This window comes from Colwellia sp. RSH04 (assembly GCF_003545765.1).
GTDB lineage: Bacteria > Pseudomonadota > Gammaproteobacteria > Enterobacterales > Alteromonadaceae > Colwellia.
Map to the genome: position 1 here is coordinate 115344 of NZ_QXIO01000001.1, position 719685 is coordinate 835028.

Below are 719685 nucleotides of genomic sequence, written 5' to 3' on the forward strand. Positions count from 1 at the left end.
GGATTGACCGAAATCTCTAACGGCTTATTGACTAACCCTTTAGCTAAGGCTCGAATATCAGGAGAAAAGGTGGCAGAGAATAATAAGTTTTGACGTTGTTGAGGCAATAATGCCAAGATTTTTTTAATATCTCTTAAAAAGCCCATATCTAGCATACGATCAGCTTCATCTAACACCAGTACTTCTAGCTGAGTAAATTTCACAGCATTTTGATTATATAAATCAAGTAAACGCCCTGGTGTGGCCACTAATACATCAACACCTTGACGTAACCTCATCATTTGCGGATTTATTTTTACCCCACCAAAAACAACAGTCGAATTCAAGTTCAGGTGTTTACTGTAAGTTTCAATACTTTCGCTGACTTGTGCTGCTAGCTCTCGTGTTGGTGTTAATACCAAGGCACGTACATTATTCGCTTTAACTTTATTGCCTTTAATGAGACGTTCTAATAAAGGCAAAGTAAAGCCGGCCGTTTTACCTGTACCGGTTTGCGCTGCAGCCATTACATCACGTCCTGAAATAACTGCAGGAATAGCTTTTGCTTGTATCGGTGAAGGTGTTTTATAGCCCTGTTCGGCTACGGCTTTTAGGATTGGCTCAGATAAACCTAATGAGGTAAAACTCATAAAAACTCTCTTAAAAAATAAACTATAAGCAAGTGCTAAAAACCGTTTCGGCGCTATAACTTGTGGAAGGGCGTGCAGCATACAGTAAGCTTAATGCCAAGTCCATTAATACCAATGTGCATAATGTAGTGTAGTTCACGCAAAGTTAATCACTTTTCTTAGGTATAAAAAAAACCGATAGTAAAAAACTATCGGCTTCTATACTTTTTCAAATTTTGCATTTAACAGTAATTAAGGCATCATCTCTTCTTGATCAGCACCTTCTTTTTCAATCACTTCAGGAATTAAGTCTTCTTTAGAAATGCCTAAAGATAACGCAACCGATGAAGCAACATAAATGGAAGAATACGTACCAACAAACACACCAAACAATAATGCTGTTGCAAAACCGTGAATGAGTGCGCCACCTTTAAAGAATAATGCAGCCAATACTAATAAGGTTGTGATTGAAGTAATAAAAGTACGGCTTAACGTTTGTGTTAATGAGATATCAATAATCTCTTCAGGCGAACCATTACGTACTTTACGGAAGTTTTCACGGATACGATCCGACACTACAATGGTATCGTTCAGTGAATAACCAATAACCGCTAAAATTGCTGCTAATACGGTTAGATCAAACTCTAAACCAAGCACAGAGAAAAGGCCTAACGTTAATAACACATCGTGAAATAACGCCACAACAGAGCCAATGGCAAAGCGCCATTCAAAGCGAAAAGCAACATACACTAAAATACAGATTAAAGCCGTTAGCATTGCTAAACCACCTTGCTCTGCAAGCTCATCACCAACACTTGCACCAACAAACTCTATACGGCGCATATCAACATTTTGACCTGTTCCATCTGTTAATACTTTAAGTACTTGGTTGCCCAACATTTCAGCTTTAACATCATCACGTTGACCTAAACGAATCACGACGTCACGAGAACTACCGTAGAGTTGAACAACAGCGTCTTGATAACCATTGCTATCGAGTACTTCTCTTAATTGCGTTAAATCAGCTGCTTGCTCGAAACCAACTTCAATTAACGTACCGCCAGTAAAATCTAAACCAAAATTTAGTTTATTGGTTGCAAGAGAAGCGATAGACGCAAGCATTAATATTGCACTGAAAATCATGGCATACTTACGTAAGCTCATGAAGGCAACAGTTTCTTTTAATCGTAAAATTTGCATAATAATTAAACTCTCACCTTACTATATAGATAGTTTTTTCAGGGATTTTCCACCCCAAACAGCATTAACGACAGTTCTTGACGCTACCACTGATGTAAACATTGACGTAATAATACCGATTGATAATGTTATCGCGAAACCTTTGACAGGCCCTGTACCAATTGCAAATAAGATAAGTGCGGCAATTAAGGTAGTGATATTAGCATCGATAATGGTTGAGAATGCCGCTTCATAACCTTGATGAATAGCTTGCTGTATAGATTTACCTTCTCTTATTTCTTCACGAATACGTTCAAAAATTAGTACGTTGGCATCAACAGCCATACCCACAGTTAAAACAATACCTGCCATACCCGGTAAAGATAATGCCGCTCCAGGAATCATCGACATGATGCCAACAATTAACACTAAGTTAGCCCCTAACGCTAAGTTAGCCACAACACCAAAAGCTTTGTAGTAAACCATCATGAAGATAAAGACTAAAGCAAAGCCCATCATGATTGCTTGAAAACCTAACTTAACATTCTCAGCTCCAAGTGTTGGGCCTACTGTACGCTCTTCAACAATAGTAATTGGCGCAATCAATGCACCGGCACGTAGTAATAATGCTAAGTTATGTGCTTCTGCTTGACTACCAGCACCAGTGATACGAAATTGCTTACCTAAACGTGCTTGAATAGTCGCAATTGAAATAATTTCTTCTACTTTTTCAAAGATTATATTGCCTTCAGCATCTTTTTTATCGGTAGCTTTATATTCAATAAATACCGTCGCCATTGGCTTACCGATATTATTTTTAGTGCCATTCGACATTTTACTGCCGCCTGCACTATCTAGTGAAATATTTACTTGTGGACGTGAATATTCATCAAAACCAGATTTCGCATCAGTAATATGATCACCCGTTAGCATTACACGCTTTTTCAATAGTGATGGTTTACCATCACGGTCGGTCAATAAAATTGAACTTGCAGGCACCCTGCCATTTAATGCATTGCCTAAATCACCTTCAGTGTCGACTAATCTAAACTCAATAGTCGCGGTTGCATTAAGTATTTCTTTCGCTTTGGCGGTATCTTGAACACCAGGCAATTCTATAACAATATGTTTTTTACCTTGGCGTTGCACTAGTGGTTCCGCAACACCTAACTCATTTACACGATTACGAATAATCGTTATATTTTGTTGAAGAGCATACTCTCGAATTTCTTTTTCTTTTTGCTCTGTCATACTCGCTGTTAACGTTAATGAATCATCATCTGTTTTAAATAATAAATCACGGTAACGTTTTGAAAGTAATGACTCGGCCGCTTCTAAATCTTCAACTTTTCGAAAGATAACACTAATCGCATTACCGTCTTCTTTTACGGTACGATAACGAATCTTCTCATTACGTAATTCAGAACGAAACTCGCCAACCATGCCTGCTTTCGCTTTTGCCATGGCTTCTTTCATGTTAACTTCCATTAAGAAGCTAACACCACCACTCAAATCTAGACCTAACTTCATTGGCACACCACCAATACTAGCTAACCATTCAGGCGTATTAGGTGTTAAATTAAGTGCAACTGAATACTGTTTACCTAATTTTTCATCAAGAATATCACGCGCCTTTAATTGAGATTCAGTATTTTTAAAGCGAGTTAATATCTGACCTTTTTCCAGCGCGATGCTGTCGTAAGCAATATTACTTTGTTCTAATTGAGCTTTGATTTGATCAAGAGTTGCGGTATCGGCTTCAACACCTCGTAAACCTGAAACTTGCACTGCGGGTGCTTCACCGTATAGGTTTGGTGTGGCATAGAGTGCACCTATGGCAATAATAAGCATCACCATCAGTGTTTTCCATAAAGGGTATTTGTTTAACACAATGTGTCCTTTTCTATTTTTTATTTAGCACTGGTATAATTGTCTACATCAAGGTTAAGAGCTTTAAAATCAAAGAAAAAGTACGTTATGGCAAAGACCAAACTGTACTTTTTCTGTTTAGAAAATCAGCTTATAACAAAGAAAAACGATTATAAGTTTTTCATTGTACCTTTAGGTAATACGGCACTAATTGCTGCTTTTTGAATAGTCACTTCTGTACCTTCTGCAACACTAATAGCGATAAAGTCTTTTTCGTCAGAAACCTTAACTATTTTCCCAACAATACCACCTTGAGTAAGTACTTCATCACCCTTTGATAAGGCAGACATTAAACCTTTATGCTCTTTAACACGCTTAGCTTGTGGGCGATAAATCATAAAGTAAAACACTAAACCAAACACGGCTAGCATGATGATCATTTCCATACCACCACTTTGAGGGGCTGGGGCTGCTGCAGCATGTGCTGTGTTAATAAATAAACTCATATTATCCTCTACTTCTTCTTATTAAATTTAAATCGTATAGAGTTTGCAATTATACAAACCAAAATTCTTTTGGAGCTAAATTTGCTCACTTCCTTCTGCTAATGGTGGAACAGGTAAACCACGCACAGCATAAAACTCTTCAACAAAGTCGTCTAATTTACCTTGCTCTATCGCATCACGCAAACCTTGCATTACACGTTGATAAAAATGCAAGTTATGTAAGGTGTTTAATTGCGATCCTAAAATCTCTTTACACTTATCTAAATGATGTAAATAAGCGCGTGAATAATTTTTACAGGTATAACAATCACACGTAGGATCTAATGGTCGAGTATCTGTTTTATGACTTGCGTTACGTATTTTAATCACGCCATCATTAACAAACAAATGACCGTTACGAGCATTACGTGTTGGCATGACACAATCAAACATATCAATACCACGTCGCACACCTTCAACTAAATCTTCAGGTTTGCCTACTCCCATCAGATATCGGGGCTTATTCTCAGGTATCAAGGGCGCGGTATGATCTAAAATACGAATCATATCTTCCTTCGGCTCTCCAACTGATAAGCCACCAATAGCATAACCGTCAAACTCAATTGCTTTTAAGCCCTTAACAGACACTTCACGCAAGTCTTCATACATGCCACCTTGGATGATGCCAAATAATGCATTGATGCTATCACCGTGTGCATCTTTTGAACGTTGAGCCCAACGCAGTGACAACTCCATAGAGTCTTTTGATTCTTTATGAGTGGCAGGGTATGGCGTACATTCATCGAAGATCATAACGATATCTGAATTTAAACTACGCTGAACTTCCATCGAACGCTCAGGTGTTAGCATAATTTTTTCACCGTTAACGGGAGAACTAAAGCGTACACCTTCTTCGGTGATTTTTCGCATATCACCTAAGCTAAATACTTGGAAACCACCTGAATCAGTTAAAATAGGTTTATCCCAGTTCATAAAGCCATGTAAACCGCCATGCTGTTCAATGATATCTGTACCAGGTCGTAACATTAAATGAAACGTGTTCCCTAAAATAATATCTGCACCAGTAGCTTCAACCTCATCGGTTTTCATGCCTTTTACTGTGCCGTATGTACCAACAGGCATGAAAGCAGGTGTTTCAACGATTCCGCGGTCAAAAATCAATCGACCACGGCGCGCTTTACCGTCTTTAGTGATTAATTCATATTTCATTCTATTTTTTACAGTTACTGTCATTTTTCTTACTCAAGTCACCCACTAGCAAAACAGGCCGGCGGTGTTTAGGTTAACGGCGATAGCATACACGCTGGTTCACGTGGTTTACTAACACCTCAATTAAATAGATTTTTTAGTTAAAAACATGGCATCGCCGTAGCTAAAGAATCGATACTCTTGCTCAATGGCATGTTGATATGCGGGCATTATATTTTCATAGCCGGCGAAGGCACTGACTAACATCAACAACGTTGACTCTGATAAATGAAAATTAGTTAATAGTGCATCAACCACGAGAAATTCATAGCCAGGTGTAATGAAGATGTCGGTATCACCATAAAACTCTGTTAGGGGCTGGTGTTTATCTTTGGCGGCTTTTGCTGCACTTTCCAATGAACGCACTGACGTTGTACCAACAGCTACCACTCTACCGCCAGAAGCTTTGGTGGCATTAATTTGCTCAATCACTTCTGAGGGCACTTCAACATATTCTGCATGCATAATGTGATCAGAAATCTCATCAACTTTTACAGGCTGGAATGTACCCGCTCCTACATGCAAAGTTACAAAAGCAAGTTCGACCCCTTTTGCTTTAATTTTTTCGAGGATAGCTTCATCAAAATGCAAGCCAGCGGTTGGTGCTGCAACAGCGCCAGGCTTTTCATTATAAACCGTTTGGTAACGCTCTTTATCGCTATCTTCATCTGGGCGATCAATATAAGGAGGTAATGGCATATGACCAATATTTTCCAATATCGTTAATACGCTGTCTTCGCCTTGAAATTTTAGTTCAAATAGCGCACCTTGTCGGCCTACCATTGTTGCCTGCACAGAGTTACCCTGCTCATTTTGGAGAATAAGTTCGGTACCAACTTTAGGCGACTTACTCGCTCGAATATGCGCAAGCGCCGTATGTTGATCAACAATTCTTTCAACCAGTACTTCTATTTTACCGCCAGTCGATTTTTGGCCATACATACGGGCAGGAATAACACGGGTGTTATTAAATACCAGCAAATCACCTGCATTTAATTGGTCAATAATATCAGTGAAATATAGATCCTTACGTTCCCCGCTATTACCACTTAATGTCATTAAACGGCTACCAGTACGGTTTGGCATTGGATATCGAGCAATTAGCTCTTCAGGGAGATTAAATGAGAAATCAGATACGCGCATGAGATACTTTTATTAGATCGATAAATATAATGTGAACTGGTAGCGCTTGCTAATATTTACGGTACAAGCTCACGGGTAAATTTTAAAACGGCTAATTTTAATGCTGAGTGCTATTGATAGCAAGACAAATAAAGTAATTACACTCGCTTAATTATTGAATAAAAGCAAAGCCATTTTACTAAGCGCCAAATTCAGTACATTATTTCTATTTATAACCACTATTTAGCAAACTTTATCTCGCTGTAGTGCTTTTTTATCGTATGCTGTTTTTCAAACACTTGTGTTAACTATGGGCATTCTTATCGATAGTGTGTCAAAAGGTAGGTCAATAATATGAATAATATTTCTTTTGCTTTAGCCAAAACCATACTCAATGGCTTTGAACGCCATATTAGCTTGTTTATTGAAATAACCCAATCAGCCAAGCAACGTTTTGAATTGTGTCAGTGGAGTAAAGTACAAGAAGCAGCTAAAGCAAGAACCACCTTTTATGACCAGCGTGTCAATGAAACATTTGACACCATCAAACAAGATTTTTTCATACAAGAATTAAATGACGATTTATGGCAACAAGTAAAACGTGATTATATTGAGTTATTGAAAAATCACCAACAACCTGAACTTGCTGAAACGTTTTATAATTCGGTATTTTGTCATTTGTTTGAGCGCAAGTATTACCACAATGCTTATATATTTGTTGAAAGCACCGCAAGTCGCCTAGACGCACAAGAAACCCCTAAAATATTTAAACGTTATACACCCGCAGATAAAGGCCTAAGAGAAACCATCGTTGATATTATGAATGATCATAAAAGTGAAATTCCTTATCAAGACCTTGATGCTGATGTAGAAACATTAATTCGAGCTTTTCGACGACAAGCTGAAAAAACACGCTTTAAATTAGCAGACTTAACCTTTGATATTTTAAACTTTACTTTTTATCGTAATAAAGGCGCTTATATTATAGGTAGAGTACTTTCACCCGCTGGCGAGACACCCTTTATTGTCTCCGTACTGCATGGTGATAAAGGCGGTTTAACAATTGATGCACTGCTGACTAAAAGCGAAAGTATGGCGGTTGTTTTTGGTTTCGCCCGAGCCTATTTTTTTGTTGATTGCCTTCACCCACATGCACTCGTTAATTTTTTACAAGGTTTAATTCCTCACAAAACAAAGGCAGATTTATACTCTGCAATTGGTTTTCACAAGCAAGGAAAAACTCAATTTTATCGTGACTTTTTAAATCATTTAGCAAGCAGTGAAGACAAGTTCGAACTTGCGGCGGGAATAAAAGGCATGGTGATGTCGGTATTTACTCTACCTTCTTACCCTTATGTTTTTAAAATCATTAAAGATAGATTTTCCCCAAGCAAAAACATGACTAAAAAAGATGTAAAAGGAAAATACCGCCTAGTTAAGTTACACGATAGAGTTGGTCGTATGGCTGACACCATGGAATACTCAGAAGTGGCTTTTCCTAAAAACCGATTTAGTGAGACACTCCTTGAAGAGTTAATGAAAGTAGCGCCTTCAATTATTCGTTTTGAAGATGATCTGATTATTATCGAACATTTATATATTGAACGTCGCATGGTGCCGTTAAATATATACTTAGCTGAAGCGCTTAAAAATAAAGAAACGGAAAAAATTAATGAAGCCATGTATGGCTATGGTGAAGCAATAAAGCAACTTATTTCAGCCAATATATTTCCAGGTGATATGTTACTTAAAAATTTCGGCGTTACTCGTCATGGTCGGGTTATATTTTATGATTATGACGAAATTACCTATATGAACGAAGTTAACTTTAGAGTAAAACCTGAGCCTGTCACTGAAGAGCAAATATACGCTGCAGAGCCATGGTACTCTGTTGCCCCTGGTGACATGTTTCCTGAAGAGTTGGCTACATTTGCTTTAGCAAACCCTAACTATTTAAAAGCTTTCAAATTGCACCATAGCGATTTGCTTGAAGCAACTTACTGGCAACAATGCCAACAAAATGTTGCTGACGGAATTTTTAAAGATGTTTACCCATACCCCGATCAGTTTAGGTTTTGCTATTTGCGAGGCACCAAACAAGCAGCACCTTATTAACCTCAACAATCACCCCACTCTAAAAAGACTGAGTTATTGGCTAGTTTATTAACACTTTGTTGATAAATTAGCCGAACAGTTAAAAAATTTACTTTTTTATTAAATTCCTCTTTACCTTTTGTCTCGCATCAGTATAATTCACCTCCGTTGCAGGGGTGTAGTTCCAATTGGTAGAACAGCGGTCTCCAAAACCGATGGTTGGGAGTTCGAGTCTCTCCACCCCTGCCATTTCCCTTTCTTTTTTATTTTATCTCACTTTCTAATCGATACAATTTCTGTCATTATAATTTTATTTATTGTACTGCTTTATTTTTATGTCAATTTCACAACGTCAATTTGATCATCTCACTGAAATGGGCATCAGTCTGTGGCAACACAGAAACCAAGTTCAAGCTATAGCTAATTCAGAAATTACTGAGCAACCATTTATTCACGTAAAGTTAGCCGATATTGCCAAGCAACAATTCTTTGGCGATGTATTATTAAGTATTGATATCAGTATTGGTGAAGTAAAAGAGCATAATAATCATTTAGATCTTGGTTTATTCGACTGGTTTTTTGTTGATTCAAACCAAAAAAATGAAGAGATTCACTTTCAGCAAAATAGTTTATATACGCCATCGTTAGCTCAGTTATCCGAGCAGCCAAAATTGAAACGAGCGCTTTGGAAAATTATCTCAGAAGAAATATTGTAACTTATGACGACCTCAATTAAACAGCCTAGCTTTCACGCTATTAGCAAAAATGACGTAAAAAACTTAATGGCTATTGAAGAAGCTTGTCACTCCCATCCGTGGTCTGAGAAAACATTTAGCAGCTGCATTGGCGGACGCTACTTTTCTGAATATGCGAGTTCTTACGAAAAAATCATTGGTTTTTATGTTGGTGAGATAGTCATTGATGAAGCTACATTAATGGACATCTGTGTCACGCCAGAGCATCAAGGTAAAGGCTATGGCAAAGCTTTATTACTGCAATTTATATCTCAAGCGACCAAGCAAGGTGCTCAGAAACTCTTTTTAGAAGTAAGAGCCAAAAACATCTCAGCACAAATGCTTTACATTAATATGGGGTTTAGTGAAACAGCTAGAAGAACAGGTTATTACCCTAGTGCATCAGGTTTTGGTTATGAAGATGCTATTGTGATGAGCAAGTCATTAAAGTAACGACCATGTATCCTTATTCCCCCTACTGATTACAAAATACAACATTGTATTACCCAATCATACTGGTTTGATTCATTCATCTTGTTAAGATAATTATTAATGTCTTAGCTAAGGGGGCCAAGATGGAACATAAAACATTTTCGCGTAGCGATAGTTTGTTATTCGACCAAGACGCTGCACAGCTACTTGCTTTACAAGCAATTGAACAATTAATGCAAATAACACATTATGATAAAAAACAATGTATGGCATTATTAAACCAACAACTTAATTATAGCGAAGCTTTACAAGCACCACTATTAAGTCACAAAGAGTCAGAGTTTATCCATAGGTTATTTAATTAATATATTGATAATTAACCTAACGTTGCTCTACCTAAAGTCACTTCACCTGTTGCTGGAAAATACCTAATTTGCCAGTTTTCTTGACCTTTACTTCGGTTATCGCGGATATAATTATAGTAGCAATAAGTCGTTGGTAACGTCGCATCGGGGTTTGAATACCAATAAATAATATCATTATCACCACCAAACGATGCGTCGGTATGAATTGCAAGTGTAAAGTCTTCGGCATCGAGCATGCCAACCCAAAGTTGTCGACAAAATTCCCCCGTTAACTGCGTACCACCTCCACCGCTAGCAACAGTATCTTCACCTAGGGGGTATCCCGTAATGGTTGAATCTATATCTCCCTTTGCAAAGCAATTTAAATCTAACACTGCACCATTACTTCCGTCAGCTAACCAACAACTATGATAAAGCGTAACCGCTGTTTTATATGAGCCATACAGCCTTTTAGCAATAGCATCATGGGCATCTTGAGAAAGGTTAATGTATTTAGGCAAAGCGGTAACCGACAAAATGCCTAAGATAACAATAACAACAACTAATTCTATTAACGTAAAACCATTATTTCTCATAGTATTTACCACTGCGTAAAATTAGAACACATAGAATGGTGTTCTTGCACAAATGTTTTAATACAATATACATCGATTTAAAACCTCACTCAAGAAAAGACTATAACCTCAAAAATTGTAGGCCTCACGCTGCAACGAAACCTATCTGTTCGCTTAAATTGAGCAAAGAAATTCTTCATTAAATTAATATCAAATTAATATCAAATGAATATAAAAAAGCCTGTTAGATTTGCTTTGGTAAAAATTGATACGAATACATTACTTTTATTGTTCAATTTCGCTATAATATTGCGCTTTATTTTTATTTCATTGGTGTGTGATTTATTTACGCGCTAAAACCCCATTTTACACAGGTAATTTGCATGTCTGTACAACAGCAGGAAGTCGACTTACGAAGAACGTTTGCGATTATTTCTCACCCGGATGCCGGTAAAACCACTATTACAGAAAAAGTATTACTTTTTGGTCAAGCATTACAAAAAGCAGGTACGGTAAAAGGTAAAAAGTCAGGTCAGCACGCAAAATCTGACTGGATGGAAATGGAAAAAGATCGTGGTATATCAATCACGACTTCAGTAATGCAATTCCCCTATAATAACTGCCTTGTAAATTTACTTGATACTCCAGGGCATGAAGACTTCTCGGAAGATACCTACAGAACATTAACAGCTGTTGACTCATGTCTTATGGTTATAGATGTTGCTAAAGGTGTAGAGGCTCGTACCATTAAGTTAATGGAAGTCACGCGCTTACGCGATACCCCCATTATCACTTTTATGAATAAAATGGATCGCGATGTCCGTGATCCAATGGAAGTGATGGATGAAGTAGAAGAAGTTTTAAAAATAAAATGTGCTCCAATTACTTGGCCAATTGGCATGGGTAAAGAATTTAAGGGCATTTATAATATTCTTGATGATGAAACAATTTTATATCAATCAGGTCAAGGACATACTATTCAAGAAAAACGCGTTATTAAAGGGCTAGATAACCCTGAACTTGATAATGCGATTGGTAGTTATGCTGATGATCTTCGTGAAGAATTAGAACTTGTTGTTGGCGCTTCGCATGAGTTTGATTTAGACGAGTTTTTAAACGGTGAATTAACCCCAGTATTTTTTGGTACAGCATTAGGTAACTTTGGTGTTGACCATATGCTTGACGGCTTAACCAAATGGGCACCTAAGCCTCTTCCGCGTAAAACAGACTTACGACAAGTGAATGCCGAAGAAGAAAAATTCTCAGGCTTTGTTTTTAAAATTCAAGCCAACATGGATCCTAAACATAGAGATAGAATTGCTTTTATGCGTATTTGCTCAGGTAAATATGAAAAAGGTATGAAAATGAAACAGGTTCGTCTGGGTAAAGATGTAAAAATAGCCGATGCAGTAACCTTTATGGCTGGCGATCGCTCCAATGTAGAACAAGCCTATGCAGGCGATATTATCGGTTTGCACAACCACGGTAGTATTCAAATTGGTGATACTTTTACCGCGGGCGAAATGATGAAGTTCAGCGGTATCCCTAACTTTGCGCCAGAAATGTTTAGACGTATTCGTTTAAAAGATCCGCTAAAGGCTAAACAACTGCAAAAAGGTTTGATCCAGTTATCTGAAGAAGGTGCTGTACAAGTCTTTAGGCCGTTTATTAATAACGACATGATTGTTGGTGCCGTTGGTGTACTTCAGTTTGAAGTGGTTGTACAACGTTTAAAAACTGAATATAAAGTCGACGCGATTTATGAGCCAATTAGTGTAGCTACGGCAAGATGGTGTACTTGTGATGATGAACGAACTTTAGAGCAGTTTAAGAAAAAAGCTGGCGATAACTTAGCCTTAGATGGTGGCAATAACTTAACGTATATTGCTCCTACTATGGTTAATTTATCTCTTGCGCAGGAACGTCATCCGGATATTAAGTTTCACTCAACACGTGAACACTAATTTGGCTGCCTAGTTTGTAATTTTACCGCGTTGCTTAATTATTTTTATGTAGTCACTTAGTTTACTAAGCTCCTTTATAAAAATAACCAAACGCCTTGTAAAATAAACAAACTATTTTGCCAAACTTGAAATATAAGAATTAGTTACTAACTGTGAGTTACGCATTCTCGCAGTTAGTTGGTTCAAGACAAATAAATACTCGCTCAGTTAATGATAGCCAATGAGCATGATTGTTCTATTGAACCAAATAACAAAGAGAATGAGATAACAAAATGAATATCAAGAATATATTAGCTGAAAAAGTAAGCGCTGCTATGGTTGCAGCAGGACTACCAGAAGACACTAACCCAGCCATTAGTTTGTCTAACCGTCCTCAATTTGGTGACTATCAAGCGAACGGCGTCATGGGCGCGGCTAAAAAACTGAAAACAAACCCGCGTGAATTAGCCACTAAAGTTGTCGAGCAATTAGATTTAGACGGTATTGCTGAAAAAATAGAACTTGCAGGCCCAGGCTTTATTAATATTCATTTAGACCAAGCATGGTTAGCCGCTAATCTAAACGCTATGAGAGACGATGCTCATATCGGTGTTACTCAACGTAAAGTTGCTCAAACCGTAGTGGTAGATTATTCAGCCCCCAACTTAGCAAAAGAAATGCATGTAGGTCATTTACGCTCGACCATCATTGGTGATGCCGTAGTTCGAGCTCTTGAGTTTCGTGGTGATACCGTTATTCGCCAAAACCACATGGGCGACTGGGGCACTCAGTTCGGCATGTTAATCGCACACCTAAGCGACAAATTAGCAGGTAATGAAGTGGCTGAAACCGCCCTTGCTGATTTAGAAAACTTTTACCGTGAAGCCAAGGTTCGCTTTGATGAAGAAGAAGGCTTTGCTGACAGAGCGCGTGATTACGTGGTTAAACTGCAAAGTGGTGACGCGCAATGCGATAGATTATGGCAACAGTTTATTGATATTTCTATCAGCCATAGTGAAGAGATTTATCAAAAACTAAATGTATCATTACAACGAAAAGACATTATGGGTGAAAGCGCCTATAACGATGATCTGTCTAACGTTATTGATGAACTCATGGCAAAAGAAATTGCTGTTGAAGACCAAGGTGCAAAAGTTGTATTTATTGATGAAATGGCTAACAAAGACGGTGAGCCTTCAGTCTTTATCGTGCAAAAATCAGGTGGTGGTTACTTGTATGCCACTACAGATTTATCTGCTTGTCGTTACCGTAGTGGCCAATTAAACGCTGATCGCATTATTATCTTTACTGATGCTCGCCAATCATTACATTTCAAGCAAGTAGAAATCGTAGCACGTAAAGCTGGCTTCTTACCAAACAATGTTGATTACCATCATTGCCCATTTGGTATGATGATGGGAGATGACGGTAAGCCTTTTAAAACGCGTACCGGCGGTACCATTAAGCTAGCTGAATTACTTGATGAAGCAGTAAGTCGCGCAAGTGATTTAATTAAAGAGAAAAACCCAAATATTTTAGATGACGATTTGGCTAATATTTCTAAAAAAGTAGGTATTGGTGCGGTTAAATTTGCAGATTTATCTAAAAATAGAACTAGTGATTATATTTTCAATTGGAAAACCATGCTGAGTTTTGAAGGAGCAACTGCACCTTATTTACAATATGCGTACTCTCGTATTCAAAGTATTTTTGCTAAAGCAAATATACCTAACGACGCCTTAGGTAAAATAAGCATTATTGAGCCACAAGAAAAAGCTCTCGCGCTAAAAATTATTCAGCTAGAAGATGTTATTGATGCGGTTATTAGTGAGTGTACGCCTAATTTATTGTGTAACTACTTGTATGAACTGGCTAGTTTGTATATGAGCTTTTATGAAGCCTGCCCTATTCTTAAAGAAGAAATCAGTGAAGAAGTTAAACACTCTCGTTTAGCCTTATGCCAACTCATCAGCAAAACACTTCAACAAGGATTAGATATTTTAGGTATTGAGGTCATGGAGAGAATGTAATTACATTCTGTTAAACCTTTAAAAGTTAACTATTTTAAAACGTTCAAGGGGCAGTAGCATGAAATACACTGATAGCCACTGCCACCTTGATGATAATTGTTTTAGCACACAGTTGCCCGAGCTGTTGTCACAATGTAAATTACGTAATATTTCACGTATTATTATTCCAAGTATATCTCCTGATAACTTTCAACAAGTCTTAACACTCACTAAGCAATATCATCAAAGGCCTATCGAGTTGTTTTGCACTTTAGGTATTCACCCATGGTTTCTAAAGCATTTAACACTGAATGATTTAGAAAACCTCAATCAACTTATCACAAAAGAAAAACATAATATTATTGGTGTGGGTGAAATCGGTTTAGATGGTGCAACCAGTAAACATGCTGCGCAATTTGGCCAAACACCAGAAGAAAACTTTGAACAACAACAACGCTTTTTTGAGTATCAATTAGACCTTGCTAATAAAAATGAACTGCCCGTAATAATTCATCACAGACAATCCCATCAGCATATTGTGCCTTTTCTAAGGCAGTACCAATTAGCAAAATCTGGCATCATCCATGGGTTTACAGGTAGTTACCAGCAAGCGAAAGATTATTTAGATTTAGGTTTTAAACTAGGTATTGGCAGTAGCATTAGCTTTTCTCGAGCAAAAAAAACCATTAATACCGTTAAACGTTTACCCATTGAAAGCTTAGTTCTTGAAACTGATGCGCCATCAATGCCATTAAGCAATGAAGTGATCTCCCCTATTGACAATACCTTTAAACAAAATAACAGCAGTAAGCCGCCAGCTAATTCACCACTGAATATTCCAGTAATTTTTGAATTATTGGTTAACGTCACAGGGATAACCCCTGAAGTACTCGCTAATCAGCTTGAAGACAATGTTAATAAGATTTTCTTTACAAAAGATTCTACTATTTAACCTGTGCTCTAATTAACAAAAACTTATTTTGCAGCAAGCTTTTCCGAGGCTTTTATCGTTTTATTAATCCGATAACTACGTCGGCTAAAACGGTTTAAACCACGTGTTAATAGAAAACCAACCATACCAGCTAACAGCAACATTAATCTCAATAAAGTTTGTCTATCATGATCGGCTTTACTTAACACTTCAGTTAAATAATCAGGCTCATAAGTAAAGCGCAAATAGCCAAGTAGCTTACCTTGGCGAATCTCCATAACATAAGGGGTATAAAGCTGACTTTTATCTAAGGTTTTAGCTGCAACACCATAAAGCTCTAATATCGATTTACTTGGATCTTCAAAGACAACCTTCTCTTGAGTGCTTGATGTTTTCTCTATGTATTTACCGGTATTTAACAGTAACCCTTTCTTATCATATAAATGAACTTGCTTGATAAAATCGACTTCCATCACACCATTAAGGTAGTTTTGCAATATTTCATTGCGCGCTTTTTTTGAAGCATATTTTTGCAAAAGTAATACCGATATACCTGAAGCACTTTGCTGTAGGTACTGTTTTGCGAGGTAATCAAAATGCCCTTCAAGAGTGGCTTCATCTTTACTGATGGTAGATTGCCACATACTCATCAAGACGATAATAATCAAAATTGCACTAGCTAATTGCAGAATTTTATTATAAATCGATGATAATTTAGGGTATAAAGGCTGTTCAGGTTGCTTCATATAACCATGATAACTGTATAACATACTGATATTGCCACTATAGTTATATTATTATCTGTTGTGAAGTTTTAATATTATTTCCCCCTATTACAATAGAGAATAAATGTGACTAATTCAGCCAGCGATACGCCTCTTAGTGAAGCTTTTAATGAGCTTGTAGCTAAATCATCATTACCTATCTACTTATCATTACAAAATAAAACGATAACGTTAGCCAAAGAGCAAATATCGCTGACCAAGCAAGAGCTCGTCGTTTTCTCAACATTAACACTACAGCAATTGCATCAACTGATTGAATTTAGTCAAATCACGCCATTAGCGTTAACTCAAGTGACTCACAGAAACCATGAAACAAGTTTTCGATTTACAGTCTCTTGTAGTGATTTAACTTCAGCTCGTCAGGCTGTCGCTCAGTTTGCGCTTGAACATAATATTGAAGCGGCACTGATAGAAAACGCTCCCTCACTTGCAACACCCGGTTTACTGGTAATGGATATGGACTCTACCACCATAGAAATTGAATGTATTGATGAAATAGCCGCACTAGCAGGCGTTGGAGAAGAAGTTGCAGCGGTAACAGAGCAAGCAATGCAAGGGGAATTAGACTTTGCACAAAGCCTACACCAACGTGTAGCCACTTTAAAAGATGCGCCCGAACAGATACTGGTTGATGTCGCGAAAAACATTCCGCTCATGTCAGGCTTAAGAGCGCTAATCACTGAATTAAAGAAACATCAATGGCGTGTTGCGATTGCTTCAGGTGGCTTCACCTATTTTGCAGACCATTTAAAAGATATGCTCGATTTAGATGACGCGTTTGCAAATACGTTAGAAATTTTAGATGGTAAACTTACAGGGAAAGTACTCGGTGATGTTGTCGATGCACAAGTTAAAGCTGATAGTCTTTCTCTATTAAGTGATAAATACGCGATTGCAAAAGAGCAAACTGTTGCCATGGGAGATGGCGCTAACGATTTATTCATGATGTCTGCTGCAAGTTTTGGAGTAGCTTTTCATGCTAAACCTATTGTATTAGCAAAAGCTGACGCAAGTATTAACCATCAAGGTTTAGATTGTTTACTACACTGGTTACGCTAAAACTTTTTAGCTAAAAGTCGCCATGTTCATTTTAGCAATGAAAATGGCGACACAAAATTTATAATGGTAAAGAACCAGTGTTACGAAGGTGCGTCTTCTTGAAGTTTATAACACATCAAAGTTTCTTGCGTTACGTCGAACACTTCTAAAATACCGGCTACACTCCAAATATCTTGCTCTATCTGCTTACCGCGATGTATAGCATACGTACTGATATAACTTAATTCGGGATTTAAATATTCCATTTGAGGACTATCAGTTCTCGACAACTTCACTTGCAAACTAAAGAACAAGCCCTGCTTTAATGATTTTTTTATAAAGAATCGTGTTAATTCAGGCGAGTTGAATTCACTGACTAGTTTTGTCGTCACTGATTTATCAACACTTTCATGGTCAGGATTAATGGCAACATAAAGCGTTTCAGTTATCGCTAAATCATCAGCAATTAATTTTTTTAACTGCGTTTCTAAAGAAGTGATCGCAGTTAAATTACTTAATAATGGATATAAATTATAAAAGCCTTTTCTATCACTTAAACGTTTCATTTGTTCGAGCAAGCTTTCAGCCCCCTGCTCAACATAGTCAGCCCCTAATAACAGCGACTCTATTTTATATCGACTACCACTGCTCTGCACAGCAAGCGTTGCATTATCAAGCCCAACGGCGTAACTCGTTCTTAAGGCTTCAGCAAGACCAGGAGTTAACATAGCGTATTCATCAGGCGTTAGTTTGTCTTTATTTTTCGCGATAAGCAGCTTAAAAAAAGATCGGCCAATATGTTGATGTTCTTTTACTGAAACACGCAAATTAATCGTGGTTTTACTTTTATTGATTCGAACCACTTTATAAGGCAACTTCTTTAAATCGAAGCTTGACGTTATCTGCTGAAGTTTTGGAAAACTTAAATAGACAATATCTCCTTTGATTAACTGCGCTGGTACTGTGAGGTTGACCTTTAACCCTGACACAGAAAAATCTTCTGAGTTTCCTTTCCAAATGACTGATTGACACTCGATTTCAACAGGAGTTTTATATTTAAAACGCGGTTCTTGTCGTTGGTTTCTATAATTTATGCCTATCTCGTTGATCTCAAGCTTTTCTGTAGAGCGAGAATGTCCAAAGCGCTTTATCTTCTGCTTATCAATGTTTTGATAATCAAACTCTTGATACTGTTTTATATTTTCCTGATTGGTGACCTCTTTTATCACTACAATATTAGACAGGCTAGCCATACTTTCAACAACTTCTGTTGATGGTGGCGCATTCAAATACTGCTGTTTGGTACTGACATTCGATAATGTGAAAGGCGAGTATATTTTCTCTTTATTCACTTTTTGTATCGTTAACAGAGACACAGCAAAAGAGGTTTTTTTAGCCGCAAATCCAATGAACTCTTTAAGAAAGCTAAGATCGTTACTCGCCTGAATACTATCAATACTATAAAAGAAGTCACTGCCTTGATGTTGATTGATAAAACTATATACAATGAGTGGCTGACCTTTCTTTTGTGCTTCAATAATTCGCGCAATACGTTCAGAATTAATTAAATAATTTAATGTTGAATGATGTTTTTCATTTTGCCAATATTGAAAAATATTTTGGTTATTCTGTGTGGTAAGCGCATACCTAGGGTGAAGCGCATTACCCTGTTGCTGAACAAATACGGGTAATTCATTAAGCTTTACCATCGCGTATTGCTCAAAACTACGTGCTTGAATACTTTGAATAGTATTATCTAAATTAACCTTATAGCGCCTTTTATTACCTTGAATGAATCCTTGAAGAAATTGAGAGAAGCCGTCTTTTTCAGGAATATCTAATCGCTTACAACCTATTAATTGCGTGCTAGAGTCTCTAAGGAGATTCTCTACGCGATAAATAAATAGACTATCTTTACCAAAGTGAAATTCCTGCTCTAACCCTTTAAAGGTAATATTAACGTCATCACCAACTCTTAAAACTGGTACTTCTTTTATGCGAAATTTAAGCCCCGTTTTACTAATATCTACAGTAGTTGCTTGATAGGCTTTACTTCCAGCGACGGTAATTTCTATAGCAACAGCGAAATTCATTCGCTCTTCTAATCGGTCAGGGTAATTATCAAACTGATAAAGTTTAGCACTGTATTGTTTTTTCTCTAGCCCCGACTTTACTTTCACATTAAGGTTGCTGGTATTAACTTTTGTTGACTCGTTTTTGTATATATTTCTAAAGTTATTCTCTGTATTCTTGACCGCTTCATAGACCCCAAAAGTATAACCGCCGTATACTTTTACATTCTCTTTAAAAACATTAATAGCAACATCGTCTAAAAAATGACTTTGCCCTTGGTAGTCAAATAGTTGGCACTCTCCGTCGACTAAACCACGAAGATCAATAACACGCGTGCAGGGCCCCGCTAAACGCTTTAGTTCCATTTTTAACAGAAACTTTTCCGTTTTAGGCAAGCGCGCTGCTACTGCATTAAACTTATTATCAAAGCCAGCTTTGTTTACGACACCACGAAATTTTTCAATAATGGCTTGGTGCTTGATAAAATCTATACTCATAAAATACCAGTCAATTGTGACTATTCTTATTATTATTTAGTCACTTATATCTAATTAATGCTACTACTGTAAAAATAGTTTCGGCAATTACAACTGTCAAACCAGTCATATTCTTTAACAACTTTTCAAGTAGACTAGTGCTATACAAAGCCGCTAAAAACATTATAATTTAATTCATTCAAAGCCATCAACACAAGTATTTATATGTAAATACCGCTTGATGGTTGTATATTGTTTATCTATATAAAATATCGCCGTAATACCAACGTTTATAAGAGGCTTCTGTCAATAATCTAAGGTGTTCATCGCAATATTATGTTTAACTAAGCAAGTATTACACCATTATCAAAAACTTTATAATAGGTATTAAATGGCTAAGACAAAAACAGCCTTTGTTTGCACTGAATGTGGGTCTGAATATGCACGTTGGTTAGGCCAGTGTAATGACTGTAAAGCATGGAATACTATTTCTGAATTTAGACAAGCCAAATCACCTACTCGCGGAGGCAACTTTTCAGGCTTTGCCGGTGCCACTGAGTCTAAAGTTCAAACATTAGATTCTATTGACCTTGGCGAATTGCCTCGCTTTTCATCTGGATACCTCGAATTTGACCGAGTTCTTGGTGGCGGTATTGTGCCAGGTAGTGCAATTCTAATCGGTGGAGAACCAGGCGCAGGTAAAAGTACTCTGTTATTACAAACAATGTGCTCTCTTGCGGCTTCAATGCCAGCTTTATACATTACTGGCGAAGAATCTTTACAACAAGTTGCGATGCGCGCAAAACGTTTAGGGTTAGCGACCGACCAATTAAAAATGCTCTCTGAAACTAGCGTTGAAAATATTTGTAATATTGCCGAGAAAGAACAGCCTAAAATCATTGTTATTGACTCTATTCAAGTTATGCATATGGCTGATATTCAATCAGCACCTGGTAGCGTATCTCAAGTTAGGGAGAGTGCCGCGTATTTAACTCGCTTTGCCAAACAGCACCATGTTGCCATGCTTATTGTAGGACATGTCACCAAAGATGGTTCATTAGCGGGCCCTAAAGTTTTAGAACACTGTATTGATTGCTCTATAATGCTCGAAGGCAGTACTGACTCACGCTATCGTACATTACGAGGTCATAAAAATCGTTTTGGCGCTGTAAACGAGCTAGGCGTATTTGCTATGACCGGTGGCGGGTTAAAAGAAGTCAAAAATCCTTCTGCCATTTTCTTAACACGTTCAGAAGAGCAAACACCAGGTAGTGTTGTAATGGTACTTTGGGAGGGAACAAGACCATTACTAGTAGAAATACAAGCGTTAGTTGATCACTCTGCTCTAGGTAATCCAAGGCGTGTGGCTGTTGGTGCTGATCAAAACCGATTATCTATGCTGTTAGCAATTTTAAATCGCCATGGTGGTTTACAATTGAATGACCAAGATGTTTTTGTCAATGTGGTTGGCGGCGTCAAAGTTACCGAAACAAGTATTGATTTGGCGTTAATTCTAGCACTTGTGTCTAGCTTTAAAGATAATGCATTGCCACAAGATTTAGTCATCTTTGGTGAAGTGGGCTTATCGGGTGAAATTCGCCCTGTTCCTAGTGGCCAAGAACGAATTTATGAAGCGGCAAAGCATGGCTTTAAACGTGCCATTGTGCCGCACAATAATAAACCGAAACACGAAATAGAAGGCATGGAAGTTATCGCAGTGAAAAAACTAAGCGATGCGCTCAACGTAATTTAAAGATTTTTAATTTATTCAAATAAGAAGTTACCTGATGAAACGAACAATTAAAAAAGCACTCCTTATCGTTAGTTGTGCATTGCCAATATTTTCAACGTTTAGTGAAGAAGCAAACTTGTCTATTGAGCGCATTTACAGCGCCCCTTCATTAAATGGTCAAACACCGAAGTCATTAAAGTTCTCTCCTGATGGCAACCGTGTAACATATTTACAAGGCAAAGCTGATGATTTAAACCGTTATGATTTGTGGGAATATAATTTAACCAGTAAAGAAAATAAATTACTCGTTGATTCAAAATTATTATTTAGCGGTAAAGAAAACTTATCAAACGAAGAGAAGGCTCGTAGAGAGCGCCAACGTATCTTCGGTAAAGGGATCATGGAATATCAGTTTTCTCATGATGGCAGTGCTTTACTTTTTCCATTGAATGGCGAGGTTTATTATTACCACTTAGCAGAGAAAACAGCGAAACGTTTAACAAATACACCAAGTTTTGAAACCGATGTAAAGTTTTCGCCAAAAGGTAATTATGTTTCTTATATTCGAGAACAAAACTTATTTGTTCGCCATATAAAAAGCGGTGAAGAACGTCAATTAACTATTGATGGTGGTGGTGTGATAAAAAACGGCATGAGTGAATTTGTTGCACAAGAAGAAATGGATCGTATGACGGGTTATTGGTGGTCACCTGATGAGAAGCACATTGCCTTTCTTAGAGTAGATGAAACGCCTGTTCAAACAGTTATTCGAAATGAAATCTACGCAGATAAAATTGATCTTATTGAACAAAGATACCCAGCCACTGGTACTAACAATGTTCACATTCAATTAGCCGTAACCGATATTAAAGGCAAGAAAGTTCGTTTTATTCCATTAAAAGGGGCAGATAACTCAGAAAATAAAGATATATACCTACCAAGAGTTAAGTGGTACCCCAATGGAAAAAACCTGTCGTATCAATGGCAAAGTAGAGACCAAAAAACACTGGTTTTACAGTCTTACAATATAAAAAAACGTAAGCAAAAAACATTGTTAACTGAAACTTCTGAACATTGGATTAACCTGCATAATGATCTTTATTTTTTCAACGACAGTAAATCATTTATTTGGGCTTCTGAGCGAGATGGCTTTAAGCATTTATACCATTATTCAATTAACGGAGAGTTAATTGCTCAGCTGACTAAAGGTCAATGGGTTGTCGATGCACTTAAAAATGTGGATGAAGAAAAAGGATGGTTATACTTTACTGGTAGAGCAGACACTCCTTTAGAACGCCATTTATACAAAGTACCGCTATCAGGCAAAACACCAGAACAAGTTCAACGACTCACAAAACGAAATGGTTTTCATGATATTACATTTGGCGCAGCCAGTAATAAGAATGGTTTAAACTACCTTGATAGCTTTTCAAACATTACCACACCAAAGCAAGTTAGTTTGCATCAAGCTAATGGTGAACACCTAACTTGGCTAGCAGAAAACAAAATAGACGATACTCACCCTGTCTATCCATATCACCAGCAACTCGTTAAACCCGAATTTGGCTCATTAACCTCTGATGATGGTCAGGCGACGCTTTTTTATAAGCTATATAAGCCAAATGATATGAAGCCAGGTACAAAGTACCCTGTTATCGTTAAAGTTTATGGTGGGCCACATGCACAGCGCGTAACAAACAAATGGCAAGGAGCTGATATGATCCAGTATATGGTGCAGCAAGGCTATATTGTCTATCAACTGGATAACCGAGGTTCTAATTACCGAGGTACAGCTTTTGAATTCCCTATATATCAACGCTTAGGCGAAGTGGAAGTTGCCGACCAAATAACTGGCGTAAAGTTTCTTCATACCTTACCTTATGTTGATAAGGAACGTATTGGTATATACGGCCATTCTTACGGAGGCTACATGGCATTGATGGCAATGTTTAAAGCCGGAGATTATTTTAAAGCGGGGGTTAGCGGCGCTCCAGTGACAGACTGGATGTTATACGATACACATTACACTGAGCGTTACCTTAACCACCCAAAAGCCAATGCGATAGGATATAAAGAAAGTAGTGTATTTCCGTATATCACTAATTTATCGGGCCCGTTGATGGTTTATCATGGCATGGCTGATGATAACGTACTGTTTACCAATACCACGAAGTTAATTAAAGCAATGCAAGATGAAAACAAAGTGTTTGAATTAATGACATACCCAGGTAGTAAACACAGCATGCGTGGTAAAAAAGTCAAAACACATTTAAACCACACAATCATAAACTTTTTTGATAGGCACTTTAAATTATAAGAGTAGCCATTAACTACCCTCTCCTTCGATGGTAGAACGTAAAAGTGGCAGGGCTTAATAGTTAATCATTGCTCTGCCACATTATTTATCTAAACTGATTTACCCTTTCCTTGCTAAATTCTTAGTCATTTAGCTCTGCCTCTTTTAACTCAACAGACCTTCAAGTTGACAATTTTTTTACTATTTCATTGAACTCATTAGCTCAAAATCACTCTAAAAAGCGTAATAAAAATTCAATTACATTTTGTTGCGAATATTGACATTAAATTGCTTGAATTTTTATCCTCATAGGAGGATTATGAAGATGAAGATAACAAAAGAGGTAATACTATGAAAATTAGAATTTCTGGACATCATGTTGAAATCACCGACGGTATTAAGCAATCAATGGAAAACAAGTTTGCGAAAATCTCTAAGCATTATCCGTCAATTATGGCTATAGATTCAACGATTACTGTTGAACCACATCAACAGAAACTTGAAGTTACCACGCATTATGAAGGGACAACCGTCACCGTAAATGCTTCAGACAAACAACTTTATGCTGCGATTGCCAAAGTTGCTAAAAAATTACAAGTTGCCCTTGCTAGGCGCAAAGGGGTGCTATCAGCTAAACTCAATGAAAAATACGTTGTTAAGCAATCTAACCTCTACCAACCAGCATAAATATTTTCACTTTGCCTTAACCATGAATGAGGCACCATAAACTATAAAGGCTAAGTAACAATACTTAGCCTTTATTAATTCAACTGCGCAGACGTTTATTCTGGCTCATAATCAAGGTTGGCAGACAACCAACGCTCTGCTTGCTCAATGGTAAAACCTTTTCTCACACCATAATCCAGTACTTGGTCTTTTGCTAATTTTGCAACGGCAAAATATTTTGCGTCAGGATGTGCAAAATACCAACCACTTACAGCAGCACCAGGCCACATTGCATAGCTTGAAGTTAGCTCCATGCCGATATTGTCTTCAACATTTAACAACTCCCAAAGTAAGCCTTTTTCAGTATGCTCAGGACAAGCAGGATAACCCGGAGCAGGCCTTATACCTTGATAACTTTCACGAATTAAGTCTTCATTTTTAAGGTTTTCATCTGGCGCATAACCCCAATATTCCTTACGGATTTTCTCATGAAGATATTCAGCAGATGCTTCAGCTAACCTATCTGCAACAGCTTTTAATAGAATACTGTTATAATCATCGTGCTGAGCATTAAAGGCTTTAACTAATTCATCAGCACCAAAACCTGCCGATACAGCAAATGCCCCCATATAATCATTCACATTAGCACTTTTAGGCGCAACGTAGTCTGATAGACAACGGTTATACTGCCCTGATGGCTTTTTACTTTGCTGTCGAAGCTGATGCAATGTCATTAATTGCTCAGTACGGCTTTCATCAGTGTAAAGAATAACATCATCAACATCGCTATGAGCAGGAAATAAACCAAACACGGCTTTTGCTGTTAGCTTCTTATTATTAATGACATCATCTAACATTGCATTCGCGTCATTAAAGAGTTTCGTGGCTTCTTCGCCAACCACTTCATGGCGCAATATTAATGGATATTTACCCGATAATTGCCAAGTCATGAAAAATGGCGTCCAATCGATATAGTTTCTTACTTCATTTAAATCAAGTTCATTTAGCACAGTAACACCCAATTTATTTGGCACTGTTGGCGTGTAATTGTCGAAGTTAATCGGGGTTGCATTTTTACGTGCATCTTCCAAACTAACTAAGCTTGAACGCGGACCTTTTTTATAATGACGTGCTCTAACTCTTTCGTACTCTTCTTTTTGTCTTTCCATAAAGGCTGGACGTAACTCATCAGAAAGCAATGAACTTACTACCGAAACTGATCGCGAAGCATTTGAAACATAAACAACAGGATGTTCATATTGCGGCTCAATCTTTACTGCGGTATGTGCTTTTGATGTTGTAGCACCACCAATAAGTAAAGGCAGTTCAAAACCTTGACGTTTCATTTCTTTAGCGACATGCACCATTTCATCAAGTGACGGTGTAATAAGCCCTGACAAACCAATAATATCCACTTTTTCTTCTTTCGCGACTCTTAAAATATCTTCACATGAAACCATTACACCTAAGTCGATAATTTCATAATTATTACATTGCAGTACAACGCCAACAATATTCTTACCAATATCGTGAACATCGCCTTTAACAGTAGCTAAAAGAATTTTACCGTTAGTGCTTGCTTCTGTTTTCTCCAATTCAATATATGGGTTTAAATAAGCAACAGCTTGCTTCATTACTCGCGCAGACTTAACCACTTGCGGTAAAAACATTTCACCAGCACCAAACAAATCACCAACGGTATTCATGCCGTCCATTAGTGGACCTTCTATTACATCTAACGGCTTGGCAGCTAAAAGGCGTGCTTCTTCTGTATCTTCTTCAATAAACTCGTTAATCCCTTTCACTAATGAATAGGATAAACGCTCGTTTATTGGTAGCTCTCTCCATGCCAAATCAACCTTAGATTGTTGGCCACCTGCTTGACCTCGATATTGTTCAGCAACATCGAGCAACCGCTCAGTTGCGCCATCATCAGTATTTTGTATGACATCTTCAACGGCCTTACGTAATTCAGTTGGAATATCTGAATAAATAGCCAATTGACCTGCATTGACAATGCCCATATCCATACCATTTTTAATAGCATGATATAAAAAGACCGCATGGATAGCTTCGCGAACCGGGTTATTTCCTCTAAATGAGAAGGAAACATTAGATACACCACCAGAGATCATTGCATAAGGTAAGTTTTGTTTAATATCGGCAACAGCCTCAATAAAATCAACCGCATAATTATTATGCTCTTCAATACCAGTAGCGACGGCAAAAATATTGGGATCAAAAATAATATCTTCAGCTGGGTAGCCCACTTCATCGACTAAAATATGATAAGCACGATGACATATTTCATATTTGCGTTCACGGGTATCAGCTTGACCATCTTCATCAAATGCCATGACGATCACTGCGGCACCATATCGACGTAGAAGCTCAGCTTGTGCTTTAAAGTTCTCTTCGCCTTCTTTTAGGCTGATAGAGTTCACTACACCTTTACCTTGAATACATTGAAGCCCCGCTTCCAAGATATCCCACTTGGAAGAATCAATCATAATTGGCACTTTAGCTATTTCAGGCTCACCCGCAATTAAATTTAAAAATCTAACCATGGCCTCTTTTGACTCTAACATGCCTTCATCCATGTTAATGTCGATAATTTGCGCGCCATTTTCTACTTGTTGAAGTGCTACTGCTATCGCTTGATCGTAATTCTCTTCTTTAATTAGACGCTTAAACATTGCCGAGCCAGTCACATTAGTGCGCTCACCTACGTTGACAAACAAAGAGTCTTTCTGAATGGTTAGTGCTTCTAATCCAGATAATCGACAAGCAATATCACGTGCTTCGATGGTGCGTGGCGCGAGCTTTTCAACAGTATTTGCCATGCCTTTAATATGCGCAGGTGTTGTACCACAACAGCCACCAATGATGTTTAGAAAACCTGATTTAGCCCATTCTTCAACATGGGTGTTCATATCTTCAACGGTAAAATCATATTCACCAAATGCATTGGGTAAACCCGCATTAGGATGCGCAGATACCGCGACATCGCAAATTCTACTTAATTCTTCAACATATTGCCTTAGTTCAACAGGGCCTAATGCACAGTTCAAACCAAATGAGATAGGCTTAGCATGCCTTAACGAGTTATAGAAAGCTTCCGTGGTTTGCCCAGAAAGTGTTCTACCTGAGGCATCAGTAATCGTGCCTGAGATCATTACGGGTAAACGAAAACCTAATTCTTCAAACACTGTTTCTACTGCAAAAACTGCTGCTTTCGCGTTAAGCGTATCGAAAATGGTTTCAATTAAAATTATATCTGAACCGCCCTCAATAAGTGCTTTAGTCGACTCGATATACGCTGCTTTTAATTCATTAAAGGTGACATTTCGAAATGCTGGATCATTAACATCAGGAGAAATCGAACAGGTTCTATTTGTTGGCCCTAGTACACCGGCAACAAAACGCGGTTTTTCTGGTGTTTTTTGATTGTACTCATCAGCTGCTGCCCTAGCAATTTTTGCTGCCTGTAGATTAATTTCAGCACTGTACTTTTGCATGTCATAATCAGCCATGGCAATAGTAGTTGCATTAAAAGTATTGGTTTCTAATATATCTGCGCCAGCTTCTAGGTACTCACAATGTATTGCTTTAATAATATCAGGCTGTGTCAGCACTAACATGTCATTATTGCCTTTCACATCACAGTGCCAGTCTGCAAACTGTTCGCCCCTAAAGTCTTGTTCTTCAAACTTATACGCTTGAATCATTGTTCCCATCGCTCCATCAAGAATGAGAATATTGTTTTTTAGTTGTTGCTCTAGCAATGTAAATGATGCATGTTTTTTCATTGTCGTATCCAAGCAATTAAGCTTTTATTAATTCAATACCTTAAGTCACTATATAGCAACTTAGAATAATATTTTGAGGAATCTAGTTATTTATGATTCATCAGTTTGAACTGTCTTCATATTTGAAGCATCAAGTCGATATGGTGTGATTTGATACACGTAATAGTTTAGCCAATTAGTAAATAATAAACTGCCATGACTTCGCCACGATCCTACGGGTTTATTATTTTCATTATCTTGATAATAATAATTAAGTGGTAGTTGTGTGTTGTCATTAGTTTTACGATCTCTTAAGTATTCTTCGTGCAACGTTGAGGTATCATACTCAGGGTGCCCAGTTAAATAGACTTGCCTTTTGTTTTTACTCGCGACCAGATAAACACCTGCTTCATCTGACTGAGCCAAGACATTTAAATTTTCAACACTCTGATAGTCTGACAAGCTTATATAACCATAACGTGAATGCGGTACGTTAAAGTATTCATCAAAACCGCGTGTTAATTGCTCTTTGCTACTTAATGGATAGTGCTTATACACGCCTGACAATTTTTGCTGACGTAAATGTCTGTTTAAACCATAATGATGATATAAAGCAGCATGTGCAGCCCAGCAAGAAAACATGGTAGATGTTACATTCTCTTCAGCCCAGTCAAATACTTCACAAATTTTATCCCAAAAGCTGACCTCGTGATAATCTAATAATGCCAATGGCGCACCAGTCACAATCAACCCATCGTATTGCTTGTGTTTAATATCATCAAACAGACAATAGAAATTTTCTAAATGTTCTGTTGGCGTATTCTTTGATTCATTGGCATGAATACGGACAAACTCGACATTAATTTGTAATGGTGTATTTGATAACATGCGCAGGATCTGCACTTCTGTTTCTATTTTGTTTGGCATTAAATTCAATATGGCAACCTGCATAGGTCTTATTTCTTGATTTACTGCGCGATGCTCCGACATAATAAATATGTTTTCTTTATCTAAAACTGATAATGCGGGCAATTGATCGGGAATTTTAATCGGCATAATCCTACCTAACAAAAAAGAATTTTTTCTACTTGTAGGCAATGTTACTTAGATTGCTAGATATGTCAACTTCTAAACGTATAGACGTCTAAACGTTTTGTTATATCCTATTAGTAATTACCTTTTTGTAAAACGTCATTTAAAACGAGAATACCGTCAAGAGCGAGAATGATACAGAGTAAGGGATACAAGCCAGTTTTAAACTAAATATTTTGTAAAATACGAAAACTAGCAAGTAATATTTTTCGAATTTTATCTGATAATTTACTAACTACTAATCGCTTCAATGAAGAAAAGTATTATTAAAAGTTAATATTATTTTTTGTCAAAGTGCAAAAAGTCAGGATTACCTCCATGCTTTCATTATGTTTTTAATTAAAGGTTTTCTCTGATCACCTTAAACTCTTATGGGGTTTAAGTCATGAATACAATCGTTAAAGACTGGCATATCGTTTCTGTTTTTGATGGTGAAGAATTAATTGGGAAGGTTTTATGGGGAATCTGTGTCGATGACATGACATACCGATTCGCAACAGACGATTACATTAGCACATCCAAAATAGTAAAAATCTCACCTCACAACCAGCTAATCAAAACTGCGAGTGGCAGCCTTTATCAAGTAATTGGCGAGGGCCAAAGCTATCTTTAATTCCTGTTTCATCTATATAAACCAATAATTTTATTGGTATTGTGTAAAGTTAAAAATGAACTAAGCTTTGTCCTATTACATCAGCAATTGGAAACAATTTGGAAGTGATGAATGCAATAATACAATAAAAAACGTTATATAAAGGCTTCAATCACTCAAAGTAAATATCAACAAAGAATTGTTCAATAAGTTACTTTGAGTTTAACTTTATACCGTGCGATTCTGACCATTTTCGCAAATCATCCAAAATTGAAAGTGCTGATTTACCAAAATCAGTAAGTTCATATGTAACAGCTATAGGTCTATCGCTTATAACCTTTCTAATTACCATACCTTCGTCTTCTAGCTCTTTGAGCCGTTGATCAACCATTTTTTTAGTTACACCGCCCAGCATTCGAGTTAAATCATTAAATCGAACTGGCTCATCTTTCAAGTGATAAATGATAGAACCTTTCCATTTTCCGCCAATTAAACGCATTCCTTTTTCAATCGCACAAGGCTCCATACAAGCATTATAAACTTTTTTCCGACCTTTACTGTCTGTTTCTATTGTACTTTCCATAATTTCTCACTTATTTGTTATAGGTTACTAAAAGTATACTAATTGCTTATTGTTGAAAGGTATCTAAAATATACCACAATTAACCGTTCAAAATAAATTTTATTTTTGGAGAAACACAAATGAGCAATATTTTAATTATCAATGGTCACCAATATTACCCTTTTTCTGAAGGTAAGCTAAACGCTACGCTAGTAGAAAAAGCCGTTTCAATATTAAAGGAAAAGAGCCATAAAACTCGTGTAGTTACAATATCAGAAAATATTAACGTTGAGAAAGAACTTGAGAATCATCAATGGGCTGACATCGTTATTCTTCAAACCCCGGTAAATTGGATGGGCGTTACTTGGTCATTCAAAAAATACATGGATGAAGTCTACACAGCGGGCATGGGTGGCGCGTTATGTGTTGGTGATGGTCGTGACGAATCTGCGCCGAAAAATAACTATGGCATGGGTGGCTCACTAACTAATACAAAATACATGATGTCTTTGACGCTCAATGCGCCAGAAGAAGCGTTCAACGATGAAAATGAATTCTTCAATGGAAAATCAATTGATGACCTGTTGTTCCCTATGCACATGAACTTCAAGTTCTTTGGTATGAAGCCAATGGAAACATTTGCGTGCTTTGATGTGATGAAAAATGCAGATGTTGAAAACGACTTAAAACGTTTTAAAGCTCACATCAACAAACATTTTTAAGGAACAGTAATGAGCGTTGAATATACTACTAAATTGCACGCAGGAGCTGATTTTCCTGCAATTGAAGTAAAGCTATTAAATGGTGATGTAAAAAAATTATCAACACCTGAAAATGGTTTGGATTGGAACATGGTCGTTGTTTACAGAGGTCAGCATTGCCCTCTTTGTACACGATACCTGAACCAATTAGAAAATGCGAAAGATCTACTCGCTCAAACAGGCGTGGATTTGATCGCAGTTTCTGGCGACAGCAAAGAACAACTTGAAAGTCATATGGAAAGACTTGATGTTACTTTCCCTATCGCATATGGCCTTACTGTTGAACAAATGGTAGAACTTGGGTTGTATATATCAGATCCAAGATCGCCTGAAGAAACGGATCATTCATTTCCCGAACCGGGATTATTTGTGGTTAACAATCAAGGCAAAGTACACGTTGTAGACATTTCAAATAATCCGTTTGTAAGACCTGAGCTTCAATCGTTAATTAATGGCTTAGCGTGGATACGTAATCCAGATAACAACTATCCAATTCGCGGTATGTATACATAGGAGTTACGATGAAAAAGGTTTTATTGGCAAGTGTTATTTCAGCCCTATTGTTTGGAAATGCGCTTGCAGCAGACACGAAAGTCGAATCCGCACATATCGCATCTCCAAATCAATATGAACTTCTACTTGAGAATAATGAAGTTATAGTACTGAAGATGACGCTTAAACCGGGTGAGCAGGACAACTGGCATAAACACAATACTGAAACGGTTTACTTCGAAAAAGGTGGTAAGGCGACGATAACAACAAGTGATAAAGACATGACGTTGGAGATCCCAGATGGCTACGTGATGTGGCATGAACAATGGGAACATCATGTTAAAAATGTTGGTGACACAACTATCACTGCAATTATCGTTGAAAAGAAATAATGATGTCAAAGACACAAATTAACATTGATATCATTTCTGATGTGGTTTGTCCTTGGTGTGTAATTGGCTATGGTCGCTTAAAAGCGACATTAGCCAATTTTGACACTAAATTCGACGTTAGTATTATCTGGCACCCCTTCGAACTTAACCCAAGTATGCCCAAAGAAGGTGAAAACCTAAGACAGCATTTATCGAAAAAGTACGGGACTACGTTAGGGGGTAGTATCAGAGCAAGAGCTATGCTGACCGAAGAAGGCAAAAAAGTCGGGTTCAGATTTAACTACTTTGATGAAATGAAAATGCTTAATACACATCAATGTCATCAACTACTTCACTGGGCCAAAGAAAGTAACTTGCAAAACCAATTAGCAGAAGCACTTTTTGAACATTTCTTTAGCAATAAAGGCGAATTCACCGGAAGTGAACTCGTAACCGTTGCAGAAAAAGTAGGATTAAACGCTGACCAAGCGATGTATATCTTAGCAAACAATACATATAGTGAAGAAGTAAAGTTAATCGAAGACCACTGGCAACAAAGAGGAATTCATAGCGTACCATTATTTATTTTTAATGGTGAACAAGCCTTATCTGGTGCACAAGAAATGGAAACTTTCGAGCGTGTACTAAATCAATATTTAAAGTAGAGACAATCAACTATGTTTACATATTATGAGCCAGATACGGCTCCAAAAGAATCAAAACCATTAATGGAACAATCTTTAGCTGGCTTTGGGATGATCCCAAACCTGCATAAAATCTTAGCTGAAGCTCCAGCAACTTATAAAGCGTACAACCAAACGTTTACAAGTTTTATGAAAGACACAACGTTTAGCCCACTTGAACAACAAGTGGTATTTATGACGTCAAACTTTGAGAATTGTACTTACAATAGGGGGAGGCACTATTCAAAGTGCCCACTGTCTATAACGGGTGTAAGCCAGTATTTTAATTTGGCACTTTGACAGACTGGTTTTAAGCTTTCTTTTAATTTTTCAACGTCTAATGAAGCGATCAGTATCTCAAATTGAAAGTAGGCTCTGTATCCTTCAACTTGTTCAGAAATATCAAACATACTATGTTCTTTACTATAGCCATGTATGGTTTTTAAATTAAAGCCTGTAATATTTGGTAAACCAATTAGTTTATCCACGACTTCATCTTTTAGTCCTGTGGGTACATTTAACGTGAATATAACATTATTATGCATTTTTTTTCTCCAACCAACAGTAACAGATAGGCAAAAGGTAAAGAGTTGTAATTGTTGATGTTATTAGTCCGCCAATGACCACTATAGCCAACGGCTTTTGAATTTCAGCGCCAGGGCCTGTTGCAAATGCAAGAGGCATTAACCCAAACATGGCTGTTGTGGCTGTCATTAAAACGGGCCTAAGCCTACGGTTGGCTCCATCAATGACCCGTTTTGTTAAATTTTTTGAAAAGAGTTTTGTTTGTTCAAAGTAGCTCACCATTACGATGCCATTTAATACCGCTACTCCAAGTAATGCGATAAAACCAATCGAGGCTGGAACAGATAGGTATTCCTGACTGATGTAGAGTGAAATAATACCACCCATCAATGCAAAAGGAATGTTGGCAATAATAAGTGCTGATTTTGAAAAGGAATTAAATGTGGTAAATAAAATAATAAATATTAATATAAGTGCCAGTGGTATTAATAATAATAAGTTGTTCGTTGCACGCTGTTGGCTTTCAAACTCACCACCAAAAGACAAAGTATAACCCGTGGGGAGTTGGATCCTATTAGCTATTTTTGTCTCTAATTCATTTACATAACTAACTACGTCTCGGTTTGTAATGTTAACACTTACCGATGCAAATCGATTTCCTTTTTCTCTTTCGATAAGTAAAGGACCTGTTTTAAAACTAATCACTGCGATTTGTTCTAGAGGTAACAATGAATTGTCAGGCATTAATATTAATTGCTGTTTAACTGCCTGAATAGATGATAATTTGCTTTGATTTGTAACCTTATCTCTTGACCCATTAAATACTATTGGAATTATACGGTTTTCTTCAAGTAACGATGAAACTTGTAAGCCCTCAAGTTGAGATTTTAGATACTCGCTTAGCGCTTGTGTCGATAAGTTAAATTGACTTGCCACTTCAGGAATTAGTTTTATGTTTACATATTTCCCCCCTTCAATTATTGCCATTTGTACGTCTGAAGCCCCCTTAATTCCTTTTGATATTTCCGAGATTTTTTTAGCTAAAGCTGAAAGTTGATGCATATCGTTGCCAAAAACCTTAATTGAAATATCTCCTGTTCCTCCCGTTAACATTTCAGAAACACGCATTTGAATAGGTTGGGTAAAACCTACATTCATACCAGGGTAGCGCTTAAGTGTTGATCTAATATCTTCAATAAGTTGTGCCTTAGTCTCAAACCGCCATTGATCTTTAGGTGCTAGCTCCATAAAAACATCGGTTTCATTTAGTCCCATAGGATCTAAGCCCAATTCATCAGAACCCGTTCTAGCAACGATTTGAACTATTTCCGGGGTATTTTCTAACAGTACTTCTTCTACTTGTTCATCAATATTTATAGAGGCAGCTAAAGAAATACTGGGGGATTTTTCAAGTTGTACAATAATATCGCCTTCATCGAGTATTGGCATAAAACTTTTTCCTAGCCCCTGAAAAAGTAAGAGGCTAAAGATGAACACACATATAGATAACACTGTCATGGCTATTGGTTTGTTTATCACTGTAGATAGTGTTTTTACATAAAAGCCTTGTAATACAGTGACAAGTTTAGGCTGCGACACAGGTTCATTTTTTAATAGTAGTGAAGCCAGTATAGGGATAATTGTGAGCGACAAGAGTAATGCACTTAACATGGCAAAAACGATGGTAAGAGCCACAGGTTTAAATAATTTCCCTTCTAAACCCGACAACATTAATAGAGGAGAAAAAACAATTATTATGATTATAGTCCCTGAAAAAACAGGTGTTGCGACCTCTTTACAAGCTCTGAAAATCACATGCAATCGAGGTAAGTGTTTATTATCTAAAAGCCTGTTCACTATATTTTCTACAATAACTACAGAAGAATCTACTAGCATTCCGATAGCAATAACCAATCCACCTAAACTCATTAAATTTGCGGATAATTCAAATTGCTTCATTAGAATAAAAGTAACTAGAGCCGCCATAGGTAGTGAAAGAGAAACAACTAAGGATGACCGTACGTCTCCTAGGAAAATAGCGAGTAGAATGATTACAAGTATTACAGCCTGACCTAATGCACTAGTAATAGTAGTTATTGCCGTATTTATTAAGTTAGATCTGTCATAGAACACATTAATTTTTGTGCCTTGTGGTAAAGAGGTTTCAATTTCCTTTAATTTATTTTTTACTTCTTCAATAACTTGGGCAGTATTACTGTTTTTTAGGGCAATAATTAAGCCTTGAGTAGCTTCTTCACCATCTTTTGTAACAGCTCCATAACGAGTTAAAGCGCCCTCATTAATGGTTGCAATATCGCTGAGGCGAATAACTTTATTACCTATTATTTGTATGACAGTTTCTTTTAACGAATTTATATCTTCAAACTTGCCTTCAGTCCTTAAAATTAAAGCATCATTTCCTTTTATAAGCCGACCAATGCCACCGTTTTGATTCAATAATGAAATTGTACTTTCAATATCTTTAAAGGAAATATTATATTGTTGCATCAGTAAAATGTTGGGCACTATTTCATAGGTCTTAACAAAGCCCCCTAAGCTGTTTACATCCGCAACGCCAGCTACCGTTCTAAGTAATGGACGGATATGCCAGTCAAGTAACTCTCTTTTTTCGGTAAGCGACAGCATGGGGTTATCGACAGTAAACATAAACACTTCACTTAGTGGCGTACTCATCGGAGCTATACCACCACTAATGTTTTCTGGTAGGGAGGGAAGTATATTCATCAAGCGTTCATTAACTTGCTGTCTTGCCCAGTAAATATCTGTACCATCTTTAAAATCAATGGTGATATCCGTTATAGAATATTTTGTTGTTGAACGAAGCATTTCTTGTGAAGGGATACCAAGTAATTCGGTTTCTATTACACGTGTTACCTGAGATTCAATTTCAACGGCATTCATTCCTGGTAGTTTAAGTACTATTTTTACTTGAGTAGGAGATATCTCTGGGAAAGCATCAATTGGTATATCCATCCATGCTTTTGCACCTGCAATCATAGCCATCACGATAAATACACAGACAAACAAACGCTGGGTAAGTGAGAACTTGATCAGTAAATTCAACATTATTCATCCCCTAAGTTAAGCAAATAACCTTGTAATATACTGACCGAAGTTGTTAAACCTCTTCTATTTTCAATATCACTATTTGTAGTGAAGAAATATTCGCCTTCTTTTGATCCAAACAAGTTTATGCTGATAATATCAAGTTCGTTTCCTGACTCTATAGCGATATAATTATTCTCTTCAAATTCAAAAACAGCAGATTTTTTTACTTTGTAACCCTTGAAGTCTTGTATAGGTATTAGGGTAATAACTTGACCAAGCGTTAAATCGCATGCTGAGGTTTTACTTGGGGAAGCCCACAATGTCTGATGATATTTATCCGCAATATTTTCTAAGCTTTCAATATTTAATTGGCATTGAGGAGATACCTCTAAATGAGATAATGATGAAGTATTAAGTATTGGCAGTAAAACTTTTACTTGGATAGCTTCAGGATCTATAACGTCAAAGGCAAGCTCTCCTTCATGTCTGTTATTTGACAAGTCTGTTATTTTTATTATTCCTGCTTCTGGACTAATGAGGGTGATTTCTTCATTTTTGTCAATATTCAAAAAAGACATTTGGTGTTGAATATGTTCAAAGTTCAATTTGCTTTCAAAATATTGCTTAGTTATTTCTACCCATTGAGAGCTTTTAATTGTTTTGTTTTCAAAATATAACTTATTAGTTTGAAAATGATTTTCTGAAGCTTCTAATAGTTGTTGAGCTGACATATATTCATCAATAAAATGATGAACATCATAGCCTTCAACTGTAGCGACAGTATCCCCTTTATTGATTTGGCTACCATTTTTTACATGATAACGAATACGTTGCACATCAAATGGGAAGCTTACTGAGTAATTTTCACCTGTTCTGCTGTTAACTTCACCAATAAGCTTTTGTCCTTCAATCAAGTTAACCTTTTTAATAGTGGTAAAATTAGTTTCAAAACCTCCAAGAGCTGATAACGGTATATTTTCTATTTTATCGAAAGCAAGTGCTATAGATGTTTGAAATAAAGCAATCATTGAAAGGCACAAAAGTGTATATTGGTAATTAAAGTAACTAGATATTTTTTTCATAAAAAATAACACCATATGGTTAAACCAGGGATAAATAAGGTTGATGAAACCATTGTGACTATTTTTGAATGATAATTCATTGGACATAAGACGAATTCTATCTGTATTTGTCTTTTTATGATGTATGGTACATATGTCTATTGTTTGAATAAGTGATTGTTAAGTAAGTAATAAGAGAGGAATTTGATGAGAGATGGTGTAATAGCGTCAATTTTATTGATTATAATGTTTTTGAATTTTTTTGATGTACTTACCGATATATCACTGGGAGTTCCTGCTTGGCATATATTCTCTGAAAGTTTGATTGTTTTCGTTTCAGCTATAGGAGCAATATTCCTGATTAAAGATATGAAAGCACGAACATCAAATATTATCGGCTTAAAAAAAGAATTAAACATTTCAGATGATAAATTAAAAAATATCTCTGACGAAATGAAAAATGCTAGACATGAATATAGTGGTGTTATTCACACACAATTTGAACGTTGGTCTCTGACATCAAGTGAACAGGAAATAGCAATGCTGCTATTAAAAGGTCTTAGCTTTAAAGAAGTGAGTGCTGTTAGGAATACAAAAGAAAAAACAGTAAGACAACAAGCATCTACCATTTATAGTAAAGCAAGCGTTGAAGGAAGACATGAGTTTGCAGCTTGGTTTTTTGAAGACTTTATTAGTTAGAGCTTTGTGTATTATTAATACCTCCAATTTGTTCTCTGTTTCACTTTAAATAGAGAACCTTCTTTTTGTTGTAGGGCTTATAAACCAAAACTGGCTATAAGCGACTTTTACCCAATATATTATAAATTTTTAAACGTTACATTCATATTTACAATTTTGTCATTAAAATAGTGAGTTTGCTGATAATGATGTGACATCAACATTTTTTTGACCATGTATCTGTTTCACTGATACAGGGTACGTTAGCCTTTTTTACCCGACTTCAAATAACAACTTACATGTTCTACTGTATATTGACGAAAATGATATTAGTAGGTTAAAATTTTTGACGAAGCCCTTTTATTCTAGGATGTTATCAATCTCATAATTAAAGTCCTTTTACACTTTATGATAAAAGTAGCTTATTGCTGAAAATATCAATAAAGGTCTACACGCGCTAGGTAAAATAGATATTTTAGGGTTCCTATTGGTATTTATAATACAACAGACATAAAAAAACGCAGTACTACGTCTAGCACTGCGCTTGTTTATTGATATTTAAACTACCTTGATTAAGCGCTACTCTTCAGCTACTGCTTCTTCACTCTCAACGGGCACTACTTTACTTAAAAATAAATCTCTTAACTTTGTATCTAAGTCTTTAGCCATTTCTGGGTGCTCTTCCAAATATTTAGTTGCATTCGCCTTACCTTGGCCTATACGTTCGCCATTACAGCTATACCAAGCACCTGCTTTCTCAACTAAGTTATTTTTAACACCAAGTTCTACTAATTCACCTAAACTATTAATGCCTTCACCATATAAAATTTGGAATTCAGCTTGTTTAAATGGCGGAGCTATTTTATTTTTAACCACTTTAACTCGGGTTTCATTACCAACGATTTCGTCACCATTTTTTACAGCACCAATTCTTCTGATATCTAGACGAACTGACGCATAGAATTTTAATGCATTACCACCGGTGGTTGTTTCTGGGTTACCAAACATAACACCAATTTTCATACGAATTTGGTTGATGAAAATTAGCATGGTATTTGACTTTTTCAAGTTAGCGGTAAGCTTACGCATTGCTTGGGATAACATACGTGCTTGAAGACCCATATGAGAATCACCCATATCGCCTTCAATTTCTGCTTTAGGTGTTAATGCGGCAACCGAATCCACAACAATAACATCAATAGCACCTGATCTTGTTAACATGTCACATATCTCAAGTGCTTGTTCGCCTGTATCAGGTTGAGATACTAATAACTCATTAATATTTACACCCAGTTTTTCGGCATAAATTGGATCTAATGCGTGCTCAGCATCAACGAATGCACATACTTTGCCTTCTCTTTGCGCTTGTGCAATAACTTCAAGTGTTAATGTAGTTTTACCACTAGATTCTGGGCCATAAATTTCAACAACACGACCTAAAGGTAAGCCACCAGCACCAAGCGCTATATCTAAACTTAACGAACCTGTTGAAATAGTTTCAACATCCATCGTGTTGTTATCGCCAAGTTTCATTATTGACCCTTTACCAAATTGACGTTCAATTTGACTTAAGGCTGCTGAGAGTGCTTTTTCTTTATCGTCTTTCATTTTAGCTCCATGAAGAGAAGGTAATTCGTTTTAATGAGTTAAGTATACTGTATAGCTGTACAGTATCAAGTGTTTTTTTATATTTTCTTTGCTCAACGAAAACTTGAAGATAACTAGCTGATTAAAAACAGTAATTTTTGAAGTGGAATTTTTATATCAATAAGTACTTTGAATTAACAGTATATTATACAGTACTCTTTTTATTGTGAATTATGTGTGGTTTAAGCCTGTATTATTCTTGATGCTCATACCATAGTTCAGGTTTATGTATATGGTAACCTTGAATATATTCTACGCCAATATTATTTAACATAGTTTCAATTTCTTCATTCTCAACAAATTCAGCAACCACTTGTTTATTCATTGCAACGGCAATTCGCTTAATATTTTCAACAAATGTCCGATTAATACTATTCACATCCATATCCCTTACAAAGGCACCATCTATTTTAATCGTTTCGATTGGCAATTGTTGTAAATAACTGAATGATGATAAACCGCTACCAAAATCATCTAAAGCAAAGTTACATCCAAATGCAATCATGTGGTTAATAAAGTATAAGGCTGAATCTAAGTGACTTATTGCTGAAGTTTCAGTTATTTCGAATGATACAAGTGCAGGGTTAACTTGGTATTGTTCAAATAGATTTTTAACATATTGATATAGTTCTTTATTTGCTAACGTTATACCTGACAAGTTAATGCTATAATGATTGTCTGAATCTTCTTTCATAATACATTTGAGTGTTTGTTCAATAACCCAGTAGTCAAGCTGTACTATCATTCCATACTTTTCAGCCGCAGGTATAAACTCAACAGGTGGAATAGTTTCTCCTTCTTTACTTTTCATTCTCACCAAGACTTCATAATGTTTAGGTTGACCAACAGCCGTTGCTCTAATCTCTTGACGATGAAGCATTAATCGTTTTTCTTTTAGTGCATCAACAAGCTCATGAACAATCTCCATTTCTTTTGCGTGTTTTAATAATTGCTTATCATTACTTTGATACACTTGAACGCGATCTCTTCCCTTCTCTTTAGCTAAACTTATTGCTTGCCCTAATGACGAAAGCACCTGTTGTACGTCAAAAATACTATTATCAATAGCTACAACACCAACACTTGCCGTAATATTATTGCTTTTTGTATTTTCTTTTAATTGGATTTTTTTCAATAAACATCTTATTTTATTGGCAAAAGCTTCTGCATTTTGAAATGCAAGATCTGGCAATAGCATCGCAAACTCGTCATTCCCTAAACGGCTTAACACTCCACCTTTAGGTAAATTATCTTGTAAAGAAAGTGATATACGATGGAGAAATTTATCGCCAATAGTAAACCCCATACTATTATTAATTACTTGAAATTTATCTAAATCAATTTTGAGTACTACACCGGTTTCATTGTTAAAGGTTACATCACGACTTTTTATATAATCTGTGAGTTGCTGTTCAAAATTATTTCTATTTGCTAGGCCTGTTAACTGATCATGGTTATCAGCAAAAGCTAGCTCTTGTTTAATAATTTGATGGCGCAAAATACCTTTTTTTTGTTGACGATAAAAAACATAAACAAATACCGTAAGTACAAACCAAATAATAATTGCTTGAATAAATGCCTTATTTCGTAAATCAATATTGTATTGAGGGTCTAAACGAATACCTAGCTGCCAACGCGTATTTGGGATAGATTTTATATAACTAAACGATTCATACTCTTCATTATCGACTAGCATTTCTTCATACTTTTCGTTACCTGCTTCTGTTGTCAATTCTATATGACCTTTTTGGTCAGTTCTCATTAAGAAAAGTTGTTGGTGAGGTAGCTGATATTGATTCAAAATGTCAATAAGTGTATTTGGATTGAAAGCAACAAATAAGTATTCATTGCTTTTACTGGTCGTCGATAACGGTTGTAAAATATCGAAATGCACACTGTTATTACTTCGGTGAAGAAATAAACTCTCTTGAACGCCCGATGCCAACGTCGTTTTAATCTCTTCTTCACAATCTGTTAAGAAATTACCTGTGATATGGGCTAAGCTACCTTGTCCATTTTGGTTAATTAAAGCGAATAACCGAGTGTTATCTATATCACCTTGCAATGTCTTTAATAATTGCATGTAGGTTTCTTGACTCGCAGTACTTCCTTGCTTTTGCAGTAACTGAATTATATTAAGTTGTTTTTGCTGAAATAAATCAAGCTCTAAACGTAATTGAGAAAAATATTCTTGATAATCTGAAATCACATGCTCGGTAACAGAGTCCATTAATGAGGCTTGATAACTTTGGTGAATTTTATTCGCGGACAAAGCTTGCCATATTAATAGCAACAAAATAATTACGCTGGTTAATATAACAACACGCTTGGTTGAGTTAGGCTTCCTTTTCCTTACATTATTAGAATTTTCTCTTGGTTCTTTCAAATAATATCCAACAAATTAAACATTTATTACCTAATTAAATATATGCAGGGCATCTGCTTTGTGCAAGTGAAATATATTGATAAAAAGATAAGTAATCATTGCCATGCTTATGGCATAATTAACAGCCTATTTATACATGCAAAAACAACTAAAACTAAATAAAGTTAATGACTAGTAAAAACCAAGATTTATCTAACCACACCCCGATGATGCGTCAATATTTGACTATAAAAGCAGAGTTCCCTGACATTTTGATATTTTATCGAATGGGTGATTTTTATGAGCTTTTCTTTGACGATGCAAAAAAGGCGGCTGATTTACTGGATATATCGCTTACCGCTCGAGGCAAAACTGGCGGTAATGCAATTCCTATGGCCGGAGTACCATACCATGCAGCTGAAAACTACCTCGCTAAATTAGTAAATCTTGGCGAGTCTGTCGCTATATGTGAACAAATTGGTGATCCTGCAACAAGTAAAGGTCCCGTTGAGCGAAAAGTCGTTCGTGTTATTACTCCGGGTACGGTTAGCGATGAAGCATTACTAACCGATAGAAAAGATAATTTAATCGTAGCTTTGTTTGAAACAACAGATCAAGTCAAGAAAATATCGCGTTATGGTTTAGCCTATTTAGATATGACCAGTGGTCGTTTTGTTATTAATGAGCCTGATACCAATGAACAACTTTTAGCAGAACTTCAACGACTTTCTCCTGCAGAGTTACTTTATAGTGAGTCATTCTCCTCTCCAGAATTAATCAGTCAGCAAAAAGGCTTGCGCAGACGTCCTGAATGGGAATTTGATTTAGACACCGCAATAAGCTTGTTGAATAAACAATTTAATACTAAAGAGTTAAATGGGTTTGGTGTAACAGCCTATCCTTTAGGTATTGCAGCAGCAGGATGTCTTCTTGCCTATGTTAAAGATACTCAACGTAGTGCTCTTCCTCACATAAGAGCGATAGTATGTGAGTCTTCACAAAACGGTGTTGTCCTTGATGCAGCAACCAGACGCAACTTAGAGCTGACACAAAACCTTCAAGGTGATACCACAAATACCTTAGCAGATATTCTTGATAAGTCAGCAACACCAATGGGTTCTCGTTTATTAAAGCGTTGGTTACATTTTCCTTTACGAGATCTTAATGTACTCTCGAGTAGACAAAATACCGTTAGTGCACTCATTAACGAAGATCTTATCAGTCAAATTCACCCTATTTTAAAAGGGATTGGTGATATAGAACGAATTATTTCACGTATAGCACTTCAATCAGCTAGACCTCGTGATTTCGCCCGTTTACGCAATGCATTACAATTATTGCCTGAACTACAAATGGTGCTTTGCAATCAACAAGAATACCTCAAGGAGCTTGCTCAATATTGCTTGCCAATACCTTCAATTCAGCAACTACTTGAAGTTGCCATTGTTGAAAACCCACCTGTTCTCATTCGTGACGGTGGTGTAATCGCTCCGGGTTATCATGAAGAATTAGATCAGTTAAGAGATTTAAGTCAAGGCGCTACTGAATTTTTAGAGCAGCTTGAAGAGAAAGAAAAACAAAGAACTGGCATTAGCTCGCTCAAAGTCGGTTATAACAAAGTTCATGGTTTCTTTATTGAAATTAGTCGAAGCGCAGCTCAAGAAGTACCTACTGACTATATAAGACGTCAAACATTGAAAAATAATGAGCGCTTTATCACTGAAGAATTAAAGCAACATGAGCATAAAGTACTCAGTGCCCAAAGTAAGTTTTTAGCGTTAGAAAAAACATTATATCAAGCATTATTTGAGAAAATATTACCTGAGCTTTCATCATTACAACAGCTTGGACAAGCGTTAGCAGAGCTAGATGTACTAAATACTTTTGCAGAAAGGGCACTGACCTTAAACTATGTAAAACCAACACTCGTACAAGAAGCTGGCATTAATATTTCTGGTGGTCGACACCCTGTAGTAGAACAAATGACACAAGAAGCGTTTATTGCTAACCCTGTTTTATTAACAGAACAGCGTAAAATGCTAATTATTACCGGTCCTAATATGGGGGGTAAATCAACTTATATGCGCCAAACAGCCTTAATTGTTTTACTTGCACATATTGGTTGTTTTGTACCTGCAGAGCAAGCAAAAATTGGCTTAGTTGATAGAATATTCACTCGAATAGGTGCTTCAGATGATTTAGCCAGCGGGCGCTCAACGTTTATGGTTGAAATGACCGAAACAGCTAATATTTTACACAATGCAACCAATAAAAGTTTAGTGTTACTTGATGAGATTGGTCGAGGCACAAGTACCTATGATGGTCTGTCGCTCGCGTGGGCATGCGCTGAATTGCTTGCCCTAAAAACGAAGGCCTTCACGCTTTTTGCTAGTCATTATTTTGAGTTAACCTTGTTGGCTGATCAAATTGAAACCTTAGCGAATGTCCATTTAGATGCTGTAGAACATGACGATAACATTATCTTTATGCACACAATACAAGAAGGTGCTGCGAGTAAAAGTTTTGGATTACAAGTAGCTCAGCTTGCAGGTGTTCCTAAATCAGTCATTCAACGGGCTAAACAACGATTATCTGAACTTGAAAATCAACAGGTTGCAACAGTATTACCACAGCAAAGTGAACAATCAGCACAGCTTTCTTTAATTAATGAAGAACATCCTGTGATTGAGACCATAAAAAATGTTGATATTAATGACTTGTCACCACGCCAAGCATTAGATTTTCTCTACCAATTAAAAAGCCAAATTGAGTAAATTAAAAAAGCTATTAACCTTAGGTTAATAGCTTTTAAGTTTTAGTTAAGAGTTCTACTGTTGGAAAATAGCTTCAATAGAAAGGCCTTGCTGACTTAATATATCGCGTAAGCGTTTCAATGCTTCAACCTGAATTTGACGAACACGTTCGCGTGTTAGGCCAATTTCACTACCTACATCTTCTAATGTTGCGGCTTCATAGCCCATTAAACCGAAACGTCTTGCTAATACTTCACGCTGTTTAGAGTTTAACTCATTAAGCCAATGAATAATGTTATTGCTCATATCCTCAGATTGTAAATCGCCTTCTGGTCCTGAGCTTTTCTCATCTGCAATAACATCAAGTAATGCTTTATCTGAGTCGCCAGCAAAAGGAGTATCAACCGAAGCAATACGTTCGTTTAATCGAAGCATTTTATTTACATCACCAACAGGTTTATCAAGGTGAAAAGCAATATCTTCGGCGGTAGGTTCGTGATCTAACTTTTGAACTAGCTCACGTGATGCACGCAAATAAATATTAAGTTCTTTTACGACATGGATGGGTAAACGAATGGTACGTGTTTGATTCATGATAGCGCGTTCAATAGTTTGACGTATCCACCACGTTGCGTAAGTAGAGAAGCGAAAGCCTCTTTCTGGGTCAAATTTTTCAACGGCTCTTATTAAGCCTAAATTACCTTCTTCAATTAAATCGAGTAATGGTAACCCGCGATTGTTATATCGTCTGGCAATTTTAACAACTAAACGTAAATTGCTTTCAATCATACGTTTTCTAGAGGGTTCGTCGCCTTTTAGTGACAAACGAGAGAAATAAACCTCTTCTTCTGCTGATAGTAGTGGCGAAAAACCAATTTCGCTTAAATAAATTTGAGTGGCATCTAGGTTAGACGATACTTCTTCTTTAGATTTTTCTGTTGATTCTTCAGCTTCAACGTTTTTTTCTTCTTTTAATTTGACCATGCATATCTCCCATCAATAGCAAAGCTTACATTTAATACTTAAATATTCACGATAACTCCGACCCTTAATTATTTTTTTAGTTGTGTTTAAAGTTTTATTTTTTTGGTAAATATTTTAATGGGTTAACTGATTTGCCTCGAAATCTTATTTCAAAATGGAGCATGACTTGATCTGCATCAGTACTCCCCATCTTAGCAATCACATCACCAGATTTTACTTGTTGCTGCTCTTTTACCAATATTTGGTCATTATGAGCATAAGCGCTTAAGTAATCATCATTGTGCTTTACAATAATGAGTTTGCCGTAACCTCTTAATGCGTTACCTGCATAAACAACCTTACCATCTGCAGCGGCTTTAATTTTTGTGCCCCGTCGACCTGCAATGTTTAACCCTTTATTACCTTGTATTTGATTCGAAAAATACTCAATAACTTTACCTTTTACTGGCCATTGCCACCGCTTCACTTTCTGAGAAAATTTTACGGAAGGTTTTACTACTTTTTTTGAGACTTTTTGAGCCCTTACATTTTTACCATACGCCTGCTTTTTAGACGATGCAAGTACCTTTTTACTGCTATTTTTACTGGTAGGAGTAGTGCTTTTAGTCGAATTTTTAGTCAAAGTCTTGCTACGACTAGCTTGTGAGGATTTATTATCTTTTTTTGATGTTAATAATATTTTTTGACCAGGAAAAATACGATAAGGAGGTGAAATGTTATTCAGTTTTGCTATATGTCGAACATCGGTATTGGCTCGCCAAGAGATAGAATAGAGTGTCTCGCCTTTTTTTACGGTATATTCAGTACCTTGGATTGTATTTTTTACACGATCTTTTAGTGGTACACTACTACTAATACCCACTACAGGAGCTGGGGTGTTTCTACTTGAACAGCCAAACAACCCCAAAAAAATAATGATGTAACAAAATATAACAAGACAATATTTCATCAATACTACACTTGTCCTTTTCGAATTATGTTAATTTGACAACTTTCACGAATAAATCCTTATTCACACAAAGAGAATACTTACCCACAATGAGAGCAAGTTTACCTCAAAGCCAGATAAGCAAAGATAATAACGGCTACTAAGCCCCAACCAAGCACATCCACCCACTGACGCAGCTTTCTCTCCATGGCTGGACCACCCCATTTTATTAAGCCAGCCACTAAAAAGAATCGCATGCCACGACCTATTGCTGACGCCAATAAAAACGGGAGAAATGCCATATGTAAAAAGCCAGCACTAACAGTAAACAATTTATAAGGGATAGGCGAAAAACCCGCAATAAATACAACCCAAACACCCCAAGTTGCAAACCAGTCCATAGCAATATCAAACTTCTCTTGATAACCGAACTCAGTGATAAGAGGCTGGATCCAAGGTTCAAACATCCAGTACCCTAAAAAATAACCGACAACACCACCTACAATTGATGACACCGTCGTTATTGTCGCCAAATGCCAAGCACGTTTTGGCTTTGCCAATACCATAGGCGCTAATAGCACATCTGGAGGAATAGGGAAAAACACTGATTCAGCAAAGGTAATTATTGCTAAAATAGCAGGAGCAAATTTATGTTTAGCCCACTTCAGTGTCCAAACATATAACGCAGAAAATATTTTCACTACAACAAATCTCCAGGGACTAGAGGTACAAACCTGACCGCTTCTACTTGTTGTTCATTGTAATTATCACCTTCTCGCGTGATAATTTTAAGTATTTGCGTTTGTTCTCCAACGGGGATCACTAATCGACCACCATCAGTTAATTGATCTAACAGCGCTTGCGGAACTTGTGTAGGCGCTGCTGTTACTATAATGGCATCAAAAGGCGCTTTACTTGCCCAACCTAACCAACCATCACCATGCTTCATTGACACATTGTGTAAGTCCATTGCTCGCAAACAACGTTTTGCTTGCCATTGCAAAGACTTTATCCGTTCAACTGAAAACACTTTATCAGTTAATTGCGCTAATATAGAGGTTTGATAACCAGATCCTGTGCCTATTTCTAAAATACTACTCGGTCGACCATTAGCTAATAGCAACTCAGACATTTTTGCCACAATATACGGCTGAGAAATGGTTTGCCCCTGACCTATGGGCAGTGCGGTGTTGTCATAAGCTTTGTGCGCTAAAATTTCAGGCACAAATATATGGCGAGGAGATTGAGCTATCGCCTTTAACACCTCAGGGTTATTAATCCCTTCTTGTTGAAGTTTTTGTGCGAGTAATTCGCCACTACGTTTCGATTTTCCGCTTACGCGACTTGAAATCATAAATCTAGCTCACTTAACCATTGCTTCATTGGTTCAATACTTCGATGTGCTGTCATATCAACCGTCAATGGTGTCACTGAAGCATAATTATTAGCTACCGCATGAAAATCAGTCCCTTCTCCGCCGTCTAGCTCTTCCCCTAGCAGCCCATACCAAAAGATGTCTCTTTGCCAAGGATCTTGCATTTTTTGCATGCTTTCCGCTTTATGACGATGTCCTAATCGTGTCACCTTAATACCTTTAAGCGCTGATAATGGAATATCTGGTACATTTATATTTAATATTTGATCAGCTGGCAAAGGGTGGGTTTTTAATCGCTGAATCACCTTCGCTGCGACAACAGCGGCTGTTTGATAATGCTTTTCATGCGGCCCAACAAGTGAGACAGCAACCGCTGGCATCCCCATATGACGACCTTCCGTCGCAGCAGCGACAGTACCTGAATATAGCGTATCATCGCCTAAATTTGCGCCCTTATTAATCCCAGCAACAACAAGATCTGCATCAACGACAAGTTGACTGATTCCTAAATGAACTGAATCGGTTGGGGTACCATTCACTGAGATAAAACCATTCTCTATCTTTTGTGCTCTTAGAGGGTTTAATAAGGTTAAAGAGTTACTCGCACCACTACAGTTTCTATCAGGGGCAACCACAGAAACATCAAAACTCTTTTCTAATTCTTGATAGAGCACTTTAATACCTAAAGCATGTACACCATCATCATTGCTTAATAGTATTTTCATTTATGCTCACCTTGGTTAGGCTCAATTCTTTCTCGCTTAGTCATATCTTGATAGTTTATTAATTCACGTAACACCGTTGTTGCATAGCAGCCTGCTGGCAATGAAAAACTAACGGTAACAACATTTTCTGAATTAGTTTGATCAACTTGTAAACTAATATCTGCTTCGGTAATTGCTAGACGAATACGACGACGCTCTTGTTTTAAGCCAAATTTTGGTAAGCCTGTAGCAAACGACTGGTGTTGCTCTGCAATATGCTGTTCTAGCTGCAACGGTGTCTTCGTTGTCATTAATTCACCAGCCCCCCACATTGGCGCCGTTATATCAATATCATTCTCTGTTAAACGTTTGGTTAACTGTTCATCAACAGCATCTACGCAAAAAACTGATTGAGTACCCGATAGCATGGCAACATCGCCCACCTGAATAGTATTAAACAGTTGTTCCTTAATACGATAATTAATGACTTCATTAAAAATAAGAGATCGCGCTGCAGATAAATACATCCCTCTTTTTTTCTTATCTTTTACTTTTTGCCCTGAAAATAACGCTTCTGCTCGTTCAATATTTCCACCATCAATACCAAAGCGCTGTTCGCCAAAATAATTTGGTACACCTTGAGCAATAATTCTTTCCCAGCGCTGCGACAATGCTTTAATGTCACTCACATCTCTTAACACTAACTCAAATCGATTACCCGTTAACGCGCCTGTTCTTAATTTTTTATTGTGACGTTTGTATGAAAGTACTTCAACGCCCTCAATCGTTAAATCTGATAAATCGTATTCAGCTTTTCCTGGCACATGAACACCAAACCATTGCTCTGTAACAGCAAAGCGATCTTTCAACCCTGCATAAGTCACTAACGGTTCTTTTACTTTAAAATACTTTGCTAACTCGCGAGCAACAAAAATGGTGTTTGCTCCGGTTTTACGAATATGCACATATAAGTGCTCACCTTCCCCACAAGGAGAAAAAGGTAACTGTTCAAAAACTTTAAAGTCACTCATTTGACTTCTAAGTAAACCTGTTGATTCTGGTTTACCATGTAAATAAGCCAGTTCTGTTGCCATACTACTCTCTTGATTTTGCGTTAATTTGAACATCATTAATCAATAAAAATGTTCAATTTATAATATTCAATTTATAATGTTCAGTTAAAACTATTTGAGCTTATTCATGTTGTCTTAAACAGTTTCAACTTGTTTTAACCTGATTTAATAAAACAACACTATGCACTGCAACCCCTTCTTTACGGCCGGTATAACCTAACTTTTCTGTTGTGGTCGCTTTCACATTGACCTGCTCTATATCACACTGTAAATCTTGCGCTAAGCATGATCTCATCTCAGGTAGAAAAGGCGCTATTTTCGGTGCTTGCGCTACAATGGTTAAATCAATATTACCTATCTGATAGCTTTTCTGAGTCATCAAAGACACGACATGCCTTAAAAGGATGCGACTTGAGATATTCTCATATTGATCATCAGTATCAGGGAAGTGATTACCGATATCTCCCATGGCCAACGCCCCTAAAATTGCATCGCATAATGCATGTATTGCCACATCGCCATCAGAATGAGCGATAAACCCGTGGGTAAAAGGAACCGCAACACCTGCAATCATGAGAGGACCTTCCCCTCCAAATTTATGCACATCAAAGCCATGTCCTATTCTCATTGTAATTCCTTACATTGTTTAGTGTTTAACTGCTGAGCGCCCTGCTTTGTTAAAATAAACGCCGCAAGTGCTAAATCATCGGGGTGGGTAATCTTAATATTTTCATGACTTGACGATACCAATAAACTACTCAGACCTGCTTGTTCTATTGCTGAAGATTCGTCGGTTATTTCAATATGCTTAGCTAATGCACTTTCTATCGAATCAAGCAATTGTTGGGTTTTATATAATTGCGGTGTAAGTGCATGCCAAAGCTGTTCTCGTTGAACAGTATGACAAACCGAATTGACGCTTTCTTTTGTTACTTCACCACGCTTCATGGTATCTCTTACCGGTGAAGCTAATAGACCACCGCTATCGAGTGCTAGGCATTTTGAGATTAATTTATCAATATCGCTTAATTGCACACAAGGTCTAGCGGCATCGTGCACTAAAACCCATGGGTATTTATCAGCATCAATTGCACGAAGCCCATTGAGTACGGAATCAACCCGCTCTTTACCACCATCCACTCTGATGATATTGCTGTATTCAGCTAGGTTTGATTCAGCAAAGTACTGATCATTTTTACCCAGCGAAAGAATTACTTTTTCAATTTTAGGGTGTGAAAGTAACCTATCAACAGTGTGTGCCAAAATAGGCTTCCCATGAATGGTTAGATATTGTTTAGGGCAATTGGCTTGCATTCTTTTGCCCACACCTGCGGCAGGAACCACAACAACAAAGCCGTGTTCATGAGGTTTTTGAACCATTACTGCGAGCCTTTAACGTTATTTTTGGGGATGATGCGAAAAAAGGTTTCATTTTCTTTTATCATACCTAATTCATTACGAGCCCTTTCTTCAATGGCTTCAAGCCCTAACTTTAAGTCATCGGTGTCAGCATAAAGTAACTTATTACGCTGTTTGAGCTTGTCGTTAGATTCTTGTTGGCGGGCAACTTCTTCTTTTAACGCTAGATAGTCAGGCACACTGTTTTTACCGAACCAGAGTCGATATTGCAATAAAGCTAACAGAACCAGCAAAATCGCTGTAAATACGCGCATAATTACCTAAATCAGAAAAGCATTTACAATAATGCTAAATTAATTGCCTTATTATACTCATGCCGTTATAAATTGCGAGTGACCCCGTATGATTAATACGAAACAGACTATTGCTAAATTTTTATTGAATATTAGGGCGTGTTTATCTTTGTTTAATAATTCAGCTGAGAAATAAAATCCCTTTAATCAAGGCGAACGTTGCGTAGTTTAGCCAGCTATTTCAGTAGCTTTTAACCGAATTATTCGCGCAATTTTTGTTGAGCACTTTTACAGTATTAGAATCTTTTTATTTAGAATCGTCCCTTATTTTAAGGTCTACATGCTCTAACTAAGTGTCTTTTTAAAGTTTTTCCAATTGATATTACAAGATAGTAATAACTCTCTTAAACTTGGCATGATAGGACGTTGCTTGGTGCCATTATGCCAACAGTGACCTGAACATGCAGCTAACATCATTTTTTTAGTCGGTTTAAACAAACAAAAACGCTCTTTAGCTAAGCCATATATTTGCTCTTCTAAAGAATCAGCTTTCATTAAATTAAACCAGCCAGCGGTGTTAGTTCTTATTCTTTGCTGTTCACGATCAATACGATCTACACAATCAACAATTAAGTGGCCATCAATGAGTACTGGTACTACAAGTCCTAAAGGAATCTCATAATCCTTATACCAATGAATGACATCTTCGACACTTTGCCCTTGATAAGGTGGGCTGTTACTTTGCTTAGTTGACCAGCTAGCATTTTGAATATCTAGTTGTAAGGGGCTTTCAACTTGTAACATCAAATAAGCAGCACGGTTAATATAATGAGTTAAACTTTTTAATCGTCCTTGAACCGCTTGAATATTTTGAAAACTTGCTTGTGAAAGAACGCGTATTTCTCGCTCATAGAGACCATTGCAGAGCTCTGCATGATCACTTGAGTTCGCACCACTTTGCCACAAGCTAGTTTGTGTCATAAACCTACATCACTTCAAACGAATTTAAAAGCCATACTCACGCTCTTATACGTACTCTAATATTAAACAACAGGCAGAATAACCCGCCCCAAATGAACATAAAACGGCTTTATCTTCTGACACCAAGTCAGCTTTGTTTTTATGTAAAGCAATAATACAACCAGCAGAACTGGTATTGGCATACTCATCAAGAATAATAGGAGCTTCTGCTGCTGAAGGCTCTCGCTCTAACACTTTTTTAGCAATAAAGTTATTCATGTTGATATTTGCTTGATGTAAATACAAACGCTTAATATCACTTGCTTGCAAGTTTACTTTTGTCATTTGCTCACTGATCAGTTGACTGACCATGGGCAGTACTTCTTTAAACACTTTACGACCTTGTTGAATAAAGAATTTATCTGGGGCTAAAAGCGTTTCTGGTGTACATGCATTAGTGTATCCCATATTACTTCGAATGTTATTTGAGAACTGTGTTATAGGCTGCTCAGCAATAATTTTGAATATATGTTCACCTGTTGCGGTTGATTCATCTTCAATAACACTTGCCGTAGCGACATCACCAAAAATAAAATGACTGTCTCTGTCTTTATAATTAATCTGTGGTGATAGAATTTCAGGGTTAATCACTAACACTGTTTTAGCCGTGCCGCTTCGAATAGCATTGGCAGCATTGATAATGCCAAATGTCGCTGCTGAGCAGGCCACTAACATATCAAAAGCCCAACCGCCACAGCCTAAAACTTGCTGAATTTCAATAGCCATTGCAGGGTAAGAACGTTGTGTATAAGCACATGCCACAATGATCAAATCAACATCAGCAGGTGTTTTATTCGCAGCCTTTAAGGCATCTTTTGCTGCAGCAACCCCTATTTCTGCCTGCATCGACAATGCTTCATTAGGCCTTTCCACAAAACGTGGTGACATAATATTTACATCGAGAATATCTTTTTTAGACATGACATAACGACTTTTAATGCCAGACGCTTTTTCAATAAATGCACTGTCAGAAGGAGATAATGCTGTTATTTCTCCATTTGCGATTGCTTGGCTATTTTCTTCATTATGTTTATCAACATATTGGTTAAAACATTGAACCAATTCATCGTTTGAAATACTTTCAGGAGGGGTAAAAAGCCCGGTGCCACTTATAACTACTGCCATTGGAATGTCCTAATGTTGCTCTATATGCAAAATACTTGCACCGAGTCTATTTTATTTTCAATAAAAAGTCGATTTCTGCTCAATCAACGCTCTGTGTTCCAGCTAAAAAAGTATGCACCTAACCCTAAAAAGATAGCACTCATTAATAGCATTACATTAATGTGGTAACTGACATCAGCCAAGCTCGCACCTTCAGTAATTATCATGCGTGCCCCTGCGACCATATGAGTTAATGGTAAAAATTGCGCGACCAATTTAAGTGCTTCAGGCGCTCCTTCTAAACTAAACCAAACACCTGATAGCAACATCATAGGCCATGATGTTAAATTTAGTAAACCACCAATAAGCTCTTCGCTTTTACTTCTACTTGCAACTAAAAGACCTAAACTAATAAGACAAAAAGCACCTAACGCACCAACAATTATCAAATCAACGTAACGACCCAACATATAAAAATCAAAGAAAAAGTTACACCCTATATAAACAACCGCAGACATAAACATAACAATAAAAAGTCGCGAAATCAGTTGGGCTGAAACAAACTCAAAGGCCGATAAAGGCGTGGCCTTAAGTCGTTTTAATACTGAATTTTTTCTATAACGAACAATGACATAACCTACACCAAATAAACAGCTGAACATCATGTTCATACCCAGTACGCCGGGTAATACCCAATCAACGTAGCGAATACTTTTTCCTGAAAGTTGTTTACGTTCAAAAGCACTCGCTTGTGCTAAATATATTTTTTCTACCAAGTAACTTTTCGAGGAAAGCTCATTAACCCAGTAAGTTTTTAATGAGTAATCAACAATTAAATCAAGAGCATGACGATTAAGCTTACCCTTGGCTTCTTCAAGCTCAGTATAGTTAACAAAGTCAATAAACCTTGTTGATAAAAAAACATCAGCGCCCTGCTTTTGCTCAACATTCGCTTGGTTTGCTTTAATGGTGTCTGAACCAATCACGCCAACTTTATAAGCTGAACGACCATCGCCAGAAAATATCATCGACATACCAAATAACAATAAAACAGGAAAAAACAAATTCCAACCTAGGGAAGATTTATCTCGAAAAAACTCAATATTTCTTGCTTTAAATACGGCAAAAAAACGATGAAAATTCATATAAATACCTTAATAGCTTACGCCTGTAATGAGTGGCCAGTTAACTTTAAAAATAAATCATCCAAATTAGCTGATTTAACATGCAAACCATCTAAAGCGACTTTATGGTGCATTAGCAAAGCTAGCGTTTGTTCAACGTTGGCCGTTGTTATTTCAACGCGATCACTTAACACATTCCAACCCTGTTCAATTGCAAGGCTTGCATCCACTTGTGCTTTTGGTAAGTAAATAAAAACCTCTTGAAAATGTTTACTCAATAGTTGATGTGGCGTGCCTGTTTCTATTATTTTACCTTTGTCCATGATAACGATGTCATCACATAACTGCTCTGCTTCGTCCATATAATGCGTAGTTAATACAATGGTTTTATTCTGCGCTTTAATATTTTTAATTAGCTGCCAAAAATTTCGTCTCGCGTGAGGATCTAACCCCGTTGTCGGCTCATCTAAAAAGACAATATTAGGATCGTTTATTAAGGCAAGAGCTAATAATAAGCGCTGCCTTTGACCACCTGATAACAAGCGATTATCACGATTAAGAAAATCTGATAAGTCACAAAGTTCAATCAATTGCTCTTGTTTTAATGTTTTACTGTAAAACGAAGAAAACAGTGAAAGTGTTTCTTTCACGGTGAGAAAGTCTTGTAACGCTGTATGTTGAAATTGAATACCAATCTGTTGAGATATATTACGATCTACTGCTTGTCCTTGATAATGAACTTGCCCTGATGTAGCCGGGATAATCCCTTCCATGATCTCAATTGTGGTTGTTTTACCAGCCCCGTTTGGCCCTAACAAACCAAAGCAATGCCCTTGAGGTACATCAAAACTCACATTATCTACAGCTCGAACATCTTTGTAATGCTTACTAAGTTCTTGCACACAAATTGCTGCGTTCATTGTTTTTCCTTATATTGACATGACTGAATCATCAGTAAGTATATTAACTTTTAAAGTGATTACTAACATATTGAATAATCAATTGATTCAACGTTTTTTTACCTGAGAGTCCATATTGTTCACATACATGAGCAACCGTATTTTTTTGTAGCAAACGAGAAACTAATATTGACGTATGTTCAGGAACATCGCTATTTAATTGCAAAAGAAAGTGTACAAACCACAAATATAAGCTGTAAGCACAATGACTATATAACATTTCTCCGTTAACAAAAGCAGCTATTTTTCTTTGATCCGATTGGGTTAACAATGGCATATCAGTTTCTTTGCATTGAGAAAGTATTAAAGCTGACAACTCGCTCGGCAACCCCTTAAACTCATCAAGTAATAAATGCCTAAAACTGTTTGAAAACTCAGCGGCTAACGATTGTTGCGCGCTTTTCGCCATGCATGTAAGCGGTTGTAACACTAGAACAGAATGTTCACCACTTGATTTATCTTTATTGAAACCAAGCCTAATCGCTGAAAAACCTTGCTTTATCCAATAAGAAAACAACCCATAATTAGCACCAAAACTTGCGCCTATATAATCCACTTGGTTATCTTGAGCATAATTTAATAATTGCTTCATAAAATATGAACCAAACCCCGCATGCTGCACTTCAGGATGTATTGCTATTCGCATGACTCGTAAATAACGATAGTCAAATGCATTTTCCATGGCGCAATGAGTTAATAATGATTGAGGAATAAATTGACTCTTTAAGCGCCTTTTCGATTGCTGCACAGCACTAACATCTTCTGTGCTTACCTGCCCCTCAAGCAATCCCCCCTCAATTAACAATAAGGCAACACCAACAAGATTAGTTTCCTCATCATGAACAGCACTTAAGGTAAATAACCTAACCTTTGGGTTCTCTAGCATCATTTTCAGATCACTAGGCTTGGTTTGGTAATGTGCAGAAATAAGAATGGCAAAAATTTGTGAGAGCAACACCTCATTTTTAAGAAGGTGTTCTATATTAATTTGTTCAAATAACAGACCTTCATTTAGAAGCGCTCTTTTATTAAGCCCTGTTGCTTTTGATTGAAGTGGTTGAATTACTTTCTTATTTAGGTCGGGCAAATTAGCATTCAATAAACCAACATCAAAAACTAGTTGCTCTAACGGATCATTTTCAGCCCAGCGAATGGGCTTTGCTAAATGTAAGGCGTGCCATTTAGGTGTTAATTGCGCTAATATTTGAGTAAATTTCACAGTGAAACCACGCCCAGCGCCTTCATAACCATGAACAGTGCTAGCAAATACAGTTCGATGATATTTTTTCAACAATGAATGAAGCAAGTAAACGGGTACGCCTGCGGCCTCATCAACAAGTAACAAACTTAACGTATGATGATTTTGCACTAAATCATCTATTGCGATAAAGGTAACTTCACCATTTAACGTAGACATATCAGGTAAACGTGCAGCTAACTGTTGAAAAAACACCGATAATGCTTGTTTGTCGGGAGCCGTCACACCAATATGCAACTTTTCACGCTCAGCTTTATGATTATTCAACAATTGAGCACAAGCAATAGCAAGCGCCGTTGACTTACCTCGCCCTCGATCAGCGGTCAGTACTAAAGGCCTTTTCCTGTGGCCTGTGAGAACTTTTCCTACAGCATTTACCGCATCAAGTTGTGCCTCATTAGCACAACCTAGTAACAGTGTTTCACCTTTTATTACTCGATTTTCATTTAAATAATGACAAGCCTTTTCAGCATTTGGAGCTTGTTGTACCTTTATATCGACTAGGTTACTGTCAACACCTTGCTCAATAATAATATGATGCTCATTGTTTATAATATGCGTTAAAAATCGTTGCATGAATCGCTGAACTTTTAAGTTTATGTCACAAGGCAGCAACACAAAGCATAGTCCGCCTGCTTTTAAGGTACCTGAGAGTGCCGCAAAGGCATCAAAATTGAATTGGCTATCACTAAAAATAAGGCATTGACATTCACGACCCAAAAAATCTCGAAATCGTTTATAGGGAATATTTGCGTTAAAGGTAGCGCTGTCTCCGTAAACAAAACAATTTTCATTATCGACTAATAGATGACTTATTGAGCTGGATGCTAGTAAAGAGCTCGCCCACTGCTCATCACCTTTCATTAAGACTAAACGCCTATGCTGACGTACCCAAGCTTGATTAACAAGCCCAGCTATCCACGTTGAAAATTGCTGTTTATTCATAAGCAAAGGCTAGAGAGAAAAGAAAAAAGGATTAATTCAAGTTTATCAAGCTCTTCACTGTAAACCAATATCGAACGTTGTTTAAACAACTAAAAAAGTAACAAAAAAATAATTGAAAATACCCTTGTATTTGCCTATGTTGATACATATCTATCTAATTATTTTTTATTAACCATCTTGAAATGATGAGGCATAAGCAATGGTAAATGATATTGATGATGACTTCGCTGAAGAATTATATAGTACACAAGAACCTTCAGAAAGTACTGACACCAATATTGGAAGCAGTACATTAGCGAATAAAATAGCGCAAGAACAAGCCCAGAAGAACTTGCTTGCTCGAAAGCGCATTGATGAATTAATGGAGAAAAAGCGTTTAAAAGAGTTATTAGATGATAGTGAAGATTGGTAATCTCCAGCCTGACTTTTCTAAATACTTGTTGCACTACAAGAGAGTTAAGCGATTAACTTATTCCCCTTGTAGTGTTTATATCCCTGATTTATCTAACCGAATAGCCTACTCGAATAACCTCACCGAAAATAAACTATTAAGCTAACCTTGCATTCACTGCATTTAGGCATAAAATAACCAGCCACTTACAGATGAACATATTCACTCTTATCCTATGACTTTATTTGAAAAATTACGCTGTTTGTTCACCTTTGGACAAGGCGTGGCATTACCATTACCCGACATTACGGATGAAAGTTCCCCTTTTGCTTTATTCCAGCAATGGTTTGATGACGCCAATAAATCAGGCATTTTATTACCTGAATCGATGTCGGTCAGTACTTGTTCAAGTTCAGGGCAACCTAGCTCGCGTATGGTGTTACTTAAATCATTCGATGATAAAGGTTTTATTTTTTATACTAACTACAGTAGCCGAAAAAGCCATGAGCTAACCAGCAATGATAAAGTTGCCTTATTGTTTCATTGGAACGTTTTACAACGTCAAGTGCGTATTGAAGGTACAGTAGAAAAAGTATCTACAGAAGAGTCAGCTGAGTATTTTCATAGTAGAGATAGAGGCAGCCAAGTTGGCGCATGGGCATCTAAACAAAGCCAAAAGTTAACATACGATAACGAACTTAAAGATCGCATGAAACATTACTCTGAAAAGTTTTCTGAAGGTGAAGTACCTCACCCAGAGTTTTGGGGCGGCTGGCGAGTAAAGCCACACTTTATTGAATTTTGGCAAGGTAGAGCAAATAGGTTACACGATAGAGTTTGTTTTGAAAAAGCTGAAAACAACTGGCTCCAGCATAAACTTCATCCATAAACTCATTTACCATGGCAGATACAATTAGGCTGTACCTGCCAAGTAATGACATTGTTTATTTTTTTGTTACTGGTGGTTTTGGGATAACACGTGGCTTTTTACAATTGGGTCTCTTTTCTCTATTATACAAAGCCATAGATTGCGCTAAATGTTGATCCAACTGCTTAATACGAGTTTGATTCGACGGATGAGTCGACATAAATTCAGCAGGTGCAGCGCCATTACTGAGTTTGTCCATATTTTGCCATAACTTAATACTTGCTTTAGGATCAAAACCCGATTTAGCCATTAAATCTTGACCGACAATATCTGCTTCACTCTCGTGAGAACGGCTATATGGCATAATGACACCGTATTGTAAGCCAACACCTAATCCTGCCATCCATAGGCCTTTGTTATCAACATCGCTTGCCCCTATTGCGACAGTGGCAACGGCGACACCTATATTTGACAATTTATTTGCTGATAAACGCTCATTAGAATGATGCTCTATTACATGACCAACTTCATGACCTATTATGGCACCGAGTTGATCTTGAGTTTCAGTAACATTCAAAATGCCTGTATACACACCAATTTTACCACCGGGTAAGGCGAAAGCATTTACCTGAGCTGAATCAAAAACGACAACTTCCCATTCTCCTTGATGAGCAGATTTAGGTACATTCACTGTGATAGCATCAGCAACACATTGTACAAAATCAACCGTAGGTTTATCTTTACTAATAGGGGTTTGCTTCTTCATCTCATCAAAAGAAGCAGCACCCATTTTGTTCAACTCAGTTTCAGAAAATAACATTACCTGATTTCTTCCTGTTGTTGAGGTAGAACAGGCAGATAATGTAAGTAATGCAATACATGCAAGCGAGGCTAATTTCATATCAATTCCATATCGTAATAAGTTCCTTTATTTTAAAAACTAATTTACTAAATTACTAGGGCGTGTTGACCTTTGTTATGATTCATTAATTCAAATGAGTTCACTAAAATTTGAATGATAAGCTCTGAACACTTAACTTGTTTTAGGACGGGTCAACATTCAGAAACAAAAAAGCTCGGTATTAACCGAGCTTTTATACATCAAAATTAATAAAGCATTAACCGCCTACAAGGGCTAATAAAATACCAGCAGCAACGGCTGAGCCGAGAACACCAGCTACATTTGGCCCCATAGCGTGCATTAATAAGAAGTTATGTGGGTTAGCCTCTAAACCGACTTTATTCGCCACACGAGCAGCCATAGGTACTGCTGACACCCCCGCAGCACCAATAAGCGGGTTAATTGGATCTTTAGAGAACTTATTCATCAATTTTGCCATTAATACCCCAGAAGCCGTACCAATAGAGAATGCAACAGCACCTAAACCAAGAATACCCAGCGTTTCTACATTTAAAAATGCTTCGGCGCTTAATTTAGAGCCTACACCCAACCCTAAGAATATTGTCGTGATATTGATTAGCTCGTTTTGAGCGGTTGAACTTAATCTATCAACTACACCTGATTCACGCATTAAGTTACCTAAACAGAACATACCGACTAATGGCGTTGCTGCTGGTAAGAAAAAGATTGTCATGAGTAATACACCTAAAGGAAATATTACTTTTTCAATTTTTGTTACTGGGCGTAATTGCGCCATTTCAATCTTTCGTTCTTCTTTTGAAGTTAACGCTTTCATAATAGGTGGCTGAATAATGGGTACTAGCGCCATATATGAGTATGCAGCTACCGCTATGGCACCCAGTAATTCAGGTGCTAATTTTGAAGCTAAAAAGATTGCCGTAGGGCCATCAGCGCCGCCAATAATAGCAATAGCTGAAGCATCCTTTAAGGTAAATTCAATACCTGGCACCATATTTAACGCAATTGCGCCAAATAAAGTAGCAAAGATACCAAATTGAGCTGACGCACCTAATAACAAGGTTTTGGGGTTAGCAATTAGCGCCCCAAAATCAGTCATGGCACCAACACCCATAAATATAATCAGTGGGAATATCCCTGTATCGATGCCTGCATAGTAAATGTAATGTAATAACCCACCAATCTCTGAAAACCCTGCAATAGGAATATTCGTTAAGATCGCACCAAAGCCCATTGGCAATAACAATAGTGGCTCAAAATTTCTAGCAATAGCTAAGTACAGTAAGCCACAACCAACAAGCATCATGACAACCTGACCTGACTGAAAATTTGCAAGGCCAGTTGACATCCACAATGTGTATAAAGATTCCATGCTTATCTCCTACGAAAAGCTAAGCAAAGCATCACCAACAGCAACAGAGTCACCTTCTTTGGTAAATAACGAGACAATTTCACCGGCAGATACGGCACGAATTTCGGTTTCCATTTTCATTGCTTCCATGATGATAACGACATCACCAGCTTCAACATGATCCCCTTCACTCACTAAAACTTTAAAAATATTACCCGCTAAAGGCGCATTCAATGTTTCTTCTGCAGATATTGATGCTGATTGTTTAATGGTTTCATCGCCACCAACAGGTACTTTGATTGAATCAATAGAACCACCAGGGGCAACTACAACATCATATACCTTACCATCAACGCTTACCGCATAACTTTCTGGTGCAGTTGCTGGCTGTGCGCTAGTGCTTTGTGCAGAAGGTGCTTGAGCAACTTGCTTTGTTGGCACAGGCTCAAATGCATCAGGATTGTTTCTGTTCTCTAAAAATTTCAAACCAATTTGTGGGAACAAAGCATAAGTCAGTACATCATCAATAACATCTTCAGCCAGTTCGATACGCTTTTCTTTAGCTAAAGACTGTAATTCATCAGACAGTTTATCAACTTCTGGGTCAAGAAGATCTGCTGGTCGACATGTTATAACGTCTTTACCATCAAGAACTCTTGCTTGTAATGCCGTATCAACTGGAGCAGCTGTTGAGCCATACTCGCCCTTTAAAACGCCTGAAGTCTCTTTAGTTATCGACTTATAACGCTCACCCGTTAAAACATTTAATACGGCTTGCGTACCAACAATTTGAGATGTAGGTGTCACTAATGGAATATAACCAAGATCTTTTCTTACTTTAGGGATTTCAGTTAATACTTCATCAAATTTATCTGCTGCACCTTGCTCTTTTAGCTGATTTTCCATGTTTGTTAACATGCCGCCTGGAACTTGTGCCATTAAAATACGTGCATCAACCCCTTTTAAGCTACCTTCAAACTGAGCATACTTCTCGCGAATATCACGAAAATATGCCGCAACTTCAGCCATTTTATCTACGTTTAAGCCTGTGTCACGTTCAGTGCCATCAACAATTGAAGCGATCGTCTCTGTAGGAGAATGACCGTAAGTCATACTCATAGACGAAATAGCAGTATCAACAACATCTACACCGCTATCAATTGCTTTCATTTGGGTTGCAATACTTAACCCTGTTGTGGCGTGACAATGAAGTGCAATAGGTAGCGAAACAGTTTCTTTTAATTTACCAATTAACTCTTGTGCATCATAAGGTTTTAAAAGACCAGACATGTCTTTAATACATAAAGAGTGGGCGCCCATATCTTCAAGCTGCTTAGCCATTGTCAACCAGCCTTCTAGCGTGTGAACAGGGCTTTCTGTATAACTTAACGTACCTTGGGCATGTGCACCGACTTTAACCGCAGCTTTGATTGATGTTTGTAAATTTCTAACATCGTTCATCGCATCGAAAATTCTAAAAACATCAATACCATTGATGTGAGCTCGCTCAACAAACTTCTCAACGACATCATCAGCGTAATGACGGTAACCTAATATATTTTGTCCACGGAACAACATTTGTTGTTTCGTATTAGGCATCGCCTTTTTTAATGTACGAATTCTATGCCACGGATCTTCACCTAAATAGCGAATACAAGAATCAAAAGTTGCTCCACCCCAAGATTCAATTGACCAATAGCCCACTTCATCAAGTGTCTTAGCAATTGGCAACATATCTTCTAAGCGAAGTCTTGTTGCTAATAGTGATTGGTGTCCATCTCTTAAGACAACTTCAGTAATACCTAATGGCTTGCTCATGACGATACCTTTTATATTTTTATGATTTTGGTTGAGAATGCTTGCGTCGGTAACTCGTAACTGCACTACTAATTGCTGTTACGATTGCTGGTGAAATATCTCCACTAGCCGCTTTATTTTGTTTTTTATTGGTTCTTGGTTTACTTTCAACCACCGCATCAGGAAATTTTACTGATAACTTGGCCAGTACAGTATTAATAAAAATGATTAATACGCTTAAAAAAGCAAAAACAAATACCATCCCTGCTAGCATTAATGTTCCTGCTTCTATAAATTCTTGTTGCATGTTGTCCATTTTTTTTCTCTAACGATTCTCTTGTAATTAGAATAATCACTCCAATCACTAAAAAGCAAATGCTTTTCGTTAGTTTCATAAAAAAAAATTTACGTCAACCCCCCAAAGAGCGAAATATTCACTTATTTTCAATAAATATGCAGCACATTTAGCATATTTTAATATTGTATATAATATCTAAGTTAGTAAAAATATGGCCTTTGGAAAAAAATCCAACGTTCGTATACTGTATCCTATATGTTAAGTTTTATTCATCAATCTTGCATACAATTACACTTTACCAAATCAAGAACTATCTAATTAATAAACAATTAAAACAAAAAACGACCAATTAATAATTCTTTAACCGCTATAAATACTGATAGCTTAGATTACAAAGAGGTATAGTTTAAAACGCATCACCGCTTAAATTTATCAATTGAATTTTATCGACGTGGCCTCCTAAGATAGTCATACCGAACAATTGCAGCTATTAACATATACAGCTTGCTTATCTATTATCCCGACTTTAGGGCGTGTTGACTTAGAATTAGTTAACTAACCTCAGCTCGGGATAATAAATAGCTCCCTAGCAGCTATTTTTCCTTACTTCTATGTTTAATTCATAAACAATAGAACAACTATTCTTAATGAATTTGCCTTGAATTAAGAAAAACTATCAAGCTAGTGAGTTGCTGAAACCACAAGTATAACAATTTCAAACGATTAACTTATCTCTTAACCCGAGCTGAGGTTAACTATGCATTCTTCAGCAGATAATGATGACGTAAGCACAATAATCAGAAAATGGCTTGAAATTGAAAATACAGCATTACATTTATGACGAACAGTATTTAATCCCAGTCGGTATAAGAAAGTGATCTCTTAGCCGTAAAACTCGCCTATCTCGTTTTAAGTGCTCACCTCTTTATGTGGATTGGTAAAATGCTTTTTAAAGGGCAAAAAAAAAGACCTAGCATAAGCTAGGTCTTTCTATCTCAAAGAGATGTGGCGGACGCGGCAGGAGTCGAACCTGCGACCGCCTGGTTCGTAGCCAGGTACTCTATCCAGCTGAGCTACGCGTCCGCGGTCTAAAAACTTCTTTAACCAGCCTTAATAGTAGCTGCTCTTCAATTCATTAACCACTTTCTTTGAAGAAAAGAAAGTGGCGGACGCGGCAGGAGTCGAACCTGCGACCGCCTGGTTCGTAGCCAGGTACTCTATCCAGCTGAGCTACGCGTCCGCAATGGCGGAGAGGGAGGGATTCGAACCCTCGATCCGGGATAAACCAGATACTCCCTTAGCAGGGGAGCGCCTTCGGCCACTCGGCCACCTCTCCAGTGGGTGCGAATATTAATGGATCTTAAAAATAAGTCAAACAATTTTTCGAATTAATTTGTCTTTTTGAACTGTTTGCTGACAATTCATGCAAATGTGGTGTTTTTTAACCAAAATTGCAATTAAAGTGTGAGTAAATCATATTGTATCTTGATCAAAAAAGGCGAAGAACTTGCGTTAATCGCCTTTAACAAACTAAAAGAGAATATTCTCATTAATTCATAGGTATACTGTATTAAAAAGCACTTTCAACAATAGGAAGAATGGTATTATAACTCGAGGGCTGTCTTTCATACTCATCAGTACCATCGCCAAAACTTGAAATTGATTGAACCAGTAAATTGAAACCTAACTCTGCTGATAAACTATCTGCTTCTTCTGTCACCATATTTGCGATAATATCTTCAGCGTGCCACACCGTACCATCAGCAAATTCAAATTGTTTTTCAAGTAATAGATCACGATTATTCCAACCCATTATCGTAATTATAGCATTATCCGGTAATGCAACCGATAGATTTCTTCCTCTACCAGAAACCGTAACCGTTATATCCGCAGGGGTAATAGTTTGATCAAAACGTATAATATCAAGACCATAAAAATCACTTATTGTATCGTTACCATCTCCCAAACTATAGTTATATACATCATTGCCTTTTCCACCATACACGTCATCGTCACCTAACCCCATATCATAATGAGTGCCAAAAACTGTAGAGCCATTATAAATATAACTGTCACCTTCAACACCTACTATGACCATATTTGAGAAAATATCTTCATCTTGCCATACCGTACCATCTGAAAACTCAAGTTGCTCTATACGTGACTCAGTAATTACTCTATAAATACCACCACTTGTATAATAAGTAGTTTTCCTCCAGTCAATAATAGTCACCACTTGTCCATCAGGTAGTGTGATAAACATATCAGTATCACTGGCCGTAATTGAAATGTTTTCAGGTGTGATGCCTACACCAAAACGTAACGTATCATTTCCTTCTAACTCATTAATAACATCGTTACCATCGCCTAATTCATAAAGGTAAACGTCATCACCATTTCCACCATTTAAAGTGTCATCTTTAAGTCCACCATTAATCACGTCATTTCCGTCATAACCATTTATAATGTTAGTATTTTCATCACCAACTAAAGTATCGCTTTCACTGGTGCCTTCTATGCTTGTGACGATTTCAGGTTCTAAATCGGTATATAGCTTTTGTGCAGCAAGTTGGATTTCTGGATAAGTCATCACTGAGCCATCAAAGAACTCAAAACTCTCGATGATATACGATCTATCGACTCGTTCCTCACTACTTAAAGCCCTAGTAACTAACGGTATAAATGCATTTTCAACTGTAATGCTATCTCCAGTTAAATTGCCGCCATCGTCTAACAGCTCAATAATCCAGTGACTTTCAGTTTCATCATGAGTAATTCTTAAGTTATCGGCAGTTATACCTACACCAAAAACAATTTTATCTTCACCATTATTTTCTAGGATGACATCTTGACCATCGCCAAAATTAAATAGGTAAGTATCATCACCAGAACCACCAAAAATAGTGTCATTACCTAATCCCGCATCAAATGTAGTACCAAATTCAAGTGGACTATAATCTAAACTGTCATCACCATCTGTCCCCACTACAACCATATGACTGAAAAAATCTGCAGCTTCCCAAACCGTTCCATCAAAAAACCTAATAGTACTAACGCTAAGTATGTCAGAATTATTGCCTTGTATAGAAAGTTTATCTCCCGTTGAGGTGTATATGTCCATATTACCAGACCAAACGTCATCACTTGCTTCAATACTTATATTTTCAGTTGTGATCCCCTTACCAAGTTTAAGATAATTTTCACCGTCACTGTCAATGATAATGTCATTACCATCACCTAATTTATAACGATAGATATCACTGCCTATTCCCCCCTGCAATATATCATCTCCGCCACCAGCATCTATAACGTCGTCACTATCAGTACCCGTAATAGTATCTGATTCTTCAGAGCCTTTAATTGGTTCAATATAAGGAACTTCAGCATGTAAAGCGCCCCATTCATAGCCTGTACCACCCAAACCAAATACAAAGCGTTCGATAGTCCAAGTATCATCAATAAACTCTTTTGGGCCAAATATTGCCTCATGCTTTGGAATATACTCGTCATCAGTTCTAAAACGGTAATAATTGGTAATTATTAATTTACTATAATTTGAAAGAGATAAAATTAAATCATTCCCATCTTTTGAAAGCTCTAAACTATCAGTTCCAACATCTATACCGAAATACACTGTATCAAAGCCACCATTTTGATCTTCATATATACGTACAGTACCCATACCCCAATTAAAAAAATAGTCGTTAGAATACTGCACTGCTGAAGTTTGAGCCCGCGATGTAATATTTTCTAAATTAAGTGATGTACCATCATAAAATTCAATACTCTCTATTTGCTTATCTAAATCTTTAAAAGCATTGTTGATTGTTATTTTATCTCCTGTTAAATCACCAAAATCATCATAAAGCTCAATTAACCAATGACTTTCTGTAACATCATGACTTATTCTTAAGTTTTCAGATGTTATACCTTCGCCAAACACAATCTTATCTGAGCCAAGGCTATCAGTAATGACATCAACACCATCACCAAAATTAAAGACATACGTATCATTTCCAGCACCACCATATAAGTAATCCCTACCTTTACCGCCAGTTAATTCATTATCACCCACATCACCAGTTAAGTAATCACTCCAAGATGAACCTACAATATTTTCAATAGCAACTAATGTATCTCCAGTGGCATCTCCATACCATGCCTTTCCAGAGCTTAATTCTACATCAACGCCTTCTATGCTGGTGCTGTAATCAACGGTATCAATACCATATCCACCAGAAAGATAATCAGCTCCTTCACCACCCACTAAATAGTCATTGCCCTCTCCGCCGTAAAGGCGATCATTGCCCGCACCACCATGAAGAAAATCATCACCAGAGCCACTCCTTATCGTATTAGCTGTTTCATTACCAATAATGAGATCTTTCAAGTTACCGCCACCAGAGGTGTCAATATTGTTTTCATCAGTCTTTTCAGACAGCAACGTAAATGCACGATCTATGCTTTGCCCCTGTGTGTATTCAAAGTTAGCTATATGAGTATTGCCCGTCTCATCATAGGCTAGGTCTGAAGAGCGCTCAGCTAAGCCCATTTCATTTAAAATAGTATTAGCAAAACTGATAGCATCACTTGTTTCACCAGGGGTATTCGTATCACCTAACTTATAAATAAAACTAACTAACTCAAAAACAAGAGCCGATTGAATTGTATCTTTTACAGCCTTACCTTCTGTGCTTATATAAGTATTCTTATTAAGAGACTGTAAATCAAAACTCATTGAGGGTGTGTTAGCCCCAATAGTTCCTGGAAACTCAGGGTCTTGCCCTGCAGAAGTTAAAAGGGCACTCTCTGTAGAAGATGTGTCAAAATCAGTATTTATTAATTCAGGCTTTATAGAAATTTGATACGCATAGTCACTTAACATCTGTCTTGCAATTGCTGACTGACTATAAATAGTTCTTAACGCCATCTTTATCATTTCAACATCAGCTGCTTCAAATGCTTCATCGAAATTGAATTTTTTCAGAATATCATCAATAACATTAATCCCTTCTCCTACACGGCCTCCTTCAAGATCAATACCTAACATACCATTACTAAAATTGGGTATTGTGACACCATAAGTAATTAATGTTTGACTACCATCTAACTCATAAACTATGTGATATTCTCTCCCTCCGAGACCTGAACCTGAATAGTCATTTTCAAGATAAACATCAACTTGCAGTCCTGTTTCAACATCTTTGTATTTTCGAAGATATTTACCACCAGTGAATACGTAGGTTTTATCGCCAATATCTTCTGCACCACCATGTATTGCACCTTGTCCATCAGAGTCATGAATGATTACATGGTTAGCTGATGCGCCAAGATAGTATGAGTCGAAACCATCGCCCCCAACCATAAGCTCGGTTCCGAGTGTAAAGCCCATACTACTACCTTTGATTACAATATCTGCATCTTTAGCTTCTGCTTCATTCCATGAAACCACATGTAAAGCGCCTTTACCTACCCAAAGAGAATCATTACCATCACCACCATACAGGTAATCTATTCCATCCCCGCCAACCAAAGTATCACGGCCATCGCCACCATGAAGTATATTAATTGCTCCCTCGCCATAAACATCTTCTTCACCAGACTCTAAATGATCATCACCTTTGCCCCCCAGAAGAAAGTCACCACCATCACCACCATATAACTTATCATTATCTAAGCCTCCTTCTAAATGATCGTCACCTTCTTTTCCATAGAGAATGTCTTTTCCATCGCCACCATATAAACGATCGTTTTTAGCGTCTCCTTTTATATTAGAATCATCACCATCCGTACCAAATATTACTCGTTCATAAGTTGCTGAACCACCTTTACCATTGATATTTAATTCAAGATCTTGACCGTTATTCACGTCTGATTTCATATCAATAAAAGTAACATTGCCTGTAAAACTGCTATCACTATATGTTTTATCATAATCTTTATTTTCTTGATTATATTCAATCAGCCAGTGCAACATAGCAGCGCGGTCAGTTAAGTATTGCTTTGAGTAGTTTTCAACATCTAATGCATCATTGTTATCATGCTTCTTGTATAACGTATTGGTAATAGTATTTGAGGTGCCACTAACGACAAAGGGTTGTAAATGTACTAAAGCGTATAAAGACGCTTTTTCGCCTGCCAACGCATGGTTAACCGTGTTCTCAGAAACAGCAGTTATGCTATAGCTATTCTCTTCTGTCGTATCTGTGATTTGTTTAATAACACGATATACTTGGTCATGGTCACTTTCTGTTATAGCGACAGTTTCTTTACCAAATAACCTAGCTAAATGGTTCATCATACCTTCTAGTTCAGTATATTCATCACTTGACGCTTTTGGCAGTAATTCATTGGCTTTTTCTAAGGTTATCGAATTATCAAGCAAATAAAGTAAGTTCATTACCGCTAAAGAGTCAACCAACCTGTCCATATCGTGGCTTGGTAAATCACCTAATACATCTTCTGCCTCAATGAAAATATTAGTTAATTTTCCTCCAGGATGCGTAGTACTCCATAAAGTTGGCTGAGAAATAGGGTCTAATGGTGCTTTGAAGTTATTAATATGAGTATTTAATTCAGCCATTTTATTTGGCGTTAAACCAACAACATCACCAATAAGGCTGGCTATAATATCAAAATGGTCACCTACAATACCCGCACTATCAAAGGTGGTTGCTTGCTTAGTCATGGAAGGGAATAATAAGGCAAATGTAGCAGCTAAGTGACCTCCGAGAGAATGTCCTGTTACATTTATTTTAGTATCAGCAATTACACCAGTTCCTGTAGTGCGACTTGTCTCTTTAAAAACCAAATAGATATCTTCTATAATTTCATAATCAGAATCACTTTCAACATGACCGACCAGCACGGAGCTTTCTGGTGCTTTATCCCCAGTGTCTACTATCACCTCTTCAAACCCATATTGTGGTACATCAGCGCCTGAACTGGAAAGACGAAGATAAAAGTTTATTAATTCTGCCACGTGATTATAAGCCATACCATAAGCTGAGTTACTGGCATTAGCATCAGTCCAGTCACCATCTAATACGCCATCGGTACCTCGGTTAGCAAGGTGGTATTCACCACTTTCAATATTTTGAAATAATGTCGCTGAAAAGCCCGATTCATTCACCTGTTGAACTACTTTATACTTAGAAGCAAAGTACTCTGCTTGTGCTTGAGTTAAACCATCAGGCTCTAAAGCTTTTAAAGCATCAATGAGTGTGACACCTTCCATTCCTACGGATAAAGAAGCATAAGCTGCCTGTGCTAACAATGCCTCTTCAAATAGTATTTTGATTTTCATGTACTTAATCCCTTAAATATTATTGCTTAAAAAATGTGTTTTCAATCAAATTCATATGTTTTTCGTGGTAAAAAGCCATACCACGACTATCACGACCTGCAGGGCAATATACTCCTTGAACGGGGTTGTATTTATTGGTTCTCCCCTGCATATTTAATAAACTCACCGCCTTACTTAATACCTTGCTATCACTCTTTCGAACTATAGCGCTTTCCACAGAATAAATAGGCCCTATCGATGAAAGCTCTTTTCTTTCAAAAAAGCTAAGAGAATAATGCTGCTCAAAGCGCTCTTTATCGATTAGTAATTTTTTGTTATTGATATAAAAGCTACCATCAAGGCGGCGCAGTGCTTTTGCACCGGCAGGAATCGGTCTAAAAAGCTCTTCTCCTAACGCCACCCGTTCATAGATAAACTGACCAACCCGCCCTTCTTCAGTACAATATTGCTCAAACAAACTATCTGAGCGTATTTTCTCAATGCTACTACAGGCACTAATACTACCAACGACTACAATAAAGAAAGCTGCAAGCACAAGCCTGATGTATCTGTTGTGCGTATTGTTACTGTTGATTAATGGGTTAAAAAATATCATTAGGCTGCTTCCCTTATTGCTAGTTGTTGCTTACTTTGTGATGTTTCAAAAGCAAGGTGTCGTAAATTCTCACTTGATGAAACCAGTTTTGAATGCGTAACTTGAAGATAAAAGTTTATTAATTCTGCAACGTGATTATAAGCCATGCCATAGGCTGAGTTACTGGCATTGGCATCGGTCCAGTCACCATCTAATACGCCATCGGTACCTCGGTTAGCAAGGTGGTATTCACCACTTTCAATATTTTGAAATAACGTTGCTGAAAAGCCCGATTCATTCATTTGTTGAACTACTTTATACTTAGAAGCAAAGTATTCAGCTTGCGCTTGGGTGATACTAGTATCACTTTCTTTTAACACTTTTGCTAAATCTTCGCCTGTCATTCCAGAGGTTAGACCATCAACATAAGCTGCCTGAGCCAATAAGGCTTCATTAAATAATGTTTTTATGTCCATATTCTTATTCCTTTAAATTGTTTTTATGTAAATAGTTTTCTCAATCAAAGTTCGATGATTTATCATTGATAAGGGTTGTCCTTTACTATCTTTACCTACTGGACAGGTAACCCCATTAACAGGTAAGTGCTTTCGAGTTTTCCCCAGCATATTCAATAAGCTAACAGCTTTGCTTAGAGTTTTACCATCAGATTTCCTGATAATTGTAGTTTCCAAAGAATAAATAGGCCCTACAGGTGATAACAGTGTTTTTTCCCAAAAATTGCGTATGTAACTATTCTTAAAAGTATCTTTATCAAGTAAGAGTTTTCCACTATCACTATCAATGAAATAAATACTATCGACTCGGCGTAGCTCCTTTGCATCCGTAGGAATAGGTCTAAAAAACTCTTCACCTAACGCCACCCGTTCATAGATAAACTGACCAACCCGCCCTTCTTCATTACAATATTGCTCAAACAAACTATCTGAGCGTATTTTCTCAATGCTACTACAGGCACTGATACAGCCTATTAATAGCAGACTAAGCACAACCAAAATTGACTTTTTATAGTGCTTGTAACTATTTTTATTACTAACAAACCAGCCGAAAATCCTCATAAATACTCCTTCAAATTAATCCCCAATTGCTAAACACTCTTAGCTATTATCTTTAATTATTTCCCTTCAATAGAGCCTATTAACCCATATTAACGCTCTCGCGCCCCTTCACTAACACCACGCATTAGTGGCGCTAATAAAAACTCCATTAATCTTCTGGTGCCTGTTTTAATTTCAACCGTAACTGACATGCCCGGCTTTAACTTGACCCACTTTCCATCAACGTTAATTTTGTCAGTATCTATTGCAGCCTTTAAAGGGAACAATAAGCCCATTTGCTCATGTTCAATGGCATCAGCTGAAATATCAATCACTTCACCGTCGATTACCCCGTATTTAGTAAACGGAAAGCTGTCTATTTTTATTTCTGCTACTTGCCCTGTATGAACAAAACCTATGTCTTTATTAAGCAGCCCTGCTTCAATTTCAAGTTGCTGTTCGTTGGGTACTATTTTTAATAGCTCTTGTGCTGGGGTTACTATGCCGCCTATGGTAGCAATGCTTAACTCTTCGACCACACCATCTACGGGCGCAGTGAGAATACGTAGTTCTGTTAAGCGCTTTGCTTTGGTCAGCTCTTGTTTAATGCTTTCGTTTTGTCGTGATAACTGATTGATTTCTTGTAAGGTGTTGCGTCTTATTTCAGAGCGGTAGGCTTTAAGATTTTGCTGGGCAGCAATAATACTGGCACTTATTTGTTCTACATTGGCGTGTTCTAGATTTAAGGTTTCTGCTTGTTCAATACGCTGTTTTTCTAGCTCTAAGTATTGATTACGTGCCACCAGAGATTCAGTTAATAAGGATGCTAAGCTTTCCACTTGCTCAGTAACCAGTGGTAGAGTTTTCGTTAAGCGAATAACATTTATATTTATCGCTTTTTTCTCGGCTTTGAGTTTTACTATTTCACTAATAAAGCTATCAAGCTTTGATTGATACTCTTGCCAACTGCTATCCAATAATAGCTGCTGATTTAATGGCAGCTTGGTTTCAGTTGCATTAGTTGCTTTAGCTGCTTCATTTACTTTAGCCGTAGCATGGGTATTTTTATTAAAGTCAACATTAGAGGAGCTTAACTTAGCTAAAAATGCCTTTAACCTTGCTAGATCATTGTTATTACCTTGCCATTCATTTTGTAATCTATCCGCATCGGCTTGGTTAGATGTACTATCTAAGGCAATTAATTTATCGCCTGCCTTTACTTGCTGACCTTCTTTAATAAAAATAGTTTTAACAACGCCGGTTTCAAAGGGTTGAATTACTTTTACTTGCCCGCTAGGGACAATTTTACCTTGTGCCGTAGCAATAATGTCTATTTCTGCCCACAATGCCCACAAAATCACAATAAGAATAAGTGCACTTATGCCCCATAACATTGAGCGACTCCACTTAGGTGGTGGTGCTGCTTGAATTTCAAGGGCAGCTGGTAAAAAGGCGAGTTTTTCGCGAGCTAATTTACGATGCGCTTTAGAAGACTGAGTATCATGTGAACTAGTGGTCATGCTCAGACTCCTTACTTGGATGCTCAGTTTGATTAACAGCTTGCTGTTGTTGAGACGATTGAGGAGCAACATTTTGTTGCTGTACTGGTTTAGTTATTGGCCTTGTAGCTGGCTTAACTTGACTAACGGGCTTAGCCGCTACACCTAAACCTTGATGACTTTGAATTGAGTGCAACTGCGCATAAATACCACCATGCTTTACCAGCTGCTGGTGATTGCCTTGTTCAACTAAGCGCCCTTTATCAACCACCATAATGCGATTAGCATCTTTTACTGCCGATAAACGATGGGCAATAATAAATACCGTGCGACCCTGACTGATTCGACGCATATTCGCCTGAATAATACTTTCAGATTCATAATCAAGCGCACTGGTTGCTTCATCAAAAATAAGTATTTTAGGGTTAGTCACTAACGCTCTTGCAATGGCAATACGCTGTCTTTGCCCGCCTGAAAGCGATGAACCTTGCTCGCCAACAATCGTGTCGTAACCTTCAGGCAGCTCTAAAATAAATTCATGGGCTCCGCTTAATTGAGCGGCTTTTACCACTTGCTCCATCGACATGCCCGAGTCAACTAAGGCAATGTTTTCTCGTACGCTGCGATTAAATAAAAAGTTTTCTTGTAGTACTACACCTACTTGCCTGCGTAGCCATGCAGGCTCAACCATGGCTAGGTCAACACCATCAATCAACACTCGGCCAGCTTCTGGTACATATAAACGTTGCACCAGTTTAGTTAAAGTACTTTTACCTGAGCCAGAACGGCCAACAATACCGATAACTTCACCGGGGCGACATGCAAAACTAATATCATTAAGTACAGGCGGGCGATTTGGTGCATATCTAAAGATGACATTATCAAAGGTAACTTGTCCTTTAATATCAGGCAAGGTAGCGCGATTAGGATTATAACCAGGCTCTGATGGGGCATTTAATACATCGCCCAAGCGCTGCAATGAAATGTTTGCTTGTTGAAAGTCTTGCCATAAATTAACCAAACGCATTATCGGCCCGCTCACGCGTTGAGCAAGCATATTAAAAGCAATAAATTGCCCGATAGTAAGCTCTTGTGAGACCACCGCTATCGAGCCAAAATATAAGGTGAGCAAGCCCCCAATTTTATTAATATAAGCCGCGACCTGGCTGTAAATATTATTAAGGTTACTGGTTTTAAACGAGGTGTTAACATAATCAGCCAATTTATCTTCCCAACTGTTACGTAACTGCGGCTCAACGGCCATCGCCTTAATGGTTTCTACGCCATTAACCGATTCGACTAGGAAGGAATGGTTTTCTGCACTGCGCTGAAACTTTTCATCCAATCGTTTGCGTAAAGTAGGCGTTACTAATAAAGAAAGCGCTAAGTAAAAGGGAATGGTGCCCACAATTATCCAAGTGAGTAGTGGTGCGTAATAAAACATTACCGCAAAGAAAATGGTACTGAAAAGTACATCAAGAACAACGGTAAGCGAGGAGCCCGTTAAAAACTCACGTACACTATCAAGTTCTTTTACCCGTGCAACCGTATCACCTACTCGACGAGCATTAAAGTACGCCACAGGTAAAGACAACATGTGCTTATAAAGTTTACTGCCTAGCTCTACATCGACTCTGTTGGTTGTATGCGAGAACACATAAGTTCTTAAGCCAGTAAGTACGACTTCAAAAGTGATGACAATAAAAAAGCCGACTGCCAACACATCTAGGGTGGTCATGCCTTTATGAACTAGCACTTTATCAATAACAACCTGAAAGAAAATGGGCGATGCTAAACCCACCAGTTGAATAAAGAATGAGGCAACAAACACATCACTAAAATACGGTTTGTATTTAATTAAGGCGGGCACAAACCATGAAAAACCAAATTTGGCACTTTCATTCATTACCCCACTAAATAATGAACTACGTTTAGAGAGCAGTAATAACTCACCTTGCCAAAAGTTTAATAACGATTCAAAGCTATGGGTAGTGGGTGCATTACGAGTTTTCTCTTTGCTATCATCAGAAACAAGCTCTTGAATAAGCACTTCTTGATTCGCCACTTTCGCAATAATAAAAAAGTGACCATCTTTATGGCGTGCAATGGCAGGTAATAAATGCTCGCTGAGTTTTTCAGGTTTATCTTGAATGAACTTAGCTTTAAAACCTAAACTTTTTGCAGCCCTAACAACATTAATATGGAGTAGTTTTTCCGCGTTTTCAGATGCACTGTCTGGGTGAAATTCTCTTATTAAAGCACTAGGCTCTGCTGGAATTTGGTGAAAGCGTGCTAACAATGATAAACATTGAATAGCAGATTTGAAATGGCTCGACATCGTTTCCCTGAGTCATACAACGTTCCTTATATGCAGCCCAGTCTATTGTATACAATAAACATTGTAAAGCGAAAACGCACTCGTTGTGCATAGATGTATGTTCAAGATTAAGTTTTGACAACTATATACATAAAAAAAGCACCACGGTGTGGTGCTTTTCTAAAAGAAAACAAACATTGATTAAAGTTTATTTCCTGATGCCTCAGTATCGCCTTTTTCAGCTTGTATACGCATGTAAATCTCTTCACGGTGTACTGAGATTTCTTTTGGCGCATTAACACCTATTCTTACCTGATTTCCTTTAACGCCTAAAACAGTTACGGTAACTTCGTCACCTATCATTAAAGTTTCACCGACGCGTCGTGTTAATATAAGCATACATCTTCCTTTTCAAATAATGAGAATCACTAAATATATATAAGCTAGTAATATATCTGGATTAGTTTACTTTTTTCTGTTTACTCTTAAGTAATAGTCAAGTTTTCGAAAAAAGTCATTATTCATTTTTACACTCATTTCCAATGAAGTGTTAAAATGAAACATTATAATTAGTAGTAAATAAGTATTTGCTACTAAATTAATAAGCAGGATCATATCAATAATCACTTACCTTTGAATAGTTTTATAGCCCTTTTTTTACACAAAAGCTGTTAAAAATTGTCCTAGGTCAGTAACCATTTGTATATATTTACATCCTGATAACAATCAATCGCTTTTTCATAAAAAAAGGAGCTTACGCTCCTTTTAAAATATAGTTATAAACTTAGTTTAGACTTTAGCTTAGCTTTTCTAATAGCCAAGGTTGAACTGACGCTAATGCTGCAGTGATATTTTCCGGTTGGCTACCACCAGCTTGCGCCATATCTGGACGTCCACCGCCTTTTCCGCCGACTTGCTGGGCAACAAGGTTAACTAACTCACCCGCTTTTACTTTAGTGGTTAAATCTTTTGTTACGCCTGCAATTAAGCCTACTTTAGGCCCATTAGCAGTCGCTAACATAATAATGCCAGATTGCATTTTATTTTTCAGCTCATCGACCATGCCACGCAAGGCTTTGCTTTCAACACCATCTAAATCAGCAATAAGTACTTTAATACCATTAATATCAATAGCTTTACTTACAAGATCTGAACCCGCTTGCGCAGCCAATTCTTGCTTAAGTTGACTTATTTCTTTTTCAAGTTGCTTTGAGCGAATAATTAACTGCTCAACTTTGCTATCAACATTATTAGCATCTGCTTTAACTAACGCAGCAACATTATTTAATTTGTTTGCTTGTTGATTAATATATTCTAATGCAGATGTTGCTGTAACGGCTTCAATACGACGTACACCTGCTGCAATACCTGATTCAGAGACTATCTTTAATAAACCAATATCACCGGTTCTATTTACATGTACACCACCACAGAGTTCAATTGAGAAGTCACCTAACGTTACAACTCTCACTTCGTCATCATACTTTTCACCAAAAAGAGCCATCGCACCTTTCTCTTTAGCTTCTTCGATATACATAGATTCAGTTTGCTTTTCATGGTTACGACGAATTTCATCATTAACCATCTGCTCAACTTGGTGTAACTCTTGCGCGGTTACGCTTTCAAAATGGGAGAAGTCAAAACGAAGTTTTTCAGCGTCACATAATGAACCTTTTTGAGTAACATGTTCACCTAGCACCTTTCTTAGTGCAGCATGTAATAAATGAGTTGCAGTATGGTTTTTAACAATTGCCGCACGGCGTGATACATCTATTTCAGCTTTAACACGACGATTAACCCCCATAGTAGTACGTGCAACACCACAGTGGGCGTATGCATTACCTAACTTAATGGTATCTTCAACTTCAAAAACGCCACCATCAAGGTGTAATAAACCGGTGTCACCTACCTGACCGCCTGATTCTGCGTAAAAAGGTGTTCTATCAAGAATAACGATACCTTGCTCACCTGCTTGCAGTTCATTGACTGAACTTTGCTCTTGGTTGTTAAACAATTCAACCACAGTTGCAGAATACGAGTCATTGTCATAACCTTTAAAACCTGTTTTATGATCTGATTTTAATTGTTGGTTGTAATCAGTTCCAAACTGGCTTGCTTGTTGAGCGCGTTCTCTTTGTAACCCCATGGCAACATCAAAGCCATTTTGGTCAATCTTTAATTGACGCTCTCTAGCAATATCTGCCGTTAAATCAGCGGGGAAACCATAGGTATCGTATAATTTGAAGACGTCTTCACCTGAAATAGTATCGCCGTCTAAATTTGAAAGAATATCTTCTAATAACATCATACCGCGATCTAGGGTACGACCAAATTGTTCTTCTTCAATACGTAGTAGCTTTTCAATAATGGCTTGTTGTTGCAATAGTTCAGGATAAGCTTCGCCCATTTGCTCAATAAGAGAAGCAACTAGTTTATGGAAGAAATGACCTTTAGCTTCAAGTTTATGACCATGGCGTATTGCGCGACGAATGATACGTCTTAAAACATAGCCACGACCTTCATTTGACGGCACAACACCATCAACAATTAAGAAACAACATGAACGGATATGATCACTGATTACTCTAAGTGATTTATGTTCTAAGTCTGAACAATCTAATAGATGCGCAGTATCTTTAATAAGGGCTTGGAATAAATCAATTTCATAGTTGCTATGAACATTTTGCATAATTGCAGAAATACGCTCTAACCCCATGCCTGTATCTATAGACGGATTAGGTAGTGGCTCCATATCACCATTTGCTTGGCGATTAAACTGCATAAAGACAATGTTCCAAATTTCAATGAAACGATCACCATCTTCATCAGGAGAGCCAGGAGGTCCACCAAAGATTTCTTCACCATGATCATAAAAAATCTCAGAACATGGGCCACAAGGGCCGGTATCACCCATTGACCAGAAATTATCAGACTCATATTTTTTACTAGGTGATTTATCGCCAATACGAATTATTTTTTCAGCAGGTACACCTATGTTATCTTTCCAAAAAGAAAAGGCTTCTTCATCAGATTCATACACAGTAACAAGCAGTTTTTCTTTCGGTAAACCTAAAACATCCGTAAGAAATGTCCACGCATAAGTGATTGCATCTTCTTTAAAGTAATCACCAAAGCTAAAGTTACCTAGCATTTCGAAAAAGGTATGATGACGAGCAGTATAACCAACATTTTCTAAATCATTATGCTTACCACCAGCACGTACACAACGCTGTGCAGAAGTGGCACGTGTATAACTACGTTTCTCAGCACCTAAAAATACATCTTTAAATGGTACCATTCCGGCATTGGTAAAAAGTAAGGTCGCATCATTACCCGGTACAAGAGAGCTGCTCTTGACAATTTGATGCTGCTTGGTGGCAAAAAAATCTAAAAATGCTTGGCGTACTTCGGCGGTGCTTTTAATCATGGGGCTCTCAATCGTTCATTCAATTAATACTGGGTAGTACTTTCTACACTGCGATTACCTCTAGTGAGGTTTCGTTAATAACTCAAAAGCTTAATTAGCATTTACCACCGCTAAAACTTCCTCTGTGGAAAAACCGCGGTATTGTAAAAAGCGTATTCTTTTGGCTCTATCTTTTTGATCGCAAATGGTCTTTATACCAAAACGCTTATTATACGCAAGCTCAGCTTGAAGATACCAATCAATTTCACAGTTTTTATGCAATTGATGAATAATTGTTGAACAAACACCTTTTTGTTTAAGTTCATTAGCAATATATTGCCAACCATACCCCCTATTTGAACGGTATCGACACACAGTTTCTGCAAACCGATTATCAGACAGGTAGTTTTTTTCTAATAACTGCGATATTGCGGCATCAATATCGCTTTGTAGATACTCTCGTTGTTTCAATTTTTGTTGTATTTCAAGCTCGGAATGTTCTCGACGAGCCAATAATCCAACAGCACACTGTAAGGCTGTACTTTTCAATGTTATTTCCGAAGTTCGACTTAAAAATGGGGTAAGGAAAGTTGCAAATCACTTTCTGATTCTTCTGCAAAGCCTAAAGTTAAACCAACAAGTCTTATACCGCGATTATTAGCCCTTGCCAATGCTTTAGCTAATAACTGTTTGAATACTGTTTTTTGGCAACTTTGACTCTGTTGTTCAACCGTTGTTTGGTTAAAGTCATTAAACTTTAATTTGATACCTTGGCGTACAATATGTCGATTAGTGTGTTTATCTAACCTTGTTAATAGTTTATCAAAAAGCGACTCGATTACTGCCAAGCACTCAACTTCTGACATAATGTCTTCAGGTAATGTTGTTTCGATGGCGAGAGATTTTCTCTGCCTACAAATTTCTAATGGCCTATGATCTACACCGTGTGCTTTTAAAAATAATGTGTGAGCAAACTTACCTACGATAGGCTGCAAGTTTTTTACGTCTGTTTCTCTTATGTCTTTACAAGTGCGAAAACCGTATCGCTGTAACTTGTCAAAGGTTTTAGGACCAATACCCGGAATTTTTTTTAACGAGAGTTCTTCAACAAATGCCGCAATTTTGTCTGGCGTAATAACACATTGACCATTAGGTTTATTTTCGTCACTAGCAATTTTTGCTAAAAACTTATTTGGTGCAACACCTGCGGACGCAGTTAAATTAAGTTCTTGGAAAATATCTTGACGTATTTTTTTCGCGATTAATGTCGCACTACCCTGACACTGTGTTGAATCGGTTACATCAAGGAATGCTTCATCAAGTGAAAGCGGTTCAATTAGGCTGGTATAACGTGAAAATATTTCTCTAATGCGCTCGGAGGTTTCTTTGTACACATCCATTCGGCCATGGACAATTTTCAGTTCTGGGCAAAGTTGCTTAGCTTTTATTGCCGACATAGCCGAACGTACACCAAATTGACGAGCCTGATAATTACACGTACAAAGTACACTTCGCGGGCCATCGCCACCTACCGCTAATGGTATATTACGATACTCAGGAAAATCACGCATTTCTACCGCAGCGTAAAAACAGTCCATATCAATATGAATTATTTTACGAAGTTGAGCCATGTTCTAGAATCTCACATCAATTAACTGTATATAAAAACAGTATACCTAATTATGAGTGTAACGCAAACCAACTAAATTCTCTGAGGTGAGTAATCCTTTAACTGATACTACTTTTTTATGCTATATAAACTGGGCTTTATCACTTCAACAAGACTATTGATGTGATCTTCTCTATCATTCAGTGCCGCAATATAATGATAAGTTTCTCCACCAGCTTCCATGAAGATTTCTTTATTTTCATGAACAAGCTCTTCCAACGTTTCTAGGCAGTCAGCACTAAAAGCAGGACTTAAAATAGCAATATGTTTACTGCCTTCTTGGGGGAGTGCAGCTAAGGTTTCGTCGGTATAAGGCTGTAACCAAGGAGCCTTGCCAAAGCGCGATTGAAACGTAGACATAATATTACTTTTTAACATAATATTTTTATCTTTAAGGACTTCAGTTAATAATGCCGTTGTTTCTAAGCACATATCATAATATGGGTCACCCCAGTCTCTAAAAGCTTCTGGCATACCATGATAAGAAAGTACTAGTTTATCAGGTGTTCCATGCTCATTTATGTGTTCAATAACCGTACTCGCTAATGCTGAAATATAGCCCTTATCGGTATGATAACCGCTTAAAAAGTGCAATGTAGGTACCCAGCGCCACTGTTTAATTTCTTTACTCACCGCATCAAAGGTAGACCCAGTAGTAGGCGAAGCATATTGCGGGTAAAGTGGTAAAATGACAATATGGCTTATCCCTTGTTGCTGAAAGTTACGCAGGGCTTTACTTATACTTGGGTTGCCATAACGCATAGCCAACTCAACAACAACATCATCACCATATTCTTTAGCAAGCGCTTGTTGTACTTTTTGCTGCTGCTTCTGACTTATTGTGATTAGTGGAGCGCCGTCTGCTTGCCAGATGCTTTCGTATAATTTAGCGGATTTTGCAGGTCTAATTCGTAAAATAATGCCGTGCAAGATACACAACCAAATAATTCTTGGTATCTCTACGACACGAGGATCTGATAAAAATTCTCTCAAGTATACCCTTAATGCTTTTGCAGTAGGTGCATCTGGAGAGCCTAAATTAGTGAGTAAAACTCCGACTTTGTTTGCTAGTGGCTTAGTGTTATTACTTGCCGAAAATCTTGATTTCATGAATTATTCCATTGTAAAGAAAAGGCGGCTATAGCCGCCTTTTGGTATTATCTAAATAAATAGCTTATTCAAAATATTATTCTACAAGCTTATCAATACGTAGCTTGATGGTATCAGTGTTATTAACATCAAGGTCTAATAACTCGCCCTTAAAGTCTCCTGGTTTGATTCCTGCGCCACCTTGGTTTGAGACAACTGCATAAACATGTACACGTTCAACACTGCTCAAATTACTTTCTGGTGTCATAGCTTGTTGATTATTCAACACAACAACTTTAGGTAAATCACTTGCCATTAGTTTAACTGCTGCTAGTGGCATGCGCCTGCCATCTGTTGGAATCGCATAAACAAAGACAACTTTATCATTACCGTTTGCTAATTCTTGCGCAATATTAGTTGAAAGCTCAACATTTATTGATAGTTTAGGGCCTGCAACTTCAGCTTGCATAGAAGATGGCATACCTGAACGTTTATTTGCTTCTGCAATTGCTTCTTTCAATGCTTCAATATTAACACCAGGCTTATTTGCATCGATAACCAGTTGCCAATGCTTAATCGCTTGCTGATAATTAGTTTCGATAAAATTGTGCATACCTAATAATATATTTGTTGAAGGGTCTTGAGGATCTAACGCCAAGGCTTTATCAATATATTGTTGTACTTGCTCATCTATTTGTTGATTATTGCGATAGTAGCTTGCTTGAGCTTTAACACCAACAAGATCAGCATGTTCGCCTTCTATTTTAATCACTTCATCAACGGCTGCAATTGCTGCATCAAAGTCAGCAACACTAATATACGCTTGACCTAAGTTGTACCACGCTTCACTGTCTTGTGGTTCTTTTTCAAGGTGTTCCTGTAACTCTTTTATATACGCTATAGCTTGTTGATGACGCTGCTGTTGAGCTTCTTCAGAAGACATGGCTTGATGTTGGCTATCTTGTGGAGGCATTTGTGTTAATTTTTCAAATGTCCCTTGATTTTGATAAACAGCAAAAGCAAAAATCAAAATAAATAAACTCAAGCTGACAGGCCAAACAATAGACAGCAACTTTTCACTACCTTGAGACTGCACACTTTCTGCTTCACTTTGATTATTTTCAATATCTTGTAATAAGGTATTATCTAATTCAGCAAGTAAAAATTGGTAGTTTTCTTCATCAATACCACCGTCTGCATAATCTCGTTCAATTTCTTTTTTATGCTCATGATATAAGTCGATATTGGTTTGTTCTCGTAACTTCATATCAACATCATCGGTTGTCGAGTTATGACTATATTGTTTAAAAAATGGTCGCCATAAAATACCTAATAATAATATCAAGCAGGCAAGGCTAATCAGTAAAAATTCCATAATACTATCTTCTTATTACTCTATTTATCTTTTAATAGCTGCTTGAGTTTATCTTGCTGCTCTGAGGTTAATGCCAGTTCTTCTTTTTTGGCCGGTTTTCGTCTTACAATTAATATGACAACAACAATACCTAATAACACAAGAACTGCTGGTCCAAACCATAATACATACGTTAATTCAGACACTTTAGGTCGATATAGTACAAACTCACCGTATCGGTTAACCATAAAATCAACTATCTCAATGTCAGCTTTACCCTGCTGTAATAACTCATACAACTCACGACGTAAATCGGCAGCTATAGGAGAGTTAGAATCAGCTAAATTTTGGTTCTGACATTTAGGACAACGTAATTCTTTGCTTAATGCTTGAAAACGAATTTTAGTAACTTCATCTTTAAATTCATAAGTATCTACTGGGCTTGCATGCACATCAACAAAAGACGTCGCTAATACAATAGTAAGTATCAATACGAATTTACTTACTAAAAAGATTAATTTATCCATGAATTATTTACCTTGTTTTCTTTCAGTCATAATTTGAGCAATTAATGGCTCAAATTCAGTACGCCAAACTCGGGTATCAATTGCACCAGCAAAGCGTTTTCTAATAATGCCGTGATGGTCAATAACAAAAGTCTCTGGAGCACCGTACACACCAAGGTCTAAACCTAGCGTTCCAACTTCATCAAAAATAGAAAATTCATAAGGATCTTCATAATGAGTTAACCATTCTTGTGCAGCATTACGCTCATCTTTATAGTTCAAACCATACAGTTTTAGCTCTTGCTTTTTGGCGATATCTACAAGGTAAGGGTGTTCATATTTGCAGGTAGGACACCAAGTAGCCCAAACATTTAATAACACGACGTCACCAATTAAATCGTCTGTCGAGACAATTCTTTCTGCATTATTTAGTGTCGGTAATGAAAAGCTTGGTATTGGCTTACCCACAAGAGCTGAAGGCATCTCTTGTGGATTTAATGATAAGCCACGATACAAGACTACGCCTAAAGCAAGTACCAATATTAGTGGAATAAAACGAATTAACTTATTCATTGTTACACCTTATTCGCTTGTGGGTTTATCACTGCATTAGTGACAGCATCGGCAACAACGGTTTTATTCAATTGTACTTTTTTACGTTGACGGTAACGCTTATCAAACATAGATAATATACCACCAATACTCATAAATATTGCGCCTAACCAAATCCAACGGACAAAAGGTTTATAATGAACACGAATTGCCCATGCACCATCAGGTAACGGGTCACCTAAAGCAACATAAACATCTCTAAATAATCCAGGATCAATACCTGCTTCAGTCATGCCCATTGTTTGTACACGATAAGCTCTTCGCTCAGGTGTTAATAGCGCTACAAAATCATCATTCTTGTAAACGTTAATTTGACCTTGCTCGGCACTATAGTTAGGACCTTCAACGTGTTTGATACCATTAAACTCTATTTGATAACCAGAAATTTCAACTTTCTCGCCTACCGCCATTTTGATGTTAGATTCACTTTCATACATAGAGACAACCGTAACACCAACAATCGTTACAGCAATACCTGTATGAGCAACAGCCATACCTATATGGCTCATAGTCAATTTTCCAGATTGTTTATATTGGTTTCGTACCTCTTTTAGCACAACAAGGAAAACCCAAATGGCTAAAATCATGCCCATACTTACCAGCGCATTAAACTCACCACCATAGACAAATGGAAATAGCAGACCTAACACAATACTAATGGCAGAAGGTTTGAAGACTTGTTTACGTAATTCCCCTTGCTTCGCTTTCTTCCAACGAATAAGCGGCCCTATCCCCATAATAACAAAGAGTAAACTCATTATCGGGATAAATACGGCATTAAAATAAGGAGGGCCGACAGAGATTTTACCAAACCCTAAAGCATCAACAAGTAACGGATATAATGTACCAAGTAATACGGTAACCGTTGCCACAACCAAAATCACATTACAGAGTAATAAAGCGGTTTCACGGGAATAAAAAGCAAATCGTGAGAAACTTGATACGGCACTTGCTTTGAAAGCATATAGTGTTAATGCTCCGCCCATCGCGATAGCCAATAACATCAAGATGAAAATACCTCGTGATGGATCAGCAGCGAATGAATGCACCGAAGTAATAACGCCTGAGCGCACTAAGAAAGTCCCGAGTAAACTTAACCCAAAAGCAAATATCGCTAATAATATAGTCCAGTTTCTAAAGGTACCGCGCTTTTCAGTTACTGCTAGCGAGTGGATCAAGGCTGTACCAACTAACCACGGCATAAATGAAGCATTTTCAACAGGATCCCAGAACCACCAGCCACCCCAGCCAAGTTCATAGTACGCCCACCAACTACCGAGTGCGATACCCATGGTTAAAAACATCCATGCGCCTACTGTCCACGGTCGAGACCAACGAGCCCATGCCGCATCCATTTTACCTGACATTAACGCTGCAACAGCAAAGGCAAAGGCAACAGCAAAACCAACATAACCTAAATACAATAATGGCGGATGAATAATTAAACCAACATCTTGTAATAGTGGGTTTAAATCTCGACCTTCCATTGGCACATTAGGCCATAAACGATCGAATGGGTTTGATGTTAATAAGGTAAACGCAATAAAGCCTACGGCTATCATCCCCATTACCGCTAATACGCGTGTAATAAACTCTTCTTCAATCCCTTTAGAAAATCGAGCAACGGCTACAGTCCACGCAGTCAAAGAAAAGACCCAAAGTAATAGCGACCCTTCATGCCCCCCCCATACAGCACTTATTTTAAAATAATAAGGTAAGTGACTGTTTGAGTGACTTGCAATATATTTAACAGAGAAATCATCGATAACGAAACAATAAGCTAAAATACAAATACTTATCGCAGTAAATATAAACATACCAAACGTTAAAGGCTTGGCATAATGCATTAACTTTTTTAATGAACTTTGTTGTGAACTATGTAAACCAATCAAAGGCACAATGCTTAAACAAATGGCAAAAGCGAGTGCAATGATCAAGGCAAAATGGCCTAGTTCAGGTATAAGTATTGGTACCAGATCAGGTATCATCTATCTCTCCGCTTTACTTTAAGCGACTATCTTCATTAACAAAGATACTCTTCTTAAAGCATAATCAGTCAGGGGTTATAAAAATAATGTCGCAATGCTAACATTTTCAGTGGCAGAATTTTAGCTTAAATATTCAAGCTAAGTTGTTTCAGAATGTTACAACTTTTCACATCTTTATTAACTTGCATTTCGAAGGCTATGGTATGATATCATGCAAATCGTTTATACGATCCATATCAAGAATTAATCGACAAACATGGGTTAAGATCTGCTGCATACCTTATATAGCGTAGCATCATTAAAGAATACAAAAAGTGACTCCATTGCCAAAATCTACCTCATCAACACAAGAAACTATCCTACTCAAAGGTGAAAATTTAACCTGCATTCGAGAAGATAGGTTGCTATTTGATGATCTCAACATAGAAATTAACACAGGCGATATTGTTCAAGTCGAAGGACCTAATGGCTCAGGAAAAACTAGCTTACTTAGAATATTAGCAGGGCTATCGCAACCTTATGAAGGTAAGGTAAAGTTTAAACAAATACTGACCAGCCAGTGCCGAGAAGAATTTCATGAAAACCTACTCTACTTTGGTCATTTACCTGGTGTAAAAGGCGAAATGAGTGCAGAAGAAAACTTATCATTTAATCTAGCACTTCATGGTTTAGATACTAATCAAACAGTTGATAATTTAGCTAATATGAACTTACTCGGCTTTGAAGACAGTTTAGCGTCTCATTTAAGTGCAGGCCAACACAGACGCATAGGACTAGCGCGCCTTTATCAAAGTCGGGCACCTATTTGGATTTTAGATGAACCATTTACCGCCATTGATAAACAAGGCGTTGCGAGTTTAGAGCAACGCTTTATTGAACACGCTAACCAAGGTGGTTGTGTAATATTAACCACACATCAAGATTTACTTGCAATCCCAAGCGATAAAGTAAAAAAAATTACGCTAGATTATGCTTTTGAATGATGAGCTGATATAAAAATGACGACAAATACAGAACTCACAGAGTCAAGTAAAGCTGCGCTAGCGCCTACAGATACTTTAAACATGACAGACACTCAACATAACAACTTATCTTATCGCGACGCTTTTTTTCTGGTGTTAAAACGTGATATCACCATAGCGCTTCGTCACCGTGACGATATTATCAACCCTCTACTTTTTTTTGTAATTGTTGTCACATTATTTCCTTTAGGCATAGGCCCTGAAGCAAAGACATTAAGCCGAATTGCTCCAGGTATTATTTGGGTTGCCGCATTGTTAGCAACGTTACTATCTTTAGATAGACTATTTAAATCTGATTACGGTGATGGCTCATTAGAACAAATGCTACTAAGTCCACACCCTGTGTTTTTATTAGTATTAGCTAAAATTGTTGCTCATTGGTTAATCACGGGCTTGCCTCTTATCTTTATTGCACCATTACTTGCTGTGCTTTTGCATTTAAACGAACAAAGCTATGGCGCGCTCATTTTTACATTATTATTAGGCACACCCGTATTAAGCCTTCTTGGTGCTGTAGGTGTCGCCTTAACCGTCGGCATAAAAAAAGGCGGTGTTTTGCTTAGCTTACTCGTTTTACCTTTATATATACCGGTTTTAATTTTTGCCACCAGCGCCATTGATACTGCATCGATTGGTTTACCTTATAGCGGTCAACTTGCTATCATTGCGGCGCTATTTTTTGGCTCTTTAACACTTGCTCCATTCGCTGTCGGAGCTGCTTTAAAAGTGAGTACTAACTAATGTGGAAATGGTTACACCCTTATGCAAATCCTGAAGTGTCATATCACTTTACAGGCCGATTATTACCTTGGTTTAGCGCCTTGGCCGCAATCCTATTATCTGTAGGACTAGTTTGGGCTTTATTATTTGCGCCTGCAGATTACCAACAAGGTGATAGCTTTAGGATTTTTTATATTCATGTACCTGCTGCGTCGTTATCAATGGGTATCTATTTTGGTATGGCAATAGCAGCGCTATGTAGCTTGGTTTGGCAATTAAAGTTAGCTGACGCTTCTGCCGCCGCCATGGCACCTGTCGGCGCTGTATTCACAGCGATTGCTCTTTTAACGGGCTCTGCATGGGGCAAACCAATGTGGGGTACTTGGTGGATCTGGGATGCTAGGTTAACCTCTGAACTCATCTTATTATTTTTGTATCTAGGTGTTATTGCTTTACACAGTGCTTTTGAAGATAAAAATTTAGCGGGTAAAGCGGCAGGTATCTTAACCTTAGTAGGCTCAATTAATTTACCTATTATTAAGTACTCTGTTGAATGGTGGAATACACTACACCAAGGCTCAACGGTGAGTAAATTAGGTAAACCTTCAATGTCACTTGAGATGCTATGGCCATTTTTATTTTGTTTCCTAGGTTTTGCCATGTTAGTGGCTGTTATTGTTTGCTACCGATTTAGAAATGAAATATTAGCTCGAAATAGCATACGTCCATGGGTTCGAGATTTAGTTAGCGCACAAGCTAACCACAAATAAAAGAGTATATTGGAGAGCGCAAATGCAATTTAATAGTTTTAGTGAATTTATCAATATGGGTGGTTACGGTTTTTACGTGTGGCTTTCTTTTGGCGTATCAGCGCTACTTTTAATCATTTTATTTTTCAGCTCTAAAGCAGGACATCAAAAAGTCATTAACAATATAGCTAAGCAAAAGCAACGTGAAGACAAATTACGCGAAGCGAGAGAGTTAAGAAAACAACAAGCAAACTCAGCTCAAAACAATACCGAGCATGCCACAAATTAATACATTACATTCTATATTTTCAGTTTATTTAAGTGAGGAAGTTTCATGAATCCACGTCGTAAAAAACGTCTTGCCATAGTGAGTTCAGTCTTAATCGGTATCGGTGCCGTAGCTGGCCTTGTATTGTATGCACTAAGCCAAAATATTGATTTATTTTATACTCCGTCTGAAATCACTCAAGGCAAAAAAGACACTGGGTTAAAGCCTAGTTTAGGACAACGTATTCGTATTGGTGGCTTAGTAGTGCCAGGTTCAGTTAAACGAGATCCTGACAACTTAAAAATGTCATTCAAACTTGCTGATATGAAAATGCCAATAGTCTTTAATGAAAGCGACCCAATGACGACCGTCTATTATGAAGGCATACTGCCTGACTTGTTCCGTGAAGGCCAAGGTATTGTCGCAAATGGGGAATTAGTGAATCACAGTGTTACCGGTTTAAGCATTGAAGCAAGCGAAGTACTTGCTAAGCATGATGAAAACTATATGCCCGCCGAACTTGCTGAATCTGAAGGTAAAGGGCACAAAAAAGCCACATACAGTGATAAGCAGCTTGAGAATAAAGGATAAACATAAACCTTTAACCCGCTAAACGACAAAACGCGAGCATAACAACTCGCGTTTTTATTAACTTCTTTATAAGATACTATCTCTTTCGGCTTACTGGCTAACTAGCCTATCTCCAATACTATTTAAAATATTCACATCACCATCGCACAAGGCAACAATGGTTTTTCCCTGCTTGAAGTCTTGAGGGATAATCATTTCGCCAAAATCATTAACAGCGAACGACTGCTTTTTCCTAAATAAGCCTAGGTCACTATCACTACAATAAATAACAGTAACGACACGTTTTGCTTCACTCATATTAACATCCTTTGTAAACGAGTTTATTTAACTGCACAACTACACAATCTCTTTGTGATGAATTAATCATAATATGGTACGACCAGCTTATCAAGATCTGGTTGTACCAGACACCTGCGTTTTAAACATCAATAAAGAATAACTTATCTCTTATATAAATAAGCTTGAAAGGCAAGCAAAATAAGGCATAAAAAAACCTCGAGATAGCGAACTACTCTCGAGGTCGATCAAATGACCGTTTAACGCACCCTCAACTGCTCAGCTTTAAAAGTTAATTTTAATAGCTGAACACATAGAGAAAGTAACCAAACTCCAGAGTAACCCTCAAGTTCAATAATTTAACTAGCTGTCTAATACTTGGTCAGTATAAATAAACAGAAATATTCAAAAACACTTTAGGGTCTGTTGATCTTTCGCGATTAAATTTTGTTCGAGCTAAAAGCGTTTTATTCGCGGCGAGTAGTGTGTAGCTTAGTCATTCTAAGCAAATACTACTCAACAAAGCATAAAATGCTTTTAGCCGAATCCTTCGGACAGCGTTTGTTGGTCATTTTTACGGCGTTATCGCCTTTTTATGTGAAATAACCACATGACAAAGGCTCTGCCTTGTACAAATATCCAACAAAAAGCTGCAAAAACAACCCCGAAAGATCAACAGCCCCTAGTTCCAGCTGCGCATTTTGCAGCCTTTCATTGCGTAAAATAAAATAAAGGCATAACAAGGTAACATCACAATGTAACCACCTTGCTGCCCCATAGAAGTACCACTTGCTAAACCCCAGAATAATGGGCCAAATGCACCACCAGAAATCCCCATAACAAGTAAAGCTGAGCCAACACTGGTTAATTTACCCATACCTGAAAGCGCTAATGGAAATACTGCAGGCCATACAATGGCATTCGCCAACCCTAAAAAGGCAATTAAAATCAATGTATCTGGGAAATGCGCATCACCCAAAATAAACGATAATGCATTAGCGATAGCAAAAGAGTCATTATCGCCTAACACCACACCTAAACTTAAGATAATACCTAAAATAGCTGACACCGTGAGTGCCATCTGTTGAGAAATAAAACGAGGAATTAGCACAATACCTAAAATATAACCAATGACCATACAACCCATAGTATATGAGGTCATCACGCTATAGTTTTCTACTCCTAAAGATAAAGCGAAAGTCCCAATAGTATCACCAGCAATAACCTCAACAGCTACGTAAAAAAACAATGCTAAAACACCTAACGCTAAATTAGGGTGCGCTAATGCTTCTTTAATATGCCCCTTGTTCTCGCCTTCTTCTTCACTTTCTAATTCTGGTAACGGTGATTTTTTAACGGCAAAACCAAGTATGCCGATAAACAATGCCATGCCTAAATAAGGATAAACTAAGGCATCTGCCATAGCATCTATCTGATTGGACGACAATTCACCGCCTGCGGTATCAGAAAAACCACTTAAAATAAGTGCTGTAAATACGATTGGTGCAACAACCCCAGCTCCTTTATTCAAGATGCCCATAATAGAGATTCTTGCTGCTGCTGATTCTTCTGGCCCAATTCTAACCACGTATGGATTGACCGCTGTTTGCAGTAATGTTTGTCCAGCGCCCATCACTAACTGGGCAAACAAAAATAATGGGAAAAATTGTGTCTTTGCCGCAGGAATAAACAATAAGCCAGCCACCATCATTGTTGCCATACCTAACGCCATACCACTTTTATAGCCAACTTTTCGAATAACAGCTGCTGAAGGCAAGGCCGTAAATGTGACCGCAATATAAAAAGAAAATAATATTAATGACGCTTGAAAAGGCGATAACTGTAGAATTTGCTTAAGGTATGGCATTAACGAGCCGTTTAACCAAGTAGCAAAACCTAGTATAAAAAATAATCCTGCAACGATTACCATTGGCAATGCATTACTTTGCGGTTCCTCTTGTGGTACAGACATTTCCATAACTTCCTCGTAATTTACTTAATGTAAAATTTTATTTTTATTGTTCTTGCGTATTTAAATTTTTTCGCCGCTAATCCAAGTTTCTTTCACAGTTAAATCTGTATTGAGAATCACCATATCGGCCTGCATCCCCACACAAAGCTTACCTCGCGGCATTTCTGTATTTTGATAAAGATATTGTGCTGGGTAAACACTCCCCATACGGATTGATTCTTCTAACGATAGACCTAATTTTTGATGGGCATTTTTTACTGCGCTTGCCATATCTAAAGACGAGCCTGCTAACTCACCGGTTGTTGAGGTTAACTTACCATTTTCAAGGTAAACGGTTCGATCATACAGAGCAAATTCTGTTTGATCTGTACCCACAGGTGGCATCGCATCTGTTACTAAAAATACTTGCCCTTGCGGTTTCGTTTTAATGGCTAATTGGCAACTTGCATAATCAACATGATGGCCATCAACAATGAGCCCACAACTGGTTTTATCGTTAAGTAATGCACTACCAACAACACCGGGCTCTCGGCCTTGCAATGGCGACATTGCATTAAATAAATGAGTAAAGCCCGTAGCACCAGCCGTTATTGCTTTTTCAGTTGTTTCATAATCAGCATTGGTATGGCCTAAACAAACTAGAATACCTAAAGAGACCATTTTTTCTATCTCTGCAACGGAAACAGTTTCAGGCGCAAGTGTTACAACAATTTGACCAATATCTTTACGAGACAATACTTGCCATTCAGCCTCTGAAATTGGTCTGATATACTCAGCACAATGAGTCCCTTTTTTAGCAACAGATAAATGAGGCCCTTCAAAATGAACGCCAACGATACCAGACACTTTATTAGCTATAGCCTTTGAGATTACTTCTGCAGCTTGAGCCATCACTGACACTTCATCAGTAATTAAGGTTGGCAACATCGCTGTTGTGCCATATTTAGCATGAGCTAACATCATGGTATTCAGTTTTTCTACTGTAGGTGAGTCATTAAACAATACACCACCGCCACCATTAACTTGTAAATCAATATAACCAGGAGCAACAAGCTCTGTTGATACAACATCAACATTGCTAATATCTTGATCTATTTTAATAATCTTGCCATTGTCTATGGTTAACACTTGATCAGTATGAAGTTGTTCACCGTCAAACAATTGATGCGCATGAAAGCGTAATGAAGTCATCTTGAATCCTAAAAGTAGTGTGCCTTAACTGCGGTAAATTCCACACTACATCATTTAAATTACTTTGCTAATTACTTTGCTAATTATTTTGTTGAAAGTTTATAAAGTGACTTTCGTGCAAACAGTACCGCCCCCACCTCAGGTGGACTTTGAGGCTCAGCTAGCTGTACTTTAATCTCTTGTGCTAACCATGGCTTTAATCGTGGCGTTAATCCGCCAATCATTGAAATACGTGGCGGCTGTTTCGCTAATAAAGTACGAGCAATACTATTAATATATTCAGCACCTTCTTCAACAATACTCAACGCAACTTTATCGCCTTGTTCAGCAGCATCAAAGACTAAATTAGCTAACTGTGCATAGTATGTTGCCACTTTACCAGCAATAGCTTCTACTAATTCAGTGTCGTCTTTACACTGTAATTTTTTTAATAAAACATCATTCATTATTGAGGGTGCAACAACACCATCAAGAGATAACAGTACTTGCTTTGCGGCTTGAAGACCAAACCAAGCACCACTACCTTTATCACCATGAGGGAAGCCATGAGCACCAATAATAAATTGTTCATCATCAATACATGAAAATCCGCATGAACCCGTGCCTGAAATCATAACTGCACCGTCGTTTCCTTGATGCGCACCTAGACAGGCGATGAGTAAATCCGTAGCTAAAAACATCTGCTTAAATGGATGTTCCCATGCCGTCATTTTATCGAACAACACCGGTAAATTAACCCCAGCTAGACCAACACCTGCAACTAAGTCACTTAAAGGCATGTCTGACATACCAGCATCTGCGAGTGCTAATATAGCTGATTCAGTAATAGAGTGAGTTGCTTGTTCAAAACCATGCAGCGGATTACCAGGCCCAGAAATCCCTGTACCTAGTATTTCATTATCTTTATTCATTACAATAGCTTTACACTTACTGCCACCACCATCGATGCCTAAAAATAACTCACTTTTATTGTCACTGCTTGTCAGCATAACGACCTCATTTAAACGGTTTTAAATCTATCAACTTTGGTTTGGCATAAATTTCATATGCTTTCAAAGCTTATTACTATTGAATTGAATTCATCTTATCGATAAATGACAGCGTTGTCATTTGTTTTTTTAACAATTCTAAACATTTTTATTTTTTTCGACTCAACATCATCAATTAATGGCGATTAACTACTGGCTAAATCGCCACTTTTAAAGCTCTTTCCTATCGATTTTCTGCGGTAACATCTACGATTCTACTGCGACGCTGACCATTAACACTGACACTTCTAACTCTAACCTTTCCTTTTACTGCTACTGGCTTTTGATACGTTAACCATTGGCCGTCACCGTCACGATACTCAATTGATAAACCAGGAAAAGCAACATTAGCATAGAGCTTTCCTGTTTTAATTATTGCCCCAACGGTAGGTAAGCGATAATCAATACCTTCCTGCTCAAGCTTGGCAAACTCTTTCTGAGCTAATGTTGTGGCAAATAAGCGCCATTCTTCATCTCGTGCTTGTTGTTTGGCTTTAGTAAAAAAGTTGGTCTGTTGACTGTATTTAGCTCCCTTATAATTATAAGGAACAGCCCAGTCGGCTAGATGCCACGCTCGCTCTGCTAACGCTAATAATCGAGGAAAGACTTTATGCTCAACCATATTATCGCTACGAGTATTTTCACTCCAAAGTTGTCCTTGAATACCTAAAAAGCTGGTACCACTTTTCATCGGTATTTTGCTGTCGTCCGCTTGATAAGGCTTATCTTCTCTATCTAACCAAAACTCGGCATGCACAGGTAAGTTATCTGGCATGAATTGAAAAACTTTCTCAGTGTTGGTGTGACGAGACGCCCAATAATAACCATGTTCTTTAGGGTCAGCTTCATAAGGGAAATCAAAATAGAGTGCATCAGGGCTAGAAATCACCACTTGCCAATCTCTATTGACTAGTGTGTGAACTTTATCATGACCATTCCAAAACAAAGCATCCCACGCATTTGCTTGAACAATCGCAGGCATTTTTTCTTTGCGGGTATGCTCCATACCATCACTCCAGCCTGCGGTTTCAATATCTAAATCTGATAAGATACCCGCTACACGTTCAATAAAATAGGCACCTAGCTCCTTCATGTCAGTAATACCTTTATCATTATTAGCAATGAAGGCTTTACACGCAGGAGAGTCTATCCAGGCACCTGCCGTTTCATCCGCACCAATATGATAACGAGTTAATGGCTGGCCTGCGTTAGCATGCAATGCTTTTACCTGTGACATGACTTCCACGACAAAATCATACGAAGACTCTAAACAAACATTTATAGTATTGTCTGAATAAAATTGTACTGATGAATATTTTGTTGTGTCATTAAAATCGTCAAGTAGGAACTGCTTTGCTTTAACGTCATCTTCACTTTTTTGATATTTTTTAAAACGCGCTGTCATCGCTTTAACCGAAGAACGCGAATGACCTGGCATATCTAATGATGGGATCACTTGTATATGACGCGCTGTAGCCGCTTGCAATATTTCTTGATAATCGGCAACCGTGTAGTAGCCATTCACGTCACTTTCAGGGTCAACACCTGCGCCAAGTTGAGGCATTAAACATGTTTGCTCTTGTGTATCAAAGCATCGTTTACTACCAATATCGGTTAATTCTGGCAAGCTTGGTATTTCAAGACGCCAACCTTCATCATCCCCTAAATGTAAATGCAGTTTATTTAACTTATAAGCCGCCATTTGATCTAACAGGCTCAAGATAAACTCCTTTGAATGAAAGTTTCTTGCGACATCAACCAACATGCCACGAAAGCTATAATGCGGCTCATCAATAACATTAACCAGCGGAATGGTATTACTACCGACAGTTATTAATGCCGCTAATGATTGTAAGCCATTAAAAACCCCATTAGCATCAACACCGACAATCCGTATTTCATTTGAAGTAACTGATAATTGGTAGCTACCAATAGCTTTATTTTCATCTTCAATAACAGATAGCTTTAATGGCAAAGCAGACTTATCTGAGCCAATATTCACCGATAATTGCACTAAGCGCGAAAGGGCAGCGTCTACCTCTGATTGGTTAACATTGTTTAAAGAAAGGTTTAACCCTTTACTGATATCAACAACGCCATCATCGGCATCAAATGTTACAATTTTAGGCGTAGGGATAATCTTTTGTGATACTTCTTTGACTGAAACAGGCTTACCCGCTGAAAACATTGCTTCATTTCGTTTATATAAATCAGCGCTATTTAACCATGTTGTTTTATCACTCACTGTTCTTTTAAATTGTGTCTCTTCATTGGTAAATGCCACAACATGAGGTAACACTTCTAAGCCACTGTCTTTATCAATAAATGCTTTGGTGCTGTCTATCACTTTAGCAATAGTGTTTGGCGCTTCAACAATATAATTTGGCATTGGATCAGATTCAGATAAAGACCAAAACATTGCTCTAAAAAGTAATGTTTTGCTCTCACCTTTACTAAAACCTGCGTAATCACTTTGCAATGTAATTTGATGCATATCACCATTAATATGCTTAACGGCTAGCTCATCACTTTCAAATGATTGAATGGGTGCTATTTGGCTGAAATAGATGCTCCAATCTTTAGCATTAATTGCTTTTGTTGCGGTAAACGTTAGCTCCACTTCAAAACAGGCACCGTCAGCAACTTTTTCATCACACTTATCGGTAGGAATATTAGTAACAACGCGATAGCTAACATCTAAATGCTTTGCAATAGCATCAATATCATTTTGGTTAGCGGGGTGTAACGCAATTAACGCCGTTTCTTCTTGCACTAACTCCTTAGTAATAACGTCACTATTTTGCTCAGGCTGATTACAACCACTTAAACAAAGAGTCGCTAAAACCGATAACGCTAAAAAACTTTTTTTCATTTGAAAACCCATAGAGACAACTTCTATATTTTGATTGATTAAATGATTAATATTTATTTTACTATACCCATAATCCACAATTTTGACAGCGCTGTCAAAATTAAATAACATAACCATCAATATTAGTTAATAGTCTACTTAAAATTGTGCTATAACATGCTAATTAATACCAAGTGAATTAATGAGTTGGTATCGTTTTTTAACTAGGACATGTTGAATAATCAAGACTCACCTGACTTAAAAAAGTTATCGAGAATGAGCAATATATCCTCCCAAATGAGTAGTAAGACCTTATGAGTAACATTGTTCCTTTGCATAATGAAGTACACAAAAATCTTAGCGTAAGTACACCGACAGACTTTAGTCGCTTTAAAGACCAACACCTGATACCGGTTGTTGTGCAAGAGTTTTCAGCGATGGCAAGTGAGTTTCCAATTGTCTTCGTTAAAAATGGCGATACAAATCAGTTTTTACCTGTAGCAATGATGGGCCTATCTGAAGGAGTCAATTTATATTGTCAGCAAAAAGAATTTGAGAGCGCCGTTTTACCGATGAATTTTCAAAACGCTCCTTTTTCATTAGCTAAACAAAATAAAGATAGTGAAGACGTGGCTATTTGTATTGATACAGAGAGCGCTTTAATCACTGAAAAAGGTCATGCTTTATTTGATGAAAATGGTGAGCAAACAGACTTTCTTAAACAGCGTTCTCAATTTTTAATTGATATGATTAGCTTTAGCCAACAGACAATGGCGATTACACAACTTTTTAACGAAAAAGGACTGCTTACTACTCAGCAACTCACTGTTAAAATAGCAGATAAGCCACTCACTATTAATGGCTTATATATGATTGATGAGAAGAAGTTAAACGAATTAACAACAGAAGACTTTAATGAACTTCGCACCAAAGGTTTATTACCGTTGATCTATGCGCAGTTAACGTCTCTACATCAAATTAACCGATTAGCGCATAAGCAAGCAAACTTTTCTCACTAAGACTTATTAATACTTCTGCTTTCAAAAGCTTTACAACGCCATGTTGTAAAGCTTATATCAAATTAAGACCAGCACGCCCTAAGTAAAACTAAATAACCTCAGTTCGGGATAATAAATAGCGCCCTAGCAGCTATTTCTCCTTACTTCTGTGTTAAATCCATAAACAATAGAGTAACTATTCTTAATGAATTTGCCTTGAAGTAAGAGAAACTATCAAGCTAGTGAGTTACTACAAACACAAGTCTCACATTTTCAAACGGTTAACCTATCTCTTAACCCGAGCTGAGGTTAAATATTATGTTGCGAATTAATGTTTATCATTCAGACATAGCGGCTTTTAACGCCATTAACCACTCTTTATGATTAAGTAAAATATTCGCAGCTTGTTTTACTAATTGATCATTTTGTTCGAGTAATTGTTCACTGTGACGTTGTTCTTTTTCAGACGTTATTGCTTTTTGAGTGTTAAAGTTCATGCCATAGAGAACATACAAAAAATTCTTCTCGTTGAATAAATCAAAACGACTAAAGAAATCTGACTGCAATGGCGGTCTTAATTTAAACTTATTGAGGCGCTGTTTTAATTCAGCTGATAATGCGTCTTTGTCGCTATTTTGTTGCCAAAACTCGCTATCATCTCTATCAGATAAGCAATAATGTAATTTGATAAAATCAACGGTTCTTTCCCACGCATAGGTGACAACTTTATTATAATATTGATACGAACAATCAATATCTGAGAATGTTCTTGGAAAGTTCTTAGCTAACATCTCTGCGGAAAAATCAGAGAGTAAAATAGATGTCGCTTCAAGGGGTTCTAGAAAACCTTGGGCTAATCCAAGCGCGACACAATTTTTTTGCCAAAATGACTCTCTATAACCAATATCCATTGGTATTTTTCTCGGTGAAAAGTCTTTTTCATTTACACCTAAATACTTTGCATAACACGCTTTAGCTTCTGTCTCTGACATATGCTGACTTGAATAAACAAAGCCGGTGCCACGTCGAGTTGTTAGTGGTATATCCCAAACCCAACCAGCCTTATGTGCTGTAGCCGTTGTGTACGGGTTTAATGCTTCACTTTCTGAGATAGGCACTTGTTGAACAAGCACTGTGTCGGTTAGTAACTCTTTATCTTTTTTAACGAAAGGAACCGATAATTCTTTTTCAATCAGCACTGACGAAAAGCCACTACAATCGATATAAAAGTCAAACGCGAGTTCTGAATCTTCATCTGTGAGTAAATGCGTGATATTGCCAGCACTGTCTTTTTTCGCGCCCAAAATTGTGGCAATAACATGATTGACATTAAATTTTTTTATTGCGTTATTTGCCAGTAACTTGGCAAATTTTGCGGCATCAAAGTGATATGCATAAGCAAGATCTCCTTGATACTCAGCCGAACTTTTTCGTTTCGGAGCCAGTCCAAGTTCACAAATTCTTGCTTGTATCCCTACATCATCAAAAGGTCTGCTTGTTTCAAGGTTTGACATATGTCGACTTATATCGAATCCTGCTGGATAGGGTGAATCAAAGGGATGATAATAGAAATGTTCCTTTTCTTGCTCTGGCTTCATCCAGTTAACAAATTTAATGCCTTGTTTAAAAGTCGCATCGCACGATATTAATAACTCTGCTTCTGATATGCCAAACCGCTCTAACCCTTTCATTATATATGGTACTGTTCCCTCTCCTACCCCTATTGTCGGTACTTTATCTGACTCTATGACCGTAATTTGAATATCTTCATGTTGTAATTCACTACCCAAGTGATTAGCCGCTAGCCAGCCTGCTGTTCCTGCACCAACAATAGCTATTTTCTTAATTTTCATCACAACCTCTCAAAGCGAATAAATTTCACATACTTAACAGTAAGCTTAAAACAGATAAAAAAAAACCCAGTATTAACTGGGTTTTTCCATCAAAATTGATTATTAGAAGTTAAAACTAACACCAAGTTTGTATGTTGTTTCACCACTAAATGACCACGTTGGGTAACCATCTTGTAAAGCGGGTTTAACATCAGTACCCGTTGCTGCAGCACCGTATTGAATATCATCTTCACCCGTTAAGTTAACTACTTCTAACTTAACAAGAATGTTATCAGTAGCATTCCAACCTACAGTTACATCTAATGTACCAAAGTCATCATGCATACGGTTACCATAGTACTTACCATATTCACGAACCATGTACTCTGAACGCCAGTTATAAGCCGCACGCGCTGAGAAATCATCATTTTCCCAGTAACCAACTAAGTTAGCTGTGTGGTCTGAAGATTCAGTAAATGAACCAATAGCATCAGTATAAACAGAAGCTGGTGCTTTACCGTCTGAGAACGTGTAGTTAGCATTCACACCAAAACCGTTATCCCAAGCGTGATTGATTTGTAATTCAATACCATCGATTGTACCGCCACCAGCATTTTCATATTGGTGAATTGTCCAGTCATCAACATTGCCCTCAGGGTCAATATCTAAATTTGGTACACCAATTTGTTGGTTAAACTCAGTGCTAGCAACAATGAAATTACTAATATCTTTAACAAAGTATGTCGCTGATACTAAGTTACCGTCACCATAGTAGTATTCTAAGCTTAAGTCAGCTTGTGAAGACTTCATTGGTAATAAACCCGGTGAACCATAAGTAATTTCTTCATTACCTTGGCGATCATCTGGGTAACCAGAGATAGCAGACAAGAATAAGTTATCATAGCTTGGACGTGTAATTGCTTGTGCAGCAGAGAAGCGCATAATAATGTCTTGTGATAAATCAAACGCTACGTTAAAGCTTGGTAATACATCATTGTAACTTTCACTTTTGCTAATAACCTCTTCACTCCAACCAGCATTAGCTGCTAAGTCGTCTGCAGGAGAGTTATCAATTTCATGACCACTTGAGGTTACATCAGTGTAGATATAACGTAAACCAAAGTTACCACGGAAACCATCACCTTCAAACGTAAACATACCGTATAATGAGAAGTTGTCTTCTTCAATTAAACCATAGCCTGGGCGATTATATGTAAAGTGGTCAACTAAACCTAATGTACCATTAATCATAGCATCTAGGTTTGCTTTTGGAATTGTGTATTCTGCAGCACCTAACTTCATTGTACCTGAGTATAAATCGGTAGAGTTAAATGAATTTGGCGCATCCGAATAAATGGCATTGTAGAAAGATTTTTGGAAATCATGGCTTGTAAAACGAACACCTGTTTCAAACTTAGTAATAGCACCTAAGTCCATGTCAAAGTCTACGTCTAACTGTACATACGATTCTTCATCAGAGTTAGGACCTTGAACACCTGTCCATTGTGAAGTACCCACTGTAGTATCTAGCTGATCACGCGTAAAGCTCATGTCACGACCATTGATGTCGATCTGCTTACCTGTTGCATCAACTTTACCAGCCCACTTAACTTGATTGAAGTTATCACCCCACCAGCCATAACCAAAGTTTGCACTCATTTGAGTACCACCTTCAGCAGAAGTATTACCCGCTACAGCTGAAATAGCATAACCGTCACCTTCATAATTAACGTTGAATTCAAACGTTTCAGAAGTCATTTCACCTTTACGTGCCCAGTTTTGGAAGAAAACATCTGTAGGTGCATTTTCTGGTGTATCACTGATAGTACAAACGCCTGACGTATTGAACTGTTGACAATTAGACTCGCCAGCACCCCAGTTAGTGTCAGTATTAATATACATATTAGCACCGATACTATCAGCGCCAAGTTCTAAAGATAAAACATGGAAACCAAATTCTAAGTCTTCAGTTGGACGATATTGGAACGTTGCATCTAATGCAGTACGTTCTTGATTTTGTAAAAAGCTTGAAGGCTGAATAGAAGAACGACCACCCCAATCTAAATCAGACTCAGTACCAACACGTAAATACTCACGATCTACGTATGAACCCGCTAATAAAACACCAAACGTTTCAGAGTCATTTTTCCAGCTATATAAGCCTGAGAATTCAGGTGATACTGTTTCATTAATTGAACCGTACTCGCCTTTTATGCCAGCGTATACAGTGTTTGCATCCATGTCTAATGGCTTGCGAGTTTTAACGATTACTGTACCACCGATACCACCTTCTACAAGATTAGCTTGGCTTGATTTGTATACTTCCATGCCACCAATTAATTCAGACGGTAACATCGAGTAGTTGAATGAACGGTCAATGTTTAATTGATCGTACCAACCTGTAGAAGCTACATTTTGTCCGTTTAACGTTGTTAACGTCATAACAGGATCGGTACCACGGATTGAAACCGATGCACCTTGACCAAATGAACGACCAACAGTAACACCTGGAATACGTCCTAATGCTTGACCAACATCTGAATCAGGGAACTGACCAATGTCTTCTGCTGAAACAGCATCAACAACTGCATCGTTAAAACGCTTAGCATTTACACTAGCACGGTTAGAGCCACGAATACCTGTAACTTGAATAACTTCTACTTCGTCTTTGTTTACTTCAGCATTAGCTTCATCAGCTGCGATAGCCTGAGATGATGCGCCAGCTAAGATCATAGCAATTGAGCTTGCTAACATACCTTTCTTAAATGTTTTTGATGACATCGACTTTCCCTTACACACGTTTTGTTTTTTTAAAATATTTCTAATAACTAAGTATAATAATTTCTGGGCTTTTAGACAACGCTGTCATTTTACATGACAGCGTTGTCATAAAACACTTAAAACCATACAGATTATTTTTACCTTTGGCTAGATTAAATTAACAAAAAATTGTATCAATCTTAACAATATATATATATAAGACTGATTATATTGACTTTTTATTCTACATTTTTTTGTTGTCACTTTTTAAATTCACACAAAACACAAGCATATTTAGCACAATAAAAGAACAAAATTGCTTGATTTATGTATATTTATTCAGTTTAAAATAATATATTTTCAACAGTAAAGTTCTGTTTACATAAAAAAGCCCTGTTATTTTTACATAACAGGGCTTTTTTGATTATCTTGAAAGTATTCAATACTCAAGAAACATTTATTTAGCTGATTGATAAAAACGCATTAAGCTAGCGGTCGAACAATCATGGCGATCTGAGATATTGTTTTCTTCGAGCTCTTGTTGAATATCCGCCGCTAGCCCTTTACCTAATTCTACTCCCCATTGATCAAATGAACATATTTGTAAAATAATTCCTTGAACAAATATTTTATGCTCATAAGCTGCTATAAGACTGCCGAGTGTTTTAGGGTCTATACGTTTCAATAAAATCGTATTCGTTGGCCTATTGCCTTTGTGAACTTTATGCGGCGCAACTTTATCAATATAATCATCGGTGCGACCTTTTGCTTTGAGATCAGCCCGTACCTGTTGCTCATCAACTCCAGCCATCAATGCTTGTGTTTGGGCAAAGAAGTTAGACATCAAGGTTTCATGGTGGCCTTGTACAGGTGTTACACTTTCAACTGAGCCAATAAAATCAGCCGGCACAACATTATTACTTTGATGCAAGTATTGATAAAAAGCATGTTGCCCATTAATTCCTAACTCCCCCCAAATAGAGGGCACGGTGGCATAATCAACATCATCACCTTGCCAGGTTACCGATTTACCATTACTTTCCATTTCTGCTTGTTGTAGGTATGCGGTTAACATATGCAGCGTTTGATCATAAGGCAAAATAGCTTGAGATTGCGAACCTAAGAATGTGGTATTCCAGACACTAATTAGTGCCATAATTGCTGGCATATTCTCTTTTAACGGTTTATTAATAAAGTGCTGATCCATATCATGAGCGCCTTGAAGTAATTCTTCAAACTTCTCAAAACCTAAATCTAAAGCAACAGCTAAGCCAATCGCCGACCACAGAGAAAAGCGACCGCCGACCCAGTCCCACATATCAAAAATATTATCTTCTTCGATACCAAAACCCATGGCATTTTCTTTATTGGCTGTAACGGCAACAAAGTGTTTAGCCACAGAGGATTCATCAAAAGATGAACTTGTTAACCACTTTATAGCGGTACGAGCATTGGTCATGGTTTCTGTGGTAGTGAATGTTTTACTTGAAACGATAAATAACACTTTTTCAGGATCAAGCGGACGCAATATTTCAACAATTTGTGCGCCATCAACATTTGAAACATAATGAACATTAACGCTATTATCACTGTAGTGTTTTAAAGCTTCTGTTACCATTTGAGGGCCTAAATTTGAGCCACCTACACCAATATTGACAATATCTTTTATACGTTTACCAGAGTAGCCTTTCCAGTGCCCTTCCCTGACGCGATTTACAAAGCCTTCCATTTTAACTAATTGCTGCTGAACATGATCAGTAATATTTTCACCATCTAAAATTAATGGTTCATCACTTTGTCGACGCAAAGCAGTATGCAGAACAGCCCTATCTTCTGTTTTATTTATTTTTTCACCAGAAAACATTTTTTCACGCCATTCGCATACTTGTGTTTCTTCTGCAAGAGCTAGCAATGCCTCTATGGTTTCTGTATCAATTAAGTTTTTAGAATAATCTAAAAGCATATTGGGTAACTCAATAGAGAACTTATTGAAACGATCACTATCTTGTGCAAATAGTGTATTCATATGCTGAGACTTTTTCACTTGTGCAAGTTGTTGTAATTTTTTCCAACTTGCTAAGGTTTGACGTGCTGTCATCATAATTCCTGTTAATTCATAAGTTCGTTTACTAGATCGTGTTTTTCTTGTTTAACTAATTCAATAAAGGTCTACACGCCTTAGGTACCGAGCAAATACTCAATTGAACCATTATGCCATAAGGTTATTTTTATGTTACCCTATTAAAAAATGACAGCGCTGTCAATCAGTATTAGTGTTCAATTGTACTTAAATAAGTATAATAAAATACGATTTTTTATATAATCCAGCTATTAGTGATTGCTGCTTTGTTCAAGAAACACTAACCTAGGGCGTGTTTATCTTTGTTTTATAATTCAACAAAGGTTACGCCCTAATACCTATAAAAACAGTATACAAAGAATAATACAGATAAAGGTTTTACATAATTCATGAAAGCGACCATTAATGACGTAGCAAAACATGCTGGCGTGTCGATAAAAACCGTTTCAAGAGTCATAAATAACGAACCATCAGTTCGTCAAATTACTCGAGATAAGGTACAAGATGCGGTAAGTGAATTAAACTACCAACCAAACCTTTCAGCACGTAATTTAGCGGGAACTAAATCTTATAGCATTGCTTATGTTTATGACAATCCAAACGCTTACTATATCATTGATATGCAAGAAGGTATTTTATCTGCTTGTAAAGAGCAAGGGTTTGAGTTGCTGATACACCCGTGTGATTCAAAAAAAGAAAATATTACTGAAGAAATTACCAGTATGCTTAAACATTCTCGTACTGCAGGATTAGTGTTAACGCCACCTTTTTCTGAAATGCCCGATTTCGTTAATAGCATGCTAGCACTTGATGTAAAAGTCGTTCGTATTATGTCAGGCGATGAAGCACCCGATCAACTAACACCTTGTGTTATGGTTAACGACAGAGAAGCCGCACAAACAATTACGCAACACCTAATAGATAATGGACATAAAAAAATTGGCTTTATTGCTGGTGATGCTGAGCATATGTCAACAATTGAACGTTATAAAGGTTATCGACGTGCACTAAAGGCAAACGATATTGAATTTGACAAGCAATTAGTTATTGAAGGTGATTACTCCTTTGAATCAGGAGTTCAAGGTGCCAAGAAACTGATGTCTAATAACACCACCCAAGATAGCTTACCTACAGCAATTTTTTCATGTAATGACGAAATTGCCGCTGGAGCGTTATTTGCTGCTAGGCTAATGGATATCTCTATTCCTGAGCAGTTATCTATTGTTGGATTTGAGAACAGTCCTTTCTCAAGACAAACTTGGCCGAAACTAACAACAGCAGATCAACCAAATGCCGAGATTGCACAAGATGCTGCAAGTTTACTTATTGCACAAATAAGAAAACAAGAAAACAAAATAACCTTAAGCCAATACATCCCACAATTGGTAGTAAGAGATTCTACGGCAGAACATTGATAATACAAAAAAGCTAACAAAATTTGTTAGCTTTTTTGGCTATTGTCGGTGGAAAGTTTCTTTAGGGTTAAATGTTTCGTCTATTTCTTTCATGCGCTTCAAATGATTCTTATGCGCGCTTCTAACAAGAAAAATAAACACAGCAACTATAAAAACAATAGCGATAATCAATACGAAAGGTTCTTGCAAAAAAGCACTAATCAGCCAATCCATGGTATTAATTCCTTTTAATTATGTAAAAAAATAAGATATTTATGCGTTAATAACTATTCTAATGGTAAATTAAAATATTTTATTGTGCAATTATTCTTCAAAATTATTCTTCGAAGTATGTGCCCCAGCCATCGTAATCTACATTACATTCTTTGGCTAGTTCGAACATTTTTTTAGTTTCTGCTTTTATTAAGTCAATATCTAACATTTGCTCAGTGATAATATCAAAAGCGAAAACCCTTGCACCATTTTCGAGTTCAGCCTCTTCAGGCTCTTCAACATCTAAACCAAGTTTAAAAGCCGTAATAGCTGCCTTTTCAAGCAACTCAAAATTAGCACTAGCAAAATGATGCTCAATAGTATGATAAACCTCATCATTGGTACCATCTTCAAGCAACTCAGTAATTAAATTGTCACAATGGCTCATCCATTGTTGTAACTCTTCTGTCATTTTCTTACCTATAATTAAATTTACTGTTAACTAGAAGCTTCAGCTTCGTTGGTTAATTGGTCTATTTTAGATTTCATAAGCGAATGAATTTCATCTGCTTTTTTACGTATACCTTCTCGACTATTATCTTCAATTCTCATCGCAGGTAGAAACTCTATAATAACTTTACCATTATTCCAGCGGTTTAAATCTATTGTTTTATGTTGATTACTAGCACAAATAGGGACTAAAGGAACATTCGCTTGGGCAGCCGTTCTAAAAGCTCCTGTCTTAAAAGGTAATAATCCTCTACCATTACTTCGAGTGCCTTCAGGAAACAACCAAATAGATAGCTTTTTCGATTTAATCTTCTCTGCCGTCATTTCGATAGTGCCCATTGCTTTACTGGTATTATTTCTATCGATCAAAATATTACCAGTAAGCCAATACATCTGCCCAAAAAAGGGAATCCATTTTAAACTCTTTTTACCCACACTAACCGTCCCCGGCTCAACAGCATGACTGACAGTAAAAATATCATAGTTATTTTGGTGATTAGCAAGAAATACCACTGGTATGTTTTTTTCATCAAAAGCAGATTTTCTTACCTCAACGGTTAAACCAATAATTAGGCTCAGCTTACTTAAAGCTGTTGCAGCATAGTGCACATTATCTCTGTGAAAAGGCCTGAGTAAGCAAAAGCAACAAAATGCGATGCTAATAATAACGATGGCAAGAGCTAAAATAATAAGACGAACTAATGCTAACAAAAAAATCTCCAAAAGATCTGACAACACGCATTGAAAGGCGAGTATACAGAAAAATAACTTAATAGGGTAAAGCTATTCGTTAATTTTGCAGTAATATCGCTGCTTTTGTTGTGTTAATTGTGCAGTATAAAAATAGTCCGTATTTTCAATATATTAATATTTATATGAAAATTATTGTGATCTAAACACACATTATATCTGTAATAAGGGATATTTTAGCTATAGTTAAAGCTATAGTTAAAGCTATAGTTAATTAGGCAAAATAAAAATAATTAGGCACCTTATATTGGGAATAACATGAGAATACTGCTCGTAACAATATTGATTACTATGTCTGGTCACGCTCTTTCGCTTGACTACTCTTTAGTAGAGAACGAGAAAGCATTAATAGCTCAATCGCTAATTATTGAACAACAACTATTCAATCAACAAAGTAATGTTAAATTTGGCAATATAGAACTGGAAACCAGCTATCAAAACTTAAATGACATTGAGCTTCAGTCTGCCATCACTCCTACAGAAACTCTAGACAACTATTCCTTCCTAGGTCAATTAACTTTGCATAACAGTAAACAGTTAAGTATTAAGATGACAGCAAACTTTACTGAAAGAAATGAAGTTACAGCTAATATACCAGTAAACAATATTTCAGCACATATCCAAAATCAACAAAAAAGCCACCATTTAGGCTTAATAGGAAGCTATGCATTGACTTCTTCTTGGCAACTTTCAGGTGGCGTCTTGCAATCAGTACCAACAAATGCGAGTAAAGCAATAGATCAAAACAATACAATTAATAGTATTGCTTTGATCAGTACGAGTTATTCTTTTTAACGTGGTTTGCTAATCAAGATTTAACATATAACCTTGACCCCACACCGTTTCAATATGTAAGTTATTTAAAGCTTTAAGAGATAACTTTTCTCGAAGTTGTGACATTCTTACATCAACCGTTCGCTCTACACCATTATACTCTCTACCTAAAAGTCGAGCATAAATCATATCGCGAGATAAAATATTACCTACATTTTGCATTAATAGCTTAAGCAAATTGAATTCAAAACCACTTAATTTCACTCTACTATTATTAACTATGCATTGCTGTGACTTGGGCTGTATGGTTAATGCGCCAATAGTTAATGCCCCCATATCATCAAGCATAATCCTTTCTTTATTACGTCGACTTAATGCATTTATTTTAGCCGTAAAAATAGTTGCTGATATTGGTTTTCTTACATAATCATCAATACCAAGATTAAATGCTTGTAATTGTTCTTCTTCATCATCTTTTAATGTAAGAACAATTAACGGTCCAGAGTAAAAACTTCTTAGATCTTTTATGATCGATAACCGCTTAGACTCAAGTGCGTCTAAATCAATAATAATCATTTGTGGTGCAGCATCAATGACTAAGTCTTTGTAATGGGGAGTGACATTGCTATGAACCAGTTCCACATTTGCCAAATTATTTTTAACTAAATGTAATAAATAGGAGCCATTTTCAATTAACATAACTCTGTCTTCATTGAGTGTTGGGGTTAAACCATGGTCTTTATATTCAGTCTTAAAAAAGTTAGTGCTTATTACCATAACAACTCTCCTTACTATATATCATCAGTAACTTTTAACGCCACTGACTACCTTCGATTTTGTTTCTCATTAAATAGTAAGGTATAGAGGACTATCACATTGTAATAGCTTGTAACGATTAAGTAACACTTAGTAAGTGACTGTTTTATATAAGCTGTATTAGGAGTGTTTATTTATGACAATAAAATAAGTACAAGTTCGTCCTACTTAAAACAAGGTAAAAATTATTTATTGTGAAAATATTAATAAAGGATGAGGCTTCACCTGAAGTGCTACTTTCTCTTTAATATTCAACATTCTTTGGCTATATAGGCTCACGTTACTTTGCTTTCTAGTATTATCATCAATACTAGAAAGCTGATAATGATAACCTTGCTCAGTAACACTGATATGCTCTACACAAGCATTAACAGTTAAGCTTTCATTTATTTGAAGGTATTGCGGTTTTATTAATAACACTAAATTAGCATTCGAAACATTACTTACTCGTCGAGTAATGTACTCAAGCTCTGAATCAGTTAAATTTAGGGAGCCAAATGGTGTACTTAACTCATTGCGATTTAATTTACAGGTTAACCAAGTTCCTAATTGCAAAAAATCAGCGACTAGCCAACTGTTTGGCTTTTGACAAATAGCGACTGGAGAGTCTAGCTGTAGTATTTTACCTTCTGCCATCACCGCCATTTTATCGGCAAAGGTAAATACTTCATCTTTATTATGGGTGACAAAAATAGCAGTTATATTGAGTTTTTTTAACAACTGCCTAATTTCAAGCATAAGCTCTGTTCTTAAACGTGCATCGATATTAGAAAAAGGCTCATCAAGCAATAATACTTTGGGTTGTGGCGCTAATGCTCTAGCGATAGCCACTCGTTGCTGTTGACCACCCGAAAGCTGATGAATATATTTATCTTTATGATCTGAAAGCTTTAGCAAAGTTAATAAGTTATCAATACGTAATGATTGTTCTGAAGCAGAATACTCCCGAATACCAAAAGCAATGTTTTGCGTAACAGATAAATGAGGGAATAAAGCATAATCTTGAAAAATCATCCCTACCTGACGCTCTTGTGCAGGCACCATCAATTCACCATCGTTAATAATACGATTATCTAATTGAATAACACCATCAGTTAGTTTCGCAAAGCCCGCAATGGCATTGAGCAACGTTGTTTTACCACAACCACTTGCACCAACAAGCCCTAAAATTTCGCCAGCACATAAATGTAAATCGAGTTGCTGTAAAATATGTTTATCTTGTAACTTCACCGAAAGTTGGTTTATTTCAAGCAAGGTTGTCATTAATGTTCTCTTTTTCTGTTAAGTAGAATAATGGGCAGTAAACCAAATAGCACAATTAATATTGCACCTAGCGCACCTTGCTCGAGCATTTCATCTGAAATCAACTGGTAAATCTGACTACTCAAGGTTTCAAAGTTAAAGGGTCTTAATAACAAGACAGCTGATAACTCTTTCATTGATTCAACAAAAACCAATAACCAAGCAATCAAAATAGTGGGCTTTAATATAGGTAAATGAACACGAGTCACTGTTTTAATTAATCCCATGCCTAAAGTCGCTGGTGCATAATCAAGCGATTGTGGAATTTGTTTAATGCCACTAGCGATTGTACCGTTAGCAATCGCTGAAAACCTTACAACAAAAGCAAAAATCATCGCAAAGATAGTACCAGACATAATTAAGCCTGGCTGCTGCCAAGCAAAAAACTCTGCTATATCATTTAACCAGTGATCAAGAGGAGCAAAAGTAGCTAGCATTGCCATGGCAAGAACCGTGCCTGGTATAGCGTAACCAAAGCCTGAAATTTGTTGTGGTAAATGGCTGAATTTGTTGCCATGAAGCCTCTGATAAAACCCTAGTATTAAGGCAATAAAAACAGCGACGGTTGCCGCAATAACTGACACTTTAATACTGTTTATGCCTGTTTCGAGCAAGTTTGCTAATTGCTCAGCATTACTGTATTCAACAGCCATGGAAATTAATAAAGCGAAGGGTAATAAAAAGCCTAAGATAACTAATAACCAACAGAAAACAGATGCCGCTATTTGCTGTAAAAAAGAAAGTTGAATCAATTCTTTGTGCATATTAGGTCGGGAACTTTGATGGCGAAGCCCTGCTCGACCTCGTTGCTCCACTACAATAACACATAGTACTAAAAGCATTAGAACACTGGCTAAAGCATTTGCAGCAGCCATGTCACCGTACCCCAGCCAAGTATCAAATATAGCAGTAGTTAACGTATTTACTGAAAAATACTGTACCGTAGCAAAATCAGCTAAAGTTTCCATTAACACTAAGCTAGCAGAGACAGCAATAGCAGGTCTTGCTAATGGCAAAGCAACATTAAAAAATGTTTGCTTTGCATTGAGTCCCAATAAACGAGCTGCACGCATTAAGCTTTGATCTTGTTGTTCAAAAGCGCCCCGAGTAAGCATATATATATAAGGATACAAAACCAAAGCAAGCATTACTGCAGCACCTGACAAAGTTCTTAAATCAAAGAACCAATACTCTGTGGGGCTTTGCCAATCAAACCATAATCTTAAATTGCGCTGAACAGGGCCTGCATAATCAAATAAATCGGTGTAAAGGTATGCCACTAAGTACGCTGGCATCGCTAAAGGAAGTAAAAGCAGCCAACGTAATTGTTGCTTAAATAAAAGATTCGTTTGACTTATAAGTGCAGCACTTACCACGCCAAAAATTAATGAAAGTAAAACGACAAAAACACCAAGTAATATGGTGTTTTGTAAATAATCAGGTAGTACCGTTTGCCATAAATGACCAAATAATTGGGTCGATGCATCTATGCCATCTACTAACATTATCAGCACTGGTATCATCATTACCAGTGCGATTAAATAACTAAGAAATGTCCATTTTCTTTGATTATAGAGTGCTATCACAAATCAAATTTTGCTTTATCTAATAAAATCAGCGCTGCTTTACGGTTTTTAGCAATTTCTTCAAGGGGTAAGTCATCGGCTTTAAATTGTCCCCATGATGCTACGATATCTGACACAGGTACACCTTTACGTACAGGGTATTCCATATTAGTTTGCGCATAAAGAGCTTGCGCAGGCTTTGAAATCAAATATTCCATTAATTTTTTAGCATTGGCTTGATTAGGTGCATATTTTGCCATTGCAACACCTGAAATATTGACATGTGAGCCACGATTATTTTGGTTAGGGAAATTAATATAGACTTCATCAGCCCAAACTTTTTGTTTATCATCGGTAAGCATTTTACCAAAATAATAGCTATTACCTAACGAAATATCACATAAGTTTTGATGTATCGCTTGTACTTGGCCCCTATCATTACCTTGTGGTTTTCTTGCTAAGTTTTGCTTAAATTTCTTTAACCAATCTAAAGTATATTCTTCACCATGCTCACTGATCATTGAAGCAATTAATCCCACGGTATATGGATGCTTACCACTGCGAGTACAAACAAGACCACGGTACTTGTCATCAGCTAAATCTTCATAATTAAAATCAATGTTACCAAGACGCTTAGCAGAATAAATATTACGAACACGAGTAGTCAACGCAAACCAAGTATTATCATTGGCTTGATATTGTGCTGGAATTGCTTCTTTTAAAACAGCTGAATTAACAGCCTGCACTAAGTCCTTCTCTCTCAACTCTACTAAACGGCTAATATCAGTAGTTAACAAAACATCTGCGGGGCTATACTTCCCTTCTCTAGCTAAACGCTCAGCCATGCCTTTTTTAGCAAAAACAACATTCACTTTAATACCTGTTTGCTTAGTGAATTGGTCAAATAATGGTTTCACTAAAAAGGGTTGGCGATAAGAGTAGACATTGACTTCTGATGATGCTGAAGACAAAAAACTAGTAACTAATAGTAAGCCTACAATAATGTATTTAAGCATTGAGATTATTCCACAAAAAGTTCTTATATAAGGGAGGCAAATTGTGACAAGCACTAGGCATAGTGTCAAGTCATTTGAGAATAATTCTCATTAATAACTTAATCAATTAGCGCTACGAAATTACACCTGCTAGACCACTAATCAACAACCAGCAGGCAAAGAAGAGTTTAAGTTTTGTCGCCGATAAGTGTGTCACTATGGTTTTAGCAAATATGCCGCCAACTACTGCGGCAGGCCCTGCAAACAATACAACTTGCCAATATATATCTACTTGCAAGTGAAAAATAGCAAACCATACTGAAATAGCAGAAATAATCACAGCACACGCTACTGCCATATTAATATCAAAACGGCGTACTATAAGATAAATCGCGACTATTTCACCAACCCCCACACTTAACCATGCGGTAATTGCTCCCCCAAAAATACCTATTACTAGTAATGCGATATAATCATAAGGCGCTAATTGGCTCCGTTCTTTACTCCCTTTAAAAGAATAAATGGTGATAATAATGAAAAGGCCTAATACTAGCGAAAACCAACTAAAACTAAATGTTAATGAGGCAGGAGAAGGAATAGATAAATACAGCGCTAAACTAATAGTAAGAATAGAAGTAATACTGGTTAACGAAATTATACGTTTAAAGCCTTGCCACAAACGCAAATCTGTTTTTTCAGTATGATAGTGGTGATACCATGTTATTGCGCCTGCAGTCATGCCAAAGCACTGAATTGCAAAACTTGTCGCAACAGACTCTACTTCAGTAAAGTTTAACTGATTAAACATAGGGATAAAAATCACCCCGCCACCAGCACCTGTAGAATTGGCAAAAATAGCGCCAACAACGCCTAACAATGTAAAATGTACATAACCAATTAATACTTGCCAGCTAAAGCTTGAGCTTAAAATAAGCCCAACCCACGTACTAATAAAAAGCAAAATAAATAGCGGGTTAGCCAATAACGACTTATTTTGATTCATTCTGACAATTATTCAGCTGCGACAAAACCTGCTTGTGACTTAATTAAAGCTTGAGCTTCAACTGACAAACTAGCTCGAGAAAGGTAACTTTTACTGATATTTTTTCCGACAGAAAAGAAAATAACATAGCCTAATTCTGTTTCTTTTATTTGATTAACATCGTGCCAGAGAATTTTACGTTTATCATAAAACGATTCTGTTAAAACACCTTTATCATCAATAGTTATCGTGACTTCACTGTTAGACGCTTTACTGAGCATTTGCCTAAATACCCACCAAGGTTGATGATAATAAATACTTAAAGACTCCAATAAACCTAATGAAATAACAAACCAAGCTGCATAACCATTAACAGGTGTAAAGAGCAAAATAAATAAGCCAAATACTGTTAAAACATTTGCTTTAAAGTACGTTTTCCGATTGTGCTCGACAGTAGTCGATTGCGTATAACACTCAGTGAAATGCGCTTTATCTAGAGTAAAAGACGAAGTGTACGAATGCGTTTCAGCCATAACAACCAATACAATATTAAAGTTCTATTTGAATGCAGGCATATTAACAGAACAGATTAAGTAAAGTAACAACAAATACCCTAGGGCATGTTGGCCTTTTAAGTATGAATTTTATACCTATTGAATATGATAAATTTAAGGCGTAGCGATTAGATTGTTGTTATTTCATCATAACCATTGTTAAGCACATGTTTAAATGTTCAATTAGCGCACAAAATTGTCGGTAATCTTCACTGGCTATTTCTGAGTCTTGTTCAAGGAATTGACCACAAATTACACCAATAACTTTACCTGAAATTTTAATGGGTGCTATAGCCATAGCCCCGTTATTCATAAAATTCGCAACTTCAGCGGTAATAAGATCGCGCCAGTGTTCATGCTTCATATCATTCACTAATGCGGGCTGCTTTGCTTTTATAACCTTAGCCAATACATTGTCACTTAACGTTAAATTAATCTTCACTTTAAATGGATCTTTATTACCTTGAGCATCAACAACAAAGCGAGATTTCACTGCTGATTTATTATCCACCAGCATCAAAAATGAGCTACGTTCAAAAGCAAAAACTTTGCTTATATCAACCAATGCCAACTGTAAATACTCATTAAAATCATGGCTTGAATTGACTAACTGAGTCAGTTGCATAAAAGCATTCAGTAACTCTTTTTCCTTGGTAACCACATGATTTTTTTGGTGAGATGCTAAATTCGAAGAAAACATTTTACCACTAGGGAGCGTTTTTATGCGCTCTGAAAGCACTTCTGCTCCATAAGATGATAATAACTTGCAAGAAATTTCACGAGTATGCTCTATTCTCGCTTTAAGCTGCCTCACTGAAATATTCATTATTTTCGATATTTCAGCTAATAATTCATTGAAACTCTCTTCATCATCACCGGGTGATGCAATAATGCTACTTAGTTGATCGGCAAAATAGATAATCCTTACTTCATCTGTTCTATTCTGTGGTTGATCTAACGCCTTCACTAGAATATCACTCAAATGCCATGTTAAAGCCAACCCTTTACTTAAGTCATTAAACGTTGTGCCAATATTAGCTTGGCAATATTCATTAAATGCTTTGGGCGTAAGGTGATCTTGCGCTGCTAATTTAGATGCATCTTCACCACCAATACTCCAGAAAGCAGTTTCACCAATTCGATACAACATAGCAGCAAGATAAACTTCTTCTTGAAGCTCATCGCTATAAGCTGGCACCATCATTTTAGCTAACATCCCTGCATAAAATGAGTTTGCCATAGACTGGGTTAATTCATTATAAACATGAATATCTAAACTTTTGCTAGCAAGTAAGCTGTCGACCAACTTTGCAGTTAAGCATATATTCTTAACAGACTGAATACCTAAAACAACTGTCGCACGTGAAACTGTCGTCACTTTATTAACACCTAAATGTTGAATACCGTTTGCTATTTTGAGTAAACACGAGGATAACGCTTGATCATGAAGAATTGCTTTACTTAATTTAGGTAATGATGATTTATCATCATTAGAAAATTTATCTAATAACTGTGCAGTAGAAGTAATCGCGGGTAACTCGCTATGAGCAATTAACTCCACCCATTGCTGAGTACTTTTTTTATCTTTAGCAAACATATGTTACTTCAATTAACTACAATTTTTATTAAAGGGGCTAGTCGTAATCCCATCATGCCTTGATACATGTTCATTGTCGACTAAGTACTTCAAGTGTAGCCTTTAATGATTAAATTAACCTTTTAAAATTGAAATAGCCTAAAGAGTGTTACCCTTTGTTTAATCATTCAGCTCAGAGTCCCCCTTTTGGCGCAGAATAAAAAGATTTTAGTCTCAGCCCTTGGGCGTACTCAAACCATTTTTACTGTTTTACACATCAATATATGAAGCGACCACACGACGTAAATTCTTCCGTGTTTAAATGATTATTGAACTGCAGCAAAAACATATGCTGTAAACGCAACATACTCTAATTTTACAATGAATTAGTAAAAAAGTTATCAAAAACACTCTACCAACAAATGACAACGCTGTCATATATTGGTAGAGTGTTGCCATAATTGAGTATTTTTCAGTTATAAATAGTTAACCTATAATTTAGTTTCAGTAGTTTACTAGCAATACATAGTGAGCTCTATAAGTATAAAGGAACATGTATGCAAGTTATTATTTTTGATGATGCTCAGCAAGTTGCAAACAATGCTGCTCAATGGGTGGCTGAGTTAATTAATAAAAAATCTAACCCGGTCTTAGGCCTAGCAACCGGTAATACACCTATTAGCCTTTACCAGCAGCTTGTTTTAAAGTATCAATCAGGTGAGATTAGCTTTAAAAATACCACGAGCTTTAACTTAGATGAATACTTAGGTATTGATGAAGATAATAGCCAAAGCTACCGTCACTTCATGAATGAAAATTTATTTAATCATGTTGATATCAACAAGGCCAAAACGTATCTACCCGCTTGCTCGCAGGGGGAAAACCCCAGAGAGCAAGGATTAAGATACGAGCAAATGATAAAAAGCGCTGGCGGTATTGACCTGCAAATTTTGGGTATTGGCGCCAATGGGCATATTGGTTTTAATGAACCAACGTCAAGTCTTGCTTCACGTACCAGAATAAAAACGTTAACGCAGCAAACTCTTTCTGATAATAGTCGTTTATTCCGCGCAGATGAGTTTCAGCCTACATTAGCGATGACCATGGGGATAGCAACAATTCTTGATGCGCGTTATGTACTGCTGATGGCGACAGGTGAGAACAAAGCAAAGGCTGTAAAAGATATGGTAACAGGCTCTTTATCTGCAATGTGCCCTGCCTCTGCGCTTCAAATGCATGAAAACGCCATTGTAGTATTAGATAAAGCTGCTGCCAGCCTACTTGAAGAGCAAGAGTATTATTTATGGGCAAATAAACAAAATAATAAGATTAATCAAGAGTTTGGTTTATATCATAACTATTAGTGCATTAGGGCGTGTTGGCCGTTGTTGATACTTTCAGCAATGAGCTATTTTTGCTTAGATTAGGGGAATTTAAGCTCTCAGCTGAATAATTAAACAAAGATTAACATGCCCCAGTAGCTTCCTTTGATTCAGAGTAACACTCATTAAACTGAATCAAAGGTACGCGTTAAATGTTAGCCAGAAAACCTTCTGTTATTAGCACTTACCCCGAAACAAAATCCCTAAAGATACGTTTAATATGATGCTTTAGCAGAATTAACTCTATCCCTCTTATCTTCAATTACTAACCTTTACATTATCAGCATTGCAATCTCAATTATCTTCATGCTAACCTGTCATCAATTATACAATATACGGTAGATTGAGTTTCATCATAGCGAATAGAGTATTCACAACTTAGTTACAGGAGAATCAAAATGAATAAAAGCACAGTAGCCATAAGCGTCATCGCACTTGTCGCAGTAGGTGCCATAGCATATCAACAATTTCATACCAGCCCTGAGCCTACTCCTAAAGCAACTAAACAAGCAAGTGTATCTGCACCAGTGAGTATGCCTGCACCAAAGAAATTGCTAGACAAAAATAAAGCACCATCACCTCAAAACCTGCGAAATATAGCTGAAACATTATCATCAGATCAACAACAAGTCGCTGCAGCGCCTTCAAAGCATGAACCGCGTAAAACGGTAGTGGCAAGAAATGAAGACAAGGCTAGAGATCATCAAGATCCAAGCAATATAGCACCACCGCACGGTCATGAACATAACCATAGTCATAACTCAGCACCGCAGCCTCCAGGTGTTCCTAATAAGCCATTACCAACTCAAAATTCAATTAATCAACCGCCTAGAGGCTAGAATAAGTTCCTTCACGCTTTCCTCACTTTCTACTTCATACTGATAAGGACGTCAGTACATTACTTCTCTCACCACCTTAAATAAACCACACAAAAACGTATAAAAATTCAATTAAATATAATTTTTATAATAATGAATTAATCCCTGTTTTGTTTAGTAAAAACTATCCTAATAACCTATGACATTGAAACTACGAAGGAATTCTTATTAAATATTAACTTGGAATTGTATACAAAATATAATATATATAGATAGTGCATATAGCGAAATCAATGCGCCACAAGAGATGGATGTACGGGTTAGCGGCAGTTTGAACCATAAAAAAAACAAGATGTTCAAAATGCAACACGGACGATTTACCTAATCACTTGTACCTAACGAGTATAATAACAATATGATTTTATCTACCAAGAAAACGATGTTAGCAAGCGCGATTTGTTTTTCATTACAAATAAGCACTTCTCAAGCAGCACAAATGTGCGGTACCAAAACTTTAGAAAGACAAGCTGAAGTCCCTGCCAACCAAACGCAATGTATTACAGATTACGGACATTACCTATACGTTAACGTTCCTTATGAAAATAGCGACGTAACCATTACCACCTCTGGCGGTACATTTACGGGTAGCGACGCTGATATTAAACTATACCAAGGCAACTCTTGGAACGGGGATGTAGAAGCCAGTAGTATTACCAGTGGCACAAATGAAGAAAGTATTTCCTTCGTTTCTCGTGCGGGTGAACGTTACTTTAAAGTTGATGGCAATATTCAAGAAACAAGCTTAACGGTATCAGTAACAGGTGGCGATGTACCACCGCCGATGGGAGATTACATTGTTTACCCAACTCGTGTAGAGATTTCAGTAGCAAATGCGCCAATCTCCTCGAAGTCTCAATATGGTTCAACTATCGCTTCGATACTTGCTGCAAGTTATAGTGATTTCGCAGACATTGCTGGCGCAGCAAACGATCCTATTAGTGAGGTAAGCAATGCAATTCATTACTTGGCAAAAGCAGATGACTTAGCCGACCCTGATTTAAATCAATTATTATACTTTTTAGGCTCATATAAATATCACGCAGAGCAAATGACCGCATCAGAAGCTCAGGCATTAAGTACGGCATTATTGGCTGTAACACAAATGACTGGCTTTATTTCACCAGCGGGTACGGTTATTCAAGAAGGTTACGCTAAAGCGTTAAATAATTTCGAACGTTACGAAGGCTCCACATATTACAAAGAACACTTACCTCACCTTTTAGCTGCTTTACAGTATTTCTCTTTGGAGACTAACCCTTTTGCTATTAGTAATGCGGGCGATACTACCATGGCAATTCTATTGTCATTAGGCTCTGCTGCTTACTATGGTGACTCTGCAACAAAAGCCGCCTTTAATGACAACATGTTAGATGTGCTTTCTGTATTACGCTCTTTTACATTTTTAGGTGAAACTTCTTTAGATACACGCTGGAGTGGTGAATCTGACATTAAATGGATTCTACCTCATAGTTTTAATACCATGGGGAAAGTTTCATCTATCGCAACAGAAGAAGCACAAGGTCGATTCGACAGCACTGTTTTAGAAGTTCGTGGCAAAGTTATCAATACTATTTCTGTTGAAACCACTGAAACAATTATTACTAAAAACTACCTTGAAAGTGCTGGTCGCGCTTGTGAAGAGGGCGATGCCTTATTTGGCAGCTGTGTGGTTCCACCAAAAGAAGAAGATATTTTAACTGTTAGCCATGAATGTTCAGCAAATATAACGATTAGAGCGCAAAGTTCAATAAGCCAGGCAACACTAAATCAGTCTTGTGTTGATATGGCTCTACAAGAATCTGAATTTCATGCGTTCTTTAATACCGCTGGAAATCCGGTAACAGGTGATAAAAACTCGCACATTGAAGTCGTGGCTTTTGCAAGCCCTGAAGATTATGAAAAGTATGCTAGTGAGTTTTTCGGTATTAGTACTGATAATGGTGGTATGTATCTAGAAGGCACACCAGAGAACGATGGTAACCAAGCACGCTTTATTGCTATGCAATGTCCAGACTCATGGGTAGGTAGTTCTTGTCAGTATGAAGATCAAATATATAACTTAAGACATGAATATGTTCACTACCTTGATGGTCGATACATAAAAGCAGGATCATACGGTGATTTTGACTATAACGTATCATGGTCTGAAGGTATGGCTGAATATATGGCGATGGGCGCTGAGCATACGCGTACATTAAACACCCTTAAAGGTGAAACAATTCCACCATTATATAACTTGTTATTCATGAGCTATGAATACGACAACTTATATCCATGGGGCTACTTTGCCATGCGTTATTTAGGTGAAGAGCATAAGAGTGAAGTAAATACCTTAGCTTCTGCACTTCAATCGGGTGATAACAATGCATATGTTGCCGCTCTTAAAGAAGTTGCTGCACGCACAGAAGATGGCTTTGAGGCATATATGCTAGCAAACTCAGAAACAGTAGCACCCGCTTCCGTTTCTATGCCTGCACAAGATACTATTGGTAGCTGTAATTTAGAACAACAATATGCTCGCCATATTGATGCAAACAAAACCGATTTTACCTTTACAAATATCACCGATACACCTGTTTCTTTATTCTGGGTAAACAGCACTACAGGTGAAACTAACTTTGCTAAAAACTATAAAACGTTAAATCAGGGTGATACCTACTCTTCAAGTTCTTGGAGTGTTGGTGATCGCATGATGTTATCTGATAATAACATGAACTGTATTGGTGTGGCTGTGATGGCTGAAAACAGTAATACCTTTACTATTGATGCTGAGCTAGTTAAAGATGTTGTTACTGAAGACATTCCTGCACTAAACCAAATGGGTAGCTGTGCTTTAGCACAACCTCATTTAATTATGGATGAGTCGCATGAGTTCACTATTACCAATACCTCTGATACCGCAGTTCGCTTATTTAGAATAGACAACACCAAAGGAAGCATTATCACCACCAGTGGTGCAACCGACTTCACACATGGTTACGGTGTTTTAGCTCCGGGCGCAACGTATTCAAATGATGTTTGGTTTGGTGATCGTCGCTTAATGGTGACAGATAGCAATTTAAATTGTTTAAGCGTTGGTGTGTTAAACAACCCTGTTGCCAACTTCACTGTCGATCAAGCAATGGTAGCCAATGCTGCCGAGCCTGAAGTAATCCCTGCTGCAAATACAATTGGTCGTTGTGATTTAATGGCCAAACACTTAACAGGCCCATTTGAAGCTGATTTCTCTTTTGTTAACAACAGTGAAAATCCTGTACGTATTCATAGAGTAGACGCTGAAACGGGTGAGTTAAGTGAAAGCTTTGGCTTTACTACCCTAGCTACGGGTGAAACATACGACAGTGCAACAACTTGGAAATGGTTCGGTAACCGCCGTGCAGCAATTACTGATGAAAATAATCAGTGTTTAGGTGTTGCCGTAATGACCGAAGAAGAAACCAGTAATGATTATATTATTACCAGTGAATTAGGTGGTGGGACACAAGAGCCAGTAGACTCTGATGGCGACGGTGTAATTGATAGTGAAGATGCTTTCCCTAATGACCCTACCGAAACAAAAGACTCTGATGGTGACGGCGTTGGCGATAACAGTGATGCTTTCCCACAAGATGCTTCTGAATCAGTTGATTCAGATGGTGATGGTGTAGGTAACAATGGCGACGCTTTCCCTAACGATCCTTCAGAAACAAAAGATTCTGATGGCGACGGTATTGGTGACAATGCAGATCCAACACCAAATGGTGATGTAGACTCTGATGGCGACGGGCATTTAGATTCTGTTGATGCTTTCCCAAATGATCCTTCTGAATGGTTAGATTCAGATAGCGATGGTACTGGTGACAACAGTGATGCATTTCCAACTGACGCAACAGAAACAAAAGATTCTGATGAAGATGGTGTAGGTGATAATGCTGATGCATTCCCTAACGATAGCAGTGAAACAACTGACTCTGATGGCGATGGTTATGGAGATAACAGTGATGTATTCCCTAATGACGCTACAGAATGGGCTGATTCCGATAACGATGGCATGGGTGACAACTCAGACCCTTACCCGAATGATCCTAATAATGGTGGCGGTGTAACGGTACCTGATTGTGGCGCAGCAACAATCACTAGTGGGAAACTAACCCTTGAAACCGATGAATGTGTTTCTGGTGGCCGCGGCTCATACTATGTATGGGTTGAAGAAGACAACACAACCCTTTATCTAACTACCGCGGGTGGTCAAGGTGATGTGGGTATTTACTTCAATGCTGACACATGGGCAACTTCAAGTAATGCTCAAGCTTCTACCAATGCAACAGGTGTAACGCATACTTTAACAGTAACGGCTAATCGAGGCTGGCGCTATATCACGTTAAATAGTGAAAGCGACTATGCTGAAGTTACCTTTAAAGTGAGCTTAACAGAGTCAGGCGATGTAACAGACCCTGAAGAGCCGGTAGAGCCACCAGCAGCGGATATAGCTAATGCTTGTGCAACAATGTCTGTAAATGACTACAGTGCAATTGAATCAGGTAAAGCAATGTGTACTGGAAATGGCCGTAATAGCTATTACATTTACTTAAACGAATCAGTATCAAGCATTGATATTAATACCGCACATGGTACAGGTGAAGCTGAGTTGTATGTGGGTAGTACCTGGGCAACTGCCGCTACGCATACTCATAAGTCAATCATTGCTGGTACTACAGAACAAAGCATCACAGTAAATAACCCACCTTCAGGTTGGTTTTATATAGGTGTTCAAAACTCTGGCAGTGAGGTTGCTGTTCAGGTTGATGTCAAATAGTTATTACAATAATAACGATGTGATTTAGTTAAAAGTATCTTCCCTTACATAAAGATGTTTAACTAACTTTTAGCGGGTCATTTGACCCGCTTTTTTTATACTTAAAATTTAATGCATCCTATTGATTAATCGATTTTGTATGAGAGAATCATTATATACTCCACATAAAATGATTCATCAGTAAAGGAGTAACCATGTCAAATGACATTGAACAACAAAGCTCACGTAGAAGTTTACTTAAAGGGATCGTTACAGGAACTGCTGCACTAGCTGCAGCTCCAGTAATGGCTAATACAGATCATTCGCATCACCACCATATGCCAAGCAAGTTAAATAAAGCATTAATCGCAATTGCCAATGAATGTGCCCAACATGGTGATGAATGTATCGCTCACTGTATGCAGATGTTTAAAATGGGAGATACCACTTTAGCTAAATGCGCAGAAACCGTTAACGAAATGATCATTATGTGTCGTGCCTTAGCAAAAATGGCCAGTTACCAATCAACACAAGTGAATGCTTTAGCTAAAATAGTCATTGATGTTTGTCAAACCTGTGCTGACGAGTGCGGTAAGCATACAAAACACAAAGAATGTAAAGCATGTGAACAGTCTTGCTTAGAGTGTATCGAAGAGTGCAAAAAGCTTCTAGCATAAGCTTTTAAATAACATTCACCTTAAGCTATATTTAACCAAATAAAGCTGTATTGAGAAAAATGAAATAACAAAACCGCTAACGGTCATTAAATATACAATTGACTTTAACGGTTTATTTTCTAGTAAAATCCTATTTCATCGATACATTTTCAGAGAACGCGACCTAATGAATACTATTCCACTGAGTAACCTTGCCTTTTCATTTATACCTGTGATTCTAGTGATTTTTATTATGTTTCATTGGTCGTTAAAAATTACTGACTCAATGATTGCTATGGCCCGTATGGTCATTCAACTATTAGCGATAGGCTATGCCTTAAACTGGATTTTCGCGGTTGAAACTCCTTTCATCATTTTACTACTATTATCCTTTATGCTAATTGTCGCCAGCTCTATCGCTTTAAGGCCTATTAATGATAGAAAGGCAGTAAAATACTCTCATGCGTTCGTGGCAATTGCCCTAGGAAGTGGCTTAACCTTAGCTTTTATTATTATTTTTGTGTTGGAAGCAAACCCATGGTACAAAGCTGATACCATTATTCCGTTAGCAGGCATGATTTTCGCCAGCGCGATGAACACTGTTAGTATTACCGCTGAACGTTTTACCAATGAAATAATTCATACCTCTTGTGGGATAAAAGCAAGAGAGCAAGCCTTTAAAGCCGGCTTAAACCCTTTATTCAATACCTTACTTGCTGTCGGCTTAGTCACCTTACCGGGTATGATGACAGGGCAAATATTTTCAGGTGTTTCGCCTCTCATTGCCGTTAGATATCAAATAGTTGTAATGTGCATGATTACGGGCGGTGCAGGTTTATCATCGGCTATTTTCTTACATATAGCTTATAAACAGTCTGCAACTAAAACAATGAGTTAAGGCGACAAGCTAATACTGTGTTAAATAGTTTTAATGGCTACCTTGCAGGTTTATCACTGACCTATTCAAAAGACCTATTAATATGCGAACCCTAATGAACAATAGCAACCGACTTAATTTGCGCCCAACAGTGAGCCCCCTCAGATAACCCTAAACTGGCTAATGACTTCCCAGTTAAGCGGGCAATAACATATTCATTGCCTACTTTTAAGCGCACTAACACTATGGGCGAACCTTCCTCTTTAGCTATTTCAACCACTTCACCTTGAAAGCGATTAGCAATACTTGAATCTGAATGGTTAGACAGCGCAAGGCTTACATCTTTAGCTAAAATACGTACTCTAACCTCTTCCCCAATTTTCTCGCTATTATCACTTAACCATAACTCTCCACCCGCAAAGCTAACTTTCATTAAGTGCCATGTTTGATCTTTTTCCACAACAGAGCCTTTAATGATGACGCCTGTACCTTGCTCAAAGTAACTACTGTATTCCAGTGTAGAAAATATTTTTGATAACTCACCTTGTGCTTTTACGCTTCCAGCTTCTAAAACAACAACATGATCTGCTAATCGAGCTACCTCATCTAATGAGTGACTAACATACAGTATTGGAATATCGAAACTTGCTTGTAAACGCTCAAGATAAGGGAGAATTTCTTTTTTTCGCGCGTTATCCAGTGATGCTAGCGGTTCATCCATCAATAATATTTTTGGCTGAACTAGCAAAGCTCTCGCTATAGCGACACGTTGACGCTCTCCACCTGATAACTCACTAGGATAACGTGTCAGTATTGTTTGAATGCCCAACACAGAAACTATTTTTTCATAATGCGCTTTACTCACTTCATGCTCAGCGCGTTTCATAGCAAATGTCAGGTTTTCATCTGCTGTTAAATGTTCAAATAAACTCGCTTCTTGAAAAACATAGCCAATTGGTCGTTTGTAGGTTTTTAAACAAAAACTTTCACTTTGCCATATTTGCTGTGAAACTTCTAAATGCCCTACTACTGATTTTTCCAACCCTGCAATACATCTTAATAACGTTGTTTTTCCTGAGCCTGAATGACCAAATATGGCTGTTATACCTTGACTCGGGATGCTTATATCAATGTCTAAAGAAAAGTTATTGCTTTGAGGTGTTTGATGAGCAACCTTAAATTTCGCTTTAATCATGTTAAGCGTTATCCCATTTATTTATTGACATCAATTCACACCTAAAACACTGGTAAAGCACACGCACAAACTACTTAACAGAAAGCGCATGAATTTTACCCTTTCTTTGAAAACCATATAACGCTAATAACACGATAAAAGAAAAAGCAATCATCAAAGCAGATAACGCATGCGCCTGACCATACTCCATTGCTTCAACATGCTCATAAATTTGTACCGAAATAACCTGTGTTTCACCTGGAATATTACCACCAATCATTAACACCACACCAAATTCACCAACGGTATGGGCAAACCCCAGTATAGCTGCGGTTATAAAACCGGGTTTTGCTAAAGGTAAAACGACATTAAAAAAAGTATCCCATGGCCCAGCACGAAGGGTTGCCGCGGCTTCAATGGGTCTTTCCCCCAAGGCTTCAATAGCATTTTGTATGGGTTGAACAACAAAAGGCATTGAATAAAAAATTGAGGCAATTACCAGTCCCCAAAAAGTAAAAGGTAAGGTCCCAATTCCTATACTTTGCGTAAACTGACCTACAGCACCGTTTGGCCCCATAGCAACCAATAAGTAAAAGCCAATAACCGTCGGTGGTAAAACTAAAGGTAGTGCCACTATTGCGGCAATTGGTCCTTTCCATTTTGAGGATGTTCTAGCTAACCACCAAGCAATAGGAGTACCTATAAGCAATAACAATAATGTGACAGTGCTCGCTAACTTTATGGTTAACCATATAGCCGCTAAATCAGCTTGAGAAAAACTCATCGGCTTATGGCTCTGCTAACAAAATAAAGAGTGAAATAGTTAAACATTGCTATTTTTGTGCTCTATTTAGGTCAGTATTTAAATCAAAATTTAACATGTTTTTGCTTATTTTTCTCAATGTGTGTACCCAAAAGAAGCCATAATTTTTTCAACTTCATTTGTTTTCATAAACGTTAAAAAGTCATGGGCAGCTTGATTATTCTTTCCACGCTTTAACATAACTACATCTTGTTTAATTGCTTGATAATAAGATTGTGGAACAACCCAACTAGCACCTGATGAGATCACGCCATTATTCATCACTTGTGATAAGGCAACAAAGCCTAAATCAGCATTACCTGTGCTGGTAAAGTGATATGCTTGCGCAATATTCTCAGCAACCACTTGTTGAGAAAGACTTTGCCCTTCTATCGATAATTTAGCCAGCACTTCTTTTGTCGCTCGACCATAAGGTGCCAACTTTGGGTTGGCAACTGCTAATTTACGATACTGACCTTGCGCTAAGAATGTTGGTGCATCAGTAAATAGATTTTCATTCACCGACCATAGAACTAACGTTCCCAACGCATAGGTAAATCGACTATTTTCAACGGTTAATTGTGCTTTCTCCAAGGCCATTGGTTTTTCTTGATCAGCAGAAAAAAACAAATGATATGGCGCACCATGACTAATTTGTGCAAAAAACTTACCTGATGAACCAAAAGACATAACAACATTATGTTCACTGTGTTGCTCAAAGGTTCTCACAATTGCTTTCATTGGCTTAATAAAATTAGATGCCACAGCTATATTTAGCTTTTCAGCAGTCGCTAAGAAAGGCATACATGAAAAAAATAAAAAGAGAAAATAACGCATAAAGAGATAAAATCTTAAAATGATTAAAGATACATGCTGCATTCGAACGTATTTACACCAACAATGACTCACATATAATAAATATCGTTCTATACTAGATTATCACTATAAACAGTACAAGTTTGAATGAGTTAACCGCTATTGCTATGTACGATATTTACTCTATTTAATCTTACAATAGAGATAGTCTAGACCAGTTGAATAATTTATAAGGCCAGTCGTCTTGATAAACAGCTTACTAAGCATTAATCTGCGCACTCTTCTTTTCTATTTTTTAATTAGTTAAAGCCATGCCTGCTAGTATTGCCTTGATCATAGCCACATTTTTGTGGGGTAGCTCATTTATTGCATTAAAATATGCCATTAATATTTATGATCCTGCGTTTGTTATTTTTTTCAGGATGCTAATCACCCTTTTACTCTGCCTTATGTTATGGCCTTGGGTGAAAAAGTTTACTTACCAACAAGGTGACTGGAAATATTTACTCAGCATGTCTATCGCCGAACCCTGCTTATATTACTTATTTGAAGGTAATGCGATGAAATATACTTCAGCTTCTCAAGCAGGCGTTTTAGTCTCTTGCTTTCCTTTGCTGGTAGCTGTTGTCGCTTATTTTATGCTTAAAGAAAAAGTGACTAAACAATTAGCTATTGGTTTTAGTTTTTGTATCGGTGGTGGCGTTTTATTAACAATCGTGTCAGAAAGCTCAAATCATGCATCTAACCCAGCTCTTGGTAATTTCCTTGAATTTTTAGCCATGATTTGTGCAGCCTATTATGCAGTTAGTGTAAAGAAATTATCTACACGATATTCACCATTAGCTTTGATTACTTTACAAGGGCTTGCCGGGTCGATATTTTTTGCACCATTTTTATTGTTCATCGATATTCCTACAACACATGACATGGCTGCATTAGCAGGCATTATTTATCTTGGCGCTTTTGTTACCATAGGCGCCTATGGCATGTATAACTATGCAATCACTAAAGTATCGGTATTAACAGCTGCTGCTTTTACCAATTTAATCCCTATCTTTACCCTATTCCTTTCTGCCCTAATCCTCGGTGAAAGTCTTGACGTAATGCAATGGTTCTGTATTTCACTTGTCTTTATTGGCGTTTATATTAGCCAAAAAAGAACACGAAAAGGACTATAACTTTCAGCAACAAACGCTAAAGTGTCTATCTTCAATTATAAATCACCTTTAGTTATAACTTATGCCTTGTTATAATCACCTTGTCAAAAAATAACCAATAATTTATTACCCTCTTTAGCTTATGCAATGCTAAAACAACTTATTTGCTCTTTTTAAGTAACCTATCATTGGGCATATATAAACGTAATAACTTAGTTAATAATCAACGAGACACGCCTAATGTTAGAAAAAGTTTTTAAGTTAACAGAACACAAAACCAGCGTTAAAAAGGAAGTTATTGCTGGGGTTACTACCTTCTTAACCATGGCCTACATTATTTTTGTTAACCCTGCAATGCTTGCAGATGCAGGTATGGATAATGGTGCTGTATTTGTAGCCACTTGTATCGCTGCCGCAATTGGCTGTTTTATCATGGGGTTTGTTGCGAACTACCCAATCGCTTTAGCGCCTGGAATGGGTCTCAACGCATTTTTCACCTACACCGTTGTACTTGATATGGGTTACAGTTGGCAAATAGCTTTAGGTGGCGTATTCATTTCAGGTATTGTCTTTATTCTACTCAGTTTATTCAGTATTAGAGAATGGATAATAAATAGCATACCGCATGCGCTTCGTTCAGGTATTGCCGCGGGTATTGGGTTATTTTTAGCCTTAATTGCACTAAAAAATGCAGGTATTGTCGTTGATAGCCCAGCAACATTAGTGACATTAGGTGACATTACCGCTATAGAACCCATTTTAGCCGCAATCGGTCTATTTGTTATTGTAGGCCTAGCCAATAAAGGCATAAACGGTTCGGTAATGCTCTCTATTATAATTATAACGGCCTTGGCGCTCTTACTTGGCAAAGTAGAATATCAAGGTATTGTCTCGATGCCGCCATCTGTTGTGCCTACTTTTATGCAACTAGATATTGCTGGTGCGCTCGAGGTGGGTATGTTAAGTGTTATTTTTGCCTTTCTTTTCGTTGATCTATTTGATACCTCAGGAACACTCATTGCTGTTGCCCAACGAGGTAAATTGCTAGCTAAAGATGGAACTTTTCCGCGCTTAGGAAAGGCATTATTAGCCGACTCAACAGCAACCGTTGCAGGAAGCATGTTAGGCACTTCTACGACAACAAGTTATGTAGAAAGTACTGCAGGAGTTGCAGCAGGGGGTCGTACAGGCTTAACAGCGGTAGTTGTTGGTATTTTATTTTTATTAGCGCTTTTATTTTCACCGTTAGCGGCTATGGTACCGGCCTATGCAACAGCAGGTCCTTTGTTTTATGTTGCGGTATTAATGATGTCGGGGCTTGTTAATATCGATTGGGATGATTTACTTGATGCAGTCCCTGTCGCAATTATCTGTATCACCATGCCATTAACTTTTTCCATTGCACACGGTATTGCTTTTGGCTTTATCAGCTATGTTGCTGTACGCTTATTTAGTGGCAAGATAAAAACCTTAAATATCAGCGTGGTCATTCTGGCCTTATTGTTTATCGGCAAATTTGCCTTTTATGGATAAATGACATGATTAAAAAAAATATTATTCAACTGTTACCATTCACCCTACTGTGCTCTACAGCGATAGCACATGCTGAAACTTATTGGAGTGATAATAGTTTATCTTACTTGAAGAACTTACAAGATTTTCAAGTACTAACCAACGATGACATCAACGTGTTAACTTTTGAGCATGTCTCAGGTCATAACTGGGGTGATGTATTTTTCTTTGTTGATAGAGTTAACGGTAAAGCAGATCAAAACAACCCTGAGCACAAAGAAACCTATAGCGAGTTTTCTCCAAGATTAAGTTTAAGCTATGTTACTGATAACGACTTAACGTTTGGTTTAATCAAAGATGTTTATCTTGCCGGCACCTATGAATACTCTAGCGGTAAATCAGGCGATTTTGGTTTTGGCTTTGATAACTATTTATTCGGTGTTGGTGCATCATGGAAGCTTTTTGAAAAAGGCTTTTTTAATACCAATATTTATTATGCTAATAATGAAAAAATAGATAACGATCAACAGCTCACCGTCTCTTGGGGCTATCCAATGGAGTTTGGAAAACACCATGTTATGTTTGACGGATATTTTGATTGGTCAACCTCTGCTGATGATCATGAAGCAGACTTTCACTTCAACCCTCAACTTAAACTGGATGTTGGTAACTATTTTGGTAACCCAAAGAAGTTAGAAGTCGGTATTGAATATAGTTTTTGGCACAATAAATACGGCATTTCTGGACTCGACAATGAAAGTACGGTGAGCTTCTTAATTAAAGCGCACTTGTAGCAAACAATCAGGTGCTTATTTTTAAGCACCTTGCTCACCCCTTGAAAAATACATATAAACTATTTTTCTCAAGCCAATTTAGCCACCCCTCAATGCATAATGTATACATAGATTTTTTGTAATGTTAAAATACTAACTACACATACACCCTTCATCACAAAGTTTTTTTATGGATTCTATTAATTCTATTGCAATTGAATATGTCAAATTGTCATTAGCCATTGGGCAACACTGTCCTAATTATGTCGACGCATATTATGGTCCTAAACAATGGCAAGATGAGGTAAGCAAACACCCTTTACCTCAACTGAGTAGTCAGGCTATCGCGTTAATTTCTGATGCTGAGTCAATAGGTAAATTACCCGACGATAATAATCAAATTAGGTTAGATTACTTAAAAAAACACCTCTATGCCTGTAAAGTTTATATCGATATTTTAATGGGCAATACGCTTGATTTTTATAGTGAGTGTGAAGCGTTATACGATGCAAAACCGCCAAAATATGATGAACCACACTTTGACAAAATTCTTACAGAATTAGATGCACTAGTGCCGGGTTCTGGAGATCTTGCAACGAGATTCGTTAATTACAGACAGAGCTTTGTTATTCACAAAGATAAATTAAATGCCGTTTTTGATGCCGCGATCACTGAAGCTCGCAATAGAACATTGCAGTATATTTCTTTGCCTGAAAATGAAAACTTCAATGTTGAGCTTGTTCAAGACCAAGTGTGGACAGCCTATAACTGGTTTAAAGGGAATAGCTATAGCCTAATACAATTAAATACTGACATTAATATATACATTGAGCGCGCTATTGATTTAGCTGCTCATGAGGGGTACCCAGGTCACCATGTCTTTAACGCTTTGATGGAAAAGCATCTTGTCATCGAACGCGACTGGGTGGAGTATTCTATTTATAATTTATTTGGTCCAACCTCATTACTCGCTGAAGGTAGTGCCAACTATGGCATTGAGGTTGCTTTTCCTTGGGAAGAACGCATCGCTTTCGAACGTGATGTATTATTTCCTATTGCTGGAATAGATCCTAACGAAAGTGAACTTTATTATAAAGTGCTCAAACTCATGTCGAAATTAGCTTACGCCGACAATATGGTCGCACAACGCTATTGTGATAAAAAAATAGCAGACAACCAAGCTATTGAATTATTGATGAAGTACACCTTATGTACCAAAGAAAGAGCAACACAACGCTTAAGTTTTTATCAGCAGAACCGCTCATATGTTATCACCTATAATTTCGGTCAAGATTTAGTGCATGAGTATTTAACCAGTAAAATTTCTTCGGGATCAGCTCAGGAGTTATGGCACGAATTCACTGCGTTACTAGCAAGGCCGAAAACTGCCTCAATGATGCAAGCAGAGCTTTAAAAGCGAGCTAATTCTGCTTAACATCAGCTTGGGATTAAGCCCGTTTGACACTCTTGAATTGTGGTTATAGCAAACTCACTAGTTGCTATTATTATTCCAAGATGAGATCACTTATTTAAATCTATTCGACTAGCCTAAAACTATAAACAAAAACCAGCTATATCAGCTGGTTTTTACTTTATTAACATATAAAATTAACTATATTTTAAAGCGCCCTACCAACTCTTTAAGCCTATTGGTTTTATTTTCTAATGCAGTACTTATCATCATTAAACTTTGTGCTTCATCACTCGTGTCGGTTCCTAATTGATTTACCTGCTGCATCATATCGTGAATATTTTGCGCAACATTATCTTGCTCACTGGTAATATTCACAATTTCTTGCATATCATCACGGTTTGTTTCAACAACTGAAGCAATCTCTGCTAATTGTGTATGAACAATTTTACTATTATCCATATATAAGTTAACTTGCTCACGCGTACTACTCATTCTTTCTTCAGCTGCATGAGCTTTCGCCTGTAAGTCCTCAATATTTTGTTGAATGCTCGTGGTAGACTCTTGTGTGCGTTGAGCCAACTGCCTTACTTCATCAGCAACAACGGCAAAACCTCTACCATGTTCACCAGCACGTGCAGATTCTATTGCCGCGTTTAAGGCTAATAAATTAGTTTGGTCGGCAATATTTTTAATAACTACCATCACTTCACCAATAGATTGACTGCTTACTCTTAGCTCTTCAATAGTATGTACTGCATTATCAAAGTTATCATTTAGTTTTACTAAGCCCCCCATAGAACTTGCAAGTACATCTTGTCCTTTTTTAGAGGTTTGACTAGCAACATGGGCTGTTTCTCGCGCTGTTGAAATACGCTCTTTTATCGTATGAGCATTTTCTGCCATAGTTGACACTGTATCTGTAGCTAAATGAAGTTCTTTCTCTGCGTCACTTGTTTTACTGACAGTTATCTCACTTACTTTAGCAACTTTAATGGTAGTGTCCCTTAACTCATCACTGGTTTGTTGTACACGAGAAACAATTTTTTGAATTTGCTCAATAAACCGATTAAACGCATCAGATAGCTGACCAACTTCATCATCGCTTTTAATTTTTATTCGTTGTGACAAATCACCAGCGCCACCAGCAATTTCAACTAACGCTTGCTTTACTGACATTAGTGGCTGTAATAAGCGAGAAGTCGAGAACCATAAGACAAAAAGCGTAATTAATAAAATACCTAAACTAATAAATACTGCCGATATAATTGCTTGGTTTACTGGCGCATCAATGTAACTTTGCGGCACCATAACAGCAAGTTTCCATTTTAGGTTTAATTTTTCAACGACAACATCGCGAAATTGAACATGGTATTGTTCATTATTCCATATTACCTTGGCTATCCCCTTTGTATTACTGAGCATTTGATTACTTAAATTAGAAAATCCTTCATGAAGAGCGTTGTCTTCTAAGTTAGATAACTGAATATTAGCCGTCGAGCGTTCAGCAATATTTACCTCCGCTAATTCTTCACCGTTAAAAACAATCATATCGCCATTGTTATCAATAAGAAAAGCCTGACCAACACCGTTAAATTTTATTTTTGAAACAATTTCATCAATAGCTTGCAAGTAGAGATCAACACCACCTGCACCGATAAACTGGTTATCAAAATTAAGAATAGGGAAATTAATGGCTACGTAGAAAGATTCAATTTGCGGCTCGTAAGTGACACCACTGACATTCCAAGCGTTAGTGTCTTTTACTTCATTCCACCAAGGACGTGTCAGCACATTATAGTCAGTTAACCCAGATACACCACCTTGATCAAAATACTCACCCGTATATTTTGAACCAAAAAAGACCGAGGCAATATCTTCTCGGCCTTCCATTTCTCTAGAGAATACCTTCATCATCCGCTTATAAGCTGTGGTATCTAAATTTTCTCCACGTATACGGTGTTGTTCAAACCAATCAATTAGCCACGTATTTCTAAAGATAACTTCAGCTCGAATAATATGCCCTTTAAAATAACTTTCTATATTTGAGGCATTTAATTCGATGGACTTCTCAATATCATTGTCTAATTGTTCACTTGTATTTTCACTCACTTTAGAGACTAAAAAGTAAGTTGTGAGTAAAAGAATAACAAAAATGGCAGAGGCGGTGGTAGCGACTAGCTTTGCGGTTACGGAGTTTTTTAGTTTCATGAAAAGCCTTAACATATTAATACTACTAATGTTTATGCTTACCTATAAATTGAAGCCTTATTAAAATAAGCGTTCAAAAGTAAGCGTGATTCGACTCCTTTCAAAAATACCAAATAACATCATAACCAAAAATATACAATATAACAAAATCGAAATTTAGAACAAAACCATCATTTGTTGAAAAAAAACACTTAACATACTGGTATGCCTTTGATGACACTAATAAAATTTAAATGCAAAAAAAACGTATAACTATTAATTATAATAAACATGTTATATATGTTTAAATATGAGTTAATCCGTTTAATGAAATAAAAAACAATTGTTTGTACATTAATTAAAGGTGACATATATTTAAATATGAGCCTACATAACCATTAAATAAAAATATCGGCATTATTAAACTTGAAATTAATCAAAAAAAATACATGGCCACTTCAAAGCTGCATACTTATTGGCACTATCCTTTGCCTTATTTTTCAGCTAGCACATGCTAAAATTAACAACTTAGTTTTAGAGCAACTAACAGTAAAGGATGGTCTTTCTCAGGTATCAGTCACTTATATCAATCAAGATAATGATGGTTTTGTTTGGATATCAACTGAAGCCGGGGTTGAGATATATGATGGTTATAGCTTTAAAAAAATTGAAGGTCCTGATAATGATTTCTCAAACTACAGCGCAGGAAAAACCGTTCAGTCTGAAAATGGACTTATCTGGCTTTTACTTCATGGTAAAGGTTTATATACCTTTGATAAAAAAGAAAATAAATTCAACTTAGTCTTTAGTAATAAAGAATTAACTCCTAAAGACTGGTTGATTGATTATGTAATTAATGAAAACCAAGTATGGATCGCTACGAGTAAAGAGCTCGGAGTTATCGATTTAACAACTAATCAATACACCAAGAAAGTTGACTTAACGACACGCTTTCAAAGTACCACCTATGCTCAGCAAATACTCCACCACAATTCACATATATATATTGCTAGTAGAGAAGGTGTTCTGGTCTATAGTATTGATTTAAATGAGGTAACCAAATTACCTGAATTAACTAAACAGAATGTAGACAAAACTAATTTTATTCCTTTACAAGCAAACAAAACCTATAAATTAGCAGTGATAGACAACAAGCTTTATCGTGGATCAAACGATGGTTTATTTTCTCTTGATATAACAAAAATAAACAACCTGTTCACAGACAAAAAAATTAGCTCATCAAACGCTTTAATCAAATATACGTTAGAAATAGAGCACATTTCGGTTTGGAATTTTTTTACTAACAAAGAATTACTTGTTATTGGTGGCACTAAAGGTCTATATCAATTGAATACCAAAACGAAAAAAAGCAGGTTTTTATTTGGCTTCGATGAGTACGATCCTTCTTTTGCCAATAACACCATACCTTCTTTAATGGTCGATAAAGATGGCATGTATTGGCTGGTAAGTGTTAGTCAAGGTATCTTAAAATGGAATCCAAGTTTAGAAGTGATCGAAAACTATGGCTACTATAAAGGTCGTAATGACAGTTTAACCAATAACAGTGTTTTAGCTATTTTAGCTGATAAACATGATAATAATATCTTCTGGGTAGCAACATCTAACGGGCTAAATAGACTTGATAGAAAAACAAAAACTGTTGAACAGTTTTTATATACACCCAATGCGAATTCAACGTTCATCGAAAGTAATATACTCTCATTACACTATGGTCAAAATAATACTATTTGGCTAAATACCGTTGTAGGACTTAGACTATTTGACATAAAAACCAAATCAATTATTTCTATTCCATTTGAAGACGACATTATTGAGCAAATCAAAGGTGATTACCCTGTTTATCATACTCAAGGCAACGTTTTACTTTTAACAGAAGGGGAAAAGTTCATTAAGCTGAATACCGATACTGAAGAAATAACAGATCTCAGTAGTCACTTAGCGAAAGAAGGTATTAAAGATATTTGGTATTTTATTGCCAGTGAAGAATCAGAAAATGAAGTTTGGCTAAGTACTCCTAATGCAATATGGCATTATGATATTAAGCTAAATAAATTTACTCAATATTTTCAAAACAACGATGTACTTGTTAATGAATGGGCCTTTATTGACAGCTTTTTTATAGATAAAAAGAATGATCGTATCTGGATAGCACATACCTCTCAGGGTATTATTTGCATTTCATTAAGCACAAAAGAAGTACTTCATAAATTCAATGCTGAAAACAGCATATTAGATGATAACCTCTATGGCTTATATCAAGATAAAGAAGGTGATTTATGGGTTGCTACCCATAATGGAGTATATGTTCTTAACCCCGAAACCCTTCATATAAGAAAATTTGGTATCCATCATGGTTTTACCGGGATGGAGTTTAATGCAGGAGCCCATATAAAACTCCCTACAGATGAAATAATGTATGGTGCCATGACAGGTATCTCAATATTTGATCCCATTGAATTAAAAAACAATGAGAAACAACAACCCATCAAGGTTTTTGTGACCAATGTAGCGCTACTAACCCGTTCACTTGATGACACCTATATTTTTAACACAGACAACGTTATAGAAATTGCTTACGACGATGTCGGTATTCGCGTAGACTTTACCACATTTAATTTTTCTAAAAATAAAAACATATTATTTGAATACTCATTATTAAACGACAGTAAGGTCGATTATCCCCCTACCTATAAAAATCATATTATTTTTCCTAGTTTATCTTCAGGGCGTCATACGCTTTCGATTAAAGCTAAATCTCCAGTTACGGGGGAATATTCACAACCCACACATATACGCTTTAATGTATCTTATGCTCCTTGGCGATCTCCAATAGCGATTATTGTGTACTTAACCATCATCATTGTCATTACAAGCGCTTGGATAAGAAAAAGAACAAAACAACGCAATGAATTACTAGCAGCTCATGAGCAAGTAAAATATCGAGAAAACAGATTAGAACTCGCTTTAAAGGGCAGTAATAGTGATGTTTGGGATTGGCATGCAAGTAATAACACCTTTACCGCTAAACGCTTAGAACATCCAACCAACTTCAATGAAAGTGCATATGAAATGCCCTTTGAAGAGTTTGTAAACCTTATCCACCCTGACGATCAAGCGGCTTATTTAACTAGCTGGCATCAGTTTATAGCTAACACCGAGCCTGAAGATACTTTTTCAGCCACATTTAGATTAAAAAACGCTGATAATCAATGGTTGTGGTATAGAGATTTAGGTAAGTTAGTTGAATTAGATGATGCGAATACCCCGCTGCGAGTAACAGGATCATACACTAACATTACCCAATCAAAAGTTGATGAAGAACGCGCTCAATATTACGGCGAAGCATTTAAACAAACTAAAGATTGGGTCTTAATAATCAACCAAGGTTTTACCAAGGTTACATCGAATCAGGCCATTAGAAATGTATTTGGCTGGCAAGAAGAAGAACTCGACTTTGAAGAGTCAACTCTGGGCTTAAATAAACAAAAAGTAAAATATTATATAGACATAGTGACTAGCTTAGGTGTTGATGATTACTGGCGAGGTGAGGATCTAGTTAAAGCCTCTTCAGGGGAAATATTCCACGTATTAATCAAAATTAACGTCGCCATTAATAAACATGGTGATTTACATTACATTGTCGTGATGACAGATATTACGGCACAAAAGCAAGCTGAAAAAGAACTACGCTATATGGCAAATTATGACCATTTAACAAGCTTACCCAATCGTAGTTTACTTATAGAACGTATTGAACATGCCATAGAGTCTAGAGCAAGACATTCATCATCATTAGCTGTACTTTTTATCGATTTAGATCGGTTTAAGCAAATCAATGATACCTTAGGTCATGATTATGGTGACTTATTACTGAGTGAGGTTTCAACACGGTTCAATAATATTTTAAGGCAAGATGATACGCTTGCTCGATTAGGAGGCGACGAATTTGTCATACTCTTAGAAGAGTTTAAATCAACAAACAGCTTAACCGGTATTGCTCAAAAACTCATTAATGTTGCAGAAAAGCCTTTTGTATTAAAAGATACTACGGTAAGTATTGGGGCTAGTATCGGTATTGCCGTTTATCCGGACGATGGCACAGACTCTGCTGAATTATTAAGGAATAGCGATATCGCTATGTATAGTGCTAAGCAGAATGGCCGCAATAACTATCAATTTTTTGAAGCGTCAATGAATGAAGCAGCAGCTAAACGCTTAACTCAAGAAACAAAAATAAAACAAGCCGTTAAAGATAAACAGTTTATTAATCACTATCAGCCTATTGTTGATGCTCGTTATGGCAAAGCGATAGGTGTAGAAATGCTTATGCGTTGGCCAACCGATGAAGGAATGATACCTCCTTTTGAGTTCATCCCGCTTGCTGAAGACTTAAATTTGATCATTTCAATGACAGAAACAGCATTAGAACAAGCACTTCAGGACTTAACAGTATGGCGCACATATCGCCCAGAATTTTACTTATCAATTAATGTTGCAGAAAGTCATTTTAGCAAAGGAGATCTAGTGTCCTTAGTTGTTACTATGCTTGAAAAGTATCAATTACCTGCTTCTGCATTAAAAATCGAAATAACTGAATCTGTCTTTATTTCAGCTCCTGAAACCGCTATCGAAAAAATGAAACAACTAAAAGCAATAGGTTTAACATTATCACTCGATGATTTTGGTACGGGTTTTTCATCTTTATCGTATTTGAAGTCATTCCCATTAGATATTATTAAACTTGATCGAAGCTTTATTTCCAACATAGGTATAGAAAACACCGATGAAGCTATTATTGAAGCAACGATCTCATTAGCAGATAACCTTGGAATGCGATGTGTCGCTGAGGGTGCGGAAACGCCTGAACAAGTTGATTTTCTTGTCTCTCGACAATGTCACTATATTCAAGGTTATTTCTACAGCAAACCATTAAATGCGCTGCATATAGAAAAAATGCTACAAGAAGATAGTGAAGACTACATATCAACGCTGTAACTAAACAACGTTTACAATACGTATTTTCTAACCTTTTTACTGTACCTTAAAACATGAAAAGGTATACAGAGCAATGAGGCTTATTTATATGGCATTGAGGAATATTTATCATGCGTTTGATAATGGCTCTTTAGGAAAACTAATCCGAAAATAAGCACCTCCTTTTTCCTCTGTGCTGACAATAACAATATCGCCGTGCAACGATTGAGTGATTAAGTTGTAAACTATGTGCATACCTAACCCAGTACCGCCTGCGTTTCTATTCGTTGTAAAAAAAGGTTCAAAGATTTTCTCTGTTACTTCTTTATTTAGTCCGACACCGTTATCTAAATAATCCATCATTATGTAACCATTTGTCACTTCAATAATAATATCAATCCTTTTACTTGAGACCTGCTTGAATGCATGTTTTATTGAATTGACTATCAAATTAATTAATATTTGGCTCATAGCATTAGGATCTTGAATAACAGAAATATTTGAGCGGCATTTAACATGTATTTCAACACCGTGCTCATCTAACAATCCTTTTAATGTGCCAACACTTATATCGATGTGTTCTTTTAAGTCAAAACATTGTCTTTGTTCGTTTGAAGTCACCACACTCGCGCTTTTAAATTCAGCAATCAGTCTTGACGCCCTCTCGAGATTACTACTAACCAACTGCATGCCCTTTGCCATATCACTAAAAGCACTTTCGAATTCTCGACGTGTCAGGTGTTGGTTTTTATATTTTTCCGCGGTAGATTTTATCTTATCACTGGCAAGAGAAGATGCTGTTACTGCAATGCCTATAGGTGTATTAATCTCATGGGAAATCCCTGCAACGAGTCTTCCTAAAGAAGCGAATTTTTCAGCTTCAGATAATTTGTCATGGGTTTGTTTTAATTCGAGTAAGTTTTCCTCTAACGCAATAGTTCTTTCTTCTACTTTTTGTTCTAAATTATCTTTGTGATCGGTTAACTCTTTAATTAAATTCACCATTTCTAGAGCTATGCGTTTTGTAGTAAAAGTGATGACACAAAAAATAACAATTAAAATGATTGCACTGAACATTCCACCATTAGCAGCCTTGTGTTCCATAATTCCATAACTATTTAACAATCCAATGGTGATAATATTTAAAATAATAATAACGACGATCCAATTAAAAAGTCTTAATGACCCCGTAATTAAAGAAAAGGCGGCAATAGCAGGAAAAACCATCATCGTTTCATCTTTCAAACCTTCGTGTAACCAGACAAACGTTAAAATAAGTGCTGTACACAACAGCATTACAGTAGATGAGGCAAACGAAATTTTATTATATTTAATAAGTAAGGGAACAGCGAGAAATGCTAAACCAAATAATAATAGAATCAATGAATTAGAAGTAGTCGGCCTAGTCGCTAACAACACAATAAAAATGATTGCAATTGAAAGCTCCACCATATAAAAAACTAAAAGAATCTTACTCTTTCTTGCTGAGACTTGGCTATTTTCATCCATTGAGGAGGGAGCTCTGACATTTTATGAATCCTAATCTAAATATATAACACAATTGAGAAGTTTCAAAAAAAAATCAAAAAAATCACTATGTTGTCATTTGCATATCATCATTGTCGTTAAACAATGTTACTAATTAATAGCTCTGCTAAATCTAATTTATCTTCATTACTCACTTCAGTATTATCTTTTGATGAGACTGAAAAAACACTTTCTGAACATTCACCAATTGTGCTAATTCTTGCGGAATGTATCGTTAACTCTTTCTGTTTAAAGACATTACATATTTTTTCTATAAATAATGGGTCATCTAATGCATTTATTCTTATTAAAGTTCTATTAGGTTTTGGGGTAACCAAATATTCAACTTCAGGGACATTTTCAAAATTATGAACAAACCTTGGCACGGAAAGCTTATTAACGTTTACGTTTCCTAAAATAGCTTCCTCGACACGTTTAACAATTTGTTGCATTCGATAAGGGGCAGAAATAGGTTCATCATTATGATCAAGTATTTTTATTACCTCTAACACTTTGTTATGTTTAGTTTTATGTAATTGCGCTTCTTTTACATTAACTTTTAATAACGACAGAGCGTTGAATATATCAACAAATAACATACTTCTATCATTAACGTAAACTAATAGATTACTACACTCTAGATTCGAGTCTCCTGATACAGAGACAACGTGTTTATTGGTATCATGAGTTATTATTTCTCTTGTAAATAGCGCTATTTCTTGCGGTTGATTAGAGCTAAAGAAACTTGAAGGGAGCCTCGACCATAGCTCTTCAACTGTATGACTTTCATCTTCTGAAATATTTAATTCAACTAATGCATCCGCTTTATTTTCTCGAATCACAACTCGCTGCTCAAAAACATTCTCTATGCCATTTTTAAGGGCGTTTCTTAAAGATAAGTACAAATCATTAAGAAGACTTTCTTGCCATTCATTCCAAACGTCATCGTTAGTCGCCATTAAATCAGCTACCGTAAAACAAAAGAGTGCATTCAATTTTGCTTCCGAACGTATTTGCTTTGCGATTTTTTTAATCACTTCAGGGTCTGATATATCGAGTGTTTGCGTCGTAGAAATAAGCAAATCCTGATGCTGAACAATCCAGTGAATTAAATCAATTTCAGACTTTTTTAATTCATGCAATACAGAGAACTCTTTAGCATGCATTGCACTGATTTCATTCGCTTCGTTTGATTGTTTGCCAGACAAATCGTGACATAACCCGGCTATTACCAATATATGCTTATGAGTAGACGGTTTATAAATACTGTTAATTAACCCTTTCTTGTTTTTATATGTCTCAAAACCATCTATATATTGAATTAATTTAAACGCATGTTCATCAACGGTATAAGCATTATGCATGTCAAATTGCATTTGTCCTTCAATAGCTCTCCACTGAGGAAAGTAAGATGCCAAAATGCCATACCTGTGCATTAAACTAAACGCTCTTTTTAAGCCATTTTTATGCTTAATGAGTGCAATAAATTCTTTTCTACATTCTTGATAATCTTGTAATTCACCTAATAATCGTCGGCGTGTTTGGCGAATTAACCTTAATGTTTCTGGCGCTATATTATTAATTTCGTCATGTTCAGCAATTAATCTAAATAAACGAAGCACTTTAGATTTATTGAGAAAAATTTCATCAAAGCTCACTTTTATTGTGTTATTTTCAAGAAGGTAACCCCCACCTAAATCGACTGGCTTTGAGAGATTGTATTCGTTAATAAAAATTTTCCGTTTTAAAACACCAATCATCATCTGGTTTAACTCTTGAATTCGGGTCATTGCTCTAAAAAGCTGGCGCATCATTTTTTCTACCGCGAGCTGCGCATTTTCACCGAAACCAAACTTTAAAAATTTAGCAACATCTAATTGATAATCTAAAAGTAACTTTTCTTCTGCTCGGTTAGACACAGTATGAAGCGCCCAACGAATTCGACAAATAAAATCGTATGCTTCAATTAACTCATAGTATTCATCGGGTTTAAGTACACCCAGTGATTTTAATGATTGCACATCACCAACATTATATTGCTTGCGCGCTATCCAAATGATAGTTTGCACATCTCTCATTCCACCGGGGTTATTTTTAACATTTGGCTCTAAATATAATGCTGTATTTTTTGCTTTATCATGTCTTGCATCTTGTTCTTGCAGTTTATGTTCACAAAACGCCTCGCTGCTCCATATAGCGTGGCTATATAAATCATTTAATATTTTTGTTGCGTGAGTTTTCTGGCCACTTAACGTTCTAATATCGAGTAAGTTTGTTGCAATAGTTACATCACTTTTTGCGGCAAACACATTATCTTCCATTGAGCGAACAGCATGCCCAATATCAACACCAAGGTCCCATAACCTTGTTAAGAACATTGATAATTTTTCTTCGTGTTTTGTTGTTAATGTCTCTTCAAATAAAATACAAATATCAATATCTGATTGCGGGTGAAGGGTTTGTCGGCCATAACCTCCTACAGCGTTTAAAGAAAGGTTATCTATAGAATCGAGTTGATAATATTTCCACAATTGAACGAGTAAATCATCAAACACAATAGCTCTTTTAACTTGTAACTCTTCAATGGGCGTTTCAAAAAAACTTTCGTCTAGTGTTGATTGTTGGCAAGAAATGTAAGCTTTTATCTCTGTAGTACTTGATAGATCAATAGTCGCAATTGAATTCATAATATTTTAAAGTCTTTTAAACCAAGTGTTCAAACTGGTTAACTCTCCCTTGATCATAGATTCATTTTTCAAGGTACCGCCATATTCATAATGATTTTCTGCACAAACAGTATTAATGGCAATACTATTTGCAGAAACAATAGTAAATGCAGTTAAGCACCCCTTAGAAAGGTAGTACGATTCCATATCCATTAACAGATATGAAATTAAATTGTTAATATTATAATCAACGTTTACCGTGAAATCAGAAAACTCAACAGCACTTTCTTCATCATTAAATTGCGCACTAGCAGTTGCTACCACTTTATTTCCTATTTGAGCAAAAAACTTCATTGGTTCAAATGATGAAAACTGTTTGCAAGCGCTTCTACCTGAATAGACAACTTTCTTTGTGCTTTCAACATTATTGGCTAATCTATCTCTTGAAATCGTGATATTTTCAAGCGCACCTGAATCGGCTTCATTAACATTTTCACAAAGTACTTTATTCAAAATTTTTTCTTGTTCTTTAGTATTACAACCTGCATTTTCATTGTTCAAATAATATCCCAAAAATACCGCATCTTGTAACCCATAGTATGCAAGTATTGTCGCTTCAATTTGAAAACCATGTTGAAAGAAATATATGGATTGTGCTTCTTTTACTTTGATAGAGATTTTATCAATCCCTTTTTTGTATGCATATTGTTTAATTTTTTCAGCAAACGGCGAGAGTTCAACATTACCTATATCGTAGATAGCAAGTGAGCTAGCTTCGTCATCTTCAACATAAAGTACATCATGTTCTTTTGCTACTTCATGGAAATCGGCCAAGGAATAGTGTTTCATTTCTGAATCCAATTAATGAATAGTACACTAATAGTATCAACTCTAACTATATATCTCAACACCTACTACGTTAAGCCAATAAAAGCCAGCACCAACTAATAATTAATAATTAGAGTTCTACTTATTAATAAGTACTACATAGAATCGTAATTTGATTAATGAATTAAAAAAATCTATTTGATGTAATCAACCTTGCGAGGATTACACAAGATTTACGAAGTATTGATACATTAAGATATTAATACTTCGTGATTAATTTTTTGAATGATTGGGCAGGCGTTATTGACCGCCTGTTAGGCGAGAAAGGCAACAATCAACAAGTTGCTGTACATATTAAAGCGTAGCGCGTTGATTTATATATTATCTTTACTTATTTCACTCATATGCATGGGATCTATCTCTAATACGGGGGCTGCGTCTAGTCCCGTCGCATCCATCATGGTCGCTATTCGTTGCATAGACGAAAGCAATAAAGATTGCTCCCATTCTTCTAAACTACAAAACTCCTGAATAAAATATTCCTGCAATGGTTGTGGCGCATCTATTAACGACTTTGCACCGACATCAGTTAAAAACAAACTAACACGGCGTTTATCTTCAGAACTTCGAACTCTTTTTATAAGCGCCCTTTTCTCTAGTCTATCTAAAATGTTAGTCACTGTTGCTGCACTTAAGTTTATTTGTTTGGCTATTTGGCTTGCTGTAACACCTTTCACTCGTGCAATTTCTTGCATTATGAGCAATTGTGGCCCTGTTAAACCAGACAGTTTATTAAGCTGCTTTGACCTTAAATCAATCGCCCGAATGACTTTTCGAATTGAAATGAGTAACTCTTCGTATTTTTCCATTTTTTCATTCTTACTCTTTTTTATAGAATGACACCTTAGCATGAAGTTATGCACAACAAAAAAACGAAAGTGAATTAAGTTCGATAGAGCACTTTAACTACATGCCAGCCAAATTTAGTTTTAACTAGATGAGGCTCTAATATTGCTCCCTTAAAAGCCACTTTATCAAATTGTGGCACCATTTGACCTCGTTTAAACTCACCTAAATCGCCGCCTTTTTTACCAGACGGGCATGTAGAGTATTTTTTGGCTAGTGTTTGAAACTTAGCACCTTTACCTAACTGCTTAATAATATCTTCAGCAATTTCTTTATGTTTAACCAATATATGAAGTGCGTGTGCAGTAGCTGCCATGAAAAACCTTTAATAATGCTATAAATAATTTATTTCTAGAAATAAAAATCCAACTCTTTCGAATCAGGGTTAAGTATACTGGTATTAGTCAATAAATTTGAACCATCACGCCCGAAGGCAACGTATTTTAAATCAATTAAAAGCCATTGTATTTAAAATTTCTCTCTCATTTATTTAGATGAACTCTTCACCCGTTTAATAGACTCACTGGTTATGCTGTTTTTACAGTTACCTACTCCGTGCACTATTGTTTTTCTGGCCGTTATGAGGGTTATCCAAAGATTATTTCTTTGAGTCAATCACTTACTGATAGCTGTAGTTAAGCATAAGGTTAGCTTTAAGCGTTTTTCAACTGAATCATTACACTTTGTTAATATTATGTAATTGGAACAGGTTACCTGTTCATGTTATGTTGCCTCCAATTTTTTTAATAATGTGGAAATATGCATTATGACTTCTGTAGTTAAAGATAACAGACCAAATAATGAGCAAAAAAACGGTTTGTTTAATCGGTTTTTGGCTACGGTAGAGTTTCTTGGAAATCTTCTGCCTCACCCAATAACCTTGTTTGCCATTTTTTGTCTCGCTATTATTATTGGTAGTGGTATAGCTGATTGGTTTGGTTTAAGTGTGGTCGATCCGCGCCCTGAAGGCGCTAAAGGACGGTCACCCGACGGAATAATAACTGTTGTAAGCCTAATGTCAGTTGATGGCTTACACCGAATTATCACAGGCTTAGTTACCAACTTTACTAGTTTTGCGCCATTAGGCACCGTTTTAGTCGCCATATTGGGCGTTAGTGTTGCAGAGCATTCTGGATTATTATCAGCGACAATGCGCAATATGGTTATGGGGGCATCAAAACGTCTTGTTACTTTTACTATTGTTTTTGCGGCTATCTTATCTAACACCGCCTCCGAATTAGGTTACGTAGTATTAATTCCGTTAGCGGCCATGATATTTCATAGCCTTGGTCGTCACCCCCTTGCCGGGTTAGCAGCCGCCTTCGCAGGGGTGTCAGGTGGTTATAGTGCCAACTTACTATTAGGTACTATCGACCCTTTACTTGCTGGCATTACCACGCCAGCTGCACAGATGATTGACCCAAGCTATGTGGTTGGGCCTGAAGCCAACTGGTACTTTATGATCGCATCAACTTTCCTCATTGCAATATTAGGCACCCTAATCACAGAAAAAATTGTTGAACCGCGCCTAGGAAAGTATGATCCAAGTGAATCAAGCATTGATTTATCAAAAGACACGGTAGAACACATAACACCTCTAGAGAAGAAAGGATTACGTTGGGCTGGGATGACGTTTTTGCTAATGTGTATTTTACTCGCGATAAGTGTCATTCCTGAAAACGGTGTACTTAGGCACCCTGATACTGGATTGGTTGCAGGTTCGCCGTTTCTTAAAGGCATTGTCGCTTTTATTTTTATTATTTTTGCAATTCCTGGGTTTGTATACGGTAAAGTAGTTGGTACGATGAAAACAGACCGTGATGTAATTGATGCAATGGCAAAAAGTATCAGTTCAATGGGACTTTATATCGTGCTAGTGTTTTTTGCCGCACAGTTTGTTGCTTTTTTTAAATGGACTAATTTCGGTACTATCATCGCAATTAAAGGAGCTGCATTTTTACAAGCCTTAAGTCTTACAGGTCCAGAAGTTTTTATTGGCTTTATTTTGCTGTGTGCATTAATTAATTTGAGCTTGGGCTCATCTTCTGCACAATGGGCCGCTACTGCCCCAATATTTGTTCCTATGTTAATGCTAATTGGTTATGCGCCAGAAACCATTCAAGCCGCTTATCGTATAGGTGACTCCGTAACTAATTTAATCACGCCAATGATGAGTTATTTCGGTTTGATTTTAGCCGTTGCGGCTAAATACAAAAAAGATATAGGCATTGGAACACTCGTTGCCACCATGTTGCCTTATAGCATTGTCTTCTTGTGTGGTTGGATAGTATTGTTCTACGTTTGGGTATTCGGTTTTGGTTTGCCTGTAGGGCCAGCATCACCAATTTACTATCAACCTTAATAATAGATTAAGCCAATAACTTCACTATCAGATACTTCAAGTTCTACTGTTTTATCTGTGGTGGGGTTAGTTGGTAATGCTTTAATACGTGCATATAAAAATCACTAGCTAAAGTTAAATGCGCCCCATTTAGCATTTTGAATTTTGAATTTTGAATTTTGAATTTTTGCATTTTTGCATTTTTGCATTTTTGCATTTTTCAAAGTATAGGAAACACATTGGGTAGCTTACAAACTTTACTATTTTGTATGGACCTATGAGCAAGTTGCACTAAACCTGAAAATTCTTCAGCGGTGACTATTAAGAACAGTCATTATAAATGTAGTTTATGGTCTACATAGCCTCTACATTGGAATTATAGTTAATTTAGATATTAGATATTAGATAGGTAAATTTTAGACATAAAAAAACCTTGTATGAACAAGGCTTTAATATTGGTACCGGAAGACGGACTTGAACCGTCACGCCCGAAGGCAACGGATTTTGAAAAGAACACGCCTAATTTTATTCTTTAATATCAACAGAATAAAAACATCAAAAGACACTTTGCAAATTCTTTGCAAAACAAATCATTTTGTTGAATACTAAAGTTTATGACAACTCAAACAGAACGCCACGACATCCAAGACGGATTGTACGTTTACAAACAAAACAACAGCTTGCGCTGGTATGCTCGCTTTGTACTCTACGGTAAATGGTATAGTAAAGCCACTAAAGAAAAGGAACTAGATAAAGCGATCGCCCGTGCTCACATTATATTTATGGAGCACAAAGTTAAAGCTGAAAACAATCTACTAGTTGATAGTAAACGATTTAAAGATGTGGCAGATCGCGTCATTAAAAACCTTCAAGCTGATCTTGATAATGGCTTCGGTAAAGTTACTTACCGTGACTATATACAAGCACTTAACAAGTACCACATCCCTTTCTTTGATAGAACTTATATAACTAATATCGATCAAGATAAAATTCGAGAGTTTAATAACGAGCGAATTAAACAGTTAAAACGTGTTCCTGCAAAGTCAACACTGCTTACTCACAACTCGGCAATGAATTTGGTATTTAAAGAAGCTATTGAAAATAAGTGGATGATTGCCGCTCAGGTACCTTCACTTAATGCTCAAGGCGAAAGTGGTAAAAGGCGCGCAGCCTTCAGCCAAGAAGAATATGATAAAGTTTACGACACTATTCTCGACTTGGTGGGCAATAGTCGCAAAGAAAAAACTAAACAAATCCGTGAATTGCTGCTCAGCTATATGGAATTTTGTGTTAATACTGGGATTCGTCCCGGCACTGAAATGGAAGGTATAACGTGGGGAGATATTGAAATGGCTCGCCAAGATCATAATGTTCGATTCAAAGTTAAAGTCCGTAAAGGTAAAACAACTAAACATACAGGCACTAGAACAGTTATAGCCCGCGACCAAATATGGGATTGTCTAGAAGAGCTACGAGAGCGTTTCCCTAACCGTAAACCTAATGACAAACTATTCCGACTTGAGGATGGCGAAACAACCAATGAATTAGGTGTAGCCTTTCGTAAAGCATTAGAAGAATGTGATTTAAAAGACTCACCTGATGGACCTAGAACACTTTATTCACTTCGGCATTCATATATTACGTGGCAACTACTACGTCGAGATTTAAGGCTGGATATTCTTGCTAAACAATGTGGAACTAGCGTTGCCATGATTGAGCAACATTACAGCCATGTTGTACCAAGTATGTTTGAAGAAGAGTTATCTGGTGTTAAGTTTAAAAATCAAATTAAGAAAGAAAAGCCTATGACATCAAAGGCATTAGCTATTATTGAAAACCGCTTTCAAAGCTGGGAAGCCGAATATAAAAAGCGTGGTTGTATTTAAACAACCAAGTTAAATAGAACCCCACACTATAAGTCATCTCAAATTCGACTAAAAGCATGCTGTTTTTTCTTAGCTATTTAATTGTTTCAACCTTGTGAATTTCGTGAAAATCTCTTTAAGTTAAGTGAGAAAATTTCCTACATCACTAAAGGTTTACCTCCACATCATTAAGTGTGCATAGTAACCATATAAACTTTGCCATAGAGCTGATAGAATCTACATTTAATCGGGTATCTAGATTTCAATTTGAATGAGTTTTATTTAAAATCAATAAGTTAAAAAACAACGAATTATTAATGAATAATATTTCGTCAAATAAGACTTTACCTATCACGAAATACACTGTATAAAAAACCAGTACCAATAAAATCCAGAGAAATAAATTAATGAATAAGCCTAAATTAATGTCGATATTTGCAGGTGGTGGTGGTCTTGATGAAGGATTTAAAGCCGCTGGCTATGACGTAAGTTGTAGTATAGATCTTGAAGAGTGGGCATGTGATACTTTACGTAAGAACAATCCTCAATCACAAGTTATTGGTCCCCCTCAATACTCGGGTGATGTCAAAGCCATGTCACCAGAAGAAGTTTCGAAGATTACAGGTATACAGCCTAATGAACTAGATATGATTATGGGTGGGCCTCCTTGCCAACCTTTTAGTCAAGCTGCTTCCCAAAGGTTTTTAAAAACAGACATGAATTTCAAAAGAAAAGGCTTTGACTGTGAGGATAAAGGAACATTATTGTTTAATTTTATTGAGTATGTTTTATTTTTCAAACCCAAAAACTTCTTGATAGAAAATGTGCCAGGACTTCTAACTGTTGATGGTGGTAAGCAACTGAATGTTGCATTGAAAACGTTACAAGATGCTGGTTACATCATATCCGAACCTAAAATAATTGATGCGGTAAATTATGGTATTCCTCAATATAGACAACGTTTAATTATTTGGGGAAGCACTGAAGTTAAAAAGCCTGAATTACCAGAGCCTTCACACTCTTCTGCAGCTGATTTAATTTCACCACCTCAAAGAGTGGTTGCGCAAGCTTTGAGTAACCTAAGTAGTGAGTTAAAAAATACAGAAACTAGAGCCCATAAAGAATTATCTGTTGAACGCTATAAAACTCTAGAGTTTGGACAACGGGAAAAACGAGGAAGAGTTGATCGACTCAACCCTTTCAAGCCAAGCAAAACAGTTATAGCTGGAGGTATGAAAGGCGGTGGTCGTTCTCATTTACATCCTTTTATAGCAAGAACCATGTCTGTCAGAGAGTGCGCTAGAATACAAACATTTTCAGACAGTTATGAGTTTACAGGTTCAATAGCAAGGCAATTTACTCAAGTCGGAAATGCAGTCCCTCCCTTATTAGCAGAAAAAATAGCCTATCATATACTAAATAAACAATATGGAATTACAGTACCTAATTCATTTAAACACGAAGTGAATCTAAACTTAGATACACCTGTCGAAACACTAGTAAACAACATGCTAATTAAGGCCATCAATGAAAAACCAGAATGGGTCTATAATTCACATTCAGAAGCTTCTAAGGGGAAAAAGCGAGCCTAAATAAGCTCACCTTTTGATAGATCTGTAATAAAAAGAGCCAATTGAGCAAAGGACTGCTCAGTGTTTTTCATCGTCCCAGTTAAATCAACACGCCAATAAAAAATGTTAACCTCATGAGTTATAAAATTTAATTTTGAAAAAGTACCGGAATCTGACTTTATTTTATCAAAAGCTTTTTGCCTTTTTTTCTCATATGAAGATCTACCTTCAGCACTTTGAATAGGGTACTTTGAACAATTTTTGTTGTTGCCCGGATAAACCAAAATCGCATAATCAGTATTAAAGCATTGTGCATAATAAGTAATTTGATAGATATCTGAATTAGATACTAATAGTTTTGAGTTTTCACTAACTGAATACTTATTTTTAGAATCTATTATAATATTTTTAAATGATTTATTGTTATCCTTTGGTATGACGACAACATCAGGCTTAATTCTTTTCCCTTCCATTATAGGCTCTACTGGATGATCAATTTCTAGCTGTGAGCAAACATCAAAATTAGCTGGAAGTATTTGCTTTTCTAATTGTTGGCTTACAAGGCGTTCAAACAGCGCATCTAAATTAATTGTAAAATAAGGGGTAAATGAATCTTCTTCTCCACCTTCATAATGAAAACCATCATAAATTACTTGAGCGAGCGTTAAGCATTTCTCGTAATCTTTTCTGTGTAAGGTCGTGCTATTTGAAAGGCTTAGTTCATTAATATTAGGCACATAGTCAGATACTTCATGAAACACATTTAATAATTCACCTGCAATACCTTTAATTTCAGTGCACTTAGCTTCTTTCAAAACAGTACTTATAGCACCCTTAATATACTGATTTACATCCAGATCAGAAGTGGGTTCAGATATTTGTACAGTAGGAAATTCTGAAGCATTCGAAATTGTAGATTGAAAATCAATGTTTCCCCTAATCTCGGGGTCCACTTTGGTAATATGCTGCCTACTTTTAATAACTCCCTGCTTAAGGACGTCATAAACGGAAGATAAAAACGCTTTCGAAAAGTAATCTACAGAGGTAGTCAAAGCATCATACGAGACCTCTTCCTCAACAATTGTTTCACTATGATTCACCAGTTCTATTGCTCCAGCGACTTGAGCAAAGGCTAAACATTTCCCTACACTAATACCTGAAAATTTGGGTTCAAAAGTCAACTTAAAATATGAACAGTCAACTACACCGACAACTGGCCCCGGAATAATAAGAATATCATCTAATTCAACCTGATATTGGAGTTTGAATATTTCAACACCAAAGCTAATTTTATGTTTTTTAGCTGCTGATTTTAAAACCATCAATATTGAGTTCTCATTATATTCAGAGCAATTTAAAGCTATTTTTTCTAATGAGAGAGGCTTTCCTACTGACAAATTGAAATTTGGAACAGTTATCATTTTTAGTCCTGAGCTGTATTTAACAAGGTTACTAAATTTATAAGATCTTGCTCATTTATATCATCACCAAAGTCTAGTTTTTGTCTTATTTCTGGAGTACCAAATAATTCATCAAGCTCCTTTTTATTACCTAAACCAATATATGCCTCAAGCTGGGGGAGTACAGTTTCATTGTAAACACTCACTAGGTTTTTTAGTTTTATAGTTGAATCAACCTGCGGTACAAATAATGACTGCCCTAATGCCATATGTTTCCCTAGCATAGGGTGTTTAGTAATTCTTTTATTTAGCTTTTGAATTGAAGATACATATTCATTTATAGTAAATTCATCAAACTCAAAGGAGAATGAGTGGAGCCATTCGACTAATCCTTCATAATCAGGATTTACAAAGATAAATTTAAACCGCCTTCTAAGTGCTAAATCCAACTGCTTAATATTTCGATCAGCTGTATTCATCGTACCTATAATTACAAAGTTTTTAGGGAGTAGTAACTCATTCCCAAATTTAGATGTTTTGACACTTCTGCTATCACCGTCTAACAGCATCATTAACTCCCCAAAAATAGATGGGATATCTCCTCTATTGATTTCGTCTATTATTAGCAATTTCAACTGCTCATCGTCCGAACCAGCTGAATCTTTTATAAAATTGAAGAGTACTCCCTTTTTTGGCTCATACTTGCCATTTACAATAGAATACCCTTCAATAAAATCTTGATAGCTATAGGATGGATGGAATTGTACAACTTCATAGTGTGCAATATCCTTACTCAATTCATTCAACAATTTATCTACAGCGCGAGTTTTGCCGGTACCAGGAGGGCCACATAGAATAACGTGACTTCCACTTATAACCATATCCCTTAATTTATCTTCAGTTGCTGGCTTCTTCTGAATTGCAATATTTTCTATCTGAGTCATAGACTCAAAATCAGATTTTCTATCCATTGGATTTTGCATTGATTTCCTCTACCCTTTTCAATATCAAACTTTTTATATTATGTAATGCGCTTTCCTTATCCTTTTTGGCAGGTTTACGCTCAAAATAATAATGAGTCTTTTCTACAGAATGTTTTGATATAAGATTTAAGCTTATATCTCCATTTGGTAAGTAATATGTATAACCACTAATACATAAAAACCCTAGTAAGTCCGTAATCTTACGCGTTAACTTATCCCCACTAGGCTTTAATTTAGAAATTGAATCACTATTCCGAGATTTGATTATTGCATCGGATAAACTTTTACATTGTTTATGATCTTGGGAAGGGACAAGTATAAATTCTATTTCTCTAACATTTAAAAAGCATTGACTTTCATCTTTCTCTAATAGTTCAATTAGAACTTGTAGAATAAAGATCAAGGGGTACAGCTCTTTCCCTGAGGCTACCCATTCCTTCCAGTTATCTTCATAGGCAGGGTGAGGATATTTAAAGTTAAAGATTATAAAGTCATAAAATTGCTGACGTGAAATTTTACCTGTTCCTAGAGCTTTTCCAAATTCAGTTAACTTAAGTTTTCCATTACTCATTTCTTTTGGGTACATAAGCAATAAAGATGTAAATAGCCTCTCTTTATTTCTAGTAAAGTCTCCTTCAGGGTTCCATAACAGATCTTCTGTTCCTGAACGGTTAGGTTTCCATGTGCTCTTTCTTGTTCGTTCCTCTAAAAGTCTTTCTAATTTTTTAATTTTAGGGTTTGATTCGCTAATGAACTCTCCTTCAAATAAATTCAAAACAGATAGTGCTGGCTGTAGCACTTCATAAACGATGTATTCTCGAAAAGCTTCGAATTTCCATAAAAGAGCTTGTGACACTTAATCTTCCTTATTAACTATCGAATAATTATAAAAATATTACTCGATAGTATGCCTTTAAAATTAGGTTCAGTAAATCCAAATAAAGCCCTGTTTTATAAGAAGGATTTGTTCACTAATATTCATTGACTTTATAAATGTATATATTAAGTACACTCTAACGTTACAGTTTTTTTCCAGAATTAGGTTGTCAATTTTATCTCTATTATCTCCTAAAAATTCCATGCAATGTGGACTTTTAAAAGTTAAACATTACAGGTGATTTCATGAGTCAGAAACTAGCTTACATCCGCGTATCAAGTATTGACCAGAATCTTGATAGACAATTACACGGCATGAATTTCGATAAAACTTTCGAAGATAAATGTAGTGGTAAAGATACTAATCGTTCCGGACTAAATGAGCTAATTAGTTATGCACGTGAAGGAGATGAAGTATACGTTCATGATATTTCACGCATGGCACGCAATACAGCAGATCTACTTAGTCTCGTGAAAAAATTTAATGACAAAGGAGTATCACTCAAATTCGAAAAAGAAAACTTAGTGTTTTCAGGCGAAACTAATCCGATGAATGATTTAATGCTTACTCTTCTTGGTGCCATCTACCAATTTGAACGTAGCATGATCCTTGAGCGCCAACGCGAAGGTATTCAGATAGCTAAAGCAAAAGGTAAATTTAAAGGTAAACAACCAAACAAACAACTTCATCAAAAGATCCAAGAATTATTCAAGTCAGGTATGAGTAAACGGGCTATATCTATTGAGCTTGGCTGCTCAAGGCCAACAGTTTACAGGGCATTAGATTAGTGCTTTTGTAAAAGAGTTGTCTCAAATTGTGACACGCGAATCAAGCCTAACTAACTTTCCCATAAGGCTCTTTCTAGAATAAACATAAGCTCCATATCAAATTTATGCTTATGTTTACCTTTTCTATCCTCTATGCCTTCTTTAAGCCACAACCTTAGCCCTTCAATATTAAGCTCTTCGCTGTTTGAATGACGATAAGCATCCTTAAGTTGCTTTTCATTATTATTGATCATTTGCAAACAAGCATCTTCAAACGATTGTCTCTGTTCCTTCTCAACTTTAATCGTATAAAACTTTTCAGTATATCTAGTGTTAGCAATCTGACGTCCAAATCTTTCCCATTCAGAACTAAGCTGAGTAGTTCCAATTTCATTCAAGTTATAGATTATTGTTTCAGCTGTAGTACTGTCACCATCAATAATATGCCGCTCTATTCGTTTTGCTGATACCTGACATAACTTTCTCTTCTCACCCACTTGTAAGGTGGCAAGTTGCTTTAATAGCTTACTCAATTTATTAACAACTGCCTTTGTAGCCGTTTTTTTCTCGTGAGCCTTATTAGCTAACTTAAGCAGCTTTTCTCCATGCTCAATCCAATCGATTGGATCTTTCGGTTGATTAGGTTTAGTCGACATAATTAAGCCTCAAAATAAACATACCGAAAAGTATAATTGAAAACATACCAAAAAGTACATTTAAATCACACCGAAAAGTGTGATTCTTAATTGCGAGTTATTTGTTCTTCGGTAACGAATAGTGTTCTTAAATTTGAAAATAGTAATTTCGTATCTAACTGACAACTGTAAAAAGTTTATAAGGTCATTAGAACTTTTGAAAATTAGAGTTTTAATGAGGTACGCGTAGTTTGATATAGCTACACAACAAACAATGATATTGAACGGAGTTTCAAAATGAAGAGCAAAGATAAGCGCAGTGGTATTACTGATAACACTGATATTTATAATCTAATTAATACACACCTATCATCCAATTATAAAGAGTCATTAGATCAACATATACCAACAGATAAGATTTTAGATCCTGCATCTTCAAAATTTACTAGAAGCCGAGCAAGCTTACTTAATAAATATCACAATTACTTTTGGACCGAGGATGAACACTGTGAAAACTGGAAACGAGTCTTGTCAATATTTGATGATTATCGTCACTTACGTGAAACAGCATTAATTCAGTCTAAGTTAAAATCAAATGATTTTGATAATTTATTATCAGAAGACAATTTAATGTTCCTGCATCAAATGCTGACAACCAGTTTCGTAGATCCAGCGAACCATATTGAGTCAGGTATTGATGATTTTGAAATGACATTCCGTATCCCTATTGATTGGCAGGATAATATAGTACGAGAACTCAGTTATCATCCAGAGATCAAAGAAGCTAACCATTACACTAACAAAGGTTATTTAAAACGATATGGTAGAGTAAAAGAGTACCGTTTTAGCACGGGTGGTACTTTTGTATTCCACCGTATGAAGCATGGTAGCAAAGGCGATTGTCTAATTTCATTTAGGTTAAGTGAAACACCACGGCGTAATATATGTATTTTCTTTAATTGTATCTATGAAGCTCTAGGTAATAGTCACTACAGTGAGTTTCAAACCACAGCAACAATTACCCGTAAAGACCCCTACTTTTTAATCAAAGGCATTCCCTTACCTATGTTACTTGTAGACACGAGAAGTCATAACAAAGGCAAACCAATTAAACGCCAAGTTTTTGAGGGAATTAAGGGCGCTATTCTAGGCAGTTCATACTGGGGTGATAGACAGGCTAGTCATACCATCGTTTATTGTATGTATGCAAAACTTCTACACCTACAAGAGAAACTCATGAATGGTAATAAACCAACAAAGGTTAAAAAGTTATTTAGTAAATTATTTGCCGAGCTTAGTTCTGTGCATTGCATAACTAAAATTGAACGACGTATCAATACCCATCAGCAAGGAAGTAAATATGGTCTTATTAAAGATATGCATAATCTTCGTTGGCATACTTTCAATAAACTAGAGTTTTATTCTCCGCTGGCGTTTAACGAGCTTAGTCCCTCTATAGTGAAGAAAGTTTTTCAATACGGTTTATCTAATGTTCGAAAGGAGCTCACAGTTAAACAAGTAGCCAGCCTTGACCTAGTGTTATCGAACCCTGACTATAAGCTTTACTTTAATCACCAACCTATCGTTTACGCTATTGAAATGAAATTGGCGAAGCTACAGCGAATTATTCAAAACCCAGTAATGCTCACTAGCACAATTAAGGTTTAACTATTCATTAGAGCAAGGACGCTCTTTCCCAACTGAGAAAACGCCTATAAATATCTGCTTTTGAGTCTAGTTAAATAGTTACCACTTCCGCCACTTTATAAGCTCTATTTACCTCAACCTTCCGCATAATATTCTTTAGTATATTTTCCATAATTAAATCTAATCTTTAGTGGGCGTTTGAAGTTACAATCGTCATCACTTGCATCATCTTTCGATTTAAAGGATAAAATTTCATATTCATCAAAAATTTTTAAGCCGATACTCACCGTGGATTTACTAATACTTTTTCCCGTAGCTTTTTTAAACTTAGAGCAAATATGGGGTTGGTCTCTAAAATCTAAGCTTTTTTCCTCTAAATGCCTTTTTAATAAGAAACATATTAATTCTATATGCTGCGCTTTAGCTTTATGAATACTTCCTTTTTTATTTTGTCTTACCTCAGCTAAAACTGATAGAAACTCAATAATAAACATTTCCTTTTTTATCAAACCCTTAGACATAACCTACCCATTTTAAATGTAATATTTTGAATTTTAGTTTCCGTATTGGAAATTTTTAGAATATTGGTATTCCAGATTAATTATTATCCTTGATGAAAGCAATTTAATACATTAATTTTAGGAAAACATAGATGACTACAAAGACTATACTTCAGCTAACTATTAAGCCGAATTTGAATATATTTTTAGAGTTCCATCCGATTGAGAATATTTTTATCTATTTGACAGAGGGCGAAGACGACTCCCTCACTCTAAACACAAGAGACAAGAAGGTCATTGAAGATTCATTGAGTGTACTCTTCGATTACTATGAACCGTCTAAACACGATATTGACGATAAGCTAAAGGTGTTAGGCTCTTTAGCTTACTTAAAAGAAATAAATTGTATTGAATCATTATGGATAAACTACTATCCAGAAGTTAGAGAATATGAACTTGAAATAACATTTAAAGATAAATTTGATGAACGTTATATTAGTGGCTTTTGTTATTGCTTGTTTAATCTAGTATCTCGCTCTCACAAAGTAATTACATCAGAGCTCTCTATCGAGACAATGCTTTTTAGCATAGATGTGAGCGAAAAGTTTATGCTTGCTTTAAAAGGGTTTAAGCCCACATATGGTGAAAACTACGAAGTATACGAGCACCCTGTTTCAAAACCTTATTGTAACTTGCAAAACCTATAAGGTTTCAAAGAGGCTAATGAGGGGCCGATCAGCCCCATAAGAGACTTTGTGCTGTACAGAGCATTATTACAAATAATGCTCAATTTCCAAGTTAATTCAACAACGAATTTTAGGTATGTCTCGCCAATTACTTGTGTACTGAGGACTTAAGAAGTGCCGCTTCATTTGCCACACTTCTGATTGCCCTTCAGCACCAAGCCTTAATGTACCTTGTCCATAACGATGATTGATTCTATCAAGGCAATTCATTAACTGTGGATTAGAGTTGTCAGGCATAAACAAATCAGGTTGTTGAAATGCCCGACTTTCAAGTTCAATTGCACCTACTCCGCAACGATAAAACCGAACGCCTTCTACAAAGATATCATCCAAGACCAAACTAATGGCCTTGGCAATATCACAACTATTATCAGTGGCGATTGGAAACCTATAAACCATTGCTTGCTTATAATATTGACCTTCATCATGTGGTGAACTGGATGCGAAAACCATTAGCTTTTTAACCGTTGATGATTGTTGCCTTACTTTTTTGCCGACGATGACGCCATGTGCTGACAATGCGGATTTTAGTGTATGAATATCCGTAATACGTTGACCAAAACTTCGAGTTGAAAAGATTTCCTGCTTCGGCTCTTTTACTTCATCCCACGATAAACAGCTTATGCCATTGAGTTCGCTGACGGTTCGCTCAGTCACTACACTAAACTCTTTTCTTATGGCTTTAGGCGACTGTAAAGATAATTGGTAGGCAGTATTAATGCCCTGCATAGTTAAGCGTTTTGATATCTTTCGCCCTATCCCCCAAACATCACCGACAGCCATTTTCTCTAATATTTCTTTGCCGCTTTTAGCATTATCAATAACTGCAACGCCATTATAACCAGCCAATTTTTTAGCCGCATGATTAGCCGCCTTCGCTAAGGTAGACGTTGTACCAAAGCCAACGCCAACTGGTAGTTTAGTTTCTTTCCATATAGCCCTTCTGATGTCATGACCATATTGGTGCCAATCTTTAATTACACCACCATAGTTTTTGAAATGTAAAAATGATTCATCAATAGAATAGACATAATGATTATCACTGTACCGAGCGATGATATTCATCATCCTCTCACTTAAATCGGCATAAAGTTCGTAGTTAGAAGAACGAACCACAACACCGTGCTTTTGTAGAAACCATTTAAGCTTAAAGTAAGGCTCAAACTTAGGAATACCAAGTTTTCTAGCAATAGGACAAACGGCACAAATGCACCCATCATTGTTAGTTAAAACAACTACAGGTTTATTTCTTATGCTTGGATCAAATACCTTTTCGGCACTAGCATAAAAAGAAACCGCATCAACTAATGCATACATGCGGATAATTCAGGCGCTTGGTGATGAAGCCTAATGGAACGAGTTACTACTCCTTCTAATTGAAAATCATCTTCAGGTTTTATCGTTACAGGTGCGTGGACTTTTGAGGCTGATAATAACCTTGCCTGTGGTTTATCAATTAACTTACAAACAAAACAACCATTAAGGTTAGCAACAACCACATCACCATTTCTGGCGGTTAGTGAACGATCAACAATAAGTAAATCACCATCAAAAATGCCAATACCTTCCATCGATTGACCCGAGGCTTGACCAATGAAAGTTGCATTAGGGTGCTTAATCAATAATTGGTCAAGCGACAAACCAAGCTCTTTATATTCTGCCGCAGGACTTTCAAAGCCAGAGATACCAGCTTCAATATAGATAGGAATAACTTTCATAAATAAAAACCACTTAACTGTATATAAAAACAGTATAGTGGTTTTTTATTTTATTAGGAAGTTTATTGTGACTTCAGGTTTAAGGCGGGTTGACTTTACATGCCTCGTCAACAAATGAATTACCAAGCCCTTGTTCTGTTTCTATTCGTTTGTTTCTCAGGCATTCCCACTCATCAACAGGATCTAATTTATCCCAGTATAAATACATAGTTAATTCAGTATCTGGTATCTGAGCATTATGTTCTTTAATCATATGGAAATAGGTACGTGCAATATTACCTTTAACATTATCAGGAGGCTCAGCTACGTCTTTATCAAAATCGATTTCAAAGTCGCACTGACCATATGACCTTTGTTCACCTTGAACAACCGCAAAAGCAAAGTTTGAACGGTCACCATTTAATTCACCTACCGCTGGCGTAAGGTTATTCATATCATCATGACCTTTTTTAAATGCTTGGTTTAACTTATAGGCACAATCACGACCACTCATAAACTTACCATTAGATTTCTTACACTCAGGGTAATTTCTTTTATTTTTCCACTCATCTAAATGACCACCAATCACATGAGCAGGCACAATATGTTCCCACTCAATACGGCTGACTCTGGCATTAGGTTTGCCTTTCTTAGTAATTGGATTTCGAGGCTTGTATCCGCAGTTTTCAGGATAAATCATGGTTTCATGTGTGTTGCCGTCACCGTCTTTATCCTTAGTATCATCAAAAACATAATCGCAACCACAATAGAAGGTGGTGTGTTTATCAAAGTACACAGCCTTTTCAGCTTTTGATTTCGCATTAGAAAAGCTAGTTGGGTAATCAGCTAAAGCTGTTGCCGATAACAAAGCCGACAATACAAATAATAAAAAACGGTTCATCACTATATCCTTAGTTTCTAAAGCCTTTCATAGGCTGGTATTTCAAAGTAACTATCATCTCTCGACTTCAAAGCTTCTTTGAATGCTTCCTTTTTACTTTTTCGTTCAACAATACTTTCTCCAAATACATGAAGGTGAGCACTTTCCATTATTTGAGCAGACTGCTCTCTATCAATTACCGATAACAATTCCCCTGCCTGTATAAAGCCTTGAATGCGGTTTTTAAGTTCAGCATCGGGCTTTCTAGCCAAAACAGATTCAAAATATTGAGTAAATAGCGAGGTTAGCTTGTCCGTAAAAAATTTATTATCCATTGGTTTTCAAAGCACTCATAAAATATCCATATGTCGATGATATTCCTTATTTAACTGAAACACTAGCCGAATAAATCTGTCAGAGGACACCATACTAAAACGGCTTTCAGGCTGCTATTTTGGACTCAAAGCAATCAACTAGGAATACCATGAAAACAGTCGAATCTAATGCACGGTACATCGCATCAACTATCGCGGCTAAGATGTTAGATATTAACGCTTTTGATGAAGGGTTTATTGAAGATGTACCAAGAGATATTATCAGCAGAATTACAGGAAAACGCTTTAAGAAGGTTTACGGTAATTGCCCTCAAAAAAAGCTATCCGCATTTAAAACAGCATTATCGATGGTCAACATAGATGAATCTTTGACAGTTTCATTTGACCATAATTTACAACTTTTAATCGAGAAACTTGAATTGCCTGAAACATGTAAGCAGGTATTAAAGCTTTGCGCTGTTACAACTATAAATGAAGGTCTTTATGCGTTTTTCGAAGAGCACCTTCGCCATTGGGTAAGTGATGTCGATATTGTCATTGCCGAAACATTAACGTTAACCGTAGACGAACTAACGTGCGCAATTCAATTGATATCAAATACTTCGCTTTTTGAGCAAAGCGATAAATCTATTTTTGGGTTGTTGTTAATGCCCTATGCGTTGGCTAACAATTTAATGAAGCAAAAAGCCACTTCATACCATGATTTACTCGACGGTCTGTATTATCAAATACCAACAACTTCTTTGACCTTAAACGATTATCCACATATTGAGCTGAGTTATGTCAGTGAGTATCTGAAGTATGCAGTGGCTAACAAAACGGTTGGTGTAAATATTCTTTTATACGGGAGTGTTGGCACAGGCAAAACATCTTTATCACAAGTATTAAGTCGGTATGCAAAAGCGAGCTTGATTGCCGTTAAAGCCGCAGGAGGAAACCTATATCGATACACCGATGAAATAAACTCGGAGCAAAATTCAGGTCAATTAAGGTTACAGCACTTTAGGCTAATGCAAAAACTATTTAAGCCAGATAAGTTTAGCTGCCTATTAATCGATGAAGCAGAGGATATCTTCAGTGGATTCGCTAACGGCTCAAGGGTAAGCAAGGATAGACTAAATAGCACATTAGAGAGCAATACATTAACAGCGGTGTGGATCACTAACCATATTGATTGCATTCCTCAGTCGGCTATAAGACGGTTTAGTTATGTATTAAATGTTGATGTGCCGCCCAAGCATATCAAGGCAAAAGTACTAGCAGCACCGCTTAAAGGCTTATGGCTGTCACAAAACTACAAAAATGGGCTCGCTAATATTCCTGATTTAGCACCTGCGCATGTGGTTAACGCCAGCAACATTGCTAAGGCACTGCACTTAACAAGCAAGAATGCTGAAGAATGTATCGACCATCATATTGACCAGTGTTTATCGGCTTGTGGTTTACAGACTTCGGTAACTAGCTACAAACCAGAAATGGATTTTGACTCACGCTTTATTAACTTAAGCGGCTCACATACCAAAATTGAACATGTGATTGATACAGTAACTAACTTCACAGGCGCGAGATGTTTATTACTTGGCGCAGCTGGTACAGGGAAAAGTGCCTTGGTTCATCATATTGCCGAAACACTAGAGCAAGAGTTAATTACCATCAAACCTAGTGATGTACTTTCAAAGTATGTCGGTGAAGCCGAGCAAAATATTGCCAACCTTTTTAAGCAAGCAAGTAACAGTGATGCGATTATTTTCTTGGATGAAGTAGATAGTGTTTTGACTTCTAGAGATATTACTTCTGAATTACATCAGAAACAGCTTGTAAATCAGATCCTCATTGAATTAGACCGAACTGAACAAACTGTGTTCGCGGCAACAAACTACGCTCAAAATCTCGATAACGCACTCCTACGCCGTTTCGATTTTAAATTGAATTTTGAATACTTAACAACTAAGCAAGTACACACATTGTACGAAGAAAATTTTGGTAAATGCTCAACAACTATCAAAAACAAACTTACCGAGTTAAAGCTCCTAACACCGGGAGACTTTGCAATTACTTCAAGACGCAATCGGATGAATAAAAAGCCACTAAGTGACAGTAAAAACCTCGACATATTAACCCAAGAAAACAACCGTAAATTACCAAGAAAAGCTATCGGCTTTGTGAACTAAACCAACCAGTTTTATAACCCGAAGTATTTCGCTTCACACAACCTAAACCTTTAAAAGGAAACAACCATGACTAAATCATTATTGAGTACACTCAAGACCGCGCCACGTCCTGAAAAAACTTCAGACAATCCAGTATTAAAACGCCGTGAAAAGCTGTTAGCCAAATTGGATCAACAGCTGGCTATGGCAGAAGCCCACATTGCTGGCGAAACTTATACTGCCTACCGTGAAAAGTGGCAGAAAAATCCTGAAACGGGTCAACAGGAGAAAGTAAGAATTCCTAAGAACGTTGCCAAGTGGTTCTACAAGCGCAACAACCAATATTTCTTTGAAGTGCGTTATGCCAACAAAGCACTTGAGTTAAGCAAAGGTAACCATGCTATTGAAGTTGGTGAGCAAAAAAATTTAACCAATGTTATCCGCACCGTGATTGATGCTGTTGTATCGGCTGAATTTGACCCTTTCCTCGAAAAAGTATCTACTAACCTAACGAAGAAACGGTAAGATAATGAACAAGAAAGTAACGATATACATCGTTACTTTCTTGTAATTAATAAAATATACTAATCCTGCTTTTTTTCTAAGGTACTTGAAACTTTTACTTCGTTAGAGTCACCTTGCGCAGAATCTTCTTTAGATGAAGATATAACCTTAGCAAACATTTTTACCGCGACACTACGAATTTGATCCCTTTCTTTGTGGTATGAAAACTCATTAGGCTTACTCATAAGAATTTGTCTCATGCTGCTTTACCTCCACTTTCCTTAAATTGTTTCATTGAAAAAAGGTATAGTTCAAGTTCCACTCGATCCGCAACCTCATCTAGAATCTTTTCACATGCTCTACACTCAGCTTCGTCATAAGGAGTGCATATATATTGACCATATACCGCAATGGTGAAAATGTAAACAAATTCGACGTTACTAACTGTAACACGAACAGGTTTACAAAAGACGGAACCTTTCCCTGTTTTTTTTGAACGATTCGATTCAAAGAATACACCTTCCTTGATTCCTTTTCTAAGATCTGGAATAAACAAACTATCACCAGATTCAAAACAGAAGCGCGCAGTTGAACTCCCTTCCATTAGCTCTCTTGCTTTAGTATGTTGTTTTTGCGAATCACACTTTAATGCATACCACCACTTAGGCCCACTTAGGTTGCCTTGAATAATAGTAATGCCAATATTTTTTTGGTCTATACCTAACCCTGAGACTAAAAATCTTTTTGTACCGTCCAGCACATGCTCCAACTGATCTCTTGGGTGTGTAATCGTTTTAAAAATGTCACCCGTAGGCTTTAGAGATTTAGCCTTATTATTAAATCTATCCCGCTTTTTTTTAACTAGTTCGTTAAAAAAGGTAATCATAGACTCAGTAATCTTTTCGTATTTAGCTGTAACCTGACCCTTACAGCTTTCAGCAATTCCTTTTATAAACAATATGATAACAGTCATTCCTGCTAATATACTGAATATAACAGTGTGTATATCCTGATAATTTTTAACCCACGTCCAATCATTACCCCATATATCTAGGGTGCCATAATAAAGCCCTAGTATAGGAGGAACGAAAATACTTAAAAAAGGTGAACTAAGAAAATCAATAACCCTGTTATTGACAAATATGAAATATAAAAATTTTTTCAACTACTCATACCTGATTAGAGAATTCAGTTACCATTATCCTTTGATAACATTTTTAAATTATTTTAAATAAAATCTATCACTTATAGTTGATTTAGGCAATTAATAACAAAAAAGCCCTATCCGACTAAGGACAGGGCTTTCTATATAATTAATGGTACCGGTGGGCGGACTCGAACCGCCACGCATTGCTGCAACGGATTTTGAATCCGTCGTGTATACCAATTTCACCACACCGGCAAAGGCTTGTAGCTAACTTTTCAGTTTGCAAAGAAATCAATTTTTGTATCTAAAAACCGAACTCTTTATAAACTAACCAACCTTAAAACTAGGTCAGTAATTTTTGTAATCTCGTAAAAACTTTGCAAATCTTTGCAAAAAAATAGTAAATACTAACTTATCTTGTAGCTCAATGTAATTAGCTGGGTACTTTAAAATGTCTTCAAAATACCTATATACACGTTCAATTTTGAATCCGTCGTGTCTACCAATTCCACCACTCCGGCGACACAGTGACTACAGCAATAAGCTGAAGTGCTGGCATTATACGAAATATTCATAGCTAAGCAACTAATTTATCTTTACTAAGGTATCGAGCGAACAAATTTTATCCATAATCTTTGTTTGTCGATTTAACTAATCAAGCACAATGGGATTTAATAAAGACTTTTACTGCTATATTGATTTGTTCTTTTATCTCTTCATCAGATGCTTGTTTTTGAGGTAGTAAAAGTAAGTTTGTGTATAACGGGCCTTTGGCCATCTCTAATAAAAAACGTGCGGCAAAGTGACAATCATCAATAACCAATATTCGTTTTTCATTAAGTTCTATTAAGTAGTCTTCTAAAGGTTTTACCCCCATTATCGGACCACTTTGGTAGATCATTTCCCCCAGCTCAGGGTGTTTAACTGTTTGCTGAACAACCAATCTAAATAACGAACGTATTTCAGGTGAGCACATACCTTTAACAAAACGAAAACATACGTCATTTAAACAGTCTGAAGCAGAAAGACTTCTATCAATAGCATTTAGGGTTTCTGTTTGAAAATAAACTTGACGCTGAATTACCGCAACGAGCAGCCCCTTTTTATTACCAAATTCATTATAAATTGAGCGTCTTGAACCACCCGTTTTATTAATAATCATTTGCAATGATGTTTCATCATAGCCATGTTCAAAAAATAACTGCTGGGCTGCATCTAAAATGCGCTCGCCTCTAGTAGTAAGTACTTTACATGTAGCTACAGTGTCTAATTTTCTGAGATCTTGAGTCATGGCAGTTAGAAATAGTTTACAAACATTTGACATTGGTACTACATAGTACCAAAATAAAAGGTACTGTATAGTACCAAATATAAAATTACACTCGTTGTTAATACTATTTAATCAAAAGTACTACATTTTTATATGAACTAAGTATTGATAACCTATTACCTATTCAAGGAATATTTATGCGTTTGATTATTGTGTCGCTTCTTGCCACTTTTCTTCTCGCTTGTAATGAACCTAAGCAAAGTTCATCAGCAGTCGTACGCCCTATTATGTGGACAACGGTGACTAGCTCAACGTTAGATCAGGTACGAACGTTATCAGGCATTGTTGCACCAGTAGAAGCAACGAAATTAAGCTTTGAAGTGAATGGGAAAATTGAGCGCATTAATGTGCATTTAGGTGATGAAGTCATTAAAGGTCAAGCACTTGCACAGTTAAATCAACGCAACTTAAAATTAGGCTTACAATCTGCACAAGCTCATTATCAACAAGCCAAAGCAAGCTTTTCTGATGCCAGAAATAGTTTTCTTCGCTATGAAAAACTAATTGAACAAGGTGTTGTATCTCAATCTGGTTTTGATAATGCAAAAGCAAACTTCGATGCCAGTAAAAGCGCTGTTGATGTTGCTAAAGCGCAAGTAGATATCGCAGCAAAAAATTTAGAAGACAGTACTCTAGTTGCTCCGTATAACGGCATAATAACCAAGCAATTATTTGAGCCTTCACAGCAAGTTTCTGCTGGTCAATCGGTATTTGAAATTGAAGGAAAACATGGCTTAGAAGTTAATGTGATGGTACCTGAAACATTAATTAGAGAGTTAACACGAGACACTTCCCTCGCTATTAGCTTCCCAGTAATTCCTACATTAGCGATGGAAGGAAAGATAACAGAAATAGGCACTCGTGCTGAATCAGCAAATGCCTTCCCTGTTACCGTAGTATTACAATCAGATAGTCCATTATTACGTGCAGGCATGACAGCAGAAGTTGAATTTTCTTTTCAAGGTGTAGGTCGCACAGGTTATACAGGTAAAGTAATGCGTATACCCGTTACAGCATTAAGAGCAGGTATTAATCAGAAGACATTTGTTTTCGTTTATGATTCAGCAAAACAAATCGTCACAAAAACAGAAATACAAACAGAAAACGTTTTAGAAAATGAAGTGTACGTTTCAGCAGGTCTAAGTGAAGGCGATATCATTGCCACCGCAGGTGTAGCATTTTTAAGAAATGGGCAAAGCGTTACTTTACTCGATACAAAAACACAGCGATTTAATTAAGTTAAAGGAATAAATACTATGAACTTAACAAAAACCGCTTATACCTACCGTAAATCAGTCTTTTTAATTCTTACTATTTTATTACTTAATGGTGTCTTTGCTTACTTTACCTTACCTGCACAAGAAGACCCAACAATAACCATTCGAGAAGCAATTGTTAGTACTTCATTTCCAGGCATGGCTCCTGATAGAGTTGAGCAACTGATCACCAAAAAAATTGAAGAAGAAATTCGAAAAGTTCCTGAAGTAAAAGAAATAAAATCAACGTCATCTACTGGGTTGTCTATTTTACATGTCAAAATTTATGATCGTTATTTTAGTCTCGATGATATTTGGCAAGATGTGCGTAACAAAGCCAACGCTGCTCACTTAAAAATGCCTTCAGGTACAAGACCTCCTTTTGTAAATGATGAATTTGGTGATGTATCAGTTATTACCCTTGCACTAACTGCTGATGGCTTTGATTTGGGTGAGATGTACGATATTGCTCAACATATTAGAGATACGCTGTATAACGTTGACGGCACCAAGAAAATAGAGATTTTAGGCCAAAAACAAGAGCGAATTTATTTAGAAGTATCGAATGCTAAGTTATCGCAGCTAGGTATTTCCCCTCATACATTAATCAACGAGTTGCAAAGTCAAAATATTATTCGCTCTGGCGGACAAATAGATACTGGTCAAGCAAGTTTTATTGTAGAGCCATCGGGTAATTTTAACAGTACCGATGAAATCGCAAATACATATATTAATATCCCTAATTCTGAAGATTTTATCGCCTTAAAAGATATTGTCAGTATTAAGCGTGACTTTATCGATCCACCAGACAAATTGGCATACTTTAACGGTAAACCAGCAATATTTTTTGCTATTTCAATGCTTGAGAATTACAACATTCTTGAGTTTGCCCCTAGGATGGATACTAAACTTGCCAATATTGAAGCTACATTGCCGATAGGTTACACCATAAATACTGCTACCTATCAAGCCGACCAAGTTGCAGCAACAATAGAAAATGTTTCTTTTAGTGTTTTACAGACATTGTCAATTGTATTAGTGGTTGTCATTTTATTTCTTGGTTTGAGAACAGGGCTGATTGTTGGCGCTATTGTCCCTTTTGTTATGCTCATTACATTAACCGTAATGCAATTTGCTGATATGAAACTTGAACGAATGAGCCTAGCAACATTGATTATTTCGCTAGGTTTATTGGTTGATAATGGCATTGTTATTGCCGAAGATTTTAAGCGCAGATTAGAAGAAGGAGCAGATCGCTTTAACGCGATGACTCAAGGTAGTGGTGAGTTAGCGATTCCGCTATTAACCTCCTCAGCGACAACTATTCTTGTATTTTTGCCTTTAATGCTGGCAGAACATGTTGCGGGCGAGTTTACTCGTTCTATCTCGCTGGTAATATTAATAACCTTGTTAACAAGTTGGGTGCTCGCTCTTTGTGTAACACCTATATTATGTTACTACTTTATTAAAGTTCCAGCACAAAGTAACACTGAAAAAACAGAAGAAGCTCAAGGACTCTTTAAGCGCTCTTATGAGCGTTTTATTCACTGGGTGCTTAAACACAAAATGTTATTTATTAGCATCATGATCGCTTTATTTATTGGTTCAGTCTATTCAATGAAATTTGTCGCTAAGCAATTCTTCCCTGACTCAGATAGAACCCAAATATTAGTGAATATTGACTTGCCTAATGGCACATCTTCTCGAGAAACCGACAGACAAATGAATGCGATTTTTACGTGGTTGAATTCGAAAGAGCAATTTGCATTTATTGAAAGTTACTCAGGGTACGTTGGTTTTAGTGGCCCGAGGTTTGTTTTATCACTTAACCCTGAAGATCCCGCGGCAAATAAAGGGTTCATTGTGCTCAACGTTAAAGATAACACCGACATTTCAGACACGGTATTAATGCTTGATGAACAAATAGAAAGCACTTTCCCTAATGTCTCTGCAAGAGTCAAAAAGATGTTCTTAGGCCCTTCAGATTCCAGCACAATTAAAATACAAGTAAAAGGCCCTGATAAAAATGTGATTTATCAAAAAGCCGAACAAGTTATGGATTTACTCCATAGCATTCCTAATACGATGGATGTTAGAACTGATTGGGAAAACCTGATCACAAAAATTGATGTTCAAATTGATCAACACCGCGCAAAACGCGCAGGATTAAGTTCCGCTGATATAGCGCAAGCACTTGAAACCTATTTTTCTGGCACTCAAATTACTGAATACCGTGAAGGTGATGAAATAATTCCTGTTGTACTTAGAGCTCCGCAAAGTGAAAGACAAAGCCTTGACCGTTTAAGAACATTAAATATTTACTCAAGTAAAACGGGTAAAACGGTGCCTTTATTTCAAGTAGCTAAATTAGCACCGTATCATCAATTTTCAATGATACAGCATGAAGATTTATTCAGGACAATAAGTATTCAAGCAAGAAATACAGACATGGCTGCCGAAGACTTAAAGCTACTTATTGATGACAAAATTGAAGCATTAAAACTGGATTTACCTGTCAATCATACTATTGAATATGATGGCGTAATAAAAGAGTCGTTAGCGGCACAAAAAGCATTAAGTGCAAACATGCCTATTGTACTTGGTTTGATTATTATTATTTTAGTTGCCCAATTCAATTCTTTTAGAAAGGCTGCCGTTATCAGTTTAACTATTCCACTCTCCTTTATTGGTGCGGTTATTGGTTTATTAGTTATGCAAGCTCCTTTTGGTTTTATGGTTACGCTTGGTTTATATAGCCTTGCTGGCATAATTATTAATAATGCCATTGTTTTAATAGACAGAATAAAAATTGAAACTGATAGTGGTAACACCGAATACCAAGCAGTTATCACTGCCTGTTTAACGCGTTTAAGGCCCATAACCATGGGAACAATCACTACTGTTATGGGGTTATTACCGTTAATTATCAGTAAAGATCCTCTGTTTTATGGTATGGCGAATGTCATTGCTTTTGGCTTAGCAATTGGCACAATATTAACCCTTGCTGTGGTACCAGTGCTTTATTGTTGGTTTTATAAAATATCTCGTTATTAGTCATCATTAGCGTATACCATCTCACTTTTAAAGCCATTTGCCTTACGGGTAAATGGCTTTTTCCTGAAAGATAAACCAATAGAAATAACAAGTTACCGAGTTCAGCGTTGATAGGCGAGCTTAGAGCAAGCAAAAATGAATTATACAGTATTGTTCTGTATATCTTTCATTTTGAGTCTTCATCGGGTTGCTAATAAGCTAGCGAAGGTGAAGATTCATTAATACACTTAGTACAAATTGCATTTACAGTGATACTCAAAAGAATGTATTTTTGCTAAACTCTTGCCATCACTTATAGATAAAATGTTAAGACGCATTTATCACAACTAATACTAAGTAAACTCTTAATTATGAATCACTTTGATTTTACCTCTTTTCCTCGTGCTGGTTTTCGACGCCGTTTTGGCTCATGGGTGTATGACGTACTTATCGCAATTGCAGTCTATATGGTCGCAGGTGCTATGGGCTTTTTGTTAATGTATATAGGACTGTATTTTGGGCTATTCGATATGCAAGGCTATGATCACTTCTCAGATACTATCATGCATACTTTTTGGTTGAAGTGGTCAAATGAACTTTGGAAGGCTGCTTGGGTTAGTTATTTCTTTATTTATTTTTGGGCGAAAAGTGGTCAAACATTGGGTATGAAAGCTTGGCGATTGCGCCTGCAAAACACTGACGGCTCTTTAATTAGTAAAACGACAGGATTAAAGCGACTTATTCCAACGCTACTAGGGTTAGGTAATATCGCTGTAATATTTGATCGTAAAAACAAATTAAGTTTACAAGACCGCTTAACTGGTACAGAAGTGGTAACACTGTCGTTAGAAGCCAATCGCGGTAGACTTTAAGAACTAATCCCGCTCAATAAAAAACCACTGCAAGATTTTACATTGCAGTGGTTCATTCTATTAGCTATTTTGTTGTTGAGTCATCAACAACAAAATAGCTCTGTTAACTGACTTTTTTATTCATAAAGTACCACGCTGTACTTATAAATATCAGGCTTGGCATCACTGCACCGATAACAGGAGGAATTTGATAGACCAAACTGATAGAGCCTAACACCTCATTACAAATAAAGAACAATATCCCTGTAAAAACTCCCATCATAATACGTGCGCCCATTGATACTGAACGCAATGGACCAAAGATAAAACTTAATGCAACAAGTAGCATAACGGCTACTGTTAATGGCTGCATAAGCTTACGCCAAAAGGCAAGTTGATAGCGACTTGGATCTTGTTCATTCGCCTCTAGGTAATCTAAATAATCTATTAACCCTCTTACCGATAATGACTCAGGTGTAACGGTAACAACTCCAAGTTTTTTCGGCGTTAATGAAGACTGCCACACCTGCTGCTCAAAATTGGCTGTAGTTATTTGTTCACCGCTAAGGTTTGTTTCCACCACATCATTGAGTAACCACTGCTCACCTTGATAAAAAGCATTTTGTGCAGATATCCAACTTTCAAGTTTAAGTTGCTCATTGAAGCGATATATTTGAACTTTCTTTAATTGCCCTTTTTCTAACACTTCTCCAATGTTGACAAAGTAATCACCATCTTTAGCCCAAACCCCATTTTTTGCTGAAATTAAACTACCACCTGATATTGCTTGTGCTCTTATCTCTCTTGCCTTTGCTTCTCCACTAGGTGCTAACCATTCACCAACAGCCATACTAACCACAATTAACAAAATTGCTGTTTTCATTACTGATTTAATAATATCTAAACGAGACAACCCGGCAGCTTGCATAACAACAAGCTCACTATTGCTAGCTAACATGCCGATTCCAATTAACCCACCTATTAATGCTGCCATAGGGAAAAACACTTCAACATCACGCGGAATAGCATACAAAACATATAAGGCAGCATGCGATAAATCATAATTACCACGACCTACGGCGCGCATTTGTTCAACAAATTTAATAATTCCGCTAACACTGACAAAAACAGCAAGGGTTAAAAAGGTTGTAGATGCGATAACTTTGCCAATGTAAAGATCTAAAATTTTCATTCAGACTCCTTACCTTTGCTTGAAGGCAGAGCAGTTCTTCGTTTAATTTTTGGTAGTTTTGCTTTAATTTTTCGACCGCTGGTTCGCTCTTTCATCAAGAGGGTGATTCCTAAAAATAATGCACTAATATGTATTGGCCATAATCCAACATAATTGGGTATAGCCTGTTTTTCTACGCCTGATCGCATTGCTGTTAATAATAAAAAATAAGCCAGAAATAACATCAGAGCAGGCAACATTTTAGCAAATTTTCCCTGTCTCGGATTAACCACACTCAGTGGAACCGCAATAAAAGTTAAAATAATACACGCTAAGGGGAACGCTATCCGCCATTGAATAGTAGCTCGATATTGTGCGTACAAATCAGGCTCTACTTTATTGAATAGTTGGCTTGTCGGTAAGGCAGACAATTTACGATATTGGTGTTCAACGGCTTGATCTTTAATTTCAATATAATACTTTTCAAAAGCTACCGATTGAAACTCACCATTTTTAGCATCACTATGGTATCGAGTACCATCACCTAGCACTAAACGTTGCGCCCCTTTCTCATCCTCAAATACTTGCCCTTTATCCGCATAGACTAAACTTGAATTGATAATATGTTCATCAGCACTATTTTCATCAGGTAACTGCGCTACAAATACTTTGTTAAAGCTGTTGTCTTGGCGACTTTTATCATGGATAAATACTACCGCGTCTTTGTTACCGGTTTGTTGAAATCGTCCTGCAACAAGCGCACTAAGACCAGAATCTGCAGCAAGATCCTCTTTTACTTGATATTGATATTCAGAAGCCATGGGAGCAAGATATAAGGTAAATAACCCCGTAAAAACAGCCGTAATAAAAGCTAACACTAAAGTAACGCGCACTACATACCATTCACTCACGCCACAAGCATGTAGCACCGTCATTTCGCTATCGGCATAAATACGACCATAAGCAAGTAAAATGCCTAAAAATAGACTTAATGGCAGCATCATGCCAGCCAAATCAGGTACTTTAAGCGCAATGAAAGTCATGACTAATTGACCCGGTATACTACCCTCTGACGCATCGCCTAATACGCGTACAAATTTTTGACTGATAAAGATTGTCATCAAGACAAAAAATACCGCCATTTGTGTTTTAGCAACTTCTTTTAATAAATAACGAAAAATGATCACAAAAAGATCCCGTAAAAACTTAGTTTTTTTCTGACATATCGACAATTTTTAAGTAAACTTGTCGTTTTTGTAAGTAAACTATATAGTCACTAACTAAGTACTATTGATAAATGCGGCTATAATTATAGCCCTGAGCGATATCAATTTAATAGTCAACAGTGCTATTTTTTACTTATTTTAGCAAGTTAAAGCAAATTAATTTGTCATAAATTGATGTTCATTGCCTAAAGTAATCGATATTGCGCAATGTTCTAACAAGTAAGCAGCGAGACAATATAGTAGTTTAGCCTAGCGTAAAAAGGCCTCGCTCGCTGTTTTATTAAAAACAAATAACTATGTAAAAGGAAAGCCCATGGAGTTCAGTGTAAAAAGCGGTAGCCCAGAAAAACAACGCAGTGCCTGTATTGTTGTCGGTGTATTTGAACCTCGCCGCCTAAGTGCCACAGCTGAGCAATTAGATGAAATCAGCGAAGGTTATATCAGCAACCTTTTACGTAAAGGTGATTTAGAAGGTAAATCAGGCCAAATGTTGTTATTACATCATGTGCCTAACATCTTAAGTGAGCGCGTTTTACTAGTAGGTTGCGGTAAAGAACGTGAACTTGATGAACGTCAATACCGTCAAATTATCAACAAAACCATTAACACCTTAAATGAAACAGGTTCAATGGAAGCGGTATGTTTCTTATCAGAACTTCATGTTAAAGGTCGCGATACTTATTGGAAAGTTCGCCAAGCAGTAGAAGCAACACAAGATGGTTTGTACAGCTTTGATAGCTTAAAAACCCGTAAGGCAGAGCCTCGTCGCCCACTTCGTAAAATCGTATTTAATGTACCAACACGTCGCGAGTTACCTATTGGTGAACGTGCTATTGCTCATGCATTAGCGATTTCTGAAGGGATTACTACCTGTAAAAATGTTGCCAACATGCCACCAAACATTTGCAACCCTGCTTATTTAGCTGAACAAGCCAAAATTCTAGCCGATGATTATGACAACATCAGCACAGAAATCATTGGTGAGAAAGAAATGGAAGAGTTAGGTATGGGGTCATACCTTGCTGTTGGCCGTGGCTCAGCAAATGAATCCATGATGAGTATCATTAAATATGATGGTGCTGGCGATGACAGTAAGCCATTAGTCCTTGTTGGTAAAGGTTTAACCTTTGACAGTGGCGGTATCTCGTTAAAACCAGGCGCAGGCATGGATGAAATGAAATACGATATGGGGGGTGCCGCTGGTGTTTTAGGTGCGATGCACTCATTAGCTGAATTGAATTTACCACTTAATGTTATTGGCGTATTGGCGGGTTGTGAAAACATGCCAAGCAGTAATGCATATCGCCCAGGTGACATTTTAACCACCATGTCTGGCCAAACAGTTGAAGTATTAAATACCGATGCAGAAGGTCGTCTAGTGTTGTGTGATGCGCTAACGTATGTTGAGCGTTTTGAACCAGAAGCGGTGGTTGATGTGGCAACCTTAACAGGTGCCTGTGTTGTCGCACTTGGTGCGCATGCATCAGGTTTACTCAGTAGTCATAACCCATTAGCTCACGAGCTATTAAATGCGTCTGAGCAAAGTGGTGATAGAGCATGGCGTATGCCATTATGGGACGACTATCAAGAACAGCTTGAAAGCCCGTTTGCTGACTTTACAAACCTTGGTGGTAAAGAAGCAGGTACTATCACAGCGGCTTGTTTCCTATCTCGTTTCACTAAAAAGTACCATTGGGCACATTTAGATGTGGCTGGTACCGCTTGGCGAAGTGGTGGTAAAAACAAAGGTGCTACAGGTCGCCCTGTAAGTATGCTTACACAGTTTTTGATGAACAAAAGTGGTGTTGAACAAGGCGAATAGCCTAGTCGTGCCCAAATAAACAAGGCGGCTTATGCCGCCTTGATGAGTTTTACGCAAAACAAATAATTAGGTACAGCAAATAAATGCAAACCCAAGTAATGTTTTACCAATTGCCAGAACTTAAAGAAGCTTCAGAGCAATTAAGTAATAATACTGATGATACCAAAGACACTCTTGAGCGCTTTTCAAGTGCATATCAAGCTTGCCTTCAAGCAAGTTACTTTTATCGTCAGGGGCAAAAGGTTTATATTTATTGTGATGAGCAAAAAGCAGCCGAAGCTATTGATGAATTGCTATGGGCATTTGATAGCGATAGTTTTGTTCCACACAACTTAGTTGGCGAAGGACCTAAACAAGGCAGTGCTGTTGAAATAGGCTGGCAAGCCCCAAAAGGCAGAAAAAGTGTATTAATTAATTTATCTAATACCGTACCAAACTTTGCCCAACAGTTTAATTTTGTTGTTGATTTTGTACCTAGCGACGCTGAATTAAAACAATTAGCCAGAGAAAGATTTAAAACCTGTCGTCAGTGGGGGTTTCAAGTTGATACCCAGACGATAGCACAGTAGCGACAATGCTACCTAAGTAACACATTGAATTGCTTTAATTTTAGAGCTTTTATAAAATTTTTATACCGGATAGTCTGATGGAAAAAACGTTTAACCCTACTGATATTGAACAATCTCTTTACCAAAGCTGGGAAAGCCAAGGTTATTTTAGCCCTACTGGTGAAGGTGATAGCTATAGCATTGCTATTCCACCACCTAACGTCACAGGTAGTTTACATATGGGACATGCTTTTCAGCAAACCATTATGGATACTTTAATCCGCTACCAACGCATGCAAGGTAAAAACACCTTATGGCAAACTGGTTGTGACCATGCTGGTATTGCTACACAAATGGTGGTTGAACGTAAAATAGCAGCTGAAGAAGATAAAACTCGTCATGATTATGGTCGTGAAGGCTTTATTGATAAAATCTGGGAATGGAAAGAACAATCTGGCGGCACAATTGGCCAGCAGATGCGTCGTTTAGGAAACTCTATCGATTGGTCTCGTGAACGATTTACCATGGACGATGGTATGTCTGAAGCCGTACAAGAAGTTTTTGTACGCTTATTTGAAGACGACTTAATATATCGCGGTAAACGTTTAGTTAACTGGGATCCTAAGTTCCATACGGCAATATCTGATTTAGAAGTTGAAAACAAAGATAAAAAAGGTCATATGTGGCACCTACGCTACCCATTAGCAAACGGTGAAACAACAGCCGAAGGCAAAGACTACCTAGTGGTAGCGACAACACGACCAGAAACCATGCTGGGTGATACAGGTGTTGCAGTTAACCCTGAGGATCCACGTTATAAAGATCTTATCGGCAAGCAAGTATTACTTCCATTAGTTAACCGTTTGATTCCTATTGTTGGTGATGATCACGCTGACATGGAAAAAGGTACAGGTTGTGTGAAAATCACCCCAGCCCATGACTTCAATGATAATGAAGTCGGTAAACGTCACAACTTGCCATTAATCAACATTCTAGACAAAGATGCGGCCATTTTATCTGCAGCAGAAGTTTATAATAATAAAGGCGAACCATCGAACGACTACAGTACTGATTTACCAGAAGAGTTTGCAGGCCTTGATCGCTTTGTTGCTCGTAAAGCCATAGTAGCTAAATTTGATGAGTTAGGTTTATTAGTTGAAGTTAAAGATCACGATTTAGTGGCACCGTATGGCGATCGTAGTGGTGTAATCATTGAACCTTTATTAACTGATCAATGGTATGTTCGCGTTGAAAAACTTGCTGCTCCTGCCATTGCAGCCGTAGAAGATGGTGATATTGAATTTGTGCCAAAACAATACGAAAACATGTACTTTTCGTGGATGCGCGATATTCAAGACTGGTGTATATCACGCCAGCTTTGGTGGGGTCATAGAATTCCTGCTTGGTATGATGAAAACGGTAAAGTATATGTTGGTCGCAGTGAAGAAGAAGTGCGTGCCAACAATGATATTAGTGCTAACAGCAAGTTATCACAAGATAACGACGTATTAGATACATGGTTCTCTTCTGCATTATGGACTTTCTCGACATTAGGGTGGCCAAAAGAAACTGAAGATTTAAAAACCTTCCATCCTACCGATGTTTTAGTGACAGGTTTTGATATTATTTTCTTCTGGGTTGCCAGAATGATCATGATGACATTGCACTTTAATAAAGATGAAAATGGCAAAAGCCAAGTACCATTTAAAAAAGTGTATGTTACAGGCCTTATTCGTGATGAAAATGGCGATAAAATGAGTAAATCTAAAGGGAATGTTATTGATCCTTTAGATATGATCGACGGCATTGGCTTAGATGACCTATTAGAAAAGCGTACCGGTAATATGATGCAGCCACAATTGGCTAAGAAAATTACCAAACTCACTAAAAAAGAATTTCCAAATGGCATTGAAGCACACGGTACTGATGCGTTGCGCTTTACCCTCACGTCGGTAGCGACAACGGGGCGTGACATTAGTTGGGATATGAAGCGCCTAGAAGGTTATCGTAACTTCACTAACAAATTATGGAATGCCAGTCGTTACGTTATTATGAATACTGAAGAGCATGATTGCGGTGCTTCTTCACCTGAAGCTAAGGGTGGCGATATGGAGTTATCCCTTGCTGATCGTTGGATCATAGGTCAGTTTGAACAAACAGTTAAAACGGTGCACGAAGCGTTTGATTCTTATCGTTTCGATTTAGCTTCTCAAGCGCTATACGAATTTACTTGGAATCAATTCTGCGATTGGTACCTTGAATTAACAAAACCGGTTTTATTTAAAGGTAATGAAGCACAACAACGTGCGACACGCCATACCCTAGTAAACATTCTAGAAAGCTTACTGCGTTTAATGCATCCAATAATGCCATATATCACAGAAACTATTTGGCAACGGGTGCAGCCATTAACCAATTTTGCTAAGAATGGCGATTCGATCATGACACAAGCATTTCCGCAATATAATGCGCAAAATTGTGATCAACAAGCAATTGATGATTTAGAGTGGGTTAAGCAGTTTATTATTGCAATACGTAATATTCGTGGTGAAATGGATATTGCACCAAGCAAGCCATTACCTGTATTCCTTAAAAATGTTTCTAGTGAAGATAAACGTCGTTTGGAAAACAATGAACAATTTTTAAGTGCTTTAGCTAAACTTGAAAGCATTGAGGTGCTTGCTGAAAATGAACAAGGTCCTGCTTCTGCGTCAGCAGTGATTGGTGACTTATCGTTATTAATTCCTATGGCTGGTTTAATTGACAAAGAAGCCGAGTTAGCCCGACTTGACAAAGCTATTGAAAAACTAACTAAGGAAGCCGCCAAAGTGAGCGGTAAGTTAAATAATGAAAATTTTGTTGGTAAAGCACCAGAAGCGGTTATAGAAAAAGAGAAAACAAAATTAGCGGATGCTGAAATTGCGCTTGCCAAAATGCAAGAACAAAAAGCGCAAATCGCTGCCTTATAAAATTTTTTTTATTATTTTTTATCTATTAATATGTGGATAGACCAGTAAGCCAAAACCTTACTGGTCGCCGCATTCTTGCTTAAACACCTATCAAAAACTTAATTTTTATCAAATAAAAATTGAACTATTCTAATATTTTATAAAGCATATTAAAAATAACTGTGCTAGACTTGTCTCTGCGTTGAGTTCTTGCGTTGCAGATGAAGGTTTTACACTAACTTTTGTTGTAGGTTTATCGGGTACTTCTGATGTACTTGAATATTCTTAACAGACGAATTTAGGCGATGCAGGCTAAATTTTGTTTGTGACGAATATAGTTTGTTTCCTTCCTCTTCCTGTACTACTTATGGTAGAGGGCATTTACTCGGGTATAACGATCATTACTAATTTAATAATGTTTTTAAATTAGGATCACATTTTTAATTATGACTACGGGAAAATGTTGGTATGTCAGATACAGTTACTGGTAAAGTTAAATTTTTCAACGAAACTAAAGGTTTCGGTTTTATTGAGCAAGAAAATGGTCCTGACGTGTTTGTTCACTTCAGTGCAATCACGGGTGACGGTTTCCGCACTCTAGCTGACGGTCAATCAGTATCGTTCAGTGTAAAACAAGGTCAAAAAGGACCTGAAGCAGAAAACGTTACTGCTTTATAATTATTCGCGTTTTTTAAAACGCTAATAAGCAAAATGCGAAGATTGATTCATTTCATCTTCGCTTTTTTCGTTTTAACAGCAGTAAAATTTTTTCAAAAGTTCAAAGCTAGCCACCCAAATACTTTCAATCTCGTCTCTATATCACTAATATTTTTTTAGTTAAAACACTATACTCTGTACTGCCCCTTACGCCATAAACGTATGACCCAAACAATACCAGTACAACAAAACAGCAGCATTAAATGTGCGAATAAAACAATTTGTAGATTATTAAACCCTCCAGTTCTGTTTTGGCCAAATAAGCCATAGTCCATAAAGTGCAGCATGAAGAACAAATCAACAAAGCGTTTATCGTCGTTACTATGCCCAACCACTCGTCCTGAACTTATCTCAATATAAACACTAGTATTCATCTCATCAGCAAAGTTAACTTGCCAAACGGGGTTTTGCTCTTTTAGAAAGTCCTCAATAGGAGGAGTTAACCGTTGGATTTTGCTAATTACAGCATTACCACTATAACTTTGTTCTGCAATTTGCTTTGCTATACCGTCATCAATGACAAGCTCTTGACCACTATAAGCATTTACCAGTGAGTGCTGATTAAAAAAGTGTTTATATAGCCCCTGATAATGGTTTACTAGATAATAAGGTGTATTAAGCAGCTGTATTAACTTAATTGAATTAACGGTTTGCTTAGAGCCTTTCTCTATTTGTGTTAATACTTGTTTAGGCTCTATCAATCGAGAGCTATCAACCTCAACTTTAGCTGGTTGAGTTCGATATTGATTTCCACGCGCTTTATCATGGTCCATTAAATTGAAAAACAGACCTGTGCCAAGCCAGATAACAACTTGAATAAAAACCAAGACAGCTAACCATTTATGCAGTTTAGCTAAAGAGGGGAATTTGCTCATACTTCGCTTTTTACTACGACTTAACCTCATGAGTTATTTACCGCAACATTTCTTGGTTTTCCTTGAGAAAATACGCGAAAGTAAATTAACACTAATCCAAAAAAGCTTGCCAATGATGCAATAACACTAACAATAAGTAGCAATGTATTATCGGCAGATTCTTCAATATAATCCATGACATGAAACGCAAACATCCAATCAAAAATACGCCAATAACTATGACGCTTTGTAATAACCTGCCCTGAATCTGCACTCACATATAAAGTGGGGCTCGCAAAATCATTAATATCAATGCGCCAAACAGGTAAGTGTCTTGCACTCAATTCTCTTGGAGCTTCATCAGACAGATAGCTCACATGAACGTCGCTACTGCTGACATCACCGTTATACTGTTGTCGTGCTATTTTTATCGCGATACTTTTTGATATAGGTGATAGCAAATCGCCATTGTTTGCATCCACTACATGATATTGTCCATCAAGTTTAAATCGATATACCGTTTGCGAAAGTAATCGCCCTAATTCAATCTGCTCAGCATGAGGATAGTGCTTAATCAATTGCTTAATAGAATACGTCAATTGACTACTGTGAAGGCTATTTAAACTAGGTAAAGCTCTATTGCTCTGTATATTATTCTGGGGGGGACGCTGGGTATTGATCAAAATACTATTTTGAGTATTGTTAACATTAGTGCTTTGTTCCTTATTAGGTTGTTTTATCAAGGAGTCTCCATGGATATAATGTATGTCCATCACCACCATATATAACCCTGATATTGACCAAATTAAAAACTGAATGCCGACAAACAACATTAACCATTTATGAATCGTTCTGCTTTTCTTATGCCAAGACACTTCAATTTCCTTATAAGTCGCTGAGTGCTTCAGTTAACATCGATCTAATTTGTAAAAAAATATCCTTATTAACCTGTTCATTAAACGCCTGAATTCTTGGTGTATGGATGTGCCCTGTCGGAATTGAAGATGAGAGTTTATCTTTCAATAATATACTGCGATATGATATTTCATTAGATAAGTAACCTCCGCCGCCACCTTCAACGGCAATGTGCCCAGATAAATCACTAATATTTTGCGGTGAAAAAGTTTTTGTCGTTGTGGTCACTTGCTTGTTATCGTTAATTTTATAAGGTCCTTTTGCGCGCTGCATCGCTTTAACAGGCAAACTAAATAGCACGAACTCTTTGTTTGATAATGGCTTTTTAGACAACAAAGGTACAATAGGATTTGTTTTACTTGCTCCAGTGTAAATATTTACATTGTCTGGCGCTTTAGCACTGCGCCTTAACCCTGGAAAATGTTCAAGATCGAAATCTGTTCTCCCCATAGATATCGTGGCAATTAAATCAACACGATTAACAGCATAAAAAGGCGCTAACAACGACTCCACTTCACCTTGCTCGAAATCTTCATACCTCACGGGGATCATAGCCGCATTGATTTCAGCGCTCACTACACCGCCTTCATCTTGATACTCAATGACAGTGCCATCAAGTAGAAGCGCAGCCAGACCTGAAGGGTTACTTTGATCAATATTTCTATCAAGTAAAAAAGGGTCAAAACCGGTAATTAAAATACGTTTATCACCCTTTTGACGATAAGTTAAATCACTTCGCCCCCTTGAGGCATTTTCAAACACCTCAACTAATGCCATTGTTTCACTTTGACTAAAGGCTTGACTATGCTGTTTGATAAAGGCATTAATCGTCAAACGAGTCCAATATAAGGGTCTATCATCAACTAAGGCTCCTAATTGAGCTTGTTGCTTGCTGTATTGCCATAACTCACCTGCTAAAGCACTAACCCTTTGCTTTGCTTGATAGAAGTCAGTTTGCTTATCCCAATCTTGTTTAAAATCAGCCCAATCGAAAAAATGTTGAATATCTGGCATTGCTATTAAAGCTTTGCTAATACGTAATTCTTCAACAGTTAAGGGTATGGGTTTGTATTGCTGATTACCCATTGCTCTAGAACCGTCCTGATTGGCATTTTGCCCATTATTCACACTACAAGCAGTTATTGATGATATTAGTAACAAAGTAAGCACTAACTTTTTAACAAAGCAAAACATTAAAAATCCTTATTATTTTTTATTAAAGCGCAACGCCACAGATAAAATAAGGTCGGCAGTACCAGCAGCGTTAACAGTAACGCACTGACCATGCCGCCAACCATTGGCGCAGCAATTCGGCTCATCACTTCTGAGCCGGTTCCTGTACCATATAAAATAGGCAGTAAACCAATAATGATCGAAAGAGAAGTCATCATCACCGGTCTGACCCGTTTACCTGCACCTGCTAACACAGCTTGATAAATAACATGTTTTGTTATGCTTTGTTTGCTTGTTTCACAACTCAACAACGCATATTGATAAGCTTGGTTTAAGTAAACCAACATTATTACACCAATTTCAACAGCTACACCAGCGAGTGCAATAAACCCGACACCGACCGCAACAGAGAAATTGTATTGCTGAAGATACATAAGCCACATACTACCCACCATAGCTAACGGTAAAGTCCCCATGATCATTGCAACTTCAACGATATTTTTAAAATTTAAATACAATAAAATAATAATAATGGCTAAGGTAAGTGGTACTACATAGGTCAATTTTTCTTTAGCACGTTGCATATACTCATATTGGCCAGCCCAAGTAATAGAGTAACCCGCAGGTAGCATAAGTTTGTCTTTTAACGTATGTTGCGCATCTTCAATATAATGGCCTATATCGACTCCTCCCTGCCCTTTTGGTTTAATATCGATATACGACCAGCCCGTTAATCGTGCGTTTTCAGATTTAATCCCTGGTGGACCTTCTTCGATAAATATATTAGCAACATCCCCCAGCACTATGCGCTGCCCATTGGGGGTAACGATTGGCAGTTTGGCTAATTGCTCTGGAGAGTCGCGATATGCTTGCGGATAACGCAAACTAATAGGATAGCGTTCCAACCCTTCTACCGTTTGACTAACATTCATCCCACCAATAGCCGTTGCTACAACTTGCTGAATATCAGCAATATTCAACCCGTATCTCGCGGCATTTTCTCGTTGAATGTCTACTTTGATATATCGACCACCAGCAACACGTTCCGAGTACACTGAAGCCGTTCCTTTTACATCAGCTAGTATCGTTTCTATTTGCTGACCTATTTGCTGTATTTTATTTAAATCAGGGCCAGATATTTTAATACCAACAGGTGTTTTAATACCTGTTGCGAGCATATCAATACGGGTTTTAATTGGCATAACCCAAGCATTAGTAACCCCTGGTAGCTTCACTAACGTATCGAGTTCTTGTTTTAAACTTGTCATAGTGACACCTTCACGCCACTGCGATTTAGGCTTTAACTGAATATAGCTTTCGATCATAGTTAACGGTGCTGAATCAGTAGCCGTTTCAGCACGGCCAACTTTGCCTAATACAGACTCAACTTCTGGCACACTATAAATTAACTTGTCAGTTTGCTGTAGAAGCTGCCGTGCTTGTCCTATGGAAATAGCAGGGTAAGTTGTCGGCATATACATTAAGTCACCTTCATCAAGAGGCGGAATAAACTCACTGCCAATTTTGTTTATTGGCCATAGGCCAAGTAACACAAAGAGAAATGCTGATACTAAGGTTACTTTAGGATAATTGAGCACACTTTTAAGCAACGGAAGATATAAATAAGTCAAAAATTTATTTATTGGATTATCATGTTCTTTAACTATTTTGCCTCGTATAAAATACCCCATGAGTACAGGAACTAAGGTAATAGCTAATGCAGCGGCGGCTGCCATGGCATAGGTTTTAGTAAAGGCCAACGGGGAAAACATGCGACCTTCTTGTGCTTCAAGTGTAAAGACGGGTAAAAAGCTTACCGTAATGATTAATAAGCTGAAAAATAAGGCAGGCCCTACTTCTGTCGCTGAGTCTATCACTATTTGCCAGCGCTTTTGGCTTGATATTCTCTCGCTATCAGGCTGGGCTTCAATGTGCTTATGCATATTTTCAATCATTACAATAGCGCCATCAATCATAGCGCCAATAGCAATGGCAATTCCCCCTAACGACATAATATTGGCATTTAAACCTTGTAAATGCATCACAATAAATGCGGTAAGAATACCTATGGGTAAGCTAATTATGGCAACCAATGAAGATCGCACATGAAATAAAAAAATCATACATACGAGCGCAACAACAACAAACTCTTCTATTAGTTTGTCAGATAAATTATTCACTGCTCGCTCAATTAACGCCGAACGATCATACACAGGGATCACTTCCACCCCGTCAGGCAAACCTTGCTTTAATTGTGCTAGTTTCTCTTTAACACCATTAATAACTTGCTGTGCATTTTCGCCATAACGCATCACTACAATACCGCCAACAGTTTCACCTTGACCATTAAGCTCAGCAATACCGCGACGCATTTGTGGGCCAATGACCACATCGGCTACATCTTTCAATAAAATAGGCGTTCCATTTTTATTGGCCCCTAAAGGAATATTTTCTAAGTCTCGCTCGCTTTTAATATAACCTGTGGCCCTAACAATATACTCCGCTTCAGCCATTTCAATCACTGAAGCTCCTATCTCTTGATTACCTTGTTTAATCGCTGTTTGAATCAAAGATAACGGGATATCGAACGCTCTTAATTTGTCGGGATTAACTTGCACTTGATATTGCTTAACCATACCGCCAAGTACGCTAACTTCAGAAACCCCTGGTACGGTTTGTAATTCATACTTTAAAAACCAGTCTTGTAAGCTTCGTAATTGGCTAATATCATGCTGACCGCTTTTATCAACTAAGGCATACAGATAAACCCAGCCAACACCAGTGGCATCTGGCCCAAGTTCTGAGGTAGCACTTTTTGGTAAACGCGCAGAAACTTGACTTAAATATTCTAACACACGCGTTCTAGCCCAATATAAATCAGTTTTTTCATTAAAAATGACATAAACATATGAGTCGCCAAAAAAGGAGAATCCTCTAACGGTTTCAGCGCCCGGTACAGAAAGCATCGCCGTTGTTAAAGGGTAGGTCACTTGATCTTCAACAACTTGTGGTGCTTGACCTGGGTAACTGGTTTTTATAATGACTTGTACGTCTGATAAATCAGGTAATGCGTCGACAGGTGTTTCTTTTATCGAATAAAGTCCAGATAGAACCAGCATAATACTCGCAATGAGCACAAGCACACGATTATATACCGACCATCGAATTATTGCGGCAATCATGGCTTACTCCTGTTCGGCCGTTAAAGAGAAATGCGTGATAACAAAGTCACCATCACGAATCTCAAACGTAAAATCTATTTTTGTTCCAACGTCTAATTTACTTAAATCAAGAGAGGGAGCAAAAACAAAGTCCATTGTTGCAGCAGGCCTGTCCCATTTTCTGATCGCCTCGCGCGATATATTAGCCATTTTATGCTGTGTCATTAGCGTATTAATAACACCCGATGTTTCGGCCTTGCTCACTGGCTCAGACATGCGATGTTCTTCTACTTGATGATGTAAACGCCTAAAGTCAGAGGTTTTACTCGATTCAGAATCCAATAAGAATTGTGCAGACGTAACCACAGTATCGCCCTCGTTAAGTCCTGATAATATTTCAACAAAATCCGAGTCAAAACGACCTACCCCTACTTCAATAGATTTAAAATGGCCTTCACCTAGCGCTAAAACAACGCGAGATTGACTGCCTGTTCTTATTAACGCTTCTTTAGGTATTATTAACCTTTCTTCATTATCATTTGCATGAATAACTACCTGAGCAAACATATTCGGCTTAAATTGCCCGTCAGGGTTATCTAATCGTACCCTCACTTTAATGGTACGTGTTTGTTTAGCTAGAACCGGATATACGTAATCAACTTCGCCTTCAAAGGCTTGACCCGGTAAATAATCCATTGTCATCGTAACAGGGCTACCTTGGTGCACTTTTGTCGCTTGGCGTTCAAACACTTCCGCTTCTAACCAGACTTGTGATAAGTCACCTATAGACATCAATGTTGCACCCGGTTTAACATAAAAGCCTTCGCGTACGTTTAAGTTTTCTACCACACCATTATGTGGAGCAAAAAAAGTAATACTTTGCTTTACCTTTTTAGCTTCTTGTATTTCTTTGATAGCTGATGCTGGTAACTGTAATGCAACCAACCTATTTTTGGCCGCTGTAATTAATTGTTTATTGTTGCGAGAAAGTGCGACTAGTAGCTCTTCTTGTGCGTTCACTAACTGAGGTGAGTAAATATCATAAAGCGGCTGACCTTTAGTAACCATTGCGCCCGTTGTTTTGACATAAAGTTTCTCTATCCAACCATCAACTCTAGGGTGGATATGATGTAACTTATCTTCATCATAGGTTACATAGCCAACGGTTTTAATTATATTATTTAGTACGCCTTTTTTAGCGGGTGCAATTCTGACACCGAGATTATTAACCACATCAGCTGAAATTCTTATAGTTCCAGAACCTTCATCCATTGAAGAATTTTCATTTTTATAAACAGGAACTAAATCCATTCCCATAGGAGACTTCCCTGGTTCATCTCGTCGATAATTTGCATCCATAGGAGCTACCCAATATAAAGGCTTTTCCCCCTTACTATCGTGATTAGTACCAGAGCCATTATCTAAAACTAAGTTGTCAGTCTTGGCCGAGATAAATACATAACTAAGAGGAATTAACGCACCTAAAACAAACGCGATAAGTAGGTACTTTACTGACGTATTACTCAATTTATTTGTCATAGTGTTCTCCTTTGCTATTTAGCTGACTTACCGATTGAGTGCTTTCTATCGGTAGCGTTCCAATAAAGAAATAATTTACGTCTAAAATAATTTTTTGCTTGGCTACTTCAATCGACAACTGCTCGAGTTGAGCCGTTAATACCGCAATCCTTGCTCTTACAACTTCAGCAAAGTCTCCTGCTTCATTGGTATAGGCCGTTAATGACGCTTGAGCTTGATCATGTATTTGAGGTAATAATTTTTCTTTGTATAAATCAAGACGTTGATTCAACCTAGCTAATCGCTCTTTCGCACTAAAAAAACCTGTTAGCATCTCACGTATTAATAATTGTTTTTGCGTTTTAACAGACTCTGTTTGAGCATGTGCCGACATAACTGCCTTGTCTTGTTTATTCTGGGTAAACAAAGGCAAGTCAAAGGTTACTCCAACAGAAAACAAATCGGCTCTTGATTGACCATATGGGTCGTCATCACGGTAGCCATAACTGGCATTTACTCCCCATTGAGGTTGATACTTTTGTTGCGCTAACGCTGTTGTTGCTTCACTCACATTTACTTGCTTATCAATCGCTTTAACGGCAGGGTGACGTGTGAAATGCTCTACTAGTTCTTGATTAATCGCTTGATTGAAAGAATGTTCAAGCAAATAGTTCGTTGTTTTCTTTTCATTCATATAGTTTTCATTGAGAAAAGATGCATCCACCAACAAATCAATAGTGGGTAATGCATTGGACAATATAACCGAGGACGATAAATTGATAGGCGCATTTAACTGCGATTCAAGTGATGTATTAACCAGCCAAGGAAGTAGGCGCCCTCGAAAACTGCCTTGTTGCTCAGATAATTGGTATAGCTTATCTTCTAAACGCGTTAACTCTAGTTGCGCTCTAACAATATCTTGTTGTCTACTTTTCCCAACACCACTGCCGTAGCTTGCTTCTGCTATTTGTCCTAATTTTTCAAATAAATTTCTATTTTCTTCAATTAAAATAATGCTCTGTTTAACACGAAATAAATCTAGCCATAATTGCCCTACTTTCACCGCAACTTTGGCTTTTCTATCGGCTCTCATTAATGGATATTGTTCTGCTTCAAATCGTAACTGTTGTTGCTTTATTGACAAACTGTCACCGCGAGAAAATTGTTGCGAAATCCCGAGCTTAAATTGTGTCATTGCTTCTTGCTGCAAATCAAAACCATTGGTCGGTAAATTAGCAAAAGCCATTGATATTTTCGGATCGTCCAAGGTACTTTCTGCGTCACTTCTTAACTCAAGCGCTTTTTGCTGATGTTTATTACCCACAAGCCAAGGATCATTTTGCCAAGCGAGTTGTATTGCTTTATTTAATGTTAACGGCTCACTTTCATTGTTTGCTAGCACCTGTGTATGAACCAAAAATATACTGCACAACATCAAAGGTGTTGAAATAAGTTTATTCATCAAAACTGCTCCTGATACTGGTTTATTTCAGCGTAAATTTCATGACTACCGTCAGCTTTCAATAGCAGAATGTGATAAGGCATAAACTTATCGCCCACCTCCATACCAAGTGAACCAACTGGCATAGCTGGCACTGCTAATCCAAGTGCATCTATGGGCTTTTCAGTTAAGAATTGGTTGATAAATTTAGCAGGCACATGTCCTTCAAAAACATAACCTTGCAAAGATAAAGCGGTATGGCAAGAGCGGTATCGAGTTGCCACCCCATATTTTTGTTTAATCACTCCCATATTGGTTTGGTTAATGACATCAGATTGCAAACCTTGAGCAGACAGGTGCTCTATCCATTTTTCGCAACAACCACAATTAGGGTCTTTATAAATAGTGAGTACTTCATCGTTATTATGACTTGAAGCCGTATGAGACTCTTTTCTCTCATCAACGGGTGAACATCCAGCAAGTACTAATAAAGTAAGTGCTAGAACATAAGATCGTACAATAACTGACGACTGAAAATTAACTGAAAACATTATGCCTCCAAATGGCAATTTTTTTAGACTTGAAATGAAAATAAGCAGCAGGTTTTACTGCGGCTAAACCGTTAATAGAATTATTACGTGATACTTTTGCGTTTACGCTAATGTTTATTTCACTGAAAAAAAGCGTGAATTTTAGACGCAATTGTGCCGTATTAGCTTACGATCGGAGGTCTAAAAAGAGAGGGCATGATTTGCTGGGGTAGCAACATGGTATTTTGATTGATTTTATCCGTTATATCGAGAATGACTGAGGGAGTTTGAAGCCTAGAAAAAGCAAAGACACTAAAACACCCACTGGTTATGCATTGGCAGTCACTGCTACAACAATTATCGTTACTAGTACTCATATCGTGAGTCATCATGGCCATTGACTGGTCTTGTTGACTCATCATATGACCGTGATGTGAAGGCATTTGAGATGCCTCCATACTTTGCACTTTAACTGCAATCATCTGATAAGACATTAATGACGCAGCTATACCTTGACCAACAAAGGTCAAAGATAACAGTAGCAAGCATAATGTTCTTTTGATGATAAACAAGGGGATTAAAGCCTTAATATAAGCTGTTATCTCGTAATTAAAATAATCCTAGCATTAAGGTAAGTAATAACGCAAGAACACGCTTATTTATTACTTACCCTAAATAAGGATTTTTAATATAGAAACCGTGATTAATCAGCGATGTACTCAACTACTTCTAAACCAAAACCAGATAGAGAGTGGTATTTAGTTTGCGAACTTAATAAACGCATTTTACTTACGCCTAGGTTTGCTAAGATTTGTGAGCCCACACCCACGTTACGCGAGCCAACATGACGGTTTACTTCTTTTACCGATTCACCCGCATCAATTTTCGCGTATTTCTCAACTAAGTTAATTAATTCATTTGCTGATTCGTGCTTGCCAAGTAACACTAATACCCCACCTTCTTTACCTATTTTTTCTAGGGCATCAGCAATAGGCCATGTCGCAACGCTTTCACGCTGACTAAATAATAAGTCTCTAAAAGTATTTTCTAAATGTACGCGAACCAATGTTGGCTGCTCAGCTTTGATTTCACCTTTTGATAAAGCAAAGTGTGCTTGCCCATCAATAGTGTCTTTAAATACCGTTAAATCAAAATCACCAAAAGCTGTTGGTAAATTACATTGAGAAATACGTTCAATGGTTGTTTCAGTCGCATTACGATATTCAATTAAATCAGCAATGGTGCCCATTTTTATATCGTGCTTTTTAGCGATAAGCTCTAAATCTGGACGACGCGCCATAGTGCCATCTTCATTAAGAATTTCAACAATAACCGCCGCTGGCTCTAGTCCTGCCATTCTTGCAATATCAACACCTGCTTCAGTATGACCAGCACGATTAAGCACACCGCCATCTTTAGCAATTAACGGAAAAATATGTCCTGGTTGAACAATATCTAAATGTGTAGCATCGCTCGCTGCTGCCGCTAACACGGTTGTTGCTCTATCAGCGGCTGAGATACCCGTAGTAACACCGGTGGCAGCTTCGATTGATACGGTAAAATTAGTACTGAACTGCGCGTCGTTTTTATCAACCATTAACGGTAATTTTAATGTTTGACACTTTTCTTGGCTCATCGGCATACAAATTAAGCCACGGCCATGAGTTGCCATAAAGTTAATCGCTTCTGGAGTTACTTTCTCAGCAGCCATGATAAAGTCGCCTTCATTCTCACGGTCTTCATCATCCATCAAAATAACCATTTTACCTAAAGCAATATCTTCGATTATTTCCTGCGGGGTATTTAAATTCATGTTGGCCTCTTGCTTGTCGCAACGTTTAACGTTTAGCTGCTTGTATGTTTTATTAAGCCTTAATATCAGGCTTCTACTATGTGTTACTTAAGGAAACCCGCTTTTGCTAGCATAGCTTCATTTATGTTTGAGCTTTTAGGCTCATCTGTTTTACCGTATTCTTTATTACCAAGTAATAATCGTTCTAAATAGCGAGCAATTAAATCAACTTCAATGTTTACCTTAGTTCCGGCTTTATAATGAGCAAAAATGGTCTCTTTAACTGTATGAGGGACAATTGTTAAACGAAAGCAATCATCACTCAGGGCATTGATTGTTAAACTAGTACCATCAACCGTAATAGAGCCTTTTTCAGCAATATAATGAGCCAGCTCAGAAGGCATAGTTAACCAATATTCAATACTATTACCATTATGCGTAATTGATTTTATTTCAGAAACGCCATCAACATGGCCTGAAACCATATGACCACCAAAACGGGTACTTGCTAACATGGCTTTTTCTAAATTAACGTGAGCACCCACTTGATACTCAGCAAACCCTGTACGGGTCAATGTTTCATTAGAAACGTCAGCACTAAAGCTAGTTGAGTCAAAAGCAATAACCGTTAAACAAATACCATTAGTCGCGATAGAGTCACCTAATTTTACGTCGCCCATATCGAGTGTATTGGTCGCAATAACTAAACGGGCGCCTTTCGCGTTGATATCTATTGCTTTAATAGTTCCTACGGCTTCAATAATTCCAGTAAACATAGTGCCTCAATTTAATTATAAAATGTGTTTTCTAACTAACGTTTTCAAATGAGTTAATCAGTTTGGCGGTAATTCTAATATCATTACCAACCATGTTAATATCAACAATATCAAGATTTTTTGCCGCTGATAACGACTCAATGCTTGGCATATTAACGAGCCCTTTTGCTTCGGTGCCCATTAACTTGGGTGCTTGATATAAAATAAGCTCATCAACTAAATCTTGCTCGATAAATGCGCCTGAAAGTTTAGCGCCTGATTCAACTAAAACCTCGTTAAAACCTCTTTTTGCTAAAGTTTTTAATAAGTCAGCCAAGTCTACTTTTGCTTTATCTGACGAATTTAACTGATGTTTAGCTTGAATACTTTCATTTACCGTTACATGCTCTACAAAATGTGGCCATTGAGGCGGTTTTTCAAGGTCTTGAATAACACTTTTATTTTTTTCAATGCCAACAATGATAATAGGAGAATGTTGCTGAAAAATCTCAAGGTCTGGCGTTAACCTTTGCTGACTATCGATGATCACCCGTACAGGTTGTCGTACTAAGTTTTGTGCATACTGATGACGAAGCTCTCCAAGTTCCTGCCAACGTATATTCATTTTAGCATTATCAAAAATAACGGAATCTGCACCACTAATAACGGCACAACTCTTTGCCCTTAAGCGTTGTACATCTTGCCTTGCATGGCTGCCTGTAATCCATTGACTTTCGCCATTAGCCATTGCCGTTTTTCCATCTAAACTGGCGGCTAATTTACAGCGCACATAGGGGAAATTAGTGGTCATACGCTTAATAAAGCCAACATTAAGTGCTTTCGCTTCTTGCTCTAATAAACCAAACTGGCTTGTGATACCAGCTGCTTCCAACATAGCTAAACCTCTGCCCGAAACACTGGGGTTAGGATCAACCATTGCAGAAACAACACGACCAACATTGGCATTAATTAACCCTTGGGCGCAAGGAGGCGTTAAACCAAAATGACTACACGGCTCAAGCGTTACATAGGCAGTACACCCTTTTAGTTGTTCAGTAAACGATTCCGGGTATCTCTTTTTTACATCGGCAATAGCATTAACTTCGGCATGACCTTGACCCGCCTTTTGATGATACCCTTCACCGATTACTTGATTATTTTTCACAAGCACACAGCCAACTCTAGGGTTGGGTGATGTGGTGTAAAGTCCTTTTTGTGCTAAGCGAGTCGCTTGTGCCATATAAGAATAGTCAGCCTTAGAAAAGGCATTAACATTATCGGGCGTCGTTTTGGTCAAAATCTTTTTACCTTAGGCTTTTTTCTGACGAGTCTTTTTATCTTTACCATTTTTTTCACTACCCAAACGGGCAATTTCATCAGCGAACTCACTAATATCTTCAAACGATAAATACACTGAAGCAAAACGTAAGTAAGCAACTTTATCTAACTCTTTTAATTGCGCCATAATTAAATTACCCAGCATTTCACTGGTAATTTCTCGCTCGCCGGTAGCACGCATTTGCGACTTCAACTTATTAATAGCCGCTTCGACTTGCTCAGTGCCAACAGGTCTTTTTTCAAGGGCACGCATTAAACCACTTGCCATTTTTTCTTCATTAAATGGCTCTCGCGTACCATCACGCTTAATAATACGTGGCATAACAAGCTCTGCACTTTCAAAGGTAGTATAACGCTCATGGCATGCTAAGCATTCTCTTCTGCGTCTTACTTGGTGACCATCGGCTACTAACCTTGAATCGATAACTTTCGTTTCAAGTGCCGAACAAAAAGGACAATACATAAGATACCTCTATTAAAATACAACCAAAAAAAATGGCCGCTCAATAGCGACCATTTTAATATAATTTTTACTGAATTAGTAAATTAGTTTGCTTAACAGCTTGATAGCAATCGTTTCTATTTGTATACAGGGAAACGAGCACAAAGTTCTTTAACTTGTGCTTGAACTGCTTCAATCACTGATTCATTGTTAATATCATCTAAGATATCACAAATCCAACCCGTTAATGCTTGTGTTTCTTCAACACCAAAACCACGACGCGAAATCGCTGGTGTACCTAAACGTAATCCAGACGTCACAAATGGAGAGCGAGGATCGTTAGGCACTGAGTTTTTATTTACAGTGATGTGAGCACGACCTAAAGCAGCATCTGCATCTTTACCCGTAATGTCTTTATCAATTAAATCAAGAAGCAATAAATGGTTTTCAGTACCGTTTGATACCACTTTATAACCACGCTCTTGAAGTACAGCAACCATCGCTTTAGCGTTATCTAACACTTTTTGCTGATACGTTTTAAACTCTGGCGCCAATGCTTCTTTAAATGCAACCGCTTTAGCAGCAATAATATGCATTAATGGGCCACCTTGACCACCAGGGAATACTGCAGAGTTTAACTTTTTATAAACAGCTTCATCATCACAAGCAGAAACAATTAAACCACCACGAGGGCCAGCTAATGTTTTATGTGTTGTTGTTGTTACAACATGTGCGTGTGGTACTGGGTTTGGATATAAACCTGCTGCAATTAAACCTGCAACGTGAGCCATATCAACCATAAAGTATGCGCCTACTTTATCAGCGATTTTACGCATACGTGCCCAATCAACAACACCAGAGAAAGCAGAGAAACCACCAATAATCATTTCTGGTTTGTGTTCTTGTGCTAAACGCTCTAATTCTTCATAGTCAATATCACCTGTTTCTGGATGCAAGCCATACTGAAATGCTTCGTATGATTTACCAGAAAAGTTAACATGTGATCCATGAGTTAAATGACCACCATGAGCAAGGCTCATACCTAACACTTTGCCACCTGGCGTTACAAGCGCTTGAAAAACAGCAGCATTTGCTTGAGAACCCGCATGAGGTTGCACGTTTGCATACGTTGCACCAAATAACTCTTTAGCACGGTCAATCGCTAATTGCTCAGCAATATCAACATATTCACAACCACCGTAATAACGCTTACCTGGGTAACCTTCAGCGTATTTGTTAGTTAATTGTGAGCCTTGTGCTTCAAGAACACGCGGGCTACAGTAGTTTTCTGAAGCAATTAATTCAATATGCTCTTCTTGACGCTCAACTTCTTTAGTCATTGCTTGATAAAGTTCAGCATCAAAATCTGCAATATTCATATCACGAGTAAACATGTTTTTTCCTCAAGTGGCCTGCCAATGTCAGGAACGGTTAAGAGATGATTCCAATTATTAATGCGGCGTATTCTGCCTGAAATGAGCCGTTTTGTACATGATAAAAACCATGTGGCTTATCTCATTTAGCAATGGATTATTCCGTAGTTCCTAGTGTTTAATTCGATAGAAACTTTCACTTTATAGATCAAATTTCATAGATGAAGCAATATACCGAATAAAAATCAGAAAGGCAATATAATAAAAACAACACCAAGACCAGCATTCAAAATTAAATTCGAATAGCAACTAAGAAACTGTTATTTATTCAGACAACAACAACAAAAGCTGTTGATACTGTTTTTTGCGTTTACGATGCAAATACTCAAATAAAACAAACATCGCTAACATAAAGCTATTAACGAATATCAAAGGAGGAATGATGCTTTTTTCAGTCGTTTCTTCAAGGGCAAAAATAAACCAATTAACTAAGATGAGAAATGGAATAAATGAGTATTTGGTCATTCGCATATAGTTCATTGACGATTTACAGGCAATGACGGCATTTTCAATCGCTTTATCAGGACTATCACAAAGCTGACGCCATGTTGCCGCTCGAATTTTAATTTCAAAAGAGACAAAGAACACCGAGAGTAACGCGCCGAACCCTATATAAGTATTAAATGGATCACCTAATTGATTATCAAAGACGCCGTATATAAACACGCCGATTAAACTCAAGGTTGCAATAACATTAAGTGCGAAGCATAGTTTTGCTCCGAAAGTACGACGACGCGTTTGTTTTAATAGTGCTTGAATATCGGTTTTAGGCGTAGGTTGCGCTTGCCAATCTTGCGAAAGTTCAGCCCAAGCATCATCGATTGAGCTTACTTGGTCATGTGCTGAATTTAATTCTTCATTTTGCTGTGTTAAGTTCACGGCTTCATCATTATTTTTGTTGGTCATACTGCCTCCAACATTGTCATTAACGCAGCTTTTGCTCGCTGCAATCGCACACCAACCAAATTAGTTGAAATATCTAATACCTCAGCCATTTCTTGATAACTCATGCCTTCTAAAGCCAAGGTTATAACTTGTTGCTGATCTAATGTTAATTGGCGAATGGCGCTAGAAAGACGTTGCTGACGTTGTTGTTGGTTTAGCTCTTGGTAAGGTGTAACTTGCGTTTGATCTTGCTCAGCTTCTTGCGATAACTCAGATAAATCATGGGTAACTTTCACCGATTTGACTGATTTTGCTACATGAGTAGCGAGAATATTATGAGCAATACGGGCAACAAACGTTTTTACGCTGGCATCTTGTCTGAACTTTGGCAATGCACGCCAAATATTTAAGGCGATATCTTGAAAGAGTTCATCTTGTAATGCCGGTTTTGCTTCAAAACCATTAATGATATGACGCAGCAATTTCTCATGCTCCGTCATCCATTTTGTAAAGATTATTTGATAATCCAAACCACTATCCTTCGCTTCAACTTGCGCTCTTTTTAATAACTCTTTAGAACATGTCGATATTTTTATTGATTGCGAATTTAACATAATAGTAGTTTGGCTTTCATCTTTAATTTTATTTACTGCTAAACAGCAAGCGTTAACTTAATGCCATCACAACTTTCTCAGATTTTAATTTCTGAGTTAATACCGCCACTAAAGCCGCAGTTATCGCGATAGTAACGCCGCTTGTTGCCAAAATAGCTAACCAGTTAACGTCTACACCTTTAAATACATCTTCCATGATCAACGATTGCCCAGCAATTGGAACCCAGTCTAACCATTGAGGACGATCATCCATCATCATCAATACAAATGGCACAAACGCTGGAATAGCAATAACCATACTTACTGTAGACTGTGCTTCTTTAAAGCTTTTTGCTTGAAAAGCTAAAAACAATTGGCAAGCTGATGCAAAGAAGCATATGGGTAATAACAATAAGAATAGCGTTAATCCTTTAGTAAAACCTAAACTAAAAGTTGCACCGATTTTGGTTAAGTCAACAAAACTGACTGAAATTGACGACAGCACTAGCACTAAGGCAACACCAATAATAGCGATAGTCGATGCACCACACAATTTAGCTAAAACAATCTTTAGGGTACTAACGGGTTGGCATAATAGCATTTCAAGTACGTTACGCTCTCTTTCGCCAGCACTTGAGTCGATGGCGACTGATAAACCTGACATAAAAGCAGCCATTATCATGTACAGACCCATCATCATAGAAATCATGATAAATGTTGCATCTGGCATTGAGGTGTCTTGTTCGACAAGTTTCACCGGGTTTAACAAGCGGATATCCACACCTCGAAGTAATAATCGCTTGTAACCGATAGAAAGCGAGAAATCTCTTATAGCATTATTAATACGACGAACTGGCGGTGACACGGCTTTATCATTAAAGTCTGCTTGTAAATGTACTTTAATCGTTTTGCCGTCTGCCATGTCTTGGCCATAAGACTCAGGAATATTAATAACAATATTTCTTTCATCCCAAATGGCTTTATCGTTATCAGGAATATCGGCAAAGTTGAGTAAGTTTTCTTTTTGCAAATGCGCCATTAATTTTGGCGCATATTCTGCGCCGGTAAATTTAATGTAAACGGGAGGTTTATCAACCGCTTTTTCGATAACGACCTTTGACATCACCATAATCATAATCGGTGCCATAAACGCCATCATTAAGGCAACCATTAAGGCGCGCTTATCACGAAACGCTTCTTTATATTCTTTGGTAAGTAGTGCTTTAAACTGACCTATATTTGAATTCATTATGCAGCTACTCCTTCATCTGAACCAATGAGTTTAACAAACGCTTCTTCAAGTTGTGTTTCGCCCGCTAACTCACATAATTCTTGCGGTGTACCCTGAGCAGCCAATCGACCATTTGACACAATAATCACGCGATCACACAACGCAGCAACTTCTTGCATTACATGAGATGAAAACAAAATACAGTGGCCTTTCTCTTTAAATTTAGCTAAATGCTTACGTAAAATTCGAGTGCTCATCACGTCGAGCCCGCGAGTTGGCTCATCTAAAACAAAGTTTTTTGGTTGATGAACTAATGCTTGCGCTAACGTCACTTTCATTCGTTGACCTTGTGAAAAACCAACCATTTTGCGATGTGCCAACTCTTGAAGTTCTAAATCTTTAATCACCTGTTCAATGGCTTGTTTTTTGTTATCACCCGTTAAACCGTGAATACTGGCAAAATAATCAATTTGCTCATAGGCAGTTAAACGCTCATACAAACCAAACTTATCGGGAAATATTCCTAACCGAGCTCTCGCTTTTAATGGTTCTTCGGTTACTTTAATGCCATCAATTTCAGCAAAGCCTTCATCAGCAGAAAGTAAACCGTATAATGTGCGTAAACAGGTAGTTTTACCTGCGCCATTAGGCCCTAATATTCCGGTAATTTCTCCATCTTTTGCGGTGAATGACAAACCATCAAGTGCTTTAACGGTATTCTTTTTATCTTTAAAGCTTTTATGTAAATTATTTACTTCAATCATTATTAATTTCCTTATTTAACCTATTCAACGCCATTTACGCTGGTCATAAAAGTTTCTTCTGGAACGTCTTCTAGGCAAGACTCATCAAGAGATTTAGGATCTTTACTTGTTAAAAACTCACCAATAATGTCACTCGCGCATGTACTCATAGCGACTGTGTGTGAAGCATTTTTAACAACAATATGTTTACTGTTTGGTAGTGTTTTTGCTGGGAAGTCACCATTACTCGGGGGTGTCACAGGATCTAAGTCACCAGATAAGATTAATGTAGGTACATTTGCTGTTACTGGTTGGTAAAAGTCTTCACTTGGGCGGTATTGTGGAAATAACGGACATATTAGCTCCCACGCTAAGTGACTAGCTGCTCCATCAAATTCATTCGCAGCATCAGTTTCTTGCATTTGCGGCGAAACTCTAGGAATGTCTTCATTACACACAATATTAAACAATAAGCCGGTATACACTAATTGTTCACCTTCTGTACGCGCAATTAAACCAATTAGTGGTTGATAATTTCCTAAGTATGCTTGATGAATCACTAAAGGCACCATAGAGCGGCCTTCAACACCATAAAGTTGAAAACGTAAATTGCCAGTAAACTTTGTATCATCTAAAACAAATTGTGTTGGTGTACCTAACCTAGGGTGCTGAATGTCAATTTTTACTGGCTCTTTAGCTAATCGTGTTTTAACCGCTTGAAATTCTTCTGCCAAATTAGGAAAAGCGTTATGACATGATTCACTGTTTTTACAGTTTTCTAATAGCAAATTAAATGATCTCGCACCTGACTGTCCAAACATACCAATAGGTACTTCAATTGGGCCTACGCTATCTAATACTGCACTTTCTAACGACTCAGGAAACATTCTTAAATAAACTAAACCTGCTCTTGTACCGTATGAACCACCATATATATTAATCTTTTCATGGCCTAAGGCTGCACGAATCGCATCGAAATCGCGAATGGCATTTTCAGAATTGTACTGAGTGACATCACCTTTAAATTGGCTAATACAGCTTTTTACATCATCAGTATTTAGCTCTTCTGGCAATACTCTATAAACATCTTCTTCATCATCTAAGTCACAGGCAAGGGCACTACTTTTACCAGTACCACGCTGATCAACTAAAATAATATCGCGCGTTTTTCTTATTTCTCTAAAGACTCGATTTAGCGTTGTTGCTAGTTCAACTGCCGCTTGACCCGGGCCTCCTGCTAAGAACATCAGTGGTGCTTTGTATTCGCTGTTATCAATTGCGGGTAATACTGCAAAATTTATTGATATTTTATCGCTTGTTTCATCCACATAGTTTTCTGGTACTAACAATGCGCCACATTTAACCTTTGAACGAATTTCACCTAAATGACAATCTTCAATGGTGAGCGCTTTTTCATTAGCCCAGCTAGTATTTGCTGTCGCTAATAAGCTAATAGCAATGAGTTGTTTCCACATTTTTTTCATTTTAATTTCCTTAATAAAGCTCAAACAGGTAGTCACTGCATTTTCACTTTTATTACAATTTTTTTGTTTTTTTCTATAAAAAAATTTTAACAGGCTATTTTAATTAAAAATTAATCAATTATTAACTAAAAAATACTTTTTTTTTAACGAAGGCATTCCAATATGTTTCAATTAAAGATATGGTTAAACTATTGAGTTTATTGTTGTCTTGGAGATGTTATGGAATTAAACCAATGGGTGGATGAATTATTTGAAGTTTTCGATGAAGACAAGGATGGCGTTATCAGTCGAAGCGAGTTTGTAGAGCTAATTGATGTGCTTTTACAAGATAAAGGGATTCGCATGTGTGAAACCATTTTTAATCGCTTTGATACCGACCACACTAATTCAATTTCAAAAGACGAATTAAAAAATATGGTTATCGAACTCGCCTTATAATGTCGTGTTAGCCATACCTTATAATAAGCCCAGCGCTTAGTCTCCTATACTCACTTATTATTTAGGGCTTTAGTTAGCCCTAACCGTTTTCTCACCTAAAATCCCCACTACATATTAGTATTATTTCACCTATGGCTACCAGCCATGATCAAACTCGTCTTTAAGAAAGTACACTTTTAGTGTACACTTGTACGCTTAAATTATTATTTATAAAATTACGGCTCAGGAATTTATATGCAAACTGCAATCTCTAGTTATTCTCCTACAGAAGAAAAGGCAAATAGCATTAGTCACGGAATTGGTGCCTTTTTAAGCTGTATTGCACTTTTCTTATTAGTTTCTCAGTCACTTTCTTCAGACATATCACAAAACAATAGCCTATCGCTTTTTAGCTACATTGTTTACGGTTTAAGCTTGCTTATTTTATTCTTAGCATCAACATGTTATCACGCCACTAACAACGCCAAATTAAAGCCAATTTTTAAAACGCTAGATCATTGTGCGATTTATTTACTTATTGCTGGAACATATACACCCATATTGCTTATTACCCTTGCTGGTCCATTAGGCTATAGTTTGCTTACTATTATTTGGGCTATAGCGATTGCAGGCATTGCTTTTAAGATAAAGTTTGGTAACCGTTATAAAAAGTTATCACTTGTCACTTACATTGGCATGGGGTTTATTTCATTTGGCATTCTTGGCAAACTTGGCCAGCAGTTACCAGTACAAGCTATTTTTTTACTAGCCTTGGGTGGTTTCATCTATTGTGTTGGGGTTATCTTTTACGTTAAAAAGCATATTCCTTATACTCATGCCATCTGGCATTTATTTGTACTGGCAGCAGCAATTTGTCATTTTCTTATGATCTATTGGTATGTTTAGTTCGCTTTAAATAACGCTATTAGTGATTTTTCTCCTTCAGAATATAAAAAAGCTCACCATGATTAATGGTGAGCTTGGTAAGTCAACTTAACTAAATTGAGTTAAGTATTGGTAATTAAAACTCTTTCTTAAGACCAAAATAAAAGAACCTACCACGGAATGAATACAAGTTATCATCCGTCGAAGTCACACCTTGATTTAGATATGGTGGTTCTTGGTCAAATACGTTTTGAATACCAAAGTGTACATCGGTACCAATAGTATCGATAAAGTAACCTACTTGCATGTTATGAATCATTGTTGCATCCATTACGTCTTGCTTTTTAATATCATTAACAGTGTAAGTTACTGTTTTACCTTCGCCATCAACAACAGCAATATCGCTGTTATAATTAAAGTCCCAAGTTGCACGAATATTCCCCATAGTCCAGTCAAGCTGCATACTAGCTTTCCACTCAGGGATACTACCAAAGGCGCCATCGTAGGTACCAACAATGTCTCTAAACGCTGTATCACTGGTATCTTGTACTTCAAATTTATCCATTAACGTTGTATCAAAATTAATACGCCACTCACCAATGTCGGTTTCAAGGATATAATTAGCATTAAAGTCAAAGCCCGATAAATTACGCGCTGCAATGTTATTAGCTGGAGCAAAAACCGTTTGGATATAACCTGTACCATTATTAGATCTAAGTACATCGCTTGAGTACTCTGGATTACCGCCAACATTTTGATCAATAACATAGTTGGTACTTGCAAAAACCACATTCGTTTGTTGAATATCGAAATAATCAAGCGTGAACGATAAATTATCTAGTGGTTCTACAACAAGACCTAATGTCATGTTTTCTGCTTCTTCTGGCTCTAAATCAGCATTACCACCACCAATAATGTCAAAACTTTGAATAGCATTTTGACTATATTGAGGATCTAACCCTAAAGCGACACACTCTGGCTTGCTTGAACTAAAGTTTGCTTCGTTACTAGGGTTACATGGATCATATAAATTGGTGCTAATTGCAGAAGTTCTTCCTTGATACATTTGTGCCATTGTTGGCGCACGGAACCCTGTACTATACGTTGCACGTAACTTTAATATATCAAGAGGTTGATAAATTACACCTAATTTAGGATTAAACGTACTTTCATCAATATCACTATAATCACTATAGCGTGCGGCAGCTTCAATCTCTAAATTATCAATTACTGGTATAGCAAGCTCTAAGTAAAGCTCGGTAATTTCACGTACTGGCGAAATTACAGGTGTACTTGAGCCGCCCCAAGAAACATCAAACGTTGCCGTACGCTGCGCTTGATCAACTTCCATTGATAATTGATCTTCACGGTACTCAATACCAGATGAGAACATTAAATCACCTGCTGGCATTGAGACTACTGGGCCAGATATATGCGCTTGCATAAACATTAGGTCATTTTTATTCGTTACAACAGGTGCTGTTGTATTAATAAAGTCTAACATGGGTTGTGTAATAGACCCTTCTGGCCCAAATACATTTAAAGCAACACACGTTGGATCAGCTTCTGTTTCACATTCATCTGATAAAGCGCGTTCTATTTGATTAATTGATGGTTGTGCACCACCACGAGTAATTAGCTCAGCAGACTGACTAGAGAAGTTAACCTCCCAATCAAATTCTTCAAAAATGGTCCCTTGAAGGCCGATGGTATAACGCTTAATACTGTTATCCGTTTTATATAAACGTGAGCCGTATTCACTAAAGCGACGAGTCACATTACCCGCTTCACCAAACGGGTTATATTTTTGGTTTGGACCTACACCAAAATTATTACCGTCTGCATCAGGGTATCGCTTAAACGCATTAGGTGTATCTACGTTATCACCATACCAACCGGTATCAGTGCCTGGAGGCGCTTGGTTACCTTGAACAAAACCATCATGAAAAGATAATTCAGTGAAGAATAAGACATCTTCGCTTAATTCATATTCACCTGTTACAAACACGCTATTAGTTTTATTCGCATTTGCGCCTGATTGAGCACCACGATAGTTATACCCCATAGTGTCATAGTCAAAAGGAATAACCGCTGATGGGTTACTCGCATCAGGAACAGTCCATGTTTCACTCGGGTCTAAGCCAAAACCAGATAACCGAGCATAAGGTGTTGTACCTGAACTAACATTAGTACCGCCCATGTAACGACGGTCAGTATCTTTAGTCATGTAACGATCTTTTTCTTCCCAACCATCATTATTACTTGAAGAAGCCGCAATCATTATGCTGCCTTTATCAGCACTAAAGCCCATAACTAAGCCAAGTTCACGTTCATCAGCATCGCCTTCTGAAGACTGCCCCCAGCGAGCATTCACTTCAAAGCCTTCGTAATTTTTACGGGTAATAATATTGATAACACCAGCGATAGCATCAGAACCATATATCGCGGAAGCACCATCTTTTAGTACTTCAATTTGAGAAATCGCTTCAAAAGGGATAGTCGATAAATCAACTAAGCCATTTTCATTTGAACCAACAATACGGCGACCATTTAATAACACTAAAGTGTTTGTCGCTTCAATACCGCGCAGTGTTGCTGTTTGAATGCTTACAGCACCTGAGCTACTTTGGTTATTAGCACTTGCACCAGTGATTGCAGGTAAACGACGTAGTGCGCTACTTACATCACTAATACCTAGCTTAGTCATTTGCGCTTTTGACACTACAGTGATAGGTGATGTTGACGCCACTTCTGCACGTGCAATACGTGAACCAGTGACCATAATTTTTTCTACTTCCTCTTCTTCAGCAGCCATTGTTGGCATAGCAAGAGTAGAAGCAACAGAAAGCATTGCAACAGATAATGTTGAAAGCTTAAATTTGTTTGGGGTTCTCATTGTAATTCCTTGAATTATTTCATTGTTTTATTTTTATATTTTACTTATGCATCCATAGAGCAGTTTTGGCTTACAATTATATTTGCAAACACTTAATTGGATACAATATAAGATATATACTATATGGATAACTTTATTACAACAGAGAAAGCAATTTACTACTAAGGTTTTCGGAGTTAAATGTTACAAAGTATTTTGTAATAATTATTTAAGAATAAAAAAATGCCAGACAACACAGTTGACTGGCATTTCATAAAAACTAATTTTTAAAAAATATACTATCTATTAAAAATCATAACGTGCAGTAAATAAGAAGCTACGTGGAGCTTGGTAACTTGTAGGATTACCGTAGTTAGGGTCCATTTGACCAATCGTATTGTTGAATTCAGACATATCATTATACGTTGTTGCAGTATTAGCATCTAATACGTTAAACACTTTGCCTGATAAAGTAATCGCACCAGACTCTTCTAAATCAATTGCATAACTAATACTTAAATCTAAGCTATAAATCCAATCCCCATGACCACCTGAACCTCGTGGTGAAGGGTTACCATTGGAATAGAAGTTATTACGGTTCCAGTCTTTACATGCTGTGATATCTTTTTCAGGAGCACAAGAATCAACATCTTGAGGATGATAACCTAAAATATTACGAGCACGGCCTTCTTGAGCAAGGAAAATAGCACCGGCATATAAATTATCAATAATTTCATAAGTACCATAAAACTTAAACTTATGAGGAATATCATTTGACGTATTGCCATATGAATGATCTGTAAACTCAGGGCTATCAAACGAACCAGACCAGCCTGGATCTGCCTGTGAGTGAGTACCACTTACTAAACCTTCAGTATTACCTTCAGATTTGGAGTATGTATATGATGCATTCATATACGCACCTTCAAATGGTGAGCCTTGAATTGTAAACTCTAAAGCTTGGTATGTACGCTTAGCCTTCGGTAAACCAACATAATCAGCAGACCACGTTACACCTTCACCATCGCTAATCACGCCATCTTGGTTTTGGTCATATGCTAAATGAACTGGTGAGCCAGGGTTTATAACAATACCTACCCAATCAGAACTAGTGTCCCAGTTTGGATCAAGCTTAGCTGCTTCTTCAGGATTAGCAGCAGACCATTTATCTAATGTATACTTCATATTAGTATCTTCAATAGAAGATTTCAGGTTTTGATAGATATAACGTGCTCCAAGTACCCAGTTACCATCAAGCTCATGAGATACACTTAGAGCAAATTCATCACTATACATAGGATCTAAATCTGCATCGACTAATGTTTGGTATGGCTGTGTGAATGTTCCATCACCATAATTTTCAACCCACATTGTTTCAGGGTTTACAGGTAAGTAGTTTTCATCTACTGAATCAAACTTAATTGAATGATATTGGTTAGTTTCACCTAACGTCATACGAACAGAAGTATTAGGAGAAATCGGCATAAAGTAACGCCCAAAGTTTGCAGAAACTTTTGTTGTACCTTCGCCGTTTACATCCCAAATAGCACCTAAACGAGGTGCCCATTGGTTAGACATATCAACGTATTTATCGCCTTCACCTGTTTCAGAAGTAAAAGAACTATTACGTAAACCTAAGTTTAATGTTACTTCATCTGTTACTCGCCATGAATCTTCAATGTAAAATGCCGTAGTACCTGATTCTGCAGTACCAATTCTGCTATATTCACGTCTATATAAGAAGTTTTCGCCTAACTCATGCTCAACGGGCGCTTGTCCAGCACCTGCACGCTCACCATTAATCCAGTTTAACCAACCTGAAGTCATTAGGTAATATTCATAGCGATAACCATCACCTGAATAAGTTATATTATCTGCTACTTCAACAACTTCTGAACTATAACCTACGCGAATAGTGTGGTCTTCTAATTCCCAATCTAAATCTAAACGGAACTGTGTTCGCTTATCATTTGACATATTATCTCGTGACCAGCCAACCCAACCACCTTTTTTACTCCAACCGTCTTGATCTTCCCACCAAACTCGATTAATGTCGGCAGTCGGGTTTATAGCACCCTCTTCTTGTTCCGTTACACCATATACAGCACTTAGAGAAATATCATCAGTAAGATTACCCATATAATTAACAGACCATAAATTACCACCTGAGAATGATGAATCTGGTTCACTGAATTCCCCAGAGATAGATTGGCTGTCCATATCATAGTCTGCTTGAGTAACTTCTTTTTCCCACTCATTGTTAAGTGCAGTAAAGCCGAGACTATGATTATCATTGATAAACCAATCAACTTTAGCTAACCAGAAATCTGCTTTAGATTCTGTTCTTTCAAAATAATCACTTGTTGACGCGTACTCGCTTGTTACGCTTTGCGGGTTAAATATACCATAAAAGAATAAAGTATCTTCAATGATTGCACCACTAGCATAAATGTTATATTTCGTAGAATCGTAAGAGTCTTCTTGATTATAAGTAATTAATTTATCTTCAAAAGGATAATTACCATTTTCATCAGGATTCTTATTATATCCCCATGTATCAGGAGATTGAGAGCCTAAAGAACCTGGAACATAATCAACTGAAACACCAAATTTGAATTCGTTATCACCTGACTTAGTAACTAAATCGGTAACACCACCAATAAATTGACCATATTCTGCACTAACACCACCTGAAACAACGTTCGCTTGTGCAATCGCTTCCCAAGGGAATTCGACATGCCCTAAACCTGTGCGAATATCAGTAATGTTTAAACCATTTAGAAAGTAACCATTTTCAGCTACAGATGAACCATTAAATGAAGCACCACGACCATAGTCACCATCTTGGTCAGCTGCTAATGAAGAAGCAGGAGATAGTAAGGCGACAGATGTTAAATCTTGTTGTACAGGTAGAAGAGCTAACTCTTCTGAAGTTAATGAAATTTTACTCGTAGAACTCTCAAAATCAATAACCTGGATACTTGAGCCTGTTACTTGAATTCGCTCAACACCAGACTCATTCATAGCAACATTGAAGCCAGCAGTACTACCGGCCATTACTTGAATTTTTTTCTCTTGTAGTGTTTCAAAACCATTCTTTGAAAAAGTAACAGTATAATTACCAATAGGTAGACCTTTAACTGAGAATTTACCATTTTCATCAGTAGTTGTTGTACGAGAAATACCTTTAGACTCATGTTTTAATACAACTTGCACGTTGGAAAGATTTTGTCCGTTTTGTACGGCAACCTGACCTACAACACTACCGTTAATTTTATCGGCAGAAATCGCTGCTGGTGCAGTCATCATTAATGCAGTACCTATTGCTAGTGCTGCAAGCGATTTGCGTGGTTGGAAACCACCCTTTGTTAACTTAGACATTATTACCCCTTAAATTGATAATTTTGTTTTTTATAATTTTTGTAATTTTAATGTTTAGTAGTCAGATAACCCAGACCACCAATATATTGCATACAATATATTGGTATTGAGTATATTTTAGGTGAATCTTAGGATCAATACCTTTTTCCCCCTTTTATATGACAATTAGATATAACTATTATTAACAGCCACTTACTATAATTTACGATAAAGTTCGTAATTAAAAGAGAGCATTATTTATGAAGGATGGTGATTAAAATCACGATAAAAATAGGAGAGTAAATTAATTTTCCCTTTTTATTATTGGTTAATTATCAATCTGAATATAAGTGAGTTACACTCATTAATAACCACTAGTTTTCATGATAATTTATAAAAACATTTGAAAGATATGTTCAAAATTAAAGCGCTGCTCACTGCTTATTTTCAGACAGGTTTAACAGAAAAAAAACACGATGATCAAAACCGTAGAATTTTCGTCGTAAATTTATTTTCGTTTGTTGGTATGTCTATTACTGGGGCAATGTCGATCAATGCTTTTTTACAAAGCGATTTATTACTTGCTTGGGTACTTTTAGTTGCAAGCCTTATTTATATCTCAAGCTTCCTTGTACAAAAAAAGAGTCAAAACTTGGCCTTGGCTACAGGCTTTATACTTTACTCGTTAGTTCTCTTAATGATATATCTTGTTTATAGTGGTGGAGTTAATAATACTGGGCCATTATGGATTTTTATAATTCCGCCTGTAGCTTTATTTATGCACGGTTTAAAACGAGGGTTAATAGATAATCTTATATTTGTTACTGCAATATGTTTTTTAATGTTTTTCCAACAGGGTGAGTTATTAATTACTGAGTATTCATTTGAATTTAAAACTCGGCTTATTTACAGCTACCTTACGGTAACTTTCTTATCAAGTTTCTATGAGTATTCTCGTAATAGAACCTTTCAATACACATTAGAACTTAGTAAAAAATATGAATCCCTAGCTAAATTAGATCCTCTAACAAAGCTTTCTAACCGAAGAGATGCACTGCTATTATTAGAGCAAGAGCACAGTAGACAAAAGCGAAACCCGATGGATATCTCGTTGATATTGTGTGATGTTGATAATTTTAAGGTAATAAATGATACCTTTGGTCATAACATAGGTGATGAAGTTTTAGTTAAATTATCTCAGTGTTTTCAATCACTCATGCGTGAACAAGATATTGTAGCAAGGTGGGGAGGAGAAGAGTTCTTAGTTATTTTACCTGAGACACCTATTGAGAATGCCGATAACTTATCTAAAAAATTACATCAACAGATAAGAGGACTAGCTATTGTACATGAAGATCACGAAATACATGTCACAGTGAGTATGGGGATTAGTAAGTTAGCACCAACACAACATATAAAAGATGCTATAAACTTTGCTGATAAATATCTATATAAAGCGAAAGCTAACGGAAGAAACCAAACAGTCACCATGGGTGATTATGGTTCGACATAAACAAAAAAACCTTAGCAAATGCTAAGGCTTAATATGGTGCCCCGACCCGGAATTGAACCAGGGACACGCGGATTTTCAATCCGCTGCTCTACCAACTGAGCTATCGGGGCATCTATAAGAAAAGCTTTTCTAGCTCCTCTAAAGAGCGCGTATAATATCGATAATTATTATCGCTAGCAACCATTATTTTCAATAAGATAATAATAACTGGTTAATAGTGAATTCAAACGCTTAGTTACAATTCAAATTCACTAAAATCTAAGTCGTTGTCTTTAATTGGCCGTGATTTAGGTTGATCGAGTAATGAAGGCTGAAGATCGGGGTCATTTGTTTGCTCTTTTACCGCTTTAGACTTACTTTGACCTAACTTACGTTTTCGTCGTTGAATACAGCGTTTAATAACTTTCTGCTTATCGTCATTATCAAAATTACGCCAATCTTGACGTTCATCACGCGTTCGCATACAACCAAGGCAATACCCCTTATCATCTGATTGGCAAATGCCTACACATGGACTAGGTATATCAAAAAAATCTAGCTGCATACTACTGATAGGTTACTCCTTAACGATATCTCGATAAAAGTGCACTAAACGTCACTATATATAGAAGTATAACGTATTAATGCACATTTTTATAAAGCAACATTTTTCAATGTGACTAGGGTCTGTTTATCTTTCGCGATTAAGTTTTGTTCGAGCTAAAAACGTTTTATTCGCGGCGAGTAGTGTGTCGCTTAGTCATTCTAAGCAAATACTACTCAACAAAGCGTAAAATGCTTTTAGCCGAATCCTTCGGACAGCGTTTGTTAGTCATTTTTACGACGTTATCGCCTTTTATGTGGAGTAACCACATGACAAAGGCTCTGCCTTGTACAAATTTCCAACAAAAAGCTGCAAAAAAAACCCGAAAGATCAACAGCCCCTAAGCTAGTTTATCTGTTGCAATATGATAATCAGGATCTTCAATTACGTTTAATTCAACCAGTTTATCGGCTTTTTCTAATAAAATTTTGCACTCTTGATTTAAGTGTTTAAGGTGCATTGTTTTACCGCGAGAAAGATACCGTTCCGCAAGCGTGTCTATGGCTTCAATAGCGGAATGATCGACCACTCTTGCATTCTTAAACTCAACAACAACATCATCGCTATCATCATCAGGCGTGAATTGTTCTAAAAAGTTAGAAATAGAACCAAAGAATATTGGGCCTGTTACTTCATATATTGTTGAACCTTGCTCATCAATAGAGCGCGTAACAAGAATATGCTTAGCATGTTCCCAGGCAAACACTAGTGCTGAAACAATAACACCAACGACTACTGCAATTGCTAAATCGGTAGCAACGGTAACCCCAGACACTAAAATAATAACAAAAGCATCGGCTTTAGGCACTTTGCCTAAAATTCTAAAACTTGACCATTCAAATGTACCAATAACAACAATAAACATTACCCCAACCAGTGCAGCTAATGGAATTATTTCAATTAAGCCTGATGCAAATAAAATAAAACCAAGTAATGCTAATGCTGCTGTAATACCCGAAGCTCTTCCTCGACCACCCGAGTTAACGTTGATCATTGATTGACCAATCATGGCACAACCACCCATACCACCGAAGAAGCCAGTTACCGTATTTGCTGTACCTTGCGCCATACATTCTTTATTACCACGACCGCGTGTTCCCGTTAGTTCATCAATTAAGGTTAGTGTTAATAAAGATTCAATTAAACCAATCGCTGCTAAAACAAATGCGAATGGGAGAATTACTTTCAATGTTTCTAAATTAAATGGAACGTTTGGAATTGAAAATTGCGGTAATCCACCTGCGATTGATGCCGCAGGATCGTTAGTCATATCTCGGACAAAATCAACTACCGTTCTTGCTTCAAGCCCTAAACTTTGCACTAATACAGTTACCACAACAATCGCTACGAGAGATGATGGCACTGCTTTGGTTAATTTTGGTAATAAATGAATGATAGCCATAGTTAATAAAATAAGGCCTGCCATGGTAAATAATGCACTACCTTGCATCCAGACTAATTCACCAGCATCATTAGTGACTTTAAATTGGCTGAGCTGAGCCAAGAAAATAACAATAGCTAAGCCGTTAACAAAACCCAACATAACTGGATGTGGCACTAAGCGTATAAACTTGCCCAGCTTAAATATCCCTGCCAGTATCTGTAATAGCCCGGTGAGCACAACAGTCGCAAATAGATATTCAACTCCATGAATTGCTACAAGACTTACCATAACAACAGCCATAGCGCCTGTAGCGCCAGAAATCATCCCAGGACGACCACCGAATATAGACGTTATCAAACCTACCATAAACGCCGCATATAAACCGACTAAAGGTTCAACTCCAGCAACAAAAGCAAATGCAACAGCTTCTGGCACAAGAGCAAGAGCAACAGTTAATCCAGATAGAACATCATTCTTTAAATTTGCGACTTTACTCGCGTGTAATTCAAACATTATTTTCTCGTTGTTTAGATAACAAACTCAGCCGAAAAGACTAAGAGAATTTAGGGTATTCTTAACTAAACCCATAAAAACATTATAGGCAAAAGCTTAAGATTTTTTGTGATTTTGAGGGGCGGGAATACTATAGATTATAAGGAAAAATGTCAATATTTGCCTACTTTTAATACACTTTACAGCATATAGAAAGCAAGCAAATTAATCATTATATAAATTGATTAGCTGTTATTAGCTTCGCGTTGTTCTAAGAAGCTTTTTATTTCGTCTCTTGAACCAAGAATATGTTGACGTAATATTTCAACACCTTGGTCTACATCACCTTTTTTACAACATTCTAACAGTTGGTTATGTTCAGGCCCTGCCTTTGAAATACCGCCAGCCCATAGTAAATGCATTCGAATATAACGATCGGCATTCTTATTCAAGGTGTTGACTAAATCTTGTGTTTGAGGGCGGTTAGCTGCTGAATATAGACAGTTATGGTAGCTTGAGTTTAACTCACTCCAAGTGTTAGCTGCATTCTCTTTACCTAATGCCTTATCTAAGCTCGCTAAAATATCAGCTGCCTCTTGAATCTTTGCTTCAGTCAAATTAGGTAGTGATGATGCCAATAAATTACACTCTATCATAGCGCGTAATTCAAAAAGCTCATCAACTTGGTCAGCATTTAGTTCTGTTGCAGTCGCACCTTTATGTGGTTCGAAAGAAACTAATCCTTCTGCTTCTAATTGAAGTAATGCTTCTCGTACTGGAATTCGGCTTACATTAAGTTCATCTGCTAAGGCTGCTTGCCTTAAAGGGTGACCTGCTTTGATTTCACCACTAAGTATTTTTTCTCTTAGCGTTTCAACTACTAGCTGTGTTCTGGTTTTATAAACTATTGTCATAACTTTCTTCCTAAAAAATATGCATTATATTATAAGGACTCATTTGCATAAAACCATCAAAAAAGGAGCTATTTTTCAATAACTCCTCATTTTTTTTAATTATTTACCCATTTTTGCCTTATTTTAGCAATTCGGGCAATAATTCTTTCGGCATATTCTGATAACAAATTGGTCTTTGGAAGCGAGTAATCGCTTTACTACCTACAGAAGTTGTTCGTAAATCGGTTGAAGCTGGGAATGGCCCCCCATGGTTCATTGATGCACATACTTCTACACCTGTCGGCATTTGATTATAAATTAAACGACCAACTTTATGTACTAATAACTGTGCAATTTGACGAGTTGCGTCTAAATCAGCATCAACAGCATGAATAACACCCGTTAATTGACCTTTTATATACGAAATGAATTCTTGTTGCTCAGCCCCATCTTTACAACGAACAATAAGAGCAGTTGAACCAAACACTTCTTCACGTAGTAAATCAGTATTTTTAAATGTAGCTAAATCAGCAGAGAATAAGTAAGCACTCGCATGATGGGCAACATCAGCAGCTTTGCCTTCTGCTACTAAATTAGCACCTGAGTTTTTCCACTCAGCAACAGTTGCGATATACCCTTCTGCCATTTTAGGTGTAAGCATTACGCCTGCTGGTTGCTCGCTAATTGCTTTAGCCGCCGCCGCTTCAAAAGTAGCATAATTTTCATCTTCAACAACAACCCAAACACCAGGGCTAGTACAGAATTGGCCCTGCCCCATCATTAATGATGCGACTAAACCTTGTGCTAATGCTTCGCCATCTTGTGCAACTTTATTTGCCATGATCAACTGCGGGTTTAAACTACCTAACTCACCATAAAATGGTATAGGTTCAGGACGTTCGTTAATTTGCTGTTGTAAAATCAAACCTACACGTTCAGAACCAGTAAAACCAACGGCTTTAACTAGTGGATGTGTAACAATTTGACTTGCAATGGCATAATTCTTACCTTGAAGTAATGAAAAAACACCTCTTGGCAATTCACAGATTTCAATCGCTTTTAAAATAGCTTGTGCAACTAATTCAGCAGTACCTGGGTGAGCGGCATGAGCTTTCATCACAACAGGACAACCTGCGGCTAATGCAGATGCAGTATCGCCACCTGCAGTAGAGAATGCTAACGGGAAGTTACTCGCTGCAAAAACACCAACAACACCTAATGGAAGATACCCTAAACGTGTATCTGGTTTAGGTAGAGGCTGACGCTCTGCATCAGCTAAATCAATAACACCTTGGTATTCACCGCTATCTAATAAGTCAGCAAACAAGTTTAATTGACCAACAGTTCGACCGCGTTCACCTTGAATGCGCATTGCAGGTAAGCCAGTTTCTGTTGTAGCCATATCGACTAATTCATCACCTAGCGCTACAATTTGTTCGCCAATAGTACGTAAAAATTGCGCACGTTTTGCTGGTGCTAAAGTACCAAATGTTTTGAACGCTTCATTCGCTGAAGTTACTGCTTCATTAATTTCAGCTTCAGTTGCATCAGCATATGATTGCGCTAATGCTTCACCGGTATTTGCATCGAATGCAGTAAAACCGCCTTCAACTTTGCCAGTCCATTCACCAGCAACTAAATTTTTTCCTGAAATAGTCATAATTTTCTCTTCATTAGTTAAATTACACGTACTGTGTAATGCATTTGAATTTATTTCTTAAAAGTATTGCAGCTTAGTTCACGATAAAACCGAACGCATAAGGGTCATCATCATCTATGGTTATTGTGTTTTGACCAAAGACATGTGCCCAGCCTTGAATACTCGGTTTAATCGCAGTTATTTCACCATTTGGTGTATTTAATTGAATAGTTTTTTCAATTTTTCCAACAAATTGACTTCCAATATAGCTTTCATGAATAAAGGTTTCGCCCGCTTGTAAATGCCCTTTAGCAAAAAGCTGAGCCATACGTGCGCTTGTTCCTGTACCACAAGGTGACCTATCTATAGCCTTATCACCATAAAAAACTGCATTAGCTGCATCTGAATTCACATTCTGCCCCTTACCTGTCCACAGCACATGAGATACACCGCATACTGTTGGATCATCTGGGTGGACGCAAGAAACGGCTCTACTCGCTGCTTCTCTAACAATAGGGCTCCAATGCAATATTTCACTAGCACTCCACTCATCAATACCTGGAAAGTTTTCTTGCGGCTCTACAATAACGTAGTAATTTCCGCCATAAGATACATCTACCGTAAGTTGACCTAAGCCAGCAATATCTAGCGTTACATCTTGATGAGCAAGATAAGCTGGTACATTAAATATTTTAACTGAAGTAATTTTTTTGCCTTCTTGTTGATACTCAATGCGAATTTGACCTGCTGGAACATCTAGAATTAAGTGCCCCGTCTCTTTTGGTGTTATTAAGCCAGCTTCAAGTGCTGATGTCACAGTACCAATGGTGCCGTGACCACACATAGGTAAGCAACCAGAAGTTTCGATAAAAAGAATGCTTGCATCTGCATTTTCACTACAAGGAGGATATATAAAAGCACCAGACATCATGTCATGACCACGAGGTTCGAACATTAACCCTTGTCTTATCCAATCATAATTTTCTAAAAAATCCTGACGTTTTTCACTCATGGTGCTTCCTTTCAAATTAGGATGACCACTAGTAACTAACCTTACTGGATTTCCACAAGTGTGAGCGTCTATGCATGCATATGTGCCTTTTATCATAATCTTCCCTTCGGTTTATCTGCCAAAAAGCTCACCTTAAAAATAAAGCAAACTACTTTCACTTAACGGTAACTTAATTCCAAAAACTACTAAACAATTGTCTAAAGAACTACAGGTTAAATTTTGTTAAATCAATACGAATTACTAACGTATTGTTGTTAATTATTTCAACATTTGCATGTTATTTTTAGTTAATAGTATACGTGGAGTATTTGATAGCCAAGAAACAAAGCCTTGTATAATAAGCATAACAACCATAGTTTGAGTTGATTCAAAATTAGTTGATTAACAGGTCATTGATAAATCACCGTTGTGTTGTAACGACAAGGTAAACACCTTGCCAATCAATAGTTATTGTTAATTTATCGGCTATGCTTTAAAAAAAATCAAAATACCTTATAAGTATCGCTAGTATTCGTACAGCATATTGTATACAATTATTTTTAACAAGCAAGTCTTAATTTCAGTATTGTATAAAAAATTTTATATAATGTCTCAACCGCCTGAGTTGTAATATGGGAAAAATACGATGAATAACTGTAATCACAAACATGTAGCTGTGCTAGGTGCTGGTATAGTCGGCATTAACTGCGCGCTAACACTTAAAACTCTGGGGTTTGAAGTAACGTTAATCGATAAAGAAGGTATAGGCGCAGGCTGCTCTCAGCGCAATGCAGGTCATTTTGCCACTGAGCAAGTCTTTCCGCTAGCAGAATCCAGTTTGCTTTGGCAATTACCAAAACTATTACTTGACCCTTTAGGGCCAATGGCATTGTCACCCGCTTATTTCCCTAAAGCATTACCTTGGTTTTTACGCTTTATGGCCAATATGCCTGCCCGTACACGTAATAAAAATAGCAACGCAATCAAAGCATTAAATAAAAATGCAATAGAATATTATAAGCCACTACTAAAAGAAGCTAATGCTGAGCATTTACTGACTACCGATGGTAGTTTGTTAGTGTTTGAAGGTACGCCTTATGAGCAAGTCAAAAAGCACTGGCAACATTATCATAGTGCAGGTGTAAATGTTGAATTACTAGACAGAGAAAAGACACTGGCTTTAGAGCCTAAATTGAGTGATAGCGTTAACTACTCATTATTCTTCACTGATGTAGGCCATACTGCAAGCCCTGCAAAAATTTGTGACGTATTAGCAGAGCTAGCATTTACTAAGGGAGTGTCATATCAAAAACTTACTGTTTCAAATATAACCACAAATAACGATAAGGTAATAATACACAGTGAAGATAAATCATTTACTTATGATCAATTAGTTATTGCTACAGGGGCATGGTCTAAAGAAGTGCTCGCTAAATTGGGCTATAAACTGCCATTAGAAGTTGAACGTGGTTACTCTTTAGATTTACCTAAAAATGAAAGTAACCTTCCTTCCTTAACGAGGCCTGTTGCTTCAGCTGAAAGAAAGTTTATCATGACACCAATGCAACATGGTTTAAGACTATCAGGTACGGTTGAATTTGCGGGTTTAAAACAAAAACCAAATTATAAACGTGCTGATTTACTCTTTAAGCATGCTGAGAAGTTGATTAATGAAATAAGCCCTTTTGATCCTGAAAGTGCAGATGAAGATCAGCGTTGGTTAGGGTTCAGACCTTCGTTACCTGATTCATTACCCGTTATAGGAAAAGCCCCCAAGCATGAAAATATTTTTTGTGCTTTAGGTCATCAACATCTCGGTTTAACACAAGGTGCAATTACAGGAAGCCTGATTGGGCAATTATTATCAGGTGAGAAAACTGATGTTGATTTAACGCCCTATAGTTTAGCGCGATTTAATTAACTGAACTCTTTGCCTTAAAGGTATGTCGCCATAAAGGTATATACTAATACGATTACCCCGTGCCAATTAATGAAGTGTTTTCATTCGCTATATTAATTGGCACTTTTACTTTAAAGCATACCCCTTGCTCTACTTGAAGTAACTCTACTGTACCACCGAGTTTGGCATCAATTAAATTAAACACAATATTTAGACCTAACCCTGAGCCCCCTTGACCACGTTTAGTTGTTACAAAAGGTTCAAATATCTTATTTTTAACTTCTTCTGGAATACCCTTACCATTATCGGTATATAGTAACGTTATAAAGCCATTTTTCTCAGCGAGAGATATCGTTATTTCACCTTCTTTTATACCGTCAAAGCCATGAATATGTGAATTAACTAAAAAATTAGTAATCACTTGGTTCCATGCACTAGGAAAAGTTAACACATTCAACTCATCATCTAGATCCAGTTTAATATTATAGTTCTTTTGCTTAAACATCGTTTTAACGGTATTCACTACATCACGTATGTGCTTAGCAAGTGGGACAACGACTTCAGGATCACTATGTTGCTCGACCGCGACCGACTTAAAACTTCGAATTAAGTTAACAGATTTTACTAAGCTTCGTTCGATAATTTCTTGGTATTCAGTAAGTAAATGTAAGGTATCGACTAAAAATGATTTCGTTAACTTTTCATCATCAATTGAACGTTGCAATTCAACAACTTTTTCTTTTAAGGCTGTAATTGAGGTAACACATATACCTAAAGGTGTATTTACTTCATGAGCTACTCCTGCTACTAACTGCCCTAATGAAGCCATTTTTTCAGATTGCACTATTTTATCTTTAGCTAGTGTTAGATCATCCACACTTTGCTGTAATTGTTCGTTACTGTCAGCTAATTTAGATGTTCTATCATAAACTTTAGCTTCCAACTCGCCATTTAATGCTAATAAGGCATTCTCAGCTTCTTCGAGTTTACCTATTTCATCTTTAAGGTTAAGTCTCATGCTATTGATAGCATCAACTAAAAAGTCTAACTCATCTTTTTGCTCATAACGGTTTTCTAAAATTAATTCTTGCTCTAGATGTTGACTATCTAACTGTTGTGCAAATTTTGTAATAATAAATAAATGCTTTGTAATCAGTTTATTGACAATAATGACGATGAAAAAAACTAACAAAAATATTTTAATAAACTCACTGGTAAGAATAAAACCGGCTTGTTGATATAGATGCTGATAAATATCTTGATAATCAGCATATACTTCAAGTTTACCTACAAGGTTATCACCATACATTACGGGATATTCAACGTATTTTTTTACTTCAATATCAGCATTACCTAATTGTGCCTGATAATCATAGTCATTGAATATTTTTACATATTTAATATCGGGTAAGTCGACGATACCTTGTAGTTGCACAATAACAAGCGACTCATTGAAATCCCATAAACTTGTGGCAATGGCTGGAAGATAGCTTTGTTTGATGTTATCAAAGCGTTGCTCTAATAAGGAAAGATCATCTTGAAATGATGAATAGAGTTGCACGAAAGTAGAACAAACTGAAAAAAATATGCTACATAATAATATATAAATCAACAGACGCCGACTTAACTTATTATTTAACCCCACAGTTTTAATCATCATTATAATCGTCCATTTACATTTATAGTAATAAAACTAGCGCTGTCCTTATTTAAGGTATATCTCATTAAATGCGTGTTTACGACAAATGTCAACAAACTCCACTGCAGTTAACACAATGTTAACAACAAATGACAGAAAAAGACTTTTATATGAAGCCTACAAGTATTGAGTAGGCTTCATAAATACTTTATTCCACTTGCCAAAAAACTTCTTTTAATTCACCATTTCTTAAAAATTTAAAAACAATTTTCTCTCCTTTTTTTACTTGAGAAAAACGCTGTTTAATTTTTACAGCTGATGCTAAGTCTGTAATTTTTTGTCCGCCGATAGATAACAGAATGTCTCCACCAAGTAACACTGGAGCTTGACCAATAATCACATTAAGGTTACCGCCTCTAAATCCTAGTTTATCAGCTAGCGTGCCTGGAATTACATGCTGAATTAACATACCGTGCCCTGCGCTATTATTAAGGGCCAGCGCTTTTTCTTTAGTGAGTAACAGTGGAATAAAGCCTGAAAACGTCCCAGGATCACCATCGATAACTTGTTGAACTGTATCTACCGAGACCACAAACCCTAAACCATTACTTCCACCACTTTTAGAAAGGATATGACTAACAATTCCAATAATTTCCCCCTTAAGGTTGAACATAGGACCACCAGAATTACCTACATTAATAGAAGCATCAGTTTGCAGTAATCTAGGCGTTAAAGTTGAACCTGGAATAGCCTTGCCATCTCTTATGCCACTTAAATAACCTACTGATAAACTATGACTTACACCAAATGGTGCGCCAATAATAACCACTTGCTCACCCACTTCGTAGCTTTCCTTTTTAGCTAACTTAATTGGCTTTATATGCGAAGGCACTTCTCCAGCTTGGATCATGGCTAAATCAATTAATGGCTCTATCCAAACCACATGACCAGACGTCTTGGTTCCATCTGTATATTCAATTTGAATCTCTGTTGCCTTATCAATAACATGAGCAGCGGTTAAAATACGCCCCTCTTTACTTATTAAAGCACCTGAACCAAGTGATTCAGCTGTTTTTTGTTTATAAGTGACTTGCCCCATTTGTGGGCCAGCAAGTGATTTAACATGCAATTCGACAACGGCAGGGTTCACTTTTTTAAAAAGTTTTTGAATTGAGTTTTCAGCGAAGCTCTTCGATGATAGTAAAGTCACTATCAAGAGTAATATTATTCTTACCATGGTGTAAATTCCTTGTGATTTATCAGCACAGTCTAACTAATGTAGGTGGGTTTCGCAGTTATTTTTAACGTACTGAAGAAAAATGTTAAGATAACTACTCTTATGTCTTATGCTTTTTAGAATTATTTGGTGAAAAACGAATGGAAATAATTGTGTTAATAGCCTTTGGCGCTCTATTTTGGCTTATATGGCAACTCTATAAAGCTAAAAAATTCACTCAATTTAAGCAAAACATAGAGCAAAACCTTAAAGCTAAAGTTATCATGGCAATTAAAGAAGAGTTAGCTGAAACGCGCTCAGAGCAATATCCAAATAATGCCTGCCATGAGCAAGCAACTATATTTTATTGGACGCAATACAAAAGCCGCATATTACATGCGGCTTTAGAGAGAGAAATAATTACTAAAGAATGGTTAGAAAAGTCGGGGAACATACGTAATGCTCAACACTTGTTTCATGTTGAGCAACAATTCTTACCTTAATTTCTGCTAAGGTAACCTTTTAAACTGTAAATCCCAAACGCCATGGCCTAGTCGATGACCTCTATCTTCAAATTTAGTCAGTGGTCTCGATTCAGGACGAGGCACATAGTCATTCGTTTCAGATAGGTTTTGGTAACCCGGTGAGTTTTGCATATCTTCTAGCATACACTCAGCATAGTTTTCCCAGTCTGTTGCCATATGAAATACACCATCAATTTTTAATTTCTGACGGATAGTTTCAACAAAAGTCAGAGAAACTATTCTTCGCTTGTGATGCTTCTTTTTATGCCAAGGATCGGGAAAGAACAACTGTACCGTTGATAGTACTTTTTCAGGTATACAATCAGCTAATATTTCTATCGCATCATGTTCATAAACACGTAAATTCTTAACCCCTTGTTCAACAGCAAATGAAATACATGCACCAACGCCTGGCTTATGCACTTCTATACCAATAAAGTTTAATTCTGGTGCTGCTTTTGCCATTTCAACCAGTGACTTACCCATTCCAAAACCAATCTCAAGCACGACAGGGTTATCATTGCCAAAGACCGTTTTAGGGTTAATCAAGCCATCGCTATGATTCAGTCCCATATCTTGCCAATGATCTGTTAAAGCTCGCTCTTGTCCTTTAGTTAATCGTCCTTCACGCTTAACAAAGCTACGAACTTTTCTTATGTACTTACCTTCTTGCTCAGCTTGTTCAATGGTTTTATGTGTTTTTTCTGTCATGACTATTCAGCCCACCAAACATCATATAATGCGCTGACAGAAACTGACTTAACGCCATGTTCAGTTAACCAAGCTTCAACAGCAGTTCTATGCTCTTCAGTACATGAGCCTAACTTTTGTGTGCAAATAAGGCCATGCCATAACGTATCACCTTCACCGCCAAAACCTAGGCCATTCGGCTGAATGACTTCAGCAAAAAACTGATCCATAAAGGTATCTACTTCTTCATCAGTGATATCTTCTTTAAACTTCCATGCTATATCAAAGCCAAGCTCTTTAAATTCATCTACACGTAATTTTTTACGTAAACGACGACTGCGATTTTTTGCTTCAAGTTTCATAATTTAGCCTTAAGAGTTACTGTTCTGGTTCGCCTTTTAAAAGATAAGGCAAGAATTGCGCGTATTATATGATGTAGCATAGTCTACTGACAAACAATTTTGCCTATTTGAGCCTTATAACAAATTTGCTACACTGCCCCTCTATGAATGAATCTATTAATATTTCAAAAAAATCAGCCGAGCAGTTTGCTGCTAATATTGTCACTTGGTATCACAAGCAAGGTAGAAAACATTTACCTTGGCAGCAAAATAAGACCCCTTATAGCGTATGGATATCTGAAATTATGTTGCAACAAACACAAGTTGCAACCGTAATTCCTTACTATGAACGCTTTATGACCAGTTTTCCTACAATAACTGATCTCGCAAATGCTGATGAAGATACGGTATTACACCATTGGACAGGGCTTGGTTATTATGCGCGGGCTCGAAACTTACATAAATCAGCGAAAATAATCGCGAATGAATACCATGGTATTTTTCCAACCAATATTGAACAAGTTATTGCGCTACCGGGTATAGGGCGCTCAACCGCAGGAGCCATTTTAAGCCTATCATTAAACCAACATCATCCCATTTTAGACGGCAACGTTAAACGCGTATTAGCACGTAGCTATTTAGTTGAAGGCTACAATGGCCTGAGTAAATTTGACAAAGCACTTTGGCAACTAAGTGAAACACTTACCCCAGCAAAAGAAACGGCAAGTTTTAATCAAGCAATGATGGATATGGGTGCAACAGTATGCACGCGCTCCAAACCACAATGTACTTTATGCCCTGTAGAAAAAAGCTGCCTAGCGAAAGCTAGTGATCAACAAGCTTTATTTCCACAAAAAAAACCTAAAAAGAAAATTCCAGAAAAAAATACCATTATGGTTATTCCACGTGTAACCAACGATAAATCAACAAAGGTATTAATGCATAAACGTCCACCAACAGGTATCTGGGGGGGATTATGGTGTTTTTATGAGATCAGTGAAACCAATGAACTTCAATCACTCTTAACTTCATTAAATTTAACTGAATCAACACAGCACCCATTAAAAGAATTTAGACACACTTTTAGCCATTTTCATTTAGATATCACCCCAATAGTCGTTGATTGTATTGAAACAAAACCAAAAGAAATAAACGAACCGGCACAGCAAAGGTGGTATGATTTATCAATTAAAGAAAATGTCGGTTTAGCTGCCTCTACAGAAAAACTGCTTAAACAGCTAAGCCTCTTTTAAGAACTAACTATTCAATATTATCGATATCATAGAATATTGATAAACTATTAATAAATTAACATTAGAGATTGAACATTATGAGCCGTACCGTATTTTGCCAACACCTCAACAAAGATTTAGAAGGTTTAGCTTTTCAACTTTACCCCGGTGAAGTGGGCAAGAGAATATTTGATAATATTTCTAAAGAAGCATGGACCATGTGGCAAAAAAAACAAACCATGTTAATCAATGAAAAGAAAATGAATATGATGAATCCTGACGATAGAGCATTTTTAGAACAAGCAATGGTTGGTTATTTATTCGAAGGAAAAGAACCTGAAATTGAAGGATACGTACCTCCAAGTGAATAATTTGCTGTTTTTATGACTGAAACGTATTAAAAGTAAGCAAACAAACATTTTTTCTTATAAAATTGCAAAAAAAGGGTTGACGGGGAAAAGGAAAAACAGTTTAATACGCCCCGTCTTAACGAGGCAGCAAATTAAGCCAAGTTAATACAGGTTAGCCCCGATAGCTCAGTTGGTAGAGCAGCGGATTGAAAATCCGCGTGTCCCTGGTTCAACTCCGGGTCGGGGCACCATATTTAGAAATGGTGCTTCAGTTATTTAACAGTAAAAGCATTATTTTGGTGCCAGGATATCCTTAGATATCGCACACAGTTTTGTGTGCCGACTTAGCTCAGTTGGTAGAGCAACTGACTTGTAATCAGTAGGTCGCCAGTTCGATTCCGGCAGTCGGCACCATTCATCCCGAGAGGAAGAACAAAAACCTTAGCAGCAATGTTAAGGTTTTTTTTCGTCTGAAAAGCAATGATGTTAAGGTTTTTTTTTCGTCTGAAATTTAACAATGAATACGCTAACGACCTACCCCATCTATTCTGCACCCTGTGCGTGATCTAATTCTGACATACTAGTCATATTATCTTTTGTTAATATTTTAGATAATATCCTGATCTTTTTAGTCAGATTACTCGTAATGGCTACGAAATAAATATTAAGGCAATTGAATGAGAAACAACCTAATTACAGCTGGTATTGCTACTTCTGTTCTACTTTTAAGTACGGCTCTAAAGGCAAATGAAGCTGCAAACCAAAATACCATTCAGGCATCTGATTTTATAGATTTATTCGAAAAAATGGGTGGACAACATCTAGGTTATAGAAAAGCACATGCTAATGGTCTTTGTGCCTCTGGAACTTTTACTCCATCGCCAAATAAAAATTTTAAAGGCGCAGAATTACTTTCAAAAGGTGAGCTCCCTGTATCTATTCGATTTTCGTTGGGTGGTGCTAACCCTAATAGTAATGAAAAGTCACCCGGTGCACGTGGAATGGGCTTTCAAATAAAACTACCTAATGGTTCCTTACACACTTTCACTGGAAATAATTTTCCAGTGTTTGCAGGCAAAAACCCAGAAATCTTTTATGGTTTTTTATCAACATTACTACCTGATAAAAACGGACAGCGCGATCCATCTAAAACATTACAATATATTCAAGAACATCCAAGCGTACAAGCTAATGCTATGTGGAATAAATCAGCTAAAACTGCTTCATCATACGCCAATACTGAGTTTTTTGGTCTCCACACATTTTTTTATGAAAAAAGTAATGGTCAAAAAACTAAATTTCGCTGGCATATCGAGCCTAGTTTAGGTGTGAAGACATTAGATAAAGCAGAAGTTGCTCAAATGCCAACAAGATTTTTAGCAGATACTTTTGCCCAACAACTTAAAGATGAAACTATTCGTTTTACCCTTATGGCAACGATAGGCAAGACAGAAGATAGCACCGTTGATCCTTCACAAATATGGCCTAGTGATCGTCCTCAGGAAAAACTTGGCACTATTACTGTTAAAACGAGTGGTGGAGAGCTGTGCAAAAACATTAATTTTGACCCCAATATTATTTCAGCAGGTTTTACACCAAGCGAAGATCCTATATTAAGAATGCGTTCAGCAGCCTATGCTATTTCTTTTGGGAAAAGGTTAAGTGGCCAATAAAGATTATACCAACTGGTATAAGAAAGGGATCGCTTTGAAGTAACACGCCCTAATGACCACATGAATATTATTCACTTATAAGATGAAATCATCTCATTTGCTGTACAGAGTTTCTATCTATACACTTAACTTGGTTCTGAATCATCCCCGATTCTTTTTAATAAGCATTGTAGTTAGTCAATAATTATATGGTTTTGCTTACAGGGCATCTTTGATGCCCTTTTTTTTGCCCTAAATTTAATATATTGCAGTGTCACAGCTAAAATTGTTATAGTCAGTTTCATCGAAGTGCGAGTGCCCTAAAACAGTGCAACAAACTTCCACCAGCCTTTCCCTTGAATAATTAAACCCAAAAAAAACAACAACTTGAGTTATGGCATACCTATTGCTATTTCTTAATAGTCAATCCAAATTTTTTAATTATTATGTCTATACAAACACCTATTAGAGGTCTTCGCTCATTCTGTGTGGCTGCAAAATGCTTGAGCTTCAAACATGCCGCAAGCCAATTATTTATTACTCCGTCTGCAGTAAGTCATCAAATTAAGCAACTCGAATCTCAGCTAAGTATTACATTGTTCAAAAGAAGTACTCGATCAATTGAGCTCACCAGTGCTGGCAAGCAATTTTATCAATCAATTCAACCAATAATTCATCAATTAGAATCGACCATTTCAGAGTTTACTCATAAGCAGCAAAATAAAACTATTATTATCAGTTTGCCTGAATTCTTTGCCAGCGAATTATTTATTCCTCGACTCAGTGAATGGTCGGCAACAAACCCTGATATCAACTTGCAATTAGAAACAATAAAGGCAGGCAATGAACATACTCAAGTCGCTGATTTATCGATTGTATTAGCTAGCGGCAAACCTAATGCGAGTATCGTACATGAGCTATTTCCTATACGGTATGTTCCAGCATGTAATAAAGCGTTGTACAAAAAGCTTAAGAGCAAAGGTTTCAGTGCATTAAGCAATACACCGCTAATCTTGCATAGTTCACGACCATGGTCTTGGCACCAATGGGCAGACAATGTTGGTATTGAAGATTTCGACCCTAAACAAATCATTCAGTTTGACAGTATGTTCGGAGTAGCCAGAGCTGCCCAACAAGGCATGGGAGTTGCCTTAGTTCCCTTGCCTATGAGCAAAACATGGTTTAGTGAGCAGTTATTGATTAGGCTCTTTGATGAAGAGCTTAATACAAGAGACAGATACTATTTAATTCAGCATGAAAATATGGAAAACAATGAAGACTTATTACGTTTTGCTGATTGGGTTCAACAAACCTTTGCTAAGGACTAAATGACACACAATAGGTGAAATAATTTCACCTTATAAGTTCAGTTTAATCGTTTGTCAGATTTTTTATAAATTTCTATAGTGGTGATGTATCGCGTTGATACGTTAATTAATGGAGCAACAACATGAAATTATCTTTTTCTCTTGTAAATACAATTATCTTAACCGCATTACTAAGCAATACTGCAATGGCTACTGAAACCCCTGATAAATTTAAAATTGCTAAAATCAAAAAGTCTGCTGGTTTTCAAAGCAGTACAGTAAAAGCATATAACGATAACATGGCCTTATGCGTCAGCTACCTGACTGATACAACAAATAGCTTTTCTGATAAGGCTTGCACCAAAGCCGTCTCCATCATTGAATCAATAAACTTGGATAATAATTCAAAGGTAAACTACTTCAAATCACTAAGTTATAGTAACCGTGCTATTTCAAAGTATTTTCAAGGTGACAATAAAGGTGCGCTGGCTGATTTATCTAACGCTATTTTGATTGACTCAAATACCATAACGAAAAGTAATTTTGCACTGATAAAAGAGTTATCTTTAGAAGAAAACACGTTACTAGAAACTCAATCTAGCGAAGTTTCTGACTAGCACCTAACTAATATCAACAGTATTTATAGAGTAATTAAAAATGATGAAAAATATATATCAACAATTAACTTCAATGATCTATTTATTCAGTGAATTAAAACATATATCGATCAGTCAATGGGATATAGAGCAAAATGAGCACAATATCAATACCGGTAATATTCGACAGCAAAGGTGATTGCTTACAATTCGATTATAAAAATAAAGACATCTAAAAATAGCAATAATTTAGATGTCTTTAGACTTAGACAATTATTGTCATTGTTATTGTTATTGTTATTGTTATTGTTCAATAGAGTAGAAATTGCATTATGAATTACATTAGCGTGATGGAAAGATATCATGAATATAAAGAAGCGATTCATGAGTTAATGGCTTCAATAATTGCAGGCTCATTTGATAAAAACTTCTTTGAAGATGAGCAATTACTTAGCGACTCTATGAATTGGCTAAGTTCACACTACCCTTTTATAGAACTGATGTTTACTTTAGATAAACACGGGGTACAAAATAGCCATAACTTTTCTCATAATAAACTAAGAAAAAAAACAGCTAATAAAGGTAAAGGCACAGATCGCTCTTACCGACCTTACTATATAAAAGCCAGTGAAAATGAACACATTGTCGTTACCGAGCCGTATTTATCATCCTCTAGCCATAACCTTTGTATTTCTACCGCCATAAAATATACCGATAATTCGGGAGCTGTGATTGGCATATTAGTAATAGATATTGATCTTGCCCATGCTATTGAATTCTTAATGGGTGATATAAAGCGCAAACAGTTCCACCCTTTTTTTAGTGTTATTTATACCTCAATAGTAATTGGCCTATTTTTTATCGTCGCAATTTTACTTTTTTCTGCCGGCAATGAAATTGTGAGTTTGATAATAACTCCTTCCCCTGAAGATTTAAAAATCAAGCCCTTTGGCATCATCATCTTCTTAACCTTGGCTTTAGCCATTTTTGACTTAGGTAAAACAACTATCGAAGAAGAAGTACTAATGCAAAAAGATATTTTAAGGCATAGCTCAACAAGAAGAACAATTACTCGTTTTATTGCCACAATACTTATCGCCGTATCGATTGAAGCGTTATTGCTAATGTTTAAATCGGTACTAGGATCGTCAGAGTACTTAGTTAATGCTGTCGCAATGATGGCAACATCAGTCGGTTTGCTGATTGGTTTAGGTATTTATGTTTACCTAGGTGCTAAAGCAGAGGTGTTGTTAAAACAACAAACTACATCCCAAATACGCACCGGTTAATTTATCAATATTAATATATCAATAAGACTTTCTAAGAAGCATATTTACAGAGAATTTTTAATAATTCGTCAAGTTTAAACGGTTTATGAATAAAGTCATAAATCCCTAATTCGGCGGCTCTTTGTTTATCTTCAGCGCCAACACTAGCACTTAAAATGACAATAGGAATATGTTTAAGCTTGGCATCATTCTTAATGATTTCTGATGCAGTAAAGCCATCCATATTAGGCATTTGTAAATCCATCAATATTAAATCGGGGATGTGTTTAGCCAAATATTCCAGCGCGTCTTGGCCATCTCCTGCTATGTCACACGTAAGGTCTAATGATGCCAATTGTTTTTTCACAACAATTTGGTTAACTCTATTATCTTCAACCACTAATATTTTTAAATTTGTTAATGCTTTATTCTCTGTCGAGCTTGCCGGTGAACTTTTAGAGGGAACAATGGCATCAGTAACAGGTAATGTAATATCAAAAACAAACTCAGAGCCTTGCCCTATTTCACTGTTAAGTTTTATATCTCCCCCCATCATGACACAAAGCTGCTTAACAATAGCTAACCCTAACCCCGTGCCACCATATTTTCGCGTTGTTGAATGCTCAGCCTGTGTAAAAGGTTGAAATAACTGTTCTTGCGCCTCTCTATTAATGCCAATGCCACTATCTTTTACCGAAACAACTAAGACTCTCATACCTTGTTCACCAGCTTTTGTTTCAGCTTTGATGAGCACACGACCTTGCTTAGTAAATTTAATCCCATTACTTAATAGGTTAAGTAAAATTTGTTTAAATCGAGTTTCATCTCCTAACACCCACAATGAAAAGCTTTCTGCTAATTCTGTTTCAACAACAATCGATTTTTCTATTGCCTTTTCATTTAACATATCAACAACTTGCTGTGTTGCCACACTAGGATTAAAGGCTCTACTTTCTAATGCCAGCTCACCAGATTGAATCTTAGAAGTATCTAAAACGTCGTTCACTATCTTAAGCAAAATGTCTGAAGATGCTTGAATTTGTGCTAAATACTCTAAAGCGGCTTTATCCTCAACTTCCCGTTGAGCAATATCGGTAAAGCCAATAATCGCATTTAATGGTGTTCTATATTCATGACTGATGTTAGCTAAGAACAAGTTTTTAGCTTTGTTTGCTGCCATTAACTCACTATTTTGCTCTACCAGTTGTTTCGTTTTATCCTCAACCGTCTTCTTAAGTGATGTGTTATACGTAACGATAAAAAAGACAAACATCACACAAACTATGCCGATTAAGCAACTAATAACAATAACAATAAGACCTTGCCAATTAATCAAACGGCGTTCAAATTCTTGAGTACTAGTAAAGGTAATAGTCGCCTTTTTATCGAAAAGCTTCAGGTTCACTTTATACTTAAACACATTATTTTCATTATATAGTGGTGATTGAAAAACATTATTCTCGCCATAAGATAATTGAAAACTATAGTCATCATGGGCAGTACGTTGATGCACATTAAAAAACAATTTATCTAACTCAAAAACGGCTTCAACTAAACCGATAAGAGTAGGTTTAGCACCTGATAAACTTGAAAAAACAGGAGAGTAAACAATAACACCGGTATATTTATCCATTTGCTGCACAAGAGGAACCATAGGCGTTATCACAGATTGCTTATTGTTAATTGCGCTACTGACACTCTCTTTAATAAGAGGGTGTGATGAGACATCAAGACCAATAGCCGCTTGATTTACCTCTAACGGGCTTAAATATTTAATCGGTAAGTAATAATCTTTTTCAGCCGCTGGTTTTAGCCCGGTAGTTGTTAACTGCTTAATGCCGTTAGAGGACAATGATTGTTCTACAAGTAATGCTTCAAATTTTTCTCTTTCGCTTGCTAACACTAAAGGTAACCAGCCCAAAGCCCGAAGTTTAATATCGTCATTAATAATACGTGAAGTAAAGCCAGAAAATTGCTTTATAGAGAGGTGTTCATTTACCTTTATTACACCATTTAAGCTTTTCAAGTTAGCGTTAATTATTTCAGTGGCTAAGTAAGTTCTTTCGATAAATGGCGCTGTTGCCGCCCTAAATTGCTGCTCCTTTTCTGACTGTTGTAAAAAATTTAATAAGAAATAAATGGCATATATGACAACGATAATGACAAATGTGGTTAACGTTGACGCTAAGGGCCGTTTACCTTTTCTAACGAACTTATTTTGGGTTAAAAATAAGATGATTGGTGTGATAAACACCATGCTTATGAACTCACCAATCCATTTTGATGCACTAATAAAAGTAATAACATCAATAGATAGGTTTGTTTGCCAAATTAAGGCTGCAAAAAAAGCAATGGCAGGCAAAAATGCGGCAACAGGGCCTATAAATACTAAGAATTTAATAATATCAGCCGCGAGATGTACTTTTATCGGTAAAATAAAGCGCTCTGCTAATACTCTACTAATATAGAATTTAGCGATGTTGATTAGTGCTAAAACAAGTAAAATATATGGTGGCATTGCTGCCATTTTTTCATCTAAAAAATAGCATAGTAGAGTAGAAAAGAATGCACCCACAAGCACAGGAAAACCATAGACCAGATAAAGCCCTAAGATAACCCCTGCTGCTGGCCATATAACGCTTGTAATGCCAAATGGTAATACAAACAAAGAGCCAAGCTGTACTAACAAAAAATGTAATGCAAAGGCTATTAAGACCAAAAAAATCCTTTTCAATGCTTTCACCAATCAATAAATGCTTACTTACATAGTAAACGATAATTGAATTGCCAGCCATTGTTGATGCAAGTTAATCAATTTATAACTGCATCAACCTTAGCTAGTGAAAAGTTAAAAGGGCTTTCAAGTGATAACTAATTAAGTTAACTTTGCAGCTCGGCTCGCTTGCCAGCGACGCCAAGACAACATCACGCCAGTGTAAACCAATAAACAAGCTAACAATGATGCCAGACCTACTAGCGTTTGCCCCACTAAGCCAAATGCTTCACCTGTGTGTAAAAAACGGATATAACTGCGCACTTGTCGATAATTTGATGCTTGGTCAAAGGTTTGCTTCTCGACAACCTCTCCTGTTAATGTGCTCAGAGCAACAGATAGCCGCTTTTGCGGCTCGCCACCATTGCCATTATCCACCTGATATATTTGTATACTTTGGTTTAAAGTCGGTATTAAAAATTGAATACTCTGCCAACCAGTAAATTCTGCTGATAACGCAGTGATTAACGCTTGTTGAGATAACTGTTGCGATTGCTGAGCTATTGTCAAAGCTTGAGCAGAAGTTATCGCTATCGATTCTGATGAAACCACACGCTTTAACGTTTGTCCGGGCCACTTAAATGAAAAAAAGAACGCCGTGACAATAACAATAAAAAGGATGGGCGACATATAAAAACCAAAAGCATTATGCCATTGATAATCACGCGCTTTTACTGAAGCATGCTTTGAGCTTATCGTTAATTTTTGCTTGAAGGCCTTAGTTTTGAAGCGCTTAGGTAACCAAAGATATCCCCCCGTTAATAGCAAGATGAAAAAAAACACATTAGCCACACCATTTATCCAGCGACCCGTTTCACTAAAAGTACCATCTAAAGTCAACCAGCGATGAAAGCCTCGTAACTTCTTAAAAAATATTTTTGTGTTTTTCCCCGGCTCTGCCATCACATCAGCTGTATATGGGTTAAGGTAGGCAAGCACCTTACGACCAACTTTAATAACAACAGGCGCACCTAGCTCATTTGTCAGCGTTATTGACGGTTTCTTTTCAGTTTTTTTGGCTTTCTCAGCAACAAGGGAGTTTGCAACTATAATGAAATTATCAAGTGTTAAGGCTTGCGCACCGTTTGTTGGTGGTTTCACATAATCAGCCCTTTCAGCTGCTTTAATCATTTGGCGTTCATAGGTTAACGCAACGCCAGTAATTGACATTAACAAGACAAATAGTGCAGCACTACAACCTAAAATAAGGTGTAACCAAAAGAACGTTTTTCTAATTTTCATACAAGATAACAACCCAGAAAAGTGCTTTAACTGCACTTATTAAAATAAAATCTATATTGACGATTTACCCAGCGCTAAGCTGGGTAATATAGTTAACCCCATTAAAAATGAATTAGTCAGCTTAATGCTTTATTAATTCACTTGAGATTACTCGTTAAAACGATGCCTTCACTTCAAAACGAGCGGCTCTACTATCACCTATGGTGACATTATTAATACCACCGCCGGCAAGATAATCAGTATCTAATGCGTTCTCAATATTCAAACGAAAATCAACTAGCGTTCCTCTAATATCTACCTGATAGCTTGCCCCTAAATCGACTCGTGCGTAAGCATCTTTAGTCACCATGTTATCGCTATCGGCATAGCGTTCTCCTTGATAAAACACTCCCGCATTTAACGCTAACGCTTCAGTAAGTTCATAACGAGACCAAATAGAAACTGACCACTTCGGCGCATCAACAGGTGTTTTGCCTTGATATTTAGTATCGCGTTCATAAACAGCCTCTAAGTACATTGCCGATGCCATCATAAATAACCTATCGGTTAGTGCCCCCTGTGCTGAGAGCTCCATCCCTTTATGGCGCTGCAAGCCTGCTTGTGTGGTAATCGTGTCATAATCAGGGTTATCCTCTAATGTTTCTTTGATCAACGCCCCACTTTTTTCAATATCAAACAAAGCCGTTTCAATTAATAATCGTTCAGAGACTTGCCATTTTGCACCTAATTCAATTTGTGCAGAGGTCACCGCATCTAACGCCATACCATGGTTCACATCGGTATCATCATTGAGGGTTTCACTTGAGGCCGGCTCAAAACTTTCTGAGTAATTAACATAAACAGTCGCTTCTTCAACTGGATGATAAAGTACACCTAGCTTTGGCACGAATGAGTCACTATCAGCACCTTTTTTATTCTGTTTATCAAAACGACCACCTAATACCGCTTGCCATTGCTCATTAAAGGTCACTAAATCTTGAAAATACAATCCGTAATAATCATATTCGCTGGTATATAAACTATCATCGGTTTTATAGCTAATATCAGGCCTACTTGGTTCAACAGCGCCGGGCACATAATCAATAGGAGCAGCATTGGTTTTTAACTGCCCGTAATAATAATCTAAGCTGTTTACTCCAATTAAGACTTGGTGATCCATTGATGCCAAAGAAAATTCGCCCACTAAATCAACATAAAAAGTTTTGAATTGCCAATCATCAAACCTATCGTATGGCTTAGAAACATAACTATCACCGATTTGATAGTTTTTTGGCATTTTGGGCGAAGACTCAAAACGTTGACGCTCAAATGTTTGCTCGTTATAACCTAGTTTAAATTCCCATTCGGGGTTAAAAAAGTAATGCACTCTGCTACCGACATTGCTCACTGTAATGTCGGTAAAGGCCCAAGAAAAGTCTCGAATAGTTTTATCGTTACCTATGACTTCACCACTATTGTCTAACCAAGCGCCAGTATCTAGCCCCGCTTTATCGTTGGTTTGATCATAATACACGTTAATTAATAGATTCTCGTTGATATTATAATCAACACTTAATGAACCCAATAAGCGATCTCGCTCGCGCTGCTCACCATTTTGATATTCACGATCATAAATAACATCTTGCTTAACCAAAACACCACGATAATTCAACGCTTCAACAATTTCTCCGCCGGCATCTAGCATCAAACGACTTGAACCGTGTTGGTCAACATCTGCGCTAAGTTCAAAAAGCCTGTTTTTCGTTGGTTTCTTGGTCACCATATTAATTAAACCACCTGGCGCAGATTGACCATACAAAATACTTGAAGGCCCTCTAATAACCTCAACATGCGATAGAGTTTCAATAGGTTGCTGATAATGAGACCAATGCTGATGACCATCACGTAAATAACCATTTGATGAACTTAAAACAAAGCCACGAGAGCTAAACACTTCACGATTTCTTTGTTTAGAGCCGGGCGATAAGCTGGCGACATTATTGAGCACTTCACCAAGTGTTGTTGCTAACTGCTCGTCAATAATAGTTTCAGGAATCACGGTTACTGCTTGAGCCGTTTCTAATAAAGAAGCATTGGTACGCATAGCGCCCGATGCACTATCAACCTTGTAGTCATTAAAGTAACTACCATGTACTTTAATGACCTCAATACCAGCTTCATCATCAGCGATAACAGGTTTTGTTAGAGATAAAAGAGCGAGGGAAATACCAACCGATAAATAACTACGTTTCATGTTTTTCCTTAATATATTGGAGAGTGATAATCAAACGCGAGCATTCTATCAACTTCTCCCACAAAGTAAACACAAATGATAATAATTGTTATTTACGTTTATGTTTTATCAATATGTTTATGAAAAAATCAACTTGCATTACAGCGACTGTCATAATCTCATCATAAAACTGTCTTCAAGTTGTCACCTCGCACTGTTGATATAGCAATATTTATCAATAAGTTACCAAGGAAAAACAATGAAGTTTACTAAATCTCTCACAACACTAGCACTATTAACCGCCTTAACAGCCTGTACTTTTGACGGTGATGATGGTGGTCAGGGTGATATTGGCCCTATTGGCATAAGCGGCACTGATGGCACTGATGGAAAAGATGCCCCCACATCACTCATCATTGAATTAGTTGGCCGTAGCGTATTAAATGCACAGGCTCCTGAAGGTGCGGCTGAAATTGTCGACTTTCAAAAATCAACTAATTCAATTTATGCCATCAATAGCTCAGTTTCTCCTGCTGTGGTTGAGGTTATAGATGCCAATAGTATTGATAAAAATGAGTTAACCGCGGATGCTGAGGGTGTTATAAATAATACAAATTTAACCGCATCAATTACCTTGGATTTATCACAAACCGCTAATTTAACGGGCGATGCCAACAGCATCGCAATTGATAATATCAATGAGTTATTGGCTGTTGCGGTATCATCTGGCTCAGCGGGAGTTAATGGCCATATTGCCTTTTTTGATATATCAGGTGCTGCGCCTAGCTTCATTAAAAATGTTGAAGTGGGTGATTTACCTGATAACGTCGTATTTACCCACGATGGCGCTAAAGTATTGGTCGCCAATGAAGGTGAACCAAGTAGTGATTATGTCATCGACCCAGAAGGGTCAATATCAGTGATCAATATTGTTGATGCTATGCCTGAAGATGCCGCTATAAACCTTACTTTTGCAGCCTTTAACGATCAACAAGCTGAATTAGAAAGCCAAGGTGCTAAATTCTCAAATCCATCAGGCCACACTATTAAGGGCAGTGTCCGTCAATACACTGTGGCACAAGATTTAGAGCCTGAATATATCGCTATTTCACAAGATAACCAGTTTGCCTATGTTTCTTTACAGGAAAATAATGCCTTAGCAATTGTTGATTTGAGTGACAATAGTGTAACGGTTAAAGGTTTAGGCTTTAAAGATTGGAGTCAGTACAAAATTGATGTTTCAGATAAAGATGGCGGGATAAACTTTAAACACTACCAAAATTTATATGGCATGTATCAACCCGATACTATTGCGAGTTATCAATGGCAAAGCACTAACTTTATTGTTACTGCAAATGAAGGTGACGGGCGTGAATATATAGCCTTTGAACAAGAAGCTGACGAGGATGCGGGTAAGTCTCAATGTGAAGCTGACTTCCCAAATGGCATTTATGAATGGGATAACGGTGAAGAAATCTGTATTGCTTATACCGATGAAGCTCGCGTAAAAGACCTAGAAGATTTTGGCACTGTTAGCGCTGAATTAGATGCCTATGTTAGTGAAAACGGCGGTAAAAAAGGGTTAGGAAGATTATTGGTCACTAATGCATTAGGTAAAAACGGTAGTGATGAATACTCAACACTTTACGCTTATGGGGCACGCTCTTTCACGATATGGGATTCAAATGGTCTAGTTGTGTTCGATTCAGGCGATGAAATAGCACGTATTACTGCTTCAATTCATGGAGAATCATTTAATAATGACGAAGATGAAAATGAGGGTGATACTCGTTCAGATGCGAAAGGCGCTGAGCCTGAAACTTTAGCAATAGGTCAAGTTGGCTCACAAACATATGCCTTTATCGGGCTTGAGCGCATGGGTGGCATACTCACTTACAACATAACTAATCCTTACAACGTGAAATTTGTTGAATACTTTTACAATAGAGGTTTAGTTGAAGGTGCAGATATTACAGGAGATTTAGCGCCAGAAGGGATGAAGTTTATTAATGCTGAAGATAGCCCTACCGATGAAGCCTTATTAGTCGTTGGTAATGAAATATCGGGCTCAGTTGCTGTTTGGCAAATTACTGAAAAATAAGTAAGGTATTATTTGGGCGTGTTGTTTTTTGCGGTAAAAAGTTCTGCAAAATTCAACACGCTCTGCTAAAAAAGAGCCTTTAACAGCTTTAATACCTTTCAAACCAGACTACATTAATATTTTTCCACAGCCTTTTAGTGTGCGATTGTTCAAGGTGATATTGACTTGGGTTTCAAACTCAATACCGCTCATGATGTCTCTACAAGGCTGCTCTTTAATTGTCATAATAAATTCATCACTCACGTTATAATGATAAGTACTTTGTCGCTTTTTTGTAACAATGGTCGGCTTAACATACTGGTATGTTTTCTCATGTTGGCCGTAGTCAGTGCTTAAGTATATGTGCTTTTCTGTCACTATCTCTATTAACCAAGCAGGCTCTTGACCAATTGCACGAAAATTTACCCCACGCAATTTGGCCTTCTGCCAAACACCTTGCTCAGTTAATGCGTGCTCTTTTTTGGTAGCGCGTCTCCAATAGAACCATCTAAAAAGCGCTCAAGCGCATCATTTTCACACTCACCTTTAACATATTGTGTAACATGAATATCACTACAAGCACCACAAGCATTACCGTAAGTTTTTACCGCTTTGTTTGAAATTAAACCACACACAGGTAAATATTCCATAGTACACATTTGTGGCCGAGGATCTTTACACACCCCTATATTCGTATTAGTCACTGCTTGGTTAATTTTTGCTACTGTCCCTTTATTTTGAGCGCATGAGCTAGTCGCAAGTAGTACCAACACTAGTGCTATTTTGTTTATCATTATTATTTCCTTTTAGAGGTTGCTAGAGCTAAATTACCAGGTTTAGTTAATTAGTATCAGGTTGACTCTGTATTTAAACTTACAATGTAATGTAATCTAATCCATTTAAAAGTAAATTCGTTTATTTTACTTTTATTTAATCATTCAGCTGAGAGAACAACAAAGGTCAACTTGCCTTAACCTTTAATAAAAACTTTTCTATAAACTTTAATGCAAAAACAATATATACAATAGCGCCTGTAATCAACAATATGCGTTGCGCTAAAATAGCATTAAAATTAGCATCAGCAGCCATACTACTATTCACTACCACTAATAATGCAATAAAACCCGAGTTATAGTATTTAGAGGTTTTTGATCCAGCAAATATTTGGCGACCAAAAAACAAGCTCGTTATTAACAAAATTAACAAATAAAAGTGAAATTGTGGCACCGCAACGATTAGCCAGTAAAACAGCCATGCAAAAATACCGCCGAGAAACGTTGATAATAACGAATTTTTACCAGCTTCTTTCCCTTGAGTTAAATCAGGTTTCAATATAAAAATGGCAGAAAATACCATTACCAATAAATAGTCACTTAAGTCATACATAATAAATACTGCTGCAATAGGAAATGCGACTAAAGTACTTTTTAACGCCAATTTTGCAGCCAATGGAACATACGCTTTATTGTATTTGGGTTTCACTGGGAATTGAGTAAATTCAGGATCTGGAAAAACAAAGTGAGCAAGCCATATTATTGCGATTGTTAACCAACTTGAATAAACAAAACCGACCGAGAAGCTGATCGCTAATCCTTCATGACTATTTGCAATCATGGGTAAAATTAAAATGGCGATCATCGACATCAAAGTAAACCAAAAAGATCCGCCACGGTTCAAATAGTAATAAAGATGAAAGAAAACAATAGCCAGTGTTAATAGGTAGGCTACAGGAAAATTTAAAAAGAATAATGAGAATACCAAGCCTAGAGCGAATGCAACCAAGGTTGATATCATATTAAATGCACTGGCTCGCAAAGATGGCTTTGGTAATGGCATTGCCAATATCATGGCACTAAAGACTATTGTCAGAAAAGATAACGGCCAGTTCCCCCCATAAGCTAACGCTCCCGAAAAAGTCACACCAAAAGCGAATCTAAAAACTCGCATTGTATTGACATTGTCAAAGATATTCGCAAAGGTAATAACTGGCATAAACAATACAAATTTAGCTTTAATAGACATAAGAAAGAATGCTTAAGGCGCGTATCCACAACCAACCCATTGCATTAACAAACCAATTATCACCTGTGTAAATTTGTACATCGGCTTGTCCGCCTAAACGTCGAAATGGCCTCGATGAATCGTCATCAAAGGTGATCATCACCGGGAATCGCTGTGCGTCTCTAAGCCAGCCGGTTTTAGATTCAACTGAAGTTAACCCACCAACAGCACTGGTTGAGTTTGTATCAACAGCAAAGCCAATACTGTTAATTTTTCCTTGATAAATTTTACCAGGATTAACATCTAAGGCTATTTCGACCCTATTACCTACGGCTAAGTGAGCTAAATTATTTTCACGTAAGTTAACCTGTATCCAAGCATTATTTGCTTCGATAAAGGTCATCGCAGGTACACCTGCTGTAGCAAAATAACCAGTATCAACTTGTAAGTTCGTTATTCCACCTTGTGCAGGAGCAACAATAACTGTGCGGCTAAGATCTAACTGCGCTTTTTTTAGTGAGGCTATGGCTGAGCGTATTCTTGGGTTTTCATTACCTTCTTTACCTAGTGCTTGCTTAGCTTTATCTAAATTTGCTTTAGCGCTAACAACTTGTGCTTTACTGGCTTTAATAGCTGCCCTAGCTTTGTCACCATCTGAATGTGACAACACGTTTTTTCTTTCCATTTCAAATACACGCGCACTTTGTGCTTTAACATGTTCAACATTAGTTTCTGCAACAACTAATTGCGCTTGAGCAGTTACAACACTTGCCATGCCTGCACCAATTTCTTGACCAGCCATTTCTAGTGCAGCTTCTGCATTTTCAACAGCTAATTCATAATCACTGACGTCAATTCGAAAGAGTACCTCACCTGCTTCCACAACTTGATTTTGTTTCACTAACACATCGGTAATACGCCCAGATACTTGGGGAACAATTGGCGTAACGTAAGTTTGTAGTCTAGCTTGATCTGACCATGGTGCATGGCGATCAGCAATGATGTACCAAGTTAGTATAAAAACGGTCACGAATAACAAATACTTAGTAACCTTTCGTACGGGATCTTCAGTATCTTTTTTTGTGCTGTCTTGATTTAAATTTTTTTCTGTCATTTACAACTATCCAAAATGAGCTTAAGTTTGCTGATTATTGTCTATAACCCAAAGAGTAGTCAATTTGTTATGCCAATTCTCTTTTTCAATATAAACATTTACTGCATACAACGATGAGCAATAGAGTGTGTTGATCTTTTCTGTATATTTTAAACGCTAAAGTACAAAACTAAATAAAAAATACCTTTTTATTTAGTTTATTTAACATCAAGTATCAAAAGGAATAGCTTTTATATATCATACCGTTAAGCTTAGTCTTATCTGCATTTTATTTTTATCACTTTTTATTTAAGGCAATATCAATTGCTAAGCAAAACGTTTTAGTAAATACAGATAAAAAGTAACGATAGCAATAAATTAGTTAATAATTACGAATACAAAGGTCTTGAGTGCATGTCACCAATAAAAAACATCTACAATAAATTCAGCCCATTTCAGCGTGTTATCATTGCTTTGTTGCTTGGTATAGCTTCTGGAATATTTATTGGAGAGCCAGCAGGTCAAATTGAGATTTTAGGTAATATTTATATTAGCCTACTACAAATGACGGTTCTACCTTACGTACTTGTTTCTATTATTGGTGGGCTAGGACGTTTAAACCGAAATATGGCAACAACCATAGGCTCAAGAGCAGTCAAAATCATTTTAGTTATATGGCTTGCAGTAATGACCACCCTACTCTTTTTGCCTCTTGCCTACCCTAACTGGGAAACGGGTGGTTTCTTTAGTAGCAGTATGGTTGCTGAACCCACGGTATTTAACTTTATAAAGCTATATATTCCAGCAAATATCTTTTCTTCCTTGTCTGAAACCATAGTCCCTGCTGTGGTTTTGTTCTCATTACTTATGGGCGTTGCGCTTATCCAGGTAAAAAATAAAGAGACGTTTTTAACCCTTACAACAAATATCAGCGACAGTTTAATGAAGGTTGCTTCTTATGTAACTAAACTCGCGCCTTTAGGTATTTTTGCTATTTCGGCCTCAGCTGCAGGTACGCTAGAAGTTGAAGAGCTCGGTCGATTACAAGTATTCCTTTGGGTTTACATTACCGCAGCGGCATTATTAGCTTTTGTACTTCTTCCTTTATTAATTCATTGGGCCACACCTTTTTCATATAGAGAAGTTCTCTCTACCGCTGGTGAAGCGATGATTACCGCTATTGCAACTGGCTCTGTATTAGTTGTTCTGCCTATGATTATTGATCGCTCAAAAGAGTTACTTAAAAAGCACAATATGGAGTGTGAAGAAACAGACTCAACAGTAGATGTACTTGTGCCAACAGCCTATAGTTTCCCAAACTCTGGCACCCTGCTTGGCCTAGGTTTTGTATTATTTTCAGCTTGGTATGTTGGTACCCCTTTGGGCTTAGATCAATATTTCTCATTTGTGACTATGGGAGCGCTGACCGCTTTTGGTAAAATGGCTATTGCAATTCCTTTCTTACTTGATTTTTATGACTTGCCAGCCGATCAATTCCAGTTGTATTTATTAGGCAGTGTTGTTACCGCAAGATTCGCAGTGGGTTTGGCAGCTTTGCATGGCTTTGTTGTTACTCTGCTAGTCGCGTCTGCCGTTATTAAGCGAATGAAATGGCATCGTTTTTTTCAGGCTATCGCCGTACATTTAACGATTACTTTTGGCGTTATGATAGTCGTTGGGATGTTGTTAAAATCACTCATACCATACAAGTATGAAGGTGTACAAACGTTTGAATCTTTAAAGCCTATGGTTCAACCCGCCATAACAGTTAAAAAGAGTGAAATACATCCTTTAACTAAAGCCGAACAAAATGAACCAAGGTTAGATATTATCTTGGCCCGCGGCAACATTCGTATTGGTTATTTTGATGCAACACTCCCTTATGCATTTCGTAATTCAGACAATCAAATGGTCGGCTTTGATGTCGAAATTATCAATGAGTTGGCGAAAGATTTAGGCGTAAAAACGAATTTTTTACATATAAAAGATAAAAAAGATGAAGCAACGCTATTAGCCAATGGTAGTGTCGATATTACCATTGGTGGAAAAATTATTACGCCGTTACGCGCCTTAAAAGTCGCTTTTTCTGACTCTTATACTCATCATACCGCGGGGTTATTACTCAATGACTCAAAGCGTGATAGTTTTTCTGATTTATATGACATAAAAGAAATGAAAAACCTTAATCTTGCAGTGGGAAACAGCAAGTATTACAAAGATGCTATCAAGGAATATTTTCCTAACGCTAAACTGACTGAAATTACCAATATTAGAAAATACCTTAAAGGGCACCATAATAATGTTGATGCATTAGTTTTTTCTGCTGAAGCAGGCTCTGCATGGACAATGCTTTATCCTAGCTATTCAACCGTTATACCTAAAGGCATGTCTTTACGTGCACCTGTTGGTTTTAGTTTACCAAAAGGTCAGCTAGATTACGTTGCATATATCAACACATGGTTAAAGCTAAAACAAGATAATGGGTTTCAGCAAAAAGTATATGATTATTGGATCCTTGGCAAAAATCCTAAAGCAAAAAAACCTAGGTGGTCAATTATGAAAGATGTACTTGGCTGGTATTAACCCCCAGTCTTTACCATAAACCAGATAGTTACTTTGTTATGGACATTAACGAACTATAATTCATAATCTAAAAGTAAACGTTAGCATTATCCCTAAATAACAATAATTAGAGTCTTAACTTTGAAACAAATGGATGAAAGAGACAATTTTGTCTACTTAACTTTTGCATTAATATTACTATTACTTGGTACCGCTGCTGCACAGCAGTTTTTCGACCATTCTGTTCAAAGGTTAGTGCAATCGGCAACTGTCATCACCTTGTTGGTTGCCGTATGGGGAGTAAAATCTAAGCAACATTTTCTTAGGAAAACCTTTGCTTTTCCATTAGCGATTTTAACAGTAGCTGTTTTTAGCAATTGGTTGGATGATTCTGGGTTTGATCGTTTCTATTTATTCTTGCTACTCAGTTTCTTTATTTCAACGGCGATAAAAACCGCTAAACAAGTACTTTTCACTGGCAATATCGATGGTAATAAAATCTTAGGGGCGATCTGTCTTTATTTATTAATGGGACTAATTTGGGCTATTATTTATACTTTACTTCAGTTGTCAGTACCAGAATCATTCCAAGCATTAAGTAGTCAGAACAACTGGTTCATTCTTTTTCCTGATTTCGTATATTTCTCCTTTGTTACCATTACTACCTTAGGCTTTGGTGATATTGCTCCCACACTACCTGTTGCGAGATTTTTAGTTTATTTAGAGGCTGTTGTAGGACAGTTTTATTTAGCAATATTAGTCGCAAGTTTAGTCGGTTCAAGAATGTCAGCTCAACCCTATAACCTCCAAAATAAAAATTAATTTACTACCCCTCATAGAAAGGTAACCATAAAATGAAGCAAGAGAGCTCCTTAAATAAAGAACCAACAATTAACCAACAAGTGATTGATATAGCAATAAAGCTTGGCGCAGTTGCACTACTAATAGGTTGGTGCTTTGCTATTTTACGCCCCTTCATTTTAATTGTTATGTGGGGGGCAATCTTGGCAGTCGCCTTAAAGCCATTACATAATAAACTCACCCGAATGGTCAGAGGGAAAGCGGGTATTGCTTCAACTATTATTGCGCTAGTAGGTATCACTATAATTGTCGTTCCTTCAGTGAACTTATCATCTTCATCCATTGATTCAGCTCAGCACCTTTATAATGGTATAGAGCAAGGCACGTTAAAAATTCCTCAGGCAAATGAAAGCGTAAAAGAATGGCCGATTATTGGAGAGCAAAGTTTTGCATTATGGCAGGCCGCATCAGAAGATATTCAAAAAGTAGCTGGGCAATATAGCGAACAAATTAAAAGCTTGTCTGCTTCATTGTTATCAGCAGTCGCTGGTTTAGGGGGAGGCATTTTACAATTTATTGTGTCTTTAATTATTGCGGTGGTGTTTATGTCTAAAGCTGAATCCTCTCACCAAGGTGTTCAGCGCTTAATGACTCGTTTAATGGGTGATAATGGACAGCGTACCATTGACACCACAATTGCTACTATTAGAAGTGTCGCTACCGGTGTATTAGGTGTTGCCGTTATTCAATCTTTACTTTCTGGTATAGGCTTACTAATTGCGGGGATTCCTGGAGCGGGAATATGGGCTATTGCAGTGCTCATTTTAGCTATTGCTCAATTACCACCGATACTTATTCTAGGGCCTATAGCCGCCTATTATTTTTCTGTAGCAGATACGACACCCGCTATAATATTTCTTATTTTTAGTATTCTTGTCAGTAGCAGCGATGCCTTTTTAAAGCCTTTATTTTTAGGTAGAGGTATGGATATTCCAATGTTAGTTATATTATTAGGCGCTATTGGCGGCATGTTACTTTCTGGCATTATTGGCTTATTTGTTGGTGCTGTTGTATTAGCTTTAGGTTATCAGTTGATGATGGATTGGTTATCTCAACACGAAGAAAGCATCGAAGAAACACCCACTGAACCATAATAAACCAGTACAGCGTACTACTAAAAAAGTTAGGCAAAAATTAAGTTTTAGTCTTAATAGGCTAAAACTTAATCTTAAATATATCATTGAGTTGACTTATAACAATTCAAATAATGAATTGGTCAGCTTAGCGCTTTATTAGCAAGCTTAGTATTACTCTATTTTAGCTAAATCGTGCACCCCATATTTGGGTTCACTTAATTGTCCTGATGCTAACATCACCTGATAACGTAAGTTTCTTAATGAGTAAGGTCTATAGTCATTAATTAACTGATAACGTTGTGCAACTGAATAATGGATTATAGGTAAATAGCTTGATTTCTGCTCTGTAATATTGACTCGAATAACGCGAGGCGCCAATGTTTTCGCATACATATTACTTCGTTGTTGACTATGGAGTTTGCCAGTAACTAATGGCTTAATATGTAAATCATCAAAACATATTTCATCTTGTGCCCCTTTAGTTTTTAAGGACGAATAGTTGATATTTTCAGGTGCAATAATATTCAATCGATTAGCGATTGCAGATAGCATATACGATAAAGTGACATCAGATAATCCATCTAACCAATAACTACCACCAATATCAGAGTGAGCACCTGCAAACCACAACTCTGTTACTCGTTTATCTTTATTAAAAAGTGTTGGTTGAAAGACAATACGTTTTTCATCTAGCGCAAGTAAGTGAACAGCTTCTGTTATGTGCTCACCTAAGATATCATTTTCAAATACAATACCACTGGCTGGAAACGTTGCTGGATTTAAATCAAGTGAATCGCGTGTTGCTGCAACCGTATCAAAAACACCTAAAAATGTAATAGGATGTGATAACTGTGCAGCAAACATTCTCGCTATTGCCGCACCTCGACTAAAACCAAAAATAAAGACTTCTGCGCCCTTTTGATAATGCATTTTAAAATAGCTATTAGCTTGTACTAAAATATCATCCATATCACCATATGATGGAGCAAAAAGTGCGTTAAACTTCCGTTTCAACCAGTTACCACGAGTACCCACACCACTAAAATAAAAGCTCTGCTGCTCAGGCATTTCAATATTTAACCCATTTAATGGTGCTAATTGGCCACCAAAATACAGATGCAATTTCAGAACATTACTGATACTACCATCTTCAAAGTAATCAAGCGCATCGTCGGGTTCATTGCATGTTCCATCAAAGCAAAAAATAAGTTTTTTCATCTAATCTTCCTGATATTTTACCAACCGAATAAGCATAGACTTTTTTCATGCTATAAATCAAAAAATCCTGATAATATTTAAACAAGAGCACTAGCAACACCGAAATGACGCTGGTAGAATCTAGGGCATTATTTTTTCAGAACACAAAAAGAAGCATTTATCATGGGTAGAGCGTATCAAAACCGAAAAGAATCTATGGCAAAAACTGCCGGAGCTAAAACTAAAGTTTATTCAAAATACGGTAAAGCAATTTATGTGTGTGCCAAAAATGGTGGTACCGATCCCAATGGTAATGTTGTTTTACGTGGATTAATTGATCGCGCAAAGAAAGATCAAGTACCTACGCATGTTATTGACAAAGCAATAGACAAAGCTAGCGGCGCTGGTGGTGAAGATTACAGCGAAGCACGTTATGAAGGTTTTGGACCCGGTAACTGTATGGTAATTATTGACTGTTTAACCGATAACGGTAATAGAACGATTAAAGACGTTCGCCAATGCTTTACTAAAACTAATTCAAAAATAGGCTCTTCTGGCACCGTATCTCACATGTTCAACCATGCTGCAGTATTTGCTTTTAAAGGTGAAGATGACGAAGCGGTATTAGAAAACTTAATGATGGCTGACATTGATGTAACCGATGTGGAACTTGAAGACGGTATTATTACTGTTACCGCACCACATACTGAATTTTATAAAATTAAAACTGAGTTCGCTAATTCAATGCCTGAGTTTGATTTAGAAGTTGAAGAAATTACATGGGTACCGCAAACCTATGCAGAAATCACTGATGAGACTGATATTGCAAACTTTGAAAAATTCATTGCGATGTTAGACGACTGTGACGATGTACAAGAGGTTTACCACAACGCAGAAGTAAAAACGTAATAAGTTAACCATCAACTATCTTAGAAAACAAAAAGCACTGTTTATTAATGAACAGTGCTTTTTTACTTTTAAGTGGCTATAGCGAAACAAAGCGATCAGCTTTTCTATCAACAACGACAAGAGAATCAATTTATTACCAGCTTAGCACTGCACACCGAAGTTGCCAGACAGTTACCCTAAAGCCAATATTCAAGCCATTAACTATGAAGCTATAATCCATTAAACACTCCTTAGCTAGAATTTAAAGACTTAAAAACAGGTATTGATTGCAGAGCATGGTTATTCCCTTGTCAAAATCAATAACAATGCATACCAGCCTTTTAAAATTCGCCCTTCAGAACGCATAGGCACCATGATAACTTCATAAACATATTTTGATGTCGCTGATGTTGTTCTATGTGGTCACTTATTTATGCGAAATGATATCACTTTCTAAAAGTACATACATTTTAGCTCTCAAGCAGTTATAAAAAACAGATATAAAAAATAGAAATTAATATGAATAAAAAAGGCTTTAGGATTAACTAATATTTAATCCTAAAGCCTTATAAAGAGATAATTACTGGAATGTAAGGTTAAGAGCTTTGTGAACTTTGCTCTTGATCTTCACCAGCATCATCACTAATTTCTGGCGCTTTAGGGGCTTCAACTTCAAGGTGAGAAACACGCTGTAAACCACGAGGTAACTTATTGCCTCGACGCCCTCGCTCACCTCGATAATGCTCTATATCAGCTGCTTTTAAAGTCAGTTTTCGCTTACCCGCATGAAGTGTTACAGAAGAGCCATCTGGAATAATCGCCAACAAAGTGACATATTCTTCACGAGTTTTAGCTCTCGCTGAAGGAATATTAATGATTTTATTCCCCTTACCTTTGCTAAGTATTGGTAAGTTCTTCACTGGAAAAACTAACATACGCCCCTCAGTGGTTATCGCCAAACAATAATCACTATCAAGGTTTTCAACAAGTTGCGGTGTCATTACTTTTGCCGCATTGGGTAAACTAATTAATGCTTTACCGTTTTTATTTCGGCTAACCATATCGCTAAAGCTAGCGACAAAACCATAACCTGCATCGCTGACTAGTAAATATTTACTTTCATCATCCGACATAACGCTGTGAACAAATGTTTGCCCCGTCGACAAATTAAATCGCCCGGTTAATGGCTCTCCTTGCGATCTTGCTGTCGGAAGCGTATGAGCATCGGTAGTAAAAGCACGACCATCTGAGCCAATAAAGACAACAGGGCGATTACTCCGCCCTTTAGCAGAACATAGGTAACTATCGCCTGCTTTATAACTTAACGCTTTCGCATCAATATCATGCCCTTTAGCACATCGTGCCCAACCTTTATCTGATACGACGACAGTAACTGGCTCACTAGGCACTAAATCTTTTTCTGTTAACGCTTTTGCTTCACTACGTTCAACTAATTTCGAGCGACGCTCATCGCCATATTGTTCTGCAGCAGCGAGTATTTCCTTTTTCATTAAGGTATTCATACGCGCTTTTGAGTTAAGAATTTTTTCTAAGTATTCTCGCTCTTTATTTAACTCATCTTGCTCAGCTCTAATTTTAATTTCTTCAAGCTTCGCTAATTGGCGTAGTTTAATTTCTAAAATGGCGTGGGCTTGTAATTCAGATAAATTAAAGCGAGACATTAACTCGGCTTTAGGGTCATCAAAGTTTCTTATAATTTCAATAACTTCATCAATATTTAAATAGGCAATTAATAAACCATCTAAAATATGAAGACGTGCCAACACTTTATCTAATCGATATTGTAATCGACGACGCACTGTTTCGCGTCTAAACTCTAACCACTCCGACAAAATAACTTGTAAATTCTTAACAGCGGGTCTGTTATCCAAACCAATCATATTAATATTTACACGATAGTTTTTTTCAAGATCGGTACTGGCAAATAAATGTTGCATTAATTGCTCAGTATCAACACGATTAGATCTTGGTACTACCACTAAACGAACAGGGTTTTCATGATCTGATTCATCGCGTAAATCAACAACCATCGGTAACTTTTTAGCCTGCATTTGCCCCGCTATTTGCTCTAAAACTTTACCGCCAGAAGCTTGATGCGGTAATGCTGTAATAACGATTTCACCGTGTTCAACATCATATACAGCGCGCATTTTAATGCTGCCGCGACCCGTTTGATAAATTTTCTCGATGTCAGCCTTAGGGGTAATAATTTCAGCGTCAGTTGGGTAATCAGGGCCTTTTACATATTCGAGTAAGTCAGCAACTTCTGCTTTTGGCTTATCAATAAGATGCACACACGCATCGGCAATTTCTCTGACGTTGTGAGGCGGAATATCAGTTGCCATACCCACAGCAATACCGGTAATACCATTCAGTAAAATATGCGGTAAACGCGCAGGTAAGGTTTTAGGCTCTTTCATAGTGCCATCAAAGTTAGGCTGCCAATCAACGGTTCCTTGACCTAATTCAGCCAGTAAGACTTCACTAAAACGAGATAAACGCGATTCGGTGTAACGCATTGCGGCAAATGACTTAGGATCATCAGGCGCACCCCAGTTACCTTGCCCATCAACCAACGGATAGCGATATGAAAAAGGTTGAGCCATTAAGACCATGGCTTCATAACAAGCGGAATCACCATGAGGGTGAAATTTACCTAAGACATCACCTACAGTACGTGCTGATTTTTTATATTTAGCGGCCGCAGACAACCCAAGCTCAGACATGGCATAAACTATACGACGTTGTACCGGTTTTAAACCATCACCAATATGAGGTAATGCACGATCCATAATTACGTACATTGAGTAGTTTAAATAAGCTTCTTCGGTAAAGCGCCTTAAAGGAACTTGCTCTACGCCTTCAAGGCTATATTCGAGTACATCTGACATGAATTGAATTTCCTGATATGACTAACAAACGTTCGTCTGAAAGTGGGTTTATTCTTGTTATTTCTTTTACACATTCTATAGCTTATATGATTATGCTATGTGAAAAAATAGCTAATAAGCAATAATGTGCTAATTAACCTGAAAGTTGCTTAATAAGGTCACAACATCTAACCTAGCTATACGGTTCGCCTTTCTTGCTCTTTAGCAATATGATGATAACTCACAACACGATTTCGTCCTTGCTCTTTGGCCTGATACATTGCTAAATCTGCACAGTGCAAAATATCATCAAAACTCATTTCTGCAGACTCCATCGTAGCAACACCAATACTTGTGGTGACTTGATGCTCAACTGAAAATTCGGAAAAATCATAATGAGCTATTTTCTCAAGAATTCTTTCTGCAATAGCCTTTGCTTTATTATGATCGGCGAACGGCAATAATGCAGCAAACTCTTCTCCACCTAAACGAGAAAATACATCACGGGTTCGCATTGTTTCACATATCAACTGAGCACACTTAATTAACACTTGATCGCCAACTTGATGACCATAGTTATCATTGATCGATTTAAAGTGATCTAAATCGAGTAATAGCACCGTGAACTCTTGGTGATTATCTCTAAATTGACCAATCATTTTCTGACCTTGTCTAAACAGAGAGTGACGGTTATAAACGCCCGTTAACGAATCTATTTTCGTTAATTTTAGTAATCGTTTGCGAATAGCAACTTGTCTCACCATTAATAAAATAAACAAAACTGCTGTTGCCAAAATAATAGTAAAGTTAATTCTACGTTGTTCTTTCTCTGCTTGATGCTGTTCAATAACTCGTTCTTTTTGTTTATTTTGCTGTGTTAATATTTTATTAAGTTCGTTCTTTTTTTCTATTTCATGATTCTCTTTCATTGAATCAATCATTTTTTTTCGATTTTCGCTTCGGTAAATATTATAACTTTTTAAATATTCTCTTCTTGAAAGAAATGCTTTTTCATACTGCTTATTTTCAGCATAAGCATCAGCCATTACTGTATGCAATTGTTTAAACAAAGGTTGTGCTAATTGCTTTTTTGAAAGCTGCTCACTAAGAACAATTGCTTGCTCAAAGTAATTTATCGTTTTCTCAATATTGTTAAGTTTTTGAGCATATAGCCCCTGAGCAAGCAGAAATAAATATTGTTCAGCATAGTTAAAAGATGCCGCACGCGATGATAACAACTCTATCTCGCTATCTATCGCTTTGTGATCAAAATTTGCTTTGTTAAGCTGTTCAAGTAAAGTAGACAGCTTTAAATCATAAGGTAAATACTCTACAGGGTTTAATATTTCTTGCTCTGTTACTGGTGCGCTATCAACAAATTGATGTTGGTTTAACTGCCCTGATTCTTGATATACCGCATGACAAGTTCCCGTGGTAATTGCCAATAAACCAAGTACATAGCCTTTCTTTAAACGATTCACCCGCATACTCTATTCCGCCCTTGCTCTTTAGCACAATAGAGTTGTTCATCTGCTGTTTTTATTAGTGTCGCTAAATCAGTCTCAGTTCCTTCAGCCATAGATGAAACACCAATACTTATGGTCACAGAGTCAAGACCCATTATTTGCCAAGATTTTTCTTCAACAGCACACTGTAAACGGCTCGCGATATCCATCGCTTGCTTCAATGACGTTTTAGGTAAAAACACAATAAACTCTTCACCGCCAAAACGGCCAAACACATCTGTTTTTCTCATCATAGTTAAGCCCAGTTCAGCAATTTGAACCAGAACTTGATCACCAACACTATGCCCTAACCTGTCATTAATTGTTTTAAATTTATCGACATCGATCATTAACACACTAAAGCTAGCCTTTTTGTTCAACGCCAGAGAGAACATTTTATTACCACGATACATTAAGCTTCGTCGATTAGCCGTGCCTGTTAGCGGATCAATACTGGTAGCTACTTTCAATTTTTTCTGGCTTTGCAGCAACTTAACGAGTAACCAAGCAAATGCAAGAGCAACTAGGGCACTAATAGTGAGATAAATATTTTGCTCTTCATTAGCTAACTTAGCTTCTGTCAACGCTGCTTCGTTAAGTGATTTTTGGCCTTGCAACATTTTATTGCGTAAATCGGCTTGTTCACTTTCTAAATTTAAGCGTACCTTCTCAATAGATAAGATATCTTCTTTTTCATCTTGCGCTTCAATTTGTGCCATTACTGATGTTTTTAACTGATAGGCTTTGTGAAACTCTTTTTGTTCAAATAAAGTATTCGCTCTAAGGTTAAGTAAACTTAAAAGAACTTGAACCCGTGCATTTGGCAGCTCTTCTTGCGCTAAAAGTATTTCTTCCGCTTTAGCAATGCTTGATAGGGTTTCATCGTATTTTTTTAATTCAAATAAAATAAAGGCTTGGTTTATATAAAACTGTAAAACGAGGCCATGTTGTTCAGTAAAATTTAGGTATTGCTTGGCCTTTAAAATATATCCATAGGCCGCTTCTGGGTTACTATCTTCTTTTTCAATTTGCGACCATGCCATACCTGAATACACGCCATACATAACTTCATTATCATGTACTGTTTTCGACTCATCGATGATAGTTTGAAATACGTCAATAGCCTGTTGATATCGACCATTGGCATGATGGTGAATTGCGATATTATGTAAGCTGTTATGGGCAGAAAGTAATTTACCCGCTTTTTTGAAGTGATTATAAGAGTTTTGGTAATAACGCGTAGACTGTTCGTCTTGTTTTAAATAAGAATATAAAATACCTAACTCAGAATTCACTGAACCTTTTAATTCTTCATCTTTGGTTTGTGCGGCAATATTGAAAGCATCATTTAAAACCACCAATGATCGTTGAAAGTCATCCGTTAAATAATACACCGCACCAAGGTTTATCAAACCATAAGCAATAAAAACTTTATTATGCAGGGATTCAGCGACTTCTAAACCCTTTTTATAATCCTCTGTTGCAGAACTAAGATCACCTAAACTTTCAAGGGCAAAACCGCGAATATATAAAAGCTCTGATATTTTAATGCTTGGACTAGCCAGTTGCTTAGCTAACTGTAACCCTTGGTTGGCAATTTTTTTTCCTAATGTATATTGTGCTTGCTCAACGTACATTTCAGAAAGTAGTTTATAGTAAAGAAGCTTTTCTTTAATCGAAAGTTCATTTAACAAGGGTTGGAAAAGTAAAAGTTGTTCAATGGCTGAAGTGAGATTACTGTCTTTAAGCACATCTAGGCGTTTAACTTCACTATTAAACTGGTCGGCCTCTACTGAGTAAGCGAGGCCGTGTGACAAAGCAAAAAAGAAGAAAATGCCTTGAATAAAAAAGGATTTACAAGTGGCCTTAAATTTAGACAACCGCCATATCACCTTTGGTTTGTAGCCACTCTTTGCGATCACCACTGCGTTTTTTAGATAACAACATATCCATTAACTCCATTGTATCGCTGTGCTCATCAACAGTCAGTTGCACTAAACGTCGCGTATTGGGGTCCATCGTTGTTTCACGCAATTGCATTGGATTCATTTCACCCAAACCTTTAAAGCGCTGCACGTTAACTTTTCCACGTTTTTTTTCTGCTTCAATGCGATCTAAAATGCCATCTTTTTCCGCCTCATCTAAGGCATAAAAAACTTCTTTAGCTAAATCAATACGATAAAGTGGAGGCATTGCTACATAGACATGACCAGCTTGTACCAATGGCAAGAAGTGCTGAGTAAACAACGCACAAAGTAAAGTCGCTATATGCAGGCCATCAGAATCCGCATCCGCTAGAATACAGATTTTACCGTACCTTAATTCAGATAAGTCATCGCTATCAGGGTCTATACCTAAGGCAACAGAAATGTCATGAACTTCTTGTGATGCAAGGATTTGACCTGAGTCGACTTCCCAAGTATTTAAAATTTTACCTCGAAGAGGCATAATCGCTTGAATTTCTCTATCTCTTGCTTGTTTTGCACTGCCGCCTGCAGAATCCCCTTCCACTAAGAATAATTCTGTTCTTGTAATATCTTGACTACCACAATCGGTAAGTTTACCCGGCAATGCTGGCCCTTGAGTCACTTTTTTACGTACTACTTTTTTACTAGCACGCATACGTTTTTGCGCATTACTAATGCAAAATTCAGCCAGCGACTCAGCAATATCAGTATGTTCATTCAACCATAAACTAAAAGCATCTTTAACAACACCAGTAACAAAAGCAGCGCATTGTCTTGATGATAAACGTTCTTTCGTTTGTCCTGCAAATTGAGGGTCTTGCATTTTTATCGATAATATATAGCTACATTTATCCCAAATATCGTCAGGTGTTAATTTTACGCCGCGTGGGATAATGTTACGAAATTCACAAAATTCACGCATTGACTCTAACAAGCCTTGTCGTAAACCATTAACGTGGGTACCGCCTGCGATTGTGGGTATTAAGTTAACGTAACTTTCACCTATACCCTCGCCTCCTTCAGGTAACCAAGTAACGGCCCAATCTACAGCTTCATGCTGTGAAGAAAAGCTACCAACAAAAGGCTCTTCAGGTAAATTTACATAACCTTTAACAGATTCTTTTAAGTAATCAGTCAACCCATCTTCATAACACCACTGATATTTTTTATCTTCTATTTTGTCATGAAACTTAATAGTTAAGCCCGGACACAATACGGCTTTAGCTTTAAGTAAGTGTGTTAAACGAAGTACTGAGAATTTTGGTGAATCAAAGTAACTAGCATCTGGCCAGAATTTTACTTTAGTACCGGTATTACGTTTGCCTACGGTGCCTGTTTCTTTTAACTCTTCAACCTTGTCACCATTCTCAAAAGCCATTTCAAATACTTTGCCTTCGCGTTTAACGGTAACATCAACACGAGTTGAAAGCGCATTAACAACAGAAATGCCGACTCCATGTAAACCACCAGAGAATTGATAGTTTTTATTTGAAAATTTACCACCAGCATGCAATTTACTGAAAATTAACTCGACCCCCGATACGCCTTCTTCAGAATGAATGTCGGTAGGCATACCACGACCATCATCAACAACCTCTAACGATTGATCTTTATCGAGTATGACCAAAATATTCTGCGCATGACCCGCTAAAGCTTCATCGACAGAGTTATCAATAACTTCTTGGCCAAGGTGATTAGGGCGCGTTGTATCGGTATACATCCCAGGACGTCTTCGTACAGGCTCTAAGCCACTAAGGACTTCAATGGATTCTGAGTTATATTGGTCAGTCATAGCACTTTCTATTATTAGTTTTAGTTATTATGGCACTTAACGTTATTGTAAATGCCATAAAATTCATGAATTGTTCATGCAGGTAAACTTTACTTTAATTGTAAAAATTCAGCAATAGCAGGTAACTGCTCTTCATAGTTAATAAAACTATGATCTCCACCTTGTTCAACGATAAGTTGGCAATGTTGATATTTAGTTGCAGCTTGCTGGTAATCTAACACTTCATCACCAGTTTGTACCATAACTAAGTAATTATTTTTTCTTTCACTTTCTTTACTTGGAGCATTCTGTTCAATAGCTTCAAGCTGATGCATATGCTGCTCAGTAACAAAGTACACGTCTTCAGTGTAAGGGTTTATTTGTTTACCAATATAGTCACTTAATAACTGGTAAGGTTTTACCGCTGGATTAATCAATACTGCAGGAATATTATATTTTTCACTCAAGTAATTTGAAAAGTACCCACCTAATGAAGAGCCCATTAATGACCAACTTTCATTCGGGCTTTGCTCGATAATCGCTTCCAATTGTTTTATTGCTTCAATGGGTGTGGTTGCCACTTGAGGACAATGAAAGATAACTTTTGGGTAATACTTGGCGAAATAAGCTTTGGTTTTTTCCGCTTTATTAGATAGTGGTGATGAGTTGAAGCCATGAATATATAAGATATGTTGTTTAGCCATTAATCACCTCTAGCATTTAAATTTTTTAACATGATAACCTAACAACTTCACTAGTAATCTGACCGTTATCAAATAAAGTGAAAACGCGATATGCAGGGCCTAATGCTAACGCAGAGACTCCATCAACATTGGGATCAAACTGTATTGATGTTGCAGGGCATGTGTAAACATCAACACTTTGATAACTTGGTTTTGAGGCTTCATTTACGGCAAAGTAATGGGCACGATGCACATGACCACAACTTATTGCACGAATATTTTGATGTTGTGCCATCACTTGCCAGAAGGCCTTTTTGTTTTCTAAACCGTGTCGATCAATAAAGTAACCAACATCAACAGGATGATGGTGCATCATCACCAATTGATGACAAGTCTCGTTAATTGCCCCTGCTAATCTAATGGCTTCTTCTCTGGCAAAATACCCCGATGGTGTTTCCCCTTTACTGTTAACCAACTGAACTTGCCAATTACGGTGTGTAATCGTTTTTTCTTGATTAAATGGGCTGCCCACTAAGTGTTTATTCAACAATGCATGCTCATCATGGTTACCTGCAAGAAAATAGCTTGGTGCTTGAATGTTGGCTTGGGTAAATGCGTTAGCAAACTGCTGATATGACGCCTCAGTATGATCTTGAGTGAGGTCACCAGTAAACACGACATAATCAATAGAGTCATCTTTGGCGAGTGAATTAAGCACTGCTTTTAGATTAGCTAATACATCAACGCCACAATGCAGTTGCCCTGATTGAGCAAACAAATGGCTATCTGATACTTGCGCAATAGTAAGTGGTTGCTTCAAGTGGCTTTGTGGCATTTTCATCACACTTTTATTCAAAAAAAACAGTAAAAAACTATTTCTTTAACTCAACTAACGTTTGCCCCATAGACAAACATAAATGTAGCCAGTCATGTAAAAACTGATTAATTTGTTGCTTTTCATCTTGTTGATGCATATGCCGATTTGGGTAATCATAACGAGGTTTTATTTGTCTAACATCTTGGCTTTTAATCACTTCTGCCATCCTAGCATCATGATATAAACGAATTTCCATACGTGGCTTAAATAAATTAGCTATTTTAGCGTTGTTAATCGCTTTAATAGTTTGCTGCTCGATAGTAACAACCGACGTATAACGGGTAATTTCTATAATTTTAATGCGATAAGCAAGTGACTCATTAATAAAAAACTGACGTTGCTCGTTTAATTTATCGTTACCTGCTAATAATTTAGTCAGCAACATATAATTATTGCTACATAGCGTCATCAAACTAACTAGGTTAGGTTGATACTTTCTTTGCTTTTGTTTATTTAGAAAAAAACTCATCCCCCCCCCTGTTAACGTTCTCATAATTGTTGTGAATGACCAAAGCTTCACAGCTAAGTTTACCCTAATTTACCTTTTACGGCACTTAAGATTATTACTTATACCTTTCCGTATAAGAAAGTGTTCGCTTCTTTATGTAAAATGGTATTACAGATTTTGATAATTCAATGCTAACCACTGCAGCGCAATAATCGTTGATGCATTGGTTATTTTTCCAGCAGATAATAAAGCTAATGCCTCTTCTCTTGGTACAAGATGTAACAAGATATCTTCATTTTCTTCATCTAAACCAAAGACACCACCAACGTCAACTTGGCTGGAATCAATTTTCGCTAAATAAAGGTGCATACATTCACTCATACCGCCGGGGCTAGAAAGGTATTTCATGATTGGAGTGATATCTTTTTCAGTGATCTGAATATCAGCCTCTTCTTTCGCTTCTCGAATGGCAACATCAATAGGGCTTTCGTCTTGACCAAACATGCCAGCTATAAACTCTAACAACCAAGGGTTCTGATTACTGCGCAATGCGCCTGGTCTAAATTGCTCAATTAATAAAACCTTATCTTCTTTAACGTCATAAGGTATCACTACAACAGCATCACCGCGCTCAAACATCTCTCGCTGAATCAGTTGACTTTGCTTTCCCGAAAACAACTTATGGGTTAATTGATAGACATTAATGGCAAAAAACCCTTGATACTGGGTTTCAATGGTTCTAACTTCTACATCACTGGTGCTATACCTGAGCATAGCTGTATTCTTATCTAACATATTCACTTTATAGTCCTTTTTTAGAGTAAACCTTCAAGGTATGGGGTATTATGCTATGTTAATTAAACAAATATAATAATTTGTTACACTAGTAGACCGTTATTTTATTTGGTTAATATAAAAACTTCTGTAACATAGCCGAGTATAAAAACAAAATGTAATATGCGTGCATTGCACACAAGGAAAAGCTTACTCATGAAAAAATCATTAAGTACCCTAATTATAGCCATCACTGGTGCGCTATCGAGCGCAAATGTGTTGGCTGATGACTTACTTTCAGTATATCAACAGGCATTATTAAATGATCCTGTTGTGTTAAAAGCACAAGCACAATTTAAAGTAGTTCAAGAAGATATTGTTCAAGCGCGTGCCGTGCTACTTCCACAAATAAGTGCAAACGGCTCATACAGCGACGGTGAACGTGAATCATACAGTAACTTAACTGGTAATAGTTCAACGGTAGAGTTTAATAGCTTAGGTTATGGCGCTAGTTTAAATATGCAGCTATACCATCACGATAGTTGGTTACGATTAGATAATGCGGAAAAGTCAGCGCATCAGAGTGATTTAACCTACCAAGTTGCTAAGCAAGATTTAATTACTCGCGTAACAAAAGCATACTTTGAACTATTAAGCTCTAAAGATGATCTAGTGTTTGCCAAAGCAGAAAAAGAAGCCATTGCTCGTCAATTAGAGCAAACTAAACAACGCTTCTCTGTGGGCTTAACTGCAATAACAGACGTTCACGAAGCTCAAGCACAGTACGATAATGCGGTCACTGAAGAAATTCGTGCTGAAAATGCAATTTACCAAGCTGAAGAAGAACTAAGAGTTATTACTAATTCGTACCCTCAAAATATTAGCGTTTTAAATACGGAGCGTTTTAGTACCAGTGTACCCACACCAAGCAGCGCTGATGAATGGCAAGCCAAAGCAGAAGCGAAAAATCTAGATTTAATCGCGGCTAAAGTAGGAATCGACATTGCTAAAGACGCTATTAATATTGCACGTGCAGGGCATTACCCTACCTTAGATTTTGGTGCAAACTATAATAGTAATGATGGTAAAACCAGTAGTGATAACCCTCTTTTAAATTCTAACGACCCACGACTTGATGACTACTCAATAGGTGTTCAGTTAAATGTACCTATTTACTCAGGTGGCGCTATCGAAAGTTCGGTACGAAAAGCACAAAATCAATTTGTTGCCGCTAGCCAAGACTTATCATTAACGCACCGTAGCGTAGTTCGTACAACACGTAATGCTTATAATACTGTAATTGCGGGTATTTCTGCCATTAAAGCACTAGAGCAATCAGTACTGAGTGCGCAAAAAGCACTTGAAGCAACAGAAGCTGGGTTTGAAGTGGGAACACGTACCATTGTTGACGTATTAGACAGTACTCGTAACCTTTATAATGCTAAACGAAACCTATCATCTACTCGTTATGGCTACATTCAAAACGTTTTATTATTAAAGCGTGCTGCAGGTACCATTACCGAAGAAGATATCAATGCAATTAATTCAGGTTTAACAGCACAGAATTAATCGAAGAAAGATGATGTATTAGTTAGAAACGGCTCATTAAAGATGAGCCGTTTTTTTATGTGAAAATTCTTTAACTTTTATCATGAAAAAACGATGACTCTATCGTTGCATAAAATAAACAATCATTATTGGCGATATCTAGTTTAGTGGTCGCCATAAACAACTGCAAAGATTGCTTGGTATAAATACAACCATTTTGTAATGTTAGTAGGTTACAAAGCTGTTCAGCTCCTTGCTCATCTTTAGCCGTTAACGGTAACTCATTATTTTTGTTGTACCATCCAATTAACTCCCCAGCAGCTGTTAACTGGTTATTTAGTTTTTCTATATCGGTTCTTACAGTGATATCTGCGGTGAGTAAGGCGTAATCACCAAACCCTAAGGTAACATCTTGCTTTAATTCTACACGACAAGGAAAGCGATGAATGTCTACTTGAGCTGCATGATGATCAAAAATAACTTCACGGTTAGTAAATCGATTAATCCCGTCAATAGCTATTTGGTGAGAGAACAGCTCAGTAGCACCACCGCATTCTATGGTAACGATAGGAGCAGAAAAGTCCTGCTCCATAATAGCGCCAACATTCAACCCGGTAAGAATCACCTTATTAGTAAACAGTGAGATTAAATCTAGAACCTTATCACTATCTGAAATAGACACGCCAAATGCTGGACTACTGCCTGAGGTGTTATGTAAATCAATAATAGCTTCAGGGTTCACCTCTGATACAGCATCCATTATTTGTTTAGCTCTACGATGAATACCACTATCTGACTCTTTTTTTAGATCGAAAAATCGATTCAAATCTTGGGCTGCATGTAAGTAACGATGAGAAAACTCAGGAAGCAAGTTAGCCGCTTCAGGGTTGCAAATAACAAAGCGTATGTTAACTGCTGGTATAACCTTAGCAAGTAACCATTGGTGCAGTGCAATCATACCAGACGGCTCATTACCATGAATTAATGTGGTAATCACTCTAGTTCGAGTTTTATCAACGCCTTTCACATCAAAAATAGTTAAGCCTGTTAATTGTCTAAGAAACGCTAACGGGTTTGTTGGAATTTCTTTTGCAAATGCTTCATCAACATAAGTGATATGAGGTAAAAATTTATTCATTGCCAGCACCGATACCATTCACTAATAGGCTGGCCTTCAAGTTGGTTAGCATAATAAATTTCTAGTAGTTTTTCGCATGCTTTATCGTTAGGTAATGTTTTTCGTAAATGCATTAATGTCTTTTTAGCCCAGTGTCCGCCAGTAACACCTACAGATAATCTCTTTTGTATTATTTGTAAGTATTTATCACGCTCTTCACAACTCACTCCTAGAGCGCTTAATCCATCATTAGCAATAAGCAACATTTCATCAATGACATTTTTTATCGGTACTTCTACCGGTTTATTTTGATAATTTTGTGGCCATAAAATAGTGGCATCTAAACCATTTTTGGCTGCCCGATAAAAATTATATTTAGCAAATTGGAAAGGAATTCTAGAAATATACTGCTCTATTTTTGGTGCTAAACCTACGGCCATGCCAATGGCAAAAGCGGCATTAGCAGTCATATCAAGAGCTGTTGGGCCTGCAGGTAAGGCACGAAATTCAATCCGTACATGACCATTGCCTGAGGGAGAGTAAATAGGACGATTCCACGGCCAAGTAGTTCCCATATGAAAGTTAAGCTCTGCAAGCTCTGGATTTTGCTCATAAGCTTTTTCAGGAAACGATTCAGGCATTATCGGTTGATATAAATTAACGGTTTCAGAGAATAACTCCCACGCTCCTTTGCGTACCCAACCATGACCAAAAGTAACTCGGGCAGGTTCTCGCCAGTTATTATGATCAGGCATACGACTATCCGTTGATTGTTTAAACAAAGCAACTCGGGTTTCATCCCACGCGCAATGACCTAAAAATACACCTGAGTTGGCAGAAATAGCCAATGACATGGGCAAGCTGAGCTGGGCTGCATTAAAGGTATCTGCAAACTGTTCTTTTTCAGTCATTAAATGGACTTGAAAAGACGTATTCGCGCCTTCGGTACACAGCTCTGACGTATGAAAATCAATGGGTTCATCGCCATCAATTTTTATATGAAAAGGTTCGCCCCGAAGTTTACTTAACTCTCTTGCCAAGGATTTATAACGACCTAAATTGGTCATGTACTCATTTGAAAGATGGTGTTCAGCTAAGGTAGGTAAAATACCAATAGCAACAGGTCTTGTCGCTAATTTAGCTGCCGTTGAATTTAAATGAACAAATTTTGCTAAAATTTCCTGAGTTAACTGACTAAAAGGCTTACCTGCTGCTTTAACTGGAGATAGGTTTAATTCAAGGTTATAAGTGTTTAACTCTGACTGGAACTGCTCATCTTTTAGCAGTGCTAATAATTCAAGGTTGACTGGGCTTACTTGATGCTGAGCATTCATTAAGTAAACCTCTAATTCAGCGCCAATATAAATATCGCCTTGGCCAAAGGTAGGTTTAGCAATAACTTGCTTTAAGGTATCAAGTTGATCATGAATTTTACGATTAAAATTCGCATAATCATCAGCACTATAGTCTTGTTCGACAACATTCCGTCCCATATCCTACTCGCCTTATAGAAAAACTATAAATAAAGATGGTATGTTTTAGACTATATGAAAAATAATATTTATTCTACTGATATGAAATTAATGGCTTTTAAATATTAATTACAGGCATATATAGTAACTTATGCATATTGTTTGAATGCGAAAAAAACAAACAAGAAAAATAGCAGATACGATATGTGTTAGAAAATGCACTTAAACTTATAAAATAACAGACAAAACTACATCAAACTTCTGAAGAAATTACAAAGCTCATTCGCCTCACGCTCAACAGAATAGTGTTCAAGCACACGTTCTCTACCTGCCACTCCCATTTCAGCCAACTTGTCATCATCGCTAAGTAATATTTTCAGTTTAGCTTTAACGGCCTTTGAGTCATTAATAGGAACAACAAAGCCATCAACGCCTTCTCTTACCACCTCAGGCCATGCACCAGCTTGAGATGCAAGTACAGCAGCACCACTACTCATTGCCTCAAGAATCGTTAAACCAAAACCTTCATTTTCACTTAAGGCAACTACTAAAGAAAGTGCGCTAAAAATACCAGGAATATCAGAAAAGTCTTGCTCACCTGCAAACACAATTCTGTCAGATAAATTAGCTTGAGCAATCTGAGCTTTTAATTCATCAACAAACGATTCATTTGATCCAGATATTGAACCGACAATCACTGCGGTATAATCTGGATAATCATTTAAGACATCAATACAACCTTGCACAAAAAGATGCACGCCTTTTTGCTTTCTAACCCGACCTAAAATCGCAATACCACGCTTACCTTTATCTATTCCTTCAGGTAATAGTGATAATGATTGCCACGCTGCCGCTTTATTTTCTGGCGGTACGTATACATCCGTTTTAACACCATGATAAATAATCGCATCAGGTTTTCGATGCAAATAACTTGCTGATGCTTTACACATGGCTAATACCGCATCCATCCTATCGGTTAACCATAAAGTAAAGCCTGAGCGATAACGTTGAGCCGCAGAACTAAATACCACTTTTATTTTTGCTCTAAACACATATTTCAAAATCAACGCTTGTATCATTTCATCAACACGGCGAGCATGAAAAATTCTAAACTTTCCATTCTTTAGCGGTTTTCGACACATACTTGCTACCTGCCAAAAACTAATCGCTAAACTTGAGTCAGGTAAATGATGTTTGCCCATAACACGTAAGTTAATCAATTCACGCTGATGAGATAATACTTGTAACATGGTCGAGGTAACCCCTGAAAAGTTACTATTTGAGTTACCTATAATTAACTCTACTTCAGATTCATTATCGGTTTGGTTTGTGTTACTTGTCATTAATAAACTCATTAATTCAACTGTTATCGTTTGAAAGAGGTATTCTACTGTAAAACAGACCAATCAAAATAGTGCTTTTACAAAAAACATCAACCTTTCTCCTGGTAACAGCTATTCGCTATTCTCATTTACTTGGGTATAATCAGCGCCAGCATCAAACAAGCCGAAGTGATACCTGTAGTGAGCAGAAATAAAGTTTTACAGCCCGATTTCAAATTATCCTTTTTATTACCTAAGTATTGGCCAACTTGGATTGGTGTTTTTATTCTGTACAGCATTTCTTGGTTACCATATAAACTGCAACTGTCTTTAGGCCGACTTATCGGGCGGTTATTATTCAAGCTGGGTTCAAAACGTCAACGCGTCGCCTTAACTAACCTTAGGTTATGTTTCCCTGAAAAAGATGAAGCTGAATTACAGCGCATTTTAAAGGCAAATTTTGAAAACACAGGTATCGCATTGCTTGAAACAGGCATGGGCTGGTGGTGGCCAGATTGGCGCGTTAAACGGAAAATGACAATTAAAGGCTTGCATCATTTAGAGAAAGCCAAAAAAGAAGGGAAAGGCGTTTTACTACTTGCAATGCATTACCTTAGTGTGGAAATGAATGCTCGTGGCGTAGGTTATGGTCATCCTATGGTTGTTTTTTACCGTCCACATAACAACCAACTAATGGAATACTTTCAATTTAGAGGAAGAGGTCGTTCCAACAAGTACATGCTTGGCAAACGTGATGTCAAAGGTTTAATTAAAGCACTGCATGACGGAGAAGTATGCATTTACTTACCCGATCAAGATTATGGCAGAAATCGTAGTCTTTTTGTGCCATTCTTTGGCGTAAAAGAAGCCGCATCGACAACAGGTACGCTTATTTTTGCTAGACAAAAAAATGTTGAAACCATGATGATAGTGCCAATAAGAAACGATGATGGGAGTGGCTATACCCTTGAAATATTACCGCCATTCGAAAACTTCCCGACAAATGATGACATTGCCGATGTAACTAGAGTTAATCAAGAATTAGAAAAAGCCATTTCAGTAAAGCCTGAACAGTATATGTGGTTACATAGACGTTTCAAAACAAGACCTAACCCAGAAGATCCTTCCTTATACAAATAACAGAGATAAAGTTAAGAAAATAGTGATAAAAACATAAATAACCAGCCAAAGTTTGTATAAATAAACTTCTTTGCGTAAAGTTATAAATACTATAACTATTTAAGGCATTGATGAGATAATGAATTTTTGGCTGCGTAATGTCATTCTGGCAATTATATTATCTGGATTAGCATGGGCATTCTTTGCCAACCAAGATTTTCTATTATCACTTGATGGCTCAATGGCTCAAGCCGAAGTTGAAGAGCAACCCTCGGTGATTGACAAAGCACCAACGGAAGCTTACCAAGCTGTTAATACTAATAAAGCAAAAGTTGCCACACCAAAAACCACCAATAAAGCTGCCATTGGTCTATCAAAGTTTTACGCTAATTTACATGGCGACATGGATGATGAAGGACCCCAAATTAAAAACAATATTGTTTACTTACCCGATCCTAAAGGTGATTTAGACAAATTGTTACAAGCAAGGGAAATGATTGTTCGCCCATATAAAAAGAATTGGCAAGGCAGCATTGAATCTCGCCCCTTTAGAAAAGGACAAGCATTAAACATTAAACTGGCTGAGTATACTGAAAAAGCAGGAATTGAGCTTATTTGGTGGCTAAATCGAGACTTTATTGTTAAAGACCCTTTTCGTATTAAAAAAGATCTTTTGTCGACCGCTTACCAAATAGGAAAAGCCGTTGAAGGTCACTTTGAAGAGGGGCTAGCGATATATTTTTGTAATCGCCAGCGCACTATTGTCATTATCGAAGATGAAAACAACCCTTTTCTTGATGAAGAATGCATCCGTCAAGGCACTGAAAAGCTTTATTAATTTCGTATTTATTCATCCTTTAGGTATATCCCTTAGCGCAAATTAACTTAAACATTATGGCAAATACTTTTGCCATAATGACGCAATCACTTGTTGGTTTTCAAAATCTACCTGAGATATGCTTTGCTCTGCATTTTGCATACTCGCTTGATGACCTAAAGCTCTTAATTCCTGATAAGTTTCGTTTAGTACCGAGCTTTCTTGTGCTGATAGAATAGCCTCTTTTGCTAACTGCTTATATATTCCAATATTATCCGCATGCTGACATAAAGCTAAGTGTTGATGACAGTGAGCAAGCACTAAGTATTGAGCTAAGAACTCAATATCAACTAAGCCGCCAACTCCTTGCTTTATATCGACTAAATCTTGTGTTGATTTATCAAGGTGTGTACGCATTTTTTCGCGCATCTCTTTCACGTCATGGTTCAGCTTTTCAGTATCTCTTGCTAATGATAAAACCTCTTTTCTAATTTCTGCAAACTTATCGCGTGTTGTTTCACTACCATATATCATTCTAGCTCTGACAAGAGCTTGGTGTTCCCATGTCCAAGCATCCTCATGCTGATACTGTGCAAACGTATTAAGATGAACAACTAAAACCCCTGAATTGCCAGAAGGCCTTAAGCGCATGTCTAGTTCATAAAGAATTCCGCTACTCATTCGGGTGTTAAAGATATGCATAATGCGTTGAGCTAACTTCATATAGAACTGACTTGCTGAAACCGATTTATCACCAGTTGTCATCTCATCACGTTCACTTTGATGAACAAAAACTAAATCTAAATCAGAGCTATAACCCAATTCACTGCCACCTGTTTTACCATAAGCGATCACACCAAAGTGATTTTTATGCGCAATATTTTGGTCATCCGCACATGAGCTGGGCACGCCAAATCGTTGCGCGACTTGTTGCCAAGCGATACTGATAACTTCATCAACAATCGCTTCGGCTAATGCAGTAAGGTGTTGGCTGACTTGATTCACCAAAAGCACGTTTGCTATATCTGCTGCGGCAATGCGTAACTGCTGAGATTGTTTAAATTGTCTTAATGCCTCCATTTGCGCTTCTAAATCATCTTCAGGTATCCGTAACATTCGCTCACGCAACTCTAATGCATAAGCGCTAAGCTGTGGTGGGTTATGCAATAGTTTAGGATCAATCAATTCATCTAATAATATTGGGTATTTGGCAATATAATCTGTGACCCAACTACTTGCCTGACATAAATGAATCAATTGTTTTAGCGCCCCTTCATTTTCAAACAATAATTCAAGATATGCAGTACGGGTAACAATTTTAGTGAACACATGCAATACACGCTCAAGCATAACCTCTGCTTGTGCTTTGTCTTGAATATGACAAATCAGCAATGGGATCAGTTTTTCAAGGACTTGTCGTCCTCGATTACCTAAACTTCTCTTTTCTGTTTCTTGTCGAAAATCACTTAAAAGTGACCAAACTTTTTCACTACTCCAAGGTTTCTTTTCTTGATCTAACCATGCAACAGACTCTTCATCACTCCAACGACTTAACCATAAGGTAGTCCAATGTTCATCAAGCACTTGATGATTTGGGCTTTCAATGCCAATAAGCAAGTCAAACTCTTGATGAACAGCATCCATATGCCCTTGCAATACACTTAAAAAGTCAGTCCAGCTTGCAATATTTAAGACCGACAATATACGTTGTTGATTAATTTCATCATCAGGTAACGTTTGTGTTTGTTTATCATCTAAGGCTTGAATGATATTTTCAACACGTCTTAAAAAACGGTAGGCCTTTTCGAGCACATCTCTACTAGAAGCGCTGATTTCACCTACCTCAACTAATAATGGCAGTACGGTTAGCAAACGTCTTTGTTGCAACGACTTATCTCTACCGCCTCGTATTAATTGAAATACTTGAACAATAAATTCAATTTCACGAATCCCACCAGCACCCAATTTAATGTTATTCACTAATTGCTTACGTCGAACTTCTTGAGAAATCATCATTTTCATACGGCGCAAGCTATCTATCACACTAAAATCGATGTAGCGTCTGTAAACAAAAGGTCGCAGCATGGTTGATAACGTATCATGATAAGGGCTTTTACCAATCAAACGTGCTTTTAACATGGCATAACGCTCCCAGTCTCTGCCCTGCTCTTGATAATAGTCTTCCATCGCATTAAAAGTGAGAACCAAAGGACCACTTTCACCAAAAGGTCTTAAGCGCATATCAACCCGATATACAAAACCATCTGCTGTTACTTGATGTAACGAACTAATAAGCTTTTGTGCTAAACGGGTAAAAAATTGTTGGTTATCCAGTGTTCTACGACAATTAATTGTCTCGCCACTTTCAGGGTAAGTAAAAATTAAATCGATATCTGATGAGAAATTAAGTTCTTTCCCGCCAAGCTTCCCCATGCCATAAACCAACAAAACTTGTTCTTCACCTTGAGCATTGACTGGTGTACCCCATTTGCTCTGACAAAAAGTTGTTAACCAATGCAAACTCGCTAAAATAAGCTCATCTGCCAATGACGATAAACAAGCAAGTGAAGTGTCTAACTCAATATCAAGTACCATATCTGCCATAGCGATAAGTACCATATGTTGTAAACGAAAACGCCTTAACAAACGGTGTAACTGCACTTCATCTTGACAATCACTGAGCAGTTCACTTAGTAATACCTGATAATTAGGCATTGTAAAATTATCTTTATTATCAAATAGCTGAGTGTTATAAAGTGCGAGTACTAAATCAGGAGCTTGTTGAGCACTTTTAAAAACGAAGTCGCTAAGGGTAATTGCTTTTTTAAATTGGCATAACTGGTTTTCAGATAACTGCTCAGCAAAATTTGGATGTTGCTCAGTAAAATGTTGCCATTTTTTTTCTGACAAAACAGTTAACGGCTCAGATAAAGATGATATTGATTCAGAAGAATTCATGGGCATTCCTATGTCGGCTATAGACATAATATGTCAATGGTGATATTAATAAGAAAATCAGTAATAATGTGATAACTTAGCATTTTTGAGGAGATAATGGCATAAATGCAGGCCTTTAATAGAGTTTTTTTATTCTGCTGCGGATTAAAACGTTACTTTAAACAGTGTGTTGCCTTGATAACAGTTCTAATGTTGTCTGCTTGTGGTGGTGATCCTGTGAAAGAACAAATAACCCAGCAGCTACCAATCACCGAGCAAAGAGTGGCCCAACTAGGCCAAGCACTCGAGAATGGTGATATTCGTAATGCTAATTTAATTCAGCAATATGCTGAGAAAGTATTAGCCTTAAAACCTAACCTGTCACCTTTAGTTGCAGAGTTTCAAAAAGATGCATCAGTTCAAGGGCCAATGTACAAAGCCCTGTTAGATAGAGTAGCTACGGCAAAAGAACAACCACAAATGTTCGAATCAAGTCAGGCACTTTACAATGAACTACTTAATATTTACCAAGCGGCAGATCCTGTACTTTACTCTGATGCATTAAGTGATCCTCTTAATGTTTTAGCCGATATGTCTGATGGTGAGCTTCCGCGCATAAATTCGCTTGCCAAAGATCAAAGTATGCTTGCTAACAAAGCACAAGATTTTGGCGTTGGTGAGCAATTAATTGGTAATCCTAATTACGGCCAATGGACAACAGGCAGTAACGGTATGTCATTTTGGGCTTGGTATGGTATGTACTCAATGATGGGCGATTTGTTTGGTCGTCGTACTTATTATAATGATTGGGGCAGATACCGTAACTATAGTTATTATAACGATTACGGTAGAACCCGTTATAGCTCCCCAAGCCAATTGAAAAAACAAACCAAACTTGACAGTAGAGTGAAAAAATCTTTCGCTAGCAGAGGACAAAAATATACTAGCCCTTACAGTAAAAACCGTAGCGGTTCATCAAGTTTATCAAGCCAAAGTAAAACAGCACAAACCAGCGCTAATCGCTTTCGTAGTAACACCGTGAAAAAAAGTAGTTATGCGAAAAAATCTAGCTCAAGTAAAAATTCAAGCTTTCGCAATAGTAATACCAACACGTCACGCGGCTTTAGCCGAGGCAAGTAAGAATAATAGGATACATAGGACAATTTATGAATACATTTATAGAACTCGTTGGTGTTAATCAGGAGCTACTGACTTATTTAGCTATCGATGTCACTATCGCAATAATTTTACTAGGCGCAATGCGCTTTTTCACTGGCCTATCGGCTAAAGTTAATACCACGGAAGAATTAGCGCAACATGACAACTTCGCGTTTGGTTTAAGTGTCGCAGGCAGTATTTTAGCACTAGGTATTGTACTTACTGGTGCAATTACTGGTGAAGCAGCCAGTAGCTACCTTATGGAAGTTGTTGGTATGTTTGCCTATGGCGCATACGGTTTAATTTTGATTAAAGTTGGCCGTATAGTTCATGATAAAATTGCCTTACAGCACCTAGATAAAACCGCTTTAATTAAAGAAAAGAACTTAACCATTGGTATTATCGATGCCGCTGGCGCAATTGCTACAGCTATTGTCATTCGAGCGGTACTGCTTTGGGTTGATGGTTTGAACCTGAGTACTTTCATTGCAATTACCAGTGGCTTTATTGTTGCTCAAGCGGTCTTGGTTATTGTGACACGCATTAGAGAAAATCAGTATGCAAAAAACAATCAAGAAGATTGTCTACAAGAAGCATTAAGTAAGGGTCAGCTAGCGCTTGCTATTCGTTATAGCGGACAAGTTATAAGTACTGCATTAGCTGTAACAGCAGCGAGCCACTTTTTAATTTACAGCCCTGAAACGCTAGTTATGAACTTACTTGGCTGGTTAATCATTGGTATTGTCATGACGCTACTTGTTGCCATCTTAACAGCAATTGCTAAACGCATTGTCTTATGGGGTATTAACTTAGTTGAAGAAGTTGATCAACAGCATAATATTGGTGTTGCGAGTATTGAAATGGCAACCAGTATCGCTATCGCACTTATCTTAACGGCCTTAATGGCGTAATTCATCTTAGATATTAATCGATGAGTAAAATAAAAGTAAGCAAAGAAATTTGCTTACTTTTTTACTTTCTGCAATATCATTTTCATTAACTCTATTTAATTTACTCATAATATGACGAGCAAAAAAAGCTACTATCTCGACGATACTTTATTAATACTTACCATGGCAGTGCTCGCTGGCTGTGGTTTGGTTTATGAATACCTACTTTCTCACTACGCAGGAAGAGTACTAGGCGTTATGGAGAGCACTATCTACACCATGATAGGCCTAATGATTGTTTCTATGGGGCTCGGTGCTTTTGCAGCACGAAAAGTAAAATGTGCTTTTAACGGTTTCGTTTGGCTAGAGTTAATTATTGCCCTATTAGGCAGTATTGCTATTTTACTTATCGGTGGATTGATTGCTATTACCCAAATCTTCCCGCATATAATCGCTGATATGTTTGCAATGCCGCCTGATATGCTGCCCCAAGGTGGGATCTTTAAGCAATTAAACTGGTTAGCAATGAAAACACCTTACCTATTCGGTGTGTTACTTGGTTTTTTTATTGGCATGGAAATACCGCTTATCGCCCGTATTCGTGAAGACATACACCAAAAACACCTCGTTAATAATTTAGGGACAATTTATGGTGCTGACTATGTTGGCGCAGGCATTGGTGCCGCCGTTTGGGTATTATTTTTATTAAGTATTGATATCAGTAAAGCGGCAGCATTAACGGCCAGTTTAAACCTCATCGCTGGTGCCTTTTTTATTGGTCGATATTGGCAAAGGTTAACGTGGAAAAAAACCTTTGTTAGCTTACATATAGCATTAGCACTTATTATTGTCATCATGTTCAATTATGGCAACCAATGGCTTAACCAGATGAATAGTCTGTTATATCTGGATAAAGTGGTTCATACCCAAAAAACCCGCTATCAACAACTCACTTTTACTCAGCGTTATATGGGGCTTGAAAATAGCAGTATAATTAACTTTTATTTAAATGGTCGTTTACAGTTTTCATCGATAGATGAACATATCTATCATGACTACCTCGTAGCCCCTGCACTCGCAGCCTCAGCGCGACAAGAACATATATTAATTATTGGAGGGGGCGACGGTTTAGCACTTAGGGATATTTTAACCTATAACCCTAAAAGCGTTACTTTAGTTGATTTAGATAGTGAACTGATTGATATTTTTCAAAACCCTCATCAATTTGTTGAACACGATTTAGCTGAAAATATCATTCACTTAAATCGAGCGAGCCTCCAAGATGAACGAGTGACCATTAAAAGAGCCGATGCTTTTATTGAAATAAATGAATTAATTAAACAAAGAAAAGTGTTCGATAGCATTATTGTTGATTTACCTGATCCGAGCCATCCTGATTTAAATAAACTCTATTCTGTAAACTTTTACGCTAGATTAAATCAGTTACTTTCAGGTGATGGTTTAATATCGATACAATCAACTAGCCCTTATCATGCTAAAGACACTTTTATTTCTATAGGAAAAACCGTCAAAGCAGCAGGTTTTGCCTCTGTAGAACAATATCATGACAATGTACCAAGCTTTGGCGAATGGGGCTGGACTATTGCAGCTAAAAATGGCGCAAGCCCATCAATGAGGTTGAATCAGCTGTCTCAACTGAGTAAAGCACATCAATGGTTGAACCTAGAAACGTTAAAAGCTGCTTTTATTTTTCCAAAAAACTTTTATTTAAATAAAGAGGATATTAAAGAAAATACTTTAGGCAGTCATACTATTTATCAGTTACATCAAAATGCATGGAAAGATCAACAAGGACTCAATTAGGAAGAAATAGATAACAGATAACAGAAAACAGAAAACCGATAGCAAGTATTAAGGCGTGTTGACCTTTGTTGATATTTTCAGCAATGCACTAAAACACCTTTAATCACAAATTAATTTAAAATAATCACAATTGAACGCTTGACATAATATGTCAAAGTGTTAAATTTAACCAAGACGACATAATATGTCATCGATACTTACCGATATAATCAATCATTATAATACGTAAGTTTATTTACAATAAGGATAGGAAATACATGAATATTCATACTATAGCCGATCATTTAAACAGTTTGGCAGATAATTCAGACACAGGAATGAGCTTTGATTGTCAACCAATCTCAGGTGAAGTGGATGTACTGCAAATCAGTATTATTGGCCGTGAAGAAATCCCAGTGTTTGTATCGGTTACGGAAGATCAAATTCTATGTATTAGCTACTTATGGGGTGTTGACGAAGTGAAAAGTGACTCTGTAGCAGCTATGCATGAAAGCATGTTGGAAATGAACATTCCAATGCCATTATCATCATTCTCAAAAATTGGTGATAAATATGTAATTTTTGGCGCGCTATCAATCAACTCTAGTTTTTCAGATGTTGAGCATGAATTAGCCGTACTAAGTAACAATGCCCTAGAAGTAATTGATGATATGAGTGACTACTTAAACTAAACAGACAAATTACTAGTTTTTGTTAGCTTATTTGGAGAATAAAATGAGTATATTTAAAAAGATAATGACAGCTGTTCGTGGTGGTGCTTCTGAAGCTGGTGAAGCGATTATTGATGCCAATGCGACTCGTATTTTCGAACAAGAGATTCGTGATGCAGAAAATCACTTAACAAAAGCAAAGCGTGACTTAACTGGCGTAGTTGCTGAACAAATGGCTGCTCAACGTGAAGTTGAACGCTTAAACCGTGAAATTACTGAACATGAAGGCTATGCAGGTCAAGCCCTTGATAAAGGCGATGAAACATTAGCTTTAGCGGTAGCTGAAAAAATTGCCACACTAGAAGGTGAACTTGCTACGCAACAGCAAGCACTAGCAAGCTTTACTGGCAATGCTGATAGACTAAAAGAATTAGTCAAGAAAAGTGAACGCCAAGTTGCTGAGCATAAACGTCAACTTTCTATGGTGAAAACGACCGAAAGCGTGCAAAAAGCTACCTCAGCGATTACTGATAATTTTTCATCGAGTAACTCAAAGTTACTTAGTGCAAAAGACTCATTAGAACGTATTAAAGCGAAGCAACAAAAATTTGATGATAAAATGAAAGCTGCTGAAATGCTTGAATCGGAAGATTCAGATGTATCACTTGCTGCACAATTAAAAGAAGCAGGCATCGGTGCTCAAGATAGCAGTGCAAACTCTGTGCTTGATCGCATCAAAGCGAAGCAAAAGTAACCATTATGTTTGCTAACGAAAACGAGCTACTCACCTAGCTCGTTTTGTTGTTTTCAATGACGTAATAAAGGCTAAAAAATGAGTTTTCTAAATAAACTATTTAATAAAGAAAAGAAAAGTGAGCGAAAGCTAACTCAGGTTAATCAATTACTTGTTGGTGATATCATTGTATTAACTGACAGCTTTGCACTTCCAGAAACATTGCGTGGCCAACAGTTTCAAGTAAAAAGCATCAATAGTTATGAGTTTGAACATAGCGTGCAAACTGAATGGCAATTATTAGGCACTAATAATTTAGAGCTATTCCTATCTCTTGATGTTGAAGATACCACTGAATTAAAGTTTTCTATTAAAATTGCTCATGAAGACGTTGAAAGCTTATTTGATTTAGATAAATTCTCAGAAATTTTTGAAGAGCCTGGTCAAGCCTTCCTTGATAAACAAGCTGATACCGATTTAACGAGTGATTGGTCTAGTGAGCAGTATCAGCAAACTACCTTTGCCAAAGTTGGCTACTTCCACCGTAAAGATCACCGCAGCGAAAACTTATCTGCATATCAAGGTAAAGGTAGCGGAGAGCAGTTTGAACAATATGTGCTTTATAACAAAGATCAAAGTAAAGGTATTGATATTGAAGTGTGGGATGATGGTGATACTGAAGTGTGCTTAACACTTTTTAGACCATTAACAGATATTGTTGATATGTACCCAGCCAGTTAATTACCCGAAATAACAAATATCATTCGATTTTTTCAACCTTTGGATAACAAGTATGAGCAGAAAAATACCTGATAAATGGCAATCTTCAGTTAAAGCAATGAAAGCCGTGCAAGTTGCTTTTGACATGGATGAAAAAATTCAACTAGCCATAAGAAAGCAAGCCTTAGAAGCAGGCCTTAGCCCTTCAGATCAAATACGAGATATACTGGGTTTACCTGTCAATAAACGCCCTAAAAGACCTAGACTAACAGTTAGCCTAGCACCAAGTGATTACGAAGTTTTAGCTAAGAAATACGGTTTGGCTGTTGATGAACAGCTAGAAATAAAAAAGCGACTCATGGATGATTTAATTCAACACATTACGATGTAAATCTACTTAATGGGTACCGCTTAAAATTTTTAGAGAGAGTTTTTTATACTCTGAAAAGCACTTAATTATTTGATCTAATTACAATCATCATTCTAGGGTGCATTGACCTTTCAACTACGAATTAAGCATAAATATAATTAGGCATAGCTATTATTTAAATACTACTACTTGTTTTCACCTATTAAGTGTGGAGAATACTCGCTTATAGCTAAATTTTTATAGAGAAGATATACATTGCAGTTTAAACAAAATATCAATGGTCTAAGGGCTGTTGCAGTTATAGCCGTTGTTTTGTATCACTTTTCTACCACCTTACTTCCTGGCGGCTTTGCTGGCGTAGATATATTCTTTGTTATATCTGGTTTTTTAATGACCAGTATTATAATGCAAGGGATTACCAAAGATAATTTTAGCTTGGCTAAATTTTATAGTGCTCGCACAAAGCGTATTATTCCGCCTCTTATTTTTCTTTGTATCATATTATTGCTCTTTGCTTTCTTTTTCTTATCACCACTCACCTATCAAGCGATTGGTAATGAAGTAGCTTATGCTATTAGCTTTTTATCAAATATTGAGTTTTATCGAAACGCAGGATACTTTGACTCTATCGCTCAAGAGAAATGGTTATTACACACTTGGTCGCTGTCAGTTGAGTGGCAGTTCTATTTACTTTATCCCTTAATTATTCTCCTTTTTAAGAAACTCTCTGGTATTGAGAAAATAAAATTTTATCTACTCGGATTAACACTTACCAGCTTCTTGTTAAACTTGTATCAAAGTTATAACCATCCAACGGCAGCCTTTTATTTATTACCCGCTAGAGCATGGGAAATGACCCTAGGTGGCTTAATATACTTTTACCCTTGGAAATTGAGTAACAAGCATAGTAAATTATTAGAAATCTGTGCTTTAATTTTATTTTCTTATGCATTCATCAATTTAAATAAAGCTGATTATTGGCCTGGATATTTAGCCTTAATACCTGTTATTGGTACCGTATTATTTATTCAAGCTAATAGGAACGATTCTTGGTTAATAAACAATAGAATAATGCAGTTTATTGGCAGAAGCTCTTATTCAATCTATTTATGGCATTGGCCTATTGTTGTTTACTTGTATAGTAATGACTTGATGACCTCCAATAACATTATACTCGGTATTAGCTTATCGTTTTTATTAGGTTTCGCTTCATATTATAGTATTGAGCAAAAATTGAAGTTGCCAGTAAAAGCGATTCTAACAACAGCTTTATGTGTTGCTATTTTGGGGTTTGGCGTAAATAAAACTATCGGTTTATACCAACTACGATTAGATGAACAGCAACAAAGTCAATTTTCAAAACTGCTGACAGCAAAAGATGACTGGGGCTACTTAGGTAAAAAAGCAGCAAATGGCTTATATACAGCTAAAATAGAAAGTGAAGGCAATAAGAGTACACTCTTTTTAGGAGATAGCTTAATAGAACATTATTACCCTAAGGTCTTACAATTGAGTACCGAGCAGGATATAGGCTCAGTGACTTTTCTTACTCGAGCGGGTTGTATCCCTATCAGTGGAATGTACCGTAAAGGTCGACTTTGTGGCTTTGAAAACTTACTTCAACAGTTAGAAGACACTCATTATGATCAAATTGTATTAGGGGGCAACTGGTTTGAATACCTCAGTTTTTCATCAAAAGAGTTGTACTATGTGGCTAATGATCCCGCTTATTATTTAATAGAACATGAAGGTAGACATTACTCTTTGGCTGAAGAGGAAGGATTACAGTTTGCGATGCAAAAAATAGAAGATTTAATCACCATGCTAAACGCACATACCAAAAAACTCTATTTTTTATTACCCACTCCGCAAGGAGTAATGTTCTCTCCTAGCAATGCCGACAAAGATATTTGGCAAAAAAATATTTTAAGACAAAGCTTTTCAGTAAATCATTTTAAGAAAAAACATCAGCAATTTTATACCTATATGAATAAGATCTCCGATAAGTATGATATTGAACTTATAGATCCCATAGATACGTTATGTTCAGATCACGAATGTAAGGTTATGAGTAATAGCCAAGAATTTTATTATAAAGACTATATACATTTAAGGCCTTGGTATGTAATAAAATATGCTAATTATATTAATGACTTGTTCAAATAATTGAGAGTCTGTTTATCATGCAAGGTATGCAAACTTATAAGATGAGTTAAATAGTTTACTGCACAATAACAAAAAGACGCTTAAATAAGGGATGCTTATTAATAAGCATTCTCGGTTAACGATGAATATTCCGCTGTTGATTGTGTATTGCTTGCTGAAAAATATGGTTTAGATGTGCTCAAAAAAACTTAAATAACTAAGAAACTTATGAGCGATTAAATTAACCATGTTTCTACCGAAGCCCCCATGTAATATAGCTAAAACGGAACATTAAAAACAAAGATATTTTTTTATGCATCAATACTTTTTTATGCCATAATTGAGTCGGTTATTATATTAAAAACAAACTTAGGGATATCATTATGTTAATGAAAAAAATTGCAATTGTTGCCTTTGCAGCTGCAGTAACAGGCTGTTCTAATACTAGTGCTTTAGAAGAGAACATTACCTCTTTAACAAACAAAGTCGATGCGTTATCTACGCAAGTTGCTGATTTAGAATCACAACAAAAAGCAATTAGCAAAGATGTTAGTGCAGCTAAAGAAGCGGCTAAAAGTGCAAATGATAGAATTGACAATGTCGTTTCTTCATATAAAAAATAATCTATTGGTTTTCCCATCTAGATACTAAAAAAGCACTCATGAGTGCTTTTTTGGTATCTGAACTCGAGTGTTTAGATACTTTACTGTATCAATTCATCTTGGCGAGAGCTTTCGCCTTCCTCATTTTCTTCTAATTCAATTACTAGGCCTGTCGGTTTTTCTATGACAGGTAGAAGTTGATGCCAATAGCTTCTATTTGAGCCTACAAAGCGTTGAACTGCATTGGCAAGTTTTATGGTCGGCTTACCTGGCTCTTCAGTTAACGGTTCATGAATTTCTATTAACTGTTGCTGACCATTTTCATAAGACATTTTAATCGGTTGATCGATGATCCTCACTCTTGTTTGCAATGGGACATTTTCATATAGCCATTTAATATCTTCATCATACATCCGAACACACCCTGAGCTTGCTCGCATGCCAATACCAAAGCGTTTGTTAGTTCCGTGAATCAAATATTCACTGGTGCCTAACCTTAACGCATATTTACCAAAAGGATTACTTGGCCCAGCAGGGACTTCATCAGCTAAAATAATGCCTTTTTCTGTTAAGTATCGCTCTTTCATCGCTTTGGTCGGCCGCCAGACAGGATTTTTTCTCTTCTCACTAATATAACTAGTCGCTTTAGGCGTTGCTAAGCCTTGTCGCCCAATTCCAACGGGAAATACATGCACTTTATTTTTATTAGGATCAAAGTAATATAACCTTAATTCTGGCAGGTTAACTACAATTCCTTCACGCTTAATAAAGGGTAAAAGCATCGCTGAAGGAATGACAACCTGTGAGCCAACCTCAGGTAAAAATGGATCAATAGTAGGATTGGCAGCGAGTAACGCTAAAAAACCAACATTATATTGTTCAGCAATTTGCTGAAAGTAATCGCCCTGTTTTACATGGTGATATTGTAATTTACCAATTAATCGTTGTTTACCTGCGGGAATATCGTATTCTGCTGCTAATAAATTACCCGTTAACGATAAACAAAAACAAGTAGTAATACAGGTATAAAAAAGTGATTTTAACTGAGTCATAAACATTAACCTTGCCAATATGGTGTGATTGACAAGGCGTTTTCCTTCGATTGCTCTATTGCTTCAAGTAAGTTATCCACCTTAGCAGTCAACCAGCTGGCTAATTTTTCTTGTTTAACGGGCAAAATATCTAACTGTTGCTGAAGTAAGTACAATGTTTGCAATTCACTAATACCTTGCTTTACATCTAACCAAGCAAGACGATAAATTTTTTGTTTTTCAGAAAGTAACGAACTACTTCCCTCATTATTATAAAGTGAAATAAACCAACTACCGGTTAATAAACTACGAATCAGTAATGGGTATATTGCCAAATAATCTTGACTGGTTAAGGTGTCTCCATTGGCTAATAATGCAACTTCTGCTTTTAACTCATTCAGTGCTTTTGATAAGCCACCTTGAGCAAAATCTCTAAGCGCTAGTGTTGAATCATGCCCTTCTTTCTCAGAGGTTATAATAATCTTCTTTTCTAAAATAAGATTTAACAAAGACAGTTGTAGTCGGTTGCTTCGTTCACTCATCAATAAGGTCAACATCTGTTGAATATTAGGGTATCGCTTTCGTTCTAACTTTAACTTTTTAATTAAGGCTTCACTATGATCTATTTTTTTTCGATAAACACCAGATTTTGTCGTAAGTTCTTTTAAGTGTTTGGCATTGTCAACCCAATGAGTTGCACGAATAAAATAACTTAACTCATCTCTAACTTTCACTGCCTCTGGTGACAAGTGCTGTTCAAAAAGCCAAAAACCTTGTCTTAATAGAACAAATAATTCATTCAGTTTACTCAACACTTTTAAAGAAGGTCGTTCAACATATAAATTAATTTGTTGTTGTAACTTCTCCAGTGAAAATTCAATACCATGGTAAAAAGCAGCTGATATTGTATTAATCTCTTTCATCGGTATGATTTCTAAAGACTCAAAATGATTGTTTTCATTAATTAACAGCCCTTTTTTTAGAGCTAACTTATCATTATTAGATTGCACGCCACTTTCTGAAAGTTTTGCCGCTAAACGATAACCTCGTGCTGCTTTACTTAATAATCCTGAGCGCATCAAAACTTGGCTCATCAGCAGTTTTGCAGTATCCATCAGCACGTATGTTTCGCCTTGCTGAAGCTCTAATTCTAATTCATTAATACGTTCTGATTCTTCAAAGCCATCACAACTTATTTCTCCTTGATCATAAGCCAATTCAATAACAGCACCTTGCACATTAATCAACCATGTTGTACGGGTGAAATGTGTATTAAATACACTAATGACGTTATTTTGTAACTCTTTAACATTAATATTTTGAGGCCAAACTTCGTCAGGAAAAAGTGATAAATCTACCTGCTTATTTTCAATATCAACATTATATTCCGGCCTTTTATGCAAACCACCAATCACTTGACCAGAGGTTTTAATGGTTTGTTCATATCGACACTGAGTACCATTATGTTGAATTCCTCTTACTCGTAAGCCTATGTCCATTTTTCGAAAGGCCAAATCATTGGTATCCATATAACAGTTCGTCAAGGTTTTCTTTTGGCAGGTATAATTAATATTGTTATCTGACAATAACTTAGAAATAACATTGGTAAGATTATTACCTTGCTCATTCGCTTCATCATTTAACAATAAATACTTTAATTCTATTTCTGTGCTCATTTCGCTTTAAAAATGTGAGTGATAACCACTACAGCATACCTTGTGCTTAAGAAGATACCAAGCGAATCATTTAACTTGCCAACTAAGTGACAAACACATAATATCTTGTCTTTAATGGTTTATTTTATTACTTGGTAGTTTCATGAAAAACGTTGTTAGAATTCTTACGTGTCTATTTATATCACTTTCAGCAACTGTGTTGGTTCAAGCTGAAGAGCTCGAGTCAATAGAAACTGTTCAATCTGGCTTTATTTCAGATGACTTAACCATATTTATGCATGCAGGCCCTGGCACAAATTACCGTATTTTAGGTACAATTATCGCCGGAACCCAAATTCAAGTAACCGGGAACAGCGATAAAGGTTACAGCGAAATTATCGATGATAAAAATAGAACCACATGGGTTGAGTCAAAATATATTACCGATAAACCAGGCTTACGATTTGTTGTTGCAGAATTAAATGAGAAAATAACCAGCGGTCAAGAATTTTCTAGCCAACTTGACGGCGAAGTTAATGCATTAAAAGCAACTATTGTCGATTTAGAAACACAAAATGCCACTTTAACGAAAGAAACCGCCCAATTAGAAAGAACCCTTAATAACACGCAAAGTAAATTAAAAGACCAAGATACTAATATCCAAAAACAATGGTTTTATATGGGAGCAATGGTATTAGGTATAGGTTTGCTTCTTGGCTTAATTCTTCCTAAATTGTTTGGCCGCCGCAAGAGTTCTCTTGATAGCTGGCAATAATTAACATCGTTTTATTTTAAAAAGAAACTATCCAAATGAAAATATTGGTTATTCCCAATCGAGGGCGTTCCTATAATGCTGTTCGTCCAGAAGCTGAGTGCTATATTAGCCTTGCTCAAGCAGGACATGATGTCACGGTAATGACCTGTGATAGTAACGCGTATTTTGATGAATATAAAAAAGCACCGCTTAAACTTGTTGAATTAAACTCTTTAAAAAAATATAGCTGGGTGGTTATTAAGCAAGTTCATCAGTATATCAAAAAGCATAATATTGATATTGTCTATGCTACTGAATCAAATGGCATTCCTAATGCCGCTTTTGGTTGTATTGGCACTAAAGCAAAAATGATCGCTTATCGTGGCACAACAGGTGGAATGTATAAAACCGATCCCAGTAATTATTTATGTACATTACATCCTCGTATTAATGGTTACATTGGCGTATCAAACGCAGTAACAAAAACAATTAAAGAAAAAGTCCGTACTGGTATCAAAAATACAGTACAAACCATTTATAAAGGGCACAGTCTATGTTGGTATCAAGATAAGCCTACAGAGTTATCAAGCTTAAGCCCTAAGCTTGAACCCGAAAACAACAAATTCACGGTTCTTTGTATTGGTAGCCCTCGACCTTATAAAGGCATGCATTATATGTTAGATGCAATGAAAGAATTAAACGATCTAACTGACTTACACCTAGTACTAGTAGGGGATAATTTTGATTGTGAACCTTATGCTTCTCAGGTAACGGCAACAGGAATGGCTGAACAAATTATCCAAACAGGTTTTAGAAGTGATGTGCCACAAATAGCTGCGGCTTGTGATGTGTTAATACTACCTTCAGAAAGAGAAGGTCTACCTAGGGTTGTACTTGAATCGTTAGCTAATGCTACTCCTGTCATTACCTCTGCCAATGAAGGTGCAATGGAGATTATTGAAGAAGGACAGAATGGTTATATTGTACCTATTGGAGATGGCAAAGCTATCGCTGATAAAATTAGGTTTTTATATAATAATCCAGCTATCAAAAAGCAATTATCAGAGGGTGCTGTTGATACAATAAAAACGAAAATGTCTCATGAAGAAACCGTAAAACAAATGGCTGCTTTTTTTCAAAGAATACTTTCGTAGATAAACAAGCAAAGTGAAAAAAGTACTTGTTAAGCAATTGTAACGGCTCTGGTAATTACTCGCTATGCTAGGTAAAATAGCTTTTTTTTCTTGTAGTGATTGCTAGTTTGTTAAACATTTCCAAAATTACTTTTTTCCTGTGCGTTGCTTTATTTAGCTTCAATGGTTTTACCAAAGGCCCTTCACCTTATTTACCTTTAAAAGTAGAACCATTAATAGAGCTTGAGTTACATCGATTAGCGACAGTCGCTAAACTTCCTATATTAACCAAGCCTTATCATGCTGCAACGATTAATAATTACTTAAGTACTATTCAAGATAGCCACCCACAACTTTATATGCGTATTAATAAATACTTAAAACGTTATAAAAAAGAAGCCTCTTTAACCCACGCTTCGGTTCAATTGAACTATGCGAATAAAGATAATATTGTCTTACCGAATCAACGTGGGCAAATGGCAGATGCTAACTATCAAGCAAACTTTAGTGGCTTTTGGCAAGCAAGTCAGTATCTCATCATTAATACGGGAGCAATGTATTATGAGAATGGTGATTATCTTCGAAATAGCAGCTTTATTTCATTTGGCGCTGACGTATTTCAGGTTGATATCGGCTATCGAGAGCATTGGATGTCGCCTTTTCAAGAAAGCGCAACCCTCTTATCAACGCAAGCCAAGCCACCACTTAGTGTTACGTTAAGTAATTATAATTTATTCACCGATTACAAGATCAAGTATGAAGTATCTCTAGGTTTATTAGACGAGCAAGATGATATTAAATTTGGCCGAGAAACCCCCTCAGTTTCTGGCGAACCAGCGTTACTTACTATGCACTTAAGTGCGCAGCCTTTTTCTTGGTGGACCATAGGGTTTAACCGTACCTTTATGTTTGCTGGTGGTGAGAAAAGCATTAGTTTGAAGGATATTTGGAACGCAATCATTGATCCCGTAAATAATGACAACTGTGGCGGCGATGGTACTGACTTACAAGATTGTAGCCAAGAGTTTGGCAACCAACAGGCATCAATTACCAATAAGTTTGACCTTAACTTTTTTAATACACCTTTTAGTTTCTATTATGAATATGCTGGGGAAGATACCAATAACTATACCAATTATAAGTTAGCTAACTTAGCGAATAGCTTTGGCCTATTTTTACCTTATATTAATGAATCTATGTCTTTAAACATGGAGTTCACTACTTTTCAAAGTCATTGGTATAACCATCATATTTATGGTGAAGGATATAGTAATGATAATATAAGAATGGGACACTGGTGGGGTACAAGAAAAGGCGCTAAAGATCTTGTAGGTGGTGAGGCTGGCAGTATTCGCTTAGACTGGAATAATAGCAACGATTCACAAATATCATTTCTTTATCGCAGTGCTAATTTTAACGATTCAAAATATGCTGATTATGAACTTTCTCATGAGTTAGAAATTAATTACAGTAAAATTCTTTGGTCAAACTTCTTAGGATTAAAATTGTATTTAGGCAAAAACAATAACGGTGAGAAGTTTGTTCAAACAGGCATATCTTATACTTGGTAAGTAATGCTTATTAGACAAGGACACTTTTTATGAGAGTAATTACCTTTGGCACCTACGACATTTTTCATGTTGGCCATGTAAATATTATTGAAAGAGCTAAATTGCATGGCGATCACCTCATTGTTGGGGTTTCATCAGACAAATTGAATATTGCTAAAAAAGGCCGTCCTCCAGTTTATTCTGAAGATGACCGCCAACACATTATTCGTTCTTTAAGATGTGTTGACGATGTGTTTTTAGAAGAGTCACTTGAACTAAAAGCAGAGTATATTAAATACTATAACGCTGATATCCTAGTGATGGGTGATGATTGGGAAGGTAAATTTGATCATTTAAATGATATTTGCCAAGTGATTTATTTACCAAGAACGCCTTCGATCTCGACAACAGAAATTATTGAAGTTGTTAAGACTAAACGTACATAAGCTAACTAATCTTATATAGCGAATACCATCCTATGAGTTCAAAACGTTATTTATTTTACATTGCCCATAATTACTCATTTGAGATATTACGCCCGTTGCAACAAGCTATTTTAGCTCAGGGCGACCAAGTAAAGTGGCTAGCCATTGGCAAAGAGGTAACGTTAAGTTTCTTTAAAGCTGACGAAGAGGTTTTACCTACCATTGATGATGCAAGAATGTATAACCCTGATGCAACTTTTGCCCCAGGAAATGAAATACCAAACTTCATTCCAGGTTATAAGGTTCAAGTTTTTCATGGTTTAGAGTGGAAAAAGAAAGGTCATTTTATTATACGTGACTTTTTTGATCTCTATTGCACTCACGGGCCTGCAACCACATCTCGATTCCAACAATTGGCAAATAAGCACGGTTATTTTGATGTTGTTGAAACTGGCTGGCCCAAGCTAGACTACTTATTTACAACCCAAGCAATGCCTCTTAAAAAAGAGCTAGCTAAGCAAGAGAAGAAAATAATATTATATGCTCCAACATTCTCTCCAGCATTAACTTCTGCTCCAGAATTATTCGATGAAATCAAGCGAATTAGCCAAGAAGAAAATCATCACTGGTTAATTAAATTTCACCCTAAAATGGCTAAAGAGTGGTGTGATAAATACCAAACGTTAGTTTCAGAAAATGTTGAGATAATTAATAGCTCAAGCATTAATGAATTATTACAAACTGCCGATATTATGTTGTCCGATACCTCTTCAGTTATTGGTGAATTCTCTTTATTGAACAAACCTACTGTTAGCTTAAATAATAAAGAACCCGGTGATTACTTAATCAACATCCAAAAAGCAGAGGAGTTATCAAGTGCTTTAGCACTGGCTTTTCATCCTTCAGAAGAATTAAAAGCAGCAATTAAAGTCTACGCTGACGACTTACACCCATATCATGACGGTAAAGCAGCTCAACGGATTTTAACGGCAACTGAATCATTAATTAATCAAGGTAGCCAAGCTAAAAAAAACAAACCTTTAAATTTATTTCGTAATCTTAAGCAACGTAAAAAGCTTAATTATTGGCGTCCCTAGAATAGAAAATATCGACTCGAAATCATTGTTATAACCAAAGCTTCAATTTTTGTTATTTTTTTCATTTGACATAGTTAGAGTAAATGCGTTATTAATATACACATAAAATGAATAAAGAAAAAAATTATACAATTTTTAGTAACTAAGTAAGTAACATGACACCAACTATTAAGCACATTATTCTTAACCTCCTCCTCGCATTACCAATGCGCGGCTCGGTTAATCATGCTTAATTATTATACTTACTAAACAAAGCAGAATTTAATAAGAACCCGCGCTAACCTCCGCGGGTTTTTTATGTCCGCACGATTAGCACAACAATAAAAAATACATTGAAATAAAGGACAAAAAGATGAGTGCAGCACAAGCAGGTAAAGATCAGGTCATTATTTTTGATACGACTTTAAGAGATGGCGAACAAGCGTTAAACGCCAGCCTTTCAGTACATGAAAAGTTACAAATAGCTCAAGCAATTGAACGTCTTGGTGTTGATGTAATGGAGGTCGGCTTTCCTGTTTCTTCCCCCGGTGACTTTGAATCGGTACAACAAATAGCACGTACCATTAAAAATGCTAGAGTATGTGGTTTAGCGCGTGCAATGGAAGGTGATATTGATGCTTGTGCACAAGCCTTAAAAGTTGCAGAACAATTCAGAATACATACCTTTATTTCAACCTCTGATGTTCATGTTCAGCAGAAATTACGTAAAGATTTTAGTGATGTAGAAGCCATGGCTATACATGCAGTAAAATACGCAAGAAAGTTCACTGACGATGTTGAGTTCTCTTGTGAAGATGCCGGTCGTACGCCAATCGATAACTTATGCCGAATGGTAGAAGGTGCTATTAAAGCAGGGGCAACAACGGTAAACATTCCAGATACAGTTGGTTATACTTTACCGTTTGAATTTCAAGGTATTATTACTGACTTATTTAACCGTGTTCCTAATATAGATCAAGCCATCATTTCCGTGCATTGTCATAACGACTTAGGTTTAGCCGTCGCTAACTCAATGGCTGCAGTACAAGCAGGCGCACGTCAAATTGAATGTACCGTTAATGGTATTGGTGAACGTGCTGGTAACTGTTCATTAGAAGAAGTTGCCATGATAATGAAAACCCGTGAAGCTTTATTAGGGGTTAATACCAACATTAATCATCAAGAAATTGCCAGAACCTCAAAATTGGTTAGCACCATCTGTAATATGCCAGTGCAATTAAATAAAGCCATAGTTGGCGGCAATGCCTTTAGCCACTCTTCAGGTATTCACCAAGACGGCATGTTAAAAGCAAGCAACACTTATGAAATTATGACACCTGAAAGTGTCGGTATAGCGAAAACAAAACTGAACTTAACCTCACGCAGTGGGCGTCATGTTATTAAACATCGTATGGAAAGTTTAGGTTATCAAGAAAGCGACTATAACATTGAACAGCTATACGCTAATTTCTTAGCACTAGCCGATAAAAAAGGCCAAGTGTTCGATGATGATTTAGAAGCGTTGCTGTTTAATATACAGCAGCAAGATCAACAAGATCACTACCAATTAGCGCGATTAAATGTGCAATGTGGTGATGGTGAATTTGCAACAGCAAGCATCAAGTTATTAGCAGGCGAAGACAGTAATACCATACATTCTGCCACAGGTAATGGCCCTGTCGATGCTTTATATCAAGCAATTAAACAAGCGGTCGATGTTGAGTTTGAGGTTAGCGATTATAAAATTTCAAATAAAGGCTCAGGTGAAGATGGCTTAGGACAGGCTGATTTAGTCATCACTTGGCAAGGCAGAAACTTCCATGGTTATGGTTTAGCTACCGATGTTATTGAAGCATCAGGTCAAGCACTTATCCATGCATTAAATAGTATTCATAGAGCAATCACAATTGCCGATATTAAGTCTGCTAGACAAGAGCAGCATGGTTAATGAGGCATAGTTTAAAGATAAGATGCCCACAAAAATTTAAAAAATAAAAGGTTAGATAAATATCATGTCGAACATAGCAATTTTAGCCGGTGATGGAATCGGCCCAGAAGTTATGGTTGAAGCAAAAAAAGTGCTTTCAGCCGTTGCAGACAAATTTAATTTTGAAATAACAACCCAAGACTATGATGTAGGTGGCGCAGCCATTGACAATCATGGTAACGCTTTACCTGAATCAACTATGGCAGGCTGTATCGCCAGTGATGCTATTTTATTTGGTTCAGTCGGAGGCCCTAAATGGGCAAACTTGCCACCAACCGAACAACCAGAGCGCTGCGCGCTATTAGGTTTACGTGGGCATTTTGATTTGTTTTGTAATATGCGACCTGCAACATTACAGCCAGCACTTTCAAGCCTTTCTACTTTACGTAGTGATATTTCTGAGCAGGGGTTTGATGTATTAGTGATTCGTGAATTAACTGGCGATATATACTTTGGTGAGCCCAAAGGTCGACGTGGTAAAGGCGAAGAAGAAACAGGTTTTGATTCAATGTTTTACTCGCGCCGAGAAGTAAAGCGAATTGCACACTTAGCTTTCAAAGCAGCACAAAAACGCAATAACAAAGTCACCTCTGTTGATAAAGCTAACGTATTAGCAACAAGCCAACTTTGGCGCCAAGTAGTTGAAGAAGTTGCCGTTGAATATCCTGATGTGAGTTATGAGCATTTATACGTAGATAATGCGGCAATGCAACTGGTTCGTGACCCTAATCAATTTGACGTTTTACTGTGCCCTAACCTATTCGGTGATATCTTATCAGACATTTGCGCCATGATTACCGGTAGCATGGGCTTATTGCCTTCTGCAAGCTTAAACGCAGACGGTTTTGGCATGTATGAGCCTGCTGGCGGAAGCGCGCCAGATATCGCTGGAAAAGGCATAGCCAACCCTATAGCGCAAATTTTATCTGCCGCATTAATGTTACGTTATAGCTTAAATCAAGGCGCAGCTGCTACAGCAATTGAAAATGCTGTTGCCGCTTCTTTAGATAATGGCATATTAACTGCCGATTTATTATCAAGTGATAAAAGATCTCAAGCTAAAACAACCAGTGAAGTTGGTGATTATATTTGCCAACAAATCTTACAACAAAGCACTCAACCACACACAACAGCACAGGAGGCATAATCATGGCAAATGGCTTAACAATGTATGAAAAATTATGGCAAAACCATTTAGTTGAAGATAAAGCAGGTGAAACACCACTGCTTTATGTCGATAGACATTTAATTCATGAAGTAACGTCTCCACAAGCTTTTGCCAACTTGCGCTTTCAAAACCGCCCTGTAAGGCACCCAGAACGTACTATTGCAACAATGGATCACAATATTTCAACGCGCTCTATTGAAATAAATGCCGCAGGTGAAGGCGCAGCAAACCAATTACGTGCGTTAGAAAAGAACTGTAAAGAGTTCGGTATTAAACTTTTTGGCATGGGTCATAAAAACCAAGGTATTGTTCATGTAATGGGGCCTGAGCTTGGCTTAACATTACCCGGTACTATCATTGTTTGTGGTGACTCACATACTGCAACACATGGTGCATTTGGCGCATTAGCCTTTGGTATTGGCACCTCAGAAGTAGAGCATGTTTTTGCAACCCAAACTCTACGTCAAAACAAAGCTAAGACCATGAAAATTGAAGTAAAAGGTCAAGTCGGTGCAGGCATTAGCGCTAAAGATATCGTTTTAGCCATTATTGGCAAAACTGGCAGCGCTGGTGCTACTGGCTATGTAGTTGAGTATTGTGGTGAAGCGATTGAAGCTTTGAGCATGGAAGAGCGCATGACCGTGTGTAACATGAGTATTGAATTTGGTGCTAAAGCGGGCTTAATTGCGCCTGATAAAACCACGTTTGATTATGTAGAAGGCAAAGAATACGCGCCAAAAGGTGAAGTATTTGCACAAGCGGTTGCAGATTGGAAACAATTAAAATCTGATGACGATGCAGTATTTGATTCTGTCATTACCCTTGAAGCGAAAGATATTAAAGCACAAGTCACTTGGGGAACCACACCAGGTCAAGTGATCAGTATTGATGGTGTAGTACCTGCTCCTGAAGATTTTTCTGACCCCATTGAAAAAGAATCTTGTGTTAATGCCCTTAAATATATGGATTTAACTGCTGGCACTAAAATCACTGATATATCAGTAAACAAAGTGTTTATTGGTTCATGTACTAACTCTCGTATTGAAGATTTACGCGCAGCAGCTAATGTGGTAGAAAAATTTGTCGCAAAAGGCCATCAAGTAGTGAGCACCGTAGATGCCATCATAGTACCGGGCTCATACCGAGTAAAAGAACAAGCAGAAGACGAAGGCTTAGATCAAATATTTATGGACGCTGGTTTTGAATGGCGTTTACCTGGTTGTTCTATGTGTTTAGGTATGAACGACGATGTGCTGGGTGAAGGTGATCGCTGTGCATCAACTAGCAACCGTAACTTTGAAGGCCGTCAGGGTCGTGGCAGTCGCACGCATTTAGTTAGCCCTGAAATGGCAGCTGCTGCTGCATTAACAGGTCACTTCGTTGATTTAAACGCATAAGCAATAGGTAGAGAATAACAATGGAAAAATTTAACAAACATACAGGTTTAGTTGCACCATTAGATATTGCTAATGTCGATACTGACCAAATCATTCCCAAACAGTTTTTACAAAAAACTGAACGTGTTGGCTTTGGTGTGCATCTATTTCACGACAGTCGCTATTTAGACAGCGCAGGCAAAAAGCCAAATCCAGAGTTTGTATTGAACAAACCTCAATACCAAGGCGCTAGTATTTTACTTGCTAGAGAAAACTTTGGCTGCGGCTCTAGCCGTGAGCATGCCCCTTGGGCACTAGAAGAGTTTGGCTTTAAAGTAATTATTGCACCAAGTTTTGCTGACATATTCTATGGTAACTGTATTAACATTGGTTTATTACCGATTAAATTATCTGAAAATGAAATAGAGCAGTTATTTCAAAAATCAGCGCAAGGCGATTTAACATTAGACATTGATTTACCTAATAATACGGTAAGCTGTGGTGAATTAAGCTTTAGTTTCAGTTTAAGTAAATTCCAACAATACAGCCTTGAAGAAGGTGTTGATAGTGTGGGCTGGACATTAAACAAGCTTGATATTATTGAAGCCTTTGAAGCTAAAATGCCTGCTTGGCAGTAATTAATCATAAAAATGACTAATTAAGTATAAAAGGCCGTTACACATTAAGTTGTAACGGCTTTTCTTTATCACTACCAGTTAGTTAATGCTGGCAAACTAAACGTCTTGCCACGGTAAGTCAAAATCACTTTTTGTGGCAAAATGGCTTTAACACGCAGATCATCAGTGATCATATCACCCTCATAACGATCCCTACCATTTACCGTTACCCAACCTTCACCGTTTGAAGCATATATATGTTGTTCAAAATTCAAACGTGGCACGCCATTCTGTACCCAGTTAGGCATTTTAGTTAGCGGCTCTACATCAGCATTATTTAAAGTGTTTAATGACTCGCTTTTGTTTAGCTCACCTTCGGTTTCATTTATGGCTTCTTTGAATAAAGCAAGCAGTTCGGGTGAAACACCGTCAATATCATCAAGCTCGTTAGCTGTTGCAGCAAAATCAACAGGCTCTGATGTTTTCTTTTCACCGCCAATGACAAATTGTTCCGCTTGTTGTGAGGTGTTTGCTGTTTCTTGACTTAAAGAATGGTTTACCTTTTCAGTATCAGGCATTAAGTCATCGGGTGACTCTTCATGTTCAACTGCTGCTTGCTCTAATATTTGCTCTGTTTCTTGCCCCGATGAAAGCTCTACTTCACTAGCTTTTAAGGTAACAGTTTTTTCGAGCTCTGGCACAGCAACGTCTTTAATTTCATCAGATTGAGTAGTTACATTGCTTATATTAACCGCTGCTTTTGTTTCACCTGTGGTACTCGCCACGGTATTATTTACAATAGACTGTTGTTGATTATAATTTCCCCACCAAAAGCCAGCAACTAACACCGCAAACAAAGCCGCTGATGCTGCCGTAGCCTTAAGCCATAAAGATTTACTTTGGTGAGATTGTTGATGAAACTCATCACCTAACGCTTGCTGCGCAGCTTCAACAATTGTTTTCTTACTAACTAAGCTCTCATTTTTATTGTATGCCAGCATCAGTGCTTGATGACACAACAAGTTAATTATCCTTGGAATCCCCAAAGAAAATTGATGGATTTTAGTTATTGCGCTATCACTAAAAAGTGAACGATGACACTGCGCAACCGATAACCGATGATTTATATATTGTTTTAATTCTTGTTTTGTTAACGGTAGCAAATGATAACGTGCAGTTAACCGTTGCGCTAATTGCCTTAAATCTCGACGTTGTAATAACTGTTGCAGTTCAGGCTGACCAATTAAAATTACTTGTAATAGCTTCTTAGTATTTGTTTCTAAATTCGTTAATAACCTGAGTTGCTCTAATACTTCGGGGTCTAAATGCTGTGCTTCATCAATAATTAATAAGGTATTAATCTCTTGTTCGTGATTACTCAATAATTTTTCAGAAATTTTATCCGTGAGTGTTTTAACCGTTGCACCTGTTTTACGATATTTAATCTTCAATTGATCGCAAATGGTTGCTAACAGTTCTTGGCTAGATAATGTTGGGTTTAAAATAAACGCCACTTGCGTATTTTCTGGTAACTGTTCCATTAAACAACGGCTTACCGTGGTCTTACCCGTACCAACTTCTCCAGTTAATAAAGCAAAGCCGCCTGTTTCAGCTAAACCATAGGTAAGGTGTCCTAATGCTTCACGATGTCTTTCGCTCATGAACAAATATTTAGGATCAGGTGAGATAGAAAAAGGTAATTCGCTTAACGCGAAGAAATTACGATACATAACCAAAACTAGCAAAAATATTTCAATGGATAGAAATTACCTTGTTGTTAGTAAGATGTCTAATGAATTGTCTGCTGTGAATATGATAAACTGAAATACAAGCAGTACTAAAAGAGGTGAACTTTTGTTAACAGCCGACTCGAATAACCCAAATAGTGAAAATTCACAACACCGTCATTTATTAAACACTTATTTAGTAGGTGGCGCTGTGCGTGATAAATTATTAAATAGGCCTGTTAAAGATAAAGATCACTTAGTTGTCGGTGCCACAGTAGAGCAAATGCTTGCTTTAGGCTTTCAACAAGTCGGTAAAGACTTTCCTGTGTTTTTACACCCCAAAACAACAGAAGAATATGCTTTAGCGCGTACTGAACGTAAACAAGGTCATGGTTATACAGGATTTACATGCTACGCTGCACCTGATGTTACCATTGAAGAAGATTTGATCAGACGCGATTTAACCGTAAATGCAATGGCTATGGATGACAAAGGCCATATTATCGATCCTTATCATGGGCAACAAGATCTTGAAAACCGAATACTGCGCCATGTCAGTGATGCTTTTGTTGAAGACCCTCTTCGTGTCTTAAGAGTGGCTCGCTTTGCTGCGAGATATCACCAATACGGCTTTACTATTGCCGATGAAACATTAGCCTTAATGAGTCAGATTAGCCTCAGTGGTGAGTTGAGTACGCTAAGTGCAGAACGCATATGGCAAGAAATGCAGCGTAGTTTAGCTGAAGATAACCCAGAAGTTTTCTTTGAGACGTTATTAAAGTGTCATGCATTAAAAGCCCTTTGGCCTGAGCTGCATAGCTTATGGGGCGTACCTAACCCTGAAAAATGGCACCCTGAAATATGCAGTGGCGTACATACTATGATGGTGCTTCAGCAAGCAGTACGTTTAACCAATGAATCAGATAACACTTCTATTAAACAAAACTCAACTATCATTCGTTTTGCAGCACTTTGTCACGACTTAGGTAAAGGGTTAACACCAGGTAATAAGTGGCCAAGTCATCATGGTCATGAAAAAGCGGGTCTACCGCTGGTCGAAAAGATTTGTCAGCAACTAAAAATACCTAATCAGTACAAACAACTTGCCTTGAAAGTCTGCGAATATCATTTGCATAGCCACAAAGCCTTTGAATTAAAAGCCTCTACCATACTAAAAATGCTTAACCATCTTGATGCGTGGCGTAAACCTGAGGAATTCGATGCGTTTATTATGACCTGTAAAGCTGACTTTTTAGGTAGATTACATTTTGAAAACCGCCCTTACCCACAAGAGCAGTTTTTATTAGCAGTGATGCGAGCAGCATCAGCTGTTAACGCGAAAGAGTTTGTTGAGCAAGGGTTAAAAGGTATTGAAATTAAAAGTGCTATTGCTAAAGCAAGGCTCATTGCAATTGAAAATGTTCAACGTAGTTTTTATCAAATGGCTACCGACATAGGTTAAGGTTAAGATTAAACAAAAAGCTAAGTAGCAATTTATTGCGTTTAGTTTACAAACAACAACATCCTTTTTCATGACTCTAGTTACACTATAACCAGAGTTAGAAACCGAGGATACAACAATGACCATTCCAACAATTACTTCAACCAGCAGTAGTCAATATTACCCTAGCGATAACCGCGAACATCAGTTTTTGACTAAGATGCATCATTCTGAAAATACGGTCAACGGTAATCATTTATCCCCTGAACAAAAAAATAACGGAGAAGAAGTTTTCACTGATAAACATGTTGAACTCGTTGAAAACATAAAATCAAACTACCAAGTTGCAAAAGATATTACCTTAACTCAAGCTTATTATGAACAGCAGCAAAAGCTATTAGATATCTATTTGCAATCAAGTCAAGAAGACGCTCAACACTCTGAAAAGTTTAATGCTGTAGGTACACTAACCGATATGTATTCGTTAATGTTAGATTTACATAAGCGAATAACAGATCCTAGTGATGACATGCCTTCTATTGGCCAGCCTATGCCATATAATTCCTCTGATAATTTTCTTCATGAAAAACAAAATCAGCTTGATTTATATAACCAAACATCACGTCAATCAAAAGAAAGCTATTTGCACTTAAGTGCTTAATGAGTTTTCGTATGTATAAAATGATAGTGTTGCTTTAATGATTTTATAATTCTTAGTTCAACTTGTAAGCATTGAGGCAACCAAATCCATAATGTTAATGCGATGATGTAAGCTGTATTCGCATCCCAAAAGAGTCCAATTAAACTAACTACGTATATTACTGCGCGATTCAAATACAATAAATAACAGCGCTGTCTTGATGTTGTCATAACAATTACCCTTACTGCACTTATTTAGCAGCAATTTGATACTTGTTAATACAAAAGCATAAATTGAGCCAAAATAATTTAATCAGCCTAAACAGGTAACTATCACTTTACGATCGTTCTAAAGGTTAAGTTTATCCGAGGATCCGTCACTTTTTTGCTCGGTGGTAATCGGTGCAGCCAATGCTGCTGTGTTGTTCCTTTCATCACTAACAAACTGCCATGCTTTAGCATTAGCGCAACCACCTGCTTACTCTCTTTATGCTTAAAGGCAAATTTTCGTTCTGCGCCTAACGTCAAAGACGCAATAGCACCTTCCTTTTTGAGATCTTTTTCACCATCACTATGCCAAGCCATGCCTTCTTCACCACTATGGTAAAGGTTTGCTAGGCATGAGTTGTAACGTTCACCCGTTTTTTCTTCGACTAATCCTTTAAGCATTAACAATTGCTTAGTCCAAGGTTCAGCCTGCTTCGTTATTTGTGAATAAGTATATTGGAAAGGAAAATCTCCAAACCAAGCCACTTTGCGTTTGGTTGAAATAAGTTTTCCCATGATAACCGCTTGATCATGTTGCCAAGGCAAGCTATTGAATAGCTGTTCAAATGATTTTTCAGCCTCTAAATAATCCATTACCTCACCATAATAATGCACGATCCCGTCACGGGGTAATATATTGAGTGGTGTGATTAGTTCTTGTGAAAACAAATCCATTATTGAGTGCCATATACTGCTTATTAACCTCAACGTGGGTTAATGAATGTTTAAATAAAAATAAACTCAATTTTTCAACGAGTTACTTTTAACTTAGGGCGCGTTGCTTTTGCATAATTGAGATTTATACGAATTATTCTACTCTAGAGTTTAACAATCATAAATAAAAAAACTCAGTAAACGAATGGGAGTTCATTTACTGAGTTTAGTACATTAAATGCCTGATTTTTTTATAGACTAGCGGTTTAAGCTGGCCTCAAGCAATTTATTGTTTAGTCGCATTAACTTCTGCTTCATCATTATCAAGAGCTAATTTATAACCAAATGATACATGATGATAACGAGCACTTGAGTAGTCGTCATGAATAGCAAAACCAAAGTTGTAAACTTTACCTGCTTCTATGCTTACGTCACCTGGCTTGTCAGATTTAAGCTTACGCTTAACAACCACAGACCACGTGCCACCTTTCAATGAAGCTTCAACTTCAGCACCTTGACCACCATGCATATCACGTTGAGCTAAAATTTGACCATCTTCAACGGTTTTAGTACCTGATTTGTAGCGAACTAAATCCATATATTGGTTAGCATCTTGCGCTGCTTTAATCTCATCATCGCCTTTAAGCTTATCCCAGCCACCTAGTGCTTTACCGCGGCGACCTTTAAGTTCAAGCTCTGTACGAGACTCTTTCACGTATTTAGTTACACCTGAATTAAAGTCTAAACGTGCAGCTAAATCACTACCTTTTAGCGTATCTAATGCTGGAGCAAATGGCATTGTATTCGCATCAGCATGACACGTACCCCAACAACCTGCTCTATCAGCATACTCAGCATCATCAGTTGCAAGCATAAAGGCTAACTTCATTGGATTTTCAGGGTCCATTTTGCCACCATCAACAAAAGGCACTGGCGCATGTTCTCCCTCAGCCCAACTAAAGCGAAGGTATAAGTTTTCTTCATCGTGCGTAGCATCAATAGTGACGTCAAAGCTACCACGTTTACCTGGAATCGGGTTTGGCTCTAAATCTTTTTCACTTTCACCTGAAACAATATTGTTACCAATGTCAGCAATTTCTTCACCGTGACATTCAATACAACGATCACCTTTGGTGAAGGCACGTTTACCGCCATGCTTGCGACCTAAGATCCACTCTAATGAAGCGGTACCTGGATAGAATACGCCAATATCCGCAGAATTAGCTTTTCCCCAGTCAACATTAATATTGCTTGCTGAGCTATCACCCGATGATTGAGCAGCTTCAGTTGCTCCGCCTGTTGTACCTGCATTGGCAAGCGCCTCTGCAACAGCATTAGCAATTTTCTCATCAACTTTGGCTTTCTCAGCCGCTTTTTGAGCTTTTAATTCAGCCGCAGCAGCAGCTTCTTTCGCTTCAACACGAGCTAAACCATCACGATACGCTTGAGGAATTTCACGAATATAATCTGGATTTGGTGCTTCAATCGCTTCTAATTGTTCATCAGTTAATTTGTCACGAACATTATGATGGGCTATGCCTTTATGACAATCGATACAGGTTTGTCCTGTTTCAAAAGCATTTAAATGCTGCTTACGTGCACGAGGTTTTTGGAATTCAGGGTTCATTGATTCAAAATTATGACAATTACGACATTCTCGAGAATCAGTATCTTTCATGGCTTTCCAAACGTTTTGCGCTAAATCGAAACGATGTTCTTCGAATTTTTCTTTCGTATCGATCTTGCCCGTCAACCAAAAGAATACTTCTCTTGATGCTTGAATTTTACGTACAATTTTATGAATCCAAGGTCTTGGTACGTGACAATCAGGGCAGCCTGCTCTCACACCAGTACGGTTTGAATAGTGAATAGTTGGTGTATATTCTTGATAAACATTGGCTTCCATCTCGTGACAGCCAATACAAAATTCTGTGGTGTTTGTGGCTTCCATTGCGGTGTTAAATCCACCCCAAAACATAATACCCACAACGAAAAAGATAACGGCACCGGCAACGGTAGTACCTAGTACAAGTCTGCGTGACCAGAAGCTAGGTTTTGTAAATGTGTTATTCGCCATAATGAACTCGTGATTGTTAATGTATAAGAATTAACGATTAATGATTAAAAGTCACTGTGCATGTTGTCAACCTTGACACAGCTAATACCCATTGCTTTAACCAATTTTTTGACAGCTTGTCTTAAGATTTTACATTCATCCTAAATGTAAAAGGGGCATGGCATCCGCCATGCCCTTTACTAGCAATAAAAGCCAACGGTAAACGTTGGCTTTGTAAACTTATTTACTAGGTTTTGTGGTTCGAACGGTTAAATACGTTGAACTTACCAGTAGGCGTAGTTAAACCTTTAATACGTGCTTTCTCTTTAAGAGTTTTTGCATCGTATACTACGATTTCACCTGTAGGATTCTTCGCATCAGTACGGTTCCAAACTGAAACCCAAACTTCTGTACCATCATCGTTGAATTCCATGTGAAGAGCTGCTTTACCTTCTTCTTCAGTTACACGGATAGTTTTAACGATTTCACGAGTTTTCTTATCGAAAACTTGTACTGATTGTTGTACTTCTGGCTCTGGGTGCTTAAGTTGGTCAGCCCATACGTAGTCTGAAGTCTCATGAGTACGGATGAATACACCTGCACCATCAGTTTCAACTTCGTAACAAAGTTTCCAAGCTTGATCAGGGTGATTGATTGGATCATTACCCCAAACTGAAACTAAGCCAACACCTAAGTGAGTAGTACCACCAACTGGACCACATTTTTCATCAATCCAGTTAGCACCTGGACCTGGATGAGGTAAGCTATCAACGTCAATCATTTTCTCAAGCTTGCCGTCTTTAGTATCTACTACAACCATTTTGTTTGATGCGTTAGCAGCAATTTGGAAGTAACGACCTGAAGGGTCGAAGAAACCATCATGTAAGAATTCAGCCGATTCAATTGCAGTGATGTTTAAGTTATCTAAATCAGTGTAATCAACTTGTAGCATCTTACCTGTTTCTTTAACCGCAACGATGAAAGCAGATTCGTTTGGTGCAGTGTAAATAGCGGCAACACGTGCTTCGTTGATGAATTCGCCTTTGGTGTTATAACCACGCGTTGAAACAACTTTAAGTGGGTTTAACGTATCAGCATCCATAATAACGAAATGAGCAGGCCAGTAACCACCAGCAATTACGTATTTGCCGTCACCAGAAACAGCGATATCACGTGCGTCATATGCCATTTTAGTTTCAGCAACTAACATGTTTTCAGGTTTTTGCCATAAATCGATTTTGTTAACTTTACCGTCACGACCAATGGTGTACCAAAAACGACCAACATCTTTTGCATGATCTTTCTTGTGATGCTCAGTACCTTTAATTACGTGTACGGCGTAACCAGTATCAATGTGAGTGATGATTTTCTTAGTATCGCCATCAATTATTGCGGCTTTACCAGCATCACGCTCGATAACTACGAAAAAGTTTTTCCAGTTTAAACCGTGTAATGGCTTAGTTGGGTAATCTTTTAACGCAACAAATTGTTTAGTGTGCGAGCGCATTTGCTCTAAAGACATTTCTGGTGGAACTGGTGGCGTCATTTGGATGAACGTTGCTAAGTTAGCAATTTCTTTTTTACTGAATAAATCATCGAAGTTATTCATGCCACCTTCAGTACCTAAAGAAATAATTTTCTCTAAGCGCTTTTGACCTTTCTTAAGCATGTTTTTTGGTTCAAGGTTTTTACCTGTTGCACCTTTACGTAAAACACCATGACAACCTGCACAGCGTTGGAAGTAGTGTAATTGTGCTTTTTCAAAATCAGCTTCAGATAAAGTAGGCTCAGCAGCAGATACTGACATACTTATACCCGTAGCAGCCATACCAATTGCTAGTCCTAGTGCTGAAAGACCATATTTTACTTTTTTCATCGGTTACTCTCCAGATGTTATTTTAAGTGCTTTTACAAGTAGTTTTATTTTTAAACCACCTGTTTTTAATGTTTATATCAGCAGATTTAAGAACCTTTTTCTAAGTCAGCTGATATAAGCATTAAACGAGACAGAATTGGAAAAGTTACCTAAGCTCTAAAAGTAACAAAATACCAACTTTGTGTAAGTAATTGTAACTATCAATCAAATTGGCTTTTAATAACCTGATTCAGATCAAGTTTAAAAAAAAATAACTATTAATGACTGCACAACTTGATCAAGGTCAATAAATAACGGTTTTTAAATGAAAATAATTAACATGCAAAGTATTTAACGCCATTATTAACGTGATCTCAGATCAATTAACCAAAATTTTATTAAGGTCTTGTTTATGAACAACCGTACCAAATCTTTACTTTATGCTGCCGTGATTGGCCTCATCATCGTTGCAATATTTTTAGGCTTTCTATCAAGCTTGACGAATCCGATCTCTTGGATCCTTATTGCTGTCCTTATAATGATCCCGTTGATTAATAAAAAATCAGAAGGAAAAAACCAGATAGAGTGGAAAGAAGAATATAGCGTAGGCATTAAGCATATCGATCAAGATCATCAAAAATTGATCACTTTACTTAATCAATTCAGCATTGCTTATGATTACGCCATGAGCGAAACATTCGAAAAAGAAGCGCTAGACGAACTTGTAAGCTATACCAAATATCATTTTGAACGCGAAGAAAAGCTAATGAGTGAAAATAACTACCCTGATTTTGACGCACATAAAGTACAACATGAAAAAATGATTGCTGAAGTAGAAAGCTTTGTTAGTCTCTATCAAGAGAAAGGTCATGATTCATTAAATGAAATTGTCGATTTCTTAAAAGGCTGGCTTATTAATCACATTAACGGTACGGATAAACAATATACTGAGCATTTACATCAACGTGGCATTAATTAAAAAAATCCGTTAACGTTTTACTAAACAAAATGTTTATAGGGCTTGTTGCTCAATCTCAGTGAAGTTTTATTCACGATAAAAGGGTTAATGTCACATTAACCCTTTTTTTGTCTTGAATAATCACGCCAATTCAAGAGTTACCCCTTGCACTTTAATTCATTTCAAAAAACAACAAAATATCGATTATGTGATTTATATCAAAAAACAACCCCGATTAATTCTCAAACCATGATCTTTAACAAAAAATCACAGTAAGTGAAGTGTTAATATTTTTTCAAGCAAAAATTATGTTTGGAAATAGAATAATGAAACCCACATCAAGCAAACCGATAAGAAAAATATTATCGTTAGTCGCTATTGCTAGCGTGGCTATGTCGCAATTACTCATGGTGTTGCCAAGTGTTGCCAAAGATACCAAAGTGGATGATTCATTATCAGAAGATCGTAAACAAGCCCTAACTCATATTGTTAAACAAGATTGTGGCTCATGCCATGGCATGACACTTAAAGGAGGTTTAGGTCCTGCTTTGTTACCTGAAAACCTCGAAGGTAAAACAGTCCCTTTCTTGCAATACACCATATTACATGGCCGAACTAGCACCGCTATGCCGCCATGGAAAAGCCTATTAACAGAAAAAGAAGCCCTTTGGATTGCCGAACAATTGAAAGAAGGCAAAGTTGCTGAGTCTCAGCATTAACTATTCTGCGTCATTATTAATCAAGGATAAAACATGAAAAAAGCCTTTCTCCACATAACTAGCGCATTGATATTAGGTAGTGCTTTAACGGCGTGTGTAAACACTGTAGAACAAAATACTCCATTACGCTCTACGGGCGATATGGGCGTAATTATCGAACGTGCAACAGGCCAAGTGCAAATAGTCAATCACACCAATAAAACAGTATTAAGTGAAGTAGATGGTTTAGGTGACTTATCTCATGCTTCAATTGTTTACTCTCGTGATCAACGTTATGCCTACGTATTTGGCCGCGATGGTGGCTTAACCAAGATTGATATTTTAAAAGACAAAATTGATAACCGCGTTATTCAATCAGGTAATAGCATCGGTGGTGCTATTAGCCAAGATGGTAAGCTTGTTGCAGTTTCAAATTACACACCAGGTGGCGTTAAGGTTTTTGACAGCGAAACCTTAGAAACCGTTGCCGTTATCGATAGCACCATCCTTAAAGGCAAGCCACTAAATAAAGATGGCAGCCAAGTGCGTTCAAAAGTAGTTGGCTTAGTAGATGCTCCTAACAATCGCTTTATTTTCAGCTTATTTGATAGTCATGAAATTTGGGTCGCAGACTTCTCTGGCCGTGAAGCCGGTGAAGAAATGAAACTCACCAAGTTTACTGATATTGGTTACTTTCCTTACGATGCACTTATTAGCCCAGACGGTCGTTATTATATTGCCGGTTTATTTGGTGAAGACGGTATGGCCTTACTTGATTTATGGCACATAGAAAAAGGTGTTACCCGCATATTAAGTGATTATGGCAAAGGTGATAAAAAGTTACCTGTTTATAAAATGCCTCACTTAGAAGGTTGGGCAATGGCTGGTGACTACGCGTTTATGCCCGCAGTTGGTCAACATAAAGTACTGGTAGTCAATACCAAAACTTGGCAGCAAGTTGCTGAAATCCCAGCACATAGCCAACCTATTTTCGTTATGGCTCAACCTGATAATCGTCAAATTTGGGTGAACTTTGCCTACCCTGACAATAATACTATTCAAGTATTTAATACCGAAACCTTTGAACTTGTTAACACATTAACGCCAGGTCCTGCGGTATTACATATGGAATTTACCCCAAGAGGTGAACATGTATGGATGTCAGTAAGAGACAGTAATGAAATACATGTCTATGACACCAAGACACAAGCGTTAATTAAAACAATGCCGTCAAAAAGCCCAAGTGGCATTTTCTTTACTAATCGCGCTCATCAAATTGGACTTTAATTATGGCTATACATCAATCGGTACCACTTGATTTAAAAAGCAACAGCTTAATCAGCCAGTTACAACAAGACATTATTAATAACTTTCAACGCGGATTACCTTTGTGTGAAAAGCCTTATCAAGTGATGGCTGAAAAATTATCGACTCCAAAATGCACTTTCAGCGAAACGCAAATATTTGATGCGATTCAAGGCTTAGATGAATTAAATATCATTTCAAGAATAGGACCGGTATTTGATCACAAAAAAGCAGGCGCAAGCACACTCGCCGCAATCGCAGCACCACCAGAAGAGCTAGATAACGTTGCAAGTATCGTTAACCAATTCGAACAAGTAAACCACAATTATGGTCGTGAACATGATTACAACTTATGGTTTGTGGTTACCGCAAGTGATCTAGTTGCCTTAAATGAGACTATATCTCGCATAGAAGCATTAACAGGATACTCAGTTCTAGTTTTACCTATGGAAGCGTCTTATCATATTGATTTAGCATTTAGTATTAATATCACAGAACAGCATAGCGCTTTAGTTAATAGCAATCATTTAACCTCTGAACAAAACCTTGCTGAAAAAGCTAAGCTCAACAAATTAACGGAAACACAAAAGAGTCAGTTAAGAAACGGTATAGAGAAAGGCTTGCCAAAAGTGCTGGCTCCTTATGCCCAGCTTGCAGAACAAATTAGCGCAAGCGAGCAACAAGTTCACCAACAAATTGCACTTTGGCTTCAAGAAGGTTTAATTCGCCGCTTTGGCTTAGTTATAAAACATCGAAGCTTAGGCTTTGATGCAAACGCTATGGTGGTATGGGATGTACCAGCTGAAGAATTGGATAACATTGCTAATCGATTAGCGAAATGCCCAGAAGTGTCACTATGCTACCAGCGCCCTCGTCGTGAAGGCTGGCCTTATAATTTATTTTGTATGATTCATGGTAGAGACCGTGATGTCGTTCTTAAACAAATTAAACAACTTCGTGAATCACTGACATTAACCCATATTGAACATGACGTATTGTTTAGTTTTAAAGCCTATAAACAAAACGGTGCCAAATACGGTCGCTCAAAAGGACGTGCTCATGGATAATAAAAGAGAAGTCGCCGTATTATCTGACTTAGATAAAAAACTTATCAACTTATTGCAACATGGCTTACCTGTTTGTGAACGCCCATTTGCTGAAGTTGCTAAGCAAGTTGAGAGCACTGAAGAAGACGTTATCGCTCAATTAATTGACTTAAAAGAACGTAAAGTGCTATCTCGTTTTGGCCCAATGTTTGATGCCGTTTATCTCGGTGGTGCTTTCACCCTTGCCGCGCTTGCAGTACCTGAAGAAGACTTTGTAACAGTGACTGAACAAGTCAATAGTTTCGAACAAATAGCCCATAATTATCGACGTGATCATTACTACAACATGTGGTTTGTTATCGGCACCGAGTCAAAAGAAGAGATCGAGCAAGTGGTACAAGGCATTGAAGAAAAAACAGGTTTACACGTTTTAAATGTACCAAAATTACAAGAGTTTTTTGTTGGCTTATATTTGCCAGTTTAGTCATGGCCACTACTCAAGTTACCCGAGAGATTTATGTCAGAAAATAACAACATTGCGTTAACAACACTAGAACGTGAATATATTATAGCAACACAAAAAGGTTTGCCTATTGTTGCTGAGCCTTATCATGCGGTAGCTAAGCAACTAAATATAACAGTTGACCAAGTTCTCGCTATGACAAAAGACTTACAAGCGCGCGGCATTATTCGTCGTGTTGCTGCAGTACCTAACCATTATAAACTAGGTTATCAATATAATGGCATGACCGTTTGGGATATCAGTGATGAGCATGCTGAAAAATTTGGTCAAATGGTTGGAAATTTACCCTTTGTTAGTCACTGCTATTTAAGACCTCGCTTTTTACCTAAATGGAATTACAACTTATTTGCTATGGTGCACGGTAAAACTCCCGAAGAAATGCACGAGTTGCGAAGCCAGATCAAAGAATTGTTAAAAGACGTATTAGTCGATCGCAATAATGATTCAAGTCAACAACACCCTATACAAAGTAATGATATGTTAACCAGTACAGCAATACTGAAGAAAACTGGTTTAAGATTAAAAGACAAAACGGCGTAACACGCCAAATGATGGCTATACTAATGCAAATCATAGCAAGTACATTATGCCAGTTGTCAGTAAACGAGAGCAAAAGGTAGAAATATGTTTAGAATTTCACAATTATTAAAAACGTTACATGACGATATGGCTAACTTTCAACCGGTGAAGCCAGCAAGAAAAATGCCTGGTCCAGTAGTTATCTGGAACTTAATCCGTCGTTGTAATTTGCGTTGTAAACATTGCTATTCAACATCACTTGATATTGATTTTAAAGATGAATTAACAACCGAACAAATCAAAGCGACTATTGATGATTTAAAAGTTGCTCAAGTACCGGTGCTAATTCTCTCTGGTGGTGAGCCTCTCTTACGACCAGACATCTATGAAATAACGGCTTACGCTAAAGAAAAAGGCTTTTATGTTGCTTTATCAACGAACGGCACATTAATTGACGAATCAAACATTGAACAAATAAAAGCAGCTGACTATCAATATGTTGGTATCAGTATTGATGGACTTGAAGAGTTTCATGATGAATTTCGCCGTCAAAAAGGCAGTTTTAAAACATCAATGCATGCCATCAAACTGTGTAAAGAAGCCGGCATAAAAATTGGTATGCGTTTATGCTTAACACGCGAAAACTTTGCTGACTTACCTGCCATGTTAGACTTAATGGAAGAAAACAGCGTTGATAAATTCTACCTTTCTCACTTGAATTATTCAGGTCGAGGTAAACGTAATGCTGAAAATGATGCCATGTTTAAAATGACTAAAGATGCGATGGAAATGCTTTATGAGCGTGCTTGGTCGCATATATCTCAAGGCATCGAAACTGATTTTGTTACCGGTAATAATGATGCAGATGGTCCTTTTTTACTGCAATGGGCAGTCAAAAAGTTTGGTAAAGACTACCCTCAATGCATAGAAAATTTAGAACAACGCCTAATAAATTGGGGTGGCAATGCGAGTGGTGTAAATGTTGCTAACATTGATAACACTGGAACCATCCATCCTGATACATATTGGTGGAACCATCCTATCGGCAATGTGAAAACCGAGAAGTTTTCAGATGTATGGCGTAATACTCAAGATCCGTTAATGCTCGGTTTTAGGGAAAGTCCACGTCCAGTTAAGGGGCGTTGTGCCGAATGTAAGCATTTAGCTATATGTGGTGGTAATACCCGAACTCGCGCCTTCGCTCAATCAGGAGACGCATGGGCTGAAGATCCAGGTTGTTACTTAAATGATGATGAAATTGGTATATTAACTCATGGCGAGAAAATTGCTTCAAGTAATCAAGAAATCCCAATGGTGCAAATTTAACCCGTGGGCACTCATGCTATTTTTATCATAGCTTGAGCATTTAACAGAATTCATCACGATAATTGATACCAAACTCAAGTCGTGTTCAAGAAAACGAGAGCAAATAAATGACAAATATTACAAATACAGATTTATCTAAAGGCATGGAAATCACCTCAAAAGGTAAATCTGTCTTAAATAAAGGGGAAGTTGCCCTAGTTGGTTCTGGTCCTGGTGATGCAGAGTTATTAACCATCAGAGCAATGCGCTTTATTCAACAAGCTGAAATTGCAATTTACGATCGTTTAGTCAGCGAAGAGATCTTAGCGTTATTACCTGAAGATTGTGAAAAATTTTATGTCGGTAAAGAACAAGCCAAGCACTGCGTTCCACAAGACAGAATTAATGAAATATTGGTTGAACAGGCTAAATTAGGTAAAAAAGTATTGCGCTTAAAAGGCGGCGACCCATTCATTTTTGGTCGTGGTGGTGAAGAAGCTGAGTTCATGTTATCACGTGGTGTTAGCTGTCATATTTGCCCAGGTATCACAGCAGCATCTGGCTGTACTACCTACGCAGGCATCCCTTTAACACACCGTGGTGTGGCGCAAGGCTGTACATTTATCACTGGTCATATTCAAAATAATGGTCAACTAAACTTACCTTGGTCAAGTTTAAGTTGCTCAACACAAACTGTTGTTTTTTATATGGGGATTAATACCTTACCTAAAATTGCCGAGAAATTAATTGAGCATGGTCGTGGTGCTGATACGCCAGCAGCCTTAATTAGAAAAGGTACACAACCTGAACAGAAAACATATCGCGGAACTATAGGTAACCTAGCTGAACTTGTTGAAAAACATAACATTACTCCACCGACGTTAATCGTTATCGGTGATGTAGTTAATCAACTAACCGAGCAACAGCTATCTACACCAGGTTTTTTAGATGCTAATGATTATATTCAGGCACAAGAAATTAAGAGTGCTTAATAAGTATTAACCCAGTTAAATTCAGGTTATTAACTTTAAAAATAATAAACGGTAATAAATCTTTGTAGACTTGCCCCACTCACATTGGGCAAGTCTATCTTCTAGGACTTTTTAATGAAAACTTCCTTATTCACACGCTCTGTTTTAACCCTTTGCCTCTCATTTGCCGCATTAAGCAGCTATACATATGGTGCTGACAACAGTACTGATAAAGCATCTAAAAAGACAGAAGCGGTTGTTGATCATAGTAAAGCAGAAAAATTATATGAAGTGCATTGTCAAAGTTGTCATGGTGTAGATCGCTTAGGCGCCATGGGCCCAGCTTTACTGCCTGAAAATTTAGCACGTTTTCGCCAAAAGAAAGCCATAAAAGTGATTAATAAAGGTCGTGCAGCAACACAAATGCCAGCCTTTAGTCAATTATTAAGTAAAGAAGAGGTAGCCAGTTTAGTCGATTACATCTATACCCCATCAAAAACCTCTCTTAAGTGGTCAATGGCAGATATAAATGCGTCTAAAATACAGCACTTTGATCAAAGCAAGCTCCCTAATACCGCTCAATTTGAAGCTGACTTAATGAATTTATTCATTGTTGTTGAATTAGGCGACCATAGTGCAACATTACTTAATGGTGATACTTTCGAGCGTTTAGATCGTTTTAAAACACGTTTTGCTTTACATGGTGGTCCAAAATATTCACCTGATGGACGCTTCGTATATTTTGCTTCTCGCGACGGCTGGATAAGCAAATACGATATCTATAACCGTAAAACGGTCAGTGAAGTACGTGCGGCAATTAATACCCGTAATATCGCTATTTCAAGTGATGGTAAATATTTAATTGTAGGGAATTACTTACCGCAAAATGTCGTTATTTTAAGTGCTGATGACTTATCACCAATTAAGGTTATTGATGCCGTAGACAGCAAAGGCAATAGCTCACGCGTTAGCGCTGTTTATAATGCACCTCCTCGTTATAGCTTTATTGTCGCCTTAAAAGATGTCAAAGAAGTATGGGAAATTCCCTATTCTGATAAAGGTGGCGTTGAGGTCTACAAAGGTTGGGCGCACGATTATAAAAATGAAGCGAAAGCTGAAGGATGGAAAGTTAACGATCAATTTCCAATTCGTCGCATTGAAACTGATGATTACTTAAATGATTTCTTCTTTGACCCCGAATACATTAATTTAATCGGTACGGCGCGAAATAATCATAATGGCCAAGTAATTAATCTAGACACCAAAAAGAAAGTGGCTTCTATCGCGTTAACGGGTATGCCTCACCTTGGTTCAGGTATCACTTGGCATTATAAAGACAAAGAAGTGTTTGCTTCACCGAACATCAAGGAAGGTAAAATTACCGTCATTGATATGGAAAACTGGAACGTTATTGAAGAAATAAAAACCGAAGGTCCTGGTTTCTTTATGCGTAGCCATAGCAACTCTCCCTATGCTTGGACTGATGTATTCTTTGGCCCTAATAATGACAAAGTACATGTTATTGACAAAAGCACGCTGAAAATAGTTAAAACATTAGCTCCTTCTCCTGGTAAAAATGCAGCGCACGTAGAGTTCACGAAAGATGGAAAATACGTATTGTTAAGTGTCTGGGATATGGATGGTGAATTAATCGTTTATGATGCCAATACCTTAGAAATTGTTACCCGTATGCCGATGAAAAAGCCTTCGGGAAAATATAACGTCTATAACAAAATAAACTACGAGAAAGGCACTAGTCACTAATTGCTATTGAGACTAATCGCCCGCTCATAAAAAAAGCTTGGTTTTACCAAGCTTTTTTTATGTCCTTATCTTTTATGCATATACCGAAGTGCTTGCCTAATGACTATGTTAACCTCAGCTTGGGTTAAGAGATAAGTTAATCGTTTGAAATTTTTAGACTTGTGGTTTTAGCAACTCACTAGCTTGATAGTTTTTTTCATTCAAGGCAAATTCATTACGAATAGTTATTCTATTGTTTATGAATTTAACACAGAAGTAAGGAAAAATAGCTGCTAGGGAGCTATTTATTATCCCGAGTTGAGGTTATGTTAGCAATCCATCTTAAGCAGCTTAAGCTAATAGCCTACTTTTCTGTCCACGCAATCAGGCAAGATATTACTCTGTCGATAACGTGTAATATTTTCTGCCACAATACTGGCTGCAGAGTTGAGATCCGTTGGTGCTGAAATATGAGGCAACACAGTAACCTTAGGATGTTGCCAGAGCGGATCATTTTCTAATAATGGCTCTTGTTCAAAAACATCAAGTACTGCATGAGCCAAATGATCGTTATTGAGTAACTTAATTAGTGCGTTTGAATCAATCACTGCACCACGAGAGAAGTTTATAATTTTCGCCCCTTGTGGCAGCTCACTCAATAAAGCTTCATCAAGTAAGTGATGGGTTTTTGCCGTTAGTGGTAAAAGGTTTATCAAAATATCGGTTTTAGCCAATAAACCTTTCAGCTCAGTATGGCCTGAATAATGTTCAATGCCTGCAAGTTGCTTTGGTGTTCTACTCCAACAGGCAAGCTGATAATCTAAATGACCAAGTATTTGTAAAGCAGCTAAACCTAATTCGCCCACTCCTAGAACGCTTACCCTAAGATCTCCTGATGCGATTGAAGGCAATTGCTGCCATTGTCGGTTTTGTTGTTGCTGACCATATTCAGCCATATTTCGCTGTAAATATAATGTCCAAGCTAAAACCGATTCTGCCATGGTTTGGCTCATTTTTGGGTCAATTAATCGTACTAACTTAATAGAAGTACTCAATGTGCTATCAAGTAATTTCTCAACCCCTGCCCAAACACTGTGAATCCATACTAAATTTGGGAACTGATCTAGTTGCTTAGGATCAGGGTTTGCTACAATAGCTACATCAACAGTTTTCGCTTGCGCATCGTTAATTTGCTCTGGTAAACAAACTATTTCATTAGGCAATTGCTTTTGTAATATAGCCAGCCAATTTGCTTTAGCTGTGGCATCGAGTTCGCTAATAAAAGCTATTCTTTTCATATTTAATATCTTCACTAGTCATTTAGAAAGTCATCAATTGTGCAATTTTTTCTTTAATTTCTATAAACCTAAACTGCTGGCAACGTGCAAAACCCGGTAATTTCCTGACTTTATTTTGACTAAATATTGGCATGGCTAAACCCGCAAAAAATCGGCAGTAAATAGTCAGTGTGATAGGCTCAACGACTTTATTCAGTAATTGTTGTTGTAGCATTTTCATATCTTCATTTAATTGTGCGTCTGTTGGCCACTCTCCTGTAGCCGATGCCATTAATCGTGCGGGCTTTCCACGACAAACACTACAATGACCACAGGCCATGTTACTTTGTTCAGTTAAGTTATTAACGGCTGATAAGCTTGATGAATGCGAGTTGTTGAAATAATTTTTATCATCAAAATAATGAGCCAAATAAGTCGTTAAACAAGTTTCATGTTGAAAGAAAGAAATTAATTGAGCAATTCGATTTATTTCTTTTTGCTCTTTCTCTAAAAAGTATTGATAAAGCTGGTTAGCTAAACTTTCATTGTTAAGTAGTTTTCTATTAACACTGAACACTTCTGTCATGGTTTTACTTTCTAACTCAATAAAATGTTGCTCGTGCAAGTATTCAAGTGCGCTAATCACCCGCCCTCTATCTATAGATTTATCCTGTAATAAAGCTTCAAAGTTTAACGTCCCCCAGACTCGTTTAAATTGAACAGCAGAGAAAACTCTGTTTAAAAATTGCTGACGAGATTGATCAAATACCGCTAAAATATTTTCTTTGGGTTGCAATAACTTTATTCGATAATCGGCAAAGTAGCTGTATTTAGGAGAAAGTATGCTTTGCAGTTCGAGTTGTACAAGTAAGGTCTTTAGCGGTAATTGTTTAATATTAGTGTGATTTGATAGGGTTAGAATTTGCGTATGCCATTCGCAATCATAAGCCGTGTTTTCGCTTTCTTGAGAGATTGCTGCCAACACTTGCTCAATAGCACTAAACTCTGGCGTGTCACCATAAACAAAGTTTTCCATGACGTTTAAGCCATCAAGGTTTGCTAAAGTAATACAAAAAGATGCTTGGCCATCACGTCCTGCGCGACCAATTTCCTGACTGTAATTTTCAATCGATTTAGATAAGTCGTAATGAATGACAAAACGGATATTACTTTTATCTATCCCCATACCAAAAGCAATAGTAGCGACGATAACCTGAGTATTATCAGCCATGAACTGTTGTTGGATGTTGTGCCGTGTTTCACTATCAAAACCTGCATGATAAGCACTCGCGTTTATACCTTGCTGCTGAAGGTGTTTTGCGACCTCTTCTGCAGTTTGTTGTAAGGTTACATAAACTATACCTGCACCACTTTGTTGAAGAATAGTTTCACAGAGCTGCTGTTTTTTTTGTTCTTGTGGTACTGGAAGCACCGTTAAGTCTAAGTTATCTCGATAAAATCCTGTTTGAACAATATCTTTATTTTCAATCGAGAATTTAGCCGCCATATCGTGTTTTACTTGTCGTGTCGCGGTGGCAGTAAGTAGCAATACCAATGGAATATTTAACGCATGGCAATAACTGGGCAACTTTAAATAATCAGGCCTAAAATTATGTCCCCACTCAGAAATACAATGCGCTTCATCGACGACTAGCATCGATATAGGTACAGATTGAATAAACTGTCTAAACCTCTCATTTTTAAAGCGTTCTACCGACACCATAAGAATGTTAAGTTCGCCACTGCGTACCGCCTGCATCACTTCTTGCGTTTGGTTTGATTTTAACGTCGAATCAATACTAGCCGCTTTTACCCCTTTGCTTTGTAAAAAAGCCAGCTGATCTTTCATCAGTGCTAATAAAGGCGAAACAACTAACGTTAAGTGTGGCAGGTGCAGCGCGGTTAATTGGTAGCACAATGACTTGCCAGAGCCAGTAGGAAAAATAGCTAAAGATGATTTCCCCGCAAGTAACTGCGACACAACTTTAGCTTGACCTGGTCGAAAATGATCATAGCCAAAAGATTGTTTTAACAAAGATTCTAGAGAGTTTTCCATGGTATTCTCAATTAGCTAGGGGCTATTGATCTTTCGGGGTTGTTTTTGCAGCTTTTTGTTGGATATTTGTACAAGGCAGAGCCTTTGTCATGTGGTTATTCCACATAAAAAGGCGATAACGCCGTAAAAATGACCAACAAACGCTGTCCGAAGGATTCGGCTAAAAGCATTTTACGCTTTGTTGAGTAGTATTTGCTTAGAATGACTAAGCTACACATTACTCGCCGTGAATAAAACGTTTTTAGCTCGAACAAAATTTAATCGCGAAAGATCAACAGACCCTAATGTGTTTGCATCAAGCAACAAGGTTATTTTCGATTAAACATTACGTACCACAAAAAGTATGATAGTTCTCATCATTATCTATCGGAGCATCTTGATAATTAATCGTTTGTTCAAGCTGTTGATATGGCTGTTTCAATACACTTAACAAGGCATGTAATGAAGATAAATCACCTGATTCTTGACAGCTAGCCAACACTGATTCTACATGATGATTTCTTGGTATCACTAGCGGGTTATTCTTTGCCATTAGTGCATGCGCAGCGGTTTTATCAACAGCTATACGTTTTTGCCATAACTCAAACCATTGCCCAAGCACTGCTTTAAGTTCGTGATGAAGACTTTCATCAAGGGTAGATTGCGTTAGCTTAACAAAAGTCTGTGTGTAATCTAAAGCTTGCTCTTCAAGTAACGAAATCAAAGCAGAGATTAAGGTGTGATCTTCACTTGTCATATTCGTTATGCCAAGTTTTGCTGCCATCATTTTCATATAGTTGTCAGTTAAGTTTTGATGAAGTTTCGTTAATAATGGCTGCATTAATTCAACAGCTTGTTCTTCATCATCACTCACTAATGGCAATAGCGTTTCAGCAAAGCGGGTCATATTCCATTGCATGATTGTCATTTGTTCACCAAAGGCATAGCGACCATATTTATCAATAGAGCTAAACACCGTATCTCGGTGATAATTATTCATCATGGCACAAGGGCCAAAATCAATGGTTTCGCCAGAAATCGCGGTATTATCTGTATTCATTACGCCATGAATAAAGCCAACTCTCATCCAAGAAATAATCAACGGTATTTGCTTTTGTGCGACGGCATTAAAAAAGGTCAGTACTTTCTCTGAAGAAAGTTTGCCTTGTGATGATTCGTGCTCTTTTTCAATTTCAGGAAAGTGTCGAGCTATAGCAAAATGGGTTAACTTGTTTAATGACTCTGTATCTTTACGTGCAGCAAAATATTGAAAGGTGCCAACCCGAATATGACTTGCAGCAACTCGGGTAACAACAGCGCCTGCATAAGGCCTTTCACGATAAACCTGCTCACCTGTGGCTACCACCGCTAAACAGCGTGTTGTTGGTACGCCTAAGGCAAACATCGCTTCACTCATAATATATTCGCGTAAAGCGGGCCCTAAAGCACAACGACCATCTCCACGGCGAGAAAACTGAGTAACACCTGAGCCTTTTAATTGAATATCTTTAATCTGCCCTGTGGTATCGGTTAATTCGCCCAGTAAATGGGCACGACCGTCACCTAACTGAGGATTAAAGTGGCCAAACTGATGACCAGAATAGGCTTGGGCAATTGGGGTAAAGCCTTTGATAATTTGATTGCCCGAAAAGTACTGTGCAATGGTTTCATCATCATACTGTTCATACGGAATCTTTAACTCACTTGCTAACACTTTATTGAAAAGTAATAACTCAGGCTTAGCAACAGGAACGGGGGAAGTACGCTCGGAAAACGCCTTACCTAACTGAAAATACTGGGTTGAAATTTGCAATGCATGACCTTATGGCTTTTTGCCACCTTATGAGAAGTATTGTTGTTCAATACGTTGACAATACTGAATGAGATTAGCGTAACTCTTCGCTTTTTGATTAAATTTATCTTGGTAATTCACTGAGAGAAACTGACACAATAAACCATAAGCAGCGGCATCAAACGAACAAACTTGCTGACCAAAAAAGTAGTCTTTTTCACCTAACAACTGAGATAACGCCTGTAAGCTTTTATCGGTAATCGCTAAAATTTCATTTTCACTGTGGCGGCCTAAGCCTTGGCCATTAAGTGTTTTAATTACAGATTTACGCACTAAATTGGGCACAAACCATTGTATATAAACTGGAAACTTACCAAAAAATGCTTGCCTGATGTTAGGCCAAGTATCTTGTTGAACCCATCTTGAATAAACCAAACACCAATAAAGGTTCTCATCAAGGGATTTGGTCATCAAATAAGCCTGAGCTTTTTGTTCAGCGCTTAAGTGGTCATCTAAACTCACTTGATACTTTTTAGTTAATTGCTCAATAATATGCTGAGAATCAGCAACAACTTGCTCTTGGCTGGCATCTTTGATTGAGATAAAAGGTAACTTTCCTTTCGGTGATTTTTTTAAATTACTACCACGATCAATACGCTGGTATGGTAAGTTTGCCATTTTGAGAAAGGTTTCTACTTTCACCACGAACGGGCTAGGATCGGTCACGCCTAAATTTGCACCAAAACCATAGAGGTTAATCATCATATATCCTTTTTACTGTGACAAAGCATAAACCACTGTTTTTATGAACAGTACCACAATCTCAATATCTGTTAAACAGTCTATTAGTCTTTATGGTTAATCGACAGGACAAGCAGCAACAGGCTCTACAACACCGTTTTTCTCAGTGATATAGCATTCTTCAAGTAAAGAGCAGTAACAAACTTTAGTCTGCATATTAAAACGCTCATCATTAAGCTTTTCCCAATACTCATTCATTGAATCATTATGAAAAAGTTGAAAATACTTCACCTTGCTTTGCGCTGGTATAATGTTATTAATTACCGCACTGGTAAGAGTAACATAGTCATTATTCACACCTATTTTTCTCAAATGCGCTAGCTCTTTAGAACAACAGGCTTTGATAAAGTCAGAATGCGTTTGAAACTCTTTCCCTTTATAAAAATACGAAATACTTTTAATTAACGCGGGACCAACACCTGCATTTTCTACTTCAAAATAAATAGTTTTTTCTTTTGTTTTTTCATCAACATTACCTGTTGCCGTTTGTACTAACGGTAACGTCATTGCTTTTACTTGCTTCTCTGCTGCATTCGCTTGTAAATAGGTGGCATAAAAAGAAGCGGCTGAAATTAATATGGCGCACAAGGCAAGCGTTAGGTTAAGTTTTTGAGAAGTAAATCCTGATTCTGACACGGTATATCCCTATGTTTTGAATTTATTAGACAAAGTTTCCAATTGATAGTGTACTGATTTAGCTCGAATAAATTAGCACACTATCTTAGCTGTAACAATTACCTAACAACATGGCTCGATTTCAGCGGCAACAACTGAAATTTCAACCAGTAACGCTTCACGTGCCATCTTAGCTGCAACACAAGCACGTGCTGGTGCGTGTCCTTCTGGTATCCATGCATCCCAAACCGCATTCATATCGCTAAAGTAGCTCATGTCTTTTACATAAATTGTCGCTGATAATATATGCTCTCTGTCACTGCCGGCTTGTGTTAATAAAGCGTCCACTTTATCAAGCATGGTTTGTGTTTGCTCTGTAATATCTTTAGTCGCATCCGCAGCTACTTGACCACATAAATAAATAGTACCGTTATGTTTAACGATACGGCTCATACGTTGTTTTGTTTCTAATCTTTCTATCATACGCTTCGCCTTCCTACTTGAACTTTTATCCGCATTGTTGTCTCTTTTTATTTCATCACTTATAACAATAAGCTCAAAAATTAAAAGCTCAACAGCTTTGCTAAAAGCCCAACTAGTTCGAGCTCCTTTTGGTGATTGTTAAAAGAAAACCCCAAGACCTTTCAGTTTTGGGGCTTTATAAATTACATTTATTAATCGCTAGTAAAATAGTGCTATTTGCAGTTAGTTCGTCTTAATTCAAGGCGGTTGCACGGAGCTGACGCATGTCAGTGAGTACAACCAACGCTGAAGTTAGGCGAAGTAGCAAAAAAGAGCGCTAATTTTTATTCCCACTCGATGGTGGCAGGCGGCTTGCCGCTGATATCGTAAACGACTCGAGAAATACCATCAATTTCATTAATAATACGGTTCGACACTACACCTAAGAAATCGTAAGGTAAATGTGCCCAATGCGCAGTCATAAAATCAATGGTTTCTACGGCACGTAAACTAACAACCCAGTCATATTTACGCGCATCGCCCATCACACCCACAGAGCGTACTGGTAAAAACACTGTAAAGGCTTGGCTTACTTTGTGGTACAAGTCATGTTTGTGTAACTCTTCAATGAAGATTGCATCGGCGCGACGTAATAAATCGGCGTACTCTTTCTTCACTTCACCTAAAATACGCACACCTAAACCAGGACCTGGGAACGGATGACGATAAAGCATGTCGTAAGGTAAGCCTAGCTCTAAACCAATTTTACGTACTTCATCTTTAAATAATTCACGCAGTGGTTCAACTAAACCTAGCTCCATATCATCGGGTAATCCACCCACGTTATGGTGAGATTTAATCACATGGGCTTTACCTGTTGCAGAGGCCGCAGATTCAATTACATCAGGGTAGATTGTCCCTTGTGCTAACCATTTTGCATTTTTAAGCTTTTTCGATTCTTCATCAAACACTTCAACAAACACATTACCAATGATCTTACGTTTTTTCTCAGGATCATTTTCATCGGCTAAGCGATCTAAAAAGCGCTTTTCTGCATTGATATGAATGATGTTTAGACCAAAATGATCACCAAACATGTCCATTACTTGTTGACCTTCGTTTAAACGTAGTAAACCGTTATCAACGAATACACAAGTAAGCTTATCACCAATTGCGCGCTGTAAAAGCATGGCAACAACTGATGAATCAACACCACCTGAAAGACCTAGGATAACTTCATCGTCACCAACTTGTTCTTTCATTTTAGCCACTGCATCTTCGATAATTGAAGCAGGGGTCCACAGCTTTTCACACTGACAAATATCAACAACAAAGTGTTCTAAAATGCGTAAGCCTTGTTTGGTGTGAGTGACTTCAGGATGAAATTGAACACCGTAGAAGTTTTTCTCTTCATTGGCCATAGCAGCATAAGCGCAACTATCGGTTTTTGCTACGGTAACGAAGCCTTCAGGAATGGCTGACACTTTATCGCCATGGCTCATCCATACATCTAACAATGCATTACCATTGCTACTAATATGATCTTCAATGTTTTTAAATAACTCTGATTTTTCAACTACTTCTACAGCAGCATAACCAAACTCTTTATGATCAGAACTTTGCACGCCACCGCCAAGTTGTTCTGCCATAGTTTGCATGCCGTAACAAATACCTAATACAGGAACATTGGCATTGAAAACATATTCAGGAGCACGTGGTGAATTAGCTTCCGTTACCGACTCTGGGCCACCCGCTAAAATAATACCTGTTGGGTTAAAGCCTTTAATTTGCTCTTCAGTTACGTCCCACGACCATAATTCACAGTAAACTCCAATTTCACGTACTCGACGCGCAATTAACTGTGTGTACTGAGAACCAAAATCTAAAATTAGTATGCGGTGATCATGAATGTCTTTACTCATGTTTTTTGTTCCTAATATTTATACCAAAAGGTATTATTTATAAATAACAACACCCTGAACTTAACTAAGTCCAAGGTGCTTAAATTTTTTTGATGAGCTTTATAGCAACATCAATCGGAATGGATTAGTCGCAGCGATTTAACGTTAAAGCAAAGAGAACACACGGAGCCTAGTTTACTAGGTGAGTATTTTCGATGCCGCTATCACGTTAAATAGCAAAGAATCATCCCATTCTGTAGTTCGGTGCTTCTTTGGTGATGGTCACATCATGAACATGCGACTCACCCATACCCGCTGAAGTAATCTTCATAAACTCTGGTTTAGTACGCATTTCTTCAATCGTTGCAGAACCCGTTAAGCCCATTGATGAGCGAATGCCGCCCATTTGCTGATGAATAATGGTTGCAACAGGCCCTTTATAAGCAACACGACCTTCAATACCTTCTGGCACTAACTTATCAGCTTCACCATCAGTCTTTTGGAAATATCTATCGCTTGAACCTTCTTTTTGCGCCATGGCACCTAAAGATCCCATACCTCGGTAAGATTTATAGTAACGACCTTGATAAAGCTCAACTTCACCCGGTGATTCTTCTGTACCTGCTAGCATACTTCCCACCATGACACAGTGAGCACCCGCAACTAAGGCTTTTGCAATATCACCTGAGAAACGAATACCGCCATCGGCGATAACAGGAATACCTGTTCCTTTAAGTGCTTCAACGGCATTAGATATAGCAGTTAATTGTGGTACACCAACACCCGTAACAATACGTGTAGTACAAATAGAGCCTGGGCCAATACCTACTTTAACAGCATCAACACCAACATCGGCAAGCGCTTTTGCACCTGCGCCAGTAGCGACATTACCCGCAATAATTTGTAAGTCAGGATACTTTTGTCTCGTTTCACTAACACGATCAATTACGCCCTGAGAGTGTCCATGAGAGGTATCAATGAGTAACACGTCGACACCTGCAGCAACGAGTGCATCAATGCGCTCATCTGTTCCTGCACCAACACCAACGGCAGCACCAACACGTAAACGACCAAATTCATCTTTACACGCATTCGGCTTTTTCTCAGCTTTTTGATAATCTTTCGCTGTAATCAACCCAACTAATTTAAAGGCGTCATCAACTAACAGTATTTTTTCGATACGGTTTTCATGCATTAAACCTAGGATCTCTTCACGAGCTGCGCCTTCTTTAACAGTGACTAAATCTTCTTTTTTAGTCATAAGCGCTGAGACTGGCTTTGATAAATCTGTTTCAAAGCGTAAATCACGACCAGTGATAATACCCACTAAGTTATTTTTATCATCGACAACAGGGAAACCTGAAAAGCCAAGTTCATCCGCTTTATGCATAACTTGTTCAATGGTGTAATCAATACTGACAGTTGAAGGGTCAGTCACAATACCGCTTTCATATTTCTTTACTTTAGAAACATTGTTCGCCTGTTCAGCAATAGTCATATTTTTATGAATAAAGCCTAAGCCACCTTCTTTAGCTAACGTAATAGCTAGGCGAGCTTCAGTAACAGTATCCATAGAGGCTGAAACCATAGGAACATTTAAATCTATTTTACGGGTTAATTTAGTTCGTAAATCAGCCGTATGTGGGAGAACTTTCGAGTGGGCAGGTACCAATAGTACATCATCAAAAGTTAGTGCTTCTTGGGCAATTCTTAACATCGCAACATCTCTCTAAAAAGGTGTGGTTAGGGAGTGAATATTGCGGCAGAATTTTAACCGTTTTATTGGATTAGGTAAACATAAAATTGCATAAAGGCACGTTAATTTCATAAAAAATTTGAATAAGCTGGTCATTCAAGAAATAATACCGTCATAAATCCCTTGCATTACACAACTTATGAGCCAACAGCACATCTTACAAGTAAGTGAATTAACAAAAAAAGTTCGCTTTATTCTTGAAAGTGAATTAAATACCGTTTGGTTAACAGGTGAAATATCTAATTTTATTTCGGCTGGTTCGGGTCATTGGTATTTGTCACTTAAAGATAGCAACTCTCAAGTTAAATGTGCGATGTTTAAAGGGAATAATCGTCGCGTAAGGATCTCCCCCAGTAATGGTCAGCAAGTATTGGTCAAAGCGAGAGTTTCTTTGTATGAGCCTCGGGGTGACTTTCAGTTAATCATTGAGCAAATGGAAGATGCGGGAGAAGGTCTACTTAGGCAACGTTTTGAGCAGCTAAAGCAAAAGCTCAATGCCCTTGGCATGTTTAGTAGCGCTCATAAAAAAGACATTCCAGCTCACATTCGTCGTGTTGGTGTAGTAACTTCCCCAACAGGTGCCGCCGTAAAAGATATCCTCAGTGTTTTACAAAGAAGAAATCCGAGTATTGAAGTTATTATTTATCCCGCGCTCGTTCAGGGCAATCTTGCCCAAAACGATATTTGTTATGCTATTAATACAGCAAATGCGCGTAATGAATGCCAGGTAATGATTGTAGGTAGAGGTGGCGGCTCTTTAGAAGATTTATGGCCATTTAATGAAGAAAGTGTTGTACAAGCAATTTATAACAGTAATATCCCTATAATAAGTGCGGTAGGCCACGAGATAGATACTACATTAAGTGATTATGCTGCCGATATGCGTGCTGCTACCCCATCAGCTGCCGCTGAGTTAGTGTCAGCCGATACCAGTGAATTAAGTAACAAAGTAGTGCTATTAAAACAGCGTTTAGTAAAACAAATGTCTGTAAAGCTCGTTAATCAAAAACAAGATATTCAACATATTGATCATCGATTAACGCAGGTTCAGCCAGAACACAAATTACAATTACAACAACAACGTTTCGATGAATTAAGCATGAGGTTGCACAATGGAATGTCGCGCAAGCTATCACATAGTACAATGCAACCTGAGCATCTACAACAAAGGCTCTTGCAAGCATCACCGCTAAAAAGCATTCTCCAAGACACTCAGCGTTTACAAGACAAACAACAACGGTTGCAGACAGCATCCATCAACTTATTACAGCATAAGCAGGATGCTTTTGTACATGTTATAGAGCAATTACAACTCGTGAGTCCTTTAGCGACCATTGCGAGAGGCTATAGCATTACCAGAAATAACGATAACAATGTTATTCGCTCTGTAGAACAAGTAAAACAAGGTGAAGAGTTAATAATACAAGTGGAAGACGGCAGTATTAACGCAATTGTATCATCAAATAAATCGCGTAAAATACACGAACAAAAAAAGGCATAAGTATCAATTTACACCTTTTCACATGCTTTCACTAAGCGCTAACTAAACGTTAGCTAAACACGAATTAAGCGTTACGCTTTCTGCGCATAGCAAGACCAAACAAGCCTAAACCAAACACAGCTAAAGTAGTTGGCTCTGGTACTAACGTTGCAGGGCTATTGATATTATCAAAGTGAACAAACTGACGAGAAGCATCAGCAATTGAAAACTCTAAAGAAGCTTCGCCACCATTTTCAAAGAAAAACAACTCAATATTATGTACACCAGCAGTTAATGTTTTAAAGCCTTCGAAACGTTTTTCTGGGTGTAGCGTATTGTCGTTAATAATTAACTCACCGTCTACAAACAGAAACAAACCATCGTCATTAAAGGTTCTAAAATAAAAATCACCTGCATCGGTAGCAATATTACCAGAGATACGTGCAAAGAATGTTTGGTTTAAACCATGGTTCTTACCTGCTGCACCGGCAGCTTTCGCAGATGGCCACGGGTTACTACCGGCAATATCACCAGCAAAACCATTTGGATCATCGGTAAAATCAATATGGCTCCAATAAGCACTGGTATCAGCTTCATTGTTATTCGCATAATCAATTAACGCATTTACATTGGTAGACCAAAAGTTATCGTATTGCTCAACAAGTAGTAAGCTGGCATTAGCAGCACTAGATACCGCAAAAAGAGCAGCAACCGCTGCAAGTTTTAAACTAGAAAAAGTCATTTTAAATTCTCATTTATTAAATACTTACCTTTGCTTGATAGCAAAGTGACCTCTTGAATATGCAATTTACAAACCAACAATATTATAAGCTTTATTATCAATAACTTATTTACATACCATTTACGACCAAAGCTGGATTGTAAAATTAGCTGACATCATTTGGTGATAAATCAACCAGTTAGTTTTTATTCCGCGCTTTCAGTTAATGCATAATTTAATAAATCAACCACTTGCTCTTTGCAGTTACTATTAAACTTGACTCCAAATGAAACACCGGACGATAATTGTTTTAAATTACAGATACGACCAATGAGTTTGATGTTTCCTGTACCTTCAACACCCTCAACGACAATTTCAACATCTTTATCTTCTGCTAAAACTAACTTTTCACCATTTGCTACATCTAAATGACATCCAGAAATAGAGAGATCGGTGATCGTCGTATTCCAATACAAATCATCTATTTTGACTTTACCGATAATATTGGTATCTATTCGGATAGCTGAACGCAATTGATGTAACGAAACAGTGTGGGGGAAGTCTAACACCATAATGCGTGAAGGCAGCTGAAGTGTTTGCTTTACAACACTAACAAAAGCGACAATAGCCCCTTCATGACCTTCTATTAAGCCACGAACAGTTACCGCAGTACCTTGTTTGATGTATTGCGAGAAATTGCCGAGTTTACTGCTATCAGGAAATTGAACGAGAACATATTGCTTTGGCAGATAGCCAATGAAGGTGGTACGAAATTTATTTTTTTGTCCTGCGGGGGTGGCGATATCTATTGTTATGTTTGAACCAGCATTTAATAAAGCCAAATTTCGACTTAAGCGAGTAGCCGTTTCTATTTTAGATGCTTTTTCAGCCATAACTACCCGTAAGTAAGAGATAAACAATAACATATTGCTTATCTTTGAATCAGTTAATTCCTTTATTGACCATAGCCAAATCAAAGAAAAATTGCAACAAATGCTCTTCTCTTTGATTTAGCTCTGCGAATACTTTTACTCTTCTTTTTTGTAACCTTGAGTCGCTCTGGCAATTTTCTTTTGCTGGGTGTAATTCAATTTTTTCTTACCTGCAAAAGGATTAGACGTTTCCTTAAACTCAATGCGTATTGGTGTTCCCATAATCTTTAATGATTTACGATAATAATTCATTAAGTATCTTTTATAAGAATGAGGAAGTTTTTTCGCTGAATTACCATGAACAACAATAATTGGCGGGTTGTACCCTCCTGCATGCGCATATTTTAATTTAATGCGACGCCCTTGGTGCATTGGTGGTTGATGATCAAAAACCGCCATATCTAGTATTTTTGTAACCATCGCTGTTGAGATACGTTTTGTCGCAGAAACAAATGCCTCTTCAACAGATTCATATAAATGACCAACCCCTGTACCATGAAGTGCAGAAATAAAGTGAATACGAGCAAAATCAATAAAGCCTAAACGACGATCTAACTCACTTTTAACACGATCTTTATCATGTTCTGCCATACCATCCCATTTATTTACCGCTAATACTAGAGAGCGACCAGCTTCAAGAATAAAGCCTAATAAACTTAAATCTTGATCGCTAATACCATCTCTGGCATCTATTACTAATAAACAAACATTAGCGTCTTCAATCGCTCTTAATGTTTTAATCACTGAGAATTTTTCAACGACATCAGTGACATTTTTACGGCGTCGAATACCAGCAGTATCAATTAAGGTATAAGAACGACCGTCATGCTCCATAGGTATATAAACACTATCGCGCGTTGTCCCTGGCATATCGTAAACAACAACACGTTCTTCACCTAAGATACGGTTTGTTAAGGTTGATTTACCTACATTAGGCTTACCAATAATGGCAAGTTTTATCGTGTCATTTTCATCAGGTGCTTCGGCTAACTTTTCTTCTAGCGACAATTCATCTTCATCATAAGAGAATTCATCGTCTTCAGTTTTTGGATTCGCTAATGCTTCAATATGAGGAGTTAGTGCTAAGGTAAGTAACTGTGTAACACCACGGCCGTGTGCTGCTGCTATTTGATGTACTTGTTCACCTAAACCGAGTGAATAAAATTCTGCAACCGCTGAATCGCCATCGATGCCATCTATTTTATTCGCTACTAAAAAGACTTTCTTATCCTGTTTACGTAAGTATTCTGCAATGGAATGATCTGCGGCAGTAAGACCGTCACGCGCATCAACTAAAAACAACACCGCGTCTGCTTCGTCAACGGCCAAGAGTGATTGCTCTGCCATGACCAGATCGATCCCTTCTTCGTCACCATTGATACCACCAGTATCAATAACAATAAACGGGTGCTCTTCTACTTCCGCTTGACCATATTGTCGATCACGAGTTAAGCCTGGGTAATCGGCTACTAACGCATCTCGGCTACGTGTGAGCCGATTGAACAGTGTTGATTTACCCACATTTGGACGCCCTACAAGGGCTACTACAGGAAGCATGAAAACCTCAAATTTATCGAATTCAGAAATAAGTAACGGCTCCTAAACGTTTTGTCTAGGAGCCGTACATTTAATTTTAGCTTAAAAAGGCTTTTTCGCCTATTGTTCTACTGTCATTATCTTTGGTGTTTCAATCACTTCTAAATCACCATCACGTGACTGAGTATAAATGATATTATCAACAACGGTGGGTGTTGAATGTACACCACTTCCATCCACATTATGACGAGCGACTATTTCGCCAGTTTCTTGGTTTAACCAATGAAGATAACCTTCAAAATCACCAACAACAATATAATCATCTACCACAGCTGGGCCTGTTACACCGCGATTAGTTAAGCTTAAGTTGCTCCAGCGCTCAATACCATTATTACGATTAATAGCATAAACATGACCGCGCGTATTCGTGATAAAAATATCATTACGATATACCGCGATTTGTCTAAATGAAGAGAACTGGCGTTTCCATAATACGCGACCTGATGCTAAATCAATCGCAGCCAAGTTACCTCTTGAAGAGATTGAATAAATTTTATCGCCAAAAACTACCGGTGCAGAGTCAACATCAATCACACGTTCTAATTCAGTAGAGCCTGTAGGCTCACCTATTAATGTTGACCAACCTTGTTGCCCCTTTTCAAGAATAAATACTGAAACTTCGCCTTTACCCGTTCCAAGTAAGACACCACCTGATGCAATAACAGGGGCACTTATACCGCGTAAAGTTAACGCTGGTACATCTTGCTGAACTTTCCAAAGCTCGTCGCCCGTATTTGCATCAAAAGCTTTTAAAATGCCAGAAGCAGAGTTTACGACTAAAATGCCACTATCAATGGCAGGGGCAGTAATAATTTCACCTTTGATATTAGCTTGCCAAACTAGCTCACCCGTATCAGCAACAAGTGCAAATATTTTACCGTTTTCGGTACCAAGGAAAATCTTATCCATGCCAGCAACTGGACCACCAGCAACAAGCGCAGAAGTGCGACCATCCCAAAAGCTTCGCTCATTATTGATATCACTTAAATCAACTTGCCAAACTTCTTTACCTGTAGCTTTATCTAAAGCAACAACATCGCCCATGCGGCTCGCACTAAAAACTTTACCGTAGGCTACAATGGGTTTTATTCGCGAAAAGTAGCCTTCAACTCCATCACCAATACTGGCATCCCAGATAACTTCAGGCTGAAATGCTTGATTAATTTCAGTAAGTTCGGCAATTTTGGTACTTGGGTCTTCATCATCTGTTGATGAACAGGCCATTAACGCAGTGGACATAAAAATCATTGCTGAAATTTTACCAATACTTAAGCCGTTAAAAATACTTTTATTAAAAAAGCGCATAGATACCCTTATTATTCGCCTGACTTACTTGCTTCGGCCACTACTGGTAAATTAACGGCTTGCGCTAAATCATCAAGTTTCATTTGTAGTGATGGACTCGTTGAAAGTCCATCTGCTGCAATTGCCGCTTGATAAGCTGTGCGGGCTAAATCTTTTTTACCTTGTTGAAGGTATGTGTCACCTTTTACTTCTTCTTTTGCAGCAGTAAAAGACTCAGGTAATGGTTTTGCTAACGTAGCTAACGCTGCAGCGTAATCTTCAAGTTGAACTTGTACACGCGCTAAACGAATCGTCGCAATGGCTTTAATACCTTCATTAGGAGCTTTTTCAATAGCAATGGTGAGTTGTTTTTGCGCTTGTTGCCAATCTTGATGTGTTGCTGCTTCTTTTGCTAGGGCAAGTGCCGTTAAAGACACATAACTTGTATCGCCATTTTCACTAATGAATTTCTCAGCATTAGCAGTAAACTCTTGTGCATTTTTAGTGCTATTTTCCATCAAGGTTTGATAGCTATCTGAAAGTGCTAATTCACTTTCTAATACATTTTCTTGATATAAATTAAAGCCGATAAAACCAGCAAAGCCCAAAACGATACCTGCAATAACTGTATTACCGTTTTCTTTCCAAAAGCCTTTGATCGCTTCTACTTGTTGTTCTTCTGTTTGATAAACTTCCACTTAATACCCTTAAATTAACGCTGCTAACAAACTTGGAATTTGATCAAATGCCAAGTTTTGCTGTTCTTGTTGACCACGCAAGTATTTAACCATCACTTGTTGGTCTGCTATTTCATTCTCACCTAAAATCAAAGCTACTTGAGCACCTGATTTATCAGCTCGTTTTAATTGTTTCTTCATATTGCCACCACCACAGTGACACTGTATTCGACTCTCTGGCACTAAATCGCGCCATTGCTCTGCTAGTGCATTGGCTTTTATTTCTGCTGCTTCACCTAAAATAACAATATATGCATCAACCTGAGGACGCACATTATTCACTTTTTCAAGACTAGTCAACATTAACACTAAACGTTCAATACCGAGGGCAAAACCAAATGCAGGTGTTGCTTTACCACCTAGTTGCTCAACTAAGCCGTCGTAACGACCACCAGCACAAATAGTACCTTGAGCCCCAAGGCTTGAAGTAACCCATTCAAAAACTGTTCTGTTGTAATAGTCTAAGCCACGAACTAGACGCTCATTTAGAACATACTTTACGCCAGCGGCATCTAGGCGCTTACATAAGCTTTCAAAATGTGCTTGTGTTTCTTCACCGAAATAGTCAGACAGTTTTGGTGCACCAACAAGGGCTTCTTGCACTTGCGGGTTTTTACTGTCTAATACACGTAACGGATTAGTATGCATACGACGCTTTGAATCTTCATCTAATAGCGACTCTTTGGTGGTTAAAAAAGCGACTAAAGCATCACGATAGTTTGCTCGCTCTTCATTTGAACCTAAAGAATTCAACTCTAGTGTGACAAATTCATTGATGCCAAGTTCCCGCCATAATCGTGCAGTAAGTAAAATAATTTCGGCATCAATATCAGGAGTCGCAATACCAAAGGCTTCTAAGCCAAATTGGTGAAATTGACGATAGCGACCTTTTTGTGGTCTTTCATGACGAAACATTGGCCCCATATACCAAAGACGTTGTTCTTGGTTGTATAATAAACCATGCTGATTACCTGCACGCACGCAACTTGCGGTGCCTTCAGGACGCAATGTTAAACTGTCGCCGTTTCTATCATCAAAGGTGTACATTTCTTTTTCAACAATGTCGGTTACTTCACCAATAGATCGCTTAAAAAGTGATGTCGACTCAACGATTGGCATACGAATTTCAGCAAAACCGTAATTACTGGCGACTCTACGTAAAACAGATTCAACCATTTGCCAAATATTTGTTTCACTAGGTAAGCAATCATTCATACCTCTAATTGCTTGTAATGCTTTACTTTTAGACACTTACTTCTCTCTTGCTGTCTTGGTGCGATTTAACGATTCATCACACGCTTAAACTATGTTGCTGTTTATTAATGTCGCGCATTATACGCAATAACTTATTAATACCCAAATCAGTTGGGCTAATGACTTACTCATCAACTTGTTTAATGTTTATTTTATTCTGCTCATCAAGCATTTGCGCTTTATTGCGAATGCGTTGCTCTAACTGGTCGACTAAATTATTATTATCAAAGCGCTCTTTTTGGCGAATGCCATCAAGATAGAAGCCACTTTTTTTACTACTCCCCGTTAAACCTAAATCTGAAACCATCGCTTCACCAGGACCATTAACGATACAACCAATAATCGACACATCCATTGGCGTCATAATATCTTCAATACGCTGCTCTAATGCATTGACGGTGGCAACCACATCAAATTCTTGACGAGAACAACTCGGGCATGAAATTAAATTAATTCCCCGACTGCGTAGTTTTAAAGACTTTAAAATATCAAAACCGACTTTTACTTCCTCAATAGGATCAGCAGATAAAGACACACGTAACGTATCACCGATGCCTTGTGAAAGTAACATACCTAAACCAACTGACGATTTTACCGCACCACTTCGTAAACCACCTGCTTCAGTAATACCAAGGTGCAGTGGGTTATCAATTTGTTTCGCCAGCAGTTTATAAGACTCAACCGCAAGAAAGACATCAGAGGCTTTAACGCTTACTTTAAACTCTTGAAAATCAAGCCTATCGAGAATATCCACATGTCGCATGGCTGATTCAAGCAAAGCTTCAGGGGTCGGCTCGGTATATCGTTCTTGAATATCTTTTTCTAAAGAGCCACCGTTTACGCCAATACGAATCGGAATATTTTTATCTCTAGCACAATCAACAACTGCTCTAACACGATCTTCACGACCAATATTACCGGGGTTAATTCGCAAGCAATCAACACCGTATTCTGCCACTTTTAATGCGATACGATAATCAAAGTGAATGTCAGCAACTAGTGGAGCATTCACTTGTTGTTTAATTTCTTTAAAGGCTTCTGCCGCATCCATTGTGGGCACGCTAACACGAACAATATCTGCACCTACGGCTTCTAGTGCCTTAATTTGTGCCACAGTAGCCGCTACATCAGTCGTAGGAGTATTAGTCATTGATTGCACTGAAATGGGTGCATTACCACCTACAGGGACATTACCCACCATAATTTGGCGAGATACTCTGCGAATAATTGGAGATTCTTTAAACATAGTTTTTTACTTTTAAAATTTAATCACGTTGTTCGTGCCATTTAAGAAAGCACAAATAGACCGTTTACGTTAAGGAGATAAAGGTAAGGTAAACTTTGCAATATTACCTACATTAAACGTCGACATATCAATAACTTCACCATTAAACTCAATAGCGGCCAATTCAGGCTTACCTAAAGTTACTTTTAACGGTGCTTGCCCTGAAACTGTCATCACATAACCTGCTTTTTTAACCCCCCAAGCAACCCTTTCGCCTGTCGCATCGTAAATATTTACCCAACAGTCGCCCGCAAAGGTAAAGATTGCAGTGCTTTCAGTGATAATATCGAGGGTATTAGTTTCGGTCATTGTATTCTTTGAAGCAATATTAGCGTCTTTATCAGACGTTTGAATAGTTTGCCCTTCTAGACTAACTACCTGCTCATCATTTGGTTCGAGAATGCTTTGTTCTGCTAAGACATCTTCAGCTATTGTTGCATCGCTTTCTGCTGGCTTAACCGTTGTCCCTCGTGGAGAGACTTCAGGGGGAACAACGACTGATGTAGAGTCAACATTTTCTTCAGAGACTTTCGTAATTTCACTGGGCGCTGCTGCTTCAGGTAATACCTTGGCCTTATCACGGCTCTCTTGCACCCACCACATGACGGTTAAACCAATAAGTACAGCTACAATAAAATAGCTGATCCACATTAACCGACTATGCTCAGCCTGCTTTGCAGTTGCTTTAGAAAAACTTTGCATTTCACTGCGCTGAATATGCGCTGCTCCCAATGCATCGTAGCTTGCTAAAACATCTTCTTTATCTACCCCAACAATTTTGGCGTAACTTGCTAAATAGCCTCGGTTATAGGTAGCCGGTAATGATTTATCTAAATTATCTGCTTCAATATCTTGCACTAAAGAGATTTTAAAATTCAACCGTAAAGCGATATCTTCTTGGCTCTTTTTCAGTTTAACTCGCGCATCGCGGAGCATGGCACCTGGGCCAATCATTTCCATATCTTCACTAAGTTCTGCTACTTCTAGCTCAGATTGTTTTTTCTTATTCATTTACTTCTGTCACTGTATTAGGGTCAACAACATATAGTTTTTCGCCAATTCGCACTCTATTATTCGACGAAATGTTATTCCATTCACGTAACGCTTTAATTTTAACGTTATATTTCACCGATATTGCAAAAAGGGTTTCTCCCTTACTGACTTTATGCGTCGTAGGTAACTTCGATTGTTCGTTTTCATCAACAAGGTTATTTGTTGTTTCTTCAACGACTACTTCAGTTTCTGAATCTATTAACGAATCTTCCTTTTTAACTTCTGCTGCTACCGCAGTAGAAGTTTCATTGCTCGCTTGCTCTTTGACTTGTTCGGTTAAGGTATCGCTTTTCAACACGTCAACTTTGCTATCTAATTCAGTAACCAACGCAGCTTCACTAGTAATCACTTCGCTTTTATTATCAGCACTATTCTCTGTAGTTGAATCAATAACTAAAGTGTCACCTGACAACAACTGCGCCATCGCAGCTTCTTTTCTAGCCAGTTCTTCATCGGTAATCGTGCTATTTACTGAATCATCAGATTTACGTTCTGCCGAATTAACTTCAGTGTTAGTCACTACGTCATTTGATGTTTCATTATTGATGACAGTAACTTTTGCCTCAGGTAATGGCGCATCGCGTTTTGCAGGGATAGGTGCTGTTGAGGTTGGCTCTATGCCACTATCGTCACTTAACTCGGTTTTGCTCGCTGCAGTCACTTCTTGCTCAACTAACTCTATGGGTTCAACGGCACTTTGCTGTACAACCAATGAACTAACTGAATCTGGCGATGTTTCTGTTGTTGGCTCAAGTTTCGATACAGCCACTTTCTCAGCCGGTTCATTCGTACTTACTGGTAGTACTTCAGAGTCATTTATCGATGACAGAGCCGTATTTTCTGTTGATATACTTTCTGCGGGTATATTATCTGTGTTTACGTTAACGATTTCGTCTGTTGAAGCAGTAGTTACTATAGCCATATCATTTTCATCAGTTTTATTCGGCTCTGATGTAATTGATGTGGTATTACTTTGTTCTATTGGCTGAGTTAACTTTTCATCGCTTGCATTAGTTTCTTTCGCTTGAGCCTCATTCGCTTGAGCCTCACTCGTGCTACTTTGGTTTGTCGATGATTCGATGTTACTTGCAACGACAACCGCTGCAATTGCCGGTGTATTACTTGACTTAGCCGCTGTTGTGTTTACGGTAGTCGCTGATGCCTTACCCACATCCAACGATGTATTTTGCTCTGGATATTTTTTAGTAATGATTTCTCTTGAAGGTAACTTTTTACCTTTACCTGGAGATAATTTCACCACGCGCTTATTTGAACCACTTGGCTGAGTGAAATTTTGCTTTTTACGTTGCGTAATTTGATAACGTTTAGCCAAATTATCAGCTTCAATCAACTCTAATTCATTAAGTAAATATTGCTGCCCTTCCCAAGACTGAGGGTACATATTAGCAAGCATAGTGGCATAGTTTTTAGCGACGCGACTTTGCCTTAATTTCATGTGCAGTTTGTAAGATAATGCTAAAGATTCTGGTGTAAACCGACGGGTATATCTTTCAAATTTTTGTTGATATTGCTTCGCTAAATTATAATCACCTTTAGCGTATTGTAATCGTACCATTTGAAATAGTGTGCTTGAATTATTTGGACTGTGATCAATAGACTTTTCTAAATAATGCTCTGCCTTGTCAAAGTTATCGACTTGCAAATAACATGAAGCCAAATTTTCATAACTCTTAGCAACTAAAATATAGCTAGGCACCGCAATTGCTTTTAAAAACTGTTTTTCCGCTTTATCGACTTGCTTTTGACGACAAAGAAAAACCCCGTAATTATTTAATGTGTCTGCATCATCACTTTTTATCGACAACGCTTTTTGGTAGGACTCTTCGGTTAACTTATTCTCGCCAACCACTTCATAATAATGTGCAAAAGCAGTATAAACTTGTACTAATTCAGGTGAAAATTTACGTGCTTTCTCAAGGTTCAACTTTGCTTGGGCCATATTACCCATTTTCAAGTACCCAAGACCTAACGAAATACGGGTAGCGGCCATTTCATCTAAGTTAGCTTGGTTTTCTACAACAGGCGAATCATTTTCATAATTTTGCGTTATACAAGCAGACAATAAAAACACTGAGCCCGCAATAGCTAGTTTCGAAAAAAATGATTTTGCGTTAATTTTATCCATAATTTCCAATGCGCTGAACGCCTCTTGTATTTATTTTTTACTAAAGCTAAACACTATAACGTTTTTATGGCGATACTGTCAGCATTAGTTTGATTTTTCAATGCATTTGCTTCACTAATAGCAGCAGTCCTTTTGGTTCTATCAAGCACATCGCCCGCTAATTGCCCACAAGCAGCATCAATATCATCGCCACGAGTTCTTCTGGTTATCACGGTAAGACCATAGCTTTGTAATACTTTATCAAATCGATCGATACGAGAGTTACTTGAGCGCTTGTACGGTGAGCCAGGGTAAGGATTAAAAGGTATTAAATTGATTTTACTCGGTAAATCTTTCAATGCATGAGCTAGTTCATGTGCTTGCTCAGTACTATCATTAACGTGATCTAGCATAACGTATTCAATTGTCGCTTGTTTATTCGCTTTTGAACCATCGATGTAGCGACCTGCAGCTTCAAGGAACTCTTCTAGAGGATACTTTTTATTAAGTGGCACTAACTCATTACGTAATTGATTATTTGGCGCATGCACTGAAATAGCTAATGCACAATCAATTTTTTCTTTAAGCATATCTAATGCAGGTACAACACCCGAAGTACTTACCGTAACACGGCGCTTTGATAAGCCATAACCTAAGTCATTTAACATCGTATCAAGGGCAGGGATAAGGTTTTTCATGTTAAGCAGAGGCTCACCCATTCCCATCATGACAATATTGGTAATAGGTCGTTTGCCAGCAATGCGAGTAGCGCCAATATCATTAGCGACACGCCACACTTGGCCAATAATTTCAGCCATTGATAAGTTACGATTAAAACCCTGTTGTGCTGTTGCACAAAAAGTACATTCTAAGGCACAACCTACTTGAGAAGAAACACACAAGGTGGCGCGATCATTTTCAGGGATCCATACGGTTTCGACTTCCTGACCACCTTCTAATTTTAAGGCGTACTTTATCGTACCGTCTGTTGAGACTTGTTTTTCGGAAATTTCTGGTGCAACAATTTCACAGTTGCGTTGTAATTTCTCTCTTAACTTTTTGTTCAAGTTAGTCATTTGCTCAAAGTCACTGTAGCCAAAGTGGTAAATCCACTTCATTAACTGATCTGCTCTAAAAGGTTTTTCACCAATAGAATCAAAGTACTCACGCATACTTTTATGATCGAAATTTAATAAGTTAACTTTACTCATACAATGATATCTCAACAACTTGACTGTAACAGGAACTAAACAAAAGGCTTAACGCAATAGAAAGCATTTTGCAAAGGTGCAGATTGTACGCTTTTCATACAAAAGCTGCAATTATAGCCTCGCTTTATAAGCGAGGCTAAAAAATACAAAAAGGATTTTACCAACAAGTCAGTAAAATCCTTTATACAGAATTAACTTCTGTAATTAATTAGTGTTTAAACAATACAATTAAACTTAATTTGAAAAGTTAACGCAGAGCCTACAAGTGTAGGTGAGCATTCTCGACGAAAAAGTAAGTCTAAATGTGAAGTTTAAATGCTAATTAACGAGTACGTGGACAAATCTCTTCGTCGGCAAAGAAATATGCAATTTCACGAGCAGCTGATTCTAAAGCATCAGAACCGTGACATGCATTTTCGTCGATTGAATCAGCGTAGTCAGCACGTAAAGTACCCGCTAATGCTTCAGCTGGGTTAGTAGCACCCATGATTTCACGGTTTTTAAGAACAGCGTTTTCGCCTTCTAACACTTGAACCATCACTGGGCCAGAAGTCATGAACTCAACTAAAGCACCAAAGAAAGGACGTTCGCTGTGCTCAGCATAGAACCCTTCAGCTTTTTCTTTGCTTAAGTGAACCATTTTAGAAGCAACAATTTTTAAACCAGCAGTTTCAAAACGGTTGTAGATTTGACCAATAACATTTTTAGCTACTGCATCAGGTTTTACGATAGAAAAAGTACGTTCGATAGCCATGATAAGCCCTCTTTTCTCAAAATAAGTGAATAAAATTCGTATTTTAAAATATGGTTTAAAATACGGTATAAATTTTGGGCGCGATTATAGACGAAAAAAAAGTAAAAGCCTAATGATACTTTTTAGTCAAAAAATCATAATAGACTTTTACTTGTGTAGCGATAGCAAAATAGCAGCAAACAGCAGCTTGAATTCAGTTATTTAGGGTTTTTCTCGCTTTAACTGAATAATAAGATCAATGTGCGGAATCAGCGCTTCTATTTCTTTTAGCTGTTGTCTGAGACTTTGCCATTGGGTTAATTCTAGTTTTCCTGAATCTAATATCGCGCATTTTAATTCTTCAACCAAAGAGTGCTCGTCATGAGATTCAATAAATTCATTAATGCGTAATAGGTCATCTAAGTCTGCTTGACTTAAAATAGCCTGTTCATCAATAGCTAACGCTTTTTTATTCATAGCAACCCCTAAATAAAATGTAAACTAAATACTCGTACGACGATATTGGCGATACTCTGGAGTCCAATAATTACGTTCTATTTTTTCTAAAAGTTCTTCGTCTGAAAGTGCTAATGCTAACTCTTGTTCAAAGGATACTTTCGCAATAGCAAAAGCGATATCTTTACTTAATTGCCCTATACCTGTTAACGGCGGTAATAACTCTTCACCTTCATTATTTGCTACAGGTGATGCTTTCGCTAATGTTTCACTGGCCACCATTAACATTTCATCGGTAATTCGGTTTATATTGGCTGAAATTACGCCTAAACCGATACCTGGGAATATATAGCTGTTATTACATTGTGCAATAGGGTATGAATTACCTTGATAAACAACTGGCTCAAATGGGCTACCAGTAGCGACAACCGCTTTACCTTTAGTCCAATGAATAACTTGGCTAGGGGTTGCTTCTACTTGGCGTGATGGATTACTTAATGGAAAAATAATCGGTACAGGGCAATGAGAATGCATTGCAGTAATCACTTCCTCAGTAAACAAGCCCGCTTGCCCTGACACCCCAATAAGTACATCGGGTTTTGCGCCGTGCATTACTTCAACAAGCGAGGCATATTCACCTTCAATATCCCAATTTTCAAGGGCGATAGGTACTTGCACTAGTTTTTCTTGGAAATCACGTAAGCCTTTCATACCTTGTGTCAGTAAGCCATGTCTATCAACCATAAATACTTGGCTACGCGCTTGTAATGGCGAGATCCCTTCACTGATCATTTGAGAAATAATTTGTTCTGCAATACCACACCCAGCAGATCCAGCACCAACAAACGCAACTTTTAATTGCGATAGCTTAACGCCTTTACGACGACAAGCCGCTAATAAAGTACCGACGGTAACCGACGCGGTTCCTTGAATATCATCATTGAAACAGCAAATTTTATTTCGATAACGTTCTAATAGAGGCATTGCATTGGGCTGTGCAAAATCTTCAAATTGCAACATGATATGTGGCCAGCGACGTTTAACAGCGCTAACAAATAATTCTAAGAATTCATCGTAAGAATCTTGATCAATACGTTTATGACGCGCTCCCATATACATAGGATCATCAAGCAGTTTTTGATTATTTGTTCCTACATCAAGCATCACAGGTAATGTGTACGCAGGGCTAATACCACCACATGCGGTGTATAACGATAACTTACCAATGGGTATCCCCATACCGCCAATACCTTGGTCACCAAGCCCTAAAACACGTTCGCCATCGGTAACAACAATAACCTTAACTTTATTCTTTGTCGCATTACGTAAAATGTCGTCAATGTTGTATCTGTCTTGATAAGAAATAAACAAACCACGGGAGCTACGATAAATATCTGAAAATTGTTCACAAGCATCGCCCACCGTAGGGGTATATATAATAGGTAGCATTTCTGCTAAGTGATCTTGTACTAATTTAAAAAACAAGGTTTCATTGTTATCGTGAATAGCACGTAAATAAATATGCTTATTAATATTGGTATGAAATGAACTGTATTGACGATAAGCACGATCAGCCTGCTCATCAATGGTTTCAAAGCGTGGTGGTAAAAGACCCGTTAAATTAAAGCTAATGCGCTCTTCGTCACTAAAAGCACTCCCTTTATTGAGTAACGGAGTTTCAAGAAGGGCGGGACCGGCATGTGGAATATATAGAGGACGCTTTGTTTGTGTCATGTGGCTGCTACTTATCTATTGAATGAATAATTTTGATGAATAATGAAAATAGATTGAATCTATAGCGCGTGAGTATAATAGATCTAAAAGTTATAGCATAGTCTTACCAGTTCAATACCGATAATTTATCCTAACTATTTAGATAATTATTTAACTCAATCACCTCTAATCCATTTCATCTATCCAAGCTAATTGAATGGCCTCTAACACTCTTTCGCCGCAATGAGCAGGATCGTCATCAAACCGTTCTAAGTTAAGTACCCATTGCCGCAGTTCAGTAAAGTGTAATTTATAGGGATCGACTTCTTCATGCTGATCTATTAAATCAAGCGCTATTTCTAGAGAATCTGTCCACTTCAAGCCATGAGATTTTGTCACGATTTACTCCCATTAAAAAATTAAATGAAACCAAAAAAAATCTGCGATTAGCATTAAGGCTAACCACAACAATATCATTCTCGTTTTTCGGCAAAACTGGCAATCAGTTTGCCACCATTGCATAAATTTATTCATTAATAATAACCAATTAACTACTTGTAATTAACACCTTAAACTAGGGAGTGAACTACGTAAAAAATATAAATTAGTTTATCAGGAAATATAGAAGGATAAATAGCATAATACCAATCCGTATATGAAAGTCTGAACAATAAAAACTAGCTAAATGTGGTTACAAGTATTCGATAAATAAATGCTTACTATTGAAAAATTAGCTCGTAAATTAGAATGCTATTTCTTTTATTCGTTATTATGTAGAATATATTTATTACTCATTTAGAGCTACTGTCATTATGGATTCATTTGATAAACATATACTAAGCATATTGCAAAAAGACAGTACGCTTTCAACCAGTGAAATTGCCCAGCAGGTTGGCCTTTCAACCACACCGTGTTGGCGCAGAATTCAAGCAATGGAAAAATCAGGTGTCATTAAAGCAAGAGTAGCCTTGGCTGATCCTGAAAAACTCAATGTTGGCTTAACTATTTTTGTTATGGTTAAAACCAATCAGCACAACCCAACATGGCTAGCCACTTTTGCTGAAATTGCCGATGAATTCCCTGAAATTGTTGAATTTTATCGCATGAGTGGCGCAGTAGATTATTTACTGCGTGTTGTGGTGCCAGACATGAAAGCCTATGACAGCTTTTACAAAAAACTAATCACGAAAACAGACTTTGCCGATATCAGCTCAAGCTTTGCCATGGAAGAAATTAAATACACCACCGCACTACCTATTGATTATATTTAGTGATTTAACTGCACATAGCTAAACGGATTTTGTAATATCCAGCTCTTCAATCATCTGCGCGTAAACCGCATAACTTGCATACCCTAATATAGGTAGCACAACCACTAATAATGGCAGCGCAATAATCAAGGTAAACGCCATAATTGAGACCAAAGTAGCCGCCCACTTAAGCATTAACCATTTATGAGAAAAAACTTTTTTAACCCCCACAGTGACCGCATTCACAAAGCCTATTTGCTGATGAATAATTAACGGAATGGCAAAAACGCCTAATGAAAAGCCGATAATAGCCATCACTATGCCCACTAAACCACTATGGAAAAGATATGAGATAATAGAATCTCTTAATTCTGGGTCAGTGAAAAAACTCTCATTCAACGGGATGGGTTCAACGCCAAAATACAAGCCATAAATCACCAAAGCATCGGTTATCCAAATAAAGTAACAAAGACAAAGAATAAAGACCAAAAACCAAATGCCTTGATTATTTTCACCTTTGATTTTTATTAAATCAGAAAAGCGTGGTTTCTTCTCTTGTTGTATTAAAGCCGCAGCTTGTTGAAAACCAATAATCAATAAAGGCGCAACTAAAAAAAAGCCAGAAATAAAAGGAATAATCACTAATGCTGCATCAACATTAAGCAATAGCCAATATAATATGCCACCTATTAAACAAAAAAGACTACTAAAGAGAATACTGATGGTTTTTGAAGCAAGAAAACTACGCCAGCCAAAAGCTAACCATTGGCGAATTGAATATTGAGGTGGTTGCAATGTCATATATTTATACCTAAAGCCATACTGCAATCAGCTTAACTGATTAGTGATTATTTAGGCTTGATACAAAACAGGAAAAGTTCTACTTTTACTGATAACTCATCGAGACTAGATTTACGATTTTCAATGTTCAGCATATACAAAAGCCAACGACATTTACATACCGTTGGCTTAATTTTTACCACTAGACTAGGGCGTATTGACCTTTGTTTAATAAAAAATATCAACAAAGGTCAACACGCCCTATTAATTATTTACATAATAGCATTGAAGGTATTAAAACTGAGCAGAAAACGATATACCATAGCTTTTAAAATCATCATCGCTATCGTTAGTACTTGTATAACCAGCACTTAATGAGTAGTTGTCATTGAAGAAATGCGTTGCCGCGAGACTATAATTTTCGTTTTCATCATAGTTCGCTGAGATAGACGTATATTGATTAAAATAGTAGCTTGAACCAACCGACCAATAATTATCCTCATCAAAATAATCATCATCCATATTATCAACAGTATATGCTGCACTAACCGTTAAATAGCTGTCATTCGCAAGCAACATAAAATATTTACTTGAAAGCGCATGCACATCAAAATTTTCATCCGTTTCATAGCTAAAACCAATATAGTCAGTGTCATTTAACGTTAAGTCATAGCTGGCCATAAAGGTAAACAGTTCAGCTGTTTGATGATACGTTGACTTAACAAGAAAGTTATCTGAAATTAAATAGCCTAAACTTAATGAGTATGCGCTATCGCTATCGCTCATTTTAGAATAATCTTCATCCCAATTGTTAGGGGCATCTCCTTCAAGTAAAGCGGTTTTCCATGTGCCATCATAATCAGAGTAACTATAAGTGCCACCTAATAAAAAATCACCTACAAACCAATCTGCACTGATATTTACATTATTAGACTCTATTTCATTTTCAAATTGGACTAAAAACATTTCAACCGATTGATTATTATAGGGTAGGCTCATCTTACGGGAATGCTCTGCAGACGTGTATTGATAGTCAACTGAGATATTACTTAACGTATTAATATAATCAAATTCATTTAACGGCCCTTTGGTTATTCTTTCATCAAAAAAGTATTGTGATGCAATGCCTACATTAAAAGCATCACCATAGTTATAATCACTGTTGGAGTAATTAACAGAAGAAAACGATTGAAAACTTTTTGTTTCAGTCGCTTGACTTGAAAAAGCAATAGGTAATAAGACAATTGCAGCAGCAACGAGAGATAATTTCATTATTTAATATCCTTTTAGGTTGATTTTTTACTTAATTACTAAGTAGTTGCTGCGCATTCTATATAAAGAAAATATAAGAAGATAGTCGTTGAGACACTCGCTTACATTTTCAAAACATTTACTAACTAAATGGAATAATTTTATATCTATTAATCTTTAATTTGCTTTTATGACTACTGAGTAAATTAGCGATATATACGATTTGCCCAACGCGTTAAACCTGCCGTAACACTACCAAAATGATCACCAATAACAACAGGTATGTTTGGCATTTGTTGTGCTAAAAATTGATTAATGACAGGCGATTTTGCCGTACCGCCAGTAACAAAAATCACATCAGGTTGACACTGCGCTTCATCAATTGCTTGCTGCATAATTTGCGCAATGGTTCTTAGTTCTTGGTGTGAAGCTTGGGCCATTAACTCCCTTGAAATGTTCACCGATAACTGCGGGCTAATATCATGTAAATTTATTGGGGTACTTTCAACATCAGTTAAAGCAATCTTTCCTTGCTCGGCACCATTCACTATGCGATAGCTTAATTTTTCAGCTTGTAAACGTAATAACCTTTCAATGAGTTCTGGTTGCTTGGCATCACGTTTTAATTGTTCAAGGTAACGTCTATTACTTTGGCTATAAAACTCAGTTTGATCATTAATGTTATTTATTGCCATCGCCTGCCAATAACTGTAGCTAGGTACAGGCTTATTGGTTTTCAATGAGCTGTCTAAACCAAATGAGGGCATTAAGCCTTTTAGCGCTAATTGAATATCAAAATCGTTTCCACCGATGCGCACACCACTATGACCAAGTAAATGATCTTTTCTATCAGTCAGTGCTGAAAACTCAGGCCCCATCAACAGCATTGAGCAATCGGTAGTACCGCCACCAATATCTACCACTAAGACTTTAGTTTCTTTATCTAGCGTGCTTTCAAACTCAAAACCAGCAGCAACGGGTTCATACTGAAATTCAATATCAGTAAAACCAACGCGTTTTGCTGCATTAGTCAAAACATTTATCGCTTGTTGGTTACTGTCTTCACCTTTTAACCCTTGAAAATTAATAGGTCTGCCTATAACCGTTTGCGTTACTTCGCGGTTAAGCTTCTCTTCTGTAATGGTTTTAATATTGCTCATCATGGCGGCAACAATATCTTCAAATAAATTAATTTGCATCGGCATTAAGCCACTTGCACCTAAGAAAGATTTTGGCGATTTAATATAATAGCCCTCATCAGGCTCAGCTAAGTATGCAACCAAAGCAGATTGTCCAAAGGCAAGCTCGGTAGAAATACCATCTAAAGCAAGTTCACGTGCAACGCTCTGCCCTTTTTGTAACGGCATCATGCGTAGCTTCTTAAAGCTTTGCTGCTTTTCAGGGGGCAATTGTTGGTAAAGCCAATTTACAATAACTTCACGACTTGGCGCATAAAGTGTTGACGGTAAATAATGGCTATTTTCAGAAAGCTTTATTAACTCAGGTTGGTTATCTGCCATTACCCCTACAGCACAATTAGAGGTACCGTAATCAAAACCTATCATATTATTACCATGCAAAAGAAAAAGGCCGCGTAGCATACTGGGATAAAAACGGTTATGCAAACGTATCTTTTTTAACGCCCTTAATTTAGAGAAAAACCTAACGACTTGCCTTATCCATTATTTTAATCGCGTTATTATTTCTGTATTATCTCACTTACAATGTTTACTCGATATGAACCTACTTCACCTAACATGTCTGAAATACAATTTAACCAGCAAGAAAAAGAGCAATTAGTACTAAAAATACAAAATTACTTTAACGATGAACTTGCCCAAGACATTGGCCAATTTGATGCGGAGTTTTTATTAGATTTTTTCGCCAAGGAGGTAGGTGGCTATTTTTATAACCGTGGTGTATTTGATGCGCAAGCGATTGTCAGTGATAAACTTGAAAATGTTGCTGAAGTGATTAATGAGGCGTTATTTGAAATAGAGAAGCCTGTTAAATAATGACTTCAGTATTATTTAACAGGCTATTTTACTTACCACTGTAAGACATAAAGAACTCAATAGTAAAAATAACACCTTCTTCATAATCACCTCATTATAGGAATTGTTTTTTTAATCATTTCTACTGTTTTATCAATAACTACACTCTTATTATTGATCACTTTAGCACCATCTAATTTTCCTTGATCTTTAATGGATAAATTGTTCACGCTTAGTTTTACAGCTAGTGATATATTTGCTTTATTATCTAATGCAATCGAAGGTTGGATAAATTAAGTGTACCTGACCCCATTTAGTTCTGAGTTTTAGTCGACATAGAGGCTCCCTGACTAAGCCAAATACTTATCGCAACGAGACACATTGTGACGCCGCCTTATTCCTTGATGTTGGTAATACGGAGTTAATACGTCACCACTGCCAACAGCACCATTAAATAAACGGGTAAAATCTTTACTTAACGAGAGCCAATTTTCTGGGCTTATATTCAGTCGATGCAATAAAGCAGGTTGGCTCTGTTCAATGTGCCCTGCCTTATCTTCTCTCATACTGCGACCTGTTAGTTCAATTAATGCAAGATAATCTTTAAGCTCAAACGGTAAACCTTTAAGCATAGCCTTACGTGGATTACCAACAAATGGGAGGAGAGCCTTAGGTTGCTTACCTACTTTCGCTTGAGATACGCGCAGCTTTACACTAGTAAACGCTGAAGTCTCTGGCGTTTTTGCTATATTAGCTCGAACAGGGTTTAAATCTACATATGCCATACACGCGGCAAGGGCGGCTTCATCTAATAAAGCTTGTGATTTGAAACGCCCTTCCCAAAACCTGCCTGTGCAGTTGTCTTCTTTATTGGCTTGTCTGGCAATACCTTCATTTAACAAGCGCATAAACCAGCTAATACTTATTAATCTACGTCGATACTCTTCAACTGTACTTTCTAAGGTTGATTGTAAGTAGCCTGGTACCGAGCCGTCTTTACAATATTGCTGGCTAATTAACGTGCCTTTAAATAGCGTATGCCAGCGCGTTAACACCTCTTGAGTACTCCAACTGTTTGCAGCCTCTTCATCTACACGAAACACCACATGAGTATGATTACTCATAATCGCATAAGCACATACATCAATAGAAAACACTTCACTTAAGGCAAATAATTTCTCTTCAACCCATGCCCGACGATGCTCAAAGCTTTTACCCGTTACCTTATCTTTGCCACATAAAAAAGCGCGCCGTACACAGCGAGAAATACAATGATAATAAGGCGTGTCTGATAAACTGATTTGCTGCTTTCTCGCCGTAGTCATAATAAAAAAGCCCCTTACTTGGTTTATTCACTAACCATAGTAAAGGGCTTAACTTTTATCAATTAACGATGGGTGTCCTAGTTAATTTATATTCACTTAGTAAAGGGCTTAACTTTTATCAATTAACGATGGGTGTCCTAGTTAATTTAATGCTTGGAAAAAGTTTGGTACGGAATTAAGCAGAAAAACAAACGATATCATTTTGAGATGGTTGCATTGGATTCAAATCGGTTAAGTCAGATTAGCCCTCCCTTGAAAACAAACCCCCAAGGCAGTCAACCCAGACAAAACAAAGCCCCGCTAGTGCGAGGCTTTGGATTCAAAATAGAAAAGCATTACTCTCGTTTAAAAAAATTCAAATTTAACTTCCCATTTTTTCTAAAAATATCAGTGTCAGAAGATTCCCCTTCTTCAATACCTTTTTTGACCCCCGTATAAGCGACTAAAAAAGCAATTACTAAAGAAGTTATTACGACTCCAATATATCCGAGTAAGACATTTGTAAGTTTCAATTTCTCGTCAGCACTAATGCTCACACTAAAAATAAATAAAGCTGACAACACCGCAAGGGCGAACCAGAACATATACCTAAGCCCTTTAAGAAAAGCAGCATTAGCTGTAGTTTTTTTCACTAATTATTTTCCTTGAGTTCATAATTGATTTTGCTCGCTGCCACACCCTCAGCAGTTTTAACCAATCCTTTACCAGTCTCTGTTATGGTTTTGTCTAATGCTTTCATTCCAGTGTTAACTGTAGGAGTTTTCACACCTGCTATTTTACTGATGACACCGAGCTTTCCTTTAGTCGCAGAAACGGTTGCTTTTCCCGGTCCAGCAGCAGCATTTAAAGCAGTTTCACCAGCATTCGCAAAAGAGCCTTCCGTATTTCCAGCTAATCCATCAGAAATCAAACTAGCAGTAGCTTGAGAGGTTGCATCTATTGTTGTATTAGCTCCAACAGCTAAAGCTTTTTGACCGTAAGATAACCCTTTGGTAGCAATACTTAAACCACCTGAAACAGTTCCCGCCACTCCCATTGCTCCAACTTTCGTCCAGTTTGTTACACTACCTTCCGTGGCGATTTGACTAAACGCCTCTACAGCAGCGCCCACAATACCACCGATAGCAAAATTCAAAAACTCACCATCAGGATCAGTATATTTATATGGATTGTTATTAACGTACAAATAACGGTTAAAGGACATGACTGGGTTTGCAGACGTATAACCAACCGGATCATTCGAGTAAAAACGACCGATAACTGGATCATAGTATCGTGCCTGCATATAAACTAAATCACTTTCATCGTCCCTTTGATGGCCTGTATAGTTAATATCATTTTGACTATTCGGTGCTTTTACTTCTATTTCACTACCATAAGGTTGATAGTTTTGTCGCCATAACAGCTCACCATTTTCATCACTAGCAGATACAGGAGACCCTAACAAATCATTATGGAAATACGTAATTTTAGTCTCTGCTTGTGTATTTATGCTTACCAACAATAATGTAATCAAACCTATTGTTGTTATAAATTTTTTAATCATTTTTATTCCTTACCCCTACAAAACTATAGGGGCTATTCAATAGGTTAAACGTTAGTTAAAAACGGCTCTTGATGCTTTATCGCCACACAAGCTTCCATTACAAGCTTGAACTTCAATAAGGAACATTGGTCCATCTGGAATTTGCGGCAATAACCCTGAAAAAGATACTGCACCGCCCGAGTAAACCAAGATATTATTAACAAATAACTTATAAGTAGAAGCGCCGCTAACACTAGACCATCTAGTATTCAAGATTAACCCTCGTCTATAAGAGGCCGTAGTAGATCCTATAGAGGTTACTCCTGGAGCACTAACCGTCACCCTTCTAGTATTACTATTTGCACTACAACCCAGCGCATTACAAGCCTTAAGGGTAAAGTTATGTGCACCAGCACTCAGTGTAAGGGTTTTACTCGTAGCATTTGCGCCTATATTAGCGATCAAGCTGGCATTATTATAAAGTTTATAAGAGGTTTCACCTGCCACATTATTCCAATTAAGGGTTATAGTGCCATCATAGTCAGTATAATTACTGCCACTAATACTCGGCGTAGAAGGCTTCGCTACCGTGACTGTTTTTATGCTACTAAAAGCACTACAACCTACGGCACTACAAGCCCTTACTTTAAAGGCATGACTGCCTACAGGTAAGCTAAATGATTTACTTACCGTATTAGCACTTAACGAATACTTGGTACTGCCTTTATAGAGTTCGTAACCTGTTTCATAACTAACGTTATTCCAGCCAATACTTACCGTGCCATCATAGTCCGTATAATTACTACCACTAATACTCGGTTTTGCCGGCACTTTTACCGTCACCGTAATACTATTGCTATTTGCTGCACACCCTGTGCTATTACACGCTTGCACTTTAAACGTATGAGCACCTGCTGTTAACGAGGAAAACGTTTTTGATTGTGTGCTTGCTTTAGCAATACTATTTACAACCGAAGAACTACTACCTTTATATACTTTATAATAGCTAGCATCACTGTCGGTATTCCAACTTACCGAAACACTACTGTTATAAGTACTATAATTGTTGCCGATAATAGATACGGGCCCCGGTAAAGGGAGCTTTACGGTAACTGTACGAATATTACTATAACCGCTACAACCTACTGCACTACAGGCTCTCACTTTAAAGCTATAGGTCCCTACCGATAGATTATTAAAGCTTTTTGAAAGTGTATTAGCAGTCACGTCATACTTGCTAGCTCCTTTAAACACCTCAAAGCGGCTTTCACCTGTGACATTACTCCAGGCAATATTAACCGTACTACCATGTACTGTATGGTCAAAACCACTGATACTTGGCGATGAAGGCTTCGCTACCGTGACGGTTTTTATGCTACTAAAAGCACTACAACCAACCGTACTACAAGCCCTAACTTTAAAGGCATGGCTACCTATAGGTAAGCTAAATGATTTACTGACAACATTAGCGCTTAATTGATACTTTGTGCTGCCTTTATATAACTCATAATATGTTTCATGACTTACGTTATTCCAACTAATATTCACCGAGCCATCATAATCAGTATAATTACTACCACTAATACTCGGTTTAGCTGGTGCCTTTACTGTAACCGTAATGCTATTACTGTTTGGTGCACAACCTATGCTATTACACGCTTGCACTTTAAACGTATGAGCACCTGCTGTTAACGAGGAAAAGGTTTTTGATTGACTGCTGGCTTTAGCAATACTATTTACAACCGAAGAACTACTACCTTTATATACTTTATAATAGCTAGCATCACTGTCGGTATTCCAACTTACCGAAACACTACTGTTATAAGTACTATAATTGTTGCCGATAATAGATACGGGCCCCGGTAAAGGCCTAAGAACACTGACCGTTCGCGTATTACTATAATCACTACAGCCCACAGCTGAGCAAGCTCGCACTTGATAAAGGTATATTCCCTCGACAACGTTACTATATGACTCAGAGGTGATATTTGCACTTAAAGCTGTAGGAGCATCACTACCTTTTTTCAATTCATAACGAGTTTCATGGTTAACATCGTTCCAAGTAATAGTGTAGTTACCATCATAATCACTAAAATCAATCCCGCTTATAACTGGGGCATCTGGTACTCTTATAACAACGTTTAATGGGTTACTCTTATTACCACAGCCTACGGCACTACAAGCTCTAACATTAAAAATATATGTACCCTCTGTTAACGTTATGTTTTTTGAAAGCGCATTTTGGCTTGGTGTCAGTATTGTAGCCCCTTGAAATAATTCATAATAACTTGCTCCTATTGACTCTGACCATGTCACTGTAATATTACCGTCATAATCGATAATATTAGGACCTATAAACTCTGGTGGCTCTGGTGGCTCTACATTTATAATAGTAGTACTGTATTTAGAACATTCATCATTAATGCAGGCGCGAACCTTAAAAGTATAGCTACCTAGTGATAAGCCATTAAATGATATTGAAGTGTCCGTTGTAGTTTCTATCTCGTCGTTTAAGGTAAATTCATAATCCGTTACCCCTTCAACCGCACCCCAAGCAACAGTAAAGTTACCATCATAATTTGGGGTTGCTTGCGGAGTAATAACAGGTGGCGTTATCACGCTTACGGTAATCGTTTGAGATTCACTTGCTGCACTACATTCGCCGCTACTATTACACGCTTTAACCGTATAGTTATATAAACCTGAGGGCATATTAGATATATTTGTAAATAATTCAGCTGTGTTGGTACCATTGTTTAACTCATAGGTTGTTGCATGAGTTACTGCATCCCAGCTAAGGGTAAAATTACCGTCATAATCAATTCTGTCATTACCTGTAAAAACTGGCGGCTCAGGTATAGGGTTATCCAATAGTTCTATTGTGACGCTAATTGCTTCACTGGGTTCACTACAGTGCTCTACTGCCAATATTAAATTACACGCTTGAATACTAAATAAATATACACCTGCTTCTAGTATAGTGTTTTCAGTGAATATGCCTGCTTCAATCACTTTATAAGGGAGTTGAGTATTATTGTCCTTGAGCAATTTACACGAAGTACTGTGACTAATGTTTGACCAATTTAACGTTATATTACCATCAGTATCGGTAAAGTCAGAGCCGAGCATGGTAGGTGCTGAAACAACAGCTACATTCACTGTAACCACATTACTTTTGTCACTACATACACTGTCAACATTACACGCTTTTACGCTAAAGTTATATTGACCTAGTGGCATATCAACGGTAGCAGTGGTTATATCAAGCTGCGTAGTTTCAAGCAGTATTTCACCATTATAAAGCTCGTAGTAATAGCCTGATAATTCACTAGTCCAATTTAAGCTAATGTTGCCATTGTAATTGTTTGCACTTTCACTCTCTAAAACAGGTGAAGCGATAGGATTTTCAATTGATGTTAATTCACTTATTTTCGCTAGATTTTGTCCCGCAAGATGTACATAAGCATGTGTGCCTTTACTGTCTTGCTTAAACAATAACTTACCGCCTTGTCCATAAACACTGTAATCAATATTATCACCTTGTGCTTTTTTCACTCGACGCTTATGTCCATCATATAAGTAGCTAGCAACCTTACTATTATCGCTTTGATTATTTAATTGAATCACTTGGTTAGCTTGGTCAACTATGAATGAATTTTTACCATTCGTTAATACGTTACCTCGATTATCATAACTAAAGGATTTACTATGACTTCCTTGCACATCTGTCAATAAATTGGTTTTAACATCATAGTTATATATAAGGTGATAATTGCCTATTTCTTTACTTCTTATATTACCGATGGGATCATAACTATAGTTGCCTGTTCCCCATTGCCCCGTTGCTAATGTCAGACGATCAAGTCCATCATAGGAAAAACCTCGGTTGTAGGTGCTATTTAAGTTATCTTCAATTGTCTGAACATTACCATTATCATCATATAGGTAACTATACTCCATTAAGTTATTGCTAACCTTGATGTCCTCTGGTAGTTGCTGCGCATTGATCGTTTGCTGATAACTAAGACCATTACCATAAATGAATGCTTTTAATTGCCCGTTTGGGTGATAAGTAATTTGCTCTGCTAGCGTATTATTAATCCCTTCAGTAATTTTTGTAACAGCCCCTAAAGCATCATAATCAAAATGAATTTGTTTATTATCGACAGGATAAGTAACTTGTTTAGTATTACCTAAACTGTCAAATAAGTATTTTAAAGTAAAGGTTTGTTCATCAACATTTAAACTTTCTTGCTTAAGCTGATTTAAGCTGTTGTAGTCGTAATTCCATACGGTATTGTTAGTCGCTATTTTTAAAACATTACCCACATTATCATATTGATAACTAATATCGTCAGTGCCTGCTGGGTTATTAACATTTTTCAACTGGCTTAATGTATCATATTGAAAAATAGTACGGTTATTCGTAGGTGGCAGGCAACTGTCAGTAGTTAAGCTAGATGCGCCAAAAGCTTTCCAAGCTAAGCGGTTAGCATTATCGTAACCGTACCCGGTATTATGGCCTTCAGGGTTTGTCACTCTGCATAAACGAAGCTGCTCATCGTAATATAAGTGTCGTGTGAAATTTAAAATATTTGTACCGTATATACCACTTTGAGAAACAGTTTTCGCTTTATACTGATTATTGTAGGTAAAGCTTGTAGTAACTCCTTCAGGAGAAGTAATACTTTGTAAATAACCATCCGAAGGTGAAGAAAAACCTACTGATTTATTGGTGGTACTGAAACCTCTGGGATTAGTTACTTTAACTTGATTGCCAGCAAGGTACTCTGTTGTAGTAAGCAAGTTTTGTGTCGTTTCTTTTTGAGAGGTAAGTCGACCCAATTCGTCAAAAGTACTCTCTGTACCATCACTTGTGTTTACAGTATATGAAGGATATCCCGAAAATACGGTTGCTCCAGCTAAATTATAACGAACACTATTGAAAATTTTACGGCCTGTAGTTATGTCTTGCTGTAGTGTTAGTAATGGCCGTTTAAACGCATCATAGTAACTGACACTTTGTTTGCTACCTTGGGTTATGGTGCGTACAGGTTGCCCTGCTATAACACCAGTAGCTTCACCACCCAAAGCAAAAGAATAGCTGTAATTAATATCAGGCCAAACATTGGCGCTGTCTTTTGGTAATGTTTTTTTCTTAATACGCTTTAAATCATCCCATTGATAAAGCGTTTTAAAGCCATTTTCATTTTTTTCCCACGCGACTGTGCCATCATGGTTAATGCTATATTGCACCGTTGTTGCGTTAGGTAATGTGATTAACTGAGGTGTACCTAACTTGTAGTTATCATAGGTGAAAGTGTTGCTTAAAGCATCTGTTTGACTTGCTAATGTACCATCTGAGTGGTAAGTCAATGTTACTTGTTTACTGCCGTACTGATATAACTTTTCAGCTTTATTTTTACCATTGTATTCAGTTTTACTAACTTCGAGACCGTTTAATTTTTTTGTTGTAGGTAAACTTAATTGCCATTTGACTAAATCATGTTGATAGCCGAAATTTTCAATGCGCTTATTTACCTCGCTTTCAAAACTTTCAACAGTTAATGCGTTACCATAATTATCAAAAGCCAAGGTATTTTTTGTATAAGTATTACCATCAATACTCACAATTTGTGCGTTAGGGCGGACTAAATAAGATTCGGACGCATAATGATAACTAAACCCTGGGCCATTGCCGTTCGGATTACCAAGTATTAACGGGCCTTGTTCATAGGCTGTAGTTGACGTTTGCAACAATGCACTTGGACTTGTACTACTGCCAGAAAAAATCTCTGTTTTTATCAAACTGCCATTAGTTATATTGTTATAATCAACATCATAAGTATATTTTGTAGTTTTATTTCTACCATTATTTTCGTCTTGAGTCACTATAGTGGCTCTTTCCCCTATAGCGCCACTATTACCATAAGTATAACCACTATAACTGTAATTCCACTGGTAGTTTGTACCCACGCCTGATAGGCTTTTCATTTTTATCGCCGGTAAAAAACTACGCTCATGCAAATCAAAAAATGAACATTCTGGCGCCACTTTATTATTTAAATCATTAGGTAAATTCTTAGTGGCACTTTCGATGGCTTCTAGTTCATATGTAGCAATTGCACCGTAAGGATGAGTAATACTGCCCGTTGATATACCACTTTCAATAGCTGATGGATCACAAGGGTTATCTGTTGTGTGGTTGCTTGTTGCGCTATACCAAGCAAGAGAGTTCAAATCAAATTGCCAAGAAAGTCCTTCGCCAATATCTACTTGGTTTAATACGGCACGAGTGATAGGGGCTTCTTCATTATCTGGATACGTCTTTAGGAATTGATAATGATAGCGTACTTCCTCTTTACGTGTACCTTCGCCAGTAAAGCTACTCTCAACATTACTCAATAATTGGCTATAATCACTACGGTAATGTAGCCATAAATTTCTTTCATCATTGGCATAAATACGAATCAGCCTATCTTGAGTATCATATTGATACTTTACCCAATTACCAAAATTATCACTTATTTTAGTCACCAAGGCCGAATACTTATCTCTTTTTGCATTAAACTTCACCCCAAATGGCACTGGGCTATAGTTCTGCTTACGGATATGATCTAATTGATAAGTAATTCCTTGCGCCGTTTTAACTAAAAACCCTTCTCCACTAGTATTGGCTGAAGGGATGCATGTAACAACGTCAAATGCATTACTAACAAGCTCAGCATTGGGAGCAATATCAGCTAACTTTGAACCGGGTACCCAAGGAGTAGGATCTAATAAACGACGCATGCTAGCTTGAGCATCAAAAAAACTGATCCCTTGCCAATACTGGCTTGGCTCAATACCATACTGACCAATAGCTATATTAATATTATTATTTGGAGTGTAAAAAGCATCACTACAACGTGCTTCATGCCAACCGTAGTCAGACAATGCTAACGTTTCAACACGAGGAATTTCTAAATTCCAACCACCTAAAGCAAAGCCCCCATTTGATAATGAGCCGTCAATCGTAATCGATAAGCTCGCATTATTAATGGCACTTTTACTACCTAAACCTGTCGAGAAATTTCGTATTATTGAGATCGGTAAATTACTATTACCTTTAATTGAAACATCGGTATGAGAAAATGATAAGGCACCTGTTAAATTATTTATTCGCTCCCCAATTAAATCTGTAGTTTCAGCGCTATATCCTTCATCAATTTTCATGCGATTAATAAGGTTTTGATTTCGGTTAGCTGGATCAACCCCTCCCCAAGGTGCGGTTTCATCGTCCGAAAGACCTGCTGAACTGTTTACCGTGGAAGAGGCGTGACATAACCATGTAGTACTAAGAATAAGTACCCAAAAAAAGCGTTGTAACTTATTCCTTGTTTTTGTAAAAGACACTTCGAATACCCTATAAGCTGTAATTAATTTTTGAGGATATTACATTAATTAAATATCTTTTTATAATACAATATACGAGATAAATTATACGAAAAAGCATATCGATTGAAATTGATAACGGCTATTTAAGGCTTAATAAATTGGAACGTTTTGATTACGGATATTTTTGTTGTGCTCAGGTCGATGAGGTTATAGAAGTTCAACTAAAAAAGGCTCGCAAAACGAGCCTTTGAGATGTTTTTCTTAAGTGGTAAATTACACTATTTAATCGGGAAACCTCGATCACGCATTAATGCTTCAACTTTTGCATCTCTGCCTCTAAAGGCGCGGTATGCATCAGCTGGATCTACTGCGTTTCTCACGCTAAATAAATGGTCAACAAGTTTTTGCGCCACTTCTTCATCATAGAAACCACCAGGCGCTTCTGCAAAGGCTTCAGCAGCATCAGAAGTTAAAACTTCCGCCCACATGTAACCATAATAGCTTGATGAGTAACCTTCGCCACTAAAGACATGACCAAAGTGCGGGCTACGATGACGCATTACAATTTGCTTAGGCATTTTCAATGCATCTAATGTTTCACGCTCAAACTTATCCGCATCAATACCTGTTGGATCAACCGTATGGAATTTCATATCAACTAAGGCTGACGCTAAGTACTCAGTGGTTTTGAAACCTTGGTTGAAGGTAGCCGCTTGTTTGATTTTAGCCACTAAATCAGCAGGCATAGGCTTACCTGTTTTGTAGTGTACTAAGTAATTGTCTATCACTTCATCAGTTGATAACCAACGCTCTAATAACTGAGATTGGAATTCAGTGTAATCACGTACGCCACTATTTAAGGTTGGGTATTCAACCTTTGACGCTAAGAAATGAAGTGCATGGCCAAATTCATGGAAGTATGTTTCAGCATCAGACCATGAAATTAAGGTTGGTTGACCTTCAACACCTTTACTAAAGTTAGAGTTGTTTGAAGACAATACATTTTTCTTACCGTTAAAGGTAGTGTGGCTACGATACGTTGTTGCCCATGCACCAGAGCGCTTACCTTTACGAGCAAATGGGTCTAAATACCATAAACCAATATGTTCACCTGACGTTTTATCTTTTACTTCCCAAACACGTACGTCTTCATGAAAAACCGGTACTGAACCATCTGTTATTTCACTAAAGCTAAAGTTAAATAATCGACCAGCAACATAGAACATTGCTTCACGTAAGTTGTTTAATTGTAAGTATTGTTTTACTTCATCAGAATCAAGGTTGTATTTATCTTTACGTACTTTCTCAGCATAAAAACGGTAATCCCACGGTTCAATGTTTTCAATACCGTCTTGTTTTTTACCAATGGCTAGCATGTCGGCAACTTCTTCATCAACACGAGCAATGGCTGCAGGCCATACAGCCTCCATTAATTTAATCGCATTTTCTGGTGATTTAGCCATGCGATCTTCTAAACGCCATGATGCGTAGTTTTTATAACCTAGAAGACCAACACGTTCATGACGTAATTGTAAAATTTCAGCAATTAAGGCGTTGTTATCAAACTCATCACCATTATCACCACGACTATAATAGTTTTCCCATACTTGTTTTCTTAATTTACGTTCTGTTGAATAAGTTAAGAATGGGTCCATAGAAGAGCGTGTATTAGTAATAGCATACTTACCTTCTTGACCACGTTCTTTAGCAGCGGCAGCCGCAACAGTAACAATAGACTCGGGTAATCCACCTAGCTGCTCTTTTGTTAAATAAACAACATAGTTTTCTTCATCAGCTAAAACATTGTTACCAAATTTAGTATGTAATTGAGCTAAACGTTGATTAATTTCAGCGTAACGCTTTTTATCTGCTGCATTTAATGTCGCGCCATTGCGCGCAAAGCTGTTATAAGTTAACAAAACTAAACGTTGCTTTTCAGGTGAAAGTGCTTTGACTTCTTTTGAGTTGTATACAGCGGCAATACGTTGAAATAACTTATCGTTTTGACTTATTTTTGAATAGAAAGCTGACATTTTCGGTGCTAATTCAGCTTGTAGTTTTCGAAACTCTGGCGTTGATTTATTTGCACGCCAAATACCGTAGTAAGCATACAAACGGTTTAATTCTGACCCCGTTTTTTCCATTTCTACAATAGTATTTTCAAATGTCGGTGCTGCTGGATTGTTTGCAATAACGTTAATCTCAGCTAAGTTGCTTGCCATTGCCTGCTCCATCGCAGGGATGATGCCATCAATAGTGACTTTATCAAACGCTGGTACACCTTGAAATGGCCCTTGCCATTCTGCTAATAATAACGCCTTAGACTGCTCCACTGCGCTTTTTTCTACAACAGTACTCGCCTGTGCACTCACTGTATCTTCACTTGTACTACAGCCCATTAGTATACTTGATACTAAAAAGGCACTAATAAATTGTTTATTCATTTCTTTATCTCGATGTTATGTAGATTAAATATTCTCTTTATTATTGCTTTACCGTTATGCGAAAGGTAGGCGCTAAAATTATTGCGCACATTACTGTTTTCAAATAAACACTTCCCATAAGATAACACCATATTAACAAGTATTTATCGTTAGCAATACTTTCAATAGCGTGATTCACCGCTTAATTGCTACCACTAAACGTGTTTAGCTATTTACTTTGAAGGTTTTAAATAAAAAAAGACCGGCAACTCAATGGTAAGTGCCGGCTAAAAAAAGGGGGATGTTGGTTGGGAGTCCCCTTTATAACAATTGGTCTAAGGTAACCATGTTTTAAAATGAGCTATTACTTCGCACTCGCGACATAGCTTTCTAGTTCTTTTTGGCTTAATAAATTATCAGCATTACGGTCTATATCACTGAACGTACGCGCTAATAGTTGATTATTACTTGCTTTAACTTCAGCTAAACTTAATTCGCCATCTTTATTGGCGTCTAAAGAGCTAAAAGCCACTGCATCTGATTTTTTAGCTACTTCAGTTGTTGCTTGTTTTGCCTTAACCACATCAGCTTCAATTTTTTCATTGGCATTCACGATAAAAGAAGCCGTTATTGCGGTTGCTACGAAAAGGCTTACTTTAGTTAAACTTAAATTTCTCATTGTTGTTCCTTGCATATATCAATCAATAGTAGGGGTAATACAGTGTCTGTATTACAGTGGATATAGCACAAGCCGTACCAACTTAGATAACTACATGTTTTTTATGGAGTTAAGGTGAATTTCTATATATAAATCGATGCAATACTGTCTCTGATAAACAACAGTATTTATTTTTCTTTTTATCTTTAAACATACCGCAATGGTAATAATTACAATTTAGGCCTAAAAAACAAGCACTTAACAAGATACTAGGCAACCTAAATGACTGTCTCTTATTAGCGACAACATTGTTTTCTGTTTAAAATTAACATAAAAAGGGAGGCTGATTTACATATTAACTTTTTCAGGACACTCTACCCTGTGAATAATCACGCGTTTAGTAACACTATAATGACGTTAGCCAATAAACTTACCAAAATTTCAATGGTCAATTTAATATTGCTGGGTTTCTCATTTGTTGCACTTCCCTTAGCTATTTCACTATTATTTACTGCAAATAAACTATCGCATTTAGCTAAACAAAGCAGTGAAACCATTTTTGAAGTTGCCTCGTTAACCCAGCTTAATACTGAGTTGTCTGATACCTTGAGTAATATTGAACGTTCTGCAAGCCAATATTTAGTTCTTAGGGATGATGAGTTACAGCAACTTTTTCTCAATCAACAGCAAGCGTTAAGTCAAATAATTAAGAAAACCTTAAAGCATAATCACAATAAAATATTAGCTCAATTGCTTACTAAAATGTTAACAGCAAGCATTCAAATAAAAAGCCAGTTAAGTTCAGAGCTTATTAACAGCATAACCCTTGTGCAATTACAGCAAGAGTTCAAAGCGCTCATCGCGCTAAAAGTTGAAATAAAACACTACAGCGACTCGTTAATTAAACAAAAAGCTGATGATGTTAAGTTATCGAATGAAGCCGCGCGCAGTAATATATTTAATAGCTTGTATATTATTCCGTTGAGCTTGTTTATTGCTTTGCTCTTTCTTGTAATAATTATTCGTCCATTGAAGCGTTTAATTGGCCGTATTCACGACTTAGAGCAAGGTAACTTTCAAGAAAAAATCACTTTTACCGGCGCTGCTGAATTTGAAGAAATAGCCAATGCACTCGATATGATGCGCGCAAGGCTTCACGCGTTAGAGTTACAAAAATCGAGTTTTATTCGCCATATCTCTCATGAGCTTAAGACTCCACTAGCGGCAATAAGAGAAGGTACCGAGTTGATTCATGATAATAGCGTAGGCCTATTAAACAGCGATCAACAAGAAATTTGTGACATTATTAAACTGAGTGTCCACAGGTTACAGCGCTTAATTGAAGATCTGCTAGATTTCAATATTGTCTTAGATTCAACCAGCTTAGTGGCTAATGAAAACATTGCTTTATTAGCGATTATTACCGAGGTAATCAATGAAAGGCAGCTCGATATAAAACGCAAAGATTTAACCATCATTACACCCACCAATGATATTCATTTGCACTCAAATGCCACTCAATTGAAAGTAGTGTTTGATAATATATTATCGAATGCGATTAAGTATTCACCGCAATCAGGCACTATTACCTTATTAAGTCGCTGCCATAACGATAGCGTTGAAATTTCCTTTATTGATGAAGGGGCAGGAATAACCCTTGAAGATCAAGATAAAGTCTTTGATGCCTTTTATCAGGGTGCTCCACCAGAGCATAGCCAAATTAAAGGTAGTGGCTTAGGGCTAACCATTGTTAAAGAGTTACTATTGCGTTTACAAGGTACTATTACGTTAACCAATAGCGACGTAGGTGCAGTGGCCACAATTACCTTGCCTAATAACAGCAAGACTGTCGAGAATTAACCTAATGCTTTTACCTAATTTTACTCATTCACTTAACTCGGCTTTCGCCTGCAAAAATTTACTTTGTGGATTGCTACTAACACTGTTAACGGCTTGTCAGATAACACCGCAATCACCAATCCCAGTATTTAGTTATAGTAGCTATTACTTGTGGCTTAAAACATTAACGCAAGCAGAATTAACGATAGAAATTAATAAGCAAAAAAATATAATTTCATCGCAAAAAGATCAAAAATCGTCAATTAAATTAATGCTAGCTCATAGTTTGCCAAGCTCGCCAATTTATCAACCATATCAGGCAAAAACCATGCTGAATCAGTACACTATATCTTCAGCAAATTTTGGTAACGAAGCAAATCTTGCTTTTTTATTGCTGTTGAAAGATCAACTCAATGCGCAACTATTATTAATTGAAAAACACAAAGCCACGCACAAGAAGAAGCAACAAGAAGTAGACAAGCTACAAAAAGAGCTGACACATTTAACGATTCAACTAGAGCTTTTAGCCTTACAACTTGAACAGTTAAAAAATATTGAAAAAAACATTAACCAGCATAATTAGCGACGCCCCCTATGAACACAACAATAAATAAAAGTAGTGCCAGTAAAATTTTAATTGTCGATGATGATCCAAGCTTACTTCGACTACTAAGCATTCGCTTAAATGCCGCTGGTTATCAAGTTGAATCGGCGGCCAATGCAAAAATCGCTTTAGGCATATTACAAAATTATCAACCACAAGTAGTCATTAGTGATTTACGCATGGAAGGTATGGATGGCATGGCGTTGTTTGAACAAATCAGACAGCTTCACCCTAACCTTCCTGTGGTAATTATGACCGCCCATGGCACGATTCCAGATGCAATTAATGCTACCAAACAAGGGGTTTTTAGTTTTCTAACAAAGCCCTTTGAAAGCCAAGAATTACTCGATACTGTTCAACAAGCTATTCGTTTACAGCCTTCAGTTTCACAAGAATCAGACCGTGATAATTGGCGAGAACATATAATTAGTCGAAGCGCTGTAATGGAATCACTCTTACAACAAGCGAAACAAGTAGCGCCTAGTGATTTCAGTTTATTAATTCATAGCCAAAGTGGTACCGGTAAAGAACTGCTCGCTAAAGCGATTCATCTAGCGAGTAACCGCAAAGATAAACCTTTTACGGCAATAAACTGTGCTGCTGTACCTGAACAATTACTTGAATCTGAACTATTTGGACATTGCAAAGGTGCATTCACTGGCGCGGAAAAAAATCATCAAGGTTTATTCCAGGCAACCGACGGAGGCACACTGTTTTTAGATGAAATTGGTGATATGCCTGCCAGTTTTCAAGTTAAATTACTGCGGGTGTTACAAGAAAAAGAAGTTCGCCCCATTGGTAGCACTCAATCGATTAAAGTCGATGTTAGAGTGATTTCTGCCACCCATAAAAACTTGCAACACGCTATTCGAAACAACTCTTTTAGGGAAGATCTTTACTATCGCTTAAATGTAGTTGAGCTTGAGTTACCGCCTCTTGCCGAGCGACAAGAAGACATTCCGTTACTTGCACACTATTTTTTAAAGCAGGCGATGACCCGTTCAAATGCCGCCATAAAAAGTTTTAGCCAAGAAGCGATGGAAATATTAATCAGCGCGCCATGGCCTGGCAATATTCGACAATTACAAAACGTTGTTGAACAAAGCGTCGCCCTTTCAACAGAGTCCGTCATTACTGAAGTATTAGTAAAAAATGCCTTACGTGATGAGACCACCCAGTTTCCATCGTTTGTGCAAGCAAGAGATCACTTTGAGAGAGACTACTTAGCGAAATTATTAAAGATAACCGCAGGTAATGTGTCACAAGCAGCCAAAATAGCGCAACGCAACCGAACAGAATTTTATAAGTTACTCAATAAACATCATTTAGTCGCTGAAAGCTACCGTGAAAGCTAACTGTTTAAAACATAGTGTTAAGGCTTGTTAACCTCTGTTGATTCACTCAGTGAAAAGTCAATCGCTCTTACTTTTATGTTAACGCCAGCAGCCACCAACTGCTGGTAAAAGTCAACGATATTACAGTGAGCAACCTGTTTACAAACAATTTCATACTTAAGTATTCCCGCTTTATTACTTTGCAAAGATGCTTGCTTAAACCAATAGAGTGCTTGTGTTAAACCTTCAGTGTACTCTGAAGATAAATATGCCTCACCCAACGCAACCTGCCCTTTAGCATAGCCAAGTTCAGCTGATTGCTGCCATAAGGCTAAACTTTGCTCAATATAATCTTCAGTATGTACTGCTTTTGCTATGGCATTGGCTTCAATATACTGACGTTTTCCGGGAATATATATCGCCGGGTTTTCTTTATAAATATCATTCTTATCGGGACTGACATTGTTACCATATAACACATCATGCACAGGTCTTTTTATTTTATAAATAGCCCCTTTGTTATATAAGTTTGTTAGTGATTGAAGTGAGAAATCATAACGTTTTGGCTCTAAATACTCGTTGTACCTTAATTGCCCATATCGAATACCATCAATAACCGATTGTTTATTGGGGTACAACATATTGCCATATTGTAAAGTAACTATATGCCCTGTGATATCAACAACTTTAGCGACTCTGTAGCGTTCGTTCGGACGAAGGTTACTGGTTAATTCTTGTAAATCTAAAAAATAGATATCATCTACGTTAGGCTGCGCAATATAGCCCTGTGTTTCACTGTATTCAATATCAATTTTATTAATTTTTGAACCAATAAAATACAGAATTAGTAGCACGACAATTAGCTTAAAAACATCACTGACATCCACAGAAAATTTAGCGCGGGTACGATATTTTTTAGCATTGCTTTGCAAGCTCATTGCTTTTGATGCAGCAAGGGGGGCTTTTTCTGGTGATAACTCCATTTAACAACCTTTCTCTGTTCGTAGGGTAAATTTACATGAGTTAGCGACTCAATATTAATGTTTTTAACTTACTGGTAGACATAAAACTAGCATTTAAAACTATATAAAAACTATTATTAAAATTATGATTTAAAAATAAGCTGCTCGCTAAACTACCTGTAATTTCGTAGTGTCATATTCAATATAAGGCAAAACATAAGTTGGAAGCAAATAATCACAGTAATTGACCAATTCGGCTTTGAAAAAAATCCAGAAAAGATCTTGTTTTCATAGCAATACTTCTACTTTGATATAATACCGACAACCGTTGAGCGACAGGCGGACTTGTTAAATTCAACACTTTAATATTTTGGTTTTGATTTTGGCTATTAATAACATACTCTGGCAGTTTGCATACGCCTAAGCCTTGTTGACAAGCTTGCAGGCGCATTTCAGGACTAGACAATACCGCACGGCCTTTAACATAAATAACCTGCTCTGATTCTGCCTGTCTAAAAAACCAAGGCTCATTATGCTCTGCTAAAACACAATCTAACGCAGATAAAGTTTCAATGGTTAATGCCTGCATTTCTGTATCATTTTTACTGGGAAAATGTTGATTAAAATATTGCCTTGCAATGTAAATAGCTTGAGGAAAACTCGCTAATTCACGCGCAATCCAATTAGACGCGGGTAACGTTTGTTCATGCAAGACAAAAGAAAGATCATAGTGAGGATCGAATACGGGTAATGAACCTGAATAATGATGGCATGTGATCGCTATTTTAGGGTGTAATTGCAAAAAATCAGCAATAATTTGGCTAATTGCTCGATTAAAAAACTCTAACGGTAATGAGATATTGATGTGCCCTTGCAGTTGATTTTGAGACAAAGCTAACGTCTCCTCTACTTGCGACAAGGCTTCAATATGTTGCCTACTTTCACAAAAAAGTAAACGCCCACTCTCAGTTAGCTGTTGATTTCTTGTCGTTCGAATGAGCAATTCACAACCTAGCTGTTTTTCTAATTGTACTAATCGACGGCTTAACTTCGATTTTGCCATATGAAGTTTGTTAGCTGCTGCTGTAAAAGAGCCTTCTTCAACCAAAATAACAAAAAGGCGTAAATCATCAATATTCGTCATAGTGTTCATCGTATTAATTTCAATCCTAGATCTCGTTGTTAACAGCAATCATCATCAATAAAGTCAACTTACCAGCTTTATTGTTCTATTTATAGAACAAACAATTCCATTATCACCATCTAATCAATTAATACTAACTTTATTACTATAGTTACCACATCAGTTCATAGCGCCACCGTTGGGCTAGATGAACTGAAATGAAATGAAATAAACTTAAATTAAGCAAACCATAACAAGGTAATTCAAGGAGTCATTTATGAACGATAACTGCACAACAAAAACATTAGATATTTCTGCCGAGCAATTCCAACAAGAAGTTATTCAATATAAAGGTAAAGTCTTAATAGATTTTTATGCACCTTGGTGCGGCCCTTGTAAGATGATTGCACCAATTGTTAAACAAATTGCTGAACAAGAAGCCGATATAAAGGTAGTAAAAGTAAACGCGGATAACAGTCAAACTTTAATGGCAAGTTATGGTATCCGAGGCATACCTACCCTATTATTGATAGAAGATGGTGAGGTTAAAGCAACGCAAGTTGGGGCTGCCTCTTTAAAGCAAGTGCAGCAATTTATTCACGGTTAAATAATTTATTGATCTAATTCGGGCAACATTTCGCGCTATTGATTACAATAGCGCAGAATTCATCAACAGGAACATATTGTTCCTCTCCGATAGAAAGGCATAAAAATGATGCAAATCACTGATCTGCAACAAGAGCAAAAAATTACTCCGTTATTACGTCTGGGTTTCCGCCCATTTTTCTTATGTGGTGCGATATTTAGTGTACTCGCCATTTTATTATGGCTTTTAATGTATCGAGGTGTAATTACTCTTTCACCCATGGGTGGTGGTTATTGGTGGCATATCCATGAAATGGTTTTTGCCTTTGGCGGTGCCATTATTGCTGGTTTTTTATTAACCGCAGTTCAGAACTGGACTGGCGTTAGAGGCGCTCAAGGCAAGACTTTACTTGTGCTTTTTCTCTTATGGTTAGCAGGGCGGGGGGTTTTATTATTCCCTGAATTACTTGGCAATACGATAACGACCTTAGTCGATTTAAGCTTTTTACCCGCAGTTGCTTATGTCTTAGCAAAACCTATTTTAGCGGTAAAACAATATCGAAATTTATTCTTTGCACCACTGCTATTATTATTAACACTGGTTAATATTGAGATGCATGTCGCAATCTATAACCCTGAATCATTTTCAGTCATCTATTCTGGTTATGCTGGGGTGATGTTAGTGACCTTTTTAATGTCTGTTATGGCTGGGCGTGTTGCGCCAATGTTTACCGCCAACGGTACAAAAACACAAAAGGCAACCCCACTCCCTTGGTTAGATTTATTAACTAATGGCAGTTTAGCCATAGCTATGTTCTATTTAGTTTTTCATCCAATGCTAGCGTTTTCACCAACGTTTTTTGGTGTATTACTCATTATTGCGGGTGTTTTTCAAACCATTAGATGGTTAAGGTGGCGTCCTTGGATAACACTAAATGTTCCGTTACTTTGGTCTATCCATGCAGCAATCAAATTTATTTGTTTTGGTCTAATTGTATTGGGTGCGAGCTATTTAATTCCACAGCTACCGAGTAACCATGCTTGGCATTTACTTACTGTAGGTGGCATGGGTGGCTTAATTCTAGCGATGATTTCTCGTGTATCATTAGGTCATTCTGGTAGACCACTAACACCACCTAAATCAATGACTATCGCTTATCTTGCCATTAATATTGCCGCAATGGTTCGTGTATTTGGCCCATGGGCTTTACCAGAAAAGACCCAAATATTTATTGATATTAGTGGTACTTTTTGGATGCTTGCATTTACTATTTTTGTCGTTAAATATGCTCCGATGCTAACAAAGGCAAGGTTAGATGGCCGACCAGGTTAACCTTGATAATTAAGTGTATATAAACTTTCACAAAGCCTTAGCAATAATTATACTGCTGAGGCTTTTTACTTTTTAAGGTCATGACAAAATGCATGCTGTATTTCTTGATAAACAAACGTTTAGCTCATCTGTCAATTTTTCAGCCATTGAGCAACAGGTCAGTAAACTCAGCTGTTACGCAACTACTGATGCGGAACAAGTTATTGAGCGTAGCCTTGATGCTGATATTATTATTACTAACAAAGTATTATTAACTAAAGAGTTATTAACACAGCTCCCTAAACTAAAACTAGTTTGCATAGCCGCAACGGGAACTAACAATATTGATGTTAAAGCAGCGAAAGCACTCGATATTGGCGTAACAAATGTTAGTGGTTATGCTGGCACTTCTGTTGCTCAATATGTGTTTGCCCAAATATTAAATTACTTTCAACAAACCGAGCACCACAACAACAATACCGCTCAAGGTTTATGGTCAACTTCAGAAACTTTTTGTTATCACGGCAATGCCATTACCGAGTTAGCAGGTAAAAATTTAGGTATTGTTGGTTATGGTAATTTAGGTCAAGCCGTAGCGAAAATAGCTAACGCCTTTCAAATGAATGTTTTAATAAGCGAAAGACCCAATGCCACTTTAACTAGACAAGGCAGACTTACATTTGAAGAGGTTATTCAGCAAGCAGATATTCTTAGCTTACATTGCCCACAAACACCTGATACCGAGCAATTAATTAATGAAAAAGCCTTAAAGCAAATGAAATCTACTGCCATGCTTATCAACACCGCTCGGGGTGCTTTAATTGATAACCATGCATTACTAAAGGCATTAAGCTCTGAGCAAATCGCTTTTGCGGTTTTAGATGTGCTTGAGCAAGAGCCTCCGCCTGCTAACCACCTTTTATTAAACACCCGGCTTAGTAACATAAAAGTTACTGCGCACATCGCATGGGCAAGTAACGAAGCGCAGCAACGCCTCATCAACTTATTAGCAGAAAACATTGCTGGTTTTAAATCAAACACTGCACTCAATCGCGTTGACTTAGAAACATAATTTAGGGCGTTATTCATGGACTTTTATTTTATAGCCCTTTATTCTTGTTAATGTACTCAACCATTTGCCTAGGAATTGTAAGCATGAGAAAACTCAGCTTTTTATCGATTTTATTTTGTTTAACACTACTCACGGGTTGTAATGGCCATTCTGATAATGGTGATGGTTCAACAACAAATGCTGTGACAAGTATTCAATTCAGTATGCTAGACAGCCAAGGTAATGCTAAACAAAGCTTCAATAAAAACGAAGCCATAACCTTACAGGCCAAATTATTTGATAAAAATGATGCTATCGTCGCGAATAAAGCCGTTTCCTTCAGTGCTACTCTAGGTACCTTAACAGTAAGTTCAAAGCTTTCAGACAGTAATGGTATCGCAACAGTAACTTTAACGAATGAAGAGGGTGCGCTAGGTGCGGGCATTTCAGGTGCCAACATTGGCGATGTGCTATCTAATACTATTGAGTTTGAATTTATCGATACCGAAGTTCCATCGACTTCACCAACAATAACGAGTGCCATGATGCTAAATGGCGAGGCTGTAAATCAATTTAAAGCCGATCAACAGGTGCAGTTAATTGCAACGTTAACCGATGAAAACAACCAAATCTTGGCAAATCAATTAGTGAGTTTTACTGCTGATATTGGCACAGTGTCGCCAGCAACAGCGTTAACCAATGCACAAGGTGTTGCAAGTGTTAATCTTACCAGTAGCGATGAACTGTCAATTGGTGCTGGCGTAGTAACAGCTTCTTATTCATTAACTAATGATATTGAAAACGCGACAATCAGTAGCACCTTTAATTATCAGATTTTACCTGCCGATGCGATTGTTGATAGCGATATTCGTTTAGGCTATTTCGACGACAATGACAACTTCATTGAAGGGAAATTAAATTTATCGATAAACAACAATCAAATTAGTGCTGGTGGCACGCTAGGATTAAGTGTTGATTTAATTGATGAAACAGGAACTCGGATTACCTCACCCATTCCAGTAACGTTTACTTCTAATTGTGTTCAAAACGAAAACGCTTCTATTGATGCATCTGTGCTGAGTATAAATGGTACAGCAAGCTCAACCTTTGAAGATATTAGTTGTGCTGGCTCAACAGGGACAGACGATGTTATTTTAGCCACCGTAGCCCTTAATGGCATTACCAGTTCGGCCAGTGAGACCATTAGTATTAGTGGTGAGCAGTTAGGCTCTATTGAGTTTATTTCTGCTGAACCTAATGCGATAGTTTTAAAGGGAACAGGCGGACAAAATAAGCAAGAAACGTCAACCTTAACTTTTAAAGTAAAAAGTGACCTAGGTAATATTCTTCCTCAGCAGAACGTTGACTTTACGTTAAGCACAACAGCGGGTGGTATTTCATTAAGCCGTACTTCAGGCCTAACCAACAGCCAAGGATTCGTTACCACACAAGTCTCAGCTGGCTCAGTACCAACAGCCGTTAGAGTTACAGCTACGGCATCAATGGATATTAGTGGTGAAACCCAAACAGTTCAAACCCAATCAGATTTGTTGTCAATAAATACTGGATTAGCAGAGCAACGTTCAATGACAATAGCCGCTACTGTTTTAAATCCTGAAGCGCATAATTACAGTGGTGAAAAATCAATTATCACGGCTTGGTTGTCTGATAATTTTAACAACCCAGTACCTGATGGCACCACGGTGAATTTCACTACCGAAGGTGGTTTAATTGTACCAAGCTGTTCAACTGTTAATGGTAGTTGTTCGGTAGAGTGGGAAAGTGCAGAACCAAGAGTCGCCGATCACCGCGTAACAATATTAGCCACAGCCCTTGGCCATGAAACTTTTTTTGATACTAACGGTAATAATATTTTCGATGAAAATGATGGTACAGCCATTTCAGCAAACGGTAGCTGTAAGGCTTCTAATGTTGCTTCAGGTTTTGGTAACATTGCAGCGCAAGCTTCTGGCTTTATTGATATGCCTGAAGCGTGGCGCGATGATAATGAAAACTGTACTTACGAAGTTGGTGAAAAGTTTATCGATTTTAATAATGATAACGCCTTTAATAATGAAGATAATTTATTTAATGGCCCACAATGTCAGGGCGATAAATGCGCCGACGAAGCCATGCAATCAAGTCATGTTAGAAAAGCATTAGTATTAGTCATGGCCAGTTCAAGGGCTGAGTACTACTTAACTGACGACTTAGGTAACACAATTTACGAGCAAAGTTCAGGTGCTTCTTCTCCTATTCCTGATATTGATGACGGTACTAGTAAAGCCTTTATTTTTAGCTTTGCTGATACTGGTACACCGAATCAAACCATGCCTCTTGGTACACAAGTCACTATTACAGCGAGCGCAGGTGAGTTACAAGGAAATACCAATGCAGTTGTAACAAATAATGCAGGGCAAGGCTTTAGTGATATGGAGTTTTGGTTAACAAATGAAGCTGGCGGAAACGCAACTACCGCAATAATTACTGTAACAGTGACTACGCCGAAAAACCATGTTACAACCATGACAACCAGTGTTGAATTACTTTAATTATAATCGGGGTCTACAGAACGATTAATATGCCTGAAAAGATAAGTTACCAGCCATTAACCGCTGAATATTATGAGCAAGTTATCGCCTTAGGCAATAAGGTACACGGTGATGGTTACCTCACCCTAGAAAAAATTGTCCTTTGGACTACTAAAGGCATTGAGCAAGTGAATGGCTCAACGGTTAATACGAGTTTTGTCGCATTACATCAAGGACAAGTGATTGGCTTTCGAATAACATACTCAGCCAAAAAATGGCCTATTGATGAGTGGTGTAGTCCTTCGCAATGGCAAGTAGCAGAAGATAAGTGCTGTTATTTTAAATGTAATACCGTAGATGAACAATTTCGAGGTCAAGGTGTCGGCAAAAAACTGTTAATGTTGGCGATTGAAGCGGCTAAAACTCAAGGCGCACTTGCTGGAATCAGTCATTTATGGAAGCAAAGCCCTAATAACAGCGCAGTTAACTATTTCAGCCGTTGCAAAGGGCAACCTATTGCTTCGCATGTGGGCAAATGGAATGAAGAAAGTAAGCAGGGATATAGTTGTGTACTCTGTGGTTACGATTGCCAATGCGAAGCAGCTGAAATGATTATTTACTTCGATAAGACATAGCCTCAATAAAGTTAATCAACCTCATATTGCTGTAAAAGTGATGCTAAGTGATTTTTAACGTCACGACCAAACAACGTTAAGCCATTACTTGTTAAGATAAATGATGAAGCGCTACCCATTTCATGTGCAATAAGGTTTTCATGTCGCAAAAAAGCGATGACACCGATGTGAGCTTCTCTTTTTTCACTGTTGTCTTGTTCCTCAGGATATAAATCAGCATAGCCAATCTTTGTCGAGGCTGGGAAATTCTCCATTAAGCTTGTTAATATTTTGACTGCACTTACATCAAATTTTTGAAATTGAACATCCATTGTTGATCCTTAGTTTTTAAACTTTTTTACTGATTCATACCCATTAGTATAAATAAATATCATGCTTCCCTTAAAGGTAGCAGATGACCACTATTATGACTTACAACAGCCCACCTTAATAGCTCTTAACTTGACGGTGGGAGTGACCAATCAATTGTTGTTTTACCTTGTTGATTTAACCATGCATTCGCTTTTGAAAAGTGCTGACAGCCAAAGAAACCTCGATAAGCAGAAAGCGGTGATGGATGCGGCCCTTTCAAAACACAGTGTTTCGCGGTATCAATTTGCTTTCCTTTTTTCTGTGCATGTGCCCCCCACAATATAAATACGCAACCTTCATGCTGCTCATTTATTGTATTTATAATAGCATCAGTAAAAGTTTCCCAACCAAGTTTGGCATGAGAATGTGCTTTACCCTGCTGCACCGTTAATACGGTATTGAGTAATAAAACTCCTTGTTGCGCCCAAGTCGTTAAATTGCCATGGCTCGGCGTTGAAAAAACATCAATATCAGTCTCAAGCTCTTTATACATATTGACTAATGATGGCGGAACTTTAATCCCTTTGGGCACTGAAAAAGCTAAGCCATGAGCTTGGCATATCCCATTATCTATACCGTGATAAGGATCTTGACCTAATATAACGACTTTTGTCTCGCTTAACTCAAAAAAACCAAAGGCATTAAATACATCCTTTTCTTGAGGAAATACAGCAATTCCTTCAGCTCTTTGTTTTTGAATGTCGCTGCTAAGATCACTGAAATAAGGCAGCAGCGACTGCTCATCAATCACTGCTTGCCAACTGTTGGCGATTGTCATTCGATTACTTAGCTAATAAGTAGGCACGTAATTGTGCAAAATCAGCCGACATATCTACCGATAAAATAGGTTCACCTGCACAGTCCGCTAACTCTTTTGGCAAACCGATAGGTTGACCAATAATGCTTTCAACAACTTCTTTAAATTTTGCCGGGTGTGCAGTACCTAAGAAGACACCAAATTCACCTTCTTGAGCACTATATTGTAAAGCTTTGCATGCAACAGCTGCATGTGGCTCTGAAATATAACCCAACTTAGCTAATTGAATAACCGTTGATTGCGTTTGCTCTTCGTCAATAGATACTGAACTTACACAGTCTGCGGGTACTATGCCTGATTTAAGCATGTGTTCAACACGCGGCCAATTATTTGGATTACTTACATCCATGGCATTAGAGATGGTTGCTACCGTCTCGTGTGGTGACCATTCACCTGTTTCCAAATAACGTGGCACAGTATCGTTAGCGTTAGTCGCTGCGATAAATCGCTTAATAGGTAAGCCCATCGCTTTAGCAAACAAACCTGCGGTTAAATTACCAAAGTTACCGCTGGGTACAGAAAATACGATACTATTTAAATCTGATTTCGCACGAGATAGCTGTGCAACGGCTTCAAAGTAGTAACAAACCTGAGCAAGTAAACGACTTATATTTATTGAATTGGCAGAGTTTAAGCCAATTGTTGTGGCTAAATCACTGTCATCAAACGACTGTTTTACCATCACCTGACAATCATCAAAGCTACCATCAATAGCTAAAGTCTCAATATTACCACCTAATGTCGTAAACATTTTCTCCTGAAGTAAGCTGATTTTGCCTTTCGGGTACATTATAACGACACGAATATTATCAATACCATGGAATGCATGTGCTACTGCAGCACCGGTATCACCTGAAGTGGCTGTTAAGATAGTGAGCTTCTTTTCAACACCCGTCGTTACCGCTTCTTTTTTACAAAAGGCTTGTAAGCACTTAGCCATGAAACGGCCGCCAAAGTCTTTAAAAGCTAGTGTCGGACCATGAAACAATTCTAAAACAGCCCTATCAGAACTTATCGGTTGCAACAATGCTGGAAAATTAAAGGCGTCGGTAACAATATTTGTTAGCTCTTTCGCAGATAAGTCTTCAGCAACGAAAGGGTGTAATATTTTGACACTACGCTCTACTAATGGCATTGCTAATAACTGTGCAATTTCACTTTCGCTGAATTTAGGTAATTCTGTTGGAAAAAATAACCCTTGGTTCTTACCTAGACCTTGTTTTACTGCACCAGCAAAACTAACCTGCTCATCATTTTCTTTTAAATTATAAAATTTCACTTCATTTATTCCTAAAAATTCTTTTCTTAAAATAGTTATTTTACAGCTAATTCTGCAGCGCCATTTTGATCAACCTGACACACGTGGACAAAGCCAAGGTTTTGTCCGTTCACTTCTTGTAAATAATGTTTTTCTAACCACTGAGCAAAGTCATTGGCTTGTCGCTCTGTTTGACAGACACTAAATAATGTTGGACCCGAGCCCGAAATACCTACAGCCAATGCCCCTTGTTCTATTAAATAATCATGTGCTTGCTGATACTTTGGCAACAAGCTTGTACGATATGGCTCTGCAACAACATCTGTTAACACAGAGAAAGCTTGTTGCTTGTCTTGTCGGTGACAAGCATCCACAAAGGTTGCTAAGTTTTGCCCATGACGAATAACATCAGCACGCGAATATTGCTCAGGTAGCACTTCTCTTGCAGCCTTTGTAGATACTTCAATGCCAGGGTAAGCCATAACGTAAAAGCAATCATTAAAACTGGGTAAAGTACGCGATATTACCTTTTCGTCAGGTACCATTAGCTGTAAGCCACCGTAATAACAAGGTGCTACGTTATCGTAATGTAAACTGCCACTAATTTGCGCCTCCATCTGCCCCATCATTTCCAACATAACTTGCTTTGAAAAGCTGAAGTTTTGGAATTTTTGATAGTACAAATTCAGTGCGGCAAGTGCGGCCACAACGGAGCATGCACTAGAACCTAAACCGCTACCCACTGGCATTTTCTTGTCGAGTGTTAAAGTCACTTCAACGACATCTTGTTTCGCTTTAGCTAATGCCTGATTAAACAATGATAAACATGACCATACTATATTATCTTCTTTACTGCTTGGCAGTTTATCAGCAAATTGACCTACAACAATTAAATCACTTTGTGATTCACTCAACTCAACATCAACGACGTCTCCCAATAAGGTACCATCAACAGGCGTAACCGCCATACCGAGTACATCAAAACCAACGCTAACATTACCGATAGAGGCTGGAGCAAAGACTGAGACTTTTTGTTTATTGTTAGCCATTAGTGTTGTTGCTCCCAAGCCAATGTTCTTAGTAAATCACCAAAAACGCCTGCAGCGGTAACCGCAGCGCCTGCACCATAACCACGAAGTACAAAAGGCAACGGCTGGTAATAACGACTGTGAATTGCTAAGGCATTCTCACCGTCTTTAATGCTATATAAAGGGTGCTCAGCACCAACAGCTTCAATAGACACTTTACATTGACCATTAACAATATTGCCAATGTAACGCAATACTTTCCCTTCTGCTTTTGCCTTTGTTATACGCTCACTAAAGCTGCCATCAATTTGAGCGAGGTTATCCATAAACTGATTCACATCACCACTGGCATCAAAATCATCAGGTAATACAGATTCAATCGTAATATCATCAAGCTCCAATTGCATGCCTGATTCACGAGCCATAATTAATAACTTACGCGCTACATCCATACCACTTAAATCATCGCGAGGATCAGGTTCCGTAAAGCCATTTTCTTTTGCTATTGCGGTTGCCTCTGACAGTGCCATACCTTCATCTAATTTACCAAAAATATAAGATAATGAACCTGATAATACACCTTCAAAACGCTGTAATTCATCACCCGCTTTAATTAAACTTTGCAAGGTATCAATAACTGGTAAGCCTGCACCCACTGTTGTTTCATAAAGAAATCTTCTATTAGTACTTTGCGCTGCACTACGTAGCTCTTGATAATACTGCCATGAATCAGTATTTGCCTTTTTATTTGGCGTAACCACATGAAACCCTTCATTTAAGTAATCAACATAACTCATAGCCAGTGCTTCATTTGAGGTCGAATCTACAAACACAGGGTTAATTAAATGGTTATCTCTAACAAAGCCTTTTAAATTATCAATGGTAACTGGCAACGCTTTTTTGTTTTCAATGCCCTGCTCTAACACTGACTGCCAGTTATCTAAATCTATTCCTTCTTTTTCAAAGACCATACCTTTACTTGTAGCTATACCATAAACTTTAAGCGCTATATTTTGCTCTTTCAAGCTAGCTTGCTGTCTTGAAATTTGTGCGATTAATTCACTGCCTACTACACCACAGCCTACTAAGAACACATCAATGGTGGGTTTATGAGAGAAGAAGTTTTGATGGCTCACTTTCATCGCATCAGTACATTTTCGCTGTTCAACAACCACTGAGATGCTTCGCTCTGACGAGTCTTGGGCAATAGCGACAACATTCACTCGCGCTTGTGCAAGTGAACTAAAGAATTTTGCCGCAACGCCACGTTGATGATGCATACCATCACCCACAAGAGAAACAATAGATAAGTCGCTTTTTAACGCTAATGGCTCAAGTAAACCATTTAATAACTCTAACTCAAACTCTTCTTGTAAGCTTTGTTTAGCTTGTTCAGCATCGTGTGAGTAAATACAAAAACTGATACAATATTCACTAGAAGACTGACTTATTAGCACTAAAGAAATGTTTTCTCGACTCATAGTGGCAAATACACGGCTAGCCATCCCTACCATGCCTTTCATCCCGGGCCCAGAAACATTAACCATAGTTAAATCATCAAGGTTTGAAATCGCTTTAACCCGTTTTTGTTGATCACTTTCATTTGAAATGAGTGTGCCTTCTGCGCTTGGGTTACTGGTATTTTTAATTAAGCAAGGGATGTGATACTGCGCTATAGGACCTATCGTTTTAGGGTGAAGTACACTCGCACCAAAGTAAGAAAGCTCCATAGCTTCTTGATATGATAAGTAATCTAGTAGTTTCGCTTCTTTGATCATACGCGGATCAGCGTTATAAACCCCATCAACATCTGTCCATATTTCACAACACTCTGCTTCTGCACAAACGGCTAAAACCGCTGCAGAATAGTCAGAGCCATTACGCCCTAACGTTGTCACTTCAGCGATTTCTGAATTACTCTCAGCATTAACCCCAATGAAACCTGGCATTAACGCCACAGGGTTTAACTTTGGATATTCTTGGGCAAATTTTTCTTTAGAAAGAACAAGATCTGCAACCGCATTCAGTGATGATTCATTGGTAAATAAAAATTTCTCTGGCGAAATGAGTGAGACATTAACACCCTCTGCTTGAAGTACAGCATCTAATATCGCAACGCTTAAACGTTCACCTGTACTGATAATACGTGCACGTATATGATCTGGGCAATATGACAACATTGTCGCGCCTTGCATATAACGCTCTAATTGATGTTCATAATTAGTTAAAGCCTGCTCACAATGCTGATGATTGAAGTTCGCAATAGAAGCTGATAAGTCATCAATAATTGTGGTAATTGCACGTTTAAAATGCCCTAAATCGGTTACCAACTTTGCTTCATCGCTGATATTTTCTGCCATCGCAACTAAGTGATTAGTTACACCTTGTGGTGCAGAGACAACAACAGCAAGATTTGATGTTTGCCCCTTGTCCATGATGATATTCGCAACTTGACGAAAACGCTCTGCCGAGGCAAGTGATGAGCCACCAAATTTAAGTACACGCATTTTGTTTCCCTTGTTTATAAAAGTAAGCAGTTTTATACAGCATTTATTTAGTACAAAAAAAAGCCCGCAACCTTTTTCAGGTCACGGGCTTCGATAAAATTTATTTTTTTTACACGTTAGCCAGCGACCGCCATCCTAATTCGGGTGGTGGTTGTAATAATAATGGTAAGTTGGCTGTTTGTAATTTTCATAGGTATAAAATGCCTGATACCGATAAAGGTGTCAACCTATTTCGAGCATTTACTCTGAATAAAAAGTTATAGTTTATGAATAAAAAATAATTTTTATATTAGGAATATAAGAGGGTAAGTATTTTTTATGCTGAAGCTTGTTGTAAAAACTCTGTCGTTTTTGCAGAACAGACCTGATTTCGGCCATTGTTTTTTGCGAGATATAAAGCATCATCGGCATGCATAATGAGCGTTTCAAAACTTGTATCTGACTCAGACAATTGGGCAACGCCAAGACTTACAGTAACATTAATATCTTTATCTTTAAACGTTATAGTGCTTTTTTCTACTGTCTGGCATATCCGTTCAGCTAATTCAAGCGCACCTTTTATTGGTGTCTCTGGCAGAACAATTGCAAATTCTTCACCGCCATAACGGCCAAAAACATCTTCAACTCTAAGTAAACTACCAATAGTTTTACTTATTTCTATTAAGACTTCATCGCCACCTTGATGACCATAATGATCATTAAGGTGTTTAAAGTTATCAAGATCAAACATGATTAACGATAGTGCTTTTTCATGCCTACGTGCTTTAGCAAATTCTTGCTCTAGTGACTCTTGCCAATGCTTACGATTATATATTTGTGTTAAGCCGTCAATACGACTCATCAAGGCGAGCTTATCTAATGCCTTTTGCAGTTGGCCTTGGTAATGACAAACATCGGTTGCATCTTCTATCAGTATGCAGATATGTTCAATATCTCCATCATCTTGCATAGGAAGAAACGTACAGTTCTGTGCCATAAACTCACAATCGGTGGTGATAGGTCTTGTATGGGGTAACTCAAACAGGTGTCGCCTTTGTTCCCAAGAACAAAAGTTTGGTGTACCTAATTGCAGAACACTAGCAAGTTTTCGTGATAACCATCGTTGAGGTAACTCAGAAAAAATATCAAAAATATTCTTACCGATAATATCATTAGACACTTTAGTGGAATGTACTTGTAAGTAGCTATTCCACATCACAATATTAAATTCGGTATCTACAATTAAAATACCTGTATTTAACTGATCCGTTATTTTGCTTGAGAGCTTCTCAGCAAATTTTTTACTAATTTCATCAGTTAATACGCCAGGGTTCATTATAGCTCTTCCAATATTCTATTAAGCACAACTTTGATATTATTTATTGCTGTTTCTGGAATGAGTAGCACCATATTACAATTGAACGAATAATCAGTAACCTGATAATTAATATTAACTTTTAGCGCTAAATCCCAATTAAAGGTTAATTGGTCGAGATGTTCAGAAAGACTATTAGCTCTACTTGGTAAAAGCTTCGGAGCGCTATAAGAAATTTGGTTTTCTATTTGGCTAGCAAATACATTTAAAAATGTTGTAGTAAGAATTGAACTGATATCAATTAATTGCTCATCTTTTGATAATTCATCTGGTTCATAGCCAAGTAAATCAGCTAAACGCTCAGAATCTTCATCTTGATAGACCAAAAGCGCTTCACCACGAATACCTTCATAACCAAAGAATCCTTGGCTAACAACCGCCATAGCTGATTGTTGTTGATCTAGCGTAGTGGCTAAACTATCAGCATCAACACTTTCAATGCTGGGTACTTTTAAGTAAACAAAACTATCCAAATAACGAGCGAGTTGATCACTCGCCTGACCCATTGCTACGTTAATTAGCTCTTGTAGGCAGTCTTGCTCATCTTCTGTTAAGCGTAATTGATTCATAATAAACCATGCTTCTCTAAGTTAGCGTGAAGCACATCTGGCTTAATGGGTTTTCTTAAAAACTCTTTTGCACCTAAGCCGAGTACTTTACTTTGCATTTCAGGTTGAATATCTGCAGAAATGACAAAGACATGACAATCGATATTTAACTTCTGAATACCTTGTAAAACACCGACGCCATCAATGCCAGGCATTGTTAAATCAAGGAACAGTATATCAATATTACCACTTCGCAAAATCGTTAACGCTTCAGCGCCATGTTGTGCTGTTTGAACATTATTGTGCCACTGTTCAGGAAGGCTTCTAAGCACTTGTTTTCGAGCCATATTTGAATCGTCACAAATAAGTACTGCAGGGTTCATAGCGGAACAATCCTTGGATTCTTATTATTTTAATGAAGACAATCTACCCTAAATGAGGCAAATTGTTAATCAACATTTGTATTTTTTTTAAATAAACGCTATGGAGAAAATAAAAAACCTTTAAAAGGTGGAGGTTATCAGCAAACAGGTAGTTATCCCCCCTTAACATTATAATGTATCCGATATCTGCCGAGTTTATTTATTACTTATTTTCACTGTATGCTACAACTAATTTTTATCGCTTAATTTTTACTGCTTGACTCTAACCACTGAATATTAATTACGCTCAAGTCTAAATTTTCACATACCTTCGTTTTAATCTGAATAAGCAATCTACGCTAATAAACCTTCGACACCGTTTTGAGTTAACTAGTTAGGGGTAACCATTGAAGTTGTGCTTGATGTTCTTTAAACCAACGTTTTGCTTCAACATACTCTGGGTAATAACAACTCACAAGTTGCCAGAACCTTGTAGAGTGATTCAAGTGCTTTAAATGGCATAGTTCATGGATAATGACATAATCAAGAATATCATTTGGCACCATCATTAATAAATAATTAAAACTTAACTCTCCACGGCTGTTACAACTACCCCACCGTGATTTATACTGCCTAATTTTAAAACTTACTGGTTTAAGTGAGGTTAATTCACTTAATTGTGCAAGGCGAGATGGTATTGTACTTAGCGCCTGTTCTTTGTAAAACTCTTCTAATTGCTTTTTCACTAATAAAGTTTGTACTTTCACGTTCTGAGCTTTTTCTTTCTGACGGTTGGCCAAGATAACGACTAAATACTTGCTATCTAACTTATCAGACTTAATAAAGGTTTTTCGTTTAGGAGCAAAGTCTATAACTAACGTTAATAGTTCTCCTTGAAATAGCACTTTACTGCCTTGTTCAAAACTCAAACAACCATCATCAACGTTAACTTGCTCATTTACTTTAGCTTTTAGCCACGATGATTTTTTAGCAACAAAGTCATGAATGAATTCTTTTGAGACATAACTAGGCGCTCGAACATAAACTTTGCCCGCTTTAACTTGCAAACCTAAAGTTTTTCGTCTTTCACTGCGGATCAACTGGTAGTTAATCATAAATTAGATTCCCAATTTATGATTAACTGGCTTCACTTAATTTTACAGCTTTTGCCTTGGTTGGTTTTTTCTTTACTTTCTCTTCGTTCTGCTCGGCTGCTTGTTCTGCATCTGAACTTACATTCTCCGTAGGCTCAGATTTTTTAACAACTTTCTTTGTTGCTTTTTTTGCAAGCAAAGCAACAAGTACTTCCTCTCTATTCTGTGCTAAGTAAATACTTAATTCCTCAGAAAGATTATCTGCTAATTCAATAGGAGCTTGGGCAAATACTTCCGCTAAGTTATCAGCCATATCCAACATTTTGTCATATTCATCTGCTGATTTCTTATCCATAAACGTCTTAGCCTCTACCCCGTGTCTAATTACAACAAACCGACTTTCAACTGCCATTAGTTTTCCTTATTCACTTTTGCGTTGCTCACATAATATGACTGCTTTGGTAATAAACAATCTTAATAACAGTATCACATTATCAGTAAAAACTGTATATAAAAACAGTAAGAAAAACTATTTTAAATCAAAACAAACTTAAAAACTCAAAAAAAGTAGTGTTGACACTGACACCTATCGCAAGATGAATGTCATTTTTTGTACTTTGTTTATGTACAAATAACAGCAAATGTAAATAAAAAATCCCCGTTTAAATCTTTAAATAAATGCAAAGTGGATGAAAAACATAGAGTTGGGTATTTTCATACTTGTTACAAACCTACCTTTAGTTACATTCAGTAAGAGAATTCGTACAACTTTTCTTGAAAAAAGCATCACTATTATGAGTACGAACTTACTGAACAGTTCGTCACTTTAACAACTTAATGAAAATAGGGATTAATCATGAAAACAGCAAAATCATTAACACTAGGTATTACAGCAACATTATCACTATTAGTAATGAGCTTACCGAGTCAAGCAGCAACACCTTCATATATGGAAACAGCATTAATCAGCGTTTGTAAAGCAGCACAAAGTAATAGTGTACAAAAGCTCAATCAACAAACGAAAACATTTAGACTGAAAAAAAGAACCGTCGCTTTAGGTGTTATGTGTAATGGTGAAGATATCATTAGCTTTGCCGAGACACATGGCGCGGATAAAACAGCAGCTAAATTGCAAAAAAGTATTAGTAATGTCAGCATCACCGATATTGCGGCTGTATCTAAAATTAACGTGAGCTTTAAATTGTAGACTCATTGAAGGATTTAGCATTTGATGAACAAACCAGATAGGGCATTTACTCTTTACCGGTAAATGCCTAGTCTACCTTCTCTAGCACTATTCCCCAGCACCCCACTTCTATTGCTCATGAACTTTGAGTTACCTTCAATACTTTACTCTCTGAGAGTGACGATTAACTTCCAGTTAAGCCGACTGTAGCTTAACAAATAACACTAAAAACTTTTCGTTAAAAAAATCATATCTCCCTAAAAAGGGCATAAATTTAGTCATAATTTAAGACCCTCATCGTAAGACCAACAACAACTACACCAGCTTTCGTATGTCTAAATATCAACAGGTGTAAATAATTGTAACAACTCTACTAAACCTCAATAAATTGTTCCATATACCTTTCAACCACTTAGTGTTTTTACGTAGTTTTTACGTAGGGGTTTTGCTTACATCCAAGTCAAAAAAACAGGTAACCTTTTTCGAAAAACAAGCCACTATTATTCATGAGCGATACATATGATGTCTCGTAATTTTAAATCTAGGGAGAAGACCATGAAAAACGTAAAAGCAACATTACTAGCATTAACTACAGCCGTATCAGCAATTGCAATCAGCGCACCAAGTCAAGCAGCTATGAATCCTTATATGGAGTCAGCATTAATTGAAGTCTGTAAAGCAGCACAAAGCAATAGCGTACAAAAGTTAAACCAAACAACTAAAAGTTACCGTCTAAAAAATAAAACTGTTGCACTTAAATTAATGTGTAATGGTGAAGATGTGATTAGTTTTGCCGAAAGTAACGGCGCAGATAAAACAGCAGCGAAACTTCAACATAGCATAGGACAAGTAGGTATCACCGATATCGCCGCAGTATCTAAATTAAAAGTGACTTTTTAACTTAAATTAGAGAAATGCAATGCGATTAGTAATATAGCACTCAATAAAAACTATTGAGTGCTTGTTTATCTTTACCACTCCAATAGCTCACTAATCACCAAAGATCCTTTCAAGCCAAGAGCGATTATCTTCTTTAACTTTTAAACACTGCTCTGAGATTCTAATACCTGCTGAAATAGCTGGGTAACTAACAGTACCGTCGCAACTGTGTTTTACAGCATTACCTGTTTTTAACTCAAATAATGTCATAGCGACACTTTCAGGTGTTGATAATTGGTAAGATGCTACACCATGCTTTTTCATGAAATCAGCAAACAGCGTCAAAGCACCATTACTGCCTGTTAAGCCTGTGGGCTTATTATTATCTTTTCCTACCCATGTAGTGACTAAGTTATTATTGTCATACCCTACAAACCAACTATCTCTTAAATCATTACTGGTGCCCGTTTTTCCTGCTAAATTTGCACCCTTAACCCGCCAAGATAATGATTTTGCAGTACCTGTTTTCGTGACTTGATTAAGCGCAAAGTTCATTAAGTAACTTGCGTTGGTCGAAAAACGTTGTTCAATTTCATTGGCATATTGCCAGAGAGTCTCACCTTGAGATGAAACAACTTTAGTCATTGCATGAGCTTCAATGAATTGTCCTTTAGCGGCAATAGGCAAATATAATTGATTCACCTCCAAAGGCGACATATTAATAGCCCCTAGCAACATAGAGGGTCTCATTATTATATCTTGTTGGTAACCTAATAAATGAATAGCATCAGCCACTTTATTTAACCCTAGGCTCATCCCCAAGTTTACCGTGGGTACATTTAAGGACTGAATTAAGGCTTCAATTAGCGGCACTTGCCCCCGAAATTGACCATCATAGTTTTTAGGTTGCCATTGCTGCCCTTTCTCACTATTTAAAGTAATGGCTTTATCATCGAGTAAAGTCGCGAAGTTATATTCTTCATACCGTTCTAATGCAGCAAGGTATATTGCTGGCTTTATCAACGAGCCTACCGGTCTTTTTGCTGAGAGTGCTCGATTAAACCCAGCAAAGTTTGTATCCCTATCACCCACAACCGCTTTGATCTCACCCGAAGATATATCGGTAACTATCATGGCTGTTTGCAAATTAGTCTGCTGGTGTTTGTTTTCAAGTAACGGTAATTGCTGCGCAATAGTTTGCTCTACTAACTGCTGGCTATGTAGAGAAAACCCCGTATACACTTTAATACCCGATTTTTGTAACTCAAAAGGAATAGTCTGTTTTAATTCTTTTTTAACCAGTTGCATATAGGCTGGGTATTTTTGCTGACTAAAACGGCGCTGTTTACGAATTTGTAATCGTGACTCTAACGCTAAAACAAATTCATCTTTTGATAAAAAGTTTTGCTCAAACATTAATCTGAGAATTAAATCTCTTCTCTCTTTTGCTCGATTTCTATGCTTCCAAGGATCATAATAACTTGGCCCTTTAACTTGGGCGATAAGTAAGGCAGTTTGTGCATGATTTAATTCTTGAATGGGTTTACCAAAATAAAATTTTGCGGCTAAACCAAAGCCATAAATGCCATTTGCATAGTGTTGACCTAAATAGACTTCATTAACATAGGCTTCAAGCAATTGATCTTTGCTGTATCTAAATTCTAAAATAAGAGCCATCAAGGCTTCTTTAACTTTTCGCGTTAAGCTCTTTTCTCGCGTTAAGTACATATTTTTAACAAGCTGCTGAGTGAGCGTACTACCACCTTGAACCGTGCGACCTGCACGTAAATTGTTATAAAACGCTCTTAAAATAGCAAAGGGGGAAACGCCTTTATGATGGTAGAAATTTTTATCTTCGATTAACAATAAGGTATCAAGCAGTTGCTCAGGTATATCTTCCAAACCCACTAACACTCTGTCTTCTTGATTATTTGCGACTATTCTTGCTAAAAGAACGGGCTCTAAAAAAATTTGCTGAACACGCTCATCATTGACATAAATATGCACTACCCGATTATTTTCTTGATCTATGGTGATTATTTTTTCCTGTACTAGCCCTTCTTGATGTTCAAATGCGCGCTGAAAAATAATCAACCGACTTTTCGATTGCGCAAACTCACCCGCATGCTTCACTTCACTGACTTTTTGATAGCCATTGGCCAATAATGATGCAGCAAGTTTAGGTAAATCAATTAACGCGTCATAATCAATTTGTTCTGCTTTACCATACACTTGAACAGGTATATGCCAACGCTGGCCTTCAAAAGTTTTTGTCACTTTAGCATCTAAATAAATCATATAGATAACTAGGGACATAATGACTGCAAAGCTAAACTTTAACAGTGTCATCATTAGCCAATTTGACCATGACTTTTTCGGTTGTGGTGTTGTTTTATTTGAGGGCTTTTTTCTAGGCATGTAATTAAAGTCTATGGTTGAATGTGACGTTTGGTTTTATTTGTTGCTTTTGCATTTGCTGGGTCATCAGGCCAATAATGTTTAGGGTAACGACTTTTCATGTCTTTTTGTACTAACTCATAGCTCCCACTCCAAAAAGCGACAAGATCTTGAGTCAATTGTATAGGTCTCTGGGCTGGAGATAATAACTCTAATAATAACGGCATGCCTTGTTTATTCTGTACTACACTAACATTTTGATAGATACCAATAACAGGTGTAACACTTTCACCATAAAGCTCTTGCATGGGTAATGACACTTTAGGTGACGCCTCCATGCTGTACGTTATTGGGCAACGGCGCCCTGTCGGACCTATATAGTGAGTAGGTGCCGCTTGTTCTAGTAGCTGTTGCTGCTGATAATCAAACAATGACAGCAACATAGTCGATAAATTTAGTTTATCTAATTGCTCTTTACTGACCACATCACTAACAAAAGGTTGAAACCAAAGCGAAAGTTGCTCAAGTAACATTGCTTCACTGTACGATGGTACAGTTATCTTACTATCTTGCTGTTGATAATGAGCTAACCACTGCCACCTCGCGATAAGTAACTTATCTTGCTTACTCCAATTAAGAAAACCTATCCCTTTCCTAACAATCTGCTCAGCCCAAACAGGTGAGAAGTCTTGTAAGCTTTCATTGCGCGATAGCGGTTGCTCTTCAATAACAATTGCAGCAAATCTTCGCTGCTTTCGCTGAATAATTCTATTTCGTTTTTCATCAAAGAAAGCATGCTGTTTTTCAATAATTTTTTCTGAAAAATATTGTTCAAGAGCTAACAATGAAACACTAGCAGCAAGTCTTACTTTAGCGCCTGATTTCAGTTGCATCATATCGGCGATAACAATATAAGGTTCGCCAGCGAGTACATCATCTTCATTTAAAGAAACACCTTTGCCATTAGTACAAATATATTCGCCTCGCACTTCTCTACTTTTAGCGATACGCTCTGGAAAAGCAAAAGCAAGTAATATTCCGCTATGTTCCAGTGAAACATTATTGAAATTTAGCTCTATAGATAAGGCACTAGCAAGATTTCTAGCTTGTTTAAAAATTCTTTGGTAACTCGGTTTTCGTTGAGCACTCCCACCAATTAATGCTTGTAATCGTAGTGTAAAATCACAATTATATTGTCCTTGCTCTTTCGTAAAAATATCACGTTCTTCAAGTGTTGCCGTTATTAAACACGCAAGCGCTACTTGCTGTGATTGAGGAGAAAAATTGCTCTTTGCAGATAAAATCATATGTGCAAACCGAGGATGACAGTTTAAGCGTGAAACCTGCTCTCCATGTGTAGTTAATTGTCTTTGCTCGTTGATAATATTAAGGCTGAGTAATTCATGCCATGCTTGTTGCTCAATGATGGCTTTAGGTAATTCAAGCATGGGTAAATCTGCTAATTGATTAACTCCCCACCTTGCTGCTTCCATAATAGTAGGTAACAAATCTTCTTGCTGTATCGCATGAGTACTTTGCTCAGGACGTCGTTGAAAATCCTCTTTTGCATATAACCTAATACATTTACCCGGCATAAGTCGACCTGCTCGACCTGCTCGTTGTACTGCTGATGCTTTGGCGATATTTCGTTGAATAAGTTTATTGGTTAACGTTGCACTATTATAGATAGCTACTTTTTCAACACCGCTATCTATTACTAAATCAATTCCCTCTATCGTTAGCGATGTTTCAGCAATATTGGTTGCTAGCACTAGTTTTCGTTGCTGCATGCTACAAGACTGAATAGCTTGTTGCTGCTCTTTAAGTGGCAACTCACCATATAAAGGTGAAATAACAACATCAGTAAATTCCATCCTCGACAGTTCAGTCGCAATATATTTAATATCAGCAACACCAGGTAAAAATGCCAAAATAGAACCTTGATGTGTCGCTAGTTGTTGCTTGATAACGAATAATGCATGCTCGCGCCAAAACTGGTTAGCGTTGGCTGGCATATACGCTATGTCGACAGAGAAACTTCTCCCTTCACTGTGTATCGCAATAGCATCAGGTATCGCCGCTGATAATACGCTAATATCTAACGTTGCTGACATAAGCAATAAGGTTAAATCTTCACGCAAAGCTTGCTGAACCTCACGCGCAAGCGCAAACGCTAAATCTCCTTGTAAACTTCTTTCATGAAATTCATCAAAAACAATTAACGCCGTGTGCGCTAATTCTGCATCATTTTGAATTAACTGCGTAAGGATCCCTTCGGTGATCACTTCTAAGCGAGTAGACTTTGATACTTTGCTTTCATTTCGTACTCGATAACCTATCGTTTTGCCAACAGGCTCAGATAATTGACTGGCCAAAAAAGTCGCAATGTTTTTCACCGCAAGGCGTCTAGGTTGTAGCAAATAAATTTTCTGCTGAGAAAATTTTGCCATAGTTAACAGCCATAAAGGTAAACAAGTTGATTTACCTGCACCAGGCGGCGCAGATAAAATAACCGTATTATGCTGATTTAAGGTTTGGCAAAAAGTGTCTTTTATGGCTTCAATAGGTAATGAAGAAGGTACTGACATAAGGAAAAGGTCTCAACTTACAACTGCGCCAGTGTAGCTACTTTGCTACTTTGATACAAATACCTAACTAAAAATCTTGAACAAAAATCGCTAACTCGTTGAACTTGCCTATAATTAACACAATGAACTCTTAAAAAATACGTTAAGGTTTTTTTATGATGAAGAAAACACAAGAGAATAGTGTTGAATTTTGCTTTTTAGCCGAGCCTACAGATGTAAATTTTGGCGGCAAAGTACATGGTGGCATGGTAATGAAATGGATTGACCAAGCATCTTACGCTTGTGCGGCTAAATGGAGTAAGCGTTATAGCGTCACTATTTCAGCCAATGGCATTCGATTTATTCGTCCTATTTTGGTTGGCCAAATGATTACCGTTTGCGCCCGCATTGTGCATACAGGCAGAAGTAGTATGCATATTTATGTGGTAGTACGGGCTTGTGATCCTAAAGATCATAACTATGTAGTGACTAACCGTTGCTTTATTACGTTCATGGCCACCGACGAAAGTGGTTATCCCATTAAAGTTCCTCAATATACTCCTGAAACCGAAGAAGAAGAAAAACTTGAACAAGTAGCCATGCATGCAAAAGATTTTGCCATTCAATTAGATCAAGATTTTGAAAATCAGTTAGGCTGGAAATGAGTCGATATTTCTTTGCTTTAGATTTAACAGAGCAAAGCAAACAAGAAATAGCTCAGTGGAGAACAGAGCATATTGACGAACACTTTCTGTATGCAAAACCAATTGCTTTGACAAACTTTCATATCACTTTAGTGTTTATTGGTAACATGTCTAAAGATAATTACTCAAACATACTATCGGCGCTATCAAATTCAATATCGCGTGAAAAAATTAGTGACCATTACGCAATTTCACTGTCGCACGTAGCACTTTTTCACAAACCCAAAGTGTTATATTTAGGGCTAAGCAATACACCTCAATGGTTAAGTTCGCTGCAACAGCACATTGAGCAAATAACAAATCATTGCATTGATAAACCTAACCATATAATACGACAAAACGATGAGCCTCAACACAAAGAATACGTGCCGCATGTTAGCATTTATCGTAAAGCAAAATCACTGCCTATACCAGCACCTTCACTTGACATTTATTTAACCATAAATAGCTTTAGCCTTTATGAATCAGTATCTTCTGATACTGGTGTGCAATACACGCCAAAACAAACATGGCTATTACCGTGAACCTTTAATTGTCCTTATTATTATTTGCTAAATAAAACTTGCAAAGATATAAAAATATGCTTACTTGGCAAGGGTTATATAAGTTGATATTAATATCAGTTCCCTTGAATAAAAAGAGATAGATTAATGCAATATTCAGCACACGGACGTTATGCCATTGAACAACAAAACAATATTCTTCTCGTAGATGCACAAGGCCCCTTTAACGAGATACTTGCCGCACAGTATCACCAAGATATTACCGAAATAACTGAAAAAATGACTGGCGAACCTTGGGGATCTTTAATTACTTTTAGAGGAAATAGCGTCTTTACCCCTGACGCTGAAGAACAACTTATCGAAACAACCCGCTACCGCATAAAGCGAGGAATGATTGCCATTGCTGTTGTTATCTTAAATAGCGCAAATGCCGACATGCAACAAATGCAACTACAGCGAATTTATCAAGAATGCCAAATCAATTTTCACGTATTTAGTGATCAAGAAAGTGCAAAAATATGGCTAGATAGCTTTATAGAGCAAGCCTCTCAACCTATCAAAATGAAACAAACGCATTTATCAAAAAAGTATCAATAAAAGAAAACACTGTCAGCTAGATGTTGGCAGTTTATTTCACAACGATAAAACTCTTTCTAGTTTCCTTCATCATTACCCCTCTTACATTTAGTGAAACGACAAATTATACTTTGCCCATAGTTTACCAAAAAGATGTGTTATGCAGTTCTCTCCACCACTTGATAAAGCCACGTTAATTAAAAGATATAAACGTTTTCTCGCTGATTTAACCTTACCTGATAACTCAGTTCATACAGCACACTGCGCCAATACAGGAGCAATGAAAGGCTGCGCCGAACCTGATGACATTGTGTGGTATAGCACATCAGATAATCCTAAACGAAAATACCCCTTTAGCTGGGAGTTAACTCAAACCAAACTAGGCGACTATATTTGTGTGAATACGCAACGAGCAAATCAGTTAGCAGAAGAAGCGTTGCATAACAACATCATCAGTGAGTTATCAGGTTTCTCTTCTTTAACACGCGAAGTAAAGTACGGTAATGAAAATAGTCGAATCGATATTTTATTAACTTATGAAAACAAACCCGACACCTATGTTGAAGTTAAATCTGTCACGTTACTTGAAGACAACGGGCAAGGCTACTTTCCTGACGCAGTAACAACCCGAGGGCAAAAACATTTACGAGAACTGATTGATATGGTGTCGCAAGGACACAGAGCGGTTTTATTATTTACAATACTTCATACGGGTATCGATAACATCCAGCCCGCAGCACATATCGATATAAAATATGCACAATTATTAGCCGAAGCTGCTGCTAATGGCGTCGAGATTCTAGCTTATAAAGCTCAAATAAATGCTTCTGCAATGAGTTTAACGTCAGCTATACCTGTAAATATAAAGCCGTAATGATAAAAGGTGATTCTTTAATATCCTAAGTTTTTTGTGAGTAAAGTTGAATAATGGCGAGATATTTATTGACTAACACTAGTAAAAATTGCTAAAAAAGCTTGCCCATAAATAAAGGCAAAAGTTATTTATAGGTAAAAATAATTATAAAGCACTGATTAATTTAAGTTAAATATATATTTTTCTATCTGCAGTTGATTTTTTTTAGCTGCGTCACAATATATAGCAAATTAATTAAGTCATATATAAAAATATTGGCACTTACAACCAAGCACTGTCACGGAAATATGTGATATATTTATAAATAGTCTTGGTCTATGTAGCACTAGGAGATTAAGCATGCCAAACAGCACAAACAAAGCACTAGGTATTTTAGCATTAGCGGGCGTAGAGCCATATCAAGAAAAAGCTAATGAAGAATACATGAACGAACCACAACAAGAGCATTTTAAGAAAATATTAGATGCTTGGCGTGTACAACTTCGTGAAGAAGTTGATCGTACGGTAACTCATATGCAAGATGAAGCTGCTAATTTTCCTGATCCTGTTGATAGAGCAGCTCAAGAAGAAGAGTTTAGTCTTGAATTACGTACACGAGATCGTGAACGTAAGCTCATTAAAAAAATAGAGAAAACATTACAGTTAATCGAAGATGATGATTTCGGTTTTTGTAAATCTTGTGGTATCGAAATAGGTATTCGCAGATTAGAAGCAAGACCGACTGCAGATCTTTGTATTGAATGTAAAACCTTAGCGGAAATTAAAGAACGTCAAATGGCTGGCTAATTACGCTGACCTTTCCCTATGGAATTCAATTCGCCTGAGCGACCATTAACGAGCAACACTGTTGCTGGTTATCGTGGTCGCTTTGCTCCCTCTCCCTCTGGTTTACTTCACTTTGGTTCACTCATTGCCGCCCTAGCAAGCTTTCTTGATGCAAAAGCACATCAAGGAAAATGGCTCGTTCGCATAGAAGATATTGATCCACCAAGAGAGTTAACTGGCGCTAGCACTAACATTTTAAAAACTTTAGATGCTTACGGGCTTCACTGGGACGAAGAAGTTCGCTATCAAAGTCAACAGTCTGAACGCTATCAGGCTCTACTGTCTGCGTTAAAAAAACAACAGCTTAGCTATTATTGCCAATGCACTAGAGCGCAAATCAAGCAGGTCGGCGGGATATACCAAGGTCATTGCAAACCTCTATCACTTCCAGCTCAAGACAGCGCAATTCGCTTGATAAATCATTTTGCCATTCATACCTTTGATGATATTTTTCAAGGGAGCGTGACTTGCGATATAAACCTAGCTCAAGAAGATTTTATTATTCACCGAAAAGATGGCTTATTTGCTTACCAATTAGCGGTGGTTGCTGATGATATTGAACAAGGTATTACCCATGTAATTCGTGGCTGTGATTTACTTGAACCAACAGCAAGACAACTAACACTATTTAAAACGCTTCAGCATAATGCACCTCAATTTGGCCATGTCCCCTTAGCGGTAACAAAACAAGGCTATAAACTGAGTAAGCAAAATAAAGCGCCCGCGATTGATATAAATAAACCACAAGCCTCGTTAATTGCTGCTCTGAAGTTTTTGGGGCAAAAACCTGAAAACCAATTAGTTCATGCGAGTGTTAACGAAATTATCTACTGGGCAATTACCCACTGGCAAAGAAATTACGTGCCGAAAATGGCACAAATAGTCATTTAAGTTTAATGTCTATCACTCAATTAAGAAAAAAGTCGACCAATTAAGGAAAGAATATGTCTAAAACACTTGTGATCACAGGAGCAAACCGCGGTATCGGCTTTGCTATGGCAAAACTGGCTCATAGCCAAGGACACAAAGTCTATGCTTTATGTCGCCACTCTTCTGCTCAACTCAATGCGTTAGGCGTACACGTTATCGAAAATATTGATGTTGCCACCAAAGACGGAATAAATAATGCTACAGCCGCCTTGAATAATGTCTCTATCGATCTATTGATAAATAATGCTGGCATATTGCGTAATGAGAGCTTACAAGATTTGAATACAGATACTATTAAAGAACAGTTTGAAGTAAATGCCCTTGCTCCTTTATGTCTAACCCATGCCTTATTAAACAACTTATCATCAGGAAGCAAGGTTGCCTTAATTACATCAAGAATGGGCTCTGTCGCTGATAACACTTCGGGTAGTCGCTATGGCTATAGAATGTCGAAGGCGGCATTAAATATCGCCGGTATGTCATTAGCACAAGATTTAAAAAGCCAAGGTATTTGTGTAGGCATTTATCACCCAGGTTATGTGCAAACAGATATGGTTAACCATGGGGGAGATATTAGTAGCGATGAAGCTGCGACACGCCTACTAGGTTTAATGGATAAATTAACACTAGCCGAAACGGGTGTATTTAAACATTCTAACGGTGAAACTTTACCTTGGTAAGGCGCCTTCCCCTAATTTGTCGCTAAAACCTTGAACGGTCAGGCCACTGCAACACAAGGTTTTAGCTAAAAAACTTACACCGTTTGCTGCGCTCATAACAAACTGTCGTTTTTTTATGCTGTTTTGCCTCGCTATAGTTCTCTTTTGCGGCGCACTGTTATATCATTGCTCGATTATTTTTAAGTGTTTTTTAAAAGGTCATCCACTATCAAAAGCGTTATCAATTTATGTAAAAAGGTTTTAACGGGCAGAGGCAAAAAATCACAAACCTCAAAACATGCAAAAACACTTGAGCAACCTATTATATTATCTCGTGATGAGCACCCTGTCTCACGTCAATTCATTAGCCCTAACGCACTAAAAGTATTATATCGCTTAAATAAAGGTGGTTATGATGCTTACCTTGTTGGTGGCGGTGTACGAGATATTTTACTTGGCCTAAAACCAAAAGATTTTGATATAGCCACCAATGCAACGCCAGAGCAAATTAAAGCACTATTTCGTAATTGTCGTTTAATTGGTCGACGCTTTCGTTTAGCACATATTGTTTTTGGCAGAGAGATTATTGAAGTCGCTACTTTTAGAGGCCATCACGACAGCGCAACTGAAAAAGAAAAAAGCTGCAAGAAAACCTCTAAACAAAGTGAACATGGCATGCTACTTAGAGATAATATTTATGGCAGCATTGAAGAAGATGCCGAACGTCGTGATTTCACGATTAATGCGCTTTATTACTCCAGCAAAGATTTTAAAGTTTATGACTTTGCTAACGGCGTGCAAGACATTAAAAATAAGCAAATTCGCTTAATCGGCGATCCTGAAACACGTTACCGTGAAGATCCTGTGCGCATGCTAAGAGCCATTCGCTTTGCCACAAAGCTTGATATGGCTATTAGTGAAGAAACGCGCGCGCCCATTAAAGCACTTGCTCCTTTAATGGCAAATATACCGCCTGCCAGAATGTTTGAAGAATTCTTAAAAATGTTTATTTCAGGCAAAGCGATTGAGAATTATCAGGCATTGCGTGAGTACGATTTATTCAACTTTTTCTTCCCCGGTGTTGAACAAGCATTTAAAGATGATGAAAACAATTATCCTTACATGCCAGCTTTCATTAACCTTGCCTTAAGTAATACCGATAAACGCATTAATAATGAACAACGTGTCACGCCAGCATTTTTATTTGCAGCGATGCTTTGGTATCCACTGCAACAGCAGATTAAGCAAATAAAATTACATAACTCATTAACTCCTCAAGACGCTTTTTTTGCTGGATTAAATGAAGTTATGCCTGAACAACAAAGAGCAATTGCTATTCCTAAGCGTTTCCAAGCGGTTATTAAAGATATTTGGATACTGCAAGATAAACTCTCTAGAAGAGAAGGTAAGCGCGCTTTTAAAACATTTGAACACCCTAAATTTAGAGCCGGTTACGACTTCTTATTACTCAGAGCAGAAATTGAATCAGAGGATGAAAAGCTTGCTGAACTAGCTAAATGGTGGACCGATTTTCAGCAAGTTTCATCAGAAGCTAGGTTGCAAATGATAAAATCAGTCAAAGCACCACAAGGTGGTAAACGTCGCACGCCAAGAAAACGCAGAAAACCAGCAGTACAAACTCACGACGGCTAAAAGCAATTTATGACGACTGCATATATAGGTTTGGGCAGCAATTTATCTAACCCTAAAGATCAGGTTAGACAAGCCGTTGCTCATATCGGCACAATAAAGCAAAGCCACATAGTGGCTGTATCTTCTCTTTACTTGAGCAAACCAATGGGCCCTCAAGACCAAGATGATTATATCAATGCGGTGTTAGCTTTAGAAACAACCCTATCTGCGATTGAATTACTCGACCAATTACAAGCAATAGAAAATTCAGCAGGAAGAGTAAGAAAAGATAACCGCTGGGGTGCGCGTATTTTAGATCTAGATATTATTTTATTCGGCGATGATATTATTGAAAACTCACGACTAACGGTGCCTCATTACGGTATGACTGAGCGTGAATTTGTCCTTTACCCCCTTATTGAAATTGCACCAGAGTTAGTTTTACCCTCAGGACAATCTTTAAAATCATTGCTTGATAACGTCAATATCAATGAAATGATAAAACAAGAAGCAATCTGTTTTTAATAATTCACCATTTTTCTTTTCTACATAATGCGCAGCAATGTTATTTATTAGTAATAAATAGGATAAACTAGTCTTAATACTATATTCAATGAATGGCAAAGTGCCTGTTGGGTATAGCAAAACAAATTGATAAATTCGGAAATATTATGGCTAAAATTACCACTGCAAGTCTGCTGAAAATGAAGCAGCAAGGCGAAAAAATTTCGACAATTACTGCCTATGATGCCAGCTTTGCTAAATTATTTGATCAAGCAGGTATTCACGCTATCTTAATTGGTGACTCTCTTGGTATGGTACTGCAAGGTCAAGATGACACCTTACCCGTTACTATTGAAGACATGGCATATCATACTCAATGTGTAAAACGCGGCGTAACAGAAACATTAATTATCGCTGACATGCCCTTTATGAGCTATTCCAATAAAGAGCAAGCACTAAACAACGCTGCAAAACTAATGCGTGCTGGTGCTTCAATGGTAAAAATGGAAGGTGGTGCTTGGTTAAATAAAACCATTACAGCACTTGTTGAGCGTGGTATTCCTGTTTGTGCTCATCTTGGGTTAACGCCTCAATCAGTGAATGTTTTTGGCGGCTTTAAAGTACAAGGTCGCGACGCAGATAAAGCTCAAAAAATGATAGATGATGCGAAAGCGCTAGAAGCTGCTGGCGCACAATTACTCGTATTAGAATGTATTCCAAGTGATTTAGGTAAGGCCATTACTGCTGCTGTAACCATCCCTACTATAGGTATAGGGGCTGGTAAAGAGACTGACGGTCAAATCCTTGTAATGCATGATGCGCTTGGTATTTCGTGCAGTTACATGCCAAAATTTTCTCGTAACTTCTTAAAAGATACGGGTGATATAAAAAAAGCCATTGAACTCTATATCAGTGAAGTTTCTTTAGGAAACTTCCCTGGTGAAGACCATATTTTCAAATAACTAATTGACTCCTTATGATTACAGTTACCGATATTTCAGAATTACGCCAACAAGTCAAAGCTTGGCGACAACAAGGCTTAACCATCGCTTTTGTTCCGACCATGGGCAATTTGCATGAAGGTCACATTTCTTTAGTCGATGAAGCCCATAACCACGCTGATAAAGTGATAGCCAGTATCTTCATTAACCCAATGCAATTTGGTGCTAATGAAGATATCGATAGCTATCCTCGAACAATGGAAAACGACCAACAAAAGCTTATTGCTGCAGGTACCGATTTACTTTTCACTCCCACACCTGAGATTATTTACCCTAAAGGTATTGCGAAACAAAGCTTTGTTGAAGTACCTAATGTTTCAGATGGTTACTGTGGTGAAAGTCGACCTGGACATTTTCGCGGTGTGGCAACCGTTGTTTGTAAACTATTTAATCTGGTACAGCCAGATGTTGCGTGTTTTGGTTTGAAAGATTATCAACAAGTTCAAGTGATACAAACGATGGTTGAAGATTTATCTATGCCGATTGAAATTATCCCTGTACCGACAGTGCGAGAAGCAAATGGCTTAGCGTTAAGTTCAAGAAATGGTTATTTAACCACTGAAGAAAAAGCCATTGCACCCGCGTTACAGCAAAATCTGCAATGGTTAGCGCAAGAGATTGAGTTTAGTCGTAAAAACAGCCCTGATAATAGCCCTGATTTTATTGGCTTAACAAAGAAGGCTTCGATGGCAATTGATGCTACAGGAATGAAAACAGACTACATTCATGTTTGCCATGCCCGCACATTACAACCCGCCAGCGAAGATGATACTGAATTAGTCATTTTAGCCGCTGCGCATTGTGGTAAAGCAAGGCTCATAGATAATTTACAATTATTTCTTTAAGCAAAAAGCATTAAAAACAAAAAGAGCTTCATTATCATGAAGCTCTTTTTTTATACCGTTTACAACTAATGGAATAAAGTAACTAACCTCAGCTAGGGATAATAAATAGCTCCCTAGCAGCTATTTTCCTTACTTCTGTGTTAAATTCATAAACAATTGAATAACTATTCTTAATGAATTTTCTTTGAATGAAAGAAACTATCAAGCTAGTGAGTTGCTAAAACTACAAGTCTAACAATTTCAGACGATTAACTTATCTCTTAACCCGAGTATAGGTTAACTATATTAGCTTGCTGCTGATAAAAGTTGCGGTAAAAAATTCTCACTTTCTTGAGCAAGTTGGCATTGTTCAGCTAAAATATCGTGAAGAATTTCCTTACTTGTTAATGGATTAGCTAGTACAACTCTAAATACGATAACTTTCTCGCCATTATAGCGCGCCACCTCAATACGAGTTCGAGAAACAAACGAGCGACCATCTTCACGTTGGCGTTTTTGAATAAACTTGGTTAATTTACCTAATAATAAATTGACTGCCGCTAATGCTTCTTTGTCATTTTCATTGTTGAACTTAGTCAGTAAGTTTTGCACTTGTTTCGGCGCATAACGGTACGTTAATAAACAAAGTTCAGGTTTTGTTATCAACTCAAAATCATCATGCTGGGTAATTAAGTCAGCAAAGTATTCTGCTTTTTCAATCGCTTGATTTATTAGCATTTCATAACCCGGGCGGCTAATAATATGCAAACTAGAATAAACCAGCATTGCCATGCCAGGTCTTGAACCTTCTAATGTATTACTACCTAAATCTTTTGAACCTTTACGTAAAATATATTCAGCATGATGCTCAATCGCTGCGACCGACTCAGGATCTTTAAAAATCACTAAACCAGCTCCCATAGGCACATACATTTGTTTGTGTGCATCAATGGTAACAGAGTCTGCCAATTCTATTCCTTTAAGTAATGGGCGGTATTTATTAGAAAGCAGAGTTGCACCACCCCAAGCCGCATCAACATGAAAATGACATTGATACTGCTTAGCAATAGCAGCCATTTGTTCAAGCGGGTCAATATTACCTGTTTCGGTGGTGCCAGCAACACCAACAATTGAGAGTACCTTAATATTTTCTTTTGCTAGTTGCTGACATTTTTCAGCTAGCTTTTGGCAGTCAATTTTATTATTTTCATCCGTTGCAATGGCAATGACACTTTCTTGCCCGATACCTAAAATATCTGCCGACTTTTTCAATGAATAATGACCACGTTCAGAAACAAGAATTGCTAAGCCGTTATAACCATAATGTTGCAGTGCAGCAAAAATCCCTGAGCGAGAAACGCCGTTAAAGTTACCGTCAGGTTTTAATAGCTTATTTCGTGCTACCCAAAGCGCAGTGATATTAGCAACCGTACCACCTGAACAAAAAGCGCCTAAAGAGTGTTTGGCACTATGCATCCACGCTTGATAAAAGCTCTCATCTTGCTGATAAACTAAATTATGCATCATCCCAAGCACTTGACGCTCAAGGGGCGTAAAAGCTTTCGAGGTTTCAACTTTAACGAGGTTTTGGTTTAAGCCAACCATCAATTTAGAAAGAGGCAAAATAAAGGAAGGTAATGCTGATGTCATATGACCAATAAAGCTTGGGCTTGACGTATGCACAGATTGCGCAACCAGTTTATCAAGTAAATGATCCATATGATCAGACACAAAAGCGGGTTGCTCAGGTATTTGAGCATCAATAAAGTCTTGTTCAATATCAGTTAAGGCATTTTTAGTCGCAACAATATGGTTGCCTAAAAATCCCGCCAAATTGTGCGACATCTCTTGCTCAATAACCCCTAGCGTTGAATCTGGGGCTTCAGCAATGGTAAAAATTTGATGTAATGATTCTGGCGTTGCCTGTGCTGTACGCTTAGCTGCTCTCATAAATGTTCACTTTTCAACACGTCGTGTGAAGGATTAACTTACGTTAATACTGAGTCGTTCACGGTGTAAACTCATAACTCCATTTAAGAAAACACCCAAGGAAATAAGCCCTGCACTTTAATAAAAAAAGAGCGAAAAGTCTCGTGTTTTTACCGTTATTTATCGACTATTCACTAAAGTTATACGCCATTTAACACAAAATTTGTATTATTTAAGCTACAAATCAAGAAATAAAAAGTCACTAAATCATTAATCACGTTGAAAATTAAGAAAAAAAAAGAGAAGTCATTGACCATTGTTAGTACGCTGTATATCCTTGCAGCTATCTTTGTAGATGGGAAAAAATTCATGCTAAAAATCACCAGCTCTGTCCTGTTATCACTCGCCATGTTTATGCCTTTATCAAGCTATGCCGATAGCCCCTACATTGGCGTTGACTATGTTTTAGGTGATATTGATATCTCAAGTGAAAATGCTGAACCTACAATGACAGCGCTAAGAGCAGGTGTAAGTAATAATCAAATTGCTTTTGAGGCACAATATTTGTTATCTAATAACAGTGATAATATTTACCGTATGGAGTTTGATCTAAAGCAGAGCGTCGGTTTGTTTACTGTACTGCAATCTGAATCGATGAACGGTTTTCGTTTTGATGTTTCACTAGGCTATGCCATGAATGAGTTAAATGTTTCAGGTCCCGAAAATACCTATAACGGTAAAGATGAATATAATGGTTTTGCTTGGGGCGTTGCTATTCAACAAGAGCTTCCTTTTTTACAAAATACACACGTAAGACTAGGTTACCAATCATTATATAAAGATAGCGATTTAGAAATAACAGCTATCTCACTCGGATTAACCTACCAATTTTAAGCTACTGATTAGCTGTATTTTATCATTCACATTTTCTAAGGCAGATATCATGTTTAAACACGTTAACTTACTATGTAAAAGCTCATTCATCGCATTAATTTTTTCAGGATTTTTACTTAGTGGTTGTGATACTGACAGCACAAACTCTGCTGAATTAGCCCGTGCAGTAGAACTAGAACGCCTTAGAGAGACTGGTACCATTATAGAAACTGTGACGATTCATGGCGGGCAAACGCGTTTAGTGGCCACTGAAACTCACCAACTCAGTGCAACAGGTGTTGATAGCAATGGTGATACCCGAGATATCACCAATGAACTTGTCTGGACTTCAAGTGATGAAAGTATTGCTAAAGTTAGCACAAAAGGCCTTGTTACAGCGATTAGCAATACTACGGCGAATCAAGGTATCGTTACCATTACAGGCACTACAATTAACGACATGTTTAATGACACTGAAATATCAGTAAGCGATGTAGCTGCCAGCGCAATAGAATTAAAGCAAAGCTCTCCAGAGTCAGGGAATATCTTAACCTGTATTGATGCGAGTATCGATGGCAATGTGACTTACGAAGATGGTTATACTTCTTTAAATACAGTTCGCGGTATGAGTTTTTCTGTCGATGAGATGACTACTGCTAGCATTGATGCTCAAGGTAATATTTTTACCTCTAGCGAAGAAGTTGAAAGTACAATAGTCACGGCAAAAATCGGTGAAATATCAGATCAATTAACCGTTACGGCTGATCCAAGTAGTTTAAATACCCTCACAATTTTACGAAACGAAGAAAAAGTAGATCTCATTTCTTTAGAGGTGGGTGATCGCTTAAGCTTTAACGCACAGGCAACCCTACTTGCCGAAATATCAGAAGAAGAATTCGATATTGATAACAGTGTTATGTGGCAATCAGGTAACTCAACTATTTATGGTTTAACTGCTGAAGGTGAAAACAAAGGGACTATGCTCGGGTTAAAACCCGGTATAACAACCTTAAGCGCACTTTGTGGCGGTAAAAAAGTCAGTGCGACCGTTAATGTATCAGGCGATGCAGAATTAGATGAGCTGCAAATTAATGATGGCGAAACCAATATAACCATCAGTAAAAACACTACCTTAGATTTAACCTTACTCGCCAAATACACTAGTGAATCGAGTTCATCGCTAAATGTTACTGAGTTTACTCAGTGGTCACTTAATGGCAGTGAGTTAGTAAGCGCTGAATTAATTGAACAAGGTACTGGCAATAGTAAATATCAGCTTACTACAGCGAAAGATGCAACGGGTACGTTAATTGTTTCAGCCATTTACGACGGTGATACGGTAAGTGTCATCATTACTATCGAGTAATGGCTATTAACAGGGTAATAACAACAATTTACACCCATGACGCAGCATAAATTAAACCAGCTTGCACAAGCACAAGAATCGCAAGTGCACTTTTTAAAACTTTATATTTGATAACAGTCATTGCTTTTCCTTAAACACACAAATGAAGAGTAATTATATATAGTGTAAATCTCACAAAAAAGATCACTATGATTCAAATTAAAGCAAATCACATACCAAAGTCATAAAGCTTTAATATACAGGGCTCTAGAGAATACCAACAAAAAAGCCATTACATTGCTGTAATGGCTTTTTAGTCAGTTTCAATAAGTATTAGTAAATTTAACTACTGGTTACAAACAGCAACTAATAGCTTGCCTCTTTAACAAGTAGCTGCCAGCATTGCTGGCCACTCGCTTGATACTTTGCTTCAAATGGCGTGATCGGCTCAGCATCGTTTACCTTAGTTAATTCTGCCACTAACCCAGCAATATCAGCAGCCTGTTCAAATTCTTCAAGGTAAAGTCGCCAATTACTACGAAGAATAATTTGCTCACCTAATGTAATCAATACCGGAAATACTGCACTACCATGCCAGCGACGTTGAATATGCTTCGATTTGGGCCATGGGTTTGGGTACAAAATATAATGCTTGGTAATCGGCCAGTTAGCCGCTTTCACTAAACGGTAAAAATCATTTAGATCGGCACGAATCAAATGAAAATTATCGCCATCATAGATTTCTTCAACATTACGATTGATACGATGGGCCGATTTATCAACCCCTATTACTAATGCATCAGGATTACGCTTAGCAAGTAAGCGTGTACTTTGCCCAACACCACAACAAGAATCTAAAATAATTGGGCCATCAAATGCTTGTACTATGGCATTGATCTCATCAAAAGCTGATTTTGTATGTGCTTGATACGGCTTTTGAAAAGGATGAGTTAAATGCTTTTCAACAATCTCTTCCAGCTTTTCATGTATACCTTTTTGGTTAGTAACGATGATTTTTGAATCGCCTGTCAGTTGTTCTTTCATCTCGTTGTCCATGTTAGCTTCTTAACCCTATACCTTTGCTGATTAACACCATCGCGATGGTAAACAAAGTGACAATAAAAATACCAATTACAGCAAAAGCCGTCACTATACTTACATCAGATATACCTAAAAATCCATACCTAAAAGCATTAACCATATAGACAATAGGGTTTGCTTGCGACACACCTTGCCAAAACTCAGGCAGTAAACTAATGGAATAAAATACGCCGCCTAAATAGGTCAGTGGTGTTAATACAAAGGTGGGAATAATTGAAATATCATCAAAGCTTCCGGCAAAAATAGCATTAATCAAACCGCCTAAAGCGAACGTGGCAGAAGTTAAGCTCACCGTGGCAATAATGACCCAGATATTGTGGACTTGAATATCAACAAAAAATAGCGCGACAAAGGTAACAATTAAGCCAACTAATATGCCACGACACATGCCGCCGCCCACATAACCTGCAACAATCACCCAATTAGGTACGGGGGCAACGAGCATTTCTTCAACGTTACGTTGCCACTTAGCACTAAAGAATGAAGACGCGACATTTGAATAAGAGTTGGTGATAACACTCATCATGATAAGACCAGGAACAATAAACGACATATAGTCAAAGCCGCCCATTTCACCAATGCGCTTACCAATAAGCGAGCCAAAAATAACAAAGTACAAACAAATCGTTATCGCTGGCGGTACTAAAGTTTGTACCCAAATTCGCATAAAACGATGTACTTCTTTATGTAAGATACTTTTTAATGCAATGGTGTTATTCATTTATGCTACTACCTTACTATTCTCTTTCGCGCTGCCTGATTGATTAATTAAGCTGACAAACAATGCTTCTAAGCGATTACTCTTATTACGCATACTTTTAACTTCAACATTTTGTAATGATAATTGTGCGAACACTTGATTTAAACTTTGGTGCTTGCTGATATCAATTTCTAACGTGTGATCATCAAGCTGTCTTGACACTATGCCATCAATCGACACTTGATGTTGCGTTGGCACTAAATCGAGAACAAAAGTTTCAATATCTAATTGTGCTAGTAAACCTTTCATTGTGGTGTTTTCAACAATTTCACCGCCATCTATTATTGCAATATTACGACAAAGCATTTCAGCTTCTTCTAAATAATGAGTTGTGAGAATAATAGTGATCCCTTCTTCGTTGAGCTGTTGTAAGAAGTCCCACATTGCACGACGAATCTCAATATCAACGCCAGCGGTTGGTTCATCTAATATCAGCATTTTAGGCTCATGCATTAATGCGCGAGCAATCATTAAACGACGTTTCATGCCACCTGAAAGTGCACGAGCTGGTTCATCACGTTTATCCCACAGCTCGAGTTGCTTAAGATATTTTTCAGCACGTATTAACGCTGTTTTTCTCTCTACACCGTAGTAACCTGCTTGGTTTACCAGTATATTTGTAAGCGGTTCAAACTGATTAAAATTGAATTCTTGTGGTACTAAACCGATATGACTTTTCGCCAGTTCTAAAGCGTTGTCAATATCGTGGCCATATATTTTCACCTGACCTTCTGTCTTGTTCACTAAAGAAGTCATTACACCAATGGTAGTTGATTTACCCGCGCCATTAGGTCCTAGCAAAGCAAAAAAATCACCCTGTTTAACTTTAAGTTCAATATTTTTTAGAGCCTGAAAGCCACCTTTATAGGTTTTCTTTAAGCCTGTAATTTCTAGTGCGTAGGTCATAAGCTATCTCAATACCATCAATATCTCTTTATGGTAACTCAATATGGTGGTGAAACTAGTATTTTCAATAGCCACTCGTGATAATTATATTTTGCGATTTCTGCTATCCACCAGTGTATTCACACCACTTAACGCCTTTCACTTGTCATGACTTTGTATACAAATTATAGTGCCATTAAGATTTTATTTAACCAAAAAATTCATGTTATAACTGGTCAATTTATATCAATTTTATAACATGATAGCTTAAGGAAATTTAATGCTGACACCCTTTTTCAAGCAATTCAATATAACTGTTACTATTGCGATAGCTCTTTCTATAAGTGCTTGCCAAACTACAGCAAACCATAAGACAACGGCTCAACAATCGATGAAATCGAGCCAATTATCGCTGGAAAGTATTTATAAAGATAAAACCTTTAAATCAGAGAAAATAGGTCAAATTCGTTGGTTAAGTGATGGCAGTGGCTATTTAAGTGTTGAGCAAAACCTTCAAGCAAAAGGTCATGGCAAAAGCATAGTTCAATATAATCCAACTACGTTAGAGGCGACGATATTAGTAAGTGCTGAACAATTAACACCTGACGGACAAGACAAAGCATTATCGATAGATGATTATCGCTTTTCAGACGATCGCAGCAAATTACTCATTTACACCAACAGTAAAAAGGTTTGGCGATCAAATAGCCGAGGTGACTATTGGCTATTTGATATAAACCAAAACCAGTTAACGCAATTGGGCGGCGAGCACGGCAATTCGAGTCAATTAATGTTTGCTAAGTTTTCGCCTGATGCCACCAAGGTAGCTTATGTTTTGCATAATAATATTTACCTGCAAAACCTTTCAAACCTCAACATTACCCAGCTTACCAATTCGGCTGGCAAGGGCATTATTAATGGTTTATTTGATTGGGTTTACGAAGAAGAGTTTTTAATTCGTGATGGCTTTCGTTGGAGCCCAAACGGTAAAAAAATTGCTTATTGGCAACTTGATACTAGCGGTAGTAAAGAGTTTATTATGATCAATAATACTGATAGCTTATACCCTACGTTAACTAAATTCCCCTACCCTAAAGTGGGTGAAACAAATGCACTAGCCAAAGTTGGTATTGTTGATATTAGCAATCAAAAAACAACGTGGAGTCAGTTGCCTGATAATTCTCGCAATATGTATATTCCACGAATGAATTGGTCTGGTAACAGTGACGAAATACTCATTCAGCATGTCAACAGAAAACAAGACACCAACCACCTTTATTTAACCAATGCAGATTCAGGTAAAGTAAAACTTGTGATGACTGAACAAGAAGAAACCTTTCTCGACTTTTTTGATGATGCTCGATGGATAGATAACGGTAAAAGCTTTATTTGGACCAGTGAACGCAGTGGTTGGCGTCATCTTTATCGTATAGCACGAGACGGCTCTTCAATAGTCAACTTAACCCAAGGTAACTTTGATATTACTGACATAAAAGCTATTGATGAAGAAAATGGCTGGTTATACTTTATTGCTTCTCCAGACAATGTAAGTCAACGTTATTTATACCGTAGTAAACTTGATGGCTCTTTAAGTAATCAGCGTGTTACTCCAAAAAATCATCAAGGGTTTAACGCTTATCAAATGGCTGACAATGGCAGCTGGGCAATACATTCTCACTCAAGCTTTACCCAACCCACCACGAAATATTTGGTAAGTATTTCACCAGAAACCAACAGTACGCATGTAAGTCAACACGCACTAATGAAGAACAGTGCGTTATCAGCTAAGTTAGGCCAGCTTAATTTAGCTCAAACTGAGTTTTTTCAAGTTGAAGCGCAAGATGGCATTGTATTAGATGGTTATATTACAAGACCTGCCAACTTTGATGCCAATAAGAAGTACCCGATAATATTTTACGTGTATGGCGAAGCATGGGGGCAAACTGTTCAAGACAAATGGCGTGGCAATGCTTTTATGTGGGATCAATATCTCACTAAGCAAGGTTTTATTGTCGCCTCAATCGATAACCGAGGAACTCGCGCCCCTAAAGGGCAAGCGTGGCGTAAATCTATTTATGGTGGTGTTGGTATTTTATCTTCTCGTGACCAAAGCGATGCACTAAAAGCGATGAGCAAACGCTGGTCATACATTGATACCGACCGTGTTGCAATTTGGGGGCATTCAGGTGGTGGTTCAATGACGTTAAATATGCTCTTTAGATATCCTGAGCAATATCATGTTGGCATTTCTTCTGCCCCAGTAGCAGACCAACTGCTTTACGATACTATTTATCAAGAACGTTACTCGGGATTATTAGAAGACCACGCTCAAGGTTATAAACAAGGTTCGCCGATAACTCATGCTAAAAATCTCGAAGGTAAATTATTACTCGTACATGGCACCGGTGATGATAATGTACATTATCAAGGAGCTGAGCGATTAATTAATGAGTTAATCAAGCATAATAAACAGTTTGAATTTATGTCATATCCAAACCGTAGTCATAGTTTACGTGAAGGTGAAGGCACTACGTTGCATTATAAAACCATGAAAACGCAATTTCTTAAAGAACATCTATTAACTCATTAGTCGTTATTTTCACTATAGTAGTTAGATGTATTTCATCATAAGAAGGAGCATATGTTGATTATGCTCCTTTGCGACTTATGCTAAATATTTTCGGCAGCACTGATAAAGTAAATCAATATTGATAGGTTTACCTATATGCTGATTAAAGCCATGTTTTAAATAGTATTTAATATCACTTTCCATCACGTTAGCCGTTAAAGCAATGATAGGAGTATCAGGGTGAAGGGGCTTTATTATCTTACAAGCCTCGACACCATCTAATATCGGCATTTGAATATCCATAAAAACCATATCAACGTGGTTACTTGCCATTAAATCAACGGCTTCTTGACCATTACTGGCAACAATTATTTTGGCCTTAGTTGGTGCAAGCATAGTTTTAAAAATGACTTTATTAATGTTGTTATCTTCTGCTAACAATATCGTTTTTTCTTTAAGATCAGGAACCTTTTTTGAATCAGCCTTAAAGTCATCTTCATTTACCTGCGCAGGTGAAAGAGGTAGCAATACTTTAAAAGTAGAACCTTTGCCTAACTCACTGTTCACCACAATAAAGCCATTCATTAATTCAACTAAGCTTTGACTAATTGCCATCCCTAACCCCGTACCACCAAATTTTCGCGTGGTTGAGTTATCCGCTTGCTCAAAGCGATTAAATAATCGTTTAACCGCATCCTCTGACATCCCTACACCTGTGTCTTCAATACAAAACGCAAGGTTACCTTGTTCATTGGTATCAATAACAATAGTTACCGAACCATGCTCAGTGAACTTAACTGCATTTGAACATACATTAAGCAGGATTTGCTTTACTCTGACCGCATCACCTAGCCAACCATTTTGATAGTTTTCGCCTTTGATGACTTTTAAAGTAATAGATTTTTCATCCGCTTCTAGCTTTAGTGCCCCGTATATAGCATCAACAAGAAGGTTTAAACTAAACGGTGCTTGCTCTAAATCTAATTTACCCGCCTCAATTTTAGAGAAATCTAAAATATCGTTAATAATAGTTAATAGCGTTTTTGAAGAGTACATGGCTTTATTTAGTAGATCATTTGCTTCAACTGATTGTGGCATTTGTTTTAACAGTTGAAGAGTCCCTAAAACACCATTCATGGGGGTTCTAATTTCGTGACTCATATTCGCTAAGAATAATGATTTAGACTTATTTGCTTCTTCTGCAAATTGCTTAGCTTGTTCAATTTCCTGTTTCTGTTGTGAAAGTGCTTCATTGTGCTCTTGCAGTTGTTCATTACTGAGTGCTAACTTTTTTGTTTGCTCCATTACTTTAAGCTTCAACCGTTTATTAAAGCGCATTTGTACAATGGAATAACTAATAAACAAAAAGAGCAGTAGCAAAGCAAAATAAACAAACCTATTATCAAACTCCAACGGTTTAGCGACGTATTCTTCTAATAACAAGCCTTCAATACTTGCTGATGAAGGCGCCATTTTCAAATCTTTATACGTTTGCGCAATTCGATCAAACCTTTCTGGGAAAACATTTCCAATGGCTGTAAAGCTTGGTTTGATTAAACTTTCAGTAATTCTGCCTTCTTCGAGTAATTGCTCTTTAGAAGATCTTGAACGATATTTATTCATGATAAGCGAAGTAAGTTCACGCTGGTTTTCTAATGCATACCTCCAACCTTTTCGCGTTGCTTCAACAAATCGCTCAACACCTTCGAAGTCCTGAGTTACTCTTTTTTCAGAGGTAAACAATAAGTCGCCATAGAAATCGATTCCGTAACTTGATGGATCAATAATATTTGTCGCAAGCTCTTTTTGTTGATAATTAAAAGGCTGATTAGAGCGATAAGCAGACATGACATCTGCTACACCATTAGTAAGCACCCAGTCATCAAAGTTATGCGGAACAAACTCATATTTGTCTTCATAAATACCAAACATGTGCAATAATGCTTGTAGTGAGGCATCATCAACACTTCGTTGGAACATGATTTTTTTCCCGACTAAATCATAGGGGCTGGAAATACCTGATTCCTTTAATGCTAGAAAAACCAACGGACTTGATTGAAAAATAGTACTTGCGATAACTAACGGTTTACCGTTAAGTCGCTGAACAACAATTGACGAGTCTGCGACCCCAAAATCAGCTCGCCCTTCTAGCACATCATTAATGGCACTGGTTTTAATATCTCTTTCTCTTATTTCAACATCAAATCCCGCATCTTGATAAAAACCTTGCTCTTTCGCTGCATAAAACCCAGCAAATTGAAACTGATGAAACCATTTTAACTGTAATACCACTTTCTCTTGCGCAACCACAAAAGGAGAGAGAAAAAATAGTGCAAATATAAGTTTCTTCATGTATGAATAAATTCCTAAACAGTCACTGTTAGCATAGCTTACTTTATTGTAATTAGTATTAATGGACATTATTAGGAAGCAAAGCATCTCTTCTCGATGAATGATGCTCAACAATAAGCCATTGTCCATTTCGCTGATGAAAAGTCATACTAAAACGAGCTATCACTTCGGTTTCAAAATCATCATCATTAAGTACAAACGAATAAAGCCCAGAACAAATGGCAGTATTGTCGAAACAGCGCAGGTACTTATCTAAAAAGTGTACCTTACATGATTGACTGTGAAGTAATTCTTCAAAATAACTACGAATAGCTGTATTAGTGATCCTTTGTGTTGAAATAAATGTTCCCCACAGTGCTGCATCAGCAGCATAAAGTGAGCAAAGATCATCTAACTTCTTAGCAGATAGATATTGTTGCCACCTAGCGAGTAAAGATAATACTTCTTGTTGTTGCTGACTTGGCTCATTACCGTTTTCAACAAGCTTCATATTTAGTAGCCCAAATTTATTATCATTTAACTTACTATAAAACGAAGACAAAGAATGTTATACAACAATAGATAACTTTATTTATCAGCCTATTTTTTATTTGCTGAGAACCATTACTTAAAACTATCACTGAAAACTATTACTTAAAGTAATTACTACAACCCCATAACTGCAAAACTATAACTGAGATGTCATGACTTATAACAAAGTAGCCATTATTACCGGGGCGGGTCGAGGTATAGGCGCAAAAACAGCAAAACTGTTTGCCCAACACCAATACGCCGTGTGTATTAACTATAAAAATGATGCCCACTCTGCCAACCAAGTCGCTGACACTATTAGACAAGAAGGTGGACAATGCATCGTTGTGCAAGCTGATGTTTCATGTGAGGCTGATGTTGAACGTTTATTTATCACCGTGGACGAACAACTTGGTACGCCTACTGTTCTTGTGAATAATGCGGGTATGTTGAAGCAACAATCTCGGCTAGACCTAATGACTGCAGAGCGAATCAATGCCATCTTCACTAACAATGTCACCAGTTATTTTTTATGTAGTAAAGCAGCGGTTAAACGTATGTCGACTCGATACGGCGGCAAAGGCGGTGTTATTGTTAATGTTTCTTCTGCTGCAGCGCGAACAGGCTCTCCTAATGAATACATCGATTATGCAGCGTCAAAAGGTGCGATTGATACCTTAACTAAAGGGCTTTCAGTAGAAGTGGCTGACGAAGGGGTCCGTGTTAATTGCGTACGACCAGGGTTAATTTATACTGATATGCACGCCGATGGCGGCGAGCCTGAGCGCATTGAACGCCTGAAGGGTAATATTCCCATGCAACGAGGCGGACAGCCAAAAGAAGTCGCAGAAGCGATTTATTGGCTGGCATCAGATAAATCTTCTTTTTCAACCGGAAATTTTTTAGATGTTACTGGTGGGATTTAGCTTTAAAACGATAGTAAAATCCTAATAGCGCTCAGCTTCGAGATAGTTTTAATAATAGCAAAGCAGTATTCACTTATTTAATTGTTCCAAATAAGTGAATACTAATGCTGCTGATGTAGCGAGTAAACTACACAACTTTTGCCTTCATTTTTGCCTTCATTTTTTGCCTTCATTCAAGTGAGTTTATCTCTTAGCTGAATTAATAAACAAAGATAAACACACCCTACCTAGGCTTAACAAACACTGCCGTTGTCAACGCAGGTACTGTAATACTCTGCTCTTTAACCACACTTTGCTTGACTACATCATCGGCCCCTGCCGCTTGTTCTTTATGCAATTGATAACCAGAGAAAGTTAACTCTTGTTCAGCTGTACCACTAAAGGTTTGGCTTTTTGCTGAGGTATTAAAAACGACTAATATATTTTGATAATTATTATCGACTTGAGCACCTAGGTTATCGTTTAGCGCCATGACAATTAATCCTGCCTGCGCATTTTCGCCAGTATTCAAAAAGCTTACTTTTTCAATAATCTCTTGTGCTGTTGCCAACCTAAATAAAGGAGTAGACATTCTTATCGCTAACATTTGTGTAAACACATCACTACTAAAGGTAATATGCTTTGCAGACACTTTATCTCTACCCTGATGCCCTACCATCACTTCTTTTATTAATGGCCAATTGTCTTTATCTTTTGCTTCTGGTGGTAATCCCACATGATAAAAGTTATTTTGTTTAGAAAAATCAACTCTATTGAACCAGTCGCCATAATCATAACTATCGCGTAAATAAGATTTTGAACGTAAGAACTCAGCGCCTAAATGTAAGAATGGAATACCCTGTGCAAAGAGTGCGAACGAGATACTTTGTAAATGTAAACGTACTCTATCTTCTGTTGAAAGTTCAAACGGCAGACGGTACTGACTGTTGTCCCATAGTGTTTGGTTATCATGTTTTGACACATAATTAATGGTATCCGCAGGATCTAAGGCATAACCAGTGGGTTGATCACCATAGGGAACTTCTTTACCTAATACTTGCTGTCCATGTTCATTGGTTAAGGTGAACTCAGCCAAATTTCCTGCTAAGCCTAAACGCAATTGCGCCATTTTCAGGTGGTAATCACTTAAATCTTTTGTCTGACTTTGCTGGTTATTCGGTAAGGTTAACAAACCATTACCTACACCTTGCCCCTTACGGGTATTATTGCCTGAGCCTCGAACTGCATCTCTTAACCTATCAGTAAACGTACCAATTTCTGTACCGCCAAGCTCTAACTGACTAGCTTGTACAAACTGGCGATTATGGGCGACTTCACCAAAGTTCCAGCCTTCGCCATAAAAGTAACTATCACTATCAACTTGTCTTACCGCTGCTCTTGCTTCAAGCATTGCTTGTTTCGGTTGATGCCCCATTAAGTCAAAACGAAAACCATCAATTTTATAGTCTCGCGCCCAAACAATTAATGAATCCGTCATTAATTTAGCCATCATAACTCGCTCTGTCGCGGTATTGTCGCAACAGGTAGATTGCTCAATAGCACCTGAGATTGGGTCAAGACGATGATAGTAATTAGGTACGATTTTATCGAGAACTGATTTTTCTTCTAAACCCGATTCATAAGTATGGTTATAAACAACATCCATAATCACCCTAAATCCTAAGCCATGAAGGCTCTGCACCATTTCTCTAAATTCAATAATACGTGCTTTACCTTGTGGGTTTAGCGCATAACTTCCTTCAGGTACCGTGTAATGGTAAGGATCATATCCCCAGTTATAGTTGTCTAACTCGCGTAACTCACTCACAAGTTGCTGTGCTTGGGTGCCATTAGGATCAAAGCTTGAAAGCACTGAAAATAGTGATTGCTCTGGCGTAATCGTTACACTGCTATTTTTTTGGCAAACAAAGGCATGAGGTGCGATAGCACATACTTTGGCCATACTGTCATACAGATCAATAGCTTTGCTTTGATCTTCATTGACGGTGCCAATGTCATAAGTGGGTAATAGGTGAACGGTATTTAATCCCGCTTTTTGCAGTGATTTTAAGTGCTGCATACCGTAAGAGTCTTGCTCACTAAATGCCTTGTATTTACCACGAAAACGGCTGTCTGACAGTTTGCTATCAATCGAACTAAAATCACGAATATGGGTTTCATATAATACATGATCTTCAACATTGTTCACTGTGGGTATTTGATGACTATTCCAGCTTGGTGGTTGAGTATCGCTAGCCGCTAAGTCAACAATTTGTGAATACTTACTATTCATTGAAAGACTTAAAGAATATGGGTCTGTGGTAATAAGGGTTTCTACTTGCTTGCTCGCAGGATGATAAACCGTGATTTGATACTGATAATAACTGCCGTTTAATGCTTTGGGGATTGCTACGTGCCAAAGGCCAGTGTTTTCATCTTCAGTCAGTGCAAATGTCTCACTAGCAGAGATGCGTTGTTCATTTAATTCAACAGTATTTTTATCAAATAAGAGTACATTAATTTGTTGGGCCGTTGGTGCCCATAATTTAAAATGTGTTTGCTGCGCGGTTAAGGTGGCTCCTAAGCCTTGTTCTTCATCGGCATCGTTACTGCTTTGTGTATATAAGGCGTCAATTACTGCCCCTGTTTGCACAAAAGAAACATTCTGTACCTGCTTTGCTTTATCAAGCGCAAGCACCATTAACTGCTGCTTTAACCAAGCTTTTGCTTCAGTCGCAGTTAAGTCAACTTTATAGGCTTGAAAATCAGCTAAATGAGGAAACTTTTTAGCAAGCTTAGCTGGCATATCAGTGGTTTGCAGCGTAACAGCATCTGTTATGGCGTTATTCGCTTTAACAAGCTGATAAACGACACTATCTTCATTTTTGGGCAACAGTAATAATTCTGGCGTTAGCCAATGAGCTGCACTGTCAGTGGCTTGACTTGCTAATGTACTCGCATCAGATAACACGGCTAAACCAGTACTTTCAGATGTTATCGTTGTTGCACTGTGATCAGGTGAATCCACCGTTTGTCCGTTATCTTTACAGCTTGATAAACATAAAGGAGCTAACAAAGCGGCGACAGTGAGTAATGAAGTTGAATGCTGTTTCATAATAAATATTTAATTAACAATTTATATAACTAACTTACTTGTTCAGTAAAAATAAAAGAACACTTTTTGTCATTTTGCATACGTATTCAAATAAACACGTCCTAACAAAAAAGACTTACTGAATAAAACCAGTAAGCCTTTTTAATTAGAGCGTGTTTGTATTGCTTTTGAATTAAAGCAAGATTATGGCCTTGCTTTAACAATCACTGTTATGGCTGACATTGTTGAATTATCAACGAACCGACATCACTTCCTTTCGCTGGGTTGTCTTCATTAAGCGTTAACAAGAAGCTGTATTGCCCTGACGCTAATGATGTTTTGTTATTGTTAGTGCCTGCATCTTCATATGCGACTGAATAGCTGACACCTAAAACAAGGTTTTCACCGTTAATATCACTGCTATTGTCTGCTTGTGCCCATAACTGAGTTGCCCAGTTACCATCATCTGACGCAAGCTTAAATTGCATATCGCCAGAGAATTCAGCGACCGCTTGATAAGTGTTATTGCCTTTATAGTGTAATCGATACGCTTCATCTGCTCCCCAACCTGAATGATCACCTTTAACAAATAATTGACCGCTACCCGCGATATCAAAAGGTATATCATCATTTGAGTCTGCCAAAGCAGAACAATCAACTGAAGGAGAAACACTGGTAACAGTTAAACTCGGAATCTCTGATGAAGCATCAAGGATAAATTGATAACTACCCGAAGTTGCAGCATTAAACCCAATATCGCCACTGGCATTAGTTAAAGCAATAGCACTATTGGTAACATTGAGGTCGGTAAAGCCTAGATCTAATACCACTGCATCAGCCGAAGTTAACCTAAATGATTGCGCACCTGCCGTAATGCTTAATTCCATTTGATAGATACCATTACCTTGGTATTCAAAGCTTTCATCAAGGGTTAAACCAGAATCATCCCAACTCGTCATGGTACCGCGTAAGTAAACAGCGGTATCACCAAAAGGAGCAATATCAGGCGCATCGCGTGTTACACCCGCAGCTAAGCCAGTACCTTGTGCACCTTGTTGCGGTTTAACAAATACGGCCGTTGTTAATGCAGGAACAGTAAACGTGCCTTCATTCAGATTTTGGCTGAAACTCGCCGATTGCACTATGCTGTCTGCTGAATTTTGTTGCACTGAATGCAGCTCAAAACCTTGCGCCGTTAAAATGGTATGAGATTGCTCGCTATCACTACCATTAATCACCACAACAATAGCATCGTTTGCGCTGTCTAAATCAGTAAAACCTGTGCCATCGTCAATACTCATCACAATTAAACCCGCCGTTTGTTTGCTGCCGGTATTATGAAAGCCAACACGATCTAGCACAGCTTGCTCTGAGGTTAATCTGAACAATGGGCTGGTTGCACGTATACTCATAAACTCTTGAAAAATGGCCGATGAAAAAGCAATGTCTTGATTCATTGGCTGAGTCTCAAGATTGTTATTTAAGGCAGACATTTGCGCCCATTTCCCTTGATTATCTTGTGCTAGCGGTAAACCGATATTCCAGTTTGACGTTTGCTTAGTAAAGTCTATTCGGTTAAACCAATCGCCAGCATCATAGGTGTTTCTATCAAGTGATTTTGAACGTATTAAATCTCCACCCAATTGTAAAAAGGTAATACCTTGACTCATTAACGGCAATGTACCTGCAATGTTCTGCATGCGTACGCGTTCGCTAATGCTTGTGTCATCTTCAATACCATATTGCAGTTGATCCCATAAGGTTTCATTATCGTGCTTTGATACATAGTTAATGATATCCGCAGGATCTTTTGCATATGAAGGATGATTTGCAAAACTGCTTGCTAACTTAATATTGTCACTTTTATCTTGTAGTGAGTAATTTGCTAAAGTGCCAGCTAGGCCTAAACGCATAATATCGATATCAGCAAGGTTTGGAGCGCTATTAAATAAGGTTGCACTTCTAATGACATCACGAGGGCGATCATTAAACGTGCCCACTTCACTTCCTGCCATGTTATTTTGTTGTGCTTGTAAATAACCTCGGTCTGTGCGCGTCCAACCTTCACCATAAAAGTAGTTATCTGCATCTACAGCTTGTACTGCTTCACGGGCAGACAAAATAGACTCTACCGAGTTGTTGCTCATAATATCAAAACGAAAGCCGTCAAATTTATAGGCTTGTGTCCAAAGCACTAATGAGTCAGCCATTAGCTTATCCATCATAGTGTGCTCTGGTGCAGTGTCTTGACAACAGGTCTCATTAATTACATTGCCTGAGGTTAAATCACGGCGATGATAGTAGCCCGGTACGACTTTATCGAGTACGGAGTTATCCCACAAACCAGAAGAATTAGTATGGTTATAGACTACATCTAATACTACGCGTAAGCCCATTTCATGAAGTGCTTGGTTCATTGCTCGCATTTCAATAATACGTGCTACGCCATCAGGATTTGAAGCATAGCTACCATCAGGTGCTGAAAAGTGCTTTGGATCATATCCCCAGTTAAAACTGTCTATACCGCGCATCGCTTCAACTAATGCCTGTGCACTTTCAGAGTTTGATGAATAACTTTCCATCACAGCAAATAATGTCGCACTATTATCTTCAACACCACACACAGGTGCCGCACTATTTACAGCACATAAATCGGCTACTGTGTCAGTTAAGTTAACGGTTTTGGCATTATCTTCATTTATGCTAGCAATATCGTTTGCAGGCAAGAATTGAAAGTGAGTTAGCCCTGAGTCGACTAATGATTTCAAATGCTGAACTGGCACCGAGTTTTCTTCCGTAAAGGCAAGATATTTACCACGAGTTTCTGCTGAGGTACTTTGATCGAAGATACTAAAGTCACGAATATGACCTTCGTAAATAATGGCATCTTCTGGATTAGCCACAGTAGGAATAGCGTGTTCATCCCAACCAGCTGGTTTTAAGTCGTTATCAGCTAAATTAACAAATTGAGAGTAGTCCCCATTGGTTGCTAATGACACTGAATAAGGGTCTGTTGATTCAATGGTTTCAAAGCTTTGATTTTGTGGATGATAAACGGTTAACTCATAACGATAGAATAATCTATCGTGATTATTACTTAGTGAATGCGACCAAACACCTGTCGTTGAGTTTACTACCATGGCATGAGTAGACAATAAGGTTTTATCCGCTTGGTAAACCTTAAGGTTAACTTGTTGCGCCGTTGGTGCCCATAGCGCGGCTGCAATAGTATCACCACTATAACTAACACCTAAGGTAGCTTCGTCAGCATCATCACTGTTTTCAGTATAAAGCGCATCAAGCACACGTGGCGTTTGCACATACGTTGCCGCAAGCACTTTATCACTGCTGTCATAAGCAATCGCTAGTAGCTTACATGTTAACATTTGCTTGGCTTTACTTGAATCAGCAGAATCGGCAACAAAGCCAGATAAATCTTTATAACGTGGCATACCTAACTCTGTGGCATTATTAGCCTGTGCCAAGAACTCGATATAATTATCACCTGCAATACCCGCTTCACCATCGTAGCCCATGTCATCAACATCGCTACTGTAAATTCTTACTTTACTCACACTTGTATTTTGTGTGTTGCTATTTACTTGCCAAAAAACAGTCTCTAGGTTCACCCAGTGTGCAGCAGTATCAGCAATTAACACGCCACTAGGGTATAGCGTAGCTTGGCTATATAGCTCGCTAATACCTGACAGTGTCCAAATCATTCGCTCACCGCTTAAGTCAGCTTTATGATCAATGCCACCAATATCTTTGTCATCACCTTTGTGAACAATAAAGTTAGCACAATCACTGGCATTGTCTTTTAATTCAATGAGCCAGTAGGCGCCGTAATTAGGATCTAACCCAGATTGAGCTTGGCCTGTCGCCCAGTCGGTTCCAGCATCGCTAGCAAAATCAGCATAAGCATCACACTCGCTATTATTCCATAAGTGCAAAATCCAGCCTTCATAGTTAGCATCAGGTCGGTTATAAAAAATGACTAATTGGTTATCACCAGCGGTCACTATGGGCTCAGGCAGTGCATTAGGATCAGAGATATTAATTACTAAGCTGTCTTGTGCGCTAGCACTACTAGTATCAGTAACTGAGAATGACGCAGAAAATTCACCTGCACTTGGGTAAGTAACCACTGTTGATGTTGTTGCGCTACAGTCTGAGATTGTAACATCATCTAATGTACCACCAGGTGATAACACACAAGAAAGCGCATCATTGTCACTGTCTGCAACAGACCAAGTAAAGGTGACAGCAAAGTCATCAATATTTGAGGCAAAACTGCTAATCGTTGGCGCACTGTTTGTTGGTGTTGGCGGTGTTATGGGTGTTGTCTCTTCACCACCTCCTCCACCGCCACATGCAGCTAACGTTATGCTCAAAGAAGTGTAGAGGAAAACCTGCTTAACACTGGTTGTTATTTTCATAACAAAATCCTAATTTTTATAATCGTTATAAGGTTACCTTCATGCTATCGGTTTGCTTATTTGCTGAACAGTGATTACATACGTATTCAACAAAGTCTTTTGTAACTAAGATGTAAAAAAAGAGCACTCCCCAAAAAGAAGCGCTCTTTATTATCAATGCATTTACTGTAAGCAAGTAGAAACTAACTTAACTTTGTATGCTATTTTGCTGTTACGGTCATCGTCTTGCTTACACCATCTTCAAAAGAAAATAGGTAGGTGCCCGCTGGTAAATCAATACCAATATTATTGTTTGATTGAACTAACGTTAAAGCAACGCCAAGCTCTACTTTAGTGCCGGCAACTTCAACACCATAGTTATAACCTAGAGAACCACCCCAACCTTCATCAGCAACTTTAAACTCACCTGGTCCAGAAATAGTAACTTCCATTGAGTAAGTACGTGAAGTTTCAGCCGTATTACCTGCATCAGAGCCCATAAACATTAACTGGTTAGCATCTGATGCACCCCAATCGGTAATGCTACCACGTAAATACAATGGTGCTTCTGACACTTTAACAACAGGTTCTGCTGTATCAAAATTTACTTCAAACTTATAAGAAGTTGATTTTTCTACAACGACACGCATGTTACCGCCATCATCAGTCACGGCAATTGAATCATCGGCAATCGTTACGTCGTTAAAACCTAAGTTCACCGTACCCCAAGAGGCATCTGCAAATTTAAAGGCGTGGTTTCCGCCCGCTTCTAAGCCGTATAGTACGCTATAACTACGCTCACTAGCATTCCACAATACTTCATCAGCTTCAGGTGAAGACCAACCATTTACTGAACCACGAATAAACACAGGTGTTGTACCAAATGGTAAAGCTGGTTTAATTTCAATGCTAGGCATTTCAGGGTTAGATAAATCTAATACAAAGTCATATTCTGCAGCACTATCAGGTGTAAATGATAACGCACCACCACCATTTTCAAGCGCTAGAGGCATACTTGCTGTAATAATATTGTCTGTACCGATAGCACCTACTGCAAAACCAGCGGCTTCATCAGCAATAGTAAAGCTGTACTCTTCAGCCATTAATGCTTTTCTAAAGACATATTGACCATTAGAGCTGTACACTAATTCAATGGTTTCATCGCCCATCGTTACTACAGGGAATGCAGCAACAGGTACTTCATTAATGGTTAGTTCAACTGCTGTTGTATCTGTCGCGTTAACTAAGAATTGGTAAGTCTTTTCTTCTGCCATTTCAACTGACATGTTTTGACCTACACCTTCACCAACTGTCATGGTAATAGTTTTACCAACACCTGATTGATCGCCACCTTTAATGCTACCGAAGCTTGCTGGCTCTGACCAACCTTCATCAGCCACTTTAAATTGATGAATCATTGTGCAATCTTCACCCTCAGAGTCATCTGTAGCAGCAACGACTTCACACTCTGTATCGTATAAGTAATTTAAGCGGTACTGACCTTCACCAGTGTATTCAAACATTGCATCATCAGTTGCACTCCAACCATTAAAGCCACCTTTAATATATAAAGTTGTCTCTTCTGGATTAAAGATAGTCACACATTTAGAAGCAACATCAACTGCACCAACACCAACAGCAACGGTATCAGCAGGACACATTAATTCTTCACCTAAACAAAGTTCACCTGAATCATCTGCTGCTAATCCCCAACCACATGCTTTGATACCCGACGATGCTTCAGCACCTAAATACGGGTGTTGGTTAATTAATAACATGCCATCAAGAACATTCACTGGAAAGTCATCGTGGGCAAAAGCATTTTTATCTAAGTTGTGAAGTACTACATTACCAGATGGTCCAATAGGCATAGTTAAATCACTATCTGAAATCTTTTTACCTGATGCCGTATCATTAAAAATAATATTGGCACAGTTGCTAGGCTCTTCTAATAGATGCAACTTCCAGTAATGACCGTAATTACCATCAATACCTTTATTGTCGTTTGCATAGGTAGAGTTCGATCCCCAACTGGCAATACTATCTTCTTGATATGCTGTACAGTCATCATTGTTCCAGGTATGCACTACCATATTTTCATACAATGCAGAGTTATCTTCACCCTCAACATGATCTTCATGGCGATAAAATGCGATAGCCTCATTTGCACCGGCAGTTACTTCAGGATCAGGAACACCTAATATAGGGTTTTGTTCAGGTACGATACATTCATACGTACCTGTTTCATCAATCACTTTATAATTAGGACATGATAATGGTGGTGTATAACAAATCTCTTCACCATCCATCTCTGGTGTCGTTTCATTGACCGATCGTTCAATACGTTGTGAAGGTCCTAAATAGTTTGCTGGCGGTATCGCAGCAAACCACTGTTCAAACCATTCATCAAAACCGTCACCATAAATAACGTCTTGACCTTGTCCTACTTTAAACGCTTTAGCCTCTTCTTTGGCAATCGCTTGACGTTCTTTTTCTTCAAGTGTCAAACCTAAAATAGCGTATAAATCTAATTGTTCGTATTTAAAATCTGCTTCCCAAGCGACTTCATCAAAGTCATCACCTTGTTCAGCTTGTGCAGCAGCTTTAGCTTCTGCTTTAGCCGCAGCTAAATCAGCTTGCTCTTGTTCTGATAAAGCGTAAGAGTCTGGGCTTGCGATTTGAACAATCGACGGACTCTTACACCAAAGACCAACCTCTTCAAATACGTCAATTATTTCTGGCTGTTCTTGATCACTACCACAACCAGTAAGTGCGGTACTTACGGCAATAACAGACCCAAGCATGAGGGGCTTTAAATTATATTTCATGAGTTTATAACTCCATTAACTATATGGTTTTAGTTTATGTGCATATAAGTTGTTTTGCATACCCTTGTTTTAATTCATCGTTATGTATTAAAACTCACTTCGCTGCCTAAGTAGGGCTACAATTGTTACTCAAGATTCCGATTTATTAAATTTGGTAACACCTTAAAGCTACACAAAGAAAACAAACATGTATATATAACAACCCCTTTGAATCGCATTGAATACGTATGCATGGGAATGCGGCCTTATGAATACGTATGCATTTAACAATTGCTTGTTTTTTGACTAACTTGTTCATACACTAAATTTGCTTGCCTAATAAAATAATAAGAAAACCAATTAAAACAACACTATAGTGTATATAAGAAAGAAATTCCGATAAATAAAAGAAAGCAACTACACATTGCGACAATGCAAAACATTTAGCATAAATACACTTTGTATTTATTAAGGAATACACATGAAGAACTTTAATCTCAGTGCTTTGTCTATTGCACTTATGATAGGCGGAATACAGCTCGCTGCCGTACCTAGCTTTGCTTATGCCGCTGAAGCAGAAGTTGAAGCCAGTAAAGAAGCAGAAAGCTCATCGAAAAAAGAAAGCGATAAAAAAGCTGTTGAAGTCATCGAAGTAACGGGCTTTAGAGGCAGTGTTATTAAATCACTGAACACAAAACGTTTCTCTGATACTGTTGTAGACGCCATATCTGCAGATGATATTGGCGGTTTACCTGATGTCTCTATTGCTGATTCATTAACACGCTTACCCGGTGTTACCTCTGTTCGAATAGATGGTCAATCTAGCGAATTAAACGTACGTGGTTTATCAGGTGGATTTGTATTTTCTACTTTAAATGGCCGCGAAATGGTGTCAACCAGTGGTGGTCGTGCCGTACAGTTTGATATTTTCCCGTCTGAATTAGTTTCACAAGCACAAGTTTACAAATCGCAAAAAGCCTCTTTAATTGAAGGTGGTATTGCGGCAACAATTAACCTAGAAACAGCTAATGCATTAGATAATGACGAAGATCATTCATTCCGTGCATCTTTACACGGTAACTATAATGAAGCTGCAGCAGACAACGAAGACTCTGATGATTTCGGTCGTCGTTTAACGTTATCGTATCAAGGTAAGTATTTTGATGAAACGGTTGGCGTTGCGCTTGGCTGGGCAAATATGTTCCAACCAACAGTCTCAAGTCGATTCGTTAACTATCAATTTGATAAAAGAGACTTATCGGGTGCTTATGACGCTGCTCCAGAAGAAATATTAATCTCTTCAGGTTTTGAAATTAATGAGCGTGGTGGTGAAGATAAACGTGATGCGTTTGTATTAGCATTAAATTACGAACCAAGAGATGATCTAAGATTCCAACTAGACAGCTTCTATTCAAAATTTGATTCAGAAAAATGGGATCGAGGTCTTCGTGTTTCTGGTATTAACAACGTTGCTGTTGCGGGTTCAACATTACTACTTGATAACCCATTAATGTCAAATGGTGCACTAGTGGGTGGGACACTTTATCGAGATCGCGACGGTACAGCCGCTGCTCCTCCATACCCTGGTTCATCAAGAGATCTTAACGTTCAAACCCAAGCTGATGATAATACCACTGAAAGTGAAATGTTATCTTTTGGTCTTAAAGGTGAATGGGATATTACTGATGACCTAATGATGGTTGTTGACTTCTCGCATTCTGAAGGTAATGAAACGTATAAAGATCAGGTTATGCGCATGGCCTACTTTGAAGATTCAAGTGCAGAATACCCCGTAATTGATGACAACATTGTACTTGATTATCAATTAAATGGCTTAAATAATCCTAATATCGCCTTTAATCAAGACTTTACAGACACTGCCCACATGATGGTTACCAGTGCTGAATCTTACCCGCATGTAGAAGAAAACTCTTCTGATGCTATTCGTGTAGATTTTGCTTACCAATTAGAAAGTGACATCTTTAGTTCTGTCGAGTTTGGAGCACGTGCATCGCAGCGCGATTATGAATTAAGCCGTGGCCGCTTCTTATACGGCACCACTGACTATAATATGCGTAATGGACAATACCTCACTTATGGTACTGATGCAGAGGGTAATACTATCATAGTAGATAACTTTGCTCCTTATGCTCTTAATGACAGTAACTCAACAGTTACAAGTATTGGTGGCGATTTATCAGGCATGCCAAACTTCTTATCAGTAAATAACAATGCCATTTTAGATGCATGGATCCCTGGTGTTGATCGTACTCCGGTAAGAACTTGGGCACACGATTGGACTATGACTCAAGGCAACCTTGTAGAAGAAGACGTTTTAGCCGCTTATTTACAAGTAAACATTGATACCGAACTATTTGGCTTACCTGTTACAGGTAACGTGGGTGTACGTTACGTTAATTCTGAACAAAGCAGTACAGGTTTAGTCAGTGTTGGTGCTGGTAATGGTGATGACATCGCTGATGACTTAGGTGTAATCAACAGTAATTGGCAACGTAAAAAAGTGGGTGGTAGTTACAGTGATATTTTACCATCTCTTAACTTAAACTTTAAATTGACCGATGACGATCAATTACGTTTTGCTTATGCGAAAGTAATGTCTCGTCCAGATATGCCAACTATGGCAAACAGCGGTAATTTTGATTGGGTTGAAGATAAAGATGAAGGCCGCTATCAAATTAATTTGAATAGCTCTACTAGCCCGTTTTTACGCCCGTTTTATGCTAATCAATTTGATCTTTCTTTTGAACATTACTTTTCTGAAACCGATGGCGCCTTTGTTTTTGCCGTTTGGTATAAAGACATAGAAAACATGGTAGGTGATGCAGAAGATAAAGACTTCGATTATGAAGCGGCAGGTATTGAAGTACCACCAACACCAGAAAACAAATTATACGACCCAATTACTGGCGAATTAATTGATTATGCTAATGGTACTTATTGGCATGCTGAAAATAACGCTGATGCAGGTTATATGCGTGGTATTGAGATCGGCTATACACAAACATTCTCTTTCTTACCAGGGTTACTATCTGGTTTAGGTGCTAATGTTAACTTCTCTTACACTGACAGTGAAATTCAAGTGGAATCTAAAGTACCAGGAGAAGATGGTGCACCAAGTCCAATCGAAGGTCTATCACCTCGAGTCGTTAGTGCAACCTTATTCTACGATTGGGAAGAGAAGCTATCACTTCGCTTTAGTGGTCGATACCGTTCAGCTTACTTAAGCCAACAAATCGCTATTGGTGCTGATCAATCAGCTTACTTCCAAGAAGAAACAATCTTCTCGGCACAAGCGTCATATAACTTCACTGATAACTTACAAGCAGTTGTTTCAGCAGATAATATTACTGATGAACCAAATATCTCGTACTTTGGTGATACCGCACGTACCGGTACTATTCAGTACTTCGGACGTACGATTTACTTTGGAGTAAACTACTCATTCTAATTGAGTAATGTAAATTCAAGTCAAAGTTAAAAGTAAAGTGCAATAATTTAGGTTATTGCACTTTTTTTATAGCAAATTTTGTCTCACCTTCTTACAACTAAACACTAAAGCAAGTAGTAGTTTTCTATATAAACTTTTAAGATAGAGACAGTTAATTGCTCATTCAGATAATAGAAAATAATATTTATGCAAAATATACCGTTAATAAATAGTATGACAAGTCTTGAGAAAACTGCTCAAGCACAGCTATCATCAAGCCGTTTAATTTATGGCTGCATGCGTATTGCTGGAGATAACTCAACAGCAGATAAAGATAAAGGCATGACAGCAATTAAAGCTGCTATTGAGGCGGGTTATAATCATTTTGATCATGCAGATATTTATGGCGGCGGCCAATGCGAGCAATTGTTTGGCGAGTTTTTAGCAAACTCACCGAGCTTAAGAGAAACACTTATTATTACCTCTAAAGCGGGTATCAGACAGTCTCCACAGCGTTATGATTTTTCTCACGATTACTTAATAGAAAGTGTCGAAGGGTCATTAACTAGGTTAAACACCGATTACCTTGATCTCTTCTTGTTACACCGTCCTGATTATTTATTTAATGCCAATCAAGTCGCTGAAACTTTCAAACAATTAAAGCGCGAAGGTAAAGTTAAACACTTTGGTGTAAGTAACTTTAGTCCATCACAAGTCAACCTATTACAGTCAGCACTCGATGAACCCCTTCTAATTAACCAGATAGAAATTAATTTACATAACATCAGCAGCTTACAAGATGGCACCTTAGATCAATGTCAGCAATTGGCTATAACACCTGTCGCATGGTGTCCGTTAGGTGCGGTAGCTTACCCTGCTTGGGGCAATACTTTTTCTCAAGCTGATGAACAGCGCATCGGTATTGAAATGACTAAGCAAGCGCAAAAATATAATGTTGAAGCGTGGCAAATTAGCCTAGCATGGCTATTGAAGCACCCAGCTAATATTTGCCCTATTATTGGCTCTACAACACCAAGTCGTATTGATGCAGCTAAACAAGCGCTAACAATCGATTATAGTGCCAAAGACTGGTATCACTTACTCGAAGCACGTAACGGCCAACCACTCCCGTAAATGATTCCTTAAACAAATACCTTAAATAATACTTACAATATAAAGAATACCTTATGATGAGAATAGTCTTAATTTTATCTGCTGTTATCTTGCTCTCTGCTTGTGCCAGTAATCATGTAGAAACGATTCAACAAGACACGTCGGTAGTGAAATATTCGAAAAAATATCCTGAGGGTGATCGTTTTGGTAATTTATATCCCGGTAAAAAAACTTACCCACTAACATGTCAAAAAGACTGCTACCCTAAATCAAACTATGTCATTTGTGAAAGCGAAGCCGAACAATGTCAATTTAAAAAGCGACAAACACCACCTAAGCTAAATGCTGGTTTTAAAATCAGATGGCTTGGTCATGCCAGCTTTTATATCGAAAGCCCTGATGGCAGCAGTTTACTAATAGATCCAGTCAGTGAACAGTTTGACTGGCCCGTTGATTGGGCTTTTCGATTGAGCGCAGGTTTTTTCAGAAATAAAGCTAAATGGCCTACTATTGAAGAAACATCTAACATTGATGCAGTGCTATACTCACACATTCATTACGATCACTTTAATAAAAGTGATATTACTCGCTTAGGTAATACTCCAGAATATTTTGTCCCTTTAGGTTTTTCAGAACACTTTGCCAACAACGGCTATCACATCAATGAAATGAGCTGGTATTCAGCTAAACGCATTGGCAAGCTCAATATAAAGTTTGTTCCTGCTCACCATTTTAGTAGCCGAATATGGGTGCCCTATTTATATGAAGATGACGATAAAACTCTGTGGGGTGGCTGGGTAATTGAACATCAAGGTAAGAAGATATTCTTTGCCGGTGATACCGGTTACTCCAAACATTTTGCTGACATTCAACAACACTATGGGGATATGGACATTTGTTTGATGCCCATTGCTTCTTACTTCCACAAAGAACATAGTGATTGGTATCGCTACGTTCATACTACCCCTGAAGACAGTATAAACGCAGCTAAAGACCTAAACTGTAAAGTTATGATCCCTTGGGGCTATGGTAATGCTAGTTGGAAAATGGGTGACCATAGTTCTCACTCGGCATTATTACGGTTACTGCATATGCACAAAGAAATGGGCTCACCAATCCCATTACATATATTAAACGAAGGCGAAGAAGTGAGTTTATAGCGCTACTCACCAATGCATTAATACATAATTTCAATGGATATGAATGCGTGTTGATCTTTGCCGTTCTTCGGGGTCGATTAAATAAAATTTACATTTAAAAGTTCAACGCAACTTACTTTAATGTCAGTAAATAGCTGATGATATTTTTATAATCTTCAACGAAGTTCTTTTGATCAAGTGCTTTCGAGTTAATCGCATACTTACCATTAACCACAAAAGTAGGCACACTTTTCACATAACGACCTTGAGATAATTTGTCTTGAATCTTCTTATTACGCTTTGCTTGGCTTACGACAGCAAAACTTTTAATACCTTTATCAAATTGAGCACCATCACCGCCTGCAGCAATAAATAACTTTCTTACATCAGCAATACCATTCACTTGCTTGCGCTCTGTTTGTAAGTAAGCAAACGTTTTATTGTTATATTCTTTGGCAATACCTGCACGTTCAGCTAACAATAAACCTTTACTCAACAAGAATTGGTTTTCAGCCGCCGTAGCGCCCATAAAATCCACGTGGGTTTTCGTTAATGGAACACCTTGTGGTAGTGTTTTCTTTAAATCGGGTAACACTGATTCAAAACGACGACACGCTGGGCAGTAGTATGAGAAGTATTCTCTTAGCTCTGGCTTTGCTGTACCTTTTCCTGGGATAACTGAATAATGAGTCCCTTCTTCATACTTTGCAGCAGTAGACATAAAAGGAACAAAAGCGATAGCTAATAAAGCAATAAATAGTTGTTTCATAAAAATCCTGTGATTAAACCTTAACTAAGTTGTATACCAAAAAATGATACCACTATTTAATAACACAACAAAATAGTGACCTTATCAACTATGTAAAAAGATGTAACGAGTTAATGTTTAGGGCGTGTTGACCTTTGCTTTAATAGCGTACTTTTTAATAAGTTCATTTCTTAAAGCTTCTGACTCATCGACTACAAGCATCCTAATAGCGTTATAATCGATTGGTTCTTCTATTGATGGACACAACATCATTTTACCTACAAGGTTATACGGGTACCATAAAAGCGCATTGGTAAAATTGAACTCACACTGACGCTTCATTGTGATGAGCGCTTTTTTATCTATTGATTGTTGCCATTTAATATTTAATATTTCGGCATTTAGGTTATACGTTGCTTGTTCATTGAGTAAACCTTGCAGTATAAAACCTAGTATCGTTTCAAAAGGATTATTATGATCGACGCTGCCTTTTATGATTTGCTTAGTCACTGCTTTTCCAAATTGCCATTCTCCTATAGCAATACGCTCAAAATTTATATTTAACGGTAATGGTTCAAATAGTGTGGCTAGATGATACGTTTTGCCTTGGGTAAAGATTACGTCTGCCAAAATAATATCCGCCCAACGAAGAAAATCATTATATAAATGGAGCGTTATTGAGCTTGCCATCAATGTGCGAGAAGACAAGAGCACCTTATGTCTAAACTGTGCCTCTTGTTTTAACTGTTCAAGCGTTTGTTCCGTACTGGTATTTGGAGCATTACGCCATATTTTGAGCATTTGCAGATCAAATAACCTCTTGAGTAAAGTGTAATCTCCCATGATTCCCATGGTGGTATTTTCAGGAATAATTTCAAACCAAGCATTTAACGACGACATGGTTTCAAATCGCTGTTGAAGTACTTTAGTACCATTTAGCAGCGCGTCTATTTCTTGCTTTTTACTACTAAGGCTCTTACTACAAGTGTCCTGAGCAAAATTAACCGCTTTGCATTTAGAAATAATCTTATAGTGCACTTCATTTAATAGGCTAATGTCCAAAAGTTTCCTATCAATGCTATGATGAGCAGGTTCTTTACTTAATCGTGCGATGTTTTTCATGCCTTCATCAAAGACATCAGCCCCTTGTGGCGCTTCTATGCCCATAAAATAGATAAAGGCATTGTCTTCATCAGGAACTTGAGAGATTTGCTCAAGCTTTTGTTCAAACGCTACAACAAGGGGAGATTTATTTTCATCAACAAGGTTGATAATGACTAAAATGAAATAGAGCGACAGAGGTAAGGCAACGAGCAAAATAGCGAGCCATTTAAACGAAGATTTTAGAAAGCCTTTCACAAAAAATATCCTTATATACTAATACGTTATTAGCATATAAGAATAACTATTTTATGTACACCATAAACAATTAAAGATGCAATGACTACGGACGAAGCATGTCATCTACTAATGTAACTCGAGCAGTTTCAGCCTTAGTAATTCGGTCAAAATAACTTGTAAAATAACCATTACTCATATCATCAGAAGCGATTGTTGCACAAGTCATTATTTTACCTAGCGGATTATACGAGTACCATAAAACAGCATTGCTTAAGCTCCATTCACATTGTTGTTTAAGTATATCAACATGAGTACTAGCAACAGTTTGCTGCGAGTTAGCATGCAAAAATTCAGCGTATAGGTTATAAGTCGCTTGTTCGTTAAATATCAAGAAAAGAGATTGATACCCCAATCGTCCAACAAAGTCGCCTTTGCTTTGTTCCAAGAAGAAACCTTTATTAACCATTCTTTGAAAAAAATCTAACTCACCTTTTGCAACAAGCTCCATTGAGCGTTCACCTTTAGATAACGGTTGTTGAATACTCTGAATGCTTGCGAATGATTGCTTAGGTAGCTTTTTATCTATAACAATAAACTCAAACCACTGCAAAAATTGTTGATAAACCTCAAGTGCAACCATTTTAGTTAGTAGTAAATGCGAATTAGCTAACTGCATTCGAAGAAACTTGCCTTGCTGCTCAAAACGATCCTTCACGTGTTGAGCTTTATCTGGCGTAGCTTCAAGCCAAAGTTCAAGCATTGCGAGATGATTTAAGTTAACTAATGTACTTAGTTGCATAATATTAGTGACAGAAGCTTCTTTTGATAAGACCTCATACCAAGCGGGCAGCTGAGTCAGCTTTTCATAGCGGCTACGCAATGTTTTGGTATCAGCTAACAGCCTATTAATTGCCTCAAGGTTTTGTGACAGCGTTTCACTGCACCTTGTTTCTACTGCGTTAGCTATGTCACAGCCAAAAAGATCATCGCTGAATTGTAGCGAGGGAACAATTAAATTGTTAGCTGAATCACCTAATGCATTAGTCGTGATATTTTGGCTAAGTAATTTGGTTTTCTTCTGCCCTATAGCCAAAAAATCAGCCTTTTCAGGCGCTTCTATGCCCATAAAATAGATAAAGGCATTGTCTTCATCAGGAACTTGCGAAATTTGCTCAAGCGTTTGTTCAAACGCTAAAACAAGGGGAGATGTGTCTTCATCAACAAGGTTGATAATGACTAAAATAAAATAGAGCGATAAAGGTAAGCCAACGAGCAAAATAGCGAGCCATTTAAACGAAGATTTTAGAAAGCCTTTCATAAAAAATATCCTTATATACTATAACGTTATTAGCATATAAGGATATTACAGTGATGTACAGCCTAAGTTAAAGCGTTTGCCTGCTACTTAGTATTGAAAATAGCAAAACTCAATGGTGCAATTGAGACCGTGTTTTGATTAAAAGTAGTTTCACTATTTGCTGCGTGCATTAAGGTCAGCGGTAACGACGTTAACGCATCAGAGTTTAGTGCCAACGTTTGTGCTTTTGTATCAGTATTAAAGGCAATAATCAGCTTTTGCCCTTGATACTCACGACTAATAACAAACAAACCTGGAGTTTTTTGCGAGTATAACGTTTCTTGTTGACCAAAACGTAGCGCAGGGTTTTGCTGATATAACCCCGAAAGTTCAACCACTTGTTGATAAAAAGGATGGCTTGCATCAAAGTTATCTTCAGCCGTGGTGCGTTTGGTAGCTAATAAATTATCTTCATTATAACTAGCCACTTTTGATGGCATCATATCTTGTCTTGATGCTTGATCACCACCTAAACCGATAAAACCTTGTTCGTCACCATAGTAAATAACGGGAACACCACGAGCAAAGAAAATTAACGCATTGGCTAACATATTTCTTTGAATTTGCGCTTGTTCACTATAATTAAACTCGCTTTGTCTTACAAAGTGAGCAAAACGTCCCATATCGTGATTGCCAGTAAAATTAACTAGCTGATTCGCGTTAGCTGTTTCACTATTATAAAGGTGATCTTTAGCAAAGAGTTTTGCTAGCTCGTCCGTTCCCTCTTGTTTAACTAAGGTTTTTTCTAACGCACTTTGTAGCGCAAAATCAAGCACTGAAGGTAATTTTGCTTCGGTGGTATACTTACTTAATGCTTCAGGTTCAAAGCTATACACTTCACCGAACATAAAGAAGTTGTCTATGCCTAGCTTTTTAGCATGAGCAGTCAACGCGGGTGAAAAGGCTTGCCAAAATTCCATATTGACGTGTTTAACGGTATCAATACGAAAACCATCAGGTTTGAATTCTTCAATGATATCTTGATAAATGCTAATCATGCCTTGAACAACATGATCACTATCAGTATCAACATCATCTAAGCCTGAAAAATCACCTCTTAGTGCACTTTCTCCTTGCCAAAAAGAGTCACCTTGGTTGTGATAAGCATTAACATTATTAAGCCAATCAGGTGTTTTAACTTTTTCATTCCCCTTAGGAATGAGCGGCGTATAAGTATCACCTTTTGCCACTTGTGCCATCGCTTTAAATGGGCAGCTATCTCCCTCAACTAACCAACCTAAGCCATCTTTACCATGACACTCTTCATATTTAATAACATCAGCAGTATGGTTGGTGATAATGTCAAAAAACACTTTCATATTACGTTGATGAGCTTGGTCGATAAAATGCTTTAATTCAGCATTGGTACCTAAGTGGGGATCTATTTCAGTGAAATCTAAAATCCAATACCCGTGATAACCTGCACTACCTGTTTGAACGGCTTGGTTTCGTAATACTGGCGTTAACCAAATAGCAGTAATGCCCATGTTATCTAAGTAATCTAATTTTTGGGTTAAACCTGCCAAATCACCACCGTGATACATGCCTTTATCAGTAACATCTAAACCACCATGAGATAAAATACGTTTTTTATCTGTCGCTTTTGCGCCTAAATCATTTGATTTATCGGCATTTTGAAAACGATCAGGCAAGACAAAGTAGAAAACTTCATCTTGAAAAGAACGTTGCTGATAGGGTGCAAGTTTTTCAGCCTTAGCTTGATAATTTTTATTCGCTTGTAGGCTACTTTCGTTATATGCACAAGCGCTAGGAAGTAATACTAAAGTACAGGTTAGCAGAGAAGATAACAACAACGTATATTTGGTGACTTTTATCATTTTTATTATGCTCTATTCATAGTGTTCGTGTGAACCAAAACAAAACACCTCAATGATTATCATCATCGAGGTGTTAAAAAGCGTTATAGTTTTGCGTAATAACAACCAAAAGCTGGTAGTTCAATAGTGATATTATCTTTTTGAACTTGTTCAAGCTTGCCTGATAATAAATTGTGATCAGTCAGGGCGGTTAAGTTACTCGCTTGTGCGCCACCAACACTGGCTAAATCTAACGAGACCCTTTGTACCTGTTCACTTAAATTAAAACAAACAACTAATTGCTCTTGCTGATAGGTTCGTACAAAAGCCAAAATGGGCTCTTCACTCGCTAACATTTTAATATCACCATACAAAATAGCAGGTTGTGTTTTACGCCATGCATTAAAGTGACGGTAACTATTCAAGATAGAATCAGCAGGTTGTTCTTGTGTATTAACTGATTTAGCGACATGCTCTGGCGACATAGGTAACCAAGGTTTAGCGCTACTAAAGCCAGCATTTTGTTCAGAGTCTTGCCAAGGGTGCGGTGTTCTACAACCATCTCTGCCTTTAAATTGAGGCCAGAAGGTTATGCCATAAGGGTCTTGAATATCTTCATAAGCAATATCAGCTTCAGTTAAGCCTAACTCTTCCCCCTGATAACTACAAACACTACCACGTAATGAAGCAATCATGGCGAATAGCATTTTGGCAAAGTTAGGGTTTTCATATCCCCCCCAACGAGAGACTACACGCTGAACATCATGGTTGGAAATTGACCAACAAGGCCAGCCATCACTTACACGTGACTCTAACGACTCAACAACTTGTTTTATATAACCTGCTGTAAAGTTATCAGTTAATAAATCAAAGCTATACCCCATGTGTAAACGCGTATCACCTTGGGTGTATTCCGCCATGGTTTTTAATGAATCTTCTGATGAAATTTCACCTAAGGCCACAGCACCGGGGTACTTATTTAATAAGGTTCTAATAGATTCAATAAAGCCTAAATTTTCATCTTGCGTATTATTAAAGTAATGATACTGATAGGCATAAGGATTTTTCTCATCAAAACCGATACTTTGGCGTAACTCTTTTGGTTTTGCTGGGTTGTCACGCAACTTAGCGTCATGAAAACAAAAGTTAATGGCATCAAGCCTGAAACCGTCAACACCACGTTTTAACCAAAACTCTACATTGTCTAGCACGGCTTGACGTACGTCTGGGTTATGAAAATTTAAATCTGGCTGGCTTGATAAAAAGTTATGCAAATAATACTGCTGACGACGAGGCTCCCACGTCCAACCTGTGCCACCAAAAATTGATAACCAGTTATTTGGTGCCGTACCGTCTTCTTTTGCATCTGCCCATACATACCAATCAGCTTTGTCATTGGTTTTATCTTCACGACTATCAAGGAACCATTGATGTTGATCTGAGGTATGACTTAACACCTGATCAATCATAATTTTAATGCCTAACGCATGGGCTTTCACGATCAGTTCATCAAAATCTGCGAGAGTACCAAATAATGGGTCTATATCACGGTAATCACTAATATCGTAACCAAAATCTTTCATTGGCGATTTAAAGAAAGGAGAGATCCAAATCGCATCAACGCCAAGGCTGGCAATGTAATCTAATTTGGCAATTATACCGGGTAAATCACCAATACCATCTTGGTTGGCATCATTGAAGCTACGTGGGTATATTTGATAAATTACCGCACCGCGCCACCACAATTGTTCATTCATGTATATACCCCGGAAAATTATCTGTAAACATTCAATGCTTACACTTTGTTATTAAATACATTTAGTTATAACAAGCACAGCCTCAACAAGTGACTGACCACTGTGCGTTAATCTATTAAAAAGAATACGCAATAACCCACAGAGGTAACAGGGCTTGCATACGTATGCATCATTAATGCTTGCAATTACATACGTATGTATTGATTAATGATCCCTCGAATATTTAAGGCTTTGCATGAAGTTTTGCTATAGATGCTGTTTGCATACGTATTCAAGATGTGACTACAACTATACTGAGGTTATTATCATAAAATCTTTGCACTATTAATAAGAAGAATCGCTTGAAACTATTTGCCAGAACATCTCCCTTTGCTTTGCTATTTTCTTTAGTGCTTTTTGTCAGCACATTTACCAGTACACATGTTTTAGCGAGTAAGAGGCCAGACGCTTATCAAAGCCATACGTTAGAGCAACAATCGCTACTGGTTAACACAACGCAAAATGTGATTCGCTTAACAGCTTATGACAATGCCATAGAAGTGCATTATCAAAATGATAAAACGCCTTTACCTTCTTACGCAATAAAAGAGAATGCGACTCCACACACTGCACAGGTTAAAAATACCACTCATAAACTAACCTTCTCTGCTGGGCAGTTAACTGCGGTGATAACAAAAAGTCCTTTTGCTATTCAATTTTATCGTCAAGGTCAATTGCTTGTTGGTGAAGAAGCTGGTTACGTGAAGCAAATACAAGAAGCGGACGAACAAGAGAATTATCACGGTTTTCGTTTTCACTTAAGTCAGGATGAAAAACTCCTTGGCGCTGGTGAACGTGTGCTAGGTATGGACAGAAGAGGCCATCGGTTACCTCTCTATAACAGAGCTCATTACGGCTACACAACAGAATCAAGCCAGATGAACTTCTCAATACCTGCGGTGCTGTCAAATAAAAAGTACTTACTGTTATTTGATAACTCCGCTAAAGGGTGGTTAGATATTGGTAAAGCTAACCCTAACATTTTGCAATTTTCAGCCGTAAGTGGCCGATCTTCATATATTGTTTTCTCTGGCGACAATTACCCCGATATTATTCACAACTACGTAAAATTAACAGGTACTCAACCTATGCCACCTCGCTGGGCTTTAGGTAATTTTGCTTCTCGGTTTGGCTATCGTTCACAAAAAGAAGTCACCACTACCGTACAAAAATTTATTGATTTAGATATTCCACTTGATGCGTTAGTGCTTGATCTTTATTGGTTTGGTAAAGATATTAAAGGGCATATGGGTAATTTAACTTGGGATAAAGAGACCTTCCCTGCACCTGAAAAAATGATGAGTACACTTAAAGAGCAAGGCGTTAAAACGGTACTAATTACTGAGCCTTTTGTACTAACCAATTCGAAAAAATGGCAAGAGGCAGCCGATAATCAAGCATTAGCTAAGGATGTTGACGGTAATGCTAAAACGTTTGACTTTTACTTTGGCAACACTGGCTTAATCGATGTTTTTAACGAAACCGGCCGCCGTTGGTTTACTGATATTTACAAAACCTTAGATGAACAAGGTGTTAGCGGCTGGTGGGGTGATTTAGGAGAGCCTGAAGTACACCCTAGCGATACACTGCATACATTAGATAATGGCCTTCAAGTTAATGCCGATGCTATTCATAATGTTTATGGTCATCAATGGGCCAAAACGCTTTATGAACACCAATTAACATTACATCCAAATAAACGCCCTTTCATTTTAATGCGCTCTGGTTTTGCGGGTTCACAGCGCTATGGCATGATCCCTTGGACAGGAGATGTCAGTCGCTCATGGGGTGGATTACAGCCACAAGTAGAGCTTAGCTTACAAATGAGTTTACTGGGTTTAGGTTACACCCATTCAGATTTAGGCGGCTTCGCTGGTGGTGAAAGCTTTGATAAAGAGCTGTACATTCGTTGGTTACAGTATGGTGTTTTTCAACCTATTTATCGTCCGCATGCGCAAGACAACATTGCCGCTGAAGTCGTTTTTCATGATAAAGAGACACAAGATATTTTACGTGAATTTATAAAGCTACGTTATCAATTACTGCCTTATAACTACACCTTAGCTTATGAGAACAGCATTAAGGGTATGCCACTCATGCGCCCATTATTCTTCGAAGATGAGCAGAATAGTCAGCTTATTCAAAATGCTCAAAGTTATCTTTGGGGCGATGCTTTTCTGGTGACACCTATTGTAAGTGCTGAGCAAAAAGAGGTGACAATACAACTTCCTAAAGGGATATGGTTTGATTATTTCACTGGCAAAAAATACTTGGGTAATCAAACTATCACCATCGCTACATCTCTTAACACCTTGCCTGTTCTAGTACGCGCTGGTTCATTTATTCCGATGGTACCCGCTGTTCAATCTACTCAACAATACAGTAGCCAAGCGTTAACATTGCATTATTATGCCGATAAATCGGTTAAGAAAAGTGCAGGAAAAATGTATGAAGATGATGGCATTAGCATCAATAACATGGCAAAAAATCAGTATGAATTACTTCATTTTTCTGTAGAGCATGCTAAAGCGTTAACATTTAATTTCTCACATCAAGGGCAATACCCAAATATGCCCGCTCAAAGAGATATTCACTTGGTTATTCACCATCTAAAAGACATGCCGAAAACGGTTTCAATAAACGGTCGAGCACTTAAGGTTGGTCAAAACGATAAAGCTCAAGCAATTTGGGATGCTACTACGAAAACTTTTACCATAAAATTCACTTGGCAACATGAGAAACATGGGCAACAATACCAGCAAAAGCCACTCACATTAAGTGTAATGTAAGCCATGAATAATAGTCAGCCTAACACGATAAATTTAATAGCCGACATCGGCGGAACCAATATTCGCATCGCCTTAGCAGATGCTACTGCCGAGCAAAAGTTTACCCACATTGAAACCTATCGTTGTGCAGACTTTTCTGGTTTACGCGAAATACTCGCTTTATATATTAATAACCAAGGATTTCATGACCGAGAAATTCATGCTTGTTTAGCAATAGCTTGCCCAACAGATCAAGATATTATCTCAATGACTAACTTGCCTTGGCAGTTTTCTCAACAAGCGTTAAAAGCTGAGTTGAACCTTGCAAGTTTGTCGTTTATTAATGATTACACCGCCATTGCCATGGCAATCCCATTATTAAGTGATCAACAAAAAGTACAAATTGGCTCAGGTGAACCTAAATCGGGTATGCCTATTTCAGTCTGTGGACCGGGTACTGGCTTAGGTGTGGCAAATTTAATTAATATCAATGAACAGTGGCACTGCATCAGCGGCGAGGGTGGTCATGTTGATTTTGCACCGGTGAGTGATGAAGAAATACAAATCCTTGCTAGTTTAAAAAAAATCAAAGATCGTGTTTCTTATGAGCAACTACTTTCAGGTTATGGCTTAGAACAAATTTATACCGCGTTAGTTGAAATACACAACAGTGATCTACCCCCAAAATTAACCGCTCAGCAAATAAGTGAAAAAGCGACGACAGCAAGCTGTAGCCTATGCCAGCAAACGTTAGATACCTTTTGTTGTGTCTTAGGAAGTTTTGCTGGTAACCTTGCCTTAACTTCAAACAGCCAAGGCGGTGTTTATATCGCTGGTGGTATAGTGCCTCGCTTTATTGAATACATACAAAACAGTCAATTTAGAAAACGTTTTGAGCTTAAAGGTCGTTTGTCAAATATTCCAAAATCAACACCTACGTTTGTCATCACTGAGGCTCAACCCGGTTTATTAGGCGCTGCAGCTTACATTTTACAACAGCAAAAACGATTGAATACGTGATTTTACATAGCAAAATGACCTTTTGAATACGTATGTAAACGCTAGTTCAAACTGCTTATAGTTAGTATATTAGTGTTATTGGAAATGATTTTTCAATGCACACTCTGTTTGATATTGGCCCAGTTTTTAGGCAAAAGCACTCCTTATGAGTGCTTTTTTTATCAAGATAAATAGAGTTAATAATTATAATGATAAAACTAACCTGATAAGAGTATTCAATTATGAGCAATCAAAGTTCCCAAGTCACTGGCAAACCTAAACTCAGTTTTTGGCAGATATGGAATGTTAGTTTTGGCTTTCTTGGTGTTCAGTTTGGTTTTGCTTTGCAAAATGCCAATGCCAGTAGAATTCTTTCAGATCTAGGTGCAGACCTTCACTCTTTATCTTTATTCTGGCTTGTCGCTCCAATTATGGGGTTAATTATTCAACCAATTGTTGGCTCAGCTTCAGATAAAACATGGAATCGATTAGGTCGACGTACACCTTATATTTTAGCAGGTGGTATTGCGGCTGCTATTGGCATGTTATTAATGCCAAACTCTGCAACCCTAGCTAGTTTTATCACACCTCTAATTTTTGGCGCCATGATGTTAGCCATTATGGATGCTTCATTTAATCTGGCGTTTCAACCATTTAGAGCCTTAGTGTCTGATATGGTACCAGCAGAACAACGCAATATAGGTTACTCAATCCAATCTTTTCTTATTAATATTGGTGCCGTACTAGGTTCAATTTTACCGTTTGTATTAACCAATGTTATCGGTTTAGAGAATACTGCAAGCACTGGACAAGTTGCGCCATCAGTCATTTGGGCGTTTTATATTGGTGCGACGGTAATGCTTGGTTCGGTGCTATGGACAGTATTTAGAACCAAAGAATACGCTCCCGGTTGCAATGGCTTGGCAGAATTAGATTCAAGTAACGCTGAAGATTCACTGTTGCAAAAATTAGCTGACTTTTTCGGTTTAATGAAAACGATGCCAACGACAATGAAGCGATTAGCGACAGTACAGTTTTTCTCATGGTTCGCGCTATTTATTATGTGGGTTTATACTATGCCAGCTATTGCTCAGCATATTTGGGGAATTGAAGCAAAATGGTTTGATCCCACTTATTTATCTTCAGTTGCAGTTGTACCACAAGAAATAGCAGCCGCTAAAGGTACCGCAGGTGACTGGGTAGGTATTATCTTCGCAGCTTACTCATTATTCGCGGCCATTGCTTCGCTTTTCTTAGCTAAAGTTGCGAACAAAATTGGTAGAAAACTAACTTACTCTTTATCACTACTTGCTGGTGGTTTAGGCTACTTAAGCATTATGTTAATGCAAAACCCTGAGCCAACGATGGTAAATCTATTAATTACTCAAATAGAAGTCCCACAAGGTGCTGTTTCTCTATTTTTACCTATGGTAGGTGTCGGTATTGCTTGGGCAGCGATTTTAGCTATGCCTTATGCTATTTTAGCGGGTTCATTGCCCGCCAAACAAACAGGCGTATACATGGGTATTTTTAACTTTACCATTGCCGCTCCACAAATTATTTCCGGCATATTTGCTGGTTGGATTTTAACTGCGGTATTTGACAACCAAGCAATTTACATCATTATGCTAGCAGGTATATCGATGGTATTAGCAGCGGTATCTGTGTACTTTGTTAAAGAAGGTAGCGAGCAAGCAATACCTGTAACAAGTAATGATAACGCAGTAGCAAATAGTTAATGACTTATAAGTTACTAAAGAAAAATACTAGGGTCTGTTGATCTTTCGCGATTAAATTTTGTTCGAGCTAAAAGCGTTTTATTCGCGGCGACTAGTATTTGCTTAGTCATTCTAAGCAAATACTACTCAACAAAGCGTAAAATGCTTTTAGCCGAATCCTTCGGACAGCGTTTGTTGGTCGCTAAGAACGACATGGTGACATGAGAACAAATAACCTTTGTATGGGTATCGTTATTCTCCACAGGATTTTCTAATCACGAGCTCAGGTTTTATTAACGCTGTACTTATCTCTTTGCCTGAAATAAGTTCTAGTAAGCTATCAACCAGCATTTCGCCAGCAATTTTTGTATCCTGCTTCACGGTAGTTAATGGTGGAAAAGTGAAACTCGCCACAGCAATATCATCAAACCCTGCAACAGTGACTTCATCAGGGATTGCTTTTCCATGTTCTTTTAGTGCTCTCATAGCACCAATGGCAATCAAATCGCTCGCTGCGCAAATTGCATCAAATACCTCGTTACTTTCAATGAGTCGACAAGCAGCTTTGTACCCTGCTTCTTCGGTATAAAGCGCATTAAATTGAAGGTTAGGATTGACAACTAGTTGATGTGATTTAAGTGCTGCGCAATGACCTTTATAGCGATCAAAAAATTCAGGCGCATGAGTTGATGCACTACCTAAAAAAGCAATGTTTTTTCGACCTTGCTTAATAATATGTTCAGTAATTTCTTTCCCACCCTGAAAGTTATCACAACCAATCGTTACCATTGGCAAGCCTTCTACTTCAGCGCCCCAACGTACAAAGTGTGTACCTTGCTCTGTTAGTTGTACTAGCTTTTCTTCAAAGTCGACAAAGTCACCATAACCTAATAATATCAAACCATCGGCTTTGTTACTGTCTTCAAAATCTGCGTGCCAGTCATTACTTGCTTGTTGAAAAGATACAAGTAAGTCGTAACCTTTATTTGAACATGCGCGAGTAATACTGCCAAGCATTGATAGAAAAAACGGATTAATTGCTGAATCATCGCTGGTAGGATCTTCAAACAATAACAACGCAATAGTATCACTTTGTTGGGTACGTAAATTACTGGCGTTCTTATCGACCTTATAATTTAACTCTTTCGCGATAGCTTGTATTTTTGTACGAGTAGCCTCATTCACAAGCGGGCTATTGCGCAATGCTCTTGATACGGTAGATTGCGAAACCCCCGCTTGGTATGCAATATCAAATGAAGTAGCTTTATCTTTCACATCGTTATACTCAAAACAACAGTATTTACAAGAATATACTTGCTTGAATTAGATTGAAAGTCACAAATGCAAAAAAGCCTAAGTATTTCAACTTAGGCTTTCAAAACGTTCACAATTAATTAGGAAACGATTAAAAAATAGAACCGACTTCTAAGCTTACCACGCCAAGACTAAGATCGTCTAACTGCTTAAATCAATCCAACTTTGCTTGTAACTTGCTCTAAAGAAGACACTGTTATCAAGCTCATAACGAAAGCCTGCAGCTACATTATATGAAAAGCGTGTATCAGAATGAGTATTTTGATAGCTATCACACACGTAACCCCACCAACAAATGCTACCAGGAGGACCATCGGCAATATTACTATCTAGAAAGCTCTAGCCTAAACCAGCTTGCACATACGGCGTGAACCTTTCTTTTAATACATGATAAACAACATTAAACTGTGTTTGATAGATATTCATCTGATGATCTATTTCAAAAACATCACCATCACCTTCAACTAACTTAGCTTGATAATCAGGTTTCACTGATGAAAAATCAAAATTAACTAAAATGTGTGCATTAACGTTATAGCCTAAAGTAAAACCCCAGCCATATTCACTGTCTAGATCTAATGATGAGCCATTTGTACCGCTAACATCAGTAGATTGGGCATTAACAAATTGAAAAGTAGACTCCCACCTATTCTCACGTTTAGTATAGTTGGCAAGCGTGTCTACACTGGTTGATAACAAAGAACATAGCAGTGTTATTTTCAATAGCATTGTCTTGGTAAACATTAAAAGCATCCTTTTTATTACATTTACTAATTAAATACCTCTTTCTTACTTTGCAGCGCGAGAAACATATTCTCCAGAGCGTGTATCGATTTTTACTTTTTCACCTATTTGCACAAACAATGGCACGCGAATAACGGCACCCGTTGATAATGTTGCCGGCTTACCACCCGTACCAGCAGTATCACCTTTTAAACCTGGGTCTGTTTCTACAATATCTAGTTCAACAAAGTTAGGTGGCGTTACTGAGATAGGCGTACCATTCCATAATGTAATCGTACAAATATCACCTTCAGCTAACCATTTAACCGCATCAGCCACAGCCTTTTCTTCAGCACCAATTTGTTCAAAGGTGTCATTGTTCATAAAGTGCCAAAATTCACCATCGGCATATAAGTATGCTAATTCAACATCCATTACGTCTGCGCCTTCAACAGATTCGCCTGACTTAAATGTTTTTTCTAACACTTTGCCTGAAACCAGTTTACGAATTTTAACACGGTTAAATGCCTGACCTTTGCCTGGCTTAACTAATTCATTTTCTAGAATGTTACAAGGTTCGCCGTCTTGCATAATTTTTAAACCGGCTTTAAATTGGTTAGTACTGAAATTAGCCATAAATATACTCTTTTTTTATTAATTGGATCTCAGTTGCGTTATTATTCGCATATTGCTATCAACTTATCTTAGATAACATAACCGAGATTATAAATTGAATTTAGAATTGCCGCAGATAATACCTCAAATAGAAAAAAATTTGCACACTTCTTGGCAAAAAGATTTACGTGAAGTGGTTACCGAACCTAAAGTTTTATTGCAAATGTTAAATATTAATCCTGATGATTATTTACAGCATTTTAAAGCAAGAAAACTCTTTCCTGTTCGCGTACCAAAATCCTTTATCAATCGCATGGTCAAAGGCGATATTAACGACCCCTTATTAAAACAAGTGATGCCACTTTCACAGGAGTTTATCATTGCTGATGGTTACAGTACTGATCCCTTAGAAGAACATGATACTGTCGCAGAAGGTTTACTTCATAAATACCATAACCGCGTATTAATGGTGGTAAAAGCAGGCTGTGCTGTTAATTGTCGTTATTGCTTTAGACGCCATTTTCCTTATCAAGATAATAGCCCTAACAAGCAACGCTGGCATGAGGCGCTAACGTATATCGCTCAACACAATAGTATTACTGAGGTTATTTTCAGTGGTGGAGATCCGCTCATGGCTTCAGATGAGCATCTTGCATGGTTAATCAACCAACTTGAACAAATTCCTCATGTGAAAAGGATAAGAATTCATTCTAGGTTACCTGTTGTTATGCCAAGTAGAGTAACAATGGGGCTAGTTAATACATTAAAAAAATCTCCCTTAAAGTGCGTCATAGTGCTGCATATTAATCACCCCAATGAACTCAATGAGGAATTGAGCGCGGCCTTAGAGTCACTTCGCGTAGCCCGCATACCTTTATTCAATCAAAGCGTATTACTCAAAGGCGTTAATGATAATGCCTCTTGCTTAATATCCTTATGTGAGAACCTATTTGATATGGGCATTCAGCCCTACTATTTACACTTATTCGACGCCGTTCAAGGTGCAGCTCATTTTGATGTTGAAGAAGAAAAAGCGAAAATCATTGCCAACGAAATGTTAGCTAAGCTATCAGGTTTCATGATGCCTAAATTAGTCCGTGAAATAGCAGGACAACCTAACAAAACGCCAATTAATCTGGCATAATTCGACCAAAGACTTCCCGCACAGCAACACTTGAAACAAAAAAGATTTATTATGACGAAAGCAATTGAACAACAACTTATTGAAAATATTTCTATTATTTTAAAAAAATCATTATCTGCGGATGCAACATTAGCTGACTTAAGAGAACAAAAAAAAGCCAGCTTTGAGGCGATATTTAAAAAAGACAGTGGGTTTCATTGCCACGCTAATACTTTTCAACCTTACGTTGAAGAAGTTGCCGACGATTTATTAAAATGGCAGGCTAACAAAGATCAGCAAGTACTGATCTCTTTAGTGAAGAAAATTGAACAACTTTTCACGGTACTCGGTAATTTAGAGCAAAGCTATAACGTTTAGCGTTTTTAAACTGATATTAAACCTCGATCATTAACCACTTGCAACGGGCATTGATGCTGATCTAATAACGAAAGAATGGTTAAATTCAACTCGTTGATTTCATCCAGATATTCATCAAAGTCTGTTGTATTGACATAAGCAAGAATATTGAGTTCCAGACCTATCTCTGTATAAGCTTTAAAATGAGCTCTGAGTGGCTCATTTGCAATTTTTTCATGATGTTGTAAATGTGCCTTTAACTCATCTAAAAAGTTATTAATATTTTCTCGAGTACATTGCGGTGTTAATAATATTTTAGGCCTAAACGCTATTCTCTCTCGCTCTGAAAAATTTTCAATATCCATGTCAATAAATCGCGCATTAGCAACATAAATAACGGTTCTATCAAGGGTTCGAATACGTGTAGATCGTAATCCAATTTCTTCAACTACTCCGTAATTTTGGCCAAATCGACAGAAATTTCCTATTTTAACAGGTGCAGACGTATACAGAGTTATCGCACCAATCATATTCTCAACAGTCTTTTGTGCAGCTAAAGCAAGCGCTAAACCACCAATACCTAAACCAGCAAGTAACGTTGATGCATTAAAACCTAAGTTTTCCAGCCAAATTAAGGAGGCAAAAATAACCATTAATAGTTTAGTTACCGTACCTGCTGGCCTTAGTAAATAAACAGCTAACGGTTTATCTTGTGCAACAAACTTTTCAGCTAAAATAACTTTTAATAAATCAACAAATCGAAAACAAACCCAACACCAAGCAATAATAAGAATGGTAGACCCTTCCATGATGGCTTTAACTGCTAAAGTCACGTTAGAACTATCTATCAGATTCCTAGAAAAGATAACGGCGAATAAAAAAGCAACAGGCCCTTTAATAAACGCTAACGGAGCACTTGAGGTATTTGGATAAATACGCTTAATGAGGCGTACTAACAACCATGCACCTATATACGATGCGATATAAGTGCAAAATAACATAAGAGTAAAATACAACCACTGCCATAACATAACGCCATAAAAGTCTACCTTGGGTAGTCTTTTAGCTAACCATTCTCCTAAAGGAGAGTACGAGAACTCTTCAAATAAGAATGGGATCTTCTCAACCGTTGCATTAGATATTTTCCAAATTTTAACGCGGTCAGATTTACGAGGAACTCGCTGCATCAATATACTGAATTGTTTTTCTTTTACCATAACACTACCGATAGACTCTCGATATCTAGGTAAACCGTCGTTAACATTACCTTTTTGATGATCGCTGACATTCGATAAATCAACCCATAACTGTCGGTTTAATACAACATATAACTGCCTTGCTAATTCTTCTTTTCCTATCGCTAATGTTTTTTCGGAAATATTGCGATAATCTAAATATTCGCTCGCTAATGATAAGTCCCCTGAACGCATCGCCAATAAATACCCTGCAATAGCACTTCGTGGCTGTCCTCGTTCAAATTTATCAAAAGGGACATCTGCACTTTTATTCTCGGCCATTTTTTCTATTGTTTGCGAGGACTTTTCTTGCAAGTCTAGAATTTCTTTTACAGAAACGTTCTTTTGCTGGTTAACCGTTTGCCCTATTACCGAGGTTGAAATAAACAAGTAACATAAAGCCATTATAATTGAAGGGCGTCGAACACGAGATGTATAAAAAACCATTAAAAAACGATCCTGATAATTGAAATGACACTTATATCTTAAATAATAACGCAGTTTTTTCATGTGAGTAAATCATATTTCCCCTTTGCTCTTTCAAGAAATAATTAACACAAAATTTTCTGGGCATAAAAAAAGCCGCTAATGCGACTTTTAATTGTTGGGTTGCCAATGCTATTTGGTAGAGTCTGAAAGCTCAGCCGAAAAGGTTTTTTTAAACCAGTCATCTAGCATTTTCTTCTCATACCCTAAGGCTTTATTACGATATTTCAAGTTAGTAGAGTTCATGAAATTCATGTCTCTGACTTTAACAGTATCTGCCTTTGTTTCTTGTCCTTCAGCATCAAGTAATTGATACGAAAAATTCATGCGTGGTGGATAAATCTGTTTAACGATACGCATCTGATTAATTCCACCAGCTAACGTATCGCCAGCTAAATCAACGTCAGTTACCACTATTTTCAGTAACTGTTTTTCCGGTAATTGTGCAGCTAATTCAGCGAAGTGATCTTCAAGTTGTTTAAAGGTACGTTCTCTAAATCGAGTACGGTTTTCAGTCCCTTCACGAATATCGCGATAGCTTTTATAATCTTTCCACTCGACTTCACTTGATGCTGCCCAAGCTGATGGTATTGACATAACAACAGAGACAAAAGCGGCTAATAAAATTGGTTTATTCATCATCAATCCCTCTTTATAGTGGTTTCAGATACATTAAAACAAAAAAGCCAAAACTCATTTGCACTTTTATGTTGTTTAATTGTGTTTATTTGTAGCGTAAAACTGCTTCATGACCATGTGAACAATATGCTCTGTCCTGACTTTGCGTTCTGTAATATCTAACTCTTGATGGACAAACCCTTGTGCTGCACCACGCCACACTTTTTTAATCATTTGTGCATCTTCAATATAAATTAAAAAACTACCTTTAGCTAAACCTTCACTTGAAGGTAGACCAGGACTAACGCCAAACTTCTCATTTATTGTTTCATCAGATAAATCAGACGCTAAGGCAATGCCAAAACCTACATGAAATGCAACCCCGTTAGCTGACGCACTATATGTAAAACCATGTTGTTCAAGTTCTTGAATAATTGCATCAGAATACTGCTTATAAACACTTTGTGTTTGTGTAGGCTTTAATGACGTTTCTTTAACATATTTAGGATCAAGCGAAAATACACTACCTTGAGGGTATAAAACAGGCAAGTCCCTTACGCTCGAAATAGCTAAGTTGCTTTGTTTGCTAGGAGCTTCAGGCACTACTTGGACGCAACCGATTAGTGAAACACTAACAACCACTAGCAATAATTTGTAAAGTTTATTCATGAAATTTCATTTCCAACAATGAGTTACTGTGCTTCATTATACAAAGTAAATGATTACAAGAAAGTACTATTCGTCATAAAACTGCAACGCTTTGTAATTAAGCTGTGCGTATTTTTATGGCATTAGGAAGTAAACCACATGAAATCAACCTTTTCTGGCATATGGAGTGCAGAAAATAATGTACTTTCGTCGGTATTGAATACCTTAACACAACTTGTAGACAAACATTTCGACATTGAAATATCACCAGATAAAATGCTTTCAGATAGTCATTATCGAGAGTTGGTACTTAGTGAGTTAGCTAAATTAGATCATAAAGAAATTAACGATATTATTGTATGGTTACAAACGCCAATGACGCAAAAGGAACAAAAAAAAGCCAGCCCTTTTCGTTTGTTAGCTGCAACAATAAGTTTAATCGCTATTGTGGGGTGTGGCTATTGGTATTCAAACTCAACGTTATTGAATGAACAAAGCACTGAAGCAACCAACACTATTAAGCAAAGTTCCTTTGAGACAGAACAAGCAAAACAAACAACAAAACCTTCAACCATCGCAACTATTGCAACTATTGCACCCATTGCACCCATTGCACCCATTGCAAAGCCAACGCCAAGCGTTGCTTTTCGCCTGCATGGCTCAAATACAATTGGCGAGAAACTAGCGCCTGCACTACTAGAAGCATTTTTAACACAACAAGGTGTAACACAGTTTTCATGGAAAAAAGGCAAGAACTTAGTAGAACGAGAGTTGCATTTTATAGAGAATGGTAATAACAAAGTCATAGAGTTACATGCGCATGGCTCTAGTACCGCTTTTACCGATCTTAAATTAGCAAAAGCTGATATTGGCATGGCTTCTCGACGTATAAAAGCACCAGAAATCCAAGAGCTAAGTGCTTCGCTTGGTTCTTTAGACCAAGTTGGTAATGAACATATTATCGGCTTAGACGGATTGGCCATTATTGTTAATCAAAACAACACCATAAAGAAAGTTTCCACAGAGGCACTTGCAAAAATTTTCTCGGGTGAAATTAATAATTGGTCACAATTAGGCGGAGAGGATAGAACAATAACAATATATTCTCGTGATAGTCATTCAGGCACTTGGGATACCTTTAAGAACTTAGTTTTAAAAAAATATAAAAAGCAGCTTTCTCCTGAAGCCATTCGGTTTGAATCAAGCTCTGAGTTGTCAGCTAAAGTTTCTCAAGATGAAAGTGCCATTGGGTTTATTGGTTTAAATTATGTCTTACATAACAAAGCATTAGCTATTGCTGCGTCAAAAGACACAACAGCAATATTTCCAACTCGTTTTACCATAAGCACTGAAGATTACGCCTTAGCTAGACGATTGTATTTTTATACCCCTACTTCGGCTTCATCATTAGTAAAAAGCTTTGCTCAATTTGCTATTTCAGCCAAAGGACAAGATATCGTTGCAGCGACAGGGTTAATTTCACAAAACATTAAATTAGAGGAGACTTACCTACAAAGTGACGCGCCAGAGCAGTACAGTCACTATGTTAAAAATGGCAAACGTCTTTCGCTTAATTTTCGTTTTGACTATGCAACAAAGGATCTTGATAACAAAGGAAAAAGAGATTTACAGCGCTTAGTCACCTTTATGGAGCAGCACCCTGGGCGTCGATTAGCCTTATTAGGCTTTTCAGACAGTGTCGGCGCGAAGCTTAAAAACCAGAGCCTTTCACTAAAAAGGGCTAAATCTGTTGAGTTAGAGCTCACTTCTCGCGGAATTCCCGTTATGTCTGTGGAAGGTTTTGGTGAAGCATTACCTATTGCAAATAATAATACTGAAGCAGGAAGAAAGCGTAACAGACGAGTCGAGGTTTGGCTTCTATAGCGATTAACCACTTTTTATATTTAAGTAAAAGCGACTTAATAATTTTGCAACATAACACGCATAGAATACCAACATCAGCTGCATTATAAGGATTTCAGTATGTTTACAATTTTATCAAGTGAAGCAAAGTTAAAGAGTACTTTACAACAAACAACTCCCCAAGAGCGGATAATAATCAAAGATAATTTTACACATGTTATTGCACTTTTATCCGCACCTACAGCAGAGCTACTGGCTAATCGTCGTCAACAAGGAGTACTTTTACCTCAAGAAAGCGACCACGAATTTATGCCAGCACAATTAAATGAAATAACTGTATTTGATGTTTTCTTATTAAAAAATATCTCTCATCTGATTGCTTACATTAATACACTTTGTTTAACTGAAGCCGTACTAGTTCGCGATAATTTTGATAATTGCTTAGAGTTACCCTTATTTACTAGTATCGAACAAGAACCCAAATCATGCGTGAATGAAAAGAGTAGAAATGTAAAATCTCCCGTTGAAGACGTATCACTCTCATCCAATAATATTTCGCCAATACGTATTAACGAAGTTAAGAATCGACTTACTCAAGCGATTGAATCATCTGAGCAACAAGAATTAGCGATAAAAGAGAAATTAAATGCGTTATTAACTAAAACAGAATGCACAAATATCGCCGCAACATCAGAACATGTGCAAGCTCAAGCATAGTTAGACTCAACTACATGCGCAAGCTCAAGCATAGTTAGACTCAACTTTGGGTGCCTCATTAATCAACATTATCACTCAGTTAAAATCAGTGTTAACAATTATTCACAACGAGGCAACCGCCTCTATTATTGGCCAGTTTACTTAATTATTGCCACTGACTTACACTTATTATTGATTTATCAATCTGAAATCAACTATGCTTGATAGTTATAGTCTTGATATTAAGTAACTACTTCTTAACGATTTTCTATATTTGGGTAACTTAAATGATCAGGTAATACGATTTATGAGCAGTGTAATAAGTCCACACTTAAAGCGGTTTGAAATACAGATACTAAGTTTGGTTCCTTATGCTACTAACGATAGATTAGAGTATTTAATTAAAAAACTACTCCCTGAAGAAAACCCAAGCCATCACCTTGCCGTTAAAAATGAGATAAAAAAACTCGCGCAACAATCCACAAAGTCGATAGATTTACGCAAGCTCTTTAGCGACTGCCAAAAAATAGAACATAACAAAGTAACTCATTACCTAGATAAAGAAGGTAAAGCGTTATTCCAAGAAAAAATGGCTGAGTATAATAATATATATACTATAGCTGCATACCATGAAGTAAGTGAAGATGCCCACTTAAGAGCATCAAAAAAAAATAATGACTATAAAATCATACAGGGTGAAAAAGATAACGAAACCAACAATAAAAGTAACCCAAGCAGTAGTTTTTCAGACTTTAAAATAGATAAGACTCAACCAAAACCATTAGTTAATAAAAACCGAATAACACAAGAAATGAAAAAACTTAACTCTTCTTGCAAGGTTTTTATTAATCCTATTATGGGCATGACCTCACAAGGTAAAAAAGAAGTAGGTATATCGGCAAGTATAGAAAAAATGACTAACCTGAAAGTGGTTATTCGAACTGACAATGAATTAACCGGGGTTAAAGCAAATAAAGTATACCTATGGTTATATGATCACCATGAAGAAATAGCCTTCGATGAAGAGCTTGAGCTTGGTTTTGAAATTATTGATAGCCAAGAATCTTCATTAAACAACTCGTTTGACTACTTGCTAAAGTTTTCCAGTCCGCTAACCGATAAGCAAATGCGCATATTATTTAGCCATTACCTGCGCCAGAAAAAACTCGCTATAATAGGCCCAACTGAACGATTTATTACACCATTATTTGATTCAGTCACTTCAAAAGGGTATGAGCAACTTTACCTGAACAAAACACACGACATTCCGTTGTTATGTTATCAAGATACTAACAGTTGGCACGCTAAAGTGGCCATGAAGACTTCTGGCAATGATGAGCTATGGCACTTTTTTAGCGATGATGAAAAACAATTTCACTTGCCCGTGCTGTTAGGAAACAAAGAAATTGTCAACGCATTAAATAAAAAAGAAACAATTGATAAGTATGCTTTTATTTTAAAGTCGGTTTATAAAGGTAGTGATCAATATTCACTTATTTGGCATGAAGAGTTGATGAGTGACTCAAGTGTCCAAGCTATATTTCAGCGTTATTTTCAGCCAAACTGCTTTAGAGTCATTAAAATATCCTCTTCATTTATAAACTCAGCTGAAGATGCCTATGTTCCATCAGCATTACCCTGTCATGTTCACCCTAAAATGGCGGTGTTAAATAGAGCTACACCCAAAGCAGCCTTAGATAAAATAAGTAATTGCGACCACATGCTTACCGTGTCAAACATAACCAGTTTATATGAAACCATTAATAACCCGATTAATGATGAAGTTATAGAACTAGAAAAGCCACTTCCTGAACGCTATCAGCTTAGTGCAGTTAATAGTCTCAGCGAAACTGAAATAGTAACCGCAGAGGATAATGAGTCAAGATGTGAGGACCGCTTTATTTTATCGTTTTCAATGGCCATAACTCGAAGCAATAATGTGGTAACTCATATACCAGGAAAAACTAAAAATGTGTCAGTACAAGGTTTATTAGTTAACCTTGAAAAAGAGGCGAAATTTAGGGCTGGTGAAGAAATAGAAATAGAATTAACCGTACCTTTTGCAGAGCAAGAACGTACTTTAAAAAAACAAAAATATATTGTTTTAGGTTACGATCAAAGTGGTGCAGTAAGATTACTCATTAATACGATAGAAAGTAAACATTTAGCTTGTAGGGCTATTCGTAAATATCTTTTTCAGCATATTGATTATTTAGAAACCTGTGGGCAACGAGGTAGTCGTATTTATGGTTTACAAAAAGCCATGAGAAACATTTACGCACACAACCATTTTTCTATCCCTTTTTATTTAAAAGCAACAAAGCATCAGCAATATATCAATGCAGCTAGTTTTAGTGGTAATTCAGCATTGAAGCATCTTGTGTATAAAAACGAAAATAGTGAAGAAATTATTTTGAATTTATTAAGTAATGATAAATTTAGAACATCTTGTTTATCTATTATCGCTGCTCTTGCCTATAAAAACCTACCGGCTAGGGCTTTTTATATTTTGGTACTACCTAAAGGTAAAGATGAGAATGAAGAATTTTCATTTTGGTATCGAGATCTATTGGTATTAAAAAAAGCAGCTCAATTAAAAGAATACACCAACAAAGTTTCAAAGCATGGTCAACCCGCTATTTTAAAAATTGAACTCAAAAAAAGTGATAAAGTTAAAAATATGTATTATCGCGATGAGATTGGTTACTTAAAAAACCTAGACAAAGATCTTGCTGATGAACTCCAAAGCCAACTAGAAAACACGATAGGTATCGGAGAAGTGACTGATTTAACTGATATTGCTATCCAGATGATTAAGAGCATATAAAATAAAAGCAACGATACCTTCTTACTAATAACTTTTACTAATAACTTTCATTAAGAATTTGCACTAAGAAAAGGCTTTCTACTTTACAACGGTGGCTTGCCCATTCAACGTTTCCTCAAAAATGATACTCAAAATAATTTAAAAACTTCATCTATACTGATGTAATACATGATCAAAAATAAAAAGAAATTTATATGTCATCAGAAGTATTATTCGCACGCCAACCAATATTAGATAAGCATAACAATTTACAAGGTTTTGAGTTACTTTATCGTGGAAACTTATCGTTAGAGTCTAACGCTAAAGAAGCAACACTTGATGTTATAGTAAATTGCTGTACTGGCTTATTATCAGCAAGCAGTGATTTGACTGCTCCTTTATGGATAAACTTAGATAAAACTTTTATTACTTCTGATTTAGACATTCCAATTGCCCCCGAATTTGTAGTTTTAGAAATTTTAGAATCAGTTAGACCAACGCCTGACGTATTAAAGGTTATTTCGTCTCTACATCGTAAAGGTTACATTATTGCGCTTGATGACTTCACTTTTGAAGAATATAACCATGCTTTTATGCCTTATGCTTCTATTATTAAGGTTGATGTATTAGAGGAAAATATTGATTCTATAAAAGAAAAAATGTCACATTTCGACTTTACAGGAAAAACGTTACTTGCTGAAAAAGTTGAATCGAAAGAAGTTTTTGATACATGTAAAGCTATCGGTTTCGACCTATTCCAAGGGTATTACCTTGAAAAGCCATCTAGCATAAAGGGAAACAAGCTTAATGCAGGCAAGCAAACAATGCTTCATGTTGTTAACGAATTAAGCCAAGAAGATATTTCAGTACAAGAGGTAACAGATTTAATCACAACCGATCCCATTTTAATTTTTAAAATTTTAAAAATGGTTAACAGCCCTATCTACCCTTCTAAACGAGAAATCACATCACTGAAAGAAGCCGTAATCAAACTTGGCATTGTCATTGTTAAACGGTGGGCAATAATATTTTCATTACTATCTGTTTCAAGTAAACCGAGTGAGTTATTTAGAACATTGTTAATTAGAGCAAAAATATGCGAATTACAAGCGCAAACATTAAACTCAGAAAATAAAGAGAACTACTTTCTTATCGGATTACTATCAGGGTTAGATGCAATACTCGATATAGATACAGAAACTTTTATAAATCAAATGGAGCTATCAGAGCACATCAAGCAAGAGTTATTAAACACTAATAAAAACAGCATTCTAAAAAGAGTTATTCAGTTTGAAAAAGGTCAATATGTTGAATCTAAAGAGCCACCTATTCAAACATTACGTGAACTAAATGAAGCATATTGGCAATCGGCTGCTTGGGTTGATGAATTAATGCAGCTAGTTAAAAATTAACAAAGAACTCTAGAAAATTAAAACTAGCTACAAGCTGATAAGCTGACTTACTACATACCGACCATATTACACTTGAGTAAAGATCGATTTTATTTCTTTCTTAACTCCTTAATTTTGAATGTAGAAAACCAACTAAATAAAATAGGTAAGACAAAAAGTGTTAGCAATGTTGAAGTCAATAGCCCCCCGACGATTACGCTGGCTAATGGTCTTTGAATTTCAGCACCTACACCATTAGACATCAACATAGGTATTAGACCAAGTGCAGAAGTTAAAGCTGTCATGAGCACAGGGCGTAAACGAGAAGTAGCGCCTTCAAAAACAGCTTGTGAAGTTTCAAGTCCTACTTTTATCCGTTGATTGATACTCTCCACCATGACAACACCATTCAATACAGCAACACCAAATAAGGTAATAAAGCCAACGGAGCTTGGCACTGACAAGTACTGTCCAGAGAAATATAAGGAGAACACACCACCAATAACAGCAAGTGGAACATTGACTAAAATGAGCATTGCTTGACCGACAGAACCAAAAGCAAAATAAAGCAACAATGCGATTAAAGCTAGAGACAATGGGACTACCTTTGCCAACCTATTGTGTGCACGTTGTTGGCTTTCAAATTGACCGCCAATAGCAACCGAGTAACCTGCGGGTAACTCAACTTTTTCTGCAATTAACTGTTTTATATCGGCAACCACACTTCCCATGTCACGACCTTGAACATTGGCTTGAATGACGACTCGTCTTTGGACATCATCTCTTCTTATTTGTGGAGGTCCCGACTCAAATGTTACCGTTGCCACATCACCAAGACGAACCCAAGCGCCAGTTGGTGACAAAATTCGAATATCAGCTATCGCTTCTTTGCTATTACGATATTCCTCTTTTATTCGAACATAAATATCATACCGCTCATTACCATTAATTATTTGTCCTGCTTCAACACCGCCAATACCGTCTCGAACAATTTTCATAATGTCATTAACAGAAAATCCAAAACGTGAAAGCTCTTGCCTTTTAGGTGCAATAACTAATTGTGCTTCTCCCTCTATTTGCTCAAGCGCTACATCCTTTGCTCCCTCTACGCCTTTAATGACCGACTCAATTTCTTGACCTTTAACAGCAAGCACTTTAAGCTCTGGTCCAAAAAGCTTTATTGCTAATTGCGCTTTTACTCCTGAGAGCAATTCGTCAACTCGTGTTGCAATTGGCTGAGAGAAATTAAGTAGAAGGCCAGGAAATTCCTCTAAAGAACGTTCCATTTTATCTTGCAACTCAACTCTATTATTAGCACTTGTCCACTGAGAAACTGGCTTTAAACCAATATATATTTCTATATTGTTTACCGGCTCAGGATCACCTCCTATTTCTGCTCGCCCTATTCGACTTAATGCATAGGTAACCTCGGGAAATGCCATCAATTTTTTTTCTAATATTGGTGCGACAGACAATGCCGTTTCCAAACTGGAAGATGGTGCTAGTGTAGCCCTCAAGTTTATAGTGCCTTCTTCTAATTCAGGAACAAACTCTGTGCCAATTTGCGGGATAATTACAAATATTGAAACAACCAATACCATAGATACTGACACCACAGTTTTCGTGTGTTTAAGTGCTATTTTAAGACTCTTTTTGTAGCGTTTATCTAATGGTTTTAGTACAAAACTTTCCCTTTCTTTCATCTCTTTTTTAAACATAAAAGTTGCCAAAGCAGGTACTATAAATAATGCGACAAAAATAGCGGAAACAACTGCTATAATAATACTGATTGCCATAGGCTGAAATAGTTTGGCTTCAACCCCTTCGAAACTAAACAAAGGCATGAACACGACTAAAATAATAGCAGCAGCAAAAAATACAGGGCGAGCAACTTCTTTACCAGCTTCTTTCAAACGCAATTCAATTTCGTGATCGTATGATTCAATTCGATGTAAATCTGTATCAGAAGTTTGATCCTGCTTTTTAACACTTTTAAAATACGTAGGCTCAGGGCGGTTTAAATGCTTAAACATATTTTCAACCATCACTACCGAGCCATCAACAAGCATTCCTATCGCAACCGCAATGCCACCTAAAGACATTAAATTGGCAGATATCCCCCACCAAGCCATAATCATCAAAGCAATGCCAATCGATATTGGTATTGATATCAACACCAGAAACGTTGCTCGTAAATTCATTAAGAAAAGTACTAAGACAATGCAGATAAAAATAAATGCTAGGGTAAGGGCGTCTATAACAGTACTTACCGCTTTTTTAATCAAATCTGCTTGATCATAAAAAGGCTCAAAACGTACGCCTTTTGGCAATGCTTGCTCAATCAGTGGAATTCTTGCATTGATGCCATCAATGGTGGCTTTAGTGTTTGATCCCATTCTTTTTAAAACAATACCAGAGACAACTTCCCCTAAGTTTTCTATTTCACCACCCTTGGTTTTCTTAGTCATGGTGACTGCGCCTTGGCGAATATCACTGCCCAATTCAACGTTAGCGACATCTGAAATAGTTACCACGGTACCATCAACTGTTTTAACAGGTACTTGCTTAATGTTACTAATGCCAGCTTCACCACTTTTAAACCAACCTGTGCCTCTGATAACTAACTGCTCTTGCCCTCGGTTTATAAACCAACCTCCAACATTAGCATTATTACGATTAAGCGCTTGAACCACATCCTGTTGCGTCAGTTCATAAGACAATAATTTAGAAGGCTCAACATTCACTTGATATTGTTTAACATTCCCACCAAAAGATAAAACATCCGTTACCCCATCAACAGGCATAATCAACAACTTCACTATCCAATCATTTAAACTTCTTAATGCCATTGAATCGTAATTAGCGTCTTCGTCTGATATCAGCAAGTATTGAAAAACTTGCCCTAGCCCAGAAGTATTCGGTCCCATTTCAGGTGTACCGACACCATCAGGTATCAGCTCTTTTGCTGCTTGCAGTCTTTCAAATACGAGCTGTCTTGCAAAGTAGATATCAATGCCTTCTTTAAAAACAACCGTCACACCTGATAATCCAGTCTTGGAAATAGATCTTACTTGCTCCACATCGGGTAATGCATACATGACCGCTTCAATTGGATAAGTAATGAGTTGCTCAACTTCTTCGGCTGCCAGCCCTGGCGCTTCAGTATTCACAGCAACTTGCACGTTAGTTACATCGGGAAACGCGTCTAAATTCAGTTTTGGAGTTAACATAATGGAACCGACAAGGGTTGCCATTAGCGCTATTAAAATGAGAAGTCGGTTATTGATCGACCAATCAATTATTCTATTAAACATACCGACTCCCATTAATGGTTATGCGGATCAAATCCGCCTTTAGCGATTTCTGATGCGACAAAGAAAGCACCTTGAGTTACGACTCGTGTACCACTTTCGATACCATGTATTTCACGAAGATCACCTAGCGCTCTACCTAATTCAACGTCAACTGCGCTAAATTCACCGGGGTGATCTTCAACAAAAACAGTCCAATCTCCATCTGAACTTCTGATTAATGCTTCTTCAGGCACTGCGATGACTTTCTTTTGTGTAGTAAACTGAAAATTAACTTTAACAAACATCCCTGAATGCAAATTATCATCAACGTTTTCAACTGATAACCTGATGATTCGAGTTCTCGTTATAGGGTTTATCGTGTGTGCTTCTTGAATAACTTTGGCTGAATAGCTTTGTCCGTTGAACTCAACCAGTGCAGGAGAATTAATAGCTAAGTTTAACTTTTTATTGGGTGCTACTTTCGCTTCCACCCACAAGTCTTCTTCATCTGCCAACAACATGATGGTATCACCCGCATCGATACGTTGACCTTGTAAGAAGTCATCTTGCAATACAACACCTGCTCGCTGTGCAATTAACGAATATTGACCAAACGATGCCCTATCTTTATTATAAATACTCTTAATTGCTTCATCAGCCAAACCTAAAGCCAATAACCTCCCATAGGCAGCGTTGAATGTTGTTTTTGCTTGTAATAAACGGCTTTCGCTAACCGTTTTATTATCTAATTTTTTTACACGCTGCCATTCTGTTGAGGCAATAAGATAGTCTGCTTGTGCTTGCACCATAGACTCACTGAATAACGTGACAAGCTTTTGACCTTTCACAACATACTCTCCTAATGCAGCATGACGGCTAATAACGACAGAATCAGTTCTAGGTGACACTAAATAGCTTTTATAACCATTCGCTTTTACCTCGCCTGGTGCATAAATCGTATTAAAGTGAATTTTAGGTGTAACTGGTTCAACCGTAATGTTAGCGAGTGATATTTTCTCAGCACTTAACGTTATACCTTTCTCATGATCTTCTTCAGAACTCTTATTTTCTGAATGAACATCTCCTTGATGCTTTGTAATGTTTTCTTTAGACGGAACATTTTGAGTAAAAAAAAGAGCAACACTCAAAGACAGGATTACACCTGCATTTTTTAATATATACATATGACTTCTTAAATTTTTTAATTAATAGACAAACCTTTTCATTCCAGTTAACTGAAATAAAAAGAATATAATGATAAAAACTTAAGAAATGGGAGGGCGTAGAATTGCTTCAAAAAACTCTTTATATTGAATAAAGTCGTATGGGAATTCGTTTGCTGTGGGTAATTCATGGAGGTTAGGTATATCTTTAATGAGAATCCAAGTTAAGTGACTGCCACTGCAATGGCCACAATGATGGCAATCATTAACATCATGCCCTTGGGCATCAACTAACCTTCCTGCTTCTGAACGGTCTAAATTATGATCATGCTTTACTTGAATATGCTCAACATCTATTTGATGGTTTTCATTTATTGCAGATGCTACAGCAGTTAACGATTGCAAAACAATCGATACAACAAGTAAAACTATTAAAGCAACTTTAGAAAACAAACAAACCACCTAAAATAAATACAACATTTCAAATATAACAAAACACAGTATTACATTCTACCAACTATTACCCCTAACTTATTAGGTAACTACCATATACACCAATATTTTGGCCTTTATGAGTTACGGTGACGAGTCTATTACAATATCATCAAGCTGTGCAGTTAAGGCAAAACACTTAAATGATAAAAAAGCCCGAACATTTCTATTCAGGCTTTCGTGTTATAAGAGATTAGGCTTATTTAGGCGCAGCATAAATTACATCATGTAGCCCATATAGCACTTAACTAAATCCGTTGAACTTTAATGAAAGTACATCATTAAAGTCATGGTCAGCGTTGAAAAAGATTTAGAACTAGAACAAGGGAAAATTCAATAATTGTTTCATTCTATAATTTATAATTACTTGAAATTATATAATATTAATTAATACTATAGGCAGTGGGTTACTGAAAAATATCCACTGCAAGTTATCTAGCTCTGATTGACTTTACATGATAGTCAATGAAAGCAGCTGTGTATTTCATGGCTATATCGACACAGCAATTTCATAATGAAGATAGAATTATTCTTACTTTTTTATACCTAAATAATTCTGTTCATAAAAAGGCACCGAATGAGTATTGACCATAACAATCAAGAGTTCTTTGAAATATTTCCCTGGAATGAAAATTTTAGTACAGGTATTGACTCAATTGATGACCAGCACAAACAGCTAGTACGAATACTTAATCGTCTTGCCGCTAATTTAGCAAACTTATCTGCTCCCATTATTTTAAATGAAATTTTTGATGAATTAGCCGAATATGCAGATTATCACTTCAAGAGCGAAGAGCTTATTTGGGTTGACAATTTTAAAAATGATGAATGGGTTACTCAGCACTCACTCACTCATGGTTCATTTATTGACAAAGTGATAGAAATAAAAAACAACAAGGATAATAAATCTTTAGATGATGTCATTTATGACATCATCACCTTCTTGTCTAATTGGCTCGCATATCATATTTTGGATACCGATAAACGTATGGCGCTGGCTGTTATCGCTTTAAAATCGGGAAATACATTAGAAGAAGCAAAAGCAATATCTGCTGAAGGTATGAGTGGTTCGATGGAAACTGTGATCAGAACAGTTTTAACCATGTACAGTGGCATCTCAGCTCGAACTTTGGACCTTATGCGCGAGAAGAGTCGCCGTAAACAAGCAGAAGCGGCCCTGCATATTAGTGAAGAACGCTGGAAGTTTATACTTGATGCAGAAAAGGAAAATGTTTGGGATTTAAACCTAGAAAACAAAACCAAGTCCCTAACGGAAAATGACTCTTCGATTATAGATATTGTACAAAATAAAATTCAAGGAAATGATAAAAGCGCACAAATACATCCAGATGATATTGACTTATTTAAAAAAGATTTTTTACTCCATCTACAAGGAAAAACTAAGTTTTTCACAAATAAACATCGAGAATTAAAAAGTAATGGCAGTTGGTCTTGGGTGCTGAGTCGAGGAAAAGTTGTTAGCAGAAATGAAAGTGGTCAACCGTTACGGATGGTTGGAACCCACTCAGATATTACTGAAAGAGAGCTCGCCTCTATAATCTTTAATCATAGCTCACAAGCTATGATGGTAACCGATGAAAACAATAACATTATAAGTATCAATAAAGCCTTTACTAAAATTACTGGCTATAAAGAAGATGAAATTTTAGGGAAACCGCCAAGCATTTTATCTTCGGGCATTCATGATAAACAGTTCTATAAAATGATGTGGGAGGAAATTAACCGTTGTGGAAGTTGGAGTTCTGAAGTTTACAATAAACGTAAAAATGGCCAAATGTTTTGTGAATTCCTCAGCATAAATACGGTTAAAAACCAAGAAGATGGTATCGACTATTTTGTAGCCCTGTTTAGCGATATCACTCAGCAGAAAAAAGCGGATGAAACTATTCAAAGACAGGCAAGTTTTGATTCATTAACAAACCTTCCAAATAAAGTCACTTTTCAAAATAGATTGGAAGAACAGATACTATGGTCAAAACGAAGTAAATTGCCCTTTGCCGTACTATTTGTAGATCTCGACCACTTTAAAGATGTTAATGATAGTTTGGGGCATGAAAGCGGAGACCAATTATTAATACAAGCATCAAATAGGCTTAAGGATTGCGTACGGGAAAGTGACATAGTTGCTCGTTTTGGTGGAGATGAATTTACCATATTGTTACCTGATATAAAAGATACCGAAATTATAGAGAGAGTCGCAAAAAATATTATTTTAAGATTAATAGAGCCCTTTGACGTTGGTATCAATCGAGTTTATGTATCTGCAAGTATTGGAATAACACTTTATCCAAATGATGCTGACACTAGCTTAGGCTTACTTAGAAATGCTGATCAAGCGATGTATAAAGCCAAACAAACAGGTAGAAGTCGTTTTAATTATTTTACTCCAGCAATGCAAGAACGAGCACAAGAAAGACAAAGGCTTGTTACTGACCTACATAACGCTATAGAACTTAAACAGTTTGAACTTTACTACCAGCCTATCTTTGACATGAAAACTAAAAAACTCATCAAAGCAGAAGCTCTTATCCGCTGGAATCACCCAATTAAAGGCCTAGTTTCTCCAGATGAATTTATTCCCTTATCAGAAAAGTCCGGACTTATTAATAAGATAGGTGATTGGGTATTTAAAGAAGCCACAACTCAAACAAAGAAGTGGCAAAATAAATATCAAATGGATTTACAAATTAGTATTAATAAGTCCCCAATACAGTTTAAGTCTGAATCAAAAGTTAAACATTGGTTGGAATTTATAAAAGAAATAGGTTTATCTAGTGAAAGTATTATCATAGAGATCACTGAAAATGTATTAATGGATAATGAAAATGATATTTTAGATAGACTATTAAAATTTAGAGAAGCTGGTTTTATGCTTGCTTTAGATGATTTTGGCACGGGCTATTCTTCACTATCCTATCTTAGAAAATTCCCCATCGATTACATGAAAATTGATCGTTCATTTGTAAGTAACCTATCTAATGACGCTCAAGATATGGTTTTATGTGAAGCGATGATTGGATTGGCGCAAAAACTAGGAATTAAAGTAATAGCAGAAGGAATTGAAACCCCACTTCAATCTAAACTAATAAGTGATATGGATTGTGATTATGGACAAGGTTACCTTTTTTCAAAGCCGATACCAGCGAGTGAATTTGATGCCTTACTCAAAGATCAATGTAAACCAACTTAAATGTAACAGACTTAAAATAGCCAAAAGATGTTGTGTTCATCAATGAAAACAAACTACACAAAAATTAATATTATAAATGATTTTTAACAACTTATTTTAACCCTTTTTATTAAAGACTCGATAAATTGACAATAAACGATAGTATTTCATTTAAACTGCCCATCAAAATAATAGCCCTAGCTTGCACGTATTTTCTAATGGGGATCGTGGGTCTCGAATTTGCTATTCCTCCGGGGAATGCAACCGTAATATTTCCAGCGTCAGGTATCGCAGTCGCCGCAATATTGTATGGGGGAATTCGATTACTGCCTGGTATTTGGTTAGGTCAATTTTGTTTCAACCTTTGGTTAACAGGAAACACAGACACTCTGCACTTTCAGCATGTTTTGGTTGCACTATTGATTGCCATAGGTGCAAGCCTTCAAGCGGCTATAGCTTGGTATCTAGTAAAAATTTCAGGCGTAAAATGGAAAACGCTCACATTACTGCGGGAAATTACGCTATTTTTGGTATTAACTGCTGCTTTAGCGAGTCTAGTTTCAGCGACTTGGGCTAATATTACATTATATTTATTTGGTATCATCTCTACTGATAAAATTGCAGAAAACTGGTTCAGTTGGTGGATTGGTGATGCGACTGGTGTACTATTACTTGCCCCGTTAACACTGACCTTATTATTTCGTAAGCAGTCACTCGGAAGACATCGACTACATACCGTAATGCTTCCGACTCTGCTCGCGCTAACAATGATCGTTCTGTTCTTTTTCTACGTCGCAAGCAACGAAAAGCGTCAAATCAACAATCAGTTACATCACACAGGAGACGTGCTTGAACATCATATTAAAACCAAGCTAAATGGTTTTACCGAAACGGTGACATCGGTCAGTAACTTGATGAGTATTTATCCGGATCTGAGTTACACGAAATTTGAACTCTTTACTCGTAATTTATATGCCATGCATCCAGACTTGCATGGATTGAGTTGGAACCCCTCTATTTCTGATTCAAACAGAGAGAACTTCGAAGCAAAGATGGCGAAACAACTTGCCATGCCTGCATTTGAAATCACTCAAAAGAACATGCAAGGTACAGCAGTTCGAGCTGGAAATCGAGATCACTATGTGCCCGCCACCTACATCACGCCATTGAATTCCAATAAACAAGTACAAGGTTACGATATTGCTTCAGATTCAGTCCGATTCGAAGCCATAACTAAAGCACGTCAAACTGGGAAAGTTGCTATAACAGCGCCTATTAATCTTGTTCAAGAAACAGCGTCAAGCGCTGCCATATTATTAATATCCCCGATAAACACAATGGAAAATCATACTCAAGATAATTACACTCAAGATAATGGCACTCAGAGCAATAGTACTAAGAACATTGAAATATCCGGTTTTGCTGTGGCAGCGGTGCGTATCGAAAACATGATGAAGTCTTTGTTTTCTCAGGGGTGATGGAAGACGTAGAGGTACTAATTGAAGACAAACACGCGCTAAGTACGGAAAATACATTATTTAGATCTTATTTAACATTGAGCTCAACTAACAAAGAATACCTATGGCAAAGCGATATTGATTTTGGTGGTCGAACATGGCAATTAACCATTACGCCAACAACCAGTTATATCGAAACTCACCTAGCGCTTTTAGCGTGGCAAATATTGCTTCTTGGGTTAATTTTTACCGGTTTATTACAGGGATTATTACTCTCCATTACCGGACAGCATTACCTTGCTAAATCAGAGTTACAACAAAGCGAAACTAAATTAAAATCACTTATTCTGAATATGAGCGAAGGGTTAGCACTGCATGAACTCATTTATGATGAGCATAATCAGGCTATAGATTACCGTATACTGGATGTCAACCCTGCTTTTGAAGCCCAGACCGGAATAACAATAAAAACCGCTAAAGGTAATTTGGCAACCGAGGTATATGGTGTTAATCCCCCACCTTATATAGATGATTACGCTCAGGTTGTAAAATCGAGTGCGCCGTATAGTTTTGACGTCTATTTTGAACCACTACAGCGCCATTTTAATATTTCTACTTTCTCTCCCATGGCAAATCAATTTGCCACCGTGTTTACTGATATTACGGAACGTAAAAAAGCCCTTCAGCAGTTAGTAGAAAGTGAATCGCGCTTTAGAGAGTTATTTGAGCAAACTCCAATTGCTTATCAATCTTTAGATGTAGAAGGACGATATATTGATGTCAATGAACACCTTTGTAACATGCTCGGTTATTCTCGAGAAGAGATTTTAGGAACAGCATTTGGCGAAATTTGGATGGATGAGATTCAGGACCAATTTCCTTGCCAATTTAAAGCGTTTAAAAAAGAAGGGCATGTTAGCACTCAGATAACACTCGAAAAGAGAGATGGTCAGCTTATTAGCGTGATCTTAAACGGTCGTATTCAAAGAGATTCAAAAGGAAACTTTGTAAAGACGCATTGTGTCCTTGTCGACATTACTGAGCGTGAAAAAATAGCGCAAGAAATGCATATTGCGTCCATTGCATTTGAGTCTCAAGAAGGCATGTTTGTAACCGATGCTGAAGGTACTATTCTCCGTGTTAATCAGTCATTTACTGTAATCACGGGATACAGCATTGAGGACGTTATTGGTAAAACGCCTAATATATTAAGTTCAGGAAGGCATGATAATAAGTTCTATTCAAGTATGTGGGAGAGCATTAACACAACCGGGGGCTGGCAAGGCGAAATATGGAATAAACGCAAAAACGGTCAAATTTATCCAGAACACCTTACAATCACGGCTGTCATGAATGATCAAAATCAGGTCACACACTATGTTGCAACTTTAACTGATATTACCGCCAACAAAAAGGCCGAAAAAGAAATCCATTTATTGGCATTTTATGATCCATTGACACGATTGCCCAACCGACGTTTATTCATGGATCGCTTAGCACAAGCTATGGCTTCGAGCGCGAGATCAGAACAAAGCGGTGCTGTGCTTTTTCTTGATCTTGATCATTTTAAAACACTCAACGATACCCTCGGACATGAGCTTAGTGATGTTTTATTACAGCAGGTTGCGAGTCGTTTACAAGATACAGTAAGAGAGCATGACACCGTTGCTCGCCTTGGCGGTGATGAATTTGTTGTTTTATTAGAAATGCTAAATAAAGACGTTAAAAAAGCCACTGCAGACTCGTTCCATGTGGCAAACAAAATTTTGTCGAGTCTTAATCAAACCTATCAACTTGAAGAACATGAATACAATAGTAGTAGTAGTATAGGTGTTATCATTTTTAACGGCCATGACGCTTCACCAGATACCTTAGTCAAACATGCTGATATTGCTATGTATCAGGCTAAAAATGATGGTCGCAATGCGATATGTATTTTTGACCCTAAAATGCAGGAGGAGATCAATGCTCGTTCAACGCTTGAGCGTGACCTTCGTCATGCCATTATCGACCAGCAGTTCCAATTGTATTACCAGATTCAAGTCGACAACTCGCATCGGCCTTTAGGCGCTGAAGCTTTGATCCGCTGGAATCACCCAGAGCGTGGTTTAGTTTCGCCTATTGAATTTATCCCGCTTGCTGAAGAAACTGGGCTCATTTTACCGATAGGTGAATGGGTACTTAATACAGCCTGTGCTCAACTAAAAGTATGGCAGCAACAAGAACGCATGCGTAATTTTGTTTTGTCTGTCAATGTCAGTGCTAAACAGTTTCACCAAGCTGATTTTGTAAAAAATGTTCAGTCAACTATTGAGCAGTTTGGCATCAAGCCAGAGTTACTAAAACTCGAAATTACAGAAAGTATGTTGCTAGAAAATCTTGATGCAACGATTGCTAATATGTTAACTCTAAAGGAACTTGACGTAAAATTTTCGCTGGATGATTTTGGAACGGGATATTCTTCACTGCAATATTTAAAACGCCTCCCGCTTGATCAGCTAAAAATAGACCAATCGTTTGTTCGTGACGTGGTTGTCGACGAGAATGATCGGACTATTGTTCGAACTATCATCGCTATGGCTGATAATTTGAGTTTAGATATCATTGCTGAAGGCGTAGAAACGGAAGAACAACGCGATATTTTGTTAACGGAAGGCTGTTTTCATTATCAGGGGTACCTGTTTAGTAAGCCTATTCCTATTGATGAGTTTGAAGAGTGGTTAAATAATACTATTCTGTATAAGGAATAAGCACATAGAACGACGTGGGAAACATTAGAACAAATAAAATTTGTTTAGATATAATGATATCAAACAAATTTTGTGTAGTTATCGTTGCGCCCATGCGTTCCATGAGTTTGAAAAAATTTAAGCAAATTATTAGTAGTAGACTCCCTCGCGCATGCACGGGGTACTTACTGTTATGCTTCTGCGAAGCAGTAGCGACAGCATACTGCCGCTGCTAATTCATCCCCGCATAAATACGGGATATTCTTCTGCTTCGCAGACGCCTAATAAAAAAGCCCAAATATTCCTATTCAGGCTTTCGTGTTATAAGAGATTAGGCTTATTTAGGCGCAGAATAAATTACATCATGCCGCCCATTCCACCCATACCACCCATGCCGCCCATATCAGGCATAGCTGGAGCTGCTGCATCTTGTGGCGTATCAGTAATCATCGCTTCTGTTGTTAGCATTAAGCCCGCTACAGAAGCCGCGAATTGTAATGCACTACGCGTTACTTTAGTTGGATCTAGAATACCCATTTCAATCATATTGCCGTAAGTACTGTTACCAGCATTGTAACCGTAGTTACCTTCACCTTTACGTACTTCGTTTAATACCACTGACGATTCATCACCACAGTTTGCAACGATTTGACGAATTGGCGCTTCCATTGCACGAATTGCAACGTTAATGCCGTGAGTTTGATCTTCGTTAGCACCCTCTAAATCTTTAATTGCAGTCGCTGCACGAACGAGTGCAACACCACCACCGGCAACCACACCTTCTTCAACAGCTGCTCGCGTTGCATGTAATGCATCTTCAACACGGGCTTTTTTCTCTTTCATTTCAACCTCGGTTGCTGCGCCAACTTTAATGACAGCAACACCGCCAGCTAATTTAGCTAAACGTTCTTGAAGTTTCTCTTTATCATAATCTGATGATGATTCTTCAATTTGGCCACGAATTTGTGCAACACGTGCTTGAATGTCTGCTTCTTCACCAATACCATCGATGATAGTTGTGTTATCTTTAGAAATTATGACACGCTTCGCTTGACCTAAATCTTCTAAAGTCGCTTTCTCAAGCTCCATGCCGATTTCTTCAGAGATTACTGTGCCCGCTGTTAACGTGGCAACATCTTGAAGCATTGCTTTACGACGGTCACCAAAACCAGGGGCCTTAACTGCAGCTACTTTTACAATGCCACGCATGTTATTTACAACTAAGGTTGCTAGCGCTTCACCTTCCACATCTTCAGCGATAATAAGTAATGGCTTACCAGCTTTAGCTACGCCTTCAAGGGTAGTTAATAATTCACGAATATTTGATACTTTCTTATCAACTAACAAGATGAATGGGCTTTCCATTTCAACCGTACCGTTTTCTTGGTTGTTGATGAAATATGGAGAAAGGTAACCACGGTCGAACTGCATACCTTCAACAACATCTAACTCATCAGTTAACGCTTGGCCTTCTTCAACAGTAATAACACCTTCAGTGCCTACTTTGTCCATAGCTGTAGCGATAATTTGACCTACTGTTTCGTCAGAGTTAGCAGAGATAGTCCCTACTTGTTCAATCGCTTTGTTGTCAGTAACAGGTGTTGATGCTTCTTTAAGTGAAGCCACGGCAGCGATAACGGCTTTATCAATACCACGTTTTAAATCCATTGGGTTCATACCCGCAGCTATAGATTTAAGACCTTCATTAACAATAGCTTGTGCTAATACAGTAGCGGTAGTAGTACCGTCACCCGCTTCATCGTTAGCTTTTGAAGCAACTTCTTTCACCATTTGTGCGCCCATGTTTTCAAACTTGTCTTCAAGTTCAATCTCTTTGGCAACACTAACGCCATCTTTAGTGATAGTTGGACCACCAAAAGATTTATCTAAAACTACGTTACGACCTTTAGGGCCTAAGGTTACTTTTACTGCGTCAGCTAAAACATTTACGCCTTGTAGCATTTTTACACGTGCGTCATTTCCAAATAATACGTCTTTTGCAGCCATGTTATTTATTCCTATAATTTTGTTTATTCAATAATAATTAATTTAAAAGCTCTACGCTCAAACATAAATTTTTACGACTATTCTACGATTGCTAAAATGTCAGATTCACTTAAAATTAACACTTCTTCGCCGTCAATTTTTTCAGCTTTCATGCCATAGCCTTCACTGAAAATAATTTGATCGCCAACCTGTACATCAAGAGCGCGTACTTCACCATTTTCTAGAATACGGCCTTTACCAACCGCAACGACTTCACCACGCGTTGATTTTTCAGCTGCACTACCAGTTAGTACAATACCACCAGCAGATTTTGACTCTACTTCTTTACGTTTAATAATTACACGATCATGTAGTGGACGAATGCTCATTTATTCTCTCCTGAGATTTTTCAATTATTGATTAAATACACTACCAATAAGGTAGAGCAAAACTTGTTGCTATTAGAAATGGGGATAAAAAAAGCCGACACAAGGTCAGCTTCGATTTTTTTTTCGCTTTAGCTTATTATGACTAGTCTTTTCGCTGAAATTCACCCTCTAACGTGTCACCTTGATGATGCGATATCGGTTTACTGTCGTTTGAAAAAGGCGGTTGATGCTCTTCGTGTTCAAACACATTACCCTGACTAGTATGATGAAAAGAAGCTCCAGCATTAAACTGGTTTACGTTAATATTCTTTTGCACTTGTGCTGCAATAGCACGTCGAACACTTGGAATAAGTAAAGACAAGCCAAAAATATCGGTTACAAACCCAGGAGTAACCAGCAACACACCTGCAACAAGTAACATCAACCCTGTCACTATTTCATTTGAAGGCATCTCACCTTGTGCCATTTTTCCTTGTACAGATTGGAGCGTTTCAATGCCTTGCTGACGGACATATTTAGCGCCAAGCCATGCACTTAGAATGACAATAGCAACAGTAGGCCATACACCGAGCAATTCACCGACTTGCATTATCACCGTAATTTCAATAATCGGGACAATAATAAATAACACAAATAACAATCGAAACATTTTCAGTCCTTATGTCCAGTAATTAACACTATAGCTCGCATAAAATTCTTTACTGAACTACTGATGAAACTTATATTGGGGTTATCGGGTCTTATTCAAGTCAACACAGCAAGCTTAGGGATAACAATCAACAATACCCACATAGTCTTAAGTCTTTTTTAAGCTATTGAGCGTATAATAACAGTAATTGAATTTAATCTAGGAAATAAAATTGTATCAATTAATTTTGACAACATGCCCTGACAAGGCTGTAGCAACTATGATTGCTGAACACTTAGTTAATGAAAAGTTAGCTGCTTGTGTTAATTTAATCCCTGGTTTAACTTCAATATATAGCTGGGAAGGTGAACTACGAAAAGGAACAGAAATTCAATTATTAATCAAAACCGAAGAACGATTATTTACGCAATTAAATAATGAAATTAATCGACTACACCCATACGAAGTGGTAGAAATTATTGCCTTGAACATCCAGCAAGGTGATGAAAACTACTTAAACTGGATATCTAACACACTGAAGTAACCTTAATGAAAAAAATCATTTCCTTTTATTTTTTAATACTTACTTTGCTAATGCTCTTACCTAGCAATGTACACGCGCAAAACTCTATTTTTGATACGTCTAGTAGCTCATTATTTAGTAATGACGATGAGTTTTTAAAAGTTGATGAAGCGTTTATTTTTAACTTTCATCAACAAGGCAAAGAAGTCACTATTACTTTTGATATTGCTGAAGGTTACTATCTTTACCGCCATCAGTTTAAAGTGAAAGGCCAAGACGTAAGTGTTGAACCATTAGCCCTGCCACAAGGCATTGAACATGAAGATGAGTTCTTTGGTATTCAACAAATATATACCGAACCTCTCTCATTTATTATCAACATTAAAGAAGCAAAAGAAAATGCCACCTTAACGTTAAGTTATCAAGGTTGTGCAAAAAAAGGCCTTTGTTACCCACCTGAGCGCAAAACAATTCAGTTATCTAAAGTTGATGTTAACAGTGCAAGTAACGCTAATGTTTTATCAGCTATAGCGAGCGAACAGTCCACCACTGAGCCAGCACAAACAACAGCAACTAAAAGTGAGCAGCATCAGTTAGTTGATATGTTAATGCAAGACAGTGTTTTATTAACATTAATAGCATTTTTTGCTGGCGGGTTATTGTTATCTTTTACACCATGTGTTTTCCCAATGTACCCTATTTTAACCGGTATTATTGTTGGACAAGGAAAACAATTAACCAACAAAAAAGCATTTAGTTTATCCTTTGTTTATGTTCAAGGTATGGCGGTAACCTATACCTTATTAGGGATTGTTGTTGCATTAGCCGGAGCAAAATTTCAAGCCGTTTTTCAACATCCAGCCGTGTTAATTAGTTTAAGTGCTTTATTTATCTTTTTGGCTTTATCAATGTTTGGTGTGTTTAATCTGGCACTTCCTGCAAGCTGGCAAGAAAAGCTTAACAATTTAAGTAACAAGCAAAAAGGTGGCTCTTATACTGGTGTATTAGTCATGGGGGTTATTTCTGGTTTAGTTGCCTCGCCCTGTACTACTGCACCCTTAACTGGTGCCTTGCTTTACATTTCTCAAACAGGTGACGTTGTTTTAGGCGCATCAGCCCTTTACGCCTTAAGTTTAGGTATGGGTTTACCGCTACTCATTCTTGGTAGCTCTGGTGGAAAATTACTACCTAAAGCAGGTGCTTGGATGGATATTATTAAGAATATCTTTGGCTTACTATTGTTAGCAGTACCTATTTTTTTACTCGACAGGTTAATTCCAACACTTGCCAGTGATATTTTATGGTCACTACTAATATTAGCCACGGGTGGTTATTTTTATGTTACCAACCAAGCCTCTAACAGCACAAATAACTTCGGTTATGGTTTGCGTTCAATCGTTATATTTATGCTTATTTTCTTTGGTGCAAATAAGTTATACCAAACGGTTTTCCCTACTCACAATGCAGTTTCACAGGTAGAGCAAGTACACGCGAGCTTCACCAAAGTAGCTTCTTTGGCTGAACTAGAACAAACAGTGGTTGAGGCAAATAATCAAGGCAAAACAGTAATGGTTGATTTATATGCTGACTGGTGTATTGCGTGTAAAGAGTTTGAAAAGTACACCTTTGTTGCACCTCAAGTACAGCAAGCACTAAGAAATACCTTATGGGTACAAATAGATATGACAGCCTTTGATTCTGCTGCTAATAGTGAAATAGCCAAGCACTATAATATTTTAGGCTTACCTTCTATTTTATTTTTTGACTTAAGCGGTAAAGAATTAACCCAGCAGAGAACTACAGGGTTTATGGGCTCAGATGAATTTGCTGCTCACATCAATGGTTTCTTCTAAATAACAAGTGTTATAATTAAATAGCCTGCATGAGCATAGGATAAACAACTATGCTCATGCAGATTTTATCACACTTGGGTCAACCTTTAGCTTCCAATACCCTGCAGAGATATGCTTATCTATAAAGGTAAACAATTCTGCCTCAGGTACGGGCTTAGAGTAGTAGTAACCTTGTATTAAATCACAATCATTTTCTGATAAACTTATTAATTGTGCTTTAGTTTCAACACCTTCAGCGATTACGATTAACCCTAAGTTTTTCACCATCGCAATGGTTGATTTAATAATTTGATAGTCTGAATGATTCTCTAACATACCAAATATAAAGCTCTTATCAATTTTTATAACGTCTACCGGTAGCTTTTTCAAATATGCGAGTGATGAATAACCTGTGCCAAAATCATCAATAGCAAAGCTAAATCCAATATCTTTCAGTGCTTCCATCATCGCAATGGTATGATCTATATCTTTAACTAAAGTTTGCTCTGTCAGCTCTAACTCAAAATTTCGAGCTGATAATGAGAACTCTTGTAACAGTGCTTTTAAAAATATAGGTAAATTAGTATCAATAAATTGTCCCGCAGATAAGTTAATGGCAATACGAATATCATTTAATCCATAATGCTTAATTTCAACCGCAAGCTCAAAGCACCGACGTATGATCCAATACCCCAACTCAATCATATACTGGGAATTTTCAAGTATAGGAATAAAGTCTTCTGGCGAAATCATCCCTCTTTCAGGGTGCTTCCAACGCAGTAGTGCTTCAAAACCATATAATCTCTTGGTTTTTGCACACAATTGAGGCTGAAGACTTAAACTAAACTGCTCTCTTGCTAATGCTTGTCTTACTTCCCCTTCTAGCATCACTCGATGTGCAACACGCTGAAACATCTCTTGATGATACACATGATACTGGCCGCCACCACTATCTTTGGCTTCATACATCGCAATGTCAGCATGACTAACTAAGTCATCAGCCTTTTCATTCGCTGATTCTGTATAAGCGATACCAATACTGGTAGAAATGTAGAAAATACTTGAGTCAAGCTTGATTGGCTCTTTAAATTGTATCAGCACTTTTTCAGCAACATTAATTGCATCTTCTATATTAGTTAAGTGACTTAACACCAGAACAAATTCATCACCACCAAACCGACTAGCTAAATCTATTTCACCCACGCTTAATCTGACACGTTCAGCCGCCTGAATAAGTAACTTGTCACCTATATTATGCCCATTACTGTCATTAACTTTTTTAAAGTCATCTAAATCTAAAAATAAAACAGCTACTCCGCCTTTGTAACGGCCAATATTCGCGATAGATTTTCTTAATTGATAATTTAGCATATTACGATTTGGCAAACCGGTGAGTAAATCGAACATTGCAATATTTTCAAGTTCATTAGTTTTCTGTTCAATTTCAAGGTTAAGCTGTTCTAATTCAAAGCTTAACTCCACCGCAGAATCCGACAAAATATCCAGTTCATCAGCAAATATCTTTTGCCCTTTGAATTTAATCTCTCTGAATTGATCAAACTTTTTATGTGCCAATAAAGGTAAAGCGTTAGAAAGCTGCAATAAACGTTTAGTAAAAGGGCTGGCAATAACATAAACCCATATTGCTAGCGCTATAAAAATACCTGTTAACGATAATAAAAAGTTCCATCGGTAGCTTTCATGTTTTTGCTTATAATCGGTAACATCGTCAATCAATGTTAAGTAGAACTCTTGCTTTTTATTTTTAGCTAATAGCAACATATTAGTGAGGTAACTTGCATTAGTAATGTCTGACGATAAACCTTGTTCAAGTACAGATTCTAACACTGTCGCATTACCTTTTGAGGTTAGTAAAGTTTGAGTTAATTCCATGTCAGATGCAGAAATGATTTTACCATTGCCAAATTGAAAGCTGTCATGCTGAGCTGACGAAAAACTTAATACAGCAACTTCTCGATTAAGCGAAGTTTTAATAGCAAATAACATATCAACTAAAGAAGCGCTCATTGTTACAACTACCATTTCACCCTGTTTATTCAATAACGGTAAACTTAATAACAACTGACAATTGTTAGGGCAATATATTTGGTTTTTCGGCTCTTGCAGTCTAAATACTTGTGCGATATTGGTTTGCACTTCTAAAGGAAAGTTGTCCGTTGCAAATAGAATTTCATGATTACTATCAACTAACCAAATATCTTCAACATTTAGATGCATTTGCAATGCATCATATTGTTGATTCAGCTGCTCACTTAATAAGGAGAAATCCTCTTGTTGAGAGAGTTGAATAAGATCAGTGAATGACTCTATCCAAAGCGTTAATTTCGTTCTCAATATATTGTTATGCAAAATAACTTGCGTTTGACCTTGTTCTAACGTCGTAGCTCTAAATTGACGATAATCTTCTTGCAGGCGCATTAACGACAATGCAGAAAAACCTATTGCTAATAACAACAATGTAGAAATGATCAGGGTAAGTAATTGAGTCGGTACGCCAACAAATTTTTTAGTCATAATACTGCGTCTCTTAGAACCAATACATAAGTTGTGCAGCCCATAACTGCCAATCTTCAGAATCATTTTTTCTCGGGTTAGGTACTACTACAGGCGTTAATCGTCCTGCTCCCTGAACCCAGTGATACTCTAGCCTCAAACTTAAATTACTTGTAAAGTCATATGATAATCCAAGTACAGTATCTTTGTGATAACCGAAATAGGCAGGAATTAGCCCCATACTATCTTCTTCTAATTTTTTACCGTCTTTATCCTCTTTATTAAGGTAAAAATCTTCATACCTTGCTAATAACGTTAAATCAGGCGTTAATTTGTATCGAGTTTGTAAGTAATAACCCTGAGCAATATTGTCGGTATGATGCTGAGGAAAATAGAAGCCAGTCGTTTCGAATCTTGATTGATATATTTCCCCACTAAACTCCCAGAACTCACCTTCGTAAAGTGCATTAAATGTATAAAATTGAAACGAAAACTCGGCATCAAAGAAAGCATCTGGTTTTTCAGGCCTAGCACTCTCATAAGAGAAATCAGAGTCTAATAGAGATAAACCAAAACGCCATTGAGAAAAAGCCGGTTGCCAATAAAAACTAGACTGAAGATCAAACTCCTGCTTTGCCTTACCCGTAGCAAGCTGGCTTAGAAGTATTTCTTCTTGCTCATCAGAGATTGGAGAGCGCCCATAGGTTAAATTAAAATCAAAATTACCATAATCATCGTTACTATGACTTAGCTTCAGTCCTGCTCCATCATGACCTACAGCGATATCTCTAAAGCCATCAAAATAGACTGACTGGGGAAGAATGATACTTGGGCGGGCAAATGGTACTGTTCGCGTACTAGAATAAAGCCAATGATTATTTTTAGAGCGACCCGCATAAACATTAAGTTGCCAATTCTCTGTCGCAATGGCAGACCAGTCAATTAGCGCATAGTCAACCCTAACACCTTTTTCATAACGATTACCGCCATCTAAATAAACAACTTGTCCAGCTAATCTAAACTGTGAGTCCAATTGCCAAGAAGCGTTAAAACCTATTTCCGTAAGCTCCGTTGATAATGAACCATCGTCATTAACAAAATCACTACCATTTACATCAATAACACCTAAAGCAACAAAGCCATGTAATTTCAGATCACCCGCATTAAATAAACCATTATTCGATGTATTTTCTTGATAAGCATTATATTCAGTCGACGCTATAGCTTCTTGAGCTGATACAGGAATTGAGAATATAACCAGTGCCACAATAGACAATATGATGCATTGGGTTGTAGCTGTATTAGTCTTCAATATTGATAACATTAACCGCTCCTTCGTCAAGATTGCTATCTGGCATATCTATATATCCTATAGACCCTGGTGTTAACGATACTGCTGTGAATAATTCTTCTGGGGAGTTCACTATGGTTGGTGCAACACCAAGTCCTGAGTATGTTAATTTATGCCAAATTCGATTGAGTTGATATGGAAAGATTTGCAGTCGCTCTTTTGTGAAGCGTCGGTGTAATTCATGTTGGCTAGGCAACACGAATACCTTTATTACACTTTGATCAGACCAGCGTAATTGTCGCATCGTATAGATACGCTTTAACTGCGAGGTAGTGAGAGTGGTATCTTTAACTGAAACATTCACTATTACTTCAACAGCATACACTGTAGAAGTGATAAACATTCCAATCATTAAGAAACTTAATAAAAACAGTTTTTTGATAGTACGATCCCTGTAAGAAAGCAAAACAACTTGATATGCAGACAAAATAATCTTAAAAATCAATCAAATAACAAATTTAGAGCCTAAACTTAATTGTAGACAATAAATTCTGTTATTGCCACAAATCTTCTCCACTAAGAGATTAGACCAGTATTTTGCTGCTAAATTCTTCGAAAACACTATAATAATCGCCAATATTAAAAAAACTGAGAAAAAAACAGTTTATTGTTCACAGCCAACTATTTTTATGTGAATATTGGCGTTACAACAATTTTAGACGTGTTTTTACGACAAATGACAGCAAAATTTAAAGTTTTAGTGCTAAATGGACCGAATATAAATATGCTAGGTAAGCGTGAGCCTGCTATTTATGGCACAGAATCATTGAGTGATATTGTTAACTTATTAACAATAAAAGCAGAAAAATTTGAAATGAAGCTTGAGCATTTACAATCTAATGCTGAACACCAGCTTATCGATCGTATTCATCAAGCACATGAAAATATCGACTTTATCATTATTAATCCGGCTGCATTTACTCATACAAGTATCGCCTTAAGAGATGCATTACTTTCAGTTTCAATTCCCTTTATTGAAGTGCATTTTTCAAATGTGCATGCTAGAGAAGAATTTAGAAAACACTCATTTTTATCAGATATCGCTAAAGGAGTTATCTGTGGCTTAGGATCTCAAGGATATTTTTATGCTCTTGAAGCAGCTCATAAATATTTACAGGCTAAAACAGTCGATTAACCCCAAAAATAACATGGCTAGTTCTATTGATAGCCAAGCTAAACAAATTATTACAGTTAGTTTTTAAAGGCTAACTTACTATTAAATCAACATATTATTGAAACAAAGGTGTTCAAATGGATATTCGTAAAATAAAGAAACTTATTGAGTTAGTTGAAGAGTCAGGCATCAACGAATTAGAAATTGCTGAAGGTGAAGAATCTGTACGCATTAGCCGTGGCGGCACAGTGGTAGCCGCGGCACCTGTAGCTCAAGCAGCGCCAGTAGCAGCACCCATAGCAGCACCTGCACCAACAGCAGAAGCTTCAGCACCTGTTTTATCAGGGCACATTGTACGTTCACCGATGGTTGGCACTTTCTACGCATCAGCTTCACCAGATGCACCTGCTTTTGTTGAAGTAGGTCAGCACGTAAACGCTGGTGATACACTTTGTATCGTTGAAGCAATGAAAATGATGAACCAAATTGAAGCTGACAAATCTGGCGTTATCAAAGAAATTCTTGTGCAAAACGAAGATGCTCTTGAATTTGACCAACCGCTATTCATCATTGAATAAGCCCAACCGAAAAGGGTCATTCCATGTTAGATAAAGTTGTTATCGCCAATCGTGGCGAAATTGCCTTAAGAATATTAAGAGCTTGTAAAGAGCTTGGTATTAAAACTGTTGCTGTTCATTCAACAGCAGACAAAACCTTAAAGCATGTTTTATTAGCTGATGAAACGATTTGTATTGGTAAGCCATCAGCTTTAGATAGTTATTTAAATGCGCCTGCCATAATCACGGCAGCTGAAGTGACTAATGCTGTCGCTATACATCCAGGGTATGGCTTTTTAGCTGAAAATGCCGACTTTGCTGAACAGGTTGAGAAATCTGGTTTTGCTTTTATTGGTCCTAAAGCTGAAAGCATTAGAATTATGGGTGATAAAGTTGCAGCAATTCAAGCAATGAAATCAGCTGGTGTACCTTGTGTACCAGGTTCTGATGGTCCATTGACTGATGATGAAGAACTAAATAAAGCTCATGCAAAACGCATTGGTTACCCTGTTATTGTTAAAGCAGCAGGTGGCGGCGGTGGTCGTGGTATGCGTGTTGTTCGTTCTGAAGAAGAATTAATTGATTCAATCAATTTAACTAAACGAGAAGCGGGCACTATATTCAAAAATGATATGGTTTACATGGAGAAATTCCTTGAAAACCCACGTCATGTTGAAATTCAAATTGTTGCCGATGGTCAAGGCGCAGCAATCCATTTAGGTGAGCGTGATTGTTCAATGCAACGTCGTCACCAAAAAGTGGTTGAAGAAGCACCTGCACCAGGTATTACACCTGAAATGCGAGCTAAAATTGGTGAGCGTTGTTGTAATGCTTGTATTGAGATCAATTATCGTGGCGCTGGTACTTTCGAGTTTTTATATGAAAATGGCGAATTCTACTTCATTGAAATGAATACGCGTATCCAAGTTGAACATCCCGTTACGGAGATGATCACTGGCGTTGATTTAATTAAAGAACAATTACGTGTTGCTGCTGGATTACCCTTATCTTGTACTCAAGATGATATTAAAATTGCAGGACATTCAATTGAGTGTCGTATCAATGCTGAAGATCCACGTACGTTTATTCCTTCACCGGGTAAAATTACACGTTTTCACCCTCCTGGAGGGTTAGGTGTTCGTTGGGATTCTCATATTTATGCAGATTATTCTGTACCGCCTCATTATGACTCTATGATTGGTAAATTAATTACTTGGGGTGATAACAGAGATGTGGCAATTGCAAGAATGCGTAATGCTTTGTCTGAACTAGTCATTGATGGTATTAAAACCAATATCACTTTGCATCAAGATATTTTAAATGATCAAGGTTTTGTCAATGGTGGAGCAAATATTCACTACCTAGAGCACAAACTTGCTGAACTTGAATAGTCATGAGTAAGTGATTATTATTATTGCTATCTAAAAAGCTCTGCCTTGGCAGAGCTTTTTTATTATCGTTAAAGCAATATGAATAGAAGAGCGAATATGTCGAACGTACGAGAAAAACCAACTCAACCAGCGGATGATGACTGCTGTGGCGGTGGTGCTTGTAATCCTTGTGTATGGGATCATTATTACGCCGAACTGCAAAAATGGCGTATTGAACAAGCAAAGATTAAAGAAGAACAAGCAAAAAACAATACAGAGTCATAAAGTTTATAAACAGCAACATCGCGACTTAGTATTCACTTAAGAGTCAGTTTATTTTACGATAACTGGCTCTTTCTATTTTGGTTACCACTACAATTAATTACATCGAGTCTACAATTCAAAACAGTAAAAGACCTGGCTGGCTGTATCATTACCTTACCGATAAATATAAAGGTGGTGCTTATGAATACTCAAAAAATTTCAACGCTACGTCTTACCAATATCCTCGAACAAAGAGTGAATAATTACAGTCAAGATTCATTATGGGAGAAGCTTAATTTAAGTCAAAAGTTTTCGACCTGTAGTCTTGGTCAATTCGGTTACACCTTATCTTTTGTACGTAATTTCAATAACAAAATGCTCGCAATACTTACGTTAGAAAATAAAATAGCAACCATTAACGAAGAAGGGATAATTAATATCAGTCCTGCTGTATCAATAAGAGCAGCTTAATTAAAAATGATTAAAAAACAGCCCCTAATAAGTTAACGATATAATTTCAATTACACCTTAGCTATTCGCTTAGCGAAAGCGTTTGCTTTAACAAAACCATTGCTTGAGCGATGTGCTAATCGAGTAAACATTAGATAACACCAAGGCACTAAAAATAAACTGGTGATGGTTGAAAAGGTTAACCCTCCAATAATCGCAATAGCAAGAGGTGAGTATGATGGCCCATCACCACCTATTTGAGTTGACCCGAGAGCTAGGGGTACCATACCCAATACAGTGGTTGCTACTGTCATTAATACGGGTCGTAAACGTGTGACACAGATATCAGCAATAACAGATTGTAACTCATCAAGTTTAGGCGACATTTGGTTAATTTGATCAATCAATACAATACCATTATTTACCACTATCCCCATCAGTATTAAAATTCCAATCATCCCCATTACTGACATACTAGTACCGGTGATAAGAAAGAACCAAAACACACCAACAATAGAGTAAATAATTGAACTAATAATCGCAGCAGGAAGCAGTAACGATTCGAATAATGCTGCCATCACAATGTATATCATCGCCAACGCTAACAGCATATTCACTAACATAATATTCTGCTCTTGTTGTTGACGATTAAAACCTCGCCCTAACTTCCATGAATAACCCGATGGTAAAGTTAAAGTCGACATAGCTTGTTCAATGCGCTCTTTTGCTTGCTCCATGGTTATTTCATTTAAGTTAGCACCAATGGTAAGCGCTGTGTGGCGCTCTTCTCGATAAATTGTCGCTAATCTTGGTTGAGTTTTAAAACTTGCAACGCTTTCTAAACTAATATCTTGGCCGTCTATCTGCGTAATAGGCAGTTTCTTCAATTGGTTTAAGGAGTACTTCAATCGCTCATCATAAAGTAAGCGAATATTCACTTCGCCATTGGGATCATGCCTAAAACTTCGCAGCTCAATTCCTCTTAATGCCGTACCGACAATTTGCGCTACCTGACGTGAATCTAAACCCAGCTGATTCGCTTTAAAGCGATCAATCACAATGACCATTTCTTTTTGATGTTGTGAAATATCACTCTTAACATCTGCTAAGCCCTCAACATGTGATAACACTGGCACAATTTGCTCAGACAATGTCATCAACATTTCTGTTGATGGTCCTAACAAGGTTAAACTAACACCACCCGATTTAGCACTTTGCCAGCCAAAGTCAGGCTTTGCTTCAGCAAATACGGGCATATTTTCGCGAATACGTTCCTTTAAGGTGTTCATGGAGATATCGCGGTTTTCTTTTAACAATAAAGTAGATGAGGCGCGTTCACCGTTGTAATAACTATATACAGACTCAATATAGAATTCTTCTTTGTTGGCATACAAATATTCCTCCATACGATCAACCATTGCTTCAACATGCTCAAGTGGATATTGTCCCTCAACATGGTAGCGCATAAATAATCGAGTACCATCTTGGTTGTCGTTATTATCTGAGGTAATTACGCTCATCGGTATTGCTGTACTTGCCAAGATTAATAAAGCAACAAAGCCTGTGGTTCTTGGATGAGCTAAAACCCACGTTAAACTACGCTTATATTTTTCACTGGCTTTCGACGGTTTATTATTAACATGTTTTGCCCCAATATGATCTAATGATATTTTACTTAACAGTAAAGGAAGCAAGGTTTTAGCAATCAATAACGATGCAGCTAATGAAATGCATATAGCAATAGCAACATGTTCTAAAAACACTGTTAACTGCACTTTTTCACCAATTATATTTGGCATAAAGACAATCATGGTTGTTAATGTGCCTGTCATAACCGCGAGTGATACTTTGTCTACTCCAAGTAAAATATTACTAACTTTACCGGCTTTATCTTTAGCAGGTGTTGCTTTATGTTGTGCCGCAATTGATTCAGTAATGACAACAGAATTATCCACTAACATACCTACGGCAAGTAATAAGCCCATCATAGATAAAATATTTAATGAATAATCTAAAAAGAACATTACTGCTAACGTAATACAAATAGAAAAAGGTACTGATGCAACTACTAATACCGTCGCTGTGGTATTACGAACAAAAAGATATAACACAATAAAGGATAACGCTGCCCCTATCGCGCCAGCCATTAATAAGTCCGATAAAGAATCTGTAACTCCTTTGGCTTGATCTTCCATCATAAAAATATTGATGCCGTTGAACTGTGGGCTCTCAGATATCTCATTCACTAATTCAACTACTCGACCAGCAACTTCAACTAAGTTAGCACTCGACTCTTTAAATACATTCACGCCAATCGCATAACTTCTATCTAAATGTCTACCATCTTGTCTTTCTGGTTGCTCAAACTGAACGCTGGCAACATCGCCTAAATAAACATTATCTTTTACTATTAAGGCGTTAATATCATTTAGGTTAGTAAACTCACCTTTTGGGCTAATACGTATAGTATTTGTTGCAGACTTTAATGCTCCTGCATTAATGGTAAAGTTATGCGCCTGTAATGTTTGAGTTAACAAACGCACATCAACACCATGGCTCGCCATACGATCACTCAATAAGCGAATAGAAATCTGTCTTTGATCAACTCCATATAACTCAACTTTTGACACGCCAGTTAAGCGTTCAAGTGGCTTTTTCAAGTAGTTATTCAATAACTGAAAGCTATTCTTTAATTCACGCTCACTTGAAATACGTAATGTCAATATCGGCATGTCTGCCGTCGAAAATTGATATACAAAAACCCGTTGTAAATCTTCAGGTAGTAAATGACGCACAGCATCTATTTTTTCACGTGCTTCAATCGCTTTACCAGTCAGGCTACTTTCCCACTCAACTTCGATGCCTATTTCAGTACCATGTTCCGTAGAACGAGAATTCAATCGCTGAATTCCCCCCATGGTTGCTAATGCTTCTTCTAAAGGCTTGGTAACTAAGCGTTCAACCTCTGCTGGTGTTGACGCTTGATAAGGTGCACTAATCATCATTTCAGGAATATCAATACCTGGCCACTTTTCTAGTGGTAATAATTGGCTTGCTGCAACGCCCATCAACAACATGGTTAAGCAAAGCATCAGCGTAGTCACTGGCTTTCGAATAGCCAGTGCAGTTAAGTTCAATCGGCTTTTAGACATTTTGCGGCTCCACTGACGTCATGACTTTAGGAGATACAGCTTTATGTGTTGCTGACTCTTCAGTAAAACGCTTATGATCAAAAAGTTGATACAACACAGGTAACACAATCAAAGTTAAGAAGGTTGAACACAACAGGCCACTAATTACAGTTATCGCCATAGGCGTTCTTAGTTCAGCACCTTCACCAACACCTATAGCCATAGGTAGTAAACCTAATGCAGTCGTGAGCGTTGTCATTATGATTGGTCTTAAGCGTGATTGAGCAGCTTGTTTGATAGCGTCTACTTTCTCTATACCTTGCATTCTTAATTGATTGATTCTATCAACCAATACAATGGCATTATTAACGACAATACCTGCTAGCATAATTAAACCTATAAAGACTATTACACTAATATTGCTACCAAAAAGATATAAGCCGTAAATTGAACCAACACCAGCAAGTGGCACACTAAATAAAATTAAAAAGGGCTGTAGTAACGACTCAAATTGTGAAGCCATTACCAAGTAAACTAAAAATACCGCTAACGTTAATGCCATAATCATTGAATTAAACGATTGTTGCATTTCTTCACTTTGACCACCAAAAGAAGGCACTACAGTTAAAGGGAGTTTTAATTGCGCGATTAATTGATTCGCTTCAGCTAAAGCACTGTTCTGATCGCCTACTGCAATATTGGCATTTATTACTGCAACTCGTTGCTGGTTAATTCGATTAATTTGCGCGGGACCAACAGTTTCAATTATTTCACTGATACTTTCTAACGTTATAGGAAAATCACTATTCGGGTTAACCACAAGCTCTCGTAAATCCTCAACAGAATCACGCTGCGTTTCATCACTACGAACTAGAATATCGATTTTTCTATCAAGTAAGGTATATTTACTGGCAATATTTCCGCCGACCTTAACTGCTAACAAACGGGCAATATCAGGGGCATTTAAACCAAGCTGAGCAATTTTTTGTTGATTAAAATGAATGGCTAATTCAGGCTGACCTTCACGCTGGCTATTAGCCACATCAACAAACACAGGTGACTTTTCCATTTTTTGTGTTAATTGCTTGCTGTATTTTGCTAGTAAATCAAGATCATAACTCGCTAACTCAATGCTCATAGGCTTACTAAAAGTAAATAGTTCAGGTTGATTTAACTGCGTAGTAGCACCAACAAGCTTACGAGTAAATTGTCGAATATCATCCATTACTTGTTGTTCATCAGCACTGTTATGAAGCATTACTTGCAAACGTGCTTGATGCTCGCCACCTTTATCTGCACTACTGGTCATTAAACTACCTCGACCCGTTAATGAATAACTGCTTTTTACTCTTTCATCTTTTTGTAGGTATGTTGCAACTTGGTTTATGGTGCGATCGGTAACAGCTAACGGTGTACCTGGTGCTAATTCTAATTCAACATAAAACTCACCTTGGGCAAGTTCAGGTAATAACTCAACACCAATTCGCGGAAGTATCAACAATGCAGAGCCCGCAAAGGTAAGACTAATAAACAATGTTATAAAGCTATGCTTAAGCGAAAGTGATAATGACTTAGCATAAACCTTAGCTAGTTGCTCAAATACATAATTAAAACCTGTCGTGATTGGTTTAAAAATAATAGAAGCGACTTTATTAATGGCATGAAATACTAATAAAACAAAACGGCTTACTAGCATAGGCAACCATGTAAACAATAATTTAAATGGTAAGCCTAATATAAAGGTTATTTTTTTATGCCATGCTAGCTGTTTAAATGATGTTGCTTTTGGGGCTTTTTCTAACAATGCACTTTCTTCTGTCGACTTCATTTGTCTTGATGCCAACATAGGGATTAACGTTAATGCAACAAAGAGTGATGCAATTAATGCAAACGCAACAGTCATGGCTTGATCAGCAAATAACTGCCCAGCAACCCCTTCAACAAATATAAGCGGTACAAATACAGCCAATGTCGTTAAGGTTGAAGCAATAATAGCGCCACTGACTTCTTTTGTACCTTTTCGAGCAGCTTCAATAACACTTAAGCCCTGCTCTTTATAACGGGCAATGTTTTCAAGCACTACAATAGCATTATCAACTAACAGACCTGTTGCTAAAGCAATTCCTCCTAGCGACATAATATTTAAACTAATACCATTGCCATACATCATGTTGAATGTCGCAATAACTGACACAGGAATAGATAACGAAATAATTAAGGTTGGTGTGATTGAACGTAAAAATAAATACAAAATAACCATGGCCAGTAAGCCACCAATAATTGCGGCTGATTTGACTTCACTTATTGCATTACTAATAAAAGTTGATTGATCATAAACAATGGTCAACTCGTATTTATCACCAAGTAGCTTATTTATATTTTTCAATTTACGCTTTATTAACTGAGCAACTTGAACCGTATTCGCATCACCCTCTTTATAAATTGCAAGTTCAACCGCTTCACTTGCATTAATACGTGTAACATCAGTGCGCTCTTTATAACCATCTACAATGGTGGCAATGTCGTTTAAGGTAATGATTTGATCATTTTCACGATACACCACTAACTCACCAATTTGGTTAATATTAGTAAATTGATTCAATGTTCGTACAAGATATTGCGTATTACCTTCGATTAACTTACCTGCAGAAACATTAATGTTTTCCGCATTAATACGATTAATAATTTCCTGACTGCTAAGATTTAATTGCGCTAATTTATGTTGATCAATAATGACTTGATATTCTTGCTCTAAACCACCACCAAGTTTCACTGAAGCCACACCTAACAGTGACTCTAATTGTCGTTTCACATCATATTCAGCAAAGGTTCTTAGCTTGGTTAAGCCTGATACCGAGTTGTCTGTTGTTTGTAGCCCTAAACGAACAATAGGATCTAACGACGGATTAAACTTAAGAATGAGTGGTTTTTGAACATCAAGCGGTAAGCGTATTAAATCTAACTTCTCTCTAACTTCTAAACTGGTGATATCCATGGCAACGTCCCACTCAAACTCAAGTAGTACATCTGATTGACCCGCTTTAGATACCGAACTTATTTTTCTTAATCCTTTTACCACGCCTACGGCTTCTTCAACTGGCTTCGTAATTAACTGCTCAACTTCTGCAGGTGCTGCCCCCGTGTAATTGGTTCTTACTGTTAACGTTGGGTAAGACAATTCTGGTAATAAATTAACAGCCAAACGAGATAAGCCAACCAAGCCAAAAAGCATAACAGCAAAGGTAAACATCCACACAGTCACAGGACGTTTTATAGCGACATCAACAATGCTCATGACAGTGCTCCAATGGTATTAAGGCTTGCTATTAACAATAGAAAAAACGTCATCGCAATAGCAAGTACTGGATGCTTTGCCACAAAAAAATATAAGGCATCAAATAAATTAATCATGCTATGTCCTTACTTAGCTGTCTTAGCGATAGCGGTATCACTTTCCTTGATGACCTCATCAGTAATTGTGCTTTCTACCGCTGGCTTAGTGTTTAGCACTTCAACTAACGCATCTGCTTTTAAATTGTGATGGCCATTAACGACAACGATATCCCCTTCTTGTAATTCGCCACTTATTTCAGTTAACTGCTCTTGCACAAAACCTTTTTCAATAACAACTTCAACCGCTTTATTATCTTTCACTAAATACACTTTACTTTGGTTATCTAACGTAATAATGGCATCACTTGGAATCGTTAAGGTATCTTCGTGGGTATCAAAAGTTAATGCAATTTGTGCAAACATACCGGGCTTTAATGCTAAATCAGTATTATCTAGTGACAAAATCACTTTAAAGGTACCGCTTCTACTATCGATTACCGGCGAAATAGAGCGTACTTTCGCTAAAAACTGTTTTCCCTGACGCGCACTAAAACTTAACAATGCTCGTTGTTGCAACTTAACAAAACTCAACTGATGCTCAGGTAAATGAACAACCGCTTGTAAGCTTGATTGGTCAACTATATGAAATAGTTTTTGATAGCCTTGAGTGAAATGGCCAGCCTTGACAAATCGTTGAGAAATAAAACCTGAAATGGGCGCTACTATTTGACTATCTTTTAAATCTAACGCTGCTAATTCTCTTGCTGCAACCGCAGCTTGATGTTGATATTTTAATTTATCAGAAGCTTGAGCACTGACAAGTTGTTTTTCTGCCATTAAAGATAAACGTTGAAGTTCTTGGTTGATGCCAGCAAGTTCAGCATCTGCTTTTGCTAACGCAAGTTCATAGCGTCGAGGATCGACGCGTGCTAACACTTGGCCTTTCTCAACAAAGTCACCTTCTTCAATAGTTAACTCTTCAATAATCCCAGTAACACGGGTGATTATGTCGGCTTCGTTACGCGACTCTAACGTTGCCGTTGTATGAAAATTTGATGAGATATCATTGCGCTCAATATTTGCCACCATCACCGGTATGGCAAATTCAGCCGTTTTAGTTTCATCTTCTTTTGCTTTTGGCTCCGAGCAAGCTGATAACAAAACCGAGGTACTCATTGCAGTCGCAAGTAATAATTTTTTTGATAAAGTAAGCATTAGTTATTTCCATATTTATTCTGATGCTTTCAAAATAGCACAGGGTATGCCAATAGATGTTTTTACTTGTGTAACAATAAGTTACAAGATGTTTACACGTTACTACAAATTACTATTGGTGATATTGACTAAGTTGTTGGTTAATTTGATTAATCCTTTATGTAAAATTGACCAACAACACATTCAGAGAACACACTATTTTTGTATAAAAAGCGACCACTTGTATTTTCATCATCTGACACAGCCATCACACGCTCAAACTCTAAGCCTTTCACACCATACATCTAGGTGAAGTTAAATAATAGAAAAGTAAAAACCAAAAAATTTACAGGATTTATTATCGTTTAGGTAATAAAAAACCCAGCAAAAATGCTGGGTTCGTCATAATAATTCGTAAAATATGTGCTTAATTTAACACTTTTACATTTAACAAATAATACCCTTTAGTAAGGGCTAGAACGGGTATACATACCTAAAACAAAAAAAAACAATAAAATAAAACTTAAAATCAAACAGTTAAATTAACAAAAGTTAAATTTGTAACGTTTTACGTAAAGAATAATAACTTTTTACGAATAAAACATTACAAGACAATTTAAATGGCACTTGTATTTAAATAACTACTGAATTATATCATATTAGGACGAAACAGATTTATTAAAATGAAAACAAAATATTCCTTTAAAATACATCACAACATAATACAACTTTGGCTAAGCTAAGTACTAATTTGTAAGTAACACAGGCAAACAATCTTTATGCTTATTCTGAATTTGCGAAACATCTTTAGCTATTACCTTATTTCCAGTAAGAATTGCCGCCATCATTGCTGTCATACTTAATAGAGCATTTGATGACTTAACAATATCAATAACTAATTGCTCAGGGTATCCAGCACTATGGTGCTGTAAAGCATGAATACCGCCATGAACATATGAATTCAACCCTTTCCACTGCACGTCTTTAAACTCATTAAACATTAATACAGCTTGCTCAGGTGCTTTACCTTTCATCTTAGCAATCATTTCACTGTTACTAGGTTTTTGATCTGTAATCATCGATTGTTTAGGCTAGGCTTTAATTAAGAATACTTTTATTCGATGTTTCCAATATTCATCAAAGATTCTTTCTACCAAAGTATCTGGATAAATATGTTCGTATGCTGATATTCAAATATCATTTCTAATTGGCCAATAAGCCATTCATTATCAAAGTTTTCAACCTCTTAATCCTCTATTAGGCTGGTAAACTCTGTTGTTAATCGTTCTGTATCAAGTAGCACATACTTCATTAGATCTAAATTTTCATTGGTAAATTTTTTACCATTCAACAGAGCACTAAAACTTTCATAACCATCTCACTTACGCCCCAAAAACGCCTCAGATTGGCATCCACTTAGCTGCTCTATGTTTAGTTATGATAAGTCCCCTGTTCTCTAGACAGTTTTTAAGTTCTCAAAGTACACTTTTTCAAAGTCATGAGGACTAACACCATTATTAGTACCATGCCTTCGTTTTGAATTATAGAAAAATTCAATATAGTTAAAAACATCAGCTTTAGCTTCATCCCTTGTTTTATAGATCTTTCGCTTGATACGCTCCTTTTTAAGGTTAGAGAAGAAACTTTCTGCCACTGAGTTATCATGACAGTTTCCACGACGACTCATACTTACTTCTAAATTATTAGCGTTTGTGAAAGTATGCCAATCATTACAGGTATATTGTACACCTTGATCAGAATGAATTAAGACTTTATCTTCGGGTTTTCGCCTCCAAATGGCCATCAGCAACGCATCAATAACCAAGTCAACTCTGGGATCTTTTTTCATAGACCAACCAACAACTTTCCGTGAGAACAAATCAATAACAACGGTTAAGTACAGCCAACCTTTATGTGTTCGGATGTATGTGAAATCAGTTACCCAATATTTGTTCGGCTCAACGACATCAAACGGACGTTGTAGTGTATTTTCAGCTATATGGTGAAGTTTCCACCAGTAAAACCTCTATGGCGTTTATAACCCCGTATAGCCTTAATTCCTGCTTGCCTCATGATTTTGTAAACACGATTTTTACCACACGTTTCACCCTCGTCTTTCAAATCGAGTGTGATGTTGCGATGGCCGAAAAAATCCGCTCCTAGCCAGTATTGCTTGATCTTACCAAGCAAGCGTTCATCATCAATAGCTAGCTTACTTTTGGCCTCTTTAAGCCAGGCATAAAAGCCATTACGATTGACTGCTAATATTTTGCATAATACGGTGACTGGGTATTTATTGAGTCTAGATTTTATGAACGTGTATTTTTCTTTGACTCGCCAGCGAAAAATACGGCTGCTTCCTTTAAGATATTACGCTCTTCCGTCACTCTACGGTTTTCAGCTTTAAGACGTTTAATCTCAGCTTCTAACTCTGCTAATTTTTGCTGTTCATTTGAGTCAGCACCAAATTGTTTCATCCAATTTTGAATACTCTTTGTTGTCACGCCTAAGCGCTCAGCAACATCTTTTGGTTTGTAACCTCGATCTGTCACTTGTCTTACTGCTTCAATTTTAAATTCGTCTGGATAGCTTCTAGTTGCCATTATTCACACCTATTAATTTTGGTTCATTATAACTAAATTAGGTGTCTAGGAAATTGGGGACTTATCAATGATTAAAAAATCCAATGGTTTAACTAATTTTGCTTTTAGACCGTGCGACGATTCAACCGTCTCGCCTCGGGCAAAACGATAGGCAGATTCCACGCCTAAGTTATTACCAAAAGCCCCCGCATCCAGTGAAACATTTGTATGTACGTGAGTATCACCAAAAAATACAGCCTTAGGAAAGTCACTATCTGCATGTGGGGAATAGTTCTTTTGCACTGATGAATCAGCACTAAATGCACTATTCGCTGGTATAAGTGCTGTGATAGCTGAGAACAATATTATTTTTTATCCTTAAAAATTTAGGCCGTCAATAATATTTACAATAATCAACATTATTCTTCGCAAAGTACTCCTAAACTAGAAAAATATACTCATCAATAGATTTAACGTCGATGATAAATGATATAAAACGAATAACTCGACAGCTTTTTCTCAACAACCTGCCAAGTTATTCGTCGCACTTTATTTTAAAAACAAAGCTACGCTATTTATTTAGTCGATATATTTAATATCCACTTTTTCTATTTTCCCATTGAATTTAAACGGTGCGCGGTCAAGGTAATCCAGTGCAACTGGCGAAGCTAGGTCCATACCAATATCAAACGTTTCTGAAGCAGTAAATATTGCAGGAACTGAACGTTCTACACGTCCTTGCCCAACTTCTTTACCATTAACTTTCAACGTGATCGTTGCAGGCGCTAAACGCTCTTTCGCATCGTATTTTGTTTCTATTTCTATTTTAACTTTCCCTGTATCAATAGCTGACTTAGAGGTGATTTTGTATCGGTTCATTGTCATCGCATTGTATTCTGCTTTTAAGAAGCCTTTGTCCATGTAAACAGTGAAGCCCGCTGAAATTCCACCTACAGCAAAGAGCACGCCTTCTGCACCTTTATCGATTTCAGCATCAATCACGGCAATAGTTGAACGTCCACTGACAAACTTAGGTGCTAACCCCTCAGGAATACGTGTTTGACCTTGAAAAAACTCCCACTGCGTTAACGTTGACGTTGGCATTTGACTCGCATTATAAAACGCCGTATAAAGCCCAGCACCAATAGGAAGTACAAGATTGTCAGCCGCTTCTTTAGTAAATAGTGCTTTTAATTCAGCCAGTTTTTCAGGATTCTGTTTCGCGAGATCATTTGATTGTGAATAATCTTCTTCTAAGTTATAGAGTTCCCACACATCAGTCTCTGGTTGCCAATTGATAACGCCAGTGACATCTGTTGACCAAGGGGCTTTGGGACCAAATGTTCCTGCAAACCATCCCTCATGATAAACACCTCGACTGCCCATCACTTCAAAATACTGAGTAGTCTTCGTTGATTTAGCATCAGGTTTATCAAAGGTATAAGCCATTGATGTTCCGTCAAGCTGTTGCTGCTCTACTCCATTAACCACTTTAGGCGGTGTAATATCTAAAATATCATAGAGAGTTGCCGCTATATCATTCACATGATGAAATTGGTTACGCACTTTACCGTCATGTTTAATTTTGTCAGGCCATGAGATAACCAATGGCGTACGTGTTCCGCCTAAGTGAGCTGCAATAAGTTTGGTACTCTGAAACGGTGATGCTCCAGCATACGCCCAGCCGTGATGATACATCACATCGAGTGTTGGTCCACCCAATGCTTCTATACCACCATATTCGTTATTAAGCACATCAATCTGTTCTTCAATCGTTGTTGGCATCGCATTTTGTGATAGCAATTCAGATATAGACCCTTCCTGTCCTTCAGATGATGGACCATTGTCTGAGTTAATATAAATGATTAGGGTGTTTTCTAACTGCCCTTGACGCTCAATTTCATCAACAATTTTCCCGTACTGTACATCGGTATGCTCTAAGAATCCGGCATATATTTCCATTAATCGAGTTTGAAACTCATGCTGAGACTTTGGAATGTCTTCCCATTTTTGTTGGGTTTCAGCGATAGGGTTAAGCGTGGCGTTCTGAGGGATCCAACCTAGTGCTTTTTGCTTCTCAAAGGTCATTGTTCTTAATGCTTCCCAACCTTGATCAAACTTTCCGTCATACTTGTCAGCCCATTCTTTAAAAACATGAAATGGCCCATGAACAGCGCCAGGAGCGAAGTAAACAAGGAAAGGTTTTTCAGGAGCCAGTGTTTTACTGGTTCTCATCCACTGAATCGCTTTTTCAGCTAAGTCTTCGGTCAGGTGATACGTAGGGTCGTGTGGTACTTGAATGGGGTTAGTATTTTCAAACAATACTGGTTCGTATTGCGAGGTCTCTCCAGCTAAAAATCCGTAATAGTAATCAAAACCCAATCCCGTTGGATAACGATCGAATGGACCTAATTTGGTAATATCGGTAACGGGTGTGTTGTGCCATTTACCAAAGGCAGAGGTATTGTATCCGTACTCATTCAGAACTGTCGCGAAAGTTGCGGTAGATTTGGGAATTTTGCCTACATAACCGTCCCAATCTGAAGCAAATTCAGCAATTTGTCCTGCGCCAACGCGATGATGGTTACGTCCAGTTAATAAAGATGCTCTGGTAGGTGAACACATTGCTGTGGTGTGAAAAGAGTTATAGGTAATACCTGTGTTGGCTAAACGATCCAATGTCGGCATATGAACTGGACCACCAAAGGTCTCAGGATTTGAAAATCCCGCATCATCCGTCATGAAGATGATTATATTTGGGGCATCTTTTGGCAGGTGCTTGGTATCGCTGCGCCATTGATGTTTTGAATCAGCAAGGGTATTACCAACAGTACTTGCTGACTTTGGCTCAGGGAACGGTAACGTTTGGCCAACTACATTACTGTGTATTGTTTGAGCTTCTTGTTGAGTTACTTTTTTGTAACTTGTTCAGTTTTTGGTGCTTTTGCAGGTTCACAAGCAGAAACTAAAACACTTATTAATGGTATGCCAATCAAGGTGCTAATATTCTTAAATTTTTTCATTAGTATAATTCCATGTATTTAATATATTTGATTAATTTTTCTAAGCTTTAACTTTATGCTATTAACATTTTAACAAGAGATCGATATTTCAAACCTCTAACGCCTATCTAAACTTTTATTGTTCAGTGTTTGCGTTACTAAAAACGATAGCGAACACCAATAGCAAGATCAGCACTCAACTTAACATCACTCCTTGAACCATGATCAAAATCTAATTCAGGTTGAACTTGAAAGTAGCCATCCCATTTATCATCAAAGTTCAGGTTTATACCTAATGGAAGACGAATACCAGCGCCATGATCCCAACCAAGAAAAGCTCCTCCGGCTACATACCAATTAAAAGGAGTTTCTTCACTAAACGAGCCTCTTTTAAAAATGTAATCGCCAGAGATACCATCATTACCGATAAAAGCGTTAATATTGTCAAACTGGGCAGTTACACCGAACCCTTGATCAAAACCAAGACCTACTTTTACTGCAGCACCGGCCGTATTTGATACAAATAAACTAAATGTCATTATTAATAATATATATTTTTTCATGTGTTTTATCTTCCAAATTATTGTTTATATTAATTGATCTATCTTATTGAACTTTAATTATTTTCGGTGCCACCCATTCTCCTTGAAGTGCTTCTTGTGTAGGTCCATACAGTCTCATCACTGCGTAAAAAGGTCCATCTGGTGCTGGTAACCAGTTTGCTTCGAGCTCCTTACCCGGTGAATCTTTTTGAACGTAAATAGTTAATGAGCCGTCGTCATTAACAATGAACTGTTCCATCATGGTTGAATTTAACAAATACTTATTTAAAGGATTATCAATCAACAGCTGTGTTTTTCCGTCGTACATAGTGAGCGACCAGAAAGCGTTTACAGGAGGTAGCTCACCTTTTTTGAATGTTAAGGTGTATTCACTTTTAGATGCATCTAAAGGTTTACCTTCAGAGTCAACCAAATAGGTCGGATAAGTCGCTTCTGCACCTGAATTACCATAGATACCTAATTGGGCGCCAGCTGCTCTCATGATATAAAAATCACTCAAGTTGTAGTTTTCTTTGGCACTATTCATTAAAAATGTTCGGGTCCCAAAAACCTTTGTACTCGATAATGGATCTAACGATGCTTTTTGGCCAAACTCTTTTATAGCTAAAAGCCCTGCTTGCGCTCCTTCTTCTAAAGCTTTCTGAATTTCAGGACTAAATGTTGATAGATCAAACTTGCCCTCTCCACCCAAGCCTATTTTTGCAAATCGCTGAAGAAGCGGTTGTTCTACATCAGGAGTTTTCACTAACGTTAGCATAAAATCTAAATATTTAAACGACTGTGCGGTAAACTCTGTGCCATTTTCCCACACAGGCGCATCAAGATTGCTAGCTAACGATGGAGCTTCAGCTCCTAAAAATGCACTTAACGGCTCTACTTCATAACCATCTTGAATTTCTTTAAGCTTGTCTATATCACTGGTATTGAAAAGTTGTGTGCGATGAATGGCAAAAATCAAGCTAGTTTCAAATGATATAACTTCGGTTATGCCTTCAGGTAGATCACCTTGCCAATTAGGCCCAGTTAACAAGTAATTGCCTGGAGGATTCTTTTCTACTGAACTGATATAGTCGGCATTATGGGTATATAAATCTATCAATTGAACACTATAGTAACGCTCTTCTTCAATTTCAGGAATGGTGAAAACGACGGGTTCAGCTCTTAAGTCGACCCAAGTCATACAATAAGGCGTATCAGAGTTCGGTGTAATAATAGCCCTATCCTCTGGCGTGTATACACGAGCTTCACACATTAATTGATTAAAATCACCTTTGTACTCAACGGCTTTTTTATTCAGTGCGTATTCATACATTGTTTTATAGTTAAGTACTAAAGGGAAGCCATAAACATAGGCGTCTTTAGCTATCTGTTTGGCTTCTTGTGGGGTTAGGGTTGCCTGTTTAGGGGCGTAAGCGTTTTCATTTGAGCAGCCTGATACTGCTATCAAACCTGCTAACACTATTACACTTAATTTTTTCATTATATCTCCTTTTACTGTTCAATAAAGTTGTTTTCGATAAACCTCGACAAGTGGCTAAAAATGTCATTGTCAGCCACTTAGTCAACCGTTTATCTGGTGTTTATAAGCCACGGCTAATCAATATACTTAATATGTACCTTTTCGATTTTTCCGCTAAATTCAAAGGGGACTCTATCCCAGTAATCCAGTGAAACCGGTGAGTTTAAATCCATACCTATATCAAAAGTTTCAGACGCAGTGAAGATTGAAGGCACCGATCGTTCTACCCGTCCCTGACCAACTTCTTTACCATTTGCTTTTAAAGTAATGGTCGCAGGTGCCATACGTTCCTTGGCATCATATTTTGTGACTATTTCTATTTTTACCTTACCGGTTGGAATGGCTGATTTAGAGCTAATCTTATAACGATTCAAGGTCATGGCATTATATTCAGCTTTAAAGAAGCCTTTATCCCTTTGAATTACAAGCAACAAATACTAGAACTGATAACCCTTTAGCAGTAATTGTACCTATTGCTTGTTTCAGCATACTTTCCTTTTATTTATGCACAGCTGGTGGAACCCAACGACCATTCAGTGCCTGAGGTTTGGGAGCATAAAGTCTCATAGTAACGCCAAGCTCCCCTTTGTCTGGAGAGGGTAGCCAATTAGATTCTTTATCTTTACCTGGTGATTTTGCCTGGATGTATATATCCAGTGAACCATCCTTGTTGTAAACGAGCTCATCTCGGTCTCCAATAGCAAAGCGGTTAAGTTCGTTGGCAACTTGAAAGCCTTCGTGGTCGTACATTGTAATCGACCAGAATGCATCTACCGGTGGAATTTCATCTTTCTTAAAGTGTATTTTATAGTTGTTTGTTCCTACCAACTTTTCCCCGTCTGCATCAGCTAAAAGAAGAGGGTAAATTCCATCTTCTGGCGGGATAGCCCCCAGACCAACTAGCGTTACAATGGCTCTCTTCATGTATTCATTACCGTATACACCCATTGTGGAGGTATTCATCTGCCAACCATTAGCAATATTTGCCATTGAAGGTAGAGTTTCTTTCATCAATTGCAACCCATCAGTGATAGAGTTCTCAAGAGCTGCTTTAACGACAGGAGATGCGTTGTCGTAATCAAAACTCTTTCCCGCTTCGATGCCGATACGCTTCATTCTGGCAAGAATGGAGAAGTCTGTAGAGTGCGGTGAGTATTTTTTCATTAACTCAGCACCGTAATTAAAGTAGTTTTTGGCGTCCATAGCCATCATTTGATCAAATGGAGTTGTTTTCATATCGACAGTTGGATCAACTTTGAATGCTTTAGGTGCTACTTTTTTACCCCATTGGGAAAGAGGCGTGATTTTGAACCCTTCTTGAAGACCATTCACAAATGAATAATCTTTTGGACCATTTGTTTGAATACGATTGATGATCCACATCATGGAAGTAGGTGCTTCGATAGCCTCGATGCCCTTAGGTAATTTTCCTTTGAAGCCTTTAGGTACTAGAGCAATATTTTTTGCTTTTGTACCCGAGGTTCTTTTTCCAGCCGCTACAAACACATCTGTCCACATATCCATGATAGGCAGTATATAATGACGACCTTGGGTATCCGGCATTGAGATAATCATAGACTCTTTAGAAATATCAACCCATGCACCGGAGTAAAGCGTATCAAAGTTTGGACGAACGACCTCACGATATTCCGCTTCAGGGAATGCTCTATTGTGATCAAATTGGTTTATTCTACCCTCTGGTGTATTTGTAAGGCTGCGGCGGGTAATATCCATTGTAAGCAAGGGGTGTAAATAAACATAAGCTTCTATGGCGATTTTGTTTGCTTCTTCTTGGTTGATCTCTGCAGCAGGTTGTGCAACTTCTGTTGCAACTTTAGCATTGACAGTTACTTTTTGAGTAGTTGTTTTATGTTCTTCTCCGCACCCTGATAAAATGACCATCAAAGTGGTTAATACCATTAAATATAATTTTTTCATTTGATTGTTATCTTGTTTTAACAACAAAATTTTCCTTTTTTGTTAATTTGTATCATTTATTTAACTCTCGTTATCTTCTGTTATGCCCATAAAAGGTAAAGGCTTTCTGATTTTCACTTGTAGAATCTGGCTTATCGAGAAAACCTTCCATCGTGTATTCCGACAATTAATCTATAACAAAAAATGGGCTTTATTTTACCTTGATTGGTGTTGGCAGCTTGAATGAATCTAATTGGTCGAGTTTAGGTTCATAGACACGCATGATAAAGTTCCAACCTTTAGTAATAGGTAGGTTATTCTTAGCATCTTTACCACATTCACCAAAGTTAACATCAAAGCTGCCGTCTTTATTAAAGCTGATATTGTTTTTGTTCAAAATGGCCCTTTTATCAAACATCCAGCCCTCAGAGTCATACATAGTAAGTGAGAAAAACCCAGGCTCATTAAATGGTGGTACTTTATAATTTGCCTTATAACAGCCTTTGCCATCACTACCTTCAGGCACGTACCCGATGTATCTAGCATTAGTATCAGGTAGTAACCCCCACCCTACAGCTGTACCTAGTAAGTGCAAATGGTCATCAACAGTACCACGATTTCCTTGCATATTATTAAGCGAACCTAAGGCTAAAGCTTCATTTGCAAGCTTAACTCTCAGCTTCTCCAATTGCTCCATGTCATAATGAGGTTGTTTAAAGACTTTATCGCCTTTAACGTCTAGCTTGATTTTTTCTTGTAAGGCTACGACTTTCTTTATGTCCTCGGGATCATTCATGTTAATCTCGGTGCGAATACTGACACTCACAAAATCACTATCTGTATCACTTTTTAGCTCGTACGTACCAGCGCCAATAAACACATCATTAACATAATGATCGTTTTGTGTGATCTGTGCTGACATGTATCGGCCATCTGTTTCAGGCAAAGTGATCGTTGCACCTTTTGATACATCGACAATAGCACCACTATAAACAGTATCTTGATTCATCCGGACAACTACTTGTTTGTTCAAATCAAATTCTTTTACAGGTAGGTGGATTAACTTATTTGCCCCACCTAGTTTAACGGTACCACCAAAAGCAAAATCTGATTCTGCTACTTTATAGTTTTGAAGTGTTACAGGGGTTTTATCCGTTGTATTAGCCACAGAAGATTCCTTTTCTACTGAAGCGCAACCATAGGTAAGTATACTACTAGCGATTAATCCACTTATGATAGTTAAGTTTTTTCTCTTATTCTGAGTATTCATATCTAAATCCTTATTTTCTTATTTTTACAATCGTTTTTTACTAATATTATGTTTATTGACCTTCTCTTTATTACTGTCTTGGCTCAAGCATCAAAATTGGTAATTGTATTCTATACGTTGGTCACCATCGCTAAAGTCAGTGTGTTGTGACCAGTTAGCAAAATAACGAATATTTGAGCGAGGGTTTATTTGATATGACACAATAAATTCATGCATAAGTACACTGCTGTGATTTTCAAAACCGTGATCTTTAAAAAGAGTAGAGCCTGATAAAGAGGTATTCCAAATTGGATTATAGTTCAACCATATTTGGTCTGTAACAGTGAATTTACCATACAAGCCAACTGTGGCAAATGTTCCAGGAAATGAATAACCACTGGCTATCGAACCATCATCTTGAAGTGTATTATTAGCCACAGCAACACCGATACCCGCAAGTGGGTATAAATTAAATCGTCCCATTTGGGGAAGAGCTTGAAGTAAGCTATAACTTAACGTGCCTGATTCACTATTAAAATCATAGCTTAGATCTATTTGTGCACCAAGTCCCGTGTTTGGATTAACAGTAAGATTACGTACTCTAATCGAATCAATAGAATTATTGGCATTATCTTCCCATCCTAAGGTATCTCCATAAATACCTTTAAGCTCAAAAAGATTCATGCCAAGTTTGTCATCAACTCCTGTGTCATAGCTTTTTGCAACTTTGAGATTAATGCCTTTATTGGTGATACCAGCACCTGCCATGGTAAATACGGCAAGTGGATCGGACATATCGGCTAATCCATCCTCTGAAGTAGTTGCATCTTCAGCAATCGCTGATGCACTTATAAGTAGTGTTAATGAAGCGATTTTAGTGACTAAGCTTGTTGTTCTATTCATTGCTTTATATCCTTGTATTTATAATTTGACTAAAAGTTAGCCGTTTTACATAGTTTAAAATTAAGTACCGTAATATGTTATTAAACTCAATGCGATACCGTATTCTCTTCTAAAATCTTGAAACTGATTAAACTCAACAAATGGTTCGACTTCCAAATATAACCATGATTTATATATTAAATTTCGATACCTCAGCGAAAAGTAATAGGTTTCATTAGAAATATTTTCTTTGTTATTGCTTTTATTATATTGAGCACCACTGACCAATAATTGATCTTTATCTGGCTTGAAAACATGAAATAAACCTACCTTTCTTCTCGATCTCGCCTCACTCTCAAGTTTTTGCCAACTTGCGGAGAATGAAATCGTGCTGCCTTCTAAATAATAGGCAAGAGCGCCCTTTAAACCAGGTCCCCAACCATCTTTATAGAAGTAATCAATGCGCGGAAGAAACTCAAACTTAAGCTTTTCATATCTCCAATTAAGATTCGCTTCAGTTCTTACGTATAACTGTTTACGACTAACACCTATTCTGGTTTTTATATTGTAATTATTATTAAATTCTTTTATATATTGTGCGGCTAAATTCACACTCTCTTTGCTTTCTTTAAAAGGGTCTGACTCATAATCAAGTAGAAGTTCATCTTCATTATAGTTATCAATAATTAAAGCAAGTTTGTCATTTACATTAGGTAAATTAAAAGCAATTTTAAGTTTTGCATCCACCTCACTTAAATCTGCTGTGCGTGGTAGCCAACCTAATTGTAAATATCCTTTGGCAGAAGCTCCGCCATTAGTAGTGCCTTCAATATCGTCTAACCAAGAAGCTGTATCTTGCATCATGTTATTCAGTTTACTTTGAAACAGATCAGCTCTTGGTCGTTCAATTTCTACTTGCTCATTTGCTTGAGTATGCAGAGAGTAAAATAATATAAAGAAGTAACCTTTCAACCTCATAAGTAAATTGCTAGCCAATTGATTAAAATGTTAATTAACTTCACATCACATTATTATGGCATTGCACATAAAGGGTATTCACATTACTACCGCCATTCACATTTCCAAAGAAGTCAGAACTTGCAAAGATGCCTGAGCGGTGATGTACCGACCACCCCATATAACAGTCTTTTAATTTTGGTACTTTGAAAACATCACCAATGCTGACATCAATACTCCAGTCTAAGTAATTAAGGAATTTAGACGCAGAACGATTTTTCTCTTCAACATGCTCTCTCTCAACAAAAGGCACTTTGGCCGCGTAAGAAACACCTTCAGCAAGACCTATTCGAGTTTTTACATAGTCTGACCAAGGAAATTTAGAAAAATAGGCTTTAAACCCTAGTACATATTCATTAAAATCATTTTGCAGTCCCTTTTCAAAGCGCCTAACGTAACCACCTGTTACATAAGCTTCAAGCGGTAACCACATAAAATTATCTGCTATTTTTTTACCTACAAAGATACTGGCTAAACCGGTGCCTCTTTCTTCAGGTTTAAACATCTCTTGAAAACGTAATAACTTATTAAAGGTGGTTTCAGTGTGACGACCAGCAGCTACACGCCAATACCATTCTCCCATAGTTAAGTCTTTAGTTATGCTGCCATTAACATAGGGATTGTCTTTATAATCATTAAATTCATATCGGTAACTAGCAAAGCTACTGAACTCGCCATTATCTATTACAATTGGGCTATTGATTTTAGTTGCATCTAATTCAGAATATTGTATGTTTAGAGCAACAAAATGGTGCTGAGCAATACGATAGCTCATATCAATACCATAACGCATTTCAAATGAACTATTGGTTGTATATGCGGGTCTATTGGAAGTGGCTTCATCCGCATTAACACCAAAATAATAATTGCTTAGTTTTTGGTCTTCATAGGTTATACCTATCCAAGGTCTGATACGGTAGTTTCCGTTAGTAAAAAGTTTTCCCCAACGTAAATCAATATCCCAGCCGTTAGAAGCACCACTAATATCATGACCATAATCCAAGGTGATATTTCCATAATTGGTTAGGCGTGTAAGAGCGAAACGACCATCCATACCATCATTTCGGTCCATACCATCCAATTCAATACCATCTTCTTCATTAAAACCAGCAAAACGATATGAAGTATAAGCACCGATTAGCCAATCAGAGGATTGATAAAGGTGAAATCCAGCTCGAGTACCATCAATAAAAAATGTTTCACCGTTATAGATAATAAGGGGTAATAAATCGTCTACTTTATCTTTACCAACATAGGGAAATGTGCCATTTCTAAGGCCCATACCAATTGACCATAAACCAGAACCAGGCTCTAGATGAATTTGTGTTACATCCCTTGCAGCAAGAGCAGGAAACGTTTTTATCATTGTGAATACCATAAAAACAATTAAAATTATACGAAAAATCATTAGTTGCTCTTTAGTTATGGATTTATGTTTGATTTAAGTTATTCATTGTGACAGTCATATTTGTCTTCCGTGTCAAATCGTGAGTTTGAAGTAAGTTTTACTTCGATTGTAAATAATATAATACTGCCAGAATAATAAATACGACAATACCGTCCAACAAATACATCAAAAATCAATTTGTTGTTTTAAAACAATAAATTAAATATAATGCTTTTTTGAGTGATGTTGTAGTTTGAATATAATAATCAGTAAAATCAATGTGAACATTAAACCAATTTTGACAAGGGATGGAAGTCATCTAATGCGCTTAAGTAATATTTTATTAGTTTTTACAATAATACTATTCTCAACAGAAACTTTTTGCTTTGAGGCGAATACTAAAAAGCAAGTGTTTTCAGAGCAAACGTGGGGAATCGGTGTGTTAATGCGTAATGCAGAGATCCCATTTAATACTATATCTGATAATGTAACGAGTTTTGTTCCTATGATGTTTTATCAGGGAGAAACCTTTTTTATGCGTGGAATAGAAGGTGGTGCTCACTTATATCAACAAAGTGATTGGCGAGTTAATGCTATAGCAAGAATGCGATTTTTTGATATTCCTGCTGAATTTCAGAACCAAGTACAAGGTGACACTATAGACTTGGGTGTTCAGTGGCGTAAAACAACAGGACAAAATAGTTTTTGGGATGTTGAGTTATTTACTGATCTTGAAGGTAACCCTTATGGTAATGTGAGCAGAAGTTGGTATTTTCAGTATAATAACTGGGAGTTTATGCCTAAACTAAGTGCTCGATATAAAAGCGCGAGTTTTAATAGTCGTTATTTTGCATTAGAAGAAATATCTGATCAAAGTATAGGTGCAGGTATTGAGTTTAATGCAAATATTGAAGCGCGTTATCATGTAGCAAGCAATTTATATTTATTAGGCTCTATCGGTGCTACAGCATTAGATAATAATGCGTATCATGCAGATGCGATTGAACAACGTTGGCAAAGTGAAGCTTATCTCGGATTTGCTTTCTTCAATGATATATCAAAAGAAAAAAAAACAACCCTCGACAATCATGGTTATTTACGATTCGCTCATGGTTGGGCTACACCATCTAATATTGGCGATATTCTTTCTGGTGACACTGTAAAAGATGAGTATAATAATCAGCTAACATCGATATTTTATGGTTTGCCATTAACCGATGAATTATTTTCAATTCCCCTTAATATGTATTTAACAACAGGTTTTGTTTGGCATTGGAATTCAGAAGTTCAAAGCTCAGAGCAAGAATATGTACTTGCAATAAAGGCATATTACACTATTCCTTGGCCTGTACGTTGGCGTATAGGTTTGGCAGAAGGCTTATCTTATGTATCGGATGTAACTTATATCGAAAGAGTTGAAATGGAAGAAAAAGGTTACCGTCCTAGTGAATTGATGAATTTTATTGATTTTTCTTTAGATATTAATTTAGGTGATATATTTAATGTTAGTGCTTTAAAAGAAACTTGGCTTGGGTACAGCATCCATCATCGTTCATCAATTTTTGAGTCAGCTTCTCAGTTTGGACGTATAAAGGGTGGTAGTAATTATAATTCGGTGTATTTACAGTTTGATTTTTAATGTGATATTCACATCAACAAAATTAAATTTTAAGTAGGCGCTAATTGAGCGTTCTGAAATAAAACAAATCAAGGTTAATATCAGGAATATCTATGAACCTACTTTTATGCTTTATTTGTAGCTGGTTCTTGGTAGCGACCGTCAACGCTTCACAGATGTATTTTCAGTTAGAAAATGATGTAACTTTTGGTGAGGATGGTAACTACAGTAATGGAATGATTTTAGGCTGGGAAAATACGGCTATTTCTAGTGAAATAAAAACGAATAACGCTATAGTTAACTGGCAACAATCACTGCTTTTTTCCCAAAAAAACACATTGAAAACATGGGGGTTAAAAGTGTGTCAACGTATGTGGACGCCAAATGAAATTAAGCTTGAAGAAGCTCAGCCTCATGATCGCCCTTATGCAGGTTTTTTAGCCTTTGAGCAACATGCCGCTTTATATAGTACTGAAATTGCCCAAAAAAATTGGTTAGCTCTTGGTATTATTGGTCCCGCTTCTGGTACTGAGCAACTTCAAGGATCTATACATAAGTTATTAGGGGCAAGCACACCTTTGGGGTGGCAATATCAAGTTGAAAATATAATGACCCTTCAGTTAGGTTATGAAGTTGATTATCTTTTGTTTAGAGATTTAGCTCCTTTTAATAGTCAATGGGAAATTAGTACTTTTAATCATAATACGTTAGGTAATTTTCGTAGTGACATTAATGTTGGAATGACTTTCCGCTGGGGAGCTAATCTTGAGCAGTCATTTGGCCGTTTAAGTAACCATTTTGGTCATGTTGGCGATCTAGTCTCTGTGGCAGAACAGTACTCATTACTCTTTTTTTCACGACTTCAAGCAGGTTATCGTTTTAATGATTTAACCTTTGATGGCAAGCTTCCCTATAGCTCTAAAGTAGAGTTCAATCCTTTTCGTGTAAGTGCTGAAATAGGGAGTTCATATTATTTCGCTGGAGGTTCTGTTACTTGGAGCTTTAATTTTTATAATAAAGAATACCATACAGACAACAAAAATTGGCATGGTTATGGTTTATTGCAATTTACATGGAAGATATAGAAAAAGCTGAATTTTATGATAAATATGACAATACCGTTCAAGAAATATATCAAATAATACTTTATTGATTACTAATGGTAAAATATCATTAAAAGAGTTGTTTGCGCTATTTTTATTGGATATATTTCTTAAAAGCACTCACGATCTACTTATTTATACAAACGAATATTGAAGGGAAAATATGATAAAAACTTTATCCTTATTTTTAGTCTTGCTTCTATCTTCTTGTAGCTTACTAGAAATAAAGAAAATAAAACCTGGTGATGAAATTGTTAGGTTATATTCAGATGAAGAAAAGGTAAGAGACTGTATTTTTATTAATGAAGTAATCGGTACTCAAGGTCATTGGTATGATTTTTTATTTATTTCTAATAAAAGCTTAACTCAAGGCGCCATCAATGACTTAAAGTCTCAAGCAAGAGACCTTGGTGCAAATAGCGTTCACATTCATACAAATATGGCTTTTCAAACATCAGTCACCCTTTTAGGTCAAGCTTATAAATGCTCATAGCTTTTAAAGTAATAAACCTTTAATTGAGTTTTATTGTTTGGAAACCTAAGGATTATTCCTTCTGATGGAAGAAAATATAGATAATTATCAACAACACTTGCAAAAAGGTTGGAAAAGTTATTTAGAAATATTTGTTGACAACCTGACTGAAAAAAAAATACCCAAAAAACAGCAGTTACTTATAGATAAATGTTTTGATGATATTGCGTCAAACCGGATGAATTCAGTTTCTTTTGAATTGATTATCCATCAATTGGTTGTTGACCTTAAAGAACAAATGATTGTTTGGCGAATGATTAAAAATCTAAGAATTAATCAGTTATTTACTCAGGGGCCGTTGTATCTCTATCTAATCTCTTTACCTGATGTTAAAAGTTGTCTTCTAGAAATAAGTCGGCTTATCGGCGTATTTTTAGAAGCGAGTTACTCTTTAAAAGTTTATCGATTAAGGAAAGATTTTGTTATTGAGCCGCAAGAACTTGTAGAGGAATGTGCAGTTTCTTTCTTAAAAAAAGATACAGCAATGTGTTTAACTTTATATATATTAAAAGAGCTTGTTGGCCCTGATTTTGATTTTGAGACGATTTATATACCTAATAATCGAAAGCCTTTTGACTGTAATGGCACTAAAGTATTAACCAACGCAAACATCGTATTTCACAACGGCCCTATGAAAGCATCTTTTTCTATTGAACAGGCTAATATGATGAATAAATCATTTGATTTGAGCTACAGCATTTCACTTAAACATCAAGTAAACGATTTATTGTTAAGGTTAGGTCAAACTTTATCGCTATCAGAAAGGGTTAAAAAATTCATATTAAGTGTAGAAAAACCGGCGATGCAAACAAATGAAACTGCAGCAGAAACTTTTGGTATGAGTCAAACTACGTTTAGACGAAAACTAAAAGAAGAGGGACAAAGCTTTAAAGAAATTCAAAATGAAATACTTGAAGGAATATCCATTAAGTTACTTTCAAGCACGACCATGAAAATATCGGACATTGCACACTATATTGGATATGCTGAACGTTCTTCATTTGAACGTGCATTTAGAAAAAGGTTAGGTTTAAGTCCTTCTAAATACAAAAAATCACATTAACATGAGTCAAAAAGTAGTACTTTGAGATAGCATTAATATTTTTCACTCACTCTAAGATGCAATAAGTTATCCGAAAATTCTATGGCGCAATGTGCCCCATTGCGAGTTAGAAACAGAATATAAACGTTGGATTATTTTACATCAAAACTTTACAGGTATATTTACTTCTTAACGATTTGTTTTATGTTTTATCTTTGTAACAAATAACGCGTAAACCAAATGGTCGTTTTGTTTACGTACTTTGGACTTGTGGCTTAATGTTCATAAGTCGCAGTAACGCTTCTTATGCGTTGAGAAATTTTTGGGTTAGAAAAAATAAAACCTATCGCCAAGTTTACCAATGATTTTAAAGGAATACTGTAATGACCGATTTTCCCTTGGTCTGGATGCAAGTCAAAACACTTTAAGTATTCGCGAACCTTTGTTTCTACGTCATACGCAAAATTATCACATGCTCTGGTCTCTAAGCAAATAACTATGCCGATATCTTTTGGACCGAAACGGTTCGAGTTATCAGCAGATCCAATTTTTGATCTTTCCTTTGATAACTTCATATAAAAATATGGCGATGTTCTTTTCACAGCTGGGATAGATTTGGCATAATCAATATCTACATTAGTCATCGATGAGTCTATCCAAGGCTTGGGCTTACTACTAACTTTCTTCATTGTTGAAAATTTGCGAATCTCTTCATTTATATAATCGTGCAACTTGTGTCTTGGTAGACATGACAGTTCGGGCTTTTCAATTAGAGTTGTTAAAAAGTTAAATATTCTTTTTAATTGCACAGGCTTTGAATGAGATATAGGGAATGCTAACGCCAACTGTCGCTCAATTAAAAAATTTACTAGATCAAGACTAGGCCAATAACGCTTATCTCCAACCGACACCCCTTTACTATGCCAAATTTCATAACATTCACGCACCATTTGATCAATAGCACCATTTCTTATCAGCATTTGAAAGCAAGAAATTGCGCCATACTTTTCGGGTTCCAGAACCCATTTTCCATTTACTTGGGATAAACAACAGCCAGAAGAGATGACTTCAACAATATTTAAATACTCAGCAATATCTCTAATAAGATCGCAGCCATTTCTTTTATAAACACTTAAATTACTGGGAGTTATTTGAACACGGGTAATAGAGAATATTAGCTTACATACAATAATTGATGATATGGAATTTAACTGAATCCCCTCTTTTTTTGAGTGTTTTAAGATATTACCTAAGTACTTAACTACTCCTTGATAATCACACGGCTGGAGACCTAACGTAACAGCAATAATTTCAAGCTTCGATGGGACTGTTTTCATTGCACTGTCCTACCTGTTATAGCCATAGAGAGGTCGATGTTACCTAGTATAAACTCATACACCTCAGGACATATATGCTCAGGTACAGCAATTCTATCGACAATTTCATGGGCAATTAGCATTATTTCTTTGAATTCTCGCGAAGATTGAAAATCTGCGACCATCTCTCTAGCTATTTTGTCGAAATGCAAATTTATAGCTACTTCTATAGCTTCCAGCATATATATTTGGGAGAGCTCAAAGGAACTTATTGGCCATTTTTTTGAATGATAAGGAAACAAAGACGAAGCAAACCTCATCATACTGATTGGGCATGATAAATTAGCGAAAAAACAAAGAATTTGTTGAGATTGCAGCGATGGTTTAGTTAGCATTATTCCACTGAATTGCGATGCGTCTAACATACATCGCGTACCATCCGACGCTTCCATTTTCTCTTGAAAAGTTGACTCGCACTCATTATGTAACTGCTCATTTAGCGATGATAAGTCGAGATAAATCATTATAAATCACCATTGAAACGCGCTTTTATTTTAATGGGTGAATTAATTCTAATAGAGCCGCTGATTCTAAGACACAATACCGACTGTCGAAGAAGTATAATTGAAGAAAAAACTAGGCACTCATCATTATCCACTTTGAGTTCGGCTTCACCTGTTTTAGGGTTTGTTATTTTTACGTACTTACTAAGATCGAGCCGTCCTAGTATTTCATCATTAAAACAATCGATAAGTACTAGCTCTATCTGATAGTTTTGACCTACCGAAATAAAAGCCTCGATTATTTCGATTAAACATTCGCGCGGACCGTGCAGCAACGGTGTATCAGACGAAAACTGTTTGAGTTGCGTGGTAAGCTTTGAAAAATGAAAATAACTATCTTTTTCCGCAAGCTCGACAATGTCTGAATGATCGAGCCCAGCAGTATAAATTTTATTGAAATAAGACAAATAGAATCTTTGAAATACTTCGAAGATATTAACATATGTATTTTCAGACGATTCTATCGCATCAATATATAAAAAACGATTTGCCATAATTTTCAGTCTCGAATGAGTACCATAAGTTAACAAATAGCTTATATTTAAAAATATGCAAGTCATTGATATAACAAAAATTATTATTAGACATTTTTGAATTGAAAGAGTTTTAAAAGCTTTATTATGTTATTACATATAATGTGACTTTTTATATAGACACTATTCAGAGAGAGGCAAAGAAACTTCTAACACTCATAGTAGCAATATCTGGACGTTGGGAGAGATATCAACTTCTGGAAATTGGTTCAGATAACTGCTCAATAGTAATTTCATGCTTATTAGCATTGTATAACCAAACTTGAAACTGCTCCAACAAAGCTTGGTTCTCACTTTTTAATCTAGCAATTTCACGTTCTTTTTTTTCTAACCTATCCGCAGCAATTTTCAAGCTCGGTGGTACACTTTTCTTCTTATTGGATAGATTTCCAGACAACAATTTTTTAACTTCATCAAAAGCCTTTTTTATCCTGACTTGCTTTTGTAGCGTTTGGCGGGTTGTGCTATATCTATACTCACTAGCGACAGCATCAACAAGTCTATCCCAGCTTAATTTAGATTCCGTTGGCCAAGAGTCTAAAATCTCAACAATATTATTAATATCATTATCAGTTAAATGTCGAGCCATTAGTATTTCACCTTTTATAAGTCATCGAAATCATCAAGTTCTTCTAATACGCTTAGTGATTCTTCATTAATTTTTTTTCCAATAAGCTCATCTACATTGCTAGCTTTAATGCGCTTATAATTAATAATATCCGGTAATCTTTTTTTGCCATTGGCATCCATAGCCCTATCTAACTGTGTAACATCCTCAACATTAGATAACTTAATTAATGCGCCTTTTTCAATGTTAGGATCTTCCATCATTTTTAATATCTGGGCACACCTTTCAGTTGTAATTTTTCTACGTTGATACCACTGCTCAGCCCCAGGAACATTATTATCTACTGCTTGTTTGTCTTGCTTTAATAGCTTGAGTTCTTTAGCTAAGCGATCTCTGATCCGATCACACTTCCCGTCATCACCTTTAACGCAGACTTGCTCATTGCAGTTTATGCAATCCCTGTATTTTGTACATGGTTCACTCAAGTATGATGTTATACACATGCCAAATTCTGTTGTATGAGCTGTTAATGATGCTTTTGTATTTAGCTCTTGAATTGATCGGGGATTAGCTACCTGGACTATAATTTGGTTCTTTGCTGATGAATCAGAAATAGCGAGTTCCTTTTCTCTCTCTTCTATAAAGTCAGCACCATATTCTTCGTAGGTTGTGTGGTTATAATATTGATTGTGTCGGGGGTCTGAACGTTGAGCCCACTTTGCTCTTGTTTTATTCTCCATGCCATTAACCGCAGCCATAGTATCAAGCATATGACGTAGTTGATGAGATGTAAGTGATAACTCTTTATACCCCCAACGTTGAAAAATAGAAAGGTTTCCTGACGCTAACTCGCCTGTCGATCTATTCCTTTTTTTTGTCGGTGACAGGTCTTCATTTAAGGTATTTATTGTAGGGATAGATAATTGTGTAAAGATTGTAGCTTTCTTCACATCCAGATTGTTTTTAAAACCTGCATATAACGAATCAGACCATTTAACCCGAACCCTTCCTTCTCCATTTTTAAAAGGGATATAAGGGAAGCCTTCTGGCAAGTTAGCTCTGACAATGTTGTTTAAGTCATTCAAACTTACTTGATAATCTTTTCTTTCAATTCCATTGAGTTTTAATAATTGATTTCGCCCCGTATTCTTTTGTTGCTTAGTTTTATATACAGAAATATCAAGACCTAGCGATAGTGCAACTTCATCCATTGTCAAAAGTTCATCACACTCAACTTTAGGGCATAATCTATGGCGAGGAAAATCAGTTGAATCTTCTAACATTTTAGCAAAGTTTCTTGCTTCCCTGGACTGCTTTTTTAATCGTTCAATTGCAACTTTAACAGTCTCAACCATAACCGTTGGCAGCCATTTATTCTCATATCCATAACTTTTTCCTGAATACCACTTAAGCCCTGTTAACGTTATTTCATCTTCAAAAGTTATAGGTGTATCACCTTTTCTATTACCGAGCAGCACCTCTACGTCTTCTTTACCTAATCCCATATTCATTGCTTTATTTGCTTTCATTTTTTCATAATGTAAACAATCAACTTTTAAGTACAAAGGCTCTGAGCCACGTGCAGGAGCGCTCAACATTAAAGCCATTGTAGATACTGTAAAAATATCTCTTGGGGACATCTCTACTGATTTTGAGCTACTTATCTGTGCTAATGCTTGAATTGCATTTTCGTCGGGCATTTTCTCTTGTCGACGTTTATCCGCTTCATCACCTACGGCAACATCTCTTGGTTTTTTATTAGGGTTTTTCCAATTAAACCCCGTTATCATTTTTTTATTTTCTAAAAATAATAATAACTTTTTAAGACCTGAGCCTGCCTGATATGCTGCACCTTGCCCAATGGATTCACGCGCTATTTGTGCGGCTAGGTCAAAATCTCGACTTGATAAGTTTACCACCTCAACAATGCCATATTGCTGCATACAAGCAGCATTAATCGCTTTTAGAGCATAAAACTTAGCTGTTGTTCCTGCTTTGCTAGATTTTTCATATGTAATATATGCTTTGGCAAAAGGGAGTAATGACTCATTTAAGAGGTTTTCAGGGTTTCTGTCTTGATTTGAAACACCGAAATTAGTGAAATTCCCTACGCCTGGCCAATAGTTACTTTCATAGTCATATTTATCATTTAACGGTTCTAATTCTTTGCAAAAAGTCATGAACTCCTTAAGGTTTTTTCTATGTTCTAATTCATGCTTAGGTGTAAAAATAACAACACTAGTCATTTAAGTACTCCTCGCAAAGTTTGATCACTTGGCAAACAGCAATGATGGCTCGATCATTTATTACAACTATTTGCATATCACTATCAGTATCCGATTTTAAACGCTCTCTTTCATCCATTAACCACTGTAAAACCAAGTAATGGGGCGCATGTACCCATGGTCGATATTTATCACAAAGATAACAAGCTATTGGAGCGTAATCCTGACAGAATGAATTGGTTCCACATGAGCCTACTTCACAGTTTTTTTCTCTTAATGCAATGCGTGTAGCGCCAGGGTTTTCTTTATTTGCCTCGTTTTCGTTTTCTACCAGTTTTCCCTCAAAAGCTGCTGCATATCGTGCGAGCGGTTGATTCATAATTTTAGAGATCTCTACTGCATGCTCTGGCACATTCGCAACATATACTGACGTATTTTGCATAGTAGAATGATCTAACAATGTTGCGATTGTTATCTCTCCTGCACCTTCCCTAGCAGCCCGTGTACCCAAGGTGTAACGAAACCGGTAAGGATTAACATGAATAAATTTACCTGTTCTTTCAGATACAACTTCTAGTTTCTGAACAGCACTTATTAACTGCCTTCTTAAATCCACATTTACCATGTGGGGCAATTCTGACTTTAAAAAATCAAAAAACTCATCCTTTGAATTAAAATAACTCTGACAATAGCCTCCATTCAGGAACAATGGCAGCTCACCATACTCTTGTGTAGTTAGTTTTCGGTTAATTGCTTTTTCGACAATTTTTTTAGACTCTTCAATGTGCAACTCTATAACCTGCGCGACAGCCTTTATCAAACCAAACGGTTTGAATGAAGTACGAAATTTCTCATTTCGTTGTTTTGCCCTGGGAATATTAACAATATAAGTAGGGGTGCTGGTATATGTACTGGTATACATAAAGTCTTTGACTTTAAGTGATGATATTTGCTCTGTTCGTCTTCCTGTTGCCTTGTAAATTAAAATAGTGGCGTAATCTTTTGTCGATAATTTACCTCTAGCGTACAGTTGAGCTGCTTTATGACCTATGCCTTCAAACTCAGTATCACTAAATGGACCGGTTTCAGGATCAAGCGATAAAACCGCTGCTCCTTTTTCATTTCCTGATAAGCGCCATCTATCGGTCAATTCATAAACTTCGTCACTTATATGATCATTTAACCCCAAGTAACGCATTTGCCTGATAAAACCACGCACAACAGAAAGCTTATATTCTTGCTTTTTAAGTAAACTATTTTTAAAGTTGATGAAACCCTGTTCGGAAAACACATCGACTTTTGATGTCCTCAAATATAACTTTAAATTATCGGATATATTACGAACATGTGTAGCAGAGTTACTTTCAGCAAAATAAGTTAACGTTTCTCGAATGTCATTTGCAAGTGAGTTTTCAAATGTATCAATGAAGGCAGCATTAACGGTGATATTTCTGTTTAATTTCCAATCATCACTCAAATAATCAAATTCAAAACCATTATAAGAAACGGTAACAGTTATCCTACTCTGTTGATTTGTTTCTGAGTCGCTAGTATCAGTAGTTAACGTCTTCATCATGAGCCTCCGTAGCTTTGTTTATTTTTGCACTTCCTTTTTCTTGTAGCTCTAACCCGACCTCAAAGGCTCTTCTTCTTTCGTATCTCTGGCTGTACCACTTGGCCATTTCCGACGTTTCACTCCAACCCATTAATTTCTGTCGATCACTTTCCGCTTTGTTATGTGTAGTTCGACCTTCTGCAATTTTTCTATCTGCATACTCGCTATATTTATCATTCCATGAATGTCTTAAAGCATGAGCGTGTACGTTAAAGTTTACCGATTGGGATATTTCTCTCATGATTTTATCAACAGAGGATATCGACAAGCCATTTTTCTTTAAGCTATATCCATGCGGTACAAATAAATAAGGTACTTTCTCCACACCTTTTACGTTACTTCGATGATAAATAACAAAATCATCAAACATGTCGCTTAGCCTTTTATCCATAGGTATGTTTCGACCTAATGTTTTCGCTTCTGGCCTGTCAGCACGATTGTCTTCAAGATCCGTTTCTGACCGAACGGTAACATAACGTCTTCCATTTCTAGGATGTGTTTTTACATCATCTATTCGAATTTTTAGAAGCTCACCTCTCCTTATACCAAGTGCTTCATACATATGAATAATCAGATGATTACGATATTGAATAGACTCACGCTTCCATGGGTTTCGGGGTGAATCAGGCCTAACTATATCTAAAACTACCGACATTTCTGCGGAAGAAAGCGATTTATATTTCTCTTCATCGTAGGTGTCTTTTTTACGCCCTATCTTCCTTGAACGATGTGATTTAAATAGTATTTCGGTTTCTGATTCTTTAGACGGGAATAACGTTTTATCTAACCAAGAGACATATTGGGAAAAAGTCGTGATCCTATTGTAAGTAGTATCAATATCGCACCATCCATCTTTATCGACAACGATAGATACCCTAGCGGCTTCAAGGTTACTTTTTTTAGTAATTTTTACTACTTTCGTTTGCTTAAGCTTTTCTCTTTTTTCCCTAAAAGAGTCAACCTTATAACTAGCCCAATGTACAATTTCTGAAACTTCTGCTTTTGTTAAGAACTCACCTCGAAGAGAGCGGTGGACCAAGTCTATTTCTAAAAAGTTACAAATTTCATATAAATATTTAAGGCGATCGAATACCGCTTTGCAGGTGTTACTTGCTTCTGATGTTTTAAAGTAGTGCTCCGTCACGAACAAATTAGGATAAGGCATCGGCATTCCAGTATTATCAACTAATACTGCATACTTAAAGCCACTGCTCATTTGAATTTTTCTTACTTTCATCAAACACCCTAAAACTTAACAAAAACTATAGGTACATGATAACCATAAATTTAAGTATAAAAAAAGTTTACAAAACTTTCCAGTTAAATTGTAAACTTTAATATAACTATTTATTTTTAATGATTTTATTGCTAACATTTAACAAAATCATGTCTCTGGTATGTGTCAGAACGGAATATCATCATCAAAATCAATTGATGGCTCTTGCGGGTTTACTTTAGGTGCTTGTTGCGGCTGTTGTGGGGCAAAACCACCTTGCTGCTGACCTTGGTTAAATCCACCGCCTTGCTGTGGCTTGTTATAACTTTGCTGAGGTGCTGCTTGTTGCTGGCCTTGATTAAACCCACCGCCTTGCTGTGGCTTGTTGTAACCTTGCTGAGGTGCTGCTTGCTGTTGAACTTGGTTAAAACCACCGCCTTGCTGTGGTGCTTGTTGTTGGAAACCACCACCTTGTTGCTGTCCTTGCTGTTGCCCTTGATTAGAGAAGCCACCAGCTTGTTGACCGCCAGATTGCCCGCGACCATCTAACATTTGCATTGTACCGTTAAAGCCTTGCACAACAACTTCAGTTGTATATTGGTCTTGACCTTGCTGGTTCTGCCATTTACGTGTTTGTAGTGACCCTTCAATATATACTTTTGAGCCTTTCTTCAGGTATTCACCCGCCACTTCAGCTAACTTGCCAAACATTGCTACACGGTGCCATTCAGTTTTCTCTTTTTGCTCACCCGTTTGCTTATCTTTCCACGAATCAGACGTTGCAATAGTTAGGTTAGCTACTGCGCCACCATTTGGCATAAAACGTACCTCAGGATCTTTACCTAAGTTACCTACAAGAATTACTTTATTTACACCTGCCATGAAAATTTCCTATTGAATGTGCATAGAATTTCATCGTGCTGTACACAATAAAATCACTTTTGAAAAAATTTAGTTAAGAGGACAATTCTATAGTGAGTAGGGGAACTTTTCGAGAAATTTTTACGTAAATCGTTAATTATTTTATTCCACATCATGTCTCAATATTGAAAAAGTATACCGAAAGAAATTAACTTTCTATTTAGCTGTATGATTCTATTATATTTAGCTCGTTTTATGTGTTCATTAACAGTTTAGTCGTTGGCTTAGAGTATATGGGCTTGCAATTTATCTCTTATCTCATCTGATATTTTCTTCGAAGCTTGAGCTTGATAATCAAAGTTCACCATAGTCGCGACACCAGTAACACACTTTTCTTCATGCTGCCAAAGCTCTTGGTAAACCTCAAACGAAGCACCGCCAATACGCTTAATATACGTGCGCATTTCAATTGGCTGACCAAAAAACAACTGCCCTAAATAAGATATTTCTACTTTAGCAATAATTAGCTGCCACTTTTTAGGATCAAGATCGGGTGTGAAGAACCTAAATATCCCTTCCCTACCACCTTCGAACCAAGTCGCCACTCGGGTATTATTAATGTGCCCTAAAGCATCCGTATCACTAAATCTTGGCGTTATTATTTCACTAAACATTATTCATCTCTTTTAAGGAACGTTATAACGACTATCTTATACCAATCTCATCAGGGGTATAGTATCTTAATTTAATCATTGCATTACTGAGAAATAATCATGTCACGATTTTTATTAGCAGTCACTTTATTACTAAGCCTTTCATTAACCAGCTCTTTTGCTATAGCTGATGCCAAAGCACCTGAAAGAAAAATAGGTGAAGGACCTTATAAACGTTTAATCCTTCGAGGCGGTAATGTCGTCAGTGGTGAAGGTGCACCAGCAAGGGGCCCGATGGATATTGTCATAGAAAATGATCGCATCGTAAGAATGATCAGTGTCGGTAATCCTGGCGTACCGATTAAAAGTAAAAAACGCCCTATTGCCAATGAAGGTGATATTGAGATAAATGTAGAAGGGCAGTATATTCTGCCTGGCTTTATTGACATGCATGCCCATATTGGTGGCAGTGCTCCAAATATTCCTGCGGAATATGTATTTAAACTATGGTTAGCACACGGCATTACCACCATCAGAGAGCCAGGTAGTTTTAATGGCGCTGATTGGGTGGTAGATCATGCTAAACGCAGTGAAAAAAATACCATTGCTGCACCAAGAATTGTGCCTTATTTTATGTTTGGTTTAGGTGAAGATGATCCGATTACAACCCCAAAGCATGCTAAAAAATGGGTTAAATCAATTGCTAAACAAGGCGCCAAAGGCATTAAATTCTTTGGTGCGAGCCCAGAAGTTATGACAGCTGCATTAACTGAGGCGAAAAAGCAAGGTTTAGGCAGCATGATGCATCATGCTCAGCTAGAAGTGACCAATATGAATGTGGTTGATTCTGCAAGACTTGGATTAACCACCATGGAACATTGGTATGGCTTACCAGAGGCCTTATTTGAACATCAACACATTCAGAATTATTCACCTGATTATAACTACAATAATGAGCAAGATAGATTCGGAGAAGCAGGAAGACTTTGGCAACAAGCCGCAAAAGAAGGCAGTGAAAAGTGGTTAGCAGTACGTGATGAATTACTCGCCTTAGATTTTACTTTAGATCCAACCTTTACCATATATGAAGCCAGCCGTGACTTAATGCGTGATATGAATGCCGACTGGCATAAAGATTACACCTTACCAACACTTTGGAATTTCTTTCAACCAAACCGTTATGCCCACGGCTCATATTGGTTTGATTGGACAACAGATGATGAAATAGCATGGAAAAAAAACTATCAGCAATGGATGAGCTTTGTTAATGATTACAAAAACCATGGCGGACGAGTAACCGTTGGTTCTGATTCAGGTTACATCTTCAAAATTTACGGCTTCAGTTATATTCGCGAACTGGAGTTACTTAGAGAAGCAGGATTCAATGCCTTAGAAGTGATTCAAGCAGCAACTATTAATGGTGCTCAAGCTTTAGGTATGGATAACGACATTGGTTCAATTAGAGTCGATAAAAAAGCCGATTTAGTCATTGTGAATGAGAACCCATTACGTAATTTTAAAGTGCTTTATGGCACAGGTCATTTTCGCTTAAGTGAAGACAATAAACCGATTAGAGCCGGTGGCGTAAATTATACTATTAAAGACGGTATAGTCTATGATGCTAAAGCCCTATTGAAGGAAGTGAGAGCGATAGTAAAAGAGGCTAAAGCTAATAGCGTTCATCAATAATTTTTTGCTAAAATAAATAAAAAACTCAACAATATTTACAAGTTAGCGCTATAGTTAAGTTAAGAATGAATTAACTCTTGATTTAACTTGCGCTGATATTACCAGCCAACTCCCTTTAACTTATGATTTTTAAAGGTACGCTGTTTTCTTGTCAAAGTTCATAACAAAAATAACACCAGAGCCAACATCGATTTTTCAGAGAAAAACATGGCTAAATACTATCGTTCTCTTTGCTCTGCTAACCTTCTATTTTGCTTGTACCATTAACGTTGTTCAGGCTCAAACAGCTACACCTCAAACAACATCAACGTCGCCCGCTACTGCTTTAGCTGTGATTACTCCAACTAATCCCAATGATGTCATTATTACAGATGAAATCTGTTCCACAGAACAAGCAGATGTAACGTTCAAGCCGCATACCATTTTCGATGAATCAGAAGAAGGCATTATTTTCCTACATCGATGGGCTAATGCTATTCATATCGACACCAAAGTAATGACTTTAGAAGATGAAGCGGCCTTTTTTCTTAATAAATGCAATAAAACATTTGCTGACATGGCCGAATTAGAACGTCACCTAAGAAGCAGAAAATATATCCGAGACGCTAAAGTTACAAGCGATAAAAATGGCGAAAATATTACCGTAACCACATGGGATAATTGGTCATTGATGCCCACGATAAGCTTCGGGCGTAAAGGCGGGGTTAATACCTATAGCTTCGGTATTAAAGAGCGTAACTTACTTGGTTTGGGCATTGATACTGAAATTGAATCCTATAAAAATGCACAACGAAAAGGTTACAAGGTGGTTAGCACTATTCCACTTTTTCAAAAACAAAATACCGCCATAAAGTTACGTTTTTCAGACAACGATGACGGTAAACAAAAGTCACTTTTCTTACAAAAAAGTTTCGCTGCTTTTCATATACCTTTTGCCTACATTGTTGGTTTTAATGATGACTCTCGTGACGATACTATTTTTCAAAATGGTAGCGAACGAAGTATTTTCTCACACGAGATAAATTATAAAACCTTAAGTTATGCTTGGATGAACTTTAATACACTGGAAAGTTTATTACGCTATCGTGTAGGGGTTACTCAAGACCAACATGAATTTTCTGACGCTACATTATTAAGCAATCAAGATATTCCTGTGCAATCAACACAACAACCACAAGATAGAGAGTTCTTATACCCATGGTTTGGCGTGGAATATATCGAAAAAGATTTTCGCAAACTAACCAATGTTCACCTTATTTCTCAAATTGAAGATTTTAACCATGGCTGGCAGTTCGATGCTCAACTCGGGTTAGGCAATGGCAATAAAGAAAACTCTGCATGGTCATTATGGAAAATGCAGATAAAAAAAGGCTTCCATATAAATACTAACAGTCTCTTTTTGCTCAACTTAGCTTTTGCTGGCGATATTTATAAAGACAAAAATAACCGAATACTCGCGAGTATTAATAGTGAGTATTTTTATCGATTCAATAACCGTTGGGGTTTTTATGTAAATAACACCAATTTCGTTAGTGATAATCAATATCAAGACAGACCGGTTACTATGGGGGGAAACACGGGTTTAAGAGGGTTCCCTTTACAATACCAACACGGTAAAAACAGTATTAAACTTACCTCAGAGCTTCGCTATTACCCAGATATCAATTTATTTAAACTCTTTGATTTAGCAGGTGTTGCATTTTTTGATACTGGCAGAGCTTTCGGTGGTTCTCCTGTAGAGAATATAGAAAAAAATTGGCTCAGTTCGGCAGGTCTTGGGTTAAGGGTATATTCTCCCCACTCAGGTGGAAGCCACCAAGTCATTCATGTAGATTTTGCTTTCCCACAAAGTAAAAACCCTGACATCAATAGTTTTGAAATCAGGGTTCAAGCAAAGAAATCTTTTTAATGCATTAAAATAAGTTAAAGGTTTTATCAGTTATAAAAAGCGTTTCAATATTTTATCAAGCTGGGTCATACGGATCTTATTGAGCAGCTTTTGTGGTTTTTCAGGGTAATCTTGTACCGATTCAATATCGGTGTAATTATTAATTTTGTTGGTTTGTACTAATATCCCCATAATCTCATCATTTACCTTAGGCATTAAAAGCTTCGACGGATCATCAACCAACAAACCATTTTCTAAATCCAAAGTCCATGCTCTTGGGTTGAGGTTGCTTCCTGTTAACATATGATAACGCTCATCAACCACCAGTCCTTTTAAATGAAAGCTGTTACCATCGTGTTTCCATAAATGAACATTTAACAAACCTTGATCAATAAATTTTTGATACTTTTTTAAGAAACGTTTTAGCAGCATTTCATAAATATAAGGCACAATACAAATCGTACTAAATTTATCTTGCTCAGCCACATAGAAATCATTTGCTGTTTTATCACCAACAATTAATGAAATATTCACACCGCGCTTTAATGCTTTAACAACATCTTTTGCTAAAACGGGTGGCAAATTAAAGTAAGGAGTAAAAATAGTAACGCTTGTTTGCGCATTTTGAATTAACTGACGAATAGAGCGATTGAGCTTATTATCGCGTCGGCCATAACCTATCAAAGGGGTGATAGTTATTTTGTCGGTTAATGTAGAAGACTTGCCACCAGCTACAGCAGCGTATTGATGACTCTTCAATAGCGACTTTAACGCAATGATATTTCTTTTTTGCTCTACTGGGCTAGGTAATTCTTTTAAATTAAGTTTTGGCGATAAACCAGACAAAACAAAAACTTTGTTAAGGTAATCGCAAAAATTATCTGCTAATGAGGTACTTTTGATACTCGCGTATCTATCAAGTCGATAGCGGTCATGCTGGTGAAGGTAAATATCATTTATACTTGCGCCGGTATAAAACAAGGTATCGTCAAAGACCATGCCTTTTAAATGCAAAACACCGAATAACTCTTTACGTTTTACCGCAACACCATAAATGTCAATACTTTGTTGATATTGCTCTGCTAATTGTAAATAAAGTGAGCGATTACCTAAGCTTTCTTTTTCGCCAATCAAGCCACGCTGTCCGCGATGGTAATCAACAAAAATCTTAATATCTAAATCTGGGGTCTTAGATTTTGCCTGATAAAGCGCATGCAGAATTTCTCTGCCTGCTTCGTCATCTTGAACATATAGTGCTGTGATAAAAATCCGCTGACGTGCAGCGGATATAAGCGCTAATAATTGCTCTTTATATTGTTTTGGCGAAGAATAAACTTCAATATCATTGCCAGTAACGACTATTTCTTTCACTGCACTTTATTTTTTTAAATCATCAATTTCACGAGTATACCAAGATTAAATATCTGGTGCACCAGACTTTTTGATATCCTCTTGAATTCCTTATTATATCGTGGATGCAAGCTCAGCCGCTTGACGAATTGCACGTTTGGCATCAAGTTCAGCAGCTACATTTGCACCACCAATTAAGTGCACTTTCATGCCGCCAGCAACAAGTTGTTCTTGTAAATCACGGTTTGGCTCTTGCCCTGCACAAATAATCACATTATCAACATCAAGTAAGCGTTCTTCACCATCAACGTCAATCAATAACCCATCATCATTGATTTCTTTATAGGTTGCCCCTGGCACCATAGTAACGTCATGCTTTAAAAGATGAGCACGATGCACCCAGCCTGATGTTTTACCCAGCCCTTTACCTACTTTAGTGGTTTTACGTTGCAATAACGTAATTTCACGTTTCGCTTTATGAGCCTCTGCTTTTGATGGTAATAACGCGCCGTTATTTTGATAAGACTTATCAACCCCCCAATTTTTCAACCATGCATCAAGATCATTCGTTAGTGACTTTTCATCAAGCAAATAACTTGCGACATCAAAACCAATTCCGCCTGCACCAATAATGGCTACTTTACTACCCACAGGCTCTTTATCTCTCAATACTTGTAGATAGCTTTTCACCTTATGGTGTTCTATGCCTTTAATATCGAGTTTTCTTGGTTTAATACCTGTTGCTAATATGACTTCGTCAAAGCCAGCCGCTAGCAATTGTTCTGCACTTTGCTCACTGTTTAAATGAATAGGTATTTCTAACAGTGAGAATTTTTTATTGAAATAGCGTAAGGTTTCATAAAACTCTTCTTTACCTGGTATTTGTTTAGCAACATTAAATTGACCACCAATTTCACTTTGCTTATCAAATAATTCAACCTTATGACCACGCTCTGTAGCATAAACACTAAACGCTAAACCAGCAGGGCCAGCACCAATTACCGCTAATCGTTTTGTTTGTTTGGTTTCTTTTAACACTAATTCAGTTTCATAACACGCCATCGGATTCACTAAGCATGACGCACGTTTTTGCATAAAAACATGGTCTAAACATGCTTGATTACAGCCGATACAGGTATTGATTTCATCTGCTTTATTTTCTGCTGCTTTATTCACAAAATCAGCATCGGCTAAGAAAGGCCTAGCCATTGACACCATGTCGGCATGACCTGAAGAAAGAACTTCTTCAGCAACTTCAGGGGTATTAATTCTATTTGTTGTTACTAAAGGAATGGAGACTTCTTTCTTCATTCGTTCAGTTATCCAAGTAAAAGCTGCTCGGGGTACCGATGTTACTATGGTTGGTACCCTTGCTTCGTGCCAACCAATACCAGTATTGATAATAGTCGCTCCCGCTTTTTCAACCGCCTTACCCATGGCAACAACTTCTTCCCAGCTATTACCACCTTCAACAAGATCAAGCATAGATAAGCGAAATATGATAATAAACTGCTTACCTACTTTGGCTCTCACCGCTTTAACCGTTTCAACTGCAAGGCGCATACGATTTTCAATACTTCCGCCCCATTCATCGGTTCTTTTGTTGGTTCGAGTACAGGCAAACTGATTAATTAAATAACCTTCTGAGCCCATTATCTCCACGCCATCGTAGCCAGCTTTTGCAGCCAGCTTTGACGCACTTGCGTAATCTTTAATAGTGCCCTTAATTTGCCTTACCGACATTGCGCGAGGTGTGAAAGGGGTAATAGGAGACTTAACCTTACTTGGGGCAACACTAAAGGGGTGATATGCATAGCGACCGGTATGCAATAACTGTAAGCATATTTTGGTTGGATACTTGTGTACGGCTTCGGTAACTTGTTTGTGTTTTTTTACTTGCCAAAAGTGACTCAACTCACTGCCAAAAGGCGCTATTCGCCCTCTAAGATTTGGGCTGACACCACCTGTAACAATAAGACCTACACCACCTTTTGCTCGCGCTTCATAAAACGCAGCTAATTTTGCAAAACCACCTTTTTCTTCCTCAAGCCCTGTATGCATTGAACCCATTAAGGTTCTGTTGGCTAATTGTGTGAAGCCTAAATCAAGTGGTTTTAATAAATTCGGATAATGTGTTGTTGTCATAATTGCTCTCATTGGTCTAACCAGTAATTATAAATTAATCCTAAACGGAGCAAATTTCAAGTTAATTTTGACACCTGTCAGATTGAGTTATCATTAACCCAGTAAACTTGCTGCGCGATAAAGCTATATTAGGTATAGTTCATATTATTGATTTACCATGAAACATTAAAACGATTACTTGTTTAGTGAGTAGCTATTCTTTCCCATGACTCTATTAAAAACCGCTTATATTGAACAAATCATTACCCATTTAGAAGAAGAGTTGCACCATGCGATGGCCGCTGCTAATGAGGCACATGCGGCAGCTACAGATGATCAAAGTGTTGCTGAAACACAATACGACACATTAGCTATTGAGGCAGGTTATTTAGCCCATGGACAATCTCAACGAGCCTTTGAATATCAGCAAGGGATAATCGCATATAACACCTTAATTAAATCGTTAGAGCAACAGACGCCCTCTGAAGAAATTAGTTTAGGCTCGGTAATACAACTAAGTGAAGATGAACAGCAAAACAAGTGGTACTTTTTAGGTCCTGCAGCAGGTGGGTTTAGCTTTGAAATGGATAACAACCATATAACAGTAATTACACCTCAGTCACCATTAGGGGATGAACTTGTTGGTAAGGTACTCGATGATGATGTCAATTTACAACTTGGCAATAAGCACTTCGACGATTATATCACTCAAATATTATAGTTAATGATCACCTTATTTAAACTGAACTAAATTTATAACAGTCCAGCTTAAAAGATAGGTTAAACACCAACATTTATGCTTAACCCAATTCACAAAAGGCTATGTTTGACTTTGCAAAAGCGCTTTAATTTCAGCTAAATTCACAGTTTTTTCATCAACTTTTAAGTAAGCCACCGCTTCAGTGTGTACTAAGGTTGCTTCAATTACGCCTGGCATATTAATCAGCAGCTCTGCAATTTCATCGGCTCTTTCTTCACAGGTAATCGTTGTGGCAAAACTAAAGCTTTTTGACTTTTTCAATTGTTGCATACCAAACGTAAGTATCAACCAAATAACAGTGGCAATACCCATAGCAAGGAAAATCATGTGCTCACCAAATTGGCTGGCAATAAAACCACCTATAATGCCGCCAACAAACGCCCCTAAAAACTGACTACTAGAATATATCCCCATAACACTGCCCTTAACACCAGCAGGTGCGATACGAGAAAGAATAGAAGGCATTGTCGCTTCAAGGTAATTAAACGCAGTAAAGAATAAGACAATAGAAAAAATTAAACTGCCCAAGCCTAGTGGCAAAAGCCATAGTAAAAATAGCGACAGTGCAAACAAAGCTACTGCTGCACTAAACATCGCTTTTTCTTTTTGCTTTTTAATGGCAATAATCATAAATGGCACCATTAAGAAGAACGAGCCAAGTAAAGTTGGTAAGTAAATTTTCCAATGACTTTCAAGCGCCAAACCACTCTCAACAAATTGTTTGGGTAAGGTAACAAAACACGCGGTTAGTACCATGTGTAAAATAAACACGCCCCAATTTAAACGAGATAATTGCGGATGACGAATCAAGGTTGATATTTGCTCAGGCAGAGCAACGTTATCGCCACGAGGGGCTTTATTTACTGAGTAAGGCACCATAAACTTGATCATCAGCATGGCAAGAATAGTCAGCAAACCAGTAAACCAGAACAAGCCACTTAAACCGAACGATTCAGCAACAATAGGCCCAAGAATCATAGCAAAAGTGAAAGATAAACCAATAAACATACCGATAGTTGCCATCACTTTCGGACGTTGTTCTTCTCGGCTTAAATCAGCCGCTAAAGCAAGTACTGCACTAGCAATAGCCCCCATACCTTGTATAGCACGACCAATAACAACACCGTAAATCGTTTCAGACATGGCAGCAACAATACTACCAATTAAAAAGACAAATAAACCTGCCAGTATTACCGGCTTTCGACCATATTTATCAGATAAAATGCCCATAGGTATTTGCAATAACGCTTGTGTTAACCCATAAGCACCAATAGCTAAACCTAACCAAATAGGGCTATAACCCACTAACTGTTCACCATAAATGGCAAACACGGGTAGGATCATAAACAAACCTAACATACGTACGCCAAAAACACTGGCAAGAGAAAAAGCTGCCTTTTTCTCAATACGATTTAAACCTGAAACACTCATGAAGATTTTTACCTAATTCTGAACTAGCGGGAAATTTAAGTCGCCGTAGTTTATCACGCAAGTTCCAGTAGCCAAAATAATCCTATGATTTGAATCAAATCAAGTGAGAATAAAATAACAAACCATAGCTACAATCGACGAAACAATAAAACTAAGCAATGCTCCTTCAACGACCATATCTTTGATTGTGACTTCCCCTGTACCAAAAGCAATAGCATTTGGTGCGGTAGCAACAGGTAACATGAAAGCACAGCTAGCAGCCATCGCAGCAGGTATCATAAAAATAGCGGGATCAACACCCGATGAAATTGCCGCTACCGCTAGTATTGGCATCAATAGTGTTGCAGTGGCGGTATTACTGGTTATTTCGGTTAAATAAGTCACAAACAAGCAAATAGCGACCATCATGAGTATCGGTGGAAAGCTCGACAATGATGTTAGCCAATTACCTAAAATAGCACTTAACCCTGAGGCACTAAATCCTTTAGCGATGGCGATACCACCGGCAAAAAGCAGTAACATGCCCCAAGGAATACTTTTCGCGGTTTCCCAATCAAGTAAACGCCCGTCTTTTTTACCATTTGGGATCATAAACATAAGCACCACGGCAAATAATGCCACAGTGCTATCACCAACACCTTTAACCCCAAGCAAACCACTCCAACCACCAAAAGGCTCACTGCGCGTTATCCAAGCTAAGGCCGTTAAACCAAATACCAACAACGTGCGTTTTTCTTCGGTACGCCATGCACCAAGTTTAGGTAGTACTAAGTCTTGCTCGAGCTTAACTTTACGTGTTAACCAAAGCGCCATAATAGGCAATGAAATAAGTACCACAGGTACACCAATTTTCATCCAGGCAAGAAAACCGAATTCATTACCTGTATGCTCTTCATAAATACCCGCAAAAATAACATTTGGCGGCGTACCAATTAACGTACCGATGCCTCCGACACTTGCCGCATAAGCAATACCTAATATCAAAGCTACTTTAAGGTTTTTATTATCGACATGACTCAATATAGCCAATGCCATAGGAAGCATAATCAACGTTGTAGCAGTATTTGAAATCCACATACTTAAAAAGCCCGCGGCTAACATAAAGCCAAGTACTAAACGTCGACCACTAGAAACACCTACAAGACGAATCATAAAAACAGCTAATCTTTCATGGGTGCCACTTTTTTCAAGGGACTTAGACAGCATAAATGCGCCCATTAACAGTAGTATCACATGACTACCTAATGAGGCGGCAACCGCTTTATGATCTAATATGCCAAAAAGCGGAAGTAAGGCAAAAGGTACCAAGGAGGTGGCTGGAATAGGTAAGGCTTCAGTAACCCACCAAATAACAGTTAATAACGTAATCGCTGCTGCAATAGCAGGCTTTTCAGCCACCGATGCTGAGCCTAAGAAAAAGTAAAAGGCAATAGCTAAAATGGGGCCAAGTACGATGAAGTGTTCTCTTTTTATTGTCATTTTTTTATTATTAATTTAGATGAATAAAGGAGCAGAGAAAATATCATTATTACTTTAACTAGGGCGTGTTGACCTTTGTTGATATTTTCAGCAATGCGCTATTTTTATCAATAGCAAAGCAGTATGAACGTAATTTGGTTGTTCCAAATAAGTGAATACTCATGCCGCTAGTGTTAAAAATAGCCATTGCCCATAGGGCTGAGACTAAAATCCTTTTACTCTGCGTTAAAAGCTGCTGATTTAGCAAGCTAAACTACGCAACTTTTGCCTTGATTAAAAGGATTTTATTTCTCAGCTGAATTATTAAACAAAGATAAACACGCCCTAAGCTACTGACAATTAATTCCCATGCGTATGTGGGTGTGTCATAATAATCGGCTGATATTTTACCGTTAGATTAATAGATAAAATGAAAAGTATTGAAGTTAGGGGCGCTCGTACCCACAACCTGAAAAACATTAATTTAGAGATTCCACGTGATAAATTAGTCGTGATTACGGGGCTTTCTGGTTCAGGTAAATCATCGCTTGCCTTTGATACCTTATACGCTGAAGGACAACGTCGCTACGTTGAGTCGCTTTCTGCTTACGCTCGACAGTTTTTATCGTTAATGGAAAAGCCCGACGTAGACCATATTGAAGGTTTATCGCCGGCGATATCAATAGAACAAAAATCAACATCGCATAACCCACGCTCGACCGTTGGCACTATCACCGAGATATATGATTACTTGCGCTTACTATATGCTCGCGTAGGTGAGCCTCGCTGTCCTGAACATCACACGCCTTTAGCAGCACAAACTGTGTCACAAATGGTTGATAAAGTATTAGAGCTTGAAGAAGGCACTAAGGTAATGTTGCTCGCGCCCGTTTTACAAAACCGAAAAGGTGAACATGTAAAGCTACTCGATAATTTAGCCGCACAAGGCTTCATTAGAGCCAGAATTGATGGTGAAGTGTGCGACTTATCTGATCCTCCAACATTAGAGCTCCATAAAAAGCATACCATTGAAGTTGTGGTAGACCGCTTAAAGGTACGTGATGATATTCAACTACGTTTAGCTGAATCTTTTGAAACCGCACTTGGCTTAACCTCAGGCACTGCCAAAGTTGCCTTTATGGATAAACCTGAACAAGATGAATTAATATTCTCAGCTAATTTTGCCTGCCCACATTGTGGTTATAGTATGCAAGAGTTAGAGCCTCGCCTTTTCTCTTTCAATAACCCTGCGGGTGCCTGTCAAACCTGTGATGGTTTAGGTATAGAACAGTTTTTCGATAGTAAGCGTGTTTTAGCCAACGAAGAGCTAAGCCTTGCAGGTGGCGCTATTCGAGGTTGGGATAAACGTAACTTTTATTACTTTCAAATGTTACAAGCACTAGCTGAACATTACGATTTTGAAGTAGACAAACCTTTTAATAGCCTGCCTAAAGAAGCACAAAAAGTCGTACTTTATGGTAGTGGCAAGCAAGAAATAGAATTTAAATACATGAATGATAGAGGCGATGTTGTTTTTCGAAAACACCCTTTTGAAGGTATTTTAAATAATATGCAACGCCGCTATAAAGAAACTGAATCGAATGCGGTTCGCGAAGAGCTAGCAAAATATCTTAACAGTCAACACTGTCCAGATTGTAACGGGAGTCGCTTACGTCTTGAAGCACGTAACGTCTTTATTGCCGATACGCCATTACCTGTGGTTTCTGAATTTGCGATTGCCGATGCCTTAGCCTTTTTCAAAGAGTTAAATCTTACCGGGCAAAAAGGCCAAATTGCTGAGAAAATATTAAAAGAAATAAACGATCGCTTAGGCTTCCTAGTAAATGTTGGATTAAACTATTTAAACCTATCACGTAGCGCTGACACCTTATCAGGTGGTGAAGCACAACGTATTCGCTTAGCGAGCCAAATAGGTGCAGGTTTAGTGGGCGTGATGTACGTACTTGATGAGCCTTCTATTGGCTTACACCAACGAGATAACGAGCGCTTACTCGACACCTTAATTCATCTTAGAGATTTAGGTAATACCGTTATTGTGGTAGAACACGACGAAGACGCAATTAGAGCGGCAGATTTTGTCATTGATATTGGCCCAGGTGCTGGTGTTCATGGTGGTAATATTATAGCCCAAGGTAATGTTGACGACATTCTTGCTTGTGATGACTCACTGACGGGTAGATACCTTTCTGGTAAAGAGATGATTGAAATACCAACTACCAGACACCCTTTTGACAAAGACAATACTGTTGAGCTTATTGGTGCCACAGGTAACAACTTAAAAAACGTAAACCTCACTATTCCCAATGGCTTAATGACCTGTGTTACCGGGGTGTCTGGTTCAGGTAAATCAACACTAATTAATGATACTTTATATAAACTAGCTCACATTGAATTAAATGGCGCAACAACCCAAGAGCCAGCACCATATAAAGAAATTAAAGGGTTAGATAAACTAGACAAAGTTATTGATATTGACCAAAGCCCAATTGGCAGAACACCACGCTCTAACCCTGCCACCTATACTGGTATTTTTACTGCTATTCGGGAAATATTTGCCGCCACCCAAGAAGCTCGCTCTCGTGGTTATAAACCTGGACGCTTTAGTTTTAATGTTAAAGGCGGTCGCTGTGAAGCTTGTCAGGGCGACGGATTAATCAAAGTTGAGATGCACTTTTTACCTGACGTTTATGTACCATGTGATGTGTGTAAGAGTAAACGTTATAACCGTGAAACCTTAGAAGTGCTTTACAAAGGCAAAAACATTCATGAAGTGCTTGATATGACCATTGAAGATGCCTTTGAATTCTTTAATGCGATTCCAGCGGTTAAACGCAAGTTACAAACCTTAATGGATGTTGGTTTAAGCTACATTAAGCTAGGTCAATCGGCTACGACATTATCGGGTGGTGAAGCACAACGTGTGAAACTATCTAAAGAGCTTTCTAAGCGTGATACTGGTAAAACCCTATATATTCTTGATGAGCCAACAACTGGGCTTCATTTTCACGATATTAAACAGCTACTGCACGTTATTCATCGTTTACGTGACCATGGTAATACTATTGTAGTTATTGAACATAACCTTGATGTCATTAAAACCGCTGACTGGATTGTCGATTTAGGCCCAGAAGGTGGTTCAGGCGGTGGTGAAATATTAGTAACAGGTACACCTGAACAAGTGGTTAAACATAAAACCTCTCATACAGCACATTTTTTAAAGCCTTTATTGGCTTAAAAATAAGCATCACCTTTTAAGGATAAAAATGAAAGTTAATCATTCAGAACGACTAAGTTATCGCTTGATGGATCAAAACGATGGTGATGTTTTGTACCAACTTGATCAAGACCCCGAGGTAATGCAATTTATCAGTGGTGGAAAAACAAACACCATGGACGATATTAACAATATCTTCCTGCCTCGAATGGAAAAATATACTTGTCCTGAAAAAGGTTGGGGGTTATGGCAAGTCTGTGACAAATCAACTCAAGAGTATCTTGGCTGGATTTTAGTTAGACCAATGGATTTTTTCAGCGATGAACCTAAGTATAAAGACCTTGAGCTTGGCTGGCGTTTTTTCAAAAAAGCCTGGGGTAAAGGGTATGCAACCGAAGCCGCTAGTGCGATTAAAAATGCCCTTGCTGAACAAACTGATATCGATTATTTCTCTGCATTAGCGGTAGAAGAAAATATAGGCTCAATCAATATTATGAAAAAATTAGGTATGACGTTTCTTAAAAAAGAACTGCATAAAGATCCGCTCGGTGATTTAGATGTCGTTTACTACCAAATGCCAGCAAAATAATTTACAGTGCTGGTATAGCTTTATAACAATAAATTAAAACATCTATGCCAGCTTCAAACAAATCGTTAAACCCTTTTAACCTCTTTATCTATTGCCTTGCCTTTACCAGTGGTTTTTCCATTATGGGCATTGAACTGCTCGCGGGCAGAATATTAGCGCCTTTCTTTGGCTCAAGCGTTCATATTTGGGGCAGTATTATTACTGTCTTTATGTTGAGCCTATCGCTTGGCTACTTATTCGGCGGCAAACTTTCCACTAAATCAGCGTCACTTTCACGATACGGCTTAATTTTTATACTGGCGAGTATTACTATTTTACCCGTGGTTACTTCCAGCCAATGGCTAATGGAAAGCATATTCTTAACCATTGAAGATTCTCGTTACGGTTCGTTATTAGCTTCAACGGTATTGTTTTTTATCCCTACCGTTATTTTAGGTATGCTATCGCCCTACTCTGTTAGATTATTAGTGACGAACTCAAATGAGAGTGGACAAGTGGCAGGCAAGCTGTATTTTGTTTCTACCCTAGGTAGTGCGCTTGGTACCATCATTACTTCTTTCTATTTTGTGATGTGGTTTGAAATTAACACCATTATTGTCAGCTTTAGCTTAATACTTGGTTTACTCGGCTTACTCGCTGTTATCGTCGATAAAATATCCCTGAATAATACTTCAACAGCAACAGGGAGCACTTGCGATGTTTAGTCACAATACTATCAATAACGTCATTATGACTTCGCTAGGTTTATTGTTAATACTTATGCTGTTACCTCAACAAGCCAGTGCTAAAGTGATTCACAAAGAGCGTTCTTTATATCGCAATATTTTAGTGGAAGATAAAGGCGATTTACGTTGCTTAAAATTTAATGTAAAAAGCAGTAAAACCCAGCAAAGTTGCTTTTTAAAAAGCCAACCAGAAAGGCTTTATTTTAATTACACAAAATTGCTTTTATCAAGTTTACTCATTAACCCTAACCCTGAAAAAATACTGGTTGTTGGCCTTGGCGGCGGCACTATGTCTAATACCTTGCATCAATTACTACCCAATAGCCAAATTGATAATGTTGAAATTGATAACAGTGTCATTAAAGTGGCCAGAGAGTATTTTCACTTTTTTGAAAACGATAACATTAAAGCGATTAGCCAAGACGGTCGAGTATTCGTCAAACGTGCTTTACTTAAAAAACAACAATACGATTGGATTATTCTAGATGCCTTTAACGGTGACTACATTCCTGAACATTTAATGACTAAAGAGTTTCTTGAAGAAATTAAAAAACTACTGACACCTAACGGCATTTTAACCGCCAACACCTTTTCAGTAAGTAAACTTTATGATTATGAATCAGCAACCTACAAGGCGGTTTTTGGTGATTTTTACCAAGTACGCAACTTAAAAAATAGTAACCGTGTCATACTGGCGATGAACCCTGAATATAATAAGCATAATGCTGATATTAATAATCTAACTAAAGCGAATGTTGAGGCGTTAAAGCAGGCTTTAAAACAATTTGGTGTCGATACTCACTTCTTAGCACAAAGTATGAGTTCAACACAAAATGCTGAAGACTGGCCTAAAAACACACCACTATTAACTGATCAATTCGCGCCAGCTAACTTATTGAATATTGATTAGAGCACATAAAAAAAGCCCATTAGCGATAAAACTAATGGGCCTTTAAATGTATTTAAAACACTTGGATTATATAATAACTCTACTCAAACAACGAAGCGTCGATAACAAAGCCATTGTTAGTTGCACTTAAATCTAGCACACCTAAACACTGTTGTTCGCTATCTACTAGCGCCATGCGGTCACCTTCAACCCAATAATCAGCACTGTATGAGTCACCATTAAACAAAGTACCGTAATCACTACCTAAGCTCATTTGACCTGTTTCATCACTGACCCAATGTAAAGTCACTGCTGTATCGGTAGTATTAGTAACACTAAAGTTAGCCGCATTGGCGTCACTTCTTTCATAAGGTACCAGTAAATCACAGCTGCCAATTTCTGGTGCTGGTAATTCTACGACATCAGCGACGAGTTCCTCAGATACTGTAAATTCATTATCTTCAGAATTTAGCACGGCGACACCTAAACAAGTATTGTTTTTATCAGTGATCATCATGCGATCGCCCTGTTTCCAGTAGTCTGCACTATAGCTTTCACCAGAAACTAACGTGTCATAGTTATATGAGAAGGAAGCTTCACCATCTGAGTTAATCCAGTACAAATTAACTGGTACATCAGTTGGGTTTGTAACACTAAAACCGGTCGCTGGTATATTAGTGCCATCGTAATAGGCGGTTGCTAATTCACAGCCCCCTATTTCTCCCGCCTCAGGTAAAGGCACTGAAACAGGTAACACTGGTATCGTAATTTCACTCAATGCTTCTTGCTCAGGAACATTGACTACACACTCAGCACCTGAACAGGCAGTAATATACATATCGACAATATCTGTGCCGCTATAATCACTATCAGCTAGAGCATAATAGGTACCCGCGCCAACATTGGTGAAAGTACAGCTTTCTTCATTACCCCACTTGGCATCAACCGTCGTATTACATTGTGGTTGCTCAGAAAAACTTGTATGTGGAACAATATCTTTACTGGCCATTAAATGAATATTTCCCGAGCCACCGGTTGTTGTTATGGTAATATCAGTGTCATTGGCACCAACCTCAACTGAATACAACCAACCGCCTCGGCCTTCAACTTTTTGATACTCACCTAAGACAAGTGGTTTGGCACTACCTTCATATTGAGCACGAACATCATTGGTATAATAATCAACAAATTCCGTTTCGTAATTAGCTGCAATAGTATCTAACAGTGTTTTGTATTCATCCCATTCACCTGCACGCATATGACTTAACATAGTCGTAACGTCACTAGGGTGTTTTTCTATTAGAAAAGCTACCGCTAAATACCCCCACTCATAAGGGCCATCTGCATCACCACTATTATGAATATCGAATACTTCTTGTAAGGTATAATTTTTTCCATTTCTGGAATTTTCAAAAAGTTGGTACGGCTGCTGATAATAAGTACTTAAATATTCAGCTAAACCCTCAGACCACCATGACATATCTTCTCGGTAGCCGCCTTCTTTGTTATATCGACCATCAAGGGCATGGACATATTCATGAGCAAGAGAGCGAATAACATCACGTCCACCAGACCATTCTAATGCATTAAAAGTGTTTACCTCAGAATTATGAGCGAAACCTGTCGGCTCTGTTTCATAATAAATGCCTGACTCATTACTACTATTAAATAAGTACCCCATCCAAGCTTTGTGGCTGGTTAAGTTGGCAAAAATATTAATCCCTGTGTATTCATTTAAATCACCGGCAACGGGTGTTTGAAATTCAGGAGTGACACCTGCATTGAGTACTTCATCAAAACGTACTTTTGTTTGTGCAAGAATGTCACAAGCTTCAGATAATTCTTGTGCATTCAACTCTTGCGCGCGTAAGTTAACTGGCACGTCACAAGCCTTTCCTGAAGGAAACAAAGCCGTTGATGCCCATAGCGTACCATCAGTAACACCAACCCCATCACCTTGATCAAAAGCATCGACTAAAATGTAATAGCGACCTGCTTCAGGCGCATCAAGAATACAGGTTTCATTTAATTCTGTACCACCAAATGAAACACAATCAAAAACACCCTCTTCACCTTTAGTGGGCTCTTCTGCAAAACGCACATAAAGATCTGGGTCGCCCAATGTTTCACCCGCTAAGCCTTTTGCAAAGCTTACCGTTAACGTTGCGCTATCTTCAGGCACATCCACATAATACATAGCAGCTTCGGTAAGATTAATATGTTGAACCGCTTGTTCAAGCGAAATTTCTGTGGCTGTTTCGGCTGGTGGTTGCACGACAACAGGTGGTTTCTCAATTTCTGGGACAGCATCATCAGAACCACCACATGATATTAAGAACAGTGAGCTTGCCATCGCAAGTGTTAGTTTATTTAATTTATGCTTCATTATCATTCTCTCTACTACGTTGTTTTTTTGCATACAATACACAATATAACAAGTAATTTACTATAAGAGCAATAAGTAAACAAAAAATAACACTAGCCAAAAGTCTAATGGTTAAACTTTGTCGACAGTTCTACAGTATGTAGATTATATTTCAACGTTGACGGCAGACTTATGACTACAAAGAAAGGCACCACAAAATCAAACATAGCACACTGGAAAGAGCAATCTCAGCTTGTTGCATGGTATAAAGAGCCACAAAACATATTGTCGACAAATAATATAGGTTGGCATGATTGGTTTGCCGACGGCGAGCTAAATACAAGTTATCTTGCCCTTGATTATCATATTGAACAAGGTCGAGGTGAAGAAATAGCCCTTATATATGACTCACCTGTTACAGAGCAAAAAATAAAATACACCTATGCACAATTAAAAACAGAAGTGGCAAAGTTTGCCGGTGTATTGCAATCACAAAATGTTAGCAAGGGAGATCGTGTACTAATTTATATGCCGATGATCCCAGAGGCTGCCATTGCTATGTTAGCTTGTGCCCGTTTAGGCGCGGTACACTCTGTTGTTTTTGGTGGTTTTGCTGCAAATGAGCTTGCTGTACGTATTGACGATGCCAAACCAACGGTAGTTGTTAGTGCAAGTTGTGGTATAGAAATTAACAAAGTCATTCCCTACAAACCCCTGCTTGATCAAGCCATAAAAGTGGCTGAGCATAAACCAAGTAGTTGTGTTATTTATCAACGCCCTCAAGTATCGGCTGAATTAACTGTTAATCGAGATTATGATTGGCAAGCACTCATCAATGCGGCCAGCGAAGTAGCGCCAGTGCCGGTAAAAGCAACCGATCCGCTTTATATTTTATATACCTCTGGAACAACAGGTAAACCTAAGGGCGTAGTGCGTGATAATGGTGGTCATGCAGTCGCCATGCTGTATAGCATGAAAAACATTTATGGTATGAGAACGGGCGATACCTTTTGGGCAGCATCTGATGTCGGCTGGGTAGTGGGTCACTCTTATATCGTTTATGGCCCTCTCATGGCAGGTTGCAGCACCATTTTATATGAAGGAAAACCAATTAAAACACCTGATGCAGGAGCATTTTGGCGTGTGTGTGCTGAGTATAAAGTAAATGCTTTATTTAGTGCTCCAACTGCATTTAGAGCCATAGCCAAAGAAGATCCTGACGGAAGTTTAATTCAAAATTACGACTTGTCCTCACTAAAACGATTATATTTAGCAGGTGAACGCTTAGACCCAGCAACTTATTATTGGCTGCAAGAAAAAACTAACTTACCGGTTATTGATCATTGGTGGCAAACCGAAACAGGTTGGGCAATAGCAACCACACCATTACAAGCGCAAGGTGATGATTTTACACCATTGAAAACCAAAGCGGGCTCGGCAGGTTTCCCTGTTGCTGGGTTTGATGTACAAATACTTGATGCACACGGTAAACAAGTTGCTTCAGGCCAACAAGGTACGGTAGCAATTAAATTACCGATGCCGCCGGGCTGTTTAGCCACTATTTACAATGATGTTGATCGTTTCCATTCGGGCTACTTAAATACCTACCCTGGCTATTACATTACTGGCGACGGTGGATTTATCGATGAAGAAGGTTATTTGTTCATTATGGGTAGAACCGATGATGTCATTAATGTTGCAGGGCATCGCTTATCTACGGGTGAAATGGAAGAAGTATTATCTGAACATAGTGCCGTTGCCGAATGTGCCGTTGTTGGCATTCAATGCGAATTAAAAGGGCAAGTACCACTTGGGCTGGTAGTGATAAAAAATGGTATTAAAGCCTCTGATGAAGAGCTTTCAGGCGAATTAAAACAAAAGATTCGTGATGATATTGGCGCAATCGCCTCATTGAAAGACTTATTAATTATTGAACGTCTACCAAAAACACGTTCGGGTAAGATTCTAAGAAAGACCTTACGTCAGATGATTGATGGTCAGCAAGTTGAAATCCCTTCAACCATAGATGATCCAGAAGTCATTAAAGAGCTGTCAGCTAAGTTTAAGCAAAACAAAGTGATGGCATAAAATCAGTTAAACAACTTAATCTTTTTTGAATGATAATTTTTTACGGGTTACTGCTCCTTTCTTATGGTCACTAGCCCCTTTTTTTCGCTGATTTTTATTATGAAACTCGTACTTATTCGTAGATGCAGCAGCTTGTGACGTCTCATTCACTTTGGCTGTTTGTTCACGGTACGGTGTTGAAGCTTCTTGTGCTTTATCTATGTGTTCTTTCGCTTTGGGTTTTGTCTGCTTTTGCACGCCATCACTCGCTGTTTTTGAAGAATGCGCGACAGCTTGATTAATCTCAGTCATTTCTTTTTCAGTTAAATCACGCCATTGACCCGGCCTTAATTTACCTAGTTCTACGTTCATAATACGAGAACGTTTAAGCTTAGTCACATCGTAGCCTAAATATTCACACATACGTCGAATTTGTCGGTTTAACCCTTGCGTTAAGATAATAGTAAAAACAAAACGACTTTTGACTCGAACAATACAAGGTTTAGTGATTGTGCCAAGAATAGGTACACCGCGCGACATACGCTCAATAAATCGCTCACTTATCGGTTTATCTACAGTAACAATATATTCTTTATCGTGCGCATTTTCAGCACGTAATATCTTGTTAACTATATCGCCATCGCTAGTTAAAAAGATCAATCCCTCTGACGGTTTATCTAATCGACCTATTGGGAAGATTCTTTCTTTATGCCCTATTGCATCAATAATATTGCCTTTAACATGCAACTCAGTAGTACAGGTAATTCCAATAGGCTTATTGTACGCAATATAAATACGATCAGATTTGTCTTTTTTACTGGCAAAAATTGCCTTACCATCAACTTTCACCACATCGTCAGGCAGCACTTTAGTGCCTAGTTCGGGATGTTTATCGTTTATCGTGACTCTATTTTCTTCAATTAATTTATCGGCACCACGACGTGAGCAAAAACCTGATTCACTGATATATTTATTTAGTCGTTTGGCTTCGGTCATGATAATTGCTTTCTTTTAATAGAGGGTTGTAAGGTACTTTTTAATAGTTTGCTATTATACTCAATAATAACCACTAATATAGCGAACTTAACTAATTCATCATGTTAATTTTTGCCCACCGCGGTGCTAGCGGTATAGAGCCTGAAAACACATTACGCGCCATTCAAAGCGCCCTTGATGCTAATGTTGACGGTATTGAAATTGACGTTCACCAAGTTGAAGATAAACTCGTGGTGATTCACGATAGATGGTTACAACGAACGACCTCAGGTAAAGGGCAATTAAAAAATTACACCTTTAAACAACTACGTGCCCTTGACGCAGGACAGGGTGAGGTAATCCCCACGCTAGATGAAGTGCTTGAACTTACAGCGAAGAAATGTTTAGTCAATATCGAGCTAAAGGGAATAAATGATATTAACTTACTTTTTAAGTATTTGGATAATGCGATAGCGAATGACCATTTTACGTTAGCGCATATTCTTCTATCCTCTTTTAATCATCGGTTACTGGCGTTAATCCACCGCACTAGACCCGAATTCGCGATTGGCGCGTTAACCTCATGTTACCCGCTTGAATACGCTAAATTTGCTGAAGAGTTATCTGCCTACTCTGTCCATTTAGATGTTGATTTTATCAGCGAACACTTTGTTGAAGATGCCCACAAACGCGGCTTAAAAGTCTTTGTTTATACCGTAGATGAAGCTGAAGACATCAGCGCAATGAAAGCAATGGGTGTCGATGGTATTTTCTCTAATTATCCAACACGTAGTAAAAGCCACCTAGCTCACCTGAGAAACAGCACGACAACATAGTGCTGTAAATTCATTAGGTTAGCTTTTTAAATAACCTTTTTACCGTTTTGATATAAGGCACTTAACGGGTTAACGCCAAACTGGTAACACAACTCTGCTGGCTGACTAATATCCCACATAGCAATATCTGCATCATAACCCACCGCTAATTGCCCTTTAGTATCTCTTAACCCTAATGCTTTTGCGCCATGACAAGTCACACCGGCTAAAGCTTCTGCTGGCGTTAATCTAAATAAAGTGCATGCCATATTGAGCATTAATTGTAATGAACAAATAGGTGATGAGCCTGGGTTGGCATCGGTAGCAATCGCCATAGGTACACCTTGTGCTCTTAGTGCTTTAATTGGGGGTAACTGGGTTTCTCTTAAAAAATAAAAAGCGCCAGGTAAAAGAACTGCGGTCATATCTGCCGCTTTCATCGCCTTGACTCCCTCTTCAGATAAAAACTCGACATGATCTGATGACAATGCATTGTATTGAGCAGCGAGTTTTGTTCCACCTAAGTCAGACAACTGCTCTGCATGCACTTTAATCGCCAAGTTATGTTTTTTAGCGCTAGCAAAAACACGTTCGGTTTGCTTAATATTAAAACCAATATTTTCGCAAAATACATCAACCGTATCGGCTAAGTTTTGCTGGGCAACTTGTGGCAGCATTTGCTCACAGACTAAATCGATATAACCTTCGGGATTATCTTTATATTCAACAGGTAGGGCATGAGCACCTAAAAAGGTACGCTTAACAGTCACAGGAAGCGCTTGAGCTAATTTACCTGCTACTTTTAACATTTTAATCTCGGTATCTACATCTAAGCCATAACCCGATTTCACCTCAACCGTGGTGACACCTTGTTGATGCAGTGCCTTTAACCGTGGTAACGCACTTTGAAATAGCTCTTCTTCACTAGCTGCACGTGTAGCTTTTACGGTTGATACAATACCGCCACCTGCTTCAGCTATTTCTTGATAACTTTTACCTTGTAAGCGCATTTCAAATTCATTTGCGCGATTACCACCAAAAACTAAATGAGTATGACAATCAATTAAGCCAGGCGTTAACCATTTTCCTTGCCCGTCTATAACATTAACAGCGGCATCATCAAAACTAGGTAATTCACTTTGCTTACCTAACCAGACGATTTTGTTATCACTTATTGCTAATGCACCCGCTTTAATTTCACCATAACCATTGCCACCCTCGGTCATGGTTGCTATGTTTACGTTTATCCAAAGGGTCTGCCAATGCTGGGGTTGAGTTGTCATAAGATGTCTTAAAATGATAATATTATTACCATTAACTCTACCTTAGCAAAAGTAAACAATCAAGCTTGTATATACAACCATTGCACTCTGGTTAAATATATGAGACTGTATCGACAAGTTCATGATCACTAAGCTTCATTTATGACTGCTAACACATCAAATAAAAGTATCAAGCCCGCTAAATATACCATTATCAAGCAGTATATATGCGAAAATATTGAATCAGGCAATTGGCCTCAACACTCTAAAGTTCCTTCAGAAAATGAGCTAACCTTACAGTTTGATGTTAGCCGAATGACGGCGAGACGTGCGTTACAAGAATTGACTGAACAAGGTATATTAGTTCGTTCACAAGGCGCTGGGACATTCGTTGCTACGTTTAAATCTCAATCATCCTTACTTGAAATCCGCAACATTAGCGATGAAATTAATGAACGCGGCCATCAACATAGAGCTCAGCAATTAATGCTAAAAGCCGTTTCTGTTTCTGAAGAGGTGGCTATCTTATTGAACTTAAAAAACAAAGAACATGTCTACTATTCACAAGTGTTACATTTTGAGAATGATCAGCCAATTCAATTAGAACAACGTTACGTTAATGCCGCACTCGTACCCGATTATTTATTGCAAACATTTACTAAAACAACACCACACGAATATCTATCATCTGTTGCGCCGTTAACAGAGGCAACTCATGAAGTGGAAGCCGTGCTCGCGACAGAAGATATTTGTCAGCTTCTTGATATTGACACCTCAGCACCTTGCTTACAGGTAAAACGCCGTACGTGGTCGAAACAAGGCATTGTCAGTTTAGCCATTTTGACCTCGCCAGGCAGTAAATACCGATTAGGTAGCCATTTAGTTTTTCAAGCTAATCCTTAGCCTCCTTTTTCTGCTCATTAAACAAGCGATTCATCAATAAAAAAGCACGTTACCAAGTTACATCAACATGAGTTAAGTTGGCAAAGTGCTTTTCTTTAATTATGATAGTAACTAAAACGATAATTTATTTAAAATATCATCTTCCACTAGGTTTGCTAACGTTACTTTTAGTTTAGGTGTACGTGCCATTTCGCGTTTAATGGCAAAATTAGCTTCTTCGTTACGTGCCCAACTACGACGAGCAATACCGTTATTTACATCAAACAGTAGCATTGATTTTAATCGACGTTCAGCAGCTTCACTCCCATCAAGTAACATGCCAAAACCACCATTTGTCACTTCACCCCAACCTACGCCACCACCATTATGGATAGATACCCAAGTAGCACCACGAAAGCTATCACCAATAACGTTATGAATTGCCATATCCGCCGTGAATCGACTACCATCATAAATGTTTGAGGTTTCACGAAACGGTGAATCGGTGCCTGAGACATCATGATGATCACGACCTAAAACCACAGGACCAATTTCGCCTGCTTCAATCGCATCGTTAAAGGCTTTAGCGATTTCCATGCGACCTTGCGCGTCAGCATACAAAATACGTGCTTGTGAACCAACCACTAATTTATTTTGTTTAGCATCTTCAATCCACGTAATGTTGTCTTGCATTTGCTGCTGAATTTCTTCAGGTGAATTCGCCATAATTTTTTTCATTACGCGAGCAGCAATCGCATCAGTTTTATCTAAATCTTCAGCATTGCCCGATGCACAAACCCAACGAAACGGACCAAAGCCATAGTCAAAACACATTGGGCCTAAAATATCTTGTACGTATGATGGGTATCTAAAATCAATACCATTTTCTGCCATTACATCACCGCCAGCGCGAGAGGCTTCAAGCAAAAAAGCATTACCATAATCAAAGAAGTATGTGCCACGTGCGGTATGTTTATTCACCGCATCAGCATGTCGTTTCAATGTTGATTGTACTTTTTCTTTAAAGACTTCAGGCTCTTCACGAATTAATCGATTTGATTCTTCATAGCTAATGTCAACGGGGTAATAGCCGCCTGACCAAGGATTATGAAGAGACGTTTGATCTGAGCCTAAGTGAACATAAATATCTTTTTCATAGAAGGTTTCCCAAACATCAACAATGTTGCCGATATAAGCAATAGATACCACTTCATCATCAGCTTGTGCGGTTTTTACACGGGTAATCAGCTCATCCATGTTGTCAATTAACTCATCTACCCAACCTTGCTGATGACGTTTAGTTGCCGCATTGGCATTAACTTCAGCACACACGGTAATACAATTAGCAATGTTACCAGCTTTAGGTTGTGCGCCACTCATGCCACCTAACCCTGCGGTAAGAAAGATTTTACCCTGTGGATTTTCACCAGCCTTTAATACTTTGCGAAACGCGTTCATTACAGTAATGGTTGTGCCATGTACAATTCCTTGCGGGCCAATATACATAAATGAACCCGCAGTCATTTGACCGTACTGAGTAACACCTAAGGCGTTAAATTTCTCCCAATCATCAGGTTGTGAATAATTAGGGATCATCATACCGTTAGTGACAACAACGCGCGGTGCATCTTCACTTGATGGGAATAAGCCCATTGGGTGACCTGAATAAAGGTGTAACGTTTGATCACTTTCCATTTCACTCAAGTACTTCATGGCAAGTAAATACTGTGCCCAATTTTGGAACACTGCACCATTGCCGCCATAAGTAATTAATTCTTCAGGGTGCTGTGCAACCGCGGGATCTAAGTTGTTATCAACCATTAGCATAATGGCAGCAGCTTGCTGGCACTTTGCTGGATAATCACTAACACTGCGCGCTTTTAAGTCATAGTTTGGCTTAAAGCGGTACATATAAATGCGACCAAAGTCTTTTAGTTCTTGGGCAAACTCAACGGCTAATTCTTGATGCCATTCCGTTGGAAAATAACGTAAGGCGTTTCTAACCGCTAATTGCTTTTCATCAACGCTTAAAATATCTTTACGTTTAGGCGCTCGGTTCGCATTTTCAGGGTACGGTTTCGCTGCAGGTAACTGACTTGGGATACCTTGTTTAATTGTTTCTTCAAAGCTTAAGGCTGTTTCTTGAAAACTCATGGTGACTCCCTTGTTTAATGCTTATCAATGTTAATGCTAACAGTAAATGCTTGTGATTTAACTAATGTAATCATGGCATCAATATCAGGCTTTAATAATCGGTCTTCTTCAAGCTTGGCAACTTTTGCTCTGATCACTTGATGGTTTTTCTCAATAAGATCTGAGCACTTATTAGGTCGTCTAAAGTCTACAGCTTGTGCAGCATACATCAATTCAATCGCTAGAATTTTTTCTAAGTTACCCAATATTTGATTAAGCTTTCTCCCTGAGATACTCCCCATTGAAACATGATCTTCTTGTCCCATTGAAGTTGGAACGCTATCAGCAGAAGGTGGGAAACAAAGAGATTTGTTTTCTGTAACCAATGCCGCGGTTGCGTATTGCGGGATCATCATACCTGAGTTCAAACCGCCCGAAGAAGTTAATAAACGTGGTAGACCATGTAAGCCTTCAAGTAATAAATAACAACGACGATCAGAGATATTGCCTAATTCTGCAGCGGCAATTGAAGCGTAATCAAGTACCATCGCTAACGGTTGACCATGAAAGCTACCACCAGAAATCGCTTCTTCACTGCTGATAACTATCGGGTTATCGGTGACTGAATTCATTTCAATTTCAGCTAAGTCTTTTAAGTGATTATAAGCATTACGGGATGCGCCATGCACTTGCGGAATACAACGTAAAGAATAAGGATCTTGAACACGATCACACTCTTCATGTGCCGCCATATTTTCTGACCCTTTAAACAAACTTCGCATACGGGCAGCTACTTCAACATTACCTGGGAATGGACGTGTTGCATGTAACTCTTCTCTAAACGGCGATTCACTGCCTTGCATGCCTTCAATGCTCATTGCACCGGTTAAATCTGCTAGGTCTAATAAATATCTCATTTTTGTTAACGCTGTAATGGCATGCGATAAAATAAACTGAGTACCGTTAATTAATGCTAAACCTTCTTTAGCATGCAACTCCATAGGTTTTAAGCCATGTTGTTCAAGCAGTTGAGTCGCTGGTATTGTTTTGCCATTCTGCCCCTCTTTATTGTCCCAAAATTCACCTTCGCCAAGTAATGGTAAAAATAAGTGAGAAAGTGGCGCTAAATCACCTGATGCACCTACAGAGCCTTGCTCTGGAACGACAGGGATAAGATCAAGTTCGATAAACGCTAACATGCGCTCAACCGTTTCTAAGCGAATACCTGAAAAGCCTTGGCTTAACGCATGAACTTTAGTAATTAACATCAGCTTTGAAATGGCTTTAGCAATAGGCTCACCAACACCAACCGCGTGAGTAATAAGTAAGTTTTTTTGCAATAAGTTAGTTTCTTGTGGCGTAATCTGAGTATCGCATAAAGGTCCAAAGCCAGTATTAATACCATACACTGCTTTATTTGATGCTGCCATCTTCTCAACGCGCGCTCGGCTAGTTTTTATATTATTTACCGCTTCTTGGCAAAGTTCTGCTTCGATACTACCGTCTGCAATACCGTTAACAATATCAAGGTCTAGACGGTCGATACCATACTTAAACGTCATTTCAATGCTCCTAAATATTTTCTGTTTGATGTAACACAGTTTCAAGATAAAAAGTGCTATTTATGCGCAGAGTTTAGCTTGCTCAAGATGTTTTATAAATGCATAATTATCGTATCTTATTCCGATATTATCAAACTTTAAAAAAGGTAATAACATGCAGATTCATGACGTTGATCTTCGCTTACTCAGAATATTCGTCGCTATCGTCGAGTGCGGCGGTTTATCAGCGGCAGAGTCTCGTTTAAATATAGGACGCTCTACCATAAGTTCCCATTTATCTGACTTAGAAGTTCGCTTAGGGTTAACATTATGCAAACGAGGTAGAAGCGGTTTCGAAATAACCGAATCAGGCAGGGTTACTTATCAAGCATCACTTGAGTTACTTCAGCAATGTGAAGCCTTTGCTAGTACGGTAGCCAGTTCTAAAAATGAACTGTCTGGGCGGGTAACTATTGCCACCATTGATACTTTTGTTAGTGATCCACGTTGCGGAGTTGCTCAGGTTATTTCAGCCTTAAAAGCCAAGGGCGATAATATTCAATTTGATATTAATGTCTGTGAAGCTCGTGAAGTAGAAACCTCTGTCGCTAGTGGCCGTTCATTAGTTGGGCTAGGTGTCAGCCGTCATCATCTTCGTGGCCTAAATTATTATCCATTGCATAATGAAACCAACTACCTGTACTGTGCATCAGGTCACAAACTCTTTAATTGCAAGCCATCACACATGACAAAATTGCTTAAATCAGCGGAAGTTATTACCAGTAACTATATGCGTGATAAAGAAGCAAGAGACGACGGGTTAAACTATCAACACAGCGCGACAGCTTATCATGACGAAGGCATTGCTCATTTAATTTTATCTGGGGCGTTTATCGGGTACTTACCTGAGCACTATGCTAGCTACTGGGTAGAAAAAGGCGTTTTTAAGCCAATACTACCCGAAAAGTATTCCTATCAAATTCCTGTCATGCTTATTTCCAAAAAAAACAATGATATATCACCTCTAGCAACCGCTTTAATTGAGGAGATAAAGCGTTGCCATCGTTAATAAGATACGAGATTGTTGCGTTAAATGCTTTGTTTTTTTGATACGTTACAATAGACTAATAAATAATTGTCACGACGAAATCGAGATTTAATTGCTTAATCCTAGTTCGACCAAACATTTTGATAATATCAAGCAACCGGTTCTTGTTGTTGAATACAATCAAGACAGCCTAAATCATAAATTAGTTTATCAAAACAACAGTTTCAAAAATATTATTGGTTGGAGTTTATCTGAAATTCCTGACAAAGATCATTGGTGGAAAAAAGCATATCCTGATGCACAATATCAAAAAGTCGTTGAAAATTTATGGGAAATAGAAATGGAATCCATAGATTTAGATGCTGACGAATTCGTCATTATTACCGTAAACATCATGACAAAACATAATAATATGAAACGCTTTGACGTTAAGACTGAGCTCAAAAGTAGCGTCACTAAAGGTTATTATGCAGTAATTTTTGATGAAGTGAGTACTGACGTTAAATAGCTCGCTCAGCGCCTTATAATTTCTCCTGAATGGCTTGAGCTGTTTTCAACGTTCGTATTTCAGAGAAAAGCTCATCTGCTTCGACATATTGTAATTTAAGATATTTAAGCCATTGCTTTATTCGGTTTGGATAGTATTTGTTTTTAGCACCGCTCGTTTCATATTCAGTATATTTTGCTAGTAATAAACGTACCTCCTGCCAAGGCATTTTAGTATTCTCTCGTTTTATTATTTTCGCTAAATTAGGTACCGCTAGTGCACCTCGACCAACCATTATATCAGTACAGTTTGACACCAAGCGGCATTGCTCAGCATCAGCTAAATTCCATATTTCACCATTGGCAATAATGGGTATAGTGACTTGTTCTTTTATTTTAGCTATCCATTGCCAATGTGCTGGCGGCTTGTAACCTTCAACTTTAGTGCGGGCATGAATGGTTAATTCATTAGCTCCCGCCGATTGAACTGCTTGAGCATTTTCTAACGCTAAATTTTTATCCTCATACCCTAAGCGCATTTTTGCGCTCACAATAGCATCGTGCGGTACCGCCGCTTTAACCGCAGAAATAATTCGATAAAGATTTTCAGGATCTTTTAGTAAAATAGCACCACCACGACTTTTATTAACCGTTTTAGCCGGACAACCAAAGTTTAGATCGATACCTTGAGAGCCAAGTTCAATGGCTTTAACCGCATTTTCAGCGAGATAGTCAGGCTCTTGCCCTAATAATTGCACACGAACAGGCGTACCCACTTTTGTTGTACAACCATATACCCCAGCATTGATTAATTCGGGGCATAATCGATAAAAACCTTTATCAGAAATAACTTGGTCAACCACACGAACAAATTCTGTTACGCATAAATCATAACCGCCAACTTGCGTCAATAAGTCACGCATTAGGTGATCAAGAACACCTTCCATCGGTGCTAAAACGACTCTCATTATGATTGTTTTTTGCTAGCGGTTAACGTTGAAATAATCGCCTTAATGAATAAATAAAAAAGAATACTAATTACGGCAATAATAAGGTGCGTCACGAGTGTTTTTATTTCACTGCTTTCTTGCCATAAAAACAACGACCCCCTTTGGGTAACATTGAGAAAATCAAGTAAAGTGACATGCAGCCACAACGTAACAAACAATAACTTTGTTTGATGGCGTGCAATAAAGTCTTTCAGGAGTAATTTCATATTAATCTGGGTAGTTATACGGACTAAACAAGCAGGTAACTCGCTATTATAACCAAGCGATTAGGTCTGGGTAAACATATTGATAGCCCAACTCTGTTGCCGAACGGTTGTCAGTAACAATACGGGTAACAGCTGGTTCTTCACTTACGTTAAATACCGGTGCAGGTAACGACAAGGCTTTAGCTGCAACACCGTAGTAATCTTTTTTACTGGGATGAATAGCACACACACCGTTAAAGACACCATAAGCACTGGTGTTATTCATTAACGCGAGTATCAGCCCAATGGCATCTTGTTGGTGGATTAAATTAACTTTTGCATCACCGTCAGCAAGCACTGTTCCTCGTTCTTGTCTGCGCTTAATAAAAGTACCTGGATGACGATTAAGGCCGACCAGGCCTGCTAATCTTAAGGTAACTGAGTTATCACTATAGCCAAGTGCAATCTTTTCCGCTTGCTGAAGAATTTCAACTTTAGCAGCAGTTAAATCCAAACGACTGTTTTCATCTACTTCACCCGATAGGCCGTTATAAATCGCTGAGGAGTTCAGTAAAATAATCCGTTGCGTTTTTCCACAGTGTTTGGCTGCTGCGACAATTTGTTCAATTTTCTCGGCATAATCTGTTCTACCTCTTTTAAATTGAGGAGTTATTGCGATGACGAGAATTTGTTGATTAAACACATCATGAATATTGAGTGTTTCTGAGGTAGCTGGCAATGTAAGCTGACGAGCAGGGATACCTTCGCCCACTAAGACTTCTACATTGTCGCGTTGGCTGCTGGTACCCATAACAGAACAGCCTTGTGCTATTAAATTTTTTGCTAATGGTTTACCTAACCAACCACAACCAATGATACCCACACTTAACTTTGTTTGAATTTTTACTATGCTCTTTGTCATGTTAAGGCTCTTTTGAAGTAGATTGTTGCAACTCATGCTGTTTAATTTGCTTTATGACTGTACTCGCAACGCCATTTGGCACAGTAAAAGTTAAATTATATTGCTTTATTTTCCAGCCTTGCGGCGTTTTTTCTAATGCACCTGTACCACGACAAAGGCCATATTTATCATTAAAAAGTAACTCGTCAAATACCGCCACAGTCTCTTTTGCCATCAGACTAACATGACGCTCTTTCACCGTATACAACCAACCTTCGCCATCTGAAAAGGCAGGTAACGCATACTGTTTAAACACTTCTTTTGACCAACGTTCATTTGCATCGGTGCCTAAAAAAATGGCGTCGTGTGTTAGTAAGTTAAAATACGTTTCTCCATCACCCACAGCGGCCGCTTTATGAAAAGCATCAATCACTTTACCGACTTTAAGTGCTTCTTGATTATTACTATGAGCACTTACCGCCACAAAGAGGCTTAACAGCAAAGTAACTAACCAGATTAGTGTTTTCATTTCATTACCTTATTATTATCGTTTAGGTAGTATCGCAAAGTTACCATGAAAAGTGGCAGCAACGTTATCACCATTATATAAGTTAACTGTTACACTCATTTTGGCTTTTTTATCTTTCTTTAAGGGAGCTAACTCACCCATAACGTCTTCAAAATCTAGCTGACAGTGTGCAGTACCTTCAATAGGCGCGCGATACTTTATATCAGCATTGGCTAAGACAATATCACCCTCAAGACCCGCCTGTTGTAATTGCAAATATACCCATCCCCAGCCTGTTAATGTGGCTAGTGTATAAATACTACCTGCAAACATAGTTTGATGGAGGTTTTTATTAAAGGCAGGATCACAATGAGTAATCAATTTTGCTTTATCGTAATAACTGATCTGTATATTCATCGCTTTGCTAAGAGGAATTGTATCATGCCATGTACCTTGCAGTTCACTGACTAACGCTACTTCATGACGAGTATGAACAGATAAGTGCTTTTTCATCGTAAAGTGCTGGATGTCATCAAAAAGTAAATGTGATTTTTTTACTTGCAGATAATCAAATTTCTCGTAAAAACCAACGGCTTTTTCTCTAGCCTCTAGTATTATCTCAGTAATACCTAATTGTTGAGCTAAGGTTTCAAGTGTTAGTATTAATTGCTTACCTAAGCCTTGACCTGATACTTGCTCACTCACCGCCATATAACGAATTTTTGCTTGATGCTGACCTAAACGTTCTAACCTGCCAACCGCTAATACTTCTTCTTCGCTGTTAATAATCATGCGATGATAACTTTGTTTTTCAAGTTCATCTTTTTCTGAGCCAAGTGGTTGTTGCCATGGTTTACGTAACACTTTCCATCTTAATTGATAGTATTTTGTAAATTCAGCTGCATTTTTAGGTGATCTACAACAATTCATTGGCTATTCTTACTCTATTAATAAGGTGGTATATAAATGCAATTAGAAAAACATCTTGCTCAGGGGCGTCTAGTGTATTTAAGCCAAGCTGATGATGCAATATCTGTTAGTGAAAATGACTATTTTCGATGGATGAGTTTTAGCAATGTCGTACAAAGCGTTATGCATAAACGTAAGCCATGGCAATTAACACTGCCCCACCAAACAGTATTACTTTTACCGTTACTTTTTTATCGGCCAACAACTATCCTTCAACTCGGCCTTGGCGGCGGTAACCTTGATCGCTTTTTAATACACTTATCTTCTCAAATATCATTAACCAGTGTAGAAATGAGCTCGAAAGTGATCGAATGCTTTAATCAATACTTTAACCCTGAAGAAGCAAGTATTGATATCATAAATAACGATGGGTTGTTGTGGCTTGAGAACCAGGAAGCCAATGATTTTGACTGGATTATTTGCGACATTTACAAAGATGATTCTCAACCTTTTTCTCATACCATTGAACAACTTGAGATAATAACCTATAACATTGATTCACACGCCTGTGCGTCAATTAATTTGCCTGATGTCAGTGATGATGAAATTAATCTTGCGCTGACGGTACTGCAACAATTATTGCCTGAGCATCAACTTGTTTATTTTCATATTCCTAATTACCTGAACATCGTTATACATTTATGCCCACACACTTGGCAGATAAATAGCCTTGTGAAAGGAAATAAAGCAAGTTACTTATCTAAGCGAGTCTATAATCGTTGGAGAAATTTTTGGTCACATGGTAACCAGGTAAAATGACAAGCATAAAAAAACCCTACCACTTGCGTGATAGGGTTTCTTAATAGTAATTTCGTTAGTCTCTAAGCAATTAAGCTTTAGTTACTACGTCAACCAATGTCCACATTACTTTAAAGAGCAGACTTAAAAATCAAAGTGTACCCTACAAATATTAGGCATAAAAAAACCCTACCACTTGCGTGATAGGGTTTCTTGATAGTAATTTCGTTAGTCTCTAAGCAATTAAGCTTTAGTTACTACGTCAACCAATGTCCACATTACTTTAAAGAGCAGACTTAAAAATCTAAGTGTACCCTACAAATATGAGGCATAAAAAAACCCTACCACTTGCGTGATAGGGTTTCTTAATAGTAATTTCGTTAGTCTCTAAGCAATTAAGCTTTAGTTACTACGTCAACCAATGTCCAGTTTTTAGACTTAGAAATTGGTGCACATTCACGAATTGTTACTACATCACCTTCGTTACATACGTTAGCTTCATCATGTGCTTTCAACTTAGTTGAACGCGTAATGAATTTACCGTAAATAGGGTGCTTAACGCGACGTTCAATCTTAACAGTGATAGACTTATCCATTTTGTCACTGACAACAACGCCTTGTAGTGTACGAATTTTGGCTTCGCTCATTACTTACCTGCCTTTTCAGTTATGATAGTCTTAACACGCGCGATATTACGGCGTACTTGTCTTAGCAAATGAGTTTGTGCTAATTGACCAGTGCTTGCTTGCATGCGGTAGTTAAACTGCTCGCGTAGAAGCTCTAGTAATTCAGCGTTAAGCTCTTCAATGCTTTTTGCTTTAAGTTCGCTAGCTTTCATTACATTACCGTCCTAGTTACGAAAGTTGTTTTGAACGGAAGTTTAGCAGCAGCTAAAGCAAATGCTTCGCGCGCTAATTCTTCTGATACACCTTCCATTTCATAAAGAACACGACCAGGTAGAATTTGGCAAACCCAATATTCTACTGAACCCTTACCTTTACCCATACGAACCTCAAGAGGTTTCTTAGTAATTGGCTTATCAGGGAATACGCGTATCCAGATTTTACCTTGACGTTTAACATGACGAGTCATGGCACGACGAGCGGCTTCAATTTGACGAGCAGTCATACGACCACGCTCAACTGACTTTAAGCCGTAAGTACCGAAACTAACTGAACTACCAGTGTGCGATAAGCCACGGTTGCGCAGTTTCATTTGCTTACGGAATTTAGTACGTTTTGGTTGTAACATTACTGATTCCTCTTACTTAGGCTTACGGTTGTTCTTTCTTTTAGGCTTAGCAGCTGGTTGCTCTGCTTGTAATGGCATGTTGCCAATAATTTCGCCTTTAAAGATCCAAACTTTGATACCGATCGTACCGTAAGTTGTTTCGCCACGCGCTGTTGCGTAGTCGATATCAGCACGTAATGTATGTAAAGGTACACGACCTTCACGATACCATTCTGAACGTGCGATGTCAGCGCCGCCTAAACGACCACTCACTTCAACTTTGATACCCTTAGCACCTAAACGCATTGCATTCTGTACTGCGCGCTTCATAGCACGACGGAACATAACACGACGCTCTAACTGGCTACCAATGCTATCAGCAACAAGCTGCGCATCCATTTCTGGCTTGCGAACTTCAGCGATGTTGATTTGAGCAGGAACACCAGCAATTTTAGATACTGCTAAACGTAATTTCTCAACGTCTTCGCCTTTCTTACCGATAACAACACCTGGACGAGCCGTGTGAATTGTTACGCGGATAGATTTAGCTGGACGCTCAATAACTACTTTAGACAATGATGCTTTTTTAAGCTTCTCTTTTAAATATTCGCGAACCTTATGATCGCCGTCTAAGTTGTTTGCATAGTCTTTGCTGCTTGCAAACCAAGTAGACGCGAAAGGTTTAGTGATACCTAAGCGAATACCGGTAGGATGTACTTTTTGACCCATACTAATATCTCCTAGCTATCAGACACAATCACAGTGATGTGACTTGTGCGCTTTATAATACGATCGGCGCGGCCTTTCGCACGTGGCATGATACGTTTCATTGTTGGACCATCGTCAACCATAATAGTTTTAACGAATAATTCATCAATGTCTGCACCTTCGTTATGCTCAGCGTTAGCAATTGCTGAATCAAGTACTTTTTTAACTAAAACAGCAGCTGATTTGTTGCTGTAAGTTAAAATTTCAAGTGCTTTTTCAACGTGCTCGCCACGGATTTGATCCGCAACTAAACGTGCTTTTTGAGCAGAACCGCGGGCAAATTTATGTATAGCTTTAGCTTCCATTATAATTTCCCCTATTTCTTCGCTTTCTTATCAACGACATGGCCGCGATAAGTACGAGTTGGTGCAAATTCTCCTAATTTGTGACCGATCATTTCTTCGGTTACAAATACAGGAACGTGTTGACGGCCATTATGGACAGCTATGGTCAATCCGATCATGTTAGGGATGATCATTGAACGACGGGACCAAGTCTTAATTGGCTTTTTATTCCCGCTTTCCACCGCTTTCTCTACCTTCGTCAACAAGTGTAGGTCAATAAAAGGACCTTTCTTGAGGGAACGTGGCATGGTGATTCCTTAATATTTAGTTAATAGGTACTAATTACTTAGTACGACGACGTACGATAAATTTATCGGTACGCTTGTTCTTACGAGTCTTGTAACCCTTAGTTGGTACACCCCAAGGTGATACCGGGTGACGACCGCCAGATGTTTTACCTTCACCACCACCGTGTGGATGGTCAACTGGGTTCATAGCAACACCACGAACAGTTGGGCGAACACCGCGCCAGCGTGAAGCACCAGCTTTACCCAGAGAGCGAAGCATGTGTTCAGCGTTGCCGATTTCACCTAAAGTAGCACGACAATCTGCTTCGATTTTACGCATTTCGCCTGAACGAAGACGTAAAGTCACATAAGCACCGTCTTTCGCAACTAATTGTGCGTAAGTACCAGCAGCACGTGCAATTTGCGCGCCCTTGCCTGGCTTAAGTTCGATTGCGTGAACAACACTACCTAATGGCGTGTTGCGAAGAGGCATTGTGTTACCTGCTTTGATTGGCGCATCTACACCAGACTGGATCGTATCACCAGCTTGTAAGCCTTTAGGGGCTAAGATGTAGCGACGTTCACCATCTGCGTATAATACTAACGCAATGTTAGCACTACGGTTTGGATCATATTCCAAACGCTCAACTTTTGCAGGGATACCATCTTTAGTACGTTTAAAGTCGATCATGCGGTAATGGTGCTTGTGACCACCACCAACGTGACGAACTGTAATACGACCAGTATTGTTACGACCACCTGACTTAGACTTAGTGTCTAATAATGGTGCGTAAGGCTTACCTTTATGAAGGTCTTTGTTTACCACTTTAACTAGGTGACGACGACCCGGAGAAGTAGGTTTACATTTTACGATAGCCATGTTCTATCTCCTATTGCTCTGAGCCAACGAAGTCGATGTCGCTACCTTCAGCAAGAGTAACGTATGCTTTTTTCCAATCGCTTCTGCGACCAAAACGAGCACCAGTACGTTTTGTTTTACCCTTAACATTCAGTGTACGAACACCTTCAACAGAAACTTCAAAAAGCTTCTCTACAGCGGCTTTGATTTCAGCTTTAGTAGCAGTAGTAGCAACTTTGAAAACAACTGTGTTGTTTGCTTCAGCAGCCATAGTGCTCTTTTCAGAAATATTCGGTGCTAAAAGCACTTTTAACAAACGTTCTTCGTTTATCATGCTAAAATCCCCTCAATTTCTTTAACTGCATCAGCAGTGATTAAAACTTTCTCGAAACCAACTAAGCTAACTGGATCGATTGCTTGAACGTCTACAGCGTCAACTTTGTATAAGTTACGTGCAGATAAGAACAAGTTTTCGTCAACTTCTTTAGTTACAATCAATACGTCTTTAAGCTCTAAACCTTTTAACTTAGCAACTAAGTCTTTAGTTTTAGGCGTTTCAACTGCAAAATTCTCAACTACAACTAAACGCTCTTGACGTACTAGTTCAGAAAGGATGCTAGCAATAGCACCACGATACATTTTACGGTTTACTTTTTGGCTGTGATCTTGAGGTTTAGCAGCGAATGTTACGCCACCAGAACGCCAGATTGGACCACGAGTAGTACCAGCACGTGCACGGCCAGTACCTTTTTGACGCCATGGCTTTTTGCCACCGCCGCTAACTTCTGAGCGAGTCTTTTGAGCACGAGTACCTTGACGAGCACCAGCTGCGTATGCAACTACTACTTGGTGTACTAAAGCTTCATTAAACTCACGTCCAAAAGTTGCTTCAGAAACTTCAAGAGCACCTGATGCGTCTTTTAATGATAATTCCATCACAAAATCTCCTGGACTAAGCTTTAACAGCTGGTTTGATGATTACGTTACCGTTGATTGCGCCCGGAACTGCACCTTTAACAAGTAGCAAGTTACGTTCAGCGTCAACGCGAACCAATTCTAAGTTCTGTGTAGTAGTCTTCACAGCACCCATGTGACCAGACATTTTTTTGCCTTTGAAAACACGACCCGGTGTTTGACACTGACCGATCGAACCGTTTGAACGGTGAGAGATCGAGTTACCGTGAGTAGCGTCTTGCATGCTGAAATTCCAGCGCTTGATACCACCTTGGAAACCTTTACCTTTTGAGGTGCCAGTAACGTCAACTAATTTAGTGTCATTGAATAACTCAACAGTGATTTCACTGCCAGCTTCAAGACCTTCACCTTCAGTTGCATTTAAACGGAATTCCCACAAGCCGCGGCCTGCTTCGATACCTGCTTTTGCGAAATGTCCAGCAGCTGGTTTGTTAACACGGTTTGCTTTACGCGTACCCGTAGTAACTTGTAGTGCTGAATAACCATCGTTATCTACAGTTTTAACCTGAGAAACACGGTTCGCTTCAACTTCTAGAACTGTAACAGGAGTAGAAACACCATCTTCTGTGAAGACACGAGTCATACCCACTTTACGTCCAACTAGACCTATAGTCATTGTTAAAACCCCCTATTAACCCAAGCTGATTTGAACGTCAACACCAGCTGCAAGATCTAAACGCATTAACGCGTCTACAGTCTTTTCAGTTGGTTCAACGATATCAATCATGCGTTTATGAGTGCGAATTTCGTACTGATCTCGCGCATCTTTGTTAACGTGTGGAGAAATCAAGATAGTAAAACGTTCTTTGCGAGTAGGAAGTGGAATTGGACCACGAACCTGTGCGCCAGTACGCTTTGCAGTATCAACGATTTCTGCTGTAGATTGATCAATCAAACGATGATCGAACGCTTTCAAACGAATGCGAATTCTTTGATTTGACATGAAGACAAATCCCCTTTTAAAAGAACAAAAAAATACATCCCTCTGCTTCCTTATGTGTCGGAAGGGGGTGTATTGCTATATAACATTCAACTCAAAATTAGAGTTGCTGTAAAAATAGATAATTCATTTTGCATTATCTAATCATTTGCAAAAGCATTTTGCTTATTACAAACCACACTTGGTCGAACCAAACGTGAGCGCGTATTATACATAGATTAATTATTAATACAAGTACTGGTTAAGAATGGAGCAAATGCGCATTTACAACATCCCAAAAGTGTACTTATCTTGAATAGACATAACTCTTTTATCCGATTACTGGATTAAAAACTACAGGATTGAAATTCACAAACTCAATATACTGGTACTTAAATGTTTTTAGATACCTAAATTAAATACCTATATATAAGCAGAGCATTCATTCATTTTTATCAATTTACTTTTATCTGACAATTTATTTATCAATCTTCTACCGATCTTTGTCGAGTAATGGTATACTCGCGCGCAAATTTTCAACAGTTCTGCTTTCTCATACTTATATATAGCTATGCGTAATAAGTATGAGAAAGCAGAATAGACATTAACTAAGTAGAGTAATCTAATGGCAGATTTATCAAAATACAGAAACATTGGTATTTTCGCTCACGTTGATGCGGGTAAAACCACAACAACTGAACGTATCCTTAAACTAACCGGTAAAATTCATAAGACTGGTGAAGTACATGACGGTGAGTCAACAACTGACTTCATGGAACAAGAAGCTGAGCGCGGTATTACTATCCAGTCTGCTGCGACTACTTGTTTCTGGAACGACCATCGCATGAACATCATCGATACTCCTGGTCACGTTGACTTCACCGTTGAAGTTTACCGTTCACTTAAAGTATTAGATGGTGGTGTTGGTGTTTTCTGTGGTTCTGGTGGTGTTGAGCCTCAGTCAGAAACTAACTGGCGTTACGCGAACGACTCAGAAGTAGCTCGTTTAATCATGGTTAACAAACTTGACCGTTTAGGTGCTAACTTCTACCGTGTTGTAGACCAAGTACGTAACGTATTAGGTGCTAACCCACTTGTAATGACGTTACCAATTGGTGAAGAAGACGGTTTTGTTGGTGTTGTAGACCTTCTTAGCGAAAAAGCTTACGTTTGGGATGACACTGGTCTTCCAGAAAACTACGAAGTAACAGACATTCCAGCTGACTTAGTAGACAAAGCTGCAGAATACCGCGAAGAATTAATCGAAACAGCTTTAGAGCAAGACGATGACTTATTAGAAGCTTACATGGAAGGTGAAATGCCAACTATGGAGCAAATCAAAGCATGTATCCGTAAAGGTACACGTGATATGTCTTTCTTCCCAACTTACTGTGCCTCAGCATTTAAAAACAAAGGTATTCAATTAATTCTTGATGCTGTTGTTGATTACTTACCTTCTCCTACAGAAGTTGATCCACAACCGATCACTGATGAAGCAGGCGAGCCTACTGGTGAAGTGGCAACTGTTTCTACAGATGGCCCTTTACGTGCGTTAGCATTTAAAATTATGGATGACCGTTTCGGTGCCCTTACCTTCGTTCGTATCTACTCAGGTACGTTAAACAAAGGTGATACTATCCTTAACACGTTCACAGGTAAAACAGAGCGTGTTGGCCGTATGGTAGAAATGCACGCTGATGACCGTACCGAGCTTTCTACAGCACAAGCAGGTGACATCTTAGCAATCGTTGGTATGAAGAACGTTCAAACAGGCCACACGTTATGTGATCCTAAGTTCCCAGCGACATTAGAGCCAATGGTATTCCCAGAACCAGTAATCTCAATTTCTGTTAAGCCTAAAGATAAAGGTTCTACAGAGAAAATGGGTATTGCTATCGGTAAAATGGTTGCAGAAGATCCAACGTTCACAGTTGAAACTGACCAAGATTCAGGTGAGACAATCTTACGTGGTATGGGTGAGCTTCACTTAGATATCAAAGTTGATATCTTACGTCGTACATACGATGTTGATTTAGAAGTTGGTAAGCCACAAGTTGCATACCGTGAAACTATCACACAAGCAATCGAAGATTCTTACACGCATAAGAAACAATCTGGTGGTTCAGGTCAGTTCGGTAAGATTGATTACCGTATCAAGCCAGGTGAACCAGGTTCAGGTTTTGTTTTCACTTCAACTGTTGTTGGTGGTAACGTACCTAAAGAATTCTTCCCTGCTGTTGAGAAAGGCTTCAAGGGCATGATGGATACTGGTGTTCTAGCTGGCTTCCCTGTATTAGACGTTGAAGTTGAATTATTTGATGGTGGCTTCCACGCAGTTGATTCATCTGCTGTTGCTTTCGAAATCGCTGCTAAAGGCGCTTTCCGTCAATCAATTCCAAAAGCTGGCGCTCAATTAATTGAACCAATCATGAAAGTGGATGTGTTTACTCCTGATGATCACGTTGGTGATGTTATCGGTGATTTAAACCGTCGTCGTGGTATGATCAAAGACCAAGAAGCTGGTACTTCTGGTGTTCGTATCAAAGCTGACGTACCTCTTTCAGAAATGTTCGGTTACATCGGACACTTACGTACAATCACTTCAGGTCGTGGTCAATTCTCTATGGAATTCTCTCACTACATGCCGTGTCCACAAAACGTAGCTGACGAAGTAATTGCTGAAGTTAAAGCAGCAAATGAAGCTGCTAAAAAGTAACTAATACTTTTTAAACACTTCAAAAAAGGATGCCGAGGCATCCTTTTTTATTATCTAATATTCTTAACTCTTTTAATTCGGAATTGCAGGTTCAAGTAACGCCAACTCCATCGCTGATTTTATTTTATACCAACGCTCCATCGAAACGCGTTGATACTCTTTAGCTTTACGCCCTTGGGTAAATGCTAATTTATGTTCTGCCAATGCCGTATAATGAAGAGATAAAACCGTATAGTTCTTATTATTTAAAAACTCATTGTGGACACTTTGTACATTTTTTAGTGTATCATCAATAAAAACAATATTCGTCACTCTACTCGCCTTGCCCTGTTGAGCATTATAGCTGTCAAGCATACACCTTAGGTTACTGCCTTTATCTTGCCCAGCTAAATACATAACACCATTTTGATATGTAATAGGGTTCATATCAGAATTACTACAAGGTATATACGGACTTGCCTTACTGGCAATGCCATTTTTATTTAAAACTAACGAATTTTCTTTTATTAATGTTTTCAGTGAGGTTTCTTTTGCTACCAATAAATTAGTAAACTGGTCTTCAGTAGCATTAACATCACCATTACCACGTGCTGTTTCAACAAGTAGGCGCACACCATTACCTGTTAGCTCTTTGAGTACTGGGGCAACATTATCTCGTGTGAAAACCATATTACTAATAGAGAATAAGAAGCTTGATATATCAAGCAAGTCGCTAAAATTTTCACTGACGCGAGGTGATTTTTGACTATTTACTTGTTCACTTTGCCAAGCAAACCAGGCCGCGCCGCCTAAATATTGGCAAGTCGTTGTAGAAGCACTATCAGGACAGCTCATCATCGAAATAGTATCATCATTATCCATGACAACTAGCGTGGCTTTTGGAACAGCCCATTTATTCACTTGATGTTTAATTGCTTCAAAACTGTCAGTTTTACCTTGAGTAGATGCAGCCATCGCTGAATAACTCGGTAGCAATGTCATGGCAGCGACTAATGCTAAAATTTTATTGGATTTCATGGTTTATTTCCTATTTAAAATCATTTTCTAGAGCACTTTTAAAAACTTATCTATGTAAAAGTGCCTGCTTAATATTAAGCAGACACTGCTATCAGAACTTATTTATGACTCTCTTGCTGTCCTCGAGAAACACCTTTTTCAGCCACACCATACTCAACTGACCAATACCCCTCTTCAGTTTTCTTTTTCGCCTCTGCAAAGTTCTCTAGACTCATTGAGACTTGCAGAGAAAAATCTGTCGAATAGGCACGAGGATCTGCAGATGTTGCAGCGGCTATATTAATAAAAAACTTCATCCAATCTTTATCACCTGCACCAGGTGTTGGTGCAAAACCGTTTGCAACAGTCGCAAATGGTGGTACTAGAGGCGTAATTTGTGGATATTGTGCCGCGGTATGACAAGACATACATGATGACGTGTTTAAATCTGCTGGGCCATTTAAACGCATCCCCCAACCAAGGTGCTGCGGTGGCAAATCTTTAGAGGTATTAATTATGCTTTCTTTTATGTTCGGGTTTATTTTGGTTTCTGTATAAGGGTAAGCGTTAATAATATTTTCAGTTACTTCTGGATCATCACCAAACTGAAGACCTAAAGGCACTAAATTATTAAAACGACAGGCAGTATCGTTCTCTTTGCCTTTGCAGTTTCTGTCATTTAACTCACCGTTATAGGCAAAAGTACCTAAAACCCAACCCATCCAAGGTTCAGCACGCTTGTCTCTCACCATTATATCCATTTGTAATAATCGCAAATGACGAACCGATCTCACTGGCGAATCCCAACTTTCGGTAATATAGCCTTGCCAGTCTATCGGATTTTTCAAGTATGGCACTTGGTTATCATCAGGTTGAACATCAGCAAATAGTAATTTACAAAAGACGGTACCTACAGGAAAGCCTCCACCAAAGCGAGTATCAGTAGCTTTTGGATCCGGATTATTCTTATCTTTCCACATTTGTCCCATGGTATATCCAGCATACTCATTAATTAAAGTCACCGCATACACTTGATAACTATTCGTTTGAGTATTATGAAGCTGATAAGGTCCTGCAGGCGCTTCTTTAATCAGGCCATGAAAACCTTCAGTGCCGCCATTAGGTGGGTATGTCGACGACGAAGGATGCAACCAAGGTATATGATACCAATCTCGTTTATTATTTTTATAAGGGTCCCAACTTGGTGTATTCCCTTCTAAACAATATTGTTTAACAGTATCAAGATATTTCATTGGTTCCTTTTGAAAATCAATCTTTAATACTTTAGGTAACCGCTTCTTCTTTGGTTTTTTGCTCGGAAAGTCTGTTTTTAATCGGAAAACAGGGTGATCTGAATATTTTTCATCATAGGTTGCTTCAGAGACCATATAACCGAAATCTGGAAAGCCTGAAAAATCTTCAGGGTGAAGATTTGGTTTAGTCTTTGGCGCAGCGGTTGAGTTAAATGATGTGACTGCAATAGCTAAACTACAAACTGCTGCAATTGTTCCTTGATATTTTTTCATTATGTGTCCTTTATTTTTATTGGTTATTCTTATAGGTTATTTTTTACTATCAAAGCGATGATCATAGGCACGATGAATATAGTCATGGATATGTTCTTTATCTGCCCGACTGACACCACTAATTTTTCCTAGCACCGTTGCTGCTAATTGTTGTAAATCATTTTCACTGTCTTGCTTAACTTGCTCTTTTTTATAAGGTAAGGGGGTAACTGTGGGTTTATCTTTACGTGTATTATCGCGTGTTAATAAACAGCTTAAATCAGGAGCTGCTTTATCTCTTGCGGTTAAAGAGCCAGCTAAACCAAAGCATTGCTGTGCAGTCGCAATAAGAGAAGTATGATCAAAAGGCGTATAACCCGCCGGCCGACCAATACAGCCTTTGTCAATTAACGGTGAAATAACCACGGTCGGTACTCTAACGCCCATTCGATTAAACAAGAAGCCATCTTGTCCGGGCTTAGAATCCTCACCATCTGGTGCTATTGCTTTACCTGGCTCAACATGGTCATAACAACCACCGTGTTCATCGTATGTAATGACAAATAGCGTTTCTTGCCATGTTGGGGAGTTAACAATAGCATCATAAATGTCTGCCATTAATTGTTCGCCCGCTCTAATATCACTTGGCGGATGCTGATCATTTTGATTTTCTCCAGAGAACTGCGGTTCTAAAAAAGTGTAACTAGGTAATGTTCCTGCTTTGGCATCACTATAAAACTGCTTAATACACTTAAAGTTCTGATCGAATTGACTGTCCTGCAATTGCGACATAATGGTTCTAGTTAACGAGAAAGGTACATAAGCATGCTCATCTTTACTGTATTCCGTACCGCTATATATTCCCCAACTCAATTCCTTTCGCCCAGAATCTATCGCGTCTTGAATTTGTTGGTATATGGTTTTAGCATCACAATCACTATCAGGCTTGTTATTAACATAGCCTGTAGACGTTGCAGCATGAACAAAATCTCGGTTAGGTAGTGTTTGACTTGGTACAGAACAAAACCAGTAATCGCAAACCGCAAACTCTTTCGACAGTTTACTTAATACTGGTGTTTGTGAGGGTGTATAACTGGCCATGATATCTCTAGGGTCACTCGGCGCATCACCGTAAACGCTAGTACCATATAACATTGCGTTAGCGTAATTATTTACGAAGCCTTTATTTGTTGGGGTAGGAGGGTATAAATTAGCAACATCAAAGTATTCGAATAATTGCTGATTAGTATCTTTAAAGCCCTCCCCTGGATCTGGGTTTGGCAAGCAAAAATCTTCAAAGTAATGTTTCTTATGCATCACCCCGTATGAGCCTTTTTTAGGCGGTTGACCATTTTTACGAGCGTATACCTGCTCAATGAATGGCAAACCATTATCATCGATAATGTTTAACGGATTACACAGCTCATTATTTAACCCTTCAAAAAATTGACCATTTGTCGGTTTTTCATCTTCATATAGCCAACCTAACATATTGTCAAAAGAATGGTTTTCCATCATTAAAACCACAATATGTTTAATCTTGGCTAGGGCTTTCGGGTTAGGTTTTAAATATTGTTCTGTCATGTATTTTCATTCCTTAGAAAAATAAAAAGAAAGTCAGTAATTTGCATTACTGACTTTCATTCATTGGGTAAACAATTATTTAAGATCTACGGCGAGTGCTTTTCGAACCTCTTGAACCGTCGCGGGAGCATCTAATTGAAATAGTCCACTTAAGCCACGCTCTACTCGCGACTCTCGAATAGCAGCCTTAATAGCAAAGAAGACACTACTTGCTAAGACTAGAGGTGGTTCACCCACTTCTTTAGCTGACAGCAAATCATTAGGGTTTTCAGGTACATTTTCAGCCTTATCACGCGGGAAAAGATGTACATTCATTTCTAATGGAACATTGGTGATACCCGGTGGTTTGTAGCGCCACGTGTTTACCGTATTTAAGCGACCTTGGTCTTCACCTTTTGGCTCAAAGACAAGTTTTTCTGTCATGACATAACCAACACCTTGAATGAAAGCACCTTCCACTTGACCAATATCTAACGCTGGGTTGATACTCCAACCCATATCGTACATTAAGTCTGAGCGAATAATTTTCACTTCACCCGTCAGTATATCTACCTCTACTTCAGAACACGCTGCTGAATAGGTAAAGCCACAAAAAGAGTCAAAGCCGCCAGGTATTGCCGTCTCAGCAACTTCAATACCCGGGATTGCTTTTTGCTGCTCAAGTGTTTTGAAGACTAAATTTGGTACTGCGGTTTCGCCGCCGGGTATTTTTGCATTAAAGGTTTCAACCAGACTGATACGCTTTTGATTCGCTAAGGCTATGAGGTTTTGCCAAATCAGTACTGGTTTACCAAACTTCTCCACTTGTGCAGACCAGCCTTGCTCACCGTAATTCCAAAAATCAATGTTTTGTTCGTTACACCAATCATTTCCCTTCTCTTTAAGCATGTCATAACCAAACTCAAGTAAACGGCTACGCATTTTTTCACAGGTTTGTTTAACTGCTAAACCGTTATAAGCGGTCCCCGTAGAGCCACCTGTACTGGTAGGGTTAGGTATGACATCAGTTTTAGGTAACTGAATACGTATCATATCCATCGGCACATTGAGTATGTAAGCGGCAATTTGCTCTAACTTAGTTACCATACCTTGACCCATGTCGACACCACCTTGGTTGATCACAATAGTGCCATCGCCTGAATACACCGACACCATAGCGCTGGCCTGCTCTAATTGAACCAAGTTGTATCCAGAGCCATACTTAACAGGCAACATATAAAGGCCTCGTTTACGCCATTTATTGTTTTTGTTAAATTCAGCTACTTCAGCTCGTCTACCAATTACGTCAGATTTGACCTTAAGGTAATCCCATACTTCACGCATATAACAATACGATAAAGCCTGACCATAAGGCGTCACATCACCACGCTTGTAAAGGTTCTTCTCTCTTACATCAATAGGATCCATCCCTATTGAAAAAGCAGCATCATCAATCGCGTTTTCTGATATTAGTTTTCCTTGAATATCACCAAAAGATCTAAAGGCGGTATTGGGCGCAGTATTGGTTCTGCACACATCTAATTGACTCTTAAAATTATCAATCATGTATGCGTTATCAACCCGTGTTTGCAAACAGTTAGACACAATAAATGAACAGTCATAAAAAGCGCCACCATCACCAAAGAAGTTATAATCTACCCCTCTGATAATACCTTTATCGTCCGTATTAGTGGTGCCATCATCAATCGCAATTTGATACTGGCCATAATAGGGGTGTCGCTTACCAATCATGCTAGTGTCATTAGCTCTAGGCATTATCAATCTAACAGGCTTTTCCATTGCTTTAGCTGCTACCGCTGTCGCACCAATAACAAACTTGGCTTGCTCAGTTTTACCGCCGTAACCACCGCCTAGCTGTCTAATGCCAACATCAACAGAGTTATGTTCAACACCCAATACTGCTGCCGCTGTTTGATGCATTTCCATCGGGCTTTGTGAAGATGGATGGAAAGTCATATTTTCAGCTTCACCAGGCAAGGCAACGCAAGACTGGGTTTCCATGTAAAAGTGAATTTGGCCTCCACACGTTTGAGTGCTTTCAATCACTTTACATTGATTGCCCCCTAGTTCGACTTCTCGTTGCACAATATTAGTATCAAGAGGATCTTTATTCTCAGTAGTCCAGCCAAAATGACTATGATTACGAACAACTTGCCAGATATGATTATAAAATGGTGCGCTGGCAGGAAAGTCAGGGAAAATACTACCTCGCTTTATCGCATCTTCTAAGGTTAAAACTGGCGATTGCCATTCAGGAGCCCAGTCAACATCAGTATAAGCAATACAATTATCACTGATATATTGTGCAATAATATTTGCTTGTTTTTCTTCAACGGCTATCGCTAGCGCAATTGATTGACCCACATAACTAACTCGCTCTTTAGCAAAAACAGGTTGGTCACCACCAATCCCTACGTCTTTCACTCCGGCTCGTGGCGTATCCTTTTCCGTAACTAAGCGAATAAATTGTGGAAAAATCTCTTTTAATTTAACAGATAACGCTTCGATACTAATTGGCGACTCTTTCGTTTTAGGATCACAATAAGCAAAGTTAGCTAATGCCCGTTGGCTTTGCACAAATGAAGCATTAACAGTCGTTGGCGGCACTTCCATTTCATGGGTATAACGCACTTGCCCTGAGGTTTGATACAGCGCCATCAATTTCACATACGGTTGTGATATTGGTGCTTTATACGATTGATTAGTATAGTTTTGGCTACCGTCACTTACAGGCCAATGTCCCCACGTAATCTTACCTGCTGAACGCTGATTCTCTGGTACCGATTCAGGAGAAGCCTCTAATAAAGCAGTAACCATCGATTTATATAAAAAAGCTGTTGCTAACTCAATCTTATAACTATCAGTAAAGCCTTCATCTTTAAGTCCAGACATTCGCTCCTTCCACCGAATTAGCTCTTCTTCGACTTCAATGCTTAACGACTCGGCATATTTAGGAAAGTTTTCTAAAGATAGACAGCTACCCTTCATCAATTTTTCTGTTACTTTAGCTCGCCAAGGATAAGGGGCAATAGCACCATAAGTTAAGTTAACTTTTTCAACGGTTAATTTATCAGACAAGGCTAAAATCGAGGTCGAGTTCACGATACTGTGAGCATTTATATCACGTAGTGCAACTTTATGAGGCTGCACAACTTCAAAAGCATAATCATCTGACTTAACAGGAATTTTATATTCCACCAATAATATATGATTTGCCAAGGATTGATCTTTTTCGACTTGTAATGCTAACTCATTTGCTATGGCAGAGTGCTTTTCACCTGTTTGTAAGTCAATATAGATTAACTCAGTACCTAAAGCTGATAGCACAGTAAATAAATCGGAAGGGAAAGGTTCGCCCGTTCCTTTGCAAATATGCTTAAGCACTAGCATAGTGTTACCACCTAGGCTAGCGGCATTTCGAATAATAGTACCTGCTGTTCTATGCGCCATAAATTGTAAAGCGCCAATGGCAGTAGTTTGCGATAAGCTTTCTTTATCAATAATATTATCAAGGTGTTTTAATACTTCGGTGTAAGTTTTACCTGCGCCAACCCTTAAAAATTTCCCTTCATTTTCTATGGTATAAAGTTCTTTAAGTTGACTAATATCCACTAAGTATTTGTGAGAAACAAAATCATCGGTATACACACCATAAGAAGTATTGGCATGCAATAAGTAAATATCTTTATAACTATTTTCCTGATAGAACTCGAGTAATTCGCCAATATGCTTAGGTGTTCGCCATTGCTGCTCGTTACCGTTTATTTCAACTCCGTCTATCTTATTACCTTTTGCTTCCTTAGGATAAGGTATTGAGACAGTATCACCAACATGTTGTGCTTTAACCTGATCATCTACCAGTAATTTCATACGGTTTGCTTCATCGGCTTCAGACCAATCAATAGCAAATGTTTTCATCGCCGTTAAAATTGGGCGATAACCTGTACAACGACAAATATTGCCATCAAAAGCTTGTTCTATTTGTTTTTTGGTAGGCTCAGGGGTGTTCGCTAAAAATGCTGACATATTCATAACAAAACCCGTAGAACAATAACCACATTGACTGCCGTTATTCACTGCTAACCTGTAAGCAACTGGATTTATACTGGTATCGATTTCAGGTAAGTTATCAATATCCACTGACTGTAAGGGTTTGCTTTCTGCCCCATGGTTACCTTCAAGTAAACTATTAACTCGAATCTCTAAACCTTTTTTTTGAGCATTGCGAAGATGCTTACTAACTGCACCTTCAAGGGGAGCACCTGCTCTAGCACCTGCTAAAGATTGCTTTGGAAAAGCTGGTGGTGGACGTCTTGAGGCACCAGTGCCCTCAACTGTCGTTACAGATAAACCTTGTAATGAACAAACTGCTCGTAAACATGAGTTAATTGAACGATGTTCAGGCTGCTTACTTTCCTCATCCCACCGTGACAAAATAACGGTACAGGCTCCACAACCACCTTCACCACAGCCTTTTTTAGCTCCTGCAAGACTCACTTGTGGCGATCGCAAGTAATCAATGAGCAATAAGTTAGGAGATGGATTTTCAATGGATACCGATTGACCATTTAGATAAAAGCTAACCGTGTTTGACATAACTTATTTCCTTGTAATTTATAACTATTATTTTTATAGGAATACTCTTTATACTATGAAGCAAAGGAGCTGATTTTTGATGTAATATTGTGTTCAATTATTTGATGATTTAGCGGTAAAGCACTTGCTTGCTCTACGGTGCTATGTGCTTGAGACATAATAGATAAAGCGATAGATTCTGGTAGTTCTCCCCCTAAATCTAAACCTATGGGATTGTAAAATGGTTTCTTCAAATCACTTAATGCAAGCCCAGCCTTTGCTAAGACTTTGTCTGTTCTATGAGTTGGACCTAACATACCAATATAACGTGCTTGCGATTTTTCACTTATTAGTAATGCTTCTGCATCTAACGTAATATTGTGGTTCATAATAATAATCACGTCCGCTTCCATTAGCAGCTCACAATCATGTAACTCTTGATAAGGACGTTTAATAATCTTATCGGCATGTTGAAAGTAAGCCGCTCGTCCATAATTAACACGTGAATCAAATAAGCTAATGTGCCAACCAAGCGTATGAGCAATACTCACAACGGGTTGAGCATCAATACCAGCGCCAAGAATGGCAATAGCAGGTTTAGGTGTCACTTTTGTGGAAAATATATTAGTGGGTAATGGTTGGGATATTTGTTCGAATTCTTCTAAAGTATGTACTTTATTAGATTGGCTTTCAGATAAAGTTCGTACTGGTATGTCTTGTTGATAATAGCAGCTCTGTCGATTATTTAGCCGCTCTCTTAATAACGGCAGATCTTGGTAATTATTCGCCTTATTAATAGGTTGCAATAAGACTTTGACTACCCCCCCACAGCCAATTCCAAGTTGCCATGCAATATCTGCGTCATCTTGCATGTCATAAACGACAATTAAACTATTGTCGGCTGATAAGCATTTTTGTGCTTTGCGCATTAAATCTGCTTCAAGACAGCCACCGCTTAGTAAGCCAAAACTTTGACCGTTACTATTAATAAGCATTCTTGCACCAGCTTTGCGATAGGCTGAACCTTGGGTTTCGTAAATTGTCGCTAGCACCCATTGATGATCGTCTTTTTTATCAAACCAATATGCTAATAACTGCTCTAAACGATTGTTCAAAATTTCCCCCATTAATTATTTCATTAACAAAAAAATGCACAGCTTATAAAAATTAAGTAAGCATCAAAAAAACACAATAATTACATACTGTATACAAGTAATATTCAGAATTTATTCTCGCAATAACTCGATGCTAAATCGAGGTTATTTAGAAGCTATTTCAATACTATGAGGAGTCTTTTTGGAATAAGCCTCGTCCATGAGTAGAAGTATTAAATCCCTAAACTAGTTATTAAACTGGCACACAAATCAAGCTTTATCAATATTCTTTTTTACGTTAACACTGGGCTTTTTTTGGCCAAGTTAGATAGCCTCTCACTTATAGCCATTGTTTATTTTTTATGACAAAACAAAAATGATTTTTATTAATAATCTTTATTGTGTTCCATTTATATTAACGTATAAATATTAAAACACAAGAGGTCGACCAGATAATTACAGCAATAATTCACTACTGAATAAATTAAAAATATCAATAAGATAACCTGACTAAAAAGGATTAAAATGTCATTTCACAGCAATAAAGTGTACGGTGTGTTGAACGCTGTTATTTCAATAGATGAAGGGGAAAAGCCATCCGTCACTCTAGAATGAGCCACTTCAATATAATCACAAAGGTCAAAAGTAGTGATGAGCAATATCAAATTAATATTGATATACAAAGCGCATAATCAGCTAATGTTCGGATGCTTATTATCGACAACATTGACATAAAAAATAGCTTTGGCACTGCTTTTTTGATATTGCTTCGTGTTATACAAAATTAACCTCTGAAGCTGGTGGCTTAGTTATTGATTTAATACATCAGTCGCAATTTGATGTTAATCAGTTCAAAGGTTATGGCTGTTATCAAGATGGTGCCTTGTTTATTCAAAATAACGATGGGGTATGATGCTATATTCTTTGCTTTTGCCTCACAATGTTTCAACACTAACAACCAAGGCAACTGTACAAAACAGATTAAAATTAGTAGGTATCATTAATAGATTTGCTATGTTTTTTTTCAATTATATTTACGATTGAATCAGGCATTAAAGAAACCTCACCCTTTATTTTCCACCCCTTAACTTTGGCAGTGCGTATAGTGGAAGCTATACGCTTTTTTACTGCAGGATGTGAATTAAATATATTTATTGTTTCAATAGTTGAATTTTCATTGAGTAAAACAGTAAATAACTCGAATGCACCTTGCGTATGCTGATAATACTTCTGTAAAACCAATAATGCCTCATCATCAGCGGCTTGTTCTTGCGAACGACTGAACCCTAAAAAGGCAAACTGACTCGTACCAGAGAAAAGTCCTGATACATCGGTATTATTTTGGCCACTCAAAACCGCATACAGCAGAGTAAATAGTGCTCCTTTACTCAACGCTTTAACAGGGTGGCGTAACTTAACATGCGCCATTTCATGTGCCAGTAGCATTGTTAAAGCATTTTCACTGGGGAGCTTCTCTAGAAGCCCCCTAAAAATAAATATATTACCCCCTAATGTAGCCACACCATTAACGGTATCAGTATCAATATAATGCAGAGTGATTTCTACTTCGTCACTTAACCCCATTAACGGGCTAATGTCATCAGCAAGGCTTTGCAAATATTTTGCAACTTCATTTTGTTGTGTTGATGGCGTACCTTTGAATTCTTCAACCCAAGGTGCGGCAAGTTCTTGCTCATAAGCAAATGGAATAAACTTACTACTCCAGTCAAGTAAACTACCCAGCAAATATATCAACATTATAATGATTGCTATAGCGCCAGAAGCAAGTAATGCAAACTCTTTAACAGGGTTTGCATTACTGTAGTTTATACCTTCAGGTATTTTTGGGTTACGATAAATCATAGATACCAGTGCAATATAATTAGCACAAATATAACGGCTAAACTAATCATTTTAAAATCCTCCTTGATTGACTCGACTGATCGCAGTGCCATACGCCAGTACTTCAACTGAACCGATGTTCCCTGCCGCATTTTTTGAAATTGAGGCCGTTTCTAATTTTATATTAAAAATGCGATCGGCATTTAAGCTTCGTGCTTCTTCTTTCATACGAAGAATGGCTTCTCTTCGTGCTCTATCTAGTAATGTCTCATATGAGGTAACTCTGCCACCAAAAATCGTGCGAAGTAAAGCGAGAAAGCGTTTAAAGTAATCTACTGAAATAACAACACTGCCAGTAACCAACATACCCGGTTTGGCACTGTCTTCTGCTGTTGTCACTTTACTGGCAATAGATAAAATATCACGGTACTCTTCTTCACGTTGTCTTATTGAATTAAAGTGCCTTTTCTCTGCATGTCGACCAAAAAAATATCCTAATAATAATAGGAGTATTGAAAAGCCGATTTCAAATTGAAATTGTCCCATGAGCTACCTCAATATAACGGCGCTACCATAAGCGAATAATTCAGCCGCGCCTTGGGTCACCGACGAGGTTGAAAATCGAACATTAACAACCGCATTAGCACCAACGGCCTGTGCCTGTTGCTTCATACGCTCAACCGCTTCTTCACGCGCCTCTTGTAACAATTCGGTATAACCAACTAATTCACCACCAAAAATATTTTTAAGGCCGGCCATCAAGTCACGCCCTACGTGCTTACTTCGTACAGTGCTGCCTTGCACTAAACCTAAGTGCTGGGTGATTTCTTTTCCCGGTATTATTTCTAAATTACTAATTAACATATAATTTTCCTAAATATCCATTTTATTACTACGATTAATTGTTTAGTTACACTATCTCGCAAGACATAATATGTCAAAGAGTTTATTTTCGGAATTGTTTCAATTTATTTTTACAACCAAAAAAAAGCCGATATAAAAATATCGGCTTTCTGCAGTTTTATATTTTACCAATGAAGGTAAATTCATTTCTTTAAGCGTTTTGCTCACGTTCAATGGCACGATAAGCAATATCTGTTCTAAACTCAACACCTTGCCAAGTAATCTGATGTAACAACTCATAAGCGGTTTTTTGCGCTTCGGTAACATTGTTACCTAATGCCGTTGCACAAAGTACACGACCACCAGCAGTTACAACTTCACCTTGCTCATTTAAAGCAGTACCTGCGTGGAAGGTTTTAGCTGACTCATTTGTATTAGTCGTTAAACCAGAAATAACATCACCTTTAGGGTAGTTAGCTGGGTAACCTTGTGCAGCCAAAACCACACCAACAGCAGCACGGCTATCAAATTCAATGGTGGCTTTATCTAACTCGCCACGTGCCGCGGCTAAACACAGCTCAACTAAATCAGATTGTAAACGCATCATAATCGGTTGTGTTTCAGGATCACCGAAACGACAGTTATATTCAATCACGTTTGGCGTTCCATCAGCAGCAATCATTAAACCAGCATATAAAAAGCCAGAGTATGGTGCATCTTCATTAGCCATACCTTCAACAGTTGGCATAATAACTTCAGCCATAATACGATCATGAATTTCTGGTGTTACTACTGGTGCAGGTGAATAAGCGCCCATGCCACCTGTATTAGGACCTAAATCACCATTTAATGCGCGTTTATGATCTTGGCTAGTCGCCATAGGTAAAACATTTTTACCATCGACCATCACAATAAAGCTTGCTTCTTCACCTTCAAGAAATTCTTCAATAACAACACGGTGACCTGCATCGCCAAAAGCATTACCTGCAAGCATGTCTTTAATTGCTGCTTCAGCTTCTTCAAGTGTTAATGCAACAATAACGCCTTTACCCGCTGCTAAGCCGTCAGCTTTAACAACAATAGGTGCTCCTTGTTCACGCACATAAGCTAGCGCAGGTTCAACTTCAACAAAGTTAGCATAACTACCTGTTGGAATTTTGTTGCGCGCTAAGAAGTCTTTAGTGAAAGATTTAGAGCCTTCAAGTTGAGCAGCCTTCGCGCTTGGACCAAAAATAGCTAAACCTTGAGCTTGAAATGCATCAACAACACCATCAACTAATGGTTGCTCAGGGCCAACAATAGTTAAAGCAATGTCTTCTTTTTTAGCAAAATCGACCAGTGCATCTAAATCGCCAACACTTATTGCAACGTTTTCTAACTTTGCTTCTGTTGCCGTACCTGCATTACCTGGCGCGACAAAAACTTTACTTACTTGAGATGATTGTGCCGCTTTCCACGCTAAAGCATGCTCACGACCACCACTACCAATAACTAAAATGTTCATTTACTGTTCCTATTTTTACCCAAACGCTTTAAGCATTACTTACTTTCGGGTTTAACAAATTTTAAAGTCATACGATCGCTTTCGCCAATCGCTAAATATTTTTCTTTATCTTTATCTTCTAAAGCTAAACGTGGTGGTAATGTCCACACACCTTTTGGATGCAACGTTGTATCTTTAGCGTTAGCATTCACTTCACTAGAGCCTGCAAATCTAAAACCAGCTGCTTTGGCTTGTTTAATTGTTTTTGCTTCTGATACGTAACCACGTGATTTTTCTTCATCGCCGCCCGCTGGTAATCTATGCTCTACTACACCTAAAACGCCGCCTGCTTTTAATGCGTTAAAAGCATCTTTAAAAACTTGCTCAACACCTTCATCTTTCCAGTTATGCAAGTTTCTAAAGGTTAACACTAAGTCAGCACTACCTTGTGGGGCTAATTCACTTTGTTTACGTGGAACAAAGTCAGTTAATATCACTTCACTAAACACAACGTTTGAAGCCAGTTTCTTTTCTAGTTTTTTACGTGACTTGCTATAGTAATTATCTTCACCTGTGTCCGGATAATGTGCACCGTATAACTTACCCGTTCCTTTTAAGGCAGGCGCTAATATTTCAGTATACCAACCACCGCCAGGGGTAATTTCTACTACCGTCATGTTTGAATTAAAACCGAAGAAACTTAACGTTTCTACTGGATTACGGTATTGATCACGCGCTTTATTGTCAGCTGAGCGATGTTCACCTGCAACCGCTTTCTCAAGCTTAGCGTCGTGATGAATATGGGCTGAAGCGTTTAAGCCTACTAATGCACTACACGCTAACGTAGCAGAGATAATAATAGATTTTAAGTTGTTCTTTTTTAATAACATAACTATTTCCATTGTTGAGTTTTAAACCAAAATTTTATCTGAAAATCAGACCTTTGATTAAGGCTTTTAATTTCAACCAACATTTATAGCAGATTTTAAATAAAGAAACAGCGCTGTTTAAAAACAATAAACAACACTGCTTTAGTTTATTTGTAACAAGACTTCTTCAAGTGATAGAAGTACTTGTATACATGAACACCCTATTCAACATAAGTAGCCGAATATTTAGCGGCATTACTTACTATCAATGAAAACTATTTAAGCTGTTACCTTCAATTTATAGGAGAGCGCACGGAGCTGACACTAGTCAGTGAGTACGCTCGACAACCAAATTGATGGCTAACAACAAGCACACATTGCATTAATGAAGATTTTATAAGTTGAGAGGTTTAAATTTAAAGACAAAAGCACGGAGCGTATGACTATACGTGAGTACTTTTAACGAATAAATTTGGCCTCTCAACGACTAAAATCGTAATTAATGGCGGAAGTGACGCATCCCGGTAAACACCATAGCAATGTTATGCTCATCTGCGGCGGCAATAACTTCATCATCACGCATTGAACCACCTGGCTGAATTACGGCAGTAATACCTGCTTCAGCAGCTGCATCTAAACCATCACGGAATGGAAAGAAGGCATCAGACGCCATGACTGAACCTTTTACTTCTAGGTTTTCATCAGCAGCTTTAATGCCCGCAACTTTTGCTGAATAAACACGGCTCATTTGACCTGCACCAACACCAATGGTCATGCTGTTTTTAACATAAACAATCGCGTTAGACTTAACGTATTTCGCAACTTTCCAACAAAATTGTAAATCGCGCATTTCTTCTTCTGAAGGTTGACGTTTAGTCACTACTTTTAAATCACTGCTAGCTACTTTACCTTGATCGCGGTCTTGTAATAACAAACCACCATTGACACGCTTGTAATCTAAGCCTGTAGTTTGGTTATCCCACTGACCACATTCTAATAAACGAACATTTGGCTTAGCGGCAACAATTTGTGCTGCAGCGTCAGAAATACTTGGCGCAATAATCACCTCAACGAATTGACGAGAAACAATTGCTTCAGCGGTATCTGCATCTAGCTCACGGTTAAAGGCAATAATACCACCAAAAGCAGAAGTAGGGTCAGTTTTAAAAGCGCTATCGTATGCCGCTAAAATGTTATCACCAATAGCTACGCCACACGGGTTAGCATGTTTAACAATAACACACGCCGCTTCATCAAATTCTTTAACGCACTCTAATGCAGCATCGGTATCTGCAATATTGTTGTAAGATAACGCTTTTCCTTGAATTTGTTTTGCTGTTGATACTGACGCTTCTGTTGGGTTTGCTTCAACATAAAAAGCAGCATCTTGGTGAGAGTTTTCACCGTAGCGTAAATCTTGTGATTTAACGAACTGACTATTGAATGTACGCGGGAATTTCGCTTTCTCTTGAAATGAAGGAGTTGCTTCATTGTCGCCGTAAGCAGGTAACATTTTACCAAAGTAGTTGGCAATCATACCATCGTAGCTTGCTGTGTGTTCATAAGCAGCAATCGCTAAATCAAAACGTGTTTGATATGTTAATGACTCATCATTGTTTGCCATTTCAGCTAATACACGGTCGTAATCGCTTGCGTTAACAACAATTGTTACGTCTTTGTGATTCTTCGCTGCTGCACGAACCATAGTTGGTCCGCCAATATCGATGTTTTCAATCGCATTTTCTAAGGTACAGTTTTCATCACTCACTGCATTAGCAAATGGGTAAAGGTTAACCACAACCATATCAATCGCGCTGATATCATTTTCGCTCATTACTACTTCGTCAGTACCACGACGCGCTAAAATACCACCATGTACCTTAGGGTGTAATGTTTTAACGCGGCCATCCATAATTTCTGGGTGACCTGTGTAATCAGACACTTCAGTTACTTTAATGCCGTTCTCAGCTAATAATTTTGCTGTGCCACCCGTAGATAAAAGATCAACACCTTTTTCGCTTAGGCTTTTAGCAAACTCAACAATACCTGTTTTGTCAGATACACTTAAAAGTGCGCGTTTAATTGGACGTGGATTATCCATTGTTTATTTACCTTATAATGTTTAAATACTAATTCTTTATTGCTGTGTTTAGCTCATTTCATTTGGACTTATAACCAGAAAACACAGAGCATATAAACGATAAAAGCACCCGAGGGTGCTTTTATGTTAAAAAGTCGATATTAGTTCATACCGTATTTTTTTAATTTCTTACGTAATGTTCCGCGGTTAATGCCTAACAAGTTTGCTGCACGCGTTTGGTTACCGCGCGTATACTTCATTACTTCTTCAAGCATCGGTGCTTCAATTTCACTTAATACAAGGTCATACATGTCATCAACATCGTTACCATTTAATTGTGATAAGTAGTTGCTGATAGCTATTTTCGCTTGAGTACGCAATGGTGAAGTTTTAGTTTGCGTTTGAATATCGCCAGTAATAAATGGAGAAGAAACATTTTGTTCGAACATATGATATAACTCTTTGTAAATTAAATAATTGTAAAAAATAAATAGCGTTTAATTAGCTACTAACCAGTAAAGCCATCTAGGAATAAGTTAAGGGCGTCAAGTTGGTCACTCTCTGCCTCTAACCCATTAAATTTTGCTCTAAACACCTTGCCTTGATCCTCGGTAAAAGATTCACTAAACCCCTCATTTAACGCAGAGAGTGTTTGTATATACCAAGACACATGCTTACGGGCGAATCGCACACCCTTAAAATCACCGTAAAACTGATGCAACTCATTAACATGAGCTAACACAATGGCACGTACTTCATCCAATGAAGGCGTTTTCAACTTATTGCCTGTGGCTAAGAAATGATTAATTTCTCTAAAAAACCACGGACGACCTTGAGCACCACGACCAATCATAATGGCATCAGCTTGGGTGTGATGTAATACCTGTTCGGCTTTTTCAACCGTGGTAATATCACCGTTAGCCACTACGGGTATTGAAATAGCCTGTTTAATTGCTTTAATCGTGTCGTATTCCGCATTACCTTTATAAAAGTCATTACGTGTTCGACCATGTACTGCTAATGAAGCAATACCGTTATCTTCAGCAATTTTTGCTATTTCAATGCCATTGCGGCTATTTTCGCACCAACCTGTACGAATTTTTAACGTCACCGGTATATCTACCGCTTGCACCACAGATTTAACAATTGCTTCAACCTGCGTTGGCTCTTTTAATAGCGCAGAACCCGCTAACTTTTTATTTACCTTTTTTGCTGGGCAGCCCATATTAATATCAATAATCTGTGCGCCATTCTCAGCATTAACTTTTGCAGCAAAAGCCATTTCTTCAGGGCAACTACCAGCAATTTGTACTGACTGAATTCCTGCTTCTTTGCAATGCACTGTACGTTGTTTAGATTTATCGGTATTCCAAACTTTAGGATTAGACGAAATCATTTCTGAAACAGCTAAACCTGCACCTAACTGACAACATAATTGCCTAAAAGGTTGATCAGTAATGCCTGCCATTGGAGCAAGTATTACCTGACTATTTAATTGATACGGACCTATCTTCACACTGTTGCTTTTTTGAGCTGCTAGTCAAAAGGGCGCTAAGTTTACGTGTTTTTTTTTCAATTGGAAAGCATAGAATTTGAACAATTTTTAACTTTTTTCCACTTTTTAATGTTGACATTTGCCAAAGTTTTAAAGTGGATACAAAACGTACAATTACTTAACAAATATGTTGACATTAGTCACAAAAAAGTCTTTGAAGTATTTGCTCGAATTAATAGCTACATTATGGCAAGGTAAAGGGCTAGAACATTCATGCTAAGTTAATAAAATACAATAAAATTATGCATACATCATTAAAGTTACCCATCACTAATGTATATGGAAAAGGCGATTACAGTGTTGTAATACATTTAGGCAGTGAACAAGCCCCCGTTAATTTATTGCTTGATACTGGCAGTAGCACTCTAGTAGTAAAAGAAGGAACTTATCAAACAAAGCATGACAAACAATTAACACCTTCGGCAATTGCCCAAGAAGTTAATTATGGTATTGGCGGCTGGAATGGGCCAATTATAAATAGCAGCATTACCTTAAGTGACTATGATTTAGCAGATAAAAATAAATTGGGAGTAAACCAGTTATCTCTCACAAAAGGCGCTTTTGCGGTTACTGCTTCGACTGAGCAAGTTGCTACCTTTGGAGATGCCGACGGCATATTAGGTTTAGCTTATCACCACCTTAATAAAAGTTTTAATTTAAGTAGTTACTTTGAACAGCAAAACATTACCCCTGCCTCAACTTACCCTTGGCCATTTACTAAAGAAACAACCACGTCGCCTAGCAGTATAGATTTAAAAGCGTTTAAACAATTTCTATGGCAACACCCTGAACACAATATTCAGCCTTTTTTTACCGTACTAGAAGAGGAACATTTAATCGCAAACAAGTTTGCTTTTTATAGCAAGCGCTCAAGTGTCTTTGTTGACAAAGCCAATAAAGATATCAACCTAGCTACCGCAACCAAGGAAGAGATAGAGCCACTCATTCAGTTATCTGAAAACCAAGGTGCGTTAATTCTTGGCGGCGGCGAAGAGCAAACGGAGCTTTACCAAGGTACTTTTCAAAATGTAGCCGTGTCGCACGATGTTTATTACAACCTTGAACTTGTCTCTGTACAAGTTGGCAATAAGCTCGCTATAAAGGCAGCACCACTTGAGCAAAGCCATGTAAAAAGCTATTTCACTAACGCCATTATTGATACAGGTGCTGGTGCGGTGGTATTAACCGCTGAAATTTATAAGCAAGTCATTAAAGACTTAATAGCGACAAACCCAAGTTTTGAGGCTTTACTTACCCCTTTCAAAGATTACAAAGAACAATATACCGGTATTGATGCCAGTTTAATTAATTTAGCGCAGTGGCCAACCATTTACTTTAATTTTATTGCTGAAGCCGACAAACAAACGAAAGCCGTAGATGCAAACCAAAGCGCAGAAACCGCACCGCTTGATAAAGAACTCATTAAACTCGCCTGTCAACCTGAAACCTACTGGCAAATAAACACCCCTAAGTATGGTAAAGCATGCTTTAAGTTTTTAAGCCAGTTACCGCAATGGCCTAACCAATCCATTATTGGTTTACCTTTATTAAATAATTATTATGTGATTTTTGATCGCAGTGAAGATACCAATGGCGTCGTTAAGTTTGCCGATAAAACAAACAGTTGCCCTTAAAAGGTGTTACTAATAAAGGGTAAATCTGATATTTTAGCATTAAGAATAGTCAATCATGGTAATGAAAGTAATGTCAGGTAGTTTAACATGTGTCGGTACAGGCATGACTTTAGGGGCGCACGTAAGCCCAATCGCACTAAGCCATATTGAACATGCTGACGTAGTATATTCACTAATGGCCAATGGTTTTGCACAAAAATGGTTAGAAGGTATTAACGATAACGTCCATAGCCTGCAACACTTCTACGAAGAAGGTAAAAACCGCAATATTACCTACAACGAAATGGTTGAAGCCATTTTAGACGCCGTGCGCGAAGGTAAAAAAGTGGTTGCCGCCTTTTATGGACACCCCGGCGTTTTTGCCTGTGTTGCCCATCGCGCCATTAAAAAAGCCAAATTAGAAGATTTACCTGCTAGCATGGAGCCAGGAATATCAGCAGAAGATTGCCTGTACGCAGATTTAGGTATCGACCCAGGTAATACTGGATGTGCACACTTTGAAACCAGCCAGTTCATGTTCTTTAAGCGCAATATTGATAACTCAGCCCATTTAATTTTATGGCAAGTGGCCTTAGCGGGTGATAAATCCTTAGGCAAGTTCTCTACAGGTAAAGCTTATCGTCAAGTATTGGTCGATTTATTGTTAGATCACTACCCTGCTGATCATCAAGTGATTTTATATGAAGCAAAAGGTATTGCTATAGATACCATGCGCGCCGATAAAATTACGCTTACAGAATTGGTTGATGCTGAATTGCACATGCATACCTCACTGGTGGTTCCGCCAAGTAGAAAAATGCAGCCTAATGAAGAGATACTTGCTAGGTTGGCGCAAATAGATAAAAAAGAAGAGCGCGCTAAAAACGGGCCTAAACTGACATTAGTGCTATAAATTTTAGTAGAGATTTTGCATGCACAGTTTTACCACAAAGCGCTTGCTTATCCGTCCTTTCATACAGGAAGATGAATCGCTGTATTGTCAGTTATTTATCGATGAAAAAGTCATGCGCCACTCTGGTGGTGTTATTAAATTAGAGCAAGCCCAAAAGAACTTTGCTAACTCACTAAAAGCGATTAAAAAAAAGAAAAAATCAGTATTTAATTGGGCAATAGTTGAAAAAGAAAGTCTCGAGGTAATAGGCTTTCAAGCCTTGTCATGGCTAAAACCTAGTCACCCCCCTAAACCCAATAAAGAAGAAATCAATCAAGTAGAGATTGGCATTATGTTATTAACTAAAGCTAACGGAAAGCAATACCCCGAAGAAGCCATGGGTGCCTTAATGGAATATGCCTTTAACTACCAAAATATAGATAGGATAAACGCCTTTTATGCTAGTAAAAACCTAGCTACCAAGCGTTTTCTAAAAAAGTTACAATTTACTTTTGAGCCAACCCTACAACCCACAAGAGCTGAAAATGGCTATCAATATTTTGATAAACCCCAATGGCAGCAACGGTTAATCACTAACGTTATTGACTAAATTTTTATATTTTTCTCATAAGAAAACAGCCCAAAGTTTAGATAACCACATTTAAAATAACATCCCGAAAAACACGTTGCTAATATAAGACAAAATCTGCTACTTTTATTCAACTATTCAGTAGTGATACAGTTTTGTAACTCACTAAACTATCAGTTGAGATTACGCAATAAAAATGGAGTAAACCTATGAATAAAGTAGTAGAAATTTTAACAGAAATGGCTCAGAATTCGTCATCAGATATAGAGCAATTAGTCACGCAAGTAACCTCTGAACAGGCTGAAGCAATTATCAAGAAAGATATTACTAGTTTAGAGCGTCAACTAGATATCTGTCCTGATATTAAATGCTTTATTATACCTGCTGAAGACGATGAACCTTCAGAAAATGATAAAGAAGAAACTGAGAGCAAATCATTAATTAATTTTTAAGTAAAGTAATTTTATGAATAGTAATAAACTTAATGTGTATATTTTTAATTTACTTTTATTGCTATTCCCTGCTTTATTAATTGCTAATGATCTAAATGACATGTTACTAGAAGCAGAGGAAATTAAAAGTAATAACCCTGTAAAATTTTCTTCGTTACTCGAAACTCTAAACACTAAGTTAAATAGCCTTTCAAAACAACAAGCCAATCATCTAAAATATCTTAATGCATATGAAATAGCATTTGCGGGAGACACAACAAAGGCTATTGCTATTTTAAAAGACATCATAAATTCTGACGCAACCCAACTAATTAAATATCGCTCTCGTCTCTCTATTATTAATTTTCACGGGTACGACAGAAACTGGGCTGACGGTTTATCTAATTTAAAAGTACTACTTGAAGAACTCCCTAAAATCAATAACGAGCAATACCAAAAAGACGGCCTAGCTTTAGCGGCAATGTTTTATAATCAAATAGGCCAGTACTCTTTAGGGTTAACTTACGCAAATCAGCTAGAAAACCAAACAAAAGATGCTAGACAAAATTGTCTAGCTAAAATGTTTAAATTTGAATCAATTTTTTACACCACAGATTTAAAAGTTAACCCTATAGAAATTAACTCGGCAATAAAGGCTTGTAATTCTGAGCCAATAGCAGCAAATTTACTTCGTACTTATGTCGCTGAAATGCATATTGAGGATGAACAGTTTGAAAGTGCCAACACATTATTATTAAAGCATGTCCATGAAGTTGAATCAGCAAAATATGTTAGATTAATTGTAAGGTTTTACTCCCTAATTGCTGAGACATATTTTAAACAAAGTGACTTTGAGCGCAGTTCTCTTTATTCTAAAAAGACCATTGAAAAAGCTATTAATATACCGACGACTCAAGGTGTTATCAATGCATATAAATTTCTCTATCAGATAGCAAAAGAACAAAAAGATTTCCCTACCTCACTGCTTGCTCACGAAAAATATTCACAACTAAATCAACTGCATACAGATGAAATAACAGCCAAGCACTTTGCATATCAACTTGCAGAGCATAAATCACTTGAGCAACAAAGTAAGATAAGCTTACTTAACGAAAAAAATACTCTACTCGAAACAAAACAAGCCTTATCAAAAGCTGAGGTTGCAAACACCCGCTTAATAGTTATGGTGCTAATTATCAGCCTGTTGCTATTCACCTTCTGGGGCGGGCGTTTATACAAAGCCCATAAACGTATAAAAGAATTGGCCGAGTTTGATGCCTTAACGGGTATATTTAATCGTGGTCACTTTACTCATGTAGCTACAAGTGCACTAAGTTATTGCAAGAGTGCTAAGCAAGATTTAAGTGTTATTATGTTCGATTTAGATCACTTTAAATCGATTAATGATATGTATGGTCATGCTACCGGTGATTGGGCGTTAAAAGAAACCATTAAAGTATGTCAAAATGTGGGGCGTAAAAATGATGTTTTTGCTCGATTAGGGGGGGAAGAATTTTGTATTTTATTACCCAGCTGTCATATTCGAAGTGCCGCTTTAGTCGCTGAACATTGTAGAAGTGCCATCGAAGATATTGTTACCGAGGCTTCAGGTCATGACTTTAAAATAACCGCTAGCTTTGGCATCACAGATGCTAAAACCTCTGGATTTGAATTAGAAAAACTCCTCGCTGATGCTGATGAAGCAGCCTATGACTCTAAAAAATCGGGTAGAAACCGTATTACCGTATTCACAATTAATGAAGAGCCCGAGCAAAAACAATTAGATAACTCGTGGAGTATTTCATAAGTCCATTTTTATCAACATTCAAGGTTGACCAAAAGGTTCATTAATTAAATTGATTTGATTACCATTTTACTGTTACTTTAGCTTTCTTAACACTCCACTATTAAAGGAAAGGAAAGGAAATGAGTAATATTATTAATACTCTTGAGTTATTAGCTAGTGATGCTTTATACACTAATGATGGCAAAGTTATTGAGTTAATTAGCAGTTTGAGCATAGAACAAAAACAAAGAGAGGCTATCTTAGAGAAGGATAGTGATAAATTAGCAAAAACAATTTCTGATCTTCCAGATATTAAAGCTTTCGCCCCTGTTATTCCTGCTGAAGATGACGAGCCCGAAGAAGCGGAAGATGATAAAACAAAAAATATTAACCACGCAGTTAACTTTTAACGCTCTGTTAGGTGTTTCACATAATGATAAGCGGTTTAAAGTTTTTAATAGCTAGATACGTCATCTTATTAATGCCGCTAATTTTCACTTTTTTATCATTTTTTTTATCTGCAAATACTTACCTTACTGAAACAGATATAAATAAAAAGATAGAGCTAGCCGAAGTAAATAAGCGATCTAACCCTCAATTATTAAAATCAATATTAGATGAATTAGAGGTTCAACCTGCTCTTACTGCGTCGCAAGAGATCAACATAGATTTGCTCTATATTTCGTATTATATTTTTGTTGGTCAATATGATAATGCTGAAATACAAATAAGAGATTTATTAAGCAAAAACATTGATGATTTAACTCGCTTCAGGGCTAATTATTCACTCATTGTTGTTGCCACAGCTACCAAAAATTGGCTGCAAGGCTTCCCAGTAATCACCAAAAACTCCAAAATTTTACCTTTTATAGAAGATATAACACATATTCAGAATTATTTATTAACCACAATAATCTTCTACAATCAGTTAGGACAATACTCATTAGCGTTAAGTTATATTGAGCAATTTACTCAATACGATTTATCAGCAATACAAGATTGTTGGATTACTCAATTATCTTTAGAAGCTAAATTTAAGCTTAATAAACTAACGCTAAACGATAATGCAATTGATGATGGAATAACGAAGTGTGTGAATGCAAATTACACTATTGTTACTAATATCATTCGAATCTACAAAACAAAATTATATTTACAAAACGACAAACCTGAAGATGCTTTAAATTTTATTCAACAATACCTTTTCGAAATATCTAACACTAAATACCCTATGCTCATCGCAGAGATGAGTAATACAATTGCAAAGGCTTATTGGAAAGTCGGAGACACTACTAAAAGCAAAGAGTTTGCACTCAACGCACTTGCCGCAAACCAAGATTTATCTAATGTATTACAAGGCGTGGATACATACTATATTCTTTATCAAGTTGCTAAAAAACAAGGCGACTCTACCTTAGCTTTAGAATATTACGAAAAATATGCGGAAATAGAAAAAGCTAATTTGGAAGGTGAAAAAGCTAAGCACTTAGCTTTTCAGTTAGCAGAACATAAAGCCTTTGAACAAGAAAGTCGTATCAAGCTTTTAAATGAGAAGAATACCTCATTAACTGCCAAGCAAGCATTAGCTGAAGCCGAAGTGGCAAATATTCAACTTGTTATAGCTATGTTAACTTTATGTTTAGCCTTAATTATTTTATGGGGGGGGCGCTTCTATAAAGCCCATATGAGAATTAAAGAACTCGCTGAGTTCGATGCCTTAACAGGTGCGCACAACCGAGGGTACTTTACCCATATAGCTACGAGTACATTAAATTATTGTAAAAGTGCAGCTCAAGATATAAGTGTCATTATTTTCGACTTAGATCACTTTAAATCGGTGAATGACACCTACGGCCATGCCACAGGTGATTGGGCTTTAATCGAAGCTATAAGCGTTTGTAAAGATTTAGGTAGACAAAACGATATATTTGCCCGACTAGGCGGCGAAGAGTTCTGTATATTGCTACCAAGTTGTGACATACGTACTGCAGCTCTGCGCGCTGAGCAGTGTAGACAAGCCATTGAAAATATTTGCACAGAAAACTCTGGTCATGACTTTAAAATCACCGCTAGCTTTGGCGTAACCGACGCTAAAACATCAGGTTTTGAATTAGAGAAACTCCTCGCTGATGCTGATGAAGCAGCTTATAATTCTAAAAAATCGGGTAGAAACCGTATTACCGTATTTACTATTAATGAAGAGTCAGAGCAAAAGCAATTAGATAGCTCGTGGAGTATTACTTAACACAAACTCTAGACAGATACTTTAATCAAAAGGGCGATTGCCCTCGCCCTTTTTGATATAGATTACTTATGATTTAGCAGGATTATTTTCGTTGTCCGTTTAATCTTACCCATTCTTCTTGCACGGTAACAGGCTCCATATCACACCATTGCCCATAGATACTTTGTAAAGCTTCTGCTTGTTCTTCTAGTACACCTGAAAGCGCTAACAAGCCCTTATCGCCAACATATTCCATGATAGTAGGTGCTAACTCACGAAGTGGGCCTGCTAAAATATTGGCAACCACAACATCGGCTTTAAACTTAGGTTGGTCTTTAGGTAAATACAGCTCAAGCCTATCAGCAACATTATTGCGTTCAGCATTGGCTTTACTTGCTTGTAAAGCTTGCGGGTCAATATCAATACCTATCACTTTTTTAGCACCAAGCTTTAAGGCTGCCAGTGATAAAATACCTGAACCACAGCCAAAATCGACTACCGTTTTTCCTTCAAGATCTAAACCGTCTAACCATGTTAAACACAATGCCGTGGTTGGGTGTGTTCCTGTACCAAACGCAAGGCCAGGGTCTAACATCACATTAACCGCATCTGGCTCAGGGATATCGAGCCAACTTGGGCATATCCACAAGCGGTTGCCAAACTTCATTGGGTGGAAATTGTCCATCCACTCACGCTCCCAATCCTTGTCTTCTAACTGTTCAAGTTTGTATTGCATGTCTTGTTTATCTGGATGAATACTACGTAAGTAATTAAGTACTTTGTCCATGTCATGGCTTGCATCATATAAGCCCATTACGACGGTATTCGCCCAGTAAATAACTTCATCACCTGGTAAGGGTTCATAAATAGGCGTGTCTTGTGCGTCAATAAAGGTAACAGCTTGCGCGCCACAGGCAGATAACATATTCGAGTATTTTTCAGCGGTTTCTTCGTTGGCACTTAATCTAAGTTGTATCCAAGGCATGTTCGGTTCTCAGTATTTAAAATATCAAAGCTAAATAGTAGCCATAAATAAGCTTGATACTAGTTTACCATTCATTACTGCTAGAGTAGGAACTAATTCACTACAATACGAGAAAAATAATGCCTACACCTATGCTAGATTTACTTCCTGATTTGTTTGATGACTATGCAAGCCAGCTAACATTAGCCCAACCATTATTTACAGACTTTGGCAAAAAAAAGATATTCTATGGTGAAATCGTAACCGTTTCCTGTTTTAACGATAATTCAAAAGTAAAAGAGCTGGTTGCGACCAATGGAACAGGTAAAGTGATGGTGGTTGAAGGAAAAGCCAGTCTAAGTAACGCATTACTTGGCGATATGTTGGCTGAAAAAGCGGTATTGAATGGTTGGCAAGGTATTGTTATTAATGGCTGTATACGCGATTCAGGCACTATAGCAACTTTAGATTTAGGCGTAAAAGCGCTGGGCTGTAACCCGATTAAAACGGAAAAACTCGGTGCTGGTGAAGTTAATGTTCCCGTCAGCTTTGCCGGTATTGAATTTGTTCCGGGTCAATTCATTTACGCTGATAGTAATGGTATTGCGGTTTGTGAATCGTCGTTAAAAGTTATTTAAGCCGTAAATAAGTCAAACTAGATTAAGGTATTTGGTTTTTGCCTATGTTAATGTTTGCTTCATTGTAATAATTAAGCAAAATTAATTAGGTTTTTTAATGAAGTACTTTCCCGTTTTTCTTGATGGTTCGAAAATTTCAGCCATGGTTGTTGGTGGTGGAGAAGTTGCAGCACGTAAAATTGAGTTGCTACTAAAAACCACAACTAACATCACTATTATGGCTAGTGACGTAAATGAAGGCGTTGCTCGTTTAATCAATGAAAATAAGTTGAATTGGCTACAACATAATTACCAAGCGGGTCATTTAACCGGTATCAGCTTAGCGATAGCAGCTACCGATGATAAAGATGTCAATGAAGCTATATATCACGAAGCTGTTGCAGGTAATATTTTAGCTAACGTGGTTGATCAACCTGAATTATGCACTTATATCACTCCCGCCATTATTGATCGCTCGCCTATGATTATTGCCTTATCTAGCTCGGGCAGTGCACCGATACTTATTCGTATGTTACGAGAGCAAATAGAAAAAATACTACCTGAAGGCTATGGTCGTTTAGCTGATTTTTCATTGAAGTTTAGAGATCACGTCAAAGCTCGTGTAAAAGGTATTCGTAATCGAAGAACCTTTTGGGAAAATACCTTACGAGGTAATATAGGTAACGCTATTTTAGCAGGCAACCAACACGAAGCTGAGCAACAATTAATTGCCAGCTTGAAAGAAGAAATAGCCCCTCCTCAAGGTGAAATTACTTTTATTCACACGAAAGACGGTAACCCAGACAATTTAACATTGAGCGCTCATAGAGCCATGCAATTTGCCGATGCTGTTTTTTATGATGATGACGTAAATATTGGCTTAATAGAATACATTCGCCGTGATGCTGAAAAGTTTCCTCAAAGCATCACGTCAAATATATTAATTAATTACCAGCATGCTTTGGAGCTAGCCGAAAAAGGTCAGCAAGTGATTTATTTACTCGCAGGTAATGAAGAGTTACCAGCCAATGCCGCATTAGAAAACAGTACAATATCTACGCAATCTTTCATCAGTGGCGGAAAATAGCGTTTCATATTCCTTTCAAAGTTAAACCCTCTCCCCTTTATTACTCTAGCCTATAAAGGGGACTGTTCAATTTGTCAGCATTTTTTACAAGTAGAGTGAAAAACATACAACCCCATATAATAAACTTCTTTTTTTTCAATAAAATAGTCACTTTGGCGCAAACTATGCAATATCTCCTATGAATGGATTACCACTTATAGCTTTAGAGTTTTTATTAGTAGTACTGTCTTATATTTCAGGCAATTCATTAGGAAAGACTAATTAAAGTGTATTTTAAATTTATACTGCAAAGGAGTAAAAAATGAACACGCTTAAAAAGATTTTAGTTACATTCACTTTTTCAATGCTAAGTATTGCTTTTTCAAGTAATGCAACGCCAATAACCGCATGGGACTTCATCGTAGATTCAGCATTTACTGGACCAACAATTTATACTGCTGGTACAGGAACACCAACGGAGTCTAACACCAATACATTCTTTAATGCCCCGACAACACTTTCTTGGGGTGATCAAGAGGACCAGAGCTCTTTAGATATTTCTTCAGGAAGTAACGGTAATGTTTGGGGTAATAATTTAGCCAACGGCACAGCAGCTCAAACTGCTTTGTTAGTGCACAACAACATTACTATTCCGGGCGGATCTAGTGTGTTACAAAGCACAGTGTTAAGTACCGTTTTACAAGTAACCCCAGCGGGTCTTCCGTTTCCATTAGTTCCACCACCAGCGATTGCTTTTGATATTTTCTTTAAAGAAACGCCTAATGTAGGTGGCTTATGTGGCGGTGTTGCTTGTGCGAATGATATTTTTGTTATCACTATGCCGCCAGGTGTCATATTTAATCAAGGTGAAGGTACGTTGAACCAACAATTTGGTATAGGACAATACACCTATAACACTGAATTAAAATTAGTTAGCACAACAAATGGTTCAGGCTTAGCTGTACTAAACGATGCCATTTGTAACCGCGTTCCTGGTGCTAGTAATGGCTGTGTTGGTTTAACCACATTAGAAAAAGAGTCAAATGAATTTAAGGTTATGATGAAAATAACCCAAGTTCCTGAGCCTTCAGTAATATTGCTAATGAGCTTAGCTTTATTTGGCATTTTCGCTAGTATGCGAAACAAACACATTTAGCAGTTAATGAGATTCATTAAACGACTAATGTGTTCAATAAAGTAAAATACACTTTATTCAAAATACAAAAGCAGCCATAGGCTGCTTTTTTCTTATATGCATAGTTGTAGCCTATATATTAGCAATGGTTTAACATAGCACTATTCATTTTTCCGCCTTGCTTACACATGATAGACACCACCTTATTATCACTTTTTATTCCTACTTTTTTTTTAGTCAGCATAACACCGGGCATGTGCATGACATTAGCCATGACACTAGGTATGTCGGTAGGTATTAGAAAAACTTTATGGATGATGTACGGTGAGCTACTCGGTGTTGCTATTGTTGCTATTGCTGCCGTTATTGGTGTTTCAGCAATAATGTTAAAATACCCCCAGTTGTTTAATGTTTTAAAGTTTATTGGCGCAGGTTACTTACTGTATATTGGCGTGAGTATGTGGCAATCGAAAGGAAAGTTAGCTTTATCTTCAGCTGCCGAAAAAACATCCAACATAGCAGCTAAGCAATTATTTACACAAGGTTTTATCACGGCTATTGCCAATCCTAAAGGTTGGGCTTTCATGATTTCATTACTACCTCCTTTCATTAATACACAGCTATCCCTCGCCCCGCAATTAAGTATTTTAATTACTGTTATCTTGGTGTCTGAATTCTCTTGTATGATGATTTATGCAACTGGCGGAAAAACGATTGCGAAGCTATTAACGCAAGCAGACAATGTAAAGTTACTCAATAAAATTTCAGGTGTTCTGATGATGTTAGTCGCACTTTGGCTAGCTTTAAGCTAATTTAATCTCTGCACCCGATTAGGTTTGATAAATTAGTGCGCCGCTACTTAAAAACGATTAAAATAACCATAGTATTTAACGTGCTTTCTAAATTTTAAAGCATTTATGTCTTCATTTATCTAGTTAACCTCAGCTCGGGTTAAGAGATAAGTTAATCGTTTGAAATGTTAGACTTGTGGTTTTAGCAACTCACTAGCTTGATAGTTTTTCTTAATTCAAGGCAAATTCATTAAGAATAGTTATTCTATTGTTTATGAATTTAACACAGAAGTAAGGAGAAATAGCTGCTAGGGAGCTATTTATTATCCCGAGCTGAGGTTAGTTAACTATATGTCAAAAATCCCCCTTCCTAGCTGTTTTACTCCTTTTACCCACAATGTATGTGATGTGTTGTTACCAAAACAATTTACTTACCCTTTTTGTTATAAACCCCACAAACTTGCTGAATTAGCGTGTAACGAGTTACAGCAAAAGCTCACTCATTTTCATCCGCTAAACCTCAAGCAGAAAGGGAGAATGTACGGCGTGCTCATTGTTAAATCACCGACAGGTGAGTTAGGTTACCTATCGGCATTATCAGGAAATGCTAATGACTGTAAGAATGAGATCAATGTTGATATAAATTTTGTTCCTGCTATTCATCAAACTACCGATAAAACAGCGCAAGATATAGCAAAACAAAGTCAAATAAATGCCATAAACAGTGAGATAGCACAGCTAGCATCAAGCCCTAAACTTGTTGAGCTAACACAATTATTCACCCGTCAAAATGCGCAAGCCAATGAACAGGTTTACCAATTACAATCAACACTACGTAACAATAAAAAACAACGGAAAGAAAAGCGCTTATGGCTAGCTAGTGCAAATTTACCTGAAGATGAATACCGAAATATCAGCATCGATCTTTCAAGGCAAAGTGTTACTGACAAAAAAAGGTTAATTGCATTAAAGACAGAATGGGATCAACGCCTTGCAGCAACAGAGCAACAATTATCTAAATTAACCAGCGAAATAGAATTACTTAAAAAAGCACGAAAGAAACTGTCTTCAAAATTACAAAAAGAGTATTTCAAACAATATCAACTGCTTAATATTCAAGGCGTTCAAAAAGATTTATTAGAACTATTTAGAGATACTATTCAACAAAAGCCACCTGCTGGGGCTGGTGATTGCGCCGCTCCAAAGCTATTGCAATATGCTTTTTCTCATCACTTAACGCCCGTTTGTATGGCCGAATTCTGGTGGGGTGAACAACCGAAATCTGAAATACGTAAGCACTTACACTTTTATCCTGCTTGCCAAGGTAAATGCCAACCTATCTTGACACATATGCTTAACGGCATGGATGTTGAAGAAAACCCGTTATTAAAAAACCCCGCTGAGGGAAAAGAATTAGAGATAATTTATAGCGATGAACATTTAGTGGTGGTCAACAAGCCCGCTGATTTCCTTTCCGTTCCAGGGAAAACAATTCAAGATTCTGTTTATACGCGCATTAAAGATTTGTTTCCACAAGCGACTGGCAGCTTGATTTTGCATCGTTTAGACATGGCAACCTCAGGGTTATTAATACTCGCATTAAATGAGCGCGCACATAAGCATTTACAGCATCAATTTATTGATAAGAAAATCAACAAGCGCTATGTTGCGATTATTGATGGCTTACTAACTGAAGAGTCAGGTAAAATAACTTTACCGTTACGTGGTGATTTTGATGATAGGCCAAGACAAATGGTATGTTTTGAGCATGGCAAAAAAGCAGAAACACACTGGCAAGTTATTGAGCAAAAGCATAATCAAACCAAGCTCTTTTTATACCCAATTTCAGGTAGAACTCACCAATTACGAGTGCACTGTGCCCACCCTCAAGGATTAAATATGCCCATTATCGGTGACGGTCTATATGGAACACACTCCACAAGACTTCATTTACATGCACAACGTTTATCTTTTATACACCCGATAACCAAACAAGAGTTAACCTTTGAGATAGAAGCTAATTTTTGAGTTGTTTATACTGTCTATTTTTTTTACACGCAAAGATAAAAAAGCACAACAAAACGACTTAACCACCTGTTTATATTGAACTTTTGGGTGTTGGCGCACAAAATGCTTAATGAGCTCTTTTTCATACTCTAAAAAGGAAGTAACTTGAACACACAAACTATCAAAGTAGCTTTAATTGGCTTAATGCTAACATTTAGCGCTTACTCAAATGCCGGCTTAATCGGTGTATTTGGTAATAACTCAAATAATAATATCGTTAATTTTTTAAATGCTAACGGCCACACCGCGGTTAACTTTGGCGGTTCAGCTACTGCAGCACAGTTAGAAGGCCTAGACGCCGTTATTGGTTTACGTGCCGATGGTAACAACGACGTGTTAAATTTCGTTTTAAATGGCGGTTTATATATTACTGAATGGAGAGCAGCTGAGTGGGCACTAGATGTTGCTAATATGCTTAATGCAGACGGTGGTAATAATATACATTTTGGTAGTGATACTAATATTACACAATCTGGACTTCCCAGATTTCACTAGACAGTTTCTAACTCAGAAAAATACGCTTCCTCAAATTTAGCAGGTGATACACCGCCTGTATGTGAGTGACGCTTTTTAGGATTGTAAAACATTTCTATAAAATTAAATATCTCGGTTTTCGCATCGTTACGTGTCGAGTATATCTTCTTTTTAATAATATGCTTTTTGATCGTTGCGAAAAAGCTCTCAGCAACCGCATTATCATGGCAATTACCTCGACGACTCATCGAAGGTACAAGCTTATGCTCTTTCATCAATGCTAAGTAATCTGAACTGCCATATTGGCTACCTTGATCCGTGTGTACCATCACTTTAGATTTTGGCTGGCGTTGATAAACCGCCATTAGCAATGCTTTCATTACTAAATGCTTATCCATATTTTTATCCATCGACCACCCGACAATGCGTCGTGAAAACAAATCCATAACCGTTGCTACATACAAGAAGCCTTCGTAGGTCCTCACATAGGTAATGTCACTCACCCACGTTTGATTAGGCGCAGGAGGATTGAATTGACGTGCGAGTAAGTTATCAGCAATACGTGATGTTTTACCGCCTTTTATGTGGCGACGTTTATAGCCTATTTGCGCTCTGAGTTTATGCTCACGCATGATCTTAGCAACTCGGTTAACACTGCATTGTTCACCAGCTTCACGTAAATCTGCGTGTATCCAAGGACTACCGTAAGTACCACCACTGGCCACATAATATTCCTTTATCAACTTAAGCAAGCGTATATCTTCTATTGCTCTGTCACTTAAAGGCTTTTTTAACCATGCATAGAAGCCACTTCGGTGTAACTTGAACAGCCTGCACATCGCTAGGATTGAAAACTCATCTTGATGATCACGAATGAAGCCGTACTTTACTCTGGGTTGCTGGCAAAGTACCTTGCGGCCTTTTTTAATATGTCCCGTTCCTCCGTGACACGTTTTAATTCAGCTTCCAGCCTGGCTATACGTAGTTGTTCGTCAGACGATTTCGATGGTTTAGGCTTGTCTGATAATTGGCTACGCCAGTGATATAACGTTTTAGTACAAATACCTAAACGTTCTGATACTTCTGCAACAGAATAACCACGTTCAGTGGTTTGTTTAACTGCTTCAATTTTAAATTCTTCGGTATACCGTTTGCCTTTGCTCATAAACACCTCTAATTGAAGTTACAATGTAACTCATTTGGTGTCTAGTAAAGTCTGGGAAGTCCAATCTGATTTAGCTTTGTCTATGGGCTTAGGCAATGGTTTATCTAATCCTTATAGCGACGGGCAAAGAACTGAATTTCAATGGACTCTTCAAAACATTGGCGCTGAAGTTGATATTTTAGCAACGAGAGAAGGTGCAATCCCTGCTATTTTAGGTGGTGCTGTTGGTAATGGTTACGCTTTTATTAATACGTTAGACTGGGCTGATGGCTTTGGTAGCGGTGCACACAGCAGTGGTACTTGGTTATTAAATGCCTTATCAGCTGATGTTAATGACATTCCTGAACCTTCTACTATTGCAATGTTCGGCTTAGCGTTACTTGGTTTAGCTTCAAGAAAATCAAAAAGAGTATAAAAGTTAACTAAATAATTAGGGGCTGTTGATCTTTCGCGATTAAATTTTGTTCGAGCTAAAAGCGTTTTATTCGCGGCGAGTAGTGTGCAGCTTAGTCATTCTAAGCAAATACTACTCAACAAAGCGTAAAATGCTTTTAGCCGAATCCTTCGGACAGCGTTTGTTGGTCATTTTTACGGCGTTATCGCCTTTTTATGTGGAATAACCACATGACAAAGGCTCTTCCTTGTACAAATGCCCAACAAAAAGCTGCAAAAACAACCCCGAAAGATCAACAGCCCCTAGTAACTTTAATTAAAAATAGCACCTTCAGGTGCTTTTTTTATACAGTTTTGGGTACTTATATGGCTAAGTCAATAATGGTTACTTAATCACAAGCGCAACACCACGATGACCATCACCTTGTTGAGAAGCCGCTTGATACTCTCCATTCACAGTTGAAATCATATGCAAGTCACCAAAATCTCTTTTTACCATTTTATACCCTTTATCTTTTAAAGATTTTAGCGCTGCTTCATTCATATCTGTGTAATGTTCTATTTGATCTTTTGGCCATAGTTGGTGATGAAAACGCGCCGCATTTACCGCTTCATTTGCTGTCATATTAAATTCAATACTATTGAGGATTGATTGATAAACAGAGCTGATAATAGTTGTTCCACCTGGAGAACCCGTAACAATATCAACCTTATTTTCTTTAAGTAAAATAGTTGGAGACATGGATGAAAGCATTCTTTTATTCGGCTGTATTTCATTTGCTGTTCCACCTAGAGCACCAAACACATTTGCTACACCGGGCTTGGCGCTAAAGTCATCCATTTCGTCATTGAGAATAAAGCCTGCACCTTCAACAATTACACCACTGCCAAAGGTATAGTTAATCGTTGTGGTGTTAGAGACTGCATTACCCCATTTATCAACAATTGAAAAATGCGTAGTATCTCGACTTTCTTCCAACCCTGGTTCAACGTGTTTGGTGTTTGAAATTTTCTGGAAGGAGATTTCTTTTGCCCTGTTGGCTAAGTAGTTTTGATTTAATAATGAAGCCACAGGTACCTCTATGAAATCGGGATCACCGAGATATTCAGCTCTATCAGAAAAAACACGTTTACCAATCTCGGCGAGTGCATGTATGTATTGCGCAGAATTGTGTCCTAAAGGTTGCTCTCCTTTAACTAAGTCATACATAGTTAACCATTGTAGTACAGCAATACCACCTGAGCTTGGTGGCGGGGCTGTAACAACAGTATAGTCTCGCCAACTTTTCACTAATGGTTTACGCCATTTTGCTTGATAAGCAGCTAAATCTTCTTTAGAAATAATACCGCCATTGTTTTTCATAAAGTCACTGATAATTTTTGCCGTTTCACCTTGATAAAAACCATCCCTTCCATGAAGTGATATGCGCTTCAAGGTTTCAGCAAGTTCTGGTTGAATAAAGGCTTTACCTGTTTGTGCTGATGAAAAGTATTTAGCAAAATTCACTATGTGGCCTTGTCTCTCAAAACTTTCGATACGCCAATTAATATTCTCTTTTAAGACGGGGTGAACAATAAACCCTTCTTGTGCTAATTTTATTGCAGGTGAAAGCAAGTATTGCCAAGATTTTGAACCATATTTTTTATGGGCTTGCCACATACCATCAACGGTACCCGGCACGCCAGCAGATAAAGTGCCATAGAGTGATAGGTATGGTATTACCTCACCATGTTTATCTAGATACATATCTCTATGAGCCTTAGTTGGTGCAACTTCCCGATAATCTAAAAAGTCAGTATTACCGTCTTTAAAAATTGTCATAAAACCACCGCCGCCAATATTCCCCGCTTCAGGTAAAGTCACGGCCAAAACAAATTGAGCAGCAATAGCAGCATCAACAGCATTACCTCCGTCCTTTAAAACCTGTTCTGATACTTTTGCACTGTAACTATCAGGCATAGCTACAGCAGCATTTGAAGCAGCATAGAGGTTAAATGAAAAACAAAAAACAATAACTTGCAGTGTAAATAATAAGAGTTTATTCATAGTGATATCTCGTTTTAATAGGCACTAATTTCTATTCAAAATAGGGTAAATACAACACTATTTCATCAATTTTTTGAGTCTAAGCACGCAAGGATTATTTTTACTCTTGTATGCTCAATTCTTTAATTATTAAAGCGATTTAAATATTGTTTTGCCATGTTATGAGCATAATCTAAAGCCAGTTCCTGAGCAATATTGACATCGGGTGTGACTCCCACACCTTCCCAGTGGCTAGCAGTTGTTGGGTGATTAGAAATCGCTATGGGTACAGAAACACTAAGATAATTATTTATTTTTTGTATTTGTACAATATACGCAACGCCCATGGTTTCTTCGCCAACTATCACGGCTTTATCTAAGTGTTTAAGCGTGTAACTAATAAACTCACCAGCATTGGCCACAAAGGCAGAAGTTAGAATATAAAGAGGAAACTCTTGTTTAAATTTTTCATTACCACCCGTTGCTAAGGCTTTAAGCGTTTTTGTTTTACTGTGTTTATCATAGGATATTGCACTAAGTTTTGTGTTTTCATGTACAAAAAAACTCATAATGTAATGAGCTAAGGTTATTGAATGCCCATCACTATTTCTTAGATCTACAATTAACGCATCAACATCAGACAATAATTGCAATGCTTGAAAAACCTCATGCTCTGCTTGGGGATTTTGAGCAAAACGTTTTAAGTTAAAATAGCCAATATTGTCAGATAAAATTTCTACATGACCAATATTAAACATATTTCTTTTGAAAGCTGCTGCTTCAATCGGTTGCTGTTCAATGACTAATGGATGATTAGATTCAACCACCTCAAGATAAATATCTTCGCTGGCATGCTTGATCACGGTATTCATTTTTTTCATCAATGAATACCAGTCATTAGTCCCATCAAACGATTCATTGGCGGCACTGCGCTGCAGTGCCTTTTCTATAAGCCTTGATTTTTCAGGAAATAAATACGACATATTTATTGTTTGAATGGCTTTTTCTATTGTTTCATTTATCTCTTCTTTAGATAACTTATCGTTAAGGTCATATAGATTCATTGCGAATGCAGGTGAAGTCGATACACTGAACCACAGTATTACGGGCATAATTACCCTAAAAAGTTTATTCATTTCATTTTCTCATTTAAGTCAAATTAATAACCAACAGATCTTGGCTATGGTGCAATAAAATAAATGAAACTAATCTTCGTAGGTCAGTCGTGCTTTATACAAAATATTACTGCTTTTCCAAGCAGAAATACTAGAACGCGAATTCTTTTTTAAGGTGAGAAACCATGGAGGTGCTACAGTAGGCTTATACCATTTAATCTTTAAGACGGGTAATGTAAATAAACCAATAAATGCAACAAATAAGTAGTGAGTGAAAACCTGTTCTACATGTGAGAAGTTTGACGCTTGATTGTGCGTCACTAACACGCCAATATCTAAAGTGGAATCATTCACTTTTTCTATAAACGATTGACTTTTATAAATAGAAGCTTGTTTTTCATTACTTACGGATGTCGTTATACCTAGCGTTAAAACTAACGCGATAATCGCTAAGCAATATGACAACCTTGAAAATAACATCAATACAAGAACTACAAAATAATTGAGTCGAAAGAGTGTAACATCGTTTAACACTTCATTAAAATTGCAAGGTTTAACGACAGGTTTTAATTAACTCATTTGATCTTTATACCTTTCATAACCGTACTTTAAGTATAAATCACAACCATTCGACAATTATTCATGAAGAGTTTTACTCAAAACGATCTTACTAGTATGGAATCTCGTTACAGAGCCCAATTGATAAACAGTTTATCTGGTTTTAAAAGTGCAAACCTTATTGGCACTATCGATAACCAAGGACAAACTAATGTAGCCATATTTAGTTCAGTTTTTCATTTGGGCGCATCGCCTGCACTAACAGGCTTTATAATACGACCGCACAGCGTAGATAGGCATACATTAGAGAATATCGAACAAACTCAAAGTTACACCATTAATCAAGTAGGTCAAAAATTCTGGCCAGCTGCTCATCAAACATCAGCGCGTTATGCTAAAAATGAATGTGAATTTGAACAAACGGGGTTATCTAAAACATTTATAGATGGCATAAAAGCCCCATTTGTTGCAGAAAGTTTGCTCAAGTACGCGTTAACACTAAAAGAAATAGTGCCCATTACCTTAAATAACACCTTGATGGTTATTGGTGAAATCACCAATATCTTATGTGAAGATTCTGCAATTACTGATGATGGCTATATTGATATTGAGTCACTCGGCACTGTCGCTATTTCAGGATTAGATAGTTATCACGAAAGCCAACGTTTATCACGCTTAAGTTATGCAAAACCTCATCAATTACCTGTGCATTTTTAGTCAACTCAATAACGTCCTGCTGTTGAAGGAGTTTATATGTTAACCATTTTTTATGATGGCAATTGCCCTTTATGTTATAGCGAAATGCAGAGCTTAAAGCGGCATGATCAAAACAACCTGATCAAGCTGGTGAATATTCATTCCAATGATTTTAATACATTGTATCCTGAAGTTAGCACTGAGAACGCGATGAAAATTCTTCATGGCGTTTACCAAAACAAGCAACTACTCGGACTTGAAGTCACTCATAGAGCGTGGACTTTAGTGGGTAAAGGCTTTTGGGTTGCCCCGTTAAACTGGCCTGTTATTAAAACCATGAGTCACTGGGTCTATTTACTGGTGGCAAAATATCGACATCCTATCTCTGCAAGGTTAGCAACATTGATGAACCTTGAGTCAAAGCAATGCAACAAAGGAGTCTGTTTTGATAAACCAACGAACATTGATAATAGGCGCAAATAGCGGCATCGCTACAGCATTAACATTAGCCTTGCTAAAAGATACCGACAGACAATTAATATTAATTACTCGTAATATTGAGCATTTACAAGGTATCGACTCCAATCAAGCAATACCTATTCATGTCAACAATTATGATGAACAATCAATTAAAAGGGCGGTTAGTAAACTGCAAGCTATGAAAGCACTGCCTATCACTCAAGTATTTATCTGCTCTGGTATTTTACATTCGCGGAATATAAAGCCCGAAAAGCGACTTGAAGACTTTGATGCTAATGCTTTTTCGCAAATTATCAACGCTAACACGTTATCGCCCATACTTTGGCTTAAGCATTTAACCACATTACTCACCAGCGAACATACTTGTAAAGTAACTGTGTTCAGTGCGCGTGTTGGCAGTACAAGTGATAATAAATTAGGCGGCTGGTACAGTTATAGATGCTCTAAAGCCGCATTAAACATGTTACTAAAAACAGTAGCCATTGAGTTTGCTCGCAGAGCAAAGAATATTAAAGTGATTGCCTTTCACCCAGGAACAACAGATACACCTTTGTCTAAACCTTTTCAAAAGAATGTGCCTGTTGGAAAACTATTTACTCGTGAATTCGTAGCTAAGCAACTTTTAGATATTGTTGAAAAAACGCCTGTTGATGGTGAGTTATCCTACCTTGATTGGCAGGGAAAACACATTAACTTTTAGTAAGTTATAGATTAGAAATATTATCTAGTTATATTAACCTACCTACTGTTAGCGCCAGCCCATTAACCATATATTTGACTCTTTAAGATCGCGCCAATTAATGGCGTATTCATGCTTAGTCATTACTGCTTCTATCACACAATTTATCACCTGCTGGTCTTCATTAAACTCAACTTTGGTGATAATAAAATGCTTTTCCTTTTTGTTATTTACTTCTACTTTGGTCCATTTACTTTGTAGTAACGCTTTAGGGCTAACTTTATTAGTCAATGCTGATACTCCTGTTGATGGTAAGTTGGTATAAAGATAAAGAGAAAGGCCCTTTACGTTTGTTGGTTAATAAAAAACCTACTTGTTTAATATCTTCTGAGTTGAGCGTAGGTGCACCTCTAATAATACGTCCCCGAAACGACGCATTGAAATCAGCCAATGACAACTTAATGGTCTGCCTTTGCCCTGCCACCGTAGTAAAGTCATGCTTATATGCTAAGCGATAGCCATTTATAAATATTGCTAACCTAAGCTGATAAGTTAATCCATCTCCTTGAACATCAATTTCAATGGTATTTAACCCCTGAGATAATGGTTCAATATTGCGATAAACAGAACTAAAACCACCATTATTTTCCAATGAAATCACTCCTTGAAAAACAGAATATTGGGTGTCAAACGTTAAAAAGCCTTGCGACTTTCCCCCCATCACATTGTCGTTAGTACTTTGCCATTTTTGCAATTCATCGGCTTTATTGAAATTAATGATGTATGCACTCTCATTGTGTTCATTGTGGTGCTTATTATCTGCACTAGCCAGTGCGGTTTGGGGCAATAATGTCATTAGTACTAGTCCGAAAAAATTATAATAAAACACCTTTAAACGGCTTTAACCGTTAAATTTTTATAGTGTTGCTGAAATGCTGCCAATGTTTCTTCTTTTTCGTACTCTATGCTTAACTTACCGTGAAATAGCAGGGTCACAGTTAAATCTTCAAATGATAACCAACAAACATATCCATCATGATCATGCCACGCTTGAATACCTGAAAGCTCGCGCACACCAGATCGCAATTGCCCATGACTCATGACGACATCAAAAATATGTAAAAAATCTCTCGTGTTTAATTTATCATTCATTTTACACCTAGCTACGTTAGTCATTTGTATATGAATATACGTTGAGCTTTTATCATTAGATCAATATCCCACCCTAGTTTAACGAGGCTTTGGTTGTGAATAACTAACAAAAGTGATCCTAACGCACATAATGATCATATATATAATTATTAATAGGTCAAAAGAGTTAACACCATGCGTTTACATATAATTTTCGTGCTCGTTTTCTTATCGGGTTGTATGACAACCTACCCTAACCAACAAGTAGTAGGACAAAATCTACCTGATATATCAGGTACTTCATTAGAGGAACAGAGCATAAAAATGCCTGAAGCATTTAATCAAGCATTAACCTTGCTACTTATCGGCTACAAGCAAGATTCTCAATTTGATATTGATCGTTGGTTAATTGCTCTTGATATGACACAGGTTAATGTTCCTGTTTATGAGTTACCAACAATTCAAGGAATGGTGCCTCGCATGTTCAGCACTTATATTGACAACGGTATGAGAGCGGGTATACCTAAGCCGTTATGGAAAGGAGTTATTACGATTTATCAAGATGGTGATAAGGTGCAAAAGTTTACCGGCAACGAAAACCCGAATAACGCTAGAGTATTAATGATTAATCAACAAGGAAAAATAGTATATTTCTATGATCAAGGGTTTGCTGTTGATGCATTAAATAAGCTAAAAGATGTTGTATCGAAAGAAGATACATATAAATAATTATTTTAAGGGTAATAATCAGAGTAGAAGTAGCTATCAAGCCACTTCTACTCATTGTGTTTTTATGTTTTGAAGATATAGAATATTATCTTGAGGGTATAAGGATAAGTTCTTGCTGCGGTGGTATTAAGTATTCAGCACCCGTTTCAGTGATAACAGCCATTTCTTCAACCGAGATTGTTTTCAGTGAGCCATCTGCTCTTTTCCAGCTATGAAAGCCATCAAATGCAAAAACCATCCCTGCTTTAAGTTTTTTTTGAGCACTTGGTCGAACACCTGCTGAACGTGATCCGCCTAAGTTTGGCCCCGTATCATGTGCAACATAACCCACAGGATGCCCCGTACTCCACATAACAAATTCTGAACCATTCTTTTCCATCAGAACTGATTGGGCAGCATCTACTTCGATGCCTTTCACGCCCGGTTTCATTGCCTTAAATGCTGCAAATCCTCCTGCTTTACCACTGTCCCAATAGTGCTGGATTTCTTTTGGCGCTGTCATTTCTCCTGCTTTAAGTACATAAGCAAATCGTTGAATATCGCTGACCCATCGATTATGTAACTTAATACCGAAGTCTATTTGAATAACATCGCCTGGCATAATTACTTTGTTAGTAGCATGGGAGTGACCGCGATCAGGCCCTGAGTTTACGTTGGGGTTTTGAGCAGGTGCCCATCCGTCTTTTACACCATGCTGTTTCATTTTATTTTTCAAAAAGCGAGCAACATCTGCATCGGTTGTTTTACCTGGAATTATTTCTTGGTAAGCCTCAATTTGCCATTGTGCCGTTAATTTTGCTGCTTCTTTCATGATAGCAACTTCTTGAGGTAACTTAATTGACAACCACTCATATACCACCTCTTGTGAAGACACGAGCCTAGCTGCATATTCACTACCCAATGCTTTTTCAAGAGCTTTACGTTGAGTGTAACTAAGACCATCTGCCTGTGCATTAGTAACAGATGAGTTAATAGCAATTGTTTGAAAATTATTTTTCTGTAAAAAGCGAGCAGCTTGAGCAATTGTTGATTCATTACGAGGAACAGAAATAACCTGTTGCAGAGTATTAAGATCAGCTAAAGCAGTTGCTTCACTTGACGGAGAAAATGCAACAGAGTGAAATTTATTTTGCTTTAGATAGAATAAAAAAACTGCCGTTGAGCCGGCATTTTCACAACCAATATGGTCAGCTAAAGGATCATTATTATTCTCCCTGCAAATGGTTAACCATGCATCAACGTTTGCTACCTTTAACGCATTGGGCAGCAACTGATCAATACGTTGCTTTCTTATATCTGGCCAAGGGTTGTTCCTCTCGACAGAAGCATTAAGAGTAAATGATAGCGCCATAAATATAATGCCACTTAACACAGTAACTATTTTTATCATGATTATTTGCTCAGCGATTAAAACTTTAAGCAGAATAATCTGAATTAGACATATTTTCCATATACAGGTGTCATATAAATATGATGATTGGAGTTATAGATTTACTTGCAATAAAAAATTTCGCTATGCTCGTGTTATTAAAAAGTGGCAATTTCATAATTTTTTGATTTATTTTGACACAATCAGGTTTTAATAAAGACTAACTTAATATCGACTTAATCATGAGCTTTTTTCAAATGCATAAAGAATTTGAGCAAGTGTTAACAACAAATAATGGGCGGATACGGTATATCGCTTCACGGTACTCTCACGACGGCGAGTTTGACGATATGTATCAGGAGATATTATTGCAACTCTGGCGCAGCTTTGAATCTTTTAAAGGGCAAGCTAGCCGTGAAACATGGGTATATAAAGTCGCCTTAAACACCGCGTGCACCTTCGTAAAAAAGTCATTAAAAAATAAAGATGTAAAACGGTTTTCTTTACATCAAGTTATTGATAACTCAGAGCCCGCCCAAGATCATTGTCAAGCTGAGATATTAAACAACTTTATGAATCAGTTGAGCGACATTGAAGCCAGTATATTAATGATGTATTTAGATGGTTTGTCTTCCGAGGAATGCGCAGAGGTCGTTGGTATTAGTGCTAATGCTGTTCGCTCTAGGATCAAGCGTATTAAAATTGAATTTGAAAATCAGTACATAGGAGAGTAATCATGAAACTTGATGACCTTAAAAAAGATTGGCAAGAAACCATAGAAAAACCTTCTACGACAAATGATTTAACAGAGGTAATAACAATGTTAGAACAACAAACCACAAAAATAGATAAAGAAATAAAGCGTCGAGATATACTCGAAATATCCATTGCCGTGTTATTAATACCCGTGTGGATTTACGGACTACTCAATAGCGCAGGTATTATGCAATCTACAGGGTTAATTATCGCCATATTGTCATGTATCTATATTCCTTATAGATTGCTAAAAGCAAAAAAAATCAACGCGCCTAAAGACACCAATATCAAGGCTTTTCTTGAAAGTGAGAAACAGAAATTATCTCAACAAAAGCAACTACTTGAATCAATAGTAACCTGGTATATTGCGCCGCTAACCATCAGTATTATTTGCATCACGCTGGGCGCAACAGTCGATGCATCAGGCGTACCTCACTTAAATGAGCAGTTAATCACTTACTATGGTTTTTTAGGTTTACTTGTTGTCGGCGCTTATTTATTAAATAAACGCTCAGCCAAAAAGAAGTTCGAACCACTGTTAAGGAAAATTGAACAACGCTTATCTGAACTAGAGTGACAAAATTATCATCTAACCTTTAAAAAGAGAACACACTATGAAAACTAAAAAGAAAGGTCATAGCACATTAATCGCCGTAGTTTTGGTATTGCTTATATGTATAATCAGTGCAACTGCTAGCCAAGCAGCTTTCATATAAACAAAGCATCAAAAATAATGTTTAAAAAGAGAGATATTAACGAAAAATAAATAGCACTATTTTTCGTTTAATAATATTTCCCTTAATTTAATCAGGCCCTTGCCTTTATTCGATATTTTCCATGCCATAAAAAGATCTTGTGGTGCTTTTTTATCGACTAGTCCGATTTCAATAAGCTGCCCTGCTTTAAGGTACTTTTCAGCCATGTATCGAGGTAAATAACCGATACCAATGCCAGAAAGTATTGCCTCAATTTTATGGGCAACTGTACTGACATAAAAACGCTGACTGCCTTCAATTAAATTGACAGACCATGGTATTTCACTTTTTGCCGAATCATGCACTACAACACTACGGTACTGCGATAAGCTATTTGAATGAATGGGTGATTTGACCTTCGATAACGGGTGTAATTCATTAACAACTAGCACCGTGTCTAATTCATTTATTTTAACCGCACGAATCCCTTTTTGAGCAGGCATTGGTGCTGGTGCACCTATGACCAAATCGACTCTGTCTTCAATCAATGCTTCCCATGTGCCATTCAATACTTCTTCCTGTATATCAATTTCAATTGCTCCATGTACCGCGAGAAACTGCTGAATGCTAACAAATATCGGTTTAATATCTATAATTGAATCACACGCAATACGAATTTTCGGTTCCCATCCATTGGCAATGGTTTGTGTTTGCTCAGACAACGTATTAAGTGCAAACAAGACTTTGCGACCTTCAACTAATAAATGCTTTCCTGCGGGTGTTAAAACAGCGCGCCTGCCTTGCCTTTCAAAAAGAGTAACATTCAACTGCTCTTCAAGCTTTTGCACAATATAAGAAAGTGCCGAAGGCACTTTGTTTAATTGTTCGGCTGCAGCAGCGTAACTGCCACGATAATCAATGGCATCTAACACCAGCAATGCCTCTACACTCAGCGGAGGAGTTTTCATCACTTTATTCAATTTCAGAACTCATTTAAAACCTTCCTTATTGTTCAAATATTTTGAACATATCAAACAAATACTAGGGGTTATTTATTATTAATTCAACTAATACAATAGCTGCACAATAACTTAACAACTATCTAAACCCTATATAGATATACTAAAGGATTACATCGTGAACGTAAAAAACACATTCAATAACATCATTAATACTGAACAATCATTCTCTTCATTACCATTAAGGCTTATTGCAGGTTTAATTTTTACAGCACATGGCGCACAAAAGCTTTTCGCTTGGTTTGGCGGATATGGCTTGCAAGGTACAGGACAATGGATGGAGTCAATAGGCCTAGCACCAGGCTACTTAATGGCATTAATGGCTGGTAGTGCTGAGTTTTTTGGTGGTTTATTGTTAATTATCGGCTTTCTTACTAGACCAACAAGCTTTGTATTAGCGATTACCATGATTGTTGCCATTGTCAGTGTTCATTTAGAGAACGGGTTATTCATGTCTAATAATGGTTATGAGTTTGCACTAGCGTTGTTAGCAATATCTATTTCATTAATAATGAGTGGCGCAGGTAAGTTCTCTATCGATAATTTCCTTTCAGCGCGTTTAGGCTAATTCATCACTAAAAATCAAATCAACTCAATTTAACTTAATTTAAGAGGTGTAAAAGATGTCTTCAGTAAAAAGTAGCTGGAATAGCAGTATTAAAAATGGGGAATATCAACGTAAAGTGTCACAATTTAGAAACTGGATCACCCCTGATGGTAGCGCAGGAATAAGCGGACAAAAAGGCTTTAAAGCTGAAGCTGAACGTTATCATTTATATGTATCGCTTGCCTGCCCTTGGGCACATCGCACTTTGGTATTTCGTCAGTTAAAAGGTTTACAAGATTTAATTACCGTTAGTGTTGTACACCCCGACATGCATGAAAAAGGCTGGAGCTTTAAGCATGATGAAGAATCTGCCAAGCTTTATGGTACAACAGGTGATGATTTATATTCAGGTAATTATATTGGTGAAAAATACCTCGCGCAAGATTCAAATTACAGTGGCGTTAATAGCGTACCTATTTTGTGGGATAAGAAAAATAAAGTTATTGTAAATAATGAGTCATCTGAAATCATTCGCATGTTCAATAGTGCTTTTAATGATATTACGGGTAATACACTCGATTTTTACCCAGAAGCATTAAGAGAAAAGATTGATGAAGTCAATGAATTGGTTTATCACAACATTAATAATGGCGTGTACAAAACAGGTTTTGCTACAACTCAAGAAGCCTACGATAAAAATGTAACGCAATTATTTTCGGCATTAGATCACGTTGAAGAAAAATTATCGAAACAGCGTTATTTAACAGGCAATTACATTACGGAAGCAGATTGGCGACTATGGGTAACCTTAGTTAGATTCGATTCGGTGTATCACACCCACTTTAAATGTAACTTAAAACTCATTGAGCAATACCATAATATTTATCACTTTATGCTGGAGCTTTACCAAATGCCTAATATTGCTAAAACCGTTAATGAAGCGCATATAAAACGTCATTATTATGCAAGCCATTTAGCGTTAAATCCATACGGAATTGTACCTATTAGCCATAAACAAGATTGGACAGTACCGCATCAACGAGATGCAACGTTTAGCTAAAACATTTACTGATGCTTATTTTACCGTGTAAGGAAATCTTATGATTAAACATTACCCCTATAATAGCTTAGGCGGTGCGAATCATGGCTGGCTTAAAACTAAACATCATTTTAGCTTTGCCCATTACTATAACCCTAACCGTATGGGTTTTGGTGCATTGCGTGTTGTTAATGATGATTGGATTAAAGCTGAAGCGGGTTTTCCTCCTCATCCCCACCGCAATATGGAAATAATCACCTTTGTACGTTCAGGCGCTATCATGCATCAAGATAGCGTGGGCAATAAAGGTGTCACTAAAGCGGGAGAAGTACAAGTAATGAGCGCTGGTAAAGGTATAGTTCACTCTGAATATAATCATACCAAAGAGCCACTAACCCTTTACCAAATTTGGATTGAAACCAATAAACAAAATGTTGAACCTCGCTGGGAAACTAAGAAATTCCCAACTAAGCGTAGTAATGCATTAATGCTATTAGCATCTGGCTATCCAGAAGATAAAAATAAAGCATTATTTCTCAACCAAGAAGCATGTATTTACTCAGGTAAATTAGCAAAAGGAACGATTATTAAACATAACATTCGTCATCAAGCTTATATTTTAGCCTCAAGTGGTATGTTTAAAGTTGAACAATCTAGTGAGAGCAAAACAGAGCACATAACTATGAATAAAGGTGACGGAGCGGAAATTACTCAAACAAACACGATTAAAATATCTGGCAACACAGATTGTGAGATTATTATTATTGATACGCCAGCAAAATATTAATTTAGGAGGATAACCTCAAGCACGTCAGCCCACCACAAAGTGAAGTAGTCAAATGAGCACCACGCCCGCCCCATCGTGGTGCAACACGATAACATAAAAAATATAAGCAACTGAAATATAATAGTTATTTTATTGGTTCATATATTGCTATATAAAGATTAACTCCCCTAGTATAGAGATAAAAATGAAAAGTGTTGAAGTAAATTTTGATGGTTTAGTGGGTCCAACCCATAATTATGCTGGTTTATCTGAAGGAAATGTTGCCTCGTTAAATAATGCCAATGAGTGTTCAAATCCACAACAAGCGGCACTGCAAGGTTTGCAGAAAATGAAATCTTTGCATGACATGGGGTTAGTGCAAGGCGTGTTTGCTCCGCAAGAGCGTCCTGATATTTACACGTTGAAAAGATTAGGGTTTCAAGGTACTGATGAACAAATTTTAGCGTCGGCCTATAATGCGTCACCAACCTTGTTGGCTGCTTGTTGTTCAGCATCTACAATGTGGACTGCCAACGCAGCGACAGTGTCGCCATCAGCAGATACTAGTAACAATAAAGTGCACTTTACTTCGGCAAATTTAGCCAACAAGTTTCATCGGTCATTAGAGCCTGAAACTACCCATAATATTCTTAAGCGCATGTTTGCTGACGAGCAATACTTTGAGCACCACAAACACCTTAACGACAATGAACATCTTGGTGATGAGGGCGCTGCGAATCATACGCGCTTGTGTGAAAGTTATGAAGCAACGGGGCTTGAAATATTTACCTATGGCAGAACAGCTTTTAATCACTCAAACCCTGCTCCGACTAAGTACCCTGCTCGACAGACTTTAGAAGCAAGTCAATCCATAGCTAGGCTTCATGGTTTAGCAGCAGAAAATACCGTCTTTGTTCAACAAAACCCAAACGTGATAGATCAGGGAGTTTTTCATAACGATGTTATCGCGGTAGGCAACCAAAATGTACTGCTTTACCATGAGCAAGCCTATTTGAACACTGCAACATTCAAAGCAGAAGTTGCATCAAAATATAAAGCCGACAACTTACATTTACTTGAAGTCACCACAGATCAGGTAAGTATTCAAGATGCCGTAAACACCTATTTATTTAATACCCAAATAGTTACTTTAGCACGTGGTAACATGGCAATAATTGCGCCGACCCAATGTAAAGAGAATCCTCATGTGAGCGATTATTTACATACGTTGGTTGAAGCTAGCAACCCAATAAATCATGTTGAGTTTTTTGACGTTAATCAAAGTATGAAAAATGGCGGTGGGCCTGCCTGTTTGAGGCTTCGGGTTGCACTAACTGAGCAAGAATTAGCCGCAGTTAATCCTTCCTGTATCTTATCTGATTGTTTATATACAAGCTTAGTCGCGTGGGTGAAAAAGCATTACCGAGACCAATTAACCCTTACCGATTTAAGAGACCCGCAACTACTCACTGAATCAAGAACAGCCCTAGATGAACTCTCTCAACTTTTATCATTAGGCTCTGTATATCGCTTTCAACGCTAGTGTTATTTTTTATGACAAATAAAGCTCCTGTGCCAGCCCATTTTATAGCCGTTTGGGTATATATTTCCTTTTACATAGAGCAATAGTAAAAACCTAAAACATAGAACATGCGAACATTAGGGCCCAATGAACGTTAAACGTTATTTTGAAAACCCCGAAAGATCAACAGGCCCTAATATTATTTAAGAATGAGTACTGTTCGTTGTTAACTTCTCTTTTTTGTATAGTCGCCATAACGACAATGCAAAAGCAATTAAGAATAAAATGCTTACCGCCGTTAATGTTTCCATACCAATGGCATCAAATGAATCGTCAATACTAATAGCATAGCTTAATTTAAATACACTGTTTTGCTGTATTTAATATATGCTAGGTTCGTACTTGATAGTTATGAGGTATTTGGTGATAGTTATTTAAATAGAATGACTAGAGCTGGATTTGAATTGACTGCTGATCTTTCTTGGTCATTTTGCTTACCACCAACATAAACGAGTTATCTATCATGCGCTCAATTTCTCCTTTCGGGATTGAGCCATCTAAATTCACGGTATTCCATTGCGCTTTAAGCATGTAAACATTAGCGCTACTGAAATCACTGGAATGAAAAGTTATATTCTTTGCTAACTTTAGAATTGCTTCTTTAACGACAGATCTTCAGACACAACAAACATTAGTGTTAATCGTTTCCTTATGACTCAATTTAGCCAATAGCCGACTGTCGCCCTAACTCAGAACTGGACAATTATGAGTTTGAACATTTACGGAAAATAACTCTACTCAGAAGTGGATGATACCAACATGGTAGTGTTTTTGGTTAAGACAATAGCCCTTTTTCAATTGCTAATAGCACTGCACGAGTGCGATCACGCACGCCGAGCTTAGATAACACATTCGACACATGGTTTTTGATGGTGCCCTCAGATTTATGTAAAGCGTTGGCGATTTCTTTATTTGAATAGCCACTGGCCATAAGCCTCAGAATCTCCAACTCTTTTTCAGTTAATGGTTCAGTTTTGCTTTGCGTTTGCTCAGGTTGTTGATTACGCGACATACTGGTTAATAGACGCTCTGTGATAGCGGGTTGGATATGCGAATTTCCTTGATACACGGTCTCAATGGTGTCAACTAAGGTTTCAAGAGACACATCTTTTAATAAAAATCCTTTTGCGCCTTCTTGTATGCTTTGCAGCACCCACTCGTGATCATCAAAGGTGGTAAGTACAATCACAGGGATTGATATGGATTGCAATTTCATCCACTTCAGTGTGTCGATACCGTTCATTTTTGGCATGGATAGGTCGAGTAAGATGACTTCTGGGGCAAAGTTGGAAAGTGCGTCTACAAGCTCACTGCCATCGGCACACTCTGCAATCACTTCAACTTTATCAGAAAGGTTTAACAAGGACTTAATGCCTTCACGAATTAACATTTGGTCATCAACCAGGCAGACTTTTATTTTTGCAGTCATGTTAGCTTCCTACTTTTGGTAATGCGATGTAATACATTAGGGAATTTGATTTTGTGGAAATGGAAAATTTCCCCTTTAATGATGTAACACGCTCTGTCATACCTTTTAAGCCGTTACCCATCGTTAGCTTTGCAGCTGCCTGGCCGTTATCAACAATAGTGAGTAAATAATGGCTTTCAGTACTCGTTAATTTAAAACAAATTTCGTTACCACCACTGTGTTTTAATGTGTTTGTGACGGCTTCTTGGCAGCAGCGCAATATTGTTTCAGCAGCGACAAGGTCTTCCACACTGATGTTTTCTTCTATATCTAAAATAACTTTTAAACCAGGAGTGTGTAGGGTGTTTAATGCGGTTAATAAATCAAGTTGTTGATTACTTCTAAGGGTCGAAACTGCTTCTCTAACATCACTAAGTAGTAATTTAGATAACTGGTGGCATTGTGACACGTGATCTTTTGCTTTTCCTTCAGTTAAGTGGCTTGCAACTTGTAGGTTGATAGTTAAAGCGGTTAAGTGGTGGCCCAGTAAATCATGTAAATCACGGGCGATACGTGTTCGCTCAGATTGTTTGTTTGCCTCGGCCAGTAAATGCTGAGTTGCCAGTAGTTCTGCATTTTTCTGTTCCAGGGCTTCTTTTGCTCTGGTAGCTTGAATCGTTTGATGGTGCGCCATTAAAGCGAAGATATGAAAGGTACCAAATAGTAACCCTGAGAAAAGCGTATTTTCATTGTTGATATATGCGAGTAATGCAAACCACGCGCTGACTACCGTGACGACAATGTACAAGGATGTTTTGAAACGGAAAAAGCCGGGTAATACTGCGGCCCAAATAATGGAAAGGATGGGTAAATAACCCATCGGGAGTATTAACAGCAAGCCAAAAGCAGCAGCAATTTGACCAACCAAGAATGCGTATCGGACAGTAAGCGGAATATGAAAGTGTTGCGGATCCCGTGTCGCACCGATAAAGCACACTAAATAAACAATAAACAGGCTAATGTAGGCCCATAAATAGTCGGCTACTAAAGGCGAGCCATAGGGCAAAATATAAAAAGTAATGCCCACGATAATCGCCCATGTGCCAATCGCTGCGGCATCGGCGTAATCAAAGAGTTTTAACAGTTTCAAAGTGATACTTAATTTATTGAGTGTATTTTTGTCGTAAATACGTTAAGTGATAAGCCAATATAACGCAATAGGTCAAAAGTCATGGTTTAAAAACGTGACTTTTTGCACGCGAAAAGCGCTCAGGTGTTCCGATATTCTGTAGTACATCAGTTACAGGAGAAACATCATGCTTACGATTCACTCGGTTTTACTTTATTTACATATCATTGTAGGTGCGTTAGCACTTGGGCTTTTTTGGGCACCTATGTTCGCGAAAAAAGGGTCAAAGAACCACAAGAAACTGGGCAATATCTACGCTTTTGCGATGTATATTGTGTCAATTAGCGGCATTATTATGTGTGTGATGGTGCTGATTGCGCCATTAACATTTAAACCGAGACTCGCTGAGTTGACTGGCGAACAGTTCATCAATGCGGTATTTAATGCAAGAGTATTCACAAGCTTTTTACTTGCATTGTCTCTATTAGTGTTTGTGAGTATTAAACATGGCTTATTGGTATTAAAAGCAAAACAGCAGCGTGCGCTTTTAAAAACACCCTTTCATCTTTTCTCAATTGCAAGCTTAGCTATTTCTGGTATGGCGGTTTTATATTTTGGCATCAGTAAAGGTCAGATGCTTTATATGATTTTTGGTGGCTTATGTAGTGTGAGTGCGATCAGTATTTTTCATTATATTTTTAAGTCTGCGATAAAAGAACGCCAGTGGGTGATTGAACATTTGAGTGCCCTAGTGGGATCGGGTATTGGTGTGTACACAGCGTTTTTTGCAGTGGGCGGTCGACATTTACTGAGTGAGTTTTTGCCAGGGCAATGGCAAGTGCTCCCTTGGGTACTACCGGGTGTGATTGGTGGCATCCTGATTAATCGTTATAAAAATAATACTATTCAACAATTTAAGATTAAGTAAAGGCCTTGCATGAAATTGTTTAACGTAATAAGAATCATTGTTTTATGCTGGCTAGTTACATGCTTTAAAACACCGGCTGCTTCAATGGAAACGGCCATCAGACATTTTGAGCAAAACCAGTTAACCATTGCTGAAGCACAATTTTTACAGTTAAAAAAACGTGGTGTGCAACCAAACGAAAGCCAGTTTTATTTGGCAAGAATCGCCCTGTCAACAGGAAAATTAGAAGATGCACTTACACTGTTTGAGGCGATTACATTGCTTGAAAAAAGCACGATTAGTCAAGATCAGTATTATTACTGGTTGGGCATAACGAACGCCAAACTTGCATCGAACGCAAGTTGGTTTAAGGCCGCAGGTTATGCCATAGATGCAAAAGCACACTTTGAGAAAGCGGTGCAACTTGCACCTCAAAATATCCGTGCCCGCAGAGGATTGTTTCGTTACTATTTGAATGCACCCGGCATTGCTGGTGGCTCCATTAAAAAAGCAAAAAAACAAATCGCAGCACTGAAGGAAGTTTCGCATGTGTATGCTGATTTATTGGCATTAGAGCTGGCACAATATGAAAAAGATAAGGCGCAAATAGCACAATATGCGAATCAACTTATTACCTATACACATCACTCTGAGGCTTTGTACAAGGCTGGAATGGCGTATCAAAGTGTTGGTGAGTTTGATAAAACATTTTCTGCATTTAAAAATGCGATAGTTTTATTTGATAGCCAACAGAAAAAAGAGCTTTTTCAATTTTCAGTGCTTTCTCTATATCAATTTAGTAAAACGGCTGTGATTGCAAACAAGCACTTTGAGGCGGGTATTGAAACGATGAAACGTTACCTCAATCAGCTAATCCAAGGAAGCATGCCAGAAAGGCACTGGGCCAAATTTCGGTTAGGTCAACTGTATTGGCTAGCGGGCAATCAAACTGAGGCTGAAAGATTATTTAACGAAATAAAAGGCACCTATCAAGATGAGTTTCTAACGAATACATTGCAAGAATTTTTGGCAAATCAGGGTTAGCTAGATATTTACTTTTAAGCGCTAGTTATAAGCTTCAAATATTGGGGGTAAGCTGGGTAAAAGACCACCTAACTCCAGAATGTTAAATTGCATGGTTTTTTATCCACTTTTGCATTTAAATAATGAACCACTTTAATATAAATAATGTCAGATAATCGCACAGAGAAGTCATAAAAACGAATTAGTGAAATGTCCGTTTTCGTATCTTTGTTAGCATCGAGCCAGTGAGAAATAGAGATTTTCTTCAGTTAGCCAAAAGCTGATATTAGTTGTTGATTTTCTAATTGCAGCTTTGAGCGAGAAGCGAACGTTTGATAATAAAATATGGAGAGTAAAATTAAGATTTTAAAAATGGCTAGTTTATTGGTGTCGATTCACTTATTAGTAAGACTTATTTCGTTAACATATCCTTAGGTCTTAATTATTTATTTAAGAAATTGAAAATTTTCTGGTAGTTTACTAGGTATGACAGTAGACCGACATTACTGAAAAGTCTACATAATTAGCTGCATAAAGGCTGTTACTGGTATGGGGGTTATATGGTAGTAGAAGAGTCTCAACTAGGTAGTGTAAGAACTCTAATTGCTATTCTTTCTGAGCTTGAAGTAAGTGACTATGTATATTTTTTTAGAGGTCATGCTAATAAGGCTTTTGAGTTACTGCCATCTGTTTATAGAAAACCTGAATGGTTGAGTAATGAAGACAAAATGATAAGGGAAATGCTAATGCGCTGCCCAAATGATTTTGCCCTTATGCAGACAAGTTTCGAAAAACTGGTAAAGATGCAGCACTATGATCTTCCAACAAGGCTTCTCGATTTATCAGAAAACCCCTTAGTAGCATTATATTTTGCATGCGCTTGTGAAGATAATGAAAGTAAAGATGGTGAGTTTTTATTTTTTAAAATTCCTAAAAATGAGGTGAAGTATTTTGACAGTGATACAGTTAGTGTGCTTTCTAATGTTGCTTGGTCTAAATCTGATTTTGAAATTGCACAAAGATACTCTTCAGCAAGAAGTTTTCATTCTGATAACAATCATCATGCAACCAAGTTAATGCATGATATCCAACAAGAAAAGCCCTATTTTTCACCGAGAATACAACCAGAACATATCCAAAGTGTTGTTTGTGTTAAACCTAAAATGGATAATCAGCGCGTTATTAGGCAGGATGGGGCATTTCTTTTATTTGGAATCAAACGAAATAAGCACGAACCCGCCTCAATTCCTGAGAATTGGATATATAGGCTTAAAGGAAAAAAATATATTATAAAAGCTTCTGACAAAGCTCAAATATTGGAGCAACTTGTTGGACTTGGTATTTCTAAGGCTAAACTTTTTCCTGAAATAGATATGGTTTCACAGTTTATTAAAAATGATTATGGTTTAAAAAAAATAGAATTTATCTCGACTCACAAAAAGAGTATACCTTCTCCTAAATTGGGGTAGTGGTCTTTGAACAATGCGTTTAAAACCTTGGTTCATAATGCTTGCTCGCTTCACATTTTAACACGCGTTACTATGCAGCTATACGCGGCGTTTTGTTTTACAGGGAAATGCAGAGAACAAATTAGTTCTATTTTTACAGTTTATCGCTATTTTTGCTTCAATAAGTAGTCACTAAGTAATTGTGCGCCCCATATTGCGGTGTTACCTTACAGAGTAAATATAGGAATCATTCGAACATGACGTTATCGGAACAGTGTAAAAAATTATCCATAGACTTGAATATAGTCAATTGGAACAATAAAGGTAAACCAGAACCATATGCTTTAGAATTGTATGTAAACCAAGGCTACAGGGGAGCATATTGTGAGGGTGGAGCTATTGGCGTAGTCTTAAAATCATTATGTCTAGATGCGCTTACTGAAAGCAGCATATTCTTCGGTACTAACTTTGACGCTAGAGAAGACGCTTGCTTAAAAGGTATGGTCGTTTTTTCTCAGCTAGAGTCTAACAAATTAAAGTTAGTTTTGGATCAAATTCAAACCACATCAAAGAGTATATTTTTGAGTTCTTTTAGGGAGATACTTTCATATGACCTCATAAATTCTTGGCACCCGGGATTAACAATTGAATTTGCATCTGATGTTTATGATGCAGTATCTAAATCAGAGTTTGTTCGGATTGCTGAGTGGGTCTCGCTAGATAGTTCCCATCGAAACGGCTGGCCAGATTTGACTGTTGTTAGCGAAAATAAACTATCATTTGTTGAGGTTAAAACAACAGATAAATTGCATGCCAGCCAAATGACTACCATACCTGCACTTAAAGAAATGGGTTTTAACGTTTCTGTAATTAAATTGGACTCTAAAACCTAACAACCGCATAGTTTACGTGTGCCAGATAATTTTGACGTAAAATAAAAATTTGCTCGTTTATATGGTCATTACTAGTGTCCGATATTGGCACAGAGAAGTCATAATATCGAATTATGTTAATGTCTGCTTTCGTATCCTAGCCGACGTTTTCCTTACATCGCACATGCCTTTTTTCAGTATCTGTAAAAATCACAAATGCACCAAGATTGATTGCTGATCTTTCTTGGTCATTTTACTCACTACCAAATTAAATGAATTGTCGATCATGCGCTCAATTTCTCCTTTCGGGATTGAGCCATCTAAAATCACGGTATTCCATTGCGCTTTAAGCATATAAACATTAACACTACTAATTAACTACTCCCAAACCTTAATATTGAAAATTAGACTCAAATGACCTATTATAAGCACTATAAACAGGTTTAATGAGAAGCATAATGCATACAATACTAGCAGAAAGTACAACAAGTATTTCTGAATTAAAAAAGAACCCAATGGCCGTTGTTGACCAAGGCGATGGTTTTCCTGTTGCTGTTCTTAACCGAAACCAACCTGCTTTCTACTGTGTTCCTGCAGAAGCATATGAATTACTAATGGATAAATTAGAAGATTTAGAACTAGCACAAATTGTTGAAGAACGTAAAAACCAACCTGAAATAAAGGTTAGTTTAGATGACCTATGAATTAGTATTCAAACAAGATGCTCTTAAAGAATGGCAAAAACTAGACTCAAACATTAAAATTCAGTTTAAGAAAAAGTTAATAGAAAGATTAAGCAACCCCAGAATTGAATCTTCTCGCCTTAACGGCATGAAAGATTGTTATAAAATTAAGCTTCGTAAGGCAGGTTATCGCTTAGTTTATCAAGTACGCGATTTAGAAGTAGTTGTTTCAATTGTTGCTGTCGGTAAAAGAGAAAAAAATTCTGTTTATAAAATAGCTGCAAAGCGTATTTAAGTTATCATTGAAAACATATCGAATCACAAATTTACCAAAATCGACTGCTGGTCTTTCTTGGTCATTTTACTTACCACCAACATAAACGAGTTATCTATCATGCGCTCAATTTCTCCTTTCGGGATTGAGCCATCTAAAATCACGGTATTCCATTGCGCTTTGTTCATGTGATACCCAGGAATCACCGAAGGGAAAATATCACGTAACATAACCGCTTCGTCAGGATCACATTTTAAGTTCATCCACCAATCTTGTTGTTCACCTTCGCCTTTACCCATTTTTCCTAATGACAAGGTAGCAAACATCTTACCTTTCACTTTATACACATCGACTCCTTCACCAAACGGTTGGCCAACGGTAGTTTCAGGTTTAGCGAGTAAGTAGTGATGAGCGATAAGGTGATCAAAGTGATTAGACATGTTTTACCTTGTTAAAATAATTATTTCTCTTGTATTTTCAGTATAGTAAATTCAAATGCGATGAACGATAAATATTGGGTTAATGTTCTACTATACTTTGACTAAGCGTCCACATTTTAAGGTGACTTTATGTGTAGCACTCCCAAAGCTAACCAGCAATTGAAAGCAAAATACCCTGACAATGTTGTCAGTATATTATCGGCCTTAGATGAAGGCGCAAGACAAGCTTTTACAGAGCGAGCAAATAAGGCGGCTGAAAAACGCTTAAAAGATAGCGGGTACCTTGTTGAGCATACACCTATTCAAACTCTATCTAAGGATTTTAACGATAAAGACCATATTTATCATGATAAACACGACGAACCCGATAAAGGGATCATCACATTTATCAGTGATATATTTGGAAAGCTATTACATCGCTAAACAATCTTTGATGTAGAAACCATGCATTGAAGGTATATTCACACTGCCTTTTGGCTATATTTGAAACCATTTTTTTAAAAACGATTCCGCAATAAGACCACTTTTCCCATGAAATGTTGCGTTAGGTTCGACAAAGTAACTACGTGGCAGTTCACCATACCAACTAGGATCAATAATATAACGACTGCTATCAGCTTCGCCGTCAGCAAAGTAATAATTGTCTAAGTCTTGTAGCTCAAACTGTGTCAGTATCTTTCTCACTTCACTAAAGCTTTCTTCATCAGCATCAGTATTAACGATAACCACAGTTAAGCTTGGCTTTTCTTTTCGCAACTTTTGAATCAAAGAGAGCTCTTTCATGCACGGTGGACAATCAATAGACCACATTAACATCAACCAACGTTGCCCTTTATACTTTGATTTGACTTGTTCAAAGGCCACTTTGGTGAACACTTCACCTTGCGCGAGTGCTAACGTACTGCTCATGCTTAGTAATGTGATCAAAAAAAGCTGTAGAGTTACTTGCTTAATAGCACTCATATTCATAATGTATCCTAAAGCTTAGTGATCCAGTGGCCTTGTTTATTTCGGTGCCATGAGACATACCGCCCTCCTTTACCATTAACAATAAAAGGTCTATCTGAGCCTTTTGTTGAGGTAGCAATGATTGTCGGTTTATTAAAGCTGTTGCCTGCATCAGTAGACTTTTGATACCACAATTGGTGCTCTACACCGTTATATTGAGTCCAGATAATATCAACATTATCACCCTGTGCACTGATATGAGGATGAGCAGCTTGCTTAGTGTAATCACCTAACGCCAAAGGTTGAGTTAACGTTTTAGCACCATGTTGACTTCGCGCATAGAATGGTCCTTTGCCTTTATCTCCTAAATTAAACCATACCATGTGATAGCGATTTTTATCATCAATTGATAAACCACCACCTTGATGTGGGCAACCATTTATCTTCCAGTGATCAAAGCTTACTTGGTGAGGCGTATCTTGTTCATTAACAGTAAGTAAAGCAAATTCACGAATATTATCAGCATAAATATGTCGCCATAAGACCGCTAAGTTACCTGAGGTGTTTTCGTCAATCGCTATTCGGCAACACACACAAGTACCATTAGCTAGGGCTTGATTGCTAAAAATGGTTTGCTGTTTAAGCATGTTAGCTTTACCTAGAAAAATAGCAGAGCCTTGTTCTCCTTTGGCTTTATTTCTTAAGCGACCATCAAGCCAAACAATATTGATATCACCTTGTTCATTCACTAATAGTTCATTAAAACTATGCCCTGCTAATAAGTTATCGTTGTTTACCGTGATAGGTTTACTGAAGGTTTTGCCATAGTCGCTTGAATAACTAAAGCGAATATCGGCGGTATATTTTTTCTCTCTGGGCATTGCCCACGATAAATACACCCCTTGCTTGTTATCAAAGGCAATTTTAGGTCTATTTTCATTTCTCGCTGATATTTTTTCAGCTGGGATATTAACCTTGGTAGCAGCTAAAAATTGTTTACCTTGATCCGTTGATATTTGAAAATACATCGCTTGCTGCTGGCTCCATAGTCGCCATAAATCACCATTAGGTGCTACCGCTAAAGTCGCTGTTTTTGCACACTTAATATCAATAGCTATACACGCTTTTTTATCTGCGGGCTTAGCCATTTTATGATGCGTCATAGCTGGCTTACTTTCACTATGGGCAGCAAAAGGTAAACAGATGCCAGCAACACTTAAGGTAAAACAAAGTACTAACTTTGCTCTTTGCATGGTTGAATGTAATCTCTGATTTACCATTGGTAATTTACTCCGATGTATGCGGTACGAGGCGCACCAGGAGCAATTGAGTTTTTACCATAGCGATACTCTGCTTCTTGTGCATAGACTTTATCAGTTAAGTTAAGGATTCTGGCATGTACAGATAATTGAGCATTCACCACATAGCGCGCCTTAAGATTAAAAACAGTATAACCGCCGTAGATTCTCTCTAACCCTGTTTCAGGGTCGGTACTATTAGCATCATCCATCCAGTATTCACCAATAGACTGCACTTCTAGCATACTGCTGAAGCCTGTGAGGTAACTTGGCAAATAACGTAAACGCATATTAGCAATGTAATCAGGTGCCATTTTCATTTCGTTACCCGAATACTTATCGTGTTCATCAAATTCATGCTTACTCTTGCTATAAGCAAGGCTGGCATTAAATTCTTCAGAAAGTGTCCAATCTACCGCAGCTTCAATACCTTTATGTATTACACGACTCGCATTGGTTAAGTATCGTTGTCCATCGCTATTGTATGCGTGGACGATACCGTCATCGACATCCATATAGTAAATAGCCGCATCAAAAACAACATTATCAAAATTCCCTTTGTAGCCTATTTCAAAGGTATCTGACGTTTCAGGATCCACAGGTTTTGCTTCGCCACTATCTTTAGTCGTTAAGTGATACAAACTCCCTGCGGTTGGAAGTCTAAAGCTATTAGCATATCTAAAATAGGTGCTCGATGTTTCAGATAAGTGATAATTTAAACTTGCTTTTGGGCTTAAGTGGGAAAAATCATCATTACGATCTTCAATACTTATTTTGCCGTGACCAATATCACCAAACATCGTTAAGTGGTTATCAAACTCATACTTTGAGTAGTCGTAACGCGCACCTAGTGTTAAATCTAATCGGTCGGTTAAAGCACGCTTATGCTGAAAATACGGTGATAAGCTACTATAACGTGTCGTATCATCATAAAACTTTTCCCCTTCGATATAGATGTCGGCATTCCAACCTGAAGTGGTAAAGTCCATAGGCTGATAAGATAATTGCTCACCTTCGGTTAATTCTAAATCAAAACCTATAGTGGTTTCGCTATCACTGCCATGCTCAAAATTTGCTAAACCTAACAAACCAAATGTTACCACTTGAGACTCTACTTTAGGCATATTTTGATTCCACGTTGCCGTGTAATCATTGGTTCGATACCTTAGGTAAGGGATCATTGAGTAGTAACTGTCATTATCGTCGTAATCCCATTGACTTGATAGCTTCATGTACTGGGTTTTACGTAACGGATCACTCGCTAATACTTCATCAGATAAACCAGAATTTGTTCGATCATTTTCAAATAATTCATCAGTTAAGCCTGCTGCCATCTCTTGCTCAAGATCAGAGGCAACAAAAGAAGTTACTATGCGTTGTTTATTAGATATCTCGTGTTCATGTCTTAAATTAATTTCAGCGCGTTCTGAGCCGGTATGATCTCGCCAGCCGTCATTGGTTAAATACGATGCAGATGCTCTAAAGCCATTATCATCGTTGATACGATTACTGTGGCTTACTTGTACTTTACCGTACTTATCTTCACCCAGCATCACATCCATAGATGTTTCTGGTGAATCAGCGACTTGTTCAGAGAGTATATTTACCGTGGCAGCTACCGCACCAGAGCCATAAAGCGCCGTACCAGCTCCTTTAAGCACTTCCATACGTGCTACGTTTGAATTAAAGCTAGACCACCATAAGGCATTATGATTAAAAAAAGCAGGCGACTGTAACGGTACGTTGTCTTGTAAATAAAGGTAATAGCCACTGGTATTAATCGGCATTCTGATCGCCGCTTTATGACCTTGACCGCCTGAAAGTTGATCGATTAGCACACCAGAAATACTATTAAGCGACTCAGCAACATGTTGCCCGTTATCAATTTCTAGCTCTTCTTTTCCGATACCGTGCACAGACATAGCTAAGTCGGTGTCTAAAGTTTCTTTACGGGTGGCTGTAACAATAATGCGTTCAACTGCACTTTCTGCGCCATCATCACCATCAGGTGTTGGCTGGCTGACAGCATTAGCGTGATATGTGTTGGCAAGTAATATAGTTAAAATTGAGAGTTTAAAAGACTGTTTCATGTTATTGCTTCAAGTAATTAAATTAGCAGTATTTTAACAATTGCACATCATTTTTTGATGTGGCATTTTGTCGCAACATAACAATTAAACACTTGAAAAGATTGATTTATATCAACCTTGAAAGCAAAAACCCTGAACACGAGTTCAGGGTTTTAAAAATAAAGGTATAAATAGTGCAATTTACCTTTACCAATAAATTATAGAAAATACTTTAAAATGAGTATGTCGCTTCTACCCAAGCACTTAATCCTTCACTTGCTAGTCTATTCATCACAGGTGTTGCCACTTCTTTAACGCGGTTATAACCACCTAAATGATTTTGATACTCTCTGTCGAGTAAATTATCAACACCGCCTCTTAATGTCAGTGCTGAATTAACAAAGTACTCTATATCAAAATTAATTAAGCCATAGCCTGAGGTTGCTTTTTCGGTATTCGTTACTGAAACATCATCTTGCGATGAAACCGCGACTAAGGTTAAATTACTGATCATGCTGTCATTATGATAACTAAAACTCAATTGTCCGTTTAACGGAGCGATTCGGTACAAGTTATCGCTAATATCACGACGCTCACCTTTAACATAACTAACAATACCTGACATCTGGAATGTTTCATTAATATTGTAATACCAGTTAACATCTGCACCGTACAACTTAGCGTCAACATTAGAGAATTTAAGCGGGTTATCATCGTTTGCCATCATAGAAGCCATCATTTTTGCTGACATGTCTTCCATTTTCATCGGTGTACCTTGAATGTAGTTATCTATGTTTTGATAAAAAACATGAGGTGCAATCATAAATTCACTTGACTGATACGTTAACCCCAAATCAGCTTGGTAAGCTGTTTCTGATTTTAGGTTAATATCACCAATGTAAGTATGACCATCTGCTAAACCACCTGTGGCTTCCATTGGTGTCCATAAATATCTTTCTTGATAAGATGGTGCTCGGTTTTTAATACCAAGCCCAACATACAGTGATAATGGCTCTGATAACTGTGTTTGCGTACTTAGTGCAACATCAACATTGGTGTCAGAGACTTTACGATCAGCGTTATTAAAGTCATCTTGTAAATCTTGAGCTAACTCGCCCATACTGGGCATTGCCATCTCATCGTCCATCCCCATGCCATCATCCATACCAGAGCCCATATCCATACCACCACCCATATTAGGCATAGACATCATCGCCATTGAAGAGCTTACTTCATCGGCATTGGCTTTAGCTTGCTTAACTCTTACGCCTAGTTGCACTGTGGTTTGATCGAACTGGTTTTGCCATTCGGTAAAAATCGCGATACGTTCGTCTTTTACGTTATTAAAGTTAACTACTTCAAACATTGGGTTGTTAGGATTAGTGATGACTGAATCGTGAGTCGCAAAATAACCATCAGTTCCAAAACTTAACTCACCGAAACTAAAGCTCTTTGATATAACAAATTTAAAATCAGTAGTATCGGCTAAGGCTGTATTTCTGCGATGCTTCATCGGATTGCTATTAGCGCGCATTAAAAAGTTTGTCATGCCATGGTCGGCATCAAGGTAGCCAAGCGACCATTCACCTTGCCAATCAGAAACCATAAAATCACCATCAAGGTTAAAACGGTGACTTTCTATGTATTCGATATCCATAGGTAAGGCAGGCGTGCCTGAGTCAGTAGTGTCGGTATAGTGATAACTTAAGCCAACCGTATTGTTCTCAGTTGCATGCCTTACATCAAACCCTGCTTGCACTTTATCAAAATCAGTTGGTTCAATCAGCGTACCGTCACCGCTTTCCATGCTATCGCCAGCTTGGCTATTGCCGTAAACAAGTACAGCAACATCACCTTTGGCAATATTAGCTACACCCGACATAGTCGCGGCACTGTTATTGCTTCGATAACCCGCTTGAACATCACCACTGGCTTGCACTTTGTCTGTATTCATTTTTTCAGCTTTGCGCATTTGTACATCAATAGCACCGCCTAGGGTATTCATTCCAGCAGATACAGGCGCAATACCTCTGTATACTGTCATAGAATCCACTATAAGAGGCGTTGAGTAACTTAAAGGCGTATCCATTGCATTTGGACCAGCACCTATCATTGGATGACCATCTAACGTTGTCGCTACCCGATCACCAAATAAGCCACGATATTGTGCAATACCTGTAATAGGGCCATTACTATTTACGTTGGCACCTGGAACGGATGAAAGCCAATTAGATAAATCTGCTTCCGTAGTTTTACCCTGCGCATAACTTTGATTATCTAACAATGCATTGTGACGCTGATTAGAGATTGTAATAACTTCAATATCGTCAAGCACAACAGGTGCCTCGTCGGCAAGTGCTAAAGTCGAGCAACTCATCGCTGAAAGAAGAATAGTGTTTACAGCAATCGCTGACGGTTTTAAAGAAAAGCGCATAATAAGTACTTACCAAAATAATTAAATTGGCAGTATTTTCAAGGCTTTCAGAAGAGAAAACAAAAGGAAATGTTTAATGTGCGACATATTGTCGCAGAATAAAATCAGCTTATTTGCGCTACATCAAATAAGCTGATCATTTGTACTATTTTGTCGGCTAATAAACGGCCTAAATTAAATAATACCCGCTGCTTTTAAATGATTATATGCGACTTTTTGTCGCAACGCTTTCATCTCAGGGTAGCTGTCTTTATTAAAATTAAAAGCGAAGAAGTGAACGCCTTTGTCATTCTCAACAAAACCAATATACCAACCTAACATTGAGCCGTCTTTTACTTTACCTGCGCCTGTTTTCGCATAAAGTTTATAATTTTTGTTCTCATCAGCAAGCATCACGGTTTTTAAAGTGCTTATTGCCTGTTCGTTAAATTGATATGAATTATGGTAAAAGCTCTGTAAAAACTCAATTTGCTCTTTTGCTGAAATTTTCATACTTTTGTTTAACCAAAAGTCATCTAACCCCGATGATATATCTTGGTTACCGTAATGCATTTTTTTGATATATGCTTGCATATCTTGCTCACCAATATCTGTGGCTAACTGGCGGTAGATTGCGACCATAGAAAACTTAAATGCCGTAGATAAATTATACTGAGGTAATTGCCAAACTTTTGGCCACCAAGGTTGCACTGGATACTTTTCTTTATCAAAGGTAAGCGATTGTTGAGCATTTTTTATAATGCCTTTATCTAAAGCAATTAAACTGTTCGCTACTTTAAAAGTAGAAAATGGTGATAGAGGCAAGTTAGCCCTTTCATTATTGATGACCGTTTCTTGTTGGTCGTTATTCATTTCAGATAATAAAACAAAAGTACAGCTGCTATCGCCTTCCTTACACAAGGTGCCCGACTGTGATAATGTTGCAAACACTGGTGTCAGTGCATTCACACTGGCAAACATCAAAAAACTAAAGCGTAATAAATTCTTTTTCAAAATGGCCTCAAAAGTGAAAAGTTAAGTCGCAAAAATAATACGCCCGTTTGCAATAGCAAACAACATGAAATATCTACTTACGTAAAAAAAGCATCGTGATTAAGCGAGCTAATGACAAACGGCTAAACAATGGCATAATACTAATGAATAGATGAAGAAATGGACTTCACTTTATTGTTAGTATTTATCTAAAAATGATCATAGGATGTTTAATGAAATATATTTTTGCTTTTATCAGTCTAATATTCAGTCAATGTATCATTGCAACTGAACAGGCTGAAGAAATCTTTGCCCAACTTACTCCCTCTCTTTATCAAATAAAACTCATTGACAAAGCAAGTGGTGAAAAATCGTCTATCGGCTCTGGCTTTCAAATTACCAGTAATGGCTTAATTGCCACTAATTACCATGTTATTTCAAGTTTTGCCCGCCATCCAGATAAATACCGAATGGAATACTTAGATCATCAAGGGAATACTAATACCCTGAGCTTAGAGAGTGTAGATGTTATTAATGACTTAGCGTTGGTTAAACGTGACGTTGCTGAGCCCATGACATTTTTTAAAATCTCCGAGAATACTCCACACAAAGGAGAGCAACTATTTTCTTTAGGTAACCCCCATGATTTAGGCATGATTGTCGTACCAGGTACTTATAACGGTCTTAAAAAAGAATCGTTTAGTGACAGAATTCATTTCACAGGTTCTATCAATTCAGGAATGAGTGGTGGCCCTGTCGTCAATAAGCAAGCTGAGGTCGTTGGTATTAATGTAGCAACCTCTGGTAATCAAATTGGCTTTTTAGTGCCTCATGACAAGTTAGTTACTTTGTTTAATAGTTATAAGCAATCACCACCAACGACTATTAAAGCGCAAATGGCAAATCAATTAATGGCAAGCCAAGACGAATTAATATCGACACTTCTGAACAGCCATTGGGAAAGTAAATCTTTAGGCGGTAAAGGAGCAATACCAATTATTGATGTTCCCTTCATACGATGTTGGGGTGAGTCTAATGCCGATAAGCAAGATGCGTTGATTTTAACTGCCGTGGCAAACTGCTCATTAGAAGAAAATACTTATATTTCTTCTCATTTTTTCACGGGTAGTATTGAGGTGGAATTTAGATATATGCAAGCAAAAGAATTAGGCGGTAACAAGTTTTACCACTTATATCGCCAGCAAATTGCTCGAGCAGGCGCTGGCAACAGAGCAGGTAAAGATGATGTCACCGAATATCAATGTCATCACGACATTGTAATGCCAGACAATAAAGCGATAAATAATAAAAGTATTTTTTGTACTCGCGCCTATAAAGACTTCCCTGACTTGTATGATGTACTTTATCTTGCCGCGTCGATTGATAAAAAGCAGCAAGCTTTAGTTAGCCACTTTACTATCTCAGGAGTTAGCCAAGAGAATTCAATGGCCTTTACAGAGAAGTTTATGGAGGCAGTATCATGGAAGTAACCTCAATTACACCACAGCAAGTCAAAGCGGATGACGAGTGTTTCCATCATGACAATGAACAACTTCATGAAGGTCACATGGAAATAATCATTGAAGAAATTAGTCGTGGGCAAAAACTTTTACATCGACATAAAATGAATCAACCTGCAATTAATATTGGCAGAGGCTATTCAAATGACATTATTTTAGCAGATCCACACATTTGCTCTGAACATGTAAAAATACAACTGATAAATGGTTTTTGGCAAATACAAGATCAAGCCAGCATTAACGGTACTTTTTTAGAGAACCCAAAAGAAAAGAAAAAACCTGCGGATAAACACATTTTAGAAGATGGCGATATTATTAGTATTGGTAAAAGCCAATTACGTATTCATTTTGTTGATCATCCTGTTGCAGATACAGTTAAATTTAGTCCATTTGAAAGTTTCATAAATTTAATGAGACACCCTATTGCTTTGTTAGTTAGCGTGGCATTGTTTACTTTAGTGTCTGGTACTATTTTCTACTTAGATAAAGCAATAGAGGTCAACTTTACTCAATTGTTAGTACCCGCCATAGGCATGAGTCTATTATTTTCTTTATGGCCTGCTGGGATATCATTGGTTTCTCATTTGACCAAACACGATGCAAGGGTGCTAACCCAGTTAGGTATCTGTTTTGCTTTCTTTAATTTGATGTGGTTTAGTGACTTACTCGAAAATATTGTTGCCTTTAATTCATCAAGCAATTCTATTTTTACGGTATTAATTGCCATCGTTCCAATTGCGTTAGCCTTTTGTATGTTTTGGTTAAATTGCTACATCGGCTTTCATATGTCGGCTAAGCGTCGCATGGTCGTGTCAATGGGAATTACCGCATTCTTATTTGGCGGTAGTTACTTAATACAATATTCCAATAAGCCTGATTTCAACGCAAGGCCACAATATAATAATGTATTAATGACACCAAGCTTTTTGTTAACACCAAGCAGCAGTGTTGATAAGTTTATTGAAGATAGCAATAAGCTATTTGAAAAAGCGAATAAAGCAGCAATAAAAGAATAATAAAAAAGGGCGCTTGTATAAGCGCCCTTTAATTACCCCTAGTAGAGGTTACCTAATACTTGTTTTATAGCTTATGGTCTTGGAATAAAGCCTATTGCCTCATAAACCGATGCCAAAACTTGACTTGCGTGAGCCGATGCTTTTTCAGCACCATTTTTCATCACTTGCTCTAAGAAGACTTGATCTTCTCGGTATTGATGGAATTTAGTTTGTATTGGCTCTAATAAAGAAACTACCGCTTCAGCAACATCACCTTTTAAATGGCCATACATTTTATCTTCATATTCAGGCACTAAATCAGCTACCGTGCGACCTGTTGCACAAGAAAGTAAAGACAGTAAATTTGATACACCTGGCTTCTCTGCTGTATCGAAATAAATGCGAGCCTGTTCGTCTGAATCAGTAACAGCACGTTTAATTTTTTTAGCGATTTTCTTAGGGTCTTCTAATAATCCAATAAAGTTACCTGGATTAGTGTCTGACTTAGACATTTTCTTTGTTGGCTCTAGTAAGCTCATAACACGAGCACCATGCTCAGGAATATATGGATCAGGTACGGTGAAAATATCACCATATAAATTATTAAAGCGTGTCGCTATGTCTCGCGCTAATTCCAAATGCTGTTTTTGGTCATCGCCAACGGGCACTCGGTCAGCTTTGTAAAGTAAGATATCAGCTGCCATTAAAACAGGATAAGTAAATAAACCAGAGTTCATGTTAGCTTCTGATTTTTGTGACTTATCTTTGTATTGAGTCATGCGGTTTAGCTCACCCATTTGCGTGTAACAATTTAACACCCAACTTAGCTGTGCATGCTCAGGAACATGTGACTGAATAAAAATAGTACTTTGCTCAGGGTTAACACCACAAGCAAGATATAGCGCTAATCCATCTAATGTTGCTTTACGTAAATCAGCAGCGTCAGGACGAACGGTGATAGCATGTTGATCAACCAACATGTAATAACATTCATGAGTGCTTTGCATATCAACCCATTGCTTCAATGCACCCAAATAATTCCCTATGGTTAACTCACCAGATGGCTGACAACCACTTAATACAATAGGTTTACTACTCATTGTTCTATACCTTTCATTTGATAATTTTTTACTATTTTACTTTTGAAAGCGCTAAACGCATTTCGTCTATCGCTTGCTTATAATCTGTTTGTGAAAATATAGCTGAGCCTGCAACAAACATATCTGCTCCTGCTTCAGCAATTTCTTTAATGTTATTGGCTTTCACGCCACCATCAACTTGTAACCTAATATCACGACCACTTTGTTTAATCTTCTCTTTTACTAGACGTAATTTATCTAACGTTGTTGGAATGAAAGATTGACCACCAAAACCTGGATTCACTGACATCAGTAAAATGACATCAAGTTTATCCATGACAAAATCTAAACAGTGTAAGGGTGTCGCAGGGTTTAAAACTAAACCTGCTTTACAGCCATGATCTTTTATTAGCTGTAACGTGCGATCTATATGATCGCTTGCTTCAGGATGAAAAGTAATAATGTCTGCACCCGCTTTGGCAAAGTCTGGAATGAGGCTATCAACCGGTTTCACCATTAAATGAACATCAATAGGTGCTGTAATACCGTAGTCTCTTAATGACTGACATACCATAGGTCCAAAAGTTAAGTTAGGTACAAAATGATTATCCATAACATCAAAATGAATAACATCAGCGCCCGCTGATAATACTTTTGCGACATCATCACCTAAGCGAGCAAAATCTGCCGATAATATAGATGGAGCGATAAGATAAGAAGACATAATTAAAATTACCTTAGAAATTAGTGGCGCTATTATACCCAAGTAAGCATTAAATGCGAGTAACAGCGTACAAGCTCACAAATACAAACATTAGACTGCACCTGACTTTTATTTCCCTAAACTTTTTGCACTTTTTAAGTTCAACGTGCTAATTATCGCACCAAAATTGTACATTTCATGTGTAGAAATATAGAGTAAAACATCAAGCAACAACAATTAAACTACTGTTTATTATAACAAAAAATCATAATCTTTATTGGTATTCTGCATCGGCACCAACATTGCAATCTGTATAAATAGCGCACTTTTAAACTAAGCTAGTCACATTAGCTCAATTAACATTTTAAAATAATAAAGGAAAAATCATGAAAAACATTTTAACTACCATCGCACTATCAACTGCTCTATCTGCAGCGGTATCGACTAACGCTTTTGCTGTAGAAGGGTTGTCTGCGAATGTAGCAGCTACATCAAACTACTTATGGCGTGGTCTTGAGCAAACTGACGGTAAAGCAGCGGTTTCAGGTGGGATTGATTATGCTGCAGACAGCGGTTTTTATGTAGGCACATGGGCTTCAACAGCTAATTGGGCTGAAGGTATGACATATGAGTTAGATTTATATGGTGGTTTTTCTAACGCTATTAACGATGACTTATCCTACGATGTAGGGTTTATATATTTTGCTTATCCTGATGAAACCTCTGGTGATGCTGATTTTTCAGAAATTTACGGTAGCCTTTCATATAAAGCATTAACTGTAGGTGTAGCGGTTTTAACTTCTGGTGAAGGCGCAGATGCTGGTGATACGATATATGCTAACGCTGATTATTCGATAGACCTGGGAAATGAAGCAGATATTACGCTGCATATCGGTTCATATTCTGGCGATTGGCTAGCAGATGACAGTATTGACTACAGTGTTTCATTAAATAAAGCTGGTTTCACTTTTGGCGCTTCTGCAACAGATCTAGATGGCGCAGCAGGCGATGTCAAAGTCTTTGTCGCATACAGCCTAGATATTGATTTATAAGACTAAAAAGAGCAAAAAATTCCTTTAAGACATAAAGATAATTCTTTGTTACAATACAGGCATACCTCTGTAAACTTTAACTAGGATATGCTCATGTCAAAAGGGACTAAGACAAAGAACATCATCAAGATAATGAGGCGTTACTTTTGGTTTGCCTCATTTAGTATTGTTATACTACTTTCAAGTTATCAGTTATCCAATCAAGATAACATCACGGTGAATAATAGTGATGCATGTTTAAATTTGACATCAAGTTTGCCAATGAACCATTATCAGCACCCATGCCATAAAGTAACTCCTGCTAATCATAGTTGGTTATCATGGTTTTCTGGTGACAGTCAATCAGCTCAGCTGCATATGCTAGATTTGATCGAATTAATTCACTACAGCTTTGATTAGTCATCATGCTAAGTGTCATTAAAAGTATTTTAGCGGCATTTATTGGTGTACAAAGTAACCAAAACCGACAGAAAGATTTCACTCAAGGGAAAGCAAGTCATTTTGTTATTGCTGGAATAATTGGTGTTGCGGTATTTATTGCTTTGCTAATACTTATTGTCAATTTAGTATTAAGTGCAGCTTAGCCTAGAGCATGAAGTTATTATTTGTACAACGCCAATACTTCTTGCACTTTAATTCTGCCTTTACCTTTTTGACTAATTGAACGCTGTACTTGAAATAAAGAGCGTTTGTCAGCCTTATGATACAAAGCTTTAGTAAAATCGACATAATGGTTAGATATTAGGGTTGGCACGCCTAATTTCTTTGCATTTTCTGCACAAACAACAAGTCTTTTTTGATCATCATCGGTAAACGTATTACCTGCATAAGCGGTGAAGCTTGATGTTGGATTTATAGGTGAATATGGCGGATCACAATATATAACATCATCTGCGCGCATTTGAGAAAAAGCCATATCGAAATCACCTTGAATAAAAGTAGCTTTCTTTGCTTTTTCTGCAAAGAACTCTAACTCAACTTTAGGGAAATAAGGGTGCTTATATCGACCAAATGGAACATTATAACCGCCACTTTTATTGTATCTACAAAGACCATTATAACCATGCCTATTTAAATATAAAAAGATAACAGCACGATCATAAGGATTGTTTGATGCATTAAATTTAGCCCGATATTCGTAATATTTTTCAGCTTGATTGTTTTCTTTTACAAATAATTTTTTCGCGTCTGCTATAAAAGTTTTGGGTTTTGTTTTGATGATATTGAACAAAGCAATAAGATCTTTATTCATATCAACCAAAAGGTACTCGTCAAAATCTAAATTGAGAAAGACAGAGCCACCACCAACAAAAGGTTCAACTAAACGTTTCTTACCTTTAACGGGGAGTAGTTTTTGTATATCGCCAATAACTCGTTTTTTGCCGCCTGCCCATTTCAAGGGAGACCTTATATTAGTTTGCAATAACTCTTTACTCACTGTAGACCCTATTGCTATTGATACGATGCTATCGGCTTAATATTTTTGGAAAATAGCAGATTATTTTTACACGTAGATCTTAGCAGGAATAAGGCGTATAAGTCTAATACCATATCAGGCATTTTAAAATGATATTATTGTATATTCAAAAGCAGTTATAAATTTAACGAAAACATCTTTCTTTAAAGCTTATTTACTTGAGATAAGCTAACTGTTTCAATTTCTTCCTTAACGGTCTTGATTGGTTTTATCCATGGACGTCTTTCTTTCAATACCTCAGGTAATACAGCAAAGGCTTTTATTGCGTCATCTCGACTAGAGTATGCTTTAGAGGTTACAACAATAAGCTTATTATCATTAAGAGAGCGTTGATAGCTATAAAGCTCTTGTAATGAGCTAGTTGATATAAAGCTTTCCCATAAATCAGTTTTTGAAAACCCTGCTATTTGAATGACATAGCCTGTATCTTGGCTTAAATAATATTGCTCATCAAAAGAACTTTCAGTCTGTTGTATTATCACCTTTTGCATAGGTGTAGCTTCTTTTAAGTTTAACGCGTTTACAATATCTGCAGTTTCTGCAGTTATTACTTTTTCATTAATATTTTCTGCTTGGATTATTGCGTTGTATATCTCTGCTGCTGATGCATTGATAACAGTAGCTATCACCGGTTTTTCAATGACTTTAACAGCTTTCTTTTCTCTATTTGCTTGCTTTTGTGTGCTTTTCGATAAGGTGCTTACTTTTTTATCATCTTTTTCTTGTATAACAGGGAGGGGGTTTACTAACTCCTCTGTGTTTTTTGCCTTTGCTAAATAACTAAATGTAGAGGTATCAAAGTTTGACAGAAAGTAATATGTTGCAACAGAGATTAACGATATCACCGTCACAAGTATAATCAGCAAATTATATTTATGACCATTATTTTCTTTAACTTGTGATTTAATTTTGCTACTAGACAAACTAATTAACTGACCTGTTTGCCCCTCGATTACACTTAACTTACCTTTAAAAAGAGATTTATTAGTTTTAACTTCTTCTGCTGCTGTTTTTGCTCCAAAAAGTACAACATCAATTGAAAGGTTGGTTTTACTGTGAACAGCGACCAATTGCGCTAATTCATACTTTAATTGTAAAGAGAGCGATTGCGCATGTTCGATAACAATAGTAATAGCTTGTTGTCGTTCTTTTGCTAATTTAGTGACACTTACTACTAATGATTGCTCAGGATCGAACAATGTATTTGAAAAAAGCTGTTCTATTATTCGACAACGCATTTGTATGTCATTTAATTTTGTCGAAGCAGATAAGTAAGCAACATTTCGCGGCGATATAGCGTTATCTTTTTGATCTAACGAGCCAAGATATTGACTCGCCAATGCAGTATATTGATGAGCGTTTTCATCAACCACAAGTATTAAATGCTTAGAGAAACGCAAGATATAATCGACTCTTGCGTTGACACTTATGGTAGTTACGTCGTTTGGTTGAATAGATTGTAAATCAATTGCTGTTGCACTCATTTTCATTCCAAAACATAGAATCGCAATATTATGGCGATTTAATTATTAAAGAATTTGTTGAAGTGTCTCTTGCATTATATCACTGCGCATTTCTGACTGACCAATTGCAGTTGGCACAATAAACCTTAATTGACCTGCAATATTTTTCTTGTCACGCTTCATGTGTTTGATAAATTCATCAAACCCCATATTTTCTGGTGCGACTAACGGTAAATCAAAAGCTTTCAATAGCTTTTCTATTCGACATAAATCTGACACTTCAATCAAATCCATTGCTACTGCAAGCTTAGCAGCAAGGACCATGCCAGTAGCAACAGCTTCACCGTGCAACCACTTTCCATAACCTTGCTCTGCTTCAATAGCATGTCCAAAGGTATGACCTAAATTTAATAGCGCTCTAACACCCGATTCAGTTTCGTCTGCAGCCACGATATCTGCTTTACATTGGCAACATTTTTGAATCATGTAGGTTAATATTTTTTCATCATTTGCCTTGATATCCTCAATATGAGTTTCAAGCCATTCAAAAAATGATTTATCGCCGAGAATGCCATATTTGATGACTTCTGCAATACCGGCATTAAATTCACGTTCAGGAAGAGTTTTTAGCGTATCTATATCTATGATAACGGCTTTAGGTTGATAAAAAGCACCAATCATATTTTTCCCTAAAGGATGATTAACTGCTGTTTTGCCACCTACGGATGAATCCACTTGAGATAACACTGTTGTTGGTACTTGAATAAAATCAATACCTCGTTGATAACACGCTGCAGCAAAGCCTGTGATGTCACCAATAACACCGCCACCCAATGCAATTAAGCTTGTATCTCTACCATGCTCATTTGCTAATAAGTGTGTCATTATTTTTTCGAAATTTGCTAAGCTTTTTTCAGCTTCGCCATCAGGTAAGATAACCTCATCGACATTGAAGCTAGTCAACTGAGACTTTAATTTATCGAGATATAATGGTGCTACTACATCATTAGTAACAACACATACTCGTTTTCCACGAATATGTGTTTCAAATAGGCTACTGGTTTCTAATAAACCAGTATCTATATATATTGGGTAGCTTCGAGAACCAAGATCTAAATTGAGGGTTGCCATATGCTTTTAACCGTACATAAATATAGAAAGGAAGATTAAAAGTCTAATCGCTCAATTATTTTATGGGCAACCACTTTAGCACTTTGATCATCTGTTTTTACAATAATATCAGCAATCTCTTCATACAAAGGATTACGTTCAACAGCTAAGTTTTCTAAAACAGTACGTGGCTCTTCTGAGGTTTGCAATAATGGACGGCGGCGATCACGCTGCGTACGGGCAACTTGTTTGTCAATTGTTGTCTCTAGATAAACAACAATACCTCTAGCTGATAATCGATTACGAACTTGAGTACTGATTACTGAACCACCACCAGTGGCTAAGACAATACCTTGTCTTTCGCTTAAGTCCTCAATAACAGTCTCTTCTCTTTTACGAAAACCTTCTTCACCTTCAAGATCGAAAACCCATGCAATGTCAGCACCTGTGCGGCGCTCTATCTCTTGATCAGAATCAAAAAATTCTAGGTGAAGTCTATCGGCTAATTCACGACCAATTGTACTTTTACCTGCACCCATTGGTCCTATTAGGAAAATATTACGTTTTTCTGCCATTAGATTTACTTAATACTCGTTAGTTAACAGTCAGGTCAAAAGCACAGATAACTGCTCTTAATACAGCTTTTGACGTTATAGAGGTCTCCCCCAAAATTTCAAGGGCGTAATTATCGCAATTGTTGGCTATAAAATGCAAGCACCATTATTGCTAAGTAATAAAAAAGCTCGCTACTTAGCAATAATGGTGTTTTATATCGATTAGAAATGTTCTGTTACTATTCGAGGAGTAACAAAGATAAGCAGTTCTTTTTTCTCATTTAATTGGCTAGTATTTCTGAATGCCCAACCAACATATGGAATATCACCTAATACGGGAATTTTAGAGACGGTACTGATAATTGCTTGTTGATATATACCACCTAAGACAATTGTTTCACCATTACTAACCAATACTTGAGTACCAATACGCTGTGTATCAATTGCAGGCGCTAAACCATTTTTAATTTCTGAAACGGTATCTTGGGTTACGATTAAATCTAAAATGATTTTATCATCAGGTGTGATGTGTGGCGTTACCGTTAAGCTTAATACTGCCTTTTTAAATTGTGTTGCTGTTGCGCCACTTGAAGCCGCCTCTTGATACGGAAGCTCTACCCCTTGCTCAATATAAGCTTCCTTTTGATTAGCTGTTGTAATACGTGGACTTGCAATAACTTCACCTTTATTTTCCTTTTCCATCGCAGAAAGCTCAAGATCAAGAATGGTTCCGTTCGCTAATCTTGCTACTTGGAAGGCTATCGTTCCAGCTGCACCTGCTACCGGTAAATTCACATTCATGCCATCTGCAATCTTCGGTACAACACCTTGTCCTATGTCAGCTTCTTTATAAGCTCTTGTTCCATTTGCACTACTCGCCCCCTCAATAGTACCAGACGTGGCATATTCACCATCGGTGTTTGTTATACCCCAGCGAATACCTAACTCTTCATTTAAGTTATCTTTAACCGTTACCATACGCGCTTCAATGATGACTTGACGTACTGGAATATCTAAAATATTGACCATACGTTTAATATCTTCAATACTTTTTGCCGTATCTCTTATTAATAACGTATTCGTACGTTCATCAACTGAAACACTTCCTCGAGGAGATAAAATACTCGTATCTTCATTTTTAATAAGGTCGGCAAATTCAGTTGCTTTTGCGTAATTGATTTGTACATATTCAGAATATAAAGGAGCTAATTCTTCAACTTGCTGCTGAGCTTGTAACGTTTGTGCTTCACGTGCAGCTAATTCATCGCTTGGGGCAACCATTAAAATATTGCCTTGCATGCGTTTATCTAAGCCCTTTACTTTTAATATTATACTTAGCGCTTGATCCCAAGGTACCCCGTCTAAACGAAGTGTAATGTTACCCGTTACCGTATCACTTGTTATTAAATTAAACTCATTATAGTCAGCGATAATTTGTAGCACTGTTCTTACAGGTATATCTTGAAAATTAAGTGAGATGCTACGACCATTAAAATCATCAGTCTCACCTAAATAGGTAGGCGGCTTTTCTGCCATTTCCTTAACGGTAAGTACAAGTAAATTTTCATCTTGTTTATGAGAAAATTCAAATTTTGTTGATACATCGATAACTAACTTGGCATTTCGACCATCTTTAAAAGTTTCTATACCCGTTACTATTGTACCAAAGTCAGTAACATCTAATTTGTACAATAAGTCATCTGGAATTTCAGTATTATGAAATTCTACGTTAATTTTTCCTAATTTGTCATGAACATCAACAGCTAGAGTACTATCATCTAAATAAACTAACACTTGACCTTCATCATTTTCATTCAGTCTAAAATCAATCGAGCTTACATTATTAATGAAGTCTTCACCTGCGGGGCTTAAAGTCTCAACTGTTTTAGCTGAATCACCATAATTGAATGTGATAGCAAAATCTTTGTCGTTTAACGCAACATCAAAAACAGAAAGTTTCTCTAAATTTATTTTTGCGACAACATTGCCGCGAGTTGAGTCTAACTTGATATCTTTAACACCAGCATGATTAACTAGCGTTTCTTTGAAATTCTCATCAAATGAAATCGCATCAAAACTGACGTCAACAAGCGCAGGGTTCATTGAAGTTTTTACTTCAGGTAAATCTGAGATAGGTTCTGAAAATGAAAAAACTAGTTCAATTTGATCACTTTGAATAGTGTTATATGAAATTTTCACCAATTCATTAGTGTGTTCTTCTGCAGCACTCGCCATAGGTACAGCAATAATTGCAGCAACTAATACGACCATGGTAAACCAGAGTTCTCTAACTGCAGTAAAGCTTTTATAATTTTTTGTTCGATTAAATAGCATTATTATGTCCTTTACTTATTTGGCTCTGATTTTACAAGTTTCAATTCGGCTGCTCGTTCAACCCAACACCCAGCACCATCAGGTGATAATTCAATTATTTTCACTGTTTTTGCATCCACTTCTGTAATTCTGCCATTATACAACCCAAGATAATTCCCAATTGCTACTCTATGTAATGTTAAATCTGATGCCTCAACTAGCGCAAACAGAGCGCCAGAGTCACCCATGGTGCCGCGCATAGTCAGATCAGATAGAGAATATTTTTCTAAAGGTTGCTTTCTTCTTCTAACATCAGGGCTTAAACAACCTGACATTTGTTGCATTTTTTGTTGAATAATTTCAGCTTTTGGCAAAACAAATGGGCTTCTTAAATCATCTGCAGAATATTCAATGTGATTAAAAGGTTTCACTTCCGGCATTGGTTCGATATAACTAGTCGTCGTTGCCTTTACCTGCTCCATATGCGCTTTAATTTCACTGGTATCATCAAAGCAACCAGATAGTACAATCAAACTCAAGGCAGGGATAGCTTTATAAGTAAATAGTTTCATTATTGGGCACCCCCTTCTTCCTTGCTAATATCCTCTTGATAACGATAAGTTTTCGCTTGTAATTTCAAATTCAGAGTCTCGTTATCAGATTCTGCAATATTGATTTTAAAGTCGTGCAGTGTAACGATACGGGGTAGACCAGCTATCTTACTTACGAACTGCCCAAAAGAATGATATGGGCCGATAACTTCGATATCTATTGGCAATTCAATATAAATTTCTTTACTTATTTCAGGCTGCCATTCTAATTTAACAAAGTCTAACCCGCTTGTTGTGCCAATAAAGGTTATGTCATCTAACAGACCTGGTGTTTCATGACTATTTGGCAGACTACGCAATTGATTAGCAAAAGTGTCTTCAGCTTCAACCATTTGTGCTCTAAACAAGTCTAAATTTGCTGCAATGTGATACTTTGTTCTGTAAGAGTCTTTTAATGTGACTTCTTCCTGAAATGATCTATCTAAACGAGACATTTTATCTTTAATAATTCCGAAGTAGCCTAAAAAGGCGACGGCTACCGCTAAAAAGATTGCCAACACTAATTTCGCTGCTGCTGGCCACTGGCCAATATTATCTAACTCTAGATCATTAAACTGTGATGCATCAAACTTCATCGCACCCTCCCTCTATCTTAAGTACTTTAGGGAAATTAAATAATGCCATCGTTAACTTCCTCCTTGAGTAGTACTTGCTAATACTGCATTAGGGTCATTGACCAAGCCTTTAATCTTAACTTTCATTTTAAATTGACTTAGTAACTTAGGAGAGCCATCGTCTGCGGTAATCGACTCTGGTGTTGCATCTGCAAACAGGTCTGACAATTCAATTGCCCTAATCATATTCGCTAGATGATTGTTAGATTCACTTTTACCAACTAACTGAAGTGTATTACCTTGCTTCTCTAATTCAATAATATAGATTCCATTAGGAATGATTTTAGCTATTTCATCTAGAACTTGAGTACCTACATTTCGACTGCGTTGTAACTGCTCAATTACATCAATACGTTTTTGTAGCGCTGCTTTTTTATCATTTAACGTTCGTATTTCAGCAATTTGTATATCAAGTTGGGCTATTTCATTTTTTAGATATTGGTTTTTACTATTCTGACCATCTATTCTAGCTTGGTAATAAAAATTTACGATTAATACGAACAAAAGAGCCATAGTGCCTACTGCGGCAAGAATAGTAAAATATGCTTTTTGCTGTGCCTTGAGCGCTGCTTCACGCCAAGGAAGCAGGTTTATATGTGCCATGGCGTAAAACTCCTTAAAGCCAGTCCTGTTGCTACCATTAATTGTGGTGCAACGTTTGAAAGCTCAGAACTATTTATAGAGCTAGATAGATTCATATCATTGAACGGGTTTGCAATTACAGTATGAACCCCAAGCTCTTCAGATAACAATGACTCCACACCTTCTAGTGAGGCGGTACCACCAGAAATGAGAAGATAATCAACTTTTTCTTGCCCACTCGTTGTTAAAAACATTTGAATAGCTCGACGAATCTGTTGCATTAAGACCGTATGAAATGGAGCTAATACCTCAAAAGTATAGTTTGGTGGTAACTCATTTGATAATTTAGCCTGCTCAGCATCATCGAAAGATTTGTTATAGTAAGAAACTATTGAGCGAGTATATTGTTCGCCACCAAACATTTGATCTCGACTATATATATGTTTACCTGCATTTGTGGCTGAGAATAATGTTACCGTTGCGCCAATATCTACAATGGCAACAACCTTATCTTTGGCGTCATCGGGTAAAAGTGGTAAACATAAATCATAAGACCTGCCAACGGCATAAGACTCTACATCAATAACTTTGGCAGTAAAGTCGCCAGCATCTAAAGCGGCAACCCTTGCTTGAATTGATTCTGTGCGAGCAGCACTGAGTAAAACATTCATTTTACTGGGATCAGATTCATTAACATCAAGCGATTCAAAATCTAAACTTACTTCATCAAGCGGATAAGGAATTAAGCTGTCTGCCTCTACTTCTATTTGACTTTCTAATTCTTCTTCAGAAAGAGATACATCCATATAAATAACTTTGGTAATAACAGTTTGACCAGAAACAGCAGCAGCAGCGTCAGTTGCTTTACTAGATATTCTTTTTCTAATTTTTTCTATTACTGTGCCTACAGCTTCAATATCTTGAATTTCACGATCTATTACTGCACCACGTGACATTGGTTCAATAGCGTAATCTTCAAGAATATATCCATCAGCCCCTTGACTCAGTAAAACAGCTTTTACTGAATGGGAACCGATATCGATTCCTACCATCATTGGGATTTTCTTTTTCCATAAATTGTCTAGCATAACAGCCCACAAATTTTGTTTTTCTAATTATTTTAGTCGCAAAATGCGCATAAATACATTTATTACATGCTTTTACACGATATACTAGCATTATCTTACATTTTTACCCAAATTTTGAGTTTTATTTTGTTTACACTTAAGAATTTATTAAAAATCAGTTTAATACTAGTAATTTTACTCTTTATTTCTATCTTTGCGTTGTATATCAATATGCGCGATCAATTGCCCAATGTAAACTCTTTAAAAGACGTGAATTGGCAAACTCCTATGCAGATTTATAGTCAAGAAGGATTATTGATCTCTCAGTTTGGTGAAAAAAAACGCATACCACTAACATTAGAAGAAATCCCTCAACAATTAATTGATGCTTTATTAGCCACTGAAGATGATCGCTTTTACTTGCATTTTGGCGTAGACCCTATTGGTATGGGGCGAGCTGTTCTTGGTCAATTAATGGGACAAAATAAAGGGGGTGCTAGTACTATTACCATGCAAGTTGCTCGTAATTTTTTCCTTACTCGAGAACAAACCTATATACGTAAACTAAGAGAGATCTTTTTATCTTTTCATATTGAAAGCTTATTAACCAAAGATGAAATTCTTATGTTATATATCAATAAGATTGCCTTAGGTCATCGTACATTTGGTTTTGCAGCAGCCGCACAAGTTTATTATGGAAAAACACTTAATGAATTAACACTAGCTCAAATAGCGGTGCTTGCCGGCCTTCCAAAAGCCCCTTCTACTTTAAACCCTATTCGCTCTCCAGAACGAGCTAAAGCGCGTCGTGCGGTAGTTTTACAACGCATGTTAGTCAGTGGTTACATAACTGAAGATGACTATTTATCAGCAAAGAATGCGCCTATAACAGGAAAAAAACATGGTGCTGAAATTCAATTAAGTGCTCCTTATGTCGCTGAAATGGCTCACCAAAAGATGATCGAACGCTATGGTGCCGAACAAGCCTATACTAACGGCTATAAAGTTTTTACCACCGTTTCCGCTAATCTACAACAAGCTGCAGAAAACGCTGTAACCAATAATTTATTAAATTATGATCAACGCCACGGATACCGTGGTCCTTTGTTATCACTTCGACCAAAAAATGAAATAAAAAATAGCACGCAAGATAATGCCACTGACTTAACAAATAATTCAGTTCCGCTATCTGAAATCGAAATTAATGAGGCGTTATCTTCAATTACCTCTTATCAACACTTGCAGCCAGCAGTGGTTACTGATGTGGCAGAGCAGTCTATACAAGTAACACTTAAAAATATGGAAACGGCTTACATTGGTTGGGAAGGCTTAAGCTGGGCTCGAAAATATATTAGCGATCAAAAACAAGATCTACCGCCAACAAAGGCAAGTGATATTCTCCAATACGGTGACGTTATTTTTGTTGAAGAGACGGAAACTGATGGTCTTAAGTTAAGTCAGCTACCTCAAGCTAGTGCTGCTATGGTATCACTATCACCTGATAATGGTGCTATTAAAGCCGCTGTAGGTGGGTTTAGTTTTAAGCAAAGTCAATTTAATCGTGTTACACAAGCTAAAAGGCAAGTAGGTTCTAATATCAAACCTTTTATTTATTCTGCGGCATTGGAACATGGATATACCTTAGCTTCTTTAGTCAACGATGCACCTATTAATCAATGGGATAAAAGTGCGGGTATTGCTTGGCGCCCTAAGAACTCACCTGACACATATGCTGGACCGATGCGAGTTAGACTTGCCTTAGCGAGATCAAAAAATGTTGTGGCTGTTCGGTTATTAAAAAGTGTTGGCCTTGATAATATTATCAACCACCTTTCATCTTTTGGTTTTAGCCCTGATGAACTGCCACGAAATGAATCTCTAGCCTTGGGCTCTGCCTCATTAACGCCATTGGAAGTCGTTACAGGCTTTGCTGCTTTTGCAAATGGCGGCTTCTTAATTGAACCTTTCTTAATTGATCGTATTGAAAACACTGACGGTGAAGTGATATACCAATCTAATCCTGCCATGGCATGCGATCCTTGTACAACTTCTGAGCCTGAGATAGTTGAAGATAACCAAATTGAGAACTCACTTGTTAATAACGTTATTGAAAATGAAACTAATCAGCAACTAAAACCGACTCAACTAAAATCTGCACCAAGAGCAATTAGTGAACAAAATGCTTTCTTAATTGCTGATGCCCTTAATACTGCAATTTGGGGAGCTGATTGGTCAACTGCTGATGGTTGGCAAGGTACCGGTTGGCGAGCTAGAACATTAAAAAGAAGAGATATCGCAGGAAAAACCGGTACAACCAATGAGGCCAAAGATGCTTGGTTCTCAGGCTTTAGCAAGCATGTTGTTACCACATCGTGGATTGGTTTTGATGATCCAAGTCGAAATTTAGGTTACACGGTTTATAATAATAATTTAGGGAAGAACCAAATTACTGGTAATGAATTTGGTGCAAAATCAGCCCAACCTGCTTGGATAGATTACATGAAAGTAGCCCTTGCTGATCAACCCATTGAGGTTATCACTCCTCCTGCTGAAATAGTCTCTGTCCGTATAGATAAAGAAACAGGCAAACTAACAAATGCGATTAATAAAACCAGTCAATTTGAGTATTTTAAACTTGGTACCGCCCCCACTGAATATGTGAGCCAAGATAATAGTGGCGTTATTTTAGATGGGGAAGGCAGTAAAGAAACTGATATCTTTTAACCTACCTTACCTTAATTCTAGCAGGGGTTATTTCTTAAGCATGCAACCCCTGTTATGTAAAAAAATACTTTACTAAATTGATTTACTAAATATCTTTCATGAAGATTTTTGAATTACGCTGTATGTTGTACATTTGTTGTTTATCTTTTGGTAAAGCCGACATAGGTTGGTGGATAAAACCTTGCTCTTGAAACCAATGCGCGCTAACAGTCGTTAGCACAAAGAGTTTTTTCAACTGGTTTTCTTTAGCTTTTGTTTCTACTTCATTCAGTAATCTTAATGCACGATTTCCACCACGGTAATCCTGATGAGTAACAACACAAGCAAGTTCTCCACATTGTGCTTCAGTGTAAGGGTATAAAGCTGCACAAGCGATGATGACATCTTCTTTTTCAATAACAATAAATTGGCTAATTTCCATTTCTAGTAGTTCTCTAGAACGTTTGACCAAAATACCTTCTTCTTCCATAGGCGCTATCAACTCCAGAATACCGCCCACATCATCAATAGTCGCCGTTCTTATTTGTTCTTTATGATCTTGAGCAATTAATGTACCTGAGCCATCTCGGGTAAATAATTCCTGCAATAATGCACCATCGGTCTGATAACTAACACTATGGCAACGTTCTACGCCATTTTCACCGCTTAGAATGATTGCTTTAAGCAGTAACTGCCTTATATGACAATCATTATCTTCTAATAAAGCCTTAACTCGACGAACACTGCAACTTCGAATTAAATCGCCTGTTTGGTCTAATAACCCCTCTTTATCCGTTAATGAAATAAGTTTATCAGCCTTTAACGCAATCGCAGTTTGAGCAGCAACATCTTCAAGTGCAAGATTAAACACCTCACCTGTCGGTGAATAACCTATAGGCGATAGCAATACAATAGAGCCATAATCCAACTGCATGTTGATACCAACGGAGTCTACCCTTCTCACACTACCTGTATATTTATAATCAACACCTGCTTTTACACCCATCGGCATCGCCACAACAAAGTTACCAGTACTCACTCTATTTTGAGCACCATGCATCGGTGAATTAACTAAGCCATTAGAAAGCAAAGCCTCGATATGCAATCTTAATGAGCCTGTAGCATCTTTCACGGCAACTAAGGTTTCAGCATCTGTTACTCGCACATCATTAGCAATATGTTGCGTAATTCCGCGTTGTGCCATGCGCTCCTCAATTTGAGGTCTAGCTCCATGAACAACGACCAGTTTTACACCTAAACTGCGTAGTAAGGAAATATCATGAATAATATTAGAAAAGTTAGGGTGTAAAACAGCTTCACCACCAAACATTAGCACCACCGTTTTTCCACGGTGAGCATTAATATAGGGAGCTGCATTTCTAAACCACTTAACATTATTTAAATCAGTATTATCCATGAGTTTTCTAACTTTACCTTTTCTCTTTTGAATTAATTAACCATGTAAACCATGGCTACTTCGTCTTCAGGATCTTTATGTGGACTTGGCTCACTATCCTCAATGATATTATCTGCTAGTGAGCTTTTATCGATTGAAGTAAAGCCTAGTTTTCCAAAATATTCAGGAATATAAGTCAGTACAATAATTTGTTCGAGTTCCATTTGGTGAGCAAATTCAAGTAAATATTGCACTAAGGCTTCCCCTTGCCCTTGTTTTCGCATCACTTCTTCAATAACAACCGATCTTATTTCAGCTAAACCGGTTTGGTAGATATAAAGAGAAGCACAACCAACCACAACGCCATCAACTTCGGCCACAACAAAGTTTTGAATATCATAAATAATATTGTCTCTGCTTCTAGGTAAAATCTCTCCTTGTTCAGCCCAAAAAGCAACTAGCTGTTCGATTTTATCAACATCAGACATACGTGCTCGCCTAACTGACATCGCAGCCGCTCGTTGCGCATCTAAACGTTGTTTCACCTGTTTTAAAGCAGAGTTTATTTGTTGTTTACCTGGTGCACCAACAACGTTTTCATTTAAAATATGTTCATCAGTCGTTTGGCTATTCGCTAAGGCTTTTTTCACTTGACTCTTAGATGTACCACCTAAGGCTTCACGCTTATCTAATGTCGACTCTATTGATAAATGTTGATAAACATCTTGTTCAATTTTATCGCTAAATTCTTGCAGCTGGGTCAAAGTTAAATCTTCTAATGGTAAACTTTTATCAATCGCAGCAAGCACGACTTCACCTACAATGTGATGAGCTTCCCTAAACGGAATATCTTTACTCACTAAATAATCTGCTAATTCGGTTGCATTTGCATAGCCTTGCTGAGCTGCTGCCAAGGTACGAGAGCGATTAACTTTCAAACCATCTGCTACCAATACCGCCATTTCCATGCACTCTTGCCAAGTATCAAGTGCATCAAACAGCCCTTCTTTGTCTTCTTGCATATCTTTGTTATAGGCTAAAGCCAATGCTTTCATCGTGGTTAACATACCTGATAGCGAACCAAAAACACGTCCAGCTTTACCTCTAATTAACTCACAGGCGTCAGGATTTTTTTTCTGAGGCATCAATGATGATCCAGAACTAACTAGGTCACTCATTTCTACAAAGCCAGCTTCACCTGAATTATAAAAAATTAAATCTTCAGCAAAGCGTGATAAATGCATCATTGAAATACTGGCACTGGCTAACAACTCAATAACATGATCTCTATCAGAAACCGCATCTAAGCTATTCATCGTAGCGGTTCTAAAACCTAAATTATGTGCCAAGTTATTTCTATCAATTGGGTAAGCTGTACCCGCCAAAGCACCTGAGCCTAATGGCGAAACATCTAGACGATATAGAGCATCTTTTAAACGACCAATATCACGGTTAAACATTTCGACATAAGCTAAACACCAATGTCCAAAGGTTATCGGCTGAGCACGCTGTAAATGCGTATAACCGGGCAATACGGTATCTTTTTCTCGCTCTGCAAGTTTCATCATCGCTTGTTGTAGGTTCACTAAAGCAAATAACAGTTCACCACCTGTTTCTTTACACCATAGCTTTAAATCAGTCGCAACCTGATCGTTTCTACTACGCCCAGTATGTAACTTTTTACCCAAATCACCTGTTTTCTCAATCAGTTGTATTTCAACCCAGCTATGAATATCTTCAGCATCAGACAACAAAATTTGCTGTGGGTTTTCTTCAACAGACGCTTTTAATTCCTTTAAAGCTGCCGTTAACCTAAACAGTTCATCATCGTTTAACACCCCCACATCATGAATGGCTCCAGCCCAAGCGATAGAGCCAACAATATCTTGCACGGCCATACGATAATCTACAGGTAACGAGTCATTAAATTTTTTAAATTGTAAACTCGCCTTTTCTTTAAAGCGTCCGCCCCATAATGCCATGATTATTTATCCTTATTTTCCGCTTGAGATAACGCAGTGATTCGACTAGATAGACTGAATAAACGAATGAAGCCTTCTGCATGTTTTTGGTCATACACATCGTCAGCACCAAAGGTTGCAAACTCTTCCGAATAAAGACTATTAGGTGAACGACGCTGAATAACTTGCGCCATCCCTTTGTATAACTTAACCACAACATCACCAGTAAGTTGCTCAGCAAATGATGCTGCAGAAGCAAGCTGAGCTTTCGCAAGAGGCGTAAACCAACGGCCATCATAAATTACATGAGAAAATTCTAAACCGACTGATTCACGATATTTCAGCGATTCTTTATCTAATATTAGTGTTTCCAATCCTTTATAAGCCGCCATTAAAATGGTACCGCCTGGTGTTTCATAACAGCCTCTTGACTTCATGCCTACTAAACGATTCTCTACAATATCAATTCTACCGACACCATGAGCGGCACCTTTCTCATTTAAATACATTAATGCATTATAAGCGCCTTTTCCTGCACTATCGCCAGAGTAGTCTTTGCCGTCTATAGCAACTAGCTCACCTTTAACAAAGCTTAATTGAACTTTTTCTGGTGTATCTGGCGCATCCATAGGATCAACCGTCATCGTCCACACTTCTTTTGATGGCTCACACCACGGATCTTCTAATTCACCACCTTCATGTGAAATATGCCATGCGTTAGCATCACGGCTATATATTTTGGTGAGCGAAGCTGCACATGGAATATCTCGTTCAGCAAGGTAATCTAATAAGTCTTCACGAGAAACCATATCCCACTCACGCCACGGTGCAATAACAGTTAACTCTGGCGCTAAAGCAGCAAAACATGATTCAAAACGTACTTGGTCATTACCTTTACCAGTACAGCCATGACATACAGCATCAGCGCCAACTTTTAAAGCAACTTCAACGTGTGCTTTAGCTATCACAGGTCGAGCCATTGAAGTACCTAATAAGTACTGCCCTTCATAAACAGAACCTGTTTTCAAAATAGGGTAAATGTACTCTTTAACATACTCTTCTTTTAGATCAACAACGTGACATTCTGAAGCACCCGAAGCTATCGCTTTTTCAACAATGCCTTCAAGCTCTTCATCACCTTGACCAACATCGGCACAAAAGGCAACCACTTCACAACCATCGTAGTTTTCTTTTAACCATGGAATGATAGCCGAAGTATCTAAGCCCCCTGAGTATGCTAATACGACTTTCTTGATTTCTTTCTTTGCTAATGCCATTTTCTTATCCTATAAATTCTATCTAAATTCGTTAATTAATCTGCTAGTAATGAGACAAGCACAGCACATTGCGCCCACATTCTGTTTTCTGCTTCTTGAAACACAACAGACAATTCTTCATCATCAAATAACTCGGTGGTGATCTCTTCTTCTAAATGTGCCGGTTGACAATGCATAACCACGCTGGCTTTTGCTTTAGCCATTAGCTCATGATTGACTTGGTATGGTTTAAACGCAGCCAATAACTGTGCTTTATCTTCAGCCCCTTCATTGCCCATTGAAACCCATGTGTCGGTATAAATGGCATCTTGTGTGCCAATTGCATTTATGTCTGTGGTGTAAGTAAAACAAGAACCATTTTTACTGGCTAATGTTTGTGCTCTGTCTAGCATGCTTTCACTTGGCCCATAACCTTGTGGGCATACTAGTGTGAAATCGACACCAATAACCGCAGCCATCAGCATTAATGAATTAGAGACGTTATTACCATCACCAACATAAGCTAGCTTAACTTTCGTTAAGTCTTGTACATCTTGCGATGCAAAACACTCAGCTAGCGTTACAAAGTCTGCCAGTGCTTGGCATGGGTGGTATTGATCGCATAAAGCATTAACCACAGGCACACTGGCATGTTCAGCCAAACCCACTATCGCACTATTTTCAAAAACCCGAGCTACAATAGCATCAGCATAACAAGAGAGATTTTTAGCATAGTCACTAACGCGTTCACGTTCGCCTAATTTGCCATTCTGTTGGCCAAGATACAGTGCATGACCACCTAATTTAGCAATACCCATATCAAAGCTCACATGGGTTCTTAGTGATGGTTTCTCAAAGATCATAGCAACAGACTTGCCCGAAAGAGATTGAGCATATTGCTGTGGTGATTGTTTAATGTTTAAAGCAAGCTCAATAAGCATGAATGCTTGCTCTTTACTTAGCTGATCATCAGCTAAAAAATGGTTAAATTTTGACATGTCAGTTCAACTTTTAAATCAATTAAATACTTTGCTTGAAGGTGCAGTCTTATGTTTTTGCTAGCAGGTTAATTTGGCTGTATTTGTGTGCCAATACCGTGCCCGTCAAGCAATAAAGAAATCTGTTCTGGCGATTGCCAACTGGCAACCGCGATACTTCGTCGTAATTGATTAGCAGCTTTTAACGCTGCGTTAACTTTAGCTGTCATACCGCCAGCAATAACACCTTGTGATATCAATGCTTTTGCTTGAGAGTGATTTAGTGAATGTAAATACTCCCCGTTCGCATCTTTTACACCGTTAACATCGGTAAGTAGTAATAACTCAGCATTTAGTAGCTGGCATATTGCCACAGCAGCATCATCTGCATTTACATTCACTAAATCACCGTTACTTAACGCACCAATAGAAGAAATAATCGGCATAAACCCTTGCTCAAGTAACACATCGAGTAATTTACTATTATTGGTCTTAGGTTCACCCACTTGCCCTAAATCTAGTTCAGATAAAGTGCAGCTGATCATATCGCCATCATTAAGTGACAACCCTATAGCGGCCAAATTCAAACTATTAGCACTTGCTACAATAGCCTTATTTACAGTACCCGCCAACGCGCCACTGATTAAGTTGATTTGTGCTTTTGGAGTGACTCTTAATCCCTGTTTTTTTTCAGTAGTAAAACCCGCTTGGGCAAGCATTTCATCAACAACACATCCACCACCATGCACTAAAACTACAGGTTTATTCTGTAATTGTTTAATTACTGACAGTAAATCAATTAATGCGCTTTGTTTTTCTAAAATAGCGCCACCAATTTTTATAACTAGAGGTTTAGCCATTTGAACCTCCGATATAATTAGGAGCAAGCAGTGAATACTGACTAGACAAATCAATCGAAATATTAAAACACTGTAAAGCTTGAGACGCAGCACCTTTGAGTAAGTTATCGATGGCACAACTCACTACAAGCACTTGCTTTTGTTCATCATATTTCCAATGGATATCTGCAAATGGCGTATAGGCAACATTGTCTATTTTAGGCCAAGTATTAAGTAACCTAATCAGAGCCTTATCTTGATAAGCCCTATTGAAAGCCTGCTCAATTTGCTCAACCGTTACTTCAGAATTCAATTGTAATGTTACGGTTGAAAGTAATCCGCGTTTATAGGGGGCTAGATGTGGATTAAAAATAACCTCGGCACCTGCTTCTTGGGAGATTTCAGGTTGATGTCTGTGTTTCAGAATATTGTACGCACCTAAACTGACTTCATTAAAATTTGTCGCCAAAGATGCACTTCTGCCTGCACCGCTGACACCACTAATGCCATTAACGACAATAAGTGTGTCTTTACGATGTAAATTATTTTCAGTAATGGGTTTCAATGCGAGTAAACTAGCCGTTGGGTAGCACCCTGGCACAGCAACTAACGGAGTTTCTTTGATAGCAGATTCATGCCATTCAGCTAAACCATATTTAGCAACTTCTAGTGCATCAATATGCGAATGTTCAAATCCATAATACGTGGGATAGTCTTTTACATTATTGAGTCTAAAGCCACCTGACAAATCGAAAACTTTTACCCCTGCATTGACAAAAGCTTGCGCCCAATCGGCACTAAATTCATGGGGAGTGGCAAAGAATACACAATCTAATTCGCTTGCATATTGCTCAAACCATTGAGAAGAAAAAGCTTGCAAGGGTACATCACAAATCCCTTGCCAGCGACCATGTAAATCGCTGAAAAGTTTCCCCTCGGAGTAACTATTTTCTGATACGAGCAGATGTTTAATGGCAACATGACTGTGCTTGCATAGCAAACCTATCAACTCAGCGCCTACATACCCACTTGCACCAATAACGGCAACATTATTCAATTGTGACAAACCTTTTCCCCTACTAATACCTAATAAACCTATCCAAATAACATAATTTCAATACTAATAACTAACTAATCTAACCCGCTAAAACGTACAGCCTTAAAGCGCTAAATTAAGAAATCATCTATATCGTCGTCGCATTATCGGAAGCTTCATCATTTTCGAGTAGCCTTATGAAAGAAGGTTAATTACACTGTACAAACAGGTTAACACCCAACGGGTACTTATGCAACTATTCAGCATAACTATTTAAGCTTTTATTCAAATTTCGTGGAAATCTCTATGTCACAATTGCCAAACTTCTCTCAAAGTCTCACTCAACTCATTGCTTGTTCATCAATAAGTTCTACACAAGCCAGTTGGGATCAAGGCAATAAAGAAGTCATTCAATTGCTTGCCACTTGGTTTGAACAACTTGGTTTTACAGTACAAATTCAGCCAGTACCCAAAACGACTAATAAATTTAATATGTTGGCAAAACTTGGCAACGGCGAAGGAGGGCTATTATTAGCTGGCCACAGTGACACAGTGCCGTTTGATGAAAACAGATGGGAGTCAGATCCTCATAAGGTTCTCAATCAAGACGATAAGTTTTTTGGGTTGGGTACTTGTGACATGAAAGGCTTTTTTGCTTTCATACTACAAGTAACCAAGAACTTGTCTGCCAAGCAATTATCTAAACCTTTATATGTTCTCGCCACAGCAGATGAAGAAACGACCATGGCTGGTGCACGTTTTTTTGCTAATAGCCAAACAATAAAACCTGATGTAGCCGTTATGGGTGAGCCAACGAACCTTGTTCCTGTTGTGATGCATAAAGGCCATATGTCACATAAAATTAGCGTACAAGGAAAATCAGGTCATTCTAGTAAACCTAATCTTGGCATAAACGCTATTGAAATTATGCACCAAGTCATTGGCGCGTTAATTGAATTACAAAAACAATTTAATGCTAATTTTAATAATGAGGCTTTTGATGTCCCCGCGCCTACATTAAATATGGGCGCAATTTCAGGTGGAGATAATGCCAATAGAATATGCGGCCATTGTCATTTAGATCTTGATTTACGCTCTCTACCAGGTATGAGTGATGATGAGTTACTTGCTTGGCTAAGTGATGCATTAAAGCCAATTGCGGAAAAATACCCCGGCAGAATAAGCTTTGAAGAATTACATCCTAGTTCACCTAGCTTTGAACAAGAAAAACCGAGTACTTTAATCGATATTGCAGAAGAAATAAGTGGTCATAGTTGCTGCGCCGTAAACTACGCAACCGAAGCTCCTTATATTCAACAATTAGGTTGTCAAACAATCGTGATGGGGCCAGGCTCAATTAACCAAGCACATCAGCCTAACGAATTCTTAGCGCATAGTGAAATTGATAAAACCACTAAAGTACTTACGCAATTAATACAGCATTATTGTGTGAAATAGTATTTGCTAGAGTTACATGAATCTTTAAAAGCTCTAGCTCAAGGTTGTTCTACTCTGAGCTAGAACATAATGAATCCTTAAAAGTTAAGGCGATGTTTTTAAATAGATTTTTCGACTTTATTCCACAGCTTTTGATTGGCTTTCACTGAAAAGAATTCATTGGCGTGCCAGCAACGTGGCAATAAATCTAACTCTTTACGCTCTTGAAAATTCGACGTAAGTAATTCTAATATTTCATGTAATCGCTCTTTACTTAATTTGGCTAATTTTTTCGCTGTTTGAGTAAAGTATAAGTTGCTTTGCTTGGTTATTGTTATATTTTGACCATAGCCAATAAAAGACAATTTTCTGGTCGCCATTCTACATATAGGCTGTTCAGGATTTTTAGGGTAAAAGCTATTTACTATTGCGTACTCATAACAATCACCCTGTTCGCCAAAGTCATCAATAGGCATATAAACAATGCCATACCCTTGTGGAAACATACCTGTAATTTGATACAGCGCATCAACAACCACTTTTGAACACGCACCAATCTCAGCATTTTTGTTAAGCACTTGAAAGACCTGAGGTAATAACTTGTAATTATAACTGTCTTTAGTCGACATAATAATTGAAGTATATATTTGCGGAATTTTTAATAAATTACCTATGCTTTTTTTCGGGTTAACACTGGTTTTTAATAACTTTTTAATAAAGTCTGATTTCTCTTGCTCATCAATTAGATACTTATCGCGTTCAGCTTTAGTGTTACCGACAAAAATAGGTGTCCCTAAGCCCTGAATGAAATACTTTAATGTTTCACGATAATTAATTTGTAGTAACTCTTTACGTTGTTCAACATCAAGAACTCTAAATGGACTTTCCTGACCATCTTTTCCGCATAATATTTCCTGAGCTTTAGGATGATAGTTACCAACATCTTGTAATAATGCTGCCATAATGAGCGGCACTTTAACTTGATGAACAAATTCTTGATAAGTTACTGGGTCACCTTTAGCAAAGGTACAGTATTCTGTCGGAGTTAGCTCTTCTGTAAACGCTAAAATATTTTTCTCTTGTACCTGTTTATCTAAGACTAATCGGTCAAGTAAACGTAAACAAAGAATAGCTTTATAAAGGGATTTACATGTCTCATTGTTCAGTGCAACTTTTTTGCCTTCTGTGGGGCTTATCAGCTGAATAGTCCCTAAGAATTGTGCAGAACGCCTATTGGTTTCTTCAAAAGAATCTCCTTCAGCGAGTTCTAGAATATCCATACAAATCTTTAAGAGGTTTGAGTGCCTATCTGTTTGTTCAAGGCGCTGAAGTTCTCTTTCGTTTTCAGAGAGTTCCTCATTAGACGGCCTAAATACGTCATGCTCAAAGAAGCTGATCGCTCTTTCAAGTACAGAATCTTTTTGACTACTACGTCCATAAATCCTATCAATTAATTGATGAACTTGGCGTGTATAATGAGTTTGTGTTGGAGAGTCGTTAGCCATTAAGTTATGCAGTGAGTAATCAAACTAAATATGTTCTCATAATGCTAGCAAAAAAATGGAAAAGCAATAGCCAAAATGTTGGCTATTGCAAAGTTTTCAAAATTATTTTTGAGGGCGTATACCTAGAGTATGGCATAGAGCATAGGTTAATTCGGCACGATTTAGTGTATAAAAGTGGAAGTTTTTCACGCCTTCTCTGTTCAGTACTTTAACTTGTTCCATTGCGATATTGGCCCCAACCATGCGGCGAGTCATTTCATCATCTTCTAGGCCATCATACATTTTTGTCATCCAGCTCGGCACATGAACATTGGTTAGGCCGGCAAAACGCTCTAATGTTTTATAGTTAGTCACTGGTAAAATGCCTGGCACAATTTCAACATCAATACCTACGGTGACACAACGATCACGAAAACGAAGGTATGACTCAATATCAAAGAAGAATTGACTAATAGCACGGTTAGCACCTGCATCAATTTTACGCTTTAAATTCAATAAATCGAATTGAGGATTTGGTGCTTCGGGGTGCCCTTCTGGATAAGCAGCCACTGAAATATCAAAATCAGCAACATCACGTAATAACTCAACAAGATCAGATGCATACATATTTGGCTTTTCATTGCTATTAGGTAAATCACCTCGCAAAGCAACAATATGTCTTACACCACTTTCCCAGTAATCTTTAGCAATTTGCACCAACTCGTCTCTTCCTGCATCAATGCAAGTTAAATGCGGTGCAGCTAATAACGCGGTATCTTTTTGTATACGTTTGATAATATCGTGAGTTCTATCACGCGTACCACTACCTGCACCATAAGTCACTGAAACAAAGCTAGGCTTTAACGGTGCCAAACGTTCTACTGAGTTCCATAATGTTGTTTCCATTTCAGGGGAATTAGGTGGAAAGAACTCGAACGACACTTGAATATCATCACTGATCTCACTCAAGCTACGATTTAGTGATTCTACTTGTCTAGCGTGGCTATAACTCATTAATTTATCCCCTTAATTTTTACTTGATTCTGTTTATTAGCTAATTGTTGGCAAATTGCGACTAAATCTGAATGTAAGCCACCTGCTGTCACATCTCTACCTGCACCGGGACCTCTAATGATAAGAGGGTTTTCTTGGTACCATCGACTGTTAATCAAAAAGATATTGTCACAGGGTGTTAAGCTTGCAAAAGCATCTGAAGTAGGTAGCACTTCTAAGCTCACTTTTGCTTTTAGTTGTGGTTCTGATAATTCATCGTACTGTAAACGTGCAACATAACGGATACAGGCATTTTTCTTATTTGCTTCTTGATGCTTTTGTGCAAAGTAAGCATCAAGCTCTGACGCTCGCGCTAAAAACGCTTCAGTCGATAAACCTTGTAATACTTCAGGAACCAAATTTTGACAATCAATATCATCAAGCGACAATTCGAAACCTGCTTTTCTAGCTAAAATGAGTAATTTACGCTGAACATCTCTACCCGATAAATCTTCACGAGGGTCAGGCTCGGTGATACCTTGTGATAGCGCATCAAGTAACAAGGTTGAAAAACTTGTACTACCGTCATACGTTTCAAATAACCAAGATAATGTGCCTGAGAAAATACCTGCTATTTGGTTAATTTCATCGCCACTTTGGCGCAAGTCATCAATTGCAAAATTAACAGGCAATCCGGCACCTACTGTTGTATTACCTAACCATAAACTATTATGTTCAGCTGATAATTTCTTTAAATGATTAAAGTGAGCTGTAGGGCTTGATGCCGCCCATTTGTTGGCGCCAATCACGTGAATACCACGAGCAAAAAACGGTTCGTACAACAAGCTAAAGTCTTCACTCGGGGTTATATCAACCACAATTAATTCATCATAAGGGTGGTAACTTAACCAAGAAAGTAATTGCTCGTTATCATAAGCCTGCGCTTCTTGCTCGAACAGGTTCATTGCTTGGCTAACATCAATACCATCATTGTTAATCAAGGCTTTTTTAGATGAAAGTAAGCCAACTAAATGAATATTTTCTAATGCATACACACGGTTTAACTGTGTAGGTAACATTTCTAAAAAGCGCTGACCAATATTACCAAGGCCAGCCACAACTAAACCAATATGACGAGCATCTTTGGTCATGTCATGATGAACATTATTTAATAACTCAGTCGTACACGGCTCTACTAATATAGCGATAACACTATGACCATTATCACTGTTAACTAAATGTAGCGGCTTTGTTGATTTTAATGAACGTTTAAAGCGTGCTTTAATATCACCTCGTTCAGCAACTTTATGTCCTACGGTGGCGATAATCGCTACTGGCTTAAAAGTGACTTCAGTATCATGGCTTGCGAGCCATTGGCTTAAGGCTTTTTGTTGTGATTGGTTTATTACCATAAACCCTTGCTTTTCATCACTACAAATTGGCGAAAAGACTTCACAGGCTTTGGCACATGCATCCCCTAAAAAGCTCTCAGACTGAGCAATTAACAAATCATTCAAATAAGTTACTGATAATTCTTGCTTCGCTATTTGTCCAAATTTACCAATTTCAGTACCAATAACTTCAGCATCAAAACTACTGGCAACATGTAAATGAGTATGATGCTCGGTTGATTGATTAATTAAAGGCAATAACGTTTTTGCATGCAGTACAGGGTTACCTAAGCGCCCTAACTCTTTAGCAACACCATTTGGTAAGCGATGTAATTTTCTAGCATTTGGAACAATACGTGGATCGGCACTATAAATGCCATCAACATCGGTCCATAAAGTAACGTTATTTGCACCAACTAAAGAAGCGACGATAGTCGCAGAGTAATCACTACCATTGCGGCCTAAAGTACAAGTTTGTCCTTGCTCATTTTTACAAATATAGCCGGTGATAACTGCAAGTTTACCAAATTGTTTTCTTTGTCTTAATTGTGCGGCACTTGTTGCCGTATCAACACCATATTGAACTTCATTATCGATAACTAAGAAATCGCGTGAATCAATGCTATTACTTGGGCAAACCTTTTCGTTCAATAGGGCAGATAAAAGACGTGCTGACCATAATTCGCCAAACGCTAAAATGTCATTACGATATACCGCTAAACTGCCACACAACCATGCTTTAAGCTGTTCAATGTCAACACTTAACGCTTGAATTAATTGGCGAGCATTATTTGCATTCAACAACTCAGTAATAAGCGTTTCTTGTTGATTTTTTAATGACAGTATTGCTTGTTCTAACGCTCGAGGATCTTGTTCTTCTAAGGGAATATCTTGCTGCTCTTGGGCTAGCTGATATAAAGCAAATAAATTATCCGTAGTATCGCCATTAGCAGAAACCACCACGACATCATTTAATTGGCAGTTTTGACGAATAATATCTAATACGCGAGTTATGCATTGAGGCGTTGCTAATGAACTACCACCAAATTTATGCACTTGTGTTGCATGCTTTGCTAACTGATTTTGTGCGATTGCCTCAACTTGTTCATCATTGGCATTCACTTGTAATTGCTCGGTTGTCATCTTATTCCCTACCTACTGCTGCTGACTTACAGCTAAACCATGGCTTAAATCAGCAATAATGTCATCAATATCTTCAATGCCGACAGAAATACGAACCAGCGATTGTGTAATACCCGCCTCAATTTGTGCTGATATTTCCATACCGGCATGTGTCATTGTAGAAGGGTGACTAATTAAGCTTTCAACACCACCTAATGATTGAGCTAAGGTAAAAAGTTTCAAATGATTAAATAACTTTTTAACCGCCTCAACGCCACCATTAAGTTCAAAGCTAAGCATTGAACCAAAGCCCGTTTGCTGTTGTTTAGCAATATCATGACCAGGATGATCATTAAAACCAGGATAGTACACTGAAGATATTGCACTGTGATTTTTTAAAAATGCAGCGACTTGTTCTGCATTTTCTTGGTGTTGCTTCATACGAACGGGTAATGTTTTCAAACCACGTAATGCTAAAAAACTATCAAAAGCGCTGCCAGTAATACCAATACAATTTGCCCACCATGCAAGCTCTTCACCTAAGGTTTGATCTTTAGTGACCAATACGCCGCCAACCACATCACTATGACCATTAATGTATTTAGTCGTAGAATGAAAAACAATATCTGCACCAAGTAATAATGGCTGCTGAAGTGCTGGTGACAAGAAAGTATTATCTACTGCAACTAATGCGCCTGCCTCATGACATGCATTTGTTACCGCAGCGATATCAACAATACGTAATAACGGATTACTGGGTGTTTCAACTAACACTAATTTAGGCTTGCTTACTAGTGCTTTTTGCAAAGCGTCTTTATCATTTTGATCCACGACAATGAGCTTAAATTGGCCACGCTTTGCAAGATGTGTAAATAGTCTATAACTACCACCGTAACAATCATGCGGAATCACAACGGTGTCATCGGTTGATAATAACTGGCAGATTAAGTGTACCGCAGCCATGCCTGTACTAGTAACAATTCCAACTGAGCCTTGCTCTAGATCAGCGATAACCTCAGCAAAAGTTGCTCGTGTTGGGTTACCTGTTCTAGAATAATCAAACTCGCGTTTATCATTAAAACCTTTCAATGAGTATGTACTAGATAAATGAATAGGGGCTACAACAGCGCCATGATGCTTGTCTGTGTTAATACCCGCTCTTACTGCCGAAGTTGCAATTTTATTAGTCGACATGTTGTTTTCCACCTATCTAGTTTTTTTCATTATGTTATGAGTAAAAGTCCAAAAAACCATTTAGATGTTTGGACGTCTATAACTCTAAACGGTTTAGTTATTTGGGTCAAGATCTTTTAGACTTCTAAACTTCTACTTGACTCACTTTGTTCACAAGGTAAAATCTACGTCTATATAATATAAGTTATTACAATACACACTAAAAAATAGAGGAACATCCATGGCTAAGTGGAATGGCGAATATTTAAATCCCTATGCCGAGCATGGTAAAAAAAGCGAGCAAGTTAAGAAAATTACCGTTTCTATCCCTTTACGTGTATTAAAGGTATTAACTGACGAGCGCACCAGACGCCAAGTTAATAACCTTCGTCATGCAACGAACAGTGAACTCTTATGCGAAGCTTTTTTACATGCTTTTACCGGTCAGCCGCTACCTGATGATGAAGATTTAGCGAAAGATAATGACGAAAAACTACCTGCAAGTGTTCGTCGGTTACTTGAAGCACAAGGCATAACAGACTTTAGCGCCTATGAATCAGAAGATGATGATGACTAACCACATGTTTTAATGCTTAGCAAAAAATCAGAAACCGTGTCACTTTAAGTGTAGATAGCTTAATAAACACGGTTTTTTTATCTCTCTTATTCATAACACTATAATATCGGTTGTTATAGGTGATAGTATTTTAGCTACACTATTAACAGAAAAATATCCTTTCATCATTAGGAACGTAAAATGAAAGCTCAACATATTCTTGTTATTTTATTGGTTACTTGTCTTTCAGCGTGTCAATCAGCCTATTACTCAGCCATGGAAACCGTTGGTCAACATAAGCGAGATATTATGTTAGACCGCGTTGAAAATGCTCAAGATGCGCAAAAAGATGCTCAAGAGCAGTTCAAGTCAGCGTTAGAACAGCTGTCAGAACTTATTGCCTTTGACGGTGGTGATCTTGGCGAGCAATATGAAGCAACACAAGAACAATATGACGCCAGTAAAGAAGCATCAGATGAAGTAGCAAATAGAATAAACAGCATTGAAGATGTTGCTGAAGCTCTTTTTGATGAATGGCAAGATGAAATTGAGCAATACAGTAGCAACACCCTTCGACGTCAAAGCCAAGCAAAACTTAAAAATACACAACGTAAATATCGGTCTTTACTAAAGTCCATGCATAGAGCACAAAATAAAATGTCGCCTGTACTTGCTGCGTTAAAAGACAACACTTTATATCTCAAACATAACTTAAATGCTCGCGCCATTGGCGCTTTACAGGGTGAATATAAGAACATAAAACGTGATGTCGAAGTATTAGTTAAAGAGATGAATATCGCTATAAGTCAATCTGAAGAGTTCATCCAATTACTTCAAGTTGAGCAATAAACCATTTCATACAAGTTTTAGAACAGGATCTATAAATGTCGTCTACTGATAGCGCCCAACAAGTAATTGAAAAACCAAGCTTACTTTTAAAAAATGAAATAGACCAAGTAACGCAGTGGTATCAAATAGTTATTGATTACCTCACCAATTATAGCTTTCAGCTCATTGGTGCTTTTATCATCTTTATTATTGGTTACTACTTTGCTGGAAAAGTTGCTAAATGGGTTCTTACTCTTTGCCAACGACAAAAACTTGATATTACCTTAAGTCAATTTTTAGCTAATACCACTAAAATGTTGATGGTGATACTTATCACCATTATTGCTCTAGGCAAATTAGGCATTAGCGTTACGCCATTTATTGCCGCGATTGGTGCTATTTCATTAGGTGCTGGCCTCGCGTTACAAGGCTTGCTAGCTAACTATGCTGCAGGTTTTAATATCATTATTATTCGCCCCTTTGTGGTTGGTGATACCATTACCGTTCAAGGGGTAACTGGCGTAGTTAAAGAAGTATTATTGGCTTATACCGTCATCGTCGATAAAGACAATGTCGACATCACAATTCCCAATAAGCATATTGTCGGAGAGATACTTCACAATTCAAAACATGATTCATTATTAGAATTAAGTGTCGGAATTGCCTACAAGCATAACCCATTAGACGTCATTGAACTGATCAAAAAGACTATTACCAAACTTGATATTGTAGGGGAGCAAAAAGCACTGCAAGTAGGTATAGATGAGTTTTCTGACAACGCCATCACCATTGCGGTAAGAGTATGGACACCTACTGTCGATTTATTTGATAATAAGTATCGAGCTTATGAAGCGATATATTTAGCCCTTCAACAGGCAAATATTGAAATACCATTTCCGCAACGTACTTTGCACTTAGCATCAAACTTATCCGAAGCAAAAATTGTTAATAATGAATAAAAGCAACGAGCTGTTTAACGAAAGTAAACAGCTCAACTCCTCACCTTTAGAGCGTATCAACTTTAATAATAAACAATTCTTTATAAAACGTGATGATCTACTCCATCCTTATTTCTCAGGTAATAAAGCGAGAAAATTCGCTTATTATTTACATCATGATTTCAACCCTATTACTAAAGTCATTGGCTATGGTTCAGTGCAGGCCAACTCACTATATTCGTTAGCAGCACTCGCTAAGTTAAAAGGTTGGCAATTAGACTTTTATTGCAAGCCTATACCTACATGGTTAAAAGCAACACCTCTAGGTAATTATGCAGGAGCGTTATCATTAGGTGCGAACATTATTGAAGTAAACGAGCTAAGCTCAAACCTTGAAACTCATGTTGAATCAATTAACCAACACTTAGCGCAATCTGAGTTATTGATCCCCGAAGGGGGAAGATCTCACCTCGCCAGTTCAGGTGTAAAGCAACTTGCGCTTGAAATCATCCAAGATTGTCAAAAACAAAAAATAGAAAATCCTCTGATAATGTTACCCGCTGGTACGGGGACAACAGCATTATTTCTTCAACGCTTTCTTCCCTACCAAGTACTTACCTGTGCTTGCGTTGGTAAAAATGAATATTTAGAAAAGCAATTTCAATCGCTTGAGCCTAATTCATCAAGGTGGCCAACGATTCTTTCAACTTCAAAGTCTTATCATTTTGGTAAATTATATCCTGAGTTTTTCAGTATTTGGCAGAGCCTTAAAGCGCAAACAGAGATTGAATTTGATTTACTTTATGACCCTTTAGGGTGGTTAACATTAGAAGAATATTTAACAAAAACACCAACACTTAGGCCGATAATATATATTCATCAAGGTGGCTTAAAAGGTAATGAAAGTATGTTACCTCGGTATCACCGTAAATACGACACATAAAAAAGCCGTGTTTTGAAAACACGGCTTTGAAAGTCATTACTAATTAAAGCTCAAGTAATTACTAAAGCAATCATCCTACATAAAGTATGGCTTACTTATGGTATGGCTTACTTAATTTGTGAACAGACTCAATAAAATGACCTGCATGTTCAGGGTTCACATCAGGGTGAATACCATGGCCTAAGTTAAACACATGTCCTGTACCGCCCTCACCAAAACCAGCTAATATTTTTGATACTTCTTGTTCAATGCGAGGTAAAGGTGCATATAACATTGACGGGTCCATATTACCTTGTAGTGCTACTTTGTCACCAACACGTGCCTTGGCATTTTCTATATCAATCGTCCAATCAAGACCAACCGCATCACAACCTGTCGCGGCGATATCTTCTAACCACATACCACCATTCTTTGTAAATAAAGTCACTGGCACTTGGCGACCTTCATTATGACGGGTTAAACCATCAACAATTTTCGCCATATATTGTAAAGAAAACTCTTTATAATCACGTGGTGATAACACCCCACCCCACGTATCAAATACCATCACTGATTGCGCACCCGCTGCAATTTGGGCATTTAAATAACTAATAACAGAGTTGGCAAGCTTATCAAGTAATAAATGAAGTGTTTGCGGCTCGGCAAACATCATTTTTTTGATTTTAGTGAAACCTTTAGAGCTGCCACCTTCAATCATATATGTTGCTAGTGTCCAAGGACTGCCTGAAAAACCAATTAACGGTACTTCACCTTTTAATTCCTTACGAATGGTGCGAACTGCATTCATAACATAGCCCAATTCATCTTCTGGATCAGGCACAGCAATTTTATCTACGTCTGCTTTACAAGTAATTGGACGTTCGAATTTTGGACCTTCACCTGTTTCAAAGTAAAGACCTAAGCCCATTGCATCAGGAATAGTTAAAATATCACTAAATAGAATGGCGGCATCTAAAGGAAAACGACGTAGTGGCTGAATAGTCACTTCACAAGCTAACTCAGCATTTTTACACACTGACATAAAGTCACCGGCATCTTTACGAACTTCGCGATATTCTGGTAAATAACGACCTGCTTGGCGCATCATCCATACGGGAGTGTAATCTACTGGTTGCTTTAAAAGCGCACGTAAATAATTATCGTTTTTTAATTCTGTCACCAAGATATCCTCTTAACTTTAATTTGCTTATTTCGTGTTAATTTACTGCTATATATTGATAAGTAAAATAACCTTGCCTGTTGGCATTATATAATATGCGCACAGTTTAACACTGAGAATCATTTTGATCTATGCGCCAAATCAACAGAGCACAAATCTTCTAAAAAATAATGTCTTTAAAAAATATTTAAATGAATTTTACACTTGTATTTATTCAACTTTTTTCTAATCAACAACTTATCAGTTATGCTATTGTAATTGCTCTATATACGAAGAAAGTCGTGGAGTTTATGCTCTATTAAAGTTGTTGCAGCGGCAAAAATGGTTTGTTATAAAATGGCTGCGCTACAGAAAATAATAATAATAAAGATTTAATAACTAATAAGAAGCTAGTTTAACTAGACCATAATGCGAGCATTTCAAACCTTTCTCTTCGAGAAAGGTTTTTTTATTTCTAAAGCTAGGGGCTGTTGATCTTTCGGGGTTGTTTTTGCAGCTTTTTGTTGGATATTTGTACAAGGCAGAGCCTTTGTCATGTGGTTATTCCACATAAAAAGGCGATAACGCCGTAAAAATAACCAACAAACGCTGTCCGAAGGATTCGGCTAAAAGCATTTTACGCTTTGTTGAGTAGTATTTGCTTAGAGTGACTAAGCTACACACTACTCGGGGCGAATAAAACGCTTTTAGCACGAACAAAATTTAATCGCGAAAGATCAACAGACCCTATACATTTCACTATCTTCTTGGTGAGATAACCATCAACACTTTCCCTAAAACATGCTCTTTACTCACAGGGCCAAGCTTCTCAATGGGCAAGTTATTTTCTTGCCAAGCTTTTAACCAAAGTAACCCGTTATGATCGACCTTTGCTAAGGTTCTCACAATGACGCCATAACGCGGATGAAACACTTTTAAGATATTTCCTTCTTTCAAGGGTCTTAATCTGAGCCAAGGCACAAGAAAAACAAAGCTATTCTCTGGAATATAAGGCGTCATGCCAACGCCTGTAATTTTACAAAAATGAAAACCAAACATCACACCTCCTCTAAACTCGAATTATAGGCTTTAATAAATCAGCTTTTTGCTCAGTACCCTCTACTTTTACTGAAACCATCGGAACTTCTTTATCGGTATTTATCTCTGGAATAAAAAACGTTTTATTTAATTTAGTCATGAGTTGATATAGCATAAATCCCCCTTATAAAACCTGACAGTCGTTCATCTCTATTAATACTATTGATATAACACTGCGATAAACACCCGAACACACTTCGCCTGTGCATTGTAATTACGTATTTTTCGCTACTGGTAGGTCACTTCAAAACCGCCCAAACAAGAATGATTCTCATTATATTTAATTTACCACTAATGTAAAGCGGAATATTACTTATCATTAAGATATAACGCATAATTGATAAGCTCTTGCATCGGCTGTTACTAAGTTATAACGTTGAGTAACTAACCCTGAAATAAGAAATAACTCATGAATAAACCACAACGTGATATCACACTACGATTTCTTGCTGAGCCACAAGATGTTAATTTTGGCGGTAAAGTACATGGCGGTGCAGTAATGAAATGGATAGATTTAGCTGCCTATGCCTGTGCTGCTGGATGGAGTGGTCGATATTGTGTAACGGCTTATGCCGGTGGAATTCGTTTTGTTGCTCCTATACATGTTGGTAGCTTGGTCGAAGTAGAGGCCAAAGTTATCTATACTGGCAACTCTTCAATGCACATTGCTCTTGAGGTTAATGCTTGCGACCCTAAGTCTTTAAATAAACGTTTAACAACGCACTGTATCGTAATTATGGTCGCTGTTGATCAAAATGGACAATCAGAACAAGTGCCGCAATGGGTACCAGAAACAGAGGCTGATAAAAAACAACATGCCTCGGCAATCAAACTAATGGAAATGCGCAAACAAATTGGCGATGAAATGCAAATTTTTGTTGAGTAATTCATTAAAATAAAAGCGCTATTATTTGTTTTTTGCTTCTATCCACTGCGCCATATATTTTGTGCTTTTATGATGGTGATGATTAAGCATACTACCGATAAAGTTTCTCTCACGGTGTGTGCTTAAATTTTCAGTTAACACTTGTAAACGCTCTGTTAAGGTTGCATATATCTTTTGCTGCTTAAATTGCAGTTTGGCATTTTGAGGCCCTAACTCACTTGCAGACAACCACACGCTTTTATCTTGATAATGTGTCACTGCTTGCTCAACAAAACTCTGTACATCGTTTGCCACCGCACCAGCCCAAGGCAAGTGAGTCTGCATTCCTTCACTACCAATGTCAGTTGTAATTGAAGGGGTCGCACATAGCATTGCTTCAGCAAGTTTACCTTTAATACCTGCACCAAAACGTAATGGCGCTAAGCAAACTTTAGCTTGTTGCATTGCAATAATGGCATCATCTACCCAACCTTTAACTAAAAAGCCACTTTTTTCATCATGTAAAGCAGTGGCTTTAGGCGGTGGATAAGCGCCATAAATATGCAGTTCTGCTTCAGGTATTTGCTTTCTAATTAATGGCCAAATTTGCTGCTTTAACCATAATACCGCATCCCAATTTGGTGCGTGTCTAAAGTTACCGATCGCCATAAAATTACTACGGTCTTCATAATTAGGATTATTTTTTGATAACGCTTGCTCTGATAACATAAAAGCACAATGGTGAACTAGTGACTCATCAACCTTAAATAAACGTTTTAGTAGCGCTATTTCAACCGTTGAAATCATTAAACTTAAGTCGCACCGAAAAATGGCAGCAACTTCTCGTTTAGCCATATCAGACTGTAACAAGTCAATATCAGTTACCTCTCGATGCTGCTTAAAAGCATCATGGCGCGCATGTCTCAAACAAAATAAATCCTCGGTATCAAGTAATTTAATGGCTTGTGGGCATTGCTCACTAACACGCCAGCCAAATTGTTCTTCCATCATAAAACGGTCAAACATAACCATATCTGGCTGTAATTCAGTGATAAAGTCATCGAAACTTCGACAGTTAAGCGCAATTGTTTGTTGAACTACTGCCAATGCAGACAAGTCAACCATATGCTCTGTTACTTGAGCTGGGCTGGCAAAAGTGATTTGATAATCTTGCTGCTGAAAATAGTGAATTAATTGCATCATACGACTACCTGCCGCAGATGAATTCGGCTCAGGCCAAACATAACCAATAATAAGGAGTTTTTTCATTTCAAATGATGTTCGTTGTTATCAAAAGTGCTTAAATGAATTAAGAGACAAATGCAAAGTGCATAAAAAAGCCGTTAACCTCAGTTAACGGCTTTTATATTAACATATTAAACCAAGTGATTATTTATCAACTGGTTGGTCACCCACTTCTGGTGCTGGCTCTGCTTTTTGAATTTCAAGTAATTCTATTTCGAATTCTAATACTGAGTTACCTGGAATACTTGGTGGGTTACCACCTGGGCCATAAGCTAAGTCTGAAGGGATGGTAAATTTATATTTAGAACCAACAGGCATTAATTGTACACCTTCAGTCCAGCCTTTAATAACACGGTTTAATGGGAATACAGCTGGCTCATTTCTGTCGTAAGAGCTGTCAAACTTATCGCCATTAAGGAAAGTCCCCGTGTAATGTACTTTAACTGTATCTGTTTCAGCTGGTTTTTCACCTTCACCTGCTTCAATAACTACGTACTGAATGCCAGATTCTGTGACTTGAACACCTTCTTTCTTCGCGTTCTCTTCAAGATATTTAGTACCTTCTGCTAAACTTGCTTCTGCATCAGCAGTAATTTTAGCTTGCTGTTTCTCTTTCATGGTTTTATCAAGGTTCATCAATAATGCTTGAATTTCTTCCTTTTCGATTACTGACTTACCATCCATGCTGTCCATGAAACCCTTAACAATAAGTGTTTTATCTAAGCTAAGACCTAACTTATCATGCTCTTCTAGGTTACGTTGCATGTACATACCAATAGAAGCACCTAAGCCATAAGCTTGTTTTTGTACTTCAGACTCTAAAACAGGCGCTGCAACAACTTCTTCAGCTGCTTTTTCTTGACAACCCGTAACAGCAATTAGCGCAACTGCAACTAACGTAGGCTTAAAAAATTTCATTTATTTCTCCATACATAGCAAAAAATTGGAGAACACCCCCAATCCGACATTAAAATTTTATTCTGTTATTAAAAAACTAAAATTTAACTAAACAAAATTTCAAAAGCCCTTATACTAACGGTAATTGCCTTGATAAAAAAGTCCTATATTTTGTTTATTTGTAACCAATACTTAAAAGGTGTTTTATTCTTATTGTTAGGTGTCTTCCTTAGTGGTTGTCAACCTAACCAAGCCAAGCCATTAGCGCGGTATCAGCATGCCGTTGAAGGATCATATGCCGGCGAAATATCTCGAGATGGTATGTATAGTGTTGTCTCTTCAATTCATCATGGCATTAGTGTTTGGGATTTATCAAACAACACTCGTCTTTATGATTGGGCTCAAGAACAGAAAAGTAGCGACAATTTAGTGTTAGCTATCGATATTAGCGATAACTCAAGCCACGCAGTAACCGCCAATAGAGATAATTTTGCTCTATGGAATTTAGCAAATGGCCAGTCTGAAGGGTATTGGCAGGTACGAGAATCAAACATCCGCGATATTGCCGTCAGCAATAATGGCAATTATGTACTTATTGGTAAAAGTAATGCTACCGTCGTTCATGTCGAGATTGATACTGGCCGAAGATTAGAATTTTTAGGCCATAGCGAAAAAATCAATAGTGTTGACATGTTACCTAATGGTCGCGTAGCCATGTCAGGCGGAAATGATTTTATTGCTTATGTTTGGGATAGTGAATCAGGTCAAGTTATCTACCAATTTAATCATAGCAGTCGCGTTTCAAAAGTCGCATTAGATCCCTCTGGTCGCTTTGCTTTTTCTGCTGATAGCATGAAGGCTGCTCATATTTGGGATTTAAAAACCGGTAAACTTATCACCACACTTCAAGGCACTAAACGACACGAAGTCTTTAGCTCGGTTAGATTTTCTCCTGATGGTAAAACGTTAATTACAGGGGCTGCAACTAAAAAAATCAGTGTTTGGGATGTTTCTACAGGAAAAAGACGCGCTCACTGGTTTGTAACACCAAAAGAGGCAAATAGACCAACGGGTGCAGTTGTGTATAGTGTCGCATTTAGCGATAATGGTACTATATTAACAGAGAGTTCTTCAGGATACGCAGAATCATGGCCAATGCCGAAATAAGCTTAACTGCCCATAAAATTAATGAAACCTATGTCAAGGCGCTTGAAGAGCGTGTCGATTGCCTAGAGTCACGCAATGTTTTTCAAGATGATGTTATTGAACAATTAAGTGAAGAACTTGCCGTTCATCAAAGTGAAATAACTGAACTGAAAAAGCAAATTCAATTGGTGGCTAACCGTATAAAAGATTCTGGCCAATTATCATCTGATAAAGAGCAAATTGAACCGCCACCACCCCATTATTAATGATTTAGATCTAACAAATTAAGGCTTAAAAACACCAATAACTTGCTCGTGCTGACGCACTTCTTTTTCTACTTGCTCTTCTGCTTGTACCATTTGTTCGCCACAACTGACACAAGTCACCTTTTCAATACCATCTTCTTTGGTCAATGCCATGGTGTCTAGTGCATTACATTTAGGACAAATAGCACCTGCAATAAAGCGTTTTTTTATACGTGTATTCATGTTTAAGCCATATTTTATGCTATGCCAACACAACATAGCGCTAGATTTGTTGCTATTTTACCTTGAATACTGCCCACACCCAAGCGACAATGCACACGTATTTTTGTTATCAAGTTAACGACCAATGGTGTCAGTTGACTAAGTTGAGGAAGTCCCGTTGATTACTGCATCAGATTTAAGCTTAGATAGAGGCGCTAAAAACCTTATCAAAGCATCAAATTTTACCATACACCCAAATCATAAAGTTGGATTGGTTGGCAGTAATGGCTGTGGTAAGTCTTCGCTTTTTGCCGCTTTCTTAGGTGAGCTAGCACCTGATGCTGGCGATTTATCTATTCCGAGTAGTTGGGATATTGCCACAGTAAAACAAGAAACGCCTTCTCTTGAGCAAACCGCACTAGATTACGTGATGGATGGCGATAAAGAGTTTAGAGCCCTAGAACACCAATTAGCGCAAGCTCGTCAAGAAGATAATGGTACACTTGAAGCCACAATTATCAATAAAATAGATACTATCAATGGTTATAGTTTACCTGCCCGAGCAGGAGAATTACTGCATGGTTTAGGTTTTTTACAAGCACAACTAGATACGTCGGTAAAAGATTTTTCAGGTGGTTGGCGTATGCGCTTGAACTTAGCCCAAGCATTAATTAGTAGAGCTGACTTACTCTTACTCGATGAACCAACCAACCATTTAGATTTAGATGCCGTTATTTGGCTGCAGCGCTGGCTTAAACGATACACTGGAACACTGGTACTTATCTCGCATGATCGAGATTTCCTTGATACCGTGATTAATCAAATTATTCACATAGAGCATCAAAATGCTAAATTATATAACGGTAATTACTCAGCCTTTGAAAGGCAACGTGCTGAACACTTAGCCCAACAAGAAATACAATATCAAAAGCAACAGAAAGAAGCCGCGCATTTAACTGCGTTTGTTGATCGATTTAGGGCTAAGGCCAGCAAAGCTAAACAAGCACAAAGCCGTTTAAAGCGCTTAGAGAAACTACCAGATTTAGCACCTGCGCATGTCGACACCCAGTTTACTTTCAGTTTTGAAGAGCCAGAAAGTCTTCCATATCCGTTATTATCATTAACAGAAAGCCTTTGTGGTTACTCTGAACGGAGTATTATCTTAAAAGATGTTGGTTTAACGCTAGTCCCTGGAAGCCGTATTGGATTACTTGGGAGAAATGGTGCAGGTAAATCAACCTTGATCAAATCACTTGCTGGCGAAATTAGTTTACTCGCTGGAGAACGTTATTGTGCACAAGAGCTTAAAATTGGTTATTTTTCTCAACATCAACTTGAACAATTACATTTAAGCTCTACACCTGTAGAACATATATTAAGAGCTAAGCCAAGTTTTGGTGAGCCGCAAGCAAGAACTTTTTTAGGTCGATTCGGTTTTAGTGGTGACCAAGCCTTATCAGTTGTTAAAACGATGTCTGGAGGCGAAAAAGCTAGATTAGTACTTGCGCTAATTGTCTTAGAAAAACCACAACTACTGCTACTTGATGAACCGACCAACCATTTAGATTTAGAAATGCGCCAAGCTTTAGTCCTAGCTTTACAAGAATTTAGTGGTGCTATTATTTTAATCGCCCATGACCGATTTTTATTAGAGTCGTGCGTTGATGAGTTTTATCTAGTTGCAAATGGTCATGTTAGCGAGTTTTCTGGCGATATTGATGATTACCAACAATGGCTCAATGACGATAAAAAACAAACCCTTTCTGATAACAAAGTATCAAGCAACTCTAATGATGAAAAAGCGCCAGACAAAAAACAATTGCGTCAACAACAAGCACAATTACGTAAAAAGGCTGCTCCATTAAAAAAACAATCAGATAAATTAGAAAAAGCTATTCACCAGTATCAAGAGCAACTTCAGCAGGTTGAATCAATCTTAAGTGATAGCGATATTTATCAAACTGAACGCAAAGCAGAGTTAACCGATAAATTAAAAGAACAAGCAAGCTTAAAAGAAAACATTGAAGAAAATGAGATGCTATGGTTAGAATTGGCCGAGCAAATAGAAGAGATAATGTCTGCTGAAAATTGATTTTTAGGCTAAACTAACCTTAATAATAACAGAGATTTAATTGGTGATAACAATGCATAAAACGTTCTTCTTCATAGTTCTGGCTTTCGCAATGAGCTTTTCATCATATAGTGAAGGTAGTAATTTAAAAAAAGGTATTTATGAGCTAAATAGAGGTGAATTTCAAGCCGCTAAAGCGCTATTAATGCCACTAGTTGAACAGCAATATGCTCCCGCACAGTACTACATGGCAACGATGTATAAAAACGGTCATGGTGTACCTAAAGATGCAATGAAGGCTTTAGCATTGTTTCAAAAATCTGCCGAACGGAACTACCCTGACGCACAGTTTGAGTTAGCGCTACTCTATACCGAAGGAAAAGTTGTTAAAAAAGATCTAAAAATGGCTTACCAGTTAACAAGAAAAGCCGCTAAAAAAGGCTTAGCTGGTGCTCAATTTAATTTAGCCGTAATGTATGCCGAAGGCAAAGGCGTTCAACAAAATAATTTTAAAGCGTCTCGCTGGTATATTAGTGCTGCAGACCTCAATTTCGCATTGGCACAATATAATTTAGCCCTTTTATATAGCGAAGGAAAAGGTGTAGAGAAAAGTACAGAATTGTCTTATGTTTGGAATACCATCGCATCTTGGAATGGCTACCCTGATGCAGAAACAAGTCGCTTAATCGATGAAAGAGCGCTCACTAAAAAGAAAATTTTATTAGCGCGTGAAAAAGCGAATCAAATCTATCAAAAAATTTTAGAGCAACAAGAAATTAAAGCAAAAATAAGTGAAAATAAACGTTTCCTTTGATCTAAGTCATTTAGCTAAAATTGATGGTTATTTAAACTAGCTTTGTTGAGGAATTATTCTTTAACTACAACAAAAATAATTTAAATACCAAGGAGCTCACCATGAACTTTTTATCAATGTTAGCTAATGACCCCGTTGTTATGTTTTCTTTTGGTGGACTAACAATTGTACTTGCAATCTGTGCCTATTATATTTATTACTTTTTAAAGCATATTCAAGACGATAGCTAAGTTTACCTTGATACCATTCCGCATAAAGAAATGACCTCCTATTTTATGAGGAATGGTATAATTACACAAGGACTGTTTAAAAAATAACCGCATTAACGCTATATAACTGCTATAATAGTTACTAAGTAATCTCAGTTCGGGTTAAGAGATAAGTTAACAGTTTGAAATTGTTAGACTTGTAGTTATAACAACTCACTAGCTACTATCCCGAACTTAGGTTTAGTCGTATACAAGTGCATCTAAATAAAATTAGATGTGTTTGTGCTTGTATCAATACGGATGTATCTATGATCTCAATTAATCAATCATCAACTAACTTAAGTTTTATTGAACGTTTAGCAAAGCAACGCGAAGAACAAGATGAGAAGCTCGCTTCAGGCAAGCGTATTAACTCGGCTGCTGATGATGCAGCGGGCTTACAAATAGCTAATCGCTTAACTAGTCAAATAAATCAGAATGAGCAATTAAGTTTTAATGCTCAAGATCAGGTTAATCTTAATAATGTTCAAGCAGGCGCGCTGTCTTCTATTACTGACAACTTAGAGCGGGCTGCAGTTCTATCGGTACAGTCAGGGAACCCACTTTACGACAACGAAGCTATACAAGGGGAGTTGACTCAAATTACTGAAGAAATTAATGTGATTGCCAGTGATGTATTAGGGCAAGATAATTTTATTTCAGGGTTAGATGCTGCCGACCCAGTTGCCACACAAACCATTATTCAAGATACCGCGGCTATTGTTGGTGAATCATCTAGTGTACTAGGTGCACAGAGCAACGCGTTAATTAGTCAAGTAGCAACCTATGACACCGCTGTTGTCAATGTCAGCGCATCTCGTTCTCGTATTGAAGAGTCCGATTTTGCCAGTGCTACCAGTGAACAAGCAAAAAATGACATCCTTCTACAAGCAGCCATCATTAGTAAAAAGAACGAAGAAGAGCGTAAAGGGCTTTTATTCAATAAGCTTATTTAAAATAACCTAGCTAATAGTGCTGTTAAAACATTAGCTTTAGATAAACTAAAACTATCACGCTAGAGGCGCTTTAATTTTTCCATGATTTTTTAGAAAGTTAAGTGTATTACAAACCAAATGTAGATTAAGTTAGTACCAAATTAATCCATTATTATCTATTACACGATACAACTGTTAAAATAATGCCATTATTGGTATTTATATTTTCTCGATATTTATTTATGCATCAAACTAGTCAATTTAAACCCGCTTGGTGGTTAACTAATCCGCATATGCAAACACTTGGTGCGAAATTATTTCGACGAAATCCTATTGCTACTTTTCCAGAGAATATCGAATTACCTGATGGCGACTTCATTGAATTAGCTTGGACAGAAGTACCAACGTCAAGCAATAGTAAACCTATTACGGTTGTTTTACATGGTTTAGAAGGCTCCAAAGACAGTCATTATGCAAACAGAATGTTAGCTGCGATTAAGTCTAAAGGCTGGATTGGTGTATTAATGCATTTTCGTGGCTGCGGTAAAATGACAAATAGAAAAGCCAATTCCTACCATTCTGGTGACACTCGTGACTTATCTTATTTAACCAAGTTGCTTCATTCCCGCTATTCAAAAACTGAACTATCTATTCTTGGCTTTTCTCTTGGTGGCAATGTCTTAACTAAGTACCTTGCTCAAGAGCCGAACAACCCATATAAAGCTGCCACTGTAATTTGCGCACCTTTAGACTTAGCTAGTTGTAGCGCTCGTATTAATAAAGGCTTTTCAAAACTTTACCAGAAATATTTACTCGATATGTTAAAAGCGAGTACCCTAGTGAAAGTTAAAGCGAAGTTAATTAGAGATATAACCAAAGAACAAATCAAGGCAATTAAGAATATTAAAGAGTTCGATAACAGTATAACTGCGCCACTCAATGGCTTTGATAATGCAGAAGATTACTACGAAAAATCGAGCGGGAAACAAGTTTTAAACCAAATCAAACAGCCTTGCTTATTTATACACGCCGCTGATGATCCTTTCTTATGCCATCAAAGCACATTACCGACAAAGATTCTTCCAAGTAATATTACCTTTGAAGTGTCCAATGGCGGTGGTCATGTAGGATTCATTTACGGAAAAAACCCCTTCAAGCCAAAGTTTTGGTTAGAACATCGTACTTTGAATTACCTCGCGCAATTTATCATTACACAGAGAAACGCTACTGCATGATCATTCCTTTTGAACAACTCGACAATGAAACACTTACCGCAGTCATTGAAGACTATGTATTAAGAGAAGATACTGAATTTGATGCCATGGAAACTAGCAAAGAAACAAAAGTCCAGCATGTTAAAAACCTCCTTATTCAAGGAAGTGTTGTTCTCGTTTATTCTGAACTATATGAGAGTGTAAATATCTTACCAAAAGATCAGTTTGAACGAGCCCAAAACGAAGAAGTTGACTTTCAATAGAAAGAAAATCAAGCCCCTTTATCTAAGGCTATGTTCAATGGTAGTCGCTCAGTCTTGAAAAAACTCTAATTCTCTTTTTAGCCGCTGTTGCTCTTTTATTGCTTCAATTTCACGCCATTTTCTTTTTCGTTGTTTAATTTTTCTTTTAGATTTTTGTTCTAGTAATTCCATTTGGTCTGAATATTCCTGTTCTATCCACTCATAAGATTCCATCATTGATAATCCTCTTCAATACGAAAGTAGAGAAAATTTACTGAATCAATATGACTAATCGATGAAGGAAATGTTATGAAAAAATGAAGAAAACTTTACCTCAATCGCTATTAGCCTATACTTAAAATAATGGGTAGGTGGCTTATGAAATTTTGCATGTTTATTAAATTAGGGGTGGTCTTATTATTTGTTAGCTCGCAAGCATGGGCAAATAAAGATCTGACCATATTGCTCGCATATGGTGATAATGACGGAGCTCCCTACGCCATAGAAGAGTCAGACAAATTAAGTGCCGGCCTAATAAAAGATATATCTACGGAGCTTGCTGCTTTTTTAGATCTTAATATCGAGTATGTAAAAATTCCTCGTCAACGCATCGAACGCTACTTAGAAAATAATGATATTCATATAGTCCTATTTAGTAATCCCGATTGGTTAAGCAATAGCGAAAAACTACAATGGAGTGACGAAATTTTTTATGAACAAGACTTAGTGGTTGTTAGAGAAGATAATCCTAAAACCTTTAATAAAATTGAAGACTTACGAGGTATGACTTTAGGCACGATAAGAGGTTACCGCTATGCTAATTTGCAACCATATTTTGATGATAAATTTTTTGTCCGCTATGACGTGAGTACTCTAGAGGTTAACTTTATCCGCCTTTCATTAAATCGTATTGATAGCTTAGTAGGCGCTAATGTATTAATAAATTATTATTTAAAGACCTCTCAAAACCCTGAAAGTTTTAAAGTACTACCTTTTACCGTTAGCTCTCACCCTGTTAAAGCAGCAATTTCTCCTAACGCACCAATAGATATCAATAAATTTAATGCTGCTTTATCACAATTAAAGTCTGAAGGTGTCATTGAAGCTATCCTAGAAAAGTACCAAATAAATAATACAAAAAGCCTGAAAATTAATAAGTAATATTCAGGCTATTGTTAACACTTTATCTATAACTACAATATAACTATCAAGGATAATTATTTTGCATCGGTACTTTCAAAGATTTTATCAGCAGAGGCAGCAACAAAGCCAGTATATAGCTCACCATTTGCTAACGGGTAACGTTTAGCAAACTCGTAAAAACAACTAGGAATCTCTAACACTTTATCTGTAAAGCTCACTTTTGACTTATCAGCTAACGTTGAAGATTGTTCAAGTTTTACGGCTTCATTGCCTTTCACTTCGCCGCCTGAAGTATTCAGTAAATATCCTGCCGCTTTAAGAGCATTATTCACGTCTTCAATGGTTTCATAACCTTCTAAATGATTAATGCTTACCGTGAAATGGTTTGCACGATAGCCCCAAGCAGCTAACCATGCGGCATATTCACTTTCAGCTAATAAGGTTTGATAATCATCTGAACTGACTTGCCATTGCTTACCTGAATACAAGAAGTTTTCTTGATCGCTTACATTTTCAGGTAATTGTTCAACTAATGTATTAATTATCTGTTGTACTTGTGGTGAGAACTCTTCAACGCGTAATTCACTGATAAATACCTTAGGCATAGTGTCATCACTGTGCTCATAATGTTTCGCAGTTAATTTTTTTGCCGCAAAGTCGTATTGACCACATTCTGTGTAACCTAGCGCGATTAAGTGTTTAGCTAGAGTTTGTAATCCTACTTTTTCATTATTAAAAGTACGATAAGCAACATGATCATTAATAACATCATTTCCATTACCCAATAGCGCCTGGATACTCTTCGCTGAAGGGGTAACTTCAATATACTGTTGCCAAATATTATCAAATAGTGCGGTTACATTTGCTGTCATGGTATTTCTCTCGTTATATATAAATAATTAAATAATAGTGCTAATAGCAATAACCATCGAGAAAATAACTAGATATTTTTGATGACAGCAATCGCTATCCATCAAAATTAGATTTGATCAATATTTTTAAAGAAGTTAGGACGAACGCCTGCTTGCTTTGTGGGGTTATAAAATAAAAATGAATTTGCGTGCATAACCAAATATTAATCGTTGTTAAGTTGAGGGTGTATTAACACCCCAATAACATGTAAGCACATATTTTAAGCTGATTTTGCTGAGCAAGCAACACAAGATGTACTAATAATGCTGGCGATGGGGTTTAATTATTTTTTGCCAAGCAAAATCTCGAGAGCCTAAACTATAAAAATCAGGATTAGAGAGACTTTCTCTTTTGTTATAGCTAAGTGGCTGAAATTCACTATCCAAAATATCACCACCAGCTTGTTCCAGAATACATTGACTTGCGCCCGTATCCCATTCACCCGTAACACCGATTCTTATATAACAGTCAGCACCGCCTTCAGCAATCAGGCAGTTCTTTAATGAACAGCTTCCTAGGGCAACATAATCAAACTGATAGTCTTTATTGAGGTATTGCCCCATTAACTCAAGTTGTTGCCTGCGACTAATCGCGACTTTTATTGCTCGATCACTTGTGTATTTGGCAACTTCAATTGCATGACTTGCTTGAAGATTATCTTTAAAAGCCCCAAGATTTTTTTGTCCGTAATAAGTTAAGCAATGATCGGGGGCATGTATTACTCCAATCGTTGGCCAACCTTGTTCAACTAAAGCAATATTGACTGCAAAATCACCACTACCAATAATAAACTCACCCGTACCATCAATGGGATCGAGCAACCAATATCTATCCCAAGATTTGCGAGCTTCAAGAGGTAATGCACCAACTTCTTCAGAGATAATTGGAATATTCGGTGTTAATGTACGTAATTGATCCATCAAAATATCATTTGATGCAATATCAGCGCTGGTAACAGGGCTCTGATCAGCTTTAACTTCAGCAGTATAATTTCCTTGCCGATAATACTTCATAACTTCAGTACCTGCTTTCTTGGCACTTTCTAAGGCGATGTTTAATAACTTTTCATTACTCATTGGCTAGCCTCTTAGTTTATCTACAACTAACATTAGTGCAGCAATGCTTCTGGCTTCTCTAAAGTCTGCTTGCTGCAATAACTTTTGGTAATCTTTAATGGGCCAAGTAACCACCTCTAATGGCTCTGGCTCATCACCTAGTAAAGAAGACTTATACAAATCAGTCGCTAAAAAAATATCCATTTTTGCATTAAAAAAAGCTGGGGCCATTAATAATTGAGTTATCGAGGTTAACGAGTCGCTACCATAAGCTATCTCTTCTTGTAGTTCTCTATTTGCAGCAACTTCAGCCGTTTCTCCCTCATCAATTAACCCTTTAGGAAAACCAAGCATATAGCTGTGAGTTCCCGCGCAATACTCCCTAACTAATAACAAGGTATCATTATCTAGCATAGGTACAATCATTACTGCACCGCGCCCTGAACCAACCATTCGTTCATAGAGTCGCTTCTCACCATTGCTAAAGGTTAAATCAAGTTGCTCAATAGAAAATAACTGACTTTTGGCTACTATCTTTTGTGCATTAATTTCAGGTAATTGGTTTTTAATGGTCATTTGCTTAAAACAATTTAATACATTCCTTTTATATCGCTATAATGACACGATAATCATCTCTATTGGAACCGCTAAATGCTTAATTGGGCAGAAATTTCAACCGTGCTTATTGATATGGACGGTACTATCCTTGATTTACATTTTGATAACCACTTTTGGTTAGAACACTTACCCATGCGATATAGCGAAAAAATGTCTATAAGCGTCGAGCAAGCAAAAGATGAATTAAAATCAGATTATCAATCAGTTATTGGCACAATTGAATGGTATTGCTTGGATTATTGGCAAGAAAAAACGCAATTGCCTATCAAAACGCTTAAACGCGAGATACAACATTTAATACAATTAAGAGAAGATGCTCACGACTTTTTAGTGGCCTTAAAAGACAGCGGTAGAGAAGTTATTTTGGTCACTAACGCTCACCCTGATGCATTATCACTAAAAGTAGAACGAACACGGTTAGATAAGTATTTTGATGTGCTGTATTCAACCCATGAATTTGGCGCAACCAAAGAATCACAACAGTTATGGCAACGACTACAAACCAAGCAAGGTTTTGACACGAATAGAACATTATTCATTGATGATAGTGTTAATATACTCGCTTCAGCGCAACGGTTTGGCATTAAGCACTTACTTGCTGTCGCAAACCCAGACAGTAAAAAAGCCGATAATATTATTACCGACTTTCCTGCAACAACTAACTTTTATGAGTTTGTAAAAGATATACTCGCGACACCGATGATATAAAATACTACAACATAAATAGCTATCGATGAAAAGTTATGTGTTTTAGCGTTAAAAACTCAAGCGGTATCGACCTTCATTGTCTGCTCTACCAATAAAAGGTAGTGCTTGCTTCAATTCTGCAGGGAATTTATTCCCTGGCAATAAATGACCTTGTCCTGAAATAGCACCTTGACCTTGAATATAAGCACTAAAAGTTAATCCTAAATCATTTTTAGGATCAACCGTTATTGAGATAGCTTTATTTTCGCAGCCAATAGTGGCAGCCAATTGATTAAGTTTAATATTTTGCTCTAAAGCGATAACCCCAGCACTTTGCCATGTAATATTACCTTGTGCTTGCAAACAAGCATTATTATTGGCTAAATCAATAATCATCTCTGAAAGAATCACTTCAACATCGCCTTTAGCTGTTAAAGGCAAAGGCAAACTAACCTGCTGAGCAATAACATTTGCTTTAACTAATACATCAACGTTAGTTAGCAACAAACGCTCTTGAGAAATATCAACGGTTAATATTCCTTCTGGCCCTGCAATTAATGGGTTCCCAAACGTGACCGTTACACTTGGTGATAAAGTCAACAATGACCAAAAACTTAAACGTGCATTAACTTGGTTTAGGGTAGTATCAGCAATGATTGCTTGCTCAACATCCATATTCCAAACAGTGCCTGAGACACTAGAAAGGCTTATGTTTTTAGGTAACTTTACTTGCCCTAAAACAAAAGTTGCTGGCATTGAGGCCAATAAAAATGTTAGGAATAAGCATAAAAACAATGCGCCATAGCTAAAGTACTTCTTCATGAAAAATCTCTAATTTAATAATTTACTATTGGGTTTCAGTAACCTGCCCATTATCGCTTTGCTAACTGCAATCGTCTTACTTTAACTTCACCAGCGCGTTCACCTTTAGATAAATCAATCGACTTAACTTGTAGACCTTCATTATTAGCTAAGTGTTCTAACCAAAATAACAGTTGAGTAAATGGCGCACTATCTATCCACACTTGTAAATCGTCACCTTGAGGTTGCATACGAGTGATAGTAATTTGATGCCCGTTAGCACTACGATTAATAATACTTGATAAGCTCCCACTACTCTTTTTACCTGAGTTATTTTTTTTCGCATTTTGATAATGCTGAGTATTTTCTTGTACCCACGTTAATAAACTTTGCTGCCTTTTCAATTTACTTTGAGATTGCAATAAACTGTCATTCAACGGCTGCCATATCAGGCTATAAATAATAAATACTAATACTGCAAAACCCATCGTAGCGACTAAACGCTGCTCTCTAATATTTAATTGCTGCCACCAAGCCTTCATTAGTTTCCACCTCTAGTGTTTGAATTAGACTGACGAGAGCGTTTGTTGACAATACTAAACGACCCACTAACTTTATCACCTTGGTTATTTTGAGCGCCTTGTTTAATAGAAAGCCCTGTTTTTTCCAACGCTGCTTTAAATTGTTCAAAATGCTGATAACTGTCAGCTAATGCTTGAATTCGCAACTCTTGTCTTTTGCCATCAAATTTTAAAGAGTTAGGCTTCAATTGAGAAACTTGAGTAAAAGCAGGTTGTACTTTAGCTAGCATCGCTAAAAAACCTTCACTGTCATTTGCTCCACCTAATTGAGCCAGTTTTTGATTCAGCTGAGACTTAATTGTAGAGACCCTAACACGTTTTGTTTTTGGAAAAGCTTTCTTGTAACTATCAACAATGGCTTGTTCAGTATTAGCAACTTGGCTATTCAGTTGCCATAGCTGTGTGCCCTTGTAAGCAAAAGTAAGTAATACCGCGCATACCGCCATTGCAGCGACCGACATCCAGTGTTTGAATGCCATGCTATGCTCACTTTTAACTTTGTAGTCACCTTGAAGTAAGTTAAATGTAGACTGTGAATAATGCTTTGCTAACAAAGCTAACGGTAATTCTTCTGGCATTGCATTAATCGTTAACTTTTCAGTGTGCGCAAGTGGAGAGTATGCGGCAATATGAATGCTCTCTTCTTCACTGTCATCAACATGTAAACTGTGACACTGTAATTGCCAAGTCATAGCATCAAGAGTAAAGCCTTGCCAAGCGCCTTGTCTAACAATTACCTGCGTATCATCGCTTTGCTCTAAAGCAATGGCACTCCATTGCTCCGCTAATAATGGCATCGCTAATACTTCAGGTAGCATTGACTTGGTATTGATGTTTGCATCAACTAACCAAGATTTCCATGCTTGCATCTGTTCATGAGCGACTATCGCGGTATAGCAGTTATGACCTTGTTCATCTGCAGGTAAGTCAGCGTAAGCGAAAAATAATTCTTCAACATCTTGTGCAAGATCTTCTTCAAGCATATACGGAACAGCTAATTTAACTGCGCGTTGTGACTTACCAGGCACGGTCAAACGTTTTAATACAACATCGCAACTAGGCACAAGCACATTGACTTGGCGCTGACGGGCCTTTTCAGATAAATCATTTAATTGCTCAGCACTTTTTAATTCTCCGCTGGCAATAATTTCTTCGCCATTATCAGACAATATGAGCCAATGAACGACTGCTTGTTTTTTACTGCCAAGGCGGATGTATAATGTTTCTGCCACTAGTTTTGTCCTATGGTACGACTTATTATATTTATTTGCTGATCATCAGTAACTTGCATTACAGAATTCAACGTAAAATAGCTATTATTAAAACTGGTTTTCGCTCTTAGTTTAAAGTAATCACTATCAACAACAAACTGCTTTTTTTGTTCTTCAGAGAGCTTTATTTTATTCAGCTCGGGTAAATTGTAAAAATCTTCCAAACTTTCAAAACCTTCTTCGCCTCGAGCCGATAATATTTGCTGTGCGTCATCAATGCTAGAAGATAATAAAGCCTGCAATAACTCAGGTTGTTCTGCTGAGAGTGTATTAATATTAATCTTATGTAAATTAGTATTCTCTAGCACACAAACATAAGGTTTTAACGCGGTAATAACCTGCGGAGTAAAATGCTCTATAACTCTCAACTCACTAACACTTGCTAAGTAATTATTTGCTGCTAAGTAAGGGAACTCTCTTGAGGCGTAGTCGTCGTCTTCTGCACCACTTGTACCCGTTATAAAACCATCGGCATCTAACCAATCTGTTAATGCGTCTGTCATTGACTCAGCTTCAAATTCACCAATACCATCTACGTTTAATGAAACAATTAATTCCTTTAAAATATTTTTCGTGTTGACAGCTTTTTTACCGTCGTTTGTACCATCACTATTGCCATTATTATTGGCACCCGAGCCACTATCTTTACGGTTATCATCTGAATTATTATCACTCGCGTTATTAGACCCTGACTTATCAGAGGCTAACGCATTTAAATTAAAGCAGCTTTGCAAATCCGTTATTTGACCTGATATTTCACCGTATTCAACAGGGTATGTTGTTTCTTCCTGTGCCCATATTTGCCCTAAGTGAGTCACATCTTTATCATCTTTGAAAGCAGTGATTAGCACGCGCTTAGTAAACTCTTCAGCGCCCATAGCATACCAATAGGCTTGTTGATTAGTACTTATATTAACGCTACGTTGCATTTGCATTTGTAAACGAGTCGTCATCTGCGCGGCAATAATAGCCGCCAAAGCGACAATGAGCATCACGGTAATCAAAGCAACGCCTTGTTGTTTATGTTTACCGATCATTTTGATTTTCTCTAGCTGGCACTGATTCGCCTGCCACTAAAAATTGGCGACGAATCAAACCAAAGTCTTGAGTATCAATTTCAATAGCAATAGCTTGTGGTAATGTTTGCTTAGGCCACTTGTCTTGCCATTCTTTACCATCATAATATTCAAATGACATTCCATCGACTGCGCTGATTAATGGCCGTACCTTTGGCTCTTCACCGACAACAGCATCAACAAAGTTATAATGCAAACGTTCAAAAGTCTCATCTCTTAAACGATAAGCAACAGCTTGTAATTCACTACGAGGTAGCAACATCCCTGGGTTTGTCCAACCATGGCGAACAAAAGCCAAGGCTTGTTCATTATCTAAAAAACTTTCTTCAGCGGTTTGCAAATATTGCTTACTTGGTGACTCGCCGTTAATTCTTATGGAACGACGAGCCAGTTGGTTTAAGTCTCTCTCCACAAGGATAAAAGCTCGCTGTAACTCATTTTGTCTCTCGCTACGTAATTTTGATGTTTCATCGCCTCGTTGCACGGTATCAAAAATAGTAAAGCTTGCTAAACCCACTACAGCAAAAATAGCGATGGCTATTAACACTTCGAGCAAAGTAAAACCTTGCCCTCGCTTCATATTGTTTATTACACCGCCAATAACCCTATTCATTAAGGTTTATCCTGAGCTACATAGGTCATAATACTTGTTACTGGAAATTCATCATCTTCTTTAGCTCGCACTTCCATCACTAAGGCACGCATTTCATTATTCGCGGTTTTAATCACTTTTTGCTGCCAATACCACGTGCGACTCGCTAACTCTACTTCGCCTTTCTTATTATTTTTAGGCGGCCAAGTTGTATCTAGTTTTGCCGCAACCATTTGATTTGATGCGACCCAATTAGCAAACATTTTCTCATCTAGATGACTAATATGACGATAGTTATTATCTGCTGCACCTAATAATGCAACACCTGCAATAGCAAATATAGCCATCGCTAACATTACCTCAATTAATGTAAACCCTCGCAACAGGTTAAGCGAATTACTCTTCATCTAACGTAGGCCCTTCTATGGTAAGGGGAATACTGTATAGTCCGCTAACACGATAGGCTAAATCATCAACATCATTGATAAGGGATGCTTCTTCGTTATAGGAAAAAGTTAAACTAAATGGCGTAATGTCACCGCCTGAAAGTATATAAACTTGAGGGATGAGTTTTTTTTCTTTCTCATCTTTTTCTCTAGCAGAGAAGTCATCTTCATCTTTTTCTTGAATAATACTTGAATCAAAAAGGAGTGGTTCTTCTATAGGTAAGTCATCAAGTTGCAAGCTCATTTCAACTTGTGATGGCAGTTGTCCTTTCGTTAACCAATCTTGTTCAGCTATTTCAGACCACTTCACCCCGTCGTACCCTAAAAACTGATAGTTATCTTCATTAATAACCAAGCCTAATTCAATATTATTCAGCATTCCATAATCTGCGGCTGTTTCAAAAATAGCAGCAAATTGATAACTACTTTTTTTGAGTACGTCCTCTGGTCTTTCGCCAAAAAAATTAAATTGGATAGAACTCGCAATGATACCAATAAGTACCACAACAACCATCACTTCAATTAAAGTGAAGCCTTTATTTTTGTTGAGTATTCTATTAACGGTTAACATAGAGTTAAAGCTAGCAGCCTAAATAATTAGGCTGCGTAAGAAGCTTACTGGTAATCCGCTAAATTCCAGTTACCAATATCATCTTCTGTTCCTGCTTCACCATCAGGTCCCACAGAAAACACATCCATTTTACTTTGCTCACCCGGATTTAATAATACGTATTCATTTCCCCAAGGATCTTTAGGTAAACGCTTTATATAACCATCTTCAGGAAAACGACGTGGTAATGGCTCAATATCTGTTTGAACAACTAATGCCTCTAAGCCTTGTTCTGTAGTAGGATAGTCGTAATTATCCATTTTATATAAACTTAACGATGTTTCTAAAGCAGTAACATCTGACACCGCTTTTTGCATATTTGCTCGCTCTTGGCTACCCATTAAGTTAGGTACGACCATACTGGCTAAAATGCCTAAAATTACGATAACTACCATAACCTCAAGTAAGGTAAAACCTTGGTTAGTTGATTTATTCATATTCTTTTCCTATTTGCGCTGTAAATCTAAAAATTGATTATTTGTTCTTTTAATTACTTAGCCGCCCACTAAAGTGTTCAGCTGTAAAATTGGTTGTAATATTGCCATAACAATAAATAACACTACGCCTGCCATACCTACCATTAATGCAGGTTCAAAAGCCTTCAATGAAATACTGACTAAGGCTTCAAACTCTCTATCTTGGTTATCAGCCGCTCTACCAAGCATATGCTCTAACTGACCACTTTTTTCACCGCTGGCTATCATATGAAGCATCATAGGTGGAAAAAGTTTGGTTTGTTCTAAAGAAACACGCAAACTCGCACCTTCTCTAACTTTATCAGCCGCTGATTTTACTTCTTGCTTCATAAACAAGTTATCAAGCACTTCACCTGAAATCCTCATACTTTCCAGTAAAGGTACGGCGCTTGCGGTTAATATACTTAACGTTCGTGCAAACCTTGCCGTATTAACGCCACGAGCCACTTTACCTATTCCGGGAATTTTTAACACTTTCTGATGAAAAGCTAACTTAAAGGTGGGCTTTTTCATTAACTGAGAAAAAACAAGCATCGCTAACGCAATCAGAATCACAATAAACAAACCATAATCTCTTAGGAAATCACTACTTGCGATCAAAAACTGGGTTGTTGAGGGTAAATTTTCACCCATATGTTCAAATTGACCGACAATTTTTGGCACAACCGCTGTTAGTAACACCGCAATAACACCGACGGCTACAACGGTCATAATAATAGGATAAACAAGTGCTTGAATAAGTTGCGAGCGCATCTGTTGACGCTGCTCGGTGTAATCAGCTAAACGGTTTAATACTTTATCTAAATGACCTGACTTTTCACCCGCAGCAACCATAGCACGATATAATCGATTAAATATTTTAGGGTATTCGGCCATACTTTCCGCTAAGCCATAACCTTCGGTAACTTTACTACGCACCCCCATAATCATACTTTTAATACGATTGTTATCACATTGCTCAGCAACAGCTATCAATGACTCTTCAAGTGGTAAGCCTGACTCTACTAATGTTGCCAACTGACGGGTAATTAACGCTAAATCAGTCGCAGAGACTTTACCCCCTGAACCTCGAAGTACTGAACTACTTTTACCTGAATCATTTTTACTTTTAGCTAATGTCGCCGTCACTTCTAATGGAATTAAACCTTGCTCTCTAAGCAGTGAACGCACTTGCCTTGGAGTATCACCTTCGATAACTCCTTTTTTAGTTTTGCCTTTTTGATCTACGGCTTGATAATCAAAAGCTGCCATAACCTACCTAGTCTTCACGTGTTACTCGAAGAACTTCTTCAAGGGTTGTTTGACCTAACATGACCTTATCAAAACCATCACGACGTATACTTTTATTGTTTTTACGAACAAACTTTTCAATAGCTTGCTCGCCCTGACCGTTATGAATCAACTCACGGACACTATCATCAACTGGCAATAGTTCATGTATCCCTGTTCTACCTCGATAACCTTTAAAGTTACATTCAGTACAGCCAATTGCGCGATAAATAACCTCGGTAGAGCCCTGCTCTAAACCTAGCAATTCTCTTTCTTCTTCATCAGGTAAATGACTTTCTCGACAATGCGGGCACAAGGTTCTGACTAAACGTTGAGCTAAAACACCTAATAAGCTCGAAGAGAGTAAGAAAGGCTCAACCCCCATATCTTCCATACGGGTAATAGCACCAGCAGCGGTATTAGTATGCAATGTCGATAACACCAAGTGACCGGTTAAACTTGCTTGTACTGCAATCTGTGCTGTTTCTAAATCACGAATTTCACCTACCATTACAACATCAGGATCTTGACGCAAAATAGCACGTAACCCTCGAGCAAAAGTCATATCAACCTTAGTATTGACTTGGGTTTGTCCTATACCTTCAATGGCATACTCAATAGGATCTTCAACAGTAAGGATATTGCGCTCTTTGGCATCGATTTGTGACAAACCTGCATATAGAGTGGTACTTTTACCTGAGCCTGTTGGCCCAGTCACTAATATAATGCCGTGAGGTTTCTCGATAATTTTTGAAAAGTTCACCCGTAAGCTGTCAGTCATACCAAGATCTTTCAAATCTAATCGGGCAGCATTTTTATCAAGTAAACGTAACACAACACGTTCGCCATGGCCTGTTGGCATAGTCGATACACGTACATCAACGGCTCTACCACCAATACGTAATGAAATACGACCATCTTGGGGAATACGCTTTTCAGCTATATCTAACTTAGCCATCACTTTAATACGAGAGACTAATAATGACGCTAATTTACGGTTTGGTTTAAGTACCTCACGTAACACACCGTCGACACGAAATCGTATTTGCAGCGCATTTTCAAAGGTTTCTATATGAATATCCGAAGCATTTTCTTTAATGGCTTCACTGAGCATGGCATTAATCAGCTTGATAATTGGCGCATCATCTTCATTTTCAAGCAAATCTTCACTTTCTACCATTTCATCGGCTAACGAGTACAAGTCGACTTCGTTACCAATATCTTCCATCATTTGTTGTGCTTCAGAGGAGTCGCGTTGATATACTTCAGTGAGTAAAAGCTCAAAGGCATCGTCGTTAAGAAAGTCATAATCAAAGTCTGCTTTGAGTAATCGACGTACTTCTAGCACTATATCGAAATTGACATTCGCAAGACAATGTAATGTAAAAGCAAACTTATGTTGTTCGCTTTCAGCATCATTACGAGTGACTAACACACTATGTCGTTTAGCAAAGGCAAAAGGTAATAGCCAAGCACCCGCATTTTCATCTAGCTCGGGTTCAACTTCTGCTACTATATTTTCTAAGACTTCCTCATCTGAAAGCGAATCAATATCAACCGTCATTAGTTTTTATCTTCCGAAGCTTCGAGTTTTTCTTGTTGTTCTAATGATTTTTTATACTCTTCGTATGATGGTTCGTTATATTTACTTTGTTCAAAACTGGTCTTTTCTTTACCCTCTTTATTATCTTTTATCGTTTTTTGGTATTCTTCAAACGAAGGTGGCAAAGCTAGCTTATCGTTCCACTTAGGCAAAATAGGCATATTTTCGTCGCTCATTAACGATAACCCTTCTTCTTGCTTACGAATTTGATCAGCACGAATATAGTTATATTTAGCCTGACTCATTTCGTCCATCAATTGACCATCTCGGATAATAGTCGGGCGTAAAAATACCATCAAGTTACGTTTACTGGTTTTATTACTGGTTGATTTAAATAAATGTCCAAGTAGTGGAATATCACCTAAAAGTGGCACTTTTTCTATGCTTTCTTGTACACTTTCATCAATTAAACCACCAAGTACTACCGTTGCTCCGCTGTCAGCCATTACCACGGTTTTAATTTCTCTTTTATCAATAGAGATATCTACACCCGCAGAGCCACTAACCGACGAAACTTCTTGTTCAATAATTAATTGTACGGCATCACCTTCATTAACTTGCGGTGTCACTCGCAATTTAACCCCTACTTCTTGGCGATCAACAGTTTGAAACGGGTTATTGTTATTACTGCCCGTGGCAGAGCCAGTAATAATAGGAACTTCCTGACCAACAATAAAATAGGCTTCTTCATTATCTAGGGTAGTGATACTGGGTGTTGCTAGAATATTTGAATTCTTATCGCGACTAACGGCCTGCACAATAGCACCCCAGTCATTTTTAACGATACCAAACATCATACCGCTAACCGCACTTAATACTTGCGCCAACGGCTCATAGTTGCCATCAACATCCGGTTTATTATACCCAGGAGTGACAACTTCACCATTGCTTGGACTAAATACTGGCGGAACATAGTCTCCAGGAGTCGACTCAGCCGCTTTAGCTGCAGCGGCAACACTCGAAATAGGCGCTGGCCCATTATTAAATTGCGTAAAGCCACCCGCTTCTGTAAACCATTGCACTCCTAAGTCAACACCATCACCTTCAAGTACTTCAACAATAATCGCTTCAACTAATACTTGTGCTCTGCGCACATCTAGTTGGCGAATTACCGCTTCAAGAGACACTAACATGTCAGGTTGAGCAGTAATAACCAGTGCATTGGTTGATTCATGGGCATCAATGCTAACATCACGCTTTTGCGAGCTACGAGTTTTGGTTTGAGCACCTGAGGTTTCAGCAACAATAGATTCACTAACCCCTTTGAGTACTTTCACTAAATCTTCTGCTTTTGAGTACTTAAGGTAATAGACACGAGTATTGCCGTTAGACTCTAACTCGCTATCTAAACGCTTCACTAAACGCACAACACGCTCACGCGCTTTAACTTCACCACTAATAATGACGCTATTAGAGCGATCATCAGCAACAATTTTTGGAATCAAAAAAGTCGGTTGCCCAGCTTTACCACTAGTCGGCTTATTCATGGCTTCAATAATTCGCACCATTTCACCCGCTGAAGCATACTGTAGTTTAATAATTTCTACGTCTTGGTCACCTGCTCTATCAACACGCTCGATAATTTTAACTAAGCGATTAACAGTTGCAGCGGTACCGGTTAACATGATGACATTGGCAGGGTCGTAATTAACCACGTTACCGCCACCCGCTTGATCAGACAATTGACGCAGCAAAGGCACTAACTCACGTACGGTGACATTTTTCACTTCAACCACGCGGGTAACCATTTCATCACCCAAAATACGACTGTCACTACCTATCACAGGAATAGAAGCCGTTTTGGCATCTTTATTACGGATAATCTTGATGATGTTATTATCCATCTCAACCGCAGCAAAACCATAGACTTCTAGAACATTTAAGAAGAATTGATAGTACTGGTCTTCACTCAATAAATCATAACTACGAACGTTAATTTTGCCTCTAACGTTGGGATCAACGATCATGGTTTTCTTTAAATTTTTACCGACAATATTCACAAACTCGGTAATTTCAGTACCTTTAAAATTTGGCGAGTATTGTGCTGCGTGACTTTGTCCTACCAAGAACAAAGTGTTCATTGCACAGGCTGTCGTTAACGCGAGAATGAAATGTTTTAATTTATTATTCATGGTTACTTGCTTGTTAGAAAATGGGGCGTTTACATTGTTACGCTTGAAAAAATTTATCATAATTATTGTTATCTCTGCGCTTACGGCTCAATACTAAAGAGAATTTCGGTCAGTGACCCTTTTCGCTCTACTAATAAAGAAACATCTTTAGCTTGTTTCATTTCAGCCAGTGCTTTAGCTGCATCCCTAGTACTCGTTAAATCATAGCCATTCATTTGTACGGCAACATCGCCTGATTTTAACCCAGACAATTTAAAAAACTCTGGTTTTTTACCCGGTCTTAACGCGTAACCGACAATCTTACCATTTTTACGCTTCGGGTGAATCCTCAAGTGATCAGTAATCTTTCCCGGATTATCACTTAAATCGGCTCGTAACGTTTTAGCTTGTTGCTGTAATGCTTTATTGGCACGCTGATCTATCACCTCAGCCGTACCTTTGGTTCGTTGTGGGCTTGGTAGAGGCTTTCTTTCAGGTCTTGCTTTTGACTCTAATGAATAAGCAGGTTGCTTGTAATCAAAACCATCTAGCATCAAGGTTTCTAATTGACCAGCGCGTTTTATTAATACTCGATCCATTAATACTTTTTCTAAGCTCGCTCTTGTTCCTACGATTAAATCACCAATACCATAGGTTTCTTGCTTACCTTGATGTTCAATAATAGCCGCAGCAGTCTCTTTACTATCACTAGCGACCAAACCTGATAATACTAACTTCAAATTAGTTTGCGGAGCATCTTGTGCCTGCAAATCACTTGCTTGTACTTCTTTTTCAGTGAACACACCAAATAAATTTAAAGTCTGTAATTCATTTAAATTAAAAGATTTGTTATCACTTTTAATCGCTTTGTTTTTTGACACTAACGCGACATTAGAAGACATATCAGTTTGAGGAACAAACAACCACGTCATCTGCGCCATTACATACGCTATATATGTAATTAAAATAACACTGACTACTTGCGCCGTTTTTTTCTGGGCAAGTTTAGTAAGTAACGGAGTGAATGATGTTAAATCAATTGATAAAGCCATACTTCTTCTTTTTCTAATTAAATGACTGTTTTGTCTGCGTATTTGGCTAATAAAATAATCAGTTAAAATCGCTATTAGGCAAAGTGATGCCTAGGATGATACTTCAGCTACAACAAAGCAACAAGCAATGTAGGCAGTTTTTAACTAATATTTACAAAAGAGTTCGCTATGATATAGCGAAAGCAGACCAGTTATGTTAATTTGCGCACAAATTTTCAGGGTAAAATGACAATGTTAATGTCTGTCATTTATTAAGGTGATTTGCATGGGTACACCACAAAGTGACTTAACTTCAACGCGATTAGATAAATGGCTATGGGCTGCACGGTTTTATAAAACCCGCGCCATTGCCAAGCAAATGATTGATGGTGGTAAAGTTTTCTATAATGGCCAACGAACTAAATCAGGTAAAGCAGTGGTATTAGGTGACATCATCAAAATACGTCAAGGCTATGAAGAAAAAGAAGTTAAAATCATTGCAATTGCTGATAGACGTCGTGATGCCACGTTTGCACAAACACTCTATGCTGAAACTGAACAAAGCATCACCAGTCGTGAAAAAAATGCACTGGCTAGAAAACAAGGTATATTACTCAGCCCAGCCAGTGATACTAAGCCTGATAAAAAACAACGTAGAAAAATTCGAGAATTTAAAGAAAGGATATAAACCATGAGCCAATTTGATGTATTAAATCGATATTTATTCGCTGACTCACATGCCCGTGGAGAATTGGTTCAATTAGACCAGTGCTATAAAAGCATTATCAAAAACCATAATTACCCACAAGGGGTGCAAATATTATTAGGTGAGCTACTTGCCGCAACAAGTTTGTTAACAGCCACACTAAAGTTTGAAGGTGATATAACCGTTCAACTTCAGGGCGATGGCCCTATTGGCTATTTATCGGTTAGTGGTAATCATGAACAGCAAATGCGTGGTATCGCTAAACTCAAGCAAGATACTCAAGCAACGGGTTTACATGCCTTAATAGGCAAAGGCACAATGGTGATTACCATTAGGCCAAGCAAAGGTGAAGCCTATCAAGGTGTTGTTGCTTTAGAGCATGATACGTTAGCTGAGTGCCTTGCACATTACTTTGAAGTATCTGAACAAATTCCAACCAAACTTTGGTTATTTGCAGACAGTCAAAAACAACTTGCTGGTGGCGCATTAGTACAATTATTGCCTGATGGCGACGATAAAGAAAAACAGCTCAATGATTTTGAACACTTAAGTCAGCTAAGCAACACGATTAAAGCAGAAGAAATATTTACCCTTGAAGCTGAAGCCTTACTATACCGTTTATACCATCAAGAACAAGTTAACCTCTTTGAACCACAAAAAATTAGTTATGTGTGTGGTTGCTCTGAGGAAAAATGTTTAGCGGCTATTTCGCAAATAGAACCGAGTGAAATCAGCGCTATTTTAAAAGAGCAAGGTAAAATTTCTATGCATTGTGATTTTTGCTTAACAACTTACGATTTTGATGAAGCTAAACTTCAAGGTTTCATTTCGAAACTTAAACATTAGGTTTTACTTACCTTTTATTAACAAAGCTGCCTTGTTTATGCTTTTTTTTAATTCAAAGTGAATTAAATGCATAAACAAGCTCTTCTCTCCTACCCCTTTAAACATCAACACAAATCTAGATTTATTAAACAAATCAATAGAATTTAGTGTTCATTCATGTCACTTATATTGAAAACTTTCATATTAAACGATTTTTTTCTTTCGTTTTGTTAGTTAATCGCCTAAAATACCGCCTGAATATAAGCATGAAAACTTTCAAACCCCACAAAAATTTTGTCATACCTAGGAGATGATGTGCTATGACCGCCATAGAAAACTCGATTGATTTGTCACAATACGGCATAACGAATGTTAGTGAAGTTGTTTACAATCCTTCTTATGAGTTACTTTTTGCCGAAGAAACAAGAGCTGATTTAGAAGGCTTTGATAAAGGTGTCGTTACTGAGCTTGGCGCGGTCAATGTGAATACTGGTATATTTACTGGTCGTTCTCCTAAAGATAAGTACATTGTTCGTGATGAAGTAACCCGTGATACGGTTTGGTGGTCAGATCAAGGTAAAAATGACAATAAGCCTATGTCTGAAGAAACATGGGGCGAGTTAAAAACATTAGTAACGACTCAGTTATCTGGTAAGCGCTTATTTGTGGTGGATACTTATTGTGGCGCTTGTGAAAACACTCGCTTGAAAGTTCGCTTTATTACTGAAGTTGCATGGCAAGCTCATTTTGTTAAAAACATGTTCATTCGTCCTTCTGACGAAGAGCTTAGCACGTATGAACCTGACTTTGTGGTGATGAATGGTGCGAAAACTACTAACCCTAACTGGGAAGCACAAGGGTTAAATTCAGAGAACTTTGTTGCCTTCAACTTAACTGAAAAAATTCAATTAATTGGTGGTACTTGGTACGGTGGTGAAATGAAAAAAGGTATGTTCTCTATGATGAACTACTTATTACCACTTCAAGGTATTGCATCAATGCACTGTAGCGCCAACGTAGGTAAAGATGGCGATGTAGCAGTATTCTTCGGTTTATCGGGAACAGGTAAAACAACCCTTTCTACCGATCCTAAGCGTGAGCTAATTGGTGATGATGAACATGGTTGGGATGACACTGGTGTTTTCAACTTTGAAGGCGGTTGTTACGCAAAAACGATTAAGTTAAGCAAAGAAAACGAACCAGATATCTACAATGCTATTCGTCGCGATGCATTACTAGAAAACGTTACCGTTGCCGAAGATGGTACTATTGATTTTGATGATAACTCACGTACTGAAAATACACGTGTGTCATACCCAATTCATCACATTGATAATATTGTTAAGCCAGTTTCTCGTGCAGGTCACGCGAAAAAGGTTATCTTTTTAACTGCAGATGCCTTTGGTGTTTTACCCCCTGTAGCTAAACTAACACCTGAGCAAACTGAATACTACTTCCTTTCAGGTTTCACCGCGAAGCTTGCAGGTACTGAACGTGGTATTACAGAACCAACACCAACATTCTCTAGCTGTTTCGGTGCGGCATTCTTAAGCTTACATCCTACACAATACGCTGAAGTTTTACACAAGCGTATGGAAGCAGCGGGTGCAGAAGCTTACTTAGTCAACACAGGTTGGAACGGTACTGGTAAACGTATTTCAATTAAAGCAACCCGTGCAATTATTGATTCAATCTTAGATGGTTCAATTGATGATGCAGAAACAACGGTTATTCCTATGTTTAACCTTGAAGTACCAAATACCGTTGCGGGCGTTGAAGGTGATATTCTTGATCCAAGAAACACTTACGAAGAGCAAAGCGAGTGGCACACTAAAGCCGTAGACTTAGCAAACCGTTTTGTTAATAACTTTGATAAGTTCACTGATACTGACAATGGTAAATCTTTAGTTGCTGCTGGCCCGCAAGTATAGCCAAGCATTAACAACTTAAAAAAACAAAAGCCTGTTATTCATTAACAGGCTTTTTTGTTTGTTCAAATTACATTGTAAATGCAAAGGCTTTTAACATATCAGAATAATCAGTACTCGCTTAAGTTATAAAAAAGACATAGGTAAAGACACTTTCGCTTCCAAGCCGCCTGATTCTTTATTCGATAAAACCACTTTACCGCCATGTGTATCAACAATACGTTTAATAATTGCTAATCCTAAACCGCTACCTTCAGTTCCTCGTGCAGTATCACCTTGAGTAAAGGGCTGAAACAGTCTTTCAATGTCTTCTTCTGGAATACCATTCCCTTGATCGCTTACTTTAAAGAACACTGTTTTAGTGGCTTTATCGACACCGGTAAACACCTCAATCTTATCTGAGGTATAACGAATAGCATTTTGTACCAAGTTAGCAAGTACTCGCTTCATAGCAACATGTCTAATTGGAATTTTAGGACAATCTTCTGGATGAAAGGTAATTTCTCTATCTGCTGGTGTTTCAATTTGTAGTGCTTCTTGAACGAGCACATTTAAATCACCCAACTCTGCTTTATCTTTACTATCATGGCGAATGTAATCAATAAACTGATCGATGATATTATTCATGTCGTCAATATCTGTTTCTATACCTTCTTTTAAAAAGGCGTCTTGTTCATTCATCATCTCGCTTGCTAAGCGAATACGCGTTAAAGGCGTGCGTAGATCATGGGATATTCCTGCCATCAATAAATTACGGTCATCTTCTAGTTGCTTAATCCCTTTAGACATATGGTTAAACGCTTGAGTTACCGCCATTATTTCCGAGGTACCACCTTCTGTAAGTGGTTCAGGAAAATCTCCTCGACCAACATCTTCTGCGGCACGCTGTAACGATTTCAACGGACGGTTTAATTGCCTAACAAAAACCCAGCCACCAATAATACTTAGTAAACCTATCACTAATAAGAAGAAGACTAAGGGTGAAAAGTTACCTTTATCCATACCATCTACAGGAATTTGAACCCATAAATGCGGTGCTTGAGGCGGGCGGATCCAAAACAAATATTCATCTCCATGAGAAATCCTTACTTCTGCTTGGCCACCAAGTAACTCACTCATTTCCTGTGAAATCATCGGGTAAAAAGTCGCTTCAGCTAAACCTAAGCGCAATGCATCAAACTCTCGATAAACGCCGATACCCGTTTCATGGTGAAATGCTTTTGCCATTTTAGGGCTTAAATTTGCGTCTTCAATATCAATAAACACAACACGAACCTGTTTTGCTAACAGTTGATTCAATTGCTGTTGATGTGGCTGCACAACATAAAGTGAAAAGGTTATATAAATAACTATCTGATTAAGAAATAAGAGCAAGCCAATTAATAAAACAGTTTGACCAAATGCGCTACGCGGTAATATTTTCATGAAAAGTTTCTATGACTTATTTTTGAGGAGGTAAAGTCTCGCTTCACAAGAGATGTTCGCTAGAACGCGATTCATTGAAAAACAATGATCGCGCTAAGCGTATGATGCTTAATTATACTGGTGCTCCATCTGGCACAAACACATAACCTAATCCCCACACGGTTTGTAAATAACGGGGTTTTGCAGGGTCATCTTCAAGCATTCTTCGTAAGCGTGATACCTGAACATCAATACTTCGCTCTAAGGCAGAATAATCCCTGCCTCGCGCTAAATTCATCAATTTATCACGCGATAATGGTTCTCTTGGATGAGTGACCAAAGCTTTAAGTACGGCAAATTCACCACTAGTCAATGGCATACTGATATCATCTTTTTGCATTTCGCGCGTCGCCAAGTTTAATTGGTAATCGCCAAATTCAATAATATTTTCTTCGAGTGATGGAGCACCGGGCGCTTCTTGTACTCGTCGACGAAGTACGGCTTTAATACGAGCAAGCAACTCTCTTGGGTTAAATGGTTTAGGCATATAATCATCTGCCCCCAACTCTAAACCAATGATACGATCCACTTCATCCCCTTTCGCCGTTAACATAACAATAGGAATGTTATTTGAACCTTGGCGTAAGCGACGACAAATTGATAACCCATCTTCACCTGGCAACATTAAATCAAGCACTAACAAATGAAAATTTTCTCTTTCTAACAAGCGGTCCATTTGCTCTGAGCTCGCAGCACTACGCACCGTAAAACCTTGTTCTACAAGGTAACGCTCTAATAACGAGCGTAAGCGCATATCATCATCTACTACTAAAATTTTCTGCGTTTCATGTGTCATATCTTTCTCTCAATACCAGACTTTTTATTCTATCGTTACAGCTACTATAAGTGATCACCACTAATAATCAAAAGCAGTAACGGTAAATCCAAGCCGCCTTTTGTTACAATTTATGAATAGTATTCTCAACATGCATGAGATGTTAACTGTTTATTTTAAATAGTGAATTGATTGTTCAGTAACACATTGAGTAAAACTACGTTTTCTTTCTTCACGTGATAACGATGCAATCGCTTGCTTAACTAGTTTCATTTTCTGTTGGCGTTCAGATTTAGGTAAATGTGATAATTGCTCATGAAAACAGCCTAACAAACCAAAGTTCAATGCAATTTCTGATTGCATAGTATCTTCGTTCAAGCATATCGTTAATTTTTGAGCCAATAAATCCCTGTCCATGGCAACTAGTGCGGGTATATCATAATGTTTGTCATCAGTTTTACGTACTTTATTGCAACTAAAAAACATATCTGCGACTGCAACAACAGGAATTAAAGCCTCGTGCTGCTGACTAAAACGTTGCTTCAACCATTCATTATGTTCAGCTGTATTGTCAGCTTCTTCCATACTGTATGCTATCGACTGCTCTGATAGAATCAAAAAGACCACAAGTATATTAGCAATAAATTTTATCCCTAATTTCATATAATTAAGCTCAAAAATAGTGAAAGATATTTGTATATGACTATTGTGCGTTATCATACATACTAAGTATAGATTTAATCTAACATTTTGGAGTGTTAATGAATAAGTTAACTCAATATTTGATATTACTTTTTATTGGTTCAACTCTCACCATTTTTACTAGTTTAAAAGTTAGTGCACAAGAGACATTAGAAGCATTTGATAAATTGATGCAGCAACATCAAGGTAAAGTAGTCTATCTAGATTTTTGGGCTTCGTGGTGTACACCTTGTCGAAAGTCATTCCCTTGGATGAATGAAATGCAAGCAAAGTATCAAGCACAAGATCTGGTGGTACTTAGTGTAAACCTTGATGCAAACAAAACGCTTGCAGAAAAGTTCTTGTTAGAAACACCAGCCCAATTTGATATTTTTTACGATCCTAAAGGAAAGGTTGCCAAAAAATTTAAGCTCAAAGGCATGCCAAGCAGTTATTTATTTAACCGAAACGGTAAACTAGTTAGCGCTCATACTGGCTTTAATGGCGATAAAAAAAGAAAATATGAGCAGGAAATCAGACAGGAATTAAACTTAACAAATTAGCGCACGTTGATCTTGTGAGATGCTTTTTGCAACGAAAGAAAAACACGCGCTAATAAATAATAATAAGCTTTTATTTTGCCACTGCCATCTCAGTTGCCGCGAGTAAAAACCACGTTGAATGAGGTAACCACTGTTCAACCCAGCGCCAGTTTTGCCAATCTTTTTCTGGGCCGAATTCAATACCTTGCCCTGACGGACTTGTTTTAGCCCCCGTTATACCATTAGAAATACCACCGTAAACCATGCTCAATCCATCGTAAGGTATAGGGTTATTGACACCAAAACCATTAAGCATTGATAAATCATACGGGTTTCGCCCTAAAGTCCAATCCATTTGATTTTGTGCAAATTTTGCCAATTCTAGCTGAGTGACAAGATGTTTTTTACCATTTACTGCGTTCATTTTGCCAGTGAGTATTGCCGCCATGGCTAATGAAGATAAACGCGCGCTCTCTCCTTGCCACCAGTATTCTGTTTCATTAGCATGAGGAATAAAAAAACCTGTTTGTAATTGTGTTGAAAGCTTTCCTTGCTCGTAGGTTTTAAACGTCTGCCTTGCATAGTTAAATGGATTACTAACTTGGTTATTTATCGCTAACTGATATGCCATATGCTTTTGCATAACAGCTTGGCTTTGTTTAACTTTTTCAGGGTTATCTTCAATCGCTATATATTGTGATAACGCTAGAATCGGGAAGCCGGCTTCTGCAGCATGATAAAACGGGCGTAAATTTTCGCTGTTGATATTATTACTGATAAACCAGCCTTCAGGCGATAATCGTTGCGCTAAGTTGTTTGCTCGTTCTCGTGCAGCATTTAAATAATACTTTGATTGAGTTGCCTTATATAACTCAGTCGCTGCGAGTAATGCAGTATAATCATCGATGATATTTTCTTCACCATCATCAGCATAGGCCTTATTATTTTCGGCATTATTACTTTGAAGATGTTTAAACGCTTTTTCGGCATCGGCTAAGTAAACATCCCCGCTGTACTCACCTTGCTGTGCCGTTGTTTTAGCTAGCATGGCGGCTCTTGCTAAAGCAGCAATGGCACTGCCAGCGCCTTGCCTAAAAGCAGATTGATAATTTTCACTGTAAATGCCATCAGCACCAACATAAGCAGTTACCACTCGTTCTGCATTATTTGTGTTCCATTGGTCGAAAACGGTCATATAGAAATAACCTTGCTCATCAAGAGTGCGGTGTAAGTAATCTGCTCCCCAGAAAACTTCTTCGATGACTTGTTTTTCAAGCGCTAACTCTTTAAATAAGTGCGGCGCTCTTTGATAAGAATATGCCAGCGCCCAACCTACATGAGCTAACTGCTGAGGATTCATATAATTGGCATAAGACAGGTGTGATAGGTATTTTCCAGTATCTCCGCCAGCATCATTCCAGCCCCCCCTGACATCAACATACCTTTGTGTATCAAAAATACGAATATGTTGATCTTCTTGCCAGTTATATTGCTCGTCGTTACGGCTACCATTAAAATAAGTTAACAATGCTTTAGCCGTTAACTTAAATAGTGCTTGCTTACCAACAGTGAATTTAGCGCTGGTTTGTTGGGTATGCTGGTCACTCAATTTTACCACATAACTTCCTGCACTTTGTAGCTCTGTAAATTCAACACCGTAATAAAAAATGGGGTCACTACTTTTATGCGCTTTTTGCCATTGTGCAACTTGTCCTAACTCAACTAACTTTCCTTGCAAAATAGCGATATCTTTATCACTGATAAGTTGCACATTAGCTCTAGTTAAATCGACTTTATAATTTGTGCTCACTATGGCTTGTTTTGGTCCGGTTAACTCATAAGCTACTTGGTTAACATGGATATTTAGTGACTTTGATTTTTCATGGGTAGTACTTTCAGTTGTCGTACAGGCAGTTAGCATCAGTAACATTGCCGCGATAATACCTTTTACATATTGAGTTGGTAGTTTCATGTTTTTTATCCAGCAATACATGTTTGTTGCTCTGTTGAATCTAAGTAAAGTTGCGCTGCTCCAATTAAAGCACTGTGCTGCTGTTGGCTTTTCTCGATGACTAAATTTTTAATCACGTTTGGGTAAGGAAAATCTTTTAAGTGCAGCCATACAGAATCAATAAATAAATCATACGATTTGGCCACCGAACCACCCAAAATAATAATTTGTGGATCAATTAATAACAGCACATGACTAATCGCAGAGGCTAAATGCTGGCCAAATTGCTTAAAAGCTTCTTTAGCCTTTTGATCACCTTCGCTCGCTTTCATTGCTAAATCAGCACCACATTCGCCAAAATTATCGGTAAAAAAACGTCCCGAACAATAGCTATCGAAGGTTGAGTTTAAATATTGCACGCTACCTAACTCACCTGCACAACAGTTAGCCCCAGTGTAAATTTGGTTTCTTATCACAAAACCAGCGCCTAACCCTGTTCCTAAACATAAGCCAACCACATTTTGAAAGCACTGAACACTGTGCTCACCTTTAGTAAAACAATTAACATCATTGTTTACATAAACAGGTAAATTAGTTAGTTGCTCAAGCTCTTTTTTCAGTGCCACTTGTTGCCAAGCTTTTATATTTACTGCGTTATAGACTACACCTAGTTCAACATCCACTATGCTGGGTACTCCTATTGCGATAGCAACAGTATCATCTACTTTTGTTTTTTTTATTTGTTCAACTAAAAATTGAATTGACTCTTGTACCTTTAACTCTGCATTAAATGGTTGAATATTTTGCTGCACTATTGCCCCTGCACGGTACAGACCCACATTTATTTTTGTACCACCTAAATCGATAACCACAATTGAAGATTGTTTCATAAACATCATCTAAGTAAATCATTATAAACTGAGGGTAGTGTGCATAATTACTTCGCTCATTTTAGATACTAACCTAACCAATAATAATACTTTTCTAACAACGCGATTTAAATAAAGCTATAGCAATATAAGAGATTATATTTCAATGAATTAAAAAAGCCGAATTAATAAAATTATTAATTCGGCTTTTAGTTATTGGGAGTTTTTGTCGAGTAAGTTAGGGCAATACCAAAGCGCGACCAGCACGTTTTTTATCTGCTGTTTTTGCTCGAATTGCAAGAGGCTTGTTTAGCGGTACTCTTTCTTCAACACTGAGCCAAAGACCTTTACTTTCTTGGTACTCTATGGGTAAACCTTTTAAGGCGATATTGGTTTTTAACTGGCCTTGCTCCCATATGGCACCGGGAGTTGGTACGCGATAAAACACCTTAGCTTTATCTAATTTAGCTAACTCTTTTTTACCTATCGTCTGTGAAAATGCCAACCACTGCTTATCTCGTGCTTGTTGTAATTCACTAGAAAAATACTGAGTAGTGCGATCATAAATTTTGCCCGAGTAATCATAAGGCACCGCCCAATCAGCGCTATGCCAAGCACGTTCAGCTAAAGCGAGTAAGCGAGGGAATATCATGTATTCGGCTTGTTGCTGACTTCGTACGGTTTCACTCCAAAGCTGCCCCTGTATACCTGACACTTTATAATGTTTTGGTAGTGGCTTATGAATAACTTGACCACCTTCGTTCACCTGCTTGGTATCATTACTACTAAAAGCTCGCCCCAGTGTATCAACTCTAAACTCGGCATGAATAGGTAAGTTATCAGGCATAAAGTTAAATAAGCTACGTGTCGTAACCCGCCTTGATGCCCAATGATAACCTCTTTCTTTAGGATCTATTTGATATGAAAAATCGAAATATAGAACATCAGGTATTGACAAAATAATGTTCCAATTTCGATGAGCTTGCTCACTTACTTGTTTATGAGCTCCCCACGGTAGTGCATCCCATATATAAGAATAAACCTGTGCTGGCATATTCTTAGGGTTAGTTTCTTTCAAGCCATCATTCCATCCCGCGACAACAATACCTCTATCTTTAACCATATGTGATACGCGCTCGATAAAGTGAGCACCAAGGTGGGCAAAATCATCAACAGTGTTCTCTTTATTAGCGACTAATGCCTGACATACAGGAGACTCCACCCAAGCACCTGCCGTTTCGTCTGCGCCAATATGGTAGACCTCAAGAGGTTGCCCTGCTTTTTGATGGATTGTTTGTAAATCATCTAATACTTGGTCAATAAACGCATAGGTAGACTCCATACAAATATTTAAGGTGTTATCGTTATAGTTTTGAATAGAGCTATATTGAGTTTTATCTGCAAAGTCAGTTAATAAATAACGTTTCGCTTCGACTTCATTTTCTTGGCTCATGTAATAACGATAACGCGCTTCCATTGCTTTGATTGCCGCGCGTGAATGACCTGGCATATCTAATGAGGGGATCACTTGAATATGATGAGCTTTCGCTAGCTTAATAATATCAATATAATCTTCAACACTATAATAACCATCGCGTTCTTTAGCATCAGCGCCACCGAGTTGTGGTTGCAAACAGTGTTTATCGTCTAACGACATACAACGGCTCCCCCCAATCTGCGTAAGCTCAGGTAAGCTTGGCAGTTCAAGTCGCCATCCTTCATCTTCCGCTAAGTGCAGATGTAATTTATTTAATTTATACGCCGCCATTTGTTTAATCAGTGAAAAAATGAAGGCTTTACTATGAAAGTTCCGCGCAACATCAACATGTTGACCACGGTATTGATAATGAGGTTGATCGTCAATTTCCAGCCAAGGTACTTTACTCGACCCTAAACTAAGCAAGCTGGACAAGCTTTGTAGCGCATAAAAAGCCCCTGTAGGCTCTTGGCTCAAGATTTGAATACCTTTATGGGTAATAACCAACTGATAATGACCTTGCTGCCAGTCACTCACCTTTTTGTTATTGATTACAATCGATATTTCAACCCCCTGCTTATTCTCATTGTGCTTAATGCCCAAAAAGTTCAATCGCTCTATTGCGGCGGCAATCTCTGAAAAATTAATCGCCCCTGCAAGTGAAAAATAAACACCAGCACTTAAATCGAGCTCGCCCGAGGGTTGAGGTATTTGCACCGACTTTGGCGTTGGTATAATAGCGTGTTTAACAAGCACAGCGCTTTTTTCATCCGAGGGTTCTCGCGTGGTATTCGGTTCATTCTCATACAGCCATTTCAATGATGCATATTGATTAATATCATCAGGCGATGACTTAATTTGCTTAACTGTGTTAGAGAACGGCACCACATACGGCTGAATTTCTAGCCCTGTTTCTTTATCAATCATGGTTTTAGTACTATCAACCACGACTGGCTTAAGCCCTAAAGCACTTAACCAATAATTTGGCATTAATTCCTTTTCTGAAATTAACGTACTTTTTACCCATAGTTTAATGCGATAAGTTTTACCCGCTTTAAAACCAACAAAACTTTGTTTAGGGGTTATCTGATGAATATCTCCATTTAAGTGAACAAGGCTAAACTCATTACTTTCACTTGCATACACAGGATACACTTGAGAATAATTTAACTGCCAATGTTGTGGATTTATCTTAAGTAAGGCATCGGTATTATTTGACAGTAATATTTCAGCGCCATAACAATATTCTATTTTTTTACCCGCTAAATCAGGGCAGTCTGTTTCAACATTACTTAAGAATTGATACTTTACTTGCAAGCTTTGACCTAAGTTATTTAACTGTTGTTGGCTTAATGTTAAAGAGTTATCCGTTTCAGATTTGTTGTTTTTCAACGCTTGTGTTTTTGTACTTAACGGTTCACCGCAACCAACTATTAAGGTGCATACCAGCAAAACAGTTACTTTTACGCTTACTGTAAAAGCATTCAAGATATTACCTATTTTCATGAGTTTTCTACCTGCTTCGCCTGCACACATATAACCTGATTTAGCATGACTTTTTTCATCCTGCGATTTGTGAATTCGATTCATTGTTTTTATTAAAGAGTTTTATGGTTTTGTTAGCCACTAATGGCTTAGCCCAAAAACCAATAGCAAAGATATAAGCTAGTGTTATGTACACTACAATCATACCAATACGAAGGTCACCCGTTAAGTCAGCAAGTAAACCAATAATAGGCGACGCTAGACCTCCACCAACAATACCTGTGCATAAGATGCCCGCAAAGGAACCATGATGCTCTGCCAATGAATTTAACGCTAAAGAAAAAATAACTGACCACATTACTGATAAGAAAAAACCAACTAACGGAAATGCCATCACCGCCATCGAAGCACTGCCAAATAACGCCAGCGTAAGAGATAGTATCGCGCCTAGTGAAAACAATTTTAATACGGTTTTACTGTCGAGTATTTTTAATAAGGCTAAACCTAAAAAGCAGCCTAACGTTAATAATAACCAAAAGTTACTCACGGTGTTTGCACCCACTGTTAGCGGGTCTAAACCATGATATCTTTCTAAAAATATTGAAATAGCATTTGCTACACCTTGCTCTGTACCTACATAAGCGGCAATGCCAATAAAAAATAATATAACAGTTTTATTTTGAAAGAGTTGCTTGTAAATAGACCAAGCGCCAACCGACTCTTCCTCTGTAAGCATAACTTTAGGTAACTTAATCGCGCTGATAAAGATCAACATGACAACCGAAACCACACCAAATAACCAATACATAGAAAGCCAAGGCATATTCTGTGGTACCACGTTCACTAGCATAGCGTATAAGCCCGTAGGACTTTGTTGAGCCATGCCTTGTACTAATGCACTGTATACTAAAGGGCTTAGTGTCGCTGCTGCACCAAATAATAACTGGGCAAGCACGGAGTAAAAGGCAAAGTGCTCCTTACCTCCTGACACGCGAAGTAACGGGTTAATCGCCACTTGCAACATAGCCATCCCGGTACCAATTAAAAACAGCGATGCCATCGCCATAAGTAAACTAGGCACTAAAGCGAATACAATGGCACCAATAGCCGCCATAACAAACGCTAGTAGTAATACTGGCTTTTCACTGTATTTATCAACCAACAGCCCAGCGGGAATAGACATTACCCCATAAGCGGCAAAAAATGAAAAAGGTAAAAAGCCCGCTACCGCAAGACTAATATTAAAATCTTTCACTAATGACGGAAATATAGGGCCAATAATATTGGTAATAAATGAAATAGCAAAAAAGGTCACTAATACCAAAATAACAGCTGCTACATTAGTTTTCATCACAAAATCCTTACCTTACAAATAACGAGTCTAATAAAGGGGTTATAAATAAAAAGAGCTGTTCTCTTGCGAGAACAGCTAAAAATGAGGAAGGAAAGTCGATGTCATACCTCACTTTTTGTCAAGCTAATCAAGCAGGTCGTGCAATGATAGCCATAACAAAGCTTTTACTTTTCTATACTGCTTAGTATGAAATATTGAACCTGACACCAAACATGCGCGGTGGATTATATGAATTAGATTTCCAGCCGCCATTCGCGCCTTGTCCCATCCAATTAACGACCACTTCGTCTGTTAAGTTATTCCCATACAATTCTACGTACCAGTTTTCATCAACCGGGGCGAACTTAAGTGATGCATCTACATTGGCATACGCTTCTTGATAATCGCCTACAGCGCGGTTGTCTAGGTTACGAGGGGTAAAATACATTTTATCTTGCCAGCGAAAGCCTACCCAAGGTACTAATTGATACTCGCCCAGTTCAATATAGTGCGAGTAGTTTAACCCCATAGAATGTTCAGGCGCGCTCGGTAATTGATTCCCTGTTACATCATACAGTTGACGACCACTTAACGGGTTACCTGGCTCAATGAATAAGTCAGCACATGCCTCAGCACCATTTTCTTCACGGTAGCCACACATCCAATCATCGTTATAAGAATCGTATGACGTAATTTCACTACCTAAATATGCATAGAAACCTGATAATTGACCGTTTTCCCAAGGAATATAATTAAATTCGAGTTCTAAGCCATAAATCTCTGAATCACCAATATTTTCCGTTTTCCACGCTTGTACTATGTCACACGCAGGATCCCAATCAGGACATTCTCTATCAACCACTTTTTGCCCGATAGGATGCATATTGGTGTAGTGCATATCTTCATACTGGGTAAAAAAGAATACTGCCGTTAAATTTAATGAGTCATCAAGTAACGAACCTTTATAACCCACTTCAAAGTTGGTTGTTGTTTCAGGATCGTAATCTAAGAATGTCCATTGTTCCGTGCTGCCATCAACACATGTGCCACCACCACAAGCATCTGTTTTATCACCAAAGCCGCCAGCACGATAGCCTGTTGCTGCTGAAATGAACACCATTTGCTTTTCATCAAATTGATACTGTAACCCTAAACGCCAAGTGGTATGGTCCCAATCTTTTTGATAGGTATTAACCACTTTAGTATCACCATAAGCCCCTTTACCTGCAAAAGCGCCCATATTTGCTGTTAAATCATTACCACTATGAGGTAAGCCCATACCTAAATCCGTCAATGGCAACCCTTCTGCACCATTGTAATACCAATCACTTTCTGCGCTCCAACTCCCCCAGAACTCACCATCATTATCAATGCGTTCATCTTGAGAATATCGAATACCTGCCGTGGCGGTGAGTTTATCAGTTAGCTCAATATCTGCTTGAGCAAAAATCGCTTTTGAATCAATTTCTCGTTTAGGTTGATCATAATATTGGCCGTATGGCATGCCCCAAGGTGCTTGCACTAACATGTCTTGTGCAAATTCAATTGAGTTATTCTCGTACATCCAAAATGCACCTAGCACATACTGCCAACGGTCAAAATTTTGCTTTATCTGTAATTCGTTTACGTACGACTTATACTCTGACTCAAGTGTGTAAGTTGCTCTGTCATCAACTGTTTGTCTGCCCCAATTACCCCACGAATACATAATATCAACTTCATCCATATAAGAATGTTGACCAGCATCATCATCATGATGTTGTGTTCGTTGTTGGTTGGCATAGGCAAACTTATACTCTAAGACGGTATTAGCATTAAGATCATAACTGAGAGAACTTCGAATCGTATCAATGGTCATGTCTAATTTACCAGGCACATTAATCAATACTTCTTGGTCAAAATGATTATCAGATTCACAAGCATACTTGGTGCTTTGTGCAGCCCAGCAATCTTTCAAGTTAACATCACCTGCACCGTTATTTTGATAATGCTCATAACCTACTGTCCACGCTAAATCATTATTAATTTGCCATAAACCTGTTAAGCGACCACCCCATTGATCTGAGTTGGAATAATAATCTTCTGCGCCTACTTTCTTATTTAAGCGCATATCGACTTCAGGGTTGCCATCTGGACCACTCCAAATAGAATCACCCCACTCTCCATCAGGATCAGGCAGCTTCATGCCTCGGTCAGTCAAATCTTGTTGTTGATTAATATAACCATCTCGCTTATCAATCATTAACGCCGCACGTAGAGCAAAGTTATCACTTAATCCAAAGTTATATACGGTACGAACTTGCTGCGCGTTATAGTTACCAAGTTGCAACGTCGTCCAACCATAATTTTCATCAAACTCTGGCTTAGCAGGAATAACATTAATTACACCCGCTGTTGAGTTACGACCAAATAATGTGCCTTGTGCGCCACGTAATACTTCAACCTGCTCAAGATCAAACATTAACGCAAGCGAGCCTTGAGGGCGTGGAGAATAAATACCATCAATATGGATACCTACCGCAGGATCGGCAATTTCAGTGAAATTATTTGAAGAAACACCACGAATAGAGGCTTTAACACCAGAGTCTGCATTAGACAAACCTAATTGTAAATTGGGTACCATTCCGCTTAAGTCGCCAATACTTTTAACATTTTGTCTCGTTAGTGCTTCTGGATTCATCGCGGTGATAGCCAGTGGAGTTTCCATTAAGTTAGTGACATGTTTCGTTGCCGTCACTTGAATAACTTCTAAAGCCTTTTTTTCTTTTTTCTCTTCTTCAGCAGCAAGTGTAGGTAATGCCACCATGCCCATTAATGCTGTTGAAATGGCTAATGCAAGCGGTTTTCTATTTGGTATTTTGTTATTTCTTGAATGTGATATAGACATTGTTCAAAATCTCTTATTATGTAATCTAGGCTGATGGCTTCAACACAAATAACCGCCGCTCGACCTAACAGTTTTTTAAGTAACGTTCCCTTAACGCCTATTTAGTTTGCAATTCAAGAAAGGCTTTTTGATACACTTTTCTATCCTGTTGTGATACTTTTCTATTCACATTTTTCAGAAGGATAGAAAGTAAAATGAAACTCATGTTTGAAAAAGTCTTGCCAACAGAAAATGCTTCTTGGCGATATTGGCTTTATGAATTAGACAACATAGATTTTAATTGGCACTATCATCCTGAATACGAAATTTGCTTAACACTTCATAGTGCAGGACAACGCTATGTAGGTGATAGCATTGAGAATTATGGTGATTTTGATCTCACCTTACTCGGGCCTCATTTACCACATACTTGGTGCTCATCACCTCGACAAGATGGCAAACAACAACAAGTATACGTAGCGCAAATTCCCGTTGTTTGGTTAGAACAGTTAACGACAATGCCTGATCTTGTTGCATTAAAACCATTGCTTGAGTCATCAAGACAAGGGCTAAAATTTAGCCAGAGCGTCGCCAAGAAAGTCACAAACATTTTTATCGCCATGGCCAAAGCACAACCGTCGCAGCGCTTCATTGGTTTATTAGAAGTTTTACAGCTCATGCTCGATGATAAAACAGCACAGACTTTGTCTAGCTCGGGCTACAACATATCAATTACATCTGATCCATCAACCGACAAATTAGATAAAATAATTAGACACTTACATCAACACTACACAGACAATATAAAAGCAGAAGATTTAGCAAAACTGGTTCACATGAGTACTAATCATTTCCATCGTTTTTTTAAACAACGTACCGAACAAACGTTCACAGAACTAGTTAATCAGCTGCGTATTAGTAAAGCATGTTCTTTATTAATTAATAGCACTATGCCGGTAACAACCATTAGTGATATATGCGGATTTAACAATATTTCTAACTTTAATAGGCGTTTTTTGCAGTTTAAAGAAGTAACACCAAGCCAGTTTCGAAAACTCTATAAGATGCATTAATGACATTAGAATCTGTTCAACTTTGCTCAGCTCTGCTTTTTAATCTACAGGTATAAAAACTACAGGCATAAAAAACCCAGCAAGGTTGCTGGGTTTTATTTAACCAACAGTTTAGCTTATTTTATAAACTAAACTGTTTATTATTTTTCTACTTGATGTACGTGCACATCACGTTGTGGGTATGGAATGCTAATACCTTCTTTATCGAAAGCAATTTTAACCTTCTCCATCATGTCAAAGTATATACCCCAAAAATCTTCTGATTTTGCCCATGGACGAACAAAAATATTCACTGAGCTATCACCATGCTCACCTACCCAAATATCAACCGCTTGATCTTTAAGTACACGTTCGTCAGCTTCAATTAATGAGCGTAAAACTTCTTTTGCTTTAGCAATGTCATCGTCATAACCAATACCAAAAGTCATATCGACGCGACGTGTACCATTCACATTAATATTAGTGACACAGCCATTAGACAACAAACCATTAGGAATAATAATACGTTGGTTATCAAAGGTTTTTAATATGGTGTTGAAGATTTGAATTTCTTCTACTGAACCAACATATCCTTGGGCTTTAATGGCATCACCATTTTTGAAGGGACGAAATAGCAATATCAGCACACCACCAGCAAAGTTGGCTAAGCTACCCTGCAATGCTAAACCTACCGCTAAACCAGCTGCACCAAGTACCGCAATTAACGAAGCGGTTTGAATACCTATCATTGAAGCAAAAACAATAATTTGAATCGCTTTTAATAGCGTCGTTAATATACTGATTAAAAAGCTATGTAAGGTTGAATCAACTTTCTTTTTATCAAGCGCAAGCTCAACTAACTTAACGATGCGCTTAATAATGAAGTTACCAACCAAATAAACGACAACGGCGAGCAAAAACTTAACACCAAACGCTAAGCTCATTTCACCAAGCATCTGTATGTAGTGCTCAACTTTATCTACAGTTATATCCATAGGGGGATGTCCTTACTTTTGTTAGATTTATGTTAATAGTCATCATTATAACTAAACAGCAATTGTAAGTGTTAACTATTACAGAGTAAATTTTCTCTTTAACTTTTTAACGACTACGTATTTTTAAAGGTTGCTTGAGCAAAAAGTATTCAAGAAAGATCAATAGCCCCCTAGCGCATTTCATGTTTTTTGCTATTATGGCGACCTATTTCTTATTAGTCAGCTTAACAAGCAATTAACATAGGTTCGGTTCATGCCTTCTTTTTTCAAAAAAAGTATTCCCCTAACAATAATTAACGTCGTCATTGCCTTGTTTCTCATTGTTTGGTTTATTTCATCCCCTATAGCAAAATACTATTTAACGCCTGCGCTCGCACCCTATAATCTTAATTTGTCAGAAGACACTAGTATTCGATATAACCTGTTCATGAGTAAAGTGACCATTAGCGACTTGGCTCTTTCAACTACAGAAAACCAAAAAAATGAAACGGTTTTTTCATTAAAAGAATTGGCGCTTAAAGTAACCTTGTTTGACTTACTGTTTGATGAAATAACCATAAGCGAAGCAACATTCGATGAAGGTTTTATTAAAATAGTACGTCAAGGGGATGACATAACTATTGCAGGTGTAACGTTACCTGCAAATGAAGAAAAAGAGACCAGCCAAAGTCAAGAAACGGGTGAAGAACCAGCAGTATTCCCTTACACGGTAAAAATGCCACTATTGAGCCTGAGTAACTTTACTATTGACGTGAGTAAAACATCACCTGAACAAACCAAAGAGAAATTACACCAACTAGTATTTAACGCCTTAACAATTAAAGATGTATCAGCTAACTTAATCGAACAAAGTGCCAAAATTATCATTGATGCTGACATTGACAACACAGAACTAGCACTAGATGTACAAGCAAACTTAGTACAACAACAAGGGGATATTGTCGCGAATTTAGCGATAAATAATTACCCATTAGCTAAATTATCACCTTATTTGGATGATATTAATAACTTGCAAGGTACTTTGTCATTTAACAGCCAACAGACCATCTCTATCGAGGAAAACAGCTTAACGGTGTTGTTATCACAAGGCGAAATTGATAACAGTATGGTTTCTTTTATACAAAGTAATCAACAGTTAAGTATTGCTGATTTTAAGCAAGAATTTTCTAACATGAAATTAGCCGTTGATAATGGAAACATCACCCAGCTTGAAGGTAACAGCCAACTGAGTATCTCAAATATAGCTATTACACTCTTAGATCAAACACAAAGCCAACAAATAGGTGATTTGCTAAGTGTTGGCTCTCTGGCTATTGATGACATTAGCTTCCACTTCGTAGAGCAGCCAATCATTAAACTCGCTTCAATTACCGTCAATGATATTGTTGGTTCACATATTAAAACATCTGATAAGTTAGCATCATTGCCGCCTATTGCTACGATCAAGCAGCTTGCCATAACTAATACCGCAATTACACCTAAAGATATAGCCATTGACACCATCACACTAGACACTATTACCAGCGACATTATTATCAATGAAGACAAAGTGCTGGTTAATCTGGTGAGTGATAATACACAAGAGACTGCTAATAACAAAAATGATGTAACTCTCGAAGAACCAAGTGACGAAGTGGTCTCGCAAACAGGTGAAGTATCCGAACCTTTTTTCTTTAGTTTAAACAAGTTTGAATTACTAAATGGCAGTAAAACTGTAGTAAACGATAAAAGTGTTGAACCTGTAGTTACACGTACATTGTTCCTTGAAACACTGAGTCTTGGAAGCCTTAATAATAAAAGTAATAAACCACAGAAAACCCCATTTAGTATTGCAGGTAAAAGTAACAAATACGCTAACTTCAAGTTAGATGGCACCATAGACCCATTTATTGACATTCCAAGTTACAAAATTACCGGCTATTTTAATGAGCTCTCACTCCCAGCTATTTCATCTTACATCAAGGATGCAGCTCAATTAGAAATAAAAACAGGTCAACTTAGTACCAATATTGATGTCACATTAATTGGTGAACAACTAGACGGAAACCTTGCGCTTCATTTACAAGGCTTAGAAACAGGCTTAGTTGATAGCCATGAAGCAGGAAGCCTTATAGAACAAGGTGCTTTGCCACTGAATATGGCGCTAGGTATGTTAAAAGATAGAGACGGCGCGGTAGAGCTTGATGTGCCAGTGAGTGGTTCAACGTCAGACCCACAGTTTGGCTTACACAGCATCCTAACTATTATCACCCAAAAAGCAATTATGTCTGCTACACAAGATTATTTGCTTACCACCTTTGTGCCATACGCTAACATTGTTTCTGTCGCTATAACTGCTGGTGAATTTGCCTTAAAACTTCGCTTTGATGATTTACTTTATCAAGTGAAGCAAATTGAACCAAGCGTCGAGCAAAAAGCATTTTTAGATGAGTTTATTGCTTTAATGAAGGATAAAGATGACACCAAAGTTACTATCTGTGCTATCAGCGTTTCAGCAGATATTGATCAAAAACCAGGTCAAGCAATTACTGACAAAGCGTTAATAAAGCAGTTAAAAGATTTAGGAGAACAAAGAGAACACGCTTTTAAAGATTACATAATAGAACATGGTGGTGTTGAATCTTCTCGCTTATTACTATGTGCACCAAAAATTGATACTGATGTTGATGCAAAACCAAGAATTGCCTTATCCGTTTAAACTCTATTAGTTAATAGCTATGATTTATACATAGCGCCTAACCGCGCTTTTATAAGGACATATTTATTACTCATTGGTGCTGCTGTAATTTAACAAATATTAAAGAAAGGAGTCTTGGTTGAACATTACAAAACAAAACCTTGAGAAAGCGGTAAATGAAAATATTATCTCATCTGAGCAGTCGACAAAATTACTTGAGTTTTTAAATAAACATCCAAGCACAGCGGCTAAGTTTGATTTTACACACGTTCTCTATTACATCGGAGGAATGATTGCCATTGGTGCAATGACTCTCTTCATGACTTTAGGCTGGGAGTCTTTTGGTGGCACAGGTATCGTTTTTATCTCTCTGCTTTACGGCGCTGCTGGACTAAAACTTACTAATATTTTCAAATCTAAAGGGTTAGCTATTCCTGCAGGAATTTGTGGCACCTTTGTAATCGCCTTAACTCCTTTAGCCGTCTACGGATTACAGCACGCTTTGGGTGTTTGGCCTGATGACAGTGTTTATCGAGAATATCACCGATATATACAGTGGCATTGGCTTTATATGGAATTAAGTACGCTAGCTGTGGGGGTTATTATTGCTTGGAAGTACAAATACCCTTTCTTAATTATGCCTATTGCCGTAACGCTTTGGTATTTAACAATGGATATTGTTGTCATGATTAACGGAGGCGATTATAGCTGGGAGCTTAGAAAATTAGTTTCTCTGTACGCTGGTTTGCTTATGATAGCCTTAGCTTTTTGGGTTGACATTCGATCGCACAATAAAGCTGATTATTCATTTTGGCTTTACCTTTTTGGTGTTATTTCTTTTTGGGGCGGAATGTCTCTGCAACACTCTGATAGTGAGTTGTCAAAGTTTATCTATTTTACCATTAACCTCGTCATGATTTTTATCGGGGTTCTTATTGTCAGAAGAATATTTGTTATATTTGGCGCCATAGGTTGCTCTGGCTATATCGGTTATTTAGCCTCACATATATTTAAAGACAGTTGGTTATTTCCTATTACGTTAACACTCCTTGGGTTGTTCGTTATTTATCTAGGAGTTGCCTGGCAAAAAAATGAATTGTACATCACAGCCAAAGCACGAAAATATTTACCAACCCCTTTACGCGAATTATTAGAATCTAAACATGGATAATAGTAACCAGCTAAAGAGCGTGAGCTATTTAAAACCATTATCGTTTAAAGAGTTCTTATAACAAGCTGCGATTAATTGTTAATCGCCTCAGGTATTTGATTCTTCGAGCTTTATCGATTAGATTGTTTCATTAAAGGAGTAAACAAATGCAAAGTATTAAATTTATCTACTTATACTTTTGCTCGGGTGTGTTGTTTTTAATAACCGCAGGAGCTTATTATCCAACAGAAAATAGTCACTTAACGCCGGTGTTCGCCTGTATTGGTTTTGCAATTATCTCGATAAGCTTTGTTTTACTTAGTACCAGAAAACGTAAAAACAAAAAATAACAAATAACAAATAACAACGTTGCAAGGAGCAAACATGAGAATACAAGCCGATGTCGCTACAATAGATATTTTAGGTCATATCATAATGTGGTTTATACTTGTGGTAATTACTTTTGGTATAGCCGCATTCTTTTTTCCTTATTCTTTCTCTAAATTTATACTTAACCGTTCACAAATAATCGATGAAAATGGCAACCCTCGACAAATGGTCTGTCACACCGATATTTTTGGCAACATTGGCCATGTCATTATTTGGATGATTATTTCTATTCTTACCTTGGGTCTAGGGTATGCATTTTACTTTTATAAAGTGTGGAATTACTCATTAAACAATACAACTATTGAGTAAAATAAAGCTTCTGGAGCGTATAACGTGAGTAACAGTTTTCACTATGCCTTTAAAGTTAAAGATCTTGAAAGTACAAGAGATTTCTACATTGGTATTCTAGGCTGTAAAGAAGGCAGGTCATCACAGAGCTGGGTTGATTTTGACTTTTATGGCAATCAATTATCGGCTCATATTGGCCAAGTAGATACATTAGACTTTTGTGGTATTGTAGACGGTGTTTCTGTGCCTATTCCGCACTTTGGCTGCATACTAACACCTGAACAGTTTACTGATTTACATAACAAGCTGGAGAGTGCCAACATCACATTTATTGTTAAACCGCAAATGCGATATCAAGGTAAAAGTGGCCAGCAACTGACAATGTTCGTACTCGATTATAGTAATAACCCATTAGAGTTTAAGTCATTTACTCGTGATGCTGAGCGATTTAAGTAGCAAATCATTTTTTAAGGACAATATTTATGATTAGACGTTTACTTTATTGCCTTACTTTAATGACTTTAATGGGCTGTGTGGTTCCTGTTAGTTCTAGTTGTATGGAGTCACAGCGCCCTAAACACCCTGACAATAATTACCCGCCAGATAATAGCAAGTGCGACGCCAAAGATGCTGCTGCGTACCTTATAGCTGCATCAATTATGACCATGCAAGAAAAAGAAGTAAAAGAAGAAGCACCAACTAAAGAGCCAGTAAAATGCTCTGAGATGATAGGTAATGCCCGAAAAAAGTGCCTTCAAAAAGAAAAAGAGCTTAACGATCCTTTAGATGAATTTTGATGCCATAAGGGATCATTACCAAGCCAAGCTCTTCTAACGATATACACTTAATCATTATACCTTTAGCAATAATCAACGTAGTCATTATCACTTATTAAAAATCACTTAGTAAAAATCATTTAATAGATACCTCGATGGTTTACATCACTGAGTTATCTGTTAAGTTCTCCTACAAGGTAATTGGCAGCTTGCCTTGTGCTTGCTGGTTACCAAGTAATATCCCTATTGCACTGTTATAACCCGGGCTTTGCGCTTGGCCATTATGATAAAAACTGCGACCGTCAAACCCTAATAAAACAACATCAGCATGTTGGCTATAGGGTGACATTAAATACGGTGACCCCCTACCAATAAAAACTACACGCTTTTGTTGTGTCTTGGCCTCTGCAAGTGCCAACTCAACCAGTTTTGCATAGGTGAGCTTTTCTTCTTTTGCGCTTAAAGTAGCGTTCTTTGTTGCTGATGAAGTTGCTAAATCGTCCATACCACCTAAATCAACCAAACTCGCCGTTTTTACATTTATAGTACTAATAAATATATCCGCTTTTTTTAATGCCGCACGATTGTTATGACTAAAAAGAGATTTTTTATCCGTTGCAATCACCGCGCTAATTTGCGGCAAAGGTAATTTCGCAAGACTGAATTCTTCATTAAGGGCATATTTGAGCGCTTCTAACTCTAACAAGTTTTCTACCAGCACATGAATAGTTAATGGCTCAGTTTTGCTATGCAATGCGTTAGCAAGCGGGATCAATCCTTGCTCATTTTTTAACAAAACCATTGCTTCATCAGCTAACTCTTGTTCTAGCTCAAGGTGAAAACTGCTAGCAATAACACTATTCGCTTGTTTAATTTGCTCAGACAAACTGGCTTTTGGCAGTTTGATATACGTTGCTTTGTGATGATTAAGACGCGCTACTGACGCTTCAAGTTCAGCTAATGTAAACTCACCTTGATTTATACGTGCTTCAATTGCTTGGCTTACTGATTTAATAAACCATTTAAATGCTTGAATATCACTAGGTCTTCTTACTTTAAAGGGCATTACCGCTAAATCAGCGCCAGCAATAAATGTTTCAACGGTTGCTTGAACCCCTTCAAAGTAATGTGCAATACCTGCCATATCTAATGCGTCTGTGGCAATAATGCCTTGATATTGCATTTTTGTTCGAAGTAAATCATGCAGTATTTTACGCGACATAGTCGCAGGTCTAATAACGATTTTGCCTGATTTACTGGTAAATGTCGTGTCATCTAAGGCAGGATACTGAATGTGAGCAGTCATGATCATAGCTGGTTGTGCATGATTAATAGCCCAACTAAACGGAAATAAATCATTCTTTTCAATCAGCGCAAGAGGGTGATCGACTCGCGGTAGCCCCAAATGGCTGTCTACATGAGTATCGCCATGTCCAGGAAAGTGCTTGAGTGTTGCCATAATGCCATGCTGTTGTAATGCTTTTACCGCGCTAACACCTTGCTTAGCAACCTCTTTCGGCTTTTCACCGTAAGAACGCGTATTGATGACTGGATTTTCACTATTAGTATTAACATCAACAACTGGGGCATAATTATTATTAATACCTAATGCTTTAAGTTCAGTCGCAATAACGTGGTTTACCCGTTCGGTATAATATGTTTGATGCTGAGCATAGGTTGCACCTAATGCCATGTTACCTGCAAAAGCAGTCCCTTTATTAAAGCGAAAAACACGGCCACCTTCTTGGTCAACGGAAATAATTAACGGTTTTTTCAAGGAGGACTTTAATGCGGCTTGTTGCAAGTCATACGTTAACTTAACTACTTGCTCAGTGGTATCAAAGTTTTCCGCAAACAGTACAATTGAACCAATACCTGTGTCAGTAATTAATGTTGATAATTCAACAGGTAAAGTTGTCACTCCTTGCCAACAATTTTTTGCTGTATTTTCTTGCTGACAAAAGTATCGAATATCAAGCGCCATTTTTTGCGCTATCATTTTATCTAACGCGGTCAATTCAATGGGTAATTGTTTTGCATTTTCGTGCTTTTGATTTTGAGGTTTTTTACTTTGGTATTGTTCAGTCATAAGCGTATCAGTCGTTTGTTCTGCTTTGGCCGCAGTATTAAAAAGTAAACCATTCATTAGCAAGCAGTAAAACAAGCTAATTACATAACTATTGGCTAAGGTATGCTTGCAATAAATCATCAAGTAAATTCGCCTTATCTTCAATATAATTATTTCGTGTACTACGATTCGGTTAGGGCGATAACACTTTTAACTAAACGGTTTATACCTATTGCTGCTTCACTCATTGACGTTGCTAACATGTAAGCAGGTGTAGTCACCACTTTATGTGCTGGGTCAATGACCACGTCTTCAACGGGGCTGTCACGGTGAACTAACCCTTTTGCTGCAATTAATTTTGCCGTATCGTTATCTAAACCTATAGTTCCTTGTATACCTTTAGGATAAATTAACGGTAATAGCGCAGGTGCGATACACATATATCCTGCTGGTTTTTCAGCCTTAGCAAATGCTTTGCAAGCAATTAAAACCTGCTCATTAATAGTGTAATTATCGCCATCAATAGCAAAATTACAGAGATTTTTAGCCGCACCAAAACCGCCCGGTACAATCAGCGCATCAAACTCATCTTTGTAAAGCTCACTCAAATCTTCAACGTCACCACGCGCAATTCTCGCTGATTCAACTAATACATTTCTGGATTCATTCTCGCTCACTTCACCCGTATGATGATTAATTACATGATGTTGCGTAATATTTGGCGCAAAACAACGATATGAAGCACCCTGCTGCTCAATTGCCAGCATTGTTAAAACAGCTTCATGAATTTCGCTACCATCATAAACACCACAACCACTCAAAATTAAGGCTATTTTTTTCATTTCTCTTCCTATATTTATCTCTTTTTTGCACATGTTACTATGTTTATAAGGCAAATATTATAGGCTTACCCTAGTTACTTATTTTTACTTGTTTTTGCTTAAATTTAATAAGTAATTGACAGCCAACAACAACGATTATCGAAGTAAACATTAATCCCGCAAACGGCAAGCCAGTGCCATCATAAAAGTATGCTAATATTGGCCCAGCCAAGGCACCAATACTCCATCGTAAAGTCCCTATTACGGCGGTAGCTGTACCCGACTGTTCAGTAAATTTAGTGATCACCAAAGCATCACTGTTTACTGCAATCATTGAAAGACTTCCCATTAAAGGAAATAACGCAACTACCGTATAAACAAGCGGCAACTGATATATATTAACAATAAATAAAGCCGTTGAACCCACAGTTGCCACGATTAATCCGTACCATAACATGCTTCTAGAGCCTTTGCGTGTTACTAAACGAGTATTGGTAAAATGTGCACTCATTAACGCGACAATATTTAAGGCAAAGAGCATACTAAAGGTATATTCAGACACTTTGAAGACTTCTAAATAAACAAAGGGTATTGCTGTTATATAGCTAAAAAACGCTAATGAGATAACCATTGAGCTGGCAATATCTAACCGTGCTTCTTGATTAGAAAAAACAATTTTATAACGCTCAATAAAGCTATATTCTTTTCTATTTACAATCTTATTCGCTTCTGGCAAAAAGAAATAAACCAGCACAAAAATAAACAAGCTATACGTTGATAACGCAAAAAAAATTAACTGCCAGCTGTGCGATACTAATAAAAAACTGCCAATTGCAGGTGCTATCATTGGGGCAAGCATCATGATCATACTAACGTACGACAAGCCCTTAGCAGTATTTTTTCCGTAATACTCTTTAATGGTAGAAGGTACTACCACTGTTGCAGCGCTGCTAATAAAGGCTTGGCAGAACCTTAATAATAAAAACTGTTCAATTGACTGAACAAAAGGTAATAATATGCTGGCAATAAAAAAACCACCAACCCCCAGCATAACCAGCTTTCGTCGAGAATATTTATCAGCCATTGGGCCAAATAACACCAAACCTAACGCATAACCAAGTAAATAAATACTTAAGCTGTTTTGAATCATGGATATATCTGTAGATAAATCTGTCGCGATTACTGGCATTGCAGGTAAATACATATCAACTGCGAGTGGAGAAACGGCTAGGATTGCCGCCAGTAAAGGTAATAAATACTTAAGAGAAATCGTTATATCTTTTGACATTTTGCTTCCTGTTCAAGGGCACTATTTTTAGGGTAATGACGAACTAAGTCACCCAATGTTTTAATCGCAGTGATGATGTCGTCTCCCCATTTAACACCAAAGCTTATCCGCATATAATTTGCGTACTTTCCTGACGGTGAAAAAATCATTCCCGGTGCAAAGCTGACACCTTGTGTTAAGGCTTGTTGAAAGAAGTCACTCGTATTCACATGAGACTGACATCGTACCCAAAGCACACTTCCCCCCATAGGTTTCGATATGCAGACTTCAGGAGGAAAATGCTCACCAATAAGCGCTCGCATGCGTTCACAATTATAAATGAGCGTTTTACGCAATAAGGTCAAGTGGCGATCATAATCGCCACTGGCAATGTATTCATTCAGAGTCCATTGCTGCAACATCGGTGTTGAACTAGACTGTGCTCGTTTGATGCGCTTTGCTTGTTCTTCAAATTTACCGGGTAACAACCAGCCGACACGATAACCAGGAGCCGCTGTTTTTGAAAATGACGAACAAGTCATTACCAAACCTTTTTCAGAGTATAACTGGGCAGGTTTTGGTTTTTTTTCAGTAAAGAACAGCTCACTGTATACGTCATCTTCAATAAGCGGGATTTGGTGCTGCTCTAACAAAGTGACCATCGCTTGGCGTTGCTGGTCACTTTTCATTGAACCCAGTGGGTTATTAATTGCTGATGAAAATAAACAGGCGGCCACTTTATGTTCAGCCAGAACTTGCTCAAGCTCTCCCAAGCCGACACCATCTTCGGTACAGGTATAAACCTCTAATGCCTTCATGCCTAGTGCTTCAATTAATTCGATCATGCCAAAAAAGCAGGGAGATTCAATGGCAATAATATCTCCACGTGTGGCCACACATTGAAGTGCTATAGATAATGCTTCTTGCGCGCCATTAGTGATCACAATATCTTCAGGATTTATATTCACCCCTTGTTCTTGATAACGAATAGCTAACTGCATTCTCAGCTTTGCATCGCCCGTGACAGGACCATAACTTACCGCTTTTTCTGCGACTTTACTGATTACAGCACGCATTAGCCTAGCAAGTGCTTTATCGGGTGGATTAGCCTGTATAGGGTTTGATATACCTAAGGCAATGGTGTCGGGTAAATGCACCGCTTCATGCACTTGCTCTATCATGTTACGACATTTCACTTCAGTAGGCTTACATTGTGCCCAACTTGCTGGTCGTGGTTGTAAAGTTCGTGCCTGTTGAGCTTGCAAGTAATACCCAGATTGCGGTCGAGCACAAACACGGCCTTGACGCTCTAACTCAAGATAGGCTTGCTTTACCGTAGGTACACTTATCTCAAATTGTCGACTAAGCTTTCTTAAACTGGGTAATTTATCGCCCGCATTTAATGCACCAATATGCTGTTGATGCTCGATAAAATCGATAACTTGTTGATACAAATAGGAAGAGGAGTTTTTATCAAGTAATCTCATAAACTGTATAGGTTACATTTTCATATTTCTGTACATGTTATTACATCAAATATTCTGTAAACTGTCACTTACTATCTCAATTACTAATTGCTACGTGGACAATATGCAACATGAATAATACTTTTTTATATATTATTACCGTGCTTATCTGGGGCTCAACTTGGATAGCCATTAACTACCAATTAGGTGATATTGCTGTTGAAGTTTCTGTTGTCTATCGCTTTGCATTAGCTGCGTTCACACTTTTTGTTTTCGCTTATATTAAAAAACTACCAATGCAGTTTTCATTGTATCAACACGGCTTATTTGCATTGTTTGGTATTTGCTTATTCGGCATCAATTATGTGTTGCTATACAATGCACAACAGCATATTAACTCTGCGCTTACTTGTATTGGCTTTTCAAGCTTAATGCTTATTAACATTGTTAATACCCGTATCTTTTATAAAACCAAAATAATAAAACAGGTCTATTTTGGCGGAGCCTTTGGTCTATTTGGTATTGTGGTGTTGTTCTGGCCGCAATTAAGTGATGTTGAGTTAGGTGCTGCAACCTTGCTCGGCTTAACCCTTTGTGTAATGGGTACATTTTCGGCCTCTATGGGAACAATGATATCAATCAGAAACCAAAAGAATAATATTCCTATTGTCCCTGCGAATGCATGGGGAATGTTATATGGCGCACTCTTCATGACCATAGTGGTATTAATTCAGGGAAAGACGTTTACTTTCTCATATACCTTTGAATACATCAGCTCTTTAGTCTATTTATCCATATTTGGTTCGGTAATCGCTTTTGGTTGTTACTTAAGCTTAATGACAAAAATAGGCGCCCATAAAACCTCATACGCCAACATTATTTTTCCAGGTATTGCTGTTATTATCTCAACCTTCTTTGAAGGCTTTGTTTGGTCAAGCTATACCGTAGTAGGCTTGGTATTAATGATAGTGGGGAATTTAATTGTGTTGTCAAAGCCGAGAAAAGCCAAAACACACAAAGCCAATGATAAGAAGGCAGTTACCGTTTAAAGCACTTTTATACTAATCCTATATGAAAAGGGTTTCTTAGCGATAATTTAAAATTCGCCCTAGAAACCCATGGACACCATGGTAACTTGATAAAATTTACTCTAATGTCGACGACGTCGTTTGATGTAGTTACTTCTTTATGCGGAATGGCATTATCAGCTAAACGCCAACAAAATGTTCTAAAAATTAATCATTAAAGCATACTCATATCTCAGGGAAACTTGCTATAATGCCGAAAGTTTTTTTAGATGTTTTCATAAAACATTTCACTTCAACATTAATGATAAGGTTATTTAGGTAAGCCAATGCAACGACTCGCCCCTGCTCTACGCCAAGACAATGTACCACTTGATTTGATTTCATTGATCAAAACCATTTTAGCCGCAACAAAAGAAATATCTTTTCGCGTTAGCCAAGCTCACTTAGGTGGCTTAATGGGCTCAACTTTAGATGAAAACATTCAAGGTGAAGTACAAAAGAAATTAGATGTTGTCGCCAATGAATTATTTAAAGATATTCTGTTAGAGTCTGGCTTTGTTCGCGCTATTTCTTCTGAAGAAGAAGATACCTCAGTTGCTGGTGATGAAAAAGGCAAATTCGTTGTCTCGTTTGACCCTTTAGACGGTAGCTCTAACATTGATATTAACTCACTGATTGGCACAATTTTTTCTATTCATGAAGCCATTCCAGGCATGGATGCAGAAGATCCTGCACAATTTCAGCAGCAAGGTAACAAACAAGTCTGTGCTGGTTACGTATTGTATGGTCCATCAACGATGTTAGTGATGACAACAGGCAGTGGTACCCACTTTTATGTGTTAGATAGAACACATGGTGGTTATTTATTAGTTGAACGTAATGTACAAGTACCAAAAGATACGCAAGAATTTGCTATTAACATGTCAAATCAACGTTTTTGGCAGCAACCGATGCAAAACTATATTAATGATTTAATTGCGGGTGATACAGGCCCTCGTGGTAAAAACTTTAATATGCGTTGGATAGCAGCAATGGTGGGTGATATTCATAGAGTACTAACCCGCGGTGGTCTTTTTACTTACCCTGCAGACAGCAAAAAACCTGAGCAACCTTATAAGTTACGTTTAATGTATGAAGCCAACCCAATGTCTTTCCTTATTGAACAAGCGGGTGGTTTGGCAATGACCAGCACTGGTCGCATTATGGATATTGACCCTAACGATATTCATCAACGCGTTGAAGTAATTATGGGCTCTGCCAACGAAGTAGAAGCTTGTTTGAGTTATTATAAATAGTCACTTATTACACGATTTAAGCATTAAAGCAGCTAGCTAAACACTAGCTGTTTTTTATCTTTCGAAAATACCGATATAAAAGCACCTTACCTTTTGCGTGATACTAGGTAATAAAAAAGTTCAACATGCCCTGCCTTCTAGCTTGATTAGCAGCATTCAACAGGGGATATCTAAATCTACTTAAACATTCACTTTTCAACTGTTGACAGTTCAGTCTACCAAACAGGCGTTTTTATGTTGCCCCCAGCAATGTTTTATGTTTAATTAAACATCAATGATAAAAAACAACATGGAATGTCGATGGAAAATTATAGTTTCACTGTATTATCTCAGTTAATTGGTGAGCCAATAACAATCAGGGATAATGCTGAAAATGAAGCACAGCTTATTATTGCCGAAGTGAATAAAGGAACGATAGATGGTGATGAGTGGCAATCTTTTTCTGTTATCTATAATGGCGAAGAAAATTTATCTGTACCTCAAGGAACTTATCTTTTTTCCCATGAAAAAATAGGTGAAGTTAGCTTATTTATTACTCCTAACTCAGCAACTGAATATGAAACTATCGTGAGTCAAAAGCGCGTTCAGGCTATATAAACACTTATATTGATACTTAATAAATAACCGTTAAAAGTTAGATTCATAATATTCAAGGATGAATAAGCGCTATGCTAAGGAAGCCACTCCATCAACAAATAAACCTCATTAGTTTTTGTCTTGAGCGAAAAACCCAACCGTTCGTACAATCGCTTGGCTGGATTGTTTTGTTCTACATGTATAGTCACTGCCTTTCCTACTTTTTTTGCTTGCTTAAACAAGTCATTAAACAAAAAGGTGCCCAGCCCGTTATTTTGAAATTCAGTAGCCAACAAAATATCCACAATGCGGATTTCTTCTTGCCAGTAATCAACAAAAAGACGTCCAATAGCAACTCCATCAAGCTCAATAATATTGAAAAAATCACTACAGTAATGCTGATTATAATGAGCATATTGCGCGTTAAACTGCTGCTCAATGAATACCTGTTTTTCTTGCTCGGTAAAATTAGTCATCGCAAGTTCACTTGCTCGGGTAGCAGCATAAAGCGAACGCATAAAAGGGATGTCGCTTGGCATCGCTGTGCGTTGTGAAACTCTATTAGCCCAAAGATTTGATGGCATATTCGTTAACGTCCTTGCTATTAAATTGAGGGTAAATTGTGAGGATACTCACGTAAAATGTAAAGAGGAAAAATAAATATGTCAGAACCTTTTTTGAGTGAAATAAAAATATTTGGCTTTAATTGGCCGCCCAGAAACTGGGCTCAATGTGATGGACAGTTATTAGCTATTAATCAAAATCAGTCATTATTTGCTTTAGTAGGCACAAAATTTGGCGGTGATGGTATAACAAACTTTGCTTTACCTGATATGCGTGGACGTACACCTATGCATGCTAACGATGGAAAATATAATTTGGGACAAAAGGGAGGAGAGGAGAAAGTAACCCTTTCTGAAGAAGAGATGCCCTCTCATCGTCACATAGTTAGAGCTAACACTGACAATGCTGATACAAATGAGTTCTCAGGTAAAGCACTTGCAGCAGGCTTTGATTCAAGAAGCAGCGTACAGAAGCCAGCTAATATGTATACCCCTGCGAACAACTTGGTGAGTTTGCATGCTGAAAGTGTTTCTAATGTAAATGGGCAAGCACATACCAATGAACAGCCATCATGTGTAGTTAATTTTTGTATTGCCTTACAAGGCCAGTTTCCAACACGCGATTAACACATCAAAGTCAAAATAGGAGAGCAAGATATGAGTGACCCTTTTGTAGGTGAAATACGTATGTTCGCCGGTACCTTTGCACCGCGACAGTGGGCATATTGTGACGGACAAGAATTAGCCATTTCACAAAATGAGAGTTTATTTTCATTAATAGGAACAGTCTATGGAGGAGATGGCAGAGTTAGTTTTGCTTTGCCTGACATGCGCGGTAGATTACCCGTACATCAAGGTACAGGGCCGGGATTAACCAATCAAAAAATAGGTAATCGTTACGGTACGCAAAAAGTAACATTAAATCATTCGGAAGTACCAAGCCATAAACATACATTTAATGTTAGCACTGATAAAGCTAGCGCTAGCGTTCCAACCAATAACGTTTTAGCCGCACAGAACGATGGTGATATGCCATATATTACTAGCTCATCAGTTACTACAACTATTCAGAGTTTAACTAATGAAACAATCGCTGCAACAGGTGAAAGCCAAGGGCATAGTAATATGATGCCCAGTCTTTGTGTGAATTTTATTATAGCTTTGTTTGGTACTTACCCAAGTAGACACTAGGAGAAATATTATGTCAGAACCTTTTATTGCAGAGGTCAGAATGTTCACGTGTGATTTTGCTCCTAGGGGCTGGTCATTTTGTAATGGCCAATTAGTACCTATTAGCCAAAATACAGCCTTATTTTCTTTGATAGGTCAAACTTATGGTGGTGACGGCAGAACAACGTGTGCTTTACCCAACTTAACTGATCGTGTTCCTATGCACCCAGGGCAAGGCCCAGGATTAACTCGCCGTAATTTAGGTGAACAACTTGGCACAGAGACAGTGACATTAACAGAAGAACAACTGCCAGCTCATAATCACAGCCTTTTTGGCGTTGACGAGAAGGGGGATTCTGAGCGCCCAAGTAATGACTGCTTTATGTCACAAGAAGGAGGAAATCGTCAAGAAAGAACTTATTATCTTTCTGACAGTGCAACAACCGATACAGAGTTGTCGCCTGCTACGTTAGGTAGTAGTGGTGGCAATCTGCCTCATAATAATATGCAGCCCTTTTTAGGTGTTAATTTTTGTATCGCCATGGAAGGTACTTACCCTTCAAGAAGTTAATGAGTAAAAATTTAATGCATTGTAATACTCAGGTAGCACGCTTTTTGTTACCTTAGTATTAATATTAAGTTAGTCGTTGAGAGGCACCTTGCTTTTAACAAAAAAGAGTAAAATTAACCCTGATAGATATACTCAGTTACCTCGCTATTTTTGCAAGGTAGGAATAGCTGTAATTATTTATTATGTATCGATGTTAGGACATTTTGCGATTGCTAGTGAAGGTAATATTATTTTTGATAACTTCTCTCATAAAGTTAAATTAATTGCTAAAGGGGACGTTTTTCACATTGAAGGCACTAATGTTCAAGTTAAATTAGCAAACCGTATCATTGTAAAAACAAAAAAAAGCATTAAGAAACAACAGGTGTTAGGTTTTCATCATAAGTTCACTAACATAACAGAGTTATTTCAAGGAACAAAGAGTAACTTTTTCTCATTGGCGCTTAACAAAAATGCTAATTTGACCAAAGTAATTGCTGATTTACAGAGTTTTCAAAGAAAACACCCAACAAGCGGAATACTATTAATTCAACCTGATATTTTACAGTTGCAAAGTAAAGCCGAGTTAGTAAAAGAAGATAATGATAGTATTAATGCTTTACCTGCAAAGAAGCAAGTTATTCATTCTAGGGGAAATAATGCACTATACTATCAGTCACCCTACCTTAACTTATTAAATATTCCCCCGTTGTGGCAGAAAACGAAAGGGAAAAATATAAAAATTGCTATTATTGATGATGGTATCTTCCTTGAACATGAGGAGTTAATGCACATTAGCCCAACCTTCTCTTACGACATAGAAAATAAAGTACTGTCTTCATCACCAAAATTAGCCATTGATCAGCACGGCACTAAAGTCGCGGGTATTATTTTTGCTGCTCATAATCGTATAGGTATTGATGGCATTGCACCAGAAGCTGAGCTTATTAGTTTGCGACAGCCTAAAACTTGGACTTCAAGTACCTTACTTAGTTTTCAATTAGCAAAATTAGCGGGGGCTTCAATAATAAATTGCAGTTGGCATTCACAGATACTATTACAACCCTTAGCAGAAGTTATAGAAGATTTATCTGTTAATGGCCGAGAAGGAAAAGGAATAGCTGTGGTTATTTCTGCTGGCAATAAAGGAATAGAAGTTAAACCCAATAGCAATGAGAGCGCGATAAACAGCGCTATTATAGTAGGCGCTAATAACCAACACTTCAGTCGATTAGCCTATAGTAACTACGGTGAGAGTGTTGATTTATTTGCTTATGGTAAAGTGGTTAAAAGCACGACAAGTACAGGGAAATATGGAACGTTCTCTGGTACGTCTTTAGCTGCTGCAATTATTTCAGGCTTATCAGCATTATTATTATCAGAAAAGCCAGAGTTAACAATTGAGCAATTAACACAACAATTAAAAGTAATGACTAAGACTAGCTCTAAAATCAAACAACAATAATGGTATACATACGTGACAGATACAGTAAAAAAAGTTGAATCGGAAATATCAAAAAGCAAAGACGAGCATGTTTCTATACCTAATGAAATAGATTTCAACTGTGAATACAGTGAAAACCTACCGGCAATTCTAAAAAAACTCAATATCTCGTTAGCATTTACTTCTTATCAAGCAGGACGGTTAATGTTAATAAGAAGTGATGGTAAAGGTATTGATGTAAACTTTAAGAGCTTTCCCCGCCCAATGGGGCTATCAGTTACTGAAGATGGCCTAACCTTAGGCATTTTTACACAAATAATTAACTTTCAAAGAGAAGATGGCTTGTTAAATATGCTGAAGCAGCCTTTGCAAAGTATAGAAGATGATATAACCGCACCTAGAATAAAAGCGACAGAAAACAAAAATGACGAAAACGCCATTGAGTCTGCCCCTAAAGAAAACATAAAGAACACTGATAACAATAAAGTGTTAACGCCTGAGCAATTAGCGGCTCAAAAAGAACAACTAAAAAAAATAGAAGCATACCAACAAAAGTTGAATGCACCCGTTGATAAAAGAGTAGATGCCTGTTTTATTACGCGCTCTGCTCATTATTCAGGCATGATAAATATTCATGATATCGATTGGGGCGATGAAGGTTTATGGGCGGTAAATTCAAGTTTTTCCTGTTTATGCACCATAGAGCCAGACTCAAGCTTTGTACCCCGTTGGAAACCACATTTCATCTCTGAATTAGTACCAGAAGACAGATGTCACTTAAATGGCATGACCTTAAAAGATGGAAAGCCTGCTTTTGTTACTACTTTTTCCACTTATGATAAATCAGGCATGTGGCGAAAAGGTGATAAATTTAACGGCACTTTAATGGATGTTGAAGCCAATAGTATATTGTTAGAAGGTTTAGCTATGCCTCATTCTCCTCGTTGGCATAATGATAGGGTTTATTACTGTAATTCAGGTCAAGGACAAATATGCAGTTATCACCCTCAGACTAAAGTTAATACAATACTTGCTGAAGTGCCTGGCTTTACTCGCGGTATGGACTTTTATGGCCCTATTATGTTTGTCGGCTTATCAAAAGTAAGAGAAACAGATGTAACTTCACCCGCGCCTTTAGCAACAAAGTATGATGAAACACATTCAGGGTTGTGGTTATTCGATACCAATGAAAAAAATGAAGAAGGGCTGATGAAAGAAATTGGTCATATTAAATTTACTGGTAACGTCGATCAAATTTACGATGTGGCAGTAATACCCAATGCCAGCTTTCCAGAGTTAATAGAGCCAAGCCATCCTAGAATGAGAAATCACTTTTGTCATCCAAAAATGAATAATGATTTATAGTAACGAATATAAACTAGCAATAAAGTTCGCTGAAGCTAAAAAATAACATATGGGGCAATAACCATGAAGTTAAAGAATGATATCCATAATAAAAAACATAAAACAGTAAAACCACTTAAAATAGCATTACCTCTAATGCTAATGATGGGAGGAGGAGCTGTTGCCTCATCGCGTAATAGAGGTTCGTTATCTACTATCCGTGGTTTAACAAGATTGTCTGCGATAAGCATTACCGAAGACAAAAGCTCAGGTGAACAAAAGACAACTTTAGAACAACAAGCTAAACGATCTGCGTTTGGTGCTTTTACAAATAAAACCCGCAACAAATCTAACACCGCTAACATTGAAGTGAGCCAAGAAGCACTGGCCTTTTTGCAAGAAAATGATTTATTAACAGCGAAAGAATCAGTAAGTGCCAAATTATCAGGCGATACCTTAGGTCGAAAAACCTTTGTTGATTTTTGTCTACAAGCTGATTTAAGGCCCAACAATGTTGCTCCTAATCCAGCTATTACTGCTGCTACTGTTACCGCTCAAGCCAATTTAATGAAGAGTGTTGTGAATCAAACCGCTTGTATTGGTGGCGGTAACTTTTGGCATGTGACTACAGGAGGCGCATGTTCTGGACCAGGTACTAACATATCGGCTTGTATGAACTCATCTGGTTATTGGTCTGGGATCAACGTCAATAGTGTGATTAGTGTTGCTCCAGACACAGCACCTACCGCAAGCTCAGTTAGTTTCTCGGGCACCTTACAGGTCGGTGAATTGCTGACCAGTAGTTATAGCTACTTTGATGCAGACAGTGATGTGGAATCAGGCACCACCTTTAAGTGGTATGCCTCAGATGATGCCGGTGGGACCAATAAAACGCAAATAGCGACGACAGAAAACTTCACCTTAACCGCTGGGCAAGTCGGTAAATACATCAGTTTTGAAGTCACACCAGTCAATGCCAACGCTTCAGGCTCAGCTGTCGAAAGTGCGATTAATGGAACCGCTGTTATTGCCGCTGACACAGCACCTACGGCAAGCTCAGTTAGTTTCTCGGGCACCTTACAGGTCGGTGAATTGCTGACCAGTAGTTATACCTATTTTGATGCAGACAGTGACGTTGAATCGGGCACCACCTTTAAGTGGTATGCCTCAGATGATGCCGGTGGGACCAATAAAACGCAAATAGCGACGACAGAAAACTTCACCTTAACCGCTGGGCAAGTCGGTAAATACATCAGTTTTGAAGTCACACCAGTCAATGCCAACGCTTCAGGCTCAGCTGTCGAAAGTGCGATTAATGGAACCGCAGTTATTGCCGCTGACACAGCACCTACGGCAAGCTCAGTTAGTTTCTCGGGCACCTTACAGGTCGGTGAATTGCTGACCAGTAGTTATACCTATTTTGATGCAGA

599 protein-coding genes, 8 tRNA genes and 7 pseudogenes (1 of these 614 cut by a window edge) are annotated in these 719685 nt (G+C 37.6%); 248 read left to right on the top strand and 366 right to left on the bottom strand.

Translation table 11 applies throughout. The features are described from left to right. The 6 genes from D1094_RS00455 to queA all read right to left on the bottom strand — a co-directional run. Positions 1–629, bottom strand: the 5' end (the start) of a protein-coding gene (locus tag D1094_RS00455) for a DEAD/DEAH box helicase (RefSeq protein WP_118958122.1). 742 nt of this gene lie to the left of the window's left edge; the window shows 629 of its 1371 coding nt (coding positions 1–629); the start codon lies at positions 627–629; the stop codon falls past the left edge of the window. Between the two features lie 231 nt (positions 630–860). Further along, positions 861–1808: a protein translocase subunit SecF gene (gene secF / locus D1094_RS00460; RefSeq protein ID WP_118958123.1), complete on the bottom strand. Its 948-nt coding sequence runs from the start codon at positions 1806–1808 to the stop codon at positions 861–863. A 21-nt stretch (positions 1809–1829) separates the two neighbouring features. After that, positions 1830–3677 (bottom strand): protein translocase subunit SecD, encoded by a 1848-nt coding sequence (gene secD / locus D1094_RS00465; RefSeq protein ID WP_118958124.1) that lies wholly within the window; start codon positions 3675–3677, stop codon positions 1830–1832. A gap of 149 nt (positions 3678–3826) precedes the next feature. Then, positions 3827–4162, bottom strand: a complete 336-nt coding sequence (gene yajC, locus D1094_RS00470) for a preprotein translocase subunit YajC (RefSeq protein WP_118958125.1) — start codon at positions 4160–4162, stop codon at positions 3827–3829. Positions 4163–4237: 75 nt separating this feature from the next. Beyond that, positions 4238–5371 carry a tRNA guanosine(34) transglycosylase Tgt gene (tgt, locus tag D1094_RS00475; RefSeq protein ID WP_182440084.1) on the bottom strand — a complete coding sequence of 378 codons (1134 nt, stop codon included), beginning with the start codon at positions 5369–5371 and terminating at the stop codon, positions 4238–4240. Positions 5372–5494: 123 nt separating this feature from the next. Beyond that, positions 5495–6553, bottom strand: a complete 1059-nt coding sequence (gene queA, locus D1094_RS00480; RefSeq protein WP_118958127.1) for a tRNA preQ1(34) S-adenosylmethionine ribosyltransferase-isomerase QueA — start codon at positions 6551–6553, stop codon at positions 5495–5497. Positions 6554–6886: 333 nt separating this feature from the next. On the opposite strand from queA, the gene aceK reads away from it, so the two are divergent. From aceK to D1094_RS00505, 5 genes are all read left to right on the top strand, one after another. Continuing rightward, positions 6887–8647: a bifunctional isocitrate dehydrogenase kinase/phosphatase gene (aceK, locus tag D1094_RS00485; protein WP_118958128.1), complete on the top strand. Its 1761-nt coding sequence runs from the start codon at positions 6887–6889 to the stop codon at positions 8645–8647. 151 nt (positions 8648–8798) lie between these two features. Then, positions 8799–8875, top strand: a tRNA-Trp gene (locus D1094_RS00490). Between the two features lie 86 nt (positions 8876–8961). Then, positions 8962–9342 (top strand): DNA polymerase III subunit psi, encoded by a 381-nt coding sequence (locus D1094_RS00495; RefSeq protein WP_118958129.1) that lies wholly within the window; start codon positions 8962–8964, stop codon positions 9340–9342. 3 nt (positions 9343–9345) lie between these two features. After that, entirely contained in the window at positions 9346–9813 is a 468-nt protein-coding gene (gene rimI / locus D1094_RS00500; protein ID WP_259337774.1) for a ribosomal protein S18-alanine N-acetyltransferase, read from the top strand. Between the two features lie 122 nt (positions 9814–9935). Then, positions 9936–10157, top strand: a complete 222-nt coding sequence (locus D1094_RS00505) for a hypothetical protein (protein WP_118958130.1) — start codon at positions 9936–9938, stop codon at positions 10155–10157. Between the two features lie 11 nt (positions 10158–10168). Here the strand turns inward: D1094_RS00505 and D1094_RS00510 are convergent, their stop codons facing one another. Next, the gene (locus D1094_RS00510; protein WP_118958131.1) at positions 10169–10732 is read right to left on the bottom strand and encodes a type II secretion system protein; all 564 of its coding nucleotides are present in this window, start codon (positions 10730–10732) and stop codon (positions 10169–10171) included. A gap of 362 nt (positions 10733–11094) precedes the next feature. On the opposite strand from D1094_RS00510, the gene prfC reads away from it, so the two are divergent. From prfC to D1094_RS00525, 3 genes are all read left to right on the top strand, one after another. Then, positions 11095–12675, top strand: coding sequence for a peptide chain release factor 3 (gene prfC, locus D1094_RS00515; protein ID WP_118958132.1), 1581 nt, complete (start codon positions 11095–11097; stop codon positions 12673–12675). 272 nt (positions 12676–12947) lie between these two features. Continuing rightward, positions 12948–14684: an arginine--tRNA ligase gene (gene argS / locus D1094_RS00520; RefSeq protein WP_118958133.1), complete on the top strand. Its 1737-nt coding sequence runs from the start codon at positions 12948–12950 to the stop codon at positions 14682–14684. 58 nt (positions 14685–14742) lie between these two features. Next, entirely contained in the window at positions 14743–15615 is an 873-nt protein-coding gene (locus D1094_RS00525; RefSeq protein ID WP_118958134.1) for a TatD family hydrolase, read from the top strand. A gap of 23 nt (positions 15616–15638) precedes the next feature. On the opposite strand, the gene D1094_RS00530 is transcribed toward D1094_RS00525, so the two are convergent. After that, the gene (locus tag D1094_RS00530; RefSeq protein ID WP_259337775.1) at positions 15639–16364 is read right to left on the bottom strand and encodes a hypothetical protein; all 726 of its coding nucleotides are present in this window, start codon (positions 16362–16364) and stop codon (positions 15639–15641) included. An 81-nt stretch (positions 16365–16445) separates the two neighbouring features. Here D1094_RS00530 and serB point away from each other — a divergent pair, with 81 nt between their 5' ends. After that, complete coding sequence (serB, locus tag D1094_RS00535; protein ID WP_259337776.1) at positions 16446–17438, top strand: phosphoserine phosphatase SerB; 993 nt, start codon at positions 16446–16448, stop codon at positions 17436–17438. A gap of 80 nt (positions 17439–17518) precedes the next feature. On the opposite strand, the gene D1094_RS00540 is transcribed toward serB, so the two are convergent. After that, on the bottom strand, positions 17519–19987 hold the full coding sequence (locus tag D1094_RS00540; RefSeq protein WP_118958136.1) for a PilZ domain-containing protein: 2469 nt from the start codon (positions 19985–19987) through the stop codon (positions 17519–17521). Between the two features lie 370 nt (positions 19988–20357). Here D1094_RS00540 and radA point away from each other — a divergent pair, with 370 nt between their 5' ends. The 3 genes from radA to hpf all read left to right on the top strand — a co-directional run bounded on the left by radA (position 20358) and on the right by hpf (position 24681). After that, positions 20358–21719: a DNA repair protein RadA gene (gene radA, locus D1094_RS00545; protein WP_118958137.1), complete on the top strand. Its 1362-nt coding sequence runs from the start codon at positions 20358–20360 to the stop codon at positions 21717–21719. A 34-nt stretch (positions 21720–21753) separates the two neighbouring features. Beyond that, a complete protein-coding gene (locus tag D1094_RS00550) occupies positions 21754–24015 on the top strand; it encodes a S9 family peptidase (RefSeq protein WP_118958138.1) in 2262 nt (753 codons plus the stop codon). 330 nt (positions 24016–24345) lie between these two features. After that, positions 24346–24681, top strand: coding sequence for a ribosome hibernation-promoting factor, HPF/YfiA family (gene hpf, locus D1094_RS00555; RefSeq protein WP_118958139.1), 336 nt, complete (start codon positions 24346–24348; stop codon positions 24679–24681). Between the two features lie 95 nt (positions 24682–24776). On the opposite strand, the gene metH is transcribed toward hpf, so the two are convergent. Both metH and metA read right to left on the bottom strand, forming a co-directional pair. Then, on the bottom strand, positions 24777–28469 hold the full coding sequence (gene metH / locus D1094_RS00560) for a methionine synthase (RefSeq protein WP_118958140.1): 3693 nt from the start codon (positions 28467–28469) through the stop codon (positions 24777–24779). A 90-nt stretch (positions 28470–28559) separates the two neighbouring features. Continuing rightward, positions 28560–29504, bottom strand: a complete 945-nt coding sequence (gene metA / locus D1094_RS00565) for a homoserine O-succinyltransferase (RefSeq protein ID WP_118958141.1) — start codon at positions 29502–29504, stop codon at positions 28560–28562. Positions 29505–29925: 421 nt separating this feature from the next. On the opposite strand from metA, the gene D1094_RS00570 reads away from it, so the two are divergent. Then, positions 29926–30153 carry a hypothetical protein gene (locus D1094_RS00570; protein ID WP_182440056.1) on the top strand — a complete coding sequence of 76 codons (228 nt, stop codon included), beginning with the start codon at positions 29926–29928 and terminating at the stop codon, positions 30151–30153. 190 nt (positions 30154–30343) lie between these two features. Here D1094_RS00570 and D1094_RS00575 read toward each other — a convergent pair whose 3' ends face one another. Then, entirely contained in the window at positions 30344–30715 is a 372-nt protein-coding gene (locus D1094_RS00575) for a helix-turn-helix domain-containing protein (protein WP_118958142.1), read from the bottom strand. A gap of 119 nt (positions 30716–30834) precedes the next feature. On the opposite strand from D1094_RS00575, the gene D1094_RS00580 reads away from it, so the two are divergent. Genes D1094_RS00580 through D1094_RS00595 form a run of 4 tightly spaced genes read left to right on the top strand, consistent with a single transcriptional unit; the run spans position 30835 to position 32983 of the window. Beyond that, the gene (locus tag D1094_RS00580; RefSeq protein ID WP_118958143.1) at positions 30835–31416 is read left to right on the top strand and encodes an NAD(P)H-dependent oxidoreductase; all 582 of its coding nucleotides are present in this window, start codon (positions 30835–30837) and stop codon (positions 31414–31416) included. A 9-nt stretch (positions 31417–31425) separates the two neighbouring features. Continuing rightward, positions 31426–31968 (top strand): peroxiredoxin-like family protein, encoded by a 543-nt coding sequence (locus tag D1094_RS00585; protein ID WP_118958144.1) that lies wholly within the window; start codon positions 31426–31428, stop codon positions 31966–31968. A gap of 8 nt (positions 31969–31976) precedes the next feature. Then, positions 31977–32339, top strand: coding sequence for a cupin domain-containing protein (locus tag D1094_RS00590; protein WP_118958145.1), 363 nt, complete (start codon positions 31977–31979; stop codon positions 32337–32339). Between the two features lie 2 nt (positions 32340–32341). Beyond that, positions 32342–32983, top strand: coding sequence for a DsbA family oxidoreductase (locus D1094_RS00595; RefSeq protein ID WP_118958146.1), 642 nt, complete (start codon positions 32342–32344; stop codon positions 32981–32983). Positions 32984–33240: 257 nt separating this feature from the next. Here D1094_RS00595 and D1094_RS00605 read toward each other — a convergent pair whose 3' ends face one another. Genes D1094_RS00605 through D1094_RS00615 form a run of 3 tightly spaced genes read right to left on the bottom strand, consistent with a single transcriptional unit; the run spans position 33241 to position 37677 of the window. Continuing rightward, a complete protein-coding gene (locus D1094_RS00605; RefSeq protein ID WP_118958147.1) occupies positions 33241–33546 on the bottom strand; it encodes a DUF3240 family protein in 306 nt (101 codons plus the stop codon). Further along, a complete protein-coding gene (locus tag D1094_RS00610) occupies positions 33539–36613 on the bottom strand; it encodes an efflux RND transporter permease subunit (protein WP_118958148.1) in 3075 nt (1024 codons plus the stop codon). Before D1094_RS00610 ends, D1094_RS00605 begins: the two co-directional genes overlap by 8 nt. Further along, positions 36613–37677, bottom strand: a complete 1065-nt coding sequence (locus D1094_RS00615) for a hypothetical protein (RefSeq protein WP_118958149.1) — start codon at positions 37675–37677, stop codon at positions 36613–36615. Before D1094_RS00615 ends, D1094_RS00610 begins: the two co-directional genes overlap by 1 nt. Positions 37678–37863: 186 nt before the next feature. Here D1094_RS00615 and D1094_RS00620 point away from each other — a divergent pair, with 186 nt between their 5' ends. Further along, a complete protein-coding gene (locus D1094_RS00620) occupies positions 37864–38355 on the top strand; it encodes a LuxR C-terminal-related transcriptional regulator (protein WP_118958150.1) in 492 nt (163 codons plus the stop codon). Positions 38356–38913: 558 nt separating this feature from the next. Here the strand turns inward: D1094_RS00620 and recA are convergent. Together recA and D1094_RS00630 are read right to left on the bottom strand one after the other, a co-directional pair. Then, positions 38914–39942, bottom strand: coding sequence for a recombinase RecA (recA, locus tag D1094_RS00625; protein ID WP_118958151.1), 1029 nt, complete (start codon positions 39940–39942; stop codon positions 38914–38916). A 232-nt stretch (positions 39943–40174) separates the two neighbouring features. Continuing rightward, entirely contained in the window at positions 40175–42367 is a 2193-nt protein-coding gene (locus D1094_RS00630; protein WP_118958152.1) for a bifunctional diguanylate cyclase/phosphodiesterase, read from the bottom strand. A gap of 167 nt (positions 42368–42534) precedes the next feature. On the opposite strand from D1094_RS00630, the gene mutS reads away from it, so the two are divergent. Next, positions 42535–45120, top strand: a complete 2586-nt coding sequence (gene mutS, locus D1094_RS00635) for a DNA mismatch repair protein MutS (RefSeq protein WP_118958153.1) — start codon at positions 42535–42537, stop codon at positions 45118–45120. Between the two features lie 54 nt (positions 45121–45174). Here the strand turns inward: mutS and rpoS are convergent, their stop codons facing one another. The 14 genes from rpoS to D1094_RS00705 all read right to left on the bottom strand — a co-directional run bounded on the left by rpoS (position 45175) and on the right by D1094_RS00705 (position 58225). After that, positions 45175–46083, bottom strand: coding sequence for an RNA polymerase sigma factor RpoS (rpoS, locus tag D1094_RS00640; protein WP_118958154.1), 909 nt, complete (start codon positions 46081–46083; stop codon positions 45175–45177). A 94-nt stretch (positions 46084–46177) separates the two neighbouring features. Continuing rightward, positions 46178–47035: a peptidoglycan DD-metalloendopeptidase family protein gene (locus D1094_RS00645; RefSeq protein WP_404851431.1), complete on the bottom strand. Its 858-nt coding sequence runs from the start codon at positions 47033–47035 to the stop codon at positions 46178–46180. 98 nt (positions 47036–47133) lie between these two features. Next, a complete protein-coding gene (locus D1094_RS00650; protein ID WP_118958156.1) occupies positions 47134–47712 on the bottom strand; it encodes a YqaA family protein in 579 nt (192 codons plus the stop codon). Beyond that, positions 47712–48365, bottom strand: a complete 654-nt coding sequence (locus D1094_RS00655; protein WP_118958157.1) for a protein-L-isoaspartate(D-aspartate) O-methyltransferase — start codon at positions 48363–48365, stop codon at positions 47712–47714. The genes D1094_RS00650 and D1094_RS00655 overlap by 1 nt, the downstream gene beginning before the upstream one ends. Continuing rightward, entirely contained in the window at positions 48362–49111 is a 750-nt protein-coding gene (surE, locus tag D1094_RS00660) for a 5'/3'-nucleotidase SurE (protein WP_118958158.1), read from the bottom strand. The genes D1094_RS00655 and surE overlap by 4 nt, the downstream gene beginning before the upstream one ends. After that, positions 49108–50184 carry a tRNA pseudouridine(13) synthase TruD gene (truD, locus tag D1094_RS00665; RefSeq protein ID WP_118958159.1) on the bottom strand — a complete coding sequence of 359 codons (1077 nt, stop codon included), beginning with the start codon at positions 50182–50184 and terminating at the stop codon, positions 49108–49110. Before truD ends, surE begins: the two co-directional genes overlap by 4 nt. A 124-nt stretch (positions 50185–50308) precedes the next feature. Then, positions 50309–50791 (bottom strand): 2-C-methyl-D-erythritol 2,4-cyclodiphosphate synthase, encoded by a 483-nt coding sequence (gene ispF / locus D1094_RS00670; RefSeq protein ID WP_118958160.1) that lies wholly within the window; start codon positions 50789–50791, stop codon positions 50309–50311. Next, positions 50788–51543 carry a 2-C-methyl-D-erythritol 4-phosphate cytidylyltransferase gene (gene ispD, locus D1094_RS00675; protein ID WP_118958161.1) on the bottom strand — a complete coding sequence of 252 codons (756 nt, stop codon included), beginning with the start codon at positions 51541–51543 and terminating at the stop codon, positions 50788–50790. Before ispD ends, ispF begins: the two co-directional genes overlap by 4 nt. Beyond that, the gene (ftsB, locus tag D1094_RS00680; protein ID WP_118958162.1) at positions 51543–51836 is read right to left on the bottom strand and encodes a cell division protein FtsB; all 294 of its coding nucleotides are present in this window, start codon (positions 51834–51836) and stop codon (positions 51543–51545) included. Before ftsB ends, ispD begins: the two co-directional genes overlap by 1 nt. A gap of 324 nt (positions 51837–52160) precedes the next feature. After that, entirely contained in the window at positions 52161–52796 is a 636-nt protein-coding gene (locus D1094_RS00685; protein ID WP_118958163.1) for a hypothetical protein, read from the bottom strand. A 45-nt stretch (positions 52797–52841) separates the two neighbouring features. Beyond that, on the bottom strand, positions 52842–53960 hold the full coding sequence (locus tag D1094_RS00690; protein ID WP_118958164.1) for a beta-ketoacyl-ACP synthase III: 1119 nt from the start codon (positions 53958–53960) through the stop codon (positions 52842–52844). A gap of 83 nt (positions 53961–54043) precedes the next feature. After that, positions 54044–55084, bottom strand: coding sequence for an ABC transporter permease (locus D1094_RS00695; RefSeq protein ID WP_118958165.1), 1041 nt, complete (start codon positions 55082–55084; stop codon positions 54044–54046). 17 nt (positions 55085–55101) lie between these two features. After that, a complete protein-coding gene (locus D1094_RS00700; RefSeq protein ID WP_118958166.1) occupies positions 55102–55983 on the bottom strand; it encodes an ABC transporter ATP-binding protein in 882 nt (293 codons plus the stop codon). 43 nt (positions 55984–56026) lie between these two features. Beyond that, a complete protein-coding gene (locus tag D1094_RS00705; protein ID WP_118958167.1) occupies positions 56027–58225 on the bottom strand; it encodes a GNAT family N-acetyltransferase in 2199 nt (732 codons plus the stop codon). 199 nt (positions 58226–58424) lie between these two features. Here D1094_RS00705 and D1094_RS00710 point away from each other — a divergent pair, with 199 nt between their 5' ends. After that, complete coding sequence (locus D1094_RS00710) at positions 58425–58637, top strand: PA3496 family putative envelope integrity protein (RefSeq protein ID WP_118958168.1); 213 nt, start codon at positions 58425–58427, stop codon at positions 58635–58637. Positions 58638–58851: 214 nt separating this feature from the next. Continuing rightward, complete coding sequence (gene pdxH, locus D1094_RS00715) at positions 58852–59505, top strand: pyridoxamine 5'-phosphate oxidase (protein WP_118958169.1); 654 nt, start codon at positions 58852–58854, stop codon at positions 59503–59505. Between the two features lie 55 nt (positions 59506–59560). Here the strand turns inward: pdxH and D1094_RS00720 are convergent, their stop codons facing one another. From D1094_RS00720 to D1094_RS00825, 22 genes are all read right to left on the bottom strand, one after another. Next, positions 59561–60385, bottom strand: coding sequence for a M48 family metallopeptidase (locus tag D1094_RS00720; RefSeq protein ID WP_118958170.1), 825 nt, complete (start codon positions 60383–60385; stop codon positions 59561–59563). 217 nt (positions 60386–60602) lie between these two features. Beyond that, on the bottom strand, positions 60603–61736 hold the full coding sequence (locus D1094_RS00725; protein ID WP_118958171.1) for a sodium ion-translocating decarboxylase subunit beta: 1134 nt from the start codon (positions 61734–61736) through the stop codon (positions 60603–60605). Between the two features lie 9 nt (positions 61737–61745). Beyond that, positions 61746–63533 (bottom strand): sodium-extruding oxaloacetate decarboxylase subunit alpha, encoded by a 1788-nt coding sequence (gene oadA, locus D1094_RS00730; RefSeq protein WP_118958172.1) that lies wholly within the window; start codon positions 63531–63533, stop codon positions 61746–61748. Between the two features lie 19 nt (positions 63534–63552). Beyond that, the gene (locus D1094_RS00735; RefSeq protein ID WP_118958173.1) at positions 63553–63828 is read right to left on the bottom strand and encodes an OadG family protein; all 276 of its coding nucleotides are present in this window, start codon (positions 63826–63828) and stop codon (positions 63553–63555) included. A 988-nt stretch (positions 63829–64816) separates the two neighbouring features. Then, positions 64817–64893 (bottom strand) — tRNA-Arg (locus D1094_RS00740). Positions 64894–64973: 80 nt separating this feature from the next. Then, positions 64974–65050, bottom strand: a tRNA-Arg gene (locus tag D1094_RS00745). Between the two features lie 4 nt (positions 65051–65054). Further along, positions 65055–65146, bottom strand: a tRNA-Ser gene (locus D1094_RS00750). A gap of 234 nt (positions 65147–65380) precedes the next feature. Further along, complete coding sequence (locus tag D1094_RS00755) at positions 65381–71116, bottom strand: calcium-binding protein (RefSeq protein WP_118958174.1); 5736 nt, start codon at positions 71114–71116, stop codon at positions 65381–65383. A gap of 19 nt (positions 71117–71135) precedes the next feature. Next, a complete protein-coding gene (locus tag D1094_RS00760) occupies positions 71136–71711 on the bottom strand; it encodes a hypothetical protein (RefSeq protein WP_118958175.1) in 576 nt (191 codons plus the stop codon). After that, positions 71711–72166: a hypothetical protein gene (locus tag D1094_RS00765; protein ID WP_118958176.1), complete on the bottom strand. Its 456-nt coding sequence runs from the start codon at positions 72164–72166 to the stop codon at positions 71711–71713. The genes D1094_RS00760 and D1094_RS00765 overlap by 1 nt, the downstream gene beginning before the upstream one ends. 12 nt (positions 72167–72178) lie before the next feature. Then, positions 72179–72766, bottom strand: coding sequence for a hypothetical protein (locus D1094_RS00770; RefSeq protein WP_118958177.1), 588 nt, complete (start codon positions 72764–72766; stop codon positions 72179–72181). A gap of 89 nt (positions 72767–72855) precedes the next feature. Then, on the bottom strand, positions 72856–74265 hold the full coding sequence (locus tag D1094_RS00775; protein ID WP_182440057.1) for an HlyD family type I secretion periplasmic adaptor subunit: 1410 nt from the start codon (positions 74263–74265) through the stop codon (positions 72856–72858). Beyond that, positions 74255–76582 (bottom strand): type I secretion system permease/ATPase, encoded by a 2328-nt coding sequence (locus D1094_RS00780; protein ID WP_118958179.1) that lies wholly within the window; start codon positions 76580–76582, stop codon positions 74255–74257. Before D1094_RS00780 ends, D1094_RS00775 begins: the two co-directional genes overlap by 11 nt. A 180-nt stretch (positions 76583–76762) precedes the next feature. Further along, positions 76763–76960: a carbon storage regulator CsrA gene (gene csrA / locus D1094_RS00785; protein WP_118958180.1), complete on the bottom strand. Its 198-nt coding sequence runs from the start codon at positions 76958–76960 to the stop codon at positions 76763–76765. 397 nt (positions 76961–77357) lie between these two features. After that, positions 77358–79988 carry an alanine--tRNA ligase gene (gene alaS / locus D1094_RS00790; protein ID WP_118958181.1) on the bottom strand — a complete coding sequence of 877 codons (2631 nt, stop codon included), beginning with the start codon at positions 79986–79988 and terminating at the stop codon, positions 77358–77360. 90 nt (positions 79989–80078) lie between these two features. Further along, positions 80079–80516, bottom strand: a complete 438-nt coding sequence (locus D1094_RS00795) for a regulatory protein RecX (RefSeq protein WP_182440058.1) — start codon at positions 80514–80516, stop codon at positions 80079–80081. A 20-nt stretch (positions 80517–80536) separates the two neighbouring features. Continuing rightward, a complete protein-coding gene (gene dinB / locus D1094_RS00800; RefSeq protein ID WP_118958183.1) occupies positions 80537–81598 on the bottom strand; it encodes a DNA polymerase IV in 1062 nt (353 codons plus the stop codon). A 107-nt stretch (positions 81599–81705) separates the two neighbouring features. Next, the gene (gene hemH / locus D1094_RS00805; RefSeq protein ID WP_118958184.1) at positions 81706–82746 is read right to left on the bottom strand and encodes a ferrochelatase; all 1041 of its coding nucleotides are present in this window, start codon (positions 82744–82746) and stop codon (positions 81706–81708) included. Positions 82747–82822: 76 nt separating this feature from the next. Then, positions 82823–84100 carry a c-type cytochrome biogenesis protein CcmI gene (gene ccmI, locus D1094_RS00810; RefSeq protein ID WP_118958185.1) on the bottom strand — a complete coding sequence of 426 codons (1278 nt, stop codon included), beginning with the start codon at positions 84098–84100 and terminating at the stop codon, positions 82823–82825. A gap of 20 nt (positions 84101–84120) precedes the next feature. Beyond that, a complete protein-coding gene (locus D1094_RS00815; protein WP_118958186.1) occupies positions 84121–84606 on the bottom strand; it encodes a cytochrome c-type biogenesis protein in 486 nt (161 codons plus the stop codon). Positions 84607–84609: 3 nt separating this feature from the next. Further along, positions 84610–85158: a DsbE family thiol:disulfide interchange protein gene (locus D1094_RS00820; RefSeq protein WP_118958187.1), complete on the bottom strand. Its 549-nt coding sequence runs from the start codon at positions 85156–85158 to the stop codon at positions 84610–84612. A gap of 2 nt (positions 85159–85160) precedes the next feature. Beyond that, positions 85161–87185 (bottom strand): heme lyase CcmF/NrfE family subunit, encoded by a 2025-nt coding sequence (locus D1094_RS00825; RefSeq protein ID WP_118958188.1) that lies wholly within the window; start codon positions 87183–87185, stop codon positions 85161–85163. Positions 87186–87508: 323 nt separating this feature from the next. Here D1094_RS00825 and ccmA point away from each other — a divergent pair, with 323 nt between their 5' ends. The 5 genes from ccmA (at position 87509) to ccmE (ending at position 90535) form a co-directional block, all read left to right on the top strand. Then, entirely contained in the window at positions 87509–88168 is a 660-nt protein-coding gene (gene ccmA / locus D1094_RS00830) for a cytochrome c biogenesis heme-transporting ATPase CcmA (RefSeq protein WP_259337777.1), read from the top strand. Between the two features lie 81 nt (positions 88169–88249). Next, positions 88250–88948 (top strand): heme exporter protein CcmB, encoded by a 699-nt coding sequence (gene ccmB / locus D1094_RS00835; RefSeq protein ID WP_118958671.1) that lies wholly within the window; start codon positions 88250–88252, stop codon positions 88946–88948. After that, positions 88948–89697: a heme ABC transporter permease gene (locus D1094_RS00840; protein ID WP_118958189.1), complete on the top strand. Its 750-nt coding sequence runs from the start codon at positions 88948–88950 to the stop codon at positions 89695–89697. The genes ccmB and D1094_RS00840 overlap by 1 nt, the downstream gene beginning before the upstream one ends. Before the next feature lie 22 nt (positions 89698–89719). Then, entirely contained in the window at positions 89720–89965 is a 246-nt protein-coding gene (gene ccmD, locus D1094_RS00845; protein ID WP_118958190.1) for a heme exporter protein CcmD, read from the top strand. 45 nt (positions 89966–90010) lie between these two features. Continuing rightward, a complete protein-coding gene (gene ccmE, locus D1094_RS00850; protein ID WP_118958191.1) occupies positions 90011–90535 on the top strand; it encodes a cytochrome c maturation protein CcmE in 525 nt (174 codons plus the stop codon). A gap of 90 nt (positions 90536–90625) precedes the next feature. Here the strand turns inward: ccmE and D1094_RS00855 are convergent, their stop codons facing one another. Next, positions 90626–90832 carry a TIGR02922 family protein gene (locus tag D1094_RS00855; protein ID WP_118958192.1) on the bottom strand — a complete coding sequence of 69 codons (207 nt, stop codon included), beginning with the start codon at positions 90830–90832 and terminating at the stop codon, positions 90626–90628. A gap of 462 nt (positions 90833–91294) precedes the next feature. On the opposite strand from D1094_RS00855, the pseudogene D1094_RS18790 reads away from it, so the two are divergent. Then, positions 91295–91543, top strand: a pseudogene (locus tag D1094_RS18790) (hypothetical protein). Here the strand turns inward: D1094_RS18790 and nagP are convergent. The 4 genes from nagP to D1094_RS00880 all read right to left on the bottom strand — a co-directional run bounded on the left by nagP (position 91494) and on the right by D1094_RS00880 (position 97874). Further along, a complete protein-coding gene (nagP, locus tag D1094_RS00865) occupies positions 91494–92783 on the bottom strand; it encodes an N-acetylglucosamine MFS transporter NagP (RefSeq protein ID WP_118958672.1) in 1290 nt (429 codons plus the stop codon). The pseudogene D1094_RS18790 and the gene nagP overlap by 50 nt on opposite strands. A 60-nt stretch (positions 92784–92843) precedes the next feature. Further along, the gene (gene nagA / locus D1094_RS00870; protein WP_118958193.1) at positions 92844–93974 is read right to left on the bottom strand and encodes an N-acetylglucosamine-6-phosphate deacetylase; all 1131 of its coding nucleotides are present in this window, start codon (positions 93972–93974) and stop codon (positions 92844–92846) included. An 83-nt stretch (positions 93975–94057) separates the two neighbouring features. After that, on the bottom strand, positions 94058–94963 hold the full coding sequence (gene nagK, locus D1094_RS00875; protein WP_118958194.1) for an N-acetylglucosamine kinase: 906 nt from the start codon (positions 94961–94963) through the stop codon (positions 94058–94060). Between the two features lie 223 nt (positions 94964–95186). Beyond that, on the bottom strand, positions 95187–97874 hold the full coding sequence (locus D1094_RS00880) for a family 20 glycosylhydrolase (protein ID WP_118958673.1): 2688 nt from the start codon (positions 97872–97874) through the stop codon (positions 95187–95189). Between the two features lie 293 nt (positions 97875–98167). On the opposite strand from D1094_RS00880, the gene D1094_RS00885 reads away from it, so the two are divergent. Next, positions 98168–98872 (top strand): SapC family protein, encoded by a 705-nt coding sequence (locus tag D1094_RS00885; RefSeq protein WP_118958195.1) that lies wholly within the window; start codon positions 98168–98170, stop codon positions 98870–98872. A gap of 317 nt (positions 98873–99189) precedes the next feature. Here the strand turns inward: D1094_RS00885 and D1094_RS00890 are convergent, their stop codons facing one another. From D1094_RS00890 to pgi, 3 genes are all read right to left on the bottom strand, one after another. Continuing rightward, the gene (locus D1094_RS00890) at positions 99190–100704 is read right to left on the bottom strand and encodes a tryptophan halogenase family protein (protein ID WP_118958196.1); all 1515 of its coding nucleotides are present in this window, start codon (positions 100702–100704) and stop codon (positions 99190–99192) included. A gap of 102 nt (positions 100705–100806) precedes the next feature. Then, positions 100807–103464 (bottom strand): TonB-dependent receptor, encoded by a 2658-nt coding sequence (locus tag D1094_RS00895; protein ID WP_118958197.1) that lies wholly within the window; start codon positions 103462–103464, stop codon positions 100807–100809. Positions 103465–103900: 436 nt separating this feature from the next. Next, positions 103901–105541 (bottom strand): glucose-6-phosphate isomerase, encoded by a 1641-nt coding sequence (gene pgi, locus D1094_RS00900; protein WP_118958198.1) that lies wholly within the window; start codon positions 105539–105541, stop codon positions 103901–103903. Between the two features lie 371 nt (positions 105542–105912). Between pgi and D1094_RS00905 the strand changes: the two genes are divergently transcribed. Continuing rightward, on the top strand, positions 105913–106938 hold the full coding sequence (locus tag D1094_RS00905; protein ID WP_118958199.1) for a LacI family DNA-binding transcriptional regulator: 1026 nt from the start codon (positions 105913–105915) through the stop codon (positions 106936–106938). A 39-nt stretch (positions 106939–106977) separates the two neighbouring features. Here the strand turns inward: D1094_RS00905 and D1094_RS18570 are convergent, their stop codons facing one another. The 3 genes from D1094_RS18570 to D1094_RS00915 form a co-directional block, all read right to left on the bottom strand. Continuing rightward, positions 106978–107151, bottom strand: coding sequence for a hypothetical protein (locus D1094_RS18570; RefSeq protein WP_182440060.1), 174 nt, complete (start codon positions 107149–107151; stop codon positions 106978–106980). Between the two features lie 103 nt (positions 107152–107254). Beyond that, positions 107255–107602 (bottom strand): ribonuclease E inhibitor RraB, encoded by a 348-nt coding sequence (gene rraB / locus D1094_RS00910; RefSeq protein ID WP_118958200.1) that lies wholly within the window; start codon positions 107600–107602, stop codon positions 107255–107257. Positions 107603–107628: 26 nt separating this feature from the next. Continuing rightward, a complete protein-coding gene (locus D1094_RS00915; RefSeq protein ID WP_118958201.1) occupies positions 107629–108351 on the bottom strand; it encodes a 1-acylglycerol-3-phosphate O-acyltransferase in 723 nt (240 codons plus the stop codon). A 297-nt stretch (positions 108352–108648) separates the two neighbouring features. On the opposite strand from D1094_RS00915, the gene D1094_RS00920 reads away from it, so the two are divergent. Next, a complete protein-coding gene (locus tag D1094_RS00920) occupies positions 108649–109185 on the top strand; it encodes a hypothetical protein (protein WP_147361039.1) in 537 nt (178 codons plus the stop codon). Positions 109186–109194: 9 nt separating this feature from the next. Here the strand turns inward: D1094_RS00920 and D1094_RS00925 are convergent, their stop codons facing one another. The 7 genes from D1094_RS00925 to D1094_RS00955 form a co-directional block, all read right to left on the bottom strand. Then, the gene (locus D1094_RS00925) at positions 109195–109941 is read right to left on the bottom strand and encodes a response regulator transcription factor (RefSeq protein WP_118958203.1); all 747 of its coding nucleotides are present in this window, start codon (positions 109939–109941) and stop codon (positions 109195–109197) included. A 228-nt stretch (positions 109942–110169) separates the two neighbouring features. Beyond that, positions 110170–111243: an ABC transporter ATP-binding protein gene (locus D1094_RS00930; RefSeq protein WP_118958204.1), complete on the bottom strand. Its 1074-nt coding sequence runs from the start codon at positions 111241–111243 to the stop codon at positions 110170–110172. Then, positions 111243–112787, bottom strand: coding sequence for an iron ABC transporter permease (locus D1094_RS00935; RefSeq protein ID WP_259337778.1), 1545 nt, complete (start codon positions 112785–112787; stop codon positions 111243–111245). Before D1094_RS00935 ends, D1094_RS00930 begins: the two co-directional genes overlap by 1 nt. Before the next feature lie 77 nt (positions 112788–112864). Then, positions 112865–113863, bottom strand: coding sequence for an extracellular solute-binding protein (locus D1094_RS00940; RefSeq protein WP_118958206.1), 999 nt, complete (start codon positions 113861–113863; stop codon positions 112865–112867). 112 nt (positions 113864–113975) lie between these two features. Continuing rightward, positions 113976–114845 carry a sulfite exporter TauE/SafE family protein gene (locus D1094_RS00945; protein WP_118958207.1) on the bottom strand — a complete coding sequence of 290 codons (870 nt, stop codon included), beginning with the start codon at positions 114843–114845 and terminating at the stop codon, positions 113976–113978. Positions 114846–114853: 8 nt separating this feature from the next. Beyond that, positions 114854–115357, bottom strand: coding sequence for a YcxB family protein (locus D1094_RS00950; protein ID WP_118958208.1), 504 nt, complete (start codon positions 115355–115357; stop codon positions 114854–114856). Between the two features lie 160 nt (positions 115358–115517). Then, positions 115518–116975 (bottom strand): HDOD domain-containing protein, encoded by a 1458-nt coding sequence (locus tag D1094_RS00955; RefSeq protein ID WP_118958209.1) that lies wholly within the window; start codon positions 116973–116975, stop codon positions 115518–115520. 536 nt (positions 116976–117511) lie between these two features. Between D1094_RS00955 and nagB the strand changes: the two genes are divergently transcribed. From nagB to D1094_RS00980, 5 genes are all read left to right on the top strand, one after another. Then, positions 117512–118318: a glucosamine-6-phosphate deaminase gene (gene nagB / locus D1094_RS00960; protein ID WP_118958210.1), complete on the top strand. Its 807-nt coding sequence runs from the start codon at positions 117512–117514 to the stop codon at positions 118316–118318. A 416-nt stretch (positions 118319–118734) separates the two neighbouring features. After that, positions 118735–119175, top strand: coding sequence for a hypothetical protein (locus D1094_RS00965; RefSeq protein WP_118958211.1), 441 nt, complete (start codon positions 118735–118737; stop codon positions 119173–119175). A gap of 394 nt (positions 119176–119569) precedes the next feature. Then, positions 119570–124009 (top strand): collagenase, encoded by a 4440-nt coding sequence (locus tag D1094_RS00970; RefSeq protein WP_182440061.1) that lies wholly within the window; start codon positions 119570–119572, stop codon positions 124007–124009. Positions 124010–124203: 194 nt separating this feature from the next. Next, complete coding sequence (locus D1094_RS00975; protein ID WP_118958212.1) at positions 124204–124665, top strand: four-helix bundle copper-binding protein; 462 nt, start codon at positions 124204–124206, stop codon at positions 124663–124665. 166 nt (positions 124666–124831) lie between these two features. Continuing rightward, positions 124832–125542 carry an ABC transporter permease gene (locus D1094_RS00980; RefSeq protein WP_118958213.1) on the top strand — a complete coding sequence of 237 codons (711 nt, stop codon included), beginning with the start codon at positions 124832–124834 and terminating at the stop codon, positions 125540–125542. 91 nt (positions 125543–125633) lie between these two features. Here the strand turns inward: D1094_RS00980 and modC are convergent, their stop codons facing one another. The 3 genes from modC to modA all read right to left on the bottom strand — a co-directional run bounded on the left by modC (position 125634) and on the right by modA (position 128334). Next, complete coding sequence (modC, locus tag D1094_RS00985) at positions 125634–126716, bottom strand: molybdenum ABC transporter ATP-binding protein (protein ID WP_118958214.1); 1083 nt, start codon at positions 126714–126716, stop codon at positions 125634–125636. A 70-nt stretch (positions 126717–126786) separates the two neighbouring features. Next, a complete protein-coding gene (modB, locus tag D1094_RS00990) occupies positions 126787–127479 on the bottom strand; it encodes a molybdate ABC transporter permease subunit (RefSeq protein ID WP_118958215.1) in 693 nt (230 codons plus the stop codon). A gap of 114 nt (positions 127480–127593) precedes the next feature. Then, positions 127594–128334, bottom strand: a complete 741-nt coding sequence (modA, locus tag D1094_RS00995; RefSeq protein WP_220452509.1) for a molybdate ABC transporter substrate-binding protein — start codon at positions 128332–128334, stop codon at positions 127594–127596. Between the two features lie 290 nt (positions 128335–128624). Between modA and D1094_RS01000 the strand changes: the two genes are divergently transcribed. The 4 genes from D1094_RS01000 (at position 128625) to D1094_RS01015 (ending at position 133169) form a co-directional block, all read left to right on the top strand. After that, entirely contained in the window at positions 128625–129491 is an 867-nt protein-coding gene (locus D1094_RS01000) for a DMT family transporter (protein ID WP_118958216.1), read from the top strand. Between the two features lie 219 nt (positions 129492–129710). Next, entirely contained in the window at positions 129711–131003 is a 1293-nt protein-coding gene (locus tag D1094_RS01005) for an NCS2 family permease (RefSeq protein ID WP_118958217.1), read from the top strand. Positions 131004–131008: 5 nt separating this feature from the next. Beyond that, positions 131009–131776, top strand: a complete 768-nt coding sequence (locus tag D1094_RS01010; protein WP_118958218.1) for an outer membrane protein OmpK — start codon at positions 131009–131011, stop codon at positions 131774–131776. 169 nt (positions 131777–131945) lie between these two features. Beyond that, on the top strand, positions 131946–133169 hold the full coding sequence (locus D1094_RS01015; protein ID WP_118958219.1) for a hypothetical protein: 1224 nt from the start codon (positions 131946–131948) through the stop codon (positions 133167–133169). Positions 133170–133367: 198 nt separating this feature from the next. Here the strand turns inward: D1094_RS01015 and D1094_RS01020 are convergent, their stop codons facing one another. After that, positions 133368–135377, bottom strand: coding sequence for a methyl-accepting chemotaxis protein (locus tag D1094_RS01020; protein ID WP_182440062.1), 2010 nt, complete (start codon positions 135375–135377; stop codon positions 133368–133370). Positions 135378–135782: 405 nt separating this feature from the next. Between D1094_RS01020 and D1094_RS01025 the strand changes: the two genes are divergently transcribed. Continuing rightward, a complete protein-coding gene (locus D1094_RS01025) occupies positions 135783–140372 on the top strand; it encodes an EAL domain-containing protein (RefSeq protein ID WP_118958221.1) in 4590 nt (1529 codons plus the stop codon). Positions 140373–140480: 108 nt separating this feature from the next. On the opposite strand, the gene D1094_RS01030 is transcribed toward D1094_RS01025, so the two are convergent. The 5 genes from D1094_RS01030 to D1094_RS01050 all read right to left on the bottom strand — a co-directional run bounded on the left by D1094_RS01030 (position 140481) and on the right by D1094_RS01050 (position 146594). Beyond that, a complete protein-coding gene (locus tag D1094_RS01030; RefSeq protein ID WP_118958222.1) occupies positions 140481–141860 on the bottom strand; it encodes a sensor histidine kinase in 1380 nt (459 codons plus the stop codon). A gap of 116 nt (positions 141861–141976) precedes the next feature. Next, positions 141977–144565 (bottom strand): [protein-PII] uridylyltransferase, encoded by a 2589-nt coding sequence (glnD, locus tag D1094_RS01035; RefSeq protein ID WP_118958223.1) that lies wholly within the window; start codon positions 144563–144565, stop codon positions 141977–141979. 6 nt (positions 144566–144571) lie between these two features. After that, the gene (locus D1094_RS01040) at positions 144572–145393 is read right to left on the bottom strand and encodes a hypothetical protein (RefSeq protein WP_118958224.1); all 822 of its coding nucleotides are present in this window, start codon (positions 145391–145393) and stop codon (positions 144572–144574) included. 353 nt (positions 145394–145746) lie between these two features. After that, the gene (locus D1094_RS01045; RefSeq protein ID WP_118958225.1) at positions 145747–146241 is read right to left on the bottom strand and encodes a MarR family winged helix-turn-helix transcriptional regulator; all 495 of its coding nucleotides are present in this window, start codon (positions 146239–146241) and stop codon (positions 145747–145749) included. Between the two features lie 74 nt (positions 146242–146315). After that, positions 146316–146594: a peptidylprolyl isomerase gene (locus D1094_RS01050; RefSeq protein ID WP_118958226.1), complete on the bottom strand. Its 279-nt coding sequence runs from the start codon at positions 146592–146594 to the stop codon at positions 146316–146318. Positions 146595–147044: 450 nt separating this feature from the next. Here D1094_RS01050 and D1094_RS01055 point away from each other — a divergent pair, with 450 nt between their 5' ends. The 3 genes from D1094_RS01055 (at position 147045) to D1094_RS01065 (ending at position 152076) form a co-directional block, all read left to right on the top strand. Then, on the top strand, positions 147045–148640 hold the full coding sequence (locus D1094_RS01055) for an AbgT family transporter (protein ID WP_118958227.1): 1596 nt from the start codon (positions 147045–147047) through the stop codon (positions 148638–148640). 593 nt (positions 148641–149233) lie between these two features. Beyond that, a complete protein-coding gene (locus D1094_RS01060) occupies positions 149234–150505 on the top strand; it encodes a tyrosine-type recombinase/integrase (RefSeq protein WP_118958228.1) in 1272 nt (423 codons plus the stop codon). A gap of 386 nt (positions 150506–150891) precedes the next feature. Continuing rightward, positions 150892–152076 (top strand): DNA cytosine methyltransferase, encoded by a 1185-nt coding sequence (locus D1094_RS01065; RefSeq protein WP_118958229.1) that lies wholly within the window; start codon positions 150892–150894, stop codon positions 152074–152076. Here the strand turns inward: D1094_RS01065 and D1094_RS01070 are convergent. Genes D1094_RS01070 through D1094_RS01080 form a run of 3 tightly spaced genes read right to left on the bottom strand, consistent with a single transcriptional unit; the run spans position 152073 to position 155294 of the window. Then, complete coding sequence (locus tag D1094_RS01070; RefSeq protein ID WP_118958230.1) at positions 152073–153476, bottom strand: 5-methylcytosine restriction system specificity protein McrC; 1404 nt, start codon at positions 153474–153476, stop codon at positions 152073–152075. The genes D1094_RS01065 and D1094_RS01070 overlap by 4 nt on opposite strands. Before the next feature lie 2 nt (positions 153477–153478). Next, positions 153479–154438, bottom strand: coding sequence for an McrB family protein (locus D1094_RS01075; RefSeq protein ID WP_118958231.1), 960 nt, complete (start codon positions 154436–154438; stop codon positions 153479–153481). After that, the gene (locus D1094_RS01080) at positions 154419–155294 is read right to left on the bottom strand and encodes a hypothetical protein (RefSeq protein WP_118958232.1); all 876 of its coding nucleotides are present in this window, start codon (positions 155292–155294) and stop codon (positions 154419–154421) included. Before D1094_RS01080 ends, D1094_RS01075 begins: the two co-directional genes overlap by 20 nt. 266 nt (positions 155295–155560) lie before the next feature. On the opposite strand from D1094_RS01080, the gene D1094_RS01085 reads away from it, so the two are divergent. Then, on the top strand, positions 155561–156103 hold the full coding sequence (locus D1094_RS01085; RefSeq protein ID WP_118958233.1) for a recombinase family protein: 543 nt from the start codon (positions 155561–155563) through the stop codon (positions 156101–156103). A 50-nt stretch (positions 156104–156153) separates the two neighbouring features. Here the strand turns inward: D1094_RS01085 and D1094_RS01090 are convergent, their stop codons facing one another. Then, positions 156154–156738: a hypothetical protein gene (locus D1094_RS01090; protein WP_118958234.1), complete on the bottom strand. Its 585-nt coding sequence runs from the start codon at positions 156736–156738 to the stop codon at positions 156154–156156. A 276-nt stretch (positions 156739–157014) separates the two neighbouring features. Here D1094_RS01090 and D1094_RS01095 point away from each other — a divergent pair, with 276 nt between their 5' ends. Further along, entirely contained in the window at positions 157015–158385 is a 1371-nt protein-coding gene (locus D1094_RS01095; RefSeq protein ID WP_118958235.1) for a hypothetical protein, read from the top strand. A 113-nt stretch (positions 158386–158498) separates the two neighbouring features. Here the strand turns inward: D1094_RS01095 and D1094_RS01100 are convergent, their stop codons facing one another. Next, entirely contained in the window at positions 158499–158885 is a 387-nt protein-coding gene (locus tag D1094_RS01100) for a hypothetical protein (RefSeq protein WP_118958236.1), read from the bottom strand. 131 nt (positions 158886–159016) lie between these two features. On the opposite strand from D1094_RS01100, the gene D1094_RS01105 reads away from it, so the two are divergent. Next, positions 159017–159571, top strand: coding sequence for a hypothetical protein (locus D1094_RS01105; RefSeq protein WP_118958237.1), 555 nt, complete (start codon positions 159017–159019; stop codon positions 159569–159571). A gap of 96 nt (positions 159572–159667) precedes the next feature. Here D1094_RS01105 and D1094_RS01110 read toward each other — a convergent pair whose 3' ends face one another. The 4 genes from D1094_RS01110 to D1094_RS01125 form a co-directional block, all read right to left on the bottom strand. Next, a complete protein-coding gene (locus tag D1094_RS01110; protein WP_118958238.1) occupies positions 159668–160927 on the bottom strand; it encodes a Y-family DNA polymerase in 1260 nt (419 codons plus the stop codon). Next, a complete protein-coding gene (locus tag D1094_RS01115; protein ID WP_118958239.1) occupies positions 160915–161328 on the bottom strand; it encodes a LexA family transcriptional regulator in 414 nt (137 codons plus the stop codon). Before D1094_RS01115 ends, D1094_RS01110 begins: the two co-directional genes overlap by 13 nt. Before the next feature lie 79 nt (positions 161329–161407). Then, positions 161408–162208 (bottom strand): endonuclease, encoded by an 801-nt coding sequence (locus D1094_RS01120; RefSeq protein WP_118958240.1) that lies wholly within the window; start codon positions 162206–162208, stop codon positions 161408–161410. A gap of 17 nt (positions 162209–162225) precedes the next feature. Beyond that, complete coding sequence (locus D1094_RS01125) at positions 162226–162522, bottom strand: hypothetical protein (protein ID WP_118958241.1); 297 nt, start codon at positions 162520–162522, stop codon at positions 162226–162228. 149 nt (positions 162523–162671) lie between these two features. Between D1094_RS01125 and D1094_RS01130 the strand changes: the two genes are divergently transcribed. Both D1094_RS01130 and D1094_RS01135 read left to right on the top strand, forming a co-directional pair. Further along, a complete protein-coding gene (locus D1094_RS01130; RefSeq protein WP_118958242.1) occupies positions 162672–164693 on the top strand; it encodes an AAA family ATPase in 2022 nt (673 codons plus the stop codon). 66 nt (positions 164694–164759) lie between these two features. After that, positions 164760–165197, top strand: coding sequence for a DUF6641 family protein (locus D1094_RS01135; RefSeq protein ID WP_118958243.1), 438 nt, complete (start codon positions 164760–164762; stop codon positions 165195–165197). Between the two features lie 59 nt (positions 165198–165256). Here D1094_RS01135 and D1094_RS01140 read toward each other — a convergent pair whose 3' ends face one another. The 4 genes from D1094_RS01140 to D1094_RS01155 form a co-directional block, all read right to left on the bottom strand. After that, the gene (locus D1094_RS01140; protein ID WP_118958244.1) at positions 165257–165436 is read right to left on the bottom strand and encodes a hypothetical protein; all 180 of its coding nucleotides are present in this window, start codon (positions 165434–165436) and stop codon (positions 165257–165259) included. After that, entirely contained in the window at positions 165433–166341 is a 909-nt protein-coding gene (locus D1094_RS01145) for a hypothetical protein (protein ID WP_118958245.1), read from the bottom strand. The genes D1094_RS01140 and D1094_RS01145 overlap by 4 nt, the downstream gene beginning before the upstream one ends. A gap of 152 nt (positions 166342–166493) precedes the next feature. Then, positions 166494–166578: transfer RNA gene (locus D1094_RS01150), tRNA-Leu, on the bottom strand. A 400-nt stretch (positions 166579–166978) separates the two neighbouring features. Beyond that, positions 166979–167647, bottom strand: a complete 669-nt coding sequence (locus D1094_RS01155) for a TetR/AcrR family transcriptional regulator (protein ID WP_259337779.1) — start codon at positions 167645–167647, stop codon at positions 166979–166981. 143 nt (positions 167648–167790) lie between these two features. Here D1094_RS01155 and D1094_RS01160 point away from each other — a divergent pair, with 143 nt between their 5' ends. The 3 genes from D1094_RS01160 (at position 167791) to D1094_RS01170 (ending at position 172814) form a co-directional block, all read left to right on the top strand. Then, a complete protein-coding gene (locus tag D1094_RS01160; protein ID WP_118958246.1) occupies positions 167791–168891 on the top strand; it encodes an efflux RND transporter periplasmic adaptor subunit in 1101 nt (366 codons plus the stop codon). Positions 168892–168909: 18 nt separating this feature from the next. Next, positions 168910–171963 carry an efflux RND transporter permease subunit gene (locus tag D1094_RS01165; protein ID WP_118958247.1) on the top strand — a complete coding sequence of 1018 codons (3054 nt, stop codon included), beginning with the start codon at positions 168910–168912 and terminating at the stop codon, positions 171961–171963. A gap of 350 nt (positions 171964–172313) precedes the next feature. Then, on the top strand, positions 172314–172814 hold the full coding sequence (locus D1094_RS01170) for an RDD family protein (protein WP_118958248.1): 501 nt from the start codon (positions 172314–172316) through the stop codon (positions 172812–172814). 103 nt (positions 172815–172917) lie between these two features. On the opposite strand, the gene lptG is transcribed toward D1094_RS01170, so the two are convergent. Together lptG and lptF are read right to left on the bottom strand one after the other, a co-directional pair. Beyond that, the gene (lptG, locus tag D1094_RS01175) at positions 172918–173985 is read right to left on the bottom strand and encodes an LPS export ABC transporter permease LptG (RefSeq protein WP_118958249.1); all 1068 of its coding nucleotides are present in this window, start codon (positions 173983–173985) and stop codon (positions 172918–172920) included. Continuing rightward, positions 173982–175151 carry an LPS export ABC transporter permease LptF gene (gene lptF / locus D1094_RS01180; RefSeq protein ID WP_118958250.1) on the bottom strand — a complete coding sequence of 390 codons (1170 nt, stop codon included), beginning with the start codon at positions 175149–175151 and terminating at the stop codon, positions 173982–173984. The genes lptG and lptF overlap by 4 nt, the downstream gene beginning before the upstream one ends. Positions 175152–175503: 352 nt before the next feature. Between lptF and pepA the strand changes: the two genes are divergently transcribed. The 4 genes from pepA (at position 175504) to D1094_RS01200 (ending at position 181186) form a co-directional block, all read left to right on the top strand. Then, on the top strand, positions 175504–177012 hold the full coding sequence (gene pepA / locus D1094_RS01185; protein ID WP_118958251.1) for a leucyl aminopeptidase: 1509 nt from the start codon (positions 175504–175506) through the stop codon (positions 177010–177012). Between the two features lie 83 nt (positions 177013–177095). Continuing rightward, positions 177096–177581: a DNA polymerase III subunit chi gene (locus tag D1094_RS01190; RefSeq protein ID WP_118958252.1), complete on the top strand. Its 486-nt coding sequence runs from the start codon at positions 177096–177098 to the stop codon at positions 177579–177581. A gap of 77 nt (positions 177582–177658) precedes the next feature. Further along, the gene (locus D1094_RS01195) at positions 177659–180529 is read left to right on the top strand and encodes a valine--tRNA ligase (RefSeq protein WP_118958253.1); all 2871 of its coding nucleotides are present in this window, start codon (positions 177659–177661) and stop codon (positions 180527–180529) included. Between the two features lie 447 nt (positions 180530–180976). Next, on the top strand, positions 180977–181186 hold the full coding sequence (locus tag D1094_RS01200; RefSeq protein WP_118958254.1) for a cold-shock protein: 210 nt from the start codon (positions 180977–180979) through the stop codon (positions 181184–181186). Between the two features lie 167 nt (positions 181187–181353). Here D1094_RS01200 and D1094_RS01205 read toward each other — a convergent pair whose 3' ends face one another. The 18 genes from D1094_RS01205 to D1094_RS01290 form a co-directional block, all read right to left on the bottom strand. Beyond that, a complete protein-coding gene (locus D1094_RS01205) occupies positions 181354–182100 on the bottom strand; it encodes a hypothetical protein (RefSeq protein ID WP_259337780.1) in 747 nt (248 codons plus the stop codon). A 26-nt stretch (positions 182101–182126) separates the two neighbouring features. Continuing rightward, positions 182127–182954, bottom strand: coding sequence for a PepSY domain-containing protein (locus tag D1094_RS18575; protein ID WP_182440063.1), 828 nt, complete (start codon positions 182952–182954; stop codon positions 182127–182129). Positions 182955–182964: 10 nt separating this feature from the next. After that, on the bottom strand, positions 182965–184188 hold the full coding sequence (locus D1094_RS01215; RefSeq protein WP_259337781.1) for a hypothetical protein: 1224 nt from the start codon (positions 184186–184188) through the stop codon (positions 182965–182967). Next, on the bottom strand, positions 184188–187349 hold the full coding sequence (locus D1094_RS01220) for an efflux RND transporter permease subunit (protein WP_118958256.1): 3162 nt from the start codon (positions 187347–187349) through the stop codon (positions 184188–184190). The genes D1094_RS01215 and D1094_RS01220 overlap by 1 nt, the downstream gene beginning before the upstream one ends. A gap of 3 nt (positions 187350–187352) precedes the next feature. Next, the gene (locus D1094_RS01225) at positions 187353–188867 is read right to left on the bottom strand and encodes an efflux RND transporter periplasmic adaptor subunit (RefSeq protein ID WP_118958257.1); all 1515 of its coding nucleotides are present in this window, start codon (positions 188865–188867) and stop codon (positions 187353–187355) included. Beyond that, positions 188857–190308, bottom strand: coding sequence for a TolC family protein (locus D1094_RS01230; RefSeq protein ID WP_118958258.1), 1452 nt, complete (start codon positions 190306–190308; stop codon positions 188857–188859). Before D1094_RS01230 ends, D1094_RS01225 begins: the two co-directional genes overlap by 11 nt. Beyond that, positions 190308–190838, bottom strand: coding sequence for a DUF411 domain-containing protein (locus tag D1094_RS01235; protein WP_118958259.1), 531 nt, complete (start codon positions 190836–190838; stop codon positions 190308–190310). The genes D1094_RS01230 and D1094_RS01235 overlap by 1 nt, the downstream gene beginning before the upstream one ends. Before the next feature lie 161 nt (positions 190839–190999). After that, positions 191000–191362, bottom strand: a complete 363-nt coding sequence (locus tag D1094_RS01240) for a CopL family metal-binding regulatory protein (protein WP_118958260.1) — start codon at positions 191360–191362, stop codon at positions 191000–191002. Positions 191363–191520: 158 nt separating this feature from the next. Next, positions 191521–192630 (bottom strand): bifunctional 3,4-dihydroxy-2-butanone-4-phosphate synthase/GTP cyclohydrolase II, encoded by a 1110-nt coding sequence (gene ribBA, locus D1094_RS01245; RefSeq protein WP_118958261.1) that lies wholly within the window; start codon positions 192628–192630, stop codon positions 191521–191523. Between the two features lie 83 nt (positions 192631–192713). Next, the gene (locus D1094_RS01250) at positions 192714–193385 is read right to left on the bottom strand and encodes a riboflavin synthase (protein WP_118958262.1); all 672 of its coding nucleotides are present in this window, start codon (positions 193383–193385) and stop codon (positions 192714–192716) included. A 31-nt stretch (positions 193386–193416) separates the two neighbouring features. Beyond that, a complete protein-coding gene (gene ribD, locus D1094_RS01255) occupies positions 193417–194604 on the bottom strand; it encodes a bifunctional diaminohydroxyphosphoribosylaminopyrimidine deaminase/5-amino-6-(5-phosphoribosylamino)uracil reductase RibD (protein WP_118958678.1) in 1188 nt (395 codons plus the stop codon). Positions 194605–194673: 69 nt separating this feature from the next. Further along, the gene (gene nrdR, locus D1094_RS01260) at positions 194674–195165 is read right to left on the bottom strand and encodes a transcriptional regulator NrdR (RefSeq protein ID WP_118958263.1); all 492 of its coding nucleotides are present in this window, start codon (positions 195163–195165) and stop codon (positions 194674–194676) included. Between the two features lie 116 nt (positions 195166–195281). Next, on the bottom strand, positions 195282–196538 hold the full coding sequence (gene glyA, locus D1094_RS01265) for a serine hydroxymethyltransferase (RefSeq protein WP_118958264.1): 1257 nt from the start codon (positions 196536–196538) through the stop codon (positions 195282–195284). 303 nt (positions 196539–196841) lie between these two features. Continuing rightward, a complete protein-coding gene (locus D1094_RS01270) occupies positions 196842–197483 on the bottom strand; it encodes a hypothetical protein (RefSeq protein ID WP_118958265.1) in 642 nt (213 codons plus the stop codon). Then, positions 197480–198076: an RNA polymerase sigma factor gene (locus tag D1094_RS01275; RefSeq protein ID WP_118958266.1), complete on the bottom strand. Its 597-nt coding sequence runs from the start codon at positions 198074–198076 to the stop codon at positions 197480–197482. Before D1094_RS01275 ends, D1094_RS01270 begins: the two co-directional genes overlap by 4 nt. Positions 198077–198128: 52 nt before the next feature. Beyond that, on the bottom strand, positions 198129–199304 hold the full coding sequence (locus D1094_RS01280; protein WP_259337782.1) for an ABC transporter permease: 1176 nt from the start codon (positions 199302–199304) through the stop codon (positions 198129–198131). Continuing rightward, positions 199304–200050: an ATP-binding cassette domain-containing protein gene (locus D1094_RS01285; RefSeq protein ID WP_118958267.1), complete on the bottom strand. Its 747-nt coding sequence runs from the start codon at positions 200048–200050 to the stop codon at positions 199304–199306. The genes D1094_RS01280 and D1094_RS01285 overlap by 1 nt, the downstream gene beginning before the upstream one ends. Positions 200051–200070: 20 nt before the next feature. After that, positions 200071–201513: an alpha/beta fold hydrolase gene (locus tag D1094_RS01290; protein WP_118958268.1), complete on the bottom strand. Its 1443-nt coding sequence runs from the start codon at positions 201511–201513 to the stop codon at positions 200071–200073. Positions 201514–201732: 219 nt separating this feature from the next. Between D1094_RS01290 and D1094_RS01295 the strand changes: the two genes are divergently transcribed. Then, complete coding sequence (locus tag D1094_RS01295; RefSeq protein ID WP_118958269.1) at positions 201733–201951, top strand: EF-hand domain-containing protein; 219 nt, start codon at positions 201733–201735, stop codon at positions 201949–201951. Positions 201952–202185: 234 nt separating this feature from the next. Then, entirely contained in the window at positions 202186–202836 is a 651-nt protein-coding gene (locus D1094_RS01300; protein ID WP_118958270.1) for a hemolysin III family protein, read from the top strand. Positions 202837–202951: 115 nt separating this feature from the next. On the opposite strand, the gene D1094_RS01305 is transcribed toward D1094_RS01300, so the two are convergent. Together D1094_RS01305 and D1094_RS01310 are read right to left on the bottom strand one after the other, a co-directional pair. Beyond that, the gene (locus D1094_RS01305) at positions 202952–205711 is read right to left on the bottom strand and encodes a TonB-dependent siderophore receptor (RefSeq protein WP_118958271.1); all 2760 of its coding nucleotides are present in this window, start codon (positions 205709–205711) and stop codon (positions 202952–202954) included. Positions 205712–205996: 285 nt separating this feature from the next. After that, complete coding sequence (locus D1094_RS01310) at positions 205997–209071, bottom strand: TonB-dependent receptor (protein WP_118958272.1); 3075 nt, start codon at positions 209069–209071, stop codon at positions 205997–205999. Between the two features lie 391 nt (positions 209072–209462). On the opposite strand from D1094_RS01310, the gene D1094_RS01315 reads away from it, so the two are divergent. Beyond that, positions 209463–210563: a GGDEF domain-containing protein gene (locus tag D1094_RS01315; protein WP_182440064.1), complete on the top strand. Its 1101-nt coding sequence runs from the start codon at positions 209463–209465 to the stop codon at positions 210561–210563. A gap of 34 nt (positions 210564–210597) precedes the next feature. Here D1094_RS01315 and D1094_RS01320 read toward each other — a convergent pair. From D1094_RS01320 to D1094_RS01345, 6 genes are all read right to left on the bottom strand, one after another. After that, positions 210598–210673 (bottom strand) — tRNA-Phe (locus D1094_RS01320). A 125-nt stretch (positions 210674–210798) separates the two neighbouring features. Continuing rightward, on the bottom strand, positions 210799–211107 hold the full coding sequence (locus D1094_RS01325; protein ID WP_118958273.1) for a DUF1289 domain-containing protein: 309 nt from the start codon (positions 211105–211107) through the stop codon (positions 210799–210801). A 379-nt stretch (positions 211108–211486) separates the two neighbouring features. Further along, positions 211487–213043, bottom strand: coding sequence for a SulP family inorganic anion transporter (locus D1094_RS01330; RefSeq protein ID WP_118958274.1), 1557 nt, complete (start codon positions 213041–213043; stop codon positions 211487–211489). 224 nt (positions 213044–213267) lie between these two features. Continuing rightward, positions 213268–213936: a GntR family transcriptional regulator gene (locus D1094_RS01335; RefSeq protein ID WP_118958275.1), complete on the bottom strand. Its 669-nt coding sequence runs from the start codon at positions 213934–213936 to the stop codon at positions 213268–213270. Positions 213937–214054: 118 nt separating this feature from the next. Further along, the gene (locus D1094_RS01340; RefSeq protein WP_118958276.1) at positions 214055–215575 is read right to left on the bottom strand and encodes an aldehyde dehydrogenase (NADP(+)); all 1521 of its coding nucleotides are present in this window, start codon (positions 215573–215575) and stop codon (positions 214055–214057) included. 73 nt (positions 215576–215648) lie between these two features. Further along, positions 215649–216662, bottom strand: coding sequence for a 4-hydroxyproline epimerase (locus tag D1094_RS01345; RefSeq protein WP_118958277.1), 1014 nt, complete (start codon positions 216660–216662; stop codon positions 215649–215651). Positions 216663–217191: 529 nt separating this feature from the next. On the opposite strand from D1094_RS01345, the gene D1094_RS01350 reads away from it, so the two are divergent. After that, a complete protein-coding gene (locus D1094_RS01350) occupies positions 217192–218466 on the top strand; it encodes an FAD-binding oxidoreductase (RefSeq protein ID WP_118958278.1) in 1275 nt (424 codons plus the stop codon). Between the two features lie 52 nt (positions 218467–218518). Here D1094_RS01350 and D1094_RS01355 read toward each other — a convergent pair whose 3' ends face one another. After that, positions 218519–220006 (bottom strand): ATP-binding protein, encoded by a 1488-nt coding sequence (locus tag D1094_RS01355; RefSeq protein ID WP_182440065.1) that lies wholly within the window; start codon positions 220004–220006, stop codon positions 218519–218521. Between the two features lie 286 nt (positions 220007–220292). After that, on the bottom strand, positions 220293–221321 hold the full coding sequence (locus D1094_RS01360) for a S1C family serine protease (protein WP_118958280.1): 1029 nt from the start codon (positions 221319–221321) through the stop codon (positions 220293–220295). 140 nt (positions 221322–221461) lie between these two features. On the opposite strand from D1094_RS01360, the gene D1094_RS01365 reads away from it, so the two are divergent. Then, positions 221462–221803 (top strand): hypothetical protein, encoded by a 342-nt coding sequence (locus tag D1094_RS01365; RefSeq protein WP_118958281.1) that lies wholly within the window; start codon positions 221462–221464, stop codon positions 221801–221803. Between the two features lie 6 nt (positions 221804–221809). Here the strand turns inward: D1094_RS01365 and trmB are convergent, their stop codons facing one another. Continuing rightward, positions 221810–222535 (bottom strand): tRNA (guanosine(46)-N7)-methyltransferase TrmB, encoded by a 726-nt coding sequence (gene trmB / locus D1094_RS01370; protein ID WP_118958282.1) that lies wholly within the window; start codon positions 222533–222535, stop codon positions 221810–221812. Between the two features lie 2 nt (positions 222536–222537). Then, entirely contained in the window at positions 222538–222876 is a 339-nt protein-coding gene (locus D1094_RS01375; RefSeq protein WP_118958283.1) for a 50S ribosome-binding protein YggL, read from the bottom strand. A gap of 143 nt (positions 222877–223019) precedes the next feature. On the opposite strand from D1094_RS01375, the gene mutY reads away from it, so the two are divergent. From mutY to D1094_RS01415, 9 genes are all read left to right on the top strand, one after another. Beyond that, complete coding sequence (gene mutY / locus D1094_RS01380) at positions 223020–224108, top strand: A/G-specific adenine glycosylase (RefSeq protein ID WP_118958284.1); 1089 nt, start codon at positions 223020–223022, stop codon at positions 224106–224108. A gap of 77 nt (positions 224109–224185) precedes the next feature. Beyond that, positions 224186–224458 carry an oxidative damage protection protein gene (locus D1094_RS01385; RefSeq protein WP_118958285.1) on the top strand — a complete coding sequence of 91 codons (273 nt, stop codon included), beginning with the start codon at positions 224186–224188 and terminating at the stop codon, positions 224456–224458. Between the two features lie 154 nt (positions 224459–224612). Further along, positions 224613–224688, top strand: a tRNA-Phe gene (locus tag D1094_RS01390). Positions 224689–224775: 87 nt separating this feature from the next. After that, positions 224776–224851, top strand: a tRNA-Thr gene (locus D1094_RS01395). Between the two features lie 263 nt (positions 224852–225114). Next, on the top strand, positions 225115–226110 hold the full coding sequence (locus tag D1094_RS01400) for a catalase family peroxidase (protein ID WP_118958286.1): 996 nt from the start codon (positions 225115–225117) through the stop codon (positions 226108–226110). Positions 226111–226541: 431 nt separating this feature from the next. After that, entirely contained in the window at positions 226542–227417 is an 876-nt protein-coding gene (locus D1094_RS01405) for a LysR substrate-binding domain-containing protein (protein ID WP_118958681.1), read from the top strand. 122 nt (positions 227418–227539) lie between these two features. Next, a complete protein-coding gene (locus D1094_RS01410; protein ID WP_118958287.1) occupies positions 227540–228013 on the top strand; it encodes a hypothetical protein in 474 nt (157 codons plus the stop codon). A gap of 40 nt (positions 228014–228053) precedes the next feature. Beyond that, positions 228054–228191 (top strand): hypothetical protein, encoded by a 138-nt coding sequence (locus D1094_RS18580; protein ID WP_182440066.1) that lies wholly within the window; start codon positions 228054–228056, stop codon positions 228189–228191. 133 nt (positions 228192–228324) lie between these two features. Continuing rightward, on the top strand, positions 228325–229281 hold the full coding sequence (locus D1094_RS01415; RefSeq protein ID WP_118958288.1) for a PDC sensor domain-containing protein: 957 nt from the start codon (positions 228325–228327) through the stop codon (positions 229279–229281). A gap of 31 nt (positions 229282–229312) precedes the next feature. Here D1094_RS01415 and D1094_RS01420 read toward each other — a convergent pair whose 3' ends face one another. The 3 genes from D1094_RS01420 to D1094_RS01430 all read right to left on the bottom strand — a co-directional run bounded on the left by D1094_RS01420 (position 229313) and on the right by D1094_RS01430 (position 235508). Beyond that, positions 229313–231994, bottom strand: a complete 2682-nt coding sequence (locus D1094_RS01420) for a CHASE domain-containing protein (protein WP_147361041.1) — start codon at positions 231992–231994, stop codon at positions 229313–229315. Positions 231995–232135: 141 nt separating this feature from the next. Further along, positions 232136–233275, bottom strand: coding sequence for a PepSY domain-containing protein (locus D1094_RS01425; protein WP_118958290.1), 1140 nt, complete (start codon positions 233273–233275; stop codon positions 232136–232138). A 154-nt stretch (positions 233276–233429) separates the two neighbouring features. After that, positions 233430–235508, bottom strand: a complete 2079-nt coding sequence (locus tag D1094_RS01430; RefSeq protein ID WP_118958291.1) for a TonB-dependent siderophore receptor — start codon at positions 235506–235508, stop codon at positions 233430–233432. Between the two features lie 238 nt (positions 235509–235746). Between D1094_RS01430 and D1094_RS01435 the strand changes: the two genes are divergently transcribed. Then, positions 235747–237588, top strand: coding sequence for a choice-of-anchor I family protein (locus D1094_RS01435; RefSeq protein WP_118958292.1), 1842 nt, complete (start codon positions 235747–235749; stop codon positions 237586–237588). A gap of 108 nt (positions 237589–237696) precedes the next feature. On the opposite strand, the gene D1094_RS01440 is transcribed toward D1094_RS01435, so the two are convergent. From D1094_RS01440 to D1094_RS01455, 4 genes are all read right to left on the bottom strand, one after another. Further along, the gene (locus tag D1094_RS01440) at positions 237697–238002 is read right to left on the bottom strand and encodes a hypothetical protein (protein WP_118958293.1); all 306 of its coding nucleotides are present in this window, start codon (positions 238000–238002) and stop codon (positions 237697–237699) included. A 29-nt stretch (positions 238003–238031) separates the two neighbouring features. Next, positions 238032–238361: a hypothetical protein gene (locus D1094_RS01445; RefSeq protein WP_118958294.1), complete on the bottom strand. Its 330-nt coding sequence runs from the start codon at positions 238359–238361 to the stop codon at positions 238032–238034. Between the two features lie 166 nt (positions 238362–238527). Beyond that, complete coding sequence (locus D1094_RS01450; RefSeq protein WP_259337783.1) at positions 238528–239589, bottom strand: DUF2955 domain-containing protein; 1062 nt, start codon at positions 239587–239589, stop codon at positions 238528–238530. Continuing rightward, positions 239579–240682, bottom strand: coding sequence for an HlyD family secretion protein (locus tag D1094_RS01455; protein WP_118958295.1), 1104 nt, complete (start codon positions 240680–240682; stop codon positions 239579–239581). The genes D1094_RS01450 and D1094_RS01455 overlap by 11 nt, the downstream gene beginning before the upstream one ends. A gap of 393 nt (positions 240683–241075) precedes the next feature. Between D1094_RS01455 and D1094_RS01460 the strand changes: the two genes are divergently transcribed. The 3 genes from D1094_RS01460 to D1094_RS01470 all read left to right on the top strand — a co-directional run bounded on the left by D1094_RS01460 (position 241076) and on the right by D1094_RS01470 (position 245178). Continuing rightward, positions 241076–243244 (top strand): cation:dicarboxylate symporter family transporter, encoded by a 2169-nt coding sequence (locus D1094_RS01460; protein ID WP_118958296.1) that lies wholly within the window; start codon positions 241076–241078, stop codon positions 243242–243244. A gap of 129 nt (positions 243245–243373) precedes the next feature. Next, the gene (locus D1094_RS01465) at positions 243374–244045 is read left to right on the top strand and encodes a potassium channel family protein (protein ID WP_118958297.1); all 672 of its coding nucleotides are present in this window, start codon (positions 243374–243376) and stop codon (positions 244043–244045) included. A gap of 32 nt (positions 244046–244077) precedes the next feature. After that, positions 244078–245178, top strand: a complete 1101-nt coding sequence (locus tag D1094_RS01470; RefSeq protein WP_118958298.1) for an AI-2E family transporter — start codon at positions 244078–244080, stop codon at positions 245176–245178. A gap of 153 nt (positions 245179–245331) precedes the next feature. Here the strand turns inward: D1094_RS01470 and D1094_RS01475 are convergent, their stop codons facing one another. Further along, the gene (locus tag D1094_RS01475) at positions 245332–246378 is read right to left on the bottom strand and encodes a DUF2235 domain-containing protein (protein WP_118958299.1); all 1047 of its coding nucleotides are present in this window, start codon (positions 246376–246378) and stop codon (positions 245332–245334) included. Between the two features lie 162 nt (positions 246379–246540). On the opposite strand from D1094_RS01475, the gene D1094_RS01480 reads away from it, so the two are divergent. After that, the gene (locus tag D1094_RS01480) at positions 246541–247266 is read left to right on the top strand and encodes a YebC/PmpR family DNA-binding transcriptional regulator (protein WP_118958300.1); all 726 of its coding nucleotides are present in this window, start codon (positions 246541–246543) and stop codon (positions 247264–247266) included. A 575-nt stretch (positions 247267–247841) separates the two neighbouring features. Here the strand turns inward: D1094_RS01480 and parC are convergent. The 8 genes from parC to D1094_RS01520 all read right to left on the bottom strand — a co-directional run bounded on the left by parC (position 247842) and on the right by D1094_RS01520 (position 258182). Then, entirely contained in the window at positions 247842–250157 is a 2316-nt protein-coding gene (gene parC, locus D1094_RS01485) for a DNA topoisomerase IV subunit A (protein WP_118958301.1), read from the bottom strand. 176 nt (positions 250158–250333) lie between these two features. Then, positions 250334–251623: a GGDEF domain-containing protein gene (locus D1094_RS01490; RefSeq protein WP_118958302.1), complete on the bottom strand. Its 1290-nt coding sequence runs from the start codon at positions 251621–251623 to the stop codon at positions 250334–250336. Then, on the bottom strand, positions 251614–253521 hold the full coding sequence (locus D1094_RS01495; RefSeq protein ID WP_118958303.1) for a GGDEF domain-containing protein: 1908 nt from the start codon (positions 253519–253521) through the stop codon (positions 251614–251616). The genes D1094_RS01490 and D1094_RS01495 overlap by 10 nt, the downstream gene beginning before the upstream one ends. Then, positions 253514–255400 (bottom strand): DNA topoisomerase IV subunit B, encoded by a 1887-nt coding sequence (gene parE / locus D1094_RS01500; protein WP_118958304.1) that lies wholly within the window; start codon positions 255398–255400, stop codon positions 253514–253516. The genes D1094_RS01495 and parE overlap by 8 nt, the downstream gene beginning before the upstream one ends. A gap of 89 nt (positions 255401–255489) precedes the next feature. Then, positions 255490–256083 (bottom strand): YqiA/YcfP family alpha/beta fold hydrolase, encoded by a 594-nt coding sequence (locus D1094_RS01505; RefSeq protein WP_118958305.1) that lies wholly within the window; start codon positions 256081–256083, stop codon positions 255490–255492. A gap of 25 nt (positions 256084–256108) precedes the next feature. Beyond that, positions 256109–256897: a metallophosphoesterase gene (locus D1094_RS01510; protein WP_259337784.1), complete on the bottom strand. Its 789-nt coding sequence runs from the start codon at positions 256895–256897 to the stop codon at positions 256109–256111. Positions 256898–256934: 37 nt separating this feature from the next. After that, positions 256935–257408 (bottom strand): DUF1249 domain-containing protein, encoded by a 474-nt coding sequence (locus tag D1094_RS01515; protein WP_118958307.1) that lies wholly within the window; start codon positions 257406–257408, stop codon positions 256935–256937. Positions 257409–257555: 147 nt separating this feature from the next. Then, positions 257556–258182 carry an NUDIX domain-containing protein gene (locus D1094_RS01520; protein ID WP_118958308.1) on the bottom strand — a complete coding sequence of 209 codons (627 nt, stop codon included), beginning with the start codon at positions 258180–258182 and terminating at the stop codon, positions 257556–257558. Between the two features lie 195 nt (positions 258183–258377). Between D1094_RS01520 and tolC the strand changes: the two genes are divergently transcribed. Further along, positions 258378–259730: an outer membrane channel protein TolC gene (gene tolC / locus D1094_RS01525; RefSeq protein WP_118958309.1), complete on the top strand. Its 1353-nt coding sequence runs from the start codon at positions 258378–258380 to the stop codon at positions 259728–259730. Between the two features lie 70 nt (positions 259731–259800). Here tolC and D1094_RS01530 read toward each other — a convergent pair whose 3' ends face one another. From D1094_RS01530 to D1094_RS01540, 3 genes are all read right to left on the bottom strand, one after another. Next, positions 259801–260847 carry a succinylglutamate desuccinylase/aspartoacylase family protein gene (locus D1094_RS01530; RefSeq protein WP_182440067.1) on the bottom strand — a complete coding sequence of 349 codons (1047 nt, stop codon included), beginning with the start codon at positions 260845–260847 and terminating at the stop codon, positions 259801–259803. Continuing rightward, the gene (locus D1094_RS01535) at positions 260844–262319 is read right to left on the bottom strand and encodes a hypothetical protein (RefSeq protein WP_118958311.1); all 1476 of its coding nucleotides are present in this window, start codon (positions 262317–262319) and stop codon (positions 260844–260846) included. Before D1094_RS01535 ends, D1094_RS01530 begins: the two co-directional genes overlap by 4 nt. A 227-nt stretch (positions 262320–262546) precedes the next feature. Continuing rightward, complete coding sequence (locus tag D1094_RS01540; protein ID WP_118958683.1) at positions 262547–263641, bottom strand: glycosyltransferase family 4 protein; 1095 nt, start codon at positions 263639–263641, stop codon at positions 262547–262549. Between the two features lie 180 nt (positions 263642–263821). Between D1094_RS01540 and lpxL the strand changes: the two genes are divergently transcribed. After that, complete coding sequence (gene lpxL, locus D1094_RS01545; RefSeq protein WP_118958684.1) at positions 263822–264760, top strand: LpxL/LpxP family Kdo(2)-lipid IV(A) lauroyl/palmitoleoyl acyltransferase; 939 nt, start codon at positions 263822–263824, stop codon at positions 264758–264760. Between the two features lie 118 nt (positions 264761–264878). Beyond that, a complete protein-coding gene (locus D1094_RS01550) occupies positions 264879–265577 on the top strand; it encodes a TcpQ domain-containing protein (protein WP_118958312.1) in 699 nt (232 codons plus the stop codon). A gap of 54 nt (positions 265578–265631) precedes the next feature. Here D1094_RS01550 and glnE read toward each other — a convergent pair whose 3' ends face one another. Further along, entirely contained in the window at positions 265632–268514 is a 2883-nt protein-coding gene (gene glnE, locus D1094_RS01555; protein WP_118958313.1) for a bifunctional [glutamate--ammonia ligase]-adenylyl-L-tyrosine phosphorylase/[glutamate--ammonia-ligase] adenylyltransferase, read from the bottom strand. Between the two features lie 174 nt (positions 268515–268688). On the opposite strand from glnE, the gene D1094_RS01560 reads away from it, so the two are divergent. The 9 genes from D1094_RS01560 to D1094_RS01600 all read left to right on the top strand — a co-directional run bounded on the left by D1094_RS01560 (position 268689) and on the right by D1094_RS01600 (position 277606). Further along, on the top strand, positions 268689–269633 hold the full coding sequence (locus D1094_RS01560; RefSeq protein WP_310648343.1) for a hypothetical protein: 945 nt from the start codon (positions 268689–268691) through the stop codon (positions 269631–269633). 26 nt (positions 269634–269659) lie between these two features. Further along, entirely contained in the window at positions 269660–270562 is a 903-nt protein-coding gene (locus tag D1094_RS01565; RefSeq protein ID WP_118958315.1) for a DUF350 domain-containing protein, read from the top strand. Between the two features lie 111 nt (positions 270563–270673). Beyond that, positions 270674–272365 (top strand): polyamine aminopropyltransferase, encoded by a 1692-nt coding sequence (locus D1094_RS01570; RefSeq protein WP_118958316.1) that lies wholly within the window; start codon positions 270674–270676, stop codon positions 272363–272365. 257 nt (positions 272366–272622) lie between these two features. Continuing rightward, positions 272623–273036 (top strand): YjfI family protein, encoded by a 414-nt coding sequence (locus tag D1094_RS01575; RefSeq protein ID WP_118958317.1) that lies wholly within the window; start codon positions 272623–272625, stop codon positions 273034–273036. Between the two features lie 43 nt (positions 273037–273079). After that, the gene (locus D1094_RS01580) at positions 273080–273769 is read left to right on the top strand and encodes a PspA/IM30 family protein (RefSeq protein ID WP_118958318.1); all 690 of its coding nucleotides are present in this window, start codon (positions 273080–273082) and stop codon (positions 273767–273769) included. 78 nt (positions 273770–273847) lie between these two features. Continuing rightward, positions 273848–274489: a hypothetical protein gene (locus D1094_RS01585; RefSeq protein WP_118958319.1), complete on the top strand. Its 642-nt coding sequence runs from the start codon at positions 273848–273850 to the stop codon at positions 274487–274489. Between the two features lie 52 nt (positions 274490–274541). Beyond that, positions 274542–274859, top strand: coding sequence for a hypothetical protein (locus tag D1094_RS01590; protein WP_118958320.1), 318 nt, complete (start codon positions 274542–274544; stop codon positions 274857–274859). 234 nt (positions 274860–275093) lie between these two features. Then, positions 275094–277004 (top strand): acyltransferase family protein, encoded by a 1911-nt coding sequence (locus D1094_RS01595; RefSeq protein WP_118958321.1) that lies wholly within the window; start codon positions 275094–275096, stop codon positions 277002–277004. A 362-nt stretch (positions 277005–277366) separates the two neighbouring features. After that, entirely contained in the window at positions 277367–277606 is a 240-nt protein-coding gene (locus tag D1094_RS01600; RefSeq protein ID WP_259337786.1) for an LPP leucine zipper domain-containing protein, read from the top strand. Positions 277607–277686: 80 nt separating this feature from the next. Here D1094_RS01600 and D1094_RS01605 read toward each other — a convergent pair whose 3' ends face one another. Next, complete coding sequence (locus D1094_RS01605; RefSeq protein WP_118958686.1) at positions 277687–278637, bottom strand: L,D-transpeptidase family protein; 951 nt, start codon at positions 278635–278637, stop codon at positions 277687–277689. Positions 278638–278642: 5 nt separating this feature from the next. Then, positions 278643–280292: an inorganic triphosphatase gene (locus tag D1094_RS01610; protein WP_118958322.1), complete on the bottom strand. Its 1650-nt coding sequence runs from the start codon at positions 280290–280292 to the stop codon at positions 278643–278645. A gap of 142 nt (positions 280293–280434) precedes the next feature. On the opposite strand from D1094_RS01610, the gene D1094_RS01615 reads away from it, so the two are divergent. From D1094_RS01615 to leuD, 9 genes are all read left to right on the top strand, one after another. Continuing rightward, entirely contained in the window at positions 280435–281046 is a 612-nt protein-coding gene (locus tag D1094_RS01615; RefSeq protein ID WP_118958323.1) for a TIGR04211 family SH3 domain-containing protein, read from the top strand. 35 nt (positions 281047–281081) lie between these two features. After that, on the top strand, positions 281082–282179 hold the full coding sequence (locus D1094_RS01620) for a glycosyltransferase family 4 protein (protein ID WP_118958324.1): 1098 nt from the start codon (positions 281082–281084) through the stop codon (positions 282177–282179). Positions 282180–282286: 107 nt separating this feature from the next. Next, complete coding sequence (locus tag D1094_RS01625; RefSeq protein ID WP_182440068.1) at positions 282287–283729, top strand: capsule assembly Wzi family protein; 1443 nt, start codon at positions 282287–282289, stop codon at positions 283727–283729. 29 nt (positions 283730–283758) lie between these two features. Continuing rightward, positions 283759–284154, top strand: a complete 396-nt coding sequence (locus tag D1094_RS01630; protein WP_118958326.1) for an adenylyltransferase/cytidyltransferase family protein — start codon at positions 283759–283761, stop codon at positions 284152–284154. A gap of 32 nt (positions 284155–284186) precedes the next feature. Beyond that, the gene (locus tag D1094_RS01635) at positions 284187–285230 is read left to right on the top strand and encodes a CDP-glycerol glycerophosphotransferase family protein (protein ID WP_118958327.1); all 1044 of its coding nucleotides are present in this window, start codon (positions 284187–284189) and stop codon (positions 285228–285230) included. Positions 285231–285582: 352 nt separating this feature from the next. Further along, positions 285583–287157, top strand: a complete 1575-nt coding sequence (leuA, locus tag D1094_RS01640) for a 2-isopropylmalate synthase (RefSeq protein WP_118958328.1) — start codon at positions 285583–285585, stop codon at positions 287155–287157. 64 nt (positions 287158–287221) lie between these two features. Then, a complete protein-coding gene (gene leuB / locus D1094_RS01645; protein WP_118958329.1) occupies positions 287222–288343 on the top strand; it encodes a 3-isopropylmalate dehydrogenase in 1122 nt (373 codons plus the stop codon). A gap of 2 nt (positions 288344–288345) precedes the next feature. Further along, a complete protein-coding gene (gene leuC / locus D1094_RS01650) occupies positions 288346–289761 on the top strand; it encodes a 3-isopropylmalate dehydratase large subunit (RefSeq protein WP_118958330.1) in 1416 nt (471 codons plus the stop codon). 20 nt (positions 289762–289781) lie between these two features. Then, positions 289782–290378 (top strand): 3-isopropylmalate dehydratase small subunit, encoded by a 597-nt coding sequence (leuD, locus tag D1094_RS01655; protein WP_118958331.1) that lies wholly within the window; start codon positions 289782–289784, stop codon positions 290376–290378. Between the two features lie 71 nt (positions 290379–290449). On the opposite strand, the gene D1094_RS01660 is transcribed toward leuD, so the two are convergent. Beyond that, complete coding sequence (locus tag D1094_RS01660) at positions 290450–292087, bottom strand: AAA family ATPase (RefSeq protein WP_118958687.1); 1638 nt, start codon at positions 292085–292087, stop codon at positions 290450–290452. Between the two features lie 124 nt (positions 292088–292211). Here D1094_RS01660 and D1094_RS01665 point away from each other — a divergent pair, with 124 nt between their 5' ends. Both D1094_RS01665 and D1094_RS01670 read left to right on the top strand, forming a co-directional pair. Beyond that, on the top strand, positions 292212–293546 hold the full coding sequence (locus D1094_RS01665) for a multifunctional CCA addition/repair protein (RefSeq protein ID WP_118958332.1): 1335 nt from the start codon (positions 292212–292214) through the stop codon (positions 293544–293546). Positions 293547–293664: 118 nt separating this feature from the next. Beyond that, positions 293665–294186: a hypothetical protein gene (locus D1094_RS01670; protein ID WP_118958333.1), complete on the top strand. Its 522-nt coding sequence runs from the start codon at positions 293665–293667 to the stop codon at positions 294184–294186. Positions 294187–294497: 311 nt separating this feature from the next. Here the strand turns inward: D1094_RS01670 and D1094_RS01680 are convergent, their stop codons facing one another. The 4 genes and pseudogenes from D1094_RS01680 to D1094_RS01690 form a co-directional block, all read right to left on the bottom strand. After that, complete coding sequence (locus D1094_RS01680; protein WP_118958335.1) at positions 294498–295106, bottom strand: alpha-ketoglutarate-dependent dioxygenase AlkB; 609 nt, start codon at positions 295104–295106, stop codon at positions 294498–294500. Positions 295107–295371: 265 nt separating this feature from the next. Further along, positions 295372–296622 carry an ethylbenzene dehydrogenase-related protein gene (locus D1094_RS01685; protein WP_310648344.1) on the bottom strand — a complete coding sequence of 417 codons (1251 nt, stop codon included), beginning with the start codon at positions 296620–296622 and terminating at the stop codon, positions 295372–295374. After that, positions 296611–297162, bottom strand: a pseudogene (locus D1094_RS19040) (NapC/NirT family cytochrome c); the annotation flags it as partial. The gene D1094_RS01685 and the pseudogene D1094_RS19040, both read right to left, overlap by 12 nt. A gap of 226 nt (positions 297163–297388) precedes the next feature. Next, entirely contained in the window at positions 297389–299017 is a 1629-nt protein-coding gene (locus D1094_RS01690; RefSeq protein ID WP_118958337.1) for a cytochrome D1 domain-containing protein, read from the bottom strand. A 391-nt stretch (positions 299018–299408) separates the two neighbouring features. Between D1094_RS01690 and D1094_RS01695 the strand changes: the two genes are divergently transcribed. The 9 genes from D1094_RS01695 (at position 299409) to D1094_RS01735 (ending at position 308085) form a co-directional block, all read left to right on the top strand. After that, a complete protein-coding gene (locus D1094_RS01695; protein ID WP_118958338.1) occupies positions 299409–299975 on the top strand; it encodes a bacteriohemerythrin in 567 nt (188 codons plus the stop codon). Positions 299976–300280: 305 nt separating this feature from the next. Next, positions 300281–300673 carry a cytochrome c gene (locus tag D1094_RS01700; RefSeq protein ID WP_220452510.1) on the top strand — a complete coding sequence of 131 codons (393 nt, stop codon included), beginning with the start codon at positions 300281–300283 and terminating at the stop codon, positions 300671–300673. Positions 300674–300706: 33 nt separating this feature from the next. Then, a complete protein-coding gene (locus D1094_RS01705; protein WP_118958339.1) occupies positions 300707–301939 on the top strand; it encodes a cytochrome D1 domain-containing protein in 1233 nt (410 codons plus the stop codon). 2 nt (positions 301940–301941) lie between these two features. After that, on the top strand, positions 301942–303024 hold the full coding sequence (locus tag D1094_RS01710; protein WP_118958340.1) for an Lrp/AsnC family transcriptional regulator: 1083 nt from the start codon (positions 301942–301944) through the stop codon (positions 303022–303024). Next, entirely contained in the window at positions 303017–303487 is a 471-nt protein-coding gene (locus D1094_RS01715; protein WP_118958341.1) for an Lrp/AsnC family transcriptional regulator, read from the top strand. Before D1094_RS01710 ends, D1094_RS01715 begins: the two co-directional genes overlap by 8 nt. Positions 303488–303520: 33 nt before the next feature. Then, a complete protein-coding gene (locus D1094_RS01720; protein WP_118958342.1) occupies positions 303521–304066 on the top strand; it encodes an Lrp/AsnC family transcriptional regulator in 546 nt (181 codons plus the stop codon). 84 nt (positions 304067–304150) lie between these two features. Beyond that, the gene (gene nirJ / locus D1094_RS01725) at positions 304151–305371 is read left to right on the top strand and encodes a heme d1 biosynthesis radical SAM protein NirJ (protein WP_118958343.1); all 1221 of its coding nucleotides are present in this window, start codon (positions 304151–304153) and stop codon (positions 305369–305371) included. A gap of 107 nt (positions 305372–305478) precedes the next feature. After that, the gene (gene cobA / locus D1094_RS01730) at positions 305479–306342 is read left to right on the top strand and encodes a uroporphyrinogen-III C-methyltransferase (RefSeq protein WP_118958344.1); all 864 of its coding nucleotides are present in this window, start codon (positions 305479–305481) and stop codon (positions 306340–306342) included. Positions 306343–306456: 114 nt separating this feature from the next. Next, on the top strand, positions 306457–308085 hold the full coding sequence (locus tag D1094_RS01735) for a nitrite reductase (protein WP_118958345.1): 1629 nt from the start codon (positions 306457–306459) through the stop codon (positions 308083–308085). 335 nt (positions 308086–308420) lie between these two features. Here the strand turns inward: D1094_RS01735 and D1094_RS01740 are convergent, their stop codons facing one another. The 9 genes and pseudogenes from D1094_RS01740 to guaB form a co-directional block, all read right to left on the bottom strand. Then, positions 308421–309362, bottom strand: coding sequence for a glyoxylate/hydroxypyruvate reductase A (locus D1094_RS01740; RefSeq protein ID WP_118958346.1), 942 nt, complete (start codon positions 309360–309362; stop codon positions 308421–308423). Between the two features lie 22 nt (positions 309363–309384). Next, entirely contained in the window at positions 309385–311397 is a 2013-nt protein-coding gene (locus D1094_RS01745; RefSeq protein ID WP_118958347.1) for an ATP-dependent DNA helicase RecQ, read from the bottom strand. Positions 311398–311408: 11 nt separating this feature from the next. Continuing rightward, positions 311409–311615 (bottom strand): annotated as a pseudogene (locus D1094_RS18795) (hypothetical protein). Positions 311616–311722: 107 nt separating this feature from the next. Then, entirely contained in the window at positions 311723–313189 is a 1467-nt protein-coding gene (locus tag D1094_RS01755) for a YdiU family protein (protein ID WP_118958348.1), read from the bottom strand. Between the two features lie 27 nt (positions 313190–313216). After that, on the bottom strand, positions 313217–313930 hold the full coding sequence (locus D1094_RS01760; RefSeq protein WP_118958349.1) for a glutathione S-transferase family protein: 714 nt from the start codon (positions 313928–313930) through the stop codon (positions 313217–313219). Between the two features lie 96 nt (positions 313931–314026). Then, entirely contained in the window at positions 314027–314605 is a 579-nt protein-coding gene (locus D1094_RS01765) for a hypothetical protein (RefSeq protein WP_118958350.1), read from the bottom strand. Positions 314606–314707: 102 nt separating this feature from the next. After that, positions 314708–315067, bottom strand: coding sequence for a RidA family protein (locus D1094_RS01770; RefSeq protein ID WP_118958351.1), 360 nt, complete (start codon positions 315065–315067; stop codon positions 314708–314710). Between the two features lie 323 nt (positions 315068–315390). Next, positions 315391–316968, bottom strand: a complete 1578-nt coding sequence (gene guaA, locus D1094_RS01775; RefSeq protein WP_118958352.1) for a glutamine-hydrolyzing GMP synthase — start codon at positions 316966–316968, stop codon at positions 315391–315393. Positions 316969–317191: 223 nt separating this feature from the next. Continuing rightward, complete coding sequence (guaB, locus tag D1094_RS01780; protein WP_118958353.1) at positions 317192–318664, bottom strand: IMP dehydrogenase; 1473 nt, start codon at positions 318662–318664, stop codon at positions 317192–317194. 178 nt (positions 318665–318842) lie between these two features. Here guaB and xseA point away from each other — a divergent pair, with 178 nt between their 5' ends. Continuing rightward, the gene (gene xseA / locus D1094_RS01785; RefSeq protein WP_118958354.1) at positions 318843–320204 is read left to right on the top strand and encodes an exodeoxyribonuclease VII large subunit; all 1362 of its coding nucleotides are present in this window, start codon (positions 318843–318845) and stop codon (positions 320202–320204) included. Positions 320205–320268: 64 nt separating this feature from the next. On the opposite strand, the gene D1094_RS18800 is transcribed toward xseA, so the two are convergent. The 14 genes from D1094_RS18800 to iscX form a co-directional block, all read right to left on the bottom strand. Beyond that, the gene (locus D1094_RS18800; protein ID WP_259337787.1) at positions 320269–320925 is read right to left on the bottom strand and encodes a PEP-CTERM sorting domain-containing protein; all 657 of its coding nucleotides are present in this window, start codon (positions 320923–320925) and stop codon (positions 320269–320271) included. A 185-nt stretch (positions 320926–321110) separates the two neighbouring features. After that, entirely contained in the window at positions 321111–321797 is a 687-nt protein-coding gene (locus D1094_RS01795) for a PilZ domain-containing protein (RefSeq protein WP_118958690.1), read from the bottom strand. A gap of 135 nt (positions 321798–321932) precedes the next feature. Further along, positions 321933–323393 (bottom strand): ribosome biogenesis GTPase Der, encoded by a 1461-nt coding sequence (gene der, locus D1094_RS01800; RefSeq protein ID WP_118958355.1) that lies wholly within the window; start codon positions 323391–323393, stop codon positions 321933–321935. 99 nt (positions 323394–323492) lie between these two features. Further along, a complete protein-coding gene (gene bamB / locus D1094_RS01805) occupies positions 323493–324737 on the bottom strand; it encodes an outer membrane protein assembly factor BamB (protein ID WP_118958356.1) in 1245 nt (414 codons plus the stop codon). 11 nt (positions 324738–324748) lie between these two features. Then, entirely contained in the window at positions 324749–325414 is a 666-nt protein-coding gene (locus D1094_RS01810) for a tetratricopeptide repeat protein (protein WP_118958357.1), read from the bottom strand. A gap of 9 nt (positions 325415–325423) precedes the next feature. Next, positions 325424–326704 carry a histidine--tRNA ligase gene (gene hisS / locus D1094_RS01815; protein WP_118958358.1) on the bottom strand — a complete coding sequence of 427 codons (1281 nt, stop codon included), beginning with the start codon at positions 326702–326704 and terminating at the stop codon, positions 325424–325426. A 127-nt stretch (positions 326705–326831) separates the two neighbouring features. Continuing rightward, entirely contained in the window at positions 326832–327953 is a 1122-nt protein-coding gene (gene ispG, locus D1094_RS01820; RefSeq protein WP_118958359.1) for a flavodoxin-dependent (E)-4-hydroxy-3-methylbut-2-enyl-diphosphate synthase, read from the bottom strand. A gap of 69 nt (positions 327954–328022) precedes the next feature. After that, on the bottom strand, positions 328023–329003 hold the full coding sequence (locus tag D1094_RS01825) for a RodZ domain-containing protein (RefSeq protein WP_118958360.1): 981 nt from the start codon (positions 329001–329003) through the stop codon (positions 328023–328025). After that, entirely contained in the window at positions 328996–331191 is a 2196-nt protein-coding gene (gene pilW, locus D1094_RS01830) for a type IV pilus biogenesis/stability protein PilW (RefSeq protein WP_118958361.1), read from the bottom strand. The genes D1094_RS01825 and pilW overlap by 8 nt, the downstream gene beginning before the upstream one ends. 53 nt (positions 331192–331244) lie before the next feature. Further along, positions 331245–332381 (bottom strand): bifunctional tRNA (adenosine(37)-C2)-methyltransferase TrmG/ribosomal RNA large subunit methyltransferase RlmN, encoded by a 1137-nt coding sequence (locus D1094_RS01835; RefSeq protein ID WP_118958362.1) that lies wholly within the window; start codon positions 332379–332381, stop codon positions 331245–331247. Between the two features lie 322 nt (positions 332382–332703). After that, positions 332704–333135 carry a nucleoside-diphosphate kinase gene (gene ndk, locus D1094_RS01840; RefSeq protein WP_118958363.1) on the bottom strand — a complete coding sequence of 144 codons (432 nt, stop codon included), beginning with the start codon at positions 333133–333135 and terminating at the stop codon, positions 332704–332706. A 201-nt stretch (positions 333136–333336) separates the two neighbouring features. Then, a complete protein-coding gene (locus D1094_RS01845; RefSeq protein ID WP_118958364.1) occupies positions 333337–333591 on the bottom strand; it encodes a hypothetical protein in 255 nt (84 codons plus the stop codon). A gap of 24 nt (positions 333592–333615) precedes the next feature. Then, positions 333616–335304, bottom strand: a complete 1689-nt coding sequence (locus D1094_RS01850; protein WP_118958365.1) for an NAD-dependent malic enzyme — start codon at positions 335302–335304, stop codon at positions 333616–333618. 165 nt (positions 335305–335469) lie between these two features. Further along, on the bottom strand, positions 335470–335664 hold the full coding sequence (gene iscX / locus D1094_RS01855) for a Fe-S cluster assembly protein IscX (RefSeq protein ID WP_118958691.1): 195 nt from the start codon (positions 335662–335664) through the stop codon (positions 335470–335472). A gap of 431 nt (positions 335665–336095) precedes the next feature. On the opposite strand from iscX, the gene D1094_RS01860 reads away from it, so the two are divergent. Continuing rightward, entirely contained in the window at positions 336096–336554 is a 459-nt protein-coding gene (locus D1094_RS01860) for an Lrp/AsnC family transcriptional regulator (RefSeq protein ID WP_118958366.1), read from the top strand. Positions 336555–336572: 18 nt separating this feature from the next. Here the strand turns inward: D1094_RS01860 and D1094_RS01865 are convergent, their stop codons facing one another. The 3 genes from D1094_RS01865 to yegD form a co-directional block, all read right to left on the bottom strand. Next, the gene (locus D1094_RS01865; RefSeq protein WP_118958367.1) at positions 336573–337334 is read right to left on the bottom strand and encodes a DUF2189 domain-containing protein; all 762 of its coding nucleotides are present in this window, start codon (positions 337332–337334) and stop codon (positions 336573–336575) included. A 273-nt stretch (positions 337335–337607) separates the two neighbouring features. Continuing rightward, positions 337608–338585 (bottom strand): putative porin, encoded by a 978-nt coding sequence (locus tag D1094_RS01870; RefSeq protein ID WP_118958368.1) that lies wholly within the window; start codon positions 338583–338585, stop codon positions 337608–337610. 185 nt (positions 338586–338770) lie between these two features. Then, complete coding sequence (yegD, locus tag D1094_RS01875; RefSeq protein WP_118958369.1) at positions 338771–340129, bottom strand: molecular chaperone; 1359 nt, start codon at positions 340127–340129, stop codon at positions 338771–338773. Positions 340130–340321: 192 nt separating this feature from the next. Between yegD and D1094_RS01880 the strand changes: the two genes are divergently transcribed. Beyond that, positions 340322–340579 (top strand): DUF2164 domain-containing protein, encoded by a 258-nt coding sequence (locus tag D1094_RS01880; RefSeq protein ID WP_118958692.1) that lies wholly within the window; start codon positions 340322–340324, stop codon positions 340577–340579. Between the two features lie 329 nt (positions 340580–340908). On the opposite strand, the gene D1094_RS01885 is transcribed toward D1094_RS01880, so the two are convergent. The 6 genes from D1094_RS01885 to D1094_RS01910 form a co-directional block, all read right to left on the bottom strand. Beyond that, positions 340909–341883 (bottom strand): transposase, encoded by a 975-nt coding sequence (locus D1094_RS01885; RefSeq protein ID WP_118958370.1) that lies wholly within the window; start codon positions 341881–341883, stop codon positions 340909–340911. Positions 341884–342218: 335 nt separating this feature from the next. After that, positions 342219–342515 (bottom strand): hypothetical protein, encoded by a 297-nt coding sequence (locus tag D1094_RS01890; protein WP_017444010.1) that lies wholly within the window; start codon positions 342513–342515, stop codon positions 342219–342221. Further along, on the bottom strand, positions 342515–343429 hold the full coding sequence (locus D1094_RS01895) for an RHS repeat-associated core domain-containing protein (protein ID WP_118958371.1): 915 nt from the start codon (positions 343427–343429) through the stop codon (positions 342515–342517). The genes D1094_RS01890 and D1094_RS01895 overlap by 1 nt, the downstream gene beginning before the upstream one ends. Positions 343430–343480: 51 nt before the next feature. Next, positions 343481–350803 carry a hypothetical protein gene (locus D1094_RS01900; protein ID WP_118958372.1) on the bottom strand — a complete coding sequence of 2441 codons (7323 nt, stop codon included), beginning with the start codon at positions 350801–350803 and terminating at the stop codon, positions 343481–343483. A 260-nt stretch (positions 350804–351063) separates the two neighbouring features. Further along, positions 351064–353229 (bottom strand): M3 family metallopeptidase, encoded by a 2166-nt coding sequence (locus D1094_RS01905; RefSeq protein WP_118958373.1) that lies wholly within the window; start codon positions 353227–353229, stop codon positions 351064–351066. Between the two features lie 343 nt (positions 353230–353572). Then, positions 353573–353887 (bottom strand): hypothetical protein, encoded by a 315-nt coding sequence (locus tag D1094_RS01910; protein ID WP_182440069.1) that lies wholly within the window; start codon positions 353885–353887, stop codon positions 353573–353575. Positions 353888–354277: 390 nt separating this feature from the next. Here D1094_RS01910 and D1094_RS01915 point away from each other — a divergent pair, with 390 nt between their 5' ends. Genes D1094_RS01915 through D1094_RS01925 form a run of 3 tightly spaced genes read left to right on the top strand, consistent with a single transcriptional unit; the run spans position 354278 to position 357664 of the window. After that, positions 354278–355726 carry an ATP-binding protein gene (locus D1094_RS01915; RefSeq protein ID WP_118958374.1) on the top strand — a complete coding sequence of 483 codons (1449 nt, stop codon included), beginning with the start codon at positions 354278–354280 and terminating at the stop codon, positions 355724–355726. 4 nt (positions 355727–355730) lie between these two features. Continuing rightward, complete coding sequence (locus D1094_RS01920) at positions 355731–356288, top strand: hypothetical protein (protein ID WP_147361042.1); 558 nt, start codon at positions 355731–355733, stop codon at positions 356286–356288. A gap of 11 nt (positions 356289–356299) precedes the next feature. After that, complete coding sequence (locus tag D1094_RS01925) at positions 356300–357664, top strand: sigma 54-interacting transcriptional regulator (RefSeq protein WP_118958376.1); 1365 nt, start codon at positions 356300–356302, stop codon at positions 357662–357664. Positions 357665–357681: 17 nt separating this feature from the next. Here D1094_RS01925 and D1094_RS01930 read toward each other — a convergent pair whose 3' ends face one another. Together D1094_RS01930 and D1094_RS01935 are read right to left on the bottom strand one after the other, a co-directional pair. After that, complete coding sequence (locus D1094_RS01930; RefSeq protein WP_118958377.1) at positions 357682–358626, bottom strand: sel1 repeat family protein; 945 nt, start codon at positions 358624–358626, stop codon at positions 357682–357684. A gap of 214 nt (positions 358627–358840) precedes the next feature. Beyond that, positions 358841–359749 (bottom strand): LysR family transcriptional regulator, encoded by a 909-nt coding sequence (locus D1094_RS01935; protein WP_118958694.1) that lies wholly within the window; start codon positions 359747–359749, stop codon positions 358841–358843. Positions 359750–360005: 256 nt separating this feature from the next. Here D1094_RS01935 and trxA point away from each other — a divergent pair, with 256 nt between their 5' ends. The 5 genes from trxA (at position 360006) to D1094_RS01960 (ending at position 365842) form a co-directional block, all read left to right on the top strand. After that, entirely contained in the window at positions 360006–360335 is a 330-nt protein-coding gene (gene trxA / locus D1094_RS01940; protein ID WP_118958378.1) for a thioredoxin, read from the top strand. Between the two features lie 105 nt (positions 360336–360440). Continuing rightward, positions 360441–361646, top strand: a complete 1206-nt coding sequence (locus tag D1094_RS01945) for an NnrS family protein (protein WP_118958379.1) — start codon at positions 360441–360443, stop codon at positions 361644–361646. A gap of 88 nt (positions 361647–361734) precedes the next feature. Further along, positions 361735–362697, top strand: coding sequence for a D-2-hydroxyacid dehydrogenase (locus D1094_RS01950; protein ID WP_118958380.1), 963 nt, complete (start codon positions 361735–361737; stop codon positions 362695–362697). 83 nt (positions 362698–362780) lie between these two features. Further along, a complete protein-coding gene (locus tag D1094_RS01955; protein WP_118958381.1) occupies positions 362781–365228 on the top strand; it encodes an Ig-like domain-containing protein in 2448 nt (815 codons plus the stop codon). Positions 365229–365257: 29 nt separating this feature from the next. Next, a complete protein-coding gene (locus D1094_RS01960; RefSeq protein WP_118958382.1) occupies positions 365258–365842 on the top strand; it encodes a GNAT family N-acetyltransferase in 585 nt (194 codons plus the stop codon). Positions 365843–365853: 11 nt separating this feature from the next. Here the strand turns inward: D1094_RS01960 and D1094_RS01965 are convergent, their stop codons facing one another. From D1094_RS01965 to D1094_RS02010, 10 genes are all read right to left on the bottom strand, one after another. Then, positions 365854–366153 carry a hypothetical protein gene (locus tag D1094_RS01965; RefSeq protein ID WP_118958383.1) on the bottom strand — a complete coding sequence of 100 codons (300 nt, stop codon included), beginning with the start codon at positions 366151–366153 and terminating at the stop codon, positions 365854–365856. A 125-nt stretch (positions 366154–366278) separates the two neighbouring features. Next, entirely contained in the window at positions 366279–366971 is a 693-nt protein-coding gene (gene ung, locus D1094_RS01970; RefSeq protein WP_118958384.1) for a uracil-DNA glycosylase, read from the bottom strand. Between the two features lie 4 nt (positions 366972–366975). Next, positions 366976–368289, bottom strand: coding sequence for a threonine synthase (thrC, locus tag D1094_RS01975; RefSeq protein WP_118958385.1), 1314 nt, complete (start codon positions 368287–368289; stop codon positions 366976–366978). 35 nt (positions 368290–368324) lie between these two features. Next, a complete protein-coding gene (gene thrB, locus D1094_RS01980) occupies positions 368325–369317 on the bottom strand; it encodes a homoserine kinase (RefSeq protein WP_118958386.1) in 993 nt (330 codons plus the stop codon). Next, entirely contained in the window at positions 369317–371803 is a 2487-nt protein-coding gene (gene thrA, locus D1094_RS01985) for a bifunctional aspartate kinase/homoserine dehydrogenase I (protein WP_118958387.1), read from the bottom strand. The genes thrB and thrA overlap by 1 nt, the downstream gene beginning before the upstream one ends. Before the next feature lie 316 nt (positions 371804–372119). Then, positions 372120–373118 carry a sensor domain-containing diguanylate cyclase gene (locus D1094_RS01990; RefSeq protein ID WP_118958388.1) on the bottom strand — a complete coding sequence of 333 codons (999 nt, stop codon included), beginning with the start codon at positions 373116–373118 and terminating at the stop codon, positions 372120–372122. Continuing rightward, the gene (locus tag D1094_RS01995) at positions 373118–373726 is read right to left on the bottom strand and encodes a chemotaxis protein (RefSeq protein ID WP_118958389.1); all 609 of its coding nucleotides are present in this window, start codon (positions 373724–373726) and stop codon (positions 373118–373120) included. The genes D1094_RS01990 and D1094_RS01995 overlap by 1 nt, the downstream gene beginning before the upstream one ends. Then, positions 373723–374088, bottom strand: coding sequence for a response regulator (locus D1094_RS02000; protein ID WP_118958390.1), 366 nt, complete (start codon positions 374086–374088; stop codon positions 373723–373725). Before D1094_RS02000 ends, D1094_RS01995 begins: the two co-directional genes overlap by 4 nt. Positions 374089–374453: 365 nt before the next feature. Then, entirely contained in the window at positions 374454–375182 is a 729-nt protein-coding gene (locus tag D1094_RS02005) for a M48 family metallopeptidase (protein WP_118958391.1), read from the bottom strand. Between the two features lie 22 nt (positions 375183–375204). Next, on the bottom strand, positions 375205–375573 hold the full coding sequence (locus D1094_RS02010; protein WP_118958392.1) for a YebG family protein: 369 nt from the start codon (positions 375571–375573) through the stop codon (positions 375205–375207). Between the two features lie 444 nt (positions 375574–376017). Here D1094_RS02010 and D1094_RS02015 point away from each other — a divergent pair, with 444 nt between their 5' ends. After that, positions 376018–376368, top strand: coding sequence for a DUF3718 domain-containing protein (locus tag D1094_RS02015; RefSeq protein ID WP_118958393.1), 351 nt, complete (start codon positions 376018–376020; stop codon positions 376366–376368). A gap of 534 nt (positions 376369–376902) precedes the next feature. Then, positions 376903–377247, top strand: coding sequence for a DUF3718 domain-containing protein (locus tag D1094_RS02020; protein WP_118958394.1), 345 nt, complete (start codon positions 376903–376905; stop codon positions 377245–377247). A gap of 90 nt (positions 377248–377337) precedes the next feature. Here the strand turns inward: D1094_RS02020 and mrcB are convergent, their stop codons facing one another. Together mrcB and hrpB are read right to left on the bottom strand one after the other, a co-directional pair. Continuing rightward, the gene (mrcB, locus tag D1094_RS02025) at positions 377338–379644 is read right to left on the bottom strand and encodes a penicillin-binding protein 1B (protein ID WP_118958395.1); all 2307 of its coding nucleotides are present in this window, start codon (positions 379642–379644) and stop codon (positions 377338–377340) included. Between the two features lie 11 nt (positions 379645–379655). Further along, a complete protein-coding gene (hrpB, locus tag D1094_RS02030) occupies positions 379656–382211 on the bottom strand; it encodes an ATP-dependent helicase HrpB (protein WP_118958396.1) in 2556 nt (851 codons plus the stop codon). A 155-nt stretch (positions 382212–382366) separates the two neighbouring features. Between hrpB and D1094_RS02035 the strand changes: the two genes are divergently transcribed. From D1094_RS02035 to panC, 11 genes are all read left to right on the top strand, one after another. After that, on the top strand, positions 382367–382855 hold the full coding sequence (locus tag D1094_RS02035) for an acyl-CoA thioesterase (RefSeq protein ID WP_404851435.1): 489 nt from the start codon (positions 382367–382369) through the stop codon (positions 382853–382855). Then, positions 382852–383418, top strand: coding sequence for an RNA 2',3'-cyclic phosphodiesterase (gene thpR / locus D1094_RS02040; protein WP_118958397.1), 567 nt, complete (start codon positions 382852–382854; stop codon positions 383416–383418). Before D1094_RS02035 ends, thpR begins: the two co-directional genes overlap by 4 nt. Before the next feature lie 126 nt (positions 383419–383544). After that, entirely contained in the window at positions 383545–383994 is a 450-nt protein-coding gene (locus D1094_RS02045) for a hypothetical protein (protein WP_118958398.1), read from the top strand. Positions 383995–384133: 139 nt separating this feature from the next. Beyond that, positions 384134–384847 carry a DNA/RNA nuclease SfsA gene (gene sfsA, locus D1094_RS02050; protein WP_118958399.1) on the top strand — a complete coding sequence of 238 codons (714 nt, stop codon included), beginning with the start codon at positions 384134–384136 and terminating at the stop codon, positions 384845–384847. A gap of 339 nt (positions 384848–385186) precedes the next feature. Next, positions 385187–385633 (top strand): RNA polymerase-binding protein DksA, encoded by a 447-nt coding sequence (dksA, locus tag D1094_RS02055; RefSeq protein ID WP_118958400.1) that lies wholly within the window; start codon positions 385187–385189, stop codon positions 385631–385633. 18 nt (positions 385634–385651) lie between these two features. Beyond that, entirely contained in the window at positions 385652–386563 is a 912-nt protein-coding gene (gene gluQRS, locus D1094_RS02060) for a tRNA glutamyl-Q(34) synthetase GluQRS (RefSeq protein WP_118958401.1), read from the top strand. Between the two features lie 53 nt (positions 386564–386616). Next, the gene (locus D1094_RS02065; protein ID WP_118958402.1) at positions 386617–387282 is read left to right on the top strand and encodes an SDR family oxidoreductase; all 666 of its coding nucleotides are present in this window, start codon (positions 386617–386619) and stop codon (positions 387280–387282) included. 303 nt (positions 387283–387585) lie between these two features. Beyond that, positions 387586–388914 carry a polynucleotide adenylyltransferase PcnB gene (pcnB, locus tag D1094_RS02070; protein WP_220452520.1) on the top strand — a complete coding sequence of 443 codons (1329 nt, stop codon included), beginning with the start codon at positions 387586–387588 and terminating at the stop codon, positions 388912–388914. Positions 388915–388923: 9 nt separating this feature from the next. After that, complete coding sequence (gene folK, locus D1094_RS02075; protein ID WP_118958403.1) at positions 388924–389418, top strand: 2-amino-4-hydroxy-6-hydroxymethyldihydropteridine diphosphokinase; 495 nt, start codon at positions 388924–388926, stop codon at positions 389416–389418. A 146-nt stretch (positions 389419–389564) separates the two neighbouring features. Further along, complete coding sequence (gene panB / locus D1094_RS02080) at positions 389565–390359, top strand: 3-methyl-2-oxobutanoate hydroxymethyltransferase (RefSeq protein WP_118958697.1); 795 nt, start codon at positions 389565–389567, stop codon at positions 390357–390359. A 14-nt stretch (positions 390360–390373) separates the two neighbouring features. Then, a complete protein-coding gene (gene panC, locus D1094_RS02085; RefSeq protein ID WP_118958404.1) occupies positions 390374–391243 on the top strand; it encodes a pantoate--beta-alanine ligase in 870 nt (289 codons plus the stop codon). 285 nt (positions 391244–391528) lie between these two features. Here panC and panP read toward each other — a convergent pair whose 3' ends face one another. After that, the gene (panP, locus tag D1094_RS02090; RefSeq protein ID WP_118958405.1) at positions 391529–393172 is read right to left on the bottom strand and encodes a pyridoxal-dependent aspartate 1-decarboxylase PanP; all 1644 of its coding nucleotides are present in this window, start codon (positions 393170–393172) and stop codon (positions 391529–391531) included. Positions 393173–393520: 348 nt separating this feature from the next. Here panP and D1094_RS02095 point away from each other — a divergent pair, with 348 nt between their 5' ends. Next, positions 393521–394045: an outer membrane beta-barrel protein gene (locus D1094_RS02095; RefSeq protein ID WP_147361043.1), complete on the top strand. Its 525-nt coding sequence runs from the start codon at positions 393521–393523 to the stop codon at positions 394043–394045. Between the two features lie 49 nt (positions 394046–394094). Further along, a complete protein-coding gene (locus tag D1094_RS02100; protein ID WP_118958407.1) occupies positions 394095–395390 on the top strand; it encodes an Ig-like domain-containing protein in 1296 nt (431 codons plus the stop codon). 345 nt (positions 395391–395735) lie between these two features. Here the strand turns inward: D1094_RS02100 and D1094_RS02105 are convergent, their stop codons facing one another. From D1094_RS02105 to D1094_RS02115, 3 genes are read right to left on the bottom strand one after another with little or no spacing between them, the layout of a single operon-like run. Beyond that, complete coding sequence (locus tag D1094_RS02105; protein ID WP_259337789.1) at positions 395736–396425, bottom strand: tRNA (guanosine(46)-N(7))-methyltransferase TrmB; 690 nt, start codon at positions 396423–396425, stop codon at positions 395736–395738. 1 nt (position 396426) lies between these two features. Then, the gene (locus D1094_RS02110) at positions 396427–397191 is read right to left on the bottom strand and encodes an ABC transporter permease (protein WP_118958408.1); all 765 of its coding nucleotides are present in this window, start codon (positions 397189–397191) and stop codon (positions 396427–396429) included. Next, complete coding sequence (locus D1094_RS02115; protein ID WP_118958409.1) at positions 397192–398136, bottom strand: ABC transporter ATP-binding protein; 945 nt, start codon at positions 398134–398136, stop codon at positions 397192–397194. A 259-nt stretch (positions 398137–398395) separates the two neighbouring features. Here D1094_RS02115 and D1094_RS02120 point away from each other — a divergent pair, with 259 nt between their 5' ends. Continuing rightward, positions 398396–400705 (top strand): S9 family peptidase, encoded by a 2310-nt coding sequence (locus D1094_RS02120; RefSeq protein WP_182440070.1) that lies wholly within the window; start codon positions 398396–398398, stop codon positions 400703–400705. 75 nt (positions 400706–400780) lie between these two features. On the opposite strand, the gene D1094_RS02125 is transcribed toward D1094_RS02120, so the two are convergent. Together D1094_RS02125 and D1094_RS02130 are read right to left on the bottom strand one after the other, a co-directional pair. After that, positions 400781–403036 carry an ABC transporter substrate-binding protein gene (locus tag D1094_RS02125; protein ID WP_182440071.1) on the bottom strand — a complete coding sequence of 752 codons (2256 nt, stop codon included), beginning with the start codon at positions 403034–403036 and terminating at the stop codon, positions 400781–400783. Between the two features lie 58 nt (positions 403037–403094). Continuing rightward, positions 403095–403526: a nuclear transport factor 2 family protein gene (locus tag D1094_RS02130; RefSeq protein WP_118958411.1), complete on the bottom strand. Its 432-nt coding sequence runs from the start codon at positions 403524–403526 to the stop codon at positions 403095–403097. Positions 403527–403719: 193 nt separating this feature from the next. On the opposite strand from D1094_RS02130, the gene D1094_RS02135 reads away from it, so the two are divergent. After that, a complete protein-coding gene (locus D1094_RS02135; protein ID WP_118958412.1) occupies positions 403720–404472 on the top strand; it encodes an SDR family oxidoreductase in 753 nt (250 codons plus the stop codon). Between the two features lie 223 nt (positions 404473–404695). Here D1094_RS02135 and pulA read toward each other — a convergent pair whose 3' ends face one another. The 3 genes from pulA to D1094_RS02150 form a co-directional block, all read right to left on the bottom strand. Then, positions 404696–407566, bottom strand: coding sequence for a pullulanase-type alpha-1,6-glucosidase (gene pulA, locus D1094_RS02140; protein ID WP_118958413.1), 2871 nt, complete (start codon positions 407564–407566; stop codon positions 404696–404698). 209 nt (positions 407567–407775) lie between these two features. Further along, entirely contained in the window at positions 407776–411984 is a 4209-nt protein-coding gene (locus D1094_RS02145) for an alpha-1,6-glucosidase domain-containing protein (protein WP_118958414.1), read from the bottom strand. A 200-nt stretch (positions 411985–412184) separates the two neighbouring features. Beyond that, a complete protein-coding gene (locus tag D1094_RS02150; RefSeq protein WP_118958415.1) occupies positions 412185–414791 on the bottom strand; it encodes a hypothetical protein in 2607 nt (868 codons plus the stop codon). A gap of 460 nt (positions 414792–415251) precedes the next feature. Between D1094_RS02150 and D1094_RS02155 the strand changes: the two genes are divergently transcribed. The 3 genes from D1094_RS02155 (at position 415252) to D1094_RS02165 (ending at position 420491) form a co-directional block, all read left to right on the top strand. Beyond that, positions 415252–418239 (top strand): TonB-dependent receptor, encoded by a 2988-nt coding sequence (locus D1094_RS02155; RefSeq protein ID WP_118958416.1) that lies wholly within the window; start codon positions 415252–415254, stop codon positions 418237–418239. Positions 418240–418452: 213 nt separating this feature from the next. Beyond that, the gene (locus tag D1094_RS02160) at positions 418453–419352 is read left to right on the top strand and encodes an aldo/keto reductase family oxidoreductase (protein WP_118958700.1); all 900 of its coding nucleotides are present in this window, start codon (positions 418453–418455) and stop codon (positions 419350–419352) included. Between the two features lie 53 nt (positions 419353–419405). Beyond that, entirely contained in the window at positions 419406–420491 is a 1086-nt protein-coding gene (locus D1094_RS02165; RefSeq protein ID WP_404851436.1) for an MBL fold metallo-hydrolase, read from the top strand. 112 nt (positions 420492–420603) lie between these two features. Here the strand turns inward: D1094_RS02165 and D1094_RS02170 are convergent, their stop codons facing one another. The 5 genes from D1094_RS02170 to D1094_RS02190 all read right to left on the bottom strand — a co-directional run bounded on the left by D1094_RS02170 (position 420604) and on the right by D1094_RS02190 (position 427490). Continuing rightward, a complete protein-coding gene (locus D1094_RS02170; protein WP_118958417.1) occupies positions 420604–421239 on the bottom strand; it encodes a thiol:disulfide interchange protein DsbA/DsbL in 636 nt (211 codons plus the stop codon). A 117-nt stretch (positions 421240–421356) separates the two neighbouring features. Continuing rightward, positions 421357–422577: a hypothetical protein gene (locus tag D1094_RS02175; RefSeq protein ID WP_118958418.1), complete on the bottom strand. Its 1221-nt coding sequence runs from the start codon at positions 422575–422577 to the stop codon at positions 421357–421359. An 85-nt stretch (positions 422578–422662) separates the two neighbouring features. After that, positions 422663–423877, bottom strand: coding sequence for a hypothetical protein (locus D1094_RS02180; RefSeq protein ID WP_118958419.1), 1215 nt, complete (start codon positions 423875–423877; stop codon positions 422663–422665). An 83-nt stretch (positions 423878–423960) separates the two neighbouring features. Then, complete coding sequence (locus D1094_RS02185) at positions 423961–425754, bottom strand: alpha-amylase family glycosyl hydrolase (RefSeq protein ID WP_118958420.1); 1794 nt, start codon at positions 425752–425754, stop codon at positions 423961–423963. An 83-nt stretch (positions 425755–425837) separates the two neighbouring features. Next, positions 425838–427490 (bottom strand): alpha-glucosidase family protein, encoded by a 1653-nt coding sequence (locus D1094_RS02190; protein ID WP_118958421.1) that lies wholly within the window; start codon positions 427488–427490, stop codon positions 425838–425840. 341 nt (positions 427491–427831) lie between these two features. Here D1094_RS02190 and D1094_RS02195 point away from each other — a divergent pair, with 341 nt between their 5' ends. From D1094_RS02195 to D1094_RS02205, 3 genes are all read left to right on the top strand, one after another. Then, on the top strand, positions 427832–430318 hold the full coding sequence (locus D1094_RS02195) for a TIM-barrel domain-containing protein (RefSeq protein WP_259337790.1): 2487 nt from the start codon (positions 427832–427834) through the stop codon (positions 430316–430318). A 3-nt stretch (positions 430319–430321) separates the two neighbouring features. Further along, entirely contained in the window at positions 430322–431317 is a 996-nt protein-coding gene (locus tag D1094_RS02200) for a glucokinase (RefSeq protein ID WP_118958422.1), read from the top strand. A gap of 221 nt (positions 431318–431538) precedes the next feature. Beyond that, positions 431539–433035 (top strand): MFS transporter, encoded by a 1497-nt coding sequence (locus tag D1094_RS02205; RefSeq protein ID WP_118958423.1) that lies wholly within the window; start codon positions 431539–431541, stop codon positions 433033–433035. A 231-nt stretch (positions 433036–433266) separates the two neighbouring features. Here the strand turns inward: D1094_RS02205 and D1094_RS02215 are convergent, their stop codons facing one another. From D1094_RS02215 to efp, 3 genes are all read right to left on the bottom strand, one after another. Beyond that, positions 433267–434289 (bottom strand): LacI family DNA-binding transcriptional regulator, encoded by a 1023-nt coding sequence (locus D1094_RS02215; RefSeq protein WP_118958424.1) that lies wholly within the window; start codon positions 434287–434289, stop codon positions 433267–433269. A 378-nt stretch (positions 434290–434667) separates the two neighbouring features. Continuing rightward, positions 434668–435072, bottom strand: a complete 405-nt coding sequence (locus D1094_RS02220; protein ID WP_182440072.1) for an outer membrane beta-barrel protein — start codon at positions 435070–435072, stop codon at positions 434668–434670. A gap of 45 nt (positions 435073–435117) precedes the next feature. After that, entirely contained in the window at positions 435118–435687 is a 570-nt protein-coding gene (gene efp / locus D1094_RS02225; protein ID WP_118958426.1) for an elongation factor P, read from the bottom strand. A gap of 106 nt (positions 435688–435793) precedes the next feature. Between efp and epmB the strand changes: the two genes are divergently transcribed. Next, positions 435794–436810 carry an EF-P beta-lysylation protein EpmB gene (gene epmB, locus D1094_RS02230; RefSeq protein WP_182440089.1) on the top strand — a complete coding sequence of 339 codons (1017 nt, stop codon included), beginning with the start codon at positions 435794–435796 and terminating at the stop codon, positions 436808–436810. A 51-nt stretch (positions 436811–436861) separates the two neighbouring features. Further along, on the top strand, positions 436862–437167 hold the full coding sequence (locus D1094_RS02235) for a hypothetical protein (RefSeq protein WP_118958428.1): 306 nt from the start codon (positions 436862–436864) through the stop codon (positions 437165–437167). A gap of 5 nt (positions 437168–437172) precedes the next feature. On the opposite strand, the gene D1094_RS02240 is transcribed toward D1094_RS02235, so the two are convergent. The 3 genes from D1094_RS02240 to D1094_RS02250 form a co-directional block, all read right to left on the bottom strand. Next, positions 437173–438828: a mechanosensitive ion channel family protein gene (locus tag D1094_RS02240; RefSeq protein WP_118958429.1), complete on the bottom strand. Its 1656-nt coding sequence runs from the start codon at positions 438826–438828 to the stop codon at positions 437173–437175. A 171-nt stretch (positions 438829–438999) separates the two neighbouring features. Further along, on the bottom strand, positions 439000–439506 hold the full coding sequence (locus tag D1094_RS02245; protein WP_118958704.1) for a DUF3016 domain-containing protein: 507 nt from the start codon (positions 439504–439506) through the stop codon (positions 439000–439002). A 75-nt stretch (positions 439507–439581) separates the two neighbouring features. Then, positions 439582–440154 carry a DUF4136 domain-containing protein gene (locus D1094_RS02250; RefSeq protein WP_118958430.1) on the bottom strand — a complete coding sequence of 191 codons (573 nt, stop codon included), beginning with the start codon at positions 440152–440154 and terminating at the stop codon, positions 439582–439584. A gap of 138 nt (positions 440155–440292) precedes the next feature. On the opposite strand from D1094_RS02250, the gene D1094_RS02255 reads away from it, so the two are divergent. The 4 genes from D1094_RS02255 (at position 440293) to D1094_RS02270 (ending at position 446910) form a co-directional block, all read left to right on the top strand. Next, complete coding sequence (locus tag D1094_RS02255) at positions 440293–442017, top strand: substrate-binding domain-containing protein (protein WP_118958431.1); 1725 nt, start codon at positions 440293–440295, stop codon at positions 442015–442017. Positions 442018–442116: 99 nt separating this feature from the next. Then, positions 442117–442713, top strand: a complete 597-nt coding sequence (locus D1094_RS02260) for a hypothetical protein (RefSeq protein ID WP_118958432.1) — start codon at positions 442117–442119, stop codon at positions 442711–442713. A gap of 286 nt (positions 442714–442999) precedes the next feature. Then, the gene (locus D1094_RS02265) at positions 443000–445519 is read left to right on the top strand and encodes a hypothetical protein (RefSeq protein WP_118958433.1); all 2520 of its coding nucleotides are present in this window, start codon (positions 443000–443002) and stop codon (positions 445517–445519) included. A gap of 194 nt (positions 445520–445713) precedes the next feature. After that, positions 445714–446910: an EAL and HDOD domain-containing protein gene (locus tag D1094_RS02270; protein ID WP_118958434.1), complete on the top strand. Its 1197-nt coding sequence runs from the start codon at positions 445714–445716 to the stop codon at positions 446908–446910. A gap of 89 nt (positions 446911–446999) precedes the next feature. On the opposite strand, the gene D1094_RS02275 is transcribed toward D1094_RS02270, so the two are convergent. The 3 genes from D1094_RS02275 to D1094_RS02285 form a co-directional block, all read right to left on the bottom strand. Next, positions 447000–450203 carry an efflux RND transporter permease subunit gene (locus D1094_RS02275; protein ID WP_118958705.1) on the bottom strand — a complete coding sequence of 1068 codons (3204 nt, stop codon included), beginning with the start codon at positions 450201–450203 and terminating at the stop codon, positions 447000–447002. An 11-nt stretch (positions 450204–450214) separates the two neighbouring features. Continuing rightward, on the bottom strand, positions 450215–451366 hold the full coding sequence (locus D1094_RS02280) for an efflux RND transporter periplasmic adaptor subunit (RefSeq protein ID WP_118958435.1): 1152 nt from the start codon (positions 451364–451366) through the stop codon (positions 450215–450217). An 81-nt stretch (positions 451367–451447) separates the two neighbouring features. Next, the gene (locus D1094_RS02285) at positions 451448–451798 is read right to left on the bottom strand and encodes a hypothetical protein (protein WP_118958436.1); all 351 of its coding nucleotides are present in this window, start codon (positions 451796–451798) and stop codon (positions 451448–451450) included. Positions 451799–452414: 616 nt separating this feature from the next. Here D1094_RS02285 and D1094_RS02290 point away from each other — a divergent pair. From D1094_RS02290 to D1094_RS02300, 3 genes are all read left to right on the top strand, one after another. Further along, positions 452415–455048, top strand: a complete 2634-nt coding sequence (locus D1094_RS02290) for a bacteriohemerythrin (protein WP_118958437.1) — start codon at positions 452415–452417, stop codon at positions 455046–455048. A 125-nt stretch (positions 455049–455173) separates the two neighbouring features. Then, positions 455174–456505: a CHASE domain-containing protein gene (locus D1094_RS02295; protein WP_147361044.1), complete on the top strand. Its 1332-nt coding sequence runs from the start codon at positions 455174–455176 to the stop codon at positions 456503–456505. Next, positions 456505–459234, top strand: coding sequence for an EAL domain-containing protein (locus tag D1094_RS02300; protein ID WP_118958439.1), 2730 nt, complete (start codon positions 456505–456507; stop codon positions 459232–459234). Before D1094_RS02295 ends, D1094_RS02300 begins: the two co-directional genes overlap by 1 nt. Before the next feature lie 336 nt (positions 459235–459570). Here D1094_RS02300 and groL read toward each other — a convergent pair whose 3' ends face one another. The 3 genes from groL to D1094_RS02315 all read right to left on the bottom strand — a co-directional run bounded on the left by groL (position 459571) and on the right by D1094_RS02315 (position 462237). Continuing rightward, complete coding sequence (gene groL / locus D1094_RS02305) at positions 459571–461220, bottom strand: chaperonin GroEL (protein WP_118958440.1); 1650 nt, start codon at positions 461218–461220, stop codon at positions 459571–459573. A 77-nt stretch (positions 461221–461297) separates the two neighbouring features. After that, entirely contained in the window at positions 461298–461588 is a 291-nt protein-coding gene (locus tag D1094_RS02310; protein ID WP_118958441.1) for a co-chaperone GroES, read from the bottom strand. 142 nt (positions 461589–461730) lie between these two features. Next, positions 461731–462237, bottom strand: coding sequence for an FxsA family protein (locus D1094_RS02315; protein ID WP_118958442.1), 507 nt, complete (start codon positions 462235–462237; stop codon positions 461731–461733). A 211-nt stretch (positions 462238–462448) separates the two neighbouring features. On the opposite strand from D1094_RS02315, the gene cutA reads away from it, so the two are divergent. Both cutA and D1094_RS02325 read left to right on the top strand, forming a co-directional pair. Then, positions 462449–462760 (top strand): divalent-cation tolerance protein CutA, encoded by a 312-nt coding sequence (gene cutA / locus D1094_RS02320; RefSeq protein ID WP_118958443.1) that lies wholly within the window; start codon positions 462449–462451, stop codon positions 462758–462760. A gap of 5 nt (positions 462761–462765) precedes the next feature. Continuing rightward, on the top strand, positions 462766–464592 hold the full coding sequence (locus tag D1094_RS02325) for a protein-disulfide reductase DsbD (RefSeq protein ID WP_118958444.1): 1827 nt from the start codon (positions 462766–462768) through the stop codon (positions 464590–464592). Between the two features lie 54 nt (positions 464593–464646). Here D1094_RS02325 and D1094_RS02330 read toward each other — a convergent pair whose 3' ends face one another. The 3 genes from D1094_RS02330 to D1094_RS02340 are packed head-to-tail and all read right to left on the bottom strand — an operon-like array spanning position 464647 to position 468788. Next, positions 464647–467106: a bifunctional diguanylate cyclase/phosphodiesterase gene (locus D1094_RS02330; protein ID WP_182440074.1), complete on the bottom strand. Its 2460-nt coding sequence runs from the start codon at positions 467104–467106 to the stop codon at positions 464647–464649. A gap of 13 nt (positions 467107–467119) precedes the next feature. After that, on the bottom strand, positions 467120–468409 hold the full coding sequence (locus D1094_RS02335; RefSeq protein ID WP_118958446.1) for a hypothetical protein: 1290 nt from the start codon (positions 468407–468409) through the stop codon (positions 467120–467122). Continuing rightward, entirely contained in the window at positions 468387–468788 is a 402-nt protein-coding gene (locus tag D1094_RS02340; RefSeq protein WP_118958447.1) for a hypothetical protein, read from the bottom strand. The genes D1094_RS02335 and D1094_RS02340 overlap by 23 nt, the downstream gene beginning before the upstream one ends. 324 nt (positions 468789–469112) lie before the next feature. Here D1094_RS02340 and aroQ point away from each other — a divergent pair, with 324 nt between their 5' ends. From aroQ to D1094_RS02365, 5 genes are all read left to right on the top strand, one after another. Continuing rightward, entirely contained in the window at positions 469113–469571 is a 459-nt protein-coding gene (gene aroQ / locus D1094_RS02345; RefSeq protein WP_118958706.1) for a type II 3-dehydroquinate dehydratase, read from the top strand. A 116-nt stretch (positions 469572–469687) separates the two neighbouring features. After that, positions 469688–470128: an acetyl-CoA carboxylase biotin carboxyl carrier protein gene (accB, locus tag D1094_RS02350; protein WP_118958448.1), complete on the top strand. Its 441-nt coding sequence runs from the start codon at positions 469688–469690 to the stop codon at positions 470126–470128. Positions 470129–470151: 23 nt separating this feature from the next. Then, positions 470152–471498 (top strand): acetyl-CoA carboxylase biotin carboxylase subunit, encoded by a 1347-nt coding sequence (accC, locus tag D1094_RS02355; protein WP_118958449.1) that lies wholly within the window; start codon positions 470152–470154, stop codon positions 471496–471498. A 96-nt stretch (positions 471499–471594) separates the two neighbouring features. Further along, positions 471595–471762 (top strand): oxidoreductase-like domain-containing protein, encoded by a 168-nt coding sequence (locus D1094_RS02360; protein ID WP_118958450.1) that lies wholly within the window; start codon positions 471595–471597, stop codon positions 471760–471762. A gap of 180 nt (positions 471763–471942) precedes the next feature. Continuing rightward, complete coding sequence (locus D1094_RS02365; RefSeq protein ID WP_220452511.1) at positions 471943–472212, top strand: hypothetical protein; 270 nt, start codon at positions 471943–471945, stop codon at positions 472210–472212. A gap of 50 nt (positions 472213–472262) precedes the next feature. On the opposite strand, the gene D1094_RS02370 is transcribed toward D1094_RS02365, so the two are convergent. The 15 genes and pseudogenes from D1094_RS02370 to D1094_RS02440 form a co-directional block, all read right to left on the bottom strand. After that, the gene (locus D1094_RS02370; RefSeq protein WP_118958708.1) at positions 472263–475328 is read right to left on the bottom strand and encodes an efflux RND transporter permease subunit; all 3066 of its coding nucleotides are present in this window, start codon (positions 475326–475328) and stop codon (positions 472263–472265) included. 7 nt (positions 475329–475335) lie between these two features. Then, entirely contained in the window at positions 475336–478617 is a 3282-nt protein-coding gene (locus D1094_RS02375) for an efflux RND transporter permease subunit (protein ID WP_118958451.1), read from the bottom strand. 125 nt (positions 478618–478742) lie between these two features. Beyond that, complete coding sequence (locus D1094_RS02380) at positions 478743–479870, bottom strand: efflux RND transporter periplasmic adaptor subunit (protein WP_118958452.1); 1128 nt, start codon at positions 479868–479870, stop codon at positions 478743–478745. A gap of 725 nt (positions 479871–480595) precedes the next feature. Further along, positions 480596–480928, bottom strand: coding sequence for a DUF6988 family protein (locus D1094_RS02385; protein ID WP_182440075.1), 333 nt, complete (start codon positions 480926–480928; stop codon positions 480596–480598). A 377-nt stretch (positions 480929–481305) separates the two neighbouring features. Beyond that, positions 481306–482452, bottom strand: a pseudogene (locus tag D1094_RS02390) (IS3 family transposase). A gap of 45 nt (positions 482453–482497) precedes the next feature. Further along, entirely contained in the window at positions 482498–482794 is a 297-nt protein-coding gene (locus tag D1094_RS02395; RefSeq protein WP_220452512.1) for a DUF3604 domain-containing protein, read from the bottom strand. Between the two features lie 216 nt (positions 482795–483010). Then, positions 483011–485320 carry an arylsulfatase gene (locus D1094_RS02400; protein ID WP_118958454.1) on the bottom strand — a complete coding sequence of 770 codons (2310 nt, stop codon included), beginning with the start codon at positions 485318–485320 and terminating at the stop codon, positions 483011–483013. Positions 485321–485591: 271 nt separating this feature from the next. Further along, a complete protein-coding gene (locus tag D1094_RS02405) occupies positions 485592–485996 on the bottom strand; it encodes a hypothetical protein (protein ID WP_182440076.1) in 405 nt (134 codons plus the stop codon). A 43-nt stretch (positions 485997–486039) separates the two neighbouring features. Beyond that, positions 486040–487476 (bottom strand): DUF1254 domain-containing protein, encoded by a 1437-nt coding sequence (locus tag D1094_RS02410; RefSeq protein ID WP_118958455.1) that lies wholly within the window; start codon positions 487474–487476, stop codon positions 486040–486042. Between the two features lie 113 nt (positions 487477–487589). Continuing rightward, complete coding sequence (locus tag D1094_RS02415; protein WP_118958456.1) at positions 487590–487949, bottom strand: hypothetical protein; 360 nt, start codon at positions 487947–487949, stop codon at positions 487590–487592. A gap of 64 nt (positions 487950–488013) precedes the next feature. After that, a complete protein-coding gene (locus D1094_RS02420; RefSeq protein ID WP_220452514.1) occupies positions 488014–489477 on the bottom strand; it encodes a DUF1254 domain-containing protein in 1464 nt (487 codons plus the stop codon). Between the two features lie 166 nt (positions 489478–489643). Continuing rightward, complete coding sequence (locus tag D1094_RS02425; RefSeq protein ID WP_118958457.1) at positions 489644–490702, bottom strand: DUF1254 domain-containing protein; 1059 nt, start codon at positions 490700–490702, stop codon at positions 489644–489646. A gap of 90 nt (positions 490703–490792) precedes the next feature. Further along, positions 490793–491584 (bottom strand): hypothetical protein, encoded by a 792-nt coding sequence (locus D1094_RS02430; RefSeq protein WP_118958458.1) that lies wholly within the window; start codon positions 491582–491584, stop codon positions 490793–490795. Positions 491585–491644: 60 nt separating this feature from the next. Next, positions 491645–492541, bottom strand: a complete 897-nt coding sequence (locus D1094_RS02435; RefSeq protein ID WP_182440077.1) for a hypothetical protein — start codon at positions 492539–492541, stop codon at positions 491645–491647. A gap of 40 nt (positions 492542–492581) precedes the next feature. After that, positions 492582–493988, bottom strand: coding sequence for a MipA/OmpV family protein (locus D1094_RS02440; RefSeq protein ID WP_118958459.1), 1407 nt, complete (start codon positions 493986–493988; stop codon positions 492582–492584). Between the two features lie 301 nt (positions 493989–494289). On the opposite strand from D1094_RS02440, the gene D1094_RS02445 reads away from it, so the two are divergent. The 4 genes from D1094_RS02445 (at position 494290) to D1094_RS02460 (ending at position 498283) form a co-directional block, all read left to right on the top strand. Further along, a complete protein-coding gene (locus tag D1094_RS02445) occupies positions 494290–495606 on the top strand; it encodes a MipA/OmpV family protein (RefSeq protein WP_118958460.1) in 1317 nt (438 codons plus the stop codon). Between the two features lie 92 nt (positions 495607–495698). Further along, positions 495699–496670, top strand: coding sequence for a lipid A deacylase LpxR family protein (locus D1094_RS02450; RefSeq protein ID WP_118958461.1), 972 nt, complete (start codon positions 495699–495701; stop codon positions 496668–496670). A gap of 181 nt (positions 496671–496851) precedes the next feature. After that, on the top strand, positions 496852–497181 hold the full coding sequence (locus D1094_RS02455) for a DUF4156 domain-containing protein (protein WP_118958462.1): 330 nt from the start codon (positions 496852–496854) through the stop codon (positions 497179–497181). A gap of 64 nt (positions 497182–497245) precedes the next feature. Further along, positions 497246–498283, top strand: coding sequence for an AraC family transcriptional regulator (locus D1094_RS02460; protein WP_118958463.1), 1038 nt, complete (start codon positions 497246–497248; stop codon positions 498281–498283). A gap of 254 nt (positions 498284–498537) precedes the next feature. Here D1094_RS02460 and D1094_RS02465 read toward each other — a convergent pair whose 3' ends face one another. The 9 genes from D1094_RS02465 to D1094_RS02505 form a co-directional block, all read right to left on the bottom strand. Continuing rightward, positions 498538–499599: a hypothetical protein gene (locus D1094_RS02465; RefSeq protein ID WP_118958464.1), complete on the bottom strand. Its 1062-nt coding sequence runs from the start codon at positions 499597–499599 to the stop codon at positions 498538–498540. Next, positions 499596–500102, bottom strand: coding sequence for a hypothetical protein (locus D1094_RS02470; protein ID WP_118958465.1), 507 nt, complete (start codon positions 500100–500102; stop codon positions 499596–499598). The genes D1094_RS02465 and D1094_RS02470 overlap by 4 nt, the downstream gene beginning before the upstream one ends. Further along, positions 500102–500635 (bottom strand): hypothetical protein, encoded by a 534-nt coding sequence (locus D1094_RS02475; protein WP_118958466.1) that lies wholly within the window; start codon positions 500633–500635, stop codon positions 500102–500104. The genes D1094_RS02470 and D1094_RS02475 overlap by 1 nt, the downstream gene beginning before the upstream one ends. A gap of 229 nt (positions 500636–500864) precedes the next feature. Further along, positions 500865–501263: a hypothetical protein gene (locus tag D1094_RS02480; protein WP_118958467.1), complete on the bottom strand. Its 399-nt coding sequence runs from the start codon at positions 501261–501263 to the stop codon at positions 500865–500867. Between the two features lie 14 nt (positions 501264–501277). Next, positions 501278–503488, bottom strand: a complete 2211-nt coding sequence (locus D1094_RS02485; RefSeq protein ID WP_118958468.1) for an integrase — start codon at positions 503486–503488, stop codon at positions 501278–501280. Continuing rightward, positions 503481–505043: a site-specific integrase gene (locus D1094_RS02490; protein ID WP_259337791.1), complete on the bottom strand. Its 1563-nt coding sequence runs from the start codon at positions 505041–505043 to the stop codon at positions 503481–503483. Before D1094_RS02490 ends, D1094_RS02485 begins: the two co-directional genes overlap by 8 nt. Next, on the bottom strand, positions 505021–506253 hold the full coding sequence (locus D1094_RS02495) for a site-specific integrase (RefSeq protein WP_259337792.1): 1233 nt from the start codon (positions 506251–506253) through the stop codon (positions 505021–505023). Before D1094_RS02495 ends, D1094_RS02490 begins: the two co-directional genes overlap by 23 nt. A gap of 231 nt (positions 506254–506484) precedes the next feature. Next, complete coding sequence (gene ssb / locus D1094_RS02500) at positions 506485–507180, bottom strand: single-stranded DNA-binding protein (protein ID WP_404851437.1); 696 nt, start codon at positions 507178–507180, stop codon at positions 506485–506487. 263 nt (positions 507181–507443) lie between these two features. Further along, positions 507444–507833: a thioesterase family protein gene (locus D1094_RS02505; RefSeq protein ID WP_118958472.1), complete on the bottom strand. Its 390-nt coding sequence runs from the start codon at positions 507831–507833 to the stop codon at positions 507444–507446. Between the two features lie 99 nt (positions 507834–507932). Between D1094_RS02505 and D1094_RS02510 the strand changes: the two genes are divergently transcribed. Continuing rightward, on the top strand, positions 507933–509501 hold the full coding sequence (locus D1094_RS02510) for an amidohydrolase family protein (RefSeq protein ID WP_118958473.1): 1569 nt from the start codon (positions 507933–507935) through the stop codon (positions 509499–509501). A gap of 148 nt (positions 509502–509649) precedes the next feature. Next, positions 509650–511410, top strand: coding sequence for a hypothetical protein (locus D1094_RS02515; protein WP_118958474.1), 1761 nt, complete (start codon positions 509650–509652; stop codon positions 511408–511410). Between the two features lie 30 nt (positions 511411–511440). Here the strand turns inward: D1094_RS02515 and pssA are convergent, their stop codons facing one another. Together pssA and D1094_RS02525 are read right to left on the bottom strand one after the other, a co-directional pair. Then, positions 511441–512760: a CDP-diacylglycerol--serine O-phosphatidyltransferase gene (gene pssA, locus D1094_RS02520; RefSeq protein ID WP_118958475.1), complete on the bottom strand. Its 1320-nt coding sequence runs from the start codon at positions 512758–512760 to the stop codon at positions 511441–511443. A 93-nt stretch (positions 512761–512853) separates the two neighbouring features. Then, entirely contained in the window at positions 512854–514884 is a 2031-nt protein-coding gene (locus tag D1094_RS02525; protein WP_118958710.1) for an FAD-dependent oxidoreductase, read from the bottom strand. Positions 514885–515089: 205 nt separating this feature from the next. Between D1094_RS02525 and D1094_RS02530 the strand changes: the two genes are divergently transcribed. Then, positions 515090–515584: a hypothetical protein gene (locus tag D1094_RS02530; RefSeq protein ID WP_118958476.1), complete on the top strand. Its 495-nt coding sequence runs from the start codon at positions 515090–515092 to the stop codon at positions 515582–515584. Between the two features lie 99 nt (positions 515585–515683). On the opposite strand, the gene D1094_RS02535 is transcribed toward D1094_RS02530, so the two are convergent. Continuing rightward, complete coding sequence (locus tag D1094_RS02535; protein ID WP_118958477.1) at positions 515684–517054, bottom strand: MFS transporter; 1371 nt, start codon at positions 517052–517054, stop codon at positions 515684–515686. 99 nt (positions 517055–517153) lie between these two features. Continuing rightward, entirely contained in the window at positions 517154–518533 is a 1380-nt protein-coding gene (locus tag D1094_RS02540; RefSeq protein WP_118958478.1) for a DASS family sodium-coupled anion symporter, read from the bottom strand. Positions 518534–518942: 409 nt separating this feature from the next. Here D1094_RS02540 and uvrA point away from each other — a divergent pair, with 409 nt between their 5' ends. Genes uvrA through D1094_RS02560 form a run of 4 tightly spaced genes read left to right on the top strand, consistent with a single transcriptional unit; the run spans position 518943 to position 523971 of the window. Continuing rightward, on the top strand, positions 518943–521768 hold the full coding sequence (uvrA, locus tag D1094_RS02545; RefSeq protein WP_118958479.1) for an excinuclease ABC subunit UvrA: 2826 nt from the start codon (positions 518943–518945) through the stop codon (positions 521766–521768). 28 nt (positions 521769–521796) lie between these two features. After that, complete coding sequence (locus tag D1094_RS02550; protein WP_118958480.1) at positions 521797–522336, top strand: GNAT family N-acetyltransferase; 540 nt, start codon at positions 521797–521799, stop codon at positions 522334–522336. Positions 522337–522380: 44 nt separating this feature from the next. Then, complete coding sequence (locus tag D1094_RS02555; protein WP_118958481.1) at positions 522381–523040, top strand: fused MFS/spermidine synthase; 660 nt, start codon at positions 522381–522383, stop codon at positions 523038–523040. Next, a complete protein-coding gene (locus tag D1094_RS02560; protein WP_404851438.1) occupies positions 523033–523971 on the top strand; it encodes a spermidine synthase in 939 nt (312 codons plus the stop codon). The genes D1094_RS02555 and D1094_RS02560 overlap by 8 nt, the downstream gene beginning before the upstream one ends. Positions 523972–524050: 79 nt before the next feature. Here D1094_RS02560 and D1094_RS02565 read toward each other — a convergent pair whose 3' ends face one another. Further along, positions 524051–526336, bottom strand: coding sequence for a collagenase (locus D1094_RS02565; RefSeq protein ID WP_182440078.1), 2286 nt, complete (start codon positions 526334–526336; stop codon positions 524051–524053). Positions 526337–526507: 171 nt separating this feature from the next. On the opposite strand from D1094_RS02565, the gene D1094_RS02570 reads away from it, so the two are divergent. Beyond that, complete coding sequence (locus tag D1094_RS02570) at positions 526508–528403, top strand: AMP-binding protein (RefSeq protein WP_118958483.1); 1896 nt, start codon at positions 526508–526510, stop codon at positions 528401–528403. 15 nt (positions 528404–528418) lie between these two features. On the opposite strand, the gene rluF is transcribed toward D1094_RS02570, so the two are convergent. After that, complete coding sequence (rluF, locus tag D1094_RS02575) at positions 528419–529378, bottom strand: 23S rRNA pseudouridine(2604) synthase RluF (protein WP_118958484.1); 960 nt, start codon at positions 529376–529378, stop codon at positions 528419–528421. A 101-nt stretch (positions 529379–529479) separates the two neighbouring features. Here rluF and D1094_RS02580 point away from each other — a divergent pair, with 101 nt between their 5' ends. Further along, complete coding sequence (locus tag D1094_RS02580) at positions 529480–530193, top strand: glycerophosphodiester phosphodiesterase family protein (protein WP_118958485.1); 714 nt, start codon at positions 529480–529482, stop codon at positions 530191–530193. 26 nt (positions 530194–530219) lie between these two features. On the opposite strand, the gene hutI is transcribed toward D1094_RS02580, so the two are convergent. Beyond that, positions 530220–531455: an imidazolonepropionase gene (hutI, locus tag D1094_RS02585; protein ID WP_118958486.1), complete on the bottom strand. Its 1236-nt coding sequence runs from the start codon at positions 531453–531455 to the stop codon at positions 530220–530222. A gap of 141 nt (positions 531456–531596) precedes the next feature. Between hutI and hutC the strand changes: the two genes are divergently transcribed. Further along, the gene (gene hutC, locus D1094_RS02590; RefSeq protein WP_118958487.1) at positions 531597–532337 is read left to right on the top strand and encodes a histidine utilization repressor; all 741 of its coding nucleotides are present in this window, start codon (positions 531597–531599) and stop codon (positions 532335–532337) included. A gap of 111 nt (positions 532338–532448) precedes the next feature. On the opposite strand, the gene D1094_RS02595 is transcribed toward hutC, so the two are convergent. Continuing rightward, positions 532449–534470, bottom strand: coding sequence for a urocanate hydratase (locus D1094_RS02595; RefSeq protein WP_118958488.1), 2022 nt, complete (start codon positions 534468–534470; stop codon positions 532449–532451). A 14-nt stretch (positions 534471–534484) separates the two neighbouring features. Then, positions 534485–536011 carry a histidine ammonia-lyase gene (hutH, locus tag D1094_RS02600; RefSeq protein WP_118958489.1) on the bottom strand — a complete coding sequence of 509 codons (1527 nt, stop codon included), beginning with the start codon at positions 536009–536011 and terminating at the stop codon, positions 534485–534487. 154 nt (positions 536012–536165) lie between these two features. On the opposite strand from hutH, the gene D1094_RS02605 reads away from it, so the two are divergent. Then, entirely contained in the window at positions 536166–537059 is an 894-nt protein-coding gene (locus D1094_RS02605) for a LysR family transcriptional regulator (RefSeq protein ID WP_118958490.1), read from the top strand. Between the two features lie 91 nt (positions 537060–537150). Continuing rightward, positions 537151–537546, top strand: coding sequence for a hypothetical protein (locus D1094_RS02610; RefSeq protein WP_118958491.1), 396 nt, complete (start codon positions 537151–537153; stop codon positions 537544–537546). A 13-nt stretch (positions 537547–537559) separates the two neighbouring features. Here the strand turns inward: D1094_RS02610 and dusC are convergent, their stop codons facing one another. Genes dusC through D1094_RS02635 form a run of 5 tightly spaced genes read right to left on the bottom strand, consistent with a single transcriptional unit; the run spans position 537560 to position 541058 of the window. Continuing rightward, the gene (gene dusC / locus D1094_RS02615; RefSeq protein WP_118958492.1) at positions 537560–538492 is read right to left on the bottom strand and encodes a tRNA dihydrouridine(16) synthase DusC; all 933 of its coding nucleotides are present in this window, start codon (positions 538490–538492) and stop codon (positions 537560–537562) included. Beyond that, positions 538492–538740, bottom strand: coding sequence for a hypothetical protein (locus D1094_RS02620; RefSeq protein WP_118958493.1), 249 nt, complete (start codon positions 538738–538740; stop codon positions 538492–538494). Before D1094_RS02620 ends, dusC begins: the two co-directional genes overlap by 1 nt. Positions 538741–538786: 46 nt before the next feature. Beyond that, positions 538787–539641 (bottom strand): NAD-dependent epimerase/dehydratase family protein, encoded by an 855-nt coding sequence (locus D1094_RS02625; protein WP_118958494.1) that lies wholly within the window; start codon positions 539639–539641, stop codon positions 538787–538789. A gap of 1 nt (position 539642) precedes the next feature. Further along, entirely contained in the window at positions 539643–540149 is a 507-nt protein-coding gene (locus D1094_RS02630; protein ID WP_118958495.1) for a nuclear transport factor 2 family protein, read from the bottom strand. Positions 540150–540164: 15 nt separating this feature from the next. Continuing rightward, positions 540165–541058, bottom strand: coding sequence for a bifunctional GNAT family N-acetyltransferase/hotdog fold thioesterase (locus tag D1094_RS02635; RefSeq protein ID WP_118958496.1), 894 nt, complete (start codon positions 541056–541058; stop codon positions 540165–540167). Between the two features lie 36 nt (positions 541059–541094). On the opposite strand from D1094_RS02635, the gene D1094_RS02640 reads away from it, so the two are divergent. Beyond that, positions 541095–541856, top strand: coding sequence for a hypothetical protein (locus D1094_RS02640; protein WP_118958497.1), 762 nt, complete (start codon positions 541095–541097; stop codon positions 541854–541856). Positions 541857–542230: 374 nt separating this feature from the next. On the opposite strand, the gene rpsQ is transcribed toward D1094_RS02640, so the two are convergent. Genes rpsQ through rpsJ form a run of 11 tightly spaced genes read right to left on the bottom strand, consistent with a single transcriptional unit; the run spans position 542231 to position 547181 of the window. Continuing rightward, positions 542231–542482 carry a 30S ribosomal protein S17 gene (gene rpsQ / locus D1094_RS02645; protein WP_118958498.1) on the bottom strand — a complete coding sequence of 84 codons (252 nt, stop codon included), beginning with the start codon at positions 542480–542482 and terminating at the stop codon, positions 542231–542233. Continuing rightward, positions 542482–542673, bottom strand: coding sequence for a 50S ribosomal protein L29 (gene rpmC, locus D1094_RS02650; protein ID WP_118958499.1), 192 nt, complete (start codon positions 542671–542673; stop codon positions 542482–542484). The genes rpsQ and rpmC overlap by 1 nt, the downstream gene beginning before the upstream one ends. Then, the gene (gene rplP / locus D1094_RS02655) at positions 542673–543086 is read right to left on the bottom strand and encodes a 50S ribosomal protein L16 (protein WP_118958500.1); all 414 of its coding nucleotides are present in this window, start codon (positions 543084–543086) and stop codon (positions 542673–542675) included. Before rplP ends, rpmC begins: the two co-directional genes overlap by 1 nt. Positions 543087–543098: 12 nt before the next feature. Next, positions 543099–543794: a 30S ribosomal protein S3 gene (gene rpsC / locus D1094_RS02660; RefSeq protein ID WP_118958501.1), complete on the bottom strand. Its 696-nt coding sequence runs from the start codon at positions 543792–543794 to the stop codon at positions 543099–543101. 11 nt (positions 543795–543805) lie between these two features. Further along, positions 543806–544138: a 50S ribosomal protein L22 gene (gene rplV, locus D1094_RS02665; protein ID WP_118958502.1), complete on the bottom strand. Its 333-nt coding sequence runs from the start codon at positions 544136–544138 to the stop codon at positions 543806–543808. 11 nt (positions 544139–544149) lie between these two features. Continuing rightward, positions 544150–544425 (bottom strand): 30S ribosomal protein S19, encoded by a 276-nt coding sequence (rpsS, locus tag D1094_RS02670; RefSeq protein ID WP_118958503.1) that lies wholly within the window; start codon positions 544423–544425, stop codon positions 544150–544152. A 34-nt stretch (positions 544426–544459) separates the two neighbouring features. Continuing rightward, complete coding sequence (rplB, locus tag D1094_RS02675) at positions 544460–545284, bottom strand: 50S ribosomal protein L2 (protein WP_118958504.1); 825 nt, start codon at positions 545282–545284, stop codon at positions 544460–544462. A 10-nt stretch (positions 545285–545294) separates the two neighbouring features. Then, positions 545295–545597: a 50S ribosomal protein L23 gene (rplW, locus tag D1094_RS02680; RefSeq protein WP_118958505.1), complete on the bottom strand. Its 303-nt coding sequence runs from the start codon at positions 545595–545597 to the stop codon at positions 545295–545297. Next, positions 545594–546199, bottom strand: a complete 606-nt coding sequence (rplD, locus tag D1094_RS02685; protein ID WP_118958506.1) for a 50S ribosomal protein L4 — start codon at positions 546197–546199, stop codon at positions 545594–545596. Before rplD ends, rplW begins: the two co-directional genes overlap by 4 nt. A 16-nt stretch (positions 546200–546215) precedes the next feature. Then, complete coding sequence (gene rplC / locus D1094_RS02690; RefSeq protein WP_118958507.1) at positions 546216–546854, bottom strand: 50S ribosomal protein L3; 639 nt, start codon at positions 546852–546854, stop codon at positions 546216–546218. A gap of 15 nt (positions 546855–546869) precedes the next feature. After that, positions 546870–547181, bottom strand: a complete 312-nt coding sequence (gene rpsJ, locus D1094_RS02695) for a 30S ribosomal protein S10 (protein ID WP_118958508.1) — start codon at positions 547179–547181, stop codon at positions 546870–546872. 601 nt (positions 547182–547782) lie between these two features. Here rpsJ and fusA point away from each other — a divergent pair. After that, complete coding sequence (gene fusA / locus D1094_RS02700; RefSeq protein WP_118958509.1) at positions 547783–549873, top strand: elongation factor G; 2091 nt, start codon at positions 547783–547785, stop codon at positions 549871–549873. Between the two features lie 72 nt (positions 549874–549945). On the opposite strand, the gene D1094_RS02705 is transcribed toward fusA, so the two are convergent. The 13 genes from D1094_RS02705 to dusB form a co-directional block, all read right to left on the bottom strand. Next, a complete protein-coding gene (locus D1094_RS02705) occupies positions 549946–550890 on the bottom strand; it encodes a DUF2608 domain-containing protein (protein ID WP_118958510.1) in 945 nt (314 codons plus the stop codon). A gap of 98 nt (positions 550891–550988) precedes the next feature. Then, positions 550989–552395 carry a hypothetical protein gene (locus D1094_RS02710; protein WP_118958511.1) on the bottom strand — a complete coding sequence of 469 codons (1407 nt, stop codon included), beginning with the start codon at positions 552393–552395 and terminating at the stop codon, positions 550989–550991. Between the two features lie 36 nt (positions 552396–552431). Further along, a complete protein-coding gene (locus tag D1094_RS02715; RefSeq protein ID WP_118958512.1) occupies positions 552432–553958 on the bottom strand; it encodes an alkaline phosphatase family protein in 1527 nt (508 codons plus the stop codon). 75 nt (positions 553959–554033) lie between these two features. Further along, entirely contained in the window at positions 554034–558554 is a 4521-nt protein-coding gene (locus D1094_RS02720; RefSeq protein ID WP_118958513.1) for a molybdopterin cofactor-binding domain-containing protein, read from the bottom strand. 53 nt (positions 558555–558607) lie between these two features. Next, entirely contained in the window at positions 558608–559648 is a 1041-nt protein-coding gene (locus D1094_RS02725) for an XdhC family protein (RefSeq protein WP_118958712.1), read from the bottom strand. Positions 559649–560614: 966 nt separating this feature from the next. Beyond that, positions 560615–561490 (bottom strand): M48 family metallopeptidase, encoded by an 876-nt coding sequence (locus tag D1094_RS02730; RefSeq protein ID WP_118958514.1) that lies wholly within the window; start codon positions 561488–561490, stop codon positions 560615–560617. A gap of 51 nt (positions 561491–561541) precedes the next feature. Then, positions 561542–562015, bottom strand: a complete 474-nt coding sequence (locus tag D1094_RS02735) for a YbjQ family protein (protein WP_118958515.1) — start codon at positions 562013–562015, stop codon at positions 561542–561544. A 3-nt stretch (positions 562016–562018) separates the two neighbouring features. Continuing rightward, the gene (locus D1094_RS02740; RefSeq protein WP_118958516.1) at positions 562019–562333 is read right to left on the bottom strand and encodes a YbjQ family protein; all 315 of its coding nucleotides are present in this window, start codon (positions 562331–562333) and stop codon (positions 562019–562021) included. A 190-nt stretch (positions 562334–562523) separates the two neighbouring features. Next, a complete protein-coding gene (purD, locus tag D1094_RS02745) occupies positions 562524–563816 on the bottom strand; it encodes a phosphoribosylamine--glycine ligase (RefSeq protein WP_118958517.1) in 1293 nt (430 codons plus the stop codon). 35 nt (positions 563817–563851) lie between these two features. Then, on the bottom strand, positions 563852–564685 hold the full coding sequence (locus D1094_RS02750; RefSeq protein ID WP_118958518.1) for a class I SAM-dependent methyltransferase: 834 nt from the start codon (positions 564683–564685) through the stop codon (positions 563852–563854). A gap of 478 nt (positions 564686–565163) precedes the next feature. Beyond that, complete coding sequence (gene purH / locus D1094_RS02755) at positions 565164–566765, bottom strand: bifunctional phosphoribosylaminoimidazolecarboxamide formyltransferase/IMP cyclohydrolase (RefSeq protein ID WP_118958519.1); 1602 nt, start codon at positions 566763–566765, stop codon at positions 565164–565166. Between the two features lie 140 nt (positions 566766–566905). Continuing rightward, positions 566906–567193, bottom strand: a complete 288-nt coding sequence (gene fis / locus D1094_RS02760; RefSeq protein WP_118958520.1) for a DNA-binding transcriptional regulator Fis — start codon at positions 567191–567193, stop codon at positions 566906–566908. A gap of 59 nt (positions 567194–567252) precedes the next feature. Beyond that, positions 567253–568260: a tRNA dihydrouridine synthase DusB gene (gene dusB / locus D1094_RS02765; protein ID WP_118958521.1), complete on the bottom strand. Its 1008-nt coding sequence runs from the start codon at positions 568258–568260 to the stop codon at positions 567253–567255. A gap of 281 nt (positions 568261–568541) precedes the next feature. On the opposite strand from dusB, the gene D1094_RS02775 reads away from it, so the two are divergent. The 7 genes from D1094_RS02775 (at position 568542) to D1094_RS02805 (ending at position 575855) form a co-directional block, all read left to right on the top strand. After that, a complete protein-coding gene (locus D1094_RS02775) occupies positions 568542–569933 on the top strand; it encodes a pepsin-like aspartic protease (RefSeq protein ID WP_118958523.1) in 1392 nt (463 codons plus the stop codon). 55 nt (positions 569934–569988) lie between these two features. Continuing rightward, complete coding sequence (locus D1094_RS02780; RefSeq protein WP_259337793.1) at positions 569989–570825, top strand: SAM-dependent methyltransferase; 837 nt, start codon at positions 569989–569991, stop codon at positions 570823–570825. 19 nt (positions 570826–570844) lie between these two features. After that, positions 570845–571414 carry a GNAT family N-acetyltransferase gene (locus D1094_RS02785; protein WP_118958524.1) on the top strand — a complete coding sequence of 190 codons (570 nt, stop codon included), beginning with the start codon at positions 570845–570847 and terminating at the stop codon, positions 571412–571414. A 188-nt stretch (positions 571415–571602) separates the two neighbouring features. After that, the gene (locus D1094_RS02790) at positions 571603–571845 is read left to right on the top strand and encodes a hypothetical protein (RefSeq protein ID WP_118958525.1); all 243 of its coding nucleotides are present in this window, start codon (positions 571603–571605) and stop codon (positions 571843–571845) included. Positions 571846–571858: 13 nt separating this feature from the next. Then, a complete protein-coding gene (locus tag D1094_RS02795) occupies positions 571859–573631 on the top strand; it encodes a GGDEF domain-containing protein (RefSeq protein ID WP_118958526.1) in 1773 nt (590 codons plus the stop codon). 119 nt (positions 573632–573750) lie between these two features. After that, positions 573751–574020: a hypothetical protein gene (locus tag D1094_RS02800; protein WP_118958527.1), complete on the top strand. Its 270-nt coding sequence runs from the start codon at positions 573751–573753 to the stop codon at positions 574018–574020. Positions 574021–574043: 23 nt separating this feature from the next. Then, a complete protein-coding gene (locus D1094_RS02805; RefSeq protein ID WP_118958528.1) occupies positions 574044–575855 on the top strand; it encodes a GGDEF domain-containing protein in 1812 nt (603 codons plus the stop codon). Positions 575856–575937: 82 nt separating this feature from the next. Here the strand turns inward: D1094_RS02805 and prmA are convergent, their stop codons facing one another. Further along, positions 575938–576819 carry a 50S ribosomal protein L11 methyltransferase gene (gene prmA / locus D1094_RS02810; RefSeq protein ID WP_118958529.1) on the bottom strand — a complete coding sequence of 294 codons (882 nt, stop codon included), beginning with the start codon at positions 576817–576819 and terminating at the stop codon, positions 575938–575940. A 131-nt stretch (positions 576820–576950) separates the two neighbouring features. On the opposite strand from prmA, the gene D1094_RS02815 reads away from it, so the two are divergent. The 6 genes from D1094_RS02815 to D1094_RS02840 all read left to right on the top strand — a co-directional run bounded on the left by D1094_RS02815 (position 576951) and on the right by D1094_RS02840 (position 582969). Then, positions 576951–577436, top strand: coding sequence for a putative 4-hydroxy-4-methyl-2-oxoglutarate aldolase (locus tag D1094_RS02815; protein WP_118958714.1), 486 nt, complete (start codon positions 576951–576953; stop codon positions 577434–577436). 97 nt (positions 577437–577533) lie between these two features. Continuing rightward, positions 577534–578502, top strand: a complete 969-nt coding sequence (locus D1094_RS02820) for an NAD(P)-dependent oxidoreductase (RefSeq protein ID WP_118958530.1) — start codon at positions 577534–577536, stop codon at positions 578500–578502. Positions 578503–578803: 301 nt separating this feature from the next. Continuing rightward, complete coding sequence (locus tag D1094_RS02825) at positions 578804–579637, top strand: THxN family PEP-CTERM protein (RefSeq protein WP_118958531.1); 834 nt, start codon at positions 578804–578806, stop codon at positions 579635–579637. A gap of 167 nt (positions 579638–579804) precedes the next feature. Beyond that, positions 579805–580428, top strand: a complete 624-nt coding sequence (locus D1094_RS02830; RefSeq protein ID WP_118958532.1) for a LysE family translocator — start codon at positions 579805–579807, stop codon at positions 580426–580428. Positions 580429–580758: 330 nt separating this feature from the next. After that, positions 580759–582435 carry an RluA family pseudouridine synthase gene (locus tag D1094_RS02835; protein WP_118958533.1) on the top strand — a complete coding sequence of 559 codons (1677 nt, stop codon included), beginning with the start codon at positions 580759–580761 and terminating at the stop codon, positions 582433–582435. A gap of 144 nt (positions 582436–582579) precedes the next feature. Next, positions 582580–582969 carry a hypothetical protein gene (locus D1094_RS02840; protein ID WP_118958534.1) on the top strand — a complete coding sequence of 130 codons (390 nt, stop codon included), beginning with the start codon at positions 582580–582582 and terminating at the stop codon, positions 582967–582969. Here the strand turns inward: D1094_RS02840 and D1094_RS02845 are convergent. Beyond that, positions 582966–584113 (bottom strand): IS3 family transposase gene (locus tag D1094_RS02845; protein WP_118958535.1). Its coding sequence is split into 2 segments (ribosomal slippage): positions 582966–583876 and positions 583876–584113, totalling 1149 coding nucleotides; the frame shifts between segments, so codons are not numbered across the junction. The genes D1094_RS02840 and D1094_RS02845 overlap by 4 nt on opposite strands. Before the next feature lie 37 nt (positions 584114–584150). Here D1094_RS02845 and D1094_RS02850 point away from each other — a divergent pair. Both D1094_RS02850 and D1094_RS18805 read left to right on the top strand, forming a co-directional pair. After that, positions 584151–584528: a PEP-CTERM sorting domain-containing protein gene (locus D1094_RS02850; protein ID WP_147361045.1), complete on the top strand. Its 378-nt coding sequence runs from the start codon at positions 584151–584153 to the stop codon at positions 584526–584528. An 82-nt stretch (positions 584529–584610) separates the two neighbouring features. Further along, positions 584611–584826 (top strand): annotated as a pseudogene (locus D1094_RS18805) (hypothetical protein). Positions 584827–584891: 65 nt separating this feature from the next. Here D1094_RS18805 and ggt read toward each other — a convergent pair. From ggt to D1094_RS02870, 3 genes are all read right to left on the bottom strand, one after another. After that, complete coding sequence (gene ggt / locus D1094_RS02860; protein WP_118958537.1) at positions 584892–586553, bottom strand: gamma-glutamyltransferase; 1662 nt, start codon at positions 586551–586553, stop codon at positions 584892–584894. A gap of 122 nt (positions 586554–586675) precedes the next feature. Beyond that, on the bottom strand, positions 586676–587668 hold the full coding sequence (locus tag D1094_RS02865; RefSeq protein ID WP_118958538.1) for a S41 family peptidase: 993 nt from the start codon (positions 587666–587668) through the stop codon (positions 586676–586678). Between the two features lie 69 nt (positions 587669–587737). Next, complete coding sequence (locus tag D1094_RS02870; protein ID WP_147361046.1) at positions 587738–588130, bottom strand: hypothetical protein; 393 nt, start codon at positions 588128–588130, stop codon at positions 587738–587740. 159 nt (positions 588131–588289) lie between these two features. On the opposite strand from D1094_RS02870, the gene D1094_RS02875 reads away from it, so the two are divergent. Genes D1094_RS02875 through D1094_RS02885 form a run of 3 tightly spaced genes read left to right on the top strand, consistent with a single transcriptional unit; the run spans position 588290 to position 590081 of the window. Next, the gene (locus D1094_RS02875; protein WP_118958540.1) at positions 588290–588922 is read left to right on the top strand and encodes a flavin reductase family protein; all 633 of its coding nucleotides are present in this window, start codon (positions 588290–588292) and stop codon (positions 588920–588922) included. 36 nt (positions 588923–588958) lie between these two features. Then, positions 588959–589384, top strand: a complete 426-nt coding sequence (locus D1094_RS02880; RefSeq protein ID WP_118958541.1) for a thiol-disulfide oxidoreductase DCC family protein — start codon at positions 588959–588961, stop codon at positions 589382–589384. Then, positions 589347–590081, top strand: a complete 735-nt coding sequence (locus D1094_RS02885) for an SDR family NAD(P)-dependent oxidoreductase (protein ID WP_118958542.1) — start codon at positions 589347–589349, stop codon at positions 590079–590081. Before D1094_RS02880 ends, D1094_RS02885 begins: the two co-directional genes overlap by 38 nt. 48 nt (positions 590082–590129) lie before the next feature. Here the strand turns inward: D1094_RS02885 and D1094_RS02890 are convergent, their stop codons facing one another. From D1094_RS02890 to D1094_RS02900, 3 genes are read right to left on the bottom strand one after another with little or no spacing between them, the layout of a single operon-like run. Beyond that, a complete protein-coding gene (locus D1094_RS02890) occupies positions 590130–590351 on the bottom strand; it encodes a TIGR02450 family Trp-rich protein (RefSeq protein ID WP_118958543.1) in 222 nt (73 codons plus the stop codon). Next, on the bottom strand, positions 590344–590916 hold the full coding sequence (locus D1094_RS02895) for a CIA30 family protein (protein WP_118958544.1): 573 nt from the start codon (positions 590914–590916) through the stop codon (positions 590344–590346). The genes D1094_RS02890 and D1094_RS02895 overlap by 8 nt, the downstream gene beginning before the upstream one ends. 35 nt (positions 590917–590951) lie before the next feature. Beyond that, a complete protein-coding gene (locus D1094_RS02900; protein WP_118958545.1) occupies positions 590952–591212 on the bottom strand; it encodes a DUF3081 family protein in 261 nt (86 codons plus the stop codon). Between the two features lie 174 nt (positions 591213–591386). On the opposite strand from D1094_RS02900, the gene D1094_RS02905 reads away from it, so the two are divergent. Continuing rightward, a complete protein-coding gene (locus tag D1094_RS02905) occupies positions 591387–591920 on the top strand; it encodes a hypothetical protein (protein ID WP_118958546.1) in 534 nt (177 codons plus the stop codon). 85 nt (positions 591921–592005) lie between these two features. Here the strand turns inward: D1094_RS02905 and D1094_RS02910 are convergent, their stop codons facing one another. Then, entirely contained in the window at positions 592006–593310 is a 1305-nt protein-coding gene (locus D1094_RS02910; protein WP_118958547.1) for a Xaa-Pro peptidase family protein, read from the bottom strand. A gap of 236 nt (positions 593311–593546) precedes the next feature. On the opposite strand from D1094_RS02910, the gene D1094_RS02915 reads away from it, so the two are divergent. Then, entirely contained in the window at positions 593547–594023 is a 477-nt protein-coding gene (locus D1094_RS02915; RefSeq protein WP_118958715.1) for an RNA polymerase sigma factor, read from the top strand. Positions 594024–594025: 2 nt separating this feature from the next. Further along, positions 594026–594622: a hypothetical protein gene (locus D1094_RS02920; protein WP_118958548.1), complete on the top strand. Its 597-nt coding sequence runs from the start codon at positions 594026–594028 to the stop codon at positions 594620–594622. Positions 594623–594817: 195 nt separating this feature from the next. Here the strand turns inward: D1094_RS02920 and D1094_RS02925 are convergent, their stop codons facing one another. Further along, entirely contained in the window at positions 594818–595708 is an 891-nt protein-coding gene (locus D1094_RS02925; protein WP_118958549.1) for a LysR substrate-binding domain-containing protein, read from the bottom strand. 169 nt (positions 595709–595877) lie between these two features. Here D1094_RS02925 and D1094_RS02930 point away from each other — a divergent pair, with 169 nt between their 5' ends. The 4 genes from D1094_RS02930 (at position 595878) to astB (ending at position 599654) form a co-directional block, all read left to right on the top strand. Further along, on the top strand, positions 595878–596327 hold the full coding sequence (locus D1094_RS02930) for a DoxX family protein (protein ID WP_118958550.1): 450 nt from the start codon (positions 595878–595880) through the stop codon (positions 596325–596327). Between the two features lie 55 nt (positions 596328–596382). Continuing rightward, positions 596383–597366 (top strand): glutathione S-transferase family protein, encoded by a 984-nt coding sequence (locus D1094_RS02935; protein WP_118958551.1) that lies wholly within the window; start codon positions 596383–596385, stop codon positions 597364–597366. Positions 597367–597406: 40 nt separating this feature from the next. Beyond that, entirely contained in the window at positions 597407–598132 is a 726-nt protein-coding gene (locus tag D1094_RS02940; RefSeq protein WP_118958552.1) for a pirin-like bicupin family protein, read from the top strand. Between the two features lie 184 nt (positions 598133–598316). Next, positions 598317–599654, top strand: a complete 1338-nt coding sequence (gene astB / locus D1094_RS02945) for an N-succinylarginine dihydrolase (protein WP_118958553.1) — start codon at positions 598317–598319, stop codon at positions 599652–599654. Positions 599655–600468: 814 nt separating this feature from the next. Here astB and D1094_RS02950 read toward each other — a convergent pair. Beyond that, positions 600469–601122: a response regulator transcription factor gene (locus D1094_RS02950; protein WP_118958554.1), complete on the bottom strand. Its 654-nt coding sequence runs from the start codon at positions 601120–601122 to the stop codon at positions 600469–600471. 1 nt (position 601123) lies between these two features. Further along, positions 601124–602251, bottom strand: a complete 1128-nt coding sequence (locus D1094_RS02955; RefSeq protein WP_118958555.1) for a sensor histidine kinase — start codon at positions 602249–602251, stop codon at positions 601124–601126. A 166-nt stretch (positions 602252–602417) separates the two neighbouring features. Here D1094_RS02955 and D1094_RS02960 point away from each other — a divergent pair, with 166 nt between their 5' ends. From D1094_RS02960 to D1094_RS02975, 4 genes are all read left to right on the top strand, one after another. Next, positions 602418–603158: a hypothetical protein gene (locus D1094_RS02960; protein ID WP_118958556.1), complete on the top strand. Its 741-nt coding sequence runs from the start codon at positions 602418–602420 to the stop codon at positions 603156–603158. A gap of 9 nt (positions 603159–603167) precedes the next feature. Then, complete coding sequence (locus tag D1094_RS02965; RefSeq protein ID WP_118958557.1) at positions 603168–604181, top strand: lipopolysaccharide assembly protein LapB; 1014 nt, start codon at positions 603168–603170, stop codon at positions 604179–604181. 539 nt (positions 604182–604720) lie between these two features. After that, positions 604721–605629 carry an FRG domain-containing protein gene (locus D1094_RS02970; protein WP_118958558.1) on the top strand — a complete coding sequence of 303 codons (909 nt, stop codon included), beginning with the start codon at positions 604721–604723 and terminating at the stop codon, positions 605627–605629. Between the two features lie 236 nt (positions 605630–605865). Next, positions 605866–606501 (top strand): VRR-NUC domain-containing protein, encoded by a 636-nt coding sequence (locus D1094_RS02975; protein ID WP_118958559.1) that lies wholly within the window; start codon positions 605866–605868, stop codon positions 606499–606501. Positions 606502–606690: 189 nt separating this feature from the next. On the opposite strand, the pseudogene D1094_RS18815 reads toward D1094_RS02975, so the two are convergent. Then, positions 606691–606837: pseudogene (locus tag D1094_RS18815) on the bottom strand (MmcQ/YjbR family DNA-binding protein); the annotation flags it as partial. A gap of 98 nt (positions 606838–606935) precedes the next feature. Between D1094_RS18815 and D1094_RS02980 the strand changes: the two are divergent. Then, a complete protein-coding gene (locus D1094_RS02980) occupies positions 606936–607184 on the top strand; it encodes a type II toxin-antitoxin system Phd/YefM family antitoxin (RefSeq protein WP_182440091.1) in 249 nt (82 codons plus the stop codon). Then, complete coding sequence (locus D1094_RS02985; RefSeq protein WP_118958561.1) at positions 607174–607458, top strand: type II toxin-antitoxin system RelE/ParE family toxin; 285 nt, start codon at positions 607174–607176, stop codon at positions 607456–607458. The genes D1094_RS02980 and D1094_RS02985 overlap by 11 nt, the downstream gene beginning before the upstream one ends. Before the next feature lie 23 nt (positions 607459–607481). Here D1094_RS02985 and D1094_RS02990 read toward each other — a convergent pair whose 3' ends face one another. Then, positions 607482–607877, bottom strand: coding sequence for an MmcQ/YjbR family DNA-binding protein (locus D1094_RS02990; RefSeq protein ID WP_118958562.1), 396 nt, complete (start codon positions 607875–607877; stop codon positions 607482–607484). Between the two features lie 129 nt (positions 607878–608006). On the opposite strand from D1094_RS02990, the gene D1094_RS02995 reads away from it, so the two are divergent. Next, positions 608007–608300 carry a hypothetical protein gene (locus D1094_RS02995; protein WP_118958563.1) on the top strand — a complete coding sequence of 98 codons (294 nt, stop codon included), beginning with the start codon at positions 608007–608009 and terminating at the stop codon, positions 608298–608300. 54 nt (positions 608301–608354) lie between these two features. Here the strand turns inward: D1094_RS02995 and D1094_RS03000 are convergent, their stop codons facing one another. The 5 genes from D1094_RS03000 to D1094_RS03020 all read right to left on the bottom strand — a co-directional run bounded on the left by D1094_RS03000 (position 608355) and on the right by D1094_RS03020 (position 615619). Then, entirely contained in the window at positions 608355–608846 is a 492-nt protein-coding gene (locus D1094_RS03000) for a redoxin family protein (RefSeq protein ID WP_118958564.1), read from the bottom strand. Positions 608847–608854: 8 nt separating this feature from the next. Further along, a complete protein-coding gene (locus D1094_RS03005; RefSeq protein WP_259337794.1) occupies positions 608855–610105 on the bottom strand; it encodes a sialidase family protein in 1251 nt (416 codons plus the stop codon). Then, entirely contained in the window at positions 610099–612213 is a 2115-nt protein-coding gene (locus tag D1094_RS03010) for a TonB-dependent receptor (protein WP_118958565.1), read from the bottom strand. The genes D1094_RS03005 and D1094_RS03010 overlap by 7 nt, the downstream gene beginning before the upstream one ends. Before the next feature lie 211 nt (positions 612214–612424). Next, positions 612425–614626, bottom strand: coding sequence for a TonB-dependent receptor (locus D1094_RS03015; RefSeq protein WP_118958566.1), 2202 nt, complete (start codon positions 614624–614626; stop codon positions 612425–612427). A gap of 174 nt (positions 614627–614800) precedes the next feature. Further along, positions 614801–615619 carry a class D beta-lactamase gene (locus D1094_RS03020; protein WP_147361047.1) on the bottom strand — a complete coding sequence of 273 codons (819 nt, stop codon included), beginning with the start codon at positions 615617–615619 and terminating at the stop codon, positions 614801–614803. A 212-nt stretch (positions 615620–615831) separates the two neighbouring features. On the opposite strand from D1094_RS03020, the gene D1094_RS03025 reads away from it, so the two are divergent. Both D1094_RS03025 and D1094_RS03030 read left to right on the top strand, forming a co-directional pair. Beyond that, on the top strand, positions 615832–617088 hold the full coding sequence (locus tag D1094_RS03025) for a serine protease (RefSeq protein WP_118958568.1): 1257 nt from the start codon (positions 615832–615834) through the stop codon (positions 617086–617088). Next, positions 617079–618134, top strand: coding sequence for an FHA domain-containing protein (locus tag D1094_RS03030; protein ID WP_118958569.1), 1056 nt, complete (start codon positions 617079–617081; stop codon positions 618132–618134). Before D1094_RS03025 ends, D1094_RS03030 begins: the two co-directional genes overlap by 10 nt. 71 nt (positions 618135–618205) lie before the next feature. On the opposite strand, the gene trpS is transcribed toward D1094_RS03030, so the two are convergent. Both trpS and rpe read right to left on the bottom strand, forming a co-directional pair. Then, positions 618206–619213, bottom strand: a complete 1008-nt coding sequence (gene trpS / locus D1094_RS03035; protein ID WP_118958570.1) for a tryptophan--tRNA ligase — start codon at positions 619211–619213, stop codon at positions 618206–618208. A gap of 31 nt (positions 619214–619244) precedes the next feature. Further along, positions 619245–619916: a ribulose-phosphate 3-epimerase gene (gene rpe / locus D1094_RS03040; protein WP_118958571.1), complete on the bottom strand. Its 672-nt coding sequence runs from the start codon at positions 619914–619916 to the stop codon at positions 619245–619247. A gap of 365 nt (positions 619917–620281) precedes the next feature. On the opposite strand from rpe, the gene D1094_RS03045 reads away from it, so the two are divergent. From D1094_RS03045 to D1094_RS03055, 3 genes are all read left to right on the top strand, one after another. Further along, complete coding sequence (locus tag D1094_RS03045) at positions 620282–620947, top strand: TorF family putative porin (RefSeq protein WP_118958572.1); 666 nt, start codon at positions 620282–620284, stop codon at positions 620945–620947. A gap of 93 nt (positions 620948–621040) precedes the next feature. Then, positions 621041–621346, top strand: coding sequence for a hypothetical protein (locus D1094_RS03050; RefSeq protein WP_147361048.1), 306 nt, complete (start codon positions 621041–621043; stop codon positions 621344–621346). A 5-nt stretch (positions 621347–621351) separates the two neighbouring features. Next, positions 621352–621531, top strand: a complete 180-nt coding sequence (locus tag D1094_RS03055; protein WP_118958574.1) for a DUF2970 domain-containing protein — start codon at positions 621352–621354, stop codon at positions 621529–621531. A 17-nt stretch (positions 621532–621548) separates the two neighbouring features. Here the strand turns inward: D1094_RS03055 and D1094_RS03060 are convergent, their stop codons facing one another. The 9 genes from D1094_RS03060 to D1094_RS03100 form a co-directional block, all read right to left on the bottom strand. After that, a complete protein-coding gene (locus tag D1094_RS03060; protein ID WP_259337795.1) occupies positions 621549–622385 on the bottom strand; it encodes a Dam family site-specific DNA-(adenine-N6)-methyltransferase in 837 nt (278 codons plus the stop codon). A gap of 182 nt (positions 622386–622567) precedes the next feature. Continuing rightward, positions 622568–623908, bottom strand: coding sequence for an SPOR domain-containing protein (locus D1094_RS03065; protein ID WP_118958575.1), 1341 nt, complete (start codon positions 623906–623908; stop codon positions 622568–622570). Positions 623909–623953: 45 nt separating this feature from the next. Next, positions 623954–625018 (bottom strand): 3-dehydroquinate synthase, encoded by a 1065-nt coding sequence (aroB, locus tag D1094_RS03070; protein ID WP_118958576.1) that lies wholly within the window; start codon positions 625016–625018, stop codon positions 623954–623956. A 35-nt stretch (positions 625019–625053) separates the two neighbouring features. Further along, positions 625054–625572, bottom strand: coding sequence for a shikimate kinase AroK (gene aroK / locus D1094_RS03075; RefSeq protein ID WP_118958577.1), 519 nt, complete (start codon positions 625570–625572; stop codon positions 625054–625056). A 201-nt stretch (positions 625573–625773) separates the two neighbouring features. Beyond that, the gene (locus D1094_RS03080) at positions 625774–627822 is read right to left on the bottom strand and encodes a type IV pilus secretin PilQ (protein WP_404851439.1); all 2049 of its coding nucleotides are present in this window, start codon (positions 627820–627822) and stop codon (positions 625774–625776) included. Positions 627823–627896: 74 nt separating this feature from the next. Continuing rightward, positions 627897–628436: a pilus assembly protein PilP gene (locus tag D1094_RS03085; protein WP_118958579.1), complete on the bottom strand. Its 540-nt coding sequence runs from the start codon at positions 628434–628436 to the stop codon at positions 627897–627899. Then, positions 628436–629050 (bottom strand): type 4a pilus biogenesis protein PilO, encoded by a 615-nt coding sequence (locus tag D1094_RS03090; protein WP_118958580.1) that lies wholly within the window; start codon positions 629048–629050, stop codon positions 628436–628438. The genes D1094_RS03085 and D1094_RS03090 overlap by 1 nt, the downstream gene beginning before the upstream one ends. Before the next feature lie 51 nt (positions 629051–629101). After that, positions 629102–629692: a PilN domain-containing protein gene (locus tag D1094_RS03095; protein WP_118958581.1), complete on the bottom strand. Its 591-nt coding sequence runs from the start codon at positions 629690–629692 to the stop codon at positions 629102–629104. Continuing rightward, positions 629680–630759: a pilus assembly protein PilM gene (locus D1094_RS03100; protein WP_118958582.1), complete on the bottom strand. Its 1080-nt coding sequence runs from the start codon at positions 630757–630759 to the stop codon at positions 629680–629682. The genes D1094_RS03095 and D1094_RS03100 overlap by 13 nt, the downstream gene beginning before the upstream one ends. Before the next feature lie 126 nt (positions 630760–630885). Here D1094_RS03100 and D1094_RS03105 point away from each other — a divergent pair, with 126 nt between their 5' ends. Further along, positions 630886–633462: a penicillin-binding protein 1A gene (locus D1094_RS03105; RefSeq protein ID WP_118958718.1), complete on the top strand. Its 2577-nt coding sequence runs from the start codon at positions 630886–630888 to the stop codon at positions 633460–633462. Between the two features lie 85 nt (positions 633463–633547). Here D1094_RS03105 and argA read toward each other — a convergent pair whose 3' ends face one another. The 6 genes from argA to argC all read right to left on the bottom strand — a co-directional run bounded on the left by argA (position 633548) and on the right by argC (position 640936). Continuing rightward, positions 633548–634858 (bottom strand): amino-acid N-acetyltransferase, encoded by a 1311-nt coding sequence (argA, locus tag D1094_RS03110; RefSeq protein WP_118958583.1) that lies wholly within the window; start codon positions 634856–634858, stop codon positions 633548–633550. A gap of 32 nt (positions 634859–634890) precedes the next feature. Further along, a complete protein-coding gene (argH, locus tag D1094_RS03115) occupies positions 634891–636819 on the bottom strand; it encodes an argininosuccinate lyase (protein ID WP_118958584.1) in 1929 nt (642 codons plus the stop codon). 2 nt (positions 636820–636821) lie between these two features. Continuing rightward, positions 636822–638075 carry an argininosuccinate synthase gene (locus tag D1094_RS03120; protein WP_118958585.1) on the bottom strand — a complete coding sequence of 418 codons (1254 nt, stop codon included), beginning with the start codon at positions 638073–638075 and terminating at the stop codon, positions 636822–636824. A 35-nt stretch (positions 638076–638110) separates the two neighbouring features. After that, a complete protein-coding gene (locus D1094_RS03125; RefSeq protein ID WP_118958586.1) occupies positions 638111–639052 on the bottom strand; it encodes an ornithine carbamoyltransferase in 942 nt (313 codons plus the stop codon). 68 nt (positions 639053–639120) lie between these two features. Beyond that, on the bottom strand, positions 639121–639891 hold the full coding sequence (gene argB, locus D1094_RS03130) for an acetylglutamate kinase (RefSeq protein WP_118958587.1): 771 nt from the start codon (positions 639889–639891) through the stop codon (positions 639121–639123). Beyond that, positions 639884–640936: an N-acetyl-gamma-glutamyl-phosphate reductase gene (gene argC, locus D1094_RS03135; protein WP_259337796.1), complete on the bottom strand. Its 1053-nt coding sequence runs from the start codon at positions 640934–640936 to the stop codon at positions 639884–639886. The genes argB and argC overlap by 8 nt, the downstream gene beginning before the upstream one ends. Before the next feature lie 276 nt (positions 640937–641212). Between argC and argE the strand changes: the two genes are divergently transcribed. Beyond that, the gene (argE, locus tag D1094_RS03140; RefSeq protein ID WP_118958589.1) at positions 641213–642364 is read left to right on the top strand and encodes an acetylornithine deacetylase; all 1152 of its coding nucleotides are present in this window, start codon (positions 641213–641215) and stop codon (positions 642362–642364) included. 98 nt (positions 642365–642462) lie between these two features. Here the strand turns inward: argE and D1094_RS03145 are convergent, their stop codons facing one another. The 4 genes from D1094_RS03145 to metB all read right to left on the bottom strand — a co-directional run bounded on the left by D1094_RS03145 (position 642463) and on the right by metB (position 648527). After that, positions 642463–643848 carry a hypothetical protein gene (locus D1094_RS03145; protein WP_118958590.1) on the bottom strand — a complete coding sequence of 462 codons (1386 nt, stop codon included), beginning with the start codon at positions 643846–643848 and terminating at the stop codon, positions 642463–642465. Positions 643849–643950: 102 nt separating this feature from the next. Then, a complete protein-coding gene (metF, locus tag D1094_RS03150) occupies positions 643951–644841 on the bottom strand; it encodes a methylenetetrahydrofolate reductase (protein WP_118958591.1) in 891 nt (296 codons plus the stop codon). After that, the gene (gene metL, locus D1094_RS03155; RefSeq protein ID WP_118958592.1) at positions 644841–647354 is read right to left on the bottom strand and encodes a bifunctional aspartate kinase/homoserine dehydrogenase II; all 2514 of its coding nucleotides are present in this window, start codon (positions 647352–647354) and stop codon (positions 644841–644843) included. Before metL ends, metF begins: the two co-directional genes overlap by 1 nt. Positions 647355–647366: 12 nt before the next feature. Next, the gene (gene metB, locus D1094_RS03160) at positions 647367–648527 is read right to left on the bottom strand and encodes a cystathionine gamma-synthase (RefSeq protein ID WP_118958593.1); all 1161 of its coding nucleotides are present in this window, start codon (positions 648525–648527) and stop codon (positions 647367–647369) included. Between the two features lie 220 nt (positions 648528–648747). On the opposite strand from metB, the gene metJ reads away from it, so the two are divergent. From metJ to D1094_RS03180, 4 genes are all read left to right on the top strand, one after another. Beyond that, entirely contained in the window at positions 648748–649083 is a 336-nt protein-coding gene (gene metJ / locus D1094_RS03165; protein WP_118958594.1) for a met regulon transcriptional regulator MetJ, read from the top strand. A gap of 180 nt (positions 649084–649263) precedes the next feature. Continuing rightward, positions 649264–649911, top strand: coding sequence for a DUF2959 domain-containing protein (locus D1094_RS03170; protein WP_118958595.1), 648 nt, complete (start codon positions 649264–649266; stop codon positions 649909–649911). 35 nt (positions 649912–649946) lie between these two features. Further along, positions 649947–650849 (top strand): mechanosensitive ion channel family protein, encoded by a 903-nt coding sequence (locus D1094_RS03175; RefSeq protein WP_118958596.1) that lies wholly within the window; start codon positions 649947–649949, stop codon positions 650847–650849. Continuing rightward, positions 650842–651771 carry a 1-aminocyclopropane-1-carboxylate deaminase/D-cysteine desulfhydrase gene (locus D1094_RS03180; protein ID WP_118958597.1) on the top strand — a complete coding sequence of 310 codons (930 nt, stop codon included), beginning with the start codon at positions 650842–650844 and terminating at the stop codon, positions 651769–651771. The genes D1094_RS03175 and D1094_RS03180 overlap by 8 nt, the downstream gene beginning before the upstream one ends. A 91-nt stretch (positions 651772–651862) precedes the next feature. On the opposite strand, the gene hemE is transcribed toward D1094_RS03180, so the two are convergent. From hemE to D1094_RS18585, 4 genes and pseudogenes are all read right to left on the bottom strand, one after another. Next, positions 651863–652930, bottom strand: coding sequence for a uroporphyrinogen decarboxylase (gene hemE / locus D1094_RS03185; protein ID WP_118958598.1), 1068 nt, complete (start codon positions 652928–652930; stop codon positions 651863–651865). Between the two features lie 378 nt (positions 652931–653308). Then, positions 653309–653593, bottom strand: a pseudogene (locus D1094_RS18820) (hypothetical protein). 75 nt (positions 653594–653668) lie between these two features. Beyond that, positions 653669–653968 (bottom strand): nickel-type superoxide dismutase maturation protease, encoded by a 300-nt coding sequence (gene sodX / locus D1094_RS03195; RefSeq protein ID WP_118958599.1) that lies wholly within the window; start codon positions 653966–653968, stop codon positions 653669–653671. A gap of 10 nt (positions 653969–653978) precedes the next feature. Beyond that, a complete protein-coding gene (locus D1094_RS18585; RefSeq protein ID WP_182440079.1) occupies positions 653979–654122 on the bottom strand; it encodes a hypothetical protein in 144 nt (47 codons plus the stop codon). A 294-nt stretch (positions 654123–654416) separates the two neighbouring features. Between D1094_RS18585 and D1094_RS03200 the strand changes: the two genes are divergently transcribed. After that, a complete protein-coding gene (locus D1094_RS03200) occupies positions 654417–654893 on the top strand; it encodes an acyl-CoA thioesterase (protein WP_118958600.1) in 477 nt (158 codons plus the stop codon). A 21-nt stretch (positions 654894–654914) separates the two neighbouring features. Here D1094_RS03200 and D1094_RS03205 read toward each other — a convergent pair whose 3' ends face one another. Then, positions 654915–656141 (bottom strand): glycosyltransferase, encoded by a 1227-nt coding sequence (locus D1094_RS03205; protein WP_118958601.1) that lies wholly within the window; start codon positions 656139–656141, stop codon positions 654915–654917. 120 nt (positions 656142–656261) lie between these two features. Further along, entirely contained in the window at positions 656262–657035 is a 774-nt protein-coding gene (gene fkpA, locus D1094_RS03210) for an FKBP-type peptidyl-prolyl cis-trans isomerase (protein ID WP_118958602.1), read from the bottom strand. 129 nt (positions 657036–657164) lie between these two features. On the opposite strand from fkpA, the gene D1094_RS03215 reads away from it, so the two are divergent. Continuing rightward, entirely contained in the window at positions 657165–658181 is a 1017-nt protein-coding gene (locus tag D1094_RS03215; protein ID WP_259337797.1) for a WD40 repeat domain-containing protein, read from the top strand. Next, positions 658163–658426, top strand: coding sequence for a SlyX family protein (locus D1094_RS03220; protein ID WP_118958603.1), 264 nt, complete (start codon positions 658163–658165; stop codon positions 658424–658426). The genes D1094_RS03215 and D1094_RS03220 overlap by 19 nt, the downstream gene beginning before the upstream one ends. A gap of 18 nt (positions 658427–658444) precedes the next feature. Here the strand turns inward: D1094_RS03220 and D1094_RS03225 are convergent, their stop codons facing one another. Beyond that, positions 658445–658648: a YheV family putative zinc ribbon protein gene (locus D1094_RS03225; RefSeq protein WP_118958720.1), complete on the bottom strand. Its 204-nt coding sequence runs from the start codon at positions 658646–658648 to the stop codon at positions 658445–658447. Between the two features lie 157 nt (positions 658649–658805). Here D1094_RS03225 and D1094_RS03230 point away from each other — a divergent pair, with 157 nt between their 5' ends. The 6 genes from D1094_RS03230 to D1094_RS03250 all read left to right on the top strand — a co-directional run bounded on the left by D1094_RS03230 (position 658806) and on the right by D1094_RS03250 (position 664172). Next, positions 658806–660719 carry an ATP-binding cassette domain-containing protein gene (locus tag D1094_RS03230; RefSeq protein WP_118958604.1) on the top strand — a complete coding sequence of 638 codons (1914 nt, stop codon included), beginning with the start codon at positions 658806–658808 and terminating at the stop codon, positions 660717–660719. Positions 660720–660810: 91 nt separating this feature from the next. Then, the gene (locus D1094_RS03235; RefSeq protein ID WP_259337798.1) at positions 660811–661512 is read left to right on the top strand and encodes a tetratricopeptide repeat protein; all 702 of its coding nucleotides are present in this window, start codon (positions 660811–660813) and stop codon (positions 661510–661512) included. 101 nt (positions 661513–661613) lie between these two features. Beyond that, the gene (locus D1094_RS18825; protein ID WP_259337799.1) at positions 661614–661742 is read left to right on the top strand and encodes a hypothetical protein; all 129 of its coding nucleotides are present in this window, start codon (positions 661614–661616) and stop codon (positions 661740–661742) included. A gap of 287 nt (positions 661743–662029) precedes the next feature. Further along, positions 662030–662716 carry a flagellin gene (locus D1094_RS03240; protein ID WP_118958606.1) on the top strand — a complete coding sequence of 229 codons (687 nt, stop codon included), beginning with the start codon at positions 662030–662032 and terminating at the stop codon, positions 662714–662716. A gap of 221 nt (positions 662717–662937) precedes the next feature. Beyond that, positions 662938–663930: a hydrolase gene (locus tag D1094_RS03245; RefSeq protein WP_118958607.1), complete on the top strand. Its 993-nt coding sequence runs from the start codon at positions 662938–662940 to the stop codon at positions 663928–663930. After that, positions 663927–664172: a YheU family protein gene (locus D1094_RS03250; protein ID WP_118958608.1), complete on the top strand. Its 246-nt coding sequence runs from the start codon at positions 663927–663929 to the stop codon at positions 664170–664172. Before D1094_RS03245 ends, D1094_RS03250 begins: the two co-directional genes overlap by 4 nt. Before the next feature lie 48 nt (positions 664173–664220). Here the strand turns inward: D1094_RS03250 and D1094_RS03255 are convergent, their stop codons facing one another. After that, complete coding sequence (locus tag D1094_RS03255) at positions 664221–664388, bottom strand: DUF3545 family protein (RefSeq protein ID WP_259337800.1); 168 nt, start codon at positions 664386–664388, stop codon at positions 664221–664223. A 153-nt stretch (positions 664389–664541) separates the two neighbouring features. Here D1094_RS03255 and D1094_RS03260 point away from each other — a divergent pair, with 153 nt between their 5' ends. Then, positions 664542–665312, top strand: a complete 771-nt coding sequence (locus tag D1094_RS03260) for an ABC transporter substrate-binding protein (protein ID WP_182440080.1) — start codon at positions 664542–664544, stop codon at positions 665310–665312. Between the two features lie 56 nt (positions 665313–665368). Here D1094_RS03260 and D1094_RS03265 read toward each other — a convergent pair whose 3' ends face one another. The 3 genes from D1094_RS03265 to nudE all read right to left on the bottom strand — a co-directional run bounded on the left by D1094_RS03265 (position 665369) and on the right by nudE (position 667837). Next, a complete protein-coding gene (locus tag D1094_RS03265) occupies positions 665369–666166 on the bottom strand; it encodes a DUF1338 domain-containing protein (protein ID WP_118958610.1) in 798 nt (265 codons plus the stop codon). A 297-nt stretch (positions 666167–666463) separates the two neighbouring features. After that, positions 666464–667282 (bottom strand): 3'(2'),5'-bisphosphate nucleotidase CysQ, encoded by an 819-nt coding sequence (cysQ, locus tag D1094_RS03270; protein WP_118958611.1) that lies wholly within the window; start codon positions 667280–667282, stop codon positions 666464–666466. 3 nt (positions 667283–667285) lie between these two features. Beyond that, positions 667286–667837 (bottom strand): ADP compounds hydrolase NudE, encoded by a 552-nt coding sequence (gene nudE / locus D1094_RS03275; protein WP_118958612.1) that lies wholly within the window; start codon positions 667835–667837, stop codon positions 667286–667288. A 75-nt stretch (positions 667838–667912) separates the two neighbouring features. On the opposite strand from nudE, the gene yrfG reads away from it, so the two are divergent. Then, positions 667913–668587 (top strand): GMP/IMP nucleotidase, encoded by a 675-nt coding sequence (yrfG, locus tag D1094_RS03280; RefSeq protein WP_118958613.1) that lies wholly within the window; start codon positions 667913–667915, stop codon positions 668585–668587. A gap of 48 nt (positions 668588–668635) precedes the next feature. Here yrfG and D1094_RS03285 read toward each other — a convergent pair whose 3' ends face one another. The 12 genes from D1094_RS03285 to gspC form a co-directional block, all read right to left on the bottom strand. Beyond that, a complete protein-coding gene (locus tag D1094_RS03285; protein ID WP_118958614.1) occupies positions 668636–669388 on the bottom strand; it encodes a type II secretion system protein N in 753 nt (250 codons plus the stop codon). Positions 669389–669438: 50 nt separating this feature from the next. Beyond that, complete coding sequence (gene gspM, locus D1094_RS03290; RefSeq protein WP_118958615.1) at positions 669439–669909, bottom strand: type II secretion system protein GspM; 471 nt, start codon at positions 669907–669909, stop codon at positions 669439–669441. Continuing rightward, on the bottom strand, positions 669909–671180 hold the full coding sequence (gene gspL, locus D1094_RS03295) for a type II secretion system protein GspL (RefSeq protein WP_118958616.1): 1272 nt from the start codon (positions 671178–671180) through the stop codon (positions 669909–669911). The genes gspM and gspL overlap by 1 nt, the downstream gene beginning before the upstream one ends. Further along, positions 671180–672256 (bottom strand): type II secretion system minor pseudopilin GspK, encoded by a 1077-nt coding sequence (gspK, locus tag D1094_RS03300; protein ID WP_118958617.1) that lies wholly within the window; start codon positions 672254–672256, stop codon positions 671180–671182. Before gspK ends, gspL begins: the two co-directional genes overlap by 1 nt. After that, positions 672246–672908: a type II secretion system minor pseudopilin GspJ gene (gspJ, locus tag D1094_RS03305; protein ID WP_118958618.1), complete on the bottom strand. Its 663-nt coding sequence runs from the start codon at positions 672906–672908 to the stop codon at positions 672246–672248. Before gspJ ends, gspK begins: the two co-directional genes overlap by 11 nt. Then, the gene (gene gspI, locus D1094_RS03310; RefSeq protein ID WP_118958619.1) at positions 672908–673294 is read right to left on the bottom strand and encodes a type II secretion system minor pseudopilin GspI; all 387 of its coding nucleotides are present in this window, start codon (positions 673292–673294) and stop codon (positions 672908–672910) included. Before gspI ends, gspJ begins: the two co-directional genes overlap by 1 nt. Next, positions 673284–673904 (bottom strand): type II secretion system minor pseudopilin GspH, encoded by a 621-nt coding sequence (gene gspH / locus D1094_RS03315; protein ID WP_118958620.1) that lies wholly within the window; start codon positions 673902–673904, stop codon positions 673284–673286. The genes gspI and gspH overlap by 11 nt, the downstream gene beginning before the upstream one ends. Positions 673905–673948: 44 nt before the next feature. Continuing rightward, positions 673949–674380, bottom strand: coding sequence for a type II secretion system major pseudopilin GspG (gspG, locus tag D1094_RS03320; protein ID WP_118958621.1), 432 nt, complete (start codon positions 674378–674380; stop codon positions 673949–673951). 57 nt (positions 674381–674437) lie between these two features. Beyond that, positions 674438–675670, bottom strand: a complete 1233-nt coding sequence (gspF, locus tag D1094_RS03325) for a type II secretion system inner membrane protein GspF (RefSeq protein WP_118958622.1) — start codon at positions 675668–675670, stop codon at positions 674438–674440. A 7-nt stretch (positions 675671–675677) separates the two neighbouring features. Continuing rightward, positions 675678–677252 (bottom strand): type II secretion system ATPase GspE, encoded by a 1575-nt coding sequence (gene gspE / locus D1094_RS03330; RefSeq protein ID WP_118958623.1) that lies wholly within the window; start codon positions 677250–677252, stop codon positions 675678–675680. Then, complete coding sequence (gene gspD / locus D1094_RS03335; RefSeq protein ID WP_182440081.1) at positions 677252–679423, bottom strand: type II secretion system secretin GspD; 2172 nt, start codon at positions 679421–679423, stop codon at positions 677252–677254. Before gspD ends, gspE begins: the two co-directional genes overlap by 1 nt. A gap of 80 nt (positions 679424–679503) precedes the next feature. After that, entirely contained in the window at positions 679504–680454 is a 951-nt protein-coding gene (gene gspC / locus D1094_RS03340; RefSeq protein WP_118958624.1) for a type II secretion system protein GspC, read from the bottom strand. A gap of 265 nt (positions 680455–680719) precedes the next feature. On the opposite strand from gspC, the gene D1094_RS03345 reads away from it, so the two are divergent. From D1094_RS03345 to pckA, 3 genes are all read left to right on the top strand, one after another. Continuing rightward, a complete protein-coding gene (locus tag D1094_RS03345; protein ID WP_118958625.1) occupies positions 680720–681121 on the top strand; it encodes a S4 domain-containing protein in 402 nt (133 codons plus the stop codon). Between the two features lie 3 nt (positions 681122–681124). Next, positions 681125–681985, top strand: a complete 861-nt coding sequence (gene hslO / locus D1094_RS03350; RefSeq protein WP_118958626.1) for an Hsp33 family molecular chaperone HslO — start codon at positions 681125–681127, stop codon at positions 681983–681985. Positions 681986–682284: 299 nt separating this feature from the next. Further along, complete coding sequence (gene pckA / locus D1094_RS03355; RefSeq protein ID WP_118958627.1) at positions 682285–683895, top strand: phosphoenolpyruvate carboxykinase (ATP); 1611 nt, start codon at positions 682285–682287, stop codon at positions 683893–683895. Between the two features lie 123 nt (positions 683896–684018). Here the strand turns inward: pckA and envZ are convergent, their stop codons facing one another. From envZ to D1094_RS03370, 3 genes are all read right to left on the bottom strand, one after another. Then, positions 684019–685317: a two-component system sensor histidine kinase EnvZ gene (gene envZ, locus D1094_RS03360; RefSeq protein WP_118958628.1), complete on the bottom strand. Its 1299-nt coding sequence runs from the start codon at positions 685315–685317 to the stop codon at positions 684019–684021. 112 nt (positions 685318–685429) lie between these two features. Next, positions 685430–686152, bottom strand: a complete 723-nt coding sequence (gene ompR / locus D1094_RS03365) for a two-component system response regulator OmpR (protein WP_118958629.1) — start codon at positions 686150–686152, stop codon at positions 685430–685432. Positions 686153–686302: 150 nt separating this feature from the next. Beyond that, a complete protein-coding gene (locus tag D1094_RS03370) occupies positions 686303–686794 on the bottom strand; it encodes a hypothetical protein (RefSeq protein WP_147361049.1) in 492 nt (163 codons plus the stop codon). 98 nt (positions 686795–686892) lie between these two features. Here D1094_RS03370 and D1094_RS03375 point away from each other — a divergent pair, with 98 nt between their 5' ends. Next, a complete protein-coding gene (locus D1094_RS03375; protein WP_118958631.1) occupies positions 686893–687375 on the top strand; it encodes a TlpA disulfide reductase family protein in 483 nt (160 codons plus the stop codon). Between the two features lie 70 nt (positions 687376–687445). On the opposite strand, the gene D1094_RS03380 is transcribed toward D1094_RS03375, so the two are convergent. The 5 genes from D1094_RS03380 to D1094_RS03400 form a co-directional block, all read right to left on the bottom strand. Beyond that, positions 687446–689326 carry a glycoside hydrolase family 9 protein gene (locus tag D1094_RS03380; RefSeq protein WP_182440082.1) on the bottom strand — a complete coding sequence of 627 codons (1881 nt, stop codon included), beginning with the start codon at positions 689324–689326 and terminating at the stop codon, positions 687446–687448. A 5-nt stretch (positions 689327–689331) separates the two neighbouring features. Beyond that, complete coding sequence (locus D1094_RS03385; protein ID WP_182440083.1) at positions 689332–690195, bottom strand: ROK family protein; 864 nt, start codon at positions 690193–690195, stop codon at positions 689332–689334. 217 nt (positions 690196–690412) lie between these two features. Further along, the gene (locus tag D1094_RS03390; RefSeq protein ID WP_118958634.1) at positions 690413–693241 is read right to left on the bottom strand and encodes a family 20 glycosylhydrolase; all 2829 of its coding nucleotides are present in this window, start codon (positions 693239–693241) and stop codon (positions 690413–690415) included. Further along, positions 693213–694487 carry an MFS transporter gene (locus D1094_RS03395; RefSeq protein WP_118958635.1) on the bottom strand — a complete coding sequence of 425 codons (1275 nt, stop codon included), beginning with the start codon at positions 694485–694487 and terminating at the stop codon, positions 693213–693215. Before D1094_RS03395 ends, D1094_RS03390 begins: the two co-directional genes overlap by 29 nt. Before the next feature lie 184 nt (positions 694488–694671). Continuing rightward, positions 694672–697356, bottom strand: coding sequence for a TonB-dependent receptor (locus D1094_RS03400; RefSeq protein WP_118958636.1), 2685 nt, complete (start codon positions 697354–697356; stop codon positions 694672–694674). A 194-nt stretch (positions 697357–697550) separates the two neighbouring features. On the opposite strand from D1094_RS03400, the gene D1094_RS03405 reads away from it, so the two are divergent. Beyond that, on the top strand, positions 697551–698408 hold the full coding sequence (locus tag D1094_RS03405) for an AraC family transcriptional regulator (RefSeq protein ID WP_118958637.1): 858 nt from the start codon (positions 697551–697553) through the stop codon (positions 698406–698408). A gap of 140 nt (positions 698409–698548) precedes the next feature. Here the strand turns inward: D1094_RS03405 and D1094_RS03410 are convergent, their stop codons facing one another. Beyond that, positions 698549–699382 carry a mechanosensitive ion channel family protein gene (locus D1094_RS03410; protein WP_118958638.1) on the bottom strand — a complete coding sequence of 278 codons (834 nt, stop codon included), beginning with the start codon at positions 699380–699382 and terminating at the stop codon, positions 698549–698551. A 253-nt stretch (positions 699383–699635) separates the two neighbouring features. Here D1094_RS03410 and D1094_RS03415 point away from each other — a divergent pair, with 253 nt between their 5' ends. The 6 genes from D1094_RS03415 (at position 699636) to D1094_RS03440 (ending at position 704684) form a co-directional block, all read left to right on the top strand. Then, complete coding sequence (locus D1094_RS03415) at positions 699636–702080, top strand: DUF748 domain-containing protein (protein WP_118958639.1); 2445 nt, start codon at positions 699636–699638, stop codon at positions 702078–702080. Positions 702081–702198: 118 nt separating this feature from the next. Then, on the top strand, positions 702199–703230 hold the full coding sequence (locus tag D1094_RS03420) for a DUF2157 domain-containing protein (RefSeq protein WP_118958640.1): 1032 nt from the start codon (positions 702199–702201) through the stop codon (positions 703228–703230). A 146-nt stretch (positions 703231–703376) separates the two neighbouring features. After that, positions 703377–703559, top strand: a complete 183-nt coding sequence (locus D1094_RS03425; protein ID WP_118958641.1) for a hypothetical protein — start codon at positions 703377–703379, stop codon at positions 703557–703559. Between the two features lie 34 nt (positions 703560–703593). Further along, the gene (locus D1094_RS03430) at positions 703594–703908 is read left to right on the top strand and encodes a DUF6693 family protein (protein ID WP_118958642.1); all 315 of its coding nucleotides are present in this window, start codon (positions 703594–703596) and stop codon (positions 703906–703908) included. Positions 703909–703932: 24 nt separating this feature from the next. Continuing rightward, a complete protein-coding gene (locus D1094_RS03435) occupies positions 703933–704343 on the top strand; it encodes a VOC family protein (protein WP_118958643.1) in 411 nt (136 codons plus the stop codon). 26 nt (positions 704344–704369) lie between these two features. Then, positions 704370–704684: a hypothetical protein gene (locus D1094_RS03440; RefSeq protein ID WP_118958644.1), complete on the top strand. Its 315-nt coding sequence runs from the start codon at positions 704370–704372 to the stop codon at positions 704682–704684. A 169-nt stretch (positions 704685–704853) separates the two neighbouring features. Here D1094_RS03440 and D1094_RS03445 read toward each other — a convergent pair whose 3' ends face one another. From D1094_RS03445 to D1094_RS03460, 4 genes are all read right to left on the bottom strand, one after another. Beyond that, positions 704854–706872, bottom strand: a complete 2019-nt coding sequence (locus tag D1094_RS03445) for a glycoside hydrolase family 3 protein (RefSeq protein WP_118958645.1) — start codon at positions 706870–706872, stop codon at positions 704854–704856. Positions 706873–706913: 41 nt separating this feature from the next. Then, a complete protein-coding gene (gene elbB, locus D1094_RS03450) occupies positions 706914–707573 on the bottom strand; it encodes an isoprenoid biosynthesis glyoxalase ElbB (protein ID WP_118958646.1) in 660 nt (219 codons plus the stop codon). A 70-nt stretch (positions 707574–707643) separates the two neighbouring features. Further along, positions 707644–708840, bottom strand: a complete 1197-nt coding sequence (locus tag D1094_RS03455) for a multidrug effflux MFS transporter (RefSeq protein ID WP_118958647.1) — start codon at positions 708838–708840, stop codon at positions 707644–707646. Continuing rightward, positions 708825–710306, bottom strand: coding sequence for a PLP-dependent aminotransferase family protein (locus D1094_RS03460; RefSeq protein ID WP_118958648.1), 1482 nt, complete (start codon positions 710304–710306; stop codon positions 708825–708827). Before D1094_RS03460 ends, D1094_RS03455 begins: the two co-directional genes overlap by 16 nt. Before the next feature lie 110 nt (positions 710307–710416). On the opposite strand from D1094_RS03460, the gene D1094_RS03465 reads away from it, so the two are divergent. The 3 genes from D1094_RS03465 (at position 710417) to D1094_RS03475 (ending at position 713205) form a co-directional block, all read left to right on the top strand. Further along, positions 710417–711334 carry a DMT family transporter gene (locus D1094_RS03465; RefSeq protein ID WP_118958649.1) on the top strand — a complete coding sequence of 306 codons (918 nt, stop codon included), beginning with the start codon at positions 710417–710419 and terminating at the stop codon, positions 711332–711334. Between the two features lie 305 nt (positions 711335–711639). Beyond that, positions 711640–712608, top strand: coding sequence for a class 1 fructose-bisphosphatase (locus D1094_RS03470; RefSeq protein WP_118958650.1), 969 nt, complete (start codon positions 711640–711642; stop codon positions 712606–712608). A 300-nt stretch (positions 712609–712908) separates the two neighbouring features. After that, the gene (locus D1094_RS03475; RefSeq protein ID WP_118958651.1) at positions 712909–713205 is read left to right on the top strand and encodes a DUF6916 family protein; all 297 of its coding nucleotides are present in this window, start codon (positions 712909–712911) and stop codon (positions 713203–713205) included. 74 nt (positions 713206–713279) lie between these two features. Here D1094_RS03475 and D1094_RS03480 read toward each other — a convergent pair whose 3' ends face one another. Continuing rightward, a complete protein-coding gene (locus D1094_RS03480; protein WP_118958652.1) occupies positions 713280–713768 on the bottom strand; it encodes a GNAT family N-acetyltransferase in 489 nt (162 codons plus the stop codon). 78 nt (positions 713769–713846) lie between these two features. Between D1094_RS03480 and D1094_RS03485 the strand changes: the two genes are divergently transcribed. The 6 genes from D1094_RS03485 to D1094_RS03510 all read left to right on the top strand — a co-directional run. Further along, positions 713847–714374, top strand: coding sequence for a phage tail protein (locus tag D1094_RS03485; RefSeq protein WP_118958653.1), 528 nt, complete (start codon positions 713847–713849; stop codon positions 714372–714374). A gap of 30 nt (positions 714375–714404) precedes the next feature. After that, a complete protein-coding gene (locus tag D1094_RS03490; protein WP_118958654.1) occupies positions 714405–714938 on the top strand; it encodes a phage tail protein in 534 nt (177 codons plus the stop codon). A 10-nt stretch (positions 714939–714948) separates the two neighbouring features. Next, complete coding sequence (locus D1094_RS03495; RefSeq protein ID WP_118958655.1) at positions 714949–715488, top strand: phage tail protein; 540 nt, start codon at positions 714949–714951, stop codon at positions 715486–715488. Between the two features lie 88 nt (positions 715489–715576). Further along, positions 715577–716932, top strand: coding sequence for a S8/S53 family peptidase (locus D1094_RS03500; protein WP_147361050.1), 1356 nt, complete (start codon positions 715577–715579; stop codon positions 716930–716932). Positions 716933–716944: 12 nt separating this feature from the next. Further along, on the top strand, positions 716945–718276 hold the full coding sequence (locus D1094_RS03505; protein ID WP_259337802.1) for a TIGR03032 family protein: 1332 nt from the start codon (positions 716945–716947) through the stop codon (positions 718274–718276). A gap of 63 nt (positions 718277–718339) precedes the next feature. After that, the coding region (locus tag D1094_RS03510) for a hypothetical protein (RefSeq protein ID WP_220452515.1) at positions 718340–719685 on the top strand (1346 nt) is incomplete at its 3' end.

What these genes read in the sequence shown, in the direction of transcription:
- secF (WP_118958123.1), bottom strand. Translation starts at nt 1,808, where the DNA reads ATGCAAATTTTACGATTAAAAGAAACTGTTGCCTTCATGAGCTTACGT.
- yajC (WP_118958125.1), bottom strand. Translation starts at nt 4,162, where the DNA reads ATGAGTTTATTTATTAACACAGCACATGCTGCAGCAGCCCCAGCCCCT.
- tgt (WP_182440084.1), bottom strand. Translation starts at nt 5,371, where the DNA reads ATGAAATATGAATTAATCACTAAAGACGGTAAAGCGCGCCGTGGTCGA.
- queA (WP_118958127.1), bottom strand. Translation starts at nt 6,553, where the DNA reads ATGCGCGTATCTGATTTCTCATTTAATCTCCCTGAAGAGCTAATTGCT.
- aceK (WP_118958128.1), top strand. Translation starts at nt 6,887, where the DNA reads ATGAATAATATTTCTTTTGCTTTAGCCAAAACCATACTCAATGGCTTT.
- D1094_RS00495 (WP_118958129.1), top strand. Translation starts at nt 8,962, where the DNA reads ATGTCAATTTCACAACGTCAATTTGATCATCTCACTGAAATGGGCATC.
- rimI (WP_259337774.1), top strand. Translation starts at nt 9,346, where the DNA reads ATGACGACCTCAATTAAACAGCCTAGCTTTCACGCTATTAGCAAAAAT.
- D1094_RS00505 (WP_118958130.1), top strand. Translation starts at nt 9,936, where the DNA reads ATGGAACATAAAACATTTTCGCGTAGCGATAGTTTGTTATTCGACCAA.
- D1094_RS00510 (WP_118958131.1), bottom strand. Translation starts at nt 10,732, where the DNA reads ATGAGAAATAATGGTTTTACGTTAATAGAATTAGTTGTTGTTATTGTT.
- prfC (WP_118958132.1), top strand. Translation starts at nt 11,095, where the DNA reads ATGTCTGTACAACAGCAGGAAGTCGACTTACGAAGAACGTTTGCGATT.
- argS (WP_118958133.1), top strand. Translation starts at nt 12,948, where the DNA reads ATGAATATCAAGAATATATTAGCTGAAAAAGTAAGCGCTGCTATGGTT.
- D1094_RS00525 (WP_118958134.1), top strand. Translation starts at nt 14,743, where the DNA reads ATGAAATACACTGATAGCCACTGCCACCTTGATGATAATTGTTTTAGC.
- D1094_RS00530 (WP_259337775.1), bottom strand. Translation starts at nt 16,364, where the DNA reads ATGTTATACAGTTATCATGGTTATATGAAGCAACCTGAACAGCCTTTA.
- D1094_RS00540 (WP_118958136.1), bottom strand. Translation starts at nt 19,987, where the DNA reads ATGAGTATAGATTTTATCAAGCACCAAGCCATTATTGAAAAATTTCGT.
- radA (WP_118958137.1), top strand. Translation starts at nt 20,358, where the DNA reads ATGGCTAAGACAAAAACAGCCTTTGTTTGCACTGAATGTGGGTCTGAA.
- D1094_RS00550 (WP_118958138.1), top strand. Translation starts at nt 21,754, where the DNA reads ATGAAACGAACAATTAAAAAAGCACTCCTTATCGTTAGTTGTGCATTG.
- hpf (WP_118958139.1), top strand. Translation starts at nt 24,346, where the DNA reads ATGAAAATTAGAATTTCTGGACATCATGTTGAAATCACCGACGGTATT.
- metH (WP_118958140.1), bottom strand. Translation starts at nt 28,469, where the DNA reads ATGAAAAAACATGCATCATTTACATTGCTAGAGCAACAACTAAAAAAC.
- metA (WP_118958141.1), bottom strand. Translation starts at nt 29,504, where the DNA reads ATGCCGATTAAAATTCCCGATCAATTGCCCGCATTATCAGTTTTAGAT.
- D1094_RS00570 (WP_182440056.1), top strand. Translation starts at nt 29,926, where the DNA reads ATGAATACAATCGTTAAAGACTGGCATATCGTTTCTGTTTTTGATGGT.
- D1094_RS00575 (WP_118958142.1), bottom strand. Translation starts at nt 30,715, where the DNA reads ATGGAAAGTACAATAGAAACAGACAGTAAAGGTCGGAAAAAAGTTTAT.
- D1094_RS00580 (WP_118958143.1), top strand. Translation starts at nt 30,835, where the DNA reads ATGAGCAATATTTTAATTATCAATGGTCACCAATATTACCCTTTTTCT.
- D1094_RS00585 (WP_118958144.1), top strand. Translation starts at nt 31,426, where the DNA reads ATGAGCGTTGAATATACTACTAAATTGCACGCAGGAGCTGATTTTCCT.
- D1094_RS00590 (WP_118958145.1), top strand. Translation starts at nt 31,977, where the DNA reads ATGAAAAAGGTTTTATTGGCAAGTGTTATTTCAGCCCTATTGTTTGGA.
- D1094_RS00595 (WP_118958146.1), top strand. Translation starts at nt 32,342, where the DNA reads ATGTCAAAGACACAAATTAACATTGATATCATTTCTGATGTGGTTTGT.
- D1094_RS00605 (WP_118958147.1), bottom strand. Translation starts at nt 33,546, where the DNA reads ATGCATAATAATGTTATATTCACGTTAAATGTACCCACAGGACTAAAA.
- D1094_RS00610 (WP_118958148.1), bottom strand. Translation starts at nt 36,613, where the DNA reads ATGTTGAATTTACTGATCAAGTTCTCACTTACCCAGCGTTTGTTTGTC.
- D1094_RS00615 (WP_118958149.1), bottom strand. Translation starts at nt 37,677, where the DNA reads ATGAAAAAAATATCTAGTTACTTTAATTACCAATATACACTTTTGTGC.
- D1094_RS00620 (WP_118958150.1), top strand. Translation starts at nt 37,864, where the DNA reads ATGAGAGATGGTGTAATAGCGTCAATTTTATTGATTATAATGTTTTTG.
- recA (WP_118958151.1), bottom strand. Translation starts at nt 39,942, where the DNA reads ATGAAAGACGATAAAGAAAAAGCACTCTCAGCAGCCTTAAGTCAAATT.
- mutS (WP_118958153.1), top strand. Translation starts at nt 42,535, where the DNA reads ATGACTAGTAAAAACCAAGATTTATCTAACCACACCCCGATGATGCGT.
- rpoS (WP_118958154.1), bottom strand. Translation starts at nt 46,083, where the DNA reads ATGGTCAAATTAAAAGAAGAAAAAAACGTTGAAGCTGAAGAATCAACA.
- D1094_RS00655 (WP_118958157.1), bottom strand. Translation starts at nt 48,365, where the DNA reads ATGATTTCAAGTCGCGTAAGCGGAAAATCGAAACGTAGTGGCGAATTA.
- surE (WP_118958158.1), bottom strand. Translation starts at nt 49,111, where the DNA reads ATGAAAATACTATTAAGCAATGATGATGGTGTACATGCTTTAGGTATT.
- truD (WP_118958159.1), bottom strand. Translation starts at nt 50,184, where the DNA reads ATGGCAACAGAACTGGCTTATTTACATGGTAAACCAGAATCAACAGGT.
- ispF (WP_118958160.1), bottom strand. Translation starts at nt 50,791, where the DNA reads ATGAGAATAGGACATGGCTTTGATGTGCATAAATTTGGAGGGGAAGGT.
- ispD (WP_118958161.1), bottom strand. Translation starts at nt 51,543, where the DNA reads ATGGTTCAAAAACCTCATGAACACGGCTTTGTTGTTGTGGTTCCTGCC.
- ftsB (WP_118958162.1), bottom strand. Translation starts at nt 51,836, where the DNA reads ATGCGCGTATTTACAGCGATTTTGCTGGTTCTGTTAGCTTTATTGCAA.
- D1094_RS00685 (WP_118958163.1), bottom strand. Translation starts at nt 52,796, where the DNA reads ATGACACAAACTAGCTTGTGGCAAAGTGGTGCGAACTCAAGTGATCAT.
- D1094_RS00690 (WP_118958164.1), bottom strand. Translation starts at nt 53,960, where the DNA reads ATGGCAGTAGTTATAAGTGGCACCGGGCTTTTTACCCCTCCTGAAAGT.
- D1094_RS00695 (WP_118958165.1), bottom strand. Translation starts at nt 55,084, where the DNA reads ATGAATTTTCATCGTTTTTTTGCCGTATTTAAAGCAAGAAATATTGAG.
- D1094_RS00700 (WP_118958166.1), bottom strand. Translation starts at nt 55,983, where the DNA reads ATGAACGCAGCAATTTGTGTGCAAGAACTTAGTAAGCATTACAAAGAT.
- D1094_RS00705 (WP_118958167.1), bottom strand. Translation starts at nt 58,225, where the DNA reads ATGAATAAACAGCAATTTTCAACGTGGATAGCTGGGCTTGTTAATCAA.
- D1094_RS00710 (WP_118958168.1), top strand. Translation starts at nt 58,425, where the DNA reads ATGGTAAATGATATTGATGATGACTTCGCTGAAGAATTATATAGTACA.
- pdxH (WP_118958169.1), top strand. Translation starts at nt 58,852, where the DNA reads ATGACTTTATTTGAAAAATTACGCTGTTTGTTCACCTTTGGACAAGGC.
- D1094_RS00720 (WP_118958170.1), bottom strand. Translation starts at nt 60,385, where the DNA reads ATGAAATTAGCCTCGCTTGCATGTATTGCATTACTTACATTATCTGCC.
- D1094_RS00725 (WP_118958171.1), bottom strand. Translation starts at nt 61,736, where the DNA reads ATGGAATCTTTATACACATTGTGGATGTCAACTGGCCTTGCAAATTTT.
- oadA (WP_118958172.1), bottom strand. Translation starts at nt 63,533, where the DNA reads ATGAGCAAGCCATTAGGTATTACTGAAGTTGTCTTAAGAGATGGACAC.
- D1094_RS00735 (WP_118958173.1), bottom strand. Translation starts at nt 63,828, where the DNA reads ATGGACAACATGCAACAAGAATTTATAGAAGCAGGAACATTAATGCTA.
- D1094_RS00755 (WP_118958174.1), bottom strand. Translation starts at nt 71,116, where the DNA reads ATGAAAATCAAAATACTATTTGAAGAGGCATTGTTAGCACAGGCAGCT.
- D1094_RS00760 (WP_118958175.1), bottom strand. Translation starts at nt 71,711, where the DNA reads ATGATATTTTTTAACCCATTAATCAACAGTAACAATACGCACAACAGA.
- D1094_RS00765 (WP_118958176.1), bottom strand. Translation starts at nt 72,166, where the DNA reads ATGGACATAAAAACATTATTTAATGAAGCCTTATTGGCTCAGGCAGCT.
- D1094_RS00770 (WP_118958177.1), bottom strand. Translation starts at nt 72,766, where the DNA reads ATGAGGATTTTCGGCTGGTTTGTTAGTAATAAAAATAGTTACAAGCAC.
- D1094_RS00775 (WP_182440057.1), bottom strand. Translation starts at nt 74,265, where the DNA reads ATGACCACTAGTTCACATGATACTCAGTCTTCTAAAGCGCATCGTAAA.
- D1094_RS00780 (WP_118958179.1), bottom strand. Translation starts at nt 76,582, where the DNA reads ATGTCGAGCCATTTCAAATCTGCTATTCAATGTTTATCATTGTTAGCA.
- csrA (WP_118958180.1), bottom strand. Translation starts at nt 76,960, where the DNA reads ATGCTTATATTAACACGACGCGTCGGTGAAACTTTAATGATAGGTGAC.
- alaS (WP_118958181.1), bottom strand. Translation starts at nt 79,988, where the DNA reads ATGATTAAAAGCACCGCCGAAGTACGCCAAGCATTTTTAGATTTTTTT.
- dinB (WP_118958183.1), bottom strand. Translation starts at nt 81,598, where the DNA reads ATGGCTCAACTTCGTAAAATAATTCATATTGATATGGACTGTTTTTAC.
- hemH (WP_118958184.1), bottom strand. Translation starts at nt 82,746, where the DNA reads ATGAAATCAAGATTTTCGGCAAGTAATAACACTAAGCCACTAGCAAAC.
- ccmI (WP_118958185.1), bottom strand. Translation starts at nt 84,100, where the DNA reads ATGGAATTTTTACTGATTAGCCTTGCCTGCTTGATATTATTATTAGGT.
- D1094_RS00815 (WP_118958186.1), bottom strand. Translation starts at nt 84,606, where the DNA reads ATGGATAAATTAATCTTTTTAGTAAGTAAATTCGTATTGATACTTACT.
- D1094_RS00820 (WP_118958187.1), bottom strand. Translation starts at nt 85,158, where the DNA reads ATGAATAAGTTAATTCGTTTTATTCCACTAATATTGGTACTTGCTTTA.
- D1094_RS00825 (WP_118958188.1), bottom strand. Translation starts at nt 87,185, where the DNA reads ATGATACCTGATCTGGTACCAATACTTATACCTGAACTAGGCCATTTT.
- ccmB (WP_118958671.1), top strand. Translation starts at nt 88,250, where the DNA reads ATGACAGACACTCAACATAACAACTTATCTTATCGCGACGCTTTTTTT.
- D1094_RS00840 (WP_118958189.1), top strand. Translation starts at nt 88,948, where the DNA reads ATGTGGAAATGGTTACACCCTTATGCAAATCCTGAAGTGTCATATCAC.
- ccmD (WP_118958190.1), top strand. Translation starts at nt 89,720, where the DNA reads ATGCAATTTAATAGTTTTAGTGAATTTATCAATATGGGTGGTTACGGT.
- ccmE (WP_118958191.1), top strand. Translation starts at nt 90,011, where the DNA reads ATGAATCCACGTCGTAAAAAACGTCTTGCCATAGTGAGTTCAGTCTTA.
- D1094_RS00855 (WP_118958192.1), bottom strand. Translation starts at nt 90,832, where the DNA reads ATGAGTGAAGCAAAACGTGTCGTTACTGTTATTTATTGTAGTGATAGT.
- nagP (WP_118958672.1), bottom strand. Translation starts at nt 92,783, where the DNA reads ATGTCTGTACCACAAGAGGAACCGCAAAGTAATGCATTGCCAATGGTA.
- nagA (WP_118958193.1), bottom strand. Translation starts at nt 93,974, where the DNA reads ATGACTTCATTACGCTTTCATGCGCATCAATTGTTTGACGGTGAACAA.
- nagK (WP_118958194.1), bottom strand. Translation starts at nt 94,963, where the DNA reads ATGCTGACAAGCAGTGACAATAAAAGTGAGTTATTTTTAGGCATCGAT.
- D1094_RS00880 (WP_118958673.1), bottom strand. Translation starts at nt 97,874, where the DNA reads ATGAAAAAAAGTTTTTTAGCGTTATCGGTTTTAGCGACTCTTTGTTTA.
- D1094_RS00885 (WP_118958195.1), top strand. Translation starts at nt 98,168, where the DNA reads ATGAGTAACATTGTTCCTTTGCATAATGAAGTACACAAAAATCTTAGC.
- D1094_RS00890 (WP_118958196.1), bottom strand. Translation starts at nt 100,704, where the DNA reads ATGAAAATTAAGAAAATAGCTATTGTTGGTGCAGGAACAGCAGGCTGG.
- D1094_RS00895 (WP_118958197.1), bottom strand. Translation starts at nt 103,464, where the DNA reads ATGTCATCAAAAACATTTAAGAAAGGTATGTTAGCAAGCTCAATTGCT.
- pgi (WP_118958198.1), bottom strand. Translation starts at nt 105,541, where the DNA reads ATGACAGCACGTCAAACCTTAGCAAGTTGGAAAAAATTACAACAACTT.
- D1094_RS00905 (WP_118958199.1), top strand. Translation starts at nt 105,913, where the DNA reads ATGAAAGCGACCATTAATGACGTAGCAAAACATGCTGGCGTGTCGATA.
- D1094_RS18570 (WP_182440060.1), bottom strand. Translation starts at nt 107,151, where the DNA reads ATGGATTGGCTGATTAGTGCTTTTTTGCAAGAACCTTTCGTATTGATT.
- rraB (WP_118958200.1), bottom strand. Translation starts at nt 107,602, where the DNA reads ATGACAGAAGAGTTACAACAATGGATGAGCCATTGTGACAATTTAATT.
- D1094_RS00920 (WP_147361039.1), top strand. Translation starts at nt 108,649, where the DNA reads ATGAGAATACTGCTCGTAACAATATTGATTACTATGTCTGGTCACGCT.
- D1094_RS00925 (WP_118958203.1), bottom strand. Translation starts at nt 109,941, where the DNA reads ATGGTAATAAGCACTAACTTTTTTAAGACTGAATATAAAGACCATGGT.
- D1094_RS00930 (WP_118958204.1), bottom strand. Translation starts at nt 111,243, where the DNA reads ATGACAACCTTGCTTGAAATAAACCAACTTTCGGTGAAGTTACAAGAT.
- D1094_RS00935 (WP_259337778.1), bottom strand. Translation starts at nt 112,787, where the DNA reads ATGTTAGTAGATGGCATAGATGCATCGACCCAATTATTTGGTCATTTA.
- D1094_RS00940 (WP_118958206.1), bottom strand. Translation starts at nt 113,863, where the DNA reads ATGCTTAAATACATTATTGTAGGCTTACTATTAGTTACTAGTTTTTTG.
- D1094_RS00945 (WP_118958207.1), bottom strand. Translation starts at nt 114,845, where the DNA reads ATGAATCAAAATAAGTCGTTATTGGCTAACCCGCTATTTATTTTGCTT.
- D1094_RS00950 (WP_118958208.1), bottom strand. Translation starts at nt 115,357, where the DNA reads ATGGCTGAAACGCATTCGTACACTTCGTCTTTTACTCTAGATAAAGCG.
- D1094_RS00955 (WP_118958209.1), bottom strand. Translation starts at nt 116,975, where the DNA reads ATGTTTGCTAAAGATAAAAAAAGTACTCAGCAATGGGTGGAGTTAATT.
- nagB (WP_118958210.1), top strand. Translation starts at nt 117,512, where the DNA reads ATGCAAGTTATTATTTTTGATGATGCTCAGCAAGTTGCAAACAATGCT.
- D1094_RS00965 (WP_118958211.1), top strand. Translation starts at nt 118,735, where the DNA reads ATGAATAAAAGCACAGTAGCCATAAGCGTCATCGCACTTGTCGCAGTA.
- D1094_RS00970 (WP_182440061.1), top strand. Translation starts at nt 119,570, where the DNA reads ATGATTTTATCTACCAAGAAAACGATGTTAGCAAGCGCGATTTGTTTT.
- D1094_RS00975 (WP_118958212.1), top strand. Translation starts at nt 124,204, where the DNA reads ATGTCAAATGACATTGAACAACAAAGCTCACGTAGAAGTTTACTTAAA.
- D1094_RS00980 (WP_118958213.1), top strand. Translation starts at nt 124,832, where the DNA reads ATGAATACTATTCCACTGAGTAACCTTGCCTTTTCATTTATACCTGTG.
- modC (WP_118958214.1), bottom strand. Translation starts at nt 126,716, where the DNA reads ATGATTAAAGCGAAATTTAAGGTTGCTCATCAAACACCTCAAAGCAAT.
- modB (WP_118958215.1), bottom strand. Translation starts at nt 127,479, where the DNA reads ATGAGTTTTTCTCAAGCTGATTTAGCGGCTATATGGTTAACCATAAAG.
- modA (WP_220452509.1), bottom strand. Translation starts at nt 128,334, where the DNA reads ATGCGTTATTTTCTCTTTTTATTTTTTTCATGTATGCCTTTCTTAGCG.
- D1094_RS01000 (WP_118958216.1), top strand. Translation starts at nt 128,625, where the DNA reads ATGCCTGCTAGTATTGCCTTGATCATAGCCACATTTTTGTGGGGTAGC.
- D1094_RS01005 (WP_118958217.1), top strand. Translation starts at nt 129,711, where the DNA reads ATGTTAGAAAAAGTTTTTAAGTTAACAGAACACAAAACCAGCGTTAAA.
- D1094_RS01010 (WP_118958218.1), top strand. Translation starts at nt 131,009, where the DNA reads ATGATTAAAAAAAATATTATTCAACTGTTACCATTCACCCTACTGTGC.
- D1094_RS01015 (WP_118958219.1), top strand. Translation starts at nt 131,946, where the DNA reads ATGGATTCTATTAATTCTATTGCAATTGAATATGTCAAATTGTCATTA.
- D1094_RS01020 (WP_182440062.1), bottom strand. Translation starts at nt 135,377, where the DNA reads ATGAAACTAAAAAACTCCGTAACCGCAAAGCTAGTCGCTACCACCGCC.
- D1094_RS01030 (WP_118958222.1), bottom strand. Translation starts at nt 141,860, where the DNA reads ATGGATGAAAATAGCCAAGTCTCAGCAAGAAAGAGTAAGATTCTTTTA.
- glnD (WP_118958223.1), bottom strand. Translation starts at nt 144,565, where the DNA reads ATGAATTCAATTGCGACTATTGATCTATCAAGTACTACAGAGATAAAA.
- D1094_RS01040 (WP_118958224.1), bottom strand. Translation starts at nt 145,393, where the DNA reads ATGAAACACTATTCCTTGGCCGATTTCCATGAAGTAGCAAAAGAACAT.
- D1094_RS01045 (WP_118958225.1), bottom strand. Translation starts at nt 146,241, where the DNA reads ATGGAAAAATACGAAGAGTTACTCATTTCAATTCGAAAAGTCATTCGG.
- D1094_RS01050 (WP_118958226.1), bottom strand. Translation starts at nt 146,594, where the DNA reads ATGGCAGCTACTGCACACGCACTTCATATATTGGTTAAACATAAAGAA.
- D1094_RS01055 (WP_118958227.1), top strand. Translation starts at nt 147,045, where the DNA reads ATGACTTCTGTAGTTAAAGATAACAGACCAAATAATGAGCAAAAAAAC.
- D1094_RS01060 (WP_118958228.1), top strand. Translation starts at nt 149,234, where the DNA reads ATGACAACTCAAACAGAACGCCACGACATCCAAGACGGATTGTACGTT.
- D1094_RS01065 (WP_118958229.1), top strand. Translation starts at nt 150,892, where the DNA reads ATGAATAAGCCTAAATTAATGTCGATATTTGCAGGTGGTGGTGGTCTT.
- D1094_RS01070 (WP_118958230.1), bottom strand. Translation starts at nt 153,476, where the DNA reads ATGATAACTGTTCCAAATTTCAATTTGTCAGTAGGAAAGCCTCTCTCA.
- D1094_RS01075 (WP_118958231.1), bottom strand. Translation starts at nt 154,438, where the DNA reads ATGCAAAATCCAATGGATAGAAAATCTGATTTTGAGTCTATGACTCAG.
- D1094_RS01085 (WP_118958233.1), top strand. Translation starts at nt 155,561, where the DNA reads ATGAGTCAGAAACTAGCTTACATCCGCGTATCAAGTATTGACCAGAAT.
- D1094_RS01090 (WP_118958234.1), bottom strand. Translation starts at nt 156,738, where the DNA reads ATGTCGACTAAACCTAATCAACCGAAAGATCCAATCGATTGGATTGAG.
- D1094_RS01095 (WP_118958235.1), top strand. Translation starts at nt 157,015, where the DNA reads ATGAAGAGCAAAGATAAGCGCAGTGGTATTACTGATAACACTGATATT.
- D1094_RS01100 (WP_118958236.1), bottom strand. Translation starts at nt 158,885, where the DNA reads ATGTCTAAGGGTTTGATAAAAAAGGAAATGTTTATTATTGAGTTTCTA.
- D1094_RS01105 (WP_118958237.1), top strand. Translation starts at nt 159,017, where the DNA reads ATGACTACAAAGACTATACTTCAGCTAACTATTAAGCCGAATTTGAAT.
- D1094_RS01110 (WP_118958238.1), bottom strand. Translation starts at nt 160,927, where the DNA reads ATGTATGCATTAGTTGATGCGGTTTCTTTTTATGCTAGTGCCGAAAAG.
- D1094_RS01115 (WP_118958239.1), bottom strand. Translation starts at nt 161,328, where the DNA reads ATGAAAGTTATTCCTATCTATATTGAAGCTGGTATCTCTGGCTTTGAA.
- D1094_RS01120 (WP_118958240.1), bottom strand. Translation starts at nt 162,208, where the DNA reads ATGAACCGTTTTTTATTATTTGTATTGTCGGCTTTGTTATCGGCAACA.
- D1094_RS01125 (WP_118958241.1), bottom strand. Translation starts at nt 162,522, where the DNA reads ATGGATAATAAATTTTTTACGGACAAGCTAACCTCGCTATTTACTCAA.
- D1094_RS01130 (WP_118958242.1), top strand. Translation starts at nt 162,672, where the DNA reads ATGAAAACAGTCGAATCTAATGCACGGTACATCGCATCAACTATCGCG.
- D1094_RS01135 (WP_118958243.1), top strand. Translation starts at nt 164,760, where the DNA reads ATGACTAAATCATTATTGAGTACACTCAAGACCGCGCCACGTCCTGAA.
- D1094_RS01140 (WP_118958244.1), bottom strand. Translation starts at nt 165,436, where the DNA reads ATGAGACAAATTCTTATGAGTAAGCCTAATGAGTTTTCATACCACAAA.
- D1094_RS01155 (WP_259337779.1), bottom strand. Translation starts at nt 167,647, where the DNA reads ATGTCAAATGTTTGTAAACTATTTCTAACTGCCATGACTCAAGATCTC.
- D1094_RS01160 (WP_118958246.1), top strand. Translation starts at nt 167,791, where the DNA reads ATGCGTTTGATTATTGTGTCGCTTCTTGCCACTTTTCTTCTCGCTTGT.
- D1094_RS01165 (WP_118958247.1), top strand. Translation starts at nt 168,910, where the DNA reads ATGAACTTAACAAAAACCGCTTATACCTACCGTAAATCAGTCTTTTTA.
- D1094_RS01170 (WP_118958248.1), top strand. Translation starts at nt 172,314, where the DNA reads ATGAATCACTTTGATTTTACCTCTTTTCCTCGTGCTGGTTTTCGACGC.
- lptG (WP_118958249.1), bottom strand. Translation starts at nt 173,985, where the DNA reads ATGAAAATTTTAGATCTTTACATTGGCAAAGTTATCGCATCTACAACC.
- pepA (WP_118958251.1), top strand. Translation starts at nt 175,504, where the DNA reads ATGGAGTTCAGTGTAAAAAGCGGTAGCCCAGAAAAACAACGCAGTGCC.
- D1094_RS01190 (WP_118958252.1), top strand. Translation starts at nt 177,096, where the DNA reads ATGCAAACCCAAGTAATGTTTTACCAATTGCCAGAACTTAAAGAAGCT.
- D1094_RS01195 (WP_118958253.1), top strand. Translation starts at nt 177,659, where the DNA reads ATGGAAAAAACGTTTAACCCTACTGATATTGAACAATCTCTTTACCAA.
- D1094_RS01200 (WP_118958254.1), top strand. Translation starts at nt 180,977, where the DNA reads ATGTCAGATACAGTTACTGGTAAAGTTAAATTTTTCAACGAAACTAAA.
- D1094_RS01205 (WP_259337780.1), bottom strand. Translation starts at nt 182,100, where the DNA reads ATGAGCAAATTCCCCTCTTTAGCTAAACTGCATAAATGGTTAGCTGTC.
- D1094_RS01215 (WP_259337781.1), bottom strand. Translation starts at nt 184,188, where the DNA reads ATGTTTTGCTTTGTTAAAAAGTTAGTGCTTACTTTGTTACTAATATCA.
- D1094_RS01220 (WP_118958256.1), bottom strand. Translation starts at nt 187,349, where the DNA reads ATGATTGCCGCAATAATTCGATGGTCGGTATATAATCGTGTGCTTGTG.
- D1094_RS01225 (WP_118958257.1), bottom strand. Translation starts at nt 188,867, where the DNA reads ATGACAAATAAATTGAGTAATACGTCAGTAAAGTACCTACTTATCGCG.
- D1094_RS01230 (WP_118958258.1), bottom strand. Translation starts at nt 190,308, where the DNA reads ATGAATAAACTTATTTCAACACCTTTGATGTTGTGCAGTATATTTTTG.
- D1094_RS01235 (WP_118958259.1), bottom strand. Translation starts at nt 190,838, where the DNA reads ATGTTTTCAGTTAATTTTCAGTCGTCAGTTATTGTACGATCTTATGTT.
- ribBA (WP_118958261.1), bottom strand. Translation starts at nt 192,630, where the DNA reads ATGAATTTAAATACCCCGCAGGAAATAATCGAAGATATTGCTTTAGGT.
- D1094_RS01250 (WP_118958262.1), bottom strand. Translation starts at nt 193,385, where the DNA reads ATGTTTACTGGAATTATTGAAGCCGTAGGAACTATTAAAGCAATAGAT.
- ribD (WP_118958678.1), bottom strand. Translation starts at nt 194,604, where the DNA reads ATGGCACAAGCGACTCGCTTAGCACAAAAAGGACTTTACACCACATCA.
- nrdR (WP_118958263.1), bottom strand. Translation starts at nt 195,165, where the DNA reads ATGTATTGTCCTTTTTGTTCGGCACTTGAAACGAAAGTTATCGATTCA.
- glyA (WP_118958264.1), bottom strand. Translation starts at nt 196,538, where the DNA reads ATGTTTACTCGTGATATGAATATTGCAGATTTTGATGCTGAACTTTAT.
- D1094_RS01270 (WP_118958265.1), bottom strand. Translation starts at nt 197,483, where the DNA reads ATGACCAACAAAAATAATGATGAAGCCGTGAACTTAACACAGCAAAAT.
- D1094_RS01275 (WP_118958266.1), bottom strand. Translation starts at nt 198,076, where the DNA reads ATGTTAAATTCGCAATCAATAAAAATATCGACATGTTCTAAAGAGTTA.
- D1094_RS01280 (WP_259337782.1), bottom strand. Translation starts at nt 199,304, where the DNA reads ATGAATTCAAATATAGGTCAGTTTAAAGCACTACTTACCAAAGAATAT.
- D1094_RS01285 (WP_118958267.1), bottom strand. Translation starts at nt 200,050, where the DNA reads ATGATTGAAGTAAATAATTTACATAAAAGCTTTAAAGATAAAAAGAAT.
- D1094_RS01290 (WP_118958268.1), bottom strand. Translation starts at nt 201,513, where the DNA reads ATGAAAAAAATGTGGAAACAACTCATTGCTATTAGCTTATTAGCGACA.
- D1094_RS01295 (WP_118958269.1), top strand. Translation starts at nt 201,733, where the DNA reads ATGGAATTAAACCAATGGGTGGATGAATTATTTGAAGTTTTCGATGAA.
- D1094_RS01300 (WP_118958270.1), top strand. Translation starts at nt 202,186, where the DNA reads ATGCAAACTGCAATCTCTAGTTATTCTCCTACAGAAGAAAAGGCAAAT.
- D1094_RS01305 (WP_118958271.1), bottom strand. Translation starts at nt 205,711, where the DNA reads ATGAGAACCCCAAACAAATTTAAGCTTTCAACATTATCTGTTGCAATG.
- D1094_RS01310 (WP_118958272.1), bottom strand. Translation starts at nt 209,071, where the DNA reads ATGTCTAAGTTAACAAAGGGTGGTTTCCAACCACGCAAATCGCTTGCA.
- D1094_RS01315 (WP_182440064.1), top strand. Translation starts at nt 209,463, where the DNA reads ATGTTCAAAATTAAAGCGCTGCTCACTGCTTATTTTCAGACAGGTTTA.
- D1094_RS01325 (WP_118958273.1), bottom strand. Translation starts at nt 211,107, where the DNA reads ATGCAGCTAGATTTTTTTGATATACCTAGTCCATGTGTAGGCATTTGC.
- D1094_RS01330 (WP_118958274.1), bottom strand. Translation starts at nt 213,043, where the DNA reads ATGTTTGAATTACACGCGAGTAAAGTCGCAAATTTAAAGAATGATGTT.
- D1094_RS01335 (WP_118958275.1), bottom strand. Translation starts at nt 213,936, where the DNA reads ATGACAATAGTTTATAAAACCAGAACACAGCTAGTAGTTGAAACGCTA.
- D1094_RS01340 (WP_118958276.1), bottom strand. Translation starts at nt 215,575, where the DNA reads ATGACTATTTCAGGAAAAAATTTAGTTGCTGGTGAATGGACTGGCAAA.
- D1094_RS01345 (WP_118958277.1), bottom strand. Translation starts at nt 216,662, where the DNA reads ATGATAAAAGGCACATATGCATGCATAGACGCTCACACTTGTGGAAAT.
- D1094_RS01350 (WP_118958278.1), top strand. Translation starts at nt 217,192, where the DNA reads ATGAATAACTGTAATCACAAACATGTAGCTGTGCTAGGTGCTGGTATA.
- D1094_RS01360 (WP_118958280.1), bottom strand. Translation starts at nt 221,321, where the DNA reads ATGGTAAGAATAATATTACTCTTGATAGTGACTTTACTATCATCGAAG.
- D1094_RS01365 (WP_118958281.1), top strand. Translation starts at nt 221,462, where the DNA reads ATGGAAATAATTGTGTTAATAGCCTTTGGCGCTCTATTTTGGCTTATA.
- trmB (WP_118958282.1), bottom strand. Translation starts at nt 222,535, where the DNA reads ATGACAGAAAAAACACATAAAACCATTGAACAAGCTGAGCAAGAAGGT.
- D1094_RS01375 (WP_118958283.1), bottom strand. Translation starts at nt 222,876, where the DNA reads ATGAAACTTGAAGCAAAAAATCGCAGTCGTCGTTTACGTAAAAAATTA.
- mutY (WP_118958284.1), top strand. Translation starts at nt 223,020, where the DNA reads ATGAATGAATCTATTAATATTTCAAAAAAATCAGCCGAGCAGTTTGCT.
- D1094_RS01385 (WP_118958285.1), top strand. Translation starts at nt 224,186, where the DNA reads ATGAGCCGTACCGTATTTTGCCAACACCTCAACAAAGATTTAGAAGGT.
- D1094_RS01400 (WP_118958286.1), top strand. Translation starts at nt 225,115, where the DNA reads ATGAGAAACAACCTAATTACAGCTGGTATTGCTACTTCTGTTCTACTT.
- D1094_RS01410 (WP_118958287.1), top strand. Translation starts at nt 227,540, where the DNA reads ATGAAATTATCTTTTTCTCTTGTAAATACAATTATCTTAACCGCATTA.
- D1094_RS18580 (WP_182440066.1), top strand. Translation starts at nt 228,054, where the DNA reads ATGATGAAAAATATATATCAACAATTAACTTCAATGATCTATTTATTC.
- D1094_RS01415 (WP_118958288.1), top strand. Translation starts at nt 228,325, where the DNA reads ATGAATTACATTAGCGTGATGGAAAGATATCATGAATATAAAGAAGCG.
- D1094_RS01425 (WP_118958290.1), bottom strand. Translation starts at nt 233,275, where the DNA reads ATGAAAATTAGAAAAACGTTCTTTTGGTTACACCTTATTTTAGGTTGT.
- D1094_RS01430 (WP_118958291.1), bottom strand. Translation starts at nt 235,508, where the DNA reads ATGAAACGTAGTTATTTATCGGTTGGTATTTCCCTCGCTCTTTTATCT.
- D1094_RS01435 (WP_118958292.1), top strand. Translation starts at nt 235,747, where the DNA reads ATGAAGTTTACTAAATCTCTCACAACACTAGCACTATTAACCGCCTTA.
- D1094_RS01445 (WP_118958294.1), bottom strand. Translation starts at nt 238,361, where the DNA reads ATGATAAACAAAATAGCACTAGTGTTGGTACTACTTGCGACTAGCTCA.
- D1094_RS01450 (WP_259337783.1), bottom strand. Translation starts at nt 239,589, where the DNA reads ATGTCTATTAAAGCTAAATTTGTATTGTTTATGCCAGTTATTACCTTT.
- D1094_RS01455 (WP_118958295.1), bottom strand. Translation starts at nt 240,682, where the DNA reads ATGACAGAAAAAAATTTAAATCAAGACAGCACAAAAAAAGATACTGAA.
- D1094_RS01460 (WP_118958296.1), top strand. Translation starts at nt 241,076, where the DNA reads ATGTCACCAATAAAAAACATCTACAATAAATTCAGCCCATTTCAGCGT.
- D1094_RS01465 (WP_118958297.1), top strand. Translation starts at nt 243,374, where the DNA reads ATGGATGAAAGAGACAATTTTGTCTACTTAACTTTTGCATTAATATTA.
- D1094_RS01470 (WP_118958298.1), top strand. Translation starts at nt 244,078, where the DNA reads ATGAAGCAAGAGAGCTCCTTAAATAAAGAACCAACAATTAACCAACAA.
- D1094_RS01475 (WP_118958299.1), bottom strand. Translation starts at nt 246,378, where the DNA reads ATGAAAAAACTTATTTTTTGCTTTGATGGAACATGCAATGAACCCGAC.
- D1094_RS01480 (WP_118958300.1), top strand. Translation starts at nt 246,541, where the DNA reads ATGGGTAGAGCGTATCAAAACCGAAAAGAATCTATGGCAAAAACTGCC.
- parC (WP_118958301.1), bottom strand. Translation starts at nt 250,157, where the DNA reads ATGTCAGATGTACTCGAATATAGCCTTGAAGGCGTAGAGCAAGTTCCT.
- D1094_RS01490 (WP_118958302.1), bottom strand. Translation starts at nt 251,623, where the DNA reads ATGCGGGTGAATCGTTTAAAGAAAGGCTATGTACTTGGTTTATTGGCA.
- parE (WP_118958304.1), bottom strand. Translation starts at nt 255,400, where the DNA reads ATGACTGACCAATATAACTCAGAATCCATTGAAGTCCTTAGTGGCTTA.
- D1094_RS01505 (WP_118958305.1), bottom strand. Translation starts at nt 256,083, where the DNA reads ATGGCTAAACAACATATCTTATATATTCATGGCTTCAACTCATCACCA.
- D1094_RS01510 (WP_259337784.1), bottom strand. Translation starts at nt 256,897, where the DNA reads ATGCCACAAAGCCACTTGAAGCAACCACTTACTATTGCGCAAGTATCA.
- D1094_RS01515 (WP_118958307.1), bottom strand. Translation starts at nt 257,408, where the DNA reads ATGAGTTTTTTTCTAAATAAACAAAAGCAAAGAAAGTATCAACCTAAC.
- D1094_RS01520 (WP_118958308.1), bottom strand. Translation starts at nt 258,182, where the DNA reads ATGTTAGATAAGAATACAGCTATGCTCAGGTATAGCACCAGTGATGTA.
- tolC (WP_118958309.1), top strand. Translation starts at nt 258,378, where the DNA reads ATGAAAAAATCATTAAGTACCCTAATTATAGCCATCACTGGTGCGCTA.
- D1094_RS01530 (WP_182440067.1), bottom strand. Translation starts at nt 260,847, where the DNA reads ATGAATAAATTTTTACCTCATATCACTTATGTTGATGAAGCATTTGCA.
- D1094_RS01535 (WP_118958311.1), bottom strand. Translation starts at nt 262,319, where the DNA reads ATGGGACGGAATGTTGTCGAACAAGACTATAGTGCTGATGATTATGCG.
- D1094_RS01540 (WP_118958683.1), bottom strand. Translation starts at nt 263,641, where the DNA reads ATGACAAGTAACACAAACCAAACCGATAATGAATCTGAAGTAGAGTTA.
- D1094_RS01550 (WP_118958312.1), top strand. Translation starts at nt 264,879, where the DNA reads ATGAATTTTTGGCTGCGTAATGTCATTCTGGCAATTATATTATCTGGA.
- glnE (WP_118958313.1), bottom strand. Translation starts at nt 268,514, where the DNA reads ATGAATTCTTCTGAATCAATATCATCTTTATCTGAGCCGTTAACTGTT.
- D1094_RS01565 (WP_118958315.1), top strand. Translation starts at nt 269,660, where the DNA reads ATGAATACATTTATAGAACTCGTTGGTGTTAATCAGGAGCTACTGACT.
- D1094_RS01570 (WP_118958316.1), top strand. Translation starts at nt 270,674, where the DNA reads ATGACGAGCAAAAAAAGCTACTATCTCGACGATACTTTATTAATACTT.
- D1094_RS01575 (WP_118958317.1), top strand. Translation starts at nt 272,623, where the DNA reads ATGAATATTCATACTATAGCCGATCATTTAAACAGTTTGGCAGATAAT.
- D1094_RS01580 (WP_118958318.1), top strand. Translation starts at nt 273,080, where the DNA reads ATGAGTATATTTAAAAAGATAATGACAGCTGTTCGTGGTGGTGCTTCT.
- D1094_RS01585 (WP_118958319.1), top strand. Translation starts at nt 273,848, where the DNA reads ATGAGTTTTCTAAATAAACTATTTAATAAAGAAAAGAAAAGTGAGCGA.
- D1094_RS01590 (WP_118958320.1), top strand. Translation starts at nt 274,542, where the DNA reads ATGAGCAGAAAAATACCTGATAAATGGCAATCTTCAGTTAAAGCAATG.
- D1094_RS01600 (WP_259337786.1), top strand. Translation starts at nt 277,367, where the DNA reads ATGTTAATGAAAAAAATTGCAATTGTTGCCTTTGCAGCTGCAGTAACA.
- D1094_RS01605 (WP_118958686.1), bottom strand. Translation starts at nt 278,637, where the DNA reads ATGACTCAGTTAAAATCACTTTTTTATACCTGTATTACTACTTGTTTT.
- D1094_RS01610 (WP_118958322.1), bottom strand. Translation starts at nt 280,292, where the DNA reads ATGAGCACAGAAATAGAATTAAAGTATTTATTGTTAAATGATGAAGCG.
- D1094_RS01615 (WP_118958323.1), top strand. Translation starts at nt 280,435, where the DNA reads ATGAAAAACGTTGTTAGAATTCTTACGTGTCTATTTATATCACTTTCA.
- D1094_RS01620 (WP_118958324.1), top strand. Translation starts at nt 281,082, where the DNA reads ATGAAAATATTGGTTATTCCCAATCGAGGGCGTTCCTATAATGCTGTT.
- D1094_RS01630 (WP_118958326.1), top strand. Translation starts at nt 283,759, where the DNA reads ATGAGAGTAATTACCTTTGGCACCTACGACATTTTTCATGTTGGCCAT.
- D1094_RS01635 (WP_118958327.1), top strand. Translation starts at nt 284,187, where the DNA reads ATGAGTTCAAAACGTTATTTATTTTACATTGCCCATAATTACTCATTT.
- leuA (WP_118958328.1), top strand. Translation starts at nt 285,583, where the DNA reads ATGAGTGCAGCACAAGCAGGTAAAGATCAGGTCATTATTTTTGATACG.
- leuB (WP_118958329.1), top strand. Translation starts at nt 287,222, where the DNA reads ATGTCGAACATAGCAATTTTAGCCGGTGATGGAATCGGCCCAGAAGTT.
- leuC (WP_118958330.1), top strand. Translation starts at nt 288,346, where the DNA reads ATGGCAAATGGCTTAACAATGTATGAAAAATTATGGCAAAACCATTTA.
- leuD (WP_118958331.1), top strand. Translation starts at nt 289,782, where the DNA reads ATGGAAAAATTTAACAAACATACAGGTTTAGTTGCACCATTAGATATT.
- D1094_RS01660 (WP_118958687.1), bottom strand. Translation starts at nt 292,087, where the DNA reads ATGTATCGTAATTTCTTCGCGTTAAGCGAATTACCTTTTTCTATCTCA.
- D1094_RS01670 (WP_118958333.1), top strand. Translation starts at nt 293,665, where the DNA reads ATGACCATTCCAACAATTACTTCAACCAGCAGTAGTCAATATTACCCT.
- D1094_RS01680 (WP_118958335.1), bottom strand. Translation starts at nt 295,106, where the DNA reads ATGGATTTGTTTTCACAAGAACTAATCACACCACTCAATATATTACCC.
- D1094_RS01690 (WP_118958337.1), bottom strand. Translation starts at nt 299,017, where the DNA reads ATGAAAAAAGTAAAATATGGTCTTTCAGCACTAGGACTAGCAATTGGT.
- D1094_RS01695 (WP_118958338.1), top strand. Translation starts at nt 299,409, where the DNA reads ATGAACAACCGTACCAAATCTTTACTTTATGCTGCCGTGATTGGCCTC.
- D1094_RS01700 (WP_220452510.1), top strand. Translation starts at nt 300,281, where the DNA reads ATGAAACCCACATCAAGCAAACCGATAAGAAAAATATTATCGTTAGTC.
- D1094_RS01705 (WP_118958339.1), top strand. Translation starts at nt 300,707, where the DNA reads ATGAAAAAAGCCTTTCTCCACATAACTAGCGCATTGATATTAGGTAGT.
- D1094_RS01710 (WP_118958340.1), top strand. Translation starts at nt 301,942, where the DNA reads ATGGCTATACATCAATCGGTACCACTTGATTTAAAAAGCAACAGCTTA.
- D1094_RS01715 (WP_118958341.1), top strand. Translation starts at nt 303,017, where the DNA reads ATGGATAATAAAAGAGAAGTCGCCGTATTATCTGACTTAGATAAAAAA.
- D1094_RS01720 (WP_118958342.1), top strand. Translation starts at nt 303,521, where the DNA reads ATGTCAGAAAATAACAACATTGCGTTAACAACACTAGAACGTGAATAT.
- nirJ (WP_118958343.1), top strand. Translation starts at nt 304,151, where the DNA reads ATGTTTAGAATTTCACAATTATTAAAAACGTTACATGACGATATGGCT.
- cobA (WP_118958344.1), top strand. Translation starts at nt 305,479, where the DNA reads ATGACAAATATTACAAATACAGATTTATCTAAAGGCATGGAAATCACC.
- D1094_RS01735 (WP_118958345.1), top strand. Translation starts at nt 306,457, where the DNA reads ATGAAAACTTCCTTATTCACACGCTCTGTTTTAACCCTTTGCCTCTCA.
- D1094_RS01740 (WP_118958346.1), bottom strand. Translation starts at nt 309,362, where the DNA reads ATGAAAAGAATAGCTTTTATTAGCGAACTCGATGCCACAGCTAAAGCA.
- D1094_RS01745 (WP_118958347.1), bottom strand. Translation starts at nt 311,397, where the DNA reads ATGGAAAACTCTCTAGAATCTTTGTTAAAACAATCTTTTGGCTATGAT.
- D1094_RS01760 (WP_118958349.1), bottom strand. Translation starts at nt 313,930, where the DNA reads ATGATTAACCTCTATGGTTTTGGTGCAAATTTAGGCGTGACCGATCCT.
- D1094_RS01770 (WP_118958351.1), bottom strand. Translation starts at nt 315,067, where the DNA reads ATGATAGAAAGATTAGAAACAAAACAACGTATGAGCCGTATCGTTAAA.
- guaA (WP_118958352.1), bottom strand. Translation starts at nt 316,968, where the DNA reads ATGAGTAAAGACATTCATGATCACCGCATACTAATTTTAGATTTTGGT.
- guaB (WP_118958353.1), bottom strand. Translation starts at nt 318,664, where the DNA reads ATGTTAAGAATTGCCCAAGAAGCACTAACTTTTGATGATGTACTATTG.
- xseA (WP_118958354.1), top strand. Translation starts at nt 318,843, where the DNA reads ATGAGCCAACAGCACATCTTACAAGTAAGTGAATTAACAAAAAAAGTT.
- D1094_RS18800 (WP_259337787.1), bottom strand. Translation starts at nt 320,925, where the DNA reads ATGACTTTTTCTAGTTTAAAACTTGCAGCGGTTGCTGCTCTTTTTGCG.
- D1094_RS01795 (WP_118958690.1), bottom strand. Translation starts at nt 321,797, where the DNA reads ATGGCTGAAAAAGCATCTAAAATAGAAACGGCTACTCGCTTAAGTCGA.
- der (WP_118958355.1), bottom strand. Translation starts at nt 323,393, where the DNA reads ATGCTTCCTGTAGTAGCCCTTGTAGGGCGTCCAAATGTGGGTAAATCA.
- bamB (WP_118958356.1), bottom strand. Translation starts at nt 324,737, where the DNA reads ATGCGCTTTTTTAATAAAAGTATTTTTAACGGCTTAAGTATTGGTAAA.
- ispG (WP_118958359.1), bottom strand. Translation starts at nt 327,953, where the DNA reads ATGTTTAAAGAATCTCCAATTATTCGCAGAGTATCTCGCCAAATTATG.
- D1094_RS01825 (WP_118958360.1), bottom strand. Translation starts at nt 329,003, where the DNA reads ATGAATAAGAAAAAACAATCTGAGCTAGAAGTAGCAGAACTTAGTGAA.
- pilW (WP_118958361.1), bottom strand. Translation starts at nt 331,191, where the DNA reads ATGGATAAAATTAACGCAAAATCATTTTTTTCGAAACTAGCTATTGCG.
- D1094_RS01835 (WP_118958362.1), bottom strand. Translation starts at nt 332,381, where the DNA reads ATGAGTAAAGTTAACTTATTAAATTTCGATCATAAAAGTATGCGTGAG.
- ndk (WP_118958363.1), bottom strand. Translation starts at nt 333,135, where the DNA reads ATGGCTATCGAACGTACTTTTTCTATCGTAAAACCTGATGCAGTAGCT.
- D1094_RS01845 (WP_118958364.1), bottom strand. Translation starts at nt 333,591, where the DNA reads ATGAATAAAAAAGCGTTAGCTATTGATGAACAGGCTATTTTAAGTCAA.
- D1094_RS01850 (WP_118958365.1), bottom strand. Translation starts at nt 335,304, where the DNA reads ATGACACAAACAAAGCGTCCTCTATATATTCCACATGCCGGTCCCGCC.
- D1094_RS01860 (WP_118958366.1), top strand. Translation starts at nt 336,096, where the DNA reads ATGGATTCATTTGATAAACATATACTAAGCATATTGCAAAAAGACAGT.
- D1094_RS01865 (WP_118958367.1), bottom strand. Translation starts at nt 337,334, where the DNA reads ATGACATTGCAACCACCTCAATATTCAATTCGCCAATGGTTAGCTTTT.
- D1094_RS01870 (WP_118958368.1), bottom strand. Translation starts at nt 338,585, where the DNA reads ATGAAATTATCTCTCGTTGCTGCTGCAATTGTCTTATTACCTATTGCT.
- yegD (WP_118958369.1), bottom strand. Translation starts at nt 340,129, where the DNA reads ATGATAGGTTTTGATTACGGTACCTCTAATTGTGCTGTAGGGGTAATG.
- D1094_RS01880 (WP_118958692.1), top strand. Translation starts at nt 340,322, where the DNA reads ATGTCTGAAATACAATTTAACCAGCAAGAAAAAGAGCAATTAGTACTA.
- D1094_RS01885 (WP_118958370.1), bottom strand. Translation starts at nt 341,883, where the DNA reads ATGACTACGGCGAGAAAGCAGCAAATCAGTTTATCAGACACGCCTTAT.
- D1094_RS01895 (WP_118958371.1), bottom strand. Translation starts at nt 343,429, where the DNA reads ATGATTAAAAAATTTATAACAACAATAGGTTTGATTACATTATTGTTG.
- D1094_RS01905 (WP_118958373.1), bottom strand. Translation starts at nt 353,229, where the DNA reads ATGAATAAACAATTTATTAGTGCCTTTTTAGTATCAAGTATACTAATG.
- D1094_RS01910 (WP_182440069.1), bottom strand. Translation starts at nt 353,887, where the DNA reads ATGAGAAATTTAAGTTTAACTAAAGTAAGCCTTTTCGTAGCAACCGCA.
- D1094_RS01915 (WP_118958374.1), top strand. Translation starts at nt 354,278, where the DNA reads ATGACGTTAGCCAATAAACTTACCAAAATTTCAATGGTCAATTTAATA.
- D1094_RS01920 (WP_147361042.1), top strand. Translation starts at nt 355,731, where the DNA reads ATGCTTTTACCTAATTTTACTCATTCACTTAACTCGGCTTTCGCCTGC.
- D1094_RS01925 (WP_118958376.1), top strand. Translation starts at nt 356,300, where the DNA reads ATGAACACAACAATAAATAAAAGTAGTGCCAGTAAAATTTTAATTGTC.
- D1094_RS01930 (WP_118958377.1), bottom strand. Translation starts at nt 358,626, where the DNA reads ATGGAGTTATCACCAGAAAAAGCCCCCCTTGCTGCATCAAAAGCAATG.
- D1094_RS01935 (WP_118958694.1), bottom strand. Translation starts at nt 359,749, where the DNA reads ATGACGAATATTGATGATTTACGCCTTTTTGTTATTTTGGTTGAAGAA.
- trxA (WP_118958378.1), top strand. Translation starts at nt 360,006, where the DNA reads ATGAACGATAACTGCACAACAAAAACATTAGATATTTCTGCCGAGCAA.
- D1094_RS01945 (WP_118958379.1), top strand. Translation starts at nt 360,441, where the DNA reads ATGATGCAAATCACTGATCTGCAACAAGAGCAAAAAATTACTCCGTTA.
- D1094_RS01950 (WP_118958380.1), top strand. Translation starts at nt 361,735, where the DNA reads ATGCATGCTGTATTTCTTGATAAACAAACGTTTAGCTCATCTGTCAAT.
- D1094_RS01955 (WP_118958381.1), top strand. Translation starts at nt 362,781, where the DNA reads ATGAGAAAACTCAGCTTTTTATCGATTTTATTTTGTTTAACACTACTC.
- D1094_RS01960 (WP_118958382.1), top strand. Translation starts at nt 365,258, where the DNA reads ATGCCTGAAAAGATAAGTTACCAGCCATTAACCGCTGAATATTATGAG.
- D1094_RS01965 (WP_118958383.1), bottom strand. Translation starts at nt 366,153, where the DNA reads ATGGATGTTCAATTTCAAAAATTTGATGTAAGTGCAGTCAAAATATTA.
- ung (WP_118958384.1), bottom strand. Translation starts at nt 366,971, where the DNA reads ATGACAATCGCCAACAGTTGGCAAGCAGTGATTGATGAGCAGTCGCTG.
- thrB (WP_118958386.1), bottom strand. Translation starts at nt 369,317, where the DNA reads ATGGCTAACAATAAACAAAAAGTCTCAGTCTTTGCTCCAGCCTCTATC.
- thrA (WP_118958387.1), bottom strand. Translation starts at nt 371,803, where the DNA reads ATGCGTGTACTTAAATTTGGTGGCTCATCACTTGCCTCGGCAGAGCGT.
- D1094_RS01990 (WP_118958388.1), bottom strand. Translation starts at nt 373,118, where the DNA reads ATGAACCCTGGCGTATTAACTGATGAAATTAGTAAAAAATTTGCTGAG.
- D1094_RS01995 (WP_118958389.1), bottom strand. Translation starts at nt 373,726, where the DNA reads ATGAATCAATTACGCTTAACAGAAGATGAGCAAGACTGCCTACAAGAG.
- D1094_RS02000 (WP_118958390.1), bottom strand. Translation starts at nt 374,088, where the DNA reads ATGAACCCTGCAGTACTTATTTGTGACGATTCAAATATGGCTCGAAAA.
- D1094_RS02005 (WP_118958391.1), bottom strand. Translation starts at nt 375,182, where the DNA reads ATGATTAACTACCAGTTGATCCGCAGTGAAAGACGAAAAACTTTAGGT.
- D1094_RS02010 (WP_118958392.1), bottom strand. Translation starts at nt 375,573, where the DNA reads ATGGCAGTTGAAAGTCGGTTTGTTGTAATTAGACACGGGGTAGAGGCT.
- D1094_RS02015 (WP_118958393.1), top strand. Translation starts at nt 376,018, where the DNA reads ATGAAAACAGCAAAATCATTAACACTAGGTATTACAGCAACATTATCA.
- D1094_RS02020 (WP_118958394.1), top strand. Translation starts at nt 376,903, where the DNA reads ATGAAAAACGTAAAAGCAACATTACTAGCATTAACTACAGCCGTATCA.
- mrcB (WP_118958395.1), bottom strand. Translation starts at nt 379,644, where the DNA reads ATGCCTAGAAAAAAGCCCTCAAATAAAACAACACCACAACCGAAAAAG.
- hrpB (WP_118958396.1), bottom strand. Translation starts at nt 382,211, where the DNA reads ATGTCAGTACCTTCTTCATTACCTATTGAAGCCATAAAAGACACTTTT.
- D1094_RS02035 (WP_404851435.1), top strand. Translation starts at nt 382,367, where the DNA reads ATGATGAAGAAAACACAAGAGAATAGTGTTGAATTTTGCTTTTTAGCC.
- thpR (WP_118958397.1), top strand. Translation starts at nt 382,852, where the DNA reads ATGAGTCGATATTTCTTTGCTTTAGATTTAACAGAGCAAAGCAAACAA.
- D1094_RS02045 (WP_118958398.1), top strand. Translation starts at nt 383,545, where the DNA reads ATGCAATATTCAGCACACGGACGTTATGCCATTGAACAACAAAACAAT.
- sfsA (WP_118958399.1), top strand. Translation starts at nt 384,134, where the DNA reads ATGCAGTTCTCTCCACCACTTGATAAAGCCACGTTAATTAAAAGATAT.
- dksA (WP_118958400.1), top strand. Translation starts at nt 385,187, where the DNA reads ATGCCAAACAGCACAAACAAAGCACTAGGTATTTTAGCATTAGCGGGC.
- gluQRS (WP_118958401.1), top strand. Translation starts at nt 385,652, where the DNA reads ATGGAATTCAATTCGCCTGAGCGACCATTAACGAGCAACACTGTTGCT.
- D1094_RS02065 (WP_118958402.1), top strand. Translation starts at nt 386,617, where the DNA reads ATGTCTAAAACACTTGTGATCACAGGAGCAAACCGCGGTATCGGCTTT.
- folK (WP_118958403.1), top strand. Translation starts at nt 388,924, where the DNA reads ATGACGACTGCATATATAGGTTTGGGCAGCAATTTATCTAACCCTAAA.
- panB (WP_118958697.1), top strand. Translation starts at nt 389,565, where the DNA reads ATGGCTAAAATTACCACTGCAAGTCTGCTGAAAATGAAGCAGCAAGGC.
- panC (WP_118958404.1), top strand. Translation starts at nt 390,374, where the DNA reads ATGATTACAGTTACCGATATTTCAGAATTACGCCAACAAGTCAAAGCT.
- panP (WP_118958405.1), bottom strand. Translation starts at nt 393,172, where the DNA reads ATGAGAGCAGCTAAGCGTACAGCACAGGCAACGCCAGAATCATTACAT.
- D1094_RS02095 (WP_147361043.1), top strand. Translation starts at nt 393,521, where the DNA reads ATGCTAAAAATCACCAGCTCTGTCCTGTTATCACTCGCCATGTTTATG.
- D1094_RS02100 (WP_118958407.1), top strand. Translation starts at nt 394,095, where the DNA reads ATGTTTAAACACGTTAACTTACTATGTAAAAGCTCATTCATCGCATTA.
- D1094_RS02105 (WP_259337789.1), bottom strand. Translation starts at nt 396,425, where the DNA reads ATGGACAACGAGATGAAAGAACAACTGACAGGCGATTCAAAAATCATC.
- D1094_RS02110 (WP_118958408.1), bottom strand. Translation starts at nt 397,191, where the DNA reads ATGAATAACACCATTGCATTAAAAAGTATCTTACATAAAGAAGTACAT.
- D1094_RS02115 (WP_118958409.1), bottom strand. Translation starts at nt 398,136, where the DNA reads ATGACCTACGCACTAGAAATTACAGGCTTAAAGAAAACCTATAAAGGT.
- D1094_RS02120 (WP_182440070.1), top strand. Translation starts at nt 398,396, where the DNA reads ATGCTGACACCCTTTTTCAAGCAATTCAATATAACTGTTACTATTGCG.
- D1094_RS02125 (WP_182440071.1), bottom strand. Translation starts at nt 403,036, where the DNA reads ATGAAGAAACTTATATTTGCACTATTTTTTCTCTCTCCTTTTGTGGTT.
- D1094_RS02130 (WP_118958411.1), bottom strand. Translation starts at nt 403,526, where the DNA reads ATGAAGCTTGTTGAAAACGGTAATGAGCCAAGTCAGCAACAACAAGAA.
- D1094_RS02135 (WP_118958412.1), top strand. Translation starts at nt 403,720, where the DNA reads ATGACTTATAACAAAGTAGCCATTATTACCGGGGCGGGTCGAGGTATA.
- pulA (WP_118958413.1), bottom strand. Translation starts at nt 407,566, where the DNA reads ATGAAACAGCATTCAACTTCATTACTCACTGTCGCCGCTTTGTTAGCT.
- D1094_RS02145 (WP_118958414.1), bottom strand. Translation starts at nt 411,984, where the DNA reads ATGAAAATAACAACCAGTGTTAAGCAGGTTTTCCTCTACACTTCTTTG.
- D1094_RS02150 (WP_118958415.1), bottom strand. Translation starts at nt 414,791, where the DNA reads ATGAAATATAATTTAAAGCCCCTCATGCTTGGGTCTGTTATTGCCGTA.
- D1094_RS02155 (WP_118958416.1), top strand. Translation starts at nt 415,252, where the DNA reads ATGAAGAACTTTAATCTCAGTGCTTTGTCTATTGCACTTATGATAGGC.
- D1094_RS02160 (WP_118958700.1), top strand. Translation starts at nt 418,453, where the DNA reads ATGACAAGTCTTGAGAAAACTGCTCAAGCACAGCTATCATCAAGCCGT.
- D1094_RS02165 (WP_404851436.1), top strand. Translation starts at nt 419,406, where the DNA reads ATGATGAGAATAGTCTTAATTTTATCTGCTGTTATCTTGCTCTCTGCT.
- D1094_RS02170 (WP_118958417.1), bottom strand. Translation starts at nt 421,239, where the DNA reads ATGAAACAACTATTTATTGCTTTATTAGCTATCGCTTTTGTTCCTTTT.
- D1094_RS02180 (WP_118958419.1), bottom strand. Translation starts at nt 423,877, where the DNA reads ATGAAAGGCTTTCTAAAATCTTCGTTTAAATGGCTCGCTATTTTGCTC.
- D1094_RS02185 (WP_118958420.1), bottom strand. Translation starts at nt 425,754, where the DNA reads ATGATAAAAGTCACCAAATATACGTTGTTGTTATCTTCTCTGCTAACC.
- D1094_RS02190 (WP_118958421.1), bottom strand. Translation starts at nt 427,490, where the DNA reads ATGAATGAACAATTGTGGTGGCGCGGTGCGGTAATTTATCAAATATAC.
- D1094_RS02200 (WP_118958422.1), top strand. Translation starts at nt 430,322, where the DNA reads ATGAATAATAGTCAGCCTAACACGATAAATTTAATAGCCGACATCGGC.
- D1094_RS02205 (WP_118958423.1), top strand. Translation starts at nt 431,539, where the DNA reads ATGAGCAATCAAAGTTCCCAAGTCACTGGCAAACCTAAACTCAGTTTT.
- D1094_RS02220 (WP_182440072.1), bottom strand. Translation starts at nt 435,072, where the DNA reads ATGTTTACCAAGACAATGCTATTGAAAATAACACTGCTATGTTCTTTG.
- efp (WP_118958426.1), bottom strand. Translation starts at nt 435,687, where the DNA reads ATGGCTAATTTCAGTACTAACCAATTTAAAGCCGGTTTAAAAATTATG.
- D1094_RS02235 (WP_118958428.1), top strand. Translation starts at nt 436,862, where the DNA reads ATGACGAAAGCAATTGAACAACAACTTATTGAAAATATTTCTATTATT.
- D1094_RS02240 (WP_118958429.1), bottom strand. Translation starts at nt 438,828, where the DNA reads ATGGTTTTTTATACATCTCGTGTTCGACGCCCTTCAATTATAATGGCT.
- D1094_RS02245 (WP_118958704.1), bottom strand. Translation starts at nt 439,506, where the DNA reads ATGAATAAACCAATTTTATTAGCCGCTTTTGTCTCTGTTGTTATGTCA.
- D1094_RS02250 (WP_118958430.1), bottom strand. Translation starts at nt 440,154, where the DNA reads ATGAATAAACTTTACAAATTATTGCTAGTGGTTGTTAGTGTTTCACTA.
- D1094_RS02255 (WP_118958431.1), top strand. Translation starts at nt 440,293, where the DNA reads ATGAAATCAACCTTTTCTGGCATATGGAGTGCAGAAAATAATGTACTT.
- D1094_RS02260 (WP_118958432.1), top strand. Translation starts at nt 442,117, where the DNA reads ATGTTTACAATTTTATCAAGTGAAGCAAAGTTAAAGAGTACTTTACAA.
- D1094_RS02265 (WP_118958433.1), top strand. Translation starts at nt 443,000, where the DNA reads ATGAGCAGTGTAATAAGTCCACACTTAAAGCGGTTTGAAATACAGATA.
- D1094_RS02270 (WP_118958434.1), top strand. Translation starts at nt 445,714, where the DNA reads ATGTCATCAGAAGTATTATTCGCACGCCAACCAATATTAGATAAGCAT.
- D1094_RS02275 (WP_118958705.1), bottom strand. Translation starts at nt 450,203, where the DNA reads ATGTTTAATAGAATAATTGATTGGTCGATCAATAACCGACTTCTCATT.
- D1094_RS02280 (WP_118958435.1), bottom strand. Translation starts at nt 451,366, where the DNA reads ATGTATATATTAAAAAATGCAGGTGTAATCCTGTCTTTGAGTGTTGCT.
- D1094_RS02290 (WP_118958437.1), top strand. Translation starts at nt 452,415, where the DNA reads ATGAGTATTGACCATAACAATCAAGAGTTCTTTGAAATATTTCCCTGG.
- D1094_RS02300 (WP_118958439.1), top strand. Translation starts at nt 456,505, where the DNA reads ATGGAAGACGTAGAGGTACTAATTGAAGACAAACACGCGCTAAGTACG.
- groL (WP_118958440.1), bottom strand. Translation starts at nt 461,220, where the DNA reads ATGGCTGCAAAAGACGTATTATTTGGAAATGACGCACGTGTAAAAATG.
- D1094_RS02310 (WP_118958441.1), bottom strand. Translation starts at nt 461,588, where the DNA reads ATGAGCATTCGTCCACTACATGATCGTGTAATTATTAAACGTAAAGAA.
- D1094_RS02315 (WP_118958442.1), bottom strand. Translation starts at nt 462,237, where the DNA reads ATGTTTCGATTGTTATTTGTGTTATTTATTATTGTCCCGATTATTGAA.
- D1094_RS02325 (WP_118958444.1), top strand. Translation starts at nt 462,766, where the DNA reads ATGAAAAAAATCATTTCCTTTTATTTTTTAATACTTACTTTGCTAATG.
- D1094_RS02330 (WP_182440074.1), bottom strand. Translation starts at nt 467,106, where the DNA reads ATGACTAAAAAATTTGTTGGCGTACCGACTCAATTACTTACCCTGATC.
- D1094_RS02335 (WP_118958446.1), bottom strand. Translation starts at nt 468,409, where the DNA reads ATGTTATCAATATTGAAGACTAATACAGCTACAACCCAATGCATCATA.
- D1094_RS02340 (WP_118958447.1), bottom strand. Translation starts at nt 468,788, where the DNA reads ATGATTGGAATGTTTATCACTTCTACAGTGTATGCTGTTGAAGTAATA.
- aroQ (WP_118958706.1), top strand. Translation starts at nt 469,113, where the DNA reads ATGACAGCAAAATTTAAAGTTTTAGTGCTAAATGGACCGAATATAAAT.
- accB (WP_118958448.1), top strand. Translation starts at nt 469,688, where the DNA reads ATGGATATTCGTAAAATAAAGAAACTTATTGAGTTAGTTGAAGAGTCA.
- accC (WP_118958449.1), top strand. Translation starts at nt 470,152, where the DNA reads ATGTTAGATAAAGTTGTTATCGCCAATCGTGGCGAAATTGCCTTAAGA.
- D1094_RS02360 (WP_118958450.1), top strand. Translation starts at nt 471,595, where the DNA reads ATGTCGAACGTACGAGAAAAACCAACTCAACCAGCGGATGATGACTGC.
- D1094_RS02365 (WP_220452511.1), top strand. Translation starts at nt 471,943, where the DNA reads ATGAATACTCAAAAAATTTCAACGCTACGTCTTACCAATATCCTCGAA.
- D1094_RS02375 (WP_118958451.1), bottom strand. Translation starts at nt 478,617, where the DNA reads ATGAGCATTGTTGATGTCGCTATAAAACGTCCTGTGACTGTGTGGATG.
- D1094_RS02380 (WP_118958452.1), bottom strand. Translation starts at nt 479,870, where the DNA reads ATGCTTACTTTATCAAAAAAATTATTACTTGCGACTGCAATGAGTACC.
- D1094_RS02385 (WP_182440075.1), bottom strand. Translation starts at nt 480,928, where the DNA reads ATGATTACAGATCAAAAACCTAGTAACAGTGAAATGATTGCTAAGATG.
- D1094_RS02405 (WP_182440076.1), bottom strand. Translation starts at nt 485,996, where the DNA reads ATGAAAAAATATATATTATTAATAATGACATTTAGTTTATTTGTATCA.
- D1094_RS02410 (WP_118958455.1), bottom strand. Translation starts at nt 487,476, where the DNA reads ATGAAAAAATTAAGTGTAATAGTGTTAGCAGGTTTGATAGCAGTATCA.
- D1094_RS02425 (WP_118958457.1), bottom strand. Translation starts at nt 490,702, where the DNA reads ATGAATACTCAGAATAAGAGAAAAAACTTAACTATCATAAGTGGATTA.
- D1094_RS02430 (WP_118958458.1), bottom strand. Translation starts at nt 491,584, where the DNA reads ATGAATAGAACAACAAGCTTAGTCACTAAAATCGCTTCATTAACACTA.
- D1094_RS02435 (WP_182440077.1), bottom strand. Translation starts at nt 492,541, where the DNA reads ATGAGGTTGAAAGGTTACTTCTTTATATTATTTTACTCTCTGCATACT.
- D1094_RS02440 (WP_118958459.1), bottom strand. Translation starts at nt 493,988, where the DNA reads ATGATTTTTCGTATAATTTTAATTGTTTTTATGGTATTCACAATGATA.
- D1094_RS02445 (WP_118958460.1), top strand. Translation starts at nt 494,290, where the DNA reads ATGCGCTTAAGTAATATTTTATTAGTTTTTACAATAATACTATTCTCA.
- D1094_RS02450 (WP_118958461.1), top strand. Translation starts at nt 495,699, where the DNA reads ATGAACCTACTTTTATGCTTTATTTGTAGCTGGTTCTTGGTAGCGACC.
- D1094_RS02455 (WP_118958462.1), top strand. Translation starts at nt 496,852, where the DNA reads ATGATAAAAACTTTATCCTTATTTTTAGTCTTGCTTCTATCTTCTTGT.
- D1094_RS02460 (WP_118958463.1), top strand. Translation starts at nt 497,246, where the DNA reads ATGGAAGAAAATATAGATAATTATCAACAACACTTGCAAAAAGGTTGG.
- D1094_RS02465 (WP_118958464.1), bottom strand. Translation starts at nt 499,599, where the DNA reads ATGAAAACAGTCCCATCGAAGCTTGAAATTATTGCTGTTACGTTAGGT.
- D1094_RS02470 (WP_118958465.1), bottom strand. Translation starts at nt 500,102, where the DNA reads ATGATTTATCTCGACTTATCATCGCTAAATGAGCAGTTACATAATGAG.
- D1094_RS02475 (WP_118958466.1), bottom strand. Translation starts at nt 500,635, where the DNA reads ATGGCAAATCGTTTTTTATATATTGATGCGATAGAATCGTCTGAAAAT.
- D1094_RS02480 (WP_118958467.1), bottom strand. Translation starts at nt 501,263, where the DNA reads ATGGCTCGACATTTAACTGATAATGATATTAATAATATTGTTGAGATT.
- D1094_RS02485 (WP_118958468.1), bottom strand. Translation starts at nt 503,488, where the DNA reads ATGACTAGTGTTGTTATTTTTACACCTAAGCATGAATTAGAACATAGA.
- D1094_RS02490 (WP_259337791.1), bottom strand. Translation starts at nt 505,043, where the DNA reads ATGATGAAGACGTTAACTACTGATACTAGCGACTCAGAAACAAATCAA.
- D1094_RS02495 (WP_259337792.1), bottom strand. Translation starts at nt 506,253, where the DNA reads ATGCCGATGCCTTATCCTAATTTGTTCGTGACGGAGCACTACTTTAAA.
- ssb (WP_404851437.1), bottom strand. Translation starts at nt 507,180, where the DNA reads ATGGCAGGTGTAAATAAAGTAATTCTTGTAGGTAACTTAGGTAAAGAT.
- D1094_RS02505 (WP_118958472.1), bottom strand. Translation starts at nt 507,833, where the DNA reads ATGTTTAGTGAAATAATAACGCCAAGATTTAGTGATACGGATGCTTTA.
- D1094_RS02510 (WP_118958473.1), top strand. Translation starts at nt 507,933, where the DNA reads ATGTCACGATTTTTATTAGCAGTCACTTTATTACTAAGCCTTTCATTA.
- D1094_RS02525 (WP_118958710.1), bottom strand. Translation starts at nt 514,884, where the DNA reads ATGACAACAACACATTATCCGAATTTATTAAAACCACTTGATTTAGGC.
- D1094_RS02530 (WP_118958476.1), top strand. Translation starts at nt 515,090, where the DNA reads ATGACTCTATTAAAAACCGCTTATATTGAACAAATCATTACCCATTTA.
- D1094_RS02535 (WP_118958477.1), bottom strand. Translation starts at nt 517,054, where the DNA reads ATGAGTGTTTCAGGTTTAAATCGTATTGAGAAAAAGGCAGCTTTTTCT.
- D1094_RS02540 (WP_118958478.1), bottom strand. Translation starts at nt 518,533, where the DNA reads ATGACAATAAAAAGAGAACACTTCATCGTACTTGGCCCCATTTTAGCT.
- uvrA (WP_118958479.1), top strand. Translation starts at nt 518,943, where the DNA reads ATGAAAAGTATTGAAGTTAGGGGCGCTCGTACCCACAACCTGAAAAAC.
- D1094_RS02550 (WP_118958480.1), top strand. Translation starts at nt 521,797, where the DNA reads ATGAAAGTTAATCATTCAGAACGACTAAGTTATCGCTTGATGGATCAA.
- D1094_RS02555 (WP_118958481.1), top strand. Translation starts at nt 522,381, where the DNA reads ATGCCAGCTTCAAACAAATCGTTAAACCCTTTTAACCTCTTTATCTAT.
- D1094_RS02560 (WP_404851438.1), top strand. Translation starts at nt 523,033, where the DNA reads ATGTTTAGTCACAATACTATCAATAACGTCATTATGACTTCGCTAGGT.
- D1094_RS02565 (WP_182440078.1), bottom strand. Translation starts at nt 526,336, where the DNA reads ATGAAGCATAAATTAAATAAACTAACACTTGCGATGGCAAGCTCACTG.
- D1094_RS02570 (WP_118958483.1), top strand. Translation starts at nt 526,508, where the DNA reads ATGACTACAAAGAAAGGCACCACAAAATCAAACATAGCACACTGGAAA.
- rluF (WP_118958484.1), bottom strand. Translation starts at nt 529,378, where the DNA reads ATGACCGAAGCCAAACGACTAAATAAATATATCAGTGAATCAGGTTTT.
- D1094_RS02580 (WP_118958485.1), top strand. Translation starts at nt 529,480, where the DNA reads ATGTTAATTTTTGCCCACCGCGGTGCTAGCGGTATAGAGCCTGAAAAC.
- hutI (WP_118958486.1), bottom strand. Translation starts at nt 531,455, where the DNA reads ATGACAACTCAACCCCAGCATTGGCAGACCCTTTGGATAAACGTAAAC.
- hutC (WP_118958487.1), top strand. Translation starts at nt 531,597, where the DNA reads ATGACTGCTAACACATCAAATAAAAGTATCAAGCCCGCTAAATATACC.
- D1094_RS02595 (WP_118958488.1), bottom strand. Translation starts at nt 534,470, where the DNA reads ATGAGTTTTCAAGAAACAGCCTTAAGCTTTGAAGAAACAATTAAACAA.
- hutH (WP_118958489.1), bottom strand. Translation starts at nt 536,011, where the DNA reads ATGACGTTTAAGTATGGTATCGACCGTCTAGACCTTGATATTGTTAAC.
- D1094_RS02605 (WP_118958490.1), top strand. Translation starts at nt 536,166, where the DNA reads ATGCAGATTCATGACGTTGATCTTCGCTTACTCAGAATATTCGTCGCT.
- dusC (WP_118958492.1), bottom strand. Translation starts at nt 538,492, where the DNA reads ATGAGAGTCGTTTTAGCACCGATGGAAGGTGTTCTTGATCACCTAATG.
- D1094_RS02620 (WP_118958493.1), bottom strand. Translation starts at nt 538,740, where the DNA reads ATGAAATTACTCCTGAAAGACTTTATTGCACGCCATCAAACAAAGTTA.
- D1094_RS02625 (WP_118958494.1), bottom strand. Translation starts at nt 539,641, where the DNA reads ATGACAAAGAGCATAGTAAAAATTCAAACAAAGTTAAGTGTGGGTATC.
- D1094_RS02630 (WP_118958495.1), bottom strand. Translation starts at nt 540,149, where the DNA reads ATGAAAACACTAATCTGGTTAGTTACTTTGCTGTTAAGCCTCTTTGTG.
- D1094_RS02635 (WP_118958496.1), bottom strand. Translation starts at nt 541,058, where the DNA reads ATGAATTGTTGTAGATCACCTAAAAATGCAGCTGAATTTACAAAATAC.
- D1094_RS02640 (WP_118958497.1), top strand. Translation starts at nt 541,095, where the DNA reads ATGCAATTAGAAAAACATCTTGCTCAGGGGCGTCTAGTGTATTTAAGC.
- rpsQ (WP_118958498.1), bottom strand. Translation starts at nt 542,482, where the DNA reads ATGAGCGAAGCCAAAATTCGTACACTACAAGGCGTTGTTGTCAGTGAC.
- rpmC (WP_118958499.1), bottom strand. Translation starts at nt 542,673, where the DNA reads ATGAAAGCTAGCGAACTTAAAGCAAAAAGCATTGAAGAGCTTAACGCT.
- rplP (WP_118958500.1), bottom strand. Translation starts at nt 543,086, where the DNA reads ATGTTACAACCAAAACGTACTAAATTCCGTAAGCAAATGAAACTGCGC.
- rpsC (WP_118958501.1), bottom strand. Translation starts at nt 543,794, where the DNA reads ATGGGTCAAAAAGTACATCCTACCGGTATTCGCTTAGGTATCACTAAA.
- rplV (WP_118958502.1), bottom strand. Translation starts at nt 544,138, where the DNA reads ATGGAAGCTAAAGCTATACATAAATTTGCCCGCGGTTCTGCTCAAAAA.
- rpsS (WP_118958503.1), bottom strand. Translation starts at nt 544,425, where the DNA reads ATGCCACGTTCCCTCAAGAAAGGTCCTTTTATTGACCTACACTTGTTG.
- rplB (WP_118958504.1), bottom strand. Translation starts at nt 545,284, where the DNA reads ATGGCTATCGTAAAATGTAAACCTACTTCTCCGGGTCGTCGTCACCTA.
- rplW (WP_118958505.1), bottom strand. Translation starts at nt 545,597, where the DNA reads ATGATAAACGAAGAACGTTTGTTAAAAGTGCTTTTAGCACCGAATATT.
- rplD (WP_118958506.1), bottom strand. Translation starts at nt 546,199, where the DNA reads ATGGAATTATCATTAAAAGACGCATCAGGTGCTCTTGAAGTTTCTGAA.
- rplC (WP_118958507.1), bottom strand. Translation starts at nt 546,854, where the DNA reads ATGACTATAGGTCTAGTTGGACGTAAAGTGGGTATGACTCGTGTCTTC.
- rpsJ (WP_118958508.1), bottom strand. Translation starts at nt 547,181, where the DNA reads ATGTCAAATCAAAGAATTCGCATTCGTTTGAAAGCGTTCGATCATCGT.
- fusA (WP_118958509.1), top strand. Translation starts at nt 547,783, where the DNA reads ATGGCAGATTTATCAAAATACAGAAACATTGGTATTTTCGCTCACGTT.
- D1094_RS02705 (WP_118958510.1), bottom strand. Translation starts at nt 550,890, where the DNA reads ATGAAATCCAATAAAATTTTAGCATTAGTCGCTGCCATGACATTGCTA.
- D1094_RS02710 (WP_118958511.1), bottom strand. Translation starts at nt 552,395, where the DNA reads ATGAAAAAATATCAAGGAACAATTGCAGCAGTTTGTAGTTTAGCTATT.
- D1094_RS02715 (WP_118958512.1), bottom strand. Translation starts at nt 553,958, where the DNA reads ATGACAGAACAATATTTAAAACCTAACCCGAAAGCCCTAGCCAAGATT.
- D1094_RS02720 (WP_118958513.1), bottom strand. Translation starts at nt 558,554, where the DNA reads ATGTCAAACACGGTTAGCTTTTATCTAAATGGTCAATCGGTATCCATT.
- D1094_RS02730 (WP_118958514.1), bottom strand. Translation starts at nt 561,490, where the DNA reads ATGATTTATCGTAACCCAAAAATACCTGAAGGTATAAACTACAGTAAT.
- D1094_RS02735 (WP_118958515.1), bottom strand. Translation starts at nt 562,015, where the DNA reads ATGGGACAATTTCAATTTGAAATCGGCTTTTCAATACTCCTATTATTA.
- D1094_RS02740 (WP_118958516.1), bottom strand. Translation starts at nt 562,333, where the DNA reads ATGTTAATTAGTAATTTAGAAATAATACCGGGAAAAGAAATCACCCAG.
- purD (WP_118958517.1), bottom strand. Translation starts at nt 563,816, where the DNA reads ATGAACATTTTAGTTATTGGTAGTGGTGGTCGTGAGCATGCTTTAGCG.
- D1094_RS02750 (WP_118958518.1), bottom strand. Translation starts at nt 564,685, where the DNA reads ATGTTATTAAAAAAGAACAACTTAAAATCTATTATTATCTCTGCTACG.
- purH (WP_118958519.1), bottom strand. Translation starts at nt 566,765, where the DNA reads ATGGATAATCCACGTCCAATTAAACGCGCACTTTTAAGTGTATCTGAC.
- fis (WP_118958520.1), bottom strand. Translation starts at nt 567,193, where the DNA reads ATGTTCGAACAAAATGTTTCTTCTCCATTTATTACTGGCGATATTCAA.
- D1094_RS02775 (WP_118958523.1), top strand. Translation starts at nt 568,542, where the DNA reads ATGCATACATCATTAAAGTTACCCATCACTAATGTATATGGAAAAGGC.
- D1094_RS02780 (WP_259337793.1), top strand. Translation starts at nt 569,989, where the DNA reads ATGGTAATGAAAGTAATGTCAGGTAGTTTAACATGTGTCGGTACAGGC.
- D1094_RS02785 (WP_118958524.1), top strand. Translation starts at nt 570,845, where the DNA reads ATGCACAGTTTTACCACAAAGCGCTTGCTTATCCGTCCTTTCATACAG.
- D1094_RS02790 (WP_118958525.1), top strand. Translation starts at nt 571,603, where the DNA reads ATGAATAAAGTAGTAGAAATTTTAACAGAAATGGCTCAGAATTCGTCA.
- D1094_RS02795 (WP_118958526.1), top strand. Translation starts at nt 571,859, where the DNA reads ATGAATAGTAATAAACTTAATGTGTATATTTTTAATTTACTTTTATTG.
- D1094_RS02800 (WP_118958527.1), top strand. Translation starts at nt 573,751, where the DNA reads ATGAGTAATATTATTAATACTCTTGAGTTATTAGCTAGTGATGCTTTA.
- D1094_RS02805 (WP_118958528.1), top strand. Translation starts at nt 574,044, where the DNA reads ATGATAAGCGGTTTAAAGTTTTTAATAGCTAGATACGTCATCTTATTA.
- prmA (WP_118958529.1), bottom strand. Translation starts at nt 576,819, where the DNA reads ATGCCTTGGATACAACTTAGATTAAGTGCCAACGAAGAAACCGCTGAA.
- D1094_RS02815 (WP_118958714.1), top strand. Translation starts at nt 576,951, where the DNA reads ATGCTAGATTTACTTCCTGATTTGTTTGATGACTATGCAAGCCAGCTA.
- D1094_RS02820 (WP_118958530.1), top strand. Translation starts at nt 577,534, where the DNA reads ATGAAGTACTTTCCCGTTTTTCTTGATGGTTCGAAAATTTCAGCCATG.
- D1094_RS02825 (WP_118958531.1), top strand. Translation starts at nt 578,804, where the DNA reads ATGAACACGCTTAAAAAGATTTTAGTTACATTCACTTTTTCAATGCTA.
- D1094_RS02830 (WP_118958532.1), top strand. Translation starts at nt 579,805, where the DNA reads ATGATAGACACCACCTTATTATCACTTTTTATTCCTACTTTTTTTTTA.
- D1094_RS02835 (WP_118958533.1), top strand. Translation starts at nt 580,759, where the DNA reads ATGTCAAAAATCCCCCTTCCTAGCTGTTTTACTCCTTTTACCCACAAT.
- ggt (WP_118958537.1), bottom strand. Translation starts at nt 586,553, where the DNA reads ATGAATAAACTCTTATTATTTACACTGCAAGTTATTGTTTTTTGTTTT.
- D1094_RS02865 (WP_118958538.1), bottom strand. Translation starts at nt 587,668, where the DNA reads ATGAATAAACTTTTTAGGGTAATTATGCCCGTAATACTGTGGTTCAGT.
- D1094_RS02875 (WP_118958540.1), top strand. Translation starts at nt 588,290, where the DNA reads ATGAAGAGTTTTACTCAAAACGATCTTACTAGTATGGAATCTCGTTAC.
- D1094_RS02880 (WP_118958541.1), top strand. Translation starts at nt 588,959, where the DNA reads ATGTTAACCATTTTTTATGATGGCAATTGCCCTTTATGTTATAGCGAA.
- D1094_RS02895 (WP_118958544.1), bottom strand. Translation starts at nt 590,916, where the DNA reads ATGACATTATTGCCCCAAACCGCACTGGCTAGTGCAGATAATAAGCAC.
- D1094_RS02900 (WP_118958545.1), bottom strand. Translation starts at nt 591,212, where the DNA reads ATGAATGATAAATTAAACACGAGAGATTTTTTACATATTTTTGATGTC.
- D1094_RS02905 (WP_118958546.1), top strand. Translation starts at nt 591,387, where the DNA reads ATGCGTTTACATATAATTTTCGTGCTCGTTTTCTTATCGGGTTGTATG.
- D1094_RS02910 (WP_118958547.1), bottom strand. Translation starts at nt 593,310, where the DNA reads ATGATAAAAATAGTTACTGTGTTAAGTGGCATTATATTTATGGCGCTA.
- D1094_RS02915 (WP_118958715.1), top strand. Translation starts at nt 593,547, where the DNA reads ATGCATAAAGAATTTGAGCAAGTGTTAACAACAAATAATGGGCGGATA.
- D1094_RS02920 (WP_118958548.1), top strand. Translation starts at nt 594,026, where the DNA reads ATGAAACTTGATGACCTTAAAAAAGATTGGCAAGAAACCATAGAAAAA.
- D1094_RS02925 (WP_118958549.1), bottom strand. Translation starts at nt 595,708, where the DNA reads ATGAAAACTCCTCCGCTGAGTGTAGAGGCATTGCTGGTGTTAGATGCC.
- D1094_RS02935 (WP_118958551.1), top strand. Translation starts at nt 596,383, where the DNA reads ATGTCTTCAGTAAAAAGTAGCTGGAATAGCAGTATTAAAAATGGGGAA.
- D1094_RS02940 (WP_118958552.1), top strand. Translation starts at nt 597,407, where the DNA reads ATGATTAAACATTACCCCTATAATAGCTTAGGCGGTGCGAATCATGGC.
- astB (WP_118958553.1), top strand. Translation starts at nt 598,317, where the DNA reads ATGAAAAGTGTTGAAGTAAATTTTGATGGTTTAGTGGGTCCAACCCAT.
- D1094_RS02950 (WP_118958554.1), bottom strand. Translation starts at nt 601,122, where the DNA reads ATGACTGCAAAAATAAAAGTCTGCCTGGTTGATGACCAAATGTTAATT.
- D1094_RS02960 (WP_118958556.1), top strand. Translation starts at nt 602,418, where the DNA reads ATGCTTACGATTCACTCGGTTTTACTTTATTTACATATCATTGTAGGT.
- D1094_RS02965 (WP_118958557.1), top strand. Translation starts at nt 603,168, where the DNA reads ATGAAATTGTTTAACGTAATAAGAATCATTGTTTTATGCTGGCTAGTT.
- D1094_RS02970 (WP_118958558.1), top strand. Translation starts at nt 604,721, where the DNA reads ATGGTAGTAGAAGAGTCTCAACTAGGTAGTGTAAGAACTCTAATTGCT.
- D1094_RS02975 (WP_118958559.1), top strand. Translation starts at nt 605,866, where the DNA reads ATGACGTTATCGGAACAGTGTAAAAAATTATCCATAGACTTGAATATA.
- D1094_RS02985 (WP_118958561.1), top strand. Translation starts at nt 607,174, where the DNA reads ATGACCTATGAATTAGTATTCAAACAAGATGCTCTTAAAGAATGGCAA.
- D1094_RS02990 (WP_118958562.1), bottom strand. Translation starts at nt 607,877, where the DNA reads ATGTCTAATCACTTTGATCACCTTATCGCTCATCACTACTTACTCGCT.
- D1094_RS02995 (WP_118958563.1), top strand. Translation starts at nt 608,007, where the DNA reads ATGTGTAGCACTCCCAAAGCTAACCAGCAATTGAAAGCAAAATACCCT.
- D1094_RS03000 (WP_118958564.1), bottom strand. Translation starts at nt 608,846, where the DNA reads ATGAATATGAGTGCTATTAAGCAAGTAACTCTACAGCTTTTTTTGATC.
- D1094_RS03005 (WP_259337794.1), bottom strand. Translation starts at nt 610,105, where the DNA reads ATGGTAAATCAGAGATTACATTCAACCATGCAAAGAGCAAAGTTAGTA.
- D1094_RS03010 (WP_118958565.1), bottom strand. Translation starts at nt 612,213, where the DNA reads ATGAAACAGTCTTTTAAACTCTCAATTTTAACTATATTACTTGCCAAC.
- D1094_RS03015 (WP_118958566.1), bottom strand. Translation starts at nt 614,626, where the DNA reads ATGCGCTTTTCTTTAAAACCGTCAGCGATTGCTGTAAACACTATTCTT.
- D1094_RS03025 (WP_118958568.1), top strand. Translation starts at nt 615,832, where the DNA reads ATGAAATATATTTTTGCTTTTATCAGTCTAATATTCAGTCAATGTATC.
- D1094_RS03030 (WP_118958569.1), top strand. Translation starts at nt 617,079, where the DNA reads ATGGAAGTAACCTCAATTACACCACAGCAAGTCAAAGCGGATGACGAG.
- trpS (WP_118958570.1), bottom strand. Translation starts at nt 619,213, where the DNA reads ATGAGTAGTAAACCTATTGTATTAAGTGGTTGTCAGCCATCTGGTGAG.
- rpe (WP_118958571.1), bottom strand. Translation starts at nt 619,916, where the DNA reads ATGTCTTCTTATCTTATCGCTCCATCTATATTATCGGCAGATTTTGCT.
- D1094_RS03045 (WP_118958572.1), top strand. Translation starts at nt 620,282, where the DNA reads ATGAAAAACATTTTAACTACCATCGCACTATCAACTGCTCTATCTGCA.
- D1094_RS03050 (WP_147361048.1), top strand. Translation starts at nt 621,041, where the DNA reads ATGTCAAAAGGGACTAAGACAAAGAACATCATCAAGATAATGAGGCGT.
- D1094_RS03055 (WP_118958574.1), top strand. Translation starts at nt 621,352, where the DNA reads ATGCTAAGTGTCATTAAAAGTATTTTAGCGGCATTTATTGGTGTACAA.
- D1094_RS03065 (WP_118958575.1), bottom strand. Translation starts at nt 623,908, where the DNA reads ATGAGTGCAACAGCAATTGATTTACAATCTATTCAACCAAACGACGTA.
- aroB (WP_118958576.1), bottom strand. Translation starts at nt 625,018, where the DNA reads ATGGCAACCCTCAATTTAGATCTTGGTTCTCGAAGCTACCCAATATAT.
- aroK (WP_118958577.1), bottom strand. Translation starts at nt 625,572, where the DNA reads ATGGCAGAAAAACGTAATATTTTCCTAATAGGACCAATGGGTGCAGGT.
- D1094_RS03080 (WP_404851439.1), bottom strand. Translation starts at nt 627,822, where the DNA reads ATGGTCGTATTAGTTGCTGCAATTATTGCTGTACCTATGGCGAGTGCT.
- D1094_RS03085 (WP_118958579.1), bottom strand. Translation starts at nt 628,436, where the DNA reads ATGAAACTATTTACTTATAAAGCTATCCCTGCCTTGAGTTTGATTGTA.
- D1094_RS03090 (WP_118958580.1), bottom strand. Translation starts at nt 629,050, where the DNA reads ATGAAGTTTGATGCATCACAGTTTAATGATCTAGAGTTAGATAATATT.
- D1094_RS03095 (WP_118958581.1), bottom strand. Translation starts at nt 629,692, where the DNA reads ATGGCACATATAAACCTGCTTCCTTGGCGTGAAGCAGCGCTCAAGGCA.
- D1094_RS03100 (WP_118958582.1), bottom strand. Translation starts at nt 630,759, where the DNA reads ATGCTAGACAATTTATGGAAAAAGAAAATCCCAATGATGGTAGGAATC.
- argA (WP_118958583.1), bottom strand. Translation starts at nt 634,858, where the DNA reads ATGGATAATACTGATTTAAATAATGTTAAGTGGTTTAGAAATGCAGCT.
- argH (WP_118958584.1), bottom strand. Translation starts at nt 636,819, where the DNA reads ATGGCATTATGGGGCGGACGCTTTAAAGAAAAGGCGAGTTTACAATTT.
- D1094_RS03120 (WP_118958585.1), bottom strand. Translation starts at nt 638,075, where the DNA reads ATGGCATTAGCAAAGAAAGAAATCAAGAAAGTCGTATTAGCATACTCA.
- D1094_RS03125 (WP_118958586.1), bottom strand. Translation starts at nt 639,052, where the DNA reads ATGTCAAAATTTAACCATTTTTTAGCTGATGATCAGCTAAGTAAAGAG.
- argB (WP_118958587.1), bottom strand. Translation starts at nt 639,891, where the DNA reads ATGGCTAAACCTCTAGTTATAAAAATTGGTGGCGCTATTTTAGAAAAA.
- argE (WP_118958589.1), top strand. Translation starts at nt 641,213, where the DNA reads ATGTCACAATTGCCAAACTTCTCTCAAAGTCTCACTCAACTCATTGCT.
- D1094_RS03145 (WP_118958590.1), bottom strand. Translation starts at nt 643,848, where the DNA reads ATGGCTAACGACTCTCCAACACAAACTCATTATACACGCCAAGTTCAT.
- metF (WP_118958591.1), bottom strand. Translation starts at nt 644,841, where the DNA reads ATGAGTTATAGCCACGCTAGACAAGTAGAATCACTAAATCGTAGCTTG.
- metL (WP_118958592.1), bottom strand. Translation starts at nt 647,354, where the DNA reads ATGACAACCGAGCAATTACAAGTGAATGCCAATGATGAACAAGTTGAG.
- metB (WP_118958593.1), bottom strand. Translation starts at nt 648,527, where the DNA reads ATGTCGACTAATAAAATTGCAACTTCGGCAGTAAGAGCGGGTATTAAC.
- metJ (WP_118958594.1), top strand. Translation starts at nt 648,748, where the DNA reads ATGGCTAAGTGGAATGGCGAATATTTAAATCCCTATGCCGAGCATGGT.
- D1094_RS03170 (WP_118958595.1), top strand. Translation starts at nt 649,264, where the DNA reads ATGAAAGCTCAACATATTCTTGTTATTTTATTGGTTACTTGTCTTTCA.
- D1094_RS03175 (WP_118958596.1), top strand. Translation starts at nt 649,947, where the DNA reads ATGTCGTCTACTGATAGCGCCCAACAAGTAATTGAAAAACCAAGCTTA.
- D1094_RS03180 (WP_118958597.1), top strand. Translation starts at nt 650,842, where the DNA reads ATGAATAAAAGCAACGAGCTGTTTAACGAAAGTAAACAGCTCAACTCC.
- sodX (WP_118958599.1), bottom strand. Translation starts at nt 653,968, where the DNA reads ATGTTTGGTTTTCATTTTTGTAAAATTACAGGCGTTGGCATGACGCCT.
- D1094_RS18585 (WP_182440079.1), bottom strand. Translation starts at nt 654,122, where the DNA reads ATGCTATATCAACTCATGACTAAATTAAATAAAACGTTTTTTATTCCA.
- D1094_RS03200 (WP_118958600.1), top strand. Translation starts at nt 654,417, where the DNA reads ATGAATAAACCACAACGTGATATCACACTACGATTTCTTGCTGAGCCA.
- D1094_RS03205 (WP_118958601.1), bottom strand. Translation starts at nt 656,141, where the DNA reads ATGAAAAAACTCCTTATTATTGGTTATGTTTGGCCTGAGCCGAATTCA.
- fkpA (WP_118958602.1), bottom strand. Translation starts at nt 657,035, where the DNA reads ATGAAATTTTTTAAGCCTACGTTAGTTGCAGTTGCGCTAATTGCTGTT.
- D1094_RS03220 (WP_118958603.1), top strand. Translation starts at nt 658,163, where the DNA reads ATGGCCAATGCCGAAATAAGCTTAACTGCCCATAAAATTAATGAAACC.
- D1094_RS03225 (WP_118958720.1), bottom strand. Translation starts at nt 658,648, where the DNA reads ATGAATACACGTATAAAAAAACGCTTTATTGCAGGTGCTATTTGTCCT.
- D1094_RS03235 (WP_259337798.1), top strand. Translation starts at nt 660,811, where the DNA reads ATGAGCTTTTCATCATATAGTGAAGGTAGTAATTTAAAAAAAGGTATT.
- D1094_RS18825 (WP_259337799.1), top strand. Translation starts at nt 661,614, where the DNA reads ATGAACTTTTTATCAATGTTAGCTAATGACCCCGTTGTTATGTTTTCT.
- D1094_RS03240 (WP_118958606.1), top strand. Translation starts at nt 662,030, where the DNA reads ATGATCTCAATTAATCAATCATCAACTAACTTAAGTTTTATTGAACGT.
- D1094_RS03245 (WP_118958607.1), top strand. Translation starts at nt 662,938, where the DNA reads ATGCATCAAACTAGTCAATTTAAACCCGCTTGGTGGTTAACTAATCCG.
- D1094_RS03250 (WP_118958608.1), top strand. Translation starts at nt 663,927, where the DNA reads ATGATCATTCCTTTTGAACAACTCGACAATGAAACACTTACCGCAGTC.
- D1094_RS03255 (WP_259337800.1), bottom strand. Translation starts at nt 664,388, where the DNA reads ATGATGGAATCTTATGAGTGGATAGAACAGGAATATTCAGACCAAATG.
- D1094_RS03260 (WP_182440080.1), top strand. Translation starts at nt 664,542, where the DNA reads ATGTTTATTAAATTAGGGGTGGTCTTATTATTTGTTAGCTCGCAAGCA.
- D1094_RS03265 (WP_118958610.1), bottom strand. Translation starts at nt 666,166, where the DNA reads ATGACAGCAAATGTAACCGCACTATTTGATAATATTTGGCAACAGTAT.
- cysQ (WP_118958611.1), bottom strand. Translation starts at nt 667,282, where the DNA reads ATGAGTAATGAAAAGTTATTAAACATCGCCTTAGAAAGTGCCAAGAAA.
- nudE (WP_118958612.1), bottom strand. Translation starts at nt 667,837, where the DNA reads ATGACCATTAAAAACCAATTACCTGAAATTAATGCACAAAAGATAGTA.
- yrfG (WP_118958613.1), top strand. Translation starts at nt 667,913, where the DNA reads ATGCTTAATTGGGCAGAAATTTCAACCGTGCTTATTGATATGGACGGT.
- D1094_RS03285 (WP_118958614.1), bottom strand. Translation starts at nt 669,388, where the DNA reads ATGAAGAAGTACTTTAGCTATGGCGCATTGTTTTTATGCTTATTCCTA.
- gspM (WP_118958615.1), bottom strand. Translation starts at nt 669,909, where the DNA reads ATGAAGGCTTGGTGGCAGCAATTAAATATTAGAGAGCAGCGTTTAGTC.
- gspK (WP_118958617.1), bottom strand. Translation starts at nt 672,256, where the DNA reads ATGATCGGTAAACATAAACAACAAGGCGTTGCTTTGATTACCGTGATG.
- gspJ (WP_118958618.1), bottom strand. Translation starts at nt 672,908, where the DNA reads ATGAATAGGGTTATTGGCGGTGTAATAAACAATATGAAGCGAGGGCAA.
- gspI (WP_118958619.1), bottom strand. Translation starts at nt 673,294, where the DNA reads ATGAAGAGTAATTCGCTTAACCTGTTGCGAGGGTTTACATTAATTGAG.
- gspH (WP_118958620.1), bottom strand. Translation starts at nt 673,904, where the DNA reads ATGTTAACCGTTAATAGAATACTCAACAAAAATAAAGGCTTCACTTTA.
- gspG (WP_118958621.1), bottom strand. Translation starts at nt 674,380, where the DNA reads ATGAATAAATCAACTAACCAAGGTTTTACCTTACTTGAGGTTATGGTA.
- gspF (WP_118958622.1), bottom strand. Translation starts at nt 675,670, where the DNA reads ATGGCAGCTTTTGATTATCAAGCCGTAGATCAAAAAGGCAAAACTAAA.
- gspE (WP_118958623.1), bottom strand. Translation starts at nt 677,252, where the DNA reads ATGACGGTTGATATTGATTCGCTTTCAGATGAGGAAGTCTTAGAAAAT.
- gspD (WP_182440081.1), bottom strand. Translation starts at nt 679,423, where the DNA reads ATGAATAATAAATTAAAACATTTCATTCTCGCGTTAACGACAGCCTGT.
- gspC (WP_118958624.1), bottom strand. Translation starts at nt 680,454, where the DNA reads ATGGCTTTATCAATTGATTTAACATCATTCACTCCGTTACTTACTAAA.
- D1094_RS03345 (WP_118958625.1), top strand. Translation starts at nt 680,720, where the DNA reads ATGGGTACACCACAAAGTGACTTAACTTCAACGCGATTAGATAAATGG.
- hslO (WP_118958626.1), top strand. Translation starts at nt 681,125, where the DNA reads ATGAGCCAATTTGATGTATTAAATCGATATTTATTCGCTGACTCACAT.
- pckA (WP_118958627.1), top strand. Translation starts at nt 682,285, where the DNA reads ATGACCGCCATAGAAAACTCGATTGATTTGTCACAATACGGCATAACG.
- envZ (WP_118958628.1), bottom strand. Translation starts at nt 685,317, where the DNA reads ATGAAAATATTACCGCGTAGCGCATTTGGTCAAACTGTTTTATTAATT.
- ompR (WP_118958629.1), bottom strand. Translation starts at nt 686,152, where the DNA reads ATGACACATGAAACGCAGAAAATTTTAGTAGTAGATGATGATATGCGC.
- D1094_RS03370 (WP_147361049.1), bottom strand. Translation starts at nt 686,794, where the DNA reads ATGAAATTAGGGATAAAATTTATTGCTAATATACTTGTGGTCTTTTTG.
- D1094_RS03375 (WP_118958631.1), top strand. Translation starts at nt 686,893, where the DNA reads ATGAATAAGTTAACTCAATATTTGATATTACTTTTTATTGGTTCAACT.
- D1094_RS03380 (WP_182440082.1), bottom strand. Translation starts at nt 689,326, where the DNA reads ATGAAACTACCAACTCAATATGTAAAAGGTATTATCGCGGCAATGTTA.
- D1094_RS03385 (WP_182440083.1), bottom strand. Translation starts at nt 690,195, where the DNA reads ATGAAACAATCTTCAATTGTGGTTATCGATTTAGGTGGTACAAAAATA.
- D1094_RS03390 (WP_118958634.1), bottom strand. Translation starts at nt 693,241, where the DNA reads ATGAATCGAATTCACAAATCGCAGGATGAAAAAAGTCATGCTAAATCA.
- D1094_RS03395 (WP_118958635.1), bottom strand. Translation starts at nt 694,487, where the DNA reads ATGAAAACTAATGTAGCAGCTGTTATTTTGGTATTAGTGACCTTTTTT.
- D1094_RS03400 (WP_118958636.1), bottom strand. Translation starts at nt 697,356, where the DNA reads ATGTCTATATCACATTCAAGAAATAACAAAATACCAAATAGAAAACCG.
- D1094_RS03405 (WP_118958637.1), top strand. Translation starts at nt 697,551, where the DNA reads ATGAAACTCATGTTTGAAAAAGTCTTGCCAACAGAAAATGCTTCTTGG.
- D1094_RS03410 (WP_118958638.1), bottom strand. Translation starts at nt 699,382, where the DNA reads ATGGATATAACTGTAGATAAAGTTGAGCACTACATACAGATGCTTGGT.
- D1094_RS03415 (WP_118958639.1), top strand. Translation starts at nt 699,636, where the DNA reads ATGCCTTCTTTTTTCAAAAAAAGTATTCCCCTAACAATAATTAACGTC.
- D1094_RS03425 (WP_118958641.1), top strand. Translation starts at nt 703,377, where the DNA reads ATGCAAAGTATTAAATTTATCTACTTATACTTTTGCTCGGGTGTGTTG.
- D1094_RS03430 (WP_118958642.1), top strand. Translation starts at nt 703,594, where the DNA reads ATGAGAATACAAGCCGATGTCGCTACAATAGATATTTTAGGTCATATC.
- D1094_RS03440 (WP_118958644.1), top strand. Translation starts at nt 704,370, where the DNA reads ATGATTAGACGTTTACTTTATTGCCTTACTTTAATGACTTTAATGGGC.
- D1094_RS03445 (WP_118958645.1), bottom strand. Translation starts at nt 706,872, where the DNA reads ATGATTTATTGCAAGCATACCTTAGCCAATAGTTATGTAATTAGCTTG.
- elbB (WP_118958646.1), bottom strand. Translation starts at nt 707,573, where the DNA reads ATGAAAAAAATAGCCTTAATTTTGAGTGGTTGTGGTGTTTATGATGGT.
- D1094_RS03455 (WP_118958647.1), bottom strand. Translation starts at nt 708,840, where the DNA reads ATGTCAAAAGATATAACGATTTCTCTTAAGTATTTATTACCTTTACTG.
- D1094_RS03460 (WP_118958648.1), bottom strand. Translation starts at nt 710,306, where the DNA reads ATGAGATTACTTGATAAAAACTCCTCTTCCTATTTGTATCAACAAGTT.
- D1094_RS03465 (WP_118958649.1), top strand. Translation starts at nt 710,417, where the DNA reads ATGAATAATACTTTTTTATATATTATTACCGTGCTTATCTGGGGCTCA.
- D1094_RS03470 (WP_118958650.1), top strand. Translation starts at nt 711,640, where the DNA reads ATGCAACGACTCGCCCCTGCTCTACGCCAAGACAATGTACCACTTGAT.
- D1094_RS03475 (WP_118958651.1), top strand. Translation starts at nt 712,909, where the DNA reads ATGGAAAATTATAGTTTCACTGTATTATCTCAGTTAATTGGTGAGCCA.
- D1094_RS03480 (WP_118958652.1), bottom strand. Translation starts at nt 713,768, where the DNA reads ATGCCATCAAATCTTTGGGCTAATAGAGTTTCACAACGCACAGCGATG.
- D1094_RS03485 (WP_118958653.1), top strand. Translation starts at nt 713,847, where the DNA reads ATGTCAGAACCTTTTTTGAGTGAAATAAAAATATTTGGCTTTAATTGG.
- D1094_RS03490 (WP_118958654.1), top strand. Translation starts at nt 714,405, where the DNA reads ATGAGTGACCCTTTTGTAGGTGAAATACGTATGTTCGCCGGTACCTTT.
- D1094_RS03495 (WP_118958655.1), top strand. Translation starts at nt 714,949, where the DNA reads ATGTCAGAACCTTTTATTGCAGAGGTCAGAATGTTCACGTGTGATTTT.